Origin of the sequence: Paenibacillus sp. FSL P2-0121, assembly GCF_037975345.1 — a bacterium.
Taxonomy (GTDB): domain Bacteria; phylum Bacillota; class Bacilli; order Paenibacillales; family Paenibacillaceae; genus Paenibacillus_AQ; species Paenibacillus_AQ odorifer.
Window position 1 is genome coordinate 749,730 of sequence record NZ_CP150245.1, and the last position, 922,746, is coordinate 1,672,475.

The following is a 922,746-nucleotide window of genomic DNA, read 5'->3' on the forward strand; positions in this document are numbered from 1 at the left end:
AGTGAAGGGACGCCTTGAGGCTGAAGGCCTGAATGCTGAGGTTGAGCTTTTACAAGGATCTCCTGCGGAAGTGATTTTGAAATATGCTAAGGAAAATGCTATAGACATCATAGTTATCGGCAGCCGCGGGCTTGGCGGTATACGTGAATTTGTTCTGGGCAGTGTCAGCCATAATGTAGTACAAAGCGCTCGTATTCCAGTGCTGGTTGTAAAATAATATAGAGTTCAAAGGGACGCTGATAGCGTTCCTTTTTTTCAATTTAAGGCTGTACAGGTCTTAATCTGGAGCTTAAACACCATAGAGCGCTAGAGGTAGGAGCGTACGGAAAGAAGTACTTCTTCACAAAATATAAGGTTGTTGAGAATTTAAATTCGCCCAAAAGCGAACATTTATTATGGTGATTTTACCAATGTTCGTGTTTGAGTTGACATCATGTGTAGGGGATTGTTAAACTGATGTCATGAAGAGCTCGTATAAAACCGGGAATATGGCCCGGAAGTTTCTACCCGGGAACCGTAAATTACCGGACTACGAGGAAATAGGATGCTAGAATGCGATAATGCAGTCCAGATAATGGAGTGAAGCATTGTGCAGCTTTGCGCGCTTAATGCCAGTTTGGTGAGAGGCAAGCGGGAGTGTTTTTTCCTAATTCCTTTACTAGTCCGATCCTCCCGCAGCAAAATGCGTCTGGACATCGGGCTTTTTTAATATAAGGAATAAGTTACACGTAATACATCAACCTTATATTATTAAGGAAAACGATAGTCATCCCTGAAGGACGAGAATGTAGTCTCTGCTTGTTCGGATTTACAAGATAAAGATATCTCATACTAGTGATTGGAAGGTAGGTCGAATCATGTCTGTGCAGGTAGCTGTCATCATGGGTAGTAAGTCGGATTGGGATACGATGGAGCACGCTTGTGGGGTGCTGGAAGAGCTGGGTTTGTCTTATGAGAAGAAGGTAGTATCCGCGCACCGTACACCGGACTTGATGTTCCGCTATGCGGAGGAAGCCGCTGGCCGCGGTATTCGTGTGATTATTGCAGGAGCAGGCGGCGCCGCACATTTACCGGGTATGGTGGCTGCAAAGACGATCCTGCCAGTGATTGGTGTGCCCGTGCAGTCGAAAGCACTTAATGGGCTGGATTCGCTGCTCTCCATCGTGCAGATGCCTGGAGGCATACCGGTAGCAACAGTAGCTATTGGTAAAGCAGGCGCTGTAAATGCAGGCCTGCTGGCCGCACAGATCATCGGAGCGTTCGACCCTGAAGTGCAGCAGCGTGTGCAGCTGCGTCGGGATGCGATCCGCGATGAAGTATTGGAAAGCAGCGACAGCTTATGAGGCCGGAGGAGCTGAAGCTGCAGGAGGCTGGCGGCGCAGCTTCGCCAGCTGCACAAGCGTCCGGTGCGGACACCGTCCGGACGCTGCTGCCCGGCTCGACCGTCGGCGTGCTCGGCGGCGGGCAGCTCGGGCGCATGATGGCGCTGGCCGGCAGCGCCATGGGGTACCGCTTCGTGGCGCTGGATCCTGCGCCGGATGCGCCTAGCGGTCAAGTTACGCCGCAGATTACGGCGGCGTATAACGACCGGGACGCGGCGCGGGAGCTGGCCCGCCGCTCGGACGTCATCACGTACGAGTTCGAGAACGTCGACGCGGGCGTAGCAGCGCTGCTGGCGGAAGAATCGTACGTGCCGCAGGGCAGCGCGCTGCTGTATACCACGCAGCATCGGCTGCGCGAAAAATCCGCCATCGAGGCGGCGGGCGTTCCGGTCGCCCCGTACCGGAAGGTGGACAGCCTTGCGGAGCTAAAAGAGGCGGCGGCTGAACTTGGACTACCTTGTGTGCTCAAGACAGCCACAGGCGGTTATGACGGCAAGGGTCAAGCTGTGATTCGTCAGGAAGAAGAGCTGGAAGAAGCTTTTCGGCAGGTTGCACCCGGTGAGGTGATTCCGGAGCTAGTGCTTGAGAAGTTTGTAGCTTTTCAATGCGAAATATCCGTTGTTGCTGCACGTAGTGCATCTGGGGAGGTCAAAAGCTTCCCGCCTTCTGAGAACATTCATGTAAATAATATTTTGCATCTGTCCATTGTGCCTGCAAGAGTGTCAGCGGACATTCAGCGCAGAGCTTGCGAGCTGGCTGAGACTTTAATCGCAGGCCTGAATGCGGTTGGACTGCTTGCCGTGGAAATGTTCGTCACAGCGGACGGTGAATTGTTCGTCAATGAGCTGGCACCAAGACCGCATAATTCCGGCCATTACACCATGGATGCTTGCGTGACCTCACAGTTCGAGCAGCATGTCCGGGCGATTTGTAATCTGCCGCTGGGCGATACAACGCTTTTGACACCTGTAGTTATGGTAAATGTATTAGGTCAGCATTTGGATGGTGCGATTAAAGCGACCTGTACACATGAGGAAAAAGATAATAAGCTGGGTATTGTACCTAAGCTTCATATATATGGCAAGACTGAGAGTAAGACTGGTCGTAAGATGGGTCATATCAATCTGCTGTGCAAGGATACCGGAGACGGCCTATCCTGGGTGGAGCAATCTAAACTTTGGAGGAACTAAAGAATATGATCGAACGTTACAGCAGACCCGAGATGCGGGCCATTTGGACTGAGGAGAATAAATTCAAAGCGTGGCTGGAAGTGGAAATATGCGCTTGTGAAGCATGGGCGGAGCTGGGAGTCATCCCACATGAAGACGCTGCTAAGCTGCGTAAGGATGCTAAATTCGACATCGCACGTATTGATGAAATCGAACAGGAAACACGTCATGACGTAATCGCCTTTACTCGTGCGGTTTCCGAAAGCCTTGGCGCAGAACGCAAATGGGTACACTACGGCCTTACTTCCACAGATGTGGTGGATACAGCACTGGGTTACTTGCTGCGTCAAGCGAATGAGATTCTAGAGAAGGATATTATTAACTTCATTGAGATCCTTAAAGATAAAGCTATTGCTTATAAAGATACACCGATGATGGGCCGTACACATGGGGTTCATGCTGAGCCAACTACTTTTGGTCTGAAAATGGCATTGTGGTACGAAGAAATGAAACGTAACCTGGAGCGTTTCCGCCATGCTGCGAACGGTGTGCAATTTGGCAAAATCTCCGGAGCCGTTGGTACGTATGCCAACATCGATCCATTCGTAGAAGAATTTGTCTGCCGTAAGCTGGGTACAAGCCCTGCACCGATCTCGACACAAACTCTACAGCGCGACCGTCACGCTGAATATATGGCAGCTCTTGCTCTGGTAGCAACCTCGCTAGATAAATTCGCTACCGAAATCCGCGCTCTGCAAAAGAGTGAGATTCGCGAAGTAGAAGAAGCTTTTGCCAAAGGTCAAAAGGGTTCATCTGCTATGCCGCATAAACGGAATCCTATTGGCTGCGAGAATATTTCCGGTCTGTCCCGCGTGATTCGCGGACATATGGTTACAGCTTACGAGAACGTGCCGCTCTGGCATGAACGCGATATCTCGCACTCTTCAGTGGAGCGTATCATCCTTCCGGATGCAACAATGCTATTGAACTACATGCTGAACCGTTTCGGAAACATCGTGAAGAACCTGACTGTATTCCCAGAGAATATGAAGCGTAACATGAACCGTACCTTCGGCGTTCCTTTCTCTGGCCGGATCTTAACCAAGCTGATTGATAAAGGCTTCAGCCGCGAGCAAGCATACGACACTGTTCAACCACGTGCGATGCAAGCTTGGGAAGAGCAAAAGCAGTTCCGTGATATCGTGGAAGCTACACCTGAAATCACTAATGTCCTCACCCCAGAAGAGATTGAAGATGCATTTAACCCTTCTTGGCACCTTAAGCATGTGGATACCATCTTCCGCAAGCTAGAACTTATCTAAGAAAAGATAAGTTAGTGGTGAACTAAGGAGCTAGGAATAGTACGAGCGGTTAAGGTTGTGCAGAATTGAAATGCAACTGGTCGATAAGGAACGGAGAGAAATTTTGGAACTGTAGAAGCGTTAGCGTTCGCCTTTATCCTCGGATTTCTACCACGTGCAGTGGTTCAAATCAGGAAATCTGAGGATAACAGCGATCGGAAGTCCAAACATTCCTCGGAGTTACGCCTTTGAGACTCTAAAAAAGATAAGTTAGTGGTGAACTAAGGAACTAGGAATAAAAGAAATCGGTCGAAGGAGTAATGGAGAGGAAGTTTGGAACTGTAGAAGCGTTAGCGTTCGCCTTTATCCTCGGATTTCTACCGCAGCAGCGGTTCAATCAGGAAATCTGAGGATAACAGCGATCGGAAGTCCAAACATTCCTCGGAGTTACGCCTTTGAGACCAATTAGTTATTAGGAAGATCATTAGTTCAAGGGAGGAAAGGTCATGACATCATCGGCCGTATCCACAGCCGTGGAACTCATCAATGCGCCGCTGCTCTACAAAGGGAAGGTTCGTGAGCTATACGATTTAGGGGAAAATGTACTGATCGTAGTTACGGATCGGATATCTGCTTTTGACTATGTGCTGGACCCGGCGGTCCCTGAAAAGGGCAATGTGCTTAACCGTCTGAGTGCGTTCTGGTTCGGACAGACTAAAGAGCTGATGGAGAATCATGTCGTTCATATCGATGTGGATCTGCTCGGCGACGTAGTTAAGGACAAAGAGGCTCTCAGAAACCGTGTCATGGTGGTACGCAAAGCGGAGCGTATTGATATCGAATGCGTAGTGCGTGGATGCATCACTGGCGGCGGCTGGAGACAGTATCAAGAAACCGGCAAGGTAAATGGTATTGAACTTCCTGCTAACCTCCGCAAAAACGCGCTGCTGGCAGAACCGATTTTTACTCCTGCGGCTAAAAATGATGTAGGTCACGATGAGGATATTCCGTTTGAGAAAATGCAGGAATTAATCGGAGCTGATCTGGCGCTTGAGCTGCAGGAAAAGAGCTTAAAGCTGTTCGCTTTTGCTAGAGAGTATTGTGCTGAGCGTGGGATCATTCTTGCGGACTGCAAATTCGAATTCGGCTTGTTGGACGGTAAGGTGATTCTGATCGATGAGATTTTTACACCGGATGCTTCCCGCTTCTGGGCTAAGGATAAATACGCGCTTGATATTGAAATTGATAGTATGGATAAAGAGCCTGTTCGTACGTATCTATCTGCATCTTCCTGGGACAAGAATAGTAAACCTGATCCGCTCCCACTGGAAGTAGTAGAAGAAACTACACGGCGTTATCTGGACATTTATCATCGTCTTACTGGCAAGTCTTTATAGTTCAACATAGTGTGTGCACTCATGGGAATAAATTCAGTATATATTTTTGAAGCTAAATGTACTCATTGTAGAATTTCAGTTTCAGAGGGTATGCTCATTAAAATTTAGGAGGAACTACAAGCATATGTTAAAAGCGACGGTATATGTCACCATAAAGAAAAGCGTTCTTGATCCACAAGGGGTAGCAGTACAAGGAGCACTTCATTCGGTAGGCTTCCAAGAAGTTGAAAGCTTGCGTATCGGGAAATATATGGAGCTGACTTTGGATACGGATAACCGTGCTGAAGCGGAAGTGCGTCTCAAGGAAATGTGCGAAAAGCTACTTGCCAACACGGTGATCGAGGATTACCGCTACGAATTGGAGGACTAAACGACATGAAATTTGCTGTACTTGTCTTCCCAGGCTCCAACTGTGATATTGATTGCTACAAGGCGGTAGAGGACAGTCTCGGCGAACCAGTCGATTATGTGTGGCATACAGCGACGGATTTGTCGGCGTATGATTGCATTTTGGTTCCAGGCGGATTCTCATATGGTGATTACCTGCGCTGTGGCGCGATTTCGAGATTTGCTCCTGTTATGGCGGAAGTTGCTAAAGCAGCAGAGCAAGGGAAATACGTGCTAGGCATTTGCAATGGGTTCCAAATTCTTACTGAGGCTGGTTTGCTGCCAGGTGCGCTTCGCCGCAACATGTCGATGAAGTTCCGCTGTCACGATACAGTGCTTAAGGTTGTTAATAATGAAACCCCATTTACTATTGACTATGCTAAAGATGAAGAAATCATTATCCCAATCGCACACGGTGAAGGCAACTACTACTGTGATGACGAGACTTTAGCAGAGCTGAAAGCTAACAATCAGATCGTGTTTACCTATAGCGATAACCCTAACGGCTCCGTAGCCGATATTGCGGGTGTTAGTAACGTACAAGGGAATGTGGTTGGCATGATGCCTCACCCTGAGCGCGCGGCTAATAGTTTACTTGGTTCAGAAGATGGCAAAAGAATGTTTACATCCATACTGAAGACTTGGAGGGATCGTCATGACGCAGCAAGTATCCGTTAAGGAACCGACCGCAGAACAGATTGCGGAGCAGAAAATTTACAGCCAGTTCGGTGTGTCGGACAGCGAATATGAGCTGATCAAGTCTTTTATGGGACGTTTGCCGAACTATACTGAAATCGGCGTATTCAGCGTAATGTGGTCGGAGCACTGTGCCTATAAGAACTCCAAACCCCTCCTGAAACGTTTCCCAATTTCCGGACCACGTGTCCTGATGGGACCTGGCGAGGGCGCAGGGATTGTAGATATCGGTGACAACCAAGCGGTTGTTTTCAAAATCGAAAGTCATAACCACCCTTCAGCGGTAGAACCTTTCCAAGGTGCGGCAACGGGTGTCGGCGGGATCATTCGTGATATTTTCTCCATGGGCTCCAGACCTATCGCAATCCTCAATTCACTACGTTTCGGGAAGCTGGAAAGTGATCGAGTGAAGTATTTGTTCGAGCATGTTGTGTCTGGTATTGCCGGTTATGGTAACTGTATCGGGATTCCAACGGTTGGCGGCGAAATCATGTTCGATGATAGCTATGACGGTAACCCGCTTGTTAACGCAATGTGTGTCGGTCTAATTGATCATGACAAAATCCAACGTGGTGTAGCTAAGGGTGTAGGCAACCCTGTCTTCTATGTAGGCCCTCCTACAGGACGTGATGGAATTCATGGTGCTACTTTTGCATCGGTAGAGCTTAGTGAGGAATCAGAAGCTAAACGTACCGCTGTACAAGTCGGCGATCCATTTATGGAAAAGCTCGTTATGGAATCTTGTCTAGAACTGATCGACAGCGGCATCGTTATCGGGATTCAGGATATGGGTGCAGCGGGTCTTACATGCTCTAGTGCGGAGATGGCAAGTAAAGCAGGCAACGGTCTGGAGCTGTATCTTGATCAGGTGCCACAACGTGAAGAGGGCATGACGCCTTACGAAATGATGCTTTCAGAATCACAAGAACGGATGTTGTTCGTCGTTGAGCCGAAGGATGAGGCCCAGGCACAAGAGATTTTTGACCGCTGGGGTGTTATCTGCTGTAAAGTCGGTAAAGTTACGGATGATGGCCGCTTGAAATTGTATCATCACGGCGAGGTTGTTGGTGACATGCCAGTAACGGCGCTCGTGGATGAGTGTCCAGTATATAACAAACCTTCTGAGGTTCCTGCTTATTATATTGCGAATGAAAAGGTAGATACCCTTCGTTATGAGGAAGTTACGGATCTGGGCGGTGCATTGCGTACAGTACTTGGATCACCAACCGTAGCAAGTAAAGCATGGGTATACAATCAATACGATTACATGGTGCGGACGAGCACAGCTGTACGTCCTGGATCTGACGCGGCTGTAGTTACCATTCATGGTACTCGTAAAGGACTTGCGATGACTACAGACTGTAATGGCCGTTATGTTCATCTTGATCCTGAAGTGGGTGGACGTATTGCAGTCAGCGAAGCGGCACGTAACATCGTTTGTTCCGGTGCTGAACCGCTGGCTATTACGGATAATCTGAACTTTGGAAATCCTGAGAAGCCTGATGTGTTCTGGCAAATGGAGCGTGCGGTTGATGGTATGGCTGAAGCATGTCGTGTGCTGGATACTCCGGTTATCGGTGGTAATGTCAGTCTTTATAACGAAAATACTACGGGTTCCATCTATCCAACGCCGGTTGTCGGCATGGTTGGTTTAGTAGCGGACACGGATCATATTACGACTCAAGGGTTCAAGCAAGAAGGCGATTCCATCCTTCTGCTGGGAGTGACCAAGGCTGAGCTGGGCGGCAGTGAATTCCAATATGCTGTTCATGGTGTGACCGAAGGTCGTCCTCCGGCTTTGGATTTGGCTACTGAGAAAAAACTGCTGAACGTAGTCCTTACCTCAATTCGTGGCGGTCTGGTGCGTTCCGCGCATGACTTGTCCGAAGGTGGACTTGCTGTAGCGCTTGCAGAGAGCTGTATCAGCGGTGGAATCGGAGCGAACGTTGAGCTTTCAGCTAACGGTCTTAGATCTGATGTAGCATTGTTTAGCGAAAGCCAATCACGCATTGTGCTGACAGCCGCTCCTGAACGTGCGGAAGAGCTGAAAGCAGCGATTGCAGCCAGCGGTGTTCCCGTGGAGATCATCGGAACTGTAGGTGGAGACAGACTGCGCGTAAATCTGGACGGTGTGTCCGCACTAGATGAAGCTGTAGCAGAATTGAAATTCGTTTGGGAGGATGCTATTCCATGTCTTATGAAATAAAGACCGGGAAAGAGCAGGAGACTCCTATCCTGTGGACTGGTGACTTTTACAATGAAGGAACGGGCTCGGGAGATATTTTTGACACATTAAAAGAAGAATGCGGCGTTTTCGGGGTCTTCGGACACCCGGAAGCGGCGTCCATGTCTTATTACGGCTTACACGCCTTACAACACCGTGGAGAAGAAAGTGCGGGAATCTGCGTAGCAGACGGTCGCGATTTCAACTATCACCGCGGGATGGGGTTAGTAAAAGAAGTATTCGACAAGGACAAAATTGCCTCATTGGTTGGAGATATGTCCATTGGGCATGTACGTTATTCCACTAGTGGAGACAGTCGCTTAACCAATGCGCAGCCACTGGTATTTAAATATCGTGACGGCGATTTGGCGATTGCTACGAACGGCAACATAGTAAATGAACCGTTGATCCGCAAACAGCTGGAGCAAAGCGGATCGATCTTTCAAACTACGAGTGATACAGAAGTGCTGGCGCATCTGATTGCCCGTTCGCCAAAGGATTTTGTTGAAGCGGCAAAAGATGCGCTGCAGCAGCTCGTTGGCGGGTTTGCTTTTCTGCTTATGACAAATGATAAGTTAATTGTCGCTTCAGATTCCCATGGCTTGCGTCCGCTAGTGATGGGACGGATTGGTGAAGCTTATATTTTTGCTTCCGAGTCCTGCGCATTAGAGGTCATTGGGGCACAGCTGGTTCGAGATATTGAGCCGGGCGAACTGCTTGTCCTCGACAAAAACGGCCTCTTAGAGGACCGTTTTACCGAACCCAAACGTAAAGCGCTGTGCGCGATGGAGTATATTTACTTCTCACGCCCAGACAGTGATATGAACGGCTCTAACCTGCACTCCGCCCGTAAGCGGATGGGTAGCCGCATGGCACTGGAAGCTTTTGTCGATGCTGATCTCGTAACCGGTGTGCCGGATTCCAGTATTTCAGCAGCCATCGGGTATGCCGAGCAAACGGGAATTCCTTATGAGCTTGGGCTCATTAAGAATAAGTACACTGGACGGACCTTCATCCAGCCGAGCCAAGAACTGCGTGAGCAAGGTGTGAAGATGAAGCTGAGCGCCGTGCGCAGCGTAGTTGATGGCAAACGTGTCGTTATGATCGATGATTCTATCGTTCGTGGCACGACCTCACGCCGAATCGTCAATCTGCTTAGGGAAGCGGGAGCTGTTGAAGTGCATGTGCGGATTACTTCGCCACCGTTCAAGAATCCTTGCTTCTACGGCATTGATACACCAGACCGCCGCGACCTCATCGCGTCCTACAAGACCATTGAGGAAATGTGCGAAGAGATCAACGCCGATTCCTTGGCATTTTTGTCGCCGGAAGGCTTAATCTCTTCCATTGGTGGACACAACAAAGACGACTACAAAGGCGGACTTTGCCTTTCTTGCTTTGATAATGATTACCCGACGCAGGTGGATTTTGGCGGGGCAGAGAAAGATGGCTGCTCGTGTTGACATCCCCCTAAGTCCCCCTTTCAAAGGGGGATTCCGAAGGGCTCTGCCCTCCGGCCACCCGAAAGCTCGGCGGTAGGAGTTAGGTTATAACTTGCTAAGAAGACTTGGGTACGAGTGCTCGCTTTGTCCCTGTGTGCTGCGCACGGACGGGACACGCTTTACGGCGCTCCGCCCCCCGGCTGCATCCGCCGCCGGGACTGGCTCGCCAAGCTTCCCTCTGTTTGCTTCGCAAATACGAGGGCCGCTTGTCTCGCTAAGGTGGCGCTCGGTTGCACCCTAAGCGCCAAGAGCAGCTTCCCAAGCTGGTTCCTGTTTGCTGCGCAAATGCGGTACTCGCTTGTTTCGCTTAAGAAGGTGCATGGCGCAGCTCATGCACCGAGGTCTTGAGGTCCGTGTGCAAGGCGCGCACTGCGGCTTGCAGTAGGGACAAACCGGTGGTTGGAGGGAGTTATGGAGAGGAAGTTTGGAACTGTAGAAGCGTAGCGTTCGCCTTTATGGTTGGATTTCTACCGCGAAGAGCGGTTCGAATCAGGAAATCCAACCATAACAGCGATCGGAAGTCCAAACATTCCTCGCAGTAACTCCCCTACAATCACCCAAAAGCCGAATGCGCCCAAACGCGCTCTAAACTATTAAAAGATGAGGTGTCCAATAGTGTCGGAAGCTTATAAAAACGCCGGAGTGGATATTGCCGCTGGTAATGAAGCGGTAGAACGCATGAAAAAGCACGTAAAACGTACTTACCGTCCAGAAGTAATGACGGATCTTGGTGGGTTCGGAGCGCTGTTTGGCCTCAATAAAGATAAATATGAAGAGCCAGTGCTTGTATCGGGAACCGATGGTGTAGGCACAAAGCTCAAAATCGCGTTCACGGCGGATCGCCATGACACAATTGGCATTGACGCTGTAGCTATGTGCGTGAACGACATTGTAGTGCAAGGTGCAGAGCCACTCTTTTTCCTCGACTATCTGGCTTGCGACAAAGTGGTGCCGGAGAAAATCGAAGCTATCGTAGCTGGAATCGCTGAAGGCTGTCACCAAGCGGGTTGTGCACTGATTGGCGGCGAAACGGCTGAGATGCCGGGTATGTATTCAGCAGGTGAATATGATATCGCTGGATTCACAGTGGGCGTAGCTGACAAAGCGAAGCTGGTAACAGGCGCTAACATCGCTGCTGGCGACACAGTGATTGGTCTGGCTTCCAGTGGTGTGCACAGCAATGGCTTCTCGCTGGTGCGTAAGCTTTTGCTTGAGCAAGAGGGTTATGATCTGAATGACGTGCTTCCTGAGCTTGGCGCTCCGCTCGCGGATGTGCTCCTTGCACCAACAAAGATTTATGTGAAGCCCTTGCTGGCACTGCTGGAGCAGCTTCCGGTAAAAGGTATGGCTCATATTACGGGTGGCGGATTTATCGAGAATATCCCACGCGTATTGCCTGATAATGTAGACGTGGAGATCAATTACGGATCGTGGCCGATTCTGCCAATCTTCGGATTGATGCAAGACAAAGGAAACGTAAGCAACCGTGATATGTTCACTACTTTTAATATGGGAATTGGTCTTGTTCTGGTAGTTAGCGCTGCTGATGGAGAACGCGCTCTTGAACTGCTTAAAGCTAGCGGAGAAGAGGCGTATATCATTGGTAAAGTAACAGAAGGGGAACGCAAAGTAACCTTTACTGGAGCTGAAGTGTGATGCAATCAAGTCGAATCGCTGTTTTTGCTTCGGGGCAGGGCAGCAATTTTGCAGCACTGATCGAGGCACAGAAAGCAGGTTTGCTTGGAGACGGCAGGATTGAATTGCTTGTCTCGGACAAGCCGGAAGCGCCTGTAGCACAACGTGCGGAGGATGCGGGAATTCCCGCCCTCTTGCTGCGGCCAAAAGACTTCGCCAGCCGTGAACTCTACGAAGCAGAGATTGTAGCAGAGCTTCAGCGGCGGGAAATCGGGCTGGTTGTGTTGGCAGGGTATATGCGCCTCATTACACCAGTGCTTTTAACGCCGTATGCGGGTCGGATTATTAACATTCACCCATCGCTGCTGCCTGCTTTTGCTGGAAAGGATGCGATCGGACAAGCGCTGGATTATGGCGTGAAGCTGACGGGAGTCACTGTGCATTTTGTCGATGGAGGTATGGATACCGGGCCGGTTATTGCTCAGCGTAGCGTAGTTGTGTTGGATAACGACACGGCAGATTCATTGGCGGAACGGATTCATAAGGTTGAGTATGAGTTGTATCCTGAAGTGGTTGGCGCTTTTGCCAGCGGGAAAGTGGAACTGAGTGGAAGAAAGACGATTATCCGCGAAAAGTAAGCCACACTGTAGCCATTCGAAGTTTTGGATCGACATTTGGTGACAGGCGGAGAGATTTCAGGGTATTTCTCGGGAAATATTGCATAAGCGGCATTATGTGTCGTGTAGTAGGTAATAGAGTCAGATTCTTTCTTATAGTAATTTCCCAAGCTTTTAGATGTCATCACATTAAATCGCACGTACAACCCGAAGGAGGACTATTCAAAGTGAGTATCAAAAGAGCGCTAGTTAGCGTATCGGATAAACAAGGTATCGTGGATTTTTGCCGCGAGTTGTCTGCATTAGGCGTAGAGATTATTTCCACAGGTGGAACAAGCACGCTTTTGGCTAAGGAAGGTGTTCCAGTCATCGGTATTTCCGATGTTACAGGATTCCCGGAAATCATGGATGGACGTGTCAAAACCTTGCACCCGGCTGTACACAGCGGATTGCTAGCGGTTCGTGACAATGAGGAACACACGCGTCAAATGAAAGAGCTTGGTCTGGACTACATTGATCTGGTAGTAGTAAATCTGTATCCGTTCGCGGAAACCATTGCTAAAACGGATGTATCGTATGAAGAAGCCATCGAGAATATCGATATCGGCGGACCGACGATGCTGCGTTCTGCGGCGAAGAACCATGCTTTTGTAAGTGTAGTGGTAGATGCTAACGACTATGCTACAGTGCTTGAAGAGGTTCGCGCAGGTGGAGATACAACGCTGGAAACACGCAAACGTCTTGCGGCAAAAGTGTTCCGTCATACGGCGGCTTACGATGCCTTAATTTCCGATTATTTGGCTAATGTTACTGGCGAACCGCTTCCTGAGCGCTACACCGTGACTTATGAGAAAATTCAGGATCTGCGCTATGGCGAGAATCCGCATCAAAAAGCGGCTTTCTATCGCAAGCCTTTGGCTGCGGGGGATACTCTTACAGCAGCTGAGCAATTGCATGGCAAAGAATTATCCTACAACAATATCAACGATGCTAACGCAGCGCTGCAAATCGTGAAAGAATTTGAAGAACCTGCTGTCGTAGCCATTAAACATATGAATCCTTGTGGTGTAGGTGTCGGTGAAAGTGTATACGAAGCTTATCAAAAAGCTTACAACGCAGACCCAACCTCTATCTTTGGCGGAATTGTAGCCGCTAACCGGATTATCGACGCGGACACTGCTACTCTGCTAAAAGAGATTTTCCTCGAAATCGTATTGGCGCCAGGCTTTACGGAAGAAGCACTGGAAATCCTTACGAAGAAAAAGAACCTGCGTCTGCTCAAAATCGGCAATCTCAGCACGGCTAACGCGCGTAAGAGCAGCTTCGTAGTTACCTCTATTGATGGAGGAATGGTTGTACAGGAGAGCGATGTGCATTCTGTGAACCCGGATGATCTGCAAGTTGTTACGGACCGTAAGCCAACCGAAGAAGAATTGAAACAGCTGTTGTTCGGCTGGAAGGTAGTTAAGCATGTGAAATCTAATGCGATTGTATTAGCGGCGGATGATATGACAGTTGGCGTAGGTGCAGGGCAAATGAACCGCGTTGGCGCGGCAAAAATTGCGATTGAACAAGCTGGCGAGAAGTCCAAAGGATCAGTCCTTGCCTCTGACGCCTTCTTCCCAATGGGAGATACACTTGAAATGGCAGCCAAAGCAGGCATTACCGCAGTTATTCAGCCAGGCGGCTCCATTAAAGATGAAGAATCGATCAAGGTCGCGAATGAGTATGGAATTGCTATGGTCTTCACAGGCGTCCGTCATTTCAAACACTAGAACGCTGGGAGGATTTTATTCTAATGGATATTTTAGTGGTTGGCGGCGGCGGCCGGGAGCATGCGATTATTTGGAGCCTGTCCCAAAGCCCAAAGGTTGGTAAAATCTATTGCGCACCCGGCAACGCCGGGATCGCGCAGCTAGCAGAATGTGTGCCTATCGGTGTGTTTGAGTTCGACCGTCTGACGGCTTTTGCCAAAGAGAAGGAAGTAGGTCTTGTTGTAATCGGACCGGATGATCCGTTAGCAGGGGGCATTGTGGATGCTTTTGAAGCACAGGCTATTCCTGTGTTTGGTCCGCGCAAGAATGCAGCTGAGATCGAAGGCAGCAAAACCTTTATGAAGGATCTTTTGCACAAATATAATATTCCGACAGCAGCCTATGAAAAATTTGATGGCTATGAAGCTGCACTGGCTTACTTACGCGAGCAACCGCTGCCGATCGTAATCAAGGCAGATGGGCTTGCCGCAGGAAAAGGCGTGACCGTTGCCTATTCACGGGAAGAGGCAGAGCAGGCACTAGCTGATATTATGGTAACCAAAGTGTTTGGTGAAGCTGGCGCTCAGGTTGTCATTGAAGAGTTCCTAGCGGGTCAAGAAATGTCGATTTTGGCTTTTGTTGATGGAGAGACAGTTCGCCCGATGGCTGCCGCTCAGGATCATAAGCCCGCTTACGATGGAGATAAGGGTCCTAATACCGGTGGAATGGGTACCTATTCGCCTCTGCCGCATATCGACGAGGCGATTATCCAAGAAGCGATTGAGACCATCATTAAGCCAACAGCCAAGGCTATGGTAGCTGAAGGCCGTTCTTTCAGCGGCGTTTTGTTCGCAGGGCTGATGATTTCTCCAGAAGGTAAACCAAAGACCATCGAATTTAATGCCCGGTTTGGGGATCCGGAGACACAGGTCGTGCTGCCTAGATTGAAGAGCGACTTGTTAGAAATCTTTTTGGCAGTAACCGAGGGTAGACTTGCGGATATCGACATTGAATGGAGCGACGAAGCAGCTGTGTGCGTGGTTCTCGCTTCTGGAGGATATCCAGGCTCTTATCCTAAGGGAGTGCCGATCGAAGGGCTTGAAGACAGCCAAGGAGGGCTGATCTTCCATGCCGGTACAGCACGGGGGGCAGATGGCAGCTGGGTAACGAACGGCGGACGGGTCTTAGGCGTGGTAGGCCTGGGTGCTACGATTGCCGAAGCTCGTTCAGCAGCCTATGCTAGGGCTGAAGGAATCTCTTTTTCCGGGAAACAGAATCGCAGCGACATCGCTATGAAGGCTCTGGTATAAGGATAAAGCACTGTATCTAGCAATTTTTTGCGCTTTAAGTCCTAAAAAAGGACTGACAAGTGATAGAAGAAGTGCTATAATACTACACGTACGGGGGAAAATGTGCGGATATATACAGATAAGGGCCTTTCCGATCATGGGAAGGCCCTTTTAAATCGGAGTCCTTCAGACTTTGTGCAGTAACCTTATAAAGGATGCCTCGTGCCTGAAAATGTTGATACTTATAGTGCATACTAGCGATACGCTTATGGCGAATGGCTACTCACAGATTTAAGGGGGAATTCGTTTTGAGTAAGATTGGAAGAAATGATATGTGTCCTTGCGGAAGCGGGAAAAAATATAAGAAATGCTGCCTAGGGAAAGAAACTTCTGCAGTGGAATCCATCATGCGACTGGTAACAACGGAAGAATCCGCTGCTACTGTGGCTGTGGCCGAGAAACCAGAAGCGGCAGCAATTCCTGAAGCTAAGCTTACCCTAACTACGCTCAAAAAAAAGGTGTCACGTGATCTGAAATGGGAGCATCCGGCACATGAACAATTGGCTCTGCATCTTATTGAGACCATGAGAGACAGCTATGACCGGGAGCTAATCTGGGAAGGTCTGGTTCTATGGAATGGTTATTCCCGTCACATCAAGCCTGCAGTGAAGAAAATGGGCTCTTTCTGTGCAGCTATCGAGTTTATCTTGTCTGAGGAATATGGATTCCTTCAAACTCAAGTTGATCTAGCGATCAAACATGAGGTTACTGCACCTACCATCTCCAGAAAAGTTAAAGAGATGCTTAATTATATCGAACAGTACGGCATGGGCGGGGCAGAGGAAGAATTACTTTTGCTCAACGTTTCAGGCACTCCGAAGGATCAGGAACAGGCTTTGCTGCAAAAAGCAATGGAAACTAAAGCATCCAATCGTCGGATCCAGCTAGCAGAAGCGGCATTGGAAGTTTATCCGGACAGTCCGGACGCCTATCTCATTTTGGCTGAGGAAGCCGAGAATGAAGCAGATGCCCGTGCTTATCTGAAAGTGGGGATGGAAGCGGGTGCGCGTGAGCTTGGAGAAGCCTTTTTCACTGAGAACAAAGGACATTTCTGGGGTCTTTACGAGACACGTTCGTACATTCGAATTTGCAAAAGCTACGCTGACTCCTGCTGGTTTAGCGGAAATGCAGAAGAAGCACAAAAGACGCTGGAGCACATTCTAGAATTGAACCCAGAAGATAACACAGGTGCACGTTACCTTCTAACGGCAACGTACCTTTACACTAATAAGCTTAAGAAGACCGAGAAGGTACTGGAGAAGTTCGGCAAGGATGCAGCAGCAACAGTAGCATATGACCGTATGGTTTTAGAATATAAGAAGAACGGGATTACTTCCCAGCTCAAAATGCTCTACCGCGTGGCGAAGAATGTGAACAAGCATGTGCCGGATTATCTGTTAGGTATCAAAAGATTGCCGCATAACCTGCCTGATTTTGTAGGCGTGGGTGACGCTAACGAGGCTATCGAATATGTTATTGTACATTCACGTTTGTGGACAAGCTTACCAGACCTGGTGAAGTGGATGCTGAAGCAACAGGACTAGTAGGTTTCATAGCGTAGGGATAGCAAATATTAGTAAGAGACTATAGGGTTCCTTTAGTCTCTTTTTCTTTATCACTGATTAGGATGCTTGAAAAAATGTCCTCGGGAGAGTATGTTACAAGAAGTAGAATAACAGATAGATAGTGAGGCGAGAGGGTTATGAGAGAAGAGGAAGACCGAATCGTAGGAATGGAAGATATTGTGCGGGCTCATCACGTACTGCGTGAAGTCATAATCCGGACACCCCTACAACGTGATGCTGTGCTGTCAGCCAAGTATGATTGTGATGTGTATTTGAAGCGCGAGGATTTGCAGATTGTACGTTCTTTCAAAATCCGCGGAGCTTATAATATGATTCGTAGTTTGTCAGCAGAAGATAGAGCAAAAGGGATTGTCTGTGCGAGTGCGGGCAACCATGCACAAGGCGTAGCCTATTCCTGTAAGGCGCTTGGAATTAAAGGCAAGGTCTACATGCCAAGCACTACGCCTAACCAGAAGGTTAAGCAGGTGCGGCGGTTTGGCGGTGAGTTTGTTGAGGTCATTCTGAAGGGAGATACCTTTGATGACGCTTATGATGAAGCACTGCAAGCTTGTATAGATCATGGGATGACGTTGATCCATCCCTTTGATGAGCCACGAATCATTGCGGGCAACGGCACCATTGCAATGGAAGTGATGGAGAGTCTGGACAACCCTGCAGACTTTATGTTCGTAACCATTGGTGGAGGCGGCTTGGCAGCGGGCATAGCCACCTATGTGAAGACAGTTAGTCCTTCTACCAAGTTGATTGGTGTGGAGCCACTCGGAGCAGCTTCTATGACGGAAGCGATCAAGCTGGGAGAAGTGGTGACTCTAAAGGAAATTAATAAGTTCGTGGACGGAGCGGCTGTAAAACGTGTTGGTGGCCTGACATATGATATTTGCTCCCGTCATTTGGATGACATCGTGATGGTGCCTGAAGGTAAAGCTTGTACCACGATTCTGGAACTATATAACGAGAATGCCATAGTGGTTGAGCCAGCAGGTTCGCTGCCTATCGCAGCGCTTGATCAATATCGTGATCAAATCCGCGGCAAAACAGTTGTCTGTATCATAAGCGGCGGCAACAACGATATTGACCGGATGCAGGAGATCAAAGAGCGTTCATTGATTTACGAAGGCTTAAAACACTATTTCATGGTGAACTTCCCGCAACGTGCAGGTGCGCTGCGTGAGTTCTTGGGCGAAATCCTTGGACCTCACGATGATATTACCCGTTTCGAGTATATCAAGAAGCATGATAAAGAAAATGGTCCCGCGCTTGTGGGCATTGAATTATTGTCAACGGATGCCTACGAACCTCTCATCGAACGGATGCAGCAGAAGGGCGTCGATTATGTAGAGATCAATAAGGATTCTAATCTCTTTAACATCCTTATTTAATTCTCTCATAGACTTAATAATCTCGTTAACGAACATAAACAAGCCCGTCCCTATTCATTTCAGGGACGGGCTTTTGTGGTTTCTTTATTAGAGAGGTAACGAAGTCTTACGATATTGCTCGACCTCATCGGTCAATTTATAGCTATTATCTTTCATTAATTTCATGAAGCTATCCAGCTTTTGTAGAAATGGGCTGTTGTCATTATTTTTGGTCAGAATACTGGAGTAAGCCTTTTGCGCCTCCAAATCCATTTCCAGATTGTCATAATGGAAGAGAGGAGTGTTATTCTGGCCGTAAAACGTATTATTCACATACATAGTATACAAGGCTTTTACAGCAGAAATTCGGTTTGATTTCGGATGATTTTGAATGAATTGCTCTTGAGATAAAGCTCTGGCTGCTACCTCAGTCCAGGCGATAACTAGCCCGTTGTCCTTGGAAGAGGGCAGGTCCGATTCGGTGGCCATAATGGTAATATAAGCGCTGATATCATTGGTGACGTATAGCTTGTACTTGCGGTAAGCCCCATAATCGATCACCGGGAAAAAAGTACCCTCTGCTGTCTCCAGCTTATATCCGCTTTCGCTGGCACTTTTCAGCAGTGTACGCAGTTGGAGATCATCAGTAATAGCGGCAAGAGAAGACATGCTGGCGCCTGCTTTATAAATGGCGGTGAGCTTCCGCTGGACAGTGCTGGTACTGAATTTACTTTCCCAGGCTTGCAGCGCAGCTTTATGCAGATTCTCAAGCTTCAGCGTCATCATTGTTGCACGATACGAACCTACCGCATACATATTGGAGTTCAAATATTTTATGGCTTCGGGTAACTTGTCAGAGGTAGATAACAGCGGTAACGCAGCTTTATAGACAGCCTCTGCATGATTATTGCTAGCTGCTTGGGTTATTGCCTTAGCGCCTTCCCCATGAGGGCTGGTAGCACCTTCGGCGTGAATAGCACTGGGCACTATGCCTAGCCCTAAGGCTATAGCTAGAACGGAGTAGAGAATATAATGCTTCTTAATCATGGAAGTTTCCCCCTATCTATCGGATGGAATAAAGTTTTCAGCCTAGGTATTTATTTTTTGAAAAATATAAATTTCAGTCCCAACCCCCCAATGATGCACAGAATTAAGCTTACCCACGGGGATATTGTAATGACCGGAAATAACCGATCGAGGAACATACCGATAAATACAGCAGCTACTGCGATGCCAATATAGATGCCAAGGCTTTTTATATCAAAAGGTTTGGCACTGGGGGCATCGCTTTCCGACAAGGAAGACATCCATTTCATAATGAGTTCAATTAAGATAATGGAGCCTACTCCCACAGCGAGCAGGGTGAAAAGGCTGATCTGTCCGAACATTCCAGGTGAATCGTCAGTCCATTGGAAGAAGAGTCCACCAATTGCCAATATCCCAAAAAGACAGGTCAGAGCTGCGCAGGGAATCATCAAGTAATAGTTCCATTTACTGCGCATCGGGCGCCCGGGAACACTGTCTATGATTTCTTTAAAATAATCGTGCGGATTCTCGCCGAATACTTGCTTGGCATTTTTCCCTTTACGTTGTTCCTTCAACAGCAGCTTGGCCGCATCCAGCAAAAGTTCTTCTCCGCGCAGGGGTTCAATTCGACTGGCCCGCACCGCAAGAATCATATCTTCTAAATAGGAGCGATTGAAGGGCGTCAACTGCTCACGCAGGGCGTTATTTTCCTTAATCATATCTTTCACTTTCATAATTTGGATGTAAACCTCCAGTGTTGTTAATCGGTATAGTCTTTAACCTAGAGTATACGTTTGCATGACAGGTCTACGCAAGGACAACCATTTCTATGGCGATATGCATAATCCTTTTAGAAGAGTGAACACTGATAATGTTGTTGCTTGATCAATATAGCATTGGGAAAGGTTGGGAGCTTTATGGAACATGAGAACAAGAAAGAACAGGGAAGATCCATGGGCAACGGTTTCGAGCCTACGCCCAATAATTCAATGGGGGATTGGGGCGGCTCCGATGGATTCAGCATGTGGGATTCCGCAGAAGATGCTCCCGAGGGCTTGCTTAAGGATTGGGAAGGCAGCCATGAAACCCATGAGATGTTTAACGACAGCTACGATTGATTAACAACCCTGGTCATTCATCTCGAAAAAACAACAGAGCAGCGATCCTCCAATACTGGGGATCGCTGCTCTTTGTTTTTTGGTGGGGTTCTGAAACCCCGGGAACCCCGGGAACTCCGGAACTCCGGAATCCCGGAACCCCGGAACCCCGGAACCCCGGAACCCCGGAACCCCGGAACCCCGGAACCCCGGAACCCCGGAACCCCGGAACCCCGGAACCCCGGAACCCCGGAATCCCGGAACCCCGGAACCCCGGAACCCCGGAACCCCGGAACCCCGGAACCCCGGAACCCCAGAACCCCGGAACCCCAGAACCCCGGGAACTCCAGAGCTCCCAGACCCCCGGTTGTCGTAGCATCCACCATCTTTCGGACTCAGATGACGTTATTAGCCAAATTATCGCCTTTTCAGCACAGTTTCGGACCCCAGTGATGCTATTGCTCGAAAAGTAGCTCTTATTTGCTGTTTTACAGGGTGATAGCGACTATGGGGTCCGATAGAATTCAAAAAGTGTGCTAAATCTGCGAATAGGGTCTTCTGAGTCCTATAGAGCCTGCTGAATCCGATGGATTCAGCAGCGGGATTTCCGCGGAAGATCCCCCCGAGGGCCTGCTTAAGAATTGGCAAGGCAGCCATGAAACCCATGAAACCCATGAGATGTTTAACGACAGCTACGATTGATTAACAACCCTGGTCATTCATCTCGAAAAAACAATAGAGCAGCGATCCTCCGATACTGGGGATCGCTGCTGTGTGTTTTTTGGTGGGGTTCTCAAACCCGAACCCGAACCCAAACCCAAACCCAAACCCAAACCCAAACCCAAACCCAAACCCAAACCCAAACCCAAACCCAAACCCAAACCCAAACCCAAACCCAAACCCAAACCCAAACCCAAACCCAAACCCAAACCTCAAGCACCCCCAGACCCCCGGTTGTCGTAGCATCCATCTTTCGGACTCAGATGACGTTATTAGCCAAATTATCGCCTTTTCAGCACAGTTTCGGACCCCAGTGACGCTATTGCTCGAAAAGTAGCTCTTATTTGCTGTTTTACAGGGTGATAGCGACTATGGGGTCCGATAGAATTCAAAAAGTGTGCTAAATCTGCGAATAGGGTCTTCTGAGTCCGCTGAAGCTACTGAGTCCGCTGGAGCTACTGAGTCCGAAGGAGCTGCTGAGTCCGCTGGAGCTACTGAGTCCGAAGGAGCTACTGAGTCCGCTGGAGCTACTGAGTCCGCTGGAGCTACTGAGTCCGCTGGAGCTACTGAGTCCGCTGGAGCTACTGAGTCCGCAGAAGCTACTGAGTCCGCTGGAGCTACTGAGTCCGCTGGAGCTACTGAGTCCGCTGGAGCTACTGAGTCCGCTGGAGCTACTGAGTCCGATGAGCAGCCGAGTCTGCTGGAGCTACTGAATCCGATAGAGCTGCTGAATCCCGGATTGGCGGTTCCAATCCACTCGACGTGGGTGCCCCAGAGCATCCTCATGACTTACAGGACACCCTGTTTGTCGCGCAGACTCTAATGCCCAAATACTCCGTGCGTTTATTAAGAATTGTCCCCTTGCTGTTGACAATATGAACGAAATCTTTATAATTAGATTATAATTCATACTAAGTTAATCGGAATTCTAATAAATTAAAATAAATTAAATTATAAATATAAATATAAATATAATTATAGGAGGATGCGGCAATGGAACGGAATATTGTAATCCGGCATAACGGAGAAGAATTGACGGCGAGCATACATTACCCGAACAAAGAGAAGGGAACCTCTTCGCGTTGCAAGGATAGACTGCCATTAGCCGTGATCTGCCACGGATTTGTGGGGAATCGGATTGGCGTAGACCGGATTTTTGTGAAGGCGGCTCGTGAGCTGGCACAAGAGGGATATATGGTTATTCGTTTTGATTATGTGGGCTGCGGCGAGAGCAGCGGGAATTATGGCGGCGAAGATATGGAATCGATGATCGCTCAGACTAGAGCGGTGCTTGATTACGGAATTAGCTCTGCTGATGTGGACCCACAGCGCGTGACGCTGATTGGCCATAGCCTGGGTGGCGCGGTGGCGCTGCTGACAAGTATTCGCGATCGCCGCGTGAAGAATCTCGTGTTATGGGCCTCTGTTGGTTATCCTTTCAATGATATTGTGAAAATTGTAGGGCGGGAGGCGTATGATCGTGCTGTGAAGAATGGATCAGCCGATTATGTGGGCTACTCGTTTACGCCGGTATATTTTAATTCTTTGGCGGCTTTTCAGCCCTTCCAAGAAGCGAGCAAATTTAGCGGCGATGTACTGGTCATTCATGGCACCTCTGATGATGTCATTCCGGTGGATTACGCTTTTCTTTATCAGAAGCTGTTCTGGACACGTCCCGAAGGACGTTGCGATAAAGAGATCATTTTTCAAGGGGATCACACCTTTTCTTCTGGACCGGCGCAGCAGCAGCTGCTTAAGCGGACTATAGAATGGATGAACGAACAAGAGCATCTGCAGACAGAGTGGCAGAATTGGATGATTTAGGAGAAGGTTTTTATTCGCATTAACTTGCAATAAGCGGTAAAATAAAGATGCACACCATATACTGGGTTATGGAGGTTGGCATCCTATGAAATTACCGTCATTTTTTATTGCGCACGGTTCTCCGCTCCTCGCACTGGAGGATAACGAGTATACCCGTTTTCTGGAGCGGCTTGGTCAAGAACTTGAAGCGCCACGCGGTATAGTAGTTTTCTCAGCGCATTGGGATAGCCCTGAACAGCTACTTACCGTTGATGAACTGCACGAGACACAGCATGACTTCTACGGATTCCCTGAAGAAGTTTACACGCTGACCTATCCGGCCCCGGGCGATCCGGCCCTAACAAGACGGATTTCTGAGCTCTTCAAGGATAACAATCTATCACATCAGCCCGTTCTGGGGCGAGGACTCGATCATGGAGTCTGGGTGATACTGAAAAAAATGTTCCCGAACGCCGACATTCCGGTAGTTGCTTTATCCGTCGATTCCCTGCGCTCTCCCAAGGAGCAGTACAATATCGGGCGGATGTTAGCACCGCTTCGTGACGAAGGCATACTGCTGATTGGAAGCGGTGGACTTGTTCACAACTTGCGGATGCTAAGTGAAAGTGAGCAGCCTGAGGATTGGGCACTTGAATTCGATGCCTGGATTGCCAAGGGACTAGAAGCCTGGGATTTGCCTTCACTTTTTGCGTATGAGAAAAAAGCTCCACATGTACGCGATGCGGTTCCTTCTTATGGAAGAGAGCATTTTGCACCTCTCTTTTACGCGATGGGAACAGCGGATGGCAGCAGGAAGGCAGAGCGGATTTTTCAGGCTTATCAGTATGGGACATTAAGTCTTAATTGCTGGAAGCTAGACTAACTGAATGAATAAGAGACCCGCAGGGTGCAGCCCCAATGGCTGTACCCTTTTTTTAATATGAGAATTTATCTATTCCATGCTATAAAATTTCCTTATGCTCGCTATGAAAAAAGGGAGAAGGTGATCAAGACAAATGGGACTGACTGTGATTAAATGGAAGGAATCAGTGAGTTTCATAAAACGTTTAGGAGGAACTACAAGCTTATGAAAGTAAATTGCTCTTCTTCCCGTCTGTTATCTGCCATTGTATTGACCACCCTATTGCTCTCCGCTTGCGGAACACAGAGTGCAAATAATGAGATCACCCCGACACAGCAGCCTACCGCAGAGCCCACGCCTATCGAAACGATTCAACCCTCACCTACTATTGATCCCGCTGCTGAGCTCGTATCCGGATTAACAGGTCTTCCAGTTTCTGAAGACAGTCTTCCACGTCCCTTGGCCGTAATGATAAATAATGCTCCTGCCGCCCGGCCGCAATCGGGGGTTAGTGAAGCAGATATTTTGTATGAGATTCTTGCCGAAGGTGGCATTACGCGTTTGATTGGTATTTTTCAGAGCCATACAGGTGTGGTGAAAATCGGACCGATTCGCAGCATCCGCCCCTATCTGCTGGATATTGGCGAGAGCTACGGTGGTGTGACGGTGCATGCAGGAGGAAGTCCGGCAGCTTACGCCATTTTGCAAAAAGAGAAAAAAGAAGATATGGACGAGATCGGCCGTGCCGGAGCTTATTTTTGGCGGGATAAAGCGCGAAAAGCACCTCATAACCTGTACAGCAACGCAGCCAAACTGCGGGAAGGTGCCGAGAAGCTTGGGTTTGCGCAAAGTGTGAAGGTACCCGGGTATCTTTTTAACAATCCAGATTACATACCGGCGGACGGAGAGAAAGCCGCTGAATTTAGCATAAACTATCTGCTCAAAAGTTATAAAGTTGACTATAAATATGATCCTAAACGTCAGACCTATCAGCGTTATGTGAATGACAAACCTCATTTGGATCTAAATAACGATAATCCGGTGGAAGCGGCCAATGTGATGGTTATTGGAGCCGATCATAAAGTGCTTGATGATGTCGGAAGACTTCAGATTGATGTGGAGCTTGGCGGGGAAGCGTTGCTTTTTCAGCGGGGACAGGTCACCAAAGGCAGATGGTCGCGTGAACCAGGGGATGTGATCCGCTTTGTGAGGGATGGAAAAGAAGAGCTGATGTATCCAGGAATTACCCATATTTTGGTGGTCCCTAATGCACCTTCATTTAGCAGTCATGTGGTATATGGCGGGGCGGATGGTACAACATAAGAAAGTCGGAATATCCAGTGTTATACAGATTTGTGTTCGGAATAATGGGTATGTGTTAATAGAGTGTAAAAAAGTTCATTTCTATAGCTTCTATACCTTGTACGGATATGATAAGATAACAAGGGTTGTCATTCATTTTCATGCTTTTTACATATGAGTGGCTCTGTATTCACGGTAATTTTATGTAAAGGGGTTTAAAACAATGAAGTTGAGAAAAAAGGACATATTCTTTGAGACGCTGGAAAATATGGCCGATACTATTGTCCAAGCTGCAGATTATTTTGCTCAGAATATCACTGATCTCCGGAATAATGTCGATAATTTCGCTGCAGAGATGAAAAAGTACGAATCCCAATGTGATACTTACACGCACACCGTCATCAAAGAATTGAACAAGACGTTTATTACGCCGCTTGAACGTGACGACATTATGGACTTGATCACAAGCATGGATGATGTCATCGATGGTCTGGAGGCATCCGCCTCACGTTTCTATATGTACAACCTTCTTGACCCGGATGAATACATTGTGCAATTCGCCGAAATTCTTCGCCAGTGTGCTTATGAAATCCAAAAAGCGGTTCATTTGCTCTCCCAGAAGAAGCTGCTTGCGATTCGTGAATATACAATCCGTCTAAATGACCTTGAGAATCAAGGGGACGAAGTGCTGCGTATTTGTACTAAGGTCCTGTTCGAAACTGTAAAAGACCCGATTGAGCTGATTAAACGCAAGGAACTGTATGAGCGGCTCGAGACCACTACAGACAAATGTGAAGATGTAGCCAACATGTTGGAATCGATCATCATGCGCAACTCATAAGGGGTACTAGAATATGGAAACATCTATATGGATTCTTGGAATTGTTATATTTCTCGCGCTTGCGTTTGACTTTATCAATGGATTCCATGATACGGCCAACGCAATTGCTACCTCTGTCTCAACACGTGCCTTAAAACCGCGAACAGCAATTATTATGGCAGCACTGATGAACTTTGTTGGGGCCTTGATGTTTACAGGTGTGGCCAAAAAAATCGGCGGAAGTATCACCGACCCGACCTTGCTTGAAAATGGGTTGGATATCATAATAGCCACGCTGATTGCTTCGATTATTTGGAATTTGATTACTTGGTGGCTCGGAATTCCATCCTCATCGTCTCATGCACTGATCGGCGCTTTAGCGGGTGCAGTATACGTGGGGGCAGGCTCAGCACACATCAATTGGGGCGGGTTTGTGGAAATTGTCGAAGGACTGATTTTCTCCCCAATCATTGCGTTTGTTATTGGTTATATTATCATGACCATCCTGAAATGGATCTTTGCTAAGCGTAGTCCACATACGGTCAACAAGGGCTTCCGCTCTATGCAGGTCCTTACGGCAGCGTTACAGTCGTTCACACATGGTACGAATGATGCGCAAAAAGCGATGGGGATCATTACTTTTGCACTCGTTACCTCAGGACGTCAAGAAACTATGGATGTTATCCCTTTGTGGGTTAAGATAGCTGCAGCTACGGCTATGGCGCTCGGTACCTCCATCGGTGGTTGGAAGATTATTAAGACTATGGGTACGAAGATTTTCAAAATCGAACCTATTAACGGTTTCGCGGCTGATATTTCCGCGGCATCTGTTATTTTCTCAGCAACGCTGCTGCATTTGCCAGTAAGCTCAACGCATGCGATCACATCAGCGATCCTTGGGGTAGGCTCTGCCAAACGTTTCTCTGCAGTGAAATGGGGAGTAGCCGGACGTATTGTGGTCACTTGGTTCATCACGATTCCAATCAGTGCGGTATTAGCAGGTCTGATTTTCAAAATCATTTTTTAAACACCCTTTAATAAAGATGTCAGTTAGCCATTGGGCTGCGGACATCTTTTTTTGTTGTTTGGACATGAGGAGAGTGAAGAATATACGGTATAAATCCCGTAGAAATGACGAAGTTTGGCGCTGGAGGGGGAATGTACGGTATAAATCCCGTAGAAGTGACGAAGTTTGGCGTCGGAGGGGGAATGTACGGTATAAATCCCGTAGAAGTGACGAAGTTTGGCGATGGATGGGGAATGTACGGTATAAATCCCGTAGAAATGACGGAGTTTAGAGCTGGAGGGGGAATGTACGGTATAAATCCCGTAGAAGTGACGAAGTTTGGCGTCGGAGGGGGAATGTACAGTATAAATCCCGCTGAATTTACGAAATTCGGGGTGGGGACAAAAAGAAGAGCATAATTGCCCTAGAATTAGGGACACTTCGTCGAAGAAGCGGAAATAAAGGCATAAATGCCTTAGAATGGGTGAACTAGCGTCGAAGAAGCAAAAAGAAAGACATAAATGCCTTAGAATTAGTGGAATAGCGTCGAAGAAGCAGAAATAAGGGCATAAATGCCCTACAATTCGTGGAATAGCGTCGAAGAAGCAGAAATAAAGGCATAAATGTCTTAGAATGACGTAACCTGACTTGAATGAAGGTGGACCAGCCCAAAATAACTAAGCCCAGTCCAATTTACCTTATTTCAGCAGAATCCAGCGCACCGAAGTCCAGCCCTGCACAAAGTAACCTAGCCCAAAATAACTCAACTCAGTCCAATTTACCTTATTTCAGCAGAATCCAGCGCACCGAAGTCCAGCCCTGCATAAAGTAACCTAGCCCAAATTAACTCAGCCCAGTCCGACGTAATACATTTCAACGGAATCCAGTGCACCCAACCCAACCCAACCCAACCCAACCCAACCCAACCCAACCCAACCCAACCCAACCCAACCCAACCCAACCCAACCCAACCCAACCCAACCCAACCCAACCCAACCCAACCCAACCCAACCCAACCCAACCCAACCCAACCCAACCCAACCCAACCCAACCCAACCCAACCCAACCCAACCCAACCCAACCCAACCCTATTCTCTTTCTCCCTGCTTTTTCTGCCGTCCATGAGCATCACTATATTCACAATTCCCACTTGCACTCAACTTTACAGTCAAGAATTGCATCCCTATCCCACGGTCACTATCAGCCCAAAGTAAAACATATGTTACTTACGGTAAATGAACGCGAGGCGAGGGACTCAACCTTTTGCGAAATCAAGGTCAGTCTGCTTACGATCGAAGGGTTGTTTACTATCCCTTATGAGCACCTTTTCACCAACTAATTAGTAAAAATAGCGATAGTAATTCACAGCTATGAATTCATCTCACTCATAAACCCGATACCGACAGCAGAGAATAAGGACAGCTCGCCCCCCGCACAACCAACCTTACACAAATGAATCGAGCATTAACGAACGACGAAGCACCAAATGTTTCTTAGTCTAGCTTGAGCGGTGCTGCTGGCTATGTTTTTTGCTTTTTGGAAGAGTTGTCTTCTTGCTGTACAATAGAGGCGTGGAAGAAGATGAAGCGGAGGAACATTTATGATACGTACACTTGTTGTCACACATAAAGGTGAGGTGCTGACAGAGATCCCTCTGCAAAATATCCGGCTGGAGGATTATGCTTGGATATGGGCAGATTTTGCTACGCCTACGCCAGAAGAAACGCTTTTGCTGGATCAATATTTTCATTTTCACCCCTTGGCGATAGAGGACTGTATGCATGTATTGCAGCGGCCGAAGCTGGATCATTATGAGAATGTGCAGTTTTTTGTGCTGCATGCGCTGAATGAGCGGACGTTGGATGCTGAGGAGGTTGACCTATTTTTAAGCGCGAACTTTCTTGTCTCCTATCACCATCAGGAAAAAGCAGAGATGAATGAAGCGTGGGAACAGGTGAAGAGCGAAATACATAGTCGAAAAGGCTGGTCGGGTGGGCCGATGGCAGCTGCATATACGGTGATGGACAAGCTGGTGGACAAGTATTTTCCATGTCTCTACAGTTTAGAGGACGAGCTTGCGGATCTGGAGAGCAGCGGCAGCAGTGAGTCAGTTGAGGAATTGATGAGCCAGGTGTTTGGCGTGCGCGGAAGGCTGCTCAAAATGCGGCGGACGATTGTGCCGATGCGCGACTTGATGTACCGGATCGTGAATTCACAGCATGTCCAGAGCAATGGCGAGGAACGGATTTATTTTGGCGATATTTATGACCATCTGCTAAAACTCTCCGATATGATTGAGGCTGATCGGGAAATGACAGCGGATTTGCGTGACAGCTACATTTCACTCAATTCCAACCGGATGAATTCGATTATGAAAACACTAACGGTAATCACCACCGTATTCATGCCGCTGACGCTTATCGCCGGGATCTACGGGATGAACTTTGTGAAGATGCCTGAACTAGAGTGGAAGTATGGTTATTTTGGTGTGCTGCTGTTTATGCTGGTAGTTGGTTTTGGGATGTTCCGGTGGTTTCGACGGAGTGGCTGGTTTAAGTAAAAATAGAGCAGAAGCGCTAACAGCAAATCTCTTTCCTGCGAGAATTGCTGTTTTTCTGATACATAGCTAGAAAACGTCACCGCTATTTGCGGCGACGTTTTCCGGTGGAAGAAGTAGAGCGCCGGCGAGTAGTTGTAGTAGATTTGCGACGGGGTGAGGTGGAGCGCTTTTTTTTGCGGCGATTAGGACTGTACAGGGCAGCATCCTCTTCGGCGGCTAGTGCGCCTGCTGCGCCTTTGTTTTTACCGAAGCTACCCATGAACAGCTTAACCATTGGAGCCATCTGCTGGAAGCCGGACATCACCTTTTGTACTTTACCCATAGAGTTTACGATCCCGTCAATGCCGCCCATACGATCGATGATGCCTTTGATTTGCTCCATATTCCCACCAATTCCGCCACCGCCGCCTAAGCCGCTGAGCAGTCCGGCAAGCCCGCCGCTTGCCTTTGTTGCAGCTTCAGCTGCAGGGAGCGCTAGCGCAGTTTCGGTGGCAGCTTCTGCTCCTAAAGCAGGAAGGATTCCGGTCTCACCTGGGAGAGCTGAGGGCGCATATGAACTGAGGCCGGGGTAGGCAGAGGCATTATACGAATCGCTCAGTGAACGCTGATTCCGGCGGGAATGATTATAGTAATGATCAGGCATAATATCACATTCCTTTGTTAGTGGTCTGCTATACTGTATGTCATGGGCGAACATACGGTATAGACGAATGCCCGGGTAATAGGGATAGGAGCGGAAAAGGGCGTATGCCTATAAACAGGTTAAAGTAGTGAAGAAACCGTGTACGAGCTTGATTTTCGGCGCTTTTGTAGTACTATAGTGTAGGCGATAATTCTTATGTAGAGAAAAATACTTGTATTGGGGTACATAAATGGTGTGCGCGTGGGGTGGACGTTTGTCCATCATTTTCGTTCTTTACAGCGTGAAATCGTTAATGCTTGAAAAATGCGCTCCAGTGCAATATAGTAAAGGCAGGATAGTGACATTAGGTTGATGTTTCCGGAGCTAGTTTTGTACGGAGCTTAATCAGAGAAACTAATGCTGATAGAACTTTTAGGGGATGAAAAATTGATGCAACTTAAGAAGTTAAATGATAAAAGTATAGACCAATTATTTGAAGCCATTTTAACATTAAAGAATATGGAAGAATGTTATGTTTTCTTTGATGATTTGTGCACCGTGAACGAGATTCAATCGCTGTCGCAACGACTGGAAGTAGCACGTATGCTCGGCAAAGGCTCGACCTACAATCAGATCGAAGCAGAGACAGGAGCAAGTACAGCTACTATTTCCCGTGTAAAACGTTGCCTGAACTACGGAAATGATGGTTATAAATTAACGCTGGAACGTTTGGGACGCTAATTTATGGTACCGGGCGTACTTATTATCAGTCACGGCTCCCGCGACGAGGTTTGGGTGTCGATTGTGGAAGAGGCCGTAAGCGAATTATCGCTAGATGAAGAGATGCCAGTGGTGGTCTCTTTTTTAGAGCTGGTAGAGGGCCGTCTGATTCAAGATGGAATAAATGAACTGGAACATGCAGGGGTCACAGATATAATTGTGATCCCATTGTTCGTTTCCTCGGGAAGCACACATGTCGATGAAATAGAATATGCACTAGGGGCTAAACCTGAGCCTGAACGTGAGACCGACTTAGAGCCGTTCCACGTGAAGGCTAAGGTTCACTATGGTTATCCTGTCGACGATGACCCGGACATCGCTGTGATGATCTGGGACAAGCTCCGTAAGCTGTCTACGGAACCTGAACGTGAGACGATTCTGTTGGTAGGTCACGGCAGCATTTATGATGGCTTCCGCCAGCGTTGGCAGCAGGGCATCTCTTCACTGGCAGGACGTGTACGTGAGGTGAGCGGCGTAGCGGCGGCCGATTATGGTCTGCTGAATCCGGACAGTGTAAGAAGCAAAGTGGAGTATTGGCAGGAGCAGGGTCACGAGGTATTGGTGGCGCCGCTTTTTTTGAGTGAAGGTTATTTCACTAAACATGTGGTTCCGAACAGACTTAAAGGGTTAACCTATAAGTATTCTGGCCAGACGCTTTTGCCGCACCCGCTACTTGCGCATTGGATTGAGAGACAGGTAGAGACACTCCTCGAACAGATTCGAAAAAAGAGTTAAAAAGTTTCCTTTTTAGCCCACTTAATCATGAAAAATAGTGCCCATTTCCGTGGATAATACGGGATTTGCTGCATAGACATATATATAGTTATTTTTGCCTAATAAGGTGTCGTGAATTGTTGTATAATGGAATATTTACGATAAATGTCCTCTGACATTGATTGTAGTGGTCCGAATTAGGTATAATCAATTAGGTTATTCTATTATAAAAAACAGGTGGCGTTCCGGTAATGAAAACTGCGAGATTGATTTATAATCCCACTTCTGGACGGGAAGAAATGAAGAAGCGGCTCGCCGACATTTTGGACCGGCTGGATACGGGTGGCATTGAAGCCTCCTGCCATGCAACGACCGGAGAAGGCGATGCTATGTTAGCTGCTGCGGATGCAGTAGAGCGCGGTTATGATCTAATCATAGCAGCCGGTGGGGATGGCACTTTAAATGAGGTTATCAATGGTATGGCGGAGAAACCTAATCTCCCCCCGCTTGGCGTGTTGCCACTTGGGACTACCAATGATTTTGCACGTGCGATGGGGATCCCGAAGAATTGGGAAGATTCCGTTGATTTGATCCTTCGTCAAGAGTCGCGTCCGATTGATATCGGTAAAGCCAATGATCGTTATTTCATTAATATAGCAGGCGGTGGCAGTCTAACCGAACTGACCTATGAAGTTCCAAGTAAGCTGAAGACCATGATAGGGCAGCTTGCGTACTATTTAAAAGGTATTGAAAAAATGGTCAGCCTATCTCCTCAGGAACTAATCATTCGTGCCAATGGGCAGGAGGTTATTCATGATGAGTTTATGCTGTTCCTGATTGCAAATACGAATTCTGTTGGCGGCTTTGAAAAGCTTGCTCCCGGCGCTCGAATCGATGACGGTCTGTTAGATGTTATTGCGGTTAAAAAATGCAACTTGGCAGAGTTTGTCCGTTTGGTTAGATTGGCCCTTCGTGGCGAGCATTTGCAGGATAAAAAGGTTGTGTATTTCCGTACGGATGCAATGGATGTAATCTCTCCAGGGCATGTCCAATTGAACTTGGATGGAGAACTTGGCGGAGAGCTGCCGGGTCGTTTTCGGATTTTGCCGCAGCATCTGCGGATTTTTGCTCAGAATAATTAGGTTGATTGAAAGCAAGAGTGTGGGATTATACAGCGATGATAATGAAAGAAGTGAACTATAAATAATGAGTAAACACCGCAGTGGACGCAGCACCAGCCGCCCAGCCGGCAAGGCGCCTGTCGCCGGACTGCCTGTGAATAAAAATGATGAGGTTATGCTCGATATTATCGGCATGACCCATGAAGGTGAAGGGGTAGGCCGCGTAGAAGGCTTTACCCTTTTTGTGCAGGGAGCCCTTCCCGGAGAGAAAGTCCGGGCAAGGGTGCTCAAGACCAAAAAGCAGTATGGCTACGCCAAGCTGCTTAATATAGTAGAAGCGAGCAGCGCCCGCATCGCAGCGCCTTGCGAGATCTATGACCAATGCGGCGGCTGCCAGCTGCAGCATATGGACTACACCGCACAACTGGCGTGGAAACGGCAGCTGGTGGTGGACAACCTGGAGCGGATTGGGAAGCTCCGGGTGGATGGTGGCGGGAACAGCGGAAAGGGCAAAGAGAGTAATGCTGGTGGAAGTCAGACGGACAGTGCCAACGATGGTGGCATCGTGGATGGTGCGACTGATGGCGCTGGAGTAGCTCATACAGATGGCATTCTTGTTCGCCCTACACTCGGCATGGACGAGCCTTGGCGTTACCGCAACAAGGCTCAGGTACCAATTGGCGTAACCGAAGGTGGCCTTGTAGGCGGTTTTTACGCACGGGGAAGTCACCGTATCATCGATATGGAGACGTGCTTAATCCAGCATGAGGATAATGATGACGTTGTGCGCAAGGTGAAAGACATCGGCAGAGAACTTGGCATCTCTGCTTATAGTGAAGAAACCGGTCGTGGCCTGCTGCGCCATGTCGTCGTGAAGAAAGCTTTCCGCACCGGTGAAATGATGGTCGTCCTCGTAACCAACGGCCGCGACATCCCACACCTGGACGCCTGGCTCGGCAGCATCCGCGAACAGCTGCGGGATGTAGTCAGCATCTGCCAGAACGTCAACACTCAGCGTACGAATGTCATCTTCGGTGGCGAAACCCGCGTCCTGTGGGGCAGAGACGTCATCTATGACTACATCGGCGATGTACAGTTCGCTATCTCAGCGCGTTCGTTCTATCAAGTGAACCCGGCACAGACTGAGGTGTTGTACGGTAAAACCGTTGAATATGCCGGACTGACTGGCAATGAAACGGTTATCGATGCCTATTGCGGCATCGGTACGATCTCCCTTTTCCTGGCGCAGCATGCGGCTAAGGTATACGGTGTCGAAATTGTACCGGAAGCTATTGAGGATGCCCGGGCGAATGCGAAGTTAAATGAGATGAAGAATGTAGTGTTCGAGGTTGGTGCCTCTGAGGATGTCATTCCGAATTGGAAAGAGCAAGGGATTACGGCGGATGTTATCGTTGTCGATCCACCGCGTAAGGGTTGCGATCCGCGGTTGTTAGAGACGATTCTGGCTATGAAGCCGGAGCGTGTGGTGTATGTGTCGTGTAATCCATCGACACTGGCAAGAGACTTGCGGGTGCTCGAAGATGGCGGATACAAGACAGTGGAGGTAACTCCGGTGGACATGTTCCCGCATACTGTGCATGTAGAGTCGGTGGCTTTGTTGGTGAAGGTTGGTACAGTGGATTGAAGTCCTTTTATTTACTTGGGTTTTCCAATGAGGTACAGATTAGAAACGTTAGTGGTACAGATGGAAGATAACAGACTTGATGTAAAATTGATGTAAAAATTCACCGAATTTCAGCGTAAATGAACAGAAGACACCAGAAAAAATGAAGTAACACCTGTCAAGTAGACAAATACAAAGCGATATTTAAGCAGCCTGATTTTGGTATTCATAAGGACTCAGGGTGCTTAGTTTCATTTGGGAACGTGTACAGATGTAAAAGCGGATGTATAGATAATAAAAGAAGTATTGACTTGAGATCCAATGTAGAAAAGTACGAATAGCTTGTCCTATTTTATTCTTTGTCCCCGTCTCCAAACATAAAGAATAAGCCCGCAGGATGGCAGCATCTTTACCGTCCAGCGGGCTTATTAGTGTTAGGAATTTAGTGACCACCGGGTAATTGACCTCTCATTCCTTCGTTACACATGTCCAAGGAGGGACCGTTCTTACTAACAGGGAGGATAGTGAAGATTAATTAAGGTGAGCCGTATCATAAGTAGGGCAAAAGAATCGGACGGAGAATCGGACGGAAATTATCTGAGTTTTGTTACCAATTCCAGAAATGTCTTTATTATCGCTGACAGAGATGTGTATTATATTTCATGGGAGAGAGAACATGAAAAGAGTATAGAACAGAAAAAAACTCCGAAAGTAGGAGTTATTCCATGTAATGAATTTTCTCGAGCAGTGCTTCTAGTTGATTAATTGTACGTATTGCTTCCTCAAAATGCAGATGGTTTCTATCTTCCGGTAACCAACCAATTAGCATTGCCCTGTAACCAGCAAGATAATGTATTAGAGCATTGTCATTATAAAAATATAAATCATCACTATTTTTCCGACGATACCGAAAAGACTCTTTATTCAAAATATCGAGTAGTTTCTTTCTTTCATCGGGTTGGTGGGTAGCGAATAAATATAAAATATTTCCAATATCTGCGCGCTTACTACGAGAAATACGTAAATTTGATCCGACAACAAATCCGTTAAGGGACATTTGATTGATCCCTTTCCGGATTTTTCGCTCATTTAAAGTAAATCCCCCATCATTAAGAATAGAGGAGAATAAGTATATCGTCGAAGCATTATGTAGAATATCATTTACAGATGAAAATAAAAGGTCATCTCCATAACGAGTATAAGTATAACCCTTTTGTTTGCAGTATTTATTGATTCTAATATCCATTCTTCTGAAAAGAATATTCGATAGTGATGGTGAACTGATTGCTCCCTGAGGTAGAACTCCATCCAGAGTGGTAAGTTCAGCAATATATTCCAGTAAAGATTCACTCTTCACTGGTTCAAGACGAAAATAAGGATTTAACATATCTAGAATGTTTTCTTTGTAGAGGCTAGAAAAAAAGTCTTTAATATCCAAGCGTAGATAATAGCGATCTTTTTCCACGTTGACTTGTCTTATATGTGGGGCTAAATAATCGCGATATGATTTTCCTGGAACAAATCCACATACATAGTCGGGAATAGGTATTTTATCCAAAAAATTATGGGTAAGCTCTGATTGTAATTTATATAATTCAGAATCTCTTCTAAGGCAATGTAGAGTTCTAAACCCGTGTGTTTTTTTTGGAATTATCTTCTCGTAGTAGTAATCGTTTTTGTTTTCTAAGCATGATTTTATTAGAGATTCCTTGGCTTTGAGAACATGACCGAAAAAAAAGCTTTCTCTAAATATCTGAATAAGAATCACCTTTCTAACTAAGAGATAGGAAAACGGGTACCTACCCAATGCCTCGCGAAGCGAACTTTAATTTTAGGCGCGATCAATATATCACCGGGACAATCCGCGATAACTAGTTTTTAAATTTATAGCACTTAACCCTTGGTTTCAACACAACAAGGAGCGGAACGCATATATACATTCACGCTTACTACCCGTCTTCCTATTTCCTTGTTAATTCTAGCATAACTGTAATAAGCTTGTATAGCTCAGGAAAACAGCTTTCAAAAAGCTCTTTACGTTCACTCTCTTGAGCCTTGTTAATAACATTTTCAAACACATCATTTATGTACGCTGTCACCCATCCACTAGTCTTTCCGTAACTATATTGATTAATTAATTTGTAAATTGTTTTTGCGGGTGCGTATTCAGGTTCTCTTGATTCTGGATATCTCTGTTTGTTGGTTAAATTATGATCTGCTTTTCCACCGTGTAACATACGGAGGATAGTGGTTTTATAGGAAGGTGTTTCTGAATAATTGTATATAGAACGTAATTGATTAAGTTTTTGGTCATCCTTCTCTGTTCGACATATATAATCCCAAACGAGTAAGTAGTTGTCGGGGTGTATTAGTAGCCCTTCGACGGTTGTGCTAACTGGGAAAACATGATGCAATATGCAATATTCTCTTATTAAATTTATGAGTTCATAAAAATATGGGCTGTCAATAATACCCCAATGAGGATGTGAGTAAAATGCACACTTCTCCAATAAACCTTCAATCTGACGTCTAGTAGTATAAGTTTGAGATTTTCTATTTGAATAGTAGAACATCTCTTTTTTATGAGCCTTCCGATCCTTGAGAGGATTTAAAACAGCTGAGTCGCTACAAGGAGTGAATCGACTAGACTTTGAATCGTATTGAATTATTTTATCCATATCAGTAAGAATAAGGTAAGGTATACTTATATTTTTTTCAACGGGATTAATAGATTTGAGTCTTACAGAGTTCCCGCTAAAAGGGAAAACGTCAATTTCCCTAAGTCCTGGGAATAGTTTAACAAGTTCAGGGTTTGAAAACAGCTCTAACTCTGTTACTCCTTCAACGAAAAGAATGGCCTTTGCAAAATAATAGCTAGCTTCCAGCTCTGTGAATGTTTGAACTTCCCTATTGTCAGTAAACCCTTTCATTTGCTGTATAGAAGTATGTCTATCTTGCATCTGTATGTGAAATAAACTACAACTATCTCCGATATTCAACATGTTCCGAATAAATCTAGGCGAATGAGTGGCGATCAAGAAACCAGTAAAACCTATATCCTTGGAAATGATTTTGCTAAGGTCATCTAAAAACCGGGGATGTAATCCCGTTTCTGGTTCATCGAGGATAATCAGCGGTTCTTTTAGTCGCAACTCCGATAGCTGAATTACCATCCTAGATAAGAGCTTAATATAATTATAAGAATTCAGTCCATCTGAAAAGTAATCCAGATCCTCGTTTTGATAACGGAATGAACGCCCTCCTAATTGAAGTTGATATAAATGAGAAAACATTAGCTTAGGCCGAAACGATCTTAGTTCTAAGTTGCCAACGTCTAGTTCATTTTCGAGTTTTTCTGCGATCTTCTTATATTGAGGTCCTAAGCATTCCTCCAACGCCTGCTTGATTTTATTTATTGGTCTGTCCTTAGTTTCTAGTGTACCGAGGTCACCGATAGTTTCCCATAACTGATCCCAATTCGTAAGGTTTATATGTCGTGCATTAACAAAATAGACAGGGAACAGATTCTTCAAGATTACACGGAATTCGTAAGGCAAACTCCAAGTTATTCCCTCACGCTTTTTTTGAGTAAGAGTTAATGGTATTAGGTCGTTCCCGTCTCGAAATAACTTGTCCATGGATAGTAGTTTTCGGAAGTAGGGCTTAAATTCATGACCATATATCCGGTTTGCACTTCGATGACTCTTAGCAATTGAACGAATCCTATGAAAATCGAACCAAATAGTGATTTTCATATCTTCAACAAATGGGTTGTGTTTATCATGCAAGTTAAGTTGAAGATTTGATTCAGTCATATTTTGATAGAAATAATTAACGGCTTTAAGTAAGTTTGATTTTCCCGAACCGTTCTCACCCAACAAACAGTTAATCCTATTCAGTGTAACCTCTATATTCCACAATGATTTACAATTATCAACCTCTATTTTACGGATAGCCAAGTGCACTCCTCCTATTTGTCTTTTTTATTATAGTAAGAAAAGAGAATATTATCTATAATATTCTAATTTGTATGGTAAAATATTACGGTACAATGAATGGAGGTTTTTATTATATGAACCATCGCTTACGCCTATTCTTTAATACAATTGCTTTATGCTTTTTTTTGTGTCCTCTTTTTTTAATTAGTCCTATGCATACACAAGCATCGACTGTAGCTACTACTGCTATTAAAAATAAAAGTGATATCGAGATTCAAAAATTAAATCAGGAAACTGAAAAGCTAAAAAATGAAAGTGAAAAACTCAAGGTGGAAACTGAAAAAATCAAACGAGAGAAGCGATCATTGTACTGGAGCCCAATATTGCAAATGATTACTTCAGTAATTGGAATATGCTCACTGCTTATAACTTATTATGCAACAAGGAATGCTCATAAGAACACAATCAATAGTCTCAATATCCAAAGTGAAAAAAATGAAAAGGATAGGATTTCGGGTATGCTGAAGGAGTTAGGAAGTGATAGTACCCCTGTAAGGCTTGGTGCAGTTCAAGCCTTGGGAGAATATGAGGTATCTATAAGATATTTAATTAATGTAATTAAATTTGACTCGATTCCTGAGGTGAGAGAAGCAGCAGCTGTTGCTCTTCAGCAGTTTCCCGAACAAGTTATTCCGTTACTTGCGGAAGAGAGCCGGCTTTTACATGACCGCCAATTAGAACTGGCAGCACGCCATTTCATTCACGAAAAAAATAGAGATATGCTAGTCAACTTCTTTAAGCTAGATGAATATGAATGGTCTAACTGGCATAAAAGTTTTTATTCTACCTTTAGAGAAGAGAAAATCAGTCAGTGGAGTTATGAACAATATGCAGAAAACATGAACGAGTATGCTGTGAAAAAGCGAGATTTACAGCGGATTGTCGAAGAGTGGTTAAAATGTCATACGGCAATTAAAGAAATAGTTCGTACTTTAGGGAAAGTACTTAGTGCACGAAAAATTAGCATGGAAAAAAATTCAAGCAATAAGCTGAACATTAACAATGCTTACTTACCTGACTTAATAATAGAACAAGGAACAATAGAAGATGTTGTCTTTAATAATTGTATTCTTTATCGTTCCAGTTTTAAAGGAACAAAGTTGAAGAATGTTCAATTCTTAAGTTGTGATCTGAGTTATATAAATTTTATAAATGCTAGTATGTTCGAGACACAAATGAATGACTGTAGAATGACTAAAACAATATTCACTAAGTCCACCCTACATACATCTCTTTTTGAGAAATGTGAGGGAATAGGAGTTCGTTTTAATGGAGCCGTATTAGAGGGTGTAGTTATTAGGAATTGTACTTGGAAAAAAAGCTTATTTTATGGGGTTAAAGCTTCTTATATGATTTTTTCAGATAATACCAAGTTTTACGATTGTACTCTTGGTGGGGAGTGGAGGGGACTGGATATTCAATTGACTGAATTTGGTGGAGGAAGATTTGATGAAATGTACGTGGAAAGATCTACATTTATTGAGTGTGCAATGAAAGGTTTGGAATGGAAAGGCGGAAAGTTCGTAGGACTATCTTGGAAAAATTGCCTAATAGAATGTACTCCGGTGACTAAAGCCTTATTAGTTGAAAAAGTCTTTTTAGATAATTGTAATTTCGGTTATCAAACGGATGAATTAAAGAAGTACCTTGAGGATGGAATTGTTCTAGTTGAAAGTCCTACTAACAAGTGGTGGTTATCAATGTTTGGTAGAAAATATTCTCCTCCAAGTTAAATTAATAGTTTTGTAAACCCACAAGAACATTTCGAAAAGGAGTGATGTTAATTGACATATTTCATGAAAATTGTACCCAATATTATTGAAAACAAAAAACTTAGAGAGCCACAAATTGAAGCCTATATTAAAATTAAAGAGTACTTTGAAAGTAATCCCAAAGGAGAGGCGTTAGTGGTATTACCTACTGGTACGGGTAAAAGTGGGCTGATTTCAATTGCTCCCTACGGAGTTTCCTATAAGAGGGTGCTTGTAATAACGCCTGGATTGGTAACGAAAAAGAGCGTGGTCAAAACACTGCACCCGTTAGAGGATAACTTTTGGTTGAACCAGGATGTGATATTTTCACCGGAAGATATGCCTGTAGTGGAAGAATATGAAGCTGATATGTTACTATCCAGCTTAGAAAAATGTAATTTTGTTATTACAAATGTACATAAATTAAATAAAGCTAATCAAAAATCTTTATTAAATACTGTGCCTAGAGATTTTTTTGATTTGGTTATTATTGATGAAGCGCACCATTCTGTAGCAAATACGTGGGTAGAAGCTTTGGAATACTTTTCTGAGGCAAAAAAACTACACGTTACGGGAACGCCATATAGAGGAGACCATCAAGAACTGCCCGGTGAAGAAATACACAATACATCTTTATCTGAAGTTATGGCACTAAAGTATGTCAAGTGGCTAAGAAAGGCTACCATTAACAATGGAAACTTGTATTTCTCTATTCCCGGCGACTCAAAGAAGTACAGTAAGGATGAAGTTCTCGAAATAAAAGAAAAGGAGTGGGTTGAAAAATCCATTGCTCTTTCGGAAGAATGTTCAATAGATGTAATAGATGAAAGTATTAAACAGTTAAAAATAATAAAAGAAGCTTCTCCAAATGTTCCACATAAAATTCTTGCCGTAGCATGTAGCATTAAACATGCAAAAGATGTTGCACATTGGTATAAGGATAAAGGCTCGACAGTCAGAATTGTTCACAGTGGAATGAAACCTGATGAACTTGAACAAGCATTTATGGATATTGAGGATCATAACTGTGAGGTTGTCGTTTCAGTTAATATGTTAATGGAAGGGTATGATCATAAGTATTTGACAGTACTTTCTTTATTCAGACCATATCGTAGTTTAAATGCATTTGCTCAAGTTATTGGTAGAGTTTTGAGAGCTATTCCTAATGAGGAGATAACAGATTTCGCAATTGATAATAATGCAGTGGTTATATTCCACGAAGAAATAGGCCTGAATTTAATGTGGGAGATTTTCTCAAAAGAAGTAGAGAAAAGCAAAAAAATTCCAGTAAGAGAATATGCAATCTCAGATAGAGAATATGAGAAACGAGAAATTGTTTATGCCTCTATTGAAAAGGATCAGTATTTTATAAGTGATAAGGATTCCTACCTTTCTGGCCTTGATTTCAACGAAATGTTTGAACAAGCAAGATTTCAAATTGAATCAGAACTTGAGAGTAAGATTCAAAAACTTAGAGATGCAGGACTTAGCGAAGAAGACGTACTAGCAGCTAAAGAGGCAATTAAAAAGCAATCAATTACATCCAAAAAGAATGAAATTAATGAGCTTTTATTGTCAAAGAGGCCGGAATTACTCAGGAAAAAAACCCGTGGGCTTTTATATAACAATGCCAATGAGGCAGTCCAAGTTGTTCTTGAAGAAAAGGGTATAAACCCTAAAGACACCAATCTGTATTTGAAGTTCAACAAAATTATTCATAATCTAAATAGTGATTGTACCAATGATGGAATATTGGTAAGATACATTAATGCAAGATTGTATGCCAAATATGGACCTGTTAAAAAGAGAGAACCTGAGGCTTTGCTTGATTCACAGAAGTACCTTGATGTAATAATTGAGGAACTAAGGAGGATGATTTAAATGAATGTAACGATTGAAATAAAATGCAAGATTGACGAGCTAATACACTTATTACTCACTGACGGCGTACAACCTAGCGATTTGACCGATAATATTTTTTTAGATGACTATAGCAATATTTCCTATAGAAGACAAAATCAAATGATTATTGGAGAACTTGTTTTTAGGGAAGAAATGTTTAATAAATTAGTTGAAACTAAACTTAGATACTATTATAGTCTGGATAAGAAATTATTAAGAATTGATGAAGAAACCTATAAGGGAACAAACGTGATTTGGGATAGAGATACAACCGAAGCGAATATTCTCGATGAGCTACTCGTTTTATTGAACACATCATACGAGCAAGAACAAATCTCGAGGTTTTTATCGACATTACCTAGTAATCTTAAAACGAAGATTGAAAAAAAATTACATTCTTTAATAGCATAAAAGTAAGAGGCGCCCCTTACCTAAAGGAGCGTCTTCTTTATTGCCCATGTGTATCAGATGTGAAAAATGATTCAAACTTATCGGCAGCAGCCTGATCAGCAGTTTGCAGAGCATGTCCATAAATATTCATAGTGGTGGCGATGCTTCCATGTCCAAGTCGCTCAGAAATAATTTTAGCATGAACGCCTTGGTTTATCAGAATCGTGGCTGAGGTATGCCGGAGATCATGAAACCGAATGTACCGGAAGCCATTTTTCTTTATGAACTGTCGAAACCAAAGGTAGGGACGCTCATGGTGAAAAGGCTGTCCATCGGGATGTGAGAACATAAAAAACCAATCTCCGCTATACCATGAATCGCCAACGTCAATTCGTTCTTGCATTCTATAAGCGTAATATTCTCGTAGCTCCTTTAACATGGAGCTTGGTAATGCTACTTTTCGAATAGATTTTTTAGTTTTAGGTGATTTAACGATGATTTTACCTTTAAGAGCGTGAATCATAGATTGTGAAACATCTAACATCCCATTGTTGAAATCAAGATGCTTCCACTCCAGCCCGAGTAACTCGCCCCGCCGTAATCCGGTTGTAAGAGCCAAAGTGATCATAACCCTCCAGTGATATGGCTCACATTGCAATGCTCGAAGCATTTGTTCTACCTCTGCTTCATTGTAGGGGACGATCTCTTTTGAATTGACCTTTGGTTTCTGCACATCGATAGCCGGATTTCGCTTAATAATTCTCCATTCCACTGCACGTTTGAGTATGTTTTTTAAGATACGGTACTGAATTTCAATCGTACCAGAGGCTAAGCCTCCTGTTTTTTTATCTCCACGGCTTCCTTCCTTTTCGAGTTGATTTAGAAAGTTTACGATGTGAAGTGGTTTGATCTCCTCCAGTCTTAGATGCTGAAAGTACGGAAGAATTCGGGTCTTAAGATTAGAGTCATATGTGTATAACGTCTTGAATCCCAGATGCTTTACGGCATACTTATCTCTCCACTCTTCGACGAACGCCCCAAATGTTAGTTTCTGAGGCGACACATATTCATCCGCTTCCACTTCCATCCGAAATTTAGCGTATTCGCTTTCCACTTCTCGTTTTGTTCGGCAATGAACGGTTTTTGTGAAACGAACGTATTTTCCTCTAGCATCTTTACCTGCATTAACCGTTAAGAACCATGAATTATCACCACGTTTTTGAATATTAGCCAACTCAAAACACCTTCTACAATGGATTTTTATATTAGTCATTATGTCCATTCATGAAGAAGTGAGACCTTACCTTAATAGATTAATATTGATTGATATCACCTTAGGTATCCTCGAGAATCTTAGTCAAAGCACTCAAAGGTGGTACATAACGCAACGTTGTTCCTACATTTTTATGGCGCAGCTGATGCTGAATATCGATGATGCTCATACCACCTGTCTGCATCAAATATCCTGCTGTTCGTCTAAGATCATGTGGTCGAATATGCCTGTCAAGACCTGCATCATGAGTTAAATCGGATAATATCCGTTTAATCTTATCGACGGTCATGATTTTTCCTTGTTGATGGAATAGGTACTCATCCCCCTGATGAGCATACTTAAGATATTCAGGATGTTGGATGTATCGTTCAAGTTCTGCTGTGAGATCCTTAGGGAGAGCGACAGGGTATTTCTCAGTTTTTTGTGCATCAAAAACGTGGACGATCCGTGTATCCAAGTGTACCCGTTTACGCCTCAGGAAACGGACCTCTGAGAGTCGAAGACCTGTGATCAGCATGAACCAGAGAAACACAAACTCTTGCCGGTAGAACGGGCTCTTATGTAATGCAGCTTGTAGAAGGGCAAGACACTCTGCTTTCGACAAGGCCGTGTTTTGAATGGGGGACTCGAATTTTGGCCTAGGATATCCGAGCAGTGGGTTATGTTGAATCAGATCCGCCTCATACAGGAATTCAAAGAAACATCGTAACACGGTAATGGTTGCTGCTAAATTCATATTCGACATATGCTCATGATGTTTTAAGTCCATAAAAAAACGATCAAAGACCTGTCGTTGAATGGGGAGTAATCTGCTTGGATGCTCACGACTGGCATGAAATTGATCAAAATCAAGTTCGCCTTCAAAACCATTGTCAAGTAAGAAGGCTTCGAATTTCTTGAGTACGCTTATATATTTTTGTTTGGTTGAACTTCTTAATGTGAATTGGTTGCTCCAGATCTGGAAGTAGGCGGACTGAAGTAAAAAAGCCATAGGGATCGCCTCCTGATTCAAAAGAGATCGCTTGCTTTGAGCTGAGCGAGGGGATGCTGGTCGATTGCTTTAACTAGCATACTATCAAATAACTTTAAATAAACCTCCGTGGAACTCAGCCACGAATGCCTCATGAGTTCCTTGATCGTGTATAGATTTACGCCGGACTCAAGCAGATAAAGAGCAAAGGAATGCCGTAGAGAGTGTACGGATAGCTGATAAGGTTTTTTGTCGGATTCGGGTATAGAGGTTGCTTGATCAATCAAGGCAGCAAACATCTTCTGAACCGTGCTTTCGTGTAGAGGAGATTTCCCTCTGTCATCCGAAAAAATAAATCGTTCTAAATAATCTTGCGCGTCTTTTACGCCATGGTACCGAAAGCTCACATATGTACCCAGTATTTCAAGGGAGGATTTGGTTATTTTGCTAGGCTGTTTATATCCCTTTTTTCCTTTTCCACGTACAAGGATCTCTTGCCGGGATGAAACAATATCACCAATCTGTAGATGTAACAATTCGCTTAGCCGAATACCCGAACCTAAAAAGGTCCATAAAATGGTGAAATTGCGGTGAGCTTCGCGGCCGAGTCGAACTAGGCACAGCAGCTCATCCAACTGTTCTTTGGTAAACGCACGTGGCTCACGGTTTTGATCTATTTCCATAGAGAGGGTCCGTTTGAGTTTTCGGATATCCTGCTTGAAAAAGTGAGCAAAAACCTCTCCCAGAAAACTTCTTAAAAAAGCAGCTTTTTTGCTACGTGTATTCAGTTTTTGAACAGGGGCTAAATAATCGTTTAAAAAGGCTGCAGATGAAATCTCCTTGATGTTTGGGTTTACTCCTTTTGAGCGTTCGCAATACCGTAAGAACAAATTCATTTCATAGCGATATGCCTGTTGCGAGGTTTTTGCTAAGCTCTGAAACGCATCACTCTCGTAATAATGGAGAACCGCAACATCCAGCAGAACCGATTCCTTCATTTTTATCGCATCAGCATGGTTTTGAGGAGACAGGCGCTGCAACATGCGTTTAAACGCATCTGGTCCGTATTGATCCGCCAGTTGGAGTAGGTTTTCTTCAAAAGCAATATCATTGGCAATCGTATCATCAAATATAGGCATAACGTACCTCCTCCTTAATCATATTTGAGCAGATCAATTTGACGAATCATGTGCTGGTCTCGGTGTGCCATATGTATATATAACCCTACGGTATCCAGCATACTTACACGGGCTATTTCTTTTATCGCTTGCGGGAGGATACCTTTGGATGCAAGACGCGTAATAAACATATGACGGAAGATATGAACGCCGCCTGGAAATGGCCAACCGGTGATCATGGCGTAAAGAATGAAATATTCATATACATCGTGTTTAATCGTAGAGATTCTCTGTCCCAAGAGGTAGGTTGTTCTAGGCTGAGTTTGAAGCTCTTGTAAGAGGGAACAAAGTTTTTCGGCTAGTGGTAAAACGTGACTCTTTTTACCTTTGCTATGGATAACAATCGTTCGTATTCCTAAATTAATATCACTCCATTTGATATGAGCCACTTCAGATAATCGGAGCCCCAGATGGAACATCAATCGATACCCAATCTGTTCACGGACAGGATTTCTTGCGTACTGCTCCACGACCTGAAAAAAGGCTTCGATTTGCTGATCCGTTGGAAGCTCACGAGGGCTGTATCGGGGTGCTTTAATGGAACGGAAGCGCTGTAAAGGAGACTCAAAGCCAAATCTTTCATGCAAAAAACGATAGAATGAGCGAATGGCATATATACTATGTGTAAATGAGATTTGACTGCACTCTCCATCCCTCACGAGCTTAAGTTTGTAGGTGCGGTACATCAGCAAATGTTCATTTTGAATTTGAAAAACGGAGATTGTGTCAGGAATAGCTTGCTTAAATGTCTGGACGTTTGCACAAAGCCAAACAAAGAGCTGGGTGACGTGGGTAGAAGTGTTTCGAATATGTTTACGAGAAAATCCTTTTTCCTCCATATACATTTGGAAGCCCAGGATTCTCGGATGTATATTTGTCTGCTTGTCTGATGTTTTAAAGAACGGGAAGATCTTTTCTAACCTTCCGCTTTGAATGGATCTTCGCATTAAAAATTGGAATAGGGTTGATGTGTACGCATCCTTCGCTAGGTGTTCGAACCCCTGATGAAGGGTCTTGGGATCAAGCAAGTGTCCATCTTCAATCTGAGAAGGTACGATCTCAAAAAGTTCTGCAGTGTGAAGCACCAGGTTGCGAGTAAGTTGGAATTTCCTGAAAAAGACATGGGGTGCATTGCGCATACTACGACTTAAATACTCTCGTAATAAGCTTTGAGATATTTCAGCTTGTACTTTGTTCTCCCAGATCCATTGATTAATACCTTTTGCCCCTAGATAGGTCTTGTCTTCAATGGGTTGAATTTCAGGTATCAGTTGTTTGGCATAAAGCATATGTTCCACCTTCTCACGCGTGACTTTTCTAATATCATGATCGTCACTGAGGGTGGGAAACATACCCTGAACGTCAAGAATCTTTTCGGCAAAAGAAAAATTCTGCCGAAAAGATTCTTGGGTTTCAAGGTGGTTTTGATTTTCTAAATGAGGGGATGTATCAGAAGATTGTTTCTTCATAAGCGTAGCCTCCATTAGGTTTGTTAGCACTAGCCTAACCATGTTGATGAGTTGTAGTTAATCACTCATCAACATGAGAAAGCCAACATAATGGAGGGTAATGCAAGCAGTTTCTAAAGAGAGGTAACGTCGGTGTACTGTCGCTTTTCGATGACTTTTAACAATTCTTCATATGCAGTCTGTTTTTTTTGTTTTGGTCCTACTATCCAGAAGGACCGTTTATGAAGTGGTTGCAAAGGCGTATAGGTTGTCACAAGATGTGTTGCGAACGGAAACATCTTCTTAATGTTGGTTCTTTTTTGAGGATAGAGTGAGGGTTCGTGATTTAGATGGAATTCGAGATACTCTATTTCTGGATAGCTTCTCACCCATCTTGCTGTAATGGGACGATTCTCCCCTTCAAAAAGTGAAAGGGGATCAATGATCCAGTAACCTCGTATGCTCTGAACCTGATTTCGCTCTTCATTAAGTTCATCGATTCGTTTTTCAACGGACGCTCCGTTAAACCAATATTCTGTCGGAGTAGAAAAATACTTCTTATCAGGGTTTTCCTCTACAATCGTTTGCCAAGGAACGTTGCACATGACTGCATAGGAATGAACGACACTGAGAGGTGGTTCCTGAGTCGCGTTTAACAGGTTGTGAGCAGTTCCTGATGCAACTCCTATTTCTTCCTTGATCATTTGTTGGCTTAAACCAAACGATTTTGCATACAGCTGTCTTCGGAAAAAAATATCTGGATACAGAAGTAGCTGCTCCCAGAGTGATTTATAGATTTGAATACGGAAAAGTAAACGATAGTTCGCATCAAGTATATAGCTGCGACATTCCGATCTACTTTTATTATCTGTAGTATTCAACAATTCTTGTGCTTTACGTACCGGCTGATCCCAAAATTCATCTTTTATATTCATTAATATTCACCACATCTATCATAACCTTGGTAAGAATGGAATGCTGAGTTACTCATAAATGTGAGTAATTGACTAAACAACGAAGAGTGGGCGATTAATGTGTTAAGGGCCAGTTGAAAGGTCAAGGGTTCTCACCACACTTCCCTAAAAATATGTAGTTTTTGATTCAAAATGTAAGGCAATAGAACTTCTTTAAAAAGGGACTGTACTTTACACCCTAAAAGATCTCTTAAAAAGAACTTTTTTTGATAGTCACATTAAAAAAAGGGTGGAACGTTATGCGAGAATATGACTTGTTAAGAATTCAATTATTAAAAACATTATTACAAATGGAAGAACAACTGCTAGTCGGTGTCGGGAAAGAAAAGTATCAATCTGGCACAGTTGCTGATAGCAGTGATGAAAATTCGACCGTTCAAAAAGCTGAGCTTCAAATGAAGGCTGTATTTTCTGTAACTGAGTTGTCTGATTATCTTGGTGTTTCATCAGACTGTATCTATACAATGGTACGTGAAAATCAAATTCCCTTTGTAAGAGTACGAAGAAGAATCTTATTTTATAGAGATTCAATTAATTCTTGGATTCACACTAACACCCCATATCCTAAATAGCGGTTCAACATTAATCAGTTCTACTGCTTCATAAAAATATTTGATTAGAAAAAAAACCACCACAAACAAATTCATCCTATACGGATAAATTTTTCTGTGGTGGTTGATTTGTTTTAACAGTACAGTAAGATTAACAGTCGAAACAAGCGGTAAATAATTCCTGCGTAAATTGTAATAAGCTGAATTAAACATTTATTGAATTTCTGAAGATGCTCACCGCTCAGTCACATATTAAAATAATGAGCGTTAGCACCTGCTCGGAGGTTTACGATATCATGATCTACAAAGTGTCAGCTTTCCCATTACTAACCGGATACTGTCTAACTTTTCTGGCGCCTGAGCTTCTTCTCTTACGAATGAAAATATATTTATGATCCTATAAAAAGGTAATATTTTCATTTTATTCATGTTGCAATCTATTATAAAGGTGGCGTTCAACTTTGATGATTGATCAGTAGTTATGTCTTATAGATCTAAAAAAACATGTAGACTATCTAGTGATTATTTGCAGTTCGCATTTAGATTATAGTTAATAAATCTGGAATTGGAGTCAGAAAAGTGTGAAGAATGCGATGTGTTCATTGTCGTAGTAGGGAACTTAGTTAATATGATTTAATTGGTTTATAAATAATGGATTTTGGGGTGACTAGATTGTCTAATTTGACAAAGGAAAAAATAATTGAAGATGTTGTTCGACTTAGGATTTTATTAGAGGATGAAAGTACATACAGTAAAAAACATTTTAAAGAGTGTGAAAAAATAGAAATAAAGTTAACTAAACAAAAAATCAGCGTGAGAAAACTTATCCGTATTCAATATGAAATTATTCAACTGAAGAAAAAGATAAAATCTTTCGAACAGGAAAAAGATAATCGGGCCTTTTACTTTTCGGCATATGGCATTTTATTTTATGGTTTAGTTACTATTTTTTATAGAACAGGGTTACATTTTCAATCAGATATAGGTTGGCTTGATTTTCTATCTGAAAATATACTTAATCTTTGTTCATATGTTCTCATAGGGATAATCGGTGCGTTATCAAGAGTGTTTTCGAAAGCGTTGGACAAGAATGAGGATGTTAGATTATTAATGGCAATTCTATTTCCAGTGGTTTTTATGAGTCTGTTTTTATACAATGGTGATGAAATTTTAGGAATATCAAAAATAAATGTACTCATGTTTGCGGCCGGTTATAGTACAGAATTTATTATGGGAGTTTTAAATAAAATAATGGATTCTGCAAATAAGATATTGAATTTGCCCGATAACTCAGAGGGGAATAATACTCAAATTAATATAGAGAAAAGTATTGGGAAAACTGAGCTGATTGCAGACGAGGATAAAACAAATTTAATCCTCGATCCTGATATTAACACATCTGCCGCTAGAAACTTAAGTGCTTAAAAACTTCAAACCGTCAGCCATAAGCCCGGCGTTTTTTCTTGAATAACACCGTTGGGTCCCCACTTTTAATTTGATTTAAAACATTAAAAACAATTAAAGAAAAGATACAAAGAACAAAGTTACATGATAGCTGGGAATTTACAGTAACACAAATAGAAGAGATGACAAAGGTAAGTAAGAGGTCGCTCTACCGTGAACTTAACCGGAGGAAACAAAAAGTAACAAAGGCGGCTGATACAGTCTAACAGCGTTGGAGGAGCTACATAAAGGCTTACAGGACAGATTTATCTGTTAAGGGGGCTTTTAATATACTCTACGAGGCCTGTATCAGGCTTCTAAATCCCCCGTACATGCAATGCTTTAAGCTGATGAAACCAACCTATATAAATAAGGTTTCTTCAATAAGGAAAGTTTGTAGGAGTAACCATTAAAAATAGTAGTATTTACAGAAAATAGGAAGGTGAAGCTAATTGGAATGTCGAAATAAGTAACGATACTCCTACTCACTAATCTCATAAAACAAGGTGATTTCTAATGGATTTAGAGTTTACTAGAGAAAAAATAGAAACCTATATTTTTGATACACTAACCAACACTCATCCCATATTAAAGGCTTTAAATAGTGGGAAACTTATTATATTTGTTGGTGCGGGTATGTCTGTTCATCTCGGCTTGCCAAGTTGGAGAGACTTTGCAATTAGATATTTAGAGACTATCTATAAAAATAGCCAAATGACCTCGATGAATTTTAAAACAAAAGAGGCTTTAAAAACCGAGGATACAAAAAAAATACTTTCTGTGTGTGAGTATATCGGAAAGAAGAATCTTCTAGATAAGCAGCTTGAGGGATATTATAAACTATGGTTTGAGACGGACAAAAGCACAGTTTTAAGCGGAAGATTATATGAAAAATTGTACAAGTTAAATGCTATATACTTAACCACTAACTATGATAATGCTCTAGATTTAATTGCAGAGGATGGGCCGATCGTCAGTGATGATGGTGACGAAAGCAAGACCCCAGATATCGGTTATAAAAAAGTGTACTTGGATATTAGTGAGTTCAGTAAGGAAATATTGAAACCCCAGAATGTGATTCATGTTCATGGTAGTGTGAAAGATGTGTCAACAATGATTATTTCGTATGGCGATTACATAAAAAGATATGGTCTCAACGGTAATCTACATGAGAAAAAGAGAGACATATACTCCAATTTTATGACAGAGATATTCAGTGAAAAAGATTTTGTCGTTCTATTTATGGGATATGGTTTGGAGGAAATAGAAATTCTTCAATTTCTATTTGAGGGGACAATAAAAGACTCTAAGTCTTATTGCAATAATAGATATATGGTACTTCCTTGCTATTCAGATGATTTCCTAAAGATGAGCTATTTGTCAGACTATTACAAAAATAATTTTGGTGTAAGTGTAATTCCGTGTAATATGTCAGAAAAGGGCTACGATGTTTTAGAAGATGTGTTGGACCATTTACTTAATTTATCCAAAGGTACTTATCAAGAGAATGATGAAATCACGGAATTAAAAGTTGGCTTAAAAGCAATTGAGGAGATGTTTCTATGAACCTATTCTCTGAAAAAGAACTGAATGCCCTTGAGTCTGTCAGAAAACATAAGAATCTAGAGCCTTATTTTTTTGAAAAGCTAATTGAAAAAAAAGATGTTAAGTGGCTTGATTTACTGAAGAGTCGAGGTTTTTTCGACAAACCTAATGTGCCTGTTTTATCAGAAGGTAATTATATTGAAGAATGGAATGTTCTGAATTATGTAGTTTCGATAATGAACGAATTAGTAAGTAGCCATGATGAAAATCAAATTCTATATATATTAACTGTTCTTTTGCAAGCTGCTGAAACATCTAAGAATTTCAGAGTTTTTAATCAGTCTGTTGAAATTATAAAACGCATTCCTTTATCCAATATTTCTGTTGAATATATAAATGATTTTTTGGATTATTGGCTAGATTGTGAATTTGGGCTGGATTTTATTTTAGACAAGGTCGAATCGGAACTATTAATATATTTATTATCTGATCCGGAAAAGACATTACTTACATTCGAGAAATTCCTTGAAAAAACTATTAGTTCTTTTTCTAGAAATAATTATGTATTAGATGATTTACTGACAAATAACAAAGATAATTTGCTTTATTTATTTTCATTTGACCCACAGAGATGTTGTGAATTTTTAATAGGATTACTGGAAAACGAGCTTTTTGTTGAATCTTCTACGAGAGAGGCAAACGGGCATGCTATAGTTATTCAAAATATTAATGATAAAATGCTTAAGGTGTCCTGCCATGATATCACATTGGAGAAGGTATTTGAGACGAGGGAGATAGACACGGATTTTATTATTGATAATTTGAAACCTTCCCTCGAAGATGTGAGTGACCAGGAGTTAACCATGCAAGTTAGACTTTTATATAATGATTTATTTAACAAAGGAGCATATGAATCTATATTCGATCAAAAAGATTATTTATTTGAAGTAGACGATTATATAAATCACTTTATGAAGGTCTGCTTAATGGAGTCTAAATTAGAATACGATGTATATAATTTATTAGTATCCAAATTATTGAAGAGTAACTATGACCGAGTAAAAAAGTTAGGCATCTTTTTGATTGTTGAAAAATGGGATTTGTTAAGAAGTTCCTTTTTAAGGTTGTTGGAGAATGAAGTTCAATTATTTGATTACATATTTAGAAGTTACATCTACGATGATGAAACTAAGCGTTTATTTGAGTTATTCAATATTGAGATCGACTCAAAGTACTATATGTTAGTTGATGAAATAATTAATAAAAACGAATACTTCCTTCACGATAGAGACGATCAACACTTTAAACTAAAATGGAAACAAAAGCGTTATCTGGCTCTAAGTAATGTTCCCTATTTCCAAGAAAAGTTGATTGAAGCTAAGAGTATAACTGGTGTTGATATTGAACTTTCTCCCGCCATTAAATTCTCTGGAGTTCATTCAATAGAACAAATATCTCCTTTTTCTGCTGAAGAAATAAATAATATTCCCATTAGTGAACTAGTTATCAAAATGAAGAATTTTAGAGAAACTAACAGATTTTCTGACGACTTTAAAGAACTATCCTATCGTGGTTTTGGTTCGGAAATTAAAAGTTCTTTAATCAGTTATCCCGATCATTTCATAGATGATCTCAGACATTTCAATGAGTTGCAGTATGAGTTTATTTATTATTTATTAGATGGATTCAGCGTATTAGTAAAACAAAATATTGATTTAAATTACAATAAAATCCTTGATTTTTTAATTCTTTATATTTCAAATGATGGATTTTGGGACGGGAGTTTTCGAATAGAAAAAGATAACAGTCATCTCATGACTCACAAAAGTGTCTTAAAAGCGTCATATGACTTTATTATTGCTCTTGTAGCTAATGACAAATTCAATTTTACAAAAAGTGAGTTCGAATTAATCTATAATATTATTGATTCATGTTTAAGTAGAATAGACTTCTCCCAAGTTGAGGATGTGTTATTTAGTAACAAAGATATTTCTTTTTACTCCTTAAATTCTTTAGGGGGAAGGTTTGTTAAGACCCTGCTTGAATTAGCTTTGAAAGTAAAAAGAGTAGCAATAGAAGATTATGAAGTACTATGGGGAAATAAAGTTAAGACCACGATAGAACATCTAATGGAAATATCGTGTGTTGATAGCTTCGTTATCTTTGGAGAATACCTGGCTAATTTTGCTTATGTTGATTTGGAATGGACAAAACAGAAAATAAAATCCATTAAACCAGATCAAGAGATGTGGCAGTATTTTATGACAGGTTACCTCGATTCTGGAGTTGTTTATTATGAGTTTTATGAATTAATGGTTGATAATTATCTAGAAGCTATCGAATATAAAGGTTTTGTAGATAAAGATATTAAGGAAAAACTAGGAATTCACATTGCTATCGGTTATATCAACGGCTTTGAAGAGAAAACTAAAGTTGAGTTAATAAATAAAATATTAGATATCTTTGATATTTCAATTATGGAGGTAATGGTTAGATATTTTTATAATATTGAAAAGAAACAATTGGTAAAGGGCGTCTCAAAAAGTGATGCAGTAGAGAGAGTGCTAAAGTTTTGGACTCAATTAATAGAAAAATGCTCAAAAGAGAGTAATGGGATTGAAAATATTAAGCTAATACAACAGGCAGTGAATATAATAAATAACTTTTCAACAATAAATGAGTTGATTGCTACAAATTTATCTATAAGCTTTAAGTACATGATTAGTTCTTTTGGAACTCACCATGTAGTTGACTACTGTGAACGACTTATTACAAAACCAGAGAATAATATTTTCACAATACCTCTCATATTTGAGTTATTTTCTCAATGCATTCCTTCTTATCCTGAGGACAAAATTAAACTTTTATTATTATATCTAAAACAGAATAATGAAAATGAGAAACTTGAATTAATTAGACACTCATATTTAACGAAAACAAAGAAGTCATTTGTTGTTGAGTATATTTCAGAAATCTTAAGATGAGAGGGCGTTTGCCAAGAGTATAGCGTTGGCTTCGATTCTGGATGGGCTAAAACCTTCAGTTAAAGAAATATTTAGATTAACGATTGGGATGCACATATATTGATGGATTATTTAAAATACGCAATATTATTACTCAGGAGGAGATCATATGCAAAGTGATGATAGAGACTTCTTTATTAGCTATACCAGTGTAGATGAACGTTGGGCAATGTGGGTTGCAGAAGAGTTGGAAAAAAAAGGATATACCACTCTAGTTCAAGCATGGGATTTTACCCCAGGTACTAACTTTATACAATCTATGCATACAGCTACAATAAATTGTAAGAGAACAATTGCAATATTGTCAGAAAAATATTATGAATCTCTTTATACCCAGTCAGAGTGGCAAGCAGCTTTTGCAGAAGATCCTACAAGCGAAAAGTCAAAGTTAATTCCAGTTAGGATAAGTGATCATAAACCGAAAGGCTTACTTAAACAAATAGTTTATATAGATTTATTTGGCCTCGAAGAGGAAATTGCAAAAACTAAACTAATAGATGGAGTTGATTTATCAAAAAGAGCTAGAAATTCACAGGGGTTTCCAGGTACAAAAAAAAAAGAAATAGCGGAGAATTACCTGTAAATAATATAAAATTAATGCGGAACAAGTATTTTACTGGAAGATCAATTATCCTCGACGAAATTAATACTGAATTTACTATACATGATAATTCTAGTTTTTCTCAAATACTAACTGGTACAGGAGGGGTCGGGAAAACTCAATTAGCTTTAGAGTATGCGTATAATTGTGGTTTTGAGTATGATGTTGTCTGGTGGATTGAGGCAGAAGATCCTAAGATGATTATTGAGGGATATAGGGGATTTGCGTATAAAATGGGATTTATTGAAAGGGATGTTGAAGATTCTGAGATAATATTATCCTCAGTAAACAGTTGGACAAGTCAAAATAGAAAATGGTTATTTATTTTTGATAATGCAGAGACTCTAGAGCAAGTATATGATTATCTACCAATACATCCGCAAGGACATATAATAATTACTTCTAGGAATACGAATTGGAATGAATTTGGTAAGGTTTTGGAGATCGATGTATTTAGTGAATTAGAAGCTCCTATCTTTATGAGAAAACGGACTAAGTTGCAAGATGAATCGGGTTTAGACACTTTGCTTGTTGAATTAGGTCATCTTCCTTTAGCTTTGGAGCAAGCTTCTGCATACATAATAAATAACTGTATCACTTATAGTGAATATAAGGATCTATTTGATAAATTTAGAATTGAAATTTTGAAAAAGTATCCACCTTTAAAATACAATTATTCAGTTGCAACAACATGGGTAGTTTCATTGGATAAAATACATGATGAAAGTTCTAGACAATTGCTAGATATCCTAGCATTTTTATATGCCGACAGCGTTGATATACAGTTTTTCACCACTGTATCAGAGCATTTGGATAATCCATTATCAGATAAGGTTAATAATGTGCTAGAGTTCAATGAAATAATATGTAAATTAAAAGAGTACTCGCTTATTAAGTGTTCATCAAACAAAATAAGCATCCATCGATTATTACAAGAAGTTATTCAAATGTCTACTGATTCTAAGAAGTGGATAGGCTTTTTAGTTAATCTAGTTTATGATCATTTAGATTATGAATTTGAGGACAAAAAAAGTTGGATGACATACAAAGACATGGTTGATCAAATTTATTCAATAGCCAATCATGGGAATCGTCATAAAATTGAGATAGGTAAAGTATCCTTTTTATATCATCAACTTGGTTCTTTTTTTAATATGGTACTTAATGATTTTAAACGGGCAGAAAGTATGTATCTGGAAGCTTTAAAAATCAGGGAAGAAATCTTCGGTATATATTCAAAAGATACTATAATAACAAAAAACAATTTAGCCGGATTGTATAAAGATCAAGGTAGATATGCAGAAGCTGAAGAGTTATATTTGAGCTCGATAGCAATTTGCGAAGCAATATTCGGTGCTAAAGGTAAGCTTTTACTAACCTTGAAAGATAATTTGGCTCAACTTTATCAAGTTGTAGGTAAATACGAAACTGCAAGAAGATTACTTATCGAAGTGATTGATATAAAAACTAGTTTTTACGGAAGTGAAAGTTCTTTTGTGGCAACCTCAAAGGGAAATCTCGGTGTGATATTGACTACTTTGGGCGAATATGAAAAAGCCGAAATCTTATTGATTGAATCATTGGAAATTGAAAGTAATGCTACTGGAACACAGAATGAGAATACTGCAAGTATCTTTGATGCTTTAGCAAATGTGTATACAAAACTAGGAAAATACAATTTAGCTGAAAAATATTTTAAAGATTCATTGTACATTAGAAGAACTATTTTTACTTCAGAACATTATGATGTAGCAATCTCTCTTAATAATTTAGCTACTTTTTATATGGAAATGCACTGTTTTAATGAGGCAGAACCTTTATTGTATGAATCATTAGATATCTCAAAAAAAATTCTTTCTATGGACCCTTGCGAAATTGCAACAACTTATAACAATCTAGGTAAGGTTTTAACTGAAACTGGAGAATATGAAAATGCGATGAAAATGCTCGAAAAATCAATAAAACTAAAAAAGGAGTATATGGAAGAAGAGCATATTGATTTTTCAGCATCCTATACTAATCTAGGCAATTTGTACATGAGCTTAGAAGAGTATGATTTAGCAGAACCGTTTTTTAAAGATGCATTTAAAATTAGGGAAAAAATACTTGGGACTAAGCACCCTGAAACAATTAATTCCATAAATAATCTAGGAGTGTTATATAATGCACAAATGAAGTTTGATAAGGCAGAGCCATTATTAGTTCAAGCGTTGGATTATACAAAAGATGTTTTTGGAGACGAACATAAGGATACTATTGAATCTTACTATTCACTTTCTGTATTTTATTTGCAGACGAAGAGACAAAAGGAAGGGATTGAATTGCTTTTCAAGGCAATTAAGCTAAGTAAAAAAGTACTTGGTGAAGAACATGAAACAACTATTATGATAAATGATTATATTCGTAGTAGTGTTTTGCCGTATGCGAAGATAGTATTCTAATTTTAATACTCATGTACTTTAAAAGTGTATTTAAAACCTTGATGTAAAATTGATGTAAAACATCAACAGAAACGGTCGGATTGCAGCCAAACAGATCGCAAGCCAATTGGCAAAAAGCCCGTCAAATCAAGGTTTCTGCAGATTGCAACAGCCAACATCCTAGTGCTATATGTTCCCGCATACGGTGCATGTGGAGTGTACAGTAAGACTTGAAAGAAAAGACACAGCCGATTAAACTGTATCTTAGTTCTGTGGAAGAGGGTTAGAGAGATTATAGTGAATTTTAATCTTTTCGCCCTCGAATACTTCAATTTTCTGTATTAACCTTTTTAGAACGTGTTTCACGACCTGTACATCGCTAATGTCGAGGGTCGAGAACCGTTCTATTTCTTTTTTGAAAACTTGTAATTGTTCGGTGAGGTCTTGCCTTGCTTCAAACAATACAATTAGTTCAGCTTTTCTATTCGATAATTCTTGTTGTTGCTTTACTATTCGTTCGTTTTGTTGCTTGAATTGCTCTGACGTAATCTTATCATCAACGTGTAGACTTAACAGCTTGTCAAAGCGTTTATCCATTTCGGCTAATTCTTTGTCAATACGCGCCAATTCCTTTTTGGTATTAGTGTGTACCGAATTAGCTTTTTCCTCGGCAATACCGTATAGCCTATCCATACTTACGTTATCCCTAACCAACGCCGCTAGGTCGTCCTTAACTGCTTGTAGTAATTCTTTTTCTGCGATAATATGCGACGAGCAGTAACTAGATGTATATTTAACGTATCCGCCGCAAACATACGCCCCTTTACGTCTATCGGGCTTGAAGTGCATTCCGCTACCACAAGCAGGACAAACAACGATATAGGAAAACAGGCTTTCTTTACCGTTGCTTTTATGCGTACCCTTCTTACGCATGAGTACTTGAATCGCTTCGAAATCTTCGTCAGACACTAATGCAGGATGAGTGTTTACGGTAATAATTTGCTTATCCGCTTCGACTTTTCTGCGAATTTTATATAGTTCCGATTCTGCAAGCGTTCCTGTCGTTTCTTCACGCCGATAAACAAGATTACCTAGATATACGGGATTGGATAAAATGCCCTTAATCGTGCTCTGTTGCCATTTGGTGCCTGCATTTGAAACACCCGCGCTAGCCCTTGGTGTCGGAATACTCCTACGCATTAGGACATTGCTTATCGTGAACATTCTCCGACCTTTGTGTAAGTATAACTCGAATATTTCTCGCACGATTGGGGCGGTATTCTCGTCAATTTCAAGGGCGTTTGTCGTCTCGTTGAACGTGTATCCGTATGGCGGAATTGAAACTCGACGTGTACCCTGTCTTGCACTAGATTGTAGTCCCAACTTTATACGTTCGGATAACTTAGCGTTCTCCTATAGATGTTCACGTTAAGCTAACTGGCAGGATTGTTGAATAAAGTTGGTAGCTTCTTCATATTACTTCCACAAACTTACAACTTTATAAGCGTATATATAGTCTAAAGCAATAATAACAAATACAGGAGGTATTTATGAGAAACAAAGCTATTAGCTCATGCCTTTTAATTTTTATGCTGATCTGTTCGGCTTGTTCTAATATCGAAGCTCTGCAGCGGGAAGGAATATCAACCTCAACCAACCAAGCAAAACAAAATAATGGAGAGTCTTCTAACGAGATTGTAAACAATCAAGATAGTTTAACATTGTTAAATATTGTGTTACCTAAAGATTGGAAGCTCGATAAAAGTGAAACTGTTGTATATAATTTTTTAGATGAAAACGACGAGAATAGAGGAACAGTTAGTGCAATTAACTACATGGATAACTTTAATTTTCTAACACAAATGCCTAATCATAGTAGTGTAACTAATGATGAATATATTGATCTACCTTTGGGTAAATCTAGATTAATTACATTAGATTCCGATAATGGTTCTGCTGCCTCGGGTATTACAGGAACACATGATATTTATTATGCATCACTACCTATAAAAGGAAAGGCTATTTATATGTTAAACTTCACAAAAAATGATAAGAAGCCTGAAACTAAAAGTCAATTTATAGAGATATTAAATAAGTTAAGTTTAAAGTAATTAGGCAAAAGAATTTATAGCTCAATCACAAATTAAAAAGAACTATTACGCTAATGGGACACGATAGTTCAAAATTGACCGCCTAATTATGAACTGCACCCCAATTGTTAGACATAACTAACATTTGGAGGTGCAGTTTTTTTATGACCAGGTACAGTACAGACGAAAAAATCCAAGCTATTATGCGTTATAAAAAGGGATCCGAGAGCTTAAAAACCATTGCAAAATCAATCGGGATTCACAATTCTGTCTTTTCAAACTGGATTAGTCAATATGAGCATCATGGTGAAGAAGCTTTTAAAAAGGGCTATACATCATATCCTGCACAGATTAAACTAGACGTACTTAATTATATGAACGAATTCGGGACGTCTGTTAGAGAAACGGCTGCGATATTTAATATTGCGAGTCATAGTACCATTTTAAGCTGGCATAGAAGCTTAGAGTTACATGGATGGACGCCCTACAACCAAAGAAGAAGGGGCGTCCATCCATGAAAAAAGAACCTAATAAACGAAAGATTCAAACGTAAAAAGAAGGGTCTGTTGAGGCATTACAAGCAGAGGTAGAGCGTTTGAGAATGGAAAATGCATATTTAAAAAAGTTGAATGCCTTAATTCAAAACAAGGAAAAATCACCAAACAAGACAAAGCACGAGTAGTCTATGAACTAAGGAACGAATTTTCGGTGAAAGCCCTCCTGCAGCTAGCAGATATCCCTCGTAGTACGTATTATTTCGTGGTAAAAACGTTTGGTATGCCCGATAGAGATAAGGAGCTAAAAGACGTTATTCAAGCGATTTACGAGGAGCATGAGGGTCGTTATGGTTATCGTCGTATTCGTGACGAGTTAGTGAATCGAGGACACCATGTGAATCATAAAAAGGTACAACGCTTGATGAAGGTATTGGGTTTAAAGTGTGTGGTACGTATGAAGAAATATCGTTCCTATAAAGGGACGATTGGCAAACTCGCACCGAACATATTAGAACGTAACTTCCACGCTGAGAATCCAAATGAGAAGTGGGTTACGGATATTACAGAGTTTAAATTATTTGGAGAAAAGCTGTACTTATCTCCAATTCTAGATCTATATAATGGTGAGATTATTACGTATACAATCGGTTCAAGGCCTGTCTACTCGCTTGTTTCAACGATGTTAGATCAAGCATTCCGTCGATTAACCGATGAAGATAACCTCCTTATTCATTCTGACCAAGGCTGGCACTATCAGATGAAGCAGTATCGTCATGCCCTTGAAGAACGAGATATCAAGCAAAGTATGTCCCGTAAAGGTAATTGCTACGACAACGCCGTCATTGAGAACTTCTTTGGTATCATGAAATCTGAATTTCTATATTTAAAGGAATTCGAAAGTATCACACATTTCAAACAAGAGCTATCAAAATACATCGATTATTACAACAACAAGCGAATTAAGGCAAAACTAAAAGGCCTGAGTCCGGTACAGTACCGAACTCAGGCCCAACAAGTCGCTTAATTATATACCTGTCTAACTTTAAGGGGTCACTTCATTCGCAATGTTGCGAACAGGGCGGTTTGCTATGTCATAGAGGGCAGCTTGAAAGTTAGCAGTCAACCGGCACTCTACAAGTTATCTTGCACGTTTTTAAGGCTAACTTATTAATAGAGCAGTTACACAAAAAATAAGATTACTCTGCTACAACTTGTTTGCCTGCAATCCGGCCGAATGTGAAGATATCAGCGATGGCATTACCGCCAAGACGGTTTGTACCATGAATGACCCCTGTTACTTCACCTGCAGCGAACAACCCAGGGATGACTTCGCCTTTTTCATTCAAAACGCGAGTCTTCTCGTCGATCACCAAGCCGCCCATTGTATGGTGAACGGAGGGTACAGCTTTTTCGATGTAGTAAGGGCCTTTTTCAAGAGATTTCAATCCACCGCGATGTTTGAAATCAAGGTCTTTACCTGTTTTCGCATAATCATTTACTTTATTAATCGTTTCTTTCAAAGTGTTCACGTCAATTTTAAAGAAATCAGCCGCCTCTTCAATCGTATCGGCTTTAAAGAGCAAGCCTTGTTTAACGAGTTGATCGTATTCGTCTTGATGAACTTCGATCGTTTTACCAATATCCTCAATGCCTTGATTCCATAATTGATACGTATATCCACCCGTTTGGGCAAGAATTGCTTTAGAAATAACGTCACGACGTTCTAATTCCTCAACGAAGCGCTTGCCTTCTTGGTTAATCAGGATCGCACCATCGAAGCGGGAGTCTGCAACCAGGGAAATAACACCTGTCTCAGGATTACAGATTGGATACTCTCCATGTTTGTCAGTTTGGCGCCAATCGTTTCTGCCATAACGATACCGTCACCTGTAGATCCTGGTGTATCGGTAGTCATATATTTTTCATCCATTGTAGGGTTATACTTCTTACGCATCTCTACATTGGATCCAAAACCACCGGTAGCGATGATGACGCCTTTGTTCGCATGGAATGTGATCTTGTCGCCAGTACCCGAAGTCGCAGTTACACCTGTTACTTTGCCGCTTTCGTCCTTCAGCAAGGTTTCGGCTTTCATATTCGTTTTGATCGTGATTTGATCAGCGTCTGTTTTGGCTTTTAACTTAGTAATCAATTCAACACCTGTATGACCTACAGGAATCAACGCACGTTTTCTGGAATGGCCACCAAATTGGAACAGATGATCAGGTAAGAACTCTACCTTGATATCATCGCGCAGCCATTCGGCAGATGCTAGAGCATTGTCGGCAAGAATACGAACCATCTTTGGATCCCCGAGGTTGTCTCCGCCTTTCATCGTATCATTATAGAACAAGTCAGCCGTGTCATCTGTGATGCCAAGAGCACGTTCAACCCAGTTGTCAGGCGCATTCATCTCACCACCGGAAATCAATGTGTTGCCGCCAACAGCTGGCATTTTCTCGAGCAGAACTACATTAGCTCCAGCGCTCTTCGCTTCGATAGCCGCACTAAAGCCAGCACCCCCGGCACCGATGACGACAACATCATAGGTTTGCTCGACTTCTTCTTTGTCTTTGCTTCCACTGACTGCAGCGCCAGCGACAAGGGTAAGTCCAGACTTCGTAATTGCATCTTGAATGGCTTCGAGATATCCTTTGCTTGTAACTGTAGATCCGCTAATGGCATCAACTTTTGCGCTGTTAGTTGCCATGACCTCTTGCTTGAGCTGCGTATAAACAGGTTCTGCAAGTACTTCATTTTCCTTATGCTCTGTCACTTTAATGTCAGTGATCTTGTTATCTAATAAGGAGACTTGTACTTTAATATCGCCATGTTTACCTTGCCCAACTCCTTCAAAGACTTGAACTCCGTTTGCATCTGCAGCGGGTTCTGCATCTTTACTGCCGCAAGCAGCAAGCGTGAACATAAGACTGAGGACTAGTAGAATAGATAACAGCTTTTTCGTGTGAGTTCGCATAATATCTCCTTCATTCTGTTGTGAATTGGTTACATACACTAGGGAGAGGAAGATTTGCTAGGCAAATCCTTTATCTCTAGCCTAGACATGAATGTTATTTCATGTGAAAATATGCACAAGACCTATTATAGATTTAGTACAGCATTATGTATTTGCACAGATTAGTGTTTTTTTGTCTTTTTCGGGCATGTAAGAAACGGATATTGTGAAGGGCTATGATTACAATGAAATCAATTCACTTAAAAATTACGTTAATCGCAGGAGGCTGCTTCTTGCTGCTGTTCGTTGCATTGCTTGTAACAATATATTTGGAGATGAACCATACGGTTGTCCCTTTGAATAAGAACTTAACGCAGCAAGTGGTTACTGCACGCAGCGACCAGATTGATTATTGGTTTAATCAGCGCATTGGAGAGATAGACATGCTTGCTTCTCTAGCTTCGGACCATCAGTGGACACGAGATGAATTGCTGCAAGAGTTCGATAAGTTCGAGGCGAAGAAGAAAGTAGAGTACGAATCCATACGCGTGGTGGATATTCACGGAAATTCCTGGTCAGCAAGGGACAAGCCTTTTTCGATACTAAACCGACCCTACTATCGAAAACTGCTGAATTCAGATTCCAATTATGTGGTAAGCAATCCGATCGTATCCAAAGCGAATGCAGCCGAAATCGTCGTCATTCTTTATCGCGTGAATCCATCGGTGAATGATGAGGTAGCTTATATTGCCGCAGCCGTCTCCGTCAAGAAGATGAGGGAGATTGCTCAAGATGTAATGCTATATGACCAGTCAGGCCAGCTTATCGTCGATTGCAGAGAGCTGGGTGAAGAAGATGGAGCGGAGGATACAGCAGATAAGAAGAACATGAGTGTATTTGAGGCTCCAATTCAAAATGTGGAAGGCTGGAAGTTAGTACTCAAAGTACCGAATTCAAGTCTATCGTTAGCGGTGATCAAAACCCAGCGGACTGCATTGCTGGTAGGCGTTCTTATCGGTAGTGCGTTTATCGTCTTTCTGGTGCTGCTTGCTTCTTCCATTATTCGTCCAATTCAGTCGCTTCGCCAGGTAATGGAAAATGTGCAGAACGGCAACCAAACCATACGAGCAGATGTTACGCGCTCGGATGAGATCGGCGATCTTGGACGAAGCTTCAATGACATGCTTGTTCAATTATACGCTGTGGAGCAGGACCGAAAGGAGATGGAACTCAGACTGATTCATGAGCAGATCAAGCCGCACTTTTTATACAACACATTGGATACGATCCAGTGGATGGCAACGGAACATGGAGCAGACAATGTGGTGGAGATGGTGGAAGCGCTTAGCGCGTATTTCCGATTAGGGCTTGGCACAGGCAGTCCATACATTCTGCTTGATCAGGAGTTGTACCATGTCGAGAGTTATCTTCATATTCAAGGTGTGCGATATGAGGAGATTCTGGACTACGAGCTTCGATATGATGAAAAGCTTGATCAGTGCCAAGTCGTTCGCTTCATGCTGCAGCCTTTGGTGGAAAATGCGATTTATCACGGGATTAAGCCACTTGGGGATCAAAAGTGCAAAATTTCGATTACAGCATATAAACAGGCCGATTATTTGGTCATTAAGGTTGAAAATAATGGGGTTATGATTCCGGAAGAGAAGCTTGAGCAGATAAATCAAGCCCTTCTTGATGATACATATGATCGTTCTGCCACAGGCTTTGGGCTATACAGTGTAAACCATCGCATTCGACTAGCTTACGGAGTGCCATATGGCCTTGCAGTGAAGAGCGAAGATGGCATTACCGTTATGGTCATTCGAATACCTTTGGACGGGGAGTGGAATGAAGATGTGGAAGATTGTCATCGTCGATGATGAAACGATCATTCGCAAAGGCTTGCGACAATACATTGAGGAGAGTCCGTATCTTTTTGAGGTTGCAGGAGAAGCGAAAAGTGCAAACGAAGCATTGAATATGGTGGAGGAAGCCCCACCACATGTATGTCTTGTGGACATCAACATGCCGAATATGAATGGGCTCGATCTGATGAACATATTGCGCGAACGCTGCCCGTCGGTTCTGGTTGTCATCATCAGCGGGTACGATAACTTTGAATATGCGCGTCAAGCCGTGCAACTGCAAGCATTCGATTATGTATTGAAACCTGTGCCGAAGAGTGATCTGAACAAGCTGCTTCATCGGATCGATGAGCATCTTCAGGTAAAATATCCTTTGAATTCACATGAAGGCAGGGTGGATAAGGAGCGGGAGCTTCCCGGGTATACAGGGGATGGGACAGTGCTTATTCAAAAAGTAACCGAGTATATTGACAGTCATTATCAGGATCCGGAGCTGTCTATTACTCGAGTAGCAGCACTATTTCATATCAATCAAACCTATCTTAGTAAGCGTATGAAGCAAGAAATCGGTGCTTCATTCCTTGACTATGTCACCGAGCTTCGGATATCGAAGGCGAAGGAGATTCTGGATGACGTAATGCCGAATATCAAAATCGGGGATCTGGCCGTGAAGGTAGGGTATAAGAGCCAGTACTATTTTAGTCGTGTGTTCAAAAATAGAGTCGGCTTAAGCCCCTTAGAGTACAAAAAGCATCCGTTCGGTTATGGATAGGAGGGCCATTCTCGTCCCTCTGCAGCACGCCATAGATGTTATGCTCGGTTCAGATCTTCAAATTCCTATCAACCATGAAGAAATTGAAGCGGTTAGAAAAGATAGTAAGGGGATCATCCCGGAGGATCGGCTAATAGTCATTGCAAGAAGCAGAAAAATATCAGAACTTGCAAAGGAACTTTTGTCAGCTCAGGCATTATTAAGTAAATCGAACTTTATTGTTATAGCTACTAAGTATTTATCTATTTCCATAGAGGAGAGCTTAGAAAGCGACGATATCTTATTGAATATTCTAGCCTTATTGGACCGACGAGTTGGGAAAAAGCGGATTTTAAACATGAGCGAGAAGATGAGTTAAAGCATCCAATTGTGCAATATTTTTATGAACTAAGGCGTCAAGAGCAGATAAACTGTCTGGAAGTGTCTTAGGGCTCCTCATATAAGTTTGTTCACATTGTCCACCCACGCATGTGGAGAGTGTCGCTCTACTGGTAAGGAAGGATACAGTGCTATGAAATCCTTATATTTATTGGACTTTACGGACAAGTATGAGAAAAAATGTTGTTAAAGAGATGGCATCATTGCCGTCTCTTTTTTGTTTCACTTTTTTAGTATTGCGCTGACTCTGGTTCCCGCTACCGCATCTTACGATCACAAGCATGAAAGACTGCACGAAAATTAGTGTTGATGCTTATGTTTAACCCCTCTCTGCTCTGCTAGGTGACAGGCATCATAGACGTACCTGCGTGATGTTGCTACGATGTTCCATGGAAATTAAGCGAAAGTGATCACAAGAAATTACAGAAGGAGTTATTTATCGTGAAAAGAATCGTAACCCTAAGCACCCGCAAACTGATGGATACCGCAAAACACGGCGGATGCGGCGCATGCCAGACCTCTTGCCAGTCCGCTTGTAAAACTTCCTGCGGCGTTGCAAACCAGAAGTGTGAAAATGCAATGAACAGATAAGATTCGGAATTTTACCGCCCATTGCTCTGCTGATGGGCGGCTATTTTTAAGAAATGGACGCTTCCGCTACAGGATGGCAAAGCCGTTTCTACTTGTGTGCAAAAGGAGCTTGATTAGTAAGTATGATTCATCAATATAAACTAAATGGATACAATATCGTGCTCGACACTTACAGTGGCTCAGTACATGTTGTTGATGACCTAGCATATGAAATTATAGCGCTTTATGAGAAAACTTCTGTCGACCAAATCGTGACAATGATGTTAGAGAAATATAAGCATGATTCCAGCATTTCTGAGAGTGACATTCGAGAAACCATCGTGGATATCGAGGAGCTTATAAATGATGGTCAGCTTTTTACAAAAGATGAGTATGAGAACCTCTCGCTTGATTTAAAAAAACGGAAAACTTATGTTAAGGCACTCTGCCTCAATGTTGCGCATACCTGTAATCTATCATGCGACTATTGCTTCGCCAGCCAAGGGAAATACAACGGAGATCGAGCAATCATGAGCTATGAGGTTGGACAAAAAGCTATCGATTACCTGCTTGAAAATTCGGGTCATCATCGAAACCTGGACATCGACTTTTTTGGCGGGGAACCGCTCTTGGCTTGGAAAGTGGTTAAACAGATCGTAGCTTATGCAAGAAGCAAAGAACAAGAATACAAAAAGAAGTTCCGCTTCACCTTCACGACGAACGGGATGCTGCTGAACGATGAGGTCACCGAGTTTTTAAATCAGGAAATGTACAATGTCGTATTAAGCCTAGATGGAAGAAAAGAGGTTCATGACCGACTTCGCCAAACGGTTAACGGAAAAGGCAGCTACGATCATATTGTTCCGAAGTTCAAGGAATTCGTTCGTAAGCGCGGGGACCAAGAGTACTATGTTCGAGGAACTTACACTCGTAACAATGTCGATTTCACCAACGATATATTTCATATCGCAGACCTTGGTTTTGACAAGATCTCGATGGAACCAGTCATCTGTGATCCAAAGGAACCTTATGCACTTACCGAGGAGGACCTGCCGGAGATCTACAACCAGTACGAAATTCTCGCCAAGGAAATGATTGGACGTGATGAGCAGGGCAAGGGGTTTACCTTTTATCACTACATGCTTGACCTCTCGGAAGGACCTTGCATCCAGAAGAGAATTACTGGCTGTGGTTCAGGAACCGAATATCTTGCTGTCACCCCCTGGGGAGAGCTTTTTCCTTGTCACCAGTTCGTCGGGGATGAAGAATACAGCATGGGAAACCTCTGGGATGGCATCACAAAACCTGAGCTGCAATGTCAATTCCAAGAGAGCAACTGCTACTCGAAGCCGGAATGCAAGGACTGCTGGGCTAAACTCTACTGCAGCGGTGGTTGTCCTGCCAATGCACTGCACGCGACGGGTTCCCTCGTCGGAACCTATGACTTCAGCTGTGACGTCTTCCGCAAAAGAGTCGAATGTTCCATGATGGTAAAGGTTGATGAATCTATTAGAGCGATGGAAGAGCAATCTAGCTAGTTAACGTAACGGATGAAAAAACTCTAACCGAGAAATAGACACTTTTAAATAAAGTGCCTTTCTCGGTTTTTTTTGTATTAACTAGAACTATGATCATAGATCGTTTTTTTCATCGGCAATCAGGATGAGGAATTCAAAACGTGACGGCCTAATCTGTTTAATAGACAGAGAGGGCTTTTTTAATGTGCGAATCTATGATTTTTTCTTTGAACACAAATATATATGACTAAAGTCATATTAAATTCGTGTTTTACGTATTTTTTTTGTCGAAAAATAAACTATTTTCTAAGAAATGTCGATATAATAGGATAGAAATCTGCTTTTCTGTATTAACTGCAATTACGGAAGCGTTAACAATTATATGAATAGTCATTCGACAAGGAGGAAAGCAATGTTAAAAAAGTTAGGCAAGATTGGATTGGCTTTTATATTAGTCATTGGACTGCTGCCGATGATTTCACTCCGGGCATACGCTGCCATCCCCTCATTCACCAAAACGGTGGACTTTCCCATTCAGCCTCCAGTTACAAACGCCTCGGGTAAGAATGTTTCTGATGTTGATGTTCTTCCTGACGGAAGTACCGCAGTAGTGTTGAACACATTCGCTTATCAAGGCAATTCCTATGTTTATTCTTATTTTTTAAAGATTTTTGACCGCACGGGAGCACTTAGATCAGATGTTGATCTGAGTAGTCTAATGGATACCTATTACAAAATGATTGATGTGAATATGCTTGCGCTAAGTGATGGAAGGATTCTGATTACTTACCATAAAAGCGACAGCGGCGATAACAATTTGCAATTGGGAACCGTTAGGGAGAGTACTCCCAATGCCTATTTCATGGTGCTAAACCAGTCAGGACAAAAGGTGGTCGGTCAGACACAGATTAATACATACTCTGCCGCAAGTACCCCGGCACTCACGCGCTTTGTCTCTATAACGGAATTGTCTGACGGCAATATAGCTTTTTCCTGGCAACGGAACGACAATATTAGCACGGCTACGCGTGTGTTCACTGTTGAGGGTAACCCAGTTTCGGGAGAAACACTTCTGGTTTCCCATAATGCGAGCATGTCTAATGTATCCGCTGGAGACGGTGTATATATGGTTGCTTACAATTCAGGAGTAGGACCCCAGACGGATACTGTTTATCTGAAAATATTCAGTAATAGTGGGACTCTGTTAAATACGATTAATAAAGGAATAAGAACGGATGAAAAACAGCTGTTTCTATCCACGTTGAACAACGGGAATTTCATGTTCAGCCAATATAACTATAGAAACGACTCATCAACGGTTTCTTTATATGATAAGAACGGTACGAGTAAGGGTGATTTTACAGTAAGTGGCTCTCTAGGCGAATCTTCGGCTGCTATTTATAGGGATGGTGCAAAGCCGGGCTTTGTAACCGTAAGTACGGACCCCACTTCTACCAATGCCATCAATGATGCGTACAACAACTTTAAAGAATGGTCGGGAACGCAGTATGCTTACCTGAATTATTATGACAATGACGGTAACTTAGTCTTTACATCGGATCAGCCGGTGGATTCCGCTCCGGTGGCTATGCAGGGTTTCAATGAAGCCACTTGGATGTACGCTGTGGAATATTATCCAAGCTTCAAATTGTATCCCACCTTTGGTGACAAGCTTGTCTTGGTGACAACCGATAATACGGATGCTGATCATTATAGAATAACCGCTAAAATATTTGAGACGGGAGCTCCGGCACCAGCGGCTATCATTGACTATGCGGCTGAGCAACTGACCGGACTGACGCCAAACAGCGCCTACTCGGTTAACAACGGTACAGCGGTAACGGTGACAGCGGATGGTAAGCTGGCTATAGACAGCAGCTGGTTGGGAACGTCAGTGAGCATCGTGAAGAAAGGCGATGGCTCGTCGACAACGGATAGCCCGGCACAAACGCTGACTATTCCATTCCGTCCAGGGGCACCGACTGGTGTAACGGCGACGAATGAAACGGCGATAAGTGCTAACGATGGTACATTGACTAACGTAACAACTGCGATGGAGTACAAGAAGGGTGTGGCGGGTACTTGGACGAATATTTCAGGTGCAACCGTAACGAGACTTGATCCGGACATGTACTATGTCCGGACAAAAGCGACGGTGACGGCGTTTGCGTCAGAAGCGAAGAGCGTGACGGTGGCTACGTTTGTGGCAACACCGGAAGTGACACCGGCAGCCATCATTGATTATACGGCAGAGCAGTTAACCGGTCTGGTGCCAAACGGCTCGTATACGGTGAACGGTACGGCAGTAACAGCGACAACAGATGGTAAGCTGGCCATTAACAGTGGTTGGTTGGATACGTCGCTGAGCATCGTGAAAAAAGGCAATGCCTCGACGACATTGGATAGCGCGGCGCAGACGCTAAGCATTCCGCCACGTGCAGGGGCGCCGACTGGTGTGATAGCGACGGATGAAACGGAGATTAGTGCTAACGATGGTACATTGACGAACGTGACAACCGAGATGGAATTCAAGAAAGGTACAGCAGGTGTATGGACGAGTGTAGCAGGTGTAACCGTAACGGGACTTGATCCGGACACGTATTATGTGCGGACGAAAGCGACGACTACGGCATTTGCGTCAGAAGCGAAGAGCGTGACGGTGGCTACGTTTGTGCCAACGCCGGAAGCGGCACCGGTAGCCACCATTGATTATGCGGCTGAGCAGTTAACAGGTTTAACGGCAAGCGGCTCGTACACGGTAAACGGGGCTTCGCTAACAGCGACAGCTGATGGCAAGCTAGCTATTGATAGCATTTGGTTGGGGACGTCATTGAGCATCGTGAAGAAGGGCAATAGTTCTACGACAACGGATAGCACAGCGCAGACGCTAAGCATTCCGATCCGTCCAGGGGCGCCGATAGGTGTAACGGCGACAGACGAAACGGCGATAAATGCTAACAATGGTACATTGACGAACGTGACAACGGAGATGGAATACAAGAAGGGTGCGGCAGGTGAATGGAAGGATGTGACGGGTGTAACCGTAACGGAACTAACTCCGGACACGTACCATGTGCGGACGAAAGCGACTGGGGCAGCATTTGCGTCAGCTTCAGTGCAAGTGGCGGTGGTTGCTTTTGTGGCGACACCGGAAGTGGTACCGGCAGCCGTTATTGATTATTCGGTCGAACAACTGACAGGCTTGACGTCAAATGGCTCGTACACAGTAAACGGAGCTTTGGTAACAGCGACAGCTGATGGAAAATTAGCTATTGGTAACAGTTGGTTGGGAACATCGCTAAGTATTATGAAGAAAGGCAATGGCTCGACGACAACGGATAGTGCGGCGCAGACGTTAAGCATTCCGTCCCGTTCAGGGGTGCCGACTGGTGTAACGGCGACGGATGAAACGGCGATAAATGCCAACGATGGCAAATTGACGAACGTAACAACCGCGTTGGAATACAAGAAGGGCACAGCAGGTGCATGGACGGATGTGTCAGGCACAACCGTGACAGGACTTATTCCGGACACGTATTATGTCCGGACGAAAGCGACTTTGACAGCATTTGCGTCAGAAGCGAAGATCGTGACGGTGGCTACGTTCGTGCCAACGCTGGAAGCAACACCGACAGCCATCATTGACTATGCGGCAGAGCAGTTGACAGGCTTGACGCCAAGTGGCCTGTACACGGTAAAAGGTTCAGCGGTTACGGCGACAGCAGATGGTAAGCTGGACATTAATAGTAGTTGGATAGGAACATCGCTAAGCATCGTGAAGAAGGGCAACAGCTCGACGACAACGGATAGCGCGGTGCAGACGCTAAGCATTCCGTCCCGTTCAGTGGCGCCGATTGGTGTGACAGCAACGGGTGAAACGGGATTGAACACAAACGATGGTACGCTCATCAATGTTACTAGTGCAATGGAATACAAGAAAGGTACAGCAGGTGCATGGGCAGATGTACCTAGTACAAGCGTGACGGGGCTTACTCCAGACACGTATTATGTGCGGACGAAAGCAACAGCGACGGCATTTACCTCGGCTTCGGTGCAAGTGACGGTATCGGCATTCACGAAAATGCCAGAAGCGATGCCAGCAGCCGTCATCGACTATGCTACTGAACAGTTGGCAGGCCTGACGCCAAGTGGCACATACATGGTAAACGATACAGCGATTACGGTGCCAGTAGATGGCAAGCTGGAAATTGATAGCAGCTGGTTGGGAACGTCACTGAGCATCCTTAAGAAAGGTGACGGTTCAACAACTACGGACAGTGCGGTACAGACTTTAAACATTCCATCTCGTGCAGCGGCTCCGGTAGGTGTGACTGTTACGGATGTAACGTACAATGGGGCTAATAACGGTACCATTCAGAATCTGACAGTCCAAATGGAATACAAAATAGGCAGCACTAGTCTTTGGACAGAAGTTACAGACACAATGATTACTGACCTTGCGCCGGACACGTATTATGTTCGGGACAAGGCAACGGCAACAGCATTCGCTTCTATTGCTGCTCAGGTTATCGTTCATGACTCGAATGCGGTCATCCCGTCCGCGCCTGAAGTCACGGCTGATGATCTGAACAATACGATTGTTGGTCTGGACACAAGTATGGAATTTTCAGTGGACGACGGACCATACGTACGGTACGACGGAACTAACTCCCCAGACTTGAGTGGTGAGCACATTGTTAAGGTACGGGTGGTAGCTAGCGGGTCCGTTCCGGCGGGACCAGCAACCACGCTGACCTTTACAATTAATATGCTTAACCCTGCCGATGGCTTGAACGTGATCGCCATCGATCCAAGTGGCTCGGCAAATAACGGCTATACACAAATCACCGTTATACCTGCGCTGGCTGAAGGACATAAGCTCTTTTATAAGAACTTTGGCGCTGGTAGCGTAGTCGTACCAAATGTGGGAGAGGTCCTGACTGGATACACGCTTGTAGGCATTGAGGGATTGGTTCCTGCGTCCAATGGGGATATGATTGGGATTGCAGAGGTAGATGCTGACGGCCAAGTGGTGAAATACGGTAGTGCAACAGCAGCTGTGGTGGCTGATACCGTAACACCGGGGACTGATCCGGTCAGCCCAGGATCCGGAAGCAACTCGAATAGCGGAACAACCCCCGGTAATGCGAACACAGTTGTTACCGATGTGATCGTTCTTGTTAACGGTAAGGAAGAGAACGCGGGCAAAGCAACAACAACGACCTTAGGAAACGTGGCAACAACTATTATCGTCGTCGACCCAGCTAAACTCCAAGCGAAGCTGGACGCGGAAGGTAATGGGGCGGTGGTGATCGTTCCGGTGACGCAGGATTCCAACATCATCGTTGCTGAGTTAAATGGTCAAATAATTAAGAACATGGAGAACGCATCGGCTACTCTAGTGTTTCAGACAAGCAAAGGGACTTATACTTTGCCAGCCGACGAAATCAATATTGATGCGTTAGCTAAAAAATTTGGAAGCGGCTTGAAGCTGGAAGATATCACACTGAAGATTACGATCAGCGAGACCTCGCCGTCTATGAATCAGGTAGTGGCAGGTGCTGCAAGCAGAGGTGGCTTCACACTCGTTGCACCGTCACTAGATTTCACTGTTACCGCTACTTACGGTACATCGACAGTGGAAGTGAGTCAGTTCAATGCTTACGTGGAGCGGATAGTGGCACTTCCAGGTGGTATTGATCCGAATCGGATTACGACTGGAGTCGTTGTGGAGCCAGATGGCACAGTGCGCCATGTACCGACTAGGTTCGTTCTGAAGGACGGCAAATACTACGCAGTTATTAAGAGTGTGACGAATAGCTCGTATTCGGTGATCTGGCATCCGCTGACTTTTGCGGATGTGGAGAATCATTGGGCGAAGGACGCAGTGAACGATATGGGATCACGTCTGGTGATTAATGGAGTGAACAAAACGACGTTTAACCCGAATGCAGATATCACCCGAGCGGAGTTCGCAGCGATTATCGTACGCGGTCTAGGACTGAAACTTGGGGACGGGAAGACAGCGTTTGCAGATGTACCAGCGAATAGCTGGTATGCAGGGGCTGTTGAAACGGCATCCGAGTATGGTCTGATCACCGGTTTTGAGGACGGCACATTCCAGACGAATGCTCCAATCACACGCGAGCAGGCTATGAACATTATCTCCAAAGCGATGAAGTTAACCGGCCTTGCGGACCAGACTGGAACAGTGGATGCAACAAGCGTACTTGCAACCTTTACAGATGCCGGCAACATAGGCGTTTGGGCTAAGGACAGTCTGGCGCTAGCCGTCAAAGCTGGCTTAATCAGCGGCCGTGGCGACAATAAGTTGGAGGCAAAGGCTAATGTCACCCGTGCGGAAGTGACAGTTCTGATTCAGCGGTTGCTGCAGAAGTCGGGTCTTATTGATTAGATTGGTGAGTAATGGAAGAGTGGATTCAGCATAGGGCTGAATCCGCTTTTTTTTTGTTAGTTGATCTAGTTTCTGGTCTATCTTGGATAGCCGCCATGTCTGGAATTGAAGTATCAATAAAATACGGAAGTTATGAAGGAGTTACGGCTCAAATCTATTTTATAGATATGACAAAGAGGATTGGAAGTGCAGGTAATGTAGGTACTATAAGATTATCGAATAGAGTTAAAATTACATATCACTCCGAAAATTAAGGATGGGTAAAAAAAGAACCAGACTGCAATTTTTTGAGGTCTTTCTTTCCATTAAAAATGGGCATATCGTATAAGATTTGTTCCCGCTGTGTACTCGACGCATTTGGAGTCGGTGGCGTTATTAATGAGGAACAATAGAGAAGTCTGGATTTACTGTGATGGAGTGAGTTTTGGGAGTAGTATAGATGAGATGTAAACATAAATAGAAGATGTAAAATAGTGAAGATTGCTGATTTTGACAAAAAACTTCGGAAAAACACCTGTTATATTAAAAAAAGGTGTTTTTTGGTTGTCTTCGTTATTGAAAAAAATTAATTTGTTTACTTTTACTGTGTTAGAATGCAAATAATTAGATGTAGAATTAATATATAGCATATTATTGTTAGGTTTATAGGCTTTTATATGCTACCCTATCCTTCAAAGGGGGCTTTTAGGAGGATGTAGTTGATATTTCTAAGATAGACAGTTAGAAACAATGAAATAAGTAGGGGGAATATATGAATGGCGAAAAGGGGAAAAATAAAAGCAGTTGTTTATTTCTGGAATACCAAAAATTGTTTTACTGGCTTCATGTCATATAATGAGGTTGGAAAGTATGTAAATATTGTTAAAGACCAATCTATGAATCGATTAATTAATGATGCCAGCGTGGATTTAATAATAAAATATATGAAAAATGAAGGAGAGGAGATCTTTTTTCCACCAGTAATAATGAATTGCTCAAATAAAATAAAGTATGATTCTGTAAATAGCCTAATGGAGATTGAAGAAAGTAGCCTTACTATTATAGATGGGCAACATCGGATTAAGGCAATAAATGAGATACTGGCTGATACAGAATTTCTTTCTGAATTTGGTTCTAAGAAAATACCCTTTTTGATTATAGAAGAATTAAGTCCAGAGTTACATAGAAAATTGTTCCATACAATCAACGATAAGAGTACGAAAGTACAAAATAACGTCTCAGATCGTTTTTCAACTACAACTTCAAATTTAATAGGATTGAAATACGTCTCAGACCATCTCGATATAAAAGAAATAATTGAATGGGAAGGTAAGCAGTCAAAAGAAAAGATAGTTTATTCTCATATGCTGAATTGTATTGAAATAATAGAGGATTTCTTACAAAAAAAGTTTAAAAATACATTGAGTACAATTGAAGGGGTCTTAGTTGATAATAAGAAACATTTATATAAAAATGACAATTATTATTCTGTATTTGGAGCCTTTTGGGATTATATTTTTCTAAAACTAAAGGAGAAGCCCACAGATAAAAATTTTTACGTTAAAGAAATAACATTAAGCTATATAAGTAAGATATTGATTAACAAACTCGATACTGAGGGAGTAAACGATGATATTGAGGCTCTTATTAATATTAAAGATAAAATTAGTATTATACTAAATAATTTTTTACCGAAGGAATTGGTTTTTGATTATGTGTTTAGAATTAATAAATCTTCTGAATGTAATGAATCGCTGAAGAGATATCTGGATTGCAATAAATATTTAGTTGAAAACGGAATAACATTACAGAATAAAATTACTTTTAATAAACTGCTCTCTAAAGTTATACCCAAAGGTTTTCTTGATAATGGTGGATATTTTTCAGTTGATGCAACGAAATATGAACCTTTCAGTGCCTTTCTACAGTTAACAAATAATTTACTAACAGATTTGTTAGCTCAAAATAAAACTGAAAAAGAAATAATTAAACAACTTGTTCCAGTGGATAAAACAAATCAATTTGGTACAACTGAACCTGATGAGCAAGCCGCAGCGGAGGAGATAAACGTCGATTTAAGAGCGAGCATCGGCACTCAGGAAATTATGCAAGAGCAGGATCCACAAGAGGATAAACCTGAAAAGCCGGAAGAGTGAATATGCAGTTATTAGGAAAATATTATTTGGAGGAATGCAAATTGCATCATACGCATTTTGTTTTGCAATTCACAAAAACATATAGTAATGAAACACTAAAAGAAGTATTGTCCTCTGAGGAGTTTGACAATATTGATTATGTATTTAATCCAGTTGAAAAGATGATATTTTTCTCGATATTTGACAAAGCGGAGAAGCCGAAAAAGTATGAAAAAACAAAAAAAGCAATTATTGAAACATTGGGAATGATTGATGGAACATATCTTTCAATTCTTTATGATTCCCAAACCGTTGAATATTTGGAGAAGATATCTTCTTCTATTTATGAACTTGAAAGGAACTTTAGAAACTTAATCGAAATTAAGATGCTTCGTCAAGTAGGACCTTTGTGGAGAAACCAATATCTAGTATCTAATGATAATACATATGACCGAAAAACAGGAAGGAAAGACGATGTTTTTAAATACCTTGCTAACCCATTGGATGACCATAATTTCAAAAACCTAAGTGTTTTTGTTAAAGAAAATATTAGGAGGAATAGAAGTATTATCACTGAAAAGTTAGATTTATTAGATAGTAAATTGGATATTTTAAAAGCAGCTAAGAAAAGTGAAGATTTAAATGAAATTACGGATGATATTGTTGATGAAATAAATCAATTGAAAATCTCCGTGGGTAATGCTAATGACCTATATTCTGAGGATATTTATGCTCATATTAAACCTGATTTAGTGGAAGAATGGAATAGAATTTATGACTACCGAAATTATTGGGCGCATAATATATTTTTAATGACGGAAGCGGAATATAATGAATATCTACGGCTAAGTCAAAGGATAAATAAAAAGATCAAGGTTGAACTAACTATAGATTCATTACTTGGTTCACTAAATTTTAAGGATTATGGTAATTTTATAAGGATATCAATAAGTAAATATGAGAATGAAGTAGTAAACTGTGAGGTGAAAATAAAGTTTAATCTTAATGGGAAATTTTACTATGTATCAAAGCTAGAAGCAGACTATATAGATATCTATAACTTCTATAAAGTTTTATTTAGTAAACAAGCCGATTTCATAGCAAAATTAGATAGTACTTATTTAAGAAATCCGTATTTATATAATATATTATCTGAAAACGAAAAATTCCCTGAATGGTTTGAAGATATTTCAGAGGAAGATTCAAATGAAATTATCAATATCTTAACTAGTGTATTTAAATTTAATGTTAAGACTGCGAATGAATCTGGGGAAGGTTTGGTGGTTGTGAATGAAGACCATCACAGTTTCTTGAAAAGAATATTTTCATAATAAGTATTAGAAGGTCAGCTGATTTAGGAAATCTAGTTATATGTAAACCCGCAAATAAAGTTTGCGGGTCTTTTTTATAACTTTAAAAGTGGAGGGTTTAAAATTGGAATTTCTAATTATGTAATTAGTTTGGGACTAGAGATCAACAATATCAATAATGATGAGTATTTACATTTCCCACCAATCTCCAAACAAGGTATACTTAAAAAAATATGTAGTTACTAATGGCCTATATCTTAAGACCTTCTATTTAACAAGGTTAATTACAAATAATACTTCGGTCATCAGAGTAATGGAGGAATCCTATGAGTACAACACAGTCTCAACACTTCATCAATGTTCTGAAAAAATGCAAACAATCATCCAAAGAAGCCGTTGAAAACCTGGAGGGCTTTAGTGATTTCAAGAAATACTTGCATATTCAACGGCCAGTAGAAGTGGAACTTGAGCAACAGATTAATGAAGCCTATGAATCGTCCGAAGCACGATTGATTTTAGTCTGTGGTGGGGTCGGAGATGGAAAGTCCCATATCTTATCTTACTTAAAAAGCAAATATCCCTTTCTAAACGATGAATCAAATTTTTATTTACATAATGATGCTACTGAAAGCTTTTCTCCTAGAAGAACATCCATTGAAACTTTATCCAATGTACTACAACCATTTTCTGATGCTGAGCTAGAAGTTGGCGGAACCATAAATATCATTCTAGCCATCAACTTAGGAGCCTTAAATAACTTCGTTGATTCTGAAGAAGGTAAGGCCTTTTCTAGACTAAAGGCTTATGTATATCAAAAAAAAATTCTAGAGTCAGTAATTGCTGATGAAGTTAGTCCAGATGATCATATTTTTCGATATGTGAATTTTAGTGACTATCATATGTATCAGCTGACTGAGCAAGGACCAAAATCGGATTATATAAAAGGGATCTTCCAAAAAGTTACTCAGAATACAGTAGATAATCCCTTTTATCAAGCTTACCTTAGAGATCTTGAAGAAGATCGAGAAAGCGCATCGAAGAATCCAATCATCCAAAACTATGATTTACTACAGCATGAGGATGTGCAAGATAGAATCATCGCGCTCTTGATTCAAGTTATGGTAAAGGAAAAACTAATCATCTCTACACGCGCCTTGCTAGATTTTGTGTATAACTTGCTTGTTCCATCTGTTATGGAGAATATGAGTCATAATCAAATTATCGAATACGTACAAGAGCAAGATTTTAAGGATTATGTAGCCTGTTTGCTTCCGTTCCAGATCTTCGAGAAGGTTGATGCATCAGCCATTCATCGAGCGATTGACCAAATCAATCCGACCCGGATACGAACAGAGCAGATGGATAGATATCTAATAGAATTTAAATCTCTTAAAGAAGGAGCAGGCCTATTCGCCAATCATATTAACGTCAGTAGACTACCTTATTTATCAAAATCCATATTTCAAAATTCGCCATGGCGGAATTCGGATGGTAAGGAACAAAACTTCAAGAAAAGACTAATCAAACTATTTGTATATTTATATTACTTCCTCCCTAAGGAGGAACATAGTTTTTTTGTTGACGAAACATATGAGCAATTTATGAGGTATTTATTCTACTGGAACAAGAGGGATATTAGTAAATTAGCCAATCTATATAAAGGCGAAGTGCGTGACGCGATCTACAAATGGAATGGAGAAGCTAACGGTGACTTGGTATATGTTCAGATAGGTCAGCCACAGACACAATATCATGCTCTTCAAAAATTAGAGATTGATCCTCATATAGACAAGCGAAGTGTTCTTTCTCATTCGGAATTATTTAAATTTTTGACGATGATGACTATTCAATTCAAAACCAAAAATGTGACTTATGAGAGCGATGCAACTGTTCCCTCTATCGATGTTGATTATTCTCTTTATGCCTTAATAATTCGAATTAAGAACGGATACCGTCCAAATAAAAAGGACAAATTTCAGTTTATTAAATTCGTTGAGTTTATTGAAAAGTTGAACAACTCCGGTAATCAGAAGAATGAAATTATCTTCGAAAGCAAGCAGTTTGGAAAGTCCACCCGCTATCGCCTGCAGTATGATGAAACTTTTGATCAATACTCATTTATGGAGACGTGAATAATATGAGTTATCTTATAAATCTAGAGGAAATACGAAAAGAGTTTAAGTTTGAAACTTCTATTAAACACAATCCTAGAATCCCACTAGAATTTTTGCCCTACACCACAAAGTTTAAAGAAACACAGTACAATTTTAGAGAAGTTGTTGGGGAGTTTATGCGGCTGGTGGGACGAAAAAAATTACCTGAGGCTGTTGATGCTGAAAAGCTATTAAGTAATGTTTTAGATTCTATTTCATTTGGACAGGCAAATCAACGTGGCGAATTCAAACAAATGGTTAAGACGCTCTTTTTGGACGAGAATGAGCAGCTTTATTTATTTCATCCTCAAATGTTGTATTACATCAATACTGTCGACAATGAAAATAAAAAGCTAGCACTCTTTTTATATAACGTCCTTTGGAATCAACGAGATGCGTGGTCTGTAGATGTTGCGACTGAAAATGAATCTGACCTGATGAGTACATTGCTCTTTAGGTCATTACCTGAACTAATAACTGCTAACGAAATTAAAAATAATTATGCACTTATGCTGCCAGAGGTATCAAAGTTATTTTTTCAAGATTTCCAATGGTTATCTACAAAAAGTGATCTATTTACCCAACAAGTTGAGAAAATTATCTCTTATTATTACTTCTTTTACGTTACACAGTTTGCCATCCAAAGTGAAAGTTTATTTAACTCGGTTGATCAGAAAATTCGGCCAATCTATTTTACCTTTGAAGAAGAAGAAAGATTGTCTAAAACCCGTGTGAGTTACGAGTATGGGTGGAAAAATCTCGAGAAATCTATTGGGAAAATTTTCTCGCATATTAACCTTTTAAAAATGTTGAACTTTACATCTAATGAACATAAGGAAGAAAATTGGAATGCCCCATTTTCATATCAGCAAATTGCTACTTGTATCCGTGAAATGTCAGGAGAAGAGCAAGTGGTGCTTGAAGAAGAGATTGACCTATTGACTGAAGAATATAAGCAAAAGTTGTCTGGGGACAGTAAATGGATGCTAATGGGGACATTTACTGAACGGTATGAATTGTCGGTTCTAAATAAAATAGATCAGTTATTCAGGATGATCGACCATCAATTTAACCAAACTTCTCGATCGAAGCCTTATAACGAGTACAGACAATGGTTCGTTCACTTTTGCCAGAAAACTTTTTTAAAGTCACGAGGACGTTCTGGTAAAATGCTCATACTTGATACAGATTATCTTTTGTTTTTGACTAAATTAATGATTAAAGATGAGAGTAAAATCCGTTTGAAAAGACTATTCGAAAAGTTCGAGGCACGGGGTATGATATTTGACCGAGATACACAAACAGCGATTGTTGATTATTTTGAGAAACTTAACTTACTTGAGAAAAAAAGTGATAGTGGGGATGCTATTTATGTCAAAGCATTTTTATAATTACTTGGCTGAGCAGATTGTGGAATTCTTTATTCGTACAAATGTTCAGCCAGGAGATAAATATCATATTCAATTTGAACGTGATGAGCAAGTAGAATTGCTTGTGGAACAAGTTAAATCATTATCCACAGCTGAGCCCTTTTATATGCAAACAGAGGAAGGAATCTACCAATCCAAATCTCTGATGGGATCAAATGCCAAAGTTTTAATAGCTTCAAATACTGACGAGGTGACACCAGATTTTCTAACTACGCTGCGGAATAAAGTAGGAATTAATGAAGAGCTATTTATCGATAAAGCCATGCTACTAATTCACAACTCAAACCTAGATAGCTTAGTACAGGGTATGACCTCATTTGACAAAGAAGGAATGCCGTTCCACATTAACTCAATTGAAGAGAATCTTCAGAATATGATGGAGAATTCCCTTCTTACAAAACCGGAAAAGCAAATACTAAAATTTAGTATGGAGACGAATAGAGCTCAACAAGGAATCCATGAGCAAGTAACCTTGTTTGATTATGAGAAAATTCTTACCGTTCTAAACAACGAAAGGCTTGAAAATTACGATTATAAAGATTTTGGTTTGTTTCAGGATTCGGAATTTTTCAATACACCTATGACGGAAAAGCAAATTCAAGCTCGTTTAACTGAAAATCACAGTCTTTTCAGTAATGTTGAATTGGCCCATCAGTATGGTCCTATTGATATTAGCTTGGAAAGGCATTTTGATGAGCAGGGCGTAAAATTGCTCTCTGATATGGAATGGCAACTAACTGACTTCGGAAAAGTAAAACAGTCTAATCAGAAGAAGCTAGAGGGTAAGGGGCTAGAGTATATAGAGTCTACTAAAAAAGTAAAAGCAACTAATGAAGGCCTAATTTACTGGGAAAGAGCAGATGGAGAAGGAAAGAGCCAACAGCGTAAGCGTAATATTATAGTATTTAATCCTGAACAACAAAAAAAAGTTACTTTGGAGTTTCAGTTTAACGACTTTATTAAACAAGATTTTATTTCTAGAATTGCAATAAAACATAACATTAATCCTGAGCAATCGGGGAAAAAAATAAAGGTAGAACTTACACATGCCCCAGGACAAACAACATTCTATGGAGTTAAATATAAAACAGATGTTTCACCAACTTATGAGTTTAGAATAGCGATTGTAGAAACGTCAGAAAATTTGCTTCAGGCGATCCAGACTTCCTACACAATCAACCTAGTAAAATCAAAATTAAGACATTCGAGTATTTTAATTAATTCAGACCATGAGCAGTGGATCTTTAACAAAGGTAAATCCGATGTAGTTCAGGTGGAGCTCATGGAAGATTTTGAAAATAATCAATTTCAAATTACAGAATCTGAAGAGCTAGTGGTTACAAAAAACTCGGAAAATCAAGGTGAGGAAGACTTAATTCACTTTGCTATAAAACTACCGATGACTGAAATCCCACTTTCTGTCCAGGATGTAGTTGAACGACCTGTTCCGATTGGTGGATTTAATGTATGGAAATTAAAACGTGAGAAACAGGATCATTTTAAGTACCGTATAGAAAATGATAAGATGAAAATCATACAAGGTACTCGTGAAACTTATGCCCAAGGTGAATTCAAAAAGAATCTTGAACGTGAACTGAAACTAATTGGTGCCAATCATCTGTACTTCACGGAAGAAGCTGGTGAACTTCACCCGGAACAAATTAACGTGCCAGAAACCGTTAGAGAAGCTTATATTAATCTACTTCGTTACTTCCGTGATAACCAACTGCTTCCCAGTCTGGCTTATTTGGATGAAGATTACTCCTTACTAGCTCGAGCCTATGTTGAAGTATATATTAAAGAATTAGAACAATTGCAAAACGGACAATCGTTAGTTCAAACACAACGTGATCTAGTTTTACTAGGCACAATTCGTAAAGGACTTAAGGACCCAGAATGGCTATATACGCCTCTGCACCCGCTTAATCTTGCTTATCAACTACAGCTAAAGGACTTGATTGACAAAGAGACGATTAATGATGAGCTGCTCCGTACATTAAGACCAACACATCTAGTTCCTTATGTCTCATTTAATGGCGGTTTGTATAAAGTGATTGAACCTAGCGATTCATATGAATGGACAACCTATATTGACCAAAGTCTACCGAGATTTGAGTCCTCAAAACTCTTTGTAAATAAGCTGGTACAGGAGAAGATCGAAGAATTCACTGAGCATTTTTCTTATTTGTTCGATTTAGATTATCGAGCACCTTTGAAAATAAACACAATTAATATGGGTGATTGTCAGGAAATTCTGCAAGGGTTGTTTGAATTTTATAAAAGACAGCTTAAGAGAGAGGTTCAGAAGAGTGACCTACTCCCTATCGAACTACATATCTATGCAGAAAAAGGGATTAATAATGTCTTTGAAGAGATGTCACAGTACTCTGATGCAGAGGAAATTGCTAAAAATTTCAACTTAAAGTTGGAGTTAGAAGGATACCACTCCGAAGAGATATTAAATATCTTTAGAGACCAAGTTAAATTTTATTCACGTGATGTTGTCACTAATCAATATGAATACTGCCATATTACCTTCTACCAAATGAGCAAAATAGAACAAGTAGCCACAAGCAATGCATCTGAGATTATTACAGGCTTATCCTTATTTGGATTGGTATCTGGTGTTCCATCAGTATTCATTAATGAGGATTACAAGACAGGGTTTGGTACTAAATATTACAGAACATCCGAAGCACCGTTGCTAAACCTTGTTCCTAAACTCAATTCTTTGCTTCGAGTTGCAAGGACACTAGATAATTATCAAGAAGATATGAATATCGTAACTGCTATCTCTGCCGAGCATAAGCAAAAGTTAGATGCTGTATACGATTCGTCACATTGGGTTACTTTTATTGAACCCAAGGTAGATCTCAGTTTCTTTAAGAATAATGATGAGCAGAAGGATTTGCTTGTTATCCATTACAGTGATCAGTACACCTCTTCTAGTGGCTTTGATGCAATCACTGTGACAAGACGCTCGAAGCAATATCAACGGCTAATTAAAGAATTTTTGGACTCTCACCAAATTATAGCATCTGATGAAGTGTTGCCTCCAATAATCAATTTTTTTAATGCAATTAACGGAAACTGGTTGTTACGATTATTGGCTCAAAAAAATCAGTTTCCGAAAGAAAAAATCAGTATTTTGTCTGCTGTAAAATTGGCTTTAGCTGCTTTTGCCCATCGGGATATTATATGGATACCTATCTCAATGGAAGAGATTCTACGAATATCTGGTGGTACTGGACTAAGGCAATCGGAAGGGTTGTTTTCAGCTAGGAACCTTGGAAAGTTTGGCTCTTACAGCGATGATTTGCTACTAATTGGTATTGAGGAGCAGGGCGAAGATCTAACGGTTCACTTCTATCCGATTGAAGTGAAGATTGGGAATAACCCTAAGTCAGTATATGATAAGGCTGTAGACCAAGTTAAGGAAACTAAAAAATTGTTAATAGACTTCTTGTTAGAATCTGAAGAGAACGTCTTTAAATCGAAATTATATCGTAACTTCTTTATACAATTAGCGATCGCTAGTGCTGAAAAAATGAATCTTTACTCGATCTGGCCAGAGCAATACTGGAGAAATGTTACGGACAGTAGGTTGAGGGGAAGATTGCTCAACGATGATTATAGAATTTCAAATACACTGCAAGAGTATATCGGTGATGGAGCAGTCATCTCCTTTAAAAAAGATTGTGTATTTTCAGGAATCAAAAGAACAGAGGATGTCTTAGTCTTTGATTATCCAGAAAAGAGCGGATATGATTTTATCATTAAGAATATTGAGGAAATTAAGGACCATATCCAAAGTGAGGATGGGGATATTCGATCAGATCAACTTCTTTCAAAGTTGTATAAATCAGAAATAGGTTTAATTTATAGAAAAGAAAACACTGACAACTATTGTGAAAATGCCGCTGATCAATCAGGTAGCTACAGAACAGATAATTACGTGCAGCCTTCCCTTGATAATGATCATACAAATAGCAATTTAAAAATTGAAGTTAAACCTGTAAAACCATTGGAGATTTTGTTCGGTCACAATGCACAGAGTCAAGAAGAAGTAAAATGGTATCCGACCTCGACTGATAAAATAATGCACACTAACACAGGCATTATTGGAACAATGGGTACAGGGAAAACGCAATTCACTAAATCCTTGATTACTCAGATACTTCGTAACAGTACTGATAACGTGAATGAAACGCCAATTGGAATCTTGATTTTTGATTACAAAGGCGACTATATCAAATCGGATTTCACTGAAGTTACAGGTGCGAAGGTCTATGATTTATACCACTTACCATATAATCCATTATCTCTCTATGTAACGAAACCGTTGCGTCCACTGTTGCCAGTGCATACTAGTAGCACATTGACAGATACGATCGCAAAGGCATTTAACCTTGGACAGGTACAAGTGAATACTCTTAAAGGAGTAATAATGGATGCCTACAACCAAAAAGGTATTATCAAAAACGACGCAATAACTTGGGAAAAGGCAGCTCCTACTCTAAGTGATATCTATGAACTTTATACAGAGCGAGAAGATGTGAAAGTTGATAGTCTATACGCAGCGCTTCAAGAGCTTTATGAGATGGAGGTCTTTGAGCCTGATGCTAGTAAGACAATCTCACTTTTTGATATGATCGATGGTATTACTGTTATTAACCTATCTGGATTTAACGCAAGTATTCAGAATTTAGTAGTATCGATTACTCTCGATGTATTTTATAATCAAATGCAGATGCAGGGTCATAGTGGTATTAACGGTAATTATCGTGAGATTACAAAGATGATTCTGGTTGATGAAGCAGATAATTTTCTTAGCAAGGATTTCACCTCAATTAAGAAAATTCTTAAGGAAGGTAGAGAATATGGAGTAGGTACCATTCTATCTACACAGTTCCTAAGTCATTTTTCAACATCGGATAATGATTATGCAAATTACATTCTTACATGGATTGTTCATAATGTTTCTGAGTTATCTGCTAAAGAGATTCGGATGGTGTTCAGTACGCAGAGTAAGGCTGAGGAAGAGAATATTATGAACCGAATCAAATCATTACAGAAACATTATAGTATTATGAAGGCAGGATCGGGGCAGCCGGTTTGGATGAGAGATCGAGCTTTTTGGGAATTAAATAAAGAATAATTTTTTTACTAATTAAATGACTACTAACAGCCTGTACTTTAATGATTATCGAAGTACAGGCTGTTCCTTTAATCCACTAGTGATTTGATTAGTTGAGGAATCTCTGCCAAGTCTTCAAACCAAACAATTTGAATTCCTAACCGAGCATAGTGTTTTTCTCGAGAAAGATGGAAGTCTTCTAAAAAAGCTTCTAGTATCTCTTCCGATATTGTGCTGATATCATCTTCTAACTGTCTTTCTTCAATTTCTAATTCAAGTCGCTGCATGAATGCAAAGTGTTTTACCTTGTTATGGTTTTTTCCCGCTGCTATATCTAATATTCTCCTCATATTTGGATCACTCATTGATAAGCCAATAAATACACAATTATTTTCTTTTAAAGTTAATAGCTGAGTTATGTTTGACCAAGAGTAGGAGTTAGTATAAACATCATGATATGACTTTTCAGTAAGCACTATAGGATGAGAATCATAGATTTGAGTGTTTTGTGGTAGGTAACCGTGAACGTGGTATACTGGCAAACAATTAGGTTCTACTTCATCATCTTCTTTAAATATTGGCATATAAGTTAGTGGGACCTCTTTTAAATGCTGTTCTAACAAATCATCATAATTAAAGGTAACCACGCTTTGTACTTGATAGCTCCCTCTATGGTTACATAATTTGGCTAGCCACTGTAATGTGGGTGAAGTGAAAACTTTACGTCTACCTTTCCCATATAAGGCTGCCCGGATTTCTTTTGATAATGAATTATTACCTAAGTTAGTTTCTAAAAAAGAAGCGTTAATAATTGGGGAATCATCGCCTAATTGACTTAATAAATTTGTTAGGGCAACTGCTTCTTTACTAGATATTCGATAGTTTCTTAATTTACCTTCATTTTTATTATTTTTCATTTCTCTAAAGACAGCTTCATTAATTTTCTCTAATAATACATCCCATGTTGGAATCCCAGCAGATCTAGAGACTCCTGCTCCTAAAAATAATGATAGCTTATTTGATTTTAGACACTTTTTAATATCTTCAATGCATCTATTTCTACGGCTCTTCCACTCAATTAATTCGACTTTAAGGGGAACAGAGTCCATGGCATCTCTATCTTCAATTAAAGAAAATAAACCATCTTTAAGTCGGAAACTTTTAACTTTGATAGCTTGAGATATAATATAATCTTGGGTCCTTCGCTTTAATGTCATATTCAAAACACCCAGCTCATCAGTTGTATTAAAATCAAACCAATGGTTCTTTTTTATTACTTTCAATATCTCGTGAACAGGAGAGGGGGAGTTTATTTCTTTAAGGGCTAAAATAGCGGCATCGTAAAGTTTCAAAGTATCGACTCCTGAATGTTATAGATGAAAATTAATATTCAAATAGGCTACAGAAAATGAAAAAAATTACTGGATTTCTTTGAATATGTCTAATTGGTTCTCGCTAAGCTCTGGGCTTAAAGTCACACGAATAGTCTGCCGAACTTCCTCTAGAGTTTTACCAGATGCACTTAAAACATGACTTGGTTTACTTGAACTACAAGCTGATCCAGTGGAAAGGGCGACATGGCCGGCAAGCTTCTTAAGTAAGAGTTCGTTATTAACACCAATAAACTGTAAGCTAATTAAACCGGGGATTTTATCTTTTGTATCGCTGTTGAATTTAATTTTATTTCCTAGGTTGGTCTTAAAGATATTAGTTAAGTAATCCTCTAATTCCCTCAAACGTTTCACATTTTGCTCTAAATTAGCTGTAGCTAGTTCAGCAGCTTTGCCTAAGCCAACAATATTGTGAACCGCTAAGGTACCACTACGATAATTATTTTCCTGTCCGCCCCCATGCAGAAGAGGTGTAATCCGAGTATATATTTCTTTCGTCTGTTTTCGAATGATTGCTGCTCCAATACCTTTTGGGCCACCAATCTTATGGCCAGACATTGACAAGAAGCGAATTCCTTTTAATTTATTAAGATCAATAGGGACTTTTCCTATTACTTGTGTAGCGTCAGTGTGAAAGAACAAACCGTTATCCTTAAAGAGATCGGAAAGTGCATCAATTGGATTTAGTGAGCCGATTTCATTATTACCCCACATGATAGATGTAAGAAGTGGCTGAGCTTGCTCAGTCACTTCTTTTACTTTTTGAACATCAATTCTTGCGAACTGATCAACATCTATCAATGAAACCTCAAACCCACGCTCACTTAGGAAATTAAAGGTTTCTATTATAGAAGGATGCTCCACCTTCGAGGTGAGTAAGCGTTTATTCGTGATATTGCCGTCGTTATAATAATCGGCAATGCCTTTTATAATCATATTGTTACTCTCTGTTGCTCCGCTGGTAAAGATAACCTCGTCTGGATCGCAACCAAGCAACGATGCTATTTGCTCACGAGCTTTCGCGACAGCTTTTTTTGCATTTTCGGCTAAAGAGTAAAATTTACTGGAAGGATTTCCGTACTCCTCCTTGAGGTAAGGCATCATTGCCTCAAGTACTTCGGGGAGAATTTTGGTAGTGGCACTATTATCTAAATAAAGCATTTAGATTCCTCCTACATCCTATTAACTTAGTAAAGCTCGAATAAAGCGTTCAAAATTTCCAGTACTCTTAAACTCACCTGCTAAGGAGCGGATTCCTCGCTCTAAATGCGCATTAAAGTATCCAGGAAAGTAATCCTCGTCAGTTAATTGCTTCTCAGCAGCTTGTGTGATAAGGACCTTAAAAACATAGTCATATTCTCCCGTAACAGTATTTCGATTGAGCACGAGACCATCTGAAAAGTCTTTAGTAATAGGTATTACTTTATTATCAGTTGTACTGTTTCTAAGAGAGAGGCTAACAGCATAGCGGATTAGAATATTTGGTGTGATACCGGTTGATGCATGAAGTTGGGTAAGAATATCTTTAGCATATTTGGAGGTTCGCAAAGTAAAATTCAAAGTAGAACACTCTCCTTACTAAGGTTAAAATAGCGCCCTTTAACAATCTTTGCACTATCGAAGATTTCATCAAATTCTAAAGTGTAGAATCTAGCAGTATTACCTTTTATTAATTCAAATTGTTCGGCAGAGACCTCAGAATCGGTTGTAAACATTAATACTTGCTCTCCACATTTAGGAATAAAATGTTCGATTAATGCTTTCTTATGGTCTTGGTCTAGTCGTCCCATGAGCGTATCAAATACAAATGGGAGTTTCCAACCAGAGACTTTAAACATGGCCCAAATAACAGTAAGCATTAGCATTTCTTTTTCGCCAGCAGATAAACGTTCTTTCGTAATTTCATTTTTTTGGCGATCAAAGAGATGCAGCTCAAAGGTTAGATGATCGATATGAATTCGTTCAATATAAGCTTTTTTTCGAAAAAGAATATTAATCATTTTAGTTGACTCGTTGGCTACGTCATCTAACTTTTTACGCCATTGTCTTTCTCTAAAACGTTTGCTGACGTGTAAGAGCTTTTCGGTCATGACATAGGAATTTTCAGCTTTATGAAAGTCCCTGATTTTATCCGTAATTTTATTGTAAGTGATCATATGCACTCGGATAGCATCATTTGCTTCAAGAACTTCTTTAGTAGACTGTTCAATAAGTAATCTCAACTGCTCAACACGTTTTGTCTTATTCTCAATTTGCTCCAAGAGATCTTTAAATTCGCTAGAGTGATCATTCTGTTCTATTGTTTTTCGAATTACATGGGCTTGAACGAGCAACTCAGCGTTCTGATCGAAAAGTTGAAGGTAAAATTCAGGCTCTAACTTTTGAATTTGATTAAATAACTGCAGAATCTCACTACGTTGTGCGAAGGATGCGCGATGTAATAATTGGATATGCTCAGGCTGCATAATGTTTAAAAGGCCCTTATGTAGCAGATCAATATCAATATCTATAGGTTTTGTTTTATTTAGTTGTTGTAACTGATCAATAAGCTTAATTAGCTTATCTTTCTCTAATGAAGAGGTTATATATTCAAAAGATTCAGTTTCTTTCTCTAAATCAAGCTGTTTTACAACCTTACCAAGTAAATCTTTCGTAATGTAAAAAGGAAGGAGGCTGGTAGTAAGCGAACGTATTTTTTCAGAATTAGATTTGCGTTGATTTTCGATTGTATTCAATTCGGTGACTAATTCTTGTCGTCTATCTCTTAACAAACCCCCATGCGTATCAAAATCTCTTTTGTGCTGTTTAATTGCATCATTAAGAAGATCTATTTCTTGCTCTGAGTCGGAAATAATAGATTCTTTTTCACTAACGATCTTCTTATTTTCTATGATCTTTAATTCTAATTCTTCTTGATCTTTAATATCTTTGGCTGCAGTTGCATTTTGTTGCGCATATTGTATTCGATAAGACTGAAGATCTTTTTCTAAGTTCATAAAAAGGTCTAAGTTGAAAAGGATTTTTCCAGATTCACTAAGATATTCAGGGATCTTCTCTTCCGATACAATTCGAGAAATATCTTCGCCGTCGAAAAGACATAGTTCAAAGAGACGAGGGGGCATTTCCTCACGTAGTCGATTTTGAAAATCCGATTTTTCTTGATTATTCAATGATTTTCCGTTTCTAACAACGTAGAAATCTTCTTTGATTTTCTTATTTTTAATTCTCCAACTTCTTGTCAAGGTATAACTCTGGATTTCGAAATCCTCTGTGGAATCATACTGGATAATAATTCGAAAATCAGGATTGCTTTCTTCATTTATAGCTTTTCTATTAAGGAAGGATGAAATTTTTCGGAAGTACGGTTCATTATCATTCACAAATCCATAAGCCATTGATCCAAATAATACAATTCTAAGTGACTCTAAAATTGTTGTTTTTCCAGCTCCATTTTTTCCGCCTAAAAGAACTACATTTTTAGTTTCATTGGTCTTAAAATTAAATGTATTCTGATTCCCGAAGTAAGCTCCAATGTTACAGAGCACTAATTTTGTTATTTGCATAAAATGCTAGTCCACCTTTATAAATGCAAGAAGTCTTGCTTTAAAGTTTTATCAAATGCTTGGAATAATCCGCGTCTAACTTTTACTCCAGAATAATCTTTTTCTATTGAGATTAATTGTTTGAGTACGCTCAAGTTGATGCCCTCTTCTTGACACAATGTTTCAAGGTCAGTGAGTTGATCATCTTTGAATACAGGGCGATCATCATGGTTCCAATCATAAATTTCACCTGTTTCTTCTTCGACGATTAATGGCAAACGATCTTCCCACTGCAAGTCTTTATGCCAGTACTTACGAATGACTTTAAGTTCTTCAAGACTAATTAATTCAATAGTCGGATCGTGAAGCTCACGAATTTGTCTTTGTGCTCGTAATAATTGTCTAAGTATTTCTTCACGAGCTTTTAAGGTAAATGGGCCGACCCCAAGGCGCTTATGTGTGCCATCTTCTTCTCTAATTAGAATATTAAGTTCTTCTACAGTAGCTAAGTTAATGTTATTTGTGTTGAGGTATTCTTTTAGCTTTTCCTTATCAACTATCTCTTGTTCTGGTGTTGGTTCCTCGTGATACGGAAGTAGGTATACTTCACCATTCATCCGCTGTTTTTGTCTCTTCGTGTGATCTTCTCTAATTTGTACTAAGAAGTTTCTGAATTCGTAGAGAGGACGCAACCAATCCACTCCATTGTTAATAAACCCACTCAGAGCTTTATCTTCAGAAACAACTGTGCAAGTCCAACAACCGAAACGGCTATTTCCACAAGATCCTGCACTTTCTTTAACTTCTTTATCAACAACTAGTGGGCACTCGCTACTTGAATTCTGATACAGTTCGAGCAATTCATTGTTATCGTCACCCCAAGGGGATTCATACTGAAGCAAAAATTCCCAAACATCATCAACATCAAAGGCCCGAATTGGAGCAAACACAAATGCATTTCTTAATGTTGAATGACGCATTAGCTTTTTACCTTCAATAGTATGTGACTGCATTACTGCAGCTCGTGTTGAGCTTTCGGAGTCACGAACACCAAGTAGCATAATAACTTCACCAAATTGATCAACCTTATCGAGAATAAAGCGATTTGCAGGCTCAATCTTTAAACGGTCTGTACACCATCTGAATTTTTGACGAGGTGTTGGGTAACCTTTACCGATAATGGAAGCCCAAAAGGTCTGCTCAACCTTAGGACGGACCTTTTGCGTCTCAATTGGGAGACCAAGATTTAATGCTTTTTCTTGTATTCGACCTAATGTACGGGTGATTTTATCTATAATAAGTGGTGTTTCCACTTGGGTATCAGAAGAGATAACATAAACTTTTTTGTGCAGCTCAGAAGGATTAAGTTCTTGAAGTGCCTGAAAGACAAGTTGAACTACAGCTGTAGAATCTTTACCGCCGCTAAAACCAACAACCCATGGACGCTCGTCCATTAAATAAACTTCCTTAATCAACTCTTTTGCTTCAATGAATTTGGTACCAGTATTGAATATATTGAGTCCTAAATTACCCATTTATAGACACCTCCTTAAATTTGTTTTCAATCTTCTGTTCTTGTTCGGTGAGTGGGAGGTTGATTTTGGACTTAATCAAGTTTGCAGTCAACTGAATAGTTTCACCATTTTTATTAATTCTGCCAGTATTGCTATAAGCGCGTCCTTGCCAGTCTTTTTTATTTTCTCGACTCAAGTCGATGGTGTTGAGTTTCATAATATAGGACTGCCATTCATCCGGATGATACCGGTATAGATAATAGCCTATTATTCCAAGAGATTCCAGAAAAATCCCGTGAGCGACGATTGATTGAATACGTAGTTCTCGAGGTGAGATCTTCTTTTTAATAACTTCTTGCCACTCTGGGATTGATACACATAGTAACTCCCAAAAGGCGGTAACAAATTCTTTCTCTTGTTCAGATATAAGTTCGCCTTTACGTTTATTGATAAGACGAGAAGTTGTATTAAAAACATGGTTTAGCGCGAAAAGCTTCGGTGAATTCTTAGAAAGAGATACTTTTTCTCGGTCTGTATATCGTTCTAATAATGGGATATCAGATATTAAACTTTTTGTAATTAATGATAATTGATCTCGATGGTCATAAAGTATTCCGATTGATGATGTTGTATTGACGGCGTGACGATTCAAGTCTGAAAACATTTGTTGAGAGCGAGTAAGGCCAAAGTCATGAAAAAAGACCACTGAAATTGTTTCGTCTCCAAGCTCAGGAGAGATCCTCAGGGCTTCTTCGATTGCCGCTCTACGGTGTTGTCCGTCATTAATTAAAAACTTAGAATCAAGAGAGATAGTCAGTTGTCCTATGTCTTTCATCTCATCTGAAACTTCTTTGAATCTCATAGTACCGTCCACACTTGCTGTTAGAGAAGAGAAGATATAGTCCTTAGGATTCTCTAAAATATAATTGGTGATATCAGGAATCCGCGACCTATTCATTAGACGTTGTGCCCGATGCTCAACAGGAATTTCCTCTTCGTCAAACAGGAAAATTTTAGCTATTAAACGGAGTGGACACATGACAGTATAGAATTCTCTACCTGCTTGAATTCCTCTTAAAGCTGGGAAGGTGTAACTGAAGTTCATCAGCATTCTCCTTTATTACGTACGTAATAACGTGCAATATTTTTCATTTTAACTCAATACGAACAAATGTTCAACTAGTAAAGATCGTAAAAAAGTATTCTTTTTCTTTGAAGAATATAAAAATTTCTTTAAATAGGCACTCAGTTAGAACCTTTAGATATTGAGTATAATATTAAAAATGGTTAAGAGTGCAAGCCATAAATATACTGTAAGGATAGAAGAAAGGGGGAATGGAAGTTTCCGTGAGGCTTTTTCTTTATATTCAGCTAGGTCTATATCTCCGCCCAGCGGATTTGAGAGCCTATAGCACTATCAGTAACCTGTTAGAAAAGTTGCATTTTCTCTATCAGTTAAAAAACGAGTTTCTGGCCAATACATCTCATGAACTGAAGACACCGTTACACGGCATAGTTACATCTCCAATCTAATGCTGGAGGACGTTGTGGTGCATTTACAACACAACTATATGGTAAATAGCTTATTCCATCTACATCAAAGGCCCCTTCCGCCGTTTTCGGCAGAAGGGGCCTTTGATGTATGAAGGTTAAGTTTCAATCTGATTGGTGCTTTGAGGGATATACACATCGTTGTGATTTTTCAATTACAATCTATACAGTCTTTGAATTCGAAAAGATATGCAACAACGTTAATTTTTAGAAGTTGCTACTTTTCATCCTTACTTAACCCAATAGCAGCAATCACTTTTCGAGTTACCTGAGTGAGTGCTGTTATTTCTTCTGCACTTTTACTGCTTAGCAAAGCCATATGTTCATCCAACGCCTTGCGACGCTGTGTCTCATCCTCGAATCGAAAGAATTCTATAGCTGGAACATCAAACGCCGCAATAATTTTTTCTAGTGTCTCTAATGAGATATTTCGATCTCCTCGTTCGACACCACCTATGTAACTGTAGTGAAGCGAAGCAGCTTCGGCAAGTTGTTCTTGTGTCCATCCTTTTGCTTTTCTAAGCTCGCGAATGCGATTGCCGACGCTTTCTGGTAAATTCATAGGATCACCTCTACATTAAGGTTAGAAGAGGAATGCTAACCGTAACAGACTATTAAAGGCAACTTGATAATCACTAAATCTGTACTTATTAGTACTTTTTATATTGACCCTCTAGATTACAAAATATACAATGAAGGTATAAATGGATAAAAAAGGGGGATTTACGGTTGCATCTCTCTATTCTTAAAGCCTTCAACCCGGATGTTCTTGTCGAAATGTTGGAAACTGCACATTACTTTGAAAAGTGGGATAAGCTGCTATACACTGCAGATATTTTGTATAGCTATGCCCAGCGTATATATGAAGAGCGACTGTACTATAAGGCGATGGGGACGACAATACCTCTAATTAAGATGCAGCATCCACTTGTTTATTATTATGGGTTCAGTCAACAGATGCGGGGAGTTGCATATCAACATCTGGGGGATTACGAGCAAGCCAGGGATAGCATTTACAGATACGTAGAACTTGGGTGGTTGGAGGATTTAGGACCGGACGGGCAAGAGATTGCTCGTGAATTTCGATGTTTGGCAAAAATGAATTTATATGCTGTAGAGATTTTATCTGGAAAAGTAGAACTTCTGCATGATTATGCTTGCTTTCTACAGACCTATCCCAATGGACTGCTTGATGGGCTGGTTGTAATTATGCAAACTGCGCTTAGTTTTGGATTGAATGTGGATGAGCAGTTGAGTCACTTAAATGATGATGTAAGTGAAATCAAGTTAGAACAAGATAAAACCGCGCAGTCGAAGTACAGAAGGTTTTGTTATCTGGTGGATTTATATAATATGCGGAAGGACTGAATATAATGGATTAATTACCAAATTATACATACTTAGTGGAGAAAATCTCATATAAAAAAATATTACTAATGTTCCATCCGTCCACGCGGTACGAAAGAATACTATGCCAACCAACTCGCGGGTAAAAATGTTCTTGTCGGCTCTGTTCGTGGCCCCAAACAAGTGGAGGTGGCCAGGCAGCATTCTTTTTACCATGTACCTGTGGAGAACCTTACAAGCCAGAAGATAATAACCCAGATCGAATATGTAGCTATGTGTCAATCCAGAAGGAAATTCTTCGATCCTGCAAAGACAGGAATTCATTGGGTGGGTAAAGTGGTAGATTGGGAAGTGGTGAAACGAAAGGAAATAAAGGAGATTGTCCCTGAGCCTCATAAGGAAGAGAAAGATTATGTTAGATTCACTGTCGAGGAATGGATACCTTTAAAGCCTCACATTGCTTTAGGGGGACAGGGAATAAATACAGTCCTTTACACAAGCAAATATGTCCTAGACCGAGCGCTGGAAATCGCGGAGCTTCGCTTAGAAACGGAGGAAGATCTTCGTGAATGGCGTGAGAAGCGCCGAAAGGGCAGAGTGAAGGTGAAGGTCGATCATGAGCAGTTTGTGGATTTAGGAAAGGTTGTGGAAGTTCGGAATATTTAAAGTTAGTGAAAATGAAGTAAGGTTATTGTCCTGCCATTTATCAAGCATCCCGCTGGATAATGGCAGGATTTTTAAATTGGGCAAATACAAAACATCCTGTTAATAGACGGTACTTGGAATGAACATGTTATGATAACAGTTATATAGAAAGAGATCACATGGAAAAGCTTATAGATGCACTGGATGTACAAGTGTTTTGTATAGATTCTGAAAGTCTTGAAGTACATAACTATGAAATCATTGAATTATAGCGCTGAGCTTCTCCCCTTCTCTCCCGCACAAATATCCACCCCGCAACTCAAGTATCGCCGCTTTTACGGATTGTGATCTTTCACCCTTTTTCCCACCATCCCACAATTATCAAAACATTTGTTAATGGTTTGGGCTTTTCTACGTATTAACTTATGTAAGTTTCTTCACAACAAATTGCGCAATTTGTTTAGCTTTTCGATGAAGGTGAGGTGGAAGGAGGGTGAAGATGGAAGTTATCCAGGGTACTGCGGACCGTTACAAGAATATCGAAAGATCACGTGGTGCCATGATGTCAAAAGAGGAATTTACCCGGATGTACGATACGTACTACAAACGTGTTTACAAATATATTAGTTATCGTATTAATAACCACCACGTGTCGGAGGACATTTGTAGTCAGGTGTTTGAGACGGTGATGTGTAAGTATTACAGCTTTTCAGAAGAAAAATCGAATTTTGAGGTTTGGCTGTTTGCCATTGTAAGGAACGCTGTGACGGATTACTTCCGGGGGCAGAAGAAAAGAAGCTACACCTCACTAGATTCTTTGCTGGAGCTCATATTTCCCAAGCCGTCTCCGGAGGAACTGGCGATTCGTGAGGATAATAATCAAGCACTGTTCAAGGCGCTCTCCAAGCTACGTGAGAAGGAACGTAATATCATTGCAATGAAATATGGGGCTGGGCTGAAAAATTCCGAAATTGCACAGATCATGGGAGTTAGTGAGTCCAATATCGGTGTCGTAGTATATAGAAGCTTGAAAAAACTGCATATTTCCTTAAAGGCAGGAGGGTTCAAAAATGAATAAGAAAGATGATCTCACCAAATTCAGCAAAACCATAGAACTGCTTGAGAATGCCGAACAGGGCAGCACTACCGCCAAAGAAAGAATCTATAACCGCTTGATATACAAATTGGACCATGGGGCACTTAACCCCCAATCAGAGATAAAGGACGGGATAACGATGAAAAAAAGCAGCTGGAGAAATGCAATAGTGATTGGCAGTGCAGTAATTTGTCTGGGTGGAGCATTCTCTGCAACCTCCTATGCACAGGATATGTTCCAGTCGATCATGGCAAAGTTTGAAGTGGGAAATCTCGAAATCACACAATACGATAAGGAAATCCCATCGGCTGCACAGTCAATGACTCCATCTGAAGATGCCCAAGGTGGGGAGAATGCGGTCATTGAATTGCCGGTTGCAGCTAAGTTGAGCCTAGATGAAGCACGTGCAGCACTTGGCATGAACTTCCCGGCACCCGACTGGATGGGAGATTATGAGTTTGTGAATTGTGTTCTTCAGGGGACCAGCATGGTTGAAGTGCAGTATAATTCCGGAGAGAATGCTGTGAATTTTCTAATCTCCAAGGGCGGGGACAATGGGATCAGCACTACGGAAGAAGTGAAGACAGAAGTAATTAACGGGACTAAGGTTTATTATGCAAATGGAATTGTGATTTGGGAAGAGGATGGCTATACAGTAGAGTTGTATTCCCAAGTAGATTTTGACCAAGCTACACTAGGGAAAATCATTGAAAGTTTTAACATTGGTGCGCCTGTTCAGCCTTTAGAGCAAGGTCAAGTGAAGGAGAACTTGCAAAAGAATGGCGCAGCAGTTGCAGCTCCGGCTCCGGCTGTAGATTCGGAATAAAAGACTTACTCTGGGCAGCAGCAGCCTATAGTTACACACAGAAGACGCGAGGGGATTAGTCCCCTGAGCGTCTTCTTTTTTGAGCACACTTTTATAGAACGTTCCCCAACCATTGCCACCCCCCAAAAACAAAAGTATAATTGATAATGATTATCAATTAATGAATGAATAAAGAGTTAAGTGCATTTATATAAGCAGTAAAGAGGTGACAGCATGCAAAAACAATCGCAGAAGACAGATTTAACTGAGGTTAGAAGATATATAGAAAAGAATTTCACGAAGCACCTGTCTTTAGCACATTTAGCTAATCTTTCTGGTCTTAGCTCCAGTTATTTTTCCTCGGCGTTTAAACAGGAATATATACAAAGTCCAATGGAGTATGTTACCCAGCTGCGGATTCAAAAGGCTAAACAATTATTGCAAAAGGAAGACGTTCGCTTGAAGTTTATAGCAGAAGCGGTTGGATATAGTGATGAGTTTTATTTTAGCCGAGTGTTCAAAAAGGTTGAAGGGATCTCGCCAACGATGTATTCCAGCCAGCAAAAATCAAATATCGGTGTTGTAACTGGGAACATGATGGGGTATCTACACGCGGCAGGGATCATCCCGTTTGCTGCACCTTTAAGTGCAAAGTGGACACCGTACTACTATAATTTGTGGGCGCAAGAAATCGAGCATAAGGTAACCTTGACGCAAAACAAAAATTATTGCAGCCCCAATGAGCTATTGCATTTGCCAATTGATCTTCTTATTTCTCCCAAAGATTTGTCGTCAGAGCTGGTAAAACGGATAGAGGATCATTTTCCAATCTATTGGCTGGATGATAAGCAAGATTGTTTAGTAGCCTTAACTGAACTTGCTGCCCGACTAAATAAACAAGAAGAAGCGAAACAGTGGATCACACAGTATAGGGCAAGATTGGAAGACGTTCGGCGCAGGTTAGACTGGACCTCTACACCACCTAAAGTTCTAGTTATACGTATCTATCAGCAGCAAATCTTTGCTTATTGTAATACAGGCATTCAGCATCTTTTATTTCAGGATTTGGGAGCGGAATCTAGTTATGAGCAGCCCGGTCTATATAATACTGAGATTACTTTTGATGAATTAGGTAAATTGAAGGTAGATAAGCTGTTTACGATTATTTGCCCCGATGATGAGTCACGAGCAACATGGCATCATTTGCAGAGAGAGGTTGGGTTCAGACAGTTAGAGGCTATTAAGCAGCAACAAATCTATGTTATTCACTCCGATCCTTGGTTTGAATATTCGCCTGTAGCTTTAAAGCGGATGCTAGAGGAAGTTGCAGTAATGATGATACCTTGAAAATGTACATGTCTAATCATAAGATGTTACATGGTCAATGCGTCCTATCTCTTATACACTCAATACTGAGAATGATTATTATTGAGAATATAGGAAAGAGGGAAGGTCTATCATGAAGGGGTTTAATACAAAAACAATAAGTTATGTTGTAATGGTTGGTTTATTATCCATTCTACTAACAGCTTGCGGCGGCAATAATACAGCTAATCAGCAAGCAACAGATACTCCAGTAACAACCAGTGAAGCGAGTGCAACTGCAACCGATGAACCCGCTGTACAAGAAACGGAAGTAGCGGCTAGAGATGCGTTTGTAGTAACAGACCAAGTAGGCAATACAGTAAACATTCCGGGGACTGTACAAAAGGTGTATGCCCCTGGTCTAGAGGATTACTTAGTTACCCTTGGTGTAACCCCAGTAGCCCAATGGTCCACGGGTGAAAGACCGCAGCAGTATCTACAGGATACGTTAAGTGGTGTAAAAGAAATCAGCTTCGCTAATGGTGTTCCCTCTCCAGAATCTGTAGTAGATTTGGAGCCGGAATTAATTATATTCCCCACTGCTTTTTATGCACAAAATGGTGTTTATGAAAACTACTCGCAAATTGCTCCAACTTACGTGTTTAAGAATGCACTCGGCAATGTAGTGGAGGCCACAGAAACGATTGCGAAATTGCTAGGTTTAGAGGATAAAGCAACAGAAGCTATTGCTGCTTACGATACAAAGCTAGAAGCAACTAAAGCACAGTTAGCCAGCGTTTCTGCCGGTAAAAAAGCAATTTATATTAATGCGAATGCCCGTGCAATCTTTTTAGTGGGTAACTTCCATTACGGGGGTTATGTGCTGAGTGAGCTAGGCTTTGCTCAAAGTGCTCTTGTAGAAGGAGAAATGTCCGCTGATATTTCGCTGGAAATGTTGTCTGATTTAGACGCTGATTATATCTTTATTAACGATAATGATGGTCTGGGAGATGCTTTCCTGGCAGACATTAAAGCTAGTCCTTTATGGAAGGCGCTGCCTGCAGTTCAAGCAGGTAAAGTGTTCGAGGTGGATGGCGATCACTGGAGATCCAGTGGATTAATTGCTTATCAAAAAACGATGGACGATATTGTAGCGTTCCTGCTGCCATGATTATCAAACCGTACGTAAAACCAAACTATGAAACGATGCTGATCACGAGTAAAGCTAATCATAAGGACTATGAAATCTTTATTGCAAAACCGTTGGATGAGTCTGCAAAAGATGGCTACGGCGTCATTTATGTTCTTGACGGCAATGGGATTTTTGAAACCGCTGCTGAAATCACCCGATTGCTGACGCGTAAGCCTAAAGGCTATCCACCCGCGATTGTTGTTGGCATTGGTTATCCTGGAGGTGAGGCGTTTGATACCGTGCGTCGAACCTATGATTTAACCATGCCAGCCGAGCTCGCGAATTTACCGAAACGTCCCAACGGGGAGCCTTGGCCTGAATTTGGCGGGGCAGATGAGCTGCTAGCTTTTTTTGAAAAAGAGTTAATGCCAGCCATTGCCCAGCGGTTCGTTATCAATAAGCAGAAGCAAGCATTGTTTGGTCATTCCTTTGGCGGATTATTTGTTCTGCATGCGTTGTTTACACAACCCACCTTGTTCTCACATTATATTGCAAGCAGTGCTTCCATCTGGTGGAATGATTACGCACTTTTAAAGGAATATGAGAATTTTAAAGCTGATTTACACAGCAATACGCCAAGTCAGTTACCTAAAACGCTTATGATTGCCGGTGGGGAAGAGCTGGATTATATGGTCAAGGATAGCTTGGATTTATGTAACAGCATGATGGCCTTACACCTTCCAAGCTTTGAAGTAAGCTGGGCATTGCTTGAGCAAGAGGAGCATGTGAGCGTAATCTCGGGTGCGATTAGTCGGGCCGTCAAATTTTTGCTTACCACATCCTCTGACTTAAGTTAGATAGAAATCATATTCGTTTGCATCTGAGCTGGCCCTTGGCTGGCTCTTTTTGTAAAGTGAAGGGAAAGGGTTGGAAACATTGGCCGCAAATGTTCAGAAATCATCACTAGCAGGAGAAAAAAAGTTCTTCTTTTTATTATTGCTAATCCTCATGCTCCTCCTATTAATAGGCGTATTAGTGCTTGCTATGGCCCTTGGCGCGAAAAAAATACCCTTCGCAGATGTATTCATGTCGATCATCGCTTTTGATGATAAGGCGTCTACTCATCAGGTGATCCAGTCGATTCGTTTACCCCGGGTACTTGCCGCTATGGCAACAGGCGCTGGATTTGCAGTAAGTGGAGCGATTATTCAAGGGATTAGTCGCAATCCTTTGGCCGATTCGGGGATTCTTGGATTAAATGCTGGGGCCGGGGTCACGTTAGTTATTGCTATGGTTTTCCTGCCGACGATTTCATTCACAGGTACACTTTGGCTCTGTATTCTAGGTGCGGGATTGGGCGCAGGTTTAGTCTTTAGTGTGGGCTTATTAAGTAAACGAGGCATGACGCCTATTCGGCTTGTATTGGCGGGTGCTGCCATCTCTGCTATGCTAACTGCCCTAAGTGAAGGAATAAGTATCTTTTTTTCAGTGGCTCAGCAGGTGGCTTTTTGGTATGGAGGAGGTTTAAGTGGCATTAGTATGGCTCATCTACAGCAAATGTTGCCTTGGATGCTTCTTGCGCTATTACTTGCCATCGTAATTTCAAAGTCGATTACTATACTTTCTGTAGGGGATGAGACAGCGGAAGGGTTAGGCGTTAATATAAAACTTATCAAAAATCTTTCGCTTTTAGCCGCATTCATGTTAGCTGGGATTTCATGTGCTTTAGCCGGATCTGTAAGCTTTGTGGGCTTAATTGCTCCGCATTTGGTACGTTACATAGTGGGTGTGGATTATCGTTATATTATTCCATTATCCGCAATTCTGGGAGCCACCCTTGTTGTGCTTGCTGATTTAGTGGCACGAATCGTAAATGCCCCTTATGAAATACCTGTAGGTGCTGTAATTGCGGTTATTGGTGTTCCGTTCTTTCTATATTTGGCTCGTAAAGAAAGGCGGGAGCTATAGTGAAGCTAAGATGGAAGTTTATAATTATAGCAATCATTTTACTGCTAGGCTTTATATATAGTGTATCTACTGGTCAAAGCAGCTTAAGCTTACAAGAGTTATGGCAAACCGTATTGGGAAATGGAACACCGAGGCAGGAGCTTGTACTTTTTCAGTTCCGTATTCCACGTATGATCTTGGGTTTTCTAGTAGGTGGCGCGTTGGCAATAGCAGGAATGCTGCTGCAAGCCATAAGCCGAAATGCTTTAGCAGACCCGGGCATATTGGGGATAAATGCTGGTGCTGGATTATCCATGATGTTATTTTTGCTGTTACAAAATAGCTCAACCGGCTTACATACTTATGTTCAGCCACTGTATGCTTTATTGGGCGGATTTATCGTTGTTGCTCTATTATTTATGCTTTCTTATGATCGCAATCAAGGCATTATTCCCATTCGATTAATTTATACTGGTATTGCTGTTGCGGCTGCGATTAGTGCATTTATGATTGTGTTAACCTTCGTACTAGATCCTTCGCAATATCAGATGATTAAGGTGTGGCTGGCAGGGAACATAGGGAATAGTAATTGGAGTCACGTGTATGCTATGCTGCCTTGGTTACTTCTTATTGTGCCTTTATTAATTCGGAATCATCTTATATTGGATGTACTAAGGCTTAACGATCCTGTAGTCATTAGTTTAGGGGTATCTCTAAATAAGTATCGTGTTTGGTTTTTAGTGTGTAGTGTATTATTGGCGGCACCAGCGGTTGCTGTCAGTGGGAGCATTGGATTTGTAGGACTAGTAGTTCCACATTTAGTTAGACGACTCTTTCGTGGCCATAAAATAATGATTCCCGCATGTTTATTAATCGGTGGCGGATTAGTTGTTATTGCAGATGCGCTTGGTAAAATGGTAGTAGCCAATACTGAAATACCAGCAGGAGTAATCGTGGCTTTAATCGGAGCTCCATACTTTTTATATTTATTGATTAAAAGTGAATAACTGAAAAAAGCTATTGTGTGATTGGTGCTGGAAATAAAAAAAGAATGCCTTGATTATGCTATAATCCAAGGCATTCTTTTTTATATCGTTTTCGTTTTCAGCTTTTCTAAAAGAACTTTCCACCAGTGTATAGATTGCTCAAGTTGAGAAGCGTAGTAGCTTTCCATGAAATCTACACTTTCACGTGTGGAGCTATCTACATCTATTTGCTGGTAGATTTGATTTAATTGATCTTTTTTTATAAGTGACTGTTCAATTTTCTTCTCGATAATCGGGATCACTTTATCAGTCTCTACAAAACGAAGATTCACAAGAGCGACAATCATATCTGAAATAGATTCTGCATCTTCTATTACCTTATAAATTTTGAGCGGGAGCTGCTTGCGCCCTTTATCGGTAATGGAAAACACCTGTTTGTCTGGACGATGTTCTTCTTTGATAATCTCTACCTGTTCAACTAAGCCCTGTTTCGTAAGAGATTCAAAGTGATAATACAGTTTGCTTTCAGATAGATTGAGCAATTTATCAAAAGGAATAGGGGTGGATAGTTCTTTTTTTAATTTATAAGGATAATTATTTTCATCCATTAACTTACTTAAGATATAAATTTGAATTGACATCACAGAACCCACTCCTAATTGTTGGCTAAACTCTATCTTACCAAACCTAGGCGGTTATTTCAGCTGTATTTTTAACTTCAACGGGCAGTATAGTTTCTTTAGTTACAGGTACAGGTTTATGAACAAACCGGACGATTACAATGTTAATAATCATAGCCCCGGCAAATACGCCTGCTAATCCCCATAAGAAGGGGGCTGGACTAATGGAACCAAACATTTGTGCCAAATAAGCTTGCACAGAATAATACATCGGGGTGATGCGGCCGAACCAATCGTATGGTGTATACATCATATCACGAGGCATGGTAGCACCATTGGCGATGGTTTGCATGAGCAGGATTGGAATATTTAAGACCATACCGCCTTCGCCAACTAGGAAGACCATAATCGCACACACGTTGAATGCAGCCATATACATTAGAATTTGCTGAGCAGCAACTGGTAACAGTAAGGATAGGTCTACATCTGCAACAGAGAAGGCAATGGTTAAAGCAACGACTGTTGATAATACAGCGATTAATAAAGCTGTGAATTGAACGAACATAAACAGTTTTGTCTTGCTTGCTTTCCCGCGGTTCGCTTTAAAAGAAGCAACTAATTGCATGGAGGCAATCATTGCCCCAACATAACCAGCCATAGTTAAGAACATAGGTAACATGTTGTTGTGCATGCCGTCCGGAACATCATTGATGACAACATAATTCCCGACATAACTATTTTCAATTTGTGTAGCCATTGCGGTGGCTTGTTCTTCTGGTACGTTAAAGTTCATTAACACACCTTTTGCGGTTTGCTCTGAGAAGTTCGCGCTTAATTGTTTGTTAATTTCTCCTACAACGGAAGACATGGCTGAAGATACCATGGTGGCAGAAGCTTCGTTGACTGTGAAATCAATACTTGCGGATACCTTACCGCTTTGAACGTTGGCTGAAAATTCTTCTGGAATATGGACAACTAGAGCTAACTTATTATGTTCTAATTCATCCATCGCTTTTTTATTCGATACATCGGTTTTTATCGTTTTGAATGGTAAACTCTCCGAGAACTGACTCGAAATCTGAGCCCCATATTGACCTGCATCATCATTGACAATAGCAATTTTTAAATCATCCATGTTCCCTGGAAGTGCTGTATACCCTGGTAAGAAAATACCAAGCATCGCAATGGCATAGAACACACCCATAAAAATAGAACCAATGGCCCCTTTGGACTTCAAAAACTGTGAAAACTTCAACTGTATTCCTTCTTTCTTCTAAATAACACTTTTATTTTAGTACTCCAATTAAAGTACTTTTAACTGAGCGAAATTTATAGTACGATAATTCATTAGAAATGTCAAATTTAAGATACAATGGGTAAGTAGTGAATGATTAAAAAAATGAATAACTGAAGGGACTTCGAATATGAACAAGGTTATTGTAATTGGTGCAGGCATATTAGGGGCTTCAGCAGCTTATCAGCTAAGTAAGTTAGGTGCTGAGGTCATCATTATAGATCGTAAGGATGTTGGACAAGCAACGGATGCAGCAGCAGGGATTATTTGTCCATGGTTGTCTCAACGCAGAAACAAAGCATGGTATCGTCTTGCTAAAGCGGGAGCAAGCTTTTATCCGGCACTTATTCAAGAGTTGGAAGAGGCTGGAGAAACCGAGACTGGATACGCAAAAGTTGGAGCGATATGTATCCATGAGGATTTGAAAAAGTTACTCGCGATGAAAGAAAGAGCGGAGCTGCGCAGAGAGGACGCCCCTGAAATAGGGGAACTTACGATGCTGACGGATCTTGAAGCGCAAGAGAAGTTTCCATTATTGTCGGAAGGTTACCATGCGCTGCATGTATCGGGTGCAGCAAGAGTGAACGGACGTGAATTACGTGATGCTTTGCTAAGGGCTGCTCAGCGTAATGGTGCGCAAATGATTGAGGGCGATGCTATTTTAGAACATGATGAACATGAAATTAAAGGGGTTAGTGTAGGAGAACAGACATTCACAGCGGATGAAGTGATTGTGTGCGCAGGGGCTTGGTCTAACGCTTTGCTTCATCCGCTTGGGATCATGCTTCAGGTGCGTTATCAAAAAGCTCAAATTATGCATTTGAAGCTTGCTCAACAAGCGAGTACAGAGCAATGGCCTGTGGTAATGCCGCCTACAGATCAATATATACTCGCATTTGCGGATCAAAATATCGTGGTAGGTGCTACTCACGAAAATGATGTCGTAGGTTATGATACTGCTGTAACCGCAGGAGGAATGCAAGAAATTCTAAATAAAGGTCTGCAAACGGCTTCCGGTCTTGCGGATTGTAGCCTAAATGAGATAAGAGTAGGGTTCCGTCCATTTACAGCAGATTTTCTTCCCGTGTTGGGCAGGGTTCAAGGATGGAATAAACTAATTGTTGCTAATGGACTAGGGTCATCCGGATTAACGATGGGACCCTTTCTTGGTGAGCAGCTGGCCAAGCTGGCCATGAATCAACAGGTAGATATTCAGCTTGAAGACTATGCATTAGAGCATGCGATAAATGAGTAGTAAAAAAGGAGGTCAGCGATTCGATCCGCTAAAGTGCCACCATACGTATTCCTTAAAACGACAGAGATGTCGTTTTTTTAAACTAAACATTTATTCCTGCTTATTGTAAGACGCTCTTAATAAAGCTACTTCTCTGTAAACTCGTTGTCCTTCTGCTTGGCATTAGTCTACTTTAGATGCCTCTTCGAGAGAATGAATGAGAAATCTATGATCTATCGGTGAAGACATAACAATCAGGATCGTATAGGTTCCATACTTATCACATTGATTGCCAAACTCTTCAAGAGCATGTGTAGATTCGGTCACTACTTTTAATAAATAGCTGTGTTCTCCACTTATACGGTGGCACTCGGCAACTTGGGGAGAGGCATGGACAAAGTCAAGAAATGCCAGGCAGTCTCTAGTCCGAAACAACATATAGGCTGCCGTATTTTTCCCGATTTTTTCAGGGGAGATGATGGTGCGATATTCCTCAATGATTCCTTTCTCTTCCATTCTTCTAACTCGTTCCGTAACCGCAGGTTGAGACAGACCTACGGATTTCCCCAGTTCTGTCATTGAAATCCTCGCTTGATTTTGAAGATAGAAGAGAATTTGTTTGTCTACATGATCCACTTTGGATGGCCTCCTTTATATTTAAGGTAATTCATTAAAACTCCTTTAATTACTTTGTTAAATCATCATAATTGATTGATTATAATATGTAAAATGAATAATTTACATTATATAATATGACTCTCACCAAAATGATGATCTACACTTGGAAAGTTAGAGAGGATGGCTACCATTGAGAAAATTTGATTTAAATAAGGTAGGTACAGAAGATTTACAGGCACGTATTGATGAGTCTGGAGGAAACTCCCAATGAGACTCTCCCACTCCCGCAAAAATATAATCACATTAGCTGCTATATGTTTGTCCGCATTGATGTTTGGCCTCGAAATTTCCAGTGTGCCTGTGATACTGCCTACCCTGGAAAAGGTACTGCACGGTAGCCTCAAGGATATGCAATGGATTATGAACGCCTACACCATTGCCTGTGCGACAGTTCTGATGGCTGTTGGAACGCTGGCTGACCGGTATGGAAGGAGGCGTATTTTTATTATCAGCCTTATCTTGTTCGGTATTACATCTTTGATTTGTGGCTTGGCGCAAAGCACATCGGTTCTGATCGCCAGCCGGTTCCTTCAAGGCGTGGGTGCTGGCGCGATGCAGATTTGCCAGATAGCCATTCTTTCACATCGGTTTCAGAAAGGAGAAGAACGCAGCAAAGCCTTTAGCACATGGGGGATCGTGTTTGGTATCGGTCTCGGTTTTGGACCTATCATTGGCGGTATGATCGTGGCTGTATTGAACTGGCATTGGGTTTTTCTGGTCCATGTCCCGCTGACCCTTTTTACTTTGATCCTTGTCTTCAGCGGCGTGGAGGAGTCCAGCGATCCACAGGCAAAAAAGCTGGACATTATCGGCATCGTCACGCTTTCGTTGACGGTTTTTGGCCTGGTCTATTTTATCACACAAGGGTCGGAACTTGGTTTTAGAGGTACAGCATCCCTCAGCATCCTTGTTGCAGTGGCAATAAGTTTCATAGTATTTCTATTTGCGGAGAAGCACAGTGCTCATCCAATGTTCGACTTTTCCGTATTCAAGATACGTAATTTTTCTGGTGCTCTCCTTGGCTCCGTCGGGATGAATTTCAGTTTTTGGCCATTCATGATCTATCTTCCAATTTATTTCCAGAGCGGGCTTGATTACGACATCGTAAGTGCCGGGTTGTCTGTTCTGGCTTATGCACTGCCCACCCTGGTAATTCCGCCTCTGGCAGAGCGATTTTCGCTCCGCTACCAACCGCGCATAGTTATCCCATTGGGTCTATTCGTTATCGGCTTGGGCTTCATTTTGATGAAGTATGGCAGCAGCGGTGATCACGCCAGCTGGTTGACTATGCTCCCCGGCTCTCTGTTGGCTGGTATTGGGCTGGGATTAACCAACACGCCTGTCACCAACACGACTACCGGCTCGGTACCTAGTACTCGTGCAGGTATGGCTTCCGGCATAGACATGAGTGCCAGATTAATCAGTCTAGCCATCAACATTGCCGTAATGGGCTTCATTTTACAGGAAGGCATCTTTTCTTATTTGAAGAAAGCTTTTCCTGAGACTGTCGATGTTTTACAATTGCGATCTTTGGCCGAAAAAACAGCTGCCGGAAACACTTCGTCTCTCCATCAGGGTTTTCCAGAACTATCCTCACTGGATGCATCTGGAGCTATCGTCCATGCCTCGCTTGTACACGGCTTTGGTTTGGTGATGCTCTATGGCGGTATTGGTGTCTGGGTGTTGGCCGCGATCAGTTTTATAATTTTTGGACCCAAGAGAGCATTGTTGCAAAAGTAGAGAGTGAAGACTATCGCGCCCACAAGCGATTCGTGAGTCTCAACTGATTAAGCCGCCTAGTATTATCACGTAAAGTCGTTGTATTATTGCTTTGGAACAAAACTGAAAAGAAGTAACGTTAAAAACCCCTTCTAGCGAAGCTTTTTTTTATCCTTTATACTGAAAAGACCAATTAATCTTCCTAGGAGTTGTCTAACGAATCATGATAAAGAAAGAAGTCGCGCATATACGCAAGCAATTTAAGCTGGATCACGATTTAATGAGTATTTACGATATTCTCAACGTGTATATTATGAAGGAAAGCAACGAGATCTATCATTGGGAGCGCCAGCCATTTGGAATGGTGGACAGAGAGAAGCAGGAGCTGTATATGGGCAATTTCAAAAAACTCCTGACCGGTGAACTGGATCAGAAATTGTTCGAGTTGAAATTTCAAGCGGAAGCGGAGGAGCCAGCGCAGGTGATGCTTCATCAAGCTTTGGTGACAGGGGATCCGGATGAATGGCAGGACCTGATGCTGCTGTTGGTGGACAGAATGATGGCGGATACTCATTATGAACGGGATACGGTGATCACTTTCGTTCGCGGACAGTATTTCCGCCCGACTAAAGATAGAAACGATGAAGCCGAGGAAAGTGAGAAAAACGAATTATTCGCGCATCCTTTTATCCTATGCAGCGTGAATTCCACGGAGAAACAACGGAAAGCTCTCTTGTTTGATTACGTGGAGCGGGAGTTCAAGTACAATGTCATTGTAGATCCGATCGTCAAGTTAAGCACACCGGAGCAAGGTTTCTTTTACCCAAGTGTGACGGACAATTATTCCGATGTGAACCGCATTCTGTATTGTACGGGGAAATCGAACTTTCCAGATCCGCATTTTGTCGGAGAGGTCTTGAATGCCGAAAGATCCATGACGGCCCTGGAAGAGAGAGCTATATTCGAAGACATCGTGAAGGAAGTGGCGGGCGAACAGCTTGATGCAACCACTCTCGCACAGGTGTACGAGGAGATCCATCAGGTCATCGAAACCAACGACGATAAGGAAGAACCTCCAAAGCTCGATTATAGAGATCTGGAACGTGTACTGACGGTAAGTGGCGTAGAGAACGTGACAATGGAAAAAGTGGAACGGGCGTTTGAAACGATCGTTGACGATAAGCATTATGAGATGAAGGCGAGCAGCGTGATGCCGAAATTCACTACTAAATCGATTAAGATCGATACAAAGGTAGCTACGATTTCGGTCAGCCCGCAGGATTTAAAATATGTGAAGCAAGTGAATTATCATGGGAGACGCTGCATTTTGATTGAGGTTGACGAAGATGCCGTGATCGAAGGCTTCACACTTACTACAGAGAATCTTTAGACCGCTTCAACAATGCTATGGGCTATCCTTAAAGTCTTTGAACAAGACTAAGGATAGCCCAATTTGTTTTGTATCAAATACGGTGATTAAAGATATATTCGATATATTCTTTTGCGCTAGTATTAATTTCTTCATCGCTGGCTTGAAATGAAGCTCCAAAAACAGCAAAGTACGGTAGGGCTTCTGCGCCTACATGTTTGGCACTGGCTTTAAAGGGTGCGATCACTGCGTCTACGGTAAAAGAAACAGAGCCCGCTGGCTGATAATTTTCTTTTTTATCACCGATGGATAGGGCCAACCCTAACTTTTTCCCGTTAAGCTTGTTCCCGTTTGATCCATAAGCCCATCCGTAAGCCAACACATCATCAAACCATTTTTTTAATAGCGGCGGATAACTGTACCAATACAACGGGAATTGAAAGATCACATGGTCATAAGCTTCCATTTGATTCTGCTCTCTAGAAACATCAATATTCCAGTCAGGATACTCTTTATAAATCTCATGAAGGGTAATATCGTTGGGATATAATAGCAGTTCTTCTTTCCAGCACTGGTTGACCCTCGAATTCTCAAGGTTCGGATGCGCCAAAATCACTAGTGTTTTCATGATGAATCTCCATTCTCAGGCCTATATTATTTATGAATATTATTATTATCTTGCAGGTTGTAAAAAAAGAAAATACACACAATAAAGTAAGATGGTTACTTCGAGGTGTGTACTGGACTCCGAAAAAAATATATGCAACAATGAAGTTTTGAGTAAGCTTAATTTGATCAGCATGAACGAGGTGTTATTCTATGAAACAATATCATTTAGGGATAGAGGCAACACTAGAAATCATCGGCGGAAAGTGGAAAGCTTTGATCATTTGCTTTTTGATGTCCGGTACCAAAAGAACAAGTGAATTACAGCGTAATATTCAAGGCATCTCACAAAAGGTTCTGATCCAGCAGCTTCGTGAACTTGAGAGGGATGGGCTTGTCAAAAGATTCGTGTACCAGCAGATGCCGCCAAAAGTTGAATACAGCCTCACGGAATATGGCGTTACAGCCAATAAGATCGTGGATGTTATGTGTTCTTGGGGGAAAGAAAATATAAAAATAAGACAAGGACGAGGAGAAGAGATCGTCTTGTTGGAGGATACATGTCCTGGAGCAAATTAAAGCAACAACTGGAGAGTTTTCTATGTCCCGCGTTATCCGGCAAGGTTGAATATCGCGCAAGCAGCTACCGTTATTTACCTGATAAATCAGGGAGCTGTTATATTTCGGTAGATAAAAAGAACGTACTCAATATGAATGATAGAACTAGCTCAATCAGATGGTATCAGACGGAGCAGGAGATTAAGAATGATTCAGAACTCCAAATTCCAATCCACCCTGAAGACATCGAAGCGGTTAGAAAAGATAGTAAAGGGATCATCCCGGAGGATCGTCTAATAGTCATTGCAAGAAGCAGAAAGATATCAGAAATTGCAAAGGAGCTTTTATCAGCACAGACCTCATTAAGTAAATCGAATTTTATCGTTATAGCTAATAAGTTTCTATCTACTTCTATAGAGGAAAGCATAGAGAGCGATGATATCTTATTGAATATTCTGGCTTTAGTGGACAGACGGGTTGGGAAAAAGCGAATTTTAAACATGAGCGAGAAGATGCAGTTAAAGCATCCGATTGTGCAATATTTTTATGAACTACGGCGTAGTACATTGTGAATATAACTAAACTCTCCCTTGCCCAATGGGACCTGCTTCATCCATTATAAATAGGTAATCATCTCCTCCATAGAGCGTAACTTTAGCCTGTATCCATAAAGGAGAGGAACCCATAGGATGGAACTCAAAAAAATAAATGACTCTATTTATTATTTGGAAAGTGTCCGAGAAACAGACAGACCTGTTTTGGGATATGTTGTAGGTGACAGCTTTTCAATTATGATTGATTGTGGTAATTCAAAATCGCATTTAGATGCCTTTATAAAGTGTTTAGATGATAACAATCTGCCACGTCCCAAATATGCTTTGATCACGCACTGGCATTGGGATCATACCTTTGGTATGCATGCTTTTGACGGGGAAACTATAGTCTCTTCAGCAACGAATGAGGCACTAAAGCGCCTGAAAGAATGGGAATGGGATGAAGAAGCTGTGGTAAAACGCTTAGAGACCAAAGAAGAAATAGCATTCGCCTATAACTGTATGAAAAAAGAATATGATACGTTTGATAAGATTAAGGTTAGCACAGGAAATATTATGTTCGAGAATGCTTTAACGCTGGATTTAGGGGGCACCACTTGCCAGATTATAAAGGTAGGAGGGCCACATGAAGACGATTCTTGTGTTGTATATATAAAAGAAGCGGGAGTATTATTCGCAGGCGATGCACATAGCGGGGATTATTATCATGGAGAAGGTAAAATTGATCCGATAAAAATGAAAGAATATATTGAGCTTTTATCGACTCTTTCATTTACTACGTATATCCCGGGGCACGACGCCCCTATGAGCAAGGAACAAATCATTCCCTTGTTAAATAGATTTTGTGAGGTAAAGTAAAGGCTAGCCTTACCACATAACAGCTTATTTTATTAGGCGACTTGTTAGGTATGAATTCGGTAGTGTACCGGACGCATGCCTTTTTGTTGTGCTTGATGGGGCAGTTCAGAGGGGGGGCTTATTTGCGTTTATTGGGAAGCAGCGTTACGATTAACCATAAGCAGCCTTGCTTCAGACCCCTTCCGAGCTATTAGAAATCTTAGACGAATTATACATCGATGGCTGGGGACTTGTACAGAAAGGGAAACAGAAATGGATAAGAAAATAAGCGTAGAGAATCTAAAACTGACACCACAAAATGATACTTATTATATTGCTTGGAGTATCGGAGTCGATAAGAAGTATAAAAAGCATATGAAAAAAGAAATAAAGAGCCAACTCACAGACGTTCTAGGATCCATGACTCAAAATAATGCTGTGGAGGATATTTCAGTTTACAGTCATAACAAAACAGCCGAAAAACATGGAGAATTCATTATATGGGATTATCTTATCCTAATGCAGATCAAGGAAAAGGAAGATGCCGAAATCATTTTACCTAACTTAAAAAATGTGAATATACCTTTCGTGCTCGAAACAATCCGTATGGAGTTACTTGTAACCACACCAAACAGCACGTACCCTACACTAGGGGAAGGCGCGCGAAAACGGCATGTAAAGCCATTTTATGCAATTGAATATGTCGATGTTCAGCCTAATCATTTAGATGAATTCCGAGACATAATGATTAACAATAACGGACCGGCAATGAAGTACATAATGGAGGAAGCGAGATGGTGTCATAATTTTTATGCATTAGAAACGCTGACTGTCTTCTATCATAATTCAAGTTATCCTACTTGGAATCAGATTCATGTCATAGGTTTGTATTTGGAATCAATTTTTCTATATAAAAAAGATTTCTCAAAAGGGCTGGCACTGACCCACAGCATTTCATTTGAAGAAAACTTTGCGCAGTTAAAGAAGATAAGAACCATGTTATATAAAACGATCGGGAGAAAGATGATCTAGAATAGACCAATGGATAAATGGATCATACCCACCCCGTAAATTCCAATATAGACGCTTTAGCGGATTGTGCTTCGGATTGTGCGCCTTTACGCCATTGTTTAGGTGACTCGCCCATAAGCTTGGAGAAACATCGGTTGAAGCTGGATATGGACTGAAAACCTACTTGCTCAGAGATGGAGAGAATGGAATCATCCGTACTTTTTAACTGCTTGCAGGCCTCTTCAATACGGGTACTGTTTAGGAAGTCGAGAGGTGCGGACCCCATAATCTCATGGAATTTCCTGCGAAAATGAGTAGTACTTAGGTGGCACAGATCAGCTAAAAAATCGATAGTAATTGGCATCATGTAGTTTTTAGTGATGTATTCCAGAACGGGTGAGATGACAAAATCGCCCTTCAGGCTATGCTCTGTTTCTTGATCAACCAAGGGTTCATTCCGGGAATGAATTCTAAGGAGCTCTATATAAAGCGATAACAATAAGCCGTAGGCACTTTCTTGATAGTAAGGATTTTTTTGTTTCAATTCCTCCACGGCCGATGTCGCAAGGGTATAAACCTTGGGATGTTCCTCTTTATTCAAAATACAGTTTGTTCCCTTAATTGCCCACAGATTCGGCTCAAAGTTGCTGTAAGCGCTTTTGAAGGATTGCTGAAAAAGATCCTCAGGCGAAAAAAAGATATAAGACCACAGACTGGCTTCATTCGGCGAACTATAAGTTGTATGAGGGAGATACCTAGGGATGAAGGTCACATCTCCGGCTTTAAAAGGCACAGATTCTCCTTTGATCTCCATGATGCCGCTATCCGAATGGCAAATGCCAATCTCCAAATGATTATGGAAATGCAGATGTTCACTTTTAATATCAGAAATCTTCCAACGTTCACCGCTTAACAGCAAGATAGGAAAGTTTATCGGTAAGCTGTAGTGGCGGTATTCAATGACGGGCTTCTTTTTTCTGGGCATATTCTCAATACTCCCATTCTTATTACGTAGGTTGAGTAGATTATAGGTTAACGTTATATCAAATTCAACTATATAAAGAGATCTTGATATTATACAATTTGAGGAAAAGTGGCGGAGGAGAATCTTGGAACTTTAGGGGCGTAGCGTCCGCCTTTGTCTCCGGATTTCAACCGCTAATAGCGTTACAAATCAAGAAATTCTTACGACAACAGCGGCCGGAAGTCCAAATATTCTCTGTAGTCACGGCTAATTCCAAGATATAGCGAACAAAAGTTAATGGTTGAAATTGCACAGTTTAGTTATGAATATGCTTAGAATAAGACTATTTTACTACTTACAATAGAGTTAGTAAAGCGTTTACAATATGGACGGACAGCTCTCAAGCGCCTTTGGGGGCGTGTGCGAAAGAGAGGAGAAACAAGATGCTTCAATTAACTTATGACAGAGAAGAGATTTTAAGGGTCATCGACAAAGTGGTCAGAAAAACAATGGCGATGGATTTAACATGGGACTGGCCTTGTGGTGTAGCTTATTATGGGGTAACCAGAGCTTATGAAACTACAGGAAATAAAGAGTATTTGGATATGCTTGTCCAGTGGGCAGATGAATATATCGAGCTGGGTCTGCCGGATTGGACGGTAAATACCTGTGCCATGGGCCATATGCTGATCACTTTGTATGAGGAAACAGGCAATCAGAAATATTGGGATATTGTGATGAGCAAAGTAGATTATCTGCAGAACAATGCGCTTAGATTCGGAGATCATGTGTTGCAGCATACCGTCTCTATTTCTAATGATTTTCCAGAACAGGCATGGGCGGATACCTTGTTTATGGCGGCATTTTTCCTGCTCCGTGTAGGAAGCAAATTAAAGGATCAGGAAATGATTCAAGATGCCTTGAATCAATATTATTGGCATATCAAATACCTGCAAGATCCTAGCAGCGGGTTTTGGTACCATGGCTACAATAATGTGAAGCAGGATCACATGTCTGGACTATTCTGGGGCAGAGCGAATGCTTGGGGCGCATACACCATGTCGCAAGTTAAAAAGCTTTTGAAAGAATGGTATCTGTATCCGCAGTGTATGGACGTGGAGTGTTCGCTGCGCGATCAGCTGGCCGCACTCAAGCTGGTGCAAACGGAGAACGGCCTGTGGCGGACAGTACTCGATGACGAGGAGTCTTATGAAGAAGTATCCGCGTCTTGCGGCATTGCGGCTGCTATGATCAATAACGGCAATCCGCTGCATACCAAATATGTGCAAAAAGCCCTGAAAGGTATTTTGAACAATATCAGTGAAGATGGACGGGTACTGGGTGTCTCTGGCGGAACAGCGGTTATGAAGGATCGGGAAGGATACCGCAATATTCCAAAAGACTGGATTCAAGGCTGGGGGCAAGGCTTAGCATTAGCTTTTCTATCCGATATGCTTAAATAGGAGGGATCCAAGTTGTCCAAACAAACAACGGGGGCCTTTACACTGCCGGGAGAATCCGGTTATGAGGCATTGACCCTGGAATTAGCTGAACGTTGGGGTGCCGATGTCATCCGTGACAGTGACGGTACACAGTTGTCCGATGAGATTATCAACGCAGGATACGGCATTTATTCTACAATCTGCATCATCAGAGATCATAACGAATGGGCGTCACAGAATTCAGACAAGCTGCAGCAGAGCTTTTTAATAACTAATCCGAAGGTAGCGGTACAAGATTATTTATCCATCTATCTGATGGAGGATTTTTTTGCTGAACAATTCCGAGTGAATGATTCCAAAGAGGCGTTTAAGTACTGGCAGGTTTTTGACCGAACGACGGGCGAAGAGGTTCCAAGAGAACTGTGGAATTATGAGCGGGAATCGGGAAATGTAGTCATTACTGGAATTGTACCTTGGCATAAATACACAGTCAGCTTCATGGTCTATCGGATTTGGGAAGAGATCTCCATGTACAATCACACCACGAATCACTGGGAAAAAGAGCATCTGATGCAGATTGATCCCATCTATGTAGAAACGCAAAAACATTTACTCCATTGGATTGAAGATTGGTGTCGTAAGCATAAGGAAACAACAGTGGTTCGGTTCACCTCCCTCTTTTATAATTTCGCCTGGATCTGGGGCAGTGATGAGCGCAATCGCCATTTGTTCTCGGACTGGGGTTCATATGATTTTACGGTAAGCTCAAGGGCGCTTGATCTGTTTGCCAAGAAATATGGGTATTCGCTCACGGCCGAGGATTTTGTGAATGGTGGGAAATATCGGGTCAGTCATATCCCGGCGCAGCAGCGGAAGCTGGACTATATGGCATTTATCAATGATTTTGTCATCGAATTTGGTAAGCAATTAATTGATATTGTGCATAAGCACGATAAGCTGGCGTATGTCTTCTATGATGATAGTTGGGTTGGCATGGAGCCTTACAATGACCGTTTTGAGGAGTTTGGTTTTGACGGGATGATTAAATGTGTGTTCTCAGGGTATGAGGCAAGGCTTTGCTCTGGTGTAAAAGTAGATACCCATGAGATTCGGCTGCATCCCTATTTATTTCCGGTTGGATTGGGAGGGCTTCCTACGTTTATGGAGGGAGGTAACCCTACGCTCGATGCCAAAAAGTATTGGATTAATATCCGGCGCGCCTTGCTCAGAGAGCCTATAGATCGGATTGGACTGGGCGGATATTTGCATCTTGTAGAGCCTTATCCGGATTTTTGTGATTATATCGAAAAGATCGCGGATGAATTCAGAGAAATTAAAGAGCTGCATCATAAAGGCAAACCGTATCACATTAAGACGAAGGTAGCCATTTTGCACGCTTGGGGCAAATTGAGATCGTGGACCTTGTCCGGGCATTTCCATGAAACGTATATGCATGATCTGATTCATATCAACGAGGCTTTGTCCGGGTTGCCGGTTGAGGTGCAGTTCATTGATTTTGAAGATATCCGTAAGGGAGTATTACAAGAGTGTGATGTAGTGATCAATGCCGGCTCGGCAGGTTCAGCATGGAGTGGTGGAGAATATTGGAGTGACCATAAGTGCGTGGACTTACTGACAGAATGGGTTTATGAGGGCGGTACTTTTATAGGTATCAATCAGCCTTCGGCGCTTGATGGTTATGACAGCTTTTTCAGAATGGCACATGTGCTTGGTCTGGATGAGGATACAGGCTCCAAGGTAGCTCATGGAAGATGGACATTTGAGGCTAGAGATGAGCAAGGTTTAGTGCCTGAAGGAGCCAGCATAACACCTAAAAATAACATCTATCTTACGGAAGGCTCAGCAGCGGTATTGTGTGAAAAGAGTGGGATGATAACATTGTCCACCCATGCCTTTGGTAAAGGAACGGGGATCTACCTGCCTTCTTTCACCTTAAGCTTTGAAAATACAAGATTGCTGTTAAATGTGATCCGTTTTGCCGGAAATGAGTTAAAGGAAACAAAGTATATTACGGATAATTTATATACAGAGTGTGCTTATTATCCAGAAAGTAAAATACTCGTCGTGATTAACAATAGCGACCAGCTTCAAAAAACTACGATCGATACGGAATATGGACAACAAACCCTGGAATTAGATCCGTTTGATACTATTATCCGAACTATTGGCGATTAATTACATTAAAAAAGCTCAAGCCAGCGGCTAACTTGCCGATGCTTGAGCTTTTTGCTGTGAGGCTTATAGTATCTATTATCTACTTATTTTGCTTTTATGAATTCAGCAGATTTGATCCCAGCTTGACGGCCGAAAATAATGATTTCTGCAACAGAGTTGCCGCCAATCCGGTTTTGTCCGTGTAAGCCGCCTGTAACTTCACCTGCTGCAAACAGACCAGGAATAGCTTCACCATCTTTATTCAGAACTTCTGTGTTCGTATTGATCTTCACCCCACCCATGGTGTAGTGAATCCCAGGAGCAATTTTAATAGCGTAGAAAGGACCAGTGGACAGGTCATTGTCCATTCCTGTAGTTCTGCCAAATTCGGCATCCTTTTTATTCTTAACGGCGCTGTTCCAAGTATCAAGCGTTGTTGCCAGCTTATCCTCTGGAACACCGATTTCTTTGGCCAAAGCTTCGATGGAATCCGCCTGAATCACGAAGCCCATTTTGTCATATTGTTCAATAGCCTTCACACGGGATTTAACACCGGAATCAAAGACCAGCGTAGCCGCTTTTTCAGGCAGTGTATTGATGGAAGCCGTTACTTTATCACGGGTATCCAATTCGTTGGTGAAGCGTGTGCCTTCACTGGAAACAAGGATAGCGCCTTCCCCACGAACAGCTTCGCCGATGAGGTAGGATTTTTCTTGCTGCACAGTCGGGTGAACTTGGATTTGATCCATATCGACGGTTGTGCCGCCGAGTTTCTCAATCATCTTGATGCCGTCTCCGGTACTGCCGATTTGGTTAGTAGTAACGTAGCCCTCCAAGTCAGGTCTTACTTCGGAGATCAAATCCATATTGGCACCGAATCCGCCAGTGGTTACAACGACAGCATCTGCCGTAATTGTTTTTTCCTCTGTTTGGTTAAAGAGGACCTTGACGCCATTTACTTTGCCATCTTTTTCAGTGATTTCTTTGACATCAGCATTCACGAAAAGAGGGATTTCTTTCTCTTGTACGTTTTTCACTAAACCTTTGACAAGGTATTGTCCCACAGCAGAGCCATCTTCAGGACGGTGTGTACGTTTTTCGTTCATGCCGCCTGTAATGGTGATATTGTTCAAGCGGATTCCGATGGAATCCAGCCAATCGATCGCACTCGCGGAATTATCAACGAAGAAACGAAGCATTTCTTTGTCGTTAGTGTCATGGCCACCTTTTAATGACTCTTCATAAAATAAATCATTGCTGTCTTCAATGTTTTGTTCTTTTTGGAATTTCGTTTCAGAAGCGTTCATTCCCGAAGAGGATTTGGTTGTGTTCCCGCCGGCAACCGGCATTTTTTCCAAAATAACAGGGTTCATGCCTTTCTCTTTGGCCTCAAGCGCCGCGGACATTCCCGCACCACCCGCACCGACAATGATGATATCATATTTATCTTTTAATTGATCGAATGGTGTGTAGCTTGCTTCAGATGCCCCGGAGACGGCTTCAACTTCTTTTTTCTCGTTGTTATTACTCTTGCTCTCGTTCACCTTGTCGTTTCCATTACCGCAACCTGCGGTAACGAGCATGACAGAGAGGACGAGACTCAGAGCACCAGCTGCTTTCTTTTTCATTGTTAACCCTCCACTTTTATATTTCTCTATTAAGATGTACCAAAAGAACCCGACAAAAAAGAAAGGAAGTATCAGAGGGAGTTGGAAGTGGAGAAGCGCGCGCGTCGCTGTTATACTCCTAACTTCAAATCTTCTACGGTTACGTCCACAGTTTCCATCGTTATTCTCTTTAGTTCATCTTCTTATTAAGTATACCATCAATCATGACTATTAGTGAAAGTTTTCACAAATTATACAAGTCGTCTATTCTAACATAGGGTAACGAAATATTGAGCAGATTAGGCGGAAAATGGACCATAAACCATATAACTAGAAGATTTGGCGTGAGATTTTCTCACTGTAGAAGTGGTAACTGTCACGGATTAGTAAAGCGGTTTTTGTTCTTCTGGATTTTTAAATGGTAAAATGAGAGTATTGCCTACTAGTCAATCCGGAAAGACTAACATGAGACATAGAAACAAATTCTAATTAATAGGTGAGAATATGGAATTTAATAATGTAATAAAAGAAACAGTAAAAGAAGATAACTATAAAGTATTTGCTTTACTAAGCCGCTATTTGAATAATACCCCCGACTTTATTAACAAAGAAGAAATTGAAGAAATCGTAAACTGTGGTGTATCTTATGAATACGCTTTTGGCTTAATGCTGGCTGCTGCTTTTGGGATGGATACGGTTGATAATGTTGATGATAAGGAATTGTTCAACCAATATTTTAGCAATATGCTTCATAAGCTTGATGCAAATGAATATTATGACAATCCATATTATAAAAATATCAAGATACCTACTATAAAGATTAATAATAGTGAATTAAAATATGAAAAATATAAACCTTTTGAAGGTTTTGTTTGCAATGATATCATCCGGACAGAAGTGGGAAGACAAATTCCTCAGGTTGGCTTTTTTCAAACTGAATTCATGTTCCCGGCCGTATTGGAGAATGATAGAATCTGGATGACGATTACGCCAAATGAAATAGAAACAATGAAAGAAGCTGTTGATAAAGCGTTTGGGAATGTTCTTACATTTGGGCTTGGACTTGGCTATTATGCTTATATGGTTTCTGAAAAAGTTAATGTTGAAAGCATAACGGTTGTTGAAAAAAATCAAGATGTCATTGATTTATTTAATAAATATGTACTGCCACAATTCAGTAATGCTCACAAGATCAGGCTTATCCAAGCAGATGCTTTCGAATATGCAGAACAACATATGTCTAAGGAAAAATATGATTTTGTATTTACGGATTTATGGCATGATGTTTCTGATGGAATGGACATGTATTTAAAAATGAAAAAGTTTGAAAAGAAAAGCCCGGATACTGTATTTATGTACTGGATAGAACAATCTATTTTATGTTATTTGTAATTTTGAGTTGCGTTAATCTGTTGTAGCTGACTCCGAAAGGAAGAACCCATTTTTGAAAACTCCTATATCTATCATAAATTGGCTAGAGCACAACGAAATCATGAACGACTTATTAAATCAGGAAGACAGCTTAACTGCGCATACAATGGATCAAGGATTTGAAGCTGAGGTCATGAGGATTAATTCTGATCAAGAGAGCTATGTACTGAAAACATGGAATAAGGAATCCAGACCGGATGTCCAGTTTCAATATCGTTTATTGGATGTTCTATCCGAACGAGGAGTAGCCGTCTCTAAACCAGTGGGCTGGGGAATCAATCCGGAGGGACATAAGGTGTTGTTAACAAGTTTTGACGGAACCCCTATTCATAAAATGAATACCAGGAAAATGAAGGAACTCGCAAGCCTATTAGCAAAAATACATAAGATTCGCGTTGAAGAGATTGGAAATATACAACTGCCAAAATACGATTTCATCGGCTATTTTTTCCCTGAAGCCAAAGAACAATCTGATATTTATAATGTGTTGACTGCTCTTGTTGAGCAAACTCCAATGAAGCAAGACTGTATCATTCATGGGGATTTTCATATCGGAAATATAGTGGAGGATAAAGAGCGATATACCATAATCGATTGGACGAACGGCCAGTTGGGAGACTCTAGATATGATTTTGCCTGGTCACTTATTCTGCTGAAAATATATATCTCTGAGCGTTATGCTGATGTGTTCCGAACTGCTTATCTATTGGAAAATGATATGGATCAGGAAGAACTTGAGATCTTTGAAGCTTGGGCATGTCTACGGTGGATTTTGCTGAATAGAAGAGGTAGCACACCGAAAGGGCCTAATACAACGAAGAGAGTGATAGGCTTAATCGCTAATAATCGGTTTTTAAAAAAGATGGATAGTAAATTGTTCTGATGTACGCAAGGATGGATGGATTTTCTGGGAGATTGGAAATGTAATGTAACACCGTACATTATTACGTTATTAAATTATTTGTGGTATATTAAAGGTAGAAAAGACGTAAAATGCAAAGAGAGCCGTGCTGTAACACGACTCCCAAGGCAATAGCCGCTTTTAAGGGCGGTAGGCTTCAGCAAATAGGACACGACAGATAGACCGCATGCCTTTGTGAGTGGGCGGTCTATTTGCGTTTATTGGACAGCAGCGCTACGATAAGCGAACCAAAGGTTAGCATAAGCATCATTGCTTCAAACACTGTCACAAGGCGTCCCTCCCTTCGGTGAGAGGTAGCCGACCGACCCTTTAAGCCTATTCTATTTGCTCCACCAGTATAGCATAATCGTTTGAAAGAGAATTAAGACTCTTGTCATAATACTCCCTAGGATTGGAGTAGTTTTCCATTTCCTCTCTTTGTCTCCGCAACTCTCTCCATTTTGAAACTTCCGTATCACATTTGCGATTTTTTGATTCCCAATTGTAGGACGTACCTCTCTTTCTAAATCTCTTCTTTGCGAATTCCCAAACTTCCGATTTTCATTGGATTTTCAGTTTGGGTGTTTATAATGCTTTTTATGAATCGGGGCAGCGGATTGTAAAGGGCTTTCGATTGCGCAAAGGAGGTTTTCCATGATAAGAGGAATTCAAAAAACATTGTATCTCATACTTGCATTCTTTATCGGTCTTTTTATCGCATCCTCCTTTTTTATTAGGGCGAAATATAATTATTTCGTATATGGGGACACGCCAATTTTGGAGAGACAACAGCTGGGTCTTTTTATTCTAGTGATCGCAGTGGTGCTGGCATTAAGCGTTATTTTGTATAAAATGTGCCTGAAGCTTAATAAGTACAGTTGGAAAATAGTCATTCCAGCCATACTGCTGTTTTCTTTTGCAATCCAGATGGTGATTATCTTTCTGTTTCCACGCTTGCCGACGGATGATTCGCAGACAGTGCTTTCATTGGCACTCGACATGCTGTACAGGAATGATTATTCGTCGTTTGACACGAACGGCTATCTGCATATGTTTCCGTTTAATTTTTCGATCGTTTTATATTTAAAGACGTTGTTGTTGATCTTTCCGGATAATTATCTGGTAATCAAAATATTTAATATTCTGTTTACACTCTTAACCTCATTAATGATTTACATGCTGTATAAAGAGCTCAATTATAAGTCCAAGGATAAGGATTATGGCGTCCTCGTGTTTGCTGCAACCTATATCCCTTCATTGTTTATGAGTAATTTTATCTATAACGATGTGATCGCTACCGCCTTTCTGACAAGTGCTTTATATTTTGCCATAAGATTTATCAAAAGAAGGTCCATTAAGGATATTCTCTTCGCAGCTCTCTTACTGGCAATAGGCAACTATTTCCGCAGTATCGGTGTTATTTTTCTGATTACCGTGGTGGCGGGTCTTTTATTCAACATACGTTCTATCGGGGTGAAAAAGGTTTTTAGCGCTTTGGTTATCACGGCCATATTGTTTAATGTCCCCGGCTGGACGCAAAATGCTGTGTTGCAGGCGACGAATGTTGTAGATGAACCGATGAACGAAAATTCCGCACCTGTCTACATGTGGCTGAATATGGGGATCAATCTGGAGACGTTTGGGTTCTGGGACAACCGGGAGAGCTACGCTATCTATCAGCAGGATGCAAATTATAATAAGGCAGAAAGTACGGAGTTATTTAAAGAAGAAATCAGTAATAAACTCTCCGAGGCGGGCCTAAGTGACTTAGTGAAGATGTATTATAAAAAAATCGTTTGGACCTGGACGGAAGGAACCTACCAGATGGAACGATATGGGCTCGGAAATGACGGATCATCCAGTAACGGGGGAAGAATGGGCTTTGTCATGGACCGTTATAGCTACACTAATGCTGCTACGGATTTGTTTAAGGCAGACTCCAATTATAGAAGTGGAATGTTGTGGCTGCTGTATGTTCTGAATTTTCTGATGTATGTATTTATACTCGTTCGCTTAATGGGTGGAATAAGAGCCAAAAGATTTGAAGAGACCTCTTTGATTCTTGTACTGCTGGGCTTTATCGGATTCTATCTTTTATGGGAGATCAAGTCCCGGTATATTTACCCGGTGTATCCGCTGCTGATCGTATTATCCTATATGGGTTTTAAGGACGTATACGATTATATGTTAAAAAGATATTTTCCACGTTAACTATGTTCGCTCGGAAAGAGGGGATTCAAAGATGCGGATCAAGCGATATTTCGCTTTGCTCATAGCAGTGCTAAGTTGTTCCATGGTGCTCGTCTCCTGCGATGCTATTACCGCACAGAAGATAACGAGTACTGACTCCGGGTCAAGAGCGAACGGGGGACAGGGCTTCACTGGCGGGCGGGGTAAAGATGGGGGCGGATCTCCCGGCATGAATGGTGGGACAAGGAGAAACGGCAACCCAGGTACAGATAGCGGTGGCGCACAAGGTGGACGGCAGTGAACAAATTTCATGAACTTGCCCCAAGCCTACGAAGATTAAGTGTGATAGGATAAGGTTACATTTAAATTCCCCGCGGGGGTAAGAAAAGGGAGCACCATGAGAATCATTATATCGCCTGCCAAGAAGATGAAGATGGATACGGATTTCTTGGATTGCCGCCAGATGCCGCAATTCATAAGCGAGTCGCAGACTCTTCTGGCCTTATTACAAAAGTTGAATTATGAAGAAGCCAAATCGTTATGGAAATGCAATGATGCCATCGCCACGCTGAATGTGGAACGGATTCGGGATATGGATGTAACACGGGATCTTACACCGGCTATCTTTTCTTATGAGGGTATCCAGTACCAGTACATGGCACCAGGGGTACTTCAAATGGAGGAGCTGGAATATCTTCAGCAGCATTTACGGATATTATCAGGGTTCTATGGAATTGTCCGGCCATTTGACGGCGTTGTTCCGTACAGGCTGGAGATGCAGGCAAAGCTTAGCGGACCTGGTTTCAAGTCTATCTACGAGTTCTGGAACAGGAAGCTGGCAGATCAGCTGTTTTCGGAGACTGACATCATTCTGAATCTGGCCTCTAAGGAATACAGCAAGTGCATCTCCCCTTACATTGGCGGGAATGTTCGAATGGTTAGTTGTGTATTCGGGCAGGAGATCGGCGGTAAGGTAGTAGAGAGAGCGACCCTGGTCAAGATGGCCAGAGGTGAAATGGTACGCTTCATGGCTGAGCGGCAAATCAGCTGTGTGGAGGATATCAAAGGCTTCGACGGATTTGATTTCAGCTTTGCTGATGAGCTGTCGGATGAGAGTACGTATGTGTTTATTCAGAAAAAGAATGAATAGAGCAAGCAGTACATGATGGGTAATTCTGAAGGGGGTTGAATAACCTGCTTCAGGGTTACCTTTATTTTTTGGTCAACGAAACCAGATGCTGAATTCTAGTTTTTTTAAAGGGGATAGATTAGGGTATAGAGAATAAAGTTCGGGTGGAATAAGAACAGGTTAACGAGGAGGACTTATGATTTTCAAAAGAGATCCATTGGATAAACAGAGCTTACTTAAAGAATTGGATTCGCTAGGCTATTCCGACAGAATCAAAAAAGTAGCAATCCTAGGCCGTGATCATCTCGGATCTGTCCAGTACTCCCAATTACTAGCCTCTTTGCTGGAGGATGGTGTTTATGAAGCACGACTTGCCTTAATCGGCGCCATTGCAACACAAGATGATGCTATTATTCTATCAGCACTGCGGCATCCCAAGGCAAGTATCAGAAATACGGCTGCGGGTCTTTTGGCAAAGGTGGCTTCGGATGCTGATATTGAACGTGAGCTCCCCCATTTATCCCATGATTGCCGCCGCAAGCTGCTGCATAGTATTTCACAGATTAACCGTCAGGAATTAGCAGAACGCTTATTGCCTGTAGTGTATGCCCGATGGGGAGCGGAGGAAGCCGCGATTATATTGCAGGCCTGTTATTCGGCTACGGTAAGTAAATGGCTTGCTGATATCGGGTATGCCATAAAAGACTGGAAGAAATTATCCAGCCGGCATCTTAACGTAGTAGCAGAATACTTTGCAACAACACTGGAAAGCACACCACTCAGGGAAAAAGGCTATGTCTGGTGGAGATTCTCATCAGCTCTGGAGATCCTATGCAATCTGAAGGCAGACTTGGTGCTGGAGTGTGCGCTGAATCATGGACCTATGGGCATCATACATCCTGCGTTAAAAGAACAGCTTGGCACGCTTGTACGCCAAAATCCTAATAAGGTATATCAACTGTTAACACGAACGGAGTCGCGGAGCGATCTGATTTCTTATGGTATTCCTGAAGCTGTTCTTAAAAGGAAAAAATATTTATCCATGGATCAATGGATTGAGATAGCGAAACTACTCGCAGATCACCCTATGCACATAGCAAAGCTGCTTCAGAATATTGCACCCTCTAACCGCAAGGTCATTTTCGATGCTGTGTATGAAGAAGATAAACGCAATGAACGCATTTTTCCGGAAAGATTACTATATGTATTACCACATGCCTTGCGTGACAAGGAAGCCACCCGGATGCTTGGCCTTCGTGAAATCAATGATGACCGGGAGAGAACAGTCAGATTTACTGCTTGCCGTTCTATTCTTCATTCAAGAGCGGGACTTGAACAAGCAACACAGGTATCCAGTGCAGACGAACGTGCCACGGCGCTTATGCAGCTGATCAGAAGTACCGTTCTGTCGAGACAGGGCATGAATGAAACTTTGGTGTATCTGGGCCGGATTAAAAATGATCAGGATCCTGTCCGGGGCGCTGTGTTTAAAGAGCTATCGGAAAGTCCTGCGTCTGTGTTCACGGATGCCCATGTACAAGAGCTTACTTTGCTTGTTGATAGTGTTATAGAGGCCAGAGATACTTCATATGGTACAAAATTTTCCGTTCAACAACTGGCGTTTGCTATTCTCCGGCATAACGCATTACATCCTCACGGTGAGCTGTTTAAGTTTTCTTTAAATACGATTCAGAAATTGGCCAAGCAGAATGGGCAGCTTTCCCTTCCATCCTTGGAGAAGAATTTACCCCGGGGAGTAGAAGAGATTATCTTCGACGAAATTTATACATTAGCTGTACAGGCCAACAAAAGAGAAGATTACAATCTGGTGTTAAGCCTAGCTAGCTCTTTCGGTAAAAGAGGTTACGGCATCATAAAACTTCAGAATCTGTTAAAGGAAGCAACGAGGGCAAAGGCGGATTCTACAGCCATACAAGCGGCCAGATACTGGCTTGCGCCTCGTACAACGCGTGATGCCAGAGTTAAGGAATTATTAGCTTTAGATAAATCGTATATTACGATCCATGAAGTGTTCCAGCATCTGCATCTGAAGCGTCAGGAATGGCTCGATCCTTTTATTTCAGGAGCTATCATTAAGGGCAAGTTCCTATCAGGCAAAACTATCTATCTTGTGCCGGCCGCGGATGGATTCTACAGATGGCTGCCACGTCAGCAACAAGCTTTAAGTGCCTTATTAGAAAAAATTGCATACGATGCCAAACGTAATCTTTGGGAGCGTGCAAGCGTTATTAAGATCATGGCAAGCATGCCTGATCTCGGTTCGGATAGGTTACTTGGGCTTATGCAGGATAAGGAAGTAACTGTAGTAGAAGCTGCACTTCATGCCTTTTCGCTTATGGAAGAACCGGAGAAGGCACTTCCCGTTCTGCTGGAGAATCTGGATGGGGACCGGGCCCGTGTAGCCATGTACTCGATACCCAGATGCATCCGCAGGGTGAATCCGGTGTTACTGGTTACCATGCTGAAAGAGCTTCTGAATCGGGATAAGCTGAAGATCACTGTCAGAAAAGAAGCCATCCGCTTACTGGGCGCTTATAGAAGCGATGACAGCCTTCCGCTATTGATGAATGAGTTCGAGAAACCCAATGCACACAAGGATGTAATCATAGCCATAGGGCATGCTGCCAAACAGCTTTTAGATGATGAACGCGCTTGGGATATGTTAAGTACAATGGCTTCTTCATCAGAAAGTGACATTGCAGGAAGTTTATTATCTCAACAGCCTAATGCTCTTCCGCTAGACTTTAGACCACGTTATCTAGGATTAATCCTTGAAATCGCAAGGCACCAAGATGCGTATATTGGCAGATATGCTTTCATTTCTATGATGCGGTGGACAAATGGAAATGAAGGGATTGTTGCAGCTGCCACCGCTCAGTCTATTACGGATTTGGAAGACAGCACTAGATGGGAAACTGCTATGAACACGCTGGTAGAAACCTGTCGCGATGGTAAGATCAATGAGGTTGTAGTTGGTGTATGTCAGAGACTGGTTAGTGCAGCGATAAGGGATGAATGGAACGCCACTGCCAAAAGAGATTTGCCTCATCGGCAACGTCTACTGAAATTAGTCAACCAGCTGATAGCGTTGCCAAAAATCACCCGGATGCACCTTATCCCTTTGTATACGGATCTGATTGACTGTCTGGCATCTGATGAGACCTTACAGCAAGCTGTGATGAAATTGTATATAGCAGCAATAGATTGGAATAATGTGAAGGAATCCGCCAATTATCTCAATCGGATGGTTACCACTATTTCAAAGCAGCCCCAGCTATTAAGCGATGTCTATAAGCAGGTCGCGTATAATTTAGAAGAGAGCACGGGATACTGGAGTCCGGAAACTTTATTGGAAATTGTAGATGTTCTAGGGTCTGAGAGCCGTTATGAATCTCAGTATATTGGACTTTCGTTGCTTGAAGTTGCCGGAAGTGCTCTATTGTGGAGTCCAGAGCCTGCAGAGCGTCTGCGGTTGTACAGAAATCACACGAACCTTGCGGTTCGCTCACTTGCGCTAAATATTTGGACGGCGATAGATTAGTTTTTGATATTTTTTGAAAATAATAAAACATCAAAAAGCTCAGGCTGCAAATCGGCCTGAGCTCTTTTGGTGTTTATTCGATTAAGCTTCCATCTTCTGTGCTGTGTAGAGGCGGTAGTAAAGGCCCCGCTGTGCGATAAGCTCATCATGTGAGCCGCTTTCCGCGATGCCTTTGTTAGATACGTACATAATACGATCGCAGTTTTTTACGGTGGAGAGGCGATGCGCGATAATGAACGAGGTGCGTCCCTTAAGCAGTTCATTCAGCCCTTTTTGCAATAAGCGCTCAGTCTTCGCATCAATGGAAGAAGTGGCTTCATCCAAGATGAGAATGCGCGGATCTGCCAAAAGTGTTCTTGCGAACGAAATGAGCTGCCGCTGTCCTTGAGACAGCTTGGAGCCACGTTCATTGACCTCTGTCATGTAGCCTTGATCGAATTCACGGATGAATTCGTCGGCGCAAACGGCCTTTGCAGCGGCGATTACTTCTTCTTCGGTCGCATCCAGTCGGCCGTACCGAATATTGTCCAGAATGGTACCGGAGAAGATGAAGCTATCCTGTAACATAATCCCCATCTGGCTGCGAAGAGATTTTAACGTCACCTGCGAGATATCCTGGCCGTCGATCAGAATCTGACCACTGGAAATGTTATAAAAGCGTGAGATCAGATTGACGACGGTTGTTTTGCCCGCACCTGTGGGTCCTACCAGCGCGATGCTTTCTCCCGCTTTGACCTTGAAGGAGATATTCTCCAGAATATTAAGCCCCGGGTCATAGGCGAAAGTTACATCGTCGAAGGTGACATGGCCCTGTACAGATGGCAGTGTTTTTGCATCCGGGATATCACTGACGGTAACCGGTTCATCCAGCGTTTCGAAGATACGCTCAAGATAGGCAACGGCGTTGATGAAGTTATTGTACAGGTTCGAAAGATTCAGAATCGGCTGCCAGAAGCGGGCAGCGTAGCTGCTCATCGCCAGAATGACACCGAGGGTCATGTCTTGAGGACTCAGTGTTAGTAGGCCTACAAGGAAAATTAATGATGTAACGATCGTAGACAAGTTGTCTACAGAGAACGGAATAAGTAAGTTGTAACGTTGAGCCTTCATCCATTCTTTACGGAAATTACCCGCGAGACGTGTGAAGATTCCTTCGTTACGTTGTTCCCGGGAGAACATTTGTGTCACACCAATACCGCTAATGCTCTCTTGCAGATAGGCGTTCAGGTTGGAGCTTTTGTTGGACACTGCTTGCCATGCCCGGCGTTGCCGGGTTTTGATCAGCAGCATGATGCCAAGGAAGACTGGCAGTCCGGCAAGGATGACAAATGAGAGTCGTACATCGACAGCGAACATGAAGGCTGCGATAAAGAGCAAATTCACGATTTCTAGAATAAAGTTGATAATCCCGTTGGACAGCACATCTGAAACGGCGTTGACGTAGTTTACGACCCGGATAAGGATCTTGCCCTGTGGGCGGTCGTCATAATATTTGAAAGGCAATTCTTGCAGATGCTTAAACAAATCCGTTCGGATGTCAAAAATAATATCCTGCCCAACACTCGTCATGATGCGCGAGCGTATCGTAGCCAGATAAACGCTGACCACGATGGTCACAAGCATCAGTGCAGCCCAACCCAGCAGTGCAAGCTTCTCTTTTGCCGGAATGGTCACGTCGATGACATGTTGCATGATCAGCGGAGCCGACAGTGAAATGGCTGCTGAAAGTGCACTGAGCACGAACGCAACAATCATTGGCGTTTTCTTTCGTTTGATATATACCATCGCACGCCGGAAGTGTTTTATATTAAACGGCGATTCAAGATTTTCATCGACGTCAAATTTATTCCTTGCCACTTGCGGTCACCTGCCTTCCAATACCCTCGTTCTGCAGTTTAAACACTTCGTAATAGTAACCACGTTTCGCCAGCAGTTCAGTGTGTGTCCCTTCCTCAACTAGCTTCCCGCCATCCAGAATGAGAATACGGTCGGCTTGCGAGGTAGTAGATACACGCTGCGCAATAATAATTTTCGTACAAGGATAGTCCAGTTCACGTAGACTTTTTTGGATATGCTCCTCCGTCTCAAGGTCGACCGCAGAGGTCGTATCATCGAGAATCAGGATAGGACGGTGTACCGCCAAAGCACGCGCTAAGGCAATACGCTGCTTTTGCCCCCCCGACAGTCCGACTCCGCGTTCCCCGACAACGGTATCATAACCTTCAGGCATTTTGGTAATGAAGTCGTGTGCGGCTGCGAGCTCTGCATAACCCATTGCATCTTCTTCCGGAAGATCAGGATCGCCATAGGCGATGTTTCCATCAATGGTATCAGAGAACAAGAGTACATCTTGGGTCGCCATGCCGATATTTCCACGAAGTTCATCAAGCTCCAGCTGCCGAACATCAACACCGTCTACGAGTACGCGCCCTTCAGCTACATCGTAGAAGCGAGGGATGAGGTTGATGATTGTTGTTTTGCCTGATCCTGTCGCGCCCATGATTGCTACAGTTTCACCGGGTTCAACGGTAAAGCTAATATCGTCCAGTACGATAGCGCTATCATATTTGAAGCGGACATGATCGAATTCAATACGGCCTTCATAACGGCGTTTGTCAGTGATAGTATGCTCGTTAACAATATTTGGCCGGGCATAATAGATATCTACGATTTTGGACAAGCTCGCAAAAAAGCGCTGAATGTCGTTGATAATGATACCGATGTTGCGCATAGGGTTGGATATAGCCCAAATAAGCGAAGAGAAGGCCATAAACTCACCGAAGGTGATCCGGCCGTTCATAAGGAACAAACCACCAACCAACATAAGGATTACGTTGAAGCCCTGAGCGAAGGATTCCAGATAAGGAAAATAATCAAGCCATACAAGGGCAGCCTTTTTGTTCGCTGTAGAATAGTTGACATTCTTCTCTGTGAATTTTTCGACCTCGAATTCTTCACGGGCAAAAGCCTTGACCACACGGTTGCCTGAGATATTCTCCTGTGTAGTCGTGTTAAGCTGTGACAGCCGTTCACGCAAGTCAATATACATAGGACGGACGCGTTTAGCGAATATGTAAGCCACGATAAAAATGGGCGGTGACAGGATAAGCATCCACAGCGTCAGTTCCGCATCTATGGTGAAAAAATAGATAACGGCGGCAAGGAAGATCGTTAGCGATTCAATGATTGTCTTAAAAATCCAGGCCATAGAGTGACGAACCATGTCCAGATCGCCTGTCATCTTGGTCATGAGATCGCCGGTACGATTATGATCGTAGTATTTTCTGTCCTGTCCCTGAATTTTGTTGTACAAATAAATGCGGACATTGTACATCATATTTTGCGAGGATATCTCGTACTGCATGGTCGTGAAATATGCGAGACCTGTGCGCAGTAGAGAAAATCCGATCATGCCCAGACAGAGCATAATCAATAATTGCCGTTCTTGTGTAAGATTCTGCAGGGCGTTGTCACCAGCTATAAACGTATCGACAATGCGCTGACTGATGTACGGATTCACGATTGTAAGACTTGAGCCCACCACCGAAAGGCAGAGTGCCAGAATATATCGCGTCCGGTTTCCCTCTAGGTTCTGCCATAGCCATTTCAGTTCGAACATCTGATCACCTGTTTCTGATTGTTCTTGTTCTTTCACTCTTGCCTGAAAAGAGTAAATAAAACAAAGTGATTATAACATTATCAAATGACTAAGTATCGTTTACGGTAAAATTTCCTTGTTACATTATTGTTACAAAAAAATGAACTTATTAATGATGTGAATTTCACCTTGTGTAATGAGGGTTTGCCATTCGGGCTTGGGCGTTCTAATTATGATAAACTGAGACAATGTAGAGTAATTAGACTTAGTTCGGATAGGGACAGGAGGAAGAGGAATGAGTTTTGTTGCTGTAAAAGGGGAGTACAAGCGTTACAAGATGGGCGAGAATGTAATTGTCGCGAATGACGGGATTGATTTTGAGATAAAAAAAGGTGAATTTGCCGTGATCGTCGGCCCAAGTGGTGCGGGTAAATCTACGGTGCTTAATATTCTGGGTGGCATGGATTCCGCCGATGAAGGTCAGGTCATTGTGGATGGCATTGATATCGCCAAGTTTAGTGCCAAGGAGCTGACAGGCTACCGCCGAAATGACGTAGGTTTTGTATTTCAGTTCTATAATCTAGTACCTAATCTGACCACACTGGAAAATGTTGAGCTTGCTTCGCAGATTTCCCCGCGTGCACTAGATGCACGTAAGGTGCTGGAGGATGTGGGTCTGGGCGCGCGGTTAGATAATTTCCCGGCTCAGTTGTCCGGTGGTGAGCAACAACGTGTCGCTATCGCCAGAGCGTTGGCTAAACAGCCGAAGCTGCTGCTCTGCGACGAGCCGACAGGGGCGCTTGATTATAACACCGGCAAGCAGGTGCTGAAGCTGCTGCAGGATACTTGTCGTAACACCGGGACAACGGTCATCGTAATTACACATAATCTGGCGATCGCCCCGATGGCTGACAGGGTTATAGAGATTAACAACGCTAAGGTACGGAAGATGGTGATCAATCCTTCGCCGGTATCCGTTGACGATATTGAATGGTAAGGAGAAGGCATCTATGAAAAAGCGAGCATTGTGGAAAGATATTTTTCGTGAAATTGGGCATACCAAAGCCCGGTTTATTTCGATTTTTGCAATTATTATGTTAGGCGTCAGCTTTTTTGCCGGAATCAAGGCCACTGGGCCAGATATGCTGAATACAGCTGGAACCTTTTACAAAGAGCAGCGCTTGATGGATCTGAAGGTGCAGACTAACTACGGCCTGACCGAAGACAACATCGGGTTACTCAGAAATGTACAGGGGATCGATGAGATTCAGCCGAGCTATAGTGCAGATGTATTCATAGGTGATAATGCCTTAATACTTAAAGTCAATTCTTACAACACGGATAAACCACTTAATCAATACCGTATAATTGAAGGCCATCTACCGGAGCGTTCCGGTGAAATCGTGCTGGACGATAAGCTAGCGGAAGAATATGCGTTGGGTGACAAGGTATCTTTTAGTGGAAACGGTACGGATGCGGAGCTGTCGAACAACTTCGAGACACTGGAGTATACCGTAGTTGGTTTTGTTAGAAGTCCACAGTTTATTGAGCAAAGTACCCGGGGCACCAGTGGGATCGGCAAAGGTACGGCGGATGCGTTCGCCGCGATCCCGGAGTCAGATTTCAAGCTTCCGGTGTATACGGAAGCCTATCTGTCCTTTAAGGATACAGCCGGGGTGAAGGCTTATTCGCCGGAGTATGAAGATCTGATCGAACAGCATACCCATGCTGTAGAGCAGGCGATGTCCGGCGTGCCGGAAGCACGGCTTGCTGAGCTGCGGGCGGAAGGCGAGAAAGAGCTTTCTGGTGGCCGCGCAAAGGTGGCCGCCGCCGAGCAGCAGCTTGCGGATTTGCAGCGCCAGCCGGAGGAAGTGCAGCAGGAACAGGCTGCAAGTATGAAGGCAATTGCTGCCGGACTTGTTTCTGCCAAGGAGGAATTGGCGGCAGGGGAGCAAAAGCTTGCAGAGCTGGAGCAGCTTAAGGTCTACGTTACTGACCGAAGCGCTAATCCGGGATATGCCGAATATAAAGATAACGCTGATCGGTTGTCGGCGATTGCCAGTGCGTTTCCTGTGTTCTTTTTCCTGATTGCTGCGCTGGTCAGCTTGACGACCATGACACGGATGGTTGAGGAGCATCGCCTGCAGATCGGGACACTGAAAGCACTCGGTTATGGCAACCGCGACATTATGGCCAAATTCCTGGTCTACGGTACACTTGCCAGTCTGGCGGCTTCAATTGCGGGTCTTGCGGTTGGTTTTACCCTGTTTCCGGGTATTATCTACGATGCGTATAGTGCAATCTATAATTTACCGGATATCACGAAGAACTTCTATATTTCGTATTCGATCATATCCGTTATCGTAGCGTTAATATGTACTACGTTGACGGCGTGGATTGCCTCACGGGTAGAACTGCGCAGCAATGCTTCCGTATTGATGCGTCCGAAGGCACCAAAGAGTGGCCAGCGTATTTTACTGGAGCGGATCACTTTTATATGGAAGAGATTGAGCTTTGTCCAAAAGGTTACCGCACGGAATCTATTCCGCTATAAGCAGCGGATGTTCATGACTGTATTCGGCGTGGCTGGCTGTACAGCGCTGATCCTGACGGGATTTGGTCTCAAGGATTCAATTGGCAGCATCGCCGGGTCGCAGTTCGGCACGATTATGAAATATGATGCACTTGTGGCGCTGCATGAAGATGTGTCTGCCGATGTGCTAAAAGCCTACGACCAACTAATCACTGGTGAATCTGCAGTAACTGGGACGCTGAGTGTGGCGCAAGAACGGATGACCGCACATGCTAGTGGTGTAAATGACCAAGAGGTTCATCTGTTCGTTCCTACCTCCGTTAACTCTTTATCCGATTTCGTGGAGTTGCGTGATCGAAAAAGTGGAGAAGGACGGATGCTTACGGATGATGGGGCTATTATCTCAGAGAAGCTAGCTAAGCTGTATGGGCTGGAGTCTGGCGATAAATTGACCGTGGTGGACAAAGATAATGAAACATTCGAGATTGAGGTCGCGGCGATTACAGAGAATTATGTAATGCACTATGTTTATATGACACCGGCGTATTATGCTTCTGTGTTCGGAGAAAAACCAGTATTCAACACAGAACTTCTGAACTACACCGCACATGATAAAACATGGGAAGACAAATTTGGTGAGAAGCTGACGGCTAATGAGGGCGTCGCTGCCATCAGCTTTTCCAGCAGTGTAGGTTCCGCCTTCGATGAGACTATGAAGAGTATGGACGTTGTAACTTTGGTGCTCATTGTTTCAGCGGCGGCGTTGGCTTTTGTCGTCCTCTACAATTTGACCAATATCAATGTGTCCGAGCGGATCCGGGAGCTGTCAACCATTAAGGTACTGGGCTTCTACGACAAGGAAGTAACCATGTATATTTACCGCGAAAATATGCTGCTTAGCCTACTCGGTATTGTGGCTGGATCGGGTCTCGGCATAGTGCTGCATAGCTTCGTCCTGAAGACGGCCGAGCTGGATGCGACGATGTTCGCTCCGATCATCAAGTGGCCAAGTTATATTTATGCGGCGCTCCTAACCCTCTTGTTCTCCGGTATAGTCATGGCGTTCATGCATATTAAGCTCAAACGAATCCATATGATAGAGGCTTTGAAGTCGGTGGAATAGCATCTAAAAACGCCATAGCTGCGGCTCTTTCTATGAAATAGCTTCACTGGAGTCCGAAACTATGCCTCAAAGGCGATAAATGAGCAAATAGCGTCCTCTGAGTCCGCAAGGAACAGGGGATGGTTAGGACCCGACGCTATCGTTCGCTATCGTTCGCTATCGTTCGCTATCGATGCCATCCGACGATTTCTGACGATATTAGATGCTATCGGAAACTATGCCTGACGCTATCGGACGCTATCGGACCCAGATGACCTTAAACGCCGGATTATCCGCCATTTGGAATGTTATAGGACTCCATAGCAGCTATTGGCATAAAAAACGCCAGAAATGAGGCTCTTTCTATAGAATAGCGACACTGGAGGCCGAAACTATGCCTCAAAGGCGGTAAATGAGCAAATAGCGTCCTCTGGGTCCGGAAGCAAGTTGGGATGGTTAGGAACTGACGCTATCGGACGCTAACGGACCCAGATGACCTTAAACGCCGGATTATCCGCCATTTGAGATGTTATCGGACTCCATAGCAGCTATTGGCATAAAAAACGCCAGAAATGATGCTCTTTCTATAGAATAGCGACACTGGAGTCCGAAACTATGCCTCAAAGGTGATAAATGAGCAAATAGCGCCCCCTGGGTCCGGAAGTAACTGGGGATGGTTAGGAACTGACGCTAGCGGATTCCATCGGACCCAGATGACCTTAAACGCCGGATTATCCGCCATTTGCCATGGTATCGGACTCCATAGCAGCTATTGGCATAAAAAACGCCAGAAATGAGGCTCTTTCTATAGAATAGCGACACTGGAGTCCGAAACTATGCCTCAAAGGTGATAAATGAGCAAATAGCGTCATCTGAGTCCGGAAGCAACAGAGAGCATTGATTTGGCGATGTGCACGAGGGTATATGCGTAGATTTAGAAGTAGTTGCAGAAGTAGAAGTAGAAGTAGATGTAAAGGTAGAAGCAGAAGTAGTTGCAGAAGCAGAAGTAGAAGTAGAAGTAGAAGTAGAAGTAGAAGTAGAAGTAGAAGTAGAAGTAGAAGTAGAAGTAGAAGCAGAAGCAGAAGTAGCAGTAGCAGTAGCAGAAGCAGTAGAAGTAGAAGTAGCTGTAGCAGTAGAAGTAAATGTAGATGAAGAAGTAGAAGTAGATGCAGATGTAGATGTAGATGCAGAAGTAGATACAGCTGAGCCGAATACTCGGAGCCGTTTCGCCTAGCTCCTCCTATCTACGCCTAGCTTCTCCTATCCGCTCCTAGCTTCGCCAACCTAAACTGCAGACAACTAAACAACAGAGCAGCGTTCTCAAACGAGAGAATCGCTGCTCTGTTGTCTTTTTACAATATTAAAATGCTTCGAACTGTCTCCTGCATAGGAAAAAGCTACTTAAGCGACATGTGCAGGATAGGAAAAGGATTACCTTGTTCGTCGAGTGCTGAACGCTCAGAAACCTGAAATCCCATATGCTCATAGAAACCTAAAGCTTGGGGATTTTGCTCATTCACATCCACGAGGTGTACGGCGAGTTTCTGCATGACATAAGCTACTAGCGCTTTTCCAACCCCTTTTCCCATTGCAGCAGGTTCTACGAACAGCATTTCAATCTTATTATTCTGAACCCCTATGAAGCCAAGCAACTGTTCCTCATCATCTGTAAAAGCAAACAAATCGCTTATGCCCTCAAGCGCCTGCGTGACCAGCGGCCGCAAAGCATCAATATCCTGCTCGGATAGAAAAAGATGAGTATGCCGCACGGATGATTCCCAAATGTTCAGTAGACGGTTTAACAATTCTTCATTTCTAGTTGTGAAGATTTTTATTGAGTCCATATCTTTCCCTCACGATTCAATCTAATTCGAAGAAGAAGCTGCAGCCGCAGCTGATGCAGCCGCTGCCCCGGCAAGAGCAGCCTGTTGCGCAATTACAATATTGGTAATGTTGGTAGAAAGCATCGTAGTTAATACGCCGTTTTGCACATCCTCCACAGATCTGAAGGCTACCAGTGCAGAAGACAAGAGCAGTAATTCCTGCTTACTAATAGACCAGTTCCCGAAGCCCTTTTTTGTACGCAAAAATTCGTAAGTCTCCGAGACATCAGTAACGATGTCCTCCTTGTTGCAAGGGAGCAGGGATAACACGCCCAGTGAGGAGAGGGTATATTCCTTGTCTAGCCGGATACCCTCTGCACGAAATGCATCTCTTAATGCCAATACACGGTCCGCTGCTTGAGGGGCTTCTTCCCCAAGAACCAATACCTGGGTCAGGGCTTGCACACTGTTGCCTGACATAAACTCGGGCTTAAGCGTTACATAGAGCTGCTCCATGCGGTCCACGCCACTCTCAACATCGATATCGGAAAGACCAAGCATCGCGGAGAAGATATAATCGTCCTGTCCGGTAAGGAAACGATGTTTTGCCTTCATACTATCGTAAAATAGCTTTGCCCGTTCTACCGTATGCTGATATTGATCCGATGTTGCATTAGCAGCGATTTGATAGGCAGCAACGACGAGATAATCAGAGGCTCTGAATTTGGCTTCCTTCATTAAATCATACACGGCAAGTGTGTTTGCAAGCAGAGTTTCCTTCTCGTCAGAAAGAGAGAGCAGGGCAGCAATGCTGATCACCGAAGTCCCTCTAAATTGAGAGAAAATCCCGGTACTCTCCTTAATTAGCTCATAGCTGGCACGGATGGCTTCGTCATCTGCAACTTTGTCTTCTACAGCATACAATAGTGCCGCTAACCGATTAACCATTGCATTTTGCCATGGAAAAGATTTTTTGATCCTCTGAGCGTTGTCTGCGAACAATTCAGGCCTAGCTGGATATTGCTCCTTCATTGGATACACCTCTTATCTCTACTTTTAATTCATAACATTACGAAAATCCTGTGTTGTAGATTCATTTTACTATAAAAAATAAATCGGATGCCCACGAAAGCGGCTTACTAATAGGCTAGAGGTTGTTCAGGTGACCCCATGATTGAGTTTACTATGAGGATGTTATAATAATTATAAGATGGATCGACAGAGGTTTAAATGACAACAAAGGAGAAGAGCGACGATGACTGAGAGAATACCTGAAATCGTATTGAACGATGGAGTGAAGGTGCCTGCGATTGGTTTTGGTACCTACGCGTTAAACGGAACTGAGGGAGCACAAAACATCACTAAGGCGATTGATGTTGGCTATCGTCTGATCGACACTGCGTTTAATTATGAGAACGAAGGTGCTGTAGGCCAGGCTGTTCGGCAAAGTTCTGTGCCTAGGGAAGAGCTACTCATTACTTCCAAACTGCCAGGACGCCATCACTCTTATAAAGAAGCGTTGTCTACTATACAGGAGTCTTTATTCAGAGCCGGATTGGATTACTATGATTTCTATCTCATCCACTGGCCTAACCCTAGAGTGAATTTATATGTTGAGGCCTGGCAGGCGATGATCGAGGCACGTAAGCAAGGTTTGATTCGCTCCATCGGTGTATGTAACTTTTTGCCGGAGCATATTGAACGTTTGATACAAGAAACTGGTATAGCGCCGAGTATGAATCAGATTGAGCTGCATCCTCATTTTAATCAGGAAGAGCAACGTGCATGGAACAAAGAGCATGGGGTAGTGATTGAATCGTGGAGTCCATTGGGACGGGCTAGCAGTGTACTGGAAAATGAGGAAATAGCGGAAATAGGCAAGGTTCATAATAAATCGATATCGCAGGTTATCTTACGTTGGCATATACAGCTTGGGGCTATTCCCATTCCAAAGGCTTCTTCTCTAGAGCATCAGCGTGATAATCTGAATATTTTTGATTTTGAATTATCGGAAGCGGAGATGACCGTTATTTCCGCATTAACCTCGCCAACAGGTCGCATAGCTGATCAAGATCCCGCATCGTATGAAGAATTTTAATAAATTTAACTATAACACGCCATTTATTGGCGTGTTTTTTTATATTAGGCTCTTACTAGCGCTTTGGCATACTGTTTGCCAGACGAGAGTAGGTTGTCGCTCAGTTCAGGATCTTTAACCGTCCGTGCAAGAACAAGGGAGCCAACCATAGTACTGAACAGTGCACTACCTTTGGACGCGTCAATTCCCGCCAGATTAGAGATAAAAGCAATCATCCGCTCCAGTTCCTGCGTGAATACCTGCCGAACTTCTTCTGAGGAACGGGATATTTCGCTAGAAAGGGCAGGGATAATGCAGCCCATCTCCATTTTGTCGCGGTGATACGGACTTAAATAATAATCAATGACAGCATTGATTTTGGGGTTCTGCTCTTCCTGGTCAGCGACCTTCTGCAGAAGGGCGATGGTATCGCTGATGGCATACCGGCAGGCTTCCGCTACAAGCTGTTCTTTGTTGTCAAAATGGGAATAAAACCCCCCATGAGTTAATCCGGCCCCCTTCATAATGAACGGAACGCTTACATCGTGAATACCGTTGGTGCGAAAAGCCTGAGCAGCACTTTCAACGATTTTATTTCGAACTTTTATTTTATGACCTTTGGGATACGGCATTGTAATCACTCCACAGCTTCATAGTTCTACTTTTAAAATATTATAGGCGTCATAATAAAGCCTGTCAATTTAGCGATTCTGAGAAAGTTAGCTTGTGAAAGGCGAGGCAAGGTTATTGACTGTTTTAAAATATGATGGTTATAATATATTACGATCATCATATTTTAAAAAAGTTCAACAGGAGGTATCAGGAGATGAGTAAGCTTGAAGCCGTAGAAACATTGGTCATTGGATCAGGTCCGGGAGGTTATGTGGCGGCGCTGCGATCTGCACAGCTTGGGATGAAAACAGCGATTGTTGAACGCAACCAGCTTGGCGGAGTCTGCACGCATGTTGGATGTATCCCATCCAAAGCATTAATTGCTGAATCACATCGCTATGATTTGCTCAGTCCTTTCAATTTTGCAGATGCGTCAGCATCTTTTAAAAATGCTCAGGATTTTAAACAAGGAGTTGTGAATAAGCAGGCAGGTGGAGTCAGTTATTTATTAAAGACTGCTGGGGTGAGCATTTTCGAAGGAGAGGCTAGCTTGGTTGATGAACATACAGTTATCATCAGTCAGTCTGGACAGGAGCAAACCTTATCCTTTAAAAACGCTATCCTGGCTACAGGATCTCGTCCGATTGAGCTGCCAGCCTTTCCTGTTGGCGGACGTATTTTGTCTTCCACAGAAGCGCTGTCGCTCCCTGAGATTCCAACTAGCCTAGTAGTTATAGGTGGGGGCTATATTGGTGTCGAGCTGGGGCAGATGTATGCAAAATTCGGAACAAAGGTAACGATTCTGGAAGGGGGAGAACAAGTGCTGCCTGGATTTGAGGCGGAGCTTGTGAGCCCTGTTGGAAAGCAGCTGAAAGCCGATGGCATGAAGATTATTACCGGAGCGACAGCTGTGAACGTAGTAGAGAGTGCAGATACCATTACACTGCATTATTTAAAAAATCAGGAACAGCAGCATGTTACAGCGGAATATGTGTTAGTTACTGTGGGCAGAAAACCAAATACAGACGGCAATTTAGGACTAGATCGCATAGGCTTGCCAGTGACGAGTAGGGGATTGATTGCGACGGACGAACAGTGCAGAACAGCTATTCCACATATTTTTGCAATTGGAGATATTACGGCAGGCCCGACTCTCGCTCACAAGGCATCCTACGAAGCCAAGATTGCGGCAGAGGCCATTGCAGGTCTCTCCTCCGAAGTTGATTATCGAGCCATCCCGCTCGTTGTTTTTTCGCACCCAGAGCTGGCCAGTGTCGGCTTAAGTGAAACAGAAGCAAAGGCAAGAGGCATTTCGCTGGTTATTGGCAAATCCTCCTTTGGGATTAACGGGAGAGCCTTGGCCTTGAGGGAGACGGAAGGTTTCGTCAAGCTTGTAGCGGACCTAAATTCAGGAGTCGTGATGGGGGCACAAATCGTTGGAGTAGAGGCATCCACACTCGTGTCGGAGCTTGCTCTTGCTATTGAGATGGAAGCCACTGTGGAGGACTTGGCGATGACCATTCACCCTCATCCCACATTGGGAGAAGTAATTATGGAGGCTGCTGAAAATGCAGTTAAAAAAATGGTGATGAAAGAGAGTGGAAAATGAAGATAAAAGCAGGGCTATATATAGGAATTGCGATTGTGCTGATTGTTGGTGGGGCGCTTCTTGCTGTAAAAGGAAAGGATGCAGTCAGTCAGGCTGAGAGCAGGAAACAAGGAATTCTGGATGCGGAGCAGAAGACAATATTTTATCAGAATAGTCCAGGGTCAATTGTCGAGGTCGGTGTGGCTGCAGGTGATTCTATAAAACAGGGAGAGGTGCTGTTTAAGGTTAAATCTGCTGAAGGAGAAACGGATGTAGTTGCGCCGGAGGACGGATCAGTCAACAAGATTATTGTAAAGCCGGGGGATCTAGTCCAGCTAGGAATGCCAATGGCGGTTTTGCAAAAAAACAGCTTTTATACAGATCTCTACATACAAGAAAGTGAAATCCAAAAGCTAGAGGTGAATCAAAGTATTGGCGTTCATTTTCCATATTTGGAGCACCCAACGGAGGTGACAGGTGTAATTACATCTATCGCAGCCGCGCCTCAATTTGCGAGCTTACGTATGTCACGTGAAAAAGGGCAAGCCGATTTAAGCATGTTTCTTGTCCGTGTAACTATGGATGGGAATGCTGATTTGCTTCCGGGGATGACAGCGGAGGTGAAGCTCGATGAAGTCACTGATTGACGAATGGAAGTACGTGGCGGGTAGTAAGTATTTACGCCTGATTTTTATAGGTCCGCTTATTGCGGCCCTATTTTTTGGCTTAATGTTCTCGAAGAACCAAATCAGCGAATCGCATGTTGTTGTCATTGATGAGGATCACAGTTCGTATTCACGACAGCTGATCTCAAAGATAAATGCCTCTCCATATATGAACGTAACAAATGTGTACTCCAGCCGCCTGAACCCAGAGACGTTACTAGCAAATGAGCAGGCTGTAGCGGTCATCATGCTTCCCAAAGAGTTGGGGCAACATCAGCAGCAGGGGATATCAACGAATATTGGCATCTTAATGGATAATACAATGCCATCAGGGTTAACCAGCATCCGGACTGCGATTCAGGAAGTCATCCAGACGGAAAATGTGACTCTTTCTATGACCCGGTTCCTCCAAAAGGGGATGGATGCCGAAACCTCTAAAGGGCTTGCTTCTCCGTTATCTCTCCAGCAGCGGATGTTGTTTAACCCGACCACAAGTTATGTGGGTTTTATGGTCATTGGATTTGTGAATATTGTGGTGCTGATGATTACAACAAGCGCAGCGGGTTCAATTGTCCCTCGGTTGCGGCAGGAGGGGAAACTCTTTGCAAACGGGAAGTCTCCTTGGCAGATTTGGGTTCGCAGTGTACCTTACGCTGTTTTGACCACTATTTCGCTGCTCCTATGTTATGGCTTATTAAAGCAGGTGGGGGGAATGCGCTTTGAAGCAGCGCCTTATCTGTTTATTATTCCACTGTTTGTATATGCCTTTGCCTTGTCGCTTATGGGTCTGTTGATTGGTTATACTGCCAAAGATGTATCCAAAGTTAATTTACGAACCAATTTCGTGTTGTATCCGTCGTTTCTTGCTACTGGAATCCAGCTGAGTCCACTTGCCTTTCCAGAGTTTTTTCAAATTTCCGCATGGGTATTACCTATGAACTGGCTTAATCGCCTCATACGTGGAATGGCTTTTCGGGATGGGGCGCTAACAGCCTACAGTCAGGAGCTGGGGGCGCTGCTGATGATTATCGGCGTTGTATCCTTATTCATTGGATTGCTGGTGCTTAGGGAGATGAAGAAACCAGAGATTCAGTTCTCAGAATCAGTCAGCGCTTGAGTAATTTGATCTAGTCTAGTTTAGTCCAGTCGTGCAAACCGTTGTTCTGTTTTATCAAGATGCTTCACCCGCTCTTCTAAGCTGCGATCTGACATCCCGGCATAATTATACCAACGGAGGTTCTTCCGTATTCCCATTTTGCGGAAGGTGCCTCTAAATAGAATTTTGGTGATGGGGTTGCCAAAAATCCAACGATAAAAGAAGTCGGGCGTGTTCATTACGGTCAGCAGGGACACTCCTTTAATATTCGGGAGTAAGCATTTGAAGGGCCGCCCAGGTTTAGTTTCTTCGTAGACAATGCCTTTTGCGAATACCTTATCAAGGAAACCTTTGGTAAGAGCGGGCATGGCTTCCCACCATATAGGGAAAATGAAGACAATATGATCCGCTGCTATAAGACGCTGCTGATAATTGGCGACTAGCGGGTCGGGGGTTCTCTTTTGCCGCCAAGCAGTGAGTTCTTCGTGCGACATGACGGGATCAAATCCATCGGCATGCAGATCGTATTCGCACGGAGTTTCTCCCCCATAATAAAAAAGAAGTGCTTTTTCTTACAACACCTCTAGGGAAAGAAATATTCGATTTGCATTTAGCCCTACATAAGCAGATGAATAAAGGGATAAACCGGTTTCTACAGAGATATAACACAGATGAATTGTTATTTATAATCCAAGCCTTCGAGGATACTTTGGAAGCATCATGGGTTCATTCGGAATCGGTTGCTGAAAAAGAACCATTAACTGCCGGAGCATCTCTTGAGCCAGTGGAAAACGATGAAAGGAGTCAAATCGTAGACATGCTGAACCAACTGGATACGCGTAACCTCAAAAAGGCTAAGGCAGTTCTACAAGCTATGTTTTTTACCCCTTTTGCTTAGCTTTATATTTTTTGATAGTGATTTACGAGTTGCTCTAATTTATCTTTGATTATTTGTTTTAAGGCTTCAGGTTTCACGGATATAACAGCATGACCATATCGCATAAAATAATTAGCCAAGAAATCCTCTTCACCTGGATTATAGAATCCCTTAATGACTGTTTTCGGACCCACCTCTATTTCCATAGAAGGATAATGTTCTTTATAAAAAATATCCTTTGCTTGTTCCGCAATCCCAACTTCAAAGTCAATACTTTTCGCAGACTGATAGATTTCTAATGAACGACTAAGAAGTTCTTCTATAGAATAACGAGCTTTGTTTTCCTCTTCTTCAATGAAGGTTATTCGATCACATCTAAAAACTCTATATGTATTCGTCGTAAGCTCTATTCCAGTGGCATACCATTGACCAAACTTAGCGGAAATCCTAAAGAATTGAACAGGGTAGCGTTTTGTTTGGTTTTCTTTCGTATATTCAATGTTACAGGCACTCTCATTTAGAATACTTGCTAGGATTTTATCTAAAAAACGGCTGACATGCTTATGCTGATACATTTCGAATTGCAGGACCTTTTTCATTTTGTGAATCTGGTTGATTTGTGTACTCGATAGACAGTGCTCAAACTTTTCGTTTAGCTTGTTAACACTTAAATGAAAGGGTGTAGATTGATAAGATTCTAATGTCAGCATGGCAAAATACAGCGCATAGACTTCATCTATCGTGAAAATAATAGGGGATAACAATCTGTTTTTTAAAAGTCCATAACGTCCGTGTCTTCCATGTTCCGCGAAAATAGGCATACCTAATTGTTCTAATGAACTAATATCGCGTAGAGCTGTACTTTTTGAAATAGTGTATTTATCCATGAGATCACTTAAATTAAAGAATTCTCGATTGTTTAAGTACCTCATCATGTCATTTAACCGTTCTGATTTTTTCATATATAAAACTCCTTATAAAGGTGTCATGTTTTGATGCCTTTATATAGGATAATAAGTTTAAGGCCAGATATCAAATATATAAAAAGGAGAGATTTATACTATGAGTACAACCCTAGAAGTAGCTATTTTTTTATCGATGAATGGAAGAGCTAAGGAAGCTATAGAATTTTACAAGAAGCATTTTGATGCAGATGAATTGTTACGTGTTACCTATCAACAACTAGCAGAGCGTGACAGCTCCATACAGCTTACGGATGAAAATAAGGATTATATTACTCACTCTGTCCTGTTAATCGGAAAAACAAAAATAATGATAGCAGAAGATACAATGAATACGAATGAGAAATATACAGTGGGCAATAACACTTCATTATGTATTCAAAGTGCTGACTTAGAGGGGATTGAAGGTTTTTATAAAAGCTTAATCACAGACGAGCGCGTGAAAATTATTGCTCCGTTATCTAGCAATGTGTTTAGTAAAGCCTACGGTATCATTGAAGATCCCTTTGGTATTCAAATCCAACTCATGTTTGATGAAAGATTACATTAAAAAAGCTTCCTGCTTCTAAAACAAACTTAGTTTAATATTCAGCCGACTTAATTTCAGGTGTATTGTCCTGAGTTTGGCCGGCTTTTTTTGAGAGTGCTATCTGAGGAATATAAATTATTTCAATTCCCCGGTGTCCTTCATATATTGATAATGCTGAGTGAGCTGCTGAAGGGTCGTTTCTTCATTAAAACTGAAATCATTCGATAAAAAGTAAGCGCGTGAGAGATCCTTTTGATTTTCAAACTGGTAAGGCAGTTCATCAATGCGCCTTCCTCCCACGCGGCTGATCTCTGGGAATTCAGCAATCGCTTGAGACATTGCATAAATCTTTTGGGAGAACTCTGGGATTGAATTTGGTGGAATTGAAATCACATAATCGGTGGTTCTCAGGAACTCGAGAAAGCTAGTTTGGGTGAAATCTGTTTTCTGATAAGCTTCCCAAATAGCATCGGTATTCACGGGTTTACCCAGAATCCTTTGATAGACATCTGCATATTTTTTAATCCAGAGGACTTCCTCGTAATTCTTAGAAACGTTATATTTATCAGTTTTGTGAAGAGGATACTGGATAATGTACTGTTGGTAGTTAAATTTGATGTCTGGATTGAGCTTAGGGTAGAGCTCCAAAATGTCGGATCCATCGTCATTTTTTCCTATGACTCTTGAATATTCAAAATCAATAAAATAGTATGCCTTCATATATGCTAGAGCATTCTTCACATATTTATCTCCTGACTTGTGACTCCCCGAGAAGCACCCTGTCAACAGAATACAGCAAATGATCATCAGAATGGAGATTTTATAAGAGCCTCTCATCACTCATTCCCTTCTTTCATCTGTTCATAACTGCTAACAAATTGCCTATAGATTTCATAAGAGTCGTATGGTTCAGCAGAAGCGAAATTGTGGCGGATCAATTGCAGCTTTGTACTGCCTTCAAATCTGTATGGAAGTGCTATGGTGGAACCGAGCTGATTGACTAAATTCGGAGAAGGTGGTCTGTGCGGATAGAATCCCTTTATAATCTCATAAAAGTCCTTGGATAACGGAATGAAATCTTTTTCGGTAACTCCATCGATGATATATGGTGCGGTTCCATCCCTCTCGTATGTAGATTTGTAAATCTCCCCATACTTCAGCGTTTCACTGAAATAGTCAGAAGGGAACTTGAAATTTAAATGTCTGGCGTACAATGAAGGGGCATAAGCAAAGAAAAGACCGTCTAGATAACTTTCCTGATGTTGTTCCGAACGAAAAATTGAATAGTATGATTTCGCATAAATGGAACTGGCAAAAAATTTAATGTTCGGATCATTAATGGGAGATAAGATTAGTTTCTCATAACCGTCTTTGTTGGTTACGCCCGTCCGTTCTACTACTTTGAATTGTAGGTTGTATCTTGGGGAGAGTGTGTTCAGAATATCTTTTTCGTATCGATTGCCAGACTTTGGACCTGGTCCACAAGCTGTCAACAGTAGGATTAAGGCTAGAATGATCAGTAAGTAACCATAATTTGTTCTACTCATATACGCCTCCAGTATTTTGAATTTATGTCCATTATATACCATACCCCGTTTTCATAATTAAGTTAAACGCGATTACCGATAAGATTAATAGATGGATACTGTGATTACCAAAAGCATGCCATTGTAATTATGTTTAATGGAGGAAAGACGGATGAAGAGGATTTTTAGTATATTGCTGATGTTATTACTGGTTACACCAGCACTCGGCACTACAACCTTTGCGAGCAATACGGTGAAGGCTAAGGTAACCGAGAGCAGTACATATTTTGATGGAGAACAGCGGAACCTGAATGGGTTCAACATATCGAATAACAATTATTTCAGACTACGCGATTTGGCAGAGTATTTCTCGGGAACGAGCAGCCAGTTTGATATCACTTGGAATAAAGCGAACAATGCGATTGAGATCATAACTGGACAAGCTTATACGCCCGAAAAGAAAACAACAAGTAACTATTATAGCCGCAATAGAAATTATGCAGCTACGCTTTCAAATTCTAAGGTGCTGGTCAATGGACAGTTGCAGTCTATTACGGCGTACAATATTGATGATAACAATTATTTCCAGTTGAGAGATTTGGCGGGTAAAATTCCGTTCGATATTGAATTTGACGTTCAGTCTGATCGCATATCGTTATTCTCCACAATCCCAGATCATGCTTACCGGGTAAAGACGGCGGCTGTAGCTGAGAGTAATGCGGAATCTTCTTATTTTCCTAGATGGAAAAGTACGGCCTCTTCTTATCTTGTGAATAATAAGGATGGGACTGTAAGTGTCATTGAGGCGAACAAAGAGTTTACGATTGAAACGTACAGTGAGAAGCACGAACTAACAGGCAATAAGAGCATTCCTTTTGAGCTTCCGGTGTTTGGTGGCTTCTTTAGTGGAGAGAAGTATAACTATATTGCTTTTGGCCAAGAGAACCGCGAAGAGAATGATAGCAAGGAAGTCATTCGTATTGTCCGTTATGATAAAAGCTTCAATAGAGTAGACAGTGTCTCCATAAAGGGTGGGGAGAGCTATACCGTTAGCCCGTTTGATTCAGGCTCCGGTAGTATGGCTGAGGCTGGGGATACGCTTGTATTTCACACCTCACGTACAAGATACACGACAGAAGATAAATTAAATCATCAATCCCAGCTTACCATTATCGTAAATACTAAATCCATGACGGTGACCAATGATCTGGGAAGATTCCAGAAGAATCATGTCAGTCACTCTTTTGACCAATATGTATTGTTTGATGGTGCAGCGCATGTTCTAGTCGATCATGGCGACGCTTATCCCCGTTCGATTGTTCTGAATAAAGGAGACGGAGCCAGTTATAACGAAGTGGACTTATTTAATATTCCCGGCAAAATCGGAGCGAACGCGACGGGTGTTTCTATAGGCGGATTTGAGATGTCCCCGGCGAACTATATAGTCGCTATGAATTCGGTAGATCATTCACTAGTCAAAGAGTATACATCTTTTGAGATGGTGGGTTTAGAAACGGACCAAAGGGATGTCATGCTTAGTGTGTTGCCCAAGTCCAACCTGAGCAGTACTTCGGTGAATCACATTACCTTGGCTAAATATGTAGGCACGAACCTGATCGCGTCCATCCCTAAGCTAGTAAAAATCACAGACGACAAAATGATGGTGCTGTGGCAGGAGTTTGATAAAGAGAATCATCCGGGTGATCTGAAATATGTTCTTATAGATGGAGCGGGAAAAGCTACTAGCGACATCCAAACGATCAAGCATTTTGCCTTATCAGAGTGCAGTCCTATTATTAGTGGGGACAAAATCATTTGGTATACGAACAATAAGGGAACCAGAGTGTTCTATTCGATCCCGTTAAATTAACGGATTCAATTAATAACAAAGTGGGTAAATTAGACTATAAGCTATAAATAGGACCTTCTAAATAGAAGGTCTATTTTTTCACGCAAAAATTACATCATCCATGGAGGTCGCTATGCATCGCGTAAATCTAAATCAGGAACAATTCAACCAACAGGTGATTAATCACGCCTCCTTTGGGATCGCCCTTTTATCGCCAAATGGTTTGATTCTGACCGTAAACCCGGCCTTTGAGCAGACTTTTGGTTATTCCACTGAAGAGTTTGAGGGTATGCGGTTAGAAGACCTTTCTCACCCCGAGGATTTCGGCAACCTTCATGATTTAAAAGCAGTTTTGGGTGAGGAAACAGAAGTGCAGATGGAAAAGCAGTTTATCACAAAAAATGGAGATTATATTTGGGGACAGCTCACGCTCCACCTATTCAGCGACGAGTCGAACCAGCCAGCATACTTCATTTGCCAAATCGTTAACATTACAAAGCAAAAGGAATCCGAGCAACGCCTTCAGGAGTCTGTTGAACGGTATACGTCGCTTAAAAAATATAACCATGACGCCGTCATTTCCTTTGACCTTGACGGTCGAATCATTAACACCAATAGTATGGCGGAAAAGATAACGGGCTATGCCATCGAGTCCGAGTTGATCGGGATGAAGCTTGCGAGTCTGATTGGAGAAGAGAATGTCCAGCGCATTCTGGAAAGAGCCCTTTACGATAATACAGTTGAGCAGTATATCAATAAGCTTGTCACTAAGGACAGCGAAGTCGTTGAAGTGCTCACCAGTATTGCACCTATTTATGTGAACAATCATAATATCGGATTTTATCTTATATGCAAGGACATTTCCGAGCAAAGGCAATTGTCGCTAGCTAAGGAAGCCGCAGAGTCCACGAATAGAGCTAAAAGTGAGTTCCTGGCTATGATGAGTCATGAAATTCGCACTCCCATGAACGGGGTGATAGGCATGACTGATATTCTGCTTGAAACAGAGCTTAATGAAGAACAACGTGAATATGTAGAAATCATTCGCAAAAGCGGAGGAATCCTGCTCAATATAATCAATGATATTCTTGATCTTTCAAAAATTGAGGCAGGCCGCAGCGAGCTACAAGAGGATACATTCGATCTGCGAACTTGCCTCAAGGACAGCTTTTCTGTTATTGCAATAAAAGCTGAACAAAAACATCTGGAGCTCACCAGCATCATAAATCATGATGTTCCTGACTTTATTTACGGTGACGAGGAACGCTTGAAGCAGGTGTTCTTGAACCTGCTAGGGAATGCTGTGAAATTCACACCCGCGGGCAGCATATCGGTAAAAGTGAGGCTTGTAAAGGATGATCCCTTCCTGCTGGCCTTTACGGTAACCGATACTGGCATTGGAATTGATCCTGATCGGCTTACTGATATTTTTGAACCGTTTGAGCAGGTGGATAGCTTTATGATGCGGAGACATGAAGGCACGGGTCTTGGCCTTGCCATCAGCCGCAGAATTGTCGAAATGATGGGTGGTGAGATCTATGCGGAGAGTGACGGCAAGAGCGGTACGTCGGTTACCTTCACAATCAGGCCCAAGAAATCAGTGGTAATTCCTAGCCAAGAGGCTAACATTAACAAGCTTCATACCGCACGTGAGGCAAGAATTTTACTTGCTGAAGACAACTCTATCAATGCGCTAGTGCTGACCAAAATACTCGAAAAAATGGGTCACAGTGTTATCGCCGTCACAAACGGCATAGATGCGGTTGAAGCAGCACGGAAAGAACCCTTTGATCTTATTTTATTGGATCTTCACATGCCCATTATGAACGGTATAGAGGCTATGAAGATGTTAAGAGATGAGCATCAAGAGAAATGTCCGCCCATCATCGCGGTCACGGCTAATGCTTTGAAGGGTGACCGTGAAAATTGTCTAGCTGCCGGAATGGACGAGTATATCAGCAAGCCTGTAAAGCGTGAAGTCATCATAAAGATGTTAGATCAGTTTGTGATCTAATATAAACAGCATAACCTCTCAGTGATATTATCCCCTTCAGGTGAACAGTAAAAAGCCAGTCCATTACTGTTACACTTGGAGGGGATCGCTCTATCCATTGAATTACATAGCATTGCACGTTATACTTTGAAAAGAAATACGGACCCGCTTATCATATAACAGATCCGTCCTTCTATAAGGTATGGATCTTATTTTTTGTATGTATATATTCAGTCAGAGACGGAGGCGCAACATTGCAGCTAATCAATCAATCGGAAGTACAAGATAGGATCGACCTGCTTAAAGATCAGGATCTATATATCCATCTTGAGATGACAACGGGAGCCTACGCTGCCCATTTAGATAGTTCGAAGCATCCAGCCGCTACTTTTATTACCAATGCTGTTATTCGATATTCCCATGGTTCGATTTCCGGCAACGGTCCTTATCGGGTCGGCTTAAAAATGTCGCAGGGCTGGGTTTACTCGGAAGGGCTAACTCACTATGAAGAGAGTGAGACAGGCAGATTGATTATGGCTGGACATGATGCTCAAGGCAAACTGATTGTATCGTTACAATTAAGCCGAGAGCCGTTCTAATGGAAGAGGAGATGAAGAGTTCTGTGGAAAAACATATTCTTGTTATTTTGCCACATCCGGATGATGAGGCCTTCGGTATATCAGGTACCCTTGCCAAACATATACAAAATGGGACCCAAGTTACCTACGCATGCCTAACGCTTGGAGAAATGGGCCGCAATATGGGCATCCCGCCCTTCGCAAATCGGGTAACCCTCCCGGAAATACGTAAGAAGGAGCTGGAGGAATCCTGCGAGGCTATTGGCATACAGGATTTAAGAATGCTTGGTTTTCACGACAAGACGATAGAATTCGAAGATCAAGTCTTGCTCGATGGGCAGATTGATGCGCTCTTGAAAGAGCTTAAACCTTCGTTGATCATCACTTTCTATCCAGGGTACAGCGTTCATCCTGATCACGATGCTACTGGAGCCGCAGTGATCCGAACCGTTGCAAGACTTCCAAAGGAAGAAAGACCTCCTGTTCACTGTATAGCTTTTGCTAATAATATTGTAGAGATTGGGGAGCCAAAGGTTATCAATGATGTGAGAGATTTCCTCAAGCACAAGATGGCGTCCATTCAGGCGCATCGTTCCCAATTCCAAGCTGCTGAGCTGTTGGGCAGCAAACCTTTAAATGATAAAGAAATCCAAGCTCGTTTTGGAACAGAACATTTCTGGATTTATCCGTTTGAATGATAATGATCTAGTCAGAATTTTAGCGGTGATCTGTTGTCGGTGCTTAACCGGTGATAGATCGCCGTTTTTGTATGTGAATATTCAACTTTTCAGCGGGGGACGGTGGGAATTTAAGGCGAGGCCTTAAGACACGGGTAATTTGACCTAAAAAATTACTAAGGACTATCCGATATAGAAGATACTAACAATTGAAAGGTGATTAAATGCGAATCGGTCACAACATCACGTCTTTAAATAGTTTGAACAGATTAAATAAAAATAATAAATCTATTACAAGTTCACTAGAGAGGTTATCTTCTGGACTTCGGATAAATATAGCGGCAGATGATGCTGCAGGATTAGCAATTTCTGAGAAAATGAGAGCACAGATTCGTGGATTGTCTCAGGCAGCAAGGAATACACAGGATGGTATTTCACTAATTCAGACTGCTGAGAGTGGACTTGGAACTATACAAGATCCTAATCTGCTAAGACTACGGGAGCTTGCAATACAGGCTTCCAATGATACCTTAACAAATTTTGATCGAACATTGATTCAAAAAGAAGTTGAGCAGATAAAGCTTGGGATAAATGATATTGCTAATAACACTCAATTTAATGGAATTCATTTATTGAATAATGACCTCGAAGTAAACACGAATATTACCCCAGTACAGGGCAATATAAGTACGAACTGGACCGCTAACATACCTGCCAGAGATTTATCTAAGACTTCAGATGGAGGTTACGTCGGAATAAGAATTCCCGGTAATAATCCCTTCAAATTAGATAGTATGGGTAATCTGGTTTGGTCACAAGCAATTCCTAATATGGATGTGTATAGTATTAAGGAATCTAGTGATGGTGGTTATATTTTATTAGGAAATGATTTCTCAGCAGGGGCAATTTCCGATCAAAGGATAAATATAATTAAATGGGATGCGAATTTGAATGAGCAGTGGAGTACAGGGGTATCTGGTGTCTACTCCATTATGGGGAATGAAGTAATTGAGACTAGTGACGGATCCTTTATTGTGGCAGGGACGGGTTCCGGTATTCAAAATTGGGATGGCCTTATGGCTAAATTTAATAGTAGTGGTGTGCAACAATCCACCTCGATAGTGGGTTCTTCACAATCCATTCCTGTTGGCTATGGAAGCGAAGAATTTAATTCTATTATTGAAACTGCTGACGGCGGTTATTTGGCTATTGGTTCATCAAGTCTCAAACTAAACGGTTCTTATACCGATAAGTCAAGCTGGGTTGTGAAATATGATAGTAACTTAAATCCGTTATGGGACACACGAGTCGGTGCTGCTGGGGATGATGAAGGTTACCGGGCCATCGCAACCAGTGATGGAGGGGCCATAATTGTTGGTTCTTATAACGACTCTACTAAAACTAGTGGATTAATCTATAAACTAGACAGTAGTGGAAACGTATTGTGGGAGAAGAATATCTCAAATGAAACTTCCAACTCCAGTCAACTTACTAGCATTACAGAAATGAAAGATGGGAATTACATCGTTGGAGGAATAGTAGATAATAATTATCGTCTTTCCATCTTTGATCCACAGGGTAATGAATTGGCTAATGTTAATCTAAATGGTGGGGGCTCTACGGATAGACTAAATAACATTATTAGTAATGATGACGGAAGTTACACTTTTTCAACTACAACTGGGATAACCAATTTCAATGTATCTTACGGATCAAACCCTGGTACCACATATGATTACAAAACAGTAAATCTTCAGGTGGGAGCAAACTCTGGGAATAACTTCGCTGTTAAATTAACAGATGCTAGAACTACTGCTCTGGGAATTGCGGATATAGATCTTTCAACTAGACAAGGTGCCGAATTAGCGATTTCGAAAATAGACAAAGCTATAAATACCGTTTCATCCAGGCGTTCAATGTACGGCGCGTATCAAAATGCATTAGAACATATCCATAATAACCTAACCAATTACGAAGTAAACTTAACAGCAGCTGAATCACGAATAAGAGATGCGGATATGGCAAAGGAAATGATGAAGCTTACCAAATACAATGTCTTATCTCAAGCATCACAAGCGATGTTGGCTCAAGCTAATCAACAGCCTCAAGGCGTGTTAGAGTTGTTAAAATAGGGCTATACATACAGTCTATGCATTTCAGTGCATAGGCTTTTTTTAGAATCTATGATGATCTAAGAAATGATTTACAAAAAAATTTCCAGAGACTATTATATTTCTATGCGTAATATTTTCCTTTTTTAACTAGATTATTGTAAGAATTTATCTTTGGAGGTTCAAATGAAAAAGCACGACAAAATCATTTCCTTCATCTTCATGTTCATTATGATGGTGACGGCTATTTTCTGGGTAAACTCGACCACTAGTTGGTCTATGATGGGTACCCTTGCTTCCGTGGCCTGTTTCGTACTTTTTGTATTATTGGGACTCCGCACTATACCTGTTTTGACAGATTTTGTTCTGACAAATCCAGCACCTGAAGTAACTCTGGAAGATAAAATACGGGACAGAAAGCAGGCTTGGCTATATATTATCGGCTGGGTTGTGGCTAGTAGGGTCTTGCTTATGATTATTGGGTATATATTTTTGATCATACAGAATGGCTATTCCGGTGGTTTGTTTAGCAAAATAGCTGAGACCTGGCATATATCGGGGATCGACGCTTCACATTATTTGGGCATCGCGGAGAATTGGTATGTGACGGAGGGAGATCCGAAATACCATATTGTGTTTTTTCCTTTTTTTCCAAATCTAATTAAAGTAGTTCAGGTATTCGTAGGGAATTATCTCGTCGCTGGATTCATCGTTTCTAATATTTGCTCGCTTGTCGCTGCCTTGGTCGCCTATGAGCTTGCCGCACTAGACATGCATCGAAAGAGTGCTATGCGAGTAGTAAAGTATATTTTTATATTTCCGGCTGCGTTCTTTTTCTTCATCCCAATGACCGAATCTTTATTTCTGGCCTTATCGCTGTTGTGTTTATATTTTGTGAGAAAAAAAGAATGGCTCATCGGATGTTTATGCGGTGCACTTGCAGCGTATACGCGTTCTCCAGGGGTACTGTTGATTGTACCGGTTGCGATTGAATTTGCACGAGAACTTATCGGGAATTATAAATTACTAGAGAAAAAAGCGTTTATACATAAACTGACCACCGCCATTGGCTGTCTTGCTATCATATCGATGGGTTTGCTGGCTTATCTTTACATCAACTACTATGTTACGGGAAATGCTTTTCAGTTCAGTATTTACCAGAGGGAGCATTGGTCACAGAAGTTCTATCTCTTTTTCGATACCGTAAGATATCAGATGGAATATGCGGTGGGCACCTTTAAAAGTGGAGATAGCCGTTCTTTTCTCGGCATGTGGCTGCCTAATTTAATCGCTATATTCTCAGCACTAATTATCATGTTAATGGGAGCAAGAAAACTACGGCCATCCTACACTGCTTATTTTATCGTGTATTTTGCTTTCGTAGTGGGAGCTACTTGGCTGCTGTCAGCCCCGCGTTATTTGCTTGTTGCCTTTCCGCTAGCTTTTGCTGCCGTTGCGCTCACTAATGAAAAGCCGAAGGATGTTGCACTCACTGTTATATCTGTTGTGGGTAGTATACTGTACTTGGCAATGTTTGTAGCGGGATATCCGGTGTATTGAGGAATCGTGTTAAAATAGGAGAACGCCTAGGTGCGTTCTTCTTTTTTATTGCGAATAATCTTATAGAAACGATGGTGGGTATGAAGATTGATTACGACAATCAGGTGATCGAGTTTAATGTTCAATATGGAAACGGGAAAAAAATCTCCATTCATATAGATTCGTCAGGGCGCATAACACTCAAGGTACCTAAGAAAACATCTGAAGAGACGATTAAAAGTGTGGTTGAGCGTAATGGAAAAATGATTGTGGAGAAGCTGCAAAGTCTCGAAGCGGCTCGTGAAACACCAAAGATGATCAGAGCGTACGAAGATGAAGGAAAGTTCCTGTATCTAGGCAAATATTATTCTCTGCATGAGCTTATAGAGACAGCGGAGCTAAGTGAAGAACAACTTCAGTTAAAGCTGAAAAAGTTCTATTTCTCTAGCTGCAAGAAGCTTATAGGAGAGCGGATCACTAGGTACCAGACGCAGCTTAGAGTAAAACCTAAGAGTATCGAGATTGTAGAGTCCAGGACCAAATGGGGAAGCTGCAGCTCCGATAAAAAGCTAACCTTTAACTATCGTCTGGCCATGGCTCCCGTGGAGGTTATCGATTATGTGATCATCCATGAGTTATGTCATTTGCTGCATATGAACCATGATCGCTCCTTTTGGCGACGGGTTGGAAGCCTAATGCCGGATTATAAGGAGAAGGAAGAATATTTAGCAAGATATGGACGGGCTATGACGTTATGAAAAGAAGGGTATTCCAGTGCAACTAGAGTAATAGTTGCCGGGAATACCCTTCGTTATTTTAACCCCTTTGCAGCAATCGATAGAGGTTAAGTGCCAGTTGAATCTCGAATAACTCATCTGAGTTTTTCAGATCTATATTTAGCAAATCTTTGATTTTATCAATCCGGTAAATAAAGGTGTTGCGGTGAATAAACATCGCTTTGGCGGCTTCGGTTACATTCTGATTGTACATAAAATAGTACTCCAAGGTAGACATGAATCTCGTGTTCATCGTCTGGTCATGTTCATAGATGCCTCCCAGAACTTTGTTAAAGAATGTCTCCATTTCCGTAGGCTTAATATTGGAATCCAAAAAATGATAGACAGAATAATCCTCGAAGTGAGCAATGCTCCGGCTGTCTTTATTAAACCGCTGCATGAGCCGCATAGCTTCCTGGGCCTCGAAGAAGCTTCGATGGAGCGAAGCAAGTGTCTTATACTGACTGCCAATGCCGATGAGAAAATGATTTTTAGTCATTTCCTGAGCCAGCAACTGCAGCACCTCTTGAGCAAAGGCTTTCGTATCGCTTACGGAAATTGGCGGTTTATTTTCATTTTTTCCGATCAAGATGATGATTTGCTGATTGCGATAGTAACAGATTAGCTCTCCACCTGCATTACTGGACAAGCCATAGATCAAATTGACACATTTTTTGACCATATGCTCCATTTCGTATTTTCTATAAACCATGTCCGTGTAGTTTTCCAGCTGTGTAGCTTCAATATGGATAACTGTACAGTAATACGCATAGTTAACTTTAAGCCCATGCATAGCAGATAGGGAATGCAGTGTTTCTGTTGAAGTAATATTGCCAGCTAATAAGTCGTCGAAGAAGTCCTGCCTAATTTTATGCTTTACCTCTTCGATTTCCTTGGCTTTGATCCGGTCCAGTGCAAGCATCGTGGATACATGCTCTAATGCGGTGTAGTCAAATTCAACCAGCTTGCGTACCGTTTGCAGAACGACGATATACGCGTAAGCGTTACTGGATACAGAAACCGGCATAATGCAGCACTTGTACGGCTGTCCCTGAGAATAGTAGGTGCGTTTGATGGATTTTTTGATTTCAGTAATATACTTTGGAAAAGCTACCGTGAACTCTGGTGGAAAAACTGGCCTGTTCTTCACCAGTGGCAGGAATTCCTGAAGTGGAGATGGGTTATCCTTATGATCTGTATAGCAGAGTAGGTTCCAGTCTCTATCTAATATAAGAACAGGGTTATGGATCGTGTCGGACAATTCCGCCGATATTTGCTCAATACCGCCTCCTTCGAGTGCGATTTTGAACAGCGCATTATGAAGGTCGAGCGAGCGTCGGTTCACAGCATCGTAATCCGCGTTGGTCTTTTCGTTAATGATCGCAATGACTCTGGACAAGGTGTATTCAAAAGGGAGCTCCAGTAGCGGGAGTCCATGCTTATCAGCAAGCTCGATCATATTCTGCGGGATAGCATCGAAATATCGCTTCATTTTGATGCAGAGTCCTGCACAGTTATTCTCCACCAGCTCATGAATGAATTTGTTCTGCAGCTCCGTGCTGTCTTTGAAGATATATCCGGTAGATAAAAGCAGCTCGTTCGAGGTCAGCCAGTCAAATACGTCCGGATTCTCGATGATATTAACTACGGAGATTTGATTGTTTAGACCAGAATGCCCCGCAACGATCTTTATGCCTTCGATGGATTTGATTTGTAAGATATCTTTTATCGTTAGCATCAATTCACACCTCTCATCTTCGCCCATTGTGCAATGTGCATAGTGATTACTTGTTGTTTTTAGTGTTCTTGTATGATGACCCCCAGTGTGCGGAGGACTACAATAAGGGTGTCAGGTAACGTTTATCCGTTAAACTGTGATATATTTCACAAAAATATCCTTTTTCACACAGAAAGCAGCTCAATCTTCATCATTCTTGGAATTTTATGAACTGAGTGTAACATCTTCTATCATTCATCATCAACCGTTACGGTTTTTTTATGAGAACGCTTTCTATATAGGATAACCTGACAGTAAGTGACCAAACCATTATCTACTTCCTTCTCAAGGGGGCGATCAAACGGAGCATTCTCAGAACAAGTGTACCTCTTATTTAAAAGCTGGGATATCCAGTGATAGCGCGTTCTTTCATCGGATTCGAGAATCAAGATTTTTCGGAAATGTACACAGCATATTTGAGCGGACGATAAATGTAAGGTGCAAGGCAACTGATGAATTATATACCATTGCGAGCAGTAGGATAGATAATGCGCCTAATACTTTGATCACAGAGGTTAGTAGTTTTTCGGATCTTGGACTGGTTGTGGGAGATGAAGTTTTTGCGGAGAATGATCAATTATATATTGGCACTAAGCTTTCAATATCGATCAAGGAACTGACAGTTTGGCAGAGCTCTTTATCTATTTTTCCAATAGAAGTAAAGACGCTAAGAGATAATTTGGCTGCGGCAAGGGCTTATATCAATAGCTATGGAAAACCAGGCGGTATGAAGCAGTTTGCGGGTTCTAGCAGCTTTGAGAGAGAAACGATGCGGCTGCTGGAAGAGCGATCTTCAGGTCTTCTCAATGCCTTGGCGAATGACAGCATGGAAGAGGCTACTCATTATGCAATTCGACTAATGGGGTTAGGCTCAGGGCTGACTCCGTCGGGAGATGATTTTTTAGTTGGATTGTTTGCTGCGATCCATCTGCCTCAGAGTCCTATTAGTAAATATCAGCCGTGGTGCAGGGAAGTCGTGAACGAAGCAGCTGAATTAACGAATGAAATAAGCTATATGGCTCTGAAAAAAGCGGCTTGGGGTCAGGTGAGAGAGTCAATGGGTCAGATGCTGCATTCGCTCATGTATGAGAGTAAGGAAAATATGCTTCTTGGCTTATCGGCAGTGCTGGATATAGGTTCTTCTTCCGGAACAGATATTGCCTTGGGGATCATTAGCGGTTTGAATCTTAATCTAGAACAACGTTGGAGGTAAGATATGTCGACTAAAATAGTAATTAAAAGAAACACATACTTTGATTCCGTCTCGCTCATGTCGTTGTCGACCAAAGCGAATCAAATAGAGGGTGTCGAACAAGCTTTTATCGCAATGGCTACTCAAATGAATAAAGAGGTATTAGCGAATGTAGGGCTGATAACCCCTGAGCTAGAGGAAGCTAAGAATAGTGACCTGATGATCGTAATCAAAGCAGCATCCCCTGAGCTGGCTGAAGTTGCCTTTGAAGCAATCGAAGAGCTGTTTATTAAAAAAGACAGTGCAGTTGGCGGTACAGCGCTTAAATATCCAACAATTGAGTCGGCAGTGAAGAATATGACAGCAGCTAATCTTGCAGTGATTTCAGTCAACGGAGCGTATGCAGCCAGAGAAGCAAGAAAAGCGCTGGAGAATAATCTCCATGTCATGATGTTCAGTGACAACGTAAGCGTAGAAGACGAAATTGAATTAAAAAAAATAGCACATGAGCGTGGATTGCTGATGATGGGGCCGGATTGCGGAACCGCGATCATTGGAAATATGGCCTTATGTTTTGCCAATAAGGTTCGTAAAGGCAATATCGGCATCGTGGGTGCATCCGGCACAGGAAGTCAGGAAATCAGCGTGCGGATTCACGATTTTGGCGGAGGCATCTCACAGTTGATTGGCACAGGCGGCAGAGACCTAAGTGAACGTGTCGGCGGAGTAATGATGCTTGATGCGATGAAAGCGCTTAACGAAGACGAAGCCACTAAGGTCATTGTGTTGATTTCCAAGCCACCCGCCAAAAGTGTGGAACAAAAAGTGCTGAATGAAATCAAAAATATGCATAAGCCTGTCGTGGTCTGCTTTATCGGAGGAACGGAGGAAGCTGTTCTGGAAGCAGGTGGACATTTTGCCAAAACAACCAAAGAGGCCGCGCTAAAGGCGGTAATTCTATCCGGCATTGATGAGAGTCAAATTGACAAGCATCCGCTAAACCTTCCGCTGATTGAGGAGATTAAGGTCAAGCTGAAGCCAGAACAGAAGTATATTCGCGGGTTATTCTGCGGCGGTACTTTATGTGATGAAGCAATGTATCTAGCGATGGAGAAATACGACGATGTCTATAGCAACATTCCAAAAGATCCGGAATATCAGCTGGGTGATATCCATATCAGCCAAGCGCATACGTTTATTGACTTTGGGGATGATGGGTTCACTAACGGCAAACCACATCCGATGATTGATCCTTCTTCACGGATTGCCAGATTCAAGCAGGAAGCAAAGGACCCGGCGGTGGGCGTGATCATTATGGATTTTGTATTAGGCTATGGATCGCATGAGGATCCAGTAGGTGTTATGGTGCCTGCAATTATTGAGGCTAAGCAAGCAGCGGAACAAGAAGGCAGACATTTGGAGATTGTCGGCTATGTACTTGGAACCGATCTGGATACACCTTCCGTCCAAGAACAGCTTGATAAGCTGGTATCCGCGGGCGTTACCTATGCAAGCAGTAATACGAATGCAGGACTTCTTGCCAGAGGTTTTGTAGAGAAGGGAGTATAACATGAGCAGAATCAATGAGTTATTTAAGAGTGAACTTCACGTTATCAATGTCGGCCTAGAAATGTTCAAGGATGATATCCTGAAGCAAAAAGGCAACGTAACCCATCTGGAATGGAAGCCACCTGGTGGAGGTAAGCCCGAATTAATTGCCGCACTGGATGCGTTAGAGCAAGAGGGGATTGCTGCAAAGATTGAGGCTGCCAACAAGCTGGCTGTAGAGCGAATCGTGAATTCACAACCGGTATTGGTTGGTTTTGATCAAGCGATCAACGTTGTACCAGGGATGACTAAGACTACGATATTGCATGCAGGGCCTCCGATTACCTGGGATAAGATGAGTGGTCCCATGAAAGGTGCAGTTACCGGCGCTTTGGTCTTTGAGGGCTTGGCGAAGGATCTGGATGAAGCTGCCGAACTAGCGGCATCAGGTGAGATTACGTTCTCCCCTTGTCACGAGCATAATTGTGTGGGTTCCATGGCAGGGGTAACCTCAGCCTCTATGTTCATGCACATTGTAGAGAATAAAACGTATGGCAACATCGCTTATACGAACCTTAGTGAGCAACTGTCGAAAATCTTGCGGATGGGTGCAAACGATGAAACGGTCGTTGCCCGTTTGATCTGGATGAGAGATGTGCTTGGACCGATGCTGCGTGAGGCGATGAAGTTCTCTGAGAACGGCATTGATCTACGGCTCATGTTATCACAGGCGCTCCATATGGGAGATGAATGCCATAACCGCAACAACGCTGGAACGACTCTTTTGATTCAGGCATTAACGCCGCTTATCCTGAGAACGGATTTTACTAATGAGCAGAAAATCGAAGTGTTCGATTTTGTGGCAATGAGTGATTATTTCTCCGGACCAACCTGGATGGCTCTTTGTAAATGTGCGCTTGATGCTGCCCATGGCATCGAGCATAGCACCATCGTAACAACGATGGCTCGCAATGGCGTGGAATTCGGTATTCGTGTCAGTGGAATGCCAAGCAATACCTGGTTTACCGGCCCTGCGCAAAAGGTTGTCGGACCGATGTTTGCAGGGTATAAGCCGGAAGATTCGGGTCTCGATATCGGTGACAGTGCGATTACCGAAACGTATGGTATAGGTGGCTTCGCCATGGCAACCGCGCCGGCGATTGTAGCATTAGTTGGGGGAACCGTAGATGATGCCATGAACTATTCTGTGAAAATGAAGGAAATTACTACGACGGAGAATCCAAATGTGACGATTCCTTTGTTGAACTTCCGCGGAATTCCTACTGGAATCGATATTCGTAAAGTGGGTCAAACCAGCATTATGCCAGTGATCAACACGGCTATTGCCCATAAGGATCCAGGCATCGGAATGATTGGAGCCGGAATCACTCATCCTCCAATCGAGTGTTTCGAGCAAGCCATTCTCGCTTTTAGCCAGAGCATGCATTCATAGAACCACCCGCCCTTCAGGCCTATTCAAGGGCCTGAGGGCTTCATAAGCCATTGGTATGTAAGCGCTAACGATCTAGGGGGAGATTTATTATGGATCAAGTATTTATGAAGATGTTCTGGAAAAAGGGAGATTGGGCCGCGTTTTTCGGGCTGCTTGCTAACAATTTAACCAATCTGCTTACGATGATTTCATTGTTAATTTTTGTAGTAGGGTTTCCGGAAGGTATGGTTTACGGCAGAGTCGTTCCTGCGTTTGGACTCGCGATTTTTATCGCAAGTATTGCTTATGGCTGGTTTGGATATCAGCTAGCCAAAAAAACAGGCCGAACGGATATAACCGCATTACCTTCAGGACCTAGTGCTCCATCGATTTTTACGGTAACTTTTCTAGTGTTAATTCCCGTATTTAGAGAAACCAATGATGCATCATTTGCGCTGCAAATTGGTCTCGTATGGTGCCTGTTCGAAGCTTTGATCCTTATTGTCGGCTCATTTCTGGGAGATGTGCTGCGTAAGGTTATTCCAAGAACTGTACTTTTATCTTGTTTATCTGGACTTGGATTGTTATTGCTGGCTATGAACCCGATGCTGCAATCCTTCGAAACACCAGTTGTTGCTTTTGTTGTACTTGTGATCATCTTTATTAACTGGTTTGGCAAATCGCCGATATTCAAAAAAATTCCTACAGGATTCCTGCTGCTGATTGCTGGAACCGCGCTGGCTTGGATATTCGGCTTGCAGAATCCAGAAGCGATCACAACGGCTCTTTCAACACTGGGGTTTAATCCACCTGAGGTGCATATTACCAGCTTAATTCAAGGGATTCCGCATGCCTTGCCATACCTGGCTTCTGCAATTCCATTGGGACTGGCGAATTATATTTTTGACCTTGAAAATATTGAGAGCGCACATGCTGCGGGAGATCCTTATAACACTCGTAACGTTATGCTAACGAACGGGGTTGCTTCAAGTATTGGTGCTTTTACAGGTAATCCGTTCCCGGTAACTGTGTATATTGGTCATGCAGGCTGGAAATCTATTGGGGCTGGACTTGGTTATACCATAGCTTCTGGTTTCTCCATGTTAATTATTTGTCTCTTTGGCATAGGGGCACTGCTGTTGTCTATCATACCTGTTGTGGCGATTGTTCCGATTCTGGTCTATGTCGGGGTCGTTACGGCGAATCAGGTGGTTCGAGAGACACCTAAAAATGAAGTGCCCGTTATCTTTATCACCTTGTTCCCATGGATTGCTAACTGGGCTTTAACGCTTGCGAACAACATTTTTAATGCGGCTGAAACTTCGGCTTCTAAGGTGGGGATTGATCTCTTATTAAGTAAAGGGGTTTATTACAACGGGCTGATGCATTTAGGAAATGGTGCACCGCTTAGCAGCTTGATTTGGGGCTCCATCACTATTTTCTCTATCCTGAATAAACCACTGCGGGCTGCTGTCTTTGCTGTAATCGCGTCTGGCCTATCTTTATTTGGGATCATTCACGCGCCGACTGTTGGATTTGCTCAAGCTTCACTTATGCCGTTCGTATACGCCTATTTGATGGTTGCAGGATTATTTGTTTATAAGCATTTTTCAGACCTTCGTGACCCAGCGAACAAGCTGCAATCCGAATAAATAATTGATAAAAAGAAATAGGAGAGCTAAAGCCATGACTAATCAAACTCTGTCAGAAGATTTAATTCAAGCAGCGGATCGCGGGGATTTAGCTGCCGTAGAACAGCTTTTAGCTCGTGGTGCCGATGTTCATCATAAGGATGCCAGTGGTCGTACTGCGCTGATGGCGGCAACGCAAAAAAATCATATTCCTCTCGCTCAAAAGCTGATTGAAGCAGGCAGTGACGTGAATGCAAGAGATATCACTATGTTATCACCCTACCTGTGTGCCGGTGCCAATGGATTCCATGAGATTCTGTCTTTAACTCTTGCCGCAGGTGCGGATACAACCAGTGTAAATCGTTTTGGGGGAACTACACTGCTTCCTTCCAGCGAGAAGGGGTATCTAAGAACTGTTCAGAAATGCTTGGAAGCAGGCGTTGCAGTTAACCATATGAACAATCTGGGATGGTCTGCCTTGTTGGAGGCAGTAATTCTCGGGAATGGTGGCCGTTTATACTCCGATATTATTCAGTTGTTGGTGGATGCTGGAGCGGATGTTCAATTGCCGGATCGTGACGGCAAATCATCGTTGCAGCATGCAGAAGAGCTGGGACAGGAGAGGGTCATCCGTATTCTCAATAAAGAAAAGCTAACGATTCATCCAAGTATTCAAAGCGCTCAAGAGCTAGCTCGGGCAGAGGATTTCCGGAAAGCAAGTTTGGTTATGGAACATGCAATGCAAGAGGACAGTAATAATTCAGACTTCTATTACTATAAAGGATACTTCTTAGGGGAACTCGGGAGATATGAGGAAGCTCTGGCAGCCTATCAACAGGCACTTACTATCGATCCGGATGACCTTGATTTCTATTTCTACACCGCAAATGCCTACCGAATGATGAAGCGATCCGAGCAAGCGTTAGCAGAGTATGATAAAGCGATAGAACGCGATCCTGGCGAAAGCTTCTTCCGCTATCATAAATCCAATTATTTAAGAGAGTTGGGCAGGCATGAGGAAGCGGTTAAAGTTATGGATCAGCTTCTGGAACAGCAGCCTGAAAGGTATGATTTCTCGTTTCATAAGGCGAACAGCTTGAGATCACTTGGCCGGCATCAAGAGGCAGTTGAGGCGATTGAGAACGCAATTGCTAACGATCCGAGCAATCCTTTATATCATCATCATAAGGCACAGTCACTTGGTTTACTTGGTGATCATGAAATGGCCATTCAAGAAATAGATATTGCTATCAGCTATAATCCTGCCAATCCGGATTTTCACTCCGCGAAGGAACAATTTCAGCTGGCCCTTAAACGCTAATAAATGAGGATCAACTGATCCATCAGGAGGAATGGAATGAGTAAATTTATAGTTGTAGCCATTGGCGGTAATTCATTGGTGAAAGACAATGGCCGCGATTCTATAGAGGATCAGTCTGAGGCAGTACGTGAAATTGCTGTCAATATCGCTGATCTGGTGCAAGCAGGCAACGATGTGGTGGTTACTCACGGCAACGGTCCACAGGTTGGATTCGAGCTGAGACGAAGCGAGGTGGCTTCGGAAGTCACTGGAATGGATGTTACTCCGCTGGTCAATTGCGTGGCGGGCACGCAAGGGGGCATAGGCTATTTAATTCAGCAGGCCTTAACAAATGAATTCATTCATCGCAGATTAGACAAAAAGGTTGCCACAGTCATTACTCAGGTCGAGGTTAGCAAAAATGATCCGAATTTTCAGTCTCCCTCGAAACCAGTGGGCTCCTTCTTCACGCTTGAGCAAGCAGAGGAGATGAAGCGTGCCAAGCCAGATTGGGTCATCATTGAGGATTCAGGACGAGGTTACCGCCGTGTTGTTCCATCGCCTAAGCCGATTGATATCGTTGAAAAAGACGTCATTAAATCACTCATTGAGACGGGTTATGTGGTAATCGCTGTTGGCGGAGGCGGGATTCCCGTGATCAAAACCGAAAATAATACCTACGAAGGTATCGATGCAGTCATTGACAAAGACTTTGCTACAAGTCTGCTGGCCGAACAGATCGATGCAGAATCTCTTATCATTACAACAGGAGTTCCTCAGGTATGTGTGAATTTCGGTACGCCTGAGCAGAAGGCTCTTGAAGAAGTTACAGCGGCAGAAATGTTGGTATATGCGGAGCAGGGTCATTTTCCTGCTGGCAGTATGCAGCCTAAAATTGAAGCAAGTCTTGGCTTTTTGAAAAAAGAGGGACGCAGAGTTATCATTACCAATCCGGAAAATATGAAAGCTGCGATGAGCCAACAGGCTGGCACACATATTGTAAATTAATAAGATCTAATTTATCTCATCATTTCATGGAGACCGCCACTGATCTAAATCAGGGCGGTTTTTTGACATATTCATGAATTGTTATCTAACTGTTGCTTTCAGATGGCCATATTCTGGTGAATAAAAGGAAGATAAGAGGTAAAACTATGTCCACTATAGAGAAAAAAATACATTAAAATGCGGGGGTAAAAGATGATATCGAATAAAGGAACAACACAACGTTTTACCAGGGCTACAATTCTTTGTTGTATTTGTGCATGTACGGTATTGCTAAGTGGTTGCACTAAAGCAGCGGATGAGACTCAAGTGCCTACTCCAACAGCTCAAGTAGAAACTGCAGCACCTTCTGCAGAAGCAACTACACCTGTACCTACAAATAACGCAACAGAACAACCCCTAACATCTGCGTCACCCGGCTCAAATACTGGGAAACTTCCAGAGGGGGTTAGCGTTCAGAGAGTTATCAAGGAGGTTTCGTTAAAAGATAACTATCATAAAAAGGTTGAGCTGCTAACTGACGGAGGCAAGCAGGTCACCATTACAGATTCGAATCAAAAGATTGTTTTGCAGCAGATTGAATATGACGGAAGGATCACTGCGGTTAAGGGTAAACAGGTTACTGTTCAAGTGGAGGGCGGTAAAGAGCAAACCTTAACGATTCCTGATCATATAGTCATTGAAGATGAAGACAAGCTCGGATTGAATAATGGCGTTGAAATCGAGTGGACGGTAAATGCAGATGGACAAATCGAAAGTGTGGAATTGGACGATTAAAAATTTACCGAGGTGAGCTGGATGAAATTTCTAATCGTACTTGGTAGTATTCTTGTTCCCATTGTTATGCTGATGTTACAGGGGAAATCGATAAAGTGGCGTATGGTTTTTAATGTTGTTTCGGTCTTAAGTGCGATTATCTTTGGAAATATTTCCGCTTTGGCGATTTACGAGATATTAAGAGATCATGCTGTGTTTATGACCTCGATCCATGCGATATTTTTGAATCCAATGTTTCTTATTACCGGAGCCTATCTTGGCGTATATTTAATTTATCGGTTGATGATAATTTCGTATGATGAGGTTTATATGTGATCGGTACAATACAAATAGGGATGTTCCTGCGAAGGACACCCCTATTTGTGTTGTTAACAGGACCGATGCTTAAGAGGACTTTCCTACAACGTTTGTTCCGCTCTTCGTGATCTTGTAGGTGATAATATCCCCATTCCAGAAGTGGAACTTCAGGATAACCTCGCCGTCTTTAACATCTTTAAAGAACGCGGGAAGCAGCTTGATTTCTTTAGTGTTATAAGAAGGTGAGAAGGTATTGCCGAATTCCTTAAATGGAGTCCAGTCCTGCGGACCTGCATTGCCACCAGCGGTATATACAGCTTCCATTGTGGCAAGCTGGTTACCATTAAAGGTGGTCGGAATGGCAAAGGATTCAGTCGTGCCTTTTGCATCGCTTAATTTAGCTGTGTCATACACAATGACCTTAAGTCTCCACGCAACACCCTTGTTGAATTTCAGAGTCAGCACGGCATTTTCACCGTATTTTTGGGAAGCTGTGAGCTTTTTGAGTTGGGTGGCTTTGAGGGTGAGCTCCTCACCATTTAAGGTGTAATCTTTACCTTTGGTCAGATACTTTCCGTTGGCACTAATGGTGGTTAGCTTATTGCCGTTCAGGTTTAGCTTAACCTTGGTATCTTTGATTTGTGCACCTTTTTTTAGGTAGACCAAATCGCTTTCGGTGCTGGAGGAACGCTCCTTCAGACCAGACATTAATACATTGTGGAGTTCAGGATCAGACCACTTATAAGTTTTACGGTTGAAATGCTGCCCGTTATCCCAGAGCATGGAAGTCATTTTCTTTTCTTTCAAATAATAAGTCAGATACTCAAAGAATTTAAGCTTCTCGCCCTGTTCAATCACACCCGTGTCTTTATCGAACCCGAGTAAACCAAATTCACCGACGATGACAGGGATGCCTTTAGCTACAAATGTATTGTAAACGTTATCAAAAGTTTGAGTGATATCGTTTTTTGTATCTTTTTCAAATGTGGTGTAGCCGGCAATGTTCACACTAAAAGGCCAGAAGCCATAGAAGTGAACGGTCGCAATAATATTTGGATCGTTCAGAGCCGTAATCGTCTTATAGAGATGATCCATTCTTGTTTGCGTAGGTGAAGACTCTAATGAAGGTAATACAAGTGGGCGGAGGTCGTTTTTCCCACCGGATTTCCGCACGATTTGATAGAAAGAGTTATTAAGTTCAGTAAGCATTTGTTCCATTTTTGCTTCGTCTGTGCTTCCACCATCGGTGAACCGAGGTTCATTTATGCTCTCGAACATCAGCTTATCGGATTTGTCCTTGAAGCGATCGGCAATTTGAGTCCAGGCTGCATTATAACGTGCCAGCGTTTCATCGTGTTTTTCTTCCATATGGCTTACCCATAGCCAGGAATCATGATGGACATTAATCATGACATAAAGCTTGGCGTCCAGTGCCCAGCCGACAACTTCTTCCACACGGTCGAGGTAGGCCTTTTCTAGGGTATAGTCTGGTGCCGCACCCATGTGAGTATCCCAGGTCACAGGAATCCGAATGCTTTTATAGCCTTGAGCGGCGATCTTTTTAATAAGTTCTTGGGTCACACGTGGATTGCCCCAGGAGGTTTCATCCTCACCTGTAGCATCTAAAGTATTGCCGAGGTTCCATCCGGGCTGCATTTCGTCTACATAGGATTGGATCTTACTCTTTGGCGCTGCCTTAGCTTGTTGCTCGTCCTTAGTTGCAGCTGCGGCCATGGATGAGAACAGAGAGAGCAGAAGAGCGGTGACAAGTGTCAATGATAAGAAGGATTTCTGGATTCGCGTAGTCATTGAATTCTCCTTTGTGAGATAAATTTAGGATGCTTGGACCTGGCTTTGACGCTGTACTTGGTGGTTAAATGAACGCAAACACCTCCAGTGTTATTTTTGTAAACGCTTTCTTGATATACCCTAACATAGAATACACTTAGCGAGTACCTTACTAATTTGTGGTAAATTCATATAAGAATTAGTGATTTAAATTAATTTTCCCCACAGTTGGATAAAGAAATTATTTAAATAACCCCTAGTCGTAGAAATTGGTTATTCAATAGGATTATCTCTAGCTGCCCGTTATACAAAAAAGAAATATAACATGACAAAAGCATATATATTAGATATGATGAAGCATGAAAATTTAAAATTAGAAATAGGTGCCAACTATGAATGTTGCGGAAGTACAATCATAGATTGGTTAAATGGAAAGCGGGTGTGAATCCCGCGCGGTCCCGCCGCTGTGAAAGAGGAGTCCTTGCAAAATGCCACTGGGAAACTGGGAAGGCAGCAAGGGTGATGATACTTGAGCCAGAATATCTGCCTTTTTCTGTTACACCATCAAACTCTACGATCGATAGAGAGGTGCTTGAATAGTGTTTGCCAGCTATTACTGTGGTTCACTATCTTAACCTCTTGACGTTTATGTTGAGTGGTTTTTTTGTGGTTATGAGAAAGTTTATTCTGTTTTTTATCATAGGTATGAAGGGAAGGGTTATGGAAAAATGAAGAAAAATAAGTTTTTAGCGTGGTTACTTATTGTAGCTGTATTTATTACGACATTCTCTACAAGTGTAATCCCGGCTCAAGCAGATGGAGCAAGCTCTACCCTTAAAGGGTATGTATCTGTATCCGTAGAGAAATTCACCTTAGGCCAAGGGTATATTAAGGAACCTATTAAAGTTCCGATTTATGAAGGCGATAATGGCGCATCTTTAATAACACGTGCGCTAGGTGATGGGAATTATAGATATTTAGGAAATATAGATAGTGGTTTTTATTTATCAGAAGTTAAAGATAGTGGCAGAAGCGAAGTCAATATTCCACAATATATTTTAGATATGATTTCAGCCGATGGGAATACAGTCGGCACTAAAGCAGACCCCGAGTGGTTAAGTCAGTTTGACTACACCTCCATGTCGGGTTGGATGTATGCAGTAAATAATGTGTTTCCTCCGTTTGGGATGACCGATTATAAGCCTCAAGACGGTGACATCATTCGAACTCAGTTCACCACTTATGGCTATGGTTCTGATCTTGGCGGCTGGGGGGAAATCCCAGTTCAACTTGCCAATAAGGATGCTTTAACTGCGGAAATCGCCGAGATTAACAGTGCCCCTAATAAAGAAACTATTTTGGACAGACCAGTAGTGCAATCGGCAGTTTATGAAGCCTATTCCGTGCTCGAAAACATGGCAAGCTCTCAAATAAGTGTAGATCATGCGCTTGTCGGTCTTAATAATGCATTAGACATAGAACCCCCTGTTATTACAGTAAGTGGCATACAAGATAAACAGGAAGTATCCAATAAAGAAATAAGCTTCAAAGTAGCTGTCACAGACAATGTATATAGTGACATTACTCCAGAAGTGAAGCTGAATGGAGTTACTTTATCACCTGCAAATGGGGAGTATAAAGCTACTCTGAATTCAGGCAGTAATGCAATTACTGTAACGGCTCTTGACGGAGCTGGAAACAAAACAAATGTAACTTATCAGGTTACTTACAAACTGGAAACTTCAGTTGCCGTCAAACAACAGTTAGATAAAAACCTTGCTTATATTTTAAATACTGTAAAGAATCCAACGTTTGGAACAGGTAGCGGAGAATGGTCAATCCTTTCTCTGGCTCGGGCGAACTATACAGTACCTAACGGTTATTACGATCTTTATTACAACAATGTAGCTACGAAAATAGCATCAATCATTAAAGAGGATGGAAAACTCGACGCCAATAAAAGCACAGAGAATTCCAGAGCAATATTAGGACTTACCTCTATCGGAAAAGATATCACAAATGTTGCGGGATATGATCTGAGAAAAGCACTGGCTGATTATCAATATATCCAAAAGCAAGGCAATAATGGTCCGATTTTTGCTCTGATTGCGTTAGATAGCCATAACTATGAGATCCCTGTAGTTGATGGAGTTACAGAACAGACCACAAGAGAAAAACTAGTTCAGTACATTTTAGATAAAGAGGTTAAAAAAGGTACAGCAGAAGCTGGTGGCTGGGAATTAGGCGTAACCAAAGCCGATGTCGATATGACTGCGATGGCGATGCAAGCTCTTGCACCTTATTATGCATCCCGTGATGATGTAAAAGCTGCCGTGGATCGGGCCATCCAATGGCTGTCCGATAACCAAAACAATCAAGGCGGATTTACAAGCTGGGGAAGCACTAGCAGCGAGAGTATCTCGCAGGTAATTGTAGCCTTAACTGGTGTAGGCGTAGATCCGCACACTGACGCTAGATTTGTTAAAAGTGGAAATTCGCTTATTGATGCATTACTTAGCTTTGCTGCACCTGAGGGTGGATTTAAGCATATCCTCACAGGCAAAGTGGACAATATGGCGACGGACCAAGGTACGTATGCTCTTGTGTCCTATGATCGTCTGATCAATCATAGCAACCGTCTCTTTGATATGAATGATGTGCAACTGGAACAACCAGAAGAACCGGGGCCTGGGCAACCAGAGGGTCCGAAAGAACTTCCGTTACCTTCTGGGGAGAACCCGAAAGTTGAAATCCCAAATGACGCTAATGATTATATCGTTCCGATCAGCGCTGGAGATAGCAACAAAGAAATCACAGTAGCTATTTCGGAAGAAAATCAATCAAAGGTTAGTGTCAATTTACCAAGTAACAGCGACCTTCCTCAGATAGAGGCCATAAAAGGTAACGTATCTGTAGTCATTCCTAAGGGTGCAAAAGTTACAAGTGGGGATGCCTCTGCGATTGAACTGATTTCAGCTTTAACCGGTGCAGAATCTGCACTAAAAGATAGTGTGAATCAGATTATTCCTGGGGACAAGAAGCTTGATAACATTCTTCAAGCATTTTCCATGGGTGGTAGTGCAAGAGTAGAATTTAGTCAATTTATTACGTTAACCTTTAAGGACCTTAAAGGAAAAGAAGCTGCTTATATTCAATATGGCACCCCTCATGCCATTCAAAAATTTGCAAGTGATGACTTAGGTTTTGCAAGCGGTAAGTCTGAGTATGCCTATGATAGTGGAAATGACTTAATTGTAAAAACCAATCACTTCACTGACTACATTGCGTATGCTTCCAGTGCAGTACAAACACCTGGCGGCGACGGTGGTAACGGTAATGGTAGCGGAAATGGTGAAGGAAATGGCGGCAACAATGGTGGCAACAATGGTGGCGGAACCACTCCATCGAAACCATATGTAATCCTGTCCGTGGATAAGCTTACGATTAATAAGGGATATGTTGTTCCATCTGTACAGGTAGAGCTCCAATCTGGTGACACAGTGTGGTCTGTACTAAAAAGAGTGCTGGATAGCCGCGGTATCGACTATAGAGATTCCTGGAACAGTGACTTTGGAAGTGTATATGTTGAATCCATAGCTGGTGATGGGGAATTTGACCATGGCAGCGGCAGTGGATGGATGTATAATGTGAATGGGAAATATCCTAATTATGGAGCATCTTCATATGACCTAAGTTCCGGGGACAGAATTCAGTGGCGTTATACTACGAATTTGGGTGTGGATCTAAATGCACCGATACCAACTACAAGCCCTACTCCAACCCCAACGCCTAAGCCTGGTGCTACTCCTGCTCCTGGTGGGGGAGCTAATCCGGAAGCCGGCGTTGATCCAAATGTGAGTCCATCTCCAACAGTGACTCCTAAGGATCCTACCCAGAACACGAATGATATTAAACAACTGTATACAGATGCTGATAAGATCTCTTCCTGGGCCTATTCAGCGATTGAAACAGCTACAGTAAAAGGATATATCCAAGGTAATAATGGCCAGGTGAATCCGAAAGCTTATATCACAAGAGCGGAGTTCACTAAGATTCTCGTTTCTGCATTAGAACTTGATATTAAGAGTGATAAAGGCATTACCTATAAGGATGTCGCTCTAGGTGATTGGTTCTATCCATATGTGAATGCTGCGCATAAGGCAGGTCTAATCACAGGCTTTAATAATGAATTTAAGCCAAATGACAAGATTACTCGTGAGCAGATGGCAGCAATTATCGTCAGAGCATTGGCCATCCCGGCGACGAAGCCAGGAACAGCGATTAAAGATATCAACACCGTATCGGCATGGGCCAAAGCAGATGTAGAGACCGTTGTTGCGACTGGTTTGATGTTAGGTGATGATAATCAATTTAAACCTAAAGAGCTTGTAACTAGAGAAATGGCGGCTGTTGTAGCTACTAGAACCCATGATTATAAGAGTGGGAACAAAGTGGTTAGTCCGACTATTCAGAATAAAGCAGTTAGTTCTTATATTCAGAACACAGCTGCCTTTTTGCAAAAAACAGTAACAAACCCGGTTATCTCCTCGGTTGGCGGGGACTGGACAGTGTTCGGGCTGGCACGTTCAGGCGTGAAGGTTCCAGATAGTTATTACACTAAGTACTACGCGAATGTAGAAGCAACTCTTAAAGAAAAAGCTGGGAAGCTGCATAGCGTAAAATATACGGAATATGATAGAGTTATTTTGGCATTAACTTCAATCAACAAAAATATTGATAAAGTGGCGGGTTATAACCTACTGGAACCGCTCGCGGATTTTGATACTGTAATTAAGCAAGGTATTAATGGACCTGTGTTTGCTCTCATTGCACTGGACAGTAATCATTACGACATTCCAGTGGTTAAGGGTGTAAAGACGCAGACGACTAGAGAGCTGCTCATTGATTATATTTTGGGCAGAGAGATCAGCGGCGGTGGATGGGCACTAGGCAGTAATGCTACAGCGGCTGATCCAGATATCACGGGGATGGTCATTCAAGGCTTAACGCCTTATTACAAAACCAACGCCAAAGTAACAGCTGCTGTGGACCGGGGGATTGCTTGGTTATCCAAAACACAGACTGCAGACGGTGGTTTTGCAAGCTGGGAATCTACAAATTCCGAAAGCATCGCTCAGGTGATTGTAGCTTTAACTGGCCTTGGTATTGACCCGCATAAGGATTCCAGATTTATCAAAAATGGACATTCCGCAGTAGACGCATTGCTTAGTTTTGCTGCACCTGAAGGTGGCTTTTATCACGTGAAGCAGGGTGGAGTAGGCAATGGAGGCGCGCAACCAGGAGAAGTAGATCTTATGGCTACGGATCAGGCGATGTATGCACTGGTTTCCTATGATCGACTCGTTAATGGCCAGACACGTCTTTATGATATGACAGACGTCAAATAGAATTTTATTTAGAGAGATAAGCAAGGGTAGCGTGTATACCCTTGCTTATTATTTAAGGTGGGACTAGAGAAATGAACAAGAAGAAATGGTTAACAGCGATACTAATCATAGGTGTATTGGCTATCGCCTTCTTTTGGGGCGGGGATTACCAGAAGAGCCCAAACAAGGTCGCAAATAGTAGCGTTGAGACACAGGTTATAGAGCCAGAGAACACTGCTTCCGCAACAAATGATGATGTTGAACCCACTGAGGCAATCGCTACCGAGACAACAGAGATAACACCGTCAGCTACGCCAAGTGAAACAGCTAAGCCCATTGAAACCCTAAAACCAAATGAATCGGCAACACCAACGGAAGCTGTAACACCAACAGGAACTGCAGCACCAACAGAAGTTGTAACGCCGGTCGCAACAACAAAACCTGCTGCAACGAAGCAACCGACCGCAACGCCGAAAGCGGCTAAAACGTCCGTGCCGGAAACGAAAGCGACGGCAAAACCCGTAACAAAACCTGATTCAAAAGTAGCGACAACAGAAACCAAGCAGGAACCGAAAAAGGATAAATTTCTTACCGATCCAGTGCCAAGCGGGAAACCTAAACCAGTGGAATGGCAAGATGCAACGGTAGATAAGAAGAAGCAATTAACGGCTACCTTGTCCGTCTCAGCGGCAACAATTTTAGATAACATGGATATTTTTAATCAGGATAAGCTTGAAGTATTGCCGGCAGATGGTATCATTTATAAAGCGCAGAAGGTAACCTTTTATGAAGGTGAGTCTGTGTTTGATGTTTTACTAAGAGAAATGAAAAAGAATAAAATCCATATGGAATTTAGCATGACGCCGATCTATAACAGTAATTATATTGAAGGCATAAATAATCTGTATGAATTCGACGCTGGAGAGCTCAGTGGATGGATGTACAAAGTAAATGGCTGGTTCCCTAACTACGGCAGTAGCCGTTATGTTCTCAAAGATGGCGATGTCATTGATTGGGTATACACTTGTGATCTAGGTCGAGATGTGGGTGGTTATGTAGCCACAGGAGGAGCTCAGAAATAATGAAGGATAGCTTTTCTACCTTTCATCCGTTTGTGAATTTTCTATATTTTGTTGTTGTATTACTGTTTAGCATGGTGTTCATGCATCCTATATTTCAAGTGATTGCCCTTATTAGTGCTGTAGCCTACTCAATTATGTTAAAAGGAAAAAAGGGCATCCGATTTAATCTGCTTTACATGATTCCTTTTCTGCTGTTTATGGCAGTGATGAATCCTGTTTTTAATCACCAAGGGGTAACGATCTTGTTCTATTTAAACAACGGGAACCCTATTACGAAAGAATCGATTCTTTATGGCGTGGCAGCGGCGTGTATGTTTGTGACGGTAATTATTTGGTTCTCCTGTTATAACGTCGTGATGACCTCGGATAAGTTTATTTATATATTCGGAAAAATACTGCCGGCACTGTCGTTGATTTTTTCGATGGTGCTTCGTTTTGTTCCTAGATATTTAGCGCAAATCAAGGTGATTTCTAATGCTCAAAAATGTATAGGCCGGGATGTCTCACAGGGAAATCTCCTCGCGCGTGCGCGGAATGGCATTACGATCCTCTCCATTATGACCACCTGGGCTTTGGAAAATGCGATTGAGACAGCGGATTCCATGAGATCGAGAGGGTATGGATTGCCGGGCCGTACAAGCTTTTCTATCTTTCGGTTAGATGCCCGAGACAAAGTAGCCCTCTTGATCATGACAGGTTTAATTGCGCTGGTAGCCGTAGGGGCAGTGATGGGTGAGAACACCATGAGATTCTATCCGTCGATTAAAGCGAGCGCAATTACGCCTTTTAGTATTCTTATATATATCGCTTATTTTGCGTTATGTATGATCCCAGTGCTCATCAATATGGTGGAGGCAATGAAATGGAAATCTATCGAATCGAAGAACTAAGCTTTACTTTTCCTGAACAAGAGCAAGCGGCTCTTTCGAATATTAATCTTACGATTGAAAGTGGAGACTTCATTACTATTTGTGGAAAGTCAGGCTGTGGCAAAAGCACTCTGCTTAGACAACTGAAAACAATTCTAACCCCACATGGCAGTCGCCAAGGGGCAATTTATTATAAGGGTCAACCTGTAGAGGAGATTGATCAAAGAACGCAGGCAGCGGAAATTGGTTATGTACTCCAAAGTCCGGACAATCAAATAGTGACAGATAAAGTATGGCATGAGCTTGCCTTTGGGCTGGAGAGCTTGGGGTATGATCATTCTACTATTCGTCTGCGTGTGGCGGAAATGGCCAGTTTTTTTGGGATCCAGACCTGGTTTCATAAAAGTGTGACCGAGTTATCAGGCGGCCAGAAGCAGCTGCTTAACTTAGCCTCCATAATGGCTATGCATCCCTCGGTTCTAATCCTCGATGAGCCTACCTCCCAGCTAGATCCTATTGCGGCTTCCGATTTTCTGGAGACGGTCAAAAAAATAAATCGTGAGCTGGGAACAACCGTGATCATGACCGAGCATCGTCTAGAGGATGTTCTTCCGCTTACAGATCGGTTGATTGTGCTGAATGAGGGAGTTGTGATCGCCGATGATACCCCGCAAAAGGTCGGCGAGGCTTTAAGTAAGCTGAACCATCCGATGTTTCTGTCCATGCCCTCACCGATGCAGATTGTTGCAGGAGTAGATCATGACTTAGCGTGGCCTGTGACTGTGAAGGAAGGGCGCCAATGGTTGGATGCTTTTCTAAAGGGTAAGACTCCTGCAACGATGGCAGAAACTCAGCCTAGCACGAAAGAGGCCGGCCCTGTAGTCATAAAGTTTAAGGACGTATGGTTTAAATATGATAAAAATGGCCCGGATATCATTAAAGATTTGTCGTTTGAAGTGAAGCAAGGGCAATTTTATTGTATTGTTGGCGGGAATGGGACGGGGAAGACATCAACGCTGTCGCTGATGAGCGGGATCCTTCAGCCTTACAGAGGGAAAGTTCTAATCGGTGGGAACAACCCTGCGAAGATGAATGCCAAAGCGTTGTTTACTAACAATCTGGGCATCCTCCCGCAAAATCCGCAAACCTTATTTGTGAAAAAAACAGTCGAGCTAGATTTATATGAAATGTTATCCCAGCTCTCTTTGACGAAGGAAGAAAAAACCGCCAGAGTTGAAGCTGTGGTAAAGTTCGCAGAACTGGAACATCTCCTCTCCATGCATCCGTATGATCTCAGTGGGGGAGAACAACAGCGTGCAGCGTTGGCGAAGGTGCTTTTGTTAGAACCAAAGATTCTGCTGTTGGATGAACCGACCAAAGGACTGGATGGACCCTTCAAAGAGAAGCTAGCCGTATTCCTGCAAAAGCTCAATGCCGAAGGCGTTACTATTGTAATGGTCTCGCATGATGTTGAATTTTGTGCCAAATACGCTGAGGTCTGCGCCATGTTTTTTGATGGAAGTATCATCACTACGAATGAAGCACAGAAGTTTTTTGCGGGAAACAGCTTCTATACAACGGCCGCCAACCGTATGGCGCGTCATGTATGGAATGAGGGAGTAACGATAGAGGGTGTGATTGATTTATGTCAAAGAAGCAGATAACGGATCGTCGTTTGAGTCATCGAACTTTATTAGCGGCACTACTAATCCTCATAGTCATTCCAGCTACGATTTTATTAGGCATCTTTGTGCTAAATGATCGGAAGTATTATTTTATCAGTCTATTAATTGTTATCTATACGATGATTCCTTTTGCGATGGTATTCGAGAACCGGAAGCCGCAGGCGAGGGAGCTGATCGTTATAGCGGTGTTAGCAGCCATTGCCGTGGCGGGACGCGCAGCCTTTTTTATGTTGCCGCAGTTTAAGCCAGTGGTTGCTATTGTCATCATCGCAGGGGTAAGCTTGGGTGCGGAGGCAGGGTTTCTGGTTGGCGCTGTTGCAGGCTTTGTCTCGAATTTCTTCTTTGGGCAGGGGCCTTGGACGCCTTGGCAAATGTTTTGTTTTGGCATCATTGGCTTCCTGGCGGGCATTTTCTTCAAGAAGGGTCTGCTTAAAAAGAATAAGCTGTCGCTGTGTATATTCGGAGGCTTAGCGACGTTTTTCGTATACGGAGGCATTATCAATATAGGCTCGCTGATGATGTTCACTTCAGAGTTCTCATGGCCGGCTTTAATGACCACTTATATTTCAGGTTTTTGGTTTGATATGGTGCATGCGATCTCGACGGTGGTGTTTTTGTTTTTTATTGCTAATCCTATGATTGAGAAGTTGGATCGGATAAAAACGAAATATGGGTTGATTGAGCCTTAGGTTCTTGGTATTAGCTTTTGGACGTTGTGCGCTGTGGGCTTTTTACGCTGGCGGACGCTCCGCTTTTCCACAATCAGTCCGTTCTCTCCGCTGCTATCAGCGCGAATTCCAAAACACCAACACACAAACACAAATACAAACTAAAGGCTCAACGCCTCCCGCTTCGGTTTTTACCGGAAGGGGGAGGGGAACTAGTGGCTACGAATCAAGCCACTGTGACAAACCACTGAAAAGAGAATATACCTAGTAGCGATGCTCTTAGGTGAAGACTTATAAAAACAGGCGATGTTCCGGTATCCGGTATCGCCTGTTTTTGTCGATTCTGTGGAGTATCTCATTCATTATGCCAAACGTCCTAGAAGTTCATATCCCTATTTTTTTATTTAATGTATAATTCAGAGTGGTTTTTAACATTTTCTTATGAAAAATGGAAGTAAACTAGGTAGCTCGCTCATTTAGAAAATTATAGAACCTTTAAATAAATAGATTAAAAATAATGGGGAGATTTATTTGAGCACACATGTTACCAAAACATTCAAGTCTTTACACCAACAAATTGATTTATTAAAAGAAAGAAAACTAATTATTAGAGATGAAGAAAAAGCTAAACGACATTTATTAGAAAAGAATTATTTTGACTTGATAAATGGATTTGAAACATTGTTATTAACTGATTCAAAAGCTACTAATAAAGAATACAATGGTCTTTTTTTTGAAGACTTTTTATTGTTGTATGATTTTGATAAAAAATTGAATTTAGAGATTTTGAAAATTTTAGATAAATTTGAAATCCGTTTGAAATCTTCTATGGCATATCGGTTTTATTTAAATGCTTCTGATTCTGCATGTTACATTGATATTAATAAGTATACGAATCCACGTTCAAATCATTTGAGTTTACCTAAAGATTTAGCTAAGAATATTTCAGGACATAAAATATTTCAGGCAAATATTTATTTCAATGGGGCTACGTATAGTAATTTCATTGAGCATTGCAGAGCTAAATATCCTTATATATCTACTTATGATCACCCGCCGTTCTGGGTGACTATTAAAGTCCTTGAGTTTGGTTCTCTCTTTAGTTTATTATTAGGATTTGAAAGAGATGTTTTTGAAAAGGTCATTGAAGATATGGGGATGAAGTACATTGATAAACAAAAGTTTATCAACTCAGTACGAATTTTTATTGAATTAAGAAATACTTGTGCACATTTTCAATTAGTTAATAGATTTCGGACATCGAATCGTTTAAGGATTGATTCGGGTTTGATAAATGATTTAGGTTTAAGAACCAAAATTAATACTGCAGGAATTTCAACTTATTATGAAATAAGACTATATGACACTTTATTAGTATTTTCCCAGTTTGAAAGTCTAAAAGATATAGAAAAGCTATTTAAAGATTTTTATTTTAGACGTTGTAATTCAAAACGTGAAAAAAGCTTAATGGTAAAGATGTTCGAAAGAATGGGGCGGGGAAAGCATTCAGATTGGTTTAAACTAGGTATTAAATGATTTTTTCTTTATTAATTTTAGAATATATGTTATTATTTATACATAAAATAATCGTGCGTGACGGCGAGTTATCCGAGACAAAGGTTAACTGTATAGTCAAAAAAAGAGATGCTTATAAGCATCTCTTTTTTTTTATTCATTTCATCATAAATAATTAAAATGAATTTTTTATACCTATTACCATCTATCGCTCAGTTACAACACTTTGCGATGAACTTTGCACCACGGGGCGCCGATGAGTGGCTTCAAGTGTGGAGAGGTCACCGTCCAGTGTTTTGAGTCCGGGGAGCAGCAAGGCTGCGCTGGCGCAGAGCATTGGAAGCAAGCCGGCGATGACAAAAAGCGCAGGCACACCATAGAGTTCAGCAATCGCGGCGCCGGCAAAAGCACCAAAAGGCTGTAAACCGCCACCGATTAAAAAACGGATGGAGTTGACTCTTCCTTGCAGATTGCCCGGAACCAGACGTCCATGGAGTGAAGAGCTTAAGGAGCCGAAGAAGGGGCCTATCGTTCCGGTGGCGAATACGGCGGCGAGAGCAAAAGAAAAACTAGGAAATAACCCCCATAATGTTGTAACTAAACCGATGGTCCCCAGACTGCCGAGCATGACAAACCGCCTCTTTTTAATTTCCCCTATCATGGAAATGACGCTTAGCCCGACTAAGGTTCCAAGTGCGAAAACTGTACTAAGTGTGCCCATCGTCGCCGCATCACGGTGGAGTACTTCGCGTACAAAAGGAACCATCATGGTCCAGACGGCAATGGAGCTTAGATTACTAATAGAGGCCATCATCATTATCGTAAGCATGGCGGGGAATTGTTTATAGAAGGTAAAGCCCTCAGCTATTTCGCGAACGTAGATGGCAATGGAGAAACGGCCTGGAGCTGGAGAGGGCTTGGGTAGCTTCTGCAGGCACAGCAAGGTAGTGATGGCCGCAACGTAACATAACATGTTGATGCTAAGGGCTGGCAGCGCTCCACTGGCAGCGGTCAACGCCCCAGCCAGGGCGGGGCCCAGCAAGACTGCTGCACTTTTGCTGCCATCGATGATAGCAAAAGCCCGCACCAACTTCCGGCTATCGGCAACGCCGGGGATAACAGCCATGGCTGTTGGCATGAACAGGGCGGCGCAGGCCCCGCTGAGACCAGCGGCGACAAACAGATGCCACAGCTGCAGTTGGCCAGCCAGACCCATGCCAAGTGGCAATGCTATAGCCAGCAGGCGAATGGCTGCCAAGCAGGCCATAAAGCGTACCCGGTGGAGTCGGTCGGACAGCGGCGAGCCCAGCAAGCGCAGCAGCAGCTCAGGTATGCCGGAGCTGAGCGCGAGTGCTCCCATCGCTAGTTTGGAACCCGTCAGCTCATAGACGAGCCATTCCATAGCCAACAAGCCAAAAGCATCCCCAAAAGCACTTAAAGTTATGGTTGAGAGTAAACCATAATAGCTGCGTTTTATCATAGCCTGTTTGCTCCTTTCTTATATTTCTCGCATATACACTTACCGTCCTTATAAGGACGCTTAAGGCGTTTATGCTTGACTCTCTAGATATGACCCAATCTGCTGCGGTAGCCCATTTAAGGCTTCCAATCGCAGGCTGTACGATGTGCTTTTAACGTTGGTATGGACAATGACCAGTCCTGCTGCGCGCAGCGCGATCAGATGGTAGTGGATTGTACTTTTAGAAAGTCCGACTTCCCGCACGATTTCCGTGAAATTCAACTGCTTGCCTGTAAGCAAACGAAGGATATACAGCCGCGTCTCATCCGAGAGTGCCCGGGTAAGGCGAAGTAGTGCTGGAGCAGGCCGGCCAGCTTCCGGAGGGAGAACATCACAAGAGTAGCTAGTGAACACGAATTCATCAAACATAGAGGTGGTGACCAGTGGGCGGGCATGATATTGCGGAATGATAATGACCTGCTTCAGACGTTCGGTTGGATAGAGACGCATTCCGTCGGTTGCTGCTTCAAAGACTTCCATATCATTGTTCCCATTCAGTATCGTTCGTCTTGACTCGGCTTCCTGTTCAAGCCCTTTGAGGATATTAGGGTCGATTCCATTGAAGTAACCCGCGTTCCATTCGCGCAGGATGTCAGAGGCAGTGTCCCTTAGCTCGGAAAGATTAGAGGGGACCGATTGGCCGAAACGTCCAGATATTTCATACAGTTCACCCGAAGTTAACCCATCAAACCAATCCAGAAAGCTGCTAACCGAACGTTCTACTGGACAGCACCAAATGTAGGGAGCCAAACTGAAATCATCAAGTTTCTTAACGACCTCTTGCATTTTACGAAGCAACATCGGGGCAAATCTTGCTTGGACTTCACGTACCCAGAGCTTACCGGAATCCATAGCAGTATGGTTCTGCTTGCTTAGAAAAGCAGTCATACTGTTCACACATTCATACATGGGGGCAAAATCGACTTCTACTTTATATTCCATGAGCTTCTCCATCCTTTGAGTAAGTTACTGAAACATTTATTAGTTCTATAATTATAGAACTTTTTATTGGTTTTATTGTAAACGAACTATATTCCATTTTCAATAGCTTTTCGACTGAAAACAAAAGAAATTTTAATTACGAAAAAAAGACAGTTCCGGTAGGCACATTTTGTGCATTAGGAACTGTCTTTTGACGTCTACACAATTTATATACTTTTTAGGAGTTCTGAGTAGATTGCTCAAATATAATCAATTGATTATATAAGTGTTTAGTTATATAATAAATCTGAAACTCAGATGAAGAAGGTGTTTTTAGATTTGAAGGAATTTCAGGGCATGAATGATTTGACTCAGGGTCCTATTATGCCTACCTTAATGAAATTAACGCTTCCCATTATTGCGACGAATTTCATCTCCACAACCTATGGCCTCGTCGATATGATTTGGGTTGGAAGATTGGGAAGTGGTCCTGTTGCCGCGATTGGCACGGCGAGTTTTTTCATTAATCTAGCGATTGCATTGTCGACTATGATTACGATCGGTACAGGGATTAAGGTTGCGTTTTGTATGGGATCTGGCCAGATAGAGAAGGCTAAATCTTATATGAAAAACGGGTTTACGATGTCTATTTTATTAGGACTTCTCTATATGAGTTTAGTTCTGTTGACCAACAATCAGTTGATTGGTTTTTTTGATCTTGGAAGTGATGAAGTTGAACGGATGGCACGACAATTTTTAATGATTTCGATCTTCGGGACGGTATTTTCCATCGTAAATACTTTGTTTGCCACACTCTTAAACTCGATGGGAAATAGTAAACAACCGTTTCAGATCTTCTCTGTTGGTCTTATGGTTAATATCGTCCTTGATCCATTTTTAATTTTTGGCTGGGGCAGTTTTGAAGGTTGGGGAGTAGCGGGGGCAGCCACGGCAACATTGACAGCGAACATCTTAGTTACGGCTCTTTTTATCATAAAGACAAGAAAGTCAGAAATCATTTCGAACACATCAGCATGGGACAGTCGTCAAATGAAAGAAGTAATTCGTATGGGACTTCCGATCACAATCCAACGGGTCACCTTTACGCTCATATCGATCGTCATTGCTAAGATCATTGTACGTTTTGGGGCGGATGCGATTGCGGTGCAAAAAGTAGGGATTCAAATTGAATCTATTTCTTATATGACTATTGGAGGACTACAGGGAGCTATTGCTGCCTTTTTTGGTCAAAATTATGGAGCACGCCGATTGGACCGTATAGGGCAGGGATATCGTAAGGCTTTGATCTTAACCTCCATCTTTGGCGTGATCATATCGCTTATATTTATTGCGTTCCCGCAGCAGCTATTTTCCTTGTTTTTATCAGATCAGACAAGCCTGGAATTAGGCACTGATTATATGCGCATCATTGGCTACTCACAATTATTTATGTGTATGGAATTGATGACAGTAGGTGCTTTTAACGGCATTGGCCAAACTCATATCCCGCCAATCTTCAGTATTATATTTACTGCACTGCGAATTCCACTAGCCTTGATTTTATCCGAACCTTTTGGCTTGAATGGGGTGTGGATGTCGATTGCTCTAAGCAGTGTGTTTAAAGGGGTTATTCTTGTATTCTGGTTTAATAGATCTTTATTCAAAATGAACAAACAGCAGATAAACTACTAAGCAAAGGATGATCGTTGAAATGGCTTTATTAAATCGTAAACTCATAGAGCTTCTAAGGGATAACCATTTGAATAAGGAGCTTTTTCACGGCGAATTTGGACTGGAAAAAGAAAATGTCAGAGTGGATCCAGAGGGAAGGCTTGCGCTGACACCACATCCTAAAGCTTTTGGCAACAAAATGGAGAACCCGTATATTCAAACCGATTTCTCAGAGAGTCAAATTGAAATGGTCACCCCTTCTTTTGATTCTATTGATGAGACTTATAACTTTCTGGAGGCGCTGCAGGATATTGTGTCGCTTGAGCTCAAGGAAGAATATCTGTGGCCGAGTAGTAATCCTCCAAGGCTACCGAATGATCAGGACATCCCCATTGCCAAGATGGGTAATCCGATTGAGGATGAATACAGACATCAGCTAGCAGACAAATACGGTCGCAAAAGACAATTGCTGAGCGGAATCCATTACAATTTCTCTTTTGATGAACAATTTCTGAGACAGCTTCATGACATAACAGATCCACAGGTGAGCTTTAAAGAATTCAAAGACGCTACCTACTTAAAAATAGCCCGTAACCTATTGAGGTACCGTTGGCTTCTTATCTATTTAACAGGCGCCAGCCCTGTTTTTGATAAGACTTATATGGAACAATGTGTAGCTCGCGGGGAAACAGATGACGACAAAAGCTTTTATTATCAGAATATGAATTCACTGCGGAATAGCGAATGTGGGTATCGAAATGAAAAACCTCTTTATGTATCTTTTGCTTCGTTAAAGGATTATGTTCATGATTTACAAGCTTTGATCGAATCGGAAGAATTATTAAGTGTAAAAGAGTTTTATAGTCCGGTTAGAGTGAAGACAGCAAGAGGCAAACACCCTTTAGAGGAACTGATGCAAGATGGGATAGCTTATTTGGAGCTTCGGTTTATTGATCTGAATCCACTCTACAAAATAGGAATCGGCAAAGAAACGATGATTTTCATTCATCTTTTTATCCTGTATATGCTGCTGAAGGAGGACGAACCGTTCGGAGTAGAGGATCAGAAGATGGCGAATCTTAATCATGATCAACTAATCATGGAAGGAATAAAGGGATGTTTGCATGATTACGGGGATTCATGTACAACGATGGAGCAGCAGGCATTAACTTGTATTCATGAGATGCAGAATATGATCCAACTGTTGAACCCGGAGAATGAAGTGTTTTTGAACGTATTGCATGGAGCTAAGAATAAAATTGTAGAGCCAGACCGGAGTTTTGCAGCTATTGTGAAGTCGGAAGTTCAACAATCCTCTTTTGTACAATACCATCTGAATAAAGCTAAACAATATGCTAAGGAAAGTCTTGCGAATGGATACCGTTTTGTGGGATATGAGGATCTGGAGCTATCTACACAGCTTCTTTTGAAGGCAGCGGTTAAACGTGGCATTAAGTCTCAATTGATCGATCGGGAAGAGAACTTTGTAGTTCTTACGCAAGGTGATCATAAAGAATATATTAAGCAAGCTACGAAGACCTCCCTTGATTCTTATAGTACGGTATTAATCATGGAGAATAAGATCGTTACGAAAGAAGTTCTTAAACAGCAAGGTATTCGTGTTCCCGCAGGAGAAGCTTTTCGAAATCTGGAAGAGGCAATGAATGCGCATGGCACTTACCGTAACAAGGCTATTGTGATTAAGCCCAAATCAACCAATTTTGGACTCGGCATTACTATTTTTACAGACGACTTCTCTAAAGAAGATTATCAAAAAGCCTTCGAAATCGCCTTCGAGTTTGATCGAACAGTGCTACTAGAGGAATTCATGACGGGTAAAGAATATCGTTTTCTTGTCATGGGTGATGAAGTAGTCGGAGTATTGCACCGGGTTCCTGCAAATGTGATTGGAGATGGTGTACATACGATTGAACAACTGGTGCACGAGAAGAATAAGGATCCGTTAAGAGGTCGTGGGTACAAGACTCCACTTGAGAAAATTCAGATCGGTGAAGCAGAAGCGATGTTCTTGAACAACCACGCTCAGGCTTGGAGTGATATTCCTCCATTAAACGAAGTCATCTATCTTCGGGAGAACTCTAATATTAGCACGGGTGGTGACAGCCTGGATTTTACGGATGAGATCCCAGAAAGTTATAAGGCTCTGGCGATTCAAGCGGCTAAAGCTGCGGGCGCCACTTTTTGTGGAGTGGATATGATGATTGATGACATCAAGGAAGAAGCCAATGATACCAACTATAGCGTTATTGAGATTAACTTTAATCCAGCGATTCATATTCATTGTTATCCTTATAAAGGGAAGAACCGAAAGGCGGATGAACGGATTCTAGATCTATTATTTGGGGAATAAACAGAAGCTCAACCAGTACCTTTGGTTGAGCTTCTGTTTTTAAAGGGGTAATTCGCTTCCCACCCACTACATGTTCATGTTAGGAGTTACCCACAGCTGCAACGCCACTAAAGTTTCTGGCTTGGACATTATTAAAGGGATCTGTTGCAGCTGTATTTGTGAAGATCTCTGCTGTGTACTGAATTTGACCTGTTGCGACAGCCGCTGGTGGTGGAATATCTACTGCTGTAAAACCGAAAGCTTCATTTTCTCTGCTGATCGCAACCCCAAATGTCGTGGTGAAAATGATTATATTCACCTCCTAGAAATAGAATATGATAGAAGGAGAGTTAACTCTTGGATTTGCTATATAATTCATCAGCTACCTACTTGCATGGCTTGATGATCAAGTGTTAAATGAAAGAAGGGTTAGAAGTTTAAGGAAAGGCGGGAGCTATTATCAAATATAGGAATAAGTCTAAAAGGATATTATTGATTTCATTGATGCTGTTGGCAGTAGTTATCATTGGTGCGGTGGTGCTTGGGGAACGCGGAGGAATAATGAGTAAATCCGAGAGCTCTTTCAAAAGCCCTGCTGAGCCATCGCCCCTTATCATTACACATGAGAATAGTACAGATGCTATAGAGAATTATGTCATTCTAAAGACGAGCTGGAATGGAGCGGACTATGATCGGGCTTCCTTTTACTATACGGCTTGGCATAGTGAACCTACGCTTCTAACGGGGCTGCATCGTTTGAAACCAGGGGAGAAACTGCAGGTCGACTTTGGAGATTACGCACCGAGTGAAGTCACAGTAAAGATGGCCTATCTAACTGAGAGCTTTGATGAATCGCAGCTTCCAATTGTAGAAGTTCCTGTAACACTCGTCGAAGGGAAATATGAATTTGTGAACCCTCCAGCATCCACCAGTGATATTCCCACTTCGGGTCGCGTCTTTAGTGTTATAGCTAGATGGGGTGAGAACAGCTGCGAATATGTCTTCGCATCAGATGGCAAGTTTGATAACTATGAATATGATTTGTGAGGTTAGTCGAAGATAAGAGATGTTCTAAAGCCGGTCCGGTTTTGGAATATCTCTTTTTTTGTCTCGATTTTAGACAAATCTAACGATGTGTCTATTTTTTAGACAATGTACCGTTATTGTCTAGTTGGGGAGGACTGTTAACCTGATTAACCATTTAGGGCTAAGTTTAATTAGATCGAGAGACGGATGAGAGAATACCCGTTTTTAATATTATGAAAACAACTTTAAGACGAGGGAGGAGTGAGCGTCATAGGTACAGAAACGGAAGAACTGAATTATGATGACATTCAAGGAATCGTCTTACAAGAACGGCCTACCCCCTACGTAGGAACCTATGTATTGCTGTCTATCGATCATCAACAGGACGGGAAAGTGATGCTGAAGCGGCTTCTCGACGAAGTGACGTCGGCCGGACAGTGGAATAATCCTCACGAAGGTGCTTGGGTCAACGTTGGTTTTACCTATCAAGGACTCCAGAAGCTGGGGATTCCCAAGGAGTCACTCAACAGCTTCGACCTGGAGTTCCGGGAGGGCATGGCTGCCCGGGCAGCTAAGCTAGGGGATGTAAACGAAAGCAGCCCGGAGCACTGGGAAGACCCGCTGGGTACTGACAAAGTCGATGTGGCGCTTGCTCTGTTCGCGCCTACCAAAGAAGCGCTGCTTCAAGCAGAAGAAGCAGCCCATCGAATCCACTGCGAACTGAATGGTGTATCCGTCGTTTACCAGCTGGATGTCGGAATGAATCCTGACGGACGTACTCATCTGGGCTTCATGGATGGAATCAGCAATCCGAGAATCGAAGGAAACCATATACCCAATGCGGTGGGGCAGGAAGCGGAGATTAAAGCCGGTGAATTCCTGTTCGGGCATTTAAATGAATCCGGCACTATAACACAGGGACCACAGCCGGCAGAACTTGGCCACAATGGAAGTTACCTCAGTTTCCGTAAATTGCATATGAGGGTCGCGACTTTCCGTCGTTATTTGCGGGAGCATGCGGATAACCGGGAAGAGGAAGAACTTTTGGCCGCTAAAATGGTAGGAAGATGGCCGAGCGGAGCCCCTTTAAGTCTGGCTCCTGAAGCAGATGACCCGGCACTGGGCGAAGACGTCAGCCGACGGAACGCATTTACGTACGGGGATGATCATAAAGGGTTGAAATGTCCGGTAAGCTCGCATATCCGTCGTGCATTTCCCCGAGACAGCTTGCAGGATTCGGTTGTTAATGTGAACATTCACCGGTTGCTCCGGCGGTCAACGATGTATGGCCCTATACTGCCAAAAGGTGTAATGGAGGATGATGGTCAGGATAGAGGCCTTATTTTTGCAGGTATATGCAGCTCATTGTCCCGCCAATTCGAGTTTATCAAGAGCGATTGGTTAAATGGAGGCAATTTCGCGGGCATGTCAACCGAGAAAGACCCTATTACCGGTAAGAATGAGGGGGAAGGGATGTTTACCATTCCGGACAAACCTATTCGCCACCGGATGAAAGAAATTCCAAGTTTTTCAATCACCAAAGGCGGGGAGTATTTCTTTGTTCCCAGTATGACTGCATTACGGTGGATGGCAGAGTTGGATCAACATATATCTAAGGAGGAATTAACATGTTAGAAGGACAAGATCAGACTAATCCGATTACAAGCGCTGGACGTGCCGGCCTGCGGGAAGGTGAAATATCTGAGCTTACCATCATTGCGCCGCTTAAAGAAGGTGGGGCGGATCGTCTCCGTGAGAAGCTGAAAAAAAGCGCATCAAGACAAGCCGAAACGATGGCGAAGATCGCGACCGTTCACGACATGCGCTTCGTAATCTTTGATAACGACACGCGGCTGTTGTTCGCGACGGCTTATGATGGAGATTGGGATAGTTATATCGATGATTTTGGAACTGAAATTCCAGAGTTGTTGAATAACATGTTTAATGAAGTGAAGGATTTTCCGGGAATTGAATCTTCGGAAGCGAAAGACTTCATCGCCAATCATCAGATCACTGCATCCGGCTGGTACAGTGCTTATCCCGATGCCACGGTCAGAGATATTTGGCGCGGACAGCGAATTACGAAGGCCTGGAACGACTTGCTTGACGCATCACAAAGCTAAATAACTAGAAAAGGGGGCTTTGTCCCCTTTTCCTTTCTGATAAATTACAAAGAGGTGAACGAAAATGAACAATAATAAATTAGTGTCGTCTGAACTCGCAGAAGAAGCGGTAAACTCCATTGAGGAGGTAGCAGGCAAATATCCGGGTTATCGACGCGCGCACGCCAAAGGTGTTGTCTACCAGGCGGTGTTCACCCCTAACGGCCAAGCGGGTCCTTTAACAACAGCTGCACATTTGCAAAATCAAGAGGTGCAAGCTCTCGTACGCTTCTCCAATAGCTCGACTAATCCGTCCATCCCTGATGTTTTTTCGCCTGCAAAAGGAATGGCGGTTCAGTTTGTATTGCCTGATGGGGGCGTGACAAGTTTGGTGACAATTACATTGCCGATCTTTTTTGCCAAAACACCGCAATCCTTTATTAATATCTTACGTACAATTAAAGAAAATTCGTTTGAGGGAGCGACCATTGCAGACAAATTCAAAGCCGTTATGGAGAAGTATTCGGAAAGCCGGGCTGGGCTTCAAGCCGTGAAAATGCTGCAACCGCCACTCAGTTTTGCAACCAACCTTTATCATTCCATTCATGCCTATTACTTCACCAATGCTGCTGGCGAGCGGCGGGCTATTAAATATGAGTGGGAACCGGAAGCGGGTCTGCACTTTCTGGCCCAGGAAGAGGTGGAGAATCGATCTCCCGATTATTTGGAGGATGAACTAATCGAGAGACTGTCCAAAGGTCCTGTGGCGTTTCAATTGACAGTAATCCTCGGACAGGAGGGAGATCCTACGGATGACCCGGCGTCTGCTTGGCCTGAAGACCGGGAACGGATTGTTGTCGGCCATTTGTCGATCACCGGCGTGGCAGACGAGAAGGCTCAAGAGTACGTCTTTGATCCGACAGTTGTACCTGCCGGCATTGAATGCTCTGAAGATCCTATTCTGAACTTTCGTCATGATGCCTATGCGGAGTCACATTCCCGTCGAAGTACTAATCAGTAAGCATTTATTTTATATTCTATGAATATGATCGGGCTGTCCTAGAATGTCTGCCGACATCCTTAGGGCAGTTTTTTTAGGTATGTCTTGTGACACTCTTGTAACAGAGATTGGCTACGATAGGTTACGAGGTGAGAGAATGAAGAAGTTTAAAGGATTTATCGTATTGATTTTGTTGGCAGTCGTAGGATGCAGTGCAGCAACACCACAAGCAAATCTTGAACCGGAGAAGGAGGTAAAGAAAGAGGTAAATGAGAAGATCGCTTTCTGGGATCAACAGCGTAAAGGAACAAATTTCATGAATTCCAAATCTATACCCGAAAATTATGATGCAGCGAAAGAAAATAATATAGAGTTCATTCGACTTGCACCAGATAAATGGGCAAAAGATAGTGATTTCCTGTTTAACGATCAACCGGATGCTAATCCAGATAAAGACTTTTTAATAGGGAATGCAGATAAATACGAGGGGCTTGTTGAGGATGATTTTACAGCGTTAAAAGCAGACTTGGATGCAGCCGAGGCGCGGGGTTCAAAAGTAGTGCTGACAGTCCTTAGTTTGCCCGGCGATCGGTGGCGGCAGTTTAATAATTATACAAATGATGATCGAATCTGGAAGGATTTCAGTTATCATGAACAAGCGGCAACATTTTGGAAGGATCTTGCGGAAAGATTAAAAGATCATCCTGCGGTGGTCGGCTATAATCTTATTAATGAGCCACATCCTGAACAAGCTACTGGATTTAATGATTTCTGGACAGATGATTACAACGAATGGTATAGCTCAGTGGAGAATACTCCGGCGGATTTGAATCTTTTATATGAGACTATTGTGACAGCGATTCGAACCGTAGATACGGAAACCCCTATTATCGTCAATTCTGGTCTGTATGCTACACCATGGGCCTTTAAATATTTGAAACCCATCGATGATGCGAATGTATTATATGCTTTTCATATGTACGAACCCTACGAACTCACCAGCCAAAATAAGAAAAAAGGCTTAACCTATGAATATCCTGGAACAGTTAAAGTAGGTGAGGAGAAGACGGAAAAAGCATTCAATAAGAAAGCCTTAAAGGATTTTCTAGAACCTATCGCACAGTGGGCAGAAAAAAATAACATCCCTGCTAATCGTATTGTCGCTGAAGAATTTGGCACGAACCGGCTTGTAAAAGGTGCAGATCAATACTTGGCTGATTTAATCTCGATTTTTGCTGATTACGGCTGGCACTGGGCGTTTTATGCGTTCCGGGAGGATACTTGGGATGGCATGGATTATGAACTTGGCACTGAGCCACTAACCTGGGAGTATTGGGAAGCGATAGAGAAGGGTGAACAGCCTGATCGAAAGACGGTCGATAACCCGATATGGAACGTACTGACGAAGGGATTAGGTGTAGAGAAGTTGCAATAACGTAGCATGAAAATATATGAAAAGGTGAAACCTGTAAAGGATTTCGCCTTTTTCTTCTGATAATTATAGGAAGGAGAATCTACTTTGAATATTTTAATTGCGGATGATGAGAAACATATGACCACTATATTGAAGACTTATTTTGAAAAAGAAGGCTATAACGTTTGGACAGCAGCGGATGGTGAAGAGGCGCTTGAGCTCTTTTTTTCGAATAGGATCGATCTGGTGGTGCTGGATTGGATGATGCCTAAGCGAAACGGGCTTGAGGTTTGTAATGAAATCAAGAAGGTTAGTTTGGCTAAAGTTGTAATGCTGACCGCAAGGTCTTCCCATGATGATGAATTCAGTGCCTTGGATATAGGGGCAGATGAATATATAAGAAAACCATTCGACCCAAGGATTTTGATGCTTAGAATTAAAAAAATGCTAGGCACTGAAAAAGTGGCTGCGATTAGGGATTTAGAAATCGATTTTGAGCGGAAGAAAGTGTACAAGAATGGGGCCGAACTGGCGTTATATAAAAAAGAATTTGAATTGCTAACCTTCCTGTATGAGCATAAAGGACGTATTTTATCCAGAGATGCCTTATTGTCTGCGGTTTGGGGAATGGATTATCTGGGCGAAGAAAGAACGGTAGATACGCATATTAAGAGGCTGCGCGATAAAATTGGGGCTGACCACGTGATCACGCATAGGGGAATGGGGTACAGCTTCCATGATAAAAATTCATAAAATAAGTACGAAGTTATTGATCATGGTGAGCATTATTTTGCTGATTGTTTTTGGTACGTCTTATTTCCTGCACAACTATTTCTCAGCAGATTATTACCTATACAAAATGAAAACCAAGATCAACACCATTTATGACGAAGTAAAGGATCTCCGTTTGGATCAACTCATGGAAAATGAAAGCAGGATCGAGAACAATAATAACGTAACGATTGTTAGGGTTGAAAACAGTGGAAGTACAGCAGAAATTAACGAAAATATTCAATTTGCGTTGTTTAAAGATAAGGTGGCACTTAATAAATTTTGGATCACAGATGAGGTATTACAAAAAGTAAAACAAGGCAACACGGTTAATCTTTTATTTAATCAGGGCAAATTGAAATCGAGTCTGTTAACGAAAATATACGAGCAGGATAGCAGTCTAATCCTCATAGGAACTGTGGTTGTGCACAATACAGATGCCTTGACCCTCGTAAATCAATTCAGCTTTTACTCCATTCTACTGGGGATTATTATCAGTTTGCTGTTAGTGGCTTATTTTTCAAAAAAGATCATTACACCGTTAGAACAATTACAGGATGTCGCGAAGGATATATCCAATCTCGATTTTAAACAAGTGACGATTCAAACGGGGGATGAAATCGAAGAGCTCTCGAAAAGCATCAATCAGATGAGTCAGCGTCTAAAGAGCACCCATGCCAAATTAGAGGAGAAAAATCAAAGTTTAAATACCCTTATCTCAAGCATTTCGCATGAAGTGAAAACACCATTATCCTTAATCCAAGCCTATACGATTGGCATTCAGGACGGTCTGGATGATGGCACGTATACGGATATCATTTTGGAGCAAGTGAAGTATACGTCGGATATGGTGGATTATTTAATTAAATTGTCCAAGATCCAGAAGTCAGAAGTGCATAAAGAGCCTTTTGATCTTAAAGAGCTTCTGCTAAAAGTGATCTCACAATATAATATTACGTTAAAAAATAAAAACATAACCTTAATGAGCGACTTTCATTCGCTTGAATCCTCAATCGTTGAAGAAGATATCAGCCAAATCGAGATAGTATTCAACAACTTAATTAGTAATGCCATTAAATATGGTGAAGAGGATTTTTTTGAAATAAAACTAGGGAGTGACACTACTCGTACATTAAAATTTACGATCTCCAATAAAACCACTCGCCTGAAAACGGAGCATTTAGCGTATATCTGGGACCCATTCTATGTAATTGAAGAGTCTCGAAATAAAGAAATCTCCGGTACTGGACTTGGTCTGTCCATCGTCGCGGAGATTCTTGGCAAAAATGATCTGAAATACGAGTCCAAATTAGAGGACTCATATATTAGTTTTAGTATTTGGTTTGAAGTAACGGAGGGAATTTTGGAACTTTAGGAGCGTTAGCGTTCGCCTGAAAGCTTTCCGAAGGAGAGCTCGCATCGGAAGCATAAGCTGTCTCCGGAGGTTATCCGCTGATAGCGGTAAAATCAAAAACATCTGGAGACAACAGCGACCGAAAGTCCAACATTCCCGCAGTTACGCACAACACCTATTAAAGATCTTTTCACCGCATCCATCGCAATATCATTAATTTAACTTCAATAGCGCCGCATTATCAATAAAGGTAGCCGTATTAAAAAGCAGCAAGACATCCTTGATATCATTTTGAGCCATATAATCACTGATGTTTCCATTATAATAACGGATATCGATCACATGGATTTCAGGCACATGCTGAGTTAGGAAAGGAATAACGCTATGTGCATAAGAGTCCTTGATGACGAGCAGCTTTTTCTGTTTGACCGTTGTTGGATCAAGCTGGCTGGTGATTTTCATGAGCGCATGTACGCCCCCTAGGAAATAAGAGTACTTATCCTTTTTCACCAGATAACTTAGGTCATACATACTTGTTAAAGTCTCACCGGTATCTTGAATGTACATTTGGGTGGATACCTCATGATTAGGTTTGTACATTTGAATGGAATCAGGTGTGACCCCGATAAATTGCCCCCGGGTATGATAGCTTCCGAGAAATGAATTACTCACAGTCTGAATCTGGTATTCGCTCTGGGACAGAGGCTGCCAGCCCATGCTTTGAGCATAGGCTACATAAGCTAAGTAGGCACCGTAGGTTGTCCAGTGATGGTCGGTCCGATAGTAAATGGGTTCTGCGGCATGTGGGCTAAGAACATCAAATCCATTTATAAAAGTAAGGCTATCTCCTACATCCTTAGCTATTGTTTGATTCACCTCAGCTTGCGAGTAGACAGGAGCTAACCAGGGTAGACGTTCCTTGTACAAGCCAACCGATGTAGGTGCCAATAAGAAAGTGGTGTTTGCATCGGGATTGTTATCGGCAAAGCGTTTCACAGCTGCTGCATATTGCTGAACTTTAGTGTAATCAGGTGCTGCGAATTTTTCGAAAAGATAGCCGTCTTTTCCTTTATAGATTCCGTTATTCTCTTGCTGCAGCTTCATCTGTTCCACCGCCGATTTCACCCATACCCATTTGGCCCGAAATGGAAAATGATCAGTTACAAAGCTTTCGGCCTCTTCCGCATAGGTGTGGGATAATAAATTGTCCCATGTCAGATGGGGGGCCTTTTGCAAATACCGGTTCTCAAGCTCAGAGAAACGCTGAACAGGCAGTAAGAAAAAGAGGATAGCGACCAGAAATAACGTTGCAACAAATCCCCCAACCAGGATTCGATCCGTCTTCTGCTTCATAAACAATCACCCCCTAATGGTTAGAACCGGAAATATAAAAATGGATTAAAGGTTGCATCTACTAAGTAGGCAACAGATAGGAAAAATAACACGCCATACCAAACAAGAGCAGGAACCGATCTAGAATCTATCCGCTTGGAGAGCTTCACAGGTGTAGAGGCAAAGGTTAACACCACGAGTAGAATCGCGTTCGTGTAAGTGAAGTATAAAGTGGTGTTATTCCATAACGGCTGTCCATTAAAGCCAAGCATCGCTTGTAAGTAGCCAATGACCAGAGGAAGTTCTTCAAAAGCGAATAAGACCCATCCGATGAGTATAAGTACTACAGCATATAAATGTCTTGTCCAACGGGGGAGGCGGCTTAATAGCTTTAATCCCCACCATTTTTCAAAGATAAGAATGACCCCGAAGTATAATCCCCAGAGCAGAAAATTCCAGCTGGCCCCGTGCCAGATACCCGTGAGCAGCCATACGATGAGGATGTTGCGCACTTGAACGCCTAACCCCTGGCGGTTGCCTCCAAGCGGGATGTAGACATAGTCACGAAACCAACTGCTAAGGGAAATATGCCATCTCCGCCAAAAGTCAGTAATACTCTGAGAGATATAAGGTTTGTTGAAGTTCTCGTTAAAGCGGAAGCCGAACATGAGACCGAGACCAATAGCCATATCCGAATACCCGCTGAAGTCAAAATAGATCTGAAAAGCAAACGCAATAATCCCAAGCCAAGCGGTAAAAGCAGGCAGGGAATCTAGATTGGAGCTGGATATGGTGTGCCAGAGCAGACCGATGTTGTTGGCGAGCAGTACTTTTTTGGCTAATCCGATTATGAATCTCCGTACACCTTCTGCGAACATGGGGATATCGACCGTACGTTCACGTAGTTGCCCGGCAATGGTGTTATATTGAACAATCGGACCTGCTACTAACTGTGGAAACAGGGCTACGAATGTACCGAAATCAATCCAATTGCGTTGTGCTTTCGAAGTTCCTCTATAGACGTCAATAATGTAGGACATGGATTGAAAAGTATAAAATGAAATCCCAATAGGTAAAGGTAAATCCGTTAAAGGAATATGTGTACCGAGGAGTCCATTTATATTTTGGATGAGAAAATCTGCGTATTTAAAATACGACAATAAGCCTAGATTAATAATGACGGAACTAACCACAATCCACTTGCGCTGCACCGCAGTCAGCTTTGGTCTGCTGAGCAGTAGACCAAAGCTGTAATCTGTAATGGTGGACAGCAACATGATTACAATGTAGACAGGTTCGCCCCAAGCATAAAAAACCAGGCTGCTTAAAAACAATATGAGGTTTTTGATTCGCCAGGGCGAAACATAATAGAGCGCTAGGACAGCCGGCAGGAATAGGAACAGGAAAAGTAGGCTGCTGAATACCATGGTTATTTATTTTTCTGTGAAGTAAGTATCGAAGTCTGCTACGAGTTTATCTTGATCCGCAGGATCAGCAATAACGAACAGGAAATAGTTACCCTTTTTAATAAGTTTATAGTTCTTGGCATTTTCGTATTGATCAGGCAGATAGGTTTCGAATTGTTTTTGAACATCTGTTGCACGCGCTTTGATGGCATCCTCAACAGTAGTCATATCTTTTACATCTGTAACTTTCAGAACGGCGATTTCGTTAGTTTTCACATTCATCATAGGCATTCTAATGCTATAATCTTCAAGCAATTCTGGGTTGAGATGATATAGCTGTTCGACTGTAGCCGCATCAAGCTCCATTAATGATGGCTGCTCTACTTTGCTCAGCATTTGATCGACCATTTCTTTTGCAGTTAGATTCGTTTCAATGGCAGCCCCATTGTTACTGTTGTTGCTGGAACAGGCGCCAAGCACCACACTTAGTACAATGGTTAACGCTAGCAGGAAGGTATGCTTTTTCAACTTAGGTCACTCTCCTTGATGTATTGTCTGAATTTCTCTAGTTACTAACGTATATAGTCGATAGAATGTTGCGCTGGGTACTTACTCCGGATACTTTACCCATATTTTTGCGGAAATATGATATTCACATGAATTCATGCAAAGATCTTCCTCTCTTAGCTTGCGCAATGGTTGGTTATACTGTTACTGTAAGATAGATAGTTTTTAATAGAAGGGGATTGAACGGAATGATCGAAGAACTGAACAATGAACTACCGGAGAATTATGAGGAATTAAAGAAAGCTGCCAACCGCTCTGCGGATTGGAGAGCGCGTCTAGAAGCAGTTGAAGAGCTGGGACAGACCAACCACAAACAAATTATCGATATCCTGACGCGTTTAATGGAGAGCGATCCTGTATATACAGTTCAAGAAGCTGCTTACCTTAAGCTGAAGGCTTTTGGTGAAGACGTTAAGGTGCCATCGAAGAACAAGCCTGAACTAGTTAAAGGCGTATCCAAGATCCTGCTGAGAATTAAAAAGAGCCTGCCAAGAGATCATTCTTACGAGGACTTCAAAGAGAAGCTGAAGAAGATGAGAGTTGACGTGTACGACGCTTATGAAGGTGAAAAAGGCGCTGACTTCGATACGTGGCTGATGAAGATGTGGACTTCCGCAAATAAGTAAAGGATGACAATATGCACACCAATAAATTGACAGAACAATTTCAAGAATACCTTAAGCTGTCCGCAGAATTACGCCCTGATTATATTGCCAGCTTGGGCAAGGGTGGTAACGAAGCAAAGATTACGGCTGTTTTGCCGGAGACTCCTGAACTGCTGAAAGCTATTTATAGCACTGTCTCAGGGACAAGCAGTGAGGAAGAGGAAGCAAGCCTTATCGAATTTATTCCAGGGTACCGCCTGATTCATATGGATGAATATGAAGAGGAGATGAAGGTATTAGCTGGGATATTGGAGGAAAAAGGTCAACATCCTGATGGAGTTATCTTGCCTATCTTAACGAACTATGGCAGTGATTTCATTTGTTATTATAAGTCTGCTGAGGGTGTGGAACAGGTATGTGACCTGCTCCATGATTTCGGCGATTTAATTGTGATGTATGATTCGCCCGATAAATTCCTGGAGACCTTATGCGAGTTCTACAAGCAGGAGGTTTATTTCCTGGATGAAGAGGGCTACCTCGATTGCGATTTAGTATTAGAAGGCGAAGTTGGCGCGGCGTTGAACCCGGATGCGAAATATTGGTCCGAGTAACGGCCTGATGCCAAATAAACAAGAGCAGCAGTCCATTATGGATTGCTGCTCTTGTTTATTTTTTAATAAGGTGAATTTTATATGGCTATGTTTATTCCTGCGCAGCTTGGTTCTCCTGCTCACGAAGCTCTACTCGCCGTATTTTACCGGAGGTCGTCTTCGGAAGATCCTGAATAAACTCGATTTTGCGCGGATATTTATAAGGGGCTGTCCACTCTTTAACATGGGATTGCAGCTCTTTTACAAGCTCTGGTGAACCAACAATCTCATCCTTAAGCACGATAAATGCTTTAACAATGTGCCCACGGATTTCGTCTGGACTGGCAACGACCGCACATTCCTTAACGCAGGTATGCTTCATCAATGCTTCTTCTACCTCGAAAGGACCGATAGTATAACCTGAGCTAATGATGATGTCATCCCCACGACCCTCGAACCAGAAATAACCATCTTCATCCTTCTTTGCCCGGTCGCCGGTTATGAAGAATTCGCCGTGTGTGGAGCTTTCTTTTCTACCGGGATCTTTGTAATAAGTGTGGAACAGGGCTGGCATACTCAAATGTACGGCAATATCACCAACCACTCCAGCAGGCAGTGGCTTGCCGTCTTCGTCCACAACCTCGACTAAGCCGGGAGCGATTGATTTACCCATAGAACCAATGCGTATTGGAGTATCTTTGAGTGTTCCGATAATTAGGGTGCTTTCCGTCTGGCCGTACCCATCACGGATTGTGATATCGAACTCACGCTGAAAGGTGTTAATGACCTCTTGATTTAATGGCTCTCCGGCAGATACTGCACAGCGCAGGGTAGACAAGTCGTAACGACCTAAGTCTTCTGTTTTAGCCATTAGACGATATTCCGTTGGGGTGCAGCATAATACTTGAATTTTGTGATCCTGCAATAGCTGCAAATATTTTTTGGGATGAAAGGATCCACTATATACAAAACCTGTAGCTCCGTTGCCAAGAACGGTTAAGAAGGGACTCCAGATCCACTTTTGCCAGCCGGGAGCTGCTGTTGCCCAGACGGTGTCAGATCCTTGAATATCCAGCCATTGAGGTGAGGTGATCCGCAAGTGAGCATAACCCCAGCCGTGACTATGAACGACCGCTTTAGGGTTGCCAGTGGTACCTGAGGTGTAGGCGAGAATAGCCATATCATCCCGGCGGCTTGCGACTGCTGTGAAGGTCTCTGGTTGTCCAACCATCAGACTTTCTAGATCCAGCCAGCCTTCACCGAGTTCGTCTGAGCTTCCAGATACGGAAAGACGGTAATCGAGAGCAGGAAGATCCTCTGAGATTTTATTCACTTCCCCGGTTACTTCGGACCAAGCAATAACGGCTCTGGCTTCAGAATGGCGCAGGCGGTAGGATAAATCTTTGGCACGCAGCATTTCTGAGGATGGAATGATGGCAAGTCCTTGTTTCAGACAAGCTAAATAGATGACATAAGCGATGATGCGGCGTGGAACCATAACAAGAACACGATCCCCTTGTTGCAGCCCAAGCTTCGCAAGTCCTCCGGCCAGCCGGTTAGCTTGTTTGCGTAATTCACCGTAAGTAATTTCCTCATAATCTCCTTGCTCATTTAACCACTTAAGCGCAATCTTCTCAGGAGCATGGCTTTCCATTTCCGAAGTGAGATTGTAGAACTCAGGTGCGATCCATTGCTGATTATCCAATATGAACCTCTCCTATATCAAACAAGATGTGTATAACTGTTCTATTTAGTATATCACGTTATCCTAGTACCAGGTACTAGTACCTTGAGTTCTTAATGAATTTCGGGTTAAGATAATATGTGTAAGGTAAACTTATAATAGACCACAAATCCAGAAAGTGAGAACTTATGTTATGAATCACACAACTTTTGATGAAATATTCGCTATTATGGAAGCCTCATTTCCTACTTCTGAGATCAGAACCTTTGAGGGACAACAGGAGTTATTGGACGTTCCAGATTATCGTCTCATTACCGAGATGAATTCTGAGGGTAAAATTGTTGCTTTCATGGCCTGCTGGGAGTTCCCCGGCTTTCGTTTTGTAGAACATATAGCAGTCGACCCGAGCATCAGAGGTGGAGGAATTGGCAAAAAGCTGATGACTGAATACATCAGTCTATCTAACAAGCCTGTCCTTTTGGAAGTTGAGCGGCCACTGGGTGAAATGGAGCAGCGGAGAATCGGCTTTTATGAGCGGCTGGGCTTTCATTTGAACCCTTACGATTATGTGCAGCCTCCTTTGCGTGAAGGAAATGAAGATTTACCACTCTTAATTATGACTTACCCTAACCCTGTTGATGAAGAAGAATTCCAACTTTATAGAGAAATTTTATATTCAGAAGTGTATAAGGTTACAACTCCGTATCAAGGTTAAAGCCCTCAGCAATCCGTTAAATCCTTATGGGATAAGCGGGTTGCTGTTTTTCTTATACAAACCAGAGCTCCAGATGAATAGTTTCTTTACAAATTGGGTACAAGTTAAATACAACTTAGAGACATATTCCTTTAAAACTTGAGCTAAAGTAAAAACCGAGATTGATCTTCTAAGGAGGCATAACATATGAAAAGTAAAAAGTTCATTATAGCAACGATGGTATTTGGGATGGCAATTACAGGTTCGGCTGGTGTGTACGCAGGAACTAAGCTGCAAAAAATCACAGCATACCTCAATCACAGCATTGGATTTAAAGTGAATGGTGCAGCTTATACGCCTGTTGATAATAAAGGTAACACATTAGCTCCGATTACTTATAACAATACAACCTATCTTCCTGTACGTGCCTTGGCTGATGTGTTGAAGGTGCCAGTGACTTTTGATGCGGCAGCGAATCAGGTCATTCTGGGTACTGGAACTGTGGTGCCGGATAAAGATACATTAACACCAGTACAGTACAGCAACGCTCAAAAAGAACAAATTTCTAAAGCTTTTGCAAATTTCGATGGGTTTAAAACGGTTTATGCACCAGCACAAATGGTGAGTGGAGACGCTTTTCAAAAAGCAGCTAGCTCTGAAGATGGAGTGTACTTTTTGTTCGACCATATGAGGGTGAACGTTTCTCCACGTGACTACTCCTATGATTACAAAGGCGATGCCGTAAAGCTTTCCAATGGTACAGAAGCTAAGTGGTACAGCCCTACCAGCGATTCATTGTTTTTGACCTATAAACTGGATGATCGTTTTGTGACGATTAGTTCTCCAGACAAGGCTTTGAGCAAGGCGCAATTAGAGAAGGTAGCAGTGAATGTGGTGAAATGGAGTAAATAACTCCTTTAAAAGCAAAGCTCAATTTACAAAAAGTAAAGCAGCAAGTCACTCCGATCCGGGAGGGCTTGCTGCTTTTTTTGTTTTCGTGTCTGCGTGTTCTATTTACTGTGCTGTTTATTAGGCAGCTTTTGGCTTGGTGTTCCTTTACCGTGATTCTGTTTGTTCTTTTCTGCTTTCTTCTGGGTGTCGTGTACTTTGTCTACAAAAGCTTGAGTATCGTCCATGTTTGTCCTCCTTGATCATAACCTTGCCGTTACTGTAACCACTTTTGCCTGATTAAATACACAAGCCGTTTTTACAAACTAGTGGATCAATCCGTACATTGTGAAAATATTTAGTAGTTACTATGAATGGATGCAAGCATTTCATAATAACAGTAAGGGAGACTGATTATGAACAGGTTATTAAAACAAGCAGTATCCATGACACTAGCCTTCGTTATGGTACTGGGACTTACATTTACAGGAATGCCAGCTTTTGCAGAAGACAGCAATGAGGATGCTGGATTACTGCAATTACAAACGCTAGAGCCAATAACACTACTGGCGGGCAATTCTACATGGAAATATCTAGATAACGGAACGGATCAAGGTTCGGTATGGCGGTCTGTTTACGATGATTCTACATGGGCATCAGGCCAAGCGCCGCTTGGTTATAAAGATTCTGGAGCCGGAGTCAGCAGCAAGCAATTTGGTGCTCTGAATACAAATATAAGCTACGGCACGGATAAAAAGAAGAAATATCGTACTTCCTATTTCCGGACAAATGTAACTGTGAATAAGGAAGAAATTACGAAATCGGATAAAGTATTAGGTAATTTTGCATTTGATGACGGAATAGTGCTGTATCTGAATGGTGCAGAAATCTACCGCGAGGCTATGCCAGCTGGTGAAATCGACTATCAGACACTTAGTACAACTAATGGCAGTGATCCAAATGAGTATACAAAGGTTGACCTAACGGAAATCGTAAAAGCCAATCTGAAGGATGGAAGTAATGAGCTTTCAGCTGAAGTTCACCAGACGGGCGACACTAGCTCTGACCTTTATTGGGATATGAGCCTGATTGCTTATCCTGTAGTGGAGACAGTAGAACCCGGAGTTGGGAAGCCTGATTCTATCGCAATTACTTTTAATGGCAACCCGCAGACTAGTATGGGATTCAACTGGTATGCACCTGAAAGTGTGACTGGCACCAAACTGGAAGTAGTAGAAGCTTCTAAATTGGAGAATGGCCAGTTTCCTGCGGCAGGCGCTCAATCTTATGAAGGGACATCCGTTACAACTAGTGTGTATATGACAAAAGCGGATAAATCAGCTAAAAAACCAGTTGTGCTAACCAGCCATAAGGTAATAGCGGATCATCTGCAGCCGGGAACGGAATATGCTTACCGTGCTGGGGATGGACAAGCTGATAACTGGAGCGACGTAGGAACTTTTAAGACAGAAGGTTCCAGTAATCAGGCTTATAAATTCTTATATACAACGGATTCCCAAGGAACAACTGAAGAAGATTTTGATATCTGGAATCATACCCTTCAAGAAGGATTAGCTAAATTCCCGGAAAGTGAGTTTATCCTGAATTCTGGTGATTTGGTGGATAACGGTGATATTGAGGAGCAATGGGGATGGTTTTTCAATAAGCCTAAGGATATTTTAGCGAATATTCCGTTGGTTCCTTTGGTAGGCAACCATGAAAGTAAAAATTATAGCAATTATAGCTCTCATTTTAATTTGCCGAACGTATCGAATACAGGTGCGAAACCTGATGGTTCTGTATATTCTTTTGACTACGGTTCAGCACACTTTATGGTAATTAATACAGAATATTATGGTGCAAGCTCAAATCTTGAGAATAACGAAATTTACAATAAACAAGTGGAGTGGCTTCGTAGCGAAGCGGCAAAAAGCAATCAGAAATGGAAGGTTGTGCTTCTGCATAAATCTCCTTATTCCGTTGCCAATCACACCAATGATACAGATGTACTTTTTTACAGAGTGCAATTAACGAAGGTATTTGACGAGCTTGGCATTGACATGGTAATTGGCGGGCATGACCACACCTTTGCTAGAAGCTATCAGATGTACAACAACAAGCCATTGACGGATATTGTTCCGGACTCAAACGGAGTAGTAACTGATCCTAAGGGTACTTTATACCTGATTACAAATGCAGCGGGCAACAAGAAATACAACGTAGCTTCAGGAACATTCCCGTTTGCAGCTAAATACGGACAGCCTGGTAAGGAAATGTTCACGGGGATGACGGTAACGAATGATGAGCTTTCTTACGAAGCCTACACCACAACAACTGGTGGTTCTACAGACTTGTATGATAACTACAGCATTCATAAATCGGAAGTAGCAGTTAAACCTGTGCAAAATGCAAAGGCTACTGCAGCAGATGGTGGTAAAATAACGTTGACTTGGGATGCGCCAGCTTCCGGTGCACCAGTGTCTGGATATCGTATTTATGAGCAAAATGATCTGGTATCGGCAAATTGGACGGTCAGTGTTCCTAATGAAGAAGGTAAAGCTTCTTATACTTACACTGTAGAAAATACTAATCCAAACCAAACCTATCAATTTGTTATCAAAGCTGTAAGTGACAGAACAAATTCAGAAGCTGCTATCGCTTCAACGGATTGGATTAAAAAAGTTACAGTTACCTTTAATGGCGACCCAGTGAGTGCAAAAGGCTTCACTTGGTACACAGCGTTGAAGTCTACTGGAAACGATCTGCAGGTTGTAGAAAATACGGGCGTTACTCCAGACTTTGCTAAGGCTGCTGAGTTTACAGGACGTTCGGCGGTTTCCAGAAATTCAAAGGATGAATTAGTTCATAAAGCGGAAGCTTCTGGCCTGAAAGCTGATACAAAATACTACTTCCGTGTAGGTGATAAAGCACTAGGCCTGTGGAGTACAGTGGGAACTTTTGAAACTGCCGCTAAGACAGGAGCATTTACTTTCATCGATTTGGCTGATACACAGGCTAAGACCGAAGATGAAGCGATTCTTTCCGGTGAAACGATGGCAAAAGCACTTACGACGTTCCCGAATGCTGAGTTTGTGGCGATTAACGGAGATATCGTGGATACCGGAACTAATGAATCCCAATGGAATTGGTTGCTTGGTCATTCGCAAGACACCCTGCTTAACACGACAATCGTGCCAGTGGCAGGGAATCATGAGGATAAGGCAAATGCCTTCTATGAGCACTACAATATTAAGGAAGCACCGGGCTCCGCAACAGAAACAGGAGCTTATTATTCCTATGACTACAGCAATGCTCACTTTGTAGTCCTGAATACAAATGAGAATTCCGATGAATTTGCTAACTTCAGTCAAGCACAGTTGGATTGGATGAAGGCTGACGTAAAAGCAGCGAAAGCTGCTGGTGCGAAATGGATTATCGTAGCTATGCATAAAGGTCCATACACAACCTCTAACCATGCTACTGACAAAGACATTATGGGTACAAATGGAGAAAGAGCGAAGGTTGCTCCAATGATGGCTGAACTGGGCATTGACTTGGTTCTTCAAGGCCACGACCATATTTATGCCCGGACCAAGCCAATTAAAGCTGATGGAACTGCGGCAGACACAGTGAAGATCAAGGAAAGCTTCAATGGTCAAACTGTAGAGTACACAGTAAATCCAGATGGAACGATCTATCTGATCCCGGCTACAGCGGGAGCGAAGGTTTACTACAAGAACATGAAACCAGAATTGGGAGATGCGTATTATAATCTCTTCGAAGTAGCAAATGAGAATACAGCAGCTAAATACGGACCGGATCCAAGTGATGCTACGCGTCCCAAACGCGGTCAAGTTCAGACCTTTGTAGGTATTACTGTAGATGCTGGTAAATTAACAGCTGTATCTTATGAGATCGATCAGAATATTAATGATGCTAAACCATACGTTCTGGAAGAGTTCGGTATTATTAAGGAAGCAGATCCTGAAGTAAACCCAACACCAGAACCGACAACAACGCCGACAACGGAACCAACAACAGCGCCGACAACGGAACCAACAACAGCGCCGACAACGGAACCAACAACAGCGCCGACAACGGAACCGACAACGGCGCCAACGACAGCACCAACAACAGGATCATCAACAGGACCAGTGGCAACAACAAAACCGACAGCAACGCCAACGCCAACAGTAGCACCAACAGCTACACCAGCACCAACAACGGTGCCTACACCAACCGCAACACCAGTAGTCAAACCATCATTGACGGATACTGGCAGCCATTGGGCAGCAGCGGCTATTGAGAAAGCAGTAGCAGGGGGCTTCGTTAGTGGTTATCCGGATAATACTTTCCGTCCTAATCAGAAAGTAAATCGGGTTGAATTTATCACTATGCTGGCTCGTGCCCTGCAATTGCCAGACAGTGGTAGTACTTCAAGCTTTAAAGATTCAGCGAAGATTCCGGCATGGGCTAAGTCTTTTGTAGCTCAGGCAGTAGCTTTGCAAATTATCAGCGGCTATGATGATGGTACCTTCCGTCCTACGCAGGAGCTTACTCGCACTGAATTAGCAGTTATGGTTGTTAGGGCTCTGGGTATTACAGTAGATCCAAAAGCGACCTTAACCTTCAATGATGCTAAGGATGTACCCGCATGGGCAGTACCTTATATTGCGGCAGCAGCAGAAGTGGGCATTGTGAATGGCATAGGACAAAATCGTTTCGCACCTAACCAGGTAGCGTCCCGGGCCGAAGCAGTAACAATCATTCTGAACCTGCTGGAGAAGCAAGGAAAGTAACTAAATCGGATGGTTTGAAAAAAGATTGCCTCAAGGTCATCGTTGATGACGGAGAGGCAATCTTTTTTTTCGTAGCTGGGTAGTGTGAGGGAGGAAGCGATACGGTGGTGTGGCGGAAAAGAGAGGCAAAAGTGCCTCAGAAATGAGCGAATGCAGCGGATTGGCGTGAAAGAGAGGCAAAAGTGCCTTTGATCTGAGTAAATGAGGCGGATGGGTGTGAAAGAGAGGCAAAAGTGCCTCAGAAATGAGCGAATACGGCGGATGGGCGTGAAAGAGAGGCAAAAATGCCTTTGATTGGAGTGAATGAGGCGGAGTGGCGTAAAAGAGAGGCAAAAGTGCCTTTGATTTGAGCGAATACGGCGGAGTTGCAGTAAAGAGAGGCAAAAGTGCCTCAGAAATGAGCGAATGCGGTGGATTGGCATGAAAGAGAGGCAAAAGTGCCTCTGAAATGAGCGATTGCGGCGGATTAGCGTGAAAGAGAGGCAAAAGTGCCTTTGAAATGAGTGAATTCGGAGGAGTGTTGCGAAAGAGAGGCAAAAGTGCCTCAGAAATGAGCGAATGCGGTGGATGGGCGTGAAAGAGAGGCAAAAGTGCCTTTGAAATGAGTGAATGCGGCGGAGTGGCGGAGATAAGAGGCAAAAGAGACCACGCTCCTTCATCCTCTTTATATTTTCAACCAACATATGTTTAACGACCCACTCATTGCCAGGATATCGAGCCCTGATAGCACGATAATCTTTAATTTATCCAGCATATCTTTAATTTTGCGGCTATTTGTAAGGAAAGATCTGGGTTAGATTAGGGTGGACTAATCAAAGTAAGGCAGGAGGGTTGCCGACAAAATTGAATGCGCTTGCACGATCGGGGTTGAATACAGAATGTGCTTGCACGAATGTGGTTGGATACAGAATCTGTAGGCAGAAGAGAGTAGAAGTAGAAGAAGAAGAAGTAGAAGTAGAAGTAGAAGTAGAAGAGGGTAGGAGCAGCAGAGGGACGGGACAACAGAAGTAATCTACTTGCTGTTCGGCGACATAGTGAGACACATTACGCTTCATGGATGAGAGTAACCGAAACAACTACAGGACGAGGAGAGTGGAAAATGAACCTTCACACCGGTAAAAAGGCGCGTCGTAAGCTGACATCAGCTGTTCTGGCGGCAGCTTTGCTAGTTTCAGGACTTCCCCTAACGGCTTACGCCGGCGATACGTGGCCTTTTACAGGAGACAGTGCGCCGGGTGCCAATCAGCCTAATGTACATGGATATACGAGCAGCCATATTGCGAACTGGAGTCCGGCAACCGATCCGGATGCAGAGCTGTTGAGATCGCGGGTGCCGCTGCAGAAGCGGAATGCCCCATTTGCTGCAACCCAAGCTAACCCAGCGCTTAGCGCAGATACACAGATGATCAACGTTGCTGGCGACTACGGGAATGCTTTTATTGAGAACGCGCCGTATACGAACAAGTTTGCGCAGTATCATTTTAACTTTTGGCAATATATCGATTACTACTCCTACTGGCATGGTACAGCGACTGCGTATACCCCGCCGGAATATTATGATGAATTGGCCCAGAAGGACTGGCAGCAAAAATGGTTCGAATTCGGCATGCTGAACATCCCGAACCCTACCTACACCGATGCAGCGCATAAGAACGGCGTGTTGTCATTGGCGGGGATCTTTTTTTCCAATAATGACCGTGGACAGCAGACGTACAAACAAATGATAGTTAAAGATGAGAATGGTAATTTTCCGGTGGCGGATAAACTGATCGAGATGGCCGGGTATTTCGGGTTTGACGGTTATTTTGTAAATCAGGAAGAGATGAATCCGAATGTAGCGACCCAGGATATCCCCGATTACATCGCGTTTATGAAGGTGCTGCAAGAGGGCGGCCTGTATGTACAGTGGTACGACTCGCTGAACACCAATACCGGTGCTAATACGTTCGCCCGGACGATTAATGATACCAATATCTCCTTTTTAGTGGATAAAAGCACCAAGGAACCCGTCTCCAATTCGTTTTTCTTCGACTACGGGGCTGGCAATACACAGATTACCAACGCGGCTAGTTACTTAAGCAATCTGAATGCCAGTCTGGGAACAAGCTACAACTTGTTTGAGGTTGGTTTTGCAGGGCTGGAAGCAGGCCGTGACCGGTTCAAGTCCGTTAACGGAACAGCGTTGATGAACAAGCTGGACAGCAATGGCTTGCCACGGCTCAGCTTGGCTACACTCGGTGCGGACTTTGTTCATGCCGGTCTGGATGAGGACATGAACCTGTCTTACCCGGTCTCGCACAGATCCGAAAATGACTACCAATGGATGACAAAACTGCGTGAGCAGCTATGGTGGTCAGGCCCGAACGTGGACCCTAAGAATACGGTCAAATCGGCAACCAATACCGTTGCCGATGTTTATGCCGACAACCGTTACTGGCCGGGAATCTCGTCCGTCATTGCGGAGCGTTCGGTGATTAAGGACAAGAACTTTTACACCAATTTTAACACTGGACAGGGCTTGTCCTATTCCGTGAACGGTGAAGTATCGAACCCGGATGAGTGGTCTAATATGAGCCTGCAGGATATTCCAGTGACTTGGCAGTGGTGGCAGGATACTGCTGGCAATAAGCTTACTGTAGATTTTGATTATGGACCGGAGTACAACCTTGCGAGTACAAACCGTTACAACTATGAGCAGATCGGTGCGTATAACGGTGGCAGTTCACTGGTGGTGAACGGCAATCTGAATGCGAAGAACTTCTTGCGTCTGTACAAAACAGAGCTGGAGGTCAATGGCAACTCCAAGCTGTCGATCAGCTTCAACAAGCCATCTGCCACAGATGCTTCGGCGATGGCAGTAGGACTCATCCTGGCTGATGATCCGAATACCGTCGTAGAGGTCGCTGTTCCAAACAGTGGTCAGCACTCGGACGGTTGGTTGACAAAGGAGCTGGACCTCAGTGCATACGCGGGTCATAATATTGCAGCCCTTGGACTGGTCTTCGATCCCGGGCAAGGAACAGCGTCCACCTACCAGATGAACGTCGGACAGCTGCGCGTTTATGACGGGTCTGCCGTAAAGCCCGCAGCTCCTGCGGAATTAGCAGTTGCGGAAGCTTTTACAGATACAGGTGAGATGGTTGTGAAGTGGAAGCTAGATCCCGATTACACTAAGATCAAGCAATATAATGTGTACGTGAATGATGTATTTATGGGCGGCAAATACGATGAGGTGTTCTACCTGAAGCATCTCCCGGTGAAATCCGGAACCCTTAAAGTGGTTGCAGTGGGTGCGGATGGAGTGGAGGGTGAAGTGGCAACGCTGGCTTTTGATCTGGATGCGGCGGTTTCCGGAGTGAAGGTGGATTCAAGCGCGGACGGGGAGTTGACAGTGAACTGGACGAACTCCGCCCAAGCTTCCGGTGACATTACCGTTCGAGTGCAGTCTTTGAATTGGATTACGACATCCGAACCGGTGTCACAGCAAGTGGTTGTCCCGGCAGGTGCAAGCACTGCGCTGTTCACGGGGATGCCGGTAAACGGCGATGATTACATTGTCACCGTTACCGCAGGCAACACTGATCCCGTCTCGGTTAGCGGCCGGTTCATCGACACGGTCGCGGAACCTTACGCGGAAGAATGGTCCTGGACGGACGGTAAGCTGAATCTGCCGATGCCGAATACCAGAGACTGGCGGTATATGTATGTGTATGAGGATGGGAATGCAAAATCTTTTGCCACAACGTATAGCTCTGGCAATAAGCCGATGATTATCCGTGGACGGACAACTAAGGCGAGCTTAAGCTTCACCTCGTTGGCAAAAGTTGTGCATGTGGTGATGGAGGATTATGCAGGCAACCGCTCCAAACCTGTCTATCTGAAAGGAAGCTATCCCGTTCTCTTTGATGCTAATGGGGGTGAACCAGCAAATACTGTGGCCGAGGCTGTGTATGGCACTTTGCTGATGGAGCCTACAGGCATTGCCAGAGAGGGTTATGACCTGGAAGGCTGGTACATTGGAGAAGGAGAAGATGCGCGAAGATGGAATTTTGCCGAAGATCTAATAACCGGTGAGCTGAACTTGCAGGCGAAGTGGGCCTTGCAAGCTCCAAAGGTGCAGATCGTAGGGGAAGGTTCCTTCCGTGAAAATACGTCCGCGACACTAACGGCAGTTGCCACTGGCGCTGGGCAGCTGACTTATGCCTGGTATGCGGACACAGGCAGCGGTTATGGAGATGCGTTGGGAGTGTCCGCCTCCTATACTATCCCTGCTTTGACTACCGGGATGGATGGCAATAAGTACAAGGTCATCGTCACCAATGAATCTGGTGACAGCAGTGAAGCAGAGTACACAATTAACTTAACTCCGGCTGAAGCACCATGGGAAGCGCCTGATTTCATAACCGATCTTCCTTCTGCACTTGATGTCATTACTGGTGAAGAAGTGAAGCTGTTCGTACAGATCCGCGGGGATGTGGAATCGGTTCGCTGGGAGACGAAGGCAGCAACCGCAGAGGAATGGACTGTGGCGGAGAGCGTGACTTCGGCGGTATACGCATTTACTGCTTCTGAAGCAGACAGCGGTATGCAGTTCCGTGTGGTTCTGACTGGAAAAGAGGGAACGGAGCCTTCAACAAGAACCGGTAATGAACTTACGGTGACAGTACATCCGGCACCCGATGCGCCAATTATCACCTCTAATAGTGTAGATAAGAATCCGGCAGTTGTAGGTGATAAGGTGTCTTTTGCCGTAGTAGCTTCTGCAGTTTATGGCGAGTTAAGCTACCAATGGTTGAAAGACGGGCAGGCCATTGAAGGTGCTGTGGAGCGTAATTATACGATTCCTTCTGCAAAAGAAACAGACAGCGGCGAGTACACGGCCGTAGTCACCAACACCAAAATACTGAATGGTCACCCTTATACGGCTGTTCAAAAGAGCGGAATTATTAATTTCAAGGTCCACAATACTCCTGTATCTACACCGCAGCCGACATCGGCTCCAGGGACAGGTACGGGAACTGGTGGGATGACTCCGGCAGCGACAGCAACGCCGCTTCCAAGTCCTACTAGCACAACTTTGACAGTTCCAGCAAGTGCACTCAGTACATCTACTGAGAACGGCAAAGTGACGGTAAAGGTGCCGGCAGGCGTTACAGCTATCGAGCTGCCTGTGAATGCAGGTGAATTGCTCGGGATCCATCAACTTGAATTGGCTGCCTCGGGAACCACACTTGGTATTGCGCCGGAATTGCTGGTGCAATTGAAGGCTCTGCTTAATGAAGCCCAAGCTTCAGGCGGCAAGATTCTGGTGAAGCTCAGCCCGGAGACTTTGAACATGAGCACACTGAAAGCAGAGCGTGGGGTGGTCTTGCGGGGTACGGGTATGACGTTTGATCTGAGCATCATCGCGGGGAATGGCACATCTAGCCGTCTTCCAAGCTTCAGCAAACCAGTAACCTTACAATGGAATGCAACAAATACGGATTATAATACTAATTTGCTTGGTTTATATGCTATTGCTGAAGGAGGTTCGCTTACCTATCTCGGCGGAGTGTACGCGAATGGCTTCCTGCAAGGGGAGTTTAGCGGAACAGGCAGGCTGGCTGTGCTGGAGTACAATAAATCCTTCGCTGATGTTCCGTCTACTCACTGGGCTGCGGACACTATCCGCCAGCTGGCGGCTAAACATCTGGTACAAGGCACTTCCGAAAATGGATTTGAACCCGCCCGCAGGATTACAAGAGCGGAATTTGTGAAGCTGCTGGCTGGCGTGCTGGGACTGCAAGATCAGGCGGAATTGAAATTTAGTGATGTGCCTTCTGGTGTCTGGTATGAGCAGGACCTGGCGCGTCTGGTCCGGGCAGGTATTGTAGGCGGACGCACTGCTGAGCACTTCGATCCGAGTGCGAACATCAGCCGCCAGGAGATTGTCACTATGCTAATGCGTGCCTATGTACTGGAGCATGGAGCGCTTCAGTCATCGGCCCCGGCAACATTCACCGATTCCGGTGAGGTAGCAGCCTGGGCGGCAGACAGCGTGAATGCTGCTTCATCACTGGGTCTGGTGAATGGCCGCACGGACGGGAAGTTTGTTCCCGGTGGCTTGGCGACCCGTGCCGAGGCTGCGCAGTTCATCTTGAATTACATCCGGTAGATTATATAGCCTCACCACGGTCTGCCCAAGGAGCCCTTTGCTCCATGGGCAGACTGTCTTTGCTTGGCGGAGGATTGCAAGCTTTTACCAGCCACAGGCAGGAAGCACCTCATGCTATACTTTATTCATAATGACAAGCAGCGAAGCTTAGTCTTCCCCCTGCTGTAGGAGGTTGCTGATGTTTCCGGGGAAATTGTACAGAAAGTATCTGAAGAATAATCTGTTTATGAAAATCATCCTGCTCTTCTCAGTCATTGCCGTGGTCACCATTATCACCTTCTCCTACCTGATGTTCTTGCTCATGTCTCAGGCTGTAGTGCAGCGGCAGATGGAGATTCAGAAACGTACCGTGGAGAGCATCAACAGCTATATTGAGCAGAAATATGACTCTGTACAGTCTATGATGCGGGACGTGTACCGGGACACGGAGCTGACTGCTAATACGTCGTATTTGCTGGAGCATCCGTATGAAGATTACGTGAGGTACCGGCTGGACCGCTATTTCAACGAAAGTAATGCTACGACGGATACCGTGCAGTTTTTTCGCAATCAAGTTGAAGATGATCCTGATATCCGCAGTTTAATGCTCTACAGTGCAGCTGAGCAGCAGTTGTATGTCTATAACGACCAAGGCAAATTTCAGATTATTTCCACTAATGCAGCCCACTCTTTTGTACCGGATGCGCTGTATCTGGAGGAGGAAGGCAGTGTCACCGCTCCAAACACTTGGGTCAGTCAGGCGATCTCATCTCCGGAGGGGCCGATGTTTACGGTTCGTACCCCGGTCAATAACAAGATATCACTGCGCAACATTGGTCAGCTTCTAGTCTATTTTGATGCCAGCGAGGTCTGGGGGAGTATGGGCAATTATAAGGATGACTTCAAGGGAAAGATTCTGGTGCTGGCAGCGGATGGGGATGTGTTATTTGATACCTCGGGCACCTATTATGGAAAGCGCTATCCTTATCCCGAGCAGATGAATTCTGCTTATACAGATGGTGAAGAAGTCGGCGGGATGATCATTACTAAGCAGACTCACACCCAAGGCGGATTTACTGTGTTGAGTGCTGTACCTAAGCAGGAATTAGCCGCCACCTATAGGGGATTGCGGAACATGATCTTCATTATCTGCTTGATCTGCCTGTTGTTTGCGATTATTACGCCCACTTTATTTATCAATAATTTTGCCAGACGGACTCATAAAATTATCAAGTTCACCCGCAAAGTGAAAAACGGTGACCTGGATGCCCGGATTACCGATGTCAGAGAAGACGAGCTGGGGCAGATCTCCAAGAGCTTCAACGATATGCTGAATGAGCTGAATCTTCATATAGACCGTGTGTTCAAGGCTGAAATCAAGCAAAAACATACCGAAATCGCCGCGCTTGAAGCCAGGGTAAACCCACATTTTCTCTACAATACCTTGGAGGTGATCCGGATGAGGGCAATCTCTCAAGGAGCTTCAGATGTCGGGGAGATGATCTACAGCTTGTCGGTGTTGTTCAAAAGCTATGTTCACCAGAAACCCAAGCATACGATGAAGGATGAACTAGAGGCCTGCCGTTTATATCTGGAGCTGTTCCGCATCCGTTATAAGGATAAATTCTCTTATACAATGGAATGCGGGAAAGAGCTTACCGGAAGAGTTGTACTCAAAATGTCGCTGCAGCCTATCATTGAAAACTACATTCTACATGGGATGCGCGTGGACAAGAATGATAATCACATCAGTGTGGCTGTGGCCAAGGATGGCCAATATTTGCGTGCGGTAGTTACAGACAATGGGCGGGGGATTGCGCCGGACAGATTGGTCCAGCTCAAAGAAGGTCTTTTGCAGCCAGATGAACAATCGGAATCATTCGGCCTGCGCAGTATTCATGAACGTTTGAAGCTGCTTTATGGCAGTGAGTATGGCATTGAATTACAAAGCGAAGCGGGTACCGGCACAACCGTGACTGTGTATTTTCCCGATCTGGGAGAGGATGATCCAAACCATGTATAAAATTTTCATTGTGGACGACGAGCCTTTTATTATCGAAGGATTATATGACATTGTGGATTGGGCAGCACTGGGGATGGAGATTGTCGGCCACGCCGAGAACGGACAGGAAGCGCTAGAGTCGTTGCGGTTTGTTCCAGCGGATATTCTGATTACGGATATTTCCATGCCGCTGATGAACGGGCTGGATCTGATCCGGGCCGTACGGGAGATTCAGCCGGAGATCAAAGTTGTTATCCTCAGCGGCTATGATGAGTTCGGTTATCTTAAGGAAGGAATGGCGCTCGGCATTGAAAATTATCTGCTCAAGCCTATTAATTTGCAAGAGTTCCGGGCAACATTAGTGACTGCCGCCGAGAAGCTGGGTGTCTCCCGTCAAGAGAGTCAATTCAATGCGCATAGTATTTCCATTCTGCGCGATAATGTGATGTACCGCTGGCTGCGGTGCCAGATTGGGCCTAAGGAATTCAGTGAACGGACTGATTTTCTGGGACTTAGACTAGATAAGCCGCTGGTGCAGGTAGCCCTGCTTCGCCCTGAACAGGACGCTGCCGAGCTATTTCAGGCGGTGGAAGAGGTTGTAGGCGGTAACCCGTCTTTGATTGCATTCCGGGATATGGATGGAGATACCGTGCTGCTGCATCTGCTTAGTGAGTATCAGCAGGGTAAAGAAGCGGTGGAAAGGCTTCATGCGCAGCTGCTGTTATCCCTAACTGGCGGTCCGCCAATGCGTCTGTCCGTAGGAACGGTGGAGGAGATGGAGGAGGCGGCGGCTCAGAGTTATGCCCATGCAAAGATGACTCAGGAATATTTCATGCTGTTTCCAGAGCGGAATTTGCTGCATTATGAGGAAGTTCAGGACAGGCATGAGGTTGCCGTCCAAGGCATGCCGCTGAATTGGGAAGATGATCTCAAGCTGATTATGGCGAAGGATAAGGAAGCGCTGCTGGTGCGGATCCAGGATCATTTTGAGCAGCTGCGGCGGATGGAGGGGATTACACCTGTGCTGCTGCAAGGCATTGCCATGGAATGGTTGATCCGCTTCAAGATGCAGCTGCAGGAGATTCGTCATGTGGAAGAACCGGAGCTTTTCGCAGACGGTTTTGGCCTCATTCGCTCTACAGTTTCCATAAATGAACTGACTCAGATTATTCAGGAAGCCGCTACCATTACGGTAGACGCCTTAGTTCGGGACGTAAAGAGTCCAGTCGTGCAGCAGGTGCTGAATTATATCCATGAGTCCTACAATGAAGATGTGTCACTGAAGACCCTCGGTGCCCAATACCATATTCACCCGGTGTATTTGGGACAGCTGTTCCATAAAGAGGTGAATGAGTCATTCACCGAATATATCAATAAATACCGGATTGAGAAGGCGAAGGAGCTGCTGCGGAATACCTCACTTAAAGTTCATGAAATCGCTCTCAAAGTAGGCTATTGGGAGACCGGCTATTTTTACAAACAATTTAAGAAGCATGTCGGGATATCTCCTACGGAGTACAAAGGGCTTGTCTAGCGGACCGCCGCTGCAAGCTTTTTCTTTATTTTCTACATGATTTATTTAGTTTAGCTTCTGTTTGAAAATGCTTTCATAAATTACAGTAAAGATAGTCCTTGAAGGAGAAAGCTGCTGGTTTAATTCCGGATTAGGCCAGCGATCTTGAGGTAAACAAAGGGGAGGTTATACAGGAATGGGCAACAACAAAAGAAAAAGGTTTTCCCTGTTACTGACATCACTTATGGCATTCTCGCTTGCGCTCAGCGCATGTGGCGGCGATTCAAACAACGCGGCAACTAACAGTTCAGGAGCGGGCGGCGACGGTGCATCATCCGAGAAACCAGTCGAACTGATCTGGTACACGATCGGCGGACCGCAGAAGGATCTGGACCGTGTCGTGGAAGAAGTCAATAAGTACACTAAAGAGAAGATAAATGTCACCCTGAAGATGAATATGATTGATTTTGGTGATTATACACAAAAAATGCAGGTCAAAGTAGCCGCTGGCGAACCCATGGACATTCTCTTTACGTGCTCCTGGGCGTTCGATTATGTGCAAAATGCCCGCAAAGGCGCTTTTATGGAATTGGACAGCCTGCTTAATGAATATGGAAAAGGCATCGTAGACACGATTGATCCGGCGTTCCTGGAAGGCTCCAAGGTAGATGGACATAATTATGCCGTACCTGCCAACAAAGAGCTTCCGGCGCAAGAAGTTTGGCGCTTTAATAAAGAGCTGCTCGACAAATATAACCTCGACATTTCCGGGGTGAACACAATGGAAAGCATTGAACCACTGCTGAAGACGATCAAAGAGAATGAACCGGGCATCACGCCTTACGCTATGGTGAAGGATTTCATGCCAGTGCTGCCGTTCGACTACATCATTGAAAAGATGCCAATGGCTGTTTATATGGACACGAAGGATTACAAGATCGTGAATATTCTGGAAACACCAGAACTCAAAAGCACTCTTGAAACCGTTCGCAAATATTACAAGGCAGGTTATATCTCGCCGGAAGTAGCAACTACAACTTCGGTGGATGATCTCTACAAATCTTCCAACTGGTTCATGGATCGTGCAGCTACCCAGCCGATGGCGGACAATCTGTGGTCGGCAAGCTACGGCTATCCTGTAGTTTCTACGCCAGCTGGCAAACCTTACATCTACAACTGGTCCGTTATGGGTTCGATGCAAGCTATCTCGGCTAACTCCGCATATCCGGAGAAAGCGATGGAGTTCCTGAACCTGCTCAACACCGATCCGGTGCTGCGCAATATGATTGACTCCGGAATCGAAGGCGTGCACTACGAGAAGACTGGTGAGAATTCCATGAAGAACCTGGATGAATCCAAGAACTATGACATGCCAACCTTCTCGCTGGGCAATATCATGATCAACTATTTGAACGAGGGTGACCCTGAGAACAAATGGGAAGAGTTCAAAAAGTTTAATGAATCCGGTGTAAATGCACCGCTGCTTGGTTTTAACTTCGACACTTCCAAGGTGACTACTGAAATCGCTGCGGTTCAGAACGTAAAAGAAGAATACTGGTCACCACTGATGACTGGAACCGTTGATCCTGACGAGTATCTACCGAAAGCTATTGAGAAATTCAAGGCAGCTGGTTTGGACAAAATTATCGCTGAAGCGCAATCGCAAATTGATGCCTGGAAAGCGTCCAACAACAAGTAAAACATCAACGTAAGAGAAGATCGGGGCAGGGGCGTGGCCTCTGACCCGGTCTTTTTTTGAAATATAAGGACATACAGGAGGGATCTAAGTGTGAAGACAATCAGCGGATTTATAAAAAATATTATGAATAACAAGATTATGCTGCTCATGGTTTTACCAGGTGCGCTTTGGTTTCTCTTTTTCTCTTACCTGCCGATGATAGGGACGATTATTGCTTTCAAGGAATACCGCTTTAGCCGCGACGGCTTCTGGGCGAGTATTATCAACAGCAAATGGGTGGGGCTAGACAACTTCAAGTTTTTGTTTACCACCAATGACGCGTACATCATTACCCGCAACACCTTGCTCTACAATGGAGCGTTTATCCTGCTTGGCTTGATCTTGTCGGTTCTGATGGCGATTGTGCTGTCCGAGATTGTGAACAAGAAGCTGGCCAAAGTGTATCAGACCGGCATGTTCCTGCCCTACTTCCTGTCATGGGTCGTTGTCGGCTATTTTGCATTTAGTTTCCTGAGCTCCGAACGCGGGATGCTGAACCAGATCATGGGCTTTTTTGGCGCAGAGTCAATTCAGTGGTACTCGGAAAAAGCCTACTGGCCGTTCATCCTGATCCTAGTCTATCTGTGGAAAGCAGTTGGTTACAACAGCGTAGTTTATCTCGCAGCTATTATGGGGATCGACAAGTCGCTGTATGAAGCGGCGATGATCGACGGAGCTAGTAAGTTCCAACAGATTCGCAATATTACACTGCCGTTGCTGAGTCCAATTATCACGATCATGACCCTGCTGGCCATCGGTAAAATCTTCTACGCCGACTTCGGTCTCTTTTACCAGGTGCCTCGTAATTCCGGTACGCTCTACAGTGTCACGAATGTTATTGATACCTATGTCTATCAAGGCCTCAAAACAACGGGTGAGATTGGTATGAGCACTGCCGCAGGTCTGTATCAATCGGTTGTCGGCTTTACGCTAGTGATGACCTCTAACTATATTGTCCGCAAATACAACAAGGATAGCGCTTTGTTCTAGAACCTCATGAAAGGAGTGGGCCATATGTCTTCCATTACTAAGACTAAAAAAGAACGTGATTTCCACCATCTCTCGACGCCCTGGAATATCACTTTTAATCTGATAGCCGGCATCTTTGCGTTTCTGTGCGTGTTTCCGTTTCTGTTCGTCGTGATCATCTCCTTCACCGATGAGGTGGCGCTGGCGCGGGATGGCTATAAGCTGATTCCGGCAAAATGGAGTCTCGGCGCATACCGTTATGTGTTTGAATCCGGAGATATGCTGCTGCGTTCTTATGGTGTGACGATTTTTGTAACGGTGATAGGGACGATTATCAGCCTTTTGTTTATCGCTTTTTATGCGTATGCCATTTCCCGGAAAAGCTTCCGTTACCGCAATTTTTTCTCGTTCTTCGCGTTTTTTACCATGCTGTTCAACGGTGGACTTGTGCCGACTTATATTATCGTTACGCAGTTTCTAAGCCTGAAGGATACGATCTGGGCGCTGATTTTGCCGCTGGCGGTGAATGCTTTTTACATTATGATTCTGCGCACCTTCTACAGCACGAGTGTGCCTGATGCCATTATCGAATCCGGCAAAATCGACGGGGCGGGCGAGTTCCGTATCTTCCTGAAATTGGTGTTGCCTTTATCACTGCCCGGTCTGGCTACGATTGCTTTGTTCAGCACCCTCGGCTATTGGAATGACTGGTTCAATGCGCTGCTGTACATCGACAACCCGAATTTAGTCCCGCTGCAATCGATGCTGATGCGGATCGAGACCAGTATGCAGTTTATTTTGCAGAACTCCCAGAACAGTTCGCTCAGTCTGGAAGCTCTTCGCTCCATGCCGCAGGATACATCGCGGATGGCGATGGTCGTGCTGGCGACAGGACCGATTATTTTTGCCTATCCGTTCTTCCAGCGTTATTTCATTCAAGGTCTTACCGTAGGGGCTGTTAAGGAATGAGTTATACAAACCCGAATTTACCTGCTGAAGAACGGGCGGAGCATCTGCTCGGACTGATGACTTTGGAAGAGAAGGCCGGTCAGCTGATTCAGCCTTTTGGCTGGCAGGCCTATGAACATAGAGACGGTAAGATGACCTTGACAGAAAGCTTCAAGGAGAAGGTTGCCGGGGGCGGCGTTGGTTCGCTTTACGGGATGTTGCGCGCTGACCCGTGGACCGGTGTGACGCTGGCTACTGGCCTGTCTCCGCGTGAAGGTGCGGAAGCGGTGAATACGCTCCAGCGGTATGTGCTGGAGCATTCGCGGCTGGGCATTCCGGTATTGATCGGCGAGGAATGCTCGCATGGCCACATGGCGATCGGGGCCACCGTATTCCCGGTGCCCCTGTCGCTCGGCAGCTCCTGGAATGTGGAGCTGTATCGTGAGGTCTGCCGCGCCGTAGCGCTGGAGACACGCAGTCAGGGCGGCGCGGTTACGTATTCGCCGGTGCTGGATGTGGTGCGCGATCCCCGCTGGGGCCGCACCGAGGAGTGCTTCGGCGAGGACGCTTACCTGATCAGCGAGATGGCGGTTGCGGCTGTTGAAGGTCTGCAGGGGGAATCCTTGCAGAGCGGCGGCAGCGTGGGGGCTACGCTGAAGCATTTTGTGGGATACGGTAGCTCAGAAGGCGGCCGGAATGCCGGGCCTGTGCACATGGGCTGGCGTGAACTGCTGGAAGTGGATCTGCTGCCCTTCAAAAAAGCGGTCGAAGCGGGTGCAGTCTCCATTATGCCTGCTTATAACGAAATAGACGGCGTGCCTTGCACGACAAATACAGAGCTACTAGAGGATATACTCCGCGAAGCATGGGGGTTTGAGGGTCTAATCATTACCGACTGCGGAGCTATAGAGATGCTGGCCTCTGGCCATGATGTGGCTGAAGATGGCATGGATGCAGCAGTGCAGTCACTGGAAGCCGGCATCGACATGGAGATGTCCGGGGAAATGTACGGCAAATACCTGGTGGATGCCGTTCGTGAAGGCAAGCTGGACCCGGCACTGCTGGATCGGGCGGTCCGCCGTGTGTTGACGCTCAAGTTCAGGCTGGGCCTGTTCGAGCAGCCATTCGCTGATCCCGATGCGGCTGAACGCGTCATCGGCAGCAAAGCGCATCAAGAGCTGGCCCGGCAAGTGGCGGGCGAGAGCATCATCCTGCTGAAAAATGAAGCAGGTGTGCTGCCATTGTCCAAGACCGCCGGCACGATCGCCGTCATTGGCCCTAACGCCGATGCCGGGTATAACCAGCTCGGCGATTATACCTCACCGCAGCCTCCGGCTAAGGTAGCGACCGTGCTCAGCGGCATCCGCAGCAAGCTGGCTGCAGAGCCGGAGCGGGTGCTCTATGCACCGGGCTGCCGGATCAAAGGCGATTCGCGCGAAGGTTTTGAAGCCGCGCTCGCTTGTGCAGAGCAGGCTGATACCGTTGTTATGGTCGTCGGCGGCTCCAGTGCACGCGATTTCGGGGAAGGCAGTATCGATCTCAAGACAGGCGCGTCCAAGGTGACGGAGAATGCCTGGAATGATATGGACTGCGGCGAAGGCATTGACCGGGTGTCATTGACCCTGTCGGGAGTGCAGCTGGAACTGATCCAGCAGGTTCATCAGCTCGGCAAACCTGTGATCGTTGTTTATATTAACGGCCGTCCGGTGAGTGAGCCTTGGATTGACGAGCATGTACATGCCATTCTGGAAGCCTGGTATCCAGGCCAAGAAGGCGGGCACGCTGTTGCGGATATCCTGTTCGGCGATGTGAACCCGTCCGGGAAGCTGACTGTATCCGTGCCGAAGCATGTGGGCCAGCTCCCGGTCTATTACAACGGTAAACGTTCCCGTGGCAAAAGATATCTGGAGGCCGATTCCCAGCCTCAATATCCGTTCGGCTTCGGGCTTAGCTACACTGAATTTACGTACTCCGGGTTGAAGGTGGAGCCGGAAGTAATTGCGGCTGGGGAGACGGCTACAGTTTCCGTGGACGTTCAGAATACAGGAGACCGTGAGGGCGCAGAGGTGGTGCAACTGTATATTTCCGATGTCGCCAGTAAGGTCACCCGTCCTGCCAGGGAATTGAAGGCTTTTGACAAAATCAAGTTGGCTCCGGGTGAGAAGCAAACCGTGTTGTTCACGGTAGGGTCGGAGCAATTGCAATATATCGGACCGGATTTAAGACCTGTTGTAGAGCCAGGAGCGTTTAAAGTGCTGGTGGGTAAGCATGTAAATGATACACTGAGCACCGATTTGACGGTGAGGGGGTAAAGACATGGAACGCATTAAACGCTTCATCCGCGAGCTCTCCGAGCAGCAATGGCTAGAGGTGCAGGAATTGCGCGATTGGGAGATTCTGTCCTCGGTGTATCAATTGCCGGGACAGTATGACAAGCTGCAGCCTTATAAGGACGGCAGCAATTATGATCTGTTCCCGAGTGTGCAAGGAACGACCTATTTCTTCCGCCGTACTTTGGAGATTCCGGCTAACTGGCTGCCGGGCCACATCGGGCTGATTTTTGCTTCAGGTGGGGAAGGGCTGCTGCGGGTGAACGGTGAATCGCGGCAAGGACTTGACCGCAATCATACCTTTGTGACCCTGACAGGTGATCCATCTGGCCGTCCGTTGGACCTGGAAATCGAACTCTTCGATCCGGTCCCCGAGCCGGTGGACCCATTAAATCAACAGGCGGTGATCCAGCCGCCGATTCGGATGATCCACAGCCAGCTGGTGCTGGTGAATAGACCTGTGCAGAGTCTAATGTACACGGCAGTAGTGATTCGCGATTCGGCAATTCTGCTGCCTGAGCAGGACCAGCGCCGTAACCGGATGCTGGAAGCTTTGTATGTGGCAATGGATGAATTCGTTGGCCTTACCACGCAGGAGATCCGCGAGGGTGGTGAGATTACGCGAATCGAGCAGAAGCTGCGGGGCAGAGTCGGGGAGATCGGCGGTCATGCCGAAGGAACAATCCACATGGTGGGCCAGTCCCATATCGATATTGCCTGGCTGTGGCCTGCGCGCGAGACCGTGCGCAAGACGAGCCGGACGTTCTCGACGGTGAATGCCCTGATGGACGAATATCCTGACTATCAATATGCGCAGAGCCAGCCGCTGCTGTTCGAATATTTGAAAGACAATGACCCGGTACTCTATGAGAAGGTCAAGGCACGCATCCGTGAAGGACGCTGGGAACTGGTCGGTGGGATGTGGATCGAACCGGATCTGAACATTCCGAGCGGAGAATCGTTGATGCGGCAAATGCTATATGGTCAACGCTTTTATCTCGAAGAGTTCGGGCGCACCTCGCAGATTGAGTGGCTGCCGGATACCTTCGGCTACTGCGCTTCTCTGCCGCAGATTCTGCAGCATGGTGGCATCAAATATTTTATGACCACCAAGTTGGGCTGGAATGACACCAATGTCTTCCCTTACGATCTGTTCCGTTGGGTCGGCATTGACGGCACGCCGATGTTGTCTTACCTGAATCATGGGGTCAATGAGAATACGCTGCCCAAAGATGTGCATGAACACTATCAGTCCTTCCGCGAAAAAGATAAACATAATGAGCAGATGCTGCTCTATGGGCATGGTGACGGCGGCGGCGGGGTCACCCGCGAGATGCTGGAATATATCCAGCGTGCCGAGCTAATGGTCGGCCAGCCGGAGAGTAAATACAGTAATGCCGCGGATTTCTTCGCGGGCATTACGCGCAGTCAGCCGCAGCTGCCGCAGTGGCGGGGCGATCTGTATCTGGAGCTGCACCGCGGCACCTACACCACGCACGGCCGCAACAAGCGGAACAACCGCAAGGCGGAAGTGTTGTACCGTGAAGCGGAGCTGTGGCAGACATTAGCTTCGCCGCAGCTGGACACGGAGCAACATGCCGTAGTTGCCGGGCAGCTGCATCAGGGCTGGAAGCTGATTTTGTTGAACCAGTTCCATGATATTATTCCGGGCTCGGCGATTACCGAAGCTTACGAGACCTCGGAGAAGGAATACGCAGAGGTATTTGAGCTTGGCCGTGATGCGCTTCAGCCGGGGCTTGCGGCATTGGCCGGGAACATTAACACGTCAGGCGAGGGTACACCTTACATTGTTTTTAATGGTTTGGGTTGGATGCGGGATGCCGTGGTCGAACTTGCCCTCAATGAAGAAGGAGTCGCTAGCGGAAACTTTGCGGTGTATGGCGAGGATAACGTACTGCTGGAAGCAGATGTCCTGACGGAGGAGACAGTAGTTTCTGGTGTCTCGGTTCTCGTTCCGGAGATTCCAGCCTTTGGTTACAAGACGATCTGGATTCGTGATCTGTCTCAGAACACATCCGTTGAAAATAATGCAGAATCTGCCGCTGCTGAACATAATCAAACAGCTATAGGAGTTGTTCCCTTCGGCGACCGTTGGGAGACGGACTATTATCGTATTACCTTTAACGAGCGGGGAGAAATCACCAGTCTTTTTGATAAAAAAGGAAACCGGGAGATCGTAAAATCCGGTGAGCCGGCGAACCGCTTCCACTTTTTCCACGACCGTCCGACGCTTTGGGATGCCTGGGACATTGACAACCGTTATGAAGCCCAACCCGCCGGGGAGGCTGAACTTATAGAAAAGGGAGTGATCCGCACTGGTGCGGTGCAGGATATTTTGCGCTTCCGCTGGAAGCTGGGCCAATCCGAGATTACTCAGGATATGATTCTACATCACCATAATCCCCGGATTGATTTCCAGACGCATGTAAGCTGGAACGAAGCCCATAAGCTGCTTAAGGTAGGGTTTCCGATTGATGTTGTCGCGGATAAGGCGACTTACGAGATTCCATTTGGTGCGCTGGAACGTCCGACCCACCGCAACACCAGCTGGGAGCAGGCGCAGTATGAGGTTTGCGGGCACCGTTTTGCCGATGTATCCGAACGTGGATATGGCGTCAGTCTGCTGAATGATTGTAAATACGGCTATGACATCCAAGGCAGTACCATTCGTTTGTCGCTCCTGCGCGCGCCGAAATGGCCGGATGTTACTGCGGATCTCGGCGAGCACGACTTCACCTATTCGCTATATCCGCACCGTGGGGATTGGCGGGAGGCTCATACTGTTCGTCGTGCAGCAGAGCTAAATCATGAGCTGTATACTTTTGCCGCTTCTTCAACACAGGGGCAGCTGCCACCAACAGGCTCATTTATTGGATTCTCGGGTGAGAATGTGGTGCTGGATACGATTAAGCCATCCGAGGACGGGCAGGGGACTGTTCTCCGTTTCTACGAATCCTCGGGAGGCCGCGAGCGGGTCCAGCTCAAATGGCAGCATCCAGTTCAGAGCGTCTACCTGTCCAATGCTCTGGAAGAGCAGCTGGAACAGATCGAACACACGGCTGACGGTGAATTGGAACTTCACTTTGCCCCTTACGAGATCAAAACAATCTACATCAGAAATTAAATAATCACATCACAGATGCAAAGGAGCATAACTCACTTGGAACAATTCCGATTACCCAAAATAGCAATGCCCCAGCTGCCGCTGCCGCAGGCTGTACAAGAAGTGCTTGCCGAAGCAGAGGAGAAGCTGGCACATCGCCCGAAGCTGTTGCAGCTGTTCAAGAACTGTTTTCCGAATACGCTGGAGACGACGACTAAACTGCTGGATGACGGAACCACCTTTGTGATTACCGGCGATATTCCGGCCTCCTGGCTGCGTGATTCAGTTGAGCAGGTAATTCAATACGTGCCTCTGGCCAAAAACGATCCCGATCTCCAGCGCATTATCGGCGGTCTTATCAAACGCCATATTCAGTATATTCATATCGATCCTTACGCCAATGCATTTAATGAGTCGGCCAATGACTGGCACTGGAACACTACGGATGTGACCGAGATGTCGCCATGGGTGTGGGAGCGTAAATTTGAGATTGATTCGTTATGTTTTGTTGTGCGCCTCGCTTATACCTACTGGAAAGAGACGGGCCTGACTGATTTCTTCGACGCTGGGTTCAAGTCGGCCATGCGCCAGATTTTCGATTTGTTCAAAAGAGAGCAGCGGCATTTCGAGCAGTCTCCGTACCGGTTCAGCCGCAATAACGGCATTCCGGAAGATTCTCTGCGCAATAGCGGTCTCGGCATGCCGGTGAACTATACCGGAATGATCTGGTCGGGCTTCCGGTCCAGCGATGATGCCTGTGATTTCCACTACAACATTCCTGGCAATATGTTCGCTGTTGTCGCGCTGCGCCAGATGCAGGAATTCGCGGAGTGGGTCTTCCGCGACCTAGAATTCCTAGCTGAACTTAAAGAGCTGGAATTTGAAGTGGATCATGGCATCAAGCTCTACGGCATTTATCGCCATCCGGAGTTTGGTCCGATTTATGCTTATGAGACCGACGGCTTCGGCAATTACTGCCTGATGGACGATGCGGGAACGCCCGGACTGATCTCCATTCCGTATCTGGGTTACGCTTCGGCGGATGATCCCATCTACCAGAACACCAGACGTTTCGCATTGAGCAAAGAAAATCCGTTCTATTATGAAGGCACAGCTGCCAAAGGGATCGGCAGCCCGCACACTCCGGAGAACTATATCTGGCATATGGCGTTGTCTATGCAGGGCATTACGGCTCAGACTGCCGAAGAGAAGCTGGAACTGATTGCGATGCTGGAAAGTACGGATGCCGGAACCGGATATATGCATGAAGGCTTCCATGTGGATGATCCTAGTGTATTTACCCGCAGCTGGTTTGCATGGTCGAACAGCTTGTTCTCGCAGCTTGTCTATCGGGCGATGAAGGAAGGTATTCTGTGAGCGGGGGCCGTATCATCCTGTTCGCGGACCCGTCTTTTCCCGGGTATACCGCAGCGGGCGGACTGACAGCGGAACAGGCACAGTCTATAGGAATACATCATACTGACCCTCCTGTTCATGCAGCACAGCTGGCCGAAACGCTGGACAGCGCCAAGGCCGGGGACTGCTTCGTTAGCTTCCATGCTCCATACTTCCCAAAGGAAGCTTGGCCTTCCATCGTCGCTTATTTGAGCAGAGGCGGCAGCTTGATCAGCATTGGCGGTGCCCCGTTTAAGCATCCAGTCCGCCTAGTCGCTGAAGAGTGGCGGGTCGAAGCTGAGCAGACTGCCTATCACCGCCAGCTGCATATCCATGAAGCGCTGCAGGTGAGCAGCGCAAATCGCATACAGCAGCATGTCGCGCTTAGAGACATTCCGCTCTTTGTAGGCGATGAGCAGCTGCTGGCCCTGTCGGATACCTGGAACCTGGTGCCGCATGTCACTAAAAGCAGTGACCTGCCGGAGCAGATGGGTTCCAGTGGACCCATGGACACGCGGATCTACCCGCTGCTTAAGGGCATTACCGCCGCCGGGCGGGAAGTTTCAGCTCCAGCTGTGCTGTGGGAGCATATCGGCGGGCCTTTTGCTGGTGGCCGTTGGATCTTCATCGGCCAACCGCTTACGCCTGATTTCTGGAATCAAGGCGGAACGGAAGCATTAACCCGCTGGGCAACTTTTGCCGCTCGGGGAGTAACAGAGCTGTGGCTGAAGCCTAACTATGCTTCTTATGAAGAAGGCGAGCGGCCGCTGCTGTTTTTGCAGGGTCAGCGGCTAAGCCGTAGCCAATCGTCACCGACATCAGCGCAGTGGACCCTGAACATCACTCTGAACAAAGACGGGGAGTCTATCCCATGTTTCACTCACGAGTGCAAGCTTGAGGTCAGTCGCGAGCTGAACTTCCTACGTGTACCGCTTGCTATAGAAATTCAACCTGGCCTGTATCATCTTTCTTGCCATGCTGTATCGGAAGAAGGCGAAGTGCGGATGTTGCGTCAAGGCTTTTGGGGATATGACGTGGGCCTGTTATCGCAGGGGGAACCGATTAAGGCTGGAAGAGATTATTTTATCAAAGACGGTCAGCCTTTACCTGTTGTCGGCATGACTTATATGACCTCTGACGTAGCGCGGAAGTTTCTATTCCTGCCAAATGCTGATGTCTGGGATCGGGATATGGCACAGATGCGGAAGGCAGGCATCAACTGGATTCGTACCGGCATCTGGACAGCCTACCGCAATATTATGCAGGTAGACGGTCATGCCTCGGAAGAAGTGCTGCGAGCGATTGATGCTTTTCTACTGACTGCGAAGCGGCATGAGCTGCAGGTAACCTTTACGTTCTTCTCCTTTACACCGGAGACTTGGGAAGGGACGAATCCTTATCTCGATCCGCGCAGTGTAGAAGCGCAAAAACGGTTCATCCGCTCCATCATCGCACGGCATCGCACGACAACCCATGTGGATTGGGATTTGATCAATGAACCGTCAATGTTCGATCCGCCGCGGATTTTCTCGGACGGACCGAGCTCGGCGCGAGATAAATATGAACACGCTGCTTTCTCTGCTTGGCTGGAAGAACGCCATGGTGATATAACTTTGCTGCAAGAGCGCTGGAATATGACGCCGCTGGAATTGCCGGATTTTGCGGCTGCACAACCTCCTGAGCGAGAAGAGATTAACTTTAGTGTGCAGGATATTCATTCCGGGAAGCGCGGCACACGTTGGCTCGACTACTGCCTGTTCTCCATGGACATGCACAACGTATGGGCAAGGGAGCTTAGCGGGACTATCAAGGAACTCTGCCCAGATCATTTAGTGACCGTAGGGCAGGATGAGGCTTTAGGTGCCCAACGGCCATCGCCGTTCTTTTATGAGCGCGATGTCGATTACACCACTGTTCACAGCTGGTGGTTGAATGACAATCTGCTCTGGGATGGAATTTTTGCCAAAACCCATCATAAACCGAACCTCATTCAGGAGACCGGCATCATGTACGTAGAGACGCCAGACGGACGGGCTAAACGCAGTGAGGAAGAATTGCGGGCCATGCTGGAGCGCAAATATGCCTATGCGTTTGCTTCTGGAGGTGCCGGGGCTGTGCAATGGATCTGGAACACGAACTTTTATATGGATAATGCCAATGAATCACAGATCGGTGCGCTGCGGGCCGATGGGACTGAGAAGCCGGAAGCGGATGTGTCTTATGATTTTGGGCGGTTCATCGGCGAAGCCGGGGGATTATTTGACGGGCGGAAGCTGGAAGAGATTGCCGTGGTTTTCCCTTACTCTAATGACTTCTCTAACCGGAAGCTCGCCTATGATGCGACTACCCGCCTGACGCGGATCTTATCTTATCAGCTTCATTTGCCTTTCCGCGCCGTATCGGAATACGATCTGGCTCCGCTGGAGGCAGAGCCGGCTAAGTTGATTCTCCTGCCGAGTGTGCACAATCTGGATAATGACGCCCTTCAGCAATTGCTGGACATAGTGGAGCGTACAGGTGCCGTTCTGCTCATTACTGGAGCATTGGGGGTTGATGCGTATTGGCAGCCTTCGGATCGTATGGACGCAATAGTAGGAGCCCGTAAACTTGGTAACATGCGCCGTGAGGAGCAGCTTCTATTGAACGGACGCAAGTTTGCGGTGTCCTATGGACAGAAGCGAATCGCGGAGCTAGTCAAAGAAACGCCAGCAAATGCAGATGTTGATTCGTCTAGCTCAGGTGGTGTGGGTGATCACCTCATCGAACGCCAGCTTGGCACAGGTCGCCTGATCTGGTGCCCGCTACCTTTAGAACTGAATGACCGCGACGAGCCGATCGCCGCGCTCTACCAATATGCTGCACAAGCCGCAGGTATCGAAACCGGGCTGGAATGGATCAGCGGTGGAGACCTGCCAGGTGTGTACGGGCGAAAGCTTGCTTTTGCAGAAGGTTCATTGTATATCTTCGTATCTGAATACGCCTGGGATGCCGAACTTGAAATAAAAGATCCTGCAACTGGAGCTCATTACTCATTTTTACTGGAGAAAGAACGTTCGGTGTTGTTTGCAGCTGATTCAGCGGGCAAGCTGGTAGCTGTCTACAGACCTGAAGAGGTTAACATTACGCTTAATAAATGCTGAAGAACTGAGGTGTACACACAGATGACCCACACAACAACCAAAACAGCCCATATCGTGTCCCATACTCACTGGGACCGTGAATGGTATTTGCCCTATGAGAAACACCACGTCCGTCTGGTTCAGCTGGTGGATGCACTGCTTGCGAAGCTGGACGGAGATTCCGCCTTCCGCAGTTTTTACCTCGATGGGCAAACCATTATTCTGGAGGATTATCTTCAGGTTCGGCCAGAGAACAAAGAGAAGCTGGAGAAGTATATCCGGGATGGGCGAATCTTGATTGGACCTTGGTACATTTTGCAGGATGCGTTCCTGACGAGCGGCGAGGCAAATGTGCGGAATATGCAGATCGGCCATCAGGATGCCGAGAAATACGGCGAGCCTTCCAAAATCGGCTATTTTCCCGATACGTTTGGATTGGTCGGACAGACTCCGCAGCTGATGTTGCAGTCAGGGATTACGAATGCTTTTTTTGGACGCGGGGTGAAGCCTACGGGATTTAACAACACTGTATCGGATGCAGGTTATGAGTCCTCTTTCTCCGAGCTGATCTGGGAAGGGCCGGATGGATCCAAAATTCTCGGTATCCTATTTGCCAACTGGTATTCTAACGGCAATGAAGTTCCTGTTGAGGAAGGTGCGGCTCGGGAATTCTGGGACCGTAAGCTTGCGGATGCAGAGAAGTATGCTTCAACGGGGGAGTTATTGTTCATGAACGGGTGCGACCACCAGCCTCTGCAATTGGATTTGCCGGAAGCTATCCGCACCGCCGAAAAGCTATACCCTGAAGTGAAGTTCGTGCATTCAAATTTCCCGGACTATCTGCAAGCCTTGGATCAGCAATTATCCTCGGGTCAGCGGGAGCTCTCCACCGTTACAGGGGAACTGCGCAGCCAGCGTACTGACGGATGGGGCACCTTAGTGAACACAGCCTCAGCCCGGGTTTATTTGAAGCAGATGAACCAGCTGGGCCAGACTCTTTTGGAAAAAGTAGCCGAGCCGCTGGCCTCCATCGCCCGCCTGTCCGGACAGGACTACCCGCACCATCTATTCACCTATGCCTGGAAGACGCTGATGCAGAACCATCCGCATGACAGTATCTGTGGTTGTAGTGTGGATGAAGTGCATCGTGAGATGGTAACTCGTTTTGATAAAAGCCGGCATGTTGCTGAGAGCATCATAGATGACAGTGCTAAGTTTATCGCAGATCAAGTGGAGACTTCTGGCTTTTCCGCATACGGGGAAGATGCAGTTCCTTTTATAGTGATGAATACCACGGGGTGGAAGCGTACGGGAACGGTAACTATAGAGCTGGATGCTGAACGGTTATATCTGCGCGAGGGTTATCCTTTGGATGAGACCGCCCGCAGAATGCTGGCTGTTGATTTGTCCGGCAGGATTCTCGTCGATCACACAGGGGAGGAATTAGCGTCTACAGTGGAAGATCTGGGTTTAAACTTTGGTTATGATCTGCCTGATGACCAATTCCGTCAGCCGTATATGTGCCGCAAAGTGAGACTTACTTTTGAAGCACGCAATGTGCCTGCACTTGGGCTTTGTACTTACGCTTGGGTACAATCAACTACGGAATCCGCTCAGGGAAGCTCTTTAATAGAAGGAGAGCGCAGCTTGGAGAATGCATCTCTCAAGGTAGTTGTTGCTGAGGATGGTTTATTTACGTTATTGGATAAGCATAGCGGTACCACTTATCGTGAGTTGGGGATTTACGAGAATACCGGAGACGTAGGCAATGAATACATGTACAAGCAGCCAGAAGGTGAACAAGCGCTGACGACCAAAGGCCAGCCTGCAGTTATTAAGGTGATTGAAGACTCTCCCTTCCGTGCGGCCATTGAGATCCGAATAGATTGGGAGATTCCGGCTTCGGCGGATGACACCTTGGAGGCGGAACAGCGTGCACTTGTGTATTATCCTGAGCGTAAAGCGCAGCGGAGTGTAAATACGGTGGTTTTGAAGCTTCGTACCGTCGTATCGCTGGAGCGGGAAGGCAAAGGTGTGCATATTGAATCCACAATTAATAACCAAGCCAAGGATCACCGGATACGAATGCTGTTCCCGACCGATCTGTCTACCGATGTGCATCGTGTGGATTCTATGTTTGAAGTGGCTACACGGGACAATAATCCGGCACCAGAATGGGCAAATCCGAGCAACACTCAACATCAGCAATCCTTTGTCGATGTCAGCAATGGCAATGTAGGACTTACGGTAGCCAACCAGGGATTGAACGAATATGAGGTTCTGCGGGATGGACGCAATACTATTGCCGTCACCTTGCTACGCAGCGTAGGGGAATTGGGGGATTGGGGCTGGTTCCCAACTCCGGAAGCTCAGTGCCTGGGCGAATACACAGCACAACTGGAGCTGATTCCTCATTCTGGTGAGGGAAGTGAACAACGGGCATTTACAGAGGCCTATCAATTCCAGACTCCTTGGACGGTATGTCAGACCGGCCTGCATAGCGGGAAGTTGAACTCTGGATATACCCCATTGGTTTGGGAGGGAGACAACATGGCCTTCTCATCCATGAAAATGAACGGAGCTTCCGGCGACTTGTTTTTGCGTTGGTACAATATGTCCGCTCAGCAGACAGAGTTGCAACTGAAAGTGAACAGTCCTCAAGAGTATTTATTTAAAAGCAATATCTTAGAGCAGCCTAACCCTGCTTTACAAGGAGCAACGTCTTCGGTTCACCACTTAGAGGTCGGACCATCTGAGATTGTAACTGTAGGTGCGAAATTAAGCTTCTAAGTAAAAAGATGTCCCGGGGCTTCCCTGCCGGGGCATCTTTTGATTTACTTTCTTCTATAAGACTTGTGCCAATCTTGAATGGCCTCTTGGCGGGAGGGGAATCTCATCTGGATCCAATTGTTTGTTTCCCATTCATGAATCGCCTGCTGTTTAGTTTGGTAAAAGCTGTAGTCGCAAATGTTCCAGCTGTTATACAGTTTCTGATACCATTTCCCTTTAGGGATGTCGCCAGGGTAACGGCGGACGGCTTTATTGGCTTGTTTTTTATCCCATGATGAACCATCTTTCTGTTGGTCGCTGCACACGGGTTGCTTTTTCACACTTCTGCTCATTGATTCTCCAACCTCCTTTTAGAGGGAAGCTAGAGATCATGCAAGGTCTTTATATGAATCACCTCTTTGCCAAAAAATAATGGAATTGATACCTATGTATGAAGGGGCTCTGATGTTAAATAGATAGACGCGGAAAAGGGGAATACGGTTGCGATACAATTGCGGAGAAGTATGTGTTTAGTTTTTTTAAAATAAAGCTTGCAATGAATCTCTATACATGATATATTCTAAGTCCGGCCAAGAAGTACACATGCCGAGCTCGAAAAAGAAGTTGAAAAAAGAGCTTGACATTAAATAGCCGAACATGATATAGTATAAGAGTTGCTGCTGAGACATTAAACGGCGCCAACGAGAACTTGATCTTTGAAAACTGAACAACGAGTGAGTAGGAAATCACGTAAGTGAAATCCAAAATTAGAGAATTAATTTTCTCGTCAGATGTTTCAAAATGAGCATATCGCTCTTTTCAATACTAATTGGAGAGTTTGATCCTGGCTCAGGACGAACGCTGGCGGCGTGCCTAATACATGCAAGTCGAGCGGAGTTATTTTGAAAGCTTGCTTTCAAAATAACTTAGCGGCGGACGGGTGAGTAACACGTAGGCAACCTGCCCTTCAGACTGGGATAACTACCGGAAACGGTAGCTAATACCGGATAATTTCTTTTTTCTCCTGAGAGAAGAATGAAAGACGGAGCAATCTGTCACTGAGGGATGGGCCTGCGGCGCATTAGCTAGTTGGTGGGGTAACGGCCCACCAAGGCGACGATGCGTAGCCGACCTGAGAGGGTGAACGGCCACACTGGGACTGAGACACGGCCCAGACTCCTACGGGAGGCAGCAGTAGGGAATCTTCCGCAATGGGCGAAAGCCTGACGGAGCAACGCCGCGTGAGTGATGAAGGTTTTCGGATCGTAAAGCTCTGTTGCCAGGGAAGAACGTCCGGTAGAGTAACTGCTACCGGAGTGACGGTACCTGAGAAGAAAGCCCCGGCTAACTACGTGCCAGCAGCCGCGGTAATACGTAGGGGGCAAGCGTTGTCCGGAATTATTGGGCGTAAAGCGCGCGCAGGCGGCTATTTAAGTCTGGTGTTTAAACCTTGGGCTCAACCTGAGGTCGCACTGGAAACTGGGTGGCTTGAGTACAGAAGAGGAAAGTGGAATTCCACGTGTAGCGGTGAAATGCGTAGATATGTGGAGGAACACCAGTGGCGAAGGCGACTTTCTGGGCTGTAACTGACGCTGAGGCGCGAAAGCGTGGGGAGCAAACAGGATTAGATACCCTGGTAGTCCACGCCGTAAACGATGAGTGCTAGGTGTTAGGGGTTTCGATACCCTTGGTGCCGAAGTTAACACAGTAAGCACTCCGCCTGGGGAGTACGGTCGCAAGACTGAAACTCAAAGGAATTGACGGGGACCCGCACAAGCAGTGGAGTATGTGGTTTAATTCGAAGCAACGCGAAGAACCTTACCAGGTCTTGACATCCCTCTGAATCTGCTAGAGATAGCAGCGGCCTTCGGGACAGAGGAGACAGGTGGTGCATGGTTGTCGTCAGCTCGTGTCGTGAGATGTTGGGTTAAGTCCCGCAACGAGCGCAACCCTTAACTTTAGTTGCCAGCAGGTAATGCTGGGCACTCTAGAGTGACTGCCGGTGACAAACCGGAGGAAGGTGGGGATGACGTCAAATCATCATGCCCCTTATGACCTGGGCTACACACGTACTACAATGGCCGGTACAACGGGAAGCGAAGCCGCGAGGTGGAGCCAATCCCATCAAAGCCGGTCTCAGTTCGGATTGCAGGCTGCAACTCGCCTGCATGAAGTCGGAATTGCTAGTAATCGCGGATCAGCATGCCGCGGTGAATACGTTCCCGGGTCTTGTACACACCGCCCGTCACACCACGAGAGTTTACAACACCCGAAGTCGGTGGGGTAACCCGCAAGGGAGCCAGCCGCCGAAGGTGGGGTAGATGATTGGGGTGAAGTCGTAACAAGGTAGCCGTATCGGAAGGTGCGGCTGGATCACCTCCTTTCTATGGAGAATCGTTCTCTGCAATGAGAACATTCAAATCGGAAGTTTAACTTCCACAATCTCAGGTTTAGGCCTGTTACTCACTCGTTGCTCAGTTTTGAGAGTTTAAGCTCTCAAGTAAGACTTGATCCTTGAAAACTGGATACCGAAACGAATTTGCGTTTTAGAACATCTTTTAGCAACTTGTGCAAACAAGTAAATGTTATTAGTGAGATTTTTCTTCGGAAGAATCAAGGTTAAGCTAATAAGAGCACACGGAGGATGCCTAGGCGCCAGGAGCCGACGAAGGACGTGGCGAACAACGAAACTGCCTCGGGGAGCTGTAAGCAAGCTTTGATCCGGGGGTGTCCGAATGGGGAAACCCAGCTGTGGTAATTCGCAGTTACTCATTTCTGAATACATAGGAAATGTAGAGGCAGACCAGGGGAACTGAAACATCTAAGTACCCTGAGGAAGAGAAAACAATAGTGATTCCGTCAGTAGCGGCGAGCGAACGCGGAACAGCCTAAACCTAAGAGCTTGCTCTTAGGGGTTGTGGGACGTCTCACATGGAGTTACAAAGGAATATGGTAGGTGAAGAGGTCTGGAAAGGCCCGCGATAGAGGTAAAAGCCCTGTAACCTAAACTGTATTCTCTCCGAGACGGATCCCGAGTAGTGCGGGGCACGTGAAACCCCGTATGAATCCAGCAGGACCATCTGCTAAGGCTAAATACTACCTGGCGACCGATAGTGAAACAGTACCGTGAGGGAAAGGTGAAAAGCACCCCGGAAGGGGAGTGAAATAGAACCTGAAACCGTGTGCTTACAAAAAGTCAGAGCCCGATCTATGGGTGATGGCGTGCCTTTTGTAGAATGAACCGGCGAGTTACGTTTAACATGCAAGGTTAAGCCGAGAAGGTGGAGCCGCAGCGAAAGCGAGTCTGAATAGGGCGACTTAGTATGTGGACGTAGACCCGAAACCGTGTGATCTACCCCTGTCCAGGGTGAAGGTGCGGTAACACGCACTGGAGGCCCGAACCCACGTACGTTGAAAAGTGCGGGGATGAGGTGGGGGTAGCGGAGAAATTCCAATCGAACTCGGAGATAGCTGGTTCTCCCCGAAATAGCTTTAGGGCTAGCCTCGGTATAAGAGTAGTGGAGGTAGAGCACTGATTGGGTGCGGGGTCCGCAAGGATTACCAAGCTCAGTCAAACTCCGAATGCCATATACTTATTGCCGGGAGTCAGACAGTGAGTGCTAAGATCCATTGTCAAAAGGGAAACAGCCCAGACCATCAGCTAAGGTCCCCAAGTGTGTGTTAAGTGGGAAAGGATGTGGAGTTGCACAGACAACCAGGATGTTGGCTTAGAAGCAGCCACCATTGAAAGAGTGCGTAATAGCTCACTGGTCGAGTGACTCTGCGCCGAAAATGTAACGGGGCTAAACACACCACCGAAGCTATGGCTAGATACGTATGTATCTGGGGTAGGGGAGCGTTGTGTAGGGGTTGAAGGTGTACTGAAAAGAGCGCTGGACACTACACAAGTGAGAATGCCGGTATGAGTAACGAAAAGATCAGTGAGAATCTGATCCGCCGAAAGCCCAAGGTTTCCTGAGGAAGGCTCGTCCGCTCAGGGTAAGTCGGGACCTAAGGCGAGGCCGAAAGGCGTAGTCGAAGGACAACAGTTTGAAATTACTGTACCACCGTAATCCGCTATGAGCGATGGGGTGACGCAGGAGGGTAGTGACGCGGACTGATGGATGTCCGTCTAAGCAGTGAGGCTGATGTGTAGGCAAATCCGCACATCATTAAGGCTGGGCTGTGATGGGGAGCGAAAATTGTAGTAGCGAAGGTCATGATCTCACACTGCCAAGAAAAGCCTCTAGCCAGGAGAAGGTGCCCGTACCGCAAACCGACACAGGTAGGCGAGAAGAGAATTCTAAGGCGCGCGGAAGAACTCTCGTTAAGGAACTCGGCAAAATGACCCCGTAACTTCGGGAGAAGGGGTGCCCCGGTAGTGTGAATAGCACGAGGGGGCCGCAGTGAAAAGGCCCAAGCGACTGTTTAGCAAAAACACAGGTCTGTGCGAAGCCGCAAGGCGAAGTATACGGGCTGACGCCTGCCCGGTGCTGGAAGGTTAAGGGGAGTGGTTAGGGGTAACCCGAAGCTATGAACCGAAGCCCCAGTAAACGGCGGCCGTAACTATAACGGTCCTAAGGTAGCGAAATTCCTTGTCAGGTAAATTCTGACCCGCACGAATGGCGTAACGACTTGGGCGCTGTCTCAACGAGAGATCCGGTGAAATTTTAATACCTGTGAAGATGCAGGTTACCCGCGACAAGACGGAAAGACCCCATGGAGCTTTACTGCAGCTTGATATTGAATTTGGGTACGATCTGTACAGGATAGGTGGGAGCCGTAGAAATCGGAGCGCAAGCTTCGGTGGAGGCGCCGTTGGGATACCACCCTGATCGTATCTAGGTTCTAACCTAGTACCCTTACCGGGTACGGGGACCGTGTCAGGCGGGCAGTTTGACTGGGGCGGTCGCCTCCTAAAGAGTAACGGAGGCGTTCCAAGGTTCCCTCAGAATGGTTGGAAATCATTCGCAGAGTGCAAAGGCATAAGGGAGCTTGACTGCGAGACCTACAAGTCGAGCAGGGACGAAAGTCGGACTTAGTGATCCGGTGGTACCGCATGGAAGGGCCATCGCTCAACGGATAAAAGCTACCCTGGGGATAACAGGCTTATCTCCCCCAAGAGTCCACATCGACGGGGAGGTTTGGCACCTCGATGTCGGCTCATCGCATCCTGGGGCTGAAGTAGGTCCCAAGGGTTGGGCTGTTCGCCCATTAAAGCGGTACGCGAGCTGGGTTCAGAACGTCGTGAGACAGTTCGGTCCCTATCTGTCGTGGGCGCAGGAAATTTGAGAGGAGCTGTCCTTAGTACGAGAGGACCGGGATGGACGTACCGCTGGTGCACCAGTTGTTCCGCCAGGAGCATGGCTGGGTAGCTACGTACGGACGGGATAAGCGCTGAAAGCATCTAAGCGTGAAGCCCCCCTCAAGATGAGATTTCCCAATTAGTAAGACCCCTTGAAGACGACGAGGTAGATAGGTTGGAGGTGGAAGTGCAGCAATGCATGGAGCTGACCAATACTAATCGGTCGAGGGCTTATCCTAAAAATACCCCAAAAAGTGAAGAAAAGGCTGCGAAGCTAATTCCGAATACTTTCCGGGGGCCCCGAAGAGATGACGGGCGACGCAAATTCAATTCGGATTCAGTTTTCAGGCGATTAAGCCTGAGCATTTACGCTGTAAATGCCCGTTTGGTGGCGATAGCGGAGGGGTTCCACACGTACCCATCCCGAACACGACCGTTAAGCCCTCCAGCGCCGATGGTACTTGGACCGAAGGGTCCTGGGAGAGTAGGACGCCGCCAAGCGGACAACCACATTACCCGTGGTATTTTTTTTGCCCTTAATATTAATATGTCTTAGAAGGGCCTTTAGCTCAGCTGGTTAGAGCGCACCCCTGATAAGGGTGAGGTCGGTGGTTCGAGTCCACTAAGGCCCACCATATTCCCTGATAGCTCAGTTGGTAGAGCACTCGACTGTTAATCGAGTTGTCACAGGTTCGAGTCCTGTTCGGGGAGCCATTTATGGAGAGGTGTCCGAGTTTGGCCGAAGGAGCACGATTGGAAATCGTGTAGGCGCCACAAGCGTCTCGAGGGTTCGAATCCCTCTCTCTCCGCCATAAAATTATTAGCATGGCCCGTTGGTCAAGGGGTTAAGACACCTCCCTTTCACGGAGGTAACATGGGTTCGAATCCCATACGGGTCATATCATGGAGGCTTAGCTCAGCTGGGAGAGCATCTGCCTTACAAGCAGAGGGTCGGGGGTTCGATCCCCTCAGCCTCCACCATATTTTTTTCACTGACGCGGGGTGGAGCAGCCCGGTAGCTCGTCGGGCTCATAACCCGAAGGTCGCAGGTTCAAGTCCTGCCCCCGCAACCAATTTACTCTTATACATTATGTTTAGGGATAAGCTGGTATGGTGAAAATGAATAGTATATACTAATTAATGACGCGGGGTGGAGCAGCCCGGTAGCTCGTCGGGCTCATAACCCGAAGGCCGCAGGTTCAAATCCTGCCCCCGCAACCAATTTACACTTATGCATTATGTCTATGGAACCGTGGTGTAGTTGGCCTAACATGCCTGCCTGTCACGCAGGAGATCGCGGGTTCGAATCCCGTCGGTTCCGCCATTTAGTTAATTATTATTGGGGATTAGCCAAGCGGTAAGGCAACGGACTTTGACTCCGTCATGCATAGGTTCAAATCCTATATCCCCAGCCATTTATGAGAGCCATTAGCTCAGTTGGTAGAGCACCTGACTTTTAATCAGGGTGTCGAAGGTTCGAGTCCTTCATGGCTCACCATTTTCTTTAAAGTGTGCGCGTGTGGCGGAATTGGCAGACGCACCAGACTTAGGATCTGGCGTTTCACGACGTGGGGGTTCGAGTCCCTTCACGCGCACCATGTTTTTGCGGACGTGGCTCAGCGGTAGAGCATCGCCTTGCCAAGGCGAGGGTCGCGGGTTCGATTCCCGTCGTCCGCTCCATATAGATTTTGCGCCCTTAGCTCAGCTGGATAGAGCGTTTGACTACGAATCAAAAGGCCGGGAGTTCGAATCTCTCAGGGCGCGCCATTTTTATTACTAAGCAGTTATAGTATTGTTAACGGGATGTAGCTCAGCTTGGTAGAGCACCTGGTTTGGGACCAGGGGGTCGCATGTTCAAATCGTGTCATCCCGATTTTATACCTTTGCGGGTGTAGTTCAATGGTAGAACTTCAGCCTTCCAAGCTGATAGCGTGGGTTCGATTCCCATCACCCGCTTATAAAGAGAAACACCTGCCGGTATTAGGCGGGTGTTTTTTTGTATAGTTAAGCACGTATGGATACAATAGGAACTAGAGATTTTATTTGAGGAGGGGCCAATGTTTGAATTTGAAGCAAGGTTAGTCAGACCAGATACGAATGGGAGTTGGACATATCTTACGGTTCCTTTTGACGCTGAACAAATATATGAAACTAAATCAAGGATACAAGTTAAAGGAAGCCTGAATGACATTCCCTATAAAGGAACACTCATGCCGCATGGTAATGGGAAACATTTTATGGTCGTGAAAAAAGAACTGCGAGACTTAGCCCATGCTCAACCTGGAGATATAGTACGGGTGACAATGGAACAAGATCATCAATTGCGAGAGATAGAAGCTCCAGAAGATTTTCTGGACGCACTAAGCAGCAATGAGCAGGCAGAGGTATATTATAACAGCTTGGCTTATTCCTATCGGAAGGAATATGTGAGCTGGATCGAAGGGGCGAAAAGACCGGAAACCAGAGCAGCAAGGATCCAGAAGTCAGTTAATAAGCTGGAAGTAGGTTTGAGGCTTAAATAATAGAACAGCGTCCTCCTCCTTAATATCTGGAAAGGGACGCTGCTGTAGTGGGTATATAAGGGATCGTCCTTATATAAGAACGCCTACTTCACCATTATTCACGAACTTAATGCTTTCGATCTTCACCTCTAGTTGACCTGAAGGAATCGCTAGCTGACAAGTACTGCCGAGCTCAGCCAGCAGCAGCTGCATGCCTATAGGTGACAACATAGAAATCTTGTTATCGTTAGGTTCTGCTTGGTTAGGAAATACGATGGTATAGATATCTGTAGTATTATCGTCCAAGTAACGAAGCTGCAGCTGACTTCCGATAAAGACCTGTGAATTCAAATCTTCACCATTGAACTCAGTTAGTAATTGTTCCAGCTCGGAGCAATAACGGGATAACAGCGTTTCAGCGTTGCTTCTATCTTTGCTCCGTACCGGAAAGTACTGATTTAGAAATGCGATTTTTTCCTCATCAAAATAGATAAGCTGCTGAAGCAGCTGTGTCCGTGAGCCTTCATAGATAAGACTATGGTTCATAGTAGATTTCACCCCCTCTAAGTAGCACATTCCTTGTAAACCTGTTATGGTGTGTTGCCATCTTAAAATCCCTCCTATACAAATAGAGGTCCCCCAATGGAGACCTTCTGATCAGTATACCAGCTTCTATTTGTAAATCCAATCCATTTTAAAAGGGGAATTAAAACCTTCTAAAAATTGTAATGAAAACCTTTGACTATTACATACTTGGGTGCTATGATAGGCTGATGCATAGGCATTTCGTAGAAAACTGCGAAATGCCTATACTGTATTTTGAAGATATTTTTACATTAATTGTTACCTGGGGAGTGATACGCCATGTACATTTCGTTGAGTTCACATATAGATTCCAGAACTATAAAATAACTACTTAATTTATTAAAGGAGGAGATCAGGATGATTCAAGTTAAAGAGTTTGTAGATGCTGATAATTCTTATGCAGAGAATAAAGCTAATGAGTTCCTGGCAGGACTACGGGAGGAACAGATTGTGAATATCTGTTACGGTTCGGTAGTTAAATCATCACGTGATGGGGCAGAGCACCAAAGAACCACTATACTGGTCGTGTATAAGACAAATGAAAGGCAATAACTGGAACACGTTTTTTTCATGTCTATCCATTGTCTCCACGCTGGGCGTTGTGATTGTCATCATTTATTATGTTTTCAGCTAATTAGCAAAAAGAGGACCTTTCCCATCTACGGGCAAAGGTCCTCTTTAGTTTATAAGTGCATTTACAATCTTACATTCCGTCTGGTACAGATAAACCCAAACCGGATGCGATACGCTGTCCCAAGTCTGGATCAGCTTTAAAGAAATGCTCAATCTGGAGACGTTTGATATCGTTACTTTCAACAGGAGTCATAGCGCCAACGATATTTTGAACTAGACGGGTACGTTCTTCTTCAGACATTAGACGGTACAAGTCACCTGGTTGTGTATAGTGATCATCACTATTGTAGGAGACACTATCCGCATAACCAGAGACTTCGAACGGCGATGTTTTATGCTGCGGTGATTCTTTAGGTCCTCCTAAGCTGTTAGGCTCGTAATAGGCACCGGAACCGCCATTGTTGCCCAAGGCCATACCACCATCACGTTGATAGTTCTTCACTTCTACTTTTGGACGGTTGATAGGTAAACTGTTATGGTTAGGGCCAACCCGGTGGCGGTGTGCATCACCATAAGCGAACAGACGGCCTTGTAGCAATTTATCCGGCGAAGCTTCAATACCAGGAACGAAAGAGCCGGGGGAGAATGTAACTTGTTCTACTTCAGCGAAGTAGTTCTCCGGATTGCGATCCAATACCATACGGCCAACCTCGATTAACGGATAATCTTTTTGCGACCAGACCTTTGTTACATCAAATGGATCAAAACGGTAAGTCTTCGCATCCTCGATTGGCATAATTTGCACGTAGAGCTTCCAAGCAGGGAAATCTCCTTTATCAATAGCATTAAACAAGTCCTCTGTATGATAATCCGGGTTTTCCCCAGCGATTTTGGCAGCAAGGTCTGCATCTAGATTCTTAATGCCTTGTTCTGTTTTGAAATGGTATTTCACCCAGACTGCATTGCCCTCGGCATTTACCCACTTGAAGGTGTGGCTACCGAACCCATGCATATGTCTCAGCGTAGCTGGAATTCCGCGATCCGACATCAAAATCGTTACCTGATGCAGAGATTCAGGCGATAAAGACCAGAAGTCCCATACAGCATTCGGGTTCTTCAGATGTGTCTGTGGATCACGTTTCTGTGTATGAATAAAGTCCGGGAATTTAATCGCATCACGAACGAAGAATACAGGCGTATTGTTACCTACGAGATCATAGTTTCCTTCTTCAGTATAGAACTTCACGGCAAATCCACGAGGGTCACGTACGGTATCAGCAGAACCTAATTCACCAGCTACAGTAGAAAAACGAATGAACAACGGTGTACGTTTGCCTACTTCAGACAAAAAGTTAGCTTTTGTGTATTGGGTTAGATCTTTTGTAACTTCAAAATACCCGTGAGCGCCAGCACCTTTAGCATGAACGACACGTTCAGGAACACGTTCTCTGTTAAAGTGGGCTAATTTCTCAAGCAAATGGACATCTTGCAGTAAAGTGGGACCGCGGTCACCGGCTGTCATTGAATTCTGATTGTCGCCTACTGGAGCACCCCAGCTGGTTGTAAGATTATTATTATTGGAGCTCATTAATAGAATCACCTCATGAGATTTGATTTTAGATTTAGTATAAGTTCTATATTAATGTTTTTTAGAGAAATTGCAACACTTTTTAAATAATTGACTCATTACAATATGTGGTAATCGTCAATACATCGTTGGCACATTCAGATATATATGATAGACAAAGTGATTAATTACTTAGCAGAATTAAAAAAGAAACAGCGCATCCCTACCATCACTGAAGGGGTGCGCTGCATTTTTTGATATAGAAGATATTCGGTTCTTGTACTTAGGCTTTAATGTACATTCTGTTGTAATATTCATCTAACATTCTTTTGGTGGCAAACTCCGTACGGGTGGTTTCGATACTCTTTTTCATCATTTGTACCCACTGTTCACGATTCTCGTAAAAGGTTGGGAGTACACGTTTCAATAAGGTGTCGTACAGTGCATCACTATCATGCTTATCCAGCACCTCAAAGTCTGTAGTTTCGAAGCCGTCTCCAATCTGCCAGCCATTCTCACCATCGATGCAGGCTTCCGGCCACCAGCCATCCAGAATAGAACAGTTCAATACACCGTTCATAGCTGCTTTCATCCCGGAGGTGCCGCTGGCTTCCAATGGTCTGCGTGGATTGTTGAGCCAAATATCAGCACCGCGCGTCAGCTGGGCGCCAATCGTCATATCGTAATTCTCGAGGAACACAACACTCTTTGGATACTTTTTCATCATCGCTACTAGGTTACTGACGATTTTTTTACCGTTATCATCGAGTGGGTGCGCTTTGCCGGAGAATACAATTTGTATCTTTCCAGACTCCAGATAAGGTTCGATAATTTCTGGCTGCGAGAAGATCAGGTCGCTTCGTTTATATGGAGCAGCTCTGCGTGAGAAGCCGATGAGTAGATTGTCAGCATTTAAGCTAATGCCGGAACGTTCTTTGATGAACTGGATCAGTTCGCCCTTGATCTCTTTATGCACTGCCCATAAGTCACCATCCTGTTCGTAGGCTTGTGTCATTCTATCATCTACCCAGGTAGGAGTATGGATGGCATTAGTAATGCCTATAATTTCTGATCTTCCGGCTACTTCCTTCCACATTTTATTAGCCGTATCGGCGTGTAGCTGGGCTACTGCGTTGGAAATACGTGATAGTCTTAGACCTGCAACCGTCATATTAAATGGCTCGCCGCCGATCCGCTCCATCTGGTCACGGGTTAAGCCGTTGAACGCACTCATATACTCAAGTCGGTCGAGAGGATGGGTTTCGTTGCCTTCTTTGATTGGTGTGTGGGTAGTGAATACGACTTCTTCGCGAGTGGCTTTCCACGCTTCTTCGAAGGTATGGCCTCCGGACATTTTTTCACGGATTAGTTCGATAGCCGCTAGAGCCGCATGACCCTCATTGAAGTGATAGACATCAATAGGGATTTGCAGTGCACGCATAGCTTTGACTCCACCAATCCCAAGCACGATCTCTTGTGCGATCCGTTCTTCGCCGAACCAGCCGTACAATTGGCCTGTGATCCAGGCATCATTATTCTCGGGAATATCCGTATCCAGTAAATACAATGTGCTGTTGCCAAAATAATCAGTTTTCCATACTTTGCATACCACATCGGTTTTTCGGACTTTAACAGTTACCTTAACCCCTGTATCTTCAAGAAACTCATAAACATAATTGTGATAGGAGTCGTACGGATTGCCATTGGCATCAATCTTTTGGTCCGTGTAACCTTGTTTCCACTTCAGCCCAATAGGGATGATAGGGGCGTTGATATCTTTTGCACCCTTGATGTAGTCTCCGGCAAGAATGCCCAGACCTCCGGCATACATTTTGAAATCGGAATGCAGCCCGTACTCCATACTAAAATAAGCGACTGACGGTAATTTTTGTTCGTTCACTTGATAAGCCTCCTAATCACGGATTAGATTAAATTGCAGTGAAGCTGCGGGCATTATCTTAGGTGCAAACGTTTGCTCAAAATAGTGCAGGCAATCATTGTGGAAGCGATTGCACCACTATTCTAGCACACTCGATGAATAAAAGCATAACGTCAATTTGGTGAAAACAACCATTTTGAATCCAATTGAGCGGAATTGATTGATAAAGTGGACAGAAGCCCCTAAGATAAAGAGATTGAAGAAATAATTAATGGTGGTGTCTAAGTTGGATATAGTTGTGATTGGAAGCTTGAATATGGATATGGTGGTACGTACAAACCGGTCACCGGATGCAGGAGAAACCCTGATTGGACAAGCCTTTGCTCTATCTCCTGGCGGAAAAGGGGCAAATCAGGCCGTTGCCGCAGCACGTCTGGGTGCAGAGGTTAGTATGATCGGAAGAGTTGGAAAAGATACCTTTGGTAGCGAAATGCTGGAGATTATCAGGAATGAAGGCATTCATATAGAGCATATTTCTGTAAGTGAACATGAGGCAACAGGAGTCGCCTCAATCGTTATTGAAGAAGATGGAGAAAATCGGATTATCGTGGTACCTGGAGCGAATATTGAGCTTACGGTAGAGGATATTCAGGCATTGGAGGCTGTGATTAGCCAGGCTAAGATCATTGTGCTGCAGCTTGAAATGGATCTGGCGATGAGTGAGCAGGCGATTGCGATTGCCCATCGTAAGGGGATTCCGGTCATCCTTAATCCTGCACCAGCTAGAGTGCTAAAGGATGAGATGCTGGCTCAGGTATCTTACCTGACACCTAATGAGACGGAAGCCGGGATTTTGTCCGGAATGACTGTGGATAGCGCAGAGACTGCTGAGCAGGCAGCCCGTATTTTGCTGCAAAAAGGAGTACAGAACGTAATTGTAACCTTGGGTTCAAAAGGTGCCCTGATTGTGAATGCTGAAGGTGCCAAGGCTGTTCCAGGCTTCCCGATAAAGGCGGTAGATACAGTTGCTGCCGGTGACTCATTTAATGGCGCATTAGCCCAACAGCTGGTCTTAGGGAAGACCTTGGAGGAAGCCGTGAGCTTCGCTAATGCTGTAGGTGCATTGGCTGTAGGGAAAGAAGGGGCGATCCCTTCATTGCCGCAGTTGTCCGAGGTCGAGCAGTTTCTAAAACGTAAATCGCTGTAGAATAGACAGTACAGGATATTCAAGATCTATACTAGATGAGATAGGATAAGGAGCTTAAATAATGAGCAGAACAGTAACCGTTAAAAATGTGATCATCGGCGAAGGAATCCCTAAGATATGTGTTCCGCTAATTGGAGCGACCTTGTCTGAGCTGAAGCAGGAAGCGGAAGCGCTGAAAGTACTGCAACCTGATTTGGTGGAGTGGCGGACGGATTTTTTTGCTGAAGTGGAAGACGTTGCAGCTGTAAAGAACGCACTAAGCGAAATCTGTTCTGTGATTCCAGATCTGCCGCTGATTTTTACTTTTCGGAGTGCAAAAGAAGGCGGAGAGAAGCAAGTCAGCACGGAATATTACACAGCACTGAATAAAGCTGCTGCCGAGAGCGGTCTAGTAGATATAATAGATGTTGAACTATTTAATGATGAGCAGGATGTAAAGCTACTGGTCGAAGCTGCTCATGCTCATAACGTGTCTGTCATTATTTCAAATCATGATTTTCAGGGTACACCTCCTAAAGAGGAGATCATCTCACGGTTATGCAAGGCGCAGGAGCTTGGCGGGGATTTGCCTAAAATTGCCGTTATGCCCCGAGATGCAGGCGATGTGCTAACTTTGCTGGAAGCTACACATATCATGAAGGAAAAATATGCAGACCGTCCGATTATAACGATGTCTATGGCGGGAGCCGGGGTGATCAGCCGTTTGGCAGGTGAAGTTTTTGGTTCAACGCTTACCTTCGGAGCTGCACATAAACCTTCTGCACCTGGCCAGGTAGCTGTCGCTGAGCTTCGGAATACATTGTCGCTGCTGCACCGCAGTCTGTGATTTCTGCTGATTGCTATTGCCTCAAAAAAAAGGCATCCGGAGTATCCGGATGCCTTTTTCTATTTTAAAATATTGTTCGTGCGCTTACGCATTTTTTCCCGTATATACATGTACGGCATCTCTTAGAAACGCAGCGAGTCCAGGGCGGCGTTTGTCATAGTATTCGGTAAAACGTTCATCATCAACATACAATTGTGCAACACCAGCATGAGCTTCTTTGGAATAGGAATTCCAGTAGAAGGAGAGCCACTCACGGTGTAGGTCTGCACTTTTTTGCGCTAATACACTGGCAGGATCTCCATGCTCCATTGCTTGCAAGAGTGTTTCGAACATCTCTTCCTCAAGCTGTTGTATAGCGGCATATTGATCTTCTGTCATTCCTTTAAGCTTTTGGTTGGATTGATTAATGGTGTCATCTCCGTATTTCTCCCTTATTTCTTGGCCATATTTCTTTTCGTTGTCATCTACCAGCTTTTGTTTAAAGCCTTCGAATTTTTCAGTATCACTCATGGTAATTCTCCCTTCTTTTTGAGCCAGCGTCTTTTCGACGTTAGCGATTAATAGATCTAATTGCTGTCTTTTTTCCAGTAGCTTGTCATGATGCTCCCGCAGCGCTTTGGCTCCGTCGAATGAGGGCTCTGTCATAATAGCCTTGATACGTTCCAGACTTAAGCCAAGCTCCCGATAAAATAAAATTTGCTGTAGTAGATCTACTTCGGTACGGCCATAGATACGATACCCCGAAGAGTTGATTCTCGCCGGCTTAAGAATGCCAAACTCATCGTAGTAGCGCAGGGTCCGTGTGCTGATTCCAGCTAACTCTGCGAGCTTCTGCACTGTGTATTCCGTAGTATCACCTCCTACAAATCAAATGTACACCTTTACGTAACGTGAAGGTCAAATGGTTTTTTTAGCATATCCAAAACAGCGGCAGCTACCCTCTGAATGATCATGGGGAAGTCTGCCGCTGCTATGAATAAGTCTATAATGTTAAGCTTTGCTGCTTGAATTTATTTATGGCCCATCTGTGCTGTGAAATAATTGTGCAATTCCTCCAGCTTACGAGGGTCCGCAAGGGTTGCTTTGTCTGAGAAGTAGTGTTCAACGACAAGGTCCCAGGTAGGTACAATTTTTTGTGAGGTCATAGCCTTTATGGCTACCTTAACTGTTTTGCGTTCTTTGGCATTGGAGAAGGTATCTACGTAATGCTGTGAACGCTCAAAATCCAGATCCTTAAACACGGCGCGGAAGATCTCTGACGTCATCCGTGCATCATCCAGCGCCCGGTGTGCAGATCCAGTAGGCTCAAGCTCAAACAATGCCATCGCGCTTTCCACGCTGACATCATTGCTAAGACCACGCGCACGAAGAACTCCTTTGAGCAAATCGAAATACGTAGCGGACATCCAGTAGGATTCGTCCATCTTATGCATGCGCACATCCTGAATGATTCGCTTCATGTCTTCGCCACCCCAGGTAAGCAGCAGAACTCCGTCTGTACTTAGATCAAGCCACTCTCTAAAAGCAGTGATGACTTTGGGGAAGCGGGCGGCAATGTCGATTTCCTCTTGAGGGATACCCGTTTTTTTCTTAATAAAGGAATTCAGGGTGGAGAAATATATAGGTTTGATCAAGGAAGAAAATTCATCCTTATACTGCAGTGAAGAGTCTAACCGGACGGCTCCAATCTCAATGACCTCCATAGGGTGCTCGCTGGCAAACTTACGGCCGTTGAATTCGATGTCCAGAATAATATAATCCACAGGTACTTGCCTCCGTTTCCATGACTGACGCTGTAGTGCTTAATACGTCGACTTCTCTATTTTAACAAAAAAAGTGATGTAATGGGGAATATGGAGACAAGCTAATATTTGCACAAAAAAATGAACCAGCACAACATCTGCGCACTGGTTCATTTAATCACTATTAAAATTTAATCCTATAAAAGATTAATGTCCTGAATCGGCAGCAGGTTCAGGCATATGAATCGGCTGTTCATTTATAACGGATCCGTCATCAAGACGAAGCCAGGTATTGAAGTCTTGAGTGCCTTTGACCAGTTCGATGACGCGTGCTCCCCGCATAAAGCCTTCTTTTCCATAAGTATTGTAGCCGGTAGCACGGCCATAAGAAAGACGTATGCCATACAGGTTGCCGCTAAAATCGTTGATATGGTCATGTCCGCAGAAGGTGCCAAGCACATCACCCATTTCCAGCAAAGCTGAGAATAAGCCCGAGTTCACCTCAGGTGAGCATACACGCTCAAACTTATGCCCATGACAGACTTGTGTAGACCAGACATCCCGATATTCGGGAATTGGAATATGGAAGAAAGCCAAGGCAGGCAGCCTGTTCTCAGCAGTCTTCGGATTCAGCCGCGCAGATTCAGCCGTCAGCCAGTTGATCTGATTCCGCCCAATCCAATTGTAGCCCGGGATATCCTCATACTCGGAGTAGCCGCCAGAGTCCAGAAAATACAAAATAGCAGCCGAGTGGTCTTCCTGATCTTTAATTTCAAGAGTGTAATTGCCCGAGCCTTCCAGCTCTTCTGGACCGGCTTCGGTCAGGCAGTGGGGATGTTCCAGGGCAATTTGCATCAGTTCACTCTTTGAAATCAGAGTTTCTGTGTCATGGTTGCCAAATACAAAGGTCCAAGGGATGCCGGATCTCTCCACGGCAGCGACAGCCTCACGAAAAGCTTGTGCGGGGTGCTCGCATGCCTTGTTTCCCGGTGATACAGGACCCGTGTAAATAAGATCTCCCGTGAAAACCACAAGATCAGGTTGTTCCGCATCCAGAATGCGTTCCATCAGTGCCTCGGTAAGCTGATCCTCAGCTCTTCCATCCATCCAGTGCAGATCGGTAAATTGTACGATTTTAAAAGTGCCATCTTGCTGAAATGATAAACTGTGTCTCATTAGAATAATCTCCCTTACTATCGAATATTGAATAGCAAGCTGTGGAGGCGCCAACCCCTCATTGCGCCAAGAGGGCAATAAGGGCTGACGTCGTTAGAAGCATAGCTATACGCAGGTCAGCCGATCCAGATCCGCTGAGTGCAATGATCTCCAGAGTTTCTACCGATCATAATATCATATTCCCCAGGCTCGAAGACCAACTGATCGTCTTTTCCGTAGAACATTAACATTTCTCTGGTGATTTCGAAGGAAACCACCTGTTTCTCATGCGGTGCGAGTGTAATCTGCTGGAAGCCTTTCAGTTCCTTGACCGGGCGCACGACACTTGCGCTGACGTCGTGGATGTAGAGCTGAACGGTTTCCTTGCCGGCGATGTCCGAAGTATTCTCTACTTCAATGGAGGCAACCACCCGATCCGCAGCTTCAACATTGAAGCTGTTGTAAGCAAACTTGGAATAGCTCAGGCCATAACCAAAACAGAACAGCGGGTCATTCGGGCAGTCCAGATAACGGGTCACGTAACGCACATTAGGATACATAGGATCATAAGGACGTCCCGTTTGATAAGCATTGTAATAGACAGGAATTTGCCCAACCGAGTAGGGGAAGCTCATCGATAAACGTCCGGAAGGATTATAATCTCCGAACAGCACATCGGCCAGCGAATTTCCTGACTCTGTACCCAGAAACCAAGCCTGCAGCAGAGCGTCGCTGGCATCAAGAACGGGTTTCAGCTCCAGTGGTCTGCCGCTGAATACAATGGTGACGACCTTTTTTCCGGTATCCTTCAGACGCCAGATCAGCTTCTCCTGATTGGCTGATAGGCGGAGATTGGATTTGCTTCCGCCTTCCCCGGTATCCTGCTGGTTCTCACCGACAGCGGCGAGAATTACATCACAATCCTTCAGCGCCTGGTAGGCGTCTTCAATTTCATCCTCCACATCAAAAACACCCTCAAGCATGCTTCCCAGCTCACCAGTCATGGCCGTAAAAATATTTTCGGCAGATGTTTTTTGCGAAAGGCCGGTGTAGAGTGATACAGCCGGATCTTTTTCTGTCCCGGCCCAACCGCCCAGCACATGAATGGAGGTGGCGAAAGGACCAGCCAGACCAATCTTCATGCCACGTTTAAGGGGCAAAGCATCATTGTCGTTTTTGAGCAGTACAACTGAGCTAGCTCCAAGCTCCCGTGCGGCCTGCAGATGCTCCGCGCTAGGTTTCGGAGCCTCATCCACCAGCGGATCTGCATCCTTGAATGGATTATCGAACAAGCCAAGCGCGTCCTTGAGCTCAAGCACCCGGATGACGGCTTCATCGATCAAGGCGATATCAAGCTTTCCTTCCTCGACCAGAGCAGCGCCGTGGTTTAGATAGTGAGTGGACATCATCTCAATATCCAGCCCAGCAGCCAGACTTTTCTCGGCTGCCTCACGGCCATCTATCGCGGCGCCATGGGGAATCAGCTCATTAACGGAATTGAAATCGGCGATGGTAACGCCGTTGAAGCCCCATTCTTCCCGTAAAATCCCGCGAAGAAGTTCGGAATTACCACTTGCCGGGATACGGTCAATGGTATTAAATGCGGCCATCACCATGGCCACACCAGCATCTACGGCAGCCTTATAGGCTGGCAGGTAGAACTCACGCAATACGCCGGAAGACATATCCACCGTGTTGTATTCCCGTCCGCCTTCGGGAGCACCGTAACCAGCGAAGTGCTTCACACAGGCGGCGATGCGTCCTTTTTCTTTTAGGTCCTTGCCCTGATAACCCCGCACCATACTTTCGGTGACACGGGCATTCAGATAGGGATCCTCACCAGATGTCTCCATGACACGTCCCCAGCGCGGGTCGCGTACGAGATCAGTCATGGGCGAGAAGGTGACGTGAATGCCGGCAGCCGCACTCTCCTTGGCGGCGATTTCAGCAAACCTTTCACAGGCTTCAAGGTCAAAGCTGCTGCCCATGGCCAGCGGAATCGGGAGGATGGTCCGGTAGCCGTGAATGACATCCGCCATGAAGAGCAGAGGAATCTTTTGTCGGCTGGTTTGCAAATGTCGGGTCTGTTGCTCGATTACATTCCGGGCTCCAATACCGTTCAGAACACTTCCGATGCTCTCCATTACCTGCGGCTTAATATTCAGTTCCTTAAATGGACCAGTTAAATCCACGGTATCGTCCAAACCCCAATAGTGAGGACCTAGCTGGGTTAATTGGGCCAGCTTTTCGTCCAGGGTCATATCGTTCACAAGATCTTGGATAAACGTTTTAGTCATGGTTAACTCCTTCCTCGTGAGCGCATTGAAAGTTAGTTTGTTAAATAGATGTGTAGTTCCCCGCCGGGCAGCGTAAGCATGATTTTATTAGCAAAACTTACGTTAGATAGGCGATAAGGATGGGAGTGAACCGTTTACTCTCCTGGCACACAGCTCCGAGATGCGGAATGGGCCTGAGCTATAATCAGGTTCATTTGTTGTGAAAATCATAGCATTTCTCTCTTCGGATACAGGGATGAGGCATAAATTAAATCAGAAGAGGATTGCATCATTAAGATGTTACATATGGAGACTGACATGCCTATGAAAGAAAAGTATAAAAACGTTTCCACAAACGATACACCTCGATATTAGTCTGAACACCAAAAAAAGTCAATCGCCTTTGGAAAAACAGCTAATTTATATTTTTTTACGTGAAATATGTAACTTTAGTACTTGTAATTCAAAAATAAAATGAATTGACAGCGCATACATTTTGGGAGTATGCTTCTCACACAGAGAGTTTTACAGAAACACTGGAAACGTTTCTACAACACTCGATACACTTTTTTATGAAGGTTGGGCAAACTGTTTTTATTCTGGCTGCTGGACAAGAAAGGAAGGTAATTTATGCATGTGACTGAATGCATCTTTCAAATTGGAGGTGGGCACTTTGGCGAGACTGAAGCTTGTGGGTGGAAACATTGTTCGGGAAGTCATTAAGAACAAAGTTCTTTTTCTAATGTTGCTGCCTGTAATCGTATATTTCGTTATCTTTCACTATGCTGTAATGCCTGGAGCTTACGTCGCATTTGTAGATTACAAGCTCAATAAGGGGATTTTTGGAAGTAACTTTATCGGCCTTAAGAACTTTGAGTTTCTGGTTCAAAATGGGGATCTATGGAATATTACCAAGAATACGCTGCTCTATAATATCGTCTTTCTAGCTTTAGGTAATATCATTCAAATAGTATTTGCCATTATGTTGTCTGAGATCTCAGGCAAGTGGTTCAAAAAAATATCACAATCCGTTATCCTGTTACCGAATTTCATCTCCATGGTTATCGTCGGTGTGTTTGCCTACAATATATTCAATTTCAATTCCGGGTTTATCAATACGATGTTAACTGGAATGGGGCTAGACCGTTACGAGTTCTATTCCGATCCGGGCATCTGGAAATATATTATTGTGGCTTTCAAGATCTGGGCGGGTACCGGATATGGAATGATTGTTTATCTGGCAACGATCACAGGGATTAATCATGATCTGTACGAGGCTGCTTATATGGATGGAGCGACTACCTGGCAGCGAATCCGTTATATGACCTTGCCGATTCTGAAGCCAACCTTTATTCTGCTTCTACTGTTCGGTATGGGTGGAATTCTCAAGGGATCCTTTGACCTTTTCTATAATCTGATCGGTACGAACTCTGTACTGTATCCGCAGACAGATATCATCGATACCTATGTCTTCCGTTCACTGGTGGGACAATTCAACTTCTCTATGGGTGCCGCAGTGGGCTTCTACCAATCCTTATTCGGTCTGATCCTGGTGCTTGTAGTTAACTTTATTGTACGCAAGGTAGAACCGGACAGCGCTTTGTTCTAAGACTAGACACGAAACAGGGGTGATAAATATGGAAAAGAGTACAATCAAACAGGATTCCGGAAGCATTCTCATAAAAGCAGTCAGTTATATCTGTATCGCTATCTTTGCGCTATTCTGTTTATTTCCCTTCGCGTTGATGATCTCCTCATCGTTCATGAACGAGCAGGAAATTGTTCGTGAAGGCTACAAGCTGCTGCCGAAGGCATTTTCCTTTAAGGCTTACGAGATGCTATTCAACAACTCTACTCAGCTGGTGAATGCTTATCAGGTAACTATCTTCATCACCGTAGTGGGTACGGTACTCGGACTGTTTATGATGTCGATGGCCGGATTCGTGCTCAACCGTAAGGATTTCAAGTACCGCAACTTCTTTTCCTTCTTGATTTACTTTACAACACTATTCAGTGGCGGCTTGATTCCAACATACATCCTGATGGTTAAGCACCTGCATATGAAGGACAGCTTATTCGCCATGATTCTTCCGGGTGTAGTTGGTGCATGGTCCATTTTCCTGATGCGTAATTTCATGAAGGCGATTCCGGATTCCTTATATGAATCCGCTACCATTGACGGTGCTGGCGACTTTCGCATCTATTGGCGGATATTTATTCCGCTGGCGGTTCCATCCTTGGCTACTATTGGGCTTTTCTCAGCACTAGGCTTTTGGAATGAGTGGTATAACGGGATGTTGTATATTGACAGTCCGACGAAATATCCGCTCCAATACTTTTTGCAGCGAATGGTCAATCAGACGAACTTAGGAGCGCTAATCAACTCGGGAGCGGTCATCAATACTGCTGATCTTCCGACGCAATCCATCAAGATGGCTACAGCTGTGCTGGCCACTGGACCGATTATTCTCCTGTATCCATTTGTACAGCGTTATTTCGTAACAGGCCTCACCATCGGGGCTGTAAAGGGTTAATGGACGCAATCTTCTTTTCGAAGAGCGTTTATTATAAATGAAAGTTTCATAAATAGAAGAGAAAAGGGAGGCTTACCTAAATGAAAGGTAAAAAGATCGCGTCTTCTTTAATTGCTGTCCTCATGCTTACTGGAGCACTGACAGCCTGCACATCCAAGAACAACAATGAGCCGAGTAATGATCCGGCAGCCACGAAAGCTCCAGAGGCTTCAGCCAATGCAGGCGGAGTGGATACTTCCAAGGAAGCTAAGCTGGTGTACTACCTGTGGGGCAGCGAAGGAGTTAAAAATAAAGAAATCCTCGCTGAGATTAACAAGAAGCTCAAAGCTGATCTAAACGCTACGATTGAAGTGAAGTATATTGACTGGCCGGATATCGCTACTAAGTACCCGCTGCTATTTGCTTCAGGCGAAGAATTTGATATGTCGCATGCATCTCCCGGAGCTCCGGTGTCTTATTTCACATTGGCTAGTGAAGGCGCTCTAGTGGACCTTACAGATATGCTGGATAAAGTTGCTCCTAAGCTAAAAGCGGAAATCCCGGAAAGTGTGTGGGAGAATACAAAATACAAAGGCAAAATTTATGGTGTACCAAGTCTTTATAGCGAATACACACCTGCCGGTTATGCCTATCGTTCTGACTTGCTGAAGAAATATGGAATGGACAAAATCACTTCCATTGATGATATGGTTAAATACATGGATAATGTGGTTGCTAATGAGTCCTTCCCACCAATTAACGGCAAGGCAGAAGATGCAGCCAATATGTTCAGAATGCTCGTAGATACTACAGGGATGTGGCTTAACGCTCCTGGTATATCTTTGAATGAGCTGAATCTTGTGACCAAAAGTCCAGAGGACTACAAGACCGTCTTCCATCCAGCCTTCACTCAGGAATTTGAAGATTGGGCTGTGAAGATGCGTGAATGGGCGGATAAGGGTTACTGGAGTAAAGATGTGCTGTCTGCAACCCTAGGCAGCAAGGATAACTTCAGAGCAGCTAACTCCGCAGGTTATTTGACTCATGCTCAGGACTGGATCGGCCAATACGGTGCGGATTTGAAGGCGCAACCGGAATCAGATCCTTACTTCTTTACTTTTGCGGAAGCTAATAAGAAGATCAAACGTAAGATGGGCGTTGACAACTCGACTGTAATCAGCACGAACTCAGCTAATCCAGAGCGCGCTCTGATGGTGATCGAGAAGTTCATGACCGATGAAAGCTACTACAACCTCATCCAAAACGGTATTGAAGGCAAACAATATGTGATGGAAAATGGTGTTAAAAAGCAGCCTGCAGGCTTCAACGATAAAACGGACGGCGGAGGTTTCGCTGCTTGGTCACTTCGTAATGACAAATTCGTAGTTCCTACGGATACAGAAAACCCAATCCGTAACTCCTTATTCGCAGAATGGGATAAAGTGGCTATCGATGATCCTTACAATGGCTTCAGCTTTGATCCAACCAATGTTACAACTGAAATTGCTTCGATTTCCAACGTGAATTCACAGCTCGGTATTCAATTGATGCTTGGTAAAACAAGCAAAGATCCAAAAGCAGCTGTTGCGGAGTACCGTGATCAGTTGAAAAAAGCAGGAGTTGACAAGGTCATTGCCGAAGTAGAGAAGCAATTGGCTGCGTTTGTTCCTGTCAACTAAAGAAAGTTAAGGGGTGTAAGGGAGCTATAATTCGATATAGCTCCTTTACCCATAAATGGGGGAGTAAAGTGGATGTAAATATCAAGGATATCGCGCGGATTTCCGGTGTGGGCATCTCGACGGTCTCCAGGGTAATCAATAACAAGGGACCGGTGAGCAAGTCTACACGTGAGAAAGTGATGAGTGTGGTTAAGGAATACAATTATATTCCCAATTCCAACGCGCGGAATTTGAAAACTACACAATCTAAGAACATTGCACTTATGGTCAAGGGGATTACCAATCCTTTTTTCTCTAATATGATCAGAGAAATTGAACGGCAGGTCAATCTGCGGGGCTACCCGTTTCTTATCCAGCAAGTAGAGGATGGGACCGATGAAATCAATGCTGCAATTCAACTGGTGAAGGAGAAGAATCTGTGTGGGATTATCTTCATGGGTGGAACCTATGATCATTCTGAAGAGAAGTTCAAACAGCTGACGGTTCCGTTTGTGCTGACAACGATCACCTCAACGCAGGAGGTGAACCCGCTTATTTTTTCCAGCGTTATTATCAATGAAACGAAGGAAGCCTATAAGGCTACCAATTATTTGATCTCATTAGGTCATACGAATATCGGCTTTTTAGCCAAGTCTCCATTATTGGATGAAACCACGGGCAACCGGCGGTATTTAGGCTACAAAAAAGCACTCGAAGAGCAGGGTCTGCCCTATGATTCAGGGTTGGTTGAGGATTGTGAATACAGTCCCAGCTCGGGATTTAATGCTGCGCGGAGACTGCTCAACAAGAACAAGGGAATTACAGCTATATTTGCCGCTTCCGACACGATTGCCATCGGTGCTGCCAAAGCGGTGCTTACCGCGGGGTTATCTATCCCTGATGATATTTCGATCATTGGCTTTGACGGGATCGAGATGGCTGAATATTATCATCCTTCTCTTGATACAATCAGCCAGCCGGGTACGGAAATGGCCTTATCCAGTGTAGGTGTTCTGTTCGACCTCATTTCCGGACGATCAAACCATCAGCATATTGTCTATGATGCGGTATTGCTCAAGCGTGGTTCCTGCAAGATGATTAAACCTCGTTAAGATCACACTATAAACCTTTATTGGAGTGGAACCCAAATGCAAGATACACTGAGAATAGGTACGATTGTTCGTGGTGGAGAAGCCGTTAAGGTCATTCCACAAATTGTGGGGCATGGATTTGAATCATTTAATCTGAACTTTTGGCAGACCACCGGCGAAACCGATTTGATCGAAACGGCTGCACGACTGAGGGAGTTAGCTGCTGAACATGATTTTGTCATCTCTTCTGTGGGCATCTATGGCAATCCGCTGAATGGCAGCGGCGACAATGCCGACACATTGGCCAGCTGGGAGAGGCTGATTGATCATGCACATTTATTTGGCACAGATATTATAGGCGGGTTCACCGGCCGATTGCCAGGTTTGTCCATTGATGAGTCCATCCCGAAGTTTACAGAGGTGTTCGGAGAATTGGCGAAGAGAGCGGCAGATCGTGGCCTGCGGATTGCTTTTGAGAATTGCGCTATGGGCGGAAGCTGGCAGAGCGGAGAGTGGAACATCGCTCACAATCCTTCGGCCTGGGAGAAGATGTTCAATGCTGTTCCGGCAGATAATCTGGGATTGGAATGGGAGCCTTGCCACCAGATGATCGCATTGATTGATCCGCTTCCGCAGCTGCGCAAATGGATGGATAAAGTATTCCATGTGCATGGCAAGGATGCGACCATCGCTTGGGACATCGTCAAGGAATACGGTATTCATGGCCCCAAACCTTATGTATGGGACCGAACCCCTGGCTTCGGGGATACCAATTGGGTAGATGTAATCACCATCCTGCGCCAAGCGGGTTATAAAGGTACGATTGATATCGAAGGCTGGCATGATCCAGTGTATCGTGATGAGCTGGAAATGACCGGCCAGGTGCATGCATTGAATTACTTGAAATATTGCCGTGGTGGCAGCTTTGTGCCTAATCCGGTTTAAATGGTGCCGTATGAAAACAACCCAAAAATGACCTCGAAATCCACAGTGAAGTGGAGGATGAGGTCATTTTTTATAGTTAATCCTGATTTAATCCTGAATCAGATATCCTTGTCCCAGCTGTATTTCTTTGAAGCCAGCCAAATGGCGGGCTTGAAAGCGGATAGGGGTGCTGCCGCCAACCATAATGATATTTTGGATATCGGCGGCCCCTTCTGAAGGCAGGGAAAAGGCTTTGATATAGGCGTACTCTTCGGCAAGCGTTGTATAAATCGCGTTGATCAGCGGGTCATGTTCACCTTTTCCCATTAGATTCATGAGAATATATCCGCTTGTGTTCAACTTCGAACGGGTAATACTGAAAAATTCACGGGAGATCAAATGCCTTGGTGTACCAGCGGCAGTAAAGGCATCCAAAATGATGTAATCATATACCTGCGGGTCTTCGCCTTCAAGGATCTGACGTCCGTCACCGATCACTACGTTATCTTGACTATATCCAAAACAGCGGCGGCTTAATTCGACTACTTGTTTGTCTAGCTCGGCTACTTTAAATCTTTTCTCCGGAAAATGTCCGGCAATTGTTCCAATTCCATGCCCAATAAGAAAAACATCCTCAAAAGAAGGGAGGTTGAACTCCATGAAGTGAATGATGGCCCGCGGATATTCAAAGAGAACTCGTTGCGGGTCATTAAGATCCATCGCACCTTGAGTGGCATGATTCGAGAACTGCATAACACGGAAGGAGCCTTTTTCACCATATAGTTCTGTTGTATCGTAGACGGTTATTTCATGATTTTCGCTATTTCTTTGAAGCTCTGAATGCAAGTGATCGATCTCCTTATACAATACTAATTCGTTTATATTCATTGGGTGTAACCCCGACAACACGTTTAAAAAGCTTGTTGAAGTAGGCAGGATCGCCATATCCAACCTCTGCCCCAATCTCGTGAACCTTCAGGTCGGGAGCATTCTTGAGCAGATGTTTGGCTTTGCGCAGCCGAATTTCCGTGATGTAGTCCGTCAGTGTAAGTCCGGTCTCTTGCTTGAACAGCTTGCTTAAATAGCTTGGAGTCAAAAAAACCATATTCGCCAAAGTGTTCAGATCCGCATGCTGATTATAGTTAGCGGATATCCAGCGTTTTATGGTTTCTATGGCTGTGCCGGACATCTCCAGACGATGGGTTCTGATTTCGGTCAGAATGTTTGTGAAATGAGCGGTAAACATCTCCTCAATGTCGCAAAAGCTCATACTGGACGCAATTCTGTCATCCAACCTGAGGTCGGGAGCACTTTTATTGCGGGCCTCGAATTCTTGCAGTTCCTTTTGTGCAGTTTCTTCAACCCATCGACAGACCCGGAGAATTTGGTCAGGACCGGCTTGTTGTGCTTTCAGCACTGAGAACAGGTCATGAATCCATTCTAAGATGCCTGTCACATTCAGAATCTGCAGATTATGGATCAGCGGTTCTCTAATTGTATTAAAGTGATCCAGGAGGTTCATCTCCGGCTGTTGAATGTTCTGAATATTCGCGTAATGTACAGGCTCCGGATTATATATGCCCATGTTGCAGGCTTGTTTAGCATCTAGGTATGCCTGTCTAAGCTTGGATACCTCATTATAACAACCGCTGGTACCTACATGTAGGATCTTTCCGTGTGCAGATATCCGCATAATGTCACCGATATCTTTTAAATCGTTGTCTGACAGCGGCTCAGCAGAATATACAATCCAGACGTAGAGTCCTTTTTGAATCTCCAAGCTGTCGAAGCTCAACGCCTTCTCTTGCCGCAGACTGTCTGCGCAGGAGCAGACGGTTTCTCTGGCGCTCCCTTTGAGGACAAAGACCGAGAAATAAGGCTGGGGCAAGGTAAGGCTGGATAATAGGAGAGGGGAAGAGGGCTCTTCGATATGTAAGACTGTCAATAAAAGCCCGGAACGGTGGCGTTCTTCCTTGTCGCGCGCGAGCTGCCGTTCTTTGTCTAGCCGATAAAGCAGCTCGAACAGCTGCTCTTTATTAATTGGTTTTAATAAATAGTCTACAGCTGAGCTGCGGATGGCTTCTCGGGCATAATTAAATTCAACAAATCCACTCATTAGAATAGAGTAGATCTGCGGATGGGTGGCTTTTAACTGTTTAATCAGCTCCAAGCCATTGATTTGCGGCATACGAATATCTGTAATCACAACATCAAGTTGAAGTGTGCTTAACTTATCTAATAGATGTTTTCCGTCGGAGTAGGTGCCGATGACCAGAAATTCGGCGCTTTCTTTACTGATCATTCGGGCCAGTCCTTCGCGGATTAAGATTTCATCATCCACAATCGCAATACGCAGCAATCTGAGCAGCCCCTCTCCTAAATAAATTCATCTTCACTGAATTTAGCGTTAATATCCGCAATGCGCAGGGTAACACGAGTGCCGATTCCAAGCTCACTCTCAACAAGCAGACCAAACGAACTGCCGTAATGCAGGCGAATTCTTTCATTTACATTTCGTAGTCCAATCCCGAACCTTTCATTGTCCGTTCCAGTCTGCAGACTATTGTTTAAGGAACGAAGGGTGGCTTCATCCATACCGATCCCATCATCTTCTACACAGAATACGGCATCTCCATGCTCGCTCCATGCGGTGATGCTCAAGGTGCCCAGTCCTACCTTTTGATCCAAACCGTGAAAGACAGCATTTTCTACGATCGGTTGAAAGACAAGCTTAATAACAGAAAGATGAAGGAATTCGTCCGGCACGTCGATGTTAAGTCTGAACTTGTCTGGGAATCGGATTTCCAGCAGCTGATAATAATTTCTCACATGATCCAGCTCTTGTCTAATTGTAACAGCCTCTTCGTTTCGGACAATGCTGTAACGCATTTGAAGCCCAAGTAAATAGGTTAGCTTCGCCACACGTGGATCATCATTGCTCTCTGCAAGCATGCGGATGGATTCCAGCGTATTATAAATAAAATGGGGATTAATCTGGTTTTGAAGCGCCCGCATATCAGCCTTTTGCTTCCGTTTCTCCGTGATGGACACTTCTTGTAACAGATCTTTGATCCTTATGATCATCCGATTAAAATGACTGCCCAGCATCCCAATTTCATCATTATATTTGGAATGCTGCCAGACATCCAGATTACCATGCTGCACCCGTTTCATTAAGCGGACCAAGGATTTAAGGGGTTTGGTCAGGGCATGGGAAATTATAGTCGCAACAAAAAGTGCAAAAGCAATGATAATCAGTGTGGTCAAGATAAGCGTATTACGATTCTTTTGTACAGGGGACAGGATACGTGTTAAAGGAATCGTAACCATAGTGGTCCACCCGGTCTGTTTCGAGACGGTATACACTGCAAGATAAGACTGGCCATTCAAGTCTATTTGAAAATGATCCTGCTGCTGATTTACTTGCTGCAGCAACAGCTTTGTATTCAGAGTTTGTGTATCGGCAGCCAGATTCGGAACCGCGGAATCTTCACTGGCATAAATCAGATCTCCATTGTTATCTACAATGAACGTGTTTCCTTGCGTAACTGCATTTACGGGATCGATAATGCCCTTAAACAGATTGATGTCTACATCGAAAACGAGAATTCCTATATTCTGCAATGTGCTTACAGAGTTAATCGTACGCAGAACACTAAAGACCTCTTTATGGACATTCGAGTTGGTGCGGATCGTATGTCTGCCCTGAATGACAGGCGCTGCTCCGGCATCTTCACTCATGATTCTCCATTTGGCTAATCGTTCCTCTGGATACAGTTCATTAATTCCAGCGTCTTTATCATAAAAGACAGAACCGTACTGATCCACCAAATACACGGCAATGATCTCTTCCTTAGTATGATTCAAATAGCTAAGGAACATCGCCATGCCCGTATTTTTTTCCCAGTCGGTATTTTGCTGTGTCAGGTAGACTTGCACATCGGTGTTATACAGCGGCAGGGCTGTATATCTTTTGAGGTCGGCAATATATCGGTCGATGGTATCTGAAGCATTCGATGTCATTTGACCCGCACCGTCAGTCGCATTCACAAGAACCGAGTTGAACATGGAGCGGGACGATAGATAACTTACATAAGTAATCGGCAGAGAGATCAGAAAGACAAAGATAACAATCAGCTTGCGCTCCATCGGTAGATTGGCAAGGAACAACCACATTTTGCGTAAAGTTAACCGGATGTATGATAGCATTTGCGTTGTTCCTTTCCTGTAATAAGCTACCTACCTTATTTGACCGCTCCACTGGTTACGCCTTCAAAGATGTAACGCTGCAGGAAGAAATATAGAATTACTGTTGGCAGCAGGATAAGCAGAATAGCTGCACAGATTAAATTCCATTCCCCCGAATTGACTCCTTGAAAACGCATTAGGATCGTCGTAACTACACCAAGGCTTTGTTTCGGCATGTAGAGGTAAGGGATGTACATGTCATTGTAAATGCTAATGGTTTTCAGAATAATCAAAGTAGCCGTAGCTGGCGTAAGTAAAGGGAAAATAATCGACCGATAGATTCTGAACAGAGAGGCACCTTCTACCATCGCACTTTCATCGAGATCCACGGGAATATTACGGATAAATTGCAGATATAAAATAATTTGAATTACATCCGCTCCAATATAAAGCACGATCGGGGCGCCAAGTGTATTGTAAAGCCCCATGCTTTTGATGATACCAAAAGTCGCCACTTGTGTCGTGATACTAGGAATAATGGTGGCTACTAGATATGCACCGAAGACTACGGGTTTCAATTTGAAAGAGAAGCGTCCCAATACAAATGCTACCATAGTGCCGAACAGAATGTTCAGAATTAAAGTAATAGCTATAATGATTAACACATTACCAAATCCGTTAAGTAGACCCCCGCGCTGGAAAACGGCAGTGAAATTATCGAAATTCAAAAAGCTTTTTGGCAGTGCCATGGAGCTGCTGCTGTTAAATTCGTCAGTGGATTTAAAGGCATTGACGATGACCACATACGGAGGAAAGAGTACAACAAATACGCCGATAAGCAGCGAGAAGTATTTAATAACATCTGTGAAGCGAAATTTGGAGTATGTCATATCTATTTGTCCCCTCCCCGGCTTAGAACTAGTTGCTGTACTAACAGTACGATGACGACAAAGAAAAGCAAGATAATACTCATGGCAGAAGCGAGGCCGTAATTATTGTAAGCAAATGCAGTATCTACAACTTTTTGTACGTATGTTTCGCTGGCGCCTGCGGGGCCGCCCTTGGTCAACACGAAGGGGAGATCGAATACTTCCAGTGCCCCTGTGACGGTAAGAAATAAGTTAAGCTGGATGACTGGCTTCATATTCGGTAAAGTAATTCTCCAAAGTGTTTGAAAAGGTCCGGCACCATCGATCTTTGAGGCCTCATAGATATCGTTTGGAATGGCCTGCAAGGAGGCGATGTAGATTACCATGTTATAACCCATGAAACGCCAAAATCCTGTGGACGCCAGAGAATAGTTAACCAGTCCTTCTGTTCCAAGCCAACTGGTCTGTCCTAGTCCGGTAAGACCGATGCTATTCAGGAACATATTCAGAGAGCCATTGGTGGTGTCAAAGACATAACCAAACATAAAGGCGACGGCGACACCGTTCATAATGTAAGGGAGGAACAGTAAGATTCGAAATGCATTTTTTCCTTTCAACTTACTATTGAGCACAATCGCAAAATAAATAGCGACGATATTCTGGAGAATTCCCATCGCGAAATAAGCAAAGTTATGGGTAAATACCTTGAAAATATCGGGGTTGGAGAAGACTTCGCGGTAATTATCGAGACCGACCCAAGGCTTCTCAGGGCTATAGCCATCCCAGTTCGTAAAGCTGTAATAAATCAGCTTGAGTGCCGGATAATACGTGAATGTTGCGAGCAGCAACAAAGGAATCGTGAGGAAGGATACAATGATAATCGTCTTCTGTTTGTTATAGGAAAGTGTTCCGAACATCGCTAGCCCTTCTTTCATAAAAACGTGGTATGGAAAGGCAAAATGGATTATCCGTAAAAGCAATAATCCATTTTGCTCCGTAGTGTACTTCGAATCAAAAGCTCAAATTAATAACCGAGGTCCTTCTTGGCTTTAGCCCAAGCTTTATTCCACTTGTCTAATACGGTTTGTGGATCTTTGGCAAGTACAAATTCCTGTACAACAGCAGGGAGATCCAGCTGTGCCTTGTTGCCGATTTCTGTAACCTTTGCATCGTCAACAGTTCCTTCTACCAGTTCTACTCCGGTAGCTTGGAATTCTTTCAGCTGAGTCAGATTGGATTCCTTGCCTTTTAATGGAGAGATAAAGCCGGCGAAATCCTCATAACCTGAATCTTCAATCATCCATTTTACGAAGGCTTTAGCTGCCTCTAAATTTTTGCTGTTTTTGGCAACGGCATAGAAGAAGTCAGGGCTAAGGGTAGCAGATGGTTTACCCGAATTGTCATAAGGGAATGGGAAGAAGCCAACATTGTCTGAAGAAGCGCCTGCTCCGATAACTTGGTTAATAACCCAGTTGCCAAGATAGTACATAGCGAATTTGCCGGAAGCGATGTCCTTTTTCGATTGCTCCCAGTTGGTGGAGTTGATGTCTTTTTCCAGATAGCCTTTTTCATTGAGCTCTCTAAGTAGGCTGAAGGCTTTGCCATAACCGTTGTCCATAGTGAATGGTGTTTCAGAGTTCAGCTTAGCATTTGGAAAATCAGGATTGCCTTCAATTAAGCGTGGTGTGTCATAAGCCCAAGTACCAAGTGGCCATTTGTCTTTAAAGTTAGAGGACATTGGAATAACACCTTTTGCTTTCAGCTTCTCGCAGGCAGCCAGGAATTCATCCCAAGTCTTAGGCGTTTCGGTGATGCCGGCATCAGTGAATGCTGTTTTGTTATAAACAATACCGGAAGTAGAGTTCCCTGTAGTAATTCCGTAAAGCTTACCATCAAAGGATTTGAAGTCTTTAAAGGTGATCTGATCGTTCAAGCCGAGATCATCCAGTGAAGCAAAATATTTTGGCAGGTCCGAGTTAGGAATAGAAGGAATAAACATAACGTCTGGAAGCTCGCCGCTGGCCATTCTGACTTTAGCCTGTTGGTTATAGTCGGTTTGGGAAGCTTCGAATTCGACTTTAATGTTCGGGTATTTTTCATTAAAGCGCTTTAAATATTCGTCATATTCTTTGCCGATCATGTCTGTTCTGTTAGTTAGGAAGGTGATTTTGCCGCTGATATCAGCTCCTGCTGCAGGTTCGGCAGTTGCATTCGTGTCACCGCCGGTATTCTCTGCGTTAGTTGCTGCGGGCTTTTCAGTTGCGGCAGCACCGTTATTCGTGGTGTTGTCATTATTCGAACCACAACCAGCAAGTGTTGAAGATAAGACCATAATCATAACAAAGGATAACGAAAATAACTTATTTCTCATAGCTTAATCCCCTTTTCGTTTTTATTGTTAGCGTTTACATGAACATTATAGCTTTATCGAAGCCGTTAATAAATGTATTGTATTATTATTTATTGTCTTTATTTGTTTTGTTTCTGCGTTTATAATTAGCATGTACCTAACAATCAGATAACAAAATACAAAGAATATCAAAAGGGTTCAATGAATTAATTGAAGTCTTATGCTATTTTTGAGAAGTCTATGCTTACAAAACTTTAGGCATCTGCTTCCGAAGCGAGTTTTGCGCGAAGTCATTCAGAGAAGTCTATGCTTACAAAACTTTTAGGAGGTATTATGAAACATTTGCATATGAATCTTGCGAAGTGGGAATTTAGAGGCTGTGGTGATGAGGAGTGGCTTCCGGCGACTGTGCCAGGTACAGTCCATACGGATTTACTAAAGAACGGGAAGATTTCAGACCCCTTTTATGGAACAAATGAACATGATCTACAGTGGATCGATAAGAAGGACTGGGAATATCAAACCTCGTTGCAGTTGGGGGAAGAGTGGCAGGAGCTTGCTTGTACGGAGCTAGTTTTTGAGGGACTGGATACTTATGCAGATGTGTACGTGAATAATGTACATGTGCTCGCTGCTGATAATATGTTTCTGGCATGGAAAGTGGATGTCAAAGATCAGTTAAAGACTGGAGAAAATAATATACGGGTGAAGTTCCGCTCTGTGGTTAAGGAAGATTTACCGAAATTAGCGAAGCTGGGTTACGCGCTGCCTGCCTCGAATGATCAATCCGAGCTTGGGGGATTAGATGAACAACGGATTAGTATTTTTGCGCGCAAAGCACCTTATCATTACGGCTGGGATTGGGGCCCGCGTTTCTTGACCAGTGGAATATGGCGTGCGGCAGCTCTGGTGGGACGTGACACCGTTCAAATTACAGACCTCTATATCCGTCAAAATGTGATTGCTAAGGAAGAAGCTCGCCTGACCGCAATTGTAGAAGTGGATGCTCCTGCTGCTTGGCGGGGAATGCTGCGAATAAGTGCCGATGGTTTGGAGTGGATGCAAGCGGTTACTTTAGAAGAAGGCATGCAGCAATTAGAGATGAATATTGTAATATCCGAGCCACAGCTCTGGTGGTGCAGAGGGTTCGGAGAGCCTCATTTATATACATTCCAGGCAGAATTGGTACAAAATGCGGAAGTAGAGGTTAGCAAAAGTGTAAAAACCGGACTCCGCAGTATTGAATTGATTCGGGAGCGTGATGCCAAAGGAGCTTCGTTTTCTTTTGCGCTGAATGGAGTTTCCGTCTTCGCCAAAGGTGCCAATCATATTCCAAATGACAGCTTCACCACAGAAGTAACCGAGGAGCGGTATCGGCATGAAATTGCCACGGCAGTAGAATCGAATATGAATATGCTGCGCGTTTGGGGCGGCGGTATATATGAAGAAGATATTTTTTATCAGCTCTGTGATGAATACGGACTGCTGGTCTGGCAGGACTTTATGTTCGCTTGCAGTATGTATCCCGGGGACGAGGCGTTCCTTGAAAATGTGAAAAAAGAAGCCGAATACAACGTTAAAAGATTGCGCAATCATCCCTGCATCGCCTTATGGTGTGGCAACAACGAGATTGATTCGGCCTGGTCACAGTTCGAGGAAAATATGGGCTGGGGCTGGAAAGAAAAACTCGGCGCTGAGCAAAGAACGACAATGTGGGCCGATTATATTAAAATCTTCCACCGTATTCTGCCGGAGGCTGTAGCCGCGTTCCATCCAGGTGTGGACTATTGGCCGTCTTCGCCGCTGCGGGAGCTGACTGGCGATATTAATCAGCATGCGACGCGGATTGTGGGCGAAGGGGATGTGCATTACTGGGGCGTGTGGCACGGAATCGAGCCTTTTGAGAACTATAATACAAAGGTTGGCCGCTTCATGAGTGAATATGGCTTCCAGTCGTTCCCGGAACTAAAAACGGTAATGAGCTATGCAGAAGAGCAGGATTTGGAGCTTACCTCAGAGGTGATGCTGGCGCATCAGAAGAATGGTCGCGGTAATCTGCTGATCAAAGAATATATGGATATGTATCTGCCGCAGCCAAAGGACTTCAAAGCCTTTTTATATATGAGTCAAATCCTGCAGGCCGAAGCGATCCGAATCGCGATTGAAAGCCACAGAAGAAATAAACCTTATTGTATGGGCACTTTATACTGGCAGATGAATGATTGCTGGCCGGTGGCTTCTTGGGCGGGCATGGATTATAACGGGCGCTGGAAAGCCCTGCAATATACCGTGCGTTCAAGCTTCCAAGATGTTTTGTTGTCTATCGACGGTACAGACCGTGAGAAGGTAGACATTCATGTCGTATCTGATTTAAGAACAGCAGTGAGCGCTGAGTTGGTGCTTACTTTGTATCAGTTTAACGGTTCGGTGCTGCGAGAGTGGGCACATCCCGTTGAGCTGGGAGCTGATTCTGCTGCTATCGTATTCTCGTCTCCTGTGGCAGAGCTGCTAGAAGGTCAAGGGGTGGGTGATGTATTGCTTGGAATTTGCTTGCAGGCGGATGGCCAGGTGATAGATCACAAGCTGCATTATTTTACTCCGGAAAAAGAAATTCCATTGCAGCGCTCAGTAATTACCGTGCTGGAAACTCCAGAGAGCGGTGGATTAAGCTTCACCGTGACCAGTGATGTATTGGCTAGAGGTGTATACCTGACTTCGGAAGAGGAAGGAATATTCTCTGACAATTATTTTGACCTTCTCCCAGGTCAGACCAAGACGATAGAGTTCTCACAACGCGGGAACGATGGAAGAGACTGGATTCCTGCCGCACCTAAGGGGCTAAAGGTTCAATCGATGGTTGATTTTGTGAGCGAAGATTTGCTGTAAATCCTAAGGAGAGAAGGACTGGCACATGGGGATTTTAATTCAGGAAGATAAGGGATTATTCCATTTACAGAGCGCAGGGATGAGTTATATTCTTCAGCTTGTTAATGATTATCCTGCACATGTGTATTGGGGCAAGAAGCTGCGGAGTGACAGCAATTTGGAAGGGCTGTTGAATCTGGGAGGAAATACGGGTCTCGACCGGCTCCCGCAGGAATATCCCCAATACGGCACGGGAGATTTCAGAACACCAGCTTATCAAGTTCGGCTCGAAGACGGCACTCGTATTACAGAGCTGAAATACAGCGGGTACCGGGTAGTTGAGGGTAAACCCTCACTGCCGGGTCTGCCATCTGTATATGTTGAGTCTGCGCAAGAAGCACAGACGTTGGAGCTTACACTTAAGGATGATTACGCCAAGCTGAGTGTTATTTTGCGCTATACGGTTTTTGAACATACCAACGTAATCACCCGCTCTGTGGAGTTCACCAATGCGGGGGAAACACAGCTGCGATTGCAGCGTGCACTGAGTGCTAGTGTCGATTTCTCGTCTGGCGATATGGATATGATCTATTTGGCAGGAGCTTGGTCAAGGGAAGGTAATCTGACCCGTAGACGTCTGGTGCAAGGGGGTACGACCATTGGGAGCCGCAGAGGGATGAGCAGCCACCAGTTAAATCCATTTGCAGCGCTGGTGAAACCTGAAACGGATGAAAATCATGGAGAGGCCTACGGCTTCAGTCTTGTATATAGTGGAGGCTTTGAAGCTGAGGCAGAGGTCGACTCCTTCGGGATGACCCGGTTTACGATGGGGCTGAATTCTTTTGATTTCTCCTGGCTGCTGGAGCCGGGCGAACAATTCCAGACCCCAGAAGTAGTGATGGTGTATTCTTCCGAGGGGATCGGGGAAATGTCGAGAACCTATCATCGCCTGTACCGGACCCGTTTATGCAGAGGGTTATATAGAGATAAGGAACGGCCCATTCTGGTCAACAATTGGGAAGCCACCTATTTCAACTTCGATGCGGATAAATTGGAGTCGATTGCCGCGGAAGGAGCGAAACTCGGGATAGAGCTATTCGTACTGGACGACGGTTGGTTTGGCAAAAGAGACGCAGATAACTCCTCTCTCGGAGACTGGGTAGAGGATCTGCGCAAGCTTCCAGGCGGATTGTCTGATGTGGCGCAGCGTGTGAACAATCTAGGCTTGCAGTTTGGCCTCTGGTTCGAGCCGGAGATGATCTCGCCAGACAGCGAGCTCTATCGTAAGCATCCCGACTGGTGTCTGCATGTGCCGGGACGCCACCGTAGCGAAGCCCGCTGGCAATTGGTGCTGGACTATACTCGGGAGGATGTACGTCAGTACATTTATGAGTCACTGTCCCGGATTTTCTCGACCGTGCCCATTAGTTATGTGAAATGGGATATGAACCGTTGTTTAACGGAGATTGGCTCTGCAGAGTTACCTTCTGAACGCCAAGGGGAAACCGCTCATCGTTATGTGCTTGGTCTGTATGAGCTATTGGAGCGAATAACTTCAGAGTTTCCGCATATCCTGTTCGAGAGCTGCTGTAGTGGTGGTGGCCGCTTCGACCCAGGCATGCTGCATTACATGCCGCAGACCTGGACTAGTGACGATACAGATGCTGTGGAACGACTGAAGATTCAGTATGGAACAAGTCTGGTGTATCCGGTTAGTTCGATAGGCGCGCATGTGTCTGCCGTGCCGAATCATCAGGTAGGACGGATCACCCCGCTGTCTTTTCGTGGAGATGTAGCTATGTCCGGTAATTTCGGTTATGAGCTGGATCTTACGAAGTTTACAGACGAAGAGAAGGAACTTGTGAAGGAACAGGTTGCGAACTATAAACAAATCCGCAGTCTTGTGCAGCAAGGGAATCTGTACCGGCTGCAAAGCCCGTTTGAGGGCAATGAGACAGCATGGATGTTCGTGTCCGATGATCAGCGTGAGGCATTAGTTTATTACTTCCGGGTAATGGCTGTGCCGCACCCGCCCCGCCGTAGCCTGAAGCTGAATGGTTTAAATCCGGAGCTGGATTACATTCTGGAGGCAAGTGGTGAGGTTTACGGTGGTGATCGGCTAATGCAGGCTGGGCTGGCTCTGCCGGATATCCAGCAGGATTTTGTTAGCGGATGTTATAAATTGAAGGTGCAGGAATAGAGTTTATTGCAAGTCATCAGCAAGCCATGAGCCTAGCTCGTGGTTTGCTTTTTTTGTTCAAAGATGAATTTGAATCAGCTGAAGCTGCGGATGGCAAGGCAGCCTTGATCGTATCCACCTCCACACATATATTCCTCCTGTTATGGCATCCTGTGCAGCTACCCTTGTGCATGACGCTATAGCTTTTTTTGCATGTTCATATTCCGTTCATATTGAGGTCATAGAGAGTACATCTTCATTGGTTAATCTTAGCTTAGCAGTTAGTTATGGTAGTCCAAAACACAGCTGATGACAGGAGAAGATACGAGTGGAAATAAAAGAAAGAATGAAAATGAAGGCGGGCACGAGAACAAGTAAAATACTAAACATACTACTTAAAGTAGTAGGAGCAATAATCATCGCAATCGTGCTTTTTCTCGCTATTGTCTATACAGTTAATTTGATCAGCAATAAATCGGAACAAAATAAAATAGAACCCTATGGTCAGTTAGTACCCGTAGATGGGAAAAACATGAATGTTTATATTCAAGGAAAAGGTGAAGAAACAGTCGTGCTACTACCGGGTTATGGCACAGCAGCGCCAGCTCTTGATTTTAAAGCATTAATAGATGAACTGTCGCCGTTTTACAAAGTTGTCATGATTGAGCCTTTTGGGTATGGATTAAGTGATCTGACCAAAAAGGAGCGCAGCACAGAGAATATTGTAAGTGAAATTCATGAAGCTTTACAGGCTCTTAATATTGACCGTTATATTCTAATGGGCCACTCTATTTCAGGCATATATGGACTAGATTATGTTAACAAGTATGAAAATGAAGTGAGTGCATTTGTCGGGCTTGATAGTAGTGTTCCATCGATAAGCGAGAGGAAGATCGAAGCTTCGGAATTAAGAGCTATAAATCTGCTCAAAAAATCAGGTTTAATCAGATTGCAAATGAAATTTAGTGCTGACCCAATTGCTGAACTACCATTTGATGATAAAACAAAAGAACAAATGAGACTGATCAATCGCAAAAACATATTTAATCCCACCCAATTAAATGAAGCTGGAATGATGTATTCTAATTTTAAATCAGCTGAAAGCTTAACATTTCCTAAAAATCTTCCTCTTATTTTCTTTATACAAGCGAATCAACCAGCAACGGATAGATGGATACCAGAGCATGAAAAGCAAATCAAGGACTCTGTACATGGAAAAATAGTGAAGTTTGAAGAGGGACATTATTTATATCGCACTAAAGCAAAAGAAATCGTAAAAGACTTTCAGGCATTTATGAAAGAAATAAAATAAGTTTACCGTCGAGCCGACCGGATTTCAGGATTTCCTCTGATTTTCGTTCGGTTTTTTATTAGTCCGTAAGATATGGGGGAGTGCCACCAGTAACGATGGTCTAATCTTTAGGTTTGGTCTGGGATAAGAATGAGAAGGCGCCGACTACATATGATGGAGAGTTCCCTTGGTTGCTGCTAGGTTCCTAGGTACCCTGCTTCGGATCGGACTCAGAAGTCCTTATTTGCTAGAAAAGAGGCAATTGAGGCTACTTTCGGACCCCAGCGACGTTATTGGCTAATTATCGCGACCATATGGGGTGTTTTGGAGTAAATAGCTGCACCTGAGTCCGATACCATCTCAAATATGCGGTTTTTTCGCAAATAGTGGCTATACGGTCCGTAAGTGAATGGGGAGTAGGGGTGGTATGAGAGAGTATGAGAAAGTATGAGAAAGTATGAGAAAGTATCACCAGTTAACGATGTTCCAATCATTAGGGTTTGGTCTGGGATAAGAGCGAAATCGTGCTGTCTACATTTGATGGAGAGTTCCCTTGGTTGCAACTAGGTTCCTAGGTACCCTGCTTCGGATCGGACTCAGGAGTCCTTATTTGCTAAAAAAGAGGCAATTGAGGCTACTTTCGGACCCCAGCGACGTTATTGGCTAATTATCGCGACCGTATGGGGTGTTTTGGAGTAAATAGCTGCACCTGAGTCCGATACCGTCTCAAATATGCGTTTTTTTCGCAAATAGTGGCTATACGGTCCGTAAGTAAATGGGTGAGTACGACCCGTGGAGCGTGACCAACTAATCGAATGGGTAAGTACGACCCGTGGAGCGTGACCAACTAATCGAATGGGTGAGTACGACCCGTGGAGCGTGACCAACTAAGTGAATGGGTGAGTGCGACCAGTGGAGCGGAACCAACTAATCGAATGGGTAAGTACGACCCGTGGCGAGTGATCAACTCATCGAATGGTGATTCCAATGATCGCCGGCTGACTCGCTAATTATCCGTAGTTTCCAGTAATCTACGGTGAGCTCCATCTTCCACAGCCTCCATAAATCCCACAATGAGCCCCACGGTAGCCTTTTTTTAGCTAGAGCATGTCCTATTTCCCTATAATCCACATTGACTTGGGTTTGTCACACCCCTATGATGATTATTAATATAAAAATATATGACACGAATAGGAGCGAAACATCATGGCTTTGGAGATCGAACGCAAGTTTCTGCTGCCGGAATTTCCGGAGCAGCTGATTCAAAAGGGAGAGTTGAAGATTGTTACCCGTCATAATATCGATCAGACATATCTGGCGATAGATGGTGGTCAAGAGCTTCGTGTGCGTAAAATTACGGATCTGGACTCAGGTGAGGTAACCTACACGCATACGTTTAAGGATGGCAAAGGGATCAAACGCGAAGAGATCGAATATTTTATCTCAGAGGGTTTATATAATCAGATGATCGAAGCGGTAAATGCGGTAGCTTTGGTCAAAGAGCGAATTACAGCGGTGTGGAATGGCATAACGGTTGAGATCGACGTATATTCCCAGCTGAAATTGTCCGTATTGGAGGTTGAATTTGAATCTCTGGAGGAAGCGGAAAGCTTTAAAGAGCCGGAATGGTTCGGTAAGGATGTTAGTACAGAACGGCAGTACAGCAACAAAACGGTCTGGAGAGAGCTGCAAAATAAGACAAAGAATTAACGGACTTTAGCGCGTAAACGTGGTAGTATATAGGGAAAACAAGCAGAAATAGCTTTATCATCCCTAACTAGCTTAAGGATAACGTTTAGGGTGAAACTTATAGTTAATTATAAGAATTTATAAGTGGTGCAACTATAATAGCCTTATATTTCTGCGAGAAACAGTTGTCTTCTATATAGGACGACAACGTTGTTTCTTCTTATCATATATTCTTGTCATATATTAACGAGGGGTTCAGGAGGATGAGCATGAAGTTTATAAGCACAAGAGGTAATGTGGAACCTAAAGGTTTTATTGATACGGTGTTGATGGGACTTGCGGACGACGGTGGGCTGATGGTTCCATCCGAGATTCCAGTGGTTTCAGCAGCAACGTTGGAAGAGTGGAGAAGTCTCAGCTATCAGGAGTTGTTCCTGAAGATTGTTGCCTATTACACCAATGATGAGATTCCTTACGAGGATTTGCAGGAAATGGTCAACACCAGTTATGGCAATTTCCGCACACCTGAAGTAACGCCTATACACCAAGTGGATGATTCTTTATATGTCCTTGAATTGTTCCATGGGCCTACTTTTGCTTTCAAGGATGTAGCGCTGCAGTTTATGGGTGAGCTGTATTCATATATTTCCAAAAAACAAAACAAAATCATCCACATCCTCGGTGCAACCTCTGGGGATACTGGAGCGGCGGCCATTCAAGGTGTACGCGGCAAAGAAGGCATCAAGATCTGTATTCTCCATCCACATGGCAAGGTAAGTAAAGTGCAAGAGCTGCAGATGACTACGGTGGACGACAGCAATGTACTGAATCTGTCTGTTCATGGTAACTTTGATGATTGCCAGAAGGTGATTAAGGATCTGTTCGCAGATCTGGACTTTAAAGGTCGGTATCATCTGCGTGCAATTAATTCCATTAACTTTGTGCGGATTCTGGCGCAGACTGTTTATTATTTCTATGCATATCTTCATGTCGATGGCAGCAACGAGAAGAAGATTAATATCAGCGTGCCTTCCGGTAACTTCGGTAATATTTTCTCGGGCTATTTGGCTAAGCAAATGGGACTTCCTATTAACAAGCTGATCATTGCTACGAATGAAAATAATATTTTGGAGCGTTTCGTGAATACTGGCGAATACAAACCAGGTAATTTCACAAGCACTTACAGCCCTTCGATGGATATCCAAGTGGCAAGTAATTTCGAACGGTATCTGTATTATCTGGTAGGCGAGGATTCTGAGAAGTTATCCGCGTATATGTCCAAGCTGCAAACCGAAGGCAAGATTACGGTTGAAGGCGAGGCGCTTCAGCAGGTGCAGAAGGATTTTGCAGCGCTGGGTGTGAAGAATGATCAATGCTTGAATACGATCGCTAAGTATCAAAAAGAATACGGCTACCTGCTTGATCCACATACAGCATGTGGAATCGCGGCTTACGAAGCCTTTAATGGCCCAGATGAGATTGGCATTACCTTTGCGACTGCACATCCAGCTAAGTTCGATGAGGCAATTACTTTGATCGATATTAAGCAGGAATTCCCGGCACAGATTAAAGCATTGTTCGAGATGCCACAACATCAAACCGTAGTGGATCATGACAAGGATGAAATCGTGCGTCAGCTGCAAGCTTTTTACGGATTGTAATATCATATACTGTTCTACTTCACAGCACAGCCCCCGTTCTTGGGATAAGAACGGGGGCTGTTTGTGTGTTTATAGTAGCTTCTAACATTAACGTTGCGGCGTACGGGTCTGCTCCCTAGCTTTTTCACAAAAAGCAGCGACCTTATAAGAGACATAGTACGCCAGCATTTTTTCAGAATCGGTAAAGTCGGTGTCCAGCAGTCTACTGATAAGATCGAGCTTATATCTGAGTGTATTCCGGTGAATGTACAGCTCGTCTGAGGTAATCTGCATGTTCCGGTTATTTTTGAGATAAACGTAAAAGGTATGATACAGATTGGACTGGTGCAAAGTATCGTATTCTTGAAGCTTGAGCAGCTCTGGATGGTAGTAGTTATTATCCTCGTTAAACACAACATCAGCAGAGAGCATCTCATAGAGCTGGATATCTGAATAGTAAGTCAGCTGCTGCTGCGGGCTGAGAATGGAACCGATCCGAATAGCATTTCGGGAGTGAAGATAGTGTCTCCTACATTGCGTAAGATTAGTGAACATATTGCTGATGCCAAGCGAGATGCCGGTTTGGGCTAGAAATTCCTGCAGCTGCTTATTTACAAGCTCTTTGGAGAGATTTCCATCATGGATCATTACAATCTGCCCGTCATAATAGGTGGAAGGACTGCCCGGAAAAAGCTGTTGCAAACGTTCTCTTAAATAATCATCATAACGGCCTGAACCCTCATACCAGGTAAGATCGAACAGCAGCACAAGCAGCTGATTCCCGAACTTTAGTCCTGCACTCCGCATCCTGTCCTGAATAATCCGGTTGTCCTGAAGCTGTTCCTCTAGCAATGCGCAGATAAAATCTTCAACTTTTATATTTTTGGCGTTGCGATAGTAGCTATTTTTGCCCATCTCTTCGGCAAGTATGGTAGCGGTGATGGACAGCAGCTCGTTATCTCTGGCGCGAAAAGGATTTGTGCATCCTAGAAGCAATACATTGCCGATTTGTTTGCCGGCTACTTTTATTTTGGAGATCAGTTTGGAGTTTGATGTTTCCTCGCAGGTTACCTCATAAGATTCATCGCTTTGTTTCCCACGCTGGACACTGTTCATTTTGCTCACGGCCGCAATGAAGTCGTAAGAGCAATAACCTTTGCGGATATTATCACTCCATATGTAATCGTCGATATCGGAAAGGTCAGAGTGAGCTACAATTTTGAAGCTGCAATCAAATACAATGACGGGATTCTGCAGTAGCTCGGCAGCTGTCTGTACGATAGCTGAAAGGCCTGCACCTGAAATGTATGCAGTAAACAAAGATGCGGTATAATGCTCCATTTCGATTTTACCTGATACTTGCTCATTTAAGGAAACATCCATTCATATCGCCCCCTGGTTCAATAATAGTGCAATATGCACTATAAAGAAGTGATTTTTGGTGCTTGTAAATATATTCACAAAGTATTGGACGCCTTAAACTAAAGGTGGAGGTGCTAAGCAGATGAAATATGAAAAACTGTTTGCAGCAGGTAAAATTGGACGCCTTGAACTTAAGAATAGAATTGTATTGCCGGCTATGGGAACGTCACTGGCTGCGGCCAGTGGTGAAGCATCGGATGAAATGATTGCTTTTTATGAGGAACGTGCCGCAGGTGGCTGTGGTCTAATCATTACGGAAATTACGCGTGTGGATAATGAGACCGGAGTAGGTACACCGAACCAGCTGAATGCAAGTGACTTGCTGTTTGTGCCACGTCTGGAGAAACTGGCAAGAGCTGTGCATCGTCATGACAGCAAAATATTCCTTCAGCTCCAGCATCCGGGCCGGCAAAATCACGGACGGCTTATTGGAGGCAAACAAATTGTTGCTCCTAGCGCAGTGATGTCTTCAGCGATTGGAGAAATGCCCCGGGAGCTGTCTACTGAAGAGGTAGAAGAGTTAGTTCGTAAATTTGTGTTCGGAGCTTATATAGCTAAAACAGCAGGTATTGATGGTGTGGAGATCCATGGTGCCCACGGCTATCTCGTAGGACAGTTTCTGAGCCCACTTACCAATCTGAGAACTGATAAATATGGCGGTTCACTGGAAGGTAGAATGTCATTCCTGAACGAAATTGTGCTTGGCATCAAAAAGACCTGTGGCGCAGGATTCCCTGTATCGGTGCGAATCGACGGCGATGAATTTGTCTCAGGCGGGATTACACTGGATGAGGCTATCCAGACTGCGAAACATCTGGAAAGCATCGGAGTGGATTGCATAAATGTAAGCTCCGGCACTTATGAATCATCCAATACGATCATTGAGCCGATATCCTACCCGCAAGGCTGGAAAAAACATCTCTCCGCAGCCATTAAGCAAGTGGTGCAAATTCCAGTGATTGCTTGTGATGTGATCCGTAAGCCTGAATTTGCTGAGAGTCTGCTACAGGAAGGAAATACGGATTTTGTAGCCCTTGGAAGAGCCCAACTGGCCGATCCGGAGTGGGGTAACAAAGCGGCAGCAGGCAAAGAAGCAGAGATCAGAACCTGTATCTCTTGCCTGTACTGTATTCAGGAAGTAATGGAGTGCAAGGTAATCAAGTGTGCTGTCAATGCCAGAGTGGGCCGTGAGCTTGAATTTGCAGAACCAACAAAAGATGGCGCTGGCAAAGTAGTAGCTGTGATCGGCGGGGGTCCAGCAGGTATGGAAGCAGCACGGATTCTGGCGCTCAGAGATTTTAAACCTGTACTGTTCGAAGCCAGAGATGTGCTAGGCGGCAGCGTGGAGCTGGGAAGCCGGCCACCATTGAAGGAGAAGCTGAACTGGTTTATTGATAATATGCAGCATCAGTTAGAGGAACTGGATGTTGATGTCCGTCTCTCTACGAAACCTACGCTGGAACAACTGAAGCAACTGAACCCTTATGCGGTATTTGTTGCCGCTGGGGCACAGCCTATAGTGCCTGTTATTCCGGGAGTGAAGAAGGCAGCGGTCTGCACCGTTGTTGACGTACTTAGTGGATCAGTTGTGATTAAGAACAAGCAGGCTGTGGTCATCGGCTCCGGCATGACAGGGCTGGAAACGGCTGAATATTTAGCCGATATGGGAAATCAGGTCACGGTGGTGGAAATGCAGCCGAGGGTTGGTCCAGATGCCTATCTGCCAAATCTGATCGACATTGTGACTAGACTGAAAAAGAACGGCGTGGAGCTCTTAGCATCAACCAAGCTGGTAGAAGTGCAGGATGGCGCGATTGTGCTTGAGAATACGTCCACGGGGGAAACTTCGCTGAAAAAGACGGATGCTGTTGTATTATCCATTGGTGTTACACCCGATCGCTCATTCGTTGATGAGCTGAAGCAGGTACTGCCTAATGTGAAGGTGATCGGCGATGCAGGCAAGCCAGGCCGAATCGGACAGGCCATTCAATCTGGATTCGAAACGGCTTTTGTGCTGAACTAAAGGGTTACTAATCTAAGGAGGGTTCATTCATGGTGAGTTTTGTGAAAAGTTTCGCAGATATGCAGAAATACGGAGGCAAGCCAACCACCTTTTATGATGCAGAGATGCTGACGGTGTATTGGGAGACCAAACCAGAGATTATCGAGCGTTTGTTGCCGAAGCCACTGAAGCCAACAAGCCGGCCGTTGGTAAATGCTTTTATCGCCAATTACCCAGCTACGAACTTTTGTCCACCTTATCGTGAAGCTGGATTGTTCGTTCTAGCGGACTATAACGGACAATTAGGCAACTACTGCCTGTCGATGCCTATTACAAGCGATATCGGGATGGCTATGGGCCGGGAAGTATGTGGGCTGCCTAAGAAAATGGCCGATGTGCGTATGAACACCTCAGAAGATGGCATTGATGGGGCAATCGGCCGGCATGGCATTGACTTTTTCAACGTAAAAGCCACTATGGATGGACACTTCAATGACAATGGAGCCGAGAAGATTCTGGAGGCATATTACGGCAAAGATATCCCTTTGTATAACATCAAATATGCCAATGCAATTGACGGAAATGGCTTCGATCTGATGCCAACCTTGGTCACACAGCGTTTAGTAAGTGAGGTTAAAGTCTATAAAGCGGCTGAAGCCTCTATCACCTTCCAAGACTCCCCGCATGATCCTTGGAGTGAGCTTGAAGTTGTGAATATGCTGGGCGCGGTTTACACCGTCAGTACAAATGTGCTTGAAAAAGGTAAAATTCTGGAGCCTCTGAATCCAATGGAGTATCTTCCATACTGCTATCTCCGCTGGGACTGGTGGGAGAACAATTTGCAACCTGTTTCCTCAGTATAAGCCTACGTGTTTGAAGTGAGTTTGTGCGAAATGAAACCGAAGAAGGATCGGCTAACCAAACATTAGGAGGAATTAGAATGACTAACCTTTTTGATTTGACGGGTAAGACAGCTATTATCGCAGGAGCATCCAGTGGGATCGGGGTACAATTCGCAGAGATGCTTGCTGAGCAAGGAGCAGACATTGCTATTTTGGCCAGAAGATATGACAAGCTTGTAGCAGTAGCCGAGGATATCCGGGCTAAATACCCTGAACGCAGAATAATTCCTATCGAGTGTGATGTAAGAAAAGAGGACCAGATTATTGTGGCTGTTCAAAAGGTTATGGAAGCCTTTGGCAAAATTGATATTCTGCTGAATAATGCTGGTGTGGTGGATGCGGTTCCGATTGAGGCGCTGGAAGAAGAAGCTTGGGATCGGGTACTGGATACGGATTTAAAAGGTGTTTTCCTGATGTCGAAACATGTGATCCGGCATATGAAGGAACGGAATTACGGCAAAATCGTCAATACAGCCTCAATGCTAGGCCTTACAGCTTCTGCTTCGGTTCCTACGCATTCTTACAATGCTGCTAAAGGTGGAGTGATCCATCTGACAAGAGGGGTGGCGGCAACTTACGCTAAGCATGGTATCACTGTTAATGCGATTGGACCAAGCTTGTTCAAAACTGAAATGACTGAGAATACGTTATTTGCAGAAAAAGCGCTAAAAATGTACAACGCAGTGTGTCCGATGGGGCGCCCTGGTAATCCGGGAGAACTAAACGGCGCCGTGCTCTACTTTGCTTCAGATGCTTCCAGCTACACTACAGGTCAGACTTTGTTTGTAGATGGCGGCTGGACAATTATATAGAGCTCATCTGGGTCCGTTCTGGGTCCGTAAGCTCAGGGAATCATTGTAATTCCAAAAAAAGGGTATCTCAAAAGCCATGAAAGGGTGGCTGGGATACGCCTTTTTTTGCGTTGTACGATGAGCGGTGCTCCGCCAGTAACAAGAGAATTGCTGAATTTATCAGAAATTGTCGTTAATTTGCCTTAAAAAGTAGACATGACTACCTATGAGTGAGAAAATAGCATGTAGAGTTAGTAATAACTAAAAAGGACGGGATAACATCATGACAATTCGTTTCGGGGTCATTGGAACAAACTTTATTACAGACCGCTTCGTGCAAGCCGGCTTGGAGAATGAGGAGTTTATCCTGACAGCCGTGTACTCTCGCACAATGGAGAAAGGTCAGGCCTTTGCTGCTAAATATGCGGGAGCTACAATTTATACGAATTTGGAAGATATGGTGAAAAGCAAAGATGTAGATGCTATATATATTGCCAGCCCAAATTCTATGCATGCAGAACAAGCGATTATGTGCTTAAATCACGGCAAGCATGTGCTCTGCGAGAAACCGGCTGCATCCAACAGTACGGAGCTTAAAGCTATGATTGAAGCTGCGCGCACAAATGATGTGCTACTGGTAGAGGCGATGAAATCGACCTTTATGCCGAACTTTGGAGTGATTCGTGATAATTTGTATAAACTCGGCCAAGTTCGCCGTTATTTTGCAAGTTACTGTAAGTACTCCTCCAGATATGATGCCTACCGGCAGGGGACTGTGTTAAATGCGTTTAATCCCGCTTTTTCCAATGGCTCGTTAATGGATCTTGGAGTGTACTGTTTGTATCCAATGGTAGTGCTCTTTGGCAAGCCTCAATCAGTACAGGCAGTGGGTGTCATGCTCTCGTCAGGTGTGGATGGTGAAGGAAGTCTCATTATGAAGTATGACGATATGGATGCGGTAGTTATGCACTCCAAGATTTCCGACTCCTATCTGCCAGCTGAGATTCATGGAGAGAACGGTACGATGGTGATCGACAAGATCAATGAGCCTTATCAGGTGAAAATTTACTATCGTGATGGTACAGTTGAGGAGCTTACGTTGCCTCAGGTGTTTGAACCTATGTATTATGAGGTTGAAGAATTCATCAACTTGATTAAGAATGGTGAACGGGAGAGCAGAATTAATACTCATGAGAACTCCATGGCCGCAGCAGAGATTATGGAGGAAGCCAGAGCACAGATCGGTCTCCGCTATGCCTCAGATTTATAATAAATAGAATGGGGAGCAGGACTTGAAGACTTTTAAAAAGGTTTATATTGAGATAACGAGCGTCTGCAACCTCGCCTGCAGCTTTTGTCCACAAACCGCCCGGACGAAAAATTTCATGAAGCTTGATACGTTTAATACGATATTGGATGAAATTAAACCACACAGCAATCATATTTATCTTCACGTCAAAGGGGAGCCGTTGCTGCATCCCAAGATCGGTGAACTGTTGGATGCTGCTCATGCCAAAGGGTTCAAGGTTAATATTACAACCAATGGCACGTTAATTCATAAAGCCGGACCTAAAATTCTTGGTAAGCCCGCACTGCGTCAGATGAACTTTTCTCTGCACAGCTTTGATGGGCATGAAGGGTCAGAGAACCGTGAAGGCTATCTTTCAGAGATAATTTCTTTTGTACGGGAAGCCTCAGCGCAAGGGGTTATTATTTCTTTCCGCTTGTGGAATTTGACGGAGGATAATCTGACGAATCTGGAGAGAAACCGTAACCGTGAAACCCTTGCCCTGCTGGAGGAAGCCTTCAACTTGGATTTCAAGATCGAAGAAAAGGTTGTGCCTGGCAGTGGTGTCAAGATTGCCCCACGCGTCTACCTTAATCAGGATCATGAGTTCCGTTGGCCAGCGCTGAATGAGCCGGAAGATGACGGAAAAGGGTTCTGTCATGCCCTGCGGAGCCAAGCGGCAATCCTTGTGGATGGCACTGTTGTGCCATGCTGTCTGGATGGTGAAGGAGTAATTAACCTAGGCAACATCCATGAAACTCCGTTCTCAGAGATTGTAGAGGGGGAGCGGGCGAACAATTTATTCTATGGCTTCTCACGTAGAGAAGCGGTGGAGGAGCTGTGCCGCAAATGTGGGTATCGGCAGCGGTTCGGAACCTAATGATTGGAATGCAAACAGAACCGGGACATGGCTATTTCATGAGTCCTGGTTCTGTTTTTTAATTAACGGGATTGTATATATATAATAATAGGTCTTTATAGTCTCCACTTTGGAGCGAAGGAGGAGCATATGCTGAAATCACTGGAAGCCATCGCCTTATACCGTGAAGGTGTGCAAGATCATTTGGAGGATCACCTCTGGCTGAAGCTTATTGTCCAAGCGGAGGAGCAGATTGTAAATTTGGAACGTGTGGAATCTCTGGAGGAGCTGGATCGCAGGAATCCCGTACTGGACTATGTGGAACGTAGCTTGCAGATTCTGGACCAACTTCCCCGTTCTATTTGGATAAAAGAGCTGGTGGAAGAAACGTTAATTTGGTCAGAAACGGCTAAGGGAGGTACAGCAAAGGAGCGGCTGGTTTGGCAGAAGGAAGGGATCAATTGTTTTGTACATAATTTAGGTTCCGCACAGTTATATGAGAGATATTTAGGGAGGGCTGTCTCCGAGAAAGGTGCGATGATTCAGCGGCTTATTGAGACTCATGGACTTATAGGACAGCAAATTCGCGGAGAAGTGCCGCCGGAAGTCAATAAGCCACTCCATGATATAGTGGAAGATCAGCTGCTGACCGCGGAGGAACTGGAACGCCTGCTGACCGTGCTCAATCATTGCATCATCGGAGCTGTGTCTCCCGAGTTATGGCAGAATGTGCAGCATGAAGTGAAGCAGCTTATTGAGCTGATTTCTTCAGGCAATCTTGCTAGTCCTATGCCGATGAAGGAACGACTGCGCAGAATGCGGCTGGGTCCGATCTCTAGAGGAGAGGATTTCACTACGGAATGGGCTAAGCTGACGCAGGAAGGTTTCCATGCTGAACGCTTGGAGTCATTAAGTAAGATTACCTTCTGGTATGTGGAATCTGCACTACAGACCTTTTCGCTGGAGCAATTTCTGAAGGTGATGGTGCTTGCTGCCCAGAGGGCGCAGAATCAATCCTTAAGCCATATCAGCTTCGAGCATGTCATGAACAGCATTTACTACGATTACAAGGGTGTTAAGAAGACCAATGTTTATAAGAAGCGGATTATCGAAAAATATTTAGCGGAGCTTACATGGAAGGATATCGAGCAAGGGACTTTGCCTGCTGAGAACCCTCACCTCCTCTTGCGGCAATATTCTAAGGAACATCTGCCAGACACGGTATTTTTTCAATTCCAATTCTCGGCAGCGGCAGAGAAGCTGATCGAATTCTGTATGGAAGCTGAAAAATCACCCTTGTATGAACGTGCTGTATTGCTGTTATTCGATCTATTCGAGCTGCGCAGGGATGCTTTTGACCGTTTTCATAATGAAGATACCTACTTAAGCCAAATGAATAATACAGCAGATTATAAAGCTGTAATTCTAGATCATGCCACTGGACAAAAAGTGCTGGATATCGGTCCGGGCGGCGGTGTGCTGCTGGATTTACTGGAAGAGCGTATGCCCGAGGTTACTCCTATCGGCATTGATATATCAAGCAATGTAGTGGAAGCCTTGCGGCAACGCAAGCAGCGGGAAGGTCGCCACTGGGAGGTGCTGCAGGGAGATGCGTTGAACCTTAAAGATTTCGTGGAGGCCGGAACGGTGGACACGGTAATTTTCTCTTCGATTTTGCATGAGCTATATTCTTATGTGCCGCTAAATGGTAATAAGTTCAATCACGACACCGTCTCCGCAGCTCTGCGAAGTGCCTTTGCTGTATTGTCAGCTGGCGGGGTTATCATTATCCGCGATGGGATCATGACTGAACCTGCATCATTGCTGCGGAGAGTTCGCTTTCTGGAAGAGGACGGTCTGGTGTGGCTGGAGCGTTATGCGAAGGATTTTGCTGGACGTCAGATTCAGTTTCAGAGATTAGGGGAACAAGAAGTGCTCATGCCCGTTAATGATGCCATGGAATTTTTATATACTTATACCTGGGGCGAAGAGGCTTATATTCACGAAGTCCAAGAACAGTTTGGTTATTTCACCCCTACGGAGTTTGCCTCATTTATTGAACAGATTTTAGGAGAGCAGGCAAAGATTGAGGTCTTCCGGCATTACTTGCAAGAAGGTTATACCGAAGCTTTGCGTGATAGAGTAAGGTTCATGGATGAGAGCGGACAGGAAGTGGCGCTGCCGGACAGCACCTGCTTTATTGTGATTCGGAAGGAATAGCCGAAAAGTAACATCAGCTGCATCTAAAAAAGCAATCGGCAGACCCTCTGATGCGGAGGAGATCCGATTGCTTTTTTATATAGAGATTCTTGCCCTTGTTAGATTAGTACTTCTAGCTGCGACTTATCAGATTCTTCGGCTAAACGTTGAATTTCTTGATAGGTAGCTAATTGTTCTGTCCGCTCATTGGTGTTCTCTTCAGAAGGTTTAATTTCTGTTGAACCTGCTTTATCGATCTGATCTTTAATTTTATCTCCCGTGTCTTTCATGGCATCGCCTAACGTTTCGTTCATTTCCGATAGTTTAGTTTCGATTTTGGATAACTGCTCCCGTTTGGCTGTTGCGGAATGAGTAGAACGAGCCTCGTCCAGCTCTATTTCCTTGGTCAGAACTTTTGCCTCGCCACGCATCTTAGTGTGGGTAGAAGAAACTACCTCCATTTGGCTAACATCTTGGCTTACAGAAACAATCGTATTCAATCTTTCGTTCTGTATCTCTTGCTCGGTTTTAGGTTCATCCTTTGGATTAGCTTTTTGAGCATCTTCTAAGTTCTTTTGTTGCTCTTCGAAGCTGTATTTTGCAATTTGTTGGTCAATCGTTTGGAGCTGCTTGTCGAACTCTTTAAGTTGATCTTGAATAGATTCGAGATTATGTGAACTTTTGGTAGTTCTTTCAATCAGACTGTTCTTACTGTCGATGATATTTTGTTTTTGTTTAAGCAGGGAGTTAACCATTCCGTCCATTTTGGATTGATTTTGAAAAGCAGCCTTTGCAGATTTACTTATTGATAATTTATCTCCATTACCATTACCACTAGTATTGCTGTTTGATTTCATAGTTTTATCATGAGTTTGGTGACTAACAGATACATTAAACCTCGTTCCCATAGATGAGGTCATATTCGTTATATGCATGGTTCATTATCCTCCTACGACGATAAGATCTATCTATAATATATCGGCAAATCAGCAGTAATATTTAATAAAGAGAGCTGTTAGCCGCAGCGTTGTTTGATGGACGCTTAACAGCTTTTTTGTCCAAACTATCCCGGAAGAGGAAGATATTTTCCATTTCAGGCTTTGTAATGTCTATTTACCGGTGAATTTTTGTCGAAAGTTAGAGGGAGAAATGCCTTCTTTCTTGGAGAAGCAGGAAGAGTAGTAAGTAATATGATGGAAGCCAACCTCTTCAGCGATGCGGGCAATGGACCAGGAAGTTTGAATTAACAGCCGTTTGGATTGTTCTAGACGATAGGACAGGAGATAGGCCATAGGGGTCACACCGTATATTTTTAGCATGTTTTTGGCGAGATAGTTGGGATGATAGTTAAGTTCTTTTTGAAGTAAGGAGTTAGAGACATCACGAGTATAATTTTGCCGAATGAACAATTCAATCTTCTCGGCAAGATGAATGGCGGTTGCATCGGATGCCTCGGCCAGATCGCGGTCCAAGAATTGCAGGAACTGTTGAAAGGAGGCTTGGCGCTTCCAGTTGCGCATCGACTGGGGTTCTTGTTCCAGATGGAAAAAGAACTCTAATACCTCCATTGCCTTCTCTGATATTTCCGTATACTTCGGAATAAAGATCGAGCATACATCGCAGTGATTTAAATAAGCTTTTTGTTTATGGCTTTCGATGAGCTCGCTCTGATTCTCCAGACATTCGTTCATATCCTGACACTCGATCCAGCTGCCGAAGGTCTGGAAATGAATCCAGATGATTTCTGTTTCGATAGGACAAGGGGCAAAGCCATAGTGATGGGCATCTGGACGAAGGATGAGGAATTCTCCTTCCTTTAGCTCCCAGTAAACCTCGTTCTCGGCGATGGGCAACATTCCCTTTTTAACAATGATTAGATCAAATACGCCGATGCAATTACGACTGATATGATAGTCTCCAGCATTGTAGTGAGCACGGCCACAGTCTATGAAATAAGGAATAGGCGGTGTGATAAAGCTAAGAATCGGTGAGTTCATCGCGAGCCTCCAATTGGAATCCATCGTTTTTTTATGATGTAGATGAAACTAGCCTGCACCTTTCCTGAACTCCGAAGGCGAGCATTTCATCGCTTTACGGAAAACCTTTATGAAATAGCTTACATTATCAAATCCGACCTCGAATGCGATGTCGGATATTTTTCTTTCACTTTGTTGCAGCAGATCGGCAGCCTGGCGAATCCGGTATGAGTTGATGTAATCGACTGGCGTTTTACGAGTCATCATTTTGAAGAAGCGGCAGAATTGCCCCTCGCTCATGGGAATAAGCTCTGATAGATCACGGGTACGTATCGGTTCCTGATAGTTATCTTGGATATAAAGGATCACCTTTTTAAGGCGGTTAATTTTGGTGGTATCAGCATCATCCGATTGGCTGCGGTTCTCAAATCGGCCCTCTGCGGTAATCTTGGAAAGCATGATTAGCAAAGTTCCTTTCATAAAGGTCTCAAATCCGGGCATTTTATTAGCGTATGCCTCCATCATTTGCTCCAGATGATGAAGCAGCTCCTGCTGCCAAGGGACATCGGGTGTAATATGTCTCGGAAAGCTCTGGCGTTTCTCTTGCAGTGGCAAAATCGCGTTTTGCTGGATCGTATCGTACTGGGCGCTAGCCAAAAGATCAGGCAGAAATACAAGCGCACAGAATTTGCAGGGGGTGTCTTCGTTCAGCACATAGGCGGCGTGTATATCGCCAGATTCGATAAATACCGCTTCGCCCGCGCGGAGTGGAAAATATTCTGTGTCTACTTGGAACAGAATTTCTCCTTCTAGCAGCATAAAGAACTCCGCTTCTTCATGCCAATGTGTATCGAGTACATGCGTTCCGGATGGAAGTTCTATCCAATAAGCAGCGAGTGGAAACATACTATCTCCATGAACTCTGTTTTCTTTTAGCAAACTCTGAGTTGTACGGTCCATATAAAGGCCTCTTTTCTTAAAAAACATCAAAATAGTGTTATAAATGAGCTATATAGTATTAGTTTTGTTCATTTTTTATCGGTATAATGCAACTATAAACACCAAATTGAAAGGTGGCAAGTACACAATGAAATTTACTGATGGTCTCTGGCTGGTTCGTGAAGGTATCACGATTAACGGCGCAGTTCAAAATTATGTTGTAGAAAAGACTCCCGAAGGATTAACAGCAATTACACAAACGACTCCAATCACAGGGCGCGCAGCAACGCTGAATTCAACCCTGCTTACTGTAAAATTCCATTCTCCGCTTCCAGGCGTGGTAGGCATTAAAATTATTCATCATGATGGTGTACAGGAACGTGGTCCGGTTTTCGAACTGACTAAAGGTACTGGCGATCATGTGAAGATTGAAGAAACGGATCTCGAAACCGTGCTGATCAGCGGCGGACTTCGTGTAGTGATTCGCAAAGGCGAACAATGGGCGGTGGATTTCTATCGCGGCGAAGAACGTATTACAGGCAGTGGCTTTAAATCCATGGCTTACATCACCGACCAAGACGGTAACACGTACATGCGTGATGAGCTGGATCTCGGCGTAGGCGAATTCGTATATGGTCTGGGCGAACGTTTTACCGCTTTCGTGAAAAATGGACAAACCGTTGATATCTGGAACAAAGACGGCGGCACTAGCTCTGAGCAAGCTTACAAAAACATTCCTTTCTACGTATCAAGCAAAGGTTATGGCGTATTCGTGAATCATCCGGAATTGGTTTCCTATGAAATCGCTTCAGAAAAAGTGAAAAAAGCCCAATTCAGCGTAGCTGGAGAAAGCTTGGAATACTTTGTGATTGATGGACCTACCATTAAAGACGTTATTAGCAACTATACTGCTCTTACTGGTAAACCAGCGCTTCCACCAGCATGGACTTTTGGCTTGTGGCTGACAACTTCGTTCACTACCAACTATGATGAAGAGACTGTAAATTCCTTCGTAGAAGGTATGGCAGAACGTGATCTGCCGCTGCATGTATTCCACTTTGACTGCTTCTGGATGCGTGAGTATCAATGGACTGATTTTGAATGGGATAAACGTGTATTCCCAGATCCAGAGGGCATGCTGAAACGCCTGAAGGAAAAAGGTCTGAAGATCTGCGTATGGATCAACTCTTATATTGGTCAACGTTCACGCTTGTTTGAAGAAGGCAAGAAAAACGGCTACCTGATCAAAAAGCCTAACGGCGATGTTTATCAATGTGACCTGTGGCAAGCGGGTATGGGACTGGTGGATTTCACTAACCCTGCGGCTTGTGAATGGTATGCCGGCTACCTGCGTGATTTGGTAGATATGGGCGTAGACAGCTTCAAGACAGACTTCGGTGAGCGGATTCCTACAGATGTAGTTTATTTCGACGGATCTGATCCGATGAAAATGCACAACTACTACACTCAACTGTACAACAAAGTTGTATTTGAAGTATTGGAAGAGAAGCTTGGTAAGAATGAGGCAGCATTGTTCGCACGTTCTGCAACTGCTGGCGGCCAACAATTCCCAGTTCACTGGGGCGGAGATTGCTACGCAGATTATGAATCCATGGCAGAAAGCCTTCGCGGCGGTTTGTCTCTGGGCTTGTCCGGTTTCGGTTTCTGGAGTCACGATATCGGTGGTTTCGAGAACACTGCTCCGGCACATGTATTTAAACGCTGGTTAGCTTTTGGACTGTTGTCCAGCCACAGCCGTCTGCACGGCAGCACTTCGTACCGTGTGCCTTGGGCGTACGATGATGAAGCTTGTGATGTTACCCGCTTCTTCACGAAGCTTAAATGCAGCTTGATGCCTTACCTGTATGATGTGGCTGGGCAGGCTGCAGAGCATGGCTGGGCTTCTATGCGGGCGATGGTTATGGAATTCCCGGAAGATCCAACATGCGAAGTGCTCGATCGCCAATACATGCTGGGTGATTCCTTGCTCGTAGCGCCTATTTTCCAAGAAAACGGCGAAGTGAAATACTATCTGCCAGCAGGTCGCTGGACTCACCTGTTATCTGGTGAAACTGTACAAGGCGGATCATGGCGCAAAGAGAAATATGATTTCTTCAGCCTGCCACTGTTCGTTCGTCAGAACTCCTTGCTGGCAATCGGCAGCATCGACAACAAACCGGATTATGACTTTGCGGATGGCGTGAAATTTGGCCTGTATTCACTTGAAGAAGGTACTACTACTTCTGCAACCGTACGTGATCTTAAAGGTGCTCCTGAATTGACTGTGAAGGCTGCCCGCAAAGGCAACAGCGTAACAGTTACTGCAGAAGGCAGCGGTAAAGAATTTTCGCTTTCCCTTAAAGATCTGGGAGCTATCGCTTCCGTAGAAGGTGCAGAGCAAGTGGATGAGACTACAGTGAAAGTAAACGCAGGTGCAAAATCTGTATCGTTTACCATTACACTGAAATAAGATGATTTCTTAAAGCATATTGATATAGCCATAACCTCTCTTGTAGACTGGGTGAACGATCCGTTCCCTGGTTTATAGGAGAGGTTTTAGTGTTACAATCTTAACTAATAACGGGGGAAACGTTATGAATACTAATTTAATTAAGGGAAGTGGAGTTTTGAATCAGACGGACTATACCTCTGCTACGGTTCTTTCAACCGCCGCTAATTTTATTATGAATAGGCAAGAACCTTTTACACATACCTTCCGGACTTATATTCGTTTACGGGAAAACGGCCCGGTGCAGCTGAAATTTTGGCATAGCAATGCGGTGGATTCCACCTGGGACCAAGGGCTTGAAGCTTCGGGCAGTGAACCTGGGGGCAGTTGGGTGATCGAATCGGCATTTATCGCGGATGGGGGCACTGAGCCAAACGGAGCTATTATTGAGCATACACAACATGCTGTCACTTTTGAAGGCAATGTCTCCAAGTCAGTAGCGGCCGGTGAATGCTTCTGGAGTGATGAGACAAGCATCAACCTACCTGATGGCCATTACTTAGCGTTTACATGGACGATTAAGACAACTACTGCGGGTAAATCCATTCCTTTCAACGTAGAAGGGATGCTGGCAACCGCTTATGATGCGCCCGGAAATCTGGCTGCACAGGAATCAGCCGATGGGTTTACAGAATCTGACAAGCTTTTGGTACTGCCAAGCTATATCGGATATAAGAAAGCTGTGAATAAGAAGCTAGTATTTTTGGGAGATTCGATTACTCAAGGTGTGCGGACATTAAAGGACGGATACGAATATTGGGCAGCGAGAATTGCGGATGGTCTTGGTGCAGAGATTGGTGTATGGAATCTCGGCTCAGGCTGGGCTAGAGCGTATGATGTGGCTGCGGATGGCCCTTGGCTTCACAAAGCTAAACAGAGTGATGAACTGATGATTGTCCTCGGCGTAAATGATATTGATATTGGCTGCCGCTCTGCAGATGAGTTACTTGGTGATCTGACAACTATTATTGCTAAGATCAAAACAGCAAATGCTGATGCTAGTATTATTCTAAGTACGGTGCCGCCGTTTAATTTTCAGGAGGCAAGAGAAGAGACTTGGCGTAGAGTGAATCATGAAATCCTGACTAACCCACCCGCTGGAGTAGACCGTGTGTTTGATATAGCAAGCCTATTATCGTTGCCTGCACCAGACGATCACCGGATCAGACCGGAATATATGAGTGGACAAGACGACCCGCATCCGAACGGCATAGCCGGTAAGACGGTTGCGGACGCCTTTTTAAACTGGTATTGATTAACTCTTAAATGTGTCCCGGTAGTCCTTAGGTGAAGATCCAACCTGCTTCTTAAACACTTTGCTGAAATATTTAACATCATGAAAACCGACCATTTCGGAGATTTGGGCCAGCTTCAGACGAGGATTCTGCAATAGTAGTTTAGCTTTATCTATTCGGATATTAACAATAAAGTCGGAGAAGTTAATCCCGTATTCCTGTTTGAATCGGCGGGAAATATATTCACGGCTAACAAAAAACTTTCCGGCCACTTCCTGTAAGGACAGGTCGGAAGCGTAATTAAGCTCGATGTATTTGACGATATCATGCATCGGATTACGTTCTTTAGCTTGTTTCAGGGCGATTACTTCGGCCAGCTCCTGCATTAGGGTATACGACCAGTCACGCCAAGCGAATAAGGAGAACGAGTAACCGTTCGTATAAGGAGCTGGGTGAAGCTGGTCGGCCTGTTCAAGCTCGGCCAGTGCGCCTTCAGCTTCAGGGCCTAACATTTCCCGTACCAGCTGGGAACGAAATAGTAGAGCATCATTTTTCCATGAGTTTAGGATTTCTGGTGTCACAACTCCTCCTCGGCTAAGCTCATCTACCCAGTGCTGCGCAGCTGTTGATAATATCTCTGGACTTCCGCTGATGACTGCCATTTTCCAATCTTCCTTGACGTCAGCAAAGTTCGTTGTTGATACATTACCGCGAACCTCTGCTTTGGCGATCTCTTTACGATCTCTGAATTCTTCGGAGGAAGAGGAGAAATGGCAGTAATCCTCATGAATTAATAAGTTTCGGCGTTGTAAGGCCTCTGCCACCTCTGCACGCTGATAAGGTAACTGCTTAGGTAAGTTGCCGATGCTGCTGATTCCAAAATGCATTCGGACCTGCAAGGTAGAGTAGATGCCATGATTGATTCTGCCTATTAGCTCGACCACAGAGGGTTGAATATCCCACAGAATAATCGCAATCTCCGGAGGACCTCCCCAATAACGAAAAGCAACACCCTTAAGCGGACTGTGCAAAAATTCATTACAAATATTGACGATAGCGTAGTTCATTAGCTCGGTGTCTCCGCCAAAACGTTTAATCAACGGATTGTTACCCGCATCTGTCTGCACCAATATTAACCGAGCGGAATGGATGTTTTCCGGAATGATACCATCACTGCATAACCTCCGCAAAGATAAATCAGAATTGATCGGATCATCAATTAGTGCAGATAATAGCTTTTCCCCATAAATGGGCTTGAACTCATTAAGCTGAATACTCTGTTTCTGCCGTTCGCTTCGGTCGTCTTCTTCTGAGCGCCAGGCTGCAACTGCTTTAGCTACCGCTACATTGATTGCCTCGGCTTCGATAGGTTTCAGGATATAATCAATACCCCCATGCCGCACAGTCTGCCGTACGAACTCAAAATCATTATGTCCGCTGACTACAATAAACTTAGTGTTGCCGGCGAATTCGTTCACCCAGGTCATTAACTCTATCCCATTACCTGATTCCATCATCATATCCATAATGACTAATGCTGGTTTAGCCTGCCGGATGATCTCGATGGCTTCATTTCCATTTCCGGCTTCCAGAATTTCATCTATTTGATGGGCGTCCCAGTCGACAAGCAGTCTGACTGCCTTTCTAACTCTTGCCTCGTCATCAACAATCAACGCCTTCATATCTTTTCACGCTCCGCTATAATTTCAATTTCCAATTTCACTACTACTCCGCCTGCTCTAAGGTTATCCACAGTTAAAGTGGCACTATCTCCGCACACAAACTTGAGTCGAGCCAGAACGTTCGGCAGACCAATACCTGATCCTGTAGCTTCCTTGGTTTGCTCTGTATTTCTTAATAAATCTATATCTGTTCTAGTAGGATGCTGTAGCTTCTGCTTTAAAAGATCTAACTTCGCTGAAGGGATCGCATTTCCGTTATTTTGGATACAGATTTCCATCCGGTTGTCATCCACTCTTGCTGCGGTGATTTCAATGAATCCGTCACTGCGGGAAAGATTAAAGCCGTGTTTGAAATAATTTTCTACAATAGGCTGTAAAATCATTTTCGGCATAAACGTCTCTAAAAGTGATTCCTCCATATCGTAGCGGAAACTGAACTTATTTTCAAAACGTTCCTTTTGCAGTTCAATGTAGGCTTTGACATGATCCAGCTCATCCTTAACAGTTACGATCTTCTCCTCATTGTACATGCTGTAGCGCATCATTTTGGCTAGAGCTGAAAGAAGTGAGTAAATTTGGGGCACTTTAAGCTCTAAGGCCAGCGTGCCAATGATCTGTAACGTGTTATTCAGAAAATGCGGGTTGATTTGTGCCTGCAGTGCCCGCAGTTCATTGGTCTTATTGGACAATTCCAGCTTGTACTCTCTTAAAATCAGGTTGTTGATCGTGTCCATCATACTGCGGAATCGCTCGGTAACCACGCCAATCTCATCTTTGCCCATAGGTTGAATTTCAACATCAAGATTACCGGTCTGCACCTGATTCATGTAACGAGTCAACTGCTTGATAGGAGCCGTGATTCGAAAAGAGATCAGGGTCGTTAACGTGGCAATTGTAATCAAAAGTAGAACAAGGAGGAATATATTGATCGCTGCCGCCTCGTTAGCTTCCCGGAAAAGATAGGACGTAGGAATCTGCTTCACGAGGGTCCAATTTAAACCTTGGGTTTCGATTCTTTGGTAAATAAACACAGCATCTTCCTCTTCAAAATACCCTTGCGAGCTTTGATTCGTGGCGATTTGCTTGTTGTACCAAGAAGCGTGTAGGCGCTTGCCGTATTCCTCACTGTTGCTTCCGTATACAATCCTGCCATCGCCATCCAGCAGCCAAATGTTCTCCTGCTTCTGATCATATAACTGGCTGACGATGTCGGTAAGAGCCGTTAGCTTAACATCGATCGACAGGAAGCCGAGTGGGGTGGTAGTGGGAATCCTTTCAATTCGTCTATGCAATGTGAACACAGGCTCCGGTATGAGTTGCGGGATAGGTGAAGTTAGGCCATAGCTGTGACTTATATGTGTACTTTGTATAAACACAGGAGAACTGCTAGTGATCTCTGAGTCGGCATAAGGGGGGATACCCTGCCAACGTTTGGGTGTATTTTGGGTGAGCAAAGTGGCTTTTCTATCCTTTACACCGTAAAGATACACCTGGGATATATCTGGCATGGATGAAGAAATGTAATTTAGAGAAGAATAAATTCGTGTATTTGCTGCCATATCCTCGTATCCCGCTTCGAGCAGTCTGTAGAAATCTGAATCTGAATAGACGATAAGGGAGAGACGATTGATCTCCTGAATCAGACTTTCGATGTTTCTATTGCCTTGAAAGAGGAGGTTCGTATTCTCATCTACTGCCCTTGTTCTTAGGGATTGAGTGCTATAGTGATAGCTAATAAACATGGTGGCCATAATACAGATTAACGTTGGCAGTAGGATAAAAACGATCAATTTTGTGCGAATCGTGTTCCATTTCATCGAAATTTGTCACATCCGATCAATATTTTACACCTGAAAGATCACTTTAGTAGGTGTGAGGTACCCTGAAAAAAACAGATAATATGTGTATAAAGCATAAACAAGTAAGTGAGCAAAAGAAAGGGGGGGGCAATAAATGCGCGGCACTAAGTTGTCCCAGTTAGGTCAACAGCTTTTTTTCGTTGGTCCGGCAGTTTTGTTTTTTACCTTAATAACGATTATCCCATTTTTGATGGGGATGTATTACTCTTTCACAGATTGGAACGGTGTATCCGGTAATGTAAGTTGGGTCGGATTTCAAAACTTTTCCACTATTTTCTCAAATGACCCTGACTTCTGGTCTTCCTTTTGGTTCACGGTAAGATTTACGGTGTTAGGTGTGATTTTGACTAACGTGGTAGGCTTCTTCTTAGCTTATCTGTTAACTAAACCTTTAAAGACACGTAACATGCTTCGGACTATTTTCTTTATGCCGAACGTTATCGGGGGATTGTTGCTTGGTTTCATCTGGCAATTTATCTTCATCAAAGGGTTCGCCACTATGGGCGACCTCACAGGATGGTCCTTCTTTAATCTTCCTTGGCTCGGTGATGCCACAACAGGATTCTGGGCGATTGTAATGGTCTTTGTTTGGCAGTCTTCCGGTTATCTAATGGTTATCTACATTGCCTCGTTGAGTAACGTATCTAAAGAAGTACTAGAAGCGGCTGATATTGATGGTGCTTCCCGTTGGCAGGTGCTACGCAATATCGTAGTTCCGCTAATTATGCCTGCTGTAACTATCGGATTATTCTTGGCCATTTCCTGGTCATTCAAAATGTTTGACCTTAACTTGTCCTTGACGAAGGGCGGACCGTTCAAATCTACGGAATCCGTTGCTATGAATATTTACAATGAAGCCTTCCTGAACAATCGTTACGGGCTGGGTACTGCAAAAGCGCTGCTGTTCTTTGTAATTGTAGCCATCATTACTCTGATTCAGGTCCGTATCACGAAGAGCAAGGAGGTTGAAGCGTAATGAAACCTACAGAAAAAAAGAGATGGAATATTGGCACGGAAGTAATAATGATCCTTCTGGCCCTGCTCTTTCTCTCTCCATTCTATTTCTTGCTCGCAAACTCGGTGAAATCCTTCGGTGAAATTCTGAGTGATGCGGCAAGCTGGCCAAAAGTATTTATGTGGTCGAACTATTCAACCGCCTGGAAATTAGCCCGTTTCGGTGAAGCATTCCGAAACTCGGTTATTATCACAGTGATCAGTGTTATTCTAATCTCTCTGTTCAGTGCGATGGCATCTTATCGTATGGTTCGGGCGAATACGAAATTCAATCAGTTCTTGCTGCTTATCTTCGTAGCTGCAATGGTAGTTCCGTTCCAAACGATTATGATTCCTATTCTGAAGGTCGTAAATGTTATTGGAGTAAACAACTCTTTCCTTGGTTTGATTATCACGAATCTAGGAATCAGTGTTCCGATGGCGATCTTCCTGTTCCATGGCTTTATCAAGTCCGTTCCTCTTGAAATTGAAGAGGCGGCTACAGTAGATGGATGTAATCCTATTACCGTGTTCTTCCGTATTGTGCTTCCTTTGCTGAAGCCAATGGTGATGACAACAATCGTGCTAAACGCACTTGGAATATGGAATGACTATCTGTTGCCATCCTTGATTCTTCAGGCACCAGAGCTTCGGACCATTCCACTAGCGACTTTCTCCTTCTTTGGTCAATACACCAAACAATGGGATATGGCACTTCCGGCTCTCGTAATCGGGGTCGCACCAATTATCATTTTCTACCTGTTTATGCAACGTTACATTGTTGAGGGAATAGCGGCTGGCTCGGTGAAAGGTTAACACCGAGCCCTCCGTTCCAAATATTTTTTAAGCAGTCCACTATTTTAAGGGGGAATATATAATGAAGAAGAAACACTCCGCAGTTGCTCTATCAGCAGTAATGGCAATGAGTTTAGCTCTAACGGCATGTGGTGGTAATAATAACGCTTCTAGTAACTCACAAAATGGAAGCGCTGGCACAAATTCAGGTGAAGTGAAGACCGTTAAGATCTTCCAATTCAAAACTGAAATCGTAGAAGGCCTCAATGAGCTTAAGGTAGAATTCGAAAAAGAATACCCTAACATCAAGCTGGATATCCAAACAGTTGGTGGTGGTGCGGACTACGCAGCAGCATTGAAAACTAAATTCGCTTCCGGCGATGCGCCTGATATTTTCTCCAATGGTGGATATGCAGAAATGGAACTTTGGGGAGACAAGATGGAAGATCTGTCCGACCAACCTTGGGTAAAAGATCTGATTCCTATGGCTGCAGAGCCTATGACTAAAGATGGCAAAGTATACGGTATGGCAATGAACCTTGAGGGTATCGGTATTGTGTATAACAAGGACTTGTTCGCTAAAGCGGGAATCACTGAAACTCCAAAAACATTGTCACAGCTTGAAGAAGCAGCTAAAAAGCTGCAAGCTATCGACGTAACTCCTTTTGGTAATGCATATCAGGAATGGTGGCTGCTAGGTAACCAAGGGATCAGCGTAGCCTTTGCACAACAAGATAATGTAGATGAATTCATCAAAGGTTTGAATGAAGGAACTGGTACAATTGTAGGCAATAAAACGTTTGAAGAGTGGAGCAAGTATCTCAAACTGACTTTACAATACGGACAAAAGAATCCTTTGACCACAGATGCTAACACTCACCTGGCAATGTTCGCAAAAGGCGAAACTGCAATGATGCAAGAAGGTAACTGGGCACAAACTCTTGTTGATAACATCACTCCTGATATGAACATTGGTATGTTCCCTATGCCAATCAATGAAGATGCTGAGAAGAATGACAAAATGACTGTTGGTATCCCTGCGAACCTTGTAGTCAACAAAGAATCCGGTTCTAAAGAAGAAGCAAAAACTTTCTTGAACTGGTTGGTAACTTCCGATATGGGTAAAGAGTACATCGTTAAAAAATGGAAATTCATCCCTGCTTTGTCCACAATCGAAGCAACACCTGAAGACATCGGTATGCTTGGAGCAGACGTATGGAACTACGTAAAAGAAAACAAAGTTTATGGCCTGCAATCCTCTAAATTCCCTGATGGTGTAACGCAAGAATTTGCCAGCGTGATTCAACAGTTCATTGCTGACAAGGTTGACGTTAACGGTTGGATGACTGGTATGCAAGCTGCATGGGACAAGCTTAAAAAATAAGTAAAGCACATTATAGAGAAGATTTAATGGATATTAGTGGTTAACAGAAGCGCTCTCCGTATACCTCATCAATTTGAGACGGGGAGCGCTTTTTTTGGGAAACAGGGCTGATTATCAAGGGATGGGGAGAAGCGCCAATGAAACGATATGATCATGTTCAGATGGGTGTGGACTATTACCCGGAGCATTGGGATGAATCCATGTGGGAACCAGATATCAAGTTGATGAAAGAAACAGGTGTTAAAGTAGTCCGGGTTGCTGAGTTCGCATGGAGCCGACTGGAGCCAACTGAGGGGAATTACCAGTTTGAGTGGCTGGACCGTGCGCTGGACCTTTTTCATCAATATGATCTGCAGGTTGTGATGGGTACGCCAACAGCTACACCGCCAAGATGGTTAACGACGAAATTTCCGGATGTGCTTCCGGTGTTTGCTAATGGAGAGATTTTTCACCCGGGGGTACGTGGACACCGCTGCTATAACAGCACATCGCTGCGTGAGTATGGCAGCCGTATTATTCTGCGTCTTGCCGAACGTTACAGTGAACACCCGGCCGTCATAGGCTGGCAGACTGATAATGAATTTGGCATGTTGGATTGTCATTGTGACGCTTGTAATACTGCTTTTCGAGCATGGGTACAAGCTAAATACGGAACATTGGCTGAGGTCAATGCAGAATGGGGAACCGTTGTTTGGAGCGGGGAGTACAGCGATTGGAATGAGCTTACCGTGCCGTTGGGCGGATCACCTCATCAGAATCCATCTTTTCTGCTGGACTTTCAGCGGTTTCAGTGGGATTCGGTGGTAGCGTTTCAGACAGCGCAGATCAATATTTTGCGTATGATTTGTCCAGAGCATTTCATAACCCATAACTTTCACAGCTATCCGCAGCGTCTCGATATGTACGCAGTGGGTGCAGATCTGGACGTGGCTGCGTTTGATTATTATCCGAATACTTCGCCAACCAAACAAGAGACAACGCCTTATAGCGGAGCACTTTCATTGGACGTAACCCGTGGCATCAAACGCCAAAACTTCTGGATCATGGAGCAGCTGAGTGGATCTCCGGGTTGTTGGATGCCGATGTGGCGAACCCCTTATCCGGGACTGATTCGTGCCTATGCATGGCAGGCGATTGCTAGAGGTGCGGATACTGTTGTTCATTTTCGCTGGAGAAGTGCAACTTCAGGAGCAGAACAATTCTGGCACGGGCTGATTGATCACAGCAATGTTCCCGGACGCAGATTAGCGGAGTTCACGCAGCTATGTCATGAGGTTAATGGGCTGAGCGGCAAGCTCCAAGGAACGAAGCTGAAAAACGAAGTGGCTATCCTCCATTCTCATGAAGAGAAGGCTGCGCTGGATATTCAGCCGCAGGCAGAGGGCTTTGATTATTATGAGAACATTAAGCAGATTCACCGGGCGGTGACCAAGCTTGGCATGGGCTGCGATGTTATCGACCTCAGACAACCGCTTGATGGATACAAAGTAGTAATCGCTCCAAATTTATATTTGCTGGATGAGGAGATCGTACGTAATCTGGAGGATTTTGCCCTCGCTGGCGGGACCTTACTGATCACCAACCGTAGTGGCGTCAAAAATATAAACAACATCGCAGTCATGCAACCGCTGCCTGGGCAGCTTAGCTATTGTACCGGCGTTGAAGTGCTGGAGTATGATCCGATTGGCGTTGAAACACATGTCATCGTGGATGCGGAGGGTAATCCATATGAATGTACGCAGTGGTGCGACATCCTCCGACCTGTAGTGGCTCAGCCAATTGCTTGGTATGGTGATGATTTCTATCGCGGCACACCCGCTATAACTGTTAATTCCTTCGGCAAAGGTCAGGTTTATTACTTTGGAACCCATGCGGAAGAGCAATACTGGTCAGTTCTATTGGAGAACCTGGCTAAGGAAAAAGGGTTGTTATACTATGAAGGATTGCCAAACGGAGTACATGCCTCCGTGCGGACTGGAGATCAGGGAAGCTTCTTGTTCCTGCTTAATCTGAGCCGCGAGTCGGTGATCGTTCCGTTGCCACGAGAATACAGCAGCCTGCTGGATAATAATATTCGATCGGGAGAGCTCCAGCTCGAGCCGTATGGTGTTGAGGTGCTGGAGATTTGAGTGGTTTTGAGTAAAGAGATTTTGGAGTGGGTTTGGGAGTGTGGCAGGAGAGGGGAAAGTGGAGAGGGGAATGTGTGGAGTAGGGTGAAGTGAAGGTTGGTGAAGATGGAGTGGGGGATGTGTGGAGTAAGGGAAGAGCGGTGTAGGGGAATGTGTGGGGTAGGAATAGTGAAGTAAGTGGAAGTGTGGAGTAAAAAATGAGTGGAGTAGGGCATGCAGAAACTTTAACAGAAGCACAACAGAAAATAGTTGTACTTCGTACACTTATTTGAAGTGTTGGAGTATTTAATTGGTTTTAGTTGCACTTTGTGCAGCTAAAAATTGGCTAATCCCGCTGCAAGGCCATATTCCGAGAATATAGTTGCACAAAATACACTTATATGGATAATTTCTGCCGTGCAGGCTATTTTAAGTGTACAAAGTGCAATTATTTCGTCTGACTTACTCATACTGAACTGAAGAGAGCTGCACAATGGAGTCCCCATCATGGGCAGATTTCCACATGGAGTCCAACATGGGCAGATTTCCACATGGAGTCCCAACATGAGCAGATTCCCACATGGAGTCCAACATGAGCAGATTTCCACATGGAATCCACCATGAGCAAATTTCCACATGGAGTCCACCATGAGCAAATTTCCACAATGGAACCATGAGCAGATCTGCACGATCCATCTCAGAGGTGCCGTACACTCGCAGCCAAATGCACCCAGCCACCGTAACGTACCGCACTTCACCGTACCGCCCATTTCTACACAATAGTAGCGCATACCATACTCTTACTACGTTCTAGCCGCATATTCCCAGCGAGCAATTTCTCCACAGCAGGCGGGGCATGTTTAATGAAGGCGTCTAAATTGCTCCGGCGTAGTCCCGGATTGCTTGCGAAATGTGGCTACATAATGGCTGACATCGCGGAAGCCGACTAGCTGGGAGATAGCTTTTACCGTAAGATCGGGTTGGCTTACGAGCATTTCTTTGCTTTTGCGGATGCGTAAACGTACGAAATAGGCATAAGGCGAGAGTCCGAAAGTTTGGACGAATAGGTTGTTAAGATAGCGCCCAGATACGCCTAGTTCATCGGCTAGATCGTTCAGTCCAAGATCAGGATCGCCATAATGGCTGTCCATCCATTTTAGCAGTGGCTGCAGCTTATCTACATTGCGGGAAATCGCCGTATTATTTTGAAGCTGGCCATATTTACTCAAAGTAAGCAAAAAACGATAAGCATCTGTGGAGGCGCCGAGACCAAACATATCCTGATAGGCATCATGACGATCCAGCATTTCCTTCAGCAAATTGGGGAGAGGCGCTTCATTTTCCCAACGGTAAAAAGAATTACTATTCATCCCAAGGGTCTCCAAAATAGAGTGTGCCGAATCGCCACCAAACGTTAGATAATAGGTACCCCAGTTTTTAGTGGAAGCCTCATAACGATGGGGTGTATAAGGAAGTAGTAATACGCCGCTGCCTTCGGGCAGGGAAAAGGTTTTATTGTCAAAATGGATGATCCCTTCACCTTCTGAGGTTTGAAGCCAATGATACGTGTCATAGCCATCGGGGCGGGATACTTTTTCCTGATCATGATTGTGCCCCATACTGTCTAAAGTGATTGGCAAGTGCTGTCCACCTTCATGGACGAATACGATCCTGCGATGCATGATTTCGGACAATGTTATCCTCTCCTGTTAGTTCTATATTCTTATATGTATGAGATATTATTTTATATTTAAAGGGCAACCTTAACCATTTACAATAGATATATAATTATACTATAAAGGGTGTGCGAAGTGTGATTAACGATAAATTACCTAAAATTTGGTACGGTGGAGATTACAATCCGGAGCAATGGGATGCGCCAGTATGGGCTGAGGATGAACGGATGTTCAAGCTGGCGGGAATTGATGTTGCCACAATTAATGTGTTTTCCTGGGCTTTAATCCAACCTTCCGAAGATACTTATGATTTCTCCTCATTGGATGAATTAATGGATAGACTATATAAAAATGGAACTTATGTATGTCTAGCTACAGGAACAGGAGCACATCCAGCTTGGATGGCTCATCGTTATCCTGAAGTGACCCGTGTCGATGTGCAGGGCAGAAAACGTAAGTTCGGCGGACGTCATAACTCCAATCCGAACAGTTCAGTTTACCGCAAGTATGCAGCGAAGCTGGCTGGTAAGCTGGCAGAACGCTACAAGGATCATCCGGCACTGGTAGCTTGGCATATTTCTAATGAATATGGTGGCTATGATTATTCCGAACAGTCCGCTGCTGCCTTCCGTGTCTGGTTGAGGGAGCGTTATGGTTCGCTGGATGCTTTGAACAAGGCTTGGAATACACGCTTTTGGGGACATACGTTTTATGATTGGGAAGAAATTGTGGTGCCAAATGAGCTGAGTGAAGAATGGAACGGTAACCGTACTAACTTTCAGGGGATTTCATTGGACTATCGCCGGTTTATGTCTTATAGCTTGCTCGAATGTTACAAAATCGAATACGAAGCGATCAAAGAACACAGCACTAACGTACCTGTTACAACGAACCTGATGGGCTTTTATCCGGAGCTGGATTATTTTGAGTGGGCCAAGCATATGGATGTAATTTCTTGGGACAACTATCCTTCACTGGACACACCGGTCAGCTTTACAGCAATGACACATGATCTTATGCGTGGATTAAAAAATGGCCAACCGTTCATGCTGATGGAGCAAACACCGAGCCAGCAGAACTGGCAACCGTACAACTCTTTGAAACGTCCAGGCGTTATGCGTCTATGGAGTTACCAGGCTGTAGCGCGTGGTGCAGATACTGTGTTGTTCTTCCAACTGCGTCGTTCGATAGGGGCTTGTGAAAAGTATCATGGAGCGGTAATTGAGCATGTGGGTCATGAACACACACGGGTATTCCGTGAATGTGCTGAGCTGGGTAAAGAGCTGGAGCAGCTTGGAGATCAACTACTGGATGCGCGCAGTGCAGCTAAAGTAGGGATCATCTACGATTGGGAAAATCGTTGGGCGCTGGATCTCTCAAGCGGACCGTCGGTTGCCTTGGATTACGTGAATGAAGTCCACAAATATTATGATGCGCTGTATCAGCAAAATATCGAAGCCGACATGATCGGGGTCGAAGAGAACCTGTCCAAGTATGAAATTGTTATCGCACCTGTAATGTACATGGTCAAGCCAGGTTTTGCAGAAAAGGTTGAAGCCTTTGTAAAAGCGGGCGGCACATTCATTACAACTTATTTCAGCGGTATTGTTAATGAGAACGACCTCGTGACGGTTGGAGGTTATCCAGGCGAGTTGCGTAAAGTGCTTGGAATTTGGGCAGAGGAAATCGATGCATTACTGCCAGGTATGAGCAATGAGCTCGTGCTGGATAAAACGTGGGGTAGCTTGAGTGGTTCTTATAAATGTGATCTGCTCTGCGATCTGATCCATGCCGAAGGGGCAGAAGTTTTGGCAGAGTACGGTTCTGATTTCTATAAAGGAATGCCTGCGTTGACTGTGAATAAATTTGGTGAAGGTAAAGCTTATTATGTGGCGACAAGTCCAGAAGCAGGATTCCTACAAGGATTCCTAGCGAATCTATGTGCCGAAAAGAACATTCAGCCGCTGGTAACTGCACCGGAAGGTATCGAATCTGTTCAACGTGTGAAGGATGGCGTATCTTACTTGTTCTTACTGAACCACACTGCCGGGGATTTAAGCGCGGATATTGGGGCAGCTGAGCGTACTGATCTACTGACAGGTAATGTAATCAGTGGTTCAGCAGTTGTACCGGGTCGTGGAGTATTGATTTTGTCGGATAAAAAATAGTTTATAGTATACGATTTTTAAAAAACTTTCCGGGCATAGCTTGCCCCCGGAAAGTTTTTTTGTTGTGAAGAAACTGATTAGCTGCTGCTGCCCGTGCTACCGTCTGGAGCGGATCCGCCGGGGTTTCCGCTGCTTAAGGTAATGCTCTCCGCCACAGTGGAATCTGATTTAAGCGTATATTGGATAATGTCATCAGCTTTCAGGTCAGCTAAGCTGATCGTGTTCTCCTGACGCGTGCCATTGTCGAAGGTAACCGTTACAATTTTGGTATCAGCATCAATTGTAATATCTGTGGTTTCCTCGGAGAAGGTTTGCTGCATCCCGCCGCCCTGTGGTCCACCACCTTGTCCACCGCCGTCAGGGGCTCCGCCTTCCGGTATTCCCCCCTCTGGAGGTGTACCGTTTTCTGAGCCTTGATCACCTTCGGGTCTTTCCGGTGGAGTACCAGCCTGGCCGTTCTGCATATCGGCTCCAGCCGTATCTCCAGTGCCTTGTGCGGGCGGGGAAGGCATTTCTGACGTATAGATTGTAATTGTGTTGTCGCTAATACTCTTAATCTTGCCGAAATTCATGGACATGCCGGGTCTGCCGTTTTGTTGATTGCCGTTTCCTTGAGATTGCTGTGCCTCAGCGTTATCTGCGGGTGCCGTGTTCGCTTGGTTATTAGTAACAGCTGTTCCTTCGGACTCCGAATTGGTGCTGCAGCCAGCCAATAGTAGAGAAGCAAGTAGACTTCCTGAGATCATAATCGGTATTAATTTCTTCATTTATTTTCTCTCCTTAATAGTTTTAGATTGATTAGGAGAAATATATCAGACGGTTCTGAAAGGTTGCTTAAGATCAGCTGAAAGTTTGCCTAAAGAAATAGATCATGTAAATGCTATATAATAATCATATAAGTGGGATAAAACTCTACAAAGGTAAGTCATGGTAAGAGATAACCAACGTTCAGGAAAGAGGCAGTACATGAAGAATTTACTCGTAACAGGCTACCGTGCGCATGAGCTCGGTATTTTTGATAATAAGCATCCGGGAATTCCTTATATCAAAAAGGCGCTGTCTAACAGATTAAAGCCGCTAATTGAAGAAGGCGTCGAATGGATTATTACCCCTGGCCAGTATGGTGTCGATCTTTGGGCTTGTGAGGTGGTAAGTGAACTCAAGACTCAATATCCTGAATTGAAATTGGGGATCATTACGGCGCATACTGGACAGGAAGAGAAGTGGAAGGAAGAGAAGCAGGAGGAATACCGACGTATTATTGCGGGTGCGGACTTTTGCAGGGCGGTCAGTAATGCCCCTTATGACGGCAGCTGGCAGTTCAGGGCCAGAGATGACTTGTTGTTCCGCAAAAGTGACGGGATATTGCTCTTTTATGATGAGGATGCGGCGGAAGGCAGCCCGAAGTTTTTTAAAGAACGAGCGCTGAAGCTGCATGCAGAGGGGGACTACGAGCTGTTTCTTATTCATTCTGATGAGATTCAAAATATTGCCGATGAAGAAAATCAGCGAGATTATGAATAAAGCTACGAACGAAGACATCGCGAAATAAAAAAGCCCGAATCGGCATTGGGAAATCACCGTTACGGGCTTTAGTTTCTATTTGAACGAGAGGCGGAGAATAGGATGAGTGAGGTCAATCAAGCAGATATTCGTTATGTTATTTTGCTTAGCCCGACGAATAAAGACCGTAGAGACATGGAGATTATTCGTGGTCATGTTAAGCATTTACAAGAGCTGGACCGTAAAGGACAATTAGTGCTGTGTGGTCCCTTTAGTGATTGTCCTGGCGGTATGGTTATTGTAAGAGCGAACTCACGCGAAGAAGCCGTTCTCCTTGCCGAAAAAGATCCTTACGTGCTGTCTGGCATTCGTAGCTATGAAGTGCGTACATGGAGTCTGTCCCATGAGGGAAACAGGCATTTAGGTATTGTTCCACTTCAGGAATAGGTTTAATCAAATGAAGCTTTTTAGCGAAGGTGCTTTTCGCACCTTGTAATGCTGCTCATAGGCATAGGCTAGCTTGATAAGCGTAGGCTCCTGATAAGCTTTTGCTGAGAAGGTTACACCAAAGGGAGCGCCGGCCGACGTGTATCCAGAAGGAACGACGATGGACGGATATCCTGCTCTGGAAGTAATTCTGGCGCCAAAATCGGCAGGGAACAGCAGGGCATCCAGATTGTATTCTTTCATAGTGGCATCGATCCCTTCTTCCTTGCACAGCTTCAGGTCAGTCGCTCGATGGCGTAAATATTGAGCTTCGCTTTGTGTGCCGGAGGAGGTATATTCCGCATCTATTAATGTAGCTTGACCAAATCTCAAAGTCTCCACAGGGTGTGCATGATTAAAATCAATAATATCCTTCAAGGTTCGCATAGGTGCTCCGGGGCCCAAATGAGATAAATAAGCATTCAGTGCTGTTTTGAATTCGTTTAATACCACCGAAGAGTAACTAATCTCCCGGGCGGTCTTAATATCCGCAGGATCAATGATGGTCGCTCCAAGCTCTCTCATCCTGTCGACGGAAGCGTTGAACAAAGCAAGCTGCTCATCTGTGAGCTCCTCAAAATAATAATCACGTGGTATCCCAATTCGAGCGCCCTGCAAACCATTCGGATCAAGGAATACAGTATAATCCTCGTGGATTCTACCTGTATTTGTTCCCATAGCTGCATCGCGTTGATCCTTGCCCAGCATGGCGTTTAGCAGTAACACGGCATCATGAATGGTTCTAGCCATAGGGCCTGCGGTGTCTTGTGTATTGGAGAGCGGCAGGATTCCTGAACGGCTGAGCAGCCCCACGGTTGGCTTAATGCCGATGATGGAGCCCAAATTACCGGGATTAAGAATCGATCCCGAAGTTTCTGTGCCAACAGAGACCGTACAGAAATTACAAGCGACAGCTACTGCTGAACCCGCACTAGAGCCGCCGGTTGGCGTAGAAATATTGTAGGGGTTAAGGACTTGCCCGCCACGGGAGCTATAGCCGGAGGGCATGCCGTTCGTCATAAAATTGGCGAATTCGGTCATATTGGCTTTACCCATAATAATGGCGCCGGCTTCACGCAGCTTGGTAACTATAAACGCATCTTCCCCGGCAAAAGAATTCGCCAAAGCCAGCGATCCCGCACTTGTATGCATTTTGTCCCCAGTATTGATGTTATCTTTCAATAACACAGGTATCCCGTGCAGGGGGCCGCGTGGGCCATTAATTGCCCGTTCCACATCCAGAGATTCTGCGATAAACAACGCATCAGGATTAATCTCCAGTACAGAGTTAATCGTCAGGCCGTTTTTGTCGTGATCAGCAATGCGTTCATAATACATGAGAACTAGTTGTTTTGACGTAATTTCTCCGGCTTCTAATGCGGCTTGGATGTCCGGTATGGTGGCCTCTACGATTTCAAAACTCATATGCGTTCACGCTTCTTTCCCTCTAGGATATGGCTTCTCCTTCATCTAACCATAATTTGGGTGTCGTTGGTAGTTTTCTTTTTAGACTTACATTTTGATTGGCCATTTGATATATTCAGGTGTGCATTGTTTTTTTTTTATTTTTCTAGATTAGGAGCTAAATTAAGAACATGAAAAACCACAACTTTGCTTCAAAAATTATCACTTTTTTTGTGGTGATGATAAGTTTCGCTGTTTTATCTTCAAGTCAAGCCTTTGCGGAAGACAGTGATCTCAAATGTTATTTGGACGGTAAGCAATTACATTTTAATGTAAGTCCTATACTGAAAGATGGAGTTACATACGTACCTATGCGGGCGATCTTTGAAGCTTTAGGCGCAACTATTAAATGGGATAATCATGCGAAGTCAGTCTCAGCGGTTAAAGGGGATATTAACATTTTTTATCTGGTCAAGGAAGGAAGAGTAATTGTAAACGCCAAAGAGCATGAGCAAGTCTTAAAAGGTATCAATTTTCAAAATAATACACTCGTCCCTTTAAGATTTATTAGCGAAGTGTTGGGTAGTAGTGTCACTTGGGATGAAGGTACAAAATCTATTTACATAACCTCACCAGTTGCCGAGGAGAAGATTATTGCCCCGGTCAACAGAACAATTTCAGTAGGAAGCCAAGAGCAATCAAAATCGTTATCAGATGAGAGAAACAGGTTTGTTATAAACGTAAAGCACTACGGAATTAAAAATAATCAGTTGTATAGCTTGCTCGAATTTTCTAACATGGATAATAAAGACATCTCAATAAATTTTAAGTCTGGTGATCAAAAAATCATAAAGACATTCTCAAAGGAAAAGGACCCCATGCCGACTCTGAAAATTGAAAATTGTACGGAAGTAACCCATAAAGTAGTTATCGATAATATTGGCGGGAATATATATAAAATCCCTGAATTTTCAGTTAATCAGGCATGTGTCAGTTCCAACCAATCCCAACAAGATGCGCTTGATGTATGGCGGAACGACAATTCCGGCCTCTCGGAATTAGGCAGTAACCTCGTATCTATCCGTAAATATATTCAAGATCAGACGGGTGGGCTGCAAAACTTTGTGATCCCAGCCAATAAAGCTGAACAGCTGATCTTGGTCGCCCCAGTTGGAGGGAAGGATAGGTTGGTTGTGGAGGGCGGTTATTTTGTAGGAGGTCTATCAAATAAGACTATAGAATTCCAACTAGATTATGAAGTGGTTTCCGAGCTCGATTTGGGTATTTATAGTTACATATATACGGAACCTGTATATTAAGGATCGTTTTATTAGAAAAGAGGTGTCCGAACGGCCAAAATAAATGGCTGCTCAGACACCTCTTTTGTTGTGAGTGTGTAGATTAAAGTCTGACAATTACTCCTGCGCTGCTGTAAATCCCTCTTCCGCTAAATATTCTTTAGCTTCCTCAAGCGTTTCAAACGCCATCTCCAGATTGAGGTCGGCATAGACATACCATAAATCATCCTCAAGCTTTAGGGTTAGGGTTTGGCCCTCATCATTAGTCCAGAGTGTATCGGCAGTTGCCGCAGCCTTTTTCTTTCTTTTGCTGGCTACAGGAGCATCAGGAATGTAAATAGACAGTGAGGTGATGGAGGCATCCAGCAAACTACGCAGCTCGGATTCCGAGTAGTCGCGAATATTCACGAAGCCCTTATCGTCTGTCTCGTAGCCCCGCAGTAAGCCTGCGAACACATAGCCATTACCATTTGGATGCAGGTGAAAAGCCACGGTTTTCTTATCATGCTGGCTTTCCTCGTAGTGATAGTTCACGCGCCCAAGGGATACATTTTTGCGTTCCAGTTGGGGGTAAGAGTCGAGAATCGCTAATTTTTGTTCAAAAGTAAGCATATACAGCCTCCGGTTTTCGGTGTGATTGTGCACATGATTATACCATGTCGATGGATCGCAGACTATTTTTTAATCATCAAGCGGCAGAGACAGCACGAAGGTGCAGCCTTTGTCTGAGTGCTCCTCAAGCACGAGGCTTCCGTTCATAGATTCGGCCAACAGACGGCTGAAGGTTAGGCCGAGTCCCAGACCACGCAGTGTGCTCTGCTTATCGCTGCCCCGGAAGAAGGCTTCGAAGACATGCTCACTATGATTGGATGAGATGCCAAGCCCATTATCTTGAACACGGATTTCGGCAAAGCCATGACATTGCTGATCCAGCAGTTCTATTGTAAGCTGCACCTTTCGATCCGGAGCTTTGGCTTGTACACTGTTATTAAGTAGATTGACGATTATCTGCTGGATACGAAGGGAGTCCCCACGCAAAAATAAGGGATTAATCGGCATATGAAGCACGGGTTCAGCAACATCTTCCGCCTGTGTCAGTTTCCATTGATATACGATTTCTGATAGTAGTGGTACGGCATCGAGTCGGTCGTGACGAACGGAAACCATTCCTGCAGTCAGGGCATTGTAATCCAGAAGGTCGGCTACCATTCGCTGCAACCGCCCAGCCTCCAGCAGGGCAATATCCAGAAATTCCACAGCTTCATCACCTTCAACGACCCCTTCGCGGACGGCATGCACCAGGCCTTTAATAGAGGTTACGGGTGTTTTCAACTCATGGGAGACTCCGGCCAGCATTACGGCTCGAGACTGCTCAAATTGCTGTAACTTGCCTGCCATCTCTTCAAAAGACATCATCAGCTCATGAATTTCCCGCTCTTTAGCATCCTTATCTAGAACGATATCATAACGGCCATGGCTGATTTGAGCCGCTGCCTCGACTACCTTCTGAATGGGTTTTGCCAGTTTACGAGATAAGAGGTAAATGGTTAGCCAACTTAAGATGATTAGAAACAGCAGCAGTATGGAGAAAAATATGATCTCCTCCTGTGGAATATGCCGCAGTGATTTTTTGGATTGCAGGACAATAACCTGTCCCAGTGTTTTGTCATCCGAATTTATGGGAGCCACAGCAGCTTTGAACTCCGGACTGCGGGAGTCGTTCAGGCTATCATTTAGCTTATATCTCATTTCCTTGTCAGTTAGAGGTGGCAGGGAGAATAGCATTTGACCTTGTTGATCAGTAATGATCACGCACATCTCTATGGTTAACTTGAAAAACCGCTTCCGGTCTTCGATCAGTTTTTCGAGATTTTGGCTGATTTCAATGGAGCCTTCCATATTTAAGCTGCGATCTGCAATCTCCTGTGCCAAAAGCCCCGCAGTCTGCAGACGATTGCTCATAGCCTCCTGACGGATCCACCATAATGTAGCTAAAGCTGTGAGGAGCAGGCCTACACTAATAATGAGTAGATAACGTATCGTCCAGTAAGAAAGGATAGAGGTACGTTTGGCGTTGTTTCTCTTTAAGTTGTCCATAATTGATATCCCGTCCCCCTTAGGGTACGGATTTCCCCCTCACTAGTAGGCCAGTGCGACAACGCTTGGCGTAGTCTTTTGATCGACAAATCTACCGCCCGGTCGCTTCCTTCATAATCCATTTCCCATACAAATTCTATTAATTGCTCACGCGTACAAATCTGATTAGGTCTTTCAGCGAGAAATAACAGCACTGACATATCCCGAGGACTAAGACTCAGCTCAGCCCCATTTAAAAAGACAGCACGTGCTGTGAAGTCGATAAACAAACTGCCATAATGCCGTTTACGGCTGCCATCAGACCACTGCGAGGGACGGCGTAAGACAGCGTTCACGCGTGCTACCACCTCCTCGGGAATAAAAGGTTTAGACATATAATCATCCGCACCACCGTCGAGACCGGCTAGCCGGTCATTGATCCCATCTCTTGCCGTCAGCATGATCACAGGGCAGCTGCTTTTTTCACGGATGAGCTTAAGCAGTTCAAAGCCGTCCATGTTTGGCAGCATGATGTCTAGTAATACTAATGAAGGAGGAGATATAGCAAAAGACTCCAGCGCAGCGCGTCCATCGGCTACACGGGTGACTTGAAAGCCTGCTTTTTTCAGATAAGCACTGAGGACCCTAGAGATGGCTTCTTCATCTTCTACAACAAGAATGGATTTCGTCAAATTGGAGTACCTCCAGTCCATAAAATTTACGACAAGTTTAACACATCATAGCCCGTTCTGCTCTGACTTCTTCCCGACATATTGCTTTGTTAGAATGAGGGACGAGCTTGAAAGCATACAGAAATTATGAATATTGGAGGGAACAGGATGAAGAGAAAAAGAATAGCCTTGATCGCTGCAGGAGTTATTATCGTAGGAGTAGTCACAGGTTATACATTACTGGATAAATCGCTGGGCAATAATGTAGAGATCGAGTCCGTGATTCCAAATCAAGCAACCACAGCAGATGCTGGAGAGACAACAAATAACACTGGAGCATCAGCAGGGGTGGCGGTCACAGCCGAACAATTAAACGGGGATTGGACCCTTGCGGAAACCTCTAAAGTCTATTGGTCAGTGACGACCTCTAAAGAAACAGTAAACTTCGTAGACAACAAAGTTCAGGGTACCTGGAAGGTAAATATAGAGGATTCTACTTCGATGGCCGGGGAAGGGACAGTGGATATGAGCGCTCTGGATTCTGGCAATAGCCAACGGGACGAGCATGTAAAAGGAGAGGATTTTCTATCCGTAACGGAATTTCCACAATCCACGTTTGTAGTGAAGTCATTTTCGGAGCTGCCGGCAGAATGGACTGAAGGAGCAACTGTGCCTGTTGAAATGCAGGGGACGCTTACCGTAAAAGGAGTAGAAAAGGACGTCACCTTTCAGTCGCAAGCGGCGTATAGCGGGGGACAGTTGATGCTGTCGGGAACGACAACAGTGGCCTTTTCTGACTTTGGTCTAAGCAATCCCCACACCGTTGTACTGGATACAGAAAATAATCTTGAGGTTCGTTTGGAGCTTGTGCTGACAAAATAGTAGCTCTTTCGTAAGGATAACGCTGCTGTGAAATTTATAGAGAGACTGTACTGAAGAGATTTTCCCAGGCCGTGTTGGCTTTTGGGAGAGTCTCTTTGGTTTGGAATGAATTGTATGTTTTAATAGTAGTATCTGTCGAATAACTAGCAATAGTGGAGGTGTTCTTTGTGATCAAGGTGGCGGCAGCAATTATACATAATGAAGAAGGGCAGATTCTTATTGCCCGGCGGCGGCAAGGTAAATCGCAGGCAGGTCTGTGGGAATTTCCTGGTGGCAAAATAGAGCAGGATGAGAGCATCGCAGAGTGTCTGCAAAGAGAGCTTCAGGAAGAGATGGGGATCACAATCCTTCCCTATGAGAGCTTTGGCATGAACGAGCATAACTATGGAGAGATAAAGATCCAATTGATTGCTTGGAAAGCGCGGTATCAGGGAGGTGTAATTGATCTGGTGGATCACGACGAACATAGGTGGGTGCTTCCGGCTGAACTGGATCAGTTCATGTTTGCTCCGGCAGATCTTCCTTTTGTAGAACGTCTAGTGATGGAATCAAAGCCGGATTGAAGGGAGATATAATATAATATAGAAGAAAGGAAGAGCTTAAATGCCTGTATATGAAAAGCTAGTGCGTGACGGCATCCCCGATTTGATAGCTTCTCAAGGTAAAGATTTTAACACAAGGATATTAGAGTCCAAAGAATACATAACTGAACTACGTAAAAAATTGCAAGAAGAGTCGAAGGAATATTTTCAGGCAGCAAGTGATGAAGAAGCTCTGGAGGAGCTTGCCGATATGATGGAAGTGATTCAGGCTCTGGCGGAGACACACGGGAGCAATAGCGTGGAGCTGGAGAAGCAACGTGCAGAGAAAGCTAAACGTCGCGGTGGATTTAAGAAGGGGATATATCTGATTGAAGTGGAAGGAGAATAACAGGGAGATTATTTTTCCGCACAAGGAGGGTAAAACGTTGTTCAAAACCAAACTGACGATGATCTTAAGCAGTGTGGTGGCCTTGATTCCTGTAGCTATTTATTTATTCCTTTATTCCAAAATGCCGGATACCGTGCCGATTCATTATGATGGGAACATGGCTGATCGATTTGTAAGTAAAGCTAGTCTGGAGGTTATTTTGCAAAGCGGGCTGGGTTGTTTAGGATTCGTAATCATGAAGCTTTTACAATTCCTTTTGCAAAAAGCGTTTATTCAAAGCTCTAACGAGCACTCAGCGGCCTTGAGCAAGATCTGGAATATTGCTATTTTGGTGGTGACGGTGGTGTTTGCTGGCATCAGTTCCTATACATTCATTAGAATGGTCTGATAGAATTAAAGAGACTTAGCAGAAGGATTAGGAGGAACATGCAAATGAAAATGGACAACGCTTACAAGGTGAGATGGGGAATTATTAGCACAGGCTGGATTGCTCATCAATTTGTTACTGATTTGTCGCATGCCAGTAATGGTGTGGCTTATGCCGTTGGGTCAAGATCTCAGAAAAGTGCCGATGAATTTGCTAAAAATCATGGGATTCCGCATGCCTATGCAACCTATGAGGAATTGCTGAATGACCCGAATGTAGACGCGGTATATATTGGAACGCCGCATCCTTTTCACAAAGAAAATGCTTTAATGGCGCTGCGTGCAGGCAAAGCTGTCCTGTGTGAGAAACCTTTTACCGTAAACAGCGGTGAATTGGAAGAAGTTGTGGCCTATGCTAGAGCACATAAGCTATTCCTGATGGAGGCAATGTGGAGTCGCTACATCCCGGCGATTGTGAAGGTTAGAGAATGGATTGCTGAGGGTAGAATCGGTGATGTTCGTTTGGTGAAGGCAGACCTAGGGTTTCGTACCGACTGGAATCCGGAAGGCAGATTGCTGAATCCGCAGCTGGGCGGGGGTGCGCTGCTGGATGTGGGGATTTATCCGGTTTCTTTTGCCTCCATGGTGTTTGGACCTCATCCTGAGTCTATTTCCAGCACAGTGCACATAGGTGAGACTGGAGTGGACGAGCATTTCTCGATGCTGTTGTCATATGGTAACGGGAAAACCGCTTCGTTGAACGGTGGTATTCGTCTTAACATGTTGGAGGAAGCGCATGTGTTTGGCACAGAAGGCCGTATTATTGTAGAGGGTACATTAGTGAACCCGAAATCGGCTGCGCTTTATATAGGAGATGAGAAGGTAGAGAGCTTTGCAGATGACCGAGCTTCTATTGGATATTGTTTTGAAGCGGAGGAAGTAGGACGTTGTCTTCAGGCGGGGCTTACAGAGAGTCCGGTGATGACATTGGATGAATCGTTAGCGATTCTGAAACTGCTGGATCAAGTGCGTGCACAGTGGGGGCTTAAATACCCTGGAGAGTAATTAAAATATAAATTAAACACCCCTCGGTGCAGTGCTACACAAGTAGCTCCGAGGGGTGTTGTTATATTAACTCAGCTGCGCTAGTTCTGATTATTGGCGTTTTTGCCTGCCTGAACCCAGCCGGCCACTTCAACGGTACGTTTCGCTTGATGAAAAACAGCGTCACGGATCCGATCCTGATCTTCGATCATTTTACCGTCTCCATCTACACTGACACTTGTTCCGTAAGGGTTGCCTCCCGCACCAAATGTGACTGGATCGGTATAACCGGGTGCTGCAACAATGGCTCCCCAGTGATACATCGACGTATAGAGTGCCAAAATCGTAGCTTCTTGTCCACCATGCGGGTTCTGTGCTGAGCTCATGGCGCTGACGACTTTGTTTACTGTTAGTCCTTTGCCCCAAATGCCACCGGTTGTATCAATGAACTGCTTCATCTGGGAAGCAATGTTACCGTAACGGGTTGGGGAACTGAAAATAATCGCATCCGCTTCGACTATATCGTCGGGTGTGGCAACTGGGATATCTTTTGTTTTCTCAGCTAGGGCTTTCATGGCTGGATTTGCTTGAATTTTGTCCTCGGGGACGAGTTCCTGCACCTTCAGAAGTTTTACCTCAGCTCCTGCTTTTTCTGCGCTTTCCGCGGCCCATTGTGCTAGCTGGTAGTTAGTTCCTGTGGCACTGTAGTAGATGACAGCTAATTTGATTTTTGGCATGCTGTAGTCATTCCCTTCGAGTGTAGTTCCATACTATTAATTACCCTAATGGTGTCTTTATAACCCAGAATGAAATCAATCTATTCGAACTGGACAGACAGATGTCCACTTTGCCTGTGTATACTAAGTTCAATCACAGGAAATGAGGGAGAATGGATGAATACTTATTTTGTAGAGAAAGCAAAAATGACCTTGGCGGGGGTTAGCATACGCACAACTAATGAAGCAGAAATGGGACCTGATGGAGGTTTGTCGCAGCTGTGGGAAACTTATTTTCAGAGTAATATTGCGGGGCAGAAAGCTACGGTAAATCCTGAGTACATCTATGCTTTGTATACGGATTATGAGAGTGATGCGAGCGGAGCGTATACCGTTGTGATCGGGCATGAAGTAGCTGAGGAGAGACATTTAGAGGGAAGTCAGCTAGAGGAAGGCGAGCTAGAGGAAAGCCAACTAGAGGAAAGCGAACTAGTGGAAAACCAGTTCACCTATGCGGCTGTACCGGAGAGCAAATACATGGTTTTTAAGACGAAAAAAGGTCCGGTATTTGAAGTAGTCGCGCAAGCGTGGGGGGAGATTTGGGCGTACTTTAAGGAGTCTGGGGAGGTAAGAACTTACACGGGGGATTTTGAGATTTATGATTCACGGAATTTTGACCCTGCTGACACGCAGGTTGAGATTTATATTGCGATTGAATAGATAGGGGAAGGATGGTTTTGTGTGCTTAGTGGGTTAAGTGCTTAAGCGGGAGATTTTTTAGGGAAAAGTGTTATAGGAAAGTGTTTAGAGGGAAGTATTTTATAGGGAAAAAGGGATTTAAGGGAGTTGCTTCTGATAGTAGTATCAAGCAGCTTGCGAGAGAAAGGGGGGCTGCCGAGAGGTAGTCCCTATTTTTGCTGACGGCCAGGTACCGGGGAGAAGGGTTACTTGACGGTGGAAGAGAATATGACAACTTAAAATTCTCGGGATGTGTTGTTAATCTTTGCTGAGGCTTGCATTTAGGCAGACGGGGGGAGACATAAGAAAAGCCCTAGAGTATATATACTTAACTAATATGTCTGCGGAAAAATATACGGTAAAAATCCCGTAGATTTGCTGGATTGGGCAGAAATGGCGGGGATGTACGGTAAAAATCCCGTAGATTTGCTGGATTGGGCAGAAGTGGCGAGAATGAACGGTAAAAATCCCGTAGATTTGCTGGATTGGGCAGAAGTGGCGGGGATGTACGGTGAAAATCCCGTAGAATAGTTGGATTGAGCCAAAGTGGGGAAATGTACGGTAAAAATACTCTACATCAGCTGCATAGCGTCGAATTAGTCAGAAATAAGAGCAAAAGTGCCCTACATTAGCGGTATCGAGCCAAAGTAGCAAGAAAGAGAGGCAAAAGTGCTCTACATTAGCCGCCCCAAGCCAAAGTAGCAAGAAAAAGAGGCAAAAATGCCTTACATTAGCCGCACCAAGCCAAAGTAGTAAGAAAGAGAGACAAAAATGCCTTACATTAGCCGTCCCGAGCCAAAGTAGCAAGAAAGAGAGGCAAAAGTGCCCTACATTAGCCGCCCCGAGCTAAAATAGCAGGAAAGAGAGTCAAAAATGCTCTACATTAGGCGCCCCGAGCCAAAGTAGCAGGAAAGAGAGACAAAAATGCCCTACATTAGCGGCAAACGCCGCTTGGACCTAGTCAAAGTTAGTTTGATGGAGGAGCTATTGGAGTGGGTATTGTTAATGGAGTTAATGCACTTTTGGAACTGATCCAGTTGGTGAAACTAACGGAGTTGATAGAGCTAATGTAACTATAGAAGTTAATGTAGTCGGCAAAGCTAGTTAGTTAAGCAAATGTGGTTGATGGAACTGAGATGATTGGTGAAGCTGTTGTAGTTCATGTAGTTCATGTAGTTCATGTAGTTCATGTAGTTCATGGAACTCATTGAGTCGGCGGATCCGATAGAGTTGAGTAGAGATGACCAATTAGCCAACACACAAATATACAGAAATGGAGAATGCCAAATGGGAAAACAATTTACCGCTATACTACCTGTACATGAAGCGTTTATTCTTCGGCAGCATCTTTTTTTCGTAGGGTCGGCGCCGCTTTCAGAAGATGGGCATGTTAACCTTTCGCCGAAGGGACATGATTGTTTTCGGATATTGTCTCCTAATCAGGTGGCTTATCTAGACATGACTGGCAGCGGTAATGAGACGAGCGCGCATCTGCTGGAAAATGGAAGAGTGACGGTTATGTTTTGTGCGTTTGAGGGGCCGCCTAATATTTTAAGACTGTATGGAACAGGGGCTGTGATTTTGCCTGAATCAGCAGAATGGGAAACACTGTCCCCATTGTTTACATCTCTGCCTGGAGCTAGACAGATCATTTTGATAGATGTTCATAAAGTACAGACTTCCTGCGGATTTTCGGTCCCATTCATGAGTTATGAGGGTGAGCGGGATACGTTGCAGCGTTGGTCTATCCAAAAGGGTGAGGCAGGGCTGAGAGAATATAGACAAGAGAAAAACACAAAGAGTATAGACGGGCTACCCACACCTCTTGGACAAAAAAACTGACCAGACAGGAGTTCCCATTCTCATGGTCAGCAGAAGGAGCGTACTATCCGTAGGGATTGTTTACCCAAGTCGTTCAAAGTTGTCTGCTTCGTATATGTACACCCAAGTCGCTATAGTTGCTTGACTACTCATTATAAATGTTCACTAGGTGGATACAGTGTATGCTATAAACCATTACATTCGATCTCATTAGGCAAAGTAATAAGCTAATTGAACGCAACAAGTAATCCCGTAATCGAAAAAATGAAGGACATAAGGGTGACGATTCATTTGGCATCCCATTGGAGGGTTTTTTAGAGTGTCTTTCCCTATTTAATAGTCTATTAAACTTATTGCTTTTACTGTTATTTCTATCATCGCATGCTCGTTTATTTAAACTTATAATGAAGGCGATGGGATGGGCTGCTTTTCCATCAATCATCGTTTACATTCTCATGTAGAAGTTATTTTACGTAGATTAATAAACGGACAAAGGAGATACAGCATGCTGCCATCACTCGCATTTCTTAAACGTCAATTAGAGGGGATTTTACGCAATAAATTTGCACAGGGGCATCAAACCTCGGGTTATTTAGCCAAGCTGGAACAGCTTCCCGCAAGCTATGATGCCTATCTGGAATTCGCTCATAGCTTGGTGGCCATTCCAATGAGGGACAATTGGCCTTACTATGAACCAAACGATTTACAAGAGATATGGCAGGAATGCGATCCGGCACGACCTTTAGGCCAGGTCGGCATCTTGAATCTTAAGGATAGCTCCAAGCGTGTGGAGGCGGGATTCCTCGCTTCAGTCTGTGGTTCAATGCTAGGCAAACCGATTGAGGTAAACCCCAGCTTGTCGGAATTGCGTAAAGCTTTAACTTCTGTAGGGGAATGGCCACTGAATGATTACATTTCTGATGAAGTTCTCCATGCTTTGGATCGTCGACATTGGTCTTGGTTTGAGACGATGCGGGGGCGAATTCGTTATGTGGCACCTGATGATGATATCAATTACACATTAATGGGAATGATGGCGTTAGAACAATTTGGCGATGGTTTTACGAAAAGAAATTTAAGAGATTTATGGATAAATCATCTTCCGATAAGTACTACTTGGGGGCCGGAGAGGACCATCTTGCTTCGATCGGGGATTAGCTATTTGGAGCATGATAGAGAACTATTCAATCATTCTGAAATAGAGGCTTGGCCCGACTTCATGGTGCAAGATACAGAACTATGCGGAGCAGCGATTCGCGCAGATGCTTACGGTTATGCCTGCCCCGGTCAACCCGCTCTTGCCGCTGAGCTAGCTTGGCGTGATGCAAGTTTTACACATCGCCGGACGGGGATCTACGCCACGATGTTCATCGCCGCTGCGATTGCAGTTGCGCAAGTGCTGCGCGATCCTATTAAAATAATAAGTACTGCACTGCAATTCGTACCTGGAAGGAGCCGATTCTATGAGATTACTCAGGATTGCCTGCAGAGGGTAGCGAATGCAGATAACTGGCTGGAAGCTTATCAGAGCATTAACCATAAGTATGCAAATTATAGTCACTGTCAGGTTTATCAGGAAATAGGTACCTTAATTAATACATTTCGATTTGCAGACAATGTCGGTGACGGGATATGCAAGCAGGTGATGCAAGGCAACGATACGGATAGTTTTGGAGCAACAGCAGGCTCTCTGCTCGGGGTTTATTTCGGTTCTGACAGTCTGGAAACAAGATGGCTTGAACCTTTCCAAGACCGGATTCATACGGGATTATCTAATTTTCATGAGCAAAAGCTATCCCGTTTGGCTGAGCGGATAGGGCGTTTGCCAGAGCTGTTGCATACTCACCAACATCGAATTGAACCCAGCGAGCTCTATGTAAACGAGAACACCGATTTAAACCTTTGAATTTGATTTCATCAAAAAAATGGTTAAGATATCTGTTACTACGGTTCACAATTTTATTTCCTTGGAGTGTTTGTGGGACCTATATAGAAGTGCTTTAGAAATTAAAAGTGCCAATTGAGTAGCTGAGTAAAAGTCACCGTGCTTAATGCAATACGACATTATCCCGTAACAGGTTACTTTTTGATTTTTTTCATCTATCCATAGACTGCTAGTACATGGAAAAAAAGACACCAACCCCCGGTTAGTGTCTTTTTGTCTAGCAACAGGTACTGCTAACAATGGCAAATTTGCTTGAAGATGTTACATCAAACGTAGATCACATAAGGGATGATGCGTAACCAATGGTGTGAAAGCGTCTAGAGCAGATTACTTGAAAGTTCAATGGTTTGTTAAAAACATCCACAATAGGTAAATTAACGAGACTTAGACTACAGGATAATTACGAATGATTAACGAGCTATGTGATCTTCATGGCATTACGTACCTATTAACCATCGAAGCGCTGTCCAACGCTAGTTGCTATAAGTGGTGGAGCTTACAGGATCGTCGAGCCGACACAAAGACAAGGTTATCCCGTATGCCGTATCCCGTATCCTGTATCCCAAATCCCTACCGCCCAAAGCTCATGCTACCTACGGATTCCACTATAAACACAGGCACATATTGCTCGCCCATGTCTGTTCCAACGAGCTCATATCCATTCTGATATTGGCCACTAACTAACGCGTTACCTGTAACGGAACCCACTTCTCCTTGGAGCAAAATATAAATCCCATCCGAGTAAGCAAGACTATTGCCGAAGTTATCTACGATGATCTCACAATGAAAAGAGACCTTTTCAAAAGGATGAGTGGTAAGATCCGCAGCTGAGATTACAGCATACTCCTGAACAATCTCCGCGAATTGATAGCTGCCGTCTACTTTACGGTAAAGTGCCGTTTGCCCGTCAACACCGTCTCCAAGATCCGCATTAGGCACGAGAATAGAGTCATCCGGCTGCAGTTCATAACTATCACCAGCTAAAGAAAATAACTGCGAAATACCATTCGATTTCATCTCATATGCTGTGAAAAGGGTGCGTCCACCTTCAACCTCAGATTGGGCTAAAACTACAGGTACACCTGAAGAGGTTGCCAACTGTTCATTAAAAGTAAGACTGCGCAGACTCTCGAAGCGTGGCAAGCTGTTTCCGGATAATGTGACCACATTGTCGTCGTTATTCATCGCGGCATAATAGAGCACGCCACTATTATCCGTCCCGGCAACGATCACTTTTGTGCCCAATAGTCCTTTGCGGGAGATGGCGTTGTTGTATTTGTCTTGCTCTTCACCGCCAGGAAGGAGGCGAACAGGCTCTGCGATATTCCAAGCCAGCCTAGTAGCGGCAATGTTTGTCGAAGTATCTTCTAGCGGGGCAAGATCTCCGTATAATTGTATCGCTTCAGCATATTGACCTTTAGTAGTCAGACGGTTGGCATTTTTTAGTAGCTTAGCCTTACTAGTATCGATCAAAGTCAGCACCTTGGATGAAGTGATGCCTGCCGATCCTGCAAAATTACGATAAGCTACAGCATGCCCAGCAAAAGCTGTGATATTGTCACCTTCAAGATCTTTGTTCAGGATGATCTTCCCGCTGCTTTCTGCTTGTTGAAGTACCCAAGGAGCTTCGTAATTATGCTGGCTATAAGCACTCATCAGGGACAGGGTGCTTTCCAGCATGCCGGTAAAGTTTCCTGCTCCTGCTAAGGATTTTAATATAGCTGTGTCATGGCTTTTAAACTTTGAGGCTAGTAAATCCTCTTTGGAAGCTGCACTTCCATAATAAGCATCAGGAATCTGCAAAAGATTCCATTTGAAGTTCTCTTCATTACTCACCCCTCCGCTCTGGTTCTGGGCAAGATCGGCAAGGAACTGCTCCTTAAACTGACGGAAATAAGAGGTGAACTGGTCTGAAATGCCTGAGGCCGACGATAACTGGCGATAATAGGATTCATAGGGACCGCCTGGCTTCATATATGTAGCTTTTAAACTGAGCAGAGCTTGATAGCTTTTCATAAATCCGGCAAAATCCTTAGTCTCTGCTTCCTCCTTAGTAGAGGCTACCAAATCATTCAGAACTTTGCGGATGTCTGTGATTGGAGCTAATTCATCCAGACGTTTTGCGACTCTTTCTTCCTGGTAATCAATGGAATAGTTGGCCGCTGCTTGACGGTACTGATCCTCTGCATTAATCAGATCCCCGGCAGCGTAGAGACGGTCGGCTTCTTTGGTGATTTGTATTTTATCTGCGATGAGAAAAACCTTCTGTCCAAGCAGCACAAGCATGCATATACACAAAATGATCATAAAGTTTCGCAGGGTTATTAATTGTTTGAACGTCATATAGAGTAGCCTCTTTTTTCAAAATATAAGAAAGCCTAAGAAAGTATAAGTTTTACGGTATACATCATCCTTATATTTCTTTGAGAAACGGTTGGTTGTCATCAATAAGGATGTTTGCTTTATATTGGTTCATCTTAGCTTTCAGGTCTATTGGACCTCCGGGTCCCAGCGATATTTGGCTTCACGAATGTCAGCTACCCTGAGGTCTAAGCCGTTCCAAGGTTCATGGGGATTCGCAGCAATGAGTTTGGACAACCGCATAAAACGGTCCTTGGGCAGATCTTGCACGTATCGGCCAATCATATTGGAGTAGAGCAGGGCATAACGCTTCATTCTTACCGCCGCTCCTGCAACGCTCGTAAGGATGGTTAAGCCGTTAGCCATCTGGCGAATCTCCACTTCATAGTTCTTCACGTAGCGTAGTGTACGATCCTTAATGAGATCGGGACGGACTTTAGCGATCTCGCCGATATATTCGGCTAGCAGTGGTTCGAAGTCTTTTAGAAGAAGCTGCTCCAGTTCTAGATCCATATCCTTGCGGAGTAAAAATCCATGCAGCAAAGCCACTCGCTGCCGCGCGATCCGGTCGCCGCGAAGCAGGATGGAGAGCTCGCGCAGCTTCTCATAGGCAAGAACATCATCCTTACGGAGTACGGAGACAGCTTCCTGACGGTTGACCTCCAGCCCTTCCTTGATGATGCCGATCCCACGACCAAGCAGCTCATTGAGAGAACGAAGATTCTCGTTCTGCCTTACTTTTCGCTGCGTATAGTACAATAGTCCAGCAAGCACAAGACCACCGGCACCACACAATATCATTTGTTGGATGCTATTTCCAAAATAGACAGAGGCTAGTGTGAGCAGTAAGATGAATAGTAGGCGGGTATGCATCTTCCGTCTGGCTAGTGATGCTGCGTGCTGCTCTACAGCAATAAGTGAGGCTCTGCCACATTTGCTACAGCGGTCTTCGCCAAGAGCGGTATACCGCCCGCATTGGCGACAGATGCGCAGCTTGTCATAAGCGTAACGCGGGGCCTTGAAAGGCCGGAAGGTAACGGGTCTTTTCTTATTCACGGCCTTTATCGCCTCCGTTCAAAGCGGCTAGCAGTCGATCGTTAATATCATCACGTGTCAGTGGTTTGCGCTGATGTGCGGCATAAATGGAAATCTGAATTACGGCAATTAGGAACGTAATCCCAAGAATGACGTATGAAATCATGGAACAATCCTTTCTCATGGACGCTCTGCAGTCCAGATGGCTTTTAGAATGATAATCTTCTATGCATCAATGCACTGGGTCCGGCGGTCCTAAAGTTGAAGTTTACAAGGTTTAATTATATCATAATGGCATGCTATTTACAGATTTTAGCGATAGTGCTGAACCTGTCATATGTGCCTAATATAACACAAGAGGAGCCCTATTTATGCTTCGTAAATATCAAAGTATTAGAACAACCAAGACTCTCTTTCTACGTATCTTTCCGGCATTGCTCCTGGCTCTTTGTCTAGCTGCCTCGCCTTTTGCAGCTGTTAAGGCCTATGCGGCAACGTCGGCGCAATCTCACATTGACGCTGTGCTTCTTATTGATGTCAGCAACTCCATGAAGACTAGTGACAAGAACAAAATCGCCAACGAAGCGATGAAAATGTTCATAGATATGTTATCCACCCAAGGTGATAAAGTAGGTATTGTTGCCTATACCGACAAGGTGCAACGGGAAAAGGCTCTGCTGCAAATTAGCTCGGAGAGCGATAAGCAGGATTTGAAGGATTTTATTGATGGTTTGGACCGAGGAGCTTACACCGATATCGCTATTGGCGTAGAGGAAGCTGTAAAGGTTCTGCAGAATGGAAGTGACCCTTCCCATGAGCCTATCATTGTAATGCTCGCTGACGGCAATAACGATTTCAACAAAGCGACAGGCCGGACGCAAAGTGAATCAGATAAAGAGCTGAAGGCGGCCGTAGAGGTTGCCAAAAAGAATGGCTATCCCATCTATACCATTGGACTTAATGCAGATGGCAAGCTGAATAAACAAAGCCTCGCCGACCTGTCCAACGAGACGGGTGGTAAAGCATTTTCGACGGACTCAGCAGACGATCTACCGCAAATCCTGAGTGAGATTTTTGCCAGCCATTTGAAGCTGAAGGTAGTGCCTGTGCAGTCGATTACTGCAAATGGCGATTATCAGGACGTGACCGTCAACGTGCCTAACGGCAGTGTTTTGGAAGCCAATATCTCAATTATGTCTTCACAGCCTGTGACAGCGAAATTAACGGACCCGTCAGGGAAAGAAGTTGCGATCCCCTCAAACAATGTCCTGCTGTCCAAGTCTTCTACTTATAGCTTGATTAAGCTACTGTCACCGGAGGAAGGAGATTGGAAACTTCAGGTTAAAGGTGTGCCAAAGGATAAGATTGATATTAATCTAGTCTTTAACTATGACCTGGAGCTTAAGATCGATGCGCTGCCATCAGCAACCTATAAAAAGGGTGATAAAATCGACATCACCTCGCATCTGTTCAGCAACGGTACTCAGGTAACACTCAGTAATTTGTATCAAGATATGAAGGCGGTACTGCTTGCTACAGATATTGATACAGGTGATGTGCAAGAAATCGAACTGGATAACTCCGGAGCTGTCTTCAAGGGTACCTTTGAGGTAAAAGAAAGCCATAACTACGAGTTGAAGGTACGGGCAGAGGAAAGCAGCTTTTATCGGGAAAGTGCACCTGTCCAGATCAGCGCGAAGACAGGCGGAGCAGCAACAACAGCACCTTCTACAGGGACTGGCAACGAAGAACCCCTGAAGGAAGCCTCATCCAATACCCTGTATTACATTATAGGGGGCATTCTTTTAGTGCTGGCAGCGGGTGCAGCATGGTATGTGCTGAATAAGAAATCGGCACGTGGTTTTGTTGGACAGCTGGTAGTAGAGGTTAAAGACAGCAATACGGGTGAGAAGACCTACCCACAATATAAGAAGCTTGCAGGCTTCAAGGGCAAGTTCACCCTTCATCAGCTGCTGCAATTGGCGCCTGAACTGAAGGAGAGCGAAACTGTTATTTTCACACCGGCTAAGAATGACCGATTGCTGTTACGCAGCGGAGAAGGTGTTACTGTGGAGAGATCCGGACGTGCTGCGGATGCTTCGCGTGGTCTTGAACTGAAGAGTGGGGACCGCGTTTCAGTATCTCTACAGACGGTAGATAAGACGATTTATCTGGAATATTTAGTATAGTAGGCAATGGCAATATATGCCGCAGAAACAGTTTTGCTGCAAGATATCTGAAGTACAGCTTCCGCAAAACTTTTAGGAGGATAAGCATATGAAACCAGTAGTAAGAGAGCATATACAGCAATTGGATGTATCACTAGGCGGCGGGATTGTCAGCGATAAGATCAGGGTGGATACGATTGATAATCCGATCCTGATCATTGGACTAGGCGGCACGGGCATTGATGCTCTGCTGCGTCTTAAATATCAGATTAACCGCCGCTTTAAGCTGCCGGAGGATCCGATATCCAAGAAGAAACGGGACAAGCCGGATAATGTGGAATTTCTAGCTTTTGAGACGAATGAACAGGATCGTGGAAAAAAATACAAAGGCATTGGGCTGGACCCGCAAAATGAATTTGTACTGTTGGCGAATGCCGAAATCGGCGGATTGTTGCAGAACCGCAGTATCCTCGATTCCTATATTACGGATTGGCTGTCACCTGAGCTGAGTATTACAGATGGTATGAATGGTGCTGCTGGTGTGCGGCAGGCTGGACGTCTGCTTTTGTTCACCAAGATTAATCAGGTTGTAGGCGCGATTGATAAGAAGATCAAGACGTTATCCGTAGGCACTAACAAAAAGCTGATGGTCTTTCTCCTGACAGGTCTGTCGGGCGGTACAGGCAGTGGGGCTTTCTTGGATATTGCCTATATCGTGCGCGGTATTATTGAACGTGACTATGGATCAGCTGGTATTGACCGTGTGAACACACTGGGGTACCTCTTTACACCTGACGTGAATTTGTCTAATAAAAGTCTAAGTGAGCACACGCGTGAATATATTCGCAAGAACGGTTATGCAGCGCTAAAAGAGCTGGATTACTGGATGAATGTGGACAGTCGTGGTGAGCGATTCCAGCAGCAATACGGTAATATTTTGACGGTAAATTCACCGCTGCCTCCATTTAATCTATGTCATTTGATCTCTGCAACGAATACCGAGGGTAAGCTGCTGGAGAATGCGTACGATTACTGTATGAACGTAACGGCGGAGAACATCACGAACTTTATGGCGAGTGAAGAAAAACAGTCTGGTGAAGAATTCGCCATTCATGACTATATCAGTAATATCCGCACTAACATTGCGCAGATGAACAAGACCTACCCAGCTAACTATGAATACAACATTATCGGTGCCTCGTCCGCTGTGCTTCCGATTGAGGAAATGACGACTTACCTGGCTTTCCGCTTGTTTGATAAAATGGAAAAAATGTTCCAGCAGGCGCCAGGTCAAGAGGATGTAGAGAAATTCGCACGTAAGCTTGGGATTGATCTCGACAGTATGATTAAGACATTTGAATCCCGTGTGCCTGAGCCGTTGCCAGGCTACGAGAACAGCGAACGCTTGAGCCATGCCAATGTTGTTAAGAATCAAGTGGTAAGCATGGATACAGAGCTGGAGCAGAACTTCCTGGCTCGTGCCCGTGAAGAATATATCAAATCGAAAAAGCAGCTGCCTGGCGAAATTGTGGGACGTTTCAGTGAAGAGCTGGAGCGCATCTTCCTGCATCCAGAGCAAGGGCCGTTCTACGTTTCCCGCTTGCTGTATACCGAGAAGGGCTTCTGTATTTTGAAGCTGATTCAGTCTTATATTGAGGCTTTACGTGAAAGCTTGTTGCGTTTGCCACGTGATATTGAGACAGCGCAGGACAGTGCGGATGAGAAGCTGAGCGATGCCCGCAGTGCTTTTGTCTCCAAAGAGAAGAAGAAAAATGCCTATATTGAGGCTAAAATCAATGAGTATTGGCTGCACGCCGATGTAGAACGCACTGAGCAAATGATTCAATTTTACGAGGACTTATATGAGCTCTTAAACGATGAGAACAGCCGGATTTACGGTGTGTTTACAGAGATTCTTAGTGCGCTTAGCTCGATTTTTGCCAAGAACGGGGACATCCTTATCAATGGCGAAGAGCAGGCAGACTATAAAGGAAACAAAACTTATTATTGGAACATTGTGAACGTGCCGGATATTTCGGCGACCATCTCCAAGATCATGGATCAGAAGGACGGCGACGACCTGATTCGTGACTTCACCCGTGAAATGCTGAAGCATTCCGGACGTTGGGTCAAAGAGCAGGAGATTGATATCGTTCGCTCAATTTCGGAATTCCTTAGCGATAAGTTTGGGGATCTGATTACCCGTTCGATGGAGGATTTCCTTGTGATGAAATTCGGCCATGAAGAGCCGCTGGATAAATTCGTTGAGCGGATTATTGCCGGTAAATTGGACGAAGAGGCTGTGCCTACCTTCCACCTTAGCAATAGCTCAGGCAGCTTACATTTCCCATCATGGGGTTTCGTTTCCGTGCCTGTAAAAGCGCCGGGTATCCTAAAAGGGATTCGTAATTATCAGAATAATGCGCTTGGCAAATCGCAATTTACGATCAAGGAAAGCCAAGTGAAAAACCGTATTTTCTGGCTTAATACACGTAACGGTGTGCCACTTTTCGTATACACGCCGCTGCGGGTGTTTGAAGAAAACTATGAGCGGACCATTCTCGACAAGGAAGGGATCGGCCGCCATCTCGTGATGACGGATAAGAACAACTGGACGTACCTGCCTTCTCCGATTCCAGAAAAATCATGGGGCGACACTTACGTCAATTCTCGTGTACGTGATTATAACGCTAGAGTGCGTGCAGACTTTGCAAAAGCGCTGGCAAGTGGAGTCATTATTGAAAAAGGTGTAGATGAGAACACAAGTAACAGATATTCTGTTGTGTTCACCAAACCTTTTGATCTGGACGCCATTTTGAACGGTTTCGATATGCAGCTGCAATCCACACGCCCAAATCTCGGTGAAGTGAAGAAGGCGGTTGATGAGCTGAAGAGCCTGCGTGAGAAGGGCTTGGAGCGGGAAGGCCTTAAAGATATCTTTGGCAGCATCAACAAGGACATGGCGCAGGAGAATCTCATTCGTTCACCGCAGCTGATTTCACGTGTTCGTGTGGAGCTGGCTAAATATGCTGAACTGACTGCCAAAGCCGCTGAGCTTGAAGGTGTGCTTCATCAATATCTGGACGAAGATAAGTGGATGGATCAGTTCATTGAAGCTTTGTATACAGACAGCATTATCAAAAAAGGTGCACTCTATGTTTATGACCGTGATGAAGAAGAGGACGCTTGGGAGCCGTTTGCTAATTTGATGAAAGAGCGCAGCTACGTAGAGTATGCCGTGTATCGTCACTTCCGGGAGCTGGATGAGAAGAGCCGCAGCGTACTGCTGCGTAAGGCAGCACGTCGTGCAGGTGAAATGACTGCCGCTGAAGACGTTACCCCGCTGCTCTATAAGCTGGAAGGACTGTATGTATCATTCCTGGAAGCACGCGACAGCTTGGAGTACGAACGGGTAGAGTATGAGAGCGGCGATGAGATGTACGGATTCTACAAGAGCATGACTAGCAAGCTCGGCAGTATCCGCAGAAAGTTGAAATAGGCCTATGATCAAAACACAGGCATTATCTTATGGTGAACAATATGCGGTACAGGAAGAGGCACAGCGCAGCAAAGGGGATGGACGCAGCAGCATCCATTACCCTGCCCTGTTTCTGTTCGTAGGCGACAAGGTTGCTCCGGCCATCGGTCCGGTGCTGGATAGCTGCGAACGAAAATGGGATAACGCCGGCGGTGTTATGGCGTTACATGCTGTGTCAGGTGCGGCAAAAGAGGGAATAGACGGAAGTATAAGTGGATCTGTTGCGGGAGGAAAAGACCGGGTGCTGGCCATGGCCTTGCCGGAAACGGCAGGGTCAGATCCACGCACTGTGCGTCATGAACTTTACCGCAAGTTTCATGAGGATACACGTTATCTTGCTGAAATGAATAAAGTTATCCGGCGGCTGAGCAACAGTATAGCGGATTATGGACGTCTATATTCATCTTTTGACGTCATCCATCTCTCTATCATTACGCGGGTTGATGATCCGCTTAATGTATTGCTGCCGGAAATTACACTGCTGGCTCGTGCTGTACTCGGCCAGTCCTTTAAGTCCGTACAGACAGATCTCTACGCTCTGATCAATGAGCGGGAGCAAGGGGATAATTTTGGATATTCCAGCTCAGTAGGGCTGGCTTTTCTGCGTGAATTGGACAGAATGCAAGCTACGGACTATAAGTTTAATGCGCCGTTACTTGTGACGGAAGACGGTCTGTCGATTCCAGTTGCCCATGGTCCTTCCGCATTATTTGACCTTGTGTATCTGCTCTCCGATAAGAATGAGCGCGGTATGATGTCTGCACACGGTATGGATGACAACTACGAGATTATTTCTCATATTAGTCTGCTCAAAAATCGGGTCCGCCCGGCTTCTGATCAGGCTACTGGTCATGGCGGATATAACAATATGACCTTCAAAAGCGGCATCAGGGGCAGCACTGGAAGACAAGGCTACGCCTCTGCTGGCTTTTCCGGGGTAAGAAGACCTAATGTTCAAATTGCTTTGGCGGTGCTGTATCATGCGTTCCGGCGGCTTGTCTCCGATATGCGTGAGGGCAGTTCGTGGACTATACGTGAACGGCAGGCGTTGTTAGGGCTGGACCCTGACAGCTTGCGGGAACACGCGGTACACCTACTTCCGGAGAAAGACGGCCTGAATGAAATGACGGGGTTAATGAGTCACGGACGCCCTACCTATAATGAACTGAAGCAGCTGTCACTTCGTGAAGCTGAACGGCAGTTGTTCGGTGACGGGGGCGAAGCTTATTTCCGCAATAACTTTGTGGCAGAGTCAAACCGGAGAGTAGAGGGAATGAATCCATTACGCCAATGGCGCACTATGCTGGCGGCACAGGAAACATCTACGCCAGCGGTAAGCTTTTATCAGCTTGCGGAGTGGACGGCAGATCGTGATGAAGCCGGAAGTGTGCTCCATCTTTTACGTCAGCATATGGCAGGCCTGCGTTCCGCGATTCTCTCCATGCAGGAGGAGCTTGAGGACCTTTACGCAGAAAGCGTGGAGCGCCAGCCGTTCCAGCGTGTGCCGCTTTTTGATAAAAGAACAGTACGTAACTTCATTCATTATTTATTCTCAGCCGTATATGGCAAAAAATATGAACTATTGGGCCTAGAAAGTGAGCTTGCCCTATGCAGTCGTTTGGAATCTGCACTTGAGCAGCTTCATATGGAAAGTATGGCCCGTGTGAAAGCTATGGAGACTTTGGAGGAAGAATTGCGTATTACTGTTATGGACAGCATTGGGCGAACAAACGAAACAACGGGCCAGAACGTAATGGAATACTACCGCGTAGTCACAGAAGAAGTGATGAAGGATATCGAAACCCGGCGTGGACCTGGAATATTCTTCAGTGAGAAGTACATGGGCAGTATCTCCAAGCTCTTAGAACAAGGGAAAGAAGCTGTGATTGAGCGTTTGATTGATATTTGCCGCCGGGAGCTGCTGACAGCAGAACCTTTCAATTTATCTTTTGAGGAAGAGCTTCTGCGGCGTGCAAATGTTGCGGCAGCCTATGAGAATCGTCAGGTTCTATCGAGGGAAGAGCTGTTCAAGCGCTTGTATCATAATTTAGAAGAGGGCGCGGCCATTAATGTTCGGTTATTCGAATACACGCAAGAGCATCGTCATGAGGAGAAATATTTCTTCGGAGACAGTTCATCAGAGTTTCTACGCTACGCCTTTGGAGTGGATGAGACAACCCGGATTTACCGGTTAGGATTCGTGCATGAGCAGCGGAGGAGCGGAGTGGAGAAGCTAAACCTGATGGGCGGCTTTCATTTAGAAGACCTGCTCTATTATCGCAACGGTAAGGTCTATTATGAGACTTATGCTCAGAATGGCTATCAGCTCCATGGGCTGAGTGAAGATCAGCTTCCTGAGATGCGCTGATGGCGTAATAGATAGGTCCCCTCACTTTGAGTCCCTTTATTGCCTTGGTGCAATAGAGTCATCGGATATAACGCTTAATTAGATTTCTGGGATAGGGACATTTCTCCTTATTTCCACTGCACACTATGCAATAGAATAGAAATAGATGTTTCTCCTATTCCATTCTATTGCACAAAGTGCAATCTGGGGGATGATAACACATCCGGGTAGCCCGTTTATCAGGCAGCATAACCCCCGGAATGTTTAAAGGATAAGAGTACAATTCAGATTTTACCCGGAAAGGAAGTATAACGATGCAGAGAAAAATCAATCTGCTGCTGCTCTTCTTCAGTCTGATCGGCGGCGGGGTCGCCTTTCTTTTTGACGAATGGCTGCTAAGCTGGTATAACGATCTGCCTTCCATCCTGCTTGTGGGTATTTATTTTGCCATTGTGGCGCTGGGAGTCGGTGTAGGCTGCCTGCTTGCAGAGATGATCTCGCCACGACTGAACGGAGCTTCATGGAAGCAGCGCTATCTGGGGTTATCGTGGAAGCTGCTGCCTCTGATGATTGTTCTTGCACTTGGTGTTGGAGCCTTAACGGAGTTTGTTTATGAGCTGAATTTTGGCGGAGCCAGACCAGTTAAGAATGTAGTAATGGCTATCGATGACTCAGGCAGTATGACACAGAGTGATCCCGATAATAGCCGGTATTCCGCAGCAAAAGCGTTAATTACAAAAATGGACACTGACAATAAGGTAGCCGTGGTGACCTTTAACAACGAAGCTGTAGTTGTCCAACCTTTAACGCCACTTTCAAATTCGGAGAATCGTGAGAAGGTGCTGACTGCAATCGATAATCTGCAGCCAACCGAAGGCGGTACGAATATTAGCGGTGCGGTCTCGGAGGCACTCAAGGAGATTGAGAGTGACGGCAAAAAAGACCAAGGAGCCATGGTCATCTTGTTGTCTGACGGAGTGAGTAATTTCGATACCACAAGAGAGTTGCAGGCTTATGTAGAGCGCGGCATTGCCGTGAATACCATTGGTCTGGGCTTGAATGATCCAGCAGGCACTCAGCTGTTGCAGGATATTGCGAGAGTGACAGGCGGACACTATTATGATGTCAAGGATTCAGCCCTACTGGGCGATGTGTTCCAGCAGATCTATGACCGTCTGGGAGATCGGACGCTGCTAACTGAGCGCAGTGATTCAACGGCAGACAGTCCTTATTATGCTGCGGTTCGTATTTTGTCACTGATGTTGATGGGAGCTGCGCTTGGATTAGGTCTGGGAATTATGTTTGATAACCGTCATTTGGCTAAAAGCTTTGGGATTGGCGGCGTAATATCAGGCTTGTTCGCAGGACTGATTCTGGAATTTGGACTTAGCGGTGACTCCTTTACAGATAGTCTTATTCGTCTTCTGGCTGTTCTTATATTAGCTGCTATTATTGCATTATTTACAGGCGTCATTCCGGTAGGAGAAGGACGTATTTATCGAAATAGAAGAAACAATAACGCAGCGCCTGCACCAGCATCGGATAACTTTCCGGGTCGGCGCAGAAGCCGGAACAGCAAAGGATTCTAGTGTAGCGGAAAGGGGTTTACAGTAATGAGGTACGCCGAGGTTAATGCTTCCGCTCCGGGAATAACGGATGTGACATCCCAAGTGGATGACCGATTCTGTACGCTGAGATGGCGCTGGCCGGACGGCGTGCAGGCGGTGTACATCCACAAAACCTCCGCAGAAGCGGCTGACATGGGAACCGGAGATGATCCGCCGATCGGGATGAAGCTCTACACTCGTGAGGAATACAAATCTAACAATGGTTATCGTGATCGATTGGATGAGATCGGATTGATATCCTATACGATATTTGCTCGTCTTGCTGAGAACGGTGAGACTGCCCTGGTGAGGCAAAATGATGGTGTGAACCGGGTGATGGTCAGTGCAGGCAAAGCCCGGATCTATTATTCCATTCAACAAAAAAAGGCCTTATTCGGAAAACAAAAGACCGTACATATGGCGATTACGGCAGAAGTGCCCGTGGCACGGGATGTCCTCTGTTATGTCAAGAAACGTGGAGGGCATCCTGCAGGGAAAGAGGATGGTATTCTCTTTCCCTTCGTCCAGGATTTCGCTCCTGGACGCAATGTACTTCCGCCGATTGAAATCGGTAAGGATGATTTTGTACGCATCTTTTTCACCGATGGCAAGAAATATGGGCTTTATTACGAATTGGTACCGGAGTGAGACTCGGTCTACACGTACAAGCGGGTGATGAGCAGTGGCGTTCATAGCAAGTACGTAGATACAACTTTTGGGAGGATGAGTAGATGTCTTTTTTTAGCCGTTTTATGAAAAAGAATCAGCCGGAGCCGCGGCCGCTTTTTTACGATATAGTGTGTCCGTATTGCTTCACCAAGTTCTCTCCGGAGGATGTCGTCTTTCGGGCTATGCACAGCCGGGAGGACGATGAAAATTACGCATTGGGTGAGGATGACGCCTTGAACAAATACCGTGAGCGCTTTGGGCTTGATACGGTAGATGACATAGAAGCGATTATCAACCCGGCGGATATTCCGGAAGAATATCATCATTACACGGATCATGTGTTAACTGGGCTTACGGATCGTTACGGTGTGCTTACGCGCAGACGGCTTTGCCCGTCCTGCCATAATGAGCTGCCGGTGACTGCCGGGAAGGTGCCAAGTAACATCATCTCGATTATCGGGGCATCCCAAGTCGGGAAATCGGTGTATATGACCTCGCTGATCCACACATTGCAGCATACTACAGCAGGTCATTTTGATGCCGCTTGTATGCCGCTTAATGCAGAGATTAGCCGTAAGTTCCGTACATTGTATGAAGAACCGCTTTTTGAGCGTGGGGATCTGCTGGCTTCTACACAGAAGGAAAAAATGCAGGAGCCTTTTATCTTTCAATTTGTCTTTAAGGATGAAAATAAACCGCCACTGACACTTGTATTCTTTGATGTAGCAGGTGAGGGTATGGTGGATCAGGATTATCTTGGACTTCATGGTCAGCATATCAAGAACTCTGCGGGTATTTTGTTTATGGTCGATCCGCTGCAAATCCGTTCTATCCGTGAAAAGATTCATATTAACATCGGTGACCGCCCGGGAGAATGGGTCTCACAATATGACGAGCCGCGCGATGTGGTGCTGACGATGTTCGGTGATTTTATTGCCTATCAGGAAAAGAGTAAGACAGACATTCCAACAGCGGTTGTGCTTGCCAAAAGTGATATGCTGCATTCGCTGAAGGATGAGGATGGCGATTACATCAAGTCCAACAGCAATGTGTTCAATAACTATGTTCACCGCAAAACATTAAACATGGACGAGTTCCATAATATCGACGGGGAAATTCGCAGATTTATTGGTAAGGTGGACAGACCCTTTAAAGATACGATGGATGTTTATTTCGCGAATACGGGTTATTTTGCAGTATCTGCGTTGGGCAGCAATCCTGTGAATCAAAAGATTGAGGGTGTAGTAAGCCCGATTCGTGTAGACGAGCCTTTTATTTGGCTGCTGCATAAGCTGAAGTATATTGAGGGGAGCGACGGCCCGTGAATGTTTTCTCAGGGTCAACAATCGCCCAACAGATGTACACCCGCGAACGTCGCGGAGTGTTTCGTTCCACAGAAGGCTTCGATACGGTAGCGAAATCAGATAGTCTAGACAATAATTTTGTGAAAAAAATCCTTCATCCCTTCTGCCTCTACGATGCTCCTGCGGAGTTAACCGCACGTGGAGAGAAGGATGAGGCTGCATATCCTGGTGCGCTGCACCTATTTCATGCTGAGAACGGGGATACAGTTATTGGGCTTAGTCGTTATCAAGCGGCCGATTTCACAGGCCAACGAAGCGCTTTTTTTGCACATAACTATGTAGTTCCTGCTTCACGTTCCGAAGAAATTGTGCAGAGCTATGTAGACTGGCTGCATGCTGATTTTGCAGAGCGTTATACTGGAGAGCTTGGTGGAACCTTGCCGGAGCTGCCCTCTATTCCAGTTGTTCGCACAGACCGCAGCCCGGATCCAATCGCAGGCTTACGTCTGTTAGGGATTGATGAAGGGATATTCAAGGCATTATTGCAAGCGGTGATGCTCTCTGTAGCAGGTAAGAAAAAAATCTACGTGGCTCTAAACGTACCTATCACCGAGTTGTCTGCGCGGGCGGTGGAGCTTACAGAAATTCTGTATAGCGTGCTGCCGTATGAATTCCGCCGTAGATTAGGCGTGATTACCTATGCGAATGAACCGCAAAGCCGTAAATATATACATCTTAGCTTTGTGGAAAAAGGTTCACTTCGTCCCGGTGACCGCAGTATTGAGAAGGATTATACCTTTGATTTGGCTTCCGGACGGATGGGGAATGTCGATTTTGGCGAGACCCGCCAGCCTTATGCTGATTTGGTGTGGAAGCTATTACTGCTGAATCCAGGAGATATTAACGACTTCGTAAGCTTCGCCGATCAGATTCTGCGTGGAGAGAGTCCTGAGCACAAGCTAACCCTTTCTTTCTATAATGAGCTGGCTATATTTTATGAGATTGAGCAAGGGAACGAGCATTTATATACGGAAAACAAGAGTGCGGTGCTAAGTGGTTTGCTTTCTTACCTTAAACCAGACGGTGCAATTCATTCTAGAATCCGCTTGAATGATATTTTCTTAGAACGGTTTGACCGGGAATTTGATCTGATTCGGCAAAGAAATGTGCCAGATCCGGCGATTATGGAATGCTTTAAAGAGTATTTTGTACTTAAGGATCACAATTACAGGGTCAGAATCGTGGATTATTTCATCAATGGGATGCTTCATAGTGTGGAAGCGGGCCGCAAGGATATTTTGAGTGCTGCTTACGGGATCATTGAGAGTAATGATGAGTTAAGTGCAGCTTACTTCCAGCGCGTGATGTCTGAAACTTATTTCCGTAAGCAGCTACTTGAGCCTTATATGGAATCAAGACTAGCTGCGGCGTCCAGATCTGCGGATATTCTGAGCTTTGTGCTCCATTGGGGGCGGTTCCTGCCAGTGGCGTTAGAGCAGTCTTTTGCTCAAAATGCTGTGAAGGATTATTTGCTAGAAAAGCTCCAGCTGGAGCATGATCCGGTGGCTTCTGTAGCGGAAATTCATGAAATTGTAGATAAGGCAGAAAAAGATCGCCGCAAAGGAACAGGAGTTGCTCCTAAGGCACTCTCCCTAATGCAGGATCTTGCTGCTTCAGCAGATAGATTCTTACTGAACCGCTTATCGCTTTCTGATATGACGCAGGAGGAGCTTCTGGAGGTAGTTTTTTTACGGTATGGTAATGTTGTCGATTGGCAGCCGCCACTGGATAGGATTAGCAAGCAGAAAGAGAATGCGCTGCGTGCCGCTTACCGCTGGTTTGGTGAAGAGAAGCCGAATGAGGAGATTTTTACAGGATTGTCTCCGCAGGAACTAGACGATGTGCAGCTACTGGGTCGTCGTTTGCTAAAAGAGGCGCGTGTTCTGGAACCCTTTGAACGGCTTCCGCTAGCCTTTTACTATACAACTCAGCGTGAAGGGGGTCCGCTGGATTACGATGCGCTTCTGGAGCTGTTAAAGCGTAAAGCCGGTTCCGACAAAGAAATCATCTATCGGTTTTTTGCTTGGTCGCAAGGCAATCCTTTATTTACGGTTTCGAATAAAAAGCTGCAACCGGGTTACCGTAAGGCGATTCTGAAGTATTTCCTGAGCAGTGATCGTGAAGCGTTCAAGAATCGGGAATTCCGAAAGAACTATGTCGCGGCAGCTCGGCCTGCTCTGCAAAATGTGTACAATGAAGCCCGCTCCCAACTGGCTTCCCCGCTGGCGCGCTGGATCAGCCGCAGCCGATTTCGACTCTTAATCTCCGGCTCCATTACGGGTATTCTGGTGATTATTGCAATTATCGTATTCAGTATGCTGCGTCCGGATGATACGAAGACGGCTCTGCCGGGGACAAGCCCTGAGCCGACCCCTGTTCAGAGTGCAGGCAATATGCTGCCTCCAGCTTCAGTATACTTGAAGGATCAGAGCGTCGAAGGAGATAAGGGGAGCAGCATATTGGTGTTCACCTTCGCAAGTGCAGATGACTGTGTGCAGTTTCAACCGACTGAGATTAGTTTAATGTCTTCGTCTACAGAGATAGATAAAAGCTTTAAGGTCGCTGCTACGAATGGGACTTGTCCAGTGCCGTCAACGGATGGGACGGATGAGGGAAACGCTGCTGACGAGTCAGATGCCGCTGGCACTACTGGAGGAACAGCAGAAGGTGCAGATGCTACTAATGCTGTAGCTGATGCATCTCCGTCTCCTACGCCTTCCTCTAATACTGAGGACAGCACTGGGTTGCCTTCCGCAACAGCTGTGACTGAAGGTGAACAACCTTCCTATCAGGTTGAGGTTACATTGGAGCCTGGAGCGACAATTCTAGAGAAAAGTATGATCAAAGCCGGAAGATTTACATTGATCGTAGATCCCGACCCTAATATTCCACCAGCTTCTGATTCAAGTGCTGAACCCTCCCCGACTGCAAGTCCGGATGGAACAGTCGAATAACAAGCTTTCTGAACAGCAATAACTACCGGAAGGTGGCGTATTGCTGTTCATTTTTTTGCTGCCCATACTAAGCTTTTCTATAGACATGCTATGTATTAATAGATATGATTATGGATGTCAAAATAAGATACTACATACTGGAAAAGGTGCAGACTCTATCAATCTAGTCGTCTGCTTAAAAGGGAAGTCCGGTGCAAGAGTCCGGCGCGGTCCCGCCACTGTATGTGCGGAGCGTTTCTTCTATAAGCCACTGCCCCGAAGGTAGGGTGGGAAGGTGAAGAACAGCGATGAAGCATTAGCCAGGAGACCTGCCTTTTTCGTGAGCGTTTCTATTCTTCGTGGGGTAAGAATGTGGAACATATACAGATGGACTGTTGGCAGGAAGCAAGCGCCGCAGCCTCAATTTGTAATCTTCCCTGACCGCCCTCCAAAGGGGCGGTCTTTATGTTATGCGTCTTATTCCCGGCAGTACCCATTCTTATACAGAAAGAGGTTAAACAATGAAGAAAATCATGTCTTCCAAGTTTGTAGCACTTGGGCTGGCCTTATTCATGGTCATTTCAATTCTAGGAACATCTCTTGCTCCGGCGGGACAAATATTTGCAGAAGCGGGCGCTGGCGCCGGTCTGGAGGCAACTGCTGCGGAGCGGATTAATGTTGCGGATGCGACTTATGCGGCTGCAGAATATCTCTTGAAAGGTGGCGTGCAATCGGATTGGCAAGCCATTGGATTAGCGCAAGCAGGGTACAAGCTGCCGGCTAGTTACCTTTCAGAGCTTGAGAAAAAAGTAAAGGATGCAGCTGGCGATTTCACCAATGTAACCGATTATGCTCGAATCGTGCTCGCAGTGAGAGCGATTGGTGCAGATCCTACTAGCTTTGCTGGTAACGGAACGACTCCTGGCTATAATCTGATTGAGAAAATTTATAATAATAGCAAGCTCAGTGAACAGACGCTTAATAATCCGGTATATGCTTTACTTGCGCTGGATTCTGGTAAATATAATATCCCAAGTGACGCGAAATGGACGGCGGATAAGCTCCTTACGGAGATTCTCTCCAAACAGAATCCGGATGGGGGCTTTGCACTAACCTCAGGCGCAAGTGAGCCTGATATGACAGCGATAACCTTGACGGCTCTGGCGGCACATAAAAATAATCCCGAAGCCTACTTAGCAGGGCTACAAGCCGTAGCTTGGTTATCTGCAGCTCAAGATAGCCATGGGGGTTACGGTGACAGTGCTGAAAGTAGCGCACAAGCAATCCTTGGACTCACATCCTTCGGAGTTGATCCTAGTGGATTAGAATACACCAAAAACAAAGTGGATCTAATGGAGAACCTGCTCAGCTATCGTCTAGCTGATGGTAGCTTCACCCATAGCCGTGGTGGAAGCAGTAATATTCTGGCGACAGAGCAAGGGCTTCAGGCGCTGGTTGCCTATAATTTGCTGTATAAAGGAAGCAACAGTAAGCTATACGATTTTTCCAAATCCTCCATTCAGAGTTCACTCATCTACGCTCCAGTAACGATTGAGGGACCACAGGCCACGTTGGCACAAGGGTACGCCTATGCTGGCAACGCACTTGGAGCGTTAGAGAAGCTGGCGCTTCAAACGAACTTGCCGATCACGAATCCTTCGGGCAGTTATGTGACTGGCATCGGAAGTATTGCTGCTGGAAGCTTTGGTGGTTATGACGGATGGATGTATGTTGTATCGCGTGACGGAAAATGGATTAATCCCGATGTAGGCATGAGTGATTTTGTACTTAAAGATTCAGATCAGGTACTGGTTTATTATGCCGGAGACGACACTAAGCTTGTGGATTCCGTTACGCTTTCCAAAGCAAATCTTAAAGAGGGCGATTCTTTTACCGTCACTGTAACTAGTAAGACGTGGAAATGGGACGCTGCTACGAATACTTCCTCTCCTGTAACTGCAAAAGCTGCGGGTGTTCAGGTCCAAATTGGAGCTCACAAGGTAACGACGAATGCTAAAGGTGAGGCCGTATTCTCAGGAAATATGCCCGCAGGTGACTATACACTGACTGTAACTGGCTACCGTGAAGGCAAAGCCCCAACGATTGCTAAATATACAAAAGCTCTAAAAGTGATTTCTAAGAATGTAACAGCTTCGCTAACCGTTGAAGGCCCGGAAGGGTTGATTAGTGAGGGGACTTTGAAAGCCTCCAATGCCCTTGAAGCGTTGCAACAACTAGGGTCTACCGATGATTTTAAAGTAGATATCACCAAATCGTCTTATGGCAACTTTGTATCAGGTATCCATGGAGTTTCGCAAGGTACTTACGACGGATGGTGGAGCTTCGTGGTATCACGCGGCGGGGAGTGGATATATCCAAGTGTGGGTATGGATGCGTTCGAACTACAGGAATCCGATCGTGTGCTTGTCTATTATGCAGGAGAAAATACACAGGTTGTAGATGCTGTGGTGCTTACCCCACCACAGCCAAAAGCTAATGAAGCTTTTACTGTAAAGGTTTCACAGAAAAAGTGGGTGTGGAATCAGGAAAGCTTCACTTCTGATCCGGTTATCTCACCGGCTGCAGGTGTGCAGGTTTCGATTGGTGATAAGAAGGTAATCACGAATGAACAAGGTGTAGCTGTTGTTGATGGGGGTCTCCCGGCAAATAGCTATACACTGACTGTTACCGGTTATACTAAAGACAGCGTACCGAGCGTAGCGCGTTATACTCAGTCTCTGACTGTCGGATCGTCTGTTATTGCTCCAGCAAAAGCTACCGCTACCCTCTCAGTGATTGGAGATAGCCGGAAAGGAACCATCCTAGCCAGTACAACAGTAGCTCTAAAAGAGGGCGAAACGGCTTATAGCTTACTAGTCAGTCAATTAGGGACTAAGGTAGTATCATCCGGCAACGCTGGAAGCATCTACGTGAAATCTATTGAAGGGTTGGCTGAATTTGATGGAGGCCCAAGCAGCGGATGGAAGTATAAAACGAACCGGGATGCGGATCCAAGCATCAGTGCAGACAGTTATATTTTGCAGAACGGTGATACTTTGTACTGGTACTATACCTCTGGAGAATAAGGAAGAGGAAGTTTGAGTAGGCGGGCACACTTGGATTCGGAGTAATAGCGGATCGGGTGCCCGTCCTTTTTATATTTGAGGAAAGTCGTTTTATGACAATATATACTTTTATTCGACACAATATTTAAAAAATCATCAAACTCTTAGCCCTTCCGACCGATAAAAATAGATAGATCATAAGATAATGTGAAGGCGGAGTGTAGATGAAAAATTTGAAAGTGAAATACAAAATAGGGTTGCTTTTGGTATTCGCTGTAATCATGGTTAATGTTGTAGGTGGCATAGGCATCATTACGATGACCCAAATGGCCGAAAAAACAAATGAGACATATAATGAAAATTTATTGCCTGTTTCTTACGTAGGGCAGATGCGTACGAATAATCGGGCTATTGAATCCTATCTTTTGGAGCGTTTGATTAGCGTAAATGCCAGCAAAAACAAAGAACTTTCTGAGAGTATCCAAGTGAAGGTTCAGGATAATAATGAACTTATGAACAAGGTGAAAGCGATTCAGTATAATGATCCTGCTATTGTAAGTAAAATCAAAGAGTATGAATCCTTTTTGCCAGATTATCGTGCACAGCGGGATAACATTATAAAGATTGCTGATAGTAATCATAATCAAGAGGCCTATAAAGTATTTTCAGGCGAATTTAACGAATCCCGTGAAAAAATGATCAACCTACTTAAAGGAATTAGTGATTCTTTGCTTAAAGATGCTGATGAACACAATTCAGATTCCATGGCAACCGCTAAAAGCATGCGGGTAAACAATACCATAATGATTACGTTCGCCTGGGTGATTTGTTTCGTAATTAGTATTGCAATTATTCGACTGATAACAAAACCCCTTAAAGAACTGCAAGGACTAATGAAGCGGGCAGAAGATGGAGATTTGACTGTGGTAGCAACTTACACCGCTAAGGATGAGATCGGCCAAATTAACAGTTCATTTAACAATATGCTGCAGGGCTTGCGGAAGATGATGCAAGGGATTGCAGAGAGTGCAGAACTGCTGTCAGCTTCATCGGAAGAGATGAGCGCTAGTGCTGAGCAGACCTCATTGGCTTCACAAATGATCGCTGTATCTTCTGGAGAGATTGCTGCGGGATTTGATGAGCAGACAGAGAGCATTAACAGTACAACACGTTCCATAAAAGCAATGACCAATGATATTGCAGCCGTAGAGGGCAGCAGCTATGAAATGTCGGATCTAATGGGAGTAGTTTCCGGTTCATCGGATCGTGGAGTAGAGGCTGTAGACCAAATCATTGTGCAGATGAAGGAAATTGACCTCAGTGTAACTCAGAGTCAGGAGATTGTTTCTAATCTAGGGACATTGTCACAAGAGATTAATACAATTATTACAACGATTAACGGTATTGCTACACAGACGAATCTGCTTGCGCTCAATGCTTCTATAGAAGCAGCACGGGCTGGTGAGCATGGACGGGGATTTGCTGTAGTTGCTGGAGAAATTCGTAATCTGGCGGAAGCAACTAGAAATAGTTCTTTGCGGGTTACAGATATTATTACACATATCCAAAAGCAAACCGAAAGCGCAGTAGAATCCATGGCTTTGGGTACTGAGCTAGTCACCAATGGCGTAGTTCAAAGTCATCTGGTATCTCAAGCTTTTCATGAGATTCAGACTTCCATTAAAGAAGCTACCTTACAGACAGCGGAGATTAGAGAAGCGGTTGCTCATGTGGCCATGGAATCACAAGGTGTCGCAGCAGCTATGGAACAGGTCAACGTTATATCTAGTAAAGGTGCAGAAGGTGTTCAGGACACAAGTGCAGCGAGTCAGGAGCAACTATCCGCAATGGAGGAAATGTCAGCTTCAGCTCAGTATTTAGCGGTGCTCGCAGAAGATCTGCAAAAGACATTGTCCAGCTTCAAACTATAGACTTCATAATAATATTAAAACAGCAGAGCAGCGGTTCTCCAGTAACGGAGATCGCTGCTCTGCTGTTCGTGGTTATAGTAGATTGGGAGCAAGTGCGAGCCAGCTGATCCCAGTTGGTCAAGGGGGAGGGATGTAAGCTGGTCTCAGAAGGTCAGGAGCGTATAGACGTAGGCTAGTTTCAGCAGGTCAGGGGGGAGAGATGTAAGTTGATCTCAGCAGGTCAAGGGGGGAGAGATGTAAGTTGATCTCAGTAGGTCAGGAGCGTATAGACGTAAGTTGGTCCCAGCAGGTTGCGGGCAAACATATGCTATGTGATCTCCAGCCCACACTAGTGGTAAGACGGAGGCGTGGAAACAATAAAAACCTAGGAGATGATCGGTATGCTCATACATCGTAGCCCCGTACCCCGTAACTCGTATCCCGTACCCCGTACCCCGTACCCCGTACCCCGTACCCCGTACCCCTAGTGTTCCCGGCTGATCTCTAGTTTTTCAAACACACTGTCTACTTGATATTCCCCAGTTTAAGGTCATCTGGGTCCGATGCGTGGGCTCATACCCATCCCCATATGCTATCGGACTCAGTAGCCGTTATTTGCATATTAATCGCCATTGGGGGTAAGTTTCGGACTCCAGTGCAGCTATTGGTGTGGAAAACGCTGATAACTGGTGTTTTTTGCACCAATAGCGGCTATGTGGGCCGATAACACCCGAAACAGAGGCAAATCCAGCAATTTAGGTCATCTGGGTCCGATGCGTGAGCTTATGCTCACCCCCAAAGGCTATCGGACTCAGTAGCCGCTATTTGCCCATTTATCGCCTTTGTAGCAAAGTTTCGGACTCCAGTGCAGCTATTGGTGTGGAAAACACTGATAACTGGTGTTTTTTGTACCAATAGCGGCTATGTGGTCCGATAACACCCGAAACAGAGGCAAATCCAGCAATTAAGGTCATCTGGGTCCGATAGCGTGAGTTCATACTCATCCCAACTGGTTTGGCGGACACAGCAGACGCCATTCGCTCATTTTGTGGCTTGGGAGTGGAGTTTAGGACTCAGTAGCCGCTATTTGCCCATTTATCGCCATTGGAGCAAAGTTTCGGACACCAGTGCAGCTATTGGTGTGGAAAACGCTGATAACTGGTGTTTTTTGCACCAATAGCGGCTATGAGGTCCGATAGCATCCGAAATATAGCTAAATCCAGCAATTAAGGTCATCTGAGTCCGATAGCGTGGACTCAGACTCATCCCCATAGGCTATAGGACACAGCCGCCGCTATTCGCACATTTGTCGCCATTGGAGCGAAGTTTCGGACACCAGTGCAACTATTGGTGTGGAAAACACTGGTAACTGGTGGTTATTGCACCAATAGCGGCTATGAGGTCCGATAGCATCCGAAATATACCTAAATCCAGCAATTAAGGTCATCTGGGTCCGATGCGTGGACTCATACTCATCCCAACTGGTTTGGCGGACACAGCAGACGCCATTCGCTCATTTAGTGGCTTGGGAGTGGAGTTTAGGACTCAGCAGCCGCTATTTCCATATTTATCGCCATTGGAGCGAAGTTTCGGACTCCAGTGCAACTATTGGTGTGGAAAACGCTGATAACTGGTGTTTTTTGCACCAATAGCGGCTATGAGGTCCGATAGCATCCGAAACAGAGACAAATCCAGCAATTAAGGTCATCCGGGTCCGATGCGTGGGCTCATACTCATCCCCATATGCTATCGGACTCAGTAGCCGCTATTTGCCCATTTATCGCCATTGGAGCAAAGTTTCGGACACCAGTGTAGCTATTGGTGTGGAAAACGCTGATAACTGGTGTTTTTTGCACCAATAGCGGCTATGAGGTCCGATAGCATCTGAAATATAGCTAAATCCAGCAATTAAGGTCATCTGCGTCCGATAGCGTGGGCCCATACTCATCCCCACAGGCCGGACACAGCAGACGCCATTCGATCATTTATCGCCTTTGGAGCAAAGTTTCGGACACCAGTGCAGCTGTTGGTGTGGAAAACACTGATAACGGGTGTTTTTCGCACCAATAGCGGCTATGAGGTCCGATAGCATCCTGAAAATAGGGAAATCCAGCAATTAAGGTCATCTGGGTCCGATGCGTGGGCTCATACCCATCCCCATATGCTATCGGACTCAGTAGCCGCTATTCGCCCATTTATCGCCTTTGTAGCAATGTTTCGGACTCCAGTGCAACTATTGGTGTGGAAAACGCTGATAACTGGTGTTTTTTGCACCAATAGCGGCTATGTGGTCCGATAGCACCCGAAACAGAGGCAAATCCAGCAATTAAGGTCATCTGGGTCCGATAGAAAAACTCGGGAGCATGAATGTGATCGGATTAAACAAAAATTAGTGTTTAGTTCAAGACCTGAAAAAAGAGGGAATCCCAACAGCTAGTTCACAGCTGTTGGGATTCCCTCTTGATTTTTTCAAAAAAACTCAGCGTGTATCCTTCCAGAAATTCAGAGGTTTCAGATCTGAGCTAATGACGTGGAATGTATAGCCTTCTTTTTTCAATGACTCTAAGATACGCGGAAGTACTTTAAGTGTAGCTTTTTGATCATGCATCAGAATCACTGGATTGGTCTGCGATTTCTGCAGCTTATGAACCTGATTCATTACCGAATTATAGATCGTCGTACTAGCATCCTTGTATTTCCAATCCTCTGAGTCCACGTTCCAATCCCACAGATGATAACCTTGAGCCAAGACTTTATCTCTAAAGGCCTTTGTGAAATAAGGCTTGCTTCCATAAGGAGGACGAATCAGTGTAGTGCTTTGACCTGTAATCTTTTTCAAAATGGCATTATCGTTATCCATCTCTCCCAGCGCAGCCGCAGGTGAAGCATAAAACTTCTCTTTCCGGTGCGTCATTCCATGCAATGCGAGAGCATGCCCTTCATTCGCAATCCGTTTCACTTGCGCAGTATGCTGGTTCATATTCGGTCCGATCATGAAAAAAGTTGCCTTCGCATCATATTTTGCCAAAATATCAAGCAATGTAGAAGTTGTAGCCGTTGGCCCATCATCAAAGGTGAGGTATACGGTCTTACCTTGCTTCCCAACAGTTGGCGTAGAAGTTCCAGGAGTTGCGCTTGGCTTCAATTCCTTTTTAAACTTACTTACAAATGTTGCATCATCTAATGTAGCCGAGCCATCTTTTACACGCAATAAATATTGATCTGCTTTAAAGGAAATTCCAAAACCAAGATAAGAGGTCAATTTCAGTGGAACCATTGTTTTTCCGTTTTTCAAAAATGTACTCATGGATATGGTCTTTCCATCGCCTAGAGTAGCTGTTGCATGATCATTCAGCAGTTTGATTGATCTGTTCTGACCTGTAACTTTTATCCCATCGCTCACTCCAGTTAGCGTTAACTTAAGTTCCTGTGATAGATCACGTAGAGGAACGTAATAGGTATCTTTTACCGAAACTGCTTCAATAGTTGTTAACTTATCGTTCACACCTAACCTAAGGGAGCCTGCACCTGCTGCATTCACTGAATCTATCGCTCGTATTGATCCGGAACCAATGAATAATACGATTAATAATAGCCATACTTTCTTTAAAGACATCGTCAAAAATCTCCTATCTATGTATATTTGTCTATTACCTTAACATACATTGATAGAATGAAATTTGAGAGATTGTAACCCCCAGCAGAATAATTTGTTACCTTTTAGAAGTTAACTATGATTTCAACCACAATCATAAAAAGCACGCGACTCCGGCTAAATACTGGCGCATCAACAAAAAATGGTTAAAATCACCCCGTTTTGCGCAGAATAGATGTGTCTAAATTAGCAACTTTAGTAAACTATTGAACAAAGTTTGAACGGAATTTTTCAACCCATAAACAGCGCCGTTACAGTGATCTTTATCATACTATTAGAAACTTGTAACAAATTGATCACACATATTTAACTTGTTCGCCATTATTAAGGTCTTTTTTAGGCTAAATGGAAAAATAAGTCTTTTGCTTTCTTCCCCATAAATTCTTACTATATATTAAGGTTAATGTTGAGGGTTAATAAAAGAAGTATTGAAGGAAGGAGCTTAAGCATGAACAAAAAGGGACCGTTATACGCTTTATTTCTCAGCCTAATTTTACTCTTGCCAGGATGCAGTTCAATCGCTGTTCTGAATCCGAAGGGGCCGGCTGCAAGAACTTTATCTGACACGATCATTCTCTCCATTGTTATGATGCTCGGCGTTCTGGCAGTTGTCTACATCTTATATGTCTTTGTGCTTTTGAAATACCGTGCTAAAAAAAGCAACGAAGATTATATTCCTCCTCACGAGGAAGGAAACAAATGGCTGGAGGCTATCTGGATTACCATTCCGATTATTATCGTGGCATTCCTCTCCGTAGTCACCGTCAAAACAACAGTAGATGTAGAAAATGTTGCAGCGGATTATAAAGATCAGAAACCGCTTGTAATTTATGCTTCCTCCTCTAACTGGAAATGGCATTTCAGCTACCCAGAAGAAGGTATCGAAACAGTAAACTACGTTAACATTCCAGTTCACCGCGCTGTAGAGTTCAGATTGTATTCTTTCGGTACGATCTCAAGTCTTTGGATCCCACAATTGGGAGGACAAAAATACGCGATGAGCGACATGATCACAACCTTGCATCTTTCAGCTGATACTGTAGGTTCTTATGTCGGAAGAAATGCGAACTTTAATGGTAAGGGTTTTGCCCACATGGAGTTTGAAACACTTGCGATGACAGATAAGGACTATCAGGAATGGGTGAAAGACGTTAAAGAAACGGCGGGTCCACTGACGGAAGATGAATTTAAAGGTCTTTTGGAAATGGAACATGTCGGACGTAAAACGTATACGAATACTCACTTATCCTTTAGCCCGCCTCCGGGAAGCCATGGTGACCATATGAGTAATGGTGGCACTGAAATGGATACGGATAACGGAAGTATGGAGCATCAGGATAATAAAGAAATTCACCCGACTCCAGCACCATCCAGCGAGACGGAATTCAACACCGAGCCTAATCCAGAACTGGATGAGCCGACACCTAGTTCTCCATTAGAAGAGAGCACAACACATGACGGACACTAGTCAAAGTTAATTGAACAACTTGAAAGGAGCGATTCCTAATGGATTGGGATAAATTTAAGGTCCACGGCGAACCCCTGATATACGGAGCTATGGCAAGTATTGTTCTGGCTACAATCGGGATTATCGTCGGCCTGACCTATTTTAAAAAATGGGGATATTTATGGCGCGAATGGTTGACTACTGTTGACCACAAACGTATTGGGATTATGTATATCCTCGCTGCATTGCTTATGCTTTTCCGCGGCGGCGTTGACGCTATTATGATGAAGCTGCAAACAGCAGCCCCGGACATGAAATTTCTTGACGCACAGCATTACAACGAGGTATTTACAACACACGGCTTGATTATGATCCTTTTTATGGCCATGCCGTTTATTATCGGTCTGATGAATGTTATCGTTCCGCTGCAAATCGGTGCTAGAGACGTTGCCTTCCCGCGTCTGAATGCTGTCAGCTTCTGGCTCTTCTTCTTTGGAGCTATGCTGCTTAACATTTCGTTTGTTATCGGGGGATCGCCAGATGCTGGTTGGTCCGCATATTTCCCGCTAGCAAGTTTAGAGTTCAGTCCAACGGTGGGTAATAACTATTACTCGCTCGCACTACAAATTTCAGGTATTGGTACGCTCCTCACAGGCGTTAACTTTATTGTAACGATTCTGAAAATGCGTGCACCAGGCATGAAGTTGATGAAAATGCCGATGTTTACTTGGTCCGTATTGATCACCAACGTAATTATCGTATTCGCATTCCCTGTGCTTACGGTTGCACTCGCGTTGATGATGTTCGACCGGTTGTTCGGCTCTCAATTCTTTACGATGGCCAATGGCGGTATGGATATGTTATGGGCCAACCTGTTCTGGGTATGGGGTCACCCTGAAGTATATATCGTTGTCTTACCGGCATTCGGTATTTATAGTGAAATTATCGCCACCTTCTCTAAAAAGAACCTGTATGGATATACATCCATGGTATTCAGTATGTTGATCATTTCCCTCTTGTCCTTCCTAGTATGGGCTCACCATTTCTATACAATGGGTCAAGGTGCTATGGTTAACAGCTTCTTCTCGATTACAACCATGGCCATTGCCGTACCAACAGGTGTGAAAATATTTAACTGGCTATTTACCTTACGAAAAGGGCGAATAACCTTTACGACACCTATGCTATACACCCTGGCCTTTATTCCGATCTTTACGATTGGTGGGGTAACAGGTGTCATGCTGGCTATGGCCAGTGCCGATTACCAGTACCATAATACGATGTTCCTGGTTGCCCATTTCCACTACGTTCTTATTCCAGGTGCGGTCTTCGCCGTTATCGCAGGGTTCCATTACTGGTTCCCTAAAGTATTCGGTTTCCGTCTGAATGAACGTCTTGGCAAGCATGCCTTCTGGTGGATTATCATTTCCTTTAACGTATCGTTCTTCCCGCTGTTTATTCTTGGACTTAAGGGTATGACCCGCCGACAATATACCTATTCTGCGGATACCGGATTTGGCCCGCTGAGTATGGTCTCATTCGTAGGTGCGATCGGTCTCGCTATTGGATTTGTAATCCTGGTTTATAACATTTACTGGAGTACTCGTTACGAACCAAGAGATACTGATGGAGATCCGTGGGATGCACGTACTTTGGAATGGGCAACGAAAAGCCCGATTCCAGCTTACAACTTCGCAGTGGTTCCAAATGTAAAAACACGCGATGCTTACTGGTCTGCTAAACAAGATAAAGTACCGCTTTTTGAAGATAAGATTACTAAGATTCATATGCCTAGCAACACAGGAAAACCATTTGTTTTGGGTGTTATCTTCTTCATTGCAGGGTTCTCTCTGGTCTTCAGTCTTTGGATTCCAGCGATCCTCTCTGGAGTAGGTATCCTCATTGTTCTAGCTGCTATGTCCTTTGATAGGGATCACGGATTCTACATCCCAGCAGAAGAAGTTATTGCTACTGAAAAGAAATTGCGGGGTGAGACAGTATGAAAATAGATGCGTCTAAGCCGCTTGAATACTCAACAGAAGAGAATAGTAATAAAATCTTTGGCTTCTGGGTTTTTCTAGGAGCGGAGATTGCACTGTTCGCTACATTGTTCACTGTTTACTTTGTAATGGTAGACCGTTTTGCCAGCGGCCCTAGCGGGCCGGATCTTTTCGAAATTGGTCCAGTAATGATCGAAACATTGCTGCTGCTGACAAGTTCGTTCACGATTGGTCTTGCAGTTCATGCCATGCGGCATGGTTACCAAAAAGCCATGATGGTCTTTTTCGGACTAACCCTTCTAATGGGTCTCGGCTTCCTTGGTATTGAAATCACGGAGTTTGTCACTTATGTTCACGAAGGGGCTACACTTCAAACCAGTGGTTTCCTATCCAGTCTCTTTGTACTGCTGGGAACACATGGAGCTCACGTATCGTTCGGGTTCCTGTGGGGTGCGGCTATTCTAATCCAGTTGAAGCGTCAAGGTATTAATCCGGCTACGGCCAATAAATCCTTTATCTTCTCGCTGTACTGGCATTTCTTGGACGTTGTCTGGATCTTTATTTTCAGCTTCGTCTATCTGAAAGGACTGATGTAGCATGATGAAGCAATTGTTTCCAATTCGCCATGTGATGGGTTTCTTAGCCTCTCTTGTCCTTTCTGTGGCTGCACTTGCTGTAATCTACCTTGATCTATCCAACACTGCGAACATGGCTATCCTGCTTGTTACAGCCCTCATTCAGGCTTCCTTGCAGCTCTTCCTGTTCATGCATATTGGTGAATCAGCAGATACCAAGAAAGAACTTTACATCAATATCGCCTATGCCTTATTCGTTGGTTTAGTTACGATATTCGGTACGCTCTTCATCTTCGTATGGGGCTGGTATGCTTAATTACAGTCACTAATACTCAAAGGGACGTCTCCAAAGCCAAAATGGCTTAGGGACGTCTCTTTTTTTGCGTTTATTTAGGAGGTTTATTGTAGCGGATGCCCGGAAATGTGCGCCTTTCTAGGCAATAGCTGCAGTGGAGTCCGAAACTTCGCTCAAAAGGCGGAAAACGTGCGAATAGCGTCATCTGGGTCCGAAATCCATGGGGGATGAGGGGAACTTGGCGCGATCGGACTCAGATGACTTTAAAAGCTGGAATCAGCGGCGTTTGGAGTTGTAACGGACCCCAAAGCCGCTATTGGTGTGAAAAACGCCAAAAATGAGCGCCTTTCTAGGCAATAGCTGCAGTGGAGTCCGAAACTTCGCTCAAAAGGCGGAAAACGTGCGAATAGCGTCATCTGGGTCCGAAATCCATGGGGGATGAGGGGAACTTGGCGCGATCGGACTCAGATGATCTTAAAAGCGGGGAACAGCAGCGTTTGAGTCCGAAAGCCCCGTGAGACAAGGTCGGCTTGGCGCGATCGGACTCAGATGAGCTTAAAAGCGGGAAACAGCGTCATTTGGAGTTGTAACGGACCCCAAAGCCGCTATTGGCATGAAAAACGCCCAAAAGAGCGTCTCTCTAGACTATAGCTGCAGTGGAGTCCGGAACTTCGCTCAATAGGCGGAAAATGTGCGAATAGCGGCATCTGGGTCCGAAAGCCGCGGGGGATAAGGGGGCTTGGCGCGATCGGACTCAGTTGAGCTTAAAAGCTGGAATCAGCGGCATTTGGAGTAGTAACGGACCCCAAAGCCGCTATTGGTGTGAAAAACGCCCGAAATGAGCGTCTTTCTAGGCAATAGTTGCAGTGGAGTCCGAAACTTCGCTCAAAAGGCGGAAAATATGCGAATAGCGTCATCTGGGTCCGAAAGCTACGGGGGAGATAAGGGGGGGGGCGGCGCGATCGGACTCAGGGGAGCTTAAAAGCGGGAAACAGCGTCATCAGGGTCCTAAAACTATTGTGGACGAGATTGGCTCGGCGCGATCGGACGTAATTTTGATTAATAGTAAGAGATAGATAGATCCCCAAAGGATAATCTTGGGGATTTTTTTGTTGACATATAAATAAAACTGTATTAATAATAGTAGTACAGTTAGTACACATCATAATGGATTTAATGCAAGATAGTGGAAGGAGGAAGGTTATGTTCGAACTGGACGTTCGTAGTCGGAAGCCGATTTATGAGCAGCTGACCGATAAGGTCAAGGAGATGATTCTGCATGGTATTTTGCAGACGGATGAACAGCTACCTTCTGTAAGGACGTTATCCCAGCAGCTAACCGTGAATCCCAATACGATTCAGAAGGCTTACCGTGAATTGGAACGTGAGGGATATATCTATTCATTACAGGGGAAAGGAAGTTTTGTAGCCCCAGTGAAAAAAGAACAAAATGCGATCAAAAAAGCGGAAGTCCGGAACGAGTTGCTTAGGCTGATGGCGGAGGCGGTATACCTTGGGTTCACCGCAGCTGAGATTAGTTCTTTGTACCAACAAGTGGAGAAGCAAAGAGAAGGAGGGAAGAGTGATGATTGAGATTCGGGGAGTCAGCAAGTTATTTCAAGGCGAGAAGGCAGTCGACGATATCTCTTTAACGGTACATAAAGGAACAATTTATGGGCTGCTCGGCTCTAATGGCGCGGGCAAAACAACGCTGCTCAAAACATTGGCGGGCATCTACTCTCCAGATAAGGGGACCGTGCGGGTGGATGGTGAAGCGGTTTTCGAACACCCGACGACTAAGCAACGGGTTATTTTTATGCCGGATGCTCCTTACTTTTTCCCACAATCCACCATGCTGCAAATGGCGGCCTTCTATCGCTCGATTTATCCGAGCTGGAATCAGAAGCGTTTTGAAGATTTGGGAACCGTATTTCAGCTCGATAAAAAACGCAAACTCAGTCGTTTCTCCAAAGGGATGCAGCGGCAAGCGTCATTTTGGTTATGTTTAAGCTGTATGCCGGATGTGCTGATTATGGATGAACCGATTGACGGATTAGATCCGGTGATGCGGCGTCAGATCAAAAACCTGCTATTTCAGGAGGTTGCTGAACGCGAGTTGACGGTAATCATTTCTTCCCATAACCTTCGTGAGATTGAAGATCTGTGCGATCATGTCGGGATTATGCATGGTGGGAAGATGTTGATTGAGAAGGATCTGGATGATCTTAAGGCGGATACACATAAGATTCAAGTGGCGTTTCGAGATGAACGGCATGAGATTCCGTTAGCTGCCAAGCTACAAGTTCTGCATCAAGAGCGCCGGGGAAGTGTGAACCTATATATTGTAAAAGGGGATCGTGAACGGATCAAAGCGGCTTTTCAGGTGTACGAGCCATACGTATTCGATTTGCTTCCATTAACGTTAGAAGAGATCTTTATTTATGAAATGGGGGATGTCGGATATGACGCGCAGCCATTACTACTTTAATAGCAGTATTTTTCGCCAGAACTTCCGCCAGCATGGCTGGATAGGGATTATATATGCACTCGGCTTATTATTTGCACTTCCATTGCAGCTCTTTATGAGCAGCAATCCGGATGCAAAACCGCAGGAAGTTGATCATTTATTTCGCATAGCTGGTAGTGTGCAAGCCTTGTTTATCATTACGATCCCAGTTGCCGCAGGACTATTCTTATTCCGATACCTTCAGGCAAAATCACCCGCAGATCTTTGGCATAGCCTGCCTTTACGCAGAGAGCATATATTTACAGCTCATCTGACGAGTGGACTTACCTTACTATTGCTGCCTGTTTGGTTAACTGCTGGGGTGGTTGCTGTTGTAAAGCCATGGAGTGGGAATTTTTATATTTTTCAAGGCGCAGATATTTGGCAATGGTGTATCACAGTTAGTATTCTGACTTTGTTCCTCTTCTGTTTTAGTGTTTTTGTGGGAATATGTACAGGCCAATCTATTCTTCAGGGAATTATCATTTATATTTTGCTTATTCTTCCTGTTGTACTGATCTCATTAATCCACAGCCATTTAGCTATGTATCTTTATGGATATGCAAATGCAAACTCTAACTTGCGTGATTCTATTTCGCAGATATGGTCTCCTTTTGTTCATATCGTGTATTATTTTACCGGCAAACCCTTCACCAATACAGAATTATGGATTTATGGGGTATTGGCACTTCTATTTATCGGGTTGTCGTACCTGTTATACCGTAAACGTAATACGGAAAAAGCGGGTCAGGCTATTGCCTTTGGATATTTCAACCCACTGTTTAAAGCAGGGGTTATGTTATGCGCCATGCTTATTGCCGGTAATTATTTTGCGCAAATGAAGCAACAGCAAATGGGCTGGGTGATTAGTGGATATGCCATCGGAGCCATTATTGGTTATGTCGCCGCAGAAATGATTGTTCGGAAAACATGGCAGATTATGACGCGTAAAATGGTAGCTGAGTTTGCAGTTTATGCGGTAATGATAGGGTTACTTCTGTATATCCCGGTATCAAGTGTTACGGGGTATGAAGCTAGAGTGCCTTCCGGTGATAAGATTAGCGGTGTATATATGGGAGCTAACTACCGGTTGTATGCCCCAACGGATGATTTGTACACTACACCCTACATGGGGCAGAACCCTTTTTCCGATGATAAAGATTATATAGAAGCTGTCCGTAAACTCCATCAAGCGGTAGTTGCGGTACGTCCAGAACTTACCTCACAACAATACGTTTATGAATATTTTACTCTGGCTTATCAATTGGAGAATGGTCACAAGCTAGTGAGGGAATACTGGATCCCTAATAAGGGGTTTGAATCAGAGCTCAAGGCGGTTAAGGATACCGAAGCTTACAAGTATGAAAAGTATAATTTAGCTCTCTTAGACAAAGACCTGGATTATATGTGGGTTACTAACAGGAATAAAAAAGTAGCGATCTCTGATCCCGGGGAAATTTTAGAGCTAAAGGAGATTATCAAACGCGAAATTTTGAATATGTCCTACGAAGTACAGATAGATAAGGATGGAATACCTGATGTGGCTAATCTCCAAATAGAGGTAAAGGCAAAAGAGGACAGCAATCAAGTTTCTTCAAGTTATGGTTATAATTATCCATGGAAATCTTCTTTCCATGAGCTTGAAAAGTGGATGAACGAAAAAGGTTATGCCGATAAAATACAAATAACAGCTGAAGATATCCAATCGGCAGAGATTATAAAAGATGATTATATGGACGAGCAAACACCTAAGAACCCTACTAGTCCTGAACAAAGAGTAGCGCTTGCACGCGAAAAGAATCGTACGGCTGTTACGAAGGATAAGACATTATTAACAGATATTTTGGACCATCATTTCCATTATGGTGTTGAGAATGGCAACTACATTGTGAAGTTGATGTACAAAGAGGGTTATAGCGATTTCGTAATGTTAAAAGAATCGGATATGACGCCTGAATTGAAAGCATTGTTGGAATAAGTTAAGAATAAGTTTAGAATAAGGTAAGTAAAAGATTACAGATAAAAGACTACTGGTTGACATAAACTGGATAGTTGGATTATGCTTTTGGAGATACGATAAGGATGATATGGAACTTTCAGGTCAGCCTCTGAACCAGTATATTCGTTTCCGGTAAAATAACATCGCTGTATTAACTGGTAAGGAGTTTTGTATTTAGGTGAAGCCCGACCATGGACGATAGAGTCCATGGTCTTTTTTGCATAGTAAGAGGTAATACATGGATGTGTGATTGCTGTAATGCCTCTGGAATCTGCTTCGAAGAGATCCTTTACTGTAGAATAATATAAATAGGAAAAATTGAGGTGAAAATATAATGTTAAGCAATACAGCGGAAGTGTCGTTAAGTAAATTTATGACTAAGCTGCTTCGGCATACCCCGGAGCAATATGGTCTTATTTTGGATCCAGAGGATGGTTCCTGTAGGTTGGATGATTTACTGTCTGTTATTGTAAGCACTCCTAGATGGTCAGAGGTGACTGTGGGAGATATTCGGCAAGTGGTCGCAGGTTGCGACAAGCAACGATTGGAAATCGTTGATGACCGGATCAAAGCCCGGTACGGGCATAGCCATACAAAAATCACTTATGAGCCGGGGACTCCGCCTGCTGTACTTTTTCACGGAACTCATGCTGGTGTGCTTTCTGTGATTTTGGAGGAGGGACTCCAATCGATGGGACGGCAGTATGTTCATTTGTCTGAAGGGACTCATTTTGCCAGTTTAGCCGGAAGTCGCAGAGGGAAATTGATATTGTTAACTGTTGATACGATTAGAGCGGGTCAAATGGGTGTAACCTTTTATAATGCGGGTAATAAGGTATGGTTGGCAGGTCATATACCGCCGTCCTGTCTTAAGGTGTATACCCCGTAAGTTGAACTAGATCGACGTTTGGTTAGGAGGCATAATAACATGGATGAAATTCCAGATCACTTAGATCACGGATTACAGATTGTATTTATTGGGTTCAATCCTAGTATCCGTTCTGGCGAGGTAGGACATCATTACGCGAATCCGCGGAATAATTTCTGGAGAATATTACATCAGTCTGGACTTACTCCCCGGTTGTATGATGCGTCTGAGGATGGGGACTTGCTTAAGCTGGGCTATGGGTTTACAAATATTGTTGCCCGTCCCACACGGGGAATCGACGATATTACTCGTGAAGAATACCAGGAGGGTCGGGAAATGCTTCGCTCCAAGCTGGAGAAATATCGGCCTCAAGTCGCCTGTTTTGTAGGTAAGGGTGTGTATACAGAGTTTAGCCGCAGAACAAAAGCAAACTGGGGATTTCAAGGGGACGTGCCTCCAAAGGTAGATGGCGTTCGTGAATTTGTTGCACCCTCTTCTAGCGGATTAGTTAGAATGCCGATGGAAGAGATCGTTGGGATTTATCGCAGATTAGCTGAGTTTACGCAAGAGAACGATGGGTGATTGATGTATTCGGAGGTAGGGTGCTAAAGGACACAGGAGTCGTTAAAAGTAACAAATCACTCTAATTTGCGTGCTATCGGACTCCGATGCAGCTATTGGGTGGAAATTGACTGATTATGAGTCCATTTTGAGTAGATAGCGTCTCTGGAGTCCGAAAACACCACTGAATGGCCGAAAATCCACGAATAACGGCGCCTGAGTCCGCAAGAGTAAAAGCTGGGGAATTGGCCATGGATCTACGTAAATCCGTAGATCCGTAGACCCCGCAGATCCCGTAGATCCCGTAGATCCCGTAGATTGCAACTGTTTTAACCAGCGGCAGAATGTAGGATAGAAAGACTGAGCAGTAACGCTGCAAATGGAGCTAAAGGACACAGGAGTCGCTAAAAGTAACAATTCACTCTTATTTGTGCGCTATCGGACTCCGATGCAGCTATTGGGTGGAAATAGACTGAAAATGCGTCCGATTTGGTGTGATAGTGTCTTTGGAGTCCGAAAACACCACTGAATGGCCGAAAATCCACGAATAACGGCGCCTGAGTCCGTAAGGATAAAGACTGGAGAGTTCGCTGTGAATCACTGTGGATCGCTGTGAATCTCTGTAGATCCCGCAGATCCCGCAGATCCCGCAGATCCCGTAGATCCCGTAGATTGCAACTGTTTTAACCAGCGGCAGAGTGTAGGTTAGAAAGACTGAGCAGTAACGCTGCAAATGGAGCTAAAGGACACAGGAGTCGCTAAAAGTAACAATTCACTCTTATTTGTGCGCTATCGGACTCCAATGCAGCTATTGGGTGGAAATTGACTGATTATGAGTCCATTTTGAGTAGATAGCGTCTCTGGAGTCCGAAAACACCACTAAATGGCCGAAAATCCACGAATAACGGCGCCTGAGTCCGTAAGGATAAAGGCTGGAGAGTTCGCTGTGGATCGCTGTGGATCTCTGTAGATCCCGCAGATCCCGCAGATCCCGCAAGCTCTGGCAAACTCTCGCATCTTAGCTATCTCTCGCTACCCTCAAACACAAAAGGAGCCAGATTCCATATCGGAATCTGGCTCCTTTTGTAACTTCAAAGGGCAGTCTCAGTATATGAGACATGCCCTTAGTCCTAATACATTAGGTCTCAATCAGCAGCAGAATGATAGAGGATAAGGATAGGCAAACACTAATCAGGCAAAGCACGGCAACGACCTGCTTCTGGTTCAGGCCTGCCCGAAGTAGGCGGTAATGAGCCTGGGTGGCATCGGCTTGATAAATGGACTTGCCTTGGATGAAACGTTTGACTACGACAAAAATGTTGTCGAAGATCGGTACGCCCAGCGCCAGAATCGGAATGAACAGCGACAGGACGGTGGCTTGCTTGAACGCTCCGTCGAGTGCAATTACCGCTAGGATGAAGCCGAGAAAGGTTGCCCCGGCGTCGCCCATAAAGATTTTGGCGGGCGGCTTATTGTAGCGCAGATAAGCAAGCGTAACGCCAATCAGTGAAATTGCCATAATGGCAGATGAGGATTGTCCCTTTGCCAGTGCGACAACAAATAACGTAATCGCCGAAATGGCCGTCAAGGCACCAGCCAGACCGTCCATGCCATCCGAGAAATTAATAACTGTGGTTACACCGAAGATCCAGATAATCGTCAGCAGAAACGATAGAATGACAGGCAAAACGATATAATCGCCTGAGAACGGATTGTAGAATCCGGTAAAGGCATTGCCAGAAACATAAACCAGGATCGCTGCGCTAACTTGTACAATTAACTTGGGCAGAGCTGGGAAATCTTTGCCTTTCGTTTTGTACCAATCATCCACTGTGCCTATGGTCAGCAACAGTACGCCACCTACAAATAATGCGACAGTCTCCATGGAGAAATCACGCGCGAACACCAGATAAGTGATAAAAAATCCGATGAATATGGCGTAGCTGGCCGTTAGCGGAATGGGCTCTCTATGAATTTTACGCTCAACGTCCTGCCGAGGCTTGTCCACAAAATCAAGCCGAAAAGCAAGCTTGCCGAGCGGCGGAATTAGAAAGTAGACGATAAGAAATGACATTAGAAATGATAAAACGTATAAAATGACGCTCACCACCGTTTTCTTTTTAAAATACCACAGATCGATTAAATCTACCTTAAAAAAGTAAAATTTTGTCGTGAGGGGTGTGAAGTTGACTTGCCAGCAACGCTGTAGTACCTTGTTGAGAAAAGCCTTTGGGGGATATTTATGAAATACGATGTTATTTTATTTGATGCCGACGATACGTTGTTTGATTATGGAATGGCAGAAAGTCACGCGTTGTCTAATGCCTTTCTACACTTTGGGATGCCCACAGGTGCAGCAGATTATGCTGCCAGTTATCAAGAGATTAACCACGCATTGTGGAGGGATCTAGAACAAGGAAGGATTTCATCTGCGGCGCTGCGGGTAGAGCGGTTTAATCGGTTGTTTGCTGCACATGCGCTTGAGCTTGATCCTGAAACATTCAGTGAGGCCTATCTACGTTTCTTAGGCGAAGGAACCTTTCTGATGCAGGGAGCAATCGAGCTATGCGGAGAGCTTGCAGATTGCCGCCTGGCGATTATCACGAATGGAATCAAGGATGTGCAAACTTCCAGAATCCAAGGCTCGCTGCTGAGTGATACATTTGAGCAGATCATTATCTCAGAGGAGGCAGGATGTCAGAAGCCAGAGACGGGGATTTTTGATTATGCTTTTGCCAAATTGGGGATAGAAGATAAGGAAAAAGTATTGATTGTGGGTGATTCCTTAACCTCTGATATTCAAGGCGGAATTAATTATGGGATTGATACTTGCTGGTTTAACCCGCTAGGTAAGATTAATGAGTCCGGCGTTCAGCCAAAATACGAAATCCGAAACCTGTCGGAGCTACTAGATATTGTAGGGAAAGTTACTAACCTTCAATAATAAAATAAGGTGTGAGCGCATAAGCGGCTCACACCTTTTATTTAGTAACCTGAAAGAGGTTTATTGCCGAGTATCCAGCGGCTTCAGATACGCCTCGATTTGCTGGCGTTTCGATTCCAGAAATGGCGGCAGCGCAAGGGATTCACCTAAACTTTCCATAGGCTCATCTGTAGCAAAGCCTGGTCCGTCTGTAGCCAACTCAAAAAGGATGCCGTTAGGCTCGCGGAAATAGAGGGAACGGAAGTAGAAGCGGTCGACGAAACCGGAATTAGGAAGCTGTGCCTGGCGGATGTGTTCGATCCATTGCTTCAATTCGTCTTCATTATCTACGCGGAATGCGACGTGATGTACCCCGCCACGGCCCAAATGCTCTTGCTCCAGATCATTGCGTTCCTCCAGATGAACCTCAGCACCTGATCCGCCTTCACCAGTCTCGAATACGAGCACTTCTGGCTGACCGGCAACTGTTGAAGGGTAGGTTCCTATACGGCGGAAGCCGAGCAACTGCTCCAGCACTACCGCTGTATGTTCTGCACTTTCTACTGTGAGATGTGCGGGTCCTAAGCCTACAATGCCATATTGGGCAGGTACTGGGCTTTTAGCCCAAGGAGTACCGCCGGCAACACCGTTATTATTTTCGTCGGATACGAGAATGAAACGTTGGCTCTCGTGATCGCGGAAGGATAAAGTCTGGCGTCCACCAAGTTCCTGTATCGTCTCATGCTCCACGTTAAGCTCGGTGAAGCGTTGCTCCCAGTAGGTAAGTGCGGCATCGCTTGGCACTCGAAGGGAGAGCGCGGAGATGCTGTTATTGCCCTCACGGTTGCGGCCTGCCATCGGAAGCTCGAAAAAGGTTAATTCGGTTCCGGGATTCCCCTTCTCATCTCCATAGAATAAATGGTACACTGAAATATCATCCTGATTTACTGTTTTTTTAATGAGACGCAGTCCGAGTACCTCTGTATAGAACTTAAAGTTCTCCTGTGCTTTGCCTGTAATAGCTGAGACATGGTGAAGTCCTTTTAACGTTAAACTCATGGTAGTTACCTCCGTGTAAATGCTTTGGGTTTGTGGATTATTTTAATTTATTTTTAATATATCGATAGAATCTTTGGTGAATATTATTAAGTTACTATAATTTTAATAGTAATAAGAAACTTTTGCAAGTGGATATTAATGTTTCATGAAATTTAATTCATACATAAGGAGAGAGTATAGTGCACACAACAACAAGCTTGATGAAACAATTACAGGAGTTAGGGATTGATCCACGGGGGACCATTCTAGTTCATTCCTCGTTAAAAAGTGTTGGCGAAGTAGAAGGAGGCGCGAACACGGTGCTGGATGCACTCAGTGAATATATGAAGGATGGGCTGCTTGTTTTGCCAACGCATACATGGGCTTATATTAATGCGGATAATCCGCGCTTCTTTGTTCAAGATTCCCCATCTTGTGTAGGGATATTACCGGAGCTGTTCAGAAAACGTCCAGGTGTTGTCCGCTCTTGGCATCCGACTCACTCTGTAGCGGCTTTGGGTGTTGATGCTGAGGCGTTTACTGCAGGGGATGAACGTTGGGATACGCCATGCGCCCGTGGTTCAGTGTGGGGCAAGCTGCTTGATCGGAAGGCGGAAATAGTACTGCTAGGCGTCGATCTGCGGCGGAATACGTTCATTCACGGTATTGAAGAGTGGGTGGATATTCCGGGCAGAATGACGGATAGTCATGAGGAATTATATACGGTGACGCCGGGTGGCGATGAAATCATGGTGCCTTCTCGCAGACATTGTGGTCTCTCTTGGTCGGAGCATTTTTGGAAAGTGGAACGCGAGCTTGAGGAAGGCGGTGCCATGCGTAAGGGGAACTTCGGGGATGCACTAGTTAGAGTGTGTGGAACAGTAGAAACGACGGATATTTTAAGCCTGATGCTAAAAGAGAATCCTGATCTTTTCTCCGATAATGAACCGCTGCATGGTGAGTCGAAACCAGATCCGCTTCCAAAGACCAGACGTGAACAACCGTAGGTGGGAGAGGCTAAACCATTTTTTCAGCACGCACAATCTGGAAGCCGCTATCAATGTATGGTATATTAATCTCACTAAAACATAGTAAGGAGATTGGAAATGGAAAAAACATTGGTCTTTGGACACAAAAATCCGGATACGGATACTATTTGTTCGGCAATTGCTTATGCAGCACTCAAAAAAGAATTAGGCTGGGATGCTGAGCCAGTTCGTCTGGGAGACGTTAGTGGTGAAACGCAATTTGCGCTTGATCATTTCGGAGTTGAGGCTCCTCGTCTGGTAGAGAACGTAGCTGGAGAAGCTAATCAGGTTATTCTTGTTGACCATAATGAACGCCAACAAAGTGCGAATGACATTGATCGAGTGCGTGTAATTGAAGTTATCGACCATCACCGGATCGCTAATTTTGAGACTGCACATCCGTTATACTACCGTGCTGAGCCAGTAGGCTGTACTGCTACTATTCTTAACAAAATGTATAAAGAAAACGGTGTAGCTATCCCTAAAGACATCGCCGGATTGATGTTGTCTGCAATCATTTCTGATTCCTTGCTGTTTAAATCTCCAACCTGCACCGCTGAAGATGTAGCTGCAGCACGCGAATTGGCTGAAATCGCTGGTGTAAATGCAGAAAGCTACGGCCTTGATATGCTGAAGGCTGGTGCTGACCTTAGCGACAAGAGTATCGCTCAACTGATCTCCTTGGATGCTAAGGAATTCAAAATGGGTGAATACAAAGTAGAAATCGCCCAAGTGAACGCGGTCGACGTTAATGATGTACTCTCCAAGCAGGCTGAACTAGAAACTGCACTGACTTCCATTATTGCTGAAAAAGAATTGGATCTGTTCCTGTTCGTAGTTACAGATATCCTCAACAACGATTCGGTGGGTCTGGCTCTGGGCCGTGTTGCAGGTGCAGTAGAACAGGCGTACAACGTGAAGCTTGATGACAATAAAGCGCTTCTTAAGGGTGTAGTATCCCGTAAATCGCAAATCGTACCGGTACTTACAGAGACAATTGCTAAACTGTAAAGCATTTTGACAGTTGCGTTGTATTTTGTACAATAGAAATCCTGTCTATGAGAGTAGATTGGATAAAAAGAGCTCATGCCCCATCAGTAGTTAAGATGGTGACATGAGTTCTTTTTGTTTTACGGCGTATTCTGCTACAATATTTTGGGAGGGGATCCAACTGATCCTCTTCCAATTGCATGAACTTTGAACCAGCATGAGGAATATGACAAAGGGATAGGGGATATTGGAAATGGAATTGTTTGCAGCATTGGAACGGGACGACTACGAGGAATTATTATTTTGTCAGGATAAGGCATCGGGATTAAAGGCGATCATCGCGATTCATGACACGACACTGGGACCAGCACTGGGTGGAACGCGGATGTGGACCTATGCTACGGAAGAGGAAGCTATTGTTGATGCGCTTCGATTAGCAAAAGGGATGACCTATAAAAATGCAGTATCCGGCCTGAATTTGGGTGGTGGGAAAACAGTAATCATTGGAGATCCCAAGAAGGATAAAAATGAAGCCATGTTCCGTGCTTTCGGAAGATACATACAAGGTTTAAATGGACGGTACATAACTGCTGAAGATGTAGGGACTACGGAAGAGGACATGAACATTATTTATCAAGAGACAGATTATGTTACTGGCACCTCACCTACGTACGGTTCTTCGGGCAATCCGTCACCAGCAACGGCTTACGGTGTTTACCAAGGAATGAAGGCAGCCGCTAAAGCCGCCTTTGGCAGTGATTCGCTTGAAGGGAAGACAGTAGCTGTTCAAGGCGTGGGGAACGTGGCCTTTACACTGTGCAAACATCTTCATGAAGAAGGAGCACTGCTTATCGTAACGGACATCCATAAACCAGCCGTTCAACGTGCAGTAGAGGCCTATGGCGCCAAGGCTGTAGATCCAGGCGATATCATCAGTGTAGATTGTGATATTTATGCTCCTTGCGCTCTTGGAGCGACAATTAACGATGAATCCTTACGGGTAATCAAGGCGAAAGTGATTGCAGGAGCTGCTAATAATCAGCTGAAGGATTCCTCGCATGGTGATGCACTTCATGAGATGGGGATTGTATATGCTCCAGATTACGTGATTAATGCAGGTGGCGTCATTAATATTGCGGACGAGCTGAACGGCTATAATAAGGAACGTGCCTTTAAGCAGGTGGCGAAGATTTACGACAATATTACCCGCGTAATGGAAATTTCCCGTTTGAACGGAATACCTACTTATGCCGCTGCGAACCAGCTTGCAGAGGACCGGATAGCGCTATTAAGAAATAGCCGCAGCACCTTCCTGCGTAATGGTCAACATGCACTTAGCAGAAGATAGCTGCGGGGATAAGCTGTAATAAAAAACTCGGCAATTTCCATCCGATTACAACTTCGGAGGGACTGCCGAGTTTTTTATGTTCTTTTATTTCTACAAGAAACGTTTATTCTCTTTCGAGGACGGTAACGTGGTTTCTGCTTATTCCTAATTACTGAACCTTTTGCGGTTCTGGGTAAGTGACGCCGAAGGTGTCGACCGTCACCTTTTTCATGACTGGTGGCTCATCTGGACGATCAGAACCGTCACGAGGCAGGCTCACAATTCTTTTTACAGCTTCGATACCTTCAGTTACTTTACCAAAAGCGGCGTAGCTTCCATCTAGACTAGGGTAAGCTGCATCCATAATAAAGAACTGGGAACCGGCAGAGTCAGGAGCCTGTGATCTTGCCATGGATAGAACACCTTCTGTATGCAGAAGGTTATTGGTGAACCCGTTGCCAGAGAATTCTCCGGCGATACTGTAACCCGGGCCTCCCATACCTGTACCATCAGGGTCGCCGCCTTGAATCATGAAGTTAGGAATTACTCTATGGAATATAGTGTTATCATAAAATCCTTTTTGAATAAGTGAGATGAAATTGTTTACGGTGTTAGGGGCAACCTCAGGGTATAGCTCAGCTTGGATGATATCCCCGTCTTCCATTTCAATGGTTACTAAGGGATGACTTGCCGTAGCTGAAGGAACGCCTTCAGCTGGGGCTGCACCTTCCCCAGGTGCTGATCCGCTGCTTCCATTATTACTGCTTGCATTGTTATTGTTTGGCTTGTTACCGCAACCTGCCGCAATAACCATGACCAGGCATAACATGATCAGAAGAATAGCGGATTTTGTTCGTGTAGACTTCACTAAATAATCTCTCCTTTTTATTGAATAATCTCGTAGGTACTTCCCATAATACCTCCTTTGTCCTATTACATGCAAAGGTCAGTTATGACTTCTGGGATTGGCACATCTTAAAAAGAAGTTTACAATGGTAGGATGTTTCCAAAGAGAACATCGAGAAAGGATGTGCATAGGATGCTCTTTTCGTGGAAGCGGAATTTGATCGTGCTTTGGGTAGGGGTTTTCTTTTGTAGTACAGCTTATTCGATCTCGATTCCCTTCCTTTCCATTTTTTTGAGCGACGAACTTGGGGTTTCGAATCATTTGGAGATTTGGTCAGGGGTTAGTTTTGGAATAACCTTTCTTGCCAGCGCTTTAATCTCTCCCTATTGGGGTTCGCTAGCCGACAAGTATGGTCGGAAACCGATGCTTATTCGCTCGGGTTTTAGTCTGGCAGCTTTATACCTTATTAATTATTTTGTACATGATCCTTATGTTTTTTTGATTGTGCGTGTGCTGCAAGGACTGCTTGCCGGTTTTGTTCCAGCAGCTATTGCAATGGTAGCCACCAATACACCTGAGCATAAGACGGGGTACGCTTTAAGTATTATGTCTACAGCCGGAGCGACAGGTAGTATTATTGGACCATTAATTGGCGGTGTAGTGAGCTATTATACCAGCAACCGGATTGCTTTTTTATTCTCAGCGGGTATTGTACTTATCTCAGCGCTCATTGCTACTTTTTTTGCAAAAGAGGAGAACTTCGACCGTTCGGCTCCAAGGTCACATGTAAGTGATGATATCAGGGAAGCGAGAAGTAACCGAGCTTTTATTACTTTGCTCTCGCTGGCGGGAATCAGTACCTTCTCCGTTATGATTCTGGAACCGTTAATCCCAATTTATCTACTGGACATGGGGATCTCCAAAAATAGTGCCTCGCTAAGCTCGGGAATCGTATTCTCTGCTGTGGGGATTGCTACGGTGCTGATGGCTCCGCAGTGGGGCAGACTCGGCAGCCGAAAAGGCTTTGGGATGATCTTATTTATTGGTCTGATCGGGGGCGGGATCGGTAATATTCTACAGTTTTTTGTTTCGGGCTATGTAGAGTTCGCTATCCTTCGCTTTGCATACGGCTTGTTCTATGCAGGTGTGCTGCCGTCAGTCAATGCCATGATTGTACAAGTAATTGAGCCGGGATTCCGTGGACGGGCCTTTGGCCTGAATCAGGCGGCATCTCAGCTTGCGACGATGGCTGGACCGATTATCGGCGGCTTATTGGGCGCGTTTATTCCAATTCGTTGGGTGTTTGTAATCAATGGAGTGATGCTGCTGGTAGCAGCGATATTGGTTAAGACCCGCAAGCTGGAAGCACAAATCGCCGCTGCTCGTCCCGCAGAACAGCCAACAACGATGCAGGGCTAACTGCTACCTCAATGAGCATGTCGTTATTTAGAAATAACATAAAGCCGCCGGGCTCACAGCCCGGCGGCTTTATTCATATTAAGCTGCTATTCTCCCTGCGAACCGTTCAAAACGTCTGTTCCCGGCATAACATCCACTGGCGGGGAGGCAGGGTCAATAATGGAATTTGGATATACATCGTCCGCATCTGGAACATCCTCCAGCGGCTGATCTTCTTCTTCCATCTCCAAGAGTTCCTCATCCTTAGTATAATCCGTATCATCTAGGGTTAATCCTGCGGTTTCAGCGGCTAGATATGCATCGGATTCCACCAGCTCATCTCTTTCGATTACATCCTTAGGTGAGTTTAAACCAATATCTGCTGCCAAGTATTTATCGCCAACCAAGACAGGATCTGCGTCATCATCAACAATATCCTCTTCATCCATATCAGCTTGTATATAACGTTCATATTCAAAGTCAGCTTCAGTTTTATTTGGTGAACTATCCATAGCCGTTCACTCCTTTTTTATGATAAAATTTGAACTTCCTATGTTTATCTTTACCCGTTTGACCATGATCGAATCGCTGATCCAATAAATGGGTATGTCTATATTGGATTAGTAAAAAATGGGTGAAAGCAAAAGCTGATGAAAAACGTTCTTTTTCGAGAAAATTTACAAGAATAGGCAGGGATAGTGCGAAGCTTGTCGAAATTAAGAAGCATATATGAACGTTTAAACAACTAATGAATTACTGAGGTGCTACGATGAAGTTGCCAAAGCTCAATATAGCGGCTGCTTTTTTATTAATTCTACTGCTGACCGCTATGGTTCCTTTTGGTACGGCGATAGTGAGTGCTGAATCATCAGACTCTACGCTGCCCAATTGGGAGATTAAATTTGAACGTATAGAAATAGATCATATTGAAGAAGCTGTGGCAGCTCTTGATGAAGAATGGACTCGTGTTATGCCTCATGGGAAAAGCCCAGAGACTCCAAGTGGAGCAACCTCAGCCTGGCTGCGGTTTACTTTACCACAAATTAGTGATAAATCTGCGTTATTCATAGATAAAGTATATGGAAATAATGTTAAGGCTTATTTAAATAACGAATTAATATATGATTCCGGAAAAGATTTTAATTTCAATGGCAGTAAGGTTTTCATTCCTCTGTCCAAAAGTGTTGGAGGACAACAGCTATATTTATGGACCCATGGTGGCAGCAAAGACTTAGGGATTCACGGCGAAATAAGAGTAGGCCAATACGATGAGCTGTTATCTGTTTATGTAAAGCAGGGCTTAATGGATCTGATCATTGGAACGACGCTTATTTTTATTGCGATTGTACTGCTGATCTGCTCGCTATTCATGAGAAAAGGCTATTTTTCAGGCGGATATCTATTGGTGCTGATTATTTTATCCATTGGCGTCTTAGTGGTAACGTATTCATCGTTCCTGCCGACAATCCTCGGCGATTATGGAGAGATCGTACTTGTTTTCTTTGATGTAGCTTTATATACGCTTTTGCCATCCTTTACATTTTATTTTGAGAAAATATTTGGTCCAGGGAAAAAGAGAATCGTTACACGATTCCGTAAGTTTCAAATTGTCTATTCTGTATTTTGTTTTTCCCTAATGGTTATTAATATTCTTTTGTCCTATCAGGTAGATGACTTTTATAGATTGATGACTACGAGTGTGCTAGGTATCCTTATGATTGTACAAATTATACTTTTGATCAGCTTAGCGTTTATACACGCGAACCGTGGCAATGTAGATGCTGTTATTTTTACTTCAGGGTTCTCAATATTTGCTTTCATGTCTCTTAGTGAACTGGTCATGTTCTATGCATCGGGGCAATCCTATCAATTATATTGGTGGAAATGGGGAATGGTGATTTTCGTAATTGCCTTAATCGTCATTCTGGGAAGAAGGTTTACTCGAAACCATGAACAGCTTATTGAATATTCCCATCAGCTTGAGAAGTTCAATAATGATTTGCAGCGCTCGGAGAAGATGGAGATTATTAGTGAGCTGGCAGCTTCGGTTGCCCATGAAGTACGGAATCCATTGCAGGTTACCCGGGGGTTTCTGCAGATTCTTGGGGAGCGTTCAGATCAAAAGGAGCGGGAATATCTGCAAATGGCAGTGACAGAACTGGATCGAGCTACGCTCATTATTACAGACTTCCTAACCTTCGCTAAACCAGGACTTGAAACCGTAGAGCAGCTTGATGTGTCCGAAGAGTTGAGGCATGTGACGGGTATTCTTTCTCCGTTAGCGAATCTGCAAGGGGGCGTCATTGAACTTAATCTGCAGCCAGGACTTTACGTTACTGGATCATCTGCCAAGTTCAAGCAAGCGTTTATCAACATTCTCAAAAATAGTATTGAAGCTTTAAAGGACAATGGGCTGATTAAAGTCACAGCCTGGAAGTCTGGAAAACATATAATAATCAGTGTTCATGATAATGGGGAAGGGATGAACCGGAATGAGCTGGCTCGGTTAGGGGAACCTTATTACTCCAATAAGACCAAAGGAACGGGGCTTGGACTGATGGTAACCTTTCGGATTATTGAGGCGATGGAGGGATGCACTGAGTTTCGCAGTGAGAAAGGGGAAGGGACTGAAATTATAGTAAAAATACCAGAACTTAGAAGAATTTAGAAGTAATTTATGATAATTCCGTTTTTTAGAAGGAAAGAGTGAGGGGCTGAGCGAAGTAGTACAGACAGAATATTGTTTCTGATACTTACTTCTGAGGTGCATATATGCGCTTGATGATTAAAGTCCTACATATAGCAATAGCTCTTACTCTCCTTCTAATAGGATATAGTTCAATTATTGTATCAGCAGCGACCCCATATCCATCCCAAGAAATTACCAGTTGGCAGACTAGATGGGGCGATGGAACCGAAAACAGCGGCATAGAGGTTCCTCAGAATAATGACCAGCAGTATTGGATAAATGTGAATGCTACGAAGGAAATCCCACATCTGCCATCAGGCGTATCCACTTCTTGGACTCGTATTTCCATACCTAACTTTAGTTATATCTCCCCTTCAATCTACATTGATACTTTATATGCTCTTCATGTGAAGGTGTATGTGAACGACCGTTTGATCTTCGAGGAAGATCGTAATTATATTAAGGATAACTATTCTTTGTTGTTGCCTTTGAGTCAAAGCGATAGTGGGAAAACATTATACATTTGGACTGAAACGCTGCAGGATAGAATCGGAATTAAAAATGAAGTAGTGATCGGTGAACACAACCTGTTAATCAATGATTATATTAAAAATGGACTCAGCGATGTGATTTTGGGCTGTGCTTTTTTTCTTGTGGCTATCGTTCTATTTATAAGCTCTCTCTACATTAATAGGGACTATTTTTCCAGTGTGGCTTCACTAGCCGTTGTAATAGGTTCAACCGGAATTCTCTCGATAACCTATTCTCCTTTTATTTATACCTTTTACAGCGATTTAGGCGCGATTAGTAATGTATTTCTTGATTTGGCTTTATTCTCACTTTTACCGGCGCTTACTCTTTTATTTGAAAAAATATTTGGCAGTGGAAAATATGCGATCGTCCGTCGTTTTCGTCAATTTCAAGTCATTTACTCCTCATTTTGTTTGCTATGTCTTTTGATCAATTTTCTATCGAATAATAGCTATATTGAGTTTTATTATTTTGTATCCACCACTATTATCGGGTTCATCCTCATCCTTCAGTTCATCTTGCTGATCGTATGTGTGATTATATTTTCGCTTAAAGGGAATAGGGACGCTATCATTTTTGCCATTGGCTTTGGAACGGCTGCATTTACTGTAGTGTCAGAGTTACTGTGGTATTACATTCATAAGGGGAACTATGATTTATTCTTGTGGAAGTGGGGCATTGTTGCCTTCATAATCTCCTTGATCGTAATTCTGGAGCGAAGACTAGCCTATAGCCATCAACAGGTTGTTAACTATTCTAAAGAATTAGAGCGTTTTAACAACGAATTGCAGCGTTCAGAAAAAATGGAAATTATTAGCGAGCTTGCTGCATCTGTTGCTCATGAAGTACGGAATCCACTCCAGGTAACTAGGGGTTTCCTTCAGCTGCTTAGCGAGAAATCCGTTGGTGAAGAGGAAATATTTATGTCGATGGCCCTTAGTGAGCTGGATCGTGCTTCCGGGATCATTACGGATTTCTTAACCTTCGCAAAACCGGAATTTGAGACGATTTCCAGTCTGAATTTGTATAATGAATTTAAGCATATTGAGAGTATTATGCAGCCGCTTTGTCATTTAAATGGAGGAAAAATGATTCTCGATGTATCGGGCGAATTATGGGTGAAGGGGAATTCCTCGAAGTTTAAGCAAGCCTTCATCAACATTATCAAAAATAGCATTGAATCTTTCCGGGACGAAGGATTTATCTATATGTCGGTGTATGCGGAAGAGGAGAACGTAATTATTCATATCAAAGACAACGGGGAAGGGATGGACGCGGATGTCCTGCACCGATTGGGAGAGCCTTATTTCACTAAAAAGAATAAAGGGACAGGTCTAGGATTAATGGTCACTTTCCGCATCATCGAAGCTATGCAAGGTAAAGTGAAATTTACAAGCAAAAAAGGAGTGGGAACCGAATCCATCACCATACTGCCATTGGCAGAAGCTCCGGATGATTCTCACTCCTTAGGGGGTTAATCTTGTTGTCTTACCACGAACCGCGTGGTGCTGCGGTTGCCTTCAATACATCGGATGTAGGACTTGGTGGAATTACAAGATAGAATTCGTTGGAGCCTTCTTCAACGGCTTTCAAGGTAACGCTGTCGGGAATGATTACGCCTAATGCTTCTTGGAGAGCCGCTTTTGGGTCTGAGAGTAGTCTTTTCTTGAAACTTGGATCTTCCCATGCCTTTTGAATGACTTGATTTCTAAGAATTGCTTCTGACATAATAATCACCCTTCCCAAATTGTATATATTTACCTTTAATAATATAACATAGCAAAACTACTAATACTATTCTTTTTATTACAAAATAATAGAATTAATGGACATTTTTTGACAACCAATGATATAATCCTCCGTTTAGCAAGAGCTGCTTGTCCGCTTCGATGGAATCAGAGATCTGCTGTAAGTTACTTACTAGCATGGAATGGAACGCAATAAGATGAGGGGCATCAAGGTCGGAAACTGTAACTTTGTTATGTGTGTCGTGTGCTAATTGCGTATAGGTATGTAGACCATTTGCAGTGAATAGATAAAATTCGACCTCTTGCGAAGTGAGTTTAGCTGCACTGCTGTTTGGCAGATGTTTGCGAGTTAGGGAGAGAAGACAATTATAGTTGCCTGCGGATAAATCTTCTTTCCAGTCCTCATAGTCATCCAGCATTTGAAGTGTAAGCAAAACCGAATGGATAAGCTCTTCAGCTTGCGGCACTAAATCACTCTTTCCAGACATCAGAAGGGCAGCAGTGCTGGATAGCTTGAGCGGACTGGCTTTATAGGCAATTTTGACCCGATCATTAAGAAAATAGTCACTGGTATTTTCGTTGCTAACACTATCTGCCCACTCCATGATATAACGATTAAATAAGATCCAGAAAGCAGATGGCTCCGGAAATAGTATCCGGTAGATATTTAAAAATTCGACATAAAGCAAATTCGCCAAGGGCAATTTTTCGTATGCGGAGGATTCTTGGCTGTCCATCAGGTCATCCTGTATGAAGAAATACAACATAAAAAAGACGTTGCCCATCGACATCTGGCGAGTAACCTCTGTAGAGATTCCGCATCCCTTCTGCAGCCAAAAGGGTAAAAGATAACATATGTAGTTTTTGTGGCTTTCAGCGTTAAATACGTTAAAATGCTCAAGATAGGACATGCCTTGTTGATTTAGAGGTTCTGGAAATTCGGAAATAATCCGTCTGCTTTCTTGGAATACCAAGCGTAGTTCATCTTCGTAGTCATTTAGCCAATCCATAACAACCCTCCTATAAAATTTTTACGAAAATGGTTCTTTTGCCCTGATTATAGCTTTCTCTTTATTCCATTACAACTAAAATTTAGGAGGTATTAGCAAATATGGAATGGTATACTTTCGGCCAAATGCTTATGGCGATTCGAATGGGTCAAAAGGCGGAAACACCGGATGGCCGCATGGTTATGCGTACCTCCACGGGACTTTTTTGGATAAACGGAATCCTGCAGGGAAAAGTGGTAGAAATCAAAGACTATCTGTTCTCTGACCTATGGCGAATCTATGAGGATGAGGAAAGCCAGCAGGAGGGAATTGGCAGGGAACAACACGAGCAACGTGAGCGGGAGATGCTTGAGAATCAATATGAAGAGCTGCGCTGGGCGAACCGAAAACGTTAGTTCAACGTTCGATTACCCAACAGCAGCTATATAGAGAATCTTAATAAGAGGGATTAGGAACTTACGGATGCGGAGAGCTCTGATTTTAATGCTTCATATTGACTACGCAGGCGTTGAAGTTTCGAGATACTTTGCTCCAAGCCGCCGAGCCGGTTGCGTTCCGTCCACAAGAGACGATATTGGTGAAGGAGTACATCAAGATCATTGATTTGCTTTGTAATCAGCGCAGGATCAAGCGAATCTGGTGCTGATGTCAACTGTAGCTTGATTCTGCCAAGCTGCACAGCATGCTTCACGAAATGGATGCCATTACTCAATTCTTTCAGCACAAGAGCAGCATCCTCGCATTGAAGATCTAGCCCCGATAGCCGCGCCTCAATGGAGAGCAGATATTCTTCGAGATGATTGAAGTGTTCCTCAGTAAGCTTCTCTATGATTAGGAAATTGTCCAGATGGGTACGCAGCAGCAGGGACATTTCTGCATCATTCGAACGGTTGATACTGGATTCAAGCTGATAGTAATTGCCGAGATCCAGGAGCAGCTGGCCAATTCCCTCAGAACGATCTGCAAAAATAAATCTATTTAAATACTGTGCAGTATCTGCTTCTAGATTATGATCTACACTCCAGGATAGGGCTGCGCCGTAGGCGAAGCCGGCATAGCTGACCGGCAGATGCTGCCAGTGTCCAAAATCTCCCCAATCCGTAATGAGATAACCGATAGCACCGTTGTTTTTGCCATGAATAGCTGCACTGCGCAGATTGGCTAACATATTGTCCGTGCGTCCTGTAATGGAGTTCCATGAGCTGGTGCCTGGGCAGACATAAAAAGGAATACCTGCTTCACGGAATTTGAGCGTATCGGACTCGAAGGGATGCTCCGCGCTATAACCCCATTCCATAGCAATAATATCCTTAGGAAGCTGAGGAATCAGTTCGGGATGCTGGATAATGATATCGCCCCAGAATTGCATCATTTTGCCACGTTTTGTAACCAATTCATAAATTTTTTGCAGGAATGATAAATAGAGTTGACCTTTGCCTTGTGTTTCAGCCAGAGCTTTGTTTTTACCAAGGCCGAGTTCATAGGTCTCATCGCAGCCTACATTAAACTGATTGGAGCTAAAGTAGGGCAGCAGATCGTCAAACATTTTGTCTAGCAGAGGTAGTACAGCAGGATCTTCGGTATCAAAAGTACCAGGGTGCATAAATAAGCCTTCTGGATAAACGTCCTGCGCATACAAATTCTTCGGAAGCATAAAGCCTTCGGGAATTTCAGCTAAAGCGTTGAATTCTGGACGAGAAAGCCAGCCCTCCATATGCCCAAAGCTATTCTGATTGGGAACAAGCTCTATATAACGTGCTTTGCAATAGGCATCCAGAAGCAGGATTTCCTCTCCGGTAATTGGGGTTTCAAGCTCCCAGACTTGAGGGAAGGATTCATAAGCGAACGGAGCACCTTCTATATATAGCTGAAGTTCATTCATCTTCAAATCAGCCATAAGATCAATGATCCGGTACAAGGTTTCTTGCTTCGGGATTTTATTGCGGCTGATATCTATGAGCAGGCCTCTGGCTCCAAAATCAGGTTCATCGCGAATATGCAGCTGAGGTATAGATTTTCCACTTTGTTCTATGATTTGTTTCAGGGTTGCTGCTGCGTAGAAGGCACCTACAGGAGAGCTATAGGAGACAACGATACCCTTCTGATCGACAACAATCTCATAGGCCTGTGCAGACAATAATGGCACATAGTTAAAGTTACAGACAGATACAACGGTTGGACGTAAGCCAATGGATAAAGTCAGCTGCAGATTCAATGCTTGTGCAATCACTTCCTGTAGTTTTCGTGCAGCTGGCATGGCAGATTGTTCTTCCATATTAGGAAGCACGATGCTTCCGCTTGTTGGGAAATGGAAGGAGCCTTGTGACAATGTGATTTCACGCGGATTAGGGAAAAGCAGTAGTGTAGAATGATTAAGCATAGCGTGGACACCTCTTATTCATGTAGAATATGATCATCTTCACAATAACCTTATCACTACTAAACAAGGGGAGGAATGCCTATAATGTCCAAGCACATGGATTATATGATCAGTCCATATCCAATAAGAATTATTGATCCGAAGGTTGAATCCTCCAAGCTGAAGCTCAAGAATATAAGGGTGGGACAGGCAGGTCATCTGCCAGGAAGAACGTTATTCCGTTCAGGTGTAGTTTTTGAGCACTGGGCCATTGTTTACATAGTGTCAGGTAGTGGCTCCTACATGGAGATTGGGGGAAAAGAGCAGCAGGTGCGTGAAGGCAGCTTATACTTTTTTCGCCCAGGTTACAGTTATAACTTTGGTCCACCACCGGGAGGCAGCTGGGATGAGTATTATATTAACTTTAATGGCACGCGTGTATCGGAATGGCTGGAATCGGGCCTCATTGCCGGGGGAAATGTTTTTCAAGCCCAATCTATAGTAGGTCTTACTACCTTATTTGAAGAAGTGCTGGAACGGATGGAGAGCGGAGAACCTGTAGATGCGGATCGGGCAGCATTATTGCTCGAAAGAATGCTGCTGGAGTGTTCTTTTATAATAGAAGAAAAAAGTTGGAATTCTCAGGCTGATTATATGCGTCAGATTCGGGAAGACCTGAACTTATGCATTTATGGTGAAATGGACCTAGAACAAATAGCGGCAAAACATCATGTTTCGATGTCTACGCTTCGTCGTCTTGTTCGGCGCAGCAGTGGATACCCGCTTCATGAATATATTCACCGTCTAAAAATGGCAGAAGCCAAAAAGTTGCTTTTCAACACCTCATTACAAATTAAGGAAATTTCTAGTATGCTTCATTATAATGATCCGTTCTATTTTTCTCGTTTATTTAAAAAATATATGGGGATCGCACCCCAGCTTTGCCGGAATAACATTTAAATCGACATCATCCTACTAGAGTCCCAACAGTAATTGTTATAATTTGTATAATTGTTGTCGTTTTATAAGATATGTTGAAAATTATGGATTAATACTACATAAATACGTTAGTTCTTATTAACTATAGTGGATAAAATTCCAAATTTTAGTGATAAAACCTACTAAAAAAATAATAAATTTTTTGTAACTATTTTTCAAATGGAAGCGCAAACATGGGAAATGTCAACTTGTTATTGTGATTTTTCTCATGTATGATGCTTTTATCGAGCACAGTACAATCTTACATTTTCCAAAAAACTGGAGAATAGGGTGGTGGGATGAAAATCAAACCAACTGCAGAAGACAAACTGATTGCGTATTACAGGTATTTTTCATTGTCCCTCACATCACTCATGTATCTTCTAGATCAGACGGGACCTTCCATAATTTATAAATCACTTATTATTGCTATACTTGTTATGTTTGCACAAACGTTCTCATTTTGTTATCGAAGGCTACGCAGCAGGCCGAAGACTCTCGTCCTGGCTGTTAGTATAGAGATGGTGGGAATTATCGCATTGACCTTGTTTACGGGTGGGTACGAAAGCTCTTTTAGGCTTTATGTGCTAAATCCTGTATTGATTGCTGCAGGCTCATTGTCCATTTATTTTGGATGGTCGTTGCTCTTAAGCTACATCAGTATTTTTGCGGTGCTCTGTTATTTTTTTATCAATTCTGCGAACAGAAATTTTCTGGAAATTGTATTTATAAATGGAAATCTGTTTCTAACACTGGTACTTACGGTTATAATAATGCAGATCGTTAATCGGATGAAGCGGCAACGTGAAGAATCGAATGCTCGCACGAAAGAGACGATGGAGCATATCAAATCCCTGTACCATATCGTGGAAACCTCAAGCCAACATGATTTCATGAATATCGGTCAAGTGATCACCGATTATGTTGTTAAGCTAACGAAGCTGGATAAGGCTTTGTTTTGGTTCGCCAAGAAAAGCGGAGAACCAGCTCCGCAGAGCAGGCAGACCGGCTGGCAGCAGGAAGAGGAACAGTTCCTATTCTCAGAACTGGGAAAACATGAGCATGAATGGAGATTGCAGCGAGAGCCTATTTTTAGAAATCTGCCGGGATTAGGAGATTTCCTGCTGATGCCTGTACGGATGAGCACCCGTTTTGTAGGGATGATTGGACTCAAGCTGGAGTCTACAGAGGGGCTGGAAGGCCGCAGATGGTATATTCAACAATTGATATTCTTATCTGAGCTAAGTGCGAATATTCTTGAAAGACATGAGCTTGGTGTGATCGAGAACCGGTTGATCATCACGAACGAACAGAACCGGATTGCGGATGAAATGCACGACAGTGTATCGCAGAGCCTTTTTGGTATTGTGTATGCGACGCATTCGCTGAAGGAATCGTGGAAGAGAATGTCAGATCATGAGCTAGAAGAACAAATTGAGCTTATTCATGATTCTGCTACAAAGGTTGCTAAAGAACTGCGGATCACGATCTACAGTCTTAGCTCCAAGAAGAGTGGCGGTCCTACTTGGTTGGGCATGGTAAGATCACATTTGAAGAGCTTATCCAGGTTAAATGATGTTGATATTGATTTAAAAATAACGGGCGATGATTTCAGTCTCCCTTATCCTTACCACAAAGCGCTTTTTCGGATTATCTCCGAAGCCACTGGTAATGCCATCAGGCATGGTGCTGCCAGTCGAGTGGATGTAGAACTGTCTCTAAAGCCGACTTGGATTCGATTATTGATTTGTGATAATGGTGTTGGTTTTGATACTGATTTGTTATGGATTGAATCTGAAGATAGTGTAAGCGGACTTGGCATGAAGAATATGCAATATTTGACCCAGTCGCTCGGCGGCGACTTTCAGTTGTCCAGTAATGAGAGCACAGGAACAAGAATTATGATTTCGATTCCTGTCGGTGTAGCTGAATTAAAGAATGCATAAACTTTAGGCGGGAGGTCGTTTCTGTGAAAATCGTCATTGTAGATGATCATCCTTTAGTTAGAAGAGGACTGGCATCTGTCATTTCAATGCAGCCGAATGTGCAGTTTGCAGGTGAGGCAACGAATGGCCAAGAAGCGCTTCTTGTGATTGAGGAGACGCAGCCTGATCTTGTATTGATTGATCTTAAGCTAGCAGATGAATCGGGATTGGATGTCATTAAGACAGCACGTGCTCGTGGTATCGTTAGTAAGTTCATTCTGTTGACGTCATCTGCGAGCAGAGAGGATTTCCTGAAGGCTGAAGAAGTACTGGTAGATGGATATGTACTGAAAGAGGCGTTGCCTGAGGAGTTACTGTTTGCTATCCAATTGGTGCATAAGGGAAGAAAGTATTACGATCCTGGTCTGATGGAAGATAAAATGCGCATGAGTGGAAGCAGCCCAACGGATGAATTGACACCCAAAGAAAAGGAAGTCCTGATCGAGCTGGGGCAGGGCGCATGCAACAGAGAAATTGCTTCACGTCTTTTCATTAGCGAATTTACGGTGAAAAAGCATGTCAGTCAGATTTTAGCAAAATTACAGGTGGCTGATCGTACACAGGCAGCGCTTTATGCAAATGCTGTCGGATTAACCAAATATGAAATGTCATACGAGTGAAAATTGAAATAATTCGTAAGCATTGTACATGAACACGGACAGGTTGTCCGTGTTTTTTTGTGCGTTAAAACTTAAATCAGCCCTATATATGGCACTAAAGTATACCTAATCCCCCTCTTAAGAGGTATAACGTCTTACTCCAAAGTGAAGAGGAAAGTGATGGTATGAGCCATGTGGCGAATGGTGTGGATTGATAGAATTAAAGCAACAACTGAAACTTTCATGAATGCTTTCAGAATGTAATTTTAGCGGAAGGAGGGTTACTGTGGAAAAGACGATTCTGGATTACATTAACCTGATTAAAAAAAGGTTTTGGCTCATCATGGTGTTCGTTTTGATCTCCTGTGCTACGACTTACTATGTTAGCAAAAACTTCGTTGAACCCGTCTATTCCGCTTCCGGACAGCTGCTTGTCAACAACATTGCCAAAGCTCCCGAGAGCAACAATCTTAACGATTTGAGCTTTAGCCTGAATTTAATTGAGAGTTACAAGGAAATTATGAAATCACCAACCATCATGAAAAGCGTAATAGAAAATCACCCGGAGTTTGGTCTCACGGCCGATGAACTAAGTCAGAAGCTTGAGATTAAAACTTCAGAGAAGAGTCAGGTGATCAACCTCAATGTTCAGGATGAAAGCTACACCAAAGCTGCCGGGATCGTAAATGCGGTATCGCAGACATTCATTCGTGAATTGCCGTCGCTGATGAGGGTAGACAATGTTACCTTGCTGACACCGGCCGATCCGACTGATGTTCCAGGGCCCTCGAACGGCGGGTTTGCGATGAATCTCATCATTAGCTTTGTTGTATCCCTTATGGCTGCCTTAGGAATTATTTTGCTGATGGAAACACTTAACGGCACATTAAGGTCTGAAAAGGAAGCGGAATATGACCTTGGTCTACCGGTAATTGCTTCGATCGCAACCATTCGCAAACGTGATTTGGGTAAGGCAGTAGGCGACACCAGAGTGAAGGAGGGTGCTTATGTTGCGGCTAAATAAGAGTCTGGTTACAGACGTTAATCCATCCTCGCATATCTCCGAATCGTTCCGATCACTGCGCACATATATACGTCAGCTTGAACTAGCGCAGGGCGGCGGAGGAAAAGTGCTGCTCTTTACATCAGCAGAAGCTGGGGCAGGCAAGACGACAATCTTGTCGAATCTCGCGGTTTCTTTCGTCCAGGACGGCAAGAAGGTAGCGGTGGTTGACTGCAATCTGAGACATCCCGGTCTTCATACCGTGTTTGAAGTAGAGGGGAGTGACGGGCTTGCGGCTTATTTAAGTGGGCAAGAGGAAGCAGATAACATCGCAGTCCTCGGAAACTTAGCCAATCTTTCAGTCATCCCGGCGGGAAAAACTCATGTTAGTCCGCCGGATTTGCTGGGGAACTCCAAAATGACCGCTTTGCTTGAGGAACTAAAAGAAAACTACGATCTGATCCTGCTGGATTCTCCTTCGGCAGTCGATTTCAGTGATGCTCGTATATTGGCACCTCAAGCGGACGGCGTGATTCTGGTGGCCAGATACGGAAAGTCCAAACGGGAATCGATTCGCAAAGCGAAGACGCTGCTTGAACAGACCGGCTCTAATCTAATCGGAATTGCCATGAACCAGGCGAAGTAAATGTTTATGCTTTCGAAGTAAGTTTTGCTCGAAGTCAAATCATTGAAGCTAATGCTCACAAAACTTAAGTTTATGCTTTCGAAGTGAGTTTTGTACGAAGTCAAATCATTGAAGCTAATGCTCACAAAACTTTTAGGAGGTAAAGTGCGATGAAAAAGGTAAAAAAAGTAATCATACCCGCGGCAGGACTAGGTACGCGCTTTCTTCCTGCAACGAAAGCCATGCCTAAAGAAATGCTTCCGATTATCAATAAACCAACCATTCAATACATTGTTGAGGAGGCTATTGCTTCCGGTATTGAAGATATCATCATTGTTACTGGTAAAGGTAAAAGAGCCATTGAGGATCATTTTGACAATGCGTTTGAGCTCGAGTCTAGGCTTCTGGAAGATGGAAAGCTGGATCTGCTTAAAGAGGTTCAACGTTCAGCTAAGGTAGAAATTCACTATATCCGCCAGAAAGAACCGAAGGGTCTGGGGCATGCCGTATGGTGTGCAAGACGGTTTATCGGAGATGAGCCATTCGGTGTCATGTTAGGCGATGATATCGTCACAGGAGCCGTACCTTGCCTTAAGCAGCTGATCGATCAATATGAAGAAACACAAAACTCGGTTATCGGAGTTCAAGAGATTCCTGATGAATTCACGAATCGTTACGGTATTATTGAACCGGATTTACAGGACGGTAAATTGTATCGGGTTAACAATTTTGTAGAGAAGCCGCCACTAGGTACGGCACCTTCCAATCTTGCGATCATGGGCCGGTATGTGTTTACTCCGAAGATCTTTAAGTATCTTGATTTGATGGAAGAAGGCGCTGGCGGAGAGATCCAATTGACAGATGCCATTCAGAAGTTGAATCAGAGCGAACGGGTATATGCCTATAATTTTGACGGAACAAGATATGATGTCGGCGAGCGGCTTGGATATATTTTGACAACACTTGAATTTGCACTGCAAAGCGAAGATTTGCGCTATCCGGTGATGGATGCAATGGCGGAATGGCTGAATAAAATGGGACAAACCAGCTTGAGTAGTTAAGTTGAGTTCGCAAAATTTTAGATGAGGAGGATGAGCATGCAAAAACTGCCGGAAGACTACGAGGCGGTCCTGCCGAAACTTTACATGCTGCATACCGATGAGAGAAGGAAAGAAGCAGAGTCCTATTTGATAATGAAACGGATGATCGATATCTTTTTTTCCGCTCTTGGTCTTCTCGTGTTAATGCCATTATTTGTTGTCGTGGCGATTCTGATCAAGCTGGAGGATCCGAAAGGAAAGGTGTTCTTTCGGCAAAACCGGGTTGGGAAGAATGAAAAGCAATTCCCGATGTATAAGTTCAGATCCATGGTCAGTAACGCTGAGGAGTTAAAAGAAAACCTGATGGCCTATAACGAAGTGAGCGGTGCCATGTTCAAGATTAAGAACGATCCGCGGATCACACAAATAGGGAGATTCCTGCGCAAGACGAGCATCGATGAGCTACCTCAGCTGTGGAATGTGCTGATAGGTCAAATGAGTCTGGTCGGTCCTCGTCCTCCGCTGCCAGAAGAGGTGGCTCAGTATACGGATTATGACAAACAGCGTTTGACGGTTACTCCAGGTTGTACCGGATATTGGCAAGTAAATGCCCGAAACAGTGTCGGCTTCGACGAAATGGTACAGCTGGACTTAACCTACATCCATATTCGGAGCACCATGCTGGATCTAAAAATCATTGCTAAAACCGGACTGATGTTACTCGGTTCAAAAGATGCTTATTAATAATGTGGAAATTAGGTGAATGCCGATGCGTGAATACGGAGACGTTCCTAAGCTTTCCATTATCATCTGTACCTACAACAGAGCACCTTTATTGATCAAGACGCTTCAGTCACTTTTAAAGCTGGATCACTTAGAGCAGGCGGAGATCATTGTTGTGGATAATTGTTCCAAGGATGATACTGAAGCTTGCGTCAAAAAGTTTATAGGAAAGCATGGAGCTGATGTGGATATCCGCTACATGATGGAGCCGATGCAGGGGCTTTCAGCGGCTAGAAATACAGGAATTCTGGCTTCCAAATCGCCGCTGATTGCCTTTCTCGATGATGATGCCATACCTTGCCAGCGTTGGATAACAACGATTGTCAGTACTTTCGAGAGTAAACCGGAGGTCATGGCTATGGGAGGCAAAATCGCTCCGATATTTGAAAGTAAACGTCCGGACTGGTTGATTAAACCCTTTGAGCTTCCGTACACGATTGTTGATTTAGGTAGCCGGATTAAGGAATATCCCAAGCAACTTCATCCTTGTGGGGCCAATATGGCGATGCGGAAGCTCGTATTCGACATCAGTCTTTTTCCCCTAGATCTCGGAAGAAAGGGTGATTCTCTGCTCTCTGGTGAAGAGACCTGGTTATTCGGACAGATTCAAAAAGAAGGGCATTCCATCCTCTACCATCCGGAAATGGCGGTTGACCATTTCGTTCCGGCGGCCCGTTTGACGGAAGACTGGATTATGAGGCGCTATTATAGCCAAGGTATCTCTAACGCTATGAAAAGCGAAGGACTAAAAGGCAAGCTGCTTCTAGTGGGAAAGACAGCCGCTAAGCTCGTGTATATCCTGGCTGATTCTATCCTCTCAAGAAGTAAAGGAAGAAGGCTTTTGAACAAATGCAGGCTGGAGAGTATTCGTGGAACGCTTCATATGATTCTCAATCGGGAGAGGCATTCCGCAGCGGGGTGAGGGATTAACATGACAAATTTTGAGTGGGGCTCCAAATTAAATGTTTTGCCATACGGGATGCTCTATCTCATGTCGGCCCTGTTCTTTGGAACGGCGGTCATCTACCAGCCGATGATTGCGATAGCTGCCGTGCTTCTGATAATTTTGCTGGGAATCTCGATTTCACGGCCTGAACTGATCAGTTATTTCGTTCTAATCACGACTGCAATATCGATTAACTTTTTATATGATGGCAGCATGTTCGGAATGGAGATACTGTCCCTTTATAAATTGGTTATCGTGATGCTGCTTGTTCCTTGTATTCTTGTCAATGGCTTGCGGTTTCGTCTGAGTCACCCCTTGTGGGCAATGGTAGCGCTGCTGGTGATTACCTTTGGGTCTTCGATCTGGCTGCCGGAAATGACCTCATCCATTGCAGTTAAAGCTTTTATCGGTCTATCCATTCCATTCGTATTTTTATTAATCAACTGGAAAAAGAATGTAGCCGAGCTGCAAATCAAAATTATCTGTATGCTTCCCCTTGTTAGTGTAGTGGTTGGTTTGTTGCTGCAGCTTGCGCATGTTCATAATTTTCTCAACATCGAGTATACAGGCGCTGTACGGATTCAGGGGGCTAATATTCCTGCGCATCTAGCGATGCTGGCCTTTATGGGAGTAGCGATTCCATTTATAGAGGTGAAGCGGAATCCGCAGCAAGCACGCTTTTTCTATATCATGTTAGTTCTAAATTTCTTTATCTTGATTGGAACAGGAACAAGAGGGCCTATATTGGCACTTGGACTTACCGTTCTCTATTACTTCTATGATATTCTCCGCCAATATTTGAAGGGCAGAACCTATCTGCTAATTCCGTTGATGGGTGCATTTTTCCTGATTATGGTCGCCGTTTTCTGGCAGCTCGATAATTTTGAGAAACGTTCCTTTGAGAGACAGACAGATACGGCTGTTGATTTATCAGGAAGGTCAGAGGCATGGGAGTATTTCTTAAACAAGGCTGCGGACTCTCCTTGGTCTGGTAGAGGGCTTGGAGCAGTGACGGTAGCAAATGATGGAACATTGTATAAGGGTTTTGTAGTTCCGCACAACGAGTATATCCGCTTTTACTTCGATGGGGGATATATTGGCGCTATTCTGTTGATGTTCTCTTTATTGGCTGTATTTATTCTGGTGTACAGAGCATTGGCTCCGCCGATCAAACCTTATTATCTGTTATTTATTGCAGCGTTTTTAATCTACTCATTCTCCGATAACACGCTGTCGACGGTCCAATTTATTATTCCGTTCTGTTGGTACCTGAACTGCCTGTATCGATCTTCACAGCCAACCGATTCCCCACAAAAAGAAGTGATACGATGAGTCAAGTGAATATGTTCGATGTCAATTTTGATAACTATGATTTCATGGATTTGCTTGATTACATTGATAAAACCATTCAGGAGAGGAATCAGTCTTATATCCTCACTTGCAATGTAGATCATGTGATCAAGCTTCGTAAGGATAAAGAATTTCAAACGGTATATTCGAAGGCAGGCGCAGTTGTTGCTGACGGAATGCCACTGATCTGGGCATCCAAAATGCTAGGCAAGCCGCTTAAGCAGAAGGTATCCGGCGCGGATCTATTTAATCGATTGGGCAACGCCTTTGAGCAAAGGAAGTACCGGCTGTTCTTCTTAGGCTCAGCTGAAGGCGTGGCGGAACGGGCAGCGATGAATTTGAAAACAGCACATCCCGGAATAAATGTGGTTGGCTGTTATTCTCCATCCTATGGATTCGAGCACAATGAGGAGGAGAATGAACGCATTATAGAAATGCTGACAGAGTGCCAGCCAGATATCGTGTTTGTTGGTGTAGGAGCACCTAAGCAGGAAAAGTGGATTTACCGCCACTATACCTCTTATCAAGCTCCGATATCGATCGGAGTGGGAGCGACCTTTGATTTTCTGTCAGGCTCAGTAAAACGAGCGCCTAGCTTCATGCAAAAAACAGGGTTCGAATGGTTCTGGCGGCTTAGCCAGGAGCCGGGCCGGCTCTGGAAAAGATATCTTGTGGACGATGCACAATTTCTACTTTTATTACTTAAGGAACTGCGTAAGCGGGATAAGGTGAAGGAAGGAGGCTTGGAATGAGTGTATTTACGCCCCCATCACTTAGGTTCATCAAGACAGTTGGATTAATAGGGGGGACTGCTGCTGTAGGTGTCTCTCTTCCGCTGATCATCGGCTTCTCCAGTGCGATGCTGAGTTCATCGAACAGTCTGCAGGGAGCCATTCTCTCAGCCATCCTATTCCCAGCTTTCTTGTTAGCCATACTTAGACCGAAAATGCTGGTTGCTTATACCTTGCTAATCTGGGCCGTAGCTCCAGAGCTGCGCCGCATTGCTGACTGGTCAGAAGGAGTGTATCACTCTGTATCCTTGCTGAGCTTAGCTCCCTTGTTAACCGGTGTAACCTTGATCATTCCGCTGCTGAAGGAGATTCATAATATTCAAAAAGCCTCCACGCGGATCATGTTAATGTTCGCAGTTGCGCTGGGTTATGGTGCTTTAATCGGTTTGGCTAAGAATGGCATGGGCTCAGTTTATGACTTAGCGAATTATATTGTGCCACTGCTGTTATTGCCGTACTTTGCCGTCACGAAGTTCAAGCCGAAGGATATCGATCGACTGCTTACCGCTTTTGCCAATATTGCAGTCCTAGTTGCCATTTACGGGATTGTTCAGTATTTGACGGTGCCACCTTGGGATGTGTTCTGGATGAAACATGCGGATATGATGTCCATCGGAAATCCATATCCATTGGAAATCCGAGTGTTCTCTACGCTGAATTCGCCCGGACCGGCTGCAACCTTCTTAGCGTTTGCTTTAGTTCCGATGATACTGGAGAAAAAATGGCGGGGAACATTGCGCTGGATCGGCGTTCTGCTAGTTGTAATCTGCCTGCTGACTACTTTGGTACGTGCGGCATGGCTGATACTCCTGGTGATGCTGCTCATGTATATTGGAACCTCTCCTTCTAAGGGAAAGTGGAAAACCTTGATCCAATTAGTTTTTGTGGCTGCTGCGTTGTTCTGGGTTGTGCCGAAATTGCCTGGTGCCGAAGGACTGGTTGCTCGGGTAGAGACACTTTCTTCTGTTCAGGAAGATCACTCTTATAATGAACGGCTAAGCTTATGGCAAAACATGCTGCCGATGGTTGCCGCCAATCCAGTAGGTCAGGGAATTGGTAGTGTAGGCCAAGGGACTAAGCTTGGTAATGACGGCGAGCTTGGAGAGTACGGAATTATGGATAACGGAGTTATCGCTTTACTGCTTACCTTTGGTGTTCTGGGTGCTGTTTTCTTCTTCGGAGCTTTAGGCGCAGTTGTCAAACAGATATTCGCTAGAGTAATCAGCAGGGACCAATTGCAGCCCTACGCCCGACTTGCGTTAGCTACTTGGACCGGTGCGATTGTCAGTCTAGTTTCAGATAATGGGTTTCCCGGACTCAAGGGATACTTAATCTGGATGCTGATCGGTCTTGGCCTCAGCGCAAGGGAGATTACTCAAAGTAGAAGGAAGGGAACACCGTATGCAGCAGTTGAATGCAAAATCTCTCCCCGCTAGAGCAATCTGGTCATCTTTTAGACTGTTCGCCAAGAGCAAGGACAACAGCTCGGCAGCCGTAAAAACTATGTTTGTCAGTGTCATGATCCTATTGATTAACATGTTAACTGGTGTACTGACCGCACGTTATCTTGGACCGACAGGTCGTGGGGAACAGACGGCAATGATTAACTGGTCACAGTTTCTGGCGTTTAGCATGAGCTTTGGCATTCCTTCAGCTCTCATCTATAACGCTAAGAAAAATCCGGAGGATGCCGGAGTGCTTTATCGTATGGCATTGCTGCTCGGTACCATTTTTGGAGTCATAGCGATGATTATAGGTATCGTGGTCTTGCCTTATTGGCTGAAATCCTTCAGTCCGGAGGTCGTGACCTTTGCTCAGTGGTCTATGATTCTGTGTCCGATTATAGTGATCTCTCAAATTAACAATGCAGCTTTTCAATTCAGAGGCGAATACAAGAGGTTTAATTGGATTCGCTATCTAGTGCCGTTGCTTACACTGACGATGATCGGGATATTGATCGCGCTGGATCAGATGAATCCATTTACAACTGCAGTTGCCTATCTTCTTCCGGGAGCGCCGCTGTTTATCGGAATGACGATTTCCTTGCTTCGTACCTATAAGGTGAAGATGAGAGGGGCCTATCAGAATTTAAAAAGATTGTTTACTTACGGACTTGGTTCCTACGGCAATGACTTGCTTGGCAATTTCTCTACCTATATCGATCAGATCGTAATTGCCGGTTTGTTAAGACCTGCTGATTTGGGGCTGTATGTAGTGGCTGTGAGTCTATCACGAATGGTTAATTTTTTCTCAAGCTCAATTACGATCGTGTTGTTTCCTAAGGCTTCTGAGCTGTCCAAAGAACAGGCAGTTGAGTTAACATTCAAAGCCTTCCGAATAAGTACGACCTTCACCATGCTTGGCGGAGTATTCCTGATGCTCTTAGCCCCTTTAGTAATTCCGTTGATGTACGGCAAAGACTTCAATGCGGCATTAACCGTGTTTCGCTTATTGCTCCTTGAAGTGACCATTAGCGGAGGGACGATCATTCTGGCGCAGGCCTTTATGGCGTTAGGCAAGCCAAAAGTGGTTTCGATGCTTCAAGGTTTCGGCTTACTTTTGGTTATCCCAATGTTGTTCCTGCTCATCCCTAAATTTGGCTTACTCGGAGCAGGGATAGCGATGTTGTCATCAGCAATCCTGCGATTTTTCTTCATTGTTCTCAATATAAAGTACACCTTAAAAGTTAAACTTCCGCGGCTGCTCATTACCCGGGAGGACATTCAGTGGATGAAGACGACGATGAATTCTTACATTCGCAAGAAACCTATGGATATGAATGGATAATGCGAAAGATAAAGGAGGAAACCTTCATGGATTCAGTAAAAAGCGTGGTAGGCGGCCAAGGCAATTATCCAATATCGGCTGTCATCATCGCTCAGGATGACGAAGTTCGAATATCTAAGGCCATACAATCCTGCAGGTTATTCGCCGACGAGGTGGTTGTGATTGACGGAGGCAGCAAAGACGGGACAGTACAGCTTTCTGAAAGCTTGAATTGTCGTGTATACGTCAACCCTTGGCCCGGATATGCGAAACAGAGGGAGTTCGGAGTAGAACGCGCGGTTCATGATTGGGTCTTCCTTATTGATACTGACGAAGTGGTCAGCGACGAGTTGGCCGCGAGTATTCTTGAACTGAAACCGGGGCTTATGGATCAATCGGTTGCCTATTCTATCTACCGGATCGGTGATTTTATGGGCAGATGGCTGGATCGTGGCGAATATCTAGTGCGCCTTTACAACCGCAAAGCGTATGGCATTCGAAATAGCTTGGTGCACGAGATGCCCGAGGTCTCTGAAGAGCGAACCATACGTTTGACAGGAACCCTCTGGCATTATGGTTACCGCAGTATTAACGATCATGTGGCACGTTTCAATAAGTACACTGACTTGGAAGCTGAAAGTGCGTATGCCAAGGGCAAACGATTTCGGGTCAGTCATCTGCTGTTAAGACCACCAGCCCGTTTCCTGCAAAAGTATTTCTTACACGGGTTGTTCAAGAAGGGAATGTCAGGTTTCGGAGTATCCGTCTTCTGGGTCATGTATGAATTCATGGTCGGCTTCAAGCATTACGAATTAATTAGATCGGGAAAGCTGACTCAGCACAATGCGAAGACGAGTCAGACCGAGAAGGAGAATAAAGGAGAGAGAAGCTATGCCGTACAGTGACGGATTGAACATTATGACGACAGGCCTTAGCTGGCCGTCGCTACAGCCGGGTGGGCTTAACACGTATTTCAAATCCGTTTGCGAGCAACTCTCCTCACGTAATCGGGTGCATGCGCTGATTTGCAGTCAAGAGACGCTTGCTACCCCTGAGGAATTGATTATTCACAATGCCGGAGATCCAAAAGATGGGATCTGGAAACGTAAGGATGCTTTCCAGCGTAAGGCGGCCGATCTGATGGGAGAGGGCAGTGGCCGTATAGATATTTTATACACTCACTTTGCTCCTTATGGTATTGGTCCAGCCTTGGAAGCAAAGAAACGTGGGATTCCTGTAGTGATGACTTTTCATGGCCCATGGAATGAAGAAATGAAAATCGAAGGCCAAGGCATTAAGCACCGGGTCAAAACAACCATCGCCAAATCCATTGAACATAGAGCCTATAAGCTTGCGGATAAGTTCATCGTGCTTAGTGAGACGTTCCGCGATATTCTCCATAAGCTGCACGGAGTGCCACTACACAAAATTATTGTGATTCCAGGCGCAGCTAATGTGGAACGTTTTATCCCCGCTACGAATCGATTGGCGATTCGCCGAACCTTGAATTTACCTGAGGGAGCAACAACCGTGCTGACTGTCCGGCGGTTGGTCAATCGGATGGGACTACTCCAGCTGCTTGAAGCCTGGAAGCAAGTTGCGGAGCGATTCCCGAATGCAATTCTGCTGATTGGTGGTAAAGGGCCGTTGCGGGGGGAACTGGAAGAAAAGATCGCCGACTATGGCTTAAGCAACAAGGTAAGGCTGCTAGGCTACATTCCTGATCATGAACTGGCCTCTTATTATCAGGCAGCGGACATGTTCGTGGTTCCCTCACAGGCATTGGAGGGCTTTGGTTTGATTACCGTTGAAGCCTTATCTTCAGGATTGCCAGTGATGGCTACACCGATTGGCGGCAATAAGGAAATTTTGCAAGGCTTCCGGCCGGAGCTGCTATTTAAGAGTTCAAGTAGCGACCACATGGCTGAAGGCATGATCCATATGCTTAGCAATCGAAAGCTGCTTCCGAGCCGGGATGAATGTAGGGAGCATGTACTGGAGAGATACACCTGGGAGCATGTTACGGATCAAGTAGAATCCGTGTTCCTACAAGCCTTAGGAGAGGAGGTGACCACGTAATGCTTAGAGTGGCCTATATAGATCACACTGCTAAATGGAGTGGTGGAGAAGTTGCCCTATTTAACATCCTTACCCATATTGGAGAACAGATCGATCCCCTGGTAATCCTGGCTGAGGATGGTGCCCTGGCTGAACGGCTACGAGAAAAAGGGATGGATGTCCGTATTATTCCGCTGGATGAGAGCATCAGAAGTCGTGGTAGAAATGCAGTTAACTTGGGAGCACCTGCTGCAGCCTTCAAGCTGTTGGCTTATGGCCGCAAGCTTGCGCCGCTTTTAAAAGCGGAGAAGGTAGATTGCGTGCACACCAATTCCCTGAAATCTGCATTATACGGAGCCATCGCTGCAAAAATAGCGGGCGTTCCATTGATCTGGCACATCCGGGATCATATTGGAGCTCCTTATTTAAAGCCAATCGTTGCCAAAGGCATTCGTTTGCTGTCGCGTCTGCTCCCCAATGGAGTCATCGCAAATTCACATTCTACGCTGAATGCTTTGGAGTTGCCGCGTTCGAAAAAAACGCTGGTCGTATACTCCGCTTTTGCTAAAGCGATTGGTAATGGAATCGGTATGCGGGACCAGAAGGATTTTAACGTACTGCTAGTTGGTCGATTGGCGCATTGGAAAGGTCAGCATATTGTGCTGGAAGCCGCAAAAAGCTTTAAGAACGAACCTCGTGTGAAATTCTGGCTGGCCGGAGACGCTCTGTTTGGAGAAGAGGCTTATAAGCAGGAATTGCTGCAAAAGATAAAAAACGACGAGCTTACTAATGTAAGCATGCTAGGGCATGTGGATGATATCCAAGGCCTTATGAATACTGCTGATTTACTGATTCACACTTCGGTAACTCCTGAGCCTTTTGGCCAAGTTATCGTTGAAGGAATGGCAGCGGGATTGCCGGTGATCGCCTCCAATGAAGGCGGGCCGGTAGAAATTGTAGTTCAAGGTGAGACAGGGCTACTGATAGAGCCTGGTGACGCGGCGATACTGGCAGACTCCATTAAATGGATGCTGGATCACCCAGAGGAAAGACGGCGGATGGCGGACAATGGGATGAAACGAGTGAAAGAGCATTTTGTTATCGAGAATACGGTCAAGGACATCGTTGACTACTATAAAGGTTTGTTGGCGGGCACCTGACAGATGATATGACGCGGTAATTCTGAAGATGATGCTCCATAAAACTTTGAGGATGATTCACATGAAAATTGCGATAGCGCACGATTACTTAATCCAAATGGGCGGCGCGGAAAGAGTGGTGGAAGTCTTTCATCACATGTATCCCGAGGCTCCAATCTACACAACGGTTTTTAACGGAAGCCGCCTTACTGACAATCTCAAAGATGCGGATATCCGTGCCTCATGGCTGCAAAAGATTCCGGGGGTAAAGACCAATTTTAAAGGGGTGCTGCCACTTTATCCAATGGCCATCCGTGATTTGGACTTTCGCGGTTTCGATATCGTCCTGAGTTCCAGCAGTGCTTTTATGAAAAGTATTCAAGTTCCTAAACATACGTTTCATCTTTGTTACTGCCATACGCCTATGCGCTTCGCATGGGATTATGACACCTACATGGAACGTCAGTCGAATTCCGGGCTGTTCAAAAAAATGCTTAAGGTATACATGCAGCAGCTCAAAACGTGGGACCAACGGACTTCCAAAAATGTGAATCAGTTCGTAGCCAATTCTTCAGTAGTGAAGACGAGAATTCAGAATTATTATCACCGGGATGCAGATGTCATATTTCCACCGATTAATACAGCCCGGTTTACAAGCTCTTCTACCATTGGTGACTACTATTTAATTGTCTCCCGGCTTGTTTCCTACAAGCGGATTGATCTGGCAGTAGAGGCTTTCAATCGTAACGGTCTTAAGCTTTATATCGTAGGAGATGGACCGGATCGCAAGCGTCTCGAAGGCATGGCTAAGGATAATGTATCGTTTCTGGGCCGCCTAGAAGATGAACAAGTAACTGGAATGATGGCACAGTGTAGAGCATTTATTTTTCCAGGAGAAGAGGACTTTGGAATTACACCGCTGGAAGCGAACGCTGCAGGAAGACCGGTAATTGCTTATCAAGCAGGTGGGGCACTAGATACTATTATTCCTTATGTAAATGGTGTGTTCTTTCAGCATCAAGAAGTGGAGGATCTACTTAAGGCTATTTATGAGGTAGAGTCCTACGCTTGGGATATCGATCAAATTATGGAGCATGCACGTAAATTCGATGAGCAGGCGTTTATGGTTAAGTTCAAGCAGTATGTTGAGCAGGCGTACGTCAATTTTCTAAAAGGAGGATGATTATATGAAGCTGACAGTAATCGGTACTGGGTATGTGGGTCTTGTATCTGGCGTGTGCTTTGCACTGGGCGGACATCATGTCATCTGTGTGGATAAGGACGAGGAAAAGATTAAGAAGCTGAAACAGATGGAATCGCCCATCTATGAGCCGGGAATCGAGGAACTGATTGAACTGAATCTTCGTGAGGAACGGTTATCTTTTTCTGCAGATCTTCAAGCGTCGGTGCGCCGTTCAGATATTATCATTCTTGCTGTAGGTACGCCATCATTGCCTAACGGTGAAGCAGACTTAACCTACATTGAGGGTGCAGCCGCTGAAATCGCCAAAGCGATGGAAGGGCACAAAATTATAATGACTAAATCTACAGTTCCAGTAGGAACAAATGAAAAAATCTCTCAAATGATCTCTAAGTATACCCAACATTCTTTTGATATCGTGTCTGCACCTGAGTTTTTACGTGAAGGGTCAGCGATTCGCGATACCCTCCATCCTGATAGAATTATCATTGGCCTTGATAATCCAGAGCTGGAACCAACAATGCGCGAGCTTCATAAGGGTTTCACAGAAAATGTATTTGTAACAGATATACGCAGTGCTGAAATGATCAAATATGCTTCGAATGCATTTTTGGCCACGAAGATTTCCTTTATTAATGAGATCGCCAATATTTGTGAAAAAGTGGGAGCTGATGTAACCGAGGTAGCACAAGGAATGGGTATGGACCAAAGAATCGGGTCATCCTTCCTGCAGGCTGGTATCGGTTATGGAGGCTCCTGTTTCCCGAAAGACACTAATGCGCTCATTCAAATTGCGGGCAACGTCGATTACGAATTCAAATTATTGAAATCTGTAGTCGAAGTGAACAAGGGACAACGGTTTATGATCATCTCCAAGCTGCATGAATCACTTGGCAGCCTGCGCGGTTCGACGATTGGGATATGGGGGCTTGCCTTTAAGCCTAATACTGATGATGTCCGCGAAGCTCCCGCCAGAGAGATTGTTGAGGCACTGGTGGCTGAAGGGGCAACAGTCAAGCTATATGATCCAATCGCAGCTACAAATTTCAGGCAGCAATACGATCATCCGCAGCTTCGCTGGTGCAATCTGCCTGAGGAAGCGGCTGAGGGCAGCGATGCCGTATGCCTCTTGACCGATTGGAGCCTACTCAAGGATATTGATCTGCATCAGCTGGCGAAAAGCATGCGCAATGGGGTGCTGATCGATGGACGCAATGTGTATTCCAAGGAGCAAATCGAGGGTACCGGCCTCGTTTATCATTCTGTCGGCCGCCCGCAGATGGGTGGATTGAGCGGTTATTCTGCTAGTGTGGCTGGAGCGGTTTAATCTAAGTTATATTGATTGAACTTGTGATTTTTCTATTTAGGGATGAGCCGTGACTCCAGAGAATGTTTGGACTTCCAGCCGCTGTTGTCTGCAGATTTCCTGATTTTACCGCTGATAGCGGTAGAAATCCGCAGACAAAGGCGGACGCTATCGCTCTTACAGTTCCAAAATTCCCCTCCGTCACTCCATTCCCTTATCTTAAGTTTCTAAGCAATTTATAAAGTTAGGTACTCTGATTATATACCGCAGTAGCAGTAGCATTTGTAGTTGTCATTGTCTCTGTGGTGGCAACTAGTCTTGCTCTTGTAGTTGCAGTTGTTCTTACAGTTGTTGCAGTTGCAGCTGCCTCCCCCAGAGCAGAAACAAATCTTTAGAAAAACGTGCTTGCTTCCGGCTGGTACAGCCCGGTACGCACGGATCAAGTATTAAGAAGAAGTTGGTTAGGTTAAGAACGGAAAGGGAATTTGGAACTGTAGAAACGGAGTGTTCGCCCGAAAGATTTCCGTAGGAAAGCTAGCTTCGAAAGCATATGCTATCCTCGGATTTCTACCGCGAGAAGCGGTTCAATCAGGAAATCTGAGGATAACAGCGATCGGAAGTCCAAAATCCCTTGGAGTGGTTTCTACCTAACAAATTTTTTTAGTGCATCCGCTCGAAATAAGGCTAAGTGGAAGCTGACGTTTTGATAACAATTCAAATATGCTCGATTTCCATAATTCAAGGAGGGTTCATTCTATGAAAATGGTACTTCTATCAGGCGGTTCAGGTAAACGGTTATGGCCGTTGTCCAACGACTCACGTTCAAAGCAATTTCTAAAGGTACTTGAAAGCCCTCAAGGTGAACCAGAATCCATGGTACAACGTGTCTGGAGACAGCTGGAGGAAGCAGGGATGGCAGAATCATCTTATCTGGCCACCGGCCGTGGCCAAGTAGAAATGATACAAAGCCAGCTGGGAAGTCATGTGCCGATTATCGTTGAACCGGAGCGTCGGGATACTTTTCCGGCTATCGCCTTAACAGCTACCTATCTTTATTCAGTGGCAGGTGTTTCTCCAGCGGAGACGGTAGCAATATTGCCTGTTGACCCTTATGTAGAAGCATCTTTTTTCGATACCATGGCTATGCTTGAGGGGACCATGCTGGAAAGTGGAGCAAATCTGGCTCTAATGGGTGTTGTTCCTGAACATGCCTCAGAGAAATACGGATATATTATTCCTACCACCGAAGAGGCGGGGGAAAATGGTTTTATGAAGGTGAGTCACTTTCAAGAGAAACCTGACCGCATACAAGCAGAACAGCTCATCGAGCAAAATGCCTTGTGGAATTGCGGAGTGTTTGCCTTCCGCTTAGGGTACTTGTTAGATATTTTGCAGCGTAAAGGGTTGCCTTTAGGATATGAAGAATTGCAGAAGCAGTATAAGCTATTGTCTTCCATCAGTTTTGATTATGAAGTGGTGGAGAAAGAAGAACATATTGTGGTGCAGCCGTATGATGGATTCTGGAAGGATCTTGGAACGTGGAATACGCTGACAGAGGAAATGAGCAGCAAGCATGTAGGAAAAGGTTTTGTGACGGCGGATTCTGAGGGGACTTGCTTGATTAATGAGCTGGACATTCCGATTACGGTAATTGGTGCGAAGGATCTGATCATTGCGGCTAGCCCGGATGGGATTCTAGTTACCCATAAAGCTGAGAGCCCACGGATTAAAGAAGTGCTGAAGACCTTTGAACAAAGACCGATGTACGAGGAACGCCGTTGGGGTCATTACAAAGTTATTGATTATGTGAAATATGATGAAGGCAATGAAGTGCTGACCAAACGGATTTTTATATCCGAGGGGAATAATATCAGCTATCAATTACATCGCAAGCGTAGTGAAATTTGGACAATCGTCAGCGGCGAAGCAAGTATTGTGCTGAATGAGAAAAAACATAATGTGAAGGCTGGGGACGTGGTACGTATACCGGAAGGAACGAAGCACGCGATCCTTGCTTTGACGGATGTTGAGTTTATAGAGGTACAGACGGGGTCTGAATTAGTAGAAGAAGATAACATACGTATTACTTTAGACTGGAATGATATAGAACTACAACAATTCATTTCATAGGTCTAACCTATCTATTTAACCAATTCAAAATTTCTTGAAACAGGTAAATTGACTCAATTATCAAAAAAAGTCATAAAAACACTAAATATATCATTAATTGTCGTCGATACTTACGGTAAGAGAGATTATTTCTCTTAAATTGAAAAGGCAAACCTATCGAAAGGTAGGGACGCAAAGCTATAGGGCCTTCGAAAGAGTGGCAGCCTGGCTACCGAAAGGGAGATTATTTTGAAAGCTTACCGTACGTATCGATTGTTTGGTGCATTTCTGTCACTCGTCCTGTTTCTGACTGCACTTCCGCTTGCTGTTGGAATTTCGCCGTCTGTTGTCATAGCTGCTTCAAATTCTGGAACGCCAGTTACCCCAGGTGCCTCACCTGAAGCCGTAAAGCTGCTTAACTATTTTTACTCGATCTCAGGAAAAGGTATTATTGCCGGTCAACATGACTATTTAGAAAGTCCAGATGAAATTAACAATATGCTGAAGGGAACCAGCGGACAATATGCGGCTCTTCACGGTTATGAAATGGGTGCGATCAGTGGCCAGTCCGAAGCAACGATGGCTTGGCAACGTCAAAATGTGGTGAACAGCGCCATCAACTGGAATAAAGCGGGCGGGATCGTAGCTATGACTTTTCATGCTAACCTGCCGGGCACCTCTTATGACTGGGATAATGTGAAAAAAACACTTAGCCAGAGTGAGTTCGATAGTTACGTTACACCGGGTACCAAGCAATATAACAATCTGATCGCTGAGCTTGATAAGGTGGCCGTCTCTTTAAAAAGCTTGCGCGATGCCAACGTTCCGGTGCTTTGGAGACCCTATCATGAAATGAACGGGAACTGGTTCTGGTGGGGGAAGAAAAATAACTTTTCTAAACTATGGAATATTATGTATGACCGTTTTGTTAACGTTCATAAATTAAATAATTTGTTATGGGTATGGAGTCCGAATGCTCCCAATGTTTGGTCAGATCCTTATGCGCTAACTTATCCAGGTGCTGATAAAGTAGATATTCTGGCAGCAGATATATACGAAAATGATTACCAGCAAAAATACTATGACAGCTTATTGAGTCTAGCCGCAGGCAAACCGATTGCGATCGGGGAAAATGGTGAAATGCCTAATCTGGAGAAGCTTCAGCAATCGCAAAGTAAATGGACGTATATGATGAGCTGGGGAAAAATGCTTTACGAGAATAACAGTGCAGACACAATCAAAACATTTATGAATAGCAACTATACCCTGACCAGAGATAAATTAAATACTGGTCTGTCACCGACACCTAGCGCCGCACCAGCGCCGGCACCTTCTGAAGAAGAGGGGGAGGCAGCAATTCCTCTCGCGAAGGGGCTTGCAGGAGAGTATTACAACAACATGCAATTGTCGGGAGCAGCAGCTCTTAACAGAACTGATGCAATAATCGATTTCAATTGGCGGCAAGGCTCGCCGGATGCCGCCCTCGGGATTGATCGGTTCTCCATACGTTGGAGCGGTAAAATTAAGTCATTATATAATGAGCAATATACATTTTACACTACCTCAGATGATGGTATCCGTGTCTGGGTGAATGGGGAATCCGTGATTGATAGTTGGACTAAGCAAAGTGGTACTGAGCGTAAGGGCATTATAACGCTGAAGGCTGGCCAGCTATATGATATCAAGGTGGAGTATTACGAGAATGAAGGCGATGCGAGAGTCCGCTTGATGTGGGAAAGTGCTAGTCAAGCTAAAGAGACAGTTCCAGCAAGTGCACTTTTTCTTCCGGATGTCTCCTGATTGATGAAAATTAAAGGTCGATCCTTAGTGGCTCTGCGTTATTGCAGAGCTACTAAGCTATAGTCCTCATTAGGTCAGAAGACGATTGTCCGATAACAGGTATGTTTTTAACACCTGTGGAGGCAGTACAGCTACCGAAAGGAGGATTTATTTGCGTAAATATTATAAGAAAAACAGATTGTTGTTTACTATGTTACCGGTGTTTATTATTTTTTCCTTGCTGCCTTGGGGAGAGGTTAAAAGTCTTCCGAAGGCTATGAGTGTTTCTTCCTCTCTACCTCCGGCTATACCAAGCAATCCTTCGGCTTCTGAAGAAGCCAAGCAACTGCTGAGTAATTTGGTGAATCTACGTGGCAAAGGGATCTTGTCCGGCCAGCATGATTATCTAGAAAGTCCAGATGAACTGGTTCATAAGCTGAAGAATACTTCGGGACAAAATGCCGTTCTACATGGTTATGAATTAGGGGCGATTAATAATCAATCCGAAGGGACGATCGCAGAACAGCGGCAAGCTGTTATAGACAGTGCAATTGAATGGCATCAAGAGGGTGGCATTGTAGCCATGACCTTCCATCAGAGCTTACCGGGAACCTCACCAGAATGGTCCAATGTAAACAGAAGTCTCAGTCAAGAGAAATTTAATGCTTATGTTACACCTGGGACAGCTCAGTATAAGAGGCTAATTTCAGATCTAGACGAGGTTGCTGGATATTTGGGTCAGCTGCGTGATGCCGGAGTGCCGGTCTTATGGCGACCTTACCATGAAATGAATGGTGGTTGGTTTTGGTGGGGGAAAAAGGACAATTTTTCAGAGCTGTGGAGTATTGTCTATGATCGTTTTGTAAACACACACAAGCTAAATAATCTACTGTGGGTGTGGAATCCGAATGCACCGAATGAATGGTCAGATCCATATGCTGCATATTATCCCGGTGGGGATAAACTCGATGTTCTGGCTGCGGATATCTACAATAACGATTATAAACAGTCCTACTATGAGGATCTGCTCTCATTGGCCGAGGGTAAACCTATCGGAATCGGGGAGAGTGGGCAATTGCCGAACCCGGATGTATTAACTGAGAAACAAAATAAATGGGTCTATATGATGACCTGGGGAAAATTACTGACAGAAAATAATACGCTACAGTCAATTAAAAGCTTTATGAAAGACTCATTTATAGTATCGAGAGAGGACTATGTTCTCACAACAGGAGGTCCTTCGATAGCACCCGTAACTCCGGTAACCCTAACGGGTTTAACTGGAGAATACTATAACAATACTGATTTAGAGGGAGAAGCGGTACTTATCCGCAATGACCGTAAGATTGATTTTAATTGGCATGGTGGGTCCCCTGCCTCAGAGATAAATGAAGATCACTTTTCTGTACGCTGGAAAGGGAAACTCAAACCTAAATTCAGTGAAAAATATACGATTTCGGCATCCTCTGATGATGGAGTCCGTGTCTGGATTGACGGAAAGCTGATCATCGACAATTGGAAAAATCAAAGTGCAACCCTTCATAAAGGAAGTATCCCGCTCACAGCCGGAACGCTTTATGATATCCAAATTGAATATTATGAGAATGAAGGAGATGCCAATCTTCGTTTGCTATGGGAGAGTTCCAGCCAGAAGCAGCAGGTAATTCCACAAGGGGCATTGTTCCTTCCTTAATCTAATGAAATGATAGGGTAAGACATTCCGGAAGAAAGAGAGGACCTATGGATGGGAATAACGAGGAGAATATCTAATAGAAAAAATAAGATATCTGCAAACAAACCATTACTGTTATTACTAAAATTCGCCGCATTAACCGTCTTGTTTCTGTTGTCTGTCTCTGTCTTCGGAACAAATAGGACAAACGATTATAAGGTAGGTGCCAATATACCGAGACTATCTGCAGGAACTGATGCTGCAGCAGAAATACCGGATGGTACTGTGATCTGGAATCTGGGACAACATGATGGCTCAGCAGCTGAATTCGCTGCGAGTGGCACTTCTGGCAGCAAGAAGGAATTTAATGTTACTTCTTCGGTGCTCAAATCATCGGCTCTGCAGAGCTTGCCTGCAGGCTTGAATGGAAAGACCCAGCCGGAATTAACAATCACCTATCAGCTAAATAAGATCCCGGAGAATGGGGTCTTATTTAGCGTAGGTATTCTGGATGCTTATAAATCCGTGCCGCAAATGAGTGTGTTCTCCAATCATCAATTGTCGGGGATCATTCAAATTGCGGGCGTTGCTGGCACAGAAAGCGAATATAACTTTCAAAAGACCTATGAATTATATATTCCCAAGGAGCAATTAAAGATAGGAACGAATGAATTGAAGCTGCAAACGGTTCGCTGTTTATATTGCAGTGACAAAGAAGACGAATATTCCTGGTGGACTTGGGATAATCTCCGTTTAGAATCTCTTAACGCTCCAATTTCTGAGCCTATCCATGGCAGCTATACACTGACGGGAACAGTAGTGAATAATAAACAATTTTATTTCGATGAAGGTGCAGTTACGCACTTGCCTTATGTTATCAAATGGCTAGGGATGGCTTATAGCGGGAATGTGATGCGTACTAGCTGTGCCAGTGATGTCGGGAGATCCTGCTCGGATATGATGGAATATTACAAGGTATTGCAGGATTACAACATGCAGGCGGTTGCTTTGTATTTGCATACTGGTGATATTAAGCTTAAGGCAGATGGATCGTTGCCTGCTGACGCGGAGAAAAAGCTGACAGATTATTTTGAGCAATATAGCCCCTATTTTCAATATTATGAGGTAGATAATGAGCCGGGATTATTCAATCGTTCTAAGGCAGTGAACCTGGCGATTGCGGACTGGCTGAATAAAAAGGGCAAGCAAATCGCGCCCCATTTACAAACTGTTGCTCCGGGCTGGGCATATTGGCCGAGCTACAGTGAGGATTCCTGCGGTAATCAGAAGGGAACTGGGAAGGAATGTGGAGATCCGGATGGCTGGGAACGTGATCCAGAGCAACGTATGGAGCTGGAGAAGGTTACGGATTTGACCAATGGACATTCCTACGGCGACTCTTATATTTTTAGTAATGGAGGAAGCTTTACTGAGAATTTGAAGACCTTCACTGGCTCAGACAATGGACTCGGCAAAAAAATGCTGACCACTGAATTTGGTACCTCGGACAGTCATGTGGATGCCTATCAATACGGGGCAACGGAGCGGACAGCGGCTGTATTCGACCGGATCATGCGTGCACATATTGGTTATGCGGATATGTTTGTGCAGCATGCTGCTTTTTTTAAGGATTTCAGTTTATTCAAATACGGGTTTAATTTAGAAGAGCATGATCCGGCGACCACAGAGATTTATTATACAAAAGAAAATGAGGATTCACGTGTCAGCATCATGAGAAGGCTCAGTCTTGCCTATGCTACACATGGAGCTCCGCTAACTTATCAAATTGCCAACAAAGATGTGTTAGCCGACAAGCTGGTATATGTTCGGGCCGTGGATACTTCTACATTGAAGCCTCTTGCGGGAAGCGGAGCGACCTCAAATAAGGTGCTGGTTAATTTCGTTAACTTTGAGTCAACTCCACAAACTGTGAGTGTAAATGTGACTATGCCGAAAAACGGGGTGTATGAAGGGGAACGTTTTGGAAACGGGGATACGTATGAAAAAGCAAGAAGTTATGTAACAGGTAAAAAGGCTACTCCTACGTTAACCTTTACGGAGACCCTTGCTCCAGGAGAGGCTGTGCAGTATATTTTGCAGCCTTCCTCTGAAGTAAAGCCGTCGGCACCTAAAGGATTCAAAGCCGCAGCAACAAAAGGTTTAGCTGTAAAATTAAATTGGTTGGAGGCACCAGGAGCAAGCTATGAGCTGCTTCGCGCTGAAGGTAGCGGCGGGGAAATGAAGGTGGTGGCCACCGATGTGAAGCTTACAGAATATACGGATCATAATTTACGTGAAGGGACGTTATATACCTACGCGGTAAGGGTATCCGGCTCTAATTTACTGTCCGATAAAGTTCAGATTACAGCCACCGGACTGGTTCCTCTGGATCGTACTAAATGGAAGGTATCCTCAAATGTGAATACGGCAGCATCAGCTCCTAGTCTGGCTATCGATGGGGATCGGCGCACGCGCTGGGATACGGGAAAACATCAGGTATCCGGAGAGTATTTTCAGATTGATCTGGGTGAAGCACATGAAATTGAAAGAATAGATTTGGATAGCACGTTATCACCGTTTGATTATCCAAGAGACTATGTAGTCTATATTTCTGACGATGCTCAAAACTGGAAAAAACTCACGTCTGGAAAAGGTACGAAAGAGCTTACTAAGATATCCTTTTCTAAAGTGAAGACGAGGTATGTCAAAATTGTACAGAACGGAGCCGGCGGGAATTATTGGTCTATTCAAGAGCTACAGGTGTACTCCAGAGAATAAGCAATTATTTGAATTTATATAACTGTTAATAGAGCATACTAAATAACCTCAGCGGTATCATTCTCCCGCTGAGGTTATTTTTGTGCTTTAAATAAAATGGAGGCCTGACATATAAGGTAAAGGGATTGCCTCAGATTCCCCTGAGGAATCAGAGGTGCGAAGCGGGCTCGCTGGATCAAACAGCAGCGAGATCAGCTCCTTGTCGTCCACAGACGACAAGTCGAGGCTACGCTTGCGGCATACTTCCGTCTGCCGCAAAAGCGCTTCCCGGTCTGCGATGCAGACCGTCCCGCTGTTCGCGCCGGCGCTTAAGGAGGCGCCGGCGTCCCGCAGAAGCGCGAGCAGGCTGCGCTCCTGCCACGGCACAGGCACTTGCAGCGTGCCAACGCCGCCGCACAGAGCCGCCTTGGCCAGCAACGCCGCTACCGCTTGCGGCTGGCCGGCCCATTCCACCGCCGTCGCTGGGCTCGGCGCCGGCACATCCGCCGCGGGCACAGCCATCGCGGCGAACCCCTCGATGCTGCCGTTCCGCACGGCTACGAGTGTGCGCTGGGACAAGCCCAGCACACCCGCGTAAGCCTCGGCACCCAGCAGCAGCGCCAGCTCACCCGGACTGTACACCTGTCCGGCTTCGCGTTCATTCAGCAGCCGGTTGACGGCGAAGAAGTCGCCCGGCTGCATGGGCCGCAGCGTCCATTCTTCCCCTGCTGCGGCAGCAAGTGCGTGAGCCGAGCTTGCGTTCAGCTCGGCCAATTGCGTACCGCCGAACGGTACGCATCCCGCTCGGGTATACAGCGAGCGGTCACCCGAGACAAAGATAAGCGATGCGCCGGCATTCGCAGCATGGGTCTGGCATAGCTGTAGAAGCTGACCGGCTAGTCCTTGGCCGCGATAAGCAGGATCTGTGCAAACCGCGCCGATGGAGAACACGTTCAGGAAAGCTTCTCCAGTGCAGATCGTGGAGGGCACCAATCCCATAAAAGCAGCGATGTTACCGTCCTCGGCAACGGCTGCATAAGAGTGAGTGTAACCAGGGCTAAAAATCAGCGGAAACAGCTCTTTCATAGAAGTGTCGCCAGCTTTACGAAAGATGGAATGGGCTAGAAGAGCGGCTTGCTCCAGCTCCGCAGGTTTAATTAATCTCAATTGCATATACAGTCAGCCTCCTTATATGTAAATACGAGTAGGGTAGAAAGGAATTATTTTAAGTATAAGCCCCAGCGGATGAAATCTTCAATCCTGCTTATATTATTCAATGTCTCAAAAGGAGGTGGATAAGGGTAATAACGTACATAAATAAGGAAGCTTATATTTTAAGCTAGAAGCGAAAGGGAAGTGAATAAACGGTGACCCAACTTGCAGATAATATCATATTATTGCTGGCAGCTCTCTTACTTGTAGGTGTGTTTTCCACCAAATTCTCCACTAAATTTGGAATGCCAGCTCTAGTGCTTTTCCTTGCTGCGGGGATGGTACTGAGTCAATTTATCTTTTTTAACAATGCTTCCTTAACACAAATGGCTGGGATTTTTGCGCTGGTTGTTATCTTGTTCGAAGGTGGGATGCAGACCAGTATTAAGGATATCAAGCCTATTATTCGGCCGGCATTATCCTTATCCACGGTAGGCGTATTGTTAACGACAGCTATCGTTGGGGTGTTCGCTAAGCTGATTCTTGAGGTGTCATGGGCAGAAAGTTTTCTGTTCGGAGCTATCGTGGGTTCGACTGATGCTGCTGCGGTCTTTTCGGTATTAGGCGGTAAGAATATTGACAAACGACTGACCTCGACACTCGAAGCGGAATCAGGCAGCAACGATCCTATGGCGGTATTTTTGACAGTATCGCTGATCGAATGGATTCAGCATCCGGATATGGCGATATGGGGACTTGTGCTGTCCTTTATATGGGAGATGGCAGTTGGTTTGGTGATAGGGATTGTACTTGGTAAAGTCGCAGTATATCTTATCAATCGAATTAACCTGGATTCTACGGGACTTTACCCGGTATTGGCAATTGGATTTGCTGTCCTAACCTACGGCTTATCTGCACTCGTTCATAGCAGCGGCTTGCTGGCTGTCTATGTAATGGGTCTTACCCTTGGCAATTCCGAGCTGATGTATCATCGAACCATTATGAATTTTAGTCATGGCTTTGCTTGGATGATGCAAATATTTATGTTTATATTGCTGGGTCTACTGGTATTTCCACAGGAGCTGGCAGAGGTGGCTTGGCAAGGTATATTGCTGTCCGTCATTCTGATGGTTGTGGCAAGGCCAATAGGAGTGTTTATAAGCTTGCTCTTTTCCAGATTCTCTATTCGTGAAAAAACACTAATTTCTTGGGCCGGCCTGCGCGGAGCCGTTCCAATTGTGCTGGCAACCTATCCGCTGCTAGCTAATCTTCCCCACGGCCGACTGTTCTTCAATGTGGTATTCTTCGTCGTGCTGACCTCAGCAGTGATTCAAGGAACAAGCATTTCACCGCTGGCTTCCCGGTTGAAGCTGGTGGGGCAAGAGGATTCAGCACAGCCATCACTGATGGAGCTGGTCGCCCTTGGCAAGACGGATTCCGAGTTCAACCACATAGGAATTGAACCTTACATGCCCATTGCCGGGCAGAAAATCTCCGATATCGGACTGCCAGATGATATCTTATTTACTGCTATTATCCGGAATAAAAGCATTGTCACCCCCCATGGCAGTACCGTCATTGATCCAGGGGATACTGTATATGTCTTAAGTCCAAAGAGCAAACGCGATGAGATGAGGGCTTTTTTCCGGAGTCAGAAAGGGAAGACGGCGGAGGAAAATATATCTTTGATTTAAGTCTAGAAAGAGGACGTTATCCAGAGTGTGACAGAGATAATAGGCGTTATAACAAAAGTTATGCTAGAATCGGCAACATGCAAATCTTCAGAGTGGTTGCAAAAAGCAAAAGGATGTGTTAAATTGTATATAGATTTAGAACGAGTCTAAATACAATATAATAAATTAACCATAGGAGGTTTTATTAATGAGTACACAACTAAAGAGCCAAACTGAACTGCACGCTGCTTTGAACCGCCAGACCGCGAACTGGTTCCTGCTTGGGGTAAAGCTTCATCATTATCACTGGTATGTTAGCGGATCCCAATTCTTCACGTTGCATGAGAAGTTTGAAGAACTCTACAATGAAGCTGCTGGTTATGCAGATGATTTGGCTGAGCGCCTGCTTGCTATTGGTGGACAACCTGCCTCCTCTATGAAACAATATCTGGAGCTTTCCGATTTACAGGAAGCTCGTGGCGGCGAAGATGCCAAGGGTATGGTAATGGAGCTGGTTAGAGACTTTACAACTGTTTCTAAAGAACTGCAGGCTGCGATTGCTACTGCAGAAGAACTGGCTGATCAACCCACTGCGGATCTGCTGATTGGTATTAGAAGCAGCATTGAGAAACATGCTTGGATGTTGAATGCTTTTATCGCCTAAGACAACATTCTTATAAAGGATAGAACCACAAAGAGCGCCTGCGTATAGGATACGCATGGCGCTCTTTGTTTTGTTGTTTTACTACTGAACACAACTATTTAATAAACACACCCCCGAAGGGAACTACCTCGCGTAGAAATCGTTTAACAATTCCATCATCGTTGTTATCTCTTTCGAATCGGCGGTTCTGACGTCCTGCCTGAAACAGCACAGGCCCGTGACCTGTCATCTTCCAGTGATAGCTCATATGCTGGCTAGCCAAATGGTTGCCGTAAACGGTGAGCTCCAGCTTGGCATTCTCAGGGTAGGCAATAATGCTGCCTGCATCGACATAAAGGGGGTTGGTCGGGTGCAGTACAGCTTCACAGACCGTACCCTCCGTCAGTATGCCAATCATGCCATTGCCCGAGAATTTCACTTTTACAATGTCCCGTGTAACGAGCACATTCTTCATGCTTAGCACTCGGGTCTCCAGTGAAATACCTATACTGTAGAAGAAGAGATGCTTAAAGTCGTACAGCAGATCGCTTTTGCCATCGAGCTGCAGGATTTTTATGCGATAGCCTGGTGGAAGGGCGGCGACGAAATGGCAAGGACCTGCCATATCGGAACGAATCAACTTTCGCTTGCGGTATATGCCCTTCACATCCATAAATCTGTCCGCTCGTCCTGAGGAAGGACCTTGATAAGCGATAATTTGTTGTGGATGGAGTACATGAACCTCTTCCTTCTCCTCAAGGGAGAAGGCTACGGCTTGTCCGCTTCCACTGTCGCTTTCATCTTGGATATCGATGTTCATAGTTCATCTCCCTCATGCTGTGACTGTGATCTTCAATGAATACGTAAGACTAACGCAGACGGTCGCCTTTTCGCGAACGGTAAAGCATGCTGAAACGAATAAAACGGATCAGTATAAAATAACCTAGGATTAGTCCAATCCCTGTAAAAATAGTCACTTTGATTTTATGATAATATTCTTCACGTGCCGTCCGGTCATTTTTTAATTCATCAACCATCTGCGTTAGTTGGCGATTCTGCTCTTGTAGGCTTTCGTTCTGTATCCGGTAAGCTTCTATCTCCTGCGTGGTATTCGCGAGCTTATCCTTTGCCTGCTGAAGCTCTTCAGCGGTTTGCTGAAAACCTTCCTTTAATTCATTCACTTCGTTTGGCAGCTCGGAGAAATTTTTAACTCCATTATAGATATCACTGAATATATTAGCTTTTGCTACAGGAGCTGGCAGGCATACAGTAAGCGTCAGCAAGAACAGGAGCGAATATAACAGCTGTAGATATGCTCGGGATTTATGTTGCTTCATCTATATAATCACCACCCAATTTAGGCTTGTAGTTCTTTTATTTTAACACAGCTTGACAGCTTCTGACAGCGTACGCCATGGGACTGGTAATGCTTATAATGAAAGTAATTTTTACCTCCTTAAGGTTTTCGTTTACTCATTATTAAACACGATCAGTCCGTGATTATCTCGATTGAGAAGAGGTACTATTTATCGTATACTTTGGACGAAAGGGGCTGCTGTCGATTGAACAAATGGCTTAAAACAATATTGCTTCTGATCGGATCTGCTTTTTTGACTAGATTGATCCCATTTTCATCTTTGTTTCGGAATTTAGACACGATGATTCATGAATTTGGTCATGCTCTGATGACCTTACTACTGTCGGGTAGTGTGCTGAGGATTGAATTATACGCAGATCATAGCGGTGTAACCTATTCAGCTATTCAAGAAGGGGGCAAGGCAATATTAGTTTCCCTCTCGGGTTATTTGCTAGCCTCCTTATTTGCACTTCTGCTCTTCTATTTATACAGTAAGGGACGCCATGATTGGGGCCTTATCTTAGCTACGGGTGTGGCGTTGATTATGCTCCTGCTATACGTGCGAGGAAGCTTTGGCATGATGTGGTTGGGCGGATTTATTGCGTTAAATATTCTAATGCTGGTGGTTTGGAAGAAGGCCAGCAAATATTATTATTTGTTATTGGCCTTTTTAACCTTGGAGGAGTCTGTAATGGGAAGTTTATTTCTGGTATACGCGGCTGCTGTATCACCGTCCCGTGCAGGAGATGCCAGCAATCTGGCAAGAATGACTCCTATACCCGCTATATTTTGGGCCACATTGTTTTTTATATTTTCTCTGTTGTGTGCCAAATGGGCACTGGGACTATTTTTCAAGCGAGAGCGAATGCAGACTAAATTAGGGAGTCGATGAGAAAAAAACATAAAATTTTCGTCATAAATAGACAAAAGGAGTTGTTTTTACAAGAGTCAGTCTACTAAGCATGTAGAATGACTCTTTTTTTGTCGATAATATAGAACCGAACATACATTCCATGACATGGAGTTGTCCGCCATTATTGGTACATTAATAGAAGACCCAAAAAAAGAAAGAGGTGGAAATAATGATAGAAAGTATTCATCCCGTATTCACATGGAGTCAAAATCGTATTTTTGCAGGCGGCAATCGTAATGTTATTTTGCTTGTCGAATGGAAAGGGAGTATACCTGCAGAGCACAGCCGACCCAGCAGTTATAAAGTGGTTGCGCGTGAAATTGAGCTGCGGGTTTGGCTTGAACCCCATGTAACTTTTAAGCGTTCGTATGGGTGTGAGTTTGAAGTCGGTGAAGGCAGATCGCTACTTCTTAAGCTTGGCAAAATAAAAACGGGGCAACGAAAGTTTATTGCTTTGGAATTCAATATCTCTACTACTATTGCAGGTAGATATGAAGCTCTTTCCTTACAGTGGAAATATAAAAAGCCAACCGTAGAGCGTGTTCAAGAGCTTCCAGTAAAGGTTCTTGAGCTAGAATACACCCATCATACTCAGGTTCTGAGTGAAACCTGCTGCTTTCACGTAGAGAAACATCTGGAATTGTTAAAAACAGCTGAAACGATTGAGGAGGCAACCACGTTGCAAAATGAAGGACAACATAGTCAAGCTCATGAAATGCTTTGCCGTCACGCAGATAAATTACTATTACTAGCCGTGCGTTCTGGAGATCCTTTACTACTTAAAGAGGCCGAAATGTTGTATAAACAGATTGGATTCGAGTATCAGAAGCGGGGGAAAACTGCTACTGGAAATTGATATAGGACATACAACTAGAAGATGCATATTGACGAAAAAAGACCTATACATAAATTTGTTTTGTCAGCGGGTTCGGCGGAAAATAATCAGAAGAATTGTAATATAAAATGTGGTAACATAGTAAAAAAGTTCTATCACACTATTACTTTTTTTCATAAAATAATGGGTCTATTTAACCATAAATCAAGGGGAACTGAATATGACAGACCGATTAATCCGACTGATGCGCATTATTACACTTGTTCAAGCCAAGCCAGGGATATTAGCCCGTGAATTGGCAGAACGCTGCGGCAACAGCGAGAGAACGATATACCGGGATATGGACGCGCTTAGCGCCATGCATATTCCTATAACCCACCTTGGACATGGAAAAGGCTATGCTTTTATTGGCAATTTTGCACTTTATCCTTTGGATTGGTCGGAAGAAGAGGCGTCTGCGTTTTCGCAACTACGCTATATTATGGAAGATATTAAACCCGTTCTGCCTATCGATTTTGAAGGCGCTTATGAAAAAGTAGTTGCAGCTGAATATAAGCGAAAGGCGGAGCGGGAAGAAACGATAGAACGTGCAAGAAGAGAAGCAGGTACAAGCTGGTTGGAAAGAAGCGGTGCACAGATGGAGCATCAATCTTTTTTAACACCTATATTGGAGGCTTTATTAAAGCAGAGGAGTATTCAAGCGAATTATTGTGAGAATGCAGTGGAGGAGAAAGAAATAACCATCGATCCTTATTGTTTAGTCCCACTGGAAAATCGTTATCATCTCATTGGATTTTGCCATCATCAGGGTGTTATTCGTACATATCATATCAACGATTTTTCAAACGTGAAGCCACTAAACCGCTGCTTCTCAAAGGAATCATTTGATTTGCAAGCTTTTATGAAGAAAAAATGGTCACTTGACCGCGATAGTTTGCAGGTAGAGTTTAAAGTGAAATTTTCGGAGCGAATCATGGAAGGGCTTAAGAGAGAGGATCTGCCCTATAAGCCGAATAAAGTAGACCGTCAAGCTCGGTGTTGTTATTTTAAAGTCGCGTTGGAACAAGATATTGCGTTTGTCCGCTGGATTAAGAGATTCGAAGAGGATGCTGAAATCATAGAGCCGTTATATTATCGTGAAGTGCTCAGGCAGCAGTTGGAGAAATGGATATCACAATATAAATAAGATGGATTCTCACCTTCAAATGAAATATTCGTTTACATATATTGTTACAAATCAAAAATTATAGAATATTTCTCTTGTTTGGTGAGTCTTTTTATAATATCATCATACATTAAATAACATAATTATAATTTATAGGGTTATTTTTATCCTCGAATTTGACCTTTGTTCAATTTTATATAGAAGAAAAGTATTCTCAAGATTCATTTGATTCTTAAAAATGAATATATTAATCCGGGTGAGGTTCCTGGGGGAGTGGATTATCCATTATGTTGAATGTACTGGGCTTTTAACGTGAAGAATTAATATCATTCGTGTTAGGTGTCTTTGCAGCCCTATTTAGGGGTGTCAGAGGCATCTTTTTTGTGTGCAAAAAGCCAAAATCATCGTTGTATATTGTCTAATTATAACAATATATAACTAAACATATCCAAACACAACTGTAGTTGTAGAAAAACGAAAAACTGTATGCTAGAATAGCATCTAAATATATACATACGAAATTGGGAGGAATGGAAATGTTTAAGAAATGGGCACTCTCCGTGATGGGGATATTGGCAATCCTTCTGGTTGTAAATTTATCTGCAGGTTCAGGTGTAGAGGTGCAAGCAGCCACCAAGAAGACCGAAATTATTGTTTCCGCAGCGGCTAGTTTGCAAGACAGCCTGGATAAGATTGCTCTCCTTTATGAAAAGAAACATCCCGATATTGATTTGGTTTTTAATTATGCAGCATCCGGCACTCTGCAAAAGCAGATTGAGCAAGGGGCCCCGGCGGACCTGTTCTTCTCTGCAGGTGATAAACAGATGAATGCACTGGTGGAAGGTGGACTTATCTCCGATCATAAGGTTCTGCTTAAGAATCAATTGGTTGTAGTTGTACCCTCAGATTCAAAGGTCAAATTAACTACGATTACTCAGCTTACGGATAAAGCTTTTAAGAAGGTCGCAGTGGGACAGCCTGAATCTGTGCCGGCGGGTCAATATGCGCAGCAATCGCTGACAGCGAAAAAGGTATGGGATCCGCTGCAAAGCAAACTCGTATTCGCCAAGGATGTGCGTCAGGTTCTCTCTTATGTAGAAACAGGAAATGCCGATGCCGGTTTTGTCTATAAGACAGATGCGCTTACTTCAAAGAAAACTAAAATCGCTTTGACGGTTGGTCCACATGTACACAAAGCCATTAATTATCCGGCAGGCATCGTGAAGAGCTCGAAGAATCAAAAGGCAGCTAAGGAGTTGTATAGTTACCTTCAGAGCAAGGAAGCTAATGATATCTTTGTAAGTTATGGCTTCCTGCTTCCTTAAATAGAAATTAAGAGTAGAAGCGGGTGGAATAAGGTTGGAAATAAACTGGACTGATTTCTTCGCCCCGGTATGGCTTTCCGTAAAAATATCTGTGATTACCAGCATTATTGTATTCATTTTGGCAACAGCTGCTGCGAAGGCCATGGCAGGCCGGAAGTTTCCCGGCCACAGCTTGGTAGAGACTATAATGCTGCTTCCGCTCGTTTTGCCGCCGACGGTCGTAGGATTTGTGCTTTTAGTTATTTTAGGCCGACGAAGCTGGATCGGCAGATGGTATGAACAGATGACGGAGCAGACGATCCTGTTCACATGGGGGGCGGCTGTTATCGCCGCTGTAGTCGTAGCTTTTCCACTCGTATACCGCACAGTGAAGGCGGGTTTCGAAGGGATAGAAGCAGATCTTGAAGATGCAGCGCGGGCACAAGGGGCAAGTGAACTGCAGGTACTGCGCTATGTCACGCTGCCGCTTGCGGGCCGGTCGCTGGCAGCCGGTTATGTTCTTGGCTTTGCCCGCGGTCTTGGGGAGTTTGGCGCTACCATCATGGTAGCTGGCAATATTCCGGGCCGTACGCAAACCTTACCCACAGCGATCTATGTTGCGGTAGATGGAGGCAATATGACGCTCGCGTGGATGTGGGTATGCTCAATTATTGTTATTTCAGCCGCTATGCTGATGTTTGTGAATCGGCGTTCTTAAAAAAACACCAGACAGCGATTCTCCGGTTATGGGAGAGTTGCTGTCTGGTGTTTTGGGTTTGAAGCGGGCGGTGGAGCAGATGCTGAGCAAGTGGAAACCCGGCGACTTTGATGTCAGCTTTTAGCGCCGCCAAATTTTGATGGAGTCTGTGAGGTTAACTGCATTCTATACAGTTATTCGGTCTGCATAAGGGAACGTTCTAACTTTAATTGTATTCTATACAACTAAAACGCGAAAAATCAACTATGAGGTAGTAAATCAAAAGAAATAGGTGTACCAAATACAGTTATATCTAATTTGCTAGTTGTTCGAAGTTATATAGTTGTACGAAATGCAGTTAAACGCTTCTGCAGATTGCTTCCTTCTTCTGTCTGCGACCATTAAGTCTCATAAATTATCGTACCAGTTTCCGTGAGATCATATCCGTGAATGGATCCAAGCTCACTCTGGAAGGCTGGTGAACGCAAAATATCAATCACGGCAGCGATCCATTGCTCATGCTCCGGTTTTTTTATCATCACCAGGTCGTAGCACTCCTGAATCATAGGAATAAAATCAACGCCGTCGACAATCTTGGCGGCTTTCTCGGTGCCGATGGCTACATCAGCTTCTCTCCGGGCCACTTTACCGGCAACTGCCAAATGGCTGTTCTCCTCGTTCATATAGCCTGATAGGCTGGCTGCTGGAATGCCATGCAATCGAAGCTGTTCATCCAATAATACGCGTGCACCTGAGCCTCGTTCTCTATTGATCAGCGTGAGTCCATCCTGCTCTAAGTGAGACCATTCCTGAATACCTCTGGGATTCCCTTTTTGTACGTATAAACCAGCACTTCGGGTTAGCAGGCGAACTACAACATAAGAACATCCGACGAGTATTTTACGGATATAGGGTAGGTTGTATTCTCCAGTATCCCCGTCGAGTAAATGTGTGCTGACAATGTCCGATTCCCCTTTATACATGGCAATCAGGCTGTCTAGACTCCCGGCATAAGAACGAAGAGGACGTTCAGTAGGCAGAGCCCGTTCTAAATAGGTAGCTAGAATATCCAGTGACATATCCTGACCTGTAATCACCAAGCTGTGTCCTACAGCTTTAAGGTGAGGAGATTGTGCTGGCATTTGAGCTGGATTTGTACCGGAAAAGGCCAAGGGGATTGCTGGTGGAGTCTGGCCCATTATAGTAGTAGGGTTAGCGGTAGACACCCCACTCCGTGTATTTTGTTTGTAGGCTTCCAAATCGGATTGATCCACGCGCATTTGTTTTCCTACACGGTAGGAGGGGAGCTCCCCTTTTTTAATTAGATCATATACTTTTAATTTTGATATTTTTAATAAGCGGGCAATTTCCTCTGTCGTATAGGATGTATTATCGGACATCACAAAAGCCTCCAGAACTTCATATTAGGACAAGACTACCCTATTTTGAAGTCCTGTGCAATTAGGCTATTGTTGTTTCCCAGCCTGTTGTGTACTGGATAATTTGATCAACTCAGAGACAGTGACAAATCGAAAGCCTTTCTTTTCTAATTCGGGCAAAATAATTTTAAGCGCTTCTCTAGTTTGTGACTGCCCGTGCACATGATCATGAAACAGAACGATGTCTCCATTACGTGCATTTCGAATGACCTTGTTCGAAATACTGTATACCCCTGGGCGATTCCAGTCACGTGTATCTTGATGCCAGGACCATAATATGGGCTTCAAGCCCATATTGTTAGACAGATCTACTAAGGTCTCGTCATACATGCCACCTGGTGGTCTGAACAGTGAACTATGTTTACCGGAGACTTTTATAATCTCTTCTTCGGTCAATTTTAGCTCCTGCTCAAATTGGGCTTCATTAATAGGTCTTTTAAAATAAACGTGATTGTAGGTATGGTTAGCTAATTCATGCCCCTCAGCAATCACTCGTTTCGCTACCTCTGGATAGGCTGCAATTCTTTTTCCTATCGCAAAAAAGGTGCATTTCGCATGGTATTGATTCAATACCTTTAAGATTTGATCGGTTTCAGTAGGGTCAGGACCGTCATCGAACGTCAATGCAATCACTTTTTGGTTAGTATGTACTTCCCAAATCATGTCTCCTCTTTTTTCGTAGTAGTCGCGGTTTTTGCTTGGACTGCCTAGAGCAGAGTTCGTGAAGCATAAAAAGAGTGTAAGGGTGATCATCATAATTTTGCTGCGAGTTTTCATCATTTCACCTGTTTTTTTTATTTTAGAGTGCTCCTTTTGGGGGTCGGTATATTCATAGTTTAAGTTTTGTATAGACAACCAGTCTTTTTTTGTGCTCTTTCTTCTTTCTACTATCCTTCATGTACAGGTTATGAGATTCCTTTTGTCTTCTGATGATTACATAGTTATCGACATGCCCGTTTATAATTAAATTAGCTTTTGTATTTTGATGTGAAAATAGTTATGAAAATGCCTTATAATGAAGTACTATATACAGACATTTGGTTAGGGGTGGGAATATGACACTTATTGAAAAAAGAGAACACCGGCAATATCCGGAGATTACCCGCCTTGAAACGTCGAGAGCTGCTTATGAGCGTGATTATTCACGCCTGATTCATTCGCCTACTTTCCGTAGGCTACAAGGTAAATCACAAGTATTCGGAGCAGGGACCGGTGATTATTACCGTACGCGTCTGACTCACTCACTTGAAGTTGCGCAGATTGCCCGTGAGGCGGCGAAAAGTCTGCTGCGATCGTATCCAGAAGTGGAAACCACTAAGGCGGAGAATCCGGGTCTTGTTATCGATCCAGAGGTAGTGGAATGCGCAGCTATCGCTCATGATTTTGGCCATCCTCCCTTTGGACATAAAGGGGAAGAAGTGCTGGATAATATTTTGGAACAGCTTATTGAAAAGAAAACTAACGAAGCTGCGCTGCAATCAGGCGCAACGGGTGTGGATCGGCTGCTGATCCATGAGCAGATGAAGCAACGTTATGAGCATTTCGAAGGCAATGCCCACAATTATCGGCTGATTATGTTTCTGGAGAAGCGTGAAAATATTGATGGCCTAAATCTGTCGGATGCTGTGCTGCTAGGCATAAATAAGTATCCTTTTCCCGGCACCTCGCTGAAGAAGGGGATGTACCTGCACGAATGGGGATATATTTCGGAGATCCGCAAAGAGTGGGGAATACCAGCAGGTAAGAAAACGTTGGAGGCTCAGCTTATGGACCTTTGTGACGATATCGCTTATTCTGCACATGATCTGGAGGATGGGATTAAAGCCGGAAAGATTGAAGTGCATGAACACTTTATGCATGATTCTTATATCCAACGGTTAATCGTGGAGAAAATCACCACGCTCGAGGATTTCTTTTGGAAGGGCTGGGAAGAGGAAGGCATTCGCGCGAAGGTCGAGGAAGTGCTCAGTTCATTTCTTCGGGTTTGGAAGGAAAAAATGCCAACCTGTGAAAACGACTATTCCCGCACTCGACGTGAAGTTAAGGCTTATTGGGTAAGTACCTTTGTCGCAAGCTTGGGAGTGATCCAAGATGGAGACTGGAAGAAGGTCACCTTTATAAAGGAAGGAAAAGAAGATGAAGATATGCTGCGGACCGTCAGTGTGTTGAAAAGCTTCGCATGGGTCACTATGATCCGTGATTTGCGTGTGCAGCGGCTGCAGAAACGTAGTGAGTGGATTTTGCGCCGACTATGGGGAGCATTTCTGGATCCACAGACCTCTAAAGCCATTATTCCATCGGATTGGCTGCAGCGCTTTGAGAAAGATCAGAAGCAGGCAAAGCCGATTTGGACTTGGGAGCATATGGTGATTGATTATATCGCAGGGATGACTGATGCTTTTGCAGAGAAAATATATAATGAGCTGTACGGACTGAAAGTCGGCTCGATTTATGATTTGGATTAGAGGCTCTTAGACAAGTAGTCCCTGCTGTTCATTTAGGATGATCTAAATGAACAGCAGGGGCTATTTTTATAAGGATTATTGATTTAAATACCACTCATATGCAGTTTTTTCAAGATTAACCACAAATTCTTCTTTCCCGTCTATATAAGCTCCAATATCCTCTGGGAATTGTTTGGCAAGAGTATCTTTTAAATCTCCGTACTGTTTAACCGCCTCCGGATATGATCGAAGGTAGTCTCTTACAGCCAGATGACGACCGATATCTATCTTATTATCCATTTGGAAGACATGAACATGATGGGTTCTGCTATTTCCGCCTTTTCTGAAATATCTTCTGCCACTGATACCGAACTCACCCATACATTCATAACCAAGTGCTGTCATTTGCTGGTTGAACTCATCTACAGCTTCGATATTTCGTACTACTGGCATTATATCTATGATTGGTTTCGCTTTGAGTCCGGAAACAGAAGTGCTGCCAATGTGGTGAATATCAACGAGGGCATCAGCAAAGATATCTTTAATCTTCTGAGCTTCTTCGTTGAACATTAGACTCCATTGTTCGTTAAATTCTGTGACCGTGACCTTCATTGCACTAACCCTCTCTTTATGGATAACTTTGGATTTTATTATTATAGAACAGATGTTCTTGTTTTGTAAAGCTTATTATTAATATTGCCGGTCATAATCAACAAGATTTAGAGAAGGTGTGCCTGATGATAAGTAAGACTTCACATTTTCGGTAAAAATATTAACGATCCGGTCAGCGTATTGATCTGTAATTCCAGCGGAGTGTGGAGTGATAATAACCTGCTCCATAGACCAAAGCGGATGATCCTGCGGAAGGGGTTCGGTCTCAAAAACATCCAACCCAGCACCACGGAGTTGTCCGCGATTCAATGCGTCGATCAGCGCCTCTGTATCGGTAGTTGCGCCCCGGCCAATGTTAATGTAATAGGAGCCTTCTTTAAACGCGGAGAAGCTGGTGGCATTAAATAAATGCTTGGTCTCATCGGTAATAGGAAGGGTATTGATGATGAAATCGCCTTGACTTACAGCTTCGGATAAACGATCTGTTGTATAGATTTGATCAAAGTCTGCGACTGGCTTACCGGAACGGCTGACACCGATAGTCTTCATCCGGAAGGCTTTAGCAATTCTGGCGGTTTCACTGCCGATCGCTCCAGTTCCAGCTATTACGGCTGTTTTACCGAACAGCTCGCTTTCACTGCCATCAGATTTCCAAATCCGGTTCTGCTGATTGCGTACAGCTGTATGCAAATTACGGGTGAAGAGAAGAATGAACCCGAAGATTACCGCAGAAATAGGTTCGGCATGAACTCCGCTCCCACTGGTGAGCAGGATTCCTTGTTGCTTAAGACGATCGAGAGGAAGCTTCTCAATACCAGCAGACCAGGACTGAACCCAGCGAAGGGAGGACTCAGGGCGAAGGAGTGTATCCGAAATACCTTTTGCCCAGCCAATTACAATTTCTGCTTCTGCAAGCAGCTGCAAATCCGGATTTTTTGCGTCTCCTTGTGTAAATGTATAGCCTGGGGCAGCCGCTTTGATCCTTTCCTGCTGCTGAGATGTAAGTGGTTGTAGACATACTATAGACTTAGTCATGATGTGTTCCTCCTACTTTGTGGTTTAATGGATATGGATCATGTTATAGGTTAAGAATACCAAATCTATTGGAGAAGGTGAAATTGACCATGGATGCTAAAGCATCAGAGAACGAATCAGAACGGCTTTTTTTAGCTGTGAAATTACCTTCTGAGCTGCAAGAAATAGTGGCGCAGGCATGTTCAAAGCTATCTGAAAATTTTGATTTTGCTAAATGGACAAATCCGCAAGATTATCATATTACCCTGCAATTTTTAGGAGATACCCCAAAGGCCAAAATTCCAGATTTAGTGAAATCCTTGAGGCAGACTGCGGGTCAAGGCAGACCCTTCAATCTCTCTTTGGACAAATGGGACACATTTGGTCTTCCAGCTTCCCCAAGAGTCCTGTGGATAGGGGTTTCCGGCGAAATAGAGGCATTAAATCAATTAGCTGCCAGAGTGCATTCAGCGACGTTTCCACTAGGTTTTTCAGGCGAATCCAGGGCCTATAAACCGCATCTTACTGTGGCTCGAAAGTACCGGGGAAAAAATTCATATGATGATAAATTGCTGGAAAATTTACTGAAATTGGATGATGATTGGAACCTAAAAAACTATCAGAGAGACTGGACGATTGATAGTTTTGTGTTGTATGCTACCAGAATGTATGCCATTCCTATGTATGAAATTATTGAAAAGTTTACAGTTTAAAATCGATAATAAAGTTTTCAAAGCTTCCGTTTTCGGTTACATACAATAGGAATGTGCCGTGAAATAGGAGGAATATCATGTTAATTTTTAAACAAAACCGCTATATTGCGTTGCTCGTTGGCGTTATACTAGTGTGTTTCTCTGCCATAAGCTTATTGCAACCCGAACAAGTTGCGGAAGGGAAGATGGACAGGGTGCAGATGGATAAGTTGCAATCCACTAGCCGTGCATCCGTACTTTCTCTTTTGCAAGATGAATCGAAGTCTAGTATAACGAGTAGCATTACGAGGGGCATTACTGAAGTTACACAAGCCAATAAGCTTAATAACACATTCAGTCTTTTAAGTTCCGCTTGGAAACCGGCGAAGGGTGTGGAATGGCTTAGTGTAAAAAAATTAAAACAAAAAAACACAAAAAACACATCGAACGTTTCCATTATTCGGGTGAAGGCTGATGTAGTACAATCCAAGCCAGCTGCGCAAAAAGCGTCGCAATTGGCGGAAACAGCAACAAAGAGTAGTCAGGCGACAGCGAAGACAGTCTCGGCTTCTCAGAAACATCCCCTCACAACATTGTACTTCTCTCGGACAGAGCTATTAAGCCAGGAGCAGCAAAGTAAAGCAACCCGGCGCTACGCTGTATCCGAAGAAGAACTGCTTCTGCTACAAAAAATTGTAATGGCAGAGGCGGAAGGTGAACCGTACAAGGGCAAGGTGGCAGTTGCCAACGTTGTTCTGAATAGGCTGCGGTCAGCCAATTTCCCCGACACGATATATAAGGTTATTTATCAGAAGAGCCAGTTCAGCCCTGTAGCTAACGGGCGTCTTAACCGTGTGAAGCCTAACGATGATAGTATTAAAGCGGTGAATGCTGCACTCTCCGGAGTAAAGGAAGTTCCCGATAATACTTACTTTTTCTTGTCGCTAAAACTTGCACAGGATCTGACCGTACATCATACACAGACTTATGTTAAAACCATTGGCAATCATACTTTTTATAAATAAATTTGGTGGATCTGTGAACCTCAGCGCTATATAGGGTAAACTAAACTATATGAATCTGGAGGTGGAAGATAACCATGAAAATCACTTATTATGGACATTCAGCTCTGCTGGTAGAGACGGAGAACGTGAAGGTTATTATTGACCCTTTTTTGTCAGGCAATCCGAACTCCGGTATTTCACCTGCCAATATTTCAGTTGATGCCGTTCTGCTTACTCACGGTCACTCTGACCATTTTGGAGATGCTGTCGAAATTGCCAAGCAGAATGATTGTCCGATCTTTGCGGTGTTTGAGCTTGCCGAATATTGCCGGATGAAGGGTGCACAAGTAAAGCACATGAATATAGGTGGTAGTCATACCTATGCCGGGATGACTGTGAAATTTACGCAGGCATTTCATTCCTCATCCATTCAGGAGGGCGACTCTTGGATTTATGCTGGACAACCCGCGGGGATTTTGTTGACGATTGAGGGCAAGACGATTTTCCATGCGGGGGATACCGCGCTATTCAGCGATCTGCGCCTCATTGGAGAAAGGAATGCGATTGCCCTGGCAGCTCTGCCTATAGGCGATATGCTAACCATGGGACCAGATGACGCCTTGCTGGCCGCACGCTGGCTGCGGGCGGATAAGGTGATCCCGCTACATTACAATACATTTCCGGATATTGCTCAGGATGGTGCTGATTTCTGCGATCGCCTGCACCAAGAGGGAGTAGAAGGTTTCCCGCTTAAAGCTGGTGAGAGTGTAGAAATTTAAACCAATCCGATTTATATTAAAAAAAGCAGGTAGCCGGGGGAAATTCCCTGACTACCTGCTTATTCTTTAAGGTGTAATACATACAGGTTCTTCATTACGTGCTTGCGCTCTAGAGCCTCTGATTTCGGTTGCCTCGCTTACGGGGTTACCTAACATCTTCAGAACAGTAGTCGCACAGCTTTGCGGTTGATGTTTATCTGGAGCGAGACGTCGTCTGCGTTGCTCTTCCAGAACTGAATATTCACGAAGCATCATAGTGAACCATTTGTTCACTACTTCCGAGTCGAGCACCTCTGCCAGCCCAAGCTCTACGAAATATTGGCAGTTTTTCTCTTCCTGACCTGGAATAGCTTTATAGAAAAGCATCGGAATTCCTTTGGCCTGACCTTCTGTGCAGGTCATCCCTCCAGGCTTCGTGATCAGCAGGTCTGAGGCATCCATCAATTTATTGATTTCACTGCTATATCCCAGAATTTTAACATTGGGATGATTAAGCAGTGGATTGGACTTCATTTTGGCGATTAGCTTCTCATTGCTGCCCATACAGAAGACGAGCTGAATATCATCCATTCTGGCGGTGAGGGAATGCATAATCTCTTTGCCGAACATTAACCCCCAGCCTCCACCCATAATGAGTACGGTTGGGATATCAGCCAATCCCAGTTCCTTGCGCAGCAGCGTCTTGTTGGAGCGTTCCCAGAACTTTGGATGCACTGGGATGCCAGTCACGGTTACTAGCTCTGGAGCGATCCCACGGCCTGTCAGAATGGATTTGACACGTGGGGTAGATACGAGATAACGATTGACCTCGGAATTTACCCAGCTCCCATGTGCATCATAATCTGTAATTAATGTATACAGAGGCACATTTAATCCACGACGCTTTAGTCTGGAAATGACCGCAGCCGGAATGGGATGAGTGCAGATAATCAAATCAGGCTTTAGCTGTTCGATCACCTGTGAAGCATGTGTATAAAAAATCCGGTGAAGCGCCATTTTAGTCAACGGGTTCAATGATTTATGATATTGTGTCTTATACATCATGCCGACCAGCTTAGGCTGGCTGCTAACTGTTTTGCGGTAAGCGGAAAGAATCCAAGGGGCGACCGTCGGGTTAAGAAATTTCCCCAGCTCGATGACTCGGCACTGGACATCCGGATTCAGCAGCTTTATTCCTTCGGCCAGAGCATAGGCTGCTCCTGTGTGGCCCGTACCGAAGCCTTCCGAAAACAGCAGTACTCTTTTCTTTCGCATAAGTTCACCTGCTACTTTCCTTTTCTATAGAGATGCTTTCCTTCTTCTAATTATACTAGGAAATCTATACTATACTCACATTATACAAGTAAGACGTAAATAGAAAGTTAAAACCCTGCAATAAATAAAAAAATAAAAGGTTCGCCCAAAGTATTGCAAACTAGAAAACAACATGATAAAGTAGTGAATGACCAATTGACCGGATTAGTAAAATGGTCAGAAGTCAGCGGGAACGATATTTTCTGGAGAAAGGAAGTGTGCACAGGTGGCAGTGGTGGATCGAAGACAGCAGGTGCTTCAGGCCGCAGCGAAATCTTTTTCATTATTTGGCTATAAGGCAACTACAATGGATCAGGTTGCTAAGATTGCAAATGTCGGTAAGGGAACCATCTACACCTTTTTTACAAACAAAGAGCAATTGTTTGACGAGATCCTGCGCGATATGATGATGGAAATGAAGACGATAGCTGAACGGGAGATCAGGCGAGACAGACCTTTCTTTGATAACTTGCATCGTGTGCTGGATGCTCTGCTTGAGTTTCGAAGTGAGCAGGAGCTATTCATAAAACTTTCCCAGGAGAATCGCGAATTCGGTACGCCGCAGGCTGGAGAAGGACTCGAGAAGATCGAGAACGTAGTTTTAGAATATTTAGAACGGGAGGTGCAACAAGCGCTCCAACAGGGAGAAATCAAACCTTGCGATCCCAAAATCGTCTCGGTAGTCATGTTCAGATTATATATTGTATTGACTGCTGAACTGAATAAAACACATACTCCCTTGGACAAGGAACAGATCAAGATGTATTTTCATTTGTTTCTCGCCGAAGGATTGGCACAGTAAGGGTTGATTCAGGATAGGGATGGCGTTCTCAGCATCACTCGATTCGCTTTCCCTTAACAATTCTCAAGATGATTAGGCATTGAAGAAGAGCCGCAAGGCATTTTTTTATACCCTGAATTGACCGAATGGGGAAAACAGTCACTTAGTGTTACGTAATATTTCGCAAACAAAGCATTTTAAAGAGAGCATAAGCTCATAAGGAGAGAACCAGAATGAAATCATTATCCGTATTTACCAAGGATCTTGGAGCAGCCCTTAGAAATCCGAAGGTGCTGATTCCGATGATTGCTATCCTATTTATTCCGGTGATGTACAGCGGATTCTTCCTGAAGGCATTCTGGGATCCGTATGGCAAGATGAATGAACTTCCGGTTGCTGTGGTCAACCAGGATGTCGGCGCTAATTATGAAGGCAAGCAACTACAAGCCGGTAATGATCTTATAGAAGAGTTGAAGGTAACCGACGGCTTCCAGTGGAACTTCGTTTCCCTTGAAGAAGCGGAAGCAGGAATGAAGGACAATACTTATTATATGTCGATCATTGTTCCGGAAGACTTTTCTGCTAAAGCTACTACTCTTATGGATGATGAACCACAGCCGGCAAAAATTATTTATGAGCCAAATGAAGGTTATAACTTCTTGGCTGGTCAGATCGGTGGTACGGCTGTAGCAGAAATTAAAAATAAAGTATCTGCTAAAGTAACAGAAGCTTATGTTGAGTCTGTATTCAATCAGATTACAGAAGTATCTGATGGATTGGGCGAAGCCGGAGATGGTGCTTCCAAGATCGCTGATGGCGCTGGTAAGCTAGATGACGGAGCCTTGAAGCTGAAAGATAATCTACTTGTACTGACAGATGGTACAGGTAAACTTCAAAATGGTGTAGAACCCCTTACACAAGGTGTGACTGATTTGAATGCAGGTGCTACGGCGCTTAAAACAGGATCAACCACGTTGGCAAGCGGATTGCAACAATTGTCTACTGCACATACGCAACTTCAAGACGGTGTTGCACAAAGTTCTGCCGGCAGTAAACAGCTTAGTGACGGCTTGAAACAAGCTGTAACAGGTGCTACACAGCTTCAGGCGGGAACACAGTCTGCTGTGGATGGTACTTCTAAACTACAAGCAGGAACACAATCTTTAGTTGATGGCAGCGCGAAGCTGGAAGCGGGCTTAACTTCTTCCGTAGATGGCAGCGCGAAACTGGAAGCGGGTTTGCAAGCTTCCGCCGCAGGCAGCACGAAGGTAACTGAGGGTGCTAAAGCGGTAGCTCAAGGATTGGAGCAATTGGCACAGGCTAGTCCTGAGCTGGCACAAAATCCAGCGGTACAGAAGCTGCTGGCAGCTAGTGCAGCCGTGGCACAAGGCAGTGAGCAACTGCAACAAAGCCAAGAGCAGCTGGCACAGGGTGCTACTGCACTCCACAGTGGGCAAGAGCAACTGGCACAAGGTGCAACTCAACTGCACTCGGGTTCACAGCAGGTAGCTGCTGGTGTAACTCAGTTGCATGATGGAGCAAAGCAATTAAATGCTGGTAGCACACAGCTGTTGACAGGACAACAAAAACTGGCACAAGGCGCATCTGCACTTGTAACTGGTGGCGATAAGCTGAATGCAGGAATGCAACAATTTGGTGCGAAGCTTAAAGAAGCTGCAGCTGGAGGCAGCAAGCTGGCTGAAGGCGGTAAAGCACTTGGTGATGGTACCTCAAAACTGCTTAGCGGTGTAGGTGAACTAGGTTCCGGTATCAGTGCGGTAGCAGATGGTTCGAAAAAACTGGCTGATGGCGCAGGCGAGCTGAAAGATGGTATGGATGATCTGAAATCTGGATCAACAGAACTGGCAACTAAGCTTGGCGATGCTGCTGAAAAAACAGGCAGTGTGAACAAAACAGATGCAATGATGGAAATGTTCGCACAACCAGTTGTGGTTGAGGATAAAGTTGTGAATCATGTTCCGAACTATGGTACAGGTTTTGCTCCTTACTTCCTATCCCTTGGATTGTTTGTAGGTGCTTTGATTTCAACAATTGTTATTCCAATGCGTGATTCGGCTGTCCTTGGTGCTAGCCGTATGAACCGTTTCATCAGCCGTACGCTTACCTTCACAATCATGAGCTTCATCCAGTCTATGCTGGCTGCTGTGGTTGTATTGTACGGACTTGGACTGGAAGTACAAAGTAAACCGCTATTCTTCGTATTTACATTCTTAACAAGCTTAGTTTACACATGGGTAGTTCAAGCGATTGTTACTTGGATGGATCAACCGGGACGTTTCGTTGTTATCGTTATTCTTATTTTCCAATTAACAACTAGTGCCGGAACATTCCCACTTGAATTGATCCCTGACTGGATGAAATTCTTTAATCCACTTCTTCCAATGACTTACACAGTTAGTGGTCTCAAAGCAGTAATTTCTACAGGTGACTTCAGTGCAATGTGGGGAGATGTAGGTATCCTGGCAATCTTTGGTCTTGGATTCCTTGCTCTTACCTTCGCTTACTTCATGACTCGTAGCCGTGAGAATGAAGTTGGAGTGAATAGTGAACAAGTTTTGACTGTATAAACTGATAAATTTTTTGAAAAAAAAGTATAAAAAAGCGTCTCCTCCGGGAGACGCTTTTTTTGATTTAAAATCATAAAAACCCTTTTTCTTGCAAACATATTAGAAGGAGTGAAAAATCTTGTAACGCTTTCATTGCATATGCACTTATGCGTTATTTATGTATAATTATGCAACATGAAGTTTTTTTAAACTTTTACTCGCTAAAGCTGTGATGCAAAAACAATTGTTAATCAGCATCATAAAAAAGTTTAAATTGCGCTGATGATACCTCGGTGATAAAATAATAGCACTAATCTGGATTGAATAATTATTAAGATTTTCATGTGAAAAATTTTCCTAACACATTGCATACTTTATAATAGAAAGGTTGCGTTCGATGAAACACACTGAACTGCCCGTAAAACAGGGCCTGTATGATCCCCAGTTCGAAAAAGATGCTTGCGGCATGGGATTTGTAGCTCATATTAAAGGCACACCATCTCACAATATCGTAAGTAATGCTTTGACAATGCTCTTTAATATGGAGCATCGGGGAGGCCAAGGTAGCGAACCCAACTCTGGTGACGGAGCAGGTATCATGCTTCAAATTCCGCACCGTTTCTTTGCAAGCGAAGCTCAGAAGCTAGGCTTTGCTTTGCCGGAACAAGGCCATTATGGCGTGGGCATGATCTTTTTATCTCATAACGATGAAGTTCGGGCGCATCATGAAGCTCTCTTAAGCAATATTATTGCTGAAGAAGGTCAAATAGTACTCGGCTATCGTGATGTGCCTACCTATGATGAAATGCTTGGCAAGACAGCGAAAGCTGCTAAGCCTTTTGTGCGTCAAGTATTTATCGGCCGCTCGGCTTCGGTCACGAATGAGTTGTCTTTTGAACGTAAGCTTTATGTAATCCGCAAACGTGCAGAGCTTGCCATTCGTTACGGTGGTGCAGAAGAGGATGAATCCTTCTATATTCCAAGCTTGTCGTGCCGTAAGATTGTATACAAAGGCATGCTGACTACAGAACAAGTCGGACAATTCTACCTGGATTTGCAGAACGAAGAGCTGGAATCAGCGATCGCGTTAGTTCACTCCCGTTTCAGCACGAACACCTTCCCAAGCTGGGAACGTGCGCATCCCTACCGCTTTATGATCCACAACGGTGAGATCAACACCTTGCGTGGTAATGTGAACTGGATGCATGCGCGCCAGTCATTGTTTAAGAGCGAAGTGTTTGGTGAAGATCTGAACAAGATCAAGCCTGTTATTAACCCGGATGGATCGGACACTGCAATGTTCGATAACACCTTTGAGTTTCTCTATTTGAGCGGACGCTCCCTGCCACAGGTAGCCATGATGATGGTTCCTGAACCATGGAGCAATCATGATAGTATGGATGCTGATAAAAAAGCATTTTATGAATACCACAGTACTCTAATGGAGCCATGGGACGGGCCTGCTGCAATGGGCTTTACCGATGGTATACAAATCGGCGCTATTCTGGACCGTAATGGCCTGCGTCCTGCTCGTTATTATGTAACGAAAGACGATATGATTATTTTATCCTCAGAAGCCGGTGTACTGGACATTCCAGCAGAGGACATCTTATATAAAGACCGCCTGAAACCTGGACGCATGCTGCTCGTGGATACGAAGGAAGGCCGCATTATCTCCGATGAGGAAGTTAAATCGGCTATCGCCTCTGAGAAGCCTTATCGCCAGTGGCTGGATGAGCATTTGATCAGTCTTGATGAGCTTCCGGATGCACCTGAACTGCCAAATCCTAAGCATGACAATGTACAACAGCTACAGCAGGCTTTCGGCTATACTTTTGAAGACTTGCGCAAGGTGCTTGAGCCAATGGCATCTACTGGTGCTGAAGCTGTCGGTTCCATGGGTTATGATGCTCCGCTCGCCGTATTTTCGGACCGCCCGCAACGTCTCTATAACTATTTCAAACAAATGTTTGCTCAGGTAACGAATCCACCCATCGATGCCATTCGTGAAGAGCTGGTTACATCCACAACGACTACGATTGGACCAGAGCGTAATTTGCTTAAACCGGAACCGGAAAGCTGCCGCCAGATCTCGCTGCAAACGCCAATTCTTTCGAACGAAGATTTTGCTAAGATTCGCCATGTTCGCCGTGCAGGCTTCAAATCGATGTCTATTCCAATTCTTTTCCCGGCTGAGCTTGGGGCAGAAGGATTACGCATCGCGCTTGAGCGCATGAACGAGGCTGCTGACCGTGTTATGGCTAAAGGGCATAACATTCTGATTCTGACTGACCGCGGTGTGGACAGTGAGAATGCTGCGATTCCAGCTCTGCTTGCGGTATCGAGTCTGCATCACCATTTGATCCGCCAAGGAACACGGACGAAGGTTAGTATTTTGCTGGAATCCGGTGAACCACGTGAAGTCCATCATTATGCGCTGCTGCTCGGTTATGGTGTGAGTGCAGTAAACCCTTATCTGGCTTTTGAAAGCTTGGATGACATGATCGGCCAAGGCTTATTGCGGGGAATCTCGCATGAAAAAGCAGTGAAGAACTATATTAAAGCTGCGACTAAGAGCGTAGTTAAGATTCTTTCCAAAATGGGAATTTCGACGATTCAATCTTACCGCGGTGCGCAGATTTTTGAAGCTGTGGGTCTGAACTCTGAGTTCGTGGATCGTTACTTTACTTGGACACCTTCCCGGATTGGCGGTATTGGCTTGGAGGAAGTGGCAACTGAGGCGCTTATCCATCATAACCGTGCTTTTACAGAAAAAGACGGAAATGATAAGGTGCTTGACTCCGGGGGCGATTATCAATGGCGTAATGATGGGGAAGAGCATCTATTCAATCCACAGACGATTCATCTGCTTCAGCACTCTGTGCGTAGCGGGAATTATGATATGTACAAGAAATATGCTGCCCTTGTTCAAGGAGAAAGCGAGAAGCAATTGACGCTTCGTTCCTTGTTGCAATTCAAGTCAGCCTATGAACCGATTCCACTGGAAGAAGTAGAATCTGCATCGTCCATTATGAAACGGTTTAAGACGGGTGCAATGTCCTTTGGTTCCATTAGTAAGGAAGCACATGAGACACTGGCCATTGCGATGAACCGTATCGGTGGTAAGAGTAATACGGGGGAAGGCGGCGAAGATCCAGCCCGCTATATTCCGGATAGCAATGGTGATTCACGTCGCAGTGCGATTAAACAAGTAGCTTCTGGACGTTTTGGTGTTACCTCGAACTACCTAGTTAACGCTGATGAGATCCAGATTAAAATGGCTCAGGGCGCTAAACCAGGGGAAGGTGGACAGCTTCCGGGACGTAAAGTTTATCCTTGGGTCGCTGAAGTACGTGGCTCAACAGCAGGTGTCGGTCTGATCTCACCTCCACCGCATCATGATATTTACTCTATCGAGGATTTGGCAGAGCTGATCTATGATCTGAAAAATGCAAATCCACGTGCAAACATTAATGTTAAGCTCGTATCGGAAGTTGGAGTGGGTACGATTGCTGCGGGTGTAGCCAAAGGGCGCGCTGATATTATCTTGGTTAGTGGCTATGATGGAGGTACAGGGGCATCGCCGATGAACTCCATTCGTCATGCGGGTCTTCCGTGGGAGCTTGGCTTGGCTGAAACCCATCAGACATTGATGCTCAACAATCTGCGTGACCGTGTAGTTCTGGAAACAGATGGTAAAATGCTAAGCGGCCGCGATTTGGCTGTAGCTGTATTGCTTGGGGCCGAAGAGTATGGTTTTGCCACTGCTCCGCTAGTATCTGTTGGCTGTATTATGATGCGTGTCTGCCAAATGGATACTTGTCCGGTTGGTGTAGCTACACAGAATCCGGATCTTCGTAAGAATTTTACCGGTGATCCGCAGCATGTAGTTAACTTTATGACCTTCGTGGCACAGGATCTACGTGAAATTATGGCAAGTCTCGGCTTCCGTACAATTGAAGAGATGGTAGGCCGTACCGATTGTCTAGACGCAACTCAGGCGTCGAAGCATTGGAAGAAGAAAGGCATAGATTTGAGCAGCCTGCTGCATACACCGGAATTACCGGAAGGAAGCACACGCTTCCGCAGTAAATACCAGAATCATGGTCTGGAAGAGACACTGGATGTTTCGCAGCTGCTCGACCTGGCAGCACCTGCACTGGAATCAGGTACGGCTGTTGAGGCATCACTGCCAATCACGAACGTTAATCGTGCCGTCGGAACTATCCTTGGCAGCGAGCTGACCCGCAAGTATGGGGCCGCAGGTTTGCCGGATGATACGATTCGGCTTCATTTCACCGGTTCTGCTGGTCAAAGCTTGGGTGCATTCGTGCCTAAGGGAATCACGCTTACGGTGGAAGGAGATTCCAATGACTATGTAGGTAAAGGATTGTCGGGTGGTAAGATTATTATCAAGCCATCTCCGAAAGCTACCTTTGCTGCTGAGGACAATATCATTATCGGAAATACTGCATTCTACGGTGCAACAGGTGGAGAAGCTTATATTAACGGTATCGCTGGTGAACGTTTTGCCGTCCGTAACTCCGGAGCGAAGGTTGTTGTAGAAGGCGTGGGTGACCACGGCTGTGAATACATGACTGGAGGCCGAGTGGTTGTCCTTGGTGAAACTGGCCGTAACTTTGCGGCAGGGATGTCAGGCGGTATCGCTTATGCCTACGACCCAGATAGAACCTTCATCGGCCGCTGCAATCTCGAAATGGTACTGCTCGAGAGAGTGGAAGAGTCTGAGGAGATCGAAGAGCTGCGTGAGCTGATTATCCGCCATACCGAGCTTACAGGTAGTGCGGCTGGCGCACGAGTACTGAATCAGTGGGCAGATAGCTTGCCGAACTTCGTTCGTGTCATTCCGAAGGATTACAAACGGATGATGGAGCAAATTCGCAAGGTAGAACAAACCGGATTGACCGGAGAAGCTGCGTTGATGGCTGCATTTGAAGCAAATATGCGCGAGCTTGCCCGTGTTGGCGGTTAAACTGTTGTACTTGAATGAAATAGGAACTAAATGAATAAGGGGACCTGACTCTTCCTAATACCGGAGAAGTCAGGTTCCTTTTTTAGCTGGCAGACTCTTATCCTCTAGTGATTTTCGGAAAAAAGGGTATATGTGGTAAACTAGGTTATAGATGAAAGGAAGTGAGACTATGTCGAATACAGAAATATTGATGGAGCCTGTTGCCCGCCTGCAGGGAGTCACCAAAAAAATCGGCTCGAAAACGCTGGTGAGCGATTTAACGCTGGACATCCCGCCTGGACAAATCTTCGGTTTTTTGGGACCCAACGGAGCAGGTAAGACTACTACAATACGGATGATGGTAGGATTGATTTCCATTAGTCGTGGAGACATCTTGATCTGTGGCCGTAGTATTAAAAACCATTTTGAAGAGGCTATCGCAAATATAGGGGCCATTGTAGAAAATCCAGAGATGTACAAGTTCCTCACCGGTTATCAGAATCTGCGCCAATATGCACGAATGGTGCCAGGGGTAACAAAGCAACGGATAGATGAGGTTGTCGAGCTAGTCGGACTAGGTCAAAGAATTCATGACAAAGTTAAGACCTATTCGCTAGGTATGCGTCAGAGGCTGGGAGTGGCTCAAGCACTGCTGCACAGACCCAAGCTGCTGATTCTAGATGAGCCAACCAACGGGCTGGACCCACAAGGGATACGCGAGCTCCGAGACTATTTACGCCGTTTATGTCAGGAAGAAGGAACAACTGTATTCGTCTCCAGCCATTTACTTTCCGAGATGGAGCTCATGTGTGACAGCGTTGCGATTATCCAAAATGGACGACTGGTGGATGTGAAGCAGCTGAAAGGGGTAGGCAATACTGTAATGCCTCTGGGAGAAACCTTGTTCGAGGTTGATAATGCTGAGGCTGCGTTAGCCCTCATTGGACGTGGAGTATTTAAGAGTGGGGGACTTGTGCTTGAGGCAGAGCGTGAGGAGATTGCAGAATTAAATGCCAAGCTAGTGGCAGGTGGGATTAAGGTGTATAACATCAGAACCCTTGCCCGTACGCTGGAGGATCAATTCTTAGAGGTTACAGGAGGTGAAGGAATTGGGTGAGTTTACAGCTCTCATACATAATGAGAATATCAAAATATACAGCCGTGTCCGCACATGGATTATGCTGCTTATTCTTGCAGTGATGAGCGTGCTGCTTCCTGCGCTTATTTATTTCACAAGCGAAGGCGATTCATCGCTTATGGGGCTTTGGGACAACTTTCAGATGACGGTGAGTATTGCGTTCTTCTTGAATACAATCTTTACCGTTGTAGTGGCTTCTGACTCCGTAGCGGGCGAATTTACCTGGGGAACCATTAAGCTGCTGCTGATTCGCCCGTGGAGTCGCTCCAAGATCCTGCTCTCGAAATATATTTCCATGGTGTTATTCAGTTTGCTTAGCACCGCAGTATTGATTGCTTTTGGGTTTGGTGCTTCGTTAATCTTCTCCTCATCTTCGGGAGATACGATGTCATCCATTACGGCTTGGAGTCCAGCGGAATATTCCTTCCTAGATCTCCTATGTCGTTACATTGAGCTTTTCCTGACTGCTGCTCTGGCTTTCATGGTATCTAGCGTATTCCGCGCAAGTGGGCTGGCTATTGGATTATCCTTATTTATTATGTTTGCCAAGAGTATTTTTACGGTTATTTTTAGTCCAGAACGGTTTGAATGGGCCCAATACTTGATCTTCACACATATGGATCTAAGAGGTTACCTATTGTCGGATACGGGTCCGGGGGGCTCAACACTTGGTTTCTCCATAGCTGTATTAGCGGTGTACTATATCCTATTCCTGGCCATTTCCTGGATTGTCTTCCGTAAAAGGGACGTTGCTTCATAGAAATAAGTCTAGCCGGCTTCAAGTGTTCCTTGAGCTTTGGAGGAGCGCTTGGCTGCCTTGTCCTTTTTCATATTACTTTTGGGCTCACCTGCTTTTTCAGAGGTGGGCTGTTCTTGCATGGCAATGGAGCCATTCAGGAGGCTGCCTTCCATAATGCTAAGTGCTCCTGCTGAAATATTGCCATGCAATTCTCCGGTTCCGGTCATAATGAGTCTGCGATCAGCCGTAACATCCCCGTATACTTTGCCGGCAATCACGATTTCTTCCGCTTTAATACTGGAGCGCACTGTTCCTTCTTCTCCTACAGTCACGACACCACTGCAAATAATCTCACCGCTAAAGGTACCCTCAATCCGCAGGTTTGTATCACATTGCACCTTACCCTCCAGTGTTCCTCCATGCCCAATTAGGGAATCGGTAGATTTAAAGGGGACACGCTGCTGCCGTTTGTTCCACATTTATAAATTCCTCCTATTTTGAAATTAAATGCAACCCTTTAGGGTTTGACATACGCCAAAGGGTTGACTGTTTTATTCTGCTTCACAACCTGAAAATGAAGATGAGGACCTGTGCTTCGGCCAGTGCTTCCAAGCAAGCCGATTTTCTGCCCTTTGCTAACCTTGTCTCCCGCAGATACGATCATTCCGTTCAAATGCATGTACCAGGTTTCCAATCCATTTGAATGCTTAATCACGATGTATTTTCCGCGTGCGCCCATTTGTTCCGCAGTAATAACCTCGCCATCTAAGGCAGCATATACAGGATCACCGATGTTCCCAGCAATATCGACACCGGAATGGAACGCAGACAAACCTTTGAATGGATCTGAGCGATAGCCGAAGCTTGAAGAAATGACTTTGGACTCGGTAGGCCAGAGCGGTACAGCGTTAAGTTTAGCCTTTTCTGCACGGGCCTTTTGAGCTTGCAGATTTGCCTGTACGTTATTCTCGTGCTCTGCCTGTGTGATCGTCTGTGTGATACTTTCCACCATTTCATCAAGCATCCCGTGAATCTCCTCAAAGTCATCCTTAGTTTCTTCCACCAAGCTCGTAGCGTCGTTCTGATACACCGCGATGTATTCTCCACCAACCTGCGGGGTGAGTGTTTTTGGAAGGGCTGCGGTGATGGCCCCAAAGCGGAAACTTATGGCGGATAGAGAAGTGGAAGATGAGTTCTCTTCTGTACTCTGCTTAAAGGAAGTCTCTTTAGGAACAGGAGAAGAAAGACGGTTCGATAAACCTAATGTTGAATTTGAAGTGGCCGATCCAGCTTTTGATTTTTCTGTTGCGGATTTCTCCGGTTGAGATTCATTCGTGTCTGTAGCGGCAGCAGCACCTTTGCTTTTGTTAATCAATGCTTGCAGCTCCTGTTCCAGTGCATTTACACTCTTCAGCTTGTCTTTAATGTTATCTGCCTCTTCCGAAAGTTCGCTGACCTGGCTACGAAGCTGTGTTAAATCTTTATCCTTGTCGGCGACCTTCATTTCCATGCGGAGATTGGTTAGCGATAGTGCGGCTGCCTCGGCTTCTAGCTGTGAGATGGACTGAGAGGCATGGAAATGCATAGAGGTGACCAGACTGGAGATAGACAGGGCTGCTGCTGCCGGTAAGGCGAACGCTAACGGTTTGGAGATGTGGAGCTGTTTGACTGGACGTCCGGCATCCCTTACGACAAGCAGCGTAATCCGTTTATGATCTGGCTGACTCTTCATGGCTTCTCCTTTCTGCGGCTTATGGCAGCCGCTTGCGATACCTGAGGCTAACGATTTTTCTTCCATTAGGCTCATCCGAATTGTCCTACTACTCTATGTATTCCATATCTTTCAGGAACATGACAACGGTTTGTTTGAATAAAGAAGGAGAGTTACGGCAAAACCTGTACTAGAGTCATCGCAGAGAGTCTATTGCATCTGTTTTTATTAATTGAGGGGGTAGAGAATTGAAGATTTTCGCGATAATTCTAATTCTTTTTATCATACAGATTGCATTGATTGTATTTCTGGAGTACCGACGCCCGCAAAGGGCTATAGCATGGTTGTTTATTTCCTTCTGTTGTCCACCGCTCGGTCTGGCATTCTATTATTTTCTAGGTCGTGACTACAGACAGAATAGAAAATTGAACAAAAGATGTACTTCACTCTTCCGGGAAATCCGTTCGTATGTCACTGGTAAGATTAAGGTAGTAAAACAAGCGTCGGATACTGGAAACGCTCAGTTTGAGAATAACGAGGGTTTATTGGTTTTGCTTGCAAAGCTCTCGGAAGGGCCTATTACAGGCCATAACAAAAGCAGAGTGCTGTCAACTGCAAGAGAAGCTTACGACGCTATGCTGGAAGCCATGGAAGAGGCAAAAGAACATATCCACATGCAATTTTATATTTATCGTGATGATGAGATCGGAGAACAGTTTCAGGACGTTATGATTCGAAAGGCGCGGCAGGGAGTAAAGGTGCGTTTGCTTTGTGATGGACTGGGCAGTCATCGATTAAGCCGTAGGTTTATTCGAACCCTGAGAAATGCCGGGGTGGAGTTCCACTTTTTTTTACCTCCGATTAGTTCTTTACTGGATCGTCGGTTTAATTTCCGCAATCATCGGAAGATCCTAGTGGTGGACGGATTGATTGGTTTTACGGGGGGAATGAATATCGGTGATGATTACTTAGGAAAGGACGCCAAGATGGGTTACTGGCGCGATACCCATCTGCGTTTAGAAGGAGATTCTGTTTATTATATTCAGTATGTCTTCCTGAAGGATTGGAGACTGGCCTCTGGTGAAGGTATGAGTCATCCTCGTTTGTTCCCTGAGCACTCTTGCAAGGAGCAAGAGGCCGTGCAGATTGTAGGAAGTGGACCGGATGCTGCGATCGATGCTTCTCAGGAGATGTATTTTGCCGCTTTTTGCTCTGCTAGGGAACGGATCTGGATTACTTCACCGTATTTTATTCCGGATCCTGCGATTTGTCGTGCTTTGAAGAGTGCAGTCCTTCGTGGAGTGGATGTTAGAATCATCATTCCGGCGAAGCCTGATAATAAGCTTGTTTATCATGCTTCTTTGTCTTATCTGGAGAATTTACAAGATGCAGGCGTGAAGTTCTATCGCTACACCAAAGGATTTATGCATGCCAAAGTCATGATAGTGGATGATCTGCTGGGTACGGTGGGAAGTGCGAATCTGGATATGCGCAGCTTCTATTCTAATTTCGAAATGACAGCGGTTTTGCTGCATCCTGAGACGATAGCAGAGCTAGTCGCGGGGTTTGAAAAGGATCAAAAGAACAGTGAATTCATTGATCCTGTAAAATTTAAGGAGAGAGGGAGAATTGTCAAACTCGGTGAAGGGCTATGTCAGTTGTTATCACCGCTGTTATGACCGGAAAGAGGACTAAATCTGAATTTTTCGAAGGATAGTACGTGTTCCATTCATTATTAGAGCATATTTTGTGATATAATAATTGTATAAGAAGAAATGTAAGAAAGTATAGATTGTAGTTATACTTCCGAATGTTTCAAAACTATACTGTTAAATTGTAGGGGGAGTTCTATGAATGTGAGTCCACAAATGTTTACCAAAGAGGAGCAGAACAAACTGCAGAAGACCGGTGCCCATAAAATGGCTAAGTTCGCGCAGCGTATGATCATGTTATCCGTAGGGGCCGCCATGATGGCTGTTGCACTTGAGATATTCCTAGTACCTAATCAAATGATTGATGGCGGGATTACCGGTATCTCCATTATTTTATCACATTTATTTGACATTCCTCTGGGTATATTATTGACACTGCTCAACCTTCCGTTCCTGTTAATCGGTTATAAGCAAATCGGTAAGACATTTGCCTTATCTACCTTATATGCGATTTTACTTATGTCTATCGGCACTTCAATGCTGCATCATGTAGAGGCCTTTACAGTTGAACCGATGCTTGCTGCCGTGTTTGGCGGTATCATTCTAGGTGTAGGTGTTGGATTGGTTGTACGTTTCGGGGGATCTCTAGACGGTACAGAAATTGTTGCGATTTTGGTAGCCAAGAAGCTTCCCTTCTCTGTAGGTGAAGTAGTTATGTTCTTCAACCTGTTCATCTTGTCCGGAGCTGGATTTGTGTTCGGTTGGAATAACGCGATGTTCTCCCTGATTGCTTATTATATTGCATTTAAGGTTATTGACATCACCCTTGAGGGTCTGGATCAATCGAAATCAGTATGGATTATCAGTGATAAATTCCGCGATATCGGGGAAGCTCTGACAGAGCGTCTTGGACGTGGTGTTACTTATTTAGATGGAGAAGGCGGATTTTCCGGTGAGAACAAGAAAGTGATCTTTGTAGTTATCACCCGTCTGGAAGAAGCTAAGCTTAAAACCATTGTTGAAGATTGGGATTCTGATGCATTCATCGCAATAGGTAACATCCATGATGTTAAAGGTGGCCGCTTCAAGAAGAAATCCATCCACTAGCGTAGCTCTTAAGTATCATTAACTGAAAGAAGGTATTTTTACGGATAAAAAAGCAATAAATACGGTGAACAAAGCTCGGCCTGCCGTATTCTTATATAGTATACCTTCTGTCCTTGAGTGGGACGCCAAATAAGCTCGTAGCATGTAGTTGATGCTGCGGGCTTATTGCTGTTTTTAGGGTCTTTTTTCTATGGGATTGCTCCTTTATGGGAGCTTAGCAATGAGCTGTTCAACGGGCTGTGGGGGCACTTTCTCTAAAAGATCTCCCATACGCAGAAGGCGTTCCTCGATATTGAGCAGATGAAAATTAGAGGGAGATACATTTTGCTGAACCTCCTCCCAGAGCAAGGGTGTAGAAACTGTAGCAAATGGTCTTGCGCGTGGTGTGTAAGGTGCAGCTAATGTTTTGCCGCTATAATGCTGAAGGTAGTCAAAATAAATTTTATCTCCGCGATTCTTTTTTAGACGTTCCAGGGTGAACAGGTTGGGATGCTTTTCGGTGACATAACGACCCACAAAATGCCCGATTTTCCGCAATCCATCAAAAGTAACGCCAGTCTCGATAGGGACGATGATTTGCACCCCGGTAGCACCGGAGGTTTTGGGTACAGAGGAGAGGCCGAGGGAGGTTAAGACCCCCCCAACGATCGCAGTTGCTTCCATGATACGAGGTTCGATTTCAAGTGACGGATCAAGATCAATCATCCACTCACAGGGCAGCTCGCTGCCTACATAATGCAGGGAAGGGTGGAATTCCAAAGCGGCGAGATTTCCCAGCCAAATCAGCTCAGGTAAACCTTGCAGCTTGATATAGTTAATATTCTCGTGCACAGCGGTTTGGACAAAGGCCGGAAGCGGATCAGGCGCATTTTTCTGATAAAAGGACATTCCAGAGATGCCGTGCGGATAACGAATGACGGTAAGCAGCCGGTCTCGGCAATAACGCAGCAGATAGGGAGAGAGTGCAGCGAGCTTTTGCAGATAAATCCGTTTGGTAATGCCACATTCGGGCCACAGCAGCTTCTCTGGGTTAGTGATGATGATTTCTTCTCCGTCTATGGTAATTGTACCTTTGATCGCTGCCGGCATCGGGGAAACTCCTTTCTGTGATAGGAATGAAGGTATTATGTGTCAGTCTGCTCCTTTTCATGAAAAAAATATTCCCAAAGTGTCCCTTTTGGATGATCATAAGACTTATAAGGATATACGTTAATGAGAAAGGGGAGTTTGCTGATTTTGGACGGGATCGAGCACACTGTTGTTCGGGTACAGTCAGGTGAGGTAGATTCCTATGCCTTGATCGTCGAGGCTTTTCAAAAGCCGATTTACCGCTATTGCTGTCGGCTGCTTGGGAGCCGTACTGAAGCGGAGGATGCAGTACAGGAAATTCTGGTAAAGGCATATCAGCATATAGGCACATACCGCCCTATCGCGAGCTTCTCTTCATGGCTATATAAAATTGCCTACCATCATTGCCTCAGTCTGATCCGCAAACGTCAAAGCCAAATAAAGTTTATGGCGCTTTTTCAACCAGATCCGCCTGCAGAAAGCCCGGAACAGTTGATGGACCGTTACATATTTAACGAACATCTGACTTTTGCCCTCGAGAAGCTGAAGACAGAGGAGCGAAACCTGTTAGTACTTAGAATCTTTGAGGAACAGAGCTTCCCGGAGATTGCGGAGATTCTGGATAAGAATACTGATGCTGTGAAGAAAAAATACAGGCGAACGATTACGAAGCTTGGCAAAATGCTGAATGCTCAGAAAGGGGGAACGGAATGGTGCGGCAACGAGGCTTTGTTGAAGAGAAAATGATCAAGAAAATGGATGCGGTAGGGAGCTGCCAAGAGCTGGATGTAAAAGCAGCTGTTATGAAGCGGGTAAGAGCAATTCATGAACAACAGAATAGGATTGACGGTGAAAGGACGAACATCGTTATCGAGCTGAAGCCGTTCCCAGAACCGGAAGATCCTATTATGCAGAAGCAAAAGGAGATGCCCCAACACCCGTCTAGGTTTAGAAAAAGAGTGCTCACAGGAGTCTCCGCGGCTGTATTGCTAGGGATTATCGGGTTGGGTGCTTTTCAGCTATCTGCTGATGGAGATTTATCGGAACAAGGTAGCCAGGTTACAATTGATATCTCAAAACCCCAAGGTGGTAATATTACACTAGTGAACAGCGGAGGGAAGGCTGTTGTGAAGACGGTGCATAATAATACGCCTGATCCGACAACCTCGCCTGCGATAGAGAAGTATCAGAGCTTATCTATGACTTATAAAGAGCAAGTGCTTGCTCGTTTAAACACTGGGGAAATGGCTGCTTATTATGTGAAGGCTGCTGAATTAAATAAGCTGGAGTTAGGGTTAGGCTATGGAAATCAATTGCAGTTTGCTTTTATTTCGCCGGTGTATTCGAAATATCAAGACTTCGTAAAAGAATTAAAAACGGTTGGCGATTTCTGGCCAGGGTTGCCTTCCTCGTTAGCTGATGGTTATGAATTCGAGCAAGGAACTTTTAATGCAGCTCCCCTATACAAGTCGCTAGACACAGAATATGAAGAAATCCTTGAACAATTTCAAAAAAAGGCTACAACCGATAAAACTGGACAAAACTTGTTTATGGAGAAGATAGCTGCAAATTCCATAGATAATGCTGAGGTTACCTACCACAACGGAGATCAAAGAATTACACTATCCTTAAGGCAGAGTGTTTTTAAGGGTTATACCATGCAAGTGTCTATCTTGGAAGGCCAGACTGCTGAAAAATGGTCTGTGACAGGTACAGGTAAAGAGGCAATATTTATCGCGGCGGGTACTGGAAAAGGGAAGAATGCTTGGTCTTCTCAGAATCGATTGTATTGGTATGATGAAGCCACCCAGATGGTTCTTTCTCTGAGCGACAAGCAGGAGAATAAACTGACTCGTGAGCAATGGCAAAAGATTGCCACCAGTTTTATTCACTAGCTACTGTTCTAACTGTACATTAGGAGAAGCTGTCTCGAAAGTAGTGAATTCTACTTGGGAGGCAGCTTTTTTATGGAATAGGGGAATAATGGATTTTACTGTGCCATGTGACGATATGCCACGCGTAGAGTTCTATGTTAATGGTTGGGGCGATGTGCTATGTATGATTTTCGTGCGGCTTGCAGTAGATGATTTGTGGAATTAGTGGTATATGTGACGGTGGACTATGGGCGATACGTTCTGTGTTTGTGCAATGTATAGAATGCTTTAAACTAATTAGGGAAAAACTCCCTGAAAATAGCCGCTATTTGCTCTAAATGAACGAAATCAGGGAATTCCTCCCTAATAATCAGGAGAATTGCTTTATTCGTTGCCGAATTGGCTGAATTTCAGGGAAGTTTTCCCTAATTATAGGTCCAATGAACAGAAATATCTGAGGTTTAGGGAGAAATTCCCCAATTGTTCTATAAGTACTTCACTTATTGCATCATTAGGAGCATCACTTGATGCGTCACTTGTAATGTTAAGAACAAAAAAGAGGCTGTACCAAGCAACTATTTCATGGCTTTTGGGACAGCCTCTTTTTTTGTGAGAAAATGTCCCTTTTTCTAATGTTGGATTGTTATAGAAGTGTAGTTAAAAAACAGGGGTGAAAATACATTTACCTTTTTGAAGGAGAGGATGTTAGAAATTGAAGCTCCATTATGATTTCAAAAAAACAGTTATCGCGTTCTCTGCAGCAATCTTGCTAGGAACAGGAGTGGCCGGGGGTGTGGATGTACCCGGCTTGTCTCTTACAATTGCGGCGGCATCAGGAGCGCAGGTTGCCTCACAAACCGATCAGAAGACCCAAAAGGAATTGCAGGCACTCGTAGCTGGAGTGAAGGAAGGTACGCTTTTGGCCTACTACGTACGGGATAAAGTCTCCAATCCACAGGATGCGATCAGCTTCTCTGGCAAAGGGTTTGTTTTTAAAGACTATAAATCCTTTGCTGCGAAGTTTAAAGCGCTAAAGGGTCCGTCTATTCCGCAGCCCGGAAATCTTCCTAAAGGCTTCACTCTGGCGAGAGCCATCATCTATCCACCGGCTGTAGCTAATGATTCAGAGCTGTATTTGCAACTAGAGCAGGAATTGAAGGCAGCAGCGGTTGCTGGTAATTCTAATAAACAGTTGTTTAGTAAAATCATCAGCTGGAACCAGACGAATTTGTCTATGCAACTGTATGCGAAAGGAAAAGCCAATTTTAGCATTGTAACTGGGTCGCCGCCATCCAAACTTCCGGAAGGAGCGGTACCTTTTGTAAGAGCTTCGGAATCTAAGAAAGAATTAACGGTCAACGGCAGAAAAGTAGTACTTACAACTGATTCCGCTAAAGACGCAAGCTTTAACACAAAGCTAGTATGGCTGGATAACTCAGGCACGATACAATATACCCTTTCAGACAATCGGGCCAGTACGCTGACGACAAATGAAATGCTGGCGGTAGCTAAAACCATGATCAAATAACCAAGGGGCTAAAGGAGGATATTATAATGATGATTAAGAAAAGCGCGGCGATTACAGCCTTAAGCTTATTAGTATTGATAAGTGCGGTGAGTGGAACAGCAGGCGCAGTGCCTGCGGGGAGTAATAATAAAAGTAAAGCTACCGCACCCGTTGACCAGAATACGCCCATATCTTCAACGATTGAAGCTTTGATTGCCAAAGAAAATACAGTTCCCTTACAAGCAGGCGAACTTAAGATCCTGTATGTAAATGATAAGAAATCTAATCCACATGAAACCTTGAGTATAAGCTATATGCCATATAGATTCAGTTCTATAAACGAAGCGGCGCAGAAGTTACTTTCATTAAGCGGGAAGTCACTCCTGATACCTACTTCTCTACCAGAGGATTATAAGTTACAGGATGTCGTTTTAAATCCAGTGATTCCAATGTTTTTTAGCTCAGAGTATAAAACCCTTAGGGATCAGTTAAAAGCTAAAGCCCAAGCTGGTGGTAAAAAGGTGATTTCGCAAAGCTTGAAGTGGAGCAATACAGAAACCTCTATCACCTATCTACGAAATGGAGAGAGGTTGAATTTAAGATCTGCACCTGCATACACGCTACCGGAAGGGGTGACTTTGGCCCAGCTGCCTGGGGATCAGGATGAGAGCTTGACCATCAACGGGGTTGAGGCGATTTACACAGTTTTTGGGCCTCATCACGGTGATCTTAAAGTCCAGCTGGTATGGTCCAGTGCTGATGGAAGTGTCGATTATACACTTACGAGTACAAAAAATACTGCGCAGACAAAGGCAGAGCTTGAGGCCCTTGTAACAAGTTTTACAGCACAATAAGAAACGTCCTCCCATTTCAGATTGGGAGGACGTTCTTTTATCCTTTTTGCTCCATTGTGCATGCCTCCGGGGGAAGATTCACTTTAGCTTGAGTAACAGGCTGACGCAGAGTGCCCGAGGTGTTCCATTCCAGAAAATGAACTTTGAAGACGAGCTCCGGCTTTATCCAAAAAGCACCCTTACCTCGTTGTGGAACATCTGCAAAGGGCATCCGATCCAGCTTAAGGCGGTGTGCCTCCGCAGTTAAGTCGCGTTTATCCTGCACAGTCAATTTTCCCGGACCGGCATGTCCGATATAATGCAAATTTCCTTTATCATCATAAAGACCAAGAAGCAGTGCGTTGACGATACCGTCACGGAACGTCACACCCCCGGCTACAGCTGTAATATCAGAACTGATTTTGCGTTTCTGCCAACGTTTATCTTTTCCGCCCGGAGCATAAGTGCTGTTGATGTCCTTGCAGACGATTCCTTCCAAGCCCTGGTTCTGAGTGGCGGCGAACAGTTCTGTAGGATCGGTATAACTTGGCACAGCTTGAACATGGGGATGCGGCAGCAGAATGTCACTTAACAGCTGCTGCCGCAAGAATAATGGTTGATCCATCGTCGATTGGCCATTATAAAACAGAATATCAAATATCATATAAATGACAGGAACCTGATGCCTAACGACGGAAATCGTGGAACCATTTTTCAAACTGTCCCTCCGCATCACCTCATGAAATGAGGGTTTGCCGTCCTTGAGCGCGATAATCTCACCATCAAGAATCACGGAGTCAGCCTTGCAGTAAGCAGATACATCAATAAGTTCTGGATATTGCGTGGTACGGTAATTGCCACGTCTGTTAATAAGCTGAGTAGTGCTTCCATCGTAATAGGACAACATCCGTACGCCGTCCCATTTAATTTGTGCGATCCACTGGTCACCTGCTGGAAGCTGCCCAGCCAGTATAGGTTCAAAAGGAATAATGGGCTGAAGCTTCATCCGCAGAGCCTCCTAAGATACGGTTGTTTTGCTTTTCGTGCTGCGGCGTTTCGGTTTTGGCGTGATGACTGGAGTCGGCCCGGAGACCTCGTTTTGCTGCTCCGCAGGTTCCGCGGCGGTTGTTTTGGTCTTGGCTGTTTTTCTTTTGGCAGCAGGAGCCGCTTTAGTTTTGTTTTTTGTGTTGCCTGTTAATGAAGGACCAGGGTCTGAAGGAATATGCTGCACAGCTTGAATACTAGCCTGCAAGGCGGCCATTAGATCAATCACATTGCTTTCCTGTTTAGCAGGAGCGATATGAAATTCCTCGCCTGCAATTTTATGTGAGATCAGATCAAGCATACGCTGGCGATAATCATCGGTATATTTTGCCGGATCAAAAGGAGTGGATAGCTGTGAGATCAGCAGCTTAGCCATTTCCAGCTCTTTATCGTTCACTGTCCCTGCTTCGGGCAGACCAGGCACTTGCGAGATCGGCCGCACCTCATCAGGATAAAAAATGGTCTCAATCGCAAGGCAATCCTCAAGCACACGGATCGCTGCCAGACTGCTTTTTGAGCGGATTGAAATTTTGGCGATGCCAATTTTACCTGTCTGCTTCATGGCCTCCATAAGAAGTCGATAAGCATTTGATCCTGCCTGATCCGGGGATAAATAGTAGGTTTTTTGAAAATAAATAGGATCGATCTCCGTCAGGTCTACAAAGTCGAGAATGGAGATGCTTTTACTGGTCTCGTCGGATAGTTGATCCAATTCCTCTTTGTCGAAGAGCACAAACTTCCCTTTTTCATACTCATATCCTTTACCGATCTCTTCCCAAGCAACCTCTTTGTCACACACCGGGCATTTGCGTACATACGACAGCGGGCTGCCACACTCCTTATGGATATAACGCAGAGAAATGTCCTTGTCTTCCGTAGCGGAGAACATTTTAACCGGAACATGCACAAGCCCGAAGCTGATGGCTCCTTTCCAAACGGTATGCATGAGAAACACCTCCTGATCTAAGTTGATTTGCTTTGGGTTAGTATGAGGCAGGAAAGGCTTTTCTAGCCGGGTGCATTTTTTGAGAAGCTTGGGAAAAAATAAACTCGGACCTGTGAAGTTGAGGAGGAGAATCTAAGGTATGGAACCAAGAGATAACGAATGGAGCGATACGCTGAGCGAGCAGGATATTCCGGCCACAGTTGTGGATTGGGAGAGCATTATTGCGTCCACGGAGGCCAGTCAGGTTTCCGATTCGGAAAAGCTGGATGCGGAACGAACCCTCGAAGATACGTCACCCTTAGAATCGTAAACTTTAGGAAAGATAAAGGAGGAGAACAGTTGTGGACGTCAAACGGGCACAGGATATTTATGCTTCTAAAGAAACTGTAAGTGTACATTTGGATGGGGAGCCTGTATGGATTGAACATGTGGATGAAGAGAACGGAATGGCTACGGTACAAGTTGGCTCTCGACCAACCAATACGCACACTGTGGGTGTTGAACGACTCGAAGAGCAAGAGCACTAACAAAGGTCTACTTAGAGCGTACGTTAAAGCTGAATTATAGTTTTAAAAAAAGAGACTTTTTATGCTTAAGTTTGCGTAAAGGTCTCTTTTTGATTTGGAGCATAACTGACGTCAAGGTTGACGGTGTAAGATTTAAACCAATATATTGGATCAGGCAGGACAGTCCATTATTGTTGCGCTGTGTTCAGGAGTTATTGCCACAGTATTATTCTTTCAAGCTACAGATATGGTAAGGAGCAGCATGAGCGGATTAGCGGCAGTCGAAGCCACCCATTCTCGCAGCGTTCGGTATCGAAATTCAGCTTAAACACGCAAGTGAAGAAGAGGGCCGTACTTCCTTAGGCTTAAACAATGGGCAGGGACAGTTGTTGCGGTGGATGGACCATACCGATATAATTGAATGTAATGGTTTTCGACAGGTATATTTTAAAAGGTGGTAGTTGTAGTTGGACAAAACAGTCGAAACGGTGTTCACTTACCGTTCTTACAATCTGCAGGATACGGAGCAACTGGCAAGTGCAATAGCTGCTGCTTCAACGGCAGGCATGGTTATCGGTTTGGACGGTGATCTAGGCGCAGGAAAAACGGCCTTCTCGCAAGGTTATGCTCGCCATCTTGGAGTGAAAGGGATCGTAAACAGTCCTACTTTTACTATTATTAAAGAGTACGAAGGTCGTCTGCCGTTATATCACATGGATGTATATCGGATTTCACTTCAGGAAGCAGATGAGCTTGGATTGGATGAGTATTTCTATGGTCAGGGTGTTTGTTTGGTAGAATGGAGCAGTATTATTACGGAGTTAATGCCGCCGCGGCATATGCATATATACATGGAAACAGTTGGACCGGAGGAAAGAATCATTACGGTGACCGCAATCGGGGAGCCTTATGGTGAGCTTTGCCGGGAGCTGATCAAGAAGTGGGGTTAATAAAAATGACGAACGAGAATACAGAGCCGCGCAAGCGGCTTTTAGCGCTGGATACATCAACTGCCGTATTGGGGGTTGCAGTGACCGAGAATGGAGAATTATTGCATGAAATTAATGCTTCCGGTGAACGGAATCATTCGGTGCATTTGCTGCCGATTATAGAGCAGGCGCTGCAAGCTTCGGGAACAACCGTTGCTAATCTGGGCGGGATTGCGGTTGGTGTGGGCCCGGGATCTTATACGGGAACACGGATCGCGGTTACCGCTGCCAAAACACTGGCTTGGGCATGGAATGTCCCGGTAGTTGGTATTTCGAGCCTGCATGCTGTGGCATGGGGTGGGTATGAAACAGCCCTTAAGAATAAGACGACAGCAGAGTCAGGACAAGCCACTGCGAACAGTGGCTACGGTCCAGACTGGATCATTCCACTGATGGATGCGCGTCGGGGACAGGTCTACACAGGATTATTCGCAGCGGATGGGAATAGTTCTCTTAGCCGCCTTGAACCAGATGCCATCCGGTTGATGGCCGACTGGGTGGAGTACTTGGCAGAACGTTTACAACAGGCTTCAGCTGAAGGAACTAAACCAGCTATTCTATGGTTTGTTGGAGAAACCGCTGTACATGGCAGCGAAGAATCACTACATCCGCTGGCGGAACTCGGCACTTCTGTAGCTATTCCATATGAGCTGGAGGGCCGCTGGACAGGCTTCCTTGGTGAAGCCCGGCTGCAAGTAGAGAATGATGATATTCATAGCTTGATCCCTAACTATACTCAGATTTCGGAAGCGGAGGCCAATCTGCGGTTAAGTAGTAAAGGAGGCTTAAAACGATGACGGAAGTGGAATCATTGAGAGCACAAGAGGCTGACCTTGTTTTTCGTCTGATGAAGCTGGAGGATATTCCGGACATTCTTATTATTGAGCGCGAAGCCTTTACCATGCCGTGGACGGAGGAAGCTTTCCGGAATGAGCTGACGCATAATCATTTTGCTAAATACATGGTCATGGAACTGGCAGGTCATATAATTGGCTATGCTGGAATGTGGGCTATCGTGGATGAGGCGCATGTGACGAATATTGCCTTACTCGAAGCTTATCGTGGACGTAAATGGGGGGAGCGCCTGTTGGAGGAGTTAATGAATACTGCCTCTTACGTAGGCATGAAATCCATTACGCTTGAGGTGCGGGTATCCAATGAGGTAGCTCAGAATTTATATCGTAAAAAAGGCTTTCGTTCTGCCGGTACGCGCAAAGGATATTATTCCGATAATCGCGAGGATGCACTCATTATGTGGGCGGATCTACCGGAGTATAAGGAGCATGGCTATTTGGAAGGAAGCGTGGACTTGAAATGAAGACAGAAACGGGCGCAGCTCAACCTGTACTAATACTTGCTATAGAGACCAGTTGTGATGAAACCTCGGTGGCCGTGGTCAAAAACGGATCAGAAGTGTTATCCAACATCATCTCGAGTCAAATAGAGACACATCGTGCTTTTGGGGGTGTGGTGCCAGAAGTGGCTTCCCGTAAACATGTGGAGGTAATTACGCTCGTAATCGAGGAAGCGCTCGCCAAGGCAGGCGTTACACCCGAACAATTGACTGCGGTAGCGGTGACTCAAGGCCCGGGTTTGGTGGGAGCTTTACTGGTCGGGGTAGTAGCGGCTAAAAGCCTTGCTCTTGCATGGGGCAAGCCGTTAATTGGCACGCATCATATTGCAGGCCACATCTATGCTAACCGCCTGGTTGCAGAGCTGCAGTATCCATGTATGACACTAGTGGTGTCAGGTGGACATACTGAACTGGTTCATATGGAGCGTGAGGGTGAATTTCGAATTATCGGCCGTACGCGTGATGATGCTGTAGGTGAGGCCTATGATAAAGTGGCTCGGGCGCTAGGGTTCCCTTATCCCGGCGGACCCCATGTAGATCGCCTGGCACGCGAAGCAACGGAAGTTGTTGCATTGCCGCGGGTATGGCTGGAGCCGAACTCTTATGATTTCAGCTTCAGCGGTCTAAAATCGGCGGTGCTGAATGTGGTGAATCAGAGCAAAATGAAAGGTCTTGAACCCAATGTCGCAGGCATCGCCCGGGGGTTCCAAGAATCCGTAGTAGAAGTGCTGGTGGAAAAGGCGGTACGCGCCGTTAAAGCCACTAACTCCAGACAGTTATTGCTCTGTGGGGGGGTCGCTGCTAATGGCGGACTTCGCTCGGCATTAATTTCGCGCTGTGAAACGGAGGGCATTGAACTTATTATTCCTCCACCGGTATATTGCACGGATAATGCGGCGATGATTGGAGCGGCTGCATACGTGAAGTGGCAGCATGACGGAGGAATACCGCTGGATATGGTTGCTGACCCTGGCTTCTCACTGGAACAATGGTCTGTATCTGCCTATTGACATCATTTGGAGCTAACGAGTATAATCAGTTCAATTAAACAAGACAAACGCGATGAGCGGAAGTAGTAAGGATACTCTGGGATAAGAGAACTGCGGGTGGGTGCAACGCAGTCGAAGGAGTCCTGAACTCGTCTGGGAGCGGAGCGGTGGAACATTACTGGCAATTGTCGCCGGAACGTTTGTACACCGTTTACGGGTAACCTCCGTAATAGGGTGGTCTAGTACCTAACATACTGGACCGTAGAGTGGATGTTCAATTGGAATCGGCAGGAACTTAGCTGATACAGAGCATCAACAAGAGTGGTACCGCGAAGGTTAACAGCCTGTCGTCTCTTGAATGAGATGGCAGGCTTTTTTGTATGGATTTAGAGTGGTGAATAATTTATATAATACACGCTAAGAACGGGAGTAGTAGAGTTTGACGGTGAACAGAGAGCTGCGGGTTGGTGCGACGCAGTCACCGGATTTCTTGAAGCTCGCCCGGGAGCGGAGCGGCGGAACAAGAGTACGCTGCCTACGGCTGTCCTCGTTATCGGACCTTTCCGGATTTAAGCTGGCACGCCAGCTTGAACCGGGAAGAAGAGCTGGACGCAGCTTTAAGGCTTGTTATTAAGACAGCCGATGCGTCAAAAAGAGTGGTACCGCGGAGGGGTAACCCGCCGTCTCTTTATTAGAGACGGCGGGTTTTTGCGTTCTTGTAGAAGAAGTCCGGGGAATGGACTCATCGCTACATAAGACGCCAAAAGTGAACACTCTGCACATTGTGCAGAGATTCATTTGTTTCAGCTGCCGGCAGCAGTGGGTGGGAAATGAGCAGAACCGCAAGTCGACGTGTGGTTCTGCGCCGAAGCATAGGATAGAGATAAGGCATCCAATTACATGAAAACAAAACTAGGAGGAATTCAGATGATTATTCCAGTTAAGAAACGTATTCAAATTTTCGATACGACCCTGCGTGACGGTGAGCAGGCCCCTGGGGCTAGTCTGACTCCTGAACAAAAAATATTACTGGCCTATAAGCTCGCTGATCTGGGTGTTGATGTAATGGAGCCGGGGTTCCCGGTATCGAGTCCTGGAGATTTTGCAGCGGTGCAGACGATTTCGCGCAAGGTGCGCAACGTGGAGATTTGTGGTTTCGCGCGGGCCGTAAAAGGAGACATCGATGCTGCAGTCCGGGCGACTCAAGATGCTGAACGTCGGCGGATTCACTTGTTCATTTCCTCTTCTGATATTCATTTGCAGCATCAACTGCGTATGAGCAGAGCTGAAGTCGTAGCTAAAGCGCGCGAGATGACGGCTTATGCGCGACAATTCTGTGATGTAGTTGAATTCACGGCCATGGACGCTGCGCGGACAGGGATTGATGATCTGATTGAAATGGTTGAAGCAGTTATAGAGGAAGGGGCCTCCATTATTAACCTGCCGGATACAGTAGGATACGCATTGCCACATGAATATGGCGAGATGTTCCGGAGAGTGCGGCAGGGAGCAAGAGGCGGCGGCAAGGTCAGCTATAGTGCCCACTGTCACAATGACTTGGGGCTGGCTGTAGCTAACAGTCTGGCAGCGATTGATGGAGGGGCGACTCAGATAGAAGTCACCGTGAATGGTGTAGGCGAGCGCACAGGGAACTGCGCACTGGAAGAGCTTGTTATGGCGCTCGAAACCCGCGGCGATGCAATCGGTGCAGAAACAGGCATCGTGCTCGATAAACTGTATGATACTTCACGGCTGATTAGTGGAGCGATGCATTTTCCAATCGCCTATAACAAGCCGGTCGTCGGAAGAAATGCCTTCCAGCATGAATCCGGGATTCATCAGGATGGCCTGCTCAAGGATCGTAGTACCTATGAGATTATGGATCCCGAACGGCTGGGCATCCCCCGCAGCATGATCATTCTGGGCAAACATTCTGGCAGACATGCGCTGAAGGATCGGGCTGCGAAGTATGGAATAACGCTGGAGCCTGCGGAGCTGGATGCACTTTATGAGTCCTTTAAAGAGACCGCTGACCGTCAAAAGGTCGTCAGTGATGACCAGCTGCTGCAAATGGTAAGCAGTACAACTGGACAACAAGCTCAGGTCTATGAGCTGGGTGAGGTTCAGGTATTGGCGGGCAGTGCCCAGCGCCGTGTAGCTGCAGTTACGGTACGCCATCTGCAGACTGGCCGGGAAACGTCACATACCAGCACTGGTGAAGGTCCGCTTGAAGCGATTATCGCCGCTATTGGGCAAGGGATTGCTGAGGAGATAGACTTTGCAGGACTCGAGCTTCATTCGCTTGGAAGCGGAGAGAATGCGCAAGCAGAAGCAGCGGTGATGGTGGAGTGGGAGGGCCTTAAATTCAGAGGCACGGCCACTCACCAAGATATAATTATGGCGGCAGGCATCGCTTATATCGCAGCCTGTAATGCTGCCCTGCTCTCTACACAGATTGTCTAAAATACGACGTGCCCGCTGTCAGTTTAGGAGATAGCGGGTTCTTTTTTAGCATAAAATCAGTCTTGTAAAATGGGGTTACGTCTTTTGTCAAGTTGTGGACAACGTTATCCACATATTCTGCCTGAGTTGTGTAAAAAGTGCGTAAAATCAGCAATAACGGCTTTTTTCAAAATGCTCTAATAAACAATTTTGTTGGCAATGAAACACTGTGAGAATTGTGGATAATGTGGATAGATCCGTGGATAATAATTCCTTTTCCTTGAAAATACCGATTTAACGCATAAAAAAGACCCCGAAGGGTCTTTTGAAGTAGGGAGTTATACACGGAACCTGTGTATAGAGCTGTGGATAACTATTTATGAACAAATCTAGAACGATGAAAAAATATTTATAAGGAGGATTTACATTATTCGTCAGCAAGGATTTCCCATTCGCTAAAGAAATCTGTCAGCTGAGATTTTTTGTTCTTCAGGTCCTCTTCATAACCTTGAAGTGCTAAATAATCCTGATAAACTTCAGGTTTAGTCATTTCGTGCTCTATAAATACGATTGATTCTTCAAGTGAGGCGATGTTCTCCTCAAGCTCTGCGATACGCCGTTTGCGGTTACGCTCTTCACGCTTAGCCTGCTTGTCTGCTTCAAAAGAGGTTACAGCGCTTTTTTCAGGTACAGCAGCGTCCTTATTGACGTTTTTAGTAGCTAGTTCAGCGGCATCTTTTGCAATCTCTTCTAATTCTCGTTTCTTCTCGACATAGTCATCGTAGTTACCGAGGTATTGGTCGATCCCTTCGGGATGCAGCTCCAGTACCCGTTCCGCCATTTTGTTCAAAAAATAACGGTCATGGGAGATGAACAGCAGGGTGCCTTCGAAATCAATTAAAGCAGATTCCAGAACTTCACGGCTGACCAGATCCAAATGGTTGGTAGGTTCATCGAGAATTAGCATATTTGCACCGCGGAGCATTAGTTTAGATAACGAAACCCGAGCTTTTTCGCCGCCGCTGAGTGCGGAAATCTTCTTAAGAACATCCTCTCCGCTAAAAAGGAAATTACCAAGGATCGTACGAATTCTGGCTTCCTCGATCATTGGATATTCACTCCACAGTTCTTCCATAACCGTATTTTGTGGATTAAGGCGGGTCTGTTCCTGATCATAATAAGCAATTTTTACTTTAGTGCCCCAATTCACCGTTCCAGCAGAAGGCTCACGGGTTCCGGTCATACACTGCAGCAGTGTGGATTTACCGATACCATTGGGACCGATCAGGGCAGTAGTCTCCCCACGACGAAGCTCAAAAGAAGCGTCCTTGAATAAAGGTGAACCTTCATTAAAGGCAACCGCAACATTGCGCACTTGAAGCACCTCTTTTCCAGACATGAAGTCTGGCTCAAAGGAGAAGCTAGCCTTCTTCAGATCGCCCATTGGACGATCTAGACGATCCATCTTCTCAAGCGCTTTGCGTCTGCTCTGCGCACGTTTTGTGGTGGAAGCCCGGACAATATTTTTCTGAACGAAATCCTCCATTCGAGAAATTTCATCCTGTTGCTTCTCATATTGCTTCATCCGTGCTTCATATTCGGCAGCCTTCAAATCTACATAACGACTGTAGTTACCCGTATAACGCCGGGACTGGTGCCGCTCGATCTCTACAATAGTGGTCACGAGACGGTCTAGGAAATAACGGTCATGGGATACAACCAGAATCCCGCCAGCATAGCTGCGGAGGTAATCCTCCAGCCACGTTAACGTTTCGATATCCAGATGGTTAGTAGGCTCATCCAGCATCAGAAGATCTGGAGCCTGAAGCAAAATACGGGCCAGCGCGAGCCGGGTCTTTTGGCCTCCACTAAGGGTAGAAATGGGTGTATCTGGTGGGAAATCACTGAAGCCCATGCCGTGTAGGACACTGCGAATCCGTGTATTCATTTCATAGCCGCCGTGGTCCTTGAACCAATCCGAGCGCCGCGCATATCGTTCAAGCAGTTCTTCGTACCGCTTGGGGTCTTCCGCGAGCTTAGGATCAGCAATACTTACTTCTAACTCTCTCAGCTCAGTTTCGGCTTCGATCAGCGGAGCGAAGACCGCCATCATTTCTTCATGAATGGTTTTGTCAGATTGCAGTCCGCTATTCTGAGCTAAATATCCGATTGTTGTTTCTTTTGATTTATGAATTTGACCGCTGTCATAAGACATCTCACCGGCCAGAATTTGTAGAAAAGTTGATTTGCCGGCACCATTCACACCCACTAGCCCGACACGTTCCTTTTCATTTACCTGTAGGCTTATGCCATCCAGTACGTTCTGTATACCATATGATTTAGTAATTCCTGTCGCTTGAAGAAGCATAACGATGAAACCTCCACCCTTGCATATTTCGCCTTGGTATTTATCCCTCAGCCGTATGAACAACTTATTCTATAGTTACTATATGATTAAAAAGCCTTATAAATCAAGGGCTTGTGGTTATCGGTTCTTTGATTGGGGACAGATTGGGGACATTTATTTGGTCTGAAAAATATCATCAAACATATCTGCTGCAGCGTGATCAGCCTTTTGGAATACATGACCATAGGTATTCATGGTGATCTTGATGTCGGAATGACCTAAACGTTCTGATATTACTTTAGCGTGCACACCTTTATTAATAAGCAGGGAAGCGCTTGTGTGTCTTAATTCGTGAAATTTAATTCTTCTCAATCCAGCCTTATTCCTGAAATTTATCCATCTTCCTGAAATGTAGACTGGGCCATATGGCGCCCCTGTAGATGTATTGAAGACAAACTGTCTATCACCATCTTTCCATCCTTTCCACAATGATCCCAATTTAGCTCTATCGATTGAGGATTGTTTGAAGACTTCCTTCAACAAGTCCACAACTAATTTAGGTATCGATATTTTCCTGTTTCCATCATCTGTTTTAGTATCGGTTATCTGAAGACCATTCTGTTTAGTATAAATCATCTGCTGTTCAACTTGAATAACACCAGTTTTCAGGTCGATATGTTTCCGTTCCAAACCGCTTATTTCACCCTCGCGAAGACCAGTTGTAGTTGCTAGAATAACAATGGTTTTGAAAACAAGAGGCTCTCTTTCTAGTGATTGGAATAGAGTTATAGCTTCCTCTTCATTGTAACAGTCGGCCTTTTTCTTTTTAAGCTTAGGATATTTCAATCCAGCCATAGGAGAAACCTTTATAACATTCCAAGTTACCGCTAAATCAAAAATTCCCTTTAAAAGCTTATGAAGTGATATTAAAGTTGATTGTGAATAGGCTTCCTTTTTCCCAGCTTTCCTTTTCTCTAAATCTTGAATATCGTTGAAATACTGGAGAACATGAAGCGTCTTGATATCACATAACTTCATGTGACCGATATATGGAAGGATGAGGGTCAGCAAGTAATCGTGCAAACTTTCTGTCTTTGGAGCAAACCTCCCTTTTGAATATTTGTTTTTCCACTCCACAACAAAAGCAGATAGAACCATTTTTTCTGGTGTGATATAGGCCCCAGACTCAACCTCAGTCTTAAACTGATACCATTCTGCCTCAAGCCATTCTTTTTGTTTCTTCGGAGTAAGTCCTTCTGGCAATTTAACAGTCTTGCGCTCTCTACCGCGTTCCTGGTTAATTCCGGCTTGAGTCTCTACGGTAAGTCGATACGAGTTTTTGCCACGGTGTTCGTATGACGGCATGGATTCAACCTCCTAACTAAATCTTTGCATTAAAAGTCGATCCTTTTCCATGAGCATTTCAATATCTCGCATTTGTAATACAAACTTTCTTTTAGATAGACCGTGCTTAAATAAGAGTTGGTGGAGCTGCAGCGTGACTTTACCATCAAAACAAATAACATCTCCTTGGCTAACTGTGACTCCACCAAAACCCTCTAATTCGTCCTGCTCGATCTCTGGCAATCTCTCACTTATTGGCAATTCAATTTCGCGATAATCAATAAGAGTTTTTTCATCAACAGAAACGATCATTTGTGTAGGACCATCGTATGAACCAGAATCATCATAATAGACAAAAAAACGAATGCCTTTTTCTTCTGCCATATTGTCACTCACCTCCCTTCTAGCATTTTCAGATAAAGATCTTGTAAACTCCCATTCATATTTTCTTCTCAGGATTTGGTCGTATCTTTTTTTAGCGAGCGAACGTTCAACAGAGAATACATATGAAAGTTGATCAATAGCTTGATTCAAATTTCCTGATAAGGTAATTTTATCTATCATAAAAAATGGCATTAGGGCATATAAGGCAAATTGATCAGAATCTTCTTCTTGGTATCTAACGAAATCTTCCGGTAGTGTTACTTGATTTCCGGCATGTCTGAGGATATGACAGAGTTCATGTAGAAAATAATAACGCTGCTGAGAACGCGAAAGACGATCATCTAGAGCCATATAACGATTGCCCGTTTCGGTTTCGTGTCCTCTACTTTTTATAGGAGCAGACAAAATAGGGATGCTCAGTTTTGTGGATAGATTTTCTATAGTTATATCCTCTGGATCGTTGATGTCATTATCTATGTATAGTTCTTCCACAAACTCTTCCATATGTGTTTTTTTGTAATGTTTAAACATGATATTCCTCCTGAATAAGAATGTATGTTCGCATATATGGATGTGACGAGCCGGCCATGGGTAGATACCTAATGGCTGGCCCGTCCTAATTTATTGGTCTTTGGATTTCTTCTTGTCTTCCTCTTGTTTGATGAAGCGCCAGAATACAAGCAGCTCCTTTTTTCGTTCTTCTGGAGCTTCTAGATAATCTTTAAAGAACAAGCCGTGTTCAGGGTTGTTGATAAAAGATTCAAACTCCGCGATTTCGGCCGCCTCCGGTCCATCCTTGCTAATTCCATCTTCTTCATTTACCAAATTTTCAAGTTCTTCTACTGTGATACCAAGGCCTTTTGTTACTTTCAATACATTATCTATGGCTGCTCCGCCAACTCCGCGGGTAAGCATAGTCTGAAGAGTGGTAGGGGGAAGGCCGATTCGTTCAGCGAAGGCGCGTTTACTATAGCCCTTTTCTTCGATTAATCGAGATAAAATTTTGGCTCTCTCCACTTTTTCCCAAACCTCCATTTATATTTGTACGATATTGCGTATATAAGTACATATTACACTATGAATATGGCAAAGTAAATATGATTTGAACGATATTAAGTTTATTTTTGGAATTACATGCTTGACCTTGAACGTGATTACGTATATCATTCAAATCAAGACGAACGTAATTACGTTCAAAAAAAGGGGTGTGAAGATGCTTTATACGAACCTCAGTGTAGAAATGGAAAAGAGAGGAGTTACGATTTCAACTATATCCCGAGCGTTAAACATGAGGAGAAGTACAGTCAGCGACAAGCTTCACGGAAACTTCAGAATTTATTATGACGAAGCAAAAAAAATCAAAAATGAATTTTTCTCTGATTGTGATATGGAATATCTTTTCTCAACAGAAGAAGTGATTGAACACGATACAGGAAAGGAGAACTCATTTTGAATAATCAACAGAATCAAGCATTAGACGAAATTCGCCAGCAAGTCTCTGATATCGTTGCCGTCACCGTTGATCAGAAGCGCTTAACTGTTCCAGAAGCTGCTCGTTACCTCGGGATGTCTGAGGATACTATTCGGACACTTGCACGCGAAAAAAAGATTCCGCATTATCGAAGCGGCAAGGAAGGCTCCAAGAACGCACGCATTCTATTTCGTTTCCAAACGCTGGATAAGTGGATTGAACAGCAGGAGAGGGCGAACTGCAAGGGCTGGGAATAAAGAGGAATGGAGGTGGATTGTGAAACGACAAAACACGAGAGAAGCTTTAAAAGCTGTTTTGAGAAATTGTCTGGATCGTGGTTGTACATATACACAACTACAAAGCTTCATAGATCGAGCCCGACTATACAATATTGATCATTCTGATATGTTAGCACTCATAGATGACTTAGAAGTAAAGTATATAACTTCTTTAGGTGAAGGTAAGGAGGTTTAGTTACGTGACAGTAATCATTTGCAGTACAGTCAGATGCCCTTATCCCAATTGCGGTCATACAGGTGATGTAATCACAGTAAATCATTGTCGCACTGCTCATGGAATGGAGCGCAAAGAACTTTTTGGGAGATTCGGTAAACCGCAAAGTATCGGTTACGATCCTCAAGCCGCAAACAAGAATCTAGAAGGACACACGCCAGTACAACGGCTAAACATTGGATACCCTAGCGACTCCATTAACGCGAAGGATAGAAGATCAGCTAGGAGTAAAGGGAGGTAGCGATTCATGCATAAACAAATTGTTCAGGCTCCAGTTACAATTAACAGCCGAGAAGTAGCAGTAATGACGGACGTCAGACACAGTGATTTGCTTAGAAGTATCTCAGGATATATTCAAGTTTTAGAAAACGCAGAATTTCGTTCTCAGGATTTCTTCATTCCGAGCATTTACAAGGTGGAGGGCAACAACAAGAATTATGATTGTTTTGAACTTACTCGTAAAGGCTGTGACATGGTTGCCAATAAAATGACTGGCGAAAAAGGAATACTCTTCACAGCTGCATATGTTACCAAGTTCGAAGCTATGGAAGAGAAGAACAAGAATCTATTCGCTGGGGCTAGTAAAGAATTACAAGCAATTCTAATGCTGGATATTCGAACTAAAGAAATGGAAGATCGCGTAGAGCATTTAGAAAACCGCACCACGATTGACTACGGGCAGCAACGAATACTAAAAAAGGCAGGGAACAAACGAGTTTTAGAAATCGTAGGCGGAAAGAAATCAGCAGCCTATAAGGATAGCAGCCTTCGAACACAAGTTTATTCGGCACTTTGGAACGAATTTACAGAGTTTTTTGGGATTAACTCGTATAACAACACATTCATTAAGGATTACGATCGTGCGCTTCAATACGTTCCGCTTTGGAATCCACCAAATAACCTAATGAGACAGATTGAACAAGAAAACGGTCAAATGCTGTTTTGAATTTATCAAGAAAAGGAGGGATCTTATGGACAAGCATATAGTTGCTGCAGATCTTCGCGAAGAGGTTGTGTTTTGGAAAACAGTTGAAGATGATGCGTTGTTACGGGGTAGAGAAATTGATTTCAATATCTATCTATTTGCTGCTCGATATCGGAGGGAATGTCAGGATAAGTTGCTGAAAGTCTGGGATGAAATTGCAATAGATGAGTTTCGAAATAACCGATCAAATGAAAAACAGCCCACCGGGGTAGGAGCCGGAGAGCTAGTCACGTGCAAAACAAATTTAATTAAGGTCAGTCTATCAGCATTTGGAGGAAAAAGCAATGCAAGCTAAAGATTGGAATTTACCTATGGTAGATGTAACTGGTCGGAAATATGAGGTTACAATCCAATCTGTAAGTTTATTGAATGCAGTTTTATCAATGCATTATCGGCAACCATATGCTGATCCCGTCATTGATGGGATGGGGTTCACAGATCAAGAGCGTGCTGTAATAGATCATTCTAAATATGTAAAAGACATGCGTGAAGAGTCTCTAAACCTTGCTTTAAAAACAATGAATCAAGCGTATTGGCAGAGGAGCCAAGAAAAAAGCAGGAGATTATATTTAGAGCTACAGATATCTCAGGGGGAGATTTCAAAACACTGGTACAATAACGATTTTCGATGCGGAGGTTGTGAAACTATTATACCTGCAAAACAGAGTCATCTATGGTCTCTCGGAGGTCATTTCTGTAACTATCATTGCCTTGGTAACAAATTAATAAAAGATCGAGCTGAGTCAAATGGACATTGATATCAAGCAGTATATCAAGGAAATCAAGTCACTACGCGCCCAAGCTGACCAGTACGATGGGAATGCACCGGGTGCGGACATTACGAAGATTGAACTACTGACTAAAGCACACATGCTCATGGGACGCGTAGCAGCCGTGAGAGAGGGAGAGTATTGGCGGATCTATGCACTTCGGAAATCCACCTATGCTCGCGCCAAGTTGGAACCAGGACCCGGAGATAAGGAAACACGCGCTGAAATAGCTGTAGAGCAATTGAGGATGTTAGAAGCTGAAGCTATGGAAGAAAGAAAGATGTGGAAAAACGAACATGAATCTTTGCTGCAACAACTATTTGAACTACACCTGAAGGCTAACCGTGAGAATAGGACTCTAGGAGGTGGACTTTAATGGCAAAAACAAAGAAATTCGATCCAGTAGAGCGTAAAAAACTTCGCAAAGATTTGAATGAGTTATACCGTAGTCAAGCTAATCATATACGCCTTAAGGGTAAAGCATCTTTAGTAATAAAGGCAGAGATTGAGAAAAAACGTAAACGTCTAAAGATCGTGGATAGAAAGTCAGTAGGTCTTGATTATGAAGATAAGCCAATTGAGCCAGTAAAACCACGTGGTCCACGTAACCAAAGACGTTTGAAAAACTCCTGGTATTGTTCACGACCTGAATGCCAAAACACTATTGCAGAAGATCAGGAAAAAATCATGTTTAAGAGACGGCATTACTGCAGCATTAAGTGTGCTACGGAGGATGGCGGATTCACTTCGATAACAATAGAAGCCAAGTAATAAAGTAAGTAGGTGGTGAAATGGACGGCTGGATCAAACTTCATCGCAAGATTATAGAGAGCACCATTTGGGATAAGCCGCCACTGTATCTGAAGGTCTGGATGTATTTGCTTATCTCAGCACAACATGCTCAATATAAGGGGCTTAAACGAGGGCAAATCAGTACCTCTATACCCGATATTATCGAAGCTTGTAAATGGCATGTAGGAGCCCGAGTAGAACGACCGACGAAGGACCAAGTTTATCAGGTTTTGAGCTTTCTACGAAAACCCGATGGAGGGGGTCACGAAAGCGACACGGAAGCAACGATGATTGCAACGACGAAAGCAACGCACGGAATGCTTATAGAAGTGCTTAACTACAGTGTTTATCAAGACTCTGGTGAGGACGAAAGCAACGACGAAGGCAATGGCGAAACGGACACGAAGCCTGCTCGAGAGCAACGGCAACCCAACAATATAAACAAGAATGTAAAGAATGACAAGAATGTAAAGAATGACAAGAATGAACAAGAAAAAGAATTAAAAAAATCTTCCTCTCAGAAAAACGCTAAACGCGTTTATTCCGAGGATGACCGAGTTTATAAACTGGCTAAACGATTTCATGAATTGGCCTATGAGAATGCCCTCCAACTTGGGACAAGCCATTTAATCAAAGAGCCTAACTTTCAGAACTGGGCTGACACATTCAGATTGATACTTGAAAGAGATAAGATCCCAGAGGTTGAGTTAGGCGAGGTTATCAAGTACGGTCTGAACGAAAAATTTTACCGGACAATCATTTTTAGTCCAACTAATTTGAGAGAACATTATCCGAAAATACTAACCCATATGAGAGCACAACAGACAAAACGAAATAGCAGTACACCGAGTGGAAAGCCAAAGCTCGAAATAACAACAAATGCTGGTGCTGAATCGGTTAGTTCTGAAGAATACGAACTGGCAATGCAACGGGCAAGGGAGATGAAGGCTGCGAGAGAACGAGAACAGAAGGAGGCGAAATATCGATGAACTTTCTTAATTGGCGAACTGACGCTGAACTTTTGCAGATCATAAACGATGAATCACTTGACTATGACATTCGGATCCACGCTACTAAAGAACTCATAGCTAGAGAAAAAATAAAAAAACTTATAATGCTGCTCGTCGATCGCAAACGTGAAAAGGTGTGGTGACAATGACTCCCGCTGAAAGACGAGAAAAATACTTGCTAAATGAATTTGATAGAATCTTTGAATCCTTGGAATACCGCCTGTTTGAACATCTAACAGCAGCTGATCATATCGTTGCTAAAATTATCTCAGAGGCATCAACTGCAGGTGTTGGGTTATCAACTAGTCAAAAAGTTGTACGGGCCAAGATTGAAGATATGATTGACCAAATAGCCGAGAAACGTGAATTAGAATCTCCGACAAGAGGGAGGAAAGAATTGAAATGACACATTACGAGGTAGGTAAGAAATATAAGAAAATCGTAACCGTTGCAAAAATGTACGAGGATCTGCCAAGCGTACTTGTGATCGATGACAAGCGATATGTTTTCGATCCGCCGCGTCCAGACGGAAAAGGGGGGCTAAAAGATGGTAGGACAAGGAAACCGCGGGGCGGCGTTCGAAAATCTGATTAATTACACAAATGAATCATATGAGCATCGGGGAGTAGCGGTTATCAATAAACGATCAACCCCAGTAAAGGTAACAAGAAGTAAAGGAACTAAGGTACTCGCAGGATTCTTTGAAGCTAAATCTACTGTTGATTATGATGGCATCTATCGTGGACGAGCTATCTTTTTCGAAGCAAAGTCTATTCAGGAGTTAGATAGATTTGATTTAAAGAACGTTGCCGATCATCAATATGAACACTTGGATAAGTGTCATAAGTTCGGCGCTCTATGCTTCGTGCTAGTCGAGTTTAGAAAACAACGTAAAACATACCTTTTACCCTTCACAGCATTACGTGCATACAAGGTTGAGGCTTCCAGGGGTGGGCGGAAAAGCATGACGTTTGATAACTTTGAGATTGACGCGTTCGAAGTTAGGACAGGCCGTGTACCTCTTGATTATCTAGCTGCAGTTGATAGAGTCTGGTTCACAGAAGGTAAGATGCATGCCTGATAAAAACGGGTGGTTAACCCGTGACGAAGCCGCTGCATGTGGTAAACCACTTTTTATCACAGGTGGTCCCGGATGGCGTCCTGAACGTCCTAAAGGCTGGGCGATCCTTCCCAAATACCGATGTGTGGAACTTAAGGCTCATGTGGAAGCTACAGAACAACCCATTGCTTATCTTCATGTTCGAAACGCAATACCACCTTATAGCTACGCTCCATTATATGTCCGGGCTAGAGATCAGATTAACGTTGGCGATTTAACACCAGCCGAACTTGCAGAAGCGGAGAGAGGATCATGATTCTGGTATGTCTCCAGTGTGGATCAGATATGAAAGAAATTACTCCGGATCAATATCGTTGTACTGAATGTGAGTGGGAGGCAGAGCAATTATCTATAGGACAATCTACTAAACATAATCATAGAGAGATGAGGTGTAGCATGGCAGAAGAAACCCCTCATAAAACTTTCTGGAAGCCGAAAAAACAAGTGAAACCCAAGAAGACTAGTAGCTTAGGTCAGCGTAAGAAGGAGAAGAAAGAGGTATCTCCTTTGAAACAAAAGATATTCGTAGATCATAAACCTGGTAAAAGTTCAAAACAGCGTTGTGAGTTCCCAGCGTCAGTAATTAAGGAATTGATTGCAGAGGCTGACGGTAAATGTTCACATTGTAAAACTGCTCCAGATACAACAACACACCATGTCATGCCGCGAGGGCGCAAGGGTAGGGGAGTCAAGACAAATGGGTTACGTCTTTGTGGGTTGTGTCATGACATTATCCAAACGGATGAAGAGCTCTTACAATACTGGATTTCAGTATTTTGGAATAAGTACGGGGATTACTTTTGGTTCGATGAACAAGATTGGGATGAATACAATCACAAGCTAAATAAGCAGATGGAACTAGAGAAGGTAAAAGAAGAACGATTGCAGCAGATTGAACCTATAGCGGATCTAATTGCAACGGCAGCCGGTAGGGATCTTCGAGTAAAGGAAATTAGGTTGTTGGAATCCTTAGAAACTAAGGACTTAAATACCTTTACTGCAATGTTTACTGATGCTCTTAATGGCTATGCGGCACAGGGTTCCTATCATCCAAATGACCGATTTGAAGATTAGTAAATTCTTATAACAACGGATAATAGTTTATTTAGAGAGGGAGTTGAAGATGGAATTCATTTCGAAAAAGCAGCAAGCAATCATCAACTTTATTGATAAATTCTCATTTGAATTTCAATATCCGCCCAGTATTCGAGAAATTGCAGCAGCCATGGGCCACCAGTCAATATCGACAACTCACGGTTTTATTGAACGCTTAGATAAGAAAAAACTCCTATCCTGGAGGAGAAATCAACCAAGAACCATAGTACTTACAAGAAAAGGGATGGATCAGGTAACTAAACAAGTCCAAAAAGGAGAGATAAACGAAATGGCAAAACAACCAAAGCTCAAGAAATCCGGACTAAAGCCAGAAGATAAAGTAATCATGCATTCATGCTACGAAGCTCGGAAGGAAAAATACAAGGATAAGGTTTGGACAGTGAAATCGGAACCATGGGACTTGTGCGGATCAGAGGTAGTGTTGCTGGAAGGTTTTAACGGTGGTTTTGCGACTGAATATCTGAAGAAGGTAGAGGGTTAACCACACCCTCCAACCTCGAAAAGATTTTGTTGCCACTAATTAAGATCAACATATGAGACTTACGATGAAATTCGAAACTGAATATCCCCACATGTGTTGGCAAGTAATGATATACCAAACTATATTCCGAACAAATCGACGATTTAATAGATGGTATAAAACTACAAACACAAAACTTCTTAATACTTTCTTGATTTTTTTAAAAATAGTAATCACTCCTCTCAATTTTTTGAAATCTCTTATTGTAGGTTTTGAGAGATTCAAAAAATGCCATTAAGAGAGAGGTTCTATCGTTTGATGATGTTCGAGCTTTAGTGAGCAAAAGAGAGGAAGCGAATATATGAAATCTATAACAATAATCCAACCTTGGGCTACGCTGATTGCTCTTAGGGAAAAGCGGTTTGAAACGCGTAGCTGGGCAACAAAACATCGAGGCGAGCTAGCGATCCATGCAGGCAAGAAGATCGACAAGGACGCTTGTGAGGTACCAGAGATTAAAGCGGCGCTGGCACGGCACGGATACACAGCTAATATCCTCCCAACGGGGGCAGTAGTGGCAACAGCTACAATGGTATTCCCTCACGAAGTCGAGGAGGACAAAGACTGTATAGCCGTACTCTCAAATGACGAAATCGTGCAGGGAGACGAGATTTGGTTCGGTGATTTTTCTAAAGGACGCTTTGCCTGGGAGTTGGCGAACGTTCAGCGCCTGCCAGATCCAATCCTTGCCAAGGGGCAGCAGGGGCTTTGGAACTGGGAAGGAGTGCAGCCATGAGTGAATCAGGAAAATTTTCCTTACCCAGCATGACACCAGAACGGATAGAAGAGATCAAACTCAAGAAAGGCGATCGCGTTGTAATGCATACCTGTATTGAGCCGGAAACACAAAACGGCCGGATTTGGACCTGTAGCAGCGACCAGTTTACCCGTGGATCAGGTGTACTCGCTCAGGATTCGGTATTTCTCGAAGGATACAGCGGATCATTTTCTCCTGAGTTTCTCCAGAAGGTAATTCTGCCGACCGAGGATGAAAGGGTATTGGCTGCTCTAGAAGAGTCACAACAAAACGCCGAAGTTGAGAAAAAGCTAAATGATACGCTTCACGGCACAAATAAGGATTTGCGAAAAAGGTAATAGAGGCACAGCAGACCATAGCTCGGCAACAGGAAAGAGAACGATCCATCATATACGAAGTATCAGAAATCCACAAAGAAGCTGCCGCAGGGAATAGTGGCAGTCTGGAGAGCGCAGACACAGCACTCAATCGGATAATGCTGCTCAGCTCAAACCTATTAGCCCTAGGAAATAAGGAAGGGAGCGACAAGGCACCGCAAAGCACTAGGGAAGGCGGGGAATGTACCTGTGTAGACTGCGGTAGCTTAAATAGTAGTACTTGGGTATGCAAGCAATGCCAAGATAAACGAGATCAGCGGTACAGGGAGGGTAAGACATGACACAGATAAAGGATAAGACAATCATTTGCCCCCGAGAGAGGGTAGAGGCGGCATATATCACGCTACAGGGGGAATGACACCATGGACTATAAACAAAAAAGTTTCATAGCGACTGGACAAATTCTAAAAGCGTACACCGACGAAACAAGACCAGGACCGTGGGTGGTGGCTTGGAGTGGAGGTAAAGACAGCTCAGTCACTTTATCGGAATTATTCAAATCACTACTGTTATTAAAAAATAGTAAACCCGAATCGCTGACTCGAGAGATTTACCTTACCACTGCACAGACCCATCTTGATTTTGTCACAGACCCACTCAAACAGAGTGAACTTATAAAGATTAAGAAGCTGATTGACCATCATAAACTGCCCGTGAAAATAGTTGAAGTATCGGCTCCGATCGAAAAGAGCTTCATGTATCTGGTACTAGGCCGTGGATATCCATTGCCCAAAAGCCGAATGAACCGCTGGTGTACAGAGCGCCTGAAGATTGAACCATCCCACAAAGAACACAAGGCAATTAAACCAGCACTCACTGTTACCGGGGTCCGGTTAAGCGAGTCGGCAGAACGTCGGAACAATATCGAGAACAGACAGGTGTCAGAATTCTTCAGTGAAAATGAATTCATGCCGATCGTCAACTTCACTTTGGATGATGTTTGGAGTTATCTGGTGCGCGAGGGCATGGCCTGGGGAGATGCAGAGGCGTTGGGTCAACTATACAAAGAGGCTACTGGGGAATGTGGATTAAGGCAACGCAAGGCGGGGTCTGGAGAGAAAAACGATGATCCATGTGGCGCGCGTACTGGTTGTATCATCTGCCCAGTGGTAACCATCGATAAGAGCAGCCAAGAGTTTGCAAAGCACAATCCATGGTTACAGTCCTATGTCGGACTGAGAAACCTCATGATTCAGATGTACAAAGATCCCCGTAATAAGGCTGGGCGTAAGCGAGATGGAACGGTGTTGGAGTACGGTCATGGCACATTTACAGTAAAAGCGCGGATGCGACTGTATGAGGCAGTGAGACAAGCGGAACAAGAGAACGAAGAATTGGCTCGGATGCATGGTGTGGAACCGCAGAAACTCATTTACTCCAAGGAATTAGACGAATTGATTCACCGACAGTGGGAGGAGGACTTGCGGGAATGTCCGTGGGTCGAGGATGCAGCTGAGGTTGGTAGATTTTACGAAACCAAGATCAAAGGGCTCCAGGTGGGTTATCAACTAGTTTGGAACTATCTATACGACACATCAGAACCAATAGAACAAATAAAAAAACCTGACTTATGTCAGGTTAATGACTAGATATTCTTGTGTCTAAAGTATCCTACTGTGCAAACAACAGTTGTTAGTCCAAACAAAATAGTACGTGGAACGATATTTAGAGATGTTATCGACACGAAGCATGTTACAGCAGATAGCCAAATTATCAGATATGTACTTTGGTTTCTGGTCATATTAAGACGCCCTTCCAATAAGTGAGATAAATTCAATATATACCATAGTAATGGGGGTTACAACAGATACAACGCATTCTATTTTTAGGGAGTAGGAGTATCCCTCCTCTCCCAAATGTTATCTAACTAACGAAGGAGTGAAATTATATGGATCTTTATAGATTAAGTTTTAATACGGCAAGTAAAAATGCAGATGAAATTAAAGCTAATTATGACCCGTCTCCTCCATCAACGGAAATCTTAGAGAAGATGGCTGAATCATTCCGCAATTTGAACGGAACTGAAGTTATTGGTGCTGTTTGGTCATACAGTCCCCATAGTTACAGTCTATATGCATGGGATGATAACGATGATGAAAAATTCAAGGAGCTTATTTACTGGATAGAGCAGGATGATTTTTTCGGAAGTTATATTGATGATCGCAAACGATTTGACGCTGATTGGAAAAACGGTGAGTACGAGCCAGCCGCTGCATTACACTTCGATAAAGCCGACTTTATAGTTATCGAGAGAATAGAGAAGAATTAATTAAAATTAGAAAGATTCAGGGACAGAGAGGGTTAATAGCCCTCCTCTCCCACAAGGAGGATATAAACATGCCTAAAAGAGTTTATCTATCAGACGCTGATATTGAAGCATTTGGACTCATGAAATCGTGTTTTGATGCTGACTATGGCAACACAGGAGATTATACGAAAGAAGAAGCTGAATCTGTGCGAAAACTCGCTTCAATAGTTTCAGGGGAGGAAGCCCAATGACACAAAGGGACTGGCAAAAGGATATGGAGAGAGTCAAGATTTTCGAGCATGCCAAAATGTTCTGTAACAATCCATTTCCTCCATCCATTGAATATGAACCAACGGAGGTAACTTTGGGGTATTGGCTCCAAGAAGCCAAGATGCTGAGAGACACTATTGAAATGGCAATGAACGAATATCACCTATGGCAGAGTGGAGATACCGCAGCTCCGATGATGTACGGCATTCTTCAAGAGGCTATGTCCACCCTTTACCCAGATACCCCAGCACCCACATCAGAGATTACCGCAAGACCAATAGACGAATGGAATGAAGACTTGGGAGATGTACTTTGGTGGACATTCCCGGTTAACGAACCGCCATACTGTGGGTCACCGTTGGACATGGATTGGCCCGATTATCATACGCACTGGACACCAATCGTGATTCCGGCAGCCCCAGCACCCAAGGAGGGAGAATAGATCATGAATAGAGTCCCGGTTATGGTAATGAGAAACAAGGAGAATGCAGAAAGGTATCTTGCTGCAAGTGTTGATGTTGGAGATTGGGAAGATGAAAACTTGGACGTTACTTTGGATGATATACAGAACGCTTACATGATTATCCGCAAAGATAATTTCGCTCCGACTATTGAAGATTTTGAAGAACATAAAAAATGGCATGTCGCACTGAAACAATTGCTCATAGAAAAATTTGGACCAGATCCGTTTATAACATTGGACTTCGAAGCCGTATGCGAACATTACGAACCAGTAAACATTGAAATTACACAGGAGCAATTTCAGTACGCACAAGAACTAATGGAGTGACTGAACTTATAAGGGGGCTGAGACACACATGTTTGGACTACAGCTGGAGGATGGTACCAAAATATGCGGACTGTGCTATAAACTGAATTTGGAAGATGTGATCCTGATTGATGCTCAAAACAAGTGGTTCAAGGTCACAAGGATAGCTGGTCGGATTGCATACTGCATGCGTTGGTTTGATGAACGGACAATTTAGGGGGCTGAGACCCCAATCAAAGGAGACGATACACCGTGATCAGAGAGCCTAAATATAGGGGCTATAGTATAGAAAATAAGTCGTGGCATTATGGTTTTGGTTGGTGTTTAGATGGACTAACGGATGAATGCAAACAGCGTGAAAACATTGAGGATTATGCGGTTCTTTACACAGAAAGCTCTCCAGTTAAATGCGATTTAAAGTCAATGGGTGAGTACACCGGATTAAAAGACAAGAACGGACGGGAGATATACAAAGGGGATGTCCTAGATGGAAGTTGGATTAATCCAATGTCTCAAGAAAAAGTGATACGACATTATAAAGTCACCTTTGACAAAGGGAAATACAATGCAGAACTTATCGGTCATCATCCATACGGTTCCACCATGCTTTACTTTGAGAACGAAAATGCTGAAGTAATTGGAACTATATACGAGAATCCAGATCTAATAGAGGTATAAGGGGGAGAAGAGGATGAGGTATAAGGACACTCAAAATGCATTGAGAGCCGGCCATAAGCAGTTTGTCTTTACTGCAAGCCCGGGCTTACCTGTAGATGTACTGGCGTGGGGACCGACCTGGGTTAGATTTAAGGATGCATACAACAAGTATCCAATCAGCACAAACATGAAGATGTTTTCTATGATGGTGGAAGGTATTTATATAGAAAAAAGCCCTGACGCATCAGGGCAATAGCAGCTTTTATCCTCGACCAAATTATACCACAAAGGGGAATGAGGATGAACATCGCAAATAGTAAGGCTCCTGTAGTAAAGGTAACGGACTTAGGTCCAGCAACTGCCCTAAACTATCAACTCTCCCTCAAAGGCGCGGAGCGAGCATATAGGAAGGCTGACGCTGATGATAAAAAGGTCATCTCCGGAATGAAATCTGATTGTGAGTTTGTAATAGAATGGTTAAGCACCGGTAGACGCCCAGGAAACAAGCGGGGGATTGAACGTAGAGCAGCTTATCAACTTGAAAAATTAGTAGACCCATTACGTATGCAGGCTTACGTTAGTAACTCAAAAGCAGGAAGCCCGAGCAACTTAACTGATTGGGAAAGATTTCAGATCGAAAGTGCTTTATCACGACTAAGTGAAAGGGAAAGAGAGTGTTATGTATTAGCGTACGGAGAGTGTTTTTCTTTTCAGGAAATCAGTCAAATGTTAGGAGTTGCAAAGGGAACAGTTGCGGAGTATGTCGAACGAGCCCAAAAGAAAATATCCGAAGAATTGTCAAATAATCTATTCCTTTTGTATTAAGCTACACTATAATTGGTAGATATTATATATTGAATGGTGGGATATTGAATTGACTGTTACAGAAGCAGTTTATAGTGTGAAATTAGTAGAGAGTAATGACATTAATTTTATTGATTGGGTACAAGCTAGTGGTACAATTCTCGCTGTCATAATTTCTCTGTCGGCTTGGTGGATCTCTAGACAATCATTGCATGCACCTTATAGAACTTTTTTGATACCTGTTGATCTACAACTGTCAGATCATGACCAAGGCGTTATAATTAAAAATATTGGACCGTCTACAGCATATGAAGTTTTCTTTAATGGACGAGTAACTCCTTATGGGTCTTCTGGAAGGAATGTGAATGAAAAGCAAATCGATTCTGGTAATGAAAAAGTGTTTATTTTAAAGGATAACGAAATATTAGAAAATATCTTTGTGATTGAGTATAGATCTTTGAGTGGGAAGAGGTACAAAGATATATGGGAAGCGTACGGTGGGCCGGAAGCAGGAATTCTATTTAGAAAACCTGATCCTTGGAAGTACTTCAAAGCTGCTTTGAAAATTGTATTGAATGAAGCAATTAGATATCTAATTCGTTAATTTGTCTTACGATTGCCACCTATATATAGGAGGAACCTATTAACAAAGGTTTCTTAATAGTAACTGTATGTCGTTATTGGGTCCAAATCCCATTATTGCGGTATATGGATTGCTCATACGGTATGTCGTTACTTTCCATGGTGGGGATAGCGACATACTGTATTATTTTTTTGCAGGTAAATCCTTCCTAATGTCGAAATATGGAATAGACAGACAGGAGGTGATAATTTGATCGAGACTAAATTGTTCTCTGAATATAATGAAAAAACTATTGAAAGACAGATTAATGATTTTCTAAAAGCGCAAAATCTTAGTAGAAGCGAACTGATCGACATAAAGCTTAGTACGTCGAGTACAAATAATTCTGATCATGGTGAGCTTTTCACAGCGTTGATTATCTATGAAAATTAGGAATGAAATTGCACCCTGAGTGGGTGCTTTTTTATGCCTTAAATACGGGGGTGGTGATAATGTAACCTGACTGAGATAGCAATATTAGCTAAGCAGGAATTAAACCACAAAAAGAAAGCCCGGCTTATTCACCGGGCTTCTCCTTCTTAGTGTGATACGCTTTAGCTGCTTCCTTCCGCTCTATAAGATCAGAACGGAAGAAAAGGCGTTCATTCTTGGTTTCTTTAACCGGTTTGAGCTTTCCGTTTTTCACGAATCCGTGAATGTTCTGCCGTGTAGACTCCAGTATCTCCATTGCTTCCGATACGCCGCAGATTTCGCGTGCGATCCATTCAGCCAGTTCTTCCTTACTTTTGAAGGTGTACATTACTTAACTACCTCCACGAATTGAAGAAGAGTAAGAACTAAGGCGATGATACTGAGAATGAAAGCTGGATATACTAGTTTATTTGAGATTTTTTTACCCATAAATCAATTCTCCTTTACTTTAAAATAGTGCTATAATCAAGAGAAGAAAGGCGTTCGGCATTTTCGTTATTCCCTTGGATCAAAGCCCCTTTCGGGGCTTTGACTTCTGGGTCGGTTCAGTGGATGAACTTAGCGATAATGTTTAGAATGGCTGTGATTAAAGTGATGATGACGGTCACCGCTTTAATCGTTTCCAGCCGTTCCTCAGAACGTCTTTCTTTTCTTGTTTTCATTGTTTCACCCCCTCTCTCTTATATACTTATTATACCATGATACTTTACAGATGTAAAGTATCTATTGCGATAAGTCCAATCTTTTATAGTTTGGGCTTTTTGTGTTTTCGTCATATAAAATAATTTTGAAGAAACATAAGAAGGTTGAGCTTCCTGAGTTGCAATGCGAAATAAACATAACGGCGGGGGTGGTGAAAATGTAATGCCAAGAGCACGCGATCCAAATCGTGACCGCGCACTAGAAATATGGCGTGAACACGGTGGGGAAATAACAAACAGGCAGATAGCCGAGCAACTGGACATTGACGAAAAGAAGGTAGCCGTCTGGAAGCAGCGTGATAAATGGAGTGTTGTACAACAATCATCAAATAATGTTGTACAACAGCCAAAAGAAAAGAAAAGTGTTGTACAACAAAAGAAACCGAAGATCAACAAGCAGAAAAAAGAAGTGGCTCGAGGCGATCCGTCAGAAGTAGAAGGTGAGCTAACTGACAAGCAAAGAATGTTTGTCCTTGAATATATGCGAGACTTCAACGCAACTAGAGCGGCATTAGCTGCCGGTTATTCAAAGAGAGCTGCTTATTCCATAGGATGGGAAAACCTGAGAAAACCTGAAATTCAGGCGGAAATCACAAGATTGAAGGATCAGATGGTTGGTGAGCTCGGGTTGAGCGTTCATCGGGTTATAGCCGAGTATCTTAAAATTGCATTTGCTGATACTTCTGATTATGTGGAATTCGGGTCCCAAGAAGAAACAGTTATGAGTGAACACGGTCCAGTGTTAGATAACGAAGGTGATCCAATTACGAGACCTGTAAGCTATATGCGCTTTAAATCCTCAGAAGAGGTAGACGGAACGTTAGTGAGCGAGGTAAAGCAGGGACGTGAAGGTCTTAGTATCAAGTTTTATGACAAGCTCAAGGCACTGGATAAGCTGGAGAAGTACTTGGGCTATATGGACGAAGAAACTAAACTTCGTGTTCAAAAACTACAGCTTGAAATTAAGGGCATGACACCTCCAGATGCCAATGACTTGCCAGATGATGGATTCATCGAAGCCCTGAAAGCCCAGGCGAAAGGGGTGTGGGCGAATGAAGGTGAAGCGTAAGGCCGCAATCTTCAAATGGAAACCATTATCCGATAAGCAGATTAAGGTGCTAACCTGGTGGATGCAAGGAGATAGCCCACATGCAGATAAAGACGCTTTGATTTGTGATGGAGCTGTCCGTTCTGGTAAAACATCGTCAATGTCCTTCTCATTCGTAGTCTGGGCCACTGAAACATTCAATGGTGAGAACCTAGGGATGGCTGGAAAGACTATAGGCGCCCTTCGACGCAACCTAATAGGGCCGCTGAAGCAGATGCTTTACTCCAGAGGATACACTGTAGTGGATCACAGGGCAGAAAACTATCTGACCATCAGCAAGGGGTTGGTAAGCAATGACTTCTACCTGTTTGGCGGTAAGGATGAGCGAAGCCAGGATTTGATTCAGGGTATCACGCTGGCGGGGATGTTTTTTGATGAAGTGGCTTTGATGCCGCGTTCATTTGTAGAACAAGCGACTGCCCGCTGTTCAGTAGATGGAGCAAAGTACTGGTTTAACTGTAATCCGGCTGGACCTTATCATTGGTTTAAGTTGGAATGGCTGGATCAACTGGTAACGAAGCTTGCGCTACACCTTCACTTTACTATGGATGATAATCTCTCCTTGTCAGAACGTGTTAAGGAGCGCTATCGACGGATGTACAGCGGGATATTCTATAAGCGCTATATCCTCGGACTCTGGGTGCTGGCAGAAGGCGTTATATACGACATGTTTGACCGGGATAAGCACACTGTTAAGACAGAAGATCGCCGCTACAGTAAATATCATATCTCCTGTGACTATGGCACCCAAAACCCAATGACATTCGGGCTGTGGGGGCTTTTTTCTGGTGTCTGGTACAAGGTGAAAGAATACCACTATGACGGCCGCCAACAGAGCCAACAGAAGACGGATGAAGAGTACTATCATGATTTGGTTGAATTCGTTGGGGATGTATCGCTTCAAAGTCTTATCATTGACCCTTCAGCAGCAAGCTTTATAGCTACTGTAAGGAAATACGGAAAGTTTATAGTGAAAAAGGCAAAAAACGATGTGTTAGAAGGCATTCGCAATGTAGCTTCGGCACTGAATACCGGGAAGATTCTCTACAATGACTGCTGCAAGGAGACCTTCCGCGAATTTTCGTCCTACATATGGGACGAAAAGGCAGCTGATCGTGGGGAAGAGAAGCCCATCAAGCAAAATGACCACCAGATGGACGGTGATCGTTATTTCGTGAACACTATTGTAATGCGTCCAGCTTCATTCTCATTTGATTAATAGGAGAGGAGGAAACCTATTTGAGTACAACGGAGGAAGTTATCCGAATCATCGAAAAAGGTGCAGCGTCAGCTATGACAGACGAGGAGATCATTAAGCAGGAAATCGATGACTGGTTATCTTCTCAGGGACGTAAGGATATGCTTGCTGGCGAACGCTACTATCGGAATAAGACAGATATCTTAGAACGTAAGCGAATGACCATTGGAGCAGGTGGGGCGCTGGTAGAAGCTACAAACCTCGCTAATAATAAGATCATTCATGGATTCTTGCGAAAGCTCGTTGATCAGAAAGCTGGTTATTTGCTTAGTAAGGAAATGAGCATCCAGACAATGAACAAAGTTTATGATGCCTTATTGACAGGGATTTTTGATAAAGGATTTAAACGACTCTTAAAAAGCCTGTTGAAGGAAAGCATAAAAAAGGGTCGCGCATGGTTGCATGTTTATTATGACGAAGAGGGTCATTTCCGGTTTAAAAAACTGCCATCTGAAGAGATTATTCCGTTATGGAAAGACGCCGCTCATACAGACCTGGATGCTCTTATTCGTGTTTATGAGGTTGAAGCTTATGAAGGGAAAAAGAAAACAACTATCCAAAAGGTTGAATTCTGGCACTCTAAAGGTGTTAACCGTTATGTGATCGGTAAGGGCTCTTTGGCTATACCGTCAACGAGCGGACTCATACCAGATGTGGAGTTAGGTGAGTTTAGTAGTCATTTTAATGTAATCGACTCTGCGAATCAGACACAAGCTCTCAACTGGGAGCGTATACCGTTCATTTGCTTCAAGTATAACGAGGATGAAATGCCGCTGATCTCATTATTAAAATCTCAGATTGATGAGTATGACCAGAAGAAATCAGATAATAGTAATAATCTCGAGGATCTACCAAACAGCATTTATGTAATCAGGGGCTATGAAGGATCTGATTTAGGCGAATTTCGTCGTAACCTCTCAATACTGAAAGCAGTCAAGGTTTCTGCTGACGATAACAGTGGCGTGGATACGTTGAATCTTGAGATCGACACTGAAGCATATAAGAATCACATGGACATGACTAGAAACGATATCTACGAGTTTGGGCGCGGTGTAGATACTCAGTCTGATTCTTTCGCAACGGCTCCAAGTGGTGAAGCCTTAAAATTTCTTTACGCTGATCTGGATATGGACGCTAACGATATCGAAAACGAATTCCAAGCAGCACTTGAGCAACTTTTGTGGTTCGTAGATAAACATATCTTCAATACCACGGGGAATGACTTCTCAGAAGAGACAGTTAACTTCTTGTTTAACCGAGATATCGTCATTAATGAATCTCAAGTTATCACTGATGCCAAGAACAGCGTAGGGATCGTCTCAGATGAAACCATACTCGCTAACCATCCATGGGTGACTGATACCCGGGAGGAAATGAAGCGTAAGGAAGCCGAAGAAAAGGCTGCTATGGATCGCGATCAGGAGTATGGAGGTTTGACCGATGATAAGCCCCCTGTAGAGGTTGGAGCTGGTGACCAATGAGGTCAGAGGTATATTGGTCTAAACGTATGGAACAACTGAATGAGTCACTACTAAATAAGGGTGTACCATTCACAAAGGCAATGAATAAGGAATATCGGAAGGCTCAGATATCCATCCAGACAGATGTTAACAATTTCTATCAACGGTTTGCAGATAATAATGGGATTGTAAGCTTATCCGCTGCTAAGCAAGTTCTTAAAGCTGGAGAGCTGAAAGAATTCAAGTGGACCGTTGAGGATTACATTGCTCGTGGTAAAGAGAACGCCATAGATCAGCGGTGGATGAAGGAACTAGAGAATGCCAGCATTAGAGTACGTGTTACCCGCTTAGAATCCATTCAATTGCAGATGAAACAACATGTCGAGGAATTATCTGTTAAGCGTCTATCAGGCACAACAGAGCTATTAGGTAACGTCTACAAGGATGGTTACTATCGAAGTATTTTTGAACTTGAAAAGGGTATCGGTATAGGAGCTTCATTTGCAAAGATCGATAAAAGGCAGTTGGAAGCTATCCTATCAGCACCTTGGGCACCAGATGGCAGCAGCTTTTCCCAACGTATATGGACTGATCGCGTCAGGCTGACTGGAACGCTTCGTAACATCTTTAGTCAGGGGCTTATTAGTGGTGATACCTCTAAGCAAATGATAGAGCAGCTTATGAAACGCTTCGATGTGTCACGGAAGAATGCAGAGCGGTTAATACTGACGGAATCAGCATACTTCGCTGGTCAGTCTCGTATAGCCGGCTACAAAGAACTTGGAGTAGAGCAATACCGCTACACTGCTACACTGGACAGCCGGACATCCATTACTTGCCGAGACCTAGACGGGAAAGTATTTGATATCGAAGATGCTCAGGTTAATGTCAATTATCCACCTATGCATGCTTATTGCCGATCAACCACCATACCGCACTATGAGGACAATATCAAAGAGCGGGTAGCTAGGGATGAAGATGGCAAAACGTATAAGGTTCCAGAGGATATCAACTACAATGACTGGGCTGAAAAGTACGCTCCCGAAGCTACTGAGACAGTTACTGTTGAAACCCCAACTAAGCAAGCGCCGGAGACTCCATTACCTACTATTGAGGTTCCAGGTGGGCCAACAAAGGATATTCCAATTCCTGAGAAAAGCATATATACCCTGGAACCAGAGAAATGGTATGATGAAACCGGAAAGACTGCACCACCGCTGATTAATCTCAGTAAGATGGATCTACCGAAGCTGCAGCCAGACATTCCGCGTAAACTAGGTAATATCGATCTATCTAAACCTGATATCGTCCGCAACTATGTAAAGGATGCGGAGCAAGCCATCAGGAATGCACCGGAAGAACATGCAATAGCTCTTACTAAAGAAGGTGAGGTTATCCATGTTAAGGGTGATAAAGCATCCGTTGATATCAACAAGATTACACCACCTGATGTACTTAAAAAGAGCATTGTTACCCATAATCACCCTACGATAGACGGTGAAGCAGGTGGATCATTTAGCCGTGACGATGTCCTAGCATTCATACAAAAGGGTATTAAGGAATTACGAGCTGTTGATTCCAGCAGTACGTACATTCTCAAGAAGTCAGCCCCAATAAACCTGAGTACAGATGAGATAAACCGTTTACTTGATAAAGCAGAAGATTCGTATCTTGCATTACTAACTATTGAGCAGGCACTCACAGGTTATGACGAAAAGCATCTAACCATGGAACAGCTAGTAATGCTACTTGAATCGCTACAATATACAAAGGAGTGATGATCTTGCGAACTAAAGAAGAGAATAGAGCGGCTATTGCTGAACAGTTTGCCCCGCAACGCGATAAGCTAGGCGAACGATTTGACGCTTTGGTAGACGAGATCAGCGCCGTTAGATATGAGTACCTTCAGAAGCGCGATGAGCTCTCGAAACAGCCAGTAGGTGTTCTGGACGCTAATGCTGCGGATGAACGGCGGTTAAATCGTGAAGAAGGTATGAAATGGGTACTAATCAAACAGAAATACGGGTTATGAGGTGGGCTAATGGACAAGGATAGGATTCGCGCTTTCTGTGAAGCTCTAATAGAAAGCTATCAAGTGTCTGAGAACATGGTTAATCATGATCGTGGTACTTATGAAGATGAAGTCGCTTTGGAAAAGGAAATTGAGAATTTGAGAAATGAATTGAATGAACTGTTGAAGTAGAAGCACTCTCCAATATGCGAGGGTGCTTTTTTCATGGGAATCTAAGGAGGGCATGTGATGAAAAATTACCGATATGCAGGAAGAGTTTATTTGGACAGAGCCTTGAAGGAAAAGGCTCGGGACGATGTGCAAGTTATTGCGCAGGCGTTTATTCGCTCTGATCAGCGCCTCGATATTGAAAAAGGAGATTTTGATCGACATGGCCAGAAATACACACATCGCGGCTACCTTCGCGCTAAAGAACATGGCAGCGAAACACCAAGCGGTTACACATTTGTAGGCAATAGCGAGACTCAGGTTTACTTGGATCTGATACGCGCATTTATCGATGATGGCTTGTACTTTCCTATCTTATAAAGTTAGGCCGAGGGTGAGACTACCGCGGCCTATTTGCTCATGAACTGGAGCATATCGGTTCACTCCCTAAGCTGGAGAGCAGCTATACAAATCTATGGAGGTAGATGATATATGGATTGGTTGAAAGAGTTGTTGAAGAAGTTGGGCGTTGAAGATTCCAAGATTGACGGAGCTATTGCAGATGCTGGCAAAGAGATTCCGAAGCACTTTGTTCCGAAGAGTCAGTATAACGAAGTTTCTACGGCTAAACAGCAGGCTGAGAAGGATGTCGCTGATCGGGACAAGCAAATCGAGGATCTGAGTAAAGCTGCTGGACTGTCAGATGATCTGAAAAAGCAGATTGATCAGCTCAAGACTGATAACAAGACGGCAAAGGACAAATATGATGCCGACCTGCAACAGATCAAGTTGGACAATGCCATTACTGCTGCACTCACTGGTAAGGTGCATAACGAGAAGCATGTTACTGGGCTAATAGACAAAGAAAAGTTAGTCATCGGTGATGACGGTAAAGTGGTCGGCTTAGACGAGCAGATTAAGGGTTTACAAACATCGGATGCCTACTTGTTTAAAACCGAGGATAAAGGCGGTGGTGGAGGGTTCAAGTTTAAAGGAACCTCTCTATTGGACGGCAAGGATCAATCTAAGGGTGAACAAGGCGATGACAAGGTCGGTAGCTTCGGTAAACAATTGGCGGAATCTACTAAAGGCAATGAAGGGTTGGATACAGCCCGAGAAAGCTACTTTAAATAAGAACGGAGGATAAACAAAATGAGTAAATTTAAAGAAACTACCTATGGGAATAAGAAAGAAATTCTTAAATTCCCAGATCACTATGTAGCAATTGCCGTCACGGTGAGCGATGCAGGTGTTACTGCTAACACTGATGGTAAAAAGATTGTGCCAGCTGGAACTATTCTAGGTGGCGGTGTGATTGCTGATGATACTAAACTGGCGGTCAAGGCTACAACCACTACTGGAGTATCCAATGCTGAAGGTGTTCTGTTGAATGATACAGATGTAACAAGTGGTCCAGCACCAGGGGCGATGCTCATTCATGCGTTCATTAATAAAAATAAAATCCCCACTGCTCCTACTGCTGAAGAACTGACAGCATTGAAGCAGATCACATTTATCGACTAAGAAAGGAAAGGTGAAAATAATTATGCCTAACATTCAAGATTTAGTAAGAGCTCCAGAGATTGCGGCTTATATTGCGGCTAACCCATCAAACGCTATTCCATATCTGGGAGCTACGTTGTTTCCATCAGCAAAAAAGCTCGGTTTAGATATTGGTTGGATCAAAGGAGCAGGAGGACTGCCTGTAGCCTTGATGCCATCGGAATTCGATGTTAAAGCAACTCTGAGAGATCGAATCGGATTCGGAAAGGTAGAAACAGAGATGCCGTTTTTCCGTGAGGCTATGCTGTTAAAAGAAAAAGATCGTCAAGAATTGCTAAGACTTTTGGACTCGAACAACGGCGAATATGTAAAATCTTTGATTACTCAAATTTACGATGATAGAGCTAGTTTGGTTAGCGGTGCAGAGGTTAACGCTGAGCGCATGCGTATGCAATTGTTGTCATCCGGTAAAATCAGAATCACGGCCAATCGGATTGACTATGATTATGACTACAACATGAAGGCTGGGCATAAGACCACTCTTACAGGATTAGATAAATGGGATGATCCAACAGCTAATATCGTGGGAGACATCAAAGAATGGCAGGACACGATTGAAGATGAGCAAGGTGTGCGTCCAACAAAGGCCATCGTTACTCGTAAGACGTGGAATAACATTCTAGCTAACGAAAAGGTGCGTTTGGATATGAATCCTCTTGGCGGGCTAAACATCATCATGACTGATGCACTGATGCGTCAATACCTGGAGTCCAAACTGGGATTGACGGTTGCGGTTTACAACAAGAAATATGCTCTACAAGATGGCAGCTCACACCAATTCTATCCAGACGATTATTTCACACTGATTCCAGACGGAGCTTTGGGTAAAACGTGGTATGGTACTACTCCAGAAGAAGCTGATCTTATGAGCGGGGCAACAAGTGCAGAAGTATCTATCGTGAATACAGGTGTGGCCATCACAACAATTAAGCAGCCACACCCAGTAAGTGTGGAAACTATCGTTTCTGCAATCACGCTGCCATCATTTGAAACTATCGACAATATTTTTATTGCGAAAGTGGTTTAAGGAGGGGCTAACGCCTCTCCTATTTATTTTGAAAGGATGATGAGAGTGTCTGAGGAAAAGAGAATCGAGATAGCTCTGATAACTGGAGCGAAATACAATCGGAAATTCTATAAGGCGAGTGATAGGATTTTGATCCTCACTAGTGAAGTAGAATCCCTGATTAAGGATGGAGTAATCCGACGGGAAGATGTACCAGAAATCGATGAGGTAGATAAACCGCTAGAAAAGATGAAAGTGGATGAGCTTAAGGCTTACGCTTTTGAGCATGCCATCGATTTGGGTGATGCATCCAAGAAGGAGGAAGTGCTCGCGGCAATCCTGAAAGCGGGTGACCCTAATGGAGGAGTATCTTAAGTATCTCGATAAGTTGAAGAGATTGCTTTCCATCCCCATCGAAGATACTTCCAAGGATGGCCGGCTGCAGTTTGTTTTGGAGACTATCATTCAGGAGATCAAAACCTATTGTAACATCTCATCTATTCCGGCTGCTTTGGATAATGTCGTGCTGCAGATCGCAGAGGACTATTATCGGACCAAGCATCCAACGGAGTTTGAGCAGACGGTCCCGGCTGTCACTAGCATCAAGCGCGGTGATGTGACTACGGCTTTCGGATCAGCTAAGGCTACAGTTGTAGCAGGCAACGGAGCAGCATTCGTTCGGAACTACGCAGCTCAATTACAGGCTTTCCGAAGATTGAGGTGGTAACATGGTCAGTTTCGGTAATATACCAGCAGAGCGGTTAGCTATTGAGAGCACCTATGAAGGCCTATGTACTGTTTCGGAAATGAAGGATGTAAAAGATCCATTAAGCGGTAAAACACGACAGCAGCCTATCATTATCTTGGCTAATGAGCCGTGTGCTCTCTCTCAGTCTTCCTTACCTGCTGCCACGCAAACAGTGACAGCCGATCAGATCAATTATGATGCCAAGTTATTTATCTCCCCTGATATAACTATCAAGCCAGGGAGCCGAATCACGGTTCAGCAGAACGGCATGGAGTTCAAAGGAGAACAGGCGGGTAAGGCATTCAGGTATGCTACTCATCAGGAGATTAAGCTAAAAGAGGTCCTGAACGCATGAGTATGGGGAAGTTCGATTTTTCTGACGTGAAGAAGCTTCACAAAAGCATGGTTCAGATGCAGAAAGAGTTCCCAGCCTTTATGGAGGAATGCATCCGGGAATTGGCTGGACGGCTGTTGGCAAAGGCTATAGCTCGGACTCCCGTACTGACTGGAGACTTGCGGCGGGGATGGCAGATCGGGCAGGTGGTAAAGTTACCAGGCGGTGGGGTGCATGTTGAGATCACAAATAACGTGGAGTATGCGCTATATGTGGAATTCGGGCATGTCACTCGACTCCGTACTGGTTGGGTTAACGGTAGGTTTATGTTAACGCTATCGGAGCAAGAGTTGGAGAGGGAAATGCCAGCTATCATAGAACGAAAGTTTCAGAAATTCCTTAATAAGCATATGGGGCGGTGAGTATGCAGGATATAAAAAACGCACTCATAAAAAAGCTATCGTTATTTACTCCGGAGTATCCGGTTTATGACGAAGAAGTGGAGCAGGGCATGCAGCAGCCGTGCTTTTTTGTGCTGTTATTGGAAAGTAGTCAGGTCCGAGGGGTTAACCGGCGCTATCAACGTTTCAATCCCTTTGACGTTCATTACTTCCCGCAACAGGAATCAGCGGCTCCCCGAGAAGAATGCGAGCTAATATCTGAACAATTGTATTCCGAGTTGGAATATGTAACTGGGCATGATGGGCTTTACCGGGGAACAGGTATGAGGCATGAAATAGTGGATGGAGTATTGCATTTCTTCGTTGAGTACAATGTTCACCTGATCCGGGATAAAGCACCGGATATTAAAATGCAGACTATGAAGCAAGGAGGCGGTATTAAGTGAGTGAGAAAAGCATTAAGGCAGCTGAGACACCGATTGAGGGGTCCTTTACCAAGGAGCAGTTCTTAGCCTCTGCTAAGTATTCATATCAAGACAAAGACGTCCTATCGGCGCTGCTGGAGCCAGAAAAACTGTATACAGCTTTTGAGGCGCAACAAGTGATCGATGATTTTAAGAATAAGGAGGCTGAGTAGATTATGGCCGGTGGAACATGGACCACTCAAAATAAAGTAAGACCCGGTGTATATATTAACGTGGAAACGTCTGGTGGGGCATTGGGTACGGTTGGTAGTAGGGGAATAACCTCTCTAGCGCTGACGCTTCCATGGGGAGCGGCTAAGGTCATCACACCGATTATAGCTGGTGAGGATACATTCAAAGCGCTTGGCTATGACATTACAGCCCCAGAGCTGTTGTTGGTGCGTGAGGCGCTTAAAAGAGCTCGGACAGTGTTGCTGTACAAACTCAATGACGGAACAAAGTCAACGGTCACAGTTGGGACCTTGGTAGCTACAGCAAGATATGGTGGCATTCGAGGTAATGCGCTGAAGGTTGTCGTACAAACCAACATTGATGATAGTAGCAAGTTTGATGTAAAAACACTGCTGGATAACGCAGTAGTGGACACACAGGTAGTCGCTAATATTGCGGCGCTCATCCCGAATGACTGGATTGTATGGAGCGGGACCGGCACACTAACAGCAAATGCAGGAGCTCCTTTGATTGGTGGTGCAAATGGCACTGTTACTAATGCGGATCATACTGCATATCTAGCTGCACTAGAGCTGTATGATTTCCAGACAGTGGCACTGACATCCACGGACAATGCGCTCAAAGCTGTCTATGCTGCCTTTGTACGGCGCTTGAGAGAGTCAGAAGGTAAAAAGGTACAGGCAGCACTTGAGAACTACCCTGTAGCCGATTTCGAAGGTGTAATCAGCGTCAAGAATGGTGTGGTTCTCTCCGATGGGACCATACTTACAGCCGCGCAAGCCACTGCTTGGGTAGCCGGTGCTTCGGCAGCAGCTGAGATGAATGAATCGCTGACCTATGCGGCTTATGACGATGCCGTGGATGCGGCGCCACGTTACACGAATAGCCAGATCGAGGCGGCACTAAGTGCCGGAGAGTTCATCTTTACCCCATCGGCTAACCGTGCTGTGGTGGAGCAGGATATTAATACCTTCCTGAGCTATTCACCAAAGAAAGGGAAGCAACTTCAAAAAAATCGTGTACTCCGAGTGTTGGATGGTATTGCGAATGATTTGAAGCGTATCTTTGAATCATTTTACATCGGTAAGGTATCAAACAATGTTGATGGACGAGCTCTGTTTCGTAAAGAGGCAGTGATCTACCTAGATAACCTGCAGAGCATTTCTGCTATTCAAAACTTTGATGCCCAGACTGATATCACAGTACTTCCTGGTGTTGAATCTGATGCCATCTATGTCGAAGCCAATATTCAACCAGTAGATAGTATCGAAAAAGTATATATGAAAGTGCAGGTGAGATAAATGTCGTTCTTAAAAGCAAATGACACGATTAGCGGACAAGAGGGGCGGGCTTACGCCACAATCAATGGTCAAGTAGAGGAAATGTTCTACATCAAGACTCTTGAAGCATCAGTTGAAAAGGAGAAGGCTGAAGTTAAAACATTGGGCCGTCGTGGTGTTCAGCATAAAGCGACTGGATGGTCGGGTACTGGCAGCATGACGATTTATTATGTAACAAGTCGGTTCCGCCAGTTGATGATCGATTATATCAAAACGGGTAGAGATACCAACTTTGATATTACAGTAACAAATGAAGATCCTGGATCTAGCATCGGTGAACAAACAGTAACGCTACTAGGGGTTAACCTTGATAGCGTAGTTATGGTATCTCTGGATACAGAGTCGGATGCACTAGAAGAAGATATTGATTTTACCTTTGAGGATATTGATATGGGTCAAGCATTTAACCCACCAGCCAATTAAAATAAAATTCAGGAGGAATTAATAATATGAGCGATTTTTCAGCATTCTACGCACAAAACGCAGCGGTGGAGACTACAGAGGATTTCGTGGTCTCTCCTAGATTTAAAGATAAGGATAACAAGGTAATTCCGTGGAAGTTGCGTAGTATCACGGAAGAAGATAATCAAGCACTACGGAAAGCGGCTACCAAGCGCTCTAAGGCAAAATATGGACAATACACTTCTGAAGTTGATACCAATGAGTATTTGGCAAAAATGGTTGTGGCCTCTGTTGCATACCCAGATTTGAAAAATGCGGATTTGCAGAAGTCTTACGGCGTTATGGGTGCTGAGCCACTAATTCGTAAAATGCTGCTTCCTGGCGAGTTTTCATCCTTAATGGAAAAAGTCCAAGCGCTCAATGGCTTCGATCAGGATATCAATGATCAAATTGCAGAAGTAAAAAACTAATAGAGGAGGGTGATGGTGAGGCTAACTTAGCTTACTACGCCCTCCATGAACTTCACATTTTACCGCATGACCTTATGGCAATGGGACAGCTAGAACGAGCAGCTATATATGCCATGATATCTGTTCGAATTGACAAAGATAAGAAGGATGCAGCAAAAACAAAATCAAAATCACGTAAAAAGTAATAGACCATTAATGGAACATTTGATATATTGATGGTATATTTTTCATGATTTTGAAGGGATGGTGTACTTAGTGACAGGTGCATTAATAGCCATGGGAGCACTTTTTTTACTTTTGTTTCTGTTGATATATCTAATAGTCATATCCATAAAGGGGCGGCAGAAAGCCAAAAAACAAATGAGAGAAAACAAAATTTCTGCACAGGTGTTGTTGCATCACGTCGAAGGATTACCACTTTCGGAAAAAACTCAATGCCAAGTATCTGTTACTGATACGGGACTTGTCATCAATGGTGGTGGGACAGACTTTAAAATTGATGCAACTCAAATTCGTGCGACAGAAGTCAAGACGGATACTGAAATAGCGAATATCGTTAAATCAAGTGCCGCTAAAGGAATAGCAGGTGGGTTGTTGTTCGGACCAATCGGTCTGGTAGTTGGAGCCAGAGCAACTAGCAAAGAAAAGAAAACAAACACATACTACCTCATCATTAATTATACTAACGTAGCAGGTGAATTAACTGCCCTAATGTTCGATGGAGGTAATAATCCTTTTGGAGCACAAAAAATAGCAAACAAGCTGAGACCGATCATTATTGATAATCCTAAGCAGACAGTTCAATTATAATTCTAGGGGGCACTCCAAACGGGGTGCTCTTTTATTTGTTCAGGAAGGAGGAAGCATATGCCAAGTATTGCTACAAGCTTAGCGCTTAATGATGCTTTTAGTCAGCGATTGGGTCAGGTGAATACTGCTCTTGCAGCGACGATCCAACTAATGGCGAGATTAGAAGCTCAAATACGTAATCCGATGACGATTCGAATTAGTGCCTTTGATGTAATTAGTGGTTTAGATATGATTAAACAGCAGATTGCAGCTCTAGGAACAGGTAGCCTAGTACGAATAAACATTAACTCAACAGAAGTATTACAACAATTAGCGCTGATTAGGCAGCGGTTAGGTGATGAAGAGTCGGCAATTAAAATAAGAATCGACGCCGCTGATATTTCCTCGCAAATTGCTATTATTAAAAGACAAATAGAATCTGAGTTAAGTAGCGTTGTTGCACGGATTCGAATTGAGTTGCCTCGGTCGTTGGAGGCTATGTTTACAAACCTTCAACGCCTAGTATCTCAACTCATTAGATCAACGCGACAATTGAGAACACGAAGTGCAGATGCTGGTGAACTGCAAAGAGCTCTAGAACGTATCGCTAGGCTAGAACGGCAAATTGCCGACCTACAGTCTAGAGTAAACGGACAAATTAATAAAGCAACGAAAAACACATCAAATTGGCTCGGTAGTCTCAAAAACGTAGTTGCAGCTTATCTTTCAATTGCTGCCGCAAAAAGCCTACTTGAAATATCTGACGATGTAGCATTAACTAATGCGCGTCTCGGTATGGTTAACGATGGTCTAAGAACCCAATACCAACTTCAAAAGCAAGTTATGGCTGCCGCAAATGAGACTCGATCCAATTACCAAGCTACTGCTGATTTGGTAACTAAACTTGGTATGAGCACTCAAGGTATCTTTAAAAATGATGATGATATTATTGCTTTCACAAAGAGCTTTAATAAAAGTTTGGTCCTTTCCGGGGCAGGAGCACAGGAAACAACAGCAGCGATACTCCAGATGGGGCAAGCGCTCGGGTCTGGTGTCTTACAAGGGGATGAACTGCGATCTCTCTCAGAAAACGCACCGGCAATGATGACTCTGCTTGCAGAGGGGTTGGGTGTGGCTCGTGGACAACTCAAGCAAATGGGGGCTGATGGTGAGTTAACATCGGCAATGATCGTTAAAGCATTTCAAAAGCAAAGTGATAAAATCGATAAAATGTTTGCTCAGATGCCGATGACATTTGGTTCTGCAACCACAATCTTACAGAATAGAGTGGCTGAATGGGTAGGAACAATTAATGGAGTTGAAGGACCTTTAGCTAAAATAACAAAAATGGTCCAAGATTTTACGGCATGGTTGGATACGAGTGCAGGGGATCAATTTTTAAGTGGACTTAGTGATGGAATTTCTGCTGCTGTCGATGCGGTTGTTTATTTAGGTCAAGAAGCTGCAAGCGTGTATGATTTTTTCTCCAGCAATTGGTCAACAATTGAACCTATAGTGTGGGGGATAGTAGCTGCTTTTGTAGCATGGAAAGTAGCTACCTTAGCTGTGGCCATTAATCAGGGGCTCAATGCTTTAGCTACAGGAACAGGAACAGCTGCAGTTTTCTTACAAACTTTAGCCGTTTTTGGTTTAAGAGCAGCATGGGCAACCCTTAACGCCGCCATGAAGGCTAACGTAATAATTTTAATTGTTTCTCTGATCGTCGGCCTCATAGCATGGATATGGCAACTTTATAAAACTAATGATGAGTTTGCAGCTGGATGGGAAAGAGCTTGGAATGGGATATTAAATTTCTTTTCAACTGTCCCTGCTTATTTTTGGACAGTAGTCGAAGCGATTTTTAAAGCATTTAAGTGGTGGGCTAGTAGTGTTGGGAAGATTTATGATACCGTCATAAATGGCATTATCGATGGAATCAATGATGTGCTCTGGCTTATTAATAAGATCACAGGATCATCGTATGAGGTGGCCGGTAGCTTCAGTTTTGAGAAAATCGCCGATGGTGCATTAGAATACGCAGGAGCCAAGAAAGACCAAGCCTACGCTGATGCAGCTGCTAAGGCGAAGGAACGTGAAGCGAAAACTCAGAAAATGCTGGATGATCGTGCAAAGAAACGAGAAGAGGAATCCACAGCCGCAGCTGACAAACAAAAAAAATTAGAAAATGCGGGGAAAGAAGTGGGCATGGGATTTGCTGCTGCTGGTGGTGGTGGTGCCGCAGCTGCTGCAGCTCCAAAAACTGATAAGTTAAAAAAAGTCGATAAGGTCGGCAAAGTAGAGAAGCCTATTGATATCTCTAAAGAAGACCTGAAGATTATGCGCGATGTCGCGGAAATGAAGAACATTCAAAACTTTGTGACATTGACACCGACTATCCAGGTCAAGACAGGACCAGTAACCAATGAGGCTAATGTCGATTCCATTGTTAAGAAGATTGAAACTAAACTTAACGAAGATATAGCTAGTACTGCAAAGGGTCTCTATAGCTAAAGGAGGCGATAGCGTGGCTAATGACTACAGCATCGAACTGAGTTTTAACAACCGCGCAATATGGTTTGAAATCCCCGTCCTTCCGGAAGAAATAGAGATCGGCGGGGAAGGTGACGGAGAGACTTATGATATAACGGATCTTGGTGAAATTAATGTAATCAAGGCCGCTAAGCTGAAAGAGATTAGCTTTAGTAGTTTTTTTCCGGCTATCGCAGTCGGTGGTACTGTACCAAGCTATGTATCATCAAAAAACTGGGGGCAACCCGCGGACTACATCCAATTAATTGAAACCTGGATGAACAAGCGCAAGCCGATCCGGTTTATTTTTACGTCAACGGGTCTAAAAATAAATATTGCTGCCAGTATCGAAGAATTTAATTATAAAGAGGTTGCTGGGAGCCCGGGCGATTTTGAATATGAAATCAGCCTGAAGGAGTATGTATTTTACGCTGCTAAAAAGGTGACGTTGAAGACAAATACAACACCAGCTGGTACAACCACCACCACTAAGAAAGAGCCAGCGAAACGCGCAGATGAACGTACCAAGTCTAAAACGGTTACCATCAAATCCGGGGACACCTTGATGAAGATAGCTAAAAGAGAACTCGGTGACGGTAGCCGGTGGAAAGAGATTCAGAAATTAAACGGCTTAACAGACGCGCAGCTGAAGACACTCAAAATCGGCTCTGTTCTGAAGCTACCGGGGTGATGATACATGGAGTTATTGATCGATAATAAAAATGGCACCGTCTGGGATGTTTCCAGCATCGTTACTGATATATCTTGGAAGACGATCCGTATAGGTAAGGCGGCATCCTTAGAATTCACCCTTGTAGACCATGGCCCATGGCAAGATAAAAAATTCCAACTGAATAATGGTGATGTGGTTAGGTACACAGATGAGGGACATAAGGTTTTCTATGGATATATTTTCAGTATTGAAACTGGTAAGACGGAAGAAATAAGCATCCTTGCTTATGATCAGATCCGGTATCTGATGAATAGCGGAACTTATGTATTTACGAAACAGACAGCAACTCAGGTAGTTCAAAAGATCGCTCAAGACATGCAGCTCAAGACCGGAACGCTGGAAGATACAAAATACATTATTCCTTCCCAGATCCGCGACGATAAAACGTTTATCGATATGATCTGCATGGCGTTAGATGAGACCCTGATTAACTACGGGACCAACTTCGTATTCTTTGACGATTTTGGGAGCTTGACGATACGTAATGCTTCTAATATGCGCTTTCCTTTTGTGGTGGGTGATGATTCACTCATGACGGATTATTCTTACAGCCGCAACATTGACGATGAGACATATAATCAAATTGTATTGTATAGAGACAACAAGGAGACTGGTAAGAGGGAAACTTACGTTACCAAGGATAGCGCCAGCATTGCTAAGTGGGGATTGCTACAACTCTACGAGTCAGTAGATGAGAATCTGAATCAGGCTCAAATTACTGAGCAACTAACTCAGCAACTGTTCATGAAGAATCGAGAGAAGCGGACGCTTAGTATAGAGGCCCTTGGAGATTACCGGATGCGTGCAGGATGCTACGTTAATTTATATATCAACGTAATGAACATAAATAAATTCTTCCTAGTCGATGAATGTACTCATAAGAAAGAAGGCGGAGTACATACCATGGACTTAGAGCTAAGGTTGGTGTGATCATGATAGATGCGATAAAACGCGCTGCCACTGAAGCGGTGAATGCTGCTGGTCCAGTTCTGGTACAGCTAGGAATTGTAGAAAAAATTAATCCTCTTGTAGTGTTGGTCGATAATCGGCTTTCACTTACGGAGGATTTTTTAATTGTTCCGGAAACCTTATCTGAACAGAAAATAACAATAGGAATCCAAGAATACGTAATTCGTAAGCCGTTAGCTACTGGAGATAAACTTTTACTTATCCGCATGCAGGGCGGTCAACGCTACGTAATCATGGATAGGGTGGTGAGTGTTTGATACCACAGAGCGATAACGTGCTGCTGAATGAGGATATGGAGGATACACCCCAACCAAGTCTTACTTATAAATTAGACCTTGTAAATGGACGTATAGGATCCGTGGTAGTGGATGGATTGGATGCCGTAAAACAGGCAGTTATAAAAATACTCTCGACAATCCGATTTGAAAACCTGATTTACAGTGACAATTACGGTAGTGAGGCAGATGTTGGAGCGGTGCGGGGTCGGGCGGTGTTTGAAACCGAAGTGGAACGCTGGACTAGGGAAGCATTACTTCAGGATGATCGTATCGTTTCCGTAACCAACTTTAGATTTAACTATGATGGCGATGCGGTACTCGTCTTGTTTGACGTAGAGAGTGATTATGGAAACTATACAGACCGATTGGAGGTGAATGGCGGTGTATGAAAATCAAACGTTTGAAACGATCTTAGAACGGATATTAGACCGGGTACCAGATGGGCTGGACAAGCGAGAAGGTAGCATTATTTATGATGCTATGGCTCCAGCAGCAATGGAATTAGCTCAGATATATGTCGAGTTGGATATCAACGCAAATTTAATATTTGCTGATACAGCTAGTGGTGATTATCTGGATCGATCGATTGCGTGGTCTGGTGTTACCCGCAAGAAGGCAACAAAAGCCCAATTAAGAGGGCTTTTTTATAATGCTTCTAACACCTTAATGGATATTCCAGTTGGTAGTCGCTTCGCTATTGGTGCAATCAACTATAAAGTAATCTCTCGACTCTCATTAGGGGAGTATCGCCTTGAGGCAGAGGTTGAAGGAGTTACGGGTAATCAGCACTTCGGAGCCTTAATTCCTATCGATTTTATTAATAATCTAGCAAGGGCTGAATTGACGGAGTTACTTATCCCTGGGTCTGATAGAGAGACAGATGATGCATTACGGCAGCGGTACCTCGATTCTGCCAGACGGCCAGCAACCAGCGGGAATAAATATCATTATATTGAATGGGCTCTTGAAGTTTCCGGAGTGGGCGGCGCTCGTGTATTCCCATTATGGTCAGGTCCGAAGACCGTAAAAGTTGTGATTGTAAATACAGAAGGTGCCCCAGCCTCAAGCGTTCTTGTGAATCAAGTACAAGACTATATTGATCCAGCTGCTGGGAAAGGTGAAGGACAAGCACCTATTGGGGCAGTAGTCACAGTTACTTCAGCAATCGGTAAGACGATCAATATATCAGCTAAGGTAACCTTAGCGCCTGGTTATAGCTTGCAGGGTGTAAAGAATTCCTTTTTGGAGCGATTGGAGACTTGGCGTAAGTCAGCGTCTTTTGTATCTACTTATGTAAGTCAGGCCGTAATTGGATCAATCCTTTTAGGGACTGACGGTGTTATTGATTATCTTGGGTTGCTACTTAATGGAGCTGCTGGGAACATTGTTCTTGCGGAAGAAGAGGTGCCATTGATCGGTATTGTGGAATTGGGGGTGTAACATGGCCTACCCGAGTAAAGTTGATGTATTTCAGGAGAAGTTGAATAAAAACCCAACGGGAAACAATTATGTCATTGAGGAACGGATAACACTTGTAGCAGGCGTTTATGAGGGGTTACTGAATCACGATAATATCAATAACGCTACTGTCCAAGTCTATAGTGGTAGTAAATTGACGGGTGATAAATTGACAAACTGGACGTTAACCATTCCGAGTGATACACCATGGCGCAAGTTAATTAAGATATTTAGTGGAGCTGCTGAAGTTTACGTAACCTATGAAACACCAGGGGACACGGTAGAGGCTGACGATATTAATGTGCTACAAAAGTCTGTAACAGCCACACAAACAGAGGTAGAGCGGTATAAATCGAGTGGACTTATAGACGGTGGTTCATTTACGAGAGGGGTATAAGATGGCACAGACGATACAAATAAAACGTGGTACTAAAGCTCAACTTAGCACGTATGGTGCATTGCTTGTTGGCGAAATGGGCTTTTGTACAGATACGAAAGAAATATATATCGGAGACGGTACAACAAACTCAATGGTTGGGCGAGCATTGTCAGGTGCAGAGGCTTCTCGTCCGGTGGCCGCATCTGTTGGACGTTTGTTTTACGTAACGAGTGGGGCAAATAGTGGATATCTTTATTTTGATGATGGGGCAGCTTGGAGGCGAGTGAACGCCCAAGCGCTCAGTGATTTAACAGGGTCGCTTGATAATATAGCGGATGGCGCTACTTATGCAAAGATATTAAAGGCGGATGTTAGTGCAGGACATATCAATAAGGTGTCAGATGGCACGAATACTAAAACTGCAGCTGAGATTAAAAGCCATATTGATGATATAGCTAAACACCGAGTCATTAATGATTCAGGTACAGCCATTACCGACATCTGGTCCGCACAAAAAATCAAAAATGAAATCGAATTAGCAAAACATAATATCGAACCACAAGCATCTGTAAAAGACCAACATTTATTAGCCCCACCGGCAAGCCCAGCAGAAGCCGACCGTTATATTATTCCAGCATCAGCGACAGGGGCATGGGCAGGTAAGACAAACCAGATAGCAGAGTATCAGTCTGGAGCCTGGGCTTACTATACCCCTGCTGTAGGATGGACTGCTTATGTGGATGACGAACAAAAAATTTACAGCTGGAATGGAACGGCATGGGTTAGGACTGGTGGAGCCCTACAGACGATCACAGCGGGCAACGGACTAACTGGCGGTGGTCAATCAGATTCCGTTACATTGACGGTTGGAGCCGGGAACGGGGTTGTTGTAGATTCTACAACCGTTGCAGCCAAGGCAGGCAAAGGTATTGTTGTGAATGCGACAGGGATTGAGGCTAATATTGATAGTTCCAGCATCGTCTACGATTCAGCTAATGGCAATAAACTTACGGTGGCTACGATCGATGGCGGTACGTTCTAGGAGGCGAGGCAATGGCTAGAAAAGTAATGATCCAGATCCGACGAGGTTTGGAAAGTGCCATCGGAACACTAGCTATCGGTGAACTTGGCTATTGTACCGATACAAGCAAACTCTACATTGGTACAACAAATGGCAATGTGTTGTTGGTGGCTGCTCAAAGCGCAGGGGATATGCTTAAAAGTATTTATGATACGAACAATGACGGAAAAGTGGATTATGCAGCCAACGCTGATACAGTCCCTTGGTCCGGTGTAGCTGGGAAACCAGCAACGTATCCACCATCAACACATACGCACTCCGAATATATGAGTAAGGGTCCCGTAACATGGAACCAATTAAAGGGGGTGTGATGTTTGAGCTATGGAGAATCTTTATATAGCACTCTTCTTTTCACGGCTAATGAATTAGAGGATATAGACGATGTAAATACGGTTGATCTTATGAAATACCTACCGGCATATTACAAGGGTGTTCAAGAAATAGAAGAACTGCAGCAATCATTAGGCATTGAAATATATGGCTTAACTACGAGGGTTCAAGAGGTGCTAGATCAGGCATATGTTGAAACTGCAACATGGAGCCTTGCGCGTTGGGAGGCTGAACTTGGATTAAGCTCAGATCCATCAAAGTCTTATGTCAATAGACGTGAAATGGTCAAAGCTAAAAGACGAGGAACAGGCACAACGACACCTGAAATGATTCAACGAACAGCATCGGCTTTTGCTGGTGGGGAAGTATCGGTAGAAGAAGTTTCAGGGGAATATCGATTTATCGTCCGATTCATAGGCATTCTAGGCATTCCACCGAATATGGCTGGGCTAATTCAGATACTCGATGAAATCAAGCCGGCACACTTGGCCTATGAATTTGCTTATACGTACACATATTGGGATTCGCTTAAAGCTATAACTTGGAATAATGCCCACGCTGGAACGTGGAACGACTTAAGAACTTTTGGATAGGAGAGTGACACATGCAAACCACAGGGAATTTGGGCTTAAAGAAGCCCGAGGGAACAGATATCGTTGATATTGCCGATTTGAACGGAAATATGGATATCTTAGACACGACTGTTAATAACAAGGTTGATAAGGTCACAGGTAAACAGTTATCTACCAATGATTACACAGCAGCTGAGAAAACAAAGCTGGCGGGTATCGCAACAGGAGCAACGAACTATACTCACCCGGCAACTCACCCACCATCTATAATCGCGCAAGATGCAAGTAATCGATTTGTAACTGATGTTGAAAAGACAGCATGGAATGGAAAAGCACCGAATACTCTTGTTTCAGCAGCACCGCAAAGTGACGGGTTGATGCGGGCAACTGACAAAATAAAGCTCGATGGAATCGCCACAGGAGCAAATAACTATGTTCATCCAGCAAATCATCCAGCAACTATGATTACTGAGGATGCTACTCATAGATTTGCGACTGACACAGAAAAGTCTAACTGGAACGGTAAACCCAATTTAGATACTACACCGCAACAAACAACAGCAGACATTACCTACTACGTAAGTACAGTAGGTAATGATTCTGCCACAGGACTATCTCCAGGGACTGCATTTAAAACAATTGCTAAAGCTATTAGTATGATACCTACAGTTGTTAACCACACAGTCACTATCATGGTAACTGCGGGGACATACACTGGAGATATATATGTTGCTGGATTTTGTGGTCAGGGCACAGTAGCAATCTCAGGAGCAGCTTCTGCTGCAACAACCCACACAATAACTGGAAGTGCAATTGTAACTAGGTGCTCATGTCGCGTCACTGTGATAGGCATAAATAGTACAGTTACAACTAATAAAGCTTTTGTTGCCTATAACGCAAATGAAGTACTATTTCAGTATTGCAGGACGGATGTGTCCACTGCCCAAAGTGCTTTCTGGATTGACCATGCAAAGGCATATATAGTTAACTGTACAATAGTCGGGAAATCGGATACAGCTATATATGCTTATGTCAACAGTGAGGTTCTAGTGCAGGATTGTACTGGAACAGCTAACAGAGTAGGGCACAGAGCTGCATATGGTGGTAAGCTTCAGATAAGTGGCACCTTTATAGGGTCTACCATAAAAATGGAAACTAATGAAGGTGGAATGGTAACTGATAGTATTGGTGTTATTAACCCGTGGGGAGAAAACACAGTAAACCTTAGAAGCAGATGCGAAGCAACTGCTAATGTAATCCAGACTATACCTGGAGCAACTTACACAAAGCTTGTGTTCGGAAGAGAAGATTATGATGTTTACGGTGAGTACGACCCGGCTTTATCTAGGTTTACTGCCAAACTGTCGGGTGTATATTTGGTAACAGTGAGTGTACCACTATACCAATTACCCGCACAAACCAGAATATTAATGGATTTAAAAAGGAATGGTACAGTTGTTTGGAGACTTCAGGATGCGACATCCGCAGCGCTAAATGATACTTCTCTTTTAGGTACAACAACCATGTATATGGGAGCTGGAGATTATATTGATGTCCAAGTCTACATTGGTGGTGGCAATATAAACACAGTAGCAGGTGGCTCATTTTGTGTAACCCGAATAGTATAGAAGGAGGGATGAAGATGAACATAGCACTAGCAATTATGTATCTATTTCCAGCTGCTGACCCAATGCGAGATTTTGCCGTACAGGATAACGGACCGGAGCCGAAGCTGCACCCAGGAGCTGAAGAGAAGGGTCAGGTACTGTATGAAATCAAGCAACCGGATGAAGGCGAGGAACCAGTAGAGGGTATACACTACCGTTACGGCATCGACTACAATCTGCTTACTGAGGGAGTAGACTACGATATTGTTGAGCGTGGGCAATATATCGCAGTGTGGAATCTGGATGCGCCACAACCGACTGAAGCCGAACTTCAAGCAGCTTGGACAGCCTACCAGGAAGCCGAAGCTAATAAGCCGCCAGAGCTGACGGAAACCGAGCAACTACGCGCTGATAACGCAGCTTTATTACTGGAGCTAGTGCAGACGCAGGCTAGGCAAGATCAAGCAGAACAAGATCAGGCAGCCTTACTCCTGAGCCTCGTGGAAGGAGGTGTGCTATAAATGAACTGGTACGCACTGGTTAAGCGATACTTTGACGCAGGGTTGTATACGGGAGAGCAGGTACAGGTATTTGTCACAGCGAAAAAAATCACTGCCGAACAAGCTACAGAGATTACAGCCAACGCCGAATAGTAGGCGTTTTTATTTTGCCCTCGGATCTGATCCGGGGGCTGTTTTTTATATTGATCAATATATAGAGAGGGGAGTTGTTTTATGTCAGTTGGGGGAGTCAATTCAGGAGGAGGGACCGGAGGTGTAGCCTTGGAGAATCGTATGGATGATGTTGAAAATCGTTTGTCCGGAATGTCCGACGAGTTGATGCGCTTTGGCGCAGAACATGCCACATTTAGCACTGAACTGCGATTGCTAAAAGAGAAGCAGTCTAGACATGAGGAAGATGTAAAACAAATCAAAGAATCCACAATCGAAATGAAGATCCAATTCAACGAGATTATGCGGCGGTGGGACACATTGGATTCTCGTGTGTTTCAGTTATTACAACAATCGCAAACGGATAGTAAGAGCGAACGGAAAGTGTTTATCGATCTACTTAAATACGTTCTGGCCGGTACTATCTTCGCTATTATTGCTTTTTTATTTAAAGGAGGGGCGTAATGTTAACCTTAGATCAAGTGAAAAGTAAATCATCTACGAGATTGATAGGATTGCACCCGGTAGTAATGGCTGCTGCAACAGTTTTAATTGAACGCTGTTACACTCGGGGAGTTCCTATCTTGATAACTCAGGGGTTGCGGACAATAGCTGAGCAGAATGGACTATTTGCTCAGGGACGGACGCAAGCAGAGCTTATTGCAGCTGGATTATCTAGCGTTAAGGCACAGCCGGACAAACCAAAGGTCACCAACGCCAAGGGCGGGACCAGTTATCATAACTTTGGACTAGCCATCGACTTCGCATTATTACTACCAGATGGGAAACAGGTATCATGGGATTTAAAACGTGACGGTGATGGTGACAAGGTAGCTGATTGGACGGAGGTAGTTCAGGAGGCTAAAGCTCTTGGTTTTGAATGGGGTGGTGATTTTGTCTCGATTAAGGATGCACCACATTTTCAAATCACTTTTGGAATGACAACCTCACAACTACGTGCGGGTGCTAAGCCGTCAGAGATCGCTATGGCAAAAGCAACAGCAATTATAGATCGACTAAAAGAGGAGGTAAAGGAAGACATGAGTAAAATTGAGGAGTTAGAAGAAATCATAGCGAAACAGGATGAACGCCTAATGGACGTGGAAAAGCGATTAAACATCTCGGGCAAGGAAACATATGCCATCAATTATAGTGAGGCTGTTACAGCTGCTAAAGCGGCTGGAGCGATTACAACATCGGCAGAAAAATCAAAACTAGAACTTAATGTGATACAAATGTTGTACAATATGGGATTATTTGCGAAGGTTGATAAATAATTTATGGACAATGAAAACCTAACTAATGTACTGGCGTTCGCTTCGGTGATCGCTGTTTTTGTGTTGGCAGGAGTGCAGTTCGTAAAGAAAACTGTCAATGTTCCTAACAACGTGGTTCCGGTTATCGGATTAGTAATAGGTCTTTTAATCGGAGTAGTAGCTTACCCGTTTACGGAGTTAGATTTAACTCTACGGTTGTGGGCTGGAGGGTTAGCTGGACTATCCGCAACTGGATTATTTGAACTAGCGTTTAGTAATAGATCCGGAACAACTAAAGATTAGCATGACGTAGGCAAGGGAAATCCTCCTGTGTGGAGAATTATTTAATCACAGGAGGGATTATATGATGCAAGAAATAAAGTCCATGGTTTTATACCAGGAAGTAGAAGCAATGGCTTTGGAAAAAGGTTTTTCTATTGAGTTATCCCCATTATTAAACGATAGTCCAGTTTTTAATTACGCTCATGGCTCACATGAGGTAGACGAGTTAAGCAGGAAGATAATCATCAAAATTAGAAAAGATAGCTGGGGGGATGTGGGAGTTTGGGTTCATGAAATATTACATGCAAAGCTATATTTGACCGGCTATCCTAGATTCTATATATTCCCAAGCTACCAGCAACCACCCGCACTTGAAAGATTCCTGTCAGAAATCGAAAATACAGCTCAGCATACATTGATTTACAAGGAAATGAAACAGCTCGGTTATGAACATAGTCAAATAGATGAAGAAATCGTTAATGAGACAATAATTCAAATAGATACTGTTTATGAAGGTCCTGATAAGATACGGAGGGCATGGGGAATTTTTGAAGCTTATCTGAAAAATCCTGATATTATTTTATCTCATGATTTGGATTTCAGAAAAAAACAGCCTTACGAGTATTCATTGTTTAAGAAATTTAAAAATAAGATGTTCGATACCTCTTCACCTGCAAAGATGAGAGAAGCGATCGTCTCATGCTTAGATCTGATTGAAAAACCATTGACCCAAATGAATAAACAAGAGTACCATTTGAAGATTTTTAATAGTATCCCAGCTGTTTTGTCCAAATCGGACTTATCTCGTAAAGCCAAGGACATCTTTTATATTCTTCAATTCAACGAATTTCCTCATTACTTTGTGATGGGACGAAGAGATAAACAATGTTGTTTTTTTCTAAATCCATTAATTTCGAGAGAAGAGTTGGATTATCGATTAGATGCGTTTTCTGCTGAGGAATTCTTAATGTTCTGTGAGATGGGAGGGTGAGAAAGTGAAGCTTGATGGAAAAATTTTAATTATTACGGATGGTAAAAATGAACATAATTCTAAAAACGATTGGTTAAATTCAAATCCAGCAACTCTTAGAGATAATTCTGAGAAATTCCCGAAAATAAAAAAAATCGGGTAGAATTACGAATCGTTGCAGTTGGCTATAAATTTACAGAACTAGATTTAGTGCTTCGATTATGGGCGGGTGGTCTAGCTGGACTATCGGCAACGGGATTGTTTGAACTAGCGTTTAGTAAGAGGGATGGAACTACAAAAGAATAGGATTTACAAATCATTCCCTATCCCGTTAAAATAAGAGTAACGGAAGCACCGTACCCTGCCATCGCTGGTGGGGTATTTTGTTGTTTGGGAGTGATTACTTGAGCGCTACATACAAAGTCTTAGAGAGTGATGCGGAATTTTTGACAGCAGCCTTAGCCCAATCAAAGGTGTCTGTATGGTTTAGGCTGGACCCAGATCCAATAGGTCATCTTATGGATTATGGTGGGATTGTAGAGGGGTATACACCGGACACTATTAAACTCGCTGGAGCTCATTTTGTTCGGAGACGATTTGAATTTAGAGCAGAAATAAAATAGACCCGCCGGGCTTATGCCTGACGGGTTGTTTTTGTTTAGTCAAATCATTCAACACAAAAGAAGTTCTTCTTTAATAATTATGACGAAAAAAGTACTATTTCCATTTCATCTCATCAAATTCCCAAGGGAAAAATCTGTTGATTGAAATAGCAGTTTCCTCCCAAGTAGTTTTTGAGCAACGATCCAAAATATTTTGGATTTCATGTTTAATTAAAGTTATATCAAAAGAATCAACAAGAAGTAGACCACGAATAGCGATTGCTGCTTCACCGACAAAAAATTCTTTAAGTCCATTAGCAGTTGCTACAGTAGCATAAAACTGATCAGATCCAGATTTTTGTTTAACTCCAACATCTAGCACGACAGAAGTGCAAAAATCCTTTTTTCCTTCTGGTATTTCATGAAAATGGGCTTCTTTAAGAATCGGGTGAATCATGACATTCTCCATTCAAGTCTAGAATTCAATAAAAGGTATAAAGTGAGGCTGTTTTTTATTATTCAGACACATTAACATGATAGTTTGAAGTTCTGTAATTGTCATTATAACCTGTTCTAGAGAATTTTTCGAAATTTGCCTGATAAAGATTAAAAGAAACTTTTTGACCAGTTCTTACTCTTCTCAAACCGTCTGAACTATAGAACCAGAAACCGCCTGATTCCAATTTCATAGTATACCCAGCCCCTGCAAAAATCTTTGCTGCTTCAGTAACGATATATGCAGGAAGAGCACCCACAGTATACCCAGTATTACCAGAGGCTGCTAGAGCTTCTTTAGCTAAGTCAGATGATGATATCCAATTAAATTCAAAAGGGCTGATAACACTTTCCTCAACTACTGCGCTGGAATTTCCTGCGTTGGCTGAAGCCAAGGAATTGAACGAAAACGAACTGAAAAGTAAGAGAAAACTAAATAACAAAGCTGTGAAATTGTGTAATCTTTTCTTCAATCTAAATCACTCCTGTAAAAGTTTTTTCGATATAGCTATATATGAAAACTAAATCGAATACGACAATGATATACATAATGAAATGAAAAGTAAGGGGAAAAAAGTCGTAAAATGTAATTTGTGAATAATTAGTATAAAATACCTAAATAATTACAATGTAGAAGTGATATTATCAAAAGTGAAGACATTTTATGATAGGTTAGGTTCGAATAAGATCAGCCTGAGACTTACCGACTATACTACGTATAGTAGAAAAGTTCTAAATAAACAGCTTAAACTAAAAATTCCGTAAATGCAGGACTCCGCAGCATGCCGGAATTATTTCAATTCCTAATAATCAGGATTCGAAAGTTACTTTTCCTGTGAAATAGAGTTCATATACATAATGTTCCAAATAATATATATTTAGAGTGCACAGATTATAAGTGGCAGTGATTCTGAACATGAGAAACGTCCCATTATCTTAGGGTTGTGGGGCTTTTTTCTGATTAGATAAAAATGCGTAGTTGTATTATTATTTGGCGTTCAAATCCTCGTCTTGAATGTTTTTTAATGCTCTTATTGATTAACGGTCTAGAATTAAGGAGGGAATGGTTTTATGGGGAAAAATGTGAAATTACTTTATTGCATGTTGGGAAGTGCCATACTTGCTTTATTAAATAATCCTATCCTTAGTTACGCTAAACTTGGAATGTTCGAGGGGGGTTATGGAAATAGCAGATTTGGTGTGTTTTTAGTTTTAATTACTAATATATTTTCTTTAGCAGGATTTATACTATTAATTTTATTCTCCATTATATTAATAATCAAAAATATAAATTTCAAAGAAAAGTAAAGGGATCACATAAAAACTCGCTGGCAGGTATTTAATACATAGGAGTGATCATGTTGAGCAATATATACAAAGTCCTAAAGATAGACTCTGAATTTCTAACGGCTGCTTTGTCACAGTCTCAATTAGATATACTTGAACGTCGTGGTGATCTGGCCGGCTGTATAATTGATTGTGAGGGTCCAGTTCAGAAATGGAGCCCAGTTAGCGTTAAGGTTAATGATGCTTATTACATGAGAAGTGAATTTGAGTTTAGGATGGTTTTGGCATAAGGATGTATAACAAATACCCCGTCAACCTTAATTGGTCGGCGGGGATTTTTTACTTTGTTGTGTATTCACTTACTTCAAAGGTTAGGATCTTATCATGTATTACATATTCAGTGCGTTTGTTGAAAGGACCTTTGTTGTTCTCGTGCTTATTAATTCCGTAACGTTCAGTTCCAGTAGAGGCGTCGTACCAGTTAATAAAGGCATTTACTTCAGACATCGGAAGATCAAATTCTTTTTCTTGTCCAGTTGTTAGGGTGATTTTTAATAACGCTTGTTCGCCAGAAGGTGTGTCAGGAGTGGCTATTGGAGTTGGTACTGGTGAAGCAGTTACCGATGGTTCTGGTGTTGTTGTCGCAGTCGGTTGAACAGTTGGTGTGGGTGTCGCGACTACCACGGGCGTGCCCGTAACACGAAGATATATAACGTTACTTTTGAAGCTATAGCTATTACTAGCTATCGAGAAACTCTTAGCATCTTTTAGAATAAATGGTATATTTTTATCGCCTTTGTTTAATGTTTCGTTATAAATGATAACACCAGTGGAATTATATATGGTTAAATGTGCATCTTCATTGCCGATAGAATAGCTCATGTTGGTTATATCAATAGATTCAGTAAGAGATTTACCTATTGGACCAGTGTAGGTTATACCAGATTGGTTTAGAAAAATATCATAAGTAGTTTCGCTTGCGAAAGCAGATTTGGTCGTGACTAAAAGCATTAGTCCGATTATTACTAAAAAAAATTTTTTCATAAATTACCCCTCTTTTTTAATATATTTATAATTACTTGGTGTCCATTAAGATTATGGGTAAATATGGATTGTGTCTAAACATAATTTCTTAGATTTGGAATAATTAGATTGTGTTCAATTAATGTACATAATTATGGGAATTTAGGGATTTACTCATGATTGATTAAAGAACGTTTGTTTGGTTATAATACAAACAAACGTTCTTATTTTGGAGGGATCAACATGAAGACATTAACCCCAAGACAATATGCGGCACTCCAGGCGATTAATAAACTGTCGGAAGAATCGGGACATCCACCTACTGTACGGGAGGTTATGAAGGAAATAGGGCTCACCTCCAGTTCAACAGCACAAGGGTTGCTTGATAAATTGAAAGCAAAAGGATATATCAATCGACAGGGCCGTACGCCGCGTTCATTGCAGGTGATCAGTGATGCTAAATGATACGTCTCGTAAACTTCTACTAATCTTGACTCATTACCAGAGACACTATGGGGTGTTGATGGCGGAAACATAGCATACTGAAAGATGCATTAAATCAAAAGATACGCAAAAAACCTGATTTAGATCCCAAGTGTTGTCAGAAATCTCAGAGGTATTGGCTCAGTCTATGGAGGATCACAGCCCAATAACAATTACTTCGTTCGATGAATTAGAAAATAAAGTAGTGCACGGAATAGTTATGAGGGTTGATCAGCAGTTGGGACAGATTATATTTAGTCATGGTGGTGAAGTTTGGGAATGGATTAAACTTGAGGATATTGTAGGAGCAGTTTATAGTGAATTCTCAAGTGCTTTCGAATTTAAGAACCCTCCTTATAAAGGGATTTTTATTTAAATTACATAACATAAAGCAATGATTAGAAGAATGACCGTTCCAAGTACTTTGAATATTTTTTTGTTAATTTTTGCTCTATGCAATAGTTTTTCAGGTGTTAATTCGTTTACATATGGTGAGAGTGTTTGCAATGATCGTAATTGTTTATCGAAAGCATAAATAAGTGGGGAAATATTTCAGGTGAACTGTAATGTTTTTTTCGATCAAACCCCATATATAATGAAGAGGCAAATGAAGACATCAGGGTAACAGAGATATCTTGAGAACAGAAAAGTTTGCTTCTCACAAAGAAGGTTGGGTTAGACCAAGGGCTAATTCAACTAAAACAGGAGGAAATTATAATGGTTGAATCAAATGTAGATTTAATGGAGTCTGATATTTTCCAAGTCGATAAGGCATTAGAAAGCTGGCGTGATTCAGGTTTTGACTTATCTACTGCTGCTGGTGAAATCGTCGATAACTCAATTGAAGCAGCTGCAAAAATTATCAAAATTAAGACTTTTCAAAATGATGAAAAAAATATTAACAAGATCATATTCGCTGACGATGGTAGGGGGATTACTCCAGATATTTTGGCAAAGACACTCATGATTGGCTTTTCAACAAGGTACAATCAAAGAAGTGGATTTGGCCGCTTCGGTGTAGGTATGAAGGTAGCTGCTCTTAGCCAAGGAAGACGTATCGATATATTTTCAAAAGCTCATGGTCAAGATAGTTATTATCATGCATTTTTGGATTTGGACTTGATTGCTGTGGGGAGTCAAACACATATTATTGCTGAGAAAATCATTGCGTTTCCTCAAGAATATAAAGATTTAATGAGATGGAATGATAATAATGAGTTTGAGACAGGAACATTAATCATTTGGTCAAAGATTGATCGTCTTGTAAATGAAAGCACATATGGTAATTCTGCAAAAGAAGCAACTCAAGAGTTATTGAAGTTTTTAGCTAGAGCTTACCGTGTACAACTAGAGCAGGGTCTAACTATAGAGTTAGACGGAAAGATTATTGATCTTTATGACCCTCTATTTCTTAAGGAAAGTGAACGAGCATTAAAGGTCTTAGGACCACATAATTTTCCCTCCGAGGTAATTGATTGTTTTGAGATAGAATTAGACGGTCACAAGATTGTTACTACTGTGACTCTTTTACCTGAAGCTGTAAGAAAAGTGAAAGGTGACGGTGGATATCAAAGGTCTGCTGCGAAATATAAGGATCTTCATTTAAAGGACCGTGATGGATACGTAAGTATTCTTAGAAACGGCCGAGAAATATATTATGATGTCATTCCAAGATTGTTCCCTTCTAGGATTGAAAATATCGATAGATTTATTGGAATTGAGATTAGCTTTCCTGCACATTTGGATGAATATTTCCAGGTAAGGAATGTTAAAAGGGGTGCTGAGCCAGTAAAAAAACTGAAACAGCAAATTAAAGACTTACTTGTGAAACCGATTAAAGAAGCACGAAAAAAAATTAGCCTTACATTTACGCAGACTCAAGATGAGAATCGTAAAACAGAGCTCGATCACTTAAATGCACTCAATGCAGTATCAGAAGCAGAAAAGGTTTCGCTTCCAGGAAGAGCTGGTATGAATGTACCGTTAAATGAGCAACAAGAAATCATCGATGATCTCCTTGAGGATGTCGGAGTTAATAATAATCAAGAACTTGCTAATGCTATAAAACAGCAAATACAAGAACGTCCGATCATGCTAGTTGACTCATCTTGGCCTGGCAAAGAATTGTTTGATATAACTCATCTTAATGGAAGAGCAATTGTTAAGATAAACCATAGACATCCATTTATTAAGGAAATTTATGATCCGCTAAAAGAGGTTGCAAATAATAAAAGTGAGCTTGATGCTGAAGAAATTGTGGAAATAGCCCGAAAAGTTGAAACTGCTATTGATGTTTTGTTTATGGCCTATGCTAAAGCTGAAAATCTTCATTCAAATCCAGACGATGCCTATAGTGATCTACGAACACAGTGGGGTTACTTTACAGCTGCTTACGTTCGGGAAGCATTAAAAACTATTTAAAAAGAAGCTGCATCTTTAATGAGATGCAGCTTCTTTTTTTGTTTATATTTGTGGTAATATTTTCTTGGTTCACACCCCATATATTATGAAGGGCTATTAAAGTAAACAATATCCGGAAATACGCCATCATAAGCAATTGAACATCATGGGAAATCATGGTATGTTTTTCTTAACAGCAGCCGATCGGATGACGGAAGCTGTAATAGGATAAATGTATATGAATAGTGCTCTCTAAAAAATCGCGATCAGTGTTATAGCAACACTGAGAAAAGGATGGTTATTATGAGCCAAAAAAATCAAATGAGTCAATCTGTTATTGATGCATATTTATTGTTGAATCGTATGCGAGATAACGCCATTAAGTATGATAAAGGTAGTTACAAGCTTGAACGAATTGAACAAGCGCTGGATTATCTTCTACAAAAACCAGAAAAAGAAGGGGATCCCAAAGTAATTGTACGGGATTTAATGGGTAGTGCCGGTAAGAAGATTCGCGGTAGAATTAATCTTCTAAAGGAAAAAGCTGAGCTAGCCGGCTTAGACACACCTATTAAGCTTAAGGTTTCAGTTGATAATTCATTTGACCATAAGAAATTTGAGCTAATGGACGAATTGTATAATTCACAACTCAATAAAAGTGAAAAATCTATAATCAAAGATTTATACTTTGATTACAATACAGAAGAAATGGCAGCTCGTGATAATGTTCCAATAGGTACAATGAGAACTCGAGTGAGCAGAGCAAGGTTCAAATACGTCGCTGTATTAAAGTTGGCAATATGATTAAATACACAACTCGGTTATATAAGATGCTGCCTTGGCTAATTAGAGCACTAATACCTGAAGGATGCAAAGGAACTTATGTTCTGTACAGATATGAGCTTGGTGAAATCGTTCCAATATATATTGGTAGATCAGATACAGACTTACAGCGTAGATTATTAAATCATCCGTATTTGTATACAGCAGAATATTTTGAATACTACTCTTTCCAAACAGTAGAAAAAGCATTTCTATCAGAGTCGGCACTGTATCATTGCTTTCAAGACTCACTTTTAAATCAAATTCATCCAGCTACACCTGCACATTCGGATTTAATATGTCCCATCTGTAGACATAACTTCAATATGATTCGTAACGACCGAGTTAATATAATGTCTTAAGCCTAAAAGAACTCCTGCCAAATAAGCAGGAGTTCTTTTAACTGAGTCGAAACTTATATCCAATTATAGGGGGTTATTTATGGATATAAACTATATAAAATACCTGGATTACTCACATGAAGATGTTCATGACATTTTACTATCATTATTTCTTCTACAGTCATGGAAAGAAGTTTTTGTAGAGCCCTATAGAACTTTATAATGATTATGTCGCGTTCCTACACTTGTATAGAACGTTGTGGGACTCATGTGGCTCGCAATCGTAATGCATTGCTAGCGAGGATTTTCAGTTATATTGTCGAATTCAGTTAATGAGATTGTGATATTAATTATTATAAAATAATACAAATTTTGAAATATGAGAGGGCGTGATGGTATGAATCATTTTATTGTTTTTCAAAATGCAAGTTACGATGAAGAACGATCAGGCGGGTTTCTTTGGGCGCCAACTAAAAATAATGATGGTAGGACGTTTCACCATTGGACAGCAATGACTAATGTGAAAAAAGGCGATTTAATATTCAATAGTGTAGGTGGTCAGCTTTTGGATGTTATTACTGCACTTGAAGATTGTAAAGAGCAAGAGAAGCCAGTTGGCCTTGATAAAAACGAGCTTTGGAGAAACCATGGTTGGTATGTAAAAGGAAAATATGTTGGAGTCAATAATCCGATAAAATATAGTGACTATACAGAAGATATAAGCAATCTTCAGGCTCCAAGATACGCTCCTTTTAATATTAAGGGTGGTGGGAATCAAGGATACCTTTATCAGATCTCTCTGGAGTTTGCGAATTTCTTGTTAGATTTATTAGGTCTTACAAGACCTGGTGAGGAAGATATTATAATTGAGATTGAAAATGAGTTGCCTTCCAGTTTAGATCCAACCGAGAAAGAACAAATTGTGAAAACAAGAATAGGTCAGGGCCTATTTAAAACGAAGTTGTTGAAATTTGGATGTAAGTGTAGAATTTGCGGTATAAGCAACCCCGATTTTCTGATAGCCAGTCATACTAAGCCATGGAGGGTATCAAATAATCAAGAAAGACTAGATATCTATAATGGATTTTTGCTCTGTCCTGCTCACGATGCTCTTTTTGATAAAGGCTACATTAGTTTTGAAGATAACGGAGCGATTATAATTTCTGATGCTCTAGATGAGATAGGGAGAATCTTACTTAATGTACATATAAGTATGAAAATAGAGGTAATGGAACAACATGCGAAGTATTTAGCATTCCATAGGCAAGGTGTATTTAAGCATTAATCCCTTTAGTAAAAAAATTCAAAGCGAATAGCGACACAGGAGTGACCGGCAGCAGAAGTGAACCAAGCCACGCTATTTTGACGAGGATTGGGATAGGAACGAAATGTCGGATATCACAGCGGCAACACCATAACAAACAAAGCCCTGCTTGCCATTATGGTAGCAAGGCTTTTGTTTATAAATCGACTTCTTCCCATCCTGGTTGCAGTGACTCCAAATCTACTTCTTCGAGGGCTTCTGGTTCGATAATTAATAATAATGGTTCATGTATGTCAATCAACGCACCTATACGTTCGCTGATTCCAATAAAAGTGCCAATTGCTACAACTCTCCCGTACCTTCCTCCAAATCCGCTATTGTGATTCTCATCGATACGTACAGATTGCCCCGGCTTTAATTCTTCCCATTTCATATAGTCGGCACCCTCCCTTTCAACCGCAGGGCTTCCTCGCGTATACGGAGGCTATTCAGCCATGCATTGTCTTCTGTGGATACGGCCAGATTGAAAAGCTGCTGCAGCTTCAGGGTGTCCCAGCAATACCGTGCGTTGACTGCTAGGCATTGCATCAACTCTGGACCGTGGTCGGCTGTGAGTTTGCCTGCCTTGTGCAGATGGTATAGCTCCGCGAGTCTTACTTGTGCGGGCAGCATTAGCGCCGCCCCTGAGCTTTAATCAGCGCGACCACAGACAAGACCAGCGCCGCCCCGATAATGATCCAGGTGATTGTGTTCAGCATATCGCTTCCTCCTTCATATTAATGGGCCGTAGCCCCCTGATCACTTAAAGAAATCCATTGATAACGATTTCGACTGTTCGAGATTATAAAGTTAGTCTTCGGTTGCCCATATTTCACTTACACCGCCGAAACTCCAGATAACTACTGCTAATCTCGCCCGCGTATGCCCGCCGGCAGATTGTATCGTCCAAACCGTTTATGTTATGATTAGGTGGAGAGCAGGAGGTGCTACTCCTACTCTCCGGGAACCTATTTACGTTTGCCGCCACGGCTGCGTTTGGTTCCTTTTTCTTTTGTCTCCTTCGTCGCTTTCTTTAGTAGGACTAGTGCCGTTGCCAAGTTCACTATGGAGACTGCTAAGTTTGCCCAATCCTTCATATGCCCTGTTCACCTCCTTTCCATACCTTTATTATATACTGGTACCACTATAAAATCAAGGATATTTATACTGGTAACAGTATATTTTTTGTGGTATTCTGTAAAAAAGGAGGACAGGCTAATGGAACAGCAAGGCCAAGGAAAGGCATCAACCCGGGCGAAGGATAAATACAACGCTGCAAATTATGATCAAGTAAAGCTATGGGTAAAGAAGGGTGACAGGGAACGTATCGATGCCGCAGCCAAAGCGGTGGATATGAGCCGTAACGCCTTTATATTAGAAGCTATTGAAGAGAAGATAAAACGTGAGAATGCAAAGCCGCTGTAAGGATATCCCAGACGGCTCTTTTGTTGCTCGGAAAAATTCTTGTTTATCTGTAATCAATCCTACAATAGTATGAAGCACAATAAAGCCCTGCTGACCATTATAGTAGCAGGGCTTTTGTGGGTTTATACCTCGAATCCTTCCCACCCTGGAGGCAGCAGATCCTCCGGTGTGGGTTCTATACGTTCTGGCAGCTCACTAATGAGTAAAAGCTCGCCAATGTCGAGCAGGACAGTTTGCGTTCCTTTCGCTAGCATGAGACCGATCTTCTCAGTGTTGAAACCAGCTGTTATACGGAAACGAACACCAAGCGTTAATTCTTCAGTTTAAATAATTATCAGCCTCAAGGGAACCGTTCCTTGTTCTGTCCCCATGGGGACAAATTGGGGACGGAATGTACATATACCCGCCTCAACTAGCCCCAAGTTACCCTAAACGAAAGATAACAAGCCCCATATATAGCAACGATTATCCTAATTTACCTCAAGTCAGGGGATGACTGGAAACAAATTATTCTATAGTTTACATGAAAAGCGTTTCCCAAGCGAGGGTTCGATCTAATGTAAGGAGGGAATAACGACCTAGTCCGATAACACAGTTCTATCCACCTTGGCGAACCGGGGAGAAGAGTGGTAAACTGGATTTACAAACAAGGATAAGCTAGGGATGAATAAGAGGGGGAGGCCGACAATGTCCAGCAAGGAGTCGGAGATCTCCAAAGTAAAGCAACAATTACGAACGGAGAAGACCATCGCCCGAAACGAGCTGTCTTCGGACCAGAGAAGTAAACTATCATCTGAAGTCTGCCACTATGCATTGGAGTGGCTGGAGACGAAGGGTATAACTTCACTAATGGCCTATGTGTCTTTTCGTTCAGAGCTTGATACCCGCCCACTTATCACACAGGCGTGGAAAGATCAGCGTAAGGTGCTGTTGCCGCGTGTAATTCCAGCAAGTGGTGAAATGAGTGTCCACGCGGTGAATGCATGGAGCGATTTAGAGCCGGGGGCTTATGGAATCCATGAACCTATTGTCTCCAGCAGAGATTTATTAGAGATTGAAGAGATTAAGCTACCTGCTGTTGTGTTCGTACCAGGGCTAGCATTTGATCTTCAAGGCGGCAGGCTTGGCTACGGTCGAGGATACTATGACCGGCTACGTGCGTCTTGGGAGAAAGCCGGGTACGTTAGCGCACAGCCCCCGATATGGATCGGGTTAGCTTACGGCATGCAGTTGGTTCCAAGGGTGCCGATGGATGAGCATGATGCTTTAATGGACATGCTGATTACTGAAAATGGTATAGTGCACTGCCGAAAAGGAGAGTGAGCCATGGAATTGACCCATTTCAACGAGCAGGGAAGAGCTCGTATGGTGGATGTGAGTGAGAAGGAGATTACGAAGCGGACAGCTGTCGCGCGGAGTATGATCAAGATGGCTGCTGGAACGCTGAGCGCCATTAAGAGTGGCAAGATCAGCAAAGGTGATGTCCTTGCTGTTGCACAGATCGCCGGGATTATGGCGGCTAAGAAGACGTCAGACTGGATTCCGATGTGCCACCCGCTGCCACTTACCGGTATTGATATCAGCTTCTCCGATAACAGCGAAGATGAACTTTATATAGAAGCAACAGTCCGTACTACAGGAAAAACCGGAGTAGAGATGGAAGCCTTAACCGCTGTTTCTGCCTCAGCACTAACGGTGTACGACATGTGTAAGGCTATTCAGAAGGATATGATTATCGGACCGACGCTTCTGGTATCTAAGAGCGGGGGCAAGAACGGAGATTATGCGCTCGAATAAGTATCAGCTGCTTTTGTTCGAAGCGCTGAGGCGAGCAGGCTGAACTGTACAGCCAACTATACATATAGAGAGGAAGGACAAACCTATGGCGTGGAAGACAGCAATCCTAACGGCCAGTGATAAAGGGGCCAGGGGCGAACGGGAAGACACGAGCGCCCAGGTTATTCGGGAGCTGGTGGAAGAGGAACTAGGTGGCGAGATCATTGAATATCGAATCGTTCCCGATGAACAAGATGAGATTATCGCAGCCTTGATTGAACTGACGGACTATTTTCAGGCAGATTTGGTACTGACCACCGGAGGCACAGATCTGGCAATTCGTGATGTAACTCCGGACGCTACTCGGCGAGTAGTAGAACGGGAAGTGCCTGGGCTCTCAGAAGCCATGCGAAGCACAGTGATGCAAAAAAACCGTGCAGCTATGCTTTTTCGTGGGATATGCGGCATTCGCGGTCGCACGTTGATTGTCAATTTACCTGGAACGCCGAAGGGTGTTCATGAGAATCTGGCAGCTATTATGGATCAATTACCGGAAGCACTGCTCATGGTAACTGGCCAATACCGTCAATAACCCTTTGTCATCTTCTTGTCACGTCACAATGATAATCTATTTATAGAAGAAAGTGGATGTAACTGTGACATAAGTTATGGTATTATTAAATTAAAGTAAACGATACCATGAACGGACAGGTGGACAAGGAGGAATAATAATGTTTAGTGGAATTGGTACTCCTGGTATTATTTTGTTGGTCATACTGGCACTTCTGCTCTTTGGCCCAAATAAACTGCCAGAGCTAGGCCGTGCAGTTGGACGAACCTTCCGTGAATTTAAGGAAGGCGCGCGTGAAATCATCGGGGATAATGAACCGGTGAAGAAGAGCGAAGCTCCTGTGCCGACGGCCCCGCAAACGGTCGCTGCAGATATTCCTCAGGACAAACGCCTGCCGGAATAATAGAAGATCTTTCAATGGGGCATTCTCAGGAGTCTACTAGACTTGAGGAGACGCCCCTTTTTCTTTGCTTTCCGCAGCAACGGACACTGCTTTGAAGAAAGTTAGTGTTATCTTTTTTACTCTTGTCATGGGATGGTGTCTGGATGTCTCTGAAATCGGAAGAAATGTCGGTGGTGGATCATCTCACCGAGCTGCGCAAACGGATTATTTATGTGTTAGTCGTATTTGTCCTTGGATTAATTGGCGGTTTATTTTGTGCAAAGCCCATTTACGATTATTTGATTAGCACGGACCTGGCGCAAGGTTTTGTTCTGCATGCATTCTCATTCTGGGATGGCATTGGGATGTACATGAAGATCGCGATGGCCGTTTCGCTAGTGATTTCTGTCCCGTTTATTGCCTACCAGCTGTGGGCATTTATCAGTCCGGGCCTGCGGCCGGAGGAGCGAAGTGCGACACTTCGTTATGTTCCCTATGTGTTTGTTCTTTTCCTTATCGGTCTTTCTTTTGCTTATTATATTGTTTTTCCAATGGCACTTTCGTTCACGATCTCAATTACCAGAAGCATGGGACTGGAAGAGACCTACGGGATTGCACAGTATTTTAACTTCATGTTCAGCCTGGTATTGCCGCTGGCATTGCTGTTTGAACTTCCATTGCTGGTGATGTTTCTGACCAAACTAAGAGTACTCAACCCGCTACGCTTGCGTAAAATGCGTCGGTACGCCTATTTCACGCTTGTTTTTATTGCTGTAGTTATCACGCCCCCGGATTTTATCTCAGACTTTCTGGTGACGATTCCACTGCTCATTTTGTATGAGTTCAGTGTATTTTTATCTGCATTTGTCTATCGCAAGCAACTTGCTGCGGACGCGGCACGGGATGAACGGTATGTTCAGAAGCAGGAGTGAGGAGAGAGGCTGCCGCTAAGTAGATTTTCTACGAATGTGGCAGCTTTTTTGCTATAAGTTGATTTCATTAGTTGGATTGAATACACTTAGTAAGTAATTGTTATCGATCGATCAGGATCATTAGATGCAAAGGTCTAACCATTCTAGCAACGTTCATATCTATAAGGGGTGAGAGGAAAGCGCTGGAATCCTACGCATATTTTCAAAACCCGTGGATACAATGTAATAGAGTGTGTGCTTGGACAAGCATTGAAACGTATTTTTTTGCGAAAACTAATACGAATTTGTGTAAAAAGACTTGAAATCCGGGCTCAAGTTGAGTATCATAAAAATTGTTGTTAGCACTGCACGCTGTTGAGTGCTAACGCTCTTGAAAAATAGGAGATGGGCTGGAGATTAGCAGGGTTCCATTGATATTTTTCAAGAACATCACAGCATTCTAAGCTTGACCGGTAAGTTCTAAACTATGTTTTGAAGCAAAATAACATAATTTTAAAGGAGGCTATTTTTTCATGATCAAACCATTAGGTGAACGCGTATTGGTGCTACCGAGCGAGCAGGAGGAAACAACTTCATTCGGGATTGTGCTTCCGGACTCCTCGAAAGAAAAGCCACAAGAAGGAACTATTATTGCAGTAGGCAGCGGAGCTTTGAAAGATGGAGTACGTGTAGCGCTTGAAGTTAAAGAAGGCGACCGTGTTCTTTTCTCAAAATATGCAGGAACAGAAATCAAATATGAAGGTAAAGAATATTTGATTATGAAAGAAAGCGACATTCACGCGATTCTTGACTAAGCAAGAGTCGATCATAAGCTAAATCTAAACTACTTAAAGTAATATGATATACAAAAAATTCTAGGAGGTAATTACACAATGGCTAAAGAAATTAAATTCAGTGAAGAAGCTCGCCGTTCTATGCTTCGTGGTGTAGATGCTCTGGCAAACGCGGTAAAAGTTACACTTGGACCAAAAGGCCGCAACGTGGTGCTTGAGAAGAAATTTGGTAGCCCACTCATCACTAACGATGGTGTAACGATCGCTAAAGAAATCGAACTTGAAGATGCATTCGAGAACATGGGTGCTCAACTGGTTAAAGAAGTTGCTACTAAGACTAATGATGTAGCCGGTGACGGTACTACAACTGCAACGGTTCTGGCTCAAGCTATGATCCGCGAAGGTCTGAAGAACGTAACTGCTGGTGCTAACCCAATGGTTATCCGTAAAGGTATCGACAAAGCGGTTCGTGCAGCTGTTGAAGAATTGCAAAAAATCGCTAAGCCTATCGAAGATTCCCAAGCTATCGCTCAAGTAGCTGCTATCTCTGCTGCTGACGATGAAGTAGGTCAATTGATCGCTGAAGCTATGGAAAAAGTAGGTAAAGACGGTGTTATCACTGTTGAAGAATCCCGTGGATTCGCTACTGAGCTTGAAGTAGTAGAAGGTATGCAATTCGACCGTGGTTACATTTCCCCATACATGATTACTGATACAGATAAAATGGAAGCTGTTTTGGAGAATCCATACATCTTGATCACTGATAAAAAAATCAGCAGCACTCAAGAAATTCTTCCATTGCTTGAAAAAATCGTTCAACAAGCTAGACCGCTTGTTATTATCGCTGAAGATATCGAAGGCGAAGCACAAGCTATGCTGATCGTGAACAAACTGCGTGGAACATTCAACGCTGTTGCTGTTAAAGCTCCTGGCTTTGGCGACCGTCGTGAAGCTATGCTGCAAGATATCGCTGCCCTGACTGGTGGCCAAGTGATCACTGAGAAGCTCGGTCTTGATCTGAAGAGCACTTCCATTGAACAACTGGGTAACGCACGTCAAGTACGCGTAACTAAAGAAAACACAACAATCGTAGACGGAAGCGGCGACAAAGCGGACATCAATGCACGCGTAAGCCAAATCCGTGCTCAACTGGAAGAAACAACTTCCGAGTTCGACAAAGAGAAATTGCAAGAGCGTCTGGCTAAATTGGCTGGCGGCGTAGCCGTTGTCAAAGTTGGCGCTGCAACTGAAACTGAACTTAAAGAGCGCAAACTTCGCATCGAAGATGCCCTGAACGCAACTCGCGCAGCGGTTGAAGAAGGTATCGTATCCGGTGGGGGTACAGCTCTTGTGAACGTATATAACGCTGTTGCTGCTGTAGACGTAACTGGCGACGAGAAAACAGGCGTTAACATCGTGCTTCGCGCGTTGGAAGAGCCAATTCGCACCATCGCAGCTAACGCTGGTCAAGAAGGTTCCGTAATTGTGGACCGCTTGAAAAAAGAAGAAGTAGGTATCGGCTACAACGCTGCTACTGGTGAATGGGTGAACATGTTCGAAGCGGGTATCGTTGACCCTGCTAAAGTAACTCGTTCCGCGCTGCAAAATGCTGCATCCGTAGCGGCTATGTTCTTGACTACTGAAGCAGTTATCGCTGACAAGCCTGAGCCTGAAAAAGGCGGCGGCATGCCTGATATGGGCGGCATGGGTGGAATGGGCGGCATGATGTAAGAAAATCATTATCGAAGCAATTCGATGATGAGTTTCCTTGAGAGGAAACACCATTTGACCACATAGTACAAAAATGAGAGACCTTTCATAAGTTCATTGAACTTTTGAGAGGTCTCTCATTTTTTTGTGGGTATAATTTAATCTAATTCTTGCTCTAAAACAGTTTTTACTAAACGACGTACTTCATCAGTTGATCTTGTATCCATTAATTGATTTCTTAGTTCGCCTGCGCCTCTAAATCCACGAACATAGATTTTGAAAAAGCGAAGAAGTGGTTTAAATAAACGTGGCTCGAGTTCATTTGAATATTTATCGTGAAGATCCAACTGTAAAAGAAGTAAATTGAGAAAATCCTTCGCGCTGTGTTCTTTAGGTTCTTTTTCAAAGGCAAATGGATTGGTGAAAATGCCGCGGCCAATCATGACTCCATCAACGCCGTATTGTTCTACTAATTTTAATCCTGTTGCGCGGTCAGGAATATCTCCATTAATAGTTAACAACGTATTTGGAGCAATTTCATCGCGTAATTTTTTTATTTCAGGGATTAGTTCCCAGTGTGCCTCTACTTTACTCATCTCTTTTTTTGTACGAAGGTGAATGGAAAGGTTCGCAATATCTTGTTTCAATATATGTCCTAGCCAGTCGCGCCACTCGTCAATATCAGAGTATCCTAATCTTGTTTTAACACTAACCGGCAATCCACCTGCTTTTGCTGCTTGAATAATTTCTGCTGCAACTTCAGGATGTTTTATTAATCCAGCACCTTTTCCATTCGATGCGACGTTTTGTGCTGGGCACCCCATGTTTAAATCGATACCACGAAAACCAAGTTTTTTCATATCAATGCTCATCTGTTCAAAAAATACGGGTTTATCACCCCAAATATGAGCGACAATCGGTTGCTCATCTTCTGTGAACGTTAATCGACCACGTACACTGTCTTTTCCTACAGGGTGACAATAGCTTTCTGTATTTGTGAATTCTGTGAAAAATACGTCGGGTTTCGCTGCTTCACTAACGACGTGCCGAAATACAACATCTGTGACATCTTCCATGGGCGCTAATATAAAAAACGGCTTCGGTAAATCAAGCCAAAAGTTTTGTTCGTTACTCATATTATCTCCTCTTGTTGTAATATATAAAAACGATATAAGGATAGCAAAGTCCTATACCCATCATACATAGTATCATTTTTTTTCGTTTGATGCACAGAATCAATGATATGAGAATGTTCATCCACGGCTATTTGTTTATAATCTGTTTATTGATACTTGTTATAATCCTGTAGATGAAAAGTTTGTAATATAAAGTCGAATCGTGTTAACGAATCGATTATAGACAAACGACATAACGCATCCAAAGAACAGGGGGATAAGCAAGTGAACAAAAAGCAATGGATAAGCTCTATATTGGCTGCTGCTGTATTATCAAGCCCTATCATTATGCCGACCAAAGGATCGGCAGCGGCTTCCTTTATTGATATTGATGGCTCATATGCAAAGAAAGCGATTGTTGAGCTATTCGATCAGGGGATAGTGACTGGTGTCGGAGAGAGTAAGTTCTATCCTACGTCGAATATTACAAGGCAGGATTTTGCAATTATTTTAGCAAAGACATTAAAGCTGGATGTTTCAAACCCTCCTGCACTGCCAACCTTTCTGGACGTTCCCACAAGCAACTACGCATACAGCTATGTAGAGGCAGCTGTCAAAGCCGGATTGATTAAGGGTACAGGCAGTAATCTTTTCGGTACGGGGCAAAATTTATCACGTCAGGATATGGTCGTCATGTTCGTGAGAGCATTGGGGGTCAATCCTACGGGTAAAGCTGGAACTTTGCAATTTGCTGATAGTAGCCAAATTGCTGATTATTCCAAAGATTTTATAGCTGCTGCTGTGGAATATGGATTGATTACCGGATATAATAATCTTTTTAATCCTGATGCCAAAGTAGATCGTCAGGCCGTAGCTCTAGTAGCCTCTAAGTTTCTGAAGTTTAAGGAGAACGGAAACACTGAGCAGCCCGCCTCCACCCCAACTGCTCAACCGAGTAAAGAGCCGGTAACAGTGCCTACTCCTGTTGTTGGAGGATCTTCCCCTTCGCAAAGTGAGCATAGCAGCAATTCAGATACAAATGCACCTATGGTTGAAAGTACCAAGTTCGAGGCGATCGACAACTACAACGGGACACAAGATCAGCTTCGCGGGTTAGCGGGAGCCATTGGCGAGCAAGGAGCAGCGGTACAAGCCTACCTGTGGACGGATGCGAATGAGAACGGTGAAGTAGATGCCGATGAGTTAGGAACAGCCATCGCATTAGGCACCAGCGAAGCAGACGGATCTGTGAGTGCGGCCAATATTGGGGATCTGAACGCAGGAACGTATCGTTTCGTGATTACCGCTAAGGATTCATCCAATAATGAATCAGCGAAGAACGCTGCACATGCGGTTACGGTGACCTTAAGCAAAAACGAAGTTCCGGATACGAGTGCACCAGTAGTGGACGCAACTAAGTTCGAGGCGATCGATAACTACAACGGGACACAAGATCAGCTTCGCGGGTTAGCGGGAGCCATTGGCGAGCAAGGAGCAGCGGTACAAGCCTACCTGTGGACGGATGCGAATGAGAACGGTGAAGTAGATGCCGATGAGTTAGGAACAGCCATCGCATTAGGCACCAGTGGAGCAGACGGATCTGTGAGTGCGGCCGATATTGGGGATCTGAACGCAGGAACGTATCGTTTCGTGATTACCGCTAAGGATTCATCCAATAATGAATCAGCGAAGAACGCTGCCCATGCGGTTACGGTGACCTTAAGCAAAAACGAAGTTCCGGATACGACTGCACCGGTAGTGGACGCAACTAAGTTCGAGGCGATCGATAACTACAACGGGACACAAGATCAGCTTCGCGGGTTAGCGGGAGCCATTGGCGAGCAAGGAGCAGCGGTACAAGCCTACCTGTGGACGGATGCGAATGAGAACGGTGAAGTAGATGCCGATGAGTTAGGAACAGCCATCGCATTAGGCACCAGCGAAGCAGACGGATCTGTGAGTGCGGCCAATATTGGGGATCTGAACGCAGGAACGTATCGTTTCGTGATTACCGCTAAGGATTCATCCAATAATGAATCAGCGAAGAACGCTGCACATGCGGTTACGGTGACCTTAAGCAAAAACGAAGTTCCGGATACGAGTGCACCAGTAGTGGACGCAACTAAGTTCGAGGCGATCGATAACTACAACGGGACACAAGATCAGCTTGGCGGGTTAGCGGGAGCCATCGGCGAGCAAGGAGCAGCAGTACAAGCCTACCTGTGGACGGATGCGAATGAGAACGGTGAAGTAGATGCCGATGAGTTAGGAACAGCCATCGCATTAGGCACCAGTGAAGCAGACGGATCTGTGAGTGCGGCCGATATTGGGGATCTGAACGCAGGAACGTATCGTTTCGTGATTACCGCTAAGGATTCATCCAATAATGAATCAGCGAAGAACGCTGCCCATGCCGTTACGGTGACCTTAAGCAAAAACGAAGTTCCGGATACGAGTGCACCGGTAGTGGACGCAGCCAAGTTCGAGGCGATCGACAACTACAACGGGACACAAGATCAGCTTCGCGGGTTAGCGGGAGCTATTGGCGAGCAAGGAGCAGCGGTACAAGCCTACCTGTGGACGGATGCGAATGAGAACGGTGAAGTAGATGCCGATGAGTTAGGAACAGCCCTCGCATTAGGCACTAGTGCAGCAGACGGATCTGTGAGTGCGGCCAATATTGGGGATCTGAACGCAGGAACGTATCGTTTCGTGATTACCGCTAAGGATTCATCCAATAATGAATCAGCGAAGAACGCTGCCCATGCGGTTACGGTGACCTTAAGCAAAAACGAAGTTCCGGATACGAGTGCACCAGTAGTGGACGCAACTAAGTTCGAAGCGATCGACAACTACAACGGGACACAAGATCAGCTTCGCGGGTTAGCGGGAGCCATCGGGGAGCAAGGAGCAGCGGTACAAGCCTACCTGTGGACGGATGCGAATGAGAACGGTGAAGTAGATGCCGACGAATTAGGAACAGCCCTCGCATTAGGCACTAGTGCAGCAGACGGAGCTGTGAGTGCGGCCAATATTGGGGATCTGAACGCAGGAACGTATCGTTTCGTGATTACCGCTAAGGATTCATCCAATAATGAATCAACGAAGAACGCTGTACATGCGGTTACGATTGAGCTTGTTAATGGTGTTCTGACCACACCTACGGTTACTAGCTCTATATATGGCTTTGACGGAGGCGGCGGTTCAAAAACAAAACAACTGATAACGGGTTCTACACAATCGCGCATTCGCTTCGACTTTTTCTCCGGAGAAAGCTTTACGAATGCTGAAATTCAGGTAACGCTGGAAGGCATTACCTTTACCACAAACGACTATTATACCATTAGTGGATGGACACATCCGACGAGTGATCAAATTAGCAATAATGGGCATACGTTAACTTTCACAGGAAGTAACATAGGTGTTTCGGATATCGCTTTTGAACTTCATAATAAAGTGATGCCGGCACCCGGGACCTATCTCATTAAGTTCAAAGCAGATGCGGATGGACCTGGAACAGCCAGATCTTATTCCGAGGAACAAGTCATTACCTTAATTATTTTGCCACCGGCTTAAACTAGAAGCTTCTCATGAGTTCTTTGAACTTGTGGGAAGCTTCTTTTTTATGAAAAATAGGATTGCTCAATATAGTCTAAATGAGTATTATGAGTAAGGTATGTTCATATAAAAATAGAGATAAACAGGATGGAGAGCACCATGAAAACAACACGTCAGAACGCATTGATTTTCTCGTTTACTTTTATGGCTTTTATTCTGGGTACGACAGAGTATATTATTGTTGGTTTACTCTCTGAAATATCCTCAAGCCTCGGAGTTACGCTTGCGACAGCCGGGGGATTGGTATCTGGCTTCGCGATTTCTTATGCCATTGGCACACCAATTATGATGTCCTTGTGCAGCCGTGTTCCGAAACGGATTACGATTCTTGTATCACTTGTATTGATTTTACTGCTAAATTTGTGGAGTGCTGTAACTGGAACTTACAGTATGCTGCTGGTGACTAGAATAGTTACTGCCATACTATGTGGCTTTGTTCTTTCTGTAGCCATTACGGTAGCGAATGAAGCGGTTGATCAGGAGAAGAGAGGCAAAGCGATTGCTACAATTTTGAGTGGTTTTGCTATTGCGAATGTTTTTGGTGTGCCGATCGGTACTTTCGTCGGGCAGTTTTTTAATTGGCCAGCAGCGTTTGTTCTGAATGGGATATTAGCTGGAGTTGCCATAGTCCTAAATTATATCTATATTCCACGCCAATTACCGAAACCTGTGCCTAGCTCACTCAAGGATCAGATCGGACTGCTCACAAACGGCCGCATTATTCTTGCATTTCTCATTCCGGTTACGGCAGTGGGAGCCGTATTTGTGATGTACACTTACATTACGCCTATTCTGGAGCAAGTCATGAACGTTCCTAAAAGCTCGGTTAGCGGTGTGCTGTTTGTATACGGAATTGCCACGATTGTCAGCAACTGGATTGGTGGCAAGGTTGCGACCGGGAATGCGGTTAGTAAGCTGAGATTCGTGTTCCTTATCCAAGCTGTGGTCTATGTTATCTTTAGTATGACCGCATCTGTTTCCATTCTAGGAATGATTGTGCTAATGGCTCTAGCCATGATGTCGAGTATTGTGAGCGCCCCTGCGCAGCTCTATTTGATTGACTTAGCTAAGCAGTTCTCACCAAAAACGAAGGATCTTGCTGCCTCATTGAATCCAGTAGCCTCAAACCTGGGAATTGCAGGCGGGTCCGCGATCGGTGGAGTGGTTGCCGGGCATGGAGGATTAATCTCTCTTCCTGTAGCTGCTGCCATCCTGGCGATATTGGCCTGTGTGATTACGTTGATATGTTATAAGATGGATCATCAAAGCCAAGCAGCGGTCATCACTCAGCATCATAACTTAACCTAATGAGATGATATAAAATATCCCGGCTTCATACGAGTTCATTGAACTTGTGTGGAGCCTTTTTTATATGGAAAGCTTCAAAGCGTTGACTTCCTACAGATTCAGTGCTAAACTTATCTTAAGTTAAAGATATTTAAAGTGAAGATAAAAAACTCGATGCTATCCACCAAAGAGCTTGTACAGTAGAAAAAGATCTTTTTTTTAAGTGATATCTTAACATTAAGATAATTAAACTAAACCTTTTTGTTCTTGGGAATTATATTAGGAGTCAAAATCAACTAAACATTAGGAGTGTATAACAATGAGAAACTTAAAAGGGATTCACCACGTTACAGCCATCACAAGCAGCGCAGAGAAAAATTACGAGTTTTTTACTTACGTGTTAGGTATGCGTCTAGTGAAGAAAACAGTTAATCAAGATGATATTCAGACGTATCATTTGTTTTTTGCAGATGATAAGGGCAGCGCCGGAACAGATATGACCTTCTTTGATTTTCCTAACATCCCTAAAGGGGTTCATGGAACTAACGAGATTGCGAAAACATCCTTCCGGGTACCAACAGATGCTTCATTAGACTACTGGGTTAAGCGTTTTGATCGGCTTGCAGTGAAGCATACCGGCATTAAAGAGCAATTCGGCAAAAAGACATTATCCTTCGTAGATTTCGATGATCAACAGTATCAACTTATTTCAGATGAATTGAATAAAGGTGTCGTATCAGGTACACCGTGGCAAAAAGGACCTATCCCTTTGGAGTATGCAATAACTGGCTTGGGACCGATCTTTGTACGAATTGCTGATTTCAACTACTTCAAAGAAGTATTGGAGAAAGTGATGTTGTTTAAAGAAATTGCTCAGGAAGAGACGTATCATTTATTTGAAGTTGGCGAAGGCGGAAACGGTGCACAAATTATTGTAGAGCATAATGAGTTCTTACCGAATTCACGCCAAGGTTTAGGGACTGTTCACCATGCTGCTTTCCGTGTAGAGGATCGTGCGATGCTGGACGAGTGGACAGAGCGTTTTGAAGGCTTTGGATTCCAAACTTCAGGATATGTAGATCGTCACTTCTTCGAGTCGTTGTATACACGTGTTGCACCACAAATATTGTTTGAGCTTGCCACTGACGGGCCAGGATTTATGGGAGATGAGGAATATGAGACCGTTGGCGAGAAGCTTTCTTTGCCACCTTTCTTGGAACCTAAACGTGAGCAAATTGAGAAGTTAGTCCGTCCTATTGATACCGTTAGAAGTACGATCGACTTTGTGAAAGAGTGAAGAAGGGGCTGAGGAAATTGATTTCAATTGATCCAAAGCACAACAGTGAACGGGAAAATTACAAATTATTAATTGGCACTATTATTCCTAGGCCAATAGCCTTTGTCACAACACAATCAGAAGAGGGTCTCTTAAATGGTGCACCTTTTAGCTATTTTAATATCGTTTCGTCCAATCCTCCAATGGTTTCATTGGCTATTCAAAGACCGGCAGGTCGTTTAAAAGATACAGCCCGTAATATTTACGATAATCAACAGTTTGTTGTGCATATTGTAGATGAGGAGAATGTTGCGAAGATCAATCAGACTGCAGCCACATTACCTGCTTCTGAAAGTGAAATTGAATTGGCGAATCTTACACCGATTCAAAGTACAAGTGTAGCTGTGCCTGGCGTTTTGGAAGCGAAGGTGCGGATGGAGTGCAAGCTTGTTCAAGCAATTCCTCTAGGGGGCGAAGAACCTGGGAGTGACTTGTTTATTGGCGAAATTGTTCAATTCCATATCGATGAATCGATCTATCAGGAAGGGCATATTGACCCGAGAGTTCTAAACGCTGTGAGCCGTTTGGCGGGAAATAATTACGCAACCCTTGGAGAGATTTTTACAATAGATAGGCCGGAATAAGCAACTATAGAATAGACCTGCTAGTAAGCAATGAAGCCTACTTAGCAGGTCTTTTTGTGTACCGAAGCTACAGCTCGTCCGCAACCCCCAACAAAGCAATCCCTAGAATCACAACGATAATAACGGCATATTGTGCCTTGCTTAGTTTTTCTTTGAGGAAGATTCGCGATAATATTACGGAAAAAATGCTGTATGAAGCAATAAGTGGTGCCGCGATAATCGCGTTGCTGGACATAGCAAATACGTAGAAGAATTGTCCGGTCGTTTCCAGAATGGCTGCGAAGCCCTTATCCCGTTCTTTAAATAGGTTGAACTTTACCTTTTCAAAAAATTTCAGGTATGTAAAAGACAAGATGGCACATATAAAGAAGGTGTATTCATACGCGAGCAGAGCTGCTTTTTCACTAATCAGACTAAGTTCATCCAAATAAATAGCATCGGCAAAGGTGCCAAGTCCATCGATTAGGCAGTATAGGATTGGAAAAATGATGGCGATCACGCCAATCTGATATTTTTTATCAATCTGTGTGGCGCTCTTTTGAAGCGCTTGGTGTTCTGCTTTCTTTTCCAAGATGGCGATCCCGATAATGCCCAAGGTGATAACGGCAACACCAACGATTTCAAGCGCCCCTAGCTCATGGGTGAAAAAGATAAATAATAATATCGTCGTTACAGCGCCAGATGAATTTTGTACGGGGGAGGCAATGGATAACTCAATATATCTGAGTCCAATATAACCAACTGCCATCGACAGGATATAGAGTGCAGACACAGGGAAATATCGGATTAAGTCCATAGGATCAAAGGTTAATCCTTGAATGAGCATATAAGCTGTTGCGTGAATACCCATGACTATCCCCACGATAATGACAATCTTAATATGGCTATACCGATCCTGACTATCGGTCCCCTTTTTATAAAATAAGTCAGCCCCTCCCCAAGCGAAGGCTGTTAATAATGCAAACATAAACCACATAATCATTGCTCCTTGCTGTAGATTAAAATCCCCGCCGATTATACCAGATTAGATTCTACACAGGGTGCTCATTTCGTCACACATAAAAAATACACCCTCTAGAATCGACCGGACAAACCAAAGGTTTATCAAATGTCTATTCTAAAGGGTGTACTTCATAACATAACAGAGGGGTAAGGCGTTATCTTAACGTAGAGTTTTCAATGCGCCACTCCAAGCCAAGACTTGATCCAGCATCCCATTAAGATTGGTAAGATGCAGATCCGCTGGTTTAAACACAGTTCCGTTCTCGAAATCAGTGAACAGTGACAATGCAGGGTGTACACGAACGTCTGCTACAGATAGTTCTCCCAAGATTCCGCGTAGATGTTCAGCTGCACGAGCGCCCCCTACGGAACCATAACTTACGATACCTGCTGCTTTATTATTCCAAGCTTCACGGGCATAATCGAGCGCATTTTTCAGTGATGCAGAAATACTGTGGTTATATTCTTGTACGATAAATACGAAACCGTCTAGTGTAGCGAGTTTAGTGTTCCATGCTGTTGCTTGTTCAGTTGCATCAGCCTCACCCAATAGTGGAAGCTTGAAATCTGCAATATCTATGATCTCATAATTAGCATCCCCGCGTGCATCCGCAATCTTTTTAACCCATTCTCCTACTTGCGGGCTTAAACGACCTTGACGAGTACTTCCGAGAATAATACCGATGTTTAATTTTGACATTGTTTGTTCCTCCTCAATTTTTGTTCTACCAAATAGTTTGTCTAGAAATCCCATGAAGTACACAACCTTTAAAAATTATTTATCTCAAGAGTAGTAAACTCTGGTTGTCTTTAAGTTAAGTATCTTTAAGATGAGATAATAATACCGCACATAGTGTGCTTTGTCAAGCAACTTTATAATAGTTAGTTTATAGCTTTGCTTCACCTTTACAAAATTAGTTGTTAGGAATATAATTGTTTAAGCAACTATTAAAACAGTGTTAATTGAGAAGGGATACGATCATGACGACAAAGCATAACCAATCCGAGCTTACGTTAGGATTTATGATGGGCACGACTTATCGTAAATTAAGCATGTTATTTCAAAGTGGGCTGAAAGAACATGATATAACACCGGAGCAATGGTCAGTCCTTTTTCATATTGACAGAACGGAAGGTTTGATTCAGAAGGACATTGCTAAGCGCTCTGGTAAGGATAAGCCAACTACAACGCGAATTCTGGATCATTTGGAAGGAAAGGGACTGATCTACAAAAGAACCGGTGAGAACGATCGGCGTTCTTTTAAAGTCTATATTACAGAAAAAGGAAGGTCTCTGGTGAAGGAAACCGTTCCTATTGAAGATAAGGTGACAGAAGAGATTATGAACTGTATTTCTAGTAAGGAATATGAGTTGCTCATGGAATTGCTGCTAAGAATAAACAATCATGTAGATCAAATAACAGATGGAGAGTAGGAAGGCAAGTTATGTTAGAACAACAAGAACTACGTACGAAATTATGGACCAAATCTTTTATTGCTTTAACGATTAGTGCTTTATTTTTATTTATGAATTTACAGATGTTGTTATCTTCATTTCCGTCTTACGTAAAAAGCGAATTTCAGGCCGGAGATATCATGGTCAGCCTCGTTACCAGCGTCTTTGCATTAACTGCGATCGCCTCACGTTTTATGACCGCTTTTCTGATGCGGAAGGTTAGTCGCAATGTATTATTATATATTGGCTTAGCAATTGCCGCCGCTATTACCGGCCTTTATGTTGTAGCAGATTCTATCGGATCACTGCTGCTGATGCGTGTGGGCTATGGGATTGGATTCGGGATTGCCAGCACGATTATCCCAACGATTGTTTCACAGATTATTCCAAGCAAAAGAATGGGTGAAGGGATAGGTTATTTCGGTTTATCCACCAGCCTGGCGATGTCGATCGGTCCAATGATTGGCTTGAATGTGATGAAACAATCAGGTTTTGGAACACTGGCTATGATCGGTATGGTAACTTTACTTCTTGCTTTTCCAGTACTTTTATTTTCTCGTTCACTTCCAGCGCAACCGAAAAAAAAGCCTACCCCAACTCAAAGCGAATCCACCAAACCTCTCAAGGTTCCGTTTAATACAAAGTTAGTATTGCCTGCCATTCTAAATGTCATGTTGGCAATTACCTACGGGGGATTGCTAAGCTTTATCGCTTTATTCGGCGAATCAGTTCATCTGGAGCAAGTGGGTTTGTTCTTTTTATTTAATGCGGTTACGATCATCATTATAAGACCTATCTCCGGCAGATTATTTGATAAAAGAGGACCAGCTTCTGTCCTAATCCCGGCGGCGGTTTGCGTCGTTGCAAGCTTAACTGTGCTTTCTTATACTACCTCTATGCCAATGCTCATCGTTTCTGCACTGCTATATGGACTTGGCTTCGGCGCTATTCAGCCAACGATCCAGGCTTGGATGCTTCGCACCTCAACTCCAGCACAATATGGTATGGCCAACAGTATGTTCTATAACTCAACGGATTTGGGTGTAGCCAGCGGAGCCATTATTCTGGGGGCAATCTCGGCAGCAACTGATTATGGGATAATGTATCGTTATTCGGCTGGGTTTATGGTGTTGTTCCTTATCGTGTATGTGGGAATTCAGATTAACAAGGCTAGAGTGAATCCATCAACCTTAAGTCAATAGGGTTCGGAGATTAAGCCAATCTTTATCTGCTATTCATATTATTTTAAGCTAAGAGGGTTATAGTAATCACATAACCCCCTTATAATATAGACTTTGACCCTGCCGGACGTTGGCAGGGTCCTTTTTTTGTGTATGAAGAGAAGAAGTACATTATGTCGATGCACTTTTCTGGCAGGATGGATTATGCTTAGAAGAATAGGAATCGAAGGGGGAGAGATTTGCGGATGAATATGACATGGAACTTAGATAGTTTATATCCTTCCTTTGAATCGGAGCAGTTAAAAAGGGATCGCAAGCTACTGGACCAGCATATACAAGATTTAAAGCGGTGGGCTGAGCACCATTTGAAAGTAAAAGACGTTACAGCCATGTCTGTGGAGGGCTTTTTAAGAATTTATAATGATTATAAAAGCATATATGTATGCTTGTTAGCTTATGCAGAGTTAACACTCAGCGCAGATCGTGGCTCCGAGGAAGCCATGAATCTTGCTGATGATATTGAGGAGGCCAATTCAGAAATCATCGGGGTAGTTGTGGCTTTTAAGCGCTGGTTTAGCACTTGTGATCATATGGCTGAGCTTATCGTTAGCTCACCTTATCTAATGGAGCATCAATTTTATTTGCGAGAACTCCTGTTACAATCCCGCTATGAGTTAAGCGAAGAACTTGAAATGGCCATAGCCAAAATGCAGAGTACAGGATCCAAAGCATGGAGCAGACTGTATATGGAGAGGACTTCAAGTGCACTTGCAGATCTAGTGGTAGATGGGGAAACTAGACAAGTGACACTTGCGGAGCTAAGAAGTATGGCTTATGAGAATAATGCCAGCTTAAGAAAAGCTGCTTATGAAGCGGAGGCAGAAGCCTGTAGTCGTATTGCTGAGGTCTGCGCAGCCAGCTTAAATGGCATTAGTGGTGAGGCGCTGACGATTTATGGCATGCGGGGTTATCAATCTTCTTTGGAAAAAGTGTTAATCGCTTCGAGAATGGACAGTGAGACTTTAGCCGCTATGCTCACTGCTCTTCGGGAGAGCCTGCCAGCCTTTCATACCTATTATCAAAAGAAAGCCGAGCTGCTGGGACATCCGGCAAAGCTGCCTTTTTACGATATTTTTGCACCAGTCGGTGTAGAAAACGGGAAAATTACATACGCTAACGCCAAAGATACAATCTTCTCGAGCTTCGCAACCTTTAGTGAGGAACTGTCTTGTTTTGCTCAGAAGGCTTTTGATCAGCAATGGATTGATGCAGAACCTAGATCAGGCAAAGGGGGGTATGGACTTTGCATTGATATTTTCCCGATTGGCGAGAGCAGAATTATGACCCAGTTCACCGGAAATGCCATAGATATTAGTATCCTTGCCCATGAGCTCGGCCATGCCTATCATAGCTCCTGTCTGGCTAATGAAACGATGCTGAATACGGATTACCCGATTCCGATTGCTGAAACGGCTTCGATTTTTTGTGAGACGATAGTGAACCATGCCATAATTACAAATTCAACGGAGAAGGAAGCTCTGCTTATTCTGGAGAGAAGTATTTCTGATGCCGGTTATTATCTTGTAGACTTTTATGCCCGTTATTTATTTGAGATCAAATTATATGAGAGAAGAGCATTAGGCCCGCTGTCTGTTCAAGAGCTAAATGAATTGATGATTGCCTGTATGGTGGAAGCCTATGGTGAGGGCATTGACCCGGGTACAATCCATCCGTACATGTGGATGAACAAAGCTGGATATTTTATGGCTAGTAATGAATTTTTGAATTTTCCGTATTCCTTTGGTTTGTTATTCTCTAAAGGGCTGTACGCGGAATATTTAAAGAGGGGCGAAGAGTTCGCCCCTAAGTATCGCCAGTTCCTTAGGGATACCAGCAAACATAATATTGTTGATGTAGCAAAAACAATGGATCTAGATGTTCACTCCGTCGACTTCTGGAGAAGTGCGTTGAAGCTGATAGAGAGCGATATTGGGGTGTTCATCGCTAAAGCCTAAACAACTCTCCAATTATGGTCACAGGTAGCTTCAATTTGGCCATGCTTTTCAATGTAGTCCGTGACAATTTCAGATATGTCGATCATAATTTCTTGAACAATCGGTTTACCCTTATACATCTCATAATCTCCGCCACCGCTGGCTCTATAATTGTTCATAACAACCTCATATTCTTTAGAGTCCTCTATAGGCTGACCTTGGTACAGCAGATGGAGGACTCTTTCGCCTGCAGGTCTAGCGATATCAAGCTCGTATTGTATTCCTTCCCACATATCATAATTGTAATGCTGCGGTTTAGGCTCGATGTAGGCGGGGTTAACGATTATTATTCCGTTCTCGTCTTGTTGGAAATAGTTAGCGGTTTGTTCTAAGGCCTCTCTAATATCTTGTCCTGTCAGTCTTAGGACGGTTAAGGTGTTGGGATAAATGAAGTTCGATAAAATGTCTCTGCGTGTGATGGTTTCGCTGAAACCCTTGCAATCGTTACTGAGTAAGGCTGCTGTAGAAATATCTATGCCAGTAGCCTCCATTTGTACCTTATTCATAAATTCTATAAAAGGGTGGTCAGCTAAGCGGCATTCATCAGCACTGGAAATAGACAGGTCCCCGATAACCGTTCCTATTCTCTCATCCAGCCAAGTTTGTGTTTCTGATTCAAGAGTACTGCTCAGCTCTAGGATTATTTCATCTGCAGCTGTTGTCTCATTAACGTTAAGGAGCTCGGCATGTTTACGCTGAATCTTCCAGTGTGTATTTTCTTTTTGGAAAATAACCGAGATTTTACCGAGGGAAAGTCCATTACAACCAGGTTGTATGATTGTAACACCGTTCAACTCCCCAGCTATGGAGCGGTGCTGATGTCCGGTAATTAGCACATCTATGCCCTCTACCTCTGTACACATGGCGTAGGCTTGATTCTCCCCCGTTAGTCTTTCTACAGGTTCTCCACTGCTTAGATCGCGTTCGAATCCGCCGTGGTAAGCTACAACGAGCAGATCAGGCTGCTCTTCTGCCCGTATAATGGCACACCAATGTTTTACAGTCTCTAGCGAATCCTCAAATTGAAGCCCTTCAATATGGCTAGGGTTCTCCCAGTGGGGGATGTAATGCGTCGTAACCCCTAGAACGGCTACTTTGATTTTATCTACCCATTTGATGATATAGGGTTTACCAAAGGCGGGTTGATTTGTCGTGTTATCTATAATTCCAGCTGATAACCAAGGAAAGCAGGAATCCTGAACGGCTTTATTCAGCAGAGTTTTGCCAAAATTGAATTCATGGTTGCCAATAATTGCAGCGTCATATTTCAATTCATTTAGTGCAGCTATGCCCGGATTCAGCTCATTACTATAATGTGTAGCTGCATAATAAGTTAACGGTGTGCCTTGAATAAGATCACCGTTATCTATAAGGATCAGCTCAGGAGTATGGGATCTTTCTTGTTTAATGAGGGTAGCAATTGTTGCTAAGCCTGCTGGTCGTTTCTCCCCCGTGCGGTAATCGACGGGCCCAAAATGTCCATGTAGATCACTTGTTACGAGGATTTCACAGGTTATTGAATTCTCTTTATTCATAGGTAGCTCCTCCTGATAATAAGTTCAGACCTCATTCTAGCAGATAATTTGGTAACTTTAAGAGATTGGAATAAATTTTACATATATTTGATGCTTGGTTGCTATTGATTTAATAAAACACATCTATAGTTTAGAAGTACTCAAAAATAAAAATAGAAAACAGTGGAGGTCTTTCGTTTGAGAAAAATCAGTAAATTCGTATTGCCGCTAATGATGTCTATTACATTGCTTAGTGGTTGTGGCGCTAACAACACTACAAATAATGCAAACCAAGGATCGACGGACGGGGCAAATGCACCGAAGGAAACGGCAGCTCCTGTAGCAGAGGGTTATGTTCCAGAGAAGCTTACTGTACAATTTGTTCCTTCTCAAAATGCAGATACGCTCGAAGCTAAAGCGAAACCTCTTGAAAAATTACTGGGTGACAAGCTCGGTATTCCTGTAGAAGTAAGTGTCTCTACTGATTACAACACCGTTATCGAAGCTATGGCCTCTAAAAAAGTGGATGTAGGTTTCCTTCCTCCAACTGCTTACGTGTTAGCTAAAGAAAAAGGAGCAGCTGAGGTTATTCTTCAGGCTCAACGTTTTGGTGTAAATGATGAAACCGGTGGTCCAACAGATGAATTAGCGGATTTCTATAAATCTATGATTATCGTCAAGAAGGATTCTGCGATCAAATCGGTTGCCGATTTGAAAGGTAAAAAAATTGCCTATCAAAACGTTACATCCTCAGCAGGTTTTGTATGGCCGGCTGCAACACTAATGGATGCAGGACTTGATCCGTTGAAGGATGTACAAGCCATTACGGTTAAAGGTCATGATCAAGGCGTGCTTGCTGTGCTGAATGGTGACGTAGATGCAGCAGCTATTTTCCAAGATGCCCGGAACACGGTCGTTAAGGATTATCCAAAAGTATTTGAAGATACTCAAGTTCTCGCCTTTACTGATAAAATTCCTAACGATACGATTTCGGTCCGTTCAGATATGAATAAAGAATGGATAGAAAAAATCCAGCAGGCATTCATTGATATCGCAGCTGACACAGAAGGCCATGAGATTATCAAAGACATTTACTCTCATGAAGGTTATGTGAAATCACAAGACAGCAACTTTGACATTGTTCGCGAATACAACAGTAAAGTAAAAACAGAGTAGAACAGGCCGTTCAAGGATACAACGATGTTGGTGTATAACAGGCATTAAGGATAGCCAGCTCCGGATTCCCCCCCGGATCTGGCTATCTCTTTTATACGAATATACGAAAACACATAAAGGGATGATTTCATGATAGAGCTTCGTAATGTATCCAAAACGTATCTAAACGGAACCAAAGGATTAAACAACATTAACCTGACCATTCCAGCCGGAGAATTTGTAGCTATTGTTGGTCTTTCGGGAGCAGGGAAGTCGACCTTGCTGCGTTCCATTAACCGGCTTCATGATATTTCCGAAGGTAATATTCTTATTAACGGGCAGTCCATCACGAATGCAAAAGGAAGCCGGCTACGAATGATCCGTAGGAATATCGGAATGATCTTTCAAAGCTTCAACTTAGTGAAACGTACGACGGTGCTTCGTAATGTTTTGGCAGGACGGGTGGGCTATCATTCCACACTGCGGACGATACTTGGCAGATTCCCACAAAAGGATATCGATTTAGCCTTCGAATCCCTTGATCGGGTAAATATCGCCGAGAAGGCCTATACACGTGCAGATCAGCTATCTGGAGGTCAGCAGCAACGTGTTGCTATTGCCCGTGTTCTTGCGCAGGAGGCACAGATTATCCTCGCAGATGAACCTGTAGCTTCACTAGATCCGCTCACAACCAAGCAGGTTATGGATGATCTAAAGAAGATTAATATGGAACTGGGGATTACGACCATTGTGAATTTGCATTTTATTGATCTGGCTAGAGAATACGCTACCCGGATTATCGGGCTCCGGGCAGGAGAGGTTGTCTTCGATGGTCCTGTATCAGAGGCAACTGATGAGAGGTTTGCTGAGATTTACGGCAGACCGATTCATCAGGATGAGTTGTTGGGTGAGCCTGTAGTCGGAGGCGTGTGAGATGAGTGTAAATGCAGAGAAGCTACATCCCAAACCGCCAAGAAAGATAAAACATTATTTCACAGCCATTATATTAGTAGTATTACTGTGGAGAAGTGCTGTCTTAACCGATTCATCCTTCGGGGAGCTGATCTCCGGTCTGCCGAATATGCTTGATTTGCTTAAGGAAATGTTTCCCCCGAACTGGGGGTATTTTGACAACATTATAGATGCGATGCTGGAGACGATCCGGATGGCGCTGGTTGGCACAACGTTTGGTGCCATTCTTGCGGTTCCGGTTGCGCTGTTGTGTGCAAGCAATATTACGCAAAGCCGTTGGCTTCATTATCCGGTCCGTATGCTGCTGAACCTGATCCGTACGATTCCCGATCTGCTGTTGGCTTCTATCTTTGTGGCTATTTTCGGCCTCGGTGCGCTTCCTGGGATATTTGCATTGACGATATTTTCGTTGGGGCTGATCGCTAAGCTTACCTATGAAACGATGGAGACGATTGATCAAGGACCTTTGGAAGCAATGACTTCAGTGGGGGCTAATAAGATTCAACGCATTATGTTCGGAGTCATTCCACAGGTACAGGCTCATTTTATGTCTTATGTCCTATATGCCTTCGAGATTAATGTTCGTGCTGCGGCGGTTTTAGGTCTGGTAGGAGCGGGTGGGATCGGCCACTATTATGAAGTCACCCTAGGCTTTTTGGAATACGATAAGACTTGCACCATCATCTTGTTCACATTAGCAGTAGTACTGATTATTGATTATGTAAGCACTAAGCTGCGGGAGAAATTAATATGAGTAAATCATGGAATACCCTTGTCCCTAAACCCCGTAAAAATCGTTTTCGTTGGCTGATTTATGTAGCCCTAGCCGCGTTATATATTTGGGCTTTTTCGGGAGTGCCGTTTAATGGATTCAAAGAAACCGCCGGGATCATTACTAAAGCAATTTTTGCCGGGATATTCTCACCTGACTGGGCCTTCGTTTATTTACCAGATGGGGAGGATCTCCTGCGGGGATTGCTCGAGACGTTAGCTATTTCAATCCTAGGCACTTTTATCTCGACCTTTTTATGTATTCCTTTTGCATTTTGGGCTGCAGTTAACATGAGCAAGGGAAAGGTAATTTCAGGTTCCGGCAAGCTGATGTTGAGCTTTATACGAACCTTCCCTGAGATTATTATGGCTTTGTTATTCATCAAGGCTGTTGGACCGGGTTCTTTTGCAGGTGTGCTGGCTCTGGGACTACATTCGGTGGGCATGCTCGGCAAATTGTTCGCGGATGAGATTGAGAATATCGACAACGGTCCACTCGAAGCTTTAATTTCTTCTGGTGCCAGCCGCATGCAGGTATTGTGGTTTGCGGTGTTGCCGCAGGTGCTGCCGGGATTCTTATCCTATACCTTATATAGATTCGAAATTAACGTTCGTTCGGCTACGATTCTAGGTGTGATTGGAGCAGGGGGGATCGGCACACCGTTAATCTTCGCGCTCAGTTCACGGAATTGGGACCGCGTGGGGATTATACTGCTAGGTATCATTGCGATGATCACAATTATTGATTTGATTTCCGGCAAGATCCGGAAGAAGCTGGTGTAACCGAGTTGCATAATGATATGTGAGACAAAGACCTCCTTAGGGTATGAACCGAACCTAGGGGAGGTCTTTTATGATATGATCCATACTATATTGGACCATTCGAAAATGTATGAAAAAGTAATAATTATTTTTTCTGAAACATATGTTGGTCTATCCGACTTGTACCAAAGGAGTTGAAGGTTTGGAATCTGCGCTTATTGGCAGCTTTGTATCGGCAATGGCTACCGTTCTTGGAGCATTTCCGATCCTGTTCGTGAAGAGGTTATCCGAGAAGTGGAAAGATATCCTCGTAGCCTTCACTGCGGGGATTATGGTGTCCGCCTCCACGTTTGGACTCATGCCGCAATCGATCAAAGAATCGGGGATTATCGCTTTAACCTTGGGCTTGATTACCGGAGTGCTGCTGCTTGATTTAATTGAAAATAACATCCCACATATCGATGTGGAGAATAAGCCCGGTTATACCAATATGGATTCAAAAGCGCTGCTTGTTATGATTGCGCTGTTCATCCACAACATACCAGAAGGCCTCAGTACAGGTTTCAGTTATGCCAGCGAACAGGCCAGTTTAGGTCCTACCGTGGCGATTGCCATTGGCGCACAGAATATGCCGGAAGGTTTGATTCTTGCGGTCTTTCTGATGAATTCGCGAACTAGCAAGCTAAAAGCCTTAGGAATCGTTACACTTACCGGCTTGATGGAGATGGTATCTGCGGTGATCGGGTATTTTACTGCCAGTTACCTGCATAATGTTGTGGGTTATGGTCTAGCTTTTGCAGCCGGGGCTATGCTCTTTATCGTCTACAAGGAGCTGATTCCGGAGAGTCATGGCCATGGTTATGAGCGGCCTTCGACGTATTCGTTTATTTTTGGATTATTGATCATGGTGTACATCACGCAGATATTTGGGTGAGCAAATAGAACTCTAATCTATAAAAAAGAAGACCAATGAAATGCCAGAGCAGCTTTAAGCTGCCTGACCTCATTGGTCTTTGTCTTGTTATAACTAAGCTTTATCCCCGCAGAATTGCCTCAATTTGCTCTAGTTCTTCAGCGCTAAGCTCTGGGGCATTTAAGGAAGCGACGGCATCTTCAATCTGGCTTACCTTACTTGCGCCGATCAATGCAGAAGTTACTTTGTCTCCACGGAGTACCCAAGATAACGCTAGCTGAGACATTTTTTGTCCACGTGCAGCAGCAACCTCGTTCAGTTTGCGAACCTTGCCGATCGCCTCTTCAGTAATGGCATTCTCAGACAGGAATACACTTGGACCAGCGGCACGGGAATCAGGAGCGATTCCGTTTAGATAGCGATCGGTCAGTATGCCCCCTTGTAGCGGGGAGAACACAATGGAGCCGATGCCTTCTTCAGACAATACATCCTGCAAGCCATCTTCAATCCAGCGGGACATCATGGAATAGTTTGGCTGATGAATCAGGCATGGCGTGCCTAGTCGACGCAGAATTTGTGCCGCTTCGCGTGTTTGTTCAGGTCCGTAATTCGAAATCCCGACATACAGCGCTTTACCTTGGCGTACCACGAGGTCCAGCGCAGCCATGGTTTCTTCCAGTGGTGTATTTGGATCTGGGCGGTGGTGATAGAAAATATCAACATAATCCAGTCCCATACGTTTTAAGCTTTGATCTAGGCTGGAGACGAGATATTTTTTGGAGCCCCATTCACCATAAGGACCAGCCCACATATAATAACCAGCTTTAGTAGAGATAACCATCTCATCACGATAAGGGGTCAGATCCTTTTTAAGAATTTGGCCAAAACTTTCTTCGGCGGAGCCTGCGGGTGGACCGTAATTATTGGCAAGGTCAAAATGAGTGATTCCAAGATCAAAAGCTCTTCTTACCATGGCGCGGCCATTCTCAAATAAGTCGTTGCCGCCAAAGTTATGCCATAGACCAAGCGAGATCGCTGGCAGGAGTAGACCGCTCTTTCCGGTGCGATTATATTTCATATTGTCATATCTGGTAGCGCTTGCGTTATACATGATTTATTCCTCCTATAAACACTTATTACTTAGTACGTTACGTCCTTATTGTAGCGAAAGATCGCGGACAAACGTATGTCAGCAAGGAAGAAGTTTATAGTACAATGTCATTTTCGAGATGACGGCTACGGTATTCTTTTGGCGAACAACCTTTCACCTTCTTGAACATCCGTGAAAAGAGTAAGGGGTCCTGATAGCCCACAGAACGTGAGATTTCACCAATCGTGCATAAGGTCTCTGTCAGCAGCTCGCACGCCTTAGCGATGCGGAAATTTAATAAATACTGCTGGGGTGGCATACCTATTGTCCGTTTGAACAAGGAGGATAAATATTTGCGATCCAGCTTGAGCGAAGAGGACATCATCTCAACCGAAATATTTTCACAATAATGTGTATGCAAAAAGTGCAGGCATTGCTCGACGTAAATACTCTTTTGACGTGGTAAAGGAAGTACATCTGGAACTGCTGGCACCGCTCGAAGTAACAGAGAAAAGAACTCATACATAATTGCTTTTAGAGGTAGATCCAGACTGTCCGAAGCTTCAGCTGCTTGTGTCAGGAGCTCGTATAAATTCGGCATAAGCTGTTCATCCATTGGAAAGATCGGGTGCTCAGGTGACAAGGCGGTTTTGGCCAAAATATAATCAACCTGCTCCCCGGTAAAAGCTACCCAAGAATAGGCCCATGGATTTGCTATGTCTGCTGTGTAGGCAGTTACGATATGCGGATAGGTGAGAAAAGCTTGTCCTGGCTTAAGATAATGGGTCTGTTCACCCACAGTAACTTCACCTGTTCCTGCATGGATAAAATGTATTTTATATACGTCACGGACCCCAGGTCCAAAAAAATGTCCGGGAAGACACTGCTCCCGCCCCCAGTAATGGAGATGCAGGTCGGGATTGCCTCGGAAGGGACGCTCAGAATTATAGTTAAATATCGCCATGGATGATTCCTTCCCTTTCTTCTATAGAGTTAATCAAGGTAGTTGTACCCGCTTACTTTTATTATACAGCATATTTTAGAAGGAATATTAACTCGGAATTGCAGACAATTCAAAGATCGTAGTTTATCCCTGTCCAGTTTGGTTAAGTAAGCTATGAAGCTGAACGTATGAGCTAACTACATCAATAGGAGGTAATGGAGATGAATAAGAGAATAGTGGGTGTCTTTGCTGCCGAATACGAAGCTTCGCGAGCTATTGAGGAGTTGAAGCGTCAGGGCTGTAGGACAGAGGATATTTCGATTATCGCGAGAAATAAAGCGGATGAGGAAACTCTTAGAGACGAGTCAGGAACCGTGGCCCCGGAAGGTATGGCTACAGGTGCAGCTACTGGTGGCCTGCTGGGTGGAGTAACGGGGCTGCTGATGGGAATTGGCGCTTTGGCTATTCCTGGTATTGGACCTATTATTGCAGCCGGACCTCTTGCGGCAACACTAGCCGGAGCGGCGATAGGCGCAGGCAGTGGCGGGTTAGTCGGCGGACTTATTGGCCTTGGCATCCCTGAAGAGGAAGCAGAGAGCTACGATAATTACGTGGATGAAGGTCATATTCTAGTAATGGTGGATGTGGAAGGCGAGCAGAAGGAGCAAGAAGTGAAACAAATCTTCGCAAAGTATAACAGCCTGAACGCAGAACACTTTGAGAAAGTTGCTAATATAGATCCATTAGCGAGTGAACGTATTGGAAATAAATAAGAAGCAATTAGCATTCAGTGTAAAAAAACAAAACAGGCTATCTCACTAGCAAAGGATACTGCTAGTGAGATAGCCTGTTTTTTGCGGTTTTATAGAGAGACAGCATTTTGTCTAACAGTCTGCGCAGCCGGTATTTCTTTTCCTGGCAGGAAATGAATGCTGCGAATATAGCGGATTGTCCGGCTCTGTGCCCGCATGATTACCGAATGTGTCTCCGCGCGTTCTTTGCCGATAAAACGGACACCGTTCAAGAATTCACCTGACGTTACACCCGTGGCGGCAAAGAGGACGTCGCCCGTGCCAACCATGTCTTCCATGTGTAGCACTCGCGTTGGATTGGCAATTCCCATGCGTACACAGCGCTGTAGCTCTACTGGTCCATCCGGGAGCAATCTGCCCTGCATTTCACCACCAAGGCATTTCAGTGCAGCGGCAGCAAGAACACCTTCGGGTGCTCCACCGGAACCCATATATAAATCGACATCGCTGTCTGGCAGTGCAGCCGCAATAGCGCCAGCGACATCTCCGTGACCAAGCAGCTTAATTCGTACCCCGGCTTCACGCAGGCTATTAATCAGCTGCTCATGCCGTTTACGATCCAGCACCATTACGGTTAACTCGGAGAGGGATTTGCCAGTGTAATGGCAGGCTTTTTGCAGAGTGATCTCTACAGGGTCCTCGAGTCTAAGCTTACCGGCAAGCTCGGGCCCGCAGGCTAACTTCTCCATATAAATGTCCGGGGCATGCAGCAGGCTGCCTTTATCTGCTATAGCAATAACAGATTGCGCATTATGCAGGCCGCAGGCAACAACCTCAGTTCCTTCGAGAGGATCGACGGCTACATCGACAGCGGGACCTTTTTGGTTCCCGACTTTCTCACCAATATAGAGCATTGGAGCATCATCCATCTCTCCTTCACCTATCACAACAGTTCCGTCGATGGACACAGAATCGAACATGGAACGGATCGCAGTCGTGGCTGCATCATCTGCCGCATTTTTATCGCCCCGCCCAATCCAACGAGCCGAGGATAAAGCACCTAGTTCAGTTACCCGTACAATCTCAAGGGCCAGTTCGCGCTCCATTCTAATTCCCTCCAGTGCATTCTATATATTTTGTAAACTGAAATTTAGATATAACCCATAATAATACCAGCGGTTTCTTCTATAGCCTTGTCAGTAATATCAATTACAGGACAGCCCAGCTTGTTGAACAATGAAGCGGCGTATTCCATCTCTTCGGTGATCCGCTCCAGACTTGCATATTGGGAACCTGTCGGTAATCCGAGAACCTTAAGCCGCTCAGAGCGGACCTTCAGCATGTACTCGGTTTTCATGGTTAATCCGATAAGCCGGTTCGGCGGCAAGCTTAATAGTTCTTGCGGAGGACCAATCTCCGGGATAATCGGATAGTTAACGACTTTTTTTCCTCTATGGGCCAAAAAGATGCTAAGCGGTGTTTTTGAAGTACGGGACATGCCCAGCAGAACGATATCGGCTTTGAGCATGGCGCCCAGATCACGGCCGTCATCACAGGCGACGGTGAATTCTATAGCTTCTATGCGGCGGAAATAATTCTCGTCGAGCTGGTGTAGAAGACCTGGCCGCTGCTGAGGAGCATCGTCGAAGGTATCAATGAAGGCCTGCATCATAGGGCCCATGATATCAACGATCCGCAAATCAAGACGTACCGCTTCCTCGCGGATCATTTCTCTTAATTCTGGCTGCACTAATGTATAGGCGACAAAACCTTTATGCTGAGCTGCTTCTTCCATAAGCTTGCGTAGCTCGTCTTCATGCCTAATATTGCCGTATCTTTTAATGGTGACCTGCTGATTCTGAAATTGGTGAATAACGGCCTGCACGACAGCCTCTGCCGTATCTCCTATAGAATCCGAGCATATCGTTATTAAGTTGGAAGATTGCTCGATGCTCATGGGTTCCTCCTGTTATCCTTTGGCTTCAAGTTCGAGGAGAAGTTTGATGATGGAGGTTTTTGTTAAACGTCCTACCACATCCAGTTTTGTACCGCCGTCTTCAGCGGCGCTGGGAACAACCACCGGCAAACTGTCTACCTCGTGAAAAATCATCTTATGTGCAGCTTCAAGCACCGGCTCATCCGGTGAAGTTGTGACCACTTTGGGCTGGCGCGTCATAACCATGCTTACGGGCATGGAGACTGCACCGGGGTTGCCCAAGGTTACCTTTAGGAAATCCTTACGTGAAGCAACGCCCGTGAGTTTACCCTCTTCGTCACAGATAATAAGAGTGCCTACATCCTGTAGAAAAAGCGTAACTACGGCATCTTGAATAGTTGTGGTCTCACGGATAACTATAGGTACACTTTGAATTTCTTTGACCATCGTTTCCTGCAGCAGATAACCGCTTCCCTGACGACTGGATGATTTCAATCCTGGGAAGTACCCGACCTTCGGCTTGGCGTCGATATATTTGAGCATAACCAAAACAGACAGATCCGAGCGAATTGTAGGCCGGGTAAGGTTCAAACTTTCGGCAATCTGTTCGCCGGTAATCGGAGCTCTTTTGTTAACGATATCGATAATCTCTATTTGACGTGATGTCAGTTCGATCACAATTCCCTCCACTTCCGATAAAAAAGGCATTCCTCTTTAGAAAAGAAGCGCCGTTAAGCGAATCCTCCTTTCATATATGAGTCATATTTAGCTGTGTTTAATTTAACTTGTTTATATAATACGCAATAGTGGTCATAAATGCAATATATAGTACGTCATATTTTTGATTTTTTTAACGCAACAGTGTTGATCTTCTTTTTTTGCAGTAATTGCTTTAAAGCATCAGCATTCACTAGGATCGTTCCGGCAATGATGGTGAACACTCCAAGAATTGTAATCCAAGATACGGACTCCTTGTAAAAGAAAAAGCCTACACCCACGGCAATCGGTGGAGAAATATAAAGCCAGGTAGAAGGAAACACTGGGTTGGTCTTAGCTACGAGCCAGTAGAACAAGGTATGGCCGACCATGGAGCCGATAACTGTGAGATAGAGCAGTGAACCTGCTGTCTCGAATGAGAAGAGAAATGCAGGATGTACTTTTTCCGTGGCAAAAGAAAGAATGAATAACAACGCACCGCCATACATCATTTGAGCCGCATTCAGCGCAATTGGTGAGACCTCAGGCATACTGTTAATTACTTTTTTGGAGTAAATCGCACCTACAGCATAGCAACACTCTCCAATTAGGACTACGGCGCAACCGATGAGCCACAGTGGTGAAATATCAACGGCGAGATTGGGGAGAACCAGCAGCAGTACGCCAGTGAAGCCGATGATGCAGCCATATAGGGAGATGGCGGGTGCTTTTTGCCGAAGAATAGAGGTTTGGAGCAGCAGGATCATGATCGGTCCAGTGGCAGAGAGTACAGCTGCAAGCCCTGAAGAAACATATTGTTCAGCCCAGTAGAGACCCGCGAAGGTGCCGAAGGTTAGAGCAGACCCGGTGAACAACATTTCTTTGCGCAACAGCAAGGAGAAGCTGGCTTTTCGTTTCCAGACCATCCATAGGAATAGAACAGCGCCTGCGACAAAAAATCTTAAGCCCGCTGAAAAGAAAGGAGGCGCACCGGCATCTACACCGATTTTGATAGCTAGAAAGGTCGTGCCGAAGATCAGACATACAAGTGCATAAGCAAATAAGATCATTTTGAAAAGTCCCCTTTTGTGTGCTTTATAAAATATAAGAATTTATAAGCTGGCATTTTGTTAATCATAAAGGGGAGAGGACAGAACAGATTGCATTGTGTAGAACAGATTAATTCAGAAATCGTGTACAATATGATTACAAGGTTGTTCGGAGAGGAGTTGTAGCCAGATGAAAAAGGTTGTGGGAGCGGAGCATAATCATCCTTTGTTTCGGCAGGTCTATGAATTTCTATTAAACCGCATGGAGCGAGGGGAATGGGTCGCACATGATAAGCTTCCTTCTATACGGCTGCTGGCGGAGGAGCTTAAGGTACATCGACTGACCGTATTCAAAGCGTACAGACGGTTGACGGAGGATGGAAAGGTTTATGTAAAAGATAAATCAGGATATTACGTGGCACCCATAATCTCGCTTCCTGCTATTGAAGTAGGAGCCGCAGTATCGGCTTATGCGCTCACTAATCCGCTGTCTGATATTCAGAGAGTGCCAGTTAAGTATCAGTTCTCGCAGGCGCTGATTGATCCGGGGCTGCTGCCGAATCTTTTTCTATCTGACTATGTCAAAAAAGTGTTCGATCTATATCCCAAGGTAATGGGAACGTATGCCTCGGTCCAGGGGGATAACGAGCTGCGTGAGACGTTAAGCCACCACTTTCGGAAGCAACATCGGCTGCAGTTAACTTCGGAAGAGCTGCTTATTACCTCGGGTGCGCAGCAGGCGATCAATCTGATTGCCCGGATTGTGCTTGGTCCTCTGGATACGGTGCTTGTGGAGCGGCCTACTTATAGTGTTGCTATGGATATTTTTCGCCGGGAGGGGGCACGGTTGGTTCCGGTAGAGATCACTCCGGAGGGATATGATCTGGAGGAAGTAGAAGCTTTGATGAAAAAGCATAAACCGCGTATGTTCTACATTAATCCAACGCATCACAATCCAACTGGATACACGGTGCCTGTGCAACAGCGCAAGCTGTTGGTAGAACTGGCCGAACGTTATCGCTGTTTACTGGTGGAGGATGACCCGTTCCGCGATATGTATTTTGATGAGGAGCCGCCGCCGCCCTTTTTTGCTTATGATACGGAGGGGTGGGTGATCTATATCAGCAGCTTCAGTAAATATGTAGCCCCTGGCTTACGAATCTGTGCGGTGGCCTGCCGATATCCATTTATGGAGCGTCTAATCACGGCCAAATCACTCGCAGACAATGGCACTCCGCTGCTGAATCAAAAAATATTTCTACATTACTACACCTCCCCACGCTTGCAACAGCATCTCGGTAAGCTGCGCATTGCGCTTCAAGTGCATAAGGAAATTGTAGAAGAGGAGCTGGCGGGGACTGGCTGGGAATGGACGACTCCGCAAGGCGGATTAAATCTATGGGTGAAACTACCGGAGCATCTTACGATGGATCGCCTGTTTGCTTCAAGTATGGCGCAGTCGATCGCTTTTGTTCCTGGGGAGTTATTTGATCCACTGGGGGAAATGAAGTCAAGGCTTCGCCTAAGTTATTCCTTTGCAAGCGAAGGGGTGCTGCGCGAAGGAATACAGCGTTTGATTGGGATCGCGCACAGTTTGTGAGTGGTACAGCAGGTATGGGGGATTAATGAAGAGGATATGAGGAGTTAAAGAGGATTAGAGGAATTAAAGAAGAAGATTAGATTAATTACTGCCGGATAGACTTGTATCACTTGTTTGGAAATTCCTGTAACACTTTCTACGTTTGCTCCGTCTGTAAGGTAGAGAAGGGGGTTATCAAATTGCGAAAGATCAATTTCCGAAAGTTCAATTTCCGAAGTCCAATGATGATATTTCTAGGTGTCCTATTAATATTTACGGCTTTGCTGACGGTGCGGCCCTCAGTCACTTACGCCTGTTCCTGTGTTATGCCTGCGGAGCCACTGGAAGCTCTTGAGAAAAGTACAGCTGTCTTTGTCGGGAAAGTAGTGGACATGAAGGAGCCGTCACAGGGGAACATAATTTCTTCTGCTGATCCAGTAAAGGTAACCTTTGAGGTGGATTCCAGCTGGAAAGGGGTCGAGGGAAACCAAGTTACATTGACTACGGCTTTATCTTCTGCAAGCTGCGGCTTTGAGTTTGTGGAAGGGGAAAGTTACATTGTCTATGCTTATGCTAGAGACGGTGGAGAATCTGGTAATCTGGAGGCTAGTTTATGCAGTCGAACTAAGCGGCTAACCGCTGACTCAGTGGATCTGAAAGAGCTGGGACCGGGTATTTCGGCAACGACGCCTACCGCTTCTCCGGAGGTAACCCCGAATAATTCACCGGAGTCAGGAGCTGGGAGTAATGAGCCTGATCAAACGGGTAATTCTGCTGGGGACAGTGATTCCTTTCCTCTTGTTAATGTGGGGATTAGTGGAATAATTATCGTTCTAGCAGCTATAGCTGGGGCTGTTCTATACCGTCGTAGAAATGATGGAACGCGCAAAAAATGACTCTAACTGTAGAGTCACGTCATGTAATGTAATGGTGGGATCAAGTTAGGACGTAAGAGTATATAAGGGGTTGTGATAAAATAAGCGGTCGCTCGGGATAAACATCCGAGCGACCGCTTATTTGTTTGAGAAGACCTTGAGTAACTGGTGTTGGGCTGTGTTGGTGGACCAGTGGTGGAGTATGTTGGTGGGCGAAAAGGTACTGATGCTAATGCTGGTGTGTGCTGAAGGGCGGCGTAGGTCTAGAGTTGGTATGTGTGGAAGGGCGATGCAGGTCTAGTGCTGGTGCTGGTGCTCAAGTGTAGCTCGGAACCATCTAGAATCAATAATTAGGGAAATCCTCCCTGATTTTATCGTGTTTTACTCATTAATAGCGATAATTGGGGAATTCCTCCCTAAAATTCTGCGGAAATTGCCCTTTTTGCCTATAATCGGCTAATTATTAGGGAGAAATTCCGCAAAAAGTCCAATGTGTGCTTATAAAGATCGATTATCAGGGAGAAATTCCGCAAAAAGTTTAACGCGCGCCTATAAAGTTCGAATTTGAGGGAGAATCTCCTTAAATATCAGTTCAAGGAGGGCAGAATTCTGTGAAGCAAGTTGAACTTTAGATTGTAAGGTAAAGTAAGGTGAATTCCGTGTAGCAAGGTTAATTTGGGTGATGTGATTAAGGTGAATTTAGTGAGTTAATGATGAATTTTTGCGATGTAAGTTGAAATCTGTTGAAGTCAGTTGTGATGTCACTTGAGTTTAGATCGCAAGCCTACCTCACCCTCGTCACACCCACCCAAATAACCGGGCAAGCTGAGCGACAGCAAAGGTTACTCCGATGGCGATACCCAGCGGAATGACTGCTGAGAGAACGGCCCACTTCATGCTTTTTGTTTCCTTGTAAATGTTCACGAGTGTCGTACCACAAGGATAGTGGAGCAGGGAGAACAGCATCATGTTGAGTGCGGTCAGCCAGGTCCAGCCATGTGAGAGAAAGACATCTTTGATACTGCCTAAGCTGTCGATATCAACCATAGCGCCTGAGGACATATAGCCCATAAGCAGGATAGGCAATACGATTTCATTCGCAGGAAGTCCAAGAATAAAGGCCATGATGATAAAGCCATCCATGCCAAGCAAATGTGCGAACGGATCAAAGAATGCAGCCATATGATTCAGTACAGAATCGCCGCCAATAAACAGATTGCCTAGAATCCAAGTGATAATCCCGGCAGGGGCAGCAACGACGATAGCCCGAGTAAGTACGTTAAGGGACTTATCTTTGGAGGAAATAAGTATGGTCTTCCAGATTTGTGGACGGCGGTAGGGAGGAAGCTCCAATGTGTAATGTGTGGGAACCCCACGCAGCGCAGTTTTGGACATGACCCAGGAAACGGTTAAGGTAACAATGATGCCGATTAGAACCATTCCCATTAGGACGGAGGCAGTGGTGAATGTACGAAGCGCGCCTGTCGTAGCGGCTCCTGCCATAAATAAGGAAGACAATAAAATCAGCGTGGGCCAGCGGCCGTTGCAAGGGACAAAATTGTTGGTCAGTATAGCCAGCATTCGTTCACGCGGCGATTCGATGATTCGTGTGGAGAGGATAGCGGCCGCGTTACAGCCGAAGCCCATGGACATGGTTAAAGCTTGCTTGCCATGACCACCTGATTTTTTGAACAGTCGGTCCATGTTAAACGCAACGCGTGGCAGATACCCGAAATTCTCAAGCAGAGCGAATACGGGGAAAAAGATCATCATCGGTGGCAGCATGACACTGATTACCCATGAGGTGCCTCGATACAAGCCAAGCACAAACACGCCGTGCAGCCAAGCTGGGGCATGGAGAGCCTCAAATCCCGCTGTCAGATATCCTTCGATGAAGCCAAAGAAGGAAGCGAGCCAGCTAGAAGGGTAGTTAGCCCCGGCAATCGTAATCCAGAATACGACACCGAGAATGGCGAGCATGATGGGAAAACCCCAAATTTTGGAGGTCACGATATTATCCAGCTTATAAGTGCTGTTCAGTTTCTTCTTATCCCGATAAGTAACTGCATCTCCGCAGATGCCTGCGGATACGCCATATATACCACTGACAATCTCATCCCGAATGGCTCCGCCGTCAGCGAGCTTTTTTGCGGTGGACAATAGGGAATCTAGAGCGTCAGATCCCTTAGTGATAGGCAGTGACTCCATGGCCGATGACCTCCTTTGCTTCGGGTAAATCCTTGCTTTTCATATGCTCTTTAAGTGAAGTAAGCAGGCTGTCATCACCGTCCAATAAGCGCAGTGCAATCCAGCGAGCGGGATATTTGGTACCGATGGTTTGCTCTACCAATGGTGTAAGCTCGGCAATTCCCCGTTCGATCTCTTCGTTGTAACTAATCCGCAGCGGCTGCGCTGTGAATGAGCCTGTAGCCACTCGCTCCACTTGATCCAATAAGGCATCGATCCCTATTTTATTGCGTGCCGATATCGCAACGACGGGTACGCCGAGACGTTTGGAGATACTCTTCAGGTTGATGTCGATGCCCAGCTTACGTGCTTCATCAATGAGGTTGATGCAGACAACCGCGCGTCCGGTAATCTCCAGTACTTGCAAGGCAAGATTGAGATTACGTTCCAGCGAAGTAGCGTCAAGCACTACAAGTGTCACGTCTGGCTGTTCAAAAATAATATAATCTCTAGCCGCTTCTTCATCCGCGGAATTTGAGTATAGGGAGTACGTTCCTGGTAAATCTACCGCGAGGTATGAATGGTTATTGTGTTTGAATTCGCCTTCGGCAGTAATGACGGTTTTACCTGCCCAGTTTCCAGTATGCTGTCGCATGCCGGTTAGCAGGTTGAATAGTGTGCTTTTTCCGGTGTTAGGATTGCCTGCAAAAGCGACGGTGAACTGACTCATGCTTCTACACCTCCAATTAATTCTCCGAATATTAAAGAACTTTCTTCTCTACGCAGTGCAATGGTCGTATTGCTTACCCGAAAAGCTATAGGATCTCCTAATGGACTACGCCGCAACACCTCTACGATATTCCCGACTACGAACCCGAGGTCCAGTAATCTTCTTCTAAGCACACCTTGAACTTCAATGTCGCTGATGCGCAGCGTGCTACCCTTTGCAGCCTCTGATAAAGGAATAGTTGTTCCAGTCATGAGATCCCTTCTTTCATTTATATTTTTACCGCCTACGGTTTTTATTTTGTGTATTAGAACATTTCTTGTAGTCTGGCACAACATTAGTATATGGCAACAACTTTGTCCCTGCAACAAGAATGTTTCCCTTAGGCAAAATAAAATTAAGCAAAAAAAGCCCCTGACGAAAGAGGGCTTGTACGCTCTTTTCCGCAGGGTTGAGCTTAATTCCTAATTAACATAAAAATTACGACCAGCTGCCAAAATCAAGTGTACGTCCGGTCTCGACCAAGGTTTTAATATTACTCAGAACCTGCCACCAGGCGTTGATACTGCCAGCATATGAAGGATCATCAGGATGCCATTCATCGTGGATAAGCGTAAGCTTAGTAGTTCCACCCACCGGTTCAAGCAGCCAAGATATACGCGATTCATATCTTTCTGTACCCTTATGATAGGAGGGGCCGACCTTATGCGTGAAACGAAACGCTTTTTGTGGAGTGAACTCCAGCAGAGTCCCATATACATGTATCGTTTCATCGCCATCTGCACCGGGACCAACATATTCAAGCAATTCACCTTCTTTAAAAGTTGATTGGATTACGCTCCCGTAGTAAATCTGTTTAGTACCTTCGGGAGAGATCAAAGTCTCCCATACCTGCTCAGGTGTTCCGCCAATATAAAATTCATAGTGAAGTTCTTTCATTCCTTATTCCTCCTTGGTTTGTACAATCATTTATTCCCTTAGACTTATTTACACTATACAAAAGGATCACTGACAACTACGGTCAGTGATCCTAAAATAATCATTTTAAGTTTTATAATAAGCTGCCAGATCGGTAGCTATAGCGGACAGCTTTTGTTTCAGAGCTAAAGGCTCTAGGATTCGTAGTGTTGATCCATAAGGCAACAAGAAGTAAGGCGCATAAGTCAGTAAGGAGGTCTCATCGACTTGAAAACGGGCTTGTCCGTCAATGCGCTGCACCAGCGCATGTCCAAACAGCCAATGACTGCATAGATCGTTCAGGATTCCTTCATCGGCGGCGATGACTACTGCTATGAGTTTCTCTGGAGTATTTGGTGTGGGCAGCAAGCTTTTTAACAAAAAATCACGTGCAGAGAAGTCAGCAGGACGGGCAAACAGAGCTTCTGTGCGGTGCAGTTCAGTTATTCTATCGACTCGGAAAGACCGAATTTCTTGCCTCTGATGGCAATAAGCAACGGTGTACCATTGCCCTTTCCACAGGACAAGTCCATAAGGATCAATAGCGCGGGAAGAAATCGTCTCCCCGTTTCCCTTCCGATATTCCATCTGGAGGGTATGTCCGTTCGCCGTCGCTAATTCAAGCTCTTGCAGTAGGTGGGGAAGCGGCGCAGCAGGGGAGTGGATGGTTTCTATCCCGCTCTCATGACGCTCCATCTGTTCTAATTGCTGCGCATTGCTGTACCGTTTCAGTTTGGCGATTGCTTGATCTAGAGCTTCTACATAAGGATATCCAGTTCCCCGCGCAAAGGAGGCGGCTTGCAGGAGGGAACGTTGTTCGTCGGAGTCAAAGAATAACGGGACCTCGGAAAAATGCTCCGGAAGGCTATAGCCACCACCAGGTCCACTATCCGCGATAATGGGTACGCCACTGATGCATAACGCGTCGATGTAACGATAGACAGAGCGGACACTGATCTCTAGCGCTTCTGCTAGTTCCCCGGCGGTTCTTCCCCGTTGCTTGAGCATCCAGAGAATGGATAACATGTGATCAGCCTTGGACATAAATCAGGAACCTCCTTGCCTCATTAATTAGTAATAGTTTACTAACTATAGCAAATTGCCTATTGATCAGCTAGAGAACCTTTTGGTGCTGCCATAAGTTCCAAGCCGCGAAGTACATCCAGGGTTACGATTCTTTTCAACATGGTGTTACACCATTATTTTCTTGAGACTATGAATGTACCGTGATCTCGCAATAAGGAAATAGATAGTTTGCACAACCAGAAATACAGCAGATGTAGTAAGCACGGGCACAGTTACATTTGTGATATTAATCTGTTTCAGTATCGGGCGTATCACGACAAGGGTCTGAATGGTGGCAATAATAATCGGAATATAGAAAAGCACAGAAATCTGTTTGGTAGCAGAAGCTGACATTTCTTTAGTACTTAAACCGATTTTGGACAAAGCATTATACATTTGCTTATCTGTGTTGAGCTCAGTATGAAGCTTAAAAAAGAGAAAGCTGGCGGATGATAGCGAGAAGATCAGTGCGATAAAAATTCCTATAAAGCTAAGCATGGCGGCTCCCTGTTTGGTCGATAGATAGCTGTCTGCTCGCGATCCCAGTATAGAGCTGTATTGATGGTTAGCCTTGTTAGCGGCTTTATTCCATTGGATAAGGTCTCTGGTGACAACAGCTTCAGCTGAGCTGTCATTAGGTGTAGGACCGTCCCATGCAGGGATTTTGTATAGATATTTCACATAAGGTCTCGTGTACTTCTCTGTTGAATTAGAAATCTTATGATATAAGTTGTCATCTACGATTAGAAGTGAGGTGGCCATTGGATCTACTGGATGCACCTTTGGTGTTCGTAATTCTTTTAACATCAGTTCCTCATCTTTTTGAACCTTCAAATGAATCGCTCGATTAGCAGCATAATTCTGTGAATCCATATGTGGGTTCAGCAGTAATACAGCTTCTTTTTCAGACAAGGGTCCAACCTCGGACACATCCATCTGTAAGCCCAGTTGATTAAACTGTGAGCGGGAGATCAGATCAATTCCAAGTATTATTTCCTTATCGATTCCTTGAATGGAAGCAGAGATTAGATCTACTTTATTCTCTGTATACTCGACTTTAGCATTCTTTAATTTAGTGTGAATGGGCTCTAAATCTGGTGCTTCATCCTTCGGATCATAAATCGTATAACTCACAGCGAATGGGGATTTTTTATAGAGGTCTGAGTTCGCTTGATTAATCGATAAAAGAATTCCCGAAGCCATGCAGGCAAGCGAGGTAACCACAGTTACAAGGAACAGCATTCTTGCATTGTCTTTAATCTTATAACTCATCTCGGAAATCCACAGCAGATTGGTCCCGCGCCACAACTGTTTGCGTCTTAGTTTTAGTAGGCGAATGCCCAATACAGATAACTGAGAGTAGAAAAAGTAGGTTCCAGCGATACCTGTGACAGCGGCGACTAACAGTGAGGACGGGGACAATTGCTTCCGAATCGCGAGAGCGCCGACGGTCAACAGTAGAAGCCCAAAGAGCGAGAACAACAAGGAGACACGGGGTTCTTTTTTAGGTTTAACATTTCCCTTAAGCAGTTCAAGAACTTGATGTTTACGAATGAACAATAATGTGAAGATCGAAATGACCAGAAATAATGAAATGAAAGAGATAGAAGTAATCATTAACGCCTTCATTGGCCAATAAAAGGGCAGTGGCTCCATGCCCATAATTGTCGTGCTTAGCAGCAAGAATAACTTGGATAAAAGTATGCCGAAAGACACACCTGTTACTATAGAGAGCAGTCCGATCAGCATGTTTTCTATAAGAATCAGCTTGTTGATCTGGCCAGGTCGTGCGCCTAAAATCATCAGTATGCCGAACTCCAGATTACGCATTTTCAGAAATGCGCTAATCGAATATAGTACGAAAAAGAACGCAAAGATAAACACAATGTAAGAAGCAATTTGCATGCCGGAGGCTGAATTCGCACCCAGCGCGATGTTCGTAATACTAGGGTGATAAATAAAGACTGAATAAGAGAAAAAGATCATGACCATAAAAGCACTGCTTAAGAAAAAAGCAAAATAAGCGCGCGAATTACGGCGTACATTATTAAACGCGAATTGAGGAAAGTTCATGACTATTCCCTCCCCAGAATGAAAGTGTATCGATAATCTTTTGGAAGAAGGCCTGACGGTTATCTCCCCGGTGAATTTCCGCTGCTAGTTTGCCGTCTTTTATAAAAACAATTCGGTTGCAGTAGCTCGCTGCCAGTGGATCATGTGTTACGAGCATTAGCGTGGTGCCTTCTTTGTGGTTAATATCTTCCAGCGATTCCATCACCATCCGCGAAGAATTGGAGTCAAGCGCACCCGTAGGCTCATCGGCCAATATAATCGAAGGAGAGGTGATGATCGCCCGGGCAATTGCGGTCCGCTGACGTTGTCCCCCTGAAATTTCATAGGTGCGTTTGCTCAGAATATCGGTAATGTTTAAGCGTTCAGCGACTCTTTGAAGCAAGATTTCCATCTGTGAGAGCTTACGGTTATCCAAAGTCAGGGGCAGCACAATATTTTCGGCGACGGTTAACGTCTCAAGCAGGTTGAAGTCCTGAAACACAAAGCCTAGCTGTTTTCGGCGAAAGTGGGCGAGCTCTTTTTTATTCAAAAGATAAGGGTTGCTGCCATTGATATTCACTTCGCCAGAGGACGGCTGGTCGATTGTGGATACCATATTGAGCAGTGTTGTTTTACCGCTACCAGACGGTCCCATAATTCCGACAAATTCACCTTTTTCAATATTAAGATGAATATCGGTGAGGGCTTGGGTCACTATTTTGCCGGGGTATACCTTATGAAGTCCTTTGACTTCCAATACGTTCATATCATTCATTCCTTCCAATACAAAAATGATTTCATCCGCCTTATTCGGGGAACGGGTTATGTATATAATTTATAAGATTGAGAGATTAGCTGCTATGGATTTACCTTAAGGTTCCCTTACAGAGACGTTAAGGTTATGTTCGCCTTTCTCCTTGTGGAGAATGGGTTGAGAGATAAGTAGCCTATAAAGAAGAAGGAGGCTTCAAAGCCATGAATAATGACGACGAAGTCCCCTCAATATTATTTCTGTAGATGATCACTGTTGCTAAAAATAAGCCGCACACGGGTCCCTTCCCCGAGCCGGGACTGAATATCCACCTTGTGTTCGAGCCTGTTGCAAATCTCCCGGACGAGATACAGCCCCATCCCTGTCGATTCATGATAATGTCGTCCGCGGTCACCCGTAAAGTAGGGATTAAAGACCCGCTTCAGATCCTCAGGAGAAATGCCGATCCCTTGATCGGTTATATCCAGAATCGTGTCGGTGCCTACACGCTGAGCTGAGAGGGTAACGGTCTTGCCAGTACCGGAGGTATAGTTTACGGCATTGGTTAAGATTTGGGCCAGCATAAACATTAACCATTTAGCATCGCTATATACCGCGAGATTGGCATCCACCTGTACATCTACTTTTATACCCCGGCGTATGAATAGTCTGCGATTTTCGGCTACCGCCTCACTAACGGTTTTGCGCAGAAGTAACGGTTCAACTTGAAAATCATTTTCAAATCGGTCAAGTCTTGAAGTGTAGATAACCATCTCCAGCCCTCCGCGCAGACGTTCCAGTTCCTCCTGAATACTTGCGGCAGCCTCCTCTTCAAGATCCTTTAGCGTAAGCTGAATTACAGAGAGCGGGGTCTTCATTTGATGAACCCAGCGATTCATGAATACGATATGCTGATCCATCTGGCGCGCATGCGCATTCACTTGCTCCTGATACTGGCGGTCAATCAGCTGCAATAACTCATGGATAGCTTCTGAAAGAGGAGTGTCTCCTAAGGAAACAAGATGTTTTCGGAGCATGTCCATAGGTTCGCTTAATGCTGCATACAATCTCCGGTGCTGAACGTATCGGTAGCCTAAATATAGCAATAGAACTACGGTACTCAAGGCGATTCCATAAAGCATGATAGAGATCGGTCTGTTCTCACCAGACAGCCAATACAGCAAAGGGATAAGCAGCATCTGAAGCAGATAGAATAGGATCAGTGAGATCTGGTCTCTCCAAAAAAGCCTCATGGCGTATCCTTAGAAACATTAAGCCGATAGCCAGCGCCTCTTACGGTTTCCACAATGTCGCCAAGACCGAGATCCTTGAGCTTTTTGCGGACACGGGTTATGTAGACATTTAATGTATTGTCATCTATGAAATGCTGATCCTTCCACATGAGATCGAGCAGACGCTCCCGGTTAACCACTCGTCCTTCCTTAAGCAGTAAAGCTTCCAGTAGAACCGCTTCCTTTTGGGTTAGCTCACTCGTGTGCCCGTCGTATTGGATCATATATCGTTCAGGATAGAGGATTAAACCTCCAGATTGGAGTTTATTCTCTTCTTGAGTCTGTGAGTATGAACCGTATGCTCTACGTATGTGGCTGCGGATTTTGGCAAGTACAACCTCATAGTGAAAAGGCTTAGTGATATAATCGTCCCCGCCATTCTCAAGCGCCATCACCTGATCCATTCCACTATCCCGTGCAGAAATGAACAGAATCGGGCAGAGTGAGAGGGAACGAATCTGGCGGCACCAGTAGAACCCATCGTATTTAGGCAGATTGACGTCCAGTAAGATAAGGTCAGCCGAGCTTTCATTAAAAGTCTCCAGCACCCTGTTGAAATCCTCTACAATAATTGTATGGAACCCATATTTCGATAGGTACGTGCTCAGCAAGCTTGCCAGCTTGGCATCGTCCTCTATGATTAGAATCGTCTCCATATTTTCACTCCTTTGTTCAGTTATACAGTAACATGTACAAGGAAAATTATGCAAAAAGAGTACTCTTATTCGTGGTCAACGTAAGAATCTAGCTAGTTTTACCGAAGGGGAATTTGGCTGATCTAAGCCTAGCTGATCTAGCTCTAGCTGACCTAGCTGTAGCTGGCCTAGCTCTAGCTGATCTAGCCTAGCTGGCCTAGCTCTAGCTGATCTAGCTCTAAGCAATCCAGATTTCGCTCAAGCGGATTATCCAGACTTAATTGCACTTTGTACACTTATTTCTGCGTAGATCGTCCCTAGAAGCCGTTTAATTGCACTTCGTGCAACTAAAAAGGGTGAATCTAGTGGAATTAAAGGAAAACCAGAAATTTAACTGCACGAAATACAACTAACTATCTTTTGAAGGAGCATTCTGAGGAAATAGTTGCACTAAATGCAGTTAACGGATGCGTGGAGCTCATAATTATCGCTTGAAAATAGTTGATCAGTGACTATTTCCTCCGGAAGAAGATCGCGCACTCCAAAGCTTTCTCTAATTGCACTTTGTACACTTATTTCTGATTAGATAGTCCATAGAAGTCATCTAATTGCACTTTGTACACTTATTTCTGCGTAGATAGTCCTTAGAAGCCATTTAATTGCACTTCGTGCAACTAAAAAGGGTGAATTCGGTGCAATTAAAGGAAAACCGGAAATTTAACTGCACGAAATACAACTAAACTAACTTTTGAAGGAGCATTCTGAGGAATAGTTGCACTAAATGCAGTTAACGGATGTGTGGAGCTCATAATTATCGCTTGAAAAGCTTGATCAGTGACTATTTCCTCCCGAAGAAGATCGCCCACTCCAAAGCTTTCTCTAAATGCACTTTGTACACTTATTTCTGCGTAGATAGTCCCTAGAAGCCGTTTAGTTGCACTTCGTGCAGCTAAAAAGGGTGAATTCGGTGCAATTAAAGGAAAACCGGAAATTTAACTGCACGAAATACAACTAAACTAACTTTTGAAGGAGCATTCTGAGGAATAGTTGCACTAAATGCAGTTAACGGATGCGTGGAGCTCATAATTATCGCTTGGAAATAGTTGATCAGTGACTATTTCCTTCGGAAGAAGATCGCCCACTCAACAAACTTACTCTAATCGCACTTTGTACACTTATTTCTGCATAGATAGTCCCTAGAAGCCGTTTAGTTGCACTTCGTGCAGCTAAAAAGGGTGAATCTAGTGCAATTAAAGGGAAATCAGAAATTTAACTGCACGAAATACAACTAACTATCTTTTTAAGTAACTTTCTGAGGAATAGTTGCACTAAATGCAGTTAACGGATGCGTGGAGCGCATAATGATCGCTTGAAAAGCTTGATCAGTGACTATTTCCTCTGAAAGAAGATCGCCCACTCCAAAGCTTTCTCTAAATGCACTTTGTACACTTATTTCTGCGTAGATAGTCCCTAGAAGCCGTTTAGTTGCACTTCGTGCAGCTAAAAAGGGTGAATTCGGTGCAATTAAAGGAAAACCGGAAATTTAACTGCACGAAATACAACTAACTATCTTTTTAAGTAACTTTCTGAGGAATAGTTGCACTAAATGCAGTTAACGGATGCGTGGAGCTCATAATTATCGCTTGAAAAAGCTTGATCAGTGACTATTTCCTCCGTAAGAAGATCGTCCACTCCAAAACTTTCTCTAATTGCACTTTGTACACTTATTTCTGCGTAGATCGTCCCTAGAAGCCGTTTAGTTGCACTTCGTGCAACTAAAAAGGGTGAATCTAGTGCAATTAAAGGGAAATCAGAAATTTAACTGCACGAAATACAACTAACTATCTTTTGAAGGAGTATTCTGAGGAATAGTTGCACTAAATGCAGTTAACGGATGCGTGGAGCTCATAATTTTCACTCAAGAAATGTTTGTTTTGTGAACGTACGGATCATATTCGGTAGTATAAAATAATAATAACTAATTATGATATATGCTTCATTTTTACATCTCCCTTAATATGAAATTAAAGAGAGGGGCGTGGAAAATGAACTTTAATTTTAGAAGCTACCGTTCTGAAGATCTGCTAAAGGTACGTCATTTTCTTATACAAAGTTACAGTAAGCTAAAGACTCCAAATACCTGGCTTATAGACCGCTGGGAATTTGTTGTTTTTTTTCAGGAGACGAGAAGTGGAACGCTGGAGCAGTGGGAACAAAAAGTGGGCTTATGGGAGTATGACAATGGAGAGCTTGCAGCTGTAGTGTGCAGGGACGATGGGTTCTATTTTCAGTGTGCTGAGATGAATCCTCCGGAAAAATTACTTGAAGAAATGTTTGCTTTTGCTGAACAAAAAGCTGAGGAAGAGAACGGTGGTTACGTAGAGCTGTATGTGCCAATACCGGAGAATATGACCTCTGCGGCGGAGGTTGCTCGTAAGAGGGGGTATCATCAAACGGGTGGTAAGGAAAGCGTAAACTCCTTGCGATTGGATAAGGAATTTCCTGTGGAGCTCCCCTCTGGCTTTAGAATATGCAGCGGAGATGAGATCGAAGTTACTGCAAAAGCGCTCGGACATATCATGGCCTTCGACTATGCAGAAACGGCGGAGGCAGAGCTCACGCTGCTACATTATGGGAATATGAGTAACGCTCCAAGCTATAATCCGCAGCTCGATCTTAGCGTTGTGAATGACGCGGGCGAAGTGGTTTCCTTTTGTAATATTTTTTGGGACAGCAGCAATAGAATTGGTGCTCTGGAGCCTGTAGGCACATCCATTAATTATCGAAAGCTGGGACTGGGACGGGCGGTTCTACACGAAGGATTTAACCGTTTAAAACAACTCGGAGCTAGTAAAGTTTACGTAGGTTCTATGCAGCCTTTCTACGAGAAATTGGGCTTTACTACAGAAGTTTGGTTGCAGGTGTGGGAATATTCAGGTCACACAGATTAAGTTGCACCGGCTGCCCCCGACATTGGATCTGTCAGCAGTACCTAAACTGGCAACGTTTTATGAAAAATCCCCTTGATGGGTAAGTCATCAAGGGGATTTTTGGGTTTGAGCTCGGCAATCATATGCTGCACAGTAATCTCATACGTCGCACAGCAATCATACCGCCATAGCAATTATGCGCTGCAAACTGCCTCTGATTGCACTTTGTACAATAGAATCGTATATTCTTAGTAGCCGAAGCCGAGCAGTAGCTGAGCCAAGCCAAATCACAAAGCTCAGCACTCGCAACTAGCCGTCTGGCCAAGAGATTTTATTGATATTTGACTACAATTGCATTGCTGATCTGACGCCCAGGGGACGTAAGATATTTGCCGTTGTAGTAGAGCCCGCTGGATGCACCACCATCCAGATTCATGGCTTGATACGCTCCAGCTTGCTTCATCATTTCTGCCAGCTGTGGGATGGTGGCTCCACCAGTGGTCAGCAGAATGAGCTTATGGTCACGTGTTAATCCGAGCGCGCTGCGGGCTCCGCCGCCGGTTAAGATTTTCGGATCCTTGAAGCCTTCTGCCGCGACATTAAGGGATACCTTACCGTTCACAAGAAGACGCGGGCCGGCTTGAAGAGCTCCTTCCATGGAGCCGGAAGCGAAGCGGCTTGTGAAATCCAGCCCAGGAATCAGTGACGCCAGATGGTTGCTGTCATAGGTAAAAATCGTCCGGCGATCCCCGGAGCTATTTTTAAGCATTTTTCCGCCGCTGACAATGTAACCGTATGGAGCTTTGTATGCTCCTTTTGTATAGGCATCAAAAAATGTTCCGTTAATCGCAACTACGGCATTATTACGTTTAGCCAGACTGCTTAGGTCCTCCACTTTTCCGACCGTATTTCCAGCCAGTACGACATCAAGTTTCACCTTAGGATGCAGCAGGGACACTGTAACCGTCTGGGCTTTGAAGGATCTGCCGCCAACTTTGAAGGTTTTACTAGCGCTGACAACTGGTGAAGAATCCGCTTTGATTAGTGCGCCGGACTGTACAGGAACAGTGGTTGCAATATCATTACTCTTAAGGGTTAATGAAGAGGCTTCCTTATCCCAAGTTAATTGAATGCCAAGCGTTGTGCTGATAAAAGACAACGGGATATATACCGTGCCATTATCACTGAAAGCAAGATCAGTTAGTGTAACCGACTTTTCATTGACGAGCGCAGCGGTTTGACCTAATGTAAGCGTTATGGTGGTGTCTGCATTCGTAATGCTTATACGTTTTTCGTTAGGATTCCATACAGACTGTATACCAGTGAAGCTATTTAAGAGACGCAGTGGTATGTATGAATGGTTATTCTTGTCCACATAGACGGTGTTTTTAGGAACTGGTGTTGCACCAACAGTGGATGGGCAAGTGGCGACAAGTGGAACGAGCAGTAAGAAGGTAAGAAACAGAGTGGACCCTAGCTTTTTCATCATAAACAATTACTCCTTATCTTGTAGCTGTTGTAAAAAACGACAAGGTTTATTATACCTCATGTTCAAAAACTTGGATAACCTTTATTTTTAAATGTTCATAGGGTGAATCTGATAGAATATAGATTATATTATTTATATTAGCACTGAAATTGCACTGAGATTAGCACCATAACCAGCATCACAATTGCCACTAGACTCAATAGCTAAAAGGAGATTTTTATGACTACGATAGGTTTAATTCGCCATGGAAGTACCGCGTGGAATAAAGAAGGCAGAGTGCAAGGGCATACGGATAATTCATTGGATGCTGAAGGCCTGCAACAGGCACAACTACTGGCTGAACGTCTTAGCACAGAACAATGGGATTACATATATTCAAGTGATTTACTCAGAGCGCGGCAAACGGCAGAGGTTATTGCAGAAAGATTAGGCCTTGAGATCACGGGTTTAGCGCCGGGCATTCGAGAGATGTATGCGGGACTTATTGAAGGAACTACGCAGCAAGAGCGGATTGAACGATGGGGAACCGATTGGAAGACGTTAGATTTGGGTTTGGAAACTCCAGAAGCCAGCGAGCTCAGAGGCAGCGAAGTGATTGAAGAAATTGCGGCGAGACATTCAGGCAGTCATATTCTGATCGTTAGCCATGGTGCAATTTTACGCAGCAGCCTTAGAAGACTACTTCCAGAACTGGACGGCACAGTATTATTGAACAATACGTCAATTACGCGAATAACAAAATCCGAATCGGATGGCTCCTGGAACTGCGAGTTATATAATTGTGCGCGGCATTTGGAGAAAGAGTAAGTGTTCAGATAATGTTCAGAGCTTTTTTATATATTGGTATCGCAGTACAGTAAGCTAATTATTTGTAGTTCAGAAGGATGTGCGAATTAAAGGTGGTAGAGGTTCAGATTTATTTACAAACGTTAATGTCCATTATCATCGCAGGGGTTGTAGGTTATTTAGTATTGAGATTTTACCGGGATGTTGCTAGTAAGGAACCAAAACAAAGAGCGGTTTATACGGGCCTTTCCATTATAACTATCGTCGTTGGATTGTGGGCAATGCATCAGCTAGGCAAAAAAACCTTAGAAGAAACTATAGAGGTCAATGGGGGGATTTTCACTCCGTTATTGATATACGCGCTTACGATAGCTGTTTTAATGTTTTTGCTTACACGGCTGAACCTTGTTTTGGCGGAAAGAGAGCAGCTTAAGGAACTTGCCTATAAGGATGGCTTGACGGGGCTCTTAAACAAGAATGGAATGGATCACTTTTGGGATCGCTGCAAAGTAAATGAGCAACTAGCCGTATTGTTTATGGATTTGAACCGGTTCAAATCAATCAATGACAGCTTAGGACATCATGTGGGCGATTTACTGCTGCAAGAGGTGGGAGGAAGGTTAAGTCAATTCTCCAGCAAAAGAAAACGCCATATTTTCCGCATAGGCGGCGATGAATTTGTGATTGTAGCTAAAGGCTGCAATCAGAAGGAAGCGGAGCAGTTAGCGGTGCAGATTCTGGAGAAGACGACCAGACATTATCAGCTGGGAGAGCATAACCTCTTTGTATCTGCGAGCATAGGCATCAGCATTAGTCATGGCAAGGTGGATCATTTCAGGCTGCTGCACGAAGCAGATACAGCGATGTACACCGCCAAACAGCTGGGTACAGGTCGTTATTCAGTTTATAAAAATTAGTTTGTTAAGTATAAAATATAAGCGTCAGCCTTGGACATAAATGGATGTCTAAGGCTGACGCTTTTTTTTAGGCTCCCGGTGTGTGAAACTTGTGGGGGACTTGCTTGCGTCCCTTCATCAAGAAGAGGCAGAGCAGGGCAACCGCCATACTAATCGCTGCTACATAAAACAGGATGGAGTAATCAAAAATATCAATCATTAGCCCCAGCAAAGGTGGCGAGCTGATCGCTGCCAGTGAAGAGACCAAATAATACATCCCTGTTCGAGTACCGATACTCTCCTCAGTTCCCGTTGCAACAACATAAGGATAAGAGTTGATGTTGATACAAGCCCAGAAGATTCCTCCTGTCAGGAGTAACGCTCGAAGCACCAGCAGGTCCTGTGCAAACCCAACAAGCGCAAAGACCGTCATCAGGCCACATACGCCGACGATAATGATCTTCTTTTTCCCGAATCGCCCACCCAGCCAACCGCTCGGAATAGCGAACAGCACAAAGGCAAGGGAGAAGAAGGTAAGGGAGAAGGAGGCTGCTTGTTCACTGAGGCCCAGATGGTTTTTGCCATACAATGTAAACAAGGTTTCGACCCCTTGATAAGCTACAAACCAGAAGAAAATCGCTGCCAGTAGAAAGACTGTAGTACGATCCAGCTGGCCGCGAAAGGAGACTCTGGAAGGCTTAACTATCGTCGCAGAAGGGCTCCCCGCTGTATCGGATAGAAGCGTAGGGCTTATATTCACACCATCCCGTTTTTCTTTGATGAAGCGCGATACGATAAATAGACATAACAGGGTAATCAGTCCAGCAACGAGAAATGGCAGCGCAGGATTTGATTTATAGAGGATCGAACCCACGCCAAAAGCCAGAATTGATCCGAATCCACCCATGAAATTAATTAATCCGTTAGCCTTTGTACGCTGCTCTTCAGGTGTTATGTCGGGCATGAGAGCGACGGTAGGGGAACGGTATAAACTCATGGCTAGATTCATCAGCATCATAAATAAAAGCAGTGTAAATAGTCCGGTATGAAACGGAATCAGCATAGTCAGCACGGCAGCGAAGGGCATACCGATCATAAGATAAGGCATTCTGCGTCCAAAACGCGAGGTCGTGCGGTCACTCCGATTGCCGATCCAAGGCTGCAAGAATAAGGCGAAGTAATTATCAATCGTCATCATGAAGCTGATTAGGGCCACGCTATGTACATATTTTTCGAGGAAAAAAGGTACAAATGCGTTATACAGACTCCATGTAATGCTGATGCTGAAAAAGCCGAATCCGAGCAGCCAGACTTTTTTCACACCATCACACTCCCTTGTCAGCCAGAAGTCCAGCGAGTAGGTCTGGATGATCGGTAATAATGCCTGATACACCAGCTTCAATTAAATATTTCATCCGCTCGGGATCGTTAACGGTCCAAGGATGGTAGACAACGCCATGCTTCGCCGCTTCTTCGACGAATTCAGGCAGTACTGCAAAATGATACGCATGCAACGCAGTCGCTCCAAGTGTAGCTGCATAATCCCAAGGACGATACAAGCCTTCCCCGTACAGAATTCCTGTTCTGATCTCCGGTGCCAGCGACTGACAGTAAGCTAGTGAATAATGGTTGAAGCTCGAAAAAATGACGCGATCGCTCATCTTGAAATCACGTACGGCCGCGATCACTTTTTCCTCCATACCCGGATATAAAAAAGTGCCATTTTTAAGCTCGATATTTAGGATGGTATCTCTACCTTGCAGCAGATCTAATAAATCTTCCAGCAATGGAAGGCGCTCATCTTTGAATTCAGGTCCGAACCATGAGCCTGCATCCACTTCCAGTAGTTCTGCGAGTGTATGATCCTTCACATAGCCGGTTCCGCTTGTTGTGCGGTTTAGAGTTTCATCATGAATGAGGACTAGGCCGCCATCCTTGGTCATTTGTACATCAGTTTCTATTCCGGTTGCACCCAGCTCAAGACCTTTGCGAAATGCTGCCATAGTATTTTCTGGACACACTGCCGACGCTCCACGATGCGCAAAATTAATGATGTTGTTCATAAGTTATTGTCCCTCCAACCTTAGTGTTTGCTATGCCCCTATAGATGGGGGCTACTTGTCATATTCCACAGAGAGTAAAGAAACCCTGTCTGGAATTTTAAATCAGTTATTCATAGCGCCATACGGGATTCGTTCCAAAAGTCCAGCTTCATAGATGCTCCGCAGCTTCAGCTCGGGCATATGAATATAACCGATATAACAATCGCATACCTTCATTCGGCAGCTTCTAACCGCAGAGAGACCCTCTAGCCCATCACGGTAAAGATTGCCTATGACCCCTCTGTCCTTATAGCAGCGTTTCACAAGCCCAGCGCCCTGTACGTAAAAAACATCTTTTCCTGCATTGCAGGCTTGGCCAAGGCTTTCATAATCCATAGCATTCACAGAAAAATGTGGATCAATCTCGCTAAGGAAGACAAAATCCTCAGCTGTATAATAATCAGGTTTATCTTTGTAAGCATTGACCCATAAGTACACGTTCTCTGGTAACGCAGAACGAAGTGAAGCTATCGCTGAAAAAGCGCTGCGTATTCCAACGCTTCCCACACTAAATGGAACGTCGTTCTCATATAAAGTCAAACATTGCGCCAGAAATTTATCCTCCCGCACTTGTCCGGGGTGGTAGGTGGCCCAAAAGGCCACTTTTTTACGATTCAGCTGGGAGATGAAACCCAGGTTGGCAGATAGGTTGGTCTGAATCGCTACCTTCTCTACATGGTCCATATTGGAGAGGGCAATCATTGCTTCTTTGTACCAGCGATGAATTAGCCCTTCGCCATAGGGATTAAAAAATATAGAAAGCCGATGACCTGCCGCACCTTGCTCAGAGGCCCACGCTACGAAGGCTTCCAGCCCCTGGCGGTCCTTGGCGAGCGTAGCTGCGCTGTCTCTTGTTTTGCCAAAAGGACAATAGGGGCAATCATAGTTGCAGGACGTGAGGGAACCGCGGTAGTAGAGGACCGCATTCATGGCAATACGAACCTTTCCATCTGCTCTCGGATCTCCCCAGAAATAAACCAATCCCCAATCGAATCAGAGTAACCCATCCCTTCGGTGGTAAGGCGCAGGATGCCATCTTCCTCCTGCCCAAGACCGGAATGAAGCAGGTTGGACAGCTCAGGATAATCGCTCCAGAGCGATTGACCGAAACGCTGGCTGTAATCTTCAAGCTTCAGCCCTTCGCTATGTAGAATCGCCTTCAGAATAAAGCGGCGTTTCTGTTCTTCAAGACTCAGCACAATCCCGTAATCCGCAGTATCGTAACGATCCGTCGCAACGTAATCAGCAATAATGCTCTCGGTTGCTTTACGGCTTACCCCATAACGGGAAGCGTAATGCACATGGCGGGTGTAGGATCTTGCTCCGCAGCCCAATCCGACCATTCCTTCTTCTTGGCAGCTATAATCGAGAATGGGTTTAGCTGTTCCTGCGTCTTCCTTGGCGAAACGACGCATGGAGTATTGGCGATATCCTCTCGCTCTAAGCAGCTGCCCAGCGGCTTTGTAGCAATCTAGGCGAATATCGTCCTGACGCTGGATATCACCAGGCTTCACAATCGTATGCTCACGGGTGTAGAGCGGATAGATGAAAATTTCCTCTGGCTCAAAGCTGATCGCTTGATTGAGCGAATATAGCCAAGAGTCGACCGTCTGCCCCGGAAGCCCGTAGATCAGATCTAAATTCAGTATGGGAAAATCATATTTCCCCAGCAGCTCTAGTGCCCGATATACCTCATCCGGATTTTGTGGGCGATAGATGGCCGCCGATTCAGCAGCGACAAAACTTTGGATGCCCATGCTGACCCGATCCACCGTATACTCTTTTAGAATATTCAGCTTCTCTTCGGTAATCGTCTCCGGTGAAGTTTCTACTGAGATGGAGGCTGTATTTGTGTCCAGTCCCATCGTATCAACGGCAATGTGGAACAAGCGGCGGAGCTGATCTGCTGCCAGCAGGGTGGGAGTTCCACCGCCGATCGCAAAACGCGCATAAGGTTTATGTCTGGTGAATTCCGCCCATTGCTTTGCTTGGCGTTCCAGGGCATCCACGTATGTGGCATGAACATTTGCGCGTTTATCAGGCAGGGTAAATAGGTTGCAGAATCCGCAGCGTGCGCCACAAAACGGAATATGCATATATAGAAAGAAAGATTCCGCAGGCTCATCACGCCAGAGTGTTTCTAGCGGCATCGGAGGCTGCAAATCCCTGTAAGCCGTTTTGTGTGGATAGGAATACAGATAAGAACGGTAAGGGTGAGCAGTAATGCTGTCTTTCCACTTGTGAAGCTCTTCTAAAGAGAAGGACGATAACGTCATATCAGTTCTCCATCCTTTCCTTGTTATAAATATTATAAAATAAACTCCCGATAAGGGACGTTCCATACCGTCTCGTGGGCAAGGCGATGCCCCTGATAGCCATCTTCCCCATAAGCGGTTCCATGATCTGAAAAAGCCAGGCAGAAGACCGGATTGCCGCGTTCCCGGAACGCATCGAACAACCGGCCCAGTTCACCGTCCACATAACGAAGAGCGGCGCGCTGGCTGTCTACGGAGTCTTTTTTAGCACCAGGTACAAAATAATGATTTGGTCCGTGAATGGCAGAGACGTTGAGGAACATAAACAATCTTTGCTCGCTAGGAGTATCCTTTAGCAGCTTCAAGGCATGGTTCACCTGATGCTCTGTGGAACGCGGATTGGTCACACCGAAGGTCATCCGCCAGTAGCTTTGCTGGAAATAGCTTGGCAACACACGAGCGAGTGGATTTTTTTTGGTGAAAAAAATAACACCTCCAATACAAACCGTGCGATAGCCCTCGGCAGCAAGTCCTGACACGATATCCGGCGTATCGAACAGCCATGTATGAGGATGCGTCTTCATTCCGGTATTTCGGGAATGGAACATACGGATATGCTCAGTCTTATCCGTTGTAGCTGGAGTAGGCAAGAAGCCGCCGAAAAAAGCGTGATGGGCCGCATAAGTAAAGCTGCCGGGAGTATGTCTTTTCTCCCAGGATCCCGTTCCGCACAGGTTCGGGCAGTTCGCTTCCTCCATAGTAGCTGCATCGTATCGAAGGGTATCAAGTGTGATCATTAGAATGTCATGGGTGCCAACGATAGTGTTCATATCCATTAAGAGGATCCTTCCTTTATAAGCGGTGTTGAGGGATGAGTAATATAGTCTCTGGCGGTCAATACCTTCATTTCCCATTCGTAGGTGCTGCAGCCACGGTATTTCACATCGTACAGCAAATCGCCAAAAGGATTAACATCGGCGACAAAACACTGCTGCGATCCTCCAGATATCAGCACGTCTATCCCGGCAACTCCAGAACGGGGAAATGCCGCCAGCGCTTGCAACGCGGTATTTCGTACCTGCTCCTGTATGAATTCTGATAAACCGGCTTCTGAAGGAGACATCCGCTGGCTGCGTAAATGCAGATTCGTAATTGGGGTGGAACTTACACGAGCAATTGTATGACAGGCCTCACGGAGAACCACGAGCTGGCGGATATCGAAGGCTTTGCCGTTATGGCCGATCTTAGGGATCCATTGCTCGGCATAACCACCATGCCGATAAATCCAGTTAATAATGCCGGAGATCGTGGCGGTATCTGTGTATCGCCGCAGTTTACCGGAATTATAGTAAATGGGCGGTCGGGTGATGTAATTCTCGACCCCCACTGTAGTTAAGGCAATTTCGGCACCTGTAACGGGATGGAGCTGATAGGCGATCACCCCGGAAGCGGCAGAGCCGAAGGCTAGCTTAATGAATACCCGGTGCATTCGCCGGGAGATCATCATCTCACGGAGAGAGGCATAGTCGGTAGGCTGCTGTTCCTCGCCTAATGGACGAGGAATAGGGATGCCTGCCTCACTCAGAATCTGTTGTGCCCGCCGTTTATCGGTCATGGCCGCAATGTCAGCGGGGTCATTTAACCATAGCGAGCCTGGACAAACCTCTTTGGCTTCGCGCTGTAGTCTAGCCAGCATGCGGCAATAACCGCGGAACCATTGCGAAGGATGATGCAGGACACCCTGCATCTCCTTCAATTGATGGGCTACCTTCACACGGAGTGGGCGCGGATCAGGTCTTTCAGCGTAGGGATGCAGCGAATCGTCAACATCAACGGCATCAGGTGCGCCAAGAGCGATTAAGGCACGTTCTACTTCAAAGCTGCTGCCAGGCGATTCCAATCTCAGCAGCGGGGGAGCCGTACTGAGATCTATTCCGTTATAAACAGCCGGCTGGCTGGATAACTGCTGCTTCTGCACTTCCAGCAGATCACCTAACGATTGGCCTTGCAGAAATTCAGCGTACGATAAAATGATGGCAGGTGGCATTCCGAGATCGGAACGTGCTTGCTGAATGCCGCTAGTCCGTTTATCCCCAGGAATACCGATAACGATCATCGGCCGCATAGGGGGCTCACTCTGTGATGGAAGGATAACGCCAGTCTTCCTCATCATCGCTTTCCTGTTTGTCGCTGACATCGACAGGTAATCCACTCTGCTGCCACCGGCTGATCATCTCGTCGGACATAAAATGATGGCTTAGATTCAATGCTTTTAGTCCCTTGATTCTCTCGCTGGCAAGAAGCAATTCAGCACCTTCGTCGCTGAGGGTACCCAGAGATAGATCTAGCGTATCCAGCTGATCTAAGATAGGCGCATTTGCTACTGCACCGGCGATTTCATCTTGTATTTCGCTATTTTTTAATCCCAGATAGGTAAGTTTAGGGAACTTTCCTACTTCTATAAGAGGTAGAATATCTGCGAGGCTTCCGTCAAAGCCGTAGTTATCTACGCCAAGATAGAGTTCCAGCTTGCGTAAATTCGGCAATTGGCTGGCTGCAATATTTTCAAGTACGGCTTTACTTAAGCCGCCACTAATAATTATCAGTTCCTCCAGCTTGTCATGCTTTAGCTCTGAGAGGCTCAGCTCATTCCCGCCTTGAATCGTGAGTGATTGTAATTCTGGAAAAGCAGGGAGCAACGGTGATAGATCGCTTTGGGTAATCCATGAAATCTCGCATTCCTCATAGCCCATCTCACCAATAAAAAGCTTGCGTAAAGCCGGGAAGCTGGCGCTATGCGTAACCAGTGCCTCTACAACCTCTTCCGAGCTATTCTCGTAGGCTTGCCCCCAATCACCGATAATTAGGCTGGTCAGCGACGCACCTTCAGGGCTGCTGCTTAACTTCTCAATTGCTTCGCCAATTCTTTGACCTTCTTCGAATTCGTCGTATCCAATACTAAGCTTTACTTCCGTCATGGGTGTTCCCTCCCGGAAAAATTTAACTTCGAAAATACCCTATCATCTGTAGCCGAGGGAGTCAAATAGCTGAATATAACTATAGTTAAACTCTCCATATTATTGAGGTGAAATTTTGTGGTAGGTTTATACTAGAGGCAATTTTATTTTTTTGGAAGGAGTTATTCGTATGAAGAATAAACTTCAGGAATGGATTATTGAGACGGATATAATTAAAATGCAAGAGGCTCTGGAAGCAGGTTTAATTACCTCAGAGGATATAGTTCAAGTATATCTGGAGCGGATCCAAAAATACGATATAGACATAAACTCTATTTTAGAAATAAATCCAGAGGTTATACAAATCGCGCGAGCACTCGATAAAGAACGAGCAGAAAAAGGGAGCCGCGGGAGCCTGCACGGTATTCCTATTGTATTGAAGGATAATATAGACACCGCGGATAAGATGCATACGAGTGCCGGTTCTGTAGCTTTAGCTGGATCAATTGCGGCAAAAGATTCATTTGTAGCGGCCAAGCTTCGATTGGCGGGGGCTATTTTACTTGGGAAGGCGAATATGTCGGAGTGGTCTAATTTTATGTCTAGTACAATGCCTGCGGGATATAGCTCGCGGGGAGGGCTTGTACTGAATCCGTATGGACCTGGGACGGTATTTGTCAGTGGTTCCAGCTCTGGGCCTGCGGCAGCCGTAGCAGCGAATCTGGCAGCAGCAGCGATCGGAACGGAAACCGCAGGATCTATTGTCGGTCCAGCCAGCCAACATGCTCTTGTCGGAATCAAACCTACGGTGGGATTAGTGAGCCGTACTGGAGTCATTCCCATTTCAGTAAGCCAGGATACCCCTGGGCCTATAGCTAGAACGGTTACAGATGCGGCAATTATTTTAGGGGCGTTAACCGGAGTGGACGCCAACGATTCAGCAACATTTTCAAACGAAAAATACGCTTATACAGACTATACTTCAAGTTTAGATAAAAGCTTTTTACAACAAGCAAGAATAGGTATTCCACGGCATTATTATAAGCATTTAGACGCTGAGAGGCTTGCAATTATGGAAGCAGCTATCTTGACCTTAAAGAATGAAGGGGCTACCATTATAGATCCTGTCACAGTACATGTTGAACAACAGAATTGGAATAATGATGTGATTTGTTATGAATTTAAAAAAGGGCTCAACCAGTATTTAGCACAAGTAGATGATTCCGTTCCGATTCACTCTTTGCAAGAATTGATAGCCTATAATGAAAGACATGCTGAGATTGCCCTGCGATATGGGCAAGACACCCTGACGAGATCAGAAGAAGTAACTTTAACTGAAGAAGTCTATCAAGAGAAGAAACAAGAATACAAGGAATTAGCACTTGAGCAAGGAATAGATTATGTGTTGGAACAATATGGTTTAGACGCCTTATTGCTGCCTGGTGATGTAGATGGCATGTATATTGCGGCACGCTTAGGTTATCCATTAGTTACCGTTCCGGCGGGATATGTATCTCAAGGCATTATTGATGCGGATGGGGATTCGACCAAGGGACCTTTTGGTGTTGTTTTTTCCGGAAAAGCTTATAGCGAGCCTACGCTCATAGCCTTAGCATACGGGTTTGAACAAGCTACGTATCACCGGATTCCTCCTCAATTGGAGTAGAATTAGGCTAACTTAGAATAGAAGGAAGCGATCAGTTTGAAGTATTGCCTGGAATGTGGGACAGAGTTAGTAATGAAAGAAAGTGAAGGGGAAGGGCAGGTACCTTATTGCAATGCGTGTGAAATGTTCCGATTCCCTATTTTCAGCACGGCGATTAGTACAGCAGTATTAAACAGGGAGAAAAACAAGATTTTATTAATTCAGCAATATAATCGGCCAGACTATATATTACTCGCAGGATACGTGAACAAAGGTGAAGATGCGGAAACGACTCTCGTACGTGAGGTAAAAGAAGAGGTAGGACTTGATATTGTCGCTTATGAATATATGCGCAGCTTGTACTTCGCACCATCCAATACGCTAATGCTGAATTTTATAGGTGTTGCAGATTCGGAGGACTTGAGCCAGGTGAGTACTGAGGTTGATCATGCTGAATGGTTTACCTTGGAAGAAGCCGCCAGAGCGATTAAAAAGAACAGCCTAGCCGAAACCTTCTTACTGGCGATTATTGAGAAATTGAACGCGGGACAGGTACAGGTCAATCCGGTAAAAGGAACGGTTTAAAATGTAAGTCTATAACTCAAAAGTGTTTATGAAAAAGCAGAAAGGAGCCCGGAGGCTCCTTTTTGTTTTTTCATGCAAGGGGGTACTTAATTAAGCTTATACACACGAGCTTCATAAGGACGAAGTTGAATTGTGTTTAGTTCTTCTTCTGGATTTACTTCGTAGTTGGCAATAAGCAATTCCTTCGCTTGGAATTTCACAGTAGAAGGAAGTTCGAAGGTCGCGGGCTCTCCGAAGAAATTCAATACAACCAGTAGCTGTTCTTCTCCAAGAGTACGCAGATAAGCATATACCTGTTGATTCTCCTCAGCCAGAATTGTATAACTTCCGTATACGATAATCTCATGCTGCTTACGCAGCTCAATTAGCTTCTTATAGTAGTGGAAAATAGAATCGGGATCTGCCAGAGCCTGCTCCACATTAATATCTTCGTAGTTAGGGTTCACAGCCAGCCACGGTGTGCCGGTGGTGAAGCCTGCCTGCGGTTCCGAGTTCCATTGCATCGGCGTACGGCCATTGTCCCGACCTTTGATGTAAATGGAATTCATGATTTTTTCTTCCGAGTGACCGGCAGCCAAGTATTCCTTATACATATTTAGAATTTCAATATCCTTGTAGTCATCGATGGAAGCAAATTGTACATTTGTCATGCCGATTTCTTCACCTTGATAGATGTAAGGTGTACCTTGGAGTGTGTGAAGCAGTGTTGCCAGCATTTTTCCAGACTCTTTCGGGAACAGCTTATCATCCCCAAAGCGGGATAACATACGCGGCTGATCATGGTTGTTCATATACAAGCTGTTCCAACCCTTACCGTCCAGTGCAACTTGCCACTTGGAAATAATGGACTTAATGTCCGCCAGTTTCCAAGGCTGTACATTCCATTTACCTCCAGGACCGGAATCGACGTCCATGAGCTCGAAATGGAATACCATGTTCAGCTCGTTTCGATCCTCGGAAACATACAGTGAAGCTTCTTCTGGAGTAACATTAACAGCTTCGCCCACTGTCATGATATCGTACTTGGATAGCACCTCACGGTTCATTTCCTGCATATATTCATGTACGCGGGGACCGTTAACGAAATAGTCTCCACCGAAGTGGTAAGTAGGCTGTTCTACGTTACTTTCCGTAGAAACGCTAGGTAATTCCGGTACTTTGGAGATCAGGTTGATCACGTCCATGCGGAATCCGTCAATTCCTTTATCCAGCCACCAGGTCATCATATCGTAGATTTCCTGGCGCAGTTTTGGATTGTCCCAATTCAGGTCTGGTTGTTTTCTGGAGAAGAGATGGAGGTAATATTCTTCCGATTTCTCATCCAATTCCCAAGCCGATCCGCTGAAGAAGGAGCCCCAGTCGTTAGGCGGCTGTCCGTCCTTACCAGGACGCCAGATATAATAATCACGATAAGGATTATCCTGCGATTTGCGGGACTCCACGAACCAGGCATGTTCATCTGAGGAATGGTTGACCACAAGGTCCATAATCAGCTTCATGCCGCGGCTGTGAAGTCCAGCTAGCAGTTCCTCCCAATCGGAGAGCGTTCCGAAATCATCCATAATACTTTGATAATTACTGATATCATAACCGTTATCGTCATTAGGCGACTGGTACACTGGGCACAACCAGACTACGTCGACACCAAGATGATTTAGATAATCGAGTTTCGAGATAATCCCTTGCAGATCACCAATGCCATCCCCGTTACTGTCTTTGAAGCTGCGGGGGTAAATTTGATACACTACGCTTTCTTTCCACCATTTCTTATCCATGTATAACTCTCCTATCTCTCTATATAAATCTTAGTTATTTAATGGATCCAGATGTTAGTCCACTGATAATCCATTTTTGCGCGAACAAATAGACCACGAGCATCGGGGATAAAGCAAGCAGATACGAAGCAAAGGCTAAGTTGAAATCTGTGCTGAATTGACCTTGGAAGACATACTGTACAAGCGGAAGTGTGTATGAATCCTGATCACCTAGCAGAATCAACGGCAGCATAAAGTCATTCCAAGTCGACAGACAGGAGAGGATACCAATTGTTGCACTGACCGGAGCAAGAAGTGGGAAAATAATCTTCCAGAACGTTCCGAATGTCGTCGCACCATCTACTGTGGCAGCTTCCTCTAGCTCATAAGGAATAGAGCGGATATAGCCAGTGTATACAAACACGTTAAAAGCCAAGCCATAAACAATGTATAGAATAATAAGACCCAGAATGTTGTTCATATGCAGATCCGTTGTCACTTTGACCACAGGCAGCATAATAATCTGGAAAGGAATAAACATTGCGCTGATAAAATAAAAGTAGAGCGCTTTGAAGAATTTTCGGTTCATATTGCGGGCAATCGCGTAGGCTACCATGGAGTTGGTAAGCAAGATGAACACTACTGATGTTATTGTGATCGTGGCGCTATTTCCTAAGGCGTTGAAGAAATTGGTTGCCTTAATGGCATTGGCGAAGTTCTCAAAATGCAGGCCAGTCGGCAGTGAAAAGATGGATTGAGCCATTTCCTCGGGATTTTTTAGCGCGATAGCAATAGTCATGTACAGCGGAAAAAGGATCAGTAGTGAGCCTAGCGCGATAAGAATCGTTGCAGGCCAGTTGCTTGATTTTTTGATCATAAGTCCATCTCCCGTTTCTGCAGAAATTTAAGCTGAAGGGCGGAGATCACAACGATCACGATAAAATAAATCACGGCGTTCGCCGATTGATAGGCAAATTCTCCGCCTTGGAAGCCGCCTGTATAGATTAAGTGGGCAATGGATTGTGTTGAACGTCCAGGTCCCCCACCTGTCAAGGCTACGATTTGGTCGAATACCATTAAGCCGCCCTTCATCGCCAGCACCATGTTGATCGTGAAGAAGGAAGCAAGCATTGGAAAAGTAATGCTCCAGAATTCTCTCCAGCGGCTAGCGCCGTCCAGATTGGAGGCTTCGTAAAGATCTTGCGGAATGGTCTGTAGACCTGCCAGATAGAGAATCGTGTTATAAGCAATTCCCTGCCAAACGGCTACAATGACGATACCGATCCAGGCCCAATCGGAGTTGCCGAGAATGTTCTGCGAAAGGAATTCGCTGCCAAGCTTCTCGCCCCAGATAGGGAATACATTTGCGAACAAATAGTTGAAAATAAAGCCGACAATCAGCACGCTGAGGATATTTGGCAGGAAATATACACCGCGGAAAAAGTTTTTGGCTTTAATCTTGGCGTTAAGCCCAAGCGCAATCAACAAACTGATGATGTTGATGAGAATAGTTGTTAAGATGGCATATTTAAAAGTGAACACATATGAATTCAGCACATTTTCATCTTGAAAAATGTTAATGAAGTTCTTAAATCCTACGTAATCAAAGCTGTCACTGAAGCCGTCCCAGTTAGTGAACGAATAATAAATACCCTGCAGTGCAGGAAAGGTGTGAAAGGCAAAGAAAAGAAGCAATGCCGGTATAGTCATTAGATAAAAGGCGACTCGGCGTTTGGCCATCATGTAATCCTCCTTGGAAAAGAGAAAGAGAAGGGGGAGTCCCGTTCTCTTTCTCGGCTCTTATTTGTCAGGTCTCGTTATTTCCGGTCAGCTACCTTATCCCATTCTTTATCAAGCTGTTTCAGGTACGCATCAACATCTTTCTTTTGTAGGAAGGCTTGATTGATGGTATCCACTTTCATTGCACTTGGGATGTAGTGGTCCGCAAAGTCGGCCAAGTTACCTGAGGTAAATGCTGCTTTGAAGCCGTCCATTGTTGGATCATCTTGAGTTACACCTTGCACAGCTGGGAATGCTTTTTGCTCGTTAATGTAGAGGCTGACATTCTCAGGCTGGAGCAGGAATTCAACGAATTTTTTAGCTTCTTCTTTATGTTTAGTGCTCTTAGAGATAGTCAACAATGTGTCTACGCCAGAAATGACCTTATTGTTAGCAGCATCATTTGTCGCTGGGAAAGGGAATACACCAAGCTCAATGGATGGATTAGCCTTCACGATTTCTGGAATCGCCCATACCCCTTGCAGATACATTGCAGATTCACCTTTAGCGAAAGCTGTGTTGCCGTCATTGTAGCCTTTTCCAAAAATATCTTTTTGACCGAACTCCGTCAGCTTAAGCAGCTTTTCAGCAATTTCGGTGAAGCTGTCTGCGAAAGTCACAGTACCTTCAGCACGTTGCTTGAAGAAATCATTGCCTTTAATGATTGTAGAGAGGGAGTTGAACGGCGTAAGGGTTGTCCAGGAATCCTTAAGGGTCAGGTAAAAAGCATTTTTACCGCTGTCCTTGAACTTTTGAGCGACGGCAATGAACTCATCCCAAGTGGTTGGCACGGCAACGCCGGCTTCAGTGAACATCGCTTTATTGTAAATGACACCACTTGCGTTCGAAGAGAATGGAAGACCATTCAGCTCGCTCGAACCCGTCAGGTCTTTCAGCATTTGAACATAAGCAGGCTGGATATTTTCAGCAAGTGGATCACTTGAGAAGTCTTCAAACAGACCACTTCCGGATAATGTTTTGTAGGTGTCAGTGGCACCGATACCGACCACGTCAGGGATGTCTTTTTTAGCTGCACGAGTCTTCAGCACTGTTTCGGCATCCGGTGGGTTCACTTGAGTGACTACGATGTTCGGATTGGCTTCATTAAATTTCGCAACCAGCTTGTCGAAGGTGGCTTTGGCTTCGGTCTTATTTTGGAAAAACTCGATTTTCACCTTGTCACCGGAGGAGTTCCCGCCGCTAGATGTGTTGTCAGCCGCATTGTTACCACTATTGCTACCGCAGGCGCTAAGCACGGACATAGCCAGTAGACTAACCATTACGGGTTTAATTGTTTTTTTCATGATAAATCCTCCTAATAATGTGTTGGTATTATGGTGAATTTGATAAGAGTAAACGTTTACGTTGACGGCAAACTTAAATGATGTTCGTGTTCTTCTAAGCGACGGGTATGCAATAAAGTGAACAGTAAACGTTTACGTAATATTGATAAAAAGACTTAGGTAAGCGATCTTACCGTTTGTCTTTCCACAATTGTGTGATCGACAATCTGGCTGTTGACAGACTCGCCTGTTTCAATCATCTGAATGAGCTTCTCCACGGCGATCTTTCCAATATCGTACAGCGGTTGGCGTACTGTTGTTAGAGGCGGAATAACCATTTTGGCTAATCCAAGATCGTCATATCCCATAATGGAGATATCCTCGGGCACGCTTAGACCATTTTTGATAACGGTGGAGAGGGCACCAATCGCCATTTCATCACTAGCAGCAAAAACGGCAGTCACATCAGGCGCTTGCTCCAAAAGAGTCTCCATAGCTATACTTCCGCTCTCATACAAAAAATCTCCGTAAGCAAGATAGCGGCTGTCAAAAGGAATACCATTTGCTTCAAGCGCATGCTTATAACCTTCTGCTCTTGGCGCACCAGCGATAAGATCGCTAGGGTTTCCACTAATCATGGCTATTTTGCGGTGACCTTTTGAAATTAAGTAGAGGATAGCGTCAAAAGCTGCTCGATAATCATCTACTTTCACATAAGGGACCTTGGCAAATTCTGTTTGGGAAGAGACCAATACAACGGGGATCCTCATGGTTTCGAGCACATCGTAATATTCTTTCTTAAGGACTTCACTAGAAAAAATAATGCCATCAACCTGTTTCTCTCTCAGGAGCTGTAAGTACTTCAACGTTCTTTTACCGTCCTGATCGGTATTGCATACCATCACACTGTAGTTCCGGTCATTGGCCAATTCTTCAATACCTTTGAGCAGATCGGAAGAGAAAGCACCAGAAACACTAGGGAACATAACACCAATGGTTTGTGTACGCTTATTGATTAGACCCCGGGCAATCGCATTGGGTTGATAACCAATTTCTTTGATCGCCTCATTTACCTTTTGTTTCGTTTTGTCCGAATACCCACTTAAATTGTTTAGCACGCGAGAGACTGTGGCAATGGAAACGTTCGCTTTCTGTGCAACATCTTTAATCGTTGGGTTCATTCCTATGAGCTCCTTAAACTACGGTTATCCTTGAATTAAACGCTTACGCTGATGAGAGTAAGTTATGAAAGAAGAGAACGTAAACGCTTACTCCGAATATAAATGCTGGTAGGCGCTTTTGTCAACTGTACTTAAAAAATAAAAAAATGATCAAAACTACGCAAGAGCAGTAATCTTTTTAATAGGAATGAAACCAATGAATATACCAAAAATTTACTTAGAAATATCGGAATTGACAAAAGAATATTGGAGGTCTAACATTTAGAGAGTAAACGCTTACGTAAAATTTTTAAATATGGCATGCAAGCCTTGGTTATAATGATTTACTCGGATAAGGAGTTGCATTTATGAATATTTATCTCGAGATTCCGGATGTGGATAAGCACTTTCCTTACCGCAGTTTACTCTGCAATGGTGATACGTTGTGTTATCCGCATTGGCATAAAGAAATTGAAATTATTTATGTTACCAAAGGAAGCCTGAATCTGGGAATTAACGATACCCCTATTCACATGGAGCAAGGCGAGGTTCAGTTTATTAATGGTGGGGATGTGCATTATTTTCTCTCTTCACCTGAGAGTGAACGGGTAGTGATTCAATTTGACCTGAATTTGTTTCAAGAAGTAGCCGCTTTGAACGGTAATGACTACTCACTTCGTGAGGTCTTTACGCTTATGGAGTATTCCAGTTCTAGATGGCCCGTGGCAACTGCCGCGAAGGTCAAAGGGCTGATTGAGAGTATTTACGAGGAAGATGTACAGCGAAGAGAAGGGTATGTTTTTCTAATCAAGGCTAGATTGTTTGAACTGCTGACCGTTATTCTACGGGAGGTACCGAAGAGTCCGATCAAGAAACAGCCTAAGTTCTCGGAAGATACACTGAATCAATCCAGAGAAACACTGGAGAGACTAGAGCGGATTTTTATTTATGTGGAGCAGCATTATCAGGAGGCTATTTCGCTGAATGAGGTAGCTAATTATATGGGTTTTAGTCCTTATTATTTTACCAAATTGTTCAAGAAAAACACGGGCATGACCTTTATCGCATTCTTAAACGAATACCGGCTTAACAAAGCCAAATGGATCTTGATCAATGAAGATCTGCCGATGTCTGCCGTGGCGGAAGCAGCCGGGTTTGGCAGCGTGAAGACCTTCCATCATTTTTTCAAGGAAGCAACGGGGATATCCCCGCTGAAATACCACAAGACAATATTCGGGAATAATACAGCAAGATTACAGGAAGAAAGCCCTTCTTCAGCTTTGTATGATAGAGATATCAAAACAGGAATAAGTGGAGGTTAGACCAGAATGACTTTAACAGTAGGAATTATCGGCTGCGGAGGTATTGCGAACGGCAAGCACATGCCCGCGTTAAAAAAAGTAGAAGGTGCGCGAATGGTTGCTTTTTGTGATATCGTCGCTGAACGTGCCGAGAAGGCAAAAGCGGAGTTTGGAGATGAGCAGTCCGTAGTTTACACAGATTATAAAGAGCTTCTTAACGATGCAAGTATAGATGTGATTCATGTATGTACGCCGAACATTTCCCATGCGGAGATTTCCATTGCGGCTATGGAAGCAGGCAAACACGTAATGTGTGAGAAGCCGATGGCTAAAACCACGGCAGAAGCACAAGCGATGATCGAGGCCTCAGAGCGAACTGGGAAAAAGCTGACCATCGGTTATCAGAACCGTTTCAGACCAGATTCAGCTTATCTGCATGCGGTATGTGAGAATAATGAGCTTGGTGAGATCTATTACGCCAGAGCTAAGGCTATCCGTCGTCGCGCGGTCCCAACTTGGGGTGTGTTTTTGGATGAAGAAGCGCAAGGCGGCGGTCCGTTGATTGATATCGGCACCCATGCGCTCGATTTGACCCTGTGGATGATGGATAATTACAAACCTAAATATGTCGTGGGCAACGCTTATCATAAGCTGTCCGGTCGTAAAAATGCTGCGAATGCATGGGGCCCGTGGGATCCTGAGAAGTTTACAGTTGAGGATTCCGCCATTGGATTCATCACTATGGAGAATGGGGCTACCATCGTCTTAGAAGCAAGCTGGGCACTGAATACACTCGATGTCGGTGAGGCCAAAACGGTACTTTGTGGGACTGAAGGCGGAGCAGATATGGAGAAGGGTCTGCGCATTAACGGAGAAGCCTACGGTAAAACCTTTGAGAAGCATATCGGTCTGGATGCCGGTGGCGTCGACTTTTATGATGGTGCAGGAGATGATCCTGCGGTGATAGAGGCAGCTCAGTGGATTGACAGCATTGTAAATGACACCGAGCCTGTAGTGAAGCCGGAGCAGGCGTTGGTTGTGACTCGCATCTTGGAGGCTATTTATAAATCCTCTGAAACTGGTATGCCTGTGTTTTTTGAATAATCAAGCAAATTCGATGGTCATAGATAAATATGAACTAGGAGCGTGTCTCAAGTGACAAGAGTAACCGTATGGAATGAATTCCGTCATGAACGTCAGGAAGAAAGAATTCTTAAGGTCTATCCGCAAGGTATTCATGGACAACTGGCAAGTTTTCTGCAAGAGGCAGGACTGGACACTCAGACAGCTACGCTGGATGAACCAGAGCACGGACTGACGCAAGAGGTATTGGATAACACGGATGTACTGATCTGGTGGGGACATATCGCCCATCATGAAGTAAGTGATGAGATTGTAAACCGTGTACATGCGCGAGTGCTGCAAGGTATGGGACTTGTAGTGCTTCATTCGGGCCATATGTCCAAAATCTTTATGAAATTAATGGGCACCAGCTGCGATCTGAAATGGCGTGAAGCTGAGGAGAAGGAGCGCCTGTGGGTCATGGACCCAAGTCACCCGATTGCTGAGGGCATTGGTGAATACATCGACTTGGAGCAAGAGGAAATGTACGGTGCGCATTTTGATGTGCCAGCACCAGAGAGTCTTGTATTTGTCGGCTGGTTCGAAGGCGGCAACGTCTTCCCAAGCGGATCGACCTACCGTAGAGGCAGCGGGAAGATCTTTTATTTCCAGCCTGGTCATGAATCTTATCCAACCTATTACAACAAGGATATTCAAAAAGTTATCATCAATGGGGTGAACTGGTGTGCACCAACGAAACGTGACTATCCGGTTTACGGACATTCTGAAGCCTTAGAGCCTATCAAAGAAAAGGTGGTCGTATAAATGAAATTAGGCGTATTTGATCCTGTATTTGGAAGCTTGAGTCTTGACGAGATGCTAGATAAAATCGCCGCCGCAGGTTTGAATGCGGTAGAGATCGGCTCGGGCGGTAATCCCGGCAATGCTCACTGTCCGACAGATGAGCTGCTTGCGAGCGAGTCAGCACGTCAAGAATATTTGGAAAAGTTCACGAAACGTGGCATTATGATCAGTGCCTTCAGTTGCCATAATAACCCGATTTCACCAGATAAAGAAGAAGCCCGCGCCGGGGATGAAATTCTCCGTAAATCGATCAAGCTGGCTTCACTCATGGGTGTTAAGGTCGTGAACACTTTTTCGGGAACGGCTGGGGACAGCGATGAGGCAAAAGCACCGAACTGGCCAGTCACACCTTGGCCTACCGTGTACAGCGACATCAAAACCTGGCAGTGGGAACATAAGCTGATCCCTTACTGGAAGGAAATCGGCAAGCTGGCCGAGGAGCATGACGTTAAGATCGGCATCGAGCTGCATGGCGGCTTCCTGTGCCATACTCCTTATACGATTTTGAAGCTTAGAGAAGCAACCTGCGATGCTATCGGAGCTAATCTGGATCCGAGCCATCTGTGGTGGCAAGGTATTGATCCTGTAGGTGCTATCAAGATTCTCGGTAAAGCTGGCGCGATTCACCATTTCCATGCCAAGGATACTTACTTGGATCAGGACAACATCAATATGTATGGTCTGACCGATATGCAACCTTATGGCGATGTGCAGACCCGCGCATGGACCTTCCGCTCCGTTGGTTGCGGCCACAGCATATCTGAGTGGTCAGATATCATGAGCGCGCTGCGCACTTACGGTTATGATTACGTGGTGAGCATCGAGCATGAAGACCCTCTTATGACGGTTGATGAAGGCTTCCAACGTGCAGTAACCAATTTGCAATCCATTCTTATTCATGACCAGCCTCAGGGTATGTGGTGGGTGTAAGGTCGAATTAGAAAGCCTTGATTCTCTATTTAGAGAATCAAGGCTTTTTTTTGCGTGTAATGGGGACGTAGGGAGAGCGGGAGAGCGGAAGGGAGTAGAAACGAGCTGACAAAGAGATAGGGAGGAGGTAGGGACGAGTAGTAGCTAATAAGAAACGAACTAGAAACTAATCAGAAATGTACTGGAAACCAACTAAAAACCAACTAAAAACCAACTAAAAACCAACTAAAAAACTAACTGGTTTGCCAAAGGACTCAGATGCAGCTATTCGCGAGTTTTAGACCTTTTTGAGCAAGTTTCGGACCCGAGAGACCTTATTGTTCCTGAAAAGCAAGAAATTCGAGGTGTTTTGAGCAAATAACTGCGCTGGAGTCCGATAGCATCTCAAAACAGCGGATTTGTTGCAAATAGGGTCTCTGGAGTCCGCAACTAATACGCTAGCTGATCTTCGATTGTAAAACCGTAGTTAGTTTGGTGTTAGAGCGTTAGAAGCGTGGTGGGGTGTGGGAGTAGATAACTGTGCTAAAGGACTCAGATGCAGCTATTCGCGTGTTTTAGGCCTTTTTGAGCAAGTTTCGGACCCGAGAGACGTTATTGGTCCCGAAGAGCAAGGAATTCGAGGGTGTTTGAGCAAATAACTGCGCTGGAGTCCGATAGTATCTCAAAACAGCGGATTTGTTGCAAATAGGGTCTCTGGAGTCCGCGACTTATGCGCTTATGCGCTAGCTGATCTTCGACGGTAAAATCGTAGTTAGTTTGGAGGCTGGTGAGTTGAGCTTCGGGATAATGGGATACGGGCAAATGTGCAGCGCAGTTAGTTTGGGGCTGGAGCGTCAGGAGCGTGGTGGAGATGTGGTAGAGATGTGGTAGGTAACTGTGCTAACGGACTTAGATGCAGCTATTCGCGTGTTTTAGGGTTTTTGGAGCGAGTTTCGGACCCGAGAGACCTTATTGGTCCTGAAGAGCAAGGAATTCGAGGGTTTTTGAGCAAATAACTGCGCTGGAGTCCGATAGCATCTCAAAACAGCGAATTTGCTGCAAATAGGGTCTCTGGAGTCCGCGACTTATGCGCTGATGCGCTAGCTAATCTTCGATGGTGTAAAACCGTAGTTAGTTTGGGGGCTGGTGCGTGGAGCTTCGGGAGAATGGGATACGGGCAAATGTGCAGCGCAGTTAGTTTGGGGCTGGAGCGTCAGGAGCGTGGTGGAGATGTGGTAGGTAACTGTGCTAAAGGACTTAGATGCAGCTATTCGCGTGTTTTAGGGTTTTTGGAGCGAGTTTCGGACCCGAGAGACCTTATTGGTCCCGAAGAGCAAGGAATTCGAGGGTATTTGAGCAAATAACTGCGCTGGAGTCCGATAGCATCCCGAAACAGCGAAATAGATGCAAATAGGGTCTCTGGGGTCCGCGACTAATACGCTAGCTGATCTTCGATGGTAAAACCGTAGTTAGTTTGGTGTTAGAGCGTTAGAAGCGTGGTGGGGTGTGGGAGTAGATAACTGTGCTAACGGACTCAGATGCAGCTATTCGCGTGTTTTAGGGTTTATGGAGCGAGTTTCGGACCCGAGAGACGTTATTGGTCGTGAAGAGCAAGGAATTCGAGGTGTTTTGAGCAAATAACTGCGCTGGAGTCTGAAAACATCCCAAAACAGCGCAATAGTTGCAAATAGGGGCTCTGGAGTCCGCAACTTATGCGCTTATGCGCATGCTGATCTTTGCGTATCTAAAGATCGGCTTTTTGTCGTGCATTCACTGGTTACAGTATTGCAATCTCTGCGTCAAGCGGGAGTGGACGAGTTGAAAAGAATAGGTACAGGCTGGTACGCAACATATTTGAAATGATTTCGTCTTTATATAACGGAGGTGGAGCAAGATGAATTTATGCTTTTCGGGAGGCCGGTTTCAAACTTTTTTACAGCGGAACATTAAACTGATGCTTGTATTTGGACTTTTGTTCGCTGCTTGCTTTACAGGAGTTGGAAGGGTGGAAGCTGCTGGCTCAGATCTGATCATCGTGAACAAAAAAACAAACAAACTCGCGTATTTCAGTGACGGCAAGCTGGTGAAGACTTTTCCGGTTGCCACAGGAAAGTCGAAGGAACTGACGCCAGAAGGTAGCTTCAAAATGGTGGTTAAGGTAAAAAACAGACCCTACTACAAAGAGAAAATTCCCGGTGGGGACCCGGCCAATCCGCTTGGCGACCGCTGGCTGGGGCTGGAAGTGAACGGGACCTATGGCACGACGTATGCGATTCACGGCAATAATAATGAGTCATCGATAGGGAAGTATGTTAGCGCTGGTTGTATTCGAATGCATAATGATGATATTCATTGGCTGTATCCAAAAGTAGCCAAGAATACTCGAGTTATCATTACAACGAGCACACTGGCTATGGAGAATATTGCAACTAAAAACGGGTACTCTGTGGGAAGTAATAAGTTTGCGGGGACTTTTGAGATCAATGGGACGACAACAAAGCTGAAGGATCCTTTTATATTGGAAAATTCCCGTGTGTTTGTTCCGCTGAGAGAATCCGTGGCCTTACTGGGTGGTACTTTGCAGAGTGAAGCGGGGACAGGAGCACTGATAATTACGATCGGCAATCGTACGGTGACACATAAGCCATTATCCAATAAGGCTATTGTGAATGGGAAATCCATTACGATTTTACCGTCACGCAATGAAAATAACCGATTACTAATTCCGCTGAGTATCCTGCCTGATTTATTTGCTGTTCAGGTGCAGTGGAATGCGCAGACTCAGGTGGTAAAGATTAAGTTGTAATTGTTCTTGACCTTTTATTTCTGATTTAAATTGTTATATACTGTACTTATTCTAAAATACGGACAATTACGGAGGGCCACCGACTGATGAATAACTAACACGTTTCCTGAAACAGACCATAAAGTTTGTGAAGTGCATATGCACAAGTCACGGAGCACCCGCGCAGGGTGATAACGGTCAGGGATACGTGTGTCGGTCGGGGGTCTTACGATGCTTTTATATGGATAGTTCTATCTATTGTGTTGGTTTACTCTGCATCCAGCAGGTGAACACGGCCGTAGTCTATCCATGTCTGGGCACATTCCCCCTTCATACGCTATTCGACCGCAGACCGTTGGCTGCGGTTTTTTATTTGCAATGAAATCGGAGGAATGAAAGATGACTATAATTAAAGTGAAGAATTTACGTAAGGAATGGAATGGGATCCCTTTATTTAAGGAGGTATCCTTTGAGATAGCAGAGGGAGAGCGCGTGCTTTTATTCGGACGAAACGGGATTGGCAAAACCACACTGCTTAAGGGGCTGATCGGTCGGCTTACTTTTGAAGAGGGAAGTATCTATCATGGTTTGCCATCTGAAGAATGGGGTGTGCTCGATCAACAGCTTGAGGTACCGGGGGAAGTAACCGCATTGGACTACGTTCTTTCAGGGTCAGCACAGCTGCCTGAATTAAAACGCCAGCTGGAAGCCCTCAGTCAGAGACTGCAGGAGCAGAAAGCTGATAACGAAGCTGAATTGGCTGAATATGCAGAGGTGTACGATCGTTACTTGCAGCTTGATGGATATGGCTGGGAGGTCAAAGCGGAAAAAAGTCTAAAGCAGCTCAAGCTTGAACATGCAGTCTGGGATTTGCCATACGCCTCACTTAGTGGAGGGCAAAAGACACGGGTGCAATTAGCAGCATTATTAGCCCGGCAGCCCAAGCTATTGATTCTGGATGAACCGACCAATCACATAGATGGAGAATCGATGGAGTGGTTGGAGCATTGGGTGTGCAACTACCCTGGAACCGTGTTTTATGTATCACATGATCGTACATTTATTGATCGAACTGCGACGTCTGTGCTGGAGCTTAGTCCGGAGGGATGCCGGCGTTATTCGGGTGGATATACACAGTACCGGGAGCAGAAGACTATAGAGCTGAGAACATTGGAGGGACAATATAAAAAGCAGGAGCAAGAAAAGGAGAAGCTGCTGGAGAGCATTAGGCGGTATGCAGAATGGTTCCAGCAAGCGCATCGTGCTGCCGGACAAAATGATTTTCTGCGTTCGAAATCCAAGAAAAATGTGTCTCGTTTCCATGCCAAGGAAGCTGCGCTGGAACGGTTAAATAAGAACCGTGTAGAATTGCCCCATGAGACTGGCAAGCTGAAGATGAAGCTGGTAAGCGAAGAGTTTCTGGCAGATTCTTTACTGACACTCCGTGAGATAGAGTTTGCCTATCAGGGGAGTGCGCCTTTTCTTAGGGATTTCAGTTTGTCGCTAAACCGGGGAGACCGACTGTCTATTCTGGGTCCTAATGGTGTTGGAAAGTCTACGCTGCTGAAATTGATTGCAGGGATCAATAAGCCTACAAAAGGTGAAGTGCGGCTGCATCCACGGACGACAATCGGTTATTTTGCACAAGAGCTAGATAACTTAGAAATGAACTCTACGATTCTGGATAGCCTGCTTGAACTGCCGGGAATGACCCAGACGGAGGCGCGGACAATTCTGGGTTGCTTTTTATTTACGCGGGACGATGTATTTAAACGGATTGGGGATTTGAGTCTGGGGGAGAAATGCCGTGTGGCTTTCCTCAAGTTGTATTTTGGAAAAGCGAATTTATTGGTTTTAGATGAACCCACTAATTATCTGGATATTGACACTAGGGAACGAGTAGAAGAGGCACTTATGGTGTATCCCGGCGGGTTAGTAATGGTCTCGCATGACCGTTATCTTCACTCTAAAGTGGCTAATCGCTTGGTGATTTTAGAGCCGTCTCAGGCACCAAAGTTTTTTCAAGGAACGTATGCTGAATACTTCGCAAAAGACAGAACCCGTCTGCTTACTGGTATAGAACAGGCTCGGGAGGATAACCTTGCCCTCCTGCAGCTGCGTCTGAATCAGCTGATTCAGAGTAGCAGTGTGGATTCTGAGGCGGAGAATGCAGCGCTAGTGGCGGAAATCGTTAATTTGCAGCGACAAATACAGGAACTAAGGGGCGAGGGGAAACCCTTATCCTCCTAAGCTGATAAAAAACACAACCTTGCTCAGGATGAATTTATCTTGGGCAGGTTGTGTTTTTAGGTAGGAGTCGTAAGGTGTAAGGTGTATAATTTGGAGGAATGTGGATTTTTTTAGCGATAAAGAAACCTTGAGAGGATGATTGCAGAATTGCTGAAATTGGGCTCTTTTATATTGGAATTACTTCGCTTGTGTATATTGCTTGTGCTGACTTTGTTAGTTTTGGGTTGGGCAGAAAGATTGATTTATCAATTGATATTTGGTCAGCCCGTGTATAACTGGAGTATGGGACTCGGGAATTTATTTGTATTTTTTATGCTGTACCGGAATCATTTTCAGTTTAAGGGCTGGTATAAATCAGAGAAAAATAAAAAGCTAACGCTCCTCACCACAAGAATAATCACCGTAATTTCTATAGGACTAATAATCCTGCCGATAGGGCTAGGCTGAGCTTATGAAGATTAGAATCATTGGAGCTTGCGGCAGCGGCAAATCCTATATCGCCCGGGAGTTATCTAGAAAATACGGTGTAGAGTATTACGAGACTGACAACTTGGTATGGGACAGAAGTGCCGAGAATTTGCGCTTTTCAGTTGAAGCAAGGGATGCTCAGTTGGAGGAAATCCTTGATAAACCCTCATGGATTCTGGAAGGCGCACATTACAAATGGGGACAAGAGAGTTTTAAAGCTGCTGACTTAATCGTTATTTTGAATCCTAATAAAGTGATCAGGGATTTGAGAGTGTTTACAAGGTTTATAAAAACAAGACTGGGTTTAGAGCAAGCAAATTACAAGCAGTCATTTAAGAATCTCTATGTGATGATTTTTGAATGGAACCGTGGATATGATCATGAGGCCGCACATAGGATTATAGAGTTAACGGATACTCTGTCTGATAAACGGGTAATTGTGAAAAATAACAAAGAGCTGGAGTCCATTATCCAAGAGCATCTGAGGAAGGGATTGTTAAATAGGGATTGAGCGACAAAGTAAATGATAGAGAGAGGAGTGCTTGCATGGATAACATTCTACCCGAGCATTTGGATCAGGAGAATTTTATAGGCTTTTGGAAAAGAGTGCTGGCTTCCATTCTTGATTTCTTGGTCATTGGAATACCTGGGGTTATCGTATACTTGATACTTAATTCATTAGCTGTTTCATTACACTCGGAGATACCTATTATCCTGGAGTACATTTTGTTTATCGCATTTGATATCTTTATGATCGTTAGATTTGGCGGAACTCCAGGGAAGCTGATCTTAAAAATAAAAATTGTCAATGAGCAAGGGAATTACCCTACAGTGAAGGAAGCTCTGATTCGAAATGTTTTCCGAATGATTAGTATGATTCTTTCAATGGTAATTGCGGTCAGCAGCTATGACTTTACCGTTATTTCCGCCAAATTATCCTTATGGTCGGATTTGGCTTTTGACCTCACTCAAATCCTGGGTCCAATCATGCTGGTGGATTACTTGTTGGTTGGATTACATCGCCGTAAACGTGCGATTCACGATTTGCTGGCTGGCACTTATGTTGTTGAGAAATCCGCAATTTGAAGAATGCTTTTCACCAAGCATTCTTTTTTTTAATATTAGGTATTTTACTATTAAATATTTTAGTGTTAAAATACTTTTATAAGCAGCCGATCATCATGAATGCCAAAGGAGAACCTCTTGGAAAATCCAGATATTTTTAAGCTAATACATGCAGTTGAATTATTTACGAATGAAGTTATTGTCCGATGGATGAACGCATTTGATCACAATATTGGGATATCTCCAGTTCTAGTCTTGGGCGAATTGAATAAAAAAGGCCCCTTGAAGCAGACTATTTTGGCTAAGAGACTAGGATATACGCCGGGAGCAATGACTAACATTGCTAATCGCCTGATTAAGCAGGAGATGGCCGAGCGAAAATATAACGAAGATGATCGACGGAATGTACTTCTATCTATCACGGACAAAGGAAAAGACGTTCTGAAGGAAGCACAGCTTAAGGGACAGGAGCTAAGAGCTGAAATGTTCCAAAAGCTCAATGAGGAGGAACTGCAGCAATTCTTGAAAATCTATGAGAAGTTGTTAACGAGCTTTGATAGCTCTGAAACATAAACCAAGTCATCTTAGAAGCACAATAACATTATAAAGGGGTATGAATATGGGAAGAGTTCAAGGTAAAGTTGCATTAGTAACTGGAGGCGCTTCAGGTATTGGCTTATCAGCTGCCACTCTATTAGCTAGAGAAGGAGCAAAGGTTGTTATTGCCGATTTTAATGTGGAAGCAGCCAAAGAAGCAGCATCTAAGATTAAAAATGAAGGCGGAGAAGCTGAAGGTCTTTTCTTAGATGCCTCCCAAGCGGATTCGATCAAGGAAGCTGTTGACTTCACAGTTGCTCAGTATGGCACCATCACAATATTGTTTAATAATGTAGGTCTAACTAATCTGCAAAAAGACCTTGATGTGGTCAATATAGATTTGGAAGAGTGGGATCGCCTGATGAACGTAAATACCAAAAGTGTTCTGTTAGGCAGCCGGTTTGCTATTCCTCATATGATTAAAGCGGGCGGAGGCTCGATCATTAACACAGCTTCGATGTCAGCATTCGCAGGGGATTCATTGCGTACTGCTTATGGCTCCTCTAAGGCAGCTGTTGTGAACCTTACTCGTTACATCGCTACACAATATGGTAAAGACAAAATCCGTTGTAACGGGGTGGCACCAGGGCTGATCCTAACACCTGCCGCTGCAAGAAATATGCCGCCAGCGGTATTGGATATTTTCCAAAAATTCAACGCGCTTCCTTATCACGGTGAAGCTGATGATATCGGCAATACGGTTTTGTTCCTGGCATCGGATGAATCCAAATTCATCACAGGCCAAACGATTGAAGTAGAGGGTGGCCACTATATGTCTAACCCAAGTATCACGGATTTCCAGAATTACATGATGGAAGCTAAATCTAAATAAAAGATTATGTGTAATTAAAAATCCGGTCCATGCTCGAATTTGTCGAGCGGGACCGGATTTTTGTTTATTTTAATGAATTAGCTTACCTCTAAAACTGCCTGCATAAAGGTCTTCAAAGCGGAGGGTTTGGCATTTGCGATCCATTGCTTTAACTCATCAGTTTGACCATTCACATACCATCCAAGCTTCTCTTTTAACTCTTGGTCAAAGACTTTAGGTTGATTTTTTCGTTCCGCTAACAGTTGTTTAATCATTTGTGGCCAACGGTATCCACTATGACCAAAGCTGTGTTCAGGATAACGCTCAGCAAGTGTCATTACCGAAGAGAGTGATTCACCAGCGTATAATTCTGCCGCCAAAAAGCTGCCAATAAAACGATGGCTATCATCATACTTTAGGGCGATCGCGAATTGTTTACGAGCTTCTTCCAGCTTCCCTTGTTGCATGAGGGCTGTGGCGTTAATAGAAAGTACATAACCGTTAGTATTGGGTCGGTTTAGTTCGTTGTAGTAGGAATAATATTCGTTATACGACTTCCAGTCCGCATGGTCAAAATAGTACTGCGATAATGTGAAGGCGTAATTAGTAGAAGGCTGTAGTTGTATTAGCTTTTCGAGTAAAGGAATCGCCTTATCTTCTAATGTTGTATCCTTTGTGAGAGATGATTTTGCCAGCATCAACTTTACTAGCATGTGCAGGGCATGAACATCCTGTGGGTCATCGGCAATATTTTTTTGGTACATTTCTAGTGCCTGATCCGTTTTCTTATCCAGTAAGAGTTGGTCAGCCGTAGTAAGCTCTCTTTCCTTGAGATAAAAGAACGGCAGATTGCCGACGGTGTCTTCGTTCAATCTGTAGCCATTACTGCGGGTAATCAAGTGTCCATCTGCATCTAAGGCTTCAATATTCCAAGAAAAGCGCACTTCGGGATTCATAAATCCGAGAAGGGAGAGGGGATCAATAGATTCCCAGCCATCTCCACTGCTGCCATAGGAAAAACCGCCGCCATCGTAAAGTTCTTCTACAGGAATGGAGATATGGTTATCTACAATACGATCCCGAATTTGTACGCCCAACACGGCCCCCTCCCCGCCACCGCTTAAACGATAGTAAGCTGCTCCTTCAACAGATTTCCAGCGGAAATCTATGGTCTTGCCTGTTAGGGTTTCCTGATTAATGGGAGACTGCAGCTCAAGCAGAGGTTGTAGAACTATGCTCTCATTCAACCCGTCATCTGGTTTAACTTCAATCCAATCGTCATATTGTACAGGCCAAGTCCAGCCGTCGATCTGATCATAGCCAAGTCCAAGCTGTAACTGATAAAAGCCCGGAATCACACCGTGAAATTCGAAACGTCCTTCAGTATCTGTGACGATTCGGTAGGGTTCAGCAGAAGTGATGCTATGGTTAACTTCGCTTTCAGCGCGGAGAAAAATACCAGCCCGCGGAACTGGGGTGCCATCGCTTCTTGTAAGGGTACCGGAGACGACAGCAGTTGAAGTATTTCCCATATCTATAGCAGACTGAATTGCGGTTCGAAGCGATTCCAGCTGTCTTTCAGTATCCGAAGTCCCAGCTTCTGGTGCTGCTGCTGATCCTGTATTGTCTCTGGAGCCTTCGTTCGAACTGCTGGTGGCAGCGTTCATTTGTTTATGAATATCCTGCCAGAATTTTTTGTAGCTCTCCAAGCCATCGTTTACTACGGTAAGTGCTTCCTGCGCTTCGCCTTTTGTAAAGAGTAAACGCCCGGTAAGCCATGCCTTTTGTGCGTTTAGCTCTTCCTGAGACTCGGATGGAAAGGGGGTTTGTTCAAGAATTGTTTCAGCGGTTGTTATATCGCCACTATTTAGGGCTCGCTCCGCTCGAAGGAGCTCCAGCTGTTTAGCTACAGAGGAGCTGCTGTTTAACGGTTTCGCTGCGGTGATTAGCGCTTGATCTCCATCTTCCTTTCGGCCAAGAGCATCATATTCATAAGCTAACTGCTTAGCCGCAAATATACGTGTATTATCCGAAGGCCCCTCAAGGATATATTCCTCAAGTAAAGGTACTATGTCCTCCGGTAATAAACCGGAACGCTGGGTTTCATCATTACTCCACTGGCTCATCGAAGGACTGACATTAACGTCATATCTGTAGGGATCATAGCTGTGATCCTTATCAAGGATGTTTGTGCGGATTAGCTCCATACGTTTACTCCCGGTTGTGGAAGCCAGCTTTTGCAGAAGATCAGTCCTAGCTATGTTAGATTGAATAGCTGTGCTCTGATCTATCTGCGCCTGTGAAGGTAAGAAGTTAAACAGAAGAATAAGCAGGGAGGCAGGGAGCAACACGAATAACACCAGATGTTTGATTTTTATCTTAATTCTCATGTTTTTTCACCGCCTGCTCGTAGATATCCTTCCAATACGTATTTCCTCCAGCTTCGATTAGTTCTCGGTTCGCACGCTGCGGGGTGTTTTGTTGTGGCTGTTGTTTAATCTCTGGCTGATGCAGGGTCAGCGAAACGATTAGAATAATGGCACCGATCGCACCTATAGGTTTGACAGGGATCTCAATTTCCTTATTCCACAGCGCCAATAAACGGGCTCCAAAGGTTGGAGGGTGAGTCTGCTTAATGACCCGGTCGTGTCCAGTGAACTGGAGGTTTTTTAATTCTTCATCAAGCTGCTTTTTGACCACATCGCGTTCTGTATTCATAAGAAATGTCCCTCCTTCACCAAAATCTTTTTTAAGAGCGTCCGGCCTCTGGCGAGTCTGGATTTGATCGTATTTTCAGATGTATTTAATTGCTCGGAAATTTCCCGGATGCTCATCTCATGAAAGTAATATAAAGTTAGACATTCCCGGTATAGATAATCGAGATTTTTCAGGGACTCGGTGAGCCTGACATTATGCCATTCCACCATAAAAAGCTCTTCTGCTCCGGCTGTGAAGTCAGCATCCCCGTTGGTTTGCAGCTCTGACCCTCCCGCCGGGAAAATATTACGCCAGCTCCAAGTCCGTTGCCTCATGCGGCAGCGATTGACCACTATCCGTATCAGCCATGCCTTCAGCCGGTCCGGCTCCTGTAACTGACTCATTTTGGTATAAGCTTGAATAAAAGTATCTTGTACCGCTTCTTCGGCACTTTGTCTATCTTTAAGCAGTAAAGAAGCGGTTCGCAGCAGCATATCTCCATATTCGTCCATTAACAGGCGGAGAGCTGACTCATCTTTTGCCACAATTCTCTCTATAATATTCAGATGCAGCTCCCCTCCCTTTACTAATAAGATGCGGCTTGGAGGATTAAGGTTGCGTTTGAATGGAAAATTCTTCAACAAATGTCGCATTACAGTTCGTGTACTCAGAAGGACGCAGGAACGCCGGATATGGGTTTACTGTTGGAATCTATTGCACAGAATGCAATGGATTGCTTTTTAAGCAGGATGATCTCCTTTCTATTGTACGTTCTGCAATGAAACCTTCGAGGCAGGGAATGACGTCTAAGGTCATATGGTTCATGAGTTTATGAGCTTATGAGTTCACGAGTTTATAGTTAAATGGAGTTATGTGGAGATTTTAAAAGAGAAACTTACTTGAGTTAGGTGTCGGAAAAAAGGGTTTTATGTAGAAAAATAGAGTGTGTATGAATTTATATTTGTAGATATGGGTAAAAGAGGGTTGGCCAGAAAAATTGCCGCTATCCTGCAACTATTTGATTTTCACCTCGTCTGTATGTTCAGTTTCATTTTTTGCAAGTCGACTTTAAGGTAATCCACTAAGGAGATGACATCATGTCAGTACAGATAAAATTAATAGCAGGCTCTATCCTGCTCACAGGAATGATTGGGCTTGCTGGATGCAGTTCGAATAATGAGGCGGGGAATTCAGAATCCCAGGCAACGGCGCCAACAGAAACGGCTGTAACAGCAACCTCTGAGCCGGAAGTTAGTCCAGCAAGCACCCCAGCAGCAACTGCACCAGCAGCGACTTCCTCCCCTACGGAGACTGATAAAGATTCAACCAGCTCAAATTCACAAAATAGCGACAAACAGCTTAAAGAGTTACTCGAGCTTGCCAAAAAAGGGAAGGTGCCTGGTGTAAAATATGCCGCTCATACCGGACTCATTGATGAGGTCGAAGCGGATTGGGGCAAACCTGATCAACAGGAGTCAGCGGGAAAAGGTATTTATGCAACCTATACTGACAAACATGTCGTGTTTGGATTTAATAAAGGAAGTTTAATCTTCGATGTTCGTTCAAGTGATTCCGCGCTGCAAAAGCTGACGCTGAAGCAAATTGAGGCAACACTCGGTAAGCCTGACGATACCAAAGTGAACGGAGAGGATAAGATTTACACCTATCAAGCCAATGACCAATACCAGCTCAAATTTATTATTCCAAGCTCGACCGGTACAGTAGATCACATATCCGTATTTAGTGAACAGGATTCTTTTAACAATATGGCTGGGTAAGTGGCATGGGTTAGAAGAGGAGAGAGCAATCATGCAGAGGAATCTGTGGGTTGCTCTTTTTGTATGTTCTTTTTTGAGGTGGAGTAGGCCTTGGACGGACTGTTATAATGAAACCAATGAGCGGGTTCGGGGAAAGTGAGGTTCTATCATGCAGCTGGAATTAAATGAAAGTGAATATAAAGTGACCGCAGAAGGGATAACGATAGAATTATTCCCAAAAGAATTTACGCTTTTTCAGTTCTTGTACAAAAATAGAGGGCGTACATTCAGTCGAGAACAACTGTTAGATAAAGTATGGCCGCTTGAATATCCGGTAGAGCGAACGGTAGATGATCATATTTATCGGCTTCGTAAAAAGCTAGGCAAGCTTCAAGACTTAGATATTAAGACTGTTCGGGGATTTGGTTATAGTCTGACTATGCAGGAGCCCTCAGCTGCTATGGCCAATCCGACTACATATGACTTAGAGATGCAAAAGACGATGCGGGAAGTATTCAAGAAATATCACCTATATGGCCAAGGTCGCTCGATGTTAATCCTCGCACGCCAACAGGATGTTTTGGGGTATGCGATGGATCCGTTTTATTCGATCTATATTCATTTTGTACAGGGAGATTTGGATTGGCTGCTGAACACAACCGAGGTGGGGATAGAGGAACGGTTTTATTCCTTATTAATCTGTTATGTTCTATTGGGTGATCCTAAGAAAAAACTAGAGTTCTGCGAGTTAGTCCTTGAGAAAAAGATTCTTTTGCCGCCTCAGCATCGAGAAGTGGAGATCCTTAATATTCTGGATTTGTACATACTGGCTGGGCAACCGGAAAAAGCATTGGAACGACTAAAGCTAACATATGAAGTGATTAAAGAGCCGGGGTATGAGAGTTTCATTCCTATTACGGCGACCTCAGAAATGCTTGCACACTTGTGGATGGGAACAGAAGATCACGTAATAGAACGGATGGCAACAGACATTGAAGCGCTTTTGCTGGAGAAACCTTATTTGCGTGAGATCGGCAGTTATAAAGTTGCAAGGGGCTTGTGGTTTCTGCGGCGCCAGTCTTGGCGTGAAGCCGAGCAACTGTTGGATGAGGCACTTCAGGTGCTTGAGATGTCAGGGTTCGTGCCGATGCGGATATATGCATTATACCGAATTGTTCACTATTGTAACCAATTTCCACCCAAGCCAGCTTTGTATCGCAAATATGTGAATTTATTTGAACGAGAGAAGGAAGAGCGGGGGTTCCATCGGTTAGAACAATCCTTGGATACCGTGCTTACGAACCTTGTGACCGCCCCCTGATAATTCTCTGACAATTCTCCATTACATTAAGGTCATGCTAATAAGTTCTTAATTGTAATTTGGAGGAATGTTTAATGAATGCTTCAACACAAGCAGGCACGAGCCTGCTTAAGAACAAGGTGTATATGCGTGTGTACAGCGCATTTGCGACAGCGACCTTTGGGGATTGGTTTGACGCCTTGGCGATTCAGGTACTCGTAGGGTACCGCTGGCAGGCCAGCCCGCTAATGCTGGCTTTGATTCCGGTCTCCATAGCTTTGCCGGGGATTTTGCTGGGCTCGTTCGCAGGGGTAGTGGCTGACCGACTGAACAAGCTGAAGCTGATGCGAATGTGTGATCTGCTTACGGCACTGTTAACCGTATTCGTATTATTTGCACCCAGTATGGTGTGGTTGCTCCCATTACTGATGTTGCGTGCTGCCATTTCTACGTTAAACGTGCCTGCTCAGCAGTCGATGACCCGTAGTATGGTTAGAGAAGACCAGCTGCTCCAAGCCACCTCGCTTAATGGGCTTGTGAATCAAGGCTCGAAAATCGCGGGACCTTTACTGGGCGGCTTCGCGTTGTCTGTTCTTACGCCACAGTGGTGTATATTAATCAATGCTTGTCTCAGAGGCTGTTCCTATTTGCTCCTACTTACAGTTAAGAAAAGTGATGTAGAACAAGTTCGCACAGAAGGTAAGGGGGATCAAGAGGAGCGTGTTGCTCTCCGCACGATGTGGAAAGAAGGCTGGAGCTTTATGCTGCGCAGCAGACTGCTTCTAAACAGCATGCTGTTTGGTTTAGTTGGTGCGTTGGCCATTCAGATGATCGATTTCCAGTTCACTAGTCTATTCAGAATTATTGCACCTTCTGAGGAATCTATGCTGGGCTGGCTTGTTGCGGCAACAGGCGTGGGGGCTGTATTCATGATCATGGTCCTGAACAAATTGAACAGGGGAACAGGCTACGGCTGGAAGCTGGGTACGGGTTACGCGCTTATTGGTATATCGGTCGGAGGGCTGGGCCTGCTTCAGCCGGGAGTCTCCATCCTTACTGTATTGCTGCTAGGATTTTTATTGGGTCTCGGGAATGGAATGTTTATGATCACCTTCAATTATTGTCTGCAAAAAGAAACACCCCCGCACATGACAGGGCGTGTGTTCGGTATTCAGAGTACCATTCTTAGCGGTGTTATGATCGGCGCGCCACTCCTTGGCGGAGTGATGGTGCAGGTTGCTGGGCCTAGCCGTATCTTTTTGAATTTTGGCATCGTAATCGCTCTGATTGGTGTGCTGGGCATCGCATTCGGGCGCGTGCTGTGGCCTACGCAGAAAGAGAAGAGCGATAGCTCTGCGGAGCAATCTAGGACAGTTGAGGTGATGGAGGGGGGCTAGGAGGTAGCACGCTAGTCTAGCTAGCGTGCTACCTAGCCGATCGCTTGCGGGACTAGGAAGCTTGAGTGTGAGAGAGAATCTTGGGTGACTCTCTAGCCGATCCCTAGCGGACTAGAAAGTTTGAGTGGGAGAGAGAAACTAGCGTGACTTTCTAGCATTTAGTTGCAGAATGTGCAGTTAAATTCTCTTTCAGCGATCGAACTGGGATTTAGTTGTACTTTGTGCAGTTATTATTTGATTTTCTCCCTTTTAGTCTAGGAAAGATGATTTTTAGTTGCACAGAGTACACTTATTTGCTCAGGAGGCCTCTTTTACCGCTTAATAGTTGTATATAGTGCAATTAATAGTCTCCTTAGTCATAGTCGCCTTAATATGTGACTTCTCAGTGAGCGATATCTCAATAAGTGATATCTCAATAAGTGACTTCTCAATAAGTATCTCCTTAATAAGTGACCTCTCAATAAGTTATTACTTTGTGATCTAAAGCAACTGCTGCACGAAACGTTATAAGTTACAATATTACCTAGCCCGATAGGACAGTTTCTCGTCCATAAGGGCTTTTTTAGTATGTAGAGGAGATTGGTTAGAACATTAGAATTTGTAGAGGTAAAGGAGGGAAAGGAGGGAAAGGATGGCTACTTTTATTTATATGGTGAGGCACGGTGAGTCGCCCAAACTGCCCGGAGGAACTGAAAGGACTCGCGGACTAACCGCGAAGGGGGAGGCAGATGCCCGCAAGATAACGGAAAAATTACGTCTGGAAGGAATTCAAGTCTTCTATTCAAGTCCATACCTTCGGGCTATACATACGATTTCTGGATTGGCGCAGGAGTTAGGAGCAGAGATTCAAAGTGTTGAAGACCTGCGGGAGATCCATTTCTCGGACGGAAGTACGATTATGACTGATCAGGAACTGTATCCATTACTGGCAAAAATGTTTGAAGATCCGGATTTTGTCCCAGTTGGTGGGGAATCCATTCATGCGTGTCAGAAGCGTTCAGTTAGTGTACTGGCAGAAATTCTGAGTAATCACAGCGGTCAAAAGGTTGCTATTGGAACTCACGGTGCAGTCATGACGCTTATGATGAACTATTTTGATGCCAAATATGATCTGAATTTTTTACTTCAAACCACAAAGCCGGATATTTATAAAATGGAGTTCACAGGCGGAACGTTAGTGGGTGTGGAGCGGTTATGATTATTGGGGGCTGCCTACAGGCACCTCGAGTATCATCAACCTGAGACTTACGGACTCAGTTGACATTATTCACAGATTATTAGCCTTTGGAGCATGGTTTCGGACTCCAACGTCGTTATTCCTTAAAAAGAGCACCTTATTGGGTATTTTTTATACCAATAGCGACTCTGGGGTCCGTTCTCATCCCAAAAGTGGGGAATTGCTGCATATAAGGTCAGCTGTGTCCGATAGCGGCTTCACACGCGTAAATACGCACGTGTAATTGCGTACAGATAAATAGATACACGTAAATGGGTACGTGTAACTACGTACACGTAACTACGTACTGATAAATAAGTACGCGTAAATTACGTACATGTAACTATGTACAGGTAAATAAGTACGCATAAATGCGTACAGGTATAAGTACACGTAAATACGTTTGTGTAAATGCGTACAGGTATAAGTACGTGTAAATACGTTTGTGTAAATGCGTACAGGTATAAGTACGTGTAAATACGCTTGTGTAAATACGTGCATGTATAAGTACACGTAACTACATACGCGTAACTACGTACACGTAACTACATACGCGTAACTACGTACACGTAAATACATACGCAAAAATATGTACGCGAAAATATTACCGAATCAAACGAAAATTGGTAAGGGGATCTGGATTAAGTAAGGTCGGCTTGTGACCAGTACTTCCACTATGAAAAATACGGATTCACAAGCCAAGCTGTGTTTATTCATAATGTTGGTCTGGCGTTAGGCTAGGCTAGCTAAGGCCCTGACTTTCCTCTACTCCTAGAATAGAACTATCTACAAGCTATAGACCTATCTACAAAGCTATAGATCTATCTACAAGCTATAGAGCATCTACAAGCTATAAAATCGCTTAGTATTCGCAGTCAATAACTCTTCCGCTTCACCGGGAGTGTAACCATGGAGCGCTCCCCAAGCAGCGGCGACTTCCCGAATCATAGACGGATGGGTGATTTTCCCTGCAAAAGGTCCTTCGAACGGCCAAGGACCATCGGTTTCAGCCATGACTAGCTCTGGGGGATAACGGCGGGCAAGCGCCTGTATCTCCGGCTCATACAGGATATCCGGGGTGAAAGAGATATAGTAGCCGTTCTTAATCATGCGGGCAATGGCTTCTTCCGGACCTTTGAACCAGTGGAAGTGGGCATGCTGTATGTTATGTTTCTCCAAGAGATCACAAGCAATAAGCGCATCTTCATAGACAGCATGCAGCACCACAGGTTTATAGAGACGGGAAGCTAACCCAAGCAACTGATTCAGCAGCTCAATATAGGGCTCCATATCAAAGGTTTCGCCACGTTCTAAGGCTTCAGCACGCGAATAGTAAGGTAGCCCGATTTCCCCCACAGCAATATAATCCTCACTAGATTGATTCTCGATCCATTTTAGTAGAGCAGCCAGCTCAGCATCCTGCGGCAAGGGTTGCTCTGGATGAAAGCCATAAGCTGGACGGACCACGCCGGGATTTATGGCTGCAAGTCTTTGGGTGCGTATACAAGAGTCCAAGTTCATAGAGACAGCGATAAGGGCTTTAATTCCCATGTCAGGCAGTTCACTCAGTATCTGTTCGGCAACTTCTGGTTCATATTGCTCTAAATGTATATGGGCATCAATCATAACTGTTCACCCTCCACGTAAGAAGCTAACTCCTCATGAACCTCAAAGCGAATAGAGTCGGGTTCCATTCCATCTTTTCCCGGTTTGTAGGCAAAAGTTAGTGTGCCAATACTCTCCAGAAATCCAATATAAACATTTGTTTCCGCCTTTAGCTTGCCCTCTTCCACTATGTAGTGAGTAACAGCACCAATGCCGGCTTCTTCGCCTAGATTGCCATCCTCAGCACGATCTGGATATCGCAAAGTCACCATGGATGGAGTTGAGCCTTTAACTTGAATTTGAATCAGGGCGTCCCCTTTTTCATTAGAAATTTTTGACGTAACCAATGCGGAGGCAGCTTTATCTGCAGAAGGGACAGTGACTTCTTCCCACTGGTTAGGCTTAATCACGTGAAGCTCTTGCATGGACATGCCCGTACCTGTTCCAAGCCACAGAATGACAACGATTTCTTCCTGCCCATCCTGATCGACGTCGGCATAATGAATCTCAGGAGGGTAACTCAGCAATCTGGGTGCTTCCCAATCAAATGTATGCTTGTTACCGTTCACCTCTACAACAAATCCCTCATAGGTACCGCCATCTTTAAGGGCAGCATACAGCTTCACTTGGTCATTTTCTGTAGCAATAGCAAGAGGTTCGCTGGGTGTTCTGACGGTAGTACTAACATCCCCTGATGTTATTAATACTTCAGTTTCAGCTGCATTCAGCTGCGCAGTGGCACCAGACAGAGAGTTTAAGGAATCGGCTGGAATATATAAAATACCGTTTCGTAGAATAGCTGGTCCTTCAAGTGAGGTTTGATAACCGTCAGCTTGCATATACTCATTGTCCGGCGTCAGAACATAACTGCTGCTTCCGTCAGAGATGGTTAAGGTCTTTAAGTTATTATCCCATTTTTGTTCTGAGGTGTAGTATTCCATTAATACTTTTGCAGGTACATAGACCTTATCATCTAGGAAAAAAGGGGAGAGGGTAGGAAGAACGGCTTCACCGTCGACGATTAGTTTCAGTGGTGCTGAAGTAGCTTGTGTTTGGTTAATAGCCATTGTTGTATCCATATCTATGGTTGCCGATGCTCCGCATCCGGCCAAAAAGAGCGTGATAGCTCCGATAGCGATGATTTTATTCATAATTACCTCCAGGATAAAGTCCAGTCCCCTTAAGTATAGAATAAAACAGCGCGTTGTAGGTCACTTTCTATTAACAAAGAGAATACAAGCTTGTTACAGTTCGCTAGTTTTTAATAAAATGCAGGCATCCACGCAATAAACGACGAGTGTAATAGAAAGAAATGAACAAAAGTAAGGAGAGGCAGAGACCGATTGGAAGGCTGAGAATGTTCGGTAAATCATAATCTGGAAAGGCATTTAGTCCTATTCCTTGGATGCCAACAATACCTAGTACACCACCGATAGGTGCAATGATTGCACAGACAACACTCCCCACGGCCCAGACACTAAGGATTGGTACACAGAATAAGATGATGGCTCCTTTGGCGATGTTTTTGAGCACAGTGGCTCCTGACAAATGAGTGCTTTTTTCCATGTAAACTCTCCTTTATGGGTTTAAAAATACAGTTCGGTCAACTTGCGACTTAAGATCCACCGTCAGACTTTTGCTATAGCGGATTTCCCCAATGGTACAACCCGGTCCGACGATGATTTCTTCACCGCACACAAGGTCAGCTGTCGTCCGGTATAACGTTATGTTAGTTCCTTCAATTGTTGTGCAGGTAAGTTTTCGAAAAGGGTGCATCAGCGCATTAATCAACTTGGAAGAGGGTTTAACGATAATGTTACCGTCAGCTGTCATAACCTCGACAGTGCTTCTATTGCCTAAACGGATCTCAATCGATGAATCTGCAGTTAGTCTGTTTATCTTCACAGCACCTTCAGCATAAAAAGTCCCCGCTGCAGCATTTTCTGCTACGGACATGTATCCAGAAGAGCGGAGATTATCTGCTTGGATATTTTGAACGCGCAGACTCCCTAGATTGTTTACCTGATTGGCCTTACAATTGCCCCCAATTGTACAGTCACCAGATACTTTGAGTTTAGAAGTCGAGACGCTCCCTTTGGTACTTAAGTGGCCAAACACATCAACCGTGACCGCATTAATATTCTCTCGAACAAACTGCGAACCTCTTACCTTCAAGGGTGGATCGATCATGTCAGTACGTTCATAAGTATTGTTATTATTGGACATTTACAGTACCGTCCTTCGAAATATATTTTAATGATTAAAATATATATTCATTATAATATATAGTCAATATAATAATTTGGGAGTTAAAGCTAAAAAAACACTGCCGTCAGTTTCCTGACAGACAGTGTTTATAGAAAAGAGTATAGCTGATAAGGAGCAAAATGAAGGCTGTTAGTGCATCATTTGTTCCATCAATTTATTTATTTGTTCTAAAGTTCCGGAGATTTTATTCAGATCAGGGGTAGGAAATGCTTCAAATATTGTATGGATACGCTGATCACCTTGTTCTGTAAGGACAATATTGACAACTCTGCGGTCTTCTTTAGTCCGCACCCGTTCAATAAGTCCAGCTTCCTCAAGCTTATCGCACATGGAAGAAGCAGCTCCGGGTGTAACCACGAAGCGTTCAGAGATGTCAGTAATGTTCAAGCTTCCGGTAAGCCGGAGTTGAAACAGCAGCATGATCTGATTGTGAGTCAGGGTTTCCTTTTTAGTGATCATATCAATGAAAAACTGGGATTTCTGCTGCACATTTGCCATAGATTCCATGACCTTATGGATAGCATTTTGTTTCTCTTCCTTTGTGCTCATAACATTGCCTCGCTCCAATTTACTTTAGTTACTAAAATATATAGAAGCTATAATAAGCTTGTCAAGTTGCCGGGTTACTGTAGCTTGGTTAGAAAGACTGAAATTAGCGCTGGAACTCTTCTTTTTTTATATCTTGTAATGAAATTGGAAATGTATCGTATTAACTGATGAATTTACTTAGCTAAGTGAAAATGTGGTGGGAAAGGAGAGTTCGATTGATGCATGAGCGCGCATTGCTTCATCCTTTTGTAAAAGAGAATATACAGGAAAATGCTGACATAGATGTTTTGTTCACAACGATTTTTGAAACCTACTATAAAAGAATATTTAACTACATCGCTTACCGGGTTAGTTCTCTCCATACGGCTGAGGATCTGACAAGCCTCGTTTTTGAGAAAACGTTGGCGAAACTATCGACCTATTCTCAGGAAAAAGCTCCTTTAGAGGTATGGTTATTCGCCATTGCCAGAAACGTGGTCAATGATCATTACCGGAGTTTTAAAAGGAAAATTTTCTTTTCGCTGGATGCCGTCAAGGAACTGGTTTCTAGCAGGAAAGATCCGGAAAACTTGATCCTCCAGGGAGAACGTAGTGGAAGGCTTAACGAAGCCTTGAATACATTGAGCTCAAAGGAGCGGAATATTGTGGCTCTAAAATTTGGTGCTAATCTGAGAAATAGAGAGATTGCCCAGGTTACGGGAATTTCGGAGAGCAATATCGGTGTGATACTCTACCGGACTATGAAAAAGCTGAAGACTGAAATAGGGAGCGTGGAGCAGCTATGAACAGTAAAGACATACAGCAGAAGTTCTCAGCAGATTTAGATGAAAGTATATATGGAGCGGCAAATGATTTAAAGGGTGCTGGGGAGTACAAGGAGCTGCTGGAGCTAGGCAGGGTTCTGGCCCATAAAGATCTCAGCGAGGGCTCTGACAAAACAGCCATTCTGAATAAGGCACGGAGAAAGTATGCCGGCCAAAAGGAGGAGAAAGGATTGCATACAAAACATAGATTAAGACGTCCTGCTGTTATGCTGGCAACTTTGCTAGTGGTTAGCGTATTAAGTGTAACTTTTGTGCAGTCGTCATTTGCGCAGGAGCTGTTAATGAAAGTATTGCAAACGATAAACTTAGGCCATATTGTAGCCCATGAAGTAGAATTTTCTGCGGATTCCAACGTGATTCCGGATGACTTTAAGGGGAAGATTTTTGATAGTGAAGGAAATGCGCTTGTGACCCTCGATGCTGCTCAAAAGGCAGGTGATATCTACAATGCTGACGGGGAAAAAATCGTCGGAGTGGAAGACGGCAGACTGGTTACGCAATCTGAGAGGGATCAAGAGAAAGCGGAATTGCTGATCGAGAGGGATTCTAGCAAGCTAAACGAATATACGATTTTTGATGTGGGCTTACCGGCGTATTTACCAGAGGGTTATACCTTTGATCGTGCAGAGTTTTATAAGGATAGCAATGGTGATGTGATCCATAGCAAATATATTAATTTATATTTTGTTAATGAAGCTACCGATGAGATCATCTCGATGCAGCAGCGGCACGCGGATTCCGAAACGGCTTATGAGATGTCGACGGATGGCACAATCGAAAAAGTGAAGATTAACGGAGTTGATGCTGTATTGGTTAATGGAAAAGGGTTGGACTGGGAAGCCAATGGAGTGTTATACGGTGTAACATCAGCTAGCTTGGACAAGAATGATTTGATCAAAGTTGCTGAGTCTATCCGCTGACTGATTTTTTAGTAAGATAGGTGGTTACTATTCGAGTATAACGGGTAAGGGGATGATCCATATGGATCTCCCCTTTTTCGCTTTATTGAGGGCACATGCAAACAACGATTGGGAGAATATAGCTGTACTTCGTACAACTATATTTCTGCGAAACAACGCTTCGATGGATATAATTGTATTTCGTACACTTATTTTCACGATTTACACCACTATAGGAGATTTCTCTGCTTTTTAGTTGTATAGAATACACTTAAAATCAGAGTAAACCCTTTTGCATACGGAATAAGTGTACAGAATGCAGTTATCTCATAGATTTCGGCAGGGTCCGGCCAAAGCTGGTGTGAAAAGCTGAAGATCAGCTTCCACCGCGCATAATCTGCTCAAGCAAAGCTGAAGATCAGCTTCCACCTGCGCATAATCTGCTCAAGCAAAGCTGAAGATCAGCCTCCGCCGACTTCATCTACTCCAATAAGCCGCTGCAGAGTAAAAACACCAGGCAGCGATTCTCCAATAACCGGAAAATCGCTGCCTGGTTGTTTTTTTAAAATAAATCGAACGATTTATTCTCTATTTACCAATACATAGTGTAAGACCGAAGGAGGGATTGAGAGGGATGAAACATCCAAATGAATATTCTCAGCTCATTGCGCTAACGGTAGCCGGCAGCCGTGAAGCGTACAGTGAACTATATGAAGCAACGATTCGGGATGTGTATCAGACCGTTCATTTTCTCGTTCGCGAAACCTCCGATGTGGATGATGTTGTTCAGGAGATTTATATTCAGATGCACCGGTCGCTTGAGCAATTTGACGTCAATCGTCCTTTTAGGCCTTGGCTTATGGGGCTGGTTATGCGGCAAATTCATGCCTATCGAAGAAAGAGATGGACGCATCTCCGAATGGTCAAAAAAGTAGAGCAGACTGGTCTAAGGATGGAACCTGATTTCACTAGTGATGTTGTGGACAGGTTAGCTAACCGCCGTTTACTAGCAAGTGTTGATCGTCTTCCATTTAAGCTGAAGCAGGTGATTATTCTGCACTATTTAAATGAATATTCACAGGAAGAAAGTGCCGCGATACTGGGTATCCCTCTGGGTACGGTGAAATCCCGTATTCATGCTGCACTGCATAAGCTTCGTCAGAAGCCAGAAAATCATACTCTTTTTAAGGGAAAGGTGGAGGACCTGCATGAATTTCAATGAAGAGTTACGGACAGTTCTGCAGGAAGAGGCGAGAAATCTAAGTGCCCCACCGGAACTGAAGGAGCAAATACTAAATCAGACCGAGACTAGGTTAGGGGGAAGACGAATGAAAAAATGGCTTGTAGCAAGCATTTTGGCGGCTGCATTATTAATTCCTACTGGAGCATATGCCGGATATAATTATTTGGCGGATACCCTGTATGGCTCACAAGCAACTGCTGCTACGATTGGATTAACCCAGCAACAATATGACAGGCTTGAAGCCAAGCTGCAGAGCGCGAAGCAAAGTTTTAACGAAGAGGAATTCACAAAATTGATGTCATTACTAGAGGAATTGGGAGCTTACAATCTGCAAATGGCCGATGCTGAAGGAGTCTTTCACCTGGAACAGTTAAGTGCGAAGGATCAAAAGGCATATAACGATTTACAGGTTGAGCTTAAACCTTATTTTGAGAAAATGAATGAAACGGAAATCCCTAAGGCAAAGGCGGCTGTCGTTGATCGTGATACTTTCTGGGATGGCTTGCTGGAAAAAGCAGAACAGAGGCTTACTAAAGAAGAGTTTGCGGAGATCGAACAATTAATAAATGAGTTGCAAAGCTATGATGCCAAGGTATTTGATGCAGATGGAAGTGTTCATATGGATCGGCTTTCGAAAGAGGAGATACAAAACCAAGAGAAGTTAATTGAAGCGCTCGGCCCTTATATAAATAAGCTGGACATGATGATTAAACCTAGTTCTTAGTTGAATTTAAATGCATGTATTGAATAACGATGGATAGAAGTAGCATTAGAAAAGCCACCAGAAAAGGTCTAATACACCTTGTGTTCTGGTGGTTTTTTACATTCGGCTAATTTGTATTTTATACATCACTAATTGAATAAATGTATAATCAATTGAGTCAAAAAAAGTATTTGACCACTGGAATAATTAGACATATTATTATTTAAATACTATTGATCTATATATGAATCATGATGGCGAAAGGTGGCTTTGATCATGAAGCAGATGACCATTCGTGCAGAACTGGCGGACTACCTCAAGAAGAATGGAATAACAATTAATCAATTCGCAGAGGTATCTAAAGTAAATTCAGGCACGATTAGCAACATTATGAATGGGAATCGTCCTATAGCCATGCAGCAATTAGATCGGATTACAAAAGGTATGGGATTAGAGGAAGGCTGCTTTTACGATATGTATGTGGAGGAGTGTTTTATACATTCCAATCCCAATTGGAGACGTCTTCGACCTTTTCTATATCGCTGTGCTGAACTAGATAAGCTGGAATGTATAAGCCGGGTGATTGGAATCATGATGGAGAGCCTATCTTATACACACCCGTTGTTTGATACAGCAGAAGATTTCTTTGCACAAGGGAAATATGAAGCTGCAGCGTTGTTATACCGGAGTGTGGCGGAGAGTGAGAAGTATCAGCATTCAGAGCGGCTGGCTTTTTGCCAATACAGATTGTTTACGATTGCTCTAGGGGGCGATCAGGATGTGAATTTGCGGGCAGCGGTGCAGTTTGAGGGCTTTGTAAATCGGCTTGATGAAGTTGATCAGCTTGACGCACTGAAGGTTCTGGCGAATACATATAGCGCTTTGAGGCATTGGGATAAGGTAATGGTAATGACTAAGGAATTGGGCAAAAAAGCATCCATTCAATATAATTATAATAATGAGCGAGCCAGAAAAAACGGGGTACAAAAGGAACCTGCAATGCCCTTATTTTCATATATTTTATATTCTTATGTGTTACGTTCAGTAGTTTACAGAGAGCTTGGAGATTATGATAGAGCATTGCATTATATCAACCTATACATGGACATGAGCTGGATTCGTGAGGATACGGAGGAAGCTTTGCAACTCATGAATCAATGTATGGGTTGGGCGCAGGCTAATATTTTTTTGCTGAAAATTTTAAAAGGTGATGCAGCAATGCTTCCGGAATATGTGACCTATATTGAAGATAGAAAAGAAGAATTTCTTCCAGGCCTGTTCAAAATCCTTCAGGCAGCCAACCACTATGATTTTAATGTGGATGATATTCTTCAGCGGTTTGAGCCAGAAATATCAGATTTTAGAGATCAGCAGAGAAATCTTAAATGTTATAATCGACAAATTATCGAAGACAGATACACTTTTTTTATGGCTGAAATAGCATTGTATTATATAAGAAGAGGAAAATATGAGCTTAGTATAAAATATATAATGGATAGTTTGGAGACTTCTGTAAGGATTAATAACGAATCATGTATAATTAAGTGTGTCGGAATGTTTGAGCAGCTTCGGCATATTGCATCTTTAGAAACGCAGAAGGAGTACCAGAATCTGCTTAGAATCAATGAAAAGAAAAATTGCTTTGTTATTGACAGTGCTTAGTAGTGATAGTTTCATAGAAGATATCAATCAAGAGAGTTCTCAATTAAATCTGGTATCGCTTTTTTTTTGAATTCTAGTAATGCACTTCAATGTAAAATTAAGAATTTGACATATACCTCTAGAATATTTCATTAGGGAGGTAGTGTTAATGAATGATCAGGAAATTATCCAAAAGAGAATAGAGGGTGCTAGAAACAAACTTTATTTGATGGAGAGGCAACATGGAGGGCTTTCGCATCCAAATGTGATCAGACAGTCCATGAGATTAGATGAATTAATTAATCAGTACAATAAAGCAGTACATAGTGATAACGAGAATTGAAGAGAATGGTAAAACACCCTACATAATGATATTGCAACTTCTGATGAAGTATAGAGCCAGCGCTGTGCGCGGGCTTTTTGGCTTGTTGGAGCCCATAAAATAAATCAATGCTGCACGCTTGTCATGCCCGTCTGCATATTGCGGCCAAGTCCCTCATAGACATGTACTAATCAATGCATTCAAAACAGGTTAAGGGGATGATGTCATGCGCCGGATAACATGGGTACTCGCGATCATTATGAGCGTGGCCCTGGTGATGACGGGGTGCGGGAAGAAGGATGCCGCTTCCGTAGTCAAGGATTTGAACAATGTGGCTGACAAGTTGGAAAGTAAGCAGGGAACGTACCAAGGTTCTGGCACAATGACCCTGTATACCGGGGAACAGCCGCAGGAGTATAAGGTAGAGGTATGGTACAAGAATCCTTCCTACTACCGGATCAGCTTGGCAAATGTTCAGAAGGATATTACGCAGATCGTACTTCGTAATGATGAGGGAGTATTCGTACTCACACCAAGTATGAATAAGAGCTTCCGCTTCCAAAGCGATTGGCCGGATGATCAAGGGCAGGTCTATCTGTATCAGACGTTGGTTCGTGGCATAGTTTCGGATAATAATCGCCAATTTGTGGAAGATGGAGATAACTATGTGTTCGAGGTAGCCGCGAATTATCAAAGCAATGCCCTTGTACGACAAAAGATTTGGCTTGATAAAAAGACTTATGAACCTAAACAGGTTCAAGTCTCGGATTCTGAAGCGAAGGTAGTTGTAAACGTGAAGTTTGACACCTTCAAATTCGATACGGATTTCACCAAGGATTCTTTTGATATGGAAAAGAACATGGCCTCGGGTAAGTCCGCAGAGAGCACAGTAGCTGAGGTTGATGAGAATGGTAATCCAATTACAGCTCCTGAAGGCCAAGAACCGGCTGAGCAACCAGTGGCTGCAGAGCTTGGAGACTTTGGGATCATTGAACCTGATTATATTCCAGCTGGTGTAGAGTTTAAGGACTCCCATAAATTGGAGGGGAACAAAGACCATGCTGTTCTCATCCGATATGATGGGATTTATCAGTACACTATTATGGAATCCCGTCCACTGGACCGTGCGGTAGCACTGGCGCCTGGAACCCTGAAAGACCTTGGTTTTACATGGGGAGTTCTGAGTGGGGATGAGCAGCAGACATTGACTTGGATGTCTGAGGGAGTAGAGTACCGAATTACAAGTGCCAATCTTCCTGCTAATGAAATGATGCAAATTGCCGCTTCTATGGAGGCACAATCGGGTAAATAATAAAAAGTAGGCGGATACTGCGTTTTGTGGGATTCTTTCCTCTACAACGTAGTATCCGCTTTTCTTTATTTGCCGGGGCTCCAGCACACATTGACAGCCACCTTCTGTAGCATTACCATTGGTACTAAGACAATGATTAATGCAATGCAGCAATGACGTTTTACTACAACGTAAGAAGGTGACTTGAAGTGCAAGCAAGCTATCGACCGACAGTAGCCGAAATTAATCTGGATGATTTGCGTGCCAATTACGAAGCCTTTCGCCGCTACTTGCCGGCAGAGACAAAGTTTATGGGATGCGTCAAAGGAAATGCGTACGGCCATGGAGCAGTGGAAGTGACACGGGAGCTGGAAAGACTCGGAGCAGATTATGTTAGTGTGGCTTTTTTGGATGAAGCATTGGAGCTGCGTCAGGCGGGAATACTGATTCCTATACTGGTGCTTGGCTACACTTCCCCAGAAGGAATAGCCGTTGCCTGGGAGAACCATGTAACTGTAACACTGTTCACACCGGAGGTACTGGAGGCTATAAGACAGCTTCCTATAGATCCGGAACATCGGCTGAAGGTGCATATCAAGATTGATAGCGGGATGGGACGACTGGGTCTTTTACCAGCTGACGCACCTGCATTTATCTCTGAAGTGCAGTCTGTTGCGCAGGCGGAGCTGGAGGGTATGTTTACCCATTTTGCCAAGGCAGACGAACAAGACAAAAGCTATACACTGGAACAGCATCGACGGTTCATGAGCGTGGCGGAAACGCTGCGGGAGCAGAACATTCAGATCCCGATCATACATACGGGCAATAGCGCTACGGCCATTGATTCACCTTATTTATCCAGCAACATGGTGCGTGTAGGCATCAGCTTGTACGGATTTTATCCCTCCACAGAGGTGAACCGTCAACTGGTAGAACTACGTCCGGTATTGACGCTGAAGACGCAGGTTGTATATGTCAAAAGCCTGCCTGCCGATTGGGGCGTCAGTTACGGCACTAGGTACATCACAGAGAGCGAGGAGATTATTGCAACGCTACCTGTGGGGTACGCAGATGGATATTCCCGCATGCTAACTGGCAAAGCGGAGGTGCTAATACGTGGACGCCGCGTTCCTGTCGTCGGAACAATCTGCATGGATCAGTGTATGGTATCACTCAAATCTTTCGCTGCAGAAGCGGAACAAATTAAAGCAGGCGAAGAAGTTGTTCTCATCGGCCGTCAAGCTGACGTGATGATCACGGCAGACGAGTTGGCTCTCCAGCTTGGAACAATTCACTACGAGGTTATCTGCATGTTGGCTCATCGGGTGCCCCGCGTTTATATAAGTGAAGGCACACTTCCTAAATTAGTAAATGCTCTGCTCACAAACTGAAAGTTCTTGACAGTGATGTTATACAAGGGAGAAAATAGAAGGAATTGTATCGTATTAGGAGATGTGACTAAAAGCCTATACGAACCACCATTTCTAGTTTATAATGGGATGCAGCATACTTGATATACTGGCGGCATATATTCCTTGTATAAAATTCCTTGTATATTGTAACACTGGAACACAAGGGCAGAAGGTTTGTGGGGGTGGAAGAGAAGGTGGCTAATTTGCAGAACACCAAAAGAATCATGATCAGCTTGCCCGATCATCTCTTGCAGGAAGTGGACGGAATTGTTCAATTGGAGAATTCCAACCGGAGTGAATTGATTAGGCAGGCCATGAAGCTGTACTTGAGCGAACGGAGGAAACGTTCCATCCGGGAGTCCATGCAGCGCGGCTACATGGAAATGGCTAAGATCAACTTGACCATGGCATGCGAGGCTTTCCTCGCGGAGGAAGATGCAGACAGCACTCTTGGCCGCTTAGTAAGCGGGGTGTAGACATTGATCGTTAAACGTGGCGATGTTTTTTTTGCTGATCTTTCGCCGGTTGTAGGTTCTGAACAAGGCGGAGTAAGGCCAGTTCTGGTCATCCAGAACGATATTGGCAATCGCTTTAGCCCGACGGTAATTGTGGCTGCAATCACAGCCCAAATCCAGAAGGCTAAGTTACCTACACATGTGGAAATTGACGCAGCTGCTCATGGCTTTGACAGAGATTCTGTTATTTTGCTGGAACAGGTTAGGACGATTGACAAACAACGCTTAACTGACAAGATCACCCACCTTGATGATGAAACGATGAAAAAGGTGGATGAATCGCTGCAAATCAGCCTTGGTCTGATTGATTTTTAATCACCCTAGGTTATAGATAACTCATGAGATTGGCGCTCGGGTACGAATCCGGGCGTCTTTTAATGTGCGTTTTTGCGTATAGTAAATAAAGAATCGTTAGGTCTTCACTTTTTGAAAATGATCTGATATTATTAGACCGTACGGTCGGTTTAGGAGGTGCTTAGAATCAAAGGACGCTCAGACGGAGAAGAAACTAAAAAAAGAATTGTGCGCAAGGCCACGCAGTTGTTTGTACAAAAGGGTTATGCTGCCGTAACTATGAATGAAGTTTGTGTAGCCTCGAATGTCAGTAAAGGCAGTCTGTATCACCATTTTCCGAGCAAGGATGAGCTTTTTCTATTTGTAGTGGAAGTGGATACGTTAGAGTGGCTGCAAGCGTGGGATGATAAGAAACAGGAAATTGTAGGGATCGAAGAACGATTTTATGCGTTAGCCGAACACTACGCAAATGATTTTCAGAATCCATTGATTCATGCGCTCGAGGAATTCTCCAGAAGCAGATGCCACCCGGAAGAGATTAGCAAGCGGCTTTCACTTCTTTATGAAGCAGCCTCACATGCTTGTCGTGATCTTTTGAAGGAAGGTATTGAAACGGGATATTTGGTAAAGGGCGACTTAGAGAACTATGTAATCATCGTGAGTGGCATGCTTGAAGGGATTGGAAGAGTTTCTGAATTCTCGATTCATGAGAAGACCCAGGAGGATATAAAAAAATATTACCGGGAAGCAGTAAATTTATTATTACAAGGGATCCGTACGGGGTAAGATAACGAGGGGCATGAAAAGAAGCTTTACATTCAGGAACATGAAGGCTGAAGCTTCTCAAAGGCACCGGAATAGGAAGGGTTATTTTTTTAATATTATTTAGACCGGATGGTCGGTCTTAACATGCATAATATTCGAAGTTTTGGCTTTAAACACACGGAGGGTTAATACAATGTCATTGTTACTTAGAAACAGAGGCGCTATGCTGCTTGTTATGCTTAATATTTTTCTGGCTTTTACTGGAATTGGGCTAGTAGTCCCAATAATGCCAACCTACATGAATGAGCTTGGGATCAGCGGAAGTACTGTCGGGCTCTTGGTCGCCTCCTTCTCGCTTGCCCAATTATTAATATCGCCATTTGCCGGCAGATTATCCGACAGAATCGGTAGAAAAAAGGTGATTGTAGCAGGTTTGATCGTGTTTGCGATATCGGAGCTGATTTTTGGTCTGGCCAATGTACCTTGGCTCTTGTTCGTTTCGAGATTGCTTGGTGGTGCAGGAGCTGCTTTAATTATGCCGGCAGTTATGGCTTATGTAGCGGACACGACTTCTTTTGAAGAGAGAGCTAAAGGAATGGGGCTAATTAATGCAGCCATTACCACCGGCTTTATTATTGGTCCTGGGATTGGAGGTTATCTTGCTGAGCTTGGAATGCGGGTACCCTTTTTCTGTGCAGCGGGTGCAGCTGGAGTTGCAGCTCTAATTACAGTTTTAATTTTGCCTGAGTCTCTATCTGAAGAGAAACGTAAGGAAGCGACGTTATCAAAAAATAATCAGGAAAGCTTCTTGACGCAGCTGATGCGTTCTTATCGCGAACCGTATTTTTTCGGCTTAATTATTGTATTTGTTATGGCTTTTGGGCTGGCTAATTATGAAACGGTGTTCGGATTGTTCGTGGACCATAAATTTGGCTTTACGCCTAAGGATATCGCTTTTGTAATTACCTTTGGTTCTATTGCAGGTGCGGTGGTGCAGGTGTCCGCGTTTGGCTGGATCTTGAATAAATTCGGGGAGAACAAGGTGATCTCCACTTGTCTTATAGTCTCATCATTGTTTATTCTGCTGACCTTGTTTGTAAGCGGCTTTTGGGCGATTATTACGGTTACCTTTATTGTGTTCTTTGCAATGGATATTCTGCGTCCAGCAGTAGGCACACAGCTTTCCAAGATGGCCGGAGAATCGCAGCAAGGTTTCGTAGCGGGAATGAACTCAGCTTATACAAGTCTCGGAAATATTGCTGGGCCTATCGTCGCAGGGTATTTGTTTGATCTTAGTATTAACTTCCCATATGGGGCAGCCGCGCTCGTTCTGGCTTTGTGTTTTGTATTGTCACTGAGTTCCGGAAAACGGGGAATGGGACAGCGGGCGTAATCGCCGAATCCGGGCTCTGACCACTCTACCATGCCTCGCTTTATCGCACAGCGGTTCAGTACAAAGCGCGCTATTCGGGCTGGTCTTTGGTGCAGAGCCGAATCTGTGATACTATTTTAATTATGAGATCAAGATATGTATAAGCAGATTGTGTACGGGAAGAGGGATACTAATGGCGGTAGATAACAGCAATACGGAAGTCATTACGGATGAGGCAAACGCACAGCGGGAGCAGGAATTGATAACCGTAGCGATTGCCAAGGAATTGAACATTAGTCTGAAACAGGTACGCACTACGGTAGGACTGCTGGATGAGGGAAATACCATTCCGTTCATCGCCAGATATCGGAAGGAAATGACGGGTGAGCTGGACGAGAATGCGCTTCGTGATATTGAAGAACGGCTGGGTTATCTTCGCAATCTAGGCGAACGTAAAAAAGACGTTATACGCAATATTGAAGAGCAGGGTAAGCTGACCAAAGAGCTTCATGAGCAAATTATCAATGCGGTCAAGCTTCAGGAAGTAGAGGACTTGTATCGTCCCTTCAAGCAAAAGCGTAAGACGCGGGCTAGTGTTGCGAAGGAAAAAGGACTTGAGCCGCTTGCTAACTGGATCTTGGAGCAGCAAAGACAAGGGGATCCACAGACTGAAGCATCGAAATATATTGATGTGGAAAAGGGAGTAGAGAGCGCAGACCAAGCGCTGCAAGGCGCACTGGATATCATTGCCGAGAACATAGCAGATGATCCTGCGATCCGCTCTTGGGTTCGCCAGTATACAGCAAGTCAAGGTATTCTTGTGTCTGAAGCAAAGGATGCAGAACAAGAATCTGTATACGAAAATTACTATAGTTACCGTGAACCTGTACACAAAATGCCACCTCACCGCATCCTAGCAATTAACCGTGGTGAGCGTGAAAATATATTAAAGGTAGGCATTGAGGTCGTCACTGATAAAATTCATGCCTATATCGCACGGAAGATCATTAAAGGGCCATCCCCGGTGAAGGAACTGCTGGAAGCAGTGACTGAGGATGCCTACAAACGTTTGATTGCTCCTTCTGTAGAGCGTGAAGTTCGTGGAGAGATGACCGAACGTGGGGAGAACCAGGCGATTTCGATCTTCTCTGGCAATCTACGTAGCCTTCTGCTGCAACCGCCAGTGAAGGGACGTTGTGTGCTGGGTGTTGACCCTGCATACCGTACTGGCTGTAAGCTGGCTGTTGTAGACGATACAGGTAAGCTGCTAGAGGTAGCTGTGACCTATCCGACGCCGCCGAACAACAAGAAGCTCGAAGCTGCTGCTAAGTTCAAAGAGTTGATTGCTAAGTACGGCATTCAGCTCATCGTAATCGGCAATGGTACAGGCTCGCGTGAAACGGAGCAGTTTACAGCAGAAGTGATTGCCGAGATTGGCAATCCAGAGCTGGCGTACCTGATCGTTAATGAAGCGGGAGCGAGTGTCTATTCGGCTTCCAAGCTGGCGCAGGAGGAATTCCCGGATCTGGATGTAGCGGAGCGCAGCGCGGCTTCTATCGCCCGTCGTGTGCAAGACCCGCTGGCGGAGCTGGTGAAAATCGATCCGAAAGCTATTGGTGTGGGACAGTACCAGCATGACGTCTCCCAAAAGCATCTGGAGGAGAGTCTTAAAGCCGTCGTGGAATCAGCGGTAAACCATGTTGGCGTGGATGTGAACACGGCATCTCCTGCCTTGCTTTCTTATGTGGCAGGAGTTAATGGAACAATTGCTAAGAATATCGTTAAATTCCGGGAAGAGAACGGCAAGTTCACGACTCGGAAGCAGCTGCAAAAGGTACCTCGTCTAGGTGCCAAGTCCTATGAGCAATGTATCGGCTTCCTGCGGATTCCAGGTGGAGACAACACCTTGGACCGCACGCCTATTCACCCCGAGTCCTATCCGGTGGTGGATCGTTTGTTCCGTGAGCTAAGCCTCGATGTGAATAAGCTTGGCAGCAAAGAAGTGGCCTCACAGCTTGAGGTGCAAAATGCCGAGGAGCTGGCTGTGAAGCTGGATGTCGGCGTGCCTACGCTGCGCGACATCCTGGAGAGCTTGCAGCGTCCGGGCCGCGATCCGCGCGAGGAGCTGCCGCTGCCGATCTTCCGCACTGATGTGCTGAAGATCGAGGACCTGATTCCTGGCATGGAAATGCAGGGAACCGTCCGCAATGTTATCGATTTCGGCGCATTCGTCGATATCGGCATCAAAAACGATGGGCTGGTGCATATTTCCCAGCTCAGCGGCAGCTTTGTGAAGCACCCGATGGACGTTGTCTCCGTAGGAGACAATGTCACCGTCTGGGTGATGGGGGTTGACCTGAAGAAGGGCCGGGTCAGCTTGACGATGCGTCCGCCGCGTGTTGAGGCGGGAAGCGTAAAGTAGACAGATCGCAGGGATCCTCAAAGAACGACAACAAGAAGCCAGTCTCCATTATTGGGGACTGGCTTCTTGTTAATTATTTTCAGCTGGAACCCTTTTTGTCATTATAGGAGTGAAGGACGTGCACTCTTTGGGTAAGTTTAGAGTAACAGTTGAACTAATGGCTTATTACTAGGAGGAGATAGATGTGGGAAATCCATTGAAAGAATTAAAAAATAGTGTGAATGGCCTGAAGCAATCCCTTGACGGAGTAAAGCAATCAGTAGAGGGGTTGAAAGAACCTATAGATGAGATGAAGGGAAACATTCAGATCACGTTGGAGCAGGCGAAGGACAGATCTGAGGGATTCAAATCGGAGATCAATCGTATGAAGGAATGTGTGGAGGAAACTAAGCTGGTTGTTAATGAGGCGAAGGAAACGGTAATGGAGGCGGGTGAGGTGCTTTACACTCAAAAACGCTATAAAAGATTGTTGAAGAAGCAAAACCGAAAAATGCAGCCTGCAAAGGCAGGTCGCCGTTTACTATAATCAGCCGGAAGTCCAAACATTCACCGCAGTTACAACCCGTACCTTTTAATTATAGGAATGAGAGGGAAGCGCATTTAAAAAAATCTGCAACAGCTCATTTACCGAAGCCTCCATATTGGAACGTTGCTCAGCTGCAAGCCAATCCTCTTGAATGATGATGTAGCTGCAGGAGCTGCTTTTTAAATAGCTGTATATTATTTGTGCTTCGTCAATTTCATGGCGCCCGATCGCTGCCGGGGTCTGATTGGGTTCACTCTGAAAGGTGTTCATAATCGCTGACTTTATTGCCGCTTGCAGGTGGGTGATATCCAGTTGATCATATTGTAGCTTGGTATGGGACAGGATACGATTGCCCTTGAGCAGAATGAGTTTAAGCGTCTGTTCATTCATGGCCTCAAGAACTGCAATATTCTGATTCTCCTGTGCGAATTCGATGACCTTCTCTTTGTGAATCAGGAAGCTGACAGCTCCAATATAATCCCTGTATTTGGCGGCGGTTTCGAAGTCATAGTGCTCCGCGGCCACTGCCATCCGCTGCTCCATTTCCTCGAGGATGCTGGAATCTGAGCCGTTTAGTAAGCCAATGACCCGATCAATAATTTTATTATATTGAACAGCGGCATCTCCGCCTGCACACATCCCTATGCATAGGCCAAGCGAATGGTTTAGGCATAGAGAATTTTTAAAGCTAGGGTTGCTGCAAAGGATTTTTGAGCTTTCTTTAATGCCTTGTACTGCCCGTTCAACCGTGCTTCTGCTTGTATAGGGACCCAAAACCTGAGTGCCTTCTTTGACCGCAGGATCATACGTAATCTCTAACGAACGTATTTTTTCATCCGCTCCTATTACGATATAGGTATAAGCCTGCGGATTTTTCATTTTTTTATTGTACATGGGTTTGATCTCTTTAATTAATTTGCATTCCAGCATAAAGGCTTCGAATTCGGTATCCGTAAGGATGATTTCCAGATCTTTAATATTTCTTACAAGCTGCTTAACCTTTGGGGAATGAGATTTTGAGTTTTGAAAATAAGATTGGACTCTCCGTTTTAACTGTTTTGCCTTGCCAACATATATAATATGACCGAGATTATCCTTCATGAGATAAACGCCGGGAGTTAGGGGAAGGCTTTTAAGTTTTTCTGTTAAATGAATGGTAACCCCGCCCTCTCATAAGAGTTGTATGATTGATAGTTTTAGTATAAGCTTGCAACCTTCATTTGTTCAAATCAGTCTAAAGAGTGAAGGATCGAAGCTAAGGAGGGATCTTATGTACTTCGCAAAAAAAATCGGTGGGCTGGCGCTGATAGCAGCAATGTTATGGCTTACAGCATGTAGCGGAACGCCAGAAGCAGGGACGGAGCCGAAGCAGACGCCAGAGCATTCACAAGAGCAGACGCCAGTGCAGACGCAAAAGCCGATACCCGAGCAGGCACCAGAGCAGACATCAACTGCACAGTCAGCGGCTACTACGGAATCACCACAGGAGACTGAGACATCAAGTACGGGGCAGCCGCAGGATCTAGAGGGATTACCGCCATCAGTTGAGGAAGCAGCGACGACGGTTATAAGGTCAATTAAAAACAAGGATATGAAGCAATTAGCGGCATGGGTACATCGGGATAAAGGGCTACGTTTCTCTCCATATGCATACGTGGATACAAAAAATGATCTTGTATTCACCCGGGAGGAAGTAGAAGGATTAATGAATGACTCTACCAAAAGAGTCTGGCGAACATTTGCTGGCTCCGGTGATTTAATCGAGCTGACATTTGCAGATTACTACAAGCGGTTTGTTTATGATGCGGACTTCATTCAGAAGGCCGAAATTGCTGTGAACAAGGGGCTTGGGCAAGGGACGACGATCAATAACTTAAACGAAGTGTATCCTAAGGAGCAATATGATTTCGTTGAATATCATATTGCTGGCATCGATCCTTCTGTCGAGGGAATGGATTGGCGCAGCCTGCGTCTAGTCTTCGAAAAGATCGGAGAAGACCATGCATTAGTCGGCATTATTCATGATCAATGGACGCCTTAGCTTACGGACCCAGATGATGCTATTATGGACGCCTTAGCTTACGGTCCCAGATGATACTATTATGGACGCCTTAGCTTACGGACTCAGATGGCGCTATTATGGACGCTGTTTGCCTGCTTCAACTTATTATTCACGTCCGTTGGTATACGCTGATCCTTACGGACCCAAATGACGTTATTCGCGTGTTTTTAGCGATTAGAGCACAGTTTCGGACTCCAGTGCAGCTATTCATTACAAAAAGGCACATTTATGGTGCTTTTTGTGCCAATAGCGACGATGGAGTCCTTTAGTAGTCCAAATGTGCGATTATACTGCGAATAAGGTCATCTGGGTCCGATAGCTACTGCAACCCCATCCGCTGCAAATCCTTCTGTTGCACACCTAGTTGTTGCAACCTAGTTGTTGCACACCTAACTGCTGCACACCTAACTGCTGCACACCTAGTTACTGAACACCTAGTTACTGCATACCTAACTGCTACACACCTAACTGTTGCACACCATCTGCTACGTTCGCATACCGTAAACATTGGAGCATCGCTGATCTGTATTTTGTTTTTGGGTACCTGCTTCAGCGGATTTTCATATTCGTTGATACAGGATGAGCCTTACGGACCTAGATGACGTTATTCGCGTGTTTTTAGCGATTAGGGCATAGTTTCGGACTCCAGTGCAGCTATTCATTAGAAAAAGGCATATCTATGGTGCTTTTTGTGCCAATAGCGACGATGGAGTCCTTTAGTAGTCCAAATGTGCGATTATACTGCGAATAAGGTCATCTGGGTCCGATAGCTACTGCAACCCCATCCGCTGCAAATCCTTCTGTTGCACACCTAGTTGCTGCACACCTAACTGATGCACACCTAGTTACTGCATACCTAACTCCTACACACCTAACTGTTGCACCTAGCGGTTGCACACCATCTGCTACGTTCGCATACCGCAAACATTGGAACATCGCTGATCTGTATCTTGTTTTTGGGTACCTGCTTCAGCGGATTTTCATATTCGTTGATACAGGATGAGCCTTACGGACCTAGATGACGCTATTCGCGTGTTTTTAGCGATTAGGGCATAGTTTCGGACTCCAGTGCAGCTATTCATTAGAAAAAGGCATATCTATGGTGCTTTTTGTGCCAATAGCGACGGTGGAGTCCGATAGTATCGTGAAATTGGCATTTTTCTGCGAATAAGGTCATCTGGGTCCGATAGAAGCTACGTCCGTGCAAATATGATCTAATCGCTCGAAGTTTGATGTTCATCCCCGTCAAGTAGCCTCTTGCACACAAAAATGATCTAATCCCTGGAAGTTTGATGTTCATCCCCATCAAGTAGCTTCATGCACACAAAAATGACCTAATCGCTCGAAGTTTGATGTTCATCCCCATCAAGTAGCTTCATGCACACAAATATGATCTAATCGCTCGAAGTCTGATGTTCATCCCCGTCTAGTAGCTTCATGCACACAAAAATGACTTAATCGCTCGTAGTTTGATAATCATCACTGCCAAGTAATCAGCATTTCTGAGCCTGAGTTAGCTTGCGAACCCAGCGACGTTATTTGTAAATTTATTGCGATTGGAGCACAGTTCGGGCCCAGTGCAGCTATTCGTTAGAAATAGGCCCATATGGGATGTTTTTTAAGACAATAGCAATTATGTAGTTCGATAGCGGCTGCATCCGTTACCTTATCATTCGGAGTTTGGAGTTTGGAGTTGGGATAAAGGGCGAAGGAACAACAAACAAGGGATGCTTCAGCAGCCATATGATGGCTTTTGAGGCATCCCTTATTTGCTTATAAAAATGAACTTAGATACCTGAGGAAAGGGAAGAGAGGCGAAGGGGAACTTTAGAACTGTAAGAGTGATAATGCCCTCCCTATAGCTTTCCACAGGAAAGCCATCTTCGTAAGCATAAGCTTCTCCGTATCTCAGCCGTCATAAACGGCAGCTGGAAATCCAAATATTCACCGCAGCTGCGACTGACCCTTAACTCTAAAACCCTCAAGTTCAATTTATATTATTGTGCCGCGCTAGACGAATAAGAGGCGGAGCCAGTTACAGGTTGAGCGATAGCTTTGTATCCATCTGGCAGATAAGTGGCAACAGATGCTTTTGTGATCACCTGCGCGTACATTTTCCCTGGTTCAGGAGCAGTCACGTTAAAGTAAATCACAGCTGTATTGTCTTTACCAAATTCGATTCGCTCAATCACCAGCCCATACCCGGGGTTAGGTAGATTATTAACGGTAAGGGTGGCTTTATTTACGCCTTCACCCGCTTTGGTCAACGTAACCTCTGTTTCGTAGGTTGGAGTAGTGGGACTGCCATTAGATACAATTACACGTTTAGCAAAAGCGGCTGCATCATAGATCAGAGCGGCTGCTTCAGAGCGGGTAATAGCATCATTCGGCCGGAAACTACCGTTCTTATCGAGTGTGGCAATATGTGTATTCAGCAGGATCTGGAGACTATTTATAACCTCTGTAGAGAGTTTATCGCCATCCTTAATGTCTACATACATCAGCGTAACAGGGAAGTTACCTTTACTTTGCAACGCTTGCGTCAATAAGTGCGCGAACTGAGCACGGGTGATAGTTCCATTAGGATCCACTGTCCGGTCGAGTGAAAGGCCATTTTGCTTGGCAGTCAGGAAAGCCGAAGCATACCAGGCCTTGTCGTTCACTTTATCAAAATAATCACTGGCTTTGGAAGAACTACTACCTGCCGCTGGTTGCGGAGTCAGATTCAGACCCCCAAATATGAATTGTATCCCTTGCGCAAAGCTTACTTTAGATTTAGGAGCAAACTTATCTTTGTCTACTCCGTTTATAATCCCCTCTTTATGCAAAGAGTTGATTTTTGCTTCCGCAGGATCACCTTTCAAATCTGAAAAAGCAAAAGCGGATGCCCCAAAAGACACACTCGCTGCCAAAATGCCGCAGGCTATAGTCATTTTTTTAGCGTTATTTATGAATAATGGTTTTTTCATTTGCGTCACCTCCATACTCTTAGATGGTAGATTAGACCAAAATGTTGCATAGAATTTAAAATATTATAACGGTTCAAGTAAAATATTATCCACGCAGTAGCGATTCGGCACCATCTACATAAATTTCAGTTCCCGTCACATGAAAAGATTCATCCGATGCGAGAAATAATACCAGATTGGCAACCTGCTCAGGCTTACCCGGTGCATTTTCCAGCGGATGATTACCTTCCGGAAATTCCACAGGAATCTTCACTTCTTGAAGATCATCGCTTTTATACGTATTATCTCCAATTTGTGTATCGATTGATCCAGGACAGATGGCATTTACACGGATGCCGTATTGCGCCAGCTCTAGGGCAGCCATTTTCATAAAAGCAACTTGTCCTGCCTTGGAAGATGAGTAAGCGGAAGCGCCAATGTTCGAGAATACTCGGTTGCCGTTAATGGAGCTGGTGATAATGATGCTGCCGCCATTTTCTTTCATGTGGGGGATGGCGTATTTTACTGTGGCAAAGGTGCTGCGTAGGTTGGTATTCAGTGTCTGGTCCCAATCTTCGATTTCTAGTGTTTCGATGGGAGACCATGTACCATTAATGCCAGCATTGGCAAAAATAATATCAATCTTCTGGGCCGCCTCCCCAACCTTACGAATACTTTCTTCGACCAGACCTGGATTGGAGACATCGCATTCAATTACTGTTGCTGTACCGCCAATAGATTCAATCTCACGTTTAGTTTCATAGGAATCCTCGGGAGTGCGGTCAAGCATATATACCTTAGCTCCCTGTTGGGCAAACCGTATCGCTGTAGCTTTTCCAATACCGGAACCAGCACCTGTAACCACTGCAACTTTATCCTGTAAACGTTTATCTGTCATGATGAATTTCCTCCTCGGCGTTAAATTTCTTATATTAGTAATTACATACCCGGCATAGCTGAATCTAACCATTTGAACTGGAGGGTGGAACAACGTGGATGGATATATTACTATGGAACATAAGGATGTAAATAATAAAAATTCAGATAAATTTAGATAAATCTAGCTCATGATAGGGGAACTATAGATGATTCAGCAGCAGGGAACAGAACGGATTAATGTGGGGATATTTGCCCATGTGGACGCCGGGAAGACAACAACAACGGAGCATATTTTGTATGAAAGCGGTCGCATTCGAGCGCTTGGCAGCGTAGATACGGGGACGGCATTGACGGATTCTATGGATGTGGAGCGGCAGCGGGGGATCTCCGTACGGGCGGCATTGGCTTCTTTTGCTTGGAAAGGTGTGCAGATTAATCTGGTCGATACCCCGGGGCACGTCGATTTTCTGTCCGAAGTTGAGCGGTCTTTGCGGGTGATGGATTGTGCGGTGCTTGTTCTTTCAGCCGTGGAGGGTGTGCAGGCCCAAAGCGAGATGATCTGGAACGCGCTGCGCAAGCTGGGAATCCCCACACTTATTTTTGTGAACAAAATGGATCGTGTAGGTGCTGACCCTGAAGCTGTGCTGGCAGAGGCGCGAAATTATTTGTCTAGTGATATCATTCCAGTTCAGCAACCCATCGGCAAAGAGAAGGAGTACATAGGAGCAAGAGATTTATGGGAGAATGAAGCTGATGCTAACAAGCGAACAGAATTATTAGAGGCTTTAGCTGAACGGGACGAAGAGCTGTTGGAGAAGTATATGTCAGGTAGTCCGATTGATTTGGCTGAATGGAAAAAATATATGAAAACAGCCTCCTCATCAGGTCGCTTTTTTCCGATGGTTTATGGCGTCGCCGCCAAGGGGCTTGGGATTAATGCCTTGCTGGATGCGATGGTTGAGTATTTTCCGCGCGCTGGTGGGAATGTGGAGGGTCCGGTGTCAGGCATCGTATACAATATTCAACGTGATAAAAGTATGGGACGGATGGCGTTTGTCCGCCTTTATGAAGGGACGATCCGTAACCGCGATACGCTGTTGAATTATACGCAGGATATTCAGGGGAAAGTGACCCAGATCCGCAAGGTCGAAGGTGGTCGGACCGAGGATGTTGGAGCGCTTGAAGCGGGAGATATTGCTGTTATCTATGGTCTTTCCGGGGTGCGCATCGGAGATGTGCTCGGCCATCCGGGGGCCATTCCGGAGGAGGCGAAGCTGGCTGTACCGCTGCTAACAGTGCGTGTATTCTGGGAACCAGATATGGATGACCATAAGGTTATCGGGGCGCTGCAGGAGCTGGCGGATGAAGATCCGCTTTTGGATGCACAGTGGCTGCAGGATGAGCGGGAGCTGCATATCAAAGTAATGGGACCGATTCAGCTGGAGATTCTGAACAGTGTTCTAGAGGAGCGATATGCGCTGAAGGTGACCTTCGGTCAGCCTTCTGTCATTTATAAAGAAACGCCAGCCCGTGCCGGCGAAGGTTTTATCGCTTACACGATGCCGAAACCGTGCTGGGCGATTCTACGCTTTCAGATTGAGCCTGGACCTCCGGGCAGTGGTTTAGTCTATGATTCGATAGTGCGGAGTTCCGATCTGTTGCCGCAATACCAGAGCGAAACCGCACTTCGTGTACCGGAAGCCTTGCAGCAGGGTTTGTATGGCTGGGAGGTTACCGACCTTAAAGTGACCTTGACCGAGGGACAGCATCATGTATGGCATACCCATCCGCTGGATTTTGCTGTGGCGACTCCGATGGGAATTATGAACGGACTCGCTCGGGTAGGCACTAAGCTTCTGGAGCCGATTCTGCAGGTTCGCATCGTGGTCCCTGAGGAGAATGGCGGCCGGGTGATGAACGACCTCGTGCAGATGCGCGGCACGTTCGAGCCTCCCGTGCTGCAAGGCGAACGGATGATTATCGAAGGACGTCTGCCGCTGGCAACGTCACTCGATTATCCTGTCAGCTTAAGCTCCTACACGAAGGGGCGCAGCACGTTTACTTCTTTTTTTGCCGGCTATGAAGAATGTCCACCAGACGTATCTGCTGAGCGCACCCGCCGGGGCGTGAACCCACTTGATCAGGCGAAATATATATTAAGCGTGCGAAAGGCACTGCAAGGGTAAATTGAGGTAGAAGGACTATTGAGACTAATAGGCAGGGTGAAGACAAAGGAGCGTGTCAGCGATGTTAGTACTAAGATATACTCAGAAATTATTAAAAGATATGAAAGTAGCTCCAGTAGAAGTAGAAGACATCTCCTCCTTTTTTAGTTGGCATGTGAATATTATGCAACTCAGAAAAAAACATATTTTATTTGTACATGATGCAAGCCGGTTATGTATATTATTGGATGGAATAAGAAGCGGTCAAGCTGATAAATTGGTTGAAAAGTTCAGAATAGAACTTAAGGAGTATTTATTGCAGGAGGGTTTTAAGAAGCAGCTCATAAATCAGTATTTACTAGAGGCCGGAGAAATCACTATATCCCGTACAAATAATAAAAGTGTACTTGGAACAATGAATGAAATAACACTATACAATTCGGCAGCTCAAAGTGATTTCAGCTTGCTTGAGAGGAATAAGTGGTTGAACACTATTATATATAAACCTATTGATTATAAAGAGCCCATTAATGTCTTTAGAGAATCCTTAAATAGTTACTATTCATAAGCAAGTACTGTCAATCTTGGACTAGCTGAAGCTTTTATCGGAAATCTGAGGGGGAAATAAATTGAAGATTAGAGAAGCAACAGCTAGTGATATAGACGGGATCGCTTTTGTCCACGCTGCGAGTTGGAAAACCACGTACAGAGGGCTAATTTCGGACGAGTTTCTCGATAAAATCACAGTGGAAGCAAGAAGAAAGCTCTGGATTCGGAATTTTGAAAACCCCAATAAAGACGAGGTTATGTATGTGGCCGAAGATGGGGCTGGGACGATTATTGGTTTTGCAAATGGAGGAACGCGAAGAGGGTCAGATCTCTCTGATCTCTATGATGCGGAGCTATATGCACTCTATTTGCTTAAGGAACAGCAAGGAAAGGGTCTTGGAAGGCAACTCATAAGAAGCGTAGCACAGAATTTATTGGAGAAAAATTATAGCTCGTTCATGACTTGGGTGGTAACAGGAAATCCCGCGATTCATTTCTACCACAAAGTGGGTGGACAATCTGTTGCGACAAAAGAAGTGAAGATTGGGAATGAGATTGTTGAAGAGATCATGATCGGGTGGAGGGATATTGGGGTTGTTGGGGGTTAAGAGCCAAGGAGAGCGATGTGCAGAAGCTTTTAACTGTATTTTGTACAACTATAATCCCACAAATAACCCGCCAAAGGATATAACTGTATTTCGTACACCTATTTTTGTGATTTATTACTCTATGGGCACATTTTCTAGTTTTTAAGTGTACAAAATACAATTAAAGTCTTGATGATCCCCTTTGGATGCGGAATAAGTGTATGAAATGCAGTTATTTTACGAGTTCATTAAGCTATGCCAGCCTTTTTCCACTTGCCCATAATCTGTCGTAGCAAGCCACCACAAACCGGAGTATCGTTGCTACAACCGCCTATTCCCCCTCAGACTCAGCCTTCTTCCGCGCCCGGAAGCGCCGCACCTTCATAAGGTTGCCACAAGCTTTGTCATCGCAGTACCGCTTGGAGCGGTTGCGTGTATCATCATAATAGACCCAGAGGCAATCGGGATTCTCGCAGATGCGGAATCTTGTGGGTTCTTTTTCAAGCAATGCCTCGGCAAAAGACGCCGCAATCTCCGCCATCACCTGCTCCCAACCGCTATGAAGTGGCAACAGCTTTATTTCCGCTTGCTCGTCGCCTTTCCACACAATTCGCCGTGTAACAGGACCCTTGTCCAAATAGATATTGAGCTGTTCAAGCATTTCTCCATACACCGTGTTTCCTTGCACAATAGCCTGTACCCAGTTCCATAGTAGTGAGCGAAGCTTTTTAAGCTGCGCCATTTCTATCGTGTTCGGCATCTGTGTTTCTAAAAGAGAATACTCCTTCAGCCATTTAAAAACCCATTCTTCTTCATCGAGCCTGTCCCGATCTTTATTCTTATCTCCTGTTCGCCAATCCCGCCAGTAGCTGTTAATGAAATCCTCCCACAACACGGTCTGTTCATCCTTTCCGATTCAACGCTCATTACAAATCATTGTAACAGTTAAAAATAAGTTTAGCTAGTTACTTGAATACAATCTGGAAATATGCTACATTTCTTTTGTAACCACTATATTATGGTTTAAGTCGTTACATATTAGTTCGCTTTGAAGTAGTTCTTTTTGAAGCTACACCATGAAGTTTATGTTTACACAAATTTTTAGGAGGTTGAACATGCAAAATAAAATCAGTGAGGTCTTGCTCCAAAATTGGGATTATTGCATGGATATCGAGGATTGGGCTCCGCCGCTTAGCGATGCGCTGGAAGGTGTGGATAGCAAACAGGCTCTCTGGAAGCCAGAGGGTGGGGCGGCCAATTCTATCTGGGAAACGGTTAACCATCTAACTTATTATAAGGTGCGTTTGCTGCGAAAGCTAAAAGGGTTGCCCAAACAACCCGATGCTGAAAGCAACGATGATACCTTTACTGTAACAGCTGAAGGAGAAGAAGCATGGGCGAAAGCCGTTGCAGACCTGAAGGACGTGCATGCTGCTCTTAGAGAAATCATTGAAGCGTTGGAAGAAGGCGCGTATGATTGGGGCGGTTCGGGTCATGCGCCAGGGGAAGAGGTAATGAGCCTTATCCTACACGATTCTTACCATACTGGACAAATTATTATGCTGCGTAAATTGCAGGGTTCATGGGTGTCCAACCGTAGTTTTAATTAGAACCTCCACATTTAAAAATACAAGCCGTACACTGCTATTCCGGTATACCCGGGTCAGCGGAGGTACGGTTTTTTTGTGTGCAACTCTGGTAGGCACGAGTATATATTCTATATTGTTTTTTTTGGTTGATTTGGATAAATTAAAACGCGATATGGATATGGGCTCAGAAACTAATCACTGATATCATATAATCCAAAGGCTGAATTAACAAATAACTAGAGCTGCAGATGATTCCTGAAGATTTAAGGGTCATCTTTTTTGATGAGGAATCAAGTCTATCAGGCGGAAGGGAGTGTAAAGATTGACGAGGTTTGGACAGTTAAACACATTGCGTAATCAAATTTTCCTGGGTTTCATGTTTGTCATGGTGATCGTACTCGCCACGGTTGGTTTTTTTATGTATGGGCAAGTTTCGGTTCTATTACGCAATAGTGCGGAGAAGCACATTGAACAGACTGCAGTTCAGGCAACGGGCAAATTGGATGTACTGATCCGGCAGATTAATACGTTGACGGCGCAAGTGGCAACCAACGCCTCCATTCAGCGATCGCTCGCTCAAGAGGCCGAAGGAAAGCCGATCAGTTTCGCCGAACGTCAAACCATCCAGCAGGAAGTACGTAAATATGAGGCGTATGCGACAGGGATTCGTTCCATTGAGCTGTATGCAGGTGATTATCAGAAATTACTCTCAGTTGATGACGCCAGCTTGAACAATCGAGTATCCGAAGAATGGATCAGCCGGGTGGACGAGGGCAAAGGACGTCTCGTATGGTTTGGACTTGACCCGCGGAATTCGGATATCGTCATTGCGATTCGTAATATTAGGCTGATTGATCATTCATTCACGAAAGCTGGCTATATTATGGTTCAAATTGAGAAAAGTTACTTCCAGCTTACGGATGAGGTGGACAGCTCACAGGCGGAAACGCGTGAATTAATGAGATTATTTGATGAAGCAGGACGGCAAATTTCTTCCGATTTTTCCGTAAATGTCAATGCAAATAAGATACTGGATCATGGAGGAGAAAAGGTTGAGGTTGGCGGAGAAGACTACATTGTAATTCAGAAGCAGTCCAAGGCAACAGGCTGGAGGCTAGTAATCCTCACTCCAGTTGACTATACGACAGAGGGGATATCTGTCCTTCGTACAGCGATCATCGTATCCGGTGTTGTTGGCAGTTTATTGTTTCTCATCTTTACTTTTATTTTATCCACGATGATTACACGGCCCATACTGAATTTGATAAAAGTGATGCGCGGTTCACGATTTGGAACCTTGAAACCGATTTCAGTCACTTCTACCACTATGGAGATCAATGAGCTCAATAATACTTACAACCAGATGGTTCACTCTCTGAATGAACTAATTGAAGTCGTCTATCAGAAGGAGATCGTCCAGAGTCGCACAGAATTAAAGGCACTTCAGGCTCAAATCAATCCGCATTTCTTATTTAATACATTAGAAGCATTCTACTGGGCCCTCGATGAAAAAGGTGAGGAGGAATTAGCCCAAATTGTGGTTGATATGTCGGGGCTTTTTCGTTATGTCATCAATCGAACTGATGATGATGAATGGGTGACTATCGGCGATGAGCTCGACCATGCCGAAAGATATTTGAAGATTATGGAGATGCGTATGCTCGACAGGTTATCCTGGCGGATTGAGTCAGATGAAGCTTGCCGAAGTGTCCCGCTACCGAAGCTGTTAATCCAGCCTCTTGTCGAAAATGCGATTCTTCATGGCGTAGAGCAAAGGGTTGGACCGGGGACAGTCATGCTAATTGTCAGACCTTCAAGTCGTCCGGGATATACATTGGTTACGGTAACTGACGATGGTCCAGGGATGGATGCAGCAAAGATATCGTCTATCTATCACACCATGGAGAAGGGGAGCATGAGGTCTTCCAAAAGGACTGGGATTGGTATTGCTAATATAGAGCGGAGACTGAAACTCAGTTACGTAGACAATACGGACGGGCTTGAAATACGAAGTGAAGAAGGTTATGGAACTAGCATCTCTTTTGAAATACCGAATGAACCTGGAGAGGGGAAAAACACGTGAAAACTATACTCATCGTAGATGATGAACCGAGAACAAGAGAAGGGGTTCGTAAAACATTAGAAGCCTGGTCATCCGGTCAATATCGCATCGAAACCGCAGCAAGCGGTGTTGAGGCACTGGCATGGCTGCAAAATAACGAAGTTAATCTGCTTATTACCGATGTGCGCATGCCTGAGATTGGAGGGCTAGAATTAGTTGAAAAGCTGAACGAAATGCCTCATCCTCCAGTGGTTATTGTGATCTCCGGCCATCCTGAATTTGACTATGCACAGAAAGCCTTGCAGTTTGGTGTAGTTGAATATTTACTGAAGCCACTCGACAAAACGAAGCTGGTCCGAGCAGTGGAATTAGCATTGAAACGCAAGGATGATATTTATCGAATCGAACGAATGGAGAAGCTGATCGATCCCAAGCTTATGGAAACGGTACAGCAGGAGAAAGTGTATAGCACTCAAGTGCGTGAGGCACTCCAATACTTAGACGAACATCTTCACGAATCGATATCCATGCGTGATATAGCGGATCAATTACACATGAATGCCAGCTATTTCAGCGTCCTTTTCAAAGAGCAGACGGGACTGACTTACAGTGAATATGTAACGAGAAGGAGAGTACAACGAGCCAAAGAACTACTGGTGAGCACCCGGCTGTCCATTGCTGAAATCGCGGAACAAGTAGGCTATCAAACAGCCAAATATTTTGTGAAGGTATTTCGTGCACTCGAAAATGTTAGTCCAGGGCAATACCGGCAGAACGTCATGACCACGGAGGAAAGAATCCAATAATAGTGGTATTAGTCCCAATCCTTATGACCTTACGACATCATGGGATCCAAGCTACAATCTAGTTAAGCGGTTACAAGGCCGCTAGACAACAATAGAAAAGGGGTTGTAAGCGTGCGCAATAAAAAATGGACAATATTGTTCTTAACGATGTGCCTCGTTCTTGTCACAGCTGGTTGTGGTCAAAAAGATAACAATGCAGGTGAATCTAAAGGTAGTGCAAATGGGGGAAGCGACAAAGTCACCGTTAACTTCATGCATTTATGGCCAGAAGGTGTTTCTGCCGGACAAAATAAAATTGTTAATCAAATCATTAAAGAATATCAAACAGAGCATCCCAATGTTGTAATCAAGCAAGAGGTTCTGGACAACGAGCAATACAAAAATAAGCTGAAGGTATTGTCTGCTTCTAACGAATTGCCAGACGTTGGGGTAACTTGGGCCGCTGGCTTTTTGCAGCCTTACGTTGAAGGAAATCTGTTCGCACCTGTAGATGACTTGTTGAATGGTGAATTAAAAGACAAGTTCGTCGCAGGAACTACAGAAGCTTATGCTATTAACGATAAAACGTATGCGCTTCCACTTGAGTTTAACATCGCACCTATCTACTACAATAAAGCTATTTTTGAAAAGTATAATCTTGAGGTTCCACAAACCTACGATCAGTTTAAGCAAGTTGTAAAAACACTATCTGATGGGGGCATTGCACCGATTGCTCTCGGCAATAAGGATCGCTGGACAGGATCGCTTTGGTATATGTATCTAGCTGATCGGATCGCAGGCCAACAGGCACTTGCAGGTGCGATCAGTGGATCAGGCTCATTTATGGATGAAGGATTAGTAAAGGCGGCATCAGAGGTCCAATCACTTGTAGACAGCAATGCATTTGTTAAGGGATTCAACGGTTTATCAAATGAAGAGGCAAAATCAGAGTTCGTAAATGGCAAGGCGGCAATGTACATGATGGGATCATGGGATCTGCCAAACTTCACAACGAATGAAGAAATTCCACTGGAATTCCGTAATAGTGTTGGTTTCTTCAAATTCCCGACAGTTGAAGGCGGGAAGGGAGACATTAACAGCTGGGTAGGTGGACCAGGTGTAGGATTATTTGTCGCTGAGAACTCTGAGGTAAAAGAAGAAGCAAAATTATTCGTCGAGTATTTCGTATCCAAATGGGGAGAGCAATCCGTAACTGGAGCAGGCGTTATTCCAGCTACGAAGGTGGACACCGCCACACTGGATCTACCACAGCTCTACATCGATTTGTTTAACGAAATGAACAAAGCTAGCAGCATCACTTTATTCGCAGATGTTCAAATGCGTGCCAATGCAGCAGAAACGCATCTGAATATGATCCAGGCTCTTTTTGGCAAAGCGGTGACGCCAGAGAAGTATTCCGAGGAGCATGACGCGGCCATCTCCAAAGGCAACTAAAGCTTCGACAACTAGGCGAAGGGGACAATTAGCTTATCCGGCAGCGTGATGCCGGATAAGCCTTTCCTCAAACGGTTTATGAAGGAAAGGAGTCGGACACTTTGGATAAAGTGATGTCTAACAAAAAAATAATCGCGTTATATGTATTTCCCGCCTTGCTTCTCATTCTGGCTATTGTATATATTCCGATTGTTCTAACGGGTTATTATGGACTGAATAAGTGGAATGGCATAGGTGCTCTGACTTTTATCGGATTTGATAACTATAAAGCTTTGCTAACAGACCAAACCTTCTGGAATAGTGCTTGGCATTCTCTGCAGTTAGCGTTGTTTTCTACCCTAAGTCTCATTATTTATTTGGCAATTGCTATGGTATTAGCCGCCCGGATCAAGGGAGCTAACTTGTTTCGCAAAATATATCTGATTCCGATGCTGCTATCGTCCGTTGCGATTGCGCAGCTTTGGCTAAGAATTTATCATCCGACGAACGGAATTGTGAACAGCTTATTAGTATCCATTGGTTTTGCTAATCCTCCTGCATGGCTTGCAGAGCCTACATTAGTTTTGTTTGCTTTATTTATTCCCATTCTGTGGCAATATGCTGGTTTCTATATTCTGATCTATTACGCAGCACTCAAGAATATCCCGACCTCTCTGGAAGAGGCAGCAAAGATTGACGGAGCCTCTGCCTTACAAATCGCTTGGAAAATTAAGCTTCCACTCGCAATGGAAGTCATTAAAGTTACGATTGTTCTGGCCGTTGTAGGTTCTCTGAAGTATTTTGACTTAATCTTTGTTATGACGGATGGAGGTCCTAATGGCTCTAGTGAAGTGATGGCGTCTTATATGTATCATCAGGCTTTTCGGGCTTATGATTTTGGCTACGGGAGCGCAATTGGTTTCTTCCTGCTCGTCATCTGTCTCGTCATTACTTGGGTCATTCGCAAATTAACTGCTACGAAAGATTCGATCCAATACTCATAAGGAGGGGCGCTTCATGATGTCTGGAACTGCAGGAAGGCTAGAAATCGGGCCAAAGCCAGGCGGCGCTGGCACGGAGATCACACGTAAATTAGGCTACTCATTGCTATATATCGTGTTGATTGCCGTTGCTGCTCTGCAATTGTTTCCGCTTGTATGGCTGCTGTTTTTCTCATTAAAAAATAATCAGGAAGTGTTCAACCTTCCTGCTCTATCGTTGCCGATGAATCCTCATTGGGAGAATTACGCGAAGGTCTGGAATGTAGGGAACATCAACGTGTATTTCTTCAATAGCGTATGGATTACCATCGTGGCTACGGTGTTAACGGTTATCTTCGGGAGCTTGGTTACGTATGCAGTTACCAGGATGAAATGGAAGGGAAGCTCGTTCGTACTGGGATTGTTTATGGTAGCGATGATGATTCCTGTTCACTCCACGCTTATTCCGTTATTTAGTATATTCAATAAGATTGGCTTAACGGATCACCCTTTGTCACTTATTTTGTCTTATGTCGCTTTTAACATGCCGATAACGATTATGATTTTGCTGGGTTTCTATTACGCACTGCCACGTGAAGTGGAAGAGGCTGCAGTAATTGATGGTTGTTCCGTGAACAGAATGTTTTTTAGAATTATACTTCCTATGACAAGCTCGGTGATCGCGACTACAGCCATTATTAATATGATCTATAACTGGAACGAATTTATTTTTGTAAACACATTTATTAGTTCTGATTCTTACAAGACGCTGACCGTGGGGGTGCAAAACTTCATTGGTCAATATACGACGGATTGGGGTGCGATCGGGGCAACGCTTATGATCAGTATTTTGCCTATTCTGATTACATTCCTGTTCCTCAGTAACCGTATCGTTGAGGGAATTGCGGCGGGTTCGGTTAAAGGGTAAGTAGAAAGAAGACCTGAATTTCTCAGCTCGAAAAGCTGAAGAGAATTCCGGTCTTTTTTTAATCCAATCTAGAATTTTGATTCAATCTTGAAAGCCTCGGGTTAATGGAGGCTATCAAAGATGAACATTCGAAAGGAGAGATTGCTGATGGAACCGGGCTATAAGGATAGAAGTGTTGAAGTGGAGCATAGGGAGGTACAACGGAAATCGGATTCCAGCGTTGTCGCATCTACCTTTATTAAATATGCTGCTTACATTATTATATTTTTTGGTTTTCTGTTCTTTTTGGTTAAATATGTATTTCCTAAGTTTTAATAAGGATTGATTCTTAAGGCGGAGTCTTATTGTTTCTCTGCGATGATCTTTTTTATTACTGCTATAGTTTCTGGTGCAGCATTCTCCAGCATAAACTCAATTGCAGCGAACTGCCGCATAACGTACCTGTGCTCAAGCTTTTCTAAAGGGTTGAAAAAGCCTTCCGGATAATCGATAATCTCCAGATCCCGCTCCGTGACCTGTCCTATGTATTCAAAGGCGTATTCGAATGTACCTTCCGAAATATATAAATCGACGATTTCTTCAATTCGCTTGCGATCAATATGATCCACGACAGTTAGATAATTAGGTGCACTCCAGTAGGCCCCATTTAGACAAGCACCACTTTGGATGTAGTCTTGTCGGATCGCTTCGATGTTCTTGAAGGTGTAGAAATCCGATGCCCAGCGGGAGCGGTCAGGGAATGTGACTATGACATAGAGATTATAATTGTCCTCTTCCTCAGTCCCACTTTCCGGAGACAGCTGTATATGTCTTGTTCTACTGATCATAATTATAAGTCCCCTTTCTTAACAAAAACGGCTACCGTCTTTTTAAAAGACGGTAGCCGCTGCTTTAAATATGTCCTAGATCTTAATCATCCGAGGCTATAACTTCATCTCATTACTCGATTCCGCAGAATTACGATAAAAGAACCAGCACTCATTCAGCAGCTTGATCTGACGGCGGTCTTTTTTGTAATAAGCTTTCATTAGCTGATGGCAGAGCCACTGTGGCAAGCGAATCCCTCCTCTAACAACTTACGTAAGTTAGAATATGGAGAAATAAGCCTAAAGGTGCGGATTACAGTAGGCTTTCTGCTTCCTCTTCGTACCACTGCTCCAATTGAGCCTGTAGTGCTCGTATCTCAGTAAGCAGGGAGATCAGTGGGTAGTTCTTCTGCTCTTGAACAGAGGCGAAGGCTTGTTCCAATCTATTGATATAATCCAGACCGGACTCCAGGGAGTAATCCTCACGTAACAGATCCAGCGAATCGCACTCGGCGATGGCTAAGGGCAGATCCGGAACATTATCGGCTGTCAGCTTGTCGATTTCTTTGTTCAGGCGTAAATTGAGCGCACTTAGTTGGTACGCATATTCCTCAGGCATTTCCACGAATTGTAGTTCTTGATTTTGCTGCAAAATTACATACCGCATTTTCGGCATTGTTCATTCTCCCTCCGTACTTGTCTTCCTTCTTGACAGTTTAGCCTATGCACAAGTTACAATTCAAGTAGAGATCTTAATTCCCGTGGAAAGGACTTGTGATAGAACGCTATGGAAACTATGAGCAACGAAGAGCTACAGCTGTGGATTGAGCAGGTATCACGGGACAGCTTTGGCGTGCCGTTTAGGCATAAGGCGAGCTTTAACAGCCGGTTGTCCTCAACGGGTGGCCGATATTTTACCAAAAGTCATAATATAGAGATTAATCCCCATCAGCTTGCCATGTTTGGCAGAGAAGAGACGGAGCGGATTATAAAGCATGAGCTCTGCCATTATCATTTGCATTTGGCTAAGCGAGGGTATATGCATCGTGACGCTGATTTCAAAAGCCTGCTGGCGCAAGTCGGCGGAAGCCGCTACTGTCAGACACTGCCGGGTGCAAAAGCTCGGAAGCCGCTGCCCTATCGATATAAGCTTGTATGCAGTGCCTGTGCCATGGAGTATCCGCGTAAGCGAAAAGTAGACCCTAAGCGTTATCGCTGCGGTAAATGTTCGGGCAAGTTGAAGTTATTTATTTTATAACCAAACCTAATAATCCGACAAAAGAAACAGCTTGCTGAGGCGAAATGATACATCCTTCTAAATCTTTGATATCCACGATCAAGCCACTGAACTCGCAGTCACTAAGGTCGATCCCATTAAGCTTTGATCCTGACAATGTGGCTTGATCCATATTACACTCGCTGAAGCTGATTTTTTGGAAATTTGACTGATAGTAGTCGGAACTCATTAATGAGCTGTTCTCAAAAGAAACCTGCTTCAGATTAGCGAATCGAAACGTAGCAAAATCCCCGATACAATCTACTACACGAACATTCTGGAATCTGCCTCTTGTAAAGTCTGTGCCGATGAGCTTGCAGTTTCTAAATTCAGTTCGATGAATAATGCCATTCGTAAAATCCACATTAGATAGATCACAGCGATCAAATATCACGTCCATAAGCTCGATCCCAGTTAGGGAGCACTCCGTAATCGTTACATTTTTAAAAATCACGCGATCAAAGCTGACCTTATTAGCCTCTTGATTATCAATAACCGTATCGCTGATGCTGCAACAGCTGAATTCGTCTTTGGTTTGCAGTGAATATATTTGCTCAGGAAGAAGAGAGTCAGGATCTGCTATTTTTGGCGAATCAATTTTGAAATTCATATGTACCTCCGTTTGTTTACTCCTTGCGGGTAGCTAAAACTAACTATCATCGCGTTAAACCGATTTGTCAATCTTCATGAAGGTTGTAGGGATTGGATATCCGTACAAATACACCTTTTTCTGGATAAAATCGCACATCGTTTTGTAAGCGTTCCCAAACTAATATGAAAAGGAAGTCCATATTAATTAGAGGGGGCACATGTATGAAACGAATCAGGTCCGCAATGGCGGGTCTGCTCGCGCTGCTGCTGATTTTTTCAAGCTTGCCTGTAATGGGAACCGGTAGTGGTTCCGTGGGAGCAGAAGGGGTTGGAGGAACAGGCGCTGAGCAAATTCCATCAGGTACGGTACTCATCAAGAATAAGTGGAAAAACAACTTTTTATATGAGACATCCGCAGGAATCGTGCGTTATGGCATGACCAATCCAGCCGATGCTTCAGCGCATTGGACGGTTGAGACGGTGAACGGGCTGTCACGAATCAAGAATGTGAAGACAGGCCATTACATTACAATGGCTGGTAACAACGGCAAAGAGGATTCACTTAAGGCGGCAGAACACCAAGGTTCAGGAAGTGTTGCGGATCAGTGGCTAATCGATACTTCCAATCGCAATGGATACATGATCATCCGAAGTGCGACTGTGCCAGAGGGGAAGTTGGTTATCCACGAGGAGAATCAGCTTGGTTATGCGCAAGTAAGCTCGGATATTAATGTTACGTTTGAGAGTCCGCAGTGGGCTTTTATAGATCTAAATGCAGCACCTGTACGGCTAGAGAGTCGTCTCCGCCCCGGTCAGGTAATGTATGAAAGTGAAGGGAATGTTCTTTACGGTAAACAGCCTGTCAGCAATGAAGCGGCCCAGTGGTATCTTGAATCAGGGACGGATGACGGAACAGTAATGATTCGCAACCGTGCGACAGGTCATTATATTAAGCAAAATGAAGTGACCTGGGCTGGGGTTTTTTCGCAGGAAGTCGATATGGATCACGTGAAGCTAAGTGAATGGGTCCAAGAGCATGCACCAGGCCCTGATGGGACGGGCTTCATTACCCTTCGTAACAGTGGTTTAACTGAAGAGGGGAGTCCATTATGGCTAAATCCACAATTCAGCGATGACAATAATGTGCGATCTAACAGCTGGCCGGGTTCAGCCTCTAATCCAAGCGCGCAGTGGAGAATCGTGCCTATTTCCGAATTACAGCCTGTACGACTGGCAACTTATACGGATGCACAAGTGGCTACAGATTTCTTATATGAATCCGCAAACGGCGAGCTTAAGCATGGAATTATTGCGCCAGATGCCGCTAACACCTCTGACTATCTATGGTATATAGAAGATTATGACGGTAATAAGCGTATCCGTAATGCGGCAACCGATCATTATGTTTCTTATAGTGAAGGTACTGCCAAGGCCTTGCAGATTAGCGGAAGTCAGCCGTCGGATCAATGGATTTTTAATGATTCCGATGATTATGATGATTACCAGACGCTTCAGAATCTCGAAAGCACAGGCATTTATTTGTCTACATTGGGTGGAGAACATGCGGGTGCGATTGGGGATGCGACTTCTTTGAGCGCTCAGTGGCAGCTTTTAGATCCTAACACACCAACTGACGGCACCGTGCCCTATTACCGAATTCAGAATGGCTGGAAGTCATTTTATTGGTATGAGAGTGTTGATGGTCTTTTAAAATATGGAAATATGCAGAAGGACGGCTCCGATCAGTGGCTCGTGGAGAAATATAACGGCCGCAAGCTGTTCAAAAACAAGAAAACAGGCCATTACATGAACACGATGAATATGCCAAATGGCCACCTTCAGGTCACAGAGCTTCCAGACAGAAATCATGTGGAACGAGAATACATCTGGACAGGCGAAAATGTTGGGAACAACACCTACGTAATCAGTAGCGTTCTCGACAAGGAACCTAATAAAATCCCAGAGAAGTATATTTCACTTCAAAACCTCACTAAATATGCTGAGTACGGAGTGATCAATCCAGGTTGGGGCAGTCCGCAGTGGAGATTTGTTCCGGTCACCGAGAAAAAACAAGATTTGTTCCGTTTTCAGCTAGATGCTGTAAATGGAGAGGATCAATATCTTAAGGACGGTCCTTTGCTGACTTCTTCAGCCGCACTAGAGGAATTGCCAGAATCCAAGACGGTTACTGAAGCTGTCTATGCTGACCAGGACTCTGCACACTCTAACCAAAATCTTGCACCTCTAGCAGCTGCCAACGAGGATGTAACAGTAGGCCAGGCTACTTATGGTCCACTTGATTTGAATGACGATTCCTTTGTCTGGCAGTTGCAAGAAATAGCGGGCAGCAATGGATCGGTGAAGATAAAAAATAAAGGCACTGGACGTTATCTCTCCCTTGAGCATATAGGTGGGGCTGTAGATGAGATTGATCCTAAAGTTAGCGTTCAAACTTTGCAAACAGTGTACGATGTATGGGCCAGCATTAAGTGGAAGGTTGATATGCAACCGTCCGGTGTGACTACCATTATGAGCTCATGGGCTGGTCACTATATCTATGGTGCGCCGGATGATAACGGCAACCCAATTCTCCGAATCAGTAAAGCTGCAGATACAGCGGAAAAAAGCAGTGCACATTTTACTGCTGAAGCGGTTGAAGCGATTGCTCCGCCACTGCCTGATTACCCTGTAAGATTCAAGAATGCAAGCAGCGGAGAGTATTTATACGAAAATGAGCGTGGGGTTGTTCTGTATGGGCAGCCGTCAGCAGACAATGGATTTTCGCACTGGAATGTAACTGTACAGGAGGGTAAACAGACGATCACCAACCGGGCAACAGGTCATTTTTTAACGCTGAATGGTGATTATTCATATTTGGAGAGCAGTAGTACAGAACCTGCTGTAGACGGAGCCTCTGCCTGGGAAGTAAGCTTGGCTTCCGATTATACACATTACACCATTCGTAGTCTCTTTGGAGAATACGACGATGAATTAATAAACATTGCCAATAAGACAGGATATGCTGAACGTGCGCTTTTGCTAGAAAGTGAGGGTACGGCACTATGGACACTTGAGGCGGCTCCACAGGAGTTTACTACTCCATCTGGAGAACTGCGCAATAACAATACAACAACTCCAGTTCAAAATGATACCAACATCATAACCATTGTACCGAAAGGCATGGCTGGTAAAGTATTGGCCGAAAAAGAGGGGGCTGTCCTATATGCAGATGCTTCCGATATGGCGGCTCAATCCCAGTGGCTGGTCCAGGAGATAAACGGACGCAAACGGATTATGAATGTTCAGACACAACATTATCTTTCGCTCAATGAATCGGGCCAAGTGGTCTTGTTAGCTGCTGGAGATACAGAAAGATCCCAATGGAAGCTGGAAGAGAAGTTAGGTTATGCTCTTCTGCTAAGTGCGAACGGAACAGGTCTTCTTTCTCACAGCACATCGGCTGTTCAGCTTGGTTCTGCTGCAAATGGAACTGATAGTGAGCTCTGGAGCTTCTTACCTATCCCTGCTGATGCAATTTATGCAGGAGGAGAAGCATTCAAAGGGAAACGTGTTATACGGTTTGCAGTCAACGCCCAGCAGGCTGGGGAATACGATGCTGTTATTCGATACAAAAATACCGCTGCTGCCGCAACGGATCTGGCACTAGAGGTGAATGGATTAAACGAAGGGGGCAAGGTTAGTCTTGGCAAGTCTGCCTCTTGGAAGACTGTAGCGGTAAAATTGCAGCTTCGTGCAGGCATCAACACGGTTTCTCTAAGCAGTGACAACGTGGATTGGAGTAAAGTAACCCTTGATAGCCTGACCGTAAAAAACAGCGTTAACAAAACATACCGTGGAGCAACGGTTCCATATATCAGCTATGAAGCTGAGGATGCGGCAACAAACGGAACGCTGATTGGCTCGTCGCGGAAATATCTCAGCATGGCTTCCGAGGCTTCTGGACGACAAGCGGTGGCCTTGAAGAATACGGGAGATTATCTAGAGTTCAAGCTTGCAGAATCAGCTAACTCCATCGTTCTTCGATATTCTATTCCTGATAGTCCAGATGGGGCTGGTGCGGAAGAAACCTTGACTCTATATGTGGATGGAATTAAGAAGCAGCTTAAGCTGACATCCAAATATGCTTGGGAATATGGCAGCTACCCATGGTCAAATGACCCTCGCCAAGGCAGTGGACACCGCTTCTTTGACGAAATCCATGCTCTGATTGGTGATGCTCCTGCCGGAGCAACTATTCGCTTAGAGAAGGGAACAGGAGACAACGCAGCTTCTTACGTCATTGACCTGGTGGATATGGAGCAGGTTGCCCCTGAGTTGGCTCGCCCGGACGGATTTATTTCCGTAACGGATTTTGGAGCGGCAGCGAATGATGAGGGAGATGATACCGCAGCCTTCAAGGCAGCCCTTGCCGAAGCGAATGCGACAGGTAAAGGTGTGTGGTTCCCGGCGGGTACCTTTAATGTCGGTGAGGGTCTGCTGGATCTGGATACCGCTGAAATACGTGGTGCCGGCATGTGGTATACGGTTCTGAATGGAGCTAAGTTTTATGGTCACGGCGGTAAGGTTGGTGTTTACGATCTGATGATTGAAGGCGGCATTAACGAACGGGATGATGAAGCGATCACCAACGCTTTCCATGGTGCTTTTGGCCAAGGTTCGATTATACAGAACGTTTGGATAGAACATACCAAAGCAGGCTTGTGGTTAACTCAGCCGATGGGTGAAAAGGCGCGTACGAATGGTCTGTACATGGCAGGTCTGCGGATCCGCAATCTTATGGCAGACGGGATTAACTTTGCCGTAGGGACTGGCAACAGCATGATGGAACAAAGTGACATCCGCTATCCAGGGGATGATGGAATCGCAATGTGGTCGTTTACAGACGGCAAGTTGACGGATGTGAATGGTACGGAACGTACACCGAGCTATAACAACACGGCACGTTTTAATACGGTATCCTTGCCTTGGTTAGCGGATAACATTGTAGTCTTTGGGGGGAAAGATAACAAAGTCCAGGACAACGTGGTAAAAGACACTGTGACTAATGGAGCCGGGATTGCAGTGTCCACCCGTTTCACCGCCGAGCCATTCCAAGGAACAACGATTGTGGAGCGAAATACCTTGCTTAGAACTGGCAGCTACGATTCCGGTTACGGCGTGAATCTGGGTGCGTTATGGCTTTATGCTGGTGAGAGTGATCTGAAAGGAAAAGTACTCATTCGCAACAATACAGCACTGGACAGCACTTATTCGGGGCTGATTGCTCAAGGTGATCTAGAGGGAGATACTCTCACTTCCATTGATGGAGTAGTGATGACGAATAATGTATTAGATGGCGCAGGTACAAGCGGTATAGAAGTTACGAAAAATCTGAAAGGGAGTCTGTTGGTCGACAACATGATTATTCGTGGCGAACGGATGAACCTACTGACCAATGCCTCTCCTGACTTAAGCATTAAAGAACAAAATCAAGGAATAGCCTCAGCCATTAAACCGTTCTCTATCAAACTAGCAGATGGACAGAGCGGGCCTGTGGTATTAGAGCAGGGTAAGTCAGCTAAGCTTAAGGTACTAGATAAAGAAGGCAGAGATCTTACCGCACAAGCTACTCTAAATATTATGAGCAATGAGATTGCTACATTTACCAACGACAGTCTTAATGGAATTAAAGCGGGTATCACAGACTTCACGGTAACTGTGGGCAACGATAAGAGGGGATATACAATTGAGGTGCTATCACCTGGCGGGACAGATCCTGTAGACCCGATCAATCCTGTGGATCCAACAAGTACTCCTAGTCCGACGAGTACTCCAGAACCAACAAGTACTCCTGGTCCAACAGACCCTACAGGGTCAGTGAACCCTGTTCAACCCGGCACACCGACGGCTACACCAGCACCTACGCCAGCAGCTAATCATGATGCGCAGCTAAAAGCTAAGGCGACTGCAGGGCAGGCTGTTATCGAGATTTCAGCTAACGGTGACGGCACAGCCCGGTTTAGTGCAGATGCTTTACGTAAGGCGGCGGCACTTAGCCCCAAAGCTGTGCTTGTTATTGAAAGTGGAGGGATGAGCTACCGCTTCCCGTTAGAGCTTGTGGAGAGTGTGCTCAAAGCCGCACAAATGCCGGCAGGCACACTGGAGTTCAATGTAAATTCGCTAAGCGGAAAAGGATTGGAACAACTGCTTGCCAAAGCTAAGCAGCAAGGCTTTACTGTGCAAGGAACACCGGCTAATTTCACTCTAAAGGTAACGGATGGAAAAACCTCTGTAGCAGCAAGCGGGTTCGGTACCACTTATGTAGATCGTACATTTATGCTTAAGGAGGCGCTGGATGCGAAGACAGGTGTAGTCCTTATTTACGATGAACAGACGGGTTCCTTCCGTTATGTACCTGCATTGTATGAGCTCGTTAATGGGATGACCAAGGTTACGGTTAAGAGCAGTATTGCGAGCGGTGTATTTGTCGCTGCGCTGCACCCTGTGACTTTTGGAGATATTTCCACACATTGGGCGAGAAATGAGATTGAGAGACTTGCCAGCCGACTGATCTTGACCGGACAATCCACAGATACCTTTGCACCTCAGAAATCTGTCAGTCGTGCCGAGTTCGCAGCTATGCTGATTCGATCGTTAGGTCTTGTAGCTGCGAACACGACGAAGACCTTCAGTGATGTGTCCGATTTATCTTGGTATGCAGCGGACGCCAGAGCTGCTGCAGCCTTAGGACTGGTTCAAGGCTATGAGGATGGAACCTTCCGTCCGAACGCCCCTATTACACGGGAGCAAATGGCTGTTATGGCAGCCAGAGCAATGAAGCTGCTGAATCTAGAAGCTGAAGGATCTAGAGCAATCGTTGCTACAGATGTTTTCAGAGACGCTTCAACTATTTCCTCATGGGCTAAAGAAGCAGTGTCTGACCTGGTTGCAAAAGGTATTATGAAAGGTCAACCATCAGGCAGCTTTGCACCTAGCAGTGATACTAGCCGTGCAGAAGCCGCCGTAATTCTTGTACGGTTGCTTAGAGCAGCTGAATTATTGAATTAACTACCGCGGTAGAAGCTACAATATGGCATAAGTAAAAGGACAGCAGAGCAGCGATCCTCCGGTTATTGGAGGATCGCTGCTCTGCGTTTTTGACGATGGCTGGCCTGCTATAAAAGCTTATGAGCAAGCGAAAGCTCATTGACTTTGAGTAACCCAATCACTTGCATAAACACCAACAGCAACACCAACAGCAACACCAACACCAACACCAACATCGACACCTGCACCAACACCAACATCGCCGAGCTATCATTGGCTGAGGCTTACGGACCCCAATGACGCTATTGGCAAGTTTTTAGCCTTTTGGGCAGGGTTTCGGACTCAAGTGACGCTATTCGTTCGAAAGAGGCTCATATTTGGTGTTTTTCGTGCCAATAGAGGCAATGGGGTCCGATAGTATGCCAAATATGCGATTATGCTGAGTATAAGGTCAACTGGGTCCGATAGTAGCTTCATATCCGATTCCGATACAGCCTTATTTTAGCTTTCCCATCGATAGATTGACTCTGTAATTTCCGAACTTCAGCAGTTCGTCGAGAAAGCTATTCAACTCCTCTTGGCTTCCGGTACGAACACGTATCCAGTAGCAGCCTTCTCCGCTGACCCTATGTATTTCTTTTACACTATCATGCTGCTTTGCGAATGTCTGAAAGGCTGGGTGAACCGTATTCGAACCCAAAAAAACAGTAATAAAGGCATGAATAGTCTCCCCAACCTTATCAGGATTCCAGCGGACCGTGTAGCCTTCAATCACTCCGGTGTCCTGCATTTTGCGAATACGTGCGCCCACAGCCTGACCGGTCATATGCACTTGCTGCCCAATATCTTTGTGACTGATCGTGGAATCTTCAATTAGAAGCTGCAGGATGCGAAAATCCACATCATCTATAAAATAAGAACTCATTATTATCTAAAATCCTTTCTGCGTGAAAGTAGAACGGGCCAATCTTTTTCCAATCTCAATGTATTCTGTTTCAAGGTCCAACTATAATTAATTGTAGCAGAAGATATCTGAAAGAAAGAAGGGCTTCCGATGAAAATACAGCATATTCGCAACGCGACCCTATGGCTAGAGTATGGTGGCAGTACATTTTTAATTGATCCTATGTTGAGTGAACAGGGTGCTAATCCACCTATTTTTAATACTGACAATGATCGCCGCAATCCGCTCGTTCCTTTGCCGGGAGCCGTAGAACAATGGCTGAGTCCTAATGCAATTCTTGTCACACATCTTCATCAGGATCATTGGGATGCTGCTGCCATTTCTTTGTTGCCGCATGATCTACCACTATTATGTCAGGAAGGAGATGGAGATAAATTAGCGAAGCAGGGGTTTGAGCATACCACGGAAATTAGCGGTTCTCTGACGTTTAATGGAATAACTATAACACGTACTGATGGACGGCATGGCACTGGAGTGACTGGTAAACTTATGGGTAAGGTATCCGGGTTTGTGTTTCAGGCGGAAGGCGAACCTGTTCTATATGTGGCTGGGGATACGATTTGGTGTGATAAGGTGAAAATGGCATTGGATGCTTTTAAACCTGAGGTGACCGTTGTGAATGCTGGTGGTGCGCAGTTTTTAAGCGGATGCCATATTACAATGAATGAGCAGGATGTCGTAGACCTATGTGAATATGCTCCTTCTACTAAAGTGATTGCTGTGCACATGGACGCCATTAACCATTGTTTGGTTACCCGAGATAAGCTAAAAGCTCATTTAGAGAAGGAATCGTTGGGGGATCGGGTACAGCTTCCGCAGGATGGAGAATGGTGTAATCTATAGACGGAGAGGGATGGAAATCTCTTTAAAAAATCTAGCAAGCGGCCGAATAATAGCATAAATTTGAAAACGATCACAAAAATTATTTTGCCCGCTTGACTAGACCTTGAAATCATGATAAATTAATTCATGTTCACTTGTAATGTTCCCTGATAGCTCAGTTGGTAGAGCACTCGACTGTTAATCGAGTTGTCACAGGTTCGAGTCCTGTTCGGGGAGCCATTTTCATGGAGAGATACCCAAGTGGCTATAAGGGGACCCTCTGCTAAGGGGTTAGACTGCGTAAGCGGTGCGTGGGTTCGAATCCCACTCTCTCCGTTCTGAATTACATAAGAAGAGCTTCCATTCTGGGAGCTCTTTTTTTGTTGTGTAAATTTATTTTTCGGTTGCTATATGCGATTCTGAGAACGGTGAATTCAATATTTTGGAAGGGGAATGGAGTGGAGGGATCGAATGTTTATTTGATAAGTGTGAAGAGTTTAAAGGAGGGAGCATGAAAACAATAAATCAAATACAAACAAAACCGTCAAGCCGATATGATAGTTTTGATCCGGATCAAGAGGGAAATAAAAATACTATTTTTGCCGACGTAATAATTGATGGTAGATCTCTTTACCAAATGTTAAAAAAATATGATAGGGTTCCTTCCCTCGGGTGGGGTAGTGAAGAGCATCAAAGGAAAATGATTAATTATTTTTTGTTAAACGAAATGCATGAATATTTGTACTACAGGTACCCAATATTAGTCTGTCCCTGGTGTGGCGATGAAGAATGTGGCTTTATATCCGTGTTTATTGAGAGAGAAGAGGATCTTATTATATGGAGAGATTTCAAACTAGAATCCGGTAATAAGACTATTGATATAGGCCCTTTTTGCTTTAAATGGGATGAATACGAAAAAGTTATTAAAGAGACATTTGGAACTGCGGGGATTCAATAAAGTAAACCTGAAAACCCAGGGAAGAGATGTGCTCAAATAATTTATATGGGAAAGATCTATGAGTGAATCCAATAACTACATGATCAAAGGAGTGGAATCAAAATGGAACTGTTTAAGCAGATCCCCTTGTACAGATTTTTGGCATTATGCAATGAAAGTAGTATGGAAAAAAACATATTAGACTGCGGGGCGGGAGGGGATTCACCTCCACTAAGTTTGTTTGCAAACTATGGATACAGTACATACGGTATTGAGATGAATGACGAACAAATTAAAAGAGCTAGTCAGTTCGCAACTGAAAGAGGACAGAATCTAAATATACAACAAGGCGACATGAGACAGTTGGCACTAAGTGATGAGTCGATGAGTTTTGTGTATTCATATAACTCTATTTTTCATATGAGAAAACAAGATGTGAAAAAAGCGATAAATGAAATGAAACGCGTTCTAAAACCTAATGGATTATTATTTGTAAATTTTTTAACTCTAAAGGATTTTAGAGTCGGCGATGGAGTTGATTTGGGGGATAATCAGTTTGAACAAATAGAAGACGATGAATTCGTAATACACTCTTATTATGATTATCATGAGGCGGATTCTATGTTTGATGATTTGCAGTTAATATACAAAGAAGATCGAGTACTGGAAAGAAAGTTTGAAGGCGAATGGATACGACAAGGATTTATCGATTACATATATAGAAAATAGCTGGATGCTGAAGAACATATTAGTAGCTCCGAAAAAGCTAGATAGCTGCGAACAATACGTTCACGCCGTGGACCACGAGGTGTTGGTTCGATAAAGGTAAAGGTTTGAAGAAGAGTTAGCTAGGTGGACAACCCCGCGAGTCTAATGCTAGCGACTGTTTCCTAGGTAATAAGTCGGAAATAAATAAGGTTATTTTTATATGTTTCGATGAAGCGAACTATGAACTATATAGGAATGAATTAAAGAGATTTTGTTAGAATTTTGATGTTTACCAGAAAAGGAGATGTGCCAATGAATAACAGATCAGATTTGCTAAATCAGTTTAAGGAATGGAATGGATTTGTTCTAGAAATTATTGATTTAGATTGGAAAACACCCATCGCTGAAGGAAAATGGACCATTCATGATGTTGTTAGTCATATTTTGTTATGGGATAAATACTTCTATGAATCGACGATCGAACCGATAGCATACGATAAAGCGATAACACTTCAACTTATTGATTTCGATCAATTCAATAATGATGCTGTTACATATGGTAAAACAAAAACCAAAGACGAATTAATAGAATTGACTGTGAAGTATCGTAACTTAATATTAGATTGTATAAGTAGTCTTGAGGAGGGAAAATACTCAGGCAAATATGTGGACGGAAGGTTTTCCTTTGAGTCCTATTTAAAGGATTTTATATCGCATGACCTACATCATATGATGCAGATTAAAGAATTAAACAAGAAAATGATGAGTAATTGACTCGTGACGGAAGTGCAAAGAATGGAGCTGACCACCCTAATTAGCTTTCTCTCACTCGATTATTGTGTGGGATAGAGCTTTTTTTTTGCGCAAAAATAGAGAAACAACTTGACCAGTAACTCATAATAAACTCGAAAAACACATATCCAAAGAGACAAATGTTATATTATTTATCATTAAATGCAATCTGTAGGTAAAATTAAAGACTCCCCCTCTGAAAATCAAACTTTAAAAATCTCCATAATTCTCCTGTTTTCTTCTCTTTACCCACTTTTTATTTCTATACATCCCAAATCATTAACTCAATGCGTTATGTAATATAACATTAAATATTGAATATTATAGTAAAAACCACAAATTTTACTGACGCATGTATAGTACTGTGTTAATATAAGTGACATAAAACGATGAAAATGAATTTAAGCTAAAGAAAGGTGTTTTTAAAAATAAATATGGGGATTGGGGGACGGCGATGGAGTATTTCATTCAACAGTTAATTAACGGGATTTCTGTAGGGAGCATCTATGCTCTGATCGCACTTGGGTACACCATGGTTTACGGGATTATTAAATTGATCAATTTCGCCCATGGGGATGTGTTTATGGTTGGGTCGTTTATTGGATTGTTCAGTGCCAGGTACTTGGCTTCAGCAGGGCTTCCTCCGATACTGGTCTTACTTATCTCATTGGTGATTTCTATGACAATCAGTGCGTTGCTGGGGATGTCAATCGAACGGCTAGCATACAAACCTCTACGAAAAGCTTCGCGAATCGCTGTGTTGATTACTGCAATTGGCGTTTCTTTTTTGCTGGAATACAGCGGTGTGTTTGTGCTTGGTCCTCAGGCTAAAGGATTTCCGGAGATTCTTAATAAGCAGCAATACAACTTGTTTGGTTCCTCGATTCAGGTGGACTCCAATCAAATCATGATCTTGGGGACGACGGTTATTTTGATGATCATCCTTCAGTATATTGTGCACCGAACAAAGATTGGTAAAGCGATGCGGGCCGTTTCTTTTGATATGGAAGCAGCACGGTTGATGGGGATTAATGTAGATCGGACCATTTCAGCCACCTTCGCGATAGGATCTGCACTTGCGGCAGCAGCAGGCGTTATTTTCGGAATGACTTATAATTCAGTGGATCCGATGATGGGGGTGCTTCCGGGGCTTAAAGCTTTTGTGGCTGCGGTTCTAGGTGGCATTGGCAGTATTCCTGGTGCTCTGGTAGGGGGACTTCTGCTGGGCACAGTCGAGACAGAGGTTTCTTCTCTGGGATACTCTTCTTGGCGTGATGGTGTGGCATTTGCTGTACTCATCCTAATCCTTATCTTTAAACCATCCGGGCTATTTGGTAAAAATGTCCGCGAGAAAGTGTAGGGAGATGCCTATGAAGAAGATAAACAAGTCATTTTGGATAGGCATTGTCTTTTCTATCATGCTATATATCGTCATTCAAGTTCTTCTAACAACGGGAATATTTGATGATGTCATGGAGTCTACGCTAATTCTAATTTGTATAAATGTCATGCTGGCGGTGTCTTTGAATCTGATTAATGGGATAACGGGGCAATTCTCAATCGGGCATGCTGGATTTATGTCTATTGGTGCTTATGTTTCTTCCATTTTAACTTTGAACTTTGAGATGCCATTCGTGCTGGCGCTAGTGATCTCTGGACTGGTTGCTGCATTTTTCGGTGTACTTATCGGGATTCCGACCTTGCGGCTGAATGGAGACTATCTGGCGATTGCTACGCTGGGATTTGGTGAGATTATCCGGATTGTCCTGCTCAATACAGAATATGTGGGCGGAGCTTCAGGCCTAAGCGGCATCCCTAATCAAACGACTTGGTCGATTATGTTTCTGTTCACATTGGTCACGATTGTTGTGATCAATAACTTTATACGTTCCACTCACGGCCGGGCTTGTATAGCGATTCGGGAGAATGAAATTGCTGCTGAAGCGATGGGGATTAATACAACCTTGTACAAAGTCATTGCTTTTTCACTTGGAGCATTATTTGCGGGAATAGCTGGTGGTCTCTCTGCTCATAAGTTCTACGTCATCAATCCTGGCAGCTTTAATTTTCTGAAATCATTCGAAATTCTAGTCATGGTAGTGTTAGGTGGGCTAGGAAGTACAAGCGGGGCCATCGTGGGTGCGATTGTACTGACGGTGCTCTTCACGGTGCTTCAGGAATATCCGGAGCTGCGGATGATTATTTACTCGGCGATTCTAATTCTGATGATGATTTTTCGGCCTAAAGGGCTGCTTGGCAGCACGGGTTTTTCTTTCTTGAAATGGTCTAAAAAGGAGGTCAAGCCAAGTGACAGCATCAACAGTGGAAGTGCTTCTTGATGTTCAACACGCAAGTCGTGCATTTGGCGGGCTTAAGGCGCTTAACGAGGTATCTCTCCATATTAATAAAGGCGAGTTGATTGGGCTCATCGGACCTAATGGCGCGGGAAAAACAACCCTTTTTAACTTGCTGACAGGTGTATACCCGCCTTCCAGTGGCGATATTATCCTCAGCCATCAGGCAGTAGGCGGGATGAAGCCTTATCGGATTAACCGAAAAGGGGCAGCGCGGACATTTCAGAATATCCGTCTATTTACTTCTATGACGGTGCTGGATAACGTTAAGATCGCATTTCACCAGCATGCCAGACATTCGATGTTCACTTCCATGCTCCGTCTGCCTAAGCATTTTGTAGAAGAAAACGAAATTACGCAAAAGGCTATGGATATTCTCAAAATATTTAATCTTGCCGATCAATGTGATGAATGTGCCGGGAATCTTAGCTATGGAAATCAAAGGCGTTTGGAAATTGCGCGCGCGCTTGCAGCAGGACCTAAGCTTTTGCTATTGGATGAACCAGCCGCAGGGATGAACCCGAATGAAACTCGGGAACTAATGAATCTTATTGCCTGGATCCGTGAAGAGTTTGAGCTGACGATCCTGCTTATCGAGCACGATATGTCCCTGGTTATGGGGGTGTGTGACCGGATTTATGTGCTGGATCGCGGAATGTTGATTGCTGAAGGTACGCCCGTTGAAATACGGAATCATCCCAAAGTCATAGAAGCCTATTTGGGACAGGAGGCGTAGTGGACCATGCTTAGCGTACAGGGGATCAATGTATATTATGGGGCTATTCATGCCTTGAAGGATTTAAGTATGAATGTAAAAAAAGGCGAGATTGTAACTCTAATCGGCGCAAATGGAGCAGGCAAGTCCACGTTGCTTAAGACGCTTTCGGGACTGCTGAAACCCAAAACAGGCAGTATAGATTTCATGGATAAATCTATTACGAATCAGAGTGTTCAGTCCATCGTAAAACAGGGGCTCATTCATTGTCCGGAGGGCAGGCGTGTATTTGCTAATATGTCTGTGGAAGAAAATCTGGAGCTAGGAGCTTTTTTACAAGATTCGGGCAGCTTAGCTGCTGATTTTGCCAAGGTTTACTCCACCTTCCCGCGTCTTTTAGAAAGAAAAAAACAGCTTGCCGGCACATTATCCGGCGGGGAGCAGCAGATGCTTGCTATGGGGCGCGCGATGATGGGGCATCCCAAGCTTTTATTATTAGATGAACCCTCGATGGGGCTTGCTCCATTGCTCGTTCAGGATATTTTTCGGATCATCCAGGAAGTAAATGCCTCTGGAACAACAGTACTTCTTGTAGAACAAAATGCCCATCAGGCGCTTAAAATTGCTCATCGGGCTTACGTTCTTGAGACGGGCAGAGTGGTGCTTGAGGGAGATGCCAAGGAATTGGCAGATTCGGAAGAGATCAGAATGGCTTATCTGGGACATTAATTCATCGGTTAGTTCACAACAGTATCACAGAAAGAACCTATAAATTATTTATTTTGGGAGGCTGGAAGAGGATGAAGAAAATCGGGGCCATATTGCTGACTGCGTTACTGGCTGGTGGATTGCTGGCAGGCTGTGGGAACAAGACAGACAACACTACTGCTGAAGGTGGGAATGCTGGTGGAGGGACCATCAAGATTGGAGCAGACCTTGAGCTTACAGGCGGCCAGGCTTCCTTCGGTGATTCTGCACTCAAAGGGGCAAAGCTGGCGGTAAAAGAAATTAATGACGCAGGTGGAATACTCGGCAAAAAACTTGAGCTGATTGAAGCGGATAATGCTTCCAAGTCGGAAGAGGCGACACGCGCAGCGCAAAAGCTAATTACTACCAATAAAGTTGTAGCTATTATAGGTGCAACTACATCTACGAATACACTCGGGATTGTTCCCGTTGCTCAAGAAAAAGGCATCCCGCTGGTTAGCTCCTCAGCCACCAATCCCAAAGTAACAGTTGATGAACGTACTGGAGATTTGAACGAATGGGTATTCCGGGCCTCCTTTATTGATCCTTTCCAAGGTGAAGTAATGGCTAACTTTGCTAAGGATACACTTAAAGCGAAGACGGCTGTTATTTATACGGATGCTTCAAGCGATTATTCCAAAGGGCTGCAGACCTTCTTTAAAGCAACGTTTACTAAGAACGGTGGCTCTATCTTAAGCGAAGAATCCTATCAACAAAAAGATTCTGATTTTAAAGCTGTATTAACACGTATTAAAGAAGCTAATCCCGATGTTATTTATCTTCCAGGCTATTATGAGGAGGTCGGCAAAATCGTAAAGCAAGCTCGCGAAATGGGGATCACCGTTCCGTTTATGGGCGGGGATGGCTGGGATTCACCTCAGCTGGCTGAGATTGCCGGAGCGGATGCCCTAAACAATACGTTTATGTCCAATCACTATTCACCTGAAGATAGCTCGCCAGAAGTAAAATCGTTCGTAGATGCCTTCAAGGCTGCTAACGGTGATCTTGTTCCAGATGGGATGGCTGCGCTTGGATATGATGCTGTGAAACTAGTGGCAGACGCGATTACACGTGCGGATTCCACAGAACCTGAGAAGCTGAAGGATGCACTGGCGGGGACAAAGGATTTACAACTGGCCACGGGTAAAATCACAATGAATGAAACGCATGACCCGGTAAAAGCAGCTGTGGTGCTAAAGTTTGTAGATGGGGTACAAACCTTTGAGGCAAAAGTAAATCCATAAGCGTTGTGATTAGAGGCGCGTTCCTTTATTGGTGCGCGTTTCTTTTTGTTTTAACTTTTTTTAAAAAAAGACTTGTCAAAATTCTTATGGTTTGATATACTCATTTTTGTTGTGACAAGAAAATAACTTGTAAAGCATGGCCCGTTGGTCAAGGGGTTAAGACACCTCCCTTTCACGGAGGTAACATGGGTTCGAATCCCATACGGGTCATATTATGCGGTAGTGGTGGAATGGCAGACACGCTATCTTGAGGGGGTAGTGGGTGTATACCCGTGGAGGTTCGAGTCCTCTCTACCGCATACAAATAAAAAGTAAGAAACCCTTTGTTCGCAGAGGATTTCTTACTTTTTTTTATAAGATTAGAAGTGAAATTCAGTGACGTCAGGTCATCTCTTAAAAGCCCCAGCATACTGGGGATAGAGCTGTCTTATGCAGTCTGGGCAGATATCATGAGTGAATTGCAAAGAAAGCTGATGCTTTAAGAAATGTTCAATGGTGATCCATTCATCCTTGGGATTACGAATACATTTACAGGAAGCACAGATTGGGATTAGCTCAAAAGATGATGGTAAGGTTGAACGGAGGTTTATGATCTCCGGATGAAGAGGTTCTTCTTTATAGGGGCCCACATCATATAGTGAAATTATAAAAGTGGCTTCTGGGTGCGGATCTGAGAGAAATGGGTAGATCTCCAAACGGAAGATTCGTTTCCCTTTATTAGCGGTTTGTATGGAGAATTCGGAAGTATAAACCTGATGCTCTCTGCGGAGTATATATTTCACTGATTCATAAAGCTTGGCCCATTGATCGGGATCGACAATCACATCTTGCATGAGCTCTGAGTAATACGCGCCAATCCATTTCTTATTAGTAGAAAGACCATATTCATGACTAAAGGTCTTCCACCTACTGTTGGTGAACTGGATAATCCCATGACTGTTGATTACCACCGCATTGTGCGGTAAAGCTTCAAGTGAATGGATAATGGAAGATGATAAGCATTTTGACAAAAGTCACCGCTCCCTCCTAGAGATCATTCAGGATGATAAGTTAACAAAGGGGGCCAGACGGTATTCTAACAGATACTTGTCACCTGAGTCGCCTCTTATCGTCACTCCAGCCATATGATATAATCGGATAATACATAACAATACTAATTATATACTTATTTACGTTATTTTGCAATAGAAGATTACGTAAATAAGTAATTTATTTTTAGATGGAGGGCGATTCACCGATGCAGACCATATACGAACGTATAGAATACCTGATTAAGCAGAAAGGTTTGACCAAAAAATCATTCTGTGAGCAGTTAAATATCAGCACAGGTAATATGGGAGATTGGAAGCGGGGGAAGACTACTCCAGGAACACATAAGCTGATTGAGATCGGTGATTTTTTTCATGTTAGTCTGGACTGGCTCATTCTCGGCAAAGATACACCGGATACTGTACGAGAGAGCGGCGTAGACTATGATTTGAGTGATGTTCAGCTATCGGAAAGCCGAGTAGATGAATTACTTCCAGCAGAAAAGAATTTTATCAAGGAATATATAGCTTTTGCTGAATATCGTAAACAGAAAATGGTCGACGAAGAATCTTAAAATCTGCATCTTTACTTTTGAGAAAAGTACATTTATAATAATGAATGTTGACCTCAAACAAATTTATGTTCTATGTTTTACACACCGCGCGGTAGTGGTGGAATGGCAGACACGCTATCTTGAGGGGGTAGTGGGTGTATACCCGTGGAGGTTCGAGTCCTCTCTACCGCATACAGAATGAAGAAAGAGGCCTTGCGATGCAAGGCTTCTTTTTTTGTTCAATCCTCAATCACACAACCTACTTCTTTACAAGCGGCACGCATAGATTGGCTTCGAATCCTTCATCATCTGGACCGGACTTTTCCGTGTATTGGATGTAAAAGACTCCATCAGGGTTGAACTTATAACCGGAATCCGGCAGCCATTCATTATATATATAATTCCAGGTATGTTGAAAAGCCAACTGAGGGAATCCGTTAGCAGTAAATATAGCATAGGTAGACGCAGGAGGTTTCTTATGAACAAGGCCTTCAGGGATACAATCTAACTGCTCGACTTCAACACAAAGGAAAAAATCAATATCCCATGCGGTATGCTCCCACAGTCTAGGCACGGATGTACGGTTCTGAAATAGACCGAGATAACAACCGCTGCTTTGAACTTTTGTGGGTATAGTATCAAATTTTGTATCAATATCCAGCTCGCCAAAAACATATTCCCAAAGATTCGCGTATGGCTCCCCGGATGAGTTTACATTTGCCCAGCCAATAACATTTAGTTCGGGTATATCAAGCAGTTGAACAGTCACCGATTGTCCCTCCCAGCAAAAATATTTCAACAATATTATAAAATATTCCAAGAGATTAAAGGGTGCTGATATATAGCGATATTATGACGTTCTTTCTAGTTAAAAAGGATACTTTACCGCATAACAACAGGGGGCTGTGTGATGTGGTGAGTATCCTTTTTCTAATGAATTATTTTAAAAGCTTGGAGATATCGGATTCGATCTGCTGTGGAGTGGTCTTAGGAGCAAACCGTTTTAGAACACGGCCATCTTGGTCAACCAGAAACTTCGTAAAGTTCCATTTCACGCTTTTTGAGCCTAAGACACCAGGGGCTTCTTTGGATAAGTATTTGAATAATGGATGTGCTTCATCGCCTTTTACGTCAATCTTCTCGAACATAGGGAAGGTTACCCCATAATTAATCTCGCAGTATTCCGCAATTTCATCACTTTCGCCAGGCTCTTGTCCAGCAAATTGATTGCTTGGAAATCCTAAAACTTCGAACCCGCGGTCCTTGAATTTCTCGTACACTTCCTGAAGACCTTTATACTGGGGAGTAAATCCACATTTGCTGGCAGTATTCACAACCAGGAGTACTTTACCCTTGTACTTTGACAATGATTCCTCTTCACCCTTAAGAGTGTTGACCTCAAAATCATAAATACTCATGGATGACACCTCCATAGCTAATTTAAGTTTTTAACAATTTAATTGTACACTATTTATGGTCTGGAGCCAAATAAGAAAGTATTATGAATCATTCCTCATCATCGTTTCAAATCATACCTGTTGTTTAAAGTATAAAGTATGAGCATGACCAATACAGCTTGATGAAGGAGAAGATGACTCATGAAAGCATTATACACAGCAACTACAACAGTCCATGGCGGTCGTGAAGGCTCCATTGAATCCTCGGATGGCGTGTTAAAGCATAATCTAAGCATGCCTAAAGAGCTTGGAGGGCCGGGAGGTTCCGGTACCAATCCAGAGCAACTATTCTCGGCTGGTTATGGAGCGTGTTACGAGAGTGCACTAGCGAATATCGCCCGTAAAGAGGGCGTGAAACTCCATGACGTGGAGGTCACTTGTAATGTGTCCATTGGGAAGGATGACAGCGATGGAGGCTTTAGACTTGCTGTGAGAATGGATGTGAAGCTGCCAGGGATTGAACACGACAAAGCAGAGGAACTGGCGAAGAAGGCTCACGAATTCTGTCCTTACTCCAAAGCAACCAGAGGTAATATCGAGGTTGAATTAAAGATTGTTGATTAAATGTATCTGTATATATTTTATGGAAATAATGGCTAAATAGAGACGTAAATCATAAAAGAGTAATAAATAGCTGCCGTGTTAGGCGTCTTTGGTTGACATCACCCTTAAAATTCTTTAATATGTCTAAGTATCTGAGAATGTGCCTGCGTGTGCAATTTACAACCAAAAATTTAAATAATGGGTGATGAAGATGTCTTACAGACCGAATATTACGAATGTGACCAAAGCCAGCAGCAACGATAAGGAAGGATTGTACGAGTTCATTATCAAGCTTGCTGATGGAACGGAGTGCCGCGCGTTTTATCATCGGTTTCCGGAATGGAAAATGACGAACATCAGCCGCCTGCTTAAAACTCCATGTCCAATTTGCCGCAAAGATTTCATCTGCAAATGCATGGAGGCATTCACTGCTGATTTCGAAGGGCAAATGATCGGGGATCAATGGATTGAAAAAGCAATCGCAGAATAATTAAAGAACGGCACTTGATGGCGCGGGAGGTTATCCCGCGTTTTTGTTTACCCAAAAAAGCAGAAATTTACGCCTTTAAGACAGAGGGGGAGCCATGAACGAGGAACTGAACCTTATGAAAGGTAAGTCCATTGTGTTGATAGACGGAGTGTGTCATCTTTGCCAGGGGGTAGTTCGTTTCATTATCCCGCGTGACCCCGAGGCTAAATTTCTATTCGCACCTTTACAGAATGAGATTGCGGCAAAGCTAATGAAAGAGTCCGGACTTCAGCCTGGACAATTAAACACGGTGATTTTACTGGAGAACGGAGTGTATTATACAGAGTCGGCTGCTGTGCTAAGAATTGCCCGTAAATTGAGATTTCCTTGGCCTGCCGCATACGTGTTCATCTTAGTACCACGCCCATTGCGCAATGCTCTTTATCGGTATGTAGCTAAGAACCGCTATCGTTGGTTCGGACGTGATGAGCAGTGTATGCTCCCTACCCCAGAGATCAAACGGAGATTTTTGTAAACCATAATCTGGGAGAATGTTATAATGAAACTATAAATGGGTACAGTTTTTTCATATTATCACTAGGGGTGAACGAATAGTGAAACGGAAAGGGCTTCTGCTTTTTATAGTCATGTTGTTATCTTTAAGTATGATCGGTACGGCCTCAGCTGCCCCCAAGCTTCGCATTATGGTGAACAATTCAAGTGTGGATGTTGGTGTGCAAATCGTGTCGGGGAAGACGCTGGTTCCGCTGAAGGCTTTTGAAAGATTCAAGAATACTTCTATTCAATGGGATGCCAATACCAAGCAAGCTACGATTGCTAGAGATTCTATGAAGATTAAGCTTACGGTTGGCTCACGGACGGCTTGGAAGAACTCGGAGGCTGTACAACTGGATGTATCGGCCAAAATAGTGGATGGAAGAGTAGCGGTACCCCTGCGGTTTATTGCGGAGGCTCTTGGAGCGAGAGTAACAGTAGATGCTGCTTCGAATACAGTCTGGGTTCAGGAACGGGCCAATGCTAAACTTGTGCAGAATTATAATAGTAATGACTTAGTTGTTTCCCGCATAGCTGCTCTGCAATTCCCGGTTGAAGAAAGAGAACCCTCCAAATTGACGGGTGATAATGAAGCATTGTCTATGACGTATTATTTTCCTGAAGGCAGATCTGATGGTTATTTTATATTGTATGGACATTTCGTAAAGTATTATGAGATCAAGGATAATATTGTAAAAGTAGTTTGGGAAGCTGATCTGGATATGTCCAAGGAGGCTACAAATAAAGATTTTACCGCGATATTCGGTTACCCAGTTGCGAAGGAATATGGTAAAGCACCTGTTCTAGCTCCATCCTATGCCTCTTTTTATACGAGTGTTTGGGGAAGTCAGATTATTTATGGAATGGTTAATGCGGATGGAACTACTAAAGTTTCAGGACAGTCTCTGTACTGGGGGAATAATGAACCTTTTGTCGTAGCTATTCCCGGAGAGACTAAGCTTTAAGCAATATATAAGTCATATAAATATGGAGATGAATGATGAACAAGGGGAAGCCTAAAGGTTTTATGCGTTTTGATTGGCCTTATCATTTTGTAACTATGCCGCTAGCGCTGATTATATTTGTATGGTCGGGAATTTATGTCGTTCAGGTGTTACGTGATGATGGTGCTCTAACAGTGCCCTTGCTATTATTTGGTTTATCTCTATGCTTATTATTTGCGATTACTCGAATTCGAATTTATGCCACAAAAAATCAGGATCGAGTAGTGAGGGTAGAGGAGCAGTTCCGGTATTTCCGATTGACAGGTGAAGTATTAAATTCAGAGCTTGAATTAGCTCAGATTATTGCGCTTCGGTATGCAGGAGATGAAGAGTTTCCGGCACTATGTCAGCGGGCGGTGAAGGAAAAGCTTAGTCCTGCCGATATCCGGTCTGCCATCAAGAATTGGCGTGAAGATACGATGAGAGTCTAAAAACCACTTGATGTGCGAAAAAACTTATTGCTGCCTTCTTATATATATGCTACTATAGCTGTAAATTAAAGGGATAGTAACGGAAGCACCGTTCAATGTACCGTATCCACGGTTATTGTCGGTGCTTTTTTGCTGTCTTTTTTTTGACAATATTTATAAATTTCTTGCGAAAGGAGAGAGGTTTTATGGCGGCAAGGATTGTACTCGCAGTGCGTGAAAGCCAATATATCGAACCATTGCTACACTATCTTCATCATAGTGAGTATGGAGAAATGCTGCGAATCACGGCTTTTAGTCGGCTGGATGCTTTTATCGATTTTATGAGGGGAGAGGATATGCCGGATGCTGTTGTAGGTGACGTTACTTTTATCGAGGCTTGGCTTGTGGAGGGAAGAACTAAGGTGCCTTGGGCAGTTTTGAGTGAGGAGGGAGCTTATCTTAGCAGGAGTTCTAAAAGCCTGGCTGGAGGCATCATGATTGCGAAATATCAGGCACTGCCTTCTCTGCTGGGAGCATTTATTCAACTATGTGAAGTGAAACGAGCTAGAGGTTCCTCTGTATTAGATGAAACGCTGCTGCTCGGTATCGTCTCCTCAAGCGGGAACACGGGCAAAACCACAGTAGCTATGAATATGGCTAAGCAGCTAGGTGAATTGGGGCTTTCGGTCTTTTATTTGAATCTTGAAAGTGTGGACAGCAGTGGATTATTTTTACGGCCCCCTGCAGGAAATACGCCTGGACTAGAGCGGCTCCTTTATGAAATCAAAGCCAGCCGGGATAAGGGCGGAGCCGATACGATTGATTTGGGGCAATACGTGATTAGGTATGATCACCTTCGAAGTGCTGCTTTTAGGCCAATTATTAATGTAAAAGAAATGCTGCAGATGACTACGCAGGATACGCTAGATTTGTTGGCGCTGTTGGTTGCGGAAAGAAATTTTGACGTAGTTATAATAGATACCGGCAGTATTGAAGAAGAACGTGCCAAAGCTGTGTTACATAAATGCGGAATTCTATTGTGGGTAGTTAGAAATGACGAGGTAAGCATTCATAAGACCATGAGATGGCTATCCCATTGCAATGCTCCTAATTCTGGTATGCCCAGCCAAGTGATGGACAAAAGTAGATTTGCCGTGAATTTTGCCGCAGAGGGTTTAGAGGTGTGGACACCTCCGGAAGGAATTACCGTTGAAGGTGTACTTCCGTATATCCCATCTTGGACGCTGCAGCACCGTGAGGAGCTTTTTCTGAACTCACCACAATTCCAAAAGGAGATCTTACAGCTGTGCAAGCAGATTATAGAACCGTCGCTTCCGCAAGTATTCACTGGTAAGGGTTTACATGAATGAGGAAATGTTTAAGGCACTTCGCAGTGACATCCGGGCAGGATTAGATGTTACTTCTGCAGTTGGAAATCGTGAACTCACCCAATATATTGAAAGGACAATTTTGGACAGCGAAAATCTGCGTTATTTAACAGCACAGGAGAAACATGAGCTCGTGAAGAGATTGTTCGATTCTTTTCGAGGATTGGATGTACTCCAGCCCTTAGTGGATAATCCGGCGATCACTGAGATTATGATTAACAGCCATACTGAGATTTTTGTAGAAGAGGAGGGGCAGATTCGTCGTCTCCATTTGGAATTTGAGTCCAGCAGCAGGTTGGAGGATATTATCCAGACGGTTGTATCCGGTGTGAACCGGGTTGTAAATGATTCTTCTCCTATCGTTGACGCTCGGCTAAAAGACGGATCGCGTGTAAATATCGTGCTTCCGCCGGTAGCTCTGAAAGGCCCGGCGATGACCATTCGGAAATTTCCTGAAACACCGATGACGATGCAGGATTTAGTCCGTCGTGAAGCCTTAAGCTTGGAAGCTGCAGAGCTGCTGCAAATTTTAGTGGCTGCTAAATACAATATTTTTATTAGTGGCGGGACAGGCTCTGGAAAGACTACTTTTCTTAATGCATTATCTCAGTATATCCCCCCACAGGAGAGGGTCATTACGATAGAGGATTCCGCTGAACTGCAGATTGTAACCGTGCCGAACCTTGTTTCACTGGAGACTAGGAATGCTAACACGGAAGGTAGAGGGGAGATTTCCATCCGAGATTTGATTCGTTCTTCTCTGCGAATGCGCCCTAACCGGATTGTTGTGGGGGAGGTACGGGGAGCGGAATGTCTCGATATGCTGCAGGCTATGAACACCGGGCACGATGGAAGCTTGTCTTCCGGCCATAGTAACAGCGCACACGATATGGTCAGTCGACTGGAGACGATGGTGCTAAGTGCTGCGGAGCTTCCGGTAGCTGTTGTTCGCCAGCAAATTTCATCGGCAATTGATATCTTCGTACACTTATCACGTCTCCGTGATCGTTCCAGGCGGGTGATGGAGATCAGTGAGGTTGCGGGGTTGAAAGACGGGGAAGTGATCTTGAATCCCTTATATGAATTTCAAGAAGCTGGTGAACGAGAGGGAAGGGTGCAAGGGGGGTTGCTTCCCTGTGGTAACCCATTGTTGCATACAACGAAGCTTAGGATGGCTGGTGTAAACTCCTATCCATTGGCTCAATAGAGATTCAAAATTCCAGAAGGGGGGAGGTCATGCTTAAGTTTAAATTTGTTGCTGCAAAGCCTGTAGAAGCGGATCCTGACGGTCCTTCGTTATTACCAGATTATAAGGTATACGAATTGACCTTGCTGCAGAGGATTCTGACCCTTACTGCAGGTGGACTGCTGATGTATGGAATTGGATATCTTTTTTATCATCATTGGCTGCTGTCGTTGCTGCTTATGCCTGGCGGAGCTTATGCCCCGCATATGCTGCGTAACTATCTACTGAAAAGACGTCGAAATGCACTGAATTTACAATTTAAGCAGACGTTATTTTCGCTGTCTTCCTCCATTTCAGCTGGGCGTTCGGTGGAGAATGCATTCCGAGAGGCGGTTCAGGATTTACGTATGCTCGACCCGGAGGGAAGCAGTGATATGATCTCCGAGTTAAACATTATCTGTGCACGCATGGAATATCGACAGCCTGTGGAAGAAGCACTGCGGAACTTTAGTGAAAGAGCGGGAATGGAGGACATCGAGCGATTCGCGGATGTGTTCTCGGTCTGTAAGCGTACTGGTGGTGATCTTGTAGAAGTGGTGCGCCGTACATCAACGATTATCGGTGAGAAGCTGGATATTCAGCAGGATATTGCTGTAAGTATTGCTCAGAAGAAATTTGAGGCTAAGGCACTGCTGATATCTCCGCTGATCATGGTGATGTTTATGAGTTTGACGGCTGGAGAATATATGCAACCTATGTATACAGGAGCTGGTATAGCCATATCGACATTAGCGCTAGTTGCTTTATTCCTATGTTATCTCTGGACTACTAAAATAATGGACATTCCACTGTGAAGGGGGTGAAATCATGCGCTGGCTATGTGCGGTGGTTACTGTTATTTTGCTGATAGTCTGGGTTCTACTGCGAATTCAATGCGGCAACAGATATGTCGCGTTACGCAGTCTTCCTATGGAAGGATTACGGCTTCGGAAGTTAGGCGAACCGTTATTACTGCTTATTGAGAAGAGTGGTATCGCCAGTCGGTTTCCCTCACTGTTGTTCAGAATTCAGCGTTCTCTACAGCGCAGTTATGGGATGCGTTATAGCGCAGAGCGGACCCTGCTGTTCATGGGTGAGATGCTAAGTTACAGCTGGCTGTTGCTTGTAGGTGGAAGCTTGATTACAGCATTTAGTGGCGAACAGGCAGGTATGATATTGGGTGTGTTTTTGGCAATTGCTCTACCAACCGCTATGGTCAGTGATCTGCACAAAAAGGTGAGAGTTAGGGAGCAGAATATTATGCTCGAATTGCCAGAGCTGCTGAACAGTATTGTGTTGTTGGTTGGCGCAGGAGAGACCGTGCAACGAGCTATTATTCGCTGTGTGGAAAGCCACCGGGGGGATACGAATCATCCTCTGTATAAGGAGCTAATGACTATGAATAGTGAATGGGAGGGCGGATATTCTTTCCAGCAGGCGTTTGAAAATTTCAGCAAGAGATGCGCTGTGCAGGAGGTATCGGTATTCACAACGACAGTTTTGCTGAATTATCGCAGAGGTGGAGCGGATTTTGTGCTATCGCTACGTGATCTGTCGCGGATGTTGTGGGATAAACGAAAGGCTCTTAGCCGGACACGCGGAGAGCAAGCATCCTCTAAATTAGTTTTTCCGATGGTAGTTATCTTTTTAATAGTAATTGTACTGGTGGGAACGCCAGCATTTTTGATGTTAAAAATGTAGGAGGCTGAAGCTGATGGTATCAACAATGTTGGACAGTATGAAGAACTTTTGGGAAGACGAGGAAGGTTTAGGAACTTTGGAGATGATTTTGATTATTGCTGTCTTGATTGCAGTTGTTCTTTTGTTTAAGGACAAAATTCAAGAGGTAGTAGAAGCCTTAATTAAAACGGCGGGTGAAAAGAGTCAGGAAGTATTCGATTGAACAAGTTTAAGGGTGATCAAGGCAGTTTTACTATTGAAGCGTCACTTCTGTTGCCGATCGTCATGTTTATTACGATGCTTCTTTTGTTTTTTTGCTTGTATAGCTATCAGAAGTCCATGCTGTTGCAAGTGGCCTCAGGAGCTACTGAGCGGGCGGCTTACAACTGGGACAACAGTCACAAGGAGGTCTCTGGTTCTTACATGGCTGGTGAGTATGACTCCCTTTATTGGAGAATTGGGGATGATGCCTTGTTAGCCTCATTATTTGTTGGAGAAGCTGGCAGTGCTGGCGTGACAATAGAGTTGCCCGGTGAAGTATCAGAGAAGAGTGAATTGCCAGTGCTTAAACTGGGCCAATCGTCTACTATGATTCCGGACAATATGCCAGGAACTATGCGTTATGCTCACAGCCTTACAGGACGGAGAGTAAAGGCCGAGTTAAATCGTCTACTGAGCTTGCCTGTGCTTGATAGCGTTCTATCGGATGAGGCTAACCCAACTGTTGAAGCCCAGTCTATCATTGTCGAGCCTGTTGAGTTTATTCGTACGGTCGACTTGATGCGTTATTTTGGAGCTAAATTTAAAGGGGGTTCTGAGGGTAGTGGATCTGCAGTTTACATGGATAAGAAGGATGCTTCTGCTATGCTGACCAAGCTTCAGGATAAGTAAAATCTCTGTTCAAGGGAGGGGGTTTTAATGAAAAGTATAATTACGGGTTGTCCTGCTAAGGGCAAAACAGAAGGCTCAGTTACAATTTTTCTAATCATGGTGCTGGCTTTCGTCTTTCTATTTACTGCTGTGCTGATTGATTATGCGCGAATCGCTGCGTTCAACGTTCAGGAGGAACGATTAGCGAGAGCTAGTATCCGCTCTGTTATGTCTTCATATCATGTTGAATTGCGTGAGAGATACGGTTTATTTGCATTCGGTGATAGTGATGGTGATATGCTGCTGTCCAAAGTGCTCAATGAAAATTTGCATAAAAGTGGGCGGGGGGATACGTTCAATCTCTTACCCTTTGCACTGGAATCCTCCTCTATGGAATGGAGCCGGCCGCTGGGAAGTTATGATGTTTTTCGTCATCAAATACTGGAAGAGATGAAATATAAGGCTCCGGTTGATTTCGCCTTGGAGCTGGCAGGTAAATTCAAGCCGCTGTCGGGCGTAATGGCAGAGGCCTCAAGAGCTACTGAATTACTTAGTAAGCTGCAACCTTTATATGATGAACGTGAAGAGAATTTGGATCTAATGTTAGAGCGGAGAAGCCAAGCGGCGGAGAGTGGAAGAAGAGTACTGCTATGGATTATGAATCCGCCCGGAGATTCTATCTCGGCCCATTCGCTCGGAAGCATGCAAGCAGCCGCGGATATACCAGCACAGTATAGTGACTATCTTGGGAAATATTACGAAGATCTATATCGTGATAGTAAAAAGCCTGCAAAGTACACTTATCAGTTGGCACTTTATCAGAGCCGAACTTCAGAGATGTTGTCGCGGCTCCCATCCTTATTAACAACCTTTCATGAAGAACATGGACAATCAATGGAGGAAGCGAAGGATGCGTTAGACAAAGCGCAGCAATTGAATGACGAGATGAGAGATGTTTTGGCAGCTTCCCGAATAAGTGGCGTAAATCTGGCAGACGATCCTGCTAAGGACTGGGATATTCCGGGAAACTCGGGGGAAATAAGCGCTGAGCCACTTAAAAAGCTGCATGAACAGGAAGATGCCTTGATCCTCTCTTCGGCTGACATTAGTAGTATGGAGAATGGTTTATTTATGCAGCAAAGTGCGTACGAGTCCATTGAACCGACGGTAACAGGATTATCAGGAGTGTTGCATGAAGCTTTGGGAGTCAACGGCGATTCCTACCAAATGATTTCCTCTGTTCTAGGGGCTTCGCATGTAGTAGACAACTATTATAAAAAATACTGTAAGAAGGGAAGTGTTATAGCTAGTGATTTGGCTTTTCTTGAAGAGCATCGCAGCTCGGATAAAGCACGTAAGCAAGTAGAGTGGGAAGCCAAATCCAAGCTGGGCGAGGTTAGAGCACTGCTGGACAAAATTAGAATGCTAGGTAGCGCAGCGGCAGCTTCGATGGAACGTTATCAAATCCTTCATCAATTTTATGAGGACAATGTTTCATTTAATAACGGATTGGAGTCTCAATCCTCTGATAAATCTGAAGTATCCTCAGATCCCTATGCTGCTGGAAGCTCGGCGATGAAGGATATTGACGGGATTTATGCAGCAATGAGTGGCATTATGGGGGGCGCTAGAGACAGGCTTTTTCAAACGGAGTATTCCGCGCTTTATTTTCAGCATTTTGATGTTTCAAAGTTAGCTAGTCTGGCACTGAATTCTCTGGAAGACACTAGTGAGCTCACAGATCAGCTTGATCCTCGCGCTCAGGAGCTGGAATACATTTTATACGGATTTCATAATCCCGCAGGGAATGTGGCCGCAGCCTATGCCGAAATATTCGCGATGAGGTTGTCCATTCGCACAATGGAAGGATTTATAGAGAAGGCAACCTTGGGAAATCCACTGGCTGTTCTAGCGGCGGCACTGTTGTATGGAATCCAGCATGCCATTCAGGATATGTTGCAGCTTTGTGAGAAGGATGCGATTCCTTTATCCAAATATATGCCGGCGCAGCTGACTTACCGTGATCATCTGCGACTGTTCATGATAATGCATGGAGGCGGGGAAGTGCAGCTATCGCGGATGCTGGCTCTAATTCAACTGAACACAGGAATAAATCCAGCGGAAAGAAACACCTATGTATCATCGGACATTAAGCTCCAAATGCAGTTATGGTTTCTGCCAGGTGTAGTTAAAATGTTGAATTACACTGCTGGTTTTCCGGGAGAGGTACAAGGGAATAAGTATCTGAGGGCAGTAAAAGCTGATTATTCTTATTAGCGGGAGGTTGGTAAGGAGATGGTGGATGGGTATGGAATCAGAGGGGAGGACAAGGAAGAAGGTAGCATGGTAGTAGAAGCGGCGATGGTTCTTCCGTTCTTCCTGCTATTCGTCCTGTTCCTGATTTCTATCGTACAGATGACCTTATATTCGACAGCTTTGCAAAGTACAGCATCAGACACTGTAAAGTCTATTTCAACTCATATGTATCCTACGGCTTTGGCGGTGCAGAAATGGGGAATATCCAGCGAAGTAAGTGATGATTCAGGAGGGGATGACAGTGATCATTCTGCTGGCCTGAATTGGACTATTCCTCGCTTGTCACTTACTGATTGGGGCGATAGTTATGCTGAGTCTTTACCCAAGCCGTTAAATGAGTGGGTTATGTCGGCTTTAGAAAGTGGTGAGGGACCGTTGCAGAAGCTTCAGGCAGAGACTAGTGAAAGTGTACTTGATCTTGCGATCAAACCTTTATTGAAACCATACCTGACATCAGATTTACTGGATTATGAGCGAATTCATGTATCTAATGTTATGGTGCCGGAGCTAAAAGAGGGTACTCGTCCCTACCTTGGGCTAGTGGTTAGTTATAAGCTGCCGATGAAGGTCCCCTTTCTAAACCAAAGTATTGTTTTAGAAGCAAGTGCTGTTGAACGCCTCTGGATCGGGGATACGGGAGAAGGCACAGCCAAGGAGGGGAACGGTACTGGCCAACCAGAAGAATTCATTGAAATCTTAGAAAAGCCGAACCCGGCTGTAGCGAATAAGCAAGGCAAGGTTCGTGCCAGAATACCGCCAAATGCTTCTGCCAGCTTGTCAGTCTTTTATAAGAGCGGGGGCAGTACTGCCAAATATTTAGGCTGGAAACAAGCGGATGCAGATGGATATATCGAGTGGGAATGGAAAATTGGTGTAAATACCACACCGGGCTCGTGGCCGTTTGTTATACAACTGGATGACGGTAGATCTGTTGAGGTTATGTTTACAGTAGTGAAATGAAAGGGTGGAAAAAGGAGTGTAATGAATGGCAGAGTGGGCATTTTGGGGATGTCTACCGTTTTTAGCAGCGGCACTTATTACAGATTTAAAGTCGATGAGAATACCAAACTGGATCACCTTGTCAGGCTTGCTCACCGGTCTGCTTGCACAAGGGGTGATCAATAGCTGGCATGGACTGCTGAGGGCTTTCGGGGGAGCTGCTGTAGGATTTACAGTCCTTCTGATCATGCATTTAATAGGGGCGGTTGGCGCGGGGGATGTTAAGCTTTTTGCTGGAATCGGCGCGTGGACAGGGATGTTGTTTACGCTGCAAGTCGTCATGTACTCCGTACTATTTGGAGCTTTAATAGGCTGGTTAATTGTTTTAAAGAGACGGGAGGCGGTCAGTCGTTCGCGTAAGATCATCAGCAGAATTTCTGGATTTATTTTATGGAAGAGCCCGTTTCTATTAAAAAATAACGATAGTGAACTGTTGAAATTCCCTTTCATGCTGGCTGTTATCCCTGGTTCCATATGCGCTTATCTATACTTTTAGTTCGGGAGGTGATGTTTGTTGTTCGGATTAACCCGTGATTTTATGCAACAGGATGGTATATATATGATCCTTGGTGAACCCGAAGGAATACCTGAGGAGAAGCTTAATTTGATTCAGGCGCGCATGCTGATGAACACCGACATTCCTCATCATTTGAGGCTATTACTTAGAGAAATAGATATGAAGGTTACTATGGAATACGCTGTTTTACGCAAAAAAATGCTTAGTCATCTACTCAAAGGAGAGAAGCTAAGTATGAGCTCATTTTTCGGGTTATTGCTGCAAATTGCCCAAGGCATGGAAGATGGCAGGTTATATATGCTGCGGGCGGAACAGTATGCTTTGCATGCAGATTACATTTTTATTGAAGGGTCGTTACAGAGCGGTAAAGTATACCTGACCTACATACCCATTCAGGAGAATAAGTCTGGTTCAAAGCTTGGAGAGTCACTCAAGTCACTAATCATGGTGTTAATGGCATCTATCACAGAGCTAACTGGCAGTGGTGTGCAAAGACTATTGCAATATTGCAGTGAAGAGGGATTTACTCCAGCTGGCTTAAAGATTCTTTTATCAGAGTTGCTGACAGAAAGAGAGCCCGTTACACCTGAAAGACAGCTTCATGAAGGCGTAAAAGAATATCTAGTGAAAGAGGCAGCAGCTCCACCATTAAGAAAAATATATGAGCATCGCGAAGATAAGGGATTGGAGCAGCCGACTGCTACTCCTTGGATCAGCAGCTATCCTAATCTTAAGATAAAAGAGGAGGAGAGCGTGTCTCTAAGCTTGGAGGATGAGCAGGTAACGAATCCGCAAGCCTCAAGCTCAAGAACCTATATAGTGCTAGGGTGTCTATTAGGCGATGCACTCCTGTGGAAGTTTCTATATTTGGATAGTCCAAAGCCGTTATGGCTTGCCGTCTGTGGAGTTGTGACGATTGTATTGGCTGTTTTAAGCTGGATGGTTTGGAGCGGAAGGCTAAAGGTTGGTAAAGAAGATGAGGATTGTCTGAGTGAGGATTCTGAAGATACTAACTGTAATCCGAGTCGGAAAGAATTGGAGTGGAATTTTGGCAGGAACCCTGTGGCTTCTACACGTCCTCCAGCAACAATCCCAAAGGTAACTCCGCAATTCTCAGATTCAGCAGCTAACGTTCCGGTAACCCGTCATGAATCACTAACAGAGGAACATTGTTCTATTAAAGCACCAGAAGCCATAGCACCAACAACTTTATTATCACAGGAGAAACCGCCTAAGCAAGGACGACAAATCGAAAAGCTGGATCGGAGTATTCCTTATCTCCAAAGAAGCGGTGAGGAGGGTGAAGAGGCGGAAATGATCGAGTTAAATCGAACTAGCTTCATTATCGGCCGATCGGCAGAGGTGGCTCAATATGTGGAAAGATCAGAAGGAGCCTCTAGAGTACACGCTGAAATATCTAGAAGCACCAGCGGATATATTCTGAAGGATCTTGACTCCAGAAATGGAACGCTTTTTCAAGGTGAAGCCATGGTCCCGTATAAAGAGTATCCACTAACAGAGGGGACCACATTTAAAATTATAAAAGGAAGCTACACATTTCATACAGCATGAAGGTGAGTTTTAACGATGAATGTGGCTCTACAATTTTTGTTTTTTCAAATCTTCTAAAGCGACTTGAAGTGTAGGGAAGGTAAAGTCAAAGCCATGATTTAATGCCGCTGCGGGCAGGACGCGCTGACCTTTGAGTAGGATTTCGGATAATCCCCCGACTGCTGTTTTTAACAGGAAGGCTGGCAAAGGGAACCAGTGCGGCCGTTTGTAGACTTTGCCAATCGTTCTGCCGAACTCTTCGTTCGTTACCGGATGTGGAGCAGTCGCATTAACAGGTCCGTTAATCGTTGGATTTTGCGTACAGAAATCAATTAGACGCACAATATCCGTCAGATGGATCCAAGAGAGCCACTGCTTTCCAGAGCCAATGTTGCCGCCAAAACCTAATAAATAAGGCAGCTTCATTTTGGGGAATGCTCCGCTCTCATTGCCGAGCACAACTCCGGTACGCAGCTTGACCACGCGGATATCATGGTAGGTTTCATCTGAAGCCTCTTCCCATGTCTTAACTACTTCTGAAGGGAAATCCATGACCTGGGCTGGTGAGGATTCACTAAAAGTATCCTCTAAAGAGGTACCGTAAATCGCCACGGCGGAAGCCTGAATGATTACGGAAGGTTTTTGCTTCATTTGATCTACTAACTTAGCTGCTGCGGAAACGGTTGCAAGTCGGGACTGCATAATCGCCTTTTTGCCACTTGGACTCCAGCGCTGGCTAAGGGAAGCTCCGGCGAGATTAATTAGGGCAGCTGCATTTTCCACTGGAGCGGGATTAGAACTTAGACTGTCCCAGGTGTGGTAACTCAGCTTAGGATGAATTGTTGTTGCGTCTTTTGGTAAATTCCGACCTACAATAGCAACTTCATTACCTGCTTGCAGCCAGTATTTTGCTAGTTCGCTACCTATAAAACCGGTGCCGCCACATATCACATATTTCAAAGGAGGGCCTCCGTTCTAAATCGTACAATTCATTAAAAATTACTTAAACAAATGCTGGTAAGCAGAGTAATCGATTTTATTCTTTTCGAGAAAATTGATAAGAAAACGGTTATCGCGCCGCGGTGTGGCAACTATGTAACCTTTAATGCAGTGATCGCGAGTAACTTCTTTTGCATTGCTCTCGACGGCGATTTTTCCGATCTCGGCAGCAATAGAATGCTTCGCAATATCACGAAATGGACCAGGTACAGGCTGAACAAGCTGGTCCAAAAAGGCTTTTGTTTCGTCACTCCAGAGCGGGCGGCTACGTTCCACCCAGTAATTTTGCCAGTCTAGCTTTGACTTTCCATCAGCTTTGGGCAGGACCTTTAGGAATTTGCGGAACATAAAAAAACCGCCGATACACATGGAACCAAGCAGCATAAATGTCCAGAAAGCGATAGAGTTCATAAACCAATTGCTCGGTGTGGATAATAAACCAAGTCCTGATTGGATAAACATGCATACACCACCTTTTGGCAATGAGGATTCTCACACGAATTATTCTCATATTAAAGTATAGCTTATTTCCAAAGTTTTGCGAAGCAGAACCCGGCATATTGGCCTCGTCTAGATTTATTTTTCCGATCACGGTAGAATAGGGGTTAATTCGTGAAGGAAAGAGGGAAGAAGTATGCTGAAAATAGGTTCACATGTGTCTTGCTCGGACAAGGGTCTTTTGACCGCAGCAAATGAAGCAAATGAGTATGGTTCCAGCTCGTTTATGATATATACAGGAGCGCCGCAGAATACGCGCCGCAAGCCGATTGATGCCATGTATCCCAACGAAGGGAAGCAAGTTATGAAAGAGAATGGTGTAGAGGAGATTGTTGTCCATGCACCTTACATTATTAATCTCGCTTCCTATAAAGAGAATACGTACCAACTGGCTGTTGATTTTCTGCAAGAGGAAATACGCCGTACCCATGCACTTGAGGTCAAGCATATTGTATTACATCCTGGTGCGTTCACTGATAAAGATGCTGAATATGGTATTCAGCGGATTGCAGATGGCCTGAATGAGGTGCTTGGAGGCACGAATGAAACGGAAGTGCATATCGCTCTAGAAACTATGGCTGGTAAGGGAACAGAGATCGGCCGCAGTTTTGAAGAAATCGCTTCTATTATTGCTAAGGTCGAACATAACGAACGTCTATCGGTCTGTCTTGATACTTGCCACATTCATGATGCTGGTTATGATATCGTTAATGATTTGGACGGTGTTCTCAACAAATTTGATGAGACTATCGGGTTGAATCGTCTTGGTGTAATCCACATTAATGACAGTAAAAATCCATGTGGCGCTCGCAAAGACCGTCACACGCCAATTGGCTCGGGTTGGATTGGGTTTGATACGATTAACAAAATCGTACACCATGAAAAGCTGGAAGGTCTGCCTTTCATTCTGGAGACCCCATGGATTGGTAAAGATGCTAAGACACAACGTCCGATGTATGAGGTGGAGATCGCTTTGCTGCGAGGTAACGTAGCTGAACGCTTTGGACCGGAATTCGTGCAGGATGTTGAAACATTACGTGAATTTTTTGCCAAGCAGGAGATTGATTCCCGTCAATATGTACTTAATGTCTGGGAGCTGCTGAAGAACGATGCCAAAGCTAAAAAAGCTGATCCACGGGAACCACTGGAGCGTCTATACGATGAAGTTGTCGCTGCCCAGCTGTTCCCGCAACTAAGCGAGGAAGCTATTAATCATCGTTTAATTGCTTGGTTAGCAGGCAATTAAGTGCTCGTGAACGCTTAAGCTATACTTCAGATTGCGTATGTAGATGAGAGGATGGGAAGAGGGTCATGGAATTACACGTAAAAAGAAACAATTCGTCAGGTGTCGAGCATTATTCCAACCGGGCACGTATGCTCATTTCCTGTCCTGACGGACCGGGAATTGTGGCGGCTGTATCACACTTTCTGTATCAGCATGGCGCAAATATTGTGCAGTCGGATCAGTATACGATGGATCCAGATGGTGGAATGTTCTTTATGAGAGTCGAGTTTGACCTACCTGAATTAGGCGATCGTCTGGAAGAGATTCGCTCTCAATTTGGCGGAGTGGCGGAGCGTTTTAAGATGGACTGGAAGATTTTTAATGTTCGTCATAAGAAGAAACTTGCCATATTCGTCTCTAAAGAAGACCATTGTCTTGTTGAACTGCTCTGGCAGTGGCAAGCGGGCGATCTCGATGCCGATATTGCCCTCGTCGTTAGTAACCATTTGGATATGAAATCTTATGTCGAGTCGTTTGGCATTCCATTTCATCATATTCCAGTCACTGCGGATACTAAGGCTGAAGCAGAAAAACGCCAGTTAGAGGTCATCGGAGACGATATCGATGTGATTATATTGGCACGGTATATGCAGATTATCTCGCCGTCCTTTATTGAGCATTATCGCCATCAGATTATTAATATTCACCACTCTTTCCTGCCTGCCTTTATTGGCGGCAATCCATACGCCCAAGCGTACCAACGTGGGGTGAAAATTATCGGGGCAACCGCTCACTATGTTACTGAAGAACTAGATGGTGGACCGATTATTGAACAGGATGTGCAGCGGGTAAGCCACAGTGATGATGTTATTGAGCTGAAACGGATTGGGCGTACCATTGAACGTGTTGTTCTGGCTCGTGCGGTGAAATGGCATATCGAGGACCGGATTCTCGTCCATCAGAACAAAACTGTAGTATTTAAATAAAGGTATTCTCCGGTGAAAGCAACGGTTATGCCCGAGGGCTTTCACCGGAACCCTTTAATTTAATAGTTCACTAAATCTCTATCAGGTAAAAAAGCATTTTACCAGCAGCTTGGCTATTTATGCCAAGGTGCTTTTTGTCGTTCTCAAAAATCATGTAGTTAAGGAGGTGGAAGGTTTGGCGTTACAGCGAGGACGTTTGTTAAAACGTAATTATTTTTTCGCAAGTCTCATTTTGATTACTGGATTCGGGGGATTGCTAGGTTATGATCTCTATTTCAAGCCCTACGTGCTTTCCCAAACCGTGGTCAAAGTTAAGGTGCGAGCTGGGGAATCTCTACCTAAAAATTATGAGCTGAAAGCAAGTGATTTGTATCTGGATTCTGTTCAGACCAAGGATATACCCTCTGGTGTAATTACGGAAATCGCACAAGTGGAGTACAAAATTACGAATGTGAATCTGACTAACGGTAGTATTTTGACAGCATCACTGGTGGATGTTAGTGATTTAGAGCCTTTGCAGGATGAAGGTATATTTCCTATTCCGAAGGAGGCTATTTATGCCATCAATGGTTCGTTGCGAAGCCGGGATAAGGTAGACATTTATCTTGTAGAAGGTGAGCGAGAGAAGCAGCGAGAGGCGCTTGATTCAAATACAGTTAAAAAAGAAAACGAGGAACAGGTGAAAAAACAAAGCTTGCTTAGCGATCCTGCTAAAGAGATCTTTTTATCTGGAGTTACCGTGAACTATGTGCGAACAGAAGACAATAATGATGTGCAGGATTCTGAGAAAGGCAACAACAATAACCGATTCACTTCTACTGGCAAGGTGGCGACACCAGAATTGAAGCTGAAGAAAAGTGAGGGTCAACGGCTAGGGCAATTTTTGGAGCAGGGCAAAAAACTGTGGATCGTACGGGTAGAGTAGGGGGAGATTGCCTTGAAAATATTTAGTCTCGGCATAGATCAGTTAACGATTAATGATATCAAAAACGCGGGATTTAATGTAATTACACAAAACGTGTATCCCGATCCGGCGCATACCGAAGGTCATATGTTAATGGTTACTAGTGACCAGGTATCTGTTCAAGCGCTTAGCGAGCTGCGATACAAATATCCAAGCTCTATGATCCTGTATTTATATCTGCAAAAGGGAATTCGCGGCTATCAAGCTGTGCATATGTTATGTGAAAGCTTAGGTCTATATTTTATTCCTCCTCGTTCTACCTCGTCAGCAGTGATAGAGAAGATTCGTTTTATCCTGGAAGAGGATGGCGAGGAACGGAGCAATTTGGTTGGCTTTTTTGGCTCAGGTCCAGGCATTGGCTGCACGAGTGTGGCGAAGCTGTTCGCAAGACGAATTGCTGCGGCAGGTCTACGTGTTCTTGTACTTGGTTTGGATTTATATGACCCCGGGTATGACCGCAAAGCGACGATAAGTCTAGACAAACTGCGCCCCAAGCTTACAGGGAAGATGATTCATGATGAAGATTTCGAGCAATTGATTAGGCAGGATGGCTATTTGTATCTACCGGGGAATTACGACTACTTGAGTGTCCAGGATTATCTGGAGGAAGAGATCGAATATTTCTTGGCTAGAGCTGGAGCAAATGCGGATGTGGTTATTGCTGATTTCGGTTCAATTCCCGAGAGTGCTGCGTGGTATGTCGGTATGCAAAAGTCGTCGTTACGCATGATTGTCACTCATCCTAAACATGAACACAGATTAGAACCTCTATTCGAGCTTGCGGGGCATATAGATCTGCGTCCGCATGATTTCCAGCTGATCATTAACCGCAGTAATGTGGAGGAAATATCTTCGTCCAAAAATATGGTCCTTAGATTTGGCACTGAAATCTTGCTGGAGCTACCGTATTACCAGCCCTTGCAGGAAAGCTTGCCTCTAGGCAAAAAAGAGCTACAGCATGTGGATGATAAGGTACATTCTCTATTGGTGTCGATGGGATTAGCGCCAGAGGCCAAAAAGAAAGGGATATTTCTATGATTGAAACTCTCGCGAGTCGTCCACTCTTTTCTCTAAAACAAAGCGTGCTGCGCACTAGCAAACCGGGCAAGGAAGATTTTTATGCTTTTTTACAAAAAATGAAAACCGAGATGAACGAAGGGTTAGAACGTGAGGATGACGCTTACTTCGAGCTAAATGCAAAGGCATTAATTGGCGATCCGCAGGCAGTTAGCTTTTTTATGAATGAGATTGAGAAGTACTTACGAAAAACACCTTTTACTGGAAAGGTTCCAGAAGCGTACCGAACGGCGGCAGAGGCCCTGTATCACGAGTGGAAGGGTTTTGGACCAGCGTATCGTTGGTTTACTGATCGTGCATACAGCGAGTCAACCGGATTACAAATGATTGGGAAGCAAATTTTTTATAACCATAAAGGTGAGTTTATAGCTTACCCGTATGAGATGCCTTCACTGGATCGGGTGGAGCAGCTGAAGCGTTCCTTGCTAAAAAGTGATCCCAATAAAAAGCTGAACAAGGATAATCCTTCGGTGGAGTTCAAAATGGATGATCCGCTTTGGCCAGGTAGATTTATTCGGCTTGCGATTTGGGTATCACCTAGGGTCTGGGAGGGTTTTACTACGATATCACTGCGGCGACAGGTTGTGGAATTTCTGGATTTGGAGGATCAAGCGGGTACGGAATGTATTCCTGCCGAGGCGGTTGAGTTCATTCGGGCGTTATCGTCCACGTTTCGCAATACCATTATTGCGGGTGCTGTAGGGTCAGGAAAAACAACCTTTGCCAATACGATCGTTGGTGAGCAACTGCTTGGCTCTTCCTCCTGCATGGGAGTAGTGATGATTGAGAAACATCCGGAATCCATTTTACCGTATCAAATTAAAGGGCATCGGATTATTCCAATTCAAGCTGCGAATGAGGAACTGATGGAGGTGGGAGTAGAGTCGCTGCGGCATGACCCAAATATTTTGTATATGACGGAGATGCGTTATAACGAGTGGGAATTTTATTTGTGGAGTGGGGAAAAAGGATACGACGGGATTACCGGAACCTTCCACACCGTGGATTCAGAGGACATTCCTTATCAAGGTGCGTTTGCTGTATCCACAAGAATTGGCGGGAGTCTAAAGGGGCATTTGATCTCTGCGCTGAAATCATGCGAGCTGGTGTTTATTTTGGAGAGTGTCCCAAACGGGAAGAAGCGGCTGGCGCGAATATCAGAAATCTTTTACGAAGAGGATAGAAATTCAGTGTTTGCTAATGATCTTATGCGCTGGGAGCCGGAGGAAATGTGTTGGTCTTATAATGACAAGCTGACGAAAAATCTGATGCTGAAAATGACTAAGAAAAATGCGGAGGCTACACAGATTGTCCAGAAAGAGCTGGGACGACTTGCTTCAACAAAACCAATGGATCAGCCGCTTAAAGAAAGCTTGAAATCTAAGATAGTACTTAATGAGTGAGGAGATACAGCTATGGATTTACTATTTTATATTTTTCGTTTTGTCCTTCATTTATGGATTGTGTGGGGACTGTGGTTACTCACCAAACTGCTCATCGAAAGGCATTTACGGCAGGTAGTCCAGAAATTCGATTTTCGAATTAAACATAAGATGAGTATTTTTGGCAAAAGAGTTAGCTCGGTTAAAAAAAGGCTGTGGCTCTACCGCCATCTGGACAAGCTTCTGTATTTCGTACACCGGAAGTATGAACCGGGTATTAGCGTTATGCGTTTTGTTATGCGTACAGCTATTTTATTTATTGCGGTTTTCTTATCAGGACTACTGACACTTAGTGAGCTTCCGGGGCGGTTGAGCTTTAACAATCCTTTTTTGGAGGGGATTACTTTTAATGAAGGACAGCCGATTCAGGGGGCGTGGAGATTTCCGCTTTTTATAGCTGTAATATCTGCGACGATTCCTTATTTTCGTATGAGATACATCTATGCACAGCGGAAGGTACATGGAAGCTACGATCTCCTCGATGTAGTCAAAATCTCCACCAAATTCACTCATTTGTCGGTAGAGTCGATTCTTGATCGTACAGCGGATTTTCTAACAGATAAAAATGTACTAAAGAGTCCTCTGAAGCTGCTTGGTGCCGCATTTTCTAATTACAGTAATGAGAAGGAGCTTGTTGAGGAGGCAGGGAGATTCTCCAGTGCGATTGGCACCACCTTCGCTTTAGAGTTTATATCAGATCTGCTCTATGCCGAGAAGGAGGGAACCCGTTATTTAAAAAGCTCGCTAATGCTGTTGAATCGTTCTATGGAGCAGCAGAGAGAGACGATTTTAACTGTAAAAGCAGGAAGCAGAGATGCGATCAGCCTTGGCTTATATGGGAATCTTCTGGTGCTGGTATCTACGGTTGGTACCTTTATGTATATGCTGAAGCCCGATATCTATTTTCAACTGCAGTTCGAAACTACGGTAGGTCTTTCCTTTTTGATGGTGATCGTCTCCGGCCTTTTTATCTCTTTTGTGATCAGTACTATTCTTGCCAGGCCCAAACTGGACTACCACTAAGGTGATGAACTATGGATAGATTATTACTACTAATTACAGTGATCGGGATCGTGTATGTCGCATTACTTGTGTTTGTGAGCAGCAGCAGTAAGCAGGAACGATATCTTGTCCGACTGGGCATCCGGTGGAATTCGCTGGGTGAACACGTGCAGAGTGATAGATTTCAGCAATTGTTGAATGAATGCGGTTTATCAATTTCGGCTCGAAAAGTTACGCTATTTCGTTATTCAGCGGCAATCATCTATTTATTTAGCCAAGTCGTCAGCGATTTCATCCGATCTGTTCCTTTTTCATTCTATGACCCTCTAATTGCTCTACTTATTCTCGTAATCAGCAGTCCGATGCGTTATCTTCCGCTTGGTTGGGTGTTGGCGTGGCTTCACCAAAAGACGAATATTCAAAAAGATGGCGAGTTGATCTCCTTCATTCGTCTCTATGAGAATAATCGCCTACGTAAGCGGGGATATGTGCAGTTTGGTGCTTTTTGTGGGAGTACAGCGGGACATTTTCAATATATACGTCAGGATTTGTATGAGCTGTCAGAACGGGCAGTAGATGAGGGTGTGGAGGGGGCGATTGAATGGTTTTGTGCCAAATTTCCGGATAACCATCACTTTATTAATGACATCCGGTCCATTTTGCTGGCGACAGAAGGTATGGATGATGACACGGAAGCTGCAAACTATTTGCGTGAACAAGGCAAGATTATCTCCAAAATCTCCAGCGATCAGTATTTGAAAAAATGGTCTTTCATCGGTGATCTATCGACGATTATTAATGTTATTCCATCGATTGCTACTTTTTTGATGATCGTTGCCATGGCGATGCAGTACATTTTGCTAATCAAAGGAAATTTTAATGGAGTCGGCATGTTCCAATGAAAAATTGTATATTCAACCTTATTTTTAAAACCTAAAATAAAAAGGGAGAAATTAACAATGAAAAAAGACGCTATTTCTACAGGTTTGTTTATCGCTATCGGTTTTTTGTGTGTGGCCATCGTAATTGCCATTTTGATTCCTCTGGTGCGTGACGTGATTAATGCTGCCGATGATAATAGACCGACGATCCCGGGGGTATCTCTAACTCAACCGCTGGATTCCAGCCAGACTGCACTAACTATGTCCATGACTCACGTTTCGGTATAAGTCAGATGAAAAAAGACTCTATTTCCGTCGCTATGTTTTTGGCCATTGGCTTTGTAATTGCGGGGATGTTTATCACGGTAGCTACGCATATGATCGGCAGCAGTCAGGACGATATCATCTCACATACTAAGCAAGTGGAACAGTATTAGAAGGAGGCGTGTCTAATGAAGGAGACCGTCCTCCGGGCATTGTTCATGTGGCTAGTCCTGTTTATTATCCTGCAGCCTATCTTCTCCTACATAGATTATCTGCTAGATTTACAGGTCAAAGCTAATACGTCCTATATCACACAAAAAGCAGCAACAGAGGGGATGGTTACAGCTTCTATGCGGAATGAAGTAGTTTCAAATCTGAAGGCGATTGGATTTTCTGAAGCTTCGATAGAAATTACTAGCAGTACAGACACCGTTCAAGAGCGAAAGCAACGAATTGATGTGTATGTAACCGCGCCGCGGATAAATCTGTTTCCTTATAATTTTTCTACGGTTTCGCAGCCGACTCGATATTATGGGCATGGATCAATTATGAGTGAGTATCTCGATTGACTAAGGGATGAGCGTAATTTATGGATTACATTATTAAGCTGGCATTTGTCCTACTGATCTTTATCTACTCCTGGTTCTTTCAGATCCAGAATCAGGAGTGGGACCAGCTGCGCAGCATGTTAAAAGACGCAAATAATATCGCTGTTCACGATGCCGCACAGGAATTAGATGAGACCGAATTGACTCGTGGTCGTCTGATTATAGATCCCGAAGATGCGTACGATACTTTTCAGCAAACCTTACAGAACAATCTAGGCCTTGATAGCGGCCTTTCCCCCCAAGGGGGCAGTCGTTTTAAGACACAAGTAAAGATTGTGAAGTTCGATATTATTGACGATTCCGATGGCGTGAATTTTCCACTTTTATACGAGGATAGCGAATATGGCATAACCAAATACATCGCAGGTCCTTCGGTTATTGCCGTCATAGAGACGGAACACCCGGTTCTGATCTTCAGATCCAAAACACAACAGCCCATCAGGGTGCCAGCAGTTCAGGAGTATAAGTTCAATAAGTAAGAAAAGCCAATTAAAGAAAAGGGAGAGATTCAGTGATGAAGAAGAACATTTTAAGAGCAGCTTTGACTACAACAATGTTACTTAGCATGGTATTGGGGCAGAACGTGATTACTAACGCAGCAGCGGTTACACCATCAGCTATAGCTACAGCAAAACCTGCTGCTACACCAGCACCCATTATGAGGGATAACTTAAGTAAATATGGTTTGAAAAAGGATTTAGAGTTGCCGGTTACGGTTACGGCGGGTGGGCTTAGTTATACGCTGGAGAAGTTTATGATTTATGATTTCAAGTCAAAAGATGCACAAAATTTAGTGAAACAATTTAAATATGACTCATTTGGAGTAATGGTTAGCAAACCTAAATATTTCATTTGGACTAAGATTACGATTAAGAATAACAGCAATAAAATTGTTAAAAGATCCTTAAATGATCAAAAAGAAAAATGGATTTTAAGTTTACAAGGTAAGGGACAATTAGACCAAATTTGGCCAAAAATAAATGTGGGAAAATTAAATAATAAAGAAGCATTTTATTATTACACTCTTAAGCCAAGTGAGCAATTAACTACTTATCAAGCATATTTATATGATCAGGATTTCAACTATTTTGCCATCCGCTTGTTCCATGATGGCGGATTCGACGAAAAATTTATAGTTAATTCTCCGGAGTAAGTATAAATGAAAAAAATAATCATCTCATGTCTATGTTTTTTATTGCTCATTCAGTTTATGACACCTATTTCAGTAAAAGCAGCCGAGACGAAATTGACCTCGGTTGCTGTCCCAATTACTACAGGTTTACAAGGATCAAACAATGCTGCTAAAGACTTCTATTTGGAACTTCCTAGTGGAGTATCTAGTTCTTCAGTTAAGACAGGTACTTTAAAATATAGTGGATCTAACGAAAAAACTAGCCTCTCTCTTGAGAACGGGAAAATTAAAGTGACATTACAAGGGGTTGCAAATCAAAAATATATAAAAGAGGTTCAGGGATATAGAGCATCCTTTGAGTTGCTATATAGGACCGATATTTATAATTCAATATGGTTATACTCTGACGGAAGAAGATGGCAAATAAATCAGTATGATGAAAAAAGAGATAGTTTGGTGACAGATGATAAAGTTGCAACTGATAGTTATCCTTCTAAGAATCCACCAATAACGGTAGTAACTGCAGGACCTTATCAAGATAAAGATTACCTAAAATGGTATAACGGATCTAAAACTGAGGTTATCGATTCTCAAAATATCATGGAGTCTACTATAAAACCTCAAGTAGTTAAGAAATCTTCTTATGCTCAAGATCCAAAGTTTAAAAATGGAAGAATTATTTTGAACTATACGATTCCTGCAGGAGTACCTTGGGATCCTGAAGATAATACGGGTTTAACTGGAAAAGCGGAAGGACGAAAGTATAAAGCATTCGCATCCTATTATTACACCGCAGACGCTAAAATCACCACCTACAGCTACGGGGGAACAGTCAGCTTTGAATATGGTCTCCCAGATGAAGCTACACTCACAGGTTCTGCAATTCTAGAACAACCTAATCCAAACCCAATTAAGTTTGATAATAAGAATGTGCCAGTTAAAATCGCTTTGAAGGGTGAACTGCTATCCTATAAAGATATTTCGAATATTTCAGAATGGATTTTTTATGCCAAAGAGAAAGGTAATGAAGGCTCACTCCAGACAAAAAAGATGTATACCAAAACTCTAACGGCAAACGAAACTTTCAAGTTTGAAATTCCGAAGGAGAAAGTGGCAGGTAAAAGTAACTACAGTCAAGAGTACGAACTAAGTATAGTAGTGAGATTTAAGAATGAAGTCGTGACCAAAAGAAGTAAGTTCGACTCGTTAAAAGAATCTTTTACAGTCAAAGCAGGAGTGTATACAACCTCAGATCCTCCGGGAGGAGGGTTTCCAGGTCCTACATCACCGCCAGAACTACCGAGAGAGTTAAAACCTCCAGTAGCTCTTATAAATGCACCGAAAACTGTAAAAGCAGGACAAGAGTTTGTAGCCAGTGCAGCAGGGTCGTATGACCCCGATGGTTATATTACGGATTACTTTTGGGATACCCCTAATGCTAAGGGAGAATTGAGCGCTTTGCCAAGGGGAACGGTTTGGTATGATAAAGACCATTTGGGGGAACAAACACTTGCTTTGACTGTAATGGACGATGACAAAATGACTGGAAGTACTAGCACTGAGATTAATGTCATCGAGCCAAAACCAGATGCATCTATCAGGGTAGATGGTACATTAAAGCAAAATCGAAAGGTTATCATACAAAGTTACGTTAGTAGCCCGACCCACTATCCATTAGTAGATGCTAAGACTAAAATCACCATCACAGCCGTATCAGGTGGAACGAATTCTGATATTAAATATAGCGGATCGCTGAACGGAGTATATAGCAAAGATGTGCTATTCAAGAAGCCAGGGAAATATAAAGCAACCATTTATGTGGAGAATACATTAGGGCTAACTGCGAGAAACGAAACAACTTTTGACATAGCTCCAGACCAGAAACCTTTTGCATACTTTACGATGGCTGGAACAGTGTATCGCAATCCTTCAGATGGTAATCAAGCGACCCTATCAATAGATGATATGTCGTACTCACCAGACCAAGATATGGTGGCTCGAAGGCTTTGGGAATACCGCTACGATTCTGATAACAACGGAAATTTTTTGGGTGATCCATGGGTTATTTTTAATAATCAGAATTTAGATCGTTTGAATCTCAAGGTAAAGGAAGTCGGAAAATACGAAGTAAGACTAACTGTATTTGAAGAGTTTGGCCAGCCGACCATCGAGGAGTTTGTGACGCAGGCTGATCGGCAATCCAAAGATTCAGAAGCTACACAAAATGTGATCGAACGGATCTTCACGGTTAAAAATCAGGCACCTGATGTCGACTGGTCATGGTAGAGAGGAATAGAGATGCAGAAATTAAAAAAAACAATTTCAACGTTTATGGCCCTTGTATTACTACTTCTTTCATTCCCTGAATTTTATTCGGGGAGTGTCAAGGTAGAGGCAGCCGGTGACCCAAATATCGTCAATTTTATGGATGTTCGTCTTGAAGGGTTTAACAAAACATCTTCTTGGGACCCAACTATGGGGAATATAGGATCTTTGAATTTGAATATGCCTGCTATGACCCTAACCAATATTACTTTTGATCTAACAACAAGAATACTGCGCTACGATTATGTACCTGATGCGCCTGTAGTTTTAACATCAGGGGATATTAATTGGTACTATGATACGCAGCGTACTAGATTTCTTAATATTTACAGTTATATGTACAGGACAGATGGAAGTGGTAATACTGATTATGCTACTGATGCCTCATGGAGAATTGAAGAAATGCCACCTGTGAAAAGTTCGGATAGTCTTCAGTTTAACCTTGACAGAAATACAACCGCTTTTTATGAAAGTTATGCTTATCCAGCGAAGTATGGCATTCCAAAAGCCCTTAAAGTCGCACTAAGAGCAAGTGATGCGCAACACCAACCTAACGAATGGATGAATGGTTGGCATAACAACGTATATTATGATTGGGTTAACATACCTCTAGTAATAAATTCAGCACCTACGCTCACAGTGACTACACCAAGCGAGCAGCAGCTACTGAATGAGCCAGGATTCAGTGGTATGAATATCGAAGGATATGTTCGAGATGTGGACAATAATGATCTAGTCGTTAGTGCTGAAATTCCTAATGTGTTCTATAAACAAGTCAATGTCCAACAGGCACTGAATAATAAATGGTTTTCCATCCCAATAGATGTTTTGGCAGACGGAATTCCTCCCGGACGACACAATATCATTATCAAGGTTGTGGATCCCTATAATTATAAGGATGAGAAATCGTTGGTCGTTAATGTATCCTATAGGCTTAGGAATAAATCCTTTATATTGATTAACACTCCTATAGACGTATCAACCACATACAAGGACTATGAAGGAGATTCTAAATATCAAGAACGCTATAGATACGACCATAACCCGTATTTCTTCGATAATTCGATGGGTATCATTTCGGATAGTGGGTTATGGCGTTCAGAAAGGTATACCTCCTTTCCATATAGCGGACTCTATAACGCAACCTTTCAAGCACGAGATAATCCTAAAAACGATGACCGATTCGATGACTATCGTTTATGGAGCCGAGATAATTTATCTTCAATGACTTATCATGTTCATCGGAAGCCAACTGCATTGTTTGCTGCCAAACTGGCGTGGGGATCTCTTCAGCTAACAGATAGTTCCTACGATTTGGACCACATCACGGCTGTTAATAAGGGGCTTATAGCTTGGCAATGGCAGTATAAAAAAACTGATTCTGAAATATGGACAGATGGTCAACCGCCAGCTCAATTACCGAGTTCTGGACAATATGACATACGTCTTAGAGTACGGGATGTCGATGGTGAAAATGGGTTAGGGGTCTGGAGCGACTGGTGTGTAAGGACGGTGGGAGCTGCAGGTAATCTACCTCCCGTAGCGTTATTTACTGTGGATCCTAATATTGTTTCCTATCGTAAAGCTACTACCATAACTGACAAATCGTTTGATCCGGATAATGATCCATTAGATGTGTATTACTGGACGGTTATCAAAGACGGTTGGAACAAAGTTTGGGAGCATTGGGGTGGAGCTACAACGCCACCTAATATCGCAGCTTTTGGAATCGGTAATTATCAAATTAGTTTACAAGTGCATGACAACCGAGGATTATGGTCAGATTGGTATCGCCAAAATGTTCAGGTGATTAATCACCCACCCGCAGCAGCATTTAACATGCCAGCTGAAGTATATCGAGACACTGTAATTACAATGGATAATCTAACACCAGATCCTGATGAAGATGGAGATTCGCTTGCTTATTTATGGTACGCCAAACTCAACAATAGTCCTTATTATTATGCTGGCAGTAACCGCAACCAATCTTTGACGATACGAGATCTTATTGCTGGAAACGGAATTTCACCGCAGCAGGCTATATCAGAAGGATGGGAAATGCGCCTTAAGGCAACAGATGTACCTAATCCCTCAAGTATTGGAGCTTTAAGTTCCAATGCAACACGCGTATTTACTGTTAAAAATCATGTTCCAACAGCTGCTATTAATGGTCCATCGGCAGTATTCCAATATGATACCCGACAATATACATCTTTTGATGAGGATGGAGATCCCTCCGACATCGCTAGTCTGCAATACTTCTGGAAAGTAACGGATAGTGATGGCATTACGCAATGGCTTCGAACTCCTAGTATTGATGTTAATTTTCCTGAGTCCGGTATCTATACATTGGAACACTGGGTTATCGATCAGATCGGTGATAAGTCTAATATAGCTACGTTGAAGGTGAGTGTTACTAAAAATCTAGCGCCCTCAATGACATTGATAACCCCGGCGGGAACCGTAACCAATCCATCCGTTATAGATGCCGAAATACAAGGAGATCCATTAATTAAATGGAATTATACAGACCCAGAGAGTGATCCGCAGGAGAAGTACCGTTTAGAATTTTTTTCGAAAGACGGACTCTTAGTTAAGACAGTTGAAAACCTTGACACCACAGGTCAGCTGCGGCAGTATCAACTCCCTAACCATACATTTAATCGATTTGAATACTTCACCGTATATGGGCGGGCTTATTCCAAATTAAGCTGGTCAGAAATATCTAACGAAAAAACGTTTATCATCGACAATCCGCCGCAGCCCGGATTCACACTTATCACGGATACAGGCAGAGATGCTGCCAAAGAGCCGATTTATCGCACGGATCTTCTAAATATCAAGAGCAAAGCGACGGATCCAGACCTTCCAAAAGGAGATACGATCAGCCATAAGTATGATTTGAAATCATCTAACGGGACGGAAGGATTGGCTAGTACTCAAGCTGAATTTACGAAGAAATTCACCTCAAATGGCGTCTTTACCTTGAAACAAACCGTTACGGATTCTCTAGGACTGTATCGAGAGCTATCTCTGAGTATCACTGTAGCCAACCGTAAACCGACCGTAACGATAACGTACCCAACAAGTACTGACTCAAGTAAGCCCATGATCGCAAGTACGCTTACACCAATCATCAAGTGGGATTATCAAGATGAGGATGGAGATGAACAACAGCGGTATAAGGTACAAATTATCAACTTGGCGACAGGGATGGTTAAGGTTCAATCTGGCGAACAAAATTCAAGTGCCAAACAGTGGCAAGTGCCCGCGGGAATATTGGTTGAGAACGAAAAATATGCCGTGGAAGTGGAAGCTTTTGATGGTTATAACTGGAGTAATATCTCAGCGCGTAAATATTTCATGGTTAATCTACTGAGTATTAAAGGTGGGGTCCAGCACACAGAGGAATGGAATAACAACCGTAAAGGCTACAATTTGAACAAGAGCGGTAATGAGGAGAGTCCAAGAGGCTACAATGTGTTTTGGGCAGGTGAGCGATTTATTTTGCAAGGGATAGCAACCGGTCTACCTGATACTGTTGAGGTAACGATGACGGGAGGTTATTCTACGCAACTAAATCCAACGAACAGTGACAAAACCTTGTGGACAGGCGAATTATATGATCCAGCATTTGTGAAACTTCCCGATGGTCCAGTGACCTTTACCTTCACAGCTAAGAATGAGTACAATACCAAAATTGATACAGTTACTGTTGTGATTGCTGGCGATTGGTCTGAATATTTTCGGAACCATCGTGTGAAGTAATGATACATCTACGAATTTATCCTTTTTCCATCTAAAAAGGGCTACGCGGAAATACGATCCGCATAGCCCTTTTTTACGAGCAACAACTTATATAACTCCTTCAGTCCGTTCTTCATTCATTCTCATCATTCTTGTCGCAACGGAAGGGGTATGTAAAGGTATATTCGTCGAACGTGCAGAGGCTCTTTGAGCTCTACGCACATAATAGGATAACTTACCGCTGAATATTTTATGGGAACAGAGTGAAAGAGCGAAATCCTCCGGGGTAACAAAGCAGGAAGGCTTATTCACAGGCTGAACTGCGGTATTTTCAAATAAGGAAGCAACAAAATGAGAGCAGAAATAAGCGTTCTCTCGATCTATTTTAACATTTAGAAGTACGCCGATCAGGCCTAAAAGATGGTATTTATAACGTTCCTGATTTTTCATCATCCCTTGGACATGATTGTACATGGCATCGTATTCTGTTGCACTGACACGTAACTGATAAATAGAGCAATTTGCGCTGCTATAGAAAGGGTGAATGAAATTTTCTTGAATCAGACCCGCGACGAATGGATTGTGCATTTTTTTTCTTCCGAAGCTGTACACCTCACGTAGTTCACTATCAAAGGCGATCGAAGCATGGTTCAGATCAGCTTTTGTAAACCACTTAATGAAACCACTGAAGGCTGTACCTGTACCGGTAAGCACAATATAAACATCCTTTTTCGAAGTCATGTTCAGAATTCCTTTCCACTTGGAGATATTGGATAATGAATGAAAATTTTACTTGAGTAACTCCATCTTACTTTATATTCGAGCATTGTAAAACAAACTTTAGTCGCAATAGAAAACTAGACCATAGGCTAAGTAAAAACCCGTCTCATGACATAGTTACTTTTGCGTATATAAATGCGTAGATATTGCAAAACATAAGCTGTCAAACAAAGAGTTTTTAAAAACAATTGGAATTGCTTCCACACTAGTGATACAATAAGAGTCAAAATGACATTCTTGAGATTTCAGAGGAGGAACTATTAAATGAGTGAACAAGAACAAGCGATCCAGAAGGAAGAAAACTCAACAGTAGATAACCTGTCTATCACAACAATTCGTACTTTGGCTATTGATGCTATCGAAAAAGCGAATTCCGGCCATCCAGGTATGCCAATGGGTTCTGCACCAATGGGCTACCAACTGTTTGCAAAAACAATGAATCATAACCCTGATCATCCAACATGGGTAAACCGCGATCGTTTTGTATTGTCCGCTGGACATGGTTCCATGCTTCTGTACAGCTTGCTGCACCTTAGCGGCTATGATCTTCCTATGGAAGAATTGAAACAATTCCGTCAATGGGGTAGCTTGACTCCTGGTCACCCGGAAGTTGGTCACACAGCTGGTGTTGATGCAACTACAGGTCCGCTTGGACAAGGTATTGGTATGGCCGTTGGTATGGCTATGGCCGAAGCTCAATTGGGCGCAACCTACAACAAAGAAGGACATAACATAGTTGACCACTATACTTATGCTATTTGTGGTGATGGTGACCTTATGGAAGGGATCTCTTCTGAGTCCGCTTCTCTTGCTGGTCATTTGAAACTCGGAAAATTGGTTGTATTGTATGATTCAAATGATATTTCCCTTGATGGTAAATTGAATCTTTCTTTCTCCGAAAATGTAGCTCAACGTTTTGATGCTTATGGTTGGCAAGTTCTGCGCGTAGAAGACGGAAATGACCTTCCGGCTATTGAAAAAGCTATTGCTGAGGCGCAAGCTGAGACTAGCAAACCGACTTTGATCGAAGTGAAGACAGTTATTGGTTATGGTAGCCCTAACAAACAAGGTAAAGGCGGCCATGGCGGTACTCACGGTTCCCCACTTGGAGCAGAAGAAGCTAAGCTGACCAAAGATTTCTACAAATGGGTATACGAAGAAGATTTCTATGTGCCTGATGAAGTTCGTGCACATTTTGCAGAAGTGAAGAAAAACGGAATCGCAGCTAACAAAGCTTGGGACGACAAATTTGCGGCTTACAAAAAAGCATATCCAGAGCTAGCTGCACAATTCGAAACAGTAATCAATGGCGATCTTCCAGAAGGCTGGGATGCTAACCTTCCAACTTACACTACTGAAGATAAAGCAGTATCGACTCGTGTCGCTTCCGGTAGTGCGCTTAACGGTCTGACTGCTGGCGTTCCTCAGCTAGTGGGTGGTTCCGCTGACTTGGAAAGCTCCACTATGACGCATTTGAATGGTTTGACATCCTTCACACCAGAATCTTATGATGGCCGCAACATTTATTTCGGCGTACGTGAGTTTGGTATGGCTGCTGCAATGAACGGTATTGCTCTGCACACTGGTCTTAAAGTATTCGGAGGAACATTCTTCGTATTCACAGACTACCTGCGTCCAGCAATTCGTTTGGCATCGATCATGAAATTGCCAGTAACCTATGTACTGACACATGACAGTATTGCAGTTGGTGAAGATGGTCCTACGCATGAACCAATCGAACAATTGGCTTCCTTGCGTATCATCCCAGGTCTGACTGTTATTCGTCCGGCTGATGCTAACGAAACTTCTGCAGCATGGGCTTATGCTATGGAAAACAAAGAGAATCCGGTTGCTTTGGTTCTGACTCGTCAAAACTTGCCAATTCTTGCTGGAACCGTAGATGGCGTTCGTGAAAACATCAAACGTGGTGGTTATGTTGTCTCTGATTCCAAAAATGGCACTCCACAAGCACAACTTATCGCAACTGGTTCTGAAGTACAGTTGGCAGTTAAAGCGCAAGCTGCTTTGGCAGAAGAAGGCATCGATGTTCGTGTAATCAGCTTGCCAAGCTGGGATCTGTTCGAAAAACAAGACAAAGAATATCGTGATTCCGTAATTCTTCCAGGAGTCAAAGCCCGTCTTGCTATCGAAATGGCACAAACCTTCGGATGGGAACGTTACACTGGTGACCAAGGCGATATCCTAGGCATCACTACTTTCGGAGCTTCCGCGCCTGGCGATAGAGTTATGAAAGAATACGGCTTTACTGTAGAGAATGTAGTTAGCCGTGTGAAAGCACTTCTGTAATTAACTGAATAATCATTAGGGGGAGAACAAGTAATGAGTCAGTTTAACAACGCAACGATCGAAAAAGCAGCCAATGTATATTATGGCGGACAAGTAACCAGCCGTACGGTAATTTTGCAAGATGGATCTAAGGTGACACTGGGCATCATGTTGCCGGGTGTGTATGAATTTGGTACAGATGGTCCTGAAATTATGGAGATTCTGTCCGGCGATCTTAAAGTGCTGCTTCCCGGCACTGAGGTATGGCAGGAGATTAAGGGAGCGTCAACGTTCAATGTTCCTGGCAACTCTAAATTTGCGTTGGAAGTATTTGAAGTAACTGATTATTGCTGTTCTTACCCGGTTCTATAGAAAACAGACTTTTCTAAGGGCTGTCCTATAAGTAGCTTTTTTCTATGAGTGAGACGACCCGGATTCAATTTAAAAATCGTAAAAGTCAGCAAGGCAGCGGTTCTCCTGTTATTGGAGGATCGCTGCTTTTTGTGTTGTTGGTTGGTGATATTGCTTGATGTTCAATTATGTATTCATCATTCTATTTTGAGGCTTAAGGACTCAAATGACGTTAGGGCTGAATCGGATCATCACCAAATTAGCACTGAGTCATAACCATCCCCACCGCGTACGGACCCAGAGGACGCTATTAGCAAATTTATAGCCTTTTGAGCAAGTTTTCGGACTCCAGTGCAACTATTTCATAGAAATAGGCTCATAATTGGCGCTTTTTATGCCAATAGCGACTATGGAGTCCGATAGCATGCCAAATGTGGGATTATACTGCGAATAAGGTCAGCTGAGTCCGAAGGTGCTGTGTCATCACCAACTTGGCACCTGGTTAGCGCCAACCCACCGCGTACGGACCCAGATGGCGTTAGCGCTGGAGCAACACCAATTTAGTACCGGATCACCACCAATCCTACCGCTGTAGCACCTGGTCACCACCAATCCTACTGCTGTAGCACCCGGTCACCACTAATCCTACCGCGTACGGACCCAGATGACGCTATTAGCAAATTTATAGCCTTTTGAGCAGGTTTTCGGACACCAGTGCAGCTATTTCATAGAAACAGGCTCATAATTGGCGCTTTTTATGCCAATAGCGACTATGGAGTCCGATAGCATACCAAATGTGAGATTATGCTACAAATAAGGTCAGCTGAGTCCGATGGTGCTGTGTCATCACCAACTTGGGCACCCGGTTAGCGCCAACCCACTGCGTAAGGACCCAGATGGCGTTAACACTAGATCAACACCAATGTAGTACCGGGTCACCACCAATTCTACCGCTTAAGGACCCAGCTGACGCTATTAGCAAATTTATAGCCTTTTGAGCAGGTTTTCGGACTCCAGTGCAGCTATTCCATAGAAACAGGCTCATAATTGGCCTTTTTCATGCCAATAGTGACTATGGAGTCCGATAGCATGCCAAATGTGGGATTATACTGCGAATAAGGTCAGCTGAGTCCAATAGAGATAGCTGTGTACCGCAGAGGTTACTTAGTTAAAGGAGCTTAAGGTTTGGAGCGAGGGAGAGGTTCCAGAAAATACGGGATATACCGTAGTCATCAAGCGATCATCTTGGTAACCAATTTGCAACTAAACAGCAGCTCACCCAGTGACTCCTCCAGTAACTAAGCAGCAACTAAACAGCAGCTCACCCAGTGACTATCCAACAATTTCTCCAGTATCTATCCAACAATTCAGCGCTCCTTCAGTAACTTTTCTGAAATTATCTAACAACTCATCCAGTAACTTCTCCAGCACTTACCCAACATTTCAGCACTCCCTCAGTAACTTTTAAGCGACTATTTAGCAACTCATCAGTAACTCCACCAGCACCAATCCACCGTTTCATCACTAATACAGTAACTTTTGCGACAAACCAGTACTTCGCGACCTTCTTAGTAACTATCCCACCAACACCACCACAACGTTCTGAGTAACTCCACAGCAACCAATATTTTCTTGCACTACAACTGTTAATTTGGTATTATAAATACACAAACAAACGTTCGTATAATTGGTTTGACAATGGGATTGTCCATAAAGAAAAGACCGCATCGCAATATCATGTGCGAGGCGGTCGTAAATGTTCTTATGAAGTAGGTTTTGAGCTCTTGGATTTATTTATTGGATACATTTGCACCCATCTTTTGGCCGATCCACTCTTCGTAACATTTCACTACGGCAGAGAGATCTTCTTCACCATAACCTTGGGTGAATCCAGCTTGGAACATGCTTTTAGCCAAGCCCAGCATAGGAGAAGGAACGCCTGTTGCATCGCTGTGGGCAGAGGCAAGCTTCAAATCCTTAAGCATTAGAGCGAGGGAGAATTGATTGCTGAAATCATCTTCTATGATTTTACGGCCTTTAAGCTCAGCTTGTTTGCTGCCCGCAGAACCAAGTTGTACCAGTTCCAGGAACTTGTCTGCTGGTACGCCTGATTTAACAGCAATGGCGAATCCTTCGGCTAGGGCAACATTATGAATACCAACCATAGCATTGTGAGCCAGCTTGGCCACAGCGCCGCTGCCGTTCTCACCCATATGTAGCAGCTTCTTACCCAAAGTATCAAAGATATCACGATGTTGTTCTATGACCTCAGCACTACCGCCGACCATGAACACTAAGGTTCCTTCAATCGCTGCCGGTTTGCTTCCAGTTACTGGCGCGTCTAGGAAATGTCCACCGCGCGCTTTCACAGCAGCGGCAATCTCACGAACTAGTCCTGGTGAAATTGTGCTGGAATCAATAATTAGTCCACCAGGCTTCACAGCATCAAGTATACCATCTTGACCATAAAAGACTTCACGAACCGAATCATCATTGCTGATCATGGTAATAATAACATCCTTATCCTCAGCCGCTTCGCGGGGCGTGAGAGCAGTCTGGGCACCTTCTGCTTCAAGAGGTTTACACTTGGCTGCCGTACGGTTGTATACCGTAACCTGAAAGCCGCCACGTAGTAAATTGGAGGCCATAGGCGCACCCATTGTTCCGAGTCCGATAAAACCGATTTGTTTCATTTATATAGCCACCTTCCGTTTTCTTTATTCTATCACGGCACTTTGTCCAGCACCACAGCACACCTATGTCTTTTGATACAGGAAACGCTTCCAAGGAACTTTGGAAAACTTGGTTCTAATGCCCTCTATGTGCCCTAAGACCTTGCCAGTCAAGGCAAATTAAAGTATCCTAATTATAAAGTTGTAACAAACGGTTTTAAATTTAAAGAGATAAAACAGGAGGTTACCATTACCGATGTCTAAGAAGATTAATTTTGACTACACAAAAGCTCTTTCGTTTTTTAACCAACAAGAAATCGACAACCTTGCCGCCCCAGTTAAGCTAGCACACGAACAGTTGCATAACAAAACTGGTGTAGGCTCTGACTACCTTGGATGGATCGATCTGCCGACAGCTTACGATAAGGAAGAATTCGCTCGCATTCAACAAGCTGCTAAGAAGATCCAAAGCGATTCCGAGGTACTGATTGTAATTGGTATCGGAGGTTCTTATCTGGGAGCACGCGCAGCTATTGAGGCGTTATCGCATTCTTTCTACAATAACCTTTCTAAAGATAAACGCAAAACTCCAGAAGTTTATTTCGCTGGTAATAACATTAGCTCTACATACATCACGCATCTGCTTGATCTAGTAGAAGGTAAAGACTTCTCCGTGAACGTAATCTCCAAATCTGGAACTACTACTGAGCCAGCGATTGCTTTCCGCATTTTCCGCGCTGCTCTGGAGAAGAAATACGGCAAGGAAGAAGCTCGTAAACGCATTTACGCTACTACAGACAAGGAAAAAGGTGCCCTTAAGAAATTGGCAACTGAAGAAGGTTATGAATCCTTCATCATTCCAGATGATGTAGGCGGACGTTACTCCGTATTGACACCTGTAGGCTTGCTGCCAATTGCTGTAGCTGGCATTAACATTGAAGAAATGATGCAAGGTGCTGCTGCCGCTGCGGATGAGTTCAACAATCCAGATGTAGCTACTAACCAAGCTTATCAATATGCTGCAGTTCGTAACGCTCTATACCGTAAAGGTAAAACAACTGAAATCCTCGTCAACTATGAGCCTTCCTTACACTTTGTATCTGAGTGGTGGAAACAATTGTTTGGCGAAAGTGAAGGTAAGGACTTCAAAGGAATTTATCCTTCTTCCGTTGATTTCTCCACAGATCTACACTCCATGGGTCAATTTATCCAAGAAGGTAACCGCAACATTTTTGAAACGGTTATCCAAGTAGATCAAGTAGCTCATCATGTTACGATTGAGAATGATCCGGATGATCTGGACGGCTTGAACTTCTTAACAGGAAAGACTATGGATTTCGTGAATAAGAAAGCTTTCCAAGGTACAATGCTTGCACATACAGATGGTCAAGTACCTAACCTTATCGTTACTATTCCTGATCAAACACCATACACCTTTGGATATTTGGTGTACTTCTTTGAAAAAGCCTGCGGTATCAGCGGATACTTGCTCGGTGTTAACCCATTTGACCAACCAGGCGTAGAAGCATACAAGAAAAACATGTTCGCATTACTTGGCAAACCAGGTTACGAAAAAGAAAAAGCAGAGCTGGAAGCAAGACTTACTGAATAGTATTGCAGTAGGTTTTACAATAGCTATTAATCACAGAACATTCATACTAATGTAAGTCACCAGGAGCAGTCCATAGGTAATCCAATACCGGGACTGCTCCTGACATTATATGAAGACATCATATGTAAATAAGGACTGGAATAATTATGTTAGAACAATATCAAACGGTCCGCTCTTCCGGCTCAAAGGAAGTTGTGATCCGTAAATCCCGTTTCATTGGTCATGTTATGCCAGTGGAGAATGAAGAAGAAGCTTTGTTGTTTATCGAGGACATCAAGAAGAAACATTGGAACGCAACGCATAACTGTTCTGCTTATGTGATTGGGGAGAGAGACGAAATCCAGAGGCAATCGGACGACGGGGAGCCGAGTGGGACAGCCGGCAAACCGATTTTGGAAGTAATCCGCAATCAGGGAGTTAAAAATGTCGCAATCGTAGTTACCCGTTATTTCGGAGGCATTATGCTGGGTGCCGGTGGGCTGATTAGAGCTTATACGGATGGAGCAGTGCTTGCGCTTGAAGCAGGAGAAGTAATCACCCGTGTACTGAGACGAGAGGTATTCGTAGAGATCGAGTACACTTGGCTGGGCAAGGTTGAGAACGAACTTCGAGGAAGAGGGATTCAGACTGGCGAGACTTTGTTCACCGACAAAGTAACGTTGTTATGTTTGCCGCGAAATGATGAGGGTGAGACTTTTATGGCATGGATAACAGATCTAACCCAAGGGCAAGCCCTGATAACAGAAGGGCGGCGGATTTACTACAGCGAAGGGGATTAGTATATGGCAAGGAGAGCAGTGGAGCAGGAGTTGTCGAGGGAAAGGATTCTAGAGGCCGCTAGGCATCTGTTTATAACCAAAGGGTATCGGGCAATTTCAATGCGAAGTATTGGTCAGCATTTGGGATATAGCCACGGCTCTCTCTATTATCATTTCAAGGAAAAGGCGGAGTTGTTCTACGCTATTGTTGTAGAGGATTTTAATCATGTGGCTGCTTTACTCAGTCAAGTGATGAATAAACCGCCTGAAGAAGGAATGACAAGGGTAGAACAGCTGATTATGGAATTTATTAGATTTGGAATAGATCATCCCTATCAATATGAAATTATGTTCATGATTCGCGATGAGGAATTGCTAGCTTATTGTAGAGCAGAACAGGGACGATGTTTTGATTTATTCTCAAGTATTGTGCGCCGTCATATGAAGGAAGAGGGATATGTGTCTGAGGACTGGCAGAATGTGCCGTTGACAATGTTCTTGTCTGCACACGGATTTATTTCTTATTATATCCAGGATAAAGTATCGTTTGACGATGTGAAAGAGGCAGCGTTAGCTCATATAAAGGTTTTATGTCGCAGCCTTTAAAATGCTGTTTTTTTTATAGATCTTCACTTTAAAGCTGTGCATTGGTATAACACTGCTTCTCTGCTTGATGAAAGTATTACTAGACTCTAGTTATAGTCTAAATGGCCGCTCCGCAGCGATAACGGAAGCGGCCATTTGTATGTTTATTATCCCTCTACTATTTTTAAGAAACATTGCCGGCGTCTAGGTCCATCGAACTCACAGAAATAAATACCTTGCCAACGACCGAGAATTAATTCACCTTCGTGGATGATCAGGGTCTGGGAAGGCCCGGTAGTAATAGATTTAAGATGAGAGGCAGTATTGCCTTCCGCATGCCGATACTTCGGATGCTCCCAAGGGTAGACCTCATCCAAACGCATCAGAACATCATGCTTCACATCAGGATCCGCATTTTCATTAATAGCAATACCAGCAGTGGTATGAGGACAATAAACTACAATCAATCCGTCTTGAACTCCACTTTTTTTTACATAAGAAATGACTTCCCGAGTAATATCACGTAATTCATCCCGCTTTGTAGTAGTGATCTCCAGAGTATGCAACATAATCAATCCCCTTCCTGTGAGGTGCCATTTTTTAGTGTACCTTTGATACATATATTTTAACCCAAATTCACTTGAAAGTAATTGACGGCGGTGAGAAGGATTTGGTAAAGTAGTAATAATATAAAACCAAGTATATAAATAGGAATAATTAATGAGGATTTTGGTTAGTATACCGACCGGTTATCCGGAGGTGGGAGGGCAAAAATCATTGAATTCGCTGCTTAGACACAAAGGCTGGACTTGGGGTTTCCGAACTACAATTTTGCTCTATTTTGTAGTATTGATCGTGTTGCCCATACTCGGGGTCTATTACAACTCTTTTTCTCTTGGTTTTGGCAATTTTGTGGAAAGCGTCAGCGATCCAATTGCTTGGAAGTCGGTGCTGCTAACCTTAAAGCTGGCGATTTTCGCCACTTTAATTAATGTTTTGTTAGGAACTATGATTGCTTGGGTCCTTATTCGTTATCAATTTGCTGGTAAAGCGCTGCTAAACAGTCTGGTCGATTTACCTTTTGCACTGCCAACAGCTGTCGGAGGTTTGATGATTCTACTGCTGCTTGGACCAGGGAGCCTTATCGGCAAAGCAGCTGAGGCACTTGGATTTGAAATTGTTTTTCATCAACCGGCTATCGTAATTGCTATGGTGTTCGTGACGTTTCCATTCGTGATTCGAGCGGTTCAGCCCTTGCTGGAGGAGTTGGATCCATCCGAAGAGGAAGCAGCATATACAATGGGTGCCAAGGGGGCAAGGGTATTCTGGCAAGTTATTCTTCCATCAATGGCGTCTGGGATGATCAGTGGTGGGATGCTCGCATTTTCAAGAGCGCTTGCGGAATTTGGTGCAGTGGTACTCGTCGCAGGTAATATTCCGGGCCGTACGCTTGTATCATCTGTTTTTATTTTTGGTGAAGTTGAAAGTGATAATCCGGTCTCCGCCGCTGCGGTTTCTGTTATTCTCTTGACCTTATCCTTTCTCATTCTTTGGCTGATTAATATGCTGCAGATGCGGGGGAGACGCTCATGAGGAAATTATGGATTGCTCTTACTTATTTAGTGTTTTTTCTGCTCATTGCTGCTCCATTAGGAAAAATGGCTATGGGTGCTTTTAGTGAAGGATTTGGTGGTTTCTGGAATGCTCTGACTAGGCCCGAAGCGCTGCATGCGCTCATGATGACTGGGCTTGTTGTGATAGTAGTTACGTTATTAAATACATTGTTCGGTATTATGATGGCTCTGTATCTTGTTCGGGCGAACTGGATCGGCAAGCGTCTAAAAGGATTATTGAACAGTATTGTGGATTTGCCTTACGCGGTATCCCCTGTAATCGGAGGATTGATGATTGTCCTGTTGCTGGGTCCCGATAGTACCTTGGGAGCGATTTTTGAGGGGATTGGACTAAAGATCGTTTATGCGATTCCCGGGATGATCATTGCCACTTTATTTGTTACCTTTCCTTTAATGGTGCGTGAGGTTATGCCGGTGCTTCAGGAGATTGGTTCACAGCAGGAGGAAGCGGCTTCGACATTGGGCGCTCGTAGCTGGACTATTTTTTGGAAGGTAACCTGGCCTTCGATTCGTTGGGCGGTTGTGTATGGTGTCATTCTTACGGTGGCACGTTCACTTGGAGAGTTCGGCGCGGTGCTCGTGGTTTCGGGGAATATTATGAACAAAACTCAGACGGCGACAACTTTAGTCTATCAGGATGTTGAGAATTTTAATGTGACGGCTGCTGGAGGAATAGCGCTAGTTCTGGCTGCATTTTCCGCAGGTCTGCTGCTGTTGATGGAATGGACCAAGAGAAGAAAGGAAGTGCAGTAATATGCATGTAGAAGTGCGGGGGTTAAACAAGCATTTTGGAGATTTTCATGCGGTCAAGGACGTCAATTTCACCATTACAAAAGGTCACCTGATTGGATTGCTCGGCCCAAGTGGAGGCGGGAAAACCTCAATTCTACGTATGCTGGCGGGACTGGAGTCACCGGATACCGGAGAGATTATTTTTCATGGTCAGACGGTGAACAATCTTCCTCCTCAAGAACGTGGGATCGGCTTCGTTTTCCAGAACTATGCACTCTTCAAACATATGACTGTATTTGATAATATCGCTTTTGGCTTAAAGGTTAAAAAGGCAAACAAAACAGCTATCCGCGATCGTGTTATGGAACTTGTGGAGCTTACAGGCTTAAAAGGGTTCGAGAAACGTTATCCGCATCAGCTATCAGGGGGACAACGTCAGCGTGTGGCTTTTGCACGTGCGCTTGCGCCTGAACCACAGCTGCTGCTTTTAGATGAACCTTTTGCCGCTATTGATGCGAAGATCCGCCAGGAGCTGCGCGCTTGGCTGCGTGAACTGATTGAGCGTGTAGGTATCACCTCTATTTTTGTAACCCATGACCAAGATGAAGCGATTGAAGTAGCGGATGAAATTATGATCATTAATCAAGGACGTTTGGAACAAAAGGGTACCCCGTGGGATATTTACAAGGAACCCAAAACACCGTTCGTGGCAACATTTATCGGCGAATCTACGCTGATTGAGAACGCTTCTGAGGTTAAAGGCTTTACAGGTGCGGGGGACGGCAAGCCTACCAAAGCGCTGATTCGTCCTGAATATATTGAAGTGGGTAACCTGCATGAGTTCAAGATGGCTTCTGCCACGGAAAAAGGTGTTGTGAAACATCTGCATTTCCGCGGCAGCGAATGGCTCGTTGAGGTTGAAGTAAATGGCCACAAGCTGGTCACCTACCGTTCGTTGGAGAAAGAAACCTTGCAGCCGGGTCAGGAAATCTCAGTACTGGTACATCGGGCTTATCTGTTTAATGATGAGCGCAGCTGGATCCAGGAGAACAACCTGAAAGAAGATCCAATGCCGATTTTTATTTAAAAATAAATAAAATGATTTTCAATTTTTTTTGATAGTAGCGAATGTGATTCGCTAGGATTAGAGGAACTGATGTGAAGGCCAGAAGTAATGAAGTGGAAGTATGGAACTGTAGGAGCGGAGCGACCGCGTTTGTTTCCGGATTTAATCCGCTGAGGATATAAAATTAATAAATCTGGGAACAACAGCGGCCGAAAGTCCAAACATTCCGCGTAATTACGGCAAATACCGAACGTTGGATACTTGAATTTTAAGTTTCAGCCATAGAGCTACTTTCAAGGAAATATTAAAAATCATTACCTCGAAGGATGTGGGCCGCAATGAATGTCAAAAGGAGCAGACAACTGCACGGATGTTTTGCTGCCCTAATGCTGGCCATACTCACGCTGACAGCAGTCGGTTGCGGGAATGAGAAGGCAGCTACGACGATGGCAGAGCCTTCGAAGCAAGGGGATGTTACGCTGGTAATTGGCGCATACAGTGTGGCTAAGGATGCGATGCAGGATATTTTGCCGTTATTTACTGCCAAGTGGAAGGCGGATACGGGTCAGGATATTAATTTTCAGGAGTCTTATGAGGCTTCAGGGACACAGGCGCGAGCGATTGTAGGTGGATTTGAAGCGGATGTGACGCTGCTAGCCATGGAAGGTGATGTCGAGAAGCTAGTTAAGGCTGGACTCGTAGCGCCAACATGGAAAGAGCAGGGTGAACAAGGCATGGTAACACGTTCAGTAGTAGCTCTTGGTACCCGCGAAGGAAATCCCAAAGGCATTCGCGATTTTGCGGACTTAGCCAAGCCAGGGATTAAAGTGTTATATCCAAACCCGAAGACCTCTGGTGGTGCGCAATGGGATATCAACGCGATCTATGGGGCTGGTCTGAAGCTGTCAGAGGAGCAGGAGGGGGCAAAGGATCCAGCAGCAGCCAAAGCTTTTTTGGAAAGCATCCATGCCAATGTAGAGTCTCTGGATAAGAGTGGCCGCGCTTCTATGGCAGCCTTCGAGTATGGAGTGGGGGATGTAATTGTCACCTATGAGAATGAACTACTGGCCCGGATTGCTCAGGGAGTAAAATACGAAGTCATTATTCCTAAAAATACAATTCTGATTGAGAATCCGGCGGCTGTTGTAGAGAAATATGCGGATGAGCATGGGACACGCATAGCATCAGAAGCACTGGTTGATTTTTTGATAACTCCACAGGCACAAGAGATCTTTGCAAAATATGGCTTTCGTCCCGTGGATAAACAAGTCTATGCTGAGCACAAAAGCGATTACCCTGATCCGGCGGGCCTCTTTGATATTAACTATTTAGGAGGCTGGGATGAGGTGCGAAGCTCACTTTATTCCAAGCGTGGAATTTGGTATCAGGTACTTGCCGGAATATAAGGTAGAGGTATAACAAAAGAGTCATCCCAGCAGTTCATCTGTGGTGGGGATGGCTTTTTTTGCTGGGTCTCTTTAAGATAGAGAGAGGGTAATTTAGATTTATTACTTCGTTGAAGAGAACCTGAAGGAGAGATAGCAGATGGATACGTTGGTGTTTTTGGGTACAGGGGATGCCATGGGGGTTCCTCGGGTATATTGCAGCTGTGAGACCTGTACAGAGGCAAGGGAACAGGGTAAAAATATTCGCCTGCGCTCTTCTGTACTTATAGATAATGGCAGTGACTTTTTAGTGATCGATTGTGGGCCTGACTGGCGGCGTCAGATGGAGGCGCAGGGAGTACGGAATATGCGCAGACTGCTGGTGACACACGCTCATTTTGATCATATTGGTGGGCTGCCGGAATGGGCGGATTCTTGTCGCTGGATGGGATATAAGGGCCAGCTCTATGCCCCAGCAGAAGTGATCCCGATAATAGAGCGGCAATATCCATGGCTGCGCAATCAGATCGAGATGATTCCTTGTGATGAAGGCATAGAGCTAGACGGCTGGACAATTGATACCTGGAAAGTGAACCATGGCAAGAATGGATACTCGTATGCTTTTCGTCTGGAGAAGGAGGGCTATGTATGGGTGTATTGTCCAGATTCCATTTCTCTTGGAGCTGAAGAGACACGCCTGATGCATGGAGCTGACTTGCTGGTATTAGGTACAAGCTTCTATTACGAAGCAGCGGAGTTATCGACTCGTTCTGTATACGATATGACGGAAGCAGCGGAGCTGCTGCAAACTGTGAAGCCTCAAAAGGCAATCTATACCCATATGTCGCATGATGTGGATATGAGAAAATCATATATTTTACCGGAAAATGTTACGCTGGCCGAGACGGGGATGAGAATACCCTTAGGATCTTCGGAGATCAGCTGAAATTTAGATAAAAAGAAAACTCCCTTTTGCTGGAAGGGAGTTTTCTTGATCCTATTTAACCTGTTATATTCCGCCTTGTTGAATATGTTTAATGAACTCTTCAAGCCAATAAATGGAGTGGTCCGCTTTAGTTGAGATATTCACTAAATCAAAAAGGGACATCATTCGGGCAACTTCAGCCTGTTGATGTTCCTTTTGTGATTTCTATTGCATTCAGTATTCAGATCCCGATATATACTATATAATCAAAAAACATATCGTATTATTTTTACATATTTAGAATAATTATCATCGCCAGAGGAGGAGTACGAAGTGGCTGACTCCAAGGATCCAATCCTGCTTGATTTTCCCGAGAGTTTTGAAACAGAGAGGCTGCTCATTCGTGCCCCTTTATGGGGAGATGGAGTTAGCATGAATGAGGCTATCCGTGAAAGTATAGATGAATTGAGACCTTGGATGGCTTTTGCTCAAGTAATACCCACATTAGAAGAATCAGAGAAAGTTACTAGAGAAGGCAGACTGGAGTTTCTAAAAAGGGATAAGCTACATATGCGTATTTTTAGAAGGGATACGGAGGGTTTTATCGGCTGCATTAGCCTGCATCATCTAAACTGGGAACTCCGCAATTTTGAGATTGGTTATTGGATCCGGAGCGCCTGTGCAGGCAAAGGATATATGACAGAAGCCGTAAATGGAATCACCAATTTTGCCATACGGGAACTAGAGGCGAATCGTCTCGAAATCTTTTGTAGTGCACGAAATATCAAAAGTGCCGCGGTAGCCGAACGTGCAGGTTTTACACTGGAGGGGATCCTGCGCAGTACGAGTCTTGGGCATGATGGGGAATGGCATGACAGTAAGGTGTTCGCTAAGGTTAGAGGTATAGAATTTTAAGTGAGAGGGCTGGTTCTTTGAAGCAGAAAGGCGTATTTTCAAGATTAAGTACATATATGTTAAGGCACAAGCTCTTATATACGATTTTATTATTTACGACTTTATTTGGAATTGTTCTGGATTTAACGATTGCTTGGCTGCTCTCAGTAATTACGGATGCTGCGGTTAGACTCGATGTGAAAGCTTTTAAAGGGCTGGTTATTTTCGGATTAATCTACTTATTAGTGAGTGCAATTAATGGTTTCATCGATCGATATCTCAAAAATAAAATCGCAGCTAAGATCAGAAATGAGCTGCGGTTGGATATGATGCGGCATGCCTTAGCTCTTCCTCAGTCTTATTTTGACCGTAATCATTCCGGGGATTTATTGTCCCGCTTTACTAATGATAATCAATCTGTTGGTAATGCTACAGGCGAGGTAATGATTGATCTAATCCGTAACCCTTTACTAGCCCTCGCGGCTTTTGGTTATTTGCTCTATATTAACTGGCTACTGGCATTGATCTGTTTTGCAATGGGGCCTTTGATGTTCCTTACGGGAAAAATCTTCGGTTCAGCGATGCGTGAGAACAGTGTGAAGATTCAGACTAATATGAGCAAGATTACTTCCTTTTTACATGACATTCTAGGCAGTAGTATGGTGTTTAAATCCTTTAGCATTGAACGCAGACTAATGAAGCAGTATCAGGAGCATAGTGAGAATATTACTTCTGAAGAATTGAAGCGGGGAAGAATTGAGGGAGCTACTGGCTCATTCTCCTCTTTTTTGGGAAACTTTACGTTTCTTCTGGCGCTGGTCGTGGCTGGTTATTTTGTGGCAAAAGGATCACTTGAGGTCGGTGCGATGATTGCTTTCATCCAGCTCATGAATTATTTAGTGATGCCGTTCTCTTCACTGCCGGGACTGATCAATTCGATGCAGCAATCACTTGGGGCGGCGGGACGGATCTTTGAGGTGTTGGATAGCCCGGTGGAGGTTGAGACCCTTCCAGAAGTGGAGACTAAGCAACCAGAATTTGAGAGTATGGTTATGTCGTCGATCTCTTTCTCGTATCCGGGAGCAGAGAGACAAAGTATAAACAAGATCAGCTTAGAGCTTCAAAAAGGAACACAGATGGCGGTTGTGGGACCGAGTGGTGGAGGTAAATCTACGCTTTTCAAACTATTGCTGGGATTGTATGAACCCGATGAAGGCGAAGTAATAATCAATGGGCAGCGGATCAACGAGATGAGTCTGGCTAAGCTTAGAAGTTATTTTTCCTATGTGCCGCAAGAGGCAGGTCTTTATACAGGAAGCATTCGTGATAATATCCGGAATGGAAATCCAGAGGCGGATGAGCAAGAAATTCTGGAAGCTTTGCGAAAAGCGAATGCCTATGATTTTGTAATGGAATTGCCTGAGGGACTGGATACTGATATTGGTGAGGAAGGCTCACGACTGTCCGGGGGACAACGTCAGCGGCTTTCCATTGCAAGAGCAATTCTGAGAAACGCTCCTATTCTACTGTTGGATGAAGCTACTGCTGCACTTGACAATAAATCAGAAAAACTGGTGCAGCAGGCCATTCGTAAACTAATGGGAGACAAAACTACACTCGTTATCGCGCACCGTTTATCTACGATTCAGAACGCTGATATCATTCTCGTGATGGAGAATGGTGAAATTGTGGAGAGTGGAACGCATGATGTACTGCTTGCTGCTGAAGGAAGATATAATGATTTGTACTATTCTCAGCTAGAGCAGGAAGAAGAGAGTGGAATGGGACCCGAGAAAGTGGAATTAGCTTCTACAGGAGTTTGAGTTTTGGAATAAAAAAGGGTGCAACAACGTCATGAAATATGGCGTTGCTGCACCCTTTTGCTTAAGGAAGTTTAGTTCACTTTATTAAGAATGAATTTATCAATCGCATATTTCACGCCATCGTCATTGTTGCTTAAGGTCACGAAATCAGCAATTTCTTTCAGAGCAGGAATAGCATTCTCCATAGCGACGCCAAGTCCGGCAGCTTCCAGCATCTCATGGTCGTTCCAAGAATCACCTACAGCGATGGTCTCGGAAAGCTCACAGCCGTAATGTTTGGCTAGGAATTCAAGTGCAATGCCCTTGGTTCCTTCATGATGCATGATTTCCAGGAAGTGTGGTTTGGATTTGGTAATATGCACGGAATCACCAAGCAATTCATGCAGGATTGGAGCCAGTTCATCCAAGAAATCAGGATCATCGATAATTAGCATTTTTGGTGTTTTTTGCGGGACAAGCTTTTCCCAGTCAGGCTCAATAAAATATTGCGTTTTATTCAAGTCCGTATAGTCTTTGATCTTTTGGTTGTCTTCACGGGCATATAGCTTGTCGTCAATGTAAGTTTGCAGATGCAGATTATGCTCCACGCAGTAAGTGAACAGCTTGCGGACTGCATCTTGCGGGACGTAACGCTCATACAGTACTTTTTCATCGAGCAAGTTCTTAACGAGTGCACCCTGGTAAGTAATGATAGGTACGTTTAGTCCAGTTTGACGGGCAATGGCTTGAGCGGAAGCGTAAGCACGGCCTGTAGCAAGGGTTACAACAACACCTGCGGCAACAGCCTCTTCAAGCGCAGTTTGGGTAGCAGGTGTTACTTCCTTGTCATCATTAATCAGAGTGTCATCAATATCAATCGCGATCAATTTGTACATTTGTCTCTCTCCTTATCTCTTTCTAAATAGATGTAATTTGGAAAAATAACTCTTCTTATGTTGATTCTGACCCGGTTCCGGGCTCAGCTCTGCCATAAGCATAGCCCCCAGAATACAACCACAACCGAGCAGAGCGGACAACCCGAGTGTTTCCCCGCCAAAGGCTAAACCCGTCAGAACGGCAAATACCGGTTCTGTGGCATAAATAATGGCTACCCGTGATGGGGTAGTATATTTCTGACAGGCGGTTTGAATCCAGAAGGCAAAAGCGCTGGTTGGCCCGATGGAGATCAGCAGAGCCCAAAGCACATCTGGGTCCTTAATCAGCTCCCCGCTGTGGGCGAGCGGTGTTGCCCCTTCAAAAATAAGCGAGGCAGCAATACTGAACAGCCCAACGAAAGCAAGCTGCAGAGTAGCTAGCGGCAACGCCGGATAATGAGGTGCATAAACGCCAGTATAGGCTACCTGTAACGCAAAAGCTATGGCACACAGAAGAATCAAGGCATCGCCTTTATTCAAGGATAATGCAGAGCCCGTGAAGGTCAACAGATAAAGCCCGATTGCGGCGAGTGCCGCACTGAACCAAGTGTATCGTGAAATCGCATGCTTCAATAGGGCAAGAGACAGAAAGGGAACTAGGACAACCGATAGCCCGGTAATAAAGCCGGTATTAGAGGTTGTTGTATATAGAAGTCCCATCGTCTGAAAGCCATAGCCCATAAACAAAAAAAGGCCAAGCAGCAGAGAATCGCGTACCATGCGGAAACTAAGCTGTTTCCAATCCTTGCGGTAAAAAATAACTGTGATTAGAGCCAGCAACAGGGCAGCGCCCATAAAGCGGATACTATTAAACGCGAGCGGTGGCAACACCTTGACAGCATTTTGTACAATCAGAAAGGTACATCCCCACATCATCGCCACCAATAGCAGGCTAAAATCGGCTATACGGGAACGCTTCACTACTTAGGTCATCCTTTCTTCAGCAGCTGCCGTCTCTATGTAGACGACAAGGTCAAGTTGTCCAAATTGTATCGTATATTCATGGGGAGGACAAGATAGAAATCGCGTAAAGGCTTATATACTAAGCGATTTCAGCGTTTTATGTAGACAAAAAAACCGGGTCTTGATATACTTCGATAACCGCACATTTGTTCTTGTTTTTGCATCTTAGAAAGGAGCGGTTTCACTATGATGGGCAGATCCCATTTAATTATCAGCACCGGGGTTACCCTATCTGTAATGAGTTTGATGGCCCATGAGATTACAATCCCGGTTATTGCCGTCGCCGCATTAAGCTCGCTCCTGCCAGACATTGATGAACCGAATTCGTTACTGGTACGCAAGGCGATTCCTGACTTTCTGCTCAGGGTACTACAGGTTGCTTTGATAGGAGCAGCGATTTATCTTTATTTTGCAGGAATCGTTGAAAGCCCTTGGAATATTGTAATGGCCCTACTTGTGGGGAGTGTGACTTTCCTGCCGGGAAGAAAGCTGCGGCATCTGGTGATGGTACTAATCGCTACTGCGGTATTTGCATACGGAGGGGCATATGACCCTTGGAACTACATAGTAGCTTGTATACTCGTAGTTACATCACTTGTCCCGCATCGTGGATTGACTCATACCTTATATGCTGTTGCAGGCTGGAGCACTTTATTGTATTTTGCTTCATCGGGTATACAGGATGGTGGCAGTCTATGGATAGCAGGTGGCATGTCTTATGCGCTTCATCTATTAGCCGACTCTCTCACCCAAAGGGGAATTACGCCCCTGCCGCCCATTCCATTTAAGCTGCGTCTAAAGCTAATGAGTACAGGCACGAAAAAAGGTGGAGCTGTAGAGAATGTTTTTATCCTGCTGACACTAGCCCTAGTTGTATATGTATTTATACTTTCTCCTTGAGATTTACGGATATGAAGCACATAATGAATTACCGCTAGAACACACAGGAGGCGGCTGTTATGCGGGGGGATTCCTTAGTGAAGTGGTTTGGAAGATTGCAGATTCGTAATAAAATTATCCTTATTTTTATACCGTTGATCATTTTTCCATTGCTTGCTTTAGGCTTGCTCTCAGGACAGATGTTCAGCCGTTCGATGATCGAAAAGGCTAAGTACAATTTTAAAGATGAATCCAAGCTCATCATGCAGCAAATAGATACGATTGTAAAAAATACGGAGAGTAGTGCTAACATTATAACTACCGACATCCATCGGATGTATGCTGAACGTCCGTTGTTATCCTCGACAGTGGAGCAGACGCGGTTTCGCAATTTAATGCAGAGCCAGCTTTCTATCGATCTGATTATTTTTCCGGATGTCGATTCTGCTGTGTTTGTGGATACGGAAGGCCAGATTTATTCCTCTTACGCCTACGGTAATCCTAACGAACAGAAGGTATTCACCAGCGATATGCTGGAGAAAGCTAAAGAAAAAGGCAGCTACGGGGTTAACCGTTGGCTTCCCATGGAACAGAGAGATTATCTGGTTAGTGATCCGGCAGTTCCGGTGCTCACACTAAGTAAAGTCGTGTACAATCTTAAAACGGGCAACCTAATAGGTACATTATTTGTGAACGTAAAAGAAGATGCTCTCTCTGCTTTTTTGGAAACCGCTAGAGAAACCTCTTCGGACAAGAAATATTTTGTAGTAGACGGAACGCAAAGGACCGTGTCTACACCTGATAAATCAAAGCTCCTACTGAAGCCTGAGGACAGACTGAACGATAGTCTTAGGAAGACGGGAAGCTCTGTCTCGGAAATTATCGGCAGGGGGAGCGGGCGAGAGCTGGTCACTGTGACGTATTATGATAAGCTGAATTGGAAGCTTGTGAATACCATTTCGCTGCAAAAGTTAACCGCTGATATTCACCGTAATATAACGTTAACTATATTCGTGGGAATTGGATGCCTGTTACTGTCTCTGCTGCTTGCAGGAAAGCTGTCACAGATTATCGTAAATCCGCTTCTTCAGGTGACGAAGGCGATGCGTAAAGTAAGGGAAGGCGATCTGAATGTCACCTCACCAGTGACTACAGAGGATGAGACGGGGTTGATCTCCACCGTATTCAATTCCATGGTTGGTCGTATCCAGGAGCTGATGCGGACGATTACGAACGAACAAGTCCGGAAACGTGAATATGAACTAGCTCTGATTCATGCCCAGATTAAACCACATTTTCTGTACAACACACTGGATACGATTTATGTACTCAACGATTTGGAGCTTAATGAAGCAGCTCGGGATACGACCAAGGCACTGGCAGACTTCTATCGGGTTGTTCTTAGCAAAGGAAACGAGGTTATTCCACTGTCCGAGGAAGTATCAAATGCAGCTGATTATTTGGCTATTATGCAGGTTCGCAACCCCGACGTATTACGTTACGAGATTAATATCCCGAAATCTCTCGAAGGAGTTAAGGTACCCAAATTGTCCCTACAGCCACTCATAGAGAATGCAATCTACCATGGATTAAAAACAAAGGGTAGTCAGGGGCTTATCTCAATAGAGGCTTATACACACGGAAGAGAAGTTATCATTACCGTGGAGGATAACGGTGTTGGCATGTCCGAGGAGCAGGTGTCCCGGATTGTAGAATACCGCTCACGAGAAGGAAAACCGGCATCCATTGGCATTTACAGCGTTCATGAACGGATTAAGCTGTATTTTGGAGAACCATATGGCCTATCGGTGGAAAGTAGACTGGGAAAGGGTACTGTTATGAAAATGACGATTCCCGGAACGGAAGTGCAGGGGGGCAGCATAGATGTATAAAGTGATGGTTGTAGATGACGAGCCGCTGTTTCGTTATTATATGCGGACCAAGCTGGATTGGAGTAAATATGATTTCAGTGTCTGTGGTGAAGCGTCAAATGGCAGAGAAGCGCTGGAAGAAGCGGAACGGACGAAACCTGATTTGGCTTTAGTGGACATTAGCATGCCCTATATGGACGGTATGGAGCTGGTTACCCGGTTACAGGCCAATGCTCCTGATATGCTGATTGTTTTTGTAACAGGGCACAATGAATTTGATTATGCGCAAAAAGCGATTCGCTTAGGTGTACAAGATTATTTATTGAAACCGTTTAACCAGCAAGAGTTTAACGAGATGATGATCAAGGTGAAGCAACGCCTTCAGTCACATAAAATAGATGCACGCAAAGCTGGTAAGCCGGAAATAATTGCAGAAGGGATGGCTTCTAGTAAGCTCTTTCCACTCCAAATGGACGAGCTGAATTCCTCTGAAGGGATAGAGGAGTTCTCCTTTCCATCCAAAGAAATCACTCATCTTGGAATTCAGGATGCCATGCTGATGGCGTTAAAGATGGGGGATGGCGATGCAGCGGCGAAGGACATAAGCAAATTAATTGAGATTCTACGACGCCAGAAAGGGGGAGGCAGCTATTCCTTTACTCTTTTAATGAGTATAGTATCCCTTTGCCTTGCCTATGCTGGAGAAAGAGGGATCAATCCGGAAAGTCTCTGGAAACCAGCAGGTTCATCAGAGCAGCGGCTACGGGAGATGGATAACTGGGATGAGACCGAAAGCTGGATAAAAGGCTTGTACAGTAAAGTCATTGATCAAGGTCGTGAGCACCGCCCCTCTAAGTCGTACAATTTATTCATTGCCGCCAAAGAGTACATCCGGGAGCATTATTCCGATTGTGAGCTGACGGTTGACCAGGTGGCGAATGGCGTATATGTAGATACCAGCTATTTACGGAAGGTTTTTCGAAAAGAAGGTGGAATCTCTGTACTTGATTTCATTACCTATACTCGTATGAAGCAGGCCAAGGAACTGCTTGCTGGAGGAAATGTGAGACTGTCTGAAATCGCCGGTAAAGTGGGCTATAATGATCCGAATTATTTCAGTAAATGCTTTAAAAAACACTATGGCATGCCGCCGTCTGAATTTGAGCAGCTGGCTGCCCGTTCCCGCCATATTGGCGTTAATAATGAAATTTAATAAACAAATTTGGTGGCGGCTCTCTGGTGAGGCCGCTTTCATTTTGTCCTGTTTATTACCGATTGTGCCCGATATGGCTCTTTTTGGGTCTTCAAGGCTCAAATATAATAGAAACAGGACGATGAAAACGCTAACAAATAGCGGATTCAACTAGCTCCACTAAATAGAGCATCAGAAAGGGGATTCATTATGAGCAACAAGTTATTCAGAACACTGGGGGTTGCAACCGTTTTATCCTTAGCTTTCTCACTTACAGCCTGTGGTGGTAACAATGCCGGAAACGGTGGTTCAACCTCTGAAGATTCCAATACGACCGCTGGGAACACCGATAAGAAAATTCAAATAAAAATTTATGCACAGCATTTTGACGAAGATACTTCAAAGCCATTTGATTATGCCGTTGAGGAATTGAAAAAGGAAATGCCGGAGGTGGAGATTGTACTGGATGAAGCTGTTCAAGATGGCTACCAGAAGCTGAAAACATATGCCGCGACTGGGAACATGCCGGATATTTATGAAACAGACTGGCCTACACTGCAAACCTTTGCCAAATCTAAAAATGTCGAGCTGCTTGATGAATACCAAGCCACCAAAGATTTCAAGGCGAATCTAAACACAGGGAATGAGTCCCGTCTGATTGCCCCAGACGGTCATGTATACGCATTCCCATATACGGGAATTGAATTCCAAATGTTGTTTTACAACAAGGATATCTTTAAAGAGGTAGGCATCGAGATGCCGATCAAGACGATCGATCAGCTGGCTGAAGCGGCTAAGAAGCTTTCTACAGCAGGGTATACACCGCTCTCAATTTTCGCGAAGGAGAAATGGATCACTACTTCTTTTTATAGCGGACTTGTGACTCGTGAGGAGACGAAAGGGTTTGGCCCACTCGAAACGAAGGGAACGACAACATTGCCTTCGCCTTATGTAACAGCAGCAGAACAAATGAAGAAGCTGGAAGAAGCAGGCTTGTTCGACGTCAATGCTACGAATACCAATTATGATCAAGCTTCATCTTTGTTCTACCAAGGAAAAGCTGGCATGTTCGTCAACGGTCAGTGGGAAATCTACAGCAGTGCTGAGAAGCTTGGGGATAAAGTGGATTGGATGTACTGGCCAGCTAAGGACGAAGCGACTTATGAGAACAACAAAATGTACATTAACGGTGCCGGAGGCCCTGGTGGTTTTGCCGTTTCTCCTAGCAGCAAGAATGTTGAGACTGCAGTGAAAGTAGCTAGTTTTATCGCACAAAAATATAGCGAATACAAATATACACAGCTGGGTAGCCCGATCGTAGCGACTAAAGTGGATAAAGAAATGACCGGTGAAGTGCCTGCCATGATGAAAAGAATCGCTGAAGAAGTGCTGCCAAACGTGAAGGGTTACGCCAATGCGGTAAGCAGTGTTCAAATTAAAAATGCACTGGACGACAATACACAAAATATGTTGATCGAAGGATTCTCGGCTAAGCAGTTCACGGATAACATGAACCGAGTGCTGAACAAAGAAAATAAATAATTAGAGAAATAAAATAAATAAAAATTGGTCCATGCCCTGCAGCTCACCCGGATCGAGCCCTTATATCGGGTGAGCAGCTTGGTAAGGAAGGAGTGGAATCTTACCGCATGCATAAATACTTAGGTAATAAGAAAGCCATAATGCTGTTTCTGCTTCCCGCTCTGTTGATTTATAGCGTAGTGATTATCTATCCGGTGCTTCAATCCTTTTATCGTAGCTTTTTCGAGTGGGACGGGCTCAGTACGGCTACTTTTAACGGATTGTCCAACTATGTAGAGATGTTTGATGATCCATTGCTTTTGACATCCCTTCGTAACGGCCTTATTTTTGCACTGGTGCTCGCTGTATTTCAGATCGGATTGGGAACCATTCTTGCGCTTGCCTGTGCCGATCCGCGAATCAAAGGGCGTAAGTTGTTGAAAACAGCTTATTTTATCCCCGTAGTTCTGTCGGTTACGGTTGTTTGTCAGCTATGGATTGCCATCTACGATCCGAATAACGGATTGATCAATAGGCTTTTTGAAATTTTGCATATTCCTTATCAACAAAACTGGCTCACTTCTCCAACCACATCCATAATTGCGATTGCCTTTGTTAATGCCTGGCAGTTCATGGGTTACCAGTTCAGTCTTTTATATGCGGGGGTTAAATCTGTCCCTGAGCAGTACATGGAAGCTGCCACGATTGACGGTTGCTCCAAGTGGATGGCGCATCGTAAGGTGACGATTCCAATGATGAAGGAGACGTTCAAATTCTGTCTGATCATTGCCATTACTTCAGGAATCGGTGCTTTTGTACAAATGTTGATTATGACTAACGGCGGACCGGGAACGAGCAACTATACGCTTACCTTTATGATTTATCGTTATGCTTTCTTGGAAAGCAACTACGGCTATGCCTGTGCGGTATCGGTTGTGCTTGTCCTTCTGTCGCTTCTGGCCACCATTATTATCAACAAGACATTTGACCGAAATGAAGCATAAGGCAGTACGCCAGAAAGGAAAAGGAACGTTATGAAAAAAGTGAGAGCATTGCTCATACAGCTTCCCTTATGGATTTATTTTATCATTTCCATCTATCCGCTATTATGGATGATTTCTTATTCTCTGAAAAATAATGACGAGATTTTTGTCACCAACCCTTTCGGATTTCCGACTAATTTCCGGATTGAAAACTATGTGGCCGCTTGGTCACAGTTCAATATACCGCGATATTTTACGAATAGCTTGGTAGTCTCTACGATTTCAACGCTACTTATTATCATATTATCGCTGATGTTCTCATTCGCAATTTCCCGGCTGCGGTGGAGATTCCGTGAAGGGGTCAGATTGTATATGACGATCGGAATGTTCATGCCGCTGCAGGTAATTATGATTCCACTTGCTATACTCGTGCGGGACTTACATCTGACTAATACCTACGGTGGGCTGATTGTTCCTTATGTCGCCATTGGATTGCCGTTCTCTTGTCTGGTATTCTACGGCTTTATGAAGGGTATTCCTGGGGAGCTGGAGGAATCCGCTTGTATGGACGGCGCGAATGTATACCGGATGTTTCTGCAGATTATTGTGCCGGTTGTAACGCCAGCTGTCGCAACAGTAGCCATTTTTCAATTTCTGAACAACTGGAATGAATTTTTGCTGGCTTATATTCTGATCTCTGATGAGGGGATGAAAACACTGCCGCTGGGTCTATTGTTCTTCCAAGGCCAATACAGCACAGACTGGGGTGGCATGGGGGCGGTTATGACGATGGCGAGTCTGCCAATGGTTATTGTCTATTTGTTCTTTAGTGAGCAGGTAGAACGGGCTATGACAGTTGGATCTGCTGTAAAAGGATAAAGCGAAGAGTATTAATTCATGCAAAAGAGGACTTCTGGCGAATGCGCAGGAGTCCTCTTTTTGATTCAAATCATGACCAGTGAATTCATCCTATTCCTCTAGGAAGACCAATCCGATAAAATCCTCCGGCTCAATACGACCGAAATAATGCTTCAAATCGAGATCAGCTAATGCTTCTCTAACCTCAGCCTCGTCATAACGTTTGCCACGAAGTGCATTTTCAACATCTACTACGTCACCGACTCCGAAGAAGTCACCATAGATTTTGATGTCTTTAATGAGGGAATCTTCAATATCCATCCGAATATCAATAATTCCGGCAGGGAATTTGCGCGTGTGTTTAACGTTGCTTTTTGGTGACAGACCGTAGTTCCAGTCCCAGTTCTGGTAGTGCTCCTTGGAGATCTCGTTAATTTTGTCCCAGTCGGCTTGTTGCAGCTTGTACTGAGGAACCTCAGAAGGATCCATACCAAAGATCGAACGCAGCAGGCCGGCGCGGAACTCCTCGATCGTCATATCTGTACCCAGTAGCTCTTTGATATTAGCTACACGACTGCGTACGGATTTGGTGCTCTTTGATTTAAACTTCTCTGGATTCACTTTTAGAGAGGCTTGTACATCATCTAAATTAAGATTGAACATCAAGGTACCATGGCTGAACATACGTCCGCGTGTGGAGAACTGAGCGTTACCGGAAATCTTTTGCTCACCAACTTGCAGGTCATTCCGTCCGCTTAGCTCGGCGTTAACACCCATGCTTTGCAGGTAATCGATGACCGGTTGGGTAAATTTCAAAAAGTTATGAAAGGATTGGCCGTCATCCTTGGTAATAAAGCTGAAGTTCAAATTTCCAAGATCGTGATAAACAGCTCCACCGCCGGATAGACGACGTACGACCTGAATATTATTATCTTTTACATACTCTTGGTTAATTTCTTCGATAGTATTCTGATGTTTCCCTATGATGATGGATGGGCTGTTGATATAAAAAAGCAGGTAACTCTCGTCCATCGGCAAGTGCTTCAGCGCATATTCCTCAATCGCCAAATTGATGGATGCGTCAGTAATCCCTGTGTTATCAATAAAAAGCATAGTGAATTCCTCCGTCGCAGCAAAATTGATTACAACCTTCATTTTAAACCAAAAGCGGTTTTTTAACAAAAGAGATCACATTGTTGAGATTCATGTCGGTTTGAGGGAAGCGGGGGATTTAGCTGATTCCTTCTGCGAAAGCATTGACGATCTTCCGGCAAAGAGGCAATAATGGTGGCAATGACATACATATCGTGCTAGAGAAAGTAGATAGAGGGAGTGTAATTATGCTTGAAAAATATGGGCATGGCGGTGATTTGTTGACGGCAGCGGAGCTCTATGGAGAAGCTGGGGGCACATTTCTCGACTATAGTGCCAACATCAATCCGCTCGGTCCCCCACCGCAAGTTTTGGAGCTGCTCAGAACAGCACTGTCAACGGTGGTGGCATATCCGGACCCTGGACACCGACGCTTTAAACGCCTACTGGCGGAAAATCTTGGCGTAGATAATAGCTGGTTAACTGTGGGCAACGGAGCAGCGGAATCTATGGCTTTGCTGCTGCTGGCGATAGCTCCACAAAAGGTTGGCATCGTGGAGCCTTGTTTCTCTGAGTATCGGCAGCTTTCCGTACAATTTGGCGCTGAAGTATTATCGGTTCAGGGGACAAGGGAACAGCATTTTCGCGCTGGAGTGGAGGAAATTGCCGGGCTGCTGGAACAGGTGGAACTGTTATTTCTCGGACAGCCGAATAATCCCAATGGCGTTCAGTATGCTGTGGAGGAACTGCGCTTGTTAGCTCAGAAGGCTGAAAGCTGCGGGACTTATTTGGCTGTGGATGAAGCTTTTATTGACTTTATCCCGGAGTCAGAGCGAAATACACTCCTGCCGGAGCTGGAGCGGTTTCCGCATACGGTTCTGGTGCGGTCGATGACGAAGTTTTATGCGATTCCCGGCTTGCGTCTCGGGTTTGCGATTTCACATCCGAAGCTGGCGAAGGCGATGAGCGGAAAGCAGGTCACCTGGAGTGTGAACGGCTTGGCGCTACTCGCAGGGGAAGCCTGCCTTACAAGTGGACGTGACTATGAACAGCGTACGCGTGAGCTTATTGCAGCAGAACGCGAAAAACTGCGGCAGGGTCTTATGCAGCTGGGCTGCGATGTCCCACCGGGAGAAGCCAACTTTCTGCTCTGTGGCTTGCCATCACCGTGGAGCGCGGCTGAGTTTCAGACTAGGCTTGGCCGCGTAGGTATACTAGTGCGCAGCTGCGCTATGTATGCAGGGTTAGGTGCTGAGCATATTCGAGTTGCCGTTAAGGGACATGAGGATAATGCCCGCCTTTTGCTGCAGATGGCGGAGATTCTAGCGACTAAGTGACAGGTGCATGTAGTCTTTAATGACTCTATGTGCGGAGCGAGCTGACAGCGCTATTGGTGTGGCATCCTTTCGAGGATGGTTGTAAGTATTCAATGAAAGAAATGAGCGGTGAAAGGAGCGGGATCGGCTATGGTGGAAGTGAAGATTCCATTTAATCTTACAGGGGGAATCAGGGAGTATCGTCCGGCCGTCTGGCCAGGGCTTGCTCTGCAATGGAAGGATAAGCATCTTCTGCTGGAGCTGCCAGCAGAAGCCGATGGTTTATCGAGCGCGTTCTACGGCGGAGGAATGAACCGGCTGCAGCGGGCCGTCAATTTATATGTTGATCGCAATTACGAATGTAGTGATCCTGTCCAGGATATGGAGAATAAGCTGCGCGATTGGGGTTATCCTTTATCCGGCTGTGCTGGTCTGATGACGGCTGTGCCGCTAGAGCATGCAGCGGTAGCTGAAGAGGACACGGGTTCAGCGGGGATTTTTGTTTGCGTTACAGCCGCCGCAGGAAATGCTGCGCGCGCAGGTGTGGAACGCAATGTGCTGGCTGTGTATCGGCCGGGTACGATTAACATCATGCTCTGCATTGATGGCCGCCTGACACCGGCGGCCATGGTCAATGCTGTGCAGACAGCTGTCGAAGCCAAAGCTGCCGCGCTGGCAGATCTCGGGATTACCGATCCCGAGAATGGCCTGATCGCAACCGGCACGACTACGGATGCTATTGTACTCGCTGTGAGCCAAAGCGGGCGATACAGCGCCGAGCATGTATATGCCGGAACAGCAACCGATCTTGGAGGCGCTATCGGCCGGCTTGTATATAGCGCTGTGACGGGCAGCCTGCTGTCGGTGCAGGCAAGGAAGGACGGCTAATGAGAATGGATAGCTGGAAAAGTAGAAGCTTGTTCAGAGGTGATTGCTTGTGACAATCGCTTTGGTGTTGCTTGCAGCTTATGTGATTGACCGGATCGTAGGTGATCCGCGTAACCTGCCTCATCCCGTAATTGGTATGGGCAAAGCAATCACGGCTCTGGAGCGGGCGATCCGTCGTTTATGGTCCCGCCCGCAAAGCCTGCGCAGAGCAGGGGTGTTACTTCCGCTATGTGTGGCGGGCGGTGCTTGGGCACTGACAGCCATCCTGCTATGGCTGCTGTCATCTATCTCACCGTGGCTCGTCTGGATAGCCGAGGTTTGGTTGATTTCAACCACGATTGCCTCCAAGGGACTAAAGGATGCAGGAATGGCGGTGTACGTGGAATTGCAGAAGGGCGATATCCCTGCTGCCCGCAAGGCGTTGGGGATGATCGTGGGACGTGATACGACTTTGCTAGACGCCCCGGAAATTGTCCGTGGAACGGTGGAGACCGTAGCAGAAAACATCGTCGATGCGATTATTTCTCCACTTTTCTACGCGCTGATTGGCGGTGCACCGCTTGCTATGGCTTATCGGGCGGTCAATACACTCGATTCAATGGTCGGTTATAAGAACGATAAATACCGTGATCTCGGCTGGGCCTCTGCCCGGCTCGATGATGTGGCTAACTTCATCCCGGCACGGATTACGGCATTGCTTTTGGCTCTATGTGCAGGGATGCTTCGTCTGAATTGGCGCAGATGCCTGCAAATGGTGAAGCGGGATGCACATCTACATCCAAGCCCTAACAGCGGTTATCCAGAATCAGCTGTGGCTGGCGCACTCGGCATCCGACTCGGAGGCGAAAATGTGTATCATGGCGTCGCTTCTTTTCGGGCTTATATGGGTGATCCGGTACGTACGATGGAACCGGATGATATCATCCAGACCTCGCGGATGATGATGCTCTGCTCTTCAATATTTGTAGGTCTATGCGCGGTTGTGGCATGGATATGGATTGGAGGCTGAGCGTCGGTATGGCAATTCCCTCTATAGAGCTTGAGCTAGTGCTTATCCGACACGGGCAGACGAAATGGAATGTTGAGCATCGTTACCTGGGACATACGGATCTTCCATTGCTTCCTGAAGCAAGTGAGCGGCTATCCCAACCTCAGCAGCAGATCTGCCTGCAGACTGAGTTATCAGGTGGTTTTTGGCGTGTGTTCTGTTCCGATTTGCTAAGGTGTCGGGAGACCTTGGCTTTCGTAGCACCTTCACTAGAGCAGGACGCTGTTTATGATCAGCGGCTTCGTGAAATGAACTTCGGAGCTTGGGAAGGCTGCACTTATGAGCAACTGAAAGATAACTCTCTATATAGACGTTGGATTGATGATCCTTCAAAGGTTACACCGCCAGAAGGAGAATCGTGGACAGCATTCGATGCTCGGTTGCGTAGTTTCCTGTTGGACCTAGGTCAAGCTGCTGTGGCTGCATTTGGATGCTGTGCTATCAAGGAGAAAAAAAGTGAGGTTACATCGAATAGAGTATTGGTAGTGACGCATGGGGGTGTTATCAGGAATTTACTTGCACAGTTAGTTCCTGGTCTCACATTCTACAGTGCAGTGGCTCCTTCTCCAGGGAATGTAATGGTACTAAAAATACTCTGGCAGCATGGACAATGGTCAGCTGATAAAGCTCATATTTTGGAAAAAGGATGATTACATGAAAAAAGGTTTCCACGTCATTAGGAAAACCTAATAGGTGGAACCCTTTATGTTTGAACTATCGTTTGCTGTCAGCAGAATAACATGGTTAATTAGATATTAGGTAATAGGTAACCATTCCTTATAGGTATCTGCACGTGATTGTAATTCATTATACAGCATGCTGGCATGGTAACCGTCGCACACGGCATGGTGGAATTGCCCCGAGATGGGTAATAGTATTTTTTTGTCTTGCTGAAAATATTTCCCTATCGTAAAGATGGGAAGTAGGTAGGTTCCTTCGTTATACACGTTCAGGTTAAAGCTTGTGAAGCTGACCCACGGAATGCTGGAAATAGGGAAGGTGTTCGGCGGTTCGTTTGCTTTAGCGATAAATTGTTTCACGCTTCCGTACATTTTCATATCATCGAGATAACGGTTATAGAAATCATTAAACTGTTCACCGTACGAAGTCCAGATGCTTGAGAAAGTCTTATCATCATCATGGAAAATTGTAAAACTAGGGGACAAGCTATCCCAATAACCTAATCCACCTTCAGAATCAAAACATGTGCGGAATTCACTATGACGGTTCACCACCGTAGTTATCATGTGGATTAGTGCTGGGTACAGCTTAATCCCCTTTAGCTTGAGCTCTGACAGTAGAAGGGTGATATCAATATTTACGGTCATGCTGTAGGTGCATCTGACATTGTTTAAATAATGTTCAAAATAGGGTTTTCTACTCCAGTTATCAATGACAATCGGGTTAAAAATCATTTATTATGACCTCCTAAAATTATTTCGTTTTTCATTTTAGGAGGTCTGCTGGACTGATTTCACCATATCCTTATCACAATCCCTTGAGAAAGTATTTTGTAACGATGAGTATACCATCAATTGGAAGGGAGATGCATTTATAATGCTGAGCGAAAAGTTGGTTATTGAAAAATTGCTTCAGCAAAAGCGTACGAGTGTTGCTTCCAGCGTAGTGATGATGTGCGGTGTAGCGGGGTCGGGTAAAACAACCTTTGCTAAAAAGCTGGAGAAAGAGGGATTCGCCAGACTTTCGATAGATGAAGATATTTGGGCCACGCACGGCCGTTTCGGGGTGGATTATCCAGAGGACAATTATGAGTCCTATAAGGAAGAGTCGGAGATAAAGCTGCGGGGGGAGCTGGTGAATCTGCTTCAGGCAAAACATCATGTTGTCATCGATTTCAGCTTCTGGCAACGTCAGAGACGGAATGATTACAAGCAGCTCATTGAGAGTTATGGTGGCGTGTGGGAACTGATTCACTTAAAGGTTCAGCCGGATGAATTGCGTCAGAGACTGCTTATCCGGAGTGAACGTTTTGACGCCAATGCCGCATTTCCGATTACTGAGGACATCTTAACCCGGTTTTTAAATGGTTTTGAGATCCCTGCTGGAGAAGGGGAGCTTGTGATTGAGCATAGATCTGTAACTTGATTTTTTGGGCATTTGTCCTCTTATAGAACCACAGCCGGATTAAAATCCCATGGCTGTGGTTCTTTTTTTAAGCGAGTGATTGTGCCATGATAGTCATGGGGGCGATTGAGAGATGTTTAAGGATTTTAAGCTCATAGCCGGGCGGCCGGTGTATATACAAATTAAAGACTATATGAAGCACTTAATCATAAAAGGCGGTCTGCAAGGCAATCAAAAGCTGCCCTCCACACGAGAGCTCAGCATATTGCTTAAGGTTAGCCGCAACTCCGTAATCTCTGCTTATGCAGGGCTTGAGGATGATGGCTTTGCTTATGCCGTGCAAGGGCAAGGAAGTTATGTTGCTGCTACGCCGCCCGGCAGTGAAACGATCTCTTCCTGGACGATGGACTGGAAGTCACGTCTCAATGATCACGCGGTGCTGGCAGAGGAACTGGATATCATGAAGCGCGGGATTCGAGCGGAGAAGGGGACGATCTCCTTCACCAGCATAGCGCCTGATGAGAGTCTTTTTGATCTGGATAATGTGAAGCGGTCCTTTATGGATCGGATGTCGGTGGAAGGCAACGTTCTGCTAAATTACGGCTATGCCAAAGGGTATAAGCCTTTAATAGACTATTTGAAGCAGTATATGGAGCACAAGGGCGTTGAAATGAAAGGCAAGGATATATTGATCACCAATGGCTTTACTGAAGGGTTCGATATTGTATTGTCTGCTCTGAGTAAAAAAAATGGTTCGGTCATTTGTGAGAATCCGACGCATCATACAGCGATCAAAAATTTGAAGCTGAACGGTTTTGAGATCACCGGGATTTCGATGGAGCGTGATGGGATTGATTTGGCGGAGCTGGAGAAAGCATTGCAACAGCAAGCTTTTGACTGTGCATACTTCGTCCCTTCTTATCATAATCCGACCGGAATTGTAATGTCTCCAGAGAAAAGACAGCGGCTAATGAAGCTGATGAATCGCTACCAAGTCCCGGTGATTGAGGATGGTTTTAACGAGGAATTACGATATTCGGGCTCACATGTGGCTCCACTTATCGCAGCAGCAGGCAGCGGCAACAGCGTGATTTATCTCGGCAGCTTCTCCAAGGTATTATTTCCGGGACTACGTGTAGGTTGGGTGCTGGCGGATCAGGAGTTGATCAATTCCCTCGAAAGCGTCAAGCGCGCCCGTACCATTCATACCTCGACGCTGGATCAATCCATTTTGTATCAGTATTTATTGGGTGGTCATTTAGAGAAGTATTTGAAAAAAGCCAGAGCGGAATACAAACGAAAGTATGAATTAACCCTGCAATGCTGCAAGGATTGTATTCCTTATACGGCGCTGTCAGGGGACGGTGGCCTGCATCTTTTTGTAACCTTCGCGGAGGGCTTTAATACAAGGACGCTGTTGGCGGCCTGTCATGAGCAAGGGGTTATTTTTACAGCAGGAGATATATTCTTCACAGACGGTAAGGGTCAAAATACGATACGGATCGGTTTCTCCAGAGTGACGGATGAGGATATCCGCAAGGGGATCGAGATTATTGGCAGAACAGCTCGACAACTAATGGGATAAAGAGGTGCTTGAGATGAAGGTAGGCGTAATTATGGGCGGGGTATCCTCAGAGTATGAGGTATCCATGAATAGCGGTAGAGAAATATTGAAGAATCTAGACCCCAATAAATATGAAATTATTCCAATTGTGATCACCAAGCGTGAAGAGCTTATTGAGCAGGCAAAGGGGATCGATATCGCACTGCTTGCACTTCATGGAGCTTACGGCGAGGATGGTACGGTTCAGGGAACGCTGGAGACGATGGGGATTCCGTATACGGGCAGCGGGGTTTTGTCTAGCAGCATTTGCATGGATAAAGATCTCTCCAAAAAGCTTATGCGCTGCGCAGGCGTCAATACAGCAGATTGGCTATGCTGGGACAGCATGAAGGATTATTCGGCTGAAGCGGTGGAACGGCTCGGATATCCTGTTATGGTGAAGCCATGTTCAGGCGGCTCGAGTATCGGAATGGAAAAAGTGAGCAGCAGCGAGGAGCTGTTGTGCGCAGTGCAGAAGGCTTTTGCCTGTGATCAGTCGATTTTGATTGAAAGCTACATTCAAGGCCAAGAAATCACCTGTTCTATTCTAAACGGAGAGCTGCTGCCTATTCTGGGAATAACCTCAGCAAATGCCGAGTGGTTCGATTACAGTGCTAAGTATGAAGAAGGCGGAGCAGATGAACGGGTCATTGAATTGCCTGCTGAGGTGCATGAGCGGGTACGCGAGGCTGCCTTGAGCTGTTACAAAGCACTAAAATGTAGCGTGTATGCACGGGTTGATATGCTGCTTAAAGAGGGGATTCCTTATGTGCTGGAGGTGAATACGTTACCAGGCATGACGAAGGCCAGTCTTTTACCCAAAAGCGCGCAAGCGGCAGGCTACACCTTCAGCGGACTGCTGGACGAAATCATCTCCCTTTCCCTAACGGAAAAGAGTGCAAAAGAAGAGGTGTACAGCCATGCATAATGAATGGATTGCTCCACGTGTGCGGGAGATTGCACCCTCGGGGATTCGGGCTTTTTTTGACCTAAGTGCGGGGAATCAGGATATTATATCGCTGGGTGTAGGGGAACCGGATTTCGTTACACCGGAGCATGTAAGAGCTGCCTGTATTCGTGCCTTGAATAATGGGGAAACGATGTATACGCCAAATTCCGGTTTACTGGAGCTTAGAGAGGAGATCGCTTCTTATCTGCACACAAGTTTCAAGCTTCGCTATGAGCCAAACGATGAGATTATGGTTACGGTGGGAAGCAGCGAGGCTGTGGATTTGGCATTACGAGCTTTCATTACACCTGGGGATGAGATTATCGTCCCTTCTCCGAGCTATATCGCATATTCGCCGATTACCCATTTGAACGGGGGGGTTACGGTGGAGGTAGAATCATCGGCCGAGCAGGGGTTTAAGCTTACTGCTGAAGCGTTACGGAAGGTGATTACTCCGCGTTCCAAGCTTCTTATGGTGAATTTTCCGACTAATCCTACAGGTGCAGTAATGACTTATGAAGATTGGCTGCCTATTGCACAGATTGTAAAAGAGAATAACCTACTGGTCATTTCAGATGAAATTTATGCCGAGCTTACGTATGACAGTCAGCATGTCAGCATCGCCTCTCTTCCCGGGATGCTGGAAAGGACGATTGTGATTAGCGGCTTCTCCAAAGCTTTTGCAATGACTGGCTGGAGAGTGGGTTATGCTTGTGGCGATCGAGAATTAATTGCTGCGATGCTAAAAATCCATCAATACACTGCGATGTGTGCCCCAGTGCTCGGTCAAATTGCTGCGATTGAATCATTGCGCAACGGAATGCAGCATAAGGAACACATGAAGCAATGCTTCGATGAGCGGAGAAAGCTGCTGGTTAGTGGATTTCGATCCATAGGACTACCTTGCCATGAACCTGCGGGTGCATTTTATGCCTTTCCTTCCATCGCTCACACCGGAATGAAATCAGAAGACTTCGCTTTGCAGCTGCTCAGGGAGGTCGGTGTCGCTGCGGTTCCCGGTCATGTGTTTGGAGCAGGCGGAGAGGGTTATATTCGCTGCTCCTATGCCGCTTCCTTACAAAAATTGACGGAGGCGCTGGAGAGAATCGAAGATTTTATGAAAGTGAAGTTGTAATTCTAGAAGTCCCCCTCTATCATAGATGGGGGCTTTTCTGCGAATATGAGATAGAATAGGTTATACGGATACATTTAATAGGAGGTCGTAATTATATGCTTTCAGATATTCAAGACGTAATTAAACAAATCATTCCGGCTGATGATCAGTCCATCCTCAAGGCGGAGCATCGGCTGAACATTCTGACCAAACCTCCGGGCAGTTTGGGACAATTGGAACCTTTGGCCGTTAAGCTCGCTGGAATTTCGGGTACGGAGCAGCCTAGTTTCACCAAACGAACAGTTGTTGTGATGGCTGCTGATCATGGGGTGTGCTGCGAAGGGGTTAGCGCATTTCCACAGGAAGTCACGCTACAGATGGCCCATAACTTTCTCAGCGGTGGAGCGGCTGTGAATGTATTGGCACGTCAAGCTGGGGCAGAGGTACAGTTTGTTGATGTCGGCATAAACGGCGATCTTAGTCATGTCGATCTGATTGATCGTAAAGTGCGCCGGGGAACGGATAATATGGCTGTGGGACCTGCGATGAGTCGTGAGGATGCCATGAATGCTCTTCTTGTTGGGATAAGAGTCGCGCAGGAAGCGGTTAAGAACGGCACGGAGATTTTTATAACAGGCGAAATGGGCATTGGGAATACTACGGCTAGTGCTGCCATTCTATGTGCTCTCAAAGGAATAGCCGCTGAAGTAGCTGTGGGACGAGGAACGGGAATTGATGATGAACGTTTACTACATAAAATTGCAGTGGTGGAACGCGCCTTAAAGGTAAATCAGCCGAATTCAGCAGATCCGTTGGATGTGTTATCTAAAGTTGGCGGACTGGAAATCGCTGGCTTGGCGGGACTGATTCTTGGTGCCGCTGCTAATCGGACACCTATCATTTTGGATGGTTTTATTTCGGGGGCGGCAGCGCTTGTGGCAAAAGCCCTTGCACCTGAATCCATCGCTTATATGATAGCGTCTCATGTATCAGGAGAACGGGGACACAAGTTAATGCTGGAGCAGCTTGGGCTTGAACCGCTGCTTAACCTCGGTCTGCGATTGGGTGAGGGAACAGGGGGAGTATTATGCCTTCATTTAATCGAGGCGATCTGCCGCATTTTGAGCGAAATGGCAACCTTTGAAAGTGCAGGCATCTCTGGAGCTGGTCAACGATGAGCATTCTTGTAACGGGAGGTGCACGTAGCGGGAAAAGTGGTTTTGCAGAAAAACTGATACAGTCACTGGCAGATCAGGCCTTCTATGTAGCAACCGGACAGGCTTTTGACGACGAAATGAAGGAACGGATTGCTCTGCATCAGCATCAACGAATGGAAAGTGGTTACGCTTGGGAGACGCTTGAGGAACCGTATGATTTACCAGATCTGCTAAAGCGATTATCGGGGGAAAAAGCGGTGCTCGTAGATTGTTTAACCTTATGGTTATCCAATGCATTATTGGCTGTGGAAGGTTTTGAAAATAGACAAGAGCTTGTTGAGAGTGAAATAACAAGGCTTGAAGACAGTGTGCGTTCTTTTCAAGGCACGCTTATTCTGGTCTCTAATGAGGTTGGCGACGGGATTGTTCCGGAGTATGCGCTTGGCCGATTGTATCGTGATCTGGCGGGACGAATGAACGCCCTGATCGCTCGGCATTGCGAACAGGTCTTTCTAGTAACTGTTGGAATTCCGATTGAGCTGAAGAGCAGGGAGTATCGTTTATGAGGGAGCGTAGGGATGCGGCCGTAGCTGCCTTTCAGTTCTTATCCCGATTTCCTGTAAAAGGTGATCCGGGATTCTCTCCTGAACTGCTGCGCCGGAGTGTAATCTTCTATCCCATGGTAGGCGCAGCAATTGGGCTGTGTGTAGCTGCTGGAGCAGCCCTGACGGGATTGCTTTTACCTGCTTGGCCAGCAGCTGTGCTCACTCTGATTCTGTGGGTAGGCCTCACTGGCGGGTTGCATCTTGATGGCTGGATGGACAGCGCGGATGGTCTGCTCAGCTATCGGCCACGGGAGCGGGCCCTGGAGATTATGAAGGACAGCCGTGTGGGTGCGATGGGCGTACTCGCCTGCGTGCTGCTCCTGCTGTTTAAAGCATCTTTACTGGCAGCTCTAATCGAAGGCTTCGCCTACTACGAGCTGCCGCTGCTCTTGGTACCAGCGGTCTGGAGCCGCTGGTATATGGTACGGGCAATGGTGCGTTATCCCATTGCCCGTGGAGACGAGGGGCTGGCCGCGAACTTCGCCGGCCTAGCTTCCTCGCATGAGCGGCGCGCGCTGGCAGTCGCCGCGCTGCTCTCGCTGGCCGCCGCCGCTGCGCCACTGGCGCTCGGCGCTGGCTTAGCCGCGTGGCCGCTGCATCTGGCGGCAGCTCTGCTGCTGCCGGTCGCGGCCTTGGCCTGCGGCACCGCGGCTGCACGGCGGATCAGCAGCCGGCTCGGCGGGCTTACCGGCGATGTGTACGGCGCGCTGAACGAGCTGCTGGAGGTTGTGCTGCTGCTAGTGTTATTGCTGCTCCAGCACAATTTAATGTGAGCTCCACGGGGAATATTGAGTAATTTGGTGTAGGTGGTACTACGGATGAACCTTGAGTAATTTGCTGTAGGTAGCTCTAAGGGTGGATCTTGAGTAATTAAGTAATTTGCTGTAGGTAGCTCCATGGGGGAACCTTGAGTACAATTTGTTGTGAGCAACCTTTGCGTTTTTATGAGATAGATAGGGAAGAGGGATGACATGTTATTTGCCATTCTGCTGTTTATAATTGCTGGGCTTGCTGAGATCGGTGGCGGATATTTAGTATGGTTATGGTTGAGAGAATCACGGCCACTTTGGTACGGTTTAGTGGGGTCCTTGATTCTGATAGCGTATGGGATTATCCCTACGTTGCAGAAATTCCCTTCCTTCGGAAGAGTGTATGCGGCTTACGGCGGGGTGTTTATCGTACTTGCGGTCTTATGGGGATGGCTTGTAGACAAGAAGACACCAGACGTATACGACTGGGTCGGAGCTGTTATTTGTGTGATCGGTGTATCGGTCATCCTCTGGGCACCGCGGCACTAGGTTGAGTGAGGTTTGCTTAGCCATAAAAGCGGAATGAAAGCTGAGTAACCTAGTTTTTACTAAGTGAGTAACTTGGCTCCGGACTCAGGAGACCTTATTTGTGATAAAAGGGTTAATTTGGAGCGTTTTCGGACACCAGAGACGCTATTTGAACAAAATAGGCTGAGTCTGGGTTGATTATGAGGCAATAGCGTCTCTCGAGTCCGAAAAAGTCTCCGAATGGCAGTTTTTCGAGTAATAGCGGCATCTGAGTCCGCAAGCCAGCAGCAAATGGCGTGCTGAGTCTAAGTGAGAGCTTCGCGCAAGCTAGCGCATGTAGCCGAGTCTATTGCTGTAGGTAGCATCGACGGATGAACTTTGAGTAATTTGCAGTAAGTAGCATCGACGGATGAACTTTGAGTAATTTGCAGTAGGTAGCATCCACGGAGGAACTTTGAGTAATTTGCTGTAGGTAGCATCGACGGAGGAACTTTGAGTAATTTGCAGTAGGTAGCATCCACGGAGGAACTTTGAGTAATTTGCAGTAGGTAGCATCCACGGAGGAACTTTGAGTAATTTGTAGTAGGTAGCGCCACGGAGGAACTTTGAGTAATTTGCTGTAGGTAGCATCGACGGATGAACTTTGAGTAATTTGCTGTTGGTAGCATCGACGGATGAACTTTGAGTAATTTGCAGTAGGTAGCATCCACGGATGAACTTTGAGTAATTTGCTGTTGGTAGTGCCACGGAGGAACTTTGAGTAATTTGCAGTAGGTAGCATCCACGGATGAACTTTAAGTAATTTGCTGTGAGTAACTTGGCTCCGGACTCAGGAGACCTTATTTGCGAAAAAAGGGTTAATTTGGAGCGTTTTCGGACACCAGAGGCGCTATTTGAGCAAAATAGGCTGAGTCTGGGTTGATTATGAGGCAATAGCGTCTCTCGAGTCCGAAAAAGTCTCCGAATGGCAGTTTTTCGAGTAATAGCGGCATCTGAGTCCGCAAGCCAGCAGCACATGACGCGCCGAGTCTAAACGAGAGTATCGCGCAAGCCAGCGGCAAATGGCGTGCCGAGTCTAAACGAGAGTATCGCGCAAGCCAGCAGCACATGACGCGCCGATTCTAAGCGAGAGCTTCGCGCAAGCCTAGCGTATGCCCCCAAGTCTAAGCGAGCCATCGCAAACTAAAAACCCCCGTTCAACACTTTCGTGTGAACGGGGGTTTTAATTTACAAGCGTTAAATCTTAAATTGCTGCACAGCTTCTTGGAGTTTCTTGGCTTGCTCATACAGATGTTTAACGGTTTCTGCATGGCCTTCCAGTTCGACGCGCTGCCGCTCTGAGTTAGCAGCGAGTGTGTCCGCACTTTCTTGCGATCTTGATGTAATTTGTGCAGTTTCTTCGACGGAAGCACTGACTTCTTCTGTACTTGCTGAGATTTGCTGTGTAGCCGCAGATACGGATTGGATGCTGTGATTGATGCTTTGGATAAGAATCAGGAGGTGATTAAAGGCATCACCTGCTTCTGCTACTTTGCCGACTCCAGAGGCAACCTCAGAATTCACGTGGTTCATCTCGGTAACGGAGCGACTCATATCTTCTTGAAGCCCAAGTAGGAAGTCACGGATCTGTTCGTTTGCGTTACGGGATTGTTCAGACAGCTTGCGTACTTCTCCCGCAACAACAGCAAAGCCGCGTCCATGCTCTCCTGCGCGTGCAGCTTCAATTGAAGCATTCAGCGACAGCATTTGGATCTGTTTCGTAATTTCAGTAATACTGTGAACGACTTCTCCGATCATTACTGAACGCTCATTCATGATTTGTAATTGATCCAGCGACTGTAGGGAAGCACGTTCAACCTGGCGCATTTGCAGCACAGCGCTTTGAGCAATTTCATTACCGCCACTTGCTTCAGCGGAAGCCTCACTGATTTGCTCCGTGACTTCATTCGCTGCTGAGGCAATACTTTGAATGCCTAAATTGATTTCTTCCATTGCTCTCGAGTTATCTGATGCACTGCTAGCGATAGTCGTACTACCTTTGCCGATTTCTATTACCGATGAGCTGGAGTGTTCCGCCATATCATTGAGAACCTCAACACGTTCTTTTAAAGAGTTGGAATCCGCAACGACAGTATTAGAGGTTACCAGTACATGTCCAATCATTTCTTTCAGGCGTTGGGTCATCGCTTGGAAGCTTACGGACAACTGTGCAACTTCGTCATTTCCTTTAACTGATAATTCTTCGGTGAAATCTCCCTCTGCGAGCCGGGCACTATAAGCTGCCAGTTTTGAGATTGGACGTGTTATACGCACACTCATGAACCATGCACCAGTTAGGCCGATGATCAACGTCAGAAGTGTGATTCCGGCACTTGTCCATAGAATACTGTCTGTTTTTTCTTGAATGAAGCTTACGTCACTGCTTACACCGATAACCATCGTACTTCCGGGAATACCGATATAAGCTGTTTTATGTATACCATGTGCGTCGCTATATGTATCGCTTAGTCCAGTTTTTCCTTTAGAGGCTTGTTGCATTGCAGAGGATACGGTGACACTTTCTGCCCGTTGCAATTTTGCATCGTGATCTGCGGATAGAATCTCAGCTTCTTTCCCTTTCAGATTGACCAGAAAAATGGTTTCCACTCCATGTTGTTTCCTCTTTTCCTGAAAATAGAACTCGAGATTGGTGGCAGACTGATCGTTCTTATTTAGGGTTTGCTGGGCGTGCATTACGTTGAGATTCTTATATACGTCCTGAGCAGCGGCAGTAAGGATTTTGTTAATCTGCGGCATAACATAGCTGTTGAAGATACTGATAGAGATAAAATAGAAGCTGGTGCTTAACAAAAGAGACGTGAGCAACAGAACAACAAATAATAAACGCGTAAATTTGCGACTGATCGAATGCTTGATACGAAACATATCGTTCTCTCCTTTTTTTATGGACGGTGAGGTCATTTCTTTTTTGGTCTTCACTAGATACTCCATGCCAACTGCTGGAAATTGGCGACCCGAGATATATTCCATAGTTATGTCATATTTCTACTAAATGGATCGGGAATAAGGTGTTTGATACTATTCTATAGAATTAACCTCTGGATGAATAGTGAAAGTTTTGTCCTATAGAGCATTTTTTTCTGAAAAAAATGAATTATTGCTGACTATTTTAGATAATTGGCGAAAAAAAAGAAATGGAACTACCAATTTCATATAAAAATATTATTTTTATGGATTGTTAAGCGCTATTGTGATAGAGTATTAATGTTTTGTTCCGAAAATTTAATATTGTAAGCCGCGGTTCGTAACCATCCCGCGTAAACAAAACTAGGAGGAATTTCAGTAATATGTTTAATTTGCTGTGGGGAGTTTTATTTGTTATTGTCAATTTTGCTTTTTTTCTACTCTGTTACCGCTTGTTCGGGAAAAGTGGAATGTATGCCTGGGTAGGTATTGCTACTGTAATTGCTAACATTCAGGTAGCTAAGACGATTGCTATGCCATTTGATATTGTGATGACACTCGGAAATACGATGTATGTCACTTTATATATGACCAGCGATTTACTTAATGAGAAGTACGGAAGAGCGGAAGCACGTAAAGCGGTCTGGTTTGGTTTCTTCACCTTGCTTATGACTACTGTCATTATGCAGATGGTATTAGTATTTAAGCCGCAGGAGACCGATATCGCTCAGTCTTCTTTGGAGACGATTTTTGGGCTGATGCCTCGACTAGCTTTGGGTAGTCTTACTGCTTACTTCATTAGTCAGTTCCTAGATGTTCGGTTGTACTCTTGGATTCGTAAATATTACAGCACCTCAAGTCAGCTGTGGATTCGTTCCAACGGTAGTACGATGATTAGCTCCTTTGTGGATACACTTATTTTCTGTACCATTGCGTTTGCGGGCTTGTATGACTGGAATGTATGGCTTGAAATTTTGCTTACGACTTATCTAGCGAAGTTCTTACTAACCGCAGTAAGCACACCTATCTTATATATCGCCCGAACCTTTACTTTTGCTGAAGAGGGTTCACCATCATCCGTTCAAAAGAAGGACTAAACAACAATACAGCCAGCGCGTACCGATCATAATCGATGCGTGCTGGCTGTTTTTTCGTTGTAAGATGGACTTAATCGTTACATGAAAGATGTGTACATAAAAATAATATAAAGCTAAAATAAGCTATCGTAGCAATTCTAGCGGGTTAGTTTAACAGGAGCGCCTGCGATGGCGCTTATCACATATCCTTTAGTTTGGGCTGGACTTGCGGGGCAGTCCGATTGAAGAGAATGTATATAATCGGTAGTCACAGAAATTACGAACAGGTGTGATCAGGATGAATCTAGTAATTCCTATACTGCGTCATGCAGCACAGCAGCCCGACAGCATTGCCTTAACCCATGACCAAGCAAGTCATACCTATGCCACATTAGTAAAAACGATGCGGAGAATCGCGAATGGCTTACAGCAAAAGGGTCTGAGGCATGACAAAATCGCGATTTTATCTACGAATCGTATTGAATTTGTTGAGGTTTTTTTGGGGGCGATTTATGCGGGCTGTGTTCCCATTCCCTTAGATCCCAAATGGAGTGCTAATGAACTGCAGGTTATTATAGAGCAGTGCCAGCCGACAATGATTTTTGCCGAGCCGGAAGCCGCAAAGAATCTGGTTTTCAAGGATCAAACGATCCCAACTCTGACCTTCTCAAATGAACGAACAGGTTCCTATGATCAGTGGCTGGCTGCCCTGAAGCCGGAGGCTGAGTTGGATGAGACGAATGAATTATTATTTATTGGCTTTACTTCAGGCACAACCGGATTGCCCAAAGGTTATATGCGTACCCATTTATCATGGTTAAAAAGCTTTGAGGTCTCGAATATTGCTTTTGAATTGGACGCTATGAAGGATGTTTTGGCACCAGGTCCATTTGTGCATTCCCTATCCTTATTCGCCGTAATGCAGAGTCTATATGGTGGAGCAACCTTTCATATCACACAAAAATTTAGTGCCACGCAGGTGTTAGAGTTGTGCCAGCAAATTGCGGGCGTGGTGCTGTTCGTCGTACCAACAATGATCGAATCCATGATGCAGCAGGCTGTACCTGGGCAGATACAGATTGATGCGATTATTAGCTCAGGTGCAAAGTGGTCGGAGTTGTCCAAGAAAAGGGGCATGGAAGTGTTTGGTGGAGCGCGGCTTTATGAATCCTACGGTTCTTCAGAAGCGAGCTATATTAGTTATTTGGATGTTCTGACCGAGCATAATCCGACCTCTGTAGGCAAACCTTATCCCGGGGTGCAAATTTCCATTCGTGAAGACCAGTTCCGGGAAGTCCCTCCTGGGGAGATTGGGCAGCTATATGTGCGTAGTGATATGATATTTTTAGGCTACCATCAATTGCCTAATGAGACAGCAGCAGCTTTTAGAGAGGGATGGCTTGTTTTAGAAGACTATGTTTATCAGGATGAAGCTGGTTATTTATATATGGCGGGACGTTTGAAGAATAAAATCATATCCGGAGGGCTGAACGTTTATCCGGAAGAAATAGAGAGGGTGCTGGAGTTTCTTCCGGAAATAGATGAAGTGATGGTGCTTGGCGTGCCTGACGATTACTGGGGAGAACAGCTGATAGCCCTCGTGAAGTGGAGCGGAGAACAGCATTTATCTGTCGAAGAAATTAAGAATTATTGCCGCCAGTATTTAGCGAGCTACAAAGCGCCGAAGCAGCTGCTAACCGTGGATGAATTTATCTATACAAGTAGCGGGAAAATTGCCCGGCAAGCGATGAAAGACTATGTGAAAAGAGCGATGATATGATAGAAGCAGTAATTGTCATGGCAAAACGTACACCGGTTGGCAGAATGGGTGGCTTATTAAGTACACTTGAGCCGGAGGCATTACTGGCGCCGCTTATTCAGCATATTGTAGCCGAAACGAACTTGCCTAAAGAACTGATTGATGATGTCATTATTGGGAATGTTGTGGGCCCAGGAGGTAATATTGCCCGGGTAGCTGCGCTTGAAGCGGGGCTGCCTGTTTCGGTTCCGGGTGTCACCGTGGATCGTCAGTGCGGATCTGGGCTAGAGGCAATTAATATAGCAGCAAGACTGATTCAAAGCGGCGCTGGTGAGATTTATTTAGCAGGTGGTGTCGAAAGTACGAGCCGTGCTCCATGGAAAATGGCTAAACCACAGACGTTAATGGGGGTTCCACAGCTGTATACCCGTGCACATTTTACGCCTAGCTCTTACGGTGATCCGGATATGGGAATTGCTGCAGAGAATGTAGCTAGGAAATACGGGATTTCTCGAGAAGAGCAGGATCAATATGCCTTAAAAAGCCATCAAAAGGCGGTTCATGCTCAGCAAAGTGACCGGTTTCAGCAGGAGATAGTACCTCTTCAGGTAGAGGGGCAGTGGGTGAGCACCGACGAATGTCCTCGGGCAAATACGAGTCTGGACAAGCTGCAAAAGCTGCCGCCAATTTTTGAAGAAAAGGGTACCGTCACTGCTGGAAATGCCTGTCCTATTAATGATGGCGCAGCGCTTCTATTAATGATGTCTCGTGAGAAATGCCAGCAGCTTAAGCTTACCCCTATTTTGCGGGTCGTGGATGCGCAAGCTGCGGGTGTAGATCCGAATTATTTGGGTATGGGGCCTGTACCAGCTGTGCAAAAGGTGTTAAAACGCCAAAAGCTTACCGTTGCCGATTTAGATATCGTAGAGTTTAACGAAGCTTTTGCTTCACAAGTATTGGCATCACTGAACGAGCTTCAAATGCCACAGGAAAAGGTCAATCTTGGCGGGGGGGCATTAGCAATAGGCCATCCATACGGAGCTTCCGGGGCTATTTTAATGACTCGCTTATGTGCTGAAATGCAACATGCCCCTTACCAACGAGGGCTTGCTACTCTGGGAATCGGCGGCGGGATAGGTCTGGCAACACTCGTGGAGGTTATAGAATGAACAGTGTCCGACATCAGATCCATATGACTGCTGAATGGATTTCGGACTACGCACAGAGTATTGAAGCACCCTTGCAGACGATAAATGGAAAGCTGATCGCTCCTGCGACGATGCCTATTATTTTCTGGCAAGACTTCGATATTCCTTGGTTAATCATCGGTGAACCCTTGCTTCACGGCACTCAGAAATTTTCATATCAAGCTCCGATTACGGCGGGGATGATTTTGGATTGTGAATTAGCGTTAACGGGCGAGGTGCAAAAAGAAGGCAGACAGGGTAAACTGACTTTTTACACACATACGCTGGTTTGTAGGTGTGAGGGTAAGCTAATAGTCACCGCAGAAACGGTGTTAATTCGGGTAGGTGATGATCATGATGAAAAAGTGCATAACAGCTGAGGCTATCCGGCAATATGCAGCTGCTTCCCAAGATTTGGAGCCTATACATCTAGATGCAGAGGCCGCAGCCAAGGCTGGTTTGGAGCGACCCATCGCACATGGGATGTATCTTATGGGATTAGCCCAATCTTTGTATATTGCTGAGCACCCTACACAGTGGATCACTCAATATGATATGAAATTTCATAAGCCAATAGAGGTCGATAGTGTCGTGATTTTTGATTTTGCAGCGGACGATTGCTTTGTGAAAGTGATCCTTACAACAGAAGCTGGCGATGTTATTGCTGCGGGAGCTTTTGCAGTGAAAGAGGTGTAGCGATGAATAAAGTGGCCTTAATTACTGGAGCAACAAGAGGGATCGGACGTAGTATCGCCATGCAGCTTGGCAAGTCAGGTTATATAGTGGTTGTAAATGGTACGAAACAAGTCTTAATTGATGAGGTTGTGCGCGAGATCCGCCAGGCAGGCGGAGAGGCGCTAGGGTACGCTGCTAATGTAGCCGATTCCGTCGCAGTCACTGCCATGGTAGATGAGGTCATTGCCCGATACGGTCGTATCGAGGTATTGATAGCTAACGCGGGAATTGTGCAGGATCAGAAATGTCAACGTATGACGGATGAACAGTGGAAGAATGTTCTGGATGTGCATTTAAATGGCACTTATTATTGCATTCAACGAGTATTACCACATATGCGTGAAACAGGTGGGGATATCCTGTTGATGACCTCTGCTGCTGGACTAGCAGGTTCCGTAGGTCAGGTGAATTATAGTGCAGCCAAGGCTGGAATACTGGGCATGATGTGGACGCTCGCAGCAGAGCTGAAACGTGACCAGATTAGGGTCAATGCGATTTCTCCAGCGGCATTAACGGATATGACCAGACCTATAATTGACCATTTGAAGGAGAAACATGCCAGTCGTAATGAACCTTTGCCTGATTTTTGGAGAATAGGTGACGCTGAGGCTATTGCTTCCTTCGTGACTGCATTGTTGAGGGAGTCCGACGCGGATTTAACCGGTGAAATCTTTGCTGTGAATGGATCAAAAGTGACAAAATGGGAGAAGCCTGCACCTGCATTTTCCGAGAGTAGCATTGAGGCATTTTTTGCTGCTTGGCACCGTCAAAAGGGGACTGAATAAATGCTTACCTTCGATCAAGTTTGTTTTTATTATAAAAAAGGACAACCTCTTCTGGAGGATATTAGCTTTACGATAGACGCAGGGGAGTTTGTGGCGATAGTCGGGGCGAATGGTTCTGGCAAATCCACTATTGCAAAGCTCATGGACGGACTGCTGCTGCCGCGAAAAGGGACTGTACAATTTAAGAGCTTGGACACAGCAAAACCAACGGATCTTGCGGAGATTCATCAGCAAATCGGTTTTGTTTTTCAGAATCCAGAGGATCAATTTATCACCACAACCGTTATGGATGAGGTGCTTTTTGGTTTGGAGAATATCCGTGTGCCGAGGGAGGAAATGCGCAGCCGATTGGATCATGCCTTACAGGCCGTTCATATGGAGGATTATCTGGAAGCTATGCCACATCAGCTATCTGGAGGCCAAAAGCAACGTGTCGCTATCGCAGCTATATTGGCGATGCGCCCGCAAGTCATTATTTTTGACGAGGCTACCTCAATGCTTGATCCCCAGGGAAGACAGCAGGTTCTTTCCATCATGCAAGAGCTGCATCGTCAAGGCCTGACGCTTATTCATATCACCCACCATATGGAGGAAGTGTTTGCAGCAGAACGCGTATTGCTCCTGCACCAAGGACGACTTGAGTTTGATGGCGATCCACTGACTTTTTTTGAAACCATGCCTGTTGCGGACTATCAATTACAACTGCCCTTCGCAGTGCGTGTACATACATTGCTCCATTCAGCAGCACCGCTAACAGCCGATTGGAAGGGGATAATTCGATCACAATGGTCTACCAATTAAAAAAACTAAGTGTGAACTATGCCGATCATGTGGCTTTGCGCAATATAAACTGCACTATTCCTGAAGGCAAATGGATTTCTATTATTGGTCCAACAGGCGCAGGAAAGTCTACCTTTGTCAAAGTGCTGAAGGGCTTGATTCCCACCGTAAAAGGAGACTATTGGATTAACCAGCAGCCTGCCAGCAGAGATGCTAAAGGACGCTTAAAGGTTGTCCCCGAGTTGGGTTTCGCTTTTCAATATCCGGAGCATCAGCTATTCGAAACAACGGTGCATAAGGAGCTTGCTTTTGCTCTGAATCAGCAGGGTGCTTCACGTCAGCAAATTACAGAGGCGATTGAAATGATCTTGCCGCAAGTGGGTTTGCCAGAGGGGATTCTCCCCTTAAATCCATTCCAGCTAAGTGGTGGTGAAAAGCGCCGTGTAGCTATTGCCTCTGTACTGATGACAAATCCGAAGCTGCTGATATTGGATGAACCGACAGCGGGTCTCGATCCAGCTAGCCAAGTGTCTTTGCTGAGGCTACTAAAGGAATGGCAGCAACAAGACAATCGCACCATCCTCTTCGTTTCGCATCAGATGGGTGATGTTGCCGAATTCTCAGATGAGGTCATGGTTTTTCATGAAGGTCAGTTAAAAGGGCATCATGATACCAGAACATTGTTTCTGGAAAAGGAAGAATTACTGCTGGAACTTGGACTATCCTTGCCTGAACCCGTACAGCTCTTGAAGCTAGTGGAGGAATTATCTGGTCAGAAGATTGAAGTTGCCAGCTGTAAAGAGCAGGATATCTTCGAAGCGATTTTGCCGATTTGGCATTCGAGGGGGCAAGGGCATGGCTGATTCCGTATTAGTCGGTCAATATGTGGAGACGCATTCGATTTTTCATCGTTTAGATCCTCGTACAAAGCTTGTAAGTATCGTGATGCTCATGCTTAGCTTTATGATGCTTGGTACGGGGCTTAGTTATGTTGTTGCAACCTTTTTTGTATTGGGATTGTTACTACTGTCTAAAGTTCCTGTGCATTTTTTTTGGCGAGGGCTACGGCCGGTATTATTTATTTTATTATTTACTTTTGTTTACAATGCCGTGTTCACCAAGGGGACGATTCTCTGGTCATGGTTTTTTATCGAGGTGACTGAAGAGGGATTGCGGATAGGATTACGTTTTGTATGGCGGATTATATTGCTCATCTTGTTAGCCTCAATTCTGACATTAACTACTAAACCGCTAGACTTAGCTTATGGTCTGGAGAAGCTGCTTGCCCCTCTGTCCAAATTGGGGGTACCCGTAGAGCAGTTCTCTTTAATGATAGTGATTGCGATCCGTTTTATCCCTACCATCAAGGAGGAGCTTGATCGTATCCTTCTCGCACAAAAGGCTAGAGGTTATGATCTCACAGTATTATCACTGCCTAAACGGATATATGCGTACATTCCGATCATTATTCCTCTGCTCTTCACAACGATTCAACGTGCTGAACAGCTGAGCTATGCAATTGATGCGCGTGCTTATGGGAATGGTAAAGGAAGGACTTCTTTTAAAAGACTGCAATTTCAGCAAATAGATTATCTGGCAGGGGGAGCTGCCCTTTTAATTGCCGTGATTCTGCTTTGCTTAAAGATAGGAAAGGTGTAGATGAAGATGAAATGGAATACCCGTATTACGGAGTTATTACACATAGAATATCCTATTATTCAAGGAGGACTTGCTTATTTAGGTTATGCAGACCTTGCGGCTGCGGTTTCAATTATCGGTGGACTGGGTCAGGTCACGGCAATGAGTCTTCCGGATGCGGAGGCCTTACGTGCAGAAATACGTCGGGTACGAACACTAACGGACAAACCATTTGGTGTTAATTTTGCTATCGGCATGCATGGGATTGGTTATGAAGATCGGGTGCAGGTCGCCATCGAAGAGCAGGTTCCCGTGGTGAGCCTCACTGGAGGGAATCCAGCCCCTATACTGGAAATGTTACAGCCCACCGATATTAAAACACTCGTGCTCGTCTCCTCACGCAGACAAGCCCAAAAAGCTGAACAATTAGGGGCTTCTGCGGTTATTGTTGTTGGGCATGAGGGAGGGGGCCACTTAGGGCGTGACGATGTTGGAACCATGGTGCTCGTTCCGCAAGTGGTTGATGCGGTTAATATTCCTGTGATTGCTTCCGGAGGGATCGGAGATGGCCGTGGATGGATGGCTGCTCATGCACTTGGGGCTGAAGGAATCGAAATGGGCACTCGTTTCGTTGCTACAGTGGAATGTGTTCATGCGGCCACTTCTTATAAAAAAGCTTTAGTAGAAAGCTCAGAGTCGGATACGGTTGTAATCAAACGTTCTATTGGAGCACCCGCACGAGTGTTACGTAGTGACTACATTGATCAAATTCTTGAAATCGAGCGCGTGACTCCGACCTATGAAGCATTAAAAGAGTATATCAGTGGTGCAGCCAACAAGCGCTGGATCTATGATGATATCAAAGAAGAGGGCATCGGCTGGGCAGGTCAAGTGACAGGAATGATCCAAGATATTCCTACAGTCGCGGAGCTGATCGGCAGGATGGTGAAAGAGGCTAAGTTGGTTCGCGGGATGTGGGGAACACAGGTTTGAATTTAAAAAAACACAGAGCGGCGATTCTCTCATTATTGGAGGAATCGCTGCTCTGTGTTTTTGGCTATGGCTTGTAATTCTTTTCTACAAATGAAGAATAGTCAGTTCCTTAGGGAAGCTTGTTAAGGTCTCTGCACCTTCAGCTGTAATAATCAGATCATCTTCGATACGTACACCCGCTAGTCCAGGCACATAAATTCCTGGCTCAACGGTGAACACATTGCCGATTTCGATAATGTCGTCGTTCTGTCCGTGAAGTGATGGATATTCATGAACATCCATGCCCAGTCCGTGTCCGACACGGTGTAAGAAATATTCTCCGAATCCAGCTTCTTCAATTACATCACGTGCAGCTTTGTCGACTGAGCCGAAAGGTGCTCCAGGATTGGAGGCAGCGATCCCAGCTTCGTTGGCAGCCAGCACAGTGTTATAGATAGTGACTAGCTTGTCGTCTACGGATTCAATAGCAAAGGTACGTGTAATATCAGAAGCATAACCATCGGCATACACCCCGATATCAAACATCAGGAAGTCGCCGGGTTGAATGACCCGGTTGCCCGGAACACCGTGAGGCAGGGCAGTTTTCGGACCAGAAAGCACCATAGTGTCGAAGGAAGGGCCGGAAGCGCCAACCTTTTTCATTAGATATTCTAGCTCCGCTACTAGATCGTTTTCTGTAACGCCTGTTTTTACGTGGGTAAGAACGCGGCGCAAGGCTTCCTCAACTAGCTCAGCGGCATGTTTCATGCGCTTAACTTCGTCCGGGGTCTTTTTAGAGCGCATGCTGCGCAGCAATGGACCAATATCACTAAACCTTTCAGCTGGAACAGCAGCGGTTAGGTGCTCAAAACGGGCTACTGAGAAATGTTCTTTTTCTATGCCGAGAGTACCTAGCTTACTGCTGCCGAAACAATCTTTTAGCAGGTTATAGGGATTATCAGTGTCAGTGTGAGTTAGGATTTTGGTGACCGAAGAGGCTGCTTGAGCTGCTTCTGCATCCAATGCAGGCAGAATGAGCATAGGCTCTTCTCCGCGTATCAGCAGCAGACCGAGAAAACGTTCATGCGGATCGCTGGCGAAGCCGGTTAAGTAGTAGACATGCTTGGGATCTGTTACGAGCAGGGCATCCAGACCTTCGCCCGCCATTTGCTGCTCTAGGCTTGTCAGAGCATTATTCATAGTTGGTGTTCCCCTTTCAACTTCACGATTAGAACTGCAATATTCCTATTATAGATCAAAAATAGACCAGACGCACCTGACGAACTATAACTATCGTTGGCTAATCATGACATGAAGCTTTTCTTAACCCTACTAGTTGGTGTAACATATCTTTAAATATACTTCTCCTAAGGTTAGGCTGAAGCTTATTCGGGTACGGTTGTTGAGAGAGGAGTGATTCTTGCAATGAGAGGAACAATCGCACTTGTTACCGGAGCGAATTCCGGTATGGGGCTAGCCACAACAGTTGAACTGGCTCGCAAGGGAGCTAAAGTTATTATGGTTTGCCGTAATCGCCAGCGGGGAGAAGAAGCACTTGCTGCCGCCAAACGAAAGAGCCACTCCGAGGATATCGAGCTCATGTTGTGTGATCTGGCTTCACTTGAGAGCATTCGCAGCTTTGCTGAGGAATTCACTATGAAATATCCGATGCTAGACATACTTATCAATAACGCCGGGGTAGTCACGATTAAGCGTCAGCTTACGAAGGACGGCTTTGAGATGGATCTTGGCGTAAATCATTTGGGGCATTTTCTACTTACCAATCTGTTACTTGAGTCGTTGCAGGCAGCAGAGCAAGGCCGTATCATTGTGGTTGCCTCCGGTGCTTACAAGATAGGTGCGCTCCATTATGAAGATCCAACCCTCGCTCGCCGTTTTAATCCTGCAAAAGCCTATGCCCGATCCAAGCTAGCCAATATTCTGTTCACGCGGGAGCTGGCTTCGCGTCTTCACGGAACAAAGGTGACGGTGAATTGCCTGCATCCAGGAGCAGTGGGGACGAATATAGGTGTAAACCGGGAGACTGGTTTCGGCAAGTCGGTACTTAAGTTACTCTCATACTTTTTCTTAACACCTGAACAAGGTGCCGATACAGCGATTTATTTGGCTACAGATCCCGATCTTGGAGAGGTAACCGGTCAATATTATTATCGAAGAAAGATTAAACAACTGTCTCCCAGAGCGCAGAATACAATAGAAGCCGAACGGCTGTGGCAATGGAGCCAGGAGCAGGTCGGCCTGAGTTAATTAACACATTTGGAGGAATTAAGGGATGAATTGGGAGAACAGCAGAATTGAAGATGCAACATCTGCAGACTTAGCAGCTATTGTAGATATTTATAACTCAACGATTGCTGGGAGGGTGGTAACTGCAGATCTGGAACCCGTTACTGTTGCAGACCGGGAGAAATGGTTTCTTGAGCATAATAGCCATCACCGTCCCTTATGGGTACTGAAGCAAGGAGATGAAATTGCTGCATGGTTCAGTTTTCAATCCTTCTATGGTCGTCCAGCGTATAATGCAACAGCAGAAATCAGTGTATACGTGAATGAAAAGTTCCGTGGTGGTGGTGCGGGCAGAATTCTTCTGACAGAGGCCATTGAGAAAGCCCCTAGTCTCGGAATTAAGAATCTAGTCGGCTTTGTGTTTGGACATAATGATCCAAGCCTTGGTTTGTTGAAAAAGTTTGGTTTTGAAGAGTGGGGAATGCTGCCTGGTGTGGCTGAACTTGACGGTATAGAGCGTGATTTAGTCATTGTCGGCCTTAAAATCTAATGCCTCATATAAAACGCTTACATTTTGAGAGTTGAATTTAGATTATCGGTGTCACAATCGACCCATTCTTTGGACCAACTCTGTAAGTCTCGGATGACTGATTCCAGGGCAAGACCTTTATCCGTCAAAGAATATTGGATCCGCACGGGGGTCTCTGGGAACACTTCTCGAAGAACGATCCCTTCCTGTTCCAGCTCTTTGAGCCGTTCGGAGAGCAGTCTTCCACTGATGGGCAATGCCGCTTCAATTACATTGAAACGTTGGGGTCCTTGAAGGAGCTGGTAGATAATTAAACCAGTCCAACGCCTGCCGATAATATCCATACTTTTTTGTAGCCGGGGACATAAATCATTGGACTTCATAGGGCTCACCTCTTAGTAAACATTATAAACGAAAAGACCAATAACTTAAACAAATTCCAATTTAATTCAGTACTAGAAAGGATGATGGACAGTGGCTAAAAAAAAGAAAATGCCTACCACACCAAGAGCCGCTACGAATGATGGCCCTGCTACGTTAAAAGATCTGCTAAGCAGTGATGTTCTAGGAAAGCTGAAGGCGCAATCTGATGCGTTGAAAGCGGAGGAAAATGACCGTAAAGAAGCTGCCCGTAAGGCAGTGGAAGATCAGCGCAAGGCTGAGCAGAAGCGGTTGGATAATGATTTTGCACATCTGCTGGAGAACAGTAATCAGGATTGGAAGAAATATAAATAAATCCTATAGCTTAGCGCTAAAAATATGGCAGAGATTAAAGAGGCACCCGTTAGGGTGTCTTTTTTTATGTAACTTAAGCAGATAAGCCTAAGTCTTAATTATTTTAAATTTAAGTATATGAAAGGGTTGACCCTCAAAGTGGGCTTAGGTATAATTTAAAACATTGCGAATGAAAATCATTATCATAAAATCGCATGTGTAAACTATTAAACAGATAAGGAACAACTCATGAAACTAAAATATTTGTCCCTACTTCTAATAGTATTTTCATTTATATCTTTGTTTATAGGCGTTAAAGATATATCCCCATTAGATCTCTTTCATCTTACGGAATCTCAAGTACAGACCTTGCTGGTAAGCCGGATTCCCCGGTTAGCCGCATTGATTATCGCTGGAGTCAGCATGAGTATTGCCGGATTAATTATGCAACAGCTGTCACGCAATAAATTCGTCTCCCCGACTACGGCAGGGACGATGGATTCCGCGAAATTTGGTATTCTCGTATCCCTCATGTTATTCACAGGCGCAACGCCAATGCAGAAATTGCTGGTTGCTTTTGTTTTTGCACTATTGGGCACCTTTATTTTTATGAGAATCTTGGATCGGATCAAGTTCAAGGATAGTATTTTTATCCCGCTGGTCGGACTCATGTTCGGCAACATTGTAGGCTCGATTACAACATTTTTTGCGTATAAAAATGATTTGATTCAGAATATCTCGTCTTGGATGCTTGGAGATTTCTCAACGATTATCAAAGGCCAATACGAATTAATTTATATCAGCATTCCACTTGTCATTCTGGCGTATCTCTTCGCTAATAAATTTACGGTAGCCGGTATGGGCGAGGATTTCTCCGTTAATCTTGGCATGAATTACAAAGCGGTTGTCAACGTGGGATTGGTAATTGTAGCGTTAATCTCTTCTGTTGTCATTTTAACCGTAGGTACGATTCCATTTCTGGGTCTGGTAGTACCTAACATTGTAACGTTGTACATAGGAGATAACCTCAAAAAAAGTCTGGCGCATACAGCCATTCTCGGAGCGGTGTTCCTCCTGTTCTGCGATATTCTGGGCAGGCTCATTATCTATCCATATGAAATATCAATCAGTCTCACGGTAGGCGTCATCGGTAGTGGTCTGTTTATCTACTTGCTGATGAGAAGAAAGGCGAACTAGAGATGAAGACAAAACTAACTATATTATCTATAAGTGCTGTCGCCCTCATCGTCTTGTTTATGACGTATCATGCTTTGGGAAATTGGGACTACGTTCTGCCCAGCCGGGGAAGAAAGCTGGCGGCCATTCTGATTACCGGAGCTGTGATAGCTGTCTCTACCGTAGTTTTTCAGAGCATCACGAACAATCGTATTTTGACACCAAGTATTCTCGGGCTCGATTCCCTGTACATGTTAATCCAGACGTTCGGTGTATATGCCTTAGGTTCATCGAATATGACCTTTATGAATAAAAACATCAACTTCTTGTTCTCTGCGTGTCTCATGGTCCTGTTTTCAGGCGTATTGTATAAGCTAATGTTCCGTAGGGAAGGACAAAATATTTATTTCCTGCTGCTGGTAGGGCTGATCATGGGGACGATGTTCCAGAGCGCGTCTTCTTTTATGGAAGTGCTTATTGATCCGAACGAATTCCTGATTCTACAGGGGAAAATGTTCGCCAGCTTCAACAATGTCAGCAGTGACCTATTGATTCTTTCCACCATTGTTCTGACGCTAACTACGTTGTATTTCTTGCGATTTGTTAAGTATTTGGATGTTATTTCGCTTGGAAAAGATGAAGCCATTAATCTGGGGATCAATTATGACTATGTGGTCAAAAGGCTGCTAGTTATTGTATCTATCTACGTTTCGATCTCGACGGCTCTAGTGGGGCCAATCACTTTCTTAGGTTTGTTGGTAGCTAATGTGGGACACCAGCTGTTCCGTACCTATAAGCATGCCTATCTGATTCCTGGAACGATTCTGCTGAGCATTGTTGCGCTTGTCGGCGGGCAGTTCCTGGTCGAACGTGTTTTTGGATTCAATACTACGGTTAGTGTGATTATCAATTTTGCAGGCGGCGTCTACTTCGTCTATCTGCTGTTAAAGGAGAATAAGTCGTGGTAGAAGTTAAAAATTTAACCAAACGTTATGGCGGAGTAACCGTCGTTGATGATGTGTCCTTGTCCATCAAAAAAGGCGCAATCACCTCGTTTATCGGACCAAATGGTGCGGGTAAAAGTACACTGCTCTCCATGATCAGCAGACTTATCTCCAAAGACGCGGGAGAGGTGCTGATCGAAGGTAAGGAAATCGGTACCTGCAAAAGTAATGAGCTTGCTCGTAAAATATCGGTGTTAAAGCAGTCCAATCATATTAGCGTACGCCTCACTGTGAAGGAGCTCGTTTCTTTTGGTAGATTCCCGTATTCACAGGGGAAGCTGAGTCCGGAGGATCGGGCGTTCGTTGACGAAGCGATTGCTTACATGGATCTCCAAGAGATGCAGGATAAATATATTGATCAGCTCAGTGGAGGACAACGCCAGCGGGCATATATTGCCATGGTTATGGCTCAGGATACAGAGTACATTCTGCTCGATGAACCGCTCAACAACCTTGATATGAAGCATTCCGTCCAAATTATGAAGGTGCTTCGCCGCTTGGTGGACGAGAAGGGGAAGACGATTGTGCTCGTTATCCACGATATTAACTTTGCATCTTGTTACTCTGACTACATTGTTGCGCTTAAAAATGGAAGAGTAGCTTCCTCGGGTACAGCGGATGAAATTATAGATTCTGCAGTTCTTAAAGAGGTATATGACATGGACATTCCTATTGAAACTATAGGAGGCCGAAAAATCGGTGTCTATTTCTAAAAAGGTAACTATTACTATGCGGATATTATTATGACGTAACGTAAGAAGTGAAAGGCGCCAGCTTCTTAACGCATACGCGAATAATTCAAATAGCTTCACTATAAAAATTAGGGGTGAATACATTGAAGAAGAACTTATCTTTACTGATTATGACAGTATTTCTTGCGGTAATCTTGGCGGCTTGCGGCTCCAATAATGCAGCAACTTCAAATAACAACACAGCAGCGGCAGGCAATTCGGAGGCTACTACTGCACCAACAACGGAAGCAACTACAGCACCGACAGAGCTTACTTTCAAGCATGCGCTTGGCGAAACAACTATCAAAAGCAATCCGCAAAAAGTGGTTGTTTTTGACTTCGGTACACTGGATACGCTGGATAAACTGGGTGTAGAGGTGACTGGAGTGCCTCAAAGTAATGTACCGGCTTATCTCTCTAAATATAACGATGCTAAATATGAGAATGTTGGGGGTTTGAAAGAGCCTGACTTCGAAAAAATAAACAGTCTTTCTCCGGACCTGATCATCATTTCCGGCAGACAACAGGATTCTTACGAAGAATTCAGCAAAATTGCACCTACTCTGTATGTGGCTGTAGATAATGCAAACTACATGGAATCTTTTACGAATAACGTGAAAATGCTGGGTCAAATTTTTGGAAAAGAAGCAGAAGTAGAAACTGAGCTTGCGACTATCAATGATTCCATCAAAGCTTTGAATACGAAGGCAACAGCTGATGGCAAAAAAGCACTTGTTATTCTTGCGAATGAAGGAAAAATCAGTGCTTACGGTGCAGGTTCCCGTTTTGGGATTATCCATGATGTGTTCGGATTTGCACAGGCTGATGATAAAATTGAAGTATCCACTCACGGACAAAGCGTATCCTACGAATATGTAGCGGATAAGAATCCGGATTATCTGTTTGTAGTGGACAGAGATGCGGCTGTGAAGAGTGATGGCGGCGAAGCCGGCTCAGCTAAAAAAGCAGTTGAAAACGATCTAGTGAAGAACACAAATGCCTTTAAAAATGGTAAAATCATCTACTTGGATCCTAACTACTGGTATTTGTCCGGTGGCGGTTTAATATCCGTTAGCGAAATGCTCAAAGAAGTTGAAGTTGTTCTGTAAGCAGAGTAACTTGGTGAATTAAAAAGCCTGTTGGCAGGAGTAATACTCCTTGCCAGGAGGCTTTTTTCGCTTTTTTCCATGGAATTACTGGTATATTCATACTAGTTGCTAAATTTATCTGTAACTTTTCAGGCTGGGATACGTGGTTAGGTTAAGGGGGGAGTGCATGAAGCGAAAGTCATTGGATGAAATATATCAGATGTATGTGATGGATATTTACCGCTATTTGCGCTCCCTTTGTGGTGATCATTATGCGGCTGAAGATTTGATGCAAGAAACCTTTTATCGCGCTTATCTACATTTGGAGGATTGTAAAGAAGAGAAGATTAAGCCATGGTTGTTCCGTGTCGCTTATAACGCCTTCGTAGATTACAAGCGAAAGGAAGGCCGCAGTACAGTTCAGAGTGAGGATTATTTCAAAAAGCTTGCTCATCCAGATACCACAGAAAGCACACTGCTTCATCAGGAACGTTGGGAAGAGATGAGGATAGCAGTAGGTGAGCTACCGGACAATCAGAGAAATGCACTGCTGCTGCATGATTTTCATGGGCTGAGTTATCGGGAAGCATCGGACATTATGGATGTGGGCTTGTCCCAATATAAGATATTGATCTTTCGGGCCAGACAGAAGTTGCGTGAGGCAGAGCGGAGGAGAAATGAACATGAGTGAAGAGTTTAAGGAGAAGTTAAGAAGGTATGGTGAAGGCACTCTTGCTGATAAGGATAGGGATGAGGTTGAACGTGAGCTAGAGAAGATGGAAGCTTACCAGGCTTATCTGGATGAACTCATGAGTGAAGAAAAGCCGGCTTCAGATGAGGAGAAGAGCATAAAATTCGGAAAGGGTAAAAGAAACAGACCCGGTAAAGAAAAAAAGATCATCCGCCGGGGCAAGTGGAAAGCACGCATATCAAATACTTTGACGGTGATTTCTGCATTTTTGATTTTTTTGATCGTCAGCAGTATCATCACAGCGGTATTTTATGGCACTGGAGAAAGAGGAGAGACTTACCGTGATGTCGTTTCTTCCGCAATTGCTGTTTCACAGCCGAATACAATCGTCCATTTGAGTAGCGATTCCGGACCGTTTTTTAGTATGAATCTGCAGGGTGAAATAATAAAACAAATTGGTGATGCGCGGATTAATGTTGGAGATTATTCGATGAAGTTTCTATTAGGCTGGCCCAGAATATATAGTTATTCATGGACATATGAACGCAGTGGGACAGGTAATTACTTTATCTATCCCACTGAGAACCAGTCTGCAGAAAATAGGATGGATGACAGCAGTGAGTGGGAAAAACTAGAAAAGCTCCCTGAAGGTACGGTAGGAGAAGCCTATTTGTCTTTTGAACAATTTTTTACGACAGATGAGCTATTGAAGAAGTTTCAGCATAAAAATCTTGAGCTTTTATGGTTCGCAGCAGATACAGGTCCAAGGACACAAGAGCCAGTAATAAATGATCCCTTAGGATTTCCAAGTACGCCCATCTGGCATGCCGATGATATGAAGGTGACACAAGAGTCAAAGAAAAAGTGGGGTTGGTTTGGAGGGGTGACTAGCCGCACGAGTGTTTCTCCATCTGTTGACTCATATGGGGATGGTGAACTTCGTAATGCGAACTTCCTTAAGACACTGCACTTAATGCAGGAGCATAAATCGATCGCCAACAAGGTAATTCCGTTTATTGATCTGGATGACTCCATTAGTTATCTGGAGAAGAACGGAGTTAGGCTGTATGGAGCTGTCGTAACCGGTCCGGTTAAAGAACTGCTCAAGTTAAAGGAAGAAAAATGGGTCAGTAATATTCATGTTGAAGAAGTAAGATTATGGAATTGGCAGGATAGAGAGAACTGAGTTGGGATGCTAAATACTGTAGAAGGTAGTAAGCATAAATGATTTCTTTGGAATTACTTTATGGCAGCCGGATATGCCCTGTGTTAGTGGGGTGTACCCGGCTTTTCTGTGTGGGAGAAGTCACAGAACTTGCTTCTCGTTTAAGCAAATCGTACAATTATTTGAATATGAGATGAGTATGATAGATTAGGAGCTGAGTTATATGAAAGTAGGCGTGGTATCAGATACACATATGACAAGAATGGCTAAGTCTCTGCCCAAAGCACTTGTTGCTGAATTCCGGAATGTAGACTTGATTCTACATCTTGGAGATTGGGTGAGTATGGGAATCTACGATTTGTTGGCTGAATTGGCTCCAGTGGAAGGGATTGCTGGGAATAACGATGGAATAGAGATCATCGAGCGTTTCGGGGAGCGTAAGCTGCTAACGCTTGAGGGAGTCCGGATCGGAATGGTCCATGGTCATACGCCACACTCCCGCAAAGGAACGGACGGGAATGCGTTGCTTGCTTTTGCGAACGATAAGGTGGATTGTATTTTATTCGGTCATTCGCATCAGCCTTTATTGCGGGAAGAGAATGGGATTCTGCTCTTTAATCCAGGATCGCCAACGGATAAACGACGTGAGAAACTGTATTCCATCGGAATTTTGGATATCGAAGAGGGTAAAGTCAGTGCCCGGCATGTGTTCTACGATTCCAAAGAATAAGAATAATTGTCCAAATGATCTGGCGTTCGCTCCATGGTGCACGGTACGGCTGAAATATACAATAACGTTAAAACGGCCCAAGCCGGAAAGTGAGCGTTGAGGATGAACAACTATCGTATTGAACGTGTGATCTATGATGATTTGGAACGGCTTATCCCATTGTTTGATGAGTATCGGGTATTTTATGGGGCAGTCTCTGATCTGGATGGTGCACGTGCTTTTTTATCAGACCGATTGAAGCTGAACGATTCGGTAATCTTTATTGCGGTGGAGGGAGAAGGCGAGGAGAAACGAGCGTGGGGCTTCACCCAGCTCTATCCCTCTTTTTCATCGGTCTCTATGGAGCGTCTCTGGATATTGAATGATCTATATGTAACTACGGAACTGCGAGGTCATGGGCTCGGCTCCAAGCTGCTGGAAAGTGCCAGAGCTCATGCGCTCGCTACGAATACGAAGGGCTTGTCCCTGACAACAATGATGGCGAATGTGGGGGCACAGCGTTTATATGAAGCGCATGGCTACATTCGGGATGATGATTTTTATACCTATAACCTTTTTTTCTAAAGCTAGAGAGAAAGACGAGTAAGGGGCGTTAAAGTGGATACAAGTAATAAGCTGGCAATCTTTTTTGACCTTGATGATACCTTATATGATCATTTGGTTCCATTTAAAGAAGCGGTGCGTCAAGTACTTAAACCGGATGAGAGCAGTCTGGACTTTGCGGAATTATTTTATAAAGTAAGACATCATAGTGATGTATTATGGCCTATGTATTTACGTGGAGAAATTCCGCTGGAGGAGACAAGGGTACGCCGATTGGAGCTTGCTTTTGCAGAGTATGGTTTACAGCTCGATCGTGATCAAGCCACGGCGGTACAAGCGGCTTACATTGGCCGTCAGTACACCATTCAAATGATAGATGGAGTCCGGGAGCAATTGGAAAGGTTCATTACTGCTGGTCATAAAGTAGGCATCATTACGAATGGACCCAAAGATCATCAAATGAAAAAGATTCGCGGATTAGGTCTGGATCAGATGATCCCCGAGGAGATGATTTTTATTTCTGACGCTGTAGGTCTGGCCAAACCAGATCCGCAACTCTTTTTGCATGTAAATCAGAAGTCTGGTACTTCACCAGACCATTCACTTTATATTGGCGATACCTGGGCTAATGATGTAGTAGGAGCGCTTGCGGCTGGCTGGAAGGTCTGCTGGTATAATCCGAGAGGCAGACAGCCGGCTACGGATCATAAGCCTAGTTATATTTTCACGAATTATAAGGAATTTAGCGAGTTGCCTTTGGTGCTGCAAAAATCTTGATCAGGAATTAATTAGGGAAAAACTCCCTGAAATTAACCGGTTAGAGCGCGAAATTGAGGTTATTGGGGATTTCCTCCCTAATAAAACCTAAATAAGCACGGTTATAGCCATATTCGGGTGATTTTCAGGGAGGTTTTCCCTAATCGAAGGTTTACCTTGAAAAAATCTAATGATTTTAGGGAGGAATTCCCTAATTATCAGGCTGCTGGGCGATGAATGGGCGATGAATATCCCTCAGCCACGCCAAAGAACCTTTATCCACAACAAAAGAGCTTGCCTCCCAAAGCCAATAATGACTTTATGGGGGCAAGCTCTATTTCATTTAATCAGCGAAGCTGTACGTAGGGTCAGTCAGATTCATTCTTTCTTTAATGCCTGGTGTGGCGTAGATTTTGTTGTCATCGGTAATAAAGAAAGCTTCTACATCTTCAGGTAACGACTCCAGATATTTCATGCCTTCTTCGATCCCCATCAAGAATACCCCAGTGGACAAAGCGTCCGCATCTGTTGCATTAGGGCTCATAATGGTCAAGCTTTTGAGACCGTTCTGAGAAGGGTAACCTGTGCGTGGATCAAGAATATGGTGGTAACGAACATTGTCTTGCATAAAATAACGTTCGTAAACACCAGAAGCATCGATGACCTCATCTGCGATTTTAATCGTTCCTAGCTGTGTGCCGCGGCTTTGGTCAGGGTCTTGCAGACCAATATTCCAATCCGTTCCGTTTGGTTTCGTACCTAACGCAATAATACTGCTGCCGCCGAGGTTGATCATTGCACTGTTAAGGCCTTGCTCTTTTAAATAATCAGCGATACGGTCAGCAGCATACCCTTTGCCGATACCTCCAAGATCCAGTACCATATTTTCCTTCAGTAGCTTCACGGTCTTAGCAGCTTCGTCAATTTCAACGTCCCTGTAATTGGTTAGGCTCTTGGCTGCATCGATAGCTGCTGGATCAGGGACTTTATCCCCGCCACTACCGATGTTCCAGAGGTCGATCAGCGGACCAATCGTGGGATCGAATAGCCCGTCCATTTCTTTTGCATATTGCACCGATTGTTTTACAACATCTAAGGTCTCTTCCGAAACGACAACCGCTTCTTTTCCTGCTGCTTGATTGACTGCGTAAACCTCGCCGCCTTCTTTTGTACGGCTAAGCTCCATATCCATTCGCTCCAGCATTTGCTGGATATCATCCATATTTTTTTGGGCTACATTTTCTCCGAACACTTTGATATTCACGACCGTGTCATAGATATAAAAGGTCTGTGAGAGTGACTTGGCTTCGCCTTTTCCTGAAGCTGTTGCGCCACCCGGTGTTTCCGTCGCTTTGTCATCCTTATTTTTAGTAATTAGCCAAGCGCCGACAGCTATGACGACGATGAGGATAACAACGAGGATCAACGTCGTTTTTTTGTTCTTGAACATATTCCACCATCCATAAAGTTAGTTTCTAAAACACATTATCACTATCATACCCTAGATCAGAAGTTGATGGAAATTAATTTCATGGCATATTTAGGTACAACTCCGTCTGCACGAAAAAAAAGCCCCGCAATCTGATTCGGAGCAACGCTGTGGATATAGAGGTAACTATTAAGCTAATCTAGCATGTATTCACGGTATTTGTTTTTACGAGGATTCATTACGAAAAGGATTCCCTTGGCATAACCGCTAACGGCTTTGAAATTTCGTTTGAGAGTTTCTTTGCCTGTCAGACAGATTAACGTCCAGATCAATGCGGCATAATTCATAGGGGGGGCTTTACGTAAGTTGAGCAGATAATAATGATTGATGGCAGTAGCTCTTGCAACAACGCCCGCCTTATCCCGAGAACCCGGCGACTCATGATGAATGATTTTCATAGCCGGGTTAATGACAAGCTTGCCATAACGGCTAGCCAAATGGGACAAGTAAATATCTTCGGCAATGGAGTAACTTGTCATCCAGGGATAGGGTTTCATATCTTGTAATGCTGAGCGCCGGAATGACATATTGCAGCCGTGAAAAAAATCTGTCTCAAAAACCTGCTCCTTCTCTCCCCACAGGAATAGGGAGCCTGCAAACATGCTTGGGGATAATCTGCCCGGGGATCCGGACATTTGTCCGGTCAGCATGCCAAACAGCCGGCCCGGTTTGCTGCTGCGCATGCCTTTTGCCACACCGCCTACACCGACAATTGAATCGTCCGCTGCATAAGTATCAAGTAATCGTCGAATATATAAGGAATCATCTAATTCTGCATCATCGTCTAAATGAAGCACAATTTCAGCATTTACTAATCCAAGTGACTCATAACGGGAAAGCCAGAGTCCCGGATTAGTCTTACGATGATATCGAAACTCAGCCTGTGGCAATTTGTTCAGTATGTTACGATAATAGGTTAATCTTTCTTCAGGAATCTCACCGTCATCCACAATCCAGAGCTCGATGGAGACATTCTCTAGCTGTGTCTGCTTGCTAATAGACTCTATGCACACTGTAAGGTCGTTTATACGGTTACGGGTAGGTATCACTATAGATACATCATGCATATGGGGATCTCCCTTCGGAATTTCTGGTGTTAACTTTATTCTATCTGCCCTGAAGGGGAGCGTATATACCACTTTCGTTTACTTTTTGCTTTAACATTCACGTCTATAAATGTTATTTTAATAAAAGTTAAGTTTGTAATTTTGAGTTTTTAACTATATAATAGTAAGCGACGTATATTTAGTTATTACTCTTATATAACAGCTATAAATTATCAATAATATTAGGAGGTTTTTTCGTGAGAATAGATATCTGGTCCGATTATGCATGTCCTTTTTGTTATATTGGCAAAAGACGTTTGGAGAATGCGCTCAGCCAATTCCCGAACCGTGATCAAGTGGAGGTAGTATTCCGTAGCTTTCAATTGGATCCACATGCAGAGGTAAGTACAGACAAGAGTATTCATGAGCTGTTGGCTACCAAATACGGGATGACCGTTGAAAAAGCAAAAGCAATGAACGCACAACTAACGGAGCAAGCTAAAGATGTGGGTTTGGAATTTAATTTTGATACAGTGAAGCATACCAACACTTTTGACAGTCACCGACTGAGTCATTTTGCAAGCACAAAGGGAAAAGGTGCAGAAATGTCCGAACGTCTGCTGCGTGCCTACTTTACGGATTCATTAAATCTTGGAGATCGCAGTGTACTGGCTTCACTCGCTGCTGAAGTAGGTCTGGATCAAGCGGAAGCTGCGGCAATGCTGGAAACGGATGCTTTTGCGAATGAGGTTAATGGCGATATTGAAGAAGGAAGCCGTCTTAATATTACCGGTGTACCTTTCTTTGTATTCAACAATAAATATGCTTTATCTGGTGCACAACCAGGTCCTGTATTTAAAGAGGTATTGGATACTGTGTGGGCGGAGGAACAAGCAGGGCCAACATTACAAGTGGTTGGTAAGGGGAATTCTGAAGTATCCACCGATGATGGCTGCGCAGATGGATCTTGCAATATTTAAAGTTTGGATTCGAGTAAAACAAAAGAGCTGAGGGAGCCCTCAGCTCTTTTTTGTTTCGATAAAACTGTTCTTTTGTTGCTTCCCACACTCAAAAACAAGCGCTCCCGATATCCGGAAGCGCTCGCCGCTGATTGTTGTTTTATCTGAAAGATGTAACAAAGCTTGAGAATAGTGTACGTACATCGTATTGATATTGGTTGATTGGCTCGATAGGCCGTTCGATACCAAGTAGAGTATATACCGCAATTCTCGCTGCTCTCACGGAGTATTCTTCAGTGAATACAACGTCATCTGGAATTTCACAGAATTGTCCAATAAAGGCCAGGTTCGTGGAACCCTCAGGGACAACTTTTGGTCTGTCACTATTGAGTCTAGGCATGAACTGTGAAGTGATATAAGGCATCATGCAAGGAATACAGTTGGCGGTAGCCATGATCTCGTCCTTATGTTCTTCAAAGTGAAGATGACCGATCAATTCTTGCATGATTTCTTCGCCGGTACAATCACACATTCTCTTTTTCACGAAATCCCCAACTTTGTCTGGATACAGTCCGTAACCCCAGAACACTTTAACATGCTCAGGTTGATTGCGGAAATGCGGTTGGTAGGCCAGTACAACGGACATAAACCAGCTCGAATCCTTGAATGTGACCAAAGCGCCTGTGCCGGCACGGTTACGTGTGAAATTTTCCATCAGATCGAAGAATTTGGAGTCATGGAAAGTTACAGTAAAGGACTCCCATTTCGAACCGTCTACATGATCATCGAACGAAGAAGGATTGCCAAGACTTGGTTTCTTGGAAGCGATGTTTTCCCATAATTTCCACGAGCTTCCCTTGCCGTTAAGGCGTGGAGCAGAAGTCATAGAACCAAGGCTGGAGCCTTCGGTCATAGAACCGTTTGTGATAATCACGAGATCATCTTCTTTTACATCAATCACATCTTTGACACCTTCGCGCACTACATTCATTTGGGTTACGGTAATTCCGTCACCTTTTTTGAACTGCAGATCAGTCACTGTACATTTCAGTGTGAAATCGACACCAAATGGTTCAAGATATTTGTGCAAAGGCAGAATGATGGAATCATATTGGTTATAAGGAGTGCGGGTTACACCTTCCAGTGTTTGAATTCTTGGGAATTCATGGAAGAAACGGAGCATATATCTTTTAAACTCTACAGCGCTGTGCCAAGGTTGGAATGCAAAAGTAGTAGCCCACATATACCAGAAGTTTGTTGTGAAAAAGTGAGGGGCGAACCAGTCGTTGATACGCGCTTTCCCCATTTTATCTTCTGGTGTAATAATCAGCTTGCCCATAGCGAGACGATCAGCCATATCAAAACCCATGGACAATACATCTTCTACTTTGCCGTCTTTATTTACTAGTCTGGCGTTTGAGTGTGTTGGATTAGCGGTATCAAAAGCAATAATTTCATCCCGCACAGACAACCCCGGACGGTCGACAGAAGGAATCGTTGTTAATAGTTCCCAGAGATTTTCATAAGCTTCATCGTTGAGCATACGGCCGCCGCGGACAACGTAACCATGTTCAGCGTCACCTGCGCCGTCATTGCTACCACCAAGAATCTTCATCTCTTCAATAATGTGAATGTTTTGTCCCGGAAAATCACAGTCTCTGACCAGGTAAGCAGCGCCCGCTAGGGATGCAATTCCGCCACCGACAAAATAAACCTGTCTATTACCGTACTCTTTTTTCACAATGGTCGCCTCCAAGTAGTTGTTTAAATAATCACACTCTTAATGTAAACCAACTCCTATTTTGAAGGTATAATCAAACTCTTTAGAGTGTCTGGATTTTTGTCATTATGGGTGATCTGTCTAGTTTTTAGACAAAAAAAACCGCTGCAACCAAAGGTTACAACGGATGGTTCTCATATTTGTGTAAAGCTTTCAGAAAATTTCCTTCAATTAGATCACTTAGCTTCTCAATCATATGGTGCGGTTGTTCCTTCATGCCTTCTCTCATCCACTGAATGATTAGGCCTGTGAAGGCGAGCGTATAGAAATTGGCTATAAAATGCTTGTCTTCTTCGCAAACCTCCATCCCGGAGGACAGCTCGTTTATAACCCCCATGATGAGATCGTTTGTCACCTCGTACAGATATGCATCCAGGTGATTTCTGCCTAGTGAATTTAGCGTGTTACAGCAAAAGGATTTATTCCGCTCAATATAGCAGAAGATTCTATAAAAACCGTCCGTCCAAGTGCTGTAGCTGCGATACTGGGCGAGGCTTTCGACAGCCTCAGTCTTATAGATCCAACCTAGCAAATCAAATATATCCTGAAAATGATAATAAAAGGTTTGTCTGTTTAGTCCGCAATGGTCCACTAGTTGTTTAACAGTAATTTTATTTAGCGGTGTATGCTCCATTAGTTCTTTTAAAGAATGGGACAATGCATTTTTGGTTAGAAAAGAATTGGACAACAGCGTTTCACCTCTTCCATTCAAGACTTCGATGCTCGCGTATACAGCAGACGAATACCTTCCGCTAATAAACCCAGTGCAAATCCGGCACATGAAAATAGGGAAAATGCGAGGAAGCCTGCGAGATCCTCCCAACCGGACATCTCTTTGTAGGTGTAGCCCAGCATAAATGCCGCGCCTATGATTATTCCCGCCGTACTAAATACCCAGAGCAGACGTGCTCCGAGCCAGCCTAAAGTGTTGACGATGCCTGCCACTACTACGGAAAAAAGAGCAAAGCGCAGTAAGAGTGTGGTATCCATTTCTTGGGCCAGCATCACAAATCGGTGCAGAGGGAAAAGAAGCCATAGCAGAATGGCATAAACGATCATCCAGAGAAACCAACGTTTACTTTTGGCAGCAGGCAGGAATTTCATTTCATGCACACCTCTTTTCCCATAGTTCGAACGTTAAAAAGTAGGAATTATACCGTGAAGGATTCCAGTTCTTCTGCACTTTGCAGCAGGTGGCTTAGCAGGTTTGGAATGTCCTCCATTTGTTCTTCTGTAAGTTGTCTTTTGAATTGCAGCTCGATGCAGTTATTGTAAGTTTCACTTTCCTGGCCATATATGAAGCTTAAAGATTGCACAGGCTGGAAATCAGGTCCCCAGATCGCTTTTAGAATACTGTCTATCGCCTGACATTCGTTAGGAATATCTTCGACTTCCATATAAAAACGAAGTGAAAGATTACAGCCGGGATCCGTATTAGGAACCTCCATGATTTCATCGCTGAGATCTTTCGTGGTCGAAGTGAGCAGGATTTCGGCGGTTACTTTCCTGCCTGCAGTTAATTGGAAGGAGAGACTGAACTCTCTGGACATCAGCGCCATATTCAGAAGGTCGGAGCGATCCGTAACCACCAGTATTCCGTCTAAATTATCGTAGTCATAAATCTGGTTCTCAAAGGCGATCTTAATATTATCGAAAACAGTAGGATGGAACAATAAGGGCACCTTCTTTGTTTATTTATATTGTAACATGATGTGATAGGAAGTTAAAAAAAGACGCCCAGGACCAAATGGACCGGGCATCTTGTGTAGAAGTTACAGCTTCCCATAAGCGGGAAGGCTCGTCAGTCGTGGGTATACGTTCAATTCTTAGTTTGTAGGCGCAGGCGCAGTATATTTCAGGAACGTCTTCGGAATCGGGCTCTCAAAGGTCATCAGTTCTCCAGTGGTTGGATGAATAAAAGAGAGCACTCGAGCATGTAGGCCAAGTCTCCCTACCGTTTTGGTCTCTGCCCCATACTTCTTGTCACCTGCGATAGGGTGGCCGATATCTGCCATGTGCACCCGAATCTGATTTTTTCGTCCGGTTTCGAGTTTAACCTCTAGCAAGGAAAAATGGCGGTTAGCCTGAATAAGTTTATAATGTGTAATTGCATGTAGTCCATCGCCTTCATGAGGACTGGAATACATTTTAAGGGTTGAGGTTTCTTTGAGCCAAGAGCTTATCTTGCCTTCAGGTCTTTTAACCGCGCCTTCGACGAGCGCTACGTAAGAACGTTCCTTCACAGTATCTTTCCACGTAGTTTGTAATGCCTGCTGAATCCGTTCGCTTTTGGCAAACATCATTACGCCTGAAGTATCTCTGTCCAAACGGTGTACGACAAAAATCCGATTTTTTGGATTGCTAACACGGACATGCTCCATAAGCTGGCGGTAAGCCGTCAATTCATTTTCTTCCGCAGTGGCGATAGATAGCAGTCCAGCATCCTTTTGAACAATGATCAGATCTTCATCCTCATGAACGATTTTAAGTCCGATCATCTCTGCTGTTTGTACAGGCTTCTCTTGATCAATAGTAACGTTTTGACCCGGATGCAGTTGGAAATTATGCTGTGTAACTACCTTATCATTCACCGACACTTGTCCACGCGATAGGATGGATTTAATCGCATTTCGTCCGCGACCCGTGACGTGGGTGAGTAAGAAGGGCAACAGTTCAGAAGGTTCATTTACAGTAAAAGACTTGGGTGCTGCGGTTGTTTTAGTTTTATGGTTAAGCTTGCCAGTAGGCTTGCTGTGAGAACGAGTACCTCTTTTGGCTGTTTCTTTAGGATTTCTTCTTGAGTTCATGGATGCATTCTCCGTCCTTTAATATTGTACTCCTCAATATACCATGGGCTGTGAAGAAATACTATGGAGAGGGCAGGCTTGCTGGTTTGGTTTGTAAATGCTCATAGATAGAACAGCTGGGCTAATCCAAGAAGCAGGAATAAACCGAGATATACCCAGCCTAACACGCGGGCATATTTTTTTTCCCGGTGCATAGCATTGACTGCATATATTTTAGTATCCACAGTAAGCAACAGAACACTGGAGATCAGCAGCGCAACAATTACGTAGGTTAGCTGGTGATAGAGCATAGTAGAGCCTCCCATAAACGTCATTTAATTTTGTTTAAGACCTACTCTGTCGATGTGAGTTTTCAACTTAACTTCAATACTGAGATTGGAATACTGCTGCTCCCAGTCATGTTTGTCACGAATATTGGCTTTCCAGTAGGAGGGAGCATATGCACGAATATATTCACCCATGCCAAAGACATCGGAATGCGCTTGTTGAGTTTCTTCGATAAGGTGGTTGAAAATACCGATCACTCTCTTTTGAAAAATATCTTCAATCTTTTCTAAAGAACGGCTGGAATCGATAGGGATATCACTACGTAAATGCTCATCTAGAGCCGCCTCTAAAGTGAGGTTATAAGTGATGTGAGGTTTGCCCTCTTTGAAATGAACCTTCACCCTCGTGAACCGGTCGTTGACCTTGAGCATCACCGGACCGAATTCATCAGCATAAAAAAGATCGGAGTATCCCCCGGGATTAATGCCCTTCATGGACATATATGCGCCAATCTCAATCGGAATCGTCGATCCGACCATCACTCCACCACTAAAGTAAGCTAGGCCTTTAATCATGATATTGTCTTCCTGATGTAATGAGACGTAAGGCAGATAACCACTTTCGCCCCATTTGGATTCTGCTGACCAGAATACACCTATATAATCAGCGGGGAATTTTCCTGATGTTACTGCTTTTTCCATGGTGGAGAGGATGTAAAGGGTCGGCACTCGCTGGAGCGGAGGATTAATATTCATAAATTTAGCAGCCTCCCCTTCGGATACTAGCAGCCAGGTCCGGCGACGAACTTCTGGATTTCGCCGCAAATAATCATTTAAGTCATTCATGCTTTTTTTTGCGATGTCCTCACTAATAATAATTACTCGTAAATGAATTAGATAACGTGGATCAGAAATTTGCTGCTGTAAATTGTTCATGGCGTCATCTAAGGTGTACCCGTACACTTCTACGACCCATACTGGATTTTGATTCACGCCTCCGCCTTCACCCCCGCTGCCTGGTCCGAGTGGAACTCTTCCCGGAACCGCAATTTGGGCGGTCACACGGATTTTGGGAAGGTTAATATTTGCGCTTTTAAGATGAGTGGTTTGATCATCATTTATTTTGCTGTCTGGAGGGACGGAATCAATGGATAACCCTAGTACCAATGCACGGTCTTCTATTTCAAGCTGGTCCCAGCACCCTGAGAGTAAGCCAGACATGAGTGAGAGAATAAATATAAGAACTACACGCTTGTAAATTTTTTTATTCATGAGAAATGGCTCCTTTATTTCGGATTAGAGAGACTAACCATAATAAAAGAGGATAGAAGGTCAAAAAAATCAAACCGATTATCGCTGTAATGCTAGCAAATGAATAGACCTGAAATATATTTCTCGGCAAAAGTGAAAAAGTGATGATAAGTGGAAGTAAGAAGCTGGATATTAGGCGGTGATCCTTGTGCCGCAGCACTTGTTGCAGAGAGTATGCAGCTAAGTAGTAGTTCGTAAAGATGGAAGTGAATATAGAAACCACCCAAATTATTATAAAAAGAGCATCAAACCGTTCTAAAAGTCCTGCGCCGATGGATATGGAGCGAGCTGCTTCTAAGGTTGGATAGGAAAGTAATTTGGTTTCTTGAGCTCCAAACATGCCTAAAGTGACCCAAACGATCATTACATAAATGAATCCAATGATACAAAGCGCAACAGTGCCTGCTTTAAGGATCTGTTGAGGTTTTTTCATTAAAGGAACCAGCAGGATGATGACAAATGTGCCCTGATAAAGGCCAGCGGACGTAATCGTTCCTTTGGAAAAGCTTGAAAAGGTGGTGTGATTTCCGGTGAGGGGTAGCAAGTTTAGAACGTCAACATTTTTCATAGCTACCAAGGCAATTGCTATAACAGATAATAGAATAAAAGGTAAATAGAAAACATGAACATAAGTGAATTTCACAATATTTCTTCGGATTGATAAGGCAACCAGTAGGAGCATTAAGAGAATTACTGCTTCGATGGGTGTCTTTTTAAAGACAACCGCAACACATACTTCTCCGAATTGGCGCATGGTGATCCCGGCAGAGAAAGCAAAAAACAAAGAAATAAAAATGGAGAAAATATCCGCTAGCCCAGTTCCGAGAAGGCGGCGGCTGAATACGAACAACGTTTCGTTCGGGAATTTTCGGCAGACAGCTGCTGTAAACCAGCAACCCAAAAAAGCAACAGGTACACCAGAAGCAGTCACGAGCGGTGCACCACTGTCTCCGGCTTCAGCCATATAACGAGGAATACTTAAGATTCCTATTCCTATAATCGTACTGACGATTACAGCCATGACTTGGATCGTTGTTATGGGGCGGTTACTATTCATCAGCTTCACTTTTCTCCTTAAAAATCAGATCGGTATGCATTTTCGGAATATCCTTAGCAAGAAGATCAGGATCAGGTGTATTAAGAAAGCTTGGGCGGCTTCGCATCCACCATAAAGGTACCCGAACGATACTATCCTTAAGGTCCTTCCATATCGTAGGGACAAAGGGGGTCATGTAGGGAACGCCAAAAGATTCCAGGAATAATAAGTGGTTGATAATAACAATAGTGCCCAGCATTACTCCGTACAGGCCAAAGCAGCCTGCCAATATGATCAATGGAAATCTAAGCATTCTTGAAGAGATTGCGGCATTGTAAGCGGGTGTGGCAAAAGACCCTATGGTCGTTATAGCCACAACAACTACGGTAGTTGGACTCGCCAGACCTGCTGCTACGGCTGCCTGACCAATGACAAGCACACCTACAATAGAAAGAGCCCCGCCAATCATTTGCGGTAGGCGAATGGTTGCTTCGCGCAGCACCTCCATGAAGACTTCCATAATCAGAACTTCCAATACGGCTGGAAAGGGTACGCCAGCTCTTGCACCTGTTATTGCTACGGCGAACTCTGTCGGCAGTAGCTCAGGATTGAAAGAGATAATGGATACATATAAGGCAGGGAAGAAAAGGGAAAATAATAATGCGATCAAGCGGATCATTCTTAGGAGGCTTCCTACGATAAAACGTTCCGTATAGTCATCCATCGTCTGAAAGAATTGGTTGAAAAGTGCCGGGACGATGAGGCAGAAAGGTGAGCCATCTACAAGGATGATGACTCGTCCTTCTAATAAAGAGGCTATAGATTTATCCGGACGTTCGGTTGGCTGAACCTGTGGAAACGGGGAAAGGGGATGATCCTCTATAAATTGCTCGATATACCCCGCATCAAGGATGCCGTCTACATTTATTGCTGATAATCTCTTCATCACCTTTTGAACTAGCCCTGGATCGGCTATTCCTTCGATATAACAAACAGCTACTTTTGAGCGCGTCCGTACGCCAAGAGGGGCAGTTACTACACGAAAATCCGGCGTTTGTAGTCGATAGCGAAGCAAAGAGATGTTGGATTCTAAATTCTCTATAAACCCATCACGCGAACCGCGTATAACTTGTTCAGTTTGAGGTTGCTCAATGCTACGATGCTCAATTTTACGCAGATTGAAGTAAAGTGCCTGATCCATTCCATCTATGATTAGAACTACATTTCCATCCAACAAGACGGAGACTAGAGTATTTAGGTCCTTAGTGCGGTTACCTTGTGTGACTTGTACCGTCATACTCCAGATGTAATCAGGTAAATCCTTTAGATCTTTTGGAATTTCTGAGTGGTCGGAGGGAACATTCATTAATGGCTTTAAAACATAGTTCTGAATTTGATTCTGGTCCACCACAGAAGAAAAAAAGATAATAGCCGCATCATATCTACCGTATACCTTGAAGTTACGGACAATAAGGTCGCTGTCTTCTCCAAAGACTTGTCGAATGAAGCTTATATTGCTCTTCAGGCTGGAATCCAATGGCTTTACTGGACGATTGTCCTGGGCAGAGGACTCGTTACGTGCAGGCTTTTGTTTAAAGGAGGTATATTTTTGTTTCCAATTTTGCACGGTCGCTCCACCTTTCTATGAAATCACGCTTATTAAAGCTTGGCTTAAAAGAAGACCTTTTATGTAAATATTTCAAAAGAAGAACAGGGTGATGATAGTTAAGAAGTGTTGCTCATTACACCATTGACCGCTAAACTAAAGATAGAAACGCCTAAGGAGTTATGAGAGATATGAAGATGCAAGCACCTACTATTGAACAGGCGCAGGCTGAGCTGCAAAAATATTACGGTTATCCAGACTTTCGGGATGGCCAGAAAAAGATTGTTCAGAACTTGCTGGAAGGACGCGACACACTGGGAATCCTCCCTACGGGTGGCGGGAAATCGATCTGTTATCAGGTTCCTGCACTGCTCCTGCCAGGGCTGACACTGGTGATATCACCACTGATCTCGCTGATGAAAGACCAGGTGGATGCGTTAACTACTGCGGGTATTCCGGCAGCCTTTATTAATAGCACGTTAAGCGGAAAAGAAGTGAATGAGCGGATTCGGGCTGCCCGGCGGGGCGATTTGAAGCTGCTCTATGTTACGCCCGAAAGACTTGAGCTGGACTGGTTCCGTCTGGAAATGGCTGAGCTGTCTATTTCCTGCGTGGCTGTTGATGAAGCGCACTGTGTATCCCAGTGGGGACATGATTTTCGGACAAGTTATCTGTCGGTATCTCCATTTGTAGATGAGCTGCCTGAACGTCCGATCCTGGCAGCATTTACCGCCACGGCGACGCCGGAGGTTATGGAGGATATGGTCCGGCTGCTGCGCTTGCGCGAGCCGGGTATTTTCATGACGGGGCTAGGAAGAGATAATCTGGCAATGTCCGTGCTGCGTGGAGAGAACAAGCGGGAGTTCGTTATGGATTATGCGGCTACGCATTCTCACCAGCCGGGGATTGTATATGCGGCAACCCGCAAAGAAGTAGATGATCTGTATCAGAGGCTGCAAGCTTCTGGCATAGCGGCAGGTCGCTATCATGCGGGTATGAACGACCAGGAGCGGGCAGATAGCCAGGAAGGGTTCCTCTATGACGATATCCGGGTCATGGTGGCTACGAATGCCTTTGGGATGGGGATTGATAAATCCAATGTCCGTTACGTAATTCACTACAATATGCCCAAAAATATGGAAGCTTATGTTCAGGAAGCAGGTCGTGCTGGACGTGACGGGGAGCCGAGTGAATGTATTTTGCTGTTTAGTGCGCAGGATATTATGACGCAAAAGTTCCTGATCGAGCAGAATCCACAGGATACTGACCGTAAAGCTAACGAATATCGCAAGCTTCAGCAAATGATTGATTATTGCTATACTACCCGCTGCTTGCGCAGTGCCCAGCTGGATTATTTCGGGGAAGAGCATGGGGACAAGCCATGTGGTATCTGCAGCTCATGTACGGATGAACGAGAGCTAGTGGATATGACCGTCGATGCGCAAAAGATTTTCTCCTGCATCCACCGCATGCGGGAGCGTTATGGTGTAGCGTTGGTGGCATCTGTGCTGAAAGGCTCGCGCAATCAAAAGGTGATGCAGTACGGCTTCGATAAGCTGCCCACACATGGGGCGATGTCGAGCCGGACGGAGAAGGAAATCTCAGAGAGTATCAATGTGCTCATCTCAGAAGGGTATCTTGCCTTGTCGGAAGGCCAGTACCCTGTAGTACGGCTTCAGCCACTGGCTGCCGAGGTCCTGCGCGGACAGCGTGAGGTGATGCAGCGTGTGGCACGGCCTTCGCGGACAGGTACAACATCTGGTACGAGAGTTCGTAGTCGGGGGCATGACCTGTCGCCATCAGCCGTCAATGAGACTGTCTTTGAGCAGCTGCGTCTTATCCGGCGTGAATTGGCAGGACGCGAGCATGTGCCGTCGTACATTATTTTTAATGATGCCACGCTGCGTGAGATGAGTGTGGTTTGCCCGCAGACCGAAGCGGAAATGCTGAGGGTAAAGGGTGTTGGGGAAGTGAAATACCGGAAGTACGGTAAGGCATTCTTAGAGTTTTTTCAAAATGAAATGTAGAAAAGGTCGTGTAGCATGAAAATCGTCCTGACCACGTTAAACGCCAAATATATTCATACCTCACTCGCAATCCGCTTGTTAAAAGCGTACAGTGAGCATGAATTTAAGGATATTCATTTGGCAGAGTACACCATCAAAGATCCCGTGATGAATATTGTGTCCGACTTGTTTCAGAAACGGCCAGATGTGATTGGTTTCTCCTGTTATATCTGGAACATCGAAGAGACGCTGAAGCTGATTGGTATTCTTAAGCAAGTAATGCCTGAAGTTACGATTGTTCTCGGAGGACCGGAAGTTTCGTATGAGCCGCTTCATTGGATGAAAAGAGAAGCTGGCATTGATTTTATAGTTAATGGAGATGGGGAAGAGACGTTCCACCATTTGCTACAGGAGCTAAGGGATGATCGTAAGTTTCACTTTGTGTATGGAGCCGCTTATCGCAAGGGAGAAGAGATCATTGTCAATCCACCACGTCCCAAAAGCGATCTGAATACCCTGCCTACGCCGCATCGTTTTCCTGAGGATATTCCAGATTTGAGTAAACGTATTGTTTATTTTGAGACAAGCCGCGGGTGCCCATTTAACTGCCAGTTCTGTTTATCCAGTATTGAGGTAGGCGTACGTTATTATGATATTGAACGAGTGAAATCTGATCTGCTTTATTTAATACAGAATGGCGCCAAAATCATTAAATTTCTGGATCGTACTTTTAATATCAACCGCAACTATGCGATGGAAATGTTTCAATTCCTGATCGATAATCATCAAGGCTGCGTGTTTCAGTTCGAAATTACCGCAGATATCATGCGGCCGGAAGTTCTGGATTTCCTATCTAAGAATGCGCCTCCGGGTATTTTTAGATTTGAGATTGGGGTGCAATCTACCAACGATGAGACGAATGAGCTTGTTAAACGCCGCCAGAATTTCAAAAAGCTGTCCCGTACCGTAATGAAGATTAAGGCAAGCGGCAATATCGATCAGCATCTGGATTTGATTGCCGGACTACCTATGGAGGATTACAGTACCTTCCGTAAAACTTTTAATGATGTATTCGTTATGGAGCCGGAAGAGCTACAGCTAGGATTCCTCAAAATGCTGCGGGGAACGGGGCTGCGGGCGCAGGCGTCTAAATATGAGTACACGTATATGGAACACGCACCTTATGAAATCCTTAGCAGTCATATGATGCCTTTCTCAGACATTATCCGTTTGAAGCGGCTTGAGGATGTGCTGGAGAAATACTGGAACAGCCACCGGATGGACCATACGGCCAAGTACTTGATCCGTCATGTATTTGATTCGCCATTCGATTTCTTTCAGGAGTTCGGTGACTATTGGGAGGAGAGAGGCTGGCAAAAGATTGGCCATCAGCTGGAAGATCTCTTTACCCGCTTGCAGTCCTTCCTGATAGATCGCGGGACGCCGTCTATGGATGTTATAACTGGCTTGATGAAGCTGGACTATTTTCTTGGACACAAGTACAAGCCGCGCAAAATCTGGTGGGATTTCGTGCTGGATAAGTCGGATTGGTCGAGCTATTTAAAAGATATCGCGGCTAATCCGGGTCAAATTTCTGCCCAGTTAGCAGAAGCAGGACTTAACGAAAGAGAACTGCAAAAGTATACTGTGCTGGAAGTATTGCCATTCTCGCTGGAAGCGGTGCTGGATTCCATCAGCGGCATGCGTGCCGATGAGGGCCTTGAGGATGGTGAAGCTGATATGGCTAATCCGGAGGCTTTGGCTTCAGCAGACTCGTCATTACAGGGAGCAGCGAATAGTAGTTTAGAAGAGACTGCGCAAGCAGCAAGCTCGGCTGTAGCTGTAGCGGAGCCCGCTTCCATTAGGGAAGGGCGCACGCTACTAATCGTAATGTATCAGCAGAACGAGAGCCAACGCGCTCAGTACTACACACTGCCTTTGTAATAGGCGGGTGGAAGGATAGACCGTTCCTTTATGGGACGGTCTATTTTTTTGCCTTGGGCGATAGAGTCATCTGGATTCACAAGTGGCTGGGAAGGGGATGAGGTGGAGCTAGTGGCGATTGAGTCCGCATGTGGTGGAGGAGAGAGATGGTGGGGATATTGACAACTGGGTCCGAAAGCGGTGAGTAACCCGACGCAGGCGGACCCAGCGGACCTTATACGTGGAATTATCTTGTTTTTTTGATGCTAACGGACCGCATAGTCGCTATTGGCACGAAAAACACCCAATATGAACCTGTTTCGCATGAATAGCTGCACTGGAGTCCGAAACCTAGCTCGAAAGGCTATAAATCAGCAAATAGCGTCAACTGAGTCCGGAAGTAGCGGGGAGAGTAATGATGTGTGGTTAGTGTCAATTGAGTCCGAAGCGGAGGAGGAAGATGATGATGATGTGTAGCTAGTGACAACTGAGTCCGAAAGCGGGGAGTAACCCGACGCAGGCGGACCCAGCGGACCTTATACGTGGAATTATCCTGTTTTTTAGGTGCTAACGGACCGCATAGTCGCTATTGACACGAAACACACCCAATATGAACCTGTTTCACATGAATAGCTGCACTGGAGTCCGATATCTAGCTCGAAAGGCTATAAATTAGCAAATAGCGTCATCTGAGTCCGGAAGCGGTGAGTAACCCGACGCAGGCGGACCCAGCAGACCTTAAACGTGGAATTATCCTGTTTTTTGGATGCAAACGGACCGCATAGTCGCTATTGGCACGAAACACACCCAATATGAACCTGTTTCACATGAATAGCTGTACTGGAGTCCGATATTTAGCTCGAAAGGCTATAAATCAGCAAATAGCGTCAACTGAGTCCGGAAGTAGCGGGGAGAGTAATGAGTGTAGTTAGTAACAACTGAGATCGAAAGTGGCAGGGGAGAGTGACGATGTGTAGTTAGTGTTAACTGAGTCCGAAATTAGCGGAGAGTGTAATGACTCGGCGTAGGCGGACCCAGCGGACCTTAAACGTGGAAATATCCTGTTTTTTGGATGCAAACGGACCGCATAGTCGCTATTTGCACGAAACACACCAAATATGATCCTGTTTCACATGAATAGCTGCACTGGAGTCCTATATCTAGCTCGAAAGGCTATAAATTAGCAAATAGCGTCATCTGAGTCCGGAAGTAGCGGGGAGAGTAATGATGTGTAGTAAGTGTCAACTGAGTCCGAAAGTAGAGGGGGAAAGTGATGATGTGTAGTTAGTGACAGCTGAGTCCGAAAGTAGAGGGGGAATGGTGATGATGTGTAGCTAGCGACAACGAGTTTGTACGTGGTGTGGGAGAGCGATGAGCTGAAGACAGCGTCAACTGAGTCCGAAAGTGGTGGCGGAAGTTTATTTACTAAAGTTCAGATGCGCGAAGGAACTGGAGATTGTTAGATTGAGAAGTCTGCTGAGATAAGCTACGCAAACCGCAAAGAAGCGATCTCCCATATACCGGGAGCATCGCTTCTATGTTGTCTCATTTCTCGTCTCATAAATTCACTAACAACTGCGCTTTTTTCTTAACTTATCTTAGCAACCTCTGAAGGAAGGTGGCGCTCTAACCAGTTGAGCACATCGGCTGTGACTTGATCTCGATTCACTTCATTTAGCATTTCGTGTCTACCTTCTGGATAGAGTCGGAACTCAACGTCTGACACTCCTCGTTTCTTATACAACTCCGCAAGACGGGGAATGCCTTGACCGTTCATACCGACAGGGTCTTTATCCCCACCGAATATATAAATGGGCTTACCTGTACACAATGTGCTAAGTGATTCCTCAGTATGGATCTCTCTTAGGAGGTGGAAGAAACCACGGAAAAAGCGTGTTGTACAAATAGCTCCGCAGAATGGATCGGAAATGTACTTATCTACTTCCGCAGTATCGCTGCTCAGCCAGTCAAATGTTGTTCTGACCGGGGAAAAGGCGCGGTTATAGCTGCCAAATACCAGACTGTTCAGCAGTACACTGCGATGATGCTCACCCTTTAGCTTAAGCTGCGCGCTTGCCAGAGATTCTCCAATACGCAGCATACTGCGTGGACCGTTTGTCCCGCTTAGGATAAACCCTGAATAGATTTCGTTGCCTTCTTCGCACATGAGTTTTTGACCCAGAAAGGAACCCATACTGTGTGCGAATAAAATGATGGGCTTTCCTTCATGCTTGGAGAGTGCTGCGGCACCTACCTGCAGAAGATTACGCCGCATCCAATAAAATCCGTCCTCCCCAACATCACCAAGCAGATTGACTTGACCAGCGGTTCTACCATGTCCCCGGTGGTCATTGGCATATACTGCATAACCAACCCCGGTTAAAGCTTCCGCAAAACGAGCGTACCGGGCAGCAGTTTCACACATCCCGTGTGAAATTTGCACGATTCCTCTAACTGGAACATCGGACTCAGGTAACCATTCATAGACATGGATGGTTACACCTATGGGATCCGTTAGAGTAAAGCTGTTTTCCTTCATGGTCCATTCCTCCTAAAGGTTCTCGACTTATGGTAAATAAGAGCGAAGCACAGTAGAATGACCCTCGATAGTATAACGGCCTAGGTTGGAAGGAATCAGATAACATTCCCCTGCTGCATAAGGCTGGGAGCCGCCTTCCCAAGTCAGATGTCCGCTGCCTTCGCAGATAACCAGAATAGTGAAGCTGTCTTCTGAAGTGGTGAGATCCCATGAACCATTTACGATCCCTTTTTCGACAATAAAATAAGGTGAAGCGGCAAGCTGCAGCCACTCTCCAGGCACTGCATGATCGGTCTTCATCGAAGTAGCGCCGGCGCCTTCATAAGCTGTAACATTCAGAGAATCCTCGATATGAAGCTCGCGTGGTTTTCCATCTAGACCTGGACGGTCGTAGTCATAAATACGGTATGTAGTGTCGGAATTCTGTTGAATTTCCGCTACAACGACACCAGCACATAGAGCATGTACCGTTCCGGCAGGGATGTAGAAGGAATCGCCAGCGGAGACAGATACCTCTTGAAGGCTATCCATAACCGTGCCTTTTTCCAGTGCTTCGCGTAATGTTTCACGGTCTACGCCTTCTTTAAGGCCGTAGATGATTTTTGCATCTGGCTTAGCGTCTAATACGTACCACATCTCTGTTTTACCCAGTTCACCTTTAGGCAATCCTACATAATCATCCGTAGGATGGACTTGAACGGAAAGGTTGTCGTTGCAATCCAACAATTTGATCAAGAGTGGAAATCTTCCGCCAGCTTCTGATATTCCCTTGCTTCCGAACCACTCATGACCAAATTGCTCACGAATTTGATCCAGACCTTGTCCAGCTAATTCTCCATTAACCACCGAAGATGTTCCATTCGCATGATCGGCAATCATCCAGCCTTCACCAATATGGCCTTCTGGTAGATTCAGGCCGAATTTCTCCAGCGCGCGGCCACCCCAGACACGTTCTTTAAACTCCGGTTGAAATTTTAAAGGATATGGTTGTGTCATTCGTAATCTTCCTTCCCAATTACAAGATTGTTTGATTGTTTACAAAGCTTAAGATGGGGAACCTTTTTTCTTCTCGAGGGCAATTACATAAGGTGCGTCCGTGCGCTGCAACTGGCGATATACAATGCTCTGCGCTACCTTAGGGGAAACAGTCGCAGCCCAAGCTTCAACAGCGGCGGCTTCGAGATCTCCGCCTGCATGGCCAGGATACAGTACAGCCGTAATAATTCCCCCCGGACGCAGCAGTTGGAGTGAAGCTTCCAGGGCTGCAATAGAGCTATCCGGCTCAGTAATGATATTCTTGTCGGCATCGCCTGAAGGCAGATAGCCAAGATTGAACATTACAGCACCAACGGTGCCTGGCCAGTTAGCCGGGACGGCTTCTGCCATTTCGGCATGGCTGCGTTCCAGTAAGGTAACGGCAGAGAGTGAGGAAGTGTCCTCCCGCGCAAGCCGGAGACGTTCTTCTGCCAGCTTCAGCGCCGCAGCTTGAATGTCAAAGCCGTAGACTTCGCCACGAGCTCCGGTTGTTTTGGCTAGAAAAAGCGTGTCAGCACCAGTACCTACAGTTGCATCAATCGCACGGTCACCTAAAGTTAGCCGCTCAGAGATTAATTTATGAGCAAAGCTTAGAACGGACATAAAGCCCATTAGCCCTTCCTCCAATACTTACCCTGCCAAGTATCACGAGCAACAAGCTCATCGTCAATGGCATTTAGCACTTCCCATTTCTTGAGACTCCACATCGGTCCAACTAAGAGATCCCGTGGGGCATCTCCAGTCAAGCGATGAACAATCATCTCAGGGGGCAGAATTTCAAGTGAATCAGCAATCAGCTTCACATACTCGTCCTGTTCCATGAATCGGAGCAATCCTGCTTCATACTGCTTCACCATTGGTGTTTTGCGCATGAGATGCAGAAGGTGAATCTTAATTCCCTGCACATCCATGCGAGCTACAGCAGATACCGTTTCAAGCATCATTTCGTGCGTCTCCTGTGGGAGACCGTGAATGATATGGGTACAGATTCGAATATTGTGACGGCGCAGCTTCTCCACAGCCTCCACATAACACTGCGTATCATGCGCCCGGTTAATAAGCTCAGAAGTGGAGTCATGTATAGTCTGAAGACCCATCTCTACCCAAAGATACGTACGCTTGTTCAGCTCTGCTAAATATTCGACCACATCATCCGGCAGACAGTCAGGGCGGGTAGCAATAGACAATCCAACGACACCAGGCTGCTGCAAAATAACTTCGAAATATTCTCTCAGCTCTTCGACCGGAGCGTACGTATTAGTATAGGCTTGGAAGTAACCGATATATTTAGCATTTGGCCATTTCAGATGCTGTCTGTCACGGACGTTATTGAATTGTGTGACTAGGTCATCTCGGCGGCTTCCGGCAAAATCACCAGAACCTCTGGCACTGCAAAATGTGCAGCCTCCCTTAGCAATGGAGCCGTCACGATTGGGACAGGTAAAGCCTGCATCAAGCATAACTTTGAATACCTTGGTGTTCATGTGTTCACGCATTTCGTAATTCCAAGTATGAAAACGTTTATCTCCCCAAAGTTGCGGAGGAGAAGTGTATTGAAGATTAGACACGAGAAGCCCCTTTCTGAAAATATAATTATGGATAAGATTCCTTATCCTTATATTTTTCTGAGACAGATGGCGTCCTTATCCCAGAGAACGCACAGCCGTTTCTTATAATCCAATACATTGTATCAAAAAACCGAGCTCGGCGTAACATTGACTCCTCATAACGGCATGAAAAATAGGCAGGAAATAAGGCGCTTTCAGCTTGAAAATGCTTACATAGTATGTTATATTCAGAGTGTGAAAAGCTGCTGTGGCATAAAGAAATTCATCCAGGAGTTCATAATTTCGTGTCGTCCGATCCATAATAATAACCGTGAGGTGATAGCAATGAATTCTCAAACGGTATATGCTGAGGGTAAAGATTCGATTGAAGTCCACTTAACACCAGATGAAGCCCTTGCACTAACGGGCGTGGAATTTAACGGCAACCCTAAGATCAAGACAGATGCGCAGCGCAAAATTCGTAGCGCATTCGAAAAAAAGACATTTGCCACAAACACAAAGTAAATCCTGATTTGCCAGACAAGAACGAAATCTATTTCCAATATACAACAACGAAGGAATTCCTCTGAACAGCTCATTTAAGAGCTGAACCAGAGAATTCCTTTTTCTTTTTTTACCGCAATCCCTTTACTTTTTGGGACAATTTCGGCACAATATTGCAAGTGACAGTTATCGTATAAGAGATAATCGGAGGAATACCTATGCGTTTACGCGGAAGAAAAGGAATACGTGAAAGTTTGGAAGAACAGACGGATTTAGTCATTCTAGATCCTCGGAGTTATAAAGGTGAGTGGTCCAAGCTGTTCGGTAACGATCATCCGATCCATGTGGAGTTCGGAATGGGCAAAGGACAGTTTATCAGCCAAATGAGCTTTAAATACCCTGATATTAACTTTATCGGAGTGGATATGTATGATGAGCTGATCCGCCGTGCTGGAGATAAGGCTAGAGCAGTATGGGAGCCGGCAGGACATGAAACACCGCCTAACCTGAAATTGGCACTTGCAAATATCGATTATGCTGAGGAAGTATTTGCTCCGGGAGAGCTTGAACGGATTTATCTTAATTTCAGCGATCCGTGGCCTAAAAGTAAGCATGCCCGGCGTCGTTTGACACATCCGCGTTTTCTTGACAAATATCGCGGTTTGCTTAGCGATCTAGGTGAAATTCATCTGAAAACAGATTCCCGCAGTCTTTTTGAATTCTCATTAAATGCCTTTGCGGACTTTGGCTTGCAGATGAAAAATATTTCTTTGGACCTACATGCAGATGGCATCATCAACGAGGATCATATCATGACAGAATATGAGACGAAATTTGTCGGACGTGGCGTGAATATCCATCGTTGCGAGGCAATTGTAGGTGCAGAAGCACTCAAACAGTATCAGGCTACCCGATTGGATAAATATCGGCTGTAGTTACAAAGCACTGCTTCAAATGGCATGCTTCAATAATAAAGCGGCAACTCTCCAAGTAAAGTAGTTTGGAGGCTGCCGCTTTTTTAAATTAACTATTCCAATAATTCAATGATACTCTGAGCACATTGTAAAGGATGGTAGCGCGCAATTTCTTCAAGATGAAGTTTGCGCTTGTTTTGCACATCCTCATAGTTGTTTAAGAGGCGCTCCATCCACATTTCGACAACCTCTAAAGATTCGATCGGTTCTCCGAAGCCGGCTGCAGTAAAGTAGCGGCAATTCTCCTCCTCCTGCCCGGGAAGAGGGTGATGGAAGAGCATCGGAATACCTTTTGCAAGCCCTTCACTGCAGGTCATTCCTCCCGGTTTTGTAACCAACAGATCGGACACCTCCATCAGCTTGTGGATTTCACGCGTAAAGCCGAGTAAGGAAATATTAGGATGATTATAATGCGGGTCTTCTTTCATTTCCTTTAGCAGCTGTTCGTTATTGCCGAGACAGAAAACAATCTGAATCTTGTCACGCCATTCCGCCAGACAAGCGTTTACGACTTGGTCGTTCATGATTCCCCAGCCGCCGCCCATGACAAGAACGGTTGGCATCTCCCGCAGATTGAATTGCTCTCGAATCTCCTGCTTTCCGGGATGCTTCCAAAAATTAGGGTGTATCGGTATACCTGTTACCTGAATTTTCGTGGCAGGAATATTTCGGCTGCGCAATTTGGATTTAACCTCAGGTGTTGAAACCAGGTAAAGGTCTACCTCTGGGCTAATCCAGGTTGCATGCGCATCATAATCGGTTATGACGGTGACGAGCGGCACATTTAGGGTAGGATCCAATCTCTTTAGGCGGGACACTACAGCACCTGGAATAAAATGTGTGCAGACAATTACGTCGGGTTTCAGTTGTCTCACAATATTTTTGGCATGCGTATAAAATATACGATGCAAGGCAAGCGTGGTAAGACGATTGAATGATTTCTGGTGACGGTAGACATAACCCATCAATTTTGGCTGTGTCGTTACCGTCTTTCGGTAAGCAGACAGAATAATAGGTGCCATCTTGGGGTTTAGAAAATTTCCAAGTTCTAGCACCTTCGTTTGTAAATTAGGCGATAATTGGCGAAGACTGCTCGACAACGCATAAGCTGCTTGTGTATGTCCGGCGCCAAAACCTTCCGAGAGTATTAAGATTCTTTTTTTACGCAATGTTGATTCACCTATTCTCAAGGGTTTTCCCGGTTATTAACAATAAATGCTTTACATCCATAAGGCTATAGTACCAGCTGCTACGCAGGAACCGATCACTGCGCCAGCTATAACATCTGATGGATAATGCAATCCAAGATAAATACGAGAAAATCCGACAATACAAGCTAGCGGCAGCAGAATAACGGTCAAAGCAGGAAACGCCAGCATATAAGGGACCGTAGAAGCAAAGATAGCTGTAGTATGACCAGATGGAAAAGAATGATCCTTTAATGGATTACGAAAAGTATTGGTTTCCGGTAACGCCAGATAAGGACGCATACGCGGGTACAGTTTTTTGGCGATAGCTACGGGTATATGGCTGACAGCTAGTGCTGTTAAGGCTTGTAAACCTGTAGTTCTCCAAGGCTCAGGAGCTAATACCCATACCAGTATATTGATAACAATCGTGCTTGTAGCTCCACCCAAATGAGTAAGGTAAAAGAGCCAAAAGTTCAAAAAACGATTATGCATTCGTCCGTTGATCCACTTAAAAAGATGCCGCTCCCAGAGATGTAGTTTCATGAATAAATGTCTCATATCTAATTCCCTCCGCTAGTCCGGCTACCGTTAACAGATGTTAATGCAGTAATCCGTTCTATAGCTTAGATCTGTCTTAATCATACTTTTTAAAGGTAGTTCATTTCAAGGAAAAGCTCAGGTTTACACGAAATTTGCCAGTTTTGACTTAGAGCACTATTACGCTTTACAATGATTCAAGCAGACTAAACCTGTTTAAAAGGGTAAGAGATAAATAAGGATTCAAAAAAAGGAATCCATAGAATTCTTTTAAACAGCATATATAAAAATTGTGAAGTCTGCCGAGAATAAGAATACTCTTGGTCTATTGTTAAGGGATGCAACAAAAGGGTCAGAAAGAACGTCAAGCAAGCTAGAGAGAAAAAAAGAACACCAAGAGTGAAAAAAGGGGGCATCAAAAGGTCATGACAGACGCACTGTTTGTTACGCTCCAAGTGATCTTGGCAGCAATCGCAGTCTATCAGTTTACGTTTTCATTATTCGGACTGCACAGGAAAAAGAAAAAAACGCAGTATAAGCCGGAAAAATCTTTTGCCGTACTTGTTGCCGCACATAACGAGGAAGAAGTTGTCGGCGCATTAATGGAGAATCTGAAGCAGCTTAATTATCCATCAGAACTGTACGATGTATTTGTAATTTGTGACAATTGTACAGACGGTACAGCTCGCATCGTTAGAGAACACGGCATGAACGCTTGTGTCCGCACCAATGCAAATCTGAGAGGTAAAGGCTACGCAATAGAATGGATGCTTAAAGAGCTGTGGGCTATGCCCCGGCAATATGATGCTGTTGTCATGTTCGATGCCGATAACTTGGCGCATACTGAGTTCCTGATGGAGATGAATAATGATCTTTGTTCAGGTGCACGGGTAATCCAAGGTTATATCGACACCAAGAATCCAGAGGATTCCTGGATTACAGCTGCTTATGGTATTTCGTACTGGTATATTAACCGTTTGTGGCAACTTTCACGCCATAATTTAAATATGGCTAACTTCCTTGGCGGAACCGGAATGTGTTTTGAGACCACACTTCTTAAAGAAATGGGCTGGGGAGCTACAAGTTTGGTCGAGGACTTGGAGTTTACGATGCGTAGTGCAGCACATGGTGTATATCCTAAGTTCAATTATGATGCAAAGGTATTTGATGAGAAGCCGTTAACCTTCAAGGCCTCCTCAAGACAGCGTCTGCGTTGGATGCAGGGGCACTTCACTGTTGCTCGCCGTTATTTTTTCCCATTGCTTTGGCAAAGTATTAAAGAACGCAGCTTAACGAAGTTTGACCTCGCGCTTTATGGAGCGAATGTATATATTGTATTGCTCACTTTTTTAATGACGGCGGTAATGTGGGTGGATATGGCGTTCTTTAACGGACCGAATATCGCTAACATTTACGGCAGCTTGCCGATCTGGCTCAGCTTCCTGGCTATTGGCGCCAATCTGGTGACTTTTGGTATTGCGATGGCATTAGAGAAGGTTACGTTCAAGAAAGTATATGCTTATCTTGTATTCTTCCCGATCTACTTGATCTCGTGGTATCCGATTACGTTCTATGCGTTCTTCACGCAGAACAATAAGCAATGGAGCCATACCAAGCATACTCGCGTAGTACGACTTGAAGAAGTACAAAGTAAGCAGGTATAAAATTCACGAAATTTCTGCATAAAAGGATTGACACCCCAAATAGTGTGGTGTATAGTATTCAAGTACGCAAATCATAGGGATTGCAAGAAGAAGCACCTGCTTCTCACCTGACTGGCATATTCGCCGGCTGGTTTTGATCTCAATGCTTTATGAATGTTAATGTTCATGAACGTTGATCAAACACGGGGTGTCGGGTGTTACCGGCACCCCTTTTTTATGGAGTTACGTGAGAATAGTTGTTAAAAAGATCCGGAGGTGGAGAGTTATCAGTAAGGAACATATGATCAATGATGAAATTCGGGCCAAAGAGGTACGGTTGGTTGGTGCGGAAGGTGAGCAAATCGGAATTAAACCGATCCGCGAAGCGCTGCAAATGGCGATCGATCTTAATCTGGATCTAGTCAATGTAGCACCACAGGCTAAGCCGCCGGTATGCCGCATCATGGATTACGGCAAGTTCCGTTATGAAACGCAGAAGAAAGAGAAGGAAGCGCGTAAAAACCAGAAGGTCGTTGATATCAAGGAAGTCTGGTTCCGTGCTAACATTGAGGAACATGATTATCAAACTAAGTTCCGCAATGTGATCAAGTTCTTGGGTGAGGGCGATAAAGTGAAGTGCTCCGTACGTTTCCGCGGACGTGAGATTACACACGCGAATATCGGCCAAAAAATCCTCGAACGAGTAAAGAACGAAGTGGCTGATATATCTGTTGTTGAGCGCCAGCCAAAGCTGGAAGGCCGCAGCATGATTATGATTTTGGCTCCTAAAGCTCAATAAATCTGGAGTCACTTGCTTATCTGCAATTTGGCGCCGCATAATATTCAAGGAGGAAACACCATGCCTAAGATGAAAACACACAGCAGCCTGAAAGGCCGCTTCAAAATTACCGGAACTGGTAAAGTAACACGTTACAAAGCTCACAAAAACCACTTGCTGTCCCACAAATCTAAACGCGCTAAGCGCGTTCTGAACGGAAATCCAGTAATGGCCCCTGGGGATGTAAGACGTTTGAAACAAGGATTGGCTAACTTGAAATAGTTTATTACACATTTTTGGGAGGTTTATTAATATGGCAAGAGTTAAGGGCGGATTTGTAGTTCGTCGTAAACATAAAAAAGTGTTGAAATTGGCAAAAGGTTATTTCGGTTCTAAACACCGTATTTTTAAAACAGCTAAAGAACAAGTAATGAAATCGATGGTTTACGCTTACCGCGACCGTCGTCAAACTAAACGTAACTTCCGCAGACTGTGGATCGTTCGTATTAATGCAGCAGCTCGTTTGAACGGTCTTTCTTACAGCAAGCTTGTATACGGCCTGAAATTGGCTGGTGTAGAAGTTAACCGTAAAATGCTGGCTGATCTGGCTGTGAATGATCTTAACGCATTCAACTCCTTGGCTGGTATTGCTAAAGAGAAAATCAACGCGTAAGTGTTGTAATATAACCGAAAAGCACCGCCTGCGGGTTGCCCATGCAGCGGTGCTTTTTTGTGCGGTAAGATAGGGATGAAGCAGCGTTGAAATTCCCTACATAAAAGAAAAAGCTCTGCATCTGCAGAGCTATTCCCAGTACTTTATGGTGTTTAATTGAGCGGCGAGTTTTTTGCTGATATTGCGGCGAACTTTTCGTAGCTCGGAACGTTCATTAGCAGATTCGTTGATCAGCTTCTCTTCGTCTGTCTCTGGGATGATAGCTGGAACCGGAGTAGGTGTGCCATCCTCTTCGACTGCGACAAAGGTTAGAAATGAAGTAGCAGCGACAGCGCGCTCTCCAGTATATAGATTTTCTGAAATGATCTTCACAAACACCTCTATGCTTGTCCGTCCGGTCCAGGAGACGAAGGATTCAAAGCATACGGAGTCCGTAGGGCGAATGGGTCTCAAGAAGTCTACAGAGTCTGTAGAGGCTGTGACGACGTTAGTTCGACAATGGCGCATAGCTGAAATGGAGGCTACTTCATCAATGCCGCTCATAAGCTTGCCACCGAATAATGTTTTGTGATTATTGACATCATTAGGGAAAACGCGTCCGGTTTTGAAGACACGGGATTCACGGCAATATTTGAAGGCCGGTGTTGTTTGTGGATTTATTTCTTCGGTCATGATCTGATAACTTCCTTTCAGTGCAATTACTAAGGAATCATAATAATAGAAAACACTTAAGTGTGCAATAATATTTGTAATGTGTTGGAATACTATACAGAGTAAAATCAGGGTTTCTGACATTAACCAGACATAACTGTAACATGCTATGTCATGGAAAGCGGTTACTTGCTAAAAAGTGCAAATTATTATTGACCTGAGGTCATTTATGCACTGGATTTTAGATTTTATTGCAGTTATAATTTGAACTAATGGAATGTCCAAGCAGAACACAGAAGACATCCAATATTTTAAGGGGGATTACATTCAATGAAAAAAGGTTTAAAGCTATCTCTTGCAATGTTGCTGTCTCTTACAGTCGTTTTGACAGGCTGTGGAAACAACAATAACAACGCCGCTAAAGGTGAAACTAATGCAGGAACCAATGCAGGAACAAACGCACCTAAATCCGATTTCAAATTTGGTATGGTTACTGACATTGGTGGCGTAAACGATAAATCGTTTAACCAATCCGCATGGGAAGCATTGCAAGCTCTTGAAAAAGAAACAGGTAGTGGCGTTAAGTACTTGCAAAGTAAATCAAATGCTGACTATGAGCCAAACCTTAACTCCTTCGTTAAAGATGGATACAACTTGACTTGGGGTATTGGTTTTGATCTTGGCGACGCAATTAAAAAAGTAGCTACTGAGAACCCAAATGCTAACTTGGCTATCATTGATAGCGTAGTTGAAGCTCCTAACGTAGCTTCCGTTACTTTCTCCGAAAATGAAGGTTCCTTCTTGGTTGGTGTGGTTGCTGGTCTGACTACAAAAACTAACAAAGTTGCATTCATCGGTGGTCTGGAAAGCCCTGTAATCAAACGTTTTGAAGCTGGCTTTAAAGCTGGTGTAGCAGCAGTTAACCCTTCAGCTAAAGTAACACCTACTTATGCTGGTGGTTATGACAAACCAGACGTTGGTAAATCTCTTGCGGCTACATTGTATAACGACGGAAACGACATTATCTTCCCTGCTGCTGGACAAACAGGAAATGGCGTATTCAACGAAGCTAAAGCTCGTAACAAAGCAGGCGGTACTAAAGTATGGGTTATTGGTGTAGATAAAGACCAATCCATCGAGTTTGGTACTGACGTTACTTTGACTTCCATGATCAAACGTGTAGACGAAGCTGTTCTTAAAGTTTCTAAAGAAGTAATTGACGGTACGTTCAAGGGCGGTACTACAACCGTTCTTGGTCTGAAAGATAATGGTGTAGGTATTTCTGATACTAAGGACAACGTTTCTGAAGAGATCCTAGCTAAAGTTGAAGAATACAAAAAACAAATCATTGATGGAACAATCACTGTTCCTTCCGAGTAATAGTTAGTCTCCATTTATTGCATTACAATAAGGATCAAAGAATAAGGCCGGTGTTGTGCTGGCCTTATTCCTTGTTAAAGCACTGGTTATGATAAGAGGAACATAGATATACCGCCTTACAAAGGGCGGTACATCCGTGTCTATAAGGTAGTTATATATTCTGTGATGAGGGTGATTCCATGAGTGCTGCGGCTCCTGTCGTAGAGTTGAAGCAAATCACAAAACGCTTTCCCGGTATTGTTGCTAACGATTCCATTAGCTTGACGCTTAAAAAGGGTGAAATCCTTGCATTGCTTGGTGAGAATGGTGCAGGCAAGTCCACTTTAATGAACATTGTATTTGGATTGTATCAACCGGATGAAGGCAGTATTGAAATCGACGGGAAACCGGTTATTATTGATAACCCCAATAAAGCTATTGAGCTTGGTATTGGTATGGTTCATCAGCATTTCAAGCTTGTGGAGCCTTTTACGGTGACCGAGAATATTGTTCTTGGGATGGAGCCGAAAAAAGGTCTTAAAATTGACTATAAATCCGCTGCGGAACAGGTTCGGAAGCTATCGGAGCAATATGGCCTGCAAGTGAATCCAAATGCCGTTATTCATGACATTTCGGTAGGTATGCAGCAAAGGGTAGAAATTATGAAGACCCTGTACCGTGGAGCGGATATTCTCATATTTGATGAGCCGACCGCAGTACTTACGCCTCAAGAAATTACGGAACTCATGGCGATTATGAAGCGGCTTGTTGCAGAGGGAAAATCCATTATTTTGATCACGCATAAGCTTAAAGAAATCATGCAAATATCTGATCGGGTCACCATTATTAGACGTGGGAAAGTAATTGATACTGTGAATACCGCAGAGACCAATCCTAATGAGCTAGCTGAAAAAATGGTTGGGCGTGGCGTAACTTTTAAAGTGGACAAGAAAGCTCCTGAGGTTGGCCAATCTGTACTCAAACTGAAGGATGTCAGCAGTAAGAGTAAAGACGGGGTCTCCGTACTGGATGGTCTTAGCTTTGAAGTTAAAGCAGGGGAAATTCTCGGGATTGCTGGCGTAGATGGCAATGGACAAAGTGAGTTGATCCAGGCCATTACAGGTCTGCGCAAAATTGATTCGGGTTCGATAACCGTTTCTGGCAATGAAATTGCTAATTTATCACCGCGGAAGGTTTCAGAGATGAATGTCTCTCATATTCCTGAGGACCGCCACAAGCATGGATTAGTGCTTGATTTCACCATGAGTGAGAATATGGTTTTGGAAACCTATTATAAGAGTCCTTACAACAAAAATGGCTTTTTGCAAAATGATGTCATTGATAAGTACGCAGCGAAGCTTATAGAGCAATTTGATGTACGTACACCTTCAATAGAGACCAAAGCCCGTTCTTTATCCGGCGGAAATCAACAGAAAGCGATTATTGCGCGGGAAATAGATAAAAATCCGACATTGTTAATTGCCGCACAACCTACGCGCGGTTTAGATGTTGGGGCTATCGAATTTGTTCAGAAGCAACTCATAGCTCAGCGTGATCAAGGAAAGGCTGTTCTACTTATTTCCTTTGAATTAGACGAGATTATGAACGTCTCTGACAGAATCGCTGTTATCTATGAAGGGAAAATTGTCGGTGAAGTGTTCCCGCAAGATACGAATGATCAGGAACTGGGTCTTATGATGGCAGGCAGCTTGCAGCGGGGAGGTAAGGCAGTTGAATAAGTTCAAAAAAATCTTCACAACTGACAGCTACATCGTTCCTCTGGTTGCCATCGTGCTTGGTTTTCTTGTGGGAGCAATAGTTATGCTTCTGGGCGGTTATGATCCGATAACTGCTTACTCCGCACTGTTCAAACGGGTGTTTGGTAATTTGTATAACTTTGGTGAAGCTGTGCGCGAAATGACACCATTAATGCTCACCGGGCTAGCCGTAGCTTTCGCATTCCGTTCAGGGATGTTTAATATCGGGGCAGATGGCCAAGTAATGATTGGTATGACAGCGGCAACAGTGGTGGGTATTAAGATGGCAGGTCTGCCATCCTTCCTGCTTGTCCCGCTTGCTGTAATTATTGCGGGTGTCTGCGGTGGTTTATGGGCAGGGATTGCCGGTTATTTGAAAGCAAAACGTGGGATTAACGAAGTTATTACCACAATCATGTTAAACTGGATTGCTCTTTACCTGTCGAATTATATCGTTAGAAACTTTTTGTTGCTTCCAGGACAAAATCGTTCCGAGGATATTCCGGCCTCGCTTTCCATGACCTTTTTGAATTCGATATTTGATAATGCACGTCTACACTGGGGTACAGCTATTGCTCTTGCTGCAGCGGTATTCTTCTATGTGTACTTATGGAAGACCAAGCAGGGCTACGAAATGCGTGCAGTTGGTTACAATCCACATGCTGCCGAATATGCAGGGATGAATGTTGGACGTAACGTTATGAAGGCAATGTTCATAAGTGGTGTATTCGCCGGTCTGGCCGGAGCAGGAGAGGTGCTTGGTGTATTCCATTATCAAGCTATTTTCGCGGCATCGCCAGGATATGGATTTGATGGTATCGCTGTTGCTCTTCTTGGTTTAACACATCCACTTGGTGTTATTCTGGCTGCGATTCTCTACGGTACGCTGACTTATGGTTCTGCGGGTATGAGTTTTGCTGCAGATGTTCCACCAGAGCTTATTCGTATCGTTATTGGTTCAATCATATTCTTTATTGCGGCACAAGGGATTGTGCGCTGGGTGCTTAAGCCCTTTTACTTCAAGCGCAAGAAAGAGAAGGTGTTATAGATGGATCTGCAGACGTTAGGTCAACTGCTTAATACAACGCTTGTTTTTTCCACAGCGCTCATTTTTGCCTCACTTGGCGGCATCTTCTCTGAACGTTCCGGTGTCGTAAACATTGGACTTGAAGGTTTGATGATGTTTGGTGCCTTTGCGGCAGCAGTAGGCGGTTATTATGCTCAGGACGCTGGAATGGGCGAATGGGCTCCTTGGGTTGGTGTACTCTGTGCTATAGCTGTTGGTGTGCTAGGCTCACTAATTCATGCGGTTGCATCTATAACCTTTAAATCTGATCAGACGATTAGTGGTACGGTTATTAACTTTTTAGCTGCAGGAAGCACGCTCTATATGGTAAAGCTCCTGTTTGATGGATCTGCTGAAACTCCGATCATTGATGGGTTTAGCAAGGTTGCAATTCCTGGGCTCTCCAAAATCCCAGTGATTGGTGAAGGGATTTTTAATTCCTATCCTACAACTTATCTGGCCATAATACTGGTCATCGTTATTTATTTGGTTCTGTTTAAGACGCCATTTGGATTGCGTTTGCGTGCAGTAGGTGAGCATCCAAGTGCTGCAGATACACTGGGTGTAAAAGTTAATCGGATGAGATATATCGGTGTAATGTTGAGTGGATTGATGGCGGGTATTGGTGGAGCTACAATCACTTTAACAACAACCGGAACCTTTGGACATAATACAATCTCTGGTCAAGGTTTTATCGCCATTGCAGCGATGATCTTTGGGAAATGGAATCCACTTGGTGCCTTTGGTGCAGCGGTATTCTTCGGATTCTCCCAAGCGATTCGCAACTATGTTCAATTGTATGAGTGGTCACAAAATATTCCTCAAGAGTTTATCTTTATGATCCCTTATGTACTGACTATCATCGTGCTGGTAGGGGCTGTAGGCCGTTCCTCTGCTCCTAAGGCATTAGGACAGCCATACGATCCTGGTAAGCGATAGACATGTAACTATTCAAAGCCGTATTTCCGGTCTTTTCCCGGAAATACGGCTTTTTTATTAGGATCAGCAAGGATAAACATTGAGGCAGGAGGGCAAGTGTACAGGCGAAGGTCCTTTCCATCGAATAGACTGTTTTGTAGATGATGCAAATGAGAGGCGTACAAAACATTTAGGAGGGGATCATATGACTAAGCCAGTTACGAAGAAGCAGGTTATGAGACTCGTGGGTAAGCAGATCATTGCAGTAAAAAAGGACGGTACTCAGGTGACAGGGAAACTGCTTCGTGTATCCGGAAATCGTCTGATATTACAACGCGTAAGTGGTAAAAAAGTACAAACCAAAGCAATCATTCCTTTAGTGTTGTTTGATTTGCTAGCCATTGGTACAGCACCTTATGCTTTTGGTGGTGGCTATGGCGGTGGAGCGCCTTATGGCGGAGGTCCTGGCTATGGCAATCCTTATGGAGGTTACGGGTACGGAGGCACACCCTATCCACCTTTCGGATTCTTTTAAGTTCAGTTGAAATTTGATTTAACTAGATGAACCTTTTCTCCAATTCGTAACAGAAGCTTAGGGATTGATAACGGGCTACGCTGTAGCCCAATTTTTGATAAAAGGCAAGAGCTGCTGTGTTTCCTAAATCGACGGATACCTTAGCCCGATGACATCCGCGTGATAGTGCAAATCGTTCTGCTCGATCCATGAGCATATTCCCCAAGTGTTTGCGCCGTGCTGCGGGTGCTATGGCTAACATATCGATATAAAGTAAATCACCATGCAGCAGGAAATGGACAAACCCCATTGGATCACTCTCATAGTCGGGACAGGCGACTAAGGTGATACCGTGTCCCAGACGACGGGGGATATCTTTTTTGATTTTGGCAATTTCAGTCTTTGGTAAATGAGATAATGGTACAAGCTGTCGCTCGATTAAATCAAGGATAATGACGTCATCCTGCTTGGGTCGACGATAACGGATCATAGAGCGCCCCCTTTCTACGCATTGTCGTACATCATATGTCGGGAGCGTGGTGGGGGTTCCCAGCACGTAGAAGTAGGAGTTGTGACAATATTAAAAATAAGGGTATTGACTTATCCATGTTAGGAATCATATAATGTGTCTAAACATTTTATCGAACATACATGTATCGGCAATGATGAGGACGAAGTTTTAAGGGCTCTTTTGCTCAGAGAGTGTGAGGATCTGCTGCAACCTCCACCGAAATCCCTTATATACGAGCTCACCTCGGAGCTGTTTTCCTGAAAGGTCCACTGGCTAGAGTGGTGGAATTATTAGGGGAAATCGTTTAGTCCGCGTTAGGGACTTCAGGTTACAGAGATTAGGGCCCTTGCCTACATCGATGGATTTTTGTATACCTGATAAGGCGTTGCATCGCGAGATGTAATGCAAACATGGGTGGTACCACGGAAGATCAACCTTTCGTCCCTCACGCGCTAATACTGTGCGTGGGAGGCGAAAGGTTTTTTTGTTTTATAAGGAACCATTTGCTGATGTATAAAGGACGGTCCGTCATTTGCATAATGAATGTTAAATATCGGAGGAGGAATACTGATGAGCGCGCAAATACCGGAATTACGGTCTACTGAGCAGTTAAAAGAAAAATGGATGGAGCCGGAGGTCATTTCCGGTTCCGAGATATTACTCCGCAGCCTTGTATTAGAAGGTGTAGACACTGTATTCGGATATCCGGGTGGAGCTGTACTGTACATCTATGATGCATTGTACGGTTTTACGGATTTCAATCACGTGTTAACACGTCATGAGCAAGGTGCTATTCATGCAGCTGACGGTTACGCTAGAGCAAGTGGCAAACCAGGGGTATGTATAGCTACCTCAGGTCCCGGAGCAACGAATCTTGTAACAGGTATTGCTACAGCATATATGGACTCCACTCCATTGGTTGTAATCACAGGTAACGTATTCTCCAGCCTGATCGGTACAGATGCTTTCCAGGAAGCAGACATTACCGGGATAACGATGCCAATCACTAAGCATAGCTACTTTGTAAGAGATGTTGAGGATCTCCCGCGTGTTATACATGAAGCTTTTCATGTGGCGAATACCGGTCGTAAAGGTCCAGTGTTGATCGATATTCCGAAAGACGTGTCAGCAGCGAAGACGTTGTTCACACCAGTGAAAACAGTGAATCTTCGGGGCTACAATCCTTGTACAGTTCCAAACAAACTGCAGCTTGATAAATTGGTTCGTGCGATTGCGGTTGCTGAACGTCCGATCATCATTGCAGGTGGTGGAGTTATTTACTCCGGAGCACATGAAGCTATGTTCGAATTCGTGAAACGGACAGAGATTCCAATTACTACAACCTTGCTGGGTCTCGGAGCTTTCCCTAGTGCAGAAGAACTTTGGATGGGAATGCCGGGTATGCATGGTACGTATACCGCGAATAATGCGATCCAACAGTGCGATTTGCTCATTAATATCGGTGCACGTTTTGATGACCGTGTTACTGGCAGACTGGACGGCTTCGCGCCAAAAGCCAAAATCGTGCATATCGATATCGATCCTGCAGAAATCGGGAAAAATGTATCGCCTGATATTCCGATTGTAGGCGATGTAAAAACTGTATTGGAAATGCTGAATCCTGAGGTTGGCCGCGCAGCTAATGCTGATGCTTGGAGAACACAGATTGCTCAGTGGAAGCTAGATCAGCCGCTTCGGTATAGGGATTCAGAAACAGAGCTTAAACCACAATGGGTGATTGAAATGATCAATGACACCACTAAAGGTGAAGCGATTGTTACAACGGATGTTGGTCAGCATCAAATGTGGGCTGCACAATACTATAAGTTCAATCATCCGCGTTCATGGATTACTTCAGGCGGTCTTGGAACGATGGGCTTCGGATTCCCGTCAGCTATCGGTGCACAGATGGCACATCCTGAACGGCTGGTAGTATCCATTAATGGTGATGGCGGCATGCAAATGTGTTCCCAAGAGCTAGCGATATGTGCGATTAACAATATACCAGTCAAAATTGTAGTAATTAACAATCAGGTGCTTGGCATGGTTCGCCAATGGCAGAATCTTATCTATGATAAACGTTACAGCTTTACAGACCTCGCAGGCAGTCCGGACTTCGTTAAGCTGGCTGAGGCCTATGGTGTAAAAGGTCTACGGGCGACGAATAAGGAAGAAGCACGTGATGCATGGCAGAAAGCACTGGAAACACCGGGTCCAGTATTGGTAGAATTCGTTGTTCCAAAAGACGAGAATGTCTACCCGATGGTAACTCAAGGTTCAACCATCGATCATATGCTGATGGGGGATGAATAACAGTGACAAGACATACGATTTCTGTACTCGTAAATGACCAGCCGGGTGTGCTTCAACGGGTGTCGGGTTTGTTCGGTCGCCGCGGATTTAATATTGAGAGTATAACGGTTGGCCAGTCTGAAGAGGTTGGATTGTCCCGGATGGTTATCGTTACTCTTGGAGACCAGCATACGCTTGAACAAATCGAGAAGCAGCTCTACAAGTTAATTGATGTAATTAAAGTCGTTGATCTTGGATCTAAGCCAATGGTTGCTCGTGAGCTGGCTCTGATTAAAGTGAATGCTGATCCAAGTGAGCGTCCGGAAATTATGGGCGTTGTAGAAACCTTCCGGGCTTCAGTTGTTGACATTGGCAGCACTACATTGTTAGTACAGGTAGTTGGAGATACAGTGAAGATTGATGCGATGATCGAGCTTTTGAAACCTTATGGAATCAGAGAGCTGTCTCGCACGGGTATTACGGCTATGGTACGCGGTAACTCTTAAATATTTTATTTTGCGACTTTAACGGATTACTGCTTGATTGCATTAATCTGATATGATATGAATGAACTTCCCGCTAAAGAGCGGGAGCTTGAGGAGCAGCTAGATCTTCTATGAATCCAGTTCTCTTGAAGCACCCGCTCTTTATGATGGGTCTCAAATTAAAGGAGGATATTGACAATGGCAGTTACAACGTACTATGAACAGGATGCAGAACTTAGTGTATTAAAAGGAAAGACAATTGCGGTAATCGGGTACGGTAGCCAAGGACATGCCCAAGCACAAAACCTGCGTGACAGTGGTCTTCAAGTTGTCATCGGTCTTCGTGAAGGTAAATCTTTTGAAACTGCGAAAAATGACGGTTTTGAAGTATTGCCAGTAGCTGAAGCAGTATCCCGTGCAGATGTTGTGCAAATCCTAATGCCAGATGAAACACAGGCTTCGGTATATAAAAATGAAGTAGAACCAAACCTTAAAAAAGGCGCAGCTTTGATGTTCTCCCACGGCTTTAACGTACACTTTGGACAAATCGTTGCTCCTAAAGATGCAGACGTGTTGCTTGTAGCACCAAAATCTCCAGGTCACATGGTTCGTCGTACTTATGTTGAAGGCTTTGGCGTTCCTGGCTTGATTGCTATCGAACAAGATGCAACTGGAAAAGCTAAAGAAATCGGTCTTGCTTATGCAAAAGGTATCGGCTGTACACGCGCAGGGGTTATCGAAACTTCCTTCCGTGAAGAAACCGAAACTGACTTGTTCGGTGAACAAGCTGTACTTTGCGGTGGTGTATCCGCACTGATCAAAGCTGGCTTCGAAACATTGACTGAAGCAGGATATGCTCCTGAGATGGCTTACTTCGAATGTCTGCACGAATTGAAGCTGATCGTTGACATGGTATACGAAGGCGGATTGTCCAGCATGCGCGATTCCATCAGTAACACTGCTGAGTACGGTGACTATGTAACTGGACCACGCATTGTAACTGAAGATACTAAAAAAGCTATGAAAGCTGTTCTGACAGATATTCAAGAAGGTAAATTCGCTCGTGACTTTATCCTTGAGAACCAATCCGGACGTGCTTTCCTTACCGCTACTCGCCGCAACGAAGCTGCTCACCCAGTAGAAGTTGTAGGTAGCCAATTGCGTGAAATGATGCACTGGATTAAGAAATAATCATAATCATACTTATGATTAAATAGTATTACCTTCAAATGCGGCCGTGACTTTGCGAGCCGCATTTGAGAGTTTCAGCACAATTTTTGGGAGGTGCTTAGCATGCGGAAAATTTATGTGTTCGATACGACACTACGAGATGGAGAGCAGTCACCAGGTGTGAACCTCAACACGCGTGAGAAAGTGGAGATCGCTTATCAGTTAGAGAAGCTGGGAATTGATCGCATGGAAGCGGGTTTTCCTGCAGCTTCTCCAGGTGATCTAGCTTCTGTTAATGCGGTGGCAAGAGCTGTGAAGAACGTCACGGTAATCGGCCTTTCTCGTTCTAGAGAGACAGATATTGATGCTGTAAAAGAAGCACTACAGGGAGCGCAGGACCCTTGTATTCATATTTTTCTGGCTACATCTCCTATTCACCGCCAGCATAAGCTACGGATGGATAAGGCTCAGGTGCTGGAAACTGCACAGTCTGCTATCCGATACGCTAAAAAATATTTCCCTAAGCTCGAGTTTTCATTAGAAGACGCGGGACGTACGGAGTATGATTTCATGGCTGAAATGGTCGGCATGGCTATCCGGGAAGGCGCTAATGTTGTTAATATCCCGGATACTGTAGGTTATTTGAATCCTTCGGAGTACGGAGCTATCTTTAAATATCTAAAAGAGAATGTGCCTGATATTGAACGCGTACAGCTTAGTGCCCATTGTCATAACGATCTTGGTATGGCTACAGCAAATACGCTGGCTGCGATTCAGAATGGTGCAGATCAGATCGAAGGAACGATCAACGGTATCGGTGAACGTGCCGGGAACACAGCGATTGAGGAAGTTGCGCTAGCGCTTGAGACACGGGCTGAATTTTTTGGCGCAAAAACATCGCTTACGTTATCCGAGATCTCTCGCACAAGCCGTCTGGTCAGCAAGCTGACAGGTATGGTGGTTCCAGGGAATAAAGCGATTGTAGGAGCTAACGCATTTGCTCATGAATCGGGTATTCACCAGGACGGGATGCTGAAAGAGAAAACTACCTACGAGATCATGACACCGGAGACTATTGGACTTAAAGAGAGCAAGCTGGTACTCGGCAAACACTCTGGACGGCACGCTTTCCGCGATAAGTTGAGTGATCTTGGGTATGATTTGTCCGAAGAAGAGCTGAACACCGCTTTTTCTAGATTTAAGGATTTGGCAGATAAGAAAAAAGAAGTATCAGATGAAGACATTTTGGCTTTGATTGAAGAGAAATTAATTGATACGCCAGAAGTCTTTAAGCTGCAAACGATGTTCGTTACTTATGGTAATGAAGCTGTTCCAACCGCCAAGGTTATTATTGCGGGTCCGGAAGACCAGCCGATTGTAGCTGAGGCCGAAGGTAATGGTTCAGTAGATGCCATCTACAATGCTATTGATAAAGCCACGAATGAGGAAGTTACCCTTGGAGATTATTCGATTAAATCGGTCTCCCGTGGTAAAGATGCGCAGGGTGAGGTTCATGTGGTGCTTTCGCAGGGAGAAGTAGCTGCACAAGGCCGTGGACTTAGCACCGATATTCTAGAAGCAAGTGCCCGCGCTTATATTGATGCGCTGAACAAGCTTCTGGAGAAGCGTAAGACTTACACCAAACGTGATCACGCTAGTCTATAAGATGTACAATGTTATTTTTATTTTCCACTAAGTAGTAAATACGACAGGGATATGCGAGTTATTGCGCATATCCCTGTTTTTTTTGCAATAAAAAGATCTCCAAGACTGTAATAGGACGCTGTTCAGATTATGTATAGATGGACTATTTACAATAGTTGTTAGGTTGCAAATTTATATCATGAGAAAGCGTCAAGGAGGTTAATGCGGGGGAGTAGAGTACGGGATTCAAAGGATAAAGCTTAGGAAAAGCACGATAAACGGAGTGACAAAGGAGGCATTTTTAATAATGTTATCAAAAAAGAAAATTAGCGCATTGCTCGTAGTATTCTTGCTTGTGACGCAATGGGCTTACAGCTTTGGCTTTGGAGTCAATTCGCAGGCATATGCGAGTGGCAACGGTACTGTAATTGGAGATGACCTCATTACTAGTGTTACGCTTGCTGTATACACCGATGATAAATACACAAATACGGTTACAGAAAGTGTATATGAACTTGATTCCTATTCGGAATTGAACTATACATGGTCACTTCCAGATGGGCATGGATATAAGGATGGGTCCACCTATACCTTTGATCTTCCAACACAGTTTGAACTTTATAACGATCTGAATGGTGATCTTATTTTTGACGATGAGCCTGTAGGGACTTATACCGTCGACAAAAATACTAACCGCGTTGTATTTACATTTAATGCTTATATCGAAACCCACGATAAAGTGGGAGGGACTTTCTCCGTTAGGTCGCTTTTGAGCTCCAAGAAAATTACAGGCTCCACGAAGCAAACCCTGATTTTCCCGATACAAGGCGGTACTCAGACCATTGAGCTTAATTTTAAGCCGAAGGTTAGCTCTACTATAGAAAAAGACGGTTCGCCTAAGCCGCAGTATTATAACCCAACAAGCATCGCTTGGACGGTTGATGTGAATAAGGCACTGGAAAGCGTAAAAAATGCAGTGGTCACAGACACACTCCCTGCGGGATTATCACTGAATACGGTATCTATTGCTGTTTATGAGCTTGATGTGAAGGTCGATGGGACTGTGAGTCTTGGCAATCTAGTGGACAGCAGCAAGTATGATGTGACAGGATCCACTTTGGGAGAGTTAAAGCTGAAATTTGCGGATAACCCGCTTACTAAAGCTTACCGGATTGGCTTCTCTACGGATATTACTGGTACTGGTGTAGATGCGAAAACCTTTTTGAATGAGGCAGTCTTAACAGGAGATAACGGATTTTCTAAAAAGGCTAGCACTACAGTTACAGTAGGACGTGGCAAACCACTATCGAAAGAGTCCACCAATTACGATGCAGCGAATCAGGTGATTTCCTGGGCTGTTAATTTCAATTACAATGAAAAAACAATTTCAGCGGCAAATGCTATTTTGAAGGATACATTCAATAACACTCAAGATCTAATTCTCAACTCGGTTAAAATTTATCCTGTAACGATCGACAGTAATGGCAACGGGGTTAAAGGCGCGGAAATCGCTTCAAGCGAATATACAATAACTCCAACAACTGCAACGGGATTAAATGGTTTTGATCTGAAATTTAACAATGATATAAATTCTGCCTACCGTATTGAATATCAGACAAAGGCAAACGGCAGAGTATTTGTTGATGGTCAGATTACGAACAAGATTACTTATGATGGAAAAACAGAAACGGGTTACAGTGATATCAAGCAGCAAATTCTCCATAAAAATTATAGTAACGTTAATTATGCGACTAAGACCCTCGATTGGACTATCCAAATTAACGATGACAGCAAGACTATGGAAAATCTAGTGGTGACAGATACTTTTGGCAATGCTGGATTAAAGCTTGTCCCGGGTACATTAAAGGTTCAACTAACTAAAGGTGGAACTGCTACCGTCCATAGTGTTGTTTACAATGCGCATGATCCGGTTGCAGTAAACGATGGATTTGTGATTACTTTTAATGCGCCGATAAATGAGCCTTACACAATTACTTATACAACAAGCTTTAACTATGATTGGCTGGCTCCGGGCAAAACTCAATTCACTAATACAGGTGCACTCGATTGGAAAGAAACGGTTAATGGGGTGCAGGAGTCTAAGCATAAAGAAGCGACCGTAACCTTTAATCCAAGAGATGAGGTTAAAAACAATGGGAAGAAGAGTGGTTCCTACAATGCTGTAACTAAGGAAATCACTTGGAACATTGGGGCTAATTATAATCAGAAAACGTTAATCCAAGCTCAACTGGTTGATACCATTTCAGCTGGCCAAGTTGTAAATATGGATTCTGTGAAAGTGAATAAATGGGAGTATGGAAAGGATGGAAATCCTTCTCCTCAAGCTAGTGTGAATTCCGCGGACTATAAAGTGGAGCTGGATGGCAGTGAGCTGAAGGTGACATTTAATAAAACGATTAATTATGCGTTCTACGTCACTTTCAAAACAACGTTCGCGGATCAAGCGATTGATTCAAATGAAATTAAAAATACAGCTACTTTATATGACGGTGCGAAAGTAGAGTCCGCTAAACTGCAAGCTTCTGTTAATATCCCTCAGGGCGGGGAATACGTTAACAAAGAAGGTGCGCAGGATGGCAATAAAATTCATTGGACGATTTACATCAACCGTAACCAATCTTTTGTAAAAGAAGCGGTAATTACGGATATTCCAAGCGACAATCAAATCCTGCTGTCCAATACATTCCATGTCTACAAAACGAAAGTTGCAAGCAATGGGGATGTAACATCGACCAACCAAGAATTGGTGAGTGGTACAGATTATAAGCTGGAAATCACTACGGATAATGACGGAAAAGAAAGCTTTAAGCTTAGTTTCCTGAAGGATATTTCCGAAGCTTATATTTTGAAATATGACTCCCTGATCACAGCACAAAACAATGATAAGGTAACCAATCAGGTTAGTTTCGATGGTAAAAACATCAAGGTAGTTCCAGGTGTAAGCACCGAGGAAATTATCGTTAAGCTCTCTAGCGGCTCCGGCACAGGAAGCGGCGTAAGAGGACCGTTGACGATTACCAAAGTAGAAGACGGGAATACGAGTAAGGTGTTAAGTGGGGCCGTTTTTGATCTGTATCGGGTAGTTGATGCCGATAAGATCTGGATTAAGGAAGGCACTACGGATACAAACGGGATACTTGAATTTACCAAACTGACAGGTGGGAAATATGTATTAATTGAGAAAACAGCGCCTGCTGGTTATGTTCTTGATCAAACACCACATGAAGTGACTATTTCTTCGACGACAGGGATAAGCCTAGAGGTAAAAAACAAAGTTCCGACACCAACAGCAACGCCTATACCGACCGTAACGCCAGCACCAACGGTAACACCAACGTCGACGCCGACAGCAACACCAACGTCGACGCCGACAGCAACACCAACGTCGACGCCGACAGCAACACCAACGTCGACGCCGACAGCAACACCAACGTCGACGCCAACAGCAACGCCAACGTCGACGCCGACAGCAACACCAACGTCGACGCCGACAGCAACACCAACGTCGACGCCGACAGCAACACCAACGTCTACTCCAGAGGAACCGACAGGTCCTATCTGGACACCATCACCGACTCCGGAAGTAGTCGTTACTTCTACGCCAACGGCAACACCAGTTGTGGTGGCAACACCTTCGCCAACACCGATGGTAACGCCAGTGTCGACGGCAACGCCAACAGCTACTCCAAGCCAGCCTGTGGCAACTAGTACGCCTGTTGTTCCGCAGGTAACTCCACCTGTGCAGAAAGAGATTACCAATGAAGATGTTCCTATTGAAGGTGAAATTCCACTTGGGGGAGTGCCAAGCCTGGGAGATGAGCCGGGACATGGTAAAGTAATTATTACTAAGGATGGCAAATGGGTCTACACACCTGATCCGGGCTATATTGGTAAAGATAAGTTCACCATTATTGTTACAGATGAGAATGGAAATGAAGAAGAAATCCTCATAGAGATTGATGTGGAGGAAGTACCAAAGGGTACAGTCACTAAGCCAGGAAATAACAGCAATAAACCGACTCAGCTTCCGAAAACAGGAGAAGACAGCGCGTTTCCGATCTACTTGGTTGGTGGGAGTCTAGTACTTTTAGGGTTTGTATTAACAAGACGATTCAAACGTAATAACTAGGAAGGTAATAATAAAGACACCCGGTTTTATCCGGGTGTCTTTATTATGTCTTGATAGGTTATTTAGCTCATCGCACTCTATGGTTAAGCTGCTCCCATTGCTCGTACCATTGCTCAACGCTGGCTGGAAGGCCAAGGTTAAGTTCCTTTTGGAACAAATCCTTGAGCAGCTTGTACTGCTCTTCCACAGCGGAACGTTCTCCAATACTGTCGTAGACCTTCATTAATCCTAAATGCCCTTGTTCAAAATAAGGCTGTAGCTGCACTACTCGTTGATAGACAGTAACGGCCTCGGCAATTCTGTTGCTTTCTATATAAAATTGGGCTATGCCCATTGCATGGTGCAGCCAAATGGTACGAAGGCGTTGCCGCTCACTTTCAGCCCATAAATAATCATAATCGTCAAAGTAATCTCCAGAATAAAGCTCGAATAAAACTTGATGCTCCGCACAATTAACTTCACTGATGGTTTCCAGAGCCAGGATACCCTGTTCCCACTTATCTACATCAATCAACATTGATCCGGTTTCAAGGGTATAGCCTTCCCCCCCGCTAAGGTTGCTGATATGCAGGTCGACTTCATTCTGCTTTAAGCATTGCCGGACTTGATAAATTGTTGTATAGAGATGGGTAGAGGCCTTTTTCAGATTGAAGTCTGGCCACAGCAGTTCAATCAGCATGTCTTTACTTACGAAGCGGTTGCGATTATGGAGCAAAAAGGCAAATAACTCTTGGGCCTTAGAGGTTCTCCAACGCAGATTATTCAGAGATTGTCCGCCTCGTTCAAAACGAAGCGATTGAAGACAACGAATGGTTACCTCTTCTTTTGCAATTATGAGTTTTGGTGCAAGTGCTAATCTTTCTTCTAACCGCTGGACAGCTTTCAATAGTCGGTCATTTCGCACAGGCTTCAAAATATAATCGAGCGCATTAATCTCAAAAGCTTCCACAGCATAATGGTTATACGCGGTAACGAAGATAATATTTGCATTTGGACAGGCCTCTTGGAGCATCTCCGCAGCTTGAAGACCATTAATTTCAGGCATTTCAATATCAATAAAAATAACGTCAGGATGATAAGACGGAGCCTCTTGAATGGCCTGTGAGGGGTCCGTATAGGAAGCGGCTATATGTAAAGATGGTATTTTTTTTAACATAAACTCTAATTTCACAAGGGCAAGCCGTTCATCGTCAACTAATATTGCCTGAATCATTATTAATCACCACTCAGATATAGTATTTTAGCCAAAATACGTCGAATCCTTACTTGATATTTCGGTTCACAATAGTTTGTCTGTTAATCAGAAAGTTTTCGAAGCGGATTTTTTTTGTCAGAAGGAATAATAAAACTCACAGAAGTTCCTTTCCCTTCGGAGCTTTTAATCTGCAGCCCTTTTCCGTAGACCCGCAGCAGCCGTTTATGTGTATTTAAAAATCCGATTCCTCTTGCATCATTAGACGGATTGCTGAGCAACTGCTGGAGTTGTTCGTTTTTCATGCCTTGGCCATTGTCTGATATCGTGATTTCAATATCGCCAGCTTGTTCCTTGATGGTTATGGACACCGTTCCTCCTTGGGAGCGACTCAAAATACCATGCCGGACAGCATTTTCAACCAGTGGCTGTATAGTCAGAGGCGGCAGCTGAAAATGCAAGCTTTCCTCATAATCCCAAAGAATGGTCATCCTATCTTCAAAGCGCTCCTTTTCTATGTAGAGGTAGGCATGAACAAGCTCAAGCTCTCGTTCAATCGGTATCATAGGCTCAGCATTCAGGAAATTGAAGCTTAAACGCAAATAAGAGCTGAAGGCATCCACAAGGTGACTCATTCTATTAATATCAAAAGAAGCCAGCGCGGATATTGAATTTAATGTGTTGAACAAGAAATGTGGTTGTATTTGCGCTTGAAGATAGGCAGCTTCCACACGAAGCCGTTCGTTTACGGACTGTTTTAGATCTGTTAAGGAGCGTACACGGGCCTTCAGCTCTATTGCATTCATAGGCTTCATTACATAGTCATTTGCACCTGAAATAAAACCGGTATAAATATCTTCCGCTTGGCCTCGTGCCGTCAGAAGCAGAATGGGAAGCTCAGCAATGGTGTAACGTTCACGAATTCTATGCGCCAGCTCATACCCGGACATTTGTGGCATCATTACATCTGTAATAATTAAATCCCACTGAACGGTATCCAGCAATAGTAAAGCATCGTTTCCGCTGGTCACCGTAACGATTTCATAGTCCTTGATGGAAAGTACGTTGGTAAGTATTTTTAGATTAACCTGATCATCATCTACAGCCAGAAGCTTGGGTCTCCTTCCATGGTCTGATGAAACGATACCCGGTGCGGTTAATTTGGATAAAGTGATCATAGATGGCGTGTCTGAGAATTCAGTCATAGAGGGCAGTTCTGAACTCAATACCCGGCTGGTTGAATCGTATAATGGCATTGTGAATGTAAAGGTAGTACCTTCTCCAAGTGTAGAGACTACACTTATTTTCCCGCCGTGAAGTTCAACTAACTGCTTGCTGGTGCTTAATCCAAGCCCGATGCCACCGCTAACTTCGTTCATGCTGGAATCGCCCTGTTCATAGGGCTGGAAAGCTCTGAGCAACGTCTCCTCGTTCATGCCAAGACCCGTATCCGTAATATGAATCTGCGCCGATTTTTTATGAATATCTGCATGGATTCTTATCGTGCCTACAGTCGTATATTTAACAGCATTTTGAAGCAGATTGAACAAGATCTGAATGAGTCTTTTTTCATCAGCCACAATAGAAGGGAATGAATCTGGTATTTCTGAGATTAAGGTTAAAGATTTCCCTTCCGTTAAGAATTTGAGCATATCAAGCACACCCACTGCGAAGGATTGGATCTTAAGTTCTCTGAGCTGCAATTGTATATTGCTTTCACGGAGCTGGGATTGATCCAGCAGATCGTCTACCAGAAGAGACATACGTCTTCCAACGGTAATGAGCAGTTTTAAATTCTCAGCATTTTGATGCGTTACAGTGTCACGCTCGCTGTCCAGGACAGTTTCGGCAATGTTAATGATACTGTACAGCGGATTTTTTAATTCATGTGAGGTGTTAGCCAAAAAAGCATCCTTTTGTGTAACACTTCTCTGCAGGCTGTGCGCCAGTTTTTCTGTCTCCTTGGTATTCCAGTGATATCGCTTAAATCCAAAAGTCGCAAAGCACAAAAAGGCGATAATTAGATCAAAAGGATAATAGGTAACGTTAACCCAGTTATAATTCTTGAACATTCCCCAAAGTGTGCTGTTAACGATGGCAAACATAGATAACAACAGGAAAATAGAGCCTTCGTAATTTTTAATAATAGATCTCAGAAAAAGAATTACGACACCTAATGCTAAAACTAATAAATTTATGCCGAAAATCAGTGTGTGAAATTCATAATAGTGAACAACGGGTCCAAATAATATGAACAGGATGTCTACTACGGACAGGATGGTTAGGATACGAATACTTTTTATTTTTAAATCCGCGAACAAAAGATGTTTGCTTGTCTGCAGGATAAAAATAAATACAGCAATATAAGAGATGTAAAATAGTTTGAAATTCCATTGATAGTTCAAGGGAAATACGTGCAATAGAAGCCTGTCATCATCTATGAGTACGGTAGTTATAGCGGATATTACCAGTAGAAAAAAATAGATCAACATCTTTTGCCGCAGCCCAATTATATATAAAATAACAGCATATACAGCGTGCAGTATTAGAACAACACATAATAGCAACTGTAGGCTAATAGAGAGCAGTCTTTCCTGTGTTAAAGCTTTTTCGCTGCCAAATACAATCGTTTTAGAAATTCCTCCCGTTTGGGAAAAGGAATAGTTGGCTACATGGATCACAATTTCAAGTTCACTTTTATCGGTTGTAAAGGATACTGAATAAGGCAGTATGTACGGAATATAGTGTTCTTTACTCTCAGCAGGAGTGCCAGAGCTGTCCAGCCGTTCACCGTTGATATACACTTCTGAAGAGGACCGAGCTCCGGAAATTAGAAGACTATAGGATTGCTTCTTATGATTATCTGTTAGGACACGTAGCCGATAGGAGCCGTAGCCATAAGCAGATTTATCGCTATCGCTAAGGGCATCTTTCCAGTTCCCCGGGACTTGTATATATTTTGCAGGAGCAGCAGTTACAGATTGTTCGTTGAATGAAGGAAGCAGCATACCCGGATAGAACTCCCACTGCCCACTTAAAATAAGGAGTTTGTCCTGATTCCATTGTTTATCCCGTAAATCCAACACACCATTGATCAGTGGTGGTTGTGTGGTGTGCGGAGAAATCTTTACCCATAGGATACGGAATCCAGTGAGTATAATAAGAAACAATGCGATAATTAAGAAGAGTTTTCTTTTAGTCATAGTAGTTAAACATTATTCGACAACAAACTATATATTCCTCTCTTCAGCCTATTTCAAAAAAACCAAAAAAATTTATGTATAGGTTGCAGGGGAGAACGATTGGTTGGCGTCTAACGTTATGAAGGTGAAGGAGGGGAGAAAGCTGGAAGAGGCAGAATGGATTGCTGCTGTGCTGAACGGTCAACATCAAGCCTTTGGGCATTTGGTGACACGTTACCAAGGCATGGTATACAGAGTATGCGTCAAAATCACAGGAGAAGCCGAATCGGCCAAAGATATGGCCCAGGAGGTTTTTATAAAAGCATATAAAGCGCTCCCCTCTTTCAGAGGACAATCCTCCTTCTCGACATGGCTGTATCGGATTGCCTACCGAACCTGTCTGGACTGGAAACGGGCCAACGATAGGGAGTGGAAGTACCGAAGTGCAGCTGATTACACAGAAAATGATTGGGTAACGTCTCAAACTCCGGAGCATGAGGTACTTGAGCAGGAAACATCAGCTGAATTAGGTGAGAATGTGAACAGTCTGGCGGAACCGTACCGGTCGGTCGTCCAGCTGTACTATTTTCAGCGGAATTCCTATCAAGAGATTGCAGAGCAAAAGGGAGTTTCCGTGAAAACAATCGAATCGCAGCTTTATCGAGCCAGACAGATGATGCGTAAACAAAGGGAGGAATGGCGATGAATTGTGCAATAGTGAAGGAATGGATGCCACATTATATAGACGGCCTACTGTCTCCAGAGATGGAGCTGAGTATCCGATTGCACATAGAGTCATGTCCTGATTGCGCAGAGTGGCTGGAGGAAGCCAAGGCAATGTCGGAGCTGTGGTCGGAAATGGATGCTGACAGAGAACAGTTGCAGGCGCAGATGGACTTCCCGGATCTCGCAGCAGATGTTATGACACATATTGAGCAGCTCGAAACAGGGCGCAGATCACGAGCGACTAAGGCAACCAATGTAAGACGTCGTTCTGCCCCAAAAACCTCATGGATTCATTATGGAGTGGCTGCTTGCCTCAGTTTGTTATTGTTGCAGTTTGGGGTATTTGAGAATTTGGCCTATGGCATTACCGAAATAAACGGCCATATGTCGAATTCAGTAACCCAGTGGTTTGGTGGCTTTGGGAGATAGTAATAAAATAATTGATCATCAATAGATGTTTAAATTGGCTAAAGTTTTGCTACCCAAATTTTAGGAGGATGTATTATGATTAAGAAGAGACGTTGGCTCACTTTTATGCTGGCTATGATACCTGGAGTAGGTCATTTGTACTTAGGTTTTAAAAAGCAGGGTTTACAGTTTATGATCGGGGCCTCCTTATGTATAATGTTTATTCCGTCCGAGCCCTTGATCTTCCCGTTTGCCCTGGCGGCGCTGTGGTTTTATCAGTTGTTTGATGCCCTGCAGAAGGCGGCTTGGATGAAAATAACGGCTGCTGAACACGAACGAATGATGTTTCATCCAGACAGCTTCGGAGCCCCTTGGACCATGGGTATGTCCTCTATGCCTGGATATCCACATGAAGAGATCAATCCAGCTTGGGTGGGAATCGGCTGTGTTGTTGCTGGATTCCTCATGTTGGTAATCACAGCTTTCCCTACCCTTTGGGATATGCTGACTGAGATCAACATCGGCACGATCTTATTATCAGTGGGTCTGATTGCGTACGGACTGAAGATGTTAAGGAATAATACGAGAGCATAAGAAACGGGGATTTAACTATGGGGAGATGGAAAATAGGAAGTTTCACAGCAGCCTTGGGCTGCATTGCCCTTGGTGTCATTATCGTGATGGCTCAGTATGATATGATCAGCTATGAGGTGCTTGGTTTTTTATGGCCGGCGTTGTTGGTCTTATTCGGACTTGAGATGTTGATTAGACTTTTTATCAAATCCGATGTCAAAAGCCGTGTAAGCGGCTGGGCCATCCTGTTAATTATTGTGCTGATCGGAGCAAGTGGTGCTCAGACAGTAATGGCCGGAGGTTCACTCAGCAATCTGATCGGTAATACACATCTAACTCCGCTTAGTGGGAATGTGGAAGTGAAAGAGAATATTACGACGCTCAAAATCGTACTTCCAAGTGGAAAAGTAAAGGTTGAGGGTGTAGCTGGAAGCTCTTTGGATTATGAGGGAAGTTTACTGCTGCCTGGAAAATCGCAAAGTGATGCTGAAAGTGCATTAGAAAAGAAATGGAAGGTTAGTACTGAAGGAGATACACTGATTATGGAGCTTGATACCGATCATAATTGGTTCTCTAACATTCAGTTTGGATTCAATACCAAAAGTCCTTATTTAAATATAAGTGCACCCAATAACCTTGCTGTTGAGGTTGAGACAAGTGATGGCTCTATAGAAGCCTGGAATCTTAAGTCAGGTATAGAGGTTGAGACAAGTAATGGTGCATTAAATATTCATGATATTGTCGGCGAAGTGGATGCACATACCAGCAATGGGTCACTATCCGTACAGAATATCCAAGGTGAAGTTGAACTTGTGAGCTCTAATGGAGCCATAGTATTGGATAACATTGATGGGGCGTTGTCAGCCAAGAGCAGCAATGGCAAAATTACTATAAACTCAGCAGTGACCGGAAACTGGAAATGTACATCCAGTAACGGAAAGATTATAGTGGGCTTACCGGCCGTGTCGGATGCGAAGATTATTGCAGATACAAGTAATGGCTCGCTGAAGGGGAATGTACCCTGGGATCGGGACGGCGATAGCTATGGTACCGCTGTGCTTGGTAAAGCCACGTATACTGTGGATTTAAGCACGAGTAATGGAAGTGTGACCGTGGACACAGCTGAATAAGTATGAGTAAAAGGGAGCTGAGGCTTCAGCGAATGGATTCTGCTGAGGCCTCAGCTCCTTTTATGATAGAACTTACCTACCAAGCATAGGCTTTAGGGGCTTCACCGCCGGGTCCAGGGAATATTTCATCTAGTCGTTTAAGCACAGCTTCATCTAGTACAATCTCAAGACTGCGCAGCGCACTCTCGAATTGCTCCAGTGTGCGGGGGCCGATAATAGGAGCTGTTACAGCAGGATTAGCCAGTAGCCAAGCAAGAGCGACATTATCCTGTGGTTCTCCTAGCTCCATACATAAGCTGGAAAAAGCCTCAAGCTGGCTCTTGTGCTGCTCTACACGATCTGCATTTCCGCCACTTCGGCTGCCCTCTATTTTTTTGAGTGCATTTCTTCCGAGAAGACCTCCATCGAGTGGACTCCAAGGAATAATACCTAGCCCCAGATGGCGAGCGGCTGGCAAAACTTCAAGCTCAGGAAGCCGACAGGTCAGACTGTATTTATGCTGCTCTGAGACTAGTCCAAGAAAACCACGAGCCTTAGCTTCTTGTTGAGCTACGGCGATATCCCAGCCTGCGAAGTTACTGGAACCGACATAACCAATCTTGCCTTGATTCACAGCCAGCTCGAAAGCTCCCCAGAGCTCTTCCCAGGACGTACTGCGGTCTATATGATGCATCTGGTACAATTCAATATGATCGGTCTGAAGACGCTGCAGGGACCCTTCAAGATGGCGGCGAATGATATATGAGGATAATCCTTCTTCATCATTAGGACCATCAAGCTTATCATTCATGGCTCCATAAACTTTGGTGGCTAGTACAACCTTTTCCCGCCGCCCGCCGCCTTGTTTAAACCAGCGTCCGATAATGGTTTCAGTCAGGCCAGAATTTTCGCCCCAGCCGTAAATGTTAGCGGTATCAAAAAAATTAACACCTGCATCCAGTGCAGCGTCCATGATGCGGAAGGCTTCTTTTTCATCCGTCTGTGGGCCAAAATTCATCGTTCCTAGACATAGGCGACTGACCTTCATGCCGGATTTTCCAAGCTTTGTATAATGCACTTCGCATTCACTCCTTTGATAGATGACTTCATAGTAATTGTAAACATCTTCAGAACTAAGAGCAAATATGCTCAGCATTCACGGTAGTAGTCTGATTCTCACTGTTTATAGGCTATACCTATCAGCTCAATAGAATCTATATCTTTGTCCTTTACGACTGGGTATGATACAACAATATAAAGAAGAACTATGTCTGTTAGAGCAGAAAACTTGAGGAGTGACTGAGATGAGTGAAGTTAAAAAAATCGCCGTTATCGCAGGGGACGGTATTGGACCAGAAGTTGTAGCAGAAGCGGAAAAAGTATTGAAAGTAACAGAAGAAGTATTCGGTTATGCCTTTGAAACAGAGCATGCATTATTTGGCGGTATCGCTATAGACGAGAAGGGCACTCCGCTGCCGGAAGATACACTTGAAATCTGTCGTAGTGCAGATGCTGTGTTATTGGGTGCTGTTGGTGGACCAAAATGGGATAATAATCCAAAGGAGCTTCGTCCTGAAACCGGACTGCTCGGAATTCGCAAAGCACTGGGGTTGTTCTCCAACCTGCGTCCAGCTGTCGTATTTGACTGTCTTAAGGATGCTTCGACTTTGAAGCCTGAAGTCCTGGAAGGCACAGATCTTATGGTAGTTCGCGAACTGACTGGCGGGATTTATTTCGGAGATAAATTGCGCCGTCAAGGAGAACATGGTGAAGAAGCTGTGGACACCTGTGTATATAACGTAATGGAAGTAGAACGAATTGTCCGCCAAGCTTTTGAAATTGCCGGCAAGCGCCGCAATAAACTGGCGAGTGTTGATAAAGCGAATGTACTTGAAACTTCACGTTTGTGGCGTGAGGTTGTGAATAAGATCGCTCCAGAATATCCGGAGGTAGAGGTAGAGCATGTACTGGTTGATAACTGCGCAATGCAGCTGCTGCGCCGTCCATCTAGCTTTGACGTTATCGTTACTGAGAACATGTTTGGTGATATCCTGAGCGACGAGGCTGCTATGCTGACAGGTTCTATCGGTATGCTTGCTTCGGCTTCGATGGGTGACGGCAACTATGGTCTCTACGAGCCCGTTCACGGCTCTGCTCCTGATATTGCCGGACAAGGGCTTGCGAACCCGATCGCAACAATCTTGTCGCTGGCCCTTATGTTCCGCTTAACCTTTGGTTATGAGGATGCTGCTGCTGCAATCGAAGCTGCAGTTGCTGCAGTATTGGATGCAGGGCACCGTACAAGTGATATCGCCGTGGATAAGAGCAAAGCGATCAGTACAACTGAAATGGGCGACCTGATTGTTGCAGCAATCCGCACAGCTTAATTATTAGTTTATAATGATTACAAATAAATAATTGATCTAATCTTGACTTTGATTTTGTGCGATGATACCATTTGTTTAGTAGACAAGATATTATCGATTTCTGCAAATTTCAATATATTTCAGTATATTGAGAGATACAAATGGTACTTTTTCTTACATAATCAGAGGGAGGATTCTAGCAATGGCGGAACGTTTAGTAGGTAGACCGGCTCCCGATTTTACTATGGAAACCGTATCAGGTGATGGTAAGGATTTTGGTAAAGTAAGCTTGTCTGATTATCGTGGCAAATGGCTTGTATTCTTCTTCTATCCGCTTGATTTCACATTTGTATGTCCAACTGAAATCACAGCTCTGAGTGACGCAGCAGCACAGTTTGAAGCACTTGATACAGCGATTCTCGGCGCAAGCATCGATTCGATCCACAGCCACAAAGCTTGGATCAATACCCCTAAGGATTCTAATGGCTTGGGTCGTTTGAATTTCCCGCTTGCAGCTGATATTACGAAACAAGTCTCTAAAGACTATGGCATTCTGATTGAAGAAGAAGGTATCGCATTGCGTGGTTTGTTCATAATCGATCCTGAAGGCGAATTGAAATATCAAGTCGTTAACCACAATGATGTAGGCCGCAGCGTGGAAGAAACACTTCGTGTTCTGCAAGCCTTGCAATCTGGTGGTTTATGCCCAATGAACTGGAAGCCGGGAGATAAGAATCTGTAAATTTTAGACCGTTATCATAGTGATCCTTGATATTCTGATTTCTACCTCCTTGCAGAAAATTTTCTGTAAGGGGGTTTTTTGCTCCAAAAGATCTTGTATATCTAAATAGATTTGAAAATAGGCGCGAAAAGTTATATTATGTCCTCGAGTGGAGGAATCTCCATTGGGGTAATGTAATACAATAATAAACAATCAAAGGGTTATTTCTAAGGAGGGCGAACAAATATGAGCTTTTGCTGTGGAGCGAGTATGGTAGGAACAAAGGGGACCCTAAAACATTATCGCACGCAAGTCCATAATGTTCCCCTGCTTTTTTGTCCGGTATGTCATCGTGTGGAGGTTCACTACAAGGTCGAGAATGAATATGAGATCTTAGCGGAATATGCACATGGAGATGGTGTTACCGACGTGGACTTTCAGGACTATGTCATGGAAGACGAAACTGCAATATTCGAGAACGTCATTAACGTCGAGAGTGAAGATCCTCTAGCCGTTGTACGCAATCAAATCGATATGGCGCTTGACCTGCTAGCTGTAGCCAAACAGATTGAGGATACCAAGTGGGAACGGGAATTGAAAAAAAGGTTAGCTGTGATGAGTCAGCGCCGTCTACGCCTGCAACAAAAGGCATAAGTTTATTACTAATTTTTTGGGCATGCCCCATTTTTCCATGTAAGCCTCCGCAATCGCGGGGGCTTTTTAGCTTTTTATAATCCTTTTTAGTTTTTCGTGATCCTTTTTAGATTTTTTTAAATCATTTAGGCGAATAAATAGCGATAAATATAATTTGATGTGATGTTTCATATGTCTTTGGAATCATTTTATGAATTTTTTTACCATTCGACAGTTTCTCCGATTGCGTTGTCTAGTTCTCTTGGATATGATTGGAATATAATTGAACCGGTTGGAAAAAGTGCAACGATTACCGAATGTTCTGGCGGCTTCGTCATACACTCAAATACATAGTAATTTGATGTCGCTTAAGCGTCTTCGTCAAATGCAGTAAAAGGGGGAACTTCGTATCGTGATTAGCCAATATCAAGAAAGTCTTCTATTACCGGGAAGAACCTATCAAACTGGACCTGTGGATACTACATACGAGGATGTTCTAGAGAATATTGACAGCGGAATCATGCTTTTTGATGAAGAGGGAGTTATAAGTTTTGTAAATAAGCAAATGTACGGGATGCTTGAGCTTACCCGTCACTCTCTTGTGGGCTGCACATTTTCCCATCTGCTGTCTAATGTTCGACTGAGCCGTTCCAAGAAAAAACAAGTACTGCAGAGCTACAGAGAGATGGTATACAAAGGAAAATCAAATTATGAGTTTCTAGACGAGTATGGCCGTTACTGGAAGGTTACTTTATGCTGCGGAGAGCAAATGAAAGGCTGTTATTTGTTCACTGTCAAGGAAATCTCGGATTATAAGTTAATCGAACAAACGGCTTACCAGAACGATAGCTTGGCTATGCTAGGCAAATTATCCGCATCTATTGCCCATGAAATCCGCAATCCGTTGACCGCGATCCGGGGATTTATTCAACTGCTTCATCCATACTTGCATCAACTGGGGAAAGAGGAATATGCCAAGATTATATTGGCCGAGATCGATCGTGCGAACGATATTATCCATGAATTTCTGTCCTCCTCTAAGCCGTCAGTTCCGCAGGTGGGGATGATACCCGTGTCCGCATTGCTCAAGGAGGTTGTTCTCCTTACAGAGAGCGAAGCTTTAATGAAGGGCTGCCAGATCAATCTTCATCCTCTTCAAGAGGACATGGTGATTTCTGGCGATGTCAAACAGATGAAGCAAGTTGTGCTTAATATGATTAGAAATGCAATGGAGGCTGTAGCGGATCGAGAAGATGATTCGATGGGGAAAATCGAGGTTGGTGCCCGCAGAGAAGGCTCTGAGGTCCGTATGTTCATATCTGACAACGGTAAAGGAATGGATATTCGTACACTGGACAGGTTATTTAATCCTTTCTTTACTACCAAAGAGAATGGTACAGGATTGGGTCTTTCCGTAAGTGACCGCATCATCAAAAATCATGGCGGATGCATTTCTGTTAGCAGCAGAGTCAACGAGGGTACTCATTTTGTGATCTCTTTGCCATTAATCCATTAGAATAAGTAATAAGAGGCTGATCCCTGCGGATAATACAGATGCGGAGATCAGCCTTTGCTTATGTTACAATGGGTGTTGGTTTGGGGAAACAAATGGAGGGAATCACAATGAATATAGAATACAACAGTGGTGTTGCCAACAATGTGCAGGGTGATGCCCTTATCCTTATTATTTCTGAGTCTGAGGTCGAAAATGGAGGCTTTTCCGAGGGCTGGGATGACAGAATTCGCCTATTGGGAAAGGCAGGTTTATTTAAAGGCAAGCTTAATCAGACTTATGTACTACCTGCTGAGAATTCATCTGGTTGTCCTGTTGTTATTTTGGTTGGCAGGGGGGACCAACTTCTCACGACTGAGGATCTAAGGCAAATGGGGGCTCAGACAGCCCGTGCAGCACTTCGTTTGAAGGCGCTCAAGCTGGTATTTGAAGTGCCGGAAAAATTACAGGAGCTTACCGTAGAGAAGGATGTGACTTCTATTGCTTATGCGCTGACGGAGGGGCTAATGCTTGGTTCCTATCGTCGGGCTACCTATAAGCAGGTGCAGTCTTTTTATACAGGCCCAACAGCAGTTGTTTTCACTATAAAAGAGAAATTAGAGGGTACTGCCGGGCGGGATTGGACTCAAGGCATTCAGAAGGGGCTAGCTTTCGGTGAGGCCACGAATTTGGCGCGGAGCTTGACCAACATGCCTGGTAATCTATTGACTCCCTCAGACCTTGCTGTGGCCGCTATAGAGGTTGCTGAGCGATATGGCTTTCCTTCTGAGGTGCTGGATGAACGGGAAATTGAGCAAAAAGGAATGGGCGGATTGCTCGCCGTCGGAAAAGGAAGTGTAAACCCTCCACGAATGATCGTCATCCGTTATCAGGGGACAGGGAATTGGGATAACGTAGTGGGGCTTGTAGGGAAGGGAGTTACCTTTGACACCGGCGGGATCTCCTTAAAAAGAGCATCAGGTATGGAAGAGCTGATTAGTGATATGGGAGGGGCAGCGGCAGTACTCGGAGTAATGGAGGCACTTGGCCGCTTACGTCCACGAATTAATGTCGTTATGGTTATTCCTTCTGCGGAGAATATGCCATCGGCCAATGCTTTTAAGCCTGGAGATGTTATTACCTCCATGAGCGGACGAACGATAGAAGTGTTGAATACCGACGCTGAAGGCAGAATTGTCCTGGGAGATGCTCTGACTTATGCTAGGGAATGGGGAGCGAAACGTATTATCGATGTAGCTACGCTGACAGGCGCTGTGTTGTCCACTTTGGGAGATATAGCAACGGGTGCTGTGACTAATGATGAAGCGTTTCTGGAGCGATTTCTGGCCGCTTCAAGCTATTCAGGGGAAAAGGTCTGGCCGCTTCCGGCATACCCGGAATTTCGTGAGATGCTAAAGAGCGAGGTTGCCGATATCCGTAACACTGCTGGAAGATATGGTGGAGCTACTACAGGCGGATTATTTGTAGGTGAGTTTGCTGAGGGCTTGCCATGGATTCATCTAGACATTGCTGGCACTGCATATGTATCTAAAGAACGTGGAGTTAATCCTAAGGGAGCAACAGGTGTCATGGTTCGTTCTATCATTCAGTGGCTGCTGAGCGAAAGCGAGATCTAAACATCCGGGGAGCTGTCCGTTCTAAACAACAAGGGGTGTTCCCTAAACCAGAGTCTGGTTTAGGGAACACCCCTTTATTGAAATCCAAGAGCAGAAGCTTAAACAGTACCACTGGATTTTTTGGCCTTCGATTGGGAAGTGTAGGATTGAATGCCGTTCATAATTTTATCGCGAGTTCCCTTATTCTTCAGTAAATATACTGCTCCCAATGCGACTGTTGTAAATAATGTCTTTTTGGTATTCATAGGAATTACCTCCTTGGTATTGTCTGTAGTTGCTTATAACAAACATACCCGTTAGTTAAGGAGGCTAAACGATAAATCTCTATTTATTGCTCGTTTTACAAGCTTACTTCTTGTTGTTAACCGGTGTTGAACAACAAGAAAGAGGGGAATCCATCGATGCTGCCGAGCAGCTTTTTCCTTTATCACAGCCTGCACAAGCGCCCTGCTTCCCCTTTTGCACATGTCGATAGATGGTCCAGCCAGAATAACCGAAAATTAAGGCGACAATCACAACATTTATCATAATGGTACCCCACTTTCATCATGAGAATCTTATAATTTACAAGTCTACGACCATCCTAATAACCGTCCGCCTTGAAAAATAATTAAAGATACGATATACGCCAGAACGAGAGAATACCCCATGGAGAAGAAGGTCCATTTCCAAGATGCTGTTTCTTTTTTGATCACCCCTACAGTAGCCAAACAAGGAATATATAGCAGGATAAAGGCCATAAAGCTGATCGAACTCAATGGTGTGAAGACTTGAGAAATTTGATTTTCTAAACCAGCAGCATCTGGTGCATGATAGATGATATTCATGGTAGAGACTACGACCTCTTTTGCCAAAAAGCCCGGAACCAATGTAGAGCCAGCCTGCCATGTTCCGAAACCAAGCGGTGCCAGTAGCGGTGCGATCATACCTCCAAACTTAGCCAGGAAGCTGTGATCCATGTCCACATCAAACCCGCCAGGACCCGCATAAGACATAAACCAAATAATTGCTGAGCCTGCAAGAATAATAGTTCCAGCTTTTCGCAGGAACCCCTTGCCCTTTTCCCAAGTGCTGCGCGATAAGGTCTTGATCTGCGGCATACGATAAGGTGGAAGCTCGATCATGAAAACTGAGGATTCATTTTTGAATAAATATTTAGAGAATACCTTACAAAGAATCAGCGCAAACACAATACCCATCACATACATGGACAGAACTGCTACGGCCTCTTGCGCCGGGAAAAATACTGCTGCGAATAAAGCGTAAACAGGCAGTCTCGCAGAACAGGACATCAGTGGCATTAGCAAGGTGGTCAGCATTCGGTCTTTGGGCTGTTCGATGCTGCGCGCCGCCATTATGGCAGGTACATTGCAGCCGAAGCCAATGATGAATGGAATAAATGCTTTTCCGTTTAGTCCCATACGTTCCATCGTGCTGTCCATTAATAAGCAAACCCGAGCCATGTATCCTGAATCCTCCAAGAAGGAAATGATCAGGAAGAGAATGAAGATTTGCGGGACAAAGACGAGGACGCCCCCTACACCGCTAATTAATCCATCGACGATCAGGGCATGCGTGAAGCTGGATGCTCCAAGCGTCTGTAGCAGGGAATTGGCTCCATCACTAATCGGTCCGGAGATCAGGCCATCGAGGAGATCTGATAGAGGTCCGCCAACCCAGTCAAATGTGGTCTTAAAGAGAGCATACATAAAGAAGATAAATAAGGGCAGTCCTAGAAAACGATGCGTCAATATGGAATCTAATCTTTCTGTTAAGTTATGAGGCTTCTGCGTTGTTGTATCAAGTACAACCTCACAAATGGAGTGGATATAATCCATCCGCTGTGAGCGAATCCATTGGGGGAGCGTCAGGGCCAGCTTTTTGATCTGTAGCTCACTCTGACAGGATTCACAGATATTTAGCAGGCGGGTGGTGTCCATACGTGTCTTTAGAAAATGAAGAATAACCGGATTCTGCTCCATAAGCTGTAGAGCAATCCAGCGGTGATTGGGTAAGTCCTTGATAGGAAGTAATTCCTTTTCTATAGAAGATATCGCATGCTCTACAATCTCACCATAGTTCAACTTGAACTTTACAGCGGGAATCGCAGAGGATTTCTCTAAAATACTGAGGACTTGTGCGCAGCCTTTTCCCGTTCTTGCAACAAGCGGGAGGACAGTTATACCCAGTCGTGATTGTAAGACTTCATGATTGATGCGAATTCCACGTGCATTGGCGACGTCAATCATATTCAGTCCGAGTAAGGTAGGTTTGCCATACTCAAGTAATTGAAGCGTGAGCAGCAGATTTCGTTCCAGCTGTGAAGCATCCACGATATTAATTAAGGCTTCAGGAGATTCTTCTATTAAATACTGGGCAGCAACTCCCTCATCACGTGAGAGTGGGTGCAAGGAATAGATGCCCGGCAAATCAATGAGCTTGCCAGCGCCGTTCTTCAGGCTGCCGATCTTCTTTTCTACCGTTACCCCTGACCAGTTACCAACATATTCGTATGAGGAGGTCAATGTATTGAAGAGAGAGGTTTTACCTGTATTGGGGTTACCTACAAGTGCTATTGAACTCAAGACACGTTCACCTCAATCAATGAAGCTTCCTTCCGGCGGATGGCGAACAGTTGTCCATTGCATTCCAAGGTAATAGGTCCTAAAAAAGGTCCTTTTCCTTTCAGGCGAATGCTCACACCCTCGGACACTCCAAGATCAGCCAGACGACGACGCAGGATGGGGTTGATTCCTTCTATTTTATGAATATATCCGGTCGAACCCGGTTGTAGTCGCAGTAATGAGCAAGAGGTAGAAGCCATTTTTATCCCTCCAAAAGAGACTGATAATCAATCTCAATGATTTTCTTGTAATGTAGCATTTTTAGGGCTTATTTACTGTGATCATTGTCGCTGACACGATGTGGTAATAGCATTAAAGAGAAGAAGATGAAATTCCTTTACATTTTATTCTTCATTAAAGTATGATTATACGATATAAATTGCATAGTAAAGCTATATTCGCGGTTATAATGATTGCAATAGTTGAAGGGAGATAATTATGAAGACTAATCAATGTAAGATTGTTGACTGCACCATCCGAGATGGGGGCCTAGTGAACAACTGGGATTTTAGTGTGGAATTTGTACAAAACTTATATGCCGGCTTGAATGAAGCTGGTGTTGATTATATGGAAATCGGTTATAAAAATTCACCAAAATTGCTCAAAGGAGCAGAGGGTGCCGGACCATGGCGTTTTCTGGACGATGATTTCCTGCGTAAAGTGATTCCGCAAAAAGGTCACACCAAGCTATCTGCTTTGGTTGATATCGGCCGCGTGGATGAGAATGATATTTTGCCTCGCAGCGAAAGTATGCTGGATTTGATTCGTGTGGCATGCTACAGCAAAGATGTAGAGAAAGCCCTGCAATTGGTACAAACTTTCCATGATCTAGGCTATGAGACAACGATCAACATTATGGCTTTGTCTAATGTTATGGAGAATGAATTGTTGGAAGCTTTTGAAATGATCCGTGAGAGCGTTGTTGATGTGGTATATATTGTAGATTCATACGGCAGCTTGGATCACAATGACATGAATTATCTGGTTGAGAAGTTCAAGACACATCTGCCAAACAAACGTCTAGGCGTACATACTCACAATAATCTTCAGTTGGCGTTCTCCAACACGTTGATTGCTGCTGAGAATGGTGTAGAGTTACTGGATGCTTCTTGTTATGGAATGGGACGAGCTGCAGGAAATTGCCCTACAGAGCTGTTAGTAACTCATTTGAAGAAAACACGTTACTCCTTGCGCCCTGTGCTTGATATTATTGAACGCCTGATGATTCCTTTGCGTGAGAAAGAGGAGTGGGGCTATATCATTCCTTATATGATCACAGGTACACTTGATGAGCATCCACGTTCAGCAATGGCACTTCGTGCATCTGCAGACAAGGATAAATCCGTTGATTTTTTTGATAAGCTTACAACACCAGAAGTAACCTTTGGTGACAAATAAACTTGAGTTTCTTAGAAGCACTGAACCCTTTCGTAGGGGGAAGTGCTTTTTTGGTTGCCTGCTAGCAGAAAATGGTTTATATTTATGCAAGATTTATGAATATATAACTTATAAACGCGCCTTCCTTTTGAATGCCCATAAAAGAAATGTAACTTAAAAGTCCTATCCCGCCGATATTTATACATAGGACATAACTATACTTGAATGTTAATTAATAGATATTATTTTCAGACGCGAGGGACTTATGAGACAAGAAGAGAAAAAGACAATTCAAGCAGCTGCTGTAGGCGCCTTGCTGTTCCTTTTAATTCAAATTTTCCATACATCGCTTAACCGATTGGACGATTGGGATATTATTTCTTCTCTCTATCTCATTGTCGGCTGCTGTAATGTTGCTTTTGGATTTGCAATATTTGCACAGGGCTGGTTATTCTTCTCTAGCAGATTATCTAAAGGAAGATTATATGCCGCTGCTCTTTTTGGTGGAATATGTATTATTGATTTCTTGCATACACTGGGTTTTGTCGGCGTCCCGTTGATTTCATCATTCATAACTTTTGAAGAATCGTTGTGGCTGCGAACCCTCTCACGACTAATCAGCGGTTTAGGAATGTTGTTTATTTTTAGCAGGGAAGATAAGCCCGTGTCTGTCTCTGAAAAAAGAAAATTGTTTAGAATAGCCTTCATGTTGATTGTGCTTTCCATTGTTTTGTTTATTTTCAGCCACTCGGCATTGCCTCAGTTATTAACTAAGCCTTGGATGAATCCATTGAAGCAGATTGCTGATTTAGCAGTTCTTTTTGTTTACTTGGCAGGTGTTGCAGTTATTGTATTTCCTGAAAAAAGTGAAAAGTCAGCCTCACTGCTTATTATTATTCGAGCACTTATCTTTTTCTCTTTGGGCCAAGCCTTTTTTATGAGTCCATTCAGTAGTGGCAATATAGATGATCTTTTTGGAATGGTGTGTAGCGGAGTTGCTTACTACTTGCTGCTTACCGGAGTATATCGTCTGACGATTGAAGAACCTTTTTACGAAAAGCAGTTGGCTGAGGAGCGGATCAATTATTTAGCCTATCATGATGATTTAACGGGACTTCCCAATAGACGTCGTCTGACGCAGCGTGTAGAAGAGATGATTATTGCTGGAGAGAAGAAAACGAGCGATAAATTCTCAGCGTTAGCTATTATGAATATTAATCATTTCAAGAATATAAATGACTCCCTGGGCCATTTTGCCGGAGACCATTTATTGAAGCTGGTGTCTGAGCGGCTTGTGAATGAGGCCAAATCTACTGAAGAGCTTTATAGTATGGGGGCGGATGAGTTCGCTTTTCTTATGATGGAGAGAGCAAGTCTTGGAGAATGTTTGGTACGAGCTACGGAGCTGCATCGATTGTTTGAGGTACCTATTGCCTTAGAGTCGGGGGAGTACCATATTTCGCTTAGTATGGGGTTAAGTATTTATCCCGGTGACGGTGAAACTGCGGAACATCTGATTCAGAATGCTGATACGGCTGTACATAATGCCAAGGAACAGGGAGTGGAGATTCGCCGGTATATCCCAGCTATGCAGATGAAAGCAAAGGAACGTCTAAAGCTGGAAAATGACCTCCGCAGAGCGCTTGAACGCAATGAATTCTTTCTGGTGTATCAGCCAAAGGTTTTGCTGGAGACGGAAGAGATCGTAGGAATGGAAGCTCTGCTCCGCTGGAATCATCCGAAACGTGGTCTGGTCTCTCCTGCGGAATTTATCCCGTTAGCTGAGGAGAGTGGACTCATTGTTCCGATTGGGGAATGGGTACTCAAAACAGCTTGTCTGCAGAATAAAAAATGGCAGCTGGCCGGCTATGTGCCGATTTGCGTCTCCATCAACCTATCTATGCGGCAATTCCTTCAGCCTAATCTAGCAGGGAGGATTCATACCATCTTAACCGACATTGGATTAGATCCATGTTATGTCGACCTTGAGATTACTGAGAGTATGACCTTGGATAAAGAAACAGCCTTTGATCAGCTGAAACGTCTGAAAGAGCTTGGTGTCTTCATCAGTATTGATGATTTTGGTACAGGCTACAGCTCCCTGCATTATCTAAAGAACATGCCGATCGACAGATTGAAAATCGACAGGTCGTTCGTATCAGAGGTTATGGAGGACAGCAACAATGCTGCTATAGTCTCTACAATCACTTCTATGGCGCATCATTTGAAGCTGAAGGTTACGGCTGAGGGTGTTGAGAACAAGGAGCAGCTGCAGTTTTTGCGTGAGCAGCATTGTCATGAAGCTCAAGGATTTCTGTTCAGCAAACCTATTCAACCAGCAGAGTTTGAGGCGATATTTTTAAAAAAGGCACCCCTCGGCGCTTCCCTGTAAACTAAAAAAATGTTGATTTTTACTTGTAGGGATGATACAATATCTCTTGTATTCAATTTCTAGTGCGGGTGTAGTTCAATGGTAGAACTTCAGCCTTCCAAGCTGATAGCGTGGGTTCGATTCCCATCACCCGCTCCATAAATTCAAACTTCCAAATCCTTGCGATGCAAGGGTTTTTTTATATCCCATCAGCCTATTAATGGTTGGTGGGATTTTTTTGTTTATGCTATTTGCCTAATGGAAAAACTTTAATATAGCGTACTTTTAAGAAAAGGTTGTGAAACTTTTGAATGGTGCAAAGATTGCGTTCCTATCTGTACTTAGCAATACATTTATCGTTTCTTTAAAGCTTATGGTCGGAGTACTTACAGGTTCAGTAGCAATTATCTCGGAAGCGATCCACTCCTCCTTAGATTTAGTTGCTTCGTTGATTGCTTTTTTCTCGGTCCGATGGTCGAGTCGCTCTGCGAATAAAGCTCATCCTTATGGTCATGGCAAAGTGGAGAATATCTCAGGGACGATTGAAACGTTGCTTATTTTTGTTGCTGGAGATATTACATGAAGGATAATAATGGTGATTAAGCACAGAGTTTCTCTGCTATTTCAATATTTTGTATTAAGTGATATGGTGATTATATCTCTTTTATATTCATTCTATATGGGGGACGGATAATGATCGCTTATTTAAGACCTTTAATAATAAGTAGCTCAGTTAAAAGCCTGATTTTTCTTTTAATAATAATGGTGATAGCAATGGTATGGTGGTTTTATAAATGGACTAAGCAATGATCCTCTTTTGTTTGGCCGCATACTAAAAAGCCAGGCTCCCAATTTAGGGAACCTGGCTTTAATTGTTTGTAGGGAGCTTATACAGTCTTTAGGAACTCAACAATGGTGAGTAATCCCTTGTCGAAGTTCTCCAGGTTGAAATGCTCATCCGGTGCATGCAGGTTCTCATCATCGAGACCAAAGCCCATCAGAACGACAGGTGCTTCCAGCACACGGGAGAAGCTCTCCATGATCGGAATGGAGCCGCCGTCTTTGGTGAAGAGGGCACGGGTTCCATATACTTTGCCATATGCGTCTGCTGCAGTTTGCAGAATAGGATTCGACGGATCGATGTTAAAGGCACGTGCCTTCTCCATTTGCTTAACATGCACTTTCGCTCCGGTCTGAATATTAGCCTTCAGATGTGCTTCAACGGCATCGAGGATATGCTGTGGATCCTGATCGCCTACTAGGCGGCAGGTAATCTTCGCATGGGCTTCTTTAGGGATAACCGTCTTACTGCCTTCCCCTTGGAAACCGCCGTATACGCCGTTAAGCTCAAGCGTAGGACGAGCGCCAATCCGTTCTACAAAGGAATAACCTTCTTCCCCGTATAACGATTCCAATCCAAGACCTTCGCGGATTTTATCTTCATTCACACCTTGCTTCACGAATTCTTCCCGCAGCATTGGGGATAGTTCAGGAACACCATCATAGAATCCGTCTACAGATACACGTCCTTTGTCGTCATGAAGCGAGCTTAGTAAAGATACTAGGGCATGCAGTGCATTCGGAACACCGCCGCCGTAAGAACCGGAGTGCAGGTCTGTCAAAGCGGTAGTTACATCAACTTCAAGGGAAGCTAGTCCACGTAGCCCAGTGCAGATGGCAGGACGACCGCGTTCCAATAGGGATGTATCGGAGACTAACACCGCATCCGCAGCGAGCTTTTCTTTATTGGCTTCAAGGAACGGAGGCAGATTCACACTGCCGATTTCTTCTTCCCCTTCGATGCAAAGCTTGAGATTCACAGGAAGAGTACCTTCTTGTTTCAGGATCGCCTCAATGGCTTTGAGGTGAACGAATACTTGTCCTTTGTCATCTGTTGCTCCGCGTGCATAAAGCTTGCCATCACGAATCTCTGGTTCAAATGGAGGTGTGGTCCATAGGTTTAATGGGTCTACTGGTTGTACATCGTAGTGACCATACACGAGAATGGTTGGTTTGCCTGGAGCATGAAGATAATCGGCATATATAACGGGATGTCCCGCTGTCGGATGCAACTCAATGTTCTCAAGTCCGGCTTTTTTCAGGGTGTCTGTCAGCCAATGGGCTGCCTTCAGTACATCGTCCTTATGTTCAGATAAGGCAGAAATACTTGGAATTCTGAGCCATTGTTTTAGTTCTTCGAGATGTTCATCCCGGTGGGTTGAAAAATAAGTTTCGTATGACATAGTGAGTATGTACCTCCTTAAGTTTTGCTGCGCAAAACCGGCTTTGTAAGCGCCTGGGCATAAGCTTATTGGCCATGCGTGACCGTCTTGTTTAGCATTCTATAGGAACCATTATACTGGAGAACTCACTATGGATCAAAAGCGATGGGGCAAACCTCTCACCAGATGATTGTAGCCGGTGTCACACCTTGGGGAAAAGTATCCTCAGTTTTGCTTTTGTCCATATACATCTCATACCAAACATCAGCGATGAGTCCTGGATCTGTAGCAGTGCCGGGTTTAATGAATACACCAAGTGCTAAATGACCTACATAGATTCCTTGTGGAGCCAAATCTGCATGCAGGTTAAGTGCGTAGTTTCTTAATCCGCTAAGCGCAATGCCAACATTACCCATCATCTGCATGGGATAGACGGAGGACAATCCGGTTGTGAACAGCAGTGCGCCGCTGCGTTTCTCCAGCATCTCAGGCAATACCTGTGCTACGCTGCGGATAGCGGCTACAACCAGTGCCTGAAAGGCATCCTGTGCATTTTCTTCGGTTACTTGTGAAGCAGGAGTAGGAGGGTAATTTCCACTTGTCGGGCTGAATTCGAGCACATCGATAAAGCCGTATTTTTTCTTGATATTATCGAAGGCTGTGGCTACTTGTTCTTTATTGTATACGTCGGCAGGAAAAGCAGCAGCCTCGATATTTAGTGCTTGCAGTTCCTGAACAAGGGTGTTCAGCTTCTCTTCATTTCGAGAGATTAATGCCACTTGAAATCCGTTGGCTCCGAATTTTTTGGCGATTGAGAGTCCTAGGCCGGGTCCAGCACCCATGATGGCAATGGTCTTTTTCATGATTTATTAGTTCCTTTCCGGTTGTTGATTACTAACAGTAACCATGATAAGCTGAATAGGCTTGAGGGACAAGAAGGCACTATTACATGCTTAAGTTACATGGAGGTAACCACAGTTGGAACATTCAAAGGAAGAACCCACCCGGTTCATGCCGATGCTGGAGGATTGCTCCATTACCCGCCAGATTCTGGACAGGGTCGGAGACAAATGGAGTGTACTGATCATAGTCAATTTAGGTGCTGAAGCTTTGCGGTTCAAAGAGTTGCAAAGGCGCTCTGGAGGGATATCACAACGGATGCTGACCCAGACCCTGCGCCATTTGGAACGGGATGGATTAGTTTGGCGTAAAGCGACGCCTACAGTCCCACTGACTGTGGAATACGGTCTGACGAGCATAGGAGAATCATTGTTGGGACCTTTAACCTCGCTTGTGGACTGGGTCAACAAAAACAATGGGAAGATCGCCAAAGCGCGTATAGATTATGACCACCAGCACGATACACAGGAGTAACAAGACAGCAGAACAATTCACTGGGATAGAGGATGGATTATATTGCATACGGAAAGTGGAACAAACACATTTATTTATACTTACACCTGTTCAGAGGACGAATTATCGCTGTGTCAGATGGAGCTGCGATGTCTTTTTGGCGAGCAGGTGCCGACTGCTCTTTTTAAGAGTGAGGTTGAAGTGGATGTCAGCCGCAGTCCCTTCATTAAAGAGCGGATAGATGTAATGTATGAAGGGGATAGTCTGCCTGAGATTTATGATCAAACGGAGCAGGTGGAGCTTGGCGGCAAGACGTTTAAGGTTATTTTTGTGAAGACCAACGATCTGGGCCCTGCAGACAAAATAGAGTATGATGAGCGCAGAGTGATCGAGCGGGAAATTGGGTTGCGGATTGAAGGAGAAGCGGATGTTAACCATCCGGAGCTGGTATACGGCATTGTTACGCTGGGTGGACGCTGGTACTTCGGATCTTATCATAAAAACAAGGCAACTTGGTTCCGCCAAATGAAGAAGCCACGCAGCTATTCTATCGCGCTTAGTACACGTGTTGCCCGTGCCGCGGTTAATATGGCTATTCCGAATCCTGAAGGTATACGTGCTATAGATCCTTGCTGTGGTATTGGAACTGTAATGGTAGAAGCCTTGTCAATGGGAATCGACATGGTTGGACGTGATATTAACCCTATGATTGCTACCGGTGCGAGAACAAATATTGCCCATTTTGGATTCACCAGTGAGGTAACGCTTGGGGATATTGCGGATATCACTGATCATTACGATGTAGCCATTGTAGATATGCCATATAATCTATATTCTAGTATTACACCTGAGGAGCAGTTCGCGATTCTAGTGAATGCGCGACGGATTGCAGATCGGGTGGTTATCGTTGCGATTGAACCGATGGACGAGATGATCACTGAAGCTGGATTTACAATCATAGACCGTTGTGAAGCTAAAAAAGGAGCCTTCTCGCGTCATTTAATGCTTTGCCAGTAATCCTAATCAAGGTACCGAAAAAGGGGTGCAGCAATGGAGCAGAAATGGTTAACGTGGGCCAAAGAAATTCAGGCCATCGCACAGACTGGATTAACTTATGCTAAGGATGTTTATGATATAGAACGGTATCAAGCTTTGCGGGAGCTCAGTGTAGATATCCTCGCTAATTATACCTTCGAAAGCAAGGAGAGAATTAGACTCTCCTTTGCGGGTGAAGGGGGTTATGCTACTCCAAAAGTTGATGTCCGTGGTGTTGTATTCCGGGAGGATGAAATTCTACTTGTTCGCGAGAAGTTGGACGGGAATTGGGCGCTTCCTGGTGGTTGGGGAGACATTGGACTGTCCCCGAGTGAGGTTGTTGTGAAAGAAATCAAAGAGGAATCGGGTTTTGAGGCAGAAGCAGTTCGCTTACTGGCTGTATTAGATAAGAAATTTCATAACCATCCACCGGAGCCTTATCACGTGTATAAGTTCTTTATTTTATGCCGCATTGTGGGCGGAGAGGCAATGGAAGGGGTAGAGACAAGCGAAGTTTCTTTTTTTGCAGAAGATAAGCTGCCTGAGCTCTCAGCAGAGCGGAATACAGAGGCACAGATTCGGACGATGTTTGAATATTTACGAAATCCGGAAAAAGTAGTAATATTGGACTAAGAATCTGCATATACTGTATGACTTCCGCAAATTTAAGTTTTTAATTATTCAAAATTTGGTTAATATCTAATATGTAAGCACTTACAACGGTTTGGCCGCTGAGCCTTTATATCTACCAAAATTCAAAATTTTAATTTTTTGGGTCGAGCGGTCTACATTTTTTCCTCTACTGTGACGATAAGATATTTTAGGAGGGGATCGCATGGAACAAGAAGAATTGAGCATTCCATTGAAACAGGAAAATGTGGTGCGTCCTGCAGAAGGCAATATTGCCACTGGGCTGGTTTGGGGTATCTTAATCAGCATTCCGTTATGGATCTCTGTTATTGGCTGGATTTTGGGATTTTGGCACTAAACCATAAATTAATGAGGATCTAATTCTGTTGAATTTATAGTATACACAAAAGGCTGTCCCTTCCTTGTGGAAGAGACAGCCTTTTGCGTTTTCTGAAGATCTTAGCCTTTTGTATATACCACTTTAAAATTCTCACAAACAACTTTCATCTTTGGATCAAAGGGTTTGTTTAAGAATTTTAAGGATTCTCGGGTGAAGAACTGCTCATGATCATGACGCCATGACTTAAGCGTCCGGTCACCCTCTCCTTCAGTATAGGCAAACTCAGCGCTAACCTCATCAAAAGGTATAATTTGTACCTCTGTAGTAATAATTATTGCCTGCGGATCACCAGAACCATCCAGCACGATACTGTGCCCGCCAACTTGCGGAAACGTCTCGTCACAAGTTTCAAATATATCATAATTTGAAGCAGTTCCTGTCTTGATCCCACGAATCACCAGATCGAGCAGTTTATCGGCCATCTGGGGACTGTCACCAAAGGCCCAGGCGTCATATTTATCCGCTTTTTGTGGATGAAGCTGGGTATATTCTTTCCATAACAACTTAATTTTCTCTTTGTTGCTCATATGCTCATCTCCTTATAGATCAATTTATAGATCAGTTGTCTCCATCCATCCTGTATAGAGCTCATCCAACTGTTCCTGTATCGCATCACGTTCTTGTTGCAGTTCAGCAAGTTCAACTGCATCGCTGCTGATCAGGGGCTCTAACATCTTGGCATCGATCACGCCAAGGCGTTTCTCTACCTCTGCAATGGCCGTTTCCCAGTCGAAGGTGGTGTTTTTCCTACGGGAACTGGAGAATTTAGCGTTGGTTTCTTTCCCTGAATTGTTAGATTGAGGCTTATCAGAGCCTGAACTTGTTCGTTCTGCAGAGAAAGGTTTAGCTTGATCCGCAAAAGAGGGAGCTAATAATGCTTTTTCAGCTTGTTTTTCCTTGTAATATTCATAGTTTCCGTTGAACACTCCAAACCGCCCGTCTTCAATGGACCATAGTTTGTGAAATAGACGATTGATGAAATAACGGTCATGAGATACCGCCAGAACTGTGCCTGGAAACTCCTCTAATGCTTCTTCGAGTGCTTCACGAGAATCTATGTCCAGATGATTGGTCGGCTCATCGAGAATCAGCAGGTTTGGCTTGCGATGCATTAGTACAGCGAAACGCAGGCGGGTCCATTCACCACCGGACAGATTCGTAATGTCTTTGAATACATCGGGACCATAGAATAGGAAACGTGCAAGCTGCCCGCGAGCTTCACCTTCTTCAAGTCCAGCTTCTTCGCGGAAGTAGCGGAGTACAGACTGTTTGTTATTTTCCGGAACAGCCTCTTGTGCGAGGTAGCCGACCACAGTTCTTGAACCGAGTGTACAGCTTCCGCTGTCCGGGGTTTCCTGCCCTAAAATAATTCTTAAAAGTGTACTTTTACCTGCCCCGTTACCGCCGATGAGTGCCGTAGTCTCTCCGTAGCGAAGCACTTCGTTTGCCTCTGTGAAAAGGCTTCGCTGACCATATGCTTTTCCGATATCCTCCAAAATGACAACCTGATTACCGGAACGGTCATTTTGCTGTAGCTGCAAATCCATTGATTTGCGCTCCAGAATGGGACGTTTAACCTTCACCATACGATCCAGTGCTTTTTGCATGGATGCTGCTCTCCGGTAAAAGGAAGGGTTAGGAGGAGTCCCGCGATTGCCAAATTCAATGAGACGTTTGATGCTTTCCTGCATTTGTTTTATTTTTTTCTGCTGCTCTTGATAATCAGCAAATTGTTGAAGAAGTCGTGTTTCCTTCTCCACTTGATAGCCGCTGTAGTTGGTGTGGAAGGTAAAAGCCTCGCCATCTTCAATCTCGATGACTTTCTTGACTACAGCGTCCAGAAAGTATCGGTCATGGGAGATCGCCAGCACTGTTCCATCATAACTCTGTAAAAATTGCTCCAACCATTCGATGGCATTCATATCGAGATGATTGGTTGGTTCATCCAGTAGAAGGATGTCTGGACGGCGCAGCAGCAGCTCCGCAAGTCCGACTTTTGTTTTTTCTCCTCCTGAAAGAGAGGCGAACAGTCGGCTGTATTGTCCGGTTCCGATCCCGAGACCCGAGGCTACGCGCTGAATAGAGGATTCGATCTCGTAACCTCCGGCGGCCTCGAACTTATCCTGCAAGCTGCCATATTCTTTTAACAGCCGATTCCAGAGGGTTTCATCCGTTCCGCTGTTAAAGCTGGACATTTCCAGCTCAAGCTCCCGCAGGCGGTGCTGCCATTGCAAAGGTTCAGCAAAGCTGCGCTGTAGAACATCATATACGGTTTCTTTTTCGCTAACTTCTTGTATTTGAGCCAGCAGGCCTACTACGCTACCTTTGCGTATTGAGATTTGCCCTTCATCGGGACGTTCTTCCCCGTTCAGCAGGTGGAATAGTGTCGTTTTGCCACAACCGTTGCGGCCGATCAGGCCAATTTTTTCCCCTTGGCGGATATCGAAGGTAATGCTATTCAGCACGAGCTGTGCCCCGTGGTATTTTTGAACATTTTGGCATTGGATGATCATATATATTCTCCTTTAAGAATGCCCTTCGCACCGCCAGTACCCTAAATGGCTCCGAAATCCTGTAAAAAACCATAAAAAAAACCGTAGGGAAATTTCCCCACGGCCTTATCATTCTCCGGTTAACTGATCCGTCCGGGTGATGGCAGGAAAGGCATTTCACAATTGTGTAGTGTTATTAAATTCATACAAATGGACAGACTTCTCCCGTTATCGCCATTTACATGAGCAATGCCAGCTATCGCTTTAGGTAGCCGACTCATAACACTGTTGGTCCAATTGTGATCCATTCCTTCCACACCCCTCTCTTAGTAAATTTAATGACAGTGTAATCAAAAATCAAAAAATAAGCAAGTAAAAAGATGTCAGAGAGTATTTTTACACAGCATAGAATATAAAAAATAGAATAATATGGTTCTATAGTGGGGGGCAAGTGGCTAAATTTAACGGATGAAAAGAGGAAGAGATATGGCACTTTTTGACGGGTTAATGGGCAATGCATCGCAAGTGAATCTTACGGAGGTCCAGCGGGAATACGCACAAATTCTTGCCCCTCAGGAGAAAATTGAACGCGCCTATAAGCTGATTAGAGATATGTTCATTTTTACGGACAAGCGGCTTATTTTGGTGGATAAACAAGGTCTGACGGGCAAAAAAACAGAATATCATTCGATCCCTTACAAAAGCATCTCGCATTATTCCGTGGAGACGGCAGGGCATTTTGATCTGGATGCGGAGCTATGTATCTACATTTCCAGCAGCACGCTTCCGGTGAAGAAGACCTTCAATAAATCCGTAAATATTTACGAGGTGCAGGCCGTGTTATCGCAATATATTTTAAAATAAATTGTTTATTTGGTGTTCCAAAGCACAAGCCCCCCTAAGTAAAAGTGGCTAAGATTACTAAGGTTAGATGCAGTTAGACATATCTGAGATAGGCAGAGCCACAATACATAACCGAGATAGGCAGCTATATGGCGGCAAAAGGTGACTAGACATATTCGAGATAGGTAGCTATATGGCGGCAAAAGGTCACGGTAGTACGCCATGGGTGTATGCAGCTCCATGTAATTAAAATGATTTTATAATATTCGTAGGCGTGAATCTACAAGGTTAAACAAAGAGGACCTCTTATTTGTGCATAGCTCACAAAAAGAAGAGGTTTATTTTGCGTTTCAGCGTAACCGATTGACAAAGGATTTTCGTGTAATGTTAAATGACACTAATTAAACCAGAAGTTATAGGGGGCTCGCAGAGGAACCTGCCGCAGAATATAGGAGATTGAATATGTTGAAGAATCCCGCCGCAAAAAATAAGGAGTTGGGACATGGCGGAGAAACTCGTAAAACATAGGGGGATGGGCATGGTGGAGGGGAGAAACCCGTAAAACGTAGAGGGATAGGCATGGCGGAAAAACCCGTAAAACATAGGGGGATGGGACATGGCGGAGAAACCCGTAATAGGCACAAAAACTATGGTAGTTAGCCCCCATTATTTAGCCTCGGCTGCTGGTGCACGTATGCTGGAAAAAGGGGGGAATGCCTTTGATGCAGCGGTGGCGATCAGTGCGACATTAGCTGTAGTATATCCACATATGACGGGGCTAGGCGGAGATTCCTTTTGGTTGACCTATAACACGCAAGAGGCGCGTGTTCGGGCCTATAACGGAAGCGGGCGCTCCGGGTACGGAGTCCGCAGAAGCAGCTACGCCGGGGAAGCTTTCATCCCGCGGCGGGGGATTCGCAGCGCCATTACGGTGCCGGGGATGGCGGACAGTTGGGATGCCATACTGAGTAAGTATGGCCGCTTTACGCTGGCGGAAGTACTGGAGCCTGCCGTTGGTTACGCTTTGGAGGGGTTTCCGCTGTCGCCGGATCAGCGGAATAACACGGCTGTTGCGGGCTCTGCGCTGTCACCGGAGGCGGCAGCGATTTACACGCCAGGCGGCGTGATTCCTTGTGCTGGATCGCGATTCCAGCAAAAACAGCTGGCGGCCACCCTGCGGACATTGGCGGCGGGTGGGCGGGATGCTTTTTATAAGGGGAAGATTGCGGAGGACATCTGTGACTTTATGCTGGCATCTGGCGGGTATCTGACTCGGGATGACTTTGCGGATCATCAGGGCGAGTGGGGCGAGCCGCTTCATACGGATTATCACGGGCATACGGTGTACCAAGTGCCGCCTAACTCTCAAGGTTTCACAGGACTAATGAGTCTTAATATGTTGGAGTATTTCAATTTTGAAGCAATCGAGCATGGATCGTATGAATATTATCACCTGCTTGTTGAAGCGTTGAAGTTAAGCTTCCACGATCGGGATAGGGTGCTTACGGATCCGGATTTTAGTGCTATACCTTTGGAGCAGCTGCTGGAAAAACGTTATGCAGGACAATTAGCATCTGCGATTTCGATGCAAAAAGCTACACAACTGACAAGTCAGCCTATCGGCAGTGATACAGCTTATGCTGCAGTTGTGGATGAAGACGGGAATGCGGTCTCTTTTATTCAGAGTCTGTATTTTGAATTTGGTTCGGGCGTGATCGCTGGGGATACGGGGATTTTGCTGCAGAATCGAGGTTCGTTTTTTTCGCTGGATCCCGGGCATATCAATACGCTTGAGCCGCATAAGCGCAGCTTCCACACACTGATGCCAGCGATGGCCTGCCGCGAGGGCAAACCTGTGATTTTGTATGGGACGCAAGGTGGCGAAGGTCAACCACAGACTCAAACTCTGCTGCTCACAAGGATGCTGCATTATGGCATGAATCCACAAAAAGCTGTGAATGAGCCACGTTTTGTGTGGGGGAGAACGTGGGGAGAGCCTACGCAAGAACTGAAGGTGGAGAGTAGGGTAGCTGATGAGGTGCTGGCGGATTTGGCCGCAGCCGGTCATATTGTCCGGAAAGTAGATGACTACGATGGGGTTATGGGGCACGCTCATGTGATTTCGATAGATGACAATGGATACCGCAGTGGGGGAACGGACCCGCGCTGCGATGGTGCGGCGATTGGGTGGTAAGTATAGGAATGATGGAGCGGCCGGAAGGACTCTGAAGGAATCGTAGGAGAAAAGGTGACGGATCTGAAAGGCTACTAGAGGGATTGTGATAGTAATGGTGAAGGGAGGAGGAGTAATTATGGTTTTGGATAATCGGTATGGTGCGTTTATAGATCCTGAGCTTACGGTTGAGAGTTTAGGTAGCGGGATATTGGATGGACTGACCTTTGCAGTAAAAGATGTATTCGCTGTAGCTGGACACAGCTCTTCTGCAGGTAATCCTGATTGGCTGCATAGCCACCATCCGTCCACGGAGCATGCGGTGGCTGTACATCGTTTACTGTTGTCGGGTGCTACACTTCGTGGTGCTGCCCATACGGATGAGCTGATGTATAGTCTGGGCGGCGAGAACCATCATTTTGGAACGCCGATTAATCCGCGTGCTGTAGGTCGTATCCCGGGCGGATCTTCAAGTGGTTCGGCAGTAGCGGTAGCTTCTGATAGTGTTGATTTTGCGCTCGGTACGGACACTGGTGGCTCAATTCGAGTACCTTCCTCCTATTGCGGAGTATATGGCTTTCGACCAACGCATGGAGCTGTGGATTTCCAAGGTGTTATTCCATTATCTCCGGCTTTTGATACCATTGGCTGGATGTCAGATCGTTTGGATGTGCTCCAGCAGGTAGGGGAAGTGTTGCTTGTGGCTGGGAGTACATCTGTGAAGACGGCGAAGAAAATAGAAAGTAGTATAGAGGAAACTGTAGGGAAGAGCATAGAGAAGAATGTATTGGAAAATTTAGAGAACAACTTAGAGGGAGACATGGTGAAGACTGATAAAAATAATTTAGAAAAGAGCCAGAAGGAAAGTTTAGAAACGATTTTGGAGAAACGTATTGAGAAGAGTGCTGAGAAGAGTACGGAGAAAATTTTAGAGATTGGCCCGGAGAACAAGGTAAAAAAGATAATAGAAGACAAAAACAAAATGGGTACTTTATTTGTTGCTACTGACTGCTGGGCTTTGGTTAATCTGGAGAATGCAGCTATTTTATCGGAGGGATTAAGGTGTTTGCGATCAGGGGCAGATCATCTCATGGAGATAGAGATTGCTTTGGAGGGTTTAAAGGTCTGGATGGATGTTTTTAGAGAATTGCAGGGGAATGAAATTTGGGAAACTCATGGCGCTTGGATTGAGAACGAGAAACCAGTCTTTGGACCTGATATTGCAGCGCGATTCTCGTGGGCTGCTAGTTTGGCGGAAGAGGATCATAGTGTTGCGAAATGTAAGCAAAAAGAGATTTCTAATCAGATGCGCTTGCTGCTAGGTGAGGACAATTGTCTTGTGATTCCGACAGTTCCGGGACCAGCGCCGCTGCGTGGAGGGGATTTGCGCCAATTGGAGGAGAATCGTAGCGGTGCGATGATGTTGAGTTGCATAGCAGGGTTGGCGGGTTTGCCTCAGGTAACAATACCTATGCTCTCCACAAGTGGATTGCCACTGGGATTATCCGTTATTGCCGGACATGGTCAGGATCTCCGGTTACTCTCTTGGGTAAATGAAGTGTGGCAGCAGTCCTGAGAAGCTGGGTATAGCGGCCTTGAAAAAGCGATACTAAACAGACTGAAGGTACTGAACAACATATCTTGATGATACTTTTCTAGTTACTGTTAACCGGTACTCCTCCATTACCCTCTAGGAATACACTCTAGAAATACACTCTAGGAGTACACTCTTGGAATACACTCTAAGAATATACTCTTGGAGTACACTCTTGGAATACACTCTTGGAGTACACTCTTGGAATACACTTTTGGAATACACTCTAGGAATACACTCTTGGATTACATTCTAGCAATACACTCTAACGCCACACTCACTTATTCATTCACAAATTAACGAAATGCACATGTCATTCCCTCCTGCTTTTAGTTTTATTGACACCGGGGAGCCTAGTGGAGTTGCTTTTAATACTGAGGTAGTTGGAGTTAGCTCAATAGTGGGGCAGTAGTGTGAAAAAGATAAATTCAGCGCTCGATTGTGTGGTGTAAGACCAGTGGAATTAAGTGAATACGTCGCTGGAGAGAAAAGAACGGTATAAATCCCGCAGAAATCGGAGAAATGGCTAAAGAAGCTAAAAAGAACGGTATAAATCCCGTAGAAGTCGGGGAAATGGCTCAAGTAACTAAAAAGTACAGTATAAATCCCGTAGAATCTAGGAAAGTGGCTTAAGTAACTAAAAAGAACGGTATAAATCCCGTAGAATCTAGGAAAGTGGCTTAAGTAACTAAAAAGAACGGTATAAATCCCGTAGAAGTCGGGGAAGTGGCACAAGTAACTAAAAAGAACGGGATAAATCCCGTAGAAGTCGGGGAAATGGCTCAAGTAACTAAAAGTACAGTATAAATCCCGCAGAATCTAGGGGAATGGCTAAAGAAGCTAAAAGAACGGTATAAATCCCGCAGAATGTGGCGAAGACGCCTATGTAGCCAAAAAAAAGGGCAAAAGTGCCCTTCACCTCAGCAATTTCGGCTGGATAGCTGGAAAGAAGGGCAGAAGTGCCCTTCATCTCGGCAGTTTCGGCCAAACAGCCAAAAAGAAGGGCAAAAAAGCCTCACACCTCGGCAATTCCGGCCGAATAGCCAAAAAGAAGGGCAAAAATGCCTTTCACCTCGGCGATTTCGGCCAAACAGCCAAAAAGAAGGGCAAAAAAGCCCTCCACTTCTACCAGCAGCAGTAGATCTATAAGCGCTTGTACCTCCGCCACAGCTATAGTGGAGTGGTATTATCTCTACTCGTATGGATCTCCTCCACCGATCAATTCCCCGTCTTGCAGCGCTGGTGTGCCTGCGACTTCGATCCGATGGCCAATGCGAATGGCCCGAGAATACCCTCCCATCAACTCCCATGTTGAACCCGTAAAAACTTGTTTTACTCGAAAGCCCTCCCTCAACTCCACCTACTATTTTCCGATCCCCTTATATAGTTCACATGAACGATATGAGCTAAAGTTCAATAATTCATAATTCATAATTCATAATTCATAATTCATAATTCATCATTTATGTTCATTTTGTGTTAAGTTTATTTACATACAATCATGAAATTTTAACTTTCCTCTATTCAACACGGTTCATTTTAATTATAATGTTACATAAAATAACATTATAATTAAAATGGTTCTATTGATCCTAATAAGGAGGGGTGGCATGCATCTTACGGTTGAAGAAGCGTTGTCCATTTATCCTTTGTCCGAGGCGAAGCTTATCGCTGGGTCTAAAGGGAAACATCGAATTGTGAAGTCAATTAATGTAATGGATGCCCCCGATATCTCGGATTGGATCAAAGAAGGCGAGATGCTGCTAACGACAGCCTATTTGATAAAGGACAATATGGAGGAAGCCTCTGCCTTGCTGCAGACTTTAAATCGCCGGGGATCTTCGGCCTTGGGCATTAAGCTGGGGCGGTTTTGGGATGAAGTACCAGAGCAACTGGTCGCAGAAGCGGAGAGTCTTAACTTCCCTCTAATCCAACTGCCGTTCGAGTTTACTTTTTCGGATCAGATGAATGGTCTGTTTCGCGCCGAGCTTAGCCGCAGCACTCACGTTCTGCAGAGCATTATGGAGAAGCAGAAAAAGCTGATGCAATTCGCCTTAAGATCTGTCCGCAGCCGTCCGTTGTTTGACTCGGTGTCTGAAGTGATTGGCCATTCACTTGTGGTGGTTAGCGCACGGGGGGATGTGATCTACAACAACTCTGAATACCATCCTTCAGAGCTGCTGGAGGGGTGGCCATGGCAGAAACGGAATCAGCGCTTTCGTGTGGGAGATCATGTGAGCTACCGTACGCCACTTTTGCAAGGAGAGAAGTGTTCCGGATATCTATTGTTTTGTGCCATCGACCCTTTATTGCTCCCAATGGAAGAAAGTTTGTTCGTTCAGGGAGCTGAACTTATTTCATATCATATTCATTCAGGATACGAAGATTATTTTGAACAGGCAGAACACAGGGAGTTTAGCGGATTGCTGAGACGTTGTTTGAGTGGTAATTTATCTTACACAGATTTGGCGCAGGCTGCTCTCGATTTGGAGATTGAGCTGCTTCAATCACCATTTTGTCTCTTATTGACCGATACAGCTGCGACTGGGGAAGAACGCCAAGGGGAGCTACTCAGGCTAAAAGAAGAATATCTTGAACATCCCAGGCTGCGGGAAGTAAAGGGAATTCATGTGATCATAGATCAAGGACTTTTGTCTATATATCCGGGAGATCGTCAGCGTCCTGAACAATTTCGGGATCTAATCCAGCTTTGTTTTGACAACATGAAGTTTGATAAGGGATATTATCCGCGAGCTGCGATAAGCAGTTGTAAAGCGAAGCCGGAGGGGCTGAAGGAGGCTTTTGCCGAGGTAAAGGATTGTATGGGAATGCTTCAGGGCGGGGGAGTAAAAGGGAGTGTTGTGCATTACCGGCAGCTTGAGTTTAACCTGCTGCTCGGGCAAATTCCGGCAGAGGTTATGGAGAAATATTGTAATGGAAGTCTAAGAGGGTTGCTTAGCCGAGAACCGGAGTATGTCAGGGAAATGCTGCGGACGCTGGAAGTTTATCTAGAGAACGATGGTCATGTTAATGAGACGGCTAAGAAACTGTTTATTCATCGAAACACGGCTACCTACCGGATTGAGAAGCTTAGTGAGCTGCTGGACGTCGATTTTAAAAAAATAAATGATCTCATGAGGTTGAAGTTAGTATTCATGTTTCGGAGGATGCTCGGACGGGACTAAGGTCTAAGTTCTAAGTTCTGGGTTGAAATGCAAACACGGAGGAGGGGAACCTCGTGAATACACATGAGATCGCAATGCATATTCAAACCCATCAGGCGCCTGCGGTGCTGGCAACGCTAATAGAGGTGGAGGGACACTCGTATCGTAAAGCCGGAGCGGTGATGTTGTTTTTTGAAGGAGGTACGATTGGGAGCCTGAGTCCAGGTTGTCTGGAAAACGATCTGCAGCTGCGAACTTCTGAAATCTGGGAACGAGGGTTGCCCGAAATTGTGGAATACAACATGCTGTCTCTGGATGATCTGTCCTGGGGTGAGGTTGTCGGCTGTGGAGGCAAAATCAAAGTAGTGCTTGAACCCGTGCAGGGTCAGCTCTACAAGCTTTTAGTGCAGGCGAGTGACAGATTGGCTAGGGGAGAGAAGCTAATTCTGTTCCGCGAAGCATTGGAGAAAGGTTTTGCCTATAAGCTGGAGCTGGATCCAGACCTTGTACTGCCGCAGAGCAAGAAACATCCGAAATTATCCCACTCGGCAAAAGAAAACCTAGCGGCAGGTCGCTTTATGGCCGCTCCAGCAGAATTGACAGCATTCCATACGTCTTTCGTGCCTAGACCGCGGCTTGTGATTTTTGGCGGGGGACGTGATGTGGTTCCAATTGCGGAACTTGCTGACAGAGTTGGCTTTCGGGTTGCGGTTGCGGATTGGCGCGAAGGAAGCTTGCACAATAAGTTTCCTCGAGCTGAACAAGTAATTTGTTCCCCTATGGAGGTTGTTCAGCGATTGGGCGTAGTTCGAGAGGATTATGTATTGATTTGCAGTCATCAACTTGGGCGGGATAGACAGTTCCTGGAGAGTGTGATTCCGCTTGCTCCTCTATATATAGGGATTATCGGTTCGAAGGCGCGAATATCTCTTTTACTGGAAGGGTTTGAGGCTCCTGCATCTTTGCATGCACCTGTAGGGTTGCCGATTGGAGGAGAAGGTCCGGAGGAGATTGCGGTCAGTATTATAGCAGAAATTATTCAAATTAGAAGGGTGGGCTCACGAGAGCTGCCCAAAGGAGCGGATAGTATTGAAGGTAGCAGGAATATATTTGGCAGCGGGGCAGAGCAGGCGGATGGGCGTGTCCAAGGTTTCACTGAAATTGTCGCAGGAGGTCTCACTCGGGAGCGTCGCGCTTAGTGAATTGGATCGTTGCAATCTAGAACCGCTAATCGTGGTAGTGCGTGCGGATGACAACTTGGAATGGCTGCCACCCGCGATTGAGCCGCAAGGCTCCAGACGTACCGAAACTTGCTTAACCGCACATCTAGGATTGTCTTTTTCACTGCGCTGCGGCCTTAATGCGGTATTACCTTTACAGCCCGATGCAGTAGTTGTGGCGCTTGCGGATCAGCCATTTATTACTACAGCATTAGTGAATCGTCTAATACAAACGTTTGAACAATCTCCGGAGATGGACTATGTCGCTAGCGTCAGCAATGGGTCGGCTATGCCCCCGGCTTTGTTCTCGAAGACGTTGTTTCCAGCACTACAGGGATTAGATGGAGATCGAGGAGCGGCGGGGATATTGCGTTCACCTGATTATAAGGGGATTGTTCTGGAATCTGAGTCTGCCCATTATTTCATGGACGCAGATACAAAAGAAGATTTTGGTGAGATTCAGGAGCAATGGATTCTGAGAAATGGAACGTGAAGTAAAGAATAGTGTGGAAAGTAATCTGAAACAGTGTTCCTTTTCCACCTTTGGTCATATAATATGACACGCAACTCACCTTCCGAAAACCAATTAGTGCATTACACACAAAAAAAGTTCTGATTCTTATATTCCTATACAAACGTATGTTATATAAATTTACGCCAAGGCCACCTCTAAGTATAGTAGAAGTACATTAATGGTTGCAGCCATGATGAGAGATGATTTGGAGGAGGAGAATTATGAAAAAAAGGGGTCAGTTCATAACATCTTGTCTTGCATTAATGGTTCTAATGACGGTGGCTTTGGTGGGGTGTGGCAGCAATAATAATACTTCTACAAATGCAACGGAGGCACCAGCGACAACTACAGCGGCAACAGAGGCAACTGCAACAACAGAACCGGCTGCAAAGAAACCGACGGTTGCTTTTGTTTATATCGGACCTCCAGGGGATGGCGGCTACACGTACCAACATGATCAAGGACGGCTGTATATGGAGAAGGAGCTGGGGATTAAAGCTGACTTTGTAGAAAATGTCCCTGAAAGTGCTGACGCCGAACGAATCATCACAGAGCTTGCGCAATCACACGACATCGTGTTTACAACGAGCTTCGGATATATGGATTTTACATTAAATGTAGCGGGCAAATTTCCCAACGTGAAGTTCCTGCATGCTTCGGGTTACAAAACCGCAGAGAACATGGGGACCTACTTCGGAAAGAACTATCAGGCCAGCTATCTGAGCGGCATAGCGGCAGGGAAAATGACCAAAAATAATCAGTTGGGTTATGTAGGGGCTTTTCCGATCAGCGAAGTGATTTATAACTTGAATGCTTTTACCCTTGGAGCACAAAGTGTCAATCCTGATGTAAAGGTGAATGTGGTATGGACGAATACATGGTATGACCCGACGACTGAACGTCAAGCGGCAATCAGCTTGCTGGATAAGGGTGCGGATGTGCTTTTGGCCTATCAGGATTCACCTGCAACCCTGCAGGCTGCTGCTGAACGAGGGGCTTTTGCCGGGGGAAATGACTCGGATATGAGTAAATACGCTCCGGACAATTATTTGACGAATCCGGTATGGAATTGGGGGCCGTATTACGTAAAAGCTGTGCAGGCAGTTATGGATGGAACCTGGAAGAGCGAGCAATATTCCGGTGATATGGCTGACGGTATGGTGGAGCTGGCTCCTTTCGGGAACAAGATCCCAGATGATGTGAAAAAGCTTGTCGAAGACGCCAAAGCCAAAATTATCAGTGGTGAGCTTGAGGTTTTCACAGGTCCGATCTCAGATAATCAAGGGAATGTGAAGGTTCAGGAGGGTCAGAAGCTGACCTTGGAGGAAGTGCTGGGCATGAACTGGCTCGTAAAAGGTGTGGAAGGAACTATCCCGCAATAATGTTTAAAAATAGGGAATAAGATGTGCACAATCTATGGGTGGGGCGGGTTCCGTTAAGCGGAAACTTCCCCACCCGTACTACAACTTGAAGGAAGGAGGGGTTCAGGCCATGCGGGGAACTTCAGTTGAAATGCGGGGGATTGTGAAAAAATTCGGCTCGGTAACCGCCAGTGATCAAGTCGACTTTTCGGCAAATGCGGGTGAGATTCATGCGTTGCTTGGGGAGAATGGGGCCGGGAAGAGCACGGTGATGAGCATGCTGTCAGGGGTGTACAGAGCAGATGAAGGAGAAATCTTCATTCATGGGAAAGGTGCTCAGATCCGTTCTCCTAAAGATGCTGCGCAGCTGGGTGTAGGTATGGTGTTTCAGAACTTTAGGCTGGTGCAAAGCCTCACAGCAGCAGAAAATATCGTGCTTGGCGAAAAGTCGTCTTTCTGGCGCGGCCGTAAGTGGATGAAGAACAAACGCGAGGAGATAGAGGCATTAGCGGAACGGTTTGGACTGAATTTCCCGGTGGATCGCCCGATCTGGCAGTTGTCCGTGGGGGAGCAGCAGCGTGTTGAAATCGTTAAGACGCTGTATCGCGGGGCTGACATTATTATTCTGGATGAACCAACCTCTGTATTGACCCCGGGAGAGGTGGAACAGCTATTTGAAACGCTGCGGGTCATGAAGCAGGCAGGAAAAACGGTCATTATGACTACTCATAAAATGAAAGAGGTTATGGCGTCCTCCGATCGGATTTCCGTCATGCGCAAAGGGAAAATGATCGCCACACTGACCACGGCAGATACAGATGAACTGGAGCTGGCTCGTCTGATGGTGGGCAAGGAAGTAACCATCACTCGTCAAGAACGGGAAGCCACTGAAGGGGATTCTTTATTAGAAGTGAAAGATGTGGACGTATATGCCGATCACGGGCGAAAAGCACTGGATCACTTCTCACTGAACGTATGTAAAGGGGAGATTGTAGGCGTAGCTGGGGTAGCTGGTAACGGGCAAAAGGAACTGGCTGAAGTGTTAACAGGTCTTAGAGGCTGGAAAAGTGGTGAAATCACGTTTGATGGAAAAACGGTGAAATCGGCTTCGGTTAGAGGGGCAATTGATTCAGGAATCTCCCACGTGCCGGAGAACCGGATGAAGAGCGGTTTAGCTGGACGCCTCGGATCGGTGGATAATCTTTTGTTTAAGTCTTACCGCTCAGAGGAGCACTCCAAATTTGGTTTCTTGAAGTCCGCGAAGAACCGTTTGTGGTCACAGGAGCTGGTCCAGCGCTTTAACGTCAAAACACCTGAGCTGGAGACGCCAGTACAACAGTTGTCAGGTGGTAATCAGCAGAAGCTGCTCTTTGCACGTGAAATCAGTCATCGGCCTAAGCTGATGGTCGCCGTTCATCCGACACAAGGGCTGGATGTAGGTGCCACGGCTGGTGTTCACGACCTTCTTATGGAGCTGCGTGGTTCAGGTAGTGGCGTGTTGTTAATTTCGGAGGATTTAGATGAATTGCTTCAGTTGTCCGACCGGATTCTAGTGATCTATAACGGCTCAATTATTGGTGAGAGTGCACATGAGGAAGCGAATCGAGAGAGCATCGGACTACTAATGGCTGGTATTCATAATAGAGAGGAGAGCGCCGTATGAGCCCGGAGAATGGAAGAAATACCGCAGCAGCTGTACTGGAACCCCTCCCCTCCCACTCCGGAAAACGATTCTCTCTACGTTTCGAATACGATGCCAGCCGCATCCGTTCTCCTTGGTGGACACCTATTGTATCTATAATTTTAGCGCTATTGTTGTGTGCCCTATTTATTGCGGCGAATGGTATGAATCCGGTGCTGGTCTATGAAAAAATGTTCCGTGGCGCATTTGGCACTGCGTATGGGCTCACGGAAACGATGGTTAAAGCGATCCCGCTACTCCTATGTGGGCTTGGGATTGCTGTGGCTTACCGCATTTCGGTATGGAATATTGGAGCAGAAGGCCAGTTAACCGTTGGGGCTATGGCGGCCACAGCGGTCACGATTTATTTTCCTGACTTACCTTCATTCTGGTCCCTGAGCTTAATGCTGCTGTTCGGGATTGCCGCGGGTGCGCTTTGGGGACTATTGACTGCTATTCCGCGGACGCATTTTGGAGTGAATGAGCTAATCACTTCATTAATGCTGAATTATGTTGCCCTATTGGCGCTCGATTACGTGGTATTCGGACCCTGGAAAGATCCTAAAGGTTTTAATTTCCCGGGATCACCTATGTTTACTGCGGCTCAGTCGCTGCCTGTTCTCGGAAGTACAAGATTGCATATTGGATTGTTATTTGGACTTATCGCCGTTGTGATTTATTACTTAATGATTCGTTTTACCAAGTGGGGTTACGAGCTCCGGCTGATTGGGGCCAATCCTGTTGCAGCCAGATACGCGGGGATTCCTATCAAGCGCCATATTATTATCGTCATGCTAATCAGTGGGGGGCTCGCCGGGATCGCTGGCATGGCGGAGGTCTCCGGTGTTACACACAAGCTGATGCAGGGCATTTCACCGGGTTATGGATACACCGCCATTATTGTGGCTTGGTTGGCCAAATTGAATCCACTCGGTCTAATCGTTACTTCTATTTTATTCGGTGGCTTAATTGTTGGCGGATATAGTGTTCAAACCATCGGGTTGCCCTCTTCAATTTCAGAAATGCTGCAGGGCTCCATCCTGTTTTTCTTGATTGCTGGCGATATGATCTATCGTTTCCGCATTCGTCGTAGCCGGGTTCAGCTGAAAGGGGGGAGATAGGCGATGGATTTTACAACACAGCTACTTATTGCCGCTATTTCCGCAGGGACCCCGCTGCTGCTGGCTACGCTGGGAGGCATTCTAAATGAACGAGCCGGCATTATACAGCTTGGGGCTGAAGGTCTGATGCTGATGGGGGCGGTCACCACTTGTATCGTGTATATTCGCTCCGGAAACCTGTTGCTGGCTCTGCTGGCTACCGTAGCTGTAACGGCTGTGCTTGGTTTGCTGCATTCTTTTCTTTGTGTGACCTTGCGGGCGAATCAAACGATGTCCGGTCTTGCGATGACCTTGTTCGGCAGTGGGTTGAGCGCTTATCTTGGTAAACCGATCAGCGGCATTCCTTTGCCGGGAACCTCCCCTAAGCTGCATCTGGCTTGGCTGGAAAATGTACCGTTCATCGGAAAAATATTCGGCAACATGGACTACCTAACCTGGTTCAGCCTGCTGCTAGTGCTTGCTCTGCATCTGCTAATTCACCGCACTTCATGGGGCCTGCATTTGCGGGCAGTCGGAGACAGTCCGGCTACCGCAGATGTGATGGGGATCCGTGTGCAGCTTATCCGCTACAGCTATGTGATCACCGGTGCTGCTCTCATCGGTCTGGCCGGAGCGGATATGGTATTGGCCTATGCGCCAACCTGGAATGAAGGGCTGACAGCCGGTCGAGGCTGGATTGCGGTAGGGCTAGTGATTTTTGCCAGATGGAATCCGCTGCGCGCCTTGTTCTGCGCTTACTTTTTTGGGGCATTGGATTCACTTGGCTTCCGCATTCAATTGCTGGGCAGTGCAGTTCCGCCCTATTTTCTCAAAATGATTCCGTACCTTGTGACCATTCTGGTCCTGATGTACCTGGGGTACCGCAATCGCAACAAACCATCCGGTACACCGGAGGCGCTGGGAATTCCTTATATTCGGGAACAAAGGTTTTAAGGCAGGCTATACGAGAAGGGAAGCGGCAATCTGGTACTCAAAAAGGGAGGCGGAGTGTATGGGAGTTATACGGGAAGAGGATGGAAGACTACCTGAAGTAATTCAACCCCACAGCCTGCACGAAGCTTGGGAGAGAAAAACGGCGTTTGGAGACAGTTCCCGATATGTCGCAGGAGGAACATTGCTGAGAACAGGGTGGGAAAATGGAACGGATCATATGCCCAAACAGCTGATTGATCTTCGGCAAATCACAAATCTCGGCGACATTACCTTAACGGAATTTCACTTATCTCTGGGCGCTCTTGTTCCACTCTCCCAGTGCCGCAGTAATGAGCATTTGCAGGCCGTGGCTCCTGCGCTGCAAGAGGCTGCACGTTGCATAGCGACTCCGTCGGTGCGTAATCTTGCCACGCTCGGGGGCAATATCGCTTCTGGCTTCGGAGATATTCTACCTGCGTTACTGGTCTATGACGCGGAGTTAATCTCCTTTGACGGCAAATTTATGACGGCACTACCTTTGATAGAGTGGCTAAACAATCACTGGAGCGGGATAAAACCTGCGGCAGATCTTGTGGCTGAGATTCGCATCTCACCTACTCGCTTAGAGAGTCCGTTAACGGATAGGCTAGAAATTTTTCGTAAGGTTGGCCGCAGGGAAGCGTTCACCCCTTCACTTGTAACGGTAGCAATCTCAGCATCAATCGATGAGGAACTCCGTTTCCGTGAGGTGCGTATCGCCGCAGGTGGGGGCTCTGGGCGGCCGCAGCGACTAAGTAGAGCTGAAGTTATGCTTGAAGGTGTGAGGTATACAGAGGAGCTGTTGGCTTCTTTATATGAAGAGGTTGAGAACAGCTTTGAGACGTATAGTGATCCCTTTGCATCAGAACTTTACAAGAAAAAGACTGCTGGGAATTTGGTTGTATCTGAGCTGTGGAAGGCTATGAATATACGGAGTTAAGAGGTGAATAACCCGACGAAAGGAGAGAGGGAAAATGCTGCTGAATAAGGAATCCAGCGGTAGCCGCTGGCGTACACGACCCGATGGAGAGGGCAAGGTATCCGGTAAGCTGCAGTATTTGACCGACATGAGGGCAGAAGGAATGTTGATCGGCCGCGTGCTCCGCAGTGAGCAGGCACATGCTCGTATTTTGTCCATACGCATTGAGAAGGCCGTTGAAGTCCCTGGTGTACACGCTGTAATTACTCATGAGGATGTGCCCGGACTTAACGGCTTTGGCATAGCTTTGCCGCATCAACCGGTATTTTGCAGTGACCGTGTGCGTTACACTGGCGATGCGATTGCGGCAGTCGCGGCAGAGACGGACGAAATTGCGGAATACGCCTTATCTCTTATCGAAGTGGATTATGAGCTTCTACCCTTACTCGAGAACCCGGAAGAGGCGATGAAAAAGGACGCAATTCTGCTGCATGCCGAGGGAAACGTGCTTCATCAAACGGAATATCGGAAAGGGGAGCCGGAAACGGTATTTACGGATTGCTGTCATGTGGTAGAGGAGACTTATTATACACCACGCCAAATGCACACTTATATGGAGACTGAAGGTGGACTGTTTATCCCAGAGGATAACGGACGGCTTACCGTATATTCAGCTACACAACATGGGTTGATGGATCGCCTGCAGCTATCCAGAATTCTGGCTATTCCTCAAGAAGATATTCGCGTCATCTCGAGTCCTATCGGCGGGTCCTTTGGAGGAAAAGACGAGCTGAATGTACAGCCATATGGAGCGCTGCTCGCCTTGCGGACACTCCGTCCGGTAAGACTGCATAATTCGAGAGCTGAATCGGTACGTGCAGGACTAAAACGCCATCCCATGAAAATCACCATGAAAACTGGCTGCGACCGCGAAGGAATCATCAGGGCACATCAGGTCAGAATTATTTCGGATACGGGAGCTTACGCAACACTGGGGGCGGAGGTGCTCAACTTTGCGACAGAACATGTGATGGGCCCCTATATCATCGATCATGTGGATGTGAAGGGTTTTGCTGTATATACCAATAACGGTGTATCTGGTGAATTTCGCGGTTTTGGCGGCAATCAGGCGATTTTCGCTTTGGAGGGACAAATCGATCGGTTGGCTGAGCGATTGCAGATCGATCCGTGGGAAATGCGCCGCCGCAATTTGCGTAAATATGGAGATCTGGGGCCGCTGGGTCAGGAAATTGCTCAGACCGATGGTGCCTTTCAGGTGTGGGAAGCGCTGGCGGGTTCGCCTCTTATGACTGAGGCCGCATCTACAGACAGTGATTCAGGTGTTGTGGAACCTTGGATCGTAACTGGAACGGGTGCTGCTATAGCTATGCATGGTGCAGGACTTGGTTATGGTATTCCCGATCCGGCGGGTGGCAGGCTCTCTTTGACGCTAGAGGGCAAGATTGAGGCGGTGTTTGGTTACGAGGAGTTTGGTCAGGGGTTAATCGCAACAATGGAACAAATGCTGATTGAACAGTTTGGCTTGGCGGCAGAGGATCTAAGCATCGTCATTGGCGATACGGATGTTGTGCCCGATAGCGGATCTAGTACGGCTTCCCGATCAACCAGCATGATGTGGATGGCCTTAAAACGGCTGCGTCCAGACTTCACCGCTCGAGTGCTGCAGGCAGCTGCGATGATAAAGCCAGAGCTGGATAACTATGAAATGAAGCTCGGCCCTGGCGGCATTTGGCTAAAAGACGGCGGTCTGCTTCTGACTTACAAGGACTTGGCACAGCATATTTCAGAACCCATTGTCTGTAATACAAAGTTTACTTATCCAACCACACCCTTTAAAAGAGTGGGGGCACATTTCCTATACACCTATTCTGCAATCGCAGTCCGCGTGGAAGTTAATCTGCTTACTGGACGTGTTCGTGTACTGGATCAATATCATGCGGTAGCGGCGGGACCGGTGGCTAATCCGCAAGGTTATCTTGGACAGATCGAAGGTGGCAGCAGTATGGCGGTCGGTTTCACCTTGTCAGAGGATGCTGTGATGTCTGGCGGCAGCTATGTCACCAAAAATTTAGACACCTATTTGGTGCCGACCATTGCCGACATGAATGGCAGCATTCAGGTGCAGCCGATAGAGGATTTGCCGGATCATGACACGTACGGTCCTCGCGGCATTGGAGAGGTGGGTTCCGTCAATTTAGCTCCGGCAGTCGCGTCAGCCATATTTCAGGCTGTAGGGAAACGGGTAACCAAGCTGCCCATTGATCCCGAATGGCTGCAGTCTACACCGTTTATTCCACAAAAGGTGGTGAACATCCATGTCGAGCCATAATTCAGATGCGAATCTAGATGAAGATAACCTTGACCCCTTATCGTCTGAGGAAGCCTTTGCAGAAGAGAGGTTCACCTTTAATTGCAATCTTAATGGCAAAGCGATATCCACGGAGATTCCACCCTCCCGCCGGCTTTTAAAGGTCATACGTGAAGATTTGGAGCTGACCGGCACAAAACGTTCTTGTGAGATTGGCCGCTGCGGGGCATGTCTGGTGCTGGTGGATGGACGTCCAGTGAATTCATGTCTGGTCATGGCCTATCAATGCTCAGGTGCGGAAATTACAACGATTGAGGGTCTTAGTGAAGTAGGCCTGCATCCCGTTCAGCGGGCTTTTTTAGAAGAGGGGGGGTTCCAATGCGGTTATTGCACACCAGGGATGGTTATCTCGGTGGTTGCTCTGCTGGAAGAGAACCCGCATCCTACTCAGGCTGAAGTGGAAGAAGCTTTATCGGGTAACATTTGTCGCTGTACGGGGTACGGTGGCATTTTACGAGCTGTTAACAAAGCTATTGGAGGTTGAGTGGATGGTCGTTTCTGAAGGCAGGTTTACGATGGAAGAGATAAATGCCATGAGTATAACGGATTTTGTGAAGCATCTAGGCGGCATTTTTGAACATTCACCGTGGGTAGCAGAGGAGGCTTATAAGCAGATTCCGTTCCATTCTTTAGAGCATTTGCATAGCACCATGATGCAGACCGTACTGAGTGCTGACCGGAGCCGAATGGAGGGACTATTAAAAGCTCACCCGGATTTGGCGACTAGGCTTCAAGTTACGGCTTTATCTGCTTCTGAGCAGCAGGGAGCTGGACTGGATCGGTTAACAACGGAAGAGTTTAATCTATTAAATGATCTGAATCGAAAGTATACGGACAAATTTCATTTCCCTTTTATTCTAGCTGTTCGTGGCAAAAACAAAGATGACATTATCAGCGCCATTGGCGTGCGAGTTGAGCGTTCCCCTCAGGAGGAATGGGTTCAAGCCTTTTCTGAAGTCGGTACAATTACGAGATTTCGCCTAAGTGATTTAATTATTTAATTATTTAATTATTTAATTATTCATTCATCATAAACGGGGAGGGTGTCAGCCATGCTGGAACCAATTAACGGACGTACAATATTTTATGGAAAAAGTGATGTGCTAACTTATCGTACCTATGCTAAACCGCTGGCCGTTACCCCCGTTCCCGAATCTTCCTTCACGGGCTGCGACAACATTATATTCGCACATAATATTACATTCGCGGTCACGGGCGAAGCGTTTCTTCCTTCTTTTTCAGAGGGGGATAATTCCATGGTCGTTGCTACCGATTCTATGAAAAATTTTATCCTGCGCAATACCGCGGACTACACTGGAAGCACAACGGAGGGGCTACTGCAGCTTCTAAGCAGCCGTTTTCTCGATAAATACGATCATGTCACCGCAGTTTCAGTTTCCGCAGACCGGTTACCTTTTGAACAGGTGATGGTACCCGGGGTTGAGGGGCTTAAACAGAGTCATTTAGTACTGCGTCACTCCAATAATGAATCTTATTCGGCTTCGTTAACTATAAAACGTGGAGAGAATGGGACTGAGGTTATCGCTCATGAATGCCGATTGAAGGATTTACAGCTGATAAAAGTGAGTGGAAGCTCGTTTTATGGATTCGTCCGTGATGAGTACACAACATTGCCGGAGAGCTTTGACCGTCCGCTTTATATTTTTCTGAATATTAACTGGACCTACAGTGATGTTCAGCATGCTCTGGATGGAGATCTAGGCCAATATGTGGCATCGGAGCAGGTTCGCGATATCGCCCATAGCGCTTTTCATGAGCTGAACAGTCCATCAATCCAATCGTTGATTTATCAAATTGGGCTGCGCGTATTGTCCCGTTTTCCACAGCTGGCTACCGTTTCATTTGAGTCCAATAACCGGACTTGGGAAACCATTGTTGAGCCTGAAGAAACTAAAGGTGGAGTCTTCACCGAACCTCGTCCACCCTATGGTTTTCAGGGCTTTTCTGTCAGCCGTGCAGATCTGGCCGGAGAGACAGCGTAATGAGCGGGCGTCTTACCACCCATGTGCTGGATCTGTCGCGGGGGATTCCTGCTACAGGTCTGACGCTTCAGCTCTGGAAGCTTACGGATGGGATGAGCAAGCTTCTGTGTGAAGAAGTCACGAACAGTGACGGGAGGCTGGATGCTCCGCTGCTGGAGGGAAACGAAATGGAGTCTGGATGTTACGAGCTGCTGTTTATGGTTGGCGATTACTACCGTAGAGCGGATGCCAAAGCGTCAGCAGACACTCAACGTGAGATGCCTTTTTTTCTAGAACAGATACCTATTCGCTTTCATATAGAGAGCTCCATGCAACACTACCATGTACCTTTGCTAGTAGCACCTGGTGGATATAGTACGTATCGGGGAAGTTAAGAGAAAGTTGACGACCGGAGGAGGTGGCAGCTCATGAAGGAATCCTATGAACTTGTGATTAAGAACGGGAATGTAGTGCTGCCCGATCAGGTACTCAAGCTGGATATTGCAGTATCAGAGGGTAAGATTGTCGCACTTGGAGAGGAACTTTCGCTTGCGACGCTAACCAAAGTCATCGACGCAGAGGGGTTCTATGTGCTCCCCGGTATGATTGATATGCATGTCCACTTTAATGAACCAACGTTTGGACATTGGGAAGGCTTTCGCAGCGGTTCTGCGGCGTTGGCAGCTGGCGGCTGCACAACCTATGCAGATATGCCGCTTAACGGCAATCCACCTACTGTGAACGAGGCTGGGCTTCGTCAAAAGGTAGATGCTGCGGCTGGAAACTCTGCCGTTGATTATGTGCTGTGGGGTGGGCTCGTTCCCGGCAATCTGGATGATTTAGAAGTTTTGGCAGCCGCTGGCGTCACTGGGTTTAAAGCCTTTCTCTCCAATCCTGGAGGGGAGGGCGAAGGCAGATTCCGTGAAGTGGATGAGGATACACTCTATCAAGGGATGCAGCGAATCGCTTCTCTGGGCGGGATTCTGGCGCTGCATGCAGAAAGTGAGGCTATCACGGCGGTGTTGACCGCAGATGCAGTGCGAAATGGCAGAACCAGCGCAAGTGATTTTGCGGCTTGCCGCCCTGCTGAAGCAGAGCTGGAGGCAGTGTCCAGGGCGCTGCTGTACGGTGAACGTACGGGCTGCCGGTTGCATTTTGTTCATATCAGCACGGCCGCCGCCATTGAGAAAATCTATGAAGCTAAGCTTCGAGGTCTGGACGTTTCGGCCGAAACCTGTCCACATTATCTGGTCCTCACTGAAAATGATATGAAGGCTTTAGGCCCTGTGGCGAAGTGTGCGCCTCCGCTGCGAAGTGCGGTGGAGCAGGAGAAGTTATGGGAGATGCTGGCCCAAGGCAAAATCGATCTGATTGCTTCGGATCATTCCCCCTGTCCAACGGAATTGAAGGTGAAGCCGGACTTATCTTTTTTTGCAGCTTGGGGTGGGATCTCGGGTGCGCAGAGCAGTTTGGAGCTTATGTTCCATGAAGGCGTGAATGTGCGGGGTTTGGATGTTACATTAATTTCCAGTCTGCTCGCAGGGCAACCCGCAAAACGTTTTGGAATAGAGCATCGTAAAGGCGCTATAGCCCTAGGTCTAGATGCCGATCTAGTTCTGCTGAATCCAAATACAACCTATACGCTGACTGCGGAGGATTTATTGTATCGCCACAAGCACAGCCCCTACATCGGAAGAACTTTGTCCTGCAAAGTAGTTGCTACGATCTGTCGCGGGAATGTGATCTATACCTCTGAAGAAGGAGTGATCAGTGAGGGAGGTGGACAGTGGCTGCGAATTAGGAAGGAGCAGTACAGCCTATGAATGATTCCAGAGTTCAAGCGTCGACTCAGAAACTGCTGGAGCTGCTGGAGGAGCTGGCGACATTCAGCACACCTGGGCCAGGAGTTACTAGACTGCTATATACGGAGGAATGGAGCCGGGCGCAGATTTTTTTGCAGGAAAAAATGGCTGGGTTCGGCTTAGAAGTTTCCGTAGACAAGGTTGGCAATGTATATGGACGATTGAGTGGATGCAATCCGCAGCAAAAGATTATTTTAACCGGATCGCATATTGATACTGTAGTCAATGGCGGGAAATATGATGGTGCGTATGGGATCGCTGCGGCTATGATTGCGCTTCAAGATTTGCAGAGGAACTTTGGCCAGCCGCAGCGGACGCTTGAGGTCGTATCTTTTTGTGAAGAAGAGGGGAGCCGATTTCCGCTTGCTTATTGGGGTTCGGGCCATGTCACGGAAAGGTATGACGGAAGCGAGGCCGAGACCTGTATGGATGCAGAGGGAGTGACGTTAAAAGCAGCAATGGCACAATCCAGCTTCTTACAGGACATAACGGAGGAGAAAGCTTCTAAGCGGACTGGAGTCAGAAATGATATTGGTGCTTTTGTAGAACTGCACATCGAGCAGGGGATTATTCTGGAGAAAACGGACACTCAGATAGGCGTAGTTCAGGGGATTGTTGGACAGAGACGATATGTGGTCAAGGTCAGTGGTATTGCTAATCATGCGGGCACGACACCGATGTTTATGCGGCAGGATGCACTGGCTAGTGCGGTTGAAATGCTGTACGTGCTTGAAAGTTCTGCTAAAACGGCTGGTGAACCTCTTGTAGCAACCTCGGGTAAGCTTGAGGTGTATCCGAATACGCCAAATGTGATCCCGGGTGAGGTTCTTTTTACACTAGATATCCGCCATAGTGAAGAGGACGAACTGGAACGTTTCTGTGAGAAGCTTCTTGCGGAATGTAATGAAATTGCTGTTAAACGTGGGGTGATTCTTGAGGTTACATCCGTGCTCCACACAGTCCCTGCACCTATGGATACGAAGCTATCTGCAATGCTGGAAAATATCTGTCGCCAAGAGGGGAAGACGTACCGCATGATGGTAAGTGGAGCGGGACATGACGCCCAGCTGTTTGCGCCGCGTTGCCCTACTGCGATGATATTTGTGCCAAGCCGAGCTGGCATCAGCCATTCTCCGGAAGAGTATACTTCCCCTGAGCAGCTCGTTGCTGGGCTTGAGGTTCTGACTGCGATGTTATATGAGTTAGCTTATTAAAAAGAGTTCGCCGAACTTTTAAGGGAGGATCATCATGAAGCGTTACGAAGATTTGTCGCCGTCCCAACGCTGTATTATGACTCCGGGTCCGGTCGAGGTAGATCCGCGTGTACTGCGGGCGATGTCTTTTCCGGTGCTGGGTCAGTTTGATCCAGAGTTCACCTCTATTATGAATGAAACGATGGAAATGCTGCAGGAGTTGTTTGCTACTTCTAATTCATGGGCTTACCCTATCGATGGTACCTCCCGTTCTGGAATTGAAGCCGTGATGGTTAGTTTGATCCTGCCGGGTGAGCGTGTGCTGATTCCGATCTTTGGCCGCTTCGGACATCTATTGCATGAGATTGCTGAAAGATGTGGCGCTGAGGTGTTCGTGTTGGAAAAGCCATGGGGGAGTGTGTTTGAGCCGGATGAAGTGATAGCAGCTATGGAGACTTTTAAGCCACATGTGGTGGCAATGGTTCACGGGGAGACCTCTACAGGACGTGTGCAGCCACTCGCGGAAATTGGTAGAGCTTGCCGCCGGATGGATACTTTATTCATAGTCGATGCAGTTGCAACCATTGGGGGCATTCCTGTCGAGACAGATGCTTGGATGTTGGATGCCGTCGTTGGCGGTACACAGAAATGCCTGTCCATCCCTTCCGGAATGGCACCGATAACGTATAATGATCGTGCTGAAGCTAAGCTCATGACCCGAAAACGAGTAGAACGAGGGATTAGAACAAGTGATGTCCAGCCAGGTGACTTATCTTTTGTCCGCAGCAATTATTTCGATCTCGGCATGCTTCAGGATTACTGGAGTCCACAACGTCTCAATCATCATACAGAGATGACCTCAATGCTTTATGCACTGCGGGAGGGCTTGCGGCTTACCCTTGAAGAAGGGCTGGATGCCCGATTCGCCAGACATATCCTCCATGAAAAAGCACTTGTAGCTGGATTAACAGCTATGGGTTTAGAACTATACGGGGATCCTTCCTGCAAGCTTACTGTTGTTACCTGTGTGCTCATCCCTGAGGGGATAGATGGGGAAGCTGTCCGTTCGCTGCTGCTGGGGCGGTTCGGAATTGAAATTGCCAGTTCTTTTGGACCGTTAAAGGGAAGGATCTGGCGCATCGGTACGATGGGTTTTAGCTGTCGTGAGAATAACGTGTTGCGGCTGCTTGGAGCGCTGGAAGCCGCATTACAGCGTCATGGATTTAAGGGGCCTTGCGGGTTTGGGGTTCAGGCAGCACTTGACGTATATGAGGCAAAAGTAAGATAATCGTTGGAATAGAGCGGATGGCGGGAGAGTAAAAACAGGGGCATGTCCGGATGGTTCGGACAATCTTTGGGAATAAGTAAACGGCTATCATCTACAGGGATGATTGAGCCGTTTTTTCTTACAAATACAGACCTGCGCAACTATATTATCCTAGGCTTAATAGTTAGGCAATCCTCTATGATTACGGATCTATTCACTACATCAAGACAACACTTGGATACTAACGGGGGAGAGATGAAGATGACAACTTTTACAAGAAAGCCTTTAGCGGATTGTGTACCTGAGCTTGTGGCTACGGCAAGAGGCGATAAACCGGCAACACTGGTAATTACAGGTGGAAAGCTGGTCAACGTATGCTCTGGTGAAATTCTAGAAGGAATGTCTGTTGGTGTTCAAGGTGGACGAATTGCTTATGTTGGTAAAGATGTGACACATATGATTGGCGAAGGAACGCAAGTTATTGATGCGAACGGCAAGTATATAGCTCCGGGATTGCTCGATGGCCACTGCCATATTGAGAGCACCCAGCTAACCGTTACTGAATTTTCCCGCGCTGTTCTGCCGCTTGGCACAACAGGTGGTTTCTTTGATGCACATGAGATTGCTAATGTATTCGGGCTGAAGGGTATTCAATTGATGCTGGATGAGATGCGGGGGACGCCGTTAGCTGCTTACATGCAGGTGGCTTCTTGTGTGCCTGCGGCAGGTGCGGAATTCGAGACAACGGGTGCCTCAATTGGTCCTGAAGAAGTTGCCGAAGCTTTTACGTGGGGCAAAGATGTGATTGCTCTGGGCGAAGTGATGAATTTCCCTGGCGTTGTTTACGGCGATGAGAAAATGCTTGGAGAGATTCAAGCTACGCTGCGGGCAGGCAGATTTGTTGACGGTCATTTCACATGGCCTTCCAGCGACTGGAGACTGCCAGTGTATGCTGCGGCAGGGGTGACTGGTGATCATGAGTGTGTGACAGCAGACGATGTGATTGAGCGCATTCGACTGGGGATGTATGCCAAAATGCGCCGGGGCTCGGCTTGGCATGATGTTGCCAAGACCATCACCGCTCATACAGAGCGTGGACTTGATCCGCGTCGCATGATGCTGGTAACTGACGACCGCAGCTCGGAATCGTTACGGGACGAAGGTCATATGGATTTCGTTGTTCGCCATGCGATTGCTCAAGGCGTGAAGCCAGTAACAGCCTTCCAAATGGCAACTATTAATACGGCAGAGCGTTTTGGGTTGTCTCAGGATATCGGATCTATTACTCCAGGTTCTTTTGCGGATATTATTCTGCTGGACGGGAATTTGGCCGATGTTCGTGTGGTACTTACGATTGCTGCTGGTGTAGTCGTTGCCGAAAACGGTGTGATGACGGCAGAGCTTGCTAAATTCTCATATCCAGAGGAAGTTTTGGCTTCGGTTCATTTGCCGCAGCGTCCTACCGCCGAAGATTTTATTATCGCGGCTCCAATTGAAACAGGTGAACTTACTACAAGAGTTATTAAAGTAAGAGAAAATCATGTGGAGACCATTGAACGTATGGTTTCGGTACCTGTAGTAGCAGGGCAGCTGGATGTAAATGCTGTAGAGGGTCTATGTAAAATCGCTGTGCTCGAACGGCATAAAGGAACAGGAAATAAATCAGTGGCTGTTGTGGAAGGCATCGGTTTTAAAGAACCGGCTGCTATCGCAATGACTGTTGCTCATGATAGTCATAATGTACTCGTCATAGGCAATGATAATGAGTTAATGGCTAAAGCTGCAAATGCGGTGGCGGATGCCCAGGGTGGTGTTTGTATGATCACATCCAATGGAGAAACGTTATTCCCGTTGGCCATTGCAGGCCTAATGTCTACAGAGCCATTTGAAATTGCTGCTGAGAAATCAGCTGCGATCAGCAAAGCGTTGTATGATGCCGGCTGTACTTTGAATTACGCGTTTATGACGTTATCGCTGCTTGCTTTGGCGGTTATCCCAACGTTACGTATCACAGATAAAGGACTCGTGCGGATTTCACCCGAGGGAATACAGTTAGTGCCATTGTTTGTTTAAGTAAATTAACTGAAGTATAATCCTAATGCAAAAAACTGTTCTGAGGTCGTAATGACCCTTCAGAACAGTTTTTTTTGTTTAAATATAAGAAAGCAAAAGCTTCACATGTTGCGTAATCTTTATACATCTTATTGTAATGAACAATAATATTAAACAGATTTTTAGAGAATGAAACATTTTTCTGAGCAAAATCCTAAAAAAATATAAATAAAGCATAGTCAGGTGACGATAATAATGTTAAATTAGATAAAATTAAAGTGAATTAATGGAGTTAATTTTACATTAATGGCATATAAAGAATTATAGATAATGGCAGGTTTCGAATAACCCAACTAAGAGGGACGAGGTGCATGGAGAGATGATCAGACTAGAAACGCAAGATATTTTGAATATTAGCATGAAGCAAATTGCTACTATTTTTAAGATGAAGCCGCTTGAACTGAGATTTGTCACCGATTTTCAGGGTGAGAAATATCTCTTAACTAATGATAAGTTACACCTCAACAACCAGCAATATTGGGCAAAGGTTATGGAATGTGTCTTTGATGATCATGTTAGACCTGTGTTAATGTGTGAGGTATTATATTTCCTTCGTAATGAATTTCTGGAAAGTGACATTAAGTTATGTTTTTCTTATGATTACGCAGAGGATGGGAATGGCGCAGCTACAGCTACGGCTGAAGTATCCTTTAATGACTCAGCAGATTTACAGCCGAGTGAGATTGCCGAGCTGATTGATTTTGCGTTGACCTTGCAGGACAAGCAGTGGTTCCATGAACTGACTACGAAATATAAGCAGCTTACAGCATAAGTATCCTTTCGATTCTTCATGCTTAACAATTGATATAGATAACCGTCTTGTCTGCAACAGAAATGATCTGTGGACAAGACGGTTTTTTTTGATTTACCATCCTTGGGCGTTTTTTTCTACATGTTCAGCCAAAAAATCAAGCCAATCCTCATGGTCATTCAAACAGGGGATTGCCATAAATTCCTCTGCTTGTCCTCCACCAGCCTCGAATTGTTCTCGTCCTTCTATGGCTAGCTCATGCAGCGTTTCCAGACAATCGGTCACAAGACCCGGTGAAAAAATCAGAGGCTTACGTATTCCTCGTCCGGCAAGCTCTCCCAGAACATCCGCAGTAGAGGGTCCTACCCATTCTTCTCGTCCGAAACGTGATTGAAAACTAAGCTGCCAGCGTTCGGGCTCCCAATTCATAGCAGAAGCAAGAAGATGCGCGGTTTCCATACATTGCTGCGGGTAGGGATCGCCGGTATCCGCATACCGTTTGGGAATCCCATGGAAGGTCAGTACAAAATAATCAGGTTCTTTGCTCAGAATCTCCATTTGACGCAGTAGGTGTGACTTCAAGGCTGAAATATAACCGGGCTCATTATAGTAGGCATCAATAAATCTTAGAGCCGGAATCAGACGTTTAGTTACAGGTCCAGTGGAGCTTTGGCGACCTAAGGCTGCAAAGCTGGCCTGATCGAATACGGATGCGGTAGTCGTGGACGAATATTGCGGAAACAGCGGCACAATGATAATTCGGGTAACTCCGGCGGTGTCGAATTTCGCCATCGTTTGCTCCATGCTGGGTTCGCTATAAGCCAATCCAAGCTCTACCCGATACCGCGGGCCAAGCAGTTCTTGTAATCCAGATTGCTGAGCTAAAGAGTGAAAGAGCAATGGTGATCCTTCGGTTGTCCATATTTGACTGTACAGCTCAGCGGACCGGCGTGGACGTGAACGCAGAATGACACCTCGCAGCAAAGGCTGCCACAGCAGAGGAGAATAATCTATGATTCGGCGATCTGATAAAAAACGTTTCAGATAAGGCCGTACAGCTTTTGCAGTTGGTGCAGTAGGGGTGCCGATTTGGGCGAGTATAACTCCAATAGGTGGCTGTTTGCTCAAAGCACAGAACTCCTTTCCCATATAAGAGATCGTTCTAAAATAGCATAGCTAGCCTTGAATGCACAGTTATTGAGATCACTTTGCGCGTATAAATTAAATTTAATCGCAAATAGTGATGTTTCTTATAGGGTGTGTGATTTTCGATACAGAAGAACCGCAGAAAGGTCTGGTAGTATCAAACCAGAAATTGATGGAAAACGGGTGTAAGTGTTTTTATAGTAACTTATGTGAATTATTTCACCTTTTATACAGCTTTGTGTTAAAAGGAAGAAATGAAATAGATTCAAGCTATTTTTTATTGAAAATCGAGCGTGTAAAGGCATGAGAGGGGGGATGAGTTCTTATGAAGAGAGAAGTTATGCTTCATAAGAAGAGAAGGGGCATCGTACGAAAAAGGTTTGGTTAACAAAAAGCTACATATCACTGGGGTTTGGTAAAGGAGAATTTTCATTGAAAAAACTAATTTCTTTAACGGTTAGCGCGGCTATATTGTTAGCGCCGTTTGCTTACACACTTAATGTGCCTGCTGTAAACTTGAAGGTGGATGCAGTATCGGCAGCCTCCGAAGAAGCGGATGCACCGGCAGCAAAACCAACAGCAAAACCCACGGCAAAACCAGCAGCAACACCAAAAGCAACGGCAAAACCAGTAGCAACACCAAAGCCAACGGCAAAACCAACAGCAACGCCAAAGCCAACGGCAAAACCAACAGCAACACCAAAGGCAACAGCCAAACCAGCAGCAACCCCAAAAGCTACAGCAGCACCAGTAGCAACCCCAAAAGCAACCGCTGCACCAGCAGCGACAGTAGTACCAGCGGAAACTGTTAAGCCTGTGGCTACAGCAAAGCCTGTTACAGTTAATGAAAACGTATACCAAGATGGAGTTTACGTAGCTTATGGCGATGCATACTCCAAAGGCACGGAAGGTGCCAAGATCGAAATTAAAGATGGTAAAATTACTAGCATTGAGCTTTTGAGAACCAGTCCTAAGCTGATTGATAGAGATGCTCGTAACAATTATAGTGCTTTATGGCAAGCTTATGGATTGATGAAGGATAGATTGCTTGGCAAAACAAGAGATGGAGCAGCGGCAGTTGATGCTGTTTCGGGAGCTACCCGCTCCAGTAATGGCTGGAAATTGTCTGTAGATAGAGCGTTTGAAAGAGCTCTAACAGTGAAAGATACAAATGCCGTTTACTTTGATGGAGTTCATATGGGCGTAGATCCTACAGGTAAATATTCTGTATTTGCGACCTACGAATCCAACAAGCTCACAGATGTTAAAGTGTATCCTATGAACAGCGCTGGTGATTTCATTGAGGAGAAAGCTTACACAGCTGAGCAAGCGGCAGCGGTTGCAGCTATAGCTCCAGCCTTGCTGGCCAAAGGAACAGAGGCACAGCCTGTTGCAGGTCTTGAAGCCGAATTTAAAGCAGCGATTAACGCTTTCTGGGATGCTGAGCAGAATGCAATAATCAACAATACATCTGCTTATGTAGACGGATTCTATTCCTCTTATGGTACGGCAAGAAGTGTTGGCGTTGAAAGAGCTGACATCGTGATTCGCAACGGTAAGTTGGTTGATGTGAAGCTGTTTAGACTTGGCAACAACCTGATTGACAGAGGGGCAACAGCTTATGCGGAAGTAGTAAAAGCAAATGCTCCTATGACAGCTAAGCTGCTAGCGAATGGTTCATATATCGCTAACTATGATGAAAAGGTTGACGGAATTTCCGGAGCTACGGAAAGTAGTCACAGCTGGAACCAAGCTGTAGAAAGAGCATTTGAGAAAGCGCTGAAGGTTCCTGCTGAAGGTCAATATTTTGACGGCAAATTTGCCGGAGTAGATAACCAATCTAAAGTGCTGCTGCTAGTTGATGTTGATGCAGATGCGGTAACAGGCATTAAAGTAAGTCTGTTTGGAGCTGACGGCAAGCTGATTGCTGACGATAAAATGAGTGCAGAACAAAAAGGATGGGTAGCTACACTCACATCCGGGCTGTTAGAAAAAGGTGTACAAATGGCCGATATTACAGGCCAAGAAGCATTGTCGGCAGCAGCTAAAGCAGCACTGACAGATGCTTTGACCAATGCATCCAAAGTCCAAGGAACCTATAAAGACGGAACCTTTACTGCATTTGGTGATGCTTATGATAAAGGAACGAACAGAGCGGACGTTACCCTGCGTAACGGCAAAATCGTAAATGTAGCCTTGTACCGTGTAGGAATGAACCTTGTAGATAGAGGGAACGCTGCTTATCCTGAGGTGGTAAAAGCAATTCCTCAGTTGACGGCTAGCTTCCTCGCAGCAGGGACTAGAGAAGGTGTGCAGGAAGTAGATGCTGTGTCTGGTGCAACTAGCAGCAGCGTGGCTTTGAAGACTGCGGTGGATAGAGCATACGGAAAAGCTGAGGTTGTAGAAGCTAATAAAGCGGCTTATTTCGATGGAATCTTCATTGGTGTAAGTGCCGATAAGCTTGTAAATGTTATGGTGAATGTAGAGTACGGTGTTCCTGTCAAAATGCTTGTTTATTATTTGGATAAAAACGGAAGTGTAAGAACAATCAATCAGTTAACGGACGCGGAGCTGGCAGTGAAAGGTGAAATCGAGTCGACATCGACCGGATACAGCCTGCACAAATATGGTTACCGTCCAGCAGCCTTCGGAAAAAATGATGCAGAAAAAGAAATATCCGCTAAAGCGGTAGAAGCTATTAAATCAGCGCTTGAATCGGCTGGTAAATAATTATCGTTTTATAATAAAAGGAGGATATTCCAGTGCCAGAATATGGCCGGGGAGTAGCCTCCTTTTTCAAATATTCTTGGCTTGTACATAAATATGAAAATAGATCGTATAGTGATTTAAAGGGATTTTGGAGGTGAGTGTCTAAAGTTTAATATAGAGAGCAGGCCAAAAGCCTGTTATTAATAGGAGGCTCCAACATGACACAAATTAAACAGCTCGCTCCACAAGATGAATTTGTTGGCTTTTATCTTTTAAGAGAGCTGGCAATTAAACAAACGAACGGCACTCCTCCAAAAGATTATTTTGACATCGTTCTGGGGGATTCCACTGGACAATTATCTGCGAAATATTGGGATGCCAGCACAACCGATAAAGAAACTTTTTTTCCTATGGCGCTTGTGAAGGTACGCGGGATTGCTCATACTTATCGTGAGAAATTACAAATAAAAATTACTAAAATCAGGTTGGTTAACGATGAGGATGGTGTTGCACTTACGGATTTCATCCGTTCTGCCCCAATTCGTCCAGTAGACCTTATTCATACGATTAAAGGGGTTATGGCAAGTATTTCAGATCCGGAAATTGCTTCGATTGTCTCTTTTTGTGTGGGTAAAGTGGAAGAGAAATTGATGCATTATCCGGCAGCCAAAACACATCATCATGCTTATTTTGCCGGACTTGCTTATCATATGGTACGTATGCTGGAGATTGGTGATTTTCTGTGCAAGCAGCGTCCGTTCTTGAATCCAGATCTAATGAAGGCAGGAATCATTCTGCATGATATCGCGAAGCCGGAGGAGATGGTCTCCCAGCTTGGGATTGTCTCGGAATACAGCGTTCAGGGCAAGTTGATTGGCCATATCTCGATGGCGTCTAACTGGATCACGGAAGCGGCTATCCGTTTAGATATTGATTTGAATTCGGAAAAGGTTATGGCGTTACAGCATCTCGTATTGTCACATCATAATTTGGGCGAATGGGGTAGTCCTGTTCAGCCACAGACAGCTGAGGCAGTCGCTCTGCATCATATCGATGCGATGGATGCGAAGCTGCAAATGGTGGAGGATGCTTTGGACACCACACCGGAGACCGAGGAATGGACACCGTTCATCAGAGGTCTAGAGAATAAGGCTGTGTATCGTTTGAAGATTTAAGAGATACCCTGTAAAACCAAACCCCCAATCAGCAGAAAGGAGCTGGTTGGGGGTTTTTGATGTTCTTTGGTTATTTGGACAAAGTGGCGCGGCTGCTATAAATGGAGGGTTTATGTTTAGTGCCTTGTTTCTTAGCAGGCTTTTTCGTGCGAGTGGAAAATGGGGTATACCCGCCGGCAAACATCGTTCCGCTAGTATATCCTTGACTGGCAGAGAGCAATAGAGGATCATAGTGCTCCTCCTGCTCCATAAGTTTTACTAGAATTGCAGCGGCTGCGCGTGCGTCATCTAAGGCATCATGGTGCTTTAGCGTAATGCCGAAAAACTCGGAGACTACATTAAGTTTATGGGAGGGCAGGTCGGGCAGCATTTTTTTGCCTAATAAATAGGTACATAAGTATTGAAAGCTTGGGTAGCTCAGGGACATTCCATCGAGACAATAACGCAGGACACTCATATCAAAAGCAGCATTATGCGCCACGACGATTTGTCCGTGTAGTAACGGTTCAACGGTGGGCCACAGCTCTTGAAAAGTAGGTTGCCCGATTACCATTGATGGCGTGATGCCGTGTATCGAAATGTTCATGCCATCAAACCGCTGCTGCGGGTCAATTAGCCAAGAATGTTCTGCGGTTATATTTCCAGCTTTAACTTCCACAAGTCCCAAGGCACATGCACTGGATCGACTGGAGTTCGCGGTCTCAAAGTCAATTGCTATAAAGTCCATTCGTAAAGCTCCTTATCTATCATATATACGTTTCATATTAAAGTAGTAAAATGATAAATACAATCTAGTGAATCACAATGAGCTGTTCAGTAAAAATAAGGAGATGATAGAGTGCGGCTTATAAAGGGGCAAAAGGTGGATATTACGAAAGGGAGAAACGTGAACAAGCTTTTGCTGAAATTTGGGTGGATGACTGCTGATACTAGAATTGGCATAGACTCTGCTGCTTTTTTACTGTCAGAACAGAACCGTTGCGAACGCGATGAGAACTTTATCTTTTATGGTAATCCGTTGTCTATAGACGAAGCTGTAACTCATTCTGTCTTACAACAAGGGGATAAAGAAGCTATCGCCATTACATTTTCTCAACTTCCTAAGGATATTACTAGAATAGCTTTAACTTTAACGATCTATGAAGGAGAAAAATTAGGACACTCTATGAAGCAAGTAACCTCTCCTTATCTACGCTTAGTGGATGCTGCTAGCGGTGAGGAATTATTCGTTTTCGAGTATGGCTCTGACCTGTCGCCGGAGACAGCTATTGTGGTTGGAGAGCTATATCGCTATGGCCCAGAGTGGAAATTCAGTGCGATTGGTAGTGGCTTTGAGGGAGGATTGGCTGCGTTATGTACAAACTATGGGCTCGTTATTGAAGAAGACGAAGGGAACCCTGAGGTAGCGGCCACAGCTGAGTTATCCCTGCCTTTAGAGACGATCCGTTATGAAGAGAAGAATGTACTGTCCTCTATTGATTTACGTAAAAAAATTGTTCAGATTACCTTAGAAAAAAAGAATCTGACAGGAGTCATCGCAAGGGTAGGCGTTGTTCTGGATATTACAGGATCTATGAGAAATCTCTATAATAATGGAACCGTTCAAGAAGTAGTTGAACGTATATTAGCCGTTGCCTGCAAATTTGATGATAACCAATCGTTAGATGTTTGGGTGTACGATACGGAGTTTAGCCGGCTGCCACCTGTGACAGAGCAGGATTTAGGAAGATATGTGTTTACACATATTTTAAATAATCGTACCATTCATAAGTTTGGCCGTAATAATGAACCGCCAGTAATGGAGGATATCATTAAAAAATATACGGAGGAAGAACCCGATTCTACACCGGTATTTATCATATTTATTAACGATGGTGGTGTAGTGAAATCCACTAAAAATGTGATTATGGCTGCTTCGGTCCAACCGATTTTCTGGCAGTTTGTCGGAATCGGTAACTCGGATTTTGAAGTATTGAAGCAACTTGATACGATGAAGGGCCGTTTGGTGGATAACGCCAATTTTATTCATCTGGACCACATTGAAAAGGTGACTGATGAAGATCTGTATGATCAGCTGCTGAATGAATTCCCCTTGTGGCTAAGCGCAGCGAAAGAAAAAAGAATCCTGCGAGCATAAAAATACATTACTGAGAATGAATAAGCCTGTGCGCTACAATAGGCCATAACCACCTATCTTAGGAGGTCTATGGCTTTTTTTATTTTCGCTATCTTGCTATTCTATTCAACAAACCATACACTGCCAAATAGGTATTGTATATTAGAATTAGGTTCATCACTATCAGATACGGGAGGAAACACTTTGAGCAGCGTAATTACTAAGTTTTTTGATTATGGGCAAGAAGACATAGATTATCTCCGAAGTGTGGATCCAGTACTTGGCGCAGCTATGGCACGGATGGGCAGAGTGGAACGTGTAATTATACCGGATCTTTTTGCTGCGCTTATCTATGCTATAGTAGGACAGCTTATTTCAGTAAAAGCGGTTCGGACCATTTGGAACAGAATGTTGGCTCAGTTCGGAGACATCACTCCGCAGCAGTTAGCCTTACATACGGCGGATGAGATTCAAAGCTGTGGGATGACGATGAAAAAGGCACTATGTATCCATGAGATTTCCAATTTGGTCGCTCAGGGTGATTTTAAGCTGGAGGAATTGCCTGGGTTATCAGATCAAGAGGTTATACAAAAACTTATGACGTTAAAGGGCATTGGCAAGTGGACGGCAGAAATGATGTTAATCCATTCTATGGAACGACGGGATGTGGTCAGCTGGGGAGATATTGCGATTCGTCGGGGGATGATGAAGCTGTATGGACTTGATAAGCTTACCAAAGATCAATTTGAACAATACCGGCTAAACTATTCTCCTTTGGGTTCTGTGGCTTCTATATATTTATGGGAAATTTCATTTGAATAATGGACGGGTAAGGAGTACTACTATGGAAAAAACAATAAGAGAACAGCTATTGAATTTGGCAGATGTGGACTACCAAAAGTTTTCTGCGGCCTTAATTCCGACGATAGATAATGTTATAGGCGTCAGGCTACCGGAACTGCGCAAGCTTGCCAAAATCATTGCAAAGGGTGATTGGAGAGCCTATTTGGAGCATGCCGAGACAGATTATTTTGAAGAAGTGATGCTGCAAGGTATGGTGCTTGGCTACGTGAAGACAGATCTTGAAGAAATCCTACGTTATATCGCTGACTTTATTCCCAGAATCGATAACTGGTCGGTTTGCGATAGCTTTTGCACAGGCCTGAAGTTTACCGTAAAGAATAAAGAACGGGTGTGGGAGTTTATAATGCCGTACTTATCATCAGATAAAGAATATGAGATCCGATTTGCTGTGGTAATGCTGCTTAATTTCTTTATTGAAGAAACGTATATCAGCCGGATTTTACCATTGCTCGATAAGGTCAGTCATGAAGGCTATTATGTAAAAATGGCGGTTTCTTGGGCGCTTTCGATTTGTTATGTGAAATTGCCAGAGCCTACGATGAGTTATTTGAGAAACAACAGCTTAGATGATTTCACTTACAACAAGGCTTTGCAGAAAATCACGGAGTCTTATCGCGTGGATCCGGAAACGAAAAAATGGATTCGCGGGATGAAAAGAAGTAAAAAACAAACCCCTTATTCAGCACAATAGCTGAGTAATAAGGGGTTTATTGTCCTATTTATTTTTTCTCAGTGTTTACTTCAGTGTTAGTTTTACGGTTGCGGATTCGCTCGATTTCGATGTCAACAGCGCTACGCAGGTTAGGATCGATGGAAGGACTTATTCCTGTACCTGTATTGAATTTATTTTTGGAGTTTTCCGCCAATGCTTCCCACTCGAAAATCTTCTCTTCCATACGTTCGAAGCCTTGCGAAGCTGATCCTACATTTAGACCTTTCGTAGAACTACGTGGAGCTGAGTGGAGTGTTTCTGTGGCTTGTTGAGCGCGAGCGATAAGCTCAGTTCTTTTCGCTTTGAGATGTTCACGCTCTTCTTTAGCTCTAGCGATATTGATCTCAAGCTCTGCCAGGGATTGCTTAGTTTGTACTTGGCTATTTATGGACTCTTCCAGCTGTTCCACGTACCGTAACTTGGCTATGAGTGCCAGGCGAGCTCTTTCTTCATTTCCTTGCTCAACTGCTTGAACGGCTTCGGCTTCACTTTGCTCTACTAACTGAGTATATTCTTGCTTGCGGCGTTCCAACACACTTGCTGTAACTTGCAGATCACGCTCATTGCGTTCCGCCTTAGCAATATCATTTTCAAGATCACGTAAATACTGACCTGTCAGCAATACCGGGTTTTCTAATTTATTTAGACCTTCGTGTAGGGCTGCTTTAGTAATTGTGGAAATTCTTTTTAATAGACTCATGTTCTATCTCTCCTTTTTTATGGCTATATTAGGGCTGGCTTGTATTAAACGACGATTAATTAATAGAAATCATGTCCATCTGAAAAGCTGTTAAAAGGTTCTTTAGGAACGATGATACTAGCGATGACGTAGAAGATAAGTACAGTTCCGAAGCTGAACAATGCTGCGGCAACAGCAACAAGACGGATTACTGTAGCATCAATACCAGACCAACGAGCAAGACCTCCGCACAAACCACTTATCTTCTGATCACTTTGGGAACGATATAATTTTTTCATTTATTGTTTTCTTCCTCTCGTATGGGTGTGATTGTTATTGAATCCTGCAACCCGTTTGCTTATGTACTCATTCTAATGTCTTTTTGCATGCGAAAAAACGGCCTGGAGGCGGTTTTGTATACCAGACCTGAGTCGAGGTTCGTTCCCGCAGGAAGGCGGGGAAAGGGTTAGTAAATCGGTTATAGGCTACAAACCATGGACGAAGTTAGGTACAATAAAGAAAGGAATACTTCTGGCGGTGTCGAAATATGCTTATATATGACTACTACGGAATTGGGGGCTGAATATGAGTTTTTTTAACAAAGTAAAAGCAGGGGTAAGCGAGGCTGGGAATAAAGCAAAAACAGTGGTGGAGATTAACCGGTTGAAGCTGCAAAATAACGGTAAGCAAAATGATATTGACCAGCAGTATCAGGTCATGGGCAAACTGTTATTTGAAGCCGTAACTCAAGGTGCAGGACCACTGCCAAGTGAGCAAATCGAGACTAATATCAATCGTATTCTCGAATTGAAGGCGGAGATTGAGACGAACCTTCAGCAAATTGCTGAGTTGTCCGATGTAAAGCATTGTAAAGCATGTGGTGGGAATGTGGCGATCGAGGCACGCTTTTGTCCGGCCTGCGGATCCACTTTTGAAGTGGCAAAAGAACCTGTCAGTGATGTAACTCCATCGTCGATTTCTTTGGATAAGAAGGAATAGAGTTACTTCATACAAGAAACTTATGAACAAAGAGGCTGTCTTAAAAGTAGTGAATACTACTTATGAGGCAGCTTCTTTTTTAGTAAAAAGGCTATAAGCGGATTCTTGCTTTAGCCAATAGACTATGGGCTACGCACACAAAGTATTCTATGCCATTAGGATGGGCGGCGGAATATTCACTTTGTGAATTTCAGGGAGAAATTCCACAATTATTTTAGTGGAGCGTAATTAGATCATTAAGCGGGATTCGTATCTACAATCTTAATTTCACTTATTCACAATCTAGTGTCGTTTAAACCTTAGAAGCGTGGCGTTTCTTAAATTTATACACAACTAGCAACATAAGCGGCAGAACAAATGCACAGGTGAAATCCCAATCTACCCAGTAGGCGGGGATCTCCTTCACATAGAAAATGATGTCTTTGGCAATCAGCTGTGACATACCGAATAACAAAAATCCAGTGGGTATGATCAGAGGACGGTGGCTTTTGAGTTTAAATAATTGGGCTGTACCTAAGGTTAAAGCATAGTAATAAACTGCTGTTTTGAAGTACGTGCTGATAATCCATGCTGTAGCCATAAGCGCTTCAATACGTTGCAGAGAATTAGCAATATTAATTTTTTGAGCAAGAATATAAGCGGCATAAAATTGATGTTCAGAAGCGTAAACACCTAGAACGGTAAGGGAAAACAATAAGATGAGGTTAAGGCCCAGAGCTCCGATGATCAAGGCTATGAAAATATCCCGGCTTGTTTTGCTATTTTTCTGAGCATAAGGATATATCATTAGAAACACGCACAATTCGCCAAAAGGATAAAAAACACCATACATCAAAGTATGAAGCATGTCCGGTACTGGTGTGTTCAAGATGGGGTATAAACGTTCCATTTTGACATCGGGGGTCAGCAGGAGCAGCAGACCGATCAAAAAAACTGCAAATAAAGGGAAAAAAAGCTGAGCTGCCCGGCCCAATGTTTCTAGGCCAAGTCGTACCCCATATACCAGCAGGAAAATGGCCATGAAACGAATAACCCCACCGGGTGTTTTCTCGTAAATCTGTGTACACATGAAATCTTCAATTTCTCTTATGTAGGTGGAGGCAGCAATCAGGAAGAACCCTAAATAGAATAAGGCCACAGCAGTTCCGACCCATTTCCCTAAAATTTGTAGGCTAAGCTCGATAATATTCTTGTTGGGTTCAAGGTCTGCTAAGCAGAGTAACAGTTTTATGGTCACTAGACCCAAGGGAATACTAATCAAAGCAGCAATCCATGCATCTTGTTTCGCTCCTGATATCATTAAAGCCGGATACACAAGCGCCATATCCCCAATAAATGTGAATAGCCCGAGTATAATCATTTGATTGGTACTAATTCGATCTTTCTCCAAACTCATATACCCCCTCAAATTTATTGGACTAGTTTTAGTATGGTTGTAGTTACCAGAATTATGCCATCCCGATTTTTTAATCCGAAGGAATAATTATCATAATTAACATCAAACTATACTCATCTATCTATGGAGAAGTGGAGGCTGCATCATGAAAGATACGGAGATTGGTACATTATCAAGCCGGTTGGAAGTTAATATTGCTAATTTGTACCAATTGATGGGTGAAAGCTCTGATGTAGTGATAAAAGAGTTGCAGATAGAAGAGAACACTCATATTTCTTTGATTTACATAGACGGTCTTGTGGATACTCAGGTGCTGCATAATTCAATTTTGTATTCCTTGCAGGAACACATTCCTTACGAACAGCTGAGGGGGCTTTCTCCCGAGCAGAAGTTTGAGATGATTAAGAAACAGATATTAATAGCCGGCGATATAGCCGTCATTGACGATTACAGCCAATTTATTCATCATTTATTGTCCGGTAATATAATGCTGCTGCTTGACGGGTTATCCAGCGCTCTGCGGATCGGCTTACCAGGCTGGGAAGATCGTAATGTAGGGGAGCCTAGCTCACAGTCGGTTGTTCGGGGTCCAATGGAAGGATTCACTGAGAATTTACGGACGAATACGGCACTGGTTCGGCGAAAAATCAAAGATAGCCATTTATGGCTGGAAACCGTTCAGATCGGAAGGGTGACTCAAACCAGCGTATCCATTATGTATCTAAGTAACATCGCCAATAAGGAACTGGTGCAAGAGGTAAAGCGCCGTCTGAATAAAATAGATACAGACAGTATTCTCGAGAGTGGATATATTGAAGAGTTTATTCAAGAGACGGCAGTTACACCTTTTCCTACCGTATACAACAGTGATCGTCCGGATACGATTGCAGCGGGTATTTTGGAAGGAAAAGTGGCCATTCTTGTTGATGGAACTCCTTTTGTACTGCTGGTGCCCACATTTTTTGTGGCATTTTTTCAGTCAGCTGAGGATTATTACCAAAGGGCCGATATTGGAACATTGCTGAGATTAGTTCGTTTTATTTCATTTTTTATTACTTTGCTTGCCCCTTCATTGTATGTTGCGATTACTACCTATCACCAGGAGATGATACCGACCAATCTTGTAATCAGTTTAGCTGCCCAGCGGGAGAGTGTTCCTTTTCCTGCTTTTGTTGAGGCGCTGATCATGGAAATGACTTATGAGATTTTGCGGGAAGCCGGGGTGCGGATACCCAAAAATATTGGTCAGGCGATTTCCATTGTCGGAACGTTGGTGATTGGACAAGCCGCGGTAGCAGCGGGTTTTATTTCATCCGCAATGGTCATTATTGTATCGCTAACAGCTATTTCTAGTTTTGTTATTCCGGAGACAGGAATGTCTATTGCTGCGCGGATGATCCGTTTTGTGCTTATAGCTTTGGCCGGATTCATCGGATTATATGGAATTCTCTTCGGTATTTTCATCATCGTATTGCATTTGTCGAGTCTGCGTTCTTTCGGAATGCCTTATATGAGTCCGCTCGGACCGTATAATTCCAAAGATTTAAAAGACTCTATTTTTCGCTTTCCGTGGCCGTTTTTAAAGACAAGGCCTGCTGAGAATAAGACGCAGAACCTGTTTCGTCAAAGCACATCCAGTGATAAGGAACCAACCAAATGAATAAAAAATTAGCTAGAGGCGTTCTTCGATTAATGCTAGCTCTCCAATTTACGTTAGTGCTAAGCGGCTGTTGGGAAAGAAATGAGCTGAATGAGATAGCTTTTGTCTTGGGGATAGGGATTGACAAGGCAGAAAAAGGTTATACCGTTTCGATGCAGGTCGTTATTCCATCTGCGATTACCTCCCAAACGAATGGAGGAGGGGGAGGCAGTGGAGTCCCAGTGGTTGTATATAAATTTACTGTACCTACGTTTTATGATGCGCTGCGTAAGCTGAATCTGGATAGCTCTAGGTCAAGTTATCTCGGTCATATCCGGGTGTTGGTGATTGGGGAGGAGCTTGCCCGCACCGGAGTGGGTGAGATACTCGATGTATTTAAAAGAAGTCGGGAACCCCGGATGGATTTCTACGTTATGGTTGCCAGAGATACAACCGCCAGCAATGTCTTGAATGTCCTTACACCTATGGATAAATTACCAGCGAACAAATTATTTAGCTCCTTGGATAATTCTTATAAAGATTCAGCAAAAACAGTCGCTGTCACGCTGGATGATTTTATTGAGAATTTATTGTCTGAAGGCGAGAATCCTGTGCTAACCGGAGTGAAAATTATAGGCGATCCCAAAGATGGAGAGGACAAAAGCAATGTAGAGCGAACAATGCCTAAGGCAAGATTGGAATACCATACTGTAGCTGTGTTCAAAAAAGACAAGTTGATCGGTTGGCTAACCGAGGGAGAAACGATTGGTTACAATTATATCAACGATAAGGTAACCGCACATTCTGGCCCGATCGCAGGGGAAGACGGAAAGCCCATTGTAATCGAAGCGATCCAGGCTACAACTAAACGCAAAGTGAAAATCATTAATGGGGAGCCGCATATTTACCTTAGTGTTAAGACGCTTTGCAATATTGAAGAAGTGCAAAGTGTAGAAAATTTGGAATCGGAAAGGACTATAAAACGTTTGGAAAAGGAAACAGAGGAGCGGATTATAGAGCGGATGCAAAAAACTGTGGAGCATGTAAATGATCGTTTCAATGTTGATATTATGGGATTCGGACAATCGATCTACCATGCCAGCCCTAAAGCTTGGGCAAAGCTGCAGCAACAAAAGGGTGACGATTATCTTAAATCATTGCCCATCCATTACAAAGCCTCAGCAGTTATTAACCGCGTGGGTCTCACAGATAATTCTTTTCTTGAAAAAATCAAGGAGTGAAGTAAAATGCTAGTACTGTTATTCTTGGTGATTGCTGTAGGTTGTATGGCACTTGATTTGCCTAAATTAATGCGAAAGCGCCGAGTGCCTGATCTTAGCATATATTTTATTTTTTGGATTTTGGGTCTAGGTGCGACCTTCTGCTCGTTGTTAAAATTGAACATCCCCAGTCCGCTGTTTCTTATTATTTTTATCTATAAGCCAATAAATAATTTATTTGGATTATTGTTTCATTAACAAAAAAGCTGCAATTATCGCAGCTTTTTTTGTTGTATCATCTAGAAGTTATTTACTTAAATTTAAGAATATTTCATGGGATGAAAAATGAGAGGTTGACCATATTTGTCGGTGGGGCATATGATTTGGAATGAACAATTTTTAAGTAAGCTTACGGCTTTACTTGTCTAGAAGCTTGCTCCTTGTTGGATGTATTGTATACTAACAAATGGAAAGAAAACGGTTACAAGGGGGAAGAAATGAAACCAATATTCAAAATTATGATTGTTGATGACGAGATGCTAGTAAGACAAGGAATCAAACATCTTTTGGATTGGGAGAATGAAGGGTATCGAATTGTTGGTGAGGCTGCTAACGGGCTTGAAGCACTAAATATGATGGATGAGGTCAGTCCCCATATCATCATTACAGATATTGTTATGCCAATCATGGGCGGAGAGAAACTGGTTAAGATTGTTAAGGAGAAATACCCTCATATTGAAGTAATCGTCTTAAGTAGTTTCAGTGAATACGATTATGTCCGATCCACATTTCAAAGTGGGGTAGCGGACTACATTCTGAAGCCAAAGCTGGAAGCTGACTATTTGTTATCCATCCTAAATAAAACCACTGCTAAATTGGTAGGGATGGAGATGTCCGATCAAGGAACGGATCCTGGCGAAAAGCAAATTTTGCTAGTTATCGAGAAGCTTATGACCGGATATGAGTCTGGGCTTGAACCTGCTTTGCTTCATGCGAAGTTTCCACACCCACTATTCGCTTTCTTCGGAGCGGATATGAGACATATTAAAGATTCTGGGGATAGGTTAACTTTCACACAGAAAATAGAAAAAGGGCTTAGTACGCTCCCTTTGGGTGATACAGTGTTTATTCGGTTGAAGTTTGTCAATGATTCAGTTATTTATTTGCTTAATGCAAACCCGGAACAGTGGGACGAGCTTGTTATAGAGCTTCGATATCTGGTCTCGGAAATGGATCATTGGGCGAGAGAAACACATTTCGTTATCAGCCAAAGCTTTACGGATTTTAATAAGCTGGGAGAGATTTATCGAGACAATTATTTAAAGCTTACACGATACAGTTTCTACTTGCCGGATCGAAGCTTAATTGAAAACGATCATTTGCCCAGCCTTCCGAGAGCCTATCAGGAATATGATATGGGCGAATTAATGGAACAACTGAAACGTAAGCAATACCAGAAGGCATTTACTGGATTTCTGGAATATGTTCATCTCCGTTCGATGGATTATAGGACCGATATTTTCGAATTCAAATCGTTGTTGGGGAATTTCATATTTAACGTAGCGACCACACTTGGAAAAATGAAGTACGAGACTGGAGGCTTGGAGGCATCCAAATACGATTTCTTTCGAAAAATAGATGAAGCGATGTATGCCGGAGACGCAATTGCTGTTGCTGAAGCCTTTATTCGCGAAGCTGAACGTGCGATTGGTGAGACGAACCTAACGATCAATCCCAATATGACCCGATTGCTTGAATACATTCAGACTCATTACGCTGATCCCATCACGTTGACTGGGGTTGCACGGCAGTTTCATTTCAACGCTTCTTATTTATCGAGCCATTTCACTGCTCAGAATGGTGAAGGATTTAATGAATATTTGAACAAGGTCCGGTTGGAGAAAGCCATGGAGTTACTCGTGACGACGGAAAAAACAATTTCTGATATCAGCGCTAGTGTGGGGTATTCGGATCAGAGTTATTTTACTAAAGTGTTTAAGAAACAGGCAGGTATTTCTCCGAGCCAGTACCGAAGACGGGACGTAGAGCGACCATGATAGGAACTATCATTAACAAGATTAGAAAGCAGGGCCTATTTCTTAAGCTTTTTCTTGTGACCCTCATAAGCATTGTTGCTGTATCCCTGCTGACTTTGTCTATTACCATCCGTATGTCAGAAAATTTATTCTTAAAGACCTTCAGCATAACGAATGGCAAACTACTAAATCAGATGAAGACAAACTTGGAGTCCTACAACAACGTTGTAGCTACGGGTGCTACAATGACAGCTCAGAAAGGTGCCATCCGCAGCTATTTGTCTGGGGGAGAGACGGATTCATTGACACTCGCTATCAAAACCTACCAGATGACAGAAAGCATGCGGGCAGTCCGCTCCAACCTAAGTGCTTTTGATGTGGGGATTATGATTGTAGGTGCGAATGGCAGAAGTTACTCAACTGACCCTTGGTATTGGTCTGCTACTGCTGAAGAATTGAAGAACCACCCGATTACGAAAGCGACAGTGGCTCATCCGCAGCAAATTCTGTACCAGCTTTATCAAAAAGAGGATGGTCAAACCCATAAGAAAGAGATCTTGTTAGTGGCTTCTAAAGCTCTATTTGATCATTCGACCGGCAGTATCTATGGCACTATGTACATTGCAATTCGTGATAGCGATTTCAAGGCCTTCTATGCCAATTTTACGAGTGAAGGTAATGATGTTGTGTTGCTGAATGCAAAAGGGCAAATCGTATCCAGCAACAGGACAGAGCTGATTGGACTGAACGATCAACAGCTGCTTCAAGAAGTAGTTGATGAACAGAGCACAGGAGACAATGGAGAATCTGTCTATGTGATGGGGAATGAACGGGTAGTATTCTCGGAATACTTGCCTGAATTTGATGTTTATTTGGTGAATCTGATCGATAAAAAAGCTGTGACCGGGCAGATGGTTAATGCCAAAGCAGTGTCGTTGACGATCATGGCTATCGTAGCCATTTCGCTTATTATTGTATTTTTAATTACAAGGAAAATGACGAAGTCCCTGCGTGTACTCGTTGAACAGATGTCGAGTATTCCTAAGGGGGGATTCGATAACCACGTGGATGTCGCTACTAGTAGTTATGAAGTTAAGGAGCTAGGCAATGCCTTTAATTTTATGCTTGATTCCCTACATGATTATGTTGATCGGTTGATGGAGACCCAGAAGCAGCAGCGTAATGCGGAGCTGGCCGCCCTTCAAATGCAGATCAATCCCCATTTTTTATACAATACACTGGCTTCTATCAAATTTCTGGTGCAACAGGGCAACAAGGAAAAAGCAGCTGGCACGATAAATTCGCTAATCTCACTCCTGCAAAATACTGTCAGTGATGTTCAATCCACTATACCTGTTAGTCAGGAATTAGAATCGCTGAAGCATTATGTATATATCAATCATGTAAGGTACGGCGAGAAGATCCGCGTGAATTATTTTGTGGAGCCTGAAAGCTTGGATTATCATATGCCAAAGCTAATTCTGCAGCCTTTTATCGAAAATGCGTTCTTTCATGCATTCAATCTTAAAGATGAGGGAAGAATTCTAATCATGATCGCCGTTCAGGAAGATCAGCTTGTATGTGAAGTTGTAGATAATGGTGACGGGATGGACCTTGATCCTAATTTTCTGAAAGAAGAACAGTTGCCAGCCTCGAAGCACAAACGCCAATTGTTCTCCGGGATCGGTATACGGAATGTTGATGACAGAATCAAATTGCTGTACGGAGAGAGTTACGGTATTAACATTACAAGCAAACGAAATGAAGGTACGAAGATCATAATTACGCTTCCATTGTTAAAAGGCTAAAAAATTTACAAAAATCTAAAATTAGTACCAGCGTCGATCTCAGAGGGAAAATAGAATCCAATAATAACACCAAAGCTAACAAAGATACTGCCAAAGAAAGCGAATACAAAATGATAATATGGAATTGTAGCAGAGAAAACGCTTCCATCTTTATTATTTTACAGATTAACAAGGGGGTTACGAAGTGAAAAAATTATTATCCGTGATGCTGGCTAGTGTGGTTCTACTTTCGGCATGTTCCTCAGGTGGAACGAAAAACGAAACGGGCAACTCCGGAAGCGAAGGTAGCAGTAAGCCACAAGAAATCACAGTTTGGGCTTGGGACCCAGCGTTTAACATTGCAGCCATGAATGTTGCCAAAGAAGCTTATGCGAAAGTCAATCCAGACATAACGGTAAACGTCGTAGAGAACGCGCAGGCTGATATCGTGCAAAAGCTGAACACAGGGCTGAACTCTGGATCTACGAAGGGTCTTCCTAACATTGTATTGATCGAGGATTACCGTGCGCAAAGCTTTTTACAAGCGTATCCGGATTCCTTTTATGAATTGACTGATGTTGTAAAAGCCGCTGATTTTGCGGATTATAAGATTGGCCCGACCAGTGTTGACGGCAAGCAATACGGTGTTCCGTTTGATTCTGGTGTGACTGGAATGTATGTACGGACAGACTATCTTGAGCAAGCAGGCTACAGCCTGGATGCACTACAGGATATCGACTGGAAGCAATATATCGAGATCGGTAAAGCTGTAAAAGAAAAAACCGGCAAAAGCATGATCACACTGGATCCCAATGATCTTGGACTTATCCGGGTCATGATTCAATCGGCGGGTGCATGGTATACGGGTGAAGACGGTCAGACTCCGACCATTGCAGACAACGCTGCTTTGAAAGAGGCACTTGTATTGTACAAAGAAATGATGGATTCCGGCATCGTGAAAGTTAACTCAGACTGGAGCCAATTTGTAGGCGCATTTAATAGCGGTGAAGTGGCAACCGTGCCGACGGGTAACTGGATTACCCCTTCAATTAAAGCCGAAGCTTCCCAATCCGGTAAGTGGGCAGTAGCTCCACTTCCTAAGCTGGCAGCAACAGCAGGCTCCGTCCATGCATCTAACCTTGGGGGCAGCTCCTGGTATGTAATGAATGTAGATGGTAAAGAAGCCGCTGCGGAGTTCCTTGCAAAAACATTTGCTTCTGATGCTGATTTGTATCAGACGTTGAATACAAAAGTTGGTGTTATCGGCACTTTAAAAGCTGCGGCAAGCGGAGAAGCTTATTCAGCAGCGGATGAATTTTTCAAAGGTCAAAAGGTTGTATCAGATTTTGCGGCATGGACCGAGCAAATTCCTAACGTCAACTACGGCATGAACACTTACGCGATAGAGGACATTATGGTTGTAGCAGTGCAATCTTATCTTGGTGGAAAAGATGTAGATACTGTTCTGAAAGATGCCCAGAAGCAAGCAGATACCCAAGTTCGCTAATCACACTTAGGCTGTACAATCTAAGCCCTTGCTTCTACTTCTCCTGTAAATTGGATTTCTACAGAAGGATGGGTAGCAGGGGCTTTCATCTCTAATAAATCAGACAGAAGGGTGTGAAGTGGAGTGGAAAATGTAAAGCCAGGGCTAAGCTCTCAAAGACATAAAAGCTCTAAGGGTCAACGGCAGATCCATCTGACAGGTTGGTTATTCGTTATTGTGCCGGTAATTATGATCAGTATTTTCTATTTCTATCCAATGATTCAAGCCTTAATTCTATCCTTCAAGACAGGTAGAGGCAACAATCTTCATTTTACCGGCCTTGATAACTATATTCGGCTGTTTAGCGACACCACTTTCCTTACAGCCGTCAAAAACACTTTTATTTACTTGATTATTCAGGTCCCAGTTATGCTGGTGCTGGCGCTCTTTATCGCTGTGCTGCTAAATGACGAAAGACTGAAATTTAAAGGGTTTTTCAGAACGGCCATATTTCTGCCAACGGTAACTTCACTTGTAGCCTACTCTGTTGTTTTCAAGTACATGTTTGGAGCCGAAGGTATCGTCAATAAATTTCTGGTGAATCTGCATCTAATCAGCGAACCGATTCAATGGATTACTGACCCCTTCTGGGCCAAAGTCACTATCATTATCGCTATCACTTGGCGCTTTACTGGCTATAATATGATTTTCTATTTGTCCTCACTGCAAAATGTCGACAAATCAATATATGAGGCTGCTCATATAGATGGTGCGAGTGCATTTACACAATTTTTCAAAATTACAATTCCCCTATTGAAGCCGATTATCTTGTTCACGACGATCACATCGACCATTGGTACCCTTCAGTTGTTTGACGAGGTGGTTAACATCACGAAAGGTGGACCCGGCAATGCAACCATGTCGATTTCCCAATATATTTATAACCTTTCCTTTGAATACACACCTAACTTTGGATATGCTGCAACTGTCTCCTATTCGATTGTTGTAATGGTGCTCATTCTGACGCTTATTCAGAACAAAGTAGGAGGGGATAAGAGATAATGAAAACCAAACGCATGTTTACTTACGTATTTCTAATCATCGCTGCGCTGATCTCTATCTTTCCATTTATCTGGATGGTTATAAGCGCCACGAACCAGTCGGTTGATGTAACCAAAGGAACATTGTTGCCGGGTGCACATTTAGTGAAAAATATAAACAATCTATTTAGTTCAGTGGATATGTGGCAGGCTCTCTGGAACTCTGCAAAAATCTCTGTGGTGACTACTGTGCTTTCACTGCTAGTCGCATCGGCGGCTGGATATGGTTTTGAAATGTACCGCAGCCGGAGTAAAGATATCGTATTCAATATTTTACTTGCTTCAATGATGATTCCATTTGCGGCGATCATGGTACCTCTATTTCAAATGTTCGCAAAAGTATCTAGTGTAGTGCCTTTTCTGGGCATCGATACAGCATCGGCGGTCATTCTTCCGACATTTACAACAGCATTTCTAATTTTCTTCTTTCGTCAAAGTACAAAAATGTTTCCTAAGGATATGATGGAGGCTGGGCGCATCGATGGTCTTTCGGAATTTGGTCTGTTCTTCCGCATTTATATGCCAACGATGAAATCAACTTATGCCGCCGCTGCGATTATCACATTTTTAAACAGCTGGAACAATTATCTGTGGCCTTTGATCGTACTGCAATCACCAGAAAATATGACTGTGCCCCTTCTTATCTCGAATCTAGGCTCAGGTTATGCCCCTGACTATGGTCTGATCATGTCTGCGATTGTCATTACAACCTTGCCGACAGCACTAGTGTTCTTCATGATGCAAAAGCAATTTGTAGCTGGGATGACGGGTTCGGTTAAATAAGTTAGCGATCATGTTATGAATAGAGGAGGAAATATAGATGAAGCAGCAGGTTGAACGAAACCTCACTCCAAGTCTGGAATGGTTATCAGACCCTTCCATTTATGCAATAGGCAGAGTGCACGCGCATTCTGACCATCGATATTACCAAACGAAAAATGAAGCCGAAGCGCTTGGAGAAATGCCCTGGCGCCACAGCCTGAACGGCAGCTGGAAATTTAGCTATGCCCAAAATGCCATGGAACGACAGGTTCATTTTTATAAGGAGAACGTGTCTTGCAGAGGCTGGAAGGATATTAAAGTTCCCGGTCATATCCAACTTCAGGGTTATGGGCAGCCTCAGTACGTGAATACGATGTACCCATGGGACGGTCATGAGCATCTTAGACCTCCGATGATCTCTGAGGACCACAATCCTGTAGGCAGCTATGTCAAATATTTTGAAGTTCCTGCGGGCTGGGAGCAACGTCCGGTGTATATTTCTTTTCAAGGAGTTGAATCGGCTTTTTATATATGGCTAAACGGGGAATTTGTTGGCTATAGCGAAGATAGCTTTACACCGAGTGAATTTGATTTAACATCGTACTTGACGGAAGGTGAAAATAAGCTGGCGGTCGAAGTCTATCAGCGCAGCACGGGGAGTTGGTTGGAGGATCAGGACTTCTGGCGCTTTTCGGGAATCTTTCGTGAGGTGTATCTATACACCGTGCCGGATGTTCATGTGCGGGATCTCCACGTTCAAACCGATTTGGATGAAAAGTTTGAGCAAGGAACGCTGACGGCTGTCATGCAATTGATAGGTGAGTCTGCCTCAAAAGTGCTCCTTGAGCTTAAGGATAGAGCAGGTAATCTTGTGGCTAGTACTGAAAGTGAAGTTTCAGGAGATTCCCTTTCGCTTACGCTTGCGGCAACAAAGGTGCAGCTGTGGAGCGCAGAAGCTCCTAATCTGTATACCCTTTACGTCTCTGTTTACAACGCATCCGGGGATCTTGTAGAAGTGGTGCCGCAAAAAATTGGTTTTCGGAAATTCGAAATGATAGATAAGATTATGCACTTAAACGGCAAACGTATTGTATTTAAAGGCGTCAACCGACATGAGTTTAATCCGCGCTTTGGACGCAGCATTACAAAAGAAGATATGCTATGGGACATAAAAACCTTAAAGCAGGCAAACATCAACGCTGTGCGGACCTCGCACTATCCGAATATGACGCTCTGGTATGAGTTGTGTGATGAATACGGAGTCTATGTCATTGACGAGATGAATTTAGAGTCGCATGGATCATGGCAGAAAATGGGGGCAGTTGAGCCGTCTTGGAACATCCCCGGCAATAAGCCTGAATGGCAGGATATCGTAATGGATCGTGCGATTTCCATGGTAGAGAGAGACAAAAACCATCCCTCCATTCTAATTTGGTCCTGTGGGAACGAATCTTTTGCAGGAGAAGTAATTTTGAACGTAGCCAATTATTTTCGAGAGAAGGATCCTACTCGTTTGGTTCATTATGAAGGGGTGTTCCATAACCGTGAATATGATGATTCGAGCGATATGGAAAGCCGCATGTATGCGAAAGCGGCAGATATTGAAAGGTATTTAACAGAAGATCCGTTAAAGCCATATATTAGCTGTGAATACATGCATGCGATGGGTAATTCCGTCGGGGGACTGCATAAATACACAGAGCTAGAACAGAAGTATCCAATGTATCAGGGTGGATTTATCTGGGATTATATGGATCAGGTGATTATAAAAAATGATCGATACGGTAAGCCCTTCATGGCTTATGGAGGAGACTTTGATGACCGTTCAACCGATTACAACTTCTCCGGTAACGGAATTGTGTATGCGGATCGGAGATGGTCGCCAAAAATGCAGGAAGTGAAATTTCTGTATCAGAACGTCAAGCTGCTCCCGGACAGTCAGGGTTTTACAATCAGAAATGAAAACTTATTTGTGGGCTTGGATGCTTATGAATTACAATACGCTCTGAACTATGAGGGTAGGGTCATCCAGCGTGGAACTGTATTCGCTCAGGTTAATCCAGGCGAGGAAAAATATGTAGAAGTTGATCTACCCGATATCAAGAATCAGTCTGGCGAGTATAGCTTGGATGTTTCACTTGTCCTGAAGGAAGATTCATTATGGGCGAATAGCGGTTATGAAATCGCTTTTGGCCAGCATGTTTTTCAAGTGGCCAATACGTCAGCCGAGGAGTCTTTAACAGTTGCTAAAATAACATCTGTCGTGAATGATTTTCGCGTGGTTGAAGGAGATGTGAATATTGGTGTACATGGTCGTGACTTCTCCGTAATGTTCTCAAAGCAGGCGGGTACATTAATTTCTGTTAAATATTCAGGACAGGAAATGATCTCTTCACCGCCGGCACCACTCTTCTGGAGAGCAATGACAGACAATGATAAGGGGGCAGGAATGCATTTCGACTCTTCCCCTTGGTATGCAGCAAGCTTGACCCGTAGAGCGTTAAGCTTCGAGCTCGTGGAGGAGAAAGATCGTGCGACCGTGACTTACGTGTATAAGCTTAGTGTATCAGAGGAGGTACGTGTACGTGTAACTTACACAGTGTTCTCCGATGGAAGCATACAGGTGAAATCAAGCTACCATGGAGCAGCGGGTTTACCAAAGCTTCCACTCTTCGCTTTAAGCTTTAAGGTGCCAGCGGATTATCACCAGCTGAATTGGTATGCAAATGGGCCGGAAGAAAATTATATCGACCGTGCGTGTGGAGCAAGATTGTGTCGCTTCCAGAATCAAGCGGTGGATAATGTGTCGTCCTATTTGGTGCCGCAGGAATCGGGCAACCGCACAGGTGTGCGCGAAGTATCCATTAAGAACGATTATGGTCAAGGCATTATAATATCGGCACCAGCTACAGCCCCTGTTGAAGCCAATATCTCGCCTTACTCGGCAATGGAGCTGGAGAATGCGACACATCATTATGAGCTGCCGAACGTTCACTATACCGTTGTTACCATTGCTGGACGTCAAATGGGCGTAGGCGGGGATGACAGCTGGGGAGCTCCAGTTCTTGATGAATATCAAATCAATCCATCCTTAGATATGGATTTTGAATTTACAATTCGCAGAGCATGATGATAAAAATTCAACAGGCTCGGTTCAACGTTAAATTTGAACCGAGCTTTTTTTATGCTCGTTATAATCCCGTATAATTTGAGCTCAGTAAAACCTTATAAAGTCCTTAGATTTGCTATATATGATCAACGTATAGCAAATGAGAGGATGATATAGGATGGGAGAGTATATTTTACAAACTAATAATTTATGCAAGAATTTTAGAGGGCAGTGTGCGGTTAGCGATATCAGCATAACCGTAAAAACTAATTCGATTTATGGACTGTTAGGCCCAAACGGCGCAGGTAAATCGACGACTCTAAAAATGATAACAGGGATTCTTCGAGCGACGTCAGGACAAATTTTATTTGACGGTCATCCATGGACACGTAAGGATTTACTACACATTGGAGCGCTGATTGAGTCCCCGCCACTTTACGGGAATTTGACTGCTGCCCAAAATTTGAAGGTACATACGACAATATTAAACTTACCGGATTCTCGGATTCGGGAAGTTCTTGAAATTGTTGATTTAACAACAACAGGCAAAAAAAGAGCGGGACAATTCTCTATGGGCATGAAGCAACGTCTCGGGATTGCGATCGCCTTGTTAAATCAACCTAGACTCTTGATTCTGGATGAACCGACAAATGGGCTTGATCCGATTGGGATTCAGGAATTACGTGAGCTTATACGCTCATTTCCTGCACAAGGGATTACCGTCATCTTATCGAGTCATATTCTTCATGAGGTGGAGCAAATTGCCGATCATATTGGGATCATTAGTAATGGTGTTCTAGGGTATCAGAATGCAATATATCCTGGTGATGATTTGGAGGAATTGTTCATGGAAGTCGTGACTCGGAACAGACAGGAGGTAACAAGATGATCTACTATCTTTTATCCGAAAATCTTAAATTCAAACGAACATTTTCGAGAAAATTGATTGTCGTGGTGCCACTGTTTTTTCTTCTATTTTCATTTTTCACACAACAGAACCTGCAAACGGAAGACCACTATTTTATGGAAATGGTATTTAATTGGTGGCCGCTGTTATTCATGACCATAGGATCTGCTTTGTTGTCTACACTATCGAATAACAAGGATCGTAAGGCTGGAGGGTACCGTAGCTTAAGCAGTCACGGAATTAGTATCGCTAAACTTTGGCTCAGTAAAATAATTGTGGTGTCATATTATTTGCTGCTGTCTTCGCTGCTCCTTATTGCAGTAATGTACCTATCTGGTCTTTTGTTTCCTTTGGGTGCAGCACCCTTATCTGAAATTACAACAGCCGCTATTGTTGTTTGGTTGACCTCTTTGGGGATGATTCCAATCTATCTATTCTTAGCCGAACAATTTGGGGCGGTAGTATCTATTCTTGCAGGTCTGTTTGGGATGATTGTGAGTGTACTAGCAGCGGATCAACCTTCATGGATTTATGTTCCGTGGAGTTGGGCTTTAAGGTTAATGTGTCCCATTGTTGGTGTGCGTCCCAATGGTGTGGCTCTTTCAGCACAGGATGCTCTAAGAGACTCTTCGGTTATTTTACCTGGAATTGTGGTGTCGCTTGTATTCTTTTTGGTAACCCTCACCTTAACTAGCTGCTGGTTTAGTAGAAGAGAGGTGCGATAGAGATGGTGATACTCCGACTATTACAAGCTGAATGGTTGATGACTAAGCACACTGCAATTCGTTGGTTGATATTCCTTGTTCCTGTTCTATATCCGATGATGGTACTTTGGTATTTTTCACAGCGTGCGGATCAGCTTCACATCTATGATGGTTATTTTTCATTACTAGCCTTTGGGTTGCCTGTTGGGATAGGATTATTCTCTGCTTTAATGAGTGGTTTAGAGGAGGGGGCAGGGGGATTCTATAATCTATTAAGTGCTCTTTCACGTCCGAAGTGTTATATAAGAAAACTAGGGTTCATAATCTTGGCGATGATATGGATCGTATTCGGTTCAACATCAATTCTAATACTGGGCATGAAAAAAATTTTGCATATAGAGCGGATACAATATCTAATATTCTGGCAAGGAGCTTGTTGGGTAGTAGGCACTGCTCTAATCTTAATGATCTTTCATCTCATCTTAAGTTATGCTGGAGGCATGGGACTTTCTCTAACGGTGGGTAGTGCAGGTACGCTAATTGCAGCCATCGTAGGTGGAACAATTGTAGGAGATAAAGTGTGGTTATACATACCGTGGGCCTGGTCGATGCGGATGATTCAACTTCCCTTATTTTATGCACAACCCAACGGGCTCATTGAAACGGAAGTATTGAAGCTGCAACTTATTCATTCCGTACCTGCTATACTTATTAGTACAATGGTAATGGCAGTGTTAGGCTTGATATGGTTTTATTACTTTCAGGGTAGGAAATCATATGAATAAATAGGAGTGAGGTCACTGGCTAATATTTTAATAATAGATGATGAACCTGATATTTTGGCGTTAGTAAATAATATTCTCAGCAAAGATCACCATAGGGTTACGGTAAAAACAAGTGCACGACATATGCCTTTGAACGAGTACTCGACATTTGATTTAATTCTGTTGGACGTGATGATGCCAGATATCGATGGTTTTGAGCTCTGTACTCAAATCAGGGATATCGTAGACTGTCCGATTCTGTTTCTTACAGCTAAATCAATGGAAACGGATATTATGTTTGGACTTAGTGTAGGTGCAGATGACTATATCGTGAAGCCTTTTCGCGCAGGCGAGTTGAAGGCTCGGGTGAACGCTCATTTGCGGCGTGAAAATCGAGGGAAAAATCATATGTTAAGCGCATCTGGAGTGAAATTCAATCTCTCGGCAAAGGAGATTTTTGTTGATAAAGAGAAAATAAATCTCACTAAAAGTGAATATCAGATATGTGAATTTCTTGCTAGAAATAAAGGTCAGGTTTTTTCCAAAGAACAAATTTATGAATCGGTTTATGGCTATGACAGAGAAAGCGATAGCTCAACTATTACAGAACATGTGAAAAATATCCGCAATAAGCTGAGTGCGAGGGAGGTTTCACCGATTGAAACCGTTTGGGGGATAGGTTACAAATGGGTGTGAAACGAATACGGCTCCGTACAGTCTTCATTCAATATTTATTATCATTAGGTGCGTGTACTCTATTATTGGCATTTCTGTGTTTAGGGGTATTTACTCTCTTAATGCAGTATGGAATGATTGTTCCAGCAAACCATACCGAGCAATCCATTGCAAAGTCTTGGGATGTTTTGCAGCGTGCGCCACAAATTACGGAAGAAATGATCCCTTGGGGAGCGGAATATGCGGTATTGGATCAGCAAAAGAACTATATTTCAGGAAATATTCCTAAAGAACGTGCTCTAGATATATTGCAGAAGAATCTAAGCAGTTGCAATCTCATGGGTACAAACTGCAGCGATGTGATTGAGCGGGAGCATGAGGTTATCGTACTGCAATATGCGATCGTACCGCAGTTCACCTCGAATTTTCTGCATAACACGCTGCCTAATCCGCAATTAACGCTATTGCTGTTTTTTGTAGTTCTGATGTTACTGGAAGTTATTCTGATTTCTGGATTTTTCGCTCGAAGACTGAGTCAAAAAATGGCTTCCTTGCAGGAAGCTGCACATCACATTGAAGCTAAGAATTTGGATTTTACTGTCGTGTATTCTGGGGTCAGTGAAATTGATGAGGTGCTATCATCCCTGGAACAGCTGAGAGAGGAATTGAAAAAGTCGCTAGAACAGCAATGGAATCTGGAACAAATGAAAAAAGAGCAGATTTCTGCGCTTGCCCACGACATTAAGACTCCTCTTACGATTATTCAAGGAAATGCAGATTTGCTGATAGACTCAGATTTAGCAGAGAATCAGCAAGAATATATAGGGTATATTTCCAAAAATGCAGATCAAATCGAACAATACATGGCAACACTCATTGAGATTTCTAATACAAGAAAACAAATTTCTCCCCGCTCTAAATGGGTTGCAACGGATGCCTTTATCCAGCAAATTCGTATGCAGTTAGATGCGTTGGTTGTCCCTAAGCGTCTTCAGATAGAATTTCACCAGGACAATAATCTGCCCCCTGAGGTGTTGATTGACGATGAGCTACTTCATCGGGCTATGATGAATGTACTCGCTAATGCGGTAGAGTATTCCCCCTATGAGAGTGTGATTTATTTGCAGGTTGAGGCAAAACAAGATCGGTGGAGTATAACGGTAACAGACAGTGGATCAGGATTTACAAGTGAGGGACTCCAATCAGCAGTTAAGCAGTTTTATCAAGGGGACAGTAGCCGTACCTCCAAAAGTCACTATGGATTGGGACTTTACATTGCCGACACCATTGTCAGGCAGCATCAGGGTAGTCTGCATATTAGCAATTCTCCCCTGACGAGTGGAGGTCAAGTTCGAATCGACGTCCCAGTTCGTGGAGTTAGGTAGAGGTTTATTACACCTCTTAGAATAACATTGGATAAAACTTCTGGTTTATCTGATGAAATTCTAAGGGGTGTATTTTTTATGACGATCAAAACCAAATTCTCAATTGTTGGAAAAGTAGATTAAAATATTGATTGCTATATACAATTAAATACAATAAAGTTGTCATATAGAGGATAATTTTGTCGATTTTTCTGCAAAAATGTTCCAATCCACATTGTATCAGGTGACATTAGGGTCTATGAGGTTCAAATCCTCTTCCTGAAAAAGACATAAGAAAGTGGTGCGCATAATGAGTAGCAACAGATTTGAAAACAAAGTAGTTATTATTACGGGTGCTGGTACCGGAATCGGAAAAGCTACAGCATTGAGAGTAGCAAGAGAGGGTGGTACTGTAGTAGTTGCCAATCGATCAGATGCTGGCGCTAACACAGTCGAAGAAATCAAAGCTTTAGGTGGAGAAGCGCTGTTTGTGCGGTCAGACGTTTCAGTTGAAGCAGACTGCAAAAATATCGTAGATCAAACCTTAGCAGCTTATGGAAAGATTGATTGCCTTTATAATAACTCAGCAATTACAGGAGATAATGCGGATGTTACAGAATATGATCCGATATTGTTTCAAAAGGTGATTCAGACAAATCTTAATGGCCAATTCTACATGTTGCATTATGCATTACCACATATGAAATCCGGTGCTTCCGTTCTAAACTGTTCCTCCTTGCATGGTATTTTTATTGGGATGGCAAATGATGCAGCTTATTCAGCAAGTAAACACGCCATTGTGGGCATGACTAAATCGGTTGCTAAAGAAGTGGGTCACCGTAATATCAGAGTAAATGCTATTTGCCCTGGTCCTATTCCTACACCAACCATGAACAGATACGAAAAGCTGTTGTCTGATGATGTAGAGATGCTTCAATCTCTTATCGCTTCTGGAACGGCTTTGGGCAGATATGGTACGCCTGAGGAAGTAGCTGCTTTTGCATGTTTCCTTCTAAGTGATGAGGCTTCATTTATTACAGGTACAGCACATGTGATTGACGGGGGCTACTCCGCAACTAAGTAATTAGACGGATTAATTTACTTATATAAGCATTTAGTATTGAAGGCTTTGCGGCGTATTCCTGTTCGAAAATCCTATAGGATGAATGGACTGGAGTTGGAAGGCGCACGCAGAGCCTTTTTTAGTTGTTTCTAAACGATAACGGAATTACACAAGTGTGAATGAAATTAAGGCAAATATAACCATGGATATGTTGGAATTTGTAGAAATTTGTATTTTAATATAAATAAAAAAAGAAATTTGTCGATAATAATATAGGTAATAGGTATGAGTTAAAATATATTAGAAAGGATGTTGCAATAAAACGATACAGGAAATAGATGTCATTAACTATTGATTGTAACGATATGGCATCATTTAAACAAGGCAGTTTGTTCCAAACCCAGTTGCCAAAAGTAGAAGTTACTGAAAAGCCTGGGCAGAAATTTTTTGTCTGTTGGAGTTACATACATTACTTTCTATTATTAAAAAATAACTATTAAAACTTGGAGGAATACAATTATGTCATACACAATTAAATACAACAAAAGTGAAAACCACATCGATGTAGTATCTATCGATTTTTCTGCTGAGGATGTTCCAGGATACTTGAAAGATTTTGAGAATATCATGAAGCTTGTTAGTCCTAAATTTACAGGTACAACTGATGTAACTGAATCTGCAAGTGTACTTTCCCCTGAAGTTGCAGCAATGTTGGCTCCAACAGGTGAGATGGCGAAAGCAGCTGGCCAAGCAGGATGGGCTTATGTAACTAAAAACCCAATTTGGAAAATGCAATTGAAACGTATTTTTGGCAGAGATTTTGCTGATGCTTACGATACCTATGAAGAAGCTAGAACAGTACTGAAAAAATTGCAATAATCTAATAAATAGAGTTAGCAAAAAGTGCGGAGAGCTTTCTCCGCACTTTTTGTTTTATCTATATTTAAAATTGAAAATCTTCATCCTTCAGTGGCTCCACATTAAGCGCCCGGACATATCCGTTGCCTTTCTTCGAGAAGAAGTCATGCTGCTTGGTGTGGGTGCTGATCCCGTTCTGAACAATCGGGTTGATCTCTTCCTCGTCGAATAGCGGATCATGGCCCAGATTCATCATCGCTTTATTGGCATTGTATCTTAGGAAAGTCTTAACCTCGTCCACCAATCCGATAGGGGCATAGATCTGCTCGGTATAACGCTCTTCATTCTCATGCAGCAGTCGAAGCAATTCTACCAGCGTATGGTGAAGTTCGCGTTGCTCGTCTTCTGGGAGCCCGTCAAAGATCTCCTGTGCCAGCACGCCGACATATACCCCATGGATGCTCTCATCCCGTAGAATAAGGTCGATGATCTCACCGCTGCAAGTCATTTTGCCCTGCCCAGCCAGATATAGGGGATAGAAGAAACCACTGTAGAACAAGTAGCTCTCGAGCAGCACGGAGGCTGCCATGGCGAGGTACAGGTCTTTTGGTGAGTCTATGTTTTTGTAATATTGTGAGATGGTCTCCGCTTTGAACTGGAGGAAGGGGTTCTCTTCTACCCAGCGGAATACACTGTCGATCTCCTCTGTAGAGGACAAAGTGGTGAAAATACTGCTGTACGATTTGGCGTGAATTTGTTCCATCATACCCATGAAGCCCAGTACGGCTTTACGTTGAAGGCCTTCGACATGCTCCATAATCTGTGGCATTCCGACTCCGCCTTGAATCGTATCCAGCAGTGTCAGACCGCCCAGCACCTTCATATAGGAGTCCTTTTCTTGCTCACTGAGCGTGAGCCAGGACATTTTATCATCGGATAATGGAATTTCATCGTCCGTCCAGAATTGCATAATGTTCTGATTCCAGAACATCAATGAGAAATCGTCGTCGGGACGGTTCCAGTTAACGGCTTGGATAGCGGTCATAATATTGCAATCTCCTTTTCTGCGGCTATAGCCTTCCTTTTAGATCGAGCAGGTGAGGCATTCCTCGACGGACAGCTTTTTGGTCCGTGTGTAATACAGCGACTTCAAGCCTTTATGCGCCGCATACAGGTAGGAGCGGGCCAGTTCTCTGGTGGAAACATCACTGTTAACATGCAGAACGGTCGAGATACCCTGGTCGATATGGGGCTGAATTTCCGCGATCAGATCGATTACCTTGAACTGGTCCATCTGGTAAGCCGATTTATAGAAAAACACATTGTCCGGCCGCAGGTACGGCATCGGATAATAAGTAGTTGAATTAGCATAAGTCCGAGTCTCAATCTGCTCAACAATCGGCATAACGCTTGAAGTGGCGTTTTGGATATAGGAAATGCTGGCCGTTGGCGCAATCGCCAAACGGTAAGCATGGTATAGGCCATTTGCTTTTACCGCATCCCGCAATTGTTCCCAGTCTGCTGGGGATGGGATATAAATATCTCCGAATAACTCTTGTACCCTTGGGGTAACCGGGCGGTAATCAGTAGTCAGGTAACGCTCGAAATAAGCTCCCGTAGCATAATCAGAAGCCTCAAATCCATGGAAAGATCGGCCCGTTGCGGCAGCGATTTCCATGCTTTTCTCTAGCGAGTGGAAATTCATAGTCATAAAGAAGGTCCGGGCAAAATCGCGGGCCTGCTCGCTTTCATAAGCAATGTTGTTCTTAGCCAGATAGCCGTGCAGATTCATGACGCCAAGACCGACAGAGTGCATTTCCTTGTTTGCTTTGGCTACGCCTGGGGCATTGGAAATACTGGTCATATCGCTAACAGCGGTCAGGGCGATCATGCCCTCATGTACGGATTCACGGATTTTGCCATGTTCCATCACGTTAACAATGTTCAAGGAAGCCAGATTGCAGCTTACATCGCGGCGGATTGTACTCTCCTGTCCGTAGTCGGCAATCTCTGAGGTCTCCTGCAGCTGAAAGATTTCAGTACAAAGGTTGGACATTTTGATCTGACCGACGTTTTTCAGGGCATGGGCCGCATTGGCATTGCTCTTGTTCATGATATATGGATAGCCAGATTCCAGCTGGATCATGGCAATTTTGGTCAGCATATCCCGTGCGCTCATAGCTTTCTTCTTTTTGACACGTGGATCGGCCAGCAGCTTATCATACATGTCATCCAGATCCATATCGTCGAGATGCGTGCCGTAGGCTTTGTACACACTGTAAGGAGCAAATACATGCAGCGCTTCATTGTCCTTCGCCAGCTTATAGAAGCGGTTTGGAATAATCAGGCCGATGGACAGGGTTTTGAGTCTTGTTTTTTCGTCGGCGTTGATCTTCTTGCTGTCGAGGAATTCCAGAACGTCCCAGCCAAAAATGTTGTAATAGGCTGCTCCTGATCCTTTACGTTGACCCATCTGATCTGCATAGGAGAAGCCGTCTTCCATCAGCTTGAGTACAGGTATAATTCCCTTCGCAGCATCCTCAACACCCTTGATAGTTTCACCACGGGAGCGTAGCTTGGATAGGTTAACGGCCACACCGCCACCGATCTTCGACAACTGCATGCAGGTATTCAGCACATAGTTGATGGAATTGAGCGAGTCGTCCATTTCGATTAGGAAGCAGGAGACGAGCTCACCACGCCGGCTCTTACCGGCATTTAAGAAGGTTGGTGTCGCAGGTTGCAGGCGCTGTTCCATCATCGAACGGGCAAGTACCCCCGCAGTATCGGCGTTGCCGCGTCCCAGGTGAAGGGCGACTGCCGCCACACGGTCCGGGTAATGCTCCAGATATTGTTTGCGGTCATTGGTTTTTACAGCGTAATCCGTGTAGAATTTCGAAGCTGCCATATAAGATGGAAAACTGAAGTTGTAGGCATGGGTAATCTGGTAGACTTCTTCAATTTCCGCCGTGCTGTACTGTTCGTAAAAATTCTCGTAGAAATCCTGTTCAATCATATAATCAACCTTGGCTTTTGTATTCGCAAAAACCAGACTCCGCCGCTCTACATCCCGCATAAATTCGGCTACTGCCTCAAGATCTTTGTCTAGCTGAAAGAAGCCACTTTCGTCTCTCTTCATCAACATGTTGTTTAATTCAATATGCCGCAACCCGGCTCACCTCCTGTTTAATCCGTTCTACATCGCCAAATGTACCTGATAACTCAAATTTACCGATAACGGGCACGTTATACCGATCTGCAATCAAGTCCGCGCTGTGCGCGAACAGCTCGCCCCAGTTCTTATTGCCGCTGGCGGCGATGCCTTTCAGATTGGCATTATTGTTCTTCAAGAAAGTAGACACCTTTTCTGGAATCTGTCCAAAGCCGGTGGTATATGTAATAAGCACATAGGGCTCATCAATCGTCATATGCTCCTCAATCTGCACAGCCGGCAACTTAAGTTTGCTGATGAAGCGTCTGACATTTCCTGTTTTTGAATCATACGCGACTAGCATGGTGTCTGTCCCCCTGTAAATATTAAAAACTATTGAAAATAGTATGAAAACTGAATGGATAAGCTATAAATTCTGAAAAATCGTATCTATACTATATTTAGTGTGCGTTGTTTATTTTAATTACTATATGTTGAAAAGTCAATATGGGAACAGCAGTCTTAATAGCTGAGAAAGTGTCTCGTAAGCGGTTTTTTGGTAGACTTTTAGGGCAGAAAGACCGGAGTATTAGCATTTTGCTAGTTTAAAAATAAAAATAAAAAAATTGCAGGAATAAGGGTGATACTTAGGGATGCTGCTGAGGGTGATAGCAAGCCAATAAATCTGCAAGGAACAGAGCCTGCTCCTTGCAGATTTATTGGCTTTATTTTTGCGAAGTGGGATTATTCTTAATAATCTCTTGATCTCAAGAACGGTTGTTCACTCCGAGGCTTCGGTCAGATGGTGAATCTGCTTTAAGTTGCTGCATGTATTCCCTGGGGGAAATTCCGGTTACCTTTTTGAAAACTTTACTGAAATAGAAGGCACTCTCATATCCCAGCTTCTGTGAGATTTCGTAGATGCGACCTTCCCCACGTGCCATCATTTCTTTGGCTGTCGTGATTTTGATCTCCGTGATATATTCCACATAGTTGACCTTGGCAACCTTGGAGAAAAGGTGGCTTAGATAGTTGGGACTGAAATTGAAGACATCAGCCACTTGATTGAGCGAGAGCTTAGTTCCGAGATTTCGTTTAATATACTCTTGGACATTTTTGACGAGCTGCTCCTTGTAGCTTTGTCTGCGGGTAGAGAGGATGTCTGAGCAACCGTCCCGGAACTGGATCAGCCAGCCAGCGATCTCTTCAATCGTATGCATCTGGTAGATAGCCCGGTAGCCCTCCGGTTCATTTTCGAAAATTTGTTCCACAATGTTCTCACCGTCTGCGAGCAGTGAAGTGGCCATGTACAGAATGTTGCAGGCGGCATCAGTGGCGGGAACCAGCAGGTCGGCCCGGCCGTCGAAGATTTCGATCATTTTGGAGATAATGGCGTATAAAGCTTGGGTATCCATTTCTTCAAAAGCACGGCGGATCTCTGTACGCAATTCGGAGAAATCAAACAACAGATGATCCTGCTCCAGCGACTCTCCTTCGGCAAAAAACACAAACGACTGTGCTTTAACCGCAGCAGGAAGCGCTTTTCGCGCAGCGAGGTAGCTTTCCCGCAGCAAATAAGGATCCTCGACCGCAAAGCCGATCGCGCCGATGATCCTTACATTGAAGTAGTTATGGAGTATGGAGGCCATATGGGTCAATAGCATTTCAATCTCAGGCATCCATTGCCGTGAATCCGTCCCGTTGACGGGCAGGGTTACAGCAAAATTGCGCAAGTCCAGACTGCTCACATAACAAGGTCTTATGGAAGTAAGCGTATCTTTGGCCATTTGGACGGTACTTGAACACAGAGCAACCATTTTATCGCCGCGGGGCGGGACACTGTCTGGCCCCAAAATACGGCAAGTGCAGACTAGATAAGCAGGTTCCTTGAGCTCAAGGTTTAAATCATCTCTCTGCAAAAGGTACTGGTTTTTATTTGCGAATAAGTTATTGAACAGGCGGATGAAAAATTTATCGCGTTGAGCTTGTAGATTGCCTCTATGAGCAAGCATGGGATAGCTGTCTAGGGTTTGAAAAGCCTCCAACTGGGAAATTGCTTTCCGAATGGAGGCATCAAGTGCCTCTGGTGTCAGTTCTAGCTTCACTAGATAATCTGTGGCTTGCACTTCAATCGCTCCACGCGCGTATTCGAATTCCTCGTAGCTTGTTAAGATGATGAACAGCGGAAGCCGGCCGTGTTTTTTGCGTACCGCATTGGCAACTTCTAAGCCGCTTTTAATTGGCATTTTTATATCGCTGATTACGATGTCAGGACGAAGGGTGTCAATCATTTCTTCCTCTTGAGCCCCGTTGTGTGCAATGCCGACAATTTCTATATTATATTGCTCCCACTTCAGCATGGACTGCAAGCCGATACAGACCAGCGCCTCGTCATCAGCAATTAACAACTTGATCAATTCCATCACATCCTTGCTTGATATGCTACTCTATTCCTTTTGCAGGAACGGCAGAAGAATCTTCATCCGGGTATATTGGCCCGACTCACTCTCAATCGAAAGACCGTAATTATCCCCAAATGCCAGGCGCAAACGTTCATTTACGCTGCGGAGTCCAATATTCTCGGGCATTTCTTTGCTTCCATTACCTGGATTCGACAGAATCGTGGAGATTTCTTCTTCCTTCATCCCTATACCGTTGTCTTCAATCGTAACTAGAATATCGGCGAATCCACTTTTGGCCACCTTAATGAGAATTTCTCCTCTGCCTTTGGGCTCAATGCCATGGAAGATGGCGTTCTCGACCAGGGGCTGGAGCGTGAATCGTGGAATTAGGCCGGTTAGCAGTTCCTCGTTGTCAATCTCCTTTACCATAGAGACCGTACTGCCATAGCGATATTTCTGAATTAGAAAATAATCATCCAGCAGGCTCAGCTCATCTTTCAACGGCATTAGTCTACGGTTGTCTTTGGCGATGCTGCGCAGCAGTCTGGATAGTGAAGTGGTCATTTCCGCGATGCCGGTAGCATTCTGAATTGTAGCCATCCATTTGATCGAATTCAGTGTGTTGTACAGGAAATGGGGATTGATCTGACTCTGCAGCATCCGGTATTCCAGCTCCTGCTTCTGTTTCTCGTCAGCGAGCCGGCTGTCCATAAGCGCTACGATATCTTGGGACAGGCGGTTAATGCCCCGGCCGACATCGCCAAGCTCGCTGTTCCATTCGATATTGCGGTCCAGCAGGAAATTGCCCTGGGCGATCTTATCAATCCGCTTCTTCAGTTTTTCCACCGGAAGACTGATGGTACGGGTCAGATACAGCGTAATGATAGCGCTTAAGACAATAACCAGGAGACAGACGCCGAGCATAACCAGAATCCATATATTTGTCTTGGGAGCGAACAGGTCATTAGATAAAGTCTGTGACAGAATGACTCCGCTGCGTACGGGATAAGATACCACGATATGGCTCTCTTTCTCGTCCTCGAGCTTGACCATGGACAGCTCAGTTTGCGGACCGACAGGTTTATCATTGGTATAGGCCACCGGTTCATACGGCTCTGTAATGGCGATGACCTGATCGCCGATGAGCTGATAATGATGATTGCCGAGCGTCAGCAGCAGCCGGGAATTCTTCGGCAGGGAGTACCCTTTCAGCTTGTCGGTAATAACAGTGGTATTCGCTAACAGGTACACTGTTCCAACGCGGGAAGCTCCTTTGCCGTAAATAGGAAAAACAAAAGGAATTCCGTTCGTGTTGGAGAGCGGGTCCTTGATCACCCGGTCCCATTTCTCCTCGGCATCGTTGCTAAGGCCGGTAATTTGACCGATATTGTGTATGGTAAGCGGAACAGAGGTGCCGGTTTTATCCACCTGCAGAAACTTTCCGTTGCTGTCCGTAACAATCAGACGGCGGGCATAGCTGTTGGAGCGGTTGTTCAGGAAGTCCTGCTGCATCGAGTTGAATACATTAACTGCTTCCTTAGAGCTAGCCTTAGGTGAGCTGAAGTAGTCTGTGATCAGGGTATTAGTAGAAGAGTTAGTGCTGCAGGTCATCGCCAGCGATGACAGATCAATTAAATCCTGTTCAATAATATGGGATACCAGCTGCAGATTGAATTCGGTCGCCTGGATGGTTGTTTTACGCTGATAATAAGTAATTAATTCATAGCTAAAAAAAGACAACAGCGACGCTATCAGCAGTGCGAATACGGCCATGAGCAGAATAATGCGACTTTTAATGGTGGATTTTCTTACCGTATTTAACACTCCTCTACAAAATGTGAAAACATATAAAGCGTTTTCATATACCATAGCATATTCCTGCGTTCCGATACAGGGGGAGGTACATAAGCTGAATATTTTACATGTTTTAGATAGAAAATTACAGGTTTGAACCGGAGCAGGGAAGAAGAACACAGAAAAGTGAATGAACTTTGTTTGATAATGCATGCCATTCTTGCGAAAAAAGCTATAAACTTTGAACTAAGCTCAGAAGAGCCGATCGTAGTTACACAATCAGAAGAAAAGGGGATATTTAAATGAAACTGAAAAGATTCTATGGCATAACCCTCGCCACAGTATTCTCCATGAGTCTGTTGGCTGGATGTTCTGGTAATAACAACAACGAAGGTGCTGCTGCAACGACAGCTCCAGCAACGGGGAATTCTGCAAACGCTTCCGCTGAACCGAGCCAGGAGCCTGTGACTTTGAAATGGGCCTTGTGGGATTGGGAAGCTACCGCTTACTACAAGCCGCTAATCGATGCCTATAAAGCTGAGCATCCGAATGTAACGATCGAATATGTCGATCTGGGGTCGACGGACTATATGACCATGTTAAGCACACAACTATCCGGTGGCGCAGATCTGGACGTACTTACAATTAAAGATATTCCGGGCTACTCGAACCTTGTGAAACAGAATCACCTGGAGCCGCTTAAAAGCTTTATGAGTGGCAACGCTATTGATCCTTCGGTATATGGAGGTACTGTAGAACAAATCGAAGTGAACGATGAGGTGTATGCGCTTCCTTTCCGCAGCGATTTCTGGATTCTCTACTACAATAAAGATTTGTTCGACAAAGCAGGAGTGGAATATCCAAGCAATGATATGACATTCGAGCAATATGATGAGTTGGCCAGAAAAATGACTTCCGGCAGCGGTTCTGAAAAAGTGTACGGAGCTCACTACCATACTTGGCGTAGTGCGGTTCAACTGTTCGGTATTCTGGACGGCAAGAACACTGTTGTTGACGGAAACTACGATTTCTTGAAACCAACCTATGAGCGGATCCTGAAAGAACAGGAAGACGGCATCGTAATGGATTACGCCACACTGAAGACTTCAAGTACGCACTATTCTGGCGTATTCTACAATAATTCCGTTGCTACTATGAACATGGGCAGCTGGTTTATCGCTACACAAATTGAGAAAGTGAAGAGTGGCGAGTCCCAATCGGCTAACTGGGGCATTGCGAAATACCCTCATCCGGATGGTGTGGAAGCCGGTACAACCCTGGGTACAATTACTTCCCTAGCTGTAAATCAGAAATCCAAACATAAAGAAGCAGCACTTGATTTCATGAAATTCGTGACTGGTGAAGAAGGCGCTAAAGTCATTGCTTCCACCGGAACCATTCCAGCGATTAAGAATGATGAAGTTATCAATTCCATTACTTCCATCGAGGGCTTCCCTACGGATGAGAACAGCAAAGCGGCACTGACTACTGTTAAGACTTATCTGGAAATGCCTATGCATGAAAAGAGCGCAGACATCGAAGTTATTTTGAATGAAGCGCATGACAATATTATGACTAAAAATGCTTCGATTGACGAAGGTTTGGATGATATGAATGCTCGCGTACAGCAGCTCTTGAATAATTAACCTTAAGAGAGCCGGTTCTAAGGGCGGGTGAAAGCCCGCCTTTTATATTAAAAAGTATAGATTTGTGGGGAAAGTTTTAGAAGGTTTGGAGGAGAAAGAATGCAGAACGAAACCATATTGGGTACAAAAAAGATCCCTAAACGTCATTTGTCAAAAGGTGTCCGGGAAAACCTGGTAGCTTACAGCTTCATTGCGCCGAACTTTATCGGATTTGCCCTGTTTACACTGGTACCTATGTTTTTTGCCTTTATCCTTGCTTTTGTGAAATGGGACGGGGCCAATCCAATGAAGTTTATCGGGCTGGACAATTTCACCCGGTTGATCAGAGATACAACATTTCACAAAGCATTATGGAATACCATTGTTTACACTATTGGCGTAGTACCGTTCACCATGATTGTCGCGCTGGCGCTGGCGATTCTGCTTAATCAGAAGATAATGGCCCGCAATTTCATGAGAACCGTATTCTTTTTCCCTTATGTAGCATCCCTGGTAGCCGTTGCTGCCGTATGGAACTTTATCTTCAGTCCTACGATGGGTCCGATCAACAATATCCTGCATACCCTTACCGGTATCCCGCTGGAGGATCTTCCCCGCTGGGCAGCGGATAAACACTGGGCGATGTTCACAGTAATACTGTTTACAGTGTGGAAAAACATGGGTTATTACATGGTTATTTACTTGGCAGGTCTTCAGGGCATCAACCCTGAATTGTATGAGGCTGCTGAACTTGATGGTGCGGGCGCGTGGAGAAGATTCCGCAATGTGACGGTCCCTCAACTGGCGCCTACCTCTTTCTTTGTTCTGATGATTCTAGTCATCAATTCGTTCAAAGTCTACGATATCTTTATCAACCTATTTGCCGGCGCCGATAACCAGTTGAATGATTCTACAAGGGTTATGGTGTATCAAATCTACAATACGGCGTTCCGCTCGCTTGATTACGGATATGCCAGCGCCATGGCCATTGTATTGTTTCTGCTGGTACTTGGCATCACCATCGTCCAGTTCCGCGGCGAGAAGAAATACGGACAATAGGAGGATTCAAAAGATATGGTTGGTAAAAGTAAAGGACTTCGAATCAGCATTATGGTTCTTGTGTATATTTTGTTGTTTGCGACAGTACTGGCGATGCTGGTTCCGTATATATGGATGTTGTCTTCTTCACTCAAGATGAACAAAGATGTCTTTTCCTTCCCAATGCAGTGGATTCCACAGAATCCGCGCTGGGAGAATTTCGCGGATATCTGGACACGCATTCCGCTGGGCCGTTTTATTTACAATACGGCGAAATTATCGATTATCGTAACGATTCTACAACTACTGACTTCTAGCTTTGCTGCGTACGCGTTCTCCAAACTGCATTTCCGGGGAAAAAACATTCTATTCCTTGGATATATTGCAACGATTGCGATCCCTTGGCAGGCTTACATGGTGCCGCAATTTATCCTGATGCGTTACATGGGACTTAACAACACGCATTTGGCAATCATACTGCTGCAGGCATTCTCGGCATTTGGAGTATTTCTGATGCGCCAGTTCTATCAAGGTGTTCCGGATGAATTATGCGAGGCTGCCCGTATTGACGGCTTGAGCGAATATGGAATTTGGGCGCGAATCATGCTGCCGTTGTCCAAGCCAGCATTGTCTACATTGACGATCTTCACCTTTGTCGCTACCTGGAATGACTTCCTAGGGCCAATGATTTATCTGACAGATACGAAACTCAAGACTATCCAAATCGGACTAAGAATGTTCATCTCGCAATATTCCGCCGAATATGGCCTGATTATGGCCGCGAGTGTGGTGTCCATTATTCCGGTTGTAATTGTTTTCCTGGCTCTGCAAAAGTACTTTGTACAAGGTGTTGCAGCATCGGGCATTAAGGGCTAGAACCGTATTTGACCTGGCAGTTGCATGCTTCATAGGCTGCCAGGTTTTTTTATAAGTCAAAGGGGTCTGTATAACTCTAGTAATTATTCTTTAACAATAAAATGAATACGCTTTCTTTTATTATTGGCCATCAAAGGAGGAGAAGAGAATGAACAGAAAGTACTTTCGAAAAAGGCTTTTCTCAATAACGATGACTACTGCGTTCGTAGTTGGGATGTTTCCGGCATTCACTCTGCCTGCAGTCTCTGCTGCTAACGTAAATTCTATCTACGCTGCCGCCCATATGGGGGCTACAACAATTGCAGATACTACTCTGCCAGCCAGCATTGATATCGGAGGCCAGAGCACAGCAGTGAACTGGAATATTGGAGCAGATACCTTTGCCGTGCCATACGATGCCGTGACCGTCAGCGGTACAGCAAACGGGGGGCCGGTCGTAGCCAGTGTGGAAGTTATTCCGCCCGCAAGTAATCCGTTGGTTTACTTTGTGGATAGCGGCAGAGGGGGCGATTCCGTAGGCAACGGGCCTACTTCCTCGCCGCTGTACGAAGCGGTCCGCACGCTGAGCGGCAGCGATTTGCTCAACCAGTCACCCGACCAGAAGTATATCAGCGGTACGGCGGACTGGGGATTTGATGATTCCGTAAACAAGGTCAAGAATTCCAAAGACGGGGGACTTACCGATCCAGCCACCGATCCGTCCCTATGGACTGTCGGACTTCGTGCCGACCCTGCCAGCAATCATATCGTGTATAAATTAAAAGCGCTTGAAGCTGGAACCTATACGCTCAGCAGCGGTTTCCATGATTGGTACGGCAGCCGCTCCCGTGTAATACGTCCTCAGATCGAGTATAAGGATGCTATCGGGGCAACCAAGACGATCTTGTTTGAGCAGTTCAACACTAATGTGACTAAGCTAATTTCAGGCGAATTCACCATTCCTGGAGACATTGACGTTAGTAGTCCAATGACGTTGACTTACGCCTATGTTGCTGACGAAAAACCTATTTTGAGCTGGTTCGCCGTTGCCAAGGGCGGAATCAAGAAACAGATCGAAGAGGCTACACAGAGCGCAGCTTCTATGGTCAAGGTTCTGCTTGACGGCAACGATATCCAAGCTGACAATGTCAACGGCCTCACATTCAAGGGATTTGGCGTACTAAGCGCTAACAGCACCAGTGCGCTTTTGATGGACTATAAGTCAGAGCATCCAGAGGCTTATGCAGAAATGCTACAGATCTTGTTCGGTGGAGAACATCCGCTCATGACGCATGTGAAAATCGAGATGGGCAATGACCGCAATAACTCCACGGGACCTGACCCGGCGACTATGCGTACGGCCGATGAAGAGGCAAATGTTACCCGGCATCCCGGCTTCCAGCTTGCCGCAGATGCCAAGGCAGTGAACCCTGATCTTAAAGTGAGCATCCTGCGATGGAGTGCTCCGGCCTGGGCGAATAACAACGACAAAATCTATACCTGGTACAAAAAAACCATTCTGGCCGCTTATCGTGAATACGGTTATATGGCCGATTACGTTAATCCTTATATCAACGAGCACGCTCCAGATTTGGCGTGGACCAAACAGTACGCTGAGAGAGTCAAGACTGACAGCGAAGGCTTCAACAGCACCGAAGAGCGGGAACTGTACAACCGGATCAAGTCTGTGATATCCGATGAAGTCGGGATTGGCAGTTTCGGTGCCAGTATGGTGAGTGATCCTTCTCTGCGGGAAGCCGTGCCGATCGCTGGATACCACTACAACACGGACGACGACAGCGCAGGCAATTTCAAAAAACTTGCAGAACAATATGATATTGAGGTTTGGAACAGCGAGGCGCAGTCTACCTTCAGTAATTCCTCTTTCCGTCCCAACAACAATATGAAAGATCCTACAGTGGCAGGAACCGGCATTGGTGGTGTCGGCAGTCCGCTGGAGATGAGTAACACGATTATTAAAGGATTCGTTAACTCCCGCCGGACACACTTTATTTACCAGCCAGCCATTGGTTCCTTTTATGAAGGCGGACAATATTCCTTCAAGGAATTGGTCAGCATGCGCGATCCGTGGTCGGGATGGATTCATTATGATGCGGGTCTTGTCACTCTGCAGCATTACAGCTGGTTTGCGAATGTAGGCTGGGAGAACGAGGATAATACTGCTGGGATCTGGCGAGCGGTTCCTCAAGCCAGCTCTACAGGTGCGACAGGCACCAATCCGGTCAGCGGCCGCAACGGTTCCCCTAGCTATATAACCCTTGCAGCACCTGATAAAAAAGATTTCTCGACGGTTATCGTGAACGATAGCGAGTATTCCAAAATCTACAAGCTGCAGACAGTCAATATGGCTTATACGGGTAATCCATCCATGGAAGTATGGGAAACCCGTGCCGCTGATGCAGGAGAAGCGTTCAACAGCAATTATATGCAGTATCTCGGTGATGTCACTGCTGATGGCAGCGGGGTGTATACCGTTAAGGTTAAACCGTATTCGACCGTGACTGTGTCTACTTTGAAGAACAAGGACAAAGAAGAATATAATACACCGCTGCCTGTAGAAGGCGAGCGTACCGTACTAGATACTGATACTACAGGAGCGGGACACAGTACTGTGGACAACATTCTGTACGCTGATGATTTTGACTATTCCAAGCAGACTGTTGTGAAGATTGGTGCAGGCGGTCAATCTGAGGGTACCCAGAGCTATATCGAATCCCGCGGCGGTTCCCAAAGCGTTATCCCGCGTTATACCCATGACCGCAACGGGGCATTTGAGGCCTATCTTCCGGACGGTTCAGACAATTATGTCCTGCGGCAGCAGCTGGACACGGGAACCATGGGGCTTGGCGGCACATGGAACAGCGGAGATCCCGTAACGGCCATCGGCGACAACCGGTGGATGAACTACAAGGCCAGTGTTGATGTTTCGTTCGAAACAAACAATACTCAGGGCGGAGCCAATTATGCTGCGATAGGCGCCCGTTATCAGGGAGGTGGCAGTTCCCACTCCATAACCGGTACACCGTATGTGCTGAAATTCTGGTTCGACGGCGGCTGGCAGCTGCTGGTCAACAATAGCGCAGTTGCGAGCGGAAATGCCGCGAACGGTTCCGGCGGCGTGAAGATCGACGGATTCGATACCGCATATGACGCATGGCATAATATTGCCGTTCAGGTTGCAGGCGATAAAGTGACTGCCTATCTGGATGGGGTGAAGCTGGCTTCCTATACCGACCCTACTCCTGAATTGTCCGGCCGGGTAGATCTGGCCAGCGGCTACTATCACGTCCGCTTCGATAATTTGAAGGTGGAGAAGGTTGAGGGCTACACGCCGTATTATTCAGAGCTTCTAGACAATCTTGAGATGTATGACCTGGCAGCTGCTCCGAACCCTAAACTGATATATACCGGGTCGTGGAGCCATATAAATGGAGCGGGCATGTACATTTACCAGCGTTCTCTTTCTACCAGCCAGGCTGTAGACGCTGCAATGGAATATACGTTTGAAGGCACCGGACTGGATATTCTAGGAGCGAATAACGGATCGGCGAAGCTTGAGGTAACGGTGGACGGAAAAGTTATTGTTCTATCGGCTGATACATTAGCTTCCAAGGAGCTGTACCAGACGTACGCACTCCGCGGGCTTAAATATGGCCAGCACCATGTGCAGATAAAGGTGGTAAGCGGCACCTTGGTTGTCGACGCGGTGGCGGTTGTTTCCGGGGAAGTAACCGGTACTGTAGATACTGCTGCTCTTCAGGCGGCGGTAACAGCCGCGAAAGAAATGAACAAACAGGATGAATATTCGGACAGAGACTGGCAGCTCTTCGTAGATGCACAGAGCGCTGCACAGGAAGCACTGGATAATCCTATTTTATACAAATTGGATCAGGAAGGAGTTACTCAGCTTGAAGCACGCCTGATCTCCGCCCAGAACCAGTTGACTACGGGAGATATACGGGAGCTTGTCGCTCCTCAGGATTTGGCTACTTATGCTGGAAAACTGCCGAATCTTCCAGACAAGGTGGAAGCCACTCGGGCAGACGGATCCAAATTGCTGGTATCAGTAAAGTGGAATGTAAATGCGGCCAGCTTCAACAATCCGTATGAACGGGTAGCTGTAACCGGTACTTATGGAAATCTGAAAACAACTTGTTATGTGGAAGTGGTGCCGGAGGGGCTCTTATACTTCCTCGATGCTGGTGTATCGGTGGACGGTATCACGCCGCCGTATACGTTAATCAAGGATTTTGTAGGTGACAGCTTGCTTAATAACAAGGCGGATCAGCCTTCGACAGGCAATGGCGTATGGGGGCATACCAGTACTAAGTACCTCCTCAAGGGGCTTGGTGGCGCTGTAGTTCCTTCTGATAAAAGTCAGACAGGTGTTTATGGTTCCGATACAAAAAATAATCCACTTGTATACCTGCTCCCTTTGAACGCAGGCAAATATACGATTACGTCATTCCATCGGGACTGGTGGAACAACACCAACCGCACGATGGATATTACGCTCAGCTATATTGACGCTGAAGGGAAAGAAGTGACCAAACCGGTCCGAACCGGCCTCGTCGCAGGTCCTAATGGCGCTATGATTAACTATGACTTTTCGCTTCCGGTGAGCGGTAGTGTGAAATACTCAATAAACAATACGTATTCAGGCAATCAGGCTGCATTGATCAGCTATGTGGCTGTAGCTAGAGATAAAGCCAGCGTTGCTAATGAGCAGGCTGTAAATGAGGCTAAGAGTATCATAGAAGGTGCGGTATACAGCGTGCAGAAGGAAGCGGCAAACAGCGAAGAAGCTGTCCAGACTTGGCTGCTGCAGACGATAGGCGCTCTGCCCGGTCTCAATGATACCGGAGTTACGATCGGTGAGATTACCTTGTCTTCCTTCCAAGAAGCAACCGATGAGACTAACGGCAGCTTCAGCTTTACGGTATCACTGAGTAAGGGAGAGGCCACAGCGGACAGTTCGGTGAGCGGAACAATCAAGCTGCCGGAACCGGATACTGTTCAGCCTTTGATTACTCTGTTAGGTGATGCAATAGTGAATTTGCACATCGGTTCTGAATATACAGATGCAGGAGCGACTGCTTATGATGACAAGGATGGTGATATTACAGACCGTATAACTACAACAGTTAGCAGTGAAGTATACGGGTTGACTGCTCTCGATACAGCGAAAGCTGATATTTATACCTTCCATTATAATGTCAACGATACTGCGGGCAATGAGGCTGAAGAAGTGACAAGAAAAGTAGTCGTTGCACTTGATCCGGATGTAATGAAGCCGGTGATTACACTGCTTGGTGAACCGTCCATTCAACTGGAAAATGGCGCAAGCTATATGGATGCCGGAGCCACAGCGGTAGATGACCGTGACGGCGACATTACGGAGCTTATTATAGCAACGATTACGAAGAATGAGGAGAATGTGCTGGCACTGGACACTAAGGCGGCAGGCATCTACACCTATCATTATAATGTGAGTGATGCGGCGGGCAACGCGGCTATCGAAGTGACTAGAACCGTGACAGTGGGCGAAGCAGAGCAACCTCCGGTAGTGACGCCAACACCAACACCAACACCAACACCAACACCAACACCGACATCGACGCCGGAACCGGAGCCAACAACAGCACCAACATCTACGCCGGCGCCAACGGAAGCACCAGTGTGGACGGTAGCACCGACACCAGCAGTCATCCCGTCCCCAACGCCAACACCGCTGCTGCAGACCGAAAAGGTTCTTGATCGAAAGGATTTCACGGCACCGGTTGGAGGAGTAATAACGGTTCAGCTCACTGAAGCTACAGAATCCGTGCTCCTTCCAGCAGGACTATCAGGAATCATCGGAGAGAACACTCTACGTCTGGCTTGGAGTAAGGTTGCTATCGATCTGACCCCAGAAGTGCTGAAGAGCATTCAAGAAAAAGCTACTGGAGGTCAAACGGAGGGGGCGCGAATTAAGCTCTCAGCAGTGAAGGTATCCAGAGATGCTGTGGAACAGTTAATCAATAATCGGGCTGTTAATGGTTCCGTACATTTATCTGCGGCGAGTGATGTGATTAACTTCAGCTTGGAGATTGTTGCTGCCAACGGCACTGCTGTAACGGTAACTGCTTTTGATAAACCGTTGACACTTACGTTCAACGTAGATCCGGATGCCAATACAAGCTTGCTCGGCAGCTACTATATTTCTGCAAATGGTGCGCTTGAATTCATGGGCGGAACGTTGACTAATGGTAAATGGACTGCTGAAATACGGCATTTCAGCCAGTATGCAGTCCTGGAATACGATAAGCTGTTCACAGATGTCAGCAGTGACAGCTGGGCCAGCAATGTGATTAAGACCATGGCTGCGAAGCATATTATTGAAGGCATTTCCAGTACGGAGTTTAATCCGCAAGGGGATGTAACTAGGGCACAATTCGCTGCTATGATTGCACGCGCGCTTGGGCTTAAGGCAGGAAGCCATGCAACATTTGGTGATGTGGATTCCAAAGCCTGGTATGCCGAAGCCGTGGCAGTTGTTAGCGGAACGGGTATCGTGCTCGGACGCAGTGCGGATTCGTTCGCCCCGGATCAGAGCATTACCCGCGAGGAAATGGCTGTGATGATCGTTCGTGCTTATGAATATTTGCAGGGAAGCGAGACCAATGAACCTGCTGTAGGATCGTTCAGTGATTATTCCCGGATTCATGACTGGGCGAAGAACGCAGCAAACATCGCCGAACAGGCGGGACTGATCAAGGGACGCGGCAATAAGCAATTCGCGCCACAAGAGACGATGACCCGTGCCGAAGGTGCGCAAGTTATCTCCAATCTGCTGGGATATTTGTAAGTAGCATTTCAAAGAACCTGGCAGGCTGCATTAAGCGGGCTGCCAGGTTCTTTATAGATTTGGAGAGGCGGGGGAGTGCTTAGGAAAACAGCGGCCGGAAGTCCAACTATTCACCGCAGTAGCGATTGCATCTTTTTTTGAAAAATCCTTGAATTTGAGTTTTAAAGCTCAGCTTCTTTTACTATATTTTCCGGGTGGAATGCCCGTGATGTTCTTGAAGGTACGGATGAAATTGGCATAATCGTTAAAGCCGGACAGATAGCAGGTATCGGATACGGAGTTCCCGGCGGACAAGAGCTGCTTGGATAACGCAATTTTTTTGAGCAAGACGTAACGGTAGATGGTTCCGCCTGTCTGCTGTTTGAACAGATGGCTGAGATAATATTTATCGACGTTCAGTTCTCCAGCGATTTGCTCCAGTGACAGATTTAGATGCAAGTGGTTGTCGATATAGCTCATGGCTGATTGAATATGTGAGGAAATGATGCTGGGCACGGTAGATCGGGTGCGGCTGTACAGCTCATTGATGAGGACGAGGATCTGAACCAGGTAGGTCAGAGCCAGAACTTCACTCCCGTACTGCTGATTCTCTAATGTCTCAATCAGGCGGGAAGCAAGGACTGTATACTCTTCAATCAGCGGTTCATCCATTTGCGCGAGATTATGCTCTCCGGGCTGGCGGTTCTGGAAACAAGCGAGCAGATTTGTAGTTGCGGTACAGAAGGGATAGACAAGTGGAGCTTTGAAATGGATTGTCAACCGTTCATAGGGCTCCGGAGATAAATTGATGATTTTATGAATCTCGTGATTGTTGAACAACAGGACATTGCCCCGCTGCAGGGGATAGCTGAACTGATCTACAAAACCGTTCACCTTGCCGCCCAAGAACAGGAAAATTTCATAGTGGTCATGGATGTGGAAATCCCTGGTAGGTGAGATCGGCGAATTTCCGATACCTGCCAAAATATCTCCATCGAACGGCTCATAATACTGGGCATGCTTCATTGGAACTGCCCCTTTCAGATTGATCACAATATACGCAATAAAACATCATTATTCGCAAAGACATTGCAATAATACAACACTAAACTATAGTAGAAGATTACGCAATATAACAAGATTCAGGCGTTAGGCAAGAGAAGTAGCTGTAGCTGATTAGATGCAATTGAAAGGGTGGAATTGTGCATGAATGGGAAGGAACAGCGTAAATACTGGCTGGATACAATGCTGCTGATCGGGGGGCCTGTGCTGAATGCTTTGGCTGAGCGGAAATTAAAGGAACAGTTGCCTACAAAGTTTCATAGTGACCGGAGCCAGTTTGCCCATTTGGAGGCTTTTGCTAGATTGGCATGTGGAATGGCCCCTTGGCTTGAGCTAGAGGGACTTGAGGGTGAGGAAGAACAGCTTAGAGCGCGTTATGCCGGGCTAATGCTGGAAGCCATTGATGCCGCTGTTGATCCGAATTCACCTGACTATATGGAATTCAAGGCTGAAGGCCAACCGCTGGTAGATGCGGCATTCCTGGCACATGCGCTGGTGCGTGCACCAAAGCAGCTTGCCGGCAAGCTGAGTGCGCGGGTCAAAGGCAATGTAATAACAGCGCTGAAGCAGACACGCCGGACAGCGCCAAGCGGCAGCAACTGGCTGCTGTTCAGCGCAATGGTGGAAGCCGCTTTGTATATACTTGGCGATCCTGAATATGACCGGATGCGCGTTGGCTATGCGGTCCATATGTTCATGGATTGGTATAAGGGCGACGGAGTTTACGGGGATGGCAAGGACTTTCACTGGGATTATTACAACAGCTTTGTTATTCAGCCGATGCTGGTGGATGTGGTAGCACTTTTTGAACAGGAGTCGGAGCAATATTCCGCATTGAAACCGCTGATTCAGCAACGGGCACAGCGATACGCTACTGTTCTCGAACGGATCATTGCACCGGATGGAACCTATCCCTTTATCGGGCGTTCGATCGTTTACCGTTTTGGGGCGTTTCAACTGCTGTCGCAGGCGGCGCTGCAGCATTTTTTGGAGGAAGCATTGCCCCCTGCACAGGTACGCTGCGCTTTGACAGCTGTGATTACGCGAATTATGGAATATCCGGGTACGCTGGATGAGTCCGGATGGCTACGTCCGGGGGTATACGGTTATCAGCCGGAGCTTGCGGAGAGCTATATCAATACAGGCAGTCTTTATTTATGCGCCTCCGTATTCCTCCCGCTGGGGCTGCTCCCTTCTGATCCATTCTGGTCAGGGGAAGAGATGAAATGGACTTCACTAAAAATTGCAGCCGGTGAGGATGTTATGAGAGATCATGCCTTGGAATAAAAAGTATTCAGCCATATTAGTGAAGAATAAGATGCTTCGCGGATCTGACTGACCATTAAGGAGGAAAAAAGGCATGAATAAACAGATGCTTTTGGAAATAGTGCATGAAATGAAGCCAGTCGATCTGAGCTTGTATTATCCAAAGGGGGATGCGGCTGCTTTTTGGAAACGGGCGTTATCATCGGGAGTACTACAGGCAGATATCAGCGAGATCCGCGCGGAGGCGGTAAGGCTGGACGGGCAGTCTATACCTGAACTGTCGTATACGTTATTTTCCATTTATTCGCGTACGGGTTCGAGGCTGGAATATGAACGGGTCTATTTTGAACGGAGAAGAAGGCTGAATACTTATGTATTTCTGGCTTTGCTGGAGCCGGAACATCCGGAAGTACTGGAGAAGCTGGAGGACATCCTCTGGGCTATATGCGATGAGTACACCTGGTGTCTTCCGGCCCACCTCCCAGCGGATCATAATGCAGCTGATATCAACCGGTATATTGATCTGTTTTCTTCCGAGACCGGATTTACTTTAAGTGAAGTTTTACTTTTGCTCGGGGAACGACTTTCGCAGCTTCTGAAATCCCGAATCCACCATGAAGTAGAGCGGAGACTGTTTCGTCCATTTCTTGAAAATGGCCCTTATGATTGGGAGACAGCGCGGCATAATTGGGCAGCGGTCTGTGCGGGATCAATCGGGGCTGCTGCCTTGCTGTCTGTGGAGGACCCAGCCATGCTTGCGGATATTCTGCTGAGGACAGAGCGCGCCATGTTGTATTACCTGGAAGGGTTCGGTGAGGACGGTGCCTGTCTGGAAGGCCTTGGGTACTGGAATTATGGGTTTGGTTATTTCACTTATTATAGCGATCTGCTCTGCTCCAGAAGCACAGGCAGACTGGACTGGTTCAACCAAGAGAAGGTAGCGCAAATCGCGCGCTTCCAACAAAAATGTTTCATTGACGGAAGTCATGTAGCCAATTTCTCTGATTCAGTGCCTCAGGTGCTAGTACATATGGGATTGTCCCATTATCTTGCGGAAGTCTGTACGGATGTCGAACGCCCCCCATCCGCTTTGCGCGCTCCTTACACTGAAGATCATTGCAGCCGCTTTGCACCGGCTTTCCGCAATCTGATCTGGACCAGGGCTGGCAAGGAGGACGAAGCTTGGCGAGCCGCCAGCTATTATCTCCCTGATGCCGCTTGGCTTGTCTCGCGTCATGTGTCGGAGGCGGGTTCATTCGGATTCGCCGCCAAGGGCGGGCACAATGCTGAACCGCATAACCATAATGATCTGGGACATTTCATTCTGAGCGGCCGGGGAGAGATCTACGCATCCGATCTTGGAAGCGGAGAGTATACTGCTGATTATTTTGGGGCTGGCCGTTACCAGTATGACTGCAATGGATCGCAGGGTCATTCGCTGCCGATCATTGATGGCCAGTATCAGCTGGCCGGTCGGGCGTTCAGCTCCACAGTGCTGCATGCATCGGCGGAGGAGAATGATGAGCTGACATTGGATCTGACACAGGCTTATCAGGTAACAGGACTACAGTCCTTAATCCGTTCGTTCGTCTGGCATAAAGAGGAATGTCCTCGGCTGGAGCTTACAGACACTTACCGGTATGCGGGAATTCCGGCGAGCTGGACGGAGCGGTTTGTCACCTGGCGTGAGCCTAAGCTCCTTCATCCGGGTACCTTGCTGCTGCCGGGGACTACGGCTCGCGGCGTTGAAGTGACATACGATTCGCTGAAAGTTGAGCCGGAGATTACTGTGCATGTGTACCGGGATCATTTTGGTATGGAGAAGCTCTGGTATAGTCTAGACTTCCATGTGCTTCAGCTTGGCGCGGTGGGCAAACTGGTATTCACTTTTCAATTTCTATAAAAGATGGACCTGAGCTTATAAAAAGTCCTCTATCAGAGGGTAGAGGCTAATTCGAATAAAGGCGGGATTTAGATGAGTAGATTAGTAAAGCAAGCTTGGGTAGACGAGGCTTGGGGCAAAGCCTTGGAGAAGACTAGAACGAACAGCCGGAGAATCGGTGCAGAATTCCCCCATGCCAGTCAAGGCGGCAAATACGTGCTTGAAGCACCAAACTGGTGGACGGCCGGCTTTTGGCCGGGAATGCTCTGGCAGCTCTATGCTGAGAGTGGTGATGAGGATTTGAAAGCGATTGCTGAGCAGTGTGAGGAACGGCTTGACGAGGTGCTGGATGGTTATGTGAAGCTGGACCATGATCTAGGCTTTATGTGGCTGTTGACCAGTGTTGCGAACTACAAGCTCACGGGTAGAGAAGCATCACGAGTCCGGGCGTTGAAGGCAGCCAACTATCTGGCGGCCCGCTTCAATCTGAAAGGACGCTACATCCGGGCCTGGAATCCATGGAGTGAAGGCGAGGATAACAGCGGGGTAGCCATTATCGATTGCTGCATGAATACCAGCCTGCTTTTTTGGGCTTCCGAAGTAACAGGGGATCCACGTTATCGGCATATCGCTGAGGCGCATATGGATACGGTGCTGGAGCACTTCATCCGGCCGGATGGTTCGGTTTATCACATCGTCAAATTCAACCCGGAATCGGGCGAAGTGGTTGAAAAGCTTGGCGGGCAAGGTTATGCGCCCGAGTCGGCTTGGTCGCGCGGGGCAGCCTGGGCGCTCTACGGACTGTCATTGGCCTATCATCATACGGGCAAACAGAGTTACCTCAATGCATCCAAGCAGGTCGCGCATTTCTTCTTGACCCGTCTGCCCGAAGATCACGTTCCACATTGGGATTTCCGTGCTCCCGGTGAAGTTGGCGAGATTCGTGATAGCTCTGCTGGTTCCTGTGCAGCGAGTGGCTTGCTGTTGTTAGCTAGCCAGGTGGACGACTCGGAGGCTCATGTGTATCGGAACGGGGCTATAAGAATTACTGAATCCCTTTATCGGAATTATGGAACTTGGGACAATGCAGAAGAAGAAGGATTGCTGCTTCATGGTACGAGTAACTATCCTGAAGATCGGAATATAGATGTTCCGCTTATCTATGGTGATTTCTTCTATGTCGAAGCGCTAGCCCGGCTAAAAGAAGCCGGACCGTTCTACTGGGAATAGGGGGCATATAATGCAGACTGAAAAGACTTTTACGACTATTGCTAAAAATCCGCTAAAGACCCGGGAGGATCTGGTCTCTGCTCTTGAACAGCTTACAGATCCGCTTCGGCCGCTCTACAGCAGAGGCGGCGCACGGCTGGCAATCGGCGGAACAGGAGCCAGCTATTCAGCAGCAACTGCAGAAATGGAAGGTTTCTCCCGGGTATTGTGGGGCTTAGTGCCCCTGCTCATGGGAGGCGGAGAAAACGGGCTTTGGGATACTGTGCTGGATGGCATACGCCACGGCACGGATCCTGCCCATGAAGAATACTGGGGTGAAGTTCAAGATTATGACCAGCGTCTGGTAGAGATGGCGGTCTTCGGTTTCGCCTTAGCCGCCATTCCTGAACAGATCTGGTCACCACTTACCCAGAAGGGACAGGAGCAATTGTACAGCTGGCTGAATCAGATTAATTCCCATCCTTGCTATGACTGCAACTGGCTGTTCTTCAACGTGCTAGTTAATGTCGGATTCCGCAGAATCGGCCGACCCTACGACGCGGAGCAGCTAGAGAACAATCTGAAGCGAATGGATGATTTCTATCTGGGTGATGGCTGGTACAGTGATGGAATTAACGGGCATAGCGATTATTATGTTCCTTTTGCCATCCATTATTATGCGCTACTGTACGCGAAGCTGATGGAACAGGAGGACCCGGAACGTTCACAGGTGTTCAAAGAACGGGCCCGGCTTTTTGCCACCGAATTCTTGGGCTGGTTCGCTCCGGACGGATCTGCCCTTCCTTATGGAAGGAGCTTAACCTACCGCTTTGCCCAGTCTGCTTTTTGGAGCGCACTCGTCTATGCAGGCGTTGAAGTATTCCCTATAGGTGTGGTCAAAGGATTAGTACTGCGCAATTTGCGCTGGTGGTTCAGCCAGCCGATCTTTGATGCCGGAGGCGTACTGACGATTGGTTATACCTATCCCAACTTGGTCATGGCGGAGAATTATAACGCTCCCGGTTCCCCCTACTGGGCGTTAAAGACATTCCTGCCATTAGCTCTCAGCGCGGAGCATCCATTCTGGAAAGAAGAGGAACTGCCGCTGCCGGATATTCCTGCAGTTATAGTCCAGAAGCCTGCGCATCTTGTCATTGTCCGCGAACCTGCTTCCGGCCATGTGGCTGCCTTCAACAGTGGTCATCTATATACGAATGAACATACCCACACGTCTGCCAAGTATGAGAAATTCGTATACTCAACAGGCTTCGGGTTCAGCGTACCCCGCTCCGAATGGGGATTGTCTCAAGGGGCATTTGATTCCATGCTCGCTCTAAGTGAGAGCGGGGACAACTTGTATCGGGTCAGACGGCGGAATATGGAGTCAAGAATTGTGGACAATGTGCTGCACTCCGTCTGGAAGCCATGGACTAATGTGGAGGTTCGGACCTGGATCGTTGCTGGGCTGCCTTGGCATATTCGGATACACCGGATCGAGACCGGACGACCGTTGGACGCCGCAGAGGGCGGCTTCGCGCTTGGTCAGGAAGCGGGGGTGGAACAGCAGATCGGCCTTACAACCGCCGCAGTATCTACAGCATGGGGAACAAGCGGAGTCAAGGGTTTGATCGGCTACGAAAAGGCTGAGCTAATTTGGCCTAATGCCAACACAAACCTGCTTCATCCCCGGACTGTTTTGCCTACACTGACGACTTTCCTTGAGCCTGGAATCCACTGGCTGGCTTCGGCTGTATACGGTGATCCGTCGGGAGATTCTTGCGGCGGTATTATAGAACAATCACCAGAGTCTATTTTGAAGGTTGCTTTTGACAAGGACATCATAAAGGTTCTTACGTCTAGTGAAGCGGAATTTATTATCAAAAGAGAGTGAGAATTACCGCTAACAACATTGTGTTAAAAAGACAAGTAATTGAGTAGAGTATGACTGATTTCTCGTATGAAAAATAAATTTCTGTGGTTGTACAATTTCCCCCGTACAGGCACTTCTAGGCGCACGCCCACATACAATAAGGATGACCATGAACCCGTAAGGCAAACAGATCGGTTTCATTGTACAAGTGCGGGAGGTGTCGCCAAGTTGCCTGGATTCTTAAGCACGATTGCGTTGCTGATCAAAGAACTGACGCTGCTGGTATCATACGTAAGGAATAATGCATTTCCACAACCGCTCTCGGAGCAGGAGGAAAGCCGATACTTAGGGATGATGGCTGAGGGAGATGCCAAGGCCCGCAATTTGTTGATTGAGCATAATTTGCGGCTCGTTGCCCATATAGTGAAGAAATTCGATAACACCGGAGAAGACATGGAGGATCTGATCTCCATCGGCACCATCGGCCTGATTAAAGCTATTGAGAGTTATCGTCCAAACAAAGGAACCAAACTAGCCACATTTGCAGCACGTTGTATTGAAAACGAAATTCTGATGCACCTAAGATCCTTGAAGAAGACTCGTAAAGACGTATCCCTGCACGACCCAATTGGGACGGACAAAGAAGGTAATGAAATTACACTCATTGATATCCTCGGTTCGGAAGCGGATGATGTCATTAAAGAAGTAGATCTGAAGATCGAAAAGAGTAAGATATATCGTAACCTTGATATTCTGGATGACCGGGAAAAAGAAGTTGTGGTTGGGCGGTTTGGATTGGATACGGGTGGGGAAGAGAGGACACAGAGGGAGATTGCTAAGGAGTTGGGGATCTCGCGGAGTTATGTTTCGAGGATAGAGAAGAGGGCGCTTATGAAGCTGTATCATGAGTTTTATAAGGCGAAGCGGTAGGATCTTAGATAATAACTAAAGATTTACTATAGAGTGTTTTAAAAGCGACTTGCCAACAAGGGAGTTGCTTTTTTGTTAATTCAAGTAGTTGGGCTAAATGAACATAAAAAAGCATATTCAGAAAATTAACTTTGTAACTGCTGAGGGTTGTTTTATGACATACAAAGAAATATATGATCTTTATATTCAATTGTTGCTGGCGGACTTCGTGCGATAATGAGAAAAGGTAACACACATACGCAAGTAAACTATGATTTAAATGGACAGTTTATTACGGAAGAAAGGTTAAATGGGAATAATATCGTGTAGAAATCCACGTATGTCCGAGGCGACCGAGTTTTGGTGAAGAAAGATAAGACCACTAGTAAAGATTACTATTATCTGTACAATGGTCACGGCGATATTGTACAGAAGGTAGATACGAGTGGCGCAGTAGTGAATAGCTACGCCTACGATGTGTGTGGCAACATTACCACAAAAAGAAGAAACACTAAACCCATTCAAGTACACAGGGGAAGTGTATGATGAAGAGACAGGACTATACTATCTACGGGCACGGTATTATGATCCGAGTATGGGGCGTTTTTTTAATGAGGATACGTATGAAGGGCAGATTGATAATCCGCTGAGTTTGAATTTGTATACGTATGTGCATAATAATCCGTTGATTTATAGTGATCCTACAGGGCATATGGCTGCTGCAAACGGAGGCTCAGGTGGAGATCCGCTGTACAATGTATCAACTACTGATGCTACTATGAAAGTTATCTCAGCTCGTTCAGTGGATGCAGCTACTCAAGCTAAGATTTTAAAATCATTAATGAAAGAATATAAATACGGATTTTATGGTGATGATTCGGGAGGAATGACTCGAAATCAATTTGAATATCTGTATAACTTAGCGATGGCTAAGGGTTTAGGAAATAATGATACGGCTATATGGGCTATTTCTCAATTAGATAACTATTTCAGTTATGGGAAAGATGACAAGACCACTACGATTGCCTTAACGATTGGAGCTATGGGAGCAGGGGCGGTATCCGGGGGAAGTTCTAATTGGAAAAGCTCAAAGCAATTTGGACATGCATTTTTAACTCATGGAGCTGGTGCTAAAAATACACGAAGTTTAGTAGATAGGGCCAGAAGTACAAAAAATAATCAAGGGCAATGGCTGGATAATCAAAAAGCAGCAGACTTTATTACTTCTAAGGGTCCAATCACAGAAGTTAGAACATTTGATTTGCCTGCAGGTATGGGACAAGTGATTACTCCTGAGGGTGTTATAATACCTGCAACGAAGGCTATATTTGTTCCATCTTCAACTGGTATAAAAACTGCTTATCCGATTCCATAATAAGTAACCCACTATGAAAGGGCTGATACAATATTTTCAAGATGGAGTTAACATTATATAAGCCGTTGGAAAGTATACCTGAAACAGAATACTTAATACCTGATTTAGAACTCGATGATTCAGTGGGAATTCTAATGTGTATATGTGAGGCGTTTGAAATTTCACAATCTGTATCATTCGTTGTTGGTGGTTTTGGGCAAGATAACTGGCCTGTTGATTGCAGAACAGATTTATCTACTGTTATGGAACAAGTTCCTGATATATTAGCGAAAACAAGAGCGGGCATATTCTCCTTTGAATTAGATTTCTACGAACAGGGAATTGAAAGACAGTTCCTATTCGAAGAGGATATGAATCTTGTTAAGGTTACTTGCGTTAGTCGTACTGAATGGGTGCCTCACCCAAGTTCTGTATTTTTGGAAAAGACTGCAGTTTCTAAAGTATTTGAAGAAATATATATCAAATTTTTAGAATTTAGTTCTGTGATTTGTGAAGGGCTGGTGAATAATACTCTATTAAACGATTGGAAAGTATAAGTTATCTTGACCTTGAGGGTGTTCTTCCTCAAGGTCATTCTCTAATTTAAACTAGTGCCGAATAAACCTGCGGAAAGTTTCTCAAGACTACAACCCACATCTTTCTTATAAAATATTCTGCAAGTGTATGGGAATTCTAAATCAATTCAAGCAATTAAATTGCCCGAAGCTCAAACGTACACCCCCTGTTTTAAACGTAACATTTTATTTTAATAAATATATACTGATTTCCCTCGGCTTATGGACTACTCCACCTCACTGACTCATTCACTTTTGAACACTCCAGATGAGTTGAAATAAACAGATCTCCGAAAAAACACCTGCATGAAGGACTTTGATTAACGGAATAGATTAGCCGTATAGAAAAAAATAATCAGTCCCTAGCGATAGAACGAATGCTACGCACTAAGAAGTCACTCTAGATGGTCGAATCCTCTTAAATGTAAACTTCCGGCTGCATAAACATTAAAGGCGTAAATTATCTGATTTGAATTGTCTGTAACCATTTCAATTTCTTAATGTAAGAACTCTGGACGAAGCGAAGCGGAGTCTCCGAGCGCAGCGAGGGGTAACAATATCAAACGTTCCTCCCGTTTGCGTTTAGATGGACACTATACCTCTCTACGGCGCTGCAGGAGATGTTTGCATTCTTAAGTAAGGAAAACGTCCGTACTTTCACTAACGCTTGTATTTGCCCTATTACAATCCGCTGTATTCATTTAAGTACCCACAATCGTGCTCCCCCCAAGCATCTCCGTAATGAACCGTAACTAATCTGTCAAAAATCAATCTCAACCCATGGCATACACAGGGAGTACACTCTTTTCCCCCTGCTTTATTTATGGCAAAGACTACCCCAAAAGGGGCCTTACCCTAAGGAGGAAGAAGAGTATGAATGCTTATAACAACTGTCAGGCAACATGAATTGGGAACTACTTGAAGGTTAAGATGTATGGGAAACCCATATACTCTGGCCGCATGAAGCCCTACCGAACGATGACTAAGCGCCAAGTAAAAGTAGAAGGAATTAATTCTAACATGACCTTGAAACCTGAGTTACTGGATCTGGGCAACTGCTCACGTTATAACAGCATCCCACAGCCAAGAAGGCTGTCATTGGCAGAACGAGAACGATTCGAAAACCTGATGGATCTGAACTTTGCCAAGGGACATAAGTACATCACCCTAACGTATGGAAAGGAGAACGTTTCGCTGGCCGAAGCCAGTAAGGATTTTGAGAACTGGGTGAAGCGGATGCGGGAGCGGTATGGGGACTTTAAATATCTTGCAGTACGCTCATTTCAAGGCTAGGAACGATCCACTTCCACATGCTGGCGAATCTCCCCCGAATTCCGAGGGAGGAACTGACCGATGGTACGTTTAGGGCTATCTGGGGTCACGGTAATGTTGACTTTAAGCAGGTTTAAGAATTATCTGCAGGAGATCGGAGAAATAAGCTTAAGAAGTATCTCCTAAAGAACCTTCAGGAATTTAAAACGGATGAGCGCTCCTATGGCAAGCGGCTGTTCCTCCAAAGCAAGAACCTAAATCTACCTGAAATAATCAAGGGTAACTATGACGAGCTTATGGAGTCCTTACGGAAGATGGGAGTTGAGCTGAGGCTGCTAGAATCTAGACAGTTTCCCGTAGACTATTTGGATTATATCCGGTTAGAAACACATCAAATTATCGCGTGAACATGAAGCCTAACAGTTTAACGAAACTTGCAAAAAGAGTCCTCCAGGCCCTCAGGCGCACTTGGGTCCGATCTGTTAAGGTATCCATAATTTAGAGCTTAAACTAGAGTTTCTGCATGGAATTAAGCTCTCCGGGGGCTACTTTGGATAGCCTGAATGGGAACTCAAAACTAATTAAAAACGGAGGAAGAGAAAGCTTGAACTCTTCTGCGAAGCGTACTATGCTTGCTTTTATTATAAGGAATTAATTACCAAAAAACACTAAACTAGGCTTCCGTTACGGACCGGGAAACCATGGAATCATATTAAGGAAGTTGAGCAATCAGAAGCCAAAATTAAAAAAATGATGGAAAAATTGCAAAATGCTCAACGAAGTAACGCTGATGAAGCTGTATCATGAGTTTTATAAGGCTAAGCGGTGAGACTTATACGATAATTTAGATAATAAGTTGAGATTTATAATAGAGTATTTTAAAAGCAACTTGCCAACAGGGAAGTTGCTTTTTTGTTCAATCAAGTAGCACTAAATGATTATAAAAAAGTATATTCAGAAAATAAACTTTTTTAAGATCTCCATATTTAATTGTTACATGTATAAGAGAATAATGAATAGCACCAAGATCTATATCAGAGATAATTAAATTATTTTAAGAGACAATTTTTATAGCTAAAGATATAGTTCAACGAATTTTTGTTCTGAATTAGCTATTAAAATTCATTTGAATAAATAGAGAATTAAAGATTAAGCGGTGTTAAGAAGAATAATCTATGATGTTTTACATTTCTGATGTAATAATCAAATTACAGAATCATTGGCTAATCTGTCCGTTAAAATCAACTAATCCCTGACCATACAATGTTAGGCAAGGCGAACGGTAACGTAATGATCTACATGTTTAGTGATACCACTGACTAGAGTAGATTTGAGAAAAGAAACGGAGTGTAACTTGCATGGTCAATTCGAAAATCAGATATTCGATGGATACGAATAGGAGTATTTTTGGAACTAAGAGGAATTGAAATGATTGCAATAAGAAATAAGCGATAGAATAACCACTGTAGAGGGTTTCATGTTAAAGATGCTCGTATTAATAATGGAACTTAAGTCCAACATAATTAGTGAAAGAAACATGGCTGGCCTTGTTGAGCTTTATTTTGTAATGTTGAAGGAAGTAATCTAATAAAATATAACTAGTATATCTATTATCAAATTTTTGAATTTATTGTATATTAAATCAATGGTGTAATCCAAAAAAAGGAAATTATTTCTTCTATATTATGAAGATAAATATTTCGTCTTACTTATAATTGATACGATAATGGAACTGAAATTTACATAAAAGAATTGTTGGAAATTATATTTACACTCAGTTCGTATAAAGGTGTCAGTATGACTAATTATTATTCTAAATGTAATATTTTAGAATCTTATTTGTTTATAAAATGGAAGTAATAAAGCTACGGGTTATGTATATAAGGCAGTAAAACTATAAGTCCTACATCCTGCTCTCTTCGAACTTAAGGTCGACTTTTTTCAGAACTCTGAATATCGACCATCTAAAAAATCTGGAGAATGAATTGTAGTTTCCGATTAGATCTGGATATAGGGGAAGAGGCAGCGCGAGATTTTGAGAAGCTGGAATTCAACCGCAGTTATGTGTCGCGAATTGAGAAACGGGTGCTCATGAAGCTGTGTCATTAGATTTATAATGCTATTAGTTCCCTATAAAGTTAGATTAACTGAAAAAGGTTTTGTCCCACAGCATTTACAATGACAGAGACCACTTTTTTGGGGATTTTAGAATAAACTTTTTTTGATAACAATTCATAATTTTATTTTGGAGCTGAGAAATTTGAAAAATATTAAACTATTTATATTGTTCCTTGTTTTTATCAGTGTTTGGCCACAAAAAACCTACGCGAATGAATATTTTTATGACAAAAATGGTCGATTGGAGTCAGTGAAATCATTTAATAATGCTGTTGATTTTTATTATGATCTCAATGGGAATTTAATGAGAAAAAATTCGAATGGTAATTTAATAAGAAATGGGAGTTTTGAAATATCTGATACGAGCAGTGGTACTGCGAATTACTGGAACACTTATTCTGGACCGGGTTTTCAAAAACCAAAAAGTGAAGTAGAAGTGATTGCAGTGGCTAGTGGTAAACAGTCTCAAAAGATAATAACCAACGGTGTAGGAGGATTGTATCAGGATATACAGGTAGGTGAGGATACAGCGTATGAATTAAATGGCCGAATAAACCTAAGTAATATGCTGAATGGAACGGTGATGCTGAGGGTTGATTATTATAATGCTTCGGGTAATTTAATCAGTGGAGAGACTCTTGCAGAAATAGGTGTACAGAACTTATGGACAACCATTGGAGGAGCAATAAGAACGCCAAAGGGAACGATTATGGCAAGGATACATTTTCACTTGGCTTCTTCATCTGGAGGTACATTGTTGATAGATATGGTTTCAGTGCAGAAGAGTACGTACGGTAATTTGCTAGCAAACGGAGATTTTGAGTCATCTCAAATGAATGGCGTGGGGGATGGCTGGGGGAAATACGGGGCTTTTGGTGAATATCAACTCATATCCTCAAATGTGACTTCTGGAGCCCAGTCTCAAAAGCTTACGATGACTAACGTAGGAGGTTTGTATCAGGATATAGCAGTAAGTGGGAATACTCTGTATGACTTGAATGGTCGAATAAATATAAGCAGCATGTCGAATGGAAGGGTTCAACTGATCGTCAATTATTTTGATATATCGGGAAAAGCGCTCGGTGGGAGGGAGGTAGCGGAAGTAAGTGTGCTCAACACATGGACTACCACTGGTGGAACAATAGAGACGCCAGTAGGAGCTCGAATAGCAAGAATTCATATTCAAGTGACTTCTTCAACTGGAGGCACAGCATAGGTAGATATGGTAACCATGAAAAAAAGTATCGACGGTAATATGTTGGCAAATGGGGATTTTGAAGCGTCCCAAATCGGTGGTGTTGCAGATGGATGGGGGAAATACGGAGCTTCAGGAGTATATCAGCTTATAAGTTCGACTGTAACTTCAGGTAAACAATCCCAAAGCCTTACGATGACTGGTTCTGGGGGCTTATATCAAGATATAGCAGTAAGTGGGAATACTCTGTATGACTTGAAAGGTCGAATAAATATAAGTAGTGTGCAAAATGGGGCGGTAAAGCTAATCGTTGATTATTTCGATCGTTCGGGAAAAGCAATCAGTGGTGTGACATTGGCAGAAATAAGTACCTTAAACGTATGGACAACCATGGGAGGCACTATTAAAACTCCAATAGAAGCCGTGATAGTGAGAGTTCATGTTCACATAGCATCCTCATCTGGAGGTACATTTGTAGTAGATATGCTTAATTTTAAGGAAAGTATAGATGGAAGTATGCTGGAAAACGGGGATTTCGAGGCTTCTCAAATCGGAGGTGTTGCAGATGGCTGGGGGAAATATGGAGCCTATGGGGATTATCAATTGACAACCTCAACTGTAGCTTCTGGGACTCAAGCCCAAAAAATAGTAATGACCAGCGTAGGTGGAATATATCAAGAAGTAGCTGTAATTACTGAATCATCGTATACTCTGAGCGGTCTGATTAATGTAATCAACTTGCCAAGTGGAACATTAAAGTTCATCGTGAATTATTACGATGTATCCGGAAGGTTGATCAACGGAGTGACATTGGCAGATGTAAGAGCCTTAAATATATGGACAACTGTGAGAGGAACATTAAAGCCGCCAGTTGGGGCGGTGACAGCGAGAGTTCATTTTCACATAGATTCTTCATCTGGAGCCGCATTTGTAGTAGATAAGGTTACTTTTAAAGAGAGTTGAGTGGCGCAGTTATATTTAATAAAAGGTAGGTGAAAAAAGATGGCATCTATAACGGTACAAGAGATCGGATAAGAATTTATATAACTTGAGAATAGGAGATTTCAAATGTCGAAACATATGACTTTAAGGATCTTGATTCTGGCCTTTATAATTGTTTTTATTGCCCACCCAGAAACAACTTCGGCCTCTATTTATAATTATGATATGAATTCAAGATTACAATCAGAGACTTATATCAAAAATAATATTCAATATCAAAAAAAATTCATTTATGACAACAATGGAAGTTTATTGGGGAAATCAAATAAATCAGAAGATTATTTAATTCTGGAATCTTCATTTGAAGAAAGGACAGAAGCAATGAATTTTAAATTACCAAATTCAATGTTCTCTCTTTCCACCATTAACCCCAAAGAAGGGACGCAAAGTCTCTACTTTTACTCTACCCAATCTACTGTTGTAACAGCAGAGTCTATAATACTTGAAGTGACTCCTAGTACGCTATATACCTTAAGCGGGTGGATTAATAACAAATTATTGAGTGGAAATGCGAGCATCGATTGGTTGGAGTATAATGCTTCAAATCAGCTAATCTACGATGGTGGTACTTTAAGTGCACTAGATAAAAATAAATGGCAATATGACAGAGTAGAGTTTATAACTAAACCTCAAACTTCTAAAATTATTCTCAGAGTAGTCCTTGATGCTGGAGCGGCAGGTGAGGCTTACTTTGATGATATAAGATTTGAAAAAGGAAATAAACTTCCTCTTTCTAGAGTTTCCTTTGAGTCCGGAGAGAATTCGTGGTATTCCAATCTTCCGAGTAGTTTCTTTACTTTTTCAACAGATGGATTTAAAGACGGTAAACAAAGCTTGCGATTTAATTCTAATATCCCGGTTACGGCAACTGCTGAATGTGGAGAATTTATAGTAGATCCTAATACAACCTATGTTTTAGACGGGTGGTTGTACAATTCGCTAGTAACTGGGAATACATATATTGATTGGATGGAGTACGATAAAGCAGGAAAATTAGTATATGATGGAGGAACAATATATACGACAGGAAAAAATAAAACATGGCAATACGGTTCGGTAGAATTCACCACAAGACCAACTACTAGTAAAATTATAATTCGTGTAGTTGTGGATGAAGGGGCAACGGGAAGTATTTATGCTGATGCAATTGAATTCAGAAAAGACAATAATCTGCCGTTACTGGATACTTCTTTTGAAGCAGATGATTCTCTGTGGTATGCACCTAGCCCACTTCTCTCTAGGGAGAGGATTTGCAAGAGAAGGTCTTTCTAGTATGCAATTTCATTCTAATGATGCAGTGACTGTGACTGCAGAATATGGGCATATTGTAGTTAATTCGAATACTAAGTATAAACTTGCTGGTTGGATTTACGATGCCTTGCTCACCGGTGGAGTATACATAGATTGGCTGGAATACGATGCGAAAGGAAACATTGTTTATGATGGTGCTACGGTATATAATGCCCCAAAGAAACAATGGGGATACAATAGTGTTGAATTTATAACAAAGCCTCAGACAGTAAGTATTGTCTTGCGAATTGTTTGCGATTCGGATGCAACGGGAACAGCCTACGTGGATAATATACAATTTTTGAATGTTCCGTAACATTTGTTTGTTATTAGGTATCGATGTTAAAAAAACTCTCTGCAAATTTTTATAGAAATGGTACGGTACAATTTGATTTATATTACAACAAGCAGTAAGACTCAGTATTGAGGTCTTGCTGCTTGTTTAATCTCGATAAGGCCACAATGTCAATCTTAATTAATAACTTGAGTATTTACAACAATCTCAGTACTATTTCCGAATAAATCTGTCGAATAGATGTGAGTTGTATAAGTGCCGATTTCATTGTTGTGCTCACTAATTGGAAAAGTTATTTTCCATGTTCCAGCTGATATTTTTTGTCCCCCACTTTGTTTTAGATCATCCTCACCATTTGACTCTGTGACAGTATTTTTTTTACAACCGTTGTAACCCCTCCAAAGTAAACACTATTAACCCAAACATCATTATAGTAGAGCCAGTTTCATTGTTATGTTTGTTTAAAAGGAACAACAGCTTTCCAGACTCCATCTGAGACTTCTTGACCTGCCACTCAAGGAGATTCTAAATCGTCATTACCTTTGTAATATTCTCATTATCATATTACCTCCTTATAAAATCTGATAGAATTATAGCTTTTTTAGAAATCTCTGTAAAAGTATATTTAATGATATTTAAATGAAAAAATTCTTTTCAAAATGAATGTTTATCCTTATATATAATATTATTTCCAAAAATGAACAATTGTAATATAGTAGTAATATTGTTGTTTTTTTGCGGAGTAATCAATTAGTATTCAGGGGAGGGACATATTAGTTGTTTCAAAAGTCATTTTAAAATTTATTTTTCTATAATTTTAGTATTACTTATTAATTTACTCTATTGTGTAAATGTATTTGGAACTTCGTATTCATATTACTATGATTCTTCCGGCTGTGTCTTAAGTGCAACAAGCCCTTTGGGAGAAGGATATGATTTTGTTTATGATGATAATGGTAATCTGCTTAGAAAAAAACTAATAGAGAATTTGATCTTTAACCCTAGTTTTGAAAAAGTAGATAGCAATAATATGACTAAAGCAGATGTATGGGAATCGATATCTAGTAAGGGTACTGGGTTCGAACTAGTAAATGATGCAGCTAGTGGCACAAAGAATATGGGACTCAGGATTAGGATTAGGACTATTCACAGGTATTAGTTAAAAATTCTGGTTGCAGGGGGAAAGACATATTCTGCGAGCACTCAAGTACAGGTCGTGAGACTAAAGGAGCGAGTGTGCAGTTCTACATAGTTCTCATGGATGCACAGAATAATGTTGTAGAGGCTCATGTAAAGGAAGTAAACACAGCCAATTGGGAATATACTACATTGAATATAAGGGGGAGTGTTCCTGTAACTGCTGTAAACGCCAGAGTTTACATTATATTGCGATCCACTAGTATAGATGGAATGGGGAATTTTGTAGTAGACACGACTAATTTTGAATATGGATCGAGGAATAATTTGTTAGTAAACGCTAGCTTTGAGAAATTAGAAAGTAAGGTGAAAACTTCAGCAGATGGTTGGTTCAAGAGCACTTCTACCAACACAGGTTAGGAGCTGGTAAATGACGCTGCTAGTGGAGATAAGGCCCAAAAGATGTGGGACACAGAATTAGGATTCGGCCTTTATTCAGGTCTTAGTCAAACAATCCAAGTTACTGGAGGGAAGGCATATTCAGCTCATGCCCAGGTACAGATTCGAGAGATCAAGGGAGCAAGTGTGTAATTCTACATAGATTTTGTGGATGCACAGAATTATGTTGTTGAGGCACAAGTAACGGAGGCAAACACAGCCAATTGGGAATATGTTACCTTAAACATAAGGGGAAATTTCCCTGTAACTGCTGTAAAAGCCAGGGTATATATTATATTGCGATCCCCAGTGTAAAAGGAATGGGTGATTTTGCAGTAGATACGGCTAATTTCGAGTATGAATCCAGAAAGAATCTGTTAGTAAATGGAAGCTTTGAAAAAGCAAAAAATCAGATAAAAACCTCAGCAGACGCCTGGTCAAAAATGGCTGCAACAAACACAGGTTTCGAATTGATTTATGATGACGTAACCAAAGAAAGTGCGCAGAAAATATGGGACTCAGGATTAGGCGTAGGCTATTTTTCAGGTCTTTATCAGACAGTTCAAGTCGTAGGTGGAAAAGCTTTTCGTACCAATGCTAAAGTACAAATCTTTGAAATCAAAGAGGCAATTGTACAATTGTACATTGATTTCGTAGATGCACAGAATAAATTCGTGGGAACTTTCATTACAGATACAGCTTTGGTTAACAACGAATACGTGGCACTGAACATAAGTGAAAGTGTTCCTGTAACTGCTGTAAATGCCAGGGTTTATATTATATTGCGATCTACTAGTGCAAATGGGATGGGTACTTTTTTTGTGGATTCGGCAGACTTCGAACAGTAGTATTCAGATTAATATAAAAATAAAAATGTTTTTGAATGTATGGAGAAATAGGGCTATATCTCAGTAATGAATAATAGGAGAGTATAAAAATAGGACAGGTTGTCTCAATGTGAATTTTTTTCAAAATGTTAGATGTTCTCAAGAGGGATGGACGCAATTTATATAGACAATTCAACCAGCTCACAGAGATGGGGAAAAGTGAAGGACTACTATAAATAATTAAAAAAAAGGGGATTATATGAAAAATAAATTTTTTCGAGTTATCTGTTTTATAAGTATTTTTTTGTTCTTGGTTATTGCTCCTACTTCTAATTGTATTTATGCCATGAATTCATATTATTACGATACTAATGGCAGATTAATACAAGAAAGCGATTTAAGTGGTGAGGCGGTTAGATATCTGTATGATCAAAATGGAAATTTAATTTCTAAAAATACAGGGGAACCTTATTTTGAATTCCTCTCAGCGTTCGATTCAAAACAAGGGAGAAACAATTGGTACTATCAAACATGGAATGGAACTCGTTATGAAGATATGAGTTGGGACATCACAGAATTAAGATGGAAAGGTAAAAATAGCTGGGACATTATTAATAAAGAATGGATACATCCAGATGGGAATGATTCAGTGCTTAAGTGGGTCGCACCACAGACAGGTTCGATAAGAGTAACGGGAAGAGTAGCGAAACACCCAGTGAATTTGCAAGGAGATGGCGTGCGGGTCAAAATCATGAAAAATAATACACCAGTTTGGCCAGCAACTGGGTGGAAAAGTATACAAGGAGATGATGCAACTGGTATTGAAATCAATTTAAATTTGAATGTAACAATGGGAGACTCGATTTATTTTATAGTGAATCAAAATGGAAGTACTGAATATGATGCAACATCATGGAATCCAGCAATTACTTATATTGAAAAGGTATCTTCAGCATTCGGTTCAGAACAAGGAAGAAACAATTGGTACTATCAAATATGGAATGGAACTCGCTATGAAGATATGAGTTGGGACACCACAGAATTAAGATGGAAAGGTAAAAATAGCTGGGACATTATTAGTAAAGAATGGATACATCCAGATGGGAATGATTCAGTGCTTAAGTGGGTCGCACCACATACAGGTTCGATAAGAGTAACGGGAAGAGTAGCGAAACACCTAGTAAATCTGCAAGGAGATGGTGTGCGAGTCAAAATTCTAAAAAACAATTCACATGTTTGGCCAGCATCTGGGTGGAAAAGTATACAAGGAAATGATGCAACTGGTGTTGGAATCAATTTAAACTTGAATGTAACAATGGGAGACTCGATTTATTTTATAGTGAATCAAAATGGAAACCAAGGATATGATGGAACATCATGGAATCCGGCAGTGACATATATAGAGAAGGTATCTTCAGCATTCGGCTCAGAACAAGGAAGAAACAATTGGTACTATCAAATATGGAATGGAACTCGCTATGAAGATATGAGTTGGGACACCACAGAATTAAGATGGAAAGGTAAAAATAACTGGGACATTATTAGTAAAGAATGGATACATCCAGATGGGAATGATTCAGTACTTAAGTGGGTCGCACCACAGACAGGTTCGATAAGAGTAACGGGAAGAGTAGCGAAACACCCAGTGAATTTGCAAGGAGATGGCGTGCGGGTCAAAATCATGAAAAATAATACACCAGTTTGGCCAGCAACTGGGTGGAAAAGTATACAAGGAGATGATGCAACTGGTATTGAAATCAATTTAAATTTGAATGTAACAATGGGAGACTCGATTTATTTTATAGTGAATCAAAATGGAAGTACTGAATATGATGCAACATCATGGAATCCAGAAATTACTTATATTGGGGAGTAATGTATACTCCAAACTGAAATTAGTAGTAGAACAAACTATAGAATTTATTCAGAATGACAATCAAAGATTAATAAATATAATGTCTATAAGAAAGGGAGAAGATGATAAGATTATCGAAATTACATATTTATGTACTTGAAGCATTATTATTAGTTCTAATTTTTGTTATATTTCAAAATGAAGTTTTGGCTGCAAATACTGAACTGATAATAAATGAATCTTTTGAGAATGGTACTTTCAATGGAACCAATCTGCTACCTGTTTCAGGATCAATCACAAATGATCCAAAGAATGTAGTAAGTGGAGATTATCCAGCCTATTTAAAATCTTCCTTATCTGATGAATGGAAGGAATTTACCTATTCAGATCAAAATAAGGTGAAATTCGAAAAATAATACTTATTCGATAACATTCTCATATAAATCAATTGATATGCAACCATTAGATAAGAGTCGTTTTTTATATTCATTAGTTCGTAGTATAGATAATCAGGAGGATATAAACTTTAACTCTTGGAATGATGCAAGTGGGAATACAGGGTTCAGAACGTTAACTTTTACAACCGGAAATAAAGATAATTACTATTTAGTTTGGGGTATCCATGGGGAAGGAGCATTTTCATTAGATGATATTAAGGTCGGAAAAGTAATTTCACTAAAAAGTGAATCGTTCGAAGAAGGTTCTTTCGGTAAAACTGATTTTTTAGCTATCAATGGGACTATCACTAGTGATTCCACGAAGGTAGTAAGTGGGAATTATTCAGCTAATCTTCGTTCCTCTAAAACTGAGCAATGGAAAGAATTTGCTTATACAAATTCCAATAAAGTTAAATTCGAGCCGAATACTGCCTATATTATTTCTTTTTCTTATAAAGCAATAGATATGCAACAAAATGATAGCGATTCATGTTACTACTTTTTAGCTCGAAGTACTGACAACCTTGAAGATAAAGATAGAACAGATTGGAAGGATTCTAGCGGAAATAAGGGTAGAAAAACAGTTAGATTTACAACAGGTAGCAAAGAAAATTACTATTTGATCTGGGGAATTCATAATGGTGGAGAGCTATCTCTTGATGATATTGAAATCACTAAAGTAAGTGAGTCATTCGAGAATGGAAGCTTTTTTAATACCAATTTTAAAGCAGGATCTGGAATGATTACAACTGATCCTACTTTTGTTGTAAGCGGTAAATATTCTGCGTATCTTAGATCCCAAACGAATGAAAAATGGAAAGAGTTCAGTTATTCCGATTTGGAAGAAGTGAGATTTGAACCATACACAACATATTCAATTACTTTTATATATAAATCATTGGAAATGGATCCTGTTGGAGATAATTACTTTTATTTTTTGGCAAGAAGTAGCGATAATCAGGACAATAAAGGTTGGACTGCGTGGAAAAAATCAAGTGGAACAAAAGAGAAGAGGACCATAACATTTACAACTGGTAGTAAAGAAAACTATTATTTGATCTGGGGAATTCATAAGGGGGAGCAATTTCAATAGATGATATTGAAATAACTAAGGTAAGCGAATCTTTTGAGCAGGGGTCCTACACTAAGACTTTATATTCTCCGATTTCTCGAATCATTACTTTTGATCCCTCTAAAGTGGTTAACGGTAAATATTCAGCGTATTTGAGTTCATCGGGTACAGAGGAATGGAGTGATTTTTTAAGAAACGATAGCATTAAGAGTAGATTTCAAAAAAATACAGCCTACTCTGTAACCTTCACCTATAAAACTATAGATATGCAAGTATCTGATGATAATCGTTACTTTTATTTTTAGCCCGTAGTGCTGATAATACTGAAGATAAGGGATGGACTTACTGGAGGGATCCTATAGGTACAAAAGGAACACGAACAGTAACTTTTACAACTGGAGATAGTGATGATTATTACATATATTGGGGAATCCATGGGGGTGGTGCTCTCTCATTAGATGATATTATTATAACCCAATTACAAACTCCTCAATATGATAGTAATGGAAGATTAGTGCAAGTAAGGCAATCAGATAATAAAGTGATCAAATACTATTATGACTCAAATGGAAATCTAATTAGTATTAAAACTGAATAGTTAATAGGATATCAAAGTTAGTTTGAAGGTAGAGATTATTATTCCGTTAATAAGTAACTAAAATAATTGCTGGAGGAAACTAAGTTGAAAAAAATAAAGCTAGTCAGAAAAATATCAATGGTCATCATGTGTTTATCTCTGATCATTCCAAATATTTTAGAAGGAACTGCGAACGCGAGTACAGCCGTTAAAAGTACTTCTGATCAAACTTACATAAACAAAGCACAAGATTTACCTGCTCCCTCACCTACACCACCAGATTTAGTAGATTTCTTAACGGACTCGGGAACACAGCCTACACCTACGACTCGTCCAGAGAACTCCGCGAGTAAAGCGGCTTTAAACGAAAATGATCTGTCTACCGATGAAGTCGTATCTGTGTCTACAGACGTCTATGATCAGATCGATCAGGGTACATTGATCATTCTTAAGTTGAAAACCAAAACCTTACAAAAACAAGGGCAACTAGACGCAGTACGGGCAGGTAAATCCCTTTCAAAACAGACCTTATCACGTTCTGAAGGCAATAAATTATCGGATTTATCTGAATCTGAAATTAAACAACTAGCTGAGGCTGGAGCATCCAAGGTCGATGTTTATTGGATTAATTACCTCACGATAGGTCAATCACATCTGACACCGTTGGAGTTTTGGAAATGGAAACAGGAAAAGGAATTATCTTGGGAAGAAATTGAACAGGAACTTGAGAAGGATGTAGAAATAATTGATCGACCTTCTGTGGAAGACGATGTATATGCCGACACCCCGGCTATATTTAGTGAGAGGCAGTCCGTGACTTCCAGTGTCTATGAGTCAGGGGAGTACTCAGCGCTTGCAGCTAATACGATCAACGCTTTCGATGCAGCATCTTCTAGTGTGTTTAATGATTTAATCGTTCATTCCCAAATCAACCAGATCCAAAAACCTCAGTATAATGACAGTAACAATAGTAGTGAAGTGGTTGATCCGGTGTCGGGAAGTTTGACGCGGAAAGAAAATTTGATACATTTGCCAGGTGTAGATGGTTTGGATCTTGATGTTGGTCTTATGTATGACTCTAATCAGGGCGTCCCCTTTATTTCTTATGTTTTCTGGAACTCTTACTGGCAGATGTGGGATCGGAGTTATAGTTATAGTACTCCTCCTATGAGTATTGGATGGTCATTTCAATTTCCATCTATGCAATATGTCAGCGATCAAGGTATGTTCTATCATGATGGAAAAGGGAACACATATAAAGTTGGAAGCATAGATGGTTTATCCAATTATACGGGATTGATCAATTATAAAGGAAAGGATAAAAGGTTTGTCAGTGAAACATGGAACCAAGGTCAGTTTAGCAATGGTCAAATCCAATCCTCATCTTACATTGAATATTCTGACTTTAAGCGTGAATATTTTTCATGTAATGGCGATTTAATTGGTATTGTTGATCGCTTTAACAATACTATTACGTTTAAATATGAGAATGCCGGTAAGTTATCCTCCATCACGGACACCATGGGCCGTGTGATTCAATTTAGTTATGAAGACAACCTTTATGACGGAGATGTGGTTATCCGTGTGTTTGACGGAGAAAATGAAGTTCAAAAGGTAGTTTTGACGAAGGAAAGTGTTATAGCTAGTATTCCTAATGGCGATTATGTAGCACCTCTTCAAATACGTATTCCTGTGCTCTCACAGATTACCAAACAAAATGGAGAAAAAACCTATTTTAACTATCAGAATGAGGTGGCTCTTTATTCTCATTATGGATATATGTTTAATTCTCTTTTAAAAGAAGTGAAGCACCCCCACTCTACCACCAAATATGATTATACTTGGGTTAATCGGCATATTGGTGAATATGAGAGCGTCAGAGAATTTCAAGTGGCTTCAAGAGGTGATTATACTGGGTCAAATGCTTACCAGCAAATAAAATATTTGTATAATGGAGATTATGCCGGAAACGCGCCTACTCAATATCCAGGTCACTTACCTGATGACTTCCGATTTAGTACCGCATCAGCAGTGGTCAGTAATACAGCTAGTAACAACCTTCAAACGACAAATACCTTTGATAAAGACGGTAGGGTTTTACGTACAGAGACCCGGGAGGCTGGCGGAGAACGGAAGGTGACGGAAAATACAGCATTTCATGGGGTATTTACTCAGTCACCCACACGAACGATAATCTCAGAATATGCGGCCCAAGATAGTGAAGCCACTGCTAATCATCAGTATACCGAAACTGTATGGAATGATTGGGGCTTACTTCAAAGTCAAACGGAGCCACTAAGTGGTGAACAATTCAACACTCCGGGAATCAAACAGCACTATACAACAACCTATCAATACGAACCTAAATATCGATTCCTAGAAACAAAATCTTGGTACCAGAATGAATCTGATCCGGCCCCATTAATTGAACGATACACCTACACTGACAAGGGAAGGCTATCGACAGTAACGAATGCGTCGGGGGAACAAACCACATATAGTTATGGTAACCGCGATACCTTGGGTGGAATCTCTCAAATGACGGCTGAAAAGACAGCCAAGGGTCAATTGGTAGCTAAAAGTGTAACCATATACGGACCTGAGAGTCGTTACGCCTACCCGACAGAACAACAACAGTGGTTCAACATCGGAAAGTCTGATCAGAAAATCGTGAAGACCAAGACGAGCTACGATTTGGGAACGGGTTTGATGAAAAGTCAAAGTGACGGCAACGATCAGACTACGGTCTATGAATATGATGCAGGAGGTCGTCTAAAAAAAGAAACACATCCGATTCGAACCAATAGCAATGGAGAAACTTTCAGAGAGGTTATCGATTACAATTATTATCATCAAACCTCCAGTAACTTTGATTCGGTGAATGCAGGGACCTATGTTCTGAAGGTCGATACGATTAAAACCGTCACTCAATTATCCACTAACAGTAGTATGAGAACGTATGCGAATACGTTATATAATGGAATGGGCCTAGCGTTGTTAGAAGAGCATTATGACGATAATGTGAGTCAATGGGTCTTCACCCAGTACCACTACGATGATCAAGGACAAGCGATCTATCAAAAGGATGCGTTAGGCAATGAGATTACGGCTAGTTACGATGCATGGGGAAGGCAGAATCGTGCCACAGATGCCAATAACAATATATATGTAACGGATCATAACCTTAAGCAGCGCAAGACAGAAAGTTACATGATTGCTGCTGACACTCAAGAACGATTGAATTATCTGGAAACTATCTATGATCCATGGGGCCAGCCAGTTACCATGAAAACCTATAAAGACTGGCCGAGTCAATCACAGCCCCTCACAGAAAGTTATCGGTACGACATCAGTGGTAACGTGATCGGTTATACGGACCCTGCGAATCATCTGAACGATGCTGGGATCACAACATCGTATAGCTATGATGCTCTAAATCGTCTCA

At 44.3% G+C, this 922,746-nt stretch carries 796 protein-coding genes, 21 tRNA genes, 3 rRNA genes, 7 pseudogenes, 5 riboswitches and 3 other annotated features (2 of these 835 running past the window's edge); of the genes and pseudogenes, 610 read left to right on the forward strand and 217 right to left on the reverse strand.

All coding sequences use genetic code 11. The features are described from left to right. The 15 genes from MKY54_RS03265 to ilvA all read left to right on the forward strand — a co-directional run. Nucleotides 1–217 carry the 3' end of a universal stress protein gene (locus MKY54_RS03265; protein WP_036680923.1) on the forward strand. 218 nt of this gene lie to the left of the window's left edge, so 217 of the gene's 435 nt are visible here — the last part of the coding sequence; its start codon lies beyond the left edge, outside the window; it ends in the stop codon at nt 215–217. Nucleotides 218–450: 233 nt separating this feature from the next. Continuing rightward, nucleotides 451–552, forward strand: a riboswitch (purine riboswitch). A 305-nt stretch (nt 553–857) separates the two neighbouring features. Next, complete coding sequence (gene purE / locus MKY54_RS03270; RefSeq protein WP_036680920.1) at nt 858–1,343, forward strand: 5-(carboxyamino)imidazole ribonucleotide mutase; 486 nt, start codon at nt 858–860, stop codon at nt 1,341–1,343. After that, a complete protein-coding gene (gene purK / locus MKY54_RS03275) occupies nt 1,340–2,572 on the forward strand; it encodes a 5-(carboxyamino)imidazole ribonucleotide synthase (RefSeq protein WP_076128458.1) in 1,233 nt (410 codons plus the stop codon). Before purE ends, purK begins: the two co-directional genes overlap by 4 nt. A 5-nt stretch (nt 2,573–2,577) precedes the next feature. Further along, the gene (gene purB / locus MKY54_RS03280; protein WP_036680917.1) at nt 2,578–3,873 is read left to right on the forward strand and encodes an adenylosuccinate lyase; all 1,296 of its coding nucleotides are present in this window, start codon (nt 2,578–2,580) and stop codon (nt 3,871–3,873) included. A gap of 485 nt (nt 3,874–4,358) precedes the next feature. Further along, nucleotides 4,359–5,249, forward strand: a complete 891-nt coding sequence (locus MKY54_RS03285) for a phosphoribosylaminoimidazolesuccinocarboxamide synthase (RefSeq protein WP_076279486.1) — start codon at nt 4,359–4,361, stop codon at nt 5,247–5,249. Nucleotides 5,250–5,373: 124 nt separating this feature from the next. After that, complete coding sequence (purS, locus tag MKY54_RS03290; protein WP_036680912.1) at nt 5,374–5,619, forward strand: phosphoribosylformylglycinamidine synthase subunit PurS; 246 nt, start codon at nt 5,374–5,376, stop codon at nt 5,617–5,619. A gap of 5 nt (nt 5,620–5,624) precedes the next feature. Then, nucleotides 5,625–6,314 (forward strand): phosphoribosylformylglycinamidine synthase subunit PurQ, encoded by a 690-nt coding sequence (gene purQ / locus MKY54_RS03295; RefSeq protein ID WP_036680909.1) that lies wholly within the window; start codon nt 5,625–5,627, stop codon nt 6,312–6,314. Beyond that, the gene (purL, locus tag MKY54_RS03300) at nt 6,292–8,538 is read left to right on the forward strand and encodes a phosphoribosylformylglycinamidine synthase subunit PurL (protein ID WP_339189449.1); all 2,247 of its coding nucleotides are present in this window, start codon (nt 6,292–6,294) and stop codon (nt 8,536–8,538) included. Before purQ ends, purL begins: the two co-directional genes overlap by 23 nt. Continuing rightward, nucleotides 8,523–10,019: an amidophosphoribosyltransferase gene (gene purF, locus MKY54_RS03305; RefSeq protein WP_036680905.1), complete on the forward strand. Its 1,497-nt coding sequence runs from the start codon at nt 8,523–8,525 to the stop codon at nt 10,017–10,019. The genes purL and purF overlap by 16 nt, the downstream gene beginning before the upstream one ends. 654 nt (nt 10,020–10,673) lie before the next feature. Continuing rightward, nucleotides 10,674–11,714, forward strand: coding sequence for a phosphoribosylformylglycinamidine cyclo-ligase (purM, locus tag MKY54_RS03310; protein WP_339189452.1), 1,041 nt, complete (start codon nt 10,674–10,676; stop codon nt 11,712–11,714). Continuing rightward, entirely contained in the window at nt 11,714–12,331 is a 618-nt protein-coding gene (gene purN, locus MKY54_RS03315) for a phosphoribosylglycinamide formyltransferase (RefSeq protein WP_076128467.1), read from the forward strand. Before purM ends, purN begins: the two co-directional genes overlap by 1 nt. 206 nt (nt 12,332–12,537) lie before the next feature. Further along, nucleotides 12,538–14,085 (forward strand): bifunctional phosphoribosylaminoimidazolecarboxamide formyltransferase/IMP cyclohydrolase, encoded by a 1,548-nt coding sequence (gene purH, locus MKY54_RS03320; protein WP_339189455.1) that lies wholly within the window; start codon nt 12,538–12,540, stop codon nt 14,083–14,085. 23 nt (nt 14,086–14,108) lie between these two features. Further along, nucleotides 14,109–15,374: a phosphoribosylamine--glycine ligase gene (purD, locus tag MKY54_RS03325; protein WP_076142419.1), complete on the forward strand. Its 1,266-nt coding sequence runs from the start codon at nt 14,109–14,111 to the stop codon at nt 15,372–15,374. Between the two features lie 287 nt (nt 15,375–15,661). Next, entirely contained in the window at nt 15,662–16,957 is a 1,296-nt protein-coding gene (locus tag MKY54_RS03330; RefSeq protein WP_339189458.1) for an SEC-C metal-binding domain-containing protein, read from the forward strand. Between the two features lie 158 nt (nt 16,958–17,115). Then, nucleotides 17,116–18,378: a threonine ammonia-lyase IlvA gene (gene ilvA / locus MKY54_RS03335; RefSeq protein WP_076104158.1), complete on the forward strand. Its 1,263-nt coding sequence runs from the start codon at nt 17,116–17,118 to the stop codon at nt 18,376–18,378. A gap of 87 nt (nt 18,379–18,465) precedes the next feature. Here ilvA and MKY54_RS03340 read toward each other — a convergent pair whose 3' ends face one another. Both MKY54_RS03340 and MKY54_RS03345 read right to left on the reverse strand, forming a co-directional pair. Further along, on the reverse strand, nt 18,466–19,404 hold the full coding sequence (locus MKY54_RS03340) for a hypothetical protein (RefSeq protein ID WP_339189461.1): 939 nt from the start codon (nt 19,402–19,404) through the stop codon (nt 18,466–18,468). A 50-nt stretch (nt 19,405–19,454) separates the two neighbouring features. After that, nucleotides 19,455–20,117, reverse strand: coding sequence for a DUF1129 family protein (locus MKY54_RS03345; protein WP_339189464.1), 663 nt, complete (start codon nt 20,115–20,117; stop codon nt 19,455–19,457). 183 nt (nt 20,118–20,300) lie between these two features. On the opposite strand from MKY54_RS03345, the gene MKY54_RS03350 reads away from it, so the two are divergent. The 8 genes from MKY54_RS03350 (at nt 20,301) to MKY54_RS03385 (ending at nt 27,412) form a co-directional block, all read left to right on the forward strand. Next, nucleotides 20,301–20,501, forward strand: coding sequence for a hypothetical protein (locus MKY54_RS03350; RefSeq protein WP_036680885.1), 201 nt, complete (start codon nt 20,301–20,303; stop codon nt 20,499–20,501). A 1,096-nt stretch (nt 20,502–21,597) separates the two neighbouring features. Beyond that, nucleotides 21,598–22,023 (forward strand): hypothetical protein, encoded by a 426-nt coding sequence (locus MKY54_RS03355; protein ID WP_339189467.1) that lies wholly within the window; start codon nt 21,598–21,600, stop codon nt 22,021–22,023. Between the two features lie 170 nt (nt 22,024–22,193). After that, nucleotides 22,194–23,024, forward strand: coding sequence for an alpha/beta fold hydrolase (locus tag MKY54_RS03360; RefSeq protein ID WP_076195105.1), 831 nt, complete (start codon nt 22,194–22,196; stop codon nt 23,022–23,024). Between the two features lie 85 nt (nt 23,025–23,109). Continuing rightward, a complete protein-coding gene (locus MKY54_RS03365) occupies nt 23,110–23,886 on the forward strand; it encodes a class III extradiol ring-cleavage dioxygenase (RefSeq protein ID WP_038568677.1) in 777 nt (258 codons plus the stop codon). A 204-nt stretch (nt 23,887–24,090) separates the two neighbouring features. After that, nucleotides 24,091–25,188, forward strand: a complete 1,098-nt coding sequence (locus tag MKY54_RS03370; RefSeq protein ID WP_076104156.1) for a DUF3048 domain-containing protein — start codon at nt 24,091–24,093, stop codon at nt 25,186–25,188. Nucleotides 25,189–25,390: 202 nt separating this feature from the next. Then, on the forward strand, nt 25,391–26,008 hold the full coding sequence (locus MKY54_RS03375; protein WP_036686871.1) for a DUF47 family protein: 618 nt from the start codon (nt 25,391–25,393) through the stop codon (nt 26,006–26,008). A gap of 13 nt (nt 26,009–26,021) precedes the next feature. Continuing rightward, nucleotides 26,022–27,014, forward strand: a complete 993-nt coding sequence (locus MKY54_RS03380) for an inorganic phosphate transporter (RefSeq protein WP_036686873.1) — start codon at nt 26,022–26,024, stop codon at nt 27,012–27,014. A 104-nt stretch (nt 27,015–27,118) separates the two neighbouring features. After that, the gene (locus MKY54_RS03385; protein ID WP_339189469.1) at nt 27,119–27,412 is read left to right on the forward strand and encodes a hypothetical protein; all 294 of its coding nucleotides are present in this window, start codon (nt 27,119–27,121) and stop codon (nt 27,410–27,412) included. A gap of 359 nt (nt 27,413–27,771) precedes the next feature. Here the strand turns inward: MKY54_RS03385 and MKY54_RS03390 are convergent, their stop codons facing one another. Next, nucleotides 27,772–28,134, reverse strand: a complete 363-nt coding sequence (locus tag MKY54_RS03390; RefSeq protein ID WP_339189471.1) for a hypothetical protein — start codon at nt 28,132–28,134, stop codon at nt 27,772–27,774. 459 nt (nt 28,135–28,593) lie between these two features. On the opposite strand from MKY54_RS03390, the gene corA reads away from it, so the two are divergent. Then, nucleotides 28,594–29,553 carry a magnesium/cobalt transporter CorA gene (gene corA, locus MKY54_RS03395; RefSeq protein WP_076136897.1) on the forward strand — a complete coding sequence of 320 codons (960 nt, stop codon included), beginning with the start codon at nt 28,594–28,596 and terminating at the stop codon, nt 29,551–29,553. 82 nt (nt 29,554–29,635) lie between these two features. Here the strand turns inward: corA and MKY54_RS03400 are convergent, their stop codons facing one another. After that, nucleotides 29,636–30,196, reverse strand: a complete 561-nt coding sequence (locus MKY54_RS03400; protein WP_038568686.1) for a hypothetical protein — start codon at nt 30,194–30,196, stop codon at nt 29,636–29,638. 429 nt (nt 30,197–30,625) lie between these two features. Between MKY54_RS03400 and MKY54_RS03405 the strand changes: the two genes are divergently transcribed. From MKY54_RS03405 to rlmD, 4 genes are all read left to right on the forward strand, one after another. Beyond that, entirely contained in the window at nt 30,626–30,916 is a 291-nt protein-coding gene (locus MKY54_RS03405; protein ID WP_019913624.1) for a YerC/YecD family TrpR-related protein, read from the forward strand. A gap of 3 nt (nt 30,917–30,919) precedes the next feature. After that, on the forward strand, nt 30,920–31,690 hold the full coding sequence (locus MKY54_RS03410) for a CbiX/SirB N-terminal domain-containing protein (protein ID WP_339189474.1): 771 nt from the start codon (nt 30,920–30,922) through the stop codon (nt 31,688–31,690). 230 nt (nt 31,691–31,920) lie between these two features. Continuing rightward, nucleotides 31,921–32,811, forward strand: a complete 891-nt coding sequence (locus MKY54_RS03415) for a diacylglycerol kinase (RefSeq protein ID WP_036680719.1) — start codon at nt 31,921–31,923, stop codon at nt 32,809–32,811. 64 nt (nt 32,812–32,875) lie between these two features. Then, entirely contained in the window at nt 32,876–34,435 is a 1,560-nt protein-coding gene (gene rlmD / locus MKY54_RS03420; RefSeq protein ID WP_339189476.1) for a 23S rRNA (uracil(1939)-C(5))-methyltransferase RlmD, read from the forward strand. 697 nt (nt 34,436–35,132) lie between these two features. Here the strand turns inward: rlmD and MKY54_RS03425 are convergent. After that, on the reverse strand, nt 35,133–36,182 hold the full coding sequence (locus MKY54_RS03425) for a reverse transcriptase family protein (protein WP_339189477.1): 1,050 nt from the start codon (nt 36,180–36,182) through the stop codon (nt 35,133–35,135). Nucleotides 36,183–36,375: 193 nt separating this feature from the next. Then, a complete protein-coding gene (locus MKY54_RS03430; protein WP_339189479.1) occupies nt 36,376–38,373 on the reverse strand; it encodes a retron Eco8 family effector endonuclease in 1,998 nt (665 codons plus the stop codon). A gap of 113 nt (nt 38,374–38,486) precedes the next feature. Here MKY54_RS03430 and MKY54_RS03435 point away from each other — a divergent pair, with 113 nt between their 5' ends. Genes MKY54_RS03435 through MKY54_RS03445 form a run of 3 tightly spaced genes read left to right on the forward strand, consistent with a single transcriptional unit; the run spans nt 38,487 to nt 42,476 of the window. After that, the gene (locus MKY54_RS03435; RefSeq protein WP_339189481.1) at nt 38,487–40,145 is read left to right on the forward strand and encodes a pentapeptide repeat-containing protein; all 1,659 of its coding nucleotides are present in this window, start codon (nt 38,487–38,489) and stop codon (nt 40,143–40,145) included. Nucleotides 40,146–40,196: 51 nt separating this feature from the next. Beyond that, nucleotides 40,197–42,044 (forward strand): DEAD/DEAH box helicase family protein, encoded by a 1,848-nt coding sequence (locus tag MKY54_RS03440; RefSeq protein ID WP_339189482.1) that lies wholly within the window; start codon nt 40,197–40,199, stop codon nt 42,042–42,044. Next, nucleotides 42,045–42,476, forward strand: coding sequence for a hypothetical protein (locus MKY54_RS03445; protein WP_339189484.1), 432 nt, complete (start codon nt 42,045–42,047; stop codon nt 42,474–42,476). It begins immediately after the preceding gene. A gap of 37 nt (nt 42,477–42,513) precedes the next feature. Here MKY54_RS03445 and MKY54_RS03450 read toward each other — a convergent pair whose 3' ends face one another. From MKY54_RS03450 to MKY54_RS03470, 5 genes are all read right to left on the reverse strand, one after another. Then, a complete protein-coding gene (locus MKY54_RS03450; RefSeq protein WP_339189487.1) occupies nt 42,514–43,689 on the reverse strand; it encodes a site-specific integrase in 1,176 nt (391 codons plus the stop codon). A gap of 100 nt (nt 43,690–43,789) precedes the next feature. Next, nucleotides 43,790–44,719 carry a site-specific integrase gene (locus MKY54_RS03455; protein ID WP_339189490.1) on the reverse strand — a complete coding sequence of 310 codons (930 nt, stop codon included), beginning with the start codon at nt 44,717–44,719 and terminating at the stop codon, nt 43,790–43,792. A 17-nt stretch (nt 44,720–44,736) separates the two neighbouring features. Next, nucleotides 44,737–45,837: a tyrosine-type recombinase/integrase gene (locus MKY54_RS03460; RefSeq protein ID WP_339189492.1), complete on the reverse strand. Its 1,101-nt coding sequence runs from the start codon at nt 45,835–45,837 to the stop codon at nt 44,737–44,739. 14 nt (nt 45,838–45,851) lie between these two features. Beyond that, nucleotides 45,852–47,345, reverse strand: a complete 1,494-nt coding sequence (locus tag MKY54_RS03465; RefSeq protein WP_339189494.1) for a tyrosine-type recombinase/integrase — start codon at nt 47,343–47,345, stop codon at nt 45,852–45,854. Between the two features lie 113 nt (nt 47,346–47,458). Next, the gene (locus tag MKY54_RS03470) at nt 47,459–48,259 is read right to left on the reverse strand and encodes a hypothetical protein (RefSeq protein ID WP_339189496.1); all 801 of its coding nucleotides are present in this window, start codon (nt 48,257–48,259) and stop codon (nt 47,459–47,461) included. A gap of 278 nt (nt 48,260–48,537) precedes the next feature. On the opposite strand from MKY54_RS03470, the gene MKY54_RS03475 reads away from it, so the two are divergent. The 6 genes from MKY54_RS03475 to MKY54_RS03500 all read left to right on the forward strand — a co-directional run bounded on the left by MKY54_RS03475 (nt 48,538) and on the right by MKY54_RS03500 (nt 57,902). Then, nucleotides 48,538–48,870 carry an excisionase family DNA-binding protein gene (locus MKY54_RS03475; RefSeq protein ID WP_339189497.1) on the forward strand — a complete coding sequence of 111 codons (333 nt, stop codon included), beginning with the start codon at nt 48,538–48,540 and terminating at the stop codon, nt 48,868–48,870. A gap of 651 nt (nt 48,871–49,521) precedes the next feature. Continuing rightward, nucleotides 49,522–50,274 (forward strand): hypothetical protein, encoded by a 753-nt coding sequence (locus MKY54_RS03480; protein WP_280789097.1) that lies wholly within the window; start codon nt 49,522–49,524, stop codon nt 50,272–50,274. 534 nt (nt 50,275–50,808) lie between these two features. Next, on the forward strand, nt 50,809–51,858 hold the full coding sequence (locus MKY54_RS03485) for an SIR2 family protein (protein ID WP_280789098.1): 1,050 nt from the start codon (nt 50,809–50,811) through the stop codon (nt 51,856–51,858). Continuing rightward, nucleotides 51,855–54,821 (forward strand): hypothetical protein, encoded by a 2,967-nt coding sequence (locus tag MKY54_RS03490; protein WP_280789099.1) that lies wholly within the window; start codon nt 51,855–51,857, stop codon nt 54,819–54,821. The genes MKY54_RS03485 and MKY54_RS03490 overlap by 4 nt, the downstream gene beginning before the upstream one ends. A gap of 148 nt (nt 54,822–54,969) precedes the next feature. Next, the gene (locus tag MKY54_RS03495) at nt 54,970–55,443 is read left to right on the forward strand and encodes a toll/interleukin-1 receptor domain-containing protein (RefSeq protein ID WP_339189501.1); all 474 of its coding nucleotides are present in this window, start codon (nt 54,970–54,972) and stop codon (nt 55,441–55,443) included. A gap of 14 nt (nt 55,444–55,457) precedes the next feature. Beyond that, on the forward strand, nt 55,458–57,902 hold the full coding sequence (locus tag MKY54_RS03500; RefSeq protein WP_339189503.1) for a tetratricopeptide repeat protein: 2,445 nt from the start codon (nt 55,458–55,460) through the stop codon (nt 57,900–57,902). Between the two features lie 243 nt (nt 57,903–58,145). On the opposite strand, the gene MKY54_RS03505 is transcribed toward MKY54_RS03500, so the two are convergent. Further along, nucleotides 58,146–59,264: a recombinase family protein gene (locus tag MKY54_RS03505; RefSeq protein ID WP_339189505.1), complete on the reverse strand. Its 1,119-nt coding sequence runs from the start codon at nt 59,262–59,264 to the stop codon at nt 58,146–58,148. 167 nt (nt 59,265–59,431) lie between these two features. On the opposite strand from MKY54_RS03505, the gene MKY54_RS03510 reads away from it, so the two are divergent. Next, a complete protein-coding gene (locus MKY54_RS03510; RefSeq protein ID WP_339189507.1) occupies nt 59,432–59,992 on the forward strand; it encodes a hypothetical protein in 561 nt (186 codons plus the stop codon). 143 nt (nt 59,993–60,135) lie between these two features. Next, nucleotides 60,136–61,492, forward strand: a pseudogene (locus MKY54_RS03515) (IS3 family transposase). A gap of 172 nt (nt 61,493–61,664) precedes the next feature. Here the strand turns inward: MKY54_RS03515 and MKY54_RS03520 are convergent. Both MKY54_RS03520 and MKY54_RS03525 read right to left on the reverse strand, forming a co-directional pair. Next, nucleotides 61,665–62,294 carry an FAD-binding protein gene (locus MKY54_RS03520; protein ID WP_339191112.1) on the reverse strand — a complete coding sequence of 210 codons (630 nt, stop codon included), beginning with the start codon at nt 62,292–62,294 and terminating at the stop codon, nt 61,665–61,667. After that, nucleotides 62,228–63,484, reverse strand: coding sequence for an FAD-dependent oxidoreductase (locus tag MKY54_RS03525; RefSeq protein ID WP_339189509.1), 1,257 nt, complete (start codon nt 63,482–63,484; stop codon nt 62,228–62,230). The genes MKY54_RS03520 and MKY54_RS03525 overlap by 67 nt, the downstream gene beginning before the upstream one ends. Nucleotides 63,485–63,717: 233 nt before the next feature. Here MKY54_RS03525 and MKY54_RS03530 point away from each other — a divergent pair, with 233 nt between their 5' ends. From MKY54_RS03530 to dptH, 11 genes and pseudogenes are all read left to right on the forward strand, one after another. Further along, complete coding sequence (locus MKY54_RS03530; RefSeq protein ID WP_076190080.1) at nt 63,718–65,304, forward strand: histidine kinase; 1,587 nt, start codon at nt 63,718–63,720, stop codon at nt 65,302–65,304. Further along, complete coding sequence (locus MKY54_RS03535; protein WP_339189511.1) at nt 65,279–66,061, forward strand: response regulator; 783 nt, start codon at nt 65,279–65,281, stop codon at nt 66,059–66,061. Before MKY54_RS03530 ends, MKY54_RS03535 begins: the two co-directional genes overlap by 26 nt. A gap of 52 nt (nt 66,062–66,113) precedes the next feature. Further along, a pseudogene (locus MKY54_RS03540) lies at nt 66,114–66,490 on the forward strand (hypothetical protein); the annotation flags it as partial. 390 nt (nt 66,491–66,880) lie between these two features. Next, entirely contained in the window at nt 66,881–67,030 is a 150-nt protein-coding gene (scfA, locus tag MKY54_RS03545; protein ID WP_076098734.1) for a six-cysteine ranthipeptide SCIFF, read from the forward strand. 122 nt (nt 67,031–67,152) lie between these two features. Further along, nucleotides 67,153–68,547, forward strand: coding sequence for a thioether cross-link-forming SCIFF peptide maturase (scfB, locus tag MKY54_RS03550; RefSeq protein ID WP_076279477.1), 1,395 nt, complete (start codon nt 67,153–67,155; stop codon nt 68,545–68,547). Nucleotides 68,548–68,938: 391 nt separating this feature from the next. Next, on the forward strand, nt 68,939–74,941 hold the full coding sequence (locus MKY54_RS03555) for an S-layer homology domain-containing protein (protein ID WP_339189514.1): 6,003 nt from the start codon (nt 68,939–68,941) through the stop codon (nt 74,939–74,941). A gap of 755 nt (nt 74,942–75,696) precedes the next feature. Continuing rightward, nucleotides 75,697–77,076, forward strand: a complete 1,380-nt coding sequence (locus tag MKY54_RS03560) for a DGQHR domain-containing protein (RefSeq protein WP_339189516.1) — start codon at nt 75,697–75,699, stop codon at nt 77,074–77,076. A gap of 2 nt (nt 77,077–77,078) precedes the next feature. Next, nucleotides 77,079–78,386 (forward strand): hypothetical protein, encoded by a 1,308-nt coding sequence (locus MKY54_RS03565; RefSeq protein ID WP_339189518.1) that lies wholly within the window; start codon nt 77,079–77,081, stop codon nt 78,384–78,386. 305 nt (nt 78,387–78,691) lie between these two features. Then, the gene (gene dptF / locus MKY54_RS03570; RefSeq protein WP_339189519.1) at nt 78,692–80,497 is read left to right on the forward strand and encodes a DNA phosphorothioation-dependent restriction protein DptF; all 1,806 of its coding nucleotides are present in this window, start codon (nt 78,692–78,694) and stop codon (nt 80,495–80,497) included. A 5-nt stretch (nt 80,498–80,502) separates the two neighbouring features. Beyond that, nucleotides 80,503–81,909, forward strand: coding sequence for a DNA phosphorothioation-dependent restriction protein DptG (gene dptG / locus MKY54_RS03575; RefSeq protein WP_339189520.1), 1,407 nt, complete (start codon nt 80,503–80,505; stop codon nt 81,907–81,909). After that, entirely contained in the window at nt 81,890–87,106 is a 5,217-nt protein-coding gene (gene dptH / locus MKY54_RS03580; protein ID WP_339189522.1) for a DNA phosphorothioation-dependent restriction protein DptH, read from the forward strand. The genes dptG and dptH overlap by 20 nt, the downstream gene beginning before the upstream one ends. Nucleotides 87,107–87,174: 68 nt before the next feature. Here the strand turns inward: dptH and MKY54_RS03585 are convergent, their stop codons facing one another. The 6 genes from MKY54_RS03585 to dndB all read right to left on the reverse strand — a co-directional run bounded on the left by MKY54_RS03585 (nt 87,175) and on the right by dndB (nt 94,637). Next, a complete protein-coding gene (locus MKY54_RS03585) occupies nt 87,175–88,437 on the reverse strand; it encodes an SIR2 family protein (protein ID WP_339189524.1) in 1,263 nt (420 codons plus the stop codon). Between the two features lie 66 nt (nt 88,438–88,503). After that, a complete protein-coding gene (locus MKY54_RS03590) occupies nt 88,504–89,637 on the reverse strand; it encodes a cysteine desulfurase family protein (protein WP_339189526.1) in 1,134 nt (377 codons plus the stop codon). 21 nt (nt 89,638–89,658) lie between these two features. Next, nucleotides 89,659–90,036, reverse strand: coding sequence for a DNA sulfur modification protein DndE (gene dndE / locus MKY54_RS03595; protein WP_339189527.1), 378 nt, complete (start codon nt 90,034–90,036; stop codon nt 89,659–89,661). Further along, complete coding sequence (gene dndD, locus MKY54_RS03600) at nt 90,033–92,039, reverse strand: DNA sulfur modification protein DndD (RefSeq protein WP_339189528.1); 2,007 nt, start codon at nt 92,037–92,039, stop codon at nt 90,033–90,035. The genes dndE and dndD overlap by 4 nt, the downstream gene beginning before the upstream one ends. A 17-nt stretch (nt 92,040–92,056) precedes the next feature. Then, nucleotides 92,057–93,553 (reverse strand): DNA phosphorothioation system sulfurtransferase DndC, encoded by a 1,497-nt coding sequence (dndC, locus tag MKY54_RS03605; protein ID WP_339189530.1) that lies wholly within the window; start codon nt 93,551–93,553, stop codon nt 92,057–92,059. Continuing rightward, on the reverse strand, nt 93,546–94,637 hold the full coding sequence (gene dndB, locus MKY54_RS03610) for a DNA sulfur modification protein DndB (protein ID WP_339189532.1): 1,092 nt from the start codon (nt 94,635–94,637) through the stop codon (nt 93,546–93,548). Before dndB ends, dndC begins: the two co-directional genes overlap by 8 nt. 230 nt (nt 94,638–94,867) lie before the next feature. Between dndB and MKY54_RS03615 the strand changes: the two genes are divergently transcribed. Further along, nucleotides 94,868–95,065, forward strand: coding sequence for a histidine kinase dimerization/phospho-acceptor domain-containing protein (locus tag MKY54_RS03615; RefSeq protein ID WP_339189534.1), 198 nt, complete (start codon nt 94,868–94,870; stop codon nt 95,063–95,065). 235 nt (nt 95,066–95,300) lie between these two features. Here the strand turns inward: MKY54_RS03615 and MKY54_RS03620 are convergent, their stop codons facing one another. Next, entirely contained in the window at nt 95,301–95,645 is a 345-nt protein-coding gene (locus MKY54_RS03620) for a helix-turn-helix transcriptional regulator (RefSeq protein WP_339189535.1), read from the reverse strand. A 167-nt stretch (nt 95,646–95,812) separates the two neighbouring features. Here MKY54_RS03620 and MKY54_RS03625 point away from each other — a divergent pair, with 167 nt between their 5' ends. From MKY54_RS03625 to MKY54_RS03665, 9 genes are all read left to right on the forward strand, one after another. After that, nucleotides 95,813–96,451 carry a DNA-binding protein gene (locus tag MKY54_RS03625; RefSeq protein WP_339189537.1) on the forward strand — a complete coding sequence of 213 codons (639 nt, stop codon included), beginning with the start codon at nt 95,813–95,815 and terminating at the stop codon, nt 96,449–96,451. Nucleotides 96,452–96,652: 201 nt separating this feature from the next. Continuing rightward, nucleotides 96,653–97,096 (forward strand): hypothetical protein, encoded by a 444-nt coding sequence (locus MKY54_RS03630; RefSeq protein WP_339189538.1) that lies wholly within the window; start codon nt 96,653–96,655, stop codon nt 97,094–97,096. Nucleotides 97,097–97,574: 478 nt separating this feature from the next. Then, nucleotides 97,575–98,153 (forward strand): sigma-70 family RNA polymerase sigma factor, encoded by a 579-nt coding sequence (locus MKY54_RS03635; protein WP_339189539.1) that lies wholly within the window; start codon nt 97,575–97,577, stop codon nt 98,151–98,153. Continuing rightward, nucleotides 98,146–98,997: a hypothetical protein gene (locus MKY54_RS03640; protein ID WP_280753637.1), complete on the forward strand. Its 852-nt coding sequence runs from the start codon at nt 98,146–98,148 to the stop codon at nt 98,995–98,997. Before MKY54_RS03635 ends, MKY54_RS03640 begins: the two co-directional genes overlap by 8 nt. Nucleotides 98,998–99,210: 213 nt before the next feature. Then, nucleotides 99,211–100,323 carry a helix-turn-helix domain-containing protein gene (locus tag MKY54_RS03645; protein ID WP_280753638.1) on the forward strand — a complete coding sequence of 371 codons (1,113 nt, stop codon included), beginning with the start codon at nt 99,211–99,213 and terminating at the stop codon, nt 100,321–100,323. 112 nt (nt 100,324–100,435) lie between these two features. Next, complete coding sequence (locus tag MKY54_RS03650) at nt 100,436–101,452, forward strand: ABC transporter substrate-binding protein (protein WP_339189542.1); 1,017 nt, start codon at nt 100,436–100,438, stop codon at nt 101,450–101,452. Continuing rightward, nucleotides 101,449–102,270, forward strand: coding sequence for an alpha/beta hydrolase-fold protein (locus MKY54_RS03655; protein WP_339189543.1), 822 nt, complete (start codon nt 101,449–101,451; stop codon nt 102,268–102,270). Before MKY54_RS03650 ends, MKY54_RS03655 begins: the two co-directional genes overlap by 4 nt. A gap of 70 nt (nt 102,271–102,340) precedes the next feature. Beyond that, nucleotides 102,341–103,381, forward strand: a complete 1,041-nt coding sequence (locus MKY54_RS03660) for an iron ABC transporter permease (RefSeq protein ID WP_339189544.1) — start codon at nt 102,341–102,343, stop codon at nt 103,379–103,381. Continuing rightward, complete coding sequence (locus tag MKY54_RS03665; protein ID WP_162164281.1) at nt 103,381–104,367, forward strand: iron ABC transporter permease; 987 nt, start codon at nt 103,381–103,383, stop codon at nt 104,365–104,367. Before MKY54_RS03660 ends, MKY54_RS03665 begins: the two co-directional genes overlap by 1 nt. A gap of 80 nt (nt 104,368–104,447) precedes the next feature. On the opposite strand, the gene MKY54_RS03670 is transcribed toward MKY54_RS03665, so the two are convergent. After that, a complete protein-coding gene (locus MKY54_RS03670) occupies nt 104,448–104,987 on the reverse strand; it encodes a helix-turn-helix transcriptional regulator (RefSeq protein ID WP_076128531.1) in 540 nt (179 codons plus the stop codon). A gap of 46 nt (nt 104,988–105,033) precedes the next feature. Then, nucleotides 105,034–106,221, reverse strand: coding sequence for an ABC transporter permease (locus tag MKY54_RS03675; RefSeq protein ID WP_339189547.1), 1,188 nt, complete (start codon nt 106,219–106,221; stop codon nt 105,034–105,036). 169 nt (nt 106,222–106,390) lie between these two features. On the opposite strand from MKY54_RS03675, the gene MKY54_RS03680 reads away from it, so the two are divergent. Beyond that, a complete protein-coding gene (locus MKY54_RS03680; RefSeq protein WP_076128535.1) occupies nt 106,391–107,515 on the forward strand; it encodes an FAD-binding oxidoreductase in 1,125 nt (374 codons plus the stop codon). Nucleotides 107,516–107,677: 162 nt separating this feature from the next. On the opposite strand, the gene MKY54_RS03685 is transcribed toward MKY54_RS03680, so the two are convergent. Continuing rightward, nucleotides 107,678–108,130: an Lrp/AsnC family transcriptional regulator gene (locus MKY54_RS03685; protein WP_076128537.1), complete on the reverse strand. Its 453-nt coding sequence runs from the start codon at nt 108,128–108,130 to the stop codon at nt 107,678–107,680. Between the two features lie 249 nt (nt 108,131–108,379). On the opposite strand from MKY54_RS03685, the gene MKY54_RS03690 reads away from it, so the two are divergent. Further along, a complete protein-coding gene (locus tag MKY54_RS03690) occupies nt 108,380–109,912 on the forward strand; it encodes an MFS transporter (RefSeq protein WP_339189550.1) in 1,533 nt (510 codons plus the stop codon). 202 nt (nt 109,913–110,114) lie between these two features. Further along, nucleotides 110,115–111,281 (forward strand): DUF4317 domain-containing protein, encoded by a 1,167-nt coding sequence (locus tag MKY54_RS03695; RefSeq protein WP_076185135.1) that lies wholly within the window; start codon nt 110,115–110,117, stop codon nt 111,279–111,281. Nucleotides 111,282–111,354: 73 nt separating this feature from the next. Here MKY54_RS03695 and MKY54_RS03700 read toward each other — a convergent pair whose 3' ends face one another. After that, a complete protein-coding gene (locus MKY54_RS03700; protein WP_339189553.1) occupies nt 111,355–111,888 on the reverse strand; it encodes an NAD(P)H-dependent oxidoreductase in 534 nt (177 codons plus the stop codon). Nucleotides 111,889–112,079: 191 nt separating this feature from the next. Here MKY54_RS03700 and MKY54_RS03705 point away from each other — a divergent pair, with 191 nt between their 5' ends. From MKY54_RS03705 to MKY54_RS03720, 4 genes are all read left to right on the forward strand, one after another. Beyond that, on the forward strand, nt 112,080–112,445 hold the full coding sequence (locus MKY54_RS03705; protein ID WP_076219486.1) for a helix-turn-helix domain-containing protein: 366 nt from the start codon (nt 112,080–112,082) through the stop codon (nt 112,443–112,445). Continuing rightward, entirely contained in the window at nt 112,427–112,996 is a 570-nt protein-coding gene (locus tag MKY54_RS03710) for a hypothetical protein (protein WP_076219485.1), read from the forward strand. Before MKY54_RS03705 ends, MKY54_RS03710 begins: the two co-directional genes overlap by 19 nt. Nucleotides 112,997–113,113: 117 nt before the next feature. After that, nucleotides 113,114–113,836 (forward strand): MBL fold metallo-hydrolase, encoded by a 723-nt coding sequence (locus MKY54_RS03715; RefSeq protein ID WP_076302895.1) that lies wholly within the window; start codon nt 113,114–113,116, stop codon nt 113,834–113,836. A gap of 252 nt (nt 113,837–114,088) precedes the next feature. Then, entirely contained in the window at nt 114,089–114,847 is a 759-nt protein-coding gene (locus MKY54_RS03720; protein WP_339189556.1) for a hypothetical protein, read from the forward strand. Between the two features lie 22 nt (nt 114,848–114,869). Here MKY54_RS03720 and MKY54_RS03725 read toward each other — a convergent pair whose 3' ends face one another. Then, nucleotides 114,870–115,811 (reverse strand): AraC family transcriptional regulator, encoded by a 942-nt coding sequence (locus MKY54_RS03725; RefSeq protein WP_339189558.1) that lies wholly within the window; start codon nt 115,809–115,811, stop codon nt 114,870–114,872. A 422-nt stretch (nt 115,812–116,233) separates the two neighbouring features. Here MKY54_RS03725 and MKY54_RS03730 point away from each other — a divergent pair, with 422 nt between their 5' ends. Both MKY54_RS03730 and gnpA read left to right on the forward strand, forming a co-directional pair. Beyond that, the gene (locus tag MKY54_RS03730) at nt 116,234–117,253 is read left to right on the forward strand and encodes a glycoside hydrolase family 88 protein (RefSeq protein ID WP_076128555.1); all 1,020 of its coding nucleotides are present in this window, start codon (nt 116,234–116,236) and stop codon (nt 117,251–117,253) included. 12 nt (nt 117,254–117,265) lie between these two features. Beyond that, on the forward strand, nt 117,266–119,428 hold the full coding sequence (gene gnpA / locus MKY54_RS03735; RefSeq protein WP_339189560.1) for a 1,3-beta-galactosyl-N-acetylhexosamine phosphorylase: 2,163 nt from the start codon (nt 117,266–117,268) through the stop codon (nt 119,426–119,428). Between the two features lie 83 nt (nt 119,429–119,511). On the opposite strand, the gene MKY54_RS03740 is transcribed toward gnpA, so the two are convergent. Further along, complete coding sequence (locus MKY54_RS03740; protein ID WP_036684833.1) at nt 119,512–121,035, reverse strand: flavocytochrome c; 1,524 nt, start codon at nt 121,033–121,035, stop codon at nt 119,512–119,514. 483 nt (nt 121,036–121,518) lie between these two features. Between MKY54_RS03740 and MKY54_RS03745 the strand changes: the two genes are divergently transcribed. From MKY54_RS03745 to MKY54_RS03770, 6 genes are all read left to right on the forward strand, one after another. Continuing rightward, a complete protein-coding gene (locus MKY54_RS03745; RefSeq protein WP_339189562.1) occupies nt 121,519–122,406 on the forward strand; it encodes a hypothetical protein in 888 nt (295 codons plus the stop codon). A gap of 100 nt (nt 122,407–122,506) precedes the next feature. Beyond that, nucleotides 122,507–123,328, forward strand: coding sequence for an aminoglycoside phosphotransferase family protein (locus MKY54_RS03750; RefSeq protein WP_339189564.1), 822 nt, complete (start codon nt 122,507–122,509; stop codon nt 123,326–123,328). Between the two features lie 672 nt (nt 123,329–124,000). Further along, entirely contained in the window at nt 124,001–125,557 is a 1,557-nt protein-coding gene (locus MKY54_RS03755; RefSeq protein WP_339189566.1) for a glycosyltransferase family 39 protein, read from the forward strand. Nucleotides 125,558–125,588: 31 nt separating this feature from the next. Further along, nucleotides 125,589–125,837, forward strand: a complete 249-nt coding sequence (locus MKY54_RS03760) for a hypothetical protein (protein ID WP_076185123.1) — start codon at nt 125,589–125,591, stop codon at nt 125,835–125,837. A gap of 96 nt (nt 125,838–125,933) precedes the next feature. Next, the gene (gene yaaA / locus MKY54_RS03765; protein WP_076305248.1) at nt 125,934–126,686 is read left to right on the forward strand and encodes a peroxide stress protein YaaA; all 753 of its coding nucleotides are present in this window, start codon (nt 125,934–125,936) and stop codon (nt 126,684–126,686) included. A 175-nt stretch (nt 126,687–126,861) separates the two neighbouring features. Beyond that, nucleotides 126,862–130,227 carry a hypothetical protein gene (locus tag MKY54_RS03770; RefSeq protein WP_076305247.1) on the forward strand — a complete coding sequence of 1,122 codons (3,366 nt, stop codon included), beginning with the start codon at nt 126,862–126,864 and terminating at the stop codon, nt 130,225–130,227. 81 nt (nt 130,228–130,308) lie between these two features. Here the strand turns inward: MKY54_RS03770 and MKY54_RS03775 are convergent, their stop codons facing one another. Continuing rightward, nucleotides 130,309–132,084: an ABC transporter ATP-binding protein gene (locus tag MKY54_RS03775; RefSeq protein WP_036684845.1), complete on the reverse strand. Its 1,776-nt coding sequence runs from the start codon at nt 132,082–132,084 to the stop codon at nt 130,309–130,311. Further along, nucleotides 132,071–133,882 (reverse strand): ABC transporter ATP-binding protein, encoded by a 1,812-nt coding sequence (locus MKY54_RS03780; protein ID WP_256716606.1) that lies wholly within the window; start codon nt 133,880–133,882, stop codon nt 132,071–132,073. The genes MKY54_RS03775 and MKY54_RS03780 overlap by 14 nt, the downstream gene beginning before the upstream one ends. Nucleotides 133,883–134,120: 238 nt before the next feature. Between MKY54_RS03780 and MKY54_RS03785 the strand changes: the two genes are divergently transcribed. The 3 genes from MKY54_RS03785 (at nt 134,121) to MKY54_RS03795 (ending at nt 138,694) form a co-directional block, all read left to right on the forward strand. Further along, complete coding sequence (locus MKY54_RS03785; protein ID WP_036684849.1) at nt 134,121–134,822, forward strand: ABC transporter ATP-binding protein; 702 nt, start codon at nt 134,121–134,123, stop codon at nt 134,820–134,822. A 13-nt stretch (nt 134,823–134,835) separates the two neighbouring features. After that, nucleotides 134,836–137,481, forward strand: coding sequence for an FtsX-like permease family protein (locus tag MKY54_RS03790; RefSeq protein ID WP_339189570.1), 2,646 nt, complete (start codon nt 134,836–134,838; stop codon nt 137,479–137,481). A gap of 889 nt (nt 137,482–138,370) precedes the next feature. Then, a complete protein-coding gene (locus tag MKY54_RS03795; protein WP_339189572.1) occupies nt 138,371–138,694 on the forward strand; it encodes a hypothetical protein in 324 nt (107 codons plus the stop codon). A gap of 163 nt (nt 138,695–138,857) precedes the next feature. Here the strand turns inward: MKY54_RS03795 and MKY54_RS03800 are convergent, their stop codons facing one another. Together MKY54_RS03800 and MKY54_RS03805 are read right to left on the reverse strand one after the other, a co-directional pair. Then, entirely contained in the window at nt 138,858–139,304 is a 447-nt protein-coding gene (locus MKY54_RS03800; protein ID WP_339189574.1) for a GNAT family N-acetyltransferase, read from the reverse strand. Nucleotides 139,305–139,325: 21 nt separating this feature from the next. Further along, the gene (locus MKY54_RS03805) at nt 139,326–140,315 is read right to left on the reverse strand and encodes a DUF4003 family protein (protein WP_076128578.1); all 990 of its coding nucleotides are present in this window, start codon (nt 140,313–140,315) and stop codon (nt 139,326–139,328) included. 223 nt (nt 140,316–140,538) lie between these two features. Here MKY54_RS03805 and MKY54_RS03810 point away from each other — a divergent pair, with 223 nt between their 5' ends. Continuing rightward, on the forward strand, nt 140,539–141,381 hold the full coding sequence (locus tag MKY54_RS03810) for an aldo/keto reductase (RefSeq protein WP_076190110.1): 843 nt from the start codon (nt 140,539–140,541) through the stop codon (nt 141,379–141,381). A gap of 44 nt (nt 141,382–141,425) precedes the next feature. On the opposite strand, the gene MKY54_RS03815 is transcribed toward MKY54_RS03810, so the two are convergent. Then, on the reverse strand, nt 141,426–141,992 hold the full coding sequence (locus MKY54_RS03815) for a TetR/AcrR family transcriptional regulator (protein WP_076128582.1): 567 nt from the start codon (nt 141,990–141,992) through the stop codon (nt 141,426–141,428). Nucleotides 141,993–142,186: 194 nt separating this feature from the next. Between MKY54_RS03815 and lpdA the strand changes: the two genes are divergently transcribed. The 3 genes from lpdA to MKY54_RS03830 are packed head-to-tail and all read left to right on the forward strand — an operon-like array spanning nt 142,187 to nt 145,342. Continuing rightward, complete coding sequence (lpdA, locus tag MKY54_RS03820) at nt 142,187–143,581, forward strand: dihydrolipoyl dehydrogenase (protein WP_339189577.1); 1,395 nt, start codon at nt 142,187–142,189, stop codon at nt 143,579–143,581. Next, on the forward strand, nt 143,578–144,207 hold the full coding sequence (locus MKY54_RS03825) for an HlyD family efflux transporter periplasmic adaptor subunit (RefSeq protein WP_076128586.1): 630 nt from the start codon (nt 143,578–143,580) through the stop codon (nt 144,205–144,207). Before lpdA ends, MKY54_RS03825 begins: the two co-directional genes overlap by 4 nt. Continuing rightward, on the forward strand, nt 144,191–145,342 hold the full coding sequence (locus MKY54_RS03830) for an ABC transporter permease (RefSeq protein WP_339189579.1): 1,152 nt from the start codon (nt 144,191–144,193) through the stop codon (nt 145,340–145,342). The genes MKY54_RS03825 and MKY54_RS03830 overlap by 17 nt, the downstream gene beginning before the upstream one ends. A gap of 20 nt (nt 145,343–145,362) precedes the next feature. On the opposite strand, the gene MKY54_RS03835 is transcribed toward MKY54_RS03830, so the two are convergent. After that, nucleotides 145,363–145,842 carry an NAD(P)H-dependent oxidoreductase gene (locus MKY54_RS03835; RefSeq protein ID WP_256719011.1) on the reverse strand — a complete coding sequence of 160 codons (480 nt, stop codon included), beginning with the start codon at nt 145,840–145,842 and terminating at the stop codon, nt 145,363–145,365. A 107-nt stretch (nt 145,843–145,949) separates the two neighbouring features. On the opposite strand from MKY54_RS03835, the gene MKY54_RS03840 reads away from it, so the two are divergent. Continuing rightward, entirely contained in the window at nt 145,950–146,219 is a 270-nt protein-coding gene (locus MKY54_RS03840; protein WP_339189581.1) for a hypothetical protein, read from the forward strand. Between the two features lie 2 nt (nt 146,220–146,221). On the opposite strand, the gene MKY54_RS03845 is transcribed toward MKY54_RS03840, so the two are convergent. Beyond that, nucleotides 146,222–147,160: a YafY family protein gene (locus tag MKY54_RS03845; RefSeq protein ID WP_339189583.1), complete on the reverse strand. Its 939-nt coding sequence runs from the start codon at nt 147,158–147,160 to the stop codon at nt 146,222–146,224. A gap of 100 nt (nt 147,161–147,260) precedes the next feature. Between MKY54_RS03845 and MKY54_RS03850 the strand changes: the two genes are divergently transcribed. After that, nucleotides 147,261–147,710, forward strand: a complete 450-nt coding sequence (locus MKY54_RS03850) for a VOC family protein (protein ID WP_076185108.1) — start codon at nt 147,261–147,263, stop codon at nt 147,708–147,710. 114 nt (nt 147,711–147,824) lie between these two features. Here MKY54_RS03850 and MKY54_RS03855 read toward each other — a convergent pair whose 3' ends face one another. Both MKY54_RS03855 and MKY54_RS03860 read right to left on the reverse strand, forming a co-directional pair. Then, complete coding sequence (locus MKY54_RS03855) at nt 147,825–148,430, reverse strand: hypothetical protein (RefSeq protein ID WP_139329906.1); 606 nt, start codon at nt 148,428–148,430, stop codon at nt 147,825–147,827. 95 nt (nt 148,431–148,525) lie between these two features. Then, on the reverse strand, nt 148,526–149,236 hold the full coding sequence (locus MKY54_RS03860) for a hypothetical protein (protein WP_076185106.1): 711 nt from the start codon (nt 149,234–149,236) through the stop codon (nt 148,526–148,528). Between the two features lie 151 nt (nt 149,237–149,387). Here MKY54_RS03860 and MKY54_RS03865 point away from each other — a divergent pair, with 151 nt between their 5' ends. The 7 genes from MKY54_RS03865 (at nt 149,388) to MKY54_RS03895 (ending at nt 158,720) form a co-directional block, all read left to right on the forward strand. Beyond that, nucleotides 149,388–151,085 carry a hypothetical protein gene (locus MKY54_RS03865; protein WP_076185105.1) on the forward strand — a complete coding sequence of 566 codons (1,698 nt, stop codon included), beginning with the start codon at nt 149,388–149,390 and terminating at the stop codon, nt 151,083–151,085. Between the two features lie 112 nt (nt 151,086–151,197). Then, on the forward strand, nt 151,198–153,078 hold the full coding sequence (locus tag MKY54_RS03870; protein WP_076276980.1) for a PAS domain S-box protein: 1,881 nt from the start codon (nt 151,198–151,200) through the stop codon (nt 153,076–153,078). Nucleotides 153,079–153,311: 233 nt separating this feature from the next. Further along, nucleotides 153,312–153,656: a YojF family protein gene (locus tag MKY54_RS03875; RefSeq protein ID WP_076128602.1), complete on the forward strand. Its 345-nt coding sequence runs from the start codon at nt 153,312–153,314 to the stop codon at nt 153,654–153,656. Between the two features lie 23 nt (nt 153,657–153,679). Continuing rightward, nucleotides 153,680–154,333, forward strand: a complete 654-nt coding sequence (gene bshB2, locus MKY54_RS03880; protein ID WP_038574105.1) for a bacillithiol biosynthesis deacetylase BshB2 — start codon at nt 153,680–153,682, stop codon at nt 154,331–154,333. Between the two features lie 203 nt (nt 154,334–154,536). Continuing rightward, nucleotides 154,537–156,444, forward strand: a complete 1,908-nt coding sequence (locus MKY54_RS03885; RefSeq protein ID WP_339189588.1) for a flagellin — start codon at nt 154,537–154,539, stop codon at nt 156,442–156,444. Nucleotides 156,445–156,609: 165 nt separating this feature from the next. Continuing rightward, complete coding sequence (locus MKY54_RS03890) at nt 156,610–157,983, forward strand: hypothetical protein (protein WP_339189590.1); 1,374 nt, start codon at nt 156,610–156,612, stop codon at nt 157,981–157,983. Between the two features lie 80 nt (nt 157,984–158,063). Then, nucleotides 158,064–158,720 carry a SprT family zinc-dependent metalloprotease gene (locus tag MKY54_RS03895; protein ID WP_038574107.1) on the forward strand — a complete coding sequence of 219 codons (657 nt, stop codon included), beginning with the start codon at nt 158,064–158,066 and terminating at the stop codon, nt 158,718–158,720. Nucleotides 158,721–158,778: 58 nt separating this feature from the next. Here the strand turns inward: MKY54_RS03895 and MKY54_RS03900 are convergent, their stop codons facing one another. Beyond that, nucleotides 158,779–160,476: a PucR family transcriptional regulator ligand-binding domain-containing protein gene (locus MKY54_RS03900; protein ID WP_339189592.1), complete on the reverse strand. Its 1,698-nt coding sequence runs from the start codon at nt 160,474–160,476 to the stop codon at nt 158,779–158,781. A 541-nt stretch (nt 160,477–161,017) separates the two neighbouring features. Here MKY54_RS03900 and MKY54_RS03905 point away from each other — a divergent pair. The 8 genes from MKY54_RS03905 (at nt 161,018) to MKY54_RS03940 (ending at nt 169,715) form a co-directional block, all read left to right on the forward strand. Next, nucleotides 161,018–161,728 carry a DUF2877 domain-containing protein gene (locus MKY54_RS03905; RefSeq protein WP_339189594.1) on the forward strand — a complete coding sequence of 237 codons (711 nt, stop codon included), beginning with the start codon at nt 161,018–161,020 and terminating at the stop codon, nt 161,726–161,728. A gap of 3 nt (nt 161,729–161,731) precedes the next feature. Next, nucleotides 161,732–163,276: an acyl-CoA synthetase FdrA gene (gene fdrA / locus MKY54_RS03910; protein ID WP_076190122.1), complete on the forward strand. Its 1,545-nt coding sequence runs from the start codon at nt 161,732–161,734 to the stop codon at nt 163,274–163,276. Nucleotide 163,277: 1 nt separating this feature from the next. Next, entirely contained in the window at nt 163,278–164,708 is a 1,431-nt protein-coding gene (locus MKY54_RS03915; RefSeq protein ID WP_339189595.1) for a DUF1116 domain-containing protein, read from the forward strand. Between the two features lie 89 nt (nt 164,709–164,797). Further along, entirely contained in the window at nt 164,798–166,339 is a 1,542-nt protein-coding gene (locus MKY54_RS03920; protein ID WP_036684876.1) for a hypothetical protein, read from the forward strand. Between the two features lie 34 nt (nt 166,340–166,373). Next, entirely contained in the window at nt 166,374–167,639 is a 1,266-nt protein-coding gene (locus MKY54_RS03925) for a tetratricopeptide repeat protein (RefSeq protein ID WP_339189598.1), read from the forward strand. 36 nt (nt 167,640–167,675) lie between these two features. After that, nucleotides 167,676–168,626, forward strand: a complete 951-nt coding sequence (arcC, locus tag MKY54_RS03930) for a carbamate kinase (RefSeq protein ID WP_076128616.1) — start codon at nt 167,676–167,678, stop codon at nt 168,624–168,626. Between the two features lie 192 nt (nt 168,627–168,818). Then, entirely contained in the window at nt 168,819–169,400 is a 582-nt protein-coding gene (locus MKY54_RS03935; protein ID WP_076302919.1) for a hypothetical protein, read from the forward strand. 21 nt (nt 169,401–169,421) lie between these two features. Beyond that, on the forward strand, nt 169,422–169,715 hold the full coding sequence (locus tag MKY54_RS03940) for a transposase (RefSeq protein ID WP_076136793.1): 294 nt from the start codon (nt 169,422–169,424) through the stop codon (nt 169,713–169,715). Nucleotides 169,716–169,784: 69 nt separating this feature from the next. On the opposite strand, the gene MKY54_RS03945 is transcribed toward MKY54_RS03940, so the two are convergent. Beyond that, complete coding sequence (locus MKY54_RS03945) at nt 169,785–171,506, reverse strand: cellulase family glycosylhydrolase (protein WP_339189601.1); 1,722 nt, start codon at nt 171,504–171,506, stop codon at nt 169,785–169,787. Nucleotides 171,507–171,849: 343 nt separating this feature from the next. Continuing rightward, nucleotides 171,850–172,051: riboswitch (cobalamin riboswitch) on the forward strand. A 162-nt stretch (nt 172,052–172,213) separates the two neighbouring features. Between MKY54_RS03945 and MKY54_RS03950 the strand changes: the two genes are divergently transcribed. The 6 genes from MKY54_RS03950 to MKY54_RS03975 all read left to right on the forward strand — a co-directional run bounded on the left by MKY54_RS03950 (nt 172,214) and on the right by MKY54_RS03975 (nt 182,712). Next, nucleotides 172,214–176,893 carry an S-layer homology domain-containing protein gene (locus MKY54_RS03950; RefSeq protein ID WP_339189603.1) on the forward strand — a complete coding sequence of 1,560 codons (4,680 nt, stop codon included), beginning with the start codon at nt 172,214–172,216 and terminating at the stop codon, nt 176,891–176,893. Nucleotides 176,894–176,964: 71 nt separating this feature from the next. Further along, the gene (locus MKY54_RS03955; RefSeq protein ID WP_076190128.1) at nt 176,965–177,954 is read left to right on the forward strand and encodes a DUF4430 domain-containing protein; all 990 of its coding nucleotides are present in this window, start codon (nt 176,965–176,967) and stop codon (nt 177,952–177,954) included. Next, nucleotides 177,954–178,844: an energy-coupling factor transporter transmembrane component T gene (locus MKY54_RS03960; RefSeq protein ID WP_076130087.1), complete on the forward strand. Its 891-nt coding sequence runs from the start codon at nt 177,954–177,956 to the stop codon at nt 178,842–178,844. Before MKY54_RS03955 ends, MKY54_RS03960 begins: the two co-directional genes overlap by 1 nt. After that, entirely contained in the window at nt 178,817–180,487 is a 1,671-nt protein-coding gene (locus MKY54_RS03965; RefSeq protein WP_076130088.1) for an ATP-binding cassette domain-containing protein, read from the forward strand. The genes MKY54_RS03960 and MKY54_RS03965 overlap by 28 nt, the downstream gene beginning before the upstream one ends. Further along, nucleotides 180,469–181,197, forward strand: a complete 729-nt coding sequence (locus MKY54_RS03970; RefSeq protein ID WP_339189607.1) for an ECF transporter S component — start codon at nt 180,469–180,471, stop codon at nt 181,195–181,197. Before MKY54_RS03965 ends, MKY54_RS03970 begins: the two co-directional genes overlap by 19 nt. Before the next feature lie 510 nt (nt 181,198–181,707). Beyond that, nucleotides 181,708–182,712 carry an Abi family protein gene (locus tag MKY54_RS03975; RefSeq protein WP_339189609.1) on the forward strand — a complete coding sequence of 335 codons (1,005 nt, stop codon included), beginning with the start codon at nt 181,708–181,710 and terminating at the stop codon, nt 182,710–182,712. Between the two features lie 184 nt (nt 182,713–182,896). Here the strand turns inward: MKY54_RS03975 and MKY54_RS03980 are convergent, their stop codons facing one another. Both MKY54_RS03980 and MKY54_RS03985 read right to left on the reverse strand, forming a co-directional pair. Further along, the gene (locus MKY54_RS03980; RefSeq protein ID WP_339189611.1) at nt 182,897–184,171 is read right to left on the reverse strand and encodes an MFS transporter; all 1,275 of its coding nucleotides are present in this window, start codon (nt 184,169–184,171) and stop codon (nt 182,897–182,899) included. Nucleotides 184,172–184,240: 69 nt separating this feature from the next. After that, the gene (locus tag MKY54_RS03985) at nt 184,241–185,152 is read right to left on the reverse strand and encodes a winged helix-turn-helix domain-containing protein (RefSeq protein WP_076306717.1); all 912 of its coding nucleotides are present in this window, start codon (nt 185,150–185,152) and stop codon (nt 184,241–184,243) included. A 318-nt stretch (nt 185,153–185,470) separates the two neighbouring features. On the opposite strand from MKY54_RS03985, the gene MKY54_RS03990 reads away from it, so the two are divergent. Together MKY54_RS03990 and gshAB are read left to right on the forward strand one after the other, a co-directional pair. Beyond that, the gene (locus MKY54_RS03990) at nt 185,471–186,823 is read left to right on the forward strand and encodes an MATE family efflux transporter (RefSeq protein ID WP_339189613.1); all 1,353 of its coding nucleotides are present in this window, start codon (nt 185,471–185,473) and stop codon (nt 186,821–186,823) included. A gap of 19 nt (nt 186,824–186,842) precedes the next feature. Then, nucleotides 186,843–189,173, forward strand: coding sequence for a bifunctional glutamate--cysteine ligase GshA/glutathione synthetase GshB (gene gshAB, locus MKY54_RS03995; protein WP_339189615.1), 2,331 nt, complete (start codon nt 186,843–186,845; stop codon nt 189,171–189,173). Between the two features lie 79 nt (nt 189,174–189,252). Here gshAB and MKY54_RS04000 read toward each other — a convergent pair whose 3' ends face one another. Next, nucleotides 189,253–189,471, reverse strand: a complete 219-nt coding sequence (locus tag MKY54_RS04000) for a hypothetical protein (protein WP_076185085.1) — start codon at nt 189,469–189,471, stop codon at nt 189,253–189,255. Nucleotides 189,472–189,644: 173 nt separating this feature from the next. On the opposite strand from MKY54_RS04000, the gene MKY54_RS04005 reads away from it, so the two are divergent. From MKY54_RS04005 to MKY54_RS04035, 7 genes are all read left to right on the forward strand, one after another. Continuing rightward, nucleotides 189,645–190,199 (forward strand): hypothetical protein, encoded by a 555-nt coding sequence (locus MKY54_RS04005; RefSeq protein ID WP_076130093.1) that lies wholly within the window; start codon nt 189,645–189,647, stop codon nt 190,197–190,199. A 240-nt stretch (nt 190,200–190,439) separates the two neighbouring features. After that, nucleotides 190,440–191,813, forward strand: a complete 1,374-nt coding sequence (locus tag MKY54_RS04010; RefSeq protein WP_248549452.1) for a Dyp-type peroxidase — start codon at nt 190,440–190,442, stop codon at nt 191,811–191,813. Further along, nucleotides 191,807–192,301 carry a hypothetical protein gene (locus MKY54_RS04015; protein WP_111502622.1) on the forward strand — a complete coding sequence of 165 codons (495 nt, stop codon included), beginning with the start codon at nt 191,807–191,809 and terminating at the stop codon, nt 192,299–192,301. Before MKY54_RS04010 ends, MKY54_RS04015 begins: the two co-directional genes overlap by 7 nt. Before the next feature lie 64 nt (nt 192,302–192,365). Then, nucleotides 192,366–193,301 (forward strand): catalase family peroxidase, encoded by a 936-nt coding sequence (locus MKY54_RS04020; RefSeq protein ID WP_339189618.1) that lies wholly within the window; start codon nt 192,366–192,368, stop codon nt 193,299–193,301. Between the two features lie 136 nt (nt 193,302–193,437). Continuing rightward, nucleotides 193,438–194,715: a cellulase family glycosylhydrolase gene (locus MKY54_RS04025; protein ID WP_339189619.1), complete on the forward strand. Its 1,278-nt coding sequence runs from the start codon at nt 193,438–193,440 to the stop codon at nt 194,713–194,715. A gap of 84 nt (nt 194,716–194,799) precedes the next feature. After that, nucleotides 194,800–195,447 carry a response regulator transcription factor gene (locus tag MKY54_RS04030; protein ID WP_076130096.1) on the forward strand — a complete coding sequence of 216 codons (648 nt, stop codon included), beginning with the start codon at nt 194,800–194,802 and terminating at the stop codon, nt 195,445–195,447. Next, nucleotides 195,431–196,840 carry a HAMP domain-containing sensor histidine kinase gene (locus tag MKY54_RS04035; protein ID WP_081387735.1) on the forward strand — a complete coding sequence of 470 codons (1,410 nt, stop codon included), beginning with the start codon at nt 195,431–195,433 and terminating at the stop codon, nt 196,838–196,840. The genes MKY54_RS04030 and MKY54_RS04035 overlap by 17 nt, the downstream gene beginning before the upstream one ends. Nucleotides 196,841–197,032: 192 nt before the next feature. On the opposite strand, the gene MKY54_RS04040 is transcribed toward MKY54_RS04035, so the two are convergent. Genes MKY54_RS04040 through MKY54_RS04050 form a run of 3 tightly spaced genes read right to left on the reverse strand, consistent with a single transcriptional unit; the run spans nt 197,033 to nt 200,085 of the window. Then, nucleotides 197,033–198,172 (reverse strand): DHHW family protein, encoded by a 1,140-nt coding sequence (locus tag MKY54_RS04040; RefSeq protein ID WP_339189622.1) that lies wholly within the window; start codon nt 198,170–198,172, stop codon nt 197,033–197,035. A 20-nt stretch (nt 198,173–198,192) separates the two neighbouring features. Next, entirely contained in the window at nt 198,193–199,578 is a 1,386-nt protein-coding gene (locus tag MKY54_RS04045; RefSeq protein ID WP_339189624.1) for an MBOAT family O-acyltransferase, read from the reverse strand. Between the two features lie 6 nt (nt 199,579–199,584). Continuing rightward, nucleotides 199,585–200,085 carry a DUF4358 domain-containing protein gene (locus MKY54_RS04050; protein ID WP_339189626.1) on the reverse strand — a complete coding sequence of 167 codons (501 nt, stop codon included), beginning with the start codon at nt 200,083–200,085 and terminating at the stop codon, nt 199,585–199,587. Nucleotides 200,086–200,312: 227 nt separating this feature from the next. Between MKY54_RS04050 and MKY54_RS04055 the strand changes: the two genes are divergently transcribed. Both MKY54_RS04055 and MKY54_RS04060 read left to right on the forward strand, forming a co-directional pair. Beyond that, complete coding sequence (locus MKY54_RS04055) at nt 200,313–200,750, forward strand: HEAT repeat domain-containing protein (RefSeq protein ID WP_036684913.1); 438 nt, start codon at nt 200,313–200,315, stop codon at nt 200,748–200,750. 11 nt (nt 200,751–200,761) lie between these two features. After that, nucleotides 200,762–201,340 (forward strand): SMI1/KNR4 family protein, encoded by a 579-nt coding sequence (locus MKY54_RS04060; protein ID WP_339189628.1) that lies wholly within the window; start codon nt 200,762–200,764, stop codon nt 201,338–201,340. Nucleotides 201,341–201,431: 91 nt separating this feature from the next. On the opposite strand, the gene MKY54_RS04065 is transcribed toward MKY54_RS04060, so the two are convergent. Continuing rightward, on the reverse strand, nt 201,432–203,027 hold the full coding sequence (locus MKY54_RS04065) for an AMP-binding protein (protein ID WP_339191114.1): 1,596 nt from the start codon (nt 203,025–203,027) through the stop codon (nt 201,432–201,434). Between the two features lie 169 nt (nt 203,028–203,196). On the opposite strand from MKY54_RS04065, the gene MKY54_RS04070 reads away from it, so the two are divergent. Together MKY54_RS04070 and MKY54_RS04075 are read left to right on the forward strand one after the other, a co-directional pair. Further along, nucleotides 203,197–203,718 (forward strand): GNAT family N-acetyltransferase, encoded by a 522-nt coding sequence (locus tag MKY54_RS04070; RefSeq protein WP_036684918.1) that lies wholly within the window; start codon nt 203,197–203,199, stop codon nt 203,716–203,718. Between the two features lie 186 nt (nt 203,719–203,904). Further along, nucleotides 203,905–204,609 carry a hypothetical protein gene (locus MKY54_RS04075; RefSeq protein WP_076185077.1) on the forward strand — a complete coding sequence of 235 codons (705 nt, stop codon included), beginning with the start codon at nt 203,905–203,907 and terminating at the stop codon, nt 204,607–204,609. A gap of 98 nt (nt 204,610–204,707) precedes the next feature. On the opposite strand, the gene MKY54_RS04080 is transcribed toward MKY54_RS04075, so the two are convergent. Then, nucleotides 204,708–204,833 (reverse strand): DUF4023 domain-containing protein, encoded by a 126-nt coding sequence (locus MKY54_RS04080; protein ID WP_051491363.1) that lies wholly within the window; start codon nt 204,831–204,833, stop codon nt 204,708–204,710. A 168-nt stretch (nt 204,834–205,001) separates the two neighbouring features. On the opposite strand from MKY54_RS04080, the gene MKY54_RS04085 reads away from it, so the two are divergent. From MKY54_RS04085 to MKY54_RS04145, 13 genes are all read left to right on the forward strand, one after another. Beyond that, nucleotides 205,002–209,384: an S-layer homology domain-containing protein gene (locus MKY54_RS04085; protein WP_339189630.1), complete on the forward strand. Its 4,383-nt coding sequence runs from the start codon at nt 205,002–205,004 to the stop codon at nt 209,382–209,384. A gap of 831 nt (nt 209,385–210,215) precedes the next feature. Then, entirely contained in the window at nt 210,216–210,395 is a 180-nt protein-coding gene (locus tag MKY54_RS04090; protein WP_339189632.1) for a hypothetical protein, read from the forward strand. A gap of 88 nt (nt 210,396–210,483) precedes the next feature. Beyond that, nucleotides 210,484–215,538: an S-layer homology domain-containing protein gene (locus MKY54_RS04095; protein ID WP_339189633.1), complete on the forward strand. Its 5,055-nt coding sequence runs from the start codon at nt 210,484–210,486 to the stop codon at nt 215,536–215,538. Between the two features lie 178 nt (nt 215,539–215,716). Beyond that, nucleotides 215,717–217,540, forward strand: a complete 1,824-nt coding sequence (locus MKY54_RS04100; protein ID WP_076130102.1) for a sensor histidine kinase — start codon at nt 215,717–215,719, stop codon at nt 217,538–217,540. Continuing rightward, nucleotides 217,533–219,053 carry a response regulator transcription factor gene (locus MKY54_RS04105; RefSeq protein WP_076105357.1) on the forward strand — a complete coding sequence of 507 codons (1,521 nt, stop codon included), beginning with the start codon at nt 217,533–217,535 and terminating at the stop codon, nt 219,051–219,053. The genes MKY54_RS04100 and MKY54_RS04105 overlap by 8 nt, the downstream gene beginning before the upstream one ends. Before the next feature lie 175 nt (nt 219,054–219,228). Further along, a complete protein-coding gene (locus tag MKY54_RS04110; RefSeq protein ID WP_076130103.1) occupies nt 219,229–220,731 on the forward strand; it encodes an ABC transporter substrate-binding protein in 1,503 nt (500 codons plus the stop codon). Between the two features lie 99 nt (nt 220,732–220,830). Continuing rightward, nucleotides 220,831–221,760, forward strand: coding sequence for an ABC transporter permease subunit (locus MKY54_RS04115; protein ID WP_036684959.1), 930 nt, complete (start codon nt 220,831–220,833; stop codon nt 221,758–221,760). Between the two features lie 24 nt (nt 221,761–221,784). Continuing rightward, nucleotides 221,785–222,708: a carbohydrate ABC transporter permease gene (locus MKY54_RS04120; protein WP_036684927.1), complete on the forward strand. Its 924-nt coding sequence runs from the start codon at nt 221,785–221,787 to the stop codon at nt 222,706–222,708. Continuing rightward, the gene (locus MKY54_RS04125; RefSeq protein ID WP_076130104.1) at nt 222,705–224,999 is read left to right on the forward strand and encodes a glycoside hydrolase family 3 N-terminal domain-containing protein; all 2,295 of its coding nucleotides are present in this window, start codon (nt 222,705–222,707) and stop codon (nt 224,997–224,999) included. The genes MKY54_RS04120 and MKY54_RS04125 overlap by 4 nt, the downstream gene beginning before the upstream one ends. Nucleotides 225,000–225,003: 4 nt before the next feature. Further along, the gene (locus tag MKY54_RS04130; RefSeq protein WP_076130105.1) at nt 225,004–228,162 is read left to right on the forward strand and encodes an alpha-mannosidase; all 3,159 of its coding nucleotides are present in this window, start codon (nt 225,004–225,006) and stop codon (nt 228,160–228,162) included. Nucleotides 228,163–228,198: 36 nt separating this feature from the next. After that, nucleotides 228,199–229,518 carry a glycoside hydrolase family 125 protein gene (locus MKY54_RS04135; protein WP_076130111.1) on the forward strand — a complete coding sequence of 440 codons (1,320 nt, stop codon included), beginning with the start codon at nt 228,199–228,201 and terminating at the stop codon, nt 229,516–229,518. Beyond that, the gene (locus MKY54_RS04140; RefSeq protein WP_076130106.1) at nt 229,458–232,676 is read left to right on the forward strand and encodes an alpha-amylase family protein; all 3,219 of its coding nucleotides are present in this window, start codon (nt 229,458–229,460) and stop codon (nt 232,674–232,676) included. The genes MKY54_RS04135 and MKY54_RS04140 overlap by 61 nt, the downstream gene beginning before the upstream one ends. Before the next feature lie 21 nt (nt 232,677–232,697). Then, on the forward strand, nt 232,698–235,445 hold the full coding sequence (locus MKY54_RS04145) for an alpha-mannosidase (RefSeq protein ID WP_339189636.1): 2,748 nt from the start codon (nt 232,698–232,700) through the stop codon (nt 235,443–235,445). A gap of 44 nt (nt 235,446–235,489) precedes the next feature. Here MKY54_RS04145 and MKY54_RS04150 read toward each other — a convergent pair whose 3' ends face one another. Then, the gene (locus tag MKY54_RS04150) at nt 235,490–235,777 is read right to left on the reverse strand and encodes a hypothetical protein (RefSeq protein WP_076130108.1); all 288 of its coding nucleotides are present in this window, start codon (nt 235,775–235,777) and stop codon (nt 235,490–235,492) included. A 473-nt stretch (nt 235,778–236,250) separates the two neighbouring features. Here MKY54_RS04150 and MKY54_RS04155 point away from each other — a divergent pair. From MKY54_RS04155 to MKY54_RS04245, 19 genes are all read left to right on the forward strand, one after another. Next, nucleotides 236,251–237,808: ribosomal RNA gene (locus MKY54_RS04155) — 16S ribosomal RNA — on the forward strand. 233 nt (nt 237,809–238,041) lie between these two features. Further along, nucleotides 238,042–240,968, forward strand: a 23S ribosomal RNA gene (locus tag MKY54_RS04160). 145 nt (nt 240,969–241,113) lie between these two features. Continuing rightward, nucleotides 241,114–241,230, forward strand: a 5S ribosomal RNA gene (gene rrf, locus MKY54_RS04165). The 16S, 23S and 5S rRNA genes sit together here with 15 tRNA genes alongside, the layout of an rRNA operon. Before the next feature lie 57 nt (nt 241,231–241,287). Next, nucleotides 241,288–241,364: transfer RNA gene (locus tag MKY54_RS04170), tRNA-Ile, on the forward strand. Between the two features lie 3 nt (nt 241,365–241,367). Continuing rightward, a tRNA-Asn gene (locus tag MKY54_RS04175) sits at nt 241,368–241,443 on the forward strand. Nucleotides 241,444–241,448: 5 nt separating this feature from the next. After that, nucleotides 241,449–241,541 (forward strand) — tRNA-Ser (locus MKY54_RS04180). A gap of 15 nt (nt 241,542–241,556) precedes the next feature. Further along, nucleotides 241,557–241,628: transfer RNA gene (locus MKY54_RS04185), tRNA-Glu, on the forward strand. A 6-nt stretch (nt 241,629–241,634) separates the two neighbouring features. Next, nucleotides 241,635–241,710 (forward strand) — tRNA-Val (locus MKY54_RS04190). 15 nt (nt 241,711–241,725) lie between these two features. Next, nucleotides 241,726–241,802: transfer RNA gene (locus tag MKY54_RS04195), tRNA-Met, on the forward strand. A gap of 71 nt (nt 241,803–241,873) precedes the next feature. Next, a tRNA-Met gene (locus MKY54_RS04200) sits at nt 241,874–241,950 on the forward strand. Between the two features lie 25 nt (nt 241,951–241,975). Next, nucleotides 241,976–242,053: transfer RNA gene (locus MKY54_RS04205), tRNA-Asp, on the forward strand. Nucleotides 242,054–242,069: 16 nt separating this feature from the next. Beyond that, nucleotides 242,070–242,144: transfer RNA gene (locus tag MKY54_RS04210), tRNA-Gln, on the forward strand. Nucleotides 242,145–242,151: 7 nt separating this feature from the next. After that, nucleotides 242,152–242,227: transfer RNA gene (locus MKY54_RS04215), tRNA-Lys, on the forward strand. A gap of 15 nt (nt 242,228–242,242) precedes the next feature. Further along, nucleotides 242,243–242,327, forward strand: a tRNA-Leu gene (locus MKY54_RS04220). A gap of 7 nt (nt 242,328–242,334) precedes the next feature. Beyond that, nucleotides 242,335–242,409, forward strand: a tRNA-Gly gene (locus MKY54_RS04225). A gap of 10 nt (nt 242,410–242,419) precedes the next feature. Then, a tRNA-Arg gene (locus tag MKY54_RS04230) sits at nt 242,420–242,496 on the forward strand. 32 nt (nt 242,497–242,528) lie between these two features. Further along, nucleotides 242,529–242,602 (forward strand) — tRNA-Pro (locus MKY54_RS04235). Between the two features lie 12 nt (nt 242,603–242,614). After that, nucleotides 242,615–242,685 (forward strand) — tRNA-Gly (locus MKY54_RS04240). 101 nt (nt 242,686–242,786) lie between these two features. After that, entirely contained in the window at nt 242,787–243,251 is a 465-nt protein-coding gene (locus MKY54_RS04245) for a YdeI/OmpD-associated family protein (protein ID WP_339189637.1), read from the forward strand. A gap of 69 nt (nt 243,252–243,320) precedes the next feature. Here the strand turns inward: MKY54_RS04245 and MKY54_RS04250 are convergent, their stop codons facing one another. Continuing rightward, nucleotides 243,321–243,776, reverse strand: coding sequence for a GreA/GreB family elongation factor (locus tag MKY54_RS04250; protein WP_036686880.1), 456 nt, complete (start codon nt 243,774–243,776; stop codon nt 243,321–243,323). Between the two features lie 396 nt (nt 243,777–244,172). Between MKY54_RS04250 and MKY54_RS04255 the strand changes: the two genes are divergently transcribed. Further along, nucleotides 244,173–244,367, forward strand: a complete 195-nt coding sequence (locus tag MKY54_RS04255) for a sporulation protein Cse60 (RefSeq protein WP_036686883.1) — start codon at nt 244,173–244,175, stop codon at nt 244,365–244,367. 151 nt (nt 244,368–244,518) lie between these two features. On the opposite strand, the gene katA is transcribed toward MKY54_RS04255, so the two are convergent. Together katA and glgP are read right to left on the reverse strand one after the other, a co-directional pair. Then, the gene (gene katA / locus MKY54_RS04260; RefSeq protein WP_076187446.1) at nt 244,519–245,976 is read right to left on the reverse strand and encodes a catalase KatA; all 1,458 of its coding nucleotides are present in this window, start codon (nt 245,974–245,976) and stop codon (nt 244,519–244,521) included. Between the two features lie 262 nt (nt 245,977–246,238). Continuing rightward, complete coding sequence (gene glgP / locus MKY54_RS04265; RefSeq protein WP_076130674.1) at nt 246,239–247,855, reverse strand: alpha-glucan family phosphorylase; 1,617 nt, start codon at nt 247,853–247,855, stop codon at nt 246,239–246,241. 256 nt (nt 247,856–248,111) lie between these two features. On the opposite strand from glgP, the gene rbsK reads away from it, so the two are divergent. Together rbsK and aroD are read left to right on the forward strand one after the other, a co-directional pair. After that, nucleotides 248,112–249,041 carry a ribokinase gene (rbsK, locus tag MKY54_RS04270; protein WP_339191117.1) on the forward strand — a complete coding sequence of 310 codons (930 nt, stop codon included), beginning with the start codon at nt 248,112–248,114 and terminating at the stop codon, nt 249,039–249,041. 61 nt (nt 249,042–249,102) lie between these two features. Then, nucleotides 249,103–249,867, forward strand: coding sequence for a type I 3-dehydroquinate dehydratase (gene aroD / locus MKY54_RS04275; protein WP_339189639.1), 765 nt, complete (start codon nt 249,103–249,105; stop codon nt 249,865–249,867). A gap of 84 nt (nt 249,868–249,951) precedes the next feature. On the opposite strand, the gene MKY54_RS04280 is transcribed toward aroD, so the two are convergent. The 4 genes from MKY54_RS04280 to bglX form a co-directional block, all read right to left on the reverse strand. Continuing rightward, the gene (locus tag MKY54_RS04280) at nt 249,952–250,704 is read right to left on the reverse strand and encodes a MerR family transcriptional regulator (RefSeq protein ID WP_076187440.1); all 753 of its coding nucleotides are present in this window, start codon (nt 250,702–250,704) and stop codon (nt 249,952–249,954) included. A 173-nt stretch (nt 250,705–250,877) separates the two neighbouring features. Then, the gene (locus MKY54_RS04285; protein ID WP_036686897.1) at nt 250,878–251,630 is read right to left on the reverse strand and encodes a 3'-5' exonuclease; all 753 of its coding nucleotides are present in this window, start codon (nt 251,628–251,630) and stop codon (nt 250,878–250,880) included. 186 nt (nt 251,631–251,816) lie between these two features. Further along, nucleotides 251,817–252,785 carry a metallophosphoesterase family protein gene (locus MKY54_RS04290; protein ID WP_076302802.1) on the reverse strand — a complete coding sequence of 323 codons (969 nt, stop codon included), beginning with the start codon at nt 252,783–252,785 and terminating at the stop codon, nt 251,817–251,819. 116 nt (nt 252,786–252,901) lie between these two features. Further along, nucleotides 252,902–255,061 carry a beta-glucosidase BglX gene (bglX, locus tag MKY54_RS04295; RefSeq protein WP_076276802.1) on the reverse strand — a complete coding sequence of 720 codons (2,160 nt, stop codon included), beginning with the start codon at nt 255,059–255,061 and terminating at the stop codon, nt 252,902–252,904. 643 nt (nt 255,062–255,704) lie between these two features. Here bglX and MKY54_RS04300 point away from each other — a divergent pair. The 5 genes from MKY54_RS04300 to MKY54_RS04320 all read left to right on the forward strand — a co-directional run bounded on the left by MKY54_RS04300 (nt 255,705) and on the right by MKY54_RS04320 (nt 261,247). Next, nucleotides 255,705–256,649 carry an ABC transporter permease subunit gene (locus MKY54_RS04300; RefSeq protein WP_305953532.1) on the forward strand — a complete coding sequence of 315 codons (945 nt, stop codon included), beginning with the start codon at nt 255,705–255,707 and terminating at the stop codon, nt 256,647–256,649. 28 nt (nt 256,650–256,677) lie between these two features. Then, nucleotides 256,678–257,574, forward strand: coding sequence for a carbohydrate ABC transporter permease (locus tag MKY54_RS04305; RefSeq protein WP_076105429.1), 897 nt, complete (start codon nt 256,678–256,680; stop codon nt 257,572–257,574). Between the two features lie 80 nt (nt 257,575–257,654). Continuing rightward, nucleotides 257,655–259,232 (forward strand): DUF3502 domain-containing protein, encoded by a 1,578-nt coding sequence (locus MKY54_RS04310; RefSeq protein ID WP_076105428.1) that lies wholly within the window; start codon nt 257,655–257,657, stop codon nt 259,230–259,232. 68 nt (nt 259,233–259,300) lie between these two features. Continuing rightward, the gene (locus MKY54_RS04315) at nt 259,301–260,323 is read left to right on the forward strand and encodes a LacI family DNA-binding transcriptional regulator (RefSeq protein WP_036686912.1); all 1,023 of its coding nucleotides are present in this window, start codon (nt 259,301–259,303) and stop codon (nt 260,321–260,323) included. A gap of 36 nt (nt 260,324–260,359) precedes the next feature. After that, nucleotides 260,360–261,247 carry a sugar phosphate isomerase/epimerase family protein gene (locus tag MKY54_RS04320; protein WP_076187432.1) on the forward strand — a complete coding sequence of 296 codons (888 nt, stop codon included), beginning with the start codon at nt 260,360–260,362 and terminating at the stop codon, nt 261,245–261,247. Between the two features lie 87 nt (nt 261,248–261,334). On the opposite strand, the gene MKY54_RS04325 is transcribed toward MKY54_RS04320, so the two are convergent. The 6 genes from MKY54_RS04325 to MKY54_RS04350 form a co-directional block, all read right to left on the reverse strand. Continuing rightward, a complete protein-coding gene (locus MKY54_RS04325; RefSeq protein ID WP_081394104.1) occupies nt 261,335–262,114 on the reverse strand; it encodes a fused MFS/spermidine synthase in 780 nt (259 codons plus the stop codon). After that, nucleotides 262,086–263,585, reverse strand: a complete 1,500-nt coding sequence (locus MKY54_RS04330; RefSeq protein WP_076187430.1) for a response regulator — start codon at nt 263,583–263,585, stop codon at nt 262,086–262,088. Before MKY54_RS04330 ends, MKY54_RS04325 begins: the two co-directional genes overlap by 29 nt. 17 nt (nt 263,586–263,602) lie before the next feature. Then, on the reverse strand, nt 263,603–265,435 hold the full coding sequence (locus tag MKY54_RS04335; RefSeq protein ID WP_339189644.1) for a sensor histidine kinase: 1,833 nt from the start codon (nt 265,433–265,435) through the stop codon (nt 263,603–263,605). Between the two features lie 35 nt (nt 265,436–265,470). Further along, entirely contained in the window at nt 265,471–266,304 is an 834-nt protein-coding gene (locus MKY54_RS04340) for a carbohydrate ABC transporter permease (RefSeq protein ID WP_076130664.1), read from the reverse strand. A 2-nt stretch (nt 266,305–266,306) separates the two neighbouring features. Then, nucleotides 266,307–267,200 (reverse strand): sugar ABC transporter permease, encoded by an 894-nt coding sequence (locus MKY54_RS04345; protein ID WP_076105422.1) that lies wholly within the window; start codon nt 267,198–267,200, stop codon nt 266,307–266,309. Nucleotides 267,201–267,307: 107 nt separating this feature from the next. Beyond that, nucleotides 267,308–268,654 carry an extracellular solute-binding protein gene (locus MKY54_RS04350; RefSeq protein ID WP_076130663.1) on the reverse strand — a complete coding sequence of 449 codons (1,347 nt, stop codon included), beginning with the start codon at nt 268,652–268,654 and terminating at the stop codon, nt 267,308–267,310. Nucleotides 268,655–268,966: 312 nt separating this feature from the next. Between MKY54_RS04350 and MKY54_RS04355 the strand changes: the two genes are divergently transcribed. From MKY54_RS04355 to thrC, 5 genes are all read left to right on the forward strand, one after another. After that, entirely contained in the window at nt 268,967–271,519 is a 2,553-nt protein-coding gene (locus MKY54_RS04355; RefSeq protein WP_339189646.1) for a glycoside hydrolase family 2 protein, read from the forward strand. A 25-nt stretch (nt 271,520–271,544) separates the two neighbouring features. After that, nucleotides 271,545–273,698, forward strand: coding sequence for an alpha-galactosidase (locus tag MKY54_RS04360; protein WP_339189648.1), 2,154 nt, complete (start codon nt 271,545–271,547; stop codon nt 273,696–273,698). 325 nt (nt 273,699–274,023) lie between these two features. Next, on the forward strand, nt 274,024–274,989 hold the full coding sequence (locus tag MKY54_RS04365; protein ID WP_076194460.1) for an alpha/beta hydrolase: 966 nt from the start codon (nt 274,024–274,026) through the stop codon (nt 274,987–274,989). Between the two features lie 1,185 nt (nt 274,990–276,174). Beyond that, the gene (locus MKY54_RS04370; protein WP_076302808.1) at nt 276,175–276,678 is read left to right on the forward strand and encodes a CYTH domain-containing protein; all 504 of its coding nucleotides are present in this window, start codon (nt 276,175–276,177) and stop codon (nt 276,676–276,678) included. 248 nt (nt 276,679–276,926) lie between these two features. After that, nucleotides 276,927–278,318, forward strand: a complete 1,392-nt coding sequence (gene thrC, locus MKY54_RS04375) for a threonine synthase (protein WP_339189650.1) — start codon at nt 276,927–276,929, stop codon at nt 278,316–278,318. Between the two features lie 87 nt (nt 278,319–278,405). On the opposite strand, the gene MKY54_RS04380 is transcribed toward thrC, so the two are convergent. Beyond that, entirely contained in the window at nt 278,406–279,680 is a 1,275-nt protein-coding gene (locus MKY54_RS04380; protein ID WP_339189652.1) for a helix-turn-helix domain-containing protein, read from the reverse strand. Nucleotides 279,681–279,801: 121 nt separating this feature from the next. Here MKY54_RS04380 and MKY54_RS04385 point away from each other — a divergent pair, with 121 nt between their 5' ends. The 6 genes from MKY54_RS04385 to MKY54_RS04410 all read left to right on the forward strand — a co-directional run bounded on the left by MKY54_RS04385 (nt 279,802) and on the right by MKY54_RS04410 (nt 287,781). After that, nucleotides 279,802–281,742, forward strand: a complete 1,941-nt coding sequence (locus tag MKY54_RS04385) for an NAD(P)/FAD-dependent oxidoreductase (RefSeq protein ID WP_339189653.1) — start codon at nt 279,802–279,804, stop codon at nt 281,740–281,742. 29 nt (nt 281,743–281,771) lie between these two features. After that, a complete protein-coding gene (locus MKY54_RS04390) occupies nt 281,772–282,584 on the forward strand; it encodes an acetoacetate decarboxylase family protein (RefSeq protein ID WP_339189654.1) in 813 nt (270 codons plus the stop codon). A gap of 77 nt (nt 282,585–282,661) precedes the next feature. After that, complete coding sequence (locus tag MKY54_RS04395; RefSeq protein ID WP_036680744.1) at nt 282,662–283,435, forward strand: glucose 1-dehydrogenase; 774 nt, start codon at nt 282,662–282,664, stop codon at nt 283,433–283,435. A gap of 262 nt (nt 283,436–283,697) precedes the next feature. Continuing rightward, nucleotides 283,698–284,684, forward strand: coding sequence for a Gfo/Idh/MocA family oxidoreductase (locus MKY54_RS04400; protein ID WP_038568824.1), 987 nt, complete (start codon nt 283,698–283,700; stop codon nt 284,682–284,684). A 22-nt stretch (nt 284,685–284,706) separates the two neighbouring features. Then, nucleotides 284,707–285,582, forward strand: coding sequence for a radical SAM/SPASM domain-containing protein (locus MKY54_RS04405; protein WP_036680750.1), 876 nt, complete (start codon nt 284,707–284,709; stop codon nt 285,580–285,582). 129 nt (nt 285,583–285,711) lie between these two features. Continuing rightward, the gene (locus tag MKY54_RS04410; RefSeq protein ID WP_339189656.1) at nt 285,712–287,781 is read left to right on the forward strand and encodes a class I SAM-dependent methyltransferase; all 2,070 of its coding nucleotides are present in this window, start codon (nt 285,712–285,714) and stop codon (nt 287,779–287,781) included. Between the two features lie 98 nt (nt 287,782–287,879). Here MKY54_RS04410 and MKY54_RS04415 read toward each other — a convergent pair whose 3' ends face one another. The 3 genes from MKY54_RS04415 to MKY54_RS04425 form a co-directional block, all read right to left on the reverse strand. Further along, nucleotides 287,880–288,695 (reverse strand): hypothetical protein, encoded by an 816-nt coding sequence (locus MKY54_RS04415; protein ID WP_339189658.1) that lies wholly within the window; start codon nt 288,693–288,695, stop codon nt 287,880–287,882. A gap of 174 nt (nt 288,696–288,869) precedes the next feature. Then, a complete protein-coding gene (locus MKY54_RS04420) occupies nt 288,870–289,757 on the reverse strand; it encodes a helix-turn-helix transcriptional regulator (RefSeq protein WP_076302813.1) in 888 nt (295 codons plus the stop codon). 48 nt (nt 289,758–289,805) lie between these two features. Continuing rightward, a complete protein-coding gene (locus MKY54_RS04425) occupies nt 289,806–290,696 on the reverse strand; it encodes an AraC family transcriptional regulator (protein WP_076129611.1) in 891 nt (296 codons plus the stop codon). Between the two features lie 127 nt (nt 290,697–290,823). On the opposite strand from MKY54_RS04425, the gene yicI reads away from it, so the two are divergent. Together yicI and MKY54_RS04435 are read left to right on the forward strand one after the other, a co-directional pair. Then, nucleotides 290,824–293,145, forward strand: coding sequence for an alpha-xylosidase (gene yicI / locus MKY54_RS04430; protein ID WP_076129610.1), 2,322 nt, complete (start codon nt 290,824–290,826; stop codon nt 293,143–293,145). A 124-nt stretch (nt 293,146–293,269) separates the two neighbouring features. Then, nucleotides 293,270–294,439, forward strand: coding sequence for a GDSL-type esterase/lipase family protein (locus MKY54_RS04435; RefSeq protein WP_076129609.1), 1,170 nt, complete (start codon nt 293,270–293,272; stop codon nt 294,437–294,439). Here MKY54_RS04435 and MKY54_RS04440 read toward each other — a convergent pair whose 3' ends face one another. Beyond that, complete coding sequence (locus MKY54_RS04440; RefSeq protein ID WP_076194392.1) at nt 294,440–296,101, reverse strand: helix-turn-helix domain-containing protein; 1,662 nt, start codon at nt 296,099–296,101, stop codon at nt 294,440–294,442. It abuts the gene before it with no gap. Beyond that, nucleotides 296,098–297,918, reverse strand: coding sequence for a sensor histidine kinase (locus tag MKY54_RS04445; RefSeq protein ID WP_076194393.1), 1,821 nt, complete (start codon nt 297,916–297,918; stop codon nt 296,098–296,100). Before MKY54_RS04445 ends, MKY54_RS04440 begins: the two co-directional genes overlap by 4 nt. Nucleotides 297,919–298,054: 136 nt before the next feature. On the opposite strand from MKY54_RS04445, the gene MKY54_RS04450 reads away from it, so the two are divergent. From MKY54_RS04450 to MKY54_RS04465, 4 genes are all read left to right on the forward strand, one after another. After that, on the forward strand, nt 298,055–298,936 hold the full coding sequence (locus tag MKY54_RS04450) for a sugar ABC transporter permease (RefSeq protein ID WP_036680772.1): 882 nt from the start codon (nt 298,055–298,057) through the stop codon (nt 298,934–298,936). Then, complete coding sequence (locus MKY54_RS04455) at nt 298,936–299,769, forward strand: carbohydrate ABC transporter permease (RefSeq protein ID WP_036680774.1); 834 nt, start codon at nt 298,936–298,938, stop codon at nt 299,767–299,769. Before MKY54_RS04450 ends, MKY54_RS04455 begins: the two co-directional genes overlap by 1 nt. 61 nt (nt 299,770–299,830) lie before the next feature. After that, a complete protein-coding gene (locus tag MKY54_RS04460) occupies nt 299,831–301,132 on the forward strand; it encodes an extracellular solute-binding protein (protein ID WP_094902687.1) in 1,302 nt (433 codons plus the stop codon). A 137-nt stretch (nt 301,133–301,269) separates the two neighbouring features. Continuing rightward, nucleotides 301,270–303,261, forward strand: coding sequence for a beta-galactosidase (locus MKY54_RS04465; protein ID WP_076279877.1), 1,992 nt, complete (start codon nt 301,270–301,272; stop codon nt 303,259–303,261). Nucleotides 303,262–303,702: 441 nt separating this feature from the next. Here the strand turns inward: MKY54_RS04465 and MKY54_RS04470 are convergent, their stop codons facing one another. Both MKY54_RS04470 and MKY54_RS04475 read right to left on the reverse strand, forming a co-directional pair. Next, nucleotides 303,703–303,993 carry a hypothetical protein gene (locus MKY54_RS04470; protein ID WP_339189664.1) on the reverse strand — a complete coding sequence of 97 codons (291 nt, stop codon included), beginning with the start codon at nt 303,991–303,993 and terminating at the stop codon, nt 303,703–303,705. Between the two features lie 107 nt (nt 303,994–304,100). After that, nucleotides 304,101–304,934 carry an AraC family transcriptional regulator gene (locus tag MKY54_RS04475; RefSeq protein ID WP_254848824.1) on the reverse strand — a complete coding sequence of 278 codons (834 nt, stop codon included), beginning with the start codon at nt 304,932–304,934 and terminating at the stop codon, nt 304,101–304,103. A 119-nt stretch (nt 304,935–305,053) separates the two neighbouring features. Here MKY54_RS04475 and MKY54_RS04480 point away from each other — a divergent pair, with 119 nt between their 5' ends. Beyond that, on the forward strand, nt 305,054–307,084 hold the full coding sequence (locus MKY54_RS04480) for a beta-galactosidase (RefSeq protein WP_076279876.1): 2,031 nt from the start codon (nt 305,054–305,056) through the stop codon (nt 307,082–307,084). Nucleotides 307,085–307,161: 77 nt separating this feature from the next. Here the strand turns inward: MKY54_RS04480 and MKY54_RS04485 are convergent, their stop codons facing one another. Further along, entirely contained in the window at nt 307,162–307,851 is a 690-nt protein-coding gene (locus tag MKY54_RS04485; protein ID WP_339189666.1) for a hypothetical protein, read from the reverse strand. A gap of 199 nt (nt 307,852–308,050) precedes the next feature. On the opposite strand from MKY54_RS04485, the gene MKY54_RS04490 reads away from it, so the two are divergent. Together MKY54_RS04490 and MKY54_RS04495 are read left to right on the forward strand one after the other, a co-directional pair. Next, entirely contained in the window at nt 308,051–308,608 is a 558-nt protein-coding gene (locus MKY54_RS04490; protein ID WP_038568847.1) for a DUF1273 domain-containing protein, read from the forward strand. Between the two features lie 102 nt (nt 308,609–308,710). After that, a complete protein-coding gene (locus tag MKY54_RS04495) occupies nt 308,711–309,034 on the forward strand; it encodes a YciI family protein (RefSeq protein ID WP_143759986.1) in 324 nt (107 codons plus the stop codon). 6 nt (nt 309,035–309,040) lie between these two features. Here the strand turns inward: MKY54_RS04495 and MKY54_RS04500 are convergent, their stop codons facing one another. Beyond that, nucleotides 309,041–310,498, reverse strand: a complete 1,458-nt coding sequence (locus MKY54_RS04500) for an amidase family protein (protein WP_076279874.1) — start codon at nt 310,496–310,498, stop codon at nt 309,041–309,043. A gap of 170 nt (nt 310,499–310,668) precedes the next feature. Here MKY54_RS04500 and MKY54_RS04505 point away from each other — a divergent pair, with 170 nt between their 5' ends. Next, nucleotides 310,669–311,796, forward strand: a complete 1,128-nt coding sequence (locus MKY54_RS04505; protein ID WP_076279873.1) for a copper amine oxidase N-terminal domain-containing protein — start codon at nt 310,669–310,671, stop codon at nt 311,794–311,796. A gap of 96 nt (nt 311,797–311,892) precedes the next feature. On the opposite strand, the gene MKY54_RS04510 is transcribed toward MKY54_RS04505, so the two are convergent. The 3 genes from MKY54_RS04510 to MKY54_RS04520 all read right to left on the reverse strand — a co-directional run bounded on the left by MKY54_RS04510 (nt 311,893) and on the right by MKY54_RS04520 (nt 314,543). After that, nucleotides 311,893–312,387 carry a hypothetical protein gene (locus MKY54_RS04510; protein WP_076099543.1) on the reverse strand — a complete coding sequence of 165 codons (495 nt, stop codon included), beginning with the start codon at nt 312,385–312,387 and terminating at the stop codon, nt 311,893–311,895. A 69-nt stretch (nt 312,388–312,456) separates the two neighbouring features. Beyond that, nucleotides 312,457–313,872, reverse strand: coding sequence for a HAMP domain-containing sensor histidine kinase (locus MKY54_RS04515; RefSeq protein ID WP_076185007.1), 1,416 nt, complete (start codon nt 313,870–313,872; stop codon nt 312,457–312,459). After that, the gene (locus MKY54_RS04520) at nt 313,860–314,543 is read right to left on the reverse strand and encodes a response regulator transcription factor (protein WP_232061150.1); all 684 of its coding nucleotides are present in this window, start codon (nt 314,541–314,543) and stop codon (nt 313,860–313,862) included. The genes MKY54_RS04515 and MKY54_RS04520 overlap by 13 nt, the downstream gene beginning before the upstream one ends. Before the next feature lie 147 nt (nt 314,544–314,690). Here MKY54_RS04520 and MKY54_RS04525 point away from each other — a divergent pair, with 147 nt between their 5' ends. The 5 genes from MKY54_RS04525 to MKY54_RS04545 all read left to right on the forward strand — a co-directional run bounded on the left by MKY54_RS04525 (nt 314,691) and on the right by MKY54_RS04545 (nt 317,765). After that, on the forward strand, nt 314,691–315,404 hold the full coding sequence (locus MKY54_RS04525) for a YceI family protein (protein ID WP_076129600.1): 714 nt from the start codon (nt 314,691–314,693) through the stop codon (nt 315,402–315,404). Between the two features lie 167 nt (nt 315,405–315,571). After that, nucleotides 315,572–315,967, forward strand: coding sequence for an 8-oxo-dGTP diphosphatase MutT (gene mutT / locus MKY54_RS04530; RefSeq protein ID WP_076185009.1), 396 nt, complete (start codon nt 315,572–315,574; stop codon nt 315,965–315,967). 40 nt (nt 315,968–316,007) lie between these two features. Further along, on the forward strand, nt 316,008–316,334 hold the full coding sequence (locus MKY54_RS04535) for a nucleoside triphosphate pyrophosphohydrolase (RefSeq protein ID WP_076194412.1): 327 nt from the start codon (nt 316,008–316,010) through the stop codon (nt 316,332–316,334). Between the two features lie 37 nt (nt 316,335–316,371). After that, entirely contained in the window at nt 316,372–316,722 is a 351-nt protein-coding gene (locus tag MKY54_RS04540) for a DUF1648 domain-containing protein (RefSeq protein WP_081391932.1), read from the forward strand. A 50-nt stretch (nt 316,723–316,772) separates the two neighbouring features. Further along, nucleotides 316,773–317,765: a Gfo/Idh/MocA family oxidoreductase gene (locus tag MKY54_RS04545; protein ID WP_076310577.1), complete on the forward strand. Its 993-nt coding sequence runs from the start codon at nt 316,773–316,775 to the stop codon at nt 317,763–317,765. Between the two features lie 80 nt (nt 317,766–317,845). Here the strand turns inward: MKY54_RS04545 and wrbA are convergent, their stop codons facing one another. Then, entirely contained in the window at nt 317,846–318,481 is a 636-nt protein-coding gene (gene wrbA / locus MKY54_RS04550; RefSeq protein ID WP_076129597.1) for an NAD(P)H:quinone oxidoreductase type IV, read from the reverse strand. A 156-nt stretch (nt 318,482–318,637) separates the two neighbouring features. On the opposite strand from wrbA, the gene MKY54_RS04555 reads away from it, so the two are divergent. From MKY54_RS04555 to MKY54_RS04570, 4 genes are all read left to right on the forward strand, one after another. After that, nucleotides 318,638–319,180: an effector binding domain-containing protein gene (locus tag MKY54_RS04555; protein ID WP_339189673.1), complete on the forward strand. Its 543-nt coding sequence runs from the start codon at nt 318,638–318,640 to the stop codon at nt 319,178–319,180. A 393-nt stretch (nt 319,181–319,573) separates the two neighbouring features. Then, entirely contained in the window at nt 319,574–319,729 is a 156-nt protein-coding gene (locus MKY54_RS04560) for a hypothetical protein (RefSeq protein ID WP_175620003.1), read from the forward strand. Between the two features lie 756 nt (nt 319,730–320,485). Beyond that, complete coding sequence (locus tag MKY54_RS04565) at nt 320,486–321,040, forward strand: pyridoxamine 5'-phosphate oxidase family protein (protein WP_076279871.1); 555 nt, start codon at nt 320,486–320,488, stop codon at nt 321,038–321,040. Nucleotides 321,041–321,524: 484 nt separating this feature from the next. After that, the gene (locus tag MKY54_RS04570) at nt 321,525–322,925 is read left to right on the forward strand and encodes an ADP-ribosylglycohydrolase family protein (protein WP_339189675.1); all 1,401 of its coding nucleotides are present in this window, start codon (nt 321,525–321,527) and stop codon (nt 322,923–322,925) included. Between the two features lie 609 nt (nt 322,926–323,534). On the opposite strand, the gene MKY54_RS04575 is transcribed toward MKY54_RS04570, so the two are convergent. The 3 genes from MKY54_RS04575 to MKY54_RS04585 form a co-directional block, all read right to left on the reverse strand. Further along, nucleotides 323,535–325,307, reverse strand: coding sequence for a hypothetical protein (locus tag MKY54_RS04575; RefSeq protein ID WP_339189677.1), 1,773 nt, complete (start codon nt 325,305–325,307; stop codon nt 323,535–323,537). A gap of 147 nt (nt 325,308–325,454) precedes the next feature. Continuing rightward, nucleotides 325,455–326,381, reverse strand: a complete 927-nt coding sequence (locus MKY54_RS04580; RefSeq protein ID WP_076129591.1) for a hypothetical protein — start codon at nt 326,379–326,381, stop codon at nt 325,455–325,457. Next, the gene (locus MKY54_RS04585) at nt 326,374–326,544 is read right to left on the reverse strand and encodes a hypothetical protein (protein WP_155288085.1); all 171 of its coding nucleotides are present in this window, start codon (nt 326,542–326,544) and stop codon (nt 326,374–326,376) included. Before MKY54_RS04585 ends, MKY54_RS04580 begins: the two co-directional genes overlap by 8 nt. A gap of 187 nt (nt 326,545–326,731) precedes the next feature. Here MKY54_RS04585 and MKY54_RS04590 point away from each other — a divergent pair, with 187 nt between their 5' ends. The 9 genes from MKY54_RS04590 (at nt 326,732) to MKY54_RS04630 (ending at nt 345,982) form a co-directional block, all read left to right on the forward strand. Then, entirely contained in the window at nt 326,732–328,549 is a 1,818-nt protein-coding gene (locus MKY54_RS04590) for a vWA domain-containing protein (protein WP_076129590.1), read from the forward strand. Between the two features lie 88 nt (nt 328,550–328,637). Further along, complete coding sequence (locus MKY54_RS04595) at nt 328,638–332,027, forward strand: tubulin-like doman-containing protein (protein WP_076129589.1); 3,390 nt, start codon at nt 328,638–328,640, stop codon at nt 332,025–332,027. Between the two features lie 4 nt (nt 332,028–332,031). Beyond that, the gene (locus MKY54_RS04600) at nt 332,032–334,434 is read left to right on the forward strand and encodes a transcription initiation factor TFIID (protein WP_081383413.1); all 2,403 of its coding nucleotides are present in this window, start codon (nt 332,032–332,034) and stop codon (nt 334,432–334,434) included. 293 nt (nt 334,435–334,727) lie between these two features. Continuing rightward, the gene (locus MKY54_RS04605) at nt 334,728–336,002 is read left to right on the forward strand and encodes a VWA domain-containing protein (RefSeq protein ID WP_339189679.1); all 1,275 of its coding nucleotides are present in this window, start codon (nt 334,728–334,730) and stop codon (nt 336,000–336,002) included. A 24-nt stretch (nt 336,003–336,026) separates the two neighbouring features. After that, the gene (locus MKY54_RS04610; RefSeq protein ID WP_076099551.1) at nt 336,027–336,668 is read left to right on the forward strand and encodes a beta-mannanase; all 642 of its coding nucleotides are present in this window, start codon (nt 336,027–336,029) and stop codon (nt 336,666–336,668) included. A gap of 83 nt (nt 336,669–336,751) precedes the next feature. After that, nucleotides 336,752–338,014 (forward strand): hypothetical protein, encoded by a 1,263-nt coding sequence (locus tag MKY54_RS04615; RefSeq protein ID WP_076129587.1) that lies wholly within the window; start codon nt 336,752–336,754, stop codon nt 338,012–338,014. Next, complete coding sequence (locus MKY54_RS04620; protein ID WP_339189681.1) at nt 338,011–341,007, forward strand: glycosyltransferase; 2,997 nt, start codon at nt 338,011–338,013, stop codon at nt 341,005–341,007. Before MKY54_RS04615 ends, MKY54_RS04620 begins: the two co-directional genes overlap by 4 nt. 127 nt (nt 341,008–341,134) lie before the next feature. Continuing rightward, a riboswitch (cobalamin riboswitch) is annotated at nt 341,135–341,338 on the forward strand. Between the two features lie 169 nt (nt 341,339–341,507). Beyond that, the gene (locus MKY54_RS04625) at nt 341,508–344,072 is read left to right on the forward strand and encodes a DUF4430 domain-containing protein (RefSeq protein WP_339189682.1); all 2,565 of its coding nucleotides are present in this window, start codon (nt 341,508–341,510) and stop codon (nt 344,070–344,072) included. Between the two features lie 203 nt (nt 344,073–344,275). Then, on the forward strand, nt 344,276–345,982 hold the full coding sequence (locus MKY54_RS04630) for a methyl-accepting chemotaxis protein (protein ID WP_076185021.1): 1,707 nt from the start codon (nt 344,276–344,278) through the stop codon (nt 345,980–345,982). Between the two features lie 2,458 nt (nt 345,983–348,440). Here the strand turns inward: MKY54_RS04630 and MKY54_RS04635 are convergent. Beyond that, nucleotides 348,441–349,577: a polysaccharide deacetylase gene (locus tag MKY54_RS04635; protein WP_076194154.1), complete on the reverse strand. Its 1,137-nt coding sequence runs from the start codon at nt 349,575–349,577 to the stop codon at nt 348,441–348,443. Nucleotides 349,578–350,064: 487 nt separating this feature from the next. Between MKY54_RS04635 and qoxA the strand changes: the two genes are divergently transcribed. From qoxA to MKY54_RS04680, 9 genes are all read left to right on the forward strand, one after another. Next, nucleotides 350,065–351,084 carry a cytochrome aa3 quinol oxidase subunit II gene (gene qoxA, locus MKY54_RS04640; RefSeq protein ID WP_036680822.1) on the forward strand — a complete coding sequence of 340 codons (1,020 nt, stop codon included), beginning with the start codon at nt 350,065–350,067 and terminating at the stop codon, nt 351,082–351,084. 38 nt (nt 351,085–351,122) lie between these two features. Continuing rightward, a complete protein-coding gene (qoxB, locus tag MKY54_RS04645; RefSeq protein ID WP_076129582.1) occupies nt 351,123–353,066 on the forward strand; it encodes a cytochrome aa3 quinol oxidase subunit I in 1,944 nt (647 codons plus the stop codon). Beyond that, nucleotides 353,063–353,659, forward strand: a complete 597-nt coding sequence (qoxC, locus tag MKY54_RS04650) for a cytochrome aa3 quinol oxidase subunit III (protein WP_042124373.1) — start codon at nt 353,063–353,065, stop codon at nt 353,657–353,659. Before qoxB ends, qoxC begins: the two co-directional genes overlap by 4 nt. Nucleotides 353,660–353,663: 4 nt before the next feature. After that, a complete protein-coding gene (qoxD, locus tag MKY54_RS04655; RefSeq protein WP_036680878.1) occupies nt 353,664–353,954 on the forward strand; it encodes a cytochrome aa3 quinol oxidase subunit IV in 291 nt (96 codons plus the stop codon). A gap of 1,182 nt (nt 353,955–355,136) precedes the next feature. Continuing rightward, nucleotides 355,137–355,526, forward strand: coding sequence for a GntR family transcriptional regulator (locus MKY54_RS04660; protein ID WP_076129581.1), 390 nt, complete (start codon nt 355,137–355,139; stop codon nt 355,524–355,526). Further along, nucleotides 355,519–356,421, forward strand: a complete 903-nt coding sequence (locus MKY54_RS04665) for an ABC transporter ATP-binding protein (RefSeq protein WP_036680830.1) — start codon at nt 355,519–355,521, stop codon at nt 356,419–356,421. The genes MKY54_RS04660 and MKY54_RS04665 overlap by 8 nt, the downstream gene beginning before the upstream one ends. Then, nucleotides 356,396–358,417 (forward strand): hypothetical protein, encoded by a 2,022-nt coding sequence (locus MKY54_RS04670; RefSeq protein ID WP_339189685.1) that lies wholly within the window; start codon nt 356,396–356,398, stop codon nt 358,415–358,417. The genes MKY54_RS04665 and MKY54_RS04670 overlap by 26 nt, the downstream gene beginning before the upstream one ends. Before the next feature lie 355 nt (nt 358,418–358,772). Then, nucleotides 358,773–359,327, forward strand: a complete 555-nt coding sequence (locus tag MKY54_RS04675; RefSeq protein WP_339189687.1) for an RNA 2'-phosphotransferase — start codon at nt 358,773–358,775, stop codon at nt 359,325–359,327. 39 nt (nt 359,328–359,366) lie between these two features. Next, nucleotides 359,367–359,888: a mismatch-specific DNA-glycosylase gene (locus tag MKY54_RS04680; RefSeq protein WP_076129577.1), complete on the forward strand. Its 522-nt coding sequence runs from the start codon at nt 359,367–359,369 to the stop codon at nt 359,886–359,888. 1,117 nt (nt 359,889–361,005) lie between these two features. Here MKY54_RS04680 and MKY54_RS04685 read toward each other — a convergent pair. After that, a complete protein-coding gene (locus tag MKY54_RS04685; RefSeq protein WP_076129282.1) occupies nt 361,006–361,941 on the reverse strand; it encodes an MraY family glycosyltransferase in 936 nt (311 codons plus the stop codon). Between the two features lie 168 nt (nt 361,942–362,109). Here MKY54_RS04685 and MKY54_RS04690 point away from each other — a divergent pair, with 168 nt between their 5' ends. Further along, on the forward strand, nt 362,110–362,811 hold the full coding sequence (locus tag MKY54_RS04690; RefSeq protein ID WP_076304983.1) for a YjjG family noncanonical pyrimidine nucleotidase: 702 nt from the start codon (nt 362,110–362,112) through the stop codon (nt 362,809–362,811). 60 nt (nt 362,812–362,871) lie between these two features. Here MKY54_RS04690 and MKY54_RS04695 read toward each other — a convergent pair whose 3' ends face one another. After that, entirely contained in the window at nt 362,872–363,849 is a 978-nt protein-coding gene (locus tag MKY54_RS04695; protein WP_339189691.1) for a ring-cleaving dioxygenase, read from the reverse strand. 179 nt (nt 363,850–364,028) lie between these two features. Here MKY54_RS04695 and MKY54_RS04700 point away from each other — a divergent pair, with 179 nt between their 5' ends. From MKY54_RS04700 to MKY54_RS04710, 3 genes are all read left to right on the forward strand, one after another. Next, the gene (locus MKY54_RS04700; protein ID WP_076129279.1) at nt 364,029–364,835 is read left to right on the forward strand and encodes an AAC(3) family N-acetyltransferase; all 807 of its coding nucleotides are present in this window, start codon (nt 364,029–364,031) and stop codon (nt 364,833–364,835) included. Nucleotides 364,836–364,934: 99 nt separating this feature from the next. Next, nucleotides 364,935–365,867: a manganese-dependent inorganic pyrophosphatase gene (locus MKY54_RS04705; RefSeq protein ID WP_076129278.1), complete on the forward strand. Its 933-nt coding sequence runs from the start codon at nt 364,935–364,937 to the stop codon at nt 365,865–365,867. Nucleotides 365,868–366,099: 232 nt separating this feature from the next. Then, nucleotides 366,100–367,194: a Glu/Leu/Phe/Val dehydrogenase gene (locus tag MKY54_RS04710; RefSeq protein WP_339189693.1), complete on the forward strand. Its 1,095-nt coding sequence runs from the start codon at nt 366,100–366,102 to the stop codon at nt 367,192–367,194. A gap of 148 nt (nt 367,195–367,342) precedes the next feature. On the opposite strand, the gene MKY54_RS04715 is transcribed toward MKY54_RS04710, so the two are convergent. Continuing rightward, nucleotides 367,343–368,002 (reverse strand): peptidylprolyl isomerase, encoded by a 660-nt coding sequence (locus MKY54_RS04715; protein ID WP_339191122.1) that lies wholly within the window; start codon nt 368,000–368,002, stop codon nt 367,343–367,345. 210 nt (nt 368,003–368,212) lie between these two features. On the opposite strand from MKY54_RS04715, the gene MKY54_RS04720 reads away from it, so the two are divergent. Beyond that, nucleotides 368,213–369,439 carry an MFS transporter gene (locus tag MKY54_RS04720; RefSeq protein ID WP_076194175.1) on the forward strand — a complete coding sequence of 409 codons (1,227 nt, stop codon included), beginning with the start codon at nt 368,213–368,215 and terminating at the stop codon, nt 369,437–369,439. A gap of 86 nt (nt 369,440–369,525) precedes the next feature. Here MKY54_RS04720 and MKY54_RS04725 read toward each other — a convergent pair whose 3' ends face one another. After that, the gene (locus MKY54_RS04725) at nt 369,526–369,930 is read right to left on the reverse strand and encodes a hypothetical protein (RefSeq protein WP_051490926.1); all 405 of its coding nucleotides are present in this window, start codon (nt 369,928–369,930) and stop codon (nt 369,526–369,528) included. Between the two features lie 257 nt (nt 369,931–370,187). On the opposite strand from MKY54_RS04725, the gene MKY54_RS04730 reads away from it, so the two are divergent. Both MKY54_RS04730 and MKY54_RS04735 read left to right on the forward strand, forming a co-directional pair. Then, nucleotides 370,188–372,086, forward strand: coding sequence for a sensor histidine kinase (locus MKY54_RS04730; RefSeq protein WP_076194178.1), 1,899 nt, complete (start codon nt 370,188–370,190; stop codon nt 372,084–372,086). A 113-nt stretch (nt 372,087–372,199) separates the two neighbouring features. Beyond that, on the forward strand, nt 372,200–374,116 hold the full coding sequence (locus MKY54_RS04735; RefSeq protein ID WP_254849005.1) for a sensor histidine kinase: 1,917 nt from the start codon (nt 372,200–372,202) through the stop codon (nt 374,114–374,116). Nucleotides 374,117–374,126: 10 nt separating this feature from the next. Here MKY54_RS04735 and MKY54_RS04740 read toward each other — a convergent pair whose 3' ends face one another. Both MKY54_RS04740 and MKY54_RS04745 read right to left on the reverse strand, forming a co-directional pair. Next, nucleotides 374,127–374,366 (reverse strand): NHLP leader peptide family RiPP precursor, encoded by a 240-nt coding sequence (locus tag MKY54_RS04740; protein WP_170914256.1) that lies wholly within the window; start codon nt 374,364–374,366, stop codon nt 374,127–374,129. 94 nt (nt 374,367–374,460) lie between these two features. Next, complete coding sequence (locus MKY54_RS04745) at nt 374,461–375,396, reverse strand: hypothetical protein (RefSeq protein ID WP_339189695.1); 936 nt, start codon at nt 375,394–375,396, stop codon at nt 374,461–374,463. 101 nt (nt 375,397–375,497) lie between these two features. Between MKY54_RS04745 and MKY54_RS04750 the strand changes: the two genes are divergently transcribed. Then, a complete protein-coding gene (locus tag MKY54_RS04750; RefSeq protein ID WP_076137149.1) occupies nt 375,498–375,791 on the forward strand; it encodes a hypothetical protein in 294 nt (97 codons plus the stop codon). 53 nt (nt 375,792–375,844) lie between these two features. Here MKY54_RS04750 and MKY54_RS04755 read toward each other — a convergent pair whose 3' ends face one another. Further along, entirely contained in the window at nt 375,845–377,776 is a 1,932-nt protein-coding gene (locus MKY54_RS04755; protein ID WP_339189697.1) for a glycoside hydrolase family 20 zincin-like fold domain-containing protein, read from the reverse strand. 84 nt (nt 377,777–377,860) lie between these two features. On the opposite strand from MKY54_RS04755, the gene MKY54_RS04760 reads away from it, so the two are divergent. From MKY54_RS04760 to MKY54_RS04860, 21 genes are all read left to right on the forward strand, one after another. Continuing rightward, nucleotides 377,861–378,715 carry a helix-turn-helix domain-containing protein gene (locus MKY54_RS04760; protein ID WP_038568894.1) on the forward strand — a complete coding sequence of 285 codons (855 nt, stop codon included), beginning with the start codon at nt 377,861–377,863 and terminating at the stop codon, nt 378,713–378,715. Between the two features lie 317 nt (nt 378,716–379,032). After that, nucleotides 379,033–380,679, forward strand: coding sequence for an ATP-binding protein (locus MKY54_RS04765; protein ID WP_076137153.1), 1,647 nt, complete (start codon nt 379,033–379,035; stop codon nt 380,677–380,679). A gap of 23 nt (nt 380,680–380,702) precedes the next feature. Further along, nucleotides 380,703–381,338: a response regulator transcription factor gene (locus tag MKY54_RS04770; RefSeq protein ID WP_036676623.1), complete on the forward strand. Its 636-nt coding sequence runs from the start codon at nt 380,703–380,705 to the stop codon at nt 381,336–381,338. 265 nt (nt 381,339–381,603) lie between these two features. Further along, nucleotides 381,604–382,341, forward strand: coding sequence for a Wzz/FepE/Etk N-terminal domain-containing protein (locus MKY54_RS04775; RefSeq protein ID WP_076185032.1), 738 nt, complete (start codon nt 381,604–381,606; stop codon nt 382,339–382,341). Next, on the forward strand, nt 382,325–382,966 hold the full coding sequence (locus MKY54_RS04780) for a CpsD/CapB family tyrosine-protein kinase (protein ID WP_076218270.1): 642 nt from the start codon (nt 382,325–382,327) through the stop codon (nt 382,964–382,966). The genes MKY54_RS04775 and MKY54_RS04780 overlap by 17 nt, the downstream gene beginning before the upstream one ends. Nucleotides 382,967–383,115: 149 nt before the next feature. After that, nucleotides 383,116–384,006: a UTP--glucose-1-phosphate uridylyltransferase GalU gene (galU, locus tag MKY54_RS04785; RefSeq protein ID WP_042185171.1), complete on the forward strand. Its 891-nt coding sequence runs from the start codon at nt 383,116–383,118 to the stop codon at nt 384,004–384,006. A gap of 30 nt (nt 384,007–384,036) precedes the next feature. Next, nucleotides 384,037–384,729, forward strand: coding sequence for a sugar transferase (locus MKY54_RS04790; RefSeq protein WP_076129267.1), 693 nt, complete (start codon nt 384,037–384,039; stop codon nt 384,727–384,729). Nucleotides 384,730–384,754: 25 nt separating this feature from the next. Further along, nucleotides 384,755–385,690 carry a glycosyltransferase gene (locus tag MKY54_RS04795; protein WP_036676610.1) on the forward strand — a complete coding sequence of 312 codons (936 nt, stop codon included), beginning with the start codon at nt 384,755–384,757 and terminating at the stop codon, nt 385,688–385,690. Nucleotides 385,691–385,699: 9 nt separating this feature from the next. Beyond that, on the forward strand, nt 385,700–387,046 hold the full coding sequence (locus MKY54_RS04800; protein WP_036676609.1) for an O-antigen ligase family protein: 1,347 nt from the start codon (nt 385,700–385,702) through the stop codon (nt 387,044–387,046). After that, nucleotides 387,043–387,816: a WecB/TagA/CpsF family glycosyltransferase gene (locus MKY54_RS04805; protein ID WP_036676606.1), complete on the forward strand. Its 774-nt coding sequence runs from the start codon at nt 387,043–387,045 to the stop codon at nt 387,814–387,816. Before MKY54_RS04800 ends, MKY54_RS04805 begins: the two co-directional genes overlap by 4 nt. Continuing rightward, complete coding sequence (locus MKY54_RS04810) at nt 387,813–389,291, forward strand: O-antigen ligase family protein (RefSeq protein WP_076129265.1); 1,479 nt, start codon at nt 387,813–387,815, stop codon at nt 389,289–389,291. Before MKY54_RS04805 ends, MKY54_RS04810 begins: the two co-directional genes overlap by 4 nt. Continuing rightward, complete coding sequence (locus MKY54_RS04815; protein WP_339189700.1) at nt 389,257–390,642, forward strand: oligosaccharide flippase family protein; 1,386 nt, start codon at nt 389,257–389,259, stop codon at nt 390,640–390,642. The genes MKY54_RS04810 and MKY54_RS04815 overlap by 35 nt, the downstream gene beginning before the upstream one ends. Nucleotides 390,643–390,668: 26 nt before the next feature. Next, complete coding sequence (locus MKY54_RS04820) at nt 390,669–391,526, forward strand: glycosyltransferase family 2 protein (protein ID WP_038568901.1); 858 nt, start codon at nt 390,669–390,671, stop codon at nt 391,524–391,526. Beyond that, nucleotides 391,513–392,700 carry a glycosyltransferase family 4 protein gene (locus tag MKY54_RS04825; RefSeq protein WP_339189701.1) on the forward strand — a complete coding sequence of 396 codons (1,188 nt, stop codon included), beginning with the start codon at nt 391,513–391,515 and terminating at the stop codon, nt 392,698–392,700. Before MKY54_RS04820 ends, MKY54_RS04825 begins: the two co-directional genes overlap by 14 nt. Continuing rightward, nucleotides 392,700–393,839, forward strand: a complete 1,140-nt coding sequence (locus tag MKY54_RS04830) for a glycosyltransferase family 4 protein (protein ID WP_036676593.1) — start codon at nt 392,700–392,702, stop codon at nt 393,837–393,839. The genes MKY54_RS04825 and MKY54_RS04830 overlap by 1 nt, the downstream gene beginning before the upstream one ends. Nucleotides 393,840–393,900: 61 nt before the next feature. Next, nucleotides 393,901–395,001, forward strand: coding sequence for a glycosyltransferase (locus tag MKY54_RS04835; RefSeq protein WP_036676592.1), 1,101 nt, complete (start codon nt 393,901–393,903; stop codon nt 394,999–395,001). A gap of 4 nt (nt 395,002–395,005) precedes the next feature. Continuing rightward, on the forward strand, nt 395,006–396,346 hold the full coding sequence (locus MKY54_RS04840) for a UDP-glucose/GDP-mannose dehydrogenase family protein (protein ID WP_076129263.1): 1,341 nt from the start codon (nt 395,006–395,008) through the stop codon (nt 396,344–396,346). A 735-nt stretch (nt 396,347–397,081) separates the two neighbouring features. Continuing rightward, entirely contained in the window at nt 397,082–398,455 is a 1,374-nt protein-coding gene (locus MKY54_RS04845) for a sugar phosphate nucleotidyltransferase (protein ID WP_339189702.1), read from the forward strand. A gap of 136 nt (nt 398,456–398,591) precedes the next feature. Further along, nucleotides 398,592–398,671, forward strand: a riboswitch (cyclic di-GMP riboswitch). A 12-nt stretch (nt 398,672–398,683) separates the two neighbouring features. Next, nucleotides 398,684–400,234 (forward strand): glycosyl hydrolase, encoded by a 1,551-nt coding sequence (locus MKY54_RS04850; protein ID WP_339189704.1) that lies wholly within the window; start codon nt 398,684–398,686, stop codon nt 400,232–400,234. Between the two features lie 151 nt (nt 400,235–400,385). After that, entirely contained in the window at nt 400,386–401,906 is a 1,521-nt protein-coding gene (locus MKY54_RS04855; protein WP_339189706.1) for a glycosyl hydrolase, read from the forward strand. A gap of 51 nt (nt 401,907–401,957) precedes the next feature. Further along, nucleotides 401,958–404,663: a discoidin domain-containing protein gene (locus tag MKY54_RS04860; RefSeq protein ID WP_081392562.1), complete on the forward strand. Its 2,706-nt coding sequence runs from the start codon at nt 401,958–401,960 to the stop codon at nt 404,661–404,663. Between the two features lie 87 nt (nt 404,664–404,750). On the opposite strand, the gene MKY54_RS04865 is transcribed toward MKY54_RS04860, so the two are convergent. Continuing rightward, nucleotides 404,751–405,815 (reverse strand): GNAT family N-acetyltransferase, encoded by a 1,065-nt coding sequence (locus MKY54_RS04865; protein ID WP_339189708.1) that lies wholly within the window; start codon nt 405,813–405,815, stop codon nt 404,751–404,753. Between the two features lie 194 nt (nt 405,816–406,009). On the opposite strand from MKY54_RS04865, the gene MKY54_RS04870 reads away from it, so the two are divergent. Both MKY54_RS04870 and MKY54_RS04875 read left to right on the forward strand, forming a co-directional pair. Then, on the forward strand, nt 406,010–407,488 hold the full coding sequence (locus tag MKY54_RS04870; RefSeq protein ID WP_339189710.1) for a potassium/proton antiporter: 1,479 nt from the start codon (nt 406,010–406,012) through the stop codon (nt 407,486–407,488). A 187-nt stretch (nt 407,489–407,675) separates the two neighbouring features. Further along, nucleotides 407,676–408,131, forward strand: coding sequence for a Dps family protein (locus MKY54_RS04875; RefSeq protein WP_036676579.1), 456 nt, complete (start codon nt 407,676–407,678; stop codon nt 408,129–408,131). 94 nt (nt 408,132–408,225) lie between these two features. On the opposite strand, the gene MKY54_RS04880 is transcribed toward MKY54_RS04875, so the two are convergent. Next, the gene (locus MKY54_RS04880) at nt 408,226–408,930 is read right to left on the reverse strand and encodes an AIM24 family protein (protein ID WP_076129258.1); all 705 of its coding nucleotides are present in this window, start codon (nt 408,928–408,930) and stop codon (nt 408,226–408,228) included. 49 nt (nt 408,931–408,979) lie between these two features. Then, on the reverse strand, nt 408,980–409,447 hold the full coding sequence (locus tag MKY54_RS04885) for a hypothetical protein (RefSeq protein WP_076129257.1): 468 nt from the start codon (nt 409,445–409,447) through the stop codon (nt 408,980–408,982). A gap of 225 nt (nt 409,448–409,672) precedes the next feature. Here MKY54_RS04885 and MKY54_RS04890 point away from each other — a divergent pair, with 225 nt between their 5' ends. The 5 genes from MKY54_RS04890 (at nt 409,673) to modB (ending at nt 414,402) form a co-directional block, all read left to right on the forward strand. Then, on the forward strand, nt 409,673–410,359 hold the full coding sequence (locus MKY54_RS04890; protein ID WP_076194197.1) for a M50 family metallopeptidase: 687 nt from the start codon (nt 409,673–409,675) through the stop codon (nt 410,357–410,359). Between the two features lie 190 nt (nt 410,360–410,549). Then, nucleotides 410,550–411,236 (forward strand): hypothetical protein, encoded by a 687-nt coding sequence (locus MKY54_RS04895; protein ID WP_076279907.1) that lies wholly within the window; start codon nt 410,550–410,552, stop codon nt 411,234–411,236. Nucleotides 411,237–411,435: 199 nt separating this feature from the next. Next, nucleotides 411,436–412,401, forward strand: coding sequence for a WYL domain-containing protein (locus tag MKY54_RS04900; protein WP_280753490.1), 966 nt, complete (start codon nt 411,436–411,438; stop codon nt 412,399–412,401). 515 nt (nt 412,402–412,916) lie between these two features. Continuing rightward, complete coding sequence (gene modA / locus MKY54_RS04905) at nt 412,917–413,705, forward strand: molybdate ABC transporter substrate-binding protein (RefSeq protein ID WP_339189713.1); 789 nt, start codon at nt 412,917–412,919, stop codon at nt 413,703–413,705. Nucleotides 413,706–413,745: 40 nt separating this feature from the next. Further along, nucleotides 413,746–414,402: a molybdate ABC transporter permease subunit gene (gene modB, locus MKY54_RS04910; protein ID WP_172628881.1), complete on the forward strand. Its 657-nt coding sequence runs from the start codon at nt 413,746–413,748 to the stop codon at nt 414,400–414,402. A 380-nt stretch (nt 414,403–414,782) separates the two neighbouring features. On the opposite strand, the gene MKY54_RS04915 is transcribed toward modB, so the two are convergent. Together MKY54_RS04915 and MKY54_RS04920 are read right to left on the reverse strand one after the other, a co-directional pair. Further along, nucleotides 414,783–415,781 carry a helix-turn-helix transcriptional regulator gene (locus MKY54_RS04915; RefSeq protein WP_076279905.1) on the reverse strand — a complete coding sequence of 333 codons (999 nt, stop codon included), beginning with the start codon at nt 415,779–415,781 and terminating at the stop codon, nt 414,783–414,785. A gap of 66 nt (nt 415,782–415,847) precedes the next feature. After that, nucleotides 415,848–416,576, reverse strand: a complete 729-nt coding sequence (locus tag MKY54_RS04920) for a polysaccharide deacetylase family protein (protein WP_339189715.1) — start codon at nt 416,574–416,576, stop codon at nt 415,848–415,850. A 299-nt stretch (nt 416,577–416,875) separates the two neighbouring features. On the opposite strand from MKY54_RS04920, the gene dgt reads away from it, so the two are divergent. Continuing rightward, nucleotides 416,876–418,285, forward strand: coding sequence for a dGTP triphosphohydrolase (dgt, locus tag MKY54_RS04925; protein ID WP_038568916.1), 1,410 nt, complete (start codon nt 416,876–416,878; stop codon nt 418,283–418,285). Nucleotides 418,286–418,360: 75 nt separating this feature from the next. On the opposite strand, the gene MKY54_RS04930 is transcribed toward dgt, so the two are convergent. Then, nucleotides 418,361–418,876: a GrpB family protein gene (locus MKY54_RS04930; protein WP_076279904.1), complete on the reverse strand. Its 516-nt coding sequence runs from the start codon at nt 418,874–418,876 to the stop codon at nt 418,361–418,363. 78 nt (nt 418,877–418,954) lie between these two features. Further along, nucleotides 418,955–419,911, reverse strand: a complete 957-nt coding sequence (locus MKY54_RS04935; RefSeq protein ID WP_076129248.1) for a D-2-hydroxyacid dehydrogenase — start codon at nt 419,909–419,911, stop codon at nt 418,955–418,957. A gap of 89 nt (nt 419,912–420,000) precedes the next feature. Here MKY54_RS04935 and thpR point away from each other — a divergent pair, with 89 nt between their 5' ends. The 3 genes from thpR (at nt 420,001) to MKY54_RS04950 (ending at nt 422,365) form a co-directional block, all read left to right on the forward strand. Then, entirely contained in the window at nt 420,001–420,603 is a 603-nt protein-coding gene (gene thpR, locus MKY54_RS04940; RefSeq protein ID WP_076218347.1) for an RNA 2',3'-cyclic phosphodiesterase, read from the forward strand. Nucleotides 420,604–420,680: 77 nt separating this feature from the next. After that, nucleotides 420,681–421,607, forward strand: coding sequence for a cell wall hydrolase (locus MKY54_RS04945; protein ID WP_076137184.1), 927 nt, complete (start codon nt 420,681–420,683; stop codon nt 421,605–421,607). Nucleotides 421,608–421,681: 74 nt separating this feature from the next. Further along, a complete protein-coding gene (locus MKY54_RS04950; RefSeq protein ID WP_076129245.1) occupies nt 421,682–422,365 on the forward strand; it encodes a metal-dependent hydrolase in 684 nt (227 codons plus the stop codon). A 66-nt stretch (nt 422,366–422,431) separates the two neighbouring features. On the opposite strand, the gene MKY54_RS04955 is transcribed toward MKY54_RS04950, so the two are convergent. Further along, nucleotides 422,432–423,619: a glycosyltransferase gene (locus tag MKY54_RS04955; RefSeq protein ID WP_076129244.1), complete on the reverse strand. Its 1,188-nt coding sequence runs from the start codon at nt 423,617–423,619 to the stop codon at nt 422,432–422,434. A 265-nt stretch (nt 423,620–423,884) separates the two neighbouring features. Between MKY54_RS04955 and MKY54_RS04960 the strand changes: the two genes are divergently transcribed. The 5 genes from MKY54_RS04960 to MKY54_RS04980 all read left to right on the forward strand — a co-directional run bounded on the left by MKY54_RS04960 (nt 423,885) and on the right by MKY54_RS04980 (nt 433,876). Next, nucleotides 423,885–424,460: a TetR/AcrR family transcriptional regulator gene (locus tag MKY54_RS04960; RefSeq protein ID WP_076129243.1), complete on the forward strand. Its 576-nt coding sequence runs from the start codon at nt 423,885–423,887 to the stop codon at nt 424,458–424,460. Nucleotides 424,461–424,672: 212 nt separating this feature from the next. After that, nucleotides 424,673–427,027: a YhgE/Pip domain-containing protein gene (locus MKY54_RS04965; RefSeq protein ID WP_339171710.1), complete on the forward strand. Its 2,355-nt coding sequence runs from the start codon at nt 424,673–424,675 to the stop codon at nt 427,025–427,027. Nucleotides 427,028–427,403: 376 nt separating this feature from the next. Beyond that, the gene (gene gltB, locus MKY54_RS04970; RefSeq protein ID WP_339189718.1) at nt 427,404–431,999 is read left to right on the forward strand and encodes a glutamate synthase large subunit; all 4,596 of its coding nucleotides are present in this window, start codon (nt 427,404–427,406) and stop codon (nt 431,997–431,999) included. Between the two features lie 169 nt (nt 432,000–432,168). Further along, nucleotides 432,169–433,095: an ABC transporter ATP-binding protein gene (locus tag MKY54_RS04975; RefSeq protein ID WP_232061156.1), complete on the forward strand. Its 927-nt coding sequence runs from the start codon at nt 432,169–432,171 to the stop codon at nt 433,093–433,095. Beyond that, nucleotides 433,088–433,876, forward strand: coding sequence for an ABC transporter permease (locus MKY54_RS04980; RefSeq protein ID WP_076185050.1), 789 nt, complete (start codon nt 433,088–433,090; stop codon nt 433,874–433,876). Before MKY54_RS04975 ends, MKY54_RS04980 begins: the two co-directional genes overlap by 8 nt. An 8-nt stretch (nt 433,877–433,884) precedes the next feature. On the opposite strand, the gene MKY54_RS04985 is transcribed toward MKY54_RS04980, so the two are convergent. Next, nucleotides 433,885–434,334 carry a polymer-forming cytoskeletal protein gene (locus MKY54_RS04985; RefSeq protein ID WP_038568928.1) on the reverse strand — a complete coding sequence of 150 codons (450 nt, stop codon included), beginning with the start codon at nt 434,332–434,334 and terminating at the stop codon, nt 433,885–433,887. Nucleotides 434,335–434,372: 38 nt separating this feature from the next. Then, nucleotides 434,373–435,653 (reverse strand): M23 family metallopeptidase, encoded by a 1,281-nt coding sequence (locus tag MKY54_RS04990; protein ID WP_076185051.1) that lies wholly within the window; start codon nt 435,651–435,653, stop codon nt 434,373–434,375. 161 nt (nt 435,654–435,814) lie between these two features. Between MKY54_RS04990 and cls the strand changes: the two genes are divergently transcribed. Together cls and MKY54_RS05000 are read left to right on the forward strand one after the other, a co-directional pair. Further along, nucleotides 435,815–437,245 carry a cardiolipin synthase gene (cls, locus tag MKY54_RS04995; protein WP_076129238.1) on the forward strand — a complete coding sequence of 477 codons (1,431 nt, stop codon included), beginning with the start codon at nt 435,815–435,817 and terminating at the stop codon, nt 437,243–437,245. Nucleotides 437,246–437,485: 240 nt separating this feature from the next. Further along, on the forward strand, nt 437,486–438,325 hold the full coding sequence (locus MKY54_RS05000; RefSeq protein ID WP_248547977.1) for a YitT family protein: 840 nt from the start codon (nt 437,486–437,488) through the stop codon (nt 438,323–438,325). Nucleotides 438,326–438,529: 204 nt separating this feature from the next. Here MKY54_RS05000 and ligD read toward each other — a convergent pair whose 3' ends face one another. After that, on the reverse strand, nt 438,530–439,414 hold the full coding sequence (gene ligD, locus MKY54_RS05005; RefSeq protein WP_076185052.1) for a non-homologous end-joining DNA ligase: 885 nt from the start codon (nt 439,412–439,414) through the stop codon (nt 438,530–438,532). A gap of 123 nt (nt 439,415–439,537) precedes the next feature. Between ligD and MKY54_RS05010 the strand changes: the two genes are divergently transcribed. The 4 genes from MKY54_RS05010 (at nt 439,538) to MKY54_RS05025 (ending at nt 443,628) form a co-directional block, all read left to right on the forward strand. Beyond that, the gene (locus tag MKY54_RS05010) at nt 439,538–440,140 is read left to right on the forward strand and encodes a sigma-70 family RNA polymerase sigma factor (protein WP_248547910.1); all 603 of its coding nucleotides are present in this window, start codon (nt 439,538–439,540) and stop codon (nt 440,138–440,140) included. Next, complete coding sequence (locus MKY54_RS05015) at nt 440,104–441,288, forward strand: hypothetical protein (RefSeq protein WP_339189719.1); 1,185 nt, start codon at nt 440,104–440,106, stop codon at nt 441,286–441,288. Before MKY54_RS05010 ends, MKY54_RS05015 begins: the two co-directional genes overlap by 37 nt. 691 nt (nt 441,289–441,979) lie before the next feature. Next, nucleotides 441,980–442,795, forward strand: coding sequence for a hypothetical protein (locus tag MKY54_RS05020; RefSeq protein ID WP_339189720.1), 816 nt, complete (start codon nt 441,980–441,982; stop codon nt 442,793–442,795). 26 nt (nt 442,796–442,821) lie between these two features. Next, complete coding sequence (locus MKY54_RS05025) at nt 442,822–443,628, forward strand: hypothetical protein (RefSeq protein ID WP_339189722.1); 807 nt, start codon at nt 442,822–442,824, stop codon at nt 443,626–443,628. Nucleotides 443,629–443,665: 37 nt separating this feature from the next. On the opposite strand, the gene MKY54_RS05030 is transcribed toward MKY54_RS05025, so the two are convergent. Together MKY54_RS05030 and MKY54_RS05035 are read right to left on the reverse strand one after the other, a co-directional pair. Next, complete coding sequence (locus MKY54_RS05030; RefSeq protein WP_076185057.1) at nt 443,666–444,613, reverse strand: RNA ligase family protein; 948 nt, start codon at nt 444,611–444,613, stop codon at nt 443,666–443,668. Between the two features lie 12 nt (nt 444,614–444,625). Next, nucleotides 444,626–445,597: a Ku protein gene (locus tag MKY54_RS05035; RefSeq protein WP_076279894.1), complete on the reverse strand. Its 972-nt coding sequence runs from the start codon at nt 445,595–445,597 to the stop codon at nt 444,626–444,628. Between the two features lie 139 nt (nt 445,598–445,736). Between MKY54_RS05035 and MKY54_RS05040 the strand changes: the two genes are divergently transcribed. The 8 genes and pseudogenes from MKY54_RS05040 (at nt 445,737) to MKY54_RS05075 (ending at nt 451,898) form a co-directional block, all read left to right on the forward strand. Beyond that, a complete protein-coding gene (locus MKY54_RS05040) occupies nt 445,737–445,907 on the forward strand; it encodes a hypothetical protein (protein WP_175620005.1) in 171 nt (56 codons plus the stop codon). 31 nt (nt 445,908–445,938) lie between these two features. After that, a complete protein-coding gene (locus MKY54_RS05045; RefSeq protein WP_036676525.1) occupies nt 445,939–446,124 on the forward strand; it encodes an H-type small acid-soluble spore protein in 186 nt (61 codons plus the stop codon). Nucleotides 446,125–446,272: 148 nt separating this feature from the next. Further along, nucleotides 446,273–446,401 (forward strand): annotated as a pseudogene (locus MKY54_RS05050) (multidrug resistance efflux transporter family protein); the annotation flags it as partial. A gap of 190 nt (nt 446,402–446,591) precedes the next feature. Then, nucleotides 446,592–447,053 carry a tRNA (adenosine(37)-N6)-threonylcarbamoyltransferase complex ATPase subunit type 1 TsaE gene (gene tsaE, locus MKY54_RS05055; RefSeq protein WP_254849004.1) on the forward strand — a complete coding sequence of 154 codons (462 nt, stop codon included), beginning with the start codon at nt 446,592–446,594 and terminating at the stop codon, nt 447,051–447,053. A 5-nt stretch (nt 447,054–447,058) separates the two neighbouring features. Further along, entirely contained in the window at nt 447,059–447,889 is an 831-nt protein-coding gene (gene tsaB / locus MKY54_RS05060; protein ID WP_076129228.1) for a tRNA (adenosine(37)-N6)-threonylcarbamoyltransferase complex dimerization subunit type 1 TsaB, read from the forward strand. After that, nucleotides 447,886–448,410, forward strand: a complete 525-nt coding sequence (gene rimI / locus MKY54_RS05065; RefSeq protein WP_036676521.1) for a ribosomal protein S18-alanine N-acetyltransferase — start codon at nt 447,886–447,888, stop codon at nt 448,408–448,410. Before tsaB ends, rimI begins: the two co-directional genes overlap by 4 nt. Beyond that, the gene (tsaD, locus tag MKY54_RS05070; RefSeq protein WP_076099403.1) at nt 448,407–449,456 is read left to right on the forward strand and encodes a tRNA (adenosine(37)-N6)-threonylcarbamoyltransferase complex transferase subunit TsaD; all 1,050 of its coding nucleotides are present in this window, start codon (nt 448,407–448,409) and stop codon (nt 449,454–449,456) included. Before rimI ends, tsaD begins: the two co-directional genes overlap by 4 nt. Before the next feature lie 43 nt (nt 449,457–449,499). After that, nucleotides 449,500–449,793: a binding site (T-box leader), on the forward strand. 52 nt (nt 449,794–449,845) lie between these two features. Then, nucleotides 449,846–450,126, forward strand: a binding site (T-box leader). A gap of 236 nt (nt 450,127–450,362) precedes the next feature. Beyond that, entirely contained in the window at nt 450,363–451,898 is a 1,536-nt protein-coding gene (locus MKY54_RS05075) for a 2-isopropylmalate synthase (RefSeq protein ID WP_036676518.1), read from the forward strand. A gap of 406 nt (nt 451,899–452,304) precedes the next feature. On the opposite strand, the gene abc-f is transcribed toward MKY54_RS05075, so the two are convergent. From abc-f to MKY54_RS05095, 4 genes and pseudogenes are all read right to left on the reverse strand, one after another. Continuing rightward, nucleotides 452,305–454,245 (reverse strand): ABC-F type ribosomal protection protein, encoded by a 1,941-nt coding sequence (abc-f, locus tag MKY54_RS05080; protein ID WP_339189725.1) that lies wholly within the window; start codon nt 454,243–454,245, stop codon nt 452,305–452,307. 153 nt (nt 454,246–454,398) lie between these two features. After that, nucleotides 454,399–455,589: a site-specific integrase gene (locus tag MKY54_RS05085; RefSeq protein ID WP_339189727.1), complete on the reverse strand. Its 1,191-nt coding sequence runs from the start codon at nt 455,587–455,589 to the stop codon at nt 454,399–454,401. Between the two features lie 12 nt (nt 455,590–455,601). Further along, the gene (locus tag MKY54_RS05090) at nt 455,602–456,483 is read right to left on the reverse strand and encodes an ImmA/IrrE family metallo-endopeptidase (RefSeq protein WP_339189729.1); all 882 of its coding nucleotides are present in this window, start codon (nt 456,481–456,483) and stop codon (nt 455,602–455,604) included. A gap of 297 nt (nt 456,484–456,780) precedes the next feature. Continuing rightward, a pseudogene (locus tag MKY54_RS05095) lies at nt 456,781–456,969 on the reverse strand (helix-turn-helix transcriptional regulator); the annotation flags it as partial. A gap of 196 nt (nt 456,970–457,165) precedes the next feature. On the opposite strand from MKY54_RS05095, the gene MKY54_RS05100 reads away from it, so the two are divergent. The 27 genes from MKY54_RS05100 (at nt 457,166) to MKY54_RS05230 (ending at nt 470,735) form a co-directional block, all read left to right on the forward strand. Then, the gene (locus MKY54_RS05100; protein WP_339189731.1) at nt 457,166–457,405 is read left to right on the forward strand and encodes an XRE family transcriptional regulator; all 240 of its coding nucleotides are present in this window, start codon (nt 457,166–457,168) and stop codon (nt 457,403–457,405) included. Then, a complete protein-coding gene (locus tag MKY54_RS05105) occupies nt 457,402–457,680 on the forward strand; it encodes a helix-turn-helix domain-containing protein (RefSeq protein WP_339189733.1) in 279 nt (92 codons plus the stop codon). Before MKY54_RS05100 ends, MKY54_RS05105 begins: the two co-directional genes overlap by 4 nt. A gap of 503 nt (nt 457,681–458,183) precedes the next feature. Beyond that, a complete protein-coding gene (locus MKY54_RS05110) occupies nt 458,184–458,882 on the forward strand; it encodes an ORF6C domain-containing protein (RefSeq protein ID WP_339189735.1) in 699 nt (232 codons plus the stop codon). A gap of 25 nt (nt 458,883–458,907) precedes the next feature. Beyond that, complete coding sequence (locus tag MKY54_RS05115) at nt 458,908–459,216, forward strand: hypothetical protein (RefSeq protein WP_339189736.1); 309 nt, start codon at nt 458,908–458,910, stop codon at nt 459,214–459,216. Then, nucleotides 459,206–459,679: a hypothetical protein gene (locus tag MKY54_RS05120; RefSeq protein WP_339189738.1), complete on the forward strand. Its 474-nt coding sequence runs from the start codon at nt 459,206–459,208 to the stop codon at nt 459,677–459,679. The genes MKY54_RS05115 and MKY54_RS05120 overlap by 11 nt, the downstream gene beginning before the upstream one ends. Next, nucleotides 459,669–460,067 carry a hypothetical protein gene (locus tag MKY54_RS05125; RefSeq protein WP_339189740.1) on the forward strand — a complete coding sequence of 133 codons (399 nt, stop codon included), beginning with the start codon at nt 459,669–459,671 and terminating at the stop codon, nt 460,065–460,067. Before MKY54_RS05120 ends, MKY54_RS05125 begins: the two co-directional genes overlap by 11 nt. Further along, on the forward strand, nt 460,067–460,462 hold the full coding sequence (locus tag MKY54_RS05130; protein ID WP_339189742.1) for a hypothetical protein: 396 nt from the start codon (nt 460,067–460,069) through the stop codon (nt 460,460–460,462). Before MKY54_RS05125 ends, MKY54_RS05130 begins: the two co-directional genes overlap by 1 nt. 20 nt (nt 460,463–460,482) lie before the next feature. After that, nucleotides 460,483–461,472: a hypothetical protein gene (locus MKY54_RS05135; protein WP_339189744.1), complete on the forward strand. Its 990-nt coding sequence runs from the start codon at nt 460,483–460,485 to the stop codon at nt 461,470–461,472. Continuing rightward, nucleotides 461,469–461,636, forward strand: a complete 168-nt coding sequence (locus MKY54_RS05140) for a hypothetical protein (RefSeq protein WP_339189746.1) — start codon at nt 461,469–461,471, stop codon at nt 461,634–461,636. The genes MKY54_RS05135 and MKY54_RS05140 overlap by 4 nt, the downstream gene beginning before the upstream one ends. 2 nt (nt 461,637–461,638) lie before the next feature. After that, nucleotides 461,639–461,899 carry a hypothetical protein gene (locus tag MKY54_RS05145; RefSeq protein WP_339189748.1) on the forward strand — a complete coding sequence of 87 codons (261 nt, stop codon included), beginning with the start codon at nt 461,639–461,641 and terminating at the stop codon, nt 461,897–461,899. Next, the gene (locus tag MKY54_RS05150; protein ID WP_339189749.1) at nt 461,896–462,087 is read left to right on the forward strand and encodes a hypothetical protein; all 192 of its coding nucleotides are present in this window, start codon (nt 461,896–461,898) and stop codon (nt 462,085–462,087) included. Before MKY54_RS05145 ends, MKY54_RS05150 begins: the two co-directional genes overlap by 4 nt. Beyond that, entirely contained in the window at nt 462,041–462,574 is a 534-nt protein-coding gene (locus tag MKY54_RS05155; protein ID WP_339189750.1) for a Holliday junction resolvase RecU, read from the forward strand. Before MKY54_RS05150 ends, MKY54_RS05155 begins: the two co-directional genes overlap by 47 nt. After that, nucleotides 462,567–462,869, forward strand: coding sequence for a hypothetical protein (locus MKY54_RS05160; protein ID WP_339189752.1), 303 nt, complete (start codon nt 462,567–462,569; stop codon nt 462,867–462,869). Before MKY54_RS05155 ends, MKY54_RS05160 begins: the two co-directional genes overlap by 8 nt. 140 nt (nt 462,870–463,009) lie before the next feature. Then, complete coding sequence (locus MKY54_RS05165; protein WP_339189753.1) at nt 463,010–463,687, forward strand: HNH endonuclease signature motif containing protein; 678 nt, start codon at nt 463,010–463,012, stop codon at nt 463,685–463,687. Nucleotides 463,688–463,736: 49 nt separating this feature from the next. Beyond that, complete coding sequence (locus tag MKY54_RS05170) at nt 463,737–464,210, forward strand: hypothetical protein (protein WP_339189754.1); 474 nt, start codon at nt 463,737–463,739, stop codon at nt 464,208–464,210. A 340-nt stretch (nt 464,211–464,550) separates the two neighbouring features. Continuing rightward, nucleotides 464,551–464,985, forward strand: coding sequence for an ASCH domain-containing protein (locus tag MKY54_RS05175; protein ID WP_339189755.1), 435 nt, complete (start codon nt 464,551–464,553; stop codon nt 464,983–464,985). Next, nucleotides 464,982–465,344: a hypothetical protein gene (locus MKY54_RS05180; RefSeq protein WP_339189757.1), complete on the forward strand. Its 363-nt coding sequence runs from the start codon at nt 464,982–464,984 to the stop codon at nt 465,342–465,344. Before MKY54_RS05175 ends, MKY54_RS05180 begins: the two co-directional genes overlap by 4 nt. Before the next feature lie 485 nt (nt 465,345–465,829). Further along, nucleotides 465,830–466,972 (forward strand): phosphoadenosine phosphosulfate reductase family protein, encoded by a 1,143-nt coding sequence (locus MKY54_RS05185; protein WP_339189759.1) that lies wholly within the window; start codon nt 465,830–465,832, stop codon nt 466,970–466,972. Between the two features lie 299 nt (nt 466,973–467,271). Beyond that, nucleotides 467,272–467,652: a hypothetical protein gene (locus MKY54_RS05190; RefSeq protein WP_339189761.1), complete on the forward strand. Its 381-nt coding sequence runs from the start codon at nt 467,272–467,274 to the stop codon at nt 467,650–467,652. Nucleotides 467,653–467,720: 68 nt separating this feature from the next. Continuing rightward, complete coding sequence (locus MKY54_RS05195) at nt 467,721–467,882, forward strand: hypothetical protein (RefSeq protein WP_339189763.1); 162 nt, start codon at nt 467,721–467,723, stop codon at nt 467,880–467,882. Beyond that, nucleotides 467,879–468,343 (forward strand): hypothetical protein, encoded by a 465-nt coding sequence (locus MKY54_RS05200; protein ID WP_339189765.1) that lies wholly within the window; start codon nt 467,879–467,881, stop codon nt 468,341–468,343. The genes MKY54_RS05195 and MKY54_RS05200 overlap by 4 nt, the downstream gene beginning before the upstream one ends. Before the next feature lie 3 nt (nt 468,344–468,346). After that, entirely contained in the window at nt 468,347–468,691 is a 345-nt protein-coding gene (locus MKY54_RS05205) for a hypothetical protein (protein ID WP_339189767.1), read from the forward strand. A gap of 28 nt (nt 468,692–468,719) precedes the next feature. Continuing rightward, the gene (locus MKY54_RS05210) at nt 468,720–468,887 is read left to right on the forward strand and encodes a hypothetical protein (RefSeq protein WP_339189769.1); all 168 of its coding nucleotides are present in this window, start codon (nt 468,720–468,722) and stop codon (nt 468,885–468,887) included. 35 nt (nt 468,888–468,922) lie between these two features. Continuing rightward, nucleotides 468,923–469,348 carry a YopX family protein gene (locus MKY54_RS05215; protein WP_339189771.1) on the forward strand — a complete coding sequence of 142 codons (426 nt, stop codon included), beginning with the start codon at nt 468,923–468,925 and terminating at the stop codon, nt 469,346–469,348. A 13-nt stretch (nt 469,349–469,361) separates the two neighbouring features. Then, a complete protein-coding gene (locus MKY54_RS05220; protein ID WP_339189773.1) occupies nt 469,362–469,583 on the forward strand; it encodes a hypothetical protein in 222 nt (73 codons plus the stop codon). Nucleotides 469,584–469,627: 44 nt separating this feature from the next. After that, nucleotides 469,628–470,152 (forward strand): sigma-70 family RNA polymerase sigma factor, encoded by a 525-nt coding sequence (locus MKY54_RS05225; protein WP_339189775.1) that lies wholly within the window; start codon nt 469,628–469,630, stop codon nt 470,150–470,152. 49 nt (nt 470,153–470,201) lie between these two features. After that, complete coding sequence (locus tag MKY54_RS05230; protein ID WP_339189777.1) at nt 470,202–470,735, forward strand: hypothetical protein; 534 nt, start codon at nt 470,202–470,204, stop codon at nt 470,733–470,735. 535 nt (nt 470,736–471,270) lie between these two features. On the opposite strand, the gene MKY54_RS05235 is transcribed toward MKY54_RS05230, so the two are convergent. Further along, a complete protein-coding gene (locus MKY54_RS05235; protein WP_339189779.1) occupies nt 471,271–471,513 on the reverse strand; it encodes a DNA-binding protein in 243 nt (80 codons plus the stop codon). A 536-nt stretch (nt 471,514–472,049) separates the two neighbouring features. Here MKY54_RS05235 and MKY54_RS05240 point away from each other — a divergent pair. From MKY54_RS05240 to MKY54_RS05435, 40 genes and pseudogenes are all read left to right on the forward strand, one after another. After that, nucleotides 472,050–472,955, forward strand: a complete 906-nt coding sequence (locus tag MKY54_RS05240; protein ID WP_339189781.1) for a terminase small subunit — start codon at nt 472,050–472,052, stop codon at nt 472,953–472,955. Further along, nucleotides 472,939–474,213, forward strand: coding sequence for a PBSX family phage terminase large subunit (locus MKY54_RS05245; RefSeq protein WP_339189783.1), 1,275 nt, complete (start codon nt 472,939–472,941; stop codon nt 474,211–474,213). The genes MKY54_RS05240 and MKY54_RS05245 overlap by 17 nt, the downstream gene beginning before the upstream one ends. Before the next feature lie 20 nt (nt 474,214–474,233). Continuing rightward, on the forward strand, nt 474,234–475,733 hold the full coding sequence (locus tag MKY54_RS05250; RefSeq protein ID WP_339189785.1) for a phage portal protein: 1,500 nt from the start codon (nt 474,234–474,236) through the stop codon (nt 475,731–475,733). After that, nucleotides 475,730–477,490 carry a minor capsid protein gene (locus MKY54_RS05255; RefSeq protein ID WP_339189787.1) on the forward strand — a complete coding sequence of 587 codons (1,761 nt, stop codon included), beginning with the start codon at nt 475,730–475,732 and terminating at the stop codon, nt 477,488–477,490. The genes MKY54_RS05250 and MKY54_RS05255 overlap by 4 nt, the downstream gene beginning before the upstream one ends. A gap of 5 nt (nt 477,491–477,495) precedes the next feature. Beyond that, entirely contained in the window at nt 477,496–477,744 is a 249-nt protein-coding gene (locus MKY54_RS05260) for a hypothetical protein (protein WP_143763850.1), read from the forward strand. A 9-nt stretch (nt 477,745–477,753) separates the two neighbouring features. Further along, nucleotides 477,754–477,915: a hypothetical protein gene (locus tag MKY54_RS05265; RefSeq protein ID WP_179088147.1), complete on the forward strand. Its 162-nt coding sequence runs from the start codon at nt 477,754–477,756 to the stop codon at nt 477,913–477,915. A gap of 57 nt (nt 477,916–477,972) precedes the next feature. Next, entirely contained in the window at nt 477,973–478,272 is a 300-nt protein-coding gene (locus tag MKY54_RS05270; protein WP_339189791.1) for a hypothetical protein, read from the forward strand. 111 nt (nt 478,273–478,383) lie between these two features. Further along, complete coding sequence (locus MKY54_RS05275) at nt 478,384–479,025, forward strand: phage scaffolding protein (protein ID WP_339189793.1); 642 nt, start codon at nt 478,384–478,386, stop codon at nt 479,023–479,025. Nucleotides 479,026–479,043: 18 nt separating this feature from the next. Next, the gene (locus MKY54_RS05280) at nt 479,044–479,415 is read left to right on the forward strand and encodes a hypothetical protein (protein ID WP_339189795.1); all 372 of its coding nucleotides are present in this window, start codon (nt 479,044–479,046) and stop codon (nt 479,413–479,415) included. A gap of 22 nt (nt 479,416–479,437) precedes the next feature. Next, entirely contained in the window at nt 479,438–480,481 is a 1,044-nt protein-coding gene (locus MKY54_RS05285; RefSeq protein ID WP_339189797.1) for a major capsid protein, read from the forward strand. 45 nt (nt 480,482–480,526) lie between these two features. Then, nucleotides 480,527–480,835 (forward strand): hypothetical protein, encoded by a 309-nt coding sequence (locus tag MKY54_RS05290; RefSeq protein WP_339189799.1) that lies wholly within the window; start codon nt 480,527–480,529, stop codon nt 480,833–480,835. Continuing rightward, nucleotides 480,819–481,187, forward strand: a complete 369-nt coding sequence (locus MKY54_RS05295; RefSeq protein ID WP_339189800.1) for a phage head-tail connector protein — start codon at nt 480,819–480,821, stop codon at nt 481,185–481,187. The genes MKY54_RS05290 and MKY54_RS05295 overlap by 17 nt, the downstream gene beginning before the upstream one ends. A 1-nt stretch (nt 481,188) precedes the next feature. Continuing rightward, nucleotides 481,189–481,563: an ABC transporter ATP-binding protein gene (locus tag MKY54_RS05300; RefSeq protein ID WP_339189802.1), complete on the forward strand. Its 375-nt coding sequence runs from the start codon at nt 481,189–481,191 to the stop codon at nt 481,561–481,563. Next, nucleotides 481,560–481,964: an HK97 gp10 family phage protein gene (locus tag MKY54_RS05305; RefSeq protein WP_036684234.1), complete on the forward strand. Its 405-nt coding sequence runs from the start codon at nt 481,560–481,562 to the stop codon at nt 481,962–481,964. Before MKY54_RS05300 ends, MKY54_RS05305 begins: the two co-directional genes overlap by 4 nt. A gap of 2 nt (nt 481,965–481,966) precedes the next feature. Beyond that, the gene (locus MKY54_RS05310; RefSeq protein WP_339189805.1) at nt 481,967–482,389 is read left to right on the forward strand and encodes a DUF6838 family protein; all 423 of its coding nucleotides are present in this window, start codon (nt 481,967–481,969) and stop codon (nt 482,387–482,389) included. Further along, on the forward strand, nt 482,386–482,580 hold the full coding sequence (locus MKY54_RS05315) for a hypothetical protein (protein ID WP_036684228.1): 195 nt from the start codon (nt 482,386–482,388) through the stop codon (nt 482,578–482,580). Before MKY54_RS05310 ends, MKY54_RS05315 begins: the two co-directional genes overlap by 4 nt. A 3-nt stretch (nt 482,581–482,583) precedes the next feature. Continuing rightward, entirely contained in the window at nt 482,584–483,900 is a 1,317-nt protein-coding gene (locus tag MKY54_RS05320; protein ID WP_339189807.1) for a phage tail sheath family protein, read from the forward strand. Next, nucleotides 483,901–484,362: a phage tail tube protein gene (locus MKY54_RS05325; protein ID WP_076144318.1), complete on the forward strand. Its 462-nt coding sequence runs from the start codon at nt 483,901–483,903 to the stop codon at nt 484,360–484,362. A gap of 26 nt (nt 484,363–484,388) precedes the next feature. After that, nucleotides 484,389–484,811, forward strand: a complete 423-nt coding sequence (locus MKY54_RS05330; RefSeq protein ID WP_339189810.1) for a phage portal protein — start codon at nt 484,389–484,391, stop codon at nt 484,809–484,811. A gap of 255 nt (nt 484,812–485,066) precedes the next feature. After that, nucleotides 485,067–485,621, forward strand: a complete 555-nt coding sequence (locus MKY54_RS05335) for a hypothetical protein (RefSeq protein ID WP_339189812.1) — start codon at nt 485,067–485,069, stop codon at nt 485,619–485,621. Between the two features lie 57 nt (nt 485,622–485,678). Continuing rightward, a complete protein-coding gene (locus tag MKY54_RS05340; RefSeq protein ID WP_339189813.1) occupies nt 485,679–488,111 on the forward strand; it encodes a tape measure protein in 2,433 nt (810 codons plus the stop codon). Between the two features lie 13 nt (nt 488,112–488,124). Further along, nucleotides 488,125–488,820, forward strand: a complete 696-nt coding sequence (locus tag MKY54_RS05345; protein ID WP_076208585.1) for a LysM peptidoglycan-binding domain-containing protein — start codon at nt 488,125–488,127, stop codon at nt 488,818–488,820. Nucleotides 488,821–488,826: 6 nt separating this feature from the next. Then, entirely contained in the window at nt 488,827–489,792 is a 966-nt protein-coding gene (locus tag MKY54_RS05350) for a hypothetical protein (RefSeq protein WP_076144328.1), read from the forward strand. A 2-nt stretch (nt 489,793–489,794) separates the two neighbouring features. Further along, nucleotides 489,795–490,088: a DUF2577 domain-containing protein gene (locus MKY54_RS05355; RefSeq protein WP_076138688.1), complete on the forward strand. Its 294-nt coding sequence runs from the start codon at nt 489,795–489,797 to the stop codon at nt 490,086–490,088. After that, the gene (locus tag MKY54_RS05360; protein ID WP_036684205.1) at nt 490,085–490,498 is read left to right on the forward strand and encodes a DUF2634 domain-containing protein; all 414 of its coding nucleotides are present in this window, start codon (nt 490,085–490,087) and stop codon (nt 490,496–490,498) included. The genes MKY54_RS05355 and MKY54_RS05360 overlap by 4 nt, the downstream gene beginning before the upstream one ends. Next, complete coding sequence (locus MKY54_RS05365) at nt 490,485–491,549, forward strand: baseplate J/gp47 family protein (RefSeq protein ID WP_339189818.1); 1,065 nt, start codon at nt 490,485–490,487, stop codon at nt 491,547–491,549. The genes MKY54_RS05360 and MKY54_RS05365 overlap by 14 nt, the downstream gene beginning before the upstream one ends. A gap of 1 nt (nt 491,550) precedes the next feature. Further along, nucleotides 491,551–491,964 (forward strand): phosphoglucomutase, encoded by a 414-nt coding sequence (locus tag MKY54_RS05370; protein ID WP_339189820.1) that lies wholly within the window; start codon nt 491,551–491,553, stop codon nt 491,962–491,964. Nucleotide 491,965: 1 nt separating this feature from the next. Next, on the forward strand, nt 491,966–492,988 hold the full coding sequence (locus MKY54_RS05375) for a DUF2793 domain-containing protein (RefSeq protein ID WP_339189822.1): 1,023 nt from the start codon (nt 491,966–491,968) through the stop codon (nt 492,986–492,988). 11 nt (nt 492,989–492,999) lie between these two features. After that, a complete protein-coding gene (locus MKY54_RS05380; RefSeq protein ID WP_076303933.1) occupies nt 493,000–493,338 on the forward strand; it encodes a phage tail protein in 339 nt (112 codons plus the stop codon). Between the two features lie 3 nt (nt 493,339–493,341). Further along, nucleotides 493,342–493,950 (forward strand): putative phage tail protein, encoded by a 609-nt coding sequence (locus MKY54_RS05385; protein ID WP_339189824.1) that lies wholly within the window; start codon nt 493,342–493,344, stop codon nt 493,948–493,950. An 11-nt stretch (nt 493,951–493,961) separates the two neighbouring features. Then, nucleotides 493,962–495,557, forward strand: coding sequence for a hypothetical protein (locus tag MKY54_RS05390; RefSeq protein WP_339189825.1), 1,596 nt, complete (start codon nt 493,962–493,964; stop codon nt 495,555–495,557). A 14-nt stretch (nt 495,558–495,571) separates the two neighbouring features. Continuing rightward, a complete protein-coding gene (locus MKY54_RS05395; protein WP_339189827.1) occupies nt 495,572–496,057 on the forward strand; it encodes an XkdW family protein in 486 nt (161 codons plus the stop codon). Beyond that, nucleotides 496,058–496,189, forward strand: a complete 132-nt coding sequence (locus MKY54_RS05400; protein ID WP_339189829.1) for an XkdX family protein — start codon at nt 496,058–496,060, stop codon at nt 496,187–496,189. It begins immediately after the preceding gene. 81 nt (nt 496,190–496,270) lie between these two features. Beyond that, a complete protein-coding gene (locus tag MKY54_RS05405) occupies nt 496,271–496,672 on the forward strand; it encodes a hypothetical protein (RefSeq protein ID WP_076273758.1) in 402 nt (133 codons plus the stop codon). Further along, nucleotides 496,672–497,484 (forward strand): M15 family metallopeptidase, encoded by an 813-nt coding sequence (locus tag MKY54_RS05410; RefSeq protein WP_339189832.1) that lies wholly within the window; start codon nt 496,672–496,674, stop codon nt 497,482–497,484. The genes MKY54_RS05405 and MKY54_RS05410 overlap by 1 nt, the downstream gene beginning before the upstream one ends. Before the next feature lie 3 nt (nt 497,485–497,487). Next, nucleotides 497,488–497,766 (forward strand): holin, encoded by a 279-nt coding sequence (locus MKY54_RS05415; RefSeq protein WP_339189834.1) that lies wholly within the window; start codon nt 497,488–497,490, stop codon nt 497,764–497,766. Nucleotides 497,767–497,827: 61 nt separating this feature from the next. Next, nucleotides 497,828–498,736 carry a hypothetical protein gene (locus MKY54_RS05420; RefSeq protein WP_339189836.1) on the forward strand — a complete coding sequence of 303 codons (909 nt, stop codon included), beginning with the start codon at nt 497,828–497,830 and terminating at the stop codon, nt 498,734–498,736. 4 nt (nt 498,737–498,740) lie between these two features. Further along, nucleotides 498,741–498,878, forward strand: coding sequence for a hypothetical protein (locus tag MKY54_RS05425; protein WP_339189838.1), 138 nt, complete (start codon nt 498,741–498,743; stop codon nt 498,876–498,878). A gap of 2 nt (nt 498,879–498,880) precedes the next feature. After that, nucleotides 498,881–499,021, forward strand: a pseudogene (locus tag MKY54_RS05430) (holin); the annotation flags it as partial. A gap of 98 nt (nt 499,022–499,119) precedes the next feature. Then, complete coding sequence (locus MKY54_RS05435) at nt 499,120–499,338, forward strand: hypothetical protein (protein ID WP_339189840.1); 219 nt, start codon at nt 499,120–499,122, stop codon at nt 499,336–499,338. Between the two features lie 94 nt (nt 499,339–499,432). Here the strand turns inward: MKY54_RS05435 and MKY54_RS05440 are convergent, their stop codons facing one another. Next, on the reverse strand, nt 499,433–499,786 hold the full coding sequence (locus MKY54_RS05440; RefSeq protein ID WP_339189842.1) for an Imm8 family immunity protein: 354 nt from the start codon (nt 499,784–499,786) through the stop codon (nt 499,433–499,435). Nucleotides 499,787–499,832: 46 nt separating this feature from the next. Then, nucleotides 499,833–500,285 (reverse strand): hypothetical protein, encoded by a 453-nt coding sequence (locus MKY54_RS05445; protein WP_339189844.1) that lies wholly within the window; start codon nt 500,283–500,285, stop codon nt 499,833–499,835. 598 nt (nt 500,286–500,883) lie between these two features. On the opposite strand from MKY54_RS05445, the gene MKY54_RS05450 reads away from it, so the two are divergent. Then, nucleotides 500,884–501,120 carry a hypothetical protein gene (locus tag MKY54_RS05450; protein WP_339189846.1) on the forward strand — a complete coding sequence of 79 codons (237 nt, stop codon included), beginning with the start codon at nt 500,884–500,886 and terminating at the stop codon, nt 501,118–501,120. Between the two features lie 318 nt (nt 501,121–501,438). On the opposite strand, the gene MKY54_RS05455 is transcribed toward MKY54_RS05450, so the two are convergent. After that, a complete protein-coding gene (locus tag MKY54_RS05455; RefSeq protein ID WP_339189847.1) occupies nt 501,439–502,143 on the reverse strand; it encodes a hypothetical protein in 705 nt (234 codons plus the stop codon). Nucleotides 502,144–502,365: 222 nt separating this feature from the next. Between MKY54_RS05455 and MKY54_RS05460 the strand changes: the two genes are divergently transcribed. The 5 genes from MKY54_RS05460 (at nt 502,366) to MKY54_RS05480 (ending at nt 507,453) form a co-directional block, all read left to right on the forward strand. Then, nucleotides 502,366–502,587: a MarR family transcriptional regulator gene (locus MKY54_RS05460; RefSeq protein WP_339189849.1), complete on the forward strand. Its 222-nt coding sequence runs from the start codon at nt 502,366–502,368 to the stop codon at nt 502,585–502,587. A 130-nt stretch (nt 502,588–502,717) separates the two neighbouring features. Continuing rightward, entirely contained in the window at nt 502,718–502,981 is a 264-nt protein-coding gene (locus tag MKY54_RS05465) for a YolD-like family protein (protein ID WP_339189851.1), read from the forward strand. A 341-nt stretch (nt 502,982–503,322) separates the two neighbouring features. Further along, nucleotides 503,323–505,026: an ATP-binding protein gene (locus MKY54_RS05470; protein WP_339189853.1), complete on the forward strand. Its 1,704-nt coding sequence runs from the start codon at nt 503,323–503,325 to the stop codon at nt 505,024–505,026. Nucleotides 505,027–505,308: 282 nt separating this feature from the next. Next, complete coding sequence (locus MKY54_RS05475) at nt 505,309–505,809, forward strand: hypothetical protein (protein ID WP_339189854.1); 501 nt, start codon at nt 505,309–505,311, stop codon at nt 505,807–505,809. Between the two features lie 756 nt (nt 505,810–506,565). Beyond that, a complete protein-coding gene (locus MKY54_RS05480; RefSeq protein ID WP_339189856.1) occupies nt 506,566–507,453 on the forward strand; it encodes an HNH endonuclease in 888 nt (295 codons plus the stop codon). Nucleotides 507,454–507,628: 175 nt separating this feature from the next. Here MKY54_RS05480 and MKY54_RS05485 read toward each other — a convergent pair whose 3' ends face one another. Both MKY54_RS05485 and MKY54_RS05490 read right to left on the reverse strand, forming a co-directional pair. Beyond that, nucleotides 507,629–507,865, reverse strand: coding sequence for a hypothetical protein (locus MKY54_RS05485; RefSeq protein WP_339189857.1), 237 nt, complete (start codon nt 507,863–507,865; stop codon nt 507,629–507,631). Between the two features lie 574 nt (nt 507,866–508,439). Further along, a complete protein-coding gene (locus tag MKY54_RS05490; RefSeq protein WP_339189858.1) occupies nt 508,440–508,568 on the reverse strand; it encodes a hypothetical protein in 129 nt (42 codons plus the stop codon). 121 nt (nt 508,569–508,689) lie between these two features. On the opposite strand from MKY54_RS05490, the gene MKY54_RS05495 reads away from it, so the two are divergent. Then, entirely contained in the window at nt 508,690–508,896 is a 207-nt protein-coding gene (locus MKY54_RS05495; protein WP_339189860.1) for a transcriptional regulator, read from the forward strand. A 122-nt stretch (nt 508,897–509,018) separates the two neighbouring features. On the opposite strand, the gene MKY54_RS05500 is transcribed toward MKY54_RS05495, so the two are convergent. Then, complete coding sequence (locus tag MKY54_RS05500) at nt 509,019–509,150, reverse strand: hypothetical protein (RefSeq protein ID WP_339189862.1); 132 nt, start codon at nt 509,148–509,150, stop codon at nt 509,019–509,021. Nucleotides 509,151–509,583: 433 nt separating this feature from the next. On the opposite strand from MKY54_RS05500, the gene MKY54_RS05505 reads away from it, so the two are divergent. From MKY54_RS05505 to groL, 7 genes are all read left to right on the forward strand, one after another. Further along, nucleotides 509,584–510,219, forward strand: coding sequence for a 5-formyltetrahydrofolate cyclo-ligase (locus MKY54_RS05505; protein ID WP_076129225.1), 636 nt, complete (start codon nt 509,584–509,586; stop codon nt 510,217–510,219). 3 nt (nt 510,220–510,222) lie between these two features. Beyond that, nucleotides 510,223–510,693, forward strand: coding sequence for a cyclic pyranopterin monophosphate synthase MoaC (gene moaC / locus MKY54_RS05510; protein ID WP_076129224.1), 471 nt, complete (start codon nt 510,223–510,225; stop codon nt 510,691–510,693). A gap of 85 nt (nt 510,694–510,778) precedes the next feature. Next, nucleotides 510,779–511,264 (forward strand): MogA/MoaB family molybdenum cofactor biosynthesis protein, encoded by a 486-nt coding sequence (locus MKY54_RS05515; protein ID WP_036676512.1) that lies wholly within the window; start codon nt 510,779–510,781, stop codon nt 511,262–511,264. A gap of 139 nt (nt 511,265–511,403) precedes the next feature. Further along, nucleotides 511,404–511,646 carry a twin-arginine translocase TatA/TatE family subunit gene (locus MKY54_RS05520; protein ID WP_036676510.1) on the forward strand — a complete coding sequence of 81 codons (243 nt, stop codon included), beginning with the start codon at nt 511,404–511,406 and terminating at the stop codon, nt 511,644–511,646. Between the two features lie 143 nt (nt 511,647–511,789). Continuing rightward, complete coding sequence (gene tatC / locus MKY54_RS05525) at nt 511,790–512,557, forward strand: twin-arginine translocase subunit TatC (RefSeq protein WP_076129223.1); 768 nt, start codon at nt 511,790–511,792, stop codon at nt 512,555–512,557. Nucleotides 512,558–513,069: 512 nt separating this feature from the next. Next, nucleotides 513,070–513,351, forward strand: a complete 282-nt coding sequence (gene groES / locus MKY54_RS05530) for a co-chaperone GroES (RefSeq protein WP_036676506.1) — start codon at nt 513,070–513,072, stop codon at nt 513,349–513,351. A gap of 78 nt (nt 513,352–513,429) precedes the next feature. Continuing rightward, nucleotides 513,430–515,061, forward strand: coding sequence for a chaperonin GroEL (gene groL, locus MKY54_RS05535; RefSeq protein ID WP_076129222.1), 1,632 nt, complete (start codon nt 513,430–513,432; stop codon nt 515,059–515,061). Between the two features lie 137 nt (nt 515,062–515,198). Here groL and MKY54_RS05540 read toward each other — a convergent pair whose 3' ends face one another. Then, nucleotides 515,199–516,176, reverse strand: a complete 978-nt coding sequence (locus tag MKY54_RS05540) for a tRNA-dihydrouridine synthase (protein WP_076129221.1) — start codon at nt 516,174–516,176, stop codon at nt 515,199–515,201. A 264-nt stretch (nt 516,177–516,440) separates the two neighbouring features. On the opposite strand from MKY54_RS05540, the gene MKY54_RS05545 reads away from it, so the two are divergent. From MKY54_RS05545 to MKY54_RS05560, 4 genes are all read left to right on the forward strand, one after another. Next, nucleotides 516,441–519,731 carry an S-layer homology domain-containing protein gene (locus MKY54_RS05545; protein WP_339189863.1) on the forward strand — a complete coding sequence of 1,097 codons (3,291 nt, stop codon included), beginning with the start codon at nt 516,441–516,443 and terminating at the stop codon, nt 519,729–519,731. A 141-nt stretch (nt 519,732–519,872) separates the two neighbouring features. Beyond that, nucleotides 519,873–521,081: an MFS transporter gene (locus tag MKY54_RS05550; protein WP_036676501.1), complete on the forward strand. Its 1,209-nt coding sequence runs from the start codon at nt 519,873–519,875 to the stop codon at nt 521,079–521,081. Nucleotides 521,082–521,379: 298 nt separating this feature from the next. After that, nucleotides 521,380–522,357 (forward strand): ring-cleaving dioxygenase, encoded by a 978-nt coding sequence (locus MKY54_RS05555; RefSeq protein ID WP_076130617.1) that lies wholly within the window; start codon nt 521,380–521,382, stop codon nt 522,355–522,357. Between the two features lie 17 nt (nt 522,358–522,374). Beyond that, nucleotides 522,375–522,980, forward strand: a complete 606-nt coding sequence (locus tag MKY54_RS05560; protein ID WP_038568951.1) for a flavin reductase family protein — start codon at nt 522,375–522,377, stop codon at nt 522,978–522,980. Nucleotides 522,981–523,047: 67 nt separating this feature from the next. Here the strand turns inward: MKY54_RS05560 and MKY54_RS05565 are convergent, their stop codons facing one another. After that, the gene (locus tag MKY54_RS05565; RefSeq protein WP_339189866.1) at nt 523,048–523,956 is read right to left on the reverse strand and encodes a DMT family transporter; all 909 of its coding nucleotides are present in this window, start codon (nt 523,954–523,956) and stop codon (nt 523,048–523,050) included. A 186-nt stretch (nt 523,957–524,142) separates the two neighbouring features. Then, entirely contained in the window at nt 524,143–524,682 is a 540-nt protein-coding gene (locus MKY54_RS05570) for an NADPH-dependent FMN reductase (protein WP_036676495.1), read from the reverse strand. A 281-nt stretch (nt 524,683–524,963) separates the two neighbouring features. Between MKY54_RS05570 and MKY54_RS05575 the strand changes: the two genes are divergently transcribed. The 3 genes from MKY54_RS05575 (at nt 524,964) to MKY54_RS05585 (ending at nt 528,633) form a co-directional block, all read left to right on the forward strand. Beyond that, on the forward strand, nt 524,964–525,416 hold the full coding sequence (locus MKY54_RS05575) for a MarR family transcriptional regulator (protein ID WP_036676493.1): 453 nt from the start codon (nt 524,964–524,966) through the stop codon (nt 525,414–525,416). Between the two features lie 11 nt (nt 525,417–525,427). Next, nucleotides 525,428–526,639, forward strand: coding sequence for an MFS transporter (locus tag MKY54_RS05580; protein WP_076130619.1), 1,212 nt, complete (start codon nt 525,428–525,430; stop codon nt 526,637–526,639). Nucleotides 526,640–526,863: 224 nt separating this feature from the next. Continuing rightward, nucleotides 526,864–528,633, forward strand: a complete 1,770-nt coding sequence (locus MKY54_RS05585) for a M3 family oligoendopeptidase (protein ID WP_339189868.1) — start codon at nt 526,864–526,866, stop codon at nt 528,631–528,633. On the opposite strand, the gene MKY54_RS05590 is transcribed toward MKY54_RS05585, so the two are convergent. After that, nucleotides 528,630–530,207, reverse strand: a complete 1,578-nt coding sequence (locus tag MKY54_RS05590) for a bifunctional UDP-sugar hydrolase/5'-nucleotidase (protein ID WP_076305591.1) — start codon at nt 530,205–530,207, stop codon at nt 528,630–528,632. The two genes, MKY54_RS05585 and MKY54_RS05590, sit on opposite strands and share 4 nt — an antisense overlap. 177 nt (nt 530,208–530,384) lie before the next feature. On the opposite strand from MKY54_RS05590, the gene MKY54_RS05595 reads away from it, so the two are divergent. The 5 genes from MKY54_RS05595 (at nt 530,385) to MKY54_RS05615 (ending at nt 534,780) form a co-directional block, all read left to right on the forward strand. Beyond that, the gene (locus MKY54_RS05595) at nt 530,385–531,362 is read left to right on the forward strand and encodes a phosphate/phosphite/phosphonate ABC transporter substrate-binding protein (RefSeq protein ID WP_038568963.1); all 978 of its coding nucleotides are present in this window, start codon (nt 530,385–530,387) and stop codon (nt 531,360–531,362) included. Nucleotides 531,363–531,491: 129 nt separating this feature from the next. Further along, nucleotides 531,492–532,274: a phosphonate ABC transporter ATP-binding protein gene (gene phnC, locus MKY54_RS05600; RefSeq protein ID WP_076187310.1), complete on the forward strand. Its 783-nt coding sequence runs from the start codon at nt 531,492–531,494 to the stop codon at nt 532,272–532,274. A 1-nt stretch (nt 532,275) separates the two neighbouring features. Further along, nucleotides 532,276–533,067: a phosphonate ABC transporter, permease protein PhnE gene (gene phnE / locus MKY54_RS05605; protein ID WP_036676482.1), complete on the forward strand. Its 792-nt coding sequence runs from the start codon at nt 532,276–532,278 to the stop codon at nt 533,065–533,067. Beyond that, nucleotides 533,064–533,867: a phosphonate ABC transporter, permease protein PhnE gene (gene phnE, locus MKY54_RS05610; protein ID WP_036676480.1), complete on the forward strand. Its 804-nt coding sequence runs from the start codon at nt 533,064–533,066 to the stop codon at nt 533,865–533,867. Before phnE (MKY54_RS05605) ends, phnE (MKY54_RS05610) begins: the two co-directional genes overlap by 4 nt. A gap of 181 nt (nt 533,868–534,048) precedes the next feature. Then, nucleotides 534,049–534,780, forward strand: coding sequence for a ZIP family metal transporter (locus MKY54_RS05615; RefSeq protein WP_036676473.1), 732 nt, complete (start codon nt 534,049–534,051; stop codon nt 534,778–534,780). Nucleotides 534,781–534,880: 100 nt separating this feature from the next. Here the strand turns inward: MKY54_RS05615 and MKY54_RS05620 are convergent, their stop codons facing one another. Together MKY54_RS05620 and MKY54_RS05625 are read right to left on the reverse strand one after the other, a co-directional pair. Then, nucleotides 534,881–535,873: an aldo/keto reductase gene (locus MKY54_RS05620; protein WP_339191126.1), complete on the reverse strand. Its 993-nt coding sequence runs from the start codon at nt 535,871–535,873 to the stop codon at nt 534,881–534,883. 91 nt (nt 535,874–535,964) lie between these two features. Next, on the reverse strand, nt 535,965–536,813 hold the full coding sequence (locus MKY54_RS05625) for an AraC family transcriptional regulator (protein ID WP_076130624.1): 849 nt from the start codon (nt 536,811–536,813) through the stop codon (nt 535,965–535,967). A 200-nt stretch (nt 536,814–537,013) separates the two neighbouring features. On the opposite strand from MKY54_RS05625, the gene MKY54_RS05630 reads away from it, so the two are divergent. Continuing rightward, nucleotides 537,014–537,565, forward strand: a complete 552-nt coding sequence (locus tag MKY54_RS05630; protein ID WP_339189871.1) for a general stress protein — start codon at nt 537,014–537,016, stop codon at nt 537,563–537,565. Nucleotides 537,566–537,654: 89 nt separating this feature from the next. Here the strand turns inward: MKY54_RS05630 and glpX are convergent, their stop codons facing one another. The 4 genes from glpX to MKY54_RS05650 all read right to left on the reverse strand — a co-directional run bounded on the left by glpX (nt 537,655) and on the right by MKY54_RS05650 (nt 541,246). Further along, the gene (gene glpX, locus MKY54_RS05635; protein ID WP_339189873.1) at nt 537,655–538,650 is read right to left on the reverse strand and encodes a class II fructose-bisphosphatase; all 996 of its coding nucleotides are present in this window, start codon (nt 538,648–538,650) and stop codon (nt 537,655–537,657) included. Nucleotides 538,651–538,694: 44 nt separating this feature from the next. Then, complete coding sequence (locus MKY54_RS05640) at nt 538,695–539,495, reverse strand: pyruvate, water dikinase regulatory protein (RefSeq protein WP_339191127.1); 801 nt, start codon at nt 539,493–539,495, stop codon at nt 538,695–538,697. Between the two features lie 18 nt (nt 539,496–539,513). Continuing rightward, entirely contained in the window at nt 539,514–540,158 is a 645-nt protein-coding gene (locus MKY54_RS05645; protein ID WP_081383827.1) for a helix-turn-helix transcriptional regulator, read from the reverse strand. Nucleotides 540,159–540,313: 155 nt separating this feature from the next. Beyond that, complete coding sequence (locus MKY54_RS05650) at nt 540,314–541,246, reverse strand: EamA family transporter (protein ID WP_339189875.1); 933 nt, start codon at nt 541,244–541,246, stop codon at nt 540,314–540,316. Between the two features lie 169 nt (nt 541,247–541,415). On the opposite strand from MKY54_RS05650, the gene MKY54_RS05655 reads away from it, so the two are divergent. Next, complete coding sequence (locus tag MKY54_RS05655) at nt 541,416–542,825, forward strand: PLP-dependent aminotransferase family protein (protein WP_076130628.1); 1,410 nt, start codon at nt 541,416–541,418, stop codon at nt 542,823–542,825. Nucleotides 542,826–543,004: 179 nt separating this feature from the next. Further along, nucleotides 543,005–543,700, forward strand: coding sequence for a hypothetical protein (locus tag MKY54_RS05660; protein ID WP_076130629.1), 696 nt, complete (start codon nt 543,005–543,007; stop codon nt 543,698–543,700). 777 nt (nt 543,701–544,477) lie between these two features. On the opposite strand, the gene MKY54_RS05665 is transcribed toward MKY54_RS05660, so the two are convergent. From MKY54_RS05665 to MKY54_RS05705, 9 genes are all read right to left on the reverse strand, one after another. Then, nucleotides 544,478–545,887, reverse strand: coding sequence for a nucleoside recognition domain-containing protein (locus tag MKY54_RS05665; RefSeq protein ID WP_076130630.1), 1,410 nt, complete (start codon nt 545,885–545,887; stop codon nt 544,478–544,480). Next, the gene (locus MKY54_RS05670; protein ID WP_076130631.1) at nt 545,865–546,596 is read right to left on the reverse strand and encodes a FeoB small GTPase domain-containing protein; all 732 of its coding nucleotides are present in this window, start codon (nt 546,594–546,596) and stop codon (nt 545,865–545,867) included. The genes MKY54_RS05665 and MKY54_RS05670 overlap by 23 nt, the downstream gene beginning before the upstream one ends. Then, nucleotides 546,593–546,847: a FeoA family protein gene (locus tag MKY54_RS05675; protein ID WP_036679839.1), complete on the reverse strand. Its 255-nt coding sequence runs from the start codon at nt 546,845–546,847 to the stop codon at nt 546,593–546,595. The genes MKY54_RS05670 and MKY54_RS05675 overlap by 4 nt, the downstream gene beginning before the upstream one ends. Before the next feature lie 226 nt (nt 546,848–547,073). Beyond that, a complete protein-coding gene (locus MKY54_RS05680; protein WP_076104700.1) occupies nt 547,074–547,532 on the reverse strand; it encodes an SRPBCC domain-containing protein in 459 nt (152 codons plus the stop codon). A gap of 105 nt (nt 547,533–547,637) precedes the next feature. Beyond that, nucleotides 547,638–548,594, reverse strand: coding sequence for a YafY family protein (locus tag MKY54_RS05685; RefSeq protein ID WP_076280460.1), 957 nt, complete (start codon nt 548,592–548,594; stop codon nt 547,638–547,640). 147 nt (nt 548,595–548,741) lie between these two features. Beyond that, complete coding sequence (locus MKY54_RS05690) at nt 548,742–550,688, reverse strand: ABC transporter permease (RefSeq protein WP_339189878.1); 1,947 nt, start codon at nt 550,686–550,688, stop codon at nt 548,742–548,744. After that, nucleotides 550,663–551,433 carry an ABC transporter ATP-binding protein gene (locus MKY54_RS05695; RefSeq protein ID WP_036679832.1) on the reverse strand — a complete coding sequence of 257 codons (771 nt, stop codon included), beginning with the start codon at nt 551,431–551,433 and terminating at the stop codon, nt 550,663–550,665. The genes MKY54_RS05690 and MKY54_RS05695 overlap by 26 nt, the downstream gene beginning before the upstream one ends. 239 nt (nt 551,434–551,672) lie before the next feature. Beyond that, nucleotides 551,673–552,671 carry a sensor histidine kinase gene (locus tag MKY54_RS05700; protein WP_339189879.1) on the reverse strand — a complete coding sequence of 333 codons (999 nt, stop codon included), beginning with the start codon at nt 552,669–552,671 and terminating at the stop codon, nt 551,673–551,675. Continuing rightward, nucleotides 552,668–553,366 (reverse strand): response regulator transcription factor, encoded by a 699-nt coding sequence (locus MKY54_RS05705; RefSeq protein WP_339189880.1) that lies wholly within the window; start codon nt 553,364–553,366, stop codon nt 552,668–552,670. Before MKY54_RS05705 ends, MKY54_RS05700 begins: the two co-directional genes overlap by 4 nt. A 2,024-nt stretch (nt 553,367–555,390) precedes the next feature. Between MKY54_RS05705 and MKY54_RS05710 the strand changes: the two genes are divergently transcribed. Next, nucleotides 555,391–556,296 carry a GNAT family N-acetyltransferase gene (locus MKY54_RS05710; RefSeq protein WP_076129573.1) on the forward strand — a complete coding sequence of 302 codons (906 nt, stop codon included), beginning with the start codon at nt 555,391–555,393 and terminating at the stop codon, nt 556,294–556,296. Between the two features lie 310 nt (nt 556,297–556,606). Here MKY54_RS05710 and MKY54_RS05715 read toward each other — a convergent pair whose 3' ends face one another. Then, nucleotides 556,607–557,761: a phosphodiester glycosidase family protein gene (locus tag MKY54_RS05715; RefSeq protein WP_076195197.1), complete on the reverse strand. Its 1,155-nt coding sequence runs from the start codon at nt 557,759–557,761 to the stop codon at nt 556,607–556,609. Between the two features lie 222 nt (nt 557,762–557,983). On the opposite strand from MKY54_RS05715, the gene MKY54_RS05720 reads away from it, so the two are divergent. Together MKY54_RS05720 and MKY54_RS05725 are read left to right on the forward strand one after the other, a co-directional pair. Next, the gene (locus MKY54_RS05720; protein ID WP_339189881.1) at nt 557,984–558,571 is read left to right on the forward strand and encodes a histidine phosphatase family protein; all 588 of its coding nucleotides are present in this window, start codon (nt 557,984–557,986) and stop codon (nt 558,569–558,571) included. 77 nt (nt 558,572–558,648) lie between these two features. Next, nucleotides 558,649–559,467: a GGDEF domain-containing protein gene (locus tag MKY54_RS05725; protein ID WP_081383526.1), complete on the forward strand. Its 819-nt coding sequence runs from the start codon at nt 558,649–558,651 to the stop codon at nt 559,465–559,467. A 67-nt stretch (nt 559,468–559,534) separates the two neighbouring features. Here the strand turns inward: MKY54_RS05725 and MKY54_RS05730 are convergent, their stop codons facing one another. The 7 genes from MKY54_RS05730 to MKY54_RS05760 form a co-directional block, all read right to left on the reverse strand. Next, nucleotides 559,535–560,767, reverse strand: a complete 1,233-nt coding sequence (locus tag MKY54_RS05730; protein WP_036680370.1) for an SLC45 family MFS transporter — start codon at nt 560,765–560,767, stop codon at nt 559,535–559,537. 4 nt (nt 560,768–560,771) lie between these two features. Then, on the reverse strand, nt 560,772–561,509 hold the full coding sequence (locus MKY54_RS05735) for a glycerophosphodiester phosphodiesterase (protein ID WP_076129570.1): 738 nt from the start codon (nt 561,507–561,509) through the stop codon (nt 560,772–560,774). A 102-nt stretch (nt 561,510–561,611) separates the two neighbouring features. Further along, nucleotides 561,612–562,478 carry an STM4011 family radical SAM protein gene (locus MKY54_RS05740; protein WP_076186782.1) on the reverse strand — a complete coding sequence of 289 codons (867 nt, stop codon included), beginning with the start codon at nt 562,476–562,478 and terminating at the stop codon, nt 561,612–561,614. Further along, nucleotides 562,475–563,824 carry an STM4012 family radical SAM protein gene (locus tag MKY54_RS05745; protein ID WP_076129568.1) on the reverse strand — a complete coding sequence of 450 codons (1,350 nt, stop codon included), beginning with the start codon at nt 563,822–563,824 and terminating at the stop codon, nt 562,475–562,477. Before MKY54_RS05745 ends, MKY54_RS05740 begins: the two co-directional genes overlap by 4 nt. A 32-nt stretch (nt 563,825–563,856) precedes the next feature. Beyond that, a complete protein-coding gene (locus MKY54_RS05750) occupies nt 563,857–564,639 on the reverse strand; it encodes an STM4013/SEN3800 family hydrolase (RefSeq protein WP_076129567.1) in 783 nt (260 codons plus the stop codon). Beyond that, nucleotides 564,639–565,928, reverse strand: a complete 1,290-nt coding sequence (locus MKY54_RS05755; protein ID WP_076129566.1) for an STM4014 family protein — start codon at nt 565,926–565,928, stop codon at nt 564,639–564,641. The genes MKY54_RS05750 and MKY54_RS05755 overlap by 1 nt, the downstream gene beginning before the upstream one ends. A gap of 7 nt (nt 565,929–565,935) precedes the next feature. Beyond that, nucleotides 565,936–566,781, reverse strand: a complete 846-nt coding sequence (locus MKY54_RS05760; protein ID WP_076129565.1) for an STM4015 family protein — start codon at nt 566,779–566,781, stop codon at nt 565,936–565,938. Between the two features lie 169 nt (nt 566,782–566,950). Between MKY54_RS05760 and MKY54_RS05765 the strand changes: the two genes are divergently transcribed. Beyond that, the gene (locus MKY54_RS05765; RefSeq protein ID WP_339189885.1) at nt 566,951–568,426 is read left to right on the forward strand and encodes an amidase family protein; all 1,476 of its coding nucleotides are present in this window, start codon (nt 566,951–566,953) and stop codon (nt 568,424–568,426) included. 36 nt (nt 568,427–568,462) lie between these two features. Continuing rightward, the gene (locus tag MKY54_RS05770) at nt 568,463–568,990 is read left to right on the forward strand and encodes an NUDIX domain-containing protein (protein WP_076186776.1); all 528 of its coding nucleotides are present in this window, start codon (nt 568,463–568,465) and stop codon (nt 568,988–568,990) included. Between the two features lie 86 nt (nt 568,991–569,076). Here the strand turns inward: MKY54_RS05770 and MKY54_RS05775 are convergent, their stop codons facing one another. The 5 genes from MKY54_RS05775 to MKY54_RS05795 form a co-directional block, all read right to left on the reverse strand. Beyond that, the gene (locus MKY54_RS05775) at nt 569,077–570,765 is read right to left on the reverse strand and encodes an alpha-glucosidase (RefSeq protein ID WP_076309292.1); all 1,689 of its coding nucleotides are present in this window, start codon (nt 570,763–570,765) and stop codon (nt 569,077–569,079) included. A 34-nt stretch (nt 570,766–570,799) separates the two neighbouring features. Beyond that, nucleotides 570,800–571,618 (reverse strand): carbohydrate ABC transporter permease, encoded by an 819-nt coding sequence (locus tag MKY54_RS05780; RefSeq protein ID WP_038574152.1) that lies wholly within the window; start codon nt 571,616–571,618, stop codon nt 570,800–570,802. Then, nucleotides 571,618–572,484, reverse strand: a complete 867-nt coding sequence (locus MKY54_RS05785) for a sugar ABC transporter permease (RefSeq protein WP_038568998.1) — start codon at nt 572,482–572,484, stop codon at nt 571,618–571,620. The genes MKY54_RS05780 and MKY54_RS05785 overlap by 1 nt, the downstream gene beginning before the upstream one ends. A 77-nt stretch (nt 572,485–572,561) precedes the next feature. After that, nucleotides 572,562–573,827: an extracellular solute-binding protein gene (locus MKY54_RS05790; protein ID WP_076195171.1), complete on the reverse strand. Its 1,266-nt coding sequence runs from the start codon at nt 573,825–573,827 to the stop codon at nt 572,562–572,564. Between the two features lie 155 nt (nt 573,828–573,982). Next, on the reverse strand, nt 573,983–574,987 hold the full coding sequence (locus tag MKY54_RS05795; protein ID WP_036680403.1) for a substrate-binding domain-containing protein: 1,005 nt from the start codon (nt 574,985–574,987) through the stop codon (nt 573,983–573,985). Between the two features lie 347 nt (nt 574,988–575,334). Here MKY54_RS05795 and MKY54_RS05800 point away from each other — a divergent pair, with 347 nt between their 5' ends. The 12 genes from MKY54_RS05800 to MKY54_RS05855 all read left to right on the forward strand — a co-directional run bounded on the left by MKY54_RS05800 (nt 575,335) and on the right by MKY54_RS05855 (nt 587,099). Then, nucleotides 575,335–576,288 (forward strand): AraC family transcriptional regulator, encoded by a 954-nt coding sequence (locus tag MKY54_RS05800; RefSeq protein WP_052096809.1) that lies wholly within the window; start codon nt 575,335–575,337, stop codon nt 576,286–576,288. Nucleotides 576,289–576,294: 6 nt separating this feature from the next. Beyond that, nucleotides 576,295–577,371 (forward strand): Gfo/Idh/MocA family oxidoreductase, encoded by a 1,077-nt coding sequence (locus MKY54_RS05805; RefSeq protein WP_076129559.1) that lies wholly within the window; start codon nt 576,295–576,297, stop codon nt 577,369–577,371. Nucleotides 577,372–577,422: 51 nt separating this feature from the next. Then, the gene (locus MKY54_RS05810; protein ID WP_038569006.1) at nt 577,423–578,154 is read left to right on the forward strand and encodes a ThuA domain-containing protein; all 732 of its coding nucleotides are present in this window, start codon (nt 577,423–577,425) and stop codon (nt 578,152–578,154) included. After that, nucleotides 578,155–579,123, forward strand: a complete 969-nt coding sequence (locus tag MKY54_RS05815; protein ID WP_076186757.1) for a sugar phosphate isomerase/epimerase — start codon at nt 578,155–578,157, stop codon at nt 579,121–579,123. It abuts the gene before it with no gap. Nucleotides 579,124–580,268: 1,145 nt separating this feature from the next. Then, nucleotides 580,269–580,466, forward strand: a complete 198-nt coding sequence (locus MKY54_RS05820; RefSeq protein ID WP_339189889.1) for a hypothetical protein — start codon at nt 580,269–580,271, stop codon at nt 580,464–580,466. Between the two features lie 530 nt (nt 580,467–580,996). Then, nucleotides 580,997–581,908 (forward strand): L,D-transpeptidase family protein, encoded by a 912-nt coding sequence (locus tag MKY54_RS05825; RefSeq protein ID WP_076129557.1) that lies wholly within the window; start codon nt 580,997–580,999, stop codon nt 581,906–581,908. Nucleotides 581,909–582,286: 378 nt separating this feature from the next. Continuing rightward, on the forward strand, nt 582,287–584,137 hold the full coding sequence (locus tag MKY54_RS05830) for an ABC-F family ATP-binding cassette domain-containing protein (protein ID WP_076303446.1): 1,851 nt from the start codon (nt 582,287–582,289) through the stop codon (nt 584,135–584,137). Between the two features lie 147 nt (nt 584,138–584,284). Then, nucleotides 584,285–584,584: a hypothetical protein gene (locus MKY54_RS05835; RefSeq protein ID WP_081386495.1), complete on the forward strand. Its 300-nt coding sequence runs from the start codon at nt 584,285–584,287 to the stop codon at nt 584,582–584,584. A gap of 4 nt (nt 584,585–584,588) precedes the next feature. Then, entirely contained in the window at nt 584,589–585,116 is a 528-nt protein-coding gene (locus MKY54_RS05840) for a hypothetical protein (RefSeq protein WP_076129554.1), read from the forward strand. 35 nt (nt 585,117–585,151) lie between these two features. Continuing rightward, the gene (locus tag MKY54_RS05845) at nt 585,152–585,691 is read left to right on the forward strand and encodes an RDD family protein (protein ID WP_076145486.1); all 540 of its coding nucleotides are present in this window, start codon (nt 585,152–585,154) and stop codon (nt 585,689–585,691) included. Between the two features lie 99 nt (nt 585,692–585,790). Continuing rightward, nucleotides 585,791–586,243 carry a MarR family transcriptional regulator gene (locus MKY54_RS05850; protein ID WP_175620021.1) on the forward strand — a complete coding sequence of 151 codons (453 nt, stop codon included), beginning with the start codon at nt 585,791–585,793 and terminating at the stop codon, nt 586,241–586,243. 46 nt (nt 586,244–586,289) lie between these two features. Beyond that, nucleotides 586,290–587,099: an SDR family oxidoreductase gene (locus MKY54_RS05855; RefSeq protein ID WP_076129551.1), complete on the forward strand. Its 810-nt coding sequence runs from the start codon at nt 586,290–586,292 to the stop codon at nt 587,097–587,099. Nucleotides 587,100–587,176: 77 nt separating this feature from the next. Here the strand turns inward: MKY54_RS05855 and MKY54_RS05860 are convergent, their stop codons facing one another. Genes MKY54_RS05860 through MKY54_RS05870 form a run of 3 tightly spaced genes read right to left on the reverse strand, consistent with a single transcriptional unit; the run spans nt 587,177 to nt 590,419 of the window. Beyond that, nucleotides 587,177–589,468 (reverse strand): carboxypeptidase-like regulatory domain-containing protein, encoded by a 2,292-nt coding sequence (locus tag MKY54_RS05860; RefSeq protein ID WP_076303370.1) that lies wholly within the window; start codon nt 589,466–589,468, stop codon nt 587,177–587,179. Further along, complete coding sequence (locus tag MKY54_RS05865; protein WP_076129549.1) at nt 589,458–589,796, reverse strand: hypothetical protein; 339 nt, start codon at nt 589,794–589,796, stop codon at nt 589,458–589,460. The genes MKY54_RS05860 and MKY54_RS05865 overlap by 11 nt, the downstream gene beginning before the upstream one ends. Next, on the reverse strand, nt 589,793–590,419 hold the full coding sequence (locus MKY54_RS05870) for a sigma-70 family RNA polymerase sigma factor (protein WP_339189894.1): 627 nt from the start codon (nt 590,417–590,419) through the stop codon (nt 589,793–589,795). Before MKY54_RS05870 ends, MKY54_RS05865 begins: the two co-directional genes overlap by 4 nt. Nucleotides 590,420–590,872: 453 nt before the next feature. Here MKY54_RS05870 and MKY54_RS05875 point away from each other — a divergent pair, with 453 nt between their 5' ends. From MKY54_RS05875 to MKY54_RS05890, 4 genes are all read left to right on the forward strand, one after another. After that, nucleotides 590,873–591,553: a YjgB family protein gene (locus tag MKY54_RS05875; RefSeq protein WP_339189895.1), complete on the forward strand. Its 681-nt coding sequence runs from the start codon at nt 590,873–590,875 to the stop codon at nt 591,551–591,553. 148 nt (nt 591,554–591,701) lie between these two features. Continuing rightward, nucleotides 591,702–592,853 carry a winged helix-turn-helix domain-containing protein gene (locus tag MKY54_RS05880; protein WP_076220633.1) on the forward strand — a complete coding sequence of 384 codons (1,152 nt, stop codon included), beginning with the start codon at nt 591,702–591,704 and terminating at the stop codon, nt 592,851–592,853. Nucleotides 592,854–592,927: 74 nt separating this feature from the next. Beyond that, complete coding sequence (locus MKY54_RS05885) at nt 592,928–594,229, forward strand: MFS transporter (protein ID WP_076303368.1); 1,302 nt, start codon at nt 592,928–592,930, stop codon at nt 594,227–594,229. A gap of 631 nt (nt 594,230–594,860) precedes the next feature. After that, entirely contained in the window at nt 594,861–595,427 is a 567-nt protein-coding gene (locus MKY54_RS05890) for a histidine phosphatase family protein (RefSeq protein WP_076129545.1), read from the forward strand. A gap of 861 nt (nt 595,428–596,288) precedes the next feature. Here the strand turns inward: MKY54_RS05890 and MKY54_RS05895 are convergent. From MKY54_RS05895 to MKY54_RS05915, 5 genes are all read right to left on the reverse strand, one after another. Continuing rightward, nucleotides 596,289–597,071: a TatD family hydrolase gene (locus tag MKY54_RS05895; protein ID WP_339189897.1), complete on the reverse strand. Its 783-nt coding sequence runs from the start codon at nt 597,069–597,071 to the stop codon at nt 596,289–596,291. Next, nucleotides 597,068–598,201, reverse strand: a complete 1,134-nt coding sequence (locus MKY54_RS05900) for a copper amine oxidase N-terminal domain-containing protein (protein WP_339189898.1) — start codon at nt 598,199–598,201, stop codon at nt 597,068–597,070. The genes MKY54_RS05895 and MKY54_RS05900 overlap by 4 nt, the downstream gene beginning before the upstream one ends. A gap of 103 nt (nt 598,202–598,304) precedes the next feature. Next, entirely contained in the window at nt 598,305–598,616 is a 312-nt protein-coding gene (locus MKY54_RS05905) for a hypothetical protein (RefSeq protein ID WP_076129542.1), read from the reverse strand. 12 nt (nt 598,617–598,628) lie between these two features. Continuing rightward, a complete protein-coding gene (locus MKY54_RS05910) occupies nt 598,629–599,276 on the reverse strand; it encodes a hypothetical protein (protein WP_339189900.1) in 648 nt (215 codons plus the stop codon). 171 nt (nt 599,277–599,447) lie between these two features. After that, nucleotides 599,448–599,867, reverse strand: a complete 420-nt coding sequence (locus tag MKY54_RS05915; protein ID WP_076129540.1) for a MarR family transcriptional regulator — start codon at nt 599,865–599,867, stop codon at nt 599,448–599,450. 218 nt (nt 599,868–600,085) lie between these two features. Here MKY54_RS05915 and MKY54_RS05920 point away from each other — a divergent pair, with 218 nt between their 5' ends. The 14 genes from MKY54_RS05920 to MKY54_RS05985 all read left to right on the forward strand — a co-directional run bounded on the left by MKY54_RS05920 (nt 600,086) and on the right by MKY54_RS05985 (nt 614,096). Continuing rightward, complete coding sequence (locus MKY54_RS05920) at nt 600,086–600,652, forward strand: sigma-70 family RNA polymerase sigma factor (RefSeq protein ID WP_076129539.1); 567 nt, start codon at nt 600,086–600,088, stop codon at nt 600,650–600,652. Further along, nucleotides 600,649–601,611 carry a DUF4367 domain-containing protein gene (locus MKY54_RS05925; protein WP_339189901.1) on the forward strand — a complete coding sequence of 321 codons (963 nt, stop codon included), beginning with the start codon at nt 600,649–600,651 and terminating at the stop codon, nt 601,609–601,611. Before MKY54_RS05920 ends, MKY54_RS05925 begins: the two co-directional genes overlap by 4 nt. A 613-nt stretch (nt 601,612–602,224) precedes the next feature. Beyond that, nucleotides 602,225–602,812 (forward strand): sigma-70 family RNA polymerase sigma factor, encoded by a 588-nt coding sequence (locus MKY54_RS05930; protein WP_339189903.1) that lies wholly within the window; start codon nt 602,225–602,227, stop codon nt 602,810–602,812. Then, nucleotides 602,799–603,557: a DUF3600 domain-containing protein gene (locus MKY54_RS05935; RefSeq protein WP_339189905.1), complete on the forward strand. Its 759-nt coding sequence runs from the start codon at nt 602,799–602,801 to the stop codon at nt 603,555–603,557. Before MKY54_RS05930 ends, MKY54_RS05935 begins: the two co-directional genes overlap by 14 nt. 255 nt (nt 603,558–603,812) lie before the next feature. Next, nucleotides 603,813–605,198 (forward strand): helix-turn-helix transcriptional regulator, encoded by a 1,386-nt coding sequence (locus tag MKY54_RS05940; protein WP_339189907.1) that lies wholly within the window; start codon nt 603,813–603,815, stop codon nt 605,196–605,198. 148 nt (nt 605,199–605,346) lie between these two features. After that, nucleotides 605,347–605,520, forward strand: coding sequence for an aspartyl-phosphate phosphatase Spo0E family protein (locus tag MKY54_RS05945; protein ID WP_076129534.1), 174 nt, complete (start codon nt 605,347–605,349; stop codon nt 605,518–605,520). A gap of 205 nt (nt 605,521–605,725) precedes the next feature. After that, nucleotides 605,726–606,811, forward strand: coding sequence for an outer membrane lipoprotein carrier protein LolA (locus MKY54_RS05950; RefSeq protein WP_076129533.1), 1,086 nt, complete (start codon nt 605,726–605,728; stop codon nt 606,809–606,811). Nucleotides 606,812–606,999: 188 nt separating this feature from the next. After that, on the forward strand, nt 607,000–608,181 hold the full coding sequence (gene alr, locus MKY54_RS05955) for an alanine racemase (RefSeq protein WP_036686775.1): 1,182 nt from the start codon (nt 607,000–607,002) through the stop codon (nt 608,179–608,181). Nucleotides 608,182–608,396: 215 nt separating this feature from the next. Further along, complete coding sequence (locus MKY54_RS05960; RefSeq protein WP_025698676.1) at nt 608,397–608,678, forward strand: CopG family ribbon-helix-helix protein; 282 nt, start codon at nt 608,397–608,399, stop codon at nt 608,676–608,678. 3 nt (nt 608,679–608,681) lie between these two features. Further along, nucleotides 608,682–609,032, forward strand: a complete 351-nt coding sequence (locus MKY54_RS05965) for a type II toxin-antitoxin system PemK/MazF family toxin (protein ID WP_036686777.1) — start codon at nt 608,682–608,684, stop codon at nt 609,030–609,032. 156 nt (nt 609,033–609,188) lie between these two features. Then, nucleotides 609,189–609,797, forward strand: coding sequence for a TetR/AcrR family transcriptional regulator (locus tag MKY54_RS05970; RefSeq protein ID WP_081383506.1), 609 nt, complete (start codon nt 609,189–609,191; stop codon nt 609,795–609,797). A gap of 172 nt (nt 609,798–609,969) precedes the next feature. After that, on the forward strand, nt 609,970–611,169 hold the full coding sequence (locus MKY54_RS05975; protein ID WP_076100052.1) for an MFS transporter: 1,200 nt from the start codon (nt 609,970–609,972) through the stop codon (nt 611,167–611,169). 172 nt (nt 611,170–611,341) lie between these two features. After that, the gene (locus MKY54_RS05980) at nt 611,342–613,570 is read left to right on the forward strand and encodes a Tex family protein (protein WP_076280193.1); all 2,229 of its coding nucleotides are present in this window, start codon (nt 611,342–611,344) and stop codon (nt 613,568–613,570) included. Nucleotides 613,571–613,754: 184 nt separating this feature from the next. Beyond that, nucleotides 613,755–614,096: a hypothetical protein gene (locus MKY54_RS05985; protein ID WP_076186722.1), complete on the forward strand. Its 342-nt coding sequence runs from the start codon at nt 613,755–613,757 to the stop codon at nt 614,094–614,096. Between the two features lie 45 nt (nt 614,097–614,141). Here the strand turns inward: MKY54_RS05985 and MKY54_RS05990 are convergent, their stop codons facing one another. Continuing rightward, a complete protein-coding gene (locus MKY54_RS05990) occupies nt 614,142–615,197 on the reverse strand; it encodes a GIY-YIG nuclease family protein (RefSeq protein WP_339189909.1) in 1,056 nt (351 codons plus the stop codon). Between the two features lie 169 nt (nt 615,198–615,366). Between MKY54_RS05990 and MKY54_RS05995 the strand changes: the two genes are divergently transcribed. Next, the gene (locus tag MKY54_RS05995) at nt 615,367–616,137 is read left to right on the forward strand and encodes a hypothetical protein (RefSeq protein WP_339189911.1); all 771 of its coding nucleotides are present in this window, start codon (nt 615,367–615,369) and stop codon (nt 616,135–616,137) included. A gap of 2,018 nt (nt 616,138–618,155) precedes the next feature. Here the strand turns inward: MKY54_RS05995 and MKY54_RS06000 are convergent. Together MKY54_RS06000 and MKY54_RS06005 are read right to left on the reverse strand one after the other, a co-directional pair. Beyond that, entirely contained in the window at nt 618,156–619,127 is a 972-nt protein-coding gene (locus MKY54_RS06000) for an S-layer homology domain-containing protein (RefSeq protein WP_339189912.1), read from the reverse strand. A gap of 85 nt (nt 619,128–619,212) precedes the next feature. Then, nucleotides 619,213–620,004 (reverse strand): SDR family NAD(P)-dependent oxidoreductase, encoded by a 792-nt coding sequence (locus MKY54_RS06005; RefSeq protein ID WP_076220605.1) that lies wholly within the window; start codon nt 620,002–620,004, stop codon nt 619,213–619,215. Nucleotides 620,005–620,191: 187 nt separating this feature from the next. Between MKY54_RS06005 and MKY54_RS06010 the strand changes: the two genes are divergently transcribed. From MKY54_RS06010 to MKY54_RS06020, 3 genes are all read left to right on the forward strand, one after another. After that, on the forward strand, nt 620,192–622,171 hold the full coding sequence (locus tag MKY54_RS06010) for a translation factor GTPase family protein (RefSeq protein WP_339189915.1): 1,980 nt from the start codon (nt 620,192–620,194) through the stop codon (nt 622,169–622,171). 61 nt (nt 622,172–622,232) lie between these two features. Next, complete coding sequence (locus MKY54_RS06015) at nt 622,233–622,718, forward strand: hypothetical protein (RefSeq protein WP_339189916.1); 486 nt, start codon at nt 622,233–622,235, stop codon at nt 622,716–622,718. A gap of 61 nt (nt 622,719–622,779) precedes the next feature. Continuing rightward, nucleotides 622,780–623,307: a GNAT family N-acetyltransferase gene (locus tag MKY54_RS06020; RefSeq protein ID WP_339189918.1), complete on the forward strand. Its 528-nt coding sequence runs from the start codon at nt 622,780–622,782 to the stop codon at nt 623,305–623,307. A 310-nt stretch (nt 623,308–623,617) separates the two neighbouring features. Here MKY54_RS06020 and MKY54_RS06025 read toward each other — a convergent pair whose 3' ends face one another. Beyond that, complete coding sequence (locus MKY54_RS06025) at nt 623,618–624,181, reverse strand: CGNR zinc finger domain-containing protein (RefSeq protein WP_076305362.1); 564 nt, start codon at nt 624,179–624,181, stop codon at nt 623,618–623,620. Nucleotides 624,182–624,401: 220 nt separating this feature from the next. Here MKY54_RS06025 and MKY54_RS06030 point away from each other — a divergent pair, with 220 nt between their 5' ends. The 7 genes from MKY54_RS06030 (at nt 624,402) to MKY54_RS06060 (ending at nt 631,379) form a co-directional block, all read left to right on the forward strand. Continuing rightward, nucleotides 624,402–624,896 carry a DinB family protein gene (locus tag MKY54_RS06030; RefSeq protein ID WP_036686798.1) on the forward strand — a complete coding sequence of 165 codons (495 nt, stop codon included), beginning with the start codon at nt 624,402–624,404 and terminating at the stop codon, nt 624,894–624,896. 301 nt (nt 624,897–625,197) lie between these two features. Continuing rightward, entirely contained in the window at nt 625,198–626,958 is a 1,761-nt protein-coding gene (locus MKY54_RS06035; protein WP_339189921.1) for a sensor histidine kinase, read from the forward strand. Then, nucleotides 626,955–627,743, forward strand: coding sequence for a response regulator (locus tag MKY54_RS06040; RefSeq protein WP_038569070.1), 789 nt, complete (start codon nt 626,955–626,957; stop codon nt 627,741–627,743). Before MKY54_RS06035 ends, MKY54_RS06040 begins: the two co-directional genes overlap by 4 nt. 111 nt (nt 627,744–627,854) lie before the next feature. Then, nucleotides 627,855–629,177, forward strand: a complete 1,323-nt coding sequence (locus tag MKY54_RS06045; RefSeq protein WP_038569072.1) for an extracellular solute-binding protein — start codon at nt 627,855–627,857, stop codon at nt 629,175–629,177. A gap of 101 nt (nt 629,178–629,278) precedes the next feature. Then, entirely contained in the window at nt 629,279–630,160 is an 882-nt protein-coding gene (locus tag MKY54_RS06050; protein WP_036686803.1) for a sugar ABC transporter permease, read from the forward strand. A 13-nt stretch (nt 630,161–630,173) separates the two neighbouring features. Beyond that, nucleotides 630,174–631,064, forward strand: coding sequence for a carbohydrate ABC transporter permease (locus MKY54_RS06055; protein ID WP_076280203.1), 891 nt, complete (start codon nt 630,174–630,176; stop codon nt 631,062–631,064). Between the two features lie 120 nt (nt 631,065–631,184). After that, on the forward strand, nt 631,185–631,379 hold the full coding sequence (locus MKY54_RS06060) for a hypothetical protein (RefSeq protein WP_036686806.1): 195 nt from the start codon (nt 631,185–631,187) through the stop codon (nt 631,377–631,379). Nucleotides 631,380–631,405: 26 nt separating this feature from the next. On the opposite strand, the gene MKY54_RS06065 is transcribed toward MKY54_RS06060, so the two are convergent. The 3 genes from MKY54_RS06065 to MKY54_RS06075 all read right to left on the reverse strand — a co-directional run bounded on the left by MKY54_RS06065 (nt 631,406) and on the right by MKY54_RS06075 (nt 632,546). Further along, nucleotides 631,406–631,891, reverse strand: a complete 486-nt coding sequence (locus MKY54_RS06065) for a hypothetical protein (protein ID WP_076280204.1) — start codon at nt 631,889–631,891, stop codon at nt 631,406–631,408. Nucleotides 631,892–631,987: 96 nt separating this feature from the next. Next, entirely contained in the window at nt 631,988–632,119 is a 132-nt protein-coding gene (gene cmpA, locus MKY54_RS06070) for a cortex morphogenetic protein CmpA (RefSeq protein ID WP_094903512.1), read from the reverse strand. A gap of 64 nt (nt 632,120–632,183) precedes the next feature. Continuing rightward, nucleotides 632,184–632,546: a hypothetical protein gene (locus MKY54_RS06075; protein ID WP_036686808.1), complete on the reverse strand. Its 363-nt coding sequence runs from the start codon at nt 632,544–632,546 to the stop codon at nt 632,184–632,186. 120 nt (nt 632,547–632,666) lie between these two features. Between MKY54_RS06075 and MKY54_RS06080 the strand changes: the two genes are divergently transcribed. Beyond that, entirely contained in the window at nt 632,667–633,128 is a 462-nt protein-coding gene (locus MKY54_RS06080; RefSeq protein ID WP_081383508.1) for a SprT family protein, read from the forward strand. On the opposite strand, the gene MKY54_RS06085 is transcribed toward MKY54_RS06080, so the two are convergent. Beyond that, nucleotides 633,118–633,756, reverse strand: a complete 639-nt coding sequence (locus MKY54_RS06085) for a pentapeptide repeat-containing protein (RefSeq protein WP_076129517.1) — start codon at nt 633,754–633,756, stop codon at nt 633,118–633,120. The two genes, MKY54_RS06080 and MKY54_RS06085, sit on opposite strands and share 11 nt — an antisense overlap. A gap of 203 nt (nt 633,757–633,959) precedes the next feature. On the opposite strand from MKY54_RS06085, the gene MKY54_RS06090 reads away from it, so the two are divergent. After that, on the forward strand, nt 633,960–640,805 hold the full coding sequence (locus MKY54_RS06090) for an S-layer homology domain-containing protein (protein WP_339189924.1): 6,846 nt from the start codon (nt 633,960–633,962) through the stop codon (nt 640,803–640,805). 475 nt (nt 640,806–641,280) lie between these two features. Here the strand turns inward: MKY54_RS06090 and MKY54_RS06095 are convergent, their stop codons facing one another. Further along, complete coding sequence (locus MKY54_RS06095; RefSeq protein WP_076277914.1) at nt 641,281–641,709, reverse strand: Lrp/AsnC family transcriptional regulator; 429 nt, start codon at nt 641,707–641,709, stop codon at nt 641,281–641,283. Nucleotides 641,710–641,838: 129 nt separating this feature from the next. Here MKY54_RS06095 and MKY54_RS06100 point away from each other — a divergent pair, with 129 nt between their 5' ends. The 13 genes from MKY54_RS06100 (at nt 641,839) to MKY54_RS06160 (ending at nt 650,366) form a co-directional block, all read left to right on the forward strand. Beyond that, nucleotides 641,839–642,591 carry an MBL fold metallo-hydrolase gene (locus tag MKY54_RS06100; protein WP_076277915.1) on the forward strand — a complete coding sequence of 251 codons (753 nt, stop codon included), beginning with the start codon at nt 641,839–641,841 and terminating at the stop codon, nt 642,589–642,591. Between the two features lie 143 nt (nt 642,592–642,734). Then, nucleotides 642,735–642,810: transfer RNA gene (locus MKY54_RS06105), tRNA-Asn, on the forward strand. A gap of 7 nt (nt 642,811–642,817) precedes the next feature. After that, a tRNA-Ser gene (locus tag MKY54_RS06110) sits at nt 642,818–642,906 on the forward strand. 175 nt (nt 642,907–643,081) lie between these two features. After that, the gene (locus tag MKY54_RS06115) at nt 643,082–643,528 is read left to right on the forward strand and encodes an oxidoreductase (protein WP_076185853.1); all 447 of its coding nucleotides are present in this window, start codon (nt 643,082–643,084) and stop codon (nt 643,526–643,528) included. 102 nt (nt 643,529–643,630) lie between these two features. After that, nucleotides 643,631–644,236 (forward strand): class I SAM-dependent methyltransferase, encoded by a 606-nt coding sequence (locus MKY54_RS06120; protein ID WP_076309317.1) that lies wholly within the window; start codon nt 643,631–643,633, stop codon nt 644,234–644,236. Nucleotides 644,237–644,527: 291 nt separating this feature from the next. Next, nucleotides 644,528–644,989 (forward strand): DinB family protein, encoded by a 462-nt coding sequence (locus MKY54_RS06125; RefSeq protein WP_076280575.1) that lies wholly within the window; start codon nt 644,528–644,530, stop codon nt 644,987–644,989. A gap of 472 nt (nt 644,990–645,461) precedes the next feature. Beyond that, a complete protein-coding gene (locus MKY54_RS06130; protein WP_038569087.1) occupies nt 645,462–646,367 on the forward strand; it encodes a branched-chain amino acid ABC transporter permease in 906 nt (301 codons plus the stop codon). Between the two features lie 10 nt (nt 646,368–646,377). After that, the gene (locus MKY54_RS06135; protein ID WP_339189925.1) at nt 646,378–647,346 is read left to right on the forward strand and encodes a branched-chain amino acid ABC transporter permease; all 969 of its coding nucleotides are present in this window, start codon (nt 646,378–646,380) and stop codon (nt 647,344–647,346) included. Then, nucleotides 647,315–648,097 carry an ABC transporter ATP-binding protein gene (locus tag MKY54_RS06140; RefSeq protein WP_076309316.1) on the forward strand — a complete coding sequence of 261 codons (783 nt, stop codon included), beginning with the start codon at nt 647,315–647,317 and terminating at the stop codon, nt 648,095–648,097. Before MKY54_RS06135 ends, MKY54_RS06140 begins: the two co-directional genes overlap by 32 nt. A gap of 6 nt (nt 648,098–648,103) precedes the next feature. Further along, nucleotides 648,104–648,805, forward strand: a complete 702-nt coding sequence (locus MKY54_RS06145; RefSeq protein ID WP_076304490.1) for an ABC transporter ATP-binding protein — start codon at nt 648,104–648,106, stop codon at nt 648,803–648,805. 71 nt (nt 648,806–648,876) lie between these two features. Then, the gene (locus tag MKY54_RS06150; protein WP_076099058.1) at nt 648,877–650,067 is read left to right on the forward strand and encodes an ABC transporter substrate-binding protein; all 1,191 of its coding nucleotides are present in this window, start codon (nt 648,877–648,879) and stop codon (nt 650,065–650,067) included. A gap of 138 nt (nt 650,068–650,205) precedes the next feature. Next, a tRNA-Glu gene (locus tag MKY54_RS06155) sits at nt 650,206–650,277 on the forward strand. Between the two features lie 6 nt (nt 650,278–650,283). Beyond that, nucleotides 650,284–650,366: transfer RNA gene (locus tag MKY54_RS06160), tRNA-Leu, on the forward strand. 87 nt (nt 650,367–650,453) lie between these two features. Here the strand turns inward: MKY54_RS06160 and MKY54_RS06165 are convergent. Further along, entirely contained in the window at nt 650,454–651,077 is a 624-nt protein-coding gene (locus tag MKY54_RS06165) for a hypothetical protein (protein ID WP_076185837.1), read from the reverse strand. Nucleotides 651,078–651,304: 227 nt separating this feature from the next. Here MKY54_RS06165 and MKY54_RS06170 point away from each other — a divergent pair, with 227 nt between their 5' ends. Together MKY54_RS06170 and MKY54_RS06175 are read left to right on the forward strand one after the other, a co-directional pair. Next, nucleotides 651,305–651,670, forward strand: a complete 366-nt coding sequence (locus tag MKY54_RS06170; RefSeq protein ID WP_036681672.1) for a helix-turn-helix domain-containing protein — start codon at nt 651,305–651,307, stop codon at nt 651,668–651,670. An 88-nt stretch (nt 651,671–651,758) separates the two neighbouring features. Beyond that, nucleotides 651,759–651,841 (forward strand) — tRNA-Leu (locus MKY54_RS06175). Between the two features lie 67 nt (nt 651,842–651,908). Here the strand turns inward: MKY54_RS06175 and MKY54_RS06180 are convergent. Next, entirely contained in the window at nt 651,909–652,418 is a 510-nt protein-coding gene (locus MKY54_RS06180; protein ID WP_339189927.1) for a GyrI-like domain-containing protein, read from the reverse strand. Between the two features lie 169 nt (nt 652,419–652,587). Further along, nucleotides 652,588–653,067, reverse strand: coding sequence for a glutathione peroxidase (locus MKY54_RS06185; RefSeq protein WP_038569095.1), 480 nt, complete (start codon nt 653,065–653,067; stop codon nt 652,588–652,590). A 180-nt stretch (nt 653,068–653,247) separates the two neighbouring features. Here MKY54_RS06185 and MKY54_RS06190 point away from each other — a divergent pair, with 180 nt between their 5' ends. The 15 genes from MKY54_RS06190 to MKY54_RS06260 all read left to right on the forward strand — a co-directional run bounded on the left by MKY54_RS06190 (nt 653,248) and on the right by MKY54_RS06260 (nt 666,654). Further along, the gene (locus MKY54_RS06190; RefSeq protein ID WP_036681676.1) at nt 653,248–653,670 is read left to right on the forward strand and encodes an organic hydroperoxide resistance protein; all 423 of its coding nucleotides are present in this window, start codon (nt 653,248–653,250) and stop codon (nt 653,668–653,670) included. Nucleotides 653,671–653,860: 190 nt separating this feature from the next. Then, entirely contained in the window at nt 653,861–654,139 is a 279-nt protein-coding gene (locus MKY54_RS06195) for a hypothetical protein (RefSeq protein ID WP_036681678.1), read from the forward strand. A 94-nt stretch (nt 654,140–654,233) separates the two neighbouring features. Next, nucleotides 654,234–654,653 (forward strand): thiol-disulfide oxidoreductase DCC family protein, encoded by a 420-nt coding sequence (locus tag MKY54_RS06200; protein ID WP_076308658.1) that lies wholly within the window; start codon nt 654,234–654,236, stop codon nt 654,651–654,653. A 79-nt stretch (nt 654,654–654,732) separates the two neighbouring features. Continuing rightward, entirely contained in the window at nt 654,733–655,638 is a 906-nt protein-coding gene (locus MKY54_RS06205; RefSeq protein ID WP_076304492.1) for a copper amine oxidase N-terminal domain-containing protein, read from the forward strand. Nucleotides 655,639–655,673: 35 nt separating this feature from the next. Continuing rightward, on the forward strand, nt 655,674–656,108 hold the full coding sequence (locus MKY54_RS06210; protein ID WP_339189931.1) for a DUF6526 family protein: 435 nt from the start codon (nt 655,674–655,676) through the stop codon (nt 656,106–656,108). Between the two features lie 185 nt (nt 656,109–656,293). Further along, on the forward strand, nt 656,294–657,457 hold the full coding sequence (locus MKY54_RS06215) for a hypothetical protein (protein ID WP_339189933.1): 1,164 nt from the start codon (nt 656,294–656,296) through the stop codon (nt 657,455–657,457). Then, nucleotides 657,450–658,682, forward strand: a complete 1,233-nt coding sequence (locus MKY54_RS06220) for a CpaF family protein (protein ID WP_076099051.1) — start codon at nt 657,450–657,452, stop codon at nt 658,680–658,682. The genes MKY54_RS06215 and MKY54_RS06220 overlap by 8 nt, the downstream gene beginning before the upstream one ends. A gap of 29 nt (nt 658,683–658,711) precedes the next feature. Next, nucleotides 658,712–659,515: a type II secretion system F family protein gene (locus MKY54_RS06225; protein ID WP_076308656.1), complete on the forward strand. Its 804-nt coding sequence runs from the start codon at nt 658,712–658,714 to the stop codon at nt 659,513–659,515. 13 nt (nt 659,516–659,528) lie between these two features. Continuing rightward, entirely contained in the window at nt 659,529–660,401 is an 873-nt protein-coding gene (locus MKY54_RS06230) for a type II secretion system F family protein (RefSeq protein WP_179086830.1), read from the forward strand. Between the two features lie 13 nt (nt 660,402–660,414). Beyond that, nucleotides 660,415–660,603, forward strand: coding sequence for a Flp1 family type IVb pilin (locus tag MKY54_RS06235; RefSeq protein ID WP_036681690.1), 189 nt, complete (start codon nt 660,415–660,417; stop codon nt 660,601–660,603). Next, nucleotides 660,600–661,271 (forward strand): TadE family protein, encoded by a 672-nt coding sequence (locus tag MKY54_RS06240; protein ID WP_076308654.1) that lies wholly within the window; start codon nt 660,600–660,602, stop codon nt 661,269–661,271. Before MKY54_RS06235 ends, MKY54_RS06240 begins: the two co-directional genes overlap by 4 nt. Nucleotides 661,272–661,298: 27 nt before the next feature. Then, nucleotides 661,299–663,527 (forward strand): hypothetical protein, encoded by a 2,229-nt coding sequence (locus MKY54_RS06245; protein ID WP_076308653.1) that lies wholly within the window; start codon nt 661,299–661,301, stop codon nt 663,525–663,527. An 18-nt stretch (nt 663,528–663,545) separates the two neighbouring features. Further along, a complete protein-coding gene (locus MKY54_RS06250; protein ID WP_076308652.1) occupies nt 663,546–664,526 on the forward strand; it encodes a TadE/TadG family type IV pilus assembly protein in 981 nt (326 codons plus the stop codon). 25 nt (nt 664,527–664,551) lie between these two features. Further along, on the forward strand, nt 664,552–665,061 hold the full coding sequence (locus tag MKY54_RS06255; RefSeq protein ID WP_076308651.1) for a prepilin peptidase: 510 nt from the start codon (nt 664,552–664,554) through the stop codon (nt 665,059–665,061). 18 nt (nt 665,062–665,079) lie between these two features. Continuing rightward, nucleotides 665,080–666,654: a DUF6382 domain-containing protein gene (locus tag MKY54_RS06260; protein ID WP_076308650.1), complete on the forward strand. Its 1,575-nt coding sequence runs from the start codon at nt 665,080–665,082 to the stop codon at nt 666,652–666,654. A gap of 27 nt (nt 666,655–666,681) precedes the next feature. On the opposite strand, the gene MKY54_RS06265 is transcribed toward MKY54_RS06260, so the two are convergent. Both MKY54_RS06265 and MKY54_RS06270 read right to left on the reverse strand, forming a co-directional pair. Next, on the reverse strand, nt 666,682–667,584 hold the full coding sequence (locus tag MKY54_RS06265; RefSeq protein WP_305954012.1) for a TIGR01777 family oxidoreductase: 903 nt from the start codon (nt 667,582–667,584) through the stop codon (nt 666,682–666,684). Between the two features lie 48 nt (nt 667,585–667,632). Further along, on the reverse strand, nt 667,633–668,094 hold the full coding sequence (locus MKY54_RS06270) for a DUF2621 domain-containing protein (RefSeq protein WP_076128197.1): 462 nt from the start codon (nt 668,092–668,094) through the stop codon (nt 667,633–667,635). Nucleotides 668,095–668,266: 172 nt separating this feature from the next. On the opposite strand from MKY54_RS06270, the gene MKY54_RS06275 reads away from it, so the two are divergent. From MKY54_RS06275 to MKY54_RS06340, 14 genes are all read left to right on the forward strand, one after another. After that, on the forward strand, nt 668,267–669,376 hold the full coding sequence (locus tag MKY54_RS06275) for a deoxyribonuclease IV (protein WP_036681702.1): 1,110 nt from the start codon (nt 668,267–668,269) through the stop codon (nt 669,374–669,376). Between the two features lie 65 nt (nt 669,377–669,441). After that, complete coding sequence (gene purU, locus MKY54_RS06280) at nt 669,442–670,341, forward strand: formyltetrahydrofolate deformylase (protein WP_036681703.1); 900 nt, start codon at nt 669,442–669,444, stop codon at nt 670,339–670,341. 175 nt (nt 670,342–670,516) lie between these two features. Continuing rightward, nucleotides 670,517–671,266: an SAF domain-containing protein gene (locus MKY54_RS06285; protein WP_076307115.1), complete on the forward strand. Its 750-nt coding sequence runs from the start codon at nt 670,517–670,519 to the stop codon at nt 671,264–671,266. 12 nt (nt 671,267–671,278) lie between these two features. Beyond that, a complete protein-coding gene (locus MKY54_RS06290; protein ID WP_076308597.1) occupies nt 671,279–672,343 on the forward strand; it encodes a hypothetical protein in 1,065 nt (354 codons plus the stop codon). Then, complete coding sequence (locus tag MKY54_RS06295; RefSeq protein ID WP_076128190.1) at nt 672,340–673,785, forward strand: ATPase, T2SS/T4P/T4SS family; 1,446 nt, start codon at nt 672,340–672,342, stop codon at nt 673,783–673,785. Before MKY54_RS06290 ends, MKY54_RS06295 begins: the two co-directional genes overlap by 4 nt. A gap of 12 nt (nt 673,786–673,797) precedes the next feature. Continuing rightward, nucleotides 673,798–674,847 carry a hypothetical protein gene (locus MKY54_RS06300; protein WP_076308596.1) on the forward strand — a complete coding sequence of 350 codons (1,050 nt, stop codon included), beginning with the start codon at nt 673,798–673,800 and terminating at the stop codon, nt 674,845–674,847. Between the two features lie 11 nt (nt 674,848–674,858). Next, nucleotides 674,859–675,728, forward strand: coding sequence for a hypothetical protein (locus tag MKY54_RS06305; protein WP_036681711.1), 870 nt, complete (start codon nt 674,859–674,861; stop codon nt 675,726–675,728). A 57-nt stretch (nt 675,729–675,785) separates the two neighbouring features. Continuing rightward, the gene (locus MKY54_RS06310) at nt 675,786–675,995 is read left to right on the forward strand and encodes a hypothetical protein (RefSeq protein ID WP_076137569.1); all 210 of its coding nucleotides are present in this window, start codon (nt 675,786–675,788) and stop codon (nt 675,993–675,995) included. Nucleotides 675,996–676,000: 5 nt separating this feature from the next. Next, complete coding sequence (locus tag MKY54_RS06315) at nt 676,001–676,144, forward strand: hypothetical protein (RefSeq protein ID WP_339189941.1); 144 nt, start codon at nt 676,001–676,003, stop codon at nt 676,142–676,144. Nucleotides 676,145–676,159: 15 nt separating this feature from the next. Then, nucleotides 676,160–676,540, forward strand: a complete 381-nt coding sequence (locus tag MKY54_RS06320) for a hypothetical protein (RefSeq protein ID WP_076308595.1) — start codon at nt 676,160–676,162, stop codon at nt 676,538–676,540. A 20-nt stretch (nt 676,541–676,560) separates the two neighbouring features. Continuing rightward, a complete protein-coding gene (locus MKY54_RS06325; RefSeq protein ID WP_076128182.1) occupies nt 676,561–677,058 on the forward strand; it encodes a hypothetical protein in 498 nt (165 codons plus the stop codon). Nucleotides 677,059–677,093: 35 nt separating this feature from the next. After that, nucleotides 677,094–677,732: a hypothetical protein gene (locus MKY54_RS06330; protein ID WP_076308594.1), complete on the forward strand. Its 639-nt coding sequence runs from the start codon at nt 677,094–677,096 to the stop codon at nt 677,730–677,732. A gap of 6 nt (nt 677,733–677,738) precedes the next feature. Beyond that, nucleotides 677,739–679,997, forward strand: coding sequence for a PKD domain-containing protein (locus MKY54_RS06335; RefSeq protein ID WP_076308593.1), 2,259 nt, complete (start codon nt 677,739–677,741; stop codon nt 679,995–679,997). A gap of 12 nt (nt 679,998–680,009) precedes the next feature. Next, a complete protein-coding gene (locus MKY54_RS06340; RefSeq protein WP_076308592.1) occupies nt 680,010–683,804 on the forward strand; it encodes a hypothetical protein in 3,795 nt (1,264 codons plus the stop codon). Nucleotides 683,805–683,891: 87 nt separating this feature from the next. On the opposite strand, the gene MKY54_RS06345 is transcribed toward MKY54_RS06340, so the two are convergent. Next, entirely contained in the window at nt 683,892–684,524 is a 633-nt protein-coding gene (locus tag MKY54_RS06345; protein ID WP_036681725.1) for a hypothetical protein, read from the reverse strand. A 303-nt stretch (nt 684,525–684,827) separates the two neighbouring features. On the opposite strand from MKY54_RS06345, the gene tkt reads away from it, so the two are divergent. Continuing rightward, nucleotides 684,828–686,870, forward strand: a complete 2,043-nt coding sequence (gene tkt, locus MKY54_RS06350) for a transketolase (protein WP_076128175.1) — start codon at nt 684,828–684,830, stop codon at nt 686,868–686,870. 33 nt (nt 686,871–686,903) lie between these two features. Continuing rightward, nucleotides 686,904–687,221: a pyrimidine/purine nucleoside phosphorylase gene (locus tag MKY54_RS06355; RefSeq protein WP_036681729.1), complete on the forward strand. Its 318-nt coding sequence runs from the start codon at nt 686,904–686,906 to the stop codon at nt 687,219–687,221. 1,387 nt (nt 687,222–688,608) lie between these two features. Here the strand turns inward: MKY54_RS06355 and MKY54_RS06360 are convergent. Next, nucleotides 688,609–688,821, reverse strand: coding sequence for a hypothetical protein (locus MKY54_RS06360; protein ID WP_076308591.1), 213 nt, complete (start codon nt 688,819–688,821; stop codon nt 688,609–688,611). A gap of 169 nt (nt 688,822–688,990) precedes the next feature. Next, nucleotides 688,991–689,893 (reverse strand): NAD(P)-dependent oxidoreductase, encoded by a 903-nt coding sequence (locus MKY54_RS06365; protein ID WP_339189945.1) that lies wholly within the window; start codon nt 689,891–689,893, stop codon nt 688,991–688,993. Between the two features lie 235 nt (nt 689,894–690,128). On the opposite strand from MKY54_RS06365, the gene MKY54_RS06370 reads away from it, so the two are divergent. The 3 genes from MKY54_RS06370 (at nt 690,129) to MKY54_RS06380 (ending at nt 692,848) form a co-directional block, all read left to right on the forward strand. After that, nucleotides 690,129–691,484: a glucose-6-phosphate isomerase gene (locus tag MKY54_RS06370; protein ID WP_036681734.1), complete on the forward strand. Its 1,356-nt coding sequence runs from the start codon at nt 690,129–690,131 to the stop codon at nt 691,482–691,484. A gap of 146 nt (nt 691,485–691,630) precedes the next feature. Continuing rightward, nucleotides 691,631–692,263, forward strand: coding sequence for a YigZ family protein (locus MKY54_RS06375; protein WP_076128170.1), 633 nt, complete (start codon nt 691,631–691,633; stop codon nt 692,261–692,263). 3 nt (nt 692,264–692,266) lie between these two features. Continuing rightward, nucleotides 692,267–692,848, forward strand: a complete 582-nt coding sequence (locus MKY54_RS06380) for a TetR/AcrR family transcriptional regulator (protein WP_036681739.1) — start codon at nt 692,267–692,269, stop codon at nt 692,846–692,848. Between the two features lie 146 nt (nt 692,849–692,994). Here the strand turns inward: MKY54_RS06380 and MKY54_RS06385 are convergent, their stop codons facing one another. Further along, on the reverse strand, nt 692,995–693,396 hold the full coding sequence (locus MKY54_RS06385) for a secondary thiamine-phosphate synthase enzyme YjbQ (protein WP_076099035.1): 402 nt from the start codon (nt 693,394–693,396) through the stop codon (nt 692,995–692,997). A gap of 208 nt (nt 693,397–693,604) precedes the next feature. On the opposite strand from MKY54_RS06385, the gene cysT reads away from it, so the two are divergent. From cysT to MKY54_RS06420, 7 genes are all read left to right on the forward strand, one after another. Beyond that, on the forward strand, nt 693,605–694,420 hold the full coding sequence (gene cysT / locus MKY54_RS06390; protein ID WP_076308589.1) for a sulfate ABC transporter permease subunit CysT: 816 nt from the start codon (nt 693,605–693,607) through the stop codon (nt 694,418–694,420). Beyond that, nucleotides 694,417–695,214 (forward strand): sulfate ABC transporter permease subunit, encoded by a 798-nt coding sequence (locus MKY54_RS06395; RefSeq protein ID WP_036681745.1) that lies wholly within the window; start codon nt 694,417–694,419, stop codon nt 695,212–695,214. Before cysT ends, MKY54_RS06395 begins: the two co-directional genes overlap by 4 nt. 1 nt (nt 695,215) lies before the next feature. Continuing rightward, nucleotides 695,216–696,280, forward strand: coding sequence for a sulfate ABC transporter ATP-binding protein (gene cysA, locus MKY54_RS06400; protein ID WP_076104838.1), 1,065 nt, complete (start codon nt 695,216–695,218; stop codon nt 696,278–696,280). Nucleotides 696,281–696,597: 317 nt separating this feature from the next. Continuing rightward, nucleotides 696,598–697,665, forward strand: coding sequence for a sulfate ABC transporter substrate-binding protein (locus MKY54_RS06405; protein ID WP_076308588.1), 1,068 nt, complete (start codon nt 696,598–696,600; stop codon nt 697,663–697,665). Between the two features lie 139 nt (nt 697,666–697,804). Further along, on the forward strand, nt 697,805–698,590 hold the full coding sequence (locus MKY54_RS06410) for an MBL fold metallo-hydrolase (protein WP_076185771.1): 786 nt from the start codon (nt 697,805–697,807) through the stop codon (nt 698,588–698,590). Nucleotides 698,591–698,902: 312 nt separating this feature from the next. Continuing rightward, complete coding sequence (locus MKY54_RS06415) at nt 698,903–699,484, forward strand: GNAT family N-acetyltransferase (RefSeq protein ID WP_076308587.1); 582 nt, start codon at nt 698,903–698,905, stop codon at nt 699,482–699,484. 17 nt (nt 699,485–699,501) lie between these two features. After that, entirely contained in the window at nt 699,502–701,286 is a 1,785-nt protein-coding gene (locus MKY54_RS06420) for an ABC transporter ATP-binding protein (protein WP_076308586.1), read from the forward strand. Between the two features lie 71 nt (nt 701,287–701,357). Here MKY54_RS06420 and MKY54_RS06425 read toward each other — a convergent pair whose 3' ends face one another. Both MKY54_RS06425 and MKY54_RS06430 read right to left on the reverse strand, forming a co-directional pair. After that, nucleotides 701,358–702,161 carry a Cof-type HAD-IIB family hydrolase gene (locus MKY54_RS06425; RefSeq protein WP_038569149.1) on the reverse strand — a complete coding sequence of 268 codons (804 nt, stop codon included), beginning with the start codon at nt 702,159–702,161 and terminating at the stop codon, nt 701,358–701,360. 12 nt (nt 702,162–702,173) lie between these two features. Continuing rightward, a complete protein-coding gene (locus MKY54_RS06430; protein ID WP_052096830.1) occupies nt 702,174–703,121 on the reverse strand; it encodes a DMT family transporter in 948 nt (315 codons plus the stop codon). A gap of 228 nt (nt 703,122–703,349) precedes the next feature. Between MKY54_RS06430 and MKY54_RS06435 the strand changes: the two genes are divergently transcribed. The 6 genes from MKY54_RS06435 to MKY54_RS06460 all read left to right on the forward strand — a co-directional run bounded on the left by MKY54_RS06435 (nt 703,350) and on the right by MKY54_RS06460 (nt 710,488). Continuing rightward, entirely contained in the window at nt 703,350–704,063 is a 714-nt protein-coding gene (locus MKY54_RS06435; protein ID WP_076308585.1) for a metal-dependent hydrolase, read from the forward strand. Nucleotides 704,064–704,122: 59 nt separating this feature from the next. Next, a complete protein-coding gene (locus tag MKY54_RS06440) occupies nt 704,123–705,934 on the forward strand; it encodes a sensor histidine kinase (RefSeq protein WP_076308584.1) in 1,812 nt (603 codons plus the stop codon). Beyond that, nucleotides 705,927–707,126 (forward strand): response regulator, encoded by a 1,200-nt coding sequence (locus MKY54_RS06445; RefSeq protein ID WP_076308583.1) that lies wholly within the window; start codon nt 705,927–705,929, stop codon nt 707,124–707,126. Before MKY54_RS06440 ends, MKY54_RS06445 begins: the two co-directional genes overlap by 8 nt. A 189-nt stretch (nt 707,127–707,315) precedes the next feature. Then, complete coding sequence (locus MKY54_RS06450; RefSeq protein ID WP_076128153.1) at nt 707,316–708,647, forward strand: extracellular solute-binding protein; 1,332 nt, start codon at nt 707,316–707,318, stop codon at nt 708,645–708,647. Nucleotides 708,648–708,754: 107 nt separating this feature from the next. Further along, on the forward strand, nt 708,755–709,630 hold the full coding sequence (locus tag MKY54_RS06455; protein ID WP_038569153.1) for a sugar ABC transporter permease: 876 nt from the start codon (nt 708,755–708,757) through the stop codon (nt 709,628–709,630). 30 nt (nt 709,631–709,660) lie between these two features. Next, the gene (locus MKY54_RS06460; RefSeq protein ID WP_036681776.1) at nt 709,661–710,488 is read left to right on the forward strand and encodes a carbohydrate ABC transporter permease; all 828 of its coding nucleotides are present in this window, start codon (nt 709,661–709,663) and stop codon (nt 710,486–710,488) included. A 90-nt stretch (nt 710,489–710,578) separates the two neighbouring features. On the opposite strand, the gene MKY54_RS06465 is transcribed toward MKY54_RS06460, so the two are convergent. Next, a complete protein-coding gene (locus MKY54_RS06465) occupies nt 710,579–711,580 on the reverse strand; it encodes a lipoate--protein ligase (RefSeq protein WP_076128152.1) in 1,002 nt (333 codons plus the stop codon). A 227-nt stretch (nt 711,581–711,807) separates the two neighbouring features. Between MKY54_RS06465 and cobD the strand changes: the two genes are divergently transcribed. From cobD to MKY54_RS06485, 4 genes are all read left to right on the forward strand, one after another. Continuing rightward, on the forward strand, nt 711,808–712,896 hold the full coding sequence (gene cobD / locus MKY54_RS06470) for a threonine-phosphate decarboxylase CobD (protein ID WP_076280083.1): 1,089 nt from the start codon (nt 711,808–711,810) through the stop codon (nt 712,894–712,896). 129 nt (nt 712,897–713,025) lie between these two features. Continuing rightward, nucleotides 713,026–713,763 (forward strand): adenosylcobinamide amidohydrolase, encoded by a 738-nt coding sequence (locus tag MKY54_RS06475; protein WP_076128148.1) that lies wholly within the window; start codon nt 713,026–713,028, stop codon nt 713,761–713,763. Between the two features lie 49 nt (nt 713,764–713,812). After that, a complete protein-coding gene (gene cbiB / locus MKY54_RS06480) occupies nt 713,813–714,772 on the forward strand; it encodes an adenosylcobinamide-phosphate synthase CbiB (protein WP_076308582.1) in 960 nt (319 codons plus the stop codon). A gap of 8 nt (nt 714,773–714,780) precedes the next feature. After that, nucleotides 714,781–715,461: a histidine phosphatase family protein gene (locus MKY54_RS06485; RefSeq protein WP_076128145.1), complete on the forward strand. Its 681-nt coding sequence runs from the start codon at nt 714,781–714,783 to the stop codon at nt 715,459–715,461. 105 nt (nt 715,462–715,566) lie between these two features. Here MKY54_RS06485 and catA read toward each other — a convergent pair whose 3' ends face one another. After that, nucleotides 715,567–716,226 (reverse strand): type A chloramphenicol O-acetyltransferase, encoded by a 660-nt coding sequence (gene catA, locus MKY54_RS06490; RefSeq protein WP_076128143.1) that lies wholly within the window; start codon nt 716,224–716,226, stop codon nt 715,567–715,569. Between the two features lie 142 nt (nt 716,227–716,368). On the opposite strand from catA, the gene MKY54_RS06495 reads away from it, so the two are divergent. The 8 genes from MKY54_RS06495 (at nt 716,369) to MKY54_RS06530 (ending at nt 723,622) form a co-directional block, all read left to right on the forward strand. After that, nucleotides 716,369–716,917, forward strand: coding sequence for an ATP-binding protein (locus MKY54_RS06495; protein ID WP_076128141.1), 549 nt, complete (start codon nt 716,369–716,371; stop codon nt 716,915–716,917). Nucleotides 716,918–717,029: 112 nt separating this feature from the next. Beyond that, nucleotides 717,030–718,481 (forward strand): PLP-dependent aminotransferase family protein, encoded by a 1,452-nt coding sequence (locus MKY54_RS06500; protein WP_076128140.1) that lies wholly within the window; start codon nt 717,030–717,032, stop codon nt 718,479–718,481. A gap of 13 nt (nt 718,482–718,494) precedes the next feature. Next, on the forward strand, nt 718,495–719,427 hold the full coding sequence (locus MKY54_RS06505; protein WP_076128138.1) for a D-alanine--D-alanine ligase: 933 nt from the start codon (nt 718,495–718,497) through the stop codon (nt 719,425–719,427). Continuing rightward, nucleotides 719,420–720,583, forward strand: coding sequence for an aminotransferase class I/II-fold pyridoxal phosphate-dependent enzyme (locus MKY54_RS06510; protein ID WP_076128136.1), 1,164 nt, complete (start codon nt 719,420–719,422; stop codon nt 720,581–720,583). The genes MKY54_RS06505 and MKY54_RS06510 overlap by 8 nt, the downstream gene beginning before the upstream one ends. Nucleotides 720,584–720,678: 95 nt before the next feature. Next, complete coding sequence (gene cobT / locus MKY54_RS06515; RefSeq protein ID WP_076128134.1) at nt 720,679–721,740, forward strand: nicotinate-nucleotide--dimethylbenzimidazole phosphoribosyltransferase; 1,062 nt, start codon at nt 720,679–720,681, stop codon at nt 721,738–721,740. Then, nucleotides 721,737–722,285 (forward strand): bifunctional adenosylcobinamide kinase/adenosylcobinamide-phosphate guanylyltransferase, encoded by a 549-nt coding sequence (gene cobU, locus MKY54_RS06520; protein WP_076128132.1) that lies wholly within the window; start codon nt 721,737–721,739, stop codon nt 722,283–722,285. Before cobT ends, cobU begins: the two co-directional genes overlap by 4 nt. Continuing rightward, nucleotides 722,282–723,097, forward strand: coding sequence for an adenosylcobinamide-GDP ribazoletransferase (cobS, locus tag MKY54_RS06525; protein ID WP_076128130.1), 816 nt, complete (start codon nt 722,282–722,284; stop codon nt 723,095–723,097). Before cobU ends, cobS begins: the two co-directional genes overlap by 4 nt. Nucleotides 723,098–723,295: 198 nt before the next feature. Continuing rightward, nucleotides 723,296–723,622, forward strand: a complete 327-nt coding sequence (locus tag MKY54_RS06530; protein WP_076128128.1) for a YnfA family protein — start codon at nt 723,296–723,298, stop codon at nt 723,620–723,622. A gap of 1,215 nt (nt 723,623–724,837) precedes the next feature. On the opposite strand, the gene MKY54_RS06535 is transcribed toward MKY54_RS06530, so the two are convergent. Continuing rightward, nucleotides 724,838–726,631: a methyl-accepting chemotaxis protein gene (locus MKY54_RS06535; RefSeq protein ID WP_256716050.1), complete on the reverse strand. Its 1,794-nt coding sequence runs from the start codon at nt 726,629–726,631 to the stop codon at nt 724,838–724,840. Between the two features lie 261 nt (nt 726,632–726,892). Then, a riboswitch (PreQ1 riboswitch) is annotated at nt 726,893–726,938 on the forward strand. Between the two features lie 10 nt (nt 726,939–726,948). On the opposite strand from MKY54_RS06535, the gene MKY54_RS06540 reads away from it, so the two are divergent. From MKY54_RS06540 to MKY54_RS06585, 10 genes are all read left to right on the forward strand, one after another. Then, nucleotides 726,949–727,662, forward strand: a complete 714-nt coding sequence (locus MKY54_RS06540) for a queuosine precursor transporter (RefSeq protein ID WP_076128125.1) — start codon at nt 726,949–726,951, stop codon at nt 727,660–727,662. A gap of 277 nt (nt 727,663–727,939) precedes the next feature. Beyond that, nucleotides 727,940–729,421, forward strand: a complete 1,482-nt coding sequence (locus MKY54_RS06545) for an AMP-binding protein (RefSeq protein ID WP_339189955.1) — start codon at nt 727,940–727,942, stop codon at nt 729,419–729,421. Then, nucleotides 729,418–730,569, forward strand: a complete 1,152-nt coding sequence (locus MKY54_RS06550; protein ID WP_076308067.1) for a thiolase family protein — start codon at nt 729,418–729,420, stop codon at nt 730,567–730,569. The genes MKY54_RS06545 and MKY54_RS06550 overlap by 4 nt, the downstream gene beginning before the upstream one ends. Continuing rightward, nucleotides 730,566–730,967 (forward strand): MaoC family dehydratase N-terminal domain-containing protein, encoded by a 402-nt coding sequence (locus MKY54_RS06555; protein WP_339172027.1) that lies wholly within the window; start codon nt 730,566–730,568, stop codon nt 730,965–730,967. Before MKY54_RS06550 ends, MKY54_RS06555 begins: the two co-directional genes overlap by 4 nt. Then, nucleotides 730,945–731,283, forward strand: coding sequence for a MaoC family dehydratase (locus MKY54_RS06560; RefSeq protein WP_339189956.1), 339 nt, complete (start codon nt 730,945–730,947; stop codon nt 731,281–731,283). Before MKY54_RS06555 ends, MKY54_RS06560 begins: the two co-directional genes overlap by 23 nt. A 2-nt stretch (nt 731,284–731,285) precedes the next feature. Further along, complete coding sequence (locus MKY54_RS06565) at nt 731,286–732,107, forward strand: SDR family NAD(P)-dependent oxidoreductase (RefSeq protein WP_339172033.1); 822 nt, start codon at nt 731,286–731,288, stop codon at nt 732,105–732,107. Next, the gene (locus tag MKY54_RS06570) at nt 732,108–732,908 is read left to right on the forward strand and encodes an energy-coupling factor transporter ATPase (protein ID WP_076128113.1); all 801 of its coding nucleotides are present in this window, start codon (nt 732,108–732,110) and stop codon (nt 732,906–732,908) included. Beyond that, entirely contained in the window at nt 732,893–733,750 is an 858-nt protein-coding gene (locus MKY54_RS06575) for an ATP-binding cassette domain-containing protein (protein ID WP_076128110.1), read from the forward strand. The genes MKY54_RS06570 and MKY54_RS06575 overlap by 16 nt, the downstream gene beginning before the upstream one ends. Then, nucleotides 733,743–734,546: an energy-coupling factor transporter transmembrane component T gene (locus MKY54_RS06580; RefSeq protein ID WP_076128108.1), complete on the forward strand. Its 804-nt coding sequence runs from the start codon at nt 733,743–733,745 to the stop codon at nt 734,544–734,546. The genes MKY54_RS06575 and MKY54_RS06580 overlap by 8 nt, the downstream gene beginning before the upstream one ends. 6 nt (nt 734,547–734,552) lie before the next feature. Next, nucleotides 734,553–735,518 carry a nitronate monooxygenase family protein gene (locus MKY54_RS06585; RefSeq protein WP_076128237.1) on the forward strand — a complete coding sequence of 322 codons (966 nt, stop codon included), beginning with the start codon at nt 734,553–734,555 and terminating at the stop codon, nt 735,516–735,518. Between the two features lie 84 nt (nt 735,519–735,602). On the opposite strand, the gene MKY54_RS06590 is transcribed toward MKY54_RS06585, so the two are convergent. Continuing rightward, entirely contained in the window at nt 735,603–736,697 is a 1,095-nt protein-coding gene (locus tag MKY54_RS06590) for a Xaa-Pro peptidase family protein (protein ID WP_076128106.1), read from the reverse strand. Nucleotides 736,698–736,922: 225 nt separating this feature from the next. Here MKY54_RS06590 and MKY54_RS06595 point away from each other — a divergent pair, with 225 nt between their 5' ends. Beyond that, on the forward strand, nt 736,923–737,765 hold the full coding sequence (locus MKY54_RS06595) for an SDR family oxidoreductase (protein ID WP_076308062.1): 843 nt from the start codon (nt 736,923–736,925) through the stop codon (nt 737,763–737,765). A gap of 25 nt (nt 737,766–737,790) precedes the next feature. Further along, nucleotides 737,791–738,294: a GNAT family N-acetyltransferase gene (locus tag MKY54_RS06600; protein ID WP_076142169.1), complete on the forward strand. Its 504-nt coding sequence runs from the start codon at nt 737,791–737,793 to the stop codon at nt 738,292–738,294. A gap of 17 nt (nt 738,295–738,311) precedes the next feature. Here the strand turns inward: MKY54_RS06600 and MKY54_RS06605 are convergent, their stop codons facing one another. Then, nucleotides 738,312–738,656 (reverse strand): helix-turn-helix domain-containing protein, encoded by a 345-nt coding sequence (locus tag MKY54_RS06605; protein ID WP_076128100.1) that lies wholly within the window; start codon nt 738,654–738,656, stop codon nt 738,312–738,314. Between the two features lie 91 nt (nt 738,657–738,747). Here MKY54_RS06605 and MKY54_RS06610 point away from each other — a divergent pair, with 91 nt between their 5' ends. From MKY54_RS06610 to MKY54_RS06655, 10 genes are all read left to right on the forward strand, one after another. Next, nucleotides 738,748–739,008 (forward strand): YqkE family protein, encoded by a 261-nt coding sequence (locus MKY54_RS06610; protein WP_036681837.1) that lies wholly within the window; start codon nt 738,748–738,750, stop codon nt 739,006–739,008. 228 nt (nt 739,009–739,236) lie between these two features. Beyond that, nucleotides 739,237–740,184, forward strand: a complete 948-nt coding sequence (locus tag MKY54_RS06615) for an ABC transporter permease (RefSeq protein WP_076142171.1) — start codon at nt 739,237–739,239, stop codon at nt 740,182–740,184. Between the two features lie 2 nt (nt 740,185–740,186). Further along, on the forward strand, nt 740,187–741,131 hold the full coding sequence (locus MKY54_RS06620) for an iron chelate uptake ABC transporter family permease subunit (protein WP_036681842.1): 945 nt from the start codon (nt 740,187–740,189) through the stop codon (nt 741,129–741,131). Next, the gene (locus MKY54_RS06625) at nt 741,125–741,880 is read left to right on the forward strand and encodes an ABC transporter ATP-binding protein (RefSeq protein WP_036681845.1); all 756 of its coding nucleotides are present in this window, start codon (nt 741,125–741,127) and stop codon (nt 741,878–741,880) included. The genes MKY54_RS06620 and MKY54_RS06625 overlap by 7 nt, the downstream gene beginning before the upstream one ends. Nucleotides 741,881–742,002: 122 nt before the next feature. Further along, nucleotides 742,003–743,007 carry a siderophore ABC transporter substrate-binding protein gene (locus tag MKY54_RS06630; RefSeq protein WP_282579687.1) on the forward strand — a complete coding sequence of 335 codons (1,005 nt, stop codon included), beginning with the start codon at nt 742,003–742,005 and terminating at the stop codon, nt 743,005–743,007. A 166-nt stretch (nt 743,008–743,173) separates the two neighbouring features. Continuing rightward, on the forward strand, nt 743,174–743,677 hold the full coding sequence (locus tag MKY54_RS06635; RefSeq protein WP_036681849.1) for a sigma-70 family RNA polymerase sigma factor: 504 nt from the start codon (nt 743,174–743,176) through the stop codon (nt 743,675–743,677). Beyond that, nucleotides 743,670–744,863 (forward strand): anti-sigma factor, encoded by a 1,194-nt coding sequence (locus MKY54_RS06640; RefSeq protein ID WP_076308061.1) that lies wholly within the window; start codon nt 743,670–743,672, stop codon nt 744,861–744,863. The genes MKY54_RS06635 and MKY54_RS06640 overlap by 8 nt, the downstream gene beginning before the upstream one ends. A 202-nt stretch (nt 744,864–745,065) precedes the next feature. Next, a complete protein-coding gene (locus MKY54_RS06645) occupies nt 745,066–745,572 on the forward strand; it encodes a metallophosphoesterase (RefSeq protein WP_076128097.1) in 507 nt (168 codons plus the stop codon). Nucleotides 745,573–745,674: 102 nt separating this feature from the next. Then, nucleotides 745,675–746,136, forward strand: coding sequence for a GNAT family N-acetyltransferase (locus MKY54_RS06650; protein ID WP_036681853.1), 462 nt, complete (start codon nt 745,675–745,677; stop codon nt 746,134–746,136). 33 nt (nt 746,137–746,169) lie between these two features. After that, nucleotides 746,170–746,892 (forward strand): HAD family hydrolase, encoded by a 723-nt coding sequence (locus tag MKY54_RS06655; protein WP_036681855.1) that lies wholly within the window; start codon nt 746,170–746,172, stop codon nt 746,890–746,892. A 322-nt stretch (nt 746,893–747,214) separates the two neighbouring features. On the opposite strand, the gene MKY54_RS06660 is transcribed toward MKY54_RS06655, so the two are convergent. Further along, nucleotides 747,215–748,321 (reverse strand): FAD:protein FMN transferase, encoded by a 1,107-nt coding sequence (locus tag MKY54_RS06660; RefSeq protein WP_076128094.1) that lies wholly within the window; start codon nt 748,319–748,321, stop codon nt 747,215–747,217. 173 nt (nt 748,322–748,494) lie between these two features. After that, nucleotides 748,495–749,427, reverse strand: coding sequence for a glycosyltransferase family 2 protein (locus MKY54_RS06665; protein WP_339189960.1), 933 nt, complete (start codon nt 749,425–749,427; stop codon nt 748,495–748,497). A 236-nt stretch (nt 749,428–749,663) separates the two neighbouring features. On the opposite strand from MKY54_RS06665, the gene MKY54_RS06670 reads away from it, so the two are divergent. Further along, entirely contained in the window at nt 749,664–750,386 is a 723-nt protein-coding gene (locus MKY54_RS06670) for a DsbA family oxidoreductase (RefSeq protein WP_076308060.1), read from the forward strand. A 139-nt stretch (nt 750,387–750,525) separates the two neighbouring features. On the opposite strand, the gene MKY54_RS06675 is transcribed toward MKY54_RS06670, so the two are convergent. The 9 genes from MKY54_RS06675 to MKY54_RS06715 form a co-directional block, all read right to left on the reverse strand. After that, nucleotides 750,526–752,106, reverse strand: coding sequence for an oleate hydratase (locus tag MKY54_RS06675; RefSeq protein ID WP_076128088.1), 1,581 nt, complete (start codon nt 752,104–752,106; stop codon nt 750,526–750,528). Between the two features lie 157 nt (nt 752,107–752,263). After that, nucleotides 752,264–752,833 carry a TetR/AcrR family transcriptional regulator gene (locus MKY54_RS06680; protein WP_036681438.1) on the reverse strand — a complete coding sequence of 190 codons (570 nt, stop codon included), beginning with the start codon at nt 752,831–752,833 and terminating at the stop codon, nt 752,264–752,266. Between the two features lie 20 nt (nt 752,834–752,853). Then, on the reverse strand, nt 752,854–753,249 hold the full coding sequence (locus tag MKY54_RS06685; RefSeq protein ID WP_076308059.1) for a hypothetical protein: 396 nt from the start codon (nt 753,247–753,249) through the stop codon (nt 752,854–752,856). 47 nt (nt 753,250–753,296) lie between these two features. After that, nucleotides 753,297–753,818 carry a hypothetical protein gene (locus MKY54_RS06690; protein ID WP_076128085.1) on the reverse strand — a complete coding sequence of 174 codons (522 nt, stop codon included), beginning with the start codon at nt 753,816–753,818 and terminating at the stop codon, nt 753,297–753,299. A gap of 153 nt (nt 753,819–753,971) precedes the next feature. Further along, nucleotides 753,972–754,952, reverse strand: a complete 981-nt coding sequence (locus MKY54_RS06695; protein ID WP_076128083.1) for an RluA family pseudouridine synthase — start codon at nt 754,950–754,952, stop codon at nt 753,972–753,974. 101 nt (nt 754,953–755,053) lie between these two features. Continuing rightward, complete coding sequence (locus tag MKY54_RS06700; RefSeq protein ID WP_076185706.1) at nt 755,054–755,242, reverse strand: CLC_0170 family protein; 189 nt, start codon at nt 755,240–755,242, stop codon at nt 755,054–755,056. A 24-nt stretch (nt 755,243–755,266) separates the two neighbouring features. Next, on the reverse strand, nt 755,267–756,490 hold the full coding sequence (locus MKY54_RS06705; protein WP_076308058.1) for a Ger(x)C family spore germination protein: 1,224 nt from the start codon (nt 756,488–756,490) through the stop codon (nt 755,267–755,269). Continuing rightward, nucleotides 756,483–757,586 (reverse strand): endospore germination permease, encoded by a 1,104-nt coding sequence (locus MKY54_RS06710; protein WP_076185704.1) that lies wholly within the window; start codon nt 757,584–757,586, stop codon nt 756,483–756,485. The genes MKY54_RS06705 and MKY54_RS06710 overlap by 8 nt, the downstream gene beginning before the upstream one ends. Then, on the reverse strand, nt 757,579–759,192 hold the full coding sequence (locus MKY54_RS06715) for a spore germination protein (protein WP_179086794.1): 1,614 nt from the start codon (nt 759,190–759,192) through the stop codon (nt 757,579–757,581). Before MKY54_RS06715 ends, MKY54_RS06710 begins: the two co-directional genes overlap by 8 nt. A gap of 170 nt (nt 759,193–759,362) precedes the next feature. On the opposite strand from MKY54_RS06715, the gene recQ reads away from it, so the two are divergent. The 3 genes from recQ to MKY54_RS06730 are packed head-to-tail and all read left to right on the forward strand — an operon-like array spanning nt 759,363 to nt 763,283. Next, a complete protein-coding gene (recQ, locus tag MKY54_RS06720; protein ID WP_339189965.1) occupies nt 759,363–761,198 on the forward strand; it encodes a DNA helicase RecQ in 1,836 nt (611 codons plus the stop codon). Between the two features lie 15 nt (nt 761,199–761,213). Continuing rightward, nucleotides 761,214–763,121 carry a B12-binding domain-containing radical SAM protein gene (locus MKY54_RS06725; protein ID WP_076308057.1) on the forward strand — a complete coding sequence of 636 codons (1,908 nt, stop codon included), beginning with the start codon at nt 761,214–761,216 and terminating at the stop codon, nt 763,119–763,121. 30 nt (nt 763,122–763,151) lie between these two features. Continuing rightward, nucleotides 763,152–763,283: a hypothetical protein gene (locus MKY54_RS06730; RefSeq protein ID WP_256716048.1), complete on the forward strand. Its 132-nt coding sequence runs from the start codon at nt 763,152–763,154 to the stop codon at nt 763,281–763,283. Nucleotides 763,284–764,688: 1,405 nt separating this feature from the next. Here MKY54_RS06730 and MKY54_RS06735 read toward each other — a convergent pair. From MKY54_RS06735 to MKY54_RS06750, 4 genes are read right to left on the reverse strand one after another with little or no spacing between them, the layout of a single operon-like run. Beyond that, on the reverse strand, nt 764,689–765,639 hold the full coding sequence (locus tag MKY54_RS06735) for an alpha/beta hydrolase (RefSeq protein ID WP_076128072.1): 951 nt from the start codon (nt 765,637–765,639) through the stop codon (nt 764,689–764,691). A 27-nt stretch (nt 765,640–765,666) separates the two neighbouring features. Then, nucleotides 765,667–766,635: a type I phosphomannose isomerase catalytic subunit gene (locus tag MKY54_RS06740; protein ID WP_076128070.1), complete on the reverse strand. Its 969-nt coding sequence runs from the start codon at nt 766,633–766,635 to the stop codon at nt 765,667–765,669. Between the two features lie 48 nt (nt 766,636–766,683). Next, a complete protein-coding gene (locus MKY54_RS06745; RefSeq protein WP_076219068.1) occupies nt 766,684–767,286 on the reverse strand; it encodes a class I SAM-dependent methyltransferase in 603 nt (200 codons plus the stop codon). Beyond that, complete coding sequence (locus MKY54_RS06750) at nt 767,286–768,242, reverse strand: TIGR01212 family radical SAM protein (RefSeq protein ID WP_076107276.1); 957 nt, start codon at nt 768,240–768,242, stop codon at nt 767,286–767,288. Before MKY54_RS06750 ends, MKY54_RS06745 begins: the two co-directional genes overlap by 1 nt. Nucleotides 768,243–768,566: 324 nt before the next feature. Here MKY54_RS06750 and MKY54_RS06755 point away from each other — a divergent pair, with 324 nt between their 5' ends. Continuing rightward, nucleotides 768,567–768,746, forward strand: a complete 180-nt coding sequence (locus tag MKY54_RS06755) for a hypothetical protein (RefSeq protein WP_036679526.1) — start codon at nt 768,567–768,569, stop codon at nt 768,744–768,746. Between the two features lie 197 nt (nt 768,747–768,943). Beyond that, nucleotides 768,944–769,660, forward strand: coding sequence for a tRNA (guanosine(46)-N7)-methyltransferase TrmB (gene trmB / locus MKY54_RS06760; RefSeq protein WP_036679523.1), 717 nt, complete (start codon nt 768,944–768,946; stop codon nt 769,658–769,660). 92 nt (nt 769,661–769,752) lie between these two features. Here trmB and MKY54_RS06765 read toward each other — a convergent pair whose 3' ends face one another. Next, nucleotides 769,753–770,868: a glycosyltransferase gene (locus MKY54_RS06765; RefSeq protein ID WP_076128064.1), complete on the reverse strand. Its 1,116-nt coding sequence runs from the start codon at nt 770,866–770,868 to the stop codon at nt 769,753–769,755. Nucleotides 770,869–770,919: 51 nt separating this feature from the next. Next, nucleotides 770,920–771,447 carry a phosphatase PAP2 family protein gene (locus MKY54_RS06770; protein WP_076128062.1) on the reverse strand — a complete coding sequence of 176 codons (528 nt, stop codon included), beginning with the start codon at nt 771,445–771,447 and terminating at the stop codon, nt 770,920–770,922. A gap of 404 nt (nt 771,448–771,851) precedes the next feature. On the opposite strand from MKY54_RS06770, the gene MKY54_RS06775 reads away from it, so the two are divergent. The 4 genes from MKY54_RS06775 to rplT all read left to right on the forward strand — a co-directional run bounded on the left by MKY54_RS06775 (nt 771,852) and on the right by rplT (nt 774,520). Further along, the gene (locus tag MKY54_RS06775) at nt 771,852–773,090 is read left to right on the forward strand and encodes a glycosyltransferase family 2 protein (RefSeq protein WP_036679513.1); all 1,239 of its coding nucleotides are present in this window, start codon (nt 771,852–771,854) and stop codon (nt 773,088–773,090) included. A gap of 78 nt (nt 773,091–773,168) precedes the next feature. Next, nucleotides 773,169–773,313, forward strand: a sequence feature (ribosomal protein L20 leader region). Between the two features lie 57 nt (nt 773,314–773,370). Continuing rightward, nucleotides 773,371–773,868 (forward strand): translation initiation factor IF-3, encoded by a 498-nt coding sequence (gene infC, locus MKY54_RS06780; protein WP_036679510.1) that lies wholly within the window; start codon nt 773,371–773,373, stop codon nt 773,866–773,868. A gap of 60 nt (nt 773,869–773,928) precedes the next feature. Further along, entirely contained in the window at nt 773,929–774,129 is a 201-nt protein-coding gene (gene rpmI / locus MKY54_RS06785) for a 50S ribosomal protein L35 (RefSeq protein WP_036679507.1), read from the forward strand. Between the two features lie 31 nt (nt 774,130–774,160). Further along, a complete protein-coding gene (rplT, locus tag MKY54_RS06790) occupies nt 774,161–774,520 on the forward strand; it encodes a 50S ribosomal protein L20 (protein ID WP_036679505.1) in 360 nt (119 codons plus the stop codon). A gap of 129 nt (nt 774,521–774,649) precedes the next feature. On the opposite strand, the gene MKY54_RS06795 is transcribed toward rplT, so the two are convergent. Then, the gene (locus MKY54_RS06795; protein WP_051491073.1) at nt 774,650–775,192 is read right to left on the reverse strand and encodes an acyl-CoA thioesterase; all 543 of its coding nucleotides are present in this window, start codon (nt 775,190–775,192) and stop codon (nt 774,650–774,652) included. 309 nt (nt 775,193–775,501) lie between these two features. On the opposite strand from MKY54_RS06795, the gene MKY54_RS06800 reads away from it, so the two are divergent. The 5 genes from MKY54_RS06800 to MKY54_RS06820 all read left to right on the forward strand — a co-directional run bounded on the left by MKY54_RS06800 (nt 775,502) and on the right by MKY54_RS06820 (nt 780,806). After that, nucleotides 775,502–776,551, forward strand: coding sequence for a BMP family ABC transporter substrate-binding protein (locus MKY54_RS06800; protein WP_076107271.1), 1,050 nt, complete (start codon nt 775,502–775,504; stop codon nt 776,549–776,551). A gap of 179 nt (nt 776,552–776,730) precedes the next feature. Continuing rightward, entirely contained in the window at nt 776,731–778,269 is a 1,539-nt protein-coding gene (locus MKY54_RS06805; RefSeq protein WP_036679500.1) for an ABC transporter ATP-binding protein, read from the forward strand. Next, entirely contained in the window at nt 778,262–779,335 is a 1,074-nt protein-coding gene (locus tag MKY54_RS06810; RefSeq protein ID WP_076107269.1) for an ABC transporter permease, read from the forward strand. Before MKY54_RS06805 ends, MKY54_RS06810 begins: the two co-directional genes overlap by 8 nt. Beyond that, a complete protein-coding gene (locus MKY54_RS06815) occupies nt 779,336–780,292 on the forward strand; it encodes an ABC transporter permease (RefSeq protein ID WP_036679496.1) in 957 nt (318 codons plus the stop codon). A 184-nt stretch (nt 780,293–780,476) separates the two neighbouring features. Then, nucleotides 780,477–780,806, forward strand: coding sequence for a hypothetical protein (locus MKY54_RS06820; protein WP_076128060.1), 330 nt, complete (start codon nt 780,477–780,479; stop codon nt 780,804–780,806). 22 nt (nt 780,807–780,828) lie between these two features. On the opposite strand, the gene MKY54_RS06825 is transcribed toward MKY54_RS06820, so the two are convergent. Further along, entirely contained in the window at nt 780,829–781,275 is a 447-nt protein-coding gene (locus MKY54_RS06825; protein ID WP_036679492.1) for a GNAT family N-acetyltransferase, read from the reverse strand. 591 nt (nt 781,276–781,866) lie between these two features. Between MKY54_RS06825 and ilvB the strand changes: the two genes are divergently transcribed. The 5 genes from ilvB to MKY54_RS06850 all read left to right on the forward strand — a co-directional run bounded on the left by ilvB (nt 781,867) and on the right by MKY54_RS06850 (nt 791,037). Continuing rightward, entirely contained in the window at nt 781,867–783,609 is a 1,743-nt protein-coding gene (gene ilvB, locus MKY54_RS06830; protein WP_248547824.1) for a biosynthetic-type acetolactate synthase large subunit, read from the forward strand. Next, nucleotides 783,606–784,094 carry an acetolactate synthase small subunit gene (ilvN, locus tag MKY54_RS06835; RefSeq protein WP_170914191.1) on the forward strand — a complete coding sequence of 163 codons (489 nt, stop codon included), beginning with the start codon at nt 783,606–783,608 and terminating at the stop codon, nt 784,092–784,094. The genes ilvB and ilvN overlap by 4 nt, the downstream gene beginning before the upstream one ends. Nucleotides 784,095–784,271: 177 nt before the next feature. Beyond that, nucleotides 784,272–785,264, forward strand: a complete 993-nt coding sequence (ilvC, locus tag MKY54_RS06840; protein ID WP_036679485.1) for a ketol-acid reductoisomerase — start codon at nt 784,272–784,274, stop codon at nt 785,262–785,264. A 102-nt stretch (nt 785,265–785,366) separates the two neighbouring features. Further along, on the forward strand, nt 785,367–786,908 hold the full coding sequence (locus MKY54_RS06845; protein WP_038569217.1) for a 2-isopropylmalate synthase: 1,542 nt from the start codon (nt 785,367–785,369) through the stop codon (nt 786,906–786,908). A 286-nt stretch (nt 786,909–787,194) separates the two neighbouring features. After that, nucleotides 787,195–791,037, forward strand: a complete 3,843-nt coding sequence (locus MKY54_RS06850; protein ID WP_339189967.1) for a collagen binding domain-containing protein — start codon at nt 787,195–787,197, stop codon at nt 791,035–791,037. A gap of 67 nt (nt 791,038–791,104) precedes the next feature. On the opposite strand, the gene MKY54_RS06855 is transcribed toward MKY54_RS06850, so the two are convergent. Continuing rightward, nucleotides 791,105–792,250, reverse strand: a complete 1,146-nt coding sequence (locus MKY54_RS06855) for a response regulator (RefSeq protein WP_339189968.1) — start codon at nt 792,248–792,250, stop codon at nt 791,105–791,107. Between the two features lie 83 nt (nt 792,251–792,333). Next, nucleotides 792,334–795,432, reverse strand: a complete 3,099-nt coding sequence (locus MKY54_RS06860) for an ATP-binding protein (RefSeq protein WP_339189969.1) — start codon at nt 795,430–795,432, stop codon at nt 792,334–792,336. Nucleotides 795,433–795,535: 103 nt separating this feature from the next. On the opposite strand from MKY54_RS06860, the gene MKY54_RS06865 reads away from it, so the two are divergent. The 4 genes from MKY54_RS06865 to MKY54_RS06880 all read left to right on the forward strand — a co-directional run bounded on the left by MKY54_RS06865 (nt 795,536) and on the right by MKY54_RS06880 (nt 798,248). After that, on the forward strand, nt 795,536–796,117 hold the full coding sequence (locus MKY54_RS06865) for an RNA polymerase sigma factor (RefSeq protein WP_076125482.1): 582 nt from the start codon (nt 795,536–795,538) through the stop codon (nt 796,115–796,117). Next, nucleotides 796,114–796,566, forward strand: coding sequence for a zf-HC2 domain-containing protein (locus tag MKY54_RS06870; protein WP_038569222.1), 453 nt, complete (start codon nt 796,114–796,116; stop codon nt 796,564–796,566). Before MKY54_RS06865 ends, MKY54_RS06870 begins: the two co-directional genes overlap by 4 nt. 75 nt (nt 796,567–796,641) lie before the next feature. Then, the gene (locus tag MKY54_RS06875; protein ID WP_076125480.1) at nt 796,642–797,139 is read left to right on the forward strand and encodes a hypothetical protein; all 498 of its coding nucleotides are present in this window, start codon (nt 796,642–796,644) and stop codon (nt 797,137–797,139) included. Nucleotides 797,140–797,156: 17 nt separating this feature from the next. Beyond that, nucleotides 797,157–798,248, forward strand: a complete 1,092-nt coding sequence (locus tag MKY54_RS06880) for a DUF5668 domain-containing protein (RefSeq protein ID WP_076125478.1) — start codon at nt 797,157–797,159, stop codon at nt 798,246–798,248. Nucleotides 798,249–798,324: 76 nt separating this feature from the next. Here the strand turns inward: MKY54_RS06880 and MKY54_RS06885 are convergent, their stop codons facing one another. Further along, complete coding sequence (locus MKY54_RS06885) at nt 798,325–799,305, reverse strand: aldo/keto reductase (RefSeq protein ID WP_339189970.1); 981 nt, start codon at nt 799,303–799,305, stop codon at nt 798,325–798,327. A gap of 226 nt (nt 799,306–799,531) precedes the next feature. On the opposite strand from MKY54_RS06885, the gene leuB reads away from it, so the two are divergent. From leuB to MKY54_RS06910, 5 genes are all read left to right on the forward strand, one after another. Next, entirely contained in the window at nt 799,532–800,614 is a 1,083-nt protein-coding gene (gene leuB, locus MKY54_RS06890) for a 3-isopropylmalate dehydrogenase (protein ID WP_076185413.1), read from the forward strand. A gap of 181 nt (nt 800,615–800,795) precedes the next feature. Continuing rightward, nucleotides 800,796–801,335, forward strand: coding sequence for a peroxiredoxin (locus MKY54_RS06895; protein WP_036680102.1), 540 nt, complete (start codon nt 800,796–800,798; stop codon nt 801,333–801,335). Nucleotides 801,336–801,560: 225 nt separating this feature from the next. Further along, nucleotides 801,561–801,968, forward strand: a complete 408-nt coding sequence (locus tag MKY54_RS06900; protein WP_036680100.1) for a hypothetical protein — start codon at nt 801,561–801,563, stop codon at nt 801,966–801,968. Between the two features lie 391 nt (nt 801,969–802,359). After that, nucleotides 802,360–803,463, forward strand: a complete 1,104-nt coding sequence (locus MKY54_RS06905) for an ATP-binding protein (RefSeq protein WP_036680098.1) — start codon at nt 802,360–802,362, stop codon at nt 803,461–803,463. Nucleotides 803,464–803,570: 107 nt separating this feature from the next. After that, nucleotides 803,571–805,076 (forward strand): leucyl aminopeptidase, encoded by a 1,506-nt coding sequence (locus MKY54_RS06910; RefSeq protein ID WP_179086310.1) that lies wholly within the window; start codon nt 803,571–803,573, stop codon nt 805,074–805,076. A gap of 98 nt (nt 805,077–805,174) precedes the next feature. Here MKY54_RS06910 and MKY54_RS06915 read toward each other — a convergent pair whose 3' ends face one another. The 4 genes from MKY54_RS06915 to MKY54_RS06930 form a co-directional block, all read right to left on the reverse strand. Then, the gene (locus tag MKY54_RS06915; protein ID WP_172628785.1) at nt 805,175–805,321 is read right to left on the reverse strand and encodes a hypothetical protein; all 147 of its coding nucleotides are present in this window, start codon (nt 805,319–805,321) and stop codon (nt 805,175–805,177) included. Between the two features lie 103 nt (nt 805,322–805,424). Then, the gene (locus MKY54_RS06920; protein ID WP_038569228.1) at nt 805,425–805,604 is read right to left on the reverse strand and encodes a FeoB-associated Cys-rich membrane protein; all 180 of its coding nucleotides are present in this window, start codon (nt 805,602–805,604) and stop codon (nt 805,425–805,427) included. Nucleotides 805,605–805,648: 44 nt separating this feature from the next. Further along, a complete protein-coding gene (feoB, locus tag MKY54_RS06925) occupies nt 805,649–807,661 on the reverse strand; it encodes a ferrous iron transport protein B (protein ID WP_036680095.1) in 2,013 nt (670 codons plus the stop codon). Continuing rightward, the gene (locus MKY54_RS06930; RefSeq protein ID WP_036680093.1) at nt 807,658–807,900 is read right to left on the reverse strand and encodes a FeoA family protein; all 243 of its coding nucleotides are present in this window, start codon (nt 807,898–807,900) and stop codon (nt 807,658–807,660) included. The genes feoB and MKY54_RS06930 overlap by 4 nt, the downstream gene beginning before the upstream one ends. Nucleotides 807,901–808,138: 238 nt before the next feature. On the opposite strand from MKY54_RS06930, the gene MKY54_RS06935 reads away from it, so the two are divergent. The 4 genes and pseudogenes from MKY54_RS06935 to MKY54_RS06950 all read left to right on the forward strand — a co-directional run. Continuing rightward, a complete protein-coding gene (locus MKY54_RS06935; protein WP_339189972.1) occupies nt 808,139–809,098 on the forward strand; it encodes an aldolase catalytic domain-containing protein in 960 nt (319 codons plus the stop codon). Nucleotides 809,099–809,342: 244 nt separating this feature from the next. After that, nucleotides 809,343–811,469: an EAL domain-containing protein gene (locus MKY54_RS06940; protein WP_076192986.1), complete on the forward strand. Its 2,127-nt coding sequence runs from the start codon at nt 809,343–809,345 to the stop codon at nt 811,467–811,469. Between the two features lie 64 nt (nt 811,470–811,533). Further along, nucleotides 811,534–811,607, forward strand: a tRNA-Gly gene (locus MKY54_RS06945). 148 nt (nt 811,608–811,755) lie between these two features. After that, nucleotides 811,756–812,019: pseudogene (locus MKY54_RS06950) on the forward strand (cation diffusion facilitator family transporter); the annotation flags it as partial. A 316-nt stretch (nt 812,020–812,335) separates the two neighbouring features. Here the strand turns inward: MKY54_RS06950 and MKY54_RS06955 are convergent. Together MKY54_RS06955 and MKY54_RS06960 are read right to left on the reverse strand one after the other, a co-directional pair. Beyond that, nucleotides 812,336–813,691, reverse strand: a complete 1,356-nt coding sequence (locus MKY54_RS06955; RefSeq protein WP_036680069.1) for a dipeptidase — start codon at nt 813,689–813,691, stop codon at nt 812,336–812,338. 158 nt (nt 813,692–813,849) lie between these two features. Continuing rightward, nucleotides 813,850–814,533, reverse strand: a complete 684-nt coding sequence (locus tag MKY54_RS06960; RefSeq protein ID WP_076282243.1) for an SDR family NAD(P)-dependent oxidoreductase — start codon at nt 814,531–814,533, stop codon at nt 813,850–813,852. Nucleotides 814,534–814,648: 115 nt separating this feature from the next. Here MKY54_RS06960 and MKY54_RS06965 point away from each other — a divergent pair, with 115 nt between their 5' ends. The 4 genes from MKY54_RS06965 to MKY54_RS06980 all read left to right on the forward strand — a co-directional run bounded on the left by MKY54_RS06965 (nt 814,649) and on the right by MKY54_RS06980 (nt 817,046). Further along, nucleotides 814,649–815,044 carry a helix-turn-helix domain-containing protein gene (locus tag MKY54_RS06965; protein ID WP_244886429.1) on the forward strand — a complete coding sequence of 132 codons (396 nt, stop codon included), beginning with the start codon at nt 814,649–814,651 and terminating at the stop codon, nt 815,042–815,044. A gap of 42 nt (nt 815,045–815,086) precedes the next feature. Further along, nucleotides 815,087–816,040, forward strand: a complete 954-nt coding sequence (locus tag MKY54_RS06970) for an RNA methyltransferase (RefSeq protein ID WP_076125464.1) — start codon at nt 815,087–815,089, stop codon at nt 816,038–816,040. A gap of 33 nt (nt 816,041–816,073) precedes the next feature. After that, entirely contained in the window at nt 816,074–816,691 is a 618-nt protein-coding gene (locus tag MKY54_RS06975) for an NUDIX hydrolase (protein WP_076125462.1), read from the forward strand. Between the two features lie 202 nt (nt 816,692–816,893). Then, the gene (locus MKY54_RS06980) at nt 816,894–817,046 is read left to right on the forward strand and encodes a hypothetical protein (RefSeq protein WP_155288093.1); all 153 of its coding nucleotides are present in this window, start codon (nt 816,894–816,896) and stop codon (nt 817,044–817,046) included. Between the two features lie 101 nt (nt 817,047–817,147). Here the strand turns inward: MKY54_RS06980 and MKY54_RS06985 are convergent, their stop codons facing one another. Together MKY54_RS06985 and MKY54_RS06990 are read right to left on the reverse strand one after the other, a co-directional pair. Further along, nucleotides 817,148–817,615 (reverse strand): ASCH domain-containing protein, encoded by a 468-nt coding sequence (locus MKY54_RS06985; RefSeq protein ID WP_076125460.1) that lies wholly within the window; start codon nt 817,613–817,615, stop codon nt 817,148–817,150. 24 nt (nt 817,616–817,639) lie between these two features. Next, a complete protein-coding gene (locus tag MKY54_RS06990) occupies nt 817,640–819,601 on the reverse strand; it encodes an ABC-F family ATP-binding cassette domain-containing protein (protein WP_339189975.1) in 1,962 nt (653 codons plus the stop codon). Between the two features lie 465 nt (nt 819,602–820,066). Here MKY54_RS06990 and MKY54_RS06995 point away from each other — a divergent pair, with 465 nt between their 5' ends. The 3 genes from MKY54_RS06995 to MKY54_RS07005 all read left to right on the forward strand — a co-directional run bounded on the left by MKY54_RS06995 (nt 820,067) and on the right by MKY54_RS07005 (nt 824,172). After that, complete coding sequence (locus MKY54_RS06995; protein ID WP_036680049.1) at nt 820,067–820,444, forward strand: PH domain-containing protein; 378 nt, start codon at nt 820,067–820,069, stop codon at nt 820,442–820,444. Nucleotides 820,445–821,039: 595 nt separating this feature from the next. Continuing rightward, nucleotides 821,040–822,617 (forward strand): gamma-glutamyltransferase, encoded by a 1,578-nt coding sequence (ggt, locus tag MKY54_RS07000; RefSeq protein ID WP_339189977.1) that lies wholly within the window; start codon nt 821,040–821,042, stop codon nt 822,615–822,617. A 118-nt stretch (nt 822,618–822,735) separates the two neighbouring features. Then, complete coding sequence (locus MKY54_RS07005) at nt 822,736–824,172, forward strand: amidase family protein (protein ID WP_339189979.1); 1,437 nt, start codon at nt 822,736–822,738, stop codon at nt 824,170–824,172. 808 nt (nt 824,173–824,980) lie between these two features. Here MKY54_RS07005 and MKY54_RS07010 read toward each other — a convergent pair. Both MKY54_RS07010 and MKY54_RS07015 read right to left on the reverse strand, forming a co-directional pair. Beyond that, nucleotides 824,981–825,178, reverse strand: coding sequence for a hypothetical protein (locus MKY54_RS07010; protein ID WP_076308051.1), 198 nt, complete (start codon nt 825,176–825,178; stop codon nt 824,981–824,983). 27 nt (nt 825,179–825,205) lie between these two features. Further along, entirely contained in the window at nt 825,206–825,358 is a 153-nt protein-coding gene (locus tag MKY54_RS07015; RefSeq protein WP_339189981.1) for a hypothetical protein, read from the reverse strand. A 442-nt stretch (nt 825,359–825,800) separates the two neighbouring features. Between MKY54_RS07015 and MKY54_RS07020 the strand changes: the two genes are divergently transcribed. The 18 genes from MKY54_RS07020 (at nt 825,801) to MKY54_RS07105 (ending at nt 846,698) form a co-directional block, all read left to right on the forward strand. Next, nucleotides 825,801–827,375 (forward strand): PucR family transcriptional regulator, encoded by a 1,575-nt coding sequence (locus MKY54_RS07020; protein ID WP_339189983.1) that lies wholly within the window; start codon nt 825,801–825,803, stop codon nt 827,373–827,375. A gap of 53 nt (nt 827,376–827,428) precedes the next feature. Beyond that, a complete protein-coding gene (locus MKY54_RS07025) occupies nt 827,429–828,553 on the forward strand; it encodes an XdhC family protein (RefSeq protein ID WP_339189985.1) in 1,125 nt (374 codons plus the stop codon). Then, nucleotides 828,495–829,067, forward strand: coding sequence for an NTP transferase domain-containing protein (locus MKY54_RS07030; RefSeq protein ID WP_339189986.1), 573 nt, complete (start codon nt 828,495–828,497; stop codon nt 829,065–829,067). Before MKY54_RS07025 ends, MKY54_RS07030 begins: the two co-directional genes overlap by 59 nt. Nucleotides 829,068–829,309: 242 nt before the next feature. Then, nucleotides 829,310–830,470, forward strand: a complete 1,161-nt coding sequence (locus MKY54_RS07035; protein WP_036680038.1) for a BMP family ABC transporter substrate-binding protein — start codon at nt 829,310–829,312, stop codon at nt 830,468–830,470. Between the two features lie 109 nt (nt 830,471–830,579). Then, complete coding sequence (locus MKY54_RS07040; RefSeq protein WP_339189988.1) at nt 830,580–832,112, forward strand: ABC transporter ATP-binding protein; 1,533 nt, start codon at nt 830,580–830,582, stop codon at nt 832,110–832,112. Then, entirely contained in the window at nt 832,109–833,251 is a 1,143-nt protein-coding gene (locus MKY54_RS07045) for an ABC transporter permease (protein ID WP_076276663.1), read from the forward strand. The genes MKY54_RS07040 and MKY54_RS07045 overlap by 4 nt, the downstream gene beginning before the upstream one ends. A gap of 3 nt (nt 833,252–833,254) precedes the next feature. Further along, nucleotides 833,255–834,184, forward strand: coding sequence for an ABC transporter permease (locus tag MKY54_RS07050; protein WP_076185399.1), 930 nt, complete (start codon nt 833,255–833,257; stop codon nt 834,182–834,184). A 58-nt stretch (nt 834,185–834,242) separates the two neighbouring features. Next, on the forward strand, nt 834,243–835,142 hold the full coding sequence (locus tag MKY54_RS07055) for an FAD binding domain-containing protein (RefSeq protein WP_339189991.1): 900 nt from the start codon (nt 834,243–834,245) through the stop codon (nt 835,140–835,142). 34 nt (nt 835,143–835,176) lie between these two features. Beyond that, nucleotides 835,177–837,471, forward strand: coding sequence for a xanthine dehydrogenase subunit D (gene pucD / locus MKY54_RS07060; protein ID WP_339189993.1), 2,295 nt, complete (start codon nt 835,177–835,179; stop codon nt 837,469–837,471). Further along, nucleotides 837,458–837,994, forward strand: coding sequence for a (2Fe-2S)-binding protein (locus MKY54_RS07065; RefSeq protein ID WP_339189995.1), 537 nt, complete (start codon nt 837,458–837,460; stop codon nt 837,992–837,994). Before pucD ends, MKY54_RS07065 begins: the two co-directional genes overlap by 14 nt. Before the next feature lie 4 nt (nt 837,995–837,998). Beyond that, on the forward strand, nt 837,999–838,511 hold the full coding sequence (gene uraD / locus MKY54_RS07070; protein ID WP_076185397.1) for a 2-oxo-4-hydroxy-4-carboxy-5-ureidoimidazoline decarboxylase: 513 nt from the start codon (nt 837,999–838,001) through the stop codon (nt 838,509–838,511). A gap of 51 nt (nt 838,512–838,562) precedes the next feature. Beyond that, a complete protein-coding gene (gene pucL, locus MKY54_RS07075) occupies nt 838,563–839,513 on the forward strand; it encodes a factor-independent urate hydroxylase (RefSeq protein ID WP_339189997.1) in 951 nt (316 codons plus the stop codon). Next, entirely contained in the window at nt 839,513–839,887 is a 375-nt protein-coding gene (uraH, locus tag MKY54_RS07080) for a hydroxyisourate hydrolase (RefSeq protein WP_076125436.1), read from the forward strand. The genes pucL and uraH overlap by 1 nt, the downstream gene beginning before the upstream one ends. A gap of 33 nt (nt 839,888–839,920) precedes the next feature. Further along, a complete protein-coding gene (locus MKY54_RS07085) occupies nt 839,921–841,315 on the forward strand; it encodes an allantoinase (RefSeq protein WP_339189999.1) in 1,395 nt (464 codons plus the stop codon). Next, complete coding sequence (locus tag MKY54_RS07090) at nt 841,312–842,568, forward strand: Zn-dependent hydrolase (RefSeq protein WP_339190001.1); 1,257 nt, start codon at nt 841,312–841,314, stop codon at nt 842,566–842,568. Before MKY54_RS07085 ends, MKY54_RS07090 begins: the two co-directional genes overlap by 4 nt. A 34-nt stretch (nt 842,569–842,602) precedes the next feature. Beyond that, nucleotides 842,603–843,835 (forward strand): alanine--glyoxylate aminotransferase family protein, encoded by a 1,233-nt coding sequence (locus MKY54_RS07095; RefSeq protein ID WP_339190003.1) that lies wholly within the window; start codon nt 842,603–842,605, stop codon nt 843,833–843,835. Between the two features lie 234 nt (nt 843,836–844,069). Beyond that, nucleotides 844,070–845,887, forward strand: coding sequence for an adenine deaminase (ade, locus tag MKY54_RS07100; protein ID WP_339191130.1), 1,818 nt, complete (start codon nt 844,070–844,072; stop codon nt 845,885–845,887). Between the two features lie 358 nt (nt 845,888–846,245). After that, nucleotides 846,246–846,698 carry an IDEAL domain-containing protein gene (locus MKY54_RS07105; protein ID WP_076125508.1) on the forward strand — a complete coding sequence of 151 codons (453 nt, stop codon included), beginning with the start codon at nt 846,246–846,248 and terminating at the stop codon, nt 846,696–846,698. 93 nt (nt 846,699–846,791) lie between these two features. Here the strand turns inward: MKY54_RS07105 and hemH are convergent, their stop codons facing one another. Next, entirely contained in the window at nt 846,792–847,805 is a 1,014-nt protein-coding gene (hemH, locus tag MKY54_RS07110; RefSeq protein ID WP_339190005.1) for a ferrochelatase, read from the reverse strand. 450 nt (nt 847,806–848,255) lie between these two features. Here hemH and MKY54_RS07115 point away from each other — a divergent pair, with 450 nt between their 5' ends. Both MKY54_RS07115 and MKY54_RS07120 read left to right on the forward strand, forming a co-directional pair. Further along, nucleotides 848,256–850,553 (forward strand): FMN-binding protein, encoded by a 2,298-nt coding sequence (locus MKY54_RS07115; RefSeq protein WP_339190006.1) that lies wholly within the window; start codon nt 848,256–848,258, stop codon nt 850,551–850,553. 197 nt (nt 850,554–850,750) lie between these two features. Further along, nucleotides 850,751–851,707, forward strand: a complete 957-nt coding sequence (locus MKY54_RS07120; RefSeq protein ID WP_036680004.1) for an HD domain-containing protein — start codon at nt 850,751–850,753, stop codon at nt 851,705–851,707. A 70-nt stretch (nt 851,708–851,777) separates the two neighbouring features. On the opposite strand, the gene MKY54_RS07125 is transcribed toward MKY54_RS07120, so the two are convergent. After that, entirely contained in the window at nt 851,778–852,434 is a 657-nt protein-coding gene (locus tag MKY54_RS07125) for a 3'-5' exonuclease (RefSeq protein WP_076282260.1), read from the reverse strand. Between the two features lie 111 nt (nt 852,435–852,545). Here MKY54_RS07125 and MKY54_RS07130 point away from each other — a divergent pair. The 4 genes and pseudogenes from MKY54_RS07130 to MKY54_RS07145 all read left to right on the forward strand — a co-directional run. Then, nucleotides 852,546–853,061 (forward strand): annotated as a pseudogene (locus MKY54_RS07130) (TerD family protein); the annotation flags it as partial. 111 nt (nt 853,062–853,172) lie between these two features. Beyond that, nucleotides 853,173–853,844 (forward strand): VWA domain-containing protein, encoded by a 672-nt coding sequence (locus tag MKY54_RS07135; protein ID WP_256715766.1) that lies wholly within the window; start codon nt 853,173–853,175, stop codon nt 853,842–853,844. Nucleotides 853,845–854,027: 183 nt separating this feature from the next. Further along, nucleotides 854,028–854,645 (forward strand): DNA-3-methyladenine glycosylase 2 family protein, encoded by a 618-nt coding sequence (locus MKY54_RS07140; RefSeq protein ID WP_339190009.1) that lies wholly within the window; start codon nt 854,028–854,030, stop codon nt 854,643–854,645. A gap of 22 nt (nt 854,646–854,667) precedes the next feature. Beyond that, nucleotides 854,668–855,378 (forward strand): DNA alkylation repair protein, encoded by a 711-nt coding sequence (locus MKY54_RS07145; protein WP_076185389.1) that lies wholly within the window; start codon nt 854,668–854,670, stop codon nt 855,376–855,378. 28 nt (nt 855,379–855,406) lie between these two features. Here the strand turns inward: MKY54_RS07145 and MKY54_RS07150 are convergent, their stop codons facing one another. Together MKY54_RS07150 and MKY54_RS07155 are read right to left on the reverse strand one after the other, a co-directional pair. After that, a complete protein-coding gene (locus tag MKY54_RS07150) occupies nt 855,407–856,099 on the reverse strand; it encodes a PspA/IM30 family protein (protein ID WP_076136267.1) in 693 nt (230 codons plus the stop codon). Between the two features lie 59 nt (nt 856,100–856,158). Then, complete coding sequence (locus MKY54_RS07155; RefSeq protein WP_038569266.1) at nt 856,159–856,377, reverse strand: PspC domain-containing protein; 219 nt, start codon at nt 856,375–856,377, stop codon at nt 856,159–856,161. A gap of 286 nt (nt 856,378–856,663) precedes the next feature. Here MKY54_RS07155 and MKY54_RS07160 point away from each other — a divergent pair, with 286 nt between their 5' ends. Then, nucleotides 856,664–857,077, forward strand: a complete 414-nt coding sequence (locus MKY54_RS07160; protein ID WP_036679993.1) for a zinc ribbon domain-containing protein — start codon at nt 856,664–856,666, stop codon at nt 857,075–857,077. 292 nt (nt 857,078–857,369) lie between these two features. Here MKY54_RS07160 and MKY54_RS07165 read toward each other — a convergent pair whose 3' ends face one another. After that, nucleotides 857,370–858,473, reverse strand: a complete 1,104-nt coding sequence (locus MKY54_RS07165; protein WP_036675894.1) for an endospore germination permease — start codon at nt 858,471–858,473, stop codon at nt 857,370–857,372. A gap of 145 nt (nt 858,474–858,618) precedes the next feature. Between MKY54_RS07165 and MKY54_RS07170 the strand changes: the two genes are divergently transcribed. The 16 genes from MKY54_RS07170 to MKY54_RS07245 all read left to right on the forward strand — a co-directional run bounded on the left by MKY54_RS07170 (nt 858,619) and on the right by MKY54_RS07245 (nt 877,968). After that, complete coding sequence (locus tag MKY54_RS07170) at nt 858,619–860,133, forward strand: spore germination protein (protein ID WP_076125412.1); 1,515 nt, start codon at nt 858,619–858,621, stop codon at nt 860,131–860,133. After that, nucleotides 860,130–861,353 (forward strand): Ger(x)C family spore germination protein, encoded by a 1,224-nt coding sequence (locus MKY54_RS07175; RefSeq protein WP_339190011.1) that lies wholly within the window; start codon nt 860,130–860,132, stop codon nt 861,351–861,353. Before MKY54_RS07170 ends, MKY54_RS07175 begins: the two co-directional genes overlap by 4 nt. 6 nt (nt 861,354–861,359) lie before the next feature. Beyond that, complete coding sequence (locus tag MKY54_RS07180) at nt 861,360–861,590, forward strand: hypothetical protein (RefSeq protein WP_076218299.1); 231 nt, start codon at nt 861,360–861,362, stop codon at nt 861,588–861,590. A gap of 239 nt (nt 861,591–861,829) precedes the next feature. Next, nucleotides 861,830–863,389: a helix-turn-helix domain-containing protein gene (locus MKY54_RS07185; protein ID WP_339190012.1), complete on the forward strand. Its 1,560-nt coding sequence runs from the start codon at nt 861,830–861,832 to the stop codon at nt 863,387–863,389. Continuing rightward, nucleotides 863,386–865,176, forward strand: a complete 1,791-nt coding sequence (locus MKY54_RS07190; protein ID WP_339190013.1) for a sensor histidine kinase — start codon at nt 863,386–863,388, stop codon at nt 865,174–865,176. The genes MKY54_RS07185 and MKY54_RS07190 overlap by 4 nt, the downstream gene beginning before the upstream one ends. A gap of 184 nt (nt 865,177–865,360) precedes the next feature. Beyond that, on the forward strand, nt 865,361–866,662 hold the full coding sequence (locus MKY54_RS07195) for an extracellular solute-binding protein (RefSeq protein ID WP_076125404.1): 1,302 nt from the start codon (nt 865,361–865,363) through the stop codon (nt 866,660–866,662). Nucleotides 866,663–866,890: 228 nt separating this feature from the next. Next, nucleotides 866,891–867,703, forward strand: a complete 813-nt coding sequence (locus MKY54_RS07200) for a sugar ABC transporter permease (protein WP_232061505.1) — start codon at nt 866,891–866,893, stop codon at nt 867,701–867,703. Next, on the forward strand, nt 867,703–868,524 hold the full coding sequence (locus MKY54_RS07205; protein WP_076185385.1) for a carbohydrate ABC transporter permease: 822 nt from the start codon (nt 867,703–867,705) through the stop codon (nt 868,522–868,524). The genes MKY54_RS07200 and MKY54_RS07205 overlap by 1 nt, the downstream gene beginning before the upstream one ends. Before the next feature lie 37 nt (nt 868,525–868,561). After that, complete coding sequence (locus tag MKY54_RS07210; protein WP_339190015.1) at nt 868,562–871,633, forward strand: glycoside hydrolase family 2 TIM barrel-domain containing protein; 3,072 nt, start codon at nt 868,562–868,564, stop codon at nt 871,631–871,633. 157 nt (nt 871,634–871,790) lie between these two features. Next, complete coding sequence (locus tag MKY54_RS07215; RefSeq protein ID WP_339190017.1) at nt 871,791–872,501, forward strand: lantibiotic protection ABC transporter ATP-binding protein; 711 nt, start codon at nt 871,791–871,793, stop codon at nt 872,499–872,501. Then, the gene (locus tag MKY54_RS07220) at nt 872,498–873,244 is read left to right on the forward strand and encodes a lantibiotic immunity ABC transporter MutE/EpiE family permease subunit (protein WP_339190019.1); all 747 of its coding nucleotides are present in this window, start codon (nt 872,498–872,500) and stop codon (nt 873,242–873,244) included. The genes MKY54_RS07215 and MKY54_RS07220 overlap by 4 nt, the downstream gene beginning before the upstream one ends. A gap of 2 nt (nt 873,245–873,246) precedes the next feature. Next, on the forward strand, nt 873,247–874,008 hold the full coding sequence (locus MKY54_RS07225; RefSeq protein ID WP_282579684.1) for a lantibiotic immunity ABC transporter MutG family permease subunit: 762 nt from the start codon (nt 873,247–873,249) through the stop codon (nt 874,006–874,008). A 15-nt stretch (nt 874,009–874,023) separates the two neighbouring features. Then, entirely contained in the window at nt 874,024–874,683 is a 660-nt protein-coding gene (locus MKY54_RS07230; RefSeq protein WP_248547965.1) for a response regulator transcription factor, read from the forward strand. A 101-nt stretch (nt 874,684–874,784) separates the two neighbouring features. Next, the gene (locus MKY54_RS07235; protein WP_339172185.1) at nt 874,785–876,047 is read left to right on the forward strand and encodes a HAMP domain-containing sensor histidine kinase; all 1,263 of its coding nucleotides are present in this window, start codon (nt 874,785–874,787) and stop codon (nt 876,045–876,047) included. A 289-nt stretch (nt 876,048–876,336) separates the two neighbouring features. Next, nucleotides 876,337–877,110 (forward strand): SDR family NAD(P)-dependent oxidoreductase, encoded by a 774-nt coding sequence (locus tag MKY54_RS07240; RefSeq protein ID WP_036675873.1) that lies wholly within the window; start codon nt 876,337–876,339, stop codon nt 877,108–877,110. Nucleotides 877,111–877,608: 498 nt separating this feature from the next. Further along, nucleotides 877,609–877,968: a hypothetical protein gene (locus tag MKY54_RS07245; protein WP_036675871.1), complete on the forward strand. Its 360-nt coding sequence runs from the start codon at nt 877,609–877,611 to the stop codon at nt 877,966–877,968. A gap of 64 nt (nt 877,969–878,032) precedes the next feature. Here the strand turns inward: MKY54_RS07245 and nrdF are convergent, their stop codons facing one another. From nrdF to MKY54_RS07270, 5 genes are all read right to left on the reverse strand, one after another. Continuing rightward, entirely contained in the window at nt 878,033–878,992 is a 960-nt protein-coding gene (gene nrdF, locus MKY54_RS07250; protein ID WP_076099522.1) for a class 1b ribonucleoside-diphosphate reductase subunit beta, read from the reverse strand. Between the two features lie 39 nt (nt 878,993–879,031). Beyond that, the gene (nrdE, locus tag MKY54_RS07255; RefSeq protein ID WP_036675863.1) at nt 879,032–881,116 is read right to left on the reverse strand and encodes a class 1b ribonucleoside-diphosphate reductase subunit alpha; all 2,085 of its coding nucleotides are present in this window, start codon (nt 881,114–881,116) and stop codon (nt 879,032–879,034) included. After that, complete coding sequence (gene nrdI, locus MKY54_RS07260; protein ID WP_036675861.1) at nt 881,103–881,462, reverse strand: class Ib ribonucleoside-diphosphate reductase assembly flavoprotein NrdI; 360 nt, start codon at nt 881,460–881,462, stop codon at nt 881,103–881,105. The genes nrdE and nrdI overlap by 14 nt, the downstream gene beginning before the upstream one ends. A 403-nt stretch (nt 881,463–881,865) precedes the next feature. Further along, nucleotides 881,866–883,515: a helix-turn-helix domain-containing protein gene (locus MKY54_RS07265; protein ID WP_076185377.1), complete on the reverse strand. Its 1,650-nt coding sequence runs from the start codon at nt 883,513–883,515 to the stop codon at nt 881,866–881,868. A 30-nt stretch (nt 883,516–883,545) separates the two neighbouring features. Next, nucleotides 883,546–885,273: a sensor histidine kinase gene (locus MKY54_RS07270; RefSeq protein WP_339190022.1), complete on the reverse strand. Its 1,728-nt coding sequence runs from the start codon at nt 885,271–885,273 to the stop codon at nt 883,546–883,548. A 323-nt stretch (nt 885,274–885,596) separates the two neighbouring features. Here MKY54_RS07270 and MKY54_RS07275 point away from each other — a divergent pair, with 323 nt between their 5' ends. The 4 genes from MKY54_RS07275 (at nt 885,597) to MKY54_RS07290 (ending at nt 895,680) form a co-directional block, all read left to right on the forward strand. Beyond that, nucleotides 885,597–886,940: a sugar ABC transporter substrate-binding protein gene (locus MKY54_RS07275; protein WP_036675860.1), complete on the forward strand. Its 1,344-nt coding sequence runs from the start codon at nt 885,597–885,599 to the stop codon at nt 886,938–886,940. Between the two features lie 99 nt (nt 886,941–887,039). Further along, the gene (locus MKY54_RS07280; RefSeq protein ID WP_036675858.1) at nt 887,040–887,978 is read left to right on the forward strand and encodes a sugar ABC transporter permease; all 939 of its coding nucleotides are present in this window, start codon (nt 887,040–887,042) and stop codon (nt 887,976–887,978) included. Nucleotides 887,979–887,993: 15 nt separating this feature from the next. After that, nucleotides 887,994–888,833, forward strand: coding sequence for a carbohydrate ABC transporter permease (locus tag MKY54_RS07285; RefSeq protein WP_081383301.1), 840 nt, complete (start codon nt 887,994–887,996; stop codon nt 888,831–888,833). Nucleotides 888,834–888,981: 148 nt separating this feature from the next. Continuing rightward, nucleotides 888,982–895,680, forward strand: a complete 6,699-nt coding sequence (locus MKY54_RS07290) for an S-layer homology domain-containing protein (protein ID WP_339190024.1) — start codon at nt 888,982–888,984, stop codon at nt 895,678–895,680. A 168-nt stretch (nt 895,681–895,848) separates the two neighbouring features. Here MKY54_RS07290 and MKY54_RS07295 read toward each other — a convergent pair whose 3' ends face one another. Beyond that, nucleotides 895,849–896,685, reverse strand: coding sequence for an AraC family transcriptional regulator (locus MKY54_RS07295; protein ID WP_051490882.1), 837 nt, complete (start codon nt 896,683–896,685; stop codon nt 895,849–895,851). A 180-nt stretch (nt 896,686–896,865) separates the two neighbouring features. Between MKY54_RS07295 and MKY54_RS07300 the strand changes: the two genes are divergently transcribed. From MKY54_RS07300 to MKY54_RS07395, 20 genes are all read left to right on the forward strand, one after another. Next, complete coding sequence (locus tag MKY54_RS07300) at nt 896,866–898,008, forward strand: DUF2264 domain-containing protein (RefSeq protein WP_076220723.1); 1,143 nt, start codon at nt 896,866–896,868, stop codon at nt 898,006–898,008. A gap of 73 nt (nt 898,009–898,081) precedes the next feature. Next, nucleotides 898,082–899,890: a hypothetical protein gene (locus MKY54_RS07305; RefSeq protein ID WP_339190028.1), complete on the forward strand. Its 1,809-nt coding sequence runs from the start codon at nt 898,082–898,084 to the stop codon at nt 899,888–899,890. A 72-nt stretch (nt 899,891–899,962) separates the two neighbouring features. Then, nucleotides 899,963–901,099, forward strand: a complete 1,137-nt coding sequence (locus MKY54_RS07310) for a glycoside hydrolase family 88 protein (RefSeq protein WP_339190030.1) — start codon at nt 899,963–899,965, stop codon at nt 901,097–901,099. Nucleotides 901,100–901,109: 10 nt separating this feature from the next. Next, the gene (locus MKY54_RS07315; RefSeq protein WP_339190032.1) at nt 901,110–902,969 is read left to right on the forward strand and encodes a DUF2264 domain-containing protein; all 1,860 of its coding nucleotides are present in this window, start codon (nt 901,110–901,112) and stop codon (nt 902,967–902,969) included. A 207-nt stretch (nt 902,970–903,176) separates the two neighbouring features. Beyond that, entirely contained in the window at nt 903,177–903,878 is a 702-nt protein-coding gene (gene sigK, locus MKY54_RS07320) for an RNA polymerase sporulation sigma factor SigK (protein ID WP_036675850.1), read from the forward strand. A 342-nt stretch (nt 903,879–904,220) separates the two neighbouring features. Next, complete coding sequence (locus MKY54_RS07325) at nt 904,221–904,403, forward strand: hypothetical protein (protein WP_256716045.1); 183 nt, start codon at nt 904,221–904,223, stop codon at nt 904,401–904,403. Next, on the forward strand, nt 904,396–905,232 hold the full coding sequence (locus MKY54_RS07330; protein ID WP_339190036.1) for an RHS repeat-associated core domain-containing protein: 837 nt from the start codon (nt 904,396–904,398) through the stop codon (nt 905,230–905,232). Before MKY54_RS07325 ends, MKY54_RS07330 begins: the two co-directional genes overlap by 8 nt. Nucleotides 905,233–905,273: 41 nt before the next feature. Then, complete coding sequence (locus MKY54_RS07335) at nt 905,274–905,768, forward strand: hypothetical protein (protein ID WP_076187609.1); 495 nt, start codon at nt 905,274–905,276, stop codon at nt 905,766–905,768. 978 nt (nt 905,769–906,746) lie between these two features. Beyond that, nucleotides 906,747–907,079 (forward strand): hypothetical protein, encoded by a 333-nt coding sequence (locus MKY54_RS07340; RefSeq protein ID WP_339190039.1) that lies wholly within the window; start codon nt 906,747–906,749, stop codon nt 907,077–907,079. Between the two features lie 1,959 nt (nt 907,080–909,038). Beyond that, nucleotides 909,039–909,167: a hypothetical protein gene (locus MKY54_RS07345; protein ID WP_303047896.1), complete on the forward strand. Its 129-nt coding sequence runs from the start codon at nt 909,039–909,041 to the stop codon at nt 909,165–909,167. 151 nt (nt 909,168–909,318) lie between these two features. Then, nucleotides 909,319–910,392 carry a hypothetical protein gene (locus tag MKY54_RS07350; protein ID WP_076187607.1) on the forward strand — a complete coding sequence of 358 codons (1,074 nt, stop codon included), beginning with the start codon at nt 909,319–909,321 and terminating at the stop codon, nt 910,390–910,392. A gap of 15 nt (nt 910,393–910,407) precedes the next feature. Beyond that, complete coding sequence (locus MKY54_RS07355) at nt 910,408–911,334, forward strand: carbohydrate binding domain-containing protein (RefSeq protein ID WP_339190042.1); 927 nt, start codon at nt 910,408–910,410, stop codon at nt 911,332–911,334. A gap of 105 nt (nt 911,335–911,439) precedes the next feature. Further along, the gene (locus MKY54_RS07360; protein ID WP_076187603.1) at nt 911,440–912,645 is read left to right on the forward strand and encodes a hypothetical protein; all 1,206 of its coding nucleotides are present in this window, start codon (nt 911,440–911,442) and stop codon (nt 912,643–912,645) included. 1 nt (nt 912,646) lies between these two features. After that, on the forward strand, nt 912,647–912,979 hold the full coding sequence (locus MKY54_RS07365; protein ID WP_076187601.1) for a hypothetical protein: 333 nt from the start codon (nt 912,647–912,649) through the stop codon (nt 912,977–912,979). A gap of 1,236 nt (nt 912,980–914,215) precedes the next feature. After that, nucleotides 914,216–914,515: a hypothetical protein gene (locus MKY54_RS07370; protein WP_339190044.1), complete on the forward strand. Its 300-nt coding sequence runs from the start codon at nt 914,216–914,218 to the stop codon at nt 914,513–914,515. A gap of 338 nt (nt 914,516–914,853) precedes the next feature. Further along, nucleotides 914,854–915,381: a hypothetical protein gene (locus tag MKY54_RS07375; protein ID WP_339190046.1), complete on the forward strand. Its 528-nt coding sequence runs from the start codon at nt 914,854–914,856 to the stop codon at nt 915,379–915,381. A gap of 238 nt (nt 915,382–915,619) precedes the next feature. After that, entirely contained in the window at nt 915,620–917,236 is a 1,617-nt protein-coding gene (locus tag MKY54_RS07380) for an RHS repeat domain-containing protein (protein WP_339190048.1), read from the forward strand. Nucleotides 917,237–917,337: 101 nt separating this feature from the next. Continuing rightward, nucleotides 917,338–917,631 carry a hypothetical protein gene (locus MKY54_RS07385; protein ID WP_076187705.1) on the forward strand — a complete coding sequence of 98 codons (294 nt, stop codon included), beginning with the start codon at nt 917,338–917,340 and terminating at the stop codon, nt 917,629–917,631. A 37-nt stretch (nt 917,632–917,668) separates the two neighbouring features. Beyond that, nucleotides 917,669–918,745: a hypothetical protein gene (locus MKY54_RS07390; RefSeq protein WP_339190050.1), complete on the forward strand. Its 1,077-nt coding sequence runs from the start codon at nt 917,669–917,671 to the stop codon at nt 918,743–918,745. Nucleotides 918,746–919,406: 661 nt separating this feature from the next. Continuing rightward, a protein-coding gene (locus MKY54_RS07395) for an RHS repeat-associated core domain-containing protein (protein WP_339190052.1) crosses the window boundary here: on the forward strand, nt 919,407–922,746 show its 5' portion. 2,153 nt of this gene lie beyond the right edge of the window; 3,340 of the gene's 5,493 nt are visible here — the first part of the coding sequence; it begins with the start codon at nt 919,407–919,409; its stop codon lies beyond the right edge, outside the window.

Coding starts and splice junctions, on each gene's coding strand:
- MKY54_RS05885 (WP_076303368.1), top strand. CDS start 592,928: ATGAATGCTTCAACACAAGCAGGCACGAGCCTGCTTAAGAACAAGGTG.
- MKY54_RS03740 (WP_036684833.1), bottom strand. CDS start 121,035: ATGAAAAAGAAAGCAGCTGGTGCTCTGAGTCTCGTCCTCTCTGTCATG.
- MKY54_RS06485 (WP_076128145.1), top strand. CDS start 714,781: ATGGCAATTCCCTCTATAGAGCTTGAGCTAGTGCTTATCCGACACGGG.
- MKY54_RS04070 (WP_036684918.1), top strand. CDS start 203,197: ATGAATCACACAACTTTTGATGAAATATTCGCTATTATGGAAGCCTCA.
- MKY54_RS05150 (WP_339189749.1), top strand. CDS start 461,896: ATGACACATTACGAGGTAGGTAAGAAATATAAGAAAATCGTAACCGTT.
- MKY54_RS05505 (WP_076129225.1), top strand. CDS start 509,584: ATGTCCAGCAAGGAGTCGGAGATCTCCAAAGTAAAGCAACAATTACGA.
- MKY54_RS06000 (WP_339189912.1), bottom strand. CDS start 619,127: ATGAAAAAACCATTATTCATAAATAACGCTAAAAAAATGACTATAGCC.
- MKY54_RS06615 (WP_076142171.1), top strand. CDS start 739,237: ATGAAACTAAAATATTTGTCCCTACTTCTAATAGTATTTTCATTTATA.
- MKY54_RS06510 (WP_076128136.1), top strand. CDS start 719,420: ATGCATAATGAATGGATTGCTCCACGTGTGCGGGAGATTGCACCCTCG.
- MKY54_RS03345 (WP_339189464.1), bottom strand. CDS start 20,117: ATGAAAGTGAAAGATATGATTAAGGAAAATAACGCCCTGCGTGAGCAG.
- MKY54_RS03980 (WP_339189611.1), bottom strand. CDS start 184,171: ATGATAAAACGCAGCTATTATGGTTTACTCTCAACCATAACTTTAAGT.
- MKY54_RS04710 (WP_339189693.1), top strand. CDS start 366,100: ATGGAATTGTTTGCAGCATTGGAACGGGACGACTACGAGGAATTATTA.
- thrC (WP_339189650.1), top strand. CDS start 276,927: ATGAAGTTTATAAGCACAAGAGGTAATGTGGAACCTAAAGGTTTTATT.
- MKY54_RS06815 (WP_036679496.1), top strand. CDS start 779,336: ATGGATCTGCAGACGTTAGGTCAACTGCTTAATACAACGCTTGTTTTT.
- MKY54_RS05085 (WP_339189727.1), bottom strand. CDS start 455,589: ATGCCGTCATACGAACACCGTGGCAAAAACTCGTATCGACTTACCGTA.
- tkt (WP_076128175.1), top strand. CDS start 684,828: ATGAGTGAACAAGAACAAGCGATCCAGAAGGAAGAAAACTCAACAGTA.
- MKY54_RS06565 (WP_339172033.1), top strand. CDS start 731,286: ATGAATAAAGTGGCCTTAATTACTGGAGCAACAAGAGGGATCGGACGT.
- MKY54_RS06605 (WP_076128100.1), bottom strand. CDS start 738,656: ATGAAGTCCAATGATTTATGTCCCCGGCTACAAAAAAGTATGGATATT.
- MKY54_RS06795 (WP_051491073.1), bottom strand. CDS start 775,192: ATGACCGAAGAAATAAATCCACAAACAACACCGGCCTTCAAATATTGC.
- MKY54_RS06195 (WP_036681678.1), top strand. CDS start 653,861: ATGTCTTACAGACCGAATATTACGAATGTGACCAAAGCCAGCAGCAAC.
- MKY54_RS07285 (WP_081383301.1), top strand. CDS start 887,994: ATGGTTGGTAAAAGTAAAGGACTTCGAATCAGCATTATGGTTCTTGTG.
- MKY54_RS05650 (WP_339189875.1), bottom strand. CDS start 541,246: ATGATCTTATTTGCTTATGCACTTGTATGTCTGATCTTCGGCACGACC.
- MKY54_RS07020 (WP_339189983.1), top strand. CDS start 825,801: ATGCATCTTACGGTTGAAGAAGCGTTGTCCATTTATCCTTTGTCCGAG.
- MKY54_RS04340 (WP_076130664.1), bottom strand. CDS start 266,304: ATGACATACTCCAAATTTCGCTTCACAGATGTTATTAAATACTTCTCG.
- MKY54_RS04825 (WP_339189701.1), top strand. CDS start 391,513: ATGCCGTACAGTGACGGATTGAACATTATGACGACAGGCCTTAGCTGG.
- MKY54_RS06225 (WP_076308656.1), top strand. CDS start 658,712: ATGCTTAAGTTTAAATTTGTTGCTGCAAAGCCTGTAGAAGCGGATCCT.
- MKY54_RS07155 (WP_038569266.1), bottom strand. CDS start 856,377: ATGAAAAAATTATATCGTTCCCAAAGTGATCAGAAGATAAGTGGTTTG.
- moaC (WP_076129224.1), top strand. CDS start 510,223: ATGGAATTGACCCATTTCAACGAGCAGGGAAGAGCTCGTATGGTGGAT.
- dptG (WP_339189520.1), top strand. CDS start 80,503: ATGAGTTATCTTATAAATCTAGAGGAAATACGAAAAGAGTTTAAGTTT.
- MKY54_RS04500 (WP_076279874.1), bottom strand. CDS start 310,498: ATGAGTTTTGAAATCGTAGAGGCCACCATACCGGACATCCAAGCCGCA.
- MKY54_RS05690 (WP_339189878.1), bottom strand. CDS start 550,688: ATGAACTTTCCTCAATTCGCGTTTAATAATGTACGCCGTAATTCGCGC.
- MKY54_RS03970 (WP_339189607.1), top strand. CDS start 180,469: ATGTCAAAGAAGCAGATAACGGATCGTCGTTTGAGTCATCGAACTTTA.
- uraD (WP_076185397.1), top strand. CDS start 837,999: ATGGTCGTTTCTGAAGGCAGGTTTACGATGGAAGAGATAAATGCCATG.
- MKY54_RS04325 (WP_081394104.1), bottom strand. CDS start 262,114: ATGAATATAAACGAATTAGTATTGTATAAGGAGATCGATCACTTGCAT.
- MKY54_RS05915 (WP_076129540.1), bottom strand. CDS start 599,867: ATGAGCACAAAGGAAGAGAAACAAAATGCTATCCATAAGGTCATGGAA.
- MKY54_RS05725 (WP_081383526.1), top strand. CDS start 558,649: ATGTGCGAATTAAAGGTGGTAGAGGTTCAGATTTATTTACAAACGTTA.
- MKY54_RS03815 (WP_076128582.1), bottom strand. CDS start 141,992: ATGCCGTATCCCAAAGGTCATAAAATAAAAGTTCGAAATAAAATCGTT.
- MKY54_RS06700 (WP_076185706.1), bottom strand. CDS start 755,242: ATGCTCTATCACCAGCTAACCTACGTAATTGTTGCGCTGCTGATCTCC.
- gshAB (WP_339189615.1), top strand. CDS start 186,843: ATGGCTTTATTAAATCGTAAACTCATAGAGCTTCTAAGGGATAACCAT.
- MKY54_RS06450 (WP_076128153.1), top strand. CDS start 707,316: ATGAGCAACAAGTTATTCAGAACACTGGGGGTTGCAACCGTTTTATCC.
- MKY54_RS07290 (WP_339190024.1), top strand. CDS start 888,982: ATGAACAGAAAGTACTTTCGAAAAAGGCTTTTCTCAATAACGATGACT.
- MKY54_RS05270 (WP_339189791.1), top strand. CDS start 477,973: ATGAAAAATTACCGATATGCAGGAAGAGTTTATTTGGACAGAGCCTTG.
- MKY54_RS05125 (WP_339189740.1), top strand. CDS start 459,669: ATGGACATTGATATCAAGCAGTATATCAAGGAAATCAAGTCACTACGC.
- MKY54_RS03945 (WP_339189601.1), bottom strand. CDS start 171,506: ATGACTACGCGAATCCAGAAATCCTTCTTATCATTGACACTTGTCACC.
- MKY54_RS05845 (WP_076145486.1), top strand. CDS start 585,152: ATGGATAACATTCTACCCGAGCATTTGGATCAGGAGAATTTTATAGGC.
- MKY54_RS04040 (WP_339189622.1), bottom strand. CDS start 198,172: ATGAAGCAGAAGACGGATCGAATCCTGGTTGGGGGATTTGTTGCAACG.
- MKY54_RS06320 (WP_076308595.1), top strand. CDS start 676,160: ATGAAGGAGACCGTCCTCCGGGCATTGTTCATGTGGCTAGTCCTGTTT.
- MKY54_RS07300 (WP_076220723.1), top strand. CDS start 896,866: ATGAATGGGAAGGAACAGCGTAAATACTGGCTGGATACAATGCTGCTG.
- MKY54_RS06445 (WP_076308583.1), top strand. CDS start 705,927: ATGTATAAAGTGATGGTTGTAGATGACGAGCCGCTGTTTCGTTATTAT.
- MKY54_RS04335 (WP_339189644.1), bottom strand. CDS start 265,435: ATGCTATCATACATCCGGTTAACTTTACGCAAAATGTGGTTGTTCCTT.
- MKY54_RS04615 (WP_076129587.1), top strand. CDS start 336,752: ATGTCTTTTTTTAGCCGTTTTATGAAAAAGAATCAGCCGGAGCCGCGG.
- MKY54_RS06030 (WP_036686798.1), top strand. CDS start 624,402: ATGCAAAATAAAATCAGTGAGGTCTTGCTCCAAAATTGGGATTATTGC.
- MKY54_RS05940 (WP_339189907.1), top strand. CDS start 603,813: ATGAAGCAGATGACCATTCGTGCAGAACTGGCGGACTACCTCAAGAAG.
- MKY54_RS03285 (WP_076279486.1), top strand. CDS start 4,359: ATGACATCATCGGCCGTATCCACAGCCGTGGAACTCATCAATGCGCCG.
- MKY54_RS05160 (WP_339189752.1), top strand. CDS start 462,567: ATGCCTGATAAAAACGGGTGGTTAACCCGTGACGAAGCCGCTGCATGT.
- MKY54_RS07375 (WP_339190046.1), top strand. CDS start 914,854: ATGGGTGATTTTGCAGTAGATACGGCTAATTTCGAGTATGAATCCAGA.
- MKY54_RS04845 (WP_339189702.1), top strand. CDS start 397,082: ATGAAAATGGTACTTCTATCAGGCGGTTCAGGTAAACGGTTATGGCCG.
- MKY54_RS06245 (WP_076308653.1), top strand. CDS start 661,299: ATGAAAAGTATAATTACGGGTTGTCCTGCTAAGGGCAAAACAGAAGGC.
- MKY54_RS04740 (WP_170914256.1), bottom strand. CDS start 374,366: ATGTCAGAAGCAATTCTTAGAAATCAAGTCATTCAAAAGGCATGGGAA.
- rplT (WP_036679505.1), top strand. CDS start 774,161: ATGGCAAGAGTTAAGGGCGGATTTGTAGTTCGTCGTAAACATAAAAAA.
- MKY54_RS04440 (WP_076194392.1), bottom strand. CDS start 296,101: ATGAAGGCGTTGATTGTTGATGACGAGGCAAGAGTTAGAAAGGCAGTC.
- MKY54_RS05340 (WP_339189813.1), top strand. CDS start 485,679: ATGCCAAGTATTGCTACAAGCTTAGCGCTTAATGATGCTTTTAGTCAG.
- tsaD (WP_076099403.1), top strand. CDS start 448,407: ATGAAGACAGAAACGGGCGCAGCTCAACCTGTACTAATACTTGCTATA.
- MKY54_RS04755 (WP_339189697.1), bottom strand. CDS start 377,776: ATGCTTAATCATTCTACACTACTGCTTTTCCCTAATCCGCGTGAAATC.
- MKY54_RS05480 (WP_339189856.1), top strand. CDS start 506,566: ATGAATCATTTTATTGTTTTTCAAAATGCAAGTTACGATGAAGAACGA.
- MKY54_RS05015 (WP_339189719.1), top strand. CDS start 440,104: ATGGTGCGGCAACGAGGCTTTGTTGAAGAGAAAATGATCAAGAAAATG.
- MKY54_RS04725 (WP_051490926.1), bottom strand. CDS start 369,930: ATGGATAGTTCACCAAATAAAACTGAAGCTGACTTTGAATATGAACGT.
- MKY54_RS07315 (WP_339190032.1), top strand. CDS start 901,110: ATGCAGACTGAAAAGACTTTTACGACTATTGCTAAAAATCCGCTAAAG.
- MKY54_RS04350 (WP_076130663.1), bottom strand. CDS start 268,654: ATGAGAAATAAGTTATTTTCGTTATCCTTTGTTATGATTATGGTCTTA.
- MKY54_RS03555 (WP_339189514.1), top strand. CDS start 68,939: ATGTTAAAAAAGTTAGGCAAGATTGGATTGGCTTTTATATTAGTCATT.
- MKY54_RS06775 (WP_036679513.1), top strand. CDS start 771,852: ATGACAGACGCACTGTTTGTTACGCTCCAAGTGATCTTGGCAGCAATC.
- MKY54_RS06990 (WP_339189975.1), bottom strand. CDS start 819,601: ATGATCATCCAATGCCAAAATGTTCAAAAATACCACGGGGCACAGCTC.
- MKY54_RS06535 (WP_256716050.1), bottom strand. CDS start 726,631: ATGGAATATATCTCGGGTCGCCAATTTCCAGCAGTTGGCATGGAGTAT.
- MKY54_RS04930 (WP_076279904.1), bottom strand. CDS start 418,876: ATGAAGGTCACGGTCACAGAATTTAACGAACAATGGAGTCTAATGTTC.
- MKY54_RS04100 (WP_076130102.1), top strand. CDS start 215,717: ATGTTTCCGGGGAAATTGTACAGAAAGTATCTGAAGAATAATCTGTTT.
- MKY54_RS05135 (WP_339189744.1), top strand. CDS start 460,483: ATGGACGGCTGGATCAAACTTCATCGCAAGATTATAGAGAGCACCATT.
- cobD (WP_076280083.1), top strand. CDS start 711,808: ATGCTTGAAAAATATGGGCATGGCGGTGATTTGTTGACGGCAGCGGAG.
- MKY54_RS07345 (WP_303047896.1), top strand. CDS start 909,039: ATGAATTGTAGTTTCCGATTAGATCTGGATATAGGGGAAGAGGCAGCG.
- MKY54_RS04505 (WP_076279873.1), top strand. CDS start 310,669: ATGAAAAACCACAACTTTGCTTCAAAAATTATCACTTTTTTTGTGGTG.
- MKY54_RS07045 (WP_076276663.1), top strand. CDS start 832,109: ATGAGCCCGGAGAATGGAAGAAATACCGCAGCAGCTGTACTGGAACCC.
- MKY54_RS04395 (WP_036680744.1), top strand. CDS start 282,662: ATGACTAACCTTTTTGATTTGACGGGTAAGACAGCTATTATCGCAGGA.
- MKY54_RS06325 (WP_076128182.1), top strand. CDS start 676,561: ATGGATTACATTATTAAGCTGGCATTTGTCCTACTGATCTTTATCTAC.
- purD (WP_076142419.1), top strand. CDS start 14,109: ATGGATATTTTAGTGGTTGGCGGCGGCGGCCGGGAGCATGCGATTATT.
- MKY54_RS06870 (WP_038569222.1), top strand. CDS start 796,114: ATGAATTGTGCAATAGTGAAGGAATGGATGCCACATTATATAGACGGC.
- MKY54_RS06250 (WP_076308652.1), top strand. CDS start 663,546: ATGGTGGATGGGTATGGAATCAGAGGGGAGGACAAGGAAGAAGGTAGC.
- galU (WP_042185171.1), top strand. CDS start 383,116: ATGAAAAAGGTAAAAAAAGTAATCATACCCGCGGCAGGACTAGGTACG.
- MKY54_RS05075 (WP_036676518.1), top strand. CDS start 450,363: ATGATTATTCCAGTTAAGAAACGTATTCAAATTTTCGATACGACCCTG.
- MKY54_RS05330 (WP_339189810.1), top strand. CDS start 484,389: ATGAGCGATTTTTCAGCATTCTACGCACAAAACGCAGCGGTGGAGACT.
- MKY54_RS05795 (WP_036680403.1), bottom strand. CDS start 574,987: ATGAACCCAACGATTAAAGATGTTGCACAGAAAGCGAACGTTTCCATT.
- MKY54_RS05420 (WP_339189836.1), top strand. CDS start 497,828: ATGATGCAAGAAATAAAGTCCATGGTTTTATACCAGGAAGTAGAAGCA.
- MKY54_RS04950 (WP_076129245.1), top strand. CDS start 421,682: ATGAAAATCACTTATTATGGACATTCAGCTCTGCTGGTAGAGACGGAG.
- MKY54_RS05995 (WP_339189911.1), top strand. CDS start 615,367: ATGTACTTCGCAAAAAAAATCGGTGGGCTGGCGCTGATAGCAGCAATG.
- tatC (WP_076129223.1), top strand. CDS start 511,790: ATGTCTCTGAAATCGGAAGAAATGTCGGTGGTGGATCATCTCACCGAG.
- MKY54_RS05235 (WP_339189779.1), bottom strand. CDS start 471,513: ATGTACACCTTCAAAAGTAAGGAAGAACTGGCTGAATGGATCGCACGC.
- qoxB (WP_076129582.1), top strand. CDS start 351,123: ATGGATTGGGATAAATTTAAGGTCCACGGCGAACCCCTGATATACGGA.
- MKY54_RS05580 (WP_076130619.1), top strand. CDS start 525,428: ATGTTAGAACAACAAGAACTACGTACGAAATTATGGACCAAATCTTTT.
- MKY54_RS03730 (WP_076128555.1), top strand. CDS start 116,234: ATGCTTCAATTAACTTATGACAGAGAAGAGATTTTAAGGGTCATCGAC.
- MKY54_RS04660 (WP_076129581.1), top strand. CDS start 355,137: ATGTTCGAACTGGACGTTCGTAGTCGGAAGCCGATTTATGAGCAGCTG.
- aroD (WP_339189639.1), top strand. CDS start 249,103: ATGAGCAGAACAGTAACCGTTAAAAATGTGATCATCGGCGAAGGAATC.
- MKY54_RS05370 (WP_339189820.1), top strand. CDS start 491,551: ATGGCCTACCCGAGTAAAGTTGATGTATTTCAGGAGAAGTTGAATAAA.
- cysA (WP_076104838.1), top strand. CDS start 695,216: ATGCATGTAGAAGTGCGGGGGTTAAACAAGCATTTTGGAGATTTTCAT.
- MKY54_RS04150 (WP_076130108.1), bottom strand. CDS start 235,777: ATGAGCAGAAGTGTGAAAAAGCAACCCGTGTGCAGCGACCAACAGAAA.
- ggt (WP_339189977.1), top strand. CDS start 821,040: ATGGCGGAGAAACCCGTAATAGGCACAAAAACTATGGTAGTTAGCCCC.
- MKY54_RS06740 (WP_076128070.1), bottom strand. CDS start 766,635: ATGACACAACCATATCCTTTAAAATTTCAACCGGAGTTTAAAGAACGT.
- MKY54_RS04410 (WP_339189656.1), top strand. CDS start 285,712: ATGCTGAAATCACTGGAAGCCATCGCCTTATACCGTGAAGGTGTGCAA.
- MKY54_RS06405 (WP_076308588.1), top strand. CDS start 696,598: ATGAATGTCAAAAGGAGCAGACAACTGCACGGATGTTTTGCTGCCCTA.
- MKY54_RS05825 (WP_076129557.1), top strand. CDS start 580,997: ATGAATTTATGCTTTTCGGGAGGCCGGTTTCAAACTTTTTTACAGCGG.
- MKY54_RS05785 (WP_038568998.1), bottom strand. CDS start 572,484: ATGGCCAAACGCCGAGTCGCCTTTTATCTAATGACTATACCGGCATTG.
- MKY54_RS05790 (WP_076195171.1), bottom strand. CDS start 573,827: ATGAAAAAAACAATTAAACCCGTAATGGTTAGTCTACTGGCTATGTCC.
- MKY54_RS05245 (WP_339189783.1), top strand. CDS start 472,939: ATGAAGGTGAAGCGTAAGGCCGCAATCTTCAAATGGAAACCATTATCC.
- MKY54_RS04035 (WP_081387735.1), top strand. CDS start 195,431: ATGATAAAAATTCATAAAATAAGTACGAAGTTATTGATCATGGTGAGC.
- MKY54_RS04445 (WP_076194393.1), bottom strand. CDS start 297,918: ATGAAATGGAACACGATTCGCACAAAATTGATCGTTTTTATCCTACTG.
- MKY54_RS03415 (WP_036680719.1), top strand. CDS start 31,921: ATGAAAACTGCGAGATTGATTTATAATCCCACTTCTGGACGGGAAGAA.
- MKY54_RS03410 (WP_339189474.1), top strand. CDS start 30,920: ATGGTACCGGGCGTACTTATTATCAGTCACGGCTCCCGCGACGAGGTT.
- MKY54_RS07095 (WP_339190003.1), top strand. CDS start 842,603: ATGAAGCGTTACGAAGATTTGTCGCCGTCCCAACGCTGTATTATGACT.
- MKY54_RS06085 (WP_076129517.1), bottom strand. CDS start 633,756: ATGAATTTCAAAATTGATTCGCCAAAAATAGCAGATCCTGACTCTCTT.
- MKY54_RS07040 (WP_339189988.1), top strand. CDS start 830,580: ATGCGGGGAACTTCAGTTGAAATGCGGGGGATTGTGAAAAAATTCGGC.
- MKY54_RS07150 (WP_076136267.1), bottom strand. CDS start 856,099: ATGAGTCTATTAAAAAGAATTTCCACAATTACTAAAGCAGCCCTACAC.
- MKY54_RS03360 (WP_076195105.1), top strand. CDS start 22,194: ATGGAACGGAATATTGTAATCCGGCATAACGGAGAAGAATTGACGGCG.
- MKY54_RS04895 (WP_076279907.1), top strand. CDS start 410,550: ATGATAGAAAGTATTCATCCCGTATTCACATGGAGTCAAAATCGTATT.
- MKY54_RS07125 (WP_076282260.1), bottom strand. CDS start 852,434: ATGGACTTTATAGCAATTGACTTTGAGACCGCGAACTCCAGTCGATCC.
- purE (WP_036680920.1), top strand. CDS start 858: ATGTCTGTGCAGGTAGCTGTCATCATGGGTAGTAAGTCGGATTGGGAT.
- MKY54_RS04720 (WP_076194175.1), top strand. CDS start 368,213: ATGCTCTTTTCGTGGAAGCGGAATTTGATCGTGCTTTGGGTAGGGGTT.
- MKY54_RS05275 (WP_339189793.1), top strand. CDS start 478,384: ATGGATTGGTTGAAAGAGTTGTTGAAGAAGTTGGGCGTTGAAGATTCC.
- dndB (WP_339189532.1), bottom strand. CDS start 94,637: ATGAACTTCAGTTACACCTTCCCAGCTTTAAGAGGAATTCAAGCAGGT.
- MKY54_RS05285 (WP_339189797.1), top strand. CDS start 479,438: ATGCCTAACATTCAAGATTTAGTAAGAGCTCCAGAGATTGCGGCTTAT.
- MKY54_RS05170 (WP_339189754.1), top strand. CDS start 463,737: ATGGAATTCATTTCGAAAAAGCAGCAAGCAATCATCAACTTTATTGAT.
- MKY54_RS04535 (WP_076194412.1), top strand. CDS start 316,008: ATGCCTGTATATGAAAAGCTAGTGCGTGACGGCATCCCCGATTTGATA.
- MKY54_RS06370 (WP_036681734.1), top strand. CDS start 690,129: ATGTCTAAGAAGATTAATTTTGACTACACAAAAGCTCTTTCGTTTTTT.
- MKY54_RS03890 (WP_339189590.1), top strand. CDS start 156,610: ATGAAAAAGCACGACAAAATCATTTCCTTCATCTTCATGTTCATTATG.
- MKY54_RS06980 (WP_155288093.1), top strand. CDS start 816,894: ATGGAACAAGAAGAATTGAGCATTCCATTGAAACAGGAAAATGTGGTG.
- MKY54_RS05350 (WP_076144328.1), top strand. CDS start 488,827: ATGGAGTTATTGATCGATAATAAAAATGGCACCGTCTGGGATGTTTCC.
- MKY54_RS03380 (WP_036686873.1), top strand. CDS start 26,022: ATGGAAACATCTATATGGATTCTTGGAATTGTTATATTTCTCGCGCTT.
- MKY54_RS06910 (WP_179086310.1), top strand. CDS start 803,571: ATGAATATAGAATACAACAGTGGTGTTGCCAACAATGTGCAGGGTGAT.
- MKY54_RS04945 (WP_076137184.1), top strand. CDS start 420,681: ATGTTAATTTTTAAACAAAACCGCTATATTGCGTTGCTCGTTGGCGTT.
- MKY54_RS07215 (WP_339190017.1), top strand. CDS start 871,791: ATGGGAGAGTATATTTTACAAACTAATAATTTATGCAAGAATTTTAGA.
- pucD (WP_339189993.1), top strand. CDS start 835,177: ATGCTGCTGAATAAGGAATCCAGCGGTAGCCGCTGGCGTACACGACCC.
- MKY54_RS04840 (WP_076129263.1), top strand. CDS start 395,006: ATGAAGCTGACAGTAATCGGTACTGGGTATGTGGGTCTTGTATCTGGC.
- MKY54_RS05980 (WP_076280193.1), top strand. CDS start 611,342: ATGGCGGTAGATAACAGCAATACGGAAGTCATTACGGATGAGGCAAAC.
- MKY54_RS05740 (WP_076186782.1), bottom strand. CDS start 562,478: ATGAATGCGGTCCTCTACTACCGCGGTTCCCTCACGTCCTGCAACTAT.
- MKY54_RS05130 (WP_339189742.1), top strand. CDS start 460,067: ATGGCAAAAACAAAGAAATTCGATCCAGTAGAGCGTAAAAAACTTCGC.
- MKY54_RS06575 (WP_076128110.1), top strand. CDS start 732,893: ATGGTCTACCAATTAAAAAAACTAAGTGTGAACTATGCCGATCATGTG.
- MKY54_RS03805 (WP_076128578.1), bottom strand. CDS start 140,315: ATGAAGGAGCAATATCCAGCTAGGCCTGAATTGTTCGCAGACAACGCT.
- MKY54_RS06650 (WP_036681853.1), top strand. CDS start 745,675: ATGAACAACTATCGTATTGAACGTGTGATCTATGATGATTTGGAACGG.
- MKY54_RS04865 (WP_339189708.1), bottom strand. CDS start 405,815: ATGCAATTGAGATTAATTAAACCTGCGGAGCTGGAGCAAGCCGCTCTT.
- MKY54_RS05490 (WP_339189858.1), bottom strand. CDS start 508,568: ATGAAGGATTGGGCAAACTTAGCAGTCTCCATAGTGAACTTGGCAACG.
- MKY54_RS06880 (WP_076125478.1), top strand. CDS start 797,157: ATGGGGAGATGGAAAATAGGAAGTTTCACAGCAGCCTTGGGCTGCATT.
- MKY54_RS06530 (WP_076128128.1), top strand. CDS start 723,296: ATGTTATTTGCCATTCTGCTGTTTATAATTGCTGGGCTTGCTGAGATC.
- MKY54_RS05145 (WP_339189748.1), top strand. CDS start 461,639: ATGACTCCCGCTGAAAGACGAGAAAAATACTTGCTAAATGAATTTGAT.
- MKY54_RS07170 (WP_076125412.1), top strand. CDS start 858,619: ATGAAAGATACGGAGATTGGTACATTATCAAGCCGGTTGGAAGTTAAT.
- MKY54_RS05440 (WP_339189842.1), bottom strand. CDS start 499,786: ATGGAGAATGTCATGATTCACCCGATTCTTAAAGAAGCCCATTTTCAT.
- MKY54_RS07180 (WP_076218299.1), top strand. CDS start 861,360: ATGCTAGTACTGTTATTCTTGGTGATTGCTGTAGGTTGTATGGCACTT.
- MKY54_RS04730 (WP_076194178.1), top strand. CDS start 370,188: ATGAAGTTGCCAAAGCTCAATATAGCGGCTGCTTTTTTATTAATTCTA.
- MKY54_RS04110 (WP_076130103.1), top strand. CDS start 219,229: ATGGGCAACAACAAAAGAAAAAGGTTTTCCCTGTTACTGACATCACTT.
- MKY54_RS07165 (WP_036675894.1), bottom strand. CDS start 858,473: ATGAGTTTGGAGAAAGATCGAATTAGTACCAATCAAATGATTATACTC.
- MKY54_RS05750 (WP_076129567.1), bottom strand. CDS start 564,639: ATGGATATGAACACTATCGTTGGCACCCATGACATTCTAATGATCACA.
- MKY54_RS06540 (WP_076128125.1), top strand. CDS start 726,949: ATGTTTAATTTGCTGTGGGGAGTTTTATTTGTTATTGTCAATTTTGCT.
- purU (WP_036681703.1), top strand. CDS start 669,442: ATGGAATTACACGTAAAAAGAAACAATTCGTCAGGTGTCGAGCATTAT.
- phnE (WP_036676480.1), top strand. CDS start 533,064: ATGAGTAAATCATGGAATACCCTTGTCCCTAAACCCCGTAAAAATCGT.
- MKY54_RS06055 (WP_076280203.1), top strand. CDS start 630,174: ATGATGTCTGGAACTGCAGGAAGGCTAGAAATCGGGCCAAAGCCAGGC.
- MKY54_RS04250 (WP_036686880.1), bottom strand. CDS start 243,776: ATGAACCATAGTCTTATCTATGAAGGCTCACGGACACAGCTGCTTCAG.
- MKY54_RS04145 (WP_339189636.1), top strand. CDS start 232,698: ATGACCCACACAACAACCAAAACAGCCCATATCGTGTCCCATACTCAC.
- fdrA (WP_076190122.1), top strand. CDS start 161,732: ATGTCGACTAAAATAGTAATTAAAAGAAACACATACTTTGATTCCGTC.
- phnC (WP_076187310.1), top strand. CDS start 531,492: ATGATAGAGCTTCGTAATGTATCCAAAACGTATCTAAACGGAACCAAA.
- MKY54_RS06185 (WP_038569095.1), bottom strand. CDS start 653,067: ATGAGTATTTATGATTTTGAGGTCAACACTCTTAAGGGTGAAGAGGAA.
- MKY54_RS05010 (WP_248547910.1), top strand. CDS start 439,538: ATGAGAAAGGGGAGTTTGCTGATTTTGGACGGGATCGAGCACACTGTT.
- MKY54_RS06275 (WP_036681702.1), top strand. CDS start 668,267: ATGCTGAAAATAGGTTCACATGTGTCTTGCTCGGACAAGGGTCTTTTG.
- MKY54_RS06745 (WP_076219068.1), bottom strand. CDS start 767,286: ATGGGCTTTATGTCCGTTCTAAGCTTTGCTCATAAATTAATCTCTGAG.
- MKY54_RS06340 (WP_076308592.1), top strand. CDS start 680,010: ATGCAGAAATTAAAAAAAACAATTTCAACGTTTATGGCCCTTGTATTA.
- MKY54_RS04745 (WP_339189695.1), bottom strand. CDS start 375,396: ATGGATTGGCTAAATGACTACGAAGATGAACTACGCTTGGTATTCCAA.
- MKY54_RS03745 (WP_339189562.1), top strand. CDS start 121,519: ATGGAATTTAATAATGTAATAAAAGAAACAGTAAAAGAAGATAACTAT.
- MKY54_RS03840 (WP_339189581.1), top strand. CDS start 145,950: ATGAATAAAGGGATAAACCGGTTTCTACAGAGATATAACACAGATGAA.
- MKY54_RS05705 (WP_339189880.1), bottom strand. CDS start 553,366: ATGGAGACGATTCTAATCATAGAGGACGATGCCAAGCTGGCAAGCTTG.
- MKY54_RS07055 (WP_339189991.1), top strand. CDS start 834,243: ATGGGAGTTATACGGGAAGAGGATGGAAGACTACCTGAAGTAATTCAA.
- MKY54_RS05395 (WP_339189827.1), top strand. CDS start 495,572: ATGAACATAGCACTAGCAATTATGTATCTATTTCCAGCTGCTGACCCA.
- MKY54_RS04510 (WP_076099543.1), bottom strand. CDS start 312,387: ATGCTTACTTTTGAACAAAAATTAGCGATTCTCGACTCTTACCCCCAA.
- MKY54_RS04465 (WP_076279877.1), top strand. CDS start 301,270: ATGAAACGATATGATCATGTTCAGATGGGTGTGGACTATTACCCGGAG.
- MKY54_RS03655 (WP_339189543.1), top strand. CDS start 101,449: ATGATTATCAAACCGTACGTAAAACCAAACTATGAAACGATGCTGATC.
- MKY54_RS06100 (WP_076277915.1), top strand. CDS start 641,839: ATGAAAATACAGCATATTCGCAACGCGACCCTATGGCTAGAGTATGGT.
- MKY54_RS03790 (WP_339189570.1), top strand. CDS start 134,836: ATGAAAAAGCGAGCATTGTGGAAAGATATTTTTCGTGAAATTGGGCAT.
- MKY54_RS05495 (WP_339189860.1), top strand. CDS start 508,690: ATGGAACAGCAAGGCCAAGGAAAGGCATCAACCCGGGCGAAGGATAAA.
- yaaA (WP_076305248.1), top strand. CDS start 125,934: ATGAGAATCATTATATCGCCTGCCAAGAAGATGAAGATGGATACGGAT.
- MKY54_RS06580 (WP_076128108.1), top strand. CDS start 733,743: ATGGCTGATTCCGTATTAGTCGGTCAATATGTGGAGACGCATTCGATT.
- dndC (WP_339189530.1), bottom strand. CDS start 93,553: ATGGGTAATTTAGGACTCAATATATTCAATACTGGTACCAAATTCATT.
- MKY54_RS05950 (WP_076129533.1), top strand. CDS start 605,726: ATGCGCCGGATAACATGGGTACTCGCGATCATTATGAGCGTGGCCCTG.
- MKY54_RS06895 (WP_036680102.1), top strand. CDS start 800,796: ATGGCGGAACGTTTAGTAGGTAGACCGGCTCCCGATTTTACTATGGAA.
- MKY54_RS03755 (WP_339189566.1), top strand. CDS start 124,001: ATGATAAGAGGAATTCAAAAAACATTGTATCTCATACTTGCATTCTTT.
- MKY54_RS03535 (WP_339189511.1), top strand. CDS start 65,279: ATGTGGAAGATTGTCATCGTCGATGATGAAACGATCATTCGCAAAGGC.
- purN (WP_076128467.1), top strand. CDS start 11,714: ATGCAATCAAGTCGAATCGCTGTTTTTGCTTCGGGGCAGGGCAGCAAT.
- MKY54_RS05025 (WP_339189722.1), top strand. CDS start 442,822: ATGATGATTAAGAAAAGCGCGGCGATTACAGCCTTAAGCTTATTAGTA.
- nrdI (WP_036675861.1), bottom strand. CDS start 881,462: ATGCTAGTCGCGTATGATTCAAAAACAGGAAATGTCAGACGCTTCATC.
- MKY54_RS05555 (WP_076130617.1), top strand. CDS start 521,380: ATGAGAAACTTAAAAGGGATTCACCACGTTACAGCCATCACAAGCAGC.
- MKY54_RS04915 (WP_076279905.1), bottom strand. CDS start 415,781: ATGTCCGATAATACATCCTATACGACAGAGGAAATTGCCCGCTTATTA.
- MKY54_RS06345 (WP_036681725.1), bottom strand. CDS start 684,524: ATGACTTCGAAAAAGGATGTTTATATTGTGCTTACCGGTACAGGTACA.
- MKY54_RS06090 (WP_339189924.1), top strand. CDS start 633,960: ATGAAACGAATCAGGTCCGCAATGGCGGGTCTGCTCGCGCTGCTGCTG.
- MKY54_RS06545 (WP_339189955.1), top strand. CDS start 727,940: ATGAATCTAGTAATTCCTATACTGCGTCATGCAGCACAGCAGCCCGAC.
- MKY54_RS06590 (WP_076128106.1), bottom strand. CDS start 736,697: ATGAATAATGCTCTGACAAGCCTAGAGCAGCAAATGGCGGGCGAAGGT.
- catA (WP_076128143.1), bottom strand. CDS start 716,226: ATGATTTTTAACCCGATTGTCATTGATAACTGGAGTAGAAAACCCTAT.
- MKY54_RS06435 (WP_076308585.1), top strand. CDS start 703,350: ATGATGGGCAGATCCCATTTAATTATCAGCACCGGGGTTACCCTATCT.
- MKY54_RS03385 (WP_339189469.1), top strand. CDS start 27,119: ATGACGAAGTTTGGCGCTGGAGGGGGAATGTACGGTATAAATCCCGTA.
- MKY54_RS05485 (WP_339189857.1), bottom strand. CDS start 507,865: ATGAAATGGGAAGAATTAAAGCCGGGGCAATCTGTACGTATCGATGAG.
- MKY54_RS03865 (WP_076185105.1), top strand. CDS start 149,388: ATGAAGAGGATTTTTAGTATATTGCTGATGTTATTACTGGTTACACCA.
- MKY54_RS04075 (WP_076185077.1), top strand. CDS start 203,905: ATGAAAAGTAAAAAGTTCATTATAGCAACGATGGTATTTGGGATGGCA.
- MKY54_RS04920 (WP_339189715.1), bottom strand. CDS start 416,576: ATGATGATCACCCTTACACTCTTTTTATGCTTCACGAACTCTGCTCTA.
- MKY54_RS03700 (WP_339189553.1), bottom strand. CDS start 111,888: ATGAAAACACTAGTGATTTTGGCGCATCCGAACCTTGAGAATTCGAGG.
- MKY54_RS05670 (WP_076130631.1), bottom strand. CDS start 546,596: ATGAGTCAGTTCACCGTCGCTTTTGCAGGCAATCCTAACACCGGAAAA.
- MKY54_RS05840 (WP_076129554.1), top strand. CDS start 584,589: ATGAAGATTAGAATCATTGGAGCTTGCGGCAGCGGCAAATCCTATATC.
- MKY54_RS03455 (WP_339189490.1), bottom strand. CDS start 44,719: ATGGCTTTTTTACTTCAGTCCGCCTACTTCCAGATCTGGAGCAACCAA.
- gltB (WP_339189718.1), top strand. CDS start 427,404: ATGAAACACACTGAACTGCCCGTAAAACAGGGCCTGTATGATCCCCAG.
- MKY54_RS05295 (WP_339189800.1), top strand. CDS start 480,819: ATGGAGGAGTATCTTAAGTATCTCGATAAGTTGAAGAGATTGCTTTCC.
- MKY54_RS05975 (WP_076100052.1), top strand. CDS start 609,970: ATGTCATTGTTACTTAGAAACAGAGGCGCTATGCTGCTTGTTATGCTT.
- MKY54_RS05760 (WP_076129565.1), bottom strand. CDS start 566,781: ATGACGGAAGTAAAGCTTAGTATTGGATACGACGAATTCGAAGAAGGT.
- MKY54_RS05550 (WP_036676501.1), top strand. CDS start 519,873: ATGAAAACAACACGTCAGAACGCATTGATTTTCTCGTTTACTTTTATG.
- MKY54_RS04085 (WP_339189630.1), top strand. CDS start 205,002: ATGAACAGGTTATTAAAACAAGCAGTATCCATGACACTAGCCTTCGTT.
- MKY54_RS03470 (WP_339189496.1), bottom strand. CDS start 48,259: ATGAATATAAAAGATGAATTTTGGGATCAGCCGGTACGTAAAGCACAA.
- MKY54_RS07335 (WP_076187609.1), top strand. CDS start 905,274: ATGGAGTTAACATTATATAAGCCGTTGGAAAGTATACCTGAAACAGAA.
- MKY54_RS03405 (WP_019913624.1), top strand. CDS start 30,626: ATGCAACTTAAGAAGTTAAATGATAAAAGTATAGACCAATTATTTGAA.
- MKY54_RS03785 (WP_036684849.1), top strand. CDS start 134,121: ATGAGTTTTGTTGCTGTAAAAGGGGAGTACAAGCGTTACAAGATGGGC.
- MKY54_RS04765 (WP_076137153.1), top strand. CDS start 379,033: ATGAAAATCAAACCAACTGCAGAAGACAAACTGATTGCGTATTACAGG.
- thpR (WP_076218347.1), top strand. CDS start 420,001: ATGGATGCTAAAGCATCAGAGAACGAATCAGAACGGCTTTTTTTAGCT.
- MKY54_RS04320 (WP_076187432.1), top strand. CDS start 260,360: ATGCAAGATACACTGAGAATAGGTACGATTGTTCGTGGTGGAGAAGCC.
- MKY54_RS03885 (WP_339189588.1), top strand. CDS start 154,537: ATGCGAATCGGTCACAACATCACGTCTTTAAATAGTTTGAACAGATTA.
- MKY54_RS04435 (WP_076129609.1), top strand. CDS start 293,270: ATGAATACTAATTTAATTAAGGGAAGTGGAGTTTTGAATCAGACGGAC.
- MKY54_RS03485 (WP_280789098.1), top strand. CDS start 50,809: ATGGATTTAGAGTTTACTAGAGAAAAAATAGAAACCTATATTTTTGAT.
- MKY54_RS05900 (WP_339189898.1), bottom strand. CDS start 598,201: ATGAATAAAATCATCGCTATCGGAGCTATCACGCTCTTTTTGGCCGGA.
- MKY54_RS05630 (WP_339189871.1), top strand. CDS start 537,014: ATGAATAAGAGAATAGTGGGTGTCTTTGCTGCCGAATACGAAGCTTCG.
- MKY54_RS03615 (WP_339189534.1), top strand. CDS start 94,868: ATGGAAGTTTCCGTGAGGCTTTTTCTTTATATTCAGCTAGGTCTATAT.
- MKY54_RS03940 (WP_076136793.1), top strand. CDS start 169,422: ATGAAATTTCTAATCGTACTTGGTAGTATTCTTGTTCCCATTGTTATG.
- MKY54_RS05180 (WP_339189757.1), top strand. CDS start 464,982: ATGAGTGAATCAGGAAAATTTTCCTTACCCAGCATGACACCAGAACGG.
- MKY54_RS06270 (WP_076128197.1), bottom strand. CDS start 668,094: ATGTTTATCCAATCAGGACTTGGTTTATTATCCACACCGAGCAATTGG.
- MKY54_RS03825 (WP_076128586.1), top strand. CDS start 143,578: ATGAAGATAAAAGCAGGGCTATATATAGGAATTGCGATTGTGCTGATT.
- MKY54_RS06330 (WP_076308594.1), top strand. CDS start 677,094: ATGAAGAAGAACATTTTAAGAGCAGCTTTGACTACAACAATGTTACTT.
- MKY54_RS05400 (WP_339189829.1), top strand. CDS start 496,058: ATGAACTGGTACGCACTGGTTAAGCGATACTTTGACGCAGGGTTGTAT.
- MKY54_RS04815 (WP_339189700.1), top strand. CDS start 389,257: ATGCAGCAGTTGAATGCAAAATCTCTCCCCGCTAGAGCAATCTGGTCA.
- MKY54_RS05880 (WP_076220633.1), top strand. CDS start 591,702: ATGCAGCTGGAATTAAATGAAAGTGAATATAAAGTGACCGCAGAAGGG.
- MKY54_RS04955 (WP_076129244.1), bottom strand. CDS start 423,619: ATGCGAAAGAAAAGAGTACTGCTGTTTTCGGAAGGCTTCGGTACGGGC.
- MKY54_RS03475 (WP_339189497.1), top strand. CDS start 48,538: ATGCGAGAATATGACTTGTTAAGAATTCAATTATTAAAAACATTATTA.
- MKY54_RS04140 (WP_076130106.1), top strand. CDS start 229,458: ATGGTCGAACAGCTTGTTCTCGCAGCTTGTCTATCGGGCGATGAAGGA.
- MKY54_RS05470 (WP_339189853.1), top strand. CDS start 503,323: ATGGTTGAATCAAATGTAGATTTAATGGAGTCTGATATTTTCCAAGTC.
- MKY54_RS05165 (WP_339189753.1), top strand. CDS start 463,010: ATGGCAGAAGAAACCCCTCATAAAACTTTCTGGAAGCCGAAAAAACAA.
- MKY54_RS06820 (WP_076128060.1), top strand. CDS start 780,477: ATGACTAAGCCAGTTACGAAGAAGCAGGTTATGAGACTCGTGGGTAAG.
- rpmI (WP_036679507.1), top strand. CDS start 773,929: ATGCCTAAGATGAAAACACACAGCAGCCTGAAAGGCCGCTTCAAAATT.
- MKY54_RS05745 (WP_076129568.1), bottom strand. CDS start 563,824: ATGACGTTATCGTCCTTCTCTTTAGAAGAGCTTCACAAGTGGAAAGAC.
- MKY54_RS06060 (WP_036686806.1), top strand. CDS start 631,185: ATGAACATTCGAAAGGAGAGATTGCTGATGGAACCGGGCTATAAGGAT.
- MKY54_RS06900 (WP_036680100.1), top strand. CDS start 801,561: ATGAGCTTTTGCTGTGGAGCGAGTATGGTAGGAACAAAGGGGACCCTA.
- MKY54_RS07145 (WP_076185389.1), top strand. CDS start 854,668: ATGGAAAAAACAATAAGAGAACAGCTATTGAATTTGGCAGATGTGGAC.
- MKY54_RS04490 (WP_038568847.1), top strand. CDS start 308,051: ATGAAGAATTTACTCGTAACAGGCTACCGTGCGCATGAGCTCGGTATT.
- MKY54_RS04630 (WP_076185021.1), top strand. CDS start 344,276: ATGAAAAATTTGAAAGTGAAATACAAAATAGGGTTGCTTTTGGTATTC.
- MKY54_RS05355 (WP_076138688.1), top strand. CDS start 489,795: ATGATAGATGCGATAAAACGCGCTGCCACTGAAGCGGTGAATGCTGCT.
- MKY54_RS07235 (WP_339172185.1), top strand. CDS start 874,785: ATGCAGTATGGAATGATTGTTCCAGCAAACCATACCGAGCAATCCATT.
- MKY54_RS06505 (WP_076128138.1), top strand. CDS start 718,495: ATGAAGGTAGGCGTAATTATGGGCGGGGTATCCTCAGAGTATGAGGTA.
- MKY54_RS06335 (WP_076308593.1), top strand. CDS start 677,739: ATGAAAAAAATAATCATCTCATGTCTATGTTTTTTATTGCTCATTCAG.
- MKY54_RS04105 (WP_076105357.1), top strand. CDS start 217,533: ATGTATAAAATTTTCATTGTGGACGACGAGCCTTTTATTATCGAAGGA.
- MKY54_RS04860 (WP_081392562.1), top strand. CDS start 401,958: ATGGGAATAACGAGGAGAATATCTAATAGAAAAAATAAGATATCTGCA.
- MKY54_RS05905 (WP_076129542.1), bottom strand. CDS start 598,616: ATGGAAAAAAGCACTCATTTGTCAGGAGCCACTGTGCTCAAAAACATC.
- MKY54_RS05800 (WP_052096809.1), top strand. CDS start 575,335: ATGAATATTTATCTCGAGATTCCGGATGTGGATAAGCACTTTCCTTAC.
- MKY54_RS05500 (WP_339189862.1), bottom strand. CDS start 509,150: ATGCTAGCGAAAGGAACGCAAACTGTCCTGCTCGACATTGGCGAGCTT.
- groES (WP_036676506.1), top strand. CDS start 513,070: ATGATCAAACCATTAGGTGAACGCGTATTGGTGCTACCGAGCGAGCAG.
- MKY54_RS05675 (WP_036679839.1), bottom strand. CDS start 546,847: ATGACTGGAACAACTATTCCTTTATCAGAGGCTGCAAAGGGTAGCACG.
- purL (WP_339189449.1), top strand. CDS start 6,292: ATGACGCAGCAAGTATCCGTTAAGGAACCGACCGCAGAACAGATTGCG.
- MKY54_RS07240 (WP_036675873.1), top strand. CDS start 876,337: ATGAGTAGCAACAGATTTGAAAACAAAGTAGTTATTATTACGGGTGCT.
- MKY54_RS07385 (WP_076187705.1), top strand. CDS start 917,338: ATGATAAGATTATCGAAATTACATATTTATGTACTTGAAGCATTATTA.
- MKY54_RS04060 (WP_339189628.1), top strand. CDS start 200,762: ATGCACACCAATAAATTGACAGAACAATTTCAAGAATACCTTAAGCTG.
- MKY54_RS05240 (WP_339189781.1), top strand. CDS start 472,050: ATGCCAAGAGCACGCGATCCAAATCGTGACCGCGCACTAGAAATATGG.
- dndD (WP_339189528.1), bottom strand. CDS start 92,039: ATGCAAATAACAAAATTAGTGCTCTGTAACATTGGAGCTTACTTCGGG.
- leuB (WP_076185413.1), top strand. CDS start 799,532: ATGAGTGAAGTTAAAAAAATCGCCGTTATCGCAGGGGACGGTATTGGA.
- MKY54_RS06645 (WP_076128097.1), top strand. CDS start 745,066: ATGAAAGTAGGCGTGGTATCAGATACACATATGACAAGAATGGCTAAG.
- MKY54_RS03640 (WP_280753637.1), top strand. CDS start 98,146: ATGAATAAGAAAGATGATCTCACCAAATTCAGCAAAACCATAGAACTG.
- MKY54_RS03810 (WP_076190110.1), top strand. CDS start 140,539: ATGACTGAGAGAATACCTGAAATCGTATTGAACGATGGAGTGAAGGTG.
- MKY54_RS04345 (WP_076105422.1), bottom strand. CDS start 267,200: ATGTTCGGAACACTTTCCTATAACAAACAGAAGACGATTATCATTGTA.
- MKY54_RS05380 (WP_076303933.1), top strand. CDS start 493,000: ATGGCTAGAAAAGTAATGATCCAGATCCGACGAGGTTTGGAAAGTGCC.
- MKY54_RS05000 (WP_248547977.1), top strand. CDS start 437,486: ATGGCTAAGTTCGCGCAGCGTATGATCATGTTATCCGTAGGGGCCGCC.
- MKY54_RS07310 (WP_339190030.1), top strand. CDS start 899,963: ATGAGTAGATTAGTAAAGCAAGCTTGGGTAGACGAGGCTTGGGGCAAA.
- MKY54_RS03950 (WP_339189603.1), top strand. CDS start 172,214: ATGAAGAAAAATAAGTTTTTAGCGTGGTTACTTATTGTAGCTGTATTT.
- MKY54_RS05090 (WP_339189729.1), bottom strand. CDS start 456,483: ATGTTTAAACATTACAAAAAAACACATATGGAAGAGTTTGTGGAAGAA.
- MKY54_RS07245 (WP_036675871.1), top strand. CDS start 877,609: ATGTCATACACAATTAAATACAACAAAAGTGAAAACCACATCGATGTA.
- MKY54_RS07340 (WP_339190039.1), top strand. CDS start 906,747: ATGAAGCCCTACCGAACGATGACTAAGCGCCAAGTAAAAGTAGAAGGA.
- MKY54_RS06985 (WP_076125460.1), bottom strand. CDS start 817,615: ATGAGCAACAAAGAGAAAATTAAGTTGTTATGGAAAGAATATACCCAG.
- MKY54_RS04310 (WP_076105428.1), top strand. CDS start 257,655: ATGAAAGGTAAAAAGATCGCGTCTTCTTTAATTGCTGTCCTCATGCTT.
- MKY54_RS06845 (WP_038569217.1), top strand. CDS start 785,367: ATGCGGAAAATTTATGTGTTCGATACGACACTACGAGATGGAGAGCAG.
- purS (WP_036680912.1), top strand. CDS start 5,374: ATGTTAAAAGCGACGGTATATGTCACCATAAAGAAAAGCGTTCTTGAT.
- MKY54_RS05855 (WP_076129551.1), top strand. CDS start 586,290: ATGGGAAGAGTTCAAGGTAAAGTTGCATTAGTAACTGGAGGCGCTTCA.
- MKY54_RS06825 (WP_036679492.1), bottom strand. CDS start 781,275: ATGATCCGTTATCGTCGACCCAAGCAGGATGACGTCATTATCCTTGAT.
- trmB (WP_036679523.1), top strand. CDS start 768,944: ATGCGTTTACGCGGAAGAAAAGGAATACGTGAAAGTTTGGAAGAACAG.
- purF (WP_036680905.1), top strand. CDS start 8,523: ATGTCTTATGAAATAAAGACCGGGAAAGAGCAGGAGACTCCTATCCTG.
- MKY54_RS05850 (WP_175620021.1), top strand. CDS start 585,791: ATGCCAAAGGAGAACCTCTTGGAAAATCCAGATATTTTTAAGCTAATA.
- MKY54_RS05040 (WP_175620005.1), top strand. CDS start 445,737: ATGGAACCAAGAGATAACGAATGGAGCGATACGCTGAGCGAGCAGGAT.
- MKY54_RS03370 (WP_076104156.1), top strand. CDS start 24,091: ATGAAAGTAAATTGCTCTTCTTCCCGTCTGTTATCTGCCATTGTATTG.
- MKY54_RS04605 (WP_339189679.1), top strand. CDS start 334,728: ATGCAGAGAAAAATCAATCTGCTGCTGCTCTTCTTCAGTCTGATCGGC.
- MKY54_RS06800 (WP_076107271.1), top strand. CDS start 775,502: ATGAAAAAAGGTTTAAAGCTATCTCTTGCAATGTTGCTGTCTCTTACA.
- MKY54_RS03635 (WP_339189539.1), top strand. CDS start 97,575: ATGGAAGTTATCCAGGGTACTGCGGACCGTTACAAGAATATCGAAAGA.
- ligD (WP_076185052.1), bottom strand. CDS start 439,414: ATGCCGGCAGCGATCAAAGGTACAATTACCATAGACGGAGAAGAAATC.
- MKY54_RS06710 (WP_076185704.1), bottom strand. CDS start 757,586: ATGAATAGTAACCGCCCCATAACAACGATCCAAGTCATGGCTGTAATC.
- MKY54_RS04990 (WP_076185051.1), bottom strand. CDS start 435,653: ATGGAAGAAAAATCGTTAGCCTCAGGTATCGCAAGCGGCTGCCATAAG.
- MKY54_RS06805 (WP_036679500.1), top strand. CDS start 776,731: ATGAGTGCTGCGGCTCCTGTCGTAGAGTTGAAGCAAATCACAAAACGC.
- MKY54_RS05450 (WP_339189846.1), top strand. CDS start 500,884: ATGGGGAAAAATGTGAAATTACTTTATTGCATGTTGGGAAGTGCCATA.
- MKY54_RS07210 (WP_339190015.1), top strand. CDS start 868,562: ATGAAGCAGCAGGTTGAACGAAACCTCACTCCAAGTCTGGAATGGTTA.
- rlmD (WP_339189476.1), top strand. CDS start 32,876: ATGAGTAAACACCGCAGTGGACGCAGCACCAGCCGCCCAGCCGGCAAG.
- corA (WP_076136897.1), top strand. CDS start 28,594: ATGATACGTACACTTGTTGTCACACATAAAGGTGAGGTGCTGACAGAG.
- MKY54_RS04545 (WP_076310577.1), top strand. CDS start 316,773: ATGGACAACGCTTACAAGGTGAGATGGGGAATTATTAGCACAGGCTGG.
- MKY54_RS06005 (WP_076220605.1), bottom strand. CDS start 620,004: ATGACAGATAAACGTTTACAGGATAAAGTTGCAGTGGTTACAGGTGCT.
- MKY54_RS03590 (WP_339189526.1), bottom strand. CDS start 89,637: ATGCTTTATTTAGATAATAGTGCCACTACCAAAATTCTCCCCGAAGTA.
- MKY54_RS06495 (WP_076128141.1), top strand. CDS start 716,369: ATGCTGAGCGAAAAGTTGGTTATTGAAAAATTGCTTCAGCAAAAGCGT.
- cobU (WP_076128132.1), top strand. CDS start 721,737: ATGAGCATTCTTGTAACGGGAGGTGCACGTAGCGGGAAAAGTGGTTTT.
- MKY54_RS04975 (WP_232061156.1), top strand. CDS start 432,169: ATGTCGAATACAGAAATATTGATGGAGCCTGTTGCCCGCCTGCAGGGA.
- MKY54_RS06940 (WP_076192986.1), top strand. CDS start 809,343: ATGAGACAAGAAGAGAAAAAGACAATTCAAGCAGCTGCTGTAGGCGCC.
- MKY54_RS03465 (WP_339189494.1), bottom strand. CDS start 47,345: ATGAAGAAACAATCTTCTGATACATCCCCTCATTTAGAAAATCAAAAC.
- MKY54_RS07050 (WP_076185399.1), top strand. CDS start 833,255: ATGGATTTTACAACACAGCTACTTATTGCCGCTATTTCCGCAGGGACC.
- MKY54_RS04415 (WP_339189658.1), bottom strand. CDS start 288,695: ATGCATATAACGAATATGACCTCATCTATGGGAACGAGGTTTAATGTA.
- MKY54_RS07065 (WP_339189995.1), top strand. CDS start 837,458: ATGTCGAGCCATAATTCAGATGCGAATCTAGATGAAGATAACCTTGAC.
- MKY54_RS04130 (WP_076130105.1), top strand. CDS start 225,004: ATGGAACGCATTAAACGCTTCATCCGCGAGCTCTCCGAGCAGCAATGG.
- MKY54_RS06560 (WP_339189956.1), top strand. CDS start 730,945: ATGAAAAAGTGCATAACAGCTGAGGCTATCCGGCAATATGCAGCTGCT.
- MKY54_RS06955 (WP_036680069.1), bottom strand. CDS start 813,691: ATGTCATACGAAACTTATTTTTCAACCCACCGGGATGAACATCTCGAA.
- MKY54_RS06015 (WP_339189916.1), top strand. CDS start 622,233: ATGTTAGTACTAAGATATACTCAGAAATTATTAAAAGATATGAAAGTA.
- MKY54_RS05035 (WP_076279894.1), bottom strand. CDS start 445,597: ATGCATACCGTTTGGAAAGGAGCCATCAGCTTCGGGCTTGTGCATGTT.
- MKY54_RS04790 (WP_076129267.1), top strand. CDS start 384,037: ATGAGCATGCAAAAACTGCCGGAAGACTACGAGGCGGTCCTGCCGAAA.
- MKY54_RS06440 (WP_076308584.1), top strand. CDS start 704,123: ATGCGGGGGGATTCCTTAGTGAAGTGGTTTGGAAGATTGCAGATTCGT.
- MKY54_RS04695 (WP_339189691.1), bottom strand. CDS start 363,849: ATGAGTTTAACGTTAAAAGGACTTCACCATGTCTCAGCTATTACAGGC.
- MKY54_RS05735 (WP_076129570.1), bottom strand. CDS start 561,509: ATGAACAACATCATTAATTTTGCGCATCGTGGAGCGTCGGCAGTGTGT.
- MKY54_RS06075 (WP_036686808.1), bottom strand. CDS start 632,546: ATGCCGAAAATGCGGTATGTAATTTTGCAGCAAAATCAAGAACTACAA.
- MKY54_RS03400 (WP_038568686.1), bottom strand. CDS start 30,196: ATGCCTGATCATTACTATAATCATTCCCGCCGGAATCAGCGTTCACTG.
- glpX (WP_339189873.1), bottom strand. CDS start 538,650: ATGGAGCGCGAACTGGCCCTTGAGATTGTACGGGTAACTGAACTAGGT.
- dptF (WP_339189519.1), top strand. CDS start 78,692: ATGAGTACAACACAGTCTCAACACTTCATCAATGTTCTGAAAAAATGC.
- MKY54_RS03490 (WP_280789099.1), top strand. CDS start 51,855: ATGAACCTATTCTCTGAAAAAGAACTGAATGCCCTTGAGTCTGTCAGA.
- MKY54_RS04385 (WP_339189653.1), top strand. CDS start 279,802: ATGAAATATGAAAAACTGTTTGCAGCAGGTAAAATTGGACGCCTTGAA.
- MKY54_RS05300 (WP_339189802.1), top strand. CDS start 481,189: ATGGTCAGTTTCGGTAATATACCAGCAGAGCGGTTAGCTATTGAGAGC.
- MKY54_RS03960 (WP_076130087.1), top strand. CDS start 177,954: ATGAAGGATAGCTTTTCTACCTTTCATCCGTTTGTGAATTTTCTATAT.
- MKY54_RS07295 (WP_051490882.1), bottom strand. CDS start 896,685: ATGAAGCATGCCCAGTATTATGAGCCGTTCGATGGAGATATTTTGGCA.
- ade (WP_339191130.1), top strand. CDS start 844,070: ATGAAGATGACAACTTTTACAAGAAAGCCTTTAGCGGATTGTGTACCT.
- MKY54_RS05110 (WP_339189735.1), top strand. CDS start 458,184: ATGCATAAACAAATTGTTCAGGCTCCAGTTACAATTAACAGCCGAGAA.
- MKY54_RS07305 (WP_339190028.1), top strand. CDS start 898,082: ATGAATAAACAGATGCTTTTGGAAATAGTGCATGAAATGAAGCCAGTC.
- MKY54_RS07175 (WP_339190011.1), top strand. CDS start 860,130: ATGAATAAAAAATTAGCTAGAGGCGTTCTTCGATTAATGCTAGCTCTC.
- MKY54_RS03955 (WP_076190128.1), top strand. CDS start 176,965: ATGAACAAGAAGAAATGGTTAACAGCGATACTAATCATAGGTGTATTG.
- MKY54_RS05220 (WP_339189773.1), top strand. CDS start 469,362: ATGAGGTATAAGGACACTCAAAATGCATTGAGAGCCGGCCATAAGCAG.
- MKY54_RS06380 (WP_036681739.1), top strand. CDS start 692,267: ATGGCAAGGAGAGCAGTGGAGCAGGAGTTGTCGAGGGAAAGGATTCTA.
- purB (WP_036680917.1), top strand. CDS start 2,578: ATGATCGAACGTTACAGCAGACCCGAGATGCGGGCCATTTGGACTGAG.
- MKY54_RS05265 (WP_179088147.1), top strand. CDS start 477,754: ATGGACAAGGATAGGATTCGCGCTTTCTGTGAAGCTCTAATAGAAAGC.
- MKY54_RS07370 (WP_339190044.1), top strand. CDS start 914,216: ATGGATGCACAGAATAATGTTGTAGAGGCTCATGTAAAGGAAGTAAAC.
- MKY54_RS05120 (WP_339189738.1), top strand. CDS start 459,206: ATGCAAGCTAAAGATTGGAATTTACCTATGGTAGATGTAACTGGTCGG.
- MKY54_RS04460 (WP_094902687.1), top strand. CDS start 299,831: ATGAAGAAGAAACACTCCGCAGTTGCTCTATCAGCAGTAATGGCAATG.
- abc-f (WP_339189725.1), bottom strand. CDS start 454,245: ATGCTTCTTCAAGCGACAGGAATTACTAAATCATATGGTATACAGAAC.
- MKY54_RS05820 (WP_339189889.1), top strand. CDS start 580,269: ATGGGATACGGGCAAATGTGCAGCGCAGTTAGTTTGGGGCTGGAGCGT.
- MKY54_RS05665 (WP_076130630.1), bottom strand. CDS start 545,887: ATGGAGTCACTGCCTATCACTAAGGGATCTGACGCTCTAGATTCCCTA.
- MKY54_RS05805 (WP_076129559.1), top strand. CDS start 576,295: ATGACTTTAACAGTAGGAATTATCGGCTGCGGAGGTATTGCGAACGGC.
- MKY54_RS04400 (WP_038568824.1), top strand. CDS start 283,698: ATGACAATTCGTTTCGGGGTCATTGGAACAAACTTTATTACAGACCGC.
- MKY54_RS05755 (WP_076129566.1), bottom strand. CDS start 565,928: ATGCGGCCGATGATCGTTATCGGTATTCCTGGGGATAAACGGACTAGC.
- MKY54_RS05710 (WP_076129573.1), top strand. CDS start 555,391: ATGAACTTTAATTTTAGAAGCTACCGTTCTGAAGATCTGCTAAAGGTA.
- MKY54_RS04020 (WP_339189618.1), top strand. CDS start 192,366: ATGAACAATAATAAATTAGTGTCGTCTGAACTCGCAGAAGAAGCGGTA.
- MKY54_RS04305 (WP_076105429.1), top strand. CDS start 256,678: ATGGAAAAGAGTACAATCAAACAGGATTCCGGAAGCATTCTCATAAAA.
- MKY54_RS06145 (WP_076304490.1), top strand. CDS start 648,104: ATGCTTAGCGTACAGGGGATCAATGTATATTATGGGGCTATTCATGCC.
- MKY54_RS03510 (WP_339189507.1), top strand. CDS start 59,432: ATGAGAAACAAAGCTATTAGCTCATGCCTTTTAATTTTTATGCTGATC.
- MKY54_RS03560 (WP_339189516.1), top strand. CDS start 75,697: ATGGCGAAAAGGGGAAAAATAAAAGCAGTTGTTTATTTCTGGAATACC.
- MKY54_RS07160 (WP_036679993.1), top strand. CDS start 856,664: ATGAGTTTTTTTAACAAAGTAAAAGCAGGGGTAAGCGAGGCTGGGAAT.
- MKY54_RS07200 (WP_232061505.1), top strand. CDS start 866,891: ATGATCAGTATTTTCTATTTCTATCCAATGATTCAAGCCTTAATTCTA.
- MKY54_RS04380 (WP_339189652.1), bottom strand. CDS start 279,680: ATGGATGTTTCCTTAAATGAGCAAGTATCAGGTAAAATCGAAATGGAG.
- MKY54_RS06915 (WP_172628785.1), bottom strand. CDS start 805,321: ATGAATACCAAAAAGACATTATTTACAACAGTCGCATTGGGAGCAGTA.
- MKY54_RS06305 (WP_036681711.1), top strand. CDS start 674,859: ATGGATAGATTATTACTACTAATTACAGTGATCGGGATCGTGTATGTC.
- MKY54_RS05575 (WP_036676493.1), top strand. CDS start 524,964: ATGACGACAAAGCATAACCAATCCGAGCTTACGTTAGGATTTATGATG.
- MKY54_RS03850 (WP_076185108.1), top strand. CDS start 147,261: ATGAGTACAACCCTAGAAGTAGCTATTTTTTTATCGATGAATGGAAGA.
- MKY54_RS05990 (WP_339189909.1), bottom strand. CDS start 615,197: ATGAAGGATAATCTCGGTCATATTATATATGTTGGCAAGGCAAAACAG.
- MKY54_RS04045 (WP_339189624.1), bottom strand. CDS start 199,578: ATGGTATTCAGCAGCCTACTTTTCCTGTTCCTATTCCTGCCGGCTGTC.
- infC (WP_036679510.1), top strand. CDS start 773,371: ATGATCAATGATGAAATTCGGGCCAAAGAGGTACGGTTGGTTGGTGCG.
- MKY54_RS04515 (WP_076185007.1), bottom strand. CDS start 313,872: ATGGACAACTTAAAGAGAAACAACGCCAAACGTACCTCTATCCTTTCT.
- MKY54_RS04590 (WP_076129590.1), top strand. CDS start 326,732: ATGCTTCGTAAATATCAAAGTATTAGAACAACCAAGACTCTCTTTCTA.
- MKY54_RS07275 (WP_036675860.1), top strand. CDS start 885,597: ATGAAACTGAAAAGATTCTATGGCATAACCCTCGCCACAGTATTCTCC.
- MKY54_RS05585 (WP_339189868.1), top strand. CDS start 526,864: ATGAATATGACATGGAACTTAGATAGTTTATATCCTTCCTTTGAATCG.
- MKY54_RS03925 (WP_339189598.1), top strand. CDS start 166,374: ATGACTAATCAAACTCTGTCAGAAGATTTAATTCAAGCAGCGGATCGC.
- MKY54_RS06850 (WP_339189967.1), top strand. CDS start 787,195: ATGTTATCAAAAAAGAAAATTAGCGCATTGCTCGTAGTATTCTTGCTT.
- MKY54_RS04985 (WP_038568928.1), bottom strand. CDS start 434,334: ATGTGGAACAAACGGCAGCAGCGTGTCCCCTTTAAATCTACCGATTCC.
- MKY54_RS04485 (WP_339189666.1), bottom strand. CDS start 307,851: ATGAAGAAATTAATACCGATTATGATCTCAGGAAGTCTACTTGCTTCT.
- MKY54_RS06215 (WP_339189933.1), top strand. CDS start 656,294: ATGGCGGCAAGGATTGTACTCGCAGTGCGTGAAAGCCAATATATCGAA.
- MKY54_RS04800 (WP_036676609.1), top strand. CDS start 385,700: ATGACAAATTTTGAGTGGGGCTCCAAATTAAATGTTTTGCCATACGGG.
- MKY54_RS05700 (WP_339189879.1), bottom strand. CDS start 552,671: ATGAGGCTTTTTTGGAGAGACCAGATCTCACTGATCCTATTCTATCTG.
- MKY54_RS04780 (WP_076218270.1), top strand. CDS start 382,325: ATGTTGCGGCTAAATAAGAGTCTGGTTACAGACGTTAATCCATCCTCG.
- MKY54_RS07280 (WP_036675858.1), top strand. CDS start 887,040: ATGCAGAACGAAACCATATTGGGTACAAAAAAGATCCCTAAACGTCAT.
- MKY54_RS07380 (WP_339190048.1), top strand. CDS start 915,620: ATGAAAAATAAATTTTTTCGAGTTATCTGTTTTATAAGTATTTTTTTG.
- MKY54_RS04255 (WP_036686883.1), top strand. CDS start 244,173: ATGATTCAAGTTAAAGAGTTTGTAGATGCTGATAATTCTTATGCAGAG.
- MKY54_RS05775 (WP_076309292.1), bottom strand. CDS start 570,765: ATGGATAAGAAATGGTGGAAAGAAAGCGTAGTGTATCAAATTTACCCC.
- bglX (WP_076276802.1), bottom strand. CDS start 255,061: ATGACTAAAACGTTTATCCAAGATCTTGTGAACGATATGACCCTGGAC.
- MKY54_RS07390 (WP_339190050.1), top strand. CDS start 917,669: ATGCAACCATTAGATAAGAGTCGTTTTTTATATTCATTAGTTCGTAGT.
- MKY54_RS04575 (WP_339189677.1), bottom strand. CDS start 325,307: ATGACGTTCAAACAATTAATAACCCTGCGAAACTTTATGATCATTTTG.
- MKY54_RS05685 (WP_076280460.1), bottom strand. CDS start 548,594: ATGTCCAAGGCTGATCACATGTTATCCATTCTCTGGATGCTCAAGCAA.
- MKY54_RS04685 (WP_076129282.1), bottom strand. CDS start 361,941: ATGTCATTTCTTATCGTCTACTTTCTAATTCCGCCGCTCGGCAAGCTT.
- qoxC (WP_042124373.1), top strand. CDS start 353,063: ATGAAAATAGATGCGTCTAAGCCGCTTGAATACTCAACAGAAGAGAAT.
- MKY54_RS03500 (WP_339189503.1), top strand. CDS start 55,458: ATGCGGAACAAGTATTTTACTGGAAGATCAATTATCCTCGACGAAATT.
- MKY54_RS04675 (WP_339189687.1), top strand. CDS start 358,773: ATGTTAAGCAATACAGCGGAAGTGTCGTTAAGTAAATTTATGACTAAG.
- MKY54_RS04555 (WP_339189673.1), top strand. CDS start 318,638: ATGAATACTTATTTTGTAGAGAAAGCAAAAATGACCTTGGCGGGGGTT.
- lpdA (WP_339189577.1), top strand. CDS start 142,187: ATGAGTAAGCTTGAAGCCGTAGAAACATTGGTCATTGGATCAGGTCCG.
- MKY54_RS05625 (WP_076130624.1), bottom strand. CDS start 536,813: ATGGCGATATTTAACTATAATTCTGAGCGTCCCTTCCGAGGCAATCCC.
- MKY54_RS03620 (WP_339189535.1), bottom strand. CDS start 95,645: ATGAATTTACCAGAAAGCGTCGGCAATCGCATTCGCGAGCTTAGAAAA.
- MKY54_RS05875 (WP_339189895.1), top strand. CDS start 590,873: ATGTCAGTACAGATAAAATTAATAGCAGGCTCTATCCTGCTCACAGGA.
- MKY54_RS05830 (WP_076303446.1), top strand. CDS start 582,287: ATGACTATAATTAAAGTGAAGAATTTACGTAAGGAATGGAATGGGATC.
- MKY54_RS03860 (WP_076185106.1), bottom strand. CDS start 149,236: ATGAGTAGAACAAATTATGGTTACTTACTGATCATTCTAGCCTTAATC.
- MKY54_RS05255 (WP_339189787.1), top strand. CDS start 475,730: ATGAGGTCAGAGGTATATTGGTCTAAACGTATGGAACAACTGAATGAG.
- MKY54_RS03845 (WP_339189583.1), bottom strand. CDS start 147,160: ATGAAAAAATCAGAACGGTTAAATGACATGATGAGGTACTTAAACAAT.
- MKY54_RS05720 (WP_339189881.1), top strand. CDS start 557,984: ATGACTACGATAGGTTTAATTCGCCATGGAAGTACCGCGTGGAATAAA.
- MKY54_RS05890 (WP_076129545.1), top strand. CDS start 594,861: ATGGCTACTTTTATTTATATGGTGAGGCACGGTGAGTCGCCCAAACTG.
- qoxD (WP_036680878.1), top strand. CDS start 353,664: ATGAAGCAATTGTTTCCAATTCGCCATGTGATGGGTTTCTTAGCCTCT.
- MKY54_RS04880 (WP_076129258.1), bottom strand. CDS start 408,930: ATGAACATCGATATCCAAGATGAAAGCGACAGTGGAAGCGGACAAGCC.
- ilvB (WP_248547824.1), top strand. CDS start 781,867: ATGAGCGCGCAAATACCGGAATTACGGTCTACTGAGCAGTTAAAAGAA.
- MKY54_RS06395 (WP_036681745.1), top strand. CDS start 694,417: ATGAGGAAATTATGGATTGCTCTTACTTATTTAGTGTTTTTTCTGCTC.
- MKY54_RS03695 (WP_076185135.1), top strand. CDS start 110,115: ATGATAAAGAAAGAAGTCGCGCATATACGCAAGCAATTTAAGCTGGAT.
- MKY54_RS07365 (WP_076187601.1), top strand. CDS start 912,647: ATGCAATTTCATTCTAATGATGCAGTGACTGTGACTGCAGAATATGGG.
- MKY54_RS06095 (WP_076277914.1), bottom strand. CDS start 641,709: ATGAGTTCTTATTTTATAGATGATGTGGATTTTCGCATCCTGCAGCTT.
- MKY54_RS07035 (WP_036680038.1), top strand. CDS start 829,310: ATGAAAAAAAGGGGTCAGTTCATAACATCTTGTCTTGCATTAATGGTT.
- MKY54_RS03725 (WP_339189558.1), bottom strand. CDS start 115,811: ATGCCCAGAAAAAAGAAGCCCGTCATTGAATACCGCCACTACAGCTTA.
- MKY54_RS06115 (WP_076185853.1), top strand. CDS start 643,082: ATGAAAACAATAAATCAAATACAAACAAAACCGTCAAGCCGATATGAT.
- MKY54_RS04795 (WP_036676610.1), top strand. CDS start 384,755: ATGCGTGAATACGGAGACGTTCCTAAGCTTTCCATTATCATCTGTACC.
- MKY54_RS06300 (WP_076308596.1), top strand. CDS start 673,798: ATGGATTTACTATTTTATATTTTTCGTTTTGTCCTTCATTTATGGATT.
- MKY54_RS07005 (WP_339189979.1), top strand. CDS start 822,736: ATGGTTTTGGATAATCGGTATGGTGCGTTTATAGATCCTGAGCTTACG.
- MKY54_RS06595 (WP_076308062.1), top strand. CDS start 736,923: ATGAGAGGAACAATCGCACTTGTTACCGGAGCGAATTCCGGTATGGGG.
- MKY54_RS04610 (WP_076099551.1), top strand. CDS start 336,027: ATGAGGTACGCCGAGGTTAATGCTTCCGCTCCGGGAATAACGGATGTG.
- MKY54_RS03645 (WP_280753638.1), top strand. CDS start 99,211: ATGCAAAAACAATCGCAGAAGACAGATTTAACTGAGGTTAGAAGATAT.
- MKY54_RS06635 (WP_036681849.1), top strand. CDS start 743,174: ATGAAGCGAAAGTCATTGGATGAAATATATCAGATGTATGTGATGGAT.
- MKY54_RS06995 (WP_036680049.1), top strand. CDS start 820,067: ATGGCACTTTTTGACGGGTTAATGGGCAATGCATCGCAAGTGAATCTT.
- MKY54_RS05715 (WP_076195197.1), bottom strand. CDS start 557,761: ATGAAAAAGCTAGGGTCCACTCTGTTTCTTACCTTCTTACTGCTCGTT.
- MKY54_RS07190 (WP_339190013.1), top strand. CDS start 863,386: ATGATAGGAACTATCATTAACAAGATTAGAAAGCAGGGCCTATTTCTT.
- MKY54_RS03445 (WP_339189484.1), top strand. CDS start 42,045: ATGAATGTAACGATTGAAATAAAATGCAAGATTGACGAGCTAATACAC.
- MKY54_RS03760 (WP_076185123.1), top strand. CDS start 125,589: ATGCGGATCAAGCGATATTTCGCTTTGCTCATAGCAGTGCTAAGTTGT.
- MKY54_RS06755 (WP_036679526.1), top strand. CDS start 768,567: ATGAATTCTCAAACGGTATATGCTGAGGGTAAAGATTCGATTGAAGTC.
- MKY54_RS05030 (WP_076185057.1), bottom strand. CDS start 444,613: ATGAAGCTTCAGCCCATTATTCCTTTTGAACCTATACTGGCTGGGCAG.
- MKY54_RS06200 (WP_076308658.1), top strand. CDS start 654,234: ATGAACGAGGAACTGAACCTTATGAAAGGTAAGTCCATTGTGTTGATA.
- MKY54_RS04830 (WP_036676593.1), top strand. CDS start 392,700: ATGCTTAGAGTGGCCTATATAGATCACACTGCTAAATGGAGTGGTGGA.
- uraH (WP_076125436.1), top strand. CDS start 839,513: ATGAGCGGGCGTCTTACCACCCATGTGCTGGATCTGTCGCGGGGGATT.
- MKY54_RS06860 (WP_339189969.1), bottom strand. CDS start 795,432: ATGACTAAAAGAAAACTCTTCTTAATTATCGCATTGTTTCTTATTATA.
- MKY54_RS06220 (WP_076099051.1), top strand. CDS start 657,450: ATGAATGAGGAAATGTTTAAGGCACTTCGCAGTGACATCCGGGCAGGA.
- katA (WP_076187446.1), bottom strand. CDS start 245,976: ATGAGCTCCAATAATAATAATCTTACAACCAGCTGGGGTGCTCCAGTA.
- purK (WP_076128458.1), top strand. CDS start 1,340: ATGAGGCCGGAGGAGCTGAAGCTGCAGGAGGCTGGCGGCGCAGCTTCG.
- MKY54_RS04680 (WP_076129577.1), top strand. CDS start 359,367: ATGGATGAAATTCCAGATCACTTAGATCACGGATTACAGATTGTATTT.
- MKY54_RS06080 (WP_081383508.1), top strand. CDS start 632,667: ATGAGCAACGAAGAGCTACAGCTGTGGATTGAGCAGGTATCACGGGAC.
- rimI (WP_036676521.1), top strand. CDS start 447,886: ATGACGGAAGTGGAATCATTGAGAGCACAAGAGGCTGACCTTGTTTTT.
- MKY54_RS03495 (WP_339189501.1), top strand. CDS start 54,970: ATGCAAAGTGATGATAGAGACTTCTTTATTAGCTATACCAGTGTAGAT.
- MKY54_RS07105 (WP_076125508.1), top strand. CDS start 846,246: ATGATCAGACTAGAAACGCAAGATATTTTGAATATTAGCATGAAGCAA.
- MKY54_RS06570 (WP_076128113.1), top strand. CDS start 732,108: ATGCTTACCTTCGATCAAGTTTGTTTTTATTATAAAAAAGGACAACCT.
- MKY54_RS03935 (WP_076302919.1), top strand. CDS start 168,819: ATGATATCGAATAAAGGAACAACACAACGTTTTACCAGGGCTACAATT.
- MKY54_RS06235 (WP_036681690.1), top strand. CDS start 660,415: ATGGTATCAACAATGTTGGACAGTATGAAGAACTTTTGGGAAGACGAG.
- MKY54_RS04635 (WP_076194154.1), bottom strand. CDS start 349,577: ATGTCTTTAAAGAAAGTATGGCTATTATTAATCGTATTATTCATTGGT.
- MKY54_RS04570 (WP_339189675.1), top strand. CDS start 321,525: ATGCTGCCATCACTCGCATTTCTTAAACGTCAATTAGAGGGGATTTTA.
- MKY54_RS05945 (WP_076129534.1), top strand. CDS start 605,347: ATGAATGATCAGGAAATTATCCAAAAGAGAATAGAGGGTGCTAGAAAC.
- MKY54_RS05195 (WP_339189763.1), top strand. CDS start 467,721: ATGCCTAAAAGAGTTTATCTATCAGACGCTGATATTGAAGCATTTGGA.
- MKY54_RS06385 (WP_076099035.1), bottom strand. CDS start 693,396: ATGTTGCATACTCTGGAGATCACTACTACAAAGCGGGATGAATTACGT.
- MKY54_RS05410 (WP_339189832.1), top strand. CDS start 496,672: ATGTTAACCTTAGATCAAGTGAAAAGTAAATCATCTACGAGATTGATA.
- MKY54_RS04525 (WP_076129600.1), top strand. CDS start 314,691: ATGAAGAGAAAAAGAATAGCCTTGATCGCTGCAGGAGTTATTATCGTA.
- MKY54_RS04360 (WP_339189648.1), top strand. CDS start 271,545: ATGGGGATTTTAATTCAGGAAGATAAGGGATTATTCCATTTACAGAGC.
- MKY54_RS03680 (WP_076128535.1), top strand. CDS start 106,391: ATGAACAAGGTTATTGTAATTGGTGCAGGCATATTAGGGGCTTCAGCA.
- cobS (WP_076128130.1), top strand. CDS start 722,282: ATGAGGGAGCGTAGGGATGCGGCCGTAGCTGCCTTTCAGTTCTTATCC.
- MKY54_RS06310 (WP_076137569.1), top strand. CDS start 675,786: ATGAAAAAAGACGCTATTTCTACAGGTTTGTTTATCGCTATCGGTTTT.
- MKY54_RS06500 (WP_076128140.1), top strand. CDS start 717,030: ATGTTTAAGGATTTTAAGCTCATAGCCGGGCGGCCGGTGTATATACAA.
- ilvA (WP_076104158.1), top strand. CDS start 17,116: ATGAGAGAAGAGGAAGACCGAATCGTAGGAATGGAAGATATTGTGCGG.
- MKY54_RS04900 (WP_280753490.1), top strand. CDS start 411,436: ATGACAGACCGATTAATCCGACTGATGCGCATTATTACACTTGTTCAA.
- MKY54_RS05570 (WP_036676495.1), bottom strand. CDS start 524,682: ATGTCAAAATTAAACATCGGTATTATTCTCGGAAGTACTCGTCAAGGT.
- MKY54_RS05210 (WP_339189769.1), top strand. CDS start 468,720: ATGTTTGGACTACAGCTGGAGGATGGTACCAAAATATGCGGACTGTGC.
- MKY54_RS05305 (WP_036684234.1), top strand. CDS start 481,560: ATGAGTATGGGGAAGTTCGATTTTTCTGACGTGAAGAAGCTTCACAAA.
- wrbA (WP_076129597.1), bottom strand. CDS start 318,481: ATGCCAAAAATCAAATTAGCTGTCATCTACTACAGTGCCACAGGAACT.
- MKY54_RS05200 (WP_339189765.1), top strand. CDS start 467,879: ATGACACAAAGGGACTGGCAAAAGGATATGGAGAGAGTCAAGATTTTC.
- MKY54_RS04805 (WP_036676606.1), top strand. CDS start 387,043: ATGAGTCAAGTGAATATGTTCGATGTCAATTTTGATAACTATGATTTC.
- modA (WP_339189713.1), top strand. CDS start 412,917: ATGTTTAAGAAATGGGCACTCTCCGTGATGGGGATATTGGCAATCCTT.
- MKY54_RS03800 (WP_339189574.1), bottom strand. CDS start 139,304: ATGGACTCAATAAAAATCTTCACAACTAGAAATGAAGAATTGTTAAAC.
- MKY54_RS05930 (WP_339189903.1), top strand. CDS start 602,225: ATGAAACATCCAAATGAATATTCTCAGCTCATTGCGCTAACGGTAGCC.
- phnE (WP_036676482.1), top strand. CDS start 532,276: ATGAGTGTAAATGCAGAGAAGCTACATCCCAAACCGCCAAGAAAGATA.
- MKY54_RS06770 (WP_076128062.1), bottom strand. CDS start 771,447: ATGAGACATTTATTCATGAAACTACATCTCTGGGAGCGGCATCTTTTT.
- arcC (WP_076128616.1), top strand. CDS start 167,676: ATGAGTAAATTTATAGTTGTAGCCATTGGCGGTAATTCATTGGTGAAA.
- MKY54_RS03710 (WP_076219485.1), top strand. CDS start 112,427: ATGTCCTGGAGCAAATTAAAGCAACAACTGGAGAGTTTTCTATGTCCC.
- MKY54_RS07355 (WP_339190042.1), top strand. CDS start 910,408: ATGAAAAAAAGTATCGACGGTAATATGTTGGCAAATGGGGATTTTGAA.
- MKY54_RS06425 (WP_038569149.1), bottom strand. CDS start 702,161: ATGTACAAATTGATCGCGATTGATATTGATGACACTCTGATTAATGAT.
- MKY54_RS05375 (WP_339189822.1), top strand. CDS start 491,966: ATGGCACAGACGATACAAATAAAACGTGGTACTAAAGCTCAACTTAGC.
- MKY54_RS05590 (WP_076305591.1), bottom strand. CDS start 530,207: ATGAATAAAGAGAATTCAATAACCTGTGAAATCCTCGTAACAAGTGAT.
- MKY54_RS05390 (WP_339189825.1), top strand. CDS start 493,962: ATGCAAACCACAGGGAATTTGGGCTTAAAGAAGCCCGAGGGAACAGAT.
- MKY54_RS05460 (WP_339189849.1), top strand. CDS start 502,366: ATGAAGACATTAACCCCAAGACAATATGCGGCACTCCAGGCGATTAAT.
- MKY54_RS06620 (WP_036681842.1), top strand. CDS start 740,187: ATGAAGACAAAACTAACTATATTATCTATAAGTGCTGTCGCCCTCATC.
- MKY54_RS05860 (WP_076303370.1), bottom strand. CDS start 589,468: ATGAGAATTAAGATAAAAATCAAACATCTGGTGTTATTCGTGTTGCTC.
- MKY54_RS05415 (WP_339189834.1), top strand. CDS start 497,488: ATGGACAATGAAAACCTAACTAATGTACTGGCGTTCGCTTCGGTGATC.
- MKY54_RS04450 (WP_036680772.1), top strand. CDS start 298,055: ATGCGCGGCACTAAGTTGTCCCAGTTAGGTCAACAGCTTTTTTTCGTT.
- MKY54_RS06125 (WP_076280575.1), top strand. CDS start 644,528: ATGAATAACAGATCAGATTTGCTAAATCAGTTTAAGGAATGGAATGGA.
- MKY54_RS03565 (WP_339189518.1), top strand. CDS start 77,079: ATGCAGTTATTAGGAAAATATTATTTGGAGGAATGCAAATTGCATCAT.
- MKY54_RS03650 (WP_339189542.1), top strand. CDS start 100,436: ATGAAGGGGTTTAATACAAAAACAATAAGTTATGTTGTAATGGTTGGT.
- MKY54_RS06365 (WP_339189945.1), bottom strand. CDS start 689,893: ATGAAACAAATCGGTTTTATCGGACTCGGAACAATGGGTGCGCCTATG.
- MKY54_RS05895 (WP_339189897.1), bottom strand. CDS start 597,071: ATGATTGATGCCCATATACATTTAGAGCAATATGAACCAGAAGTTGCC.
- MKY54_RS03435 (WP_339189481.1), top strand. CDS start 38,487: ATGAACCATCGCTTACGCCTATTCTTTAATACAATTGCTTTATGCTTT.
- MKY54_RS04935 (WP_076129248.1), bottom strand. CDS start 419,911: ATGACTAAGTCTATAGTATGTCTACAACCACTTACATCTCAGCAGCAG.
- MKY54_RS07360 (WP_076187603.1), top strand. CDS start 911,440: ATGTCGAAACATATGACTTTAAGGATCTTGATTCTGGCCTTTATAATT.
- MKY54_RS06210 (WP_339189931.1), top strand. CDS start 655,674: ATGAACAAGGGGAAGCCTAAAGGTTTTATGCGTTTTGATTGGCCTTAT.
- MKY54_RS05920 (WP_076129539.1), top strand. CDS start 600,086: ATGCATGAGCGCGCATTGCTTCATCCTTTTGTAAAAGAGAATATACAG.
- MKY54_RS06465 (WP_076128152.1), bottom strand. CDS start 711,580: ATGCTTTTTATTGATAACACAGGGATTACTGACGCATCCATCAATTTG.
- MKY54_RS04705 (WP_076129278.1), top strand. CDS start 364,935: ATGGAAAAAACATTGGTCTTTGGACACAAAAATCCGGATACGGATACT.
- MKY54_RS03870 (WP_076276980.1), top strand. CDS start 151,198: ATGCATCGCGTAAATCTAAATCAGGAACAATTCAACCAACAGGTGATT.
- MKY54_RS06555 (WP_339172027.1), top strand. CDS start 730,566: ATGAACAGTGTCCGACATCAGATCCATATGACTGCTGAATGGATTTCG.
- MKY54_RS05100 (WP_339189731.1), top strand. CDS start 457,166: ATGCTTTATACGAACCTCAGTGTAGAAATGGAAAAGAGAGGAGTTACG.
- MKY54_RS06475 (WP_076128148.1), top strand. CDS start 713,026: ATGGTGGAAGTGAAGATTCCATTTAATCTTACAGGGGGAATCAGGGAG.
- MKY54_RS04120 (WP_036684927.1), top strand. CDS start 221,785: ATGTCTTCCATTACTAAGACTAAAAAAGAACGTGATTTCCACCATCTC.
- MKY54_RS03915 (WP_339189595.1), top strand. CDS start 163,278: ATGAGCAGAATCAATGAGTTATTTAAGAGTGAACTTCACGTTATCAAT.
- MKY54_RS04750 (WP_076137149.1), top strand. CDS start 375,498: ATGGAATGGTATACTTTCGGCCAAATGCTTATGGCGATTCGAATGGGT.
- MKY54_RS04355 (WP_339189646.1), top strand. CDS start 268,967: ATGAAACATTTGCATATGAATCTTGCGAAGTGGGAATTTAGAGGCTGT.
- MKY54_RS04690 (WP_076304983.1), top strand. CDS start 362,110: ATGAAATACGATGTTATTTTATTTGATGCCGACGATACGTTGTTTGAT.
- MKY54_RS03720 (WP_339189556.1), top strand. CDS start 114,089: ATGGATAAGAAAATAAGCGTAGAGAATCTAAAACTGACACCACAAAAT.
- MKY54_RS04735 (WP_254849005.1), top strand. CDS start 372,200: ATGATTAAAGTCCTACATATAGCAATAGCTCTTACTCTCCTTCTAATA.
- MKY54_RS03830 (WP_339189579.1), top strand. CDS start 144,191: ATGAAGTCACTGATTGACGAATGGAAGTACGTGGCGGGTAGTAAGTAT.
- MKY54_RS06135 (WP_339189925.1), top strand. CDS start 646,378: ATGAAGAAGATAAACAAGTCATTTTGGATAGGCATTGTCTTTTCTATC.
- MKY54_RS03350 (WP_036680885.1), top strand. CDS start 20,301: ATGGAACATGAGAACAAGAAAGAACAGGGAAGATCCATGGGCAACGGT.
- MKY54_RS06295 (WP_076128190.1), top strand. CDS start 672,340: ATGATTGAAACTCTCGCGAGTCGTCCACTCTTTTCTCTAAAACAAAGC.
- MKY54_RS04080 (WP_051491363.1), bottom strand. CDS start 204,833: ATGGACGATACTCAAGCTTTTGTAGACAAAGTACACGACACCCAGAAG.
- MKY54_RS03365 (WP_038568677.1), top strand. CDS start 23,110: ATGAAATTACCGTCATTTTTTATTGCGCACGGTTCTCCGCTCCTCGCA.
- MKY54_RS07220 (WP_339190019.1), top strand. CDS start 872,498: ATGATCTACTATCTTTTATCCGAAAATCTTAAATTCAAACGAACATTT.
- MKY54_RS05225 (WP_339189775.1), top strand. CDS start 469,628: ATGAACATCGCAAATAGTAAGGCTCCTGTAGTAAAGGTAACGGACTTA.
- MKY54_RS06355 (WP_036681729.1), top strand. CDS start 686,904: ATGAGTCAGTTTAACAACGCAACGATCGAAAAAGCAGCCAATGTATAT.
- MKY54_RS06010 (WP_339189915.1), top strand. CDS start 620,192: ATGATTCAGCAGCAGGGAACAGAACGGATTAATGTGGGGATATTTGCC.
- MKY54_RS04585 (WP_155288085.1), bottom strand. CDS start 326,544: ATGAGAAAGGATTGTTCCATGATTTCATACGTCATTCTTGGGATTACG.
- MKY54_RS06960 (WP_076282243.1), bottom strand. CDS start 814,533: ATGAAAAAGACCATTGCCATCATGGGTGCTGGACCCGGCCTAGGACTC.
- MKY54_RS06460 (WP_036681776.1), top strand. CDS start 709,661: ATGAAAAAAGTGAGAGCATTGCTCATACAGCTTCCCTTATGGATTTAT.
- MKY54_RS05695 (WP_036679832.1), bottom strand. CDS start 551,433: ATGAACGTATTGGAAGTCAAAGGACTTCATAAGGTATACCCCGGCAAA.
- groL (WP_076129222.1), top strand. CDS start 513,430: ATGGCTAAAGAAATTAAATTCAGTGAAGAAGCTCGCCGTTCTATGCTT.
- MKY54_RS03750 (WP_339189564.1), top strand. CDS start 122,507: ATGAACGACTTATTAAATCAGGAAGACAGCTTAACTGCGCATACAATG.
- MKY54_RS06935 (WP_339189972.1), top strand. CDS start 808,139: ATGAAGACTAATCAATGTAAGATTGTTGACTGCACCATCCGAGATGGG.
- MKY54_RS06930 (WP_036680093.1), bottom strand. CDS start 807,900: ATGGCTTCTACCTCTTGCTCATTACTGCGACTACAACCGGGTTCGACC.
- MKY54_RS04670 (WP_339189685.1), top strand. CDS start 356,396: ATGACGCGCAGCCATTACTACTTTAATAGCAGTATTTTTCGCCAGAAC.
- MKY54_RS07205 (WP_076185385.1), top strand. CDS start 867,703: ATGAAAACCAAACGCATGTTTACTTACGTATTTCTAATCATCGCTGCG.
- MKY54_RS03920 (WP_036684876.1), top strand. CDS start 164,798: ATGGATCAAGTATTTATGAAGATGTTCTGGAAAAAGGGAGATTGGGCC.
- MKY54_RS04625 (WP_339189682.1), top strand. CDS start 341,508: ATGAAGAAAATCATGTCTTCCAAGTTTGTAGCACTTGGGCTGGCCTTA.
- MKY54_RS03715 (WP_076302895.1), top strand. CDS start 113,114: ATGGAACTCAAAAAAATAAATGACTCTATTTATTATTTGGAAAGTGTC.
- MKY54_RS05865 (WP_076129549.1), bottom strand. CDS start 589,796: ATGAATACAGAACGCGATGTGGTCAAAAAGCAGCTTGATGAAGAATTA.
- MKY54_RS05815 (WP_076186757.1), top strand. CDS start 578,155: ATGAAATTAGGCGTATTTGATCCTGTATTTGGAAGCTTGAGTCTTGAC.
- MKY54_RS04025 (WP_339189619.1), top strand. CDS start 193,438: ATGAAGAAGTTTAAAGGATTTATCGTATTGATTTTGTTGGCAGTCGTA.
- MKY54_RS06695 (WP_076128083.1), bottom strand. CDS start 754,952: ATGAACTCAAGAAGAAATCCTAAAGAAACAGCCAAAAGAGGTACTCGT.
- MKY54_RS05765 (WP_339189885.1), top strand. CDS start 566,951: ATGAAGAATAAACTTCAGGAATGGATTATTGAGACGGATATAATTAAA.
- dptH (WP_339189522.1), top strand. CDS start 81,890: ATGTCAAAGCATTTTTATAATTACTTGGCTGAGCAGATTGTGGAATTC.
- pucL (WP_339189997.1), top strand. CDS start 838,563: ATGCTGGAACCAATTAACGGACGTACAATATTTTATGGAAAAAGTGAT.
- MKY54_RS06730 (WP_256716048.1), top strand. CDS start 763,152: ATGGGACGGTCTATTTTTTTGCCTTGGGCGATAGAGTCATCTGGATTC.
- MKY54_RS04495 (WP_143759986.1), top strand. CDS start 308,711: ATGAGTGAGGTCAATCAAGCAGATATTCGTTATGTTATTTTGCTTAGC.
- MKY54_RS03340 (WP_339189461.1), bottom strand. CDS start 19,404: ATGATTAAGAAGCATTATATTCTCTACTCCGTTCTAGCTATAGCCTTA.
- MKY54_RS04425 (WP_076129611.1), bottom strand. CDS start 290,696: ATGGACCGTACAACTCAGAGTTTGCTAAAAGAAAACAGAGTTCATGGA.
- MKY54_RS05475 (WP_339189854.1), top strand. CDS start 505,309: ATGAGCCAAAAAAATCAAATGAGTCAATCTGTTATTGATGCATATTTA.
- purQ (WP_036680909.1), top strand. CDS start 5,625: ATGAAATTTGCTGTACTTGTCTTCCCAGGCTCCAACTGTGATATTGAT.
- MKY54_RS05155 (WP_339189750.1), top strand. CDS start 462,041: ATGGTAGGACAAGGAAACCGCGGGGCGGCGTTCGAAAATCTGATTAAT.
- recQ (WP_339189965.1), top strand. CDS start 759,363: ATGAAGATGCAAGCACCTACTATTGAACAGGCGCAGGCTGAGCTGCAA.
- MKY54_RS06585 (WP_076128237.1), top strand. CDS start 734,553: ATGAAATGGAATACCCGTATTACGGAGTTATTACACATAGAATATCCT.
- MKY54_RS07090 (WP_339190001.1), top strand. CDS start 841,312: ATGAATGATTCCAGAGTTCAAGCGTCGACTCAGAAACTGCTGGAGCTG.
- MKY54_RS06665 (WP_339189960.1), bottom strand. CDS start 749,427: ATGCATGATGTATCTATAGTGATACCTACCCGTAACCGTATAAACGAC.
- MKY54_RS04245 (WP_339189637.1), top strand. CDS start 242,787: ATGTTTGAATTTGAAGCAAGGTTAGTCAGACCAGATACGAATGGGAGT.
- MKY54_RS06875 (WP_076125480.1), top strand. CDS start 796,642: ATGATTAAGAAGAGACGTTGGCTCACTTTTATGCTGGCTATGATACCT.
- MKY54_RS04595 (WP_076129589.1), top strand. CDS start 328,638: ATGAAACCAGTAGTAAGAGAGCATATACAGCAATTGGATGTATCACTA.
- MKY54_RS06230 (WP_179086830.1), top strand. CDS start 659,529: ATGCGCTGGCTATGTGCGGTGGTTACTGTTATTTTGCTGATAGTCTGG.
- MKY54_RS05320 (WP_339189807.1), top strand. CDS start 482,584: ATGGCCGGTGGAACATGGACCACTCAAAATAAAGTAAGACCCGGTGTA.
- MKY54_RS07225 (WP_282579684.1), top strand. CDS start 873,247: ATGGTGATACTCCGACTATTACAAGCTGAATGGTTGATGACTAAGCAC.
- MKY54_RS04820 (WP_038568901.1), top strand. CDS start 390,669: ATGGATTCAGTAAAAAGCGTGGTAGGCGGCCAAGGCAATTATCCAATA.
- qoxA (WP_036680822.1), top strand. CDS start 350,065: ATGAACAAAAAGGGACCGTTATACGCTTTATTTCTCAGCCTAATTTTA.
- MKY54_RS06315 (WP_339189941.1), top strand. CDS start 676,001: ATGAAAAAAGACTCTATTTCCGTCGCTATGTTTTTGGCCATTGGCTTT.
- MKY54_RS06855 (WP_339189968.1), bottom strand. CDS start 792,250: ATGATTCAGGCAATATTAGTTGACGATGAACGGCTTGCCCTTGTGAAA.
- MKY54_RS04095 (WP_339189633.1), top strand. CDS start 210,484: ATGAACCTTCACACCGGTAAAAAGGCGCGTCGTAAGCTGACATCAGCT.
- MKY54_RS06640 (WP_076308061.1), top strand. CDS start 743,670: ATGAGTGAAGAGTTTAAGGAGAAGTTAAGAAGGTATGGTGAAGGCACT.
- yicI (WP_076129610.1), top strand. CDS start 290,824: ATGAAATTTACTGATGGTCTCTGGCTGGTTCGTGAAGGTATCACGATT.
- MKY54_RS04835 (WP_036676592.1), top strand. CDS start 393,901: ATGAAAATTGCGATAGCGCACGATTACTTAATCCAAATGGGCGGCGCG.
- MKY54_RS06660 (WP_076128094.1), bottom strand. CDS start 748,321: ATGTTCAAGAACAAAAAAACGACGTTGATCCTCGTTGTTATCCTCATC.
- MKY54_RS04565 (WP_076279871.1), top strand. CDS start 320,486: ATGGGAAAACAATTTACCGCTATACTACCTGTACATGAAGCGTTTATT.
- MKY54_RS07270 (WP_339190022.1), bottom strand. CDS start 885,273: ATGGCCGTATTCGCACTGCTGATAGCGTCGCTGTTGTCTTTTTTTAGC.
- MKY54_RS05910 (WP_339189900.1), bottom strand. CDS start 599,276: ATGTCCAATAATAACAATACTTATGAACGTACTGACATGATCGATCCA.
- MKY54_RS03770 (WP_076305247.1), top strand. CDS start 126,862: ATGATTTTCAAAAGAGATCCATTGGATAAACAGAGCTTACTTAAAGAA.
- MKY54_RS06150 (WP_076099058.1), top strand. CDS start 648,877: ATGAAGAAAATCGGGGCCATATTGCTGACTGCGTTACTGGCTGGTGGA.
- MKY54_RS04055 (WP_036684913.1), top strand. CDS start 200,313: ATGATCGAAGAACTGAACAATGAACTACCGGAGAATTATGAGGAATTA.
- MKY54_RS04365 (WP_076194460.1), top strand. CDS start 274,024: ATGAAAATGAAGGCGGGCACGAGAACAAGTAAAATACTAAACATACTA.
- MKY54_RS05680 (WP_076104700.1), bottom strand. CDS start 547,532: ATGAAAGAACTTCACTATGAATTTTATATTGGCGGAACACCTGAGCAG.
- MKY54_RS04455 (WP_036680774.1), top strand. CDS start 298,936: ATGAAACCTACAGAAAAAAAGAGATGGAATATTGGCACGGAAGTAATA.
- MKY54_RS04290 (WP_076302802.1), bottom strand. CDS start 252,785: ATGAGACACAGTTTATCATTTCAGCAAGATGGCACTTTTAAAATCGTA.
- MKY54_RS04420 (WP_076302813.1), bottom strand. CDS start 289,757: ATGAACTCACCGATTCTTAGCTTTATCACACCGCCTATTCCTTATTTC.
- MKY54_RS05325 (WP_076144318.1), top strand. CDS start 483,901: ATGTCGTTCTTAAAAGCAAATGACACGATTAGCGGACAAGAGGGGCGG.
- MKY54_RS06705 (WP_076308058.1), bottom strand. CDS start 756,490: ATGAATAAAAAAATTTACAAGCGTGTAGTTCTTATATTTATTCTCTCA.
- MKY54_RS06410 (WP_076185771.1), top strand. CDS start 697,805: ATGGATACGTTGGTGTTTTTGGGTACAGGGGATGCCATGGGGGTTCCT.
- MKY54_RS06735 (WP_076128072.1), bottom strand. CDS start 765,639: ATGAAGGAAAACAGCTTTACTCTAACGGATCCCATAGGTGTAACCATC.
- MKY54_RS04665 (WP_036680830.1), top strand. CDS start 355,519: ATGATTGAGATTCGGGGAGTCAGCAAGTTATTTCAAGGCGAGAAGGCA.
- MKY54_RS05925 (WP_339189901.1), top strand. CDS start 600,649: ATGAACAGTAAAGACATACAGCAGAAGTTCTCAGCAGATTTAGATGAA.
- MKY54_RS03375 (WP_036686871.1), top strand. CDS start 25,391: ATGAAGTTGAGAAAAAAGGACATATTCTTTGAGACGCTGGAAAATATG.
- MKY54_RS06255 (WP_076308651.1), top strand. CDS start 664,552: ATGGCAGAGTGGGCATTTTGGGGATGTCTACCGTTTTTAGCAGCGGCA.
- MKY54_RS04015 (WP_111502622.1), top strand. CDS start 191,807: ATGTTAGAAGGACAAGATCAGACTAATCCGATTACAAGCGCTGGACGT.
- MKY54_RS05365 (WP_339189818.1), top strand. CDS start 490,485: ATGGCGGTGTATGAAAATCAAACGTTTGAAACGATCTTAGAACGGATA.
- ilvC (WP_036679485.1), top strand. CDS start 784,272: ATGGCAGTTACAACGTACTATGAACAGGATGCAGAACTTAGTGTATTA.
- MKY54_RS06685 (WP_076308059.1), bottom strand. CDS start 753,249: ATGAAATTCCTGCCTGCTGCCAAAAGTAAACGTTGGTTTCTCTGGATG.
- tsaB (WP_076129228.1), top strand. CDS start 447,059: ATGACGAACGAGAATACAGAGCCGCGCAAGCGGCTTTTAGCGCTGGAT.
- MKY54_RS04715 (WP_339191122.1), bottom strand. CDS start 368,002: ATGTTATGCCTGGTCATGGTTATTGCGGCAGGTTGCGGTAACAAGCCA.
- MKY54_RS05515 (WP_036676512.1), top strand. CDS start 510,779: ATGGCGTGGAAGACAGCAATCCTAACGGCCAGTGATAAAGGGGCCAGG.
- MKY54_RS03965 (WP_076130088.1), top strand. CDS start 178,817: ATGGAAATCTATCGAATCGAAGAACTAAGCTTTACTTTTCCTGAACAA.
- MKY54_RS04390 (WP_339189654.1), top strand. CDS start 281,772: ATGGTGAGTTTTGTGAAAAGTTTCGCAGATATGCAGAAATACGGAGGC.
- MKY54_RS06130 (WP_038569087.1), top strand. CDS start 645,462: ATGGAGTATTTCATTCAACAGTTAATTAACGGGATTTCTGTAGGGAGC.
- MKY54_RS06725 (WP_076308057.1), top strand. CDS start 761,214: ATGAAAATCGTCCTGACCACGTTAAACGCCAAATATATTCATACCTCA.
- MKY54_RS04810 (WP_076129265.1), top strand. CDS start 387,813: ATGAGTGTATTTACGCCCCCATCACTTAGGTTCATCAAGACAGTTGGA.
- MKY54_RS05115 (WP_339189736.1), top strand. CDS start 458,908: ATGGACAAGCATATAGTTGCTGCAGATCTTCGCGAAGAGGTTGTGTTT.
- MKY54_RS05310 (WP_339189805.1), top strand. CDS start 481,967: ATGCAGGATATAAAAAACGCACTCATAAAAAAGCTATCGTTATTTACT.
- MKY54_RS05175 (WP_339189755.1), top strand. CDS start 464,551: ATGAAATCTATAACAATAATCCAACCTTGGGCTACGCTGATTGCTCTT.
- MKY54_RS05455 (WP_339189847.1), bottom strand. CDS start 502,143: ATGAAAAAATTTTTTTTAGTAATAATCGGACTAATGCTTTTAGTCACG.
- MKY54_RS04370 (WP_076302808.1), top strand. CDS start 276,175: ATGGCTTTGGAGATCGAACGCAAGTTTCTGCTGCCGGAATTTCCGGAG.
- MKY54_RS06920 (WP_038569228.1), bottom strand. CDS start 805,604: ATGATAAATGTTGTGATTGTCGCCTTAATTTTCGGTTATTCTGGCTGG.
- scfB (WP_076279477.1), top strand. CDS start 67,153: ATGATTCATCAATATAAACTAAATGGATACAATATCGTGCTCGACACT.
- MKY54_RS04600 (WP_081383413.1), top strand. CDS start 332,032: ATGATCAAAACACAGGCATTATCTTATGGTGAACAATATGCGGTACAG.
- dgt (WP_038568916.1), top strand. CDS start 416,876: ATGACACTTATTGAAAAAAGAGAACACCGGCAATATCCGGAGATTACC.
- MKY54_RS05190 (WP_339189761.1), top strand. CDS start 467,272: ATGGATCTTTATAGATTAAGTTTTAATACGGCAAGTAAAAATGCAGAT.
- MKY54_RS04760 (WP_038568894.1), top strand. CDS start 377,861: ATGTCCAAGCACATGGATTATATGATCAGTCCATATCCAATAAGAATT.
- MKY54_RS05520 (WP_036676510.1), top strand. CDS start 511,404: ATGTTTAGTGGAATTGGTACTCCTGGTATTATTTTGTTGGTCATACTG.
- MKY54_RS03895 (WP_038574107.1), top strand. CDS start 158,064: ATGAAGATTGATTACGACAATCAGGTGATCGAGTTTAATGTTCAATAT.
- MKY54_RS06170 (WP_036681672.1), top strand. CDS start 651,305: ATGCAGACCATATACGAACGTATAGAATACCTGATTAAGCAGAAAGGT.
- MKY54_RS04965 (WP_339171710.1), top strand. CDS start 424,673: ATGAAATCATTATCCGTATTTACCAAGGATCTTGGAGCAGCCCTTAGA.
- MKY54_RS06975 (WP_076125462.1), top strand. CDS start 816,074: ATGGAGCAGAAATGGTTAACGTGGGCCAAAGAAATTCAGGCCATCGCA.
- MKY54_RS03690 (WP_339189550.1), top strand. CDS start 108,380: ATGAGACTCTCCCACTCCCGCAAAAATATAATCACATTAGCTGCTATA.
- nrdF (WP_076099522.1), bottom strand. CDS start 878,992: ATGACCGCTATCCAAGCCGTTAACTGGAACCGTCCCGACGACGATTTC.
- MKY54_RS05280 (WP_339189795.1), top strand. CDS start 479,044: ATGAGTAAATTTAAAGAAACTACCTATGGGAATAAGAAAGAAATTCTT.
- MKY54_RS05565 (WP_339189866.1), bottom strand. CDS start 523,956: ATGTGGTTTATGTTTGCATTATTAACAGCCTTCGCTTGGGGAGGGGCT.
- MKY54_RS03705 (WP_076219486.1), top strand. CDS start 112,080: ATGAAACAATATCATTTAGGGATAGAGGCAACACTAGAAATCATCGGC.
- MKY54_RS06190 (WP_036681676.1), top strand. CDS start 653,248: ATGAAAGCATTATACACAGCAACTACAACAGTCCATGGCGGTCGTGAA.
- MKY54_RS05405 (WP_076273758.1), top strand. CDS start 496,271: ATGTCAGTTGGGGGAGTCAATTCAGGAGGAGGGACCGGAGGTGTAGCC.
- MKY54_RS07120 (WP_036680004.1), top strand. CDS start 850,751: ATGACACAAATTAAACAGCTCGCTCCACAAGATGAATTTGTTGGCTTT.
- MKY54_RS05540 (WP_076129221.1), bottom strand. CDS start 516,176: ATGAGTAACGAACAAAACTTTTGGCTTGATTTACCGAAGCCGTTTTTT.
- MKY54_RS05140 (WP_339189746.1), top strand. CDS start 461,469: ATGAACTTTCTTAATTGGCGAACTGACGCTGAACTTTTGCAGATCATA.
- MKY54_RS06065 (WP_076280204.1), bottom strand. CDS start 631,891: ATGATCAGTAGAACAAGACATATACAGCTGTCTCCGGAAAGTGGGACT.
- cobT (WP_076128134.1), top strand. CDS start 720,679: ATGCTTTCAGATATTCAAGACGTAATTAAACAAATCATTCCGGCTGAT.
- MKY54_RS06120 (WP_076309317.1), top strand. CDS start 643,631: ATGGAACTGTTTAAGCAGATCCCCTTGTACAGATTTTTGGCATTATGC.
- MKY54_RS07085 (WP_339189999.1), top strand. CDS start 839,921: ATGAAGGAATCCTATGAACTTGTGATTAAGAACGGGAATGTAGTGCTG.
- MKY54_RS06550 (WP_076308067.1), top strand. CDS start 729,418: ATGATAGAAGCAGTAATTGTCATGGCAAAACGTACACCGGTTGGCAGA.
- MKY54_RS03985 (WP_076306717.1), bottom strand. CDS start 185,152: ATGGAATATAAAGTAGAAGTCGATTTTGCCCCCATGTATGAATGTGTG.
- MKY54_RS04125 (WP_076130104.1), top strand. CDS start 222,705: ATGAGTTATACAAACCCGAATTTACCTGCTGAAGAACGGGCGGAGCAT.
- MKY54_RS03900 (WP_339189592.1), bottom strand. CDS start 160,476: ATGCTAACGATAAAAGATATCTTACAAATCAAATCCATCGAAGGCATA.
- MKY54_RS06375 (WP_076128170.1), top strand. CDS start 691,631: ATGTTAGAACAATATCAAACGGTCCGCTCTTCCGGCTCAAAGGAAGTT.
- MKY54_RS04885 (WP_076129257.1), bottom strand. CDS start 409,447: ATGAAGCAACATAAATCCCGAGCATATCTACAGCTGTTATATTCGCTC.
- MKY54_RS04875 (WP_036676579.1), top strand. CDS start 407,676: ATGAGTACACAACTAAAGAGCCAAACTGAACTGCACGCTGCTTTGAAC.
- MKY54_RS03460 (WP_339189492.1), bottom strand. CDS start 45,837: ATGCCTATATTTGATGATACGATTGCCAATGATATTGCTTTTGAAGAA.
- MKY54_RS03670 (WP_076128531.1), bottom strand. CDS start 104,987: ATGTCAATTCAAATTTATATCTTAAGTAAGTTAATGGATGAAAATAAT.
- MKY54_RS06455 (WP_038569153.1), top strand. CDS start 708,755: ATGCATAAATACTTAGGTAATAAGAAAGCCATAATGCTGTTTCTGCTT.
- MKY54_RS05205 (WP_339189767.1), top strand. CDS start 468,347: ATGAATAGAGTCCCGGTTATGGTAATGAGAAACAAGGAGAATGCAGAA.
- MKY54_RS07185 (WP_339190012.1), top strand. CDS start 861,830: ATGAAACCAATATTCAAAATTATGATTGTTGATGACGAGATGCTAGTA.
- MKY54_RS06600 (WP_076142169.1), top strand. CDS start 737,791: ATGAATTGGGAGAACAGCAGAATTGAAGATGCAACATCTGCAGACTTA.
- MKY54_RS05655 (WP_076130628.1), top strand. CDS start 541,416: ATGAAAAAGGTTGTGGGAGCGGAGCATAATCATCCTTTGTTTCGGCAG.
- MKY54_RS05935 (WP_339189905.1), top strand. CDS start 602,799: ATGAATTTCAATGAAGAGTTACGGACAGTTCTGCAGGAAGAGGCGAGA.